Below are 922,746 nucleotides of genomic sequence, written 5' to 3'. Positions count from 1 at the left end.
CAACATCAGGAAAAGATGTAGTAAAGCAGGAGGATGCCGACTTCGATCTTGATAAGCTGGTTAATATCTATCCTATGACGCCGAAGTTATTGGATAAGATGCGTCCACAGAAGGTCGTCGCGCAATCCAATCGTGAGTTGGATGCAGCGTTACAGAAATATGAATATCGTATCGGCGTTGGCGATGTACTGAATATCACTATTTGGGATCATCCTGAGTTAACCATTCCTGCGGGGCAATATCGTAGCGCTAGCGATACCGGTAACTGGGTTCATGCCGACGGCAATATTTTTTATCCTTATATCGGCCAGGTGAAGGTGGTTGGTAAAACGGTGACTCAGGTACGTAATGAGATCTCTCGTCGTTTGGTGAAGTATATCGAGAGTCCGCAGGTTGACGTGAGCATTGCGGCATTCCGTTCGCAGAAAGCCTATATCACCGGCGAGGTTGCCAAATCTGGGCAACAGCCGATCACCAACGTGCCATTAACCGTAATGGATGCGATTAATGCCGCTGGGGGCCTGACAGAGAATGCGGACTGGCGTAACATCGTCTTGACGCATAATGGTAAAGAGCAGAGTCTGTCACTGCAGAAACTGATGCAAAATGGCGATCTAACGCAGAACCGTCTGCTATATCCTGGAGATATTCTCTATATCCCACGTAACGACGATCTTAAAGTCTTCGTGATGGGAGAAGTGAAAGCGCCATCGACACTTAAGATGGATCGCAGCGGCATGACGTTAACTGAAGCGTTAGGCAGTAGCCAAGGTATTTCACAAACTGCAGCCGATGCCACTGGCGTATTCGTGATTCGGCCGTTACACGGCAGTCAGGGCAGCAAGCTTGCGGATATCTACCAACTTAATATGTCTGATGCCACGGCACTGGTGATGGGCGCCGAGTTCCAGCTTAAGCCGTATGATGTCGTTTATGTTACGGCTGCACCGGTTGCTCGTTGGAACCGTTTGATTATGCAACTTGCTCCGACTATTGATAGTTTCAATAATCTTACCGAAGGTTCTCTGCGTATCCGTAATTGGCCGTAGTAGAGTCACGCATATTATCAATATAATAATGGGTGTTAAAACTGAACAGGGGATAATCTCCCCTGTTCAGCTATCATTGCCTTTGGCTATTGTTCGTCCCATTCCCTCCTCTTTCCCTTGCGGATATTGATATCAATGATATTAGTCGACAACGTTGTCTTCTGATATTTTTGAGGTGTAACCTTGCAGGTAATATAAGAAATATGAATATATTAATTATTAATACATTATATACCCCCTTCAAAGTAGGTGGGGCGGAGGTGTCCGTCCAACTGCTTGCGGAAGAACTGGCTGCCTCAGGGAATAAGGTTCGCGTTGTTTGCCTGCATGATAAATCTCAACGAGAGAAAAAAGTCATTAACGATGTAGAGGTCGTTTACTTACCTTTGAAGAATGTGTATTGGCCTTTTGATGATAGTAAAAAAGGAAAGGTAAAAAAAATACTATGGCATTTATTTGATAGCTATAATCTTCTGATGGCTGCAGCGGTTGAACATGAGTTGGATGATTTTAAACCTGATGTGGTGCATACCAATAATGTGAGTGGTTTTTCTGTTGCCGTCTGGGATGTTGTCAAGCGCAAAAAAATAAGGCTGGTTCACACTACCCGTGATTATTACTTGTTTCACCACAACTGTACGCTATTTAAAAATGGCGAGAATATGGATGTGTCCTCAAGGAAAATCAGAATACTCTCGGCAATAAAGCGTTGGCGCAGTAAGAATATCGACGCCTTCGTTGGCATTAGCGACTATATTTCTGAGTTGCATAAAAATAATGGTTATGCCAAAAATGCCAAATATACACATATATACAACCCGATCAATAGCCATGTTATTGATAGTGCACCCGCGGAGCAGGTTAGGGTCGGTTTTATTGGGCGTTTGACCGCAGACAAAGGATTTGCCGACTTTTGCCATATGGCGAAAAAGACGCAGCAGCATCGTGATATTACCTATTTTGCCGCCGGGCGACTGCCTGGCAACGATGAAGGTAAAGCCATGCAGCGGTTGGCTGAAGAGGCAGGAGTTACTCTGGTAGGCTTTGTTCCGGCCGATGATTTTTTAGCCAGTATCGATATGTTACTGCTGCCGACTCGATGGAACGAACCATTTGGCCGGGTGGTCGCGGAAGGTGCCTCGGCGGGTAAACACGTGTTTGCTTCCTTTACCGGCGGTATCAAAGAAATTGCAGATTTTTATAGCAATGTCTATGAACTCAATGAATTTACTCCAGAACGTGTTCGGGCGTTAAAAAACCAGCCTCCTGGTTTGCCAGAGAGTAATCCATTTGATGTGATGACGCTTGCGAGTTCTTACCAGAATATTTATCAAAAGTAGCATCAGACAATGTTTGAACCATACCTGTAATTGAGAGATATCTATTGGTTTTTCATTTCCTAAGCGGAGGTTCCTATGACGACCTGTATTGATGGACGTAAGAAACGCGCTTTACTCTCACCTGTAAAAAAAGTGCTATTAGCTGCAGGGTTAGTGCTGTCAAGCTCATATCTGTATGCCCAGGACTTTGAAGTCGGTGTTAATGTTCACTTGAGAAAGTATCCTAAGCCGACCGATAATTACCTGTCTCTTATTGAGAAAGCGGGTTTCACTTCGTATCGCGATGGATTTTTATGGGGGATGGTGGAGCCTAAACCTGGAAAATTTAGCGTTACTGGCGATGCTAAAAAAGAAGATAAGGCTTATCAAACAGGGAAATCAGAATATAACCTAAATGGTCTGCTGGTGCTGGGTAATGGCAATGGCCGTGCCGGTTATACTGCTGACGGTGGATATCCGCGTACTCCTGAAGCTATAGATGCCTTTGCCAAGTATGCCTATTGGACGGCCAGCCGCTATAAGGGGAAAGTAAAGTACTACGAAGTATGGAACGAATGGACGGTGAGAACGGGAATCAGGAATAATGAATCTGTCCCTTCTCCGGAAATTTATGCGCAGCTGGTTAAGAAAACGTCTGAAGCAGTAAAACGCGCAGATCCTAATGCTATCGTTATGGCTGGTTCGCTTAACCCGCTGACAAAAAAGGGGCTCCAGTGGTTTGATAGCTTAATGAAACTGGGGATTTTGGATAGTCTTGATGGCATCTCGTTACACCCTTACTCGTATAAAGATAACGACCTGGCCCTGCGCAATCCGGAAGATAACCTCGCTGCAATTGATAGGTTTGAGCAAAGGGTTAAGAAATTCAGCAATAAATCTGTACCTATGTATATAACGGAAATCGGCGTACCGACCTATAGCGGTGTTGGGGGCATGACGAACGATCAGGCTGCACAGTACGCAATAAAATACACCATGTTAGCCAAGTCGCGACCCTATATCCGCGGAGTCTGGTGGTATGATCTGATTGATGATGGTGATAATCCAAAAGTTAATGAACATCGTTTTGGCTTCTATAACCGTCAAGAACAGCCTAAAGCTGCAGCTATTGCTTTTGGGAAGATAGCTGAGGTGGTTAAAGCATACAAGATCAATAATTATAATGTGTCAGCGGATAACATCATCAGCATTTCTATGAAAGAAGCGAATAATAAAAACGCAATGATTTATTGGAAGAAAACACCGGTAGCTCAAGCGGAAGAACCGGAGAGTACGGTGAAATCGTTGATGAATAAGGTGATTGGCGACAACCCTAAAAAAGAGCCTATTCAGCCAATTGAAGTCATGAATTCAGATGACTATGTGTTGAAAGGCGGTGTGCCCGTACTGGTATTTTCTGAAAAGGCGTTAAACAAAGATGATATCAAAGAAAAACGCTAATGCAGAGCGATTGTTCTGATTGTGTTTTTCATTAGACTCACATCGAGTGGTTAATACTAATCACTCGATTATTTATCTAGGCAGGGTTATGAATAATTTATTTTTATCGCAGGCGATAGATTGAGTATGGGGATTTTTTCGAGGATTTCAAAAAACAACTCTATTTTAAATATGTTGTGGCTTTCAGGCGATAGTATATTGAGGATGGGGTTGGGCTTTGTTTTAAATGTTTGGCTGGCCAGGTATATGGGGCCGGAAAAATTTGGTATATTCAACTATGCCATGGCGATGATCGCTATTTATGTCTCTGTCGCTTCTCTAGGAATGAACGGTGTTGTAGTAAGAGAGCTTGTCCGTGATCCGCAATCGTCGGATAAAATAATGGGGACATCTTTTCTCTTGCAGGTATGTGGAAGTCTGCTTGCATCTTTATTAGTTGTACTCAGCACCATGATGCTTCGGCCCGGAGAGTGGGATATTCTGTTAATAACACTCGTGATGGTTCCATCAATTCTATTTAGATCTAGTGATATTATTAAATATTGGTTTGAATCGATCATCTCTGCTAAATATACGGTAATTGCGCAAAACGTGGCGTTTTTAACCAGCGCAGGCGTTAAGATGTTGATCATGCTGATGGGCGGTTCCTATGTGGCAATTGCAGCGACGGTGAGTCTGGAAGCGCTGATTGTTGCGGTTTTGCTGGTTTATCTTTACCGGAGTCGTACCAAGGATTACTCCTGGTCCGTCGATCGCCATGAGATTGGACGACTATTATCACAAAGTTGGCCGTTGATTATCTCTGGATTGGCATTGATGCTCTACATGCGTGTTGACCAAATCATGATAGGTAACATGATTAATAATACTGCTGTGGGGATTTACTCTGTTGCGGTTAAAATGACTGAGGTGTGGTATTTCTTCCCTGTTGCAATCGTATCCTCACTCTTCCCTAAAATAATTAAAGAGAAGGAAATCAGCGAAGAGAATTATAATAAAAAAATGCAATTCCTCTATGACCTCATGGTTACTGCCGGTGTAGGTCTGGCAATCGTTGTTACTCTATTGTCTGATTATATTATTGGCTGGTTCTATGGTGCGCAGTATACTGAAGCATCGCGGCTGATTAAAATTTATGCTTGGGTGAGTGTATTCTATTTCCTTAGCTCAGCGAGCGGTCGCTGGTACATTAATGAAGGGCTGCAAAAGTACGCGCTTAATAGAAATGTATTAGGGCTTGCAATGGGGATATTACTTAACTATTTACTTATTCCTGTTTATGGCGCCGAAGGGTCCGCCTATGCGACATTAATTGCTTACGGATGTGCTGCTTATGCTTTTGATTTACTGAGCGCTAAGACAAGGATTGCTTTCTGGCAAAAAACTCGTGCATTGTGGATACCAGGTGCAATTTTAAGAATGAAAAATACTTTATCAAGGTAATTATAAATGGATAATCGTCTTTCTGATAAACGCCAAGTCGTGTTGTATGGTGCATTTGACCGATATAATTACGGTGATAATTTAATGCCAATCTTATTGGAAATGTATTTAACACAAAAACATCCAGATAAGACCAAAGACATTGAGTTTGTTTTCTCATCAATCAAGGATTCAGATCTCACGCGTTATGCGTGCAAGAAAACCGTAGCGATGAGGAACTTGTTGAATATCAAGAATGATTCAACGGTGATCGTGGTCGGTGGTGAAGTCTTGGGGGCAGATATTGGCGTCTTGTTTACACACGTTCAAGAATCACCTATTGCGGTAAAGGCACTCCGTTTCATTCGGAGAGTATCACCTGGGATTTTGAAGGCTATTGCAAAAACAAGATATGATGCGGTGTGGGAATATCCATATATTCCTAATAAAGACAGTTTTAAAAATAAGGTCAAGGTTGTCTATAATACGGTCGGCGCTGTGCCTAACAGCTCGCAGGCGAAGGTTATTAATCAGGCTGATTATATCTCTGCGAGAGACCAAAGAACATATAATGCAGTAGAGAAAATCTGTAAAACGCATTTGGTACCTGATTCTGTTTTGATGATGTCAGCGCTTGTTGACGAGGATTTTTTTGAACAGCAGGTTCGTCCTGAGTTGGTGAAAAAACTGAAGGACAAGAAATTTATTACGGTCCAAGCGTGTCCATATAAGGTAAAATTCACTGCTCAAGAGTTGGCCAGTGAATTACAAAAGGTTAAGGAGCAACATGGACTTGAGAGCGTTTTGTTACCTATCGGTTATGCCAGCGGGCATGATGACATAGAGTTTCTTGAGAAAGTTAAAGCTTGCTCTGCTTCAGAAATGCTGTTGTTGGATGAGCTAAATGTCTGGGAAATCATGTATGTGATAGCAAAATCTAACGGTTTTTACGGCACCAGTTTGCACGGCGTAATTACCGCAATGTCCTTTGGTATTCCGCACTTTTGCATTAATGATGACATTGAAAAGCTGGTTTCATTCTTGCAAACATGGAGCGTGTCCCCTTACAACAATCCTCTTCAGGTACAGCAAATATCCTCATCGGTTGCGTTGACCACGGCTGTGGAAAAGTCGAATCTGGATAAAGCGGTAGAAAAAGCTCAACAGCTTATTTTCAGCAGCGTTGATGAGATTGCTGATATCCTCTAATTAATCCTGGGTCAGTTTATAACGTCATTAGTACGTCAATGTATGGCGTACCGAATTATTTTATTACTCAAGGAGAGGGGATGAGTAAATACAATGCGATTGTGGTGGTTGTTTATAATAAAACCATTGCTGAATCAACGACTATTAATACTCTCTCAAACTATTTCCTCAAAGATTCAGTGTTGGTTATTCATAACAACGGCCCCAAAGATATAGATTTCGGAAGTGATTACGAAAGGTTAAAGGAAAAGTTTCTTGACGTTAAGATAGTAAATGATATTTCCAACAGCCCATTAAGTATATTGTATAATAATTTTATTACAGAATACTCTGATGCGGATAAGTATGTCATTCTTGACGATGATTCAACCATTACTGATTCATTTATCCAGGCATTACGCGATAGTGATTATGATCTAGAGTTACCGAAAATTGTGTCGCGGACCGATAATAAAAATTATTATCCTATCTCAGCGGGCAAGGTTGTTACCTCTGAGGGTTTTTTGCCCACTCAAGGGACATTTTCAATTGGTTCTGGTTTAATCATCAGTCGGAGAACAGTAGATATATTTGACAGCCATAAAATCACCCCTTTCGATGAAAGTTTTGCACTTTATGGGGTTGATGTCAGTATATTTAGACGTATTTATAAGCTGAATACGCAAGGTGAAACCTTTAAATTAAGAACTCAGAGTCATCTTTTGCACTCGCTGTCACGTACCGAGGGAAGTGAATCAGCCTTTAGAATAAAGGAAAGGTTGATTGATGTGGCCGTCAGCACCCGGAGATACCCTACTTTTAGAATGCATGTCCATTTGTTAAAGAAATTAACATTAACCGTGTTGAACCGTAATTTTTCAGGCGCTGCTGCTCTAGTAGGGGCCTATTTTTATGGCAAGCATCCTCGGTGTCGGTAGTGCTAGATAAGTCTTGCGTAATTTTATGCGCGATCGGCTTCATCTAGGTTTCTAAACGTAGAGCTAGGTTACATTTTCCTAGCCATTCAGAGGGATAATATTGGGATGAATCCGGTTATATTTCCTTTGTCTGGTTGATATTTTTGCATGTGACAAACGTCCGGCACATGTCGTCAGTGTGTTGGCAAGAGTACTCTAAGCAAGATGTCGTATCAGCGCCATAACATATCTAAGGGGTGAGCATGGCGATTTTAGTCACTGGTGGGGCTGGCTACATTGGTTCCCACACCGTTCTTGCATTGTTGGAGAGGGGTGAGGACGTAGTCGTGTTAGACAATTTGTCTAATTCTTCTGAAGAATCATTACGTCGCGTTGCTCGTTTGGCCAATAAATCGGCCATTTTTTACCGCGGGGATATCCAGAATCCCGGTGACCTGAGGCAAATTTTTGACAACCACGCGATTGATGCCGTTATACATTTCGCAGGGCTTAAAGCCGTTGGTGAGTCTACCCGTTTACCTGTTGAATATTATAAGAATAATGTGTCTGGCAGTTTGGTCCTGCTTGAGGAGATGCGCAACGCCGGCGTACATAAGCTGATTTTTAGTTCTTCGGCGACGGTGTACGGTGAACATTCGCCGATTCCCTATGTAGAGACGACACCGATCGGTGGGACCACGAGCCCCTATGGCACATCAAAGCTGATGGTTGAACAGATTTTGCAGGATTTTGCCAAGGCTGAACCGAGTTTTTCCATTATTGCCCTGCGGTATTTCAACCCGGTTGGTGCTCATGAGTCTGGAGAGATCGGGGAAGATCCTCATGGAATCCCCAATAATCTGCTGCCATATATTTCACAGGTGGCGATCGGCAAATTGAACCAATTGGGTATTTTCGGTGGCGATTATCCGACCAAAGATGGTACCGGAGTCCGTGATTATATTCACGTTGTTGACTTGGCGGAAGGCCACCTGATGGCGATGGATCATCTTGGTGATATCCAAGGGTTCAAGGCTTATAATCTGGGGTCTGGTGTAGGTTATTCCGTCTTGGAAATGGTACAGGCTTTCGAGCGAGCTGCCGGTGTCACGGTGCCTTTCCAAATATTGCCGCGCCGTGCTGGTGATTTACCTGCGTTTTGGGCCGATGCTTCTCTCGCGAAGAAGGAGCTGGGCTGGGAGCCTCGCCGAGGCGTCGATGAAATGATGAGCGATACTTGGAAATGGCAACATAAAAACCCAAATGGTTATCGTTAACCGATATGGGGAGTTGAAGCCATGATACACATGGTGAGCCGTCGCCATTTCGCGTAACATATTCGCATCATAAAATGGCGGTAGGATTGCTGCTTAGACTTTCTTACGGCTGGATCGTATCGGGCTGAAGAATGTAGCTGCGCGGTCTGTTTAGACCGAATAGTTTTTTAGAGGGGTTTATGAAAATAATAGTTACTGGTGGTGCAGGTTTTATTGGCTCAGCCGTTGCTCGGCATATCGTTAATGACACCCAAGATCATGTTTTGGTGCTGGATAGCCTGACTTATGCTGGCAATCTTGACTCATTGAAAGAGATCGAGACCAGCGAGCGCTTTACTTTTGAGCATGTAAATATTTGCAATAGCAGTGAACTGGACCGTGTCTTCAAGGCATTTCAACCGGATGCGGTGATGCATCTGGCCGCTGAAAGCCATGTGGATCGTTCCATTGATGGTCCTGCAGCATTTATAGAAACGAATATCGTAGGTACCTATACCTTACTCGAAGCCACTCGGCGCTACTGGTCTGCCCTTTCCGTGGAGAAAAAGCAGGCGTTTCGTTTCCACCATATCTCTACCGATGAAGTATATGGCGATCTGCACGGTACGGACGATCTTTTCACTGAAACAACGCCTTATGCACCAAGTAGCCCTTACTCTGCTTCCAAAGCGTCTAGCGATCATCTGGTTCGGGCGTGGCTGCGGACGTACGGATTGCCGACTATCGTGACTAACTGTTCAAATAACTACGGCCCTTATCATTTTCCTGAAAAACTGATTCCGTTGACCATCCTTAATGCACTTGAGGGTAAGCCTCTGCCGGTATACGGTAATGGTGCCCAGGTTCGTGACTGGCTCTACGTTGAAGACCATGCTCGTGCTTTGTATAAGGTGGTTACTGAAGGGGTTGTCGGTGAAACCTACAACATTGGCGGACATAACGAGCGTAAAAACATTGAGGTTGTGCAAACCATCTGCCGCCTGTTGGACGAATTGGCACCGACTAAGCCAAACAACATACAAAACTATGCCGACTTGATCACGTTTGTTACCGATCGCCCAGGCCATGATATGCGCTACGCGATTGATGCTTCTAAGATCGATGCTGAACTCGGTTGGAAACCTCAGGAAACTTTCGAAAGCGGTATCCGCAAAACGGTTGAATGGTATTTAGCCAATGAAGCATGGTGGAGCCGAGTAAAAGATGGTTCATATGCCGGTGAGCGACTGGGTCTAACCCGTTAATTAAATTTAGGAGTTAATAATGAAAGGCATTGTTTTAGCGGGCGGATCAGGCACACGTTTATATCCGATTACACGTGGCGTCTCCAAACAGCTGTTGCCTGTTTATGATAAGCCTATGGTTTATTATCCGTTGTCGGTATTAATGCTGGCAGGTATTCGCGATATCCTCATTATTTCTACGCCAGAAGATATGCCTTCATTCCAACGTTTATTAGGTGACGGTAGTAACTTCGGTATTTCATTGAGCTATGCCATTCAGCCTAGCCCTGATGGTTTGGCGCAGGCATTCTTGATTGGCGAAGATTTTATTAACGGCGATAGCTGTGCAATGGTGCTGGGCGATAATATCTTCTTTGGTCAGAGTTTTGCGAAAAAAATTGAAGGTGTGGCCAACCGTAACGATGGCGCGACGGTGTTCGGTTATCAGGTTATGGATCCTGAACGTTTTGGGGTGGTGGAGTTCGATGATAACTTCCGTGCGCTGTCGCTCGAAGAAAAACCGGAACAGCCTAAATCTAATTGGGCTGTTACCGGTCTCTACTTCTATGATCAGGATGTGGTGGAGATGGCCAAGCAGGTGAAACCTTCAGCGCGAGGCGAATTGGAAATCACGACGCTTAACCAAATGTATCTGGATCAGGGCAAGCTGAATGTTGAGCTGCTTGGCCGTGGCTTTGCCTGGTTGGATACGGGGACGCATGAGAGCCTGGTAGAGGCTTCCCAATTTGTTCATACGATTGAAAAGCGTCAAGGCTTCAAAATCGCCTGTCTGGAGGAAATCGCGTTTCGTAATGGTTGGTTGACGCGTGAAGAGGTAGCGGTACAGGCGAAGCTGTTGAGCAAAACCCTCTATGGGCAGTATCTGTCCCATTTGATTGGGGAGAAATGATATGCAAGTCATCGATACAAAAATTGACGGCGTCAAAATCATTCAACCTAAAGTTTTCGGGGATGCTCGCGGCTTTTTCCTCGAAACTTTTGAAAAAAAACGCTATCAGGAAATGTTGAATATCGACTTGGATTTTGTCCAGGACAATCATTCCCGCTCAACAAAATCTGTACTGCGTGGTTTGCATTTCCAGACCAAGAACCCACAGGGAAAGCTGGTGCGCGTGGTGCGTGGTGAAGTGTTTGACGTTGCGGTAGATATCCGTCCTGATTCGCCTACTTATGGCGCTTGGGAAGGTGTGATCCTATCAGAAGAAAATAAAACCCAGTTTTGGGTTCCGCCGGGTTTGGCTCACGGTTTTGTTGTTCTCTCCGAAGTAGCCGATTTTGAATATAAATGTACGGATTATTATAATCCTTCCCATGAAGGATGTCTGTTGTGGAATGATCCGGCGGTTGGGATTGAATGGCCCGTTGACTCTCCGTTGCTGTCTGAAAAAGATAAGCTGGGGAAACTGTTATCGGAGCTAAATCAATGAGAGTTTTATTGACGGGATCACGGGGACAGCTGGGGAGCTGTTTTCAAGACCGTTTACCGGCAGGATGGGAAATTCTCGCGACTGACAGTGAGCAGTTGGATATTACCGTCCTGGAACAGGTGAAGGCGGTGGTCAGCCAGTTTAAGCCCGATGTCATTGTTAATGCTGCCGCCTATACGGCGGTCGATAAAGCTGAATCGGAGCATGAGCGGGCCAGCGCAATTAATCAGGATGGGCCCCGGAATTTGGCTCTGGCAGCGAAAGAGTTTGGCTGCCGCCTGGTTCATGTGTCGACTGACTATGTTTTTGATGGTGAAGCTGATAAGCCTTACTGTGAACAGGACGACACCAACCCTTTGGGCGTGTATGGGAAAAGCAAACTCGAAGGTGAAAAAGCGGTGCTGGCGGTTCAGCCTGAAGCAATAATTGTGCGTACTGCCTGGGTGTTTAGCGAGTACGGTGGTAACTTTGTTAAGACTATGCTGAGACTGGCGCAAGAACGCACTACCTTAGGTATTGTCTCCGATCAGCGCGGGTGTCCGACCTATGCGGGGGATATAGCACAAGCGATTATCGTGTTGTTGCAAAATCGTGCGGCCGGAGGGATTTATCACTTCTGTGGTGATAAGGAAGTGAGCTGGAGTGAGTTTGCACAATCTATCTTTAGTATTGCGGTCGAGTCTGGCGTTTTAGCGCAGGCGCCTCAGGTAAACGGCATTGGCACTGAACAATATCCAACGCCGGCGAAAAGGCCAAAGTATTCCAGCTTGAGTTGTCAAAAAATCAGCGAGAATAGCGTTGAGCCATCTAATTGGCAGTTGGCTCTGAGTAAGATAATTCCAAGTTTTCGCTAAGCTTGACGTAGAGAAAAAAGCATGCCGCTAATAACGGCATGCTTTTTTTTGGCCATAAAAATGTGTTTGTTGGTTCACCGTTGAGGAGAGGTTGTTTAGGTTTGCAGCGTTTTCCGCGTGCTTTCACGCTTAAGTATTTTTACTGACACCATGATGATTAACAAAGTAGCTAATGCTTCGGTGATTATTAGTGAATAGGATGCGCCTGTGGCACCGAAGTATTTAATCATAAAATAGATATGACAGCAGTGCGTTGCAGAGCAAATAACATATATTCTCTGTAGTTGTTTATCGTAACTGTTCGCGAGTAAATAGAGCTGTGCCAGGACGATGGCCGGAGGAATAATCAGTAGCAACGCGGACAGTAGGGATAAGATGTGGGCCGCGGCGATAAATTTCTCACCGAAAAGTATGGTGATGATTTGCATAGAAAAGAAGTTAAGTACGATGAAGCTGCAGGCGCCAAAAGCTAAGCTGCATACCAGAACGAGCATGATGATTTTGTTACGCTTTATCCACTCTGAGGCATTATAACGGCAGATGATGGGGTATGCAGCCTGACAGAGGGGGGCCATGACCGCAAGCCCGGAACGAACCAGGCGCTCAGCGGCGCCGTACAGCCCGGCGACGACCGGCCCAGAAATCAGCCCTAGCAGGATAGTATTACTGGCTGAATAAACCATGGTAATAGAGTTTGCGACAAATATAGGCCATCCTTCCTTTAAGTTCGCCGCTACTTCTGCCGGATGGCAGCGGGGCAGGCCGATGTGGTACCTTTTGAACACCCAGTATAGCAGGACTAATGAAGCTAACAGGTTGGGAAATGCCAGTAACAAAGCGGCACTGTTTTTGGTGATGGGCAATATAAGGAACAATGCCAGCGTCACAAGGCGAGATAACAGCGTGATCATTGCACCTGCCGCCATTTTGCCAACACCTTGCAGGAGCCAATAGGGCGATAGCATGGACGCGATAATGAGTAGCGATGAGATTAGCATGTAATCACTTAGCTGATTAAGTTTCGCCCAAAACATAGTCATCATAAAAATGATGAATAAAGCAGCTGCGGCCAGCGTAAGTTTGGCCAGAGTGATATTATAGAAGGTGCGGCCAAGCTGGCTATGGTTGTCCATTTTTGACACCGTTCTTACGGCTGAAAAGTTAAAGCCGTAGTCGACAAAAATGGAGAAATAAAAACCGACCATATAACAAAATAAAATGTTACCAAATTCGCTGACGCCGATACTGCGCCCAATTAAGGGAAAAACCAGTAGAGGGAAGATGAAGTTCCCCCCCTGTACAAGCAATAGGGACGCATAGTTTTTGACCAGAGGCTGATTAATATATTTAATCATGCATCTATGGCCTTGTCTGTGTTCATTTTTTTGCTTTTGCTAACGTTGAAGCTCTTTAACCAGTCAATTTTCATGTAGGCTTTGAACAACAGCAGTAGAAGTACGTTGACCACCACGGTGGAATAGTAGAAGTGGTTATCAAACACCATAAACAATGTCGCCATGCAAAAATAGCTATACAGCAGCATGTTGGTCATCGTTCTTCGTTGCTGAACGCGTTGATAAAGCGTCATCCCTACGAGGGTAAACAGCAGCATAAAGCCTGCCACGCCCGCCACGCCAAAATCCATATAGGGTTTTTGCATAAAGGTCATGATATTGATCCAGTCGTACCCACCCATTTTGACCAGATCCAGGGTTTCATCAGGCATAAAATATTTGCTGATAAAGCGGAAGGTACCTGTCAGCAGCATGCGCCCATCTCTGAAGTCATTGTGTTCGTCAAAATAGATCACCATCTTGTTGAACGCATGCATCTCTGTGCTGAGATTGATCCAGACTGACATCATCTGCGGCGGCAGCGTCATTGTCGGCTTGAAATTTTGGCGTAGTTGCTTGGTTTTCTCTTCTGCCTGGTGAGCATCAAGGGTATGGGTATTTACCGTATTATAAATGGTTGCGTAATAGTCGCTGCCGCTGGACGGTGCTTGACCCTCGGATGTCGTCTGATGTTGTTGAACGTAAATCTGCGTTCTGACAAGAGGGATGGTGACCATTAAGGCAGCAACCGTGATCAGTATTGCTGTGCCAGTGATGGCGACAGATTTTTTATTCTCTTTTGCAAACTGATATTGAATTAAAGTATAAAAAAGGCTGGTTATTACAGGGATGAATATATTTATCCTGCCGCCAAGAAGTATCAGTAATATTAAGTAGGCTACGCTAAAAAATAAATACCCATATTTTTTTGTCTGAATCGTATAGGCTGTGTTGAATATAATAAAGAATGTAGGGATAACCATCAGTGTCATTAGAGGGTTGCTAATGACATGTGGCATGATGTTCGCGCGTGCGTTGTCATCGAATAGAGGAATGCTGCCTATCTTATTAATTGCATAATAATAAATAATTATTTCTACTGATAAACAAATGATGTTTGACCAGAATATGGTTTTAGCTGAGATAGTATAACTGTTCTGCTGTTTTTCCTTCGGTAGGATACGGCCATGACGCAGCATGAAGGCCGCAACGATGGCATAAAATACCAGGATAACGCTAAACAGCGTGAGCCAGGTTGAGTTGGCAAAACTATCTTGTTCAATCAATGTCAATTTTGCTTGGCTGCAGCCGATCATGAATAAAAACATACTCATAAATATGGATGCAGGATTATATATGTTTTTGAAATAATAACTAAAAAACAAAAAATTAACGATGCCGGCAATCGCAAAGCTTTTACTCACTGCGTTGACCGGCAATATCAAGAGTCCGGCGATACCGGCAAGCCCCAGCCCTGCGAGAGCATAGCGGCCCAATGCATTAGTTACCATCTTGTTTTTCCTCTCGGAAATTGTCGATTATAGGAAGTTCACGGATGCACTTTTTATTTAGCTTTCGGCGATCTGGGTCGAAAAACCATCCCCACTTGTTAAAGTAGCTAATGGCCGAAGAAATATGGTAACGCATTAATTTAAAACTTTTATATGAGCCTTTAGCAAAGCCGTGCGTTACCGTGGCGCCGGAACAAAATATCGGTTTCTCATAACGCAGCGCTTTGCGGCAGAGGTCGATATCCTCCAGGTACATGAAATAACGTGGATCAAAACCTTCGATCTGTTTAAGCAGGCCGGATTCAATAAACATAAAGCACCCCGAGAGCGCTGGGGCAAAGAAATTTTTATTGTAATCAGCCGCATGCAACTCATAAGATTTGTCCAGAATGCGAGATAATGACGGTACAAACCGGCGCAGGAATAAATGCGCCGGCGTTGGTAACAGGCGACAGACCCGTTGCTCTTCACCATTGGGATAAATGATACGCGGAGCCAAAAAACGGTGCTGACCTTGCTCTGCAAAATCAAAGAGTTTTTTTACTGTACCGGGAGAGAACTCAATATCAGGATTACAGATAATAAAATATCTGCACTCGTCGAGGAAAACGGCCATAGCTTGATTATGCCCATGACCAAAACCAGCGTTCCTATCCGACTTAATGTAGGTGATTCGCGGATTGTTTAATTGATCGGCCCAGCCACAGCCAGCATTGTCAACGAGCACGATGGTTTCAATCAGATCTTCTGCTAACAGCGAGTTTAGCGTAGGCAGAATATCTTCTTTGCTGTGTTTATATAAAACAACAGACGCAACGATCTGTTTTTTTGCTTCTGCTACGTTCATTTTAAACAGATCCCATCCTTAAACGCACGGTACCATGTCGCCAGGTGCGTTTTTTTGTTCGGTTGAGTCAAGACTAACAGGGTCTGATGCAGGCTATTAAAAATATTCTCTCTGACCTTTACCAGTAGAGGGATATGCGGCATTTTGCAAAGGTATAATCCGTTGCGTAAACGGTAATACCTGCGAAACGCCGAATGCATCGGAATATGCCATGCCAAGAGCTTGATTGCTCTGTCGCCGATCGCATGCGACATTCTGGCCGATGTTGCGGCATATATTTTATAACCTTTCGCCACAGCTCGTAAGCACCATTCAGTATCAACATAATCAATGAATAGAGTTTCATTCATCATGCCAATGTCTTTTAGTGCGTTCATCGGGATCAGTGAACCGGAAGAGATAATCATGCTTACTTCAAACGGATTTTTCTTCTGCTGAGGATTAATTTTATTGCGCCATCCGAAGCGATTGACCTTAATTAATGGATAGTAGAAGCCATAGCGTGAGTCGGTAAATACTGGGCCGATTGCTGCGATCTTGTTAGAGGCTGAAACTTGGTGATAGTCGTGCAGCAGACCAGCGATAAAATGATCGTCGATGCGGCTGTCCTGATCAAAAAAGACAATTAACTCAGCTAGATGAATCTGATGAGCTTGCTCAATACCGATATTTTGTGCACGGGCAATCCCCAGGTTGTCATCAAGACGAACCACGGTTGCGATTTCTTGTAGTTGGTTAACAACCTCAGGATTCAAGGAGCCATTATCCACTAATACACTAGGAATATTCTGGTTCTTTAGTTCTTGTAGTAATGTTCTCAGGTTACCCAATTCTGGGTGATATGAGACGATCACCGCAGCGACCTTATCCGCAACTGCTGGTACTTCCGGTTGAGTTAAAGCTGAATCGCTAGCTTGCTGCTCAGACACTACGCTCTCCACTTGAATTCGGTACTCATTATAATCGTCGGTTTTGTTCGTGTGCTATCTGAACCCCGGACGCAATTAAGCTGAGGATTCTAACAGCCAACCCACATTGAGCAAATAAGAAAACTTTAATGTTATTAACTTGTTCGCCGAGAATATTGGCAACCTTTTGAACTGTATGATTTTGCTCCCTTAATTTTTTTGTATACATTTTGTTATGCAGAAAATGCTGAATTGTAGGATCGGGCATCCGGCCTATCGCACCAATCACTACCCACCACCCGCAAACCTGAGTTAACATGTGGGCCACATCACAAAACCTGTTAGCCGAGAGCTGTTAGCAGGGTTATCTTCAGACAGGAGTTACTAAATGTCCAAGCAACAAATCGGCGTTGTCGGCATGGCGGTAATGGGCCGCAATCTGGCACTGAACATCGAGAGCCGTGGCTACACCGTTTCCATCTTCAACCGTTCAGGCGATAAGACTGACGAAGTGATTGCTGAGAACCCAGGCAAAAACCTGGCGCCTTACTACAGCGTTGAAGAGTTTGTTGAATCGCTGGAAAAACCGCGCCGCATTTTGCTGATGGTAAAAGCGGGCGAAGCGACCGATAAGACCATTGCTTCCCTGACTCCGCACCTGGATAAAGGTGACATCCTGATCGACGGCGGCAACACCTACTATCAGGACACCATTCGTCGTAACCGCGAGCTGTCTGACCAGGGCTTCAACTTTATCGGCACCGGCGTTTCCGGTGGTGAAGAGGGCGCGCTGAAAGGGCCTTCCATCATGCCTGGCGGCCAGAAAGAAGCTTACGAGCTGGTTGCGCCAATCCTTGAGAAGATCGCTGCCGTCGCCGAAGGCGAGCCTTGCGTGACCTACATTGGCGCAGACGGTGCCGGTCACTATGTGAAAATGGTGCACAACGGCATCGAATACGGTGATATGCAGCTGATTGCCGAAGCCTACTCGCTGCTGAAGCAGGCGCTGAACCTGAGCAACGAAGAGCTGGCGGATACCTTTGCCGAGTGGAACAAAGGTGAGCTGAACAGCTACCTGATCGACATCACCAAAGACATCTTCACTAAAAAAGATGAAGAAGGTAAATACCTGGTTGATGTGATCCTGGATGAAGCGGCAAACAAAGGCACCGGTAAGTGGACCAGCCAGAGCTCGCTGGATCTGGGTGAACCGCTGTCGCTGATCACCGAATCCGTCTTCGCGCGTTACCTGTCCTCACTGAAAGAGCAGCGCGTTGCTGCTTCTAAAGTGCTGACCGGCCCGCAGGTTGCGGCCTTCAGCGGTGATAAAGCCGAGTTTATCGAGAAAGTACGTCGCGCACTGTACCTGGGCAAAATCGTTTCCTATGCACAGGGCTTCTCTCAGCTGAAAGCGGCTTCCAAAGAGAACAACTGGGATCTGAACTACGGCGAAATCGCCAAGATCTTCCGTGCCGGCTGCATCATCCGCGCCCAGTTCCTGCAGAAAATCACCGATGCTTACGCGGAAAATGCCGATATCGCCAACCTGCTGCTGGCGCCGTACTTCAAGCAGATTGCCGACGACTATCAGCAGGCGCTGCGTGACGTGGTTTCTTATGCGGTACAGAATGGCATCCCTACGCCGACCTTCTCCGCGGCTATCGCGTACTACGACAGCTACCGTTCTGCGGTGCTGCCGGCTAACCTGATCCAGGCTCAGCGCGATTACTTCGGTGCGCATACCTACAAACGTATCGACAAAGAAGGCGTGTTCCACACCGAGTGGATGGAATAATCGTCACTTTTGCTGCCGGGGCCTCGTGCCCCGGCTGATAAAAAAGCCGCAGCGGTTTAATCCTCTGCGGCTTTTTCTTTATCTGGACTTTTGCGTGCTTATTTTGCGTGACGCTCGCGCAGCCGGCCGATCACCGTGCTCAGATCCAACTGTTGGTCCTGCAGCAGCACCAGCAGGTGATAAATCAGATCCGAGGCCTCGTTGGTCAGCTCCTCGCGGTCATTCACCGTCGCCGCCAGCGCGGTTTCCACGCCTTCTTCGCCCACTTTCTGCGCGATGCGCTTGGTGCCGCTGGCGTACAGGCTGGCGGTATACGAGCTTTGCGGGTCGGCATCCTTGCGCGCCGCCAGCAGCTGTTCCAGCTGATACAGGAAGGTCCAGTCGCTGGCCGCCGGGTGGAAGCAGCTGCTGTTGCCCAGATGGCAGGTCGGGCCGATAGGCTGCGCCAGAATCAGCAGCGTATCGTTATCGCAGTCCGGCGTGATGCTGACCACGTTGAGGAAATGCCCGGAGCTTTCGCCCTTGGTCCACAGGCGCTGTTTGGTGCGGGAGTAAAAGGTCACCTTGCCGCTGGCTTCGGTGGCTGCCAGCGCTTCCCGGTTCATATAGCCCAGCATCAGCACCTCGCCGGAAACGGCGTGCTGTACGATGACCGGCATCAGGTTATCGGTTTTTTCCCAGTCCAGCCGGGCTTTCTGTTGTTCGGTTAACACACGCGAATCTCCACGCCGTTATCGGCCAGGAACCGTTTCAGTTCGCCGATATTGATGATTTGTTTATGGAACACCGATGCCGCCAGCGCGCCGTCGACGTTGGCGTCGCGGAAGGCCTCCAGGAAGTGGGCCATGGTGCCGGCGCCGCCGGAGGCGATCAGCGGCACGTTGCACACTTCACGTACGCGGCGCAGTTGTTCCAGATCGTAGCCGTTGCGAACGCCGTCCTGGTTCATCATGTTGAGCACGATTTCCCCGGCGCCCAGCTTTTGCACTTCCTGCACCCAGTCCAGCGTCTCCCACTGGGTGACGCGGGTACGGCTTTCATCGCCGGTATATTGGTTGACGTGGTACTTACCGCTGTTTTCGTCATACCAGGTGTCGATGCCAACGACGATGCACTGCACGCCAAAGCGTTCGGCCAGCCGGCCGATCAGGCTCGGATCCGCCAGCGCCGGCGAGTTGATGGAGATCTTGTCGGCGCCGAACGACAGGATCTGGCTGGCGTCATCGGCACTTTTAATGCCGCCGGCGACGCAGAAGGGGATATCGATCACTTCCGCTACGCGCGACACCCAGCTTTTATCCACCACGCGGCCGTCGCTGGAGGCGGTAATATCATAGAACACCAGTTCGTCTGCGCCTTCTGCGGCATAGCGCTGCGCCAGCGGCACGATATCGCCGATGATCTCGTGGTTGCGGAACTGCACGCCTTTCACCACTTGCCCGTCTTTCACATCCAGACAGGGAATTATCCGTTTTGCCAGCATGCGATGGCCTCCTCAACGCTAAATTTACCTTCCAGCAGCGCCCGGCCGACGATAACACCTTCCACGCCGCTGTCGCGCAACGCCGCGATATCATCCAGCCCGCCGATGCCGCCGGAAGCCTGGAAGGCCACCTGCGGGTAGCGACGGCTGATTTCCTGGTACAGCGCCACGTTGGAGCCGGCCAGGGTGCCGTCGCGTGAAATATCGGTGCACAGCACGTGTTTCAGGCCGTAGGGCAGAAACTGCTCGACCACCTGCTCCAGCGTGGCGTCAGAGTTTTCCTGCCAGCCGCTGATTGCCACCTGCTTGCTGCCGGCAGCGTCGATACGCACATCCAGCGCCAGTACCAGCGCATCCGCGCCGTAACGTTCAAACCAGCTTTGCACCAGCGCCGGCTGTTTCACGGCGGTGGAGCCAATCACCACGCGGCTGGCGCCGGCTTCCAGCAGGGATGCCACGTCCTGTTCACTGCGGATGCCGCCGCCGACCTGTACCGGCACCGTTACGCCGTCCAGCAGCTGACGCAGCAGCGGCAGCTGACGGGCGCTCGGATCTTTCGCTCCGGTGAGATCCACCAGGTGCAGCACCTGCGCGCCCTGTTGCTGATAATCCTGCAGGCGCGGCAACGGATCGCTGCCGTAGTCGCGCTGCTGGCCGTAATCGCCCTGATGCAGGCGTACCACCTTGCCGTCGATCAAATCCAATGCGGGGATAATCATGCTGCCTACATCTCCAGAAAGTTTTTCATTAACTGCGCGCCGGCGGCTCCAGAACGTTCTGGGTGAAACTGCACGCCGAAGAAGTTGTCTTTTTGCACGGCGGCGGTGAAGGGCGCGCCGTAGTCCGCTTGGGCGATAGTGTTTGCACATACCGGCATCGCATAGCTGTGGACGAAGTAAAAATAGGCGTCGTCATCGATGCCGCGGAACAGGTGGCTGCCGGCCCGGGCGGAAACCTGGTTCCAGCCCATATGCGGCAACGGCAGGCCGCCGGCGTGCATCTGTTTCACCTGCGTGTCGATCACTCCCAGCGTGTTGACGCCGCCGTTTTCTTCGCTGCTGTCCGCCAGCAGCTGCATGCCGAGGCAGATGCCCAGCACCGGTTGGGTACAGGCTTTGATAAGTTCAATCAGTTCGCGCTGCGCCAGCTGCTCCATCGCGGCTTTGGCGGTGCCGACGCCGGGCAGAAACAGCTTGTCGGCGCGCAGCACGATCTCCGGGTCGCGGCTGACTTCAGGCTGGTAACCCAGCCGCCTGACCGCATAGTTGACCGAAGAGAGGTTGGCGCAGCCGGTATCCAGAATGACCACGTTCATCACAGCACTCCTTTCGAGCTGGGCAGCGTATTGCCGTCCACGCGAATCGCCTGGCGCAGGGTGCGGCCAAAGGCTTTAAACAGGCTTTCAGCCCGGTGGTGATCGTTTTTGCCTTTGGTTTTCAGGTGCAGCGTGCAGCCCATGGTGTAGGAGAGCGAACGGAAAAAGTGTTCGATCATCTCGGTGCTTAAATCGCCGACGCGCTGATAGTTGAACTCGGCCTTATATTCCAGGTGCGGCCGGCCGGAGATATCCATGGCGCAGCGCGCCAGGCACTCGTCCATCGGCAGCATAAAGCCGAAACGAGCGATGCCGCGCTTGTCGCCCAGCGCCTTGTGCAGCGCTTCACCCAGCGCCAGCGCGGTATCTTCCACCGTGTGGTGATCGTCGATATACAGATCGCCGTTGACCTGAATGTTCATGCGGAAGCCGCCGTGGGTGGCGATCTGATCCAGCATATGATCGAAGAAACCGACGCCGGTCTTGATCTTGCTGTCGCCTTCGCGATCCAGCCAGACATCCACTTCGATCTGCGTTTCTTTGGTCGCGCGGTTAACGTGCGCATGGCGATCGCGCTGGGTCAGCTGGCGGGTAATCGCCGGCCAGTCCAGAGCGCCGCGCTGGTACAAAAGCCCCTGAATGCCCATATTTTCCGCCAGTTGGATATCGGTCTGGCGGTCGCCGATCACATAGCTGTGTTCGCTATCGACCACGCCCGGCTGCAGGTAACGTTCCACCAGCGCGGTCTTTGGCTTGCGGCACTCGCAGTTGTCCGCCGGCAGATGCGGGCAGATCAGCACCTCTTCAAAGCGAATCCCTTGCGAGCTCAGGAGCTGCATCATCAGGTTGTGCGGCGGATCGAACGTTTCCTGCGGGAAACTGGCGGTGCCGAGCCCGTCCTGATTGGTGATCATCACCAGGGTATAGCCTGCCGCCTGCAGTGCCAGCAGGGAAGGGATCACCGCCGGCTCCAGCGCCAGCTTATCCAGGCGATCGACCTGGAAATCTTCAGGGGGTTCGGCGATCAGCGTGCCGTCGCGGTCAATAAACAGATATTTCTGGCTCACAGTGGCTCCTGGCGAGTCGTGGTGGTTCCGGGCAGCGGGCGCAGCGCGTCAATCACGCGCTGGCATTCATCTTGGGTGCCTATGGTGATGCGCAGGCAGCCGGACAGCCCAGGCTGTTTGTTTTGGTCTCGTAAGATAATGCCCTGATCCCACAAGGTTTTAAACACATTGCTGGCGGCGGTGAAGCGTACCAGCAAATAATTGCTGTCGCTGGTGAAGACCTGTTCGACGCAGTCGCACGCTTCCAGCGCTTGCTGTAGCCACAGACGGTTGCCGGCAATCTCGCCGACGCGCTGACGCATCAGGCGCAGGCCTTCGGCGCTGAGCGCCTGGGCGGCGATATCCGCTACCGGGCTGGAGAGCGGGTAGGGGGCGATCACCTTCAGCAGCAGAGCGATCAGATCCGGGTTCGCCAGCGTAAAGCCGCAGCGCAGTCCGGCCAGCGCAAAGGCTTTGGACAGGGTGCGCAGGATCGCCAGGTGCGGATAATCACTGAGCCAGCCGGCTACGCTGGCCTGCGGGCAAAACTCGATATAGGCTTCGTCAACCGCCACAATGGCTTTGCCTTTGGCCATCTCCAGCAGCGCACGCAGCGAATCCGGGTCCAGCAGGTTGCCGGTCGGGTTGTTCGGGCTGCAGACATAAATCAGTTTGACGCCGTCGAGGTTGGCGGCAATCGCCGGCAGATCGAGCTGCCACGCTGCCGTGGTTTGCACGGTGCGGCGCTCGACGCCAAAGGTTTCGGCGCTGACGCCGTACATGCCGTAGGTCGGCGGGCAATATAAAACGGCGTCTTTCCCCGGTTCGCAGAAGGCGCGAATCAGCAGTTCGATACTCTCATCCGCGCCGCGGCTGACCAGCACCTGATCCGGGCTGACGCCGGCATACTCGGCATAGCGGGCGATCACCTGCGCCGGCTGACACTCCGGGTAGCGGTTCAGGTTTGCGGCTGCCGGCTGAAAGTCGGGCGCCAGCGGATATTCATTGGCGTTGAGCCACACGTCGCCGCTGCCGCCGAGACGGCGCGCCGACTGGTAGGGCGTCAGATCGCGCACGTTCTGGCGCGCCAGATTTTCAATGCTCATGCTTGCTCCTTCAGTGCGGCGACGCGCAGGGTCACGGCGTTTTTGTGGGCGATCAGCTGTTCGGCGGCGGCCAGCCGCTCAATGGTGGCGGCCAGATTCATAAAGCCCTGCGGCGTCAGTTCCTGCACCGTCATGCGCTTTTGGAAATCCGCCAGCCCCAGGCTGGAGCAGGTGGCGGTGTAACCGTAGGTCGGCAGCACGTGGTTGGTGCCGGAGGCGTAATCGCCAGCGGATTCCGGCGACCAGTCGCCGAGAAACACCGAGCCGGCGCTGGTAATGCTGTCGACCAGATCGCGCGCGTTGCGCGTCTGAATGATCAGGTGCTCCGGGCCGTAGCGGTTGCTGATGCTGACGCATTCGGCCAGATCGCGCGCCACAATCAGACGGCTGGTGGCCAGCGCCTGACGGGCGGTTTCCGCACGCGGCAGCGCCGCCAGCTGCTGTTCCACCGCTTCCGCCACCGCCCGCGCCATCGCGGCGTCCGGCGTCAGCAGAATCACCTGCGAATCCGGGCCGTGCTCCGCCTGCGACAGCAGATCGGAGGCGACGAACGCCGGCGTGGCGCCGCCGTCGGCGATCACCAGCACTTCTGACGGGCCGGCCGGCATATCGATCGCCGCGCCGTCGAGACGCTGGCTGACCTGGCGTTTGGCTTCGGTGACGAAGGCGTTGCCCGGCCCGAAGATTTTATCGACCTGCGGTACGGACTCGGTGCCGAACGCCATGGCGGCAATCGCCTGCGCGCCGCCGACCTGAAACACTTCCTGCACGCCGCACAGCTGCGCCGCATACAGAATCTCATCGGCGATCGGCGGCGGCGAGCACAGCACCACGCGGCGGCAGCCGGCGATGCGCGCCGGGGTTGCCAGCATCAGCACGGTGGAAAACAGCGGCGCGGAGCCGCCGGGAATATAGAGGCCGACCGAATCAATCGGCCGAGTCACCTGCTGACAGCGCACGCCAGGCTGGGTTTCAACATCAACCGGCGGCAGTTGCTGCGCATTGTGGAAGGTGGTCACGTTGCCGACGGCGACGGCCATCGCCTGCTTGATATCATCATCTAACCGGGCGGCGGCCGCGGCAATCTGCTGCGGCGTGACGCGCAGGGCGTCGACCTCGACGCTGTCAAACTTGGCGCTGTACTCGCGCAGGGCGCGGTCGCCGTTGCTTTTTACATTGTCGAGGATGCCGCGCACCGTGGCGCTGATACTGTCCGAGGCGGAAATTGCCGGACGCATCAGCAGGGCATCGCGCTGTTCGGCGCTGCAGTCGGCCCAGTTGATGGGGGTATTGAAGTCAGCCATGGCGTTACTCCATCATCTTTTCGATTGGCAGCACCAGAATCGAGCTGGCGCCGAGCGCCTTCAGCTTCTCCATGGTTTCCCAGAACAGGGTCTCGCTGCTGACCATGTGCATCGCCACGCGGTTCTGCGCGCCGGCCAGCGGCAGAATGGTCGGGCGCTCGGCGCCCGGCAGCAGCGCAACGATCTCTTCCAGACGTTCGCTTGGCGCGTGCAGCATGATGTATTTGGATTCCCGCGCTTGGATCACGCCCTGAATACGGGTCATCAGGCGGTCGATCAACTGCTGCTTGGCGGCCGGCATGTCGCCGTCGCGCTGAATCAGGCAGGCCTTGGAGCGGTAGATGACTTCGACTTCGCGCAGGCCGTTGGCTTCCAGCGTGGCGCCGGTTGACACCAGATCGCAGATGGCATCCGCCAGGCCGGCGCGCGGCGCGACTTCCACCGAACCGTTCAGCAGGCAGGATTTAAAGCGTACGCCCTGTTTGTCGAGGTACTGTTTCAGCAGGTGCGGGTAAGAGGTGGCGATGCGGGCGTCTTGCAGGCTTTGCGGGCCGGTGTAGTCGGTATCGAGCGGAGCGGCCAGCGACAGGCGGCAACCGCCGAAATCCAGACGGCGCAGGGTGGTATAACGTGGGTCTTCGCCCTGTGCGCGGCGGGTCAGCAGCTCTTCTTCCAGTACGTTTTCACCAATGATGCCGAGGTCAACCACGCCGTCCATCACCAGGCCGGGAATATCGTCATCACGCACCCGCAGAATATCGATCGGCATGTTTTCCGCGAAGGCGATCAGGCGTTGCTGCTGCAGGTTGATTTTAATCCCGCAGCGCGCCAGCAGCTCCTGCGACTCGTCGCTCAGGCGGCCCGACTTCTGCATGGCGATTCGTAAGCGTGTTTTGTCCAGCATGGTAACCTCTGTTTAATCTGTAATTTTATGAATTTATTGTAAAAAATACTTTTCTGTCTGTCCGGGGGCAAAAAAAAACCCTCGGAAGAAATCTTCCGAGGGCTCTCTCTTACAATCTGCGCGCCGCTGGAAGATTTAAAAACCGTCTCCCAGCACTCATCGCCTGAAAGACTAGTCAGGATGATGGTGATGATGGTGGCTGAACTGAATGCGCGTCATGTGTAATCTCGTTTTAGGTCATGAATAACTGAATTGCTAATTAACCTAAACTATAGGTTATGGAGAGCGCAACTCTTTTTTACGGTCATAAATTTAATTTATTGAAACAGGTTCAGTTATTAGCTATACGCCGGTTGACCTAACCCGACAGGGCGCTGATTGCCACGCTGCCGCGACTGGCGTAGCCTTGATAACCGAAGTGCGCCGTAATCTTCAGGAGAGGAAGAGATGAAAAAAGTCGCCATTGTTGGCCTTGGCTGGCTGGGCATGCCGTTGGCACTGTCATTGATAAGCCGCGGGTTTGAGGTGGTGGGCAGTAAAACCACCCCGGACGGCGTGGAAGCCGCGCGTATGAGCGGTATTGAGTGCTATCCGCTGGCGCTGACGCCGGAATTGGAATGCGAGCCGGACGACCTGGATGCGCTGCTGCAGGTCGATGCGCTGGTAATCACGCTGCCGGCGCGCCGCACCGTTGAAGGCAGTGAAAACTACTTCAACGCGGTGCGCATGCTGGTGGACAGTGCGATGGCCTACGGCGTGTCGCGGATTATTTTCACCAGCTCAACCTCGGTGTACGGCGACGCCGCCGGCATGCTGAGTGAGGATTCGCCCGTCAATCCGATAAGCCCTTCTGGCCGCGTGCTGGCGGGGCTGGAGCGCTGGCTGCATGAGTTGCCCAATACTTCGGTGGACATTCTACGCCTGGCCGGGCTGGTGGGCGCAGAGCGCCATCCGGGCCGTTTTCTGGCCGGTAAGGTGGAAGTGAAAGGCGGTTCGCAGGGGGTCAACCTGGTGCATCAGGATGATGTGATTGCCGCTATTCAGCTGCTGCTGACGTTGCCGCAGGGCGGGCATATTTATAACCTGTGCGCGCCGCGCCACCCGCAGAAACGCGAGTTTTATCCTCAGTTGGCGGCGCAATTGCAGCTTACGCCGCCGCAGTTCGCGGCAGAAGCGGATCAGCCGGCGCGGCTGGTGGACGGCAGCCGGATTTGCCGGGAACTGGGGTTTGTTTATCAGCACCCGGATCCGGCGCGGATGCCGGTCAGCTAAGCGTGCCGCCTTGGCGCTGCAGATCCTCCAGCAGCGCCGTCAGGGCATCCTCCGTCGGCTGCGGGCGGGTCGCCAGGCTGAGCGTCGCCTGATAGCTCAGCGGCGGGCCGCCAAGCTGGCGCAGCTCGCCCCGTTCCACCCAGCGTGCGGCGTAGTGCGTGGGCAGGTAGCCGACATATTCGCCGCTGAGGATCAGATGCACCACGCTCTCCATATGGAAGGCGACGGCGCCGAGATCGGCGGGCGCCAGCGGGCACAGCTGCTGCGCCAGCAGATAGCCGCGCTGTATCCAGCGTGCATTCTCGATTTGTTCCCGGCCGGGGTTGGGCTGGGTAAATAACGGATGATCGCTGCTGCAGTAAACCGCCTGCGTTTCCGCCAGCCAGGGGCGGTAGCTCAACGCCGCCAACTGCTGGCCGAAATAGCCGATGCCCAGATCCAGCTGGCGGTTCAATAATCCCTGTTCAATTTCGCCCGGCGAGCAGATGCGGCAGTGCAGCTGCACGTCCTGCCGGCGCTGCAAAAACTGTTTGAGCGCCTGGCTGAAGGGGCTGCCGGGCAGCGACGCCAGGTTATCGACCAGCCCGATCTGCAGATCGCCGGTCAGCAGGCCGTTCAGCGACTGGCTGACGCGGGTGAAATCACGGGCGGCGCTGAACAGCGTCCGGCAGGCGATCAGAATACGTTCTCCCTTGGGAGTGAGCATAAACCCCGAACGCCCGCGCTGGCACAGGCGAAAGCCAAGGCGGGTTTCCAGCGTGGAGAGGTGGGTGCTGATGGTCGACTGATTCATCTGCAACGGTTCCTGCGCGGCGCTGACGCCCTGCGCCTGCGCCACCGCGACAAATACCCGCAACAGTTTGAGATCGATATCGCTAAGATTGGTCAGCATCGCCCCTCCGCTCGCCACCGCGTTTAACCATCAAATAACATCCTCATCAGTGCTGAAAACCCCGCCCCAAGCGTCTTCTTATGTCATATAACGGAAATGAAAAGCAATAAGACGTTATAAAGCATCGATTTTATCAATGCTTACATTGGTATCTGAGGATGGTAACTCGCCGATACGCCGGTTAGCGTGTGAATGTTACTTAAATGTTGCAATTACAGCGCTAATGTGAGGAGAAACTATGTTCAACCAACCCCAGGGCGGCAATGAGATGCCGCGCTTTGCCGGCACCCCGACCATGATGCGCCTGCCGGCCGCCGAGAGCGCGCAGGGACTGGATGCGGCGTTTGTCGGCGTGCCGCTGGATATCGGCACCTCGAACCGCAGCGGCACGCGTTACGGGCCGCGGCAGATTCGCCAGGAGTCGGTGATGATGCGCCCGTACAACATGGGCACCGGCGCGGCGCCGTTCGAGCGGCTGCAGGTGGCCGACCTGGGCGATGTGGCCACCAATCCGTATAACCTGGCGGACAGCGTGCGGCGCATCGAACAGGCCTACGACGCCATCATACAGCATGGCTGCATTCCGTTGACGCTGGGCGGCGACCATACGCTGACGCTGCCGATCCTGCGCGCGATGGCGCGCCGGCACGGGCCGGTGGGGCTGATTCATGTGGATGCGCATGCCGATACCAACGACAGCATGTTCGGCGAACAGCTGGCGCACGGCACGACGTTTCGCCGCGCCCATGAAGAGGGGCTGCTGGACGCGCGCCGGGTGGTGCAGATTGGCCTGCGCGGCAGCGGTTACGCGGCCGATGACTTCGACTGGTCGAGCCGTCAGGGGTTCCGCGTGGTGCAGGCGCAGCAGTGCTGGCACCGCTCGCTGGAGGGGCTGATGGCGGAAGTGCGTGAGCAAATGGGCGACGGTGCGGTGTATCTCAGCTTTGATATCGACGGCCTGGATCCGGCATTTGCGCCGGGCACCGGCACGCCGGAAGTGGGCGGGCTGTCGGTCTGGCAAGGGCTGGAAATTGTGCGCGGTTGCCGCGGGCTTTCGCTGGTGGGCGGCGATCTGGTCGAGGTTTCTCCGCCGTATGACAGTTCCGGCAATACCGCGCTGCTGGCGGCGAATTTGCTGTACGAGATGCTGTGCGTGCTGCCGGGGCAGTGAGCCGGCAGCCGTTACGGGCGGAAAACCCATATCTATCCTGATAAGACGAGGGGTCTATGAATCTCGATCTGTTGACCATCGCCATCTATTTTCTGGTTATCGGCGCGGTGGGCTGGCTAGGCATACGCAAAGCCGCCACCAAAGAGGATTATCTGGTTGCCGGGCGCAATCTGGGGCCGGGGCTGTATCTCGGCACGCTGTCTGCGGTGGTACTGGGCGGCGCGTCCACCATCGGCAGCGTCAAGCTGGGTTACAGCTACGGCATTTCCGGCGTTTGGCTGTGCGCATCGCTGGGGGCGGGCATCGTGGTGCTGAGCACCCTGCTGGCCAAACCGTTGCTGCAGCTGAAGGTGTATACCGTTAGCCAGGTGTTCGCCCGGCGTTATCACCCGGCAGCGCGGGTGACCAGCGCGGTGATTATGCTGGCCTACGATCTGATGGTGGCGGTCACCTCGGCGATTGCCATCGGCAGTGTAATGCAGGTGATGTTCGGCCTGTCGCTGGTGACGGCGATTCTGCTGGGCGGCGGCGTGGTGGTACTGTATTCCACGCTGGGCGGCATGTGGTCGCTGACGCTGACCGATATTATTCAGTTTATCATTATGACCGTCGGCATGATGCTGGTGCTGCTGCCGATGAGCATCGGTAAAGCCGGCGGCTGGCAGGCGTTCAGCCAGCGCCTGCCGGACAGCTATTACCAGCTGTCGTCGATCGGCGGCGATACCATCATCCTGTTCTTTATGATCTATTTCTTCGGCATTTTAATCGGGCAGGATATCTGGCAGCGGGTCTTTACCGCCCGCAGTCCGACGGTGGCGCGCTACGCCGGCCTGGGGGCTGGCATTTACTGCGTGCTGTACGGCGTGTGCGGCGCATTGATCGGCATGGCGGGAAAAATCGTGCTGCCGTCGCTGGAGAATGCCGACGGCGCTTTTGCCGCCATTACGCAGGCGGTACTGCCGGCCGGGGTCAGCGGGCTGGTGGCCGCCGCCGCGTTGGCGGCGCTGATGTCCACCGCCAGCGCCTGCCTGCTGGCGTCCGCCACCATTACGCTGGAGGACGTCTTGCCGGTGATTCGGCGGCGTCCGGCGGCCGGCCTGCGCAGCGGGCGCTGGATCACCTTGCTGATGGGCGTACTGATGCTGGGGCTGGCGCTGTTGGTGCACGATGTGCTGGCGGCGCTGACGCTGGCCTATAACCTGTTGGTGGGCGGCATGCTGGTACCGTTGGTGGGGGCGATTTTCTGGCCGCGGGCCACCAGCGCCGGCGCGATAGCCAGCATGTTGGCGGGCAGCCTGACGGCGATTGGCTTTATGTGTTATCAGGGCATACAGGCGAACAGCCCGATTTACGGCGGCCTGATCGCCGGCGCGTTGGCGTTTGTGATCGGCAGTCTGGCGACGCGGCCGCAGACGGCGGCGGGGCAGGCGATTTTGTCCAAGTAAGCGACGGAGCGGGGCGGCGTTGGATGATGCCGCCCCGTATCGTTAAGGTCAGACGCGGCTGCCCCACAGATCATAGTCGTCGGCGTGGTCGATTTTCACCTTGACGATATCGCCCACGTTCACGTCGGTTTCGCCGTTCAGGTACACCACGCCGTCGATCTCCGGCGCATCGGCCATACTGCGGCCAATCGCACCTTCCGAGTCGACCTCATCGATCAGCACCAGCAGTTCGCGGCCCACTTTTTCCTGCAGGCGCTGCGCCGAGATCTGCTGCTGCAGCTGCATAAAGCGGTGGTAGCGTGCCTCTTTGACCTCTTCCGGCACCGGGTCCGCCAGTTCGTTGGCTGCGGCGCCTTCCACCGGGCTGTACTTGAAGCAGCCGACGCGGTCCAGCCTGGCCTGCTGCAGGAAGTCGAGCAGCAGCTGGAAATCCTCTTCGGTTTCCCCCGGGAAGCCGACGATAAAGGTGGAGCGCAGCGTCAGTTCCGGGCAGATCTCACGCCAGCGCTTGATGCGCTCCAGCGTGCGTTCGACCGCGCCCGGACGCTTCATCAGCCTGAGGATTTTCGGGCTGGCGTGCTGCAGGGGAATATCCAGATACGGCAAAATCTTGCCGGCGGCCATCAGCGGGATCACCTCGTCCACGTGCGGGTACGGGTAGACATAGTGCAGACGCACCCAGACGCCGAGGCCGGCCAGCTGTTCGCACAGGCTGACCATGCTGGTTTTGACCGGCTGGCCGTTCCAGAAGCCGGTGCGCTGTTTGACGTCCGCGCCGTAGGCCGAGGTGTCCTGGGAGATCACCAGCAACTCTTTGACGCCGGCGTCTACCAGACGTTTGGCTTCATCCAGCACCGAGCCGATAGGACGGCTGTCGAGATCGCCGCGCATCGACGGAATAATGCAGAAGGTGCAGCGGTGGTTGCAGCCTTCGGAGATTTTCAGGTAGGCGTAGTGCTTCGGCGTCAGTTTGACGCCCTGCGCCGGTATCAGGCTGGTGAACGGGTTATGCGGCGGCTTCGGCACATAGTGATGAACGTGCGACAAAACCTGCTCGTAGCTGTGCGGCCCGGTAATTTCCAACACCTTGGGATGCACTTCGCGGATTTGGTCTTCTTTGGCGCCGAGGCAGCCGGTGACGATCACCTTGCCGTTCTCATGCAGTGCTTCGCCGATGGCTTCCAGCGATTCTTGCACCGCGCTGTCGATAAAGCCGCAGGTATTGACGATCACCAGCTCGGCGTCATCGTAACGCGGCACCACCTGATAGCCTTCGTTACGCAGTTCAGTGAGGATGCGTTCCGAATCCACCAGGTTTTTTGGGCAACCTAACGAAAGAAATCCAACTTTAGGCGGCTTGCTTGCTACATTGCTCATAGGTCAAAAATAAATCGTTATTATGGTTAGGTTGCGGGATTTTACACCAGGTTAAAAATAAAGCTCCAGTTCTATCTGCAGTGGGCTAAGTGGGCGTCAGGCTTAGAGAAAATTCCTAGCTGAGCGAATATCCATAGGGCCGTGACAGCCTAATAAACCGGCGAACGCCTGATGGCGGAGAAGGGATTATCCCCGTCGGTGAGGACCGTTCCGGAGACACCCGATGCTGCCCATCGCAACATGATGGGGCATCGTCCTGACGCCCTCATTTTTCAGGGGGCTTACAGCCAGCAGGCCAGCTTTTTCACCACCTCGTTTTGTTTTACCGTCAACAGCGCCAGATTGACGTGCGTGGCATTGGTCAGCATTTCACGCATATCGTCGATGGTGACGTCGCCTAAGCGCTTGCCCGCTCTATAGGCGACGCTGTTGACCACCCTGGTTTTGCTGTCCATTTGCCCGCCGTTAATCAATCAGCGTTTTAGTCAGAAAATAGCACTGGTGCTCCAGCGGATAGTTTTCCAATGTCATCTGCACCTGATAGCCCAGCTTCTGGTAAAACGGCCGCGCCTGAAAGCTGAAGGTATCCACGCGGGCATAGCGGCAGCCGCGCGCTATCGCCTGCCGTTCGGCCGCCAGCATCACCTGGCGCCCCAGGCCGCTGCCGCGCTGAGTTTCTGCCACCCACAGCCAGTCGATACTCAGCCAGTTGCCCCAGGTGACGGCGGTCAGGCCGGCTACCACCTGGCCGTCATCGTCTTTGGCGTAAACGCTGAGCGGCTTGCGCAGGCTGGTATCGATAAACGGCCGGTTGTACGCCATCAGCCCCTGGCGCACGGCGTCCAGCGTCTCGTCACTCATGGTTTCTGTTACGGTGATATTCATGCTTGCTCCTTGTGCTTTTCTTAACTTAAGCACAGATAAAGCCAAAGATAAACGGTCAGCCGGCGGCAGCGCGGGTAGGCTGGGCTACACTGAAAAGGCGCTGATAAATAAGGGGGATGCATGTTTCGAATGACCCGAACGACATTACTGACCGGCCTGCTGCTGAGCGGCGGCGTGCAGGCCGCGCCGGAAGTAACCCAACTGCAGGAGCGGCTGGAGTACCCGTGGTCGCTGGCGTTTTTGCCCGCCCAACAGGGGATGCTGATTACCGAGCGGCCCGGCCGTTTACGCCTGTGGCAACAGGACAACGGGCTGTCGGCGCCGATTGACGGCGTACCGCAGGTCTATGCGCAGGGACAGGGCGGCCTGCTGGATGTGTTGCTGGCGCCGGACTTTGCCAGCAGCCGGCGGGTGTATCTCAGCTTTGCCGAAGCCGGGGACGACGGTAAAGCCGGCACCGCGGTGGGCTACGGCCGGCTGAGCGACGATAAGCGCCGGCTTGAGGATTTCCGCGTCATCTTCCGCCAGCAGCCTAAGCTGTCGGTGGGCAACCATTTCGGCGGCAAGATGGTATTTGACCGTCAAGGGATGCTGTTTGTCGCGCTGGGGGAAAACAACCAGCGGCCGACGGCGCAGGATCTCGACAAGCTGCAGGGCAAGGTGGTGCGGCTGACCGCCGAGGGCAAGCCTGCACCGGGCAACCCGTTTGCCGGCCAGCAGGGTAAAAAGGCGGAGATTTGGGCGTACGGCATCCGCAACCCGCAGGGGCTGGCGATCAATCCGTGGAACGGCGCGCTGTGGGAACATGAACACGGCCCGCGCGGCGGCGATGAGATCAATATTCTGCAGCCGGGGAAAAATTACGGCTGGCCGATCGCCACCTATGGCATCAACTATTCCGGGCAGCCGATTCCGGAGGCCAAGGGGCAATATGCAGCGGGAACGCAGGCGCCGGCGCACTACTGGCAGGTGTCGCCGGGCATCAGCGGCATGGCGTTTTATGATAACCCGCGCTTTGGCGGTTGGCAGCATTCGCTGTTTATCGGCGCGCTGGCGCAGAAGGCGCTGATCCGACTGACGCTGGTGGACAATAAAATCGTGGCGGAAGAGCGGCTGCTGGAGGATCGCAGCGAGCGGATCCGTGAGGTGCGCAGCGGGCCGGACGGTTATCTGTATCTGTTAACCGATGAAAGCAACGGCAAACTGCTGCGCGTAGGGGAAGGCCCGTCAGGTTAACGGCGTCATAACGCCGCTGCGGTAGGCCGGGCGGGCGCAGAGCTGTTGGTACCAGCGCTCCATATTGGGGCGCTCTTGCCGTTCGATCGGCATTTCGAACCAGGCGTAAATAAAGCTGCCGAGCGGTATATCGCCGATGCCGAACGCCTCGCCGGAGAGATAGGGCTGCTGCCCCAGTTCCTGTTCGACGATATCAAAGCACTTTTCCAGCGCGCCGATCGCCGCCTCAATCTTCAGCATATCGCGCTGTTCCGGCAGGGTGCGCACCAATCCCCAAAATACCGTGCGGAACGGTTCGGTCACGCTGGCGGTGTTCCAGTCCATCCATTTCTCCGCCGCCGCGCGCTGTTGCAAATCCTGCGGGTAAAACGGCGCGTCGCCGTATTTCGCCGCCAGATAGCGCACGATGGTGTTGGACTCCCACAGCACAAAATCATCGTCCTGCAGCAGCGGCACCAGGCCGTTCGGGTTGAGCGCGCGGTACTGCTGTTCATTGACTTTGCCATAGGCGCCGCCGGCGTTGATATGCTGGTAGCTTAGCCCCAGCTCGGCGGCGCACCAGCGCACTTTGCGCACGTTGTTGGAGTTCTCTCGGCCCCAGATCGTCAGCATGCTATGCCTCCAGATAGACGGTGTGATTGCGTGCTTTATTCCTACGCCACAATCTGGCATTTGTCACCCGGAGTTTACGTCAGCGCGTCCAGCGGCAGATTTCCCAGCCGTTTTGCTGCGCCAGCGTCTGCAACTCGGCGTCGGGGTTAATCACCGCCGCATGGTCGGCATACTCCAGCATCGGCCGGTCGTTCAGCGAGTCGCTGTAGGCGTACAGCTGCCCGAAATGCCGCTGCGGATGCTGCGCCAGCCACGCCTCCAGGCGGATTACTTTACCCTGCTGATAGGTCATGGTGCCGTAGGTGCGGCCGGTAAAGCGGCCGTCTTCCACCTCAACGCCGATCGCCAGCGCGCCGTCGGCGCCCAGCAGTTCGGCGATGGGGGCCACCAAATGCTCGCCGGTGGCGGAGATTACCAGGATGTGGTCGCCGCGGCTGCGGTGCCACTGCAGACGCTCATGCGCCGCGGGGTAGACGCGCGGCAGAATATCACGGCGGATGTAGCGCGCTACCCAGCCGGCGACGGTCTGGACGCTGCGCCCGGCCAGCGGCGACAGCGTGGCCTGCATATACTGCTCCATCGACAGTTTGCCCTGATAATAGTGCTGCATCAGTTGCTGTTCCTGCGTGGCCAGCTCTTCCGGCGCAAACCCCTGGGAAACCAGCCAGCGGATCCACAGGCTGGCGCTGTCTTCATTAATCAGGGTTTCATCCAGGTCGAACAGGGCTAAGTCCATCGGTTTTTCTCCGGTCGGGTGGCAGTGCGCTTAAGGATAGCGGATTCGCCGCTGACGATAAAATTGCGCCGAGCTTAAGGAATATTGATGACGCTGATATGACGGCCGGCGTCCCCGGCCGGGCGGCCGGGGAGCGTGGGGAGGGTAAAGTAAAAAGTTTATTCCGCCAGCGCCTGCTGCAGATCGGCAATCAGATCTTCGGCGTCTTCAATGCCGACCGACAGGCGCAGCAGCTGCGGCGTGATACCGGTCTTCAGCCGCTGTTCCAGCGGAATGGAGGCGTGCGTCATGCTGGCGGGCTGGCCGATCAGGCTTTCCACGCCGCCCAGGCTTTCCGCCAGCGTAAACAGGGTCAGCCGCTGGATGACCCGTCGCGCGTAGTCATCATCGCCGCGTAGCCGCAGTGAAATCATGCCGCCAAACTGGCGCATCTGCTGGCCGGCCAGCGCGTGCTGCGGATGGCTGGTTAAGCCCGGATAGTAGACGTTTTCCACCTGTGGCTGCTGTTCCAGCCATTGGGCGATGTGCAGCGCGCTGGCGCTGTGGCGATCCATCCGCAGCGCCAGGGTGCGGATGCCGCGCAGGGTGAGGAAGCTGCTGAACGGGTCGAGGATACCGCCCACCGCGTTTTGCAAAAAACCGAGCTGCTCCGCCAGCTGCGGGTTATCGCTGACCACCGCCAGGCCGGTCACCACATCGGAGTGGCCGTTCAGATACTTGGTGGCGGAGTGCACCACCACGTCGAACCCCAGCTCCAGCGGGCGCTGCAGATACGGCGAGGCGAAGGTGTTGTCCGCCACGCTGATCAGACGGTGCCGCTTGGCGATCGCGGCGATGGCCGCCAGATCGGCCAGCTTCAGCAGCGGGTTGGTCGGGGTCTCCACCCAGATCATTTTGGTGTCGGCTTCGATCGCCTGCTCCAGCGCCGTCGTGTCACCCGGAGCGACATAGGTGACGCGCAGTCCGGCCGTGCGGCTGCGCACTTTTTCCAGCAGGCGGTAGGTGCCGCCGTACAGGTCGTCGACTGCCACCAGATGGCTGCCTTGATCCAGCAGTTCCAGCACCGTGGAGCAGGCGGCCAGCCCGGAGGCGAAGGCGTAGCCGCGGCTGCCGTTTTCCAGCTCGGCAATCGCATTTTCCAGCGCGCTGCGGGTCGGGTTGCCGCTGCGCGAATATTCATAGCCGGTATGTTCGCCCGGCGCCGGCTGGGCATAGGTGGAGGTGGCATAAATGGCCGGCATCACCGCGCCGGTGGCGTCCGGCGTATAGCCGGCATGTACGGTCTGGGTGGCAAACTTGGTCATAACAGAGTCCTTGATTAACGGAGTTTTTGGCGCCAGGCGTTCAGAACGTCGGTGCGGGTGATAAGGCCGAGGAAGCGCTCGCCGTCGAGAATGACCGCCACGTGGCCGTGATTGAAGGTCGCCAGCAGCGCCTGCGGGTCGGCGTCTTTTTGCAGCGTCTGCACTTGACGGGTCATGGCCTGTCTGGCCGGCAGGCGAAAGTTGCCGGCGTCGGCCTGCAGGGTATGCAGCAGATCCCACTCATCGATCAGGCCGACCAGCCGATCGTTGTCCAACACCGGCAGTTGAGAGATGTCGTACAGACGCATGCGGGCGTGCACCACCGCCAGCGTATCGTCCGGTGCGGCGGTTACCGCGGCGTTTTCATCGTGGCGGTAAGCGATCAGATCGCGCAGATCGCCAAACTGGGAAGTGGCCAGCAGCCCCTGCTCCTGCATCCAGCGGTCGTTGAACATTTTGGACAGGTATTTATTGCCGCTGTCGCAGACGAACGTCGCCACGCGCTGCGGCTCGGTCTGCGCCCGGCAGTAGCGCAGCGCGGCGGCCAGCAAGGTGCCGGTGGATGAGCCGGCCAGTATGCCTTCGCTCTGCAGCAGCTGGCGTGCGGTGGTGAAGGCTTCCCGATCGTCGATGCGGTAGGCGGCCGCCACCTGGCGAAAGTCGCTGAGCGGCGGTACAAAGTCTTCGCCGATACCTTCTACCAGCCAACTGCCTACCTCCGTCACATTTCCGCTGTCGAGATAGTCCGCCAGAATGGAACCGGCGGGATCCGCCAGCACAAAACGGGTGGTGGGGGAAACCTCGGAAAAGTAGCGGCTCAGCCCGCTCAGGGTGCCGCCGGAACCGACGCCGACCACGATGGCGTCAACGTCGTGATCCATCTGCCGCCACAGTTCCGGCGCGGTGGTTGCGGTGTGCGCCGCCGGGTTGGCCGGGTTGTTAAACTGGTCGATATATAAGGCGCCCGGCGTTTCGTCCGCCAGGCGCTGGGCGTAATCCTGGTAATAGGCCGGGTGCCCTTTGCCGACATCTGAACGGGTCAGCACCACGTTGGCCCCCAGCGCACGCAGGTGGAAAATTTTCTCGCGGCTCATTTTATCCGGCACCACCAGCGTCAGGCGGTAGCCCTTCAGCGCGGCGACCAGCGCCAGCCCCAATCCGGTATTGCCGGCGGTGGCTTCAATAATGGTGCCGCCGGGCTGCAGTTTCCCGTTGCGTTCGGCCTGTTCGATCATCGACAGCGCGACGCGATCTTTGATAGATCCACCGGGGTTTTGGTTCTCCAGTTTGATAAACAACCGGCAGGGGCCGGTATCAAAGTGCGTCAACTCCAGCATCGGCGTATTACCGATCGTCGCGAGCGCCGATTGTGCGATGGCCATGTTTTCCCTCCAGAATAATGTGCGTTACTCGCCGTTATTTGGATGATAGCTCTGCCTGTTTGTCCGGTTAAAAGAACAAATAACTGCTATATATGCCATTATAGAATATATTAATTCGATTTTTGGCCGTTCAGGCATAAAGATGTTTGGATGCTTGGCCGTGTAGCCGTCAGCGGGGTGAAAAAACAGCGTCCGGATAGCTTTTTCGACAATTTGCGCGCGAAAGCGTACAGTTATGTAAAAATGCTGAAATTTCATGCTAATCCCTGCAAAAATAAGACGAATCTAATAAACTCTTAGCACAGCCTTGGCCGGGCGATAACCCGTAGCAAGGGAACACGCGGCAGGGCGCGGGTGCCCGGGACCTCTCGCTGATTTGGCTGATGTAACGAGTTTGAACGGTAACGCGATTTCAATAAATTGAATGGACACTCTGGCGACGACATGATGAAAACACATTTAGCTTCTCCGATGAAAAAGCTGACCTTCGGCGTCGGCTTCCTGTTATTGGCAACGCCGGCCGTGCAGGCCGCCGCGCCGCCGGCGGCTCCGCAGGTTGACGCCAAGGCGTTTATTCTGATGGATTACAACAGCGGCGCCATTCTGGCGGAAGGCAACCCGGATACCCGGCTCGACCCGGCCAGCCTGACCAAAATCATGTCCAGCTATGTTATCGGCCAGGCGATTAAGGCCGGCAAAATCAAGCCGACCGACTCGGTCACCGTCGGTAAAGACGCCTGGGCGACCGGCAACCCGACGCTGCGCGGCTCTTCCCTGATGTTTATCAAACCGGGCGATCAGGTGCCGGTGATGGAACTGAACAAAGGTATCGTGATCCAGTCGGGCAACGATGCCAGCATTGCGCTGGCGGATTACGTGGCCGGCAGCCAGGATGCGTTTGTCGGGCTGATGAACAACTACGTCAAACACCTCGGGCTGAAAAATACCCACTTCCTGACGGTGCACGGACTGGATGCGGAAGGGCAATACAGCACCGCCCGCGATATGGCGCTGTTGAGCCAGGCGCTGATCCGCGATGTGCCGGATGAGTATGCGCTGCATAAAGAAAAAGAGTTCACCTTCAATAAAATCCGCCAGGTGAACCGCAACCGCCTGTTGTGGAGCTCTAATCTGAAAGTGGACGGGATTAAAACCGGTTATACCAGCGGTGCCGGCCATAATCTGGTGGCCTCGGCGGCCGAAGGGCCGATGCGGTTGATTTCTGTGGTGCTGGGCGCGCCGAGTGACCGCGTGCGTTTCGGCGAGAGCGAGAAGCTGCTGACCTGGGGCTTCCGTTTCTTTGAAACCGTAACGCCAATCAAGGCGGATAAACCGTTTATCACCCAGCGCGTCTGGTACGGCAAGCAGAGCGAAGTGCCGCTGGGCGTGGCGAAAGACGCGGCAATCACCATTCCTAAAGGGCAGATGAAAAACCTGAAGGCCAGCTATAAGCTGAATTCCGCCACGCTGGAAGCACCGCTGGCGAAGAATCAGGTTGTGGGCACCATTGATTTCCAACTGGACGGTAAGACCGTCGATCAGCGTCCGCTGGTGGTGATGGAGGAAGTGAAAGAGGGCAACTTCTTCAGCCGCATCTGGGATATGGTAATGATGAAAGTGACCCAGTGGTTCGGCAGCATTTTCGGCTGACCGCTAACGGGGAAATAAAAAAGGGCGCATGATGCGCCCTTTGCGATCAATTACAGGCCACCACCTTGATCGCCAGCCCGCCCTGTGAGGTTTCGCGGTACTTGGCGTTCATGTCCTTGCCGGTTTCATACATGGTTTCAATCACCTTATCCAGGCACACCCGCGGCTCGCTGGTGCGGCGCAGCGCCATCCGTGCGGCATTGACCGCCTTCACGGCGGAAATGGCGTTGCGTTCGATACAGGGTACCTGCACCTGACCGGCCAACGGATCGCAGGTCAGCCCCAGATGATGTTCCATGGCGATCTCCGCCGCAATACATACCTGCGCCGGGCTGCCGCCCATCAGCTCCGCCAGCCCGGCGGCGGCCATCGAGCAGGCGACGCCGACCTCGCCCTGGCAGCCGACTTCCGCGCCGGAAATCGAAGCGTTCATTTTGTAGAGCGCGCCGATCGCGCCGGCAACGAGGAAGAAGCGGCTATAGGAATTGGTATTAACCGGCCGGATAAATTTATCGTAATAGGCCAGCACCGCCGGGATAATCCCGCAGGCGCCGTTGGTGGGGGCGGTCACCACCCGCCCGCCGGCGGCGTTCTCTTCGTTGACCGCAAAGGCGAACATATTGAGCCAGTCCACCACGTTCATCGGGTCGGTGTTGTTCTTATCGCCGGTCACCAGTATGCGGCGCAGGGCGGCGGCGCGGCGTGGTATTTTCATCGGGCCGGGCAGCAAACCTTCAGTATTCATCCCGCGTTCGATACCGGTGCGCATCACCTGCCAGATGGCGGCAAAGTGGGTCTCAATCTCTTCCCTGTCGCGCAGCGCCAGCTCGTTTTGCATTACCAGTCCAGACAGCGACAGGCCGGTGTCTTTACAGTGCTGCTGCAGATCCTGCGCGGAGCGGAACGGATAGGGCAGCGGCAGCGCCTCGGCAGAGGCCTGGCCGAAATGCGCTTCATCGACAATAAAACCGCCGCCGATGGAATAGTAGGTTTTGTCATGCAGCAGCCGCTTGCCGTCGAAAGCGCGGATGCGCATGCCGTTTTCATGCAGCGGCAGGTTATCGCGGTGGAAGTTCATGCTGGTCGCCAGCGGGAAATCCACCTCGTGGCAGCCGTTCGCCAGCGCCAGCGCCAGGCGGCCGGTTTGTTCCACCTGGCGGATAAAACCGGGGATGGCGTCGATATCGACGTCATGCGGTAAATTGCCCGCCAGCCCCATGATAATCGCCAGATCGGTGTGGTGGCCCTTACCGGTCAGGGACAGCGAGCCGTAAACGTCCACCACCAGACGGGTGGCGTCCATCAGCTGCTGATGAGCGATAAGATCGTCGATAAACTGCTTGCCGGCTTTCATCGGGCCGACGGTGTGGGAACTGGATGGACCGATACCGATTTTGAAAATATCGAAAACGCTGACCATAGTCTCGCCTCCTTCTTCAGGTGTCAGGCGGTAAATACAGAATAAGGGGATGGTGCAAGCCGGCGCATGGCGCGCCGGCGGGAGTGTATTTAGCTAAACAGAGAGTACAGGATGGCCGACATGGCGATCAGGCCCATCAGCACCACGAAGGCGTTGCTGATATGGCCGGCGTATTTACGCATCGCCGGTACTTTACGGATGGCGTACATCGGCATCAGGAACAGCAGCATCGCGATAATCGGGCCGCCCAGGGTTTCGATCATGCCCAGAATGCTTGGGTTCAGCGTGGCGACAATCCAGGTAGTGACCAGCATAAAGATGGCGGTGATGCGGTTCAGTTTGCCGCTGCTGATGGTTTTGCCACGGGTTTTCAGCGATTTGCTGACGATGCCGTTGAAACCTTCACGTGCGCCGAGGTAGTGGCCCAGGAACGATTTGGTGATGGCGACAAAGGCGATAACCGGCGCGATGTATTCAATCATCGGGTTGTTAAAGTGGTTGGCCAGGTACGACAGAATAGAGATGTTCTGCGCCTTGGCTTCCGCCAGGTCGGCCGGCGACAGGCTGAGTACGCAACTGAACACGAAGAACATCACGGTCAGCACCATCATGATGTGTGCGTAGGCCAGAATGCGTGAGCATTTTTTCTCGGCGTCCGCGCCGTACTCTTCGCGTTTCGCCACGGCAAAGGCGGAAATAATCGGCGAGTGGTTAAAGGAGAACACCATCACCGGGATCGCCAGCCACAGCGTCATCATCAGGCCGTGGCCCATCCCGGTGCCGGCGCCTGACAGGGAGACGTTTTCGAAGATAGCGCCGGTCCAGTTAGGGATCAGATACAGCGCCAGCAGCATTAGCACGGCAACAAACGGGAACACCAGAATACTCATGGTTTTGACGATGGCCTGCTCACCAAAACGCACGATAGTCATCAGGCCGACGATCAGAATCAGCGACAAAATGGCGCGCGGCGGAGAGGCCATGCCCAACTGATGGGTAATGAAACTGTCGACAGTGTTGGTGATGGCGACGCTGTAAACCAGCAGGATAGGGTAGATGGCGAAGAAGTAGAGCAGGGTAATCAGCTTACCGGCGCTGATGCCGAAGTGTTCTTCCACCACCTCGGTGATATCTTCGCCCGGATTTTTGCCGGACAGGACAAAACGGCACAGGCCGCGGTGGGCAAAGAACGTCATCGGAAACGCGATGACGGCCATGATAATCAGCGGGATTAAGCCGCCGATCCCGGCGTTGATGGGCAGGAACAGCACGCCTGCGCCGATGGCGGTGCCGTACAGGCCCAACATCCACATGGTATCGCTTTTACGCCAGGTACTGCTGGAACCCGATGCTGCCGAGACAATCGTGCCGGTCTGTGTAGTGTCCATAAATATCTCCGAAGTGAACACGTTAATTTAAAAGCAAAGTCAAAAATTTACGTTAAAGCCGAAAGCCGTAAATCAGTCAACGGCTGCCGGTTAAATCAGGCGTTTCTTGCGGGGATAAAGGAACCTCCCCCTGGTTGTTTATTGTGCTAATTATCGTGGCGATGAACTAACACTAAAAATCATGCCGCCCAGGTTAGGCGGAAAATAGAGTATTAACTCGGAAGATTCTTGTCTCCCGTTTTTGATGGCAGAAAGATAGCGATTTCCAGCATAAACAACCGTGATCATGCTCTCAAATGCGATATATATGCGGTAAATACCCATTTTGTTAAAATTTTATTTATTAAATGTTCACCTTCGTGAAGCATTATGCTTTATTGTTTTTTTTTATTACTGCATGCTTTATCCGGCTTTTTACCGTCATGACCGGATAAAACGCTGCCTGTGCACAGAAGATGAGCAATATATTTTAAGCAGTGGTCGGGATCTAGCTAAAAACGAGGATTAAGCGGGTTTAGTGATGGCGATCACATCATGCTATTAGATGGTGTTTTATTAACGAATTGATTATTAACGTATAAATTGGATTTTTTTGTGTTGGTGCAAACGGGAGGAATGGTTTATTCCCGGCAGGGAATGCTTAAACATTCATCATATAAATTTGTGCTGTTGGCGCCACGGTTGGTAATAAATCACTTTTTTGGTGTTATACCGACCAATTATCAACGATCGAAATCAGGCGAAAAATTCACCGCCCGCTTATGCCGTCGTACACTATTTTGTCATTATTCCGCGCAGAGAAAATAATAACTGCCGTTACCGGTTGCAATTTATTAACGTATTGGCCAATCAGGATGGGATTATTGGTAATTTAATTGCGGATAATTTGTACTAGAGGACCGCTGAGCCGTGCTCAGCGGCCTGAACGGCTCAGTAGCGAAGGGGGATGGCGTGCTGATTGAAGAAATCGCTGAATTCGGCGTCGGGGCGCTGGTCGGTGATCACTTGGTCAAACAGGGTCAGCGGGCCGATGCAGGCCGGCTTCACCTTGCCGAATTTGCTGTGATCGGCCACCAGCACCTTACGTTGCGCCGTCGCCAGCGCCCGGTGCTTCATATCCAGCTCGTCAAAGTTAAAGCAGCTGGCACCCTGCTGCAGGCTGAGGCCGGCGGCAGAAATAAAGGCGATATTGGGGCAGATGCTGTCCATTTCGTTGCGCTGGCCGATACTGCTGAATATGTAGTTATTCGGCTTGAATTCGCCGCCGCACAGGATCACTTTACACTGCGGTTTATCCTGCAGGGCCAGGAAGGTGTTCAGCGAGTGGCAGACGCCGGTGAAGGGCAGGTCGTCGGCAATGGCGTCGATAATTGCCGGCGTGGTGGTGCCGCAATCAAAGAACACCGTATCATTTTCAGCGATCAGCGGGGCGGCCAGCAGGCCGATGCGCCGTTTCTCACTCACCTGCTTGGCTTTTTGGTCAGAAACAAAGTAATGGGTCACGCCGTTGTTGCGCGGATCGGTCACCACGTAGCCGCCCAGCAACACCACCGCCGCAGGTTCGGCGCTGAGATCGCGACGGATGGTCATTTCCGATACCCCCAGCAGCGCTGCGGCTTCTTTTAAGTGGATCTTGTCAGAACGCTTTAACACCTGGACTAATCGATTGATGCGTTCTTCGCGCCGCGTTTCCATTCGTTGCTCCCGTCGGTTTAGAGATAAAGAGATATCCGTGGCGGCCCAGGGCCAGATACAACAATGCGGAGCAGTGCGTACTACGCATTACCCCGCATCAGTCAACAAATGCGCCCGGTTACTGCAAGTGCGCCGGGGGCGTTGCTATCAATAGCTGCCGGCGGCGGCCTGCTCGCCGGATACGATGGCTACGCCGGAACTGGTGCCGATACGCGTGGCGCCGGCTTCGATCATCGTTTTGGCGGTCGCGCGGTCGCGTACTGCGCCGGAGGCTTTCACGCCCATTTCGCTGCCCACGGTAGCGCGCATCAGTTTAACGTGCTCTTCACGAGCGCCGCCGGTGCTGAAGCCGGTTGAGGTTTTGACAAAGGCGACGTCAAGTTCACGACACATTTCACACACTTGCACGATTTGCGCGTCGCTGAGCAGGCAAGTTTCCAATATTACCTTCAATGGGATAGCCGCGCAAACCTCACGCACGGCGGCGATATCGGCTTTGACATCCTCCAGCATGCCGCTTTTCAGCCAGCCGACGTTGATGACCATATCGATTTCCTGCGCGCCGGCGGCAATCGCCGCTTTCGCTTCAAAGGCTTTGGTGACGGTCAGGCCCGCGCCCAGCGGGAAACCGATCACCGAGCAGACTTTCACCGTGCTTTCCTGCAGTAACTGTGCAACCAGCGGGACGTAACCGGAGTTCACGCATACCGCGTAGAAATTGTGCTGCTGCGCTTCTTCACACAGTTTGCTGATTTGCTGCTCGGTGGCGTCCATCGCCAGCAGGGTATGGTCGATGTAGCTGGCGTAATCAATGTTTTCGCTAGTCATTGCGCTTCCTCTGAATGGTTAGTGCTGAATGTTAGAATAATAACATCCACTGCCCGTAATTATAGCCATGATTCGAGTTTTTACCACATTTTTAGCGGGATTTTGTTATTTAAATAACATGGCGGTGCTGAAGGGAAGAAACCGGCAGGGGGATATAACGGCGGGGCCAACGGCCCCGCGCGGGATTACTCTTTGATCCACCCTTTACGGATAGGGAAGGCGAACAGGAAACGGTACAGGCGTTCCAGCCGGGCGGCGATCGCGCTGCCGAACAGGTTCCACACCAGCTGCGCCACCAGGCAGCCCACCATGCCAAGCAGGAAACCACCTACCATATCCAGCGGCCAGTGTACGCCAAGGAAAACCCGCGACCAGGCGATGGCGACGGCGATAACCATCAGCACAATGCCGGACCACAGCCGGTGCCAGCATAAAAATGCCATGGCAAAGGTGAATATGGCGGTACCGTGATCGCTGGGGAAGGAGCTGTCCGGCGCATGATGCAGGAAAGTGTAGCCGATGCCGGCGACGAAGGGGCGTTCGTGCGGCAGCAGCATACCGATGGCGGCGGAGGTAAGAATGGCGAACGCCAGGGCAATGGTGGTTTTAGCCACCACTTCGCGCTGTGAAACCAGCGCGTCTTTCGGCCCCCAGAACCACAGGCCGACGATCAACAGCGGAACGATGGCGATCACATCGCGCGCCAGGAAGATCGCGACATCGAGCGACCATTTGGGTGAGGCCGGGGTCGCGTTAATCCAGGCGAAAAGAAGATAGTTCAACTGCTCCATGATATTTACCTCGTCTTGCGGCGAACAATGCCGCTAACCCACCAATAAACAGCCAATTGGCTGAACCAAACCCACCAACCTGCCCACAGGTTATGGGAAAAAAAGTGTGCGCCGCGCATCACCTGACCAAAGCCCATCAGCAGCCCCAGGGCGATGCCGGCGCCCCAGCAGGCATAAGCCACTTTCGGCCGCCGGGGATAAAACAGAAAAAACAGCGCCATCACTGCAAAGCCGCTGGAAGCGTGCCCGCCGGGAAAGCAGCGGCCGGGACCGGGATTGGCCGGCAAGGCACCAAACAGCGGATATGACATCGCCTGCCCGCCGTATTGCACCAGATCCCACGGACAAGAGTGCGCGCTGGTGGACTTCAGGATGCCGACCACCAGTGGCCCGACGCCGACCAGCGCCATGCACAGGATCAGCCGGGCATGGCGCCGGTAAATACCCCACAGCAGCGCCAGCACCGAGGCGGCGATCACGCCGCTCTTCAGGAGGCGGTGGTTGATCGCGTCCAGCCAGGCGTTATGCTGCCAGGGGAAATGCCCGCTGGCGCTGTCGAACCAGCTATTGCTGATGGCCCAATCCAGGCTTTCATCACGCGACAGCCATAAAAATAGCAACCCACTGACAATTAAGCTAAAAACTTGCCAACGGTAAAAGGATGGCGCCAAGGAGTAAATAGAGCCATTCTTAAAGTGTTTGGCCGTTGAGGGTTGATTTAATAAAGATTGGGATGGTTTTTCGGGCGCCATGCGTCAGCCTGTCGTTAGTCATCGGTCAGATTACGGTAAATCCCCCGGCTTAAGAAAACCTTAGTGTGGCAATATATTGAGTATGCGAATGGTTTTTATTCTGCCATTTCTCATCCTTTCAGTGGTTATTCCTTTTGATTTATCAATGTAAAGAAGATTAAACCATTGGAAAGTGTTGCTATAGTGTATTAGTTTATGTCTGGTTTTCAGTATGAATCATAGGGAAAGAACATGAAAAAGATCTCCTTGTTAGTAGCCGGCATGATGATGGCTGCTTCTGCCGGTGCGGCGACTAACGCGACTGAAAAGGCCGACATCAGCCAGCAGCCGCTGGAAAAGATTGCCCCTTACCCGCAGGCGGAAAAAGGCATGACGCGTCAGGTGATTTACCTGCCGAAACAGGAGCATGAAGAAAACTATAAGGTTGAGTTGCTGATCGGTAAAACGCTGCAGGTTGACTGCAACCATCATGGGCTGGGCGGCAAGCTGGAAAGCAAAACCCTGTCCGGCTGGGGCTACGACTATCTGGTGCTGGATAAACTCTCCGGCCCGATGAGCACCATGATGGCCTGCCCGGACAACACCAAGCGCGAAGCCTTCGTGACGGCAAATCTGGGCGATGCCGCCATGCAGCGTTACAACAGCCGTCTGCCGATCGTGGTCTATGTGCCGCAGGATGCGGAAGTGAAGTATCGTGTCTGGAAGGCTGAGGATGCGGTCAGCGACGCGGTGAAGAAGTAACTGCCTTGCCGGCGCGTATTTATCGCTCCAGCTAAATGTGAGGCGGGCCTTGTTCCCGTCTCCGTTTCCTACCGATGCATATCAGGCTAACGCGCCGATTCTTTTCAGCAGTTCCGGCTGCTGCAGCTGTAGCGCCATCCACGGGGAAAACACCTGAGGAACGGCGTTAATGGCGCCTATCACCTGTTCGATACCGACCCAGGCATACTCCATCACTTCAAGCGGATTAGGCTGCGGCTGCGCATCGCTGCGCGCGACGTAGATTGGGCAAAATTCATTTTCCATCACGCCGGAGGCATCGGTGACGCAGTACTGGAAGTGGGAAACCACCAGTTCCGGCAGGCTGATGGTCAGGCCCAGCTCGAAGGCGGCGCGCCGCGCTATTGCATCGCTTTGGCTTTCACCGGGCTGCGGATGGCCGCAAAACGAGTTGCTCCAGACGCCGGGCCAGGCGGTTTTGTTAAGCGCCCGCCGGGTAATCAGCAGTTCCCCTTTGCGGTTAAGCACATAGCAGGAAAAGGCCAGATGCAGAGGCGTCTGATTGGTATGCACCACGGCTTTATCCATTGTCCCACTCTGATGGAAATGCTCATCCAGCAAAATAACCTGCTCATGATGTTCAGGCATGGTGTTCTCCATGGTGTGCTCGGTTAACGGCTGATATACACGGCAATAATGGAAATACACACCAGGGTGTACCAGTATTCCCACAGTCGGTAGGTGAAATGGTCATAGCGGCTGTCGGCATCTCTTTTGCAAAGACGCGCTGAGATGAACAATAAAATAAGCGCGGATCCTATCTCAAACAGGGACAGGGCGCTAGCGTTGCCGCTCTGTTCACCGGGCATAAACAGCGTGTAGTGGGCAATAACGATGGAAAGCAGATAGGCGACGGCAATGATTATTTTTCCCTTGCGCATGCCGTACACCAGCGGAAAGGTTTTTCTGCCGATGCGCGCGTCGCCTTTAATGTCCCTGAAATCCTGCGTGGTGATCATATAGCTGGTCATCAGCAACAGCGGCAGCAGCCAGTCGGCAATCTCCCTGAACGGCACGCCGGCGTTGTGAGCGGCGACCGGCAGCTGCGTCAGTATGCCCAGCGAAACAAAGACGTTCTTCAACAGCCAGTTATTGCTCCACGGCGTATAGCTGTATACCAGTGAGCACAGTATCCAGAACAGCACCCAGCCAATCACGCCGAGGTAAAGACCATAGGCGAAAAACAGCAGGGCGAGAACGGCGGCGCGGATTTTGGCCGACTTCAGCGTAATGACCTGAGCCGCCAGCGGACGGTCCGGCTTATTGATTTTGTCTTCTTCAATACCAAATATCTGGCTGTTGATATCGGCGATATAGATATGAAAATAAGCATAAATAAAGGTAGCCAGAATACTGGATATTATTGCCTGCGTTCCCATCCCCCGGGCGAGGCAGAGCGACAGCGTAAATAACGTTGGCGCGATAATGCCGATCCAGACGTTGTTCCTGACAAAACGCCAGGATAACCACAGCTCAAACACCGCGTCCCGGCGTTTTTGGATGCTGACATTTTCAATCATGCTGCATCTTTGGCAAAGCGGCAGACGTGCGGTGCATAGCGGGAGTCCCTCATGGCGGAAATGCGGATGACAAAACATTTAGTTTAGAAATATTTATGTGTCAAGCTATCCCGGGACGGGATAATGAATCTGCTTATTATTTGGCTTGTAGCGGTAAGAAGACCGAAAAAACTACGGGAAGGAAAGGGAAAAGCAGCCATGCAAGGCTGCTTGAGCGGATTATTGACAATCGTCGGTAATTTTTACCAGGGCTGCGTTGTAGACCGCGGCGTTGTCAGCGGCAAATACGGCGATGCCCTTCACCAGCTTGCCGTCCTTCAAGGTGCCGGTGGTTAATGCCTCATCAACCGTATCGAGCTTGAAGGCCTTGTTATCCGGCGAGTAGGCCTTCAGGCAAAGTGTTGATAAATCGATATCGTCCCCGGACAATTTTGCCAGGGCGACGTCAAAGGTTTTGGTGTAGGCGTCTTTGCCGCCAATGGATATGGAGCCGGTCGACTTCTCTGTCGCATATACCGCAATATTCCCAGGGGTAGCCGCGTTTGCCGCGAAACAGAAGCCGGCCAGGGCGAGAGATGCAACCATCGTAGAAATTTTCATAGCTAGTCCTTTATGTTGATTTATCACACTACGTATGCAGGATACGTTTCTTAATAATATCCGGTCTGGGTTAAACCGTGGGTAAAGGGGGAATGTTTGTACATTACACACTGGCATAACCCTCTGCGGGGCAGGGCTGGTAGTAAGCCCGTTGCATGGAGAGCGGAGCATCCTATGGTATGATCCTGCGGCGTAATGATTATGCCGATGGAATGGCGGCTATCGCACTGTTGGAACTATCCGGCACGGGCCGATCGCGCATTGACGCGCATCTTAATAAAACATAAAAAAATGGTATGTGGCATGAGCAAAACACATAAATATCAAATCAGCCTATACGGCATGCTGCTTGGCGCGCTGGCCTTGCTTATTAGCCTGTTTCATTTCAATTATCCGTTAGCGACCAAGCCGCCGCTGGAAGTCAGCGTGGCGGAGAAAGTTTCATCTATCAAAAACGGCATTTTAGCCGGCCTGAAAGGTCAGGAACCGCCGGTGACAGAGAAACGAACTATCGATATAGATAACATACTGAATAGCGCGACCATCGGTCTGGCGATCGTTGCGTTGGTGCTTGCTTTTATCGGAGGGATTCGCAAAGAGAACGGCTGGGGAGTTGGCGGAGCGCTGTTTTTTGGCGGGGGGACGCTGGCCTTCCATGCGATATTGTTCGGCGCCGGGCTGATCTTCAGTATCATCATACTGGTTGCCGTATTATGTTTTTTGTTCGCTTTTTTCCCCGGTTAGCCGGCCGTCACTTTTACGATCTTCTGCTGCCTGGGCGAGAGAGCGAAAGCGTCATCGCACGTGCGGACGCCAGCCTGTTGCATCGCTCCACCCCTGAACTGGAGCGATATTTTCCGACCTTCCAGTGAGCTTAGCAGGCAAAATACTTTCCCGGTGGCGACGCTGTTTCCGCTATTCCTGATTGCTTTTGCTTTTAACTTGCTGCCCTTTCTACATGCTGTGCTGGGATTATCTGTGACACAGCATGCGCTGAGCTTCTTTGTACCGTCGTTGGTGATGATTATCGCGCTGATAACTGCCAGCGTATTTCTAGCCCGGCGTCTCACCGCTCTGGCACTCCGAATGCGTTCAAAGAGTCGTTAAGGTTACCGTATATGTGATCGACATTGTTTGGTTGGTGGCAATGGATTGAAACTGCTATCAGGGTTAGCTATGTTACGGAAATGGTGTTTTTTTAACGCAAAGGAGTTGCGTATACCGTGAAAAAATTACCCGGCAATCTGTATCACCTGTTTTATGATGAGCTACCGCCAGAACGCTATGACAGGATCATCAGCCCCTATAATGCATGGCGCGAGATATGCCAAAATTATGTGTTAGATACTGGCTGCTCCTTCGGGTTTAATATGTTCGGTGATGATATACAGCTACGTTCGCGATGGGATAATCGTGTGGTGAATCATACTGGTCGCTACGCACGCAAGTTAAAGGGCGATATAGAATGCGGCAATGTTGTTTACGTTGATGATGACGAAATGTGGAGCAGCACCCGTTTTGCTTTTTATATCAATAGAGCTGGCCGTTTGGTGAGCAGTGGTGAATTTAACTTTTTTGCGTTGAACGGTAGCAACCGCATCATTGACTACTACGAGCAGGCGATAAGGCGCAGGGGGGAACGTTCGCGACCTTTGCCAACGTCAAAGCCTGCGGAATATTACACACCACCCCAGCACGCTCAAGCAGCAAAAAAGCAGCTTAGCATGCTGAACAGTAAAGCCGTTGGGCGGTTGCTGGCCGCGGGAGGTATTTATAACCAGAACCCTGAGATGTTTGCGGATACAGCCAAGAAATTAGGTAGCGGAGCTGCTGAGGGTTTTGGCCAAGTACTGAATGAGCAAACCGCCGGATCGCTGGTAGCTCTTTCCTCTGTGCTGATGGCGGGACGGGCATCGATCGCCGGGCGTCTATCCACGGCTGAACTGGAAGAGCTGAACAAATATTTGGGTAAAGTGAGAGGTGAGAAATATCTTCTCGACAATATTGAAGTTGTCAAAATATCTTATGCCCGCCGCGATAGAGCTGAACTTTCAGCGTTACGAAACCAGTTTCGTAGTGTAAAATCGCAATATTTGCAATCGATAATCAACGATCCCAAGGTGAAAAAACGCTTTAATGCTGAAGAGCTGGCGAATCTAGCCAGCGGCAAGCGCCCTAATAAGCTGTGGGATGTGCATCATAAATTACCTCTAGATGATAGTGGCACTAATGAATTTAACAATTTAGTACTAATAAATAGAGACGCGGAACATCTTATTTTCACTAACATGCAAAATAAAATCACCAAGAGTATGAGTGTTGGTGAAACAAAAGAAGTCTTATGGCCTATGCCAAAAGGTAATATCTACCCATAAGGATTGCAATGATGATTATGAAAGATATTGTTGATGAAATTAAAATCCTTGCCTCACAGTATGAGGAAGAGCTGCCTTGTGGTGTTGATTTTGATACTTCACTTTATGGTTATGATTTTGAAGGTAAAATACAGGTGGCCCCTAAAGAATTTTGGCGGCAGTATAGAGAGTTTGTTGAGTTATTAGATGGCTTTGATATTGATGGTTTTTGCATATTTGGAATAAAAAGTCATTTTGAACATGGAAGAGTCATTCTAGATTATAATCGAAAAAACACTGAGATCGCCAAAAACTCCCCTGCATTAACATTTGACGACTATCAATATTGTATTATTTTTGGCGATTCGTCGCTGGATATTTACACCTACGACGTGCGTACTAATAAGTGGGAGTCCAGAGACCGCTTTCAGTATGATAATTTATTTATTAGCTGTGATACTCTCACTGAATTTTTAATGGCATTGATCCCGGAAATCCGCGGATGATAGAAAATGTGCCCGTTTGAAGCAGGCACTCATGGGATTCAGCAGGATGTTCAGTCTTTCTTACTGTATCTCGTTGGTATTATAGGCATGGTTATATCGCTCTTCCGGATAGAGATGGGGCGGTGTAGGAGTCACCGGCCAACGGACACTGCCGCCAGCGGCATTAAAACGGCCTATGTGCGGGCGGTTAAGGCTATCACCGGCTACATCAAAGTGGTCATGGCTACTGTCGGAAGCGCATTACTCTAGACTATCCCGTTCTTCCACTTCTCGGAAAAGTAGATTTCACCGGACAAACGTTTATCATGATAATGCGCGAAGTCTTCGGAAATTGTAAGCACACCGGTTTTAGTTCCAGGCACTTTTTGAGATTTCCGGTTTTTCAGCCATCAACCGGTACTCTTCTGGTGTCAGGTTGTTCAGGGATTCATGAGGCCGCTCGCTGTTATATTCAGCCAGCCAGCACTCCGTAATTTCCCGCGCTTCATTCAGGGTTCTGAACAGATAAAAATCCAGTATCTCTGTCCGGTATGTCCGGTTAAAACGCTCGATAAACGCATTCTGCGTCGGCTTTCCCGGCTTGATGAATTCCAGCAACACACCATGTTCTTCGGCCCATTGCGCCAGTGCCAGTGAGACCAGTTCTGGCCCGTTATCCATACGCATCTTCCGCGGATAGCCGCGGTTTGCCACTATCCTGTCCAGCACTCTCACGACGCGTTGCGCCGGGATATTCAGGTCAATTTCTATCGCCAGCGCTTCACGGTTAAAATCATCCACCACATTGAAGGTCCGGAAGCGTCTGCCACACACCAGCGCATCATGCATAAAATCTATCGACCAGCTCTGGTTAAGTGCTTCCGGCGTCGCCAGCGGAGCCGGATTGCGCACCGGCAGACGTTGCTTTCCCTTACGGCGAAAATTCAGTTTCAGCAGGCAGTAAATCCGGTGAACGCGTTTATGGTTCCACCTGTTGCCCTGCCTGCGCAGCAACTGGAACAGCTTCTTAAAGCCGTATCGTGGATAGCGCTCCGCCAGTTCAGTCAGCGCCTGGATCACCGGCTCATCGCGCCGGGTATCGGGCTGGTAAAAATACACCGTCCTGCTCAGCGATAACGTCCTGCATGCCTGGCGTACGCTCATCGAAAACATCTCTTTCACATAGCTGACGAGCTCACGCTTTATCGCTGGTTTTAAAGCTTTTTTTCAATGACGTCTTTTAACGCGCGATTTTCCAGACTCAGGTCGGCAAACATCTGTTTGAGACGGCGGTTTTCGTCCTCAAGATCCTTCATCTTTTTGATATCAGAGGCTTCCATGCCGCCATACTTCGCTTTCCAGTTATAGTACGAAGCCTCAGATATTCCCGCTTCGCGGCAGACATCTTTGACGGTACGTCCGGCTTCAACAGACTTCAGAACAGTGATGATCTGGTGCTCGGTAAATCGGGCTTTACGCATGGTGATCTCCTCAGGGACATAATCAGTATGTCGGAAGATCTCTAAAAGTGAATGGTTCGTTTTGCAGGGATGCTTACACTTGCGAAAGCAGGTTTTTTTATGCCCGTAAAATGGCTGTCGCCATAGGGCAGTTATGTGTTTTTCATCTCATTGTTTTATAGTGGTATTTTTTCAAGGCAACAAAAAACCCGATAATCTTGAACCTAAAAAGGCGGGATTATCGGGCTCCACAAAATGGGGACATCAAAGAAAAGCAGTGGCACTAATTAAGACTACCACCCGATCGAAAAGTTCTGCCGAATGATAAAAATTTCAAAAATATTTCGCCGCTAAATTTCCTCTGCGCCCGCGCCGTCAGCCCAGTATCCCCGGCCATAGCACCACAATCAGCGAACCTGCCAGCGTTAACAATACGTTAGCAATGGCATAGGTGCCGGCGTAGCCGAGAGCGGGGATGTTGCTGCGGGCGGTGTCGCTGATGATGTCCATCGCCGGGGCGCAGGTGCGCGCGCCCATAATTGCGCCGAACAGCAGGGCGCGGTTCATGCGCAACACGTAGGCGCCGAACAGGAAGCAGAGCACCACCGGCACCAGGCTGACGAGCAGGCCGGCGACCAGCATTTGCCAGCCCACGGCGCCCAGGCTGTGGCCGATACCGGCGCCGGCGCTCAGGCCTACGCCGGCCATAAACACCATCAGGCCGAACTCTTTCACCATATTCAGCGCCCCCTGCGGGATATAGCCGAAGGTCGGGTGGTTGGCACGCAGGAAGCCGAGCATGATGCCCGACATCAGCAGCCCGGCAGCGTTGCCGATGCCGAACGAGAAATTGCTGAACTGGATGGTGATCTGACCAATCAGCAGGCCGATAATAAAGAAGGCGCAGAAGGCCAGCAGATCGGTCACCTGGCTGTGGATGGAGATAAAGCCGATCTTCTCCGCCACGCTTTTCACCCGGCGCGCGTCGCCGCTGACCTGCAGCACGTCGCCTTTATTCAGCACGATGCTGTCATCAATCGGCATTTCAATCTGGCTGCGAATCACCCGGTTCAGGAAGCAGCCGTGGTCGGTCAGTTTCAGCTGGCTTAAGCGCTTGCCGACCGCATTGCTGTTTTTTACCACGATCTCTTCGGTGACGATACGCATGTCGAGCAGATCGCGGTCGAACACTTCTTTGCCGTTACGGAAGCTGGGATCCAGGCGCGCATGCGCGTCCGGGTAGCCCACCAGCGATATTTCGTCGCCGACCTGCAGCACGGCGTCACCATCCGGGTTGGCGAGAATACCGTTGCGGCGGATGCGTTCGATATAGCAGCCGGTCTGGCGGTAAATGCCCAGTTCGCGCAGATTTTTGCCGTCTGCCCAGGCCACCAGCTCCGGACCGACGCGGTAGGCGCGGATGACCGGCAGATAGACTTTACGCTGGCTGTCGGTATCCAGACCGCGCTCGCGGGCGATTTGCTGCGCCGAGGTCGGTAAATCCTGGTGCTGCAGCTTGGGCAGATAGCGCGCGCCGAAAATCAGACTGACCAGACCAATAAGATAGGTTAACGCATAGCCCAGGCTAAGATGATCCTGTGCGGACAGCAGCGCCGGTCCGTTGGTAATGGTATTGCGCAGCGTATCGCCGGCGCCGACCAGCACCGGTGTCGAAGTCATGGAGCCGGCCAGCATACCGGCGGTCAGGCCGATGTCCCAGTGGAACAGCTTGCCGAGGCCGACGGCCATCACCATCGCCGTACCGACCATCACCAGCGCCAGCATCAGGTAATTTTTGCCGTCGCGGAAAAAAATCGAGAAAAAATTCGGCCCGGCTTCGACGCCGACGCAGAAGATAAACAGCATAAAGCCCAGGCTGAGCGCTTCGGTGTTAATGGCGAAGTTGTGCTGGCCAAGCAGCAGGGAGACGACCAAAACGCCAATGGAACTGCCGAGTTGCACAGAGCCAAGGCGAAGTTTTCCGAGGCAGAGCCCCAGGGCGAGTACCACAAACAGCAACAGGATGTAGTTGCCGTTTAACAAACTAGCGACGTTTATGTTCACAGGATGTAACTTATTGTTTACCAGTAAGTGCTTGATATGGCTGGCTATAAAAGATAAATTCAGCCATATAAATAGTTGGATAAAAACGATACCCATCGCCAACCCGCGAAAGGTGCATCGCTTCCTCGATCAGCGGCATTATTCTAGTCTCTCTGACGCAGGACAGCCAGCATTAAGCTGAAAATGAACGCTGCCTTTTGCATTTAACTCTCTTTTTACCAAGGAAAATTTGTCGGCTCAGGCCGCCGTGGTTCGCGTGCGTCGTCGTGATATGGCGCCCGTTGTTGCATTTCTGGGAGGAGCAGGATGGTTAGCTATCGGTATTGGGGCGGGTTCAGCAGCTGTTTTCTGTTGTTCTGCCTGATCTTTCTTGGTCAGAATAATTCGCTGGAGCAGCCGCATCATGGCGAAACCGGCCTGTTGCTGTTTACCATTCCCGGCTTTATCGCCAGTTACCTTGCCAGTAAAAAACGCCTGATCTGTCCGCTGCTCGGCGCGTTGTGCGCGCTGCCGCTGTGCCTGGTGGTGCGCCACTTCTGGCTGATGTCGACCCAGTCGTTCTGGCAGGAGTTGGCCTACGCCACCAGCTCGGTATTCTGGTGCCTGTGCGGTGCGCTGCTGTTTCTCTTTTTCCGCAGCCTGCGCCAGATGTTACAGCTCCGGCAAAGAACCCTCGGCAATAAAAAAGGCGCCTGAGGCGCCTTAATATAGAATGTGAACCGGCTTACTGGAACAGGTTCAGGTTTTCTTTCGCGTATGCTTCAAACTCGGTGCAGCCGCCAATGTGCTGTTGATCCAGGAAGATCTGCGGCACGGTTTCTACCGGCTTACCGACGGTTTTTTCCAGATCGGCCTTGGTGATGCCTTCCGCGTGGATATCAACATAACGGAAGTTGAAATCGTCACGTTCTTCAGTCAGTTTTTCCGCCAACTCTTTCGCACGGACACAATAAGGACAGCCAGGACGCCCGAAGATTACTGCAAACATGAGATACTCCTCGTTGTTATTCAAGAATTTACCGCTATTGCAACGACATCCCGTCGGTCAGAAAAAGACCTCAGTCAACGCATTACTCAGGTGCAATGGCGCCTACTATGCCTGTTGGCGTTGCTAAAAAAAAGCAGGATTTGCCTGTTAATCTGATTTACGCCGCCTATCGGATGGCCTCGTCGGCAGGAATTCACTACACTGTGCGCAATATGTCTGGAGATGAAAACATGCGTTCATTTGGTGAGTTACCCCGCCCGATATTGGTGCTGGAAGGGCTGGGGATCGTGCTGCTGATTCTGGCTTATCTGAGCATTCATGGCTATGTTCAGTTGCCGGGGGCGCTGTCATCGCAGGCTGCTGCGGTGGCGATGATTTTCCTCGGCGTGGCGCTGATGCTGCCGGCGGCGGCCCTGCTGGTCTGGCGCGTGGCGCATGGGTTCGGCCCGCTGATGCGCGGCGGACTGCCGCCGGAAAACGATCGGCGCAAGCCGCCGCAACAGCAACAGAAACGCGATCCGCGCGATTAAGCGTCGGTGGCGATTTGGGGTGACGAGATAAATTGAACATTGTCATTCTTTCGTGTGACAGCACGTTGTACTCCTGCCGGCGCCTGCGCGCCGCGGCGGAACGGCGCGGGCACCGCGTTGAGGTGATCGATCCGCTCTCCTGCTATATGAATATCAACCCGGCCGCGCCCACCATCCACTATCGCGGCCGTCAACTGGCGTGCTATGACGCGGTCATTCCGCGTATCGGCTCCGCCATTACCTTTTACGGCAGCGCCGTGCTGCGGCAGTTTGAACTGCTGGGCTGTTATTCGCTGAATGAGTCTGCCGCGATTACCCGGGCGCGCGACAAGCTGCATTCCCTGCAGTTGCTGGCGCGTCAGGGGATCGATCTGCCGATTACCGGCTTTGCCCACTCGCCGGATGATACCGGCGATCTGATCGAACTGGTCGGCGGCGCGCCGTTGGTGGTGAAACTGGTTGAAGGTACACAGGGCATCGGCGTGGTGCTGGCGGAAACGCGGCAGGCGGCGGAAAGCGTGATTGATGCGTTTCGCGGGCTGAAGGCGCACATTCTGGTGCAGGAGTACGTGCGCGAGGCGCAGGGACGGGATATTCGCTGTCTGGTGATCGGCGGACAGGTGGTGGCGGCGATCGAACGTCAGGCCAAGGCGGGGGAGTTCCGTTCCAATCTGCATCGCGGCGGCACGGCGCGCAAGGTGAGCATTACGGCGCAAGAGCGCGCAGTTGCCATCAAGGCGGCAGCAACGTTGGGACTGGATATTGCCGGCGTCGATATTTTGCGTGCCGATCGCGGCCCGCTGGTGGTGGAGGTGAATGCCTCACCCGGACTGGAGGGGATAGAAACCGCCACCGGGCTGGATATCGCCGAGATGATGATCGCCTATATTGAACAGCGTGCAGCACGCGGTATTTGCCCTGAAATTACGCTATAACCAGTAAAAAATAAGGGAGTAGCGCTATTTACCCGTGTTTTTTACATGGCTAAGCGCGCCTTTATTGAATTAAGCCTGATTGATCGTGGCATCATGGATGAATATTCCGTAAGCTATGCGCCTTTCGCGTTTTTGAATATTGTGAGGCTGGTACCCTATGGATTCACTCATCGTCCCCGATTTGGCGTTATTACGACGTTGGCTGGACCAGTTGGGCATTTCATTTTTTGAATGCGACTCCTGCCAGGCGCTGCATCTGCCGCATATGCAGAATTTTGACGGCATTTTCGACGCCAAGATCGATCTGGTGGACGGGGTGATCCTGTTCTCCGCGCTGGCGGAGGTGAAGCCGACCGCGCTGATCCCGCTGGTTGCCGACCTCAGCCAGATCAATGCCAGTTCGCTGACCATCAAAGCGTTTGTGGATGTTCAGGACGACAACCTGCCCAAGCTGATCGTCTGTCAGTCGCTGAGCGTGGCCGTCGGCATTACGCTGGAACAGTTCGCGCACTTTATGCAGCAGGGCGAAGAGCAGGTCTCGATGGTGATTCTTGAGGCGCGCGCCAACGATCTGCTGTTTATGGGCGAGGGCGAGGAAGAAGAAAATCCGGCCGCCGCCATGCGCCAGCCGATGCTGCACTAATTCTGTCTTTGACGACGCATCGCCCGGTATGGCGATGCGTTGACGCTACCCCGTTATCCCTCTATTGCCAATCTTCACGTTACATCGCGATCGTGCGTTTTATCCTGGCCTGCCGTAGCTGAATCCTGTCAAACCTGCTATTTTTTGTAATTATTATTGCAAATGAATTAACTGGCTCTTATACCGATTATTACTGATATTTCATCGCGGAATACGGATATGTCAGAGATGCTGAAAAGCAAGCAGGGAACCCTGAGAGCGCAAACGGATGTCCCGGTGGCGGTATTGATCGCCGGTACGGCAATGGTGGCGATTAAATGTATTAGTATCCTGCTGCTGCTGGGGGAGCTGGGGCTGTCCGGCCTGAGCGAGTTTGTCAGCACCAGCGCGCAGGCCTGGGATTCTACGCTGATTTTTCTGGCCGGTATCGTAATGCTCTGCCTGCAAATTTACTGCGGCTTTGCCGTGATGCGCGGTAAAAATGGCGGGCGCTGGGGCTATGTGGTCTGTCAGGCGCTGGTGGTGGGCTATCTGCTGTTGGCGACCATCGGCAGCGTCTTTCCCGAGGTGTTTACCGTGGACGGCGAAACCAACACCCAGATTATGCATACCCTGATTCTGGAAAAAATCCCCGACGTGGTGATTCTCGGGCTGCTGTTCCTGCCGGCGGCCAGCCGCCGCTATTTTTCCCGTCGCTGAGGGCCGCGCGGATAGCGTCAAGAAGGTTGGGGATAAGGGCGTAGGGTGCTAAACTCTGCGCCCTTATTTTTTTATTCGTCGATCCCTACGGTTAATCTATGCATTGCGCGTTGTATACGGCCGGCAGTTGCCGTTCCTGTCAGTGGCTGGAAAAGCCTTATCCGCAGCAGCTTGCTGATAAACAGCAGCATCTGCAGGCCCTGCTGGCCGAACGCGAAGTCGGGCAGTGGCTGACGCCGGTTGCCGGCGCGCTGAGCGCATTCCGCAATAAGGCGAAAATGGTGGTCAGCGGCAGCGTGGAGCGCCCGCTGCTGGGGATGTTGCACCGCGACGGTACGCCGGTCGATCTGTGCGCCTGCCCGCTGTATCCCGCCAGTTTTGCGCCGATGTTCAACGTGCTGAAAACCTTTATCGCCCGCGCCGGGCTGACGCCATACAACGTGGCGCGCAAACGCGGCGAGCTGAAATATCTGCTGCTGACGGAAAGCACCGGTAACGGCGGGGTGATGCTGCGTTTTGTTCTGCGTTCGGAGAGCAAACTGGCGCAGCTGCGCGCCGTGCTGCCGTGGCTGCAGCAACAGCTGCCGCAGCTGCGGGTGATTTCCGTGAATATTCAGCCGGTGCATATGGCGATTATGGAGGGCGATCGGGAAATCATCCTGACCGAGCAACAGGCGTTGGAAGAGTGCTTCAACCAGGTGCCGCTGTATATCCGCCCGCAGGGCTTTTTCCAGACCAATCCGCAGGTGGCGGCGTCGCTGTATGCCACGGCGCGCGACTGGGTGCGTGAGCTGGGCATCGACAGCATGTGGGATCTGTTCTGCGGCGTCGGCGGCTTCGGTTTACACTGCGCACAGCCGGAAACGCGTCTGACCGGGATTGAGATCAGCGCGGAGGCGATTCGCTGTGCGCGCCAGTCAGCGGCGACGCTGGGACTGCAGCGGGTTGATTTCCAGGCGCTGGACTCCACCCGTTTCGCCACGGCGGAAGGAGACGTGCCGCAGCTGGTGGTGGTGAACCCGCCGCGACGCGGCATTGGCAAGGAACTGTGCGATTACCTGCAGCGGATGGCGCCGGACTATCTGCTCTATTCCAGCTGTAATGCACAGAGCATGGCGCAGGATATGGCGCAGCTGCCGGGGTATCGGGTTGAACGGGTGCAGCTGTTCGATATGTTCCCGCATACCGCGCACTACGAGGTGCTGACGCTGCTGGTGCGGGAGAAGTAATCAGCCCGACTAAGCGGGCTGAGAAGGGCGGCACTTGCGCTTACTGCGGGAACCACTTGTCGCTGATGGCCTGATAGGTGCCGTCGGCCTTGATCGCCGTCAGCGCCGCGTTCAGCTTGTCCAGCAGCGCCTTGTTATTCGGACGCACCGCAATCCCCAGGCCGGTACCGAAGTATTGCGCATCGGTGATATGCTCGCCGACCGGCGCCAGCTGCGGGCTGTTTTTCAGCCACTCATTCACCACCGCGGTATCGCCGAAGACGCCGTCAATACGGCCGTTTTTCAGCTCCAGAATGGCGTTCTGGTAGCTGTCGTAAGAGACGGTGTTAATCTCCGGGTGCTTATCCTGCATATATTTCTGGTGGGTGGTGCCGTTTTCCATCCCGACCTTTTTCCCCTTCAGTTCAGCCAGCGAGGTGTACTTGCCTTTCTGCGCGATCACAATCGCCGAGTTGGCGTAGTACGGCTGGGTAAAGCTCACCTGCTTGCTGCGCTCCGGCGTGATGTCCATCCCGGAGATCACCGCATCGAACTTTTTGAACTTCAGCGCGGCGATCAGGCTGTCGAAGGCCTGATTGGTGAAGGTGCATTCCGCCTGCATCTGTTTGCATAACGCTTTCGCCAGATCGATATCAAAGCCGACGATTTGGTTATTGGCGTCTAATGACTCAAACGGCGGATAGGTAGCGGAGGAGGCGAAACGGATGGTGTCGGCCGCCTGAGCGCTGAAGGTCAAGCCGGCCAGTACGGCGGCGGCAAGCAGTAATTTTTTCATGCGGAAACTCCTGTCTGAACATTGATTTTATTATCGCCGCCATCGTTTGATTTTTCTGACAATATCCCGAGGAGGGACGCTGACGGTGCTGGCGATAACCATGCCATTGAGTGAATTAATATGCAATAAAAATGATTAAAAATTGTTACTGGCGGGGCGGGTAAGACAGCCCTGCACGGCGGCAGGGCTGGGTAAGCGGGCTTAGTTGCGGCGTTCAAAGGCCAGCGCGCGGCGTTCAACCAGACGCATCAACAGCGTCAGCAGACCGTTGACCACCAGGTAAACCAGGCCGGCGGCGCCGAAGACCATCACGTCATAGGTGCGGCCGTACATCAGCTGGCTGTAACCCATCACTTCCATCAGCGTGATGGTGTAGGCCAGTGAGGTACTTTTAAACACCAGCACCACTTCGTTGGAGTAGGAGGAGAGGGCGCGCTTAAAGGCGAACGGCAGCAGAATGTGCATCGACTGCCGGCGCGACATGCCCAGCGCTTCACAAGACTGCCACTGGCCGGCGGGAATGGCCCGCACCGCGCCGTAAAACAGCTGCGTGGTGTAAGCGGCGCTGTTCAGCGCCAGCGCAATCATGGCGCACAGCCAGGGCTGCGACAGCAGATTCCACAGCCACGGATAGTCGCGGATCGCCGGGAACTGTCCTGGCCCGTAGTAGATCAGGAAGATCTGCACCAGCAGCGGCGTACCGGTGAACAGCGTAATGTAGATCTTCACCAGCGACGACAGCAGCGGCGTTTTCAGCGTCAGGATCGCCGTCAGGATCAGCGACAGCACCAGCGCGACCAGCAGCGCCGCCAGCGTCAGCGTCAGGCTGGTGTGCAGGCCCTTGATGATTTCCGGTAAGTATTCCAGCATCAGACCGGCCCCCGCTCAAAACGTGTGGTGCGCAGTTCGATCCGCTTGAGAATAAACTGGCTCAACAGGGTGACCAGCAGATAGATGGCGGCGGCGATCACGTACCAGGTGAACGGCTCCTGCGTGCGGGTGGCGATGCTTTTGGTCTGCAGCATCAGGTCGTTCACGCTGATTAACGACACCAGCGCGGTATCCTTCAGCAGCACCAGCCACTGGTTGCCGAGGCCGGGCAGCGCATGGCGCCACATCTGCGGCATAATCAGCCGGAAGAAGATTGCCGCCTTGCCGAGCCCGAGCGCCTGGCCGGACTCCCACTGCCCCTGCGGCACCGCTTTCAGCGCGCCGCGCAGCGTCTGCGAGGCATAGGCCGAATACAGCAGCGCCAATGCGATCACCCCGCACAGGAACGGGCTGACTTCGAAGCTTTCAATGTCGACCTGCACCGGCACGGAAAACAGGCCGAAGTTCAGCTCAAACCCGTCAGACAGCGTCAGCAGCAGCTGTGAGGAGCCGAAGTAGATAAACAGCACCACCAGAATTTCCGGCAGGCCGCGCAGCAGCGTGACCCAGGCGGTGCCGAGCCAGCTGACAAGCTTCCAGCGCGCGGACTCCCACATGGCGAACAGCATCGCCAGGACCAGCCCGAGCGCCAGCGCGCAAACGGCAAGGCCGACGGTCATCCCGGCGGCGGTTGCTAAAGGTTGAATTTCATTCATTGGGATCGATTACTGCTGGAACCATTTTTTGTAGATGGTTTCATAGGTCCCATCCTGTTTGATCTTATCCAGGGCGGCGTTGAACTTGCCCTGCAGATCGCTGTTTTTCTGACGTACGGCGATGCCCAGACCGGTGCCGAAATAGTTTTTATCCGTCACCTTGTCGCCTACTGCGGCCAGTTGGGCGTTCTGCTTCAGCCATTCGTTAACCACGGCGGTATCGCCGAACACGGCGTCGATACGGCCGTTTTTCAGATCGAGCACCGCATTCTGGTAGCTGTCGTACGGTACGGTGGTGATGTCGCTGTGCTGATCCGTCAGGTATTTCTGGTGCGTGGTGCCGTTTTGCACGCCGACGCGCTTGCCTTTCAGCGCGGCGACATCGGCCACTTTACCTTTTTGCGCGATAAACAGGGCGGAGTTGTCGTAGTAAGGTTTGGTGAACAGCACCTGTTTTTCACGCTCCGGCGTGATATCCATACCGGCCATTACCGCGTCAAAGCGTTTGAACTTCAGGCCCGGGATCAGGCTGTCGAACGCCTGATTGCTGAAGGAGCACTCCGCCTGCATCTCTTTGCACAGCGCGTTGGCCAGATCAACGTCGAAGCCCTGAATTTTGTTGTCGGCACCGATAAACTCAAACGGTGGGTAGGAGGCTTCGGTCGCGAAACGAATCTTGTCGGCGGCAGAGGCGGAAACGCTGATGCCGGCCAATACGGCGGCGATTATTAGTTTTTTCATCGCAAACTCCCCTAAAACTGGTCTGGTGTAGAAAAATTAGTGTGATAAATAACTGGCGAATTCGCTGGTTTGCGGCTGTGCGAAGCGGCTGGCGTCACCCTGTTCCACGATGCGGCCGTTTTCCATGTACACCACGCGGCTGGCGGTCTTGCGCGCCACTTCTACCTCGTGGGTGACGATCACCTGGGTAATGCCGGTGCCGGCCAGCTCGCGAATAATACTGACGATCTGCGCGGTGATTTCCGGATCCAGCGCGGCGGTCGGCTCATCAAACAGCAGAACCTGCGGCTCCATCATCAGCGCGCGGGCAATGGCGACGCGCTGTTGCTGGCCGCCGGACAGATGCAGCGGAAAGCGATCGGCAAAATCGCTCAGGCGTAGACGCTTGAGCAGTTTGTCGGCACGCGCCATCGCCTGCGCCTTGCTCAGGCCCAGCACGCGGCACGGCGCTTCAATCAGGTTTTGCACCACGGTGAGGTGAGGCCACAGGTTGTACTGCTGGAATACCATGCCGACGTTTTGGCGCAGTTCGCGGATGGCTTTTTCGCCCGGCGCCTGCTTAAAGTCAAACTGGTTGCCGGCGATCTGCAGCTGGCCGGAACGCGGCATTTCCAACAGGTTCAACACCCGCAGCAATGAACTTTTCCCCGCGCCGCTTGGGCCAAGCAGCACTAAGGTTTCCCCTGCTGGGCAATCCAGCGTGATGTCAAACAGCGCCTGGTGTGCGCCGTAAAAGCAATTTATATTTTTTAGTTGAATACTCATGCGCTGGAATTGAATAGACATTGATGCCGCAAATGTTAACTTCCACAGAATACTTATGCAATCATTGTGAGTTAAAATTTATTAATGTACGGCGGGATAGTAAAAGAATAGCACAACATACCGCAGTGCAAGCGGGAAGGGGCGGTTTGTCGCGCAGTGTGTGAAGTGGCTAGCGAATTTGATGTGTTCGCTCAAAAAATGAGCAAAATCAAGGTGGTTAATCGGCCGGCGACGCGGCGCCGGCCGGGGAGAGCAATCAGTCGTGTTCCAGCACCTGGCGCAGCGTGCCGCTGGCGGCGTGCTGCGGCACGTTCAGGTAGCGGATATCATCCACCACCCAGCAGGTGCCTTCGCGCACCATCAGCACCTCGTTCTGCCACTCTTTGGCGCTGCTGTCGCCATCTTTCTTATAGCTCAGCTGTACGCGCAGCGGGATGTTCTTGGCGTCGGTATTCGGGATGGAAGACGCGCTGGCTACGCTGGCGCTGGTGGCGCCTTCGGCATTGCCGGTGAACAGTGCGCCAGCGCCGGTCTGCGGCGCCGCTTTCTGGTTAGCGCCCAGCAGTTCCTGATACAGAGGCTGGCTCAGGTAAGGCTGCAGTTGCGCCAGGCGGTTGCTGTCCGGCAGTGTGGTACTGCCCTGTTCCAGACGCAGATCGTAAAATTTCTGCGCCACGCTGTCCGGGCCGCCTTCAATGCATGCGCCGCTGCGCGCGCCGATGTCCTTATAAGCCGGTTCTACGGTGGTACAGGCGCTCAGCGCCAGTGCTAAAGGTAAAACAGCCGCAATCGTTTTTGTTTTCATCTCACTACCTTATGTGAAAGTCTCTACCATGAAGAGCGATAGCTTACAGTATAAATGCGTTTTTCAGCCTTGCATTCGTACTCTGTGCCATCCGCTTTCAGAACATACTGTAAAACCGGCGGTCATATTTTTTGCAGGCTTGAAGCTGTATCCGCGTGAGTTACACTGGGTTGTCCGGTTTTTCCCGGTAACTGCAGATAGCGCCTATTATCCTGGCGAGCACGACCATGAATCAAGCAAGGAGTTTTTGATGCAAATTTCTACTACCCCGACCCTGGAAGGGTTCACCATTACCGAATACTGCGGCGTCGTTACCGGTGAGGCGATTTTGGGCGCCAACATTTTCCGCGACTTTTTCGCCGGCGTGCGTGATATCGTCGGCGGCCGTTCCGGCGCTTATGAAAAAGAGCTGCGTAAGGCGCGCCAGATCGCGTTTAAAGAACTGGAGGAGCAGGCAAAGGAGTTGGGCGCCAATGCGGTGGTCGGGGTGGACATCGACTATGAAACGGTGGGTAAGGACAGCAGCATGTTGATGGTCAGCGTCAGCGGCACTGCGGTAAAAATCAGCCGTTAAGATCTGTCAGCCCGGCGCGTGCGCCGGGCTTTGCGTGCCACAAGGAGTGAAGCATGGCTAGATGGATAGGGATCGTCGCGGTGCTGCTGGCGGGCTGCCAGGCTTCAGGGCCGGGCACCACCGTCGACCGCGGCGACTATCAGCTGGAAACGTTGCACCAGGCGCAGGGCGCCGACCAGCGCATTCGTTTTCTGGTGATGCACTATACGGCGGAAGATTTCCATACCTCGCTGAAGACGCTGACCGACGAGCACGTCAGCGCCCACTACTTGCTGCCGGCCCATCCGCGGCGCGAGTACGCCAGGCCGACGGTTTATCAGCTGGTGCCGGAGTCGATGCGCGCCTGGCACGCCGGAGCCAGCAGCTGGCGCGGCCGTACCCAGCTGAATGACACCTCGATCGGCATTGAGATCGTCAACCGCGGCTTCAGCCGCAGCATGTTATTCACCCGCTGGCAGCCTTACAGCGCCGAACAGATTGCGCTGCTGATCCCCTTAAGCCGCGATATTATTCGCCGCTACGATATTCAGCCGGTGGATGTCGTCGGCCACAGCGATATTGCGCCGCAGCGCAAGCAGGATCCCGGCCCGTTGTTCCCCTGGAAAACTCTGGCGGAAGCCGGCATCGGCGCCTGGCCGGAGCAGACGGATGTGCAGCGTTATCTGGCGGGGCGTGACCCTCATGCGCCGGTGGCGCTGTCGGCGTTGCTCGATAAGCTGGCGCGCTATGGCTACGGTATTGACCCGCAGTGGGATGAGCGGCAACAGAAAAGGGTGCTGGCGGCATTCCAAATGCATTTTCGGCCCGCCGATTACCGTGGCGAGCCGGATGCGGAAAGCGAGGCGATTATCGACGCGTTACTGCATAAATACCACGGCTTATAGGCCGTGCAGCTTGCCGTGCTCTTTCAGCCAGCGCGCGGTGCGCATTACGCCTTCTTCCAGCGACACCACCGGCCGATAATCCAGTTCCTGCTGCGCGCGGCTGGTATCCAGCGTCAGGTCGAAGTTGAGCTTGGCGACGCCGTAGTGGGTGAGTACCGGCTCTTTTTCACTTTTGCTGCCGAGCTTTTCCATACCGCGCGCCATCATATCGAGCATTGCGTAGGGGACGGAGCGGATGCGGCACTTCATGCCCAGTTCGTCAATTAACAGCTGCACCACGTCATGCAGCGGCCGAGGCTGCTGGTTGGTGATGTTATAGGCGCGGCCGGACGGCGTATCCTGTTTCATGGTCGCCAGCCACATAGCGTGCACTGCGTTTTCCAGATAGGTCATATCCACCATCGCCGCGCCGCCGCGCGGCAGCAGCAGATTGCCGTAGTGTTTGATCATATGCAGCAGGCGCGGCAGCATCACGTTATCGTGCGGCCCGAACAGCCCCTGAGGGCGTAAAATGGTGAAATGGGTCTGCGGGTTGGCGAGCGCCAGCCGCTGGATAACCTGCTCACCGGCCGCCTTGCTGCGGGCAAACTCATTGGCGTAACGCGCCGGGCGGAAATCTTCCGGGATATCGCGGTGGTGGTGGTAGTCGAAGTAGATCGCCGGCGAAGAGATATGGATAAATTGTGAGACGCCATACGCCGCCGCCCATTCGCCCAGCCGGCGGGTGGCGCGCACGTTGGCCAGCTCAAAAGCCTCTTCGGTGCCCCAGGGAGAGGTAAAGCTGGAGCAGTGCCACAGCACGTCCACTTCCGCCAGCATCGCCTTCGCCTGCGAGGAAACCAGATTAGTGAGATCGGCCTGAATGAATTCGGCGCCCATTTTTTCCAACAGGCGGCCCATGGCCCGGTTGCGACCGGTGGCACGTACTTGTATGCCCTGGCGACGCAGATATTCCACGGCGTTACGGCCTAGTCCACTGCATGCACCGGTGACCAATACCTTCATAACAAACTCTTTCTCACCAAAAAACAAAGCGCTGGCGGCGTATTGCCGTTTCCCAGCAAATAAGGTGCCATTCTTTCGTGATTTTGGGCGCTATGCAATCGGAAAGGGACGATCCACCGCGGTAAACTGTGCGGTCGATCGACAAATGAACAACGTTACGGCAAATTGTGGTCTTCCTGCTCCGCCAGCCGGACGATCCGTTTGGCCATGCCACGGAAAATAAACAGGTGGGCCGGCATCATGGCGAACCAGTAAAGCAAGCCGCTAAAACCGGCCGGGTGCCACCAGGCGCGCACGTCGAGGGTACGGCGGTTACCGTAATCCCTGATGCTGAACGTCAGCCGGCCAAGGCCGGGTGCCTTCATGCCGAACAGCAGGGAAAGCGTGCGTTCCGGCTGCAGAGCGATGACCTTCCAGCCGTCAATCATATCGCCGAGCTGCAGCGTCTGGCGCGGCGGGCGACCGTAGATCACCCCGTTGCCGATCAGGTCGTCCATGCGCGCGCGGATCTGCCACAGCGGGTTGGCGTAGAAGTAGCCCTCTTTGCCGCCCAGCTGCTGCACCACCTGCCAAAGGGCGGCCGCCGAGGCCTGCGTCTCCAGCGTATGGCCGGCCTGTTTCGGGTAAAAGCCGTACCCCGGCCGCCAGCGCGCCCGCGCGGCCGGATCGTAGCCCCAGTCGGCGCTGTCTGTTATTTCCGCTTCGCGCTGCAGGGTCTCTTTCACCGCTTCATCAAAGGTTTGCAGCGGCTGCGGAATCAATGCCTGCAGCGGTCGGCCGTCGGCGGGCAGATCGTGCTTTAGCCCCTGGATCAGCGCGCGGGCGATCGAGGTGGGCACCGAGGTGATCAGGCTGATGAACCAGACCGAGATAAGGCGCGTCGGCAGCGGGATCGGGATCAGCCAGCGTCTGCGGCCGCTGATGGCAATAAAACGTTTGAGCATGGTCTGATAGCTGATGTATTCCGGCCCCGCCGCGTCGAAAGTGCGGTGATCGTCGGCCGGGTGCCGCAGCAGTTCACTCAGATAGGTCAGCAGGTTCGGCAGGGCGATCGGGGAAGACTTTGAACGCACCCAGCGCGGCGGCGTCAGCAGCGGCAGATTATAGACCATGTCGCGCATCACTTCGAACGCCGCTGAACCCGGCCCGACGATAATGCCGGCGCGCAGTTCGGTGACCGGAATGCCGCTCTGGCGCAGAATTTCTCCGGTAAGACGGCGGGCAATCAGGTGCGGCGAGCTGTCCTTCTGCGGCTGCAGCGCACCCAGGAAGATCACCTGCCTGACGCCGGACTGGCGCAGGGCGTCGCGCAGGTTCTGCGCCGCCTGGCGCTCTTTTTCAATAAAGTCGCGGCCGTCACCCATACCGTGGACCAGATAGTAGAGCGTATCGATCTGCCACAGCGCCGGCGGCAGCGTGTCCGGCTGACAGACGTCGACGTACTGGCAGTGCACATGCGGCCAGTTTTGCGCCTGCAGCCATTCAAGACGACGGGCGGCGGCGATAACCTCATGCCCCTGCGCCGTCAGGTGGGGGATCAGGTTCTGCCCGATATAACCGCTGGCGCCAAGGACCAGAATACGTTGATGGCTCATCAGCACGACCTTATGCAGTGAAAGTAGGGAACGGTATCCTGAATGCTGTGGGTTATAGCATGCCAAAATCGGGCTATAAATGCACTTTTTGTAGGGATAAATGGCGTATTGCAACGACTCGTCGCAGGCGTCACACTACGCGCCGTTGCTTTAGCTGGAGTGAATCATGCGGCTTAATGCGGTGTGTTATGGTTTGTTGGCGTTAGCCCTGGCGGTTAGCGCATTTCTCCCGCACCTCTGGTGGGCGGGGTTGTTACTGCTGAATGTGCTGACGCTGGCGCTGTATGGCGCCGATAAGCTGGCGGCGATCAAAGCCTGGCAACGGGTGCCGGAGATCACGCTGCTGACGTTTGGCTTGATCGGCGGCTGGCCGGGAGCGCTGTGCGGCCAGCGGCTGTTCCGGCACAAGACGCAGAAACAGCCGTTTAAAACCTGGTTTATCGTCAGCGTCCTGCTCAACGTGGCGGCGTGCGGCGCGGTGTGGTACGCCGTATACGGCCGCTTCCTCTAACCCGCGAGGCTCAGGCGTGCCGTTGTAAAAACTCGCGCCATAGCTCGACCACCTGCTGCAGATCCTGCCGACTGACGTCGAGGTGGGTGACAAGACGCGTCAGCGGCCCGCTGCCGATCAGCACGCCGCGCTCGCGCATCCACGGGCTGAGCTGCGCCGCCTGTTCGGCGGACTGACGGATATACAGTATGTTGGTCTGGGCGCCCGGTTCGACGATCGTGAGCCCGAGATCGCGCAGCTGCTGTTCCAGCCAGCGGGCGTTGTCGTGATCCTCCTGCAGCCGGGCGACGTTATTTTCTAACGCATAGCGGCCCGCCGCCGCCAGAATGCCGGCCTGACGCAGGCCGCCGCCGGTCATTTTGCGCCAGCGAATGGCGCGCTGAATAAATTCGGCGCTGCCGCACAGCAGCGATCCCACCGGCGCGCCGAGGCCTTTGGACAGGCAGAGGGTGAAGGTATCGCAGTATTGCACAATCTTGTGCAGCGGCACGTTGAGCGCCACCGCGGCGTTGAAAATGCGCGCGCCGTCGATATGCAGCGCCAGCCGCCGCTCGCGGCTGAACTGCCACGCCTGTTCCAGATAGGCGAGCGGCAGTACCTTACCGCTGATGGTGTTCTCCAGGCTGAGCAGCCGGCTGCGGGCAAAGTGAATATCGTCGGGTTTGATGGCGGCGGCAACGTTGTCCAGCGGCAGCGTGCCGTCGTCGTCGGCTTCGATCGGCTGCGGCTGAATGCCGCCCAGCACCGCCGCGCCGCCGGCCTCATATTTATAGTTATGCGCCTGCTGGCCGACGAGGTATTCATCGCCGCGCTGGCAGTGACTGAGCAGCGCCACCAGATTGGCCTGAGTGCCGCTGGGTAAAAACAGCGCCGCCTCTTTGCCGGCCAGCCGCGCCGCTTCATGTTGTAGCGCGTTGACCGTGGGGTCATCGCCGTAAACGTCGTCGCCGACTTCGGCATTGGCCATCGCCTGGCGCATGGCGCTCGTGGGTTGCGTGACGGTATCGCTGCGGAGATCGATCAGCATGAGTATCCTTGCAATGGTTAAGGGCGACGCAGCAGGCCGCGCCGCCGACAGGGCGGATTAACGCCGCCAGTTGGTTTTGGCCAGTTCGACCACTTCGTCGCCGCGGCCGTTAATGATGGCGCGCAGCATATACAGGCTGAAGCCTTTGGCCTGTTCGAATTTGATCTGCGGCGGCATCGCCAGCTCCTGTTTGGCGGTCACCACGTCCAGCAGCGCCGGACCGGGGTGCGCCAGCATCTCCTGCAGAGCGCCATCCAGCTCTGAGGCTTTTTCAACCCGGAAGCCTTTAATGCCGGCCGCGTTGGCGATGGCGGCAAAATCAGGGTTATGCAGATCGGTGCCGTCGGTCAGGTAGCCGCCGGCTTTCATCTCCATCGCCACAAATCCCAGTACGCTGTTATTGAACACCACCACTTTGACCGGCAGCTGCAGTTGCGCCAGCGATAAGAAGTCGCCCATCAGCATGGTAAAGCCGCCGTCGCCGCACAGCGCCACCACCTGTTTATCCGGCGCGGTGGCCTGAGCGCCGATGGCCTGCGGCATCGCGTTGGCCATGGAGCCGTGGTTAAACGAACCAAGCAGCCGGCGTTTACCGTTCATCTGCAGGTAGCGGGCCGCCCAGACGGTAGGCGTGCCGACGTCACAGGTGAAAATGGCGTCGTCGGCGGCATGGCGGCTGATTTGCTGCGCCAGATACTGTGGGTGAATCGGCTGGCTATCGTTGCAGGTTGCCAGGCTGTCGAGATCCTGACGCGCGTTGCGGTAGTGCTCCAGCGCCTTATTCAGGAATTTGGCGTCGTTCTTGGCCTCCAACTGCGGCAACAGGGCGGAAAGGGTGGTTTTTATATCGCCCACCAGTGCCATATTTACCGGGCAGTGCGCGCCGATGCTGCCGGGGTTGATATCCACCTGAATGATCGTGGCGTTGGTGGGGTAAAAGGCACGGTAGGGGAACTGGGTGCCGAGCAGCACCAGCGTGTCGGCATTCATCATGGCGTGATAGCCGGAGGAGAAGCCGATCAGGCCGGTCATGCCGACGCTGTACGGGTTGTCCCACTCAATATGCTCTTTGCCGCGCAGCGCGTGCACGATCGGCGCCTGCAGCAGTTCGGCCAGTTTCACCACTTCATCATGAGCGCCGGCGCAGCCGCTGCCGCACATCAGGGTAATATTTTTCGCTCCGTTCAGCGTTTCCGCCAGTCGGTTAAGCTCGCTCATCGGCGGCTGCACCAGCGGCAGCGCCGGGGTCTGCCAGACTACTTCGGCGTCTTCCGGCGCCATGCGCAGCGCCACGTCGCCGGGCAGAACCACCACCGATACGCCACGGTTAAGGATCGCCTTGCGCATGGCAATCTCCAGCACGCGTGGCAGCTGTTCCGGGTTGGAGACCAGCTCACAATAGTGGCTGCACTCGCGGAACAGCTCCTGCGGATGGGTCTCCTGGAAGTAGCCGCTGCCGATCTCGCTGGAAGGAATATGGGCGGCGATCGCCAGAACCGGCACGTGATTGCGGTGGCAGTCGAACAGGCCGTTGATCAGATGCAGGTTGCCCGGCCCGCAGGAGCCGGCGCACACCGCCAACTGGCCGGTCAGCTGCGCTTCCGCGCCGGCGGCAAAGGCGGCCACTTCCTCGTGGCGGGTGCCCAGCCATTCAATCGTACCCATGCGGTGCAGGCTGTCGCTCAGGCCGTTCAGCGAGTCGCCGGTGACGCCCCAAATGCGTTTGACGCCCGCCTGGTCCAGGGTTTTGGCAATCAATGTCGCTACGGTTTGCTTCATAGTTCCCCCAGTGATGGTGGTATCCCCGGCGTTTAACTACGGGGATATAAAGGTCTTCTCAGCTTAGCAAGCTTCGGGGATTACAATAGAACGGGATGAGGAATAGTTTTCGCCAATAAGTGCCCCGCGAAAAACGGGGCGCGGGATCAGGCGAGGGTGACGTCGCCGTGCAGTTGGCAGCTGCAGGCCAGTACGTAACCCTGGGCGATCTCTTCCGGCGTCAGCGTCATGGTGCTGCTGGTGGTGTAGTCGCCGTCGAGCACGCGGGTTTTGCAGGAGCCGCAGACGCCGGCGCGGCAGGCGGCGGTTACCGGCAACCGATGGGATTCCAGAGCCGCCAGCAGCGTGCTGCCGACCGGTGCGCGGAACTCACGCAGCGGCCGGCCGATGCGCAGCGCCAGCGTATTGTCCGCTTGCCCGGCGTTTTCCGCCGGCGTGTGAAACTGCTCTTTATGCAGGCGTGCGGGCGGTACGCCCAGCGCCAGGCACAGCTGTTCAACCTGCGCCATATAGGGGACCGGGCCGCAGGTCATCACCCGGCGTTCGGCGATATCCGGTACGTGCTGCCGCAGTACTGCGTCGCTGATGCGTCCGCTGAGAAAACCGGGCTGCGCACGGTGTTCGGCCATCAGCGTCAGTTTCAGCGACGGGTGTGCGGCGCACAGCTGTCGCCACTGTTCGGCGAAGATCACCGCCTCCGGGCTGCGGACGCTGAAGATCACCTGCACATCGCACGCCGGGCGGTTCGCCGCCAGCCAGCGGCACATCGAGATAATCGGCGTGACGCCGCAGCCGGCGGCCAGCATTAAATAGCGTTCGGCGGGGTGCTGCACGCAGCTGAACTCGCCCTGCGCGTCGGACAGCCATAGCGTATTGCCAGGGCGTACTTCCTGCGTCAGCCAACGCGAGCCGACGCCGTCCGGCAGGCAGCGCACGCTGATGCTGAGGAACGGGCTGAGCCCCGGTGAGGAAGAGAGGGTATAGGCGCGCAGGGTATCTTCGCTGTTGCGGATGCTTACCAGCGCGAACTGACCGGGCTGATAAGGGTAAAAATCGTGGCAGATCAGGTTCAGCGTCCAGACGTCGGCGGTTTCCTGCCGGATGGAATGCACCTGCATGCGGTTCGGACACAAAGAATGGGGTTGGGTCATAAGGCACCTCACTGCGGACGGGGCGCATTTTGCCGCCCCGTAAAAATGACGGAATCAGCCCAGAATGGCCTGCAGATCCTGTTGGACGGTGGTGATCGGACGCATACCGAATTTATCGTTGAGGATCGTCATCAGGTTGTCGGTCAGGAAGCCCGGCGCGGTCGGGCCGGTAAAGATGTTTTTCACCCCCAGCGCCAGCAGCGTCAGCAGGATGACGATCGCTTTTTGCTCAAACCACGACAGCACCAGACTGAGCGGCAGATCGTTGACGCCGCAGCCTAGTTTCTCAGCCAGTTTTACCGCCAGCATAATCGCAGAATAGGCGTCATTGCACTGGCCGACGTCCAGCAGGCGCGGCAGGCCTTCCAGCGTGCCGAAATCCAGTTTGTTAAAGCGGTATTTGCCGCATGCCAGCGTCATAATCAGGCAGTCCTGCGGCACCGCGCGGGCGAAGTCGGTGTAGTAACTGCGTTCACCGCGGCTGCCGTCGCAGCCGCCGACCAGAAACACATGACGCAGTTTTTTGCGGCTGACCAGATCGATCACCGTATCGGCGGCGTTGAGCAACGTCTGGCGGCCGAAGCCCACGGTGATCAGGTGCTCTATCTCGCTGTAGGGGAAGCCGGCCATGCCCTGCGCCTGGCGGATGATGGCGGAAAAGTCATCGCCGTCCAGGTGATTGACGCCCGGCCAGCCAACGATGCTGCGGGTCCAGATACGGTCGCCGTAATGGCCGACGTTCGGGTCAATAATGCAGTTGGAGGTCATGACGATCGGGCCGGGGAATTTGGCAAACTCCACCTGCTGGTTTTGCCAGCCGCTGCCGTAGTTGCCGACCAGATGTTTGAATTTTTTCAGTTCCGGATAGCCGTGCGCCGGCAGCATTTCGCCGTGGGTATAGACGTTGACGCCCTGGCCTTCAGTCTGTTCCAGCAGCATGCGTAAGTCTTTCAAATCATGGCCGGAAATCAAAATTGCTTTACCGGCCACCGGCCGCACGTTGACCGAGGTGGGCTGCGGATCGCCATACGCGTCGGTTTCTCCTCGGTCGAGGATCGCCATCACGCCGAAGTTCATGTGGCCGATGGCCATGGCATTGCTCAGCAGGGTGTCGACGTCGCGCGGTTGGGTGCCCAGCCAGGCCATCAGCCCGTGATACTGGGCATAGATCGCGTCATCGTACTGGCCGAGAACGTGGGCGTGCTCCATATAGGCTGCGGCGCCTTTGAGCCCGTACAGGCACAGCATACGCAGGCCGTGCACGTCGTCCCCCACCTCGGCCTTATCCTGATCGAGAGCAAACTGCGCCGCCTGTTGCAGCAGGCTGTCGATATCATCGCCGGCCAGCTGCAGCGCCGCCAGCGGATGGTCAACCGTGACCGACGGTTCCAGCAGACGGCAGCGCGCCGCCAGCGTATCGCGCAGCGCGATGGTCTCCCGCGCGTAGCCGATAATGCGCGCCGAGTCGAAGTTGACGTTGGTCAGTGTGGAAAAGAAAGCGCGCGGGGCGAAGCTGTCGATCTGGTGGTCGATAATGCCCAGCGCGCGCGCCTGCAGCGCCCAGGCGGACAGGCCCTGCAGCGCGGCGACCAGCAGATCCTGCAGATCGGAGGTTTCGGCGGTTTTGCCGCACATGCCTTGCGCATAGGCGCAGCCGTTGCCGGCCGGGGTTCGGATGGTTTGTTCACATTGCACACAAAACATAATCGCGTCCTTTTTAAAGTTGCATTTTAAATGCTTGTTTTGGAGCATAGATCGGCAACTACCGGGGCAAAAGCGTTTTGTCGGAAAAGTGACGTAAGTTTGATTTAACGCAAAATAGCGTGCGGATGAGAGCGATTCCGGGGGGAATGCCCCCGGAAACGGTCAGGAGAACAGGGCGATCAGTACCGGCGCCATCAGGCTCAGCAGGAAGCCGTGGACGATGGCCGGCGGTACGATCTCCAGGCCGCCGCTGCGCTGCAGCACCGGCAGGGTGAAATCCATCGAGGTGGCGCCGCACAGGCCCAGCGCCGTCGAGCGGCTGCGGCGGATAAGCGTGGGGATCAGCATAATCGCCACCAGTTCGCGCAGCAGATCGTTAAAGAAGGCGGTGCTGCCGAGTACCGGGCCGTAGGCGTCGCTGATCAAAATGGCGGACAGCGAATACCAGCCAAAGCCGGAGGCCACCGCCAACCCGGCTTTCACCGGCACCCCCAGCAGCCAGGCCGCCAGCGCACCGCCGGCCAGCGCGCTGATGGCCACAACCACGCCGACCAGCATGCCGCGGCGGTTAACAATGATCTGCCGCAGCGTCATACCGCTGTTGCGCAGCTGAATCCCCACCAGAAACAGCAGGAAAATCAGCGCGTACTCGCTGCCGGCGGTGGCGTAGTGCAGCCAGGGCCACTGCGTCAGGCCGAGCAGGAAGCCAATCAGCACCACGCCGCACAGTTGCAGCGACTCTAACGCCATATGCAGGCGTGAGGGCAGCTTCTCCTGTTTATGCGTGCTGCGCCACGGCAGTTTGCGCTCCAGCAGGTACAGCGCCAACGCGTTGGCGAGGAAGATGCAGAGGAAAAACGCGGCGGTGTATTGGAAGATCAGCAGCAGATTACTGCTGAGGTTTTCCAGAAACGCCAGACTGATGCCCATTAAAAACAGAATAACGTACACCATCCGGCTGAGCAGACGGTTGATGCTCTGGATAAGGCGATGGCTGTGCAGCGGGATAAGGTAGCCGGCGATCAGCGGCACCAGAATGATCAACAGTCCTGAATACATGACGACAAAATTTCCTTGCTCAAATCGCCACGGCAAGTGCCGTGCGACCGCAACAGGCTAATCAAAACCCTCTTCAGAGTAAAGTAGCAGATTTACGCGCGTTTGCTTGACCTGCGGGGGGATTGTTGACCATGCTCAGAGTCGTCATTCGACAGAGAGTGGCGAAGGTTCGCACGGGAGGCGACAGATGTACTTAGAACGCATTGAGATTGTAGGTTTCCGTGGCATTAATCGGCTGTCGCTGACGCTGGATGACAACACGCTGCTGCTCGGAGAAAACGCCTGGGGTAAATCCAGCCTGTTGGATGCGCTGACGCTGCTGCTGGCGCCGGAAGAGACGCTGTACCGCTTCGAAACGCATGACTTCCACTTCCCGCCCGGTGATGAAGCGGCCAAGGAGCGCTACCTGCAGATCATTTTTACGTTCTGTGAGAAGGACATCGGGCATGCCCATCTGCCGCGCTATCGCCATCTATCGCCGCTGTGGGTCAAGGCGGAGGATGGCCTGAGCCGCATCCATTATCGCTGCGAAGGGGAGATGACCGATGATGACACGGTGTGTACCTGGCGCAGCTTTCTGGATGCCGACGGCAACCCGCTGTTGCTGCATCATATCGACCGGCTGGTGCGCAGCATTATTCGTATTCACCCGGTGCTGCGGCTGCGCGATGCGCGCTTTATCCGGCGTCTGCGCCCCAGCTCGCTCGGCGATCGGTTGCCTGCCGATAACGAGGCGCTGGCGCAGCAGCTTGACCAATTGACGCGTGAACTGGTGCGCAACCCGCAGAAACTGACCAATGGCGAGCTGCGTCAGGGGCTGGCGGCGATGCAGCAACTGCTGGAGCACTATTTTTCCGAGCAGGGTTCACACGTCGCCGGGCCGCGACGACAGCGCCGGCAGCAGGAGCAGCAGGCGTGGCGTTCGCTCGATAATATCAACCGCATGGTGGCCGAGCCGAACAGCCGCAGCATGCGGCTGATTTTGCTGGGTATGTTCTCGACGCTGCTGCAGGCCAAGGGGAATGTGAAGCTGGAACCTCATGCGCGCCCGCTGCTGCTGGTGGAGGATCCGGAAACCCGCCTGCATCCGATTATGCTGTCGGTCGCCTGGGGATTGCTGAATCAGCTGCCGCTGCAGCGCATCACTACCACCAACTCCAGCGAACTGGTATCGCTGGTGCCGGTGGTGCACGTCTGCCGGCTGGTGCGCGAGTCCGGCCGGGTGGCGACCTATCGCCTTGGGTCACGCGGTCTCGGGCCGGAAGACAGCCGGCGTATCGCCTTCCATATCCGGTTTAACCGTCCTTCTTCGCTGTTCGCCCGCTGCTGGCTGCTGGTGGAAGGGGAGACCGAAGTATGGCTGCTGAACGAGCTGGCGCGGCAGTGCGGGCATAATTTTCAGGCCGAGGGCGTCAGGGTGATTGAATTTGCCCAGTGCGGGTTAAAACCGCTGCTGAAGTTTGCCCGGCGGATGGGAATTGAGTGGCATGCGCTGGTGGATGGCGACGAGGCCGGCAAAAAGTACGCCAATACCGTGCGCAGCATGCTGGACAATCATGAGGATAATGAACGTGACCGTCTGACGGCGCTGCCGGCGGCGGACATGGAACACTTTATGTATAAAGAGGGATTCAGCCCGGTGTATCACCGGGTGGCGTCGGTGCCGGTTAACGCTCAGATGCCGATGCGCAAGGTGATCCTGAAAGCGGTGCACCGCGCCTCGAAGCCGGATCTGGCGATCGAAGTGGCGATACAGGCGGGCGAGTGGGGCACCGACGCGGTGCCGGCGCTGCTGAAAAAAATGTTCTCACGGGTTATCTGGCTGGCGCGCGGCCGGGCCGACTAGCCGCGGCCGCCGGCCATGCTCTCACCGGGAAAAATGCGCGGCCAGTCCCTGTTCCAGCGCGTCCAGCAGCTGATAGCGGCGGCGGTATTCCGCGCGTTTTTTGCTGGCGACCTCCTCCAGCGGTTTGCGGGCGATGCGTTCCGGCAGCAGGAAGTAGCCGCCGGGCAGCGGCCGGGCCGCCATCGACAGCCAGAACTGGTCATAATCGGCATGCAGCAGGTCGCGCTTTTTGTTTTTATAGCGCCAGTTCTGGTAAATATGACTGCCGTTGCCGACCGCCACCACTTGCTGAATCCCCAGATGGCGCGCCAGGTGGCACACCCCTTCCAGCACCAGCCGTTTGGGGAACAGGCCGTGGCAGGCTTTAGTCGCGTGCTGAATCTCGCTGTGCGGCACGTCAACGTTTGCTCCCTGCAGACCGCCGATAAACAGCGTACTCTTTTGCCGGAAATGCATCAGGGTGAAGGTGATTTCCGCCAGCATAATGCCCGCGGCGTTGCGCAGCAGCAGCGTAGTTTCTCCCTCCTTGTTCAGCTTATCGATCGCCACCAGTTCCAGCGTCACCGTCTCGCCGTTTTTATCCGTCGCGTGGCTTAACACCAGCGGCTGTGTTCCCAGGTGCCCGTGCAGCATTTTCCCCGGCATGCGCTGGGCAATCAGATCGTAGTGGTCGCGCAGCGCAAACAGGCCGTCGAGTTTGCTCATATTGGCCGCCAGATACGGGCGGTGCAGTTTGCACGGCAGGTTGGGCTGCGCGCGCAGGATGGTTTCCAGCAGCGGGTTGTCCGCCAGCGTGTTCATCAGCCCGCTGGTGGTCTGCCAGTTCAACAGAGAACGGCTGAGGAACTTCAGGCGAAACGAGGTTTTGCGCCAGCACTGGGCGGGCGCCATGCTGCCGCTTAGCAGCGCGGTGATTAACCGTTGGCCGTTCATCGGCTGGCTGGCGACGAGCGGAAAGCTGAATTGTGACATGGTGAAGTCCTTGACGATATTGAATGGCGCTATTTCATCAAGGGGTGACTAAACGGCAGTTCAATATTGCCGGTGCGGTATTAGGAATATTCATTATGTTGAGCTGCGGTTTAACGATCGCTGTGTGCCAAGGCTCCGAATGCGATGTTGTTGTGTGGTTAATGGTAGGTTTCCATTTTGTATTAAATATTGCGGCGTCTGTTTACATTGTTATCTCACTCAACGCAGTAAGACAGGAGCAATATATGGCAGAGCCAAAAGAACTGAAACAAACACTGGTAAGTCGTGAAGACGCGATTCGTCGCGGCGGATATCTTCCCGTTGGTTATTTTAAAAATGGCTTTACCCTGGAGTCCGCCAATCAGGCGCTCTATTTGGAAAGCACGTTGGGATATGTTGTATGGCGGGGCGCGTTGCCGAAAGTGGTTGCTCCAGGTGTAACGCCGGAAGATACGGGCGGTTTTGCCCCTGACGCTTGGGTAGAAGTGAGCGGTATGGCGTCGTCGTTCAAGCTTAATAATATGGTGCTGGTGGAAGATTTCTATCATCTGGTTACTGCCGATGGCGACTGGACGCCGGCGGCGCAGGCGGCAATTAATTATGCGTTTTACCACGGATTGAATAAAGTTTGGTCATTCCAAAAGATGGTGTTCAAATCGCCGTTGCGCATTGATAATTGGGACCGGGGATTGGAAGTACGTTTTGGATATTTGGCAGCGCACGCCGATTTCCCTGCTTCTACGGATTGGAAAAAGGCCAATCCTTTGATCATTATTGGCGAGAAATCCGGCGGCGGGATGGTTGCGCTCGAAATCCATATTGGTTACATGTTTGGTAATGATCGCGCCAATGGTATTTCTGTTCGCGGGCCTGGCTGTGGCGGTTCACGGATTCATATCGGCAGAGCGACAAACTGTAATATTGTTTATGACTGCAGCCAGCAAACGCACCCTGCGGCCTCCAACTTTATTACCGGCGATTTCTGGCACAACGGAAAGATGGGCGCGTACTTTGCTCGTGGGACATCAGGTGAGCGTCCGATTGCGGAAGGGCATAAACTTTCCGTCGGTTTTATTACCAGGATGATTTATGGCGGCTCTCTGTGGAGAAATGGTTCGCAGTATGGGCAGATTTCCGGCGATGCGGATTTTAACGGCCGATATTTATCGGAAGTGACCCTGTCCGGTAATGCGCTTACCGGGCTGGAACGCGGCGCCGAAATTTCTAACGGTACGGCAAGCGGTGAAGTGTTGGCCTTCTATGCACAAACCGCGGGCGTCTATAAAGTTCTGATTATCGAGAAAGTTAACGTGTCCGGCGGTAATAGTTCCTTTGCCACGGGCGATAAGTTGACCTCCGGTTCATGGAGCGGTGAAGTGTCTGCTGTACGCACCGCAGAGCAGGGGCAGCAGTTCTATTTTGATATCATCCTCGATTTTTATGGCAGCGCCTTTGCCAAAATTGATGTGGACTGTGGCTATCTGGGCGGTATTGTTGGCCATTCTCTGCATAGTTGCTCCCTGAACTATAAGAGTTCGTACTCGGCATATACCAACTCGATGAACGGCGCGCAGTGGGTGCATTCCGGTTCAACGATGACGCTGCGGGACAGTTACCTGAATAAAAACGTCTTGGACAGCACCGCTGATTTTGTGGCGCCGGGCGGCCATCTGTTTATGCGCAATTATCGGACCTATGGTTCCGAGTTTGCCGCAACGTTTGCCCCGGGTAAGCCAGTGACTATTCGCCAGTTCAAACATATTGGCAGTACCAATGCCCCGGGTATGAAAGATATTTATGAGGTGCAGATGTTTGGCCCTAATAGCCGGCTAAAGGGGCTCTGTGCAAGTTTTAAAGTGGCGGTATCGGGCGAAGATTTGGAAATTTTTGAGAGTACAGTCACGGATGCTTCCCGGGTGAAAGTTATTCCTGTCGTTGAAAGGGATCAGGAAGAACCGAACAATATTGATAAAATTAAGCTGTTTGTGCAGGTACAGCAGGATTCGCCAAATACCTTCCCGCTCTACTTTACCTTCAACAGAAAGTAACAGGGCGGTAAAACAGCAGGGGTGATCTTTACCCTCAAGACGGCCGGGAGCGATCCCGGCCGTCTTTTTTTCGCGTCGGGAATATGTGATTTGATCGCGGATAATCGGTTATAGTGCGCGTTAATTGACTAAAGAGCGCGCGTAACGGCGGGATGAAATACCGGGATCGTGGGAATTTGTCCGCTGAAGCGTTCACAATGCGCGATCATCTCCGGTAAAAACAAAAGGATATACCACTTTATGAAGTTTATGGGACGTCTACGACGCAGGACGATCGTCATCGTGGGACTGGTGGTTATCGCCGTGGTGGCATTCTGGTTTTTCCGTCAGCCGGCAGCGGTGGACTATAAAACGGTGAAGGTGGCCAAGCGCGACCTGCAGCAAAACGTACTGGCGACCGGTCAGCTGGATGCGGTACGCAAAGTTGACGTCGGCGCGCAGGTCAGCGGCCAGTTGGAAAGCCTGACGGTTGAAATTGGCGATAAAGTGAAGAAGGGCCAGCTGCTGGGGGTGATCGATCCGCAGCAGGCGCAAAACAGCATCCGCGAAAGCGAGGCGATGCTGCGCGAACTGCATGCACAGCTGCAGCAGGCGCAGGCCGAGCAGCATCTGGCGGCGGTCACCCTGCAGCGCAATCGCGCGCTGTCGCGTGTGCAGGCGGTATCGCGTCAGGATTTGGATAAATACACCAGCGAACTGGCGGTGAAAAAGGCGCAGGTGGAGAGTATCAAGGCGCAAATCGCCCGTAATCAGGCCAGCCTGGATACGGCCAAAATCAACCTGGCCTACACCCGCATCGAAGCGCCGATGGACGGTGACGTGGTGCAGATCACCACCCTGCAGGGGCAAACGGTGATTGCGGCGCAGCAGGCGCCGAACATTCTGACGCTGGCCGATCTCAGCACCATGCTGGTGAAGGCGCAGGTGTCCGAAGCCGACGTTATTCACCTGAAGCCGGGGCAAAAGGCCTGGTTTACCGTGTTGGGCGACCCGAACAAACGCTTTGACGGTGTGCTGAAAGACATTCAGCCGACGCCGGAGAAGGTCAACAACGCCATCTTCTACTATGCCCGTTTTGAGGTGCCGAACCCGCAGGGGCTGTTGCGTCTGCAGATGACCGCACAGGTGCACATTCAGTTGGGCGGCATCAGCCAGGCGATGGCGATCCCGCTGGCGGCGCTGGGCGAGCAAATTGCCGATAACCGCTATTATGTGGCGGTGCTGAAGCAGGGCAAGGAAGAGAAGCGCGAAGTGACCATCGGCATGCGTAACAATATAGACGTGCAGATTGTCAAAGGGCTTGGGGTCGGCGACGAGGTTATCGTTAACCGCGGCGGCGCGGAGGCCAACTGATGGCAACGCTGCTTGAGCTGAGCGGTATCTGCCGCAGCTATCAGTCTGGCGAACAGACCGTCGAGGTGCTGAAGAACGTGACGCTGAGCATCGACGCCGGCGAAATGGTGGCGATTATCGGCGCTTCCGGCTCCGGCAAATCGACGCTGATGAACATTCTCGGCTGTCTCGATAAGCCGAGCGCCGGCACGTACCGCGTGGCGGGGCAGGATGTGGCCACGTTGAACGGTGATGCCTTGGCGGCGCTGCGGCGTGAACATTTCGGCTTTATCTTCCAGCGCTACCATCTGCTGCCGCATCTGAGCGCCTCGCACAATGTCGAGGTGCCGGCGGTGTATGCCGGGCTGGGCAAAGCGGCACGGCGCGAACGCGCCACGGCGCTGTTGCAGCGGCTGGGATTGGGGGAGCGCGTCGCGTACCAGCCGAGCCAGCTGTCCGGCGGGCAGCAGCAGCGCGTCAGTATCGCCCGGGCGCTGATGAACGGCGGCCAGGTGATTTTGGCGGATGAGCCGACCGGGGCGCTGGACAGCCACTCCGGCGAAGAGGTGATGGCGATCCTCAAGCAGCTGCGCGAGCAGGGGCATACGGTGATTATTGTCACGCACGATCCGACGGTGGCGCAGCAGGCGGAGCGGATCATTGAAATTCGCGATGGCGAGATCATTAACGACTCCCGGCCGGCAGGCATGCCGAATCCGCAGGCCAAGTCATTGGATCTGGCGACGCCGGCGCCCTCCTGGCAGCAGGCGAGCGGACGTTTTCGCGAAGCGCTGGTGATGGCCTGGCGTGCGATGGCGGCGAATAAAATGCGCACCATGCTGACCATGCTGGGGATTATCATCGGCATCGCCTCGGTGGTCTCCATTCTGGTGATCGGCGACGCCGCCAAACAGATGGTGCTGGCGGATATCAAATCGATCGGCACTAATACGGTCGATATCTATCCGGGCAAAGATTTTGGCGATGACGATCCGGCCTATCGCCAGTCGTTGAAGTATGACGATCTCGATGCGCTGCGTGAACAGCCGTACGTCGGCGCGCTGTCACCGACCATCGGCAGCAGCATGCGGCTGCGCATGGGCAATGTGGATGCGGCGGCGAATGTGACCGGCATCAGCGAACAGTTTTTCCGCGTCTACGGTATGACATTCAACCAGGGGAGCGGCATCGACCAGCTGCAGGTGCAGTCGCAGGCGCAGGTGGTGGTGATCGACGCCAATACCAAGCGCCGTCTGTTCCCGCATCAGAAAGAGGTGGTCGGCGAGGTGATTCTGGTCGGCAATATGCCGGCAACGGTGGTGGGCGTCGCCCAGGAGAAGCAGTCGATGTTCGGCAGCAGCAAAACCCTGAGCGTCTGGGTGCCGTACAGCACCATGGCCAACCGGCTGATGGGCAATGCCTATTTTGATTCGATCACCGTACGCATCCGCGACGGCTACAACAGCCAGGAGGCGGAGCAGCAGCTGACGCGCCTGCTGACGCTGCGCCACGGCAAGAAAGACTTCTTTACCTACAACATGGACAGCCTGGTGCAGACCGCAGAGAAAACCACCCGCACCCTGCAGCTGTTCCTGACGTTGGTGGCGGTGATTTCGCTGGTGGTCGGCGGTATCGGGGTGATGAATATCATGCTGGTGTCGGTCACCGAGCGTACGCGTGAAATCGGCATCCGCATGGCAGTCGGCGCGCGTTCCGGCGACGTGCTGCAGCAGTTTCTGATTGAAGCGGTGCTGGTGTGTCTGGTGGGCGGTGCGCTGGGCATCGGCCTGTCGTTCGCCATCGGCCTGCTGGTGCAGCTGGTATTGCCGGGCTGGCAGATAAGCTTCCCGCCGGCGGCGCTGCTCAGCGCGTTTATCTGTTCCACCGGTATCGGCGTAGTGTTCGGCTATCTGCCGGCGCGCAATGCCGCCCGTCTTAACCCGATTGATGCGCTGGCGCGAGAATAAGGGCCGTCCGGCGGTGATGAAAAATGCCAGTCACCGATGTGGCTGGCATTTTGGTAGGGCGGCGGCGTGCGCCGCTTTCAGGTTACCGCTTCGCTTTCCAGCGGCTCAATCAGGCTGGCGTGGTTGCCCTTCGGGCCTTGATGCACGTCGAATCTGACCTGTTGACCGGCTTTCAGCGTCCGGTAACCATCCATTTTGATCGTCGAATAATGAGCGAAAATATCCTCGCCACCGCCTTCCGGACAGATAAAGCCGAAACCTTTGGCGTTATTGAACCATTTAACAGTACCCGTCTCCATGTTTCTACATCCCTCGCAACGCTATTTTAAGTGAGATGAATAACTGATTTTCAGATGAGCCAAAAAGTGGTTAAAAGACCAGCAGCTCACGAAATTACACTCTAGAACATCTGATCATCACGTCAAGCGATCGGCTTTTGACAGGGGGCGGCAGTTCCTCAAAGTTTGAAGCAGGTAACGCTATTGCCATGCAATCGACGTCGATCGCCGCCGTTTTTATCGGCGCTTTCCCTGCGGCGAAGAGAGGGCGAAGATGATAAAATAGTAGAGATCCCCGTTTGAATAACCTGAATGCGCCCCCATATCTTGGGGTAGACAAGAGAAGATGAGCAGCGATGGGCAATAGCAACGATTGGCTGAATTTTGAACACTTGGCCGAAGAAAAACAAATCGATGCGGTAAAACCGCCGTCAATGTATAAAGTTATACTTAACAACGACGATTACACTCCGATGGAATTTGTGATTGACGTTCTGCAAAAGTTCTTTTCTTATGATATTGAACGCGCAACGCAACTGATGCTTACGGTGCACTATCAAGGCAAGGCGATCTGCGGTGTGTTTACCGCCGAGGTGGCGGAGACCAAGGTCGCTCATGTGAACCGTTACGCGAGGGAGAACGAGCATCCGTTGCTTTGTACGCTGGAAAAAGCCTGATTAAGGCAATCTATTGGGGAGGTGCTTATGCTCAATCAAGAACTGGAACTCAGTCTCAACATGGCTTTCGCCAGAGCGCGTGAGCACAGACACGAGTTTATGACCGTGGAGCACCTGTTGCTGGCGTTACTGAGCAACCCTGCCGCGCGAGAAGCGCTTGAGGCATGTACGGTGGATCTGGCGGCGTTGCGCCAGGAGCTGGAAGCCTTTATCGAACAAACCACGCCGACGCTGCCGGCCAGCGAAGAAGAGCGCGACACCCAGCCGACGCTCAGCTTCCAGCGCGTGCTGCAGCGTGCGGTATTCCATGTGCAATCCTCCGGTCGTAGTGAAGTATCCGGCGCCAACGTGCTGGTGGCGATTTTCAGCGAACAGGAGTCGCAGGCGGCCTATCTGCTGCGCAAGCATGATGTCAGCCGTCTGGACGTGGTGAACTTTATTTCGCACGGTACGCGTAAAGACGAACCGGGCCAGGCGCCGAACAACGCGGAAAACCCGATCAACGAAGAGCAGTCCGGAGGGGAAGACCGTATGGAAAACTTCACCACCAACCTCAATCAGCTGGCTCGGGTAGGCGGCATCGATCCGCTGGTCGGCCGCGACCGCGAACTGGAACGCGCGATTCAGGTACTGTGCCGCCGCCGCAAGAACAACCCGCTGCTGGTGGGGGAATCGGGCGTGGGTAAAACCGCGATTGCCGAAGGGCTGGCGTGGCGTATCGTTCAGGGCGACGTGCCGGAAGTGATGGCGGATTGCACCCTGTATTCACTGGATATCGGCTCGCTGCTGGCGGGCACTAAATACCGCGGCGACTTCGAGAAGCGTTTCAAGGCGCTGCTCAAACAGCTGGAACAGGATCAGAACAGCATCCTGTTTATCGATGAGATCCACACCATCATCGGCGCCGGGGCAGCCTCCGGCGGGCAGGTGGATGCCGCCAACCTGATCAAACCGCTGCTGTCGAGCGGCAAGATCCGGGTGATCGGATCCACCACCTATCAGGAGTTCAGCAATATCTTTGAGAAGGATCGCGCGCTGGCGCGCCGCTTCCAGAAGATCGATATTACCGAACCGACGCCGGAAGAGACCGTGCAGATTATTAACGGTCTGAAAACCAAATACGAAGCGCATCACGATGTGCGCTATACCGCCAAAGCGGTGCGCGCGGCGGTGGAGCTTTCGGTGAAATACATCAACGACCGTCATCTGCCGGACAAGGCGATCGACGTGATTGATGAAGCCGGCGCGCGCAGCCGTCTGATGCCGGTCAGCAAGCGCAAGAAAACCGTCAACGTGGCGGATATTGAATCCGTGGTGGCGCGCATTGCGCGCATTCCGGAGAAAACCGTCTCGGCGAGCGACCGCGATGTGCTGAAAAACCTGGGCGACCGCCTGAAGATGCTGGTGTTCGGTCAGGATCCGGCTATCGAAGCGCTGACCGAAGCGATCAAAATGAGCCGCGCCGGTCTGGGGCATGAGCGTAAGCCCGTCGGTTCCTTCCTGTTCGCCGGCCCGACCGGCGTCGGTAAAACCGAGGTGACGGTACAGCTGGCGAAGGCGCTGGATATCGAGCTGCTGCGCTTTGATATGTCCGAGTATATGGAACGTCATACCGTCAGCCGCCTGATTGGTGCGCCTCCGGGCTATGTCGGCTACGATCAGGGCGGCCTGCTGACCGATGCGGTGATTAAGCATCCGCATGCAGTGGTGCTGCTCGATGAGATCGAGAAGGCACACCCGGACGTGTTCAACCTGCTGCTGCAGGTGATGGATAACGGTACGCTGACCGATAACAACGGTCGTAAGGCCGACTTCCGCAACGTGATCCTGGTGATGACCACCAACGCCGGGGTGCGCGAAACGGAACGTAAATCCATTGGCCTGATTGAGCAGGACAACAGCACCGATGCGATGGAAGAGATCAAGAAAGTGTTTACGCCGGAATTCCGTAACCGTCTGGACAACATTATCTGGTTCAACCATCTGTCAACGGCGGTGATCCAGCAGGTGGTCGACAAGTTTATTGTCGAACTGCAGGCGCAGTTGGACGCCAAAGGCGTTTCGCTGGAGGTCAGCGATGAAGCGCGCGACTGGCTGTCGGTGAAAGGCTATGACCGTGCGATGGGCGCGCGTCCGATGGCGCGGGTGATGCAGGAAAACCTGAAGAAACCGCTGGCGAATGAGCTGCTGTTCGGTTCTCTGGTGGATGGTGGTTCAGTGAAGGTTGAGCTGGATCCGGATACCCAGCAGCTGACCTATCACTTCCTCAGCGCCCAGAAGCGCAAAGCGGATGAAGGCGTGCATTAATCCGACAACGGTATGATGCGGTAATAAAAAAAGCGATGCTTCGGCATCGCTTTTTTATGCGCCGGACAGCGCGCAATGAATATGAGTGAGCCCTCTCAGTTTACCTACGCACTTGCAACTCAGTGCTGAACGCTGCGGCGGGGGTAAACGGAAAGGGCTCAGGGCGGGATTTACATCCTCAGCGTCGCCACGGACTGGCGACCGGTCAGCCGATTAACGGCTACGGAAGACAATGCGGCCTTTGCTCAGGTCGTACGGGGTCAGCTCTACAGTGACTTTGTCGCCCGTCAGGATGCGGATATAGTTTTTACGCATTTTACCGGAGATATGAGCGGTAACCACGTGCCCGTTTTCCAATTCAACGCGGAACATGGTGTTCGGCAGCGTATCAAGAACGGTGCCTTGCATTTCAATATTGTCTTCTTTGGCCATCGAATCCTCTAGGTGTAACTACCTTAGTTTTTAACCGGCAAGATAATGCCGAAAAACCCACATTATGTAAAGATGTGTCGGTGAACAATGCACCGTTTCCGCAAATTAGTTTGTCGGTGAGGACGGTTAAACCTGCTGTGGGGGTATCACTTGCGCTGCCCAGCACTCTGCCGCCAACGGTCGGCGCTGAAGCTCGCTGAGCTGCTGTAAAAAACTGCGCCGGGAAATTTCCCTCGCGCCAAGCGAGGCAGTGTGCGCGTTCAACACCTGACAGTCAATCAATTCCCCGCCAAAAGCGGCAAAATGACGGCAAAACGCCATCAGCGCGCATTTTGAGGCGTTGGTGACGCGGCTGAACATTGACTCGCCGCAGAACAGCGCGCCCTGAGCGACGCCATACATGCCGCCGACCAGTGCGTCATCTTGCCAGACCTCGACCGAATGGGCGTAGCCCAGACGGTGCAGATGCAGATAGGCGCGCTGTACCTCCGGGCCGATCCAGGTGCCGTCCTGCGGCCGTTCGGCGCAGGCGGCAATCACCGCGGCGAAGTCATGGTTCAGCGTAATGCGGAACGGGTCGGCGCGCAGGAAGCGTTTGAAGCTGCGGCTGATATGGCGCTCGGCCGGGTATAACACCGCGCGCGGATCCGGCGACCACCACAAGATCGCCTCGCCTGGCGAATACCAGGGGAAAATGCCGCGCTGGTAAGCGGCCAGCAGGCGTGGCGCGCTCAGATCGCCGCCAATCGCCAGCAGGCCGTTAGGATCGCGCAGCGCGCCCTCCGCTGAAGGGAAGGCGACGGAGTGCGGCGACAGTTTCACTATGCGCATATCACCTCTTAGCGTCGCGTTACAGCGAGACGTTGCTGATACGTTGGCGGAACTGGGCATAGCGCCCGCGCTGGCGCAGCAGCGTGGCGTGATCGCCTTGTTCGACGATATGGCCGCCGTCCATCACGCAGATGCGGTCCATATGCTCCAGGCCGTACAGGCGGTGGGTCACCAGGATCAGCGTTTTGCCCTGACAGTGCTGACGCAGCAGCGCCAGAATCTGTTGTTCGGTCTCGGCGTCCAGCCCTTCGGTTGGTTCATCCAGCAGCCACAGCGGCGCTGAATGCAACAGCGCGCGGGCGATGCCCAGACGCCGCTGTTCGCCACCGGACAGCTGACGGCCGCCTTCGCCGAGCCAGGCGTTCAGCCCTTCGTTTTCCAGCAGTTTGTCCAGCCCGACCTGGCTCAGCGCCTGTTGCAGAGTTTCGTCGTCCGCCTCCGGCGCCGCCAGCCGCAGGTTTTCACGCAGCGTGTCGCTGAAGACATGCACCCGCTGGCTCACCACCGTGGTCATGGCGCGCAGCGTACTTTCATCGTAGCGGGCTAACGGCTCGCCGTTGAGCAGAATATCGCCGCCGTCGGCGTCCCAGGCGCGCGTCAGCAGCTGCAGCAGCGTGGACTTGCCGCAGCCGGTGCGTCCCAGCAGGGCGATATGCTCCCCGGTGGCGACTTCCAGTTCAACATTCTGCAGTACCGGCTGCGGTTGCCCCGGATAGGTAAAATCAATGTGGCGCAGTTGCAGCGTCGCGCTGGCCGCTGTTGCAGGGCCGGCTACGGGGAAATCGACGGTGGGCTGTTGTTCGATCAGCTGTTTTACCCGGGTGGCGGAGGCGATCACCTGTCCGAGGTGCTGAAACGCGGCGGCAACCGGCATCAGCGCTTCAAACGAGGCCAGTCCGGCGAATACGAACAGCGCGATCAACGCTCCGGGCTGGCTATTGCCGCCGACGCCGCCGGCGGTCAGCCAGAGCAGCAGCGTCACCGTCAGCCCGCCGGCTAAAATCATCAGCGCCTGCGCCATACCGCCTAATGATGCCTGCTGCCACTGGCGGCGCTGCCAGCGCTGTTCAATCTGATCGAGCGTGTGGCGGAAATCGTTTACGGCGCCGAACACCACCAGCTCGGCCTGGCCCTGCAGCCAGGCGGTCAGCCCGGTGCGATATTGGCTGCGCAGGGCGGTCAGTTCGCTGCCGATCGGTTTGCCGGCGGAGTAAAACAGCGGCGGCACCAGCAGCAGCAATAACAGCAGAATGCCGCCGAGAATCAGCGCCAGCGTCTGGTCGACAAAGCTCAGGCCAAAGGTGACGACCACGATCACCACGGCCGCGCTGATCAGCGGTGACATTACCCGCAGGTACAGATGGTCCAGCGTATCAACGTCGGCCACCAGCCGGTTTAACACCTCGGCCTGACGGAAGCGGGCGATGCCGCCGGGCGATAGCGGCAGAATCTTGCTGAAGGTGAAGACCCGCAGGTGCGCCAGCACCCGGAAGGTGGCGTCGTGGCTGACCACGCGCTCGGCGTAGCGGCCGGCGGTGCGGAAGATCGCCGCTCCGCGTACGCCGGCGGCAGGCAGCATATAGTTAAAGGTGAGCAGTCCCGCCAGCCCGGCCAGCGACGAGGCGGCGAGGAACCAGCCGGACAGGGTCAGCAGGCCGATGCTGGCCAGCAGAGTGATAATCGCCAGCACGATGCCCAGCGCAATCAGGAACCCATGGCGGCGGTATAGCGCCAGAAACGGCAGTAAAACGCGCATGATTATAGCTCCCCGCTGCGGTGTGCGATTAAGGTGGCGAACAGCCCCGGCTGGGCGCTCAGGCTGGCGTAGTCGCCCTGTTGAACGATCTTTCCGTTATCCATGACCCAAATCTGGTCGAAATCCTCGGTATCTTCCAGCTGGTGGGTGACCAGCAGGGTAGTTTGGCGCCGTGACGCGGCATCCAGCGCCTGCATCACCAGACGCTCGCTGTGGGCGTCCAGGCTGGCGGCCGGCTCATCCAGCAGTAGCAGCCGACGCGGGCTGATTAACGCGCGGGCGACGGCCACCCGCTGCGCCTGGCCGACCGACAGGCGGGCGGCGCTGTCGCCAAGCTCCGTCTGCAGCCCCTGTGGCAACTGCGGCAAGAACTCGCTGACGTAAGCCTGTTCCACCGCCTGCAGTAATTGCGGTTCATCGGCCTGCGGATTACCGAGCAAAATATTGTCGCGCAGCGTTTGCGCCGGCAGATGCGGGTTTTGCCCGACCCAGCCCAGCTGTCGCCGCCAGTTCTCAGCGTTCAGTTCGCGCAGTTCGTTGCCGTTTACCGTCAGGGAGCCGCGGTAGGGCAGGAACCCCAGCAGCAGATTCAGCAACGAGCTTTTGCCCGCGCCGCTGAGGCCTACCAGCGCGATGCGCTGATTAGCGGGCAGGGTGAAGGTCAGCGGCCCTGCCAGTACGACGCCCTGCGGCGACAGAATTTCCAACCGATCGGCGGCCAGCGTGAGCGGGATTGCATCGTCCAGCGTCAGTGTGCCCTGACCGATCTGTTCGCCTTCTGCATTGAGGAAGGTTTCCAACGCCTCTGCGGCGCCGACCGCCTGCGCCTTGGCGTGGTAAAACGCGCCCAGATCGCGCAGCGGCTGGAAAAATTCCGGCGCGAGCACCAGCACTAAAAAGCCGGAAAACAGCGTCACGCCGAGGCCGTAACTGCCGAAGTTCAGATCCCCCAGATAAGAGAAGCCAAAATAGACCGCGACCACGGCGATTGACAGGGAGGCGAAAAATTCCAGTACCGCAGAGGAGAGAAACGCCATGCGCAGCACTTCCATGGTGCGGCGGCGGAAGTCTTCGGAGGAGCGGGCGATCTGCGCGGTTTCCGCCTGCCCGCGGTGGAACAGGCGCAGGGTGTCCAGCCCGCGCAGCCGGTCGAGGAAGCTGCCGCTCAAGCGCGCCAACGCGACAAAGTTACGGCGGTTGGCATCGGCGGCGCCCATGCCGACCAGCGCCATAAACAGCGGGATTAACGGCGCGGTCGCCAGCAGGATCAGCCCGGCGGCCCAGTTAATCGGAAAAACGGCGATTAGGATCAGCAGCGGGATAAACACCGCCAGATACATTTGCGGCAGGTAGCGCGAGTAATAATCCTGCATATCTTCGATCTGTTCGACGATTATCGTCGCCCAACTGCCGGCCGGTTTACCCTGCACCCAGGCCGGGCCAAGCTGCTGCAGTTTGTCCAGCACCTGCCGGCGTATTTCCCGCCGCAGCACCTGGCCGCCAATAAAACCCACCCGTTCCCGCAGCCAGCTGAACAGCGCGCGCAGGACAAAAGCGGCGGCCAGCCAGATAAATGATGAGGTCAGCTGTTCGCGGGGCGTATGGTCGATGATTAAGGCATGGAGCAGTGAAGCCAGCAGCCAGGCCTGCGCTACGATTAACAGGCCGCTGCACAACCCCAGCAGCATGGAAAGGCGCAACCACCGCTTGGCCAGCGTGCTTTGCGTTTTAAGCCATTGGGTCAACTGGTGCTGTCTGGTTTTTTTCATTGGGAGTATCTGCGTCGCCGACGCCTGTTGGTACAGGCCAGGTTAACATGCTGTTAAAAAAGTGTTTTCTTCAACGTTGAAGGACACAAGTGAAGCTCAATGTTACCTCGTCACCGTGCAGGCTGAAAAGAAATAAGGCGGCCTTTTGGCCGCCTTATTTGTCAAGTTAGGTCATGTTTGGCTGGGATCAGCAGACTTCCGCCTGTGCGATGCCGTCGAGATAACGCTCGGCATCCAGCGCCGCCATACAGCCGGTGCCGGCAGAGGTAATCGCCTGGCGATAGATATGGTCCATCACGTCGCCGGCGGCGAACACGCCCGGAATGCTGGTCTGGGTCGCATTGCCGTGAATACCGGACTGCACCTTGATATAACCGTTTTCCAGCGCCAGCTGATCGCCGAAGATGGCGGTGTTCGGGCTGTGGCCGATGGCGATAAACACGCCGGCAACGGCCAGCTCCTGCGTTTCGTTTTCCTGCTTGGTGCTGCGGATGCGTACGGCAGTAACACCCATTTCATCACCCAGCACTTCGTCGAGCTGATGATCGGTATGCAGCACGATGTTGCCGTTTTTCACTTTCTCCATCAGCCGGTCGATCAGAATTTTCTCTGAACGGAAGCTGTCGCGGCGGTGGATCAGATGCACTTCCGCGGCGATGTTGGACAGATACAGCGCTTCTTCAACGGCGGTGTTGCCGCCGCCGACCACGGCGACTTTCTGGTTGCGGTAGAAGAAGCCGTCACAGGTTGCGCAGGCGGAAACGCCTTTGCCCTTGAAGGCTTCTTCGCTTGGCAGACCCAGATAGCGTGCGGAGGCGCCGGTAGCAATAATCAGCGCGTCGCAGGTGTACTCGCCGCTGTCGCCGGTCAGGCGGAACGGACGCTGTTGCAAATCAACGCCGTTGATATGGTCGAAGACGATCTCGGTCTGGAATTTTTCCGCATGCTCGCGCATACGTTCCATCAGCGCCGGGCCGGTCAGGTCGTTGGCGTCGCCCGGCCAGTTCTCCACGTCGGTCGTGGTGGTCAACTGACCGCCTTGCTCTACGCCGGTAATCAACACCGGCTGCAGGTTTGCACGCGCGGCGTACACCGCTGCGGTGTAGCCCGCCGGGCCGGAGCCCAGAATCAATAACTTGCTATGTTTAGCCGTGCCCATGAATAACCTCTTTTCCCACGATGGCGGACAATGGCATCGATTGTAGGGAAAATAGTGAAGTAAAAAAAGCACCTGTAACGGTTGTTATCGATTTGTCTGATAGTTGCGGACTATTAATTCTAATATCGAGGTAAAAAACACCGGTGTCATTACTGCACTCTGGCCTACGAGGGCTAAAAACGGTGCTTTTCTCTGCGTCATGCCGCGATGGCGGCGCTTTTTAACCCAGCGGTTCATAACTAAAAAAGGGGTTAACGCTTTTCTCGACGGTACGTTCTTCTGATTTTGCTTCTTTTACTTTGACAATCCGCTGCGCATTTGCGAAAACATCAGAGGAAGAAGAAATTATCCCCGCAGCAACAGCCGATCGTTCGCCTTTTCATCATCAGGCGGGCGCCGGGCAGGGCAGGGGGGATTGCGCCTTAAACAGGCGCGCTTCTTTCTTAACGATGAAGATCGTTTTATCGCCGCGCGCAGAGTTTGACAGACAGGCTGTGACGCGGCAAAAGAGGATAGTGAAGAAGCATTGTGTGCGGCAGATTGCTTTGCGCAATCGACTGCATATAACAAAAATCGGGTCTTCGCTTGAAACAAGTCCCTACACAGTGACGTTGGCTAGGGTTTGGCAAGTGTAAGGAAGAAATAAGAGAGACAATAATAATGGCAGACAATAAGAAACGCCCGGGTAAAGATCTTGACCGTATCGACCGCAACATCCTCAATGAGTTACAGAAGGATGGGCGTATTTCGAACGTTGAGCTTTCTAAGCGCGTGGGGTTATCCCCAACGCCATGCTTGGAACGCGTACGTCGTCTTGAGCGTCAGGGGTTCATTCATGGCTATACTGCATTGCTGAACCCGCACTATCTGGATGCATCACTGCTGGTTTTCGTGGAAATCACGCTGAACCGCGGCGCGCCAGATGTGTTCGAGCAATTTAACTCGGCAGTACAGAAGCTTGAAGAGATTCAGGAGTGTCATCTGGTGTCCGGTGATTTCGACTATCTGTTGAAAACCCGCGTGCCGGATATGTCAGCTTACCGTAAGCTGCTTGGCGAAACCTTACTGCGTTTGCCGGGGGTCAACGACACCCGCACCTACGTGGTGATGGAAGAAGTGAAACAGAGTAACCGTCTGGTTATCAAAACACGGTAAGGTGCAGGTGCAAAACCTGATTAAATTCGTTACACTCCTGTTTATTCATACAGTTTTGGCGCCGGGGAAACAACTCGGCGCTGTTACTCTATCCGCTAACAGGAACCTGGAGAGCCTTTCTTGAGCCAGGAATACACAGAAGATAAAGAAGTTACCTTGAAGAAACTCAGCAGTGGCCGTCGGTTGCTGGAAGCTGCGTTGATCGTGGTGGCGATTTTTGCCGTTTACCTCATGGCTGCGCTGGTCAGCTTCAACCCGTCTGATCCCAGCTGGTCGCAGACGGCGTGGCATGAGCCGATTCATAATCTTGGCGGCGGCGTGGGCGCCTGGCTGGCCGATACGCTGTTCTTCACCTTCGGGGTGCTCGCTTACGCGATCCCGCCGATCGCGCTGATCTTGTGCTGGGTTGCCTACCGGCAGCGCGATACCCGCGACTATATTGACTATTTTGCGCTTTCACTGCGCCTGATCGGCACGCTGGCGCTGGTGCTCACCTCGTGCGGGCTGGCGGCGCTGAATGTCGACGATCTCTATTACTTTGCCTCCGGCGGCGTGATCGGCAGCCTGCTGAGCAACGCGATGCTGCCGTGGTTCAACGGCATCGGCGCGACGCTGGCGCTGCTGTGCGTGTGGGCCGCGGGCCTGACGTTATTTACCGGCTGGTCATGGCTGGTGATTGCCGAGAAGATCGGCGGGGCCGTATTGGGCATCGCCACCTTTATGACCAACCGTTCGCGCCGTGACGATCGCTATCGTGACGATGAAGACGACTTGTACGCCGAAACGCCGGAAAACGACGGCAAGGGCGCAGCGGCCGCCGCCAGCGCAGCAGCTGCCACGCATACGGCCGATGCCGATGACGTGCTGTTCAGCGCGCCTTCCGTAAAAGAGAGCGCTCAGCCGTCTGCCGATGCCGATGAAACGGCGGATCCGCTGCTCAGCGGCCTGCGGGCTAATGACGACGATGAGGTCGCGGACGTGGCTAACGCGGCGACCAACGCTGCTGCGCCGGCGTCTGAAGAGATTTCGCCGGCCGCACCGGCCGCTGCTACTTCCGCAGAGGCTTCGGCTCCCGTGGCTCCGGCGACGCCGGCAGCTGCGCCTGCGGTGACGACGGCGCCAGCCGCGCCGGCCTCCGTGAATCAGCATCCGATGAGTGCGCAGCCGGAAGATAACGCGCCGCCGCTGTACTCGTTTGAAATTCCTGAAGAGACGCCGGTGCCGAAAACCCCGCGTCCGGCAGAGATTCAGCAGGGCGATGATGAGCCGCGTCTGGGGGACTGGAACCGGGCAACGGCGCCTCAGCAGCCTGCCGCCTCGCCGTTTGATTTCTCGGCGGCGCCGGCAGAGAGCGGGCACAATAATGCAGTTCCGGACGTTACTGACGGGGCTGCATCATCCGCCGCCGCCGCCAAACCTGCAATGGATGCCGCTGCTGCTGCTGCTGCTGCGGCAGGCGCCGCTGCGGCCAATACGTTTATGCCGGCGTTCAGCGCCACCAGTGAAGGCAATACCCAGGTAAAACAGGGGATTGGCCCTGAGCTGCCGCGCCCTAATCCGGTGCGTATCCCGACGCGTCGCGAGCTGGCTTCTTACGGCATCAAACTGCCTTCGCAGCGGATGGCAGAACAGGAGCAGCGCAAGCAGACTGCAGAACCTGCGCCGAATAACGCCGCCGTGAACCCTCAGGATGACGAGGCGATGCAGGAAGAAGCGCTGCGTCAGGCGTTCGCCGCACAGCAGAACCAGCGTTACGGCGCGGATTATCAGCATGACCATGTCGATCCTGTCGCGAACGCCGCTGATGACGAGGATGCTCTGCAGGAAGAGGCATTGCGCAAGGCGTTCGCCGAGCAGCAGCAGGCGCGCTACGGCGCGACTCCGCAGCCGGAAGCGCCGGTTACCCCGCAGCCGGTAGAAACCAACAACGCCTTCAGCTTCTCGCCGGTCGATGATCTGGTGGATAACGGCCCTGATGAGCCGCTGTTTACCCTGTCGCCGCACGAAGAGCCCGCCGCACCGTCGCCGTATGACGGCAGCGTGGCGCAGCCGCCGCATGAGCAGCCCTACCAGACTCAGCAACAGGCTTATCAACAGCCTCAGGCGCCGGAATCTCAGGGGCAGCAGCAGCCTTATCACGGGCAGCAGCAAGCTCAGCAACCGTATCAGCAGCCGCAGCAGCAACCGGCTCAGCAGGCCGCGCCGCAGCAGTCGGCAATGGACAGCCTGATTCACCCGTTCCTGATGCGTAACGATCAGCCGCTGGAGAAACCGACCACGCCGCTGCCGACGCTGGAACTGCTGACCGAAGCGCCGAAAGATATTGAGCCGGTGGATACGTTCGCGCTGGAACAGAAGGCGCGTTTGGTGGAAGCCAGCCTGGCGGATTACCGCGTGAAGGCCGAGGTGGTGGATATTCTGCCGGGGCCGGTAATCACCCGTTTCGAACTGGATCTGGCGCCGGGCGTGAAGGCCGCGCGTATTTCCAATCTGTCGCGTGACCTGGCGCGTTCGCTGTCTACGCCGGCGGTGCGCGTGGTGGAAGTCATTCCGGGCAAGCCGTATGTCGGTCTGGAACTGCCGAATGCCAAGCGCCAGACGGTTTATCTGCGTGAAGTGCTGGACTGCCCGGCATTCCGCGATAACCCGTCGCCGCTGTCCATCGTACTGGGCAAGGATATTTCCGGCGAGCCGGTGGTGGCCGATCTGGGCAAAATGCCGCACCTGCTGGTGGCCGGTACCACCGGTTCCGGTAAGTCGGTCGGCGTTAACGCCATGATTCTGAGCATTTTGTATAAAGCCACGCCGAAAGACGTACGCTTTATCATGATCGATCCGAAAATGCTGGAGCTGTCGGTTTACGAAGGTATTCCGCACCTGTTGACCGACGTGGTGACCGACATGAAAGATGCGGCCAATGCGTTGCGCTGGTGCGTAGCGGAAATGGAGCGTCGCTATAAGCTGATGTCCGCGCTGGGCGTACGTAACATTGCCGGCTATAACGAGCGCGTCGATCAGGCGGAAGCTATGGGACGTCCGATTCCGGATCCGTTCTGGAAACCAACGGACAGCATGGATATTACGCCGCCGGTACTGGAGAAAGAACCGTATATCGTGGTGATGGTCGACGAGTTTGCCGACCTGATTATGACCGTCGGTAAAAAGGTCGAAGAACTGATCGCCCGACTGGCGCAGAAAGCGCGTGCGGCGGGGATTCACCTGGTTCTGGCGACCCAGCGTCCGTCGGTGGATGTGATCACCGGCCTGATCAAGGCCAACATCCCTACGCGTATCGCCTTTACCGTATCGAGCAAGATTGACTCCCGCACCATTCTCGATCAGGGCGGCGCAGAGTCGCTGCTGGGGATGGGCGATATGCTGTACCTGGCGCCGAACTCGTCGATTCCGGTGCGCGTGCACGGCGCCTTTGTGCGCGATCAGGAAGTGCATGCGGTGGTCAAGGATTGGAAAGCGCGTGAGCGGCCGCAATATAAGGAAGGTATTATCAGCGGCGGCGACGATGGCGAAGGCGGCGGCGGTCTTGACGGTGACGAAGAGCTGGATCCGCTGTTCGATCAGGCGGTCGAGTTCGTGGTGGATAAGCGCCGAGCCTCAATTTCCGGCGTACAGCGTCAGTTCCGCATCGGCTACAACCGCGCGGCGCGCATCATCGAGCAGATGGAAGCGCAGGGGATCGTCAGCGAGCAGGGGCATAATGGTAACCGTGAGGTGCTGGCTCCGCCGCGGCACGAATGATTGCCGAGGATACATTGAGAAATTCAAGGGCCGCTTTGCGGCCCTTGTGCAAAGAAGGGTAAACCCGTCTTTTCTCGGAATATTGCGCGTTCAGCCCGCCGCCGGCTTCCGGTAAAGTGGAGGCGTGAAAAGTTTTCCTGATGACGCCGTTTGGCGGTCAACGCATTTGAAAAGGTATCTGGAATAATGAAAAAACTGTTAGTTGCATGTTGTCTGCTTTCGGGGTTCGCTTCCACTTCTGTGCTGGCCGATGCGGCGCACGATCTGCAGAGCCGTCTGGCGAAAGTGAATAGCTTCCATGCCAGCTTCAGCCAGACCGTCACCGGCGGCGACGGTTCCGCCGTGCAGCAGGGGGAAGGCGAACTGTGGGTCAAGCGCCCTAATCTGTTTAACTGGCATATGACCTCACCTGATGAGAGTGTGCTGGTGTCCGATGGCGAAACGCTGTGGTTCTATAATCCGTTTGTTGAGCAGGTAACGGCAACCTGGCTGAAGAGCGCCACCGGCAATACGCCGTTTATGTTGATCACTCGCAACAATCCAAGCGACTGGAAGCAGTACAACATTAAGCAGAAAGGTGATGATTTCGAACTGACGCCGAAAAGCAGCAGCGGCAATCTGAAGCAGTTTGCGATCTCCGTGACCAACAGCGGCACCATCAACAGCTTCGCCGCCGTGGAGCAGGATGGCCAGCGCAGCGCCTATACGCTGAAAAGCCAGCAAAATACCGCGGTTGACGCCGGCAAGTTTAAATTTACCCCGCCGAAGGGGGTGACGCTGGACGACCAGCGGCAGTGAGGTATGCGTGAGTAATAATTTGTCGCTCGATTTTTCCCAAAATGAATTCCAGCCTCTGGCCGCACGCATGCGGCCAACCACGCTGGCGCAGTATATCGGCCAGCAGCATCTGCTGGCGCCGGGTAAGCCGCTGCCACGCGCCATCGAAGCGGGGCAGCTGCACTCGATGATTTTGTGGGGGCCGCCGGGAACGGGAAAAACGACGCTGGCAGAGTTGATCGGCCGCTACGGGCAGGCCGATGTCGAGCGTATTTCCGCCGTGACGTCCGGCATTAAAGAGATCCGCGAGGCAATTGAGCGCGCGCGGCAAAACCGTGATGCCGGCCGTCGCACCATTTTGTTTGTCGATGAGGTGCACCGCTTCAACAAGAGTCAGCAGGATGCGTTTCTGCCGCATATTGAAGACGGTACCATCACCTTTATCGGCGCAACCACCGAAAACCCTTCGTTTGAACTGAACTCGGCGCTGCTGTCGCGTGCGCGCGTGTATCTGCTCAAGGCGCTGACCGTTGACGATATCGGCCAGGTGCTGGATCAGGCAATGAACGATAAAGAGCGTGGCTTTGGTGGCCAGAATATCGAGCTGCCGGACGATACGCGACATATGCTGTCTGAATTGGTCAGCGGGGATGCCCGGCGGGCGCTGAACAGCCTGGAAATGATGGCTGATATGGCGGAACTCAATGCCAAGGGCGTGCGGGTACTCACCCCTGAGCTGCTGAAAGAGGTTTCCGGTGAACGCAGCGCGCGCTTTGATAATAAGGGCGACCGTTTTTATGACCTGATCTCCGCACTGCATAAGTCGGTGCGCGGTTCGGCGCCGGATGCGGCGCTTTACTGGTATGCTCGTATTATTACCGCCGGCGGCGATCCGCTGTATGTGGCGCGCCGTTTGCTGGCGATCGCCTCGGAAGACGTCGGCAATGCCGATCCGCGCGGCATGCAGGTGGCGATTGCCGCCTGGGACTGTTTTACCCGCGTCGGGCCGGCGGAAGGCGAGCGCGCCATCGCCCAGGCGATTGTCTACCTGGCCTGCGCGCCGAAAAGCAATGCGGTGTACACCGCCTTTAAAGCCGCGATGCGCGATGCGAAAGAGATGGCAGATTATGATGTGCCGGAACATTTACGCAACGCACCGACCAAACTGATGAAAGAGATGGGGTTGGGCGCGGAGTACCGTTACGCACACGATGAGCCCAACGCCTACGCCGCCGGCGAGGACTACTTCCCGCCGCAAATGGCCAATACGCGCTACTACCAGCCGACCCGTCGCGGGCTGGAAGGTAAAATTGGTGAAAAGTTGGCGTGGCTTGCGGAGCAGGATCAAAATAGCCCGACAAAACGCTACCGCTAGCGTTGCCGTTGCGGTAAGGTTAGCGGGTATCACTTTCCTTTTATACGGCACTCAATCCGCCGTATAAGACAACAAATTTTCTTTCAATAACAACAAGCACAGGATTAGCATGCTCGATCCCAATCTGCTGCGTAATGAGCTAGACGCAGTCGCCGAAAAACTGGCTCGCCGTGGTTTTAAACTCGATCTGGATTTGCTGCGTTCTCAGGAAGAGCGCCGCAAGGTTTTGCAGGTAGAAACAGAAGCGCTGCAGGCAGAACGTAACTCCCGATCGAAATCCATCGGCGCAGCGAAAGCGCGTGGGGAAGATATCGAGCCGCTGCGTCGCGAAGTAAGCGAGTTGGGTGACAAGCTGGACGCCGCCAAGGCGGAGCTGGACAAGCTGCAGAACGACATTCGCGATTACGCGCTGACGCTGCCGAACCTGCCGGACGACTCTGTGCCTAATGGCAAAGACGACAGTGAAAACCAGGAAATCAGCCGCTGGGGTGAACCACGCGCTTATGATTTCCCGGTGCGCGACCACGTTGACCTGGGTGAAATGGCCGGCGGGCTGGACTTTGCCTCCGCGGTAAAACTGACCGGCTCCCGCTTTGTGGTGATGAAAGGGCAGATTGCCCGCATGCACCGCGCCCTGGCGCAGTTTATGCTGGATCTGCATACCGAGCAGCACGGTTACCTGGAGACCTACGTCCCTTACCTGGTTAACCACGCAACGCTGTACGGTACCGGCCAGCTGCCAAAATTCGGTGACGATCTGTTCCACACCAAACCGCTGGAAGAAGAGTCCGACAGCAGCAACTATGCGCTGATCCCAACGGCGGAAGTGCCGCTGACCAACCTGGTTCGCGATGAGATTCTGGAAGAGGAAGCGCTGCCGCTGAAAATGACCGCACATACGCCGTGTTTCCGCGCCGAAGCGGGTTCTTACGGCCGTGATACGCGTGGCCTGATCCGTATGCACCAGTTCGACAAGGTTGAGATGGTGCAGGTCGTACGTCCGGAAGACTCCATGAATGCGCTGGAAGAACTGACCGGCCATGCGGAGAAAGTGCTGCAGCTGCTGAACCTGCCATACCGTAAAGTGCTGCTGTGCACCGGTGATATGGGCTTCGGCGCCTGTAAGACCTACGATCTGGAAGTGTGGCTGCCGGCACAGGACACCTACCGCGAAATCTCCTCATGTTCCAACATGTGGGATTTCCAGGCACGGCGTATGCAGGCGCGTAGCCGCAGCAAGACCGAGAAAAAACCACGTCTGGTGCACACGCTGAACGGTTCAGGCCTGGCGGTTGGCCGTACGCTGGTTGCCGTACTGGAAAACTATCAGCAGGCAGACGGCCGTATTCAGGTGCCGGAAGTGCTGCGTCCGTATATGGGCGGTCTGGAATTTATCGGCTGATAGCGGAATTGAAAGCGCTGAGGGTAATGTTCGGCGCTGAAGTTTTGCTTGACCGGTCTATTTAACAAGGGTTCATGTCTTCGGGCATGAACCCTTGTCAGCGAATAAACGGACCATAATGCGTTCGTCTCCACCATGTACGGTATTTCTGCCGCTTTTGCCTCTGTTGACGTTACCATCGTGATGCGTATCGTGCCTGGTGCCGTCTGCGTTCTCTGCCCTGAGCCACCGGCGTCGTTTGAACATGTATCTGATCTGGATTGAGAGGTCTGAAAATGAATAACAATGTTGCAGCCAAGAATATTGATAAACTGGGTTGGGTTTATATCCAGAATAAAAAAATTCTGATGGCGCGTTCATATAACAAAGCTGCTTTTTATATTCCCGGCGGTAAGCGGGAAGCCGGAGAAAGTGACCAGGCGGCGCTGGTCAGAGAAATTAATGAAGAGCTCTCCGTCGATTTAATTAATGACAGTATCGTTTTGCTCGGGGAGTTCAAAGGGCAGGCCGACGGTAAGGCGGAAGGCATAGTGGTGAATATACGCTGTTTTACCGCTGACTTTAACGGCGAGCTTAAGGCTAACGCCGAGATTGAAGAGATCGCCTGGCTCACGTATGCGGATCGGCATCGTTGCTCTGTCGTCTCGGTACAGGTATTGAATGCGTTAAAAGACATGCAGTTGATTGACTGACTTTATTTCTTCTGCATTGATCTAATCTATGGCGCATGCGATAGCGATAAGCACGCCACGTGGCGGCGTAAGCCGTCACTGTGTCGCTCGGCATCAGGGAGTGGCGAAACGTATTTACATCTAAGAGTAACCCGCTTGGTTAACCGTGTTTCACCACTTCTTGCCGCTGATTTCAGGCAACAGGCCGTAGCTGAAAACAAATCGTGCGGTCGAACGCTAACTGCTGATTGACTTTTTTATCGCCAGTGGCATGATGCGCGCACTCTCATTAGCTTGCTCGGTCTCAAGTTCACTATGTACGCATACTCCCGCCCAGTGCTCCTCTTGCTCTGCGGCTTGTTGTTGCTCACGGTTTCTATTGCCGTACTGAATACGTTAGTCCCTCTTTGGTTAACCCATGCTCAATTGTCAACCTGGCAAGTGGGGATGATCGGTTCTTCTTATTTTACCGGCAACCTGGTCGGTACCATGCTGGCCGGTAAGCTGATTAAGCGCATTGGCTTTACCCGCAGCTACCATCTTTCCTGTCTGCTGTTTGCCGTCGCGACGGCGGGCATGACGCTGTCGCTCGACTTCTGGAGCTGGCTGGGATGGCGCTTCTTTGCCGGCATCGGCTGCGCCTGGATTTGGGTGATCGTTGAGAGTGCGCTGCTGCGCAGCGGCACTCAGACCAACCGTGGTCAGCTGCTGGCGGCCTATATGACGGTGTATTATCTCGGTACGGTGGTGGGCCAGTTGCTGCTTGGCATGGTCTCTTCCGAGCTGTGGAACGTGTTGCCATGGGTGACGGCGATCGTGATTAGTGCCATGCTGCCGATGCTGTTTGCCCGGGTAAATAGCGCCGATGACGAACCGCAGCAGGCGGCGGTATTGCCGATGCTGAAACGCCGCAGCGCGCGCCTGGGAATTAACGGCTGCGTGATTTCCGGTATTGTACTTGGCTCGCTGTATGGCCTGATGCCACTTTACCTGTCTCATCAGGGCTTCAGCGATGCGGATGTTGGCTACTGGATGGCGCTGCTGGTTAGTTCCGGCATTATCGGCCAGTGGCCGGTCGGTAAAATGGCCGATCGCTATGGACGCCTGCTGGTGTTACGCGTTCAGGTATTTGTGGTGATTATCGCCAGTATGGCGATGCTCGGAGGCTACGCGATGGCGCCTTCGCTGTTTATTCTGGGCTGCGCCGGCTTTACGCTGTATCCGGTAGCGATGTCCTGGGCATGCGAAAAAGTGCAGTCTCATGAACTGGTGGCGATGAATCAGGCACTGTTAATGAGCTATACCATCGGCAGCCTGCTTGGCCCGTCGATGACGGCGATGCTGATGCAGAATTACTCCGATCAGCTGCTGTTTGTGATGATCGCCGCGGTGGCGCTGGTCTATCTGGTGATGCTGTTGAAGAAACAGAAACCGGACCATCACCACACGCCGTTTGCTGCGGCCTGATAGCGAAAACCCGGCCAGATGCGCCGGGTTTTTTATGCTGTACTGCGTAATTAATAGATCACTTTGTGGCCGTAGCCTTCCAGAATGCCTTTGACCCGATCCATGGTCTCGGCCTTAGGCGGATGCACGCCGTCCAGCTTGTACTCTTCGCCCATGGCGATCCATTTATGCTTGCCTAGTTCGTGATAGGGCAGCAGCTCGATCTTTTCGATATTCGTCATATCCTTGGTGAATTCGCCCAGCAGGTGGGCGGACTTATCGTCATCTGACCAGCCCGGCACTACCACATAGCGGATCCAGGTGCGCTGGTTGCGCTTCGCCAGATAGCGGGCGAATTCCAGCGTGCGGTGGTTGGAAACACCCACCAGGTTCTGGTGAATATCGTCATTCATCTGTTTCAGATCGAGCATCACCAGATCGGTTACGTCCAGCAGCTCGTCGATTACCGGATCGTAACGGCGCACGAAGCCGTTGGTATCCAGACAGGTGTTGATGCCTTCCTGATGACAGGCGCGGAACCAGTCGCGGACGAATTCAGCCTGCAGAATCGCCTCGCCGCCGGAGGCCGTTACACCGCCGCCGGAAGCATTCATAAAGTGGCGGTAGGCGACGGCATCTCTCATCAGCTCTTCCACGGTCACTTCTTTGCCGCCGTGGGTATCCCAGGTATCGCGGTTATGGCAGTACAGGCAGCGCATCAGGCAGCCCTGGAAAAAGACGATAAAGCGAATGCCTGGGCCGTCAACGGTGCCGCAGGATTCGAAAGAGTGGATACGGCCAGTTACTGACATTGCGGGTTTCTCCAATATTGACTGTCAGGCGCAGTCTAAAAATAGGCTTACGGTCGTCGGTCAGGTATCAGCGATGCAGCAGCGGGAAATCCGACTGCCGGAGGGGAGAGATGCCTGTTGACCGGCCGTTTGCCGGATCACTGTTTTGCCGGATGTCCACTGAGTATAGATACCTGGCAAAACAGACTCGCGGGAGTCAGGAGTATTGCATGTTAAAAGGGCCGGTTATCCCGGCCCCGGTTGCCTGTGCCGGCCGGGCCTTGCAGCCCGGCATTGGCAAGGAATTACATGGTTTGCGTGAAGGTACGGGTGATAACGTCCTGCTGCTGCTCTTTGGTCAGCGAGTTGAAACGCACCGCATAACCGGATACGCGGATGGTCAGCTGAGGATATTTCTCAGGATTATCCATCGCGTCCAGCAGCATTTCGCGGTTCATCACGTTCACGTTCAGGTGCTGACCGCCCTCGATAGCGGCTTCATGGTGGAAATAGCCGTCCATCAGGCCCGCCAGGTTGGTTTTACGCACGTCGTCATCTTTACCCAGTGCGTTCGGCACGATGGAGAAGGTATAGGAAATACCGTCTTTCGCATAGGCGAACGGCAGTTTCGCCACCGAGGTCAGAGAGGCAACGGCGCCTTTCTGATCGCGGCCGTGCATTGGGTTGGCGCCCGGACCGAATGGTGCACCGGCGCGACGACCGTCTGGCGTATTACCGGTTTTCTTGCCGTACACCACGTTGGAGGTGATGGTCAGCACGGACTGGGTTGGCACCGCATTGCGGTAGGTGCGCAGTTTCTGAATTTTCTTCATGAAACGTTCCACCAGATCGCAGGCAATGTCATCAACGCGCGGATCGTTGTTGCCGAACTGCGGATATTCCCCTTCAATCTTGAAGTCTACCGCCAGGCCGTCTTCGTCGCGGATGGTGGAGACTTTCGCGTACTTGATGGCGGACAGGGAGTCGGCAGCGACGGACAGACCGGCGATGCCGCAGGCCATGGTGCGATACACATCACGGTCGTGCAGGGCCATCAGCGCCGCTTCATAGCTGTACTTGTCATGCATGTAGTGAATGATGTTCAGCGCAGTGACATACTGTTTCGCCAGCCAGTCCATAAAGTGATCCATGCGATCCATGACTTTGTCATAGTCCAGCACTTCGTCCATCATCGGCGCTTCTTTCGGGCCGACCTGCATTTTCAGTTTTTCGTCAACGCCGCCGTTGATGGCGTACAGCATGGTTTTCGCCAGGTTGGCGCGTGCGCCGAAGAACTGCATTTGCTTACCGACCACCATCGGGCTGACGCAGCAGGCAATGGCATAGTCATCGCTGTTGAAGTCAGGACGCATCAGATCGTCGTTTTCATACTGTACGGAAGAGGTGTCGATAGACACTTTCGCCGCGAATTTCTTGAAGTTGAGCGGCAGTTTTTCCGACCACAGAATGGTCATGTTCGGTTCCGGAGACGGCCCCATGGTGTACAGGGTGTTCAGGAAACGGAAGCTGTTTTTGGTCACCAGCGTACGGCCATCGACGCCCATACCGGCCAGAGATTCGGTAGCCCAGATTGGGTCGCCGGAGAACAGCTCATCATACTCAGGGGTACGCAGGAAACGCACCATGCGCAGCTTCATCACCAGGTGGTCGATCAGCTCCTGCGCCTGCTCTTCAGTCAGTTGGCCGGCCTTGATGTCGCGTTCAATGTACACATCCAGGAAGGTGGATACGCGGCCGAAGGACATGGCGGCGCCGTTTTGCGATTTCACCGCGGCCAGATAGCCGAAGTAGGTCCACTGCACCGCTTCCTGGGCGTTTTTCGCCGGTGCGGAGATGTCGTAACCGTATTTGGCGGCCATCTCTTTAATCTGGCCCAGCGCGCGGTGCTGCTCAGAGATCTCTTCGCGCAGCTGGATGGTCATTTCCAGGTCTTCGCCGTTTTCCAGTTTATCCTGCAGGGAGTTGAACTGGTTTAATTTGTCCGCCATCAGGAAGTCGATGCCGTACAGCGCCACGCGGCGGTAGTCGCCGATAATGCGACCGCGGCCGTAGGCGTCCGGCAGACCGGTCAGCACGCCGGATTTACGGCACTTCAGGATATCTTTGGTGTAGACGTCGAACACGCCCTGGTTGTGGGTTTTACGGTATTCGGTAAAGACCTTTTTCAGCTGTGGATCCAGCTCGCGGCCGTAAACCTTACAGGAGCCTTCAACCATTTTGATGCCGCCGAACGGGATCAGCGCGCGTTTCAGTGGTGCTTCGGTCTGCAGGCCGACGATGGTTTCCAACTCTTTGCTGATGTAGCCGGCGTCATGAGAGGTAATCGTGGAGGCGACGTCGGTGTCGAAATCAACCGGCGCGTGGGTGCGGTTTTCCAGTTTGATCCCTTCCATGACCTTGTCCCACAGCGTGGTGGTCGCCTGCGTAGCGCCGGCCAGGAAGGACTCATCGCCTTCATACGGCGTGTAGTTTTTCTGGATGAAGTCACGGACGTTGACTTCGTTCTGCCAGTCACCGTTGCTGAAACCTTCCCAGGCTTGGGCTAATTTCTCGTTAAGTTCGGTCATGTTACACCTACCTTCTAATTGTGGAGTTCGGATCCGACGTGGCGATGCGGTTTAAGGCTGCTTGTCGCCACGCAGATAAATTACCCAGTAAGTCAAACCAACCAGCAGACCGCCGCCGATGATGTTGCCGAGGGTGACGGGAATCAGGTTGTCGAAGATAAAGTTGCTTACGGTCAGATGAGCAAAATGCTCGGGTGCAGTCCCTACGGCTTGCCAGAATTCCGGCGTGGCGAAGTGTTTAACCACAATACCCATAGGGATCATAAACATATTGGCGATGCTGTGTTCAAAACCGCTGGCGACGAACATGGCGACCGGCAGAACCATGGCGAACATTTTGTCCATCAGGCTACGGCCGGAGTAGCTCATCCATACCGCCAGGCAGACCATCAGGTTAGCCAGAATGCCGAGGCAGACGGCCTCGATAAATGTGTGGTGCAGCTTGTGGTCGGCGGTTTGCAACACGTTCAGCCCCCACAGGCCGTTGGCCGTCATATATTCGCCGGAGAACCAGATCAGGGCGACGAAGAACAGTGCGCCGATCAGGTTACCAATATAGACGTTAAGCCAATTGGCCGCCAATTGACGCCAGGTGATGCGGCCGCTGGCCTTGGCGATAACGATAAGCACGGTGGACGTGAACAGATCCGCGCCGCAGACGACAACCAGCATCAACCCCAGTGAGAAACAGATGCCGCCGACCAATTTAGCCAGGCCGAACGGGACTTCGGCGGTGCCTGTGGTGGCGGTGATGTAGAACACGAATGCGATAGAGATGAAAACGCCGGCGGTGATCGCTAAATAAAACGTTTTTAGCGGATGTTTGGTCGCTTTATAGATGCCGGCGTCTTCGGCGACTTTCGCCATCGCGGCAGGTAACAGCAAATCAAAAGGGTTGTCAGCTTTCACGCCAGTTCTCGCTCAAAAGGGTTATAACAACGCAATGAGATACTAGCAAAGCGGTATGGGGTAAAAGTTGATTTGGATCATGAGGCGCCGAAGTAAAACGGCGTAAAGGCGTATTATTTACGTGGTTTTTGTGGTTAATTTATTGAATTTTTTATAAAAAATATTTTTTAAGTTTTGCAGTTATTTTTTAATTAGCGTCTTTGGCTGGTTATCTGCCGGTTAAATAATTTCATTAAATAGGGACTAAATGCATATTTAAGAAATGGGTGTTAATTATTATTTCACCTTCACGTAACAAATCCATCGTCGTGATGTTTTATGGCGGTTTACGCAAAAAAATGCATGGCGTTGTTCAGGTTAAAAATCGAGGGTGAGAGGGGAAAATAGCCGGGCGGCAGCGATGATGCCACCCGGCTTAGGCGTTAGGCGTTTGCCCAGTGGCGACGCTTGGCCTGCTGCAGCTTCTCATAGGCCGCCAGCAGCGCCTGATGCGCCGGCAGCGCCTGCAGATCGCTGTCGATGGCGAACAGCCCGTTGAAGCGCTCTTCACCGCTCATGGCGGCGGAGGCGGCATCCACGGCGTCCTGGCCGTACATTTTGACGAACGCGCTGTGGTACTGAGCCGGGTCGCGCTCCGGCTCCTGCGCGAGCAGCAGCAGCGTTTGCAGGCAGCGATAATAGTTGCTGCGCTGCGGCGTAAATACCGAGGCGTTGAACTCCTGCGTCCATTCCGCCCAGATCAGCGCTTGCTCCATATCGCCGCCGGCCAGTGCCAGCATGGACTTCAGTTCGCCGACGCGCAGGCTGTACCAGGCGTTGTCTTTGCCGGAGGCAATGCCCAGCAGTTCACGTACGCGGGTGAAATCGTCCAGCCCTTCGTCATCCAACTGCTGCAGCAGCGCCAGATATTCTTCCGGCTGCCAGTCGCTGTCAGGCAGCGCCATCAGGGTGTCGCGCAGATGAGCGCCCATGCTGTTGTTGGCCAGCAGCAGATCTTCCGCCGGGTAGATATCAGACATGCCCGGCACGATGATACGGCAGGCGTAAACGCCAAGGTGCTCGTAATCGGCGATGTACACTTCGGCGTCTTCCTGCTGGAAGATGGCCATCAGCGTGGCGAACTCTTCCTGCGTGCTGCCGCTGAAGCTCCAGTCGGCGAACGGGTAGTCGGCGTCCTGTTTGAACATATCCCAGGAGATCAGGCCGCTGGAATCGATAAAGTGGGTTTCCAGGTTGGCATGTTCCGCCACTTCTTCATCATCAAAGGTTGGCGCGGTGAACACGTCCAGATCTTTCAGGCTGCGGCCCTGCAGCAGTTCGGTCACCGTACGCTCCAGCGCGACGCCGAAGTCCGGGTGGGCGCCGAAGGAGGCGAAACAGGTGCCGTTGGCCGGGTTGAACAGCACTACGCAGATTACCGGGTACTTGCCGCCCAGCGAAGCATCATAGGAAAGGATCGGGAAGCCTTCCTCTTCCAGCTTGGCGATGGCCTCAACCACGCCAGGGTAGCGGTTCAGCACCTCGGCCGGAATTTCCGGCAGGCTGATGGATTCGGCGATGATGCGGTTCTTCACATAGCGCTCAAACACTTCAGACAGTCCCTGTACGCGCGCTTCGTTTGCGGTGTTGCCGGCGGACATGCCGTTGGACACGTACAGGTTGCCGATAATGTTCATCGGAATATAAACCGTTTCCTGATCGGACTGACGGGTAAACGGCAGGGCGCAGATGCCGCGTTCACCGTTGCCGGACTGCAGATCGATCAGATCGCCGGCGCTCAGTTCCTGTTCCGGATCGTAGAAGGCGTGCAGGCGCGGATCGAGGATACCCGCCGGCAGCGAGTCGTCCGCCGGGATCGGGAACCATTTTTCGTTCGGATAGTGGACGAAATCGCCGTTGGCGATCTGTTTGCCCAGGTAGAAGTCGGCAAAGAAATAGTTGGTCGACAGACGTTCGAAGTATTCGCCCAGCGCCGACGCCAGCGCCGCTTTTTTGCTGGCGCCCTTGCCGTTGGTGAAGCACAGCGGGCAGTCGCGGTCGCGGATGTGCACTGACCAGACGTGCGGTACCGGGTTGAGCCAGGAGGCTTCTTCAATATTGAAACCCAGATCGCTCAGTTTCTGTTGGAAACGGCTGATGGAATCTTCCAGCGCGGCGTCTTTACCGGGGATAAAAGTTTGCGTCATTGTCTTCACTTAAATGTTTGGAGATAGCAGGTGATCTTAACCATTTCTCTGTTTTGCCGGTAATGAACAAGCAGAGAGGTGCCAGGTGTCAGTGTTTTCCGAGACTCGCATCCGTGCAGCAGCGTGCGAGGTGGAGGCAAGGCGGCGCACACGCCGGCGCCTTGGATCATAAGGCGTTATCTTCTCATACGTCGGGCAGCAAAGGGTAGGCTCAGTCGCGGCAATATTTCTATGTTATTGAATTTATAACCACTGGCCGGGCATTTTTTTCGTCAGCGCCGCAGGGGGAGTGTGGACTTGCCTGGCGGAGCGGTTTTTCCTGGCGTGTCATCGTGCGCGCAACGTGGTTGAGAGTGCTAAATGATAGGGGGATACGCTAACTGTCTGGTTTGTTATGTTTTATTTGTAATACAAATAAATGTACACAAAAATAACAACTATGTATAATTGTATTACAAATATCTCACGGTGTGCGCCGTGAATGTTAATTTTCTCATAACATTGTGAGCGAAATTGACGGTTACTCGATGTTGGTAAAAGGAAAGAAAAATGCACGCTCCACAGCAGAGCACCGGTAAGCGCTGGTTCTTTACCGCTTATCGCCTGCTTTTTGTCATACTCAGTTTTTGTATCGGTCTGTTTTTTGTTATCTGGGGAGGAAAACTGGTTTCGTTAGGCGGTAGTGCGTATTACCTGCTTGGCGGCCTGGCCTATCTGATTATCGCCGTTTGTTTTCTCGTCCGCAGTAAACATACCTTCTGGCTCTCCCTCATCACCTTCTTCCTGACGCTCTGTTGGGCGCTGTATGAAGTACAGTTCAGCTATTGGGGCCTGGTGCCGCGGCTGGTGGTACCGGCGCTGTTATTGATGCTGAGCCTATGGCTCATCCCGACGCTGCCGCAAACCGGCAACGGCCGACGCCGTCTGGCTAACTGGGGTGGCCTGGGCATTTTTGTGGTGCTGCTGGCGACGTTGGTGGCGGCGTTTTATCCGCATAATGTTATCCGCAACGACGTGACGCTGAGCAAGCCTGACGCGCAGGCCAAGCCGGCAACGGGTGAGGATGATTGGGAATTCTTCGGGCGTAGTGCGTCCGGCACGCGTTTTGCGCCGTATACGCAAATCACGCCGGAAAACGTTAAAGATCTCGACGTTGCCTGGGTTTACCACACCGGTCGTCGTACCACCGGCAGCGGCATCGGCGTGGATGAAAATACACCGCTGCAGGTGGGCAATGTGCTTTATTCCTGTACGCCGGAAAACCTGATCACCGCGCTGGACGCGGACAGCGGTAAAGCGCTGTGGAAATTCGACCCGCAGGCAAAAACGGCGGAGCATGTCACCTGCCGCGGCGTCGGCTATTACGACGCTAATAAAGACGACAGCCTGAGCGCGAGCGAAAAGAGCACGTCAGCGTTGCAGCAGTGTCCGCAGCGTATCCTGGTTTCCACCGTTGACGCACGTTTTATGGCGCTGAATGCCCGTACCGGCGAACTGTGCCCGGGATTTGGCGATAACGGCAGCGTCGACCTGAAGCAAGGCATGGGCGATACCGAAAACAGCAAACGCTATCACCCGACGGCGGCGCCGGTGGTGATGGGGCATATCGCCATTATCGGCGGCTGGGTGCGTGATATTGTGCACGGCGAGCCTTCCGGCGTGGTGCGCGCGTTTGACGTGCGTACCGGCGACGTGGCCTGGGCTTGGGACGTCGGCCAGCCGGAAAATGTCACCGATCCGGTAAAAGGGCGCGCCTATACGCTGGAAACGCCGAACGTTTGGACGATCCCAAGTTTCGATAAAGCGCTGAACCTGGTCTATCTGCCGACCGGCAACGGTCCGCCGGATTACTGGGGCGGCGATCGTAACGAAGCGAAAGAGAAATACGGTTCGGCCATCGTGGCGGTCGATGCCAGTACCGGTCAGACCAAATGGGTTTACCAGACCGTTCATCATGATGTCTGGGACTACGATTTACCGTCGCAGCCGGTGCTGTTTGATGTGAAGAATGAGCAGGGGGAAACTATTCCCGCGCTGATTCAGACCACCAAAACCGGCCAGATCTTTGTGCTGGATCGCCGTACCGGCAAACCGGTTACGCAGGTGGAAGAGCGGGCCGTGTCGCAGGAAGGTGTGGCGGAAGGAGAACGACTGTCTGCCACGCAGCCTTTCTCGGTCGGCATGCCGCAAATCGGCGTCGAGCCGCTGACGGAAAAATCGATGTGGGGCGTCTCGTCCTTTGACCAGTTGTTGTGCCGCGTCAGCTTTAAAGAGTCGGCTTATCATGGCATGTACACGCCGCCGTCGGAGAAGCCGTATATCGAGTGGCCAAGTCTGCTCGGCGGAATGAACTGGGGAGGTATCTCAATTGATGAGCGTAGCGGGCTGATGTTTGTCAACGATATGCGTATGCCATTGCGTATGTCGCTGGTCAGAAAAGAGGACGTTGCGAAATATAAAATCTCCACCGACGAAGTCCCCGGTTTTATGGGGACGGTGCGTCCGCAGATCGCCGGGCCTTACGGCGGCGTACGTATCGATATCCTGCAGTCGGCGCTGGGCGTGCCGTGTAATACGCCGCCGTTCGGCACCATGACCGCCATCGATTTGCACAGCAAAAAGCTGGTATGGCAGGTACCGATGGGCTCGGTACAGGATACCGGGCCGCTGGGCATGAAAACCCATATGCCGATCCCGCTGGGGATGCCAACCCTGGGCGGCCCGACTGCCACCGCCTCCGGACTGGTGTTCTTTGCCGGCACGCAGGATTACTATCTGCGCGCACTGGATTCGGCAACCGGTAAGGAACTGTGGAAAGCGCGTCTGCCGGTCGGCGCCGTCGCCGCGCCGCTGATTTACCAGTCACCGAAAACCGGTAAGCAGTATGTGGTGATTTCCGCCGGGGGCAGCAGCCATTCGCCGGACGTGGGCGATTACATCATTGCCTACGCCTTGCCGCAGCATTAATCGCCTGTCAGCAACCGCCGAACGCGTCTGCGTTTGGCGGTTTTTTTCGTTTATCTAGCCGCCAAGCCGCATCTCCTTCCTGTCTTTCCCCACGCCGTACGCCCGCCTATCCATCATGTCATTCTGGTCAACTAAACTTGCCGCTGGATCAGGAACATGTCTTATAAAGCGCCGTATCTATCACGGTTTTTATTATGATAAAGGCGATAATTCAGCGGGTTAATTAATTCGGGGGATGTAATGAAAATGTTCAAACGTAGTCTCTTGGCGCTTTTGCTGGCTGGAATCAGCGGTTCGGCGTTGGCGCTGCCGACGGTCACTATTCTGGCGACCGGCGGCACCATTGCCGGCGGCGGTGAATCGGCAACCAAATCCAATTATCAGGCGGGCCAACTGGGCGTAGAGGCGCTGGTCAATGCCGTGCCGCAGCTGAAAGAAGTGGCAAACGTTCAGGGGGAACAGATCGTTAATATCGGTTCGCAGGATATGAACGATGAGGTTTGGCTGAAGCTGGCGAAGAAAATCAATGCCGACTGCGCTAAAACCGATGGTTTTGTGATTACCCACGGCACCGACACGCTGGAAGAAACCGCCTATTTTCTCGATCTGACGGTGAAGTGCGACAAACCGGTGGTGATGGTCGGTGCCATGCGTCCGGCGACGGCGATGAGCGCCGACGGGCCGTTCAACCTTTACAATGCGGTGGTGACCGCGGCGGACAAGCAGTCGGCCGGACGCGGGGTGCTGGTGGCGATGAATGACAGCGTGCTGGATGCGCGCGACGTCACCAAAACCAGCACCACGGCGGTACAGACCTTCCAGTCGCCAAACTACGGCCCGTTGGGGTTCATTCATAACGGTAAGATAGACTACCAACGTACGCCGCAGCGTAAACATACCCGCGCTACGCCGTTTGATGTCAGTAAACTGGATAGCCTGCCGAAAGTGGGTATTGTCTACAGCTATGCCAACGCGTCGGATGCGCCGGCCAAGGCGCTGATTGATGACGGCTATCAGGGCATCGTCAGCGCCGGTGTCGGCAACGGTAACCTTTATAAAACGCTGTTTGATACGCTGGCGACCGCGGCGCATCAGGGCGTGGCCGTCGTTCGCTCCTCCCGCGTGCCGACCGGCGCCACCACGGAGGATGCGGAAATTGACGACGCCAAATACGGGTTTGTCGCTGCCGGCACCCTGAACCCGCAGAAAGCGCGTATTTTGTTGCAACTGGCGCTGACGCAAACCCGGGATGCGGCGCAGATTCAGCAGATGTTTAACCAATATTGACAGTCATGATGTAAAAGGGCCGCGCCGGCCCTTTTTTCGCCGCTCCGGCGAGCGTGGAGGACGGATAATAAATGAGCCAGCCTTACGCGAAAATGCAGCACAAAAATCTGTGATAAACCGCTGAATTAGCCGCCATCATTGATTTTTGGTATAAAAAAAGTGGTTCACAGGGTGACATCGCTGAGAAGGGCGCTGGGCGTTTTCTTTTCGTGGATGAATAAGCGTTGCAGCCGGGGGGCGCGAGTGATAAAACCGATGTGCTGGATGTCACACTTATCCGGCGTCGGGCGTATTCAGTCAGCCAGGCAAATTTGGCGAAATAAGTGAATGTGGTGAGGGGAAATGACTCAGGTTTATAATTTTAGTTCTGGCCCGGCAATGCTGCCGGTGGAAGTTTTGCGTCGCGCGGAACAGGAACTCTGTAACTGGCACGGCCTCGGAACATCGGTGATGGAAATCAGTCACCGCAGTAAGGAGTTTATTGCGGTTGCCGAGCAATCCGAACAGGATCTGCGCGATCTGCTGAAAATCCCCTCGAACTACAAGGTACTGTTTTGCCACGGCGGCGCCCGTGCACAGTTTGCCGCGCTGCCGCTGAACCTGCTGGGCGACAACGCCAGCGCCGACTATATCGACGGCGGCTACTGGGCGCAGAGCGCTATCAAAGAAGCTCGGAAATATTGCACGCCGAATGCTATTGATGTGAAGACCGAGGTCGACGGCCTGTCTGCTATTTTGCCGATGAACGAATGGCAACTGAGCGACGATGCGGCCTATGTGCATTACTGCCCGAATGAAACCATCGACGGTATCGCCATCGATGAAACGCCGGACTTCGGTGACAAAGTGGTTATCGGCGACTATTCCTCCACCATTCTTTCCCGCCCGCTGGACGTCAGCCGCTTCGGCGTTATCTATGCCGGCGCGCAAAAAAACATCGGCCCGGCGGGTTTGACGCTGGTTATCGTGCGTGAAGACCTGCTGGGCAAAGCGCGGTGTGAAGTGCCGTCCATTCTGGACTACACCGTGCTGGCCGAGAACGGCTCGATGTTCAATACTCCGCCGACGTTTGCCTGGTATCTGTCCGGTCTGGTGTTTAAATGGCTGAAAGAGCAGGGCGGCCTGATCGAAATGCAAAAACGCAACCAGGCCAAGGCCGAGCTGCTGTACGCCGCGATTGATAATTCCGACTTCTATCGCAGCCGGGTGGCGCCGTCCAACCGTTCCTGGATGAACGTGCCGTTCCAACTGGCCGACGGCGCGCTGGACAGCGTGTTCCTCAGCGAAGCCGAGGCCCTTGGCCTGCAGGCGCTGAAGGGGCACCGCGTGGTAGGCGGCATGCGCGCCTCTATCTACAATGCGATGCCGCTGGCCGGCGTACAGACATTGACCGATTTTATGGCAGACTTCGAGCGTCGCCACGGTTAATTGCCGTTTCCCGTCGATGACGGGAACATTGGCTGTTGTTGCATGCAAGCGGCTCCGGCATTATTACCGGAGCCGTTTCGTTTATCAGATTTGGAGAGTATTTTTTCACATGGTGGATTCCCTGACGTTACAACCGGTTGCCCTGGTCAATGGCACCGTCAACTTACCCGGCTCCAAGAGCGTATCCAATCGGGCTCTGCTGCTGGCGGCAGTGGCGCAGGGTACGACCCGTTTGACCAACCTGCTCGATAGCGACGATGTGCGGCATATGCTGAACGCGCTGCAGGCGCTGGGGGTCAGCTATCAGCTCTCTGCCGATCGCACTGAATGCACGGTTACCGGCGTTGCCGGGCCGCTGCAGGCTGCACAGCCGCTGGAGCTGTTCCTCGGTAATGCCGGCACCGCCATGCGTCCGCTGGCCGCCGCGCTGTGTTTGGCCGCCGGGGACGTGGTGCTGACGGGCGAACCGCGGATGAAAGAGCGGCCGATCGGCCATCTGGTGGATGCCCTGCGCCAGGGCGGCGCGCAGATTGATTATCTGGAGCAGACCGATTATCCGCCGGTGCGCCTGCGCGGCGGCTTCCGTGGCGGCGATGTCACCGTTGACGGTAGCGTATCCAGTCAGTTTCTGACCGCGTTGCTGATGACCGCGCCGCTGGCGCAGCAGGATACCCATATCCATATTAAAGGCGATCTGGTCTCCAAGCCGTATATCGATATTACGCTGCACCTGATGAAAACCTTCGGGGTCGACGTCAGCCATGACAACTACCGCGTGTTCCGTATCGCCGGGGGCCAGACCTACCGCTCGCCGGGGGACTACCTGGTGGAAGGCGATGCTTCTTCGGCTTCCTATTTCCTGGCGGCGGCGGCGATCAAGGGCGGTACGGTGCGCGTGACCGGGATTGGCCGCAACAGCGTGCAGGGCGATACCAAATTTGCCGACGTGCTGGAAAAAATGGGCGCGCATATCACCTGGGCGGACGATTACATTGAGTGTCGTCGCGGCGAGCTGAAAGGCATCGATATGGACATGAACCATATCCCGGATGCGGCGATGACCATTGCGACCGCCGCGCTGTTTGCCGACGGCCCGACCACTCTCCGCAATATCTATAACTGGCGGGTGAAGGAAACCGATCGCCTGGCGGCGATGGCCACCGAACTGCGCAAAGTCGGCGCGACGGTTGATGAAGGCGAAGACTATATCCACGTCGTGCCGCCGGCCAAACTGCAGTTCGCCGAGATCGGCACGTATAACGATCACCGCATGGCGATGTGCTTTTCCCTGGTGGCGCTGTCGGATACCCCGGTGACCATTCTCGATCCGAAATGTACCGCGAAAACCTTCCCCGACTATTTCGAGCGGCTGGCCAGCATCAGCCAGCCGGCATAATCCTTATCAAGGCCCCGTTCGGGGCCTTTCTTGTATTTTACGGCGGCGAAGCCCGGCGTTTCTTCTATACTTTTTGCCCATTGGTGGCCTTATTTTCGGCAACCGGGCGTATGCAGGGTAACAGTTCAGGCCGTTGCAGCGTATAATACGCCACCGAACCCGCCCCGACTGGGCTGGGTAGCAGGTTGGTCCGGCGCCGGTCAGTGTTACAGCAGTGGCGGCGGCTCGGACTCTGCGAGGTTTTTTACCCGAAGGAGAACGCAACATGACGGCTACAGCCCCGGTGATTACCGTTGATGGACCAAGCGGCGCAGGCAAGGGCACGCTGTGCCAGGCATTGGCCGAATCGCTTGGCTGGCGCCTGCTGGATTCCGGCGCGATTTATCGCGTGCTGGCCCTGGCTGCGCTGCATCATCAGGTTGATATCACGTCAGAGGAGGCGCTGGTTCCGCTGGCCGCACATCTTGACGTCCGGTTTGTCGCGGAGAACGGCAAGCTGCAGGTGATTTTGGAAGGTGAGGACGTCAGTAATGAAATCCGCACCGAAACCGTTGGCAATACGGCCTCTCAGGCGGCGGCATTCCCGCGGGTGCGCGAGGCGCTGCTGCGTCGGCAGCGCGCGTTTCGCGAAGCGCCGGGCCTGATCGCCGACGGTCGCGACATGGGTACGGTGGTTTTCCCCGATGCGCCGGTTAAAATTTTCCTCGACGCCAGTTCTGAAGAGCGCGCGCATCGCCGTATGCTTCAGTTGCAGGCGAAGGGCTTTAATGTTAACTTTGAACGTCTTTTAGCCGAGATAAAGGAACGGGATGACCGTGACCGTAATCGGCCGATAGCGCCGCTGGTGCCGGCTTCCGACGCTCTGGTGCTGGACTCGACCAGCATGTCGATTGACGACGTTATCCGGCAGGCGCTGACATATGCGCAGGAAACACTGGCGTTGCCGCAGCAATAAGCGCGGCGACGTAGCGTTATTTGCAAATTTGTCATCTGATTGACATAGCAGTATCATGATATATCGGGTAAAATTTTACCCCTGTAACCTTATAACCCTGTCGGCATGGAGCCAATGGCGGGGTATGTTAAACAACCCCATTCGGCGGGACGCTAAATGGACGTTAAATCAAAGAACCCTGAAGATTATCAACATGACTGAATCTTTCGCTCAACTTTTTGAAGAATCCCTGAAATCAATCGAAACCCGCCCAGGTTCCATCGTGCGCGGCGTTGTTGTTGCTATCGACAAAGACGTAGTACTGGTTGACGCCGGTCTGAAATCTGAGTCCGCCATCCCGGCAGAGCAATTCAAAAACGCCCAGGGCGAACTGGAAATCCAGGTTGGTGACGAAGTTGACGTTGCTCTGGATGCAGTAGAAGACGGCTTCGGTGAAACCCTGCTGTCCCGTGAGAAAGCTAAACGTCACGAAGCTTGGATCACGCTGGAAAAAGCTTACGAAGACGCTGAAACTGTGACCGGTGTTATCAACGGCAAAGTTAAAGGTGGTTTCACTGTTGAGCTGAACGGCATCCGCGCGTTCCTGCCAGGCTCCCTGGTTGACGTGCGTCCAGTACGCGATACGCTGCACCTGGAAGGCAAAGAGCTTGAATTCAAAGTGATCAAGCTGGATCAGAAGCGCAACAACGTTGTTGTTTCTCGCCGTGCGGTCATCGAATCCGAGAACAGCGCAGAGCGCGATCAGCTGCTGGAAAACCTGCAGGAAGGCATGGAAGTTAAAGGTATCGTTAAGAACCTCACTGACTACGGTGCATTCGTTGATCTGGGCGGCGTTGACGGCCTGCTGCACATCACTGACATGGCTTGGAAACGCGTTAAGCACCCAAGCGAAATCGTCAACGTGGGTGATGAAATCACCGTTAAGGTACTGAAGTTCGACCGCGAGCGTACTCGTGTTTCCCTGGGCCTGAAACAGCTGGGCGAAGATCCATGGGTTGCTATCGCGAAACGTTACCCAGAAGGCACCAAGCTGACTGGTCGTGTCACCAACCTGACTGATTACGGCTGCTTCGTAGAAATCGAAGAAGGCGTTGAAGGTCTGGTACACGTTTCTGAAATGGATTGGACCAACAAAAACATCCATCCGTCCAAAGTTGTTAATGTGGGCGACGTTGTGGAAGTTATGGTTCTGGACATCGATGAAGAACGTCGTCGTATCTCCCTGGGCCTGAAGCAGTGCAAATCCAACCCATGGCAGCAGTTCGCGGAAACCCACAACAAGGGCGACCGTGTTGAAGGTAAAATCAAGTCTATCACTGACTTCGGTATCTTCATCGGCCTGGACGGCGGCATCGACGGCCTGGTTCACCTGTCTGACATCTCCTGGAACGTTGCAGGCGAAGAAGCAGTACGTGAATACAAGAAAGGCGACGAAATCGCAGCGGTTGTTCTGCAGGTTGACGCAGAGCGCGAGCGTATCTCCCTGGGCGTTAAGCAGCTGGCTGAAGACCCGTTCAATAACTACCTGTCTATGAACAAGAAAGGTGCTATTGTTACTGGTAAAGTCACCGCAGTTGACGCTAAAGGTGCTACAGTTGAATTAGCAGGCGGCGTAGAAGGTTACCTGCGTGCATCTGAAGCCTCTCGCGACCGCGTTGAAGATGCAACTCTGGTTCTGAACGTAGGCGACGACGTTGAAGCTAAATTCACCGGCGTTGACCGTAAGAACCGCGTTGTAAGCCTGTCCGTACGTGCTAAGGACGAAGCTGACGAGAAAGATGCTATCGCGACTGTTAACAACAAACAGGAAGAAGGCAACTTCTCTAACGCAATGGCTGAAGCTTTCAAAGCGGCTAAAGGCGAGTAATGACGGGGGGGCGGTGTTTCCCGCCCCCGATACGGTAGTTTAGCTGCAAAGCTTGGAGGAACTATGACCAAGTCTGAACTTATTGAAAGACTTGCTGGCCAGCAATCTCATATCCCGGCGAAGGCCGTTGAGGATGCAGTGAAAGAGATGCTAGAACATATGGCTGCGACATTGGCTGATGGCGAGCGCATCGAGATCCGCGGATTCGGCAGTTTTTCTCTTCACTACCGTGCCCCGCGCGTTGGTCGTAACCCAAAAACCGGCGATAAGGTTGAGTTGGACGGCAAGTACGTTCCTCACTTTAAACCGGGTAAAGAGTTGCGCGATCGCGCCAATATCTATGGCTAATTGCCCATAGCGTTATTGCTTGTAAAGAGTATAAAACGGTGCCTGTTGGCGCCGTTTTTTTTTACCTCTAACGCAGTCTGATGACAGACGATATACCGCCAGCTTCTCCTGTGGTTACCTCCTGATTTTGCGCATTGTCGCGCATCCTTAACGTAAGGCTTGCTCAATAGAAATTAAGCCTGCGCTGTGTATTCCGTTACTCGTTTTTTGGCCGATAACCGGCGGAGTATCAACGTACTCTCCCTGCAATCATGATGTGTTTACCGGGAGAGCATTATCAAAATTTCCGTAGATATTGCCGCCATTGCTCTGGTGCTGGGGATGGCGCCGCTGCTGTTCTTGCCGCAGTTGCCGGCACCGTTGTTGATTGCGGGCCTGGCGTTGGTGATGGTGTACTGCTGGCGACAAACGCCATCGGCGTATTGTCAGTATGCCGCCTGGCTGCTGTGCGGGTTTATGTTGGCCTGCGGCAGTGCGCAGCAGCTTACGCGCCAGATCTCTGTGTTAAGCGGTAAGCCGCTTAATCTGACGGTCAGCGTTGTCAGCGTCGCGCTGGCTGACCACGAACCGGGAAAGGTGCTGTTTCGCATTGAGCAGGTCAATGGCCGTTGGCTGTTCCCGGCGTTGTCATTTAGCGCTTACTGGAAATATGCGCCGTGGTGTGCCGGGCAACGCTGGCAGCTTAAAGCGCGTTTACGTCCGGTACACAGCCGCTTGAATCAAGGTGGCTTTGACAGCCAACGCTGGGCGATGGCGCGTCGTCAGCCATTGAGTGGTTATGTACAGTCCGCCGCATTGCTTGATGCGCAGTGCAGCTGGCGCCAGCGTATTGTCAGCGCGGCACAGCAGCGTACGGAAGGATTATCTCATCAAAGTACTTTACTGGCGCTGGCGTTTGGCGAACGCGCTCTGCTGAGCCAGACGGAACGGAACCTGTTTCTTAAAACGGGCATCGCGCATTTAATGGCGATTTCTGGCCTGCATATTTCACTGGCGGCCGTGCTGGCGTGGTGCCTGCTGCGGCTGATGCAGCTCGCGTTGCCGGTCGGCTGGATTGGCTATCGCTTGCCTTTGGTTGGCGGCGTGCTGGCGGCGCTGGGATACGTATGGCTGGCTGGCGCTCAGCCGCCGGCGGTGCGTGCGCTGCTTGCGCTGACGCTCTGGACGCTGGTGCGTTTGCGGGGCATCTGCTGTACCCCATGGCAGATTTGGCTGTGGTGCGTTTGTCTGATTCTGTTGAGCGATCCGTTAGCAATATTGTCCGACAGCTTTTGGCTGTCGGCACTGGCGGTAGCGGCCTTGATCTTCTGGTTTGAATGGGCGGCGCTGCCATCACCTTTCAATGCTGGTTGGTATTGGGCACCGCTGCGTTGGCTGCATATCCAACTCGGTATGACATTGTTACTGATGCCGATGCAGTTCGGGTTGTTCCACGGCGTGACCTGGACGTCATTGCCGGCTAACCTCTGGGCGGTGCCGATTGTATCGTTGCTCAGTGTCCCCATGATTCTGTTTGCTATTATCGCCGGGGCCGGGAGCGCCGCGGCGGGTTGGTTCTGGCGCTGGGCCGATCTGTCGCTGACATGGGCCATCTGGCCGTTGCCATGGCTGGAGCAGGGATGGCTGCGCGTAGGCAGTGCGCTGCTGCCGTTCAGTGCGCTGGGGTGGTTAAGCGTGCTCGGCTGGCGTTTACGCTGTTGGGTAAGTTCCCCCGGCGGCTGTATCGCCGTATTGCTCTGTTGCCTGACGTGGCGTGAGCGTCAGGCAGATTATCGCTGGCGCGTCGACATGCTGGATGTGGGGCATGGCCTGGCGGTGGTGATCGAACGTGACGGCAAAGCGGTGATGTATGATACCGGCGATCGCTGGGCAAGCGGCAGTATGGCCGAGCGGGAGATTCTGCCCTATTTGCATTGGCGCGGTATTGAACTGGAGGCAATTATTATCAGCCACAGTCATCAGGACCATATGGGCGGACTGAGTGCGCTGCAACGGGCCTTTCCGAAAGCGGCGGTGTATTCTCCTTTGCATGCCGCTGGTCATTATGCCTGTGTGCAGGGGCAACAGTGGCGATGGCGTGGGCTTAATTTTCGCGTGTTGTGGCCTCCGCAGCGCCTGAAGCATGTGGGCAATGATGATTCCTGTACGATTCGCGTCGATGATGGAAGATTCAGCCTGCTGTTAACCGGCGATCTGGAAGCCCGAGGGGAGTCGGCATTGCTGAAACAGCGCGCCGAGTTACCGTCCACCTTGCTGCAGGTGCCGCACCATGGCAGTAAGACCTCATCTACGCCGCCATTTCTGCGGGCGGTGGCGCCGGCCGCGGCGTTAGCCTCCGCTTCCCGCTACAATCAGTGGCGCCTGCCTGCGGAAAAAATCATCGGGCGTTACCGTTCCTATCGCATTGCATGGCATGACACTTCACGCTCCGGGCAGTTGAGCGTGCTGTTTTTCGACAATGATTGGCAAATTAAAGGCTTTCGTGAGCAATTAATGCCCCGTTGGTACCATCAGCGGTTTGGAGAAAGGGGGGATAATGAGTAAAATGGGCCGCTATTTCTTCCGATGCTGGTATTTGCATGATGAATGATAAAGATCTCTCGACCTGGCAGACATTCCGTCGCCTGTGGCCGATGATCACCCCTTTCAAAGCAGGATTGATTGTCGCTGCTATTGCGCTGGTTTTGAACGCTGCGGGCGACACCCTGATGTTATCCTTGCTCAAACCTCTGCTGGATGACGGCTTTGGTAAAGCAGACAGCAGCGTTTTGGTGTGGATGCCGCTGGCCGTGATCGGGCTGATGTTGATGCGCGGCGTAACCAGCTTCATTTCAAGTTATTGTATTTCCTGGGTATCTGGGATGGTCGTGATGCATATGCGCCGGCGGCTGTTTGGCCATATGATGCGTATGCCGGTATCCTTCTTTGATCAGCAGTCTACCGGTACATTGCTGTCGCGTATTACCTACGATTCCGAACAGGTAGCCTCGTCATCTTCCAGTGCGCTGGTGACCGTGGTGCGTGAAGGCGCTTCAATCATCGGCCTGTTTATCATGATGTTCTACTACAGCTGGCAGCTGTCGCTTATCTTGATCGTACTGGCGCCGATTGTTTCTATCGCTATCCGCATGGTCTCCAAGCGTTTCCGTAATATCAGTAAAAACATGCAAAATACGATGGGGCAGGTGACCACCAGCGCCGAGCAGATGCTGAAAGGACATAAGGAAGTTCTGATTTTCGGCGGCCAGCAGGTGGAGACCGAACGTTTTAATACGGTCAGTAATCGCATGCGTCAGCAGGGAATGAAACTGGTTTCCGCCTCATCGATTTCCGATCCAATCATTCAGCTGATTGCCTCGCTGGCGCTGGCTTTCGTCTTGTTCGCCGCCAGCTTCCCCAGCGTGATGGAGACCCTGACCGCGGGTACCATTACCGTGGTGTTCTCCTCCATGATTGCACTGATGCGTCCGCTGAAATCGCTGACTAACGTCAATGCTCAGTTCCAGCGCGGCATGGCGGCTTGCCAGACGCTGTTCTCCATTCTGGATATGGAACAGGAAAAAGATACCGGCACGCGCGAAATCAAGCGCGCCAAAGGGGATGTCGAGCTGCGTAATGTCACCTTCTACTACCCGGGGAAAGATACGCCGGCGCTGCGTGATATCAGCCTGACGATTGAGGAAGGCAAAACGGTCGCCTTGGTCGGACGCTCCGGTTCGGGTAAATCGACGATTGCCAATCTGCTGACCCGCTTCTACGACATTCAGCAAGGCGAGATCCTGATGGATGGGCACGATTTGCGTGAATACACGCTGGCGTCGCTGCGCGATCAGGTAGCTCTGGTGTCGCAGAACGTCCATCTGTTTAACGATACTATCGCCAATAATATCGCCTATGCGCGTGAAGACCGTTATAGCCGTGAAGATATTGAGAAAGCGGCGCGAATGGCTTACGCCATGGACTTTATCGAGAAAATGGATCAGGGTCTGGATACGGTGATCGGTGAAAACGGCGTGATGCTTTCCGGCGGCCAGCGCCAGCGTATCGCCATCGCCCGTGCTCTGCTGCGCGATTGCCCGATACTGATCCTGGATGAAGCTACCTCGGCGCTGGATACGGAATCCGAACGTGCGATTCAGGCGGCGCTGGACGAACTTCAGAAGAACCGCACCTCGCTGGTTATCGCCCACCGCCTGTCCACTATTGAAAAAGCGGATGAGATTTTGGTGGTTGAGGACGGCCGTATCGTCGAGCGTGGCGAGCACGCTGATTTGCTCGCGAAGCAGGGTGCTTACGCGCAGCTGCATCGCATGCAGTTTGGTGAATAATGATCGAACGTATCTGGTCCGGCAGTTCGCTGCTCTACCTGCTGTTACTACCGCTCTCCTGGCTGTATGGCCTGGTGAGCGGGCTTATTCGGCTGAGCTACAGGCTCGGCTGGCGTAAAAGCTGGCGCGCGCCGGTGCCGGTGGTGGTGGTGGGTAACCTGACCGCCGGCGGCAATGGCAAAACGCCAACGGTTATCTGGCTGGTCGAACAGCTGCAGCAGCGTGGTTACCGGGTTGGCGTGGTTTCCCGCGGCTATGGCGGCAAATCGGCGGTTTATCCGCTGGTGCTGAATGCACAGACGACGACCCGGCAGGCCGGGGATGAGCCGGTGTTGATCTATCAGCGCACCGCGGCTCCGGTGGCGGTATCGCCCAAGCGTACGGAAGCGGTACAGGCGCTGTTGGCGCAGCACGATCTTGATCTGGTGATTACTGATGACGGCCTGCAGCATTATGCGTTGCAGCGCGACGTTGAGCTGGTGGTGATTGACGGCGTGAGGCGTTTTGGCAACGGCTGGTGGCTGCCGGCCGGGCCGATGCGCGAGCGCGCCAGCCGTTTGCAGAGCGTTGATGCCTGCATTACCAACGGCGGGGTGGCGCAGCCGGGTGAGATCGCCATGAAGCTACAGGCGCGTGACGCGGTAAATATTGCTACTGGCGAACGGTTGCCGGCGGCGCAGCTGCCGCAGGCGGTTGCGATGGCGGGCATTGGCCACCCGCCGCGTTTTTTTGCCACGCTGGAAAAGCTGGGCGTTAACGTCGCGCGGGAAGTGGCGTTTGCCGATCATCAGGACTATAGCCCAGAGCAGCTGCAGGCGCTGGCCTCACCGGGTCAGACGCTGTTGATGACGGAAAAAGACGCGGTTAAATGCCGCGCCTTTGCTCAGGATAACTGGTGGTATTTGCCGGTTGACGCCGTTTTTCCCGAAGAACAGGCCGCATCACTGCTGCAACGTATCGAATCCCATCTGAAGAAGTAAATCAGGCCTCCAGCGCGCCAAGCCCCAGCGCTTGCGCGCAGGCCTGTAGTGAACGCTGCTGCGTTTGCCGGTACAGCGTCAGTTCATCCACCACTTTCATGCCGAGCGCCTGCTCAAAAGCGCTGCGGCTGGAGGTGGCATTATAATGTGCCTGCGCGTTGTCTCCCAAATTTGACTGGAAAATGCCGGCGGCGCTGACCGGCAGAAAATCTTCATACACCAGCGGCTGGAAGCGGATGTAATCCTCAGCGATTAACTGCTCCAGCGTCCAGCTGTCATCCAGACGTTCCTTCGCCGCCAGCCCGAGTTCGGTAGGGAAGTAGCGGAACCAGGCCAGGCGTTGCTCGCGCAGCGTCGGATAGTCATCCGGGAATGCGCGGAAGTTGTCCTGCAACAGTTGGTAATAATGCGCCGCATTGCCTTCGCTTGGCGTGGTCTGCAGCGCATCGTTGGTTGCCTGCAGCAGGCGATCATACAGAGCGCGGCCTTCGGGCGTCAGTGCGACGCCGCGTTGCTCTATCTCGCCAAAGCGCGCCGTGTGTTGTCCCATTACGGCGGCACCGTCGCTTTCAACAAAAGCTACCTGTTCCACCAGTGCTTTAAAGCTGGTTTGCCGCAGCAGAATCGGGCAGCGGCGACGGGGCGGGCCTTCGATAACGGCTTTAGGCGTGATCCCCCGTTGCGGCATGGCGCTCTGCGCCGCATCAATATCCAGTGTGCGCGGCGTCAGATGGTTAATGTGCGGCCCTTTAAAGGCCACCACATCGGCAATCAGCCGGTGTTGATCGTGTAGCTGTTGGTATTCGGCGGCGCTGACGGTAGCCTGGCTGTGCCAGCGGAAGGTTTCCAGCGCCTGTTCAACAAATTCGGCTGCCTGCTCAGCGGTCAATCCGCTCTGGTTTTCATGTTGCTCGATTAGCGCCAGCGCTCGGTCGGTGAAAATATAGCGGCGTTCCAGCAGGCGTTGCGCCAGCGCACGCAGTTCAGGCTGATCAATCAGCTCCAGACGTAATAATGAGGTGAATACGCGGAAAGGGCTGGCCTGAAGATCCTGTTCGTGAACGGCGCGAAAGGCGGTGGAGTGTACCGGTACGCCCGCGGGCGCCAGATCGTAATAACCAACGGGCGACATGCCCATCACGTTAAACAGCCGGCGCAATGTCGTCAGTTCTTCAGCCGTGCCGACGCGGATGGCGCCATGACGCTCCATGGCCAGGCGCTCTATTTCACCGGTGATTTGTAACTGATGTGCCAATTCGCTATCGCTGCTCAGTACCTGGCGGTTGGTCTCAGCTACCAGACTTAATAGCTCGCCATAGAGCGGCACCTCTTTTTGATACATTTCCGACATCGCCAGAGAGAACCGGCTGCGGATTTCATTGGGTGAAACGAACTGCTGGGCAGTCATGCGCATCGCTCCTTTGTTCAGTTTTATCTGAAAAATGACGGTTCCGGTGAAAGTGCTGCCGATCATGCCGTTCACCTTGTTATCACTCCAAGTTTAGTCATCGGGTTATGGATTTGTTATATGTTGCGTAACCATATTAGATTTTTATGCGTTAGCTCTCATTTGCGGCATCGGGAGCGCCATTCAAGCATCAAAAAAACGGCGAGGCGGGTTTTCTTTACCGTACTTTGCAAAAAATAATTCGATACTAATCATGGGTATAAAATTAAATGACGCGCAGGGATAAAAATAGTGTGAAAACCCCCTTGTGTAATCTGGGGTTTTATGAGTAAATGAATTCGGCCTGTGATTCAGACCTATTTATGTACGAGACAAGATTTAGAAGTTTAGGTAATCAGTTTACTAAGCAGTTCCTCCATAAACGTTATCATTCGATTCCGCTTCAAAGACGAACCTTCTAAGTACCTCCCATAAGTAATGTTTCTGCAATGGCCAAAATTGCCTTATGGCAGGTTTTGTAAATATTTAAAAGGTAAATGTAATGTCTAAGAAGACCGGTCAGGTTAAGTGGTTCAATGAGAGTAAAGGTTTTGGTTTCATTGAGCAGCAAGACGGCGGCAAAGATGTATTCGTACACTTCTCCGCAATCATGACCGATGGTTTCAAGACCCTGGCTGAAGGCCAGCGCGTTGAGTATACCATTGAAGACAGCCCGCGCGGGCCGGCTGCCGCCAACGTTGTTGCTCTGTAAGTTTTACAGGAAATAGCGTATAGAGATCTTGATACAACCTTGATGAGGCGCTTGCCGAGTCATGCGGAAGATATTAAGTTCAATAAGCCCGCCGTTGTGCGGGTTTTTTATTTGTTGCTCATGAGAGGTTTGTTACGAAAAACTTTAGGATGGGCGGTTAGCATCCAGACAATAATAACAAATAGCGTTGTTACGGATGCCCGAAAGAAAGGAAATAATTATGTTTAAAAATACAATGTTAAAAATGGGCCGTGTAAAATGGTATGACCAAGCCGCAGGCTACGGTGTGATTTTACCGGTTGACGGCAGCGATGAAATTTATGTGAACCGTCGCGCTATCGCCAATACGAAAAACAAGTCATTAAATGAAGGTCAGAACGTTGAGTTCTCGATCTGTCGCAGCTCACACGGGCTGTCCGCCGCAGACGTTATCGCGTTCTAAGGCATCCTCCTTCCTCGCCAGTGCCGGTGTCGCCACCCCCTCGCACTGGCGAAGAAAACATCAAACTCTTCTTCATTCCATCATAGCTCTTTAACCATTGCCATGATCATTGGCAAGCAGCCGCCTAGCCCTGATATTTTCGCATCTCCCTGATGCACACGCTGAAGAAAAATGAGCAAACTTCCACTATTCTCAAGCGATTGATTAATCACCTGGATATCCATATGTCCGTTCCGGTTATTTCACTGGCCGCAGCCCGTGCGCTGCATCTGGCCGCTCAGGGGTTGTTGACGCCGGCGAAACGCAAAGCCGGGCCAGAAGATGTGGTCGCCGCCATTCAACGCATGGGGCTACTGCAAATTGATACCATCAGCGTTGTTGCCCGCAGCCCTTATCTGGTGTTATTCAGCCGGCTGGGGGATTATGCGCCACAGTGGCTGGAGCAGGCGCTGGCCGGCCGACAGCTCTTTGAGTACTGGGCGCATGAAGCCTGTTTTCTGCCGATTGAAGACTTCGCCCTATTGCGTCATCGCATGCTGAACCCGCAGGGGATGGGATGGAAGTATTCGCAGGAGTGGGTGGAAAAGCATCAGGGTGCGATTAACGATATATTGAGCCATATCGCTGCAAACGGGCCGCAGCGCTCGGCGGATTTTAACGCGCAGAAGAAGGGCGGTAACGGTTGGTGGGAGTGGAAACCGGAGAAGCGTCACCTTGAAACGTTGTTTACCGCCGGCAAGCTGATGGTGGCCGAGCGACGTAATTTTCACCGGGTTTATGATTTGACCGAACGCCTGTTGCCGGACTGGGATGATGCCAGACAGGCATTGTCCGAAGAAGAGGCGCGCCGGGTTATGTTGGCACGTACCTGTCGCTATCTGGGGATTTTTAAAGCGGAGTGGCTGGCTGACTATTATCGCCTGAAGCGCGTTGCGCCTAAAAAACTACTCCAGCAGCTGCAGCTGCAGGGCGAGATCCTGCCGATAAAGGTTGCACAGCTGTCGGGCGATTTTTATCTGCACCATTCACTGGCTGAGGCGCTGCCGCTGGCCGAGCAGAACAAGCTGCGCTCACGGGTCACCACGCTGCTTTCGCCGTTTGATCCCGTGGTGTGGGATCGCCGCCGGGCGCTGGAATTGTTTAATTTCGACTATCGACTGGAATGCTATACGCCGAAAGGAAAGCGGCAGTATGGCTACTTTACGTTACCGGTGCTCAATCGCGGCGAACTGATTGGGCGCATCGATGCGAAAATGCATCGGCGAACCGGGGAATTTGAGGTGATCAGTTTCCATCTGGAGCCCGGTGTTCGTATGGGCAAGCAGCGCTGTCAGGATCTGTTTCAGGCTATTAGCCGTATGGCGAAGTGGCACGGCGCTGGGCGAGTCAGACTGAGGGCGGTACCGGGAGCATTGCGTGAGCAGTATGGCGAAATTTGGCAAGTGGGATAACGAACGGCGTTGTTTCTGGGGGGGGTAAAACGAGTGACATCGCCGTTCGTTACAGGCTTGGCCCCTTAGGCGCTGAAATTAGCGAACAGGGCGATAATTTTATTGATACGTTTCATCATTGGCAGGTGCTTGCATAATTGTGTGACTTACGTCACAAATATTACGCCTGCTTGGCGGGCAACACAACCCCCACGCCATTTTGGCGAAAAGCACAGCAGTAAAACCAGCAATGATTAACCTGCGCTGGCGCGTTATGTTATTCTCATGCACATTCCCCACAGTCATATCTCTCCCCATGGAGGAAGCATGGATCACCGTTTGCTTGAAATCGTTGCTTGCCCGGTCTGCAACGGAAAACTGTACTTTAATAAAGAAAATCAGGAATTGGTCTGCAAGCTAGACGGCCTGGCGTACCCGTTACGTGATGGTATTCCGGTGCTGCTGGAAAACGAAGCGCGCACGCTGTCGCCGGATGAGAAGCAAGCATGAGTTTCATCGCAATAATTCCGGCTCGTTATGCATCGACTCGCCTGCCGGGTAAACCGCTGGCGGATATCCACGGGAAGCCGATGGTGGTGCATGTGATGGAGCGCGCGCGTGAATCCGGTGCCGAGCGGGTGATTGTCGCCACCGATCATCCCGACGTTGCCCGTGCGGTCGAGGCCGCCGGCGGTGAGGTGTGCATGACCCGCGAAGATCATGAGTCCGGCACCGAGCGTCTGGCGGAAGTGATCGAGCATTACGGTTTTGCCGATGACCAGATCATCGTCAATGTGCAGGGGGATGAGCCGCTGGTGCCGCCGGTGATTATTCGTCAGGTGGCGGAAAATCTGGCGGCGAGCAGCGCCGGTATGGCCACGCTGGCCGCGCCGATTGAAACGGCGGAAGAGGCGTTTAATCCGAATGCGGTGAAAGTGGTGATGGATGCCGAGGGCTACGCGCTCTATTTCTCCCGCGCCACCATCCCTTGGGATCGTGAGCGTTTTGCGCAGTCTAAAAGCGCGATTGGCGATAACCTGCTGCGTCATCTCGGTATTTATGCCTACCGCGCCGGTTTTGTCCGCCGCTATGTCAGCTGGGCGCCAAGCCCGCTGGAAAAAATCGAGCTGCTGGAGCAGCTGCGGGTGCTGTGGTACGGCGAAAAGATTCACGTCGCGGTGGCAAAGGCCATCCCGAGCGTCGGCGTAGATACCGCAGAAGACTTGCAGCGCGTGCGCGACAGCCTTAACACGTAGATTTCCCTGAGCTTACCGGCCGTTCGGTGCCGGTAAGCTTGCTCACCGTTTTAGTTTCCACCCGCGTTTGCGTAAAGCGAAGTCATTTGCTCTTATTCTTCAATCTTCTCGCCATTTCCCTTTAAACGCTGCCACAAACTGCCCAGGGTTTCGTACCAGGCGCGTTCGCTATGGCTGAGGAACATAGCGGAAGGCAGTACCCGATCCCAGATATTCAGCGGTGAAGTGATGGCCAGCTGGTTGGCCGGCGCCGGGATGGGCCGCAGCCCCTGCGCCTCGAAAAAGCGCATGGCGCGCGGCAGATGGTTGGCGGAGGTCACCAGCAGAAACGGCTGCCGGCCAATCAGTTTGGCGACCTGCGCCGCCTCTTGCTCGGTATCCACCGGGCGATCCAGCACCACGATATCGCGGCGCGGCACGCCCAGGCTTTCCGCCACCCGCGCTGCGGTTTCCGCATTGCTCAAGGTATTGGCGCCGCGCGCGCCGGTAAACACCATTTTCGCGCCGGGATGTGCAAGATACTGCCGTACGCCTTCGGTAACCCGCGGCAGGCTGTTGCCGATCAGGTTTGAGCTGGGCGCCCAGTCCGGATTGAAAGTGTAACCCCCGCCTAAAACCACGATATAATTGACCGGGTCATGACCGCGATAGGTGGCGTAGGTGGATTCAATCGGCCGCAGCAGCCGATCGGCGACCGGCTGCAGGCTGAAAAGCAGTAAAAACAGCCAGCTCAGGCTGAGAATTACTTTCCCGCTTTTCTGCCAGCGGGTGAACCACAGCAGCAACAGCGCCAGCGCCATCAGTAACAGCAGGGCGGGCAGCGGCATCATGATGCCGCCAATAAACTTTTTCAGGTTGAACAGCATTAAAAATCCGGTCCTTTTGGGCGAAAAAACGACATCCGGGCACATTCCGGCCGTAAGAAGATTTATTCTATGCCAGTCTGTGCCAAAATAGCAGGTTTGGTGGGGAGCGTGTTGCCCCCCGGCAGGATAAGATCAACGGAGCCGTAGTCCAATGCAGGATCGCAATTTTGACGATATTGCGGAAAAGTTTGCGCGTAATATTTACGGCACCACGAAAGGCAAAATCCGCCAGGCGGTAGTTTGGCAGGATCTGAATACGCTGCTGGCGCAACTGCCGCAGCGTCCATTGCGTATACTTGATGCCGGCGGCGGCGAAGGCCATATGGCCTGCCAACTGGCGGAATTAGGACATCAGGTGTTGTTGTGCGATCTTTCTGGTGAGATGATCCAACGCGCCGCGCAGTTGGCGCAGCAGAAAGGTGTGAGCCAGAACATGCAATTTATACAAAGTTCGGCTCAGGAGATCGGTCAGCATTTGGAACAGCCGGTCGATCTGATATTGTTCCATGCTGTGCTTGAATGGATCGCAGAACCGCAGGCGGCATTGCAGGCGTTGTATGACTGTCTGCGGCCCGGCGGCGCGCTGTCGCTGATGTTTTTCAACGCCAACGGCTTGTTGATGCGTAACGTGGTATTGGGTAATTTTCAATTGGTCAATCCCGAAGTGAGACGGCGCCGCAAGCGTTCGCTGTCGCCGCAATACCCGCATAGTCCGCCGTTGGTCTATGGCTGGCTGGAACAGCTGGGCATGCGCATCAGCGGTAAAACCGGCGTGCGCGTGTTTCATGATTACCTGCAAAGCAGGCAACTGCAGACACAAAAATTTGAAGAGTTATTGGCGCTTGAACAGCACTATTGTCGGCAGGAGCCGTACGTGAGTTTGGGGCGCTATATTCACGTCATGGCGCATAAACCAAACCTGAAGGACGAACTATGAGTGAATTTTCCCAGACTGTACCCGAACTGGTCGCCTGGGCACGGAAAAATGATTTCTCTATTTCGCTCCCTACGGAGCGTCTTGCGTTTCTGCTTGCGATCGCCACGTTAAACGGCGAGCGGCTGGACGGCGAGATGAGCGAAGGTGAGCTGGTTGATGCATTTCGCCATGTCAGCAAGGGTTTCGAACAGACGCATGAAACGGTGGCGATCCGCGCCAATAATGCGATTAACGACATGGTGCGCCAGCGCCTGTTGAACCGTTTTACCAGCGAACTGGCGGACGGCAATGCCATTTACCGTCTGACGCCGCTGGGCATCGGCATTACCGACTACTATATTCGTCAGCGTGAATTCTCAACGCTGCGCCTGTCGATGCAGCTGTCGATCGTCGCGCAGGAATTGAAACGCGCGGCGGACGCCGCTGAAGAGGGCGGCGATGATTTCCACTGGCATCGCAACGTCTTTGCGCCGCTGAAGTATTCGGTGGCGGAGATCTTCGACAGCATCGATATGACCCAGCGCGTGATGGATGAGCAGCAGCAGGGGGTGAAAGAAGATATCGCCGCGCTGCTGAACCAGGACTGGCGCGCCGCGATCTCCAGCTGTGAGATGCTGCTGTCGGAAACCTCCGGTACGCTGCGTGAACTGCAGGATACGTTGGAAGCCGCCGGCGACAAGCTGCAGGCGAATCTGCTGCGTATTCAGGAATCCACGTTGGGCGATGCCGAACTGGCCTTTGTCGACAAACTGGTGTTTGACCTGCAAAGCAAACTGGATCGCATCGTCAGTTGGGGGCAGCAGGCGATCGACCTGTGGATCGGCTATGACCGCCACGTGCACAAATTCATCCGTACCGCGATCGACATGGATAAAAACCGTGTGTTTGCGCAGCGTCTGCGCCAGTCGGTGCAAAACTATTTCGACAACCCGTGGGCGCTGACTCATGCCAGCGCCGATCGCCTGCTGGATATGCGCGATGAAGAACTGGCGCTGCGCAGCGATGAGGTGACCGGGGAACTGCCGCCGGATCTGGAATATGAAGAGTTCAGCGAAATCCGCGAACAGCTGGCGGCGATGATCGAACAGGCGCTGAAGGTTTATCAGGAACAACAGTTGCCGCTCAATTTAGGGGCGGTCATGCGCGATTATCTGGCGCAATATCCGCGCGCCCGTCACTTCGACGTGGCGCGTTTAGTGGTCGACCAGGCGGTGCGCCTTGGTGTGGCTGAAGCTGATTTTTCAGGGTTACCGGCCGAGTGGCAGGTAATCAATGATTACGGAGCCAAGGTACAGGCCCATGTCATCGACAAATATTGAACACATTATGCCAGTAAAACTGGCGAAGGCATTGTCCAACCCGCTGTTTCCGGCGCTGGACAGTCAACTGCGCGCAGGGCGTCATATCGGCATTGACGAGCTGGACAACCACGCATTTCTGATGGATTTTCAGGATGAACTGGAAGAGTTCTACGCGCGCTACAGCGTCGAGCTGCTGCGTGCGCCGGAAGGCTTTTTCTATCTGCGCCCGCGTTCCACGACGCTGATCCCGCGTTCGGTGCTGTCCGAGCTGGATATGATGGTCGGTAAAATTCTCTGTTACCTCTATCTGAGCCCGGAACGTCTGGCGCACGAAGGCATTTTCAGCCATCAGGAGCTGTACGACGAGCTGCTGAGCCTGGCGGATGAAAACAAGCTGCTGAAGTTCGTCAACCAGCGCTCCACCGGCTCTGACCTTGACCGGCAGAAGCTGCACGAAAAGGTACGCACTTCCTTGAACCGTCTGCGCCGTTTGGGCATGGTCTATTTTATGGGCGGCGACAGCAGTAAATTCCGCATCACCGAGGCGGTATTCCGCTTCGGCGCAGATGTGCGCAGCGGTGACGATCCGCGTGAAGCACAGCTGCGTATGATCCGCGACGGCGAGGCCATGCCGATTGAAAACAGCCTGTTGTTGAATGATGAGCAAGAAGGCGAAGAGCAAACGGCAGATAACACGCCGGATAGCGCAGAGGATGAACAGGAATGATTGAACGCGGTAAATTTCGCTCGCTAACGCTGGTTAACTGGAACGGCTTCTTTGCCCGCACCTTTGATTTGGATGAGCTGGTCACCACGCTGTCCGGCGGTAACGGGGCGGGGAAATCCACCACCATGGCGGCCTTCGTCACCGCGCTGATCCCCGATCTGACGCTGCTGCATTTCCGTAACACCACCGAAGCCGGCGCGACCAGCGGCTCGCGCGATAAAGGCCTGCACGGCAAACTGCGCGCCGGGGTGTGTTACTCGACGCTCGACGTGGTCAACTCGCGCCATCAGCGCGTGGTGGTCGGCGTGCGTCTGCAGCAGGTTGCCGGCCGTGACCGTAAGGTCGATATCAAGCCGTTCACCATTCAGGGGCTGCCGACCTCGGTGCAGCCGACGGAAATTCTGACGCAGACGGTCGGCGAGCGCCAGGCGCGCGTGCTGTCGCTGCCGGAGCTGAAAGAGCGGCTGGAAGAGATTGAAGGGGTGCAGTTCAAGCAGTTCAACTCCATCACCGATTATCACTCTTTGATGTTTGATCTGGGGATTATCCCAAAACGCCTGCGCTCTTCCGCCGACCGCAGCAAGTTCTATCGTTTGATCGAGGCCTCGCTGTACGGCGGTATTTCCAGCGCCATTACCCGCTCGCTGCGCGACTACCTGCTGCCGGAAAACAGCGGCGTGCGCAAGGCGTTCCAGGATATGGAAGCCGCGCTGCGGGAAAACCGCATGACGCTGGAAGCGATCCGCGTCACCCAGTCCGACCGCGACCTGTTCAAACACCTGATTTCTGAAGCGACGTCCTATGTGGCGGCGGACTATATGCGCCATGCCAACGAGCGGCGTATCCATCTGGACAGCACGCTGGTGCTGCGTAACGACCTGTTCGGCAGCCGGAAACAGCTGGCGGCGGAGCAGTACCGCCACATAGAGATGGCGCGTGAGCTGGCGGAGCAGAGCGGTGCGGAGTCCGATCTGGAAACCGATTATCAGGCAGCCAGCGATCATCTGAACCTGGTGCAGACCGCGATGCGTCAGCAGGAGAAGATCGAGCGCTATGAAGCCGATCTGGAAGAGCTGACCTACCGGCTGGAAGAACAGAATGAAGTGGTGGCCGAAGCCGGCGAACAGCAGGAAGAGTACAGCGCGCGCGCCGAGGCGGCCGAGCTGGAAGTGGATGAGCTGAAAAGTCAGCTGGCCGATTACCAGCAGGCGCTCGACGTGCAGCAGACCCGCGCCATTCAGTATCAACAGGCGCTGCAGGCGCTGGAGCGCGCGCGTTCTCTGTGCCAGCTGCCGGAGCTGAGCGCGGACAATGCCGAACAGTGGCTGGAAACCTTCCAGGCGCGCGAGCAGGAAGCCACCGAAGCGCTGTTGATGTTGGAACAGAAGCTGAGCGTGGCCGATGCCGCGCACGGCCGTTTTGAACAGGCTTACCAGTTGGTGTGTAAAATTGCCGGTGAAGTCAGCCGCAGCGATGCCTGGCAGACCGCGCGCGAAGTGCTGCGCGACTGGCCGTCGCAGCAGCACCAGGCGGAGCGCGTGCAGCCGCTGCGTATGCGTTTGAGCGAGTTGGAGCAGCGTCTGCGCTCTCAGCAGGATGCCGAGCGTCTGCTGCAGGAATTCTGTAAACGCCATGGCCAGGACTATCAGGCAGACGACCTCGATGCGCTGCAACAAGAGCTGGAAGAGCGGCTGGAGTCGCTGTCGCAGAACGTCAGCGAAGCCGGCGAACGGCGGATGGAAATGCGTCAGGAGCTGGAGCATCTCCAGCAGCGCATCCGCGAACTGACCGCCCGCGCGCCGGTGTGGCTGACGGCGCAGGACGCGCTCAGCCAACTGAGTGAACAAAGCGGCGAACCGCTGGAAAGCAGCCAGCAGGTTACCGAATATATGCAGCAGCTGCTGGAGCGTGAGCGTGAAACTACGGTTGAACGCGACGAAGTAGCAGCCCGCAAACGCGAAGTCGACGCGCAGATTGAGCGTCTTAGCCAGCCGAGCGGCGCGGAAGATCAGCGTCTGGTGACGCTGGCCGAACGTTTCGGCGGCGTACTGCTGTCGGAAATTTACGACGATGTCACCATCGACGATGCGCCTTACTTCTCCGCGCTGTATGGCCCGTCCCGCCACGCCATCGTGGTGCCGGACCTGTCGCTGGTGCGCGAAATGCTGGAAGGACTGGAAGATTGCCCGGAAGATCTCTACCTGATCGAAGGGGATCCGCAGTCGTTCGATGACAGCGTCTTCGCCGTTGAAGAACAAGAAAAAGCGGTGGTGGTGAAAATCGCCGACCGCCAGTGGCGTTACTCCCGCTTCCCGGAAGTGCCGCTGTTTGGCCGCGCCGCGCGTGAAAAACGTCTGGAAGTCTTGCATGCCGAACGTGAAACGCTGGCGGAACGCTACGCGACGCTATCGTTCGACGTACAGAAAATCCAGCGTTCTCATCAGGCGTTCAGCCGCTTTATCGGTAGTCATCTGGGCGTTGCCTTTGATACCGATCCGGAAGCGGAAATCCGTACGCTGAACGGTCGTCGCACGGAGATCGAACGTGCGCTGAACAACCATGAAGCGCAGAACCAGCAGCAGCGTCAGCAGTACGAGCAGGCGAAAGAGGGGCTTTCTGCGCTGCATCGCCTGACGCCGCTGGTTTCGCTGTTGAACGATGACACCTTGCAGGACCGGGTGGAAGAAATTCAGGACGAGCTGGACGAGGCGCAGGAGGCTGCACGCTACCTGCAGCAGCACGGCGTTGCCCTGAATAAACTGGAGCCGCTGGTGTCCGTGCTGCAAAACGATCCGGAGCAGCATGAACAGCTGCAGCAGGATTATCAGCAGGCGCAGAATACTCAGCGCCAGGCGAAGCAGCAGGCCTTTGCATTGATCGAGGTGGTGCAGCGCCGCGCGCACTTTAGCTATACCGACTCGGCCGGTATGCAAAACGCCAATAACGATCTCAACGACAAACTGCGCCATCGACTGGAGCAGGCGGAAGCGGAGCGCAGCAGCGCCCGTGAGCAGCTGCGTCAGTATCAGAGCCAGTTTACGCAGTACAGTCAGGTATTGGCCTCGCTGAAAAGCTCTTATGAAGCCAAGCGCGATATGCTCAAAGAGCTGAGCCAGGAGCTGGTGGATATCGGCGTACAGGCCGATGCCAACGCCGAAGCGCGCGCGCGTCAGCGCCGCGACGAGCTGCATGCGGCACTGAGCAACAACCGCGCGCGGCGTAATCAGCTGGAGAAACAGCTGACCTTCTGCGAAGCGGAAATGGACAGCCTGCAGAAAAAACTGCGCAAGCTTGAGCGCGACTATCATCAGCTGCGTGAGCAGGTGGTGACCGCCAAGGCGGGCTGGTGCGCGGTGATGCGCATGGTGAAAGATAACGGCGTGGAGCGTCGCCTGCACCGCCGCGAGCTGGCCTATATGGACGGCGACGAGCTGCGCTCAATGTCGGATAAGGCACTGGGTGCGCTGCGTCTGGCGGTGGCGGATAACGAACATCTGCGCGACGTGCTGCGTCTGTCGGAAGATCCGAAGCGGCCGGAACGCAAAATCCAGTTCTATATCGCGGTGTATCAGCATCTGCGCGAGCGTATCCGTCAGGATATTATCCGCACCGACGACCCGATTGAAGCCATTGAACAGATGGAGATCGAGCTGAGTCGTCTGACCGAAGAGCTGACCAGCCGCGAGCAGAAACTGGCGATCAGTTCCAAAAGCGTGGCGAATATCATCCGCAAGACCATTCAGCGTGAGCAGAATCGCATCCGCATGCTGAACCAGGGGCTGCAGGCCGTATCCTTCGGCCAGGTGAAGAGCGTGCGTCTGAACGTCAACGTGCGTGAAGCGCATGCGACGCTGCTGGACGTGCTGTCCGAACAGCAGGAGCAGCATCAGGATCTGTTCAACAGCAACCGCCTGAGCTTCTCCGAGGCGCTGGCTAAACTGTATCAGCGGCTGAATCCGCAGATCGATATGGGTCAGCGCACGCCGCAGACCATTGGTGAAGAGCTGCTGGATTACCGTAATTACCTGGAGCTGGAGGTGGAAGTCTTCCGCGGCTCTGACGGCTGGCTGCGTGCGGAAAGCGGCGCGTTGTCGACCGGTGAGGCGATCGGTACCGGTATGTCGATTCTGGTAATGGTGGTGCAGAGCTGGGAGGAAGAATCCCGTCGCCTGCGCGGCAAGGATATTTCTCCGTGCCGTCTGTTGTTCCTCGATGAAGCGGCGCGTCTGGATGCTAAATCCATCGCCACGCTGTTCGAGCTGTGTGACCGTCTGGAAATGCAGCTGATCATCGCGGCGCCGGAAAATATCAGCCCGGAAAAAGGCACCACCTATAAACTGGTGCGTAAGGTGTTCCAGAATCAGGAGCATGTGCACGTGGTGGGGCTGCGCGGTTTTGCCAATGAGCCGCCGGCACTGGGGGCCAGCCCGGCAGAGACGCCGCAGGTTTAAAACACCCTAAAAATCTGAAAATAGCCGCCCCAGGGTGGCTATTTTTTATTGGCTATGGATGATAGTGCGTTTTCCAGTGTTGGCGCTCTGGGACGGGCCGTATCCGGCGGACGCTTTTGTCGGCTTGATGCAACTCCATTTATTTTAGGTATATACTTAAATTAATCAGTAATTTTTATCATATTTTTTGTGAGCAGAGAGGGGGCAAGGGATGTTGCTTAAAGAAAGTAACAGGGTACGACGTTTGGCGCTGAGCTGCGCTATCGCATGTAGTTTTGCCGCGTCACTACCCGCATGGGCAACTACGCCCGGATTGTCCGCGGGTTCCTCCGCCACGACAGTGGCGCAAAGCCGTGCAGAGCTGATGTCGGCGCTGCCGCGCGGCGTTACGCCGCACTACCTTGCCGCGCTGGCCCCGCTGTATGCGGCCAACCAGATGCAACCGATGTGGCAGGATCGTGAAACGGTGCAGCAGTTCCAGCAGCAGCTGGCCGAGCTGGCGATTTCCGGTATTCAGCCGCAGTTTAATCAATGGGTGAAACAGCTGACCGACCCGGCGATTAGCGACATGGGGCGTGACATTGTGTTGTCGGATGCGATGCTTGGCTATTTGCAGTTTGTCTCTTCCATCAGCGCCAACGGCAATCAATGGCTGTACAGCAATATTCCTTATAAGCTGGCCACGCCGCCGGCAACCGTGATTAACCAGTGGCAGCTGGCGGTGCGCCAGAGCAAAACGCTGCCTTATATTGAATCACTGGCGCCGCAGCATCCGCAATACGCGAAGATGCATCAGGCGCTACGTGACCTGCTGACCGACAGCCGTCCTTGGCCGCATCTGGCCAGCGGCCCGACGCTGCGTCCGGGGCAAACCAGCAGCGACATCCCCGCGCTGCGTGAAATTCTGCAGCGCACCGGCATGTTGTCCGCAAGCGCTGGCAACATGCCGCAGAGTCAGGAGCCGGCAATGGTGAATAGCACCGCGCCGGTGGTGGATGATGACCAGTCGGTTGATGAAGAAAAGCTGCGCGAGAACCGTGCTGCGGTGGTGAGTCCATCATCGGCGTCGGTGAGCTCGGATGAAGGCGGCATGCTGCAGTCCGCCGCCAGCGGCGACAGCCTGTACAGCGACGAGCTGGTTGAAGGCGTCAAACGCTTCCAGAAATGGCAGGGGCTGAGTGCGGATGGTCTGATCGGGGTGCGCACGCGTGAATGGCTGAACGTGTCGCCGCAAACCCGTGCCGCATTGCTGGCGCTGAATATTCAGCGTTTGCGTATTCTGCCGGGGCGGGTGAACAACGGTATTATGGTGAATATTCCCAACTACTCGCTGGTTTATTATCGTGATGGGAGTGAAGTGCTTTCGTCGCGGGTAATCGTCGGCCGTCCAAGTCGTAAAACGCCATTGATGAGCAGCGCGCTGAATAACGTGGTGGTTAACCCGCCGTGGAATGTGCCGACGACGCTGGTGCGTGAAGATATTGTGCCGAAGGCGATGCGTGATATTAATTACTTCCAGAAACACGGCTATACGCTGTTGTCCGGCTGGAGCAATGATGCGCAGGTGATTGATCCGTCAACGATTGACTGGAGTTCGATCTCCGCCCGTAATTTCCCGTATCGTATTCGTCAGGCGCCGGGTGCCACTAACTCGCTGGGCCGTTTTAAATTTAATATGCCAAGTTCGGATGCTATTTATCTGCATGACACGCCGAATCACAGCCTGTTTAAAAAAGATATTCGTGCGCTCAGTTCCGGCTGCGTACGGGTAAATAAAGCCTCGGTGTTAGCCAATATGTTGTTGCAGGATGCCGGTTGGAACGATAGCCGTGTTTCTTCCACCCTGAAGCAGGGCAATACCACTTTCGTTAATGTACGAGGGCGTATTCCGGTTAAATTGTATTATTTAACGGCGTGGGTTGCCGATGACGGACAGCCACAATTCCGTACAGATATTTACAATTACGATAATACTGTGCGATCGAGCGCACAAATTTTGTCCCAGGCAGAAAAATTGCTGTAATAAATGCAGTAATTTTAACTAAGTAACGGTCTGAATATTCGAACCTGATACAGGCACTCGCTGTCAGAGTGCCTGTAAGCCGCGCCGCATCATGGGTTGACTCAGGCGGCGTGGGCGGTTAAGGTTCAGGCAGTGCGCTTTTTTGTGCATATTTTTTTGATATTCTTGCCGGGTCTGATAGAAACATGGACAAAATTGATCTTCACCGCCGTAAATGGCTGGCGTTGGGTGGCGCCGCGATGGGCATGGCTTTACTTCCGGGTCAAGCATTTGCCAGCCTTTCTACTTCTCGCCCTCGTATTCTTGTAGTAAATAACCTGCATACAGGCGAATCACTTAAAGCCGAATTCTTCGATGGTAAAAATTATAATAAAGAAGAATTGGTGCGCTTAAATCACTTGTTCCGCGATTTCCGTGCGAATAAAGTTAAATCGATCGATCCGCAGTTGTTTGATCATCTTTATCGTCTGCAGGGGATGCTGGGCACCACTAAACCGGTACAGCTGATTTCCGGTTACCGTTCCCTGGGGACGAACAACGAACTGCGTGCGCGCAGTCGTGGCGTTGCCAAACATAGCTACCACACCAAAGGCCAGGCGATGGATTTCCATATCGAAGGCATTCAGCTGAGCAACATCCGCAAGGCGGCGTTAAAAATGCGTGCGGGTGGCGTAGGCTATTATCCGCGTAGCAATTTCGTTCACATCGATACCGGGCCGGTGCGTACCTGGTAATCGCTGTGCCTCTGGATTGAGAGAGCGCCGGCCGCAAGGTCCGGCGCCGTTGTCGTTGGAGCTTTATGAAATACCAAATTATCCCTGTCACGGCGTTTAGCCAAAATTGTACGCTGATCTGGTGTGAGCATACGGGGCAGGCCGCGCTGGTGGATCCCGGCGGCGAAGCGGAAAAGCTGAAGGCGGTGGTGCGGGATGCCGGCGTGCAGCTGACGAAGATTTTATTGACGCACGGACATCTCGATCATGTCGGTGCGGCGGCGGAGCTGGCGGAACATTATCAGGTGCCGATTATCGGGCCGGATAAAGAGGATGCGTTCTGGCTCGACGGCCTGCCGGCGCAAAGCCGGATGTTCGGGCTGGAAGAGTGCGCGCCGTTAACGCCGACCCAGTGGCTGGCCGAAGGCGACAGCGTGCAGCTGGGCGATATGACGCTGGATGTGCTGCACTGCCCGGGACATACGCCGGGGCACATTGTGTTTATCAATGATAAGGCGCGGCTGGCGTTGGTCGGCGACGTATTATTCAACGGTGGCGTGGGGCGCAGCGATTTCCCACGCGGCGACCATCAGGCGCTGATTGCCTCTATCCGCAATAAACTGTTGCCGCTGGGGGATGATATGGACTTTATTCCGGGGCATGGGCCGATGTCGACCTTCGGTCATGAACGGCAGACCAATCCGTTTTTGCGTGAGCAGCCAGAGGCGTGGTAATAAGCCGTACTTTCCGGCGTGAATAACAGTAAAAGGGGCGCAGAGCGCCCCTTTGTTACATCTGATGCTTATTATGGCTTACAGCACGGCGACGATGGCTTCGCACAGCGGCGCCATATTATCCGGCGTCATGCCTGCGACGTTAACGCGGCCGGAGTTCACCGCATAAACGCCGAACTCTTCGCGCAGGCGCAGCACCTGATCTTTGGTCAGGCCGCTGAACGAGAACATGCCGTTTTGATTAATGATAAAGCTGAAGTCCTGCTGAGCGCCTTTTTCCTGCAGGGTATTCACGAACAGCTGACGCATGCGGTGGATACGCTGACGCATATCGGCCAGCTCTTGCTCCCAGATGGCGCGTAGCGCGTCGTTGCTCAGGATGGTGGCAACGATCGCCGCGCCGTGTGATGGTGGGTTGGAGTAGTTGGCGCGGATTGCCGCTTTAACCTGACTGAAGGCGCGATCGGTGGTTTCAGCATCGGCGGCGACGATGGTGCAGGCGCCGACGCGTTCATTGTACAGGCCGAAGTTTTTCGAGTAGGAGCTGGCGACAATCAGCTCTTTATGTTTGGCGGCAAAGATACGCAGACCCTGCGCGTCTTCTTCCAGACCTTTGGCAAAGCCCTGGTAGGCGAAATCAAACAGCGGCAGCCAGCCTTTGCTTACCGACAGCTCAGCCAACTGGCTCCACTGCTCCGGCGTTGGGTCGATGCCGGTCGGGTTGTGGCAGCAGCCGTGGAACACGATCACATCGCCGGCCTGCGCCTGTTGCAGGCTGTTCAGCAATCCGTCGAAGTCCAGCGCGTGGTTGGCGGCGTCATAGTAGTTGTATTCCAACACTTCCAGACCGGCGGCGGAGAAGACGTTCTTATGGTTTGGCCAGCTTGGGTTGCTGACCCACACGCGTTTAGCGTCGGTTTGATTGGCGATAAAGTCGGCCGCTACGCGCAGGGCACCGGTACCACCAGGCGTTTGCGCGGTGCGTGCACGCTTGTCGGTAATGATAGGGCTGTTTTTGCCGAACAGCAGCTCTTGTGTGCAGCTGGCAAACGCAGGGATCCCCTCAATGCCGAGGTAGTTTTTGGTGGTCTCATTTTCCAGCAGGTATTGCTCCGCTTTTTTCACACTGGTCAGCACCGGCGTTTTGCCGGTTTCGTCTTTATAGACGCCGATACCCAGGTTGATTTTGTTCGGACGGGCGTCCGCGCGGAAAATGTCGGTCAGACCCAGAATCGGATCGGCAGGTGCTGCAGCGATTTTTTCAAACATGTCAGATGCTTCCATAGCTTAGCGTTAAGCGGATAGAGGCATCAGGGTAGCGCCAGTCGTGCGCTTTGCCAACCGTTTGCGAGAAAAACACCTCGAACTTGTGAGGAAGGCAGATTCAGCACGAAAAATGACGGTAAAGGGGCGGCAGGCAGCATAAAAAGTTGTCGGCGGCGGAAAAAGAAAAACAGGGCCGAAGCCCTGTTTTTAACTTTGCCGGAGGTTGATGGCCGGCAGGCTAAACAACAATTAGAACTGGTAAACCAGACCAACGGCAACGATGTCGTCGGTGTTAAGGCCCAGTGGGTTGTTGTCGTTCAGCTGGTTGATTTTGTAATCAACGTAGGTGGACATGTTTTTGTTGAAGTAGTAAGTCGCACCAACATCAACGTATTTGATCAGGTCAGCATCGCCGACGCCATCGATGTCCTTGCCTTTAGACTGTACGTAGGCGAGAGACGGGCGAAGACCGAAGTCGAACTGGTACTGAGCAACCAGTTCGAAGTTTTGCGCTTTGTTGGCAAAACCTTCGGTACCGTAAGTAGTGCTGCCGACTTTAGAGTTTTTGATATAGGTCGCATTACGGGTTTCACCGTACATCGCCGCCAGGTAAACGTTGTTGGCGTCGTATTTCACTGCGGCTGCCCACTGCTCGGCGCGGCCTTCGCCACGGCCGTAACCAGCCTGGCTTTGCTTGTCGGTACGGTCAGAAGACGCATAGGCGGCGGAGAAGCCTACGCCAACCGGCAGTTCGTAAGTGGTGGAGATACCCCAACCGTCGCCGTTGGAACGTTTGATATCATCATTACGCTCGTTTTTGCCCTGGTACTGCAGGCCGAAGTTCAGGCCGTCAACCAGACCAAAGAAGTCGTTGTTACGGTAAGTCAGCAGACCGGTAGAACGGCCAACCATAAAGTTGTCGCTGCCGGCAGAGTCGCCGCCGAATTCAGGCAGCATATCGGTCCAACCCATTGGGTCGTAAACGATGCCGTAGTTACGGCCGTAGTCCAGGGAGCCATACTCGGCGAATTTCAGACCGGCAAAGCCCAGACGGGTCTTGTTGCCGTTTTGCGCGTCGCTGCCGCCTTCGCTGTTGTTGGCTTGAATATTGTATTCCCACTGGCCGTAACCGGTCAGTTGGTCATTGATTTGGGTTTCACCTTTGAAGCCGAAACGAACATAAGACTGGTCGCCATCATCGCTTTTGCTATCAGAGAAGTAGTGCAGGCCGTTAACTTTACCGTACAGATCCAGCTTGTTACCGTCTTTATTATAGATTTCCGCTGCGTTTGCTGCACCAGCAGCCAGCAGCGCAGGAATTACCACTGCAAGAATGTTGCGCTTCATCATTATTACCCTCATTGGTGTTATTCGGACACCTTTGCCACTGCCGCCAATAATTCTTTAGGGAACTATTGTTGATAGATTGGTGTCGTCCTGTGTCTGAAGGCAGTGTTCCATTCAGCGCAGGGTTAATCTAGGGTTAAGATGCTACTAATGTCTTAAAAACGTTTCCAAAAGAAAATATATGTAACTAAATATTAATGAAACGGAACTTTGTGAGCTGCGTCAAGAATAAAAAATGCGAAAGGCCAGCAGAGCTGGCCTTTGTTTTGTAACAAAATGGTAGTGAATTTGTTTAGCGTTGCTAATTAAAAGCTTGCGTTACGTGGGGTACGCGGGAACGGAATCACATCACGCACGTTTTGCACACCGGTCACATAGGCGATTAAACGCTCAAATCCCAAACCGAAGCCGGAGTGCGGCACGGTGCCGTAACGACGCAGGTCGCGGTACCACCAGTAGTCTTCTTTATTCAGCCCCATTTCAGCCAGGCGCTGATCCAGCACGTCCAGACGCTCTTCACGCTGGGAACCACCGATAATTTCGCCGATGCCCGGTGCCAGTACGTCCATGGCGGCGACGGTTTTGCCATCGTCGTTCATGCGCATATAGAACGCCTTGATATCCTTCGGATAGTTCTTGACGACCACCGGTGCCTTGAAGTGTTTCTCCGCCAGATAGCGCTCATGCTCGGAAGACAGATCGATACCCCAGGATACCGGATTTTCGAAGGTCTGACCGGAGGCCAGCAGGATATCGATGGCGTCGGTATAGTCCACCTGAGCGAAATCAGAAGATACAAATCGTTTCAGACGTTCAACGGCGTCTTTGTCTACGCGCTCGGCAAAGAACTGCATGTCGTCGGCGCGCTCGTCCAAGACCGCCTGGAAGACATATTTCAGCATGCATTCGGCCAGCGCTGCGGAATCATCCAGCGTTGCGAAGGCGACTTCCGGCTCAATCATCCAGAACTCCGCCAGGTGACGGCTGGTGTTGGAGTTTTCTGCACGGAATGTCGGACCAAAGGTGTAAACTTTCGATAACGCACAGGCGTAAGTTTCACCGTTCAACTGCCCGGAAACGGTCAGGAACGCTTCTTTACCGAAGAAATCTTCGCTGAAATCGACCGCGCCTTTATCGTCGCGCGGCAGGTTTTCCAGATCCAGCGTGGATACGCGGAACATTTCACCGGCGCCTTCGGTATCGGATGCGGTGATCAGTGGGGTAGAGACCCAGAAATAACCGTTTTCATGGAAGAAGCGGTGGATCGCCTGCGCCAACGTATGGCGTACGCGCGCCACGGCGCCGATCAGGTTGGTGCGCGGGCGCAGGTGCGCCACGTCACGCAGATATTCGATGCTGTGACGTTTGGCGGCCATCGGATAGGTATCCGGATCGTCGACCCAGCCGACCACCTTGATTTCAGTCGCCTGCAGCTCAAAGCTCTGGCCTTCGCCAGGCGAGGCGACAACTTTGCCGGTCACTTCAACCGAGCAGCCGGTGGTCAGGTGCAGTACTTCATCCTGATAATTCGGCAGAGAATTATTAACGACGGCCTGTAACGGATTAAAGCAGGAGCCGTCATAAACGGCGAGGAAGGAGATACCGGCTTTAGAATCTCTTCGGGTACGCACCCAGCCGCGCACGGTGACTTCACTGTCAACCGCAGCACGCCCTTGCAGCACGTCGCATACAGGCACTACGCTCATAAATTTCTCTCTTAAATTGATTTGATAAAGAAATAGCTTACAACCCAAGACAATGGGGGTCTTGCTATGTTACTTGCCGCAGTGCAGAGCACAAGTAGAAATCGCCAGATTGGCGCAACATTTCTGTCTTGTCGTGGCGGATAGGGGCGGGAAGGGTAATAAAGAAGAGAAAGCCGGCTGAAAACTCACCCGGCTTAATACTGTTAACTGGCCTTTTTCACCAGCGGCAGATCAAAGGCCTTGCGCAATGCTTTAACAAACGCCTGATCCTGACAGATGGTTTTTCCCGGGCTGTCGGAGAGTTTCGCCACCGGTTTGCCCTTGCACTCCACCAGTTTGATCACGATATTCAGCGGTTTGACGCCGGGAATATCGCAGGTCAGGCGCGTACCTATGCCGAATACCAGATTAATGCGGCGATCGAAGCGGCGGTAAAGCGCCAGCGCTTTCTCCAGATCGAGATTATCGGAGAACACCAGCGTCTTGCTCATCGGGTCGATGCCCAGCTTCTGGTAGTGGGCGATGGCTTTCTCGCCCCATTCGAACGGGTCGCCCGAATCATGGCGCAGCCCTTGATAGCGCTCGGCAAACTGCGGCCCGAAATCACGCAGGAAAGCGTCCATGGTGATGCAGTCGGTCAGGGCAATGCCGAGCCGATCCGGATATTCGTCCAGCCAGGCCTGCAGGGCAGCGCGCTGGCTGTTGGCCAGCACCGGACTTATCTGCTGATGCGCCTGAAACCATTCATGCGCCTGGGTACCTACCGGCGCCAGCCCCAGTTGGTGAGCCAGATCGTAGTTGCTGGTGCCGACCAGATAAGGGAATTCCTGCTGCAGCGTGCTGACGATCGCCTGCTGTACCGGTTGTGAGAAGCGGCGACGGGTGCCGAAGTCCATCAGTTTGAAGCGCGAAATATCAATATCCTGCGTCATTTGCTGGAACTGTGTCAGTTTGCTGCGCAGTTGCGCGACCGCCATCGCAGGCGTGACCTCCGGCGAGCGGTGGCGGTGCACCACTTCGCTGATTACCGCCAGCAGCGGCACTTCCCACATAATCACTTCGCGCCACGGCCCGGCAATGCGGATCTGCAGTTTGCCATCCCGGTTGTCGATAGTGACCTGCTGCGGGTCGTAACGGAAATCGCGCAGCCAGTTAAGGTAATCCTGTCGGAAGAAAGGCAGACCGGAGAGATACTGATATTCCGCCTCGGTCAGCGCCAATTGCTCCATCAGCGCAACCTGCGCACGGATTTCGTCGGCGTACTCGCCCAGCAGTTCGTCGCCACGGCAGCGGAATTCTGCCGCGACATCGATCGCGGGATAGCGATGGAATACTGCCTGTTGCATATGAAGCTTATAAGCATCGGTATCAAGCAGTGATGTCAAAATCGGGGAAGCGTATTGAGTCATAGCGCGTTACAGCATCCTCGTCAGGGCGCGTCTCCAAATCCGGATAATCATAAAAGATGGAGGAGTATACCCGGATTATCCTGTTATTGAAGCGCCATCACACCATAAATCAGGGGAACGGGTCGAGGATTAAACGTGCGCTTATGCGCCGGTGTGTCGCAGTGGTGAAAAGAAAAGGCGGATAAACCAATAAAAGTGAATCACTTAGTCTAATTAGCGATAAAAATTATAAGGTTAATTATTTTAAACAACGCTTTTACCGGCAGCCCGAACCGGTGTTGATCGCCACTCGATCCTTGCCGTTTTTCTTACAAAAGTAGAGCGCCTCATCGGCCAGTTTTATTGCGCTTTGCAGTTGATGCGGGGACGCGACTGCGGCGATGCCGCAGCTGATGGTAAAGCGGACGGGCTGCCCGTCGGGCACCGGCAGCCGCAGCCGCTGAACCCTATGGCGCAGCTTCTCCAGCACCGCTCTGGCGTCCGGCAGCGCACAATGGTGCAGCAGGATGGCGAACTCCTCACCGCCGTAGCGACAGAAGATATCTTCGGCGCGGAAGGCGTGGCGCATCAGATCGGCAAAGGCCACCAGCGCCAGGTCACCGATGTTGTGGCCGTAGGTGTCGTTAAGGGCTTTGAAGTTATCGATGTCGATCAGGCAAAAGGCCAGCGGATAGCCGGCGGCGGGCAGCTGTTCGGCTTCACGAAAGAAGCGGCGACGGTTGTAAATGTTAGTGAGCGGGTCGAGATAGGAGGAGGACTCCAGCTCTTTAATCAGCGCGTGTTTCTCCTGCTCCAGACGCACCTTTTCCAAATGATATTGCTTGAGCTGATTGATGGCATCAGTGATGGCAATCAGCTCCTGGCTGTAAAACACTTCCGGCGCATCAATCGCCATGTTGCCTTGTGAAAGATGCTGGATATTGCCTTGCGTTTTAGTCAGCCAGCGGCTGATGTTGGAACAGAAAATCAGGGTCGGCATCAGCAGAAACAGGGCGAGCAGCCCGGCAAAGGCGATCAGGCCGTTAATTGCCGTCTGGCTCTGATACATTTTTTTGCGGCATTTCTCGATTTCCAGATCAAAGCTGCGCTGGAAGAACTGCTGAGACAGCCGGTCCAGCTCTTTGACGTAGGCGTAAATGCGTGTGGCATCGAGCTCTTTGCCATGGGCCATCGACGCATAGAGCTCGCCGGCCAGGCCGTTGGTCTGCTGTGGAGAAAGATTTTCCAGCAGTTGGTTGATAATACGGCTGACCTGCGGGTCGCTATAGACCATTTCCATAAACAGCAGGCGTGAACTCAGCACGTTCAGTACGCCGGTCAGCTGGATGGTTTTCAGGTAGGATTCTTTGTCATTCAGTCCGTTGAGTTTGATATCAACAAGTTGATCGATGATTTCGGTCAGGGTGATATTAAGCTGGTTGTTCAGGCGTATGGACTCAAGGAATAAAAAAGCATCGGCATTCAGGATGCGGCTTTCATAGGTATAGCTGTAATAATCCATGCTGGACTGAGTAATGTAATAAGCGCTGTTGATATTGAATAAATTACGAATTTGATTATTCATCGGCGCTAATTGCTGCGTGTCGTTATTCAACATTTTTTCCAGCAGATTCAGCATTGAGCGGATGTCGATTTTTTGCTGGGTTGTTAATTGTTGTCGGGCGTCAGAGTCGGCATAGCGGCGTATCTGCTGGATTTTGTTACGCGTTTGCCGTTCGGTTTCCTGCCAGAGCGCAGGTTCCAGCGCCGGGTTAACCAGACTCAGGCGTTTTATCCTATGCAGCCGCAGACTATTTTGAAATGCTCCGGAAACGTCTTCTGAGTGCTGAGTCTTACTCAGGTTCCAGGCGCTGTCATTATATTGCTCTTTGGCCTCTGACCACTCATCGCAAATTGAAATGGTGAACGAGGCGGTTAATAGAAAAGTAAAAAAATAAATAAGATATTTAACTTTCATAACAACCGTGCGTCCTCGTGCCTGGAGTCAGAATGATACCACCGCCGTGGCGCATGTGTTTAATCATCTTAATCATCGGGATCGGAAAATAATACCGATAAACAATCAGGCGGCGTGGTTTATACAATGATTGCCTGCCCGCCGGCGGATTTACCTGAACGAATGGCTGCGCATGATGAGATTATTAGCATAACGTGCTGTTTTTGTCTTTGCGTGCCGTCAGACTGGCCAACAGCCGCTGACAGAGGATGATCCGCTGCGCATTTCTCTCGTCCGGAGGTGGTGGTCTCTGGGTTTTTTCCGTGGCTGTGATACAGTTTATTTACAATCCGGGCCGCGGCTACGCCGGGCGCTAGCGCGCCGTGCCGAGCAGGCGAATCGCGGTCCGTTATCCGTTACTCACTGAGACGTCAAAGGGTTTGTATGACACAACAGCCACAGGCGAAGTATCGCCATGATTATCGCGCGCCGGATTACACCATCACCGACATTGATTTGGATTTTGATCTGCACGCCGACACCACGCGCGTCACCGCCGTCAGCAAAGTGAAACGTCAGGGCGCTGCTGGCGCACCGCTGGTGCTGGACGGTGAAGATGTGACGCTGGTGAGTCTGCAAATTGACGGGCAACCCTGGGAGGCGTATCGCCTACAGGACAACCAGCTACTCATTGATGGTTTGCCAGAACAATTTACTATTACCATCGTTAACGATATTCACCCGGCGCAGAACAGCGCGCTGGAAGGTCTGTATCTGTCCGGCGAGGCGCTGTGCACCCAGTGTGAGGCGGAAGGGTTCCGTCACATTACCTACTATCTGGATCGTCCGGACGTGCTGGCGCGCTTCACCACCCGCATCACGGCGGATAAGCAGCGTTATCCGTTCCTGCTGTCCAACGGCAACCGCATCGGCGAAGGCGAACTGGACGATGGTCGCCACTGGGTACAATGGCAGGATCCGTTCCCGAAACCCTGCTATCTGTTTGCACTGGTCGCCGGCGATTTCGACGTGCTGCGCGACAGCTTTGTGACCCGTTCAGGGCGTGAGGTGGCGCTGGAACTGTTTGTCGATCGCGGCAATCTTGACCGCGCCGACTGGGCGATGACCTCGCTGAAGAACTCGATGAAATGGGACGAGACCCGTTTCGGCCTGGAGTACGACCTCGACATCTATATGATCGTCGCGGTGGACTTCTTCAATATGGGCGCAATGGAAAATAAAGGGTTAAACGTCTTTAACTCCAAATACGTGCTGGCGAAAGCGGAAACCGCGACCGATAAGGATTACCTGAATATTGAAGCGGTGATCGGGCATGAGTATTTCCATAACTGGACCGGCAACCGCGTTACCTGCCGCGACTGGTTCCAGCTCAGCCTGAAAGAGGGCCTTACGGTATTCCGCGATCAGGAGTTCAGTTCGGATCTGGGGTCGCGGGCGGTCAATCGTATCGATAATGTGCGCGTAATGCGCGGCGCGCAGTTTGCGGAAGACGCCAGCCCGATGGCGCACGCGATTCGTCCGGACAAAGTGATCGAGATGAACAACTTCTATACCCTGACGGTGTATGAGAAGGGCTCTGAAGTGATCCGCATGATGCACACGCTGCTGGGTGAGGAGAACTTCCAGAAGGGGATTCAGCTCTATTTTGAACGTCACGACGGCAGCGCGGCGACCTGTGACGATTTCGTGCAGGCGATGGAAGATGCTTCCAATGTCGATTTGTCCCTGTTCCGCCGTTGGTACAGCCAGTCCGGCACGCCATTGTTGACGGTGCGCGATGATTACGACGCCGAGCAGCAGCAGTACCGTCTGCAGGTCAGCCAGCATACCGCACCGACCGCCGATCAGCCGCAGAAGCAGCCGTTGCATATTCCGCTGGATATTGAGCTGTACGATCCTGAAGGCAACGTGATTGCGCTGCAGAAGGATGGCCTGCCGGTTAATAACGTGCTGAACGTGACCGAGGCGGAGCAGACCTTTATTTTTGACGGCGTTGAGCAGCGTCCGGTACCGTCGTTGCTGCGCGAATTCTCCGCGCCGGTGAAGCTGGACTATCCGTACAGCGACGGGCAACTGACCTTCCTGATGCAGCATGCACGCAACGACTTCGCACGTTGGGATGCGGCGCAAAGCCTGCTGGCGACCTACATCAAACTGAATGTGGCCAAACATCAGCAGCAACAGCCGTTGTCGCTGCCGTTGCACGTGGTGGATGCGTTCCGGGCGGTATTGCTGGATGAGAAACTGGATCCGGCGCTGGCCGCACAGATCCTGACGCTGCCGACGGAAAATGAGATGGCTGAGCTGTTCAGCGAAATCGATCCGGATGCGATCGCTGCGGTGCATGAAGCGATCACCCGCTGCCTGGCACAGGAGATGGCCGACGAGTGGCTGGCGGTATACCATGCCAATAAAACTGACGGCTATCGCGTTGAGCATGGTGATATCGCCAAACGTGCGCTGCGCAATACCTGCCTGCACTATCTGGCCTTTGGCGATGTGCAGCAGGCCGATAAGCTGGTGGCCGCGCAGTTCCGCCAGGCGGATAATATGACCGACTCGCTGGCGGCACTGGCGGCGGCGATGGGCGCACAGTTGCCTTGCCGCGACGCGCTGATGACGGCGTTCGACGAACGCTGGCACCAGGATGGTCTGGTGATGGATAAGTGGTTTGTCCTTCAGGCCACCAGCCCGGCGGCTGACGTGCTGAGCACGGTGCGCGGCTTGCTGCAGCACCGTTCGTTCAGCCTGAGCAACCCGAACCGCACCCGTTCGCTGGTGGGAGCGTTTGCTTCGGCGAACCCGTCGGCGTTCCATGCGCCTGACGGCAGTGGCTACCAGTTCCTGGTGGAAATCCTCAGCGATCTCAACACGCGCAACCCGCAGGTGGCGGCGCGTCTGATTGAACCGTTGATCCGTCTGAAGCGTTATGACGCCGGCCGTCAGGCGCTGATGCGTAAAGCGCTGGAACAGCTGAAAGGGCTGGAAAACCTGTCCGGCGATCTGTTTGAGAAGATTAGCAAGGCGTTAGATGCCTAATTTGTCGGGCTGTGGTTGCCCGGTATGATAGAAACGCCCGATGTGACCATCGGGCGTTTTTTTTAGCGGCAGGAAAATCAGTTCGCTGCCCGGCGCGCCGGTTCCGCAGCGGTTGCCGGCGACAGTACCCGTTCAAGAATCTGTGCCTCCAATTCGGCCAGCCTGGCCGAGCCTTTGCGGCGCGGTCGCGGCAGATCGATCGCCATATCCAGGCCGATGCGTCCTTGTTCAATCAGGATTACGCGGTCCGCCAGGGCAATGGCCTCGCTGACGTCGTGGGTGACCAGCAACACCGTAAAGCCATGCTGTTGCCACAGGTTTTCAATCAGCCCCTGCATGTCGATACGCGTCAGTGCATCCAGCGCGCCCAGCGGCTCGTCCAGCAGCAGCAGACGCGGCCGGTGGATCAGCGCACGGGCCAGGGCGACCCGCTGTTTCTGGCCGCCAGAGAGTGCCGCCGGCCACTCGTCGGCCCGTTCCGCCAGGCCGACCGCCGTCAGCGCCTGCAGCGCCGCATTGCGCCAGTCGCCGCGCAGACCGAGGCCGACGTTATCAATGACCTTTTTCCACGGCAGCAGACGTGCATCCTGAAACATCAGCCGGGTATCCTCTTTAACGCTGCTTAACGGCGCGCTGCCGCTGAGCAATGCGCCGCTGCTGGCGTTTTCCAGCCCGGCCAGCAGACGCAGCAGGGTACTTTTACCGCAGCCGCTGCGGCCGACCACGGCGACGAACTGGCCGGCGCTAATGCGCAGCTGCAGATTATCCAGCACCGTGCGGTTGCCGTAACGTTTAGCGATGGACTCCAGGGTGACGGGAGTCCCCTGAGGAATTCGGGTTGGCGTCGTCATCATGCATCCCCTTGTTTCAGTTGATAAGACGGGTGCCAGCGCAGCCACAGGCGCTCAAGCCACTGTGCGCTGACGTCCGCCAGTTTGCCGAGCAGGGCGTAGAGCACGATGGCCACCACCACAATGTCGGTTTGCAGAAATTCGCGTGCGTTCATCGCCAGATAGCCGATGCCGGAATTGGCCGAAATGGTTTCGGCGACGATCAGCGTCAGCCACATCAGCCCCAGCGCAAAACGCACGCCGACCATGATGGAAGGCAGCGCGCCGGGCAGCACCACCTGGGTAAACAGGCGGAAGCCGCTCAGGCCATAGCTGCGCGCCATCTCCAGCAGGCCGCGGTCGATATTCTTGATGCCGTGATAGGTGTTGAGATAAATCGGGAACAGGGTGCCGAGAGCCACCAGAAAAATCTTGGCCGATTCATCAATGCCGAACCACAGGATCACCAGCGGGATCAGCGCCAGATGCGGAATGTTGCGCAGCATTTGCACCGAACTGTCCAGCAGGCGTTCGCCCCAGCGGGACAGGCCGCTGATCATGCCCAGCAGTAAGCCAAGGCTGCCGCCGATGCTAAAACCGATCAGCGCACGCCAGCTGCTGATGGTGAGGTGCTGCCAGAGCTCACCGTTTTGCGTCAGCGTCCAGAACGCCGTTGCCACGGCGCTGGGTGCCGGTAAAATGCGGTTGGAAAGCCAGCCGGCTTCGACGGCGATCTGCCAGAAAACCAGCAGGGCGATCGGCAGGACCCAGGGTGCCAGACGGTGCAGCAGACGTTGTGTGCGATGGCTCATAGCATGCTCCTTAGCTTTGCGACGCCCGCTGCGGCGCGTAGATATTGGCGATGACTTCCCCCTGAGGCGTGACCGGACGCAGCGGCGTCGGCGCGGCGTTTTGTGCGACGTCCAGATGCGGGAACAGCAGTTCGCCTACGCGATAGGCCTCTTCCAGATGCGGATAGCCGGAAAGAATAAAGGTGTCGATGCCTAAATCGGCATACTCCTGGATGCGCTGCGCCACCGTCGGGCCGTCGCCCACCAGCGCGGTGCCGGCGCCGCCGCGCACCAGACCGACGCCCGCCCACAGGTTCGGGCTGATCTCCAGGTTATCTTTCTTGCCGCCGTGCAGCGCCGCCATGCGCTGCTGACCAACCGAATCGAAGCGGGCGAACGCCTGCTGCGCATCGGCGATGGTTTTATCGTCAAGATTGGCGATCAGACGATCGGCGGCGCGCCAGGCCTCTTCGTTGGTTTCACGCACGATCACGTGCAGGCGGATGCCGAAACGCACTTTGCGTCCTTTGGCTGCGGCTTTGGCGCGCACCTCGTCCAGTTTTTGTTTCACCTGCTCCGGCGGCTCACCCCAGGTCAGATACAGTTCCACCTGATCGGCGGCCAGATCCTGCGCGGCAGCCGACGATCCGCCGAAATAGAGCGGCGGTCGCGGCTGCTGCACCGGCGGGAACAGCAGTTTGGCGCCTTTTACCTGAATATGCTTGCCGTTGAAATCGACAGTTTCACCTTCCAGCACCCGACGCCAGATATGGGTAAACTCCGCCGAGGCTTCATAGCGTTCCTCATGGTTAAGGTGCAGCCCTTCGGCCGCCAGTTCGTCCGGGTCGCCGCCGGTGACCAGATTAAACAGCGCGCGGCCGTTGGAGAGGCGGTCCAGCGTTGCCGCCTGCCGCGCCGCCAGCGTCGGGGAGATAATGCCGGGACGCAGCGCCACCAGGAATTTCAGCCGTTGCGTGACGGGGATCAGCGACGCCGCCACTAGCCAGGAGTCCTCGCAGGAACGTCCGGTCGGGATCAGGACGCCGCCGAACCCCAGGCGGTCTGCTGCCTGAGCGATCTGTTGCAGATAGCCATGATCGACGCTGCGCGCCCCTTCGCTTGATCCCAGATAGTGGCCGTCGCCGTGAGTGGGCAAGAACCAAAAGATATTCAGACTCATAAGAAGCTCTCCTCAATTATTGGGCGCTGGGGTGCCAGACGCGTTGTGAAATATCCAGCTTTACCGGCACCAGACGGTTGGCATAGAACAGATCGGCAGTTTGCTGCTGGGCTTTGATGGTGTCAGCATTGAGCGGCGTAATGGTGGTCACCGGCCGATGATCCAGGTAGGCGGCGATCACCGGCTGCGGTAGGCCGATGGTCTTGGCCAGCAGGGTGATACTCTGTTCGCGATCGCTGCGGGACAGCGCGTCAGCCTGCGTCAGCACCTTCAGCACCTGCTGAATAAACGGGCCGTTGGCTTCGGTATACGGCCGGGCGGCCAGATAAAACGAGCCGGTCTGGTTGAGCTTGCTGCCGTCGGTGAGCACCCGCACGCCGCCCTGCAGCAGCGCCGCAGAGTAGTAGGGATCCCAAATCGCCCAAGCGTCGACGTTACCCTGCTGGAAGGCGGCGCGGGCGTCTGCCGGGGTCAGGTATACCGGCTGAATATCCGTAAATTTCAGGCCGGCCTGCTGCAGGGCGCGCAGCAGCAGGTTGTGCGAACTGGAGCCTTTCTGAAAGGCGACTTTATGCCCTTTCAGCTCGGCGACGTCGTGGATCGGGCTGTTTTCCGGCACCAGAATCACTTCCGCCTTAGGCTTGGGCGGCTCGACGCCGACGTACAGCAGATCGGCGCCGGCGGCCTGCGCAAAGATCGGCGGAATATCGCCGGTGCTGCCGACATCAATACTGCCGACGTTCAACGCCTCCAGCATTTGCGGCCCGGCGGGGAATTCGGTCCAGCTGATTTTGGTATCCGGGAAACGCTGCTCCAGCAGACGGTGGCTTTTTGCCAGCACCAGACTGACGGAACCTTTTTGGTAACCGATGCGCAGCTGCTGGGGGCCGGGATCGGCCATGGCGCTGTGGGCACCAACGCCCAGCGCCAGAATGGTCGTCAGCGACGTGGTGTGCAGCCAGCGGCGCCAGGAAGAAAATCGCGTCATCATTATTTTCCTTATGGTGGTGTTAATCGCCAGGGTCAGGATTGCGCCGGCAGCAGCTCTGGCGCGGGAGAAGGCGCAGGCTGGCGACGGTTCAATGCCAGATAGAAGTTGTCCAGCGCCTCTTCCAGCCGCAGCGCCACCGCATCGCTGGGCGTTAACCGCTCGCCCTGTGACGTCAGTTGGCCGTCATCGGCGAACACGCCGTGCAATACCTCCTGGGCTTTTAACGCCGATAACACCGGCTTTAAGGCATAATCCACCGCCAGCATGTGGCCGATAGAGCCGCCGGTGGCCAGCGGCAGCACCACTTTGTGTTCCAGCGCGCGTTCGGGCAGCAGATCCAGCAGGGTTTTCAACGCACCGGAAAACGATGCCTTATACACCGGGGTGGCGATCAGCAGCCCGTCGGCCTGCGCCAGGCGGGCGGCAAAAGTTTTAATCGTCGGGCTGTTGAAGTTGGCGCGCAGCAAGTCTTCCGCGTCGAAGTCATGCAGGGTGTAGGGCGTCACTTCAACGCCGCGGCGCTGCAGCCACTGTTGGCCAATATTCAGTAACCCCGCAGAACGGGAGGGGAGGCGCGGGCTGCCGGCCAGGGTTATAACGTGCATAACCAATCCTTATAACTAAAAGTTAGGTTTAATGAGTAAAAGATGAGTAAGTGTTTTAAAGCTAACAGCAAAGCGGCCGGTTTTTTAAATCTCATTTTTGGCTTTGGTTATGCGGAAATACGCATTGGCGATGTGCGGCGGGAGCGGCGGGAAAACGGTTGCGTAAAAAACGCCTTTTTTGCGCGGAATCAATTCCAATTACGTCGGGGATCCCGGATAATATGCCCCCGGTTTGTAACTAACCCAATAGCGTTCGGGATGCGGCGGCCACTTCCGCATCTTGGGGATAACCGGGAAATCAGGAGAGTACATGTACTACCCCCTCATCAGGAAAGCGTTGTTCCAGCTCGATCCAGAGCGCGCGCATGAATTGACCTTCCAGCAACTGCGCCGTGTGACCGGCACCCCTTTCGAATTTCTGGTGCGCCAGTCGGTGCCGACCAAACCGGTAACCTGTATGGGGCTGTCTTTTAAGAATCCGCTAGGGCTGGCCGCCGGTCTGGATAAAAACGGCGAATGCATCGACGCGCTGGGCGCGATGGGCTTCGGTTTTATTGAAATCGGCACCGTGACGCCGCGCCCGCAGCCGGGCAACGACAAGCCGCGGCTGTTCCGCATTGTTGAAGCTGAAGGCATTATTAACCGCATGGGCTTTAATAACCACGGTGTGGACAACCTGGTTGAGAACGTCAAAAAATCCCATTTTGGCGGCATCCTGGGGATTAATATCGGCAAGAATAAAGATACGCCGGTAGAAGAGGGTAAAGACGATTATCTGATCTGTATGGATAAAGTTTATCCGTATGCCGGTTATATTGCGATCAACATCTCTTCACCGAATACGCCGGGATTAAGATCCCTGCAGTATGGTGAAGCGCTGGACGATCTTTTGGCAGCGGTTAAAAATAAGCAGGCGGAGTTACATGAGCGCCATCACAAATATGTGCCGGTAGCGGTAAAGATCGCGCCGGATCTTTCTGAGGAAGAGTTGATCCAAATTGCCGACAGTTTGGTTCGCCATAATATTGATGGGGTCATCGCCACCAATACCACGCTGGATCGTAAACTGGTGCAGGGATTAAATTACTGCGAGCAGATGGGGGGGCTGAGCGGCCGTCCCGTCCAGTCGCTCAGCACCGAGGTGATCCGTCGCCTGTCGCAGGAACTGCAGGGCAAGCTGCCGATTATCGGCGTCGGCGGAATTGATTCTCTGACCGCCGCGCGAGAAAAAATAGCGGCGGGGGCGACGCTGGTGCAAATTTATTCCGGCTTTATCTACCATGGTCCGCGTTTGATTAAAGATATCGTTAACCATATCTAATATTTTTTTCCTTTCAGACCTTGTCGGGGGTTTATTTATTCCCCCGGCTCGTCTATATTTTGTTCATTAGCCTAAATATCGTTCGCGGAATTATCCGATATTTAGGCAAGATTTTAGGTGGTAGAATCACCCTTTGGGGTAAATTATATGCCTGAGGCGAGAAGCGGCGCATAGCGAGCGCGGCTTCTTTTTGTGCCGGGCATATTCGTTGGCGAGTGGCGATAAAGGACAAACGATGAAGATAAAACCTGACGATAATTGGCGTTGGTATTTCGACGCCGAACACGACCGGCTGATGCTTGATTTGGCCAACGGGATGATCTTTCGTTCGCGTTTTCCGGCCAAGATGCTGACGCCGGATGCATTTGACGAATGCGCGTTTTGCGTTGAGGACGCCGCGCTGTACTTTACCTATGAAGAGCAGTGCAAACGCACCAAACTCAGCCATGAGCAGCGCGCGGAGCTGGTGCTGAATGCGCTGGTGGCCTACCGTTTCCTTAAGCCGCTGATGCCGAAGAGCTGGCATTTTGCCCAGCAGCATTTCCCGCTGCAGCCGAAAAACGGCGAGCTGGTGGCGGTGAAAGTGATGGACAGCGGACATGACGCGCGGTTGCTGGTGGTGGAAGCCGGCGATAACGCCAGCCTGTGTTTACTGGCGCAGGGCCAACTGACGGTAGCAGGACGCACCATGGCATTCGGCGACGCCATCAAGGTGATGCACGACCGCCTGAAACCCTATTCGCACGATGCCGATACCGCCCCGGCGTACGACAGAGCGGTCTGAGCCTAACTTAACGTCAGATCGCTTTTGGGTATACAGCTGCAGGACAGAATCGTGCCGTCATTCGCCAGCGCGCTTTTCGTCAGCGGTGCCACTTCGCCTTTGACCAGCGTCATTTGGCAGGTTCCGCAGATCCCCGCCCGGCAGGAGTAGGGAACGCGGATGTCTTGCTGTTCCAACTGCTCCAGTAAAATCTGCTGATTGTTGCCGCTAAACACCTGACCCTGATAGTCGATGGTGAGGCTTTGCGCCTGGTTTTGCGGCGCCTGCACCTTTTCGGCCACCTTGCCGGCGTGGTAAGGACGCGGTGGTTTATTCGACAAGACCTCTACCGCGTCGCCAACGCGGATAATACCGCTGTTGCGGGCAATCATATTCTGACCGAAATCCACATCGCCGTTATCCGCCGTGCGGAAGCCCTGCAGCGTTGTCAGCGGCTCGCCGCTCGGGTGCTTGCGTCCGCGTTCGGTACTGACGGTCGTTAGCACGCAGCGGCTGCATGGTTTAACCAGATCGAACATCACCTCGCCCACGCGGATCACTTGCCAGCCGTCTTCGGCCCAGGGCGCTGCACCGCTCACCACCAGATTCGGACGGAACTGCTCCAGCTTGATGCCGGCAGGGCAACGCTGCTGCAGATCGCGGAATGAGGCTTCATTTATCAGCAGGAACGGATAGCCGTCGGCAAAAGACAGCGGCACCTCCGGGTGTTTTTTGACGCGCCGGGTCAGTTCCGGCCCGAGCCAGCGCAGCTGTACGTCTCGCTGGAAATAGCCGCTCAGCCACTGGTTGATGGCCGCCGGCGCCACCCGGGCGGTGAAATGGTTGCCCCACACTTCGGTCGGCTGCTGCTCGGCGGCAAAGTCGTCAAAGCGAATCGTCGCGCTGTCGCCGTCGGGTGCCGTCAGATACAGGCCGTCCGCCAGCAGCGCCGGCGTGAACAGCACCATCTGCGGATATTGCCGCGCGGTGATAAAGGTTCCGTCGGGGCTGGTGATCATAAAGCTGCGGTCGAACGCCAGCCCGTGGTTCGCCACCTGGGCGTGGGAGAGCTGTAAACCGCGTAAAGATTTCACCGGATGGACGTAAAGCCGAGAAAGCGTGATCACCCTTGCCTCCGTGGGTTTTGTAAATAGGGAGGAGCAACTTTATGACAAGCGGTGCGGATTAGCTATAATGCGCAACAATTTTCTTTTTGGTGATAAGTACGATATGAACTCTTTGTTTGCTAGCACAGCGCGTGGATTGGAAGAACTGTTAAAAAGCGAACTGGAGCGGCTTGGCGCCCACGCCTGTAAAGTCGTGCAGGGCGGGGTACATTTTCAAGGCGACGATCGTCTTCTGTACCAAAGTCTGCTGTGGAGCCGCCTGGCTTCACGCATTTTGCTGCCGCTGAATGAATTCCGCGTGCACAGCGATCTGGATCTCTACCTTGGCGTGCAGGCGATTGACTGGACGTCGATTTTCGGCGTGGATAAAACCTTCGCCGTCCACTTCAGCGGCGTGAACGAAGAGATCCGCAACAGCCAGTACGGCGCGCTGAAAGTGAAAGACGCCATCGTCGACAGTTTTACCCGCAAAATCGACCAGCGCCCGACCGTGGCGAAACAGCAGCCGGACATCCGGATAAACGTCTTCCTGCAGCGCGATATGGCCAGCGTGGCGCTCGATTTGAGCGGCGAAGGCCTGCACCAGCGCGGCTACCGCGATCTGACCGGCCAGGCGCCGCTGAAAGAGACCCTGGCGGCGGCGATCGTGCAGCGCTCCGGCTGGCAGCCGGGCACGCCGATGCTGGATCCGATGTGCGGTTCCGGTACTTTACTGATCGAAGCGGCGATGATCGCCGCCGACCGCGCACCGGGGCTGCATCGCCAGCACTGGGGCTTCAGCGCCTGGAACGGCCACAACGCCGAGCTGTGGCGTGAAGTGGTGGCGGAAGCGCAGGTGCGCGCCCGCCGCGGACTGCAGGAAACGACCTCGCGCTTCTTCGGTTCGGATATCGATCGCCGGGTGATTGACATGGCGCGCGCCAACGCCCGCCGTGCCGGCGTCGCTGAACTGATTACTTTTAACGTCAATGACGTCAGCAAGCTGCACAACCCGCTGCCGGAAGGCCCGGCAGGCACCGTACTCAGCAACCCGCCGTATGGCGAACGCCTGGAAAGCGAACCGGCGCTGATTGCGCTGCACAACATGCTGGGGCGCGTTATGAAGAGCGCATTCGGCGGCTGGCAGCTGTCGCTGTTCAGCGCTTCACCGGAACTGCTGAGCTGCCTGCAGCTGCGCGCCGAGCGCCAGTACAAGGCCAAAAACGGCCCGCTGGACTGCGTGCAGAAAAACTATCAGCTGGCGGAAAGCCCGCAGGGCAGCGGCGGCATTCAGGTGGCGGAAGATTTCGCCAACCGGCTGCGTAAAAACGTCAAAAAGCTGGATAAATGGGCGAAGCAGCAGGGGATTGAATGCTATCGCCTGTACGACGCCGATCTGCCGGAATATAACGTGGCGGTGGATCGCTACGGCAGCAAGGTGGTGGTGCAAGAGTATGCGCCACCGAAAACGGTCGATGCGCAAAAAGCGCGCCAGCGACTGTTTGACGTGATCAACGCCACGCTGGCGGTATTGGATCTGCCGTCCAACCAGCTGGTACTGAAAACCCGTGAACGGCAGAAGGGCAAAAACCAGTATGAGAAACTGGCGCAGAAGGGCGAGTTCCTGCTGGTGGAAGAGTTTAACGCCAAGCTGTGGGTCAACCTGACCGACTATCTGGATACCGGCCTGTTCCTGGACCACCGTATCGCGCGCCGTATGCTGGGCGAGATGAGCAAAGGGAAAGATTTCCTCAACCTGTTTGCCTATACCGGCAGCGCCAGCGTCCACGCCGGCCTGGGCGGCGCACGCTCCACCACCACGGTCGATATGTCGCGCACCTATCTGGAATGGGCGGAGAAAAACCTGCGCGCCAACGGACTGACCGGCCGGCAGCACCGATTGATACAAGCAGATTGCCTGTCATGGCTGCATAATGCTGCCGAACAGTTCGACGTGATCTTTATCGATCCGCCGACTTTCTCCAACTCCAAGCGGATGGAGAACACCTTTGACGTTCAGCGCGATCATCTGGCGCTGATGACGGATTTAAAACGGTTGCTGCGCCGTAACGGCACCATCATGTTCTCGAATAACAAGCGCGGTTTCCGCATGGATCTGGACGGGCTGCAGGCATTGGGGCTGGAAGCGAAAGAGATCACCGCTCAGACGCTGTCGCAGGATTTTGCCCGTAACCGTCAGATTCACAACTGCTGGCTGGTCACCCATGCCGGCGAAGGAAAATAATTACTATGTCGTTAATTAGCATGTCCGGCGCCTGGCTGTCGTTCAGCGATGCGCCGCTGCTGGACAACACCGAAATTCATATCGAAGACAACGAGCGCGTGTGTCTGGTCGGGCGCAACGGCGCCGGTAAATCCACCCTGCTGAAAATTCTCGGCAAAGAGCAGCCGCTGGATGACGGCCGGGTGATTTACGAACAGGATCTGATTGTTGCGCGCCTGCAGCAGGATCCGCCGCGCAATATCGGCGGCACGGTGTTTGATTTTGTCGCGGAAGGGGTGGCCGAACAGGCCGAACACCTGAAAGCCTATCACGCGATCTCTCACGAGGTAGAGCAGGATCCCAGCGAAAAGAACCTGGCGAAGATGGCGAAGGTCATGGAGATCCTCGATCACCACGGGCTGTGGCAACTGGACAGCCGGATCGCCGAAGTGCTGGCGCAGCTGGGGCTGAACGGCGAAGCGCAGCTGTCATCGCTTTCCGGCGGCTGGCTGCGTAAGGCGGCGCTGGGGCGCGCGCTGGTCAGTTCGCCGCGCGTGCTGCTGCTGGATGAGCCGACCAACCACCTGGATATTGAAACTATCGACTGGCTGGAAGGCTTCCTGAAAGAGTTCCAGGGCAGCATCATCTTTATCTCCCACGACCGTTCGTTTATCCGCAATATGGCGACGCGCATTATCGATCTGGACCGCGGCAAGCTGGTTTCCTGGCCGGGCAATTACGATCAGTATCTGCTGGGCAAAGAGGAAGCGCTGCGGGTGGAAGAGCTGCAAAACGCCGAATTCGACCGCAAACTGGCGCAGGAAGAGGTGTGGATCCGTCAGGGCATCAAGGCGCGCCGTACCCGCAATGAGGGGCGTGTGCGCGCGCTGAAGGCTCTGCGTATGGAGCGCGCCGAGCGTCGCGAAGTGATGGGCACCGCCAAGATGCAGGTGGAAGAGGCGACGCGCTCCGGCAAAATCGTCTTTGAGCTGGAGAACGTCAACTATCAGGTTGGCGATAAAGTGCTGGTGCGCGATTTTTCCGCCCAGGTGCAGCGCGGCGACAAAATTGCGCTGGTCGGGCCGAACGGCTGCGGCAAAACCACGCTGCTGAAGCTGATGCTCGGCCAGTTGCAGGCCGACAGTGGCCGCGTGCACTGCGGCACCAAATTGGAAGTGGCCTATTTCGACCAGCACCGCGCGGAGCTGGATCCTGAACGTACGGTGATGGACAACCTGGCGGAAGGCAAGCAGGAAGTGATGGTCAACGGTCGTTCACGCCATGTGCTCGGCTATCTGCAGGACTTCCTGTTCCATCCGAAACGGGCGATGACGCCGGTGAAGGCGCTGTCGGGCGGTGAACGCAACCGCCTGCTGCTGGCGCGGCTGTTCCTGAAACCAAGCAACCTGCTGATCCTCGATGAACCGACCAACGATCTGGATGTAGAAACGCTGGAGCTGCTGGAAGAGCTGATCGACGGCTATCAGGGTACCGTACTGCTGGTGAGCCACGATCGTCAGTTCGTGGACAACTCGGTGACCGAGTGTTGGATTTTTGAAGGCAACGGCGTGATTAACGCCTTTGTCGGCGGCTATTATGACGCCCACCATCAGCGCGCCACCGCCAAACCGATCCGTCAGGCCGCGCCGGTAGCTCAGAGCAAGCCGGCGGAGAAAAAAACCGAGCAGCCGAAGAAGTCTGCGACCAAACTGAGCTATAACTTGACGCGTGAGCTGGAACAATTGCCGCAGCGTCTTGAACAGCTGGAAAAGGAGATTGAGGCGTTACAGGCCGAAGTCAGCGATACTGATTTCTTCTCGCGTCCCCATGAGGAGACGCAAAAGGTGCTGAGCGATTTGGCCGCCGCCGAGCAGGCGCTGGAAAGCGCGTTTGCCCGCTGGGAAGAACTGGAAGCGATGAAAAACGGCTGATTGGCTCAATCCGGCCCGCGAGCTGCTGCGGGCCGGGTTACAGCATTGAGCGTTGATGTTGTTAAGGAGGAAAATGGTGTGTTCCCACGAAAATCACCAGCAGCATAGCCATTCGTTGCACGGCGAGCAGCAAGATGGCCTGATTTTGTGTCCGCAATGCGACATGCTGGTGGCTATGCCGCCTTTGCCCTATGGCAGCAAAGCGGTATGTCCACGCTGTAAAACTCAGCTCAGCACCCGCTGGGATGAACCGCGTAAACGGCCGATCGGCTATGCGCTCAGCGCGCTGTTTATGCTGCTGGTGGCTAACCTGTTCCCGTTCGTCAATATGCGCGTGGCCGGCATCGTCAGCGAAATCAAACTTATCCATATTCCTGAAGTGATGGTGGCGGAAGATTACGCCAGCATGGCAACGCTGTTTATGGTGTTTGTCCAACTGATCCCGACATTTTGCATGCTGGCGATTATTCTGCTGTGCGGCAGGGTGAGACTGCCGCAGGGGCTGAAGGTGTGGATGGCGAAAGTGCTGTTCCAGTTCAAAACCTGGTGCATGGTGGAGATTTTCCTGGCGGGGGTGCTGGTCAGTTTCGTCAAACTGATGGCGTACGGCGATATCGGCATCGGCACCAGTTTTATTCCTTATTGCCTGTTCTGCCTGTTGCAGGTGCGCGCTTTCCAGTGTGTGGACCGCCGCTGGCTGTGGCAGGACATTGAAGCGGCGCCGCCTGTCGCACAGCCGGTCACGGTCGGCAAGACCGGTATGCGCCAGGGGCTGCGTTCCTGCCGCTGCTGCACCGCGATTCTGCCGGCGGAGCAGCTGCGTTGCCCGCGCTGCCACTCGCAGGGTCATGTTCGGCGCAATAATAGCCTGCAGTGGACTATGGCGCTGCTGATCACCTCATTTATTCTGTATATCCCCGCGATGCTGATGCCGATTATGGTGACGGAAGCGCTGGGCAATAAAATGCCGTCCACCGTGATGGCCGGGGTGATTTTGCTGTGGAGCGACGGCTCTTATCCGGTCGCCATGGTGATTTTCATCGCCAGTATTATGGTGCCGAGTCTGAAAATGCTGGCGATCGGCTGGCTGTGCTGGGATGCCAACATTAAAGGAAAACAGCGTGCGGACAGTGAACGCATGCACCTGATTTATGAAGTCGTAGAGTTTGTTGGCCGTTGGTCAATGATCGACGTGTTTGTCATCGCCGTACTTTCGGCGTTGGTACGAATGGGACAGTTGATGAGTATTTATCCTGCTACCGGCGCACTGCTGTTCGCCCTGGTGGTGATCCTCACGATGTTTGCCGCCATGACGTTTGATCCCCGCCTGAGCTGGGACCGCGTAAATGAAACAATAAAGAAGGAGCCGCAAGGTGACGGAAAGTAATCATAGCATCGCGGATGTTGAAAAGATTAAGCGCTGGTCGCCGGTGTGGATTATTCCGATCGTCACCGCGCTGATCGGCGCCTGGATCCTGTTTTACCATTTCAGCCATCAGGGGCCGGTGGTGACCTTATATACCACGACGGCGGAAGGGCTGGAGGCGGGTAAAACCAAAATCAAAAGCCGCAGCGTAGATGTCGGCACCGTCGAGAGCGTGACGCTGAGCGACGACCTGAATAAGGTGCTGGTGAAGGCGCGGCTCAACGCCGGCATGAATAAACTGCTGCGTCAGGATTCCGCCTTTTGGGTGGTGAAGCCGCAAATCGGCCGTGAGGGGGTCACCGGCCTCGGCACCTTGCTCTCCGGCGCCTATATTGAGCTACAGCCTGGCAGCAAGGGCGATGCGGGTAAAGAAGAGTACCAATTACTGGATGCGCCGCCGCTGGCCTCTCCGGATGCCAAAGGGCTGCGTATTGTGCTCGACAGCGATAAGTCCGGCCAGCTGAACGCCGGCGATCCGGTACTGTTCCGCGGCTATCGCGTCGGCTCGGTGGAAACCAGTTACTTTGACCCGAAAATTCGCGCCATGCGTTACCAGCTGTTTGTTTCCGCGCCTTACGATCAGTTGGTGACCACCAATGTCCGCTTCTGGAAAGACAGCGGGGTGACGTTCGACATGTCGGCGCAGGGCATGCGGGTTGAGATGGGATCGCTGACTACGCTGTTCAGCGGCGGCGTCAGCTTTGACGTACCGCAGGGCTGGGAGCGCGGCGCGAAGGCGAAAGAGAAATCCGTGTACGAGCTGTACGAGAATCAGCGCAGTATCCAGGATTCGCTGTATACCGTGCATAAAGATTACCTGATGTTCTTCTCTGATTCGGTACGTGGTTTGCAGCCTGGCGCGCCGGTTGAGTTCCGCGGCATCCGTCTGGGGACCGTTGCTCAGGTGCCGTTCTATAAAGAAGGCCTGGAGCAGAGTCTGAACAACGATTATCGTATTCCGGTGCTGATCCGCATCGAGCCGGATCGCTTCCAGAAACAGCTGGGTAAAGACTTCGATATGGAGCAGCATCTGAAGGACGCCGAGTCCCGCGGTTTGCGTGCGTCGCTGAAGTCCGCCAACCTGCTGACCGGTTCGCTGTATATCGATCTGGACTTCTACCCGCAGCAAAAAGAGTGGAAAGGGCCGCATACAATGTTCGGTTATCCGCTGTTGCCGACCACCAGCGGTGGCCTGGCGCAAATTCAGCAGAAGCTGATGCAGACGCTGGACAAGATCAATGCGATGCCGCTGAACCCGATGATCAACGAAGCGACCAAAACGCTGGCGGAAAGCCAACGCACCATGCGTGAAACGCAGGAAACCATGAAGTCGCTGAACGAGATTATGTCCAGCAAGGCGATGAAAGATCTGCCGCAGGATATGCAGAAAACGCTGCAGGAACTGAACCGCAGTATGAAAGGCTTCCAGCCGGGTTCTCCTGCCTACAATAAAATGGTGGGCGACATGCAGCGTCTGGATCAGGTATTGCGCGAACTGCAGCCGGTGCTGCGCACCCTGAATGACAAGAGCAATGCATTGGTGTTTGAAGCCAAGAGCAGCGACGATCCTCAGCCGAAGAAGGCCAAACAATGATGAAATGGATTCCGGTAACTCTGGCGCTGTTGCTCAGCGCCTGTAGCAGTACGCCACAGAAAACCTACTATCAGCTGCCGGCGATGAGCGCGCCGGCGCAGCAGGGAAGCGTCGCCTCGGCGTCGCGCCAGCTGTGGCTTGAGCACGTCGGCGTGGCGGATTATCTGGCGCAGAACGGTGTGGTGTATCAGACCAATGACGTGCAGTACGTGATTGGTCAGAACAACCTGTGGGCCAGCCCGCTGGATCAGCAGCTGCAGCAGTCATTGGTTACTAACCTGAGCAATGCGCTGCCGGGCTGGCTGGTTTCCTCGCAGCCGATGAGCAGCGATCAGGATGTACTGAACGTGACGATCACCGGTTTTCACGGTCGCTATGACGGTAAAGCGATTATTCGCGGCGAATGGGTGCTGAACCGCCACGGACAGATGATCAAGCGGCCGTTTAGTCTGGCGCTGACGCAGAGCGAAGATGGCTATGATGCGTTAGTTCGTACGCTGGCCACCGGCTGGCAGCAGGAAGCGCAGACCATTGCCGCCCAGCTTGGTCGTTTTTGATGGCATAAGTGCAGCTTAAATGCTCTAAGCGAACGCCGGCGGCTCATTGCTTGATGACCCGCTGGCGTTTTTTTTGATAAGTTTCAATATATTAGTGCGATTCTCGCGTTATCAGCCACTTAGCGATTTCTGTGTATATAGCTCACAAATATGACACTGGCGTGAAATTTGCGCATTGATCTTCACGTCAAATCGCGCTATTGGTTATTCGTGGCTGCACAAAAAGTGGCCGCTGTTTTCTTTCCAGCAGACCAAGAATGAGGGAAACGAGGCATGAAGAGACAGAAGCGAGATCGTCTGGAACGGGCACAGTCCCGTGGTTACCAAGCAGGTCTTTCAGGGCGTTCCAGGGAACTTTGTCCCTACCAGTCTTTAGACGCCCGGGCCAATTGGCTGGGAGGTTGGCGACAAGCCATGGAAGACAGGGCTGTGACCGCTTAAGCGGCTCTCTGTCATGAAGAAGGAGTGACCTCCGCCGGTGCGCGGAGGTTTTCGTTTCTGCCTCCGGGCAACGCTACCGTACGCGATCGTCATTTAAACCGCCTTTCCACACCTCCTCGCAAAAAATGCCGAATAATTTGCTTCACCACCCTTACTTAACTCCCCTTTTATGTTATCAAGGTCATGAAAAGTTATTATATAACAATGATTTGCACGGTGAATTGCCGTGTCGGCTTTATATGATGCAGTGATAATGTCTAACAAAAAGATGACGGTGGTAAGGGGCGCGATGCTGAAAATTAACGCAGTCAACGCTATCCCCGGCCTGATGGAGAACGCGTAAAGCCTGGTGAGAACGGGGCTTTATACAGAGAAGGGAAACTTAGATAGGAAAATAACATGGCGATTAAATCAATTCGTTTTCGCGCGGAAGTACTCGAGAGTCCATTGACCGTCCCCGAATTGGGCGGCGGTTTGTTGCCTTTTGCGGCGCCGCCGCATGTTTCTGGCCCGGCCGACGTAGAGATTATGATGGCGAAGGTGTCTGACTCGATATTCAGTGCGGCCGGCAGCAGCGCTGCGGCTATCCAGGGGCAGATCGTGTTCAACCAGGCATGTAAGACGATGGTAGGCTACTTTAGCGGGGCGCGGGCGGTGGCGGATGATACGCTATTTGCCACGTCGCATCCGGATATCGGCATCCGACTCTCTTGTATCGGCAGGTCCATCTTTCCGGAACAGGGGCAGAACTTCCCGCTGGTTGGCGATATGCTGGTGTTTGAGGCGATGCTGGTCTCATTAAATGACCAGGTCAGGCCGGGGATGATTGAGGCGCGGATTGAGTTTCACTACGGCAGCGATTGGTAGTGCGGTAATTGCGCATTAAAAAAGCCTCGCTAAGCGAGGCTTTCTTGTATCGCATGCGTTTGTGCAGTGCGGCGGCCGGGGAAGCCGCCGTCTGGCCATCAGAACGCCGTGGTGTCCTTGAACAGGCCCACTTTCAGATCGGTGGCGGTGTAAATGACTTCACCGTCGACCAGTACTTCACCGTCGGCTACGCCCATAATCAATTTACGGGTGATAACGCGCTTGAAGTTGATGCGGTAGGTCACTTTTTTCGCGGTAGGCAGAACCTGGCCGGTGAATTTCACCTCACCGACGCCCAGCGCACGGCCTTTGCCTTCGCCGCCAAGCCAGCCGAGGTAGAAGCCTACCAGCTGCCACATGGCGTCCAGACCCAGGCAGCCTGGCATGACCGGATCGCCGATAAAGTGGCAACCGAAGAACCACAGGTCCGGATTGATATCCAGCTCTGCTTCAACGTAGCCTTTACCGTGTGTGCCGCCTTCTTCTGTCATTTTGACCACGCGGTCCATCATCAACATGTTACCTGCCGGCAACGGCGGGCCGCCGGCGCCAAACAGCTCGCCACGGCCGGATGCTTCGAGGTCTTCTTTCGTATAGGAGTCGCGTTTATCTACCATGTTCTCAGTAAACCTTATTTTAATGAAGGACGAAGATTAGCGAACACGTGTACGCCGAACAAGTCCGATCAGCCGTGGTTAAACCAGTTGAGCCAGCGTAAACACCATGGACGTTGCCGTTCCTGCGGGTTCACCTGCGCTATCCGTTCCTGAATCGCCGCCAGTAAATTTGGCTGCTGTTCATCGGCATAGAGGCAACCCGTTAATAATGGCAAGGTTTCCGCTACGCTGTCCACCGCCCACAGGTGGAATTGTTCTTCGCGCACCGCATCGACCACATCCTGACGCAGACACAGATGACGGACGTTGGCCGCTGGCAAAATAACGCCTTGCTTGCCCGTCAGACCGCGACGTTGACAGACGTCGAAGAAACCTTCGATTTTTTCGTTGACGCCGCCGATAGGCTGGACGTTACCAAACTGGTCGACGGAGCCGGTGACGGCAATCTGTTGGTTAATCGGCTGCTGCGACAGGGCGCTGATCAGTACGCACAGTTCGGCCAGCGTAGCGCTGTCGCCGTCGACTTCACCGTACGATTGCTCAAACACCATAGAAGCGGAAAACGGCAACTGTTGATCCAATTCCAGCTCGGAAATCAAAAATGCCTGCATAATCATCATGCCCTTGGCATGCAGGTTACCGCCCAGCTCCGCCTTGCGCTCGACGTCGGTGAATTCACCGTCGCCGAGGTGAACCACACAGCTAATGCGCGAGGGTTCGCCGAAACTGCCGGGATGTCCGGGATAATCCAGCACCGACAGGCCATTAATCTGGCCGATCGCTTCGCCTTCGGTTTGGATCAGGATCTGGCCTAGCTCGATATCATCCTGCATGCGTTCGGCCAGGTAGCTTTCGCGCCATTGGCGGGTGGTCAGGGCGGCATTGAGTGCTTTGGCGGTAATCAGGCCTTCTTCGGCATAGAGCGACGCTTCAGACAGCTGCTGGCCTAGCCAGGTCGGTGAGAGCGGCAGGCTGGCGCAATCGCCGCTGTAGCGTATCGCCTGAGTCAGCAGAGGGGGCCAAACGTCGGCGGCCAGCGCCGGCAACTGCCGTTCGGCCGCCAGAGTATTCACATAGCCGCACCACAGCGTCATATCTTCATCGTCGGCGAGCTGCAGCTCTTCTTCATATTCGCCGTACATCGCCAGCTCGCTGATTTCCGGCTCCATATCATGGAAGTCGGCCAGCCCAAGGCGGTCGCCCACCACAATAAGACGCATCTCCAACGGCATCGGAGGAATAGTGACCGGCAGCGGACGCGTTTCATCCGGGGAGAACCATTGGAATTGGCGTTGGCCGATCATCTGCTTCAGACGCAGCCACATCAGGGGCTGTGCCAGCAGGGTACGCGCGGAGAGGATCAGTACGCCGCCGTTGGCGCGGTGTATCAACCCAGGCGCCAGGGTAACGTTGCCTTGCTGCAGACGCGCGCAGCCGAACAACTGTTCAGGCTCAACCCATTCCTGGAAAATGCAGGCGCCGCCGGCGGCAAACGGCTCATCGCCCTGGCTGGCCGGCTCTACCTGAACCTGACCGTTGTGCACGGTGTAATGGCTGCCGGGGCAGCTTGGCTGCTGTGGCTGGCGCTGTGTGACCGCACTCGCAATTAATGCCAGATATTCACGGTTTTCCTGCGCCTTAAGCAGCATAAAACGGGGTTGAGAACGTGGATGGCAGAATAACGTCAGGGCATTATCCAGCCGGGGCTGCAGCGCAGCAAAGGTGACGGGCGCCAACTGAGCAGCAGAATCGAATATCGCCTGGTAAGGCGCAACGGCAGGCAACAAAGATTGCCATTCAAGTCGGTTATTGGTCAAAGTGTTAGATGCAATTATCAAAAAGTGAAACAGCGATTATACAAGAATAACGTCAGCTTGATACAGTGGAGTGCCGCTTGATGTCCGGGAGTTTGACATCGGGCGACGACTGTGTAAAAAACAGTCTGTCAGAGGTTTTAATTGCCGGGGAAATTCGGCGTAAAGCTGTTATGCTTATTGAAGTTACGCGGTCACTGAAGAGCTCACGATGAAATATCAGCAACTGGAAAACCTGGAGAGCGGTTGGAAATGGAAATACCTGGTGAAGAAGCACCGGGAAGGGGAACTTATCACCCGCTACATTGAAAACAGCGCTGCGCAGGACGCGGTTGACGAGCTGCTGAAATTGGAAAACGAGCCGGTTAAAGTCCTGGCCTGGATTCATGCACATATGAACCCTGCGCTTGATAACCGGATGAAACAGACTATTCGCGCCAGACGCAAGCGCCATTTTAATTCCGAGCATCAGCATACGCGTAAAAAATCCATCGATCTGGAGTTTTTAGTGTGGCAGCGTTTGGCGGCGTTAGCCCGTCGTCGCGGCGTGACACTGTCGGAAACGGTGGTGCAGCTGATTGAAGATGCCGAGCGAAAAGAGAAGTATGCCAGTCAGATGTCGTCGTTAAAACAGGATCTGAAAGCGATCCTGGGCAAAGACGAAGAGTAGGGATAGCAGCGAACGATAAAGCCGGCCGCGCGCCGGTTTTTTTGTGGCGCTAACCGGATACAGACGAAAAAAAACCCCGCAGCGCGGGGTTTTTTATTAAGAAGAGGTAACTTAAGCCTGTGGCTGAGTTACAACGTCTTTAACGCCTTTAACTTCGATTTCTACACGGCGGTTCGGTGCCAGGCACTCGATCTGTGCTTTGGTAGCACGGCCGTTTTTGTAACCGCAGCTATCGGTAACTTGGTTAGCTTCGCCCATGCCACGTGCAGAGATTTTGTCTGCAGGGATGCCTTTAGAAACCAGGTAGTCAACTACGCTGCGAGCGCGGTTTTCAGACAGACGCTGGTTGGATGCATCTTTACCAACTGGGTCAGTGTAGCCCAGAACAACTACGGAACCGTCTTTAGGATCCATAGAGCTCAGCTGGCTGTACAGCTGATCCAGAGCCTGCTGGCCTTCTGGTTTCAGAGTTGCTTTACCGAAGTTGAACAGAACGTCAGACTTCAGAGTGAAACGCTTGGTTTCAACAACTGGAGCTGGAGCTGGCGCTGGTGCTGGTGCTGCTTCGTCCTGACCGAAACGGTAAGAAACGCCCAGGCTCAGCATGGTGTTGTCTGGACGTGCGCCCACGGTGCCTGCGTCGCCGATGTTGCTAACGAACTGATAATCCAGGCGGGTAGCCCAGTTTTTGGTCAGTGCGTATTCAACACCAATCGCAGCCAGCGGAGAAACGCCGGTGTCGTGGTTGCTGATGCGGGTGCCATTGCCAAAGTTAGCTTTGGAATCTGCACGCCATACCATACCACCCAGACGGGTGTAGATGTCCAGATCGTCAGCGATTGGGTAGCTCAGTTTAGCTGCCAGCTGAACGCCCTGTGCCTTGAAAGCACCGTTGTTCACGCTGCCTTTGTAAGGCATACGGCCCAGCCAGTCATAGCCCAGCTCGAAGCCCAGGTATTGGTTCGCCTGGTAACCCAGGAACGCACCAGCACCCAATTGGTTTTCATGGATAGGGCCGTTACCGGTACCGTTGTAGCCGTTGCCATAGAAACCTACGTCATGATACTGGGACCAGCCCAGTTTAGCACCGGTGTACCAGGTGTTATCTTTTGGGGCGGCTTGCGCTACGGTAGCGAAACCGGCCAGTGCCACTGCTAATGCGATAGCTGTCTTTTTCATTTTGCGCCTCGTTATCATCCAAATAGGCAATGAGCTTTAAAGCTGATTTTTAAGCCCTTGGTTAAATTCCTTCGCCAAGGTTTGTGCCCTCGTTTGTTACTCTCCAGTTTTTTACTGGCGTTATAGAGCAACCTTGGCGATGTAAAGTCTACAACGTGGCGCGAAAGTTACAAGTGTGATGTGATAAAGCTCTAAAAAAAAACGCAGAAATAGTCATATTTGCTAACAAATTTAGGCGTATTTTTAGCCGATTTTTTGTTCAGGCAGGGGCGTGGAACCGCGTCTGCTCTCGCTTTGTGCATGATCCCCCAAAGGTTCCATTTTCGGGGGATAAAAATGATGGGAAAAATCCTAAATTTACTTAATGATACAAAGAAGAGTGAATTTTTAGGGTCGGAAACTGTCCCTGAGCCGGGATAGTGTCACGCTGAGGACGCATAATAAAGCCGTATGCATGACCCTGTTCAGCCGCTCGCTGTAATTTTAGACGATCTTCAGCGCTTAGCTCAGGAAGCCAACCGAGCACGGCGCTGTAGTTCCCCGTCAGCAACGCTTTTTCCATCGCATCGACCGTGTTAACCGGGCTGATCTGGCTTAATTGTACGACTTTATCTGCAGGCAGGCCAGAGCGCTGTAGCCACAGCTTGCTGAGTTTCTGCTGCGGCGTCAGCCATAGCAGCCAGCGCGACTGGGTGGCTAACTGCTGCAACAGCGGCAATAATAGAAGCTGAGTGACCGCGGGCTGATGCTCGTTGTAAACAAATTCACCGATCAGGCCATTTTCGTTGGCGCTGCCCGCAGAGGCATCCGGCGCACCATTCAGGGTAAACGCGTTATGGCTGCGATGGGCTTTGTGAAGTGATTGAGTACGCATGTGATATCCCGCCTGTAGTTGTACTGTATGCATATACAGTATCCGCAACGTATCCCGAGATCAAGTCAATTTTTCGTCATGCCTCGCATATTTGTGAACGCTTTTTGTACGCAATGGATTTGTGATTGGCAGTGCAGACATTAATGCGTATTTTTCTATTACGTGTTCTCGTAAGTTTTATCTTATTGATTTTAATTATGATTGACTGAGAAGCCACATAGGAGAATGTTATGCATGGAAGAACCATAGCAAGAGTCGCACAGGCGAAAGCCTGTTTTGACGCATTGGGCAATATTACTACCCGCTCGCAGTTTGGCGGCTATGGATTACTGGCTGACGGCGTCATGTTCGCCGTCGTTGCCGACGGCGAGATGTATTTGCGCGCCACAAAAAGCCTGGAGCCCGAGTTTCGCTCGCGCGGCATGGTCAATATGGTGTACTCAAAGCGCGGCGTGCCGATCATTATGCGCTATTACTGGGTCGACCATCAGCTGTGGGGGGAGCCGCAGGCGCTGTTTGCGCTCGCCTGGCAGGCGAAACGCGAGGCGAGCAAAGAGCTACAGAGCCGCAGGCGCGGCAGCAGGCGCCTGAAGGGCTTGCCGAATATTGATGCCGGCCTGGAGCGTTTGCTGTGGCGGGTGGGGATACGCGACGTCTATGATTTACGTTTGCAGGGGGCCAGAGGATCGTTTCTGAAGCTGATGCTGCAGCAAAAGAACCTGGGGCTGAAGGCGCTGCTGTCGTTGGCCGGCGCGATTGCCGGTTATCATCACGCTGTGTTGCCTGAAGAGATTCGCGGAGAACTGAGCGAGTGGTTCAATAAAGAAGTGTCGTAAGGCGCGTTAGCTGCTGTAACGCGCCTTACCATGGTTACAGGCTCATTGTGATTGCCCGATCTGCGCGTTCAATGACGTCAGCTCCGGCAGAAGTTCAACAACCAGTCCTATTTGCTGTAGTACCAATTGCTCTTTGCTTTCTGGTTCTGGCGTCAGTTGCGCGATGCGCGCGGACAGTTTTTCCAGTGCCAGGTTGATGCGATGAGCATCGGCTGCGTCGTGTTGCAACGCACCGTCTACGTAGCAAACGGCATCGTTCAGCACGTTGAACACGTCGATATTGGTCAGCCGTTCACGATGAGCCCCCAGCGCCGAAATATAACTCAGGAGCGTATGGTTGAGGCATAGCAGCCGGAAGGCCGCCTCCTGCGTTGCTTTATCGGCTTTGGGGTCCGCAGACATATTGGAAATCACCGACGCCAGTTCCGCATCGCTGTTGTGGGCGTCGCGGCGGGCAATGCGGTAAGGCAGACCGTTATTTTTACCTTCGTGATACTGAACCAGAATCGCGTCCAGGTAGCGGCAGTCGGCATTCAGCGTTTTGCTGACGACGGCGGGCAACTGACGAAAACGCCAGTCCGGCCAGATAAAGGTCACGGCCGCCCAGGCGATGGCGCAGCCCAACAGCGTGTCGTAAACGCGCGGGGCGGCGACTTCGAAGCCTTCCCCAAGCAGGTTGAAGCACAGCAGCACTAATAAGGTAATAAACATGGTGGCGTGTGCATACTGCACCGTGCGGAAGGCGAAGAACAGCACGCCGCTGATCACGATCAGCACCAGTTGGCCTTCGATCGACGGGACAAAGTACAGGATCGGCAGGCCGATCAGAATCCCCGCCAGGGTGCCGATAATACGCAGAGCCAGCCGCCGCCGGGTGGCATTATAGTTGGGCTGGCAGACAAACAGACTGGTAAGCAGGATCCAATAACCGTGCCGCATGCCGGTCAACTGAATAAACGCATAACCGATGCACAGCACCACCGACATGCGGATGGCATGGCGGAACAGCGCCGATTGCGGTGTCAGGTGGCGGCTGATGCGCAGGCGGATATCGCTCCAGCCGGTCAGTCGGTCGTCCGACAGGCTGTTCTCTTCCTCCTGGCCGTTGGCCAGCGCCTGTTCCGATTCAATATTTGCCAGTTGGGCGTCAATCGCCCGCAGATTTTTCAGCAGGTGAGACAGCGCCTTGGTCAGTTCGCGGTTATCCGCATTGACGGCGATGCGCGACAGGGCTTCTTCAATACGGGTAAACGCCGGCTCAAAGCGGCTGTTATGCTGGTATTTCTGCCGCAGCAGAATCGATTGCGCCAGTTGCTGGCAGGCGCGGGCCTGTTTACTGAGCAGCCGCTGGAAGCGGAACAGAATATCGCTGTGGCGGAACTGTTTGCTCAATGCCTGGTACTGAACGTGCGATGAACTGGCGCGCTCATGGATGTCCTGCGCGACAAAATAGTAATGCAGCGTGCGGCGGGTGCCGCGCTGACCGCGATCGCCTTTCAGGCGCGTCAACAGCGACATCTTGGTCTGATTCAGCGTGCTGACCAGGCTGCTGTTGGCCATGGCGACGTCCATCCACGGCAGGTCGGCGTCTTTCTCGGCGTCCGGGTCGAACAGGTTGGCCTTGGCGTCCAGGTAGTTGGCCAGTTGCTGATAGCAGCGCGCCAGGTTCTCCTGCAGCGGACGGATAGGAAACAGCAGGTGGCCTACCAGCGTCAGCAGGTTATACCAGACCGCACCGACAATCAGCAGAATAGGTTGCTGGTACCAGATGTCGTACATCGAGGTGCCGAGCATGGCGTACACCGCGATCAACAGGGCGCCGAACGCGATGGTGGCATAGCGTTGCCCCAGCGCGCCCAGCAGAATAAAACCGCAGGTAGACAGCGCCAGGCCCAGAATAAACAGCCAAGGGTAGGGGAACAACAGTTCGATCGACGCGGAGGCGATAAAAAAGCAGACCAGCGTAATCAGCAGATTACGCAACCTGCCGGCAAGCCGGTCATCCAGATCGGCGAGGGCGGCGGCAACCACTCCCAGCGTCAGCGGAATGGTGAGCTTGGGAACGCCCAGCCACCAGGGAACGGCGGTAGTGCCGACCAGAGCGATAAAAATACGCAGGTTGTAAAGCAGACTGCTGTTGTAGGCATAACGACGCAGCGCCGGTGCAAAAGCAAGCACAAAAAACTCCTCAGACGGAGAAAAAATTAACGTTGTTGATATTGGCGACGCGCATTTTCGCTTCTGGCCTGCTGAGCCATTTCGACGGAAACCACCCGGCGTCCGACCGGCCACAGCGCAATGGCGGCGATTTTAAAGTTGGCGATACCTACCGGGATACCGATAATGCTGATGCACTGGGCGATGCCGGCGGTAATATGCGACAGACACAGCCACCAGCCAAAGCAGATCAGCCAGAACACATTGAGCAGCGAACCGCCGGCGGAAAGCAGCGCATTGCTTTTTTCCGGGTACAGTTCGTTAACGCTGATTGCCTCATTGCCGTAAGGCAGGAACGAGAGCTTGGTGATCTCCCAGCAGGAGCGTGTCAGCGGCAGGGTAAAGATTAAGACGATACTGACCAGGGTGGCGAACAGCCACGCCAGGGTCGTGAAAAAACCGCCTAACACAAAATTCAGAATATTCAGTACAGTACGCATGGTTGGGACTCTGCTCTAATAATGGTCAAACCGCCAGGCGGTTGCGTTTGCTATCAAAACGTAGAAACTATTCTACCCTTTTTTTAGCGCTAGAGTGTCACTGCTTATCACAGGTAAACTGGCAACTCTCCAATCTCAATAGAGTCATGGCACGCCGATATGGAACTTAAAGCGACATCGCTGGGAAAACACCTGGCTCAGCATCCTTATAACAGAGTACGACTGTTGCATGCCGGCGTTGAGGTCAGCGGTGAAAAGCATGAATATCTGATCCCGTTCAATCAACTGATTGAGGTCCGTTGTAAACGCGGCATTGTCTGGGGCGAACTGGAGTTCGAACTGCCGGACGAAAAAGTGGTGCGCCTGCATGGCACCGAATGGCAGGAAACGCAGCGTTTCTACCACTATATGCTGCAGGCCTGGCAGCGCTGGAGCGCCGAAATGAGCGAAATCAGCGCTGGCGTGCTGCAACAGCAGGTGGAAAATATCCAGCGAATTGAGCAGCAGGATAAGTGGTTCAAGCGCTCGGCGCTGGGCAAACTGCAGCAGCAGATCCGCGAAGCCTTCGGCGCGCTGCCGATGCCGGCGGCACGTCTGGAAAGTTTTGACAACTGCCGTGATGATTACCGACTCTGCCAACAGTGGCTGCAGCAGGGGCCGCACAGCGTCGCCGAACGTAACCGGCAGTGGACGGAGCGGATGCTGGCGGAACATGCTGATTTCTTCCAAACGGTGGAAACTTCACCGCTGAACGTCTCGCAAAGCCGGGCGGTGGTTAATGGTGAAGACTCGGTGCTGGTGCTGGCCGGGGCCGGCAGCGGCAAAACCTCCGTGCTGGTGGCGCGCGCCGGGTGGTTGCTGCGCCGACAGGAGGCCGCGCCGGAACAAATCCTGCTGTTGGCGTTCGGCCGGCAGGCGGCCGAAGAGATGAACCAGCGCATAGAAGAACGTCTCGGCGTCAGCACGATTCAGGCGAAAACCTTTCACGCGCTGGCGCTGCAGATTATCCAGCAGGGCAGCCGCAAAGTCCCCGTCATCAGCAAGTTGGAAACCGACAGCAAGGCCCGGCGTGAATTACTGATCGCCAGCTGGCAGCAGCAGTGCGCGGAGAAAAAAGCGCAGGCGAAAGGCTGGCGCCAATGGCTGACGGATGAACTGGAATGGGAAGTGCCCGAAGGGGATTTCTGGCAGGATCGGCGTCTGGCGTCACGTTTGGCGGGACGTCTGGAGCGTTGGCTGGGGCTGATGCGTATGCACGGCGGCAGCCAGGCGGAAATGATCGAGCAGGCGGATGACGAAAACCGCGATCTGTTCTCCAAACGTATCCGGCTGATGGCGCCGCTGCTGAAAGCGTGGAAAAGCGCGCTGAAGGAGGAGGGAGCGGTTGATTTTTCCGGCTTGATTCATCAGGCGGTCTCCATTCTGGAGAAAGGGCGCTTCGTCAGTCCCTGGAAGCATATTCTGGTGGACGAGTTTCAGGACATTTCGCCACAGCGCGCGCAACTGCTGGCCGCACTGCGTAAACAAAACACGCAGACCTGTCTGTTTGCCGTCGGCGACGACTGGCAGGCTATCTACCGTTTCAGCGGGGCGGAGCTCAGCCTGACCACCGCATTTGCCGATAACTTTGGCGCCGGGGCGCAGTGCGCCCTGGATACCACCTATCGCTTCAACGAACGTATCGGCGATATCGCCAACCGCTTTGTGCAGCAGAATCCGCATCAGCTGAAAAAGCCGCTCAACAGCTTAAGCAAGGGCAACAAGAAGTCGGTGGCAATATTGCCGCAGGAGCAACTGGAAAATCTGTTGGATAAGCTCAGCGGTTACGCTAAGCCTGACGAGCGCATTTTGCTGTTGGCGCGCTACCACCATTTAAAGCCGGAGGTACTGCAGAAGGCCGCCACCCGCTGGCCGAAGCTCAATCTCGACTTTATGACCATTCATGCCAGTAAAGGTCAGCAGGCGGAGTATGTCATTATCGTCGGGCTGCATGACGGCAACGACGGCTTCCCGGCAGTGGCGCGTGAGTCGGTGCTGGAAGACGTGTTGCTGCCGCAGCCGGAAGATTTCCCGGACGCGGAAGAGCGGCGGTTGTTGTATGTGGCGCTGACGCGCGCCAAACATCAGGTGTGGCTGCTGCAGGATCGCGAGCGGCCGTCGGTATTTGTCGAACAGCTGCATGAGCTGGGCGTGCCGCTGCAGAAAAAACCGTAATCGCCGGGCTGCGGCAGGCGGCCCGGCAGTTAACCGTTATTTCAGGCGTTCTTGCAGATAGCGCTGATAGTCGGGAATGGTGATGTCCACAGCCTGCGTGAACAGTGAAGAGCCAATCAGGAAATCGGCGGTGGCGCGGTTGGTGGCCACCGGGATATTCCACACCGTCGCCAGACGCAGCAGGGCTTTGACATCGGGGTCATGCGGCACGGCATTCAGTGGATCCCAGAAGAAAATCAGCATATCAATCTTGCCTTCCGAGATCAGCGCGCCGACCTGCTGGTCGCCGCCCATCGGGCCGCTTAGCATACTCTGTACCGGAATGCCGCTGGCGCGCTGGATCAGGTTGCCGGTGGTGCCGGTGGCGTAAAGCTGATGCTGGGCCAGCGCCGATTTATGTTCTTCGACCCACCGCAGCAAATCCTGTTTGCGGTGATCGTGCGCCACCAGGGCGATATGTTTACGTTCCGCAATCGTGCGGGTAGTCACTTCCATTGCAATATCCTTGGCTTACCGAATCATACTCAGCAGATTACTGAAACTGCATTTTTCTGCCTAGCGTTTACGCGTTGAAAATCATGATAAAGTGACATTCGCCAGCCTTTGCCGTCATTTTGTCCGGCAAAAGCGCCATTATGGGGTACGCCAGGGCTTGCCGGGGGATAAGTTATCCTGGTCATTGGCGCTCTGGCTGGCAAAGGCCGGGACGGCGGCCGGGTGCGGCTGGCGGTTATAGTCGGCGACGGTTTTTTCCAGCCGCTCATTGGCGTACGGCGGGGTAATGCGCAGAATATCGCGTTTTGCCGGCAGCGCCTTTCCCTGTTGATCGATCACCTGATAATTTTGCTGCTGCTCAAAGCGCTGGCCATCCTGCTGGCTGTCGATCGGGGGGAGTTTAATCGCCACCGCGCTGACGTTATGCGAGTTGAATGCCACCAGCATCAATGGCGACGTGTATAGCGAAGGCGGCTGCGTTGCCGCGTGCAGGGGTTTACTGACCTTAAACAGGAGTTGATGCTGCCCGCCGTTTAATTCGAGACTGTCAGCGCCTTTTAACAGCGAGCCGGTCATCTGTTTGCCGTCAACGACCAACAGTTCGATATCCGGGGAGAGTTTCAGGGTCGTAGCTACGGCCGACAGGCTCAGGCAAACGCCGAGCAATCCCGTAACCACCAGACCAAATTTCATTCGTTATCTCCTTATCTGCAGGCATGCATTCTATTGTTGAGGAGCGGACACAGTGTGTCAAAATTTTTCCGTCAGCCGCTACAAGTTACATTTTGTCATTTTTATTGATGTTTGGACACATAATCCGCAGCCGACGAGCGGTTGATTCCTTCAGACCGCAAAAAATCCTCAGGGTTGCAGCGTTTGTCATTTTTATCTGAGGCTTATCGCACAGGTTTATCGACTGCCAAGCCGCGCTTTTGGGTATAGACTAAACGGCAGGCACTACCCGCCAATAATCAGGAGAGCGAGATGGACGATCGTGAGATTGCCGAGGTGTTGCGGCAGGTGAAAAGTATTGCGCTGGTCGGCGCCAGTGATAAACCCGCGCGTGCGAGCTATGGCGTCATGGCCTATCTGTTGTCGCAGGGCTATCAGGTTACGCCGGTAAGCCCGAAGCTGGCCGGGCAGACGCTGCTGGGGCAGCAGGTTTATGCCAGCCTGGATGATATCCCCCATCCTATTGATATGGTCGATGTCTTTCGCAATGCGGAAGCGGCCTATGGCGTGGCGCAGGAGGCGATCGCTATCGGTGCCAAGGTACTGTGGCTGCAGATTGGCGTGATTAATAGCCAGGCGGAAGAGCTGGCGCAGGCGGCCGGGCTTAAGGTGGTGATGGACCGTTGCCCGAAAATCGAAATCCCGCGTTTGGGGCTGGAGCGATAAAAACGCAGGGCCCGGCGTAGTACCGGGCCCTGCAGGTTTCTCAGGCCGTGATGCTTAGTTGCGCAGGCGGGGCGCCTGCAGTTGACTGCGGATGGACTCCGCCAGCTCATCGAGCGACGGCTGCTCCGGATGCGCATCTTGTTCTTCACCCGCCAGTTGCGCTTCCGCCAGATAGGTATGAACCGGCTGGCCTTCTTCATCTTCCATCACGACGTGGTACCACGGCGCGGAACGTAAATCGTCGTTGGCGGCGATTTCGTCAGCTTTAGGTTGTTCCAAAGAGTATTCCGGGTCGATATCAATCACGACGCCCAGATACCCCAGCAGTTTATGACGAACCTGTTGTCCGATACCGAATTTGCTGGCAATCATGGTGACCTCCTGAGAAATAGTTTTTTTGCCCGCTCCTTTGCATATCATCGATATGGGGGCAAAACGGTCTATTTCAAGTTACATCACCCGGCATGCAAACCCTTTCAGATACAACCCTTCCGGATAGGTGGCGATCACCGGGTGATCGGCAGCCTGCCGATACTGCTCTATAAATTGTATATCACAACCGGCGTCGACAGCGGCGTCAGCCAGGATTTTTTGGAACAAATCGGTTGCCATCAGCCCCGAGCAGGAGAAACTCAGCAAGATCCCGCCTGGGTTCAGCAGCTGCAGTGCCAACATATTGATATCTTTATAGCCCCGGCAGGCGCTGGCCAGCTGGTTCTTATTTTCGACGAATTTCGGCGGATCCATAATGATCAGATCGAACTTTTCCCCCTGATTGCGATAGTTGCGCAGCAGTTGGAACACATCGTCGCGCACGAACTCCGCCTTGCTGACATCCAGCTGATTAAGCTCGACGTTCTGGCGGGCCACGTCCAGCGCCGCCTGCGAAGTATCAACGCTGATCACCTGGCTGCAGCCGCCCATCAGGGCCGAGACGGCAAAGGCGCCGGTATAGGAGAAGCAGTTCAGCACGCGGCGGCCGGCGGCAAAATTACGCGCGGCCAGGCGGCTGTCGCGCTGATCGAGATAGAAACCGGTTTTGTGTCCCTGCTGAATATCGACCAGCAGCTTCATTCCGTGTTCGGTAATCGGCAGCAGTGCCGGCGGCAGTTCGCCCAGCACCGGGCCTTGCGTCAGCGGCAGGCCTTCCTTTTTACGCACCGCCACGTCGGAGCGGTCGTAAATCGCACATTCCGGGTAGCAGTGCTGCAGGGCGGAGAGCAGCGCCGCGCGTTGATATTCGGCGCCGGCGGACAGCAGCTGCAGCACCAGGAAATTCTGGAAGCGGTCAATGGTAATGCCCGGCATGCCGTCAGATTCGCCGGCGATCAGGCGGTAGCCGTCCAGTCCGTCGCGTTTGGCGACCCAGTCACGCCAGTTTTGCGCCTGCTGTAAACGGCGGATAAAGAACGCGATATCAACCGCTTCATCCTGCTGGAAAGTCCAGACGCGCGCGCGGATTTGCGATTCCGGCGAATAGGCGCCGCGGGCCAGCCATTTTCCCTGACAGTCGTGGATATCGATGGTTTCACCGGAAAGCGGCTTGCCTTCGATGCGTTGAACCGCTCCGGAGAAGACCCAGGGATGACGACGAAGTAAGGATTTTTCACGTCCTTTGGCGAGAAACAGGCGCATTATGATTACTCTTTCAATACGGTGGATGACGACGGATAGGTCATTATCAGTCAAAATGACATCATCATCGCCGGGCAAGGACGCCACTGACGATGTTGGATGGCTGTCCGGCGCAGGGCGCAACGGCCATCATGTCGGGCTAGTTTACGTGATTTGTTAGAATAATCCGACTACGTTGTGGTATCCCGCCGGCGGCGGCGGGAAATGACTAAGGAATAACCCGGTGAAGTTGCAGCAAAGGGGGCAGTGATGACGCAGATTTGTAGAGTGGCGTATGTCTACGGCATGGTGCAGGGCGTGGGTTTTCGTTACAACACACAGGTTAAGGCGACGGCGTTGGGCCTGAACGGCTATGCGCGCAACCTGGATGACGGCAGCGTGGAAGTGCTGGCGTGCGGGGAACAGCTGCAGGTTGAGGCGCTGATCGACTGGCTGAAGCAGGGCGGCCCACGCAGCGCGCGCGTTGACCGCGTGCTGGTGGAGCCAAGCGGCGAGCAGGCCCTACAGGGGTTTACGATTCGCTACTGAGCACCGGCGGATTAGATACATTTGACCGGTTTGGGCAGGCCGGCAATTTTGGTCGCCTGTTTGGCCGGGCCTTTCGGGAACAAACGGTATAAATAGCGGCTGTTGCCTTTCTCTTCGCCGTACTTTTGCGCCATGGCTTTCACCAGCATGCGAATTGCCGGTGAGGTATTAAACTCCTGATAGAAATTACGTACAAAACGCACGACTTCCCAATGCGCGTCCGTCAGGACAATCTCTTCCTGCGCTGCTAACAGCGGCGCCAGGCCTTCATGCCAGTCGGCGCTGTTTTTCAGGTAGCCCTGCGCATCGGTATCAATAATCTGACCTTCAAACTCCAACATACTGCCTCAACGGGTAACTGATCACGTTGCGCAGTCTAGCAAATTTTAACGGCAGCAAACACCAGCGCCGGCGTTGACTACACTCAGGTTGGGCGTCTTATGTGCCCGACTGCCTCCCACTCACCTGAGCGTTAAGGAAGCTGACATGAGTATGATGAAAGCCGCTGCCTTTATTGAGAAAGGGCGTATTGAGCTGGTTGATAAGCCTATTCCTGCCCCCGGTCCGAATGATGCGTTGCTGAAAATTACCACCACCACCATTTGCGGCACGGATATTCATATTCTGAAAGGGGAATATCCGGTGTCCAGGATGCTGACCGTGGGCCATGAGCCGGTTGGGATTATCGAAAAGCTGGGCAGCAACGTGAAGGGCTACCGCGAGGGACAGCGGGCGCTGGCCGGCGCTATTTGCCCCTCGTTTACCTCCTATCCCTGCCAGGACGGCTACCCCGCGCAGGATGGCTCGCATCTGGCGGGATGCGCCTGCCACGGTTATAAGGCCACCGCCGGCTGGCGCTTTGGCAACGTGATTGACGGCACCCAGGCGGAGTACGTGCTGGTGCCGGATGCCGAGGCAAACCTGGCGCCGATTCCTGACGGCCTGTCCGATGAGCAGGTGCTGATGTGTCCGGACGTGATGTCCACCGGCTTTAAGGGCGCGGAAAACGCCGGTATCAAGATAGGCGATGTCGTGGCGGTGTTTGCTCAGGGGCCGATTGGCCTGTGCGCGACAGCAGGCGCGCGTCTGCGCGGCGCCAGCCTGGTGATTGCCGTCAGCAGCGCGCCGGAGAAGCTGGCGATGGCCGGACGGCTGGGGGCCAATGTGCTGCTGAATTACAAACAGGTCGACGTGGTGGATGAGATCCTGAAAATTACCGGCGGGCGCGGCGTGGATGCCAGCATTGAGTGTCTGGGCACGCAGCGCACCTTTAATCAGGCGCTGCGGGTGCTCAAACCGGGCGGCACGCTGTCCAGCCTGGGCGTGTATAGTGACGATTTGCAATTGCCGGTCAGCGCCATTGCCAATGGGCTGGGGGATCACACCATCCGCACCGCGCTGTGCCCCGGCGGCAAAGAGCGGATGCGCCGAATGATGAACGTGGTGCAGCATGGCGGCCTGGACTTGACGCCGCTGATCACCCATCGTTTCCCGCTTGATGAGATCGCTGACGCCTACCGGCTGTTTGCAGAAAAACGCGACGGCGTGATTAAGCTGGCGATTAGCGCCTGAAGCCGGTCGTTAAACGTAAAAAAGCCCCCGCACAGGCGGAGGCTTTTATCATCGTGCTGGCTGCCGCATCAGTTGCTGCGGGCGAAGCCCAGAATGCTCAGCAGGCTGATAAACATGTTGTACAGCGAGACATACAGGCCAACGGTGGCGCGGATGTAGTTGGTTTCGCCGCCGTGGATGATGTTGCTGGTTTCCCACAGGATGGCGCCGGCGGAGAACAGAATAAACAGCGCGCTGATTGCCAGGTGCAGAGCTGGGATCTGCAGGAACAGGTTGGCGATCACCGCCACCAGCAGCACCACAAAGCCCGCCATCATCATCCCGGACAGGAACGACATATCCTTACGGGTGGTCAGCACGTAGGCCGAGCAGCAGAAGAACACCAGCGCGGTGCCGCCCAGCGCCAGCATAATCAGATCACCGGCGCCGGCGTTCAGGAACGAGCTGAGGATCGGGCCCAGGGTATAACCCATAAAGCCGGTCAGCGCGAAGGCGGCCAGGATGCCCGCCGGGCTGTTGGCCAGCTTGTGCGTCAGGAACATCAGGCCGTAGAAACCGACCAACATCAGCAGCAGACCCGGCGCCGGCAGCCCCAGCATGGTGCTGGCGGTAGCGGTCAGCGCGGAGAAGCCCAGCGTCAGGGAAAGCAGGAAGTAGGTATTGCGCAGCACCTTGTGGGTGCTGAGCAACGAATCGCGCGAGGATGAGACGACAGTGCGGTCCATATAATGATCTCTCTTATCAGGTCATCACAAAATTAGTTACGATGATAAATAGTGCAAGCGATTGATTAAAGTTTGTTTACCAATCTTTACCCTTAGTCATCATTGGCGCAACGGCGTACGATTTGCCGCTTTATTCGGCGAGCGGCGGCGGCGTGCTGGTTTTTCGCGCGGTTGAACGGGCGTGGACTTTACAAGCCAACATACTGTGTTTATAGTTCGCCTCATTACGGAGGGGTGGCCGAGTGGCTGAAGGCAACGGTCTTGAAAACCGTCGACGGGAAACCGTTCCAGAGTTCGAATCTCTGCTCCTCCGCCATATTACAGACCCCAGGCTTAGCGATAAGCCTGGGGTTTTTCTTTATGGTCTGCCGCCAACCATTGCGCAGACTCTACGCGACGCCCGCCCGGGCTGCTTTATCTTCGAACGTTGATAGCCTGCAGACAACAATATCACCGCTGCGTATGCATGCTATTGGTGCGGGGCGGAATGAGCCTATTTCTTCCCCTCACCAAAACCCCGCCGTTTAAAACCGGCATCTGCCTGCCATAAAAAACGCATCAGCCTTTCCTTTCCATAGCCGGCAATTACATTCGTGATAGGGCTAATCATATTGGCAGCAATAATAAGCTTTCTTTAGATGAAAAACGATTAATCTCATTAAATGGAATAGCGAGATGACGTGGCGATGGAATAGTTTTTGTTTCGCTTTATCGTTAATGAAAGTAAAAATAGGAACCGATGTCTCATTTTTTGAAAAAAATGAAAACTAGGATATTTCTTTTTTATTAAGCATAGTTTGTACAATTCGTGAGATTAAGAGTAATTGATCATTTTACCCCCGCCCTTATCCCACAAGGGATAGGTGGGTAATGGTAAGATTTTTCTTGTAAATCAAATTGATGTTTCCTTTCTTGCTGCTTGTCTTGATGGAAACATTTTGTTACATATAATGGTTTTCAATAATACCTCTAACATTTTTAAACTCCGGCCATAGGTAATTATCTGAAATTTGGTTTTTCAGAAAAAAACCTGTAACCACGTGTCGTTCATGGATGGAATGCGCTTGCTGTGGCCCGGATATTTATCTGCGCCACAGGACCTCTACAGGGATGTGCCATATTGGCAACTCAGCCTTATTCTTTCTATTCATCAGCGGCATTGAGCGTTTCTATTTATTTTGTAGAACAGGGATAGCCAATGTCTAACTCATACCAGTCCGAGATCCCCAAGGCCCGCGTCAATATCAAGCTGGACCTGCATACCGGCGGCGCCCAGAAAAAAGTCGAACTGCCCCTCAAGCTGATGGTGGTGGGGGATTACAGCAACGGCAGTGAACAACGCCCGCTGTCCGAGCGCGAAAAGATCAACGTCAATAAAAACAACTTCGACAGCGTGCTGGCCGAATTCTCTCCGTCGGTCAACCTGGCGGTGGAAAACACCCTGGCCGGCGACGGCAGCGAGGAAAACATCAGCCTGACGTTCCGCGAGATGAACGACTTTACCCCGGAGCAGGTCGCCCGCCAGATCCCTCAGCTGAAAGCCATGCTGGCCATGCGCAACCTGCTGCGCGACCTGAAAGCCAACCTGCTGGATAACCAGACGTTCCGTAAAGAGCTGGAAACCATTCTGCGGGATCCCGCCCTGAGCGCGGAACTGCGCGATGAACTGTCCGCCCTGGCGCCGGCGCAGCCGTAACGGCCGCGATATTTAACGGATTAACGAGAGAAAATGCTGATGTCTGTAAAAAATGAAAATGCTGCCGGCGGCGAAAACGTGGTGTTGGAACGTCCGCAGGCGGGCGGTGTGTATGCGTCCCTGTTTGAAAAAATCAACCTGAACCCGGTGGCGTCGCTGAGCGCGCTGGACAGCTGGCAGGATAACCAGATTATGTCTGACGCCACGGCGGACGAACGCGTCACCGCCGCGATGCAGATCTTTCTGGAGCGTCTGAAGCAGTCCGGCACCAGGGTGGAAAAGCTGGACAAAACCCTGCTGGATCACCACATTGCCGAACTGGATCAGCAAATCAGCCGCCAGCTGGACGCGGTGATGCACCACGAAGACTTCCAGCGGGTGGAATCCCTGTGGCGCGGCATGAAGTCGCTGGTGGACAAAACCGATTTCCGTCAGAACGTCAAAATCGAACTGCTGGATCTGTCGAAAGACGATCTGCGCCAGGACTTTGAAGACGCGCCGGAAATTGTGCAAAGCGGGCTTTACCTGCAGACCTACGTCGCCGAATACGACACGCCGGGAGGCGAGCCGATCGGCGCGCTGATCTCCGCCTATGAGTTCGACGCCTCCGCCCAGGATATCGCGCTGCTGCGCAATATCTCCAAGGTATCCGCCGCGGCGCATATGCCGTTTATCGGTTCCGCCGGGCCGAAATTCTTCCTGAAAGACAAGATGGAAGACGTCGCCGCGATTAAGGATATCGGCAACTACTTTGACCGCGCCGAATACCTCAAGTGGAAAGCCTTCCGGGAAACCGATGACGCGCGCTATATCGGCCTGGTGATGCCGCGGGTGCTGGGCCGCCTGCCGTATGGCCCGGACACCGTGCCGGTGCGCAGCTTCAACTATGTGGAAGAGGTAAAAGGCCCGGATCACGATAAATACCTGTGGACCAACGCCTCCTTCGCGTTCGCCGCCAATATGGTGCGCAGCTTTATCAACAACGGCTGGTGCGTGCAAATCCGCGGCCCGCAGGCGGGCGGCGCGGTGCAGGACCTGCCAATCCATCTCTACGATCTGGGTACCGGCAACCAGGTGAAAATCCCGTCGGAAGTGATGATCCCGGAAACCCGCGAATTTGAGTTCGCCAACCTGGGCTTTATCCCGCTGTCGTACTACAAAAACCGCGACTACGCGTGCTTCTTCTCCGCCAACTCCGCGCAGAAGCCGGCGCTGTACGACACCGCGGACGCCACCGCCAACAGCCGCATCAACGCGCGCCTGCCGTATATCTTCCTGCTGTCGCGCATCGCGCACTACCTGAAGCTGATCCAGCGCGAAAACATCGGCACCACCAAGGATCGCCGTCTGCTGGAGCTGGAGCTGAACACCTGGGTGCGCAGCCTGGTGACCGAAATGACCGATCCGGGCGATGAGCTGCAGGCTTCGCACCCGCTGCGCGACGCCAGGGTGGCGGTGGAAGATATTGAAGACAACCCGGGCTTCTTCCGCGTGAAGCTGTATGCGGTGCCGCACTTCCAGGTGGAAGGGATGGACGTCAACCTGTCGCTGGTATCCCAGATGCCGAAGGCGAAAGCATAAGGCGGGCAACCGGTGAAGATTGAACAGCCACTATGGGGGCGGGGGATCATGATCTCGCCCCAGCATTTTCAACAGCAGGCGGCGCATGCGGCCTGGAGCGCTGAAAGTATCGCTCAGATGGGGCTGAATCACCCATGGGGGGTGTTCGAGGCCGTATTCGACGCGGATATGCTGAAACTGGGCCGCCTGCAGGCCCAGCATTTACACCTGCGCTTTCAGGACGGCACGCTGGTTGACACGGCACAGGCCGATCCGCTGCCGCCGGCGCTTGCGCTTGACGGCGAACGTCAGGACGCCGTGGTAGTGCTGGCCCTGCCGTTGCTGCGCGCTAATGGCGGCAACTGCCTGAAGCCGGATGAGACGGCGGAGCGTCCGGTGCGCTACCGCCAGCGCTGGCGTGACGTGCGTAACCAATACGGCGACGACGATCGCCAGATCGCCGTGATGCAGGCAGAGCTTACCCTGCGCTTTGCCCATCAGAATAACGGCGATTACCTGACCTGCCCGGTGGCGCGCCTGTTGCAGGATTCGCAGGGAAACTGGGTAATTGACGAAGCGTATCTGCCGCCGCTGTTAGCGATGCGGGGCAGCCGCTGGTTGATGACCCAACTGGAACTGCTGATGACGCAGTTACGCGCCCGTCTGATCCGCCTGATGGCCATGCGTCGGGAGAGTAACGAGCGCATGGCGGACTTTGCCGTGGCGGACGTCTCGCTGTTCTGGCTGCTCAATGCCCTGAACAGCGCGGAACCGGTGCTGGGGCAGTTTCAGCATTTTCCGCAAAGCGCGCCGGAGCGGCTTTATCCGGAGCTGGCGCGTCTGGCCGGCAGCCTGCTGACTTTTTCTCTGGATCATCAGCTCAGCGCCATTCCTGCCTGGCGGCATGAGCAGTTGAATGCGGTGTTCCCGCCGCTGTTCGCGCTGCTCGGCGAGCTGCTGGAAGCCAGCCTGCCGTCACGGGTGATGGCGATTGCGCTGACGCACGACAAACGGCTGCGCCAGTGGCAGGCGCGCTTGCAGGAGCCGCGTCTGCATGAAGGGGCGGATTACTACCTTTCCGTGCGTTCGCCACTGCCGGCGGCGCAGCTGCAGGAGCAGTTTCCGCGTCAGTGCAAAGTGGGCAGCCCCGATTATGTGACCAGCCTGGTGAATACCTCCCGTCAGGGGATCCCGCTGAAACCGCTGAGCCATGTTCCGGCGGCCATCCCGCTGCGGCTGGAGAACCAGTACTTCTCGCTTGATCTGGCACACCCCGCAGCGCAGGAGATGCTGGCCAGCGGCAGCTGTATGTTTTACGTCCCGGGCACGCTGGGCGAGCCTGAGCTTGAACTGTTTGCGGTGCTGAGAACATGAGTGAAAAACAAGAGTGCGACATCGATGCGCTGTTGCAGAACACCTGGCTGCAGGTCATCAGCCTGCGCCATGGTCCGTCGTTTAATGATGGGGACGGCCGCGTGCTGTGGGAGCGCTGCGTGGCGGACGTTGAGCAGGTCCAGCAGGCGCTGCGGGAGGGCGGCTGCGACGAGGCAAGCCGCCGGCATATTCTCTATGCCCAGTGCGCATTGATTGATGAGGCGGTCAAAGGGCGCGGCGTACAGGATGATGCGTGCGTGCAGTGGTATGACATGCCGCTGCAGGGGCATTTTCTCGGCACCATCGATGCCGGCGACACGCTGTGTGACCGGATGCGCGATGTGCTGCGTGAGCCGGCGCCCGACAGCGCGGTGCTGACCTGTTTCCACCGGGTGATGCTGCTGGGGTTCCTGGGCGGATACCGTTCATTGAACGATCCCGAGCGGGAGAAGCTGCTGCAGGCATTGCACGACCGTGTTCCGCCGTTTGGCTATCCGCAGACGACGCCGGTGTTGGCCGGGGTTAAAGGCGGTCGCGGGATGAGCGGCTGGTTTGCCGCCTGGCCGGTGCGCATCGGCTGCGCGCTGCTGGCGCTGGCCGCGCTGTGGTGGGGGCTTGATCGCTGGCTGGATACGCTGTTGGTCACGCTGCTGCCGGGAGCGGTGCAATGAGTTCCGCGCTACGGCGGGGGCTGGCGCTGTGGTGCGTACTGCTGACCGCGAGCGTGAGCCTGGTTTTTTTACCCGTCTCCTGGCCGGTCGCGCTCCTGCTGACGCTGCTGGTCGGGGGCGCGCTGATGGCGACGCTCTGGCTGACGCGTCGCCATCCGGAGCCGGAGATCGCCGCCTCGCTGGAAAATTTGCCTGAGGCGAGCTGGAAACGGCCGGTGGTGCTGGTGTGCGGCGATTTGTCCCGGCAATGGCCGGCAGCATCAGCGGTGCTGACGATGGCGGAAGGCTGCTGGATCCGGATTGAGTCGCATCAGGAGCTGCTGCGGACCGCCCGCCAGCTGCTGCAGATGCGGCCGGCCTGGGGGCGTCAGCTTGCGGTGATGGTCACCCTGTGTCCGCAGAGACATAACGATACGGAACGCCTGACCAGCCATTTGCTGGCGCTGCGCTGGCAGATAAGCCAACTGCGCAGAAAGAGCCGCCATGCCATACCGCTGGTGCTGCATGCTCAGGCTGGCTGCGCCATGTCGCCCGAGCCGCTCTGGCAGGCGGCCATGGCGGGTGAACCCGTCTGCGTATGGCGGGAATCGGCGGCGCCCGTTTCGGTCGCCGCCTGGATGAACAGCGGCGGTGAGAGGGCGGCGCGGCAGCAGATTGTACTCAACGGCCTGATGGCATGGTTTGAACAGTCTGTGACGGCGCTGTTTACCCATGAAAACCCGGACGCGCCCGCCGTTGCGCCGACGGCTGTCTTATGGGGGCTGGGGCCGTCAGTTAACGGTGCGCTGCCGGCATCGCTGTGGCGTGAGTGGTTACGCCGCCATACCGCGCTGAGTCAGGTTGACGGCTGGCAGCCAGCGGCAGCCACAGATCCGGCGCGAATGCCGCTGCCCGATTTTATTTTGCCTTTACTGCCTGCAGGAGACGGATTAACGCCGCGCCAGCGGGCAGGGCGCAGCGGACTGGCGATGTTTACCCTGGCGGTGGCCGTCGCGCTGTGCGGCAGCGCCTGGAATAACGCGCAGCTGCTCAAGCGCCTGGCTTTTGATATCCGCCACTATCACCGCATCGCCATGGAGGATTACGGGCCGAAGGCGGAGGCGGTAACCAGGCTGCGTCTGAACGCCTCACTGCTGGACGACTATGCGCGCAACGGCGAACCGCAGCGTTTGGGGCTGGGGTTGTATCGCGGCGAACGCCTGCGAACGCCGCTGCTGGACGCGATTCGGTCGTATGTTCCGCCACCGGCGCCGCCGCCAGACGTTAAGCCCGAGGCGCCGGCGCCGAAAATTGTCCGCCTCGACAGCATGTCGCTGTTTGACTCCGGCAAGGCGGAGCTGAAAGCCGGTTCGACCAAAATGCTGGTCAACTCGCTGGTGGACATCAAGGCCAAACCGGGCTGGCTGATTGTGGTCAGCGGCCATACCGACAACACCGGCAAGGCAACGCTGAACCAGCGGCTGTCGCTGCAGCGCGCCGAGGCGGTGCGCAACTGGATGCGTGATACCGGCGACGTGCCGGAAAGCTGTTTTGCGGTGCAGGGCTATGGCGCAAGCCGTCCTGTCGCCGACAACGATACGTCGCAAGGCCGTGCGCTTAACCGACGTGTCGAAATCAGTCTGGTGCCGCAGGCGGATGCCTGCCGGCTGCCGGACGCAACCCCGCCGTCATCATTGGAAGGTGACGGCGTTGATAACAACGAGTGGAGAAAATGAAATGGCAATTCCTGTTTATCTTTGGCTGAAAGACGACGGCGGCGCGGACATTAAAGGGTCGGTGGACGTTCAGGATCGCGAAGGCAGCATCGAGGTGGTGGCGCAGGAACACAACCTGTACATCCCGACCGATAACAACACCGGCAAGCTGACCGGCACCCGCATCCATACGCCGTTCCTGTTTACCAAGGAAATCGATGCCTCCAGCCCGTACCTGTACAAGGCGGTCACCACCGGCCAGACCCTGAAGTCGGCGGAGTTCAAATGGTACCGCATTAACGATGCCGGCCAGGAAGTGGAGTACTTCAACACCAAACTGGAGAACGTGAAGGTGGTGAAGGTGAATCCGCTGATGCACGACATCAAGGATCCGTCGTTTGAAAAGCATAACCACCTCGAGCGGATCGAGCTGCGTTACGAAAAAATCACCTGGACCTACAAAGACGGCAACATCATTCATTCCGACAGTTGGAACGAACGCGCTACCGCGTAATGCCCCGTCATACTTCGCGCCGCAGGAGTGCTGGCAGCGTTTGCTGACTCCGGTCACAGAATCCCTGGGATGGGCAAACCTGCCGTCTCCCTGCGACACGAATGATGAGGTTAACAGCCTGTGCGGACAGGTTTCCTGTCCGCTTTTTTTCCTGAGCATCCGGCATCCGGGCGTTCAGCAAAGAGATCACAATCCGGCAATCTGACCTGATGCGCTTTGGTACACAGCGATGGGCGGTAGCGTGCCCGGGAACCGATTAATCAAGAGAGAGAATTATGGAAAATTCAGCCGTCCTGTTACGTCGTCTTAACCCTTATTGCGCCCGCGCCCTGGAAGGAGCGGCGTCGCTGTGCCAGACCCGCGCGCATGCGCAGATCCAGCCGGAACACTGGCTGTTGAAGCTGCTGGAGCAGGGCGAGGGTGACCTGACGGTGCTGGCGCGGCGTTACGAATGGAATATGGATGAGATCTGGCAGGCGCTGCTGAACTGGCTCGATGGCCTGCCGCGCTCGGTACGTGGGCGGCCGGAACTGGCGGACAGCCTGCTGACGCTGATGCAGGAGGCCTGGTTGCTGGCCTCGCTGGCCGGCGAGACGCAGATCCGCAGCGTTCACCTGCTGACGGCGCTGGTAGGCAAGCCCGCGCTGGCGCGCTGCGACGGCCTGTGGCCGCTGCTGACGCTGGGGCAGAGCCAGCTGGAGCGCCTGCGCCCGCTGCTGGATGCGCAGTCGGAAGAGCGTCCGGAGGTGCAGCAGGAGGTCGGGCTGGCGCAGACCCGCACCGAGATGACGGAGCCTGCGGCGGACGCCGACCTAAAGGCGGGCGAACTCTCCCCGGCGCTACAGGGCGCGCTGGATAAATTCACCCTCGACGTGACCGCCAAAGCGCGGGCCGGCGCGATCGACCCGGTGTTCGGCCGCGATACCGAGATCCGCCAGATGGTGGACATTCTCTCCCGCCGGCGTAAAAACAACCCGATCCTGGTGGGCGAACCGGGCGTGGGGAAAACCGCGCTGGTGGAAGGGCTGGCGCTGCGTATTGCCGAGGGCAACGTGCCGGCCAGCCTGCAGCCGGTCACCCTGCGCACGCTGGATCTCGGGCTGCTGCAGGCCGGCGCCGGCGTGAAGGGCGAGTTTGAACAGCGGCTGAAAAACATTATCGATGCGGTGCAGCAGTCGCCGACGCCGGTGCTGCTGTTTATCGACGAGGCCCACACCATTATCGGCGCCGGCAATCAGGCCGGCGGCGCCGATGCCGCCAACCTGCTGAAGCCGGCGCTGGCGCGCGGCGAACTGCGCACCATCGCCGCCACCACCTGGAGCGAATACAAACAGTACTTCGAGCGCGACGCGGCGCTGGAGCGTCGTTTCCAGATGGTGAAAGTGGACGAACCGGACGACGCCGCCGCCTGCCTGATGCTGCGCGGCCTGAAATCCCGCTATGCGCAGCACCACGGCGTGCATATTACCGATGAGGCGGTGCGCGCCGCCGTCACGCTTTCCCGCCGTTATCTCACCGGCCGCCAGCTGCCGGATAAGGCGGTGGATCTGTTGGATACCGCCAGCGCCCGGGTGCGCATGAGCCTGGACACCGTGCCGGAAGCGATCGTCCACGCACAGGCCGCCGTTACCGCGCTAGCGCTGGAAGAGCAGGCGTTGCTGGCGGATATCGCCGTCGGCAACCCGGAAGAAGAGGGACGGCTGACGGCCATCGCCGCCCAGACCGCAGAGCTGAACCAGCGTCTGGCGCAGTTAGAAGGCCAGTACCGACAGGAGCAGGAACTGATTCAGCAACTGTTGGCGTGCCGTACGGACGGCGCGCGTCAGGGGAAGATCGCGGCTGTCCAGCAGGCGCTGGCGGCGCTTCCCCACGAGCAGGCGCTGCTCACGGCGGATGTGGACGCCCGCAGCGTGGCTAACGTTATTGCCGACTGGACCGGGGTGCCGCTCTCCTCATTAATGAAGGACGAACAGAACGAACTGCTGAGCCTGGAGGCGGAAATCGGCCGGCGGGTGGTCGGGCAGGATACGGCGCTGCACGCCATCGCCCAGCGGCTGCGGGCGTCCAAAACCGGCCTGACCAGTGAAAACGGGCCGCAGGGCGTGTTTCTGCTGGTGGGGCCGAGCGGCACCGGTAAAACCGAAACCGCGCTCACGCTGGCCGACTGCCTGTACGGCGGCGAGAAATCGCTGATCACCATCAACCTCTCCGAATATCAGGAGCCGCACACCGTCTCTCAACTGAAAGGCTCGCCGCCGGGCTACGTCGGCTACGGCCAGGGCGGCATTCTGACCGAGGCGGTGCGCAAACGCCCTTACAGCGTGTTGTTGCTGGATGAGGTGGAAAAGGCGCACCGCGACGTGATGAACCTGTTCTATCAGGTGTTCGACCGCGGCTTTATGCGCGATGGCGAGGGGCGCGAAATCGACTTCCGCAACACCGTGATCCTGATGACCTCCAACCTCGGCAGCGACCACATTATGCAGCTGTTGGACGAACAGCCGGACGCCAGCGAAGGTGATTTACAGGAACTGCTGCGCCCGATCTTGCGCGACCACTTCCAGCCGGCGCTGCTGGCCCGTTTCCAGACGGTGATTTACCGGCCGCTGGCGGCGGAAGCGATGCTCACCATCGTGCAGATGAAGCTGGAGCAGGTCAGCCGGCGGCTGCAGCGCCACTACGGCCTTGCCACCCGGATTGGCGACGGCCTGTACGACGCGCTGACCGCCGCCTGTCTGCTGCCGGATACCGGCGCGCGCAACGTCGACAGCCTGCTCAACCAGCAGCTGTTGCCGGTGCTCAGCCAGCAACTGTTAAGCCAGATGGCGGCGAAGCAGAAGTTGCAGACGTTGACGCTCGACTGGCATGACGAGGACGGGATTGTGCTGGCGTTTGATAACGATAAGGAAGAGTGATGATGGCAAATCCGCTTGCGGTGATTTTCAGCCACAGCCACCACCTGCTGCAGGTGGCGGACTGCGACGCGCTGCTGGACGTGCTGGCCTTTGAGGGCCAGGAGGAACTAAGTAAACCGTTCAGCTACCGGATTGAATTTACCAGCGCCGACCACGGCATCCATCGGGAGGCGATGCTGATGAAGGCGGCGTCGCTGACGCTGCAGGCGCCGCTCAATCAGGGCGCCGCGATTAAACTGCAGCAGCCGCTGCGGGTGATCCAGGGCGTGGTTACCGGCTTTGAGCGTCTGGGCACCACCAACGATGAGAGTCGCTACGCGCTGACTCTGGCGCCGCGGCTGGCGCTGCTGGCGCGCAGCCGGCAGAACGCCATCTATCAGGATATGTCGGTGCCGCAGATCGTGGAGAAAATCCTGCGCGAGCGCCACGGCATGCGCGGGCAGGATTTCCTGTTCTCACTGACGCAGGACTACCCGCGGCGCGAGCAGGTGATGCAGTACGGCGAGGACGACCTGCGTTTTATCACCCGGCTGCTGGGGGAGCTGGGCATCTGGTTTCGCTTTACCGCCGACACCCGGTTGAATATCGACGTGGTGGAGTTTTGCGATGGCCGTCAGGGCTACGGCGCGGGGCTGACGCTGCCGTCGGTGCCGCCCTCCGGCCAGCATGACGAGGGCGTAGAGTCGTGCTGGGGGCTGGAGAGTCGCCATCAGGTGGTGGAAAAACAGGTCAGCCTGCGGGATTACAACTACCGGCAGGCGCTGGAGGCGATGGATGCGCAGGCGGAGATTGGCGCCGGCGACGGCACTACCTACGGTGATGCCTATCACTACGCGGATAACTACCTGACGGTCGGCAGCGGCGAAGAACGTAACCCGACGGCGGAAAGCGGCGCGTTTTATGCCCGCATCCGCCATGAACGCTACCTGAACCGCCAGGGCCGGCTGTTCGGCGTTAGCAGCAGCGTGGCGCTGGTGCCGGGCGAAGTGGTCAGGGTGAGCGGCGGTGCGGAGGTGACGGAGGTGTTCCGCCGGGGCGTGGCGATCGTGCGGACGATCAGTACGGCACGGCGCGATAAAAGTCTGGAAATCGGCTTTGAGGCGATCCCGGACGGCGTGGACTACGCCTACCGGCCGGGCGTGCCGCTGCGTCCGGTGATGGCCGGCACGCTGCCGGCGCGGGTGACCAGCACCACCGAGAACGACAGCTACGGGCATATCGACCGCGACGGCCGCTACCGGGTCAACATGCTGTTTGACCGGTCGAACTGGGAAACCGGCTTTGAAAGCCTGTGGGTGCGCCAGTCGCGGCCTTACGCCGGGGAGACCTACGGCCTGCACCTGCCGCTGCTGGCGGGCACCGAGGTGGCGATCGGCTTTGAGGACGGCAACCCGGACCGCCCGTACATTGCCGGCGTGCTGCATGATTCGGCGCACCCGGACCCGGTCACCATCCGCAACTACAAACGCAACGTGCTGCGCACGCCGGCGAACAACAAAATCCGCCTGGACGACAGCCGGGGCCAGGAGCATATCAAGGTCTCCACCGAGTACGGCGGCAAGAGCCAGCTGAACCTCGGTCATTTGGTCGATGCGGAAAAGCAGCAGCGCGGCGAAGGCTTTGAGCTGCGCACCGACAGCTGGGGCGCCATCCGGGCGCAGAAGGGGCTGTTCATCAGCGCCGATGGCCAGCCAAAGGCGCAGGGCGAAGTGCTGGCGATGCAGCCTGTGATTAGCCTGCTGAAAGGCGCGCTGCATCAGGTCGCCGAGTGGGGCAGTATTACGCAGATCCACCGTAGCCACAGCCCTGCGGTCAGCGGACTGAAACAGTTGGCGGACAGCGCAGACAAACTGAAAGATCCGCTACTGCTAATGAGCGCGCCGAAAGGGCTGGGCGCCATGACCCCTGAAACGATGTTGCTGCACAGCGGTAACGGTTTGTATATGCAGAGCCTTGGCGAAGTAAACCTCACCAGCGCACAGCGCCTGTCGGCAAACGCCAGTCAGGCCGTCTCGCTGCTGGCGCAGAGCGAGGGTATGCGGCTGGTATCCGCCAAGGGTCCGTTGGAGATGGAGTCACATGGCGATATTTTATCGCTGACCTCCCTGAAAGAGATTACCGTCCAGTCTACACAGGGACACCTGCAATTGACGGCTAAAAATGGCATCACTCTGGGCTGCGGTGGGGCTTATATTCGCCTCACGCCGCAGGGCGTGGTGGAAATTCACGGTCCGGGATTAATCAGCCTGAAAGGTCAGCACGATCTGCAGGGGCCAGCCAGTGAGACGTTTCCCTTGCCTGAGCTACCGGCATCGGTGTGTAAAGAGTGTCTGAAAAAAGCGCAGCAGCTGGCGCAGGGCTTCGTGCCAAGGGAGGCATAAATGACTACGTCATGGATTGAGGAAGTGGCCGCTGCCTGTCGGGCATCCGGGATCGATTATCTGGATATGATCATTGATCAGGCCGGGCTGGATTTTAGTGTTATCCCGGCACTGAACGCGTTGTCGATAGAGTGGCAATCGCTGTACCGTGGGCTGCCGGAAGCGTTTATTGTCGATGATGCTCCGCTGATTGCGCGCATAACGCTTGACAATGTCCAGCAGCAGCAGTGGCTGCAGGAAATTAGCCGGCAGGTTGCCGTACAGGCACCGTTGCTGCTGCTGTGTTCACCCTGGCCGTTCTCTGCCCTGACGGCCTGGTTAACACAGTGCATGGACGTGTTGCAGGAGGGAAGGGGCGGCATTTTGCGATTTTACGATACGCGGATATTTCCCCTGCTTTTTACACACATCCTCAGTGAGGAGCAACAGCAGCCTTTGTTGCGCCCGGCCCTGTTCTGGGCATGGCAGGATATGGATGGTCACCCGAGGGGCATAAAAGGTTGCGGCACGCCTCAGGCTCGCGATGAAAAAAACCATAAAATCGATCTCAGCGATCGCCAACTGGAGTACCTGATGTGCGTCTGTGATGTCATGGTGCTGTTGGCGCACCGCGCACCGCCAGCGGGCGTTTATGCATCGCGGCAGGCGCTGTTTTCTGATTGCTACCAGGGCATGGTGGAGGCTACCAATCAGGGCATTATTCTGGATGATGCGCGTGAAGCCTGGGTGATGCAAAAATGGCTTGGTGCAGCAGAAACTGACTGATGGCGAAGGGAAGCCGCTCCGGACTGGGTACCCGTCTCCATTTCAGCGTGACTGCACGCGTGATACAAGGAAAGTCAGATGAAACATTCACTGTTAACCCCGCTGCTGGCGGGTCTGTTGCTGTTAACCGGCTGCTCACAGCCCGCCGCGCAGGCCGGCGGTGGGGGCGGCACGATCAAAGCCATCAACCACACCAAATGGGCGATTAACCACTTCAGCGTCAATAACCAGTCGGGCATCGACATTATCGGTCCGTATCAGGGCGGCGGTGGCGGCTGCTGTTACAGCGTACCCGCCCACTGGACGCCGGGCATGACGGTGCGTATTGACTGGGAAACAGGGGCTGGAGATATGGATGGATTTCCCGGTTATGAGAACAGGGAACAATATCTTGCTTGGGCTAAGAAAATGAAAGCCCAGAATCGCCAGCACAGCAAAACCGTGCCGATCCCCGACTATAACGGCCAGGATGTCTGCGGTATTACGGTGCACTTTTTGCCCTGCGACGAAGTGAAGGTGACAACCAGTTGCTGGTCACCGAGAAATGCCAACTACCCGATAAAAGAGCCCATCAGGATGAAGGAGCCGAAAGTCTGTCCGCGGTAACGGAAACTGCTCCGGACTGGGAATCTCCCCCCATTTCAGCGTGACTGCACGCGTGATACAAGGAAAGTCAGATGAAACATTCACTGTTAAGCCCGCTGCTGGCGGGTCTGCTGCTGTTAACCGGCTGCTCACAGCCCGCCGCACAGGCCGGCGGCGGGGGCGGCACCATTGATGCCATCAACCACACCAAATGGGCGATTAACCATTTCAGCGTCAATCACCAGTCGGGTATCGACATTATCGGTCCGTATCAGGGCGGCGGTGGCGGCTGCTGTTACAGCGTATCCGCCCGCTGGACGCCGGGCATGACGGTGCGTATTGACTGGGAAAGCGGGGAGGCATCGACAGATGATTTCCCAGGGTATGAACATTGGGATAGGTATCTGGAATGGGAAAAAAAAATCAAAGCCAGCCACCGCCAGCACAGCAAAACCGTGCCGGTTCCCGACTATAACGGCCAGGATGTCTGCGGTATTACGGTGCACTTTTTGCCCTGCGACGAGGTGAAGGTGACAACCAGTTGCTACACCTACGGCAGCCCCGCTTACCCGATAAAAGCGCCCATCAGGATGAAGGAGCCGAAAGTATGTCCGAGGTAAAAGAAACCGATCTGGCCTGGGTGCCGCCGCCGTTTCCGGCGCAGGGACGCCTGCCGACTCAGGCGCTGCAGGTCGGGCAGAACTGCCATCAGCAGAACAGCGCCGAGCGGCTCTACCGGCAGGAGTTGTGTCTGGCCGCCGGACGACGCGTGGAGCCGCCGTGCTGTAAAACGCTGCATATCAGCCTGTTTTTCGACGGCACCGGCAATAACCTGAATAATGACCTGCTTCTGTCTGATCCCAAGCATCCGACCAATATTGCCCGTCTGTTCCGCGCCACCATCGGTGATGGCACTGCCGGTGGCGTTCCTGACCAGCAGAAGGTATCACTGGATGCGGCGAATGACAGCGGCGGGAAATACTTTAAATTTTATATTCCCGGCGTGGGCACCCCGTTCCCGGAAGTGAACGACCCGGACTACTCCCTTGCCGGGCTGGTGGCCGCAACCAAGGGGGAGGAACGCATTAACTGGGCGCTGCTGCGTATTATCGATGTACTTATGCGCGTGAGCAAAGACCCGCAAAACAACAGTATCAAACTGTCAGAAGGCGCCAGCCGTAAATCCATCAGCAAGATGGGCACCAGTTGGGACCGCCTGTGGTTTGGCGGCAGCCATAACCGCTATGAGGAGTTTTGTCGTTTACTGAATGAGTTAGCCCCGCAGCTGAGGCCATTGCTGACCCAGCCGGAGCCGGGCAAACCGAAGCTGTTAGGGATCAAGCTGTACGTCTATGGTTTTTCCCGCGGCGCGGCGGCGGCGCGCGCCTTTGTGCGTTGGCTGAGCGAGCTGCTGCCGCCGCCGGCGGCGGCAGGGGAAAATCCCCCGCAGTGCCTGCAGATTGGTGAAATGCAGCTGCCCATCAGCGTGGAGTTTCTCGGGCTGCTGGACACCGTGGCCTCGGTCGGGGTGGCGCACGTGGTGCCGATTGCCGAGGGGCATATGTCCTGGGCGGACGGCACGATGGAGCTGCCGAGCGATGAAACTTACCCGGGGCTGATAAAAAAATGCATGCATCTGGTGTCCGGCCATGAACAGCGCCTCTGCTTTCCGATGGACTCGGTGCGCCGGGGTAACGGCAAGTACCCGCCTTATGCTACCGAAGTGGTGTACCCGGGGATGCACTCGGATCTGGGCGGCGGTTATCCGCCGGGGGATCAGGGAAAAGCCAATGCTGAACATGATGGTTATTTACTATCGCAAATAGTGTTGCATGACCTATATTCAAGCGCTTTTTCATCTGGTGCACCATTAAAAGTCAATAAATCTTATTTACCTGAGAGTATGAAGACAGATATTTGGCGTTCTCTTGATGCTGAACAGTTGAGAGATTTTGTCGTCGCTCCTGAATTGGTATTAAGATTCAACGCCTGGCGCGAACTCACCCTGAATCTGACCACGCCAGAAAAAGTCCCCCCTGAAGCAGCCTCTAGCTACGATCCGCCGCGCGCCAGCGGCAGTCTGGAAAGCCTGGTCGAAAACCAGATTGCCTGGATCACCGCCTGGCGCATCGACCGCTATGCCAGAGGAACGATGCTGAAAACGCCATTTTACCAGCGCGCCACGAACAGCGAAGCGTTGCCTGCCGCACGTAAGGCGGCTGAAAAGGCACGGAATAAAAAACAGCAAGATATTATTGAATTACGCAACGATCAGATTGCAAAACAGCCCGCCGACCAGATGGACGATCTGGTGCTCTATCCGGGCGTCAAGGATTTCGACCCGGACATGGCGCAGACCCAGCTGTTTGAAGCGGCGAAGGAGTTTGGCAAGGATTACTTTGACGGCTACCGCATTCCGGAGAATCTGGCGCAGGCGGTGCTGGATACCGTGCTGCAGCCGATGATTTTCGTGCTCAATACCGATGATGAGCCGCAGGAATACCGGCGGATGAAGGCAGCCGGGGAGGCCCGCGTGGCCATCCTGTTCCCCGAAGCCGGTGAGGCCAGCAACGCGGAGCAGCCTGCCGGGCTGGTCAGAGCGCTGTTTGACGATCAGGTGCATGACTCGCGCGCCTGGTTTATGCACGCCGCGCTGGGTTCGCGCGAGATGTGGGGCGGCTATTTCCGCTACCGCATGATTTACTTCAGCGACAAGTGTAATAAGTCGCTGTCGCCGCTGGTGATCGCCGGCAACCTGGTGGGGTTTGCCACCCTGACCACCGGCGTGGTGCTGAGCTTCAAACAAAAGAGCCTGAGCGGAAAACTGTCAGGGCTGGCGGCAACCGGGGCTGTGCGGGCGCTGCAGGTTGAAGTACTGGATCGGATCACCCGGGAACCCGTGCCGCAGCTGCCGGGCGGGGAACGGCTGCGGGCATTTACCCGGGAGCCGGGCGTCGTGGTCGCCCAGCAAAAAGCACGGGTGGCGGAACAGCAGCTGGCGCGGGCGCAGGCCGCGATCCCGGCCAGTTGGCTTGAGCAAATCCTGACCTCGATCGCCTGAGAAGGAGCTGTCGATGAATAAAGTCATCCGTAAAGGGGACCGGCTGCGGGAATACGGCGGCAGGGTGTTGGCGGGGCGTTATCAGTGCTTTGGTCAGGGGTTTGCCTGTAAGGGCGATCCGGTGAGCTGTAATAAACACGGTATGACCACCATTGCGGAAGGCAGCTCGCGCACCACGATCGATGGGCAGCCGGTGGCGCTGCACGGCCACCGCTGCGCCTGCGGCTGTACGCTGGTCAGCTCGTTTCCCGACTGCGGTATTGACCAGTGAGGCGCGTTCCTGACTATCCGCAGTACAAAATGGCGCGTCCGCCCAGTACCGCCCGCTGGCTGTCGGCTGCGGCGCTGCTGATGCTGCTGTGCGGCAGCGCCAGCGCACTGCTGGCGTCTGCGCAAGGGAACCGCTTACTGGTCGCCACCGGTATCCTGTTGGCACTGCTGCTGGCAGGTACCGGCTGGCTGGCCCGGCTGCTGTACTACCGCATCAGCGTGCATAACGCCGCTTTCTACTACCAGTTGGTGGACTATGAACGGCAGCGGTGGTGGGCGCAGCATCGCCAGCCGTTCTGGTTAAGGGAAGGCGTATTGCTGGGGCCTGCGGGTACGCGCACAACCGACTGGTTGCGGGTGCTTAATCGTGAGCAGCGTCCTCCGGAAGAAAAAAGAGAAGGTGGCGGTAACACGTTGAGACTGCCGCAAATTTTTGCCGCTGACGCCGGTATGCGTGAAAAGCGGCTGGCGGAACTGCTGGTTATTGAGTGGCAAAGGCAGCGTGGCGAAAGCCCGCTCACTGCGCCGCTGCGCTGCTACTGGCAGGGAGCCGACGTTGCCTGGCAGGCATTCCGCACCCAAATGGCTGCCGCTTTCCCGGCGCTCCAGCTGCCGGCGCGGCCAGCCCCCTGGCAAGGGGAAGCCAGCCTGATGGCTATCGCCAGCTACCTCGCCGACGCCGGGCCTGAAGACACGGTGCTGATCGCCGGCTGTCAGGTGGTCGCCGCGCAGTCCGGGAGCAAACGTCCCGTCGGGGAGTCCGCCGTCCTGTGGCTGGCCGGGCGGCACGGCCCGGTGCAAATGACGCGTGGAGAAGCTTTCTCGGCCGAGAGGGGGGATGCTTTGCCCGCGGTCTGTGCCCGTGCGCTGGAACAGAGTGAACTGGAAGCCCCCCCCGAGGCCTGCCCGTTGTTTTCCCACCCCGGTCTGGAGGCGCTGGCGTCCAGTGGCTGGGACGTCAGCCAGCATCTGCAGGATGCCTACTGGGGAGATATCGGCGATATGGACGCTCTGATCGTTTTATCGCTGGCGGCAATTTACGCCGCGCACCACCAACAACCGTGTGGCTGGATTGCCCGCGACCCGATCAACACCCTCGCACTTGGAATTGTAAAACCTGATGGACAACGTCAATAAACCTGCTGTCATTTCTGTGGCAGCCACGGCCGCCGTCTGTATTGCTGTGACCACGCTACTGGTCCTGCTAGGCGGGCTGGCATGGTGGCTATGGGGGAGCGAACGTGCTACGCAATGGGATGCGTTGCGTCCGCTGATCGTCGCCGGTTTTATCGTCTGGGGAACGGCGCTCAGCCTGCTGACGCTGGGTTTTATGGCTTTCCGCTTGCTGATTAAGGACAAGGTTAGCCCGTCGACATCCCGCAAGCGTCAACCGACAACGGCAAGTGAGCGTGAAACCGCGTATGTCGCGCTGAAAAAACATCTCCGCTCTCGCTACGGCCCGTTCTGGCGCCGTAACGTGCGTCTGCTGTTGATCTGCGGTGATGACGCCGCGATTGAACAACTGGTTCCTGGCCTGCAATCCCATCGCTGGCTCGAGGGTAGCCGCACCGTGCTGATTTATGGCGGTAGCCTGACATCGGAACCCGAACGCGAAAAATACGCCGCCCTGCGCACGCTGCGCCGCGGCCGCCCGCTGGACGGTATCATTCGCGTGCTGAATAAAGACCAGTCGCTGACGCCGCAGCTGAGCGACAGCGATCTGCGCGGCTTGGAAAAAATCGGCGGCCTGCTGCGCTATCAGCCGCCGGTCTGGCTGTGGCAGCTGTGTGATAGCGACTGGCTGCAGACGGGCCGGAAACCCCAGCCGGTAGGCATCACGCTGCCGGCGCGGGCCATCGCGGATGATGTGGCGACCCGGCTCGGCGAACTGGTGCCGCAGCTGCGTGAGCAGGGGCTATCCCAGGTGGCGGAAAACCGGGCCTTTGATTTTCTGCTGCGGTTGGCGCAGCGGTTGGATCAGGGCGGTGGCGTGCGCTGGAAAAATGCGCTGGCGCCATGGCTGTACGGTGCCCAACAACGCGTGCCGCTGCGCGGTCTGATGTTCAGCCTGCCGGATGCGGTTGACGAACATGCTCAAGGGAGCAGAGAGAGTGTCCCTACGGCGTTGCATCAACATGCCGTTACCTTCTCCGACGCCTGGCAGGGCATCCTTCATGACCGCGTCCGCGGCCGCCGGGTTGGCATGGCCCGGGAACAGACGCTGGCGCTGGCGGTGATGGCCGGCATCGGGCTGTGGGCCGTGGGGATGACGATTTCCTTCGTTGCCAACCGCCAGCAAATCGTCACGGTGGCGGACAAAGCGCAGGCGCTGGTCGCCCGGCCGGCGGTGACGGATGCGCAGCTCGGCGCTTTGCATGCGCTGCGCAACGACGCCGGCCGTCTGCAGCAGCATAGCCGCGCAGGCTCGCCCTGGTATCAGCGTTTCGGGCTGGATCACAATCCGCAGCTGCTGGCCGCGATGCTGCCCTGGTACGGCGTGGCGAATAACCGTTTGATTCGCGATCCGGCCGGCGACGCGCTGCGGCAAAAGCTGACCCAACTGGTGAATTCGCCGCCCAACAGCCCGCAGCGCATCGCGCTGGCCAAACCCGGTTACGATCGGCTGAAAGCCTGGCTGATGATGGCGCGCCCGGATAAGGTTGACGCCGCTTTCTATGCGCAAACCCTGCAGGCGGTGCAGCCTGCGCCCCGCGGTATTTCCCCCGGGCTGTGGCAGAGCCTGGCGCCGGACCTGTGGGCCTTCTATATCGCCGAGCTGGCTCATCAGCCCGGCTGGAAAATTACCCCGGATGCGGCGCTGGTCAGCCAGAGCCGTCAGGTGTTGCTGCAGCAGATCGGGCGTCGCAACGCCGAAAGTACGCTGTATGAGAATATGCTCAAATCGGTGCGCCGTAACTTTGCCGATCTGCGGCTGGAAGATATGACCGGCGGCACCGATGCCCGGCGGCTGTTCGACAGCCGGGAGGTGGTGCCGGGGATGTTCACCCGTCAGGCCTGGGAAGGGGGCATTCAGCAGGCGATAGAGAAGGCGGCCAAAGCCCGGCGCGATGAAATCGACTGGGTGCTGAGCGACAGCAGCCAGGGCGTCGCGGCGGATATTTCGCCGGAAGCGTTGAAGGCCCGCCTGACGCAGCGTTACTTCACGGATTTTGCCGGCAGCTGGCTCGGTTTCCTCAACGGTCTGCACTGGCAGCCGGCCAGCACCATTGCCGATGTGACCGACCAACTGACGCTGATGAGCGACGTACGACAGTCGCCGCTGATTGCCCTGATGAATACGCTGGCTTGGCAGGGGCAAACCGGGCAGAAGAGCAAGGCGCTGTCCGATTCGCTGCTCAAATCGGCGAAAGAGCTGATCCACAGCGACAGCCGGCCGGCCATCGATCAGAGCGCGGCCGGGCCGGTTGGCCCGCTGGATGAGGCTTTCGGCCCGCTGCTGACCCTGATGGGCAAAAATCCGGCCGGTCAGGTGATGGCGGCCGATGGCACCCTTAGCCTGCAAATCTACCTGACCCGCATCACCCGCGTGCGGTTACGGCTGCAGCAGGTGGCCAGCGCCTCGGACCCGCAGGAAAAGATGCAGACGCTGGCGCAGACGGTATTTCAGGGCAAAAGCGTCGATCTGACCGACACCCAGCAGTACGGCAGCCTGATGGCCGCCAGCCTCGGCGAGGAGTGGAGCGGCTTCGGGCAGACGATGTTCGTCCAGCCGCCGACGCAGGCCTGGGAAACCGTGCTGCAACCGTCCGCCGCCAGCTTGAACGGCAAGTGGCGCAGGGCGGTGGTCAGCAACTGGCAGAGTGCCTTCGATGGCCGCTATCCGTTCGCCGCCAGTAAAAGCGAAGCCTCGCTGCCGATGCTGGCGGAGTTTATCCGCAAGGACACCGGCCGCATTGAACGTTTTCTGACGCAGGAACTGGGCGGCGTCCTGCATAAAGAGGGCAGCCGGTGGGTGGTGGATAAAACCAACAGTCAGGGGCTGAACGTGAACCCGGCGTTTCTGAAGGCCGTCAACCAGCTCAGCCAGCTGTCGGACATTCTGTTTACCGACGGCAGCCAGGGGATCGGCTTTGAGCTTCAGGCCCGTCCGACGCCTCAGGTGGTGGAAACCACGCTGACTATTGACGGCCAGAAACTGCGTTACTTCAACCAGATGGCGGAATGGCAGGCTTTCCGCTGGCCGGGAGATACCTATAAGCCGGGCACCATGCTGACCTGGAGCAGCACCAACGCCGGCGCCCGATTGTTTGGCGACTACGGCGGCACCTGGGGCTTTATCCGCTGGCTGGAGCAGGGCAAACGGGGCCAGCTGGATCGCAGCCGGTGGATGATGAGCTTCAGCGCGCCGGATGGCCGCACGCTGCAGTGGGTGCTGCGCTCACAGTTGGGCAGTGGCCCGCTGGCGCTGCTGCAACTGCGCAACTTTACCCTGCCGGGGCAGATCTTCCGCGTGGCTGAGCAGGCGCTGGCGGAATCTATGGATGATGTTGAGATGAACGGAGTGAAGTAATGAGCCAGCTGCAAAATTTAGTGGCCGCCTGCCAGGCGGATGACGGTGAGCTGATACAGCAGGCGCGTCGCTATGTGCAAGAGTGGCAAAACTGGCTGCAGCCGCTTTCTGCCGAAAATCCCACGGGGGAAGACCCTGGCTACGATGATGATTTCCAGCGTATCCGGGAGGAGGTCAATCAGCTGTCCGGCATTGATACCGACCTGATTTGCCAACTGGCGGAAAGGCTGCTGACGCAGCGCTGCAAGGATATTCGTGTCGTGACCTTCTACATCTGGGCGCGCCTGCACCAGGACGGCGAGGCGGGGCTAGCGCAGGGGCTGGAACTGCTGGCCGCGATGCTGCAGCAGTTTGACGGCGGGCTGCACCCGCAGCGCGAGCGCAGCCGTAAAAGCGCGCTGGAGTGGCTGGGCAGCGGCCGGGTGCTCGACAGTCTGTTCCTGTACCCGGAGGTTGATCCGGCCACGATGCGGCGCGTAACGGGCGCGCTGCTGCTGGTCGAGCAGGCCATGGAACGGTGGGATGAGGCGAGCCGCCCCCGGCTGTCGGCGCTGTATCAGGCGTTGGAAACGCGGCTGGCGCAAAATGGCGGCGCCGGCACGCTGGTGCCGCAGACCAGCCGTGAAGAAAACGCGGAGCCGGCGTCCGCCGGCACGGCGCTGCCGACGGCGCATGCCGTGAATTCAGGGCGCGATCTGCTCGACCAGGCAAAAATGCTGGCGAAGTATCTGCGCGATTGCGAAGGGGGCTGGCTGGCCGGTCATCACCTGATGAAAAGCGTCCGCTGGGATACCTTAACGGCGCTGCCACCGCTGGACGCCAGCGGTCGCACGCGCCTTGCTGCGCCCAAGCCGGATCACCGCGCGCATCTCAAGCGGCTGTACCTTCAGCAGAGCTGGGCGGAACTGCTGGAACTGGCGGACAACCTGTTTGCTCAGGGAGTTAACCATCTGTGGCTGGATGTGCAGTGGTACATCTGGCAGGCGCTGCAGAAAACCGATGCGGACGCGGTGCGGGCGGACATTATCAGCCGCGATTTGCGGGGCTTGCTTAGCCGTTTGCCGGGGCTGGAGTCGCTGGCATTTAATGACGGCACGCCCTTTGCCGATGAAGTGACGCTGGGCTGGATTAACCAGCAGGTGCTGGACGATCCCACGGGCTGGCATGAGGGGCCGCTCAGCGTCGCGGTGGCGGATGGTGACCTGCTGACGCTGGAGCCGGAAGTGCTGGCCAGAGCCGACAGCGACGGCATTGAAGCCGCGCTGGGCTGGCTGCAGGCGCGGCCGGGCGTCACGTCGCCGCGCGATCGCTGGCTGCAGCGCCTGCTGATGGCCAGAGTCACGGAGCAGTACGGCAAAAACGAGATGGCGCTGCATCTGCTGGGCGAACTGGACAACAGCGCTCAGGCGCTGACGCTGAGCCAGTGGTCGCCGGACATGGTCTTTGAGGTTAAAGCCCGGCGCCTGAAGCTGCTGCGCCAGAAGGCCGCGCGTAGCGAGGCGGATAAAGCCCGCCAACAGCCGGTGATGGACGCGCTGCTGGCCGGCCTGATCGCCATCGACCCGGCGCGCGCCGCGGTACTGTGCGGCTGAACGCTTTTTTGCAATCACACTCACCTCAGATAATCAGGTTTTTATGGACGATCTAACCCTGCGTTATTACGACGCCGAAATGCGCTATCTGCTGGAAGCCGGCGAAGAGTTTGCCCAGGCTCACCCCGAACGCGCGGCGATGCTTGGCCTGGACCGGGCCGGCGCGCGCGACCCTTACGTCGAGCGTCTGTTTGAGGGCTTTGCCTTTCTGATGGGGCGGCTGCGCGAGAAACTGGATGATGACCTGCCGGAGCTGACCGAAGGGCTGGTCAGCCTGCTGTGGCCGCATTATCTGCGTACCATCCCGTCGATGTCGGTGGTGGAGTTCACCCCGGACTGGCGGGAAATGAAAGAGAAAATGGGCATTGCCAAAGGTTTTGAGGTGCTCTCCCGGCCGATTGGCGAAAAGGGCACGCGTTGTCGCTACACCACCACGCAGGAGCTGTGCCTGCAGCCGCTGTCGCTGGAAACGGCGACGCTGACCACAGACCCGGACGGCCGCTCGCTGGTGCGGCTGCGCTTTAACTGCAGCAGCCTGGCGGACTGGAGCCGTATCGACCTCCGCTGCATCCCGCTCTACCTGAACGCCGACGCGCCGCTGGCCTGCGCCATGCATCAGGCTTTCACCATGAATGTCTCCCGTATGCGGCTGCGGCTGCCGGGTGAGACCGACAGCCGGCCGCTGGAAGGCCATTTTACGGCGCTGGGCTTTGGTGATGATGACGCCCTGTGGCCGGCGGGCAACAGCAGTTTCAGCGGCTATCAGCTGTTGTTGGAGTATTTCACCTTCCGCGAGAAGTTCATGTTCACCGGTCTGAAGGGGATGGACGCCGTGGCGCTTCCGGCGCAGCTGGCGTGGTTCGAGATCGAGGTGGTGCTGGCCGAGCGCTGGCAACACGACTTTACCTTTACGGAACAGCACCTGCGGTTACATTGCGTGCCGGTGATCAACCTGTTTCCGCTGGAGTCCGATCCGCTGACGCTCGATTCGCTGCAGACCGAATACCTGCTGCGCCCGATGCGGGTACAGGACGGCCATACCGAGATTTACTCGGTGGATGCGGTGGTGTCGTCCGGCAACCATACCTATGTGCCGTTTGCCAGTTTTCGCCATAAGGGCGGCATGTTGCGCCATGAGGCGCCGGAATATTATTACCACACCCGCGTGCGCCGGGGGCCGTCCGGGCTGTATAACACCTGGCTGATCCTGGGCGGCGAGGCGTTCGATAACCATACGGTGCCGGCCAACGAAAGTCTGTCGCTGGCGCTTACCGGCACCAACGGCCAGCTGCCGCGGCGGGCGCTGCAGAGCACGGTGCTGGATACGGTGATGAAAACCACCGCGGCCAGCATTCGGGTGCGCAACCTCTGTGCGCCGACGCAGCCCTGCTATCCGCCGGACCGGGACCGTTTTCACTGGCGCGTGCTGAGCCATCTGGGCAGCAATTTCCTGTCGATGATGGATAACGCCGAGGTGCTGCGCGGTACTCTGGCGCTGTATGAGTGGAGCGATAGCGAGATGAACCGCCGCCGGCTGGAGGCGATTGTCGATGTCCGCCACGGCGAGACGGCGCGTTTTGAACAGGGACACCTGCTGCGGGGCGTGCAGATTGAGGTAACGCTCGACAGCCAGGGCTTTGCCGGCCACGGGGATATTTGTCTGTTCGGTGAAATGCTGAGCCGTTTTTTTGCCCTCTATACCGATATCTATCTGTTTAACCGCCTGATCATCATTTTGCAACCGACCGGAGAACGTCTGGAATGGGAAGAGAAACACAATCGCCGCATTCCCGGCTGACTCCCCGCCTGGAAGCCGAACTGACGCGAATAAATTTTTATCGTTTCTGCCAGCTGCTGGAAAAGCGCCATCCGCAGCGTCCGCCGTTAGGGGCGACCAGTAAACCGGGTGACGATCCGCTGCGGCTGGTGCCCCATCCGGGCATGGGGTTTCCGGCCAGCGAACTGAAAGCCGTTGAATATCATGAAGAGGATGCGCATGCGCCGCCGAAGGTGCGCACCACCTTTATGGGGCTGTACGGCGTCGATTCACCGCTGCCGACCGCCTATCTGGACGATATTACGCAGCGCAGGGAAGGGCATGAGGCGCTGCAGGGGTTCCTCGATATTTTCAACCACCGCATCCTGACCCAGTTTTACCGCATCTGGCGCAAGTATTCCTACCCGGCCACCTTTGAGTCCGGCGGCGCCGACGCCATCTCTCAGTCGCTGCTGGGGCTGGTGGGGCTGGGGATCCCGGGCACGGCACATCATATCGCCACCCCGGTCTCGCGCTTTCTGGCGCTGTTGGGCGTACTGCGCCTGCCGGGGAAAACCCAGGAGGGTCTGCAGGCGCTGGTGCAGCTGCTGGCGCCGCACACCCGCGTGTGCGTCAGTCCTTATTGCCTGCGGGCGGTGGCGGTCGAGCGGCCGCTCGGCTTTGCGGATGATGACGATTTTTTGCTGGACGGCAACCAGGTGCTGGGTGAAGAAGCGATGGACACCAGCAGCCAGTTGTTGATTGAACTGGCTACCGACTGCGAGCGGGAGGTTCTGGGCTGGATGCCGGACGGACAGCTCTATCAGGATTTTCTGGTGATGCTGCGGGTTTATCTGGGCTGGCGTTTTAAGGCCCGCATCCGGCTTGCCGTCAGCACCGGCCTGCTGGCGGCGCCGGCGCTGGGCGAAGCGCCGCTCTGGCTGGGAATGAACGGCGTGCTCGGTGTGGAAGACGAGGCGCTTCCCGCAGATATTCCCCGGACTTTTACCACGGAACTCGGCTGTTACAGCGGCCTGCAGCCGGCAGTCACAATACAAGGAAACCGACGTGTTGCGTACCAATTTGACTAAAACCGCTTGTCTTCTGCTGCCCGTCATGGCGTTCGGCCTTGCAGGGTGCGGCCTGACCCAGAGCGTTACCGATGGCGCCAAATCGACCGTGACGTCCATTTTTTATAAAAAAATAAAGGTGTTGCATCTGGATTTTGTTGCCCGTGAGGCGCTGAATACCGATGCGCGCGAGAGCAATTCCGCGTCACAACCGCTGATGATTCGCGTTTATCAACTGCGGGATCGTAAAGCCTTCGACACGCTGGTCTACCGGCAACTGCTGAAGGAGGATGAAACGCTGCTGACCGGCGATCTGCTCGCCCGCCGCGATGTGGTGCTCAAACCGGGCAATGCCGCCATTCTTGATATGCCAATGGATGCCGCAGCGAAATTTGTGGCCGTCGTCGGGCTGTTCCGCCAGCCGGATACGGAGAAAAACAGCTGGCGGCTGGTGTTGCCACGCGAAGCGCTGGATCCGGATACGGCGCGCGTTTTAGCGGCGGATGGCAACAGCCTGACGCTGCTGTCGGAGCGGGAGACATAGCGGCAACGCGTCATGCGGCTATCACCCGTGAGTAAACGAAAGGCCGTCGTTGGCACCGGCGGCCACCAGACATTGAGAATCCTGATCGCTCTGCTGGGCTTTGCCGGCGGGCTGTGTATGTCGGCGATTAAGCGCGATCGCGGCGTCAAGGATTTCGGCGCGATGATAGAAGGCCACGGCGGCATGATGGACCGCATCGACTCCCTGTGCTTTGCCGCGCCGGTATTTTTCCACCTCGTCAGATTTTACTTCACCTGATGTGGCCACCCGTAAGGAGAACCTATGACACAGGCCCACAACGCCCCCTCTTTATACGACATGCTCTACGGCAATTTTACCGGCGGCCTCGACCTGCCTCTGGTCAGCGAAGAAAACCAGGTGATTTTGTCGGTGCTGGATAATCTGCAGCGCATCCTCAACGCCCGGGCCGGCACGCTGGCCCATATGCCGGACTACGGCCTGCCGGATATGAGCAAAATCCTGCAGGGTATGCCCGGCACGGCGCATCAGCTGATGACCACGCTCTCTGAGGTGCTGCTGAAGTATGAGCCGCGCCTGAAGAGCATCAGCGTCGTCATGCTGGAACAGACGGCGCCCGGCGAACTGCGCTACGCCATCGACGCCGAGCTGAAAGGCCTCGGGCTGGTGCGCTACGGCACCGAATTTATGCCGGAGGGCAAAGTCTTGCTGCGGCATCTGAAGCAACAACAACGCATTAATACCACGCCCGCTTATTAATTTTCCTCTCTCTAATTTCTAACGGAACCATTCCCGTGAACAAGGATAAACACCTTAAAATCGGCGGCGACCCGCGCGCGCTGCCGGACTACGCCGTGCTGCGCGATGAATTGATGAAACTGTCCCACCCGGCGCGGCCGGACGTTGAATGGCGCACGGTGGAGTCGCTGTGCCTGCGGCTGTTTGAACATAACGGCGTGGATCTGCAAACCGCAGCCTGGTATACGCTGGCGCGGGTGCATATTGCCGGGCTGGCGGGCATGCAGGAAGGGCTGGCGCTGGTCAATGTGCTGACGGCCTACCAGTGGTCGGTGATGTGGCCGACCAATGTGCATACGCGGGTGGAGATTATTACCGGCCTCAACCAGCGGCTGCAGAATGTGTTCCGCACGCTGGCGCTGGACGACCGCGATGAGTTGGAACGGCTGTATCAGCTGGAAAAGAGCCTGGAACGGCTGGCGGAGACGCTGGCGCGCCATGAGCTGCAACAGGCCAGCCGTACGGAAGGGATGCAGTTGCGGATCCGGCAGGCGATTGCCCGGCTGGAAAATATGCCGCGCGATGCATGGCAGCAGCCGGCCGTCGCGCTGCCGCCGCAGGCGGTGGTCAGCCACGCCGATGAGCCGGCCGCTGCGGAGCCTCTGGTCTTGGTGGTGCCGCCGGAGCCGGCGGAGGAGAGGGCGGCAACAGCGCCGCGCGGCGTGCGCCCCGTCAGGGCGTTTCTGGCCGGCGCCTGTAGCGCGCTGCTGGCGGGCGGGCTGCTGCTGTGGGGCTGGCACAGCCTGAGCGCGCCGTCAGCGGTAGAGCAACAGCTGGCCGCCTCGCTGACGCCGCTGCCGGGCGCGCTGAGCAGGGAGCAGCTAGGCGCGCTGCGTCATCTTTCATTAACGTCGCCGCCGCAGGCCGATGCGTTAACGGAGCAAACCCGTCAGCAACTGCAGTGGCTGATGGCGTTGCCGCCGGACTGGCCGCTGCGTTATGGTCAGCAACTGATTGAACAGGCGCAGGCCTTGTGGCCGGATAATCCCGAGGTGGCGGAAATGCAGCAGGCGTGGCGGCAGCATCTGGAGGCTAACGCGCTGCCGGCAACCTCGCTCCTCGGCTGGCTCGACGGGATGCAGAAATTGCAGCAGCTGACCAGCCGGCTGAACGGGCTGGATGAAAAGCACGGTAAATATATGACCGTCAGCGAGCTGAAATCGTCGGTGTTCGCCATCACCCAAGCGTTTAACCGCCATCCGCCGGCGGAAGAACGCCTGCGGCGCTATAGCGCCGGCCGCTCAGAGGCGCAGCGCAAACAGGCGGCAATGGCGCTTGAGCAGCTGCAGACGCGCTACTTTTTACAACAGTCCGCCGGCGCGGAAAAGAGGCCGGGCGAGGTGCGGTAACGCAGCGCGACGCCGCCGGGCGCATTCTGTTCTCAGCCGAGCGGGCCGCCCTGGATGGTGTCGCACAGGCCGTTGATAATGTGCTCGCCGCTCTCTTGCTGCAGCTCCTGATACCACGCCTGCGTCAGCGCCATATCTTTGCCGTGGGTAATATCGCAGCGCTTACGCGCCTTGAGCACCAGATCGCGCACCCGTTCGCAGCGCCGGCTTTCGTACTGCTGCAGCGCTGCGGCGATATCGCGGTGGGTGCGGAACGCGTCGCCAAGCACCACCGCGTCCTCCATGGCAGCGCAGCCGCCCTGGCCGATATCCGGCGTGGTGCTGTGGGCGGCATCCCCCAGCAGCGCGATCCTGCCGCGCGTCAGCCGCTCGAACGGTTCAATGTCGTGGATCTCGATGCGGTTGGTGGTGGCCGGATCCAGCGCGGCGATCAGCCGCTGCACCTGCGGCGCCCAGCCGCTGAAGTAACGGCGTAAATCGGCGCGCAGCGTGCTGCGGTCTTCCGCCAGCCCGGCCGGCAGCGGCACGTCAAAGAAGAAATAGAAGCGTCCGTCGGCCACCGGCATCAGCGACACCCGTTTGCCTTCACCGACAAAGGTCGTCCACTGATCGGCCGGCGCAATGGCTTCATCAATCTCCACCAGTCCGTTCCAGTTGACATAGCCGGCATAGCGTCGCTCCGGCGCATAGCCCAGCACCGCCGGACGCAGCGCCGAACGGCTGCCGTCGGCGGCAATCAGCACATCGCCGCGCGCGCTGGCGCCGTCGCTGAAGCGGACGGTTACGCCGTTGGCATCTTCCTGTGCCTCGGTGACGCGTTTGCCGAACTGCACGCGGTCACGGCCCCAGAAGTCCAGCATCTCCCGCTGCAGCTCGGCGCGCGATACCGGGCAGGGGCGGCCGGCGACGCGTTCAATCAGCGGCGCCAGGCTAAAGCGCGTCATAATCGCGCCGCTGCGGTACTCCTGATAGGCCATTGAACGCATCGGGCCGCCGTAGGTTTCGATAATCTCTCCCATCCCCAGATGCTGCATGCATTTCACCCCGTTGGGCCAGATGGAAATGGCCGCGCCCACCGGTTTAATCTCCGTTACGGCTTCAAAAACCTCACACTCAATACCCGCCTGTTGCAGCGCGACCGCCGCGCTGAGCCCGCCGATGCCGGCGCCAATGACCAATGCTTTCATGATGTTCTCCTGTAGATCCGGTCATAGGCCCGAGCAATTTGCGTACCACATCGGCATTTGCCGTCACAGCGCGCCGTCAGCGCGGCGGATGCAGCAGCGTTGCACCATAAAGCAGCATTCCGGGGTAGGCTTTGCCTGTTTATGAATCATAAGTTTCTTGATGTTGATTTGTGAATCCAACGTTTCAATGGCGGAGAAAAAGAGAGGCAACGGCTATTTTCGAGGTTAATCGATTGATAAAAAATAAAAATATGGTTTTTTGACGCCCGATCCGCTGCACCGGCGACAAGCTGGCCTGTTTTGTGCACACCTCAGGGGAAAGCGTATTTACTGAGGGATAATGGCATGTCAGACGAGAAAAACAGCACGCTGCTTTACGGTCTTGAACAGCGCATTCCGCCGCTGCCGGCATTTTTTAGCGCGTTGCAGCACGTACTGGCCGGGCTGGTCAGCATTATTACCCCGCCGCTGCTGATCGGCGCCACGCTGGGGCTGGAGGCGTGGATGCCCTACCTGATCAGCATGTCGCTGCTGGCCTCCGGCATCGGCACGTTTCTGCAGTCTAATCGGGTATGGGGGATTGGCGCCGGCATGATCTGCATGCAGGGCACCAGCTTTGCGTTTCTTGGCGTGTCGGTGGCCGGCGGTCTGTGGGTGAAACAGCAGGGTGGCGGGCCTGAGGACATTATGGCGATGCTGTTCGGCGTCAATTTTGTCGCCGCGCTGGTGCCGGTGGTCGTCAGCCGTTTTATTGAACCGCTGAAGAAAATCTTTACGCCGGTGATCACCGGCAGCGTGATTGCGCTGATCGGCATCAGCCTGATTAAGGTGAGCGTGATCAACTGGTGCGGCGGCGAGGGGGCAAAGGATTTTGGCAGCATGAGCAATATCGGTCTGGGAGGGCTGACGCTGGGGGTGATTGTGCTGCTGAGCTGCGCCGGTAACCGCTGGCTGCGGCTGGCGTCGATCGTAGTGGGCATCGCCGCGGGCTGCCTGGCGGCGGCGCTGACCGGCAACTTCCATCCGGCGCCGATCGGTGAAACCTGGTTCCGGCTGCCGGCGCTGTTCCCGTTCGGCTTCCAGTTCAACAGCGCGATCTTTTTGCCTATCGCGCTGGTGTCGCTGGTGTGTATTCTGGAGGCGGTCGGCGATCTGACGGCCAACAGCCTGATCTCCCGGCAGCCGATCGATAACGCCGCCTTCCGCAGCCGGCTGAAGGGCGGCATTCTGGCCGACGGCGTGAGCTGTATGATCGCCGCGATGCTGTGCGCCTTCCCGAACACCACCTTTGCGCAGAACAACGGCGTGATTCAGATGACCGGCGTCGCCAGCCGCTATGTCGGGCGCTATATGGGCGTTATTCTGATCCTGCTGGGGCTGTTCCCGCCGTTTGGCGAGCTGCTGCGCCAGATCCCCACGCCGGTGCTGGGCGGGGCGACGATGGTGATGTTCGGCTGTGTGGTTGCCGCCGGCATCCGCATCATCACCCAGAACCCGCTGACGCGGCGCACGATGCTGATCGTCGGGCTGGCGTTCGGCATCGGCCTCGGTATTGAGGCGGTGCCGGCGTTTCTGACCCATTTCCCGCCGCTGGTCGGCAACCTGTTCGGCTCGGCGGCCACCAGCGGCGGTCTGGTGGCGATTATCCTTAACCTGATTATGCCGGAAGAGAAACATGACGCAGTCGTTAGCAACAGGAGTCACGATGAACGCGCTCGAACGCTTTAACCGTTTACCGCTTGATGAGGCCATTGCGATGCTCAGCCCCTGCGTGGCGATCCCGGACTGGGCGTCGGCGCTGGTGCAGGCGCGCCCCTATGCCGATCGCGCCGCGCTGCTGGCGCGGGCGGGGGAACTGATGCGTCACTGGGGCGACGCCGAACTGCAGCAGGCAATGAGCGCCCATCCGCGCATCGGCGAGCGGCCGACGGGCAGTCAGGCACACGCCGCCCTGTCGCGGCAGGAGCAGGCGTCGGTGGATCGCCATGATGCAGAGCTTGCCGAGGCGCTGCGCACGGCCAATACGCAGTATGAAGCGCGCTTTGGCCGGGTCTTTCTGATCCGCGCCAAAGGACGCAGCGGCGCGGAGATTCTGCAGGCGTTGCGCCTGCGTCTGCACAATAACGAGGCGCAGGAGCGGCAGGCGTCGCTGGCGCAGCTGCGTGAAATTACCTTACTCAGACTGGAAGGAGTGATCGGCGCATGAGCAATCTGAGCAGCCATATTCTGGATATTTCTACCGGCCGGCCGGCCGCCGGCGTCGCCGTGCATCTGGCGCGTTATGAACACGGCGACTACCAGCCGCTGGCGAGCATGCTTACCGACGCCAACGGCCGCATCGCCGCCTTTACTCCGGCGGCGCTGCCGGCGGGGCGTTATCGCCTGACGGCAGACATCGGCGACTGGTTTACGGCCGCCGGACGGCAGACGCCCTATGTCCACGCGCAAATCGAGCTGATGCTCAGTGAGGAGCAGCACTATCACCTGCCGTTTTTAATCGCCCCCGGCGGTTGGTCAACCTACCGGGGCAGCTGAGCGTCAACGACAAACAGAAGATGTATAAAAGGCCGCCTTCGCGGCCTTTTATATGCACCGAATGGCATAATTTATATGAAACAAAAAGTTAAGCATTACGTTAGGCAACGACAGTCACCTAAACAGTGCTGGCAGGGGTGAACAACGAGAACGGCGGGGCGTTAGCAGCCTGAGACGAGCAACGACAGTCCGGCAAAGTGGATTGCAGTAAAAATGTCCATTATGATGACCCAGAAAACATTCAACAGGGAATCATGACATGACAGTTGGATTTATTGCCGATGAGCCAGGACGCTTTTACACCTTCCAGTCAAAATTACCTTCCGGTGAATACTTCGAATTCAGCCCCCGTAACCCTCCCCTGAATGCTAAGCCCATTGTAGATGATGAAAGCGGGATGTGTATTGGCTATTCCGTGGCGCAGGCTCCCGGTTTGTGGCGGATTTATGATGCTGATGGCGTGTTCGTCAGACTGGAAGAGGCGCCATTAGAAGCTCCCCTGATTGACCCAACAGACCTCGCTTTAATTGCCTTTGGTGCATTCCGCCTTTTTCGGGTTGGTAAAGCATTGTTGGAGAGTGGCGTAAAAACGGCTGTAACGGTAAAACTTAGCCAGGCTACCATTAGCATCTTGCGTGGTCGCCTGAAAATGGGCTTATCAGGTCGTGCCCTTAAGATGACGGCAACACCGGCTAAGCATATGCTTAATCCCGCACGATACGTTCCTTTGCAACTACAGGAAAAAGTTATCCGCTACGGTAAAAGAATGCCTGACCCTAAAAATACGCCTGGTCTTTTTCTTTATAAATCAGAGTTTTATAAACTCGTAGAGAATCGAGCCAAGAAAGGCACCTATTTCCATAAAAAATACACGTTAGAGGTTCTCGTGCGTGAGAAGGATTGGACAATAACTCACTTTTTATACAAGGAATAGGGGGGTATATGATTGAAATAGTTAACGACAGGAAAATATTACGGGTGACTCCCTTTGAGCGGGAGAATACGCCCGATATACCTCAATATGACTGGATACAGACTTACGTGGAGTACGAACTGCCTGAGCTTAAAGCTCAATATCAGGCATCTTTTAATGTTGGCGAGCTTAATATCCTTAAAAATAAACTCACAGAGTTACATATAAATTTAGTGAATGGCGGTAAAGCTCAGGAGGTGGTTTTTGATAGCACAGAAAACCAGTTGAATCTGATATTCACGCCATCACCTTCAGGGCAAGGCGTGCTGCTGACATTAACCCTCAGGCCGGAAAACCCTGCTGAAAGTGTAGTTATCAGTGATAGTCTGGGAATGGATGAAAGTTACTTTCCCGCACTCATTTCCGGGCTGGATGAAATCATTAATTGGCCGAGTTGATTCTCAATTTTAGCCCTGTATGGTTTTGCATGCGTCAGGTTTGCCCGTTCTGGCCGTGTGCCGCCAGAGCTGGAGCGGATCCAGCGTGCTCATGCAACTGCATTAAAACCGACCCGTGAAGCGGGCAGACGAGGCGATGGATCTTTTTGCGCATTGTTTGTTATGTCAGAGATGAGGGCCGAAAGTAAAAAAACCACCTGCTTAGCAGGTGGTTTTTTTACACCTGATTGCCGGGCGTTCGGCCCGGCGGCATTAGTCCTTCGGCAGCAGCGCCTTGGCGCTGAAGCGCGGCGCGGCGGCCTGCTGCTCATCGCGCGCCAGCCAGCGGTAGGCCAGCGCGCCCAGCGCCACGCCGATAAACCAGCTGAAATTGGCGACCGCATGCAGCGACGGAATAAAGCTGAGGATAACGCCGACGGTGACGGAAGGCAGCAGGGCGGCGATGGCTTTCGGGTTAAAGCCGTGGCGATACCAGTATTTACCTGCCGGCGTGTCGTTGAACAGGTCGTCCACCGACAGCTGCTGACGTTTAATCAGGTAGAAGTCCGCCAGCAGAATGCCGAACAGCGGGCCGACAAATGCGCCCAGCACGTCCAGCGTGTAGTGGATCAGCTCCGGTGAGTTAAACAGGTTCCACGGGGTCAGCAGCACCGATCCCACCGCGGCGATCATGCCGCCGGTGCGGAAGCTGATTTTTTGCGGCGCGCAGTTGGAAAAGTCGAACGCCGGCGAAACGAAGTTGGCGACGATATTGATGCCGATGGTGGCGGTGATCATGGTCAGCAGGCCGATCGCCACCGCCAGATCGTTGCCGACGCGGCTGACCGTTTCAATCGGGTCGGTGATCATATGGCCGAACAGCGACTGGGTGCCGGAGACGATCACCACCGTCACCAATGAGAACAGCAGAAAGTTGAACGGCAGACCCCAGCGGTTGCCGCGGCGCACTTCATTCATATTCTTCGCGTAGCGCGAGAAGTCGCCGAAGTTGAGCAGCGGGCCGGAGAAGTAGGAGACCACCAGCGCGGTGGCGGTAATCATCTGCCAGGCCTGCTCGCCGGCGGTCAGGGATTTGCCGGCCAGGGTAAAGGAGATGCCGTCCGGCCCGGTCTGATACACAATCCAGCCCGCCAGCGCCAGCATCACCACGTACACCGCCGGGCCGGCAATATCGATAAAGCGCTTGATGGCGTTCATGCCGTGCCAGAATACCATCGCCTGCAGCAGCCACATCAGCGCAAAGCAGATCCAGCCGAGGTAAGAGAGGCCGAGCAGCGAATCGGCGGTGAGCGCCGCCAGCGCCGGCCAGAACTTCAGCGCCACCAGCATCAGCGCGTTGGCCGCCAGATAGGTCTGGATGCCGTACCAGGCGAAGGCGATCAACCCGCGGATCACCGCCGGGATATTGGCGCCGAACACGCCGAACGCCTGGCGGCAGATTACCGCATAGGGCACGCCCGCCATCTGGCTGGGCTTCGCCACCAGATTGGCGCACAGCTGCACGATGCCAATGCCCGCCAGCAGGCACAGCAGCACCTGCCAGCTTGCCAGCCCAAGGGTAAAGAAGCTGGCGGCGACCACGTAACCGCCCATGCTGTGCACGTCCGACATCCAGAACGAAAAGATATTGTACCAGCTCCAGTTCTGATCGCGGGTCGGCGCCAGATCCTCATTGCACAGGCGCGGGCTGTAACCCTGACGCGTAGTTTGTCTGTTTGGCATGAAACCTGCTCCTCTGATGAAAACCCTGTTGAGGGGATAGTTACGCTGAAGCAGGATTCAGGCCAGAATGCGTAATTTTGTATACAAAAAATTATTTTTATGTATACGATTTGATGCGCAAGAGTTAATCAGGAGTGAGGTGATGAAAAGCGAAAACCGCCTGGAAACGGCGTCCGGCCTGTATGACAAGGATGAGTCCATCTATCAGGCGTTGATGAACGCCATCGTTGAACATCAGCTGCCGCCGGGCAGCAAACTGCCGGAAGAGGCGCTGTCCGAGGTGTTCGGCGTCAGCCGCACCGGCATCCGCAAGGCGCTGCAGCGGCTCGCGGCGGTGCAAATGGTGCAGCTGGCGCCCAAGCGCGGTGCATACGTCGCCAGCCCGACGGCGGAGGAGGCGAAAGATATTTTCCGCACCCGTACCCTGCTGGAGGTGGCGAACCTGCCGGACGTGCTGGCGCGCTGTCAGCCGCCGCATCTGGCGGCGCTGGAGGCGATTATCCGCGATGAGCAGCAGGCGCACGAGGAGCATGACGGCCCGGCGGCTATCCGCCTCTCCGCCGCATTCCATATTCAACTGCAGGCGATCTCCGCCAATGCGGTGTTGACCGAGATGGTGACGCGGCTGTGCCAGCGCTCCTCGCTGGTGATTGCCGCCTGGGGCGCGCCGTGGCGGCAAGGCTGCCGCTGCAATGATCATGAACGGCTGATTGCACTGCTGCGGCAGCGGGATTTACCGGCGCTCAGCGCCGCCGTCGAACAGCATTTTGACCATATTGTCGCCAGCCTGCGTTTTGAACGCGCGGAACTGGGTCATCCCGATTTTGTCCGGCTGTTCGCCGCCTATAAGGAGCAATGATGTCCGCAGTATGTATACAAGTGATCAACCCCAATACCGACCCCGGCATGACCGAAACCATTGGCGCGGCCGCCCGCGCCGCTGCAGCGCCGGGCACCGAAATTCTGGCGGTGTGCCCGGCGGAGGGCGTGCCGTCGATTGAAGGCCATTTTGATGAGGCGGTTGCCGCGATCGGGGTGCTGGAACAGATCAAGGCCGGCCGCGAGCGCGGCGTCGACGGGCACGTGATCGCCTGTTTCGGCGACCCCGGCCTGCTGGCGGCGCGTGAACTGGCGCAGGCGCCGGTGATCGGCATTGCCGAGGCCGCCATGCATATGGCGACTCTGGTCGCCACGCGTTTTTCCATCGTCACCACGTTGCCGCGCACGTTGATTATCGCCCGCCATCTGCTGCGTCAGTACGGCTTCAGCGAACACTGCGCCGCGCTGCACGCCATCGACCTGCCGGTGCTGGCGCTGGAGGACGGCAGCGGACGGGCGCAGCACATGGTGCGTGAACGCTGTATTCAGGCGATGCGGCAGGACGGCTGCGGCGCGATTGTGTTGGGCTGCGGCGGTATGGCCAGCCTGGCGCGGGAGCTGACGCAGGAGTTGCGCATGCCGGTGATCGACGGCGTCGGCGCGGCGGTGAAAATGGTCGAATCGCTGGCGGCGCTGGGGCTGTCGACCAGTAAATACGGCGATCTGGCCTGGCCGGAGCGTAAGGCGCTCAGCGGAAAATTTCAGTCATTACATCCATGCTAACTATTCAGGGGGCAACAGCTCAGCGTATGAATCAACAGCCAGACACCCTTCACCCGGACTACCCGCGCGATATGCGCGGCTACGCCGGCCAGCCGCCGCATGCCGCCTGGCCGGGGGAGGCGCGTATCGCCGTTCAGTTTGTGCTGAACTTTGAAGAAGGCGCGGAAAACCACGTGCTGCACGGCGATGCGGGTTCCGAGCAGTTCCTGTCCGATATCATCGGCGCCGCCAGCTATCCGGATCGCCATATGTCGATGGATTCGCTGTATGAGTACGGCAGCCGCGCCGGTTTCTGGCGTATTTATCAGGAGTTCCGCCGGCGTGAACTGCCGCTCACCGTGTTCGGCGTGGCGATGGCGCTGGCGCGCAATCCGGAGATTGTCGCGGCGATCAAGGCCGCCGACTATGACGTGGTCAGCCATGGCTGGCGCTGGATCCACTATCAGGATATGGCGATCGACGACGAGCGGCGTCACCTGCAGCAGGCGGTGCAGGTACTGACCGATCTGTTCGGCAAAGCGCCCACCGGCTGGTATACCGGCCGCGACAGCCCGAATACCCGCCGGCTGGTGGCGGAGCACGGCGGCTTTGATTATGACAGCGACTACTACGGTGACGATCTGCCGTTCTGGAGCGAGGTGACGTGCGGCGACGGCACGCGCAAGCCGCATCTGATCGTGCCGTATACGCTGGATGCCAATGATATGCGCTTTGCCACCGCGCAGGGTTTTAACACCGCCGAGCAGTTCTATACCTACCTGCGTGACAGTTTCGACGTGCTGTATGAGGAGGGGGCGACCTCGCCGAAGATGATGTCGATCGGCATGCACTGCCGCCTGCTGGGGCGTCCGGGGCGTTTCCGTGCGCTGCAGCGTTTTCTGGACTATATCCAGCAGCACGATCGCGTGTGGATCTGCACCCGTCAGCAGATCGCCGACCACTGGCGGCGAGTGCATCCCTGGCGGGGATAGCTAGAATTTAAGATTATTAATGCCAACGCCGGTTGTTAAATGGCCCGGTGATGACAGATTCGGGTGTTGACCTTTAGCGCGTATCACGGGCTGCCGAACAAGGAACCTGAGCCAGGGGCAACCGGACAGGGATGTCCGGTTGAGGCGGCACAGGCAGGGATGCCTGTAGAGCCGACCCGCCCGGCGACGGTGACGCAGAGAGGGAACCTGCGAAGCAGGCAGAACGTGCCTAAGCGCGGGCGCGGGTGCAGGGGCCGCGCCTACGGCCCCTGCAATTGCCGTTCATTATCGTGACAGAAAAATGCCGATCGTTTACGGCAATTCCATTTACGCCGTCCTTGCATAAATCCTCGTCAAACCTTGCCGACAAAGTTTTACGGTTACTCCATTAAACTTACCTGCGCCGCAACAATCCGCCAGCCGCAGGGGAAACGCACCCAGGTCTGCTGCTGACGGCCGATGCGCGTGCTGCCCTCACGGGTGAACTCGGTGCTGCAGACCGCGTAATCCTCGCCGAACGTCACGATACGGGTATTTTGCAGCCTGCGCGCCAGCCCGGCGGCGGGGCGCGCCGCGCGGAAAGCGCGGATATCGCCGATGCCGTACAGATTCTCGCCGGCGCCCAGCCGCACCGTGCGTTCGCTGTGCCAGAACAGCTCGTCCAGCACGGCGATATCGTTGCTGACCAGCGCCTGCTCGTAGCGGTCAAACGCGGCGGTCACTTCGGCCAGCGTCAGGGGATGGTTAATCTCTGGGGGCGTGATCATGCGGCTACCTCCGCGGCATCGGCCACCGCAATGCCCAGTTGTTCCAGCGCGGCGGCGGCGCGCAGGCAGGCTTGTTCGTTAAACGGCGCGGCAATCAGCTGCAAACCGATGGGGCGTCCGGCGGCGGTGCGCAGCGGTGCGCTGACCACCGGCAGCCCGAGAAACGATATCGGCTGCGTCAGCATGCCCATGCTGGCGCGTATCGGCAGCGGCTGGCCGTTAATGTCCATCTCCTGCGCGCCGATCGGCGTTGCACAGCACGGCGTCGCTGGCGCCAGCAGCACGTCGGCATGGCGGAACAGGGCCATAAACTGCTGCTGCGCATGGCGGCGGAAGCGCTGCGCCTGCACGTACCAGGCGGCGGGGATCATCGCCCCGGCGAGCAGGCGCTCGCGTGAATGCGGCTCGAAGCGCGCCGGCTCGCGGCGCAGGGCGGGCAGATACTGGTTGCCGCCTTCGGAGGCGCTGAGGATAAAGGCTGCGGAGCGGGCCAGTTCCGCTTCGGGGAACATCAGCTCATCATGCGCTTCCAGCGCCCGGGCGGCACGCCGCAGCGCGTCGCGGGCGTCGTCATCGCACCAGGTGGTGAAATAACCGCCGAGCACCGCGCAGCGCAGGCCCTCCATACCGCGCGTCAGCTGCATGGCGGTCAACTGCGCCGGGCGTTCTGCCTGAAAGGCGTCCTCCGGGTCGCGGCCCTGCAGCGCATCGTATACCGTCGCCAGATCGCTGCAGCGGCGGGCAAAGGGGCCGATATGGTCGAGGCTGGCGACAAACGGCTGAGTGCCCGCGCGCGACAGCCGGCCGAAGGTCGGTTTCAGGCCGAAAATGCCGCACAGCGAGGCCGGCACGCGAATGGAGCCATTGGTGTCGGAGCCGAGGGAGAAGTGCACCGTGCCGGCGGCGACCGCCGCCGCTGAACCGCCGGATGAACCGCCGGCGATGCGCTGCAGATCGTGCGGATTACGGGTGGCGCCGTAGTGGCTGTTTTCGGTGGTGAAGCCGTAGGCGTAGGCATCCATATTCAGCATGCCGGACAGCAGACCGCCGGCCTGCCACAACTGACGCACCGCCCAACTGTCGGCCGCGGCCGGCGGCCGCTCGCTGAACAGCTGCGCGCCTGCCAGCGTGGTGTGCTCCGCCACGTCAAACAGGTTCTTCACCGCATAAGGGACGCCTGCCAGCGGCGGCAGCGGCTGGTGTTGCCGCCGCAGTGTATCAATCTGCGCCGCCTCCGCCAGCATCCGCTGCGCGGTGACCGTGGTCCAGGCGTTGATCTGCGGATTGACGCGGGCGATATCGTCAAGCGTGCGGCGGGCGATCTCCTGTGCGCTGAGTTCGCCGTTGCCGAGCGCCCGCTGAATATCGCGGATGCTTAACTGATGTAATTTCATGCCTGATACACTCCTGCAACCTCCAGCCGTTCATCGAGCGGAAACGCCATCAGCGGCTCCGCCAGCGCGGCAATGCGGATAAACTGGCGCTGTAGTTCTGCGCGCCGCTCATCGTCCAGCTCCAGCATCAGGATCTGTTCCATCTGGGCGAGGTAGGCGCGCCAGTCCGGGGGTAAATGAGTCATGCTGTTCTCCTTAAAAGCCGGCGGCGCTGCCGTTGCTGCGCGGGTCGAATGCCCCTTCCAGCAGGCCGTCCGGGTGGCGGACAATGGCGCCTGCGTGCCCCATGGCCTCGGTGAAGTCGGCAAGCACCTCCACCTCATGCCCCAGCGCACGCAGGCGCGTAATGATTTCCGGCGGGAAGCGGCCTTCCAGCTTGAGCGACTCGGAGCTTTGCCCCCAGGTGCGCCCCAGCAGCCAGCGCGGTCGGCTGATGCTCTCCTGCAGCGACGCGTTTTGCAGTACGTAGCGGGTGAAGAGCGCCGCCTGCGTCTGCGGCTGACCGTCGCCGCCCATTGAACCGTACACCATCACGCGGCCGTCGTTCAGGCGCGCGGCGGCGGGGTTGAGGGTGTGGAACGGCTGCTTGCCCGGCGCCAGCGCCAGCAAATGCTGCGGATCCAGGCTGAAGGCGGCGCCGCGGTTTTGCCAGACGATGCCGCTGTCCGGCAGTACCACGCCGCTGCCGAATTCGTGATAGATACTCTGAATAAACGAGACGGCGAGGCCGCTGTTGTCGATCACGCCCATCCACACCGTATCGCCCGGGCCTTTGCCCGCGCCCCACGGGGCTGCCTGCCGTTCGTCCACCCGCGCCGCCAGCGCCTGCAGCGCCGCCGGTGCGAGCAGCGCCTGGCTGTCGCCGGTCAGACTGTCGGGGTCGGTGATATGCGCGTCGCGCAGGCCGAAGGCCAGCTTGGTTGCCTCGACCAGACGGTGGATGGTTGTTGCTTCGTCCGCGTCGGCCATCGCCAATCGATCGCTGATGCCGAGGATCGCCAGCGACGCCAGTCCCTGGGTCGGCGGCGCCAGGTTCCAGACCTCTCCATGCCGGTGCTGCAGCCGCAACGGCCGGCTGCGGCGCGCGCGGTGCCGCTGTAAATCCGCCAGCGTGACGGGCATACCCAGCTGCGCCATGCCGGCCGCCAACCGCTCGGCCAGCGCACCGCGGTAAAAGCTGTCCAGTCCGTCCTGCGCCAGCTGCCGCAGGGTGGTCGCCAGCGCCGGCTGGTGAAAACGGCTGCCGGCCTTCGGCGGCATCCCTCCGGGCAAAAAGGCGTCGGCAAAGCCTGGCTGGTCACACAGTTCGGCGTATTTCGCCTCACTGGCGGCGGCCTGCGAGGCGGTGACGGGAATGCCCGTCGCGGCATAGTCAATGGCGTCCGCCAGTAGGTGCGGCAGCGGCAGTGAACGTCCGCACAGCTCGGCGGACACGCGCAGCGCCTCATCCCAGCCGCTGACGGTGCCGGCGACGGTCAGCGCCGCGCGCGGGCCGCGATGGGGAATGTGTTTCAGATCGGCATAGGCCGCCGGCGTGGCGAGCGATCCTGCGGCGCCGCTGGCGTCGATCGCCACCGGTTCACCGTCCGGCGGCACGATCAGCCAGAAACCGTCGCCTCCCAGCCCGTTCATATGCGGGTAGACCACCGCGATAGTGGCGGCGGCGGCCACCATCGCTTCGATAGCGCTGCCGCCTTCCCGCAGTACCGCCAGCGCGCTCTGGCTGGCCAGATGGTGCGGCGTAACCGCCATCCCGCGGGTCGCTACATTACTCTGCATGGATCGTCCTCGTGGTTATCGTCTGCCGTCGAGGTTGCAAAAGTTGTTCCATCTCTGCGCAACGGGCGGCGTCAGCGAAATTTTTTTGCGCGCCGGCGTGCACGATGGCGGCCTTTGCGGCTATAGTCCGGTGAAACGAAAGTTACAGAGGCCGTGATGCAACAGCTTGATGAACGTTTAAAGGCGCAGTACGCCGCCCTGTCGCCGCAGGAGCAGCGCGTGGCGGATTTTATCTTTGACCACTTTAACGACCTGATCAGCTATAACAGCGCGGAGCTGGCGCGGCTGAGCGGGGTGTCGAAGGCGACGGTCAGCCGTCTGTTCAAGCGGCTCGGCTATGACAAATACAAAGATATGCGCGATGAGCTGCGCACCCTGCGCCAGAGCGGCATGCCGCTGACCGACAACCGCGACGCGGTGCAGGGCAACACGCTGCTGGCGCGCCACTATAAGCAGGAAATGGCCAACCTGACCCAGTGGGTCAACGCCATCGACGCGCAGCAGTTCGCCGAGGCGATCGACGCCCTGGCGAACGCGCGCCGCATCATTATTATCGGCATGCGCAATGCCTATCCCGCGGCCCTGCACCTGCGCCAGCAGCTGCTGCAGGCGCGCGGGCAGGTGCTGCTGCTGCCGCAGCCGGGGCAGAGCCTGAGCGAAGAACTGGTGGACGCCTCGGCGCAGGATCTGGTGGTGATGGTGGCGTTCCGCCGCCGTCCGCGCATTGTCCGCCCGCTGCTGCAGCAGTTGCAGGCGGACGGCGTGCCGGTGCTGCTGCTGTGCGAGCCGCAGGCGCACAGCCTGTTTCCGCTGACGCGCTGGCAGCTGTGCGCGCCGCTGGACAGCGTGTCCGCCTATGACAGCTATGCCGCCGCCAACAGCCTGATCAACCTGCTGGCGAATGCGCTGCTGCATCAGCTGCTGGACAGCGGGCGCCCGCGTATTCATCAGATCGCCACCCTTTACCAGCAGCTGGACGAGCTGGAACAGCGTTAACGGGGCGCCAGCATGGTGCTTTGCCTTATTTTGGTGCGCAAGGGTGAGGGGGACATCACGATGAGTGCCGTTGCACTGCCATCCTGACCCTCCTTCCATACTGAAAAACAGCCATTTACTTTGCGGACGTCGTTTCTTTGCGGCGTCAGCGTCGCGTCGGCCGTGATTGGCACATTAGTTGCAGAATTGGTTTTATGGAACCTTTTGTTTCATGCTAATTTTACGGGGAAACGCTAATGAGAAGAATCATCATCGCACTGGCCGGCGCCGCCTGTCTGCTGGCTAACATTGCCGCGGCGCAGGCCGACCAGTGGCAGCGGATTGAGCAGCGCGGCGCTATCCGCATTGCGGTGCCGCAGGACTTTCCGCCGTTTGGTTCGGTGGGCACCGATTTGCAGCCGCAGGGCTATGACATCGATATGGCGCGCTACCTGGCGCAGCAGATGAAACTGAAGTTGCAGTTGGTGCCGGTCAGCAGCGCCAACCGGGTGCCTTATCTGCAGACCGATAAGGTCGATCTGGTGATTTCCAGCCTCGGTAAAAATGCCGAGCGGGAAAAGGTGATGGATTTTAGCCGCGCCTATGCGCCGTTTTTCCTCGGCGTGTTCGGCCCGAAAACGGCACCGCTCAGCGATGCCGCCGCGCTGGCCGGTCACAGCGTCGGCGTGACGCGCGGCGCGGTAGAGGACATGGTGCTGAGCGCCATTGCGCCGGCGGCGGCGCAGATTAAGCGCTATGAAGACAATAACACCACGTTGTCGGCGTATCTGTCCGGCCAGGTGCAGTATGTCGCCACCGGCAACCTGGTGGTGGCGGCCATCAGCCGGCAAAACGCGGCCAAAGCGCCGGTGGCGAGCTTTATGCTGAAAGATTCTCCCTGTTTTATCGGCCTGAGAAAGGGCGAGCCGGCGCTGAAGGCCAAGGTCGACGCGCTGATTGAACAGGGCATCAAGGACGGCACGCTGAATGCGCTGTCCGAGAAGTGGCTGAAAGCGCCGCTGCCTGCCAGCCTCACGCTGTAAGGCGCACCGTCATGACGCAACAATTGGATTTTTCCGCACTCTGGCCGTACTGGCCGGAGCTGCTGGCGGGGCTGTGGGTTACCGTACAGCTGACGCTGCTGGCGACCTGCGGCGGGCTGGCGCTCGGCATCGTCGGCGCGGCCATTCGCAGCGGGCGCGCCGGCTGGCTGAGCCGCCTGTGGGGCGCCTATGTTGAGCTGATCCGCAATACGCCGTTTGTGGTGCAGCTGTTCTTTATCGTCTTCGGCCTGCCCAACCTGGGGCTGAAAATGACGGCGGGCGAGGCGGCGCTGCTGGCGATGGTGGTCAATCTGGGGGCCTACAGCACGGAGATTGTCCGCGCCGGCATTCAGGTGACGGCGAAAGGACAGTGGGAGGCCGGACGCGTGCTGGGGCTGAGCCGCGGCCAGACGTTCTTGCGGGTGGTGCTGCCGCCCGCGCTGCAGCGTATTTATCCGGCGCTGGTCAGCCAGTGCATTATCGTGATGCTGGGGTCGTCGGTGGTGTCGCAGGTCTCCTATGAGGAACTGACCTTCGCCGCCAGCCTGATCCAGTCGCGCACCTTCCTCAGCTTCGAGGTGTATCTGGTGACCACCGGCCTCTATTTGTTGCTGTCCGTCGCCATGCGTCAGCTGATGATGGCGGCGGGGCGTAAATGGCTGGGGGTGGCGGCATGATGGCCTCTTTTACCGACTGGGATATCGTGCGCAACCTGCTGCTGGCCGGCCGCTGGACGGTGCTGCTGTCGCTGACGGCGTTTATCGGCGGCGGGCTGGTGACGCTGCCGCTGTTGCTGCTGCGCCTGAACGGCGGCCGCCGGCTCGGATTGCTGATCCGCGGCTACAGCGCCCTGTTTCAGGGTACGCCGCTGCTGATGCAGCTGTTTCTGGCATTCTTCGGCGTTGCGCTGTTCGGCGTGGACGTCTCGCCGTGGACGGCGGCGGCGCTGGCGCTGACGTTTTACACCAGCGCATTTTTGCTGGATATCTGGTACGGCAGCATTCGCGCCCTGCCGAAGGGGCAGTGGGAAGCCGCGCGCTGCCTCGGCCTGTCGTTCGGCCAGACGCTGTGGCGGGTGGTGGCGCCGCAGGCGCTGCGCATCGCCATCGCGCCGACGGTGGGCTTCGCCGTGCAGGTGGTGAAGGGCACGGCGCTGGCGTCGATCATCGGATTTGTCGAGCTGACCAAGGCCGGCACCATGCTGACCAACGTCACCTACCAGCCGTTCAAGGTCTTCGCGCTGGTGGCGCTGGGCTACTTTGTTTTGTGCTATCCGCTGTCCCGCTACAGCCGCTATCTGGAGAATAAATTCAATGCCGCTCATCACCATTAATCAGGTGCAGAAGTATTACGGTGACAACCACGTGCTCAAGGGCGTCGATCTGGATATTGCGATGGGGGAAGTGGTGTCGATTATCGGCCGCAGCGGCTCCGGCAAAAGCACGCTGCTGCGCTGTATTAACGGGCTGGAAGGCTACCAGGAGGGCAGCATCAAACTGGGCGGTATGACCATTACCGACCGCGACGCGCAGGCGCGGGAAATCAGCCGCTCGGTCGGCATGGTGTTCCAGAGCTTCAACCTGTTCCCGCATATGACGGCGCTGGAAAACGTGATGCTGGCGCCGCGCCGGGTGCTGAAGAAAAGCGCGGCGGAGTGCCGCGAACTGGCTGCCCGCATGCTGGAGAAGGTCGGGCTGGGCGACCGGCTGGATTTCTCCCCCGCCAGCCTGTCCGGCGGCCAGCAACAGCGGGTGGCGATCGCCCGCGCGCTGGCGATGTCGCCGAAGGTGCTGCTGTGCGATGAAATTACCTCGGCGCTGGACCCGGAGCTGGTCGGTGAGGTGCTGAAAGTGCTGGAGCAGCTGGCGGCCGAGGGCATGACGCTGATTCTGGTGACCCATGAAATGAATTTTGCCCGCGAAGTGGGCGACCGCGTGGTGTTTATGCATCAGGGGCGCGTCTGGGAGCAGGGCGACGGCAACACGCTGTTCGCCAATCCGCAGACCCCTGAGCTCAAACAGTTTATCTCCTCCGTGCGCGGTCTTAACTAACGAAAGGAAAACACGATGGCTATCGCTCAATATTCGCAAATCAATCCGCCGCCGCGCCTGCTGATGGGGCCGGGGCCAATCAATGCCGATCCGCGCGTACTGCGCGCCATGGCGAGCCAGTTGATCGGTCAGTACGATCCGGCGATGACCCACTATATGAATGAGGTGATGGCGCTGTATCGCGGCGTGTTCCGCACCGAAAACCGCTGGACGATGCTGGTGGACGGCACCTCGCGCGCTGGGATTGAAGCGCTGCTGGTGTCGGCCATCCGCCCCGGCGATAAGGTGCTGGTGCCGGTGTTTGGCCGTTTTGGTCATTTGCTGTGTGAAATCGCCCGCCGCTGTCGCGCCGAGGTGCACACCATCGAGGTGCCGTGGGGCGAGGTGTTTACGCCGGATCAGATTGAGGACGCCATCAAGCGCGTGCGTCCGCGCCTGCTGCTGACGGTGCAGGGGGATACCTCCACCACCATGCTGCAGCCGCTGGCGGAGCTGGGCGCTATCTGCCGCCGTTACGACGTGCTGTTTTATACCGACGCCACCGCGTCGCTGGCGGGCAATGCGCTGGAGAGCGACGCCTGGGGGCTGGATGCGGTGTCGGCCGGCATGCAGAAGTGCTTGGGCGGCCCGTCCGGCACTTCGCCGATTACTCTCAGCCCGCGCATGGAGGCGGAGATCCGCCGCCGCAGGTGCGTGGAGGCGGGGATCCGCACCGCGGCGCACCAGGACGGCGAGGAGGAGATGATCTACTCCAACTACTTTGATCTGGGCATGGTGATGGACTACTGGGGGCCGGAGCGGCTCAACCACCATACCGAGGCCACCTCGGCGCTGTTTGCCGCCCGCGAGTGCGCGCGTCTGATTCTGGAAGAGGGGCTGGATAACGGCATCGCCCGCCATAAGCTGCACGGCGATGCGCTGCTGAAAGGCGTCCAGGCGATGGGGCTGGAAACCTTCGGCGATCTGCGCCACAAGATGAATAACGTGCTGGGGGTGGTGATCCCGGCGGGGATCGACGGCGATCGGGTGCGTCAGCTGCTGCTCAATGACTTCGGCATTGAGATCGGCACCTCCTTCGGCCCGCTGCACGGCAAGGTGTGGCGCATCGGCACCATGGGCTATAACGCGCGTAAAGACTGCGTGATGACCACCCTGAGCGCGCTGGAGTCGGTGCTCAATCACCTGAAGTTCGCCACTACGCAGGGCGCGGCGCTGCAGGCGGCGTGGGATCACTACGGCAGCGGGGATGCGGCATGAGCGAAACGCTGACTGCGCAGACGACGGACATGCAGGCCGCCGAGCGCGTGATGACGCGCGCCGACCGGCTGGCGGCGCTCAGCGAAACGCCGGACGGCCTGACGCGCGTCTACCTTTCGCCGCAGCATCTGCAGGCCAACCGGCTGGTGGGACGCTGGATGGCGGAGGCGGGGATGCAGGTCTGGCAGGACGCCGTGGGCAATATCTGCGGGCGTTACGAGGGCGAACAGCCCGGTGCGCCGGCGCTGCTGCTCGGATCGCATCTGGACACGGTGCGCAATGCCGGGCGCTATGACGGCATGCTGGGGGTGCTGACGGCGATCGAGGTGGTGCAGGCGCTGCAGCTGCAGGGGCGTCGTCTGCCGCTGGCGCTGGAGATTGTCGGCTTTGGCGACGAAGAGGGCACGCGCTTTGGCATTACGCTGCTCGGCAGTCGCGGCCTGACCGGCAGCTGGCCGGACGATTGGCTGGCGCAGACCGACGCACAGGGCGTCAGCGTGGCGCAGGCGATGCGCGACGCCGGGCTGGATCCGGCGCAGATTCATCAGGCGGCGCGCGCCGCCGGTGAAATCGTCGCCTATCTGGAACTGCATATCGAACAAGGCCCCTGCCTGGAGCAGGCGGGGCTGGCGCTGGGGGTGGTGCAGGCGATCAACGGCGCGCGCCGTCTCAACTGCTGCTTTACCGGCGAGGCCGGCCATGCGGGCACGGTGCCGATGCAGCAGCGTAAAGACGCGCTGGCCGCCGCCGCCGAGTGGATGGTGTTTGTCGAGCGCACTGCCGGCCTGCAGGGCGGCAACCTGGTGGCCACGGTCGGCGATGTACAGTGCGCGCCCGGCGCGGTGAACGTGATCCCCGGCGAGGTCAGGCTGTCGCTGGACATTCGCGGCCCGCAGGATGCGCCGCTGGCGGCGCTGCTGCAGACGCTGCTGGCCGAGGCCGAGGCGATTGCCGGGCGGCGTCGGCTGCGTTTTGACGCCCAGGCGTATTATCACATCGGCGCCACCCCGTGCGACGCGCGGCTGCAGACGGCGCTGGAGCAGGCGGTGCGGCAGGTGCAGGGGCGTTCACTGTCGCTGCCGAGCGGCGCGGGGCATGACGCCATCGCTATGGCGGAACGCTGGCCGGTCGGTATGCTGTTTGTGCGTTGCAAGGGAGGGATCAGCCATCACCCGGCGGAAGCGGTGACGACGCCGGACGTGGCGTTGGCGATTGCTGCCTACCGTCAGGTGGTGACGGATCTGGCGCAGGGAGAGTAACGTCCCGGCCCGCTGTGGGCCGGGAGCGGCGGATTACTGCGCGTTGCGCAGCGCGGTCACCCGCTGTTGCAGATCCGGCCAGGCGGCTTTGCCCGCCTGCTCGGTGCGCAGGTAGTTCAGCAACACGGCGATTTGCCGGTCGCTGAGGTGGCCGGCGAACGCCGGCATGGTGCCGAGCGCCGGCGTGGCGGGGGCGGCAATGCCGTTCAGCACCACGCGGATGGCGTTGTCGGGGCTGGCGTCGTTCAGGTTGGTATTGAGCGCCAGCGCCGGACGCACCCCGGCCAACGGCGCGCCTTCCGACTGCGCATGGCAGGCCATACAGGCGCCGGAATACAGGCGTGCGCCCTCCGAGGCCAGCGTTTTTGCCTGCGCCTCACGGTGCAGCAGCTGCTGCACCGTGGCCGCGTCGTCGCCCGGCTGCGGCTGATTGAACGAGGCCAGATAGACGGCCATCGCCTGCAGATCCTCTTCCGGCAGCTGCGACAATCCCTCATTCACCACCGGGCCCATCGGGCCGGCGGCCACGCCGTGATTGGCGGAATAGCCGCTGCGCATAAAGCCCAGCAGATCGGCGTAATTCCAGCTAATCGGCGCGTTGGAGTGCGCGGTCAGCGCCGGCGCGTTCCAGCCTTCGGCGACGCCGCCGGACAGATGCGCCTTGCCGCCCTGTTCGGCAAACAGAATATTGCGCGGCGAGTGGCAGGCGCTGCAGTGGCCCAGCCCTTCGGTCAGGTAGGCGCCGCGGTTCCAGGCCTGGTCGTGCGCCGGATCGGGCTGCATGGCGCCGGGCTGCAGAACCAGCCAGTTCCAGGCGGCGATCCCCTGACGGATATTGAACGGGAAGTTCAGCCTGGTTTCCGGCGGCTGGTAGCGCACCGGCGGCTGCGACATCAGCCAGGCGTACAGCGCCTGCAGATCCTCATCGCTGGTGCGGGTGAAGGAGGTGTACGGGAACGCCGGGTACAGATAGTGGCCGTCGCGATCGACGCCGTGGCGCATGGCGCGCTCAAAGGCCGGATAGCTCCAGCTGCCGATGCCGGTTTCGCGATCCGGCGTGATATTGGTGGAGTAGATGGTGCCGAACGGGATCGTCATCGCCAGGCCACCGGTATTGCGTTCACCGCCGGGGCGGGTATGGCAGACGGCGCAGTCGCCGAGCGCCGCGAGCTTTTTGCCGCGGGCGATCTGTTCGGCGCTGAACGTCTGGTGATCCGTCTCCTTCAGCGGGGCGATGGACGGCTGCCAGCTGGCGATGCCGGCGCCAACTGCGGCGATGGCGACAACCGCAGCGCCCCAGCCGAGAACTTTTTTGCTTTTACTCTTCATGGTGGTTTCCTTGCCGTCGGGCGTCAGTGAGCGGAGGTCAGGGCCTGCAGAATGCGTTCGGGGGTGAACGGCACTTCTCGCAGGCGGACGCCCAACGCGTCAAACAGCGCATTGGCAATGGCGGCGGCGCTGGGCACCGAGGCGGACTCGCCGGCCCCCATCGGCGGCCGATCGGGGTTATCCAGCAGTTGCACATCCACCTCCGGCAGTTCGTCAAAGCGCAGAATCGGATAGCCGCCCCATTCCAGTGAGGTGGTGCCGGCGCCGTCAAAGGTGGCGAACTCCTTGAGCACGCGGCTGGTGGACTGGATCACGTTGCCGTGCACCTGATGACGCACGCCGGCCGGATTGACGATGCGGCCGCAGTCATGGGCGACAAACACCTTCTTCACTTTTACCTGTCCGGTGCGGCGGCTGACCATGACGTCGCACACCCAGGCGGCCCAGGCGGCGCCGAAGCCGGGGAATTTGCTGTGGAAATAGCGGGCGTAGGCGAAGCCGCGGCCGCTGACCCACTCCTGCGAGGCGGGCGCCGGATGACGGTGCGCGCGGCCGGGCTGCCAGTCGGCCTGTTTTTTCAGCGCGTCGATCAGCGCCAGCGCGCGTGGATCGTCAAGGTAGCGCAGGCGGTAGGCGATGGGATCGTCGCCCGCCAGATAGGCCAGCTCATCGATCCAGGACTCATGGGCGAACACGTTCGGCAATGCCGACACGCCGCGCATCCAGGAGGCGCGCACGATCGGTGCGGCATCCTGTGCCACAACGCGCATATGCGGGTAGCGATACTGCGGGATGGCGGTGCGATCGCCCATTTGCTGGACGTCAGCCTGATTGGCGACCTTGCCGCTGAGCACCAGCGCCAGCGTCACGGCGTTGTTGGAGGGATAGCAGGTTTTAAAATCATAGGCGGCCACCTGATGTGCGGCATCCAGCCCGCCGCGCACCCGGATCAGCTGCGCGGTGCCTTTTGGTTCCCAGCCGTTTTCCTGTTCGCGCATCAGCTGCACCCGCACCGGTTTGCCCACCGCCTGCGACAGCAGCGCGGCGTCGGCGCTTACGTCGTCAGCGCCGTTGCGGCCATAGCAGCCGGAGGCGTCCAGACGCTGGATATGCACCTGTTCGTCGGTCAGATCCAGCAGTTTGGCGATGTCCTTGCGCAGGTCGTGCGGATTCTGGCTGCCTGACCAGATCTCCGCCTGGCCGTCGCGCACGTCGGCGACCGCACAGGAAGGGCCGATGGAGGCGTGCAGATGGAAGGGCCACAGATAATCGGCGTTCACCGGCGTGGGCAGCGCGCTGATAATCTGCTCGATTCCGGCGTCGTCCTGCAGCATACGGTCCTGTTTCGGGTGCGTCGTCAGCGTATCGTGCAGGCCGGCTGCCAGATCGGGCAGCCCCTGCCAGTCGCGCCAGGTGACCCGCAGCTGGTTCATCGCCGCGATGGCCTGCTCTTCGCGCTCGGCGATCACGCCGATAAAATCGTTAATCACCACCAGCTTGACGATGCCCGGCAGGTGGGCGATAGATGCCGCATCGACGGACACCAGCGCCTTGCCGAGCGGCGCGCTGCTGTCGGCGCCGGCATACGGCGGGCGAATCACCCGGCCGTGCAGCATGCCCGGCACACGCACGTCGTGAACGTAGCTCAGTCCGCCGGTAACTTTGGCGGGAATATCCACGCGCGCTACGGGCCGGCCGACATAGCGGCTTTGGGCGTGCTCCTTCAGCGGCGCCGTGGTATCCAGCGGCAGGTGCAGATCCTGGCCGCGCGCCAGTTCGCCGTAGCTCAGACGGCGCGCGCGGTTGGCGCGCTCGAACACATAGCCGCGCTCGGCGGCCAGCTGGTTTTCCGGCAGGTTGAACGCCCGCGCCGCCAGCTGCAGCAGATGTTGGCGTACCTGCGCCGCCGCCTGACGCAGCGGTATCGAGGTGACCTGGATGGTGGCGCTGGCGATGGTCGGCCCCTGATTCGGCGTGCGGCGCGTATCGCCGAGAATCATGGTGACGGCGGCCAGATCGACATCCAGCTCATCGGCGACGATTTGGCTGAGGGCGGTTTTCACCCCGGTGCCGAGATCGACGTGGCCGTTAAAGGCGGTGACTTTACCGTCGGCGGACAGCGCAATAAAACTGTCGACGCGGTCGGGCGGCGGTGAGGCCGGGCGTGGGGCCGGCGTAGCCGACAGGGCGTCGAATGAGACCGGCAACAGGCTGCTGACCATCACCAGTCCGCCGGCCTGCAGTAAACGGCGGCGGGTGATTTCCATGCTGTTCATCACGCGTTACCCCGCTCGGCCAGAATCTGTTTGGCGCGTTCCGCCGCCCGCAGAATTTCAATATGCGTGCCGCAGCGGCAAAGGTTGAAGGCCAGTTCTTGCTTGATGGTCTGTTCGTCGGCCTGCGGTTCGCGTTCAAACAGCGCCACCAGCGTCATGATCATGCCGTTGGTGCAGTAGCCACACTGGGCCGCCTGTTCATCAATAAAGCCCTGCTGTACCGGATGCAGATGTTCGGCGTTGCCGATGCCTTCCAGCGTGGTGACCGATTTGCCGACCACGCTGGCGGCGTTAACGGAACAAGAGCGGGCGGCGACGCCGTCGATCAGTACGGTGCAGGCGCCGCATTCGCCCAGGCCGCAGCCGTATTTCGGGCCGTTCAACGCCAGATCGTTACGCAGGATGTAAAGCAGGGGAGTGTCGCGGAGGCTATCGTCGAGCGGTATCATCCGTCCATTGATTTGGATGTTCATTGGGTATTTTCCTGGTCAATAAAATGCCGGCATCAATGCCAGCCAGTGCTAAAACGAGCTGATTTATCGAGTTATATGCGTTTGAGATAATACGTTAACTAATCGTTAATTAACTTAACAATTTGTGGGGAGTTGACGGGGAGCGGATGGATATTAAGGAGTATTTTATGGGGCGCGTTTATATGTTAAGCCCGCGGCCGACGTGACGTCAGCCGCGGGGAGAGGTTATGGCAGAATGCGCCGGCCGTCGGCGTCACGCAGATAGGTCAGCAGCGCGGTGCCGTCCCGATCGACGCGAAACTCGCCGTAACGCGCCTGAGCGAATCTATCGCCGTGCCCTTCCTGGAAAAAGTAGCTCGGCGTGCCGATCTGCAGCCCGGTGGGGGACAGATGGTACTGCATCAGGATTTGCTGTGGCTTCAGCGGTTCCCCGCGATAAAAATGCGCGTTGACCGCGTGCCGTTGCGCATCCAGTTCGACCACCAGTTGGCCACTGGTCGCCGGCGCCTGGCAGCCACCGACCCAGCAGGCTTGCTGCAGCTGGCGTACCTGCGCCCGTAGCGGCGCGGCCAGCGCATAGTCCAACGCCATATAGTCGCCCTGCATCAGCGAGCGCGGGTCGACCGGCGCCAGTTGCAGGATGACCACGCGGCCCTGTTTGAGCAGCCGTTCTTTTTGGTAAATCGACAGATTGACCAGCAGCAGCGCCGCCAGCACTACGGCGGCGGTCAGCCATTTGATGACGGATTTAGTCTGCATGGTTACCTCCCTGCGCCTGCCATTGTTTGACCCACATTGCCAGCAGCAACAGCACGACGCCGCTGACCATCAGCAGCAGCGCTTTGTGCAACAGCGAGATGCCGAGGAAGTAGTACCAGTCGCTCAGGTACAGCAGCAGATAGCCGCCCGCCGTCGCCAGCAGCAACCGGCTGCCCAGATAACGCGCGGTCAGCAACAGCAGCAGCCCCAGACCCAGGCCGGGAGAGAACAGGGCGATAACGCCGCAGAACAGCGCCGCAGGCAGGTAGACCGGCACCGCGTCGGCGGCGGTGCGCTGCGTATAGGCCAGCGCGCTGCCGATCAACCCCACGGCGATGCCGATGCCGAGCATGGTAGCCAGCATGGTGCTGCCGGAGGACGGGCCGAAAATATCGCTCAGCAGGTTGTGGTGGATAGCGGCCAGACACAGCGCCATCAGCCCGGCGGGAATGCCGTAGCGCCATGCGCCGTCGCCCGTCGCCGGCCGCGATGCGTTGCGGATAACCTGTTGCAGCCAGCCGGCCAGCAGCAGTGCGACCAGCAGCGCCGTCAGGCCGATAGCCAGCGCCGACGGCAGATAGCGGCTGCTAAAATAGCCCAGCGACTGTACCAGCAGAAAGACCCCGAGGCAGACCGCCATCAGGCGATACAGCGCGTTTGGCATCGCCCACGCCATGACCGCCAGTACCGGCAGGAAACACAGCATTTTCAGCATGATGCTGGGTTGCGCATAGTCGTCGCCGATCAACATAATCGCCAGATAAAAGCCGTAGGTGGCGGCGATGGCCCAGGCCATACCAATCTGCTGCTGACCGATCGTCGGTTTGCGCAGCCACAGAGCGGCCGGCACGGCCAGCAATGCCGAGTAGAGCGCCAGTGAAGCGCCGTTGAGCGATCCAAGCAGGCCAACCGCATACAGCACCAGAACGAGCAGCATCAGGATAATCATCGCCGCCAGCCAGCCGCCCAGCGTCAGCGCGAAGCGCAGATACCAGGGCAGCCGTTCGGAATGGTCGAAATTTGCCACGGCCGCTGCCTGCCGGGCGTTCAGCAACTGGCGCTGTTGCAGTGCCTGCAGCAGCGCGCCGACCTCATCCGGTGCGATATCCGGCGCCTGTTGCGGGTACATCTCACGCCGCCAGCGCAGCAGGCACGCTCCGCACAGCGTCAGCCACAGCGCCATCAGGCCGCAGATCAACATCGGGTGGCCGACCCCCCAGGCGATAAGCAGCAGAGCTTCGGTCTCCCAAGAGAAGTACAGCAGCTGCAGAATCACTACGCCGCCCACCACCATCAGGCTGGCCATGCCGAGGGTCAGCATGCACAGGTCCGGCCGGCGGTGGCGGTAAAAGACGTAACCTATCAGGAGCAACAGCGCCCAGGGTACGATTATCAGACGGTTGTCCGCGCTGCTCCAGTCCAGCACCGTGCCGGCCACCCAGAAGGTGAGTGTCAGCAGCAGGTAGCCGGCCATCAGGCGCGACGGCCAGCGCTTGGCCAACCACGATGTCGGCTGCCGGCGGCGCGCGGCGCCGGCCAGGGCCTCGCGCAGTATCAGGCACAGCAACTGAGCGGCGAGGTAGGCGTACAGCAAGCCGTCTGCTGACCAGGGGAAGCGTTGCCAGGCGTTGTCGCCAATCAGCAGTAACGCCTGGTTGGCGTAGTAGAACTGAAAGGCGAGATTGGCGACCGCCCAGGTGCAGATCCACAGGCCGTTCTGACGCCCCAGCAGCGCCAGCGGCAGCAGCACCAGCGCCCAGGCGCGGAACAGTTCCCAGCTGTCGGCGCCGGTCTGATAAGTTTGTCCGTACAGCGCCAGCAACCCGCCGAAACTCAGCCCGACAGCCAGCAGCGCCATACGCGCCAGCGTCTGTCGCCAGCGCCAGCAGACGACGATCGCCAGTGCCAGAATCCAACCTTCCACCAGGGCGAATTTCGCCATCTTGGGCATGGCCGCCCAGTTCCAGGCGATAAAGAAAATTATCCCGCAGACCAGCGCCAGCAGGCCGAGCAGCGTGAGCGCACCCAGCAGAAAATGACGCCAGCCGGGGAGATCGGGGCGCACGCCGCAGTACAGCAGAATACGTTGATAGGCGCTAGCGGACAGCCTGTCGCCATCCGGCGATGAGCGTTGCAGTGCGCCGAGCGTGCGGCACACATGTTCTGCCGCGCCGGAAGGCATGCGGGCAGGGTGATACGACGAATCCATACAGACTTCCTTGCCGTGGTGACGATTGACCCGGCGGAGCATAAACCCCCGCCGCTGTCGGTTAAAAATGCGCTGCAGATGCCGTGCTCGCAGCGCCGTGCTGAACTACCAGTTTACCTTATTAATCACGATCGTGCGGCTGGTGAGAGCGATGGGACAACGCGGCGCTCGGATATTTGCTGTAAAAGGCGCATCTGAACTGAGTTCTCTCCGTACCTACGGCGGAGAAAATACGGCAGCATGACGGGAAGGGACGATTGACGGGAGATGATGGATGGATACTTTCACTCGCCTGGCCGCTGCTTACCCGGAATGCTGGCTGGGGTTACTGATGCTGTCGGGCTGGGCCGTCGGCAGCGTGATGAGCCGGGTGGCGCGGCAGCTGCCGCCGTTACTGGAACACCGCTGGCGGCAAGCTGCGCTGCGGCAGTTGAATTTACCTGCGGCGGATGAGGAGGTGGCGTTATGGCGGCGTGTGGGCAAACGTATGCCCGGAAGTGGCTGCTCGCCGGCTGCGCTGGCGCATGCGCTGCTGTTTATGTTGGTGGGACTGTGGCAGCCGCCGGGATGGCCGCTGTTGGCGCTGCTGCTGTTTTGCACGCTGGTATTAACGCTGTCGATTATTGATTTCAATACAATGCTGTTGCCGGATGTGTTGACGCTGCCTCTGCTGTGGCTGGGCCTGTTGTGCAATCTGAACGGCTGGTTTGTACCGTTGGAGCAGGCGGTTATCGGCGCCGCTGCCGGCTATATGGCGCTGTGGCTGCTGTTTTGGCTGTTCAGACTGGGCAGCGGTAAAGAGGCGCTGGGCTACGGCGATTTTAAACTGACGGCGGCATTGGGCGCCTGGTGCGGCTGGCAAAGCCTGCCGAACCTGCTGCTGCTGGCGGCAGGCGGCGGCCTGGCGTATAAACTGTTGCGATACGGCTGGAATAAGCATAGCGCGCAACAGCCGCTGGCGTTTGGCCCCTGGCTGGGGATGAGTGGACTGGTAAATTTGCTGTTTTTTATTGTGCCGATAAATTATTAACGCATTATCGGCGATGCGTATCAGGCATAATTATAAAAAAAACAGATCCATCGGATCTATATATTTCACGGCTAAATACATAACGTTTTTTTTAGTTTTCTGTTAACAATAAAAACGCATGGCGATTGTTGTCGGGAAAAACAGGACTTTTCTTATTTAACGTTTTATTCCTGCATTCGTTAATGATTCTCACCACCCTGACGCGATCTCTTTACGCCTGTAATCACGCGCCCTGCCTGATATCGTCTGGGGAAAATCTTAATAATCAGAATGCTGGTGTTAACGGTCAAAGCTGGCTCGTTGAAATATTTTCTTACATATTTTCAATTCCTTTCATATGTCATAGCTTTTTAAACTTATGTCTATAGGTATTTGTCCTAATTATTTTCTTCGCGGCGGACTGAAAGGATTTCCGGTATTCATAATATTTATGAAAGTTTTTATCGGTGCCGCCAGCGAGCGAAGATAAATAATTTTTTTGGGGCGAACGCCATATTGGCGTAATTAAGTCAGCCTGCACGCAGGCTGACGAGTTTATCAGATACAGGATTGGGGAAATACGCCCATGTTGTACGGTTTATTGCCAGAGACCATTGGCTTGACGTATCCGCTTTATTTCAGGACGGCAGCCTGTTCGCCAGGGCGCCGCGTGCGGCCGGGAGTACGGTGTCGGTCAGGCGTCGGGCCGCCGTTATTCTTCACGCCTCCTACCCACGCAAAACTTCAGACCGCAGACACAGGGCTAATCGGGTCAGGCAACCGATCGGCCGGCGATGTCTTGGGTTAAGCCGCGGGAAGCGCCGCTTAACCCTGCAGAGAGTGCCCCATGGAATGGGATTTACGCTATACGCTAACAAAACGCGCCGGTAGGGAGAAGTCTGCCCGGCGTCAGCAAACAAGGAAGAGCATTATGACAACGCATTTAGCCTATTGGCTGCGACGCTTGAGCCCCGATAGCATGCGGACGGCTGCCGGGACGCTGTTGAGTCTGGATGATATGCCGCTGAAGTGTGCACCGTCGTGGCCGGATAGTCAGTCGGACGGTAATCAGAGCTGCGGTTTTTCGTCCCAGGAGTCACCTTTTGCCAGGATTACGGATATGACGGAATGTGAGTGCTCAGCGCTGTTGGATCAATTCACCCTGGATATTACTGCGAAAGCGCAAACCAGACAGCTCGATCCGGTATTGGGCCGTGATGCCGAACTGCGTCAGATCGTTGATGTGCTTTCCCGCCGGCGTAAAAACAACCCGATCCTGGTTGGCGAACCGGGCGTTGGCAAAAGTGCGCTGGTGGAAGGGCTGGCGCAGCGTATTGTGGAAGGCAATGTGCCGGACGGTCTGAAAAATATGCGTATCCGCAGATTGGATGTGGCGCTGCTGCAGGCGGGGCCTGGCGATCTTTCTGCTTTCACGCTGCGGCTGCTGCAGCTGGTTGACGCCATACGCCGTTCGCCGCAGCCGATACTGTTGCTGATTGACGAGGTGCATACGCCGGTGGGCGTCGGCGAGTCGGCCGGCAGTGAAGAGGTGCTCAAGATATTGAAGCCGGCGCTGATGCAGGGAGAGCTGCGCCTGATTATTACCGCCAACCGGCAAGAGTATCAGCAGCATGTCGAGTGGGACACGGCGCTGGGGCACTGCCTGCAGAAGGTCAGCGTCGATGAACCGGATGATGAGACCGCCTGCCTGATGCTGCGGGCGCTGAAAGAGCGTTACGCCCAACACCACGGCGTCTACATCCAGGACTCGGCGCTGAAGGCGGCGGTGGTGCTGTCGCGTCGCTATCTGTGCGGCCGTCAACTGCCCGATAAGGCGGTGGATCTGTTGGATATCGCCAGCGCCCGGGTGCGGATGAGCCTGGAGGTCGAACCTGCGCCACTGACGCAGATCCGCGCGGAACTGGCGGCGCTGGCGATGGAGCAACAGGCGATTGAACAGGACGAGGCGCAGAGTGACGAGGTCGATCCGGCGCGGCTGGCGGATATCTGCGACCGTTGCCAGTGGCTGCTGCAGCAGCAGGCAAGTCTGGAGCAGCAGCTGCGGCAGGAGCAGTTGCTGGCGCGGCAACTGCTGACGGCCCGGCAGGCGGAGCGCAGCGATGAATGCATGGTGTTGCAGCAGCAGTTGGCGGCGCTGCAGGCGTCCGTTCCTCTGCTGTCGCTGGATGTGGACGCCCGCATGGTGGCGACGGTCATCGCCGACTGGTGCGGCATTGAGCTAAGCAGCCTGTTAAAGGATGAGCGCAGCTGTTTGCTGCAGCTTGAACAGCGCCTGACCGAGCAGGTGATCGGACAGGAGTCGGCAATGAGCGCGCTGGCGCAGCGACTGTATACCGCCTTAACGCAGCTGCGGCTGGATAATGGGCCGCTGGGGGTATTTTTACTGCTGGGGCCGGCTGGCGTGGGCAAAATGGCGAGCGCGCGGGCGCTGGCCGAGAATCTGTTCGCGGACGATGCCTCACTGTTGACCCTCAATATGGCGGAGTATCAGGAAGCGTGCGCGGTAAAGCATCTGATCGGGGGGCATGGCGAGCAGGCGGAGGAGGAGGGGACGTTAACCGAAGCGGTGCGGCTGCGTCCTTACAGCGTCGTGCTGCTGGAAGAGGTGGAAAAGGCCCATGGCGAGGTGTTGAAGTTGCTTTGTCAGCTGTTTGAGCGCGGTTCTCTGCGTGACGGCCAAGGGCGGCTGATTGATTTTCACCATACGGTGTTCCTGATGAGCAGCGAGCTGGGGCGCGAGCAGCTGCATCAGCAACTGGCAACGCAGCCCGATGCGACGGACGCCGAGCTGAGCACCGCGCTGCAGCCGATTCTGCGCGCGCGCTTTCAGCCGGCGCTGCTGGCTCAGGCGCAAGTGCTTATCTACCGTCCGCTGGACGTCGAGGCATTGCGGCGGATTGTCGCCAGCAGGCTACAGCAGATTATGCAGCGGCTGCGGCAGCGTTACGATCTGCGCTGCGTTGTCGATGACAGCCTGAGTGATGCGCTGGTGTCGGCCGGCCTGCAGGCGGAGGGCGGCGTGCGCCATATCGACAGCGTGTTGAATCAGCAGATTTTGCCGACGGTCTCACGCCAGTTGCTGCAGCGCCTGGAGGAGCATCGCAAGCCGCAGCAGCTGCAACTGGCTTATGACGCACGGCAGGGCGTTGTGCTGAATTTTGACGTTGGTACGGGCTATCAGTGCTGAGGCGCCGGGGAGAAAACGGAGGCGTCATAACGATTTGTACACTGCCTGCGGCAATATTCGTATATATTGCCGTTTGCATCTGATTGTTACAGCGTCCTTCTCTATTTTTACGGCATTCACATATGAAACCTATTTCCGGGAATACCTGCGCCGCTGCGGTGGCGCTGCTGCCTGTTTTATGGCCGGCGATCGCCGGCGCGGCGTCAGGGGCCGATGACGAGGCGACCGTGGTGGTTACGGCCAAGCGCAGCGGCCTGTCTGAACTGAGTACGCCGGCGGCGGTCAGCGTGGTTAACGGCGAGCAGTTGCGCGACGCCAAACCGCAAATCAACCTGTCGGAGAGCCTTGGCGTCGTGCCCGGACTGCAGGTGCAAAACCGCCAGAATTACGCGCAGGATCTGCAGCTGTCGGTACGCGGTTTTGGCGCGCGCTCAACCTACGGCGTGCGCGGCGTGCGGATTTATGTTGACGGAATTCCCGCCACCATGCCGGACGGACAGGGGCAAACCTCAAATATCGATTTGGCGTCGGCCGATAAAGTGGAAGTGCTGCGCGGGCCGTTCTCCGCGCTGTATGGCAACGCCTCCGGCGGGGTGCTCAACGTTGAAACGCAGACCGGCCGCCAGCCGAACCGCGTTGAGGCGGGCATGTACGCCGGCAGCTATGGATCCTGGCGTTACGGCCTTAAGGCCAGCGGCGCCACCGGCGACGGCAGTCAGGCCGGCGACGTCAACTATGCCGTATCCGCGACGCGTTTTACCACCGAAGGCTTCCGCGAGCACAGCGGCGCGCGTAAAAACCTGGGCAACGCCAAACTGGGCGTGCGTCTGGATGATGCCAGCACCCTGACGCTGCTGTTTAACAGCGTCGATATCAACGCCGACGATCCCGGCGGCCTGACGCGGGAAGAGTGGCAGGATAATCCGCGCCAGGCGCCGCGCGCCGAGCAGTTCAATACGCGAAAAACCGTGTCGCAGACCCAGGGCGGCCTGCACTATCAGCGACAGTTCGGCGACAGCGATGATCTGAGCGTGATGATGTATGCCGGTGAACGGGAAACTACCCAGTACCAGTCGATACCGGTATTTGTCCAGCAGCGCAGTGCCCAGCAGCCCGGCGGGGTGATTGTGCTGGCGCGCCACTATCAGGGCATTGATACGCGCTGGACGCACCGCGGCGCCATCGCCGCCGTGCCCTATACCCTGACCGGCGGCCTGAACTACGAAACCATGACGGAAAAGCGCAAGGGCTATGAAAACTTTGCCGAGGTGAACGGCGTGCAGCAGCTGGGTGTGAAGGGCAATCTGCGCCGTGACGAGCGTAACCTGATGTGGAACCTCGACCCGTATCTGCAAAGCTCCTGGCAACTGACGCCGCGCCTGACGCTGGACGCCGGCGTGCGATTCAGCACCGTCAACTTTGACTCCAATGACCACTTTATTACCCCCGGCAACGGCGATGACAGCGGCAACGCCCGCTATCACCAGTGGTTGCCCGCCGGCGCACTGCGCTATGCGCTGGCGGACGGCTGGAATATTTATGCTGCCGCCGGACGCGGTTTTGAAACGCCGACCATCAATGAGCTCTCTTACCGGCCGGATGGCACAGCCGGCATGAACTTCGATCTGCAGCCGGCCGTCAGCGATACGCTGGAAGTGGGCAGCAAAACCCGCATCGGCAACGGGCTGCTGACCGCGGCGCTGTTCCAGACCGATACCCGTAATGAGATCGTCACCGCCAACAGCAGCAACGGACGCAGCAGCTACAAAAACGCCGGCCAGACACGCCGCCGTGGCCTGGAGTTGGCGCTGGACCAGCAATTTGGCGAGGCGTGGCGGTTAAACATGGCGTGGACGCTGCTGGACGCGCGCTATCGCGACGATATTTGCGGCGATGCCGCCTGCTCGGCGGATAAGTTTATCGGCCGCGGCAACCGTATTCCGGGCATCGCCCGCAATATGGGTTACGCCTCGCTGGCGTGGGCGCCGGAACAGGGCTGGTATGCCGGCGCTGAAGTGCGTTATATGAGCGATATCCAGGTGAATGACGCCAACAGTGCCCAGGCGCCGTCTTATACTACCGTTGGTCTGAACAGCGGTTACCGTTATCCGCTGGGCAACTGGCTGGTCAACGTTTTTGGCCGGGTCGATAACCTGTTTGACCGTGACTACGTGGGCTCGGTGATCGTTAATGAAGGCAACGGGCGCTTCTATGAACCGGCGCCGGGACGCAATTGGGGCGGCGGCGTAAGCGTTTCCTATTCGTTCGAATAATAGCCGATAGCATGCCGGACGGTCGGCATGCTATATTAATACCGTCGCTCAAAAAATAAGCGGAACTATGGGCCGATGCTGGAAAAATAAATTTTTTTACATTTAAGCAACGCAGACTGGCGTATTGTCATTATACTGTAATCATCTGGCGGTAGTTTTCACACGGTGCACAGCCCGAGGCTGTAAATAACACTGCGGGGATCGCTAATGGTAAAGTCCTGGTTGGGGCTACAAAGAAAAAATAACATCACCTCCCTGATTTCTCGTTGTAACGAGGGTTCTCTCTCCGACTCTCTTTTTCTCGCTACTTTCTACCCTGTCACGCGCAACGCCATACTTGCTCATTCCGTTTATTTCGTCTCTTCGTCCGGTGAATCTCGGCATAATAACGCGGCCGCAGGTTTACTTTATCCATTGGCTTGTCCCCGCTCTTTTCGGGCCGTCGCCCGCAGGGCCGAGATATATATTGGCTTGAAGGAGGCCAAAACCTAATACGTGTGTGAAACATTCATCGCGCGTGAATAACGCTGCGGTAGGTGAAACAAACTGTAAGGTGCCACTATGGGAAGACAGAAAGCAGTGATCAAAGCACGTCGTGAAGCGAAACGCGTAATTCGTCGTGACGCTCGCAGTCATCGCCAGTTGGAAGAAGAAAGCGTGACTTCGCTGGTGCAAATGGGTGGCGTTGAGTCTATCGGCATGGCGCGGGATAAGCGCGATAGCTCACCCATCGAGGCGCGAACCGAGGCTCAGGGTCATTACTTGTTAGCCATAGAAAATAAACAGTTGATCTTTGCCACCGGCGAAGCCGGGTGCGGCAAAACCTTTATCAGTGCGGCGAAAGCGGCGGAAGCGCTGATTCATAAAGAAGTGGATCGCATTATTGTCACCCGTCCGGTGTTGCAGGCGGATGAGGATCTTGGCTTTTTGCCGGGGGATATTTCCGAGAAGTTTGCCCCTTATTTCCGCCCGGTGTACGACATTCTGCAGCGTCGGCTGGGATCGTCTTTCCTGCAATATTGTCTGCGGCCGGAAATCGGCAAGGTTGAAATTGCACCTTTCGCCTATATGCGCGGGCGGACATTTGAAAACGCGGTGGTGATTCTGGATGAAGCGCAGAATGTTACCACCAGCCAGATGAAAATGTTCCTTACCCGTCTGGGGGAAAACGTGACGGTGATCGTCAACGGCGATATTACCCAGTGCGACCTGCCGCGCGGGGTAGAGTCGGGCCTGAATGATGCGCTGCAGCGTTTCGAGGAAGATGAAATGGTCGGTATTATTCGCTTTGATAAACAGGATTGCGTACGTTCCGCACTGTGTCAGCGTACGCTGCACGCCTACAGCTAACCTCCCGCTAACCCGAGTAAAAAGGCCGCTATGCGGCCTTTTTTATTGCCGGCGAACAATCTGCACTTTGTTGAGTTATTGTGTAATTTTTTGTGGTTTATTGTATAGAAAATCATTTCTACACTGTTGATGATGATTGGCTGTACACCTTGCCGTCTCGCGGCAAGGAACGGGTCCTGCGCCGGCCTGGCTCAGGGATGGCTATGTATATTATTCTGATGAAAAACAATGAAATATATCGTTTTAATTCTGTTTATTTTATGCGTGGTTTATGTGCATTATCGTGGTCGGGTTCGTTACGGTTTCTGGCGCCAACTGGCTGACCATTCGACCTTCACCGCACCGCTGAACGTCTTTATGTACCTCTTTTCCCGCGTGCCTACCACGCCGTATCTGCCGCAAGAGCTGTTCCCGGAGTTACAGGCGCTGCGCGACAATTGGCAGACCATCCGTGATGAAGGCCGCCAGCTGATGGCGATCCAGCAAATCAAAGCGTCCGATAAATATAATGACGCAGGCTTTAACTCCTTCTTTAAAACCGGCTGGAAGCGCTTTTATCTGAAATGGTATGAGGACAGCCATCCTTCGGCGATGACGCTGTGTCCGCAGACCACCGCGCTGCTGCGCACGTTGCCGTCGGTCAAAGCTGCGATGTTTGCCGAGCTGCCGGACGGCAGCCGCCTGCCGCGTCACCGCGACCCTTATGCAGGCTCGCTGCGCTATCACCTGGGGCTGATTACGCCGAACGACGACCGCTGCTTTATCGAGGTGGACGGCGAGCGCTACAGCTGGCGCGACGGTGAGGACGTGCTGTTTGACGAAACCTATCTGCACTACGCGGAAAACAAAAGCGGGCAGAACCGCCTGATTCTGTTCTGCGATATTGAACGGCCGATGCGCTACCGCTGGACGCAGCGGGTGAACCACTGGCTGGGACGCCATCTGATGAGCGCCGCCACCGCGCCGAATGAAGCGGGCGACCGTACCGGCGGCGTCAACAAAGCCTTCAAGTATATCTACGCCATCCGTCGGGTAGGAAAACGGCTGAAGGCCTGGAATAAAACGGTGTATTACATCATTAAATGGCTGCTGTTCGGCGGTATCGCCGTGGGGATTTTCTGCGCGCTGTAGCCGGCGGAAAAACAAAAGGGCTGAACGTGGCGTTCAGCCCTTTTTTCATGCCGTTACCGTCGGGATCAGGCGAAGATGGTCAGCATATAGGCGGCGAACAGCGCCAGGTGGGCGGTGCCGTTCAGCACGTTGGTGCGGCCGGTGGAGAAGGAAATCTGGCACAGGATCAGCACCGTCAGCATTACCACCATATGCGGCGCCTGCAGGCCGAAGATCAGCGTCTGGCCGGTCAACGTGGCGATAATGGTTACCGCCGGCACCGTCAGGGAAATAGTCGCCAGCACCGAACCGAAGAACAGATTCATGGCGCGCTGCACCTGGTTGTTCAGCACGGCGCGCAGGGCGCCCAGGCCTTCCGGCGACAGGATCAGCAGCGCTACCAGGAAGCCGGTGAACTGAGCCGGCGCGTTCACTTTGGTCAGCAGGCCTTCCAGCGGGCCGGCATTGAATTTGGTCACCGCGATCACCGCCACCAGATGCACCACCAGCCAGGCGGCGTGCCACAGGCTGCTGTGGGAGGACGGTTTTCCGTGGTGCGGGTCGCCATCGTCGTCTTCATGCTCGTAGACAAACAGATTTTGGTGCGTTTTCGTCTGGATCAGCAGGAACACGCCGTACATGGCGGCGGAGATCATGGCGACCAGCAGCGACTGGCCGGTGCTGAAATTGCCGCCCGGCAGGGCGCTGGGCAGCACCAGCACGATCACCGCCAGCGGGAAAATCGCCATCAGATACTGTTTGATGCCGCCGAGGTTGACGTACTGGGTGGCGAATTTACGTCCGCCCAGCAGCAGGGCAAAGCCCACCAGACCGGCGGTGACGATCATGATGATGGAATATAGGGTGTCGCGCATCAGGGCCGGCGCGGCATCGCCGGTCGCCATCAGCGCGGAGATCAGGCTGACCTCCAGGATCACCACCGACAGGCTGAGGATCAGCGAGCCGTAGGGTTCGCCCAGGCGGTGGGCCAACACGTCGGCATGGCGCACGACGCTGAAGGCGCTGCTCAGAATACCGAACAGAGCGAGAATATTAATGCCGACGATCAGCGGGAAGTTGCTGGTGTCGCTCCACAGGTTCAAGACAACCAGCGCAGCGATCGGAAAAATCAGGGAATACTCGGTATGGCGGGATTTAGATCGGCCAGGATCGTGTTGCGACTTCATGGATGGTACGTCTCCTTTCTCGAACTGCAGGTTCCCGGCTGTGTGCTAATCATCTGTATAACCGACGATTTCGCGTATCACGGAAGATACTTAATCATAGGATATGCTGACTGGATTGCACCGTGGGAATAGTGATGTTGTGGTGTTATGAGCAAGAAAAAACTTGCTTTATGTGACATAGGGTAACAAAAAAACCGCAGGGGATGCGGTTTTTTTTACTTACTTTTACGCAGCTAAGCGATTTTTTATCATTAACCCGCTAAAAAAATCAGTTAACGAAGAATTTCCTCGTCAATACACGCAGGTTGAACGTATCAGGAATCAATATTGTCCATGATTTCATGGCGCGTCTCATGATAACCCTCTTCATTTAGCCCCTCACGCCAGTAAGGTACTGCATAAAGCTGATTACGCTCACATTGACGCTCGCGGCGAAGGTAGCGACGCAGGGTGACCACCAGTTGATCCTCGCCGGCCAGCCAGAAATGCGTGTGGCCGGCGGGCAGTGGCTGCGCGCAGAACTGGGTAATCAGCGCTGCGGTTTTATCGGTGCCGCCGATAATCCAGCTCAGCTCAAAACCGGCCGGTTTGCGCAGGTCGAGGGCATCGGCGCTGCTGTCGACGCGGATAAAGGCGTGTCCTTCGCTGCGCGCCGGCAGATTTTCCAGCAGGGCGGCGATGGCCGGCAGCGATGAGGGATCGCCCGCCAGACAGTAAAAGTCAGCCTCCGGCAGCATCGGTTTCGGCCCGCCGGGATTGCTGATGCCGATGATGTCGCCGGATTTGGCGTTACGGGCGAAGCTGACCGCCGGGCCGTTATGGTCGTGCATGGCGAATTCAATATCGATTTCACCCTGCTCCGGGCGAATGGCGCGTACGGAGTAGGTGCGCACCAGCGGGCGTACGGCGTCCGCCGCCCAGACCGGGCCATTTTCGGTCAGGCGCGGCAGATCGGGCTGGCTTTGCCCGGCGCGCGGCAGAAAGACTTTGATATGCGCCGCGGCGGCGTTGGCCGGGTAATACTGTAAATCGTCGGCATAAAAGGTGATGCGACGCAGGTGCGGCGTTACGTCATGAACGCGGGCAACGCTGATTAAATAGGGGGCGCGGGTGCGGGGTGCTTCGGTAGTCACGGCGTTCTCCTGTTGTCGTTGTGGCGGCAGTATACCACGACCATTGATAATGAGAATCGTTGCCAATTAATGGCGCACCGTTTGCCAAGGCCGTGGTTTACTTCCCGAATAACGTTGCGGGATATTTTGCCCGGTGGCGTTGAGCCGATATATGCGGTTTATCTGTCTGGCTGGCAAGGGGGGAAATATTATTGCTGCTGTGTACAAATACTTTTGCCGGCTAAAAAGCGCCGCAGACTTGATTGCCGCTGCGGAAAAGAATAGTGTCATTATCTGGCGGACAAATAGTGAACTAATAAAATTCCGTACAGATAGCGATATGTTTAAATCAGTGGCGAAGGGGAGCGCTGGTGCTGCTACCCGGGAGGTTGATCGGTGTTAACGCGAGATTTTCTGCAACAGGCAGATTGCAAAACGGCATTTGGTACGATTGAAGAGACGCTGTTGCTGACGCCGGAACAGCGGGCAGAATCGCTGGCGCACACGCTGGCGCAGCGGCCGGACAGCGGCCCGGTCTGGGTCTTTGGCTACGGCTCGCTGATGTGGAACCCGATTTTTGAAGCGGAAGAGGTGCAGCCCGCTACCCTGCAGGGCTGGCACCGGGCGTTCTGTCTGCGCCTGACCGCCGGGCGCGGCACCCAGCATCAGCCCGGGCGCATGCTGGCGTTGAAAGCCGGCGGGGAGACAAGCGGCCTGGCTTTCCGCCTGCCGGAAGCGCATCTGGATGACGAGCTGGCGCTGCTGTGGAAACGTGAAATGGTGACCGGCTGTTATCTGCCGACCTGGTGTGAACTGGCGCTGGACGGCGGCCGGAAGATCACCGCGCTGGCGTTTGTGATGGACGCGCAACATCCGCTGTTTGAAGCGGACACCTGTCATCAGGTGGTCACGCCGCTGATTGCCAGCGCCAGCGGCCCGCTGGGCACCAACGCCCAGTATCTGTTTGCGCTCGACCGCGAATTGAAAAACCACGGCATGCGTGATGACGCCATTGGCGAGCTGGCCAGCAGCGTGCGTCAGTGGCTGCAGCAGCATACGCCGGTTGCCGGCTGAAGCGACGACGCGTTTGATTATATCCAATCTCTATATTTAATAACCATCAGCAAGGGCGGTAAATAAACCGCCCTTTATTTATGGTTATCTATCCCGTTATTTTTCCTGACTTTTTATTGCCCTCGTTTTTTACACCGACAGGATGCGGCGTTTGCTTGGCGACTTATCGTGAAAAAGCATAACTAAAGATTATTTCTTATTTGTGAGCCTGCCGCCGTCCCCGTATCAATATTGGGAAATCGTGTGCAATGGGGGACAGGATGAATTTCCAACAATTAAAAATTATTCGGGAATCGGCCCGTCGTAATTACAATCTGACCGAAGTGGCCAATACCTTATTTACTTCGCAGTCGGGGGTCAGTCGGCATATTCGCGAGCTGGAAGAAGAGTTGGGCATCGAAATATTTATTCGCCGCGGAAAACGCCTGTTGGGGATGACTGAACCGGGCAAGGAATTGCTGGTGGTGGCCGAGCGTATTTTGAACGACGCCAATAATATTCGCCGGCTGGCGGATGTGTTCAGCAGCAACGACAGCGGGCAGCTGCATATCGCCACCACCCATACTCAGGCGCGCTACAGTCTGCCGCGGGTGATTAAGGAGTTCCGCACGCTGTATCCGCGCGTACGGGTGGTGCTGAATCAGGGTACGCCGGAAGAAATTGTCGCCATGCTGGCTTCCGGGGAGGCGGATATCGGCATTGCCAGCGAGCGTCTGATGAACGATGACGCGCTGGCGGCGTTTCCGTATTACCGCTGGCACCACGCAATTCTGGTGCCGGAAAACCATCCGTTGACGCAGGCAGGGCCGCTGACGCTGGAGCAGTTAAGCACCCAGCCGCTGATTACCTACCGGCAGGGGATTACCGGGCGTTCACGCCTTGATGCGGCATTTAAGGCGGCGGGGCTGACGCCGGACATCGCCCTCAGCGCGCAGGATTCCGACGTAATTAAAACCTATGTGGAGCTGGGACTGGGGGTAGGAGTGCTGGCCGATATGTCGTACGAGAAAGAGCGCGATCGCGGGCTGGTCAGCCTCAATGCCGAACACCTGTTTGAGCCGAATACCGTCTGGCTGGGGCTTAAGCGCAGCCAGCTGCAGCGCAACTACGCCTGGCGTTTTATTCAGCTGTGCAATCCGACGCTGACGCTGACGGAGATTAAAGATCAGGTGTTTTCCGCGCAGCTTGAACCGGTGATTGATTACCAGATTTAAGTTTTCTGATTGGCGGGAGCATGTGCCCCCGCCGTGGTTCCGCCGGGTTAGGCCTGGCAGCCCATCAGTTCGGGCAGGACGCCCGGCTTGGCCTTCAGTTTTTCCTGTACCGTATCCGGCAGACCGGCCCATAAAATCAGGCCGCTGCGTTTTTCCACTTCGCTGACGGTGGTGCGGAACTGGCAGAAGTCAGCGTCGCGCGGGGTATTCTGATCAAAGATAAAGGCGGCGTAGTGGTTCACCTCCGGGCTGTTGTTGATAAAAATCACCTTCCAGTAGCCGCTGGGAATGGTGTGTGATTTGTCGGTGCCCGGCAGTTTGCCGATCTCGCGCTCATACAGCGGGCCGGTGACGGTATACACCGAACTGACGTCGGCGCGGGCGATCAGTTTGCGTTCCTGCTCTTCCAGCGCCGCCCAGGATCCCTGATTGAGCGTGGATTTTTGCGGTGTGATATTGGAGAGATAGTTCAGCGATTCCCAGTCCGACACGTTCGCCAGCGAGGCCAGCGGCGCCTGATGGCCGCGATCCACCTGCAGCGCGGCGTTGGCGCCGGTGTAGTCGGCCGGGGCCAGAGTGTCCTGCGGCTCCAGCGCGGGGTCGGTTTTCCAGCTGCGGCTTTTGCCGCTGGCCAGCGTATCTTTGGTGATGTGGTAGGCCACCCAGTTGGCGAATTTGGTGCTGCTGTTGTTATTCAGCGTGTAGGCGTGGCGCACGATTGACACGTTGGTGCTGCCGCCGGTCGGGCAGCCGACGGCGCAGTTGTCGATTGATTCGGGCGTAGCGGCGAAGGTTTGCGCGCTGACGAGTATGGCGAACAGGGAGAAAAGTTGGTTCAAACGCATGGTGGCATCCTCAAATAAGTTAAGAAATACTGTATTTATTTACAGTGTTTTTTAACCTATCGCAGCGTTATGAATACAACAATGCAACACATTGATGTTGGTGATGTGTTGTTGGGGATACATAAAAGAGAGGCGTTGAGGCGAAAAAAAACCGCCCCGGGAGGGGCGGTTGAGGTAGCGTTTTACCGTACCAGATGCAGGAAGTGCAGGTGCTTCTCATACTGGTCGAGAATATCGTGGATGATCTGTTCTTGCGTCCAGCCCATCACGTCATAATCCTGGCCGCCTTCCTTCAGGTGGATTTCCGCACGGTAGTACTTGTGCTCTTCGTCCCGCTCTTCATCGTTCAGCCCCGCCAGGGCGAAGGCCGGCTGAATATAGGCGCGCAGACGCACTTCATACACAAAGTTCAGGTCGTCGCCTAAATCCACTTCAAAGCGAATACGGTCGTCCTGCGAGTCGTCGATGGAGGATTCGGTGCTCTGTTTTACCAGCTCGGCTTCCACCAGCGTCATCGCCGGGTGCACCACTTCGCTGACAAAGCGCTTCACGTGCGAGCGTTTCGGGAAGTAGGCGATATTGCGCAGGCGTCGCTGCCAGGAGATCGGGTTGCGCGCAGCGGTCGGTGCGATGGTGGTGGTGGTCTGGCTGTCGCGCTTATGGGCGTCGACCCGCAGCGCTTTCAGCAGCCCGTAAATCGAGATCAGCAGGATGATGGAGAACGGCAGGGCGCTGGCGATGGTGACCGTCTGCAGCGCGCTCAGGCCGCCGGCAACCAGCAGTGCAATCGCCACTACGCCCATCAGCGCGGCCCAGAAGATACGCTGCCAGATTGGCGTTTTGTCGGAACCGCCCGAAGCCAGCGTATCAACCACCATAGCGCCGGAGTCCGCCGAGGTGACGAAGAACACCACCACCATCGCCATGGCGATAAACGACAGGATATTGGCGAACGGGAAGTGCTCAAGGAAGTTAAACAGCGCCAGCGAGACGTCGGTCTGCACCGTTGTCGCCAGATCGCGCGCACCTTCAGCCATAATCAGATGGATGGCGCTATTGCCGAAGAAGGTCATCCACAGCAGGGTGAAGCCGGCCGGAACAAACAGCACGCCGGTAACGAATTCGCGGATGGTGCGGCCGCGGGAAACGCGGGCGATAAACATACCGACAAACGGCGACCAGGAGAGCCACCAGCCCCAGTACAGCAGCGTCCAGCCACCCAGCCAGTTGCTGGATTTCGGTTCGTAAGCGTACAGGTTAAAGGTTTTGCTGACGATTTCAGACAGGTAGCCGCCGGTATTTTCCACAAAGGATTTCAGCAGCAGCACGGTCGGGCCGAGGATACCGACCAGCACCAGCAGCAGGATCGCCAGGCTGAGGTTCAGTTCGGACAGGATGCGGATGCCCTTGTCCAGCCCGGATACCACCGACAGCGTCGCCAGCCCGGTGATCACCACGATCAGCACCACCTGCACCGTTTCATTGATCGGCAGGCCGAACAGATGGTTCAGGCCGGCGTTGACCTGCAGCACGCCGTAGCCCAGCGAGGTGGCGACGCCGAAAACGGTACCGATAACGGCGAAGATATCCACCGCATGGCCCAGCGGCCCGTAGATGCGGTCGCCGATAATCGGGTACAGCGCCGAGCGCAGCGTCAGCGGCAGGCCGTGACGGTAGCTGAAGAACGCCAGGATCAGCGCCACGATGGCGTAAATCGCCCAGGCGTGCAGGCCCCAGTGGAAGAAGGTCAAACGCATGGCCTGTTTTGCCGCCTCCACCGTTTCCGGCGTGCCGACCGGCGGAGAAAGGTAGTGCATCACCGGTTCGGCGACGCCGAAGAACATCAGGCCGATACCCATACCGGCGGAAAACAGCATGGCGAACCAGGAGACATAGCTGAAGTCCGGCTGGGCGTGATCCGGCCCCAGCTTGATGTTGCCGTAACGCGACAGGCCCAGATAGGTGACGCTGAGCAGAATCAGCGCGACCGCCAGGATGTAGAACCAGCTGGCGTTGGTGAATATTCCTTGTTGTAGTGCTTTGAATTTACGATCGGCCAGCTCGGGATAGAGCGCGGCAAACGCCACCAGGACGATGATCAGTGCGGCGGAAATGAAAAATACCGGAGGATTGATATGGCTACGACGTGCCACGTTTTCAGTGTCGTTTTGGCTCATAGAATACCTTCTAGTCCGTTAGGGAGTGATATCCCCTTTATGCTTGAAACTGCATCTGTGTTGCCGACGGTTGCACCCAAATTATTGCTTCATTGAGATGCGCTCCCTTACCGTCGTGATGCAAGTCCAAATTATCTGGGATAAAGCGAGTAGTTGGAAATAACAACTCCAGAGAAAATAGCGTGAGTACGCCAGAAAAATAGTGCTGGAGGAGTATACACTAAAATTGACATAACTTGAATTTACGGGCTTTGAGGTTTTTTAACTTGTTGTTTTTAAATTGAAATCAAGGTTGCCTGTCGACAATGCCGACAGGCGGTGGCCATTAGAAACGCCAGAAGGTGCGGGAGCATAAAATCAGAATCGGGTAAATCTCCAGGCGTCCCAGCAGCATGGCGGCGCACATCAGCCATTTGGCGGGATCGGAGAGCGTGCCGAAGCCGGCCGCCGTTTCGCCAAACCCCAGGCCCATATTGTTGATGCAGGCGGCGACGGTAGCGAACGCGGTCATCATGTCATAGCCCATCAGGTTCAGCGCCCAGACGAACAGACAGCTGAACAGCACGTACAGAAAGAAAAAGCTCCATACCGATCGCAGTACGCGATCGTGCACGGAGGCGTCGCCAACCTTGATGGTGAAAATGGCGTTGGGGTGCACCAGCTGGTTGACCTCGTGACGGCTCACTTTATACATAATCAGAAAGCGCAGCGCTTTAATCCCGCCGCAGGTTGAGCCCACGCAGCCGCCGAAGAAACTGGCGCCGAGCAGCAGCAGGATGGCGTTGGTCGGTGTTTTGGCGTAGTCGGCGGTGGCGAGGCCGTTATCGGTCATCATTGAACTGGTGAGGAAAAAGCCGTGCACCAGCGCGTCTTTGATGCCGTACATCCCGGAGCGGTACAGTTCGGCCACCACAATGGCCACGATGATGGCCAGAACCAGCAGGAAAAAGCGCAGTTCGGGATTGCGGAGGAGCGGCTTCAGGCTGCGGCGGCTGATGGCGACGAAGAACAGGGTGAAATTGATGGCCGCCAGTACGGAGAAAATGCCGCCGACCAGCTCGATCGGCGCGCTGTCGAAATAGCCCAGGCTCTCATTACGGGTGGAAAAACCGCCCAGCGACACGGTGGACAGCGCGTGACACAGGGCATCGAACCAGGGCATGCCGGCCAGGCGAAACGCCAGGGTGCACAGTAACCCGAGTCCGAGATAAATCAGCCACAGATTTTTGGCCGTATCGGCCAGGCGTGGAGTCAGACGCTCCTCTTTAAACGGGCCGGGCATTTCCGACTGATACAGTTTGGCACCGCCGATCCCCAGCAGCGGCAGCACCGCCACCGCCAGTACGATAATCCCCAAACCGCCGACAAAATTCAGCTGCGCGCGATAGTAAAGGAAAGACTTCGGCACCGAGGAGACGTCGTTCAGCACCGACGCGCCGGTAGTGGTGATGCCGGATATCCCCTCGAACATCGCATCCACCAGGCTGATGTTTATCGTATCGTCGAGCCACAGCGGCAGGGCGCTGATAATGGAAAACAGCAGCCAGAACAGCACGATGATCAAAAAGCCGTCCTGGGTGCGCAACTGCACCTTCGACTGGCGGCTACTGAACCAGCCGAGGCCGCCGACCGATGCGGCGATCACCAACGTATAGAAAAAAGAGAAGATGCTTTTTTCTTTGTAGAGCAACGCCATTAATAACGGGGGAATCATGGAAAGGCTGTAGAGAACCACCAAAAAACTGCAAAGATGAACAACAATAACCAGTTGTTTTGTTTTAACCATGCTTGCGCCCGGGTTGCCGAAGGACTGTGCGTCAACACATTGATAGAAGTAGATATAGAATAGCGCGGACGATATAAAAATATCATAAAAATTATGTTATCTGCGTTTGTCCCGGCGCGGGTAGCGTCAGCGGCTCAGGTTACTCAGCGCCAGCAGCGCGCCGAACGTGATTAACAGCCCGCCGAACAGACGGTCGATGCCGCTGCGCAGGCGCAGAAAACGCGTGCTGATGGCCGGGGAGGAAAAGAACAGCGCCACGGCGCCAAACCACAGTATATGCGTCACCGAGATAAACAGCCCGTAACCGATCTGCACCGTCAGTGAGCTTTGCGGGTTAACCACCTGCATAAACAGACTGACGATGAAAATGGTGGTTTTGGGGTTCAGCACATTGGTCAGAAACCCGGTTTTCAGTGCGCGCCATTCACCGATGTTGTGCGCAGGCGTTGCGGCGGGAGCCGGCGCCGTCGCCGCATGACGATACATCTGCAGGCCGAGATAAATCAGGTAGGCCGCGCCGATAAATTTCAGCACGGTGAATAGCCACAGCGAACGCTGAATCAACAGGCCGACGCCAACCAGCGTATATCCCACATGGACCAGTACGCCAAGACCGATACCCAGCGCGCAGTAGAGTCCGGAGGCGCGTGAGCCGGTCAGGCTGTTGCGCGATACCATGGCGAAATCCGGGCCGGGGCTGATAACGGCGAGTAAAGTCAGGGTGACGACGGCAATAAGTTCAGTCATAGTGAGCCTGTATAAGTTATTGATCGGACAGGGCTGCATTGTTGAACGTCGCGGACAGGGAGACAAACGATGAAAACTGACGATATCGGTGAGTCTACCTCACGCAAAATCGGCAGAAATATTTCGCTGGGAGGGCTGCGTTGCTTTGAGGCGGCGGCCAGGCTGGAAAGCTTCACTCTGGCGGCGCATAGCCTGAGCCTGACCCATGGCGCCATCAGCCGGGCGGTGAGGGGGCTAGAGAATGAACTGGGGCTGGCGCTGTTCGAGCGGCGTCACCGCCGGGTCTATCTGACGGCGGCCGGACGTAAACTGTGGCAGGCTACCCAGCAGGCGTTCGATATTCTTGAACAGAGCGTGCAAGAACTGTATCAGCAGGCGCAAAACGCACCTATTGTGCTCTCCTGTGAGCCGACGCTGCTGATGCGCTGGCTGATTCCGCGCATACCGGAGTTTCTGCGCGCCCATCCGGCGATGCATATACAGCTGGTGGCCGGCGGCGGGGCGGTGACTTTTCAGGATGGCATTACGCTGGCGATTCGGCGCAATGATTTTGACTGGGGAGCGAATGTACACAGCATCCCGCTGTTTAGTGAAAAAATTGGCCCGGTGTGCAAGCCGGAAATGCTGACGCATTTTATTGAAGGCAGCCAGGTAGAGCCGCGTTTGCGCCACGATGCGGCGCTGTTGCAAACCGCCACCCGTCCCAACGCCTGGGCAGATTGGGCGCAGGCGCAGGGGATATCGATTGAGGGTATGCCACAGCAGCGTTTTGAGCATTTTTACTTCAGCCTGCAGGCGGCGGTCGCCGGGCTGGGCGTGGCGATCGGGCCGTGGCAGCAGGTACGTGACGATATCAGCGCCGGGCTGCTGGCGGCGCCGTTTGGTTTTCGCCACGACGGCAGCGGCTACAGCCTGCTAATGCCGCAGCCGGTGGCACCGGGCAGCGCGGTGGAAACCTTGCTGCACTGGCTGCAGGGCCAGTCGGCGGATGACTAAAAGGTTACGTTGCGGATAAAGCGTAAAGGGCTTTCGCCGTGGTTGGCGTAAGTATACTGCTGATCGCTGTTGAAGACGTGGGTATCGCCGGCGTGTAGCGTCAGGGTTTGCTGCTCCAGCAGCAGCGTCAGGCACCCCTCAATGACATAAACGATCTCGCGCCAGCCTTCGGCATCGGGCTGTGAGTGATACTGCTCGTGCGGCATCAGCGTCCATTGCCACAGCTCTACCCGCTGACGCGCCGGCACGCTGGCGGTAAAAATCGCCTGGCTGGCCGCCTGCTCGCCTTGCCAGGCCAGTTCGCCGACCAGATGGCTGCCGCGCGCCGCCGGCGCCTGAATCAGATCGCTGAAAGTGACCCCGAGCGCCGCCGCCAGCTTATCCAACACCGCCAGGCTGACGTTGCGCTCACCGGATTCAATGCCTGCCAGCATACGGCGGCTGACGCCGGACTGCGTCGCCAGCGCCATTTGACTCAGCCCCGCCTGCTGACGATAACCGCGCACGTTGCTGCTGAGGTATTGCAGCACCTGGGGAGCGTCGGGTTTACCATTGTGCACTATATTGCTCATTTTTCCGTGATGTCTCATACTGGCAGGATCTGTGCATTATATTGCACGTTGTGTTGATCAAGGGCAAGTCGACATCTATGAGCAAAACATCTTCTACTTCAGGCCTGTTGCTGAAAATCAGGCCGCAGGAAGCGATCCTGATTGTTATTACCATGATCTGGGGCGGTACGTTCCTGGCGATTCATTACGCCATGACGGTTAGCGGCCCGTTCTTTTTTGTCGGGCTGCGTTTTGGCGCAGCCGCACTGGCGTTAATACTGTTTTCATTGAACAGCCTGCGCGGGCTGACCTGGTATGAATGCAAGGCCGGGATGCTGATCGGGGTGACGATTGCGGTGGGCTACAGCCTGCAGAGTATTGGCTTGCAGACCATCAGCAGCAGCCAGTCGGCGTTTATCACCGCGATGTATGTGCCGATGGTGCCGCTGCTGCAGTGGCTGGTGCTCAAGCGTTTTCCGGGCGTCATGGCGTGGATCGGCATTGTGCTGGCCTTCAGCGGCCTGATGCTGCTGGCCGGGCCGAACGGCAGCGAAGTCAGCTTTAGCCTGGGAGAGACCGTTACGCTGATCAGCACCGTGGCGGTGGCGGCGGAAATCATACTTATCAGCGCCTATGCCGGGAAGGTGAACGTCAAACGGGTGACCGTGGTTCAGCTGGCGACCGCATCGCTGCTCTCTTTTATGATGATGCTGCCGAGCGGCGAAAAGGTGCCGGCCTATTCCGATTATTTACTGTACTGCGCCGTCGGTCTTGGGATCGCCAGCGCCCTGATTCAGCTCACCATGAACTGGGCGCAGCGCAGTATTTCGCCAACGCGGGCGACGGTCATTTACGCCGGTGAACCGGTGTGGGCCGGCGTGGTGGGGCGCATTGCCGGTGAGCGTCTGCCGGGAGCGGCGCTGTTGGGCGGGGCGTTGATCGTGCTGGGGGTGATCGTCAGCGAATTGCGTATTCGACGGAAGAAAAAGCGCGAGGCGCTGGCGGAGAGTTAGAGCAGGACAGAATCAGGGGAGGCTAAGCCTCCCCTTTCAGTCAGTGTCAGGCTGCTTTTTTGTTGCGCGCCATCAGGTAGCCGATGCCCAGCAGCACGAACCACAGCGGGGTGGCCATCAGCGCCTGGCGCGTGTCGTCCTGCAGGGTCAGCAGCACCAGAACGAAGGCAAAGAATGCCATGCATACCCAGCACATCAGCTTGCCGGCCGGCATTTTGTAAATCGACTTTTGGTGCAGTTGCGGACGTCGCTTGCGGTACACCAGGTACGAACACAGGATTATCGTCCAGACAAACATGAACAGGATGGCGGAGACGGTGGTGACCAGGGTAAATACCGTCATCACGTTCGGGATCAGGTAAATCAGCACCACGCCGCCCAGCAGACAGATACAGGAGAAAGTCAGGCCGTTGGCCGGCACCGCGCGCTTGGACAGGTTGGCGAACGATTCCGGCGCGTCACCCTGTTGCGCCAGGCCGTACAGCATACGGCTGGTGGAGAAGACGCCGCTGTTGGCGGATGAAGCCGCAGAGGTCAGCACCACGAAGTTAATCACGCTGGCCGCCGCCGGCAGGCCGACCAGCATAAACAGCTCGACGAACGGGCTCTTGTCAGCCACCACGGAACTCCACGGCGTCACGGACATGATGACGATCAGTGAGAACACGTAGAACATGATGATGCGCAGCGGAATGGAATTAATGGCGCGCGGCAGCGATTTTTCCGGGTCTTTGGTTTCGGCGGCGGTGGTGCCGACCAGTTCGATGCCGACAAAGGCGAAGACCGCGATCTGGAAGCCGGCGAAGAAGCCGCTGATGCCTTTCGGGAACATGCCGCCATCATTCCACAGGTGCGAGAGCGACGCGACGCTGCCGTTCGGCGACTGGAAGTGGGTGGCGATCATCACTACCCCGGTGATAATCAGGCCGATAATGGCGACGATTTTGATCATCGCAAACCAGAACTCCATCTCACCGAACATCTTCACCGTCGCCAGGTTGAGCGTCAGCAATACCAGTACGCACAGCAGCGAGACGATCCATTGCGACAGGCCGGGGAACCAGAACTGGGCATAGGCGGTGATCGCCACCACGTCGGCAATCCCGGTCACCACCCAGCAGAACCAGTAGGTCCAGCCGGTAAAGAAGCCGGCCCACGGACCGAGCAGATCGGCGGCGAAATCGCTGAAGGATTTGTACTGCAGGTTGGACAGCAGCAGCTCGCCCATCGCCCGCATCACGAAGAACAGCATAAAGCCGATGATCATATAGACGAAGATGATGGAAGGACCGGCCAGACTGATGGTCTTGCCCGAGCCCATAAACAGACCGGTGCCGATAGCGCCACCGATGGCGATCAGCTGAATATGGCGGTTGGTCAGGTTTCTGCGTAGATGATCGTCTGACGCCTCTGCGGCGTCGGCGGTAATTTTAGAGTGGTCTACCATCTGATGATGTCCTGTCTTACCTGTCATGAGTGAAATTATGAGCTCTAAATTGGCTCTTTCTTATACGTTTATCCGGCTGCCCGGTTTGAATTAAGGTAGTGTTACTAATTCACCCTTTTGCAACATGTTTACAACATTTAACGCCAAGGGGAAAGGTTGATTGTTTCTTGTACACAGGAGGTAAATCGGACCTTCAGAGGACGCAAGGTTACCTTCCGGCATAGCAAATTAACAGCCTTTGCGGGCGCTATCTTGTTGATATACCAATAGGTTAAATTTCTAGCATGAGAAAAACTAATGCGTAAAAACGTATCGCCGGCAATGGATGTCCGACGCCTTTCCACCGCCAGGTGCTGATGTTTGACGTGGCGACAGCGGAATGTGGCTTACGTCAGGCGGCGCTGGCTACGGAACGGCAGGCCGCTACAAATCATCAGCTTAGCCAATTTCTTTTAAGATCAGGCTGGCAAGAAGGCCGCAAATTTGTGCGATGCCACGCAAAATGACCGTTGCGTTTCACCGTGAATGCAGAAAGGTGATCTGGCGCAAATTTACTGCCTCGGGGAACGCATGCGCGGCTTTTTATCCCTATTTCTTGTCATGCACAAAATTTACGGCACCCGTGGTGGTGTGGCGAAATTTTAAGCAACTCAAGCATCAGGCACGACCAGATGGCTAATCTGCCTTTTGTCTTCATATCAATCTGATTGGCTGGATATGTCGTTAAATCTGGTTTTATATTTTGTTTGCAGACGAGCTATGTTGTTATCATGCCGCTTCGATCTCTGAGGAAACAAACAATGAAAAACAAATCATTAGCGCTCTTATTACTGGCTGGTCTGACCGGCTGCAGCCAGCCGTCAACGTCGCCGGAAGCGTCAGCGCCGGCCGCCGGCAAAAACGAAACCTTATACGTCAACAGCCGTCTGGTGGATTGCGTGGGCGTCGCGCCGATGAAATGCATGCAGGTGCGTCAGTCGCCGGATGCGCAGTGGGAGCTGTTTTACACCCAGATTGAAGGTTTCGAGTTTACCCCCGGCTATCGCTATAAACTGCAGGTAAACGTCAGCGAGCTGGATAATGTCCCGGCCGATGCGTCTTCGCTGCGTTATGTACTGGTCAAACAGCTGGAAAAAACCAAAGCATAAATATTGTGCCGGGGGCGGCGGTATGCGGCCTCCGGCGTGATCTTCTCGCCCGCCTTTTGTTAACGCTGCGCAGGCGGTGAAAGAGTATTAACCCCCGATCACAAAAAACCGACAAATCAATTCATCCGCATCGTCGTCAGCAGTAAGCTGGAAGCCACAGGGCTACCACCAAATAGGGATGACATATGTACCAGATGATTTTAGTACCGGTTGATCTTGAAGAGCCGCAACTGACGGACAACGCAATCAAGCATGTGGAGTATCTGGCCAAGGTTTCGGGCGCCAAGGTACACCTGTTTCATGCGTTGCCGGACGCATCGGCATTTGTCACTGCCTATTCGTTCGGCATTAAAGAATTTGAAAATCAGGCGGAAGTTAACGCGATCGACAAGCTGAAGAACATCATTTCGGAAATGGAGCTGCCGCTGGAGCGTCTGTCCTATACCATCAGTTTCGGTTCACCGCGTGATGAAGTGCTGCAGCTGGCCGACGAGATCGGCGCTGACCTGATCGTGGTCGGCTCACGGCGTCCCAGCGTGAAAACCTATCTGCTCGGCTCCAACGCTGCGGCGATCGTGCGCCATGCCAAAACCTCGGTGATGGTGGTCAGATAAGCGTAAACCCCTCTCCCGACGGGAGAGGGGGACGGTTTAACGGCACAGCGCCTCAATCTCATCGTACAGCGCCTGCGGCAGTTCGATGCCGTGCTGCTCGCTCAGCGGGCGCTGGCGAAAACGTCGTTCGCCGGGCAGCCGTGCGCCCTGTTGCCGCATATCGTTGAACAGCGTTTCAGCGTGGGCCAGGTAGGTTGCCTGCTGCTCCCCCAAAAAGCGCTGCGGATCCATGGCGATAATCAGCTCGCCGCCGTAAGGCGATGAACCGGTCTGATTATCAAACGCCAGTGACTCTTTACTGGTCATATCGCCGATTAACGGTCCGGCCAATAATTCCACCATCGCCGCCAGCGCAGAGCCTTTATGCCCGCCAAAGGTCAGCATGGCGCCGGCCAGCACGCTGGCGGCATCGGTTGATGGCCGGCCCTCTTTGTCGATTCCCCAGCCAGGCGGCAGTGGTTTGCTGGCGCGCCGGTGCAGCTCTATCTCGCCGCGCGCCGCGGCGCTGGTCGCCATATCAAACACAAAAGGCGGCTGCCCGGGGCGCGGCCAGCCAAAGGCGATAGGGTTGGTGCCGAACAGCGGCTGGCTGCCGCCGGCCGGCGTCACCCAGGCGTGGCTGGGAGTACAGGCCAGCGCCACCAGTCCTTGGTCGGTCAGCGGTTCGATATCGGCCCACAGCGCCGAGAAGTGTACGCAGTGGTTGATCGCCAGCGCGGCGATGCCGTTGTGTTTTACTTTGTCAACAAACGCCGGCAGCGCCCGGCGGTAGGCCACCAACGAAAAGGCGCCGTGGGCGTTGACCCGCATAATGGCGGGGGCGCTGTCGATAAGCTCCGGTTCGGCATCGGCGGAAACTTTCCCCATCTGCAGCGAGTGTACGCAGCCGAGAATGCGATACAGCCCGTGAGAGGCGCAGCCGTCGCGCTCTCCGGCGGTGACGTTCTGCGCCACCGCGTCGGCGTGTTCGGCGCTGAACCCGTTGCTGCGTAGTGCGCGCTGCGCTAAGTGGTAGGCCTGATCCAGCGTCAGGCGTACGCTTGCCGTCATGGTGTACCCTCCTTATTTACTCTTCTTCATCCCCGACAAAATTTGCCTGAGGTAAACAGGTATAGGCGCCCCAGTAGTAGATCGCCAATGCAATCACCGCCACCGTCAGGGTGTCCCATGGGTGGCCGATGGCGCCGATGCCGCCGAAACTGCCCAGATAGGAGACGATAATGATCAGCGCATAGAAGGCGACCAGCCACAGTGAGGAGTAAACCTGCTGGCGCAGACTGACGGCGTGTGTCGGCACCTGCTTTTTGAACAGGATATAGATAAGAAACATCAGGATCTGCAGGCCAAGCAGCCAGGAAATGGTGTTCCAGCCGGACCAGTAGACGATCAGCGCGGAAATAATAAACGACAGCGGACCGAGCACGCAGAAGCCGCGCACGAAAAACGGCCGCTGCAGATCCGGCGCGTTGCGGCGCAGCCCGGCGGCGGTAACCGGCGCGATGGCATAGCTCAGCACCAGCGCGGCGGATACTACGCCGATCAGCCGCTCCCAGGACGGGAACGGCAGCGTCCAGAAGATCGACAGCGCGAAGGTCAGCCACAGCGCCGGGCGCGGAATGCCGGATTCGCCGTCGACGCGGGTAAAAACTTTAAAAAAGGTGCCGGCGCGCGCCCAGCCGTAGACTACGCGCGGCGTGGCGTTCATGTAGATGTTGCCGGTGCCGCTGGGGGAGATAATCGCGTCGCTGACCACCAGAAACGCCAGCCAGCCCATGCCGAGCGTAATGGCGATATCGCGGTAGGGCAGCGAGAACTGCTTGCTGATGCCAGACCAGCCGCCGCTCAGCATCTCGGAGGGAATGCTGCCGAGAAAAGCCAGCTGCAGCAGGACATAGATCACCGTCGAGAGCAGTACGGAGAGGATCAGGGCGATGGGAATAGTGCGCTGCGGCTTTTGCACTTCGCTGGCTACCGAGATAATCGGCGTCAGCCCCAGATAGGCGAAAATAATGCCGCCGGCGGAAATTGCCGCCTCCACGCCGGCTGCGCCGTAAGGGGCGAAGCCCTGACTGTGCAGATTTTCCGGCTTAAAGAAGGTAAACAGCACCACTATCACCAGCAGCGGCACCAGGAATTTCAGAATACTGATGAAGTTGTTGGATTTGGCGAAGGTCTTCACGCTGTAATAGTTGAGCGCGAAGAACAGGCACAGCAAGAGCAACTGCACCAGCCAGCCGAGCAGCGTGGGATCGCCCGAATCCGGCTGGCTGAGGAAGGGAAACCAGGCGGCGGCGTACTGGCGGGCGGCGACGATTTCAATCGAGATCAGGCTGGAGAAGGCGATCAGCGTGATAAAGCCGAGCAGGTAGCCCATCAGCTCGCCGTGAGAAAATACCGGATAGCGGATGATGCCGCCGGCGCGCGGCAGCGCCGCGCCCAGTTCGCAATAGACAATGCCGAGCAGCAGCACCGCCAGCCCGCCGATCAGCCAGGAATAGATCCCCGCCGGGCCGGCGATGGATGAGACGTGGCTGGCGGCGAACAGCCAGCCGGAGCCAAAAATGGCGCCCAGGCCGATAAATGTCAGATCGGTGAGCGTCAGCTGCTTCTTGAATTTACCCTGTGTGGTCATGGTGGCTACCCTTTTATTATCTCATTGCAGGTGCGGTTCACAGCGGATCGCGCCGGTAAACGCCGTTTACCAGACGCAGCAAATTAAGCGGGTTTTCATCCTGCAGGGCAGGAGGCAGCAGCGACGGCGGCGCATTTTGCAGACAGACCGGTCGCATAAAACGCTCGATCGCCAGCGTGCCGACCGAGGTGCCGCGGGCGTCGCTGGTGGCGGGGTAAGGCCCGCCGTGCACCATGGCGTCGCAAACTTCCACCCCGGTGGGGTAGCCGTTAAACAGCACCCGCCCGGCTTTATGCGTTAAACAGGCCAGCAGCGGCGCGGCGGCGGTCAGGTCGGCGTCATCGGCCAGCAGAGTGGCGGTCAGTTGCCCTTGCAGCGCGTTCAGCGCCTGCTGCAGCTGTTGCTCGTCGTCCAGCGCCGCCACGATGGCGACCGGGCCAAACACCTCTTCCTGCAGCCGCGCATCCGCCGTCAACAGCAGCCGGCCTTCCGCCTGATACAGCTGCGCGCAGGCCTGATGGCCAGGGGCGTCACGCCGGCCGGCCAGGTGCGCGATGCCTGGATGCTGTTCCAGTTCGTTCAGCCCCTGATGATAATGGTGCAAAGTGGCGGTATTGAGCATGGTCTGCGGTTCGGCCGCTTCGATCTGTTGACTCAGCGCGGTGATAAATTGTTCAAGTGCCGGACTGCGCACGCCGAGGATCAAACCGGGCTTGGTGCAGAACTGGCCGCAGCCCAGAGTAACCGACGCCGCCAGCTGCTGTGCGATTTGCCGTCCGCGCTGCGCCAGCGCCTGCGGCAGCACGATCACCGGGTTGATGCTCGACATCTCGGCGAACACCGGGATCGGCTGCGGGCGCTGCTGTGCCAGATCGAACAGCGCGCGGCCCCCTTTGAGCGATCCGGTAAAGCCGACCGCCTGAATGGCCGGATGCTGCACCAGCTCGGCGCCGATACGATCGCCGAAGATCATATTGAACACCCCGGCGGGCATCTGTTGCTGTGCTACCGCACGTTCGATCGCCTGTGCGATCAGCTCTGCGGTGGCCATATGGCCGCCGTGCGCTTTAAACACCACCGGACAACCGGCGGCCAGCGCGGCAGCGGTATCGCCGCCAGCAGTGGAGAACGCCAGCGGGAAATTGCTGGCGCCGAATACCGCCACCGGGCCGATGGCGGTGCGGTACTGACGTAAATCCGGGCGCGGTAGCGGCGTGCGTTCCGGCTGGGCGCTGTCAATCCGCGCGCCGATAACGTCGCCACGGCGCAGCAGTTCGGCGAACAGCCGCATTTGGCCGCTGGTGCGGGCGCGTTCACCCTGCAGGCGCGCCGGCGGCAGAGCGGTTTCCTGCTGGACGACGGTAAAAAAGTCATCATCCAGCGCATCAAGTTGATCGGCAATGGTGTCAAGGAAGGACGCGCGCTGCTGGCTGCTGGTCTGCGCGTAGGCAATAAACGCTGATTGTGCCGCGAGTGCGGCGCAAGCGGCCTCGTGCCGACTGGCCTGATGGAAGCGATAGCCGGTGGGCTGACCGTTATCGGCACGCAGGCTGACAAGTTCGGCCGTGCCGCTGGCGACGCGGCGGCCGCCGATAAACTGCTTTCCGCTGAGGGTGGTGATAGGCATAGTGTCCCCGCTGTGGTTGCGGCGCCCCTGAATGCGGCAAGGGGCGCGTCAGGATTTACAGACCGACGTCCGGCAGCGCCGGACGCTGCGCCAGCGCCTGTTCGATGATGGCGACCACCTGCTGACGGGTTTCGCCCTCCAGCGCCAGACGCGGCGGGCGGGTGACCGCGCTGCCGCGGCCGACCAGCTCTTCACACAGCTTGATGCACTGCACCAAATCCGGCCGGGCGTCGAGGTGCAGCAGCGGCATAAACCAGCGGTACAGCGCCAGCGCCTCGTCAAAACGTTTTTGCTTCGCCAGCCGGAACAGCGTTTCCCCCTCGCGCGGGAAGGCGTTGGACATACCGGAAATCCAGCCTTCGGCGCCGACGGCGATACTTTCCACCACCACATCGTCCAGCCCGGCGAACAGCACAAAGCGGTCGCCGACCGTGTTGCGCAGATCGATAAAGCGGCTGGTATCGCCGGAGGAGTCTTTGAAACAGACGATGTTGTCGCAGTCCGCCAGCGAGATCAGGATCTCCGGCGTGACGTCGTTTTTATAAATCGGCGGGTTGTTGTAGACCATAATCGGCAGATCGGTGGCGGCGGCGACGCTGCGGAAATGCGCGGCGGTTTCGTGCGGTTTGGACGAATACACCAGGGCCGGCATCACCATAATACCGTCGACGCCGGCTTTGGCGGCCTGCTGCGCCATATCCTGCGCAAAGGCGGTGGTGAATTCGGCGATGCCGGCAATCACCGGCACTTTGCCTCGGGCGGCGTCTTTCGCCACTTCGATCACCGCCAGTTTTTCCTGTGCGCTGAGCGAGGTGTTTTCGCCGACGCTGCCGCATACCACCAGTCCGGAGACGCCGTCGTCAACCAGGTTGCTCACCACCCGGTGGGTGGCTTCCAGATCGAGAGAAAAATCGCTGCGGAATTGGGTGCTGACCGCGGGGAACACGCCGCTCCAGTTAATGGCTTTTTGGCTCATGCTGTTTTTCCTGTCGTCGAATGTGTTAATTGATGGTGAGTTATTGGTGAAATTCGATAACAGAGTGACCGGAATCCGCGGCGACGGCTTGACGCTTTTCGCCGCCGGGCATGACGAAATCAGCACAGTAAGCGGGCACAACGCCGGCCGTCGCGGTGAACGGAAAGCCGATAAACGGCTTAATATTGATGGCTTCAGGCGTGTAATGAAGTGCGGAAATCCCGCGGCGTCGAGCCGGTCATGGCTTTGAACTGACGGCTGAAGGCGCTGTGGTCGGTATAGCCGCACTGCAGGGCAATATCGGTAATTGGCGTATCGCCGGCCAGCAACGCGCTGGCCTTTTCCAGCCGTACTTTGTGGATCATCTGGCGTGGCGTCAGGTGGAAAATACGCTTGCAGTAGCGTTCGATCTGCGCCACCGACAGCCCGGTCAACGCGGTCAGTTCCTCCAGCGCAATCTGTCTGGCGTAATGTCGGCGGATATAGTCATCCAGCGCCGCCAGCCGCTGATAGGCCGGGTGGTTGGCCTTGGCCTCCTGCAGGTCGTGCGAGATGCCCGCCATGCCGATGATTTTGCCCTGGGTATCGCACAGCGCCAGCTTTTGCGTCAGGCACCAGCCGGTTTCGCGGCCGCTGTACAGGTGCATCTCCAGCTGATCCTGAATGTGTACGCCGTGGCGCAGTACGCGCAGATCCTGCTCGGTATAGCCGGCGCCGAGCTGGGCGGGGAACACATCGGCGGAGGTTTTTCCCAGCAGCGGCGCCACCGTTTTGAACCCGCAGCGCTTTGCCAGCGTCAGGTTGGCCAGCAGATAGCGGGCCTGGGCGTCTTTCAGGAAAAACACCACGTTGGGAATGGCGTTTAACAGCGGCGCAATCAGCGCCAGGGAATTGAGAACGCTGTGCAGGCTGTGGGGGCGCTGCTGCGCCAGACCGTCGCACAGCTGGCTGAGTTTTTCGACGGCAAAATCATCGTCGGCCGCTACTGCCATCATATCGGGCGCTGGCGGGGGATTGCTGGCTAAACGCATCGCAGTACCTTTCTTGTTGGCCGCTGAATTTAACGGTTTTGGATCAATATTAACTTTTATTTAACTTGGCAAGCGCCGACCGCCAAAACTGCGGATCACCGCATAATTTTGCGCCGTCAGGCTGCCTGTGGCGGCGCAGCGAACGCTCTGGCTGATTTAGCATAAAAATAACAGCATGATAAATAAGAGATTGTTATGGTTTTCCTCTCGTCGGCCGGGCGCGACTGTGCTGATTTCGCCATGCATCGCGCCGAAATGCATCAAGCCGGCGGCGGGAGATTCGGTCAGGCTGGCGTGAAGATTTCATCAACTCGCTGGAGATTCCGATGACCGATTCCACATCCATCACCGTACTGCGGGCGATTGATTCCCACACCGGCGGTGAACCTACGCGCCTGATCGTTGATGGGTTTCCCGATCTGGGCGACGGCAGTATGGCGGAACGTAAGGCGCTGTTTGCCGAATGCCATGACCACTGGCGCAGCGCCATTATTCTTGAGCCGCGCGGCAACGACGTACTGGTTGGGGCGCTGCTGTGCCGGCCCTGCTCGCCGACGGCCAGCGCCGGCGTGATCTTTTTCAATAATACGGGCTATCTCGGCATGTGCGGCCACGGCACTATCGGCCTGATGGCGTCGCTGGCCTATCTGGGCCGCATCCGCCCCGGCGATCACCAGATTGAGACGCCGGTGGGTACGGTCAGCGCCAGGCTGCATCAGGACGGCAGCGTGACGGTGCAGAACGTGCCGGCCTACCGCTACCGCCGCGCGGTGACCATCGAGGTGCCCGGCTATGGCAGCGTCTGCGGCGATATCGCCTGGGGAGGCAACTGGTTCTTTTTGATTGCCGGGCATGGCCTGGCGGTTGAGCGCGACAATATTGACGCGCTGACCGCGTTCAGCTGGGCGGTGCGGCAGACGCTGGATCTGGAGGGCGTGCGCGGTGAAGACGGCGGCGTGATTGATCATATCGAACTGTTTGCCGATGACGAACGCGCCGACAGCCGCAATTTTGTGCTGTGCCCCGGCAAAGCCTATGACCGTTCGCCCTGCGGCACCGGCACCAGCGCCAAGCTGGCCTGCCTGGCGGCCGACGGCAAGCTGGCGCCGGGGGAGATCTGGCGTCAGGCCAGCGTTATCGGCAGCGAGTTCCGCGCCAGTTATCAGCCGTTGGCGCACGGGATCCGGCCGTCGATTCGCGGCGAAGCCTATGTGTGCGCCGACAGCCGGCTGTTGCTCGACCCGCGCGATCCCTTTGTCTGGGGGATCCGCGCATGAAATGCGCCGACGTGATTGTGGTCGGCGCCGGGATTATCGGCAGCGCCTGCGCCTGGCAACTGGCGCGGCGGGGATTGCGGGTGGCGCTGGTGGATGACGGCCGGCCGGGGGCGACCGCGGCGGGAATGGGGCACCTGGTCTGCATGGATGACAACCCGGCCGAGCTGGCGCTCTGTGCCTATTCGCTGCGCCTGTGGCGCGAGCTGGCCGCTCAGATGCCGGCGCATTGCGCCTGGCGCGGCTGCGGTACGCTGTGGCTGGCGGAACATGACGATGAGCTGGCGCTGGCGGAGCAAAAGCAGCAGCGGTTGGCCGCCGCAGAGGCGGAGAGTTATCTGCTCAGCGCCGGCGAACTGCGGCGACGTGAGCCGCTGTTGCGTCACGGCTTGGCCGGCGGGCTGCACGTTCCCGGCGACGGCATTGTATACGCGCCGAATGTGGCCCGCTGGCTGGTAGAGCAGGGGAGAGAGGCGATCGTGCGCTATCGCGACAGCGCCGTGGCGCTGGAGCCGCAGACGGTTCTACTGGCCGACGGCACGCGGCTGACGGCCGATGCGGTGCTGCTGGCGTGCGGCCTGGTGGCCAATGCGCTGCTGGCAGAGCCGCTGCTGCGGGCCAAAAAGGGGCAGTTGGCGATTACCGATCGTTATCCGCCGCAGGTCCGTCATCAACTGGTTGAACTGGGGTACGGCGCCAGTGCGCACGCCAGCGGCGGAACCTCCGTGGCGTTTAATCTGCAGGCGCGCCCCACCGGCCAGTTGCTGATCGGTTCTTCGCGTCAGTTTGATGTGCCGGACGACGTGTTGGATATGTCGCTGCTGGCGACGATGTTGCAGCGGGCGACGCAGTTTGTGCCGTCGCTGGCGCAGATGAATATCATCCGCTGCTGGACCGGCCAGCGCGCTGCGTCAGCGGACGGGCTGCCGCTGTTGGGCCCTCATCCGGTTCATGACGGCCTGTGGTTGGCGCTGGGGCATGAGGGCCTGGGCGTAACCACCGCGCTCGGCAGCGCGGCGCTTATCGCTGACCGCCTGTTGCGACAGCGCCCGGCGATTGACGATACGCCCTACCTGCCGGCCCGGCTGCTGGCGGCTGAGGAGGTTTCCGCATGAGCAAGATTGCCATCACGATCGATGGAGAGCGCTTTTGGGTCAGGGCGGGCATCAGCGTTGCGGCGGCGTTGAGTATGACGCCGCAGCCGCATTGCCGCCGTTCGGTGACCGGGCAGCCGCGCACGCCGTTTTGCGGCATGGGCATTTGTCAGGAGTGCCGCGTCAGTATTAACGGCGTCCGGCGGCTGGCCTGTCAGACGCTGTGCCAACCCGAAATGCATATTACCAGGAGCGACAATGGCTGATTTGTACGGAGAAATTGTGGTGATTGGCGCCGGCCCGGCCGGATTATCCGCCGCGTTGGCCGCCGCGCAAAGCGGTAAATCGGTGCTGCTGCTGGACGATAATCCACATCCGGGCGGGCAAATCTGGCGCGCCGGACCAGCGGTTGAACTGCCGGTTCTGGCGCGGCGCTATCGCCAGGCGGTGGCGGCGCAAAAGAATATCCGCTGGCTGCACGGCTGCAAGGTGGTGGCTTTGTGCGGCACGCGGCGACTGCTGTATGAAGATGCGCAGCACTGCGGGGTGATTGAGTATCGGCGTCTCATCTTGTGCTGTGGCGCGCGTGAACTGCTGTTGCCGTTTCCCGGCTGGACCCTGCCGGGCGTGACCGGCGCCGGCGGGTTGCAGGCGCAAATCAAACAGGGGCTGGACGTACGCGGCCAGCGGGTGGCGATTGCCGGCAGCGGCCCGCTGCTGCTGGCGGTGGCGGACACGGTGCGCAGGTCCGGCGGTAGGGTGGTGCTGTTGGCTGAACAGGCGCCGCTGCGGCGCACGGCGCGTTTTGTTGGGGAATTATGGCGCTGGCCGGGCAAGCTGCGGCAGTCCGTGCGGCTGGTTAATGCGCGTTACCGCGGCGACAGCCGCGTGCTGGCCGCCCATGGCGAATCCCGGCTGGACAGTATTGAGGTGCAAGAGCACGGACGTGTGCGCCGTCTGGCCTGCGATCGGCTGGCCTGCGGCTATGGATTGGTGCCGAATATCGAACTGGCGCTGTTGCTGGGATGTCGGATCGAACAACAGGCGGTCGCCGTTAACGCACAGCAGCAGAGCAGCGTGGCACATATTTATGCAGCGGGGGAATGCACCGGCGTCGGGGGCAGCGAACTGGCGCTGGCGGAGGGGGCGATAGCCGGCTATGCAGCCAGCGGCGCGCCGGCGCCGATGCGGGCGTTGCGGGTGCGTGAGCACTGGCAGCGTTTTGCCACCGCGGTCACGACGACGTTTCGCCTGGATCCCTCGCTAAAGTCTCTGGCGACGGCGCAAACCGTGCTGTGCCGTTGTGAAGATGTCATGCTGGGGCAGGTGGCCGGGCAGGCGGACTGGCGCAGCGCCAAACTGGCCAGCCGCTGCGGTATGGGCGCCTGCCAGGGGAAAGTCTGCGCGACGGCGGCGCGTTACCTGTTCGACTGGCCGCTGCCTCCGCCCCGGGCGCCGCTGACGCCAGCGCGCATCGAAACGTTGCTGTGCTGCATGGCGCGCGAATCCGACGTATAAAACTGCTACACTCAGGCATAATACTCCATGAAACAGGCGGATGATGAATGACTAATGCGCTGATTACACTGATATTATGCCTGTTGTTGGTGCCGCTGCTGCTATGGCTGATGGGCAAGGCATTATCGGCGGCGAAAGATAAGCCGCATGACAGCAAAAGCAAGCCGAAAACCGGTATGCCGCACGGCGACGACGAATAGGCTCAGACCGGGATTAGCCGCGCGGCCAATAGTAGACCTTTTCATACCAGCCTTTATCGTACATGCAGGATTTTATGGCGGCGTTGCGGGCATCTTTGTTGTTATCGCTGTGTAATGTGCGCAGCGTTGGCCGTGCTTCATAGCGATGTCCGTCCGGACAGGTTTTCTTGTTTTTCTTGCAGGGAACGTATTGATCGTTGTAATCGACCTCAACGTCTCTGACGACGTCGGGCGGAAATTGTTGATAGGCGCGTTCCTTGCATTTGGCATGTTCGGCCTGCCAGATTTTATTGCTGGCATCGCTGCGTTCCCACTGTACGCAGCCGGTGAGGAAAAGTGCGGGTATGATCATTAATAATCCGTATGTTTTCATTATATCCCTATTAGTTATTTTATAATCACGCACGGACCCGGTCTCGACTAAGAATATTCTTCTTCAAGGGTTGCTGACGCTGATAAAAGCGGCGTGCTATAAATGGTTACCGAACCGGCTGAGGGCACCAAGCTTGTATCGATGCGGCAGCGGCTATGCCGTCGTCATTGTTTACAGACATCACCGTGCCGGTATCGTGTTGATAAAACCCGGGCATTATAGGTGAAATAAACTATTAGGAAAAATAACCGGAGGTTATATTATTCGGCTGATACTTTACCGCTTCATTCCGACCGTGGCGTGCCGAAAATATGGCAGGGAGTTAAGATAATTCTATTTGAATATCGAGGTAATTGAAAGTTATTCGGATAAAACTGAATAAGGGGCGTATTTCCAGGTTGAATAGCTGGGCTGGAAAAATGCCGTGCGAGAGGTGCGGCCGACAGGGCGGGATATTGCTCTGAGTCCTTGCTGAATGCGGTATGAGCGACAGTCTGTAGGTAACATCAAGATGTTGTAGGGATTAATCTTATTTTTTTGCCTGGGGGCGGGATGCTTGGCGCAGGGAGGGATTATCTTGTTATTATCGGGGCCTATTTTTGTAAGGAGTTCAGGATGAAGCGTTACGCTGCGTTACTTATTTCCTCTGTGTTATTGTCCGGTTGCGCTACCCAGGCTGTACCGCCACAGGAGGCTAAATCCCCGCCGCCAAGCCGGCTGATGCTTTATCAAAACCTGCCGACTACGCCGTATGCCACGGTGGTTGTGGTGCGTGACAGCGGCATGCTGGCCGGCTCCTGCCGTACCGGTGTTTATGTTGACGGCGAATTCGCCGCGTCACTGGCGACAAAAGAGAAGGCGGAGTTCCGCATGCCGGTAGGCAATCATGTGGTCAGCATTGGTCAGGATATGATCGAAAGCCACCTGTGCATCTGGCGCGAAACCGCCGGGCAGCAACCGATGACCCTGCGTGCCGGAGACGTCCGCTACCTGCGGATTGGCGGTGATATGCAGAGCGGTTTTATCCTGAAGCCAGGACGCGGTTAATTGCTCAGGCCGGTGCTGCATGACCGGCCTGTTTCCTCTATACCGCTTACTGGCGGTATGCGTGTTTGATCTGCTGCAGGCTGTTTTTAAACACTTCGGCCTGCGTCGGATCTTCAATCTGGGCAATAAAGCGCTCCAGGTTGATAATGACTTTGCCCGCATCGGCCTGACCAATCGATTTCAGTATTAGCGTTAAAGCGGCTTTCAGGCAGGCTACTTCAGTTGCCAGTGTTTCTGGGTTTGCGGACGTAGTGAAATCGATATTGCTCATTTTATCTCCTGAACTCTGCGGCCATAGCCGGAAAAAGGTGCGCAGTTGCGCCGGGCCGTCGCCGCATCATGCAGGCGTTAGCGCCGTTTTCTGCTGGCGAGTATAACATAAACTGCAGTTTCGCCAGTCACCTCTTCAACAGATGAATATTAATGATATTTATTATATCCAATGTTTATTGCACGGCAGTGAATAGGTATGTCGAATTAAGTCAGGAAAGTTGCGTTCGGGCATATTTCCAAATGCATAATAAGCACTTTTCATGCATGTTCCTGCAGCCGGAAGGGGCGGATTTATTGTAAATAGCGCCATTTTGCCGATACCTATCGCGGCAAAAACCTAAAGTGATAACGCTGCCGGCTGGCATGTGCTATTATAGCGCCGTGATTTTAAAGGGTTAATTCTCAGCGGAAAGAATGTTATTATTACGCTTGGTTATGATTGCCCGCGTTGATTTTTACTCAGGCGGAGCGCTTGCCGTATCCTTTGTTTTGTCAACGGTCTTTCGGTCAGGTATATGCGCTGTCGGATTTTTATCCGTCCGCAACGCCGCAAACTCGCGTCATCAGGTGTAAAAATACGAAAAATTAGGCCTGTTCCGCAGAGTTAATCGAGCATACATATTAATCTGTATTCATTCTTTGTTGAAAAACAAGTAATATCTATCGCGATAACAGAGATTGATTGCGTTACTCCCCTATTTTTTGGAGATTGTTCCTTGATTAGCGTTCTTCTTGTTGATGACCACGAACTGGTGCGCGCAGGGATACGACGCATTCTTGAAGATATCAAAGGCATAAAGGTTGTCGGTGAAGTCCAGTGCGGCGAGGACGCCGTAAAATGGTGTCGCAACAATGTTGTTGATATCGTGCTGATGGACATGAATATGCCGGGTATCGGGGGGCTGGAAGCCACCCGTAAGATTGTGCGTTATGCACCCGACATCAAAGTCATCATGTTGACTATCCACACAGAAAATCCTTTGCCTGCTAAAGTGATGCAGGCGGGGGCCGCCGGCTATCTGAGCAAAGGGGCCGCGCCGCAGGAAGTGGTGAACGCCATACGTTCAGTGCATGCCGGGCAGCGCTATATTGCATCCGACATTGCGCAGCAGATGGCGTTAAGCCAGCTCGAGCCGGAAACCGAAACGCCGTTCAGCTGTCTTTCTGACCGCGAATTGCAAATTATGTTAATGATTACCAAAGGAAAGAAGGTCAACGAAATTTCCGAGCAGTTGAACCTCAGCCCTAAAACGGTAAATAGCTACCGCTACCGGATGTTCAGCAAGCTGAACATCAGCGGCGATGTGGAATTGACTCACCTGGCTATCCGACATGGATTGTTCAATGCGGAGACGTTGTTAAGCGGTGAATGATCGTTTTGATGCTAAAGCATTCCTTAAAACCGTAACCAGTCAGCCCGGCGTCTATCGTATGTATGACGCCGGCGGTACGGTTATCTATGTCGGTAAAGCCAAAGACCTGAAAAAACGCCTCGCGAGCTATTTCCGCACGCAGGTCGGCAGCCGTAAAACCGAAACCCTGGTTAAAAATATCGCGCAAATAGACGTTACTGTTACACATACCGAAACAGAAGCGCTGTTGCTGGAACATAACTACATTAAACTATATCAGCCGCGATATAATGTTCTTTTGCGCGACGATAAATCTTATCCGCTGATCTTCCTGAGCGCTGATACCCATCCGCGGCTGGCAATTCACCGCGGTGCCAAACACGCCAAAGGCGAATATTTCGGCCCGTTCCCTAACTCTTATGCCGTGCGCGAAACTCTGGCGCTGCTGCAAAAGCTGTTTCCCGTCCGCCAGTGTGAAAATAGCGTTTATCGCAACCGCTCTCGGCCCTGTCTGCAGTATCAGATTGGCCGCTGCCTTGGCCCCTGCGTCGCCGGCCTGGTGAGTGAAGAAGAGTACCGGCAGCAGGTTGACTATGTGCGGCTATTTTTATCCGGCAAGGATCAGCAGGTATTGCATCAGCTGATTGAGCGGATGGAAAACGCCAGCAAGGCGCTGAATTTTGAAGAAGCCGCGCGGGTGCGCGACCAGATTCAGGCGGTGCGCCGCGTGACCGAGCGGCAGTTTGTCTCCGGCCACGGTGATGATATGGATGTGATCGGCGTCGCCTTCGAGTCCGGTATGGCCTGCCTGCACGTGCTGTTTATCCGGCAGGGACAGGTGCTCGGCAGCCGCAGCTATTTCCCTAAAGTGCCGGGCGATACTGACCTCAGCGAAGTAGTGCAGACCTTTGTCGGCCAGTTTTATCTGCAGGGCAGCCAGTCGCGCACTTTGCCGACGGAAATTCTGCTGGACTTCACTCTGCTGGAAAAGGATCTGTTGGCCGCGTCGCTGTCCGAGCTGGCGGGGCGTAAGATCCACATTCAGAGCAAGCCGCGCGGCGACCGCGCTCGTTACCTCAAGCTGGCGCGCACCAATGCGGCGACGGCGTTAACCAGCAAACTGTCTCAGCAGTCGACGATTCATCAGCGTCTGGCGGAACTGGCGAAGGTTCTGCAGATGGATAATATTAGCCGGATGGAGTGTTTCGATATCAGCCATACGATGGGTGAGCAGACTATCGCTTCCTGCGTCGTGTTTGATGAAAACGGCCCGCTGCGTTCCGAATATCGTCGCTATAACATCACGGGCATTACGCCGGGAGATGATTACGCAGCGATGGCGCAGGTGTTGAGGCGCCGTTATGGCAAGGCGCTCGAAGAGAAAAAAGTTCCCGATGTGATCTTTATCGATGGCGGTAAGGGGCAGCTTGGCATGGCGCTGGAGGTGTTCGATTCGCTGGAGGTTAGCTGGGATAAAAGCAAACCGCGGCTGATTGGCATTGCCAAAGGCGCCGATCGTAAAGCCGGTCTGGAAACGCTGTTCTTTGTGCCGGCAGGCGAGGGAATTTCGCTGCCGGCGGATTCACCGGCGCTGCATGTGATTCAGCATATTCGCGATGATTCTCACAATCATGCCATCACCGGCCACCGCCAGAAACGCGCCAAGGTCAAAAATACCAGCGCGCTGGAGCTGATTGAGGGCGTGGGGCCGAAACGGCGGCAAACGCTGTTGAAATTTATGGGCGGCCTGCAACCGTTGATGAACGCCAGCGTTGAGGAAATTGCAAAAGTGCCGGGTATTTCACAAGCATTGGCAGAAAAGATCTATAATGCATTGAAACACTGAAGGCAATGTAGCAACATACTCTTAATTCCACTCCAGCCAGATAGTTACCGTAGCATTATGCAATTGAATATACCGACTTGGCTCACCCTGTTTCGCGTAGTTCTGATCCCATTCTTTGTGCTGGCATTTTATCTGCCGTTCAACTGGGCCCCGATGGTTTGCGCCGTCATTTTTGTGTTTGCTGCGGTAACCGACTGGTTTGACGGCTTTTTAGCCCGCCGCTGGAAGCAAACGACCCGCTTTGGCGCCTTTTTGGATCCGGTGGCCGATAAGGTGATGGTCGCCATGGCGCTGGTGCTGGTGGCGGAGCACTATCACGCTTGGTGGATTACGCTGCCGGCGGCGACGATGATTGCGCGTGAAATCATTATTTCTTCGCTGCGCGAGTGGATGGCGGAAATTGGCAAGCGCAGCAGCGTAGCGGTCTCCTGGATCGGCAAAGTGAAAACCAGCGCACAGATGTTGTCGCTGGTGGGGCTGTTATGGCGCCCTGACCGTAGCGTTGAGTATGCGGCTATCGGTCTGTTGTACATCGCGGCGGTGCTGACTTTCTGGTCAATGTTCCAATATTTGAACGCCGCACGTAACGATTTGCTGGAACCGTGATCGATTCGGTGCAAAAATCGGCAAACGGCCGTGGTGGGTGAACAATTTTGTTGACTCATCACGTCAGGTAAGTAGAATGCATCGCATCAGACGGCAGCGATGATTTGCAGAAAGTTAGCAAAAAAATCAGTAAGTTCTGATGACGCGGGAATAGCTCAGTTGGTAGAGCGCAACCTTGCCAAGGTTGAGGTCGCGAGTTCGAGCCTCGTTTCCCGCTCCAAATTTTAGAAGGTTGGTTATTACCAGCTTTCAGCCTGAAAAGGCAAACAGAATACGGCGCGTTAACAAAGCGGTTATGTAGCGGATTGCAAATCCGTCTAGTCCGGTTCGACTCCGGAACGCGCCTCCAACTTTCCCGAGCCCGGGTGGTGAAATCGGTAGACACAAGGGATTTAAAATCCCTCGGCTTATGGCTGTGCGGGTTCAAGTCCCGCCCCGGGTACCATGGGAAACATCAGAATAATCAAAGCAATAAGCAGTGTCGTAAGCCGCCGAAAGGCGGTTTTTTTGTGCCCTTAAAACATCATTCAGAAAATGCTGTCAGTATCCCGGATGATCGTGCCGTTTGCCTTAAGCTCGCTTCCACATCATAGGAACAGGATGTTAAAAAGCGCATGGAACTACGGCTGCGTGTTTACAACGCCGGGAGCGCGGTTATCTGTTTTTCTTTCTTACCATCGTCGAGAGGCATTTTGCTATCAGGCCTACGGCAAAGCCGATAATGCCGATAAATGCGATATCCAGGCCGGCACCAAAAGCTAATGGCATCTCGCCACTATCGGTGCTGCCGGGGAACTCTACGCTGAGAATAGACATGGCGATGCCGATGATAAAAACGATGCCGCACAGGGAGTAGTAAAGCTTGACCATATAGTCCTCAGGTTAGCGCTCCCTACACGGGTAGCGATAAGCGTGATGTTGTTCAATCTGCTACGTTTGATCTGGTTGCCAGCTCACTTGGCTGTAATCAGTTTTCATATCGATAGGCTTCGGTGCAAAACAGCACGACGTCAGGAAGACGCCGTTGGATAGCGTCTTTGACCGCCACGCATTCCGAGCGGGTCGGGTAAACCGTTTCAGTAGCCAATAGTGCGTCGCACGCATCATAACCACAAGGGCTGACCAGCAGAACAAACCCGAGCAGGCTTCCAATCATTGCTGATACTCCAGGTTGGGTGATGGAGATTCTGAGCGATTGGTATGGTGGTAACATAATCAACCATGCCGGAGGTTTCAATGGTTGGTTATTGTACGAGGGGCTGTCGGGTTATCAAAGGTGGCTTATAACAATGTTATTTCAATAGGTTACTTATCGCCTGTGTAGTTATTAAGTCTATAGACCGTGAGTTTAAAATTTCTTGATTGATGGTGGCCGCAGGGGGATCCGCGACGTCAACGCCGAGTCTTTTTACTCGCCGTTCCCAGTGTGGATTATATCAAGCGGAGATACCGATAAACCTCGGTGTCTTTGCCTGCAGGGTCAACATTCAGAATGATATTCCTGGACCGCTGAGAGTGATGCTATCCGAACCAAAGTTGGGGTTTTCGCCCCTACATGCTCGGATTTTTTCATCCTTGGTCGGCTTATGCGTTGCCGCTTGGTCTGGTTGTTCACCCGGCTTTTTCTCGCATCCAAAACCTTGGCAAAGCGAGGGCGATGATAGTGATATTCCATCACTGGAACAGGCATTGAGTAATACAGTCATCAGCAATATAACTATAATCCTAAAGTTCATTTGTCATCCATTAACATTGATTGAATAAATAAAAAATATATCACCCTTATGCTTTACTGGCGATCCTATTACGACGTGTTTTTATCTCGGATTGCCTATGTAGTCAGCCTTTGAATCCATAGCGATAATAATTATTTGTGAATGTGATAACGTGGCTTAACTGTTTATAAAGGGTAACGGCATCGCAGGCCAACCAGTAACATGGGTAATAATGCGTTAGAGATGGTGCCATGAGGCGTTTTTTATTGTCTGTGGAACGTCTGAGGCAAAAAAATCCCCTCGCAAGGAGGGGAAAGGCATCAACACCAGGGAAAATCTTTCACTGACGATGATACGGGAGTCTATATTTTCGAATTTGATTTATGTCAATGAATCTGTTGCAAAAATGCATCGGCAGTATGAGGTTTTATGCCGTGTTGTATGTTGAATAAAGGTCGTTCCTGGTCTATGGCATGTTAGTGATAACGCGGAAGCTTGATGGCATGTGTCGTAAAGGTGTCTATGTCTTTGCAGACCACGGGGTTAGTGCTGCCGGCATAAAAAAAGACATGCAGATGCTTCTCGGGGAAGTACACAAGGTCATCGCCATTGCGAAAGCTGATTACCCGAAAAGGCGAGCCTTCCGCCGTTTTATTGCGTTTTACACCCGCCGCAACCTGAAAGTGGCGTTCAGCCCATTCCAACGTGGTCAGGCCATAGTTAAAGCGCGTGACCGTCATCAAGGCCCGTTCTGGGCAATCTAGGCGTAATACGCTTGCAGTGTGTCCCAAAACGGGTGTCAGGATGCAAATCAGGCTGGCTGTGGCGATATTCAATGTTTTTAACACGTTTCCCCCGTACAGAATAAATAGATGATGGCTTGGTGGGTCAGCCGTGTGGACGCGTGCTTCCCTGGTAAGGCGTCACCGTATGGTTCGGCTCAATCACCTTGCTGAAGAAGGCATCGGGATCGGCGCTGAATTTGAAGCGTTGGAAGCGGGTATAGGCGATATGCGCAACATCGTAGGCTTGCCCGTCTTTGATTACGGTAACCGTATTTCCCGTTTTTGCATCGGCGCATAGCTGAACGGCCGTGATATGTTTGCCTGCCAAGTGGGTGAATTGGCATTGAGGATCGGGGGTGAAGGGGGCGCTTTCCTCCCTGGCGCAGGCGGCGAGGGTTGAGGAGAGGAAAATGCAGGTGAGTATAAGCGTCGCTTTGCTGCGCGGCATGGCCGGAGATCCTTCTGGTATTGTCGGTTATTGGATAAAGGATATAAAAATCAAAAAGAAGTAGCAGCCTTGAATGTGAAGGCTCTCCGAGTCTATCTCATGGTATGCGCTTGCTCTGGACAGACCACGCAGGTAAGACCCCGCGATTGCTTTGTGAGCGCCCGGCAGCGTTTTGGGTTTATGATTCGTCTTCTTTGTAATACAGTCATTAGGATACGCGTTTTCTCCCCATAGGCGCCGGACGCCTTTCCGGAAGATGATAATGGCTGTCGATCATAATGGATATATCACCACACCCTGTGCGGTCACCTTCCAACCTGCGTTTGGATGCGTTATTGATGACGCGGTACGTCAGCTGACGAAAACGCTGGGCGGCGTTATCCATAGCATCTATGTGTATGGCAGCGTTGCACGGGGGAAAGCGACGGTGGGGAGCTCGGATCTGGATCTCTGCATCATATTTCATCGCCCGGTCCTGCCGGATCAGGACACTGCGCTGGCGTCTGTCCGTGTGAAGCTTGAGAAGGCGCACCCCGTTGTCAGCAAGATTGATTTTGACTGCGGCATCCTGTCAGAGGCATTAGCGGCAGAGTACCGGCACAGTTGGGGTTATTGGCTAAAACATCATTGTCGCTGTGTGTATGGTGTGGATCTGACCGAGCAGTTTCCTCGTTTTAAACCTTCACGAGCCATTGCCATGGCGGTAAACGGGGACTATATCAACGTGTTGAACGGTTATATCGCGCGTATTGAACATGCGGACGATGTTAATCAGCACGCGCGCTTACGGCAGTCGGCGGCGAAGAAACTGATCCGCGCCACAAGTTTGTTTCGCGGCGAGTGTGATAGCGACTGGCCGGACACGCTTGAAGAGCATGCGATAAAGTTTATCCGTCAATACCCGGAGCTAACGGACGAGATCGATTACTTCCTTAAGCAAAGTAAAAATACAGCAGGGCGAGACGGTGAATTTATCGCTCGGTTGCGGGCGGTAATGAGGCAACTGGTTCAGTTGGAAAATTAGGGAAATGCTCAACGTGCGATATTACTCATAATCCAAGTGAATTGCTTTGCGTTGTTATATTTATTTTATGATTAATTAATGCTTTTATCCTCCCAAGGCATGTCACTATATCATTGTCATGGTTTTTATTTCCCATCTGTTTTTTTGCGTACAAATCGTGTGCTGTTTACTTCCGGTTAATATGGGTTAAGATTGCCAGGTTATTAAATTTATTTATTGAATAACTAACCTTAATGAAAATCGATTGGACGTAATGCTAATCGGAAAAGGACAGTGTGATCCGGGAAGATAATGATAGGTGATAATGATGTTTGACCTGAAGAAAACAAACAATAGGGAAGCATTTTTTCTTTATTCGAATGCGGAAGGGAATGTGTCTAAGCATGCGGTCATGAACGTGGTCAACAAAGGCGATTATATTCAGGGGTATTCGGTCAGTCGCCGCAGTTATCGAACATTCAGAAAAGAGCGCATTGTGACAATGTTTGATACTCAAGCTGAACTGGAGGCGTTCGACCTGGCATCGGGATGCCGCGATAGCGTTGAGCCAGTGCCTATCTCACGCAGCCAATTATCACAAAACGGCAGTCTGGAAATCTGTTTTACGGGGTTTAATAAACAGGAAAAGGATGAGCTTACCGCTCTTGCCGCTTCGTCTCGGCTTAAAGTGAGAAGCGGTGTGACGGCTAAGCTGACGTTTCTGTGCTGCGGCGCTAATGCGGGTTGGCGAAAAATCGAGGAAGCAAATACCAAAGGTGCGCTGGTTCTGAGCGGCGATCAGTTCCGGCATTTTATGGCAACCGGGGAAATTCCCTATAAATCCGAAGAAGTTGACAGCATACACACTGAAAATGACGCAACCGACCTCGATAAGTTGCAGGCTCTGAAGGAGAACATGGCCGCTACGTTTAATACGCTAAGGTCCTTGCCGCGCAGCAATATTTTAATTGCGCAATTTGTCGACGGTTATGCGGTCGGCTGGCGCTTTGCCGTGAAGTCCGTGTTCAAAGAGGCATTAGATATCAAACAAACGACGGCGGTCTTTGATGGCTATAAGTATGAAACCTGGACGCAGGGGAATCGCTACGAGTTTCATCGCGGTGATGCGTTCTATAGCGATAAACTCGGTTATTCGGACTGGCCAGCATTTTTAAAACTCAAACATGCCGCTATTTTAAAGGTCCGGTTTGAGTGCTTTGCGGGTTATGAAACGGTTGCGACGCTGGATGGCCTTTTTTCCGGCGATTTTGTTCCGGAACATCTGATTACCGAACCTAAAGTATTTGACCGCCTGCCTCTGCGCATTGAAAGCCAGTCTTACGATCCGGGGACGCTGGTTATTGATGTGTTACGTCCGACGCCGGATCAGGAGCGGGTTGAGCGGGTTGAAACGCTGTCTTTAACTCAGGATGAGTTTATCGCCCTGTTGCAAACGGGATATTACTGGAAAAAAGAGAAAGGGCATGCGCCGGCGAGGATAGATATCCTGGGGGAAGACGGCGTATAAAGGGCTGCCTGCATCGGTAACGGCGCCGCTTTATATGAGGTTGACGCTATTATCTTATTGACCCGGCTTCCGGCTGGTGCCGGCATTCTGTGCTTCAGGACGCAGCCCTTTCTGCCGGGGAGTATGGCACATAGCGCATGGCAGAGAGTGTAGCGGGTATGGTTGATTTTGTTTGTTATTAGGATTATTCCCATTGAATTTATGTATTAATTTGTAATTGATGATGTTATGTTACCGCTCGTCGTACAAAGTATGACAGGGAATGTCAGCAACCTTACTCCATTGGTTCTTTGTACGACGATTTAATCATTCCCGTCAAAAACGGTTTACCTTTCCTAATCTGCCCCGAGAATAACATGCACCGGCGGTGCGAACTCACCGGCGGTGCGAACTCACCGGCGGTGCGAGCTCACCGGCTGGTCATCACTTTAGCCGATGGGGTATAATTTTTGTCTTCCTGCCCTGGTGCAAGTGGTTTTCATGTCTTCTTCAATTAAAAACAGCGTTAAGCGCCCGACCCTTGCCGAGGTCGCCGAGCTGGCCGGCGTTTCGCTGGGCAGTGCTTCACGGGCGTTATCGGTTCCCGAAAGGGTCAAACCTGCGACGCTGCAGCGCGTTCGTTCTGCCGTTGAGCAACTGGGCTATGTGAGCAACGGGGCTGCGCGTGCGCTGGCCTCCCGGCGCACTTATACCATCGGTGCCGTTTTCCCCACGATGTATAACCAGGCTTTTGTCGATGCCTTACAGACCTTACAGGCAACGCTGTGGTCGATGAATTATCAGGTCATTTTGGCAACGCATGAATATCAGGCCGAGCGCGAGTTTGACGTGATCAAAACGCTGGTGGAACGCGGCGTTGAGGGCATCGTTTTGGTGGGTTCTACGCATGAGGAACGGGTTTATGAGCTGCTGCGCCAGCGCCAGCTGCCGCTGGTTCTCACCTGGCAGATGGATGAGCCTCCTTATGGTGTCAGTATCGGTTTCGACAACTGGCATGCAACATATCGGATGGCGCAGGAGGTGATTGCGCTGGGTCATCAGACTATCGCCGTGGTCTGCGGCAGCCAGGCAAACAATAACAGAAGTCGTCAGCGCGTTGGCGGCATTGTGCAGGCGATGAAAGAACGCCGGTTACGGTTAGACGAGTCGCGGATAGTTGAGGCGCCATTCACCATTGAAGGCGGGCGAGAGGCTGCCCGGCGACTCCTGGCCGATGGTAAACCACCGACGGCCATTTTGTGCATGACAGATGTACAGGCGCTGGGCGTGCTTAATGAGCTTGAGCAGGCTGGCTGGCGGGTGCCGCAGGATATATCGGTAACCGGGATGGACAACATTGAGTTTTCTGCGCTGACGCAGCCCGCATTAACGACCATTGACGTGCCGTCGCGCGATATTGGCACATTGGCCGCCCGGCGCATTGTCAGCATGGTGGAGCAAACAACGTTTACCGGGCGTGCCGAATTGGCGTGTTCTCTGATCTTCCGGCAAAGCCTTGCGGCGCCGAGGGAAACGACATAACGGCGTGACGTGGGGCCGCGCCGTTATGCCGTGCCGTTTACAGCCCTTGCTGCGCCAGATCGGCGGCGAAGTAAGAGAAGATAAAGTCCGCGCCGGCGCGTTTGATTGACGACAGTGACTCGCGTACCACCTGAGCTTCATCGATCGCGCCCGCGGCAGCGGCGAATTTAATCATCGCGTACTCCCCGCTGACCTGATAGGCCGCAACCGGCAGAGTGCTGGCGTTGCGGATATCGCGGATGACATCCAGGTAATAGCTGGCCGGTTTAACCATCAGCGCGTCAGCGCCTTCGGCTTCGTCAATCAGCGACTCGCGCAGCGCTTCCCGCCGGTTCATCGGGTTCATCTGGTAGGTTTTACGATCGCCTTTCAGTTCGCTGCCGCCGGCCTCGCGGAATGGCCCGTACAGGGAAGAGGCGAACTTGGTGGAATAAGAGATAATGCCGGTATTGCCGAAGCCGGCTTCGTCCAGCGCCTGACGGATGGCCTGAACCTGGCCGTCCGCTGCGGCAGAAGGGGCGATAAAGTCCGCGCCGGCATGTGCCGCCGCCACTGCCTGTTTCTGCAGGTTCAGCAGCGTTGCATCATTGTCGACGGAGTGGTCGTGGACTACGCCGCAGTGGCCGTGGGTGGTGTATTCGCAAAAACAGGTGTCCGACATCAGGATCATTTCCGGCACGGTATCTTTGCAGATACGGGCCATACGCGACACCAGACCGTTCTCGTCCCAGGTATCGCTGCCGATATCGTCTTTATGGTGAGATACCCCGAATGTCATAATGCTGCGAATACCGCTTTTCGCGTATTTTTCCAGCTCAAAAGCCAGTCTGGATTCAGGGATGCGTTTGATGCCCGGCAGTGCGTTCAGCTCCAGATATTCCGAGGTGCCTTCCTCAACGAAGATAGGCAACACCAGGTCGGACAGCCGTAATTCATCTTCCTGGAACAGGGAGCGACGCGCCTCGGAACTTCTCAGGCGGCGCAGGCGGGTTGGCAGGGAATTCATAATAACCTCTTTGTGAAGCGCTTTATCGCATGCAGGAAACATGCGCTGATGTCGGAGAAAAATAAATGAAGCGCTTCAATTTTTCAAGCCGAGCCGCATTTTTTGACTGTTTCACGCTGTGGCGGGGAGATGAACTTGAAGGCGGGCGGGGATAAACAACGCCCCGAACGGGGCGAGGTGATAATAGGGGCTCAGAACGGGAAGCTGGCCACTTTAGGCATGCTAGGGTTGCCCATGGCAATGATAAAATTATCATTGTCTTTGATGATATTTGCGCCTTTCTCACGGCATATCATCGTCAGCTCTGAAACATCATCAGCGCTAACCGCATAATCGAGCCTGATGCGTTTTGCTTTCCCTGTCGAGATGGCAACTTTAGCTTCTTTCTTGCTTTTAACGGTAATCGACATAATAACCTTTTATTTCATATTGTTAAAAGTAATGGTTTACCAAGTCGGCTGTAGCAAGCTAGCTTTCTGGATGGCCATAGGCAAGATAAAATCGGTAATCTGCCAAAAAAACGTGAAGTTTGTCGCATTTATAATATTTATAATGCGAAATATCGGCATGATTGTTGCGCATGGATTATTAGACGGCCGCTACAATAATTAGAATTCATTGTTTTTATTGTGGTTAAATATAGCGGTAAGCATGTGGGGTGCGAAAAATCTTAAACATTAGCGTCAGGGCTTTATATGCTTGCCGTTTGCTAGGAAAACTCTTATTGTTCGACTAATTGTGTGAAATATTGTCCTTTTTTATCCTGTTGTAATCGCTGGATAATGATATCTACTACAGGATAGTCCAGCGGCGTTTGTTTTGAGAGAAAATTTAAAAATGGTTGATTACAGTCTGTACGGGATGCCGCAAGATAATGCCAAAATCTACCGGGAAAAGCTGATGGTTATTTTCGGTGAGAGCGTGTTGCATTTGATTTCGTCACAACGCATGGTGAATAAAGATAATATTATGAAATATCTGGTGCAGGAAATTGAGCGCCAGCCGGAAGATATTCAAAAATATTATCGCGTTGCTCTGGAAACCGTCGGCGTTCATGCGCGTTGAATAAATAGCGAAAAGAAAAACCATTTTATCATTAATTCTGCGCTGCAGGATTTAACCTGCGTTACCAGCTTGGTAATGTGCGGCGAGCAACATAAAAAAACCACCTCGTTTGAGGTGGTTTTTTGTTGCTGACGATTAGTCCAGCTTTGGATGCTGATCGATCAGCGCCTGTTTCCTTTTTTCAAGCGCTTTGATTTGTTCTTCCAAATCGCCAATTTCATCGCTGATGTTTTCAACCTTCTGTTCAATATTATCGTAGGTTTCCTGTAACAGCTCCTTGGCCTCGGAACGGTCTGACGCGGCCGGCGTTGCACCACGCAGCGGTTTGTTGGCGGTTTCTTTCATATACAGGCCGGTCAGCAGGCCGACGACGGCGACCACCATCAGATAATAGGCCGGCATATACAGATTGCCGCTGGACTCGACCAGCCAGGCGGCAACGGTTGGCGTTGCGCCCGCAACCAGTACGGAGATGTTGAACGAAATAGCCAGTGCGCTATAGCGGATATGTGTCGGGAACATGGCCGGCAGTGTTGATGCCATAACGCCGGTAAAGGAGTTAAGCAGCACCGCCAGAACCAGTAGGCCGACAAAAATCAAACCGATGACGCCGCTGTTGATCAGCATAAAGCAGGGGATCGCCAGTAACATCAGGCCGATACTGCCGCCGATCACAAACGGTTTACGGCCGATGCGGTCGCTGGTCAGGCCGATCACCGGTTGTACAAACAGCATGCCGATCATGATGGCGATGATAATCAGGACGCCGTGGCTTTCCGAATAGTGCAGGTTGTGCGACAGATAGCTCGGCATATAGGTCAGCAGCATGTAATAGGTGACGTTGGTGGCAATAACCAGCCCCACGCAAACCAGCAGGCTGCGCCATTGTTTGGTCGCGATCTCTTTAAAGGAGGCGCGCGGCGGATTCTGCAGCGCGTCACGATCGCCCTGTTCCATTTTGTCGACATGCTGTTGGAACGCAGGCGTCTCTTCCAGTGCGTGACGCAGATACAGGCCGATGATGCCGAGCGGCGCCGCGAGGAAGAAGGGCAGACGCCAGCCCCAGTCGAGGAACTTGGCTTCGCCGACAATGCTGGAAATCAGCACCACGACGCCGGCGCCAAGCACGAAACCGGCGATAGAGCCGAAATCGAGCCAGCTGCCCATAAAGCCGCGTTTGCGGTCCGGTGAATATTCGGCGACGAAGATGGCCGCACCGGAATATTCACCACCCACCGAGAAGCCCTGTGCCAGTTTGGCCAGCAGCAGCAGGATCGGCGCCCAGATGCCGATGCTGGCATAGGACGGGATCAGCCCGATACAGAAGGTGCTGATCGCCATAATAATGATGGTGACGGAAAGTACCTTTTGGCGACCGAACTTATCCCCCATGGCGCCAAAGAACACGCCGCCCAACGGGCGTACCAGGAACGGTACCGAAAAGGTCGCCAGCGCGGCGATCATCTGCACGCCGGGAGAGGCGCCGGGAAAGAACACCTGTCCAAGGGCATAGGCAACAAAGCCGTAAACCCCGAAGTCAAACCACTCCATCGCGTTACCGAGCGCGGCGGCGGTAATGGCTTTTTTCAGCTTGCTGTCGTCAATAATGGTTATGTCGTTAATATGTAGCGGTTTATGTCGTTTTCTTCTTAGCTTCATAGCATCATCCCTTAAATATTGAGTTGAACGTGAATCAACCGTTCCCGTTCACGTTTTTCTGCCCAGACATTAACTCTTCTAATTTTAGTGTGCCGTTGGCACTTTGGAGTCCCTCAATCATTAAACTGACTATTTTGTTGAAATTTGACCTATTTCCCCATTGATATGTCACTTGTGTGATTAATAAAAATCCATATATAGCTTAACGTTATATGTGATGGGGATCAAATCTAGCAATTTTGTTTATCAATACGGACGTATAAATAATTACGCAAGATCGGCAGCAAGCGCATGAATAGCCAAGGTAAAAGAGGTTACGGCAGGTAACATACCCCGCGTGAATATAATAACGGAAGTGACTATGCAGTACCGTACTAACCTCAATATTATTGTAAAAAAACTCTCTTTCTTTCTGCTCTATTCAGCAACGCTGGCCGTGCTGATGGGGCTGATTTTTATTGATGTTTATTGGCTACATAACTTTGTCTATGAAATGTCGTTGACGGAGCTGATGCAGGAACTGTTTCTTGCCGCTATCGCGGTCGGTTTCTTTGTCTCCGCTCGTCGCCATGTCGAGTATCGCGCTGCCAGGGTATTGATTGGCGGCTTCTTTCTGTGCATGTTGATTCGCGAACTGGATTTTGTGTTCGATTATCTGCATCACGGCGCCTGGGTGTGGTTTGCTCTGCTGAGCACGGTGCTCTGTCTGGGATACGCGGTTCGCCATGCTGCTTCGGCGCTGCATGGGTTAGCCCATTTCTTTAACCATCCGAGCTACGGCATGATGTGTGCCGGCTTACTGTGTATTCTGGTGTTTTCCCGTCTGTTCGGCATGCACCTGTTATGGGAAGGTTTACTGCTGGATGGTTATGACCGGGTGGTAAAAAATATGGTGGAAGAGGGGTGCGAATTGGTCGGCTATGTATTCTGCCTGTTTGCTACCTGTCAGTATCTGGCGAAACCCCGCCAGATGTGACGCCGCTTGCGGTAATGGCCGACCCCGATGTTTTTCTCAGTGAATAGTTATGTCAGGTTTGACTATATACTGAGATTTATCTGTAAAATATCCCTCTGCCAGTGATTTGTCTTGTACCCACGGCGACGTTATGGATAATGTCGCCAAAGCATAGGGGAGTGCGCTATTAACTCAGTTGGCAGAGTGATTGGTTTTAACATGCTTTATTGGCTACAAAATTGATAGACGCGGGTTCGAGTCCTGCATAGCGCGCCATCTTCCCGCTCTTTAGGCGTCCACCGTCCACCGTCCACCGTCCACCGTCCACCGTCCACCGTCCACCGTCACTGTCTACCGTCCACTGTCTACCGTCCACCGTCCACCGTCTACCGTCCACTGTCCACGTTCACCGTCCACCGTCCACCGTCCACCGTCCACCGTCCACCGTCCACCGTCCACCGTCCATCGTCCACCGTCCACCGTTACTTTTCGCATATCGATCCTTTGCTAGACTGTTATTAAGGCAGGCTTTCTGTCTGATAACCGGAGGTCGATATGTCTGAATCCGCTCAACTGCAGGAACTGATGCAACGTATCGCCGTGCTGGAAGCGCGGGAGAAGGCGCTGACTGCGGAATCCAATGCTTACCAGGCGATCCTGACGACCCTGTTGGGTAATCTGGATAAATCGTTGCGTGATAATGTTATCGGCATGATCGATCGCGCCCATGAAATTGCCTATGCACGTGCGATCCAACGCGGCAACGCCGTGCAACAGGACAGGATCAAACAGGCGGATGACGTTGCGCAGCGGATGTTTATGTTTGCCCAGGGCAAAGCCTCGCAGCCGCGTTAGCTCCACCTATAACAGTTGCCGGTTTTTAATTGCTTAACTGCTATACCTGGGGAAACTGTACTTGTGTTAGCGTGAAGGGTAACGATTGATAGCCATTTTGCTCTCAGGCTAAGGCAGTAAATTATGGACGCGATAAAAAACATTCTGGTGAAAGAGATCGAGCTGATCAACCAGCGGGAAGGGCGTGACGGTAAGCCGCGTTTCAACAGCGAATTTGCCCGTAATCACCGCTATCTGTGTCTGGCGATGTTCGCCGGCTATTTCGCCGTGATTGCCGTGATGTATCCGGTGCCCTATTTAGGGCTTGGGGCGCTACTTGGCTTTACCGCTTTTGTGCTGTTTATGTTTGCCATGTTGCTGATGGAGATCAAGCCCGTTTACCGCTTTGAAGATATCGGCGTGCTTGATTTACGCGTTTGTTATAACGGCGAGTGGTACTTTACCCGCGCGCTGCCGTCCCATGCGGTGGCTGATTTGCTGGCGGAACCGTCGATTAGCCCGCTTTTGAAAGCGCGCGTACGCGAAATTTTAGCCAACAAGGGCGAGGTCGATTTCTATGACGTCTATGATTTGGCCTACGGTAAAAAACTGCATACGCCCGCCGCATCGGTTGCTCTGGTCAACTAAGGGTTGCGTCGACACCGAGGTCGATTATACTCAGCGTTTGAGCCTGTAAAGAAGCATGAGGAAGTTGCGATGAGTGATGAGATTTTTGATTTTGATATTGACGCCGAACTCGCGAAAGCAGAAAAAAAAGCGGCGGAGAAGGCCAGTGAAGTGCCTGACATCCTTGAGGATGAGGCGGACTGCGAAGGCTGCAAAATTTAATCGCCATTGCCAATAAAAAAACCGCCGCGGCGGTTTTTTTATTGGCGGCGGTTTAGTCAAGGATGAACGCCCAGACCAGAAAACCGATAACCACGGCGAGGCAGAGCGCTGAAACGCTGAGCAACACCTTACCTAAAATATCTTTGTCTTTCCCGTGCTGTGCCACGATAAATTATCCAACTATAAGTTTATGAACCAAATCGGCAATGCCCAGGTTCAAACCAACCAATACTAATGCTAAAACCAGCATTGCTGAAACGAACTTTTTCCCGTTATTCACGTGATACCTATCCCGTCGTTTTATCGTTCTTTGCAGCAGTCGGGCAGGCCGACCACTGTTGATTAAGAACTTACTTACGGTCAGAAGTTCCCCATTTGGTTGTCAGACGGGCTAAGCATGCTGATGGTCGGGAGAGGATGGCGGAAAACGGCGGCGCGGAAGCGCGCCACCGGTGCGGGAAGGTTAATCGGCGTCGATTTTTACCCCGATCTTACTGACGATATTGCCGTCCATTTCTGCAATGGTCCAGGTCAATCCATCCCACTCGACCTGGTCGCCGACTACCGGTTCTCCGCCGATCATCTGTATCACAAACTGGCCCAGCGTTTGCTGTTCATCGATACCATCTTGCAGATTCAGCCCGTAAACCTGGGAGATATCGCTTAAACGCGCGTCCGACTGCAGAATAAAATCGCCGAAGAAACGTTCGTCCAGCGTAACGGCCGGGGCCTGGCTAAACAGTTTGCCCAGCGCCGGCAGATCGTGTTCATGGCCGATAACGCACAGAATATCCTGCTCGCGCAGCCGCGTACTGCCGCTGGGGTGCAGCAGCTCTTTACCACGGAACAGGGCGGCGATACGGGTGCCCTGCGGCATTTTCAGCTCGCGCAGTGCGGCGCCGACGCACCAGTTTTCCGCTGAGAGCTGATAAACGAACTGCTCCCACTGGTTTTCCGGGTGTATATCCAACCCGACGCGCGAGATTGGCGCCAGCGCCGGCGGAACCACCACTTTGGCTTTTTTCGCCGCCAGCGTCAGCGTGGTGCCCTGCAGCAGCAGCGAGACCAGCACGACGAAAAAGGCCACGTTGAAGAACAGGTGCGCATTGGGCAGGCCGGCCATCATCGGGAATACCGCTAAAATAACCGGCACCGCGCCGCGCAGCCCCACCCAGGAGATAAAGATGCGTTCACGCAGGGTAAAGTTGCGAAACGGCAGCAGGCCGATAAATACCGACACCGGGCGTGCGAACAGAATCATCCACAGCGAGAGCAGCAGCGCGGGGATGGCGATTGGCAGCAGGTTGCTTGGCGTCAACAGCAGCCCCAGCACCAGGAACATGCCGATTTGGCTGAGCCAGGCCAGCCCGTCGAAGGTTTGTACAATACCGTGCCGGTTGCGGATAGGGCGGTTGCCCAATGTCAGACCGCACAGGTACACCGCCAGAATACCGCTGCCGTTGAGCGCGGTGGTCAGGGCGAAAATCAGGATACCGCCGCTGACGGCCAGCAGAGGATATAGCCCTTCCGGTAATTTAATGCGATTGATCAGCCCCAGCAGCAGCCAGCCGCCGCCAAGGCCGAAGACGATACCCATGCCGAATTGCTGCAGCAGATGCAGCAGGAAGTCCCAGCTGATCATGGTTTCACCGGCGGAGATCATGGCGATCAGGGTAATGGTGAGGAACACGGCCATGGGATCGTTACTGCCGGATTCAATCTCCAGCGTGGAGCCGACGCGTTCGTTCAAACCTTTCCCGCCGAGCAGTGAAAACACCGCAGCGGCATCGGTTGAGCCGATAATCGCGCCGATCAGCAGCCCCTGAATCAGATCGATATTAAACAGCCAGGCGGCGGCCAGGCCGGTCAGGCCGGCGGTAATCACCACGCCGACGGTCGCCAGCGATAGGGCGGGCCATAAGGCGACGCGGAAGGAGCTGACGCGGGTGCGCATGCCGCCATCCAGCAGAATGACGGCCAGGGCCAGGTTACTGACCAGATAAGCGACCGGATAATTGTCGAAAGGGATGCCGCCGAGGCCGTCAACGCCGGCCAGCATGCCAATCGCCAGGAAAATAACCAGAATAGGGATGCCGAGGCGTGAAGAGAATGAACTGAGCAGGATACTGGCTCCTACCAACACAGCGCCGATGATAAACAGGTTGTTGATCGTGCTGGCATCCAAAATAACGTTCTCCTTTGGCTGGGGTAAGGCGGTACGCGGCTGCGTGCGGCAGGTTAATGATAGCCTGTTTTCAGGGTAAAACGCTAAGGATGATTTGCGGCTGTTTAGTGATTATTGCTTTTTTTTAGGGGAAATAGGATAAACCAGCCAAAATTGTCGGTGTTCGGATTTTTATATAGCTATATCAGATGATTGGAAAGCCAGGTTTGCTAATAAAGCACGGCGGGCGGCAAAACCATTAAACCTGAATCAGGTTTAATGGTTTGCGACTAGAGCTGCATTAATGGTCGAGGGATTGTAGGGCGCGTTTGATTAATTCCGCCGCTAGCTTCCTTTCCGCTTCGGAAACGCCATCAAGATTGAAGTGGGACAGGTCGTGCACCAGTATGCTGCGATCCTTACCGCTTATCGAGGCGTCCAGTGCGGAGAGCAGCCTGCCCAGGATTTTAAGTAATGTGGCATTGGCTGGTGCGGCGTCTTGGGCCGTGGTGTTTGGGTCGGTCATTGAAAAATCCTCTCTGTCGTGACGGAAGGGAGATGCTGCTGACGCTGTCTCGGCGACGGCGCTTTCCCTTAGGGTTCAGTGAGCCCAATCGCTACCGTGAGGCAGGGATGTGGATTTCCATTTACTACGCAGCGGTTGCTGCGTAGCCTTATTGTGAAATTCAATTATACGCCGTTAGATGTATTTGGCCGCACGATTTATACGCAAGCAGAACGTAGAGGAGCTCCGCTGCGAGGCCTAGTGGCGAGGTGCTGTACGCGAAGATGAGCGTGTTCGTGGGCGTTCCAGCAAGAAATTCAGATTCAGGCGTTGAATGATTGAGTAGGCGACGATCGGTGCAATCAAACCAAACAGCGTGCCGGCAACGGCCTGTATCAGCCAGCTATCAATGTGTAATCCTTTACTAAGGATAATGCGTAAGCCACTCCCTGCCAGGATATGCATCAGATAGATCACCATACTCAGTTCGCCGAGCCGCTGCAGCCAACGGCAGTTAAGATGACTTAACTGTACTGAAAGACTGGTGATGAAGGCGATTGCGACGACGGCCAGTAGTAACGACAGGATTCCGACTTGGGTGTAGTCAAGATCTAAATAGCAGTGAAACACCCACTCCGCTATGACAAATAATACGGCCAGCAGGGCGGTTACGGGGAAAGTGAGTGAGGCTATGAGGCTTGAATAGCGGATCGCCAGCGCACCCAGAAGGAAAAAGACCATAAAGCGGGTAATGTAATCAACGTGAAACACATGACCGATAGCGTTTTGATAAAGGTACAAACCGATAGATATGAGTAGTAAAATAGGCAATGTCAGCGAAAAATGCTGTTTGTGATACAGCAATGCGGCAACGACGAACACCATGAACAACGCATACAGGAACCAGAATTGCGCTCGTGGGTGTGCGAACAGCGAAAAAATATCGGAAAAGCTGGCTGGGTTGTTTGTATAGCGGGATAAGAATACTTCTATGGTACCCTGCAACAGTGACCATATTATGTAGGGATAGACAATAGTATCTATCTTATTAAGAATAAACTTTCTTTTTCCACGGTGAGCAAGAGAAGAGGTGAAAAATAGTCCTGATAGGAAAAAGAACAACGGCATATGAAAACTGTAGATGATGCTATCCAACTGTTGATAAAATTCCTCTGAGACATGAATACCAGCGCTATATAACCCACGATTTACATGCCCGAATACAACTAAAATAATACCGATGCCCTTGGCATAATCCACCCAGCTTTCTCTCATAAAATTCAGACCTATGCTATTGTATAAACTGAAAATTGATCAAAGCTCAATGTAGCAGGAGAATTTATTTTTACCACTGGTATTGAACCTCCCGAGCATAATCAAGAAAAATCTCAATGCACTTGTCGAGCCAGGGAGGCAGAAACAGAGAGCTATGCTTTTGTCAATGGCAACTTTGGCGTTTGAGGCTTGCCGGAAAACAGGAAACGCAGCAGCGGTACGCGCTTATGCGCTTCATACAATATAAAAGCCAGGCCGAAGACAAATACCAGGCCCACCAAGAATCCCACAATATTATTACTGATATATGGCGTAACGAAAGCGCCGTACAGCAGCGTCAACGGGTGGTGCACCAGATAGATAAATAAGGAAGCGTTCACCAGATAGGTGATACGTGGCGAATGATAGTTCAACAGGCGGTGGCCGAATGAAAACACCACGTTGGTCATCAGGATGCCCAGCACGATCTTGATCAGGACTTCCACTTCAAACATCAGGTCGCTATGAGCCAGCAGCTTCTGGTTCAGCATATAGGCGATAAACAGCAACAGCGCGCCCAGCACCGCCTTGGGTGAAGGGGTGAGGAAAATCTCTTTTAACCAGGCGTATTTGAAGGCATAGGCGCCGAGGAGGAAGAACGGCAGGTAGAACAGCGTTTCCATCACCACAAAATTGAATAGACCGTTGCCGGGTAGTTGCGGAGCGGTAATTAAAATAATCCGGTGCGTCGCCGAATAGGCTATCCCGTAGATAAAGAAGTACAGTGAGATCTTTCCTAAACTGTTCATATTATTTATCGGGAACGGCGCGATAGGCGTTTTTATCGCCTTAATTTTCCGGAACAGGTAAAAAGCGGCGCAGGTGAGCAGCGACAGCGTTAATAAAAACCATAAATGGGACACTAACTCCCAAACGGCAACGTTAATTTTCTGATAGAGGTCAAACCCGTCCCAGCCGTCCAGTTTATGCGTCGCATATTTCAGCAGGAAAAACTGCGGCAGGGTAATTAAGGGGATGGAGCTTAACAGCGGGATGGCCACCCGCTCCAGCCGCACCTTGAGCCAGCGTTTACGTTCATAACGCTGGTATAACATAAAGGAGAAGTAGCCGGAGATGATGAAGAACACCTGCATACGGAAAGCGTGGATGACATCGTTCAACACCGTTAATGAAAATGATGGCGTGAGGCTATTCACCGACCAGGTATGGCTGGAGTAAATCAGAGAAAGATGAAAAGGGATGCCGAGCAACATTAAATATGCCCGGATAGAATCCAGGAAAAACTCGCGCTGGTTGTTTCCGTTAGTCATAAGATACCGCAGATAGTTTTTATTGAGTCTTCTTTAACCTGCTTATTAATCAAGCATGGGTTAAATCTCATTTCAGACCCTACTATATCACCTCATAATTTTCCATAGCGTCTTGCGCGCAGGCTTGCTACGCTGGGCTTCGTCAGCTGCCTAAACTCTGAGCCATAAACATGAACCAATCATTTATCATGTTGTCGGATAGCTGAATAATCCATTAATATGGATTTTAAATGATTTGAGCACACGAATAGGGGGGGATGTGCCAGTTAATATTTTATCCAGACAACCACGCGCCGTGAGCGTTCGTTGGTTAGGTGCCACCGTGTTGTTAACGCTGTTCAGCTCGCAGGCGTGGGCCTTTACGCTTGATGATGTCGCCAAGCAGGCGCAGGAGTTGGCAGGAAAGCGTTTTGAAGCGCCGAAGAGCAACCTTCCTTCTCAGTTCCGCGACATGAAGTTTGCGGACTACCAACAGATCCAGTTCAATCACGATAAAGCGTATTGGAACAAGCTGAAAACCCCGTTCAAGCTTGAGTTTTATCATCAGGGCATGTACTTCGACACGCCGGTGAAAATCAACGAAGTCACCGCGACCACGGTCAAACAGATTAAATATAGCCCGGATTACTTCAACTTCGGCTCGGTGAAACACGATCCCGAGTCGGTGAAGAACCTGGGCTTTGCCGGTTTCAAAGTGCTGTATCCGATCAACCGTGCGGATAAGAACGATGAAATCATGAGCATGCTGGGCGCCAGCTATTTCCGCGTGGTGGGTAAAGATCAGGTGTATGGTCTGTCCGCCCGCGGTCTGGCGATCGACACCGCGCTGCCTTCCGGCGAAGAGTTCCCACGCTTCCGCGAATACTGGATCGAACGGCCGAAGGCGGGCGACAAACACCTGGTGATTTATACGCTGCTGGATTCACCGCGCGCTACCGGCGCCTACCGTTTTGTGGTCTATCCGGGCCGCGACACCGTGGTGGACGTACAGTCCAAGGTGTTCCTGCGTGATAAAGTGGGCAAGCTGGGTATTGCGCCATTAACCAGCATGTTCCTGTTCGGGCCGAACCAGCCATCGCCGATGATGAACTACCGTCCGGCGCTGCATGATTCCAACGGTCTGTCGATCCATGCCGGCAACGGCGAATGGATCTGGCGTCCGCTGAATAATCCGAAGCACCTGTCCGTCAGCACCTATACCGTCGAGCATCCGAAAGGCTTTGGTCTGCTGCAACGCGGTCGCGACTTCAAAGACTATGAAGATCTGGACGATCGTTACGATCAGCGTCCGAGCGGCTGGATTGAACCGCGCGGTGATTGGGGCAAGGGTAAGGTTGAGCTGGTGGAGATCCCGACCGCTGATGAAACCAACGATAATATCGTGGCCTTCTGGACGCCGGACGTGCTGCCGGATGCCAAAACGCCGCTGGCGCTGAACTATCGCCTGCACTTCACCCGTGATGAGGACAAACTGCATTCACAGGATATTGCCTATGTGAGCCAGACCATGCGCTCCACCGGCGATGTGAAGCAGTCCAACCTGATTCGCGAGCCGGACGGCAGCGTTGCTTTCCTGGTGGACTTCGTCGGTCCGGTCCTGAAAGGCCTGGATGAGAAAACGCCGGTGGCTTCACAGGTGAGTGTCGGTGATAACGGTGAAATGGTGGAAAACAACGTTCGCTATAACCCAGTGACTAAAGGCTGGCGTCTGACGCTGCGTGTGAAAGTGAAAGACGACAAGAAACCTGTAGAAATGCGTGCAGCACTGGTTAATGGTGATAAGACCCTGTCGGAAACCTGGAGCTATCAGCTACCTGCCAATGAATAAGTCTACTCAAACTGCCCAGGATTATCTTGCGGCAATGCCTCTGACCGCTGAGCGGTCAGAGGAGCTCAATCAGCAACTGGCCGCCGATGGCGGCCAGTCTTTGGAAGCGCTGCACCGCCAGATGGGTGCTGAAGACGCTAACGTCGCCACGCTGCCGGAAGACGATATCGCGCTGGCTTCGGTTAAAAGCCGCATTGAAAACGCCTGGCCGGATGCGGTTGACGACGAAAACTTTGATACCGATGCGGAAGGGCGCGCCATTCTGAAAGCGACGCCGCCGATCAAACGCACCAGCATGTTTCCGGAAGCCTGGCGCACCAACCCGGTGGCGCGCTTTTGGGACTCTTTGCTGGGCCGATCGCCGCACAATCGTCACGCCAGCAAAGAAGAGGCCGACGCGGAAAACCGCTGGCGTATAGCGGGCTCCATGCGCCGCTATGTATTACTGGTGCTGATGTTGGTGCAAACCGGTATTGCCACCTGGTATATGAAAACCATTCTGCCGTATCAGGGCTGGGCGCTGATCGACCCGATCGCCATGCTCGACCAGGATCTGATGCAGTCGGTGTTGCAACTGCTGCCTTACGTACTGCAAACCGGCATCCTGATTTTGTTCGCCATTCTGTTCTGTTGGGTATCGGCGGGCTTTTGGACGGCGCTGATGGGCTTCCTGCAGCTGCTGATCGGCAAGGATAAATACAGCATCTCCTCCACCATCAAGGGCGATGAGCCGATTAACCCGGAACACCGCACCGCGCTGATTATGCCGATCTGTAATGAAGACGTTGAACGCGTTTTCGCCGGTCTGCGTGCGACTTACGAGTCGGTCAAGGCGACCGGGCAGCTGGATCATTTCGATATTTACGTGCTGAGCGACAGTTACGATCCCGATATCTGCGTTGCGGAACAGAAAGCCTGGATGGAACTGTGTCGCGATGTTGACGGCCACGGGCGTATTTTCTATCGTCGTCGTCGTCGTCGTGTGAAGCGTAAAAGCGGCAACATCGATGATTTCTGCCGTCGCTGGGGTGGTGATTACAGCTACATGGTGATTCTGGACGCGGACAGCGTGATGAGCGGCGAGTGCCTCACCGGGCTGGTGCGTCTGATGGAAGCCAACCCGAACGCCGGCATCATTCAGTCTGCGCCGAAAGCCTCCGGTATGGATACGCTGTATGCGCGCGTTCAGCAGTTTGCGACGCGTGTCTACGGGCCGCTGTTTACCGCCGGTCTGCACTTCTGGCAGTTGGGTGAGTCCCACTACTGGGGCCACAATGCGATCATCCGCGTCAAGCCGTTTATCGAGCACTGTGCGCTGGCACCGCTGCCGGGTGAAGGTTCGTTCGCCGGGTCGATTCTGTCCCATGACTTTGTCGAAGCCGCGCTGATGCGCCGTGCCGGCTGGGGGGTTTGGATCGCCTACGATCTGCCGGGCAGTTATGAAGAGCTGCCGCCTAACCTGCTGGATGAACTGAAGCGCGACCGCCGCTGGTGTCACGGCAACCTGATGAACTTCCGCCTGTTCCTGGTGAAAGGCATGCACCCGGTGCACCGCGCGGTGTTCCTGACCGGCGTGATGTCTTACCTGTCTGCGCCGCTGTGGTTTATGTTCCTGGCCCTGTCGACGGCGCTGCAGGTGGTGCATACGCTGATGGAGCCGCAGTACTTCCTGCAGCCGAGACAGCTGTTCCCGGTATGGCCGCAGTGGCGTCCGGAGCTGGCGATAGCGCTGTTCTCCACCACGCTGGTGCTGTTGTTCCTGCCGAAGCTGCTCAGCGTCGTTTTGATCTGGGCGAAGGGCGCGAAAGAATACGGCGGTGCATTCCGCCTGCTGATCTCGATGCTGATGGAAATGCTGTTCTCGGTGCTGCTGGCGCCGGTGCGCATGCTGTTCCATACCGTGTTTGTGGTCAGCGCCTTCCTCGGCTGGGAAGTGGTGTGGAATTCGCCGCAGCGTGACGATGACGATACGCCGTGGGGCGAAGCGTTCAAACGTCACGGTTCGCAAATGCTGTTGGGTCTGGTCTGGGCCGGCGGCATGGCGTGGCTGGATCTGCGCTTCCTGTGGTGGCTGGCGCCGATCGTATTCTCGCTGATTCTGTCGCCGTTCGTGTCGGTGCTCTCCAGCCGCGCGACGCTCGGCCTGAAGAGCAAGCGTGGCAAGCTGTTCCTGATCCCGGAAGAGTACTCGCCGCCGAAAGTGCTGGTGGCGACCGAGGAGTATCTGCAGCAGAACCGCGCTCGTGCGCTGCGTGACGGCTTTATGCACGCGGTGGTGAACCCGTCCTTCAATGCGTTGGCAACAGCGATGGCGACGGCGCGTCACCATCTGCGCGCGGCGATTGAGCGTGCTCGTGAGGAGCGGGTCAATGAGGCGATGCAGGTTGGTCCGGAAAAACTGGAAAAACTGAAGCGTCTGGAATTGCTCAGCGATCCGGTGGCACTCTCCCGCCTGCATCAGCGCGTTTGGCAGCAGCCGGAAGGTGAGGGCTGGCGGACGTATTATCAGCAGTTACCGCATAATGCGCAGGCTCATCCGGCCGGGCAGCGCTAAGCGCCGGTTTGGATGCCTAACGAAAGGACGCGTTGTTACGCGTCCTTTTTTTATGGCGCTTACATAATGCTGACATTCTGTGTGCCGGTCATCATGTTACACTGCGCGCCGGTATTATCAGGCGACGGATAGGTTAAGAGAGTGAAAACAGGTTTCTTGCTGCGGGTGGCGTTATTAACGCTGGGCGTCATGACGCTGTCCGGCTGCGGCAGTATTATCAGCCGTACGGTGCCCGGTGCCGGCCATGGCCATCAATATTACCCGGGCGTACAGTGGGACCTGCGTGACACGCCCTGGCGCTATCTGACGGTGATTGATGTGCCGCTGTCGATGGTGGTGGATACCTTTATGCTGCCGTTTGACGCGCAGCACGGGCCTTATGAGTAGCCTGCCTAGCGGGTGGCGAATGCCAGCAGGGAATAGCGCTTGCCCCGGCAGGTAAATGTCGTTACCACCGTCATACCCAGACCTTGCTGATGGGCGGCGAGCGAATGCGGGTTAGCGTCGTCAATAAATAAAATACCCAGATCGAACGACGCCCGCGTATGGTTTTTTACCGCCGCAAACAGTTGTTTCAGCACCCCTTTGCCGCGCCAGCGTTGGTCCAGGCAAACCGGGCCGTAGAGAAAATAGCGCTGCTGCTGAATCGGCCGGTTGTCAAAGTGCTGTGCGTCCAGTGCGGCCAGCATGGCGTCGACGACCTCAGGGCGAGGCTGCATATGCGCCTGCGTCAGGCAGACAAAGCCGGCCAGTTGTCCTTCCGCGTCCGCCACCAGAATGCCTAGCTCCGTATTGATGTGCGCAAGCTGGGCTTCATCCATTTTCGAAACGATAAATCCTTGTCGCCGCCGTTCAGCGCTGAGATGCTCCGGCACGTTTTGCGCCTGCAGCGCGAGAATGGCGGGGTAATCGGCGGGCTGGGCCGGTCTGATGATCATTGTCGCTCCTTCAATTCTGTCGCAGCCGCTGAGTGCTTATGGACGCGTTAGCGGTCATCATCCCATTCGTCGGCCGCGGTTTTCCCCTCTTCGGTATCTAACGGCGGTTCCAGTTGGAAATCGTCGTCGTCCCATTCATAAAGGGTGTTTTCGTCCAGCCACTCTTCGCGGATCTCTATGTCGTCATAGTCGCCGGCAAAAATGGCCTGGGCGGCGGCGCCGCTGCGCAGCGGCAGGCACTCCGTCGACGCGCCTTCTTCGGCAAAAAACTCCGCCTGCCACATGATATCACCATCCAGCATCACGTATTTTTGCAAATTGAACTGTTGCGCCGCCGGCGGTTCGTCATCTTCCCCGTCGGTGGACTCAATAAAGGCTTCGCGCGCTGCTTCAATCGCTTCTTCCAGCGTGTCATACAGGTCCATAATCGTCTCCGGTCACAGTGTGTTGGGTTGGCGAGCTTCAAGGGCTGAAGCTGGATGACAGGCGTCAAAATTAATTGTTGTCGCCGTCGCGCAGGATGCAAATTTTTTATGCATTATTTTTTATGTTACCGCTGGCGACGTTATATTGGGTAAGGGTGTAATGAGAGAGGGAATAAGGAAAAAATGAGCTGCGCTCATTCGTACTTAATAGAGATGGCTGAGCTGGAATCAAGGCATTTTATGTAATGCTTTGATTAAAATGGCTATTAAAGTTAATTTGTTTTTTTTTGAACGTTAGCGTCATTTAACGGATGAAAGGTGAGGTTTTCCAGATAAACGCCTTCCCGGACAGCTATTGTTTACCTGAGCATAGTAGTCTGGCGACAATAATCACTCACTTGCGGTTTTTTGTTAATACCATCAGGCCGGTGACGGAGTATTTACTGAGGAGAAACCATGCTGCCTAAAAATACCGTTCTGCGTATAGCACGGCCCACCGATCGGCTGCAGCCTATTGCGGCCATGTATTGCGATGGCCTGGGATTTAGCCGGTTAGGGGAGTTTTACGATCATCAGGGTTTTGACGGTGTGATGCTGGGGCATCCGCACCATGCCTATCACCTCGAGTTTACCCATCATCGCGGGGAATCGGCGGGGCATGCGCCAAGCAAGGACAATTTATTGGTGTTCTACCTGCCAGATGCCTCCGAATGGCAGGCGCAGTGCCGGCAAATGCTGGCGGCGGGCTTTAACCGGGTTAGCGCCTATAACCCGTACTGGGATATTAACGGTCAGACTTTCGCCGATCTGGATGGTTATCGTGTCGTACTGCAACGGCAGACGTGGCAGGCATAAAAAAGCCGGCGCGTAATGCGCCGGCCGGTGCGAAAACTCAGAGCGATCAGACGCTGGTGGCCGGTTGCTGCTCGCTGCTGGTTTTGGTATTGGCCAGCATGCGGCGAATCGGCACAATCAGCAGAGTCAGCACGGCGGCGCAAATCAGCAGCGCGATGGAACAGCGGGCAAACAGCTCCGGCAGTGAGTCCAGCTGGTCCGCTTTCACATGGCCGCCGATCAGGCCGGCCGCCAGGTTGCCGAGCGCGCTGGCGCAGAACCACAGGCCCATCATCTGCCCGCGCATTCTCTCCGGCGCCAGCAGCGTCATGGTCGCCAGCCCGATAGGGCTCAGGCACAGTTCTCCCAGCGTCAGCATCAGAATACTGCCCACCAGCCACATAGGAGATACGCCGGCGCCGTCGTTGCTCAGAACGTGCTGGGCGGCCATCATCATCAGCCCGAAACCGGCGGCGGCGAACAGAATGCCAATCACAAATTTCGTGATGCTGCTCAGTTGGACTTGCTTACGCGCCAGCGCCGGCCATAGCCAGCTGAATACCGGCGCCAGCAGGATAATAAACAGCGCATTGATGGACTGGAACCAGACCGCCGGGATTTCGAAATCACCGATCATGCGGTTGGTGTAGTCATTGGCGAACAGGTTGAACGAGGTCGGCTTCTGCTCAAAGGCGGACCAGAAGAAGGCGGCCGAAACCAGCAGGATAAAGCACACCAACAGGCGGGCGCGTTCTTTGCGGTTCAAACCGGCGAAGGCAAACAGGTAAATAAAATAGAGCGTCACCGAAGCGGCGATGACGTAAACCAGCATGCTGGCGACGGCCACCGGGTTAATCACGATCGTGCCGTTGGCGACCAGCATGGTCAGCGCCACGATAACCAGCGCGATGGCTCCCAGCCAGGCGCCCACGCCGTTTTTCTTCACGACAGGACTGTTCCAGGTAGAATCCAGCCCCACTTCTTTGTCGTAGCGTTTCATTGCCGGCACGGCGAAGATGCGGAAAATCACCAGCGCCACCAGCATACCGATACCGCCGATGCCAAAGCCCCAGTGCCAGCCGTGCGATTTGATCAGCCAGCCGGAAATCAGCGGCGCGATAAATGAGCCCATATTGATGCCCATATAAAACAGCGAGAACCCTCCGTCGCGGCGGGCGTCGCCTTTCTTATATAGCGTACCGACCATCACCGAGATACAGGTTTTGAACAGCCCGGAGCCCAGCACGATCAGCATCAGGCCGATAAAGAACAGCGGGTTGCCCATAATAGCGGACAGGGCTATCGACAGGTGGCCGAGAGCGATCAGAATCGAACCGTACCAGACGGCTTTGCGCTGCCCCAGCCAGTGATCGGCCAGCCAGCCGCCGGGCAGTGCGGCCAGGTACATACTACCAGCGAAGATACCGACGATAGCCGACGCGTTTTCGCGCGCCAGTCCCATTCCGCCTTCATAAACCGTGGCGGCCATAAACAGAATCAGCAGCGGGCGAATGCCGTAAAACGAAAAGCGTTCCCACATTTCGGTGAAGAACAGTGAACCGAGCGGGTATGGATGGCCGAAAAAGGTCCGGCTTTCTTGTTGGTTGCTAGAGGATTGCATAACGTATTCCCAATAAAGTCTGCCGATTGCACCGGCTTATAGTGTGGTATGTATATGTTGTTAAGCGTGATAATTCCGCAAAAGCGGGTTACCGGACAAAACCGCGGCCGCAACGCCCGTATGCCGTGGAAAGCGTCGCGACCCTTTCTTCACTTAGCAGAGTGCAGGCACTCTGCGTGATATTATTCAGCCATTTGATAATCGACTGTTGGTTTTGTCTAGTACCTGTATCCCATTTATTAGATGAAAAGTCGACAAACATCTACTTTTTTAGTTTTTATGTTGGCAAAGCGGTAAATGTGATTGACAGGGCGTTTATTGAGCAGTTTTTTTAATTGTTTTTATAAACAATTGGATAGGTGGTTTCTTTATCGCGGCTGGCGATCAGCGGCGACGAAACGCCATGAATAATGAAAGTGCTGAAAATGGCCGCTAATGATAAAAAATAGTGCGGGCTGCGGATTATGGCTCCTCTTGCAGCTGTTTTTCCTGCGGGCGTTTGGGACGACGCTGCAGACAGCGCCACGAATAGAGCGCGTTGAACATCACCACCAGCGCCGTCACGCCGAATACCGCCCGAAAACCGTAGCTGGCGGAAACCGCCGCGCCGAGCAGCGGGCCGGTGACGTTGCCGACGTCACGGAAGGATTGGTTATAGCTGAAGATGCGCCCGGCCACCTGATTGCTGCTGTTGTAGATTAATAGCGTCTGTACCGCAGGCAGCAGGGCGCCGTCGGCGGCACCCAGCAGGAAACGCAGCACCGCCAGCTGCCATGGCGTCTGCACAAAAGCCATAGGGATCAGCAGCAATACGGAGAACAGCAGCATACAGACGAGAATACGTTCCGGCCCGATGCGATCGCCCAGCCTCCCCAGACGCGGCGCGCTGATTAACGCGGCAACGCCGGGCACGGAGGCGATCAGCCCGCTGACGAACGCCAGGTTATGGATATCGCCGGCCAAATCGCGCACGTACAGCGTCAGGATCGGTGCAATAGAGCCGGTGGCGATCTGAATAATCATGGTGGTCACGAACAGCGCCAAAATCAATCTGGGGTTTTTCAGCGAGGCAAACACCTGACGGGCGTGCAGCATATCTTTCCGTTGTACCGGGGTGAACTGTTCCCTGACGAAAAACAGCGTCAGCATAAAGCAGATAAACAGGACGGCGGCGGTGATATAGAACACCGGGCGCAGGCCGTACTGGTCTGCTAACAGGCCGCCGATCAACGGACCGATCAATGCACCGCTGACGCCGCCGGTTGAGAGGGTGCCCAGCGCCCAGCCGCTGCGGTTGCGCGGCACCTGGGTGGCGATCAGCGCGTTGGCATTGGGAATAAAGCCGCCGAGCAGGCCGAGCACCGCGCGCAGCGCCAGAAACTGCCAGATGTTTTGCGCCATACCCATCAGCGCCATCACGATGGCCATGCCCAGCGCGGAGCGCAGCAACATCAGTTTGCGCCCACGCCGGTCGGCCAGTCCGCCCCAGAAAGGCGAGGCGACGGCGGAAAACAGGAAGGTAATGCTGAACACCAGCCCGGACCACAGGTTCAGCGCCTCATGCCCGGAGACGCCAAGCAATTCGACGTAGAGTGGTAAAAAGGGCATGACCAGGCTGAAGGCGGCGCCGGTAAGAAAGCAGCCGAGCCAGGCGACGAAGAGGTTGCGTTTCCAGTTAATAGGTTCTGATACCGGGGCCATGGGTTACCGTAACAGCAGAAGAAGAGGCAGGCGATGGCGCTGCGGCCAAGGCAAAAAAGTTAGCCTGCTCAGTATGCGCCTTCGATGCGCGGACTTCAAATGTGTTCGGGACGGAGAGGCGGAAAAATAAAATAAAGTTTCAAAAATAAAACAGGGTGCGATCCCGCGCTGAGCGGCGCGGGAGGGAGAATTACAGGTTGAGCAGGTTGCTGAAATCTTCGCCGGCGGCGGTTACCGCCAGTTCGGTCACCTCGTAGTTCGCCACCGCGGTAAACGGATCCTGCGCCAGAATGGCGTCCAGCTGTGAACGTGCCATCTGTTTGGCGAGGATTACGCCGCCGTTGCGCGGGTTTTTACGCCCTGCGGCAATAAAATCACCTTGGGCGAAATATTTTTTCAACCAGGCGATATGCCCTTCAAGATGGCTGTCGACTTCTTCAATCGGGCGATGGTAGGTCAGACTGACAATATACATGATGCGCTCCACGGTTAGCGTAGGTTCGAAACCTTTACCTTCACACTGTTTCGCCCGCGGCTCAAGCCATCAGGCATAAAAAAACCCGCCGTCAGGCGGGTCATGTTTAATACAGCGAGGGTTCACCTTCCGGGCGGGTTTTAAAACGGCGGTGCAGCCACATATATTGGTCCGGCGCCAGCAGAATGCCGTGTTCCACCACCTGGTTCATCCGGGTGGCGGCGCTCAGTTCGCTGTCCAGTGGGAAATCTTCCACCGCTGGCTGAATCAGTAACTCATAACCCTGGCCATCCGGCAGACGACGTGGAGCGAAGGGGATAATCGCCGGTTTGCCCATCCGCGCCAGCATATAGCTGCCGGTGGTGGTGGCGGCGTTGTCTACGGCAAACAGCGGAGCGAAGACGCTGCTGCGCGGGCCGTAGTCGTGGTCCGGCGCATACCAGATGATATCGCCCTGTTTGAGCGCGCGGATCATGCCTTTAATATCTTTGCGGTCCAGCATCGATTTGTTGGAGCGCATCCGTCCCCAGGTTTGCAGCCAGTCCAACAACTTATTGTCATGCGGGCGATAAACGCCGATGCCGGGGTTATAGATACCGAAAATACGGGCGCCCAATTCCAGCGTTAAAAAATGCAGGCCGATCAGCAAAACGCCCTGTTGGTTGTCGCGTGCCTGCTGGATATGTTCCAGCCCTTCAGGGCGGCACCAGCGTTTGATGCGCCAGTCCGGCCAGAACCAGGCCATGCCGGTTTCAAACAGGCCCATGCCGACCGACTCAAAATTCTTCACTACCAGCGCATCACGCTCCGCCTGCGGCATATCCGGGAAACACAGCGTCAGATTCCGTTGCGCGATGACCACGCGGCGCTTCAGAAAACGCATGGAGAAACGGCCCAGCGAGGTGCCGAGGCGGTAGATGACGGGATAAGGCAGCAGTACCAGCAGGTATAACAGGCCAATGCCAAACCAGGTTAGCCAATAACGCGGATGCAGCAGGGAACGATTAAACGAAGGAAGTTGTGTCATGTATTCTCAGCTTTTTGGTAATTATTGGTGTCATAACAGCGAATTAGCATGGTCCGTTGCCCGAATGGACTCTGTGCACGCGTATCATTTTCTGCCGGTAATGGCAGTTATTGTGGCATTTTCTGGCGTGACAGGAAAATCCTGAATTAGGTTATGGTGCGCTCTGTGGCGTATTTTCCCGCGTTTGGCGATAGCGGAGGGGGGAGAATTCGGCCATTAGCCTGACTAACGGCCGAATGATGTTGCCTCAGGGGAGCGCGCTTAGCCGTTGCTGAACAGCCCTTTCAGCACGTGAGGCTCTGAACGCCAGTACTGCGGCGGCGCGCTGGCTTTTGCACCCAGCTTGGCCGCAGCGTGCCACGGCCAGCGCGGGTTGTACAGAATGCCGCGCGCCAGCGCCACCATATCGGCCTGGCCGGTGGCGACGATCGCCTCGGCCTGCTCCGGTTCGGTGATTAAACCAACGGCGATGGTCGGCAGGCCACCCTCGCGCTTGATGGTCTCGGCGAAGGGCACCTGATAATTCGGGCCGACGGGAATTTGCTGCTGCGGTGACAGGCCGCCGCTGGAGACGTGAATATAGTCGCAGCCCAGCTCTTTCAGCGCCTTGGTCAGCGCTACCGACTGTTGCTCATCCCAGCCGTCCTGTACCCAGTCACTGGCGGAGATGCGTACGCCGACGGCTTTGTGCGCCGGGAATACCGCACGTACCTCGCTAAAAATCTCCAGCAGCAGCCGCATACGGTTGGGCAGTGAGCCGCCATACTGGTCATCGCGCTGGTTGGCCAGCGGCGACAGGAACTGATGCAGCAGATAACCGTGGGCGCCATGCAGCTCAATCAGCTCAAAGCCCAGGCGATCGGCGCGTTTGGCCGCGTCGACGAACTGTTGCTTCAACTGGGCGATTTGCGACAGGCTCATCGCCTCCGGTGCTTCGTCATCGGGATGGAACGGCGTTGCGGAGGGAGCGATGGTTTGCCAGCCGCCGTTTGCCTGGCCTATCTGGCCGCCGCCTTCCCAGGGCACTGCGGTGGATGCTTTACGTCCGGCGTGGCCTAACTGAATGCCCAGCGGCATAGTGGCGTGCTGTTTGACCGCATTGACGACCTCGGCCAATGCCTGTTCAGTGGCGTCGTCCCACAACCCCAGGTCCTGCGGCGAAATGCGCCCTTCCGGCGATACCGCCGTTGCTTCGACAATCAGCAGGCCGGCGCCGGACATGGCCAGGCTGCCGAGGTGCATGGTATGCCACGGCGTCGCCGCGCCCTGTTCAGCAGAATACTGGCACATCGGCGCGATAATGATGCGGTTCGGCAGGCTGAGTTTCCCAAGGGAAATCGGTTTGAATAACTGGCTCATTGATATCCTCTTTTCAGGTCGCATTGAATAGCGTGCTCACACTATCCGCATGTGGATTTGTGAACTGCATCAAGTTTAGCAGCCGCAAAGATGGCCGGGCAGTTCATGATGTGCTGCCGGATATTTTCAGGTATGATGTGCGCCGCGCGCGGCCCCGGAAGGGGGGCGCGGCAATAACTCACCTCAGAAAGAACAGGAACGTACACCATGCCAGTGTTACATAACCGAATCTCCAATGAGGAACTGAAGGCGCGCATGCTGGCTGAAACCGAGCCGCGCACCACGGTTTCTTTTTATAAGTATTTTACCATCGATGATCCCAAAGCCTTTCGCGACAGCCTGTACATTCAGTTTGAAAAACTGAAGGTGTTTGGCCGCATTTATGTAGCGAAAGAGGGCATCAACGCACAGATCAGCGTGCCGCAGAATAATTTTGAGGCGTTTAAAACGGCGCTGTTTGCTGCACATCCGGCGCTGGATCAGGTGCGTTTGAACATCGCGCTGGAAGATGACGGTAAATCCTTCTGGGTACTGCGCCTTAAAGTGCGTGAGCGCATTGTTGCCGACGGTATCGACGACGGCAGCTTCGATCCCTCTAACGTGGGTGAGTACCTGAAGGCCGATCAGGTCAATGCGATGATTGACGATCCGAATACGCTGTTTGTCGATATGCGCAACCACTATGAGTACGAAGTGGGGCATTTTGAAAATGCTATCGAAGTGCCTTCCGACACCTTCCGCGATCAGCTGCCGATGGCGGTGGAAATGCTGCAGGAGCAGAAAGACAAAAATATTGTCATGTACTGCACCGGCGGCATCCGCTGTGAAAAAGCCAGCGCCTATATGCTGCATAAAGGCTTTAAAAATATTTATCACGTGGAAGGCGGCATCATTGAGTACACCCGTCGTGCAAAAGAGCAGGGGTTACCGCTGAAGTTTATCGGCAAGAACTTCGTGTTCGACGAGCGTATGGGTGAGCGAATTTCGGATGATGTTATCGCTCACTGCCATCAGTGCGGCGCGCCGTGCGACAGCCACACCAACTGTAAAAATGACGGCTGCCATCTGCTGTTTATCCAGTGCCCGAGCTGTGCCGCCAAGTTTGAGGGCTGCTGCAGCGAGATCTGTCGTGAAGAGTTGAAACTGCCCCGCGAAGAGCAGCGCGCGCGGCGCGCCGGGCGGGAGAACGGCGTGAAGATCTTCAACAAATCGAAAGGGCTGTTGCAGACCACCATGCATATTCCGGCGCCGGAAGACGAATAATCCTGGCCGGATGGGGATAACAGAAGGGCGCGGTTATACCGCGCCCTTGTTTTTTATTACTTTTCGCGAACGCCTTCGACGGAGATGGTCAGTTCAACCTCTTGTGAGGCCGGGCCGAGATCGGTGGTAATGCCGAAGTCTTTCAGCTTGATTTTACCGTTGGCTTCAAAGCCGGCGCGGTAGCCGCCCCATGGGTCGTTGCCCTGGCCAATCAGCTTGGCGTCCAGAGTAACCGGCTTGGTGACGCCGTTAAGGGTCAGATTGCCGACTACGGCGTAGCCTTCGCCGTCTTTTTTCACTTCGGTGGATTCAAACTTCGCCTGCTTGTTTTTTTCCACGTTGAGGAATTCGGCGCTGCGCAGGTGCTTATCACGTTCCGCATGGTTGGTGTCTACGCTGGCGGTGTTGATGGTGACGCTGACTTTATCCTTGGAAGGGTCTTTCTCATCGAAAGTGAAGGCGCCGTCAAAATCTTTGAAGGTGCCGTACAGCCAGCTGTAGCCGAGATGCTGGATGCGGAATTGAACGAAGGCGTGCTGCCCCTGCTTGTCGATTTTGTAGTCGGCGGCCAGCGCGGAACCGGCGCTCAGTAACAGTGCGCCTGCGGTCAGGCCTAATACGGTCTTTTTCAACATGGTTATCTCCATTATTCCAAGAGGTTAATCGGCGCTGCGACCCAGCATCCGTTTCAAAGTGACATCACGATCCACAAAGTGATGCTTAAGCGCGGCCAGAGCGTGCAGTACCGACAGTACGACAACGGTCCAGGCCAGATAAAGGTGAATCGTACCGGCGGTATCGGCCTGTGCACCCATGCCGCTGATACTGGCGGGAACATCGAACCAGCCGAACACGCTGATCGCCTGGCCGTCGGCGGTGGATATCAGATAGCCGCTGATAAGAATAGCGAACAGAATGACGTACAGCGCCAGATGCGCCAGTACGGCACCGACGCGAGTAATGCGGGAATAGCTGGCCAGCGGTTTTGGCGGTGGAGAAATCAGACGCCAGACAACGCGCACCACCATCACGATAAACAGCAATACGCCGATACTTTTATGGATCTCCGGCGCCTGGTGATACCACACGTCGTAATAGCCCAGCGTGACCATCCATAGGCCAAGCGCAAACATGCCGTACACCACAAGAGCAACCAGCCAGTGGATCAAAATAAACAGATGACCGAAACGGTCGGGGGTATTTTTCCAAAGCATCGGACTTCCTTAATTCCTTATTGCCGGCTGCAATATTTAACATGAAAAAACATAAAATCAATAATAAATTTAACTATGTTACGACTTAATAATATTAGTCAGTGGATTTGCACAAGATCGGATAAATTAATCAAAGGAATCGTTGAACCGATAAGGAAAAAGAGACGGTGAATTCTCGTTTGTGAATTGAAATAAAACGATTTTCTATTTTATTGTCAGTTTTTGTCATGTTGCGTAAATTCTGCAGGGGCATTCGGCAACGCGCTTTTTCGGCCGGAGATACGTTGCCACCGCTGTCCTGCGCCCGCTGATTTTCTGTGCGGATGATATTATAAATACTGATGATTACCCCGCCGCCTGATGCAGAGTTTGTTAAAATCAATCCTTCAATGGCTTGCGCCGTGTCTGCGCATTATCGGGAAAAGAAAGGATGTTATCTTGAGCCGGAATTTATTCATCGATCGCCCGTTACGTCTGGCGATTATGCTGGCGATGATCGTGGTGATCCTTGCCGGGATTAAAACCTCTTCGGAAATTGTGGTGCCGTTTTTGCTGGCGATCTTTTTAACCATCGTGCTAAACCCGCTGGTTACCCGCATGGAGCGATGGCGGGTGCCGCGTATTTTGGGCGTGATGCTGTTGGTGACGCTGGTGGTGATAGTCCTGGTGATGTTCATCGGCATGATGGGGGCGTCGCTGAATGAGTTTGCCCGTTCGCTGCCGCAGTATCGTGGCATGATGGCGGAGAAAATGCATGAATTGCAGCGCTATGCGGACCGTTTCAACATCGTGATTTCGGCGGAGGCGATCGTGCATTATATCGATCCCAGCGCCACGATGAATCTGGTGACGCGCATGCTGAGTCACCTTTCCGGCGCCATGACCAACATTTTCCTGCTGCTGATGACGGTGGTATTTATGCTGTTTGAAGTGCAGCTGCTGCCGGCGAAGCTGCGGCAGGTATTGAGCAGGCCCACTCAGGGCATCGCCAACCTGCAGCGGGCGGTGCAGGGGGTGACGCACTATCTGGTGATTAAAACGGCGATTAGCCTGGCGACCGGTATTATTGTCTGGGTCTTTTTGGCGATTATCGGGGTGCGCTTTGCGTTTATCTGGGGGTTGCTGGCCTTCCTGCTCAACTTTATTCCCAATATCGGCTCGGTGATCGCCGCCGTGCCTCCGTTGATTACCGCGCTGTTATTTAACGGTTTTGGCGATGCATTGGTGGTGGCCGGCGGTTTTGTGCTGATCAACCTGGTGATTGGCAACATCCTCGAGCCGCGGGTGATGGGGCGCGGTCTTGGTCTGTCGACGCTGGTGGTCTTTCTCTCTCTGATTTTTTGGGGATGGCTACTGGGACCGGTGGGGATGCTGCTGTCGGTGCCGCTCACCATCATTGCGCGCATTGCACTGGAAGCCAGTGAAAACGGCCGGAAAATAGCGGTAATCCTGGGCGATGGCCGGGATGAGCACGCTCCGGATCGCCAGGCAGAATAAGTGCGGTGTTAGCGCCTTTGGCGCGGCTGGGAGCGTCTCAGCCCGCCATCCGCACCATGGTGCGCAGGCCGGCCGCATCAGGGGGATAAAAAAAACGCAGTATGTTGTACAGCGAATAAAACTCAAGCCGGTTACGGGCGTTAATCTTCTCTGTGATATGGCGTTTATGCACATAAACGGTATGTGCGCTGATCTGCAGTTTACGGGCGATCCGATAGTTTGGTACCTCGGCCATCCAGTACTTCATTACCGTCAACTCCTGCGGACTGAACAGCGAGTGCAGACTGCTTTCCATTAACGCATTCGGCGTATCGCGCAGGATGCGCAGTGCTTTGGGCAGTGCCCCCTTATTGAACAGAAACGCATTATCGGCAATGCGCATCGGCCGATCGCTGTAAGGATAGGGAGTGTCGAGGTAAATAAACAGCACGGCCCCGGCACTGCCGTCGATTAATGTTTGTAACCATGGGTCGTCTTGATTTGGCCGGCAGTAGTTGGTCAGATTCAGCAGAATATGCGTAGGGTTACAGCTGGGGAGGCATTGTACCGCAGCGCTGAGCGTAGCACAGCAGGTAACGGTATTGGCGGCATTGTCGGCCAGATAGCTGGCAATACCGAGACGGGTATAACCGCATTCGTCCACGACGAGTAGTTTCATGCTGACATCCTTGTGATCGGGCAAATAATACCGGGTACTACAAGGTTAAAATAGGGGGGACGTCAGCGGCAATCAATTCGGAAATCCGGATTGTTGCGTGAGCTTTTTCCGTGGATAGATTTAAAGGGGCGAGGATGAGAGGGAAAGGCCGCAGCCGATGCGGACAAAGGCTGCGACTGTGTTGGCGTCTTTAGTTAAAACGCTGCAGCGAGAACGGCGTCAGATCGAATGGGATGGTTTTATCCTGCGCGAACAGCGCGGCGATTTCACCCAGCACGCTGGCGAATTTAAAGCCGTGGCCGCTGAGCCCGGTGATTACCATCATATTTTTACTGCCGGGCACGGTATCGATAATAAAGTCTTCATCCGGGCTCATGTCATAGGTACAGACTTTGCCGTGCAGACACACGCCGACGCCGGGCAGATGCTGGCGCAGGAAATTAAACACTTCGCTGCCGTCGCTGGCGATGCTGCCGAACGCCTTGCGCTGTTGCGGTGTCTCAATCGGCTGGCCGCCATTGTGCTTGCCGACCTTCAGACCGTCGTTATCAGCGGGGAAACCGTAATAGTGGCAACCGTCCTGTGCTTCAACGGTAAAGGCCGGGAACCGGTTGGGTTCGCTGTAGCGTCCGTCGGCCTGATGCCAGGAAAATACTTTACGCAGCGGCGTGATAGGCAGCTGCGGCAACAGCGCTTTGACCCAGGTACCGGCGGCGATCAGAACCTTTTTCGCCTGATAGCTACCTTCTGCCGTAGTGACTTCAACGCCGCCGTCAATGGTGTTAACCGCTGTTACCGGGCAGTTAAACAGCTGACTGCAACCGGCCTCTTTTGCCAGGCGAATATATTGTCTAATGGCCTGCTCGGAGCGGAGAAAGCCGGCATCCGGTTCGAAGACGCCGACATAGTGCGCCGGTGCGCTGAACTCCGGCCAGCGCTGTTGTACCTCATCGGCGCTCAGCAACTGAGTATTCAGGCGGAAAGTACGTGCGCTTTGTCGGGCGTTGGCGATAAATTCGGCGTCTTTGGGCCCCAGGTTAAGGACGCCGCAGGCGTGAAACAGCTGCTCGCCGCTGTCCCGCGTCAGACCATTCCACAGCGCCTGTGCGCGCAGCAATAACGGGACATATTTTTCACCTTCGCCGTAGGCATGGCGAATAATACGCGTATCGCCGTGGTGGCTGCCGTTGCTGTGCGGGGGGATTTCGCTGTCGACCATCAGCACTTTCAATCCTGCCTGCGTGGCGTAGTAGCCGGCGGCGGCGCCAACGGAACCGCTGCCGACGACGATTAAATCATATTCCACGTAACCTATCCTCACTGTTGCGCTTTGCTGAACCCAGCATGATAAAAGGTTGGGCGCGCCAATGCACCCGTTGTCGGCGGCAGATAAAGAAAAAGCGCCGGGAATGAGCACCGGCGCTTAGGACGTTTGGCTTAATGAATCAGTGTTTCTTACGGTCAAGATCCTGGTATTCCGTTGATTCAATTTTTGCGATGCCCGCCTCTAGGATATTTATCAATTGTCGGGCGACATCTGTGGTTAACCAAAGCGTTCTGTCTACTTGGGCTTCCTCGGGCGTTTGGTCTAGCGAAGACAGGTAATGAAGGCGTATCATCATGGCGTCGTAAACGTCAACGGTGCTGATATCCCATCCAACAAGCGGGTGTGTCTGAATAACTTCATCATTTCTGTCCATAAAGACCCCTTATTGAGTAGTAACTAACGCGAGTGACTAACGAGGATCGATGCGGCTCATCTTCATGAGGAGCTTTTACAGTATACGCTTGGTGGCTGACTGCCGCGGGCTTTTCCTGCGAAAATTTGTCAAATAATCGCTTATTTGCGCAATAATTCAGCAAAAAAAGAGGGGCGGCTTGCCGTTTTATGGAACGACAAGCCGTAGAACGGCAGTTTATTCTGCTGCAGGAGAAACGGCGGGAGGCTGAAGATGTTTTTCCAGTTCGGCTGCCAGTTGGGCGAAGTGCTGTTGCGTTTCGGCATCGCGATTTTGGTTTTGCGCTTCCAGCTTCAGGCTATGGATCAGCAATTGGTTAGCTTTGTCATCCAGCCCGAAGGCCAGATAGGAGAAGGCGACTTCCAGCACGCTAAGGCGCCGTTTTTGATCGGCAATAACCGTCAGCAGTTCGCCGAAGGTCATTGCTTCTTCTGATTTTTCTTTGTCCAGGGCCATGGAAAGAGACCTCCTGTAGTAATAGCGCCCGCACTCACCCTTATTACAGATCAGATGGCATTTTTATGCCAGCACATTTCAACTCGCTTTGCCGATTGCAGGCATAAAAAAGCCGGAGAGCGACCTCCGGCAAAAACAGCATTGCAGTATTATTCGGCACTGAACCAATCGTCGGCGCTTTCCCAGGTTTCCTGGAGGATCTCGGCGATCAGATCTTTATCTGTTTTGACGCCGCCGAGTACGGATAGCCCGTTGGCGCCGGAATACCTGACCTGAACCACCGTATCTGGGAACTGACGGTTAATCCGTTTGCTCAATTCGCCGTTCAGGGCTTCAATTGCCCCCGGCGGCAGCGGCCTGGTCTTATCTATGGTTACTTCAACACGCATAATTGCCCCCGAAGTTATCTACTGTTTATTTATACAGTTAATGAGGTTCGGGAGCAAGAGGGTGAATTAAAAAAGATTAGCTGGCGGTCACCGTCCAGTTAACGCTTTCACCGGCCAGGAATGGCACGATGGATTCATTACCCAGAGCAATCTCTTCAGGCTGAACGGAAGGGATTCGTTGCAGCTCGATAAAGTCTTCGTTGACCGGCAAGCCGTAGAAACGCGGCCCGTTGAGTGAGCAGAAGGCTTCCAGGTGCTCCAGCGCGCCTAACTGCTCAAACACCGTGGCATAGGCCGGCATGGCGCTTGGCGCATTGAACACGCCGGCGCAGCCGCAGCTGGATTCTTTGCGGTGCTTGGCGTGCGGTGCGGAATCGGTGCCGAGGAAGAAACGGTCGGAGCCGCTGGCTACCGCCTTGCGCAGCGCTTCCTGATGGATATTGCGCTTGAGGATTGGCAGGCAGAACAGGTGCGGACGGATGCCGCCAACCAGCATATGGTTACGGTTAAACATCAGGTGCTGTGGCGTGATGGTGGCGCCCAGGAAACGATCGCCGGCCTGTACATATTCGGCTGCATCTTTGGTGGTGATATGTTCGAAAACGATCTTCAGCTCCGGGAAGCTGCGGCGAATCGGCTCCATAACCTGGGCGATAAAGCGGGCTTCGCGGTCGAAGATATCTACGTCGGCATCGGTAACTTCACCGTGGATTAACAGCGGCATACCGATTTTCTGCATTTGTTCAAACAGCGGATAGATGCCTGTTACATCGCTGACGCCGTGGTTAGAGTTGGTGGTGGCGTTAGCAGGATAGAGTTTGGCGGCGGTGAAAATACCTTGCTTAAACCCTTCTGTCAGCACGTCGGCCGACAGGGTGTCGGTCAGGTAGCAGGTCATCAGCGGGGTAAAATTGTGTTCCGCAGGCACCGCCGCCAGAATGCGGTCGCGATAACGCTGTGCGGCGTCAAGGGTGGTGATCGGCGGAGCCAGATTCGGCATTACAATCGCGCGGCCGAATACCTGGCTGGTATAGGGCAGGACCGTTTTCAACATCTCATCATCACGCAGATGGATGTGCCAGTCGTCAGGGCGGCGAATTTTCATGGCTTGAGGTTGTGCTGTCATGGTGCAAGGCTCCGGCGGTCAGAAATACGTCTAAGTAAAAGCGAATAATGGGGGTTATTCACGCCGGGGTATAAGCATAAGCGGAAAGCGTTTCTGATGCATCTGTTTGTTAACCAAAGTTGAAAACAATAGGGAAACGGGCGCATAGTAATCGTGTTGACGATGATTTTTGCTACTTTTTATTCCTACAGGAGGATGAAATGGAAATTCGCGTGGTTGCCACTTTGCAGGCTAAAGCGGAGTTTATTGATGACGTTAATGAAGCAGTGCATCAGATTATCGATGCCAGCCGCCAGGAACTGGGAAATCTGCAGTACGATCTGCATCGCGAGCTGGATAAACCCGGCACCTTTGTATTCTTTGAGCGCTGGGCCAGCGCCGAGGCACTGAACAAACATAATGCCACCGAACACTTCCAGCATTTTGTCCGCCAGATTGACGGCAAGCTGGATTTGCTGGATATCAAGCAGCTGAAAAAAATAGCCTGAATATCGTGCAATAAAAAACCCGCCAATCGGCGGGTTTTTTTCACGGTTTAACTTAATCGTTAACCGGCTGTGGCTTGGTGGCCGGGGCGGTGGCCTGGTTTACCGCCGAGTGGCCACCGGCGCTGCCTTTGCCTTCAAAATCAAAGGCCGGACGCTGCCAGTCACTGTGCTTCGGCGCTTCCGGCTGATAAGCCGGGGCAGGCGCTTTGGTCATCGGTGCGCTGGCGATGTGCTTGTAACGCGTCTCTGCCGGCTGAGCCGCGATGACTGGCGCAGGGGCTGCCGCTGCCTCATCGCTTGCCGTCTGCGGAGCTGGTTCGCTGACGACCGCTTCGGCTGGCGCCGCAATGGTCGGTTCCTCAACGGCCTTCTCTGCAGCTACCGCTTTTTCTTCAGCTTCTTCAACGGCAGTTTCGTCGGCTGCCGGTTCAGCGGCGGCAGGCACAGGCTGCTCTTCAGGCTGAGCCGGGGCCGGTGTGGCCTCAGCCGCAGGCTGAACATCGCTGGCGACGTCGGCCGGTGCCTCAACGGCTGCCGGCTGCGGCGCTTTGGCCTCTTCCTGCAGTGGCGCGGCAACTGGCGCACTTTCAGCCGGTTCGACGTTAGCGGCGGCGACTGGAACCTGAACCTCTTCCTGGGCGGCGACGATTGCCGGCGCAGCAACGCTGGCGGCAACTTCCGCTACCGGCTGCTGTTCGGCTGTGACGCTAGGCTGGCGCTTAACCTCAGTCTCTTCAACCGCTTGCGCAGCTGTTGTGACAGGGTAACCGATCCAGACCTTGCCAGACGCCATTTCCGGAGAGGCAAACGCAGCCGTCAGCGGCATCGGCGACTGGGTCGGATAACGCTCGTCGCGGTAACGACGACGACGCTGGCCGCTCACGCGCAGATGACGCGGTGAACGACGTGAGCGGCGCGGCATGCCGTTTTCACCGTTACGGTTTTCCTGCGTGTCTTCTTCGCCGGTGGTGGCTACGGTTTCCGGCAGCAGTTTAACGCTGTCGTCTGCCGCAGGCGCTTTGGCTTCCTCAGCGGTTTCCGCCGGTGCTTTTGGCGCCAGCAGCTCTTCCGCAGCGCGCTGCAGTTCTTCTTCTGCTGACAGGATACGCACCTTCTGCGACAGCTGGCGGCGTTGACGACGCTGAGCCGGTTGCTGATGGCGCTCTTCCTTATCTTCTTCAGCGGCAGCTACCGGTGCGACGGTGGCCTTCTCCTGCTGCTTCGCTTCTTGCTGTGCCTGGCGCTTCTCTTCCTGACGACGACGCTGACGCTCGGCGCGCTGCTCGCGGCGCTGCTGCTGTTGCTCTTCGCGCTGCGCTTTTGCGGCTTCATCAACTGGCGCATCGCTGGCTACCGGCGCGTTATTCGCGGCGTTACGGCGATTGCGGCGCTGCTCGTCACGAGATTCGCGGTTGTCGCGCTCACGGCCTTCACCGCGCTCTTTACGCTCACCACGCTCATTGCGATCGCTACGTTCACCACGTTCACCACGTTCACCGCGCTCGCTACGTTCACCGCGCTCTTTACGGCCAGAGCCCTGACGACGCTGATTACGACGATCCTGACGACGGTTCTCGCCGCCGCTGCTTTTCGCGGTTTCAACCGGTTTCTCTTCCGCGACGGGCTGCGGCTCTTCACCGGCGAACAGCGATTTCAGACCGCTGAAGAAGCGGCTGAGCAGGCCTGGCGCTGCGGCTGGCGCAGCCGGCTGGCTGGCGGTCGGTTTCTTCGCCGTGGCGGGTTCAGCCGCCGGCGGCGGCGCATCGGCGGCCAGAGAGAAGGAAGCCAGCGCCGGTTGCTCCGGACGCTTACGTTCCATCGGGATCTCTTCCGGCGGCTGCGCCATCTCTTCTTCATGCAGCTTCGGCAGCAGATAGCTCAAGGTTGGCGTTTCTTCACCTTTGCGCACGCGCAGTACTGAGTAATGCGGGGTTTGCATCTGATCGTTCGGCACGATGACGGCTTTCACGCCGGCCTGACGTTTTTCGATGGCGCTGACGGATTCACGTTTTTCGTTCAGCAGGTAAGAAGCAACCTGAACCGGCACGATGGCGTGCACCTCTTTGGTGTTTTCCTTCAGCGCTTCTTCTTCAATCAGACGCAGGATGGACAGCGCCAGCGATTCGTTGTCACGCACGGTGCCGGTGCCGTTACAGCGCGGGCAGACGTGGTGGCTGGACTCGCCCAGCGACGGGCTGAGGCGCTGACGGGACATCTCCAGCAGGCCGAAGCGGGAAATACGGCCGATCTGAATGCGTGCGCGATCCTGACGCACCGCATCACGCAGGCGGTTCTCTACTTCGCGCTGGTGGCGTACCGGCGTCATGTCGATAAAGTCGATGACGATCAGGCCGCCAAGGTCGCGCAGGCGCAGCTGACGGGCAATCTCATCCGCCGCTTCCAGGTTGGTGTTGAATGCGGTTTCTTCGATATCGCCGCCGCGGGTGGCGCGTGCGGAGTTGATGTCGATCGCGGTCAGCGCTTCGGTGGTGTCGATAACGATGGAACCGCCGGAAGGCAGGCGCACTTCACGCTGGAAAGCGGATTCGATCTGCGACTCAATCTGGTAGTGGCTGAACAACGGGATTTCACCGCTGTACATTTTAATTTTGCTGCTGAAGTCCGGGCGTCCCAGCGCGGCAATGTGTTCTTTCGCCAGATCGAGAATTTTCGGGTTATCGATCAGGATTTCACCGATGTCAGGACGCAGGTAATCGCGGAAGGCACGGACGATAACGTTGCTTTCCTGGTGAATCAGGAACGGTGCAGGGCGGCCTTCGGCGGCTTTCTTGATGGCTTCCCAGTGCTTGAGACGGAACGACAGGTCCCACTGCAGCGCTTCGGCGGATTTGCCGACGCCGGCGGTGCGGACGATCAGGCCCATGCCGTCGGGCAGTTGCAGTGAAGAGAGCGCTTCTTTCAGTTCGGTGCGGTCGTCGCCCTCGATGCGGCGGGAAATACCGCCGGCGCGCGGGTTGTTCGGCATCAACACCAGATAGCTGCCGGCCAGGCTGATAAAGGTGGTCAGAGCGGCGCCTTTGTTGCCGCGTTCTTCTTTATCAACCTGTACGATCACTTCCTGGCCTTCGCGCAGCACATCTTTGATGTTGGGGCGGCCATGGGAGGAATAGCTGTTAGGGAAGTATTCGCGGGCGATTTCTTTAAGAGGAAGGAAACCATGTCGTTCTGCGCCGTAGTCAACAAACGCTGCTTCAAGACTTGGTTCGATACGGGTGATTTTGCCTTTGTAAATGTTCGCTTTTTTCTGCTCATGACCCGGGCTTTCGATATCCAAATCGTACAGCCGCTGTCCATCTACAAGGGCAACACGCAACTCTTCCTGTTGAGTTGCGTTAATCAACATTCTTTTCATCTTAACTTACTCGTTATTTTTTACATTATCGACAGAGCTGCGGGCAATATATCCGTCATCGTTCAGGTTGCCTTGCGTCGCGGCCTTCTCTCGCATCCGCCCATGTTGCCGGACGTGTGCGCGGTCGCCGCTTTAGCGCCACCTGAATTATTTGGGCATAACCTCTATGGCCGGGTTAAAACCGAAAACCCCGTGTCTTCTCGCAAAGTCGTCAACCTCCCGGTTGTCGCCTGCATAGGGGCGCATTATCTCGGTAAGCCTGTTTTTCTTTGTGAAAAACAGCACTTTTACTCGGGGAATAGCCTCTGATTTACGTCGACAGATCACATTCCATTTGCCGGCCAAGCTGCAACCCGCAGCCCGCTAATTGTTTGATATCGCATTACGTCTTACGCCATTGCTGCGTTTTTGCGTTATCAGACAAACCTTGGTAATTCCGCATTTTACTCTGCTTTAACGAGAATCAACGCGGAAAGCGAACTCATTATTCCACTGCTGATACCGTTATAGCAAGGTGACTTTGCCTTAACTGCGGAAGAAATCGCAAACGATCAAACCGGCTTGCTGCCTTATTGTTCACTGCGGCGACTTCCGCACTCAGACTGACAGTTAAGCATATAAAAAGAGGTGGCGCTATTTACCTGCTGTATTTAGAATCCCGCCCCATGAAAACGAACAATCCTGCAGTACAATTCATCACGGTTTCTGACGACGAAGCGGGTCAGAGAATCGACAATTTTCTGCTTGCCCGCCTGAAAGGCGTGCCGAAGAGCATGATTTACCGCATCGTGCGCAAGGGCGAGGTGCGGGTCAACAAAGGGCGCATCAAGGCGGAATATAAATTGGCGGCCGGCGACGTGGTGCGCGTACCGCCGGTGCGCGTGGCCGAGCGCGAAGAGGCGCCGGTGTCCGCCAAACTGGATAAAGTGGCGGCGCTGGCCGACTGCATCCTGTATGAAGACGACCATGTGCTGTTGCTGAACAAACCGTCCGGCACGGCGGTGCACGGCGGCAGCGGCCTGAGCTTCGGCGTGATCGAAGGGCTGCGCGCGCTGCGTCCGGAGGCACGCTTCCTGGAGCTGGTGCATCGGCTGGATCGCGATACCTCCGGCGTGCTGCTGGTGGCGAAAAAACGCTCGGCGCTGCGTGCGCTGCATGAGCAGTTGCGGCTAAAAACCATGCAGAAGGATTACCTGGCGCTGGTGCGCGGCCAGTGGCAGTCCCACTGCAAAGCGGTGCAGGCGCCGCTGCTGAAGAATATTCTGCAAAGCGGCGAACGGGTGGTGCGGGTCAGCAGTGAAGGCAAACCGTCCGAAACCCGCTTCAAGGTCGAGGAGCGCTTCGCGTTCGCCACGCTGGTCAAGGCCAGCCCGATCACCGGGCGCACCCACCAAATCCGCGTGCATACGCTGCACGCCGGCCACCCGATCGCCTGTGACGATCGCTACGGCGACCGGGAGTTTGACCGTCAGCTGGCGCCGACCGGTCTGAAACGGCTGTTCCTGCATGCGGCGGCGCTGCGCTTCGAACATCCGGCCAGCGGCGAAACGCTGCGTATTGAAGCGCCGATGGATGACCAACTGCGCCACTGCCTGAAGCAGCTGCGCAAACAGGCGCAGCAGTAAGCATTATGCCAGCGGGCTGATCCCTTCGGCCCGCAACATCTCCAACAAGGTAATCAGCGGCAGCCCGACCAGCGCGTTGGGATCGCGGCCCGTCAGTTTGTCGAACAGGGCAATGCCCAGCCCCTCACTTTTGAAACTGCCCGCGCAGTTCAGCGGCTGTTCGATACGCACATAGTTGGCGATCTCCTCCGCGCCGAGAGGGCGGAAATGCACCTGATACGGCTCGCAGACCGCCTGAAGATGCTGCGTGCGGCTGTTGTACAGCGCCAGGCCGGTATAGAAGGTGACGATATTGCCGCTGGCCTGGCGCAGCTGTTCACAGGCCTGCTGCTCGCTGTGCGGCTTGCCCGTAATCTGTCCGTTCAGCACGCACACCTGATCGGAACCGATGATCAGGCGATCGGGGTAGGCGTCCGCCAACGCCTGTGCCTTGGCGGCGGCCAGCCGCAACACCAGCGCTTCGGCGCTTTCGCCCGGCAGGGGGGCTTCATCCACCTGCGGCGCGGCGGTGATAAAGGGCAAATGCAGTTTTTCCAGCAGCATTTTGCGGTAAGGGGAGGTGGAGGCCAGAAGAAGTTGTTGCATAATTTTTTTCGTAAACCGTAGCGTAAATGGTGGCAGCATTTTAAACTGTCGGCCGCTGCGGAAGCGAATATTGGTGAAAGGTGCCGTTTTCACGGCCTTTTTCTTTGACTCTATGTCGTTACAAAGTTAATATGCGCGCCCTATGCAAAAGGTAAAATTACCCTTGACCATTGATGCGGTACGTACCGCTCAGAAACGCCTGGACTATGTTGGTGTCTATGCGCCTGAGCAGGTTACCCGTGTTGCCGAGTCCGTGGTCAGTGTGGACAGCGATGTTGTCGCTGAATTGTCGTTTGATATCGACAACCAGCGTTTGGCGGTTATCACCGGTCAGGCAGATGTCACGGTCACGTTATCGTGTCAGCGCTGCGGCGAGCCGTTCCAGCATCATGTACACACAACATATTGTTTTAGCCCGGTCGTCAATGATGAGCAGGCTGAGGCATTACCGGAAGCGTACGAACCGATCGAAGTTGACGAGTTTGGCGAAGTCGATCTGTTGGCAATGATTGAAGACGAAATTATTCTTTCACTGCCTGTCGTTCCGGTACATGAATCTGAACACTGTGAAGTGTCCGAAGCGGACATGGTATTTGGCAAACTGCCTGCAGAGGCGGAGAAACCGAATCCGTTTGCCGTATTAGCCAGTTTAAAGCGTAAGTAATCGAGGAGTAAGGTCCATGGCCGTACAACAGAACAAACCAACCCGTTCCAAGCGTGGCATGCGTCGTTCACACGATGCGCTGACTACGACTACCCTGTCTGTAGACAAAGCATCTGGTGAAACCCACCGTCGTCACCACATCACTGCCGACGGTTTCTACCGCGGTCGCAAGGTTATCGGCTAAGTTAGCGATACCTTGACTCGTCTAACCCTGGCGTTAGATGCTATGGGCGGGGACTTCGGTCCCTGCGTCACAGTGCCTGCTTCATTGCAGGCACTGGCCTCTAATTTACAACTCCATCTTCTGCTAGTCGGCGATCCCGACGCAATCTCCCCCTTACTCGCCAAAGCCGATCCGCATTTGCTGGAGCGTCTGCATGTCGTGCCCGCTACATCGGTAATCGCCGGCGACGCCAAGCTTTCTCAGGCGATCCGCGCCAGCCGCGGCACGTCTATGCGCGTGGCGCTGGAGCTGATAAAAAACGGTGAAGCGCAGGCGTGCGTCAGCGCCGGCAATACCGGCGTGCTGATGGGGCTGGCCAAACTGTTGCTCAAGCCGCTGGACGGCATTGAGCGTCCGGCGTTGATGACGGTGCTTCCGCATCAGCAACATGGTAAAACAGTGGTGCTCGATCTGGGCGCGAATGTGGAATGCGACAGCACGATGCTGGTGCAGTTTGCCGTGATGGGCGCCGTGATGGCGGAAGAGGTGGTCGGTATCTCACAGCCGCGCGTGGCGCTGCTGAATATCGGCGAAGAAGAGAGCAAAGGTTTAGATAATATTCGCGAAGCCGCCGCTGTATTAAGAAAAACTCCGACAATCAACTATATTGGTTATCTGGAAGGCAATGATCTGCTCACAGGTAAAACCGATGTTATGGTCTGCGACGGCTTTGTCGGCAATGTTACGCTGAAGACAATGGAAGGCGTAATAAGGCTATTTTTATCGCTGCTGAAATCGTCAGGCGACGGTGGCAGGCAGGCGTGGTGGTTAAAATTGTTGGGCCGTTGGTTACAAAAACGGGTGGCGAAACGCTTCGGCCACCTGAACCCCGACCAGTATAATGGTGCATGTCTGTTAGGATTGCGGGGCACCGTAATCAAGAGCCACGGCGCTGCGAACCAAAAGGCGTTTGCGGTAGCTATTGAACAGGCTGTGCAGGCGGTGCAGCGGCAAATCCCCAACCGGATTGCGGCGCGCCTTGAGGCTGTATTACCCAAGAGTGACTGATCGTACATGTATACAAAGATTCTCGGTACGGGGAGTTATTTACCCGTACAAGTGCGCACCAATGCTGATTTAGAAAAAATGGTGGATACCTCGGACGAGTGGATTGTAACGCGTACCGGTATCCGTGAGCGTCGTATCGCCGCCGCTGGTGAAAGCGTGGCGACCATGGGCTTCGAGGCGGCGTCCAATGCGCTGGCGATGGCCGGCGTGGCCAAGGAAGATGTCGGTCTGATTATTGTGGCGACCACCACATCCAGCCACGCCTTCCCGAGCTCTGCCTGCCAGATTCAGAATATGCTGGGCATTAAAGACTGCGCGGCGTTCGATCTTGCGGCGGCCTGCGCCGGGTTTACCTATGCGCTGAGCGTGGCCGATCAATACATCAAAAACGGTGCGGTGAAGCATGCGTTGGTGATTGGCGCTGACGTGCTGTCGCGTACGCTGGATCCTGAAGACCGCGGCACCATCATCCTGTTCGGCGATGGCGCGGGCGCGGTGCTGCTGGGGGCTTCCGAGCAGCCGGGCATCCTGTCCACCCATCTGCATGCGGACGGCCATTATGGCGATCTGTTGACGCTGGCGTACAAAGACCGTCAGGATAAAGACAAGCCGGCGTATGTCACCATGGCGGGCAATGAAGTCTTCAAAGTGGCGGTCACCGAACTGGCGCATATCGTCGATGAAACGCTGAACGCCAACAACCTGGACCGCAGCGAGCTGGACTGGCTGGTGCCGCATCAGGCCAATCTGCGCATCATCAGCGCGACGGCGAAAAAACTGGGTATGGGGATGGACAAAGTGGTGGTGACGCTCGACAGACACGGCAACACCTCCGCCGCCTCGGTACCTGCGGCGCTGGACGAAGCCGTGCGCGATGGACGTATTCAGCGCGGCCAGCTGGTGCTGCTTGAAGCTTTCGGCGGCGGCTTTACCTGGGGTTCGGCGCTGGTTCGTTTCTGATTGACAGGAAATAAAAATGACGCAATTTGCTTTTGTTTTTCCGGGCCAGGGGTCGCAGACCGTTGGCATGCTGGCCGAACTGGCCGCTGAATTTCCCGTTGTTGAGCAGACGTTCAGCGAGGCATCTGCTGCGCTGGGCTACGATCTGTGGCAACTGGTGCAGCAGGGCCCGGCTGAAGAGCTGAATAAAACCTGGCAGACGCAGCCTGCGCTGCTGGCCGCCTCGGTGGCGATTTTCCGCGTATGGCAGCAGCAGGGCGGTAAAGCGCCGGCGCTGATGGCGGGCCACAGCCTGGGCGAATATTCTGCGCTGGTGTGCGCCGGCGTTCTGGATTTCCAGGAGGCGGTGCGTCTGGTCGAGCTGCGCGGCAAACTGATGCAGGAAGCGGTGCCGGCAGGCACCGGCGCCATGTACGCAATTATCGGCCTGGACAATGACGCCATCGCCAAAGCCTGCGCCGATGCGGCCGAAGGGCAGGTGGTGTCTCCGGTTAACTTCAACTCGCCGGGTCAGGTGGTGATTGCCGGTAATAAAGAAGCGGTCGAACGCGCAGGTGCGGCCTGTAAAGCGGCCGGAGCCAAGCGCGCGCTGCCGCTGCCGGTCAGCGTGCCTTCCCACTGTGCGCTGATGAAGCCGGCGGCCGACAAACTGGCCGTAGCGCTGGAGGCGGTGACCTTCAATACGCCGCAGATCCCGGTGGTGAACAACGTCGACGTGAAGATCGAAACCGATCCGCAGGCGATCCGCAGCGCGCTGGTGCGCCAGCTGTACAGCCCGGTGCGTTGGACGGAAAGCGTAGAATTTATCTCAGCGCAGGGCGTGAGCTCTCTGCTGGAAGTCGGCCCGGGCAAGGTGCTCACCGGCCTGACCAAGCGCATCGTTGACACGATGACGGCGGCGGCGATCAACGATCCCGCCACTCTGTCGGCGGCGCTTGCACAATAAAGAGGAAAACAATGAGCTTCGAAGGAAAAGTTGTTCTGGTCACCGGCGCCAGCCGCGGTATTGGCCGTGCTGTTGCGGAATCGTTTGTTGCGCGCGGCGCCAAGGTGATCGGCACGGCGACCAGTGACAAAGGCGCTGAAGCCATCAGCGACTATCTGGGCGCGAGCGGTAAAGGGTTCAAATTGAACGTGGTTGATGCGCAATCTATCGACAGCGTTTTAGAATCTATTCGCGCAGAATTTGGCGAAATCGACATTTTAGTGAATAATGCCGGTATTACGCGTGATAATCTGCTGATGCGTATGAAGGACGATGAGTGGCAGGATATCCTGGACACCAATCTGACTTCCGTATTCCGTCTGTCAAAAGCGGTAATGCGAGCTATGATGAAAAAGCGTTTTGGCCGTATCATCACCATCGGTTCCGTGGTTGGCACCATGGGGAACGCAGGGCAGGCAAACTATGCGGCGGCTAAAGCCGGCCTGATCGGCTTTAGCAAGTCCTTGGCACGTGAAGTTGCTTCTCGTGGCATTACGGTCAACGTCGTGGCGCCCGGTTTTATTGAAACGGACATGACACGGGCGTTGACAGAAGAACAGCGTGCAGGCATTTTGGCATCTGTACCGGCTAATCGTCTGGGGGATGCTAAAGAAATCGCCAGCGCTGTTGCATTTTTAGCCTCTGATGAGGCTGGCTATATCACCGGTGAGACCTTACATGTCAATGGCGGCATGTACATGGTCTAAAAAATGCGAAAACCATTTGCGTTATTTGAGGTAAAAACCGCAAAATAGCGTAAAATCGTGGTTTGACCAGCCGGGATTTAGTTGCATCTTTTTCAACATTTTATACACTACGAAAACCATCGCGAAAGCGAGTTTTGATAGGAAATTTAAGAGTATGAGCACTATCGAAGAACGCGTTAAGAAAATCATTGTTGAGCAACTGGGTGTTAAAGAGGACGAAGTGGTAAATAGCGCTTCTTTCGTTGAAGACCTGGGCGCCGATTCTCTTGACACCGTTGAACTGGTAATGGCACTGGAAGAAGAATTCGACACCGAGATTCCAGACGAAGAAGCTGAGAAAATCACTACTGTTCAGGCAGCTATTGATTTCATCAACGCTAGCCAGCAGTAAGCGAACATATCTAGGCGGTCACTCGACCGCCTAAGTTTTTCTATCCTAGTGTCATATTATCCCTCCTTGGAGGACAAACGTGTCTAAGCGTCGAGTAGTTGTGACTGGACTGGGCATGTTGTCTCCTGTCGGCAACACGGTCGAGTCCACATGGAACGCACTTCTTGCCGGTCAGAGTGGCATCAGCCTGATTGACCATTTCGATACTACTGCCTATGCAACCAAGTTTGCCGGCCTAGTAAAGAATTTTAATTGCGAAGATTTCATCTCCCGCAAAGATGCGCGCAAGATGGATCTGTTTATCCAGTACGGTATTGCTGCCGGCATGCAGGCCATGCAGGACGCCGGGCTGGACATCACCGAGGCTAACGCCTGCCGTATTGGCGCCGCGATTGGCTCCGGCATTGGCGGCCTGGGTTTGATTGAAGAAAACCACAGTTCGCTGGTTAACGGCGGTCCGCGCAAGATCAGCCCGTTCTTCGTGCCGTCGACCATCGTTAATATGATTGCTGGCCACCTGACCATCATGTATGGCATGCGTGGGCCGAGCATTTCGATTGCCACCGCCTGTACTTCCGGCGTGCACAATATCGGCCATGCGGCGCGTATCATTGCCTACAATGATGCCGACGTGATGCTGGCCGGCGGGGCGGAAAAAGCCAGTACGCCATTAGGCGTAGGCGGCTTCGGCGCCGCACGCGCGCTCTCCACCCGCAATGATGATCCGCAGGCCGCCAGCCGCCCTTGGGATAAAGACCGTGACGGTTTTGTTCTGGGCGACGGTGCAGGCATGATGGTGCTCGAAGAGTACGAACATGCGAAAAAACGCGGTGCTAAAATTTATGCGGAAGTGGTCGGCTTTGGTATGAGCAGCGATGCCTACCACATGACGTCACCACCGGAAAACGGCGCGGGCGCTGCATTGGCGATGGCGAATGCCCTGAGCGATGCCGGCCTGAATGCCGGACAGATCGATTATATCAATGCTCACGGTACCTCTACCCCGGCAGGCGATAAGGCCGAGGCAGAGGCGGTGAAATCGATATTTGGCGCCGATGCCGCACACGTGATGGTAAGTTCGACAAAATCCATGACCGGTCACCTGTTAGGGGCGGCGGGGGCGATTGAGTCGATCTTCACCGTGCTGGCGCTGCGCGATCAGGCCGTGCCGCCAACCATCAACCTGGATAACCCGGATGAAGGTTGCGATCTGGACTTCGTGCCGAATGAAGCGCGTCAGACCAAAGATATGGAGTACACGCTGTGTAACTCCTTCGGTTTTGGCGGCACCAACGGCTCGTTGATTTTCCGTCGCGTGTAACGTGGTTGCACTCTAGATTAAAAGCCCGGTTTATACCGGGCTTTTTTACGTCTGTCGTCCGGGATCTGGCCCGCTGCGCCTGTTATCCTGTACGCCGAGATACGGGAAGCAGGGGAAAGTGCTATGTACTGGATTAATGGAGCGCAGAGTGACGCGCTGGCGGCTGGCGACCGCGGTATACAGTTCGGCGACGGCTGCTTTACCACCGCACGCGTGGTTGATGGCCGGATAGATCTGCTGTCCTGGCATCTTGAACGCCTGCAGCAGGCATCACAGCGCCTGCTGCTGCCGTCGCTGGACTGGGCGGCACTAGAGCAGGAAATGCGTCAGGCGGCAGAATCAATCCCGCTTGGCGTGGTCAAAACCATCGTGACGCGGGGCGTCGGCGGGCGCGGCTATAGTCCTGCCGGCTGTGAGCAGCCAACCCGTATCGTGTCATGCGGTGCGTATCCGCAGCACTACCTGCAGTGGCGCGAGCAGGGCGTCAGCCTGGCGCTAAGCCCGGTGCCGCTGGCGCGTAACCCGCTGCTGGCGGGCATTAAACATCTGAACCGGCTGGAACAGGTGTTGATCCGTGCGCATCTTGAGCAGACTGACGCCGACGAGGCGCTGGTGCTTGACACCGCAGGGCTGCTGGTGGAATGCTGTGCGGCTAATTTATTCTGGCGTAAGGGGAAAGCGGTATATACCCCCGATTTGAGTCAGTCGGGCGTGGCGGGTTTAATGCGTCGCCGGGTGATTGAGTTACTGACGGACAGCGAATATACGCTGCATTACGTCGCCGAGCCGCCGGAAACGCTGGCGGCGGCAGAAGAGGTGTTGATCAGTAACGCGCTGATGCCGTTATTGCCGGTCAATACCGCCCATTTGTGGCGCTATGATTCGCGCCAGCTTTATGAGTTTTTACGACACCAAATTTAACCAGGCCGATTAATGAAGAAAGTAAAGTTTGTTGCACTGCTCGTCGTCGTGATTTTGGCCCTGCTGTTCTGGGGCTATCAGAAGGTTGAACGCTTTGCCGATACGCCGCTGGCGATTAAGCAGGAGACTATCTTTAAACTGCCGGCGGGTACCGGACGGGTGGCGCTGGAAGGGCTGCTGGTGCGCGACAAACTGATCCGCAGCGGCAAATGGTTCCCGTGGTTGCTGAAGATTGAGCCGAAACTGGCGGAGTTTAAAGCCGGTACCTATCGTTTCACCCCGGGGATGACGGTACGCCAGATGCTGGAGTTGCTGGCCAGCGGTAAAGAAGCACAGTTCAACGCACGTTTTATCGAAGGATCGCGCCTGAGCGACTGGATGAGTATTCTGCAGCAGGCAAAATACCTGAAGCATACGCTGGCCGGTAAAAGCGAGGCGGAAATCGCCGCTGCGCTGGGCATGCCGGAAGATGCGCATCCGGAAGGGCGTCTGTACCCGGATACCTATTCCTATACCGCCGGCATGAGCGATATCGCTCTGCTGAAGCGAGCCCATGTGCGGATGGAAAAAGCGCTGGACGACGCCTGGCAGAAACGTGACAAGGCGCTGCCGTATAAAACGCCGGAGCAGCTGCTGACCATGGCCTCCATCATCGAGAAAGAGACCGCCGTGGCGGCGGAGCGCGGCAAGGTGGCGTCGGTATTCGTCAACCGCCTGCGCATCGGCATGCGGCTGCAGACCGATCCGACGGTGATCTACGGCATGGGCGCGCGCTATACTGGCACCATTACCCGTAAGGATCTGGATACGCCGACGGCCTATAACACCTATACGATCAGCGGACTACCGCCGACGCCGATCGCCATGCCGAGCCAGGCATCGCTGACGGCGGCGGCACAGCCGGAAAAAACGCCTTATCTCTATTTTGTTGCTGACGGCAAGGGTGGGCACACCTTTACCACCAATCTGGCCAGCCATAATAAGGCGGTGCGGATTTATCGCCAGCTAGTGAAGGAAAAGAATGAAAAGTAAATTCGTGGTCATTGAGGGGCTGGAAGGCGCAGGGAAAACCACCGCACGCGATACGGTGGTCAGCGTATTGCGCGAGCACGGTATCGACGACATGGTCTTTACCCGTGAGCCGGGCGGTACGCCGCTGGCGGAAAAACTGCGCGATCTGTTTAAGCGTGGCTATGAAGGCGAACTGCCCACCATCAAGGCGGAAGTGCTGATGTTATATGCGGCACGGGTGCAGCTGGTAGAAACGGTGATTAAACCGGCTCTGGCGCGCGGCGCCTGGGTGGTTGGCGATCGTCACGACCTGTCGTCACAGGCCTATCAGGGCGGCGGTCGTGGCGTCGACCCGCAGCTGATGGCGTCGCTGCGGGATACCGTGCTGGGTGATTTCCGCCCCGACTTAACCCTGTATCTCGACCTGCCACCGCTGGTTGGGCTGCAGCGCGCGCAGGCGCGCGGCGCGCTGGACCGCATTGAACAGGAGGCGCTGCCGTTCTTTGAACGCACGCGCGAGCGCTATCTGCAACTGGCCGCGGCGGATGATTCGATCGTCACCGTGAATGCGGCGCAGACGCTGGAACAGGTCACCGCCGACATTCGTCAATGCGTCAGCGTGTGGCTGCAGCAACAGGAAACGGCCTGATGAATTGGTATCCGTGGCTGAATACGCCCTATCGGCAACTCGTCGGGCAATATGCCGGCGGGCGCGGCCACCATGCGCTGCTGCTGCACGCGGCGGCCGGCAACGGCGACGACGCGCTGGTTTACGGCATCAGTCGCTGGCTGATTTGCCAGCGGCGCAACGGGGAAAAAAGCTGCGGAGAGTGCCACAGCTGTCGCCTGATGATGGCGGGCAGCCATCCGGATTATCACGTGTTAGCGGCGGAAAAAGGGAAAAGCAGCCTGGGTATCGAACCGGTGCGTCAACTGAGTGAAACCCTGTATGCCCATGCGCAGCAGGGCGGCGCCAAAGTTGTGTGGTTGCCGCAGGCGGAACAGCTGACCGAGGCGGCGGCCAATGCGTTGCTCAAAACGCTGGAAGAGCCGCCGGCGCACACCTATTTTCTGTTGAGCTGCCGCGAGCCGTCCAACCTGCTGGCAACGCTGCGCAGCCGCTGTCTGTACTGGCACCTGTCCAGTCCTGATGAAGCGCTGAGCCTGCAATGGCTGGAGCGGCAGGGCGCGGCCGGTACTCAGACGGAGCGTCTGACGGCTTTACGCCTGCATGACGGCGCGCCGCTGGCTGCCGAACGTCTGCTGCAGCCGGAACGCTGGCAGCAGCGCAGCGCGCTGTGTACGGCGCTTGGCAATGCGCTGCAGTCGCAGGATATGCTGCAGCTGTTGCCGCAGTTGAACCACGATGAAGCCGCCGAGCGGTTGCACTGGCTATGTGCGCTGTTGATGGACGCTATGAAGTGGCAGCAGGGCGCTGCGGCGTTTGTGCTCAACCAGGATCAACAGCAGCTGGTGCAACTGTTGGCGGCGCGGTTAAGCAGCAGCTCGCTGCAGCATAGCGTGCAGCAGTGGCTGCACTGCCGGCATCAATTACTCAGCGTGGTGGGCGTTAACCGTGAACTGCTGCTGACCGAACGTCTGCTGGGCTGGGAACAGATGTTCACAGCCAGCGGCTATACTCATCCTCATTCGCTGTAAAGAGTTAAAAATTATGTTGTTAGTCGATTCTCACTGCCACCTCGACAGCCTGGACTATCAGGCGCTGCACCAAAACGTGGACGACGCGCTGGCGAAGGCCAAAGCGCGCGACGTGGGCTATGTGTTGGCGGTCGCCACCACTTTGCCGGGTTACCGCTCGATGACGGCACTGATTGGCGAGCGCCCTGACGTGGCGTTCTCCTGCGGCGTGCACCCGTTAAACCTGGAAGGGGGCTATGACTACGCCGAGCTGCGCCAGCTGGCGGCGGCGGAACAGGTGGTGGCGCTGGGGGAGACCGGGCTGGACTATTTCTACCAGAAGGATAACTGGGCGCTGCAGCAGGAGTCGTTTCGTCAGCATATCCGCATTGGCCGCGATCTGAACAAGCCGGTGATTGTGCATACCCGCGATGCACGGGAAGACACGCTGGCGATTCTGCGTGAAGAGCAGGTGCAGGAGTGTGGCGGCGTGCTGCACTGCTTTACGGAAGACCGGGCGACCGCCGAAGTGTTGCTGGATCTGGGCTTCTATATCTCCTTCTCCGGCATTGTTACCTTCCGTAATGCCGAGCAGCTGCGCGATGTGGCGCGCTATGTGCCGCTGGATCGTATGCTGGTGGAAACCGACTCGCCTTATCTGGCCCCGGTACCGCACCGTGGCAAAGAAAACCAACCGGCCTACGTACGCGACGTGGCTGAATATATGGCGGTTCTGAAAGGCGTAAGCCTGGAAGAGCTGGCCGCCGCCACTACCGCCAATTTTTCTCGCTTATTTCACATCAAATTCTGATTCATGACCTAGGCTTAGGTTGCCGCCACGATGCGCGGGAATTATTTTAACTCTCGTAATTAATCGGCTGAACGGGTAAGGTTCCTCCCCCGTTCGGCCCGTTAACGGATGCGTATTCACCTTTTTTTACAAAAAACCGCCAATTTCAGAAATAGTACAGGGGTTATTGATTGAAACGTGACTGCCATCAAACAATGTCCGAGGTATTTATTTTACTCTGCGTAAAAATTCAAGGGGTGCTCAGACACCCTGAATTGTAGAGGGTTTCCTTCCTCCTCTGCAGCGCGAAAATCGCGCAACAAGAAGTCGCTAAGCCTATTACTCAGGAGCACACTCAACTATGTTCAAAAATGCATTCGCAAACCTGCAAAAAGTAGGTAAATCGCTGATGCTGCCGGTATCCGTACTGCCTATTGCAGGTATCCTGCTGGGCGTCGGTTCAGCCAACTTTAGCTGGCTGCCCGCGGTAGTCTCGCATGTGATGGCGGAGGCGGGCGGTTCCGTGTTCGCCAATATGCCGTTGATCTTCGCCATCGGCGTTGCGCTGGGCTTCACCAATAACGACGGCGTTTCCGCGCTGGCGGCGGTAGTGGCTTACGGCATCATGGTGAAAACCATGGCGGTGGTGGCGCCGCTGGTGCTGCATCTGCCGGCCGAAGAGATTGCCGCCAAACACCTGGCGGATACCGGCGTGCTTGGGGGGATTATCTCCGGCTCCATTGCGGCCTATATGTTTAACCGCTTCTTCCGTATCCAGTTGCCGGAATACCTCGGCTTCTTTGCCGGTAAACGCTTTGTGCCGATTATCTCCGGCCTGGCGGCGATCGTGCTGGGCGTGCTGCTCTCCTTCATTTGGCCACCAATCGGCAGCGCCATTCAGACCTTCTCGCAGTGGGCGGCCTACCAGAACCCGGTAGTGGCGTTCGGCATCTACGGGGTTGTTGAGCGTTCTCTGGTGCCGTTTGGTCTGCACCATATCTGGAACGTGCCGTTCCAGATGCAAATCGGCGAGTTCACCAACGCGGCGGGCCAGGTGTTCCACGGCGATATTCCACGCTATATGGCGGGTGACCCGACCGCTGGTAAACTGTCCGGCGGCTTCCTGTTCAAAATGTACGGTCTGCCGGCGGCGGCTATCGCCATCTGGCACTCGGCGAAGCCTGAAAACCGCGCGAAAGTGGGCGGCATCATGATCTCCGCGGCGCTGACCTCGTTCCTGACCGGGATTACCGAACCGATCGAATTCTCCTTCATGTTCGTGGCGCCGGTGCTGTATGCGATTCACGCGATTCTGGCCGGCCTGGCGTTCCCGATCTGTATTCTGCTCGGCATGCGCGACGGCACCAGCTTCTCACACGGTCTGATCGACTTTATCGTACTGAGCGGCAACAGCAGCAAAATCTGGCTGTTCCCGATCGTCGGCATCGTTTACGGTCTGGTGTACTACACCATCTTCCGCGTGCTGATTGCCAAGCTGGATCTGAAAACCCCGGGTCGTGAAGACAGCTCTGCTGACCAAAGTGCGCAGGGCGGCACGGAAATGTCCGCTGCGCTGGTGCAGGCATTCGGCGGCAAAGACAACATCACCAACCTGGATGCCTGTATCACCCGTCTGCGCGTCAGCGTGGCCGACGTGTCCAAGGTTGACCAGGCCGGTCTGAAGAAACTGGGCGCCGCCGGCGTGGTGGTTGCCGGTTCCGGCGTTCAGGCCATCTTCGGCACCAAGTCCGATAACCTGAAAACCGATATGGATGAATATATCCGTAATCACTGATTCAGACAGGCATCAACGGAGGGAGGCGAAAGCCTCCCTTTTTTATTTATTATATAATTGATTTATTAATGCTTTCCATTTCCAGTGTCCACATGGTGTCCGCGGTGAGCACGAAAGTGGTTAATGCAGGGCGATCTGGCACTAATAGCGTTTGGTGTATTTCGCATTCTTCGTACAGGGCGGGCACTGCTCGAGGCTGGCACGAAGGCCGCTATCTCTGTGAAACTCAGTAATGCAACGATGAGTTTTCTACGTGGACGCCTAAAGTTAGGGCTGTCGGCGCGAAACCTAAAGGTTACGGAAACCGTTGCTCGACAAATGAGAGACCCTGGGCGTTTTGTACCATTGCAAATCCAGGAGAAAGCTATCCGATATGGTGTTAGACGTCCCGACCCTCATGGAGTGACAGGACAGTTTGTTTACCGTGCAGAAATGAACAGACTGGTTAAACGCAAGGTGGGCGACCAGATTCAATATGTACGTACACGTTATAAACTGCACGTGGTCGTCAGAGAAAAAGATTGGACGATTACGCACTTTCATTACGACAACCTCCCCTGAGAAAAGTGATTATGTTTGAGATAAAAGCAGACGATTCCCTGTTTAGATTCACGTTCGTTGAAAGATTGGAAGAAATTGAAGACAGAAATCAAGATCTGATTATCTGCTGGTTGGAGGTGCAGGGATCGGGCATGAGCCTGCAATGCGAGTGCGAGTTTAGTCTGTTTGATATTAAGACATTACGCGATCAATTAGAGCAGTTTTATCAGTCTTTACCACAAGGGCGCTTTCCTAAAGAGATCGACTATTCTCCTCGTGTTCCAACGTTTAATTGTGAAATTGTCCAGGCTAAAGATACTGACACCATAGGTTTCAACTTCAAGGTTTGCCCGAGTATGTTGACCTTATGGACCATGCAAGGAGGGATGCTCATCGATCAGAGCTATTTCCCCGGTCTCATTGCTGGCTTGAATGACATACTTAGTAATTGACTATAACGAAAAGAGCCCCGCGATAGGCGGGGCTTCTTCTTAAATGAGAGGTTGAACTGATCGCGCCCGTAGTGGGATGTGGGGAACGCGTCCTGCGGGATAAAGTCTGATGGTATTGTAAGTATCCCGCATAATCGAACCATTCACATTGAGAGATCTTCCGGCATACTCATCATTACCAATGAAGGAGATCGCCATGCGTAAAGCCTGTGTTACTAAGCATGAAATCAGCACCGTACACCGTAATTAGATTGCCTGAATCCCGGTGAACCGGCAGGTCATCATCCGGCCTTAGCCTTCAGTGATGCAGCATTTCGTCCACCACCTGCTTCCCTTCCAGTTGATACGGGTAATAGGTCGGCCAGTTATCCATCTCCTTCAGCAGCGCCTCCTGAGAGGTATTTCCCATAAAGATATGGTAGTGGGCCGATTTGCGCGGGCCGATAGTATGGTCGCTGAACTGCACGTATTTAGGCGCCTGGCTGCCGGCATCCTGGCATTCGAACAGGTAGCGCACGCCTTTCTTGCCTGACGTATAGGTCAGGATTTTATGGCCGGCATAATCGTATTTGCAGCTGCTGACTTTATCGCCGCGGTGAAATTCCATCACGCCGTTTTCAATGCCTATGGTGTCCACATCTGTGGCGTACCCTTGGCGATAATAGGCTTTCACCTTGGCGAAGGTTTTGCTCTTGTCCTTTTCCGCTTTCTTTTTAAATACCGGGTCGAGATCGCCGTTTAGCAGATAAGGGTACACCGACTGCCAGACGCCATCCCAATCGCTTAGCGTTCTGTCCTGCACCTGCTTATCGTCAAAAACGCCTGCGGCGGCCTTCAGCTCGACGTCCGTCATCGGCTTACCGTGTGAATGATGGGCATGCGCCAGTGCCTGGCTGCTGATAAGCAGCGTTCCCAGCGTGAGCGCCAACTTGCCAAAATGAATCGTCACCGTATATCTCCCAGCGATATAAAAAATGAAAAGTTACAATATAACATAACAATTAACGGCGCAACGGTGACGTTGCACACTCAGAGGGCGGACGGAGGTGACTGCCGCTGCTGCTATAAATTGCCCACGCCGCCGTCCATCTGTAGTTCAGTGCCTACCATAAACGCCGACTCATCAGAGGCGAGGAAGACCGCGCCTTTGGCTAACTCCCAGCTGGTGCCCATCCGGCCAATCGGCACCAGCGCGCGGATCTCGTCCTTCAGCGTTTGTTCATCCTTATCCTGCAGCCCCAGCTTGCCGAAGGCCGGCGTCTCGGTGGGGCCGGGGCTGAGGCTGTTCACGCGGATGCCGCGGGTATGCAGCTCGCCGGACAGGGTGCGCGCCAGCGACAGCAGGGCGGCTTTGCTGGCGGCGTAGACGTTGCTTTGCGGCAGACCGATATGGGCGCTGACCGAACCGCACAGAATAATCGACGCCGGGTTGGCCAGCAGCGGCAGCAGCGCCTGGATCAGGAAAAATGGCCCCTTGAGGTTGGTATTCATCAGACGGTCGTAGCCCTGCTCGTCCCACCGCTCCAGCGGCTGGTGGGTGACGTCGCCGGCGTTGATATACAGCACGTCCAGACGCGGCCAGCGCTGTGCCAACTGCTGCGCCAGCTGGCGCTGTTGGGCAATATCCCCGGCGTCATTTTGCAACGCGATAGCTTCGCCCAACTGCCGTTGCGCTTCCTCCAGGCCGCGTGACGAACGGCCGGTTATCGCCACGTTGGCGCCTTCGGCAATAAACTGACGGGCGGTTTCCAGCCCGATGCCGCTGGTTGCGCCGGTAATCAGCGCGTATTTGTCTGCTAATCGTGTCATTACGGTTTCCTCCTGCTGAGCTTGCTGGCATTATTTACGGCAAAACTATCCTTTGCATAGTAGGTACCGAATGGATACTAAGGCGCCGGGAGGTATGAAATGACGGGTTCCGCGCATAGCGAGCAGGAAAAAAATTTGGCGGCGCTGCCGGCGGTGGGGCAGCCGTGCCCGATGGTGGATTTTGTTAATTTGTTGTCCGGCAAGTGGGCGATACCGATTTTGTACCGTCTGATCCTGATGGACGCGCCGGTGCGCTTTGGTGAACTGCAGCGCGCCGTGGCGCCGATTGCACAAAAGGAGCTGACGCGTCAGCTGCGCCAGTTCGAACGACGCGGTCTGGTGACGCGGCAAATATTTCCGCAGGTGCCGCCGCGGGTGGAATACCAGATTACCCCGCTGGGCAAGACGCTGCGCCCGACGCTGGATTCGCTGGCCGACTGGATGCGCAGCCATGCGCCGCAGTTAATTAGCGGTGCTGCGCCAGGATTGTCTGATTCTGCGCCACTCGATGTAGAAAGTGCGCAATCAGGTTGAAAGCGGTAGAATTTGTCACTCATACTGCGTATACCTTTTTCTTTAACGCTAACAAGGAATTCCAGATGGCCGAAGAAACGATTTTCAGTAAAATTATCCGCCGTGAAATCCCTGCCGATGTGGTGTATCAGGACGAGCTGGTGACCGCTTTTCGCGATATCGCGCCGAAAGCGCCGACGCATATCCTGATCGTGCCGAACGTACTGATCCCGACGGTGAACGACGTGACCAGCGAGCATGAGGCGGCGCTGGGGCGGATGATGACCGTGGCGGCGAAAATTGCCGAGCAGGAAGGCATCGCCGAGGATGGCTACCGCCTGATCGTCAACTGCAATCGCCACGGCGGCCAGGAGGTCTATCATATTCATATGCACCTGGTGGGCGGCCATGCCCTCGGCCCTATGCTGTCACACTGATTGAGGAAGCCGCCATGCGCTATCACAAACCGCTGCGTTGCCTAATGGCGCTGGCGCTGCCCGCCGCGATACTGATGGGCTGCAGCAGCCCGCAGGGGATCGCGGTTAATGAACGACAGACGGTGGTGATGGAGCCATCGGTGCTGACCGCCGGCATTTTGGCCGACAGGCCGGTGGTAAATGATGCCTCCGGTAGAGTGATCGCTACCGCGGTGCTCAGCAATACGCAGCCGACCTCGGTCACTCTGCGCTACCGTTTCTATTGGTATGACGACCAGGGGCTGGATATTCGTCCGTTTGAAAAACCGCGCGCCATTACCATCGCGCCGAATGCGACGGCGCAGGTTTATTCGATTAATGGCAACTTTGATGCCAAGCGTGCGCGCCTGTATCTATTTTTATAATCCTCGGGCCAGTTGGAGAAAATAATGAAAAAGTATCTGTTTGTGGCAGCGGCCGCGTTGGTATTGACCGGTTGTCCACAGCGTCCGCCTGAACAGCCGGAACCGCCGGCGACGATCACGCCGGTGACGCCGGAGGAGACGACGCCGGTACCGGAGCAGCCGGAGCCGCCAACCTCGGAACCGGTGCCGCAGCCGCCGAAGATTCAGAGTTTTAACTGGCTGGGCAGCGTACAGCCGCTGATTGCGCAGATGCTGAAAGCCGATGGCGTGACGCCGGGCAGCGTGCTGCTGCTCGATAGCGTGAAAAATAATACCAACGGTTCTTTGCAGACCGGCAAGGCGACCGCGGCGTTGCACAAAGCGCTGGGTGCCAACCAGACCTTTACCGTGGTGCCGCAGGCGCAGCTGACCAGCGCCAAACAGACGCTGGGACTGTCGGCGGAAGACAGCCTGGGTTCACGCAGCAAGGCGATTGGCCTGGCGCGTATTGTCAACGCGCAATACGTACTGTACAGCGACGCCAGCGGCGATGTGAAGTCACCGCAATTGGATATGCAGCTGATGCTGGTGCAGACCGGCGAAATCATCTGGTCGGGCAATGGCGCGGTTAAACGCTGAGGCCGAGCTGCAGCAACTCTTGCAACACAAACTGCCGGCGGTGAAAACCGCCGGTAGTCGTTTCAGCCCGGTAGCCGGCCTGACCGGTGAAAGCTGGCGTATCCAGACCGCCGATGGCGCAGTGCTGCTGGCGCGTCAGCAGGGGGCGGAAAAAGCGGTGCTGGGGGTCAACCGCCGGCGCGAAGCGCGCGTGCTGCGGCGCAGCGCCGGGGCGTTGGGGCCACAGCCGCTAGCGCAAGATCGGCGCTGGCTGGTGGTGGAATGGCTTGCTGGTGACGTTGTCACTAGCGACGGTTTTGAGCATTATCGGCAAGGGGGCGAACTGGCGGCGCTGATTGCCACGCTGCATCGCCGGCCGCGCAGCGGTTATCGGCTGAATCTGCCGGCCCAATACCGACGCTATTGGCAGCAGCTTGACCGGCGACGCATTACTCCGGCCTGGCTGCGCTGGCAACGCCATTTTTTGCAGGCGAAGCCGCCGCGGCCGCTGAAGCTGGCGCCGCTGCATATGGATATTCACCCGGAAAACTTAATAAAACAGCAGACGCGGCTGCGGCTGATTGACTGGGAATACGCCGGCGACGGCGATGTGGCGCTCGAACTGGCGGCCCTGTTCCGTTTCAATCAGTGGTCTGCCGCCGCGCAGCGTGAGTTTTTGCAGCAGTACGCTCGCCAGGGCTATCACGACCTGACGGCGCTGGGCCGCCAGGTGCAACGCTGGCTGCCATGGGTTGATTACCTGATGCTGATGTGGTTTGAAGTCCGCTGGCAGCAGAGCGGCGATGCGCAATTTTTGCGTTGCGCCGCAGCGCTGCGCCAGCGTTTTTGTTTATGATCCCTGTTTCTGTATGAATTAATGAAGTGAGGTGGCCGTGGGCCCAGTAATGTTAGACGTCGCCGGCTATGAGCTGGATGCCGAAGAGCGCGAAATTTTACAGCATCCGCTGGTGGGCGGCCTGATTCTGTTTACCCGCAACTACCACGATGCGCAGCAGCTGCGCGAGCTGGTGCGGCAAATCCGCGCGGCGTCCCACGATCGGCTGGTGGTGGCGGTCGATCAGGAAGGCGGTCGCGTACAGCGTTTTCGCGACGGTTTTACCCCTCTGCCGGCAGCGCAGTCCTTTGCCGCCCTCAATAACGCGGCGGAAGCGGGGCGGCTGGCGCAGGAAGCCGGTTGGCTGATGGCGGCGGAGATGATCGCGCAGGATATCGATATCAGCTTTGCGCCGGTGTTGGATATCGGCCACGTCAGTGCGGCGATTGGCGAGCGCTCTTTCCATCAGGATCCGACGCAGGCGTTGGCGATGGCGGAGCGCTTTATTCAGGGGATGCACAGCGCCGGCATGCGCACTACCGGCAAGCATTTTCCGGGGCATGGCGCGGTCAGCGCCGACTCGCACAAAGAAACCCCGCGCGATCCGCGCCCGCTGGCGACCATCCGCAATCACGACATGTCGATTTTCCGCGCGCTGATTGAGCGACGGCTGCTGGATGCGGTGATGCCGGCCCACGTCATCTATACTGAGGCCGATCCGCGTCCGGCCAGCGGCTCGCCGTACTGGCTGAAACAAATCCTGCGTCAGGAATTGGGCTTTGACGGCATTATCTTCTCTGACGATCTGTCGATGGAAGGCGCGGCGATCATGGGCAGCTATGCCGAACGCGGCCAGGCGGCGCTGGATGCCGGCTGCGATATGATTCTGGTGTGCAACAACCGCGCCGGTGCGGTCAGCGTGCTGGATAACCTGTCCCCGGTCAAAGTTGATAAGCTCAAGCGGCTGTATCATCAGGGACAGTTTACCCGTCAGACGCTGCGCGACTCCGAACGCTGGAAGCAGGCGAATCAGCAGCTGAGTGCGTTGAGCGACCGCTGGGAAGCTTACAAACAGCGCGGCGAGGTTAACCCGTAAGGGCGTCGTAATACGGCGCTGCCGGCGAGGGCCGACCTGGCCCTCCGTTTATTGCGAGGATCCACATGATTATCTATTTGCATGGTTTTGATTCCACCAGTCCCGGCAATCATGAGAAGGTGCTGCAGCTGCAGTTTATCGATCCGGACGTACGCTTTATCAGTTACAGCACCCTGCACCCGCGCCATGATATGCAGCATCTGCTGAAAGAGGTCGACAAGGCGGTGCAGCAGGAAGGAGACCGGCAGGCGTTGATCTGCGGCGTCGGGCTGGGCGGATTCTGGGCGGAACGCATCGGCTTTCTGTGCGGCATCCGTCAGGTGGCGTTTAACCCGAACCTGTTTCCGCAAGAGCATATGCACGGCAAAATCGACCGGCCGGAAGAGTACCTGGATATCGCCACCAAATGCGTGGCGGACTTTCGTGAAAAGAACCGCGATCGCTGTCTGGTGGTGCTATCGCGCCATGACGAGGTGCTGGATAGCCAGCGCAGCGCCGATCTGCTGCACAAATACTACGAAATCGTCTGGGACGAGCAGCAGACGCACAAGTTCAAAAATATCTCCCCGCACCTGCAACGCATCAAAGCCTTCAAGACCCTCGCGTAACAGTTCCATAACGCACTGCCCGGCCGCGATTATTATCCAGACGAAGGATAATGCGCGGCTTTTATTATTGTTCTGGCAAATATGTCAGTGGCCAACGGCGGCGCAAAAAATGTGACCTGACGCTAACTATTTGAATCGCAATCGTCAAAAAAGCTCCGCGTCCAGCCTTTAAGCAAAAAAGTTTGATATGCATCAATTATGGTATGACCAAATAACCTCCCATGCTATTCTGGCCGCAGATTGCAGGTTTATTTTACGCGAACCCCATGTATTCTAAGGATATTATTTGTTTACCCTTGGATAACAAATGGTTCACATTTAGAGGGTTATTTTGACAATGCCAATCAAGAAAATCGTCATTGTGGGCGGCGGTGCCGGAGGCCTGGAGCTGGCGACCAGCCTGGGGCATAAGCTCGGCCGTAAAAACAAGGCCGAGGTTACTCTGATCGACCGTAATCACAGCCACCTGTGGAAACCGTTGCTGCACGAAGTGGCGACCGGTTCTCTGGATGACGGCGTCGATGCGCTGAGCTACCTGGCCCACGCCCGTAATCACCACTTCAGCTTCCAACTTGGCTCGCTGACCAATATTGACCGGGACAACAAAACCGTCCAGCTGGCGCAAATTTGTGATGAGCAGGGCGACGAGCTGGTGCCTGAACGTGAGCTGTCTTACGACATCCTGGTGATGGCCCTGGGCAGTACCTCGAATGATTTCGGCACGCCGGGCGTGAAGGATAACTGCATCTTCCTGGACAACCCGCACCAGGCGCGGCGCTTCCATAACGAAATGCTCAACCTGTTCCTGAAGTTCTCGGCGCAGCCGGGGCAGCAGGAGAGCGTCAATATCGCCATCGTCGGCGGCGGCGCCACCGGGGTTGAACTGTCGGCGGAGCTGCACAACGCGGTGAAACAGCTGCATAGCTACGGCTTTGAGGGCCTGGACAACAGCGCGCTGAATGTCACGCTGGTGGAAGCCGGCGAGCGCATTCTGCCGGCGCTGCCGCCGCGTATTTCCGCCGCCGCGCATCAGGAGCTGAACAAGCTGGGCGTGCGGGTATTGACCAACACCATGGTCACCAGCGCGGAGCACAACGGCCTCAATACCAAAGGCGGCGAATTTATTCAGGCCGATCTGATGGTATGGGCGGCGGGCATTAAAGCACCGGACTTTATGAAAGAGATCGGCGGGCTGGAAACCAACCGTATTAATCAGCTGGTGGTTGAGCCGACGCTGCAGACCACGCGCGATCCGAACATCTTTGCTATCGGCGACTGTGCTTCTTGCCCGAAAGAGGGCGGTGGCTTTGTACCGCCGCGCGCCCAGTCGGCGCACCAGATGGCGTCACGCTGCGGCAGCAATATTCTGGCGCTGATTAACGGCCAGACGCTGAAGCCCTATGTCTATAAAGACCACGGCTCGCTGGTTTCACTCTCTCGCTTCAGCACCGTCGGCAGCCTGATGGGCAACCTGATGCGCGGTTCGATGATGGTGGAAGGACGTATTGCGCGCTTTGTTTATATCTCACTGTATCGTATGCATCAGGTGGCGTTGCACGGTTATATCAAAACCGGCCTGATGATGCTGGTGGGCGGCATCAACCGCGTGATTCGTCCGCGTTTGAAAATGCACTGATTTCACCATATTGCGCTATCCAACCCACGCCGTTGCGACCGCGTGGGTTTTTTTATTTTCGCGTCAGGCCGATGTTTGCCATGCTGGTACAGAGGCAGCATAAAATCGGGCGGTTTCCCGCCACAACCTTAGGATTCTTCCTAAACAAGCCACAATCACACATTTTCCCGCATCTTTGGTTACTTCGTCTTATTGCAGCAACAATAAGGATTGTGCAGACTTTGACGTGTTTACAGACGGCGCAGCACGCCCGCCGTAAACCGGGAGGCCCGTGCCGCCAATGCGCAAAATAATAAGCGCGGTGCAACGTTGGTAACACACCCGGTGCAAAATGCGTGGTAACAATTTCAGGAGGATTTCCTGTGAACAAGTCAATGTTAGCCGGTGTAGGTATCGGTATCGCAGCTGCTCTGGGTATTGCTGCCGTTGCCAGCCTGGATGTATTTTCTTCCGGCCCACAATACGCGCAGGTTCTCAACGCCAAGCCGATTAATGAAACCATCAAAACGCCGCGGCGTGAATGCCGCAACGTGACGGTCACCCACCGTGCGCCGGTGCAGGATGAGAACCGCATTGCCGGTTCCGTGCTGGGCGCCGTAGCCGGCGGGGTTATCGGCCACCAGTTCGGCGGCGGTCGCGGCCGCGACGTAGCGACGGTGGTCGGCGCGCTGGGGGGCGGCTATGCCGGCAACCAGATCCAAGGGTCGATGCAGAACAACGACACCACCACCAGCGTGCAGCAGCGCTGCAAAACGGTGTACGACAAATCGCAGAAGCTGCTGGGCTATGATGTGACCTACAAGATCGGCGATCAGCAGGGCAAAATCCGCATGGATCACGATCCGGGCACTCAGATCCCGCTGGATAAGAGCGGTCAGCTGATCCTGAACCGCACCGATACCACACAGGCCTGATGCTTTGACGCCACTTCGGCGTCAAAAAAAACCCGCAGCCAACGTCACCGTCGGCTGCGGGTTTTTGTTTGCCCGCGCTGCGGGCTGCGGCTGTTTTACGCCAGCGTATGTTCGCGGCAGGCGCTCAGCAGATCCTCGATAAACTTCAGCCGTTTGGCCCGGTCGGTCAGATCGAGCATAAACTTCAGCTTGGTGGGGCCGTCCAGCCGGTAGATCTGCGGCTGGCTCTGCAGCAGGCCGATCAGGTAACCGGGATCGACGCGGTTCTTTTCGCCGAACTCGACAAAGCCGCCGCGTTCGTTAACCTCAATTCGCTTGATGCCCAGCGTCTGCGCATGCTGACGCAGCGCGGCGCTGTGTAGCAGATTGCGCGTGGCATCCGGCAGTTTGCCGAAGCGGTCGATCAGTTCCACCTTCAGTTCTTCCAACTCGCCGTCATGCTTGGCGCTGGCGATGCGTTTGTACAGCGACAGACGGGTGTTGACGTCCGGAATGAAATCGTCCGGCAGCAGCGCCGGCATACGCAGTTCCACCTCGGTCTGGCTGCTGGTCAGGTCCTCCAGCGACGGCTCCCGTCCCTGTTTCAGCGCATCCACCGCGCTTTCCAGCAGCTCCATATACAGCGAGAAGCCGATGGTGGTCATCTGCCCGCTCTGGTCTTCTCCCAGCAGTTCGCCGGCGCCGCGGATTTCCAGATCGTGCGTGGCCAGCGCGAAGCCGGCGCCCAGATCTTCCAGCGTGGCGATGGCTTCCAGGCGTTTATGGGCGTCGCTGCTCATCGCTTTAGGATTCGGCGTCAGCAGGTAGGCGTAAGCCTGATGGTGCGAACGACCGACGCGGCCGCGCAGCTGGTGCAGCTGCGCCAGACCGAAGCGGTCGGCCCGTTCGATGATGATGGTGTTGGCGCTGGGAATATCGATGCCGGTCTCAATAATGGTGGTGCAGACCAGTACGTTAAAGCGCTGGTGGTGGAAATCATTCATCACCCGCTCCAGATCGCGCTCGCGCATCTGGCCGTGGCCAATGGCGATGCGCGCTTCCGGCACCAGCTCCGCCAGCCGTTCGGCTGCTTTCTCGATGTTTTCCACGTCGTTGTACAGGTAGTAGACCTGGCCGCCGCGCAGCGTCTCACGCAGAATCGCTTCGCGCACCACCAGGCTGTCGTATTCGCGCACAAAGGTTTTTACCGCCAGACGGCGCGCCGGCGGGGTGGCGATAATCGACAGATCGCGCATGCCGCTCATTGCCATATTCAGCGTACGCGGGATCGGCGTCGCGGTCAGCGTCAGAATATCTACGTCGGCACGCATCGCTTTGATGCGCTCTTTGTGGCGTACGCCGAAGCGGTGTTCTTCGTCGACGATCAGCAGCCCCAAATCTTTCCAGCGCAGATCGCTCTGCAGCAGCTTGTGGGTGCCGATAACGATATCAACCTTGCCGTCCGCCGCGTCGTCCAGCACCTGCTGTTGCTCTTTAGCACTGCGGAAGCGCGACATCATCTCAATACGGATTGGCCAGGTGGCGAAACGGTCGCGGAAGTTGTCGAAGTGCTGTTGCGCCAGCAGGGTGGTGGGCACCAGTACCGCCACCTGCTTGCCGTTCTCCACCGCCAGGAAGGCGGCGCGCATTGCCACTTCGGTTTTGCCGAAGCCCACGTCGCCGCACACCAGACGGTCCATCGCCAGTGGCTGGCACATATCGCTCAGCACCGCATTGATCGCCTGTTCCTGATCGGGCGTGGTTTCAAACGGGAACGTCTGGCAGAACAGCTGATACTGTTCGCGGTCGTGTTTAAAGGCGAAACCGGCTTTGGCCGCGCGCTGCGCGTAGATATCCAGCAGTTCGGCGGCGACGTCGCGCACTTTCTCTGCCGCTTTCTGCCGCGCCCGCGACCAGGCGTCACCGCCGAGTTTATGCAGCGGGGCATTTTCATCGGCGCCGCCGGCATAGCGGCTAATCAGATGCAGCGAGGAAACCGGCACGTACAGCTTGTCCTCACCGGCGTAGGACAAAATCAGGTATTCCGCTTTGATGCCGCCGGCTTCCAGCGTGGTCAGGCCGACATAGCGACCGACGCCGTGCTCAAGGTGCACCACCGGCTGGCCGGGGTGCAGCTCCGCCAGGTTGCGGATCAGGGTATCGGTATTGATGGTGCGGCGGTTATCCTGCCGACGTCGGCTGACGCGTTCGCCCAGCAGGTCGCTTTCGCAAATCAGCGCCCGCTGGCGCATCGCATCGAGGAAGCCGCGTTCGGCGGCGCCGACCATCATATAACGGCCGTTGTCGTCGGCCTGATCCAGCCGCTGAATCAGGCTGGTGCCCAGCTTGATGCGGCCGAGCAGATCCTGCAGCGTCTCACGCCGGCCCTCGCTCTCCACCGAGATGATCACGCTGCCGTCAAAACCTTCGATAAAGCGGCGCAGGTTATCCAGCGGCGCTTTTTGCTGCGCCTGTACCGCCAGGTCGGGCAGGCTTTGGTAGTCGAGATTGGTGTTGCCCGCTTTGGCTGGCAGTGCCTCGGTTTTCAGCGCCACGCGCGGCCAGGCCTTCAGCTCGGCGAACAGGGCGTCGACGCGCAGCCACAGGGTGTCCGGCGCCAGCAGCGGGCGCATCGGGTCGACGCGGCGGCTCTCATAGCGCTGATTGACATCCAGCCAGAAGCGCTCGGCAGCGCTCTCCAGGTTGCCGGTATTAACCAGCAGGGTATTCGCCGGCAGATAGCTGAACAGCGACGGCAGCGGCTGGCTGAAGAACAGCGGCTGCCAGTATTCGATACCGGCGGGCCAGCTGCTTTTGCTGACCTGCTGGTAAATATGTTCGGCGTCGCGGCGCACTTCAAACTGTTCACGCCACTGGCTGCGGAACAGTTCGATAGCGTTTTTATCGGTCGGGAATTCGTGCGCCGGCAGTAGGTTGATCGACTCGACCTCGCTCAGCGTGCGCTGAGTGTCGACGTCGAAAATGCGCAGGCTGTCGATTTCGTCATCAAAGAAATCGATGCGGTACGGTTCGTCGCTGCCCATCGGGTACAGATCGAGCAGGGCGCCGCGGGTGGCAAACTCGCCGTGCTCCATCACCTGATCGACGCTGCGGTAGCCGGCCTGCTCCAGCTGGGCGCGCAGTTTATCCCGCGACAGCCGCTGACCCTTATTCATCACCAGCGCATGGCCGTGCAGGAACTCATGCGGGCAGACGCGCTGCATCAGCGTGTTGACCGGCAGAATAATAATGCCGCGCGCCATGGTCGGCAGATGGTACAGGCTGGAGAGACGGGCGGAGATAATCTCCTGATGCGGCGAGAAGCTGTCGTAAGGCAGCGTTTCCCAGTCCGACAGCGTGGTGACCATCTGATCGGTAAACTGCTGGATCTCATCGCGCAGACGCAGGGCATTTTGCATATCCGGCGCGATCAGCATGATAGGTCCGTCGTGGCGTTCGGCGATTTCGGCGCACTCAACGGCGCAGGCCGAACCGGTCAGCTGACCCAGCTGGCGTAAATCCCCTGCGCGGTTCGGCAGGTCATAGCGGGAGGTAAGTGCTGCGGAACGACTACGGTTATCGGAAATGCTCATCAGGTATCTTTTGATCTGTAAATTGACGGTGATCCGGCGTCGACAGGCGGCGCTTTTGTTTGCTTTATACTAGCCCACTGGCCGGCAAACTGACATAGGCAAATGGGCTTAGTGACGGTTAATTAACCCGCATGCGGCCGCTCTGGCAGAATAAAAGCCGCCGAACGGTTCCCTAATCGGCGCGGAGCCTTTATTATCCATGATCACTTTGCTTAAGCTACGGCCACAAAACGGATTTCATGTATCAACCTGTCGCGTTATTCATTGGCCTGCGCTACATGCGCGGGCGGGCTTCAGACCGCTTTGGCCGGTTTGTCTCCTGGCTTTCCACGATCGGCATTACGCTGGGGGTGATGGCGCTGGTCACCGTGTTATCGGTGATGAACGGCTTTGAAAGGGACCTGGAAAACAACATTCTGGGCCTGATGCCGCAAGCGCTGGTCACCACTCCGAGCGGGTCGGTCAATCCTCAACATCTGCCGGCTTCTGCGGTGCAGGGGCTGCGCGGCGTGACTCGCGTGGCGTCGCTGACCACCGGCGACGTGGTGCTGCAAAGCCCGCGCAACGTGGCGGTCGGGGTGATGCTTGGCGTCAACCCGGACGAAGCCGATCCACTGACGCCGTTTCTGGTTAATGTCAAACAGCAGGCGCTGCAGCCTGGCGGGTACAACGTCATTCTGGGCGAAGTGCTGGCCGGCAAATTGGGCGTCAAACGCGGCGACAGGCTGCGTCTGATGGTGCCGAGCGCCAGCCAGTTTACCCCGATGGGGCGCATTCCCAGCCAGCGCGTGTTTACCGTGGCCGGCACCTTCCATGCCAACAGCGATGTGGACGAATACCAACTGCTGGTCAATCAGCAGGATGCTTCGCGTGTGATGCGCTACCCGGCAGGCAATATCACCGGCTGGCGCCTGTTCCTGCAGCAGCCGCTGGCGGTCGACAGCCTGAGCCAGCAGGCGTTGCCGCAGGGCGCAAGCTGGAAAGACTGGCGCGATCGCAAAGGCGAGCTGTTCCAGGCGGTGCGCATGGAAAAGAACATGATGGGGCTGCTGCTGAGCCTGATCGTGGCGGTTGCCGCCTTTAATATCATTACCTCCCTCGGCCTGCTGGTGATGGAAAAGCAGGGCGAAGTGGCCATCTTGCAAACCCAGGGGCTGACGCGCCGCCAGATTATGGCGGTGTTTATGACCCAGGGCGCCAGCGCCGGGATTATCGGCTCGCTGCTCGGTACGCTGCTGGGCGTGGTGCTGGCGCTGAACCTGAATACCATTATGCCGGCGCTTGGCGCGCTGATTGACGGCGCGTCGCTGCCGGTGGCGGTTGAACCGCTGCAGGTGACGATCATCGCCGTCGCGGCGATGGCGGTGTCACTGCTGTCCACGCTGTACCCTTCATGGCGCGCCGCCGCCGTTCAACCCGCTGAGGCTTTACGTTATGAGTAACCATCCTTTGTTGCAGTGTGACAACCTGTGCAAGACCTATCAGGAAGGCAATCTGCATACCGACGTGCTGCGAAATGTCAGTTTTGCCATGCAGCCCGGCGAGATGATGGCGATTGTCGGCAGCTCTGGCTCGGGGAAAAGTACGCTGTTGCACCTGCTGGGCGGGCTGGATTCACCGACCTCCGGCAGCGTGGTATTCAAGGGGCAGGCGATGAATTCACTGTCATCCGCCGCCAAGGCCGAACTGCGTAACCGCGAGCTGGGCTTTATCTATCAGTTTCACCACCTGCTGCCGGACTTTTCCGCGCTGGAAAACGCGGCGATGCCGCTGCTGATCGGCGGCGTCAAGCCGGCGCAGGCGCAGGAGAAAGCGATGGAAATGCTGGCGGCGGTCGGGCTGGATAAACGCAGCAAACACCGTCCGTCAGAACTGTCCGGCGGTGAACGCCAGCGGGTGGCGATCGCCCGTGCGCTGGTGAATAATCCGTCGCTGGTGCTGGCGGATGAGCCGACCGGCAACCTGGATCACCGCACCGCCGACAGCATTTTTGACCTGCTGGGGGAGCTGAACGTGCGTCAGGGCACCGCGTTTCTGGTGGTGACCCACGATCTGCAGCTGGCCAAGCGTCTTAACCGCCAGTTGGAAATGCGCGACGGCCATTTGCAGGCGCAGCTGACGCTGCTGGGGGCCGAGTAATGCGCGCATTGCCTCTCTCACTGCTGACGGCGCTGCGTTTTAGCCGCGGTCGGCGGCGCGGCGGCATGGTGTCGCTGATTTCGGTGATCTCTACCATCGGCATTGCGCTGGGCGTGGCGGTGCTGATCGTCGGCCTGAGCGCGATGAACGGCTTTGAGCGCGAGCTGCAGAACCGCGTGCTGTCGGTGGTGCCGCACGGGGAAATCGAGCCGGTGAATCAGCCGTTTAACGGCTGGCCGGCGATGATGCAGCGGGTGGAAAAGGTGCCGGGCATTCTGGCCGCCGCGCCGTATATTAATTTCACCGGCCTGATGGAAAACGGCGCCCAGCTGCGCGCGGTGCAGCTGAAAGGGGTCGACCCGGCGCAGGAAGCGAAGCTCAGCGCGCTGCCGAAGTATGTGCAGGGCGACGCCTGGGCCAACTTCAAGGGCGGCGAACAGCAGGTGATTCTGGGTAAAGGCGTCGCCGACGCGCTGGGCGTCAAGCAGGGCTCCTCTGTTACGGTGATGATCCCCAACAGCGATCCGCAGATGAAATTGCTGCAGCCGAAGCGTATTCGCCTGCATGTCAGCGGTATTTTGCAGCTCAGCGGCCAGCTGGATCACAGCCTGGCGATGGTGCCGCTGGCTGATGCGCAGCGCTATCTGGACATGGGTGACAGCGTCACCGGCATCGCCATCAAGGTTAACGACGTGTTCGCCGCCAATAAGCTGGTGCGCGACGCCGGCGAGGTGACCAACGCCTACGTTTATATCAAGAGCTGGATCGGCAAGTACGGCTATATGTACCGCGATATTCAGATGATCCGCGCCATCATGTATCTGGCTATGGTACTGGTGATCGGCGTGGCCTGCTTCAACATCGTTTCCACGCTGGTGATGGCGGTGAAGGACAAGAGCGGCGATATCGCCGTGTTGCGTACGCTGGGCGCCAAAGACGGCTTTATCCGGGCGATATTCGTCTGGTATGGCCTGCTGGCGGGGCTGGTGGGCAGCCTGAGCGGCGTGGTGGTCGGCATCTTTGCCTCGCTGCAGCTGACGAATATCATCAAGCTGATTGAAAAGATGGTCGGTCATTCATTCTTGTCCGGCGATATCTATTTTATCGACTTCTTACCGTCGGAGCTGCACTGGCTGGATGTCGTCATTGTGCTGGCGACCGCGATCGTGCTCAGCCTGCTGGCCAGCTGGTATCCGGCGCGACGCGCCAGCCGTATCGATCCGGCGCGGGTGCTAAGCGGTCAGTGATCGGGTTAAAAATGGGGCGCAGTGATGCAGCCCCATTTTTTTACGTGAGGTAACGGATGTTCTACGGTTTTGATATGGGCGGCAGCAAAATTGAGCTGGGGGTGTTCGACGCCGACCTGCAACGCATCTGGCAAAAGCGCGTGGCGACCCCGCGGGACGACTATCGCCAACTGCTGGCGACGCTGCGTGATATGACGCTGGAGGCGGACGCCGTCTGCGGCGCTGCCGGGCAGGTGGGCATCGGCATTCCCGGTTTGCCTAACGATGATGACGGCACGCTGTTTACCGCCAACGTGCCGGCGGCGATGGGGCAGGCGCTGCCGCGCGATTTGGCGGCGCTGATTGGCCGGGAAGTGCGGGTGGAAAACGACGCCAACTGCTTCGCGCTGTCGGAGGCGTGGGATAAGGAGTTCCGTCGCTATCCGGTGGTGTTCGGGCTGATCCTCGGCACCGGCGTGGGCGGCGGCCTGATCGTCGACGGCAAGGTGGTGTCCGGCCGTAATCATATCGCCGGCGAATTCGGGCATTTGCGTCTGCCGGTTGATGCGCTGGAAGTGCTGGGGCGTGATATACCTCGCGTTGCCTGCGGCTGCGGTCATCATGGTTGCATTGAAAATTACATATCAGGCCGCGGATTTGAGTGGCTGTACGCGCATTTTTATCAGCAGCGCTTGTCGGCGCCGCAAATTATTGCGCATTATCAGGCCGGTGAGCCGCAGGCGCAGGCTCACGTTGAGCGTTTTCTCGATCTGCTGGCGATTTGTCTGGGCAATTTACTGACCGTCATCGATCCGCATCTGGTGGTGATTGGCGGGGGATTATCGAATTTTGCAGCGATCTACCAGGCGCTGCCGTCACGTCTGCCGCGCAGCCTGTTGCGCGTGGCGAAGATGCCGCGGATCGAACCGGCGCGCTATGGCGACGCCGGCGGCGTGCGCGGGGCGGCGTTTCTCAACCTGGCGGATCATTGAATAAGGAGTAGTTATGCGTACGCGCCATCGGCTGCATCAGTTTCGCAAGAGCAAACATGTGCTGCACCAACGTTTTCGTTCGCGGATTTTTCACCGCGATACCATGGCGGCGGCGGAGTTGAAAAAGCCGTTTGTGGTGGTGTTGACCGGGGCAGGTATTTCTGCGGAATCCGGCATTCGCACCTTCCGCGCAGCGGACGGTTTGTGGGAAGAGCACAAGGTGGAGGACGTGGCGACGCCGGAAGGTTTCCAACGCGATCCGGAGCTGGTGCAGGCGTTTTACAATGCGCGCCGCCGCCAGCTGCTGCAGGATGATATTGCGCCGAACGCCGCGCACCGTGCGCTGGCCAGTCTGGAAGAGTGGCTGGGGGATAACTTTCTGCTGGTTACGCAAAATATCGACAATCTGCACGAGCGCGCCGGCAACCACCGGGTGGTGCATATGCATGGAGAACTGCTGAAGGTGCGCTGCACGCAGTCCGGCCAGGTGGTTGACTGGCCCGGCGATCTGAGCGTCGACGACCGCTGCCACTGCTGCCAGTTCCCGGCGCCGCTGCGCCCGCACGTGGTGTGGTTCGGCGAAATGCCGATCGGTATGGACGATATTTATCAGGCTCTGGAGAGGGCGGATTTCTTCGTCGCTATCGGCACCTCCGGGCATGTGTATCCGGCGGCCGGGTTTGTGCATGAGGCGCGGCTGAGCGGTGCGCATACTATGGAACTGAATCTGGAGCCGAGCCAGGTGGAAAGCCAGTTTGTCGAGAAGCATTACGGGCCGGCCAGTGAAGTGGTGCCGCGCTTTGTGCATAAATTTCTGATGGGGAAGATTGAACGTGCCGATCGGCCGTAACCCTGTTGGCGTCGCTGCAGCGCTGGCAGCGGAGGAAACAAGACCGGGCATTGCGCCCGGCCTGAATCAGCCAGAGGCTGGCGTTAGCGGCCGGCCTTCAGCTTCTGGAACTGGGTTTCGTACAGCGTGCTGGCATCGCCGACGTCGTTCTGCCATTCGCCGTTTTTGATCACTGCTTCGTCCGGATACAGTGACTTATCGTTGGCAATGTCCGGCGGCAGCAGTTTTTTCGCGGCCAGATTCGGCGTTGGGTAACCGATGGTTTTCGCCACCTGCACGGCAATTTCCGGCCGCAGCAGGAAGTTGATCAGCTTCAGCGCGCCGTCGACGTTTTTGGCGTTAGCCGGGATCGCCAGGCTGTCCATCCAGAAAATACCGCCTTCCTTCGGCCAGACAATCTCCAGCGGCGTGCCGGCCTGACGGGCGACAAAGGCCGAGCCGTTCCACACCATGCCCAGGTTGACTTCCCCTTCCATAAACGGGTTGCCCGGGTTGTCGGAGTTAAAGGCCAGCACGTTCGGCATCAGCTTTTTCAGCTCGTTATAGGCGGCTTCAATCTCTTGCGGATTGGTGGTGTTGCCGGAATAGCCCAGTTTCCGCAGCGCCATCTGGAACACTTCGCGCGCGTCATCGGTCAGCAGCAGGCTGCTTTTGTACTCCGGCTTCCACAGGTCGGCCCATGAGGTAATGGTTTTCGGGTCGATCTCGTCGCTGTTGACGCCGATGGCGGTGGCGCCCCAGATATACGGGATGGAATAATCGTTATTCGGATCGAACGGTTTGTTCAGCAGGTTGGGATCCAGATCCTTAAAGTTGCTGAGCTTGCTCTTGTCGATCTTCTGCAGCATGCCTTCCTTACTCATCTTGGCGATGAAATAGGTGGAAGGCACCACCAGATCGTACGCGCCGTCTTTATAGGTCTTCAGCTTGGCGTACATGCTTTCATTGGATTCATAGGTGGAATAGATCACCTTAATCCCCGTTTCTTTGGTGAACTGATCGAGCAGGCCCGGCGGCACATATTCAGTCCAGTTATAGAAATAGAGGGTTTTGCCGTCATCGGCGGCGGTTGCAGAGCCGATGCTCAGTGCCATCATCCCGGCTGCGAGCAGGTGTGACCACTTTTTCATGCAGCGTATCCTTCAGCAGTTATCGCGTTTAACAGTATAGGCCGAATAGCGGCGCGGCGGTCCTATACCCCAGAGAGCGGCCATTATAGGCGGCGGGCGGCGCGGGGTAAAGGCAGTTATCCCCTTGGTAAATAGCGGCTTTTAGTCTGGAAAACGGGACGGCAGGTGAGAAACGGACACATTCACAATTGGAATGTGTCCGTTCGATTATTTGACGTTGCGATCGCGCAAGATCAGCTGGCTGGCGAGCACCAGCACCAGCGACATCAGCAGCAGAATGGTGGCGAGGGCGTTGACCTCCGGCGAGACGCCGACCTTGACCATCGAATAGATCTTCAGCGGCAGGATCTCATAGCTCGGCCCGGTGACGAACGAAGACACCACCACATCATCCATCGACAGGGTAAAGCTCAGCAGCCAGCCGGCGGCGACGGCCGGCATCGCCAGCGGCAGGATGATTTTGCGCAGGATCGTCACCTCGCCGGCGCCGAGGTCGCGCGCCGCTTCCAGCATTTTGACGTCGAAGCCTTTCAGCCGCGAGTAGACGGTCACCACCACAAACGGCAGGCAGAAAGTGATGTGCGAAAACAGCAGCGACCAGAAGCCCAGCGAGATGCCCAGTAGCATAAACAGCACCAGCAGGGAGATCGCCATCACGATATCCGGCGACATCATCACCACAAACAGCATGCCGCTGACGAATGGCTTGCCGCGGAAGCGGTAGCGGTACAGCGCCACCGCGGTCAGCGAGCCGATCAGCGTGGCGAAGGTGGCCGACAGCACCGCCATGGTCAGCGAGTGGCCCGCCGCCTGCAGCAGACTGTCGTTGTTGAGCAGGGTCGAGTACCAGTCGACGGTAAACCCTTGCCAGTTGATGCCAAAGCGCGATGCGTTGAACGAGTTGACGATCAGAATCACGATCGGAATATATAAATAGGCATAAATGATGGTCATAAAACCACCGCGTAGCAGGCGTCCGATCATTCCAGTTCCACCTTCTTGTTCAGCAGCTTCGCCGCGCGGTAGTACACCAGCAGCATCAGGCCCATGACCAGCGTCAGGCAGATGCTGGTGGCGGCGCCAAACGGCCAGTCGCGAATATTCAGGAACTGGCTCTTGATCACGTTGCCGATCAGCAGGTTTTTCGCGCCGCCCATCAGGTCCGCAACGAAGAACAGCCCCATTGCCGGCAGGATCACCAGCAGGCAGCCGGCGATAATGCCGGGCATGGTCAGCGGCACGATGATGCGGATAAAGGTCTGCAGCTTGCTGGCGCCGAGATCGCGCGCCGCTTCCAGACAGGATTTATCCAGCTTCTCAATGCTGGAATAGAGCGGCATCACCATAAACGGCAACAGAATATAAATCAGGCCCAGCACCACCGCTTCGGAGGTGTACATGATGCGAAACGGTTTGTCGATCACCCCCAGCCACAGCAGGAAATCGTTCAGATAGCCGCGGGTGCTGAGGAACAGCTTCAGGCCGTAGATACGGATCAGCGAGTTGGTCCAGAAGGGGACGATCAGCAGAAACAGCAGCAGCGGCCGCACCTTCTGCGGCAGGCGCGCCAGAATAAAGGCGAACGGATAGCCGATCACCAGGCAGCACAGGGTGGCGATCACCGCCATATTCAGCGAGTGCAGCAGCACTTCGGCGTACAGCGGATCGAACAGCCGGGTGTAGTTATCCAGCGTGAACACCATCTGAATCAGATTGGCGTCGTCGCGGGTCAGGAAGCTGGTGCCGATAATCATCAGGTTCGGCATAAACACGAACAGCACCAGCCAGGCGACTACCCCGGTAATCACCACATTCTGGAACAGTTTACGCGAGGTCTTCATCGGCCAGCACCACCTCCCAGCTTTCAACCCAGGTCACCGCCATTTTCTGATTCAGCGAGTGGTCGACGTCCGGATCGTCTTCGTTAAAGAATTCGCTGACCATGACCATCTTGCCGTTTTCCAGCTCGACGACCGAGTCCAGCGTCATTCCCTTGTAGTTACGTTCGCGCACATAGCCGATCAGGCCGTCGACCTGCTCGGCGCCGTTGATCTCCTCAACGCGCAGATCCTCCGGCCGCAGCAGCACTTTCAGGCGCTGGCCGGCGCTGACCGGCAGGCTGGCGTAGATATCGCATTCGCGCCCTTCGACGTTGGCGCGCACCCGCTGCGCGTCGATGCGTTGCAGCACGGTGGCGTCAAAGATATTAATCTCGCCGATAAAGCTGGCGACAAACAGGTTGCGCGGCTCTTCGTAGATCTCGCGCGGCGTGCCGTCCTGCTCAATGCGGCCTTCGCGCATCACCACGATGCGGTCCGACATGGTCAGCGCCTCTTCCTGATCGTGGGTGACGAAGACAAAGGTGATGCCGAGCTTGCGCTGCAGCGCCTTCAGCTCGTTCTGCATCTGTTTGCGCAGCTTATAGTCCAGCGCCGACAGCGACTCATCCAGCAGCAGAACCTTGGGTTTATTCACCACCGCGCGGGCGATGGCGACGCGCTGCTGCTGGCCGCCGGACAGCTGGCTGGGACGCCGCTGTGCAAAGGCCTCCAACTGCACCATGCGCAGCGCTTCTTCCACCCGCGGGGTAATCTCCGCCGTCGGCGTTTTCTGCATCCGCAGGCCGAAGGCGACGTTGTCAAATACCGTCATGTGCGGGAACAGCGCGTAGCTCTGGAAGACGGTATTGACGTGGCGGTGTTCGGCCGGAATGTCGGTAATATCCAGACCGTCGAGCACGATCTGGCCGCTGTCGACATCTTCCAGGCCGGCGATCAGGCGCAACACGGTGGTTTTACCGCAGCCGGAGGGGCCGAGGATCGTCAAAAACTCGCCGTGATTAATGGTGAGGTCAAGATCGCTGATGATGGTTTTGCCGTCGAATCCTTTGCTTAACGCTTTCAATTCAACAAGTGGCTTCAGAGAGGATTTCTCAGTCATTTATGGTGTCACTCTATCCCGTGAACTCTTGCAGATAGAACCGCCGCTGGAAAAGACTGCGAGAGCTGGCGAAATACCCCGCCGTACAAAAGCTCAAAACCAGTGGCGCCGCTCGAAATTTTTAGAGCGCGCATGATAGACGCTGTGGCAGTGAATTGAAAGCCGAACCGCCGGCAACGCGCTGATTTTTACCATTATAGCCGCACTATACGACAATTTAACGTATTCATTACGCCAATAAATCATTACCGACGGTAATGATTCTCACTAATTCTGGTTAAAAATGACCTGACGCAATATTTCCCGCCAGGCGCTTTAGCATAATGACTTGCGATAATCTGAAGGGCGCCATCATGGATAAACTACTCGATCGTTTTTTTAACTACGTCACCTTTGATACGCAATCCAAAGCGAACGTTAAACATGTGCCAAGTACGGACGGGCAGCTGAAACTGGCGCGCGCGTTACAGCAGGAGCTGCTGGCGCTGGGTTTTGCGCAGGTGATGCTCAGCGAACACGGCTGCGTCACGGCGACGCTGCCAGCCAATGTCGCCTGGCCGGTGCCCGCCATCGGATTTATCTCCCATCTTGATACCTCGCCGGACGTCAGCGGCAAACAGGTGAATCCGCAAATTGTGGAGAATTATCGCGGTGGTGATATTGCGCTGGGCATCGGCGATGAGGTGCTGTCGCCGGTACGCTTCCCGGTGTTGCATCAACTGCTGGGGCAGACGCTGATCACCACCGACGGCAAAACGCTGCTCGGGGCGGATGATAAGGCCGGCATTGCGGAAATCATTACCGCCATAGTGCGTCTGCGGCAGCAGCAGATTCCGCACGGGGATATCCGCATCGCCTTTACGCCCGATGAAGAAGTCGGCAAAGGGGCCCGCTATTTTGACGTCGAGAGCTTTGACGCCGCCTGGGCCTATACCATTGACGGCGGTGGCGTGGGGGAGCTGGAGTGTGAGAACTTCAACGCTGCCTCGGCGTTGGTGAAGATTGTTGGCAACAATGCGCATCCCGGCAGCGCCAAGGGCGTGATGGTCAACGCGCTGACGCTGGCGACCCGTTTCCACCAGTGTCTGCCGGCGGATGAGACGCCGGAAAACACCGCGGATTATCAGGGCTTCTATCATCTGAGCAGCATCAAGGGGCAGGTCGACCGCGCCGAGATGCACTATATCCTGCGCGACTTTGAGCGCGACGGCTTTGCCGCCCGCAAACGTCAACTGATGGCGGCGGCAGAGCTGGTGGGCAAAGGGCTGCCGCGTGAGTGCCACATCGACGTCACCATTGAGGACAGCTACTACAACATGCGCGAGCTGGTGGCTGAGCATCCGCACGTGGTGGAACTGGCGCAGCAGGCGATGCGCGACTGCGGAATTGAGCCCATCATTAAGCCGATCCGCGGCGGTACCGACGGCGCGCAGCTCTCTTTCAAGGGACTGCCGTGCCCCAATCTGTTTACCGGCGGCTACAATTTCCACAGCAAACACGAATTTATTACGCTGGAGGGGATGGAGCAGGCGGTGGCGGTGATTATGCGTATCGCAACCCTGACGGCGGAGCGCGCCAAAGGTTGATGAGTTGTTAACTTGCCGCAATTAATTTTTGTGCCTAGGGTTGAGTAACATTTTTGCACAAGGAGATTTGCGGCATGAGTTCTGAGTATCGTATCGGCAGCCAGGGATTAGGGCGGTTTGTTCAGGCGATCTGGCGCCATACCGGCAGTTCCGCCCGTGAGGCTGAGCTGGTGGCGGAACACCTGGTGCAGGCCAATCTGGCTGGGCATGATTCGCACGGCGTCGGCATGATCCCGCGCTATATGTCATCGCTGGCGCAGGGGCATCTGCAGCTGAATACCCATGTCAGGGTGGTGAAGGATGCCGGCGCGGTGCTGACGCTGGACGGCGGCAAAGGATTTGGTCAGGTGGTCGCCAGCGAAGCGATGGATCGCGGTATTGAACGGGCGCGCCAGCTGGGGATTGCCGCCGTGGCGCTGCACAATGCCCACCATATCGGCCGCATCGGCCACTGGGCGGAGCAGTGCGCGCGTGCCGGCTTTGTTTCTATCCATTTCGTCAATGTGATGGGCGATCCTATGGTGGCGCCGTTTGGCGGCAGCGACCGCCGCTTCGGCACCAACCCTTTCTGCATGATTTTTCCTCGTCCTGGCCAGGCGCCGCTGTTGCTGGACTTTGCCACCAGCGGCATTGCTTACGGCAAAACGCGCGTTGCGTACAACAAAGGCCTGACGGTAGCGCCCGGCTATCTGATCGATGAGCAGGGCCGGCCGACCAACGAACCAAAGGTAATGCATGAAGCGCCGTTTGGTTCTCTGCTGCCGTTCGGCGCTCATAAGGGCTATGCGTTGGCGACGCTGTGCGAAATTCTGGGCGGCGCGCTGTCCGGCGGACAAACCACCCATGATGATACGCTGCAGGTAACCAACGACGCGATCATCAACGGCATGACCACCATTATTCTCAACCCGGACGCCTTTGAAGCGCCGGCAATGCAGGCTGAGGCTGAAGCCTTTGTTGACTGGGTGAAGGCCTCGCCGGAAAGCGGCGACGAGCCGATTCAGGTGCCGGGCGAGTGGGAGGAGATGAACCGTGCGCTGCGCCTGCAGGACGGTATCCCGATTGACGCCAATACCTGGCAGCAGATTTGCGCTGCGGCGCAGGCGGCCGGCATGTCGCAGGCCGAGCTGGAAGACTATCGCGCGCTGGCACGGGCTGAATCCGTGTAATACGGCCGACATTAGCTATCCAGCAAAAGTATTGGGAGGAATAACGGAATGCAGCAGTTTAATACCCATGCGCAGGCTTATAACGCGGTGCGCAGCAAGATTAGCTATCCCGATGCGTTGTATGCGTCGTTGGCGGCCAGAGCGCCGGCGCATAACGCTGCGCTTGATATCGGCTGCGGCAACGGTGTTTCTACGGTGCGTCTGCAGGGGCTGTTTCAGCAGGTGGAAGGCTGCGATATCGGTGCGGCGCTGATCGAGAAGGCGCGGCAGAACTACCCGGCGCTGACTTTCAGCGTCTGCGCAGCGGAAGATTTTGCGCCTGCCCACCGTTTTGACCTTATCACCAGCGCCACGTCGTTTTATTGGATGGATCGCAAGGCGGTGCTGATGAAATTGCCGGCGTGGCTGAATCCCGGCGGGCTGTTCTGCGCGTACAAATATGATTTTCCGCTGGCGTACGGGCCGCTGCGTGATTTTATCGAACGGGAACTGGTGACCAACTGGGCGCGTTACCGCGATCCCCGGCTGACGCAGTACGATGACACGCTGGAAATCATGCAGGGCTGCCGCCACCTGCAGCAGGCCCGACGCGAGGTGTTCGCCAATATCATTTTCCTGACGCCGGAAGAGGTGGCGCTGTTCTTTTTATCCACCAGCTACGTGACGCGCTATATCGAAGAAGAGGGCGGGCAGGCGTATATCGAACGGTTTAGCGCCGCGGTGCGGGAGATTGCGCGCTCGGAGAGCGTGGCGATGAACTTTGATATTCATGTGTTTACCGCCGTGCTGGGCTAGGCTGCCGGCGAAAAAAAGCCCCCGGAGTCGGGGGCTGATAAATGAGCCTACAGGCGGCGTCAGTCGTTAAAATACCAATAGCCGTTGTTGATCAGCGCAGTCAGCAGGGCGAGGAAGGACGGATCATCGACCGCATCCCCCAGCAGCTCGGCATTGACGCTGAAGTGCTGGCACAGAGCATCGGCAGCCTGCAGGTGTTCGGTATCGATCGGCTCCCCGTTGACGAAACACCGATCGCCGACGCGTAATACGCGCAGGCCGCCCAGACGCTGCAGGGCTTCACCCTGTTGCAGCAGCTCGTAGATTTCACCGGCCTGATAAGGCGGCTCCGGCGGTGCGACGTCGAGCTCGTGGCGTGACTGAGAAATAAACTCGCCGAACCAGTGCTGGAAGTGCTCCGGCTGCTGTACCAGATCCAGCATCATCGCGCGCAGCGCGTCCACTTCCTGCGGCAGTACCTCGGCCGGGTGCTCGCGCAGCTGAATATCGGGGTCGCCATAGCGTTTGCTGCCCAGTTCGCGCGCCAGTACGTAATCGGCGAAGCCGCTGATCAGCTCTCGGCCGTTGGGCGCACGGAAACCAACCGAATAGTTAAGCGCGTTTTCCAACGCGTAGCCTTCATGCGGGAAGCCCGGCGGAATATAGAGAATATCGCCCGGCTCCATCTCCTCGTCGATAATGGCGTCGAACGGCTCCACCTGCAGCAGGTCCGGATGCGGACAGTGTTGCTTCATCGGCACTTTTTCCCCGACGCGCCAGCGGCGGCGGCCGGTGCCCTGAATGATAAATACGTCATATTGGTCAAGGTGCGGCCCTACGCCGCCGCCCGGCACCGAGAAGGAGATCATCAGATCGTCCATGCGCCAGTCCGGCAGTTGGCGGAACGGGCGCATCAGCGCGGAGGATGGCTCGTGCCAGTGGTCCACCGCCTGCACCAGCAGCGACCAGTTGTTTTCACCCAGGTGGTCATAACTTTCGAAAGGCCCGTGCGCCACCTGCCAGCGCCCGTCCTGATGGCTGACGACTCGGCTGTCTACCTCATTTTCCATTGCCAGCCCGGCCAGTTCGTCCGGAGAGATCGGATCGATAAAGTTTTTAAAGCCGCGCTTGAGAATCACCGGACGCTTTTGCCAATAACGCTGCAGAAAATCGCGCCAGTCCAGATCTAATTGATAATCCATGTTGTATTCCAGGAGAGGAGTGTGCCTGTAGAGGATTATATACTCTTCGCCGCTGAAGCTGCAGCATTGTCGGCAGAGATCCGGCGCGTGGCGCGCCGGTGTGCGGGATTATTCGCCGTGCGTATCGTACTGGCGGGCAAAAGTAACCATCATGCGCGCGCCGCCGAGCGGGCTGTCGGCAATAGTGATCTCCCCGTCGTACTGTTCGATAATTTCCGCCGCCACCGACAGGCCCAGCCCCTGGCCGGGGCTGAGGGTGTCGACGCGCTGGCCGCGTTGAAAAATCAGCGTGCGCTTGCTCTGCGGGATGCCGGGGCCGTCATCATCCACCATAAGGGTCAGGTGTTCATCGGAGTGCAGGGTGGTGACCTCAACAAACTCCAGACAGTATTTACAGGCGTTTTCCAGCACGTTGCCCATTACTTCCATAAAGTCGTTTTTCTCGCCGATAAAGGTGACCTCCGGCGAAATATCCAGCGTAATCACCACGCCCTTACGCTGGTACACCTTGTTCAGCGCCAGGCTCAGGCTGTCGAGCAGCGCCGGCACCGAGTGGATCTCCCGCGTCAGCACCGTCTGCCCGGAGTTGATACTGGCGCGGTGCAGGTAATAACCAATCTGCTGCGAGATGCGGCCGATCTGTTCGAGCATGATCGGCTCCGCTTCTTCAATGGTGGTCTGCTTGCCGGAACGCAGCGAGCGCAGCGTGGTCTGCAGCACCGCCAGCGGCGTCTTCAGGCTGTGGGTCAAATCGGACAGCGTGGTGCGGTACTTGGTGTAACGTTGGCGTTCGTTGCGTAACAGAATGTTCAGGTTGCGCACCAGGCCGCGCAGTTCACTGGGGGGATTTTCATCCAGCTGATCGCGTTCGCCGTTTTCCAGATCGCCGACCTGATGGATCAGCGTTTTTATCGGCCGCAGGCTCCAGTAGGCTGCCAACCACAGCAGCGGCACCACCAACAGCAGATTGGCCAGCAGCACATAGCTGAACCACTCCCACACCACATCCGAGCGCTGCAGTTCCTGCGGAATGGAGTCGACCACCACAATGGTCAGCGCCGGCAGGCGCGCGGTGGCGGCATAGGTATTGACCGCCACCGAGTGGGTTAGCGCATTTTGGTCGGACGCGTCATAGTCTTTCAGCTGATCCTGCGCTTTGGGGTTGTCGCCCAGCACTTCGCTGCTGATGCGGGTGTCGGTGTCGATTTCATAAAACCCGGCATCTTTCAGCCATTTTTTATCGATCAGCCTTTCCAGCTCGGGCATCTTGCGCTGGCTCCACAGCAGATGGCCGTGCTCATCATAGATAAACACCAGCGTCGGGGAGTTAAGATCGATATCGGGCGGAATGGCGATGGTGAGTTTTTGGTCCTTCCACTGGGCCAGGCTGAAAAACAGATTGCTTTCGCTGCGCAGCAGACGGAAGGCGGTTTTGTCGAAACTGACAATGTAGCCGACTACCGCCACCAGCCCGTAGGAGAGCGACAGCGCCAAAATGACGCCGGCGGTCGCCATCAGAAAGCGGGCGCGCAGCGAGAACGGCTTTTTATCCCTGTTGAACATAACACTCACTTAATGTCGAAGCGGTATCCCTGGCCACGCACCGTAGTGATCACTTCCTGCGGATGCTCGGCCTGGAGCTTTTTACGCAGACGGCCCATCAGCACGTCGATAGTGTGGCTTTCGCGCAGCTCGGCGTCGGGATAGAGCTGCAGCATCAGCAGATCTTTGCTCACCACCTTGCCGGCGTTGCGGATCAGCGTTTCGATAATGGTGTATTCGAACGCCGTCAATTTGATCTGCTGCTCGTTAACGCAGAGTTCGCGGCGCGACAGATCGATCTGGAAGGGCGGCAGCACGATGACCTGTGAGGCAAGGCCGCTGTTGCGGCGCATCAAGGCCTGCATGCGGGCGATCACCTCTTCCAGATGGAAAGGCTTGGTGACATAGTCGTCGGCGCCGGCTTCCAGCACCGCCACTTTGTCCTGCCAGCTTTCGCGGGCGGTCAGCACCAGAATCGGCAGTTTGACCTGATGGGCGCGCCAGCGGCGGATCAGCGCCAGTCCGTCCTCACCCGGCAGGCCGAGGTCGACAATGGCGATATCCGGCGCGTGTTCCTGCAGAAAATAATCTGCTTCTTTGCTGTCTTCCGCCGCGTCGACCTGATGTCCCATCTCGCGCATCTGTACCGAAAGGTGATGACGCAGCAGACCATTATCTTCAACCACCAGTATTCGCATCGATAATCTCCTGTTTTCGCGCGGGTGCGGCTCCAATCACCCAAATTATATAGGTATCACGCAATTAAGCACGGTTTTCCCGGATTGCGGCTTAATTATCGGCAGCGACCGGTAAACGTTGACTCAACGACGGTGGGGTGAAGCTTAACCAAACTTAAACGGATAGAACGTGGCGACGGCGGGGCGATAAAAAAGGCGGCCCGGAGGCCGCCTGGCTGCGTACGGGCGCAGGATTATTTCAGTTCGTCCACCATGGTGGTGGCGCGGCCGATATAGTTGGCCGGCGTCATTGCTTTCAGTCGGGTTTTCTCGTCTTCCGGCAGCGCCAGGCCGTCGATAAACGCCTGCATGCCGGCGGCGTCCACGCGTTTGCCGCGGGTCAGCTCTTTCAGCTTCTCATACGGTTTTTCAATGCCGTAGCGGCGCATCACGGTCTGGATCGGCTCGGCCAGCACTTCCCAGTTGTGGTCCAGCTCATCCAGCAGGTGCGCCTGGTTCACTTCCAGCTTGCTGATGCCCTTCAGGGTGGACTGATAGGCGATTAGCGCATAGCCGATGCCCACGCCCAGGTTGCGCAGTACGGTGGAGTCGGTCAGGTCGCGCTGCCAGCGGGACACCGGCAGTTTGCTCGCCAGATGGCCCAGCACGGCGTTAGCCAGGCCCAGGTTGCCTTCGGAGTTTTCGAAGTCAATCGGGTTGACCTTGTGCGGCATGGTGGACGAGCCGATCTCGCCGGCGATGGTCTTCTGCTTGAAGTGGTTCAGCGCGATGTAGCCCCAGATATCGCGATCGAAGTCGATCAGGATAGTGTTGAAGCGGGCGATGCAGTCGAACAGTTCGGCAATGTAGTCGTGCGGTTCGATCTGGGTGGTGTACGGGTTCCAGGTAATGCCCAGCGAGGTGACGAACTCTTCGCTGAAGCGGTGCCAGTCCACTTCCGGGTAGGCGACGATGTGGGCGTTATAGTTGCCGACGGCGCCGTTGATTTTACCGAGGATCTCGACGCGCTCCAGCTGGCGGTACTGACGCTCCATGCGGTAAGCCACGTTGGCCAGCTCTTTGCCCACGGTAGACGGCGTGGCCGGCTGGCCGTGGGTGCGGGACAGCAGCGGAATATCGCGGTATTCCTGCGCCAGCTTGGCGATGGCGTCGATGGTCTGACGCCAGTAAGGCAGCACCACGTCCTGGCGGGCGGTGCTCAGCATCAGCGCGTGGGACAGGTTATTGATATCTTCGGAGGTACAGGCGAAGTGGATAAACTCGGACACCGCGTGCAGGGCCGGCACCGCCGCCACTTTTTCCTTGAGAAAATATTCGACCGCCTTCACATCGTGGTTGGTGGTGCGTTCGATGGTTTTGATGCGCTGAGCGTCTTCTTCGCTGAATTCTGCAACGATCTTGTCGAGGAAAGCGTTTGCGTCGGCGTCAAAAGCAGGAACTTCCTTGATTTCTGCGCAGGCCGCCAGTTTTTGCAGCCAACGTACTTCAACCTGTACGCGGAATTTCAGCAGGCCGAATTCGCTGAAAATGGTGCGCAGTGCGCTGACTTTATCACCGTAGCGTCCGTCAACGGGGGAAACGGCGGTCAGTGAGGATAATTCCATCGGTAGCAACTCCTGGGAAAATTAACAATGAGCAACGATATTTTGCGCCTGTGTGAACAGACGATTACGGGAAAACATTAACTGCAGGCGGCTGCCGCCGACCTGTTGCCACAGCACGGCGGCGCGGATGCCGGCCAGCAGCGTGGCGCGCACTTTGGCCTGCACCTGGCTGTTTTGTAAAATGGCCGGTGAACCGGTGACCTGAATGCGCGGCCCCAGCGGGCTGACCACGTCGACATAGATGCCGGCCAGCGCGCTGATAATGGTGTCGGATTCCAGCTCGAAATGCGCCAGCTGACGCTCCAGCTGTTCAAGGCGTTCGCCGAGGGTATTCATCGCCTGTTTGTTGGCGTTGAGCTTGCGTTCCAGCACCATCAGGCTGATGGTGTAGCGGGTCAGTTCGGCGCCGGGGCCTTTATTATTGGCGTTCAGTACGCCCATCAGCGTTTCCAGACCGACTTTCAGATTACGTTCTTCGCCGCCGAATACCGCCAGCGTAGAGGAGGGGTTCATCTGCAGCAGGCTGCTGAGCGAGGTGTGCAACGCGTCGCGGTCGCATTGCCCTTCATGCGCGAGCTGCTGAACCAAACGCGCTGACTGGCTGATTCCGGCCATGGCCAACGTGATGTCATAATAATTCTTCGCCACGAATACTCCTGTATACGGTACATGGCTTACGGTGACAGGCTGCGTGACGGCAAAACGATAACCTTTGCCCGCGCCGGTAACGATAATGATCGTGAATGTTGCAAATCATGCCATAAAACGCGGGCTAAACCCAGCGCGCATTACCGGCGCGCCGGGCCGGGTGCCGGCTATACCGCGGCTTAACCTTCCTCGAGCGGCAGGCGTTGTTCGATAATGCCGCCGCCCAGGCAGATTTCACCCTGGTAGAATACCGCCGACTGGCCGGGCGTCACCGCCGCGACCGGTTCGTCAAAGCGCACTTCGATGCGTTGATCGTCGATCGGCGTGATGGTGCACGGCAGATCCTGCTGACGGTAGCGGGTTTTCACCGTACAGCGCAGCGGGGCGGTCAGCGGCTGGCGATCGACCCAGTGCAGCTGTTGGGCGATCAGACCAAGCGACATCAGGCGCGGATGGTCGTGACCCTGGGCGACGATCAGTACGTTGTTGGCGACGTCTTTGTCGACCACGTACCACGGATCTTCGCTGCTGTCTTTCATGCCGCCGATGCCGAGCCCTTTACGCTGGCCCAGCGTGTGGTACATCAGCCCCTGATGCTGGCCGATGGTCTGACCGTCGACGGTCATAATCGGGCCGGGCTGCGCCGGCAGATAGCGGCCGAGGAAGTCGCGGAACTTACGTTCGCCGATAAAGCAGATGCCGGTGGAGTCTTTTTTCTTGGCGGTGACCAGTTCCAGCTGTTCGGCGATGCGGCGCACCTCCGGCTTTTCCAGCTCGCCGACCGGGAACAGGCTTTGCGCCACCTGCTCGTGGCTCAGGGTATACAGGAAATAGCTCTGGTCTTTGTTGCCGTCGACGCCGCGCAGCAGACGGCTCTTACCGTCAACGTCCTGGCGACGCACATAGTGGCCGGTAGCGATATAGTCGGCGCCCAGATCTTCGGCGGCGAACTCCAGGAAGGCTTTAAACTTGATTTCTTTATTGCACAGGATGTCCGGGTTCGGCGTGCGGCCGGCCTTGTACTCTTCCAGGAACAGCTCGAATACGTTGTCCCAGTATTCCGCCGCGAAGTTGACCGTATGCAGCTCAATGCCGAGTTTGTCGCATACCGCCTGGGCATCGGCCAGATCGGTCGCTGCGGAGCAATACTCTTCGTCGTCGTCTTCCTCCCAGTTCTTCATAAACAGCCCAGCGACCTGATAGCCCTGTTGCTGTAACAGATAGGCGGTAACGGAAGAGTCGACGCCGCCGGACATTCCGACGATTACTTTTTTCTGGCTGTTGTCTGACATGGGGATCTCACGAACTTGAACACGAACCGTGCTGATAAAAAACAGGCGCAGGATTTTAACACGATGGCGGCCTGCGCGCACGGCACTTATTGTGCTTCAGTACGGCCAGTTAAAACTGCCGATCAACGAAAGCGGGTAGCGCTCGGGCTGTCGGTAGCAGCGCAGGCTCTCCGCCACCAGCGGTGAGCGCAGGTTGGGGGCGTGCAGAATCTCGTCGGCGCTGAGCCACAGGCAGCGGTCGATATCGCTGTCCTGCGGCGCGGTAGGCACGATGGCCGGCAGTTCGACGACGAAGCAAAAGCGCAGGAACGGCGTGCCGTCCGGCGCGATCCACTGGTGCATTTTCAGAAACGACTGCGGCGCGGCGCGGATGCCGGTCTCTTCCCACAGTTCGCGTTCGGCGGCCTGCAGCAGCGTCTCGTCGGCCTCCAGGTGGCCGGCGGGCTGGTTCCACAGCGCCTTGTGGTTCACGGTTTCTTCGACGATTAAAAACTTGCCGGCGGCGTGCACCACGTTGGCGACGGTAACGTGCGGTTTGAACATGGTGTCTCCTTACAGCGGTCGGTCGATTTTGTTGTAAATCGCGTCCAGCTCGCCGATGCGCTGCCGGTAGCTGTTGCTCAGACAGCTGACGTCGCTGCCGCACTGTTTACGTTTTGCCAGCCAGCTGTTTTGCCGATCCTGCATTTCGCCGCGAAAACCCATGGCGAACAGGCCGCGCAGAAACTGATATTTGGTGGCCATTTCAACGTCTTTATCGCTCAGCGAACGGCTGGCGCAAATCGCCTGTTCATCCTTTGAGGCCGCCTTGCGGCAATCAAAACTGGCGGCCTGCGCGCCGGCGGCGCACAGCAGCGTGGTTAATAGCAGGGTACCTAACGTTTTCATGGCACAACTCTCCGATTGGCTACGGTGAATCCGTGGTTTTCCATTCACCAGGTTGTAAATCGCCTAATGAAAGATTCCCCATACTGTAGCGAATCAGACGCAGGGTAGGGAACCCGATATGCGCAGTCATGCGACGCACCTGACGATTTCGCCCTTCATACAGCGTAATTTTCAACCAGCTGGTGGGGATGCTTTTGCGTTCGCGGATCGGCGGCGTACGCGGCCACAGCCACGCGGGCTCCGCCACCCGCTCGACGCCGGCGGGCAGGGTGGGGCCGTCCTTCAGCGTTACGCCGCTGCGCAACTGCGCCAGATCGCTCTCCTGCGGAGAGCCTTCTACCTGGACGTAATAGACTTTGCCGGTGCGCTTGCCCGGTTGGGTGAGCTGCGCCTGCAGTTTGCCGTCGTTGGTCAGCACCAGCAGCCCTTCGCTGTCGCGGTCCAGGCGCCCGGCGGCGTAGACGTCATTAAAGGGAATAAATTCCTTCAGCGTGCTGCGGCCGGCCTCATCGGTGAACTGTGGCAGCACATCGAAGGGTTTGTTGAATAACACAACACGGCGCGGCCCCGGCGGGACGGGGCGTTTGGCGCTATTCGGTCGGCTGAATCGTTTAACTTGGTGTTTTTTAACAGGGAATTTATTCATATCTATTGTACTTGCGGATGATAGGCGCATTATAACTGAATCCGTTTCGGATTGGCGCGGATTGAATATTCGAGTAGTATTGACATGCATCTTACAAAGCATTAACAAAAATTGCGCTTGAAGGAGAGGTTGATGGAAAGCAAAGTAGTTGTTCCGGCAGAAGGTAAAAAAATTACGGTCGATGCCCAGGGTAAACTGGTTGTTCCGCATAACCCGATCATTCCGTTCATCGAAGGCGACGGTATCGGCGTTGACGTGACCCCTGCCATGATTAATGTGGTTAATGCTGCAGTTGATAAGGCTTACCACGGCGAGCGTAAAATCTCCTGGATGGAAATCTACACCGGCGAAAAATCTACCCACGTTTACGGGAAAGACGTGTGGCTGCCGGACGAAACTCTGGACCTGATCCGTGATTACCGCGTTGCCATTAAAGGCCCACTGACCACCCCGGTCGGCGGCGGTATCCGTTCTCTGAACGTTGCCCTGCGTCAGCAGCTGGATCTGTATGTCTGCCTGCGCCCGGTGCGCTACTATCAGGGCACCCCTAGCCCGGTTAAACACCCAGAATTGACCGATATGGTGATCTTCCGTGAAAACGCCGAAGACATCTACGCCGGTATCGAATGGAAAGCCGGTTCTGCCGAAGCGGATAAAGTGATCAAATTCCTGCGCGACGAAATGGGCGTGCAGAAAATCCGTTTCCCAGAGCAGTGCGGCATCGGCGTGAAGCCATGTTCAGAAGAAGGCACCAAACGTCTGGTGCGTGCGGCGATCGAATACGCGATCACCAACGACCGTGACTCTGTGACTCTGGTTCACAAAGGCAACATCATGAAGTTCACCGAAGGTGCCTTCAAAGACTGGGGCTACGAACTGGCGCGCGAAGAGTTCGGCGGCGAACTGATTGACGGCGGCCCGTGGCTGAAAATTAAGAACCCGAACACCGGCAAAGAGATCGTGGTTAAAGACGTGATCGCCGACGCCTTCCTGCAGCAGATCCTGCTGCGTCCGGCGGAGTACGACGTGATCGCCTGTATGAACCTGAACGGCGACTACATCTCTGACGCACTGGCTGCGCAGGTTGGCGGCATCGGCATCGCGCCGGGCGCCAACATCGGCGACGAGTGCGCGCTGTTTGAAGCTACCCACGGCACCGCGCCAAAATATGCCGGCCAGGACAAAGTGAACCCAGGTTCCGTTATCCTGTCTGCAGAAATGATGCTGCGTCACCTGGGCTGGTTCGAAGCGGCCGACCTGATCGTTAAAGGCATGGAAGGCGCTATCGCCGCCAAGACCGTGACCTATGACTTCGAACGCCTGATGGAAGGCGCTAAACTGCTGAAATGTTCAGAGTTTGGCGACGCTATCGTCGAACACATGTAATAGAGTTGCGTCAGTAAAATATAACGGGAGCTTAATGCTCCCGTTTGTTTATTATACGCACTGCAATTTTTATCAAATCCCCTCCAAAAAACTCTTTCTCACACCGCTATTGTTATTTATGACTTGGGCGAACTGTACTGTACCAATCCGTTCTGAAGCTGTTATCCGCACCGGATGGCCTGCATCGGCTGTGATTTCAGTTTGCCGAAAGGTAGCGCAAAGGCGGTGGTGCTGGAAAGACAGACCTTAATTCGACGTTATATGAAAGAGGTCCCTTTGACGCCCGATGCACAGGTTATCGCAGTAGGGGACATCGGAAAACTGGATGCCTTTGTCAAAAAATCCCCATCAAACCGACAGTTGACTAAGTGTTATGGTTAAAAATAAATCATTGGACTTTTGCTGACAAATACTTACACTTCGAAATCAACACATGATAATGATAATGAGTATCATTTGCTTATTAACAAAGGATGTTGGTTTCTGGTCTCTTGGATTGGGTTGATCGCTACGGCTCAGGCTACTCCTGTCATTAACCCCGCCGACCAGGACGTTATAGAACGTCAACAAAAAGCCCTGCTTGAGCAGGCGCAGCAACAGCGCGACGACCTGAAAAGTACCACCGCCCTGATGCCTTTGCCGCGGCCCAACCCAGGCTCTAATGATAAAACCTGCCATAACGTCAATCGCATTGCGTTTTTGGGGGCGGAGCATCTGTCCTGGTCGGTGAAACAAAAACTGGTTTCCTCTTATCAAGGCCGCTGCCTGACGCTATCCCACATCAATAATCTGGTGCGGGAGACCACCAACGCCTATTTGCAGCGCGGTTACGTGACCTCTCAAGCCTGGTTGCCGGCACAGGATATCGCCGGCGGCAAACTGACCGTGGCCGTCAGTGAGGGGCGTATTGACGCTATTAGCCTTAATGGGGAAGAAACACCGGCATTGAAAATGGTGTTTCCTGGTCTGATTGGCAGCGTACTCAACCTGCGTGATATTGAGCAAGGTATGGAGCAATTCAATCGATTACCTTCACAGCAGGTCACTATCGATATACAGCCTGGCAAACGACCAGGGTATTCCTCGGTGGTGTTGCGCCGGACGTTGGCACGTTTACCTGTTTCAGTATTTTTGGGCGCCGACAACGGCGGCCAGAAAAGCACCGGAACCGGGCAATTGAACGCCAGCGTGATACTGGATAACCCGCTACGGCTGGCTGACCAGTGGTCACTGTCAGCATCAAGAGACAGCGGGTTTAGTCATAACCGTCGCAGTCGTAGTCTCAATGGGGGTGTCACCCTCCCTTATGGTTACTGGTTGTTCAGCGTCCAGGCGGCCTGGAATGACTTTTATCAGCACATTCCGATACAGGATGCACGCTATCGCTATCAGGGCAATGCAGTGATTCAGCGCCTGGGTGCCAACCGAACGCTGTTGCGTGATGGCCAACAGAAGCTGGCACTGGACATGGGGTTATCGCGCCGGCGTACTGAGAATCGGCTGGCTGGGCAGCGTCTCTCCAACAGCAGTGTGACGGTGGCGAGCCTGTCCGCCGGCCTCAACTACAGCCGCTCGCTGGGCGGTGGCTATCTGACACTCAACCCGACGGCCTCGCACGGCCTGCGGGGGATGGGGGCGACGCCTGATGAGCCGGCAGCGCCCTATGCCGCACGCAGCGAGTTTCGTAAGTTCAGCCTTAGCTCCAGCTACTTTTACCCACTGACCCCTAACCTCTATTACCTGACCTCTGCTTACGGGCAAATCAGCGCTGACAACCTGTATGCCGGGGAGCGTCTTTCCGTTGGTGGACAGTATTCGGTGCGTGGCTTTAAAGAACAGTACCTCACCGGCAACAGCGGTACCTACTGGCGAAACGAACTCAACTGGCAACTCGGCACCGTGCCGGCTATCGGCGACGTGTCGCTGACCGGTGCGCTGGATGGTGGCTGGCTGCGCAGCGAGGCGCACCAGGTGGACGGTGGCAGCGTGGTCGGTGCTGCCCTGGGGCTGACGATGAACATAAAAATGTTCAACCAATCGTTCAACGTAGGCAAACCCCTGGCGTATCCCACGAACCTGCGGCCGGACCGCTGGGTGGCTTACTGGCAAGCTACCGTCACTCTATAAGAAGAATAAGATCGCTAACACATGGCACGAGCCGTGAGGCTCGGAATCAATAACGCAGCCTTTCAAAGGACTGATATGGACAAAATGAACTCCCGGCTTGCGCGCGGCGCCAGCTACCTGCTGATTTACACCACGGCGTTCACACCACTGCATCCGGCGTTCGCCGCCGGTATCAATGCCGCCAATGGCAACACCCAGGTGGTTGTCAAACCCGGTAACGTACCGGTGGTGAATATTGCCACGCCAAACGGTGCGGGCATTTCGCACAACACCTACAAGGATTTCAACGTCGGCGCACCGGGCGCAGTGTTGAACAATGCCTCACAGGGCGGCAAGACGCGGTTGGGGGTCAATATCGTTAACGGTAATCCCAACCTGAAAGGCAAGCCAGTGGAGCTCATCATCAACGAGGTCATCGGCGGTAGCCGCTCCGAGCTGCAGGGGAAGCTCGAGGTGTTCGGCAACAAGGCCAACGTGATGATTGCCAACCCTAACGGCATCACCTGCGACGGTTGCGGTTTTATCAACGCGCCGGGCGTCACATTGACCACCGGTAAACCGCAGTTCGACAAACAGGGTGCTCTGGATGTGCTGGAGGTGAAAAAAGGGGGCGTCACCATCGGAGGTAAAGGACTGGACGGCACGAGAGCCGACTATGTCGATATCCTCAGTCGCGCCACCGAGCTGAACGGCAAAATCAACGCCAAAAACCTGTCGCTGACTCAGGGCACCAACCGCATCAGTTTTAAAGACGGCACGGTTACACCGATTGCCGGTGACGGAGCCAAACCGCAACTGGCGGTCGACACCAAGGCATTGGGCGGCATGTACGCCAACAAAATCCGTCTGGTGGCCACTGAAGACGGGGTGGGCGTCAACCTTAATAATATCAATAGCACACAACACGATATCACGTTGACTACCAATGGGCGTATTGAACTGGGTCAAACGCATGCCCAGACGGACTTGAACGTCAGCGCCAGAGACATTCATATTAACTCCGGCGTTAAGGTTCGTGGCGAACGCGACGTGACGCTGGCTACCGATACGCTCAATAACAACGGCAATGTGACTGCACATCGCGATATGCGGGTGTTTGCAGACACAGTACGCAATATTGAATTACGTGACGGAGGCAATACGGCGTTACACAGCAACAATAATCTGTGGATCCAGAAAGATGCACAGGGCAATAAATCCAAACAGATAGAAAACCGCTCCGCGCGCATTCAAACCAACAGCGGCGATGTGGTAATACGCGCTGAGCAGGTGAATAATGTTAGGAACGCTGAAATTGTTAACAAAACCAAGCTGACGCCGACATCTACAGATAAAAACATGCAGGTGGCTAACGTCATGGCAGAAAGTGGCGACTATCCCGTGATCATCACCGCGGAATTGACATCGCCCTTACCGGAGAGATGGTTTGGAAAAGCGGATTTCAGCAATATTGAGCAGGGGGTTTTGATCAACGACCAACAGACCTTGTTCGATACAGGGAAAAGGTCGGCGCCGGCAGAAATCACATCCGGCCGGCATCTCTATATTTATGGTGATGACATATATAACCATAGCAGCCTACTGAGCGCCAAATCAGACCTTATCCTGACGGGGCAGGATTTCACTAATGAACAGGTGTCCACCGGAACACTGCTGAATTACATCCGTTATATCCCTGATGAAAAAGCCAATAGGGAACATGGGAAAACCACCTTCAATCCGTTAATCACACAAGAGCTGCGGTTAACGAATTACTTCACTCGAGGTGATAACGTTCAGGTCTGGCAACCTACTCTATCCCCCTTACCCCGTGCCAGTTTGAGTGCCGGAAATAACCTGGTTGCAGATTTCAAAAACAAGATAGAAATCAAAACCCCGACGCCTTCCGAAAACGGACTCACGGAAGTGAAAACGACCGGACGACCGGAAGCCATTAAGGCGCAAAACGTGGTGTTGCACGCTGCCAATATCATAAATACCGATACCATTAACGCCAGCGGCAATATCACTGTTCTTGCGGAAGACCGCATCGTACTTGACCAAGGGATCTTGTCTGCTGGCGACGCACTGGATTTAACCGCCGGCAATGCCATTGATGCATGGCAAAGCGAACTGAAGGGACAAGATGTTACGCTCACCGCTCGTATCGGAGAGATAAAGGTCCAGACTAGTGAGAAACCCAACTATTACCATCCAGACGGGGTGCGCTGGCTGGGTAGCCTGGAGGCCTCGCGTGACCTGACACTAACGGCAGGCAGCACCATTACGCTGCTCAATACGCTGCTGGCACCGCAAAGCCGCAATATCAGCATGGTGGCTCCTGGCAGCATCTCCATCATCAAGAATGACGCTATCTTGACGCACAATCGCCCTGGAGAAAAACTGTCGGCAGATAAGCGATTGCACTACTTCAACAACTTGCTCCAGACCGGAGCCATGAATGCCTCCGGTTCAATATTGCTCAACAGCGGTGGTTATCTTGCACTGCGCGGCGCCAACATCAGTGCCGGCAAGGACGTGACGCTACTGGCCGGAGACAATGTTGACCTCAACTACCGCGCGCTGGACAGCAATTACGGTCATCCGTTTGTAGCCTCGCGCACCCCAGAGCTAGGTAGCGAGTTACATGCCGGCGGCAATCTGCTGATTAACTCGGCCCGAGATATCGGGACTCAGAGAGGCTCGCTGTCAGCTAACGATAACATCACGCTGCTGGCTGGGAAAAACCTGTGGTTGTCAAACGTGGCTTACTCCGCCATAGATGCGGCCAATGACAATAACAAAGACGATCGTCATGTGGTGACGACACTCAGCGCCGGTAAAAATCTGACGGCGGCGGCCAACAACCAACTGCTGACTTACGGCGCCAAACTCAACTCCGGCGGTAATATGACCCTGACCTCCGGTGGCGACATGCGTTTTGAGGCGGTACAGAACCACAGCTATCGCGAAAGTGGCAAAGAGTTCACTGAAACACGCACTCAGCAGGGCACCGAACTGAGTGCCGGCGGTCTGCTGACGGCTATCGCCAACGGCAGCATCCTGTTCCAGGCGACTAAACTGTTGTCGAAAGGGCTATCCGGACAGGTGAATACACCTGCAGACCTTTCAGGGGTAGATGCTGCATTTTCAACGGCTGAACGTCTGGTTCAGGAGGCCAGACAACGATTTGACCAAGCGATGAATGCTCGGACTCAGGCCGAAGGTCAGTTGAATGATCGTCGGTACGAGCTGGGCAGTGCACGCCAGCACCCTGATACCTTATCGCTGTTCAATATTAGCGAACACCCTATCACCTCGTCGTCGTCCCGATTTGTTTCAGTACCGGGCTACAGCGGAGGGGGCGCGCATTATAATGCTTCGGCACTGATTGATAACCAGGCACACCTTGACCGGCTATTGCAAGAAGGGGGCCGAGCGTTTGTCAATAATGTTCTTCAATGGGGAGATGTCTCTGCACCGACTCAAGACGGTGCCAAAGTCGGTAACGCGATAAGAGAATCGACCATTGAGGAATATGACAAAATTCGTCAGCGCTTGATAGACCGGCAGAACGCGGTCAATAACGCTCAAAATGCGCTGAATGTAGCTCAACACGCATTCGACCAAGCCCAACAGCAGATCGCGCAGCCGACAAAAGAAAAAAATGATGCCGAAAATCAACTGAACGTGGCTCGGGCAGAAAGACAACGCCAGTATGATGCGGAAAGGCAACGTAAAGAACAGGAAGATGCTCGGAACAGGGAGTTGGCAGTCCGCACTGGCTCCATGGATATAGCCGCCAAAGGCGGCTATCTTTATGCCCAGGCGATGGAAGAGTCCAGCCACTACGAGAAAACGGAAACCAAACGCAAATGGTGGGGTAAAAAAACCGAGGTCAAGCAAACCCGCCATGACGTGACCAATAAGGTCACCGAGTTTATTGCTCCCGGCAATATCACTCTGATGAGCCGTGACGACAGCACCTATGAAGCGAGCAGGATTGAGGCTGGCAGGAATGCCCGCCTGACCAGTACCCACGGCCAGGTCAACTTTAAAGCCGTAAAGAACACCAGTTTCGAACAGACAGTCACCAATTCGAAAGGCTTCTTTATCAAGCAGGCCAACAAGGGCTACGAAGACAATAAGTGGGTGCTGCCGAGTATTTATACAGGCGGTGCGTTGACGGTCGATGCCGCTAAAGGCGTCAATGCTGACATTAAGGTGAAAAACGGCCTGGTGCTACAAAGTGCTATCGATGCCTTGGGTAACACGCCAGGCACCACTTGGGTCAAAGACCTGAACAAACGTAATGACGTGCAGTGGAACACCGTCAAGGATGCCTACGACAGCTGGGATTACCGGAGTCAGAATCTGAATCCAGCAGTGGCCGCGGTGATCGCTATTGCGGCGGCAGCAGTGACGGCGGGCAGTTCACTCACCGCCATGGCTGCAAGTAATGTTGCCGGGGCTGTGGGCGGGGGAGCCGTCACCAGTGGAGCCGTCACTGCGGGGATGTCTTCACTGGCCTCCCAGGCGGCGGTGGCACTGGTCGAGAACCAGGGGAATCTGTCGAAAACCCTGCAGGCGTTGGGCAGCAACGAAAACGTGAAGGCGACTGCCGCGGCGATGGCGGTTGGTGGCGCGCTCAACGGTTTTGACAGCGCGATGGGCTGGAGCAAGGATGCGGCGGGCAAACCACTCAGCCCAAACAATGTCAAGCTGCCACAGCTGAGCAACCAGGACTGGAGCAAGGTGGCGCAGCGTGTGGCCGGGCAATCGGTCATCAGCTCCAGCCTGAATACAACCATCAATGGCGGTAGTTTCAAAGATAATCTCACCAACGCATTGTTGGCCAACATTGGCAACCAGGTGCAGGCTGAGGGCGCCAACCTGATAGGAAATAACGGGGAGATACTGGGGGTGCCGGGTCGGGCCGTGAGTCATGCGGTTCTGGCGGGCATCAGCGCGGAAATCGGTAAGGGTAATGCCAAAGGTGCCGCAGCCGGCGCATTGGCTGCTGAGCTGGCTGGGTTGATAATCAATGACAACCTGGTGAAAAGCGAGGGATGGCAGGAGCGACAGGCTCAAATCAGCCGAGTCGCGGGCGCCTTCGCAGGTGCTATAGCTACCGCTAAAGCCTCGGGAGCCAACAGTGGTGCAAACGCGGGGGAGTTTGTTGAGCGCTTCAATCGCCAACTGCATCAGGAAGAACTCAATGCTATCAAAAAATTGGCGAAAGGTGACAAGGAAAAAGAAGCACGCCTGATGGCAGCGTCATGTCGAAAAGTGGCTTGTACAACGCAGGAGGCGTTAAACTCAGAAGAACGTAAGCAGTTTGAAGAGCTGATGAAAAAATACCCGTCAACGCGGGACGAAGATGGACTTATCGCCAACTACTGGGTACAAAAAGAGCGTCAGCGCTTTGGTAATTATCCGGCATTTGCTGGCTATGACAGTGAAAAGTTATTCACGTATGATTTGGGTGACCAGATAACCGATGGCCAGCTGTTTGCAAGAAACCAACAGATAGAGCAAATCAGCAAGTTGACCGGATGGTCGCCGAACTGGGTGAACGCCTCTGTGATGGCAGTTTCTATCGCCAGTACGTTTGCCGGTATGGGTAAAGTGAGCGTTGGCAACCAGTATCTGTCATCCAAGCTGGTAGGGCCAACCAACTCCTGGAAAGGCTATTTGGTCAATGAGAAGACCATCCAGCAGGCTGCTACGTTCAAAAATAAGGTCACAGAACTGAGGGCAGGTTTGCCATCAGCCCCGAAACGCAGTGGCAACGTTGCAGTGGCTAGCATTGAAATATCTGGAATGCCAAAGACACTTGCAAGTCACAATCTCATAGAGATTGAAGGTAAAGGCTTTGTTGGAATGGGAAAAGAAAATTTCAAATATGAGACTGTACTCACTGATGATGGCAGATATGTGACAAGGAATATAGACTCTGAATATAAAATATTGGATAACTTAGCCGATAGATTAGGTACAAACTATTCTGCAAAAGGCTCAGTTACTATTTTCACCGAAAAACCTGCTTGTGAAAGTTGCTTGGGCGTTGTTAAACAGTTCGAGAGTAGGTATCCAGGGGTGAAAGTTGACGTTCTAGACAATAATGGTGTGCGTTTGATTCCGGGAAGAGGTAAATAACAATGAATGTGATGAGTTATGATGAAATAAGGAGCAGCTTTGCCTATTCAAGCTATGCCTATTGTAGGAATATTCTTAATTTGCTGAATTCTGGTGGTAATCATTCGATTTGTGATACCTCTGATCAGGCATTTGCGTATGAATCATTAGAAGGATCGTTTGTTGAACCAATAGAGTGCCTCATGCTCGAGCTAGTTACTCTTATCTTTATGGCTGGTAGATGTAGTGATATAACAGAAAAATTTCACAAGGATATAATTTTAAAAATTTTATCCAAAAATGACTTATACGAAATGCTTAAGAATGTAACTGAAGACGATAAAAAAGAAATTGTAAACGATCTTCGGTTACTTGGGTTGATCGATAAACCTAAATGACGTGATCTCCGCGTGGATTTATGTGCTTTGCGCATGCAGGTGCTAGCTGAGGCAAAAAAGTAACACCGTAGGTCAGGATTGTCTGAAATCTAATGCCCTTACGAACGGCTCTTTGGAGCCGTTTTTGTTTGATTTTCTATACCGCATAAATGCAAATATGTTGATACGAGTGAAGGCTGTTTTAGAAGAGATGGCACCATGTGTTGATCTTTACTCAATTGACGAAAGTTTTCTCGATCTGAGCGGTATGCGCCTGGTGCGAGTGAGGGTACTTTGCGATACCGGTTTAACTGTTGACGTTGACATTACTCACTCGAAGACGTTTGCAAAGCCTGCCAATTATGTTGCGAAGGAATGAGAAAAACCGGTGGGTTGTAGACTTGTCATATCAAGAACGGCAGCGCAGGCTGCTTAGGTTGGTACCTGTTTCTGAAGCCTGGGGCATCGGCTGGCGTATATCAAAAAGCTTAATATGAGGGGGATCGAAACGGCGCTGCAGTTGGCTGACGCAAGCACGGTTAGGCTATGATCCGTAAGCACTTTAGCTAAAACCTTTTACCCTGTAGGTACTGCTGATTAACGTTGGCAGCCTACCGGATCCTCAACCATCCCTAAATGAAGGCAAAGTCGGTGCATATCAATGAACTAATAGCGAGCGCCGGACTCCAATGTGGATATAGGAATGTGACTCCATGGATGCGTGAATAACAGCAAGCCTGTTTTGGTTGCAAAAGTATACAAAGTGGATTGTTACTGCATGAAAAAATTGGCTTTTTACAAATTTATAATCGGGTGGGGCACGGCAAATCTGGCATACGCATTTGCATTTTTATGGCTGTTTATTGTATGGGTAATTGCATCACATACCGTTTTCCGTCATGAAGATTATTTTCATTTTAAAAAGATAATTTTTAATATTATTACCTACGGTTTCAACACCTGGCTGGATTTTGCTGCTTTGTACTCAACGATATTTGCCTTGTTATGGGCGCTGATTTCGGTTTATAGGCGTAAGTCCGTAAGCTGATAAATATTCTGGCTGATACTGTGACAATTATTAACCTTCTTCTAAGGCAAGGATCAGCCTTGGAAGTTACCGGCCTGGTCTCTGTTGTCATTCTGATGCGGTAGTGTTTTGGTAAATTAAGCGTTATGGTCACTTTTGTGAATAATCCCTTCCGGGGAAAACTGTGCAACCCATCATAAATATACCCGTTTGACTCTTCACGATATTCCTTATTTTTATTCTGGCACTGATTTTCTTGGCCGGTGTGGCTACGGGGAAATACTGTATGCGTCTGGCAATAGGATTTTTCATGCCATCTGCCTGCACTCTGTAAATGGTTATATCAATATTTATCTGTTAAGTAACAATGTCTTGCTGTAAGTGCTAATAGCATATTTTGTTAAGCGCCAGCGCTGGCGTACCCCTAACGTTTGCAGCGGGACTTGTTAAAAAGGATAAAACGATGCAATTACATTTTAAAAAACGCGTTGCCGTATGCTCAATGGCTGCTCTGTTGTTCTCCGCCTCCGGCGCATTTGCTGCGGAAAGTCATGGGTTTTTAACGCCTGAAACCGCACCTGACAGCCTGCAGATATTACCGCCGCCGCCGGCGGAGAATACCACGGCGTTTTTAAACGATAAGGCCGCCTATGAGACGGGCAAGACGCTAAAAGATGCGCAGCGTCAGGCGTTGGCGGCCAGCGATGCAGACTATAAAAATATCTCTGCCGCTTTTTCCGCCGCCTTTGGCGAAGAGATTTCGCAAGAGAAAACGCCGGCTCTCTATGCGCTGCTTCAGGGCGTCCTGCAGGACAGCCACGACTATGCGATGAGAGCCGCCAAGGATCACTATATGCGCGTGCGGCCTTTTGTGGTGTACAAGGACAGCACCTGTACGCCGGAGAAGGATAAATCGATGGCGAAAACGGGGTCCTATCCTTCCGGACACGCCTCATTCGGCTGGGCGACGGCGCTGGTGCTGGCGGAGATCAATCCGGCTCGCGAAACCGAGATACTGAAGCGGGGTTATGACTTTGGTCAGAGCCGCGTGGTGTGCGGCGCTCATTGGCAAAGCGATGTAGATAACGGACGTTTGATGGGCGCGGCAGTGGTGGCTGCGCTGCACAGTAATCAAGGTTTTACCGATGCGTTGGCCAAAGCCAAGGCGGAGTTTGGTAAACGGTGAGGTAGGGATTATTTGCTACTGAGAATGACAGCCCGCTTAGAGCGGGCTGTTGTTAATTTGCCGCCGCGTTTTATTGAGCGCAATAAATACGGGCTTCGCGTGGGGTATAGATGCCGAAGGTCACAATGCCCAGCAGGATATTCGGGAAGGTTTGCTGCACTTCGGTGCGTACCACTTTGTCTGCGCCGCCGCATACCGCAGCTGCATCAATGGCTTTCTTCTGGCCAATGCCGGAGACAAAGAAGTGGTGAGTGGTCGTCTGCTTAGGTACAGCGACAGTCTCGTGTTTCATGGTGAACGTTTGCTGTGCACAGCCGGTAACCGTCATGGCAAGCACTACGGCGGCGAGTAATTTTTTCATTATTTTCAATTCCTTTTTAATTAATCAATCAATATAAAGCGCGGGGATAATGCCACGCTTACAGAAATTTACAAGTGTGGGTGACAATAAATAGCGGGCGGGGCGGAGAAAAATGCCGCAGAACACAGGCGATAGTTCTCGGGCTTTCAACGCGGCAGCATGGCGGTGCGCCAGAGGGCAAGATGCGGCCGCAGTGCACGGTAATGTATGGCTGGCTTAGAACCCTTTTTTTTACTCTGTTTGTAACCCATTGATATTTAATGCTCGGATTGGCAGGTGAAAAAAAAAGGTATCGGCGGCAGAAAGGGGGAAAAGGCTTTAATTATTAAGCTGCTGAGCTTAAACTCTAACAGTTCACTGCCGTACAGGCAGCTTAGAAACTGAAGGAGTACCGGTGTGCAACAGAACTCAAGTTCACTGCCGTACAGGCAGCTTAGAAATTCACCCACACATACCGCCCGCGTGCCCGGCAGTTCACTGCCGTACAGGCAGCTTAGAAAGATGGAAGGGCGGGATGCTCGAGACAATGAGCGTTCACTGCCGTACAGGCAGCTTAGAAAACCGGCGCGCCGTCCATCTACGTGATTAACAGGTTCACTGCCGTACAGGCAGCTTAGAAAGCAGAACTAAACCGGCTCAAACAGCAGCAGGCGTTCACTGCCGTACAGGCAGCTTAGAAATATCTCAGATGGCGTCAGGTAGATGCTCAATCGTTCACTGCCGTACAGGCAGCTTAGAAAAGTGGGGGATCACTAAAGTCGATGGCGTGCCGGTTCACTGCCGTACAGGCAGCTTAGAAAAGTACGCCTGCGCATAGTTCCGCACACCCTTCGTTCACTGCCGTACAGGCAGCTTAGAAAATCAAAAGTAGCAGGGAATCAGAAGGCAAAGAGTTCACTGCCGTACAGGCGGCTTAGAAATGATTAAGATTGTCAAGGGAACTCCCCTGGTAGTTCACTGCCGTACAGGCAGCTTAGAAAACGCCCCGCGCTTCGATATTTCACTGACCATCTTTATTCACAGCAGCCTTATTGGTGGTATAAAATATTTTTATTGAAAACGCTGGTTTGCTATGGGATTGAATGAAATATGGAAGTGTTAAACAGAACATCCGCTGTGCTCAGCTTGCCGTTAACCATACTGTGTGTTTCATTCTCCTCGCTGACAATTATGGGAGAACACAACTCGCTGGTTGATGTTTTCCTGTCGGTGATTGTTTTTTTTGGTTTTCTTAATCTATTCCGGATAGCAGGAAAGTTGATCGCCTGGTTTAATGGGAACGCTAACCAGGCATAGACATGAAGCGAGCCTCTGCTATTTCTGCCGGTCAGATAAATAACGGGAACCCTAGGGTTCCCGTTATTTATTGGTCATTATCGCGTGGCGAAAGGGGATTAACGCCCATCCACGGCTGCCGGGCTGTCCGCCTCGGCCAGCGCATCCTCCAGCACCTCGAACAGGCGGTCGATCTCCTGGCGGGTGTTGTAATGCATCATGCCGATGCGCAACACGCCGCCATGCTCTTGCAGGTTGAGCTGCCGTATCAGTCCCTGCGCGTAAAAATGCCCGCTGCCGGCGCAGATATTATGCCGGCCTAACAACATGGCGATCTGCTCCGGCGAGAAGTCCTTAAAGGTTAAGGCAAAGGTCGGCGTGCGGCGCGTGCTGTCTGGTTCGGGGTAGCCGTAAAGCCGAGCGCCTTCCAGCTGTCGTAAGCGCTGCAGAAAATAGCGGCACAGATCTTCTTCATGTTGGTGGTAAGCGGCGAAACTCTCTTGCAGACGCTGCCTTAACGGTGCGCCCGGCGTGCCCCACTGTGCCAGATAGTCAATGGCCGCTGTGACGCCGGCCAGTCCCTCAAAGCTCTGGGTGCCGGTTTCAAAGCGTCCCGGGCCGATATCGGTTGCTGGCTCCACTTTATACGGGCGCAGGCGTTGTAACCACTGCGGGGCAATATAGGCCATACCGATATGCGGGCCGAAAAACTTATAGGCGGAGCAGACCAGGAAGTCGCAGCCCAGCGCCTGTACGTCGATCAGGTTATGCGGCGCATAGTGCACGGCATCAACGTAGACCTGTGCGCCGACCCGCTGCGCGGCGGCGGTAATGGCCCGGATATCCACCACGCTGCCGGTCACGTTGGATGCGTGCGTTACCGCCACCAGCCGGGTTTTGTCGTTGATCTGCGCGCACAGGCGCTCGGTGTCCAGCGTACAGTCCTCAGGGCGCAGCGGAATATGATGAACGATAGCCTGTTTATCCTCCGCCGCCTGCTGCCAGCTGGAGACGTTGGCGTAGTGATCCAGCGCAGTGACGATAATCTCATCGCCGGGCTGCCAGTCGCGGCTGATGATGCGGCTAAGGTGGAAGGTCAGCGACGTCATATTCATGCCGAAGACGATATTATCGGGCGAGGGGGCGTTTAGTAGCGCGCGTACCGATGCGCGCGCGTTATGCATCACCTGTTCCGTCATCTGGCTGGAAAAGTAGTGTCCGCCCAGGTTGGCGTTATAGCTGCCGAGGTAGCCGGTCATTTTTTCCAGTACGCTGTGGGAAACCTGGGAACCGCCGGGGCCATCGAAAAAGATCGCCGGCTTATCCTGATAGTGCTGCGACAGCGCGCCGAACTGCGCGCGCGCTCGCTCGGGGGTAAACGTCATGCGTGCTCTCTCCGTGCGGTCAGAATCAGCAGATCCAGATGTCCTTCTTCTCCCGGCGCCACGGCGGTGATCGGCGCGAAGTAATGCCAGAGCTTATTGTCCGCCAACAGCACGGTTTCACTGTCCGCCAGTACGCGCCTAAAGAACGGCATGCTGCGATTATCGTCGTACAGCATAACTTCACCGCCGACAATATTGTGCCGGTTGATGGAGGCCATGGCGATATGCTCGAAGCCGTCCTGATGGATCCCTTCCGGCGCCACCGGGGTCTCATTGTAAATCGCCACCACGCGCATCTGATGGATCTCTATTTTTGCGCCGTCGGGCAGGCCGTTAACGTCTGCAAACAGGGCACACATCTCCGCCATGCCTTCGCTTTGCAATACGGCGCTGTCAATCGGCTCGAAGTGGCGGACTACGTTGCCCTGAAAGTGGTTGAATTCATCCGACTGTACGAAGTTACGTTGCCCGATATCCTCAACCTGATTATTACGGAAGGTTATGACAGAGTAGCGGCGTAAGCGGTATTTACCATCCGCATGCTGGGTATGGGGTAAATCAGAAAACGACGGCATTAATTGCTGCGTAGCTTGACGGCTTAGGCTAGTCATACTTACTACATTCTCGTGTCCAGGTAACATAATCACCTCTAATATGAATTAATACTGACGTTATAGGGAGGAATTCCGATTAAATTGTAGACGACCCTGCGGCGATATCAATTTTGCGCCGATGTTACGGATCCGGGCTGGGCAGCGAAGGGGGGCGGAAACTGTAAACGAGGATGAACGATGCAGATATGGCGCGGCATTAAACGCCAGCCGCAGTGACATCGACGGTCGCAGCAGCGGTGGCGTTATGGCGCAATAACGGGGGAAACGGCAGCGATGCAGGCGTGGTCAGGCGCGGAGTTTTCTGCGCCAGATTTTCCACAGGGAAATGCCGGCGACGGCGACAATCGCCACCAGGTTAAGCGCGATGGCGACCGGTAAATATGCCAGATAGTCCAGTGATTCCATTGCCCACCTCCGATAAAAAAGGCCCGCAGGCCTTGTTATTAGATGTCGTCGTTGTTATTTGCGCCCAAGCAGGTAGCCAAAAACGACGCCGACGGCAGCGGCCACCGCCACGCCGGCCAGCGGGTTTGATTCCACCCGGTGTCTGACGACATCGGCGCCGTCGCGGACCGCATAACTGGCCTGCGAGGCATATTTACGGGCCGCACCTTTTATCTCATGCTCCGGTGAACCCGTGGCTTCACCAAACGCTTCTTGCGCAGCACCGGCAACTTCTTTTGCTTTATCTTCAGCTTTACCAAACATATTCGCTCCTTGTGATTGTAGGCCCAACACTGAGGATAGCAGAGCGTGCAAAGATTGCTCGCTGGCAAATGGCCGGGGGATGATGAATGACGTCGGGTAGTAGTAACGCTGGGCGGGCGCTGCTGCGCAGAAATTGTTCGGGGAGGGGTATCAGTGCCAGAAAAGAAAAAAGCCCTTCAAATAGAAGGGCAAAAATACAACAACACCAGGGAAAAGGTAATTAGATTACCTTCAGAAAGTATAGGTTTTTTGAGACATGAGTTTCAATATTTTAATTGATGCATAAATGCATCACTATGATGAATTTATATAGGTCATTAGGTGAATGAGGTTGGTGCAGGAATAGAGTAACGGGCGGTCTGGCAGATTGCCTGCGGATGGCCCGGCATATGCCGGGCCGGGGAAGCTAGTGGGGTGTGCGAAGAGATACCGTCGACAGCCGCGGTGTCTCCGCTGGCGGGACGGCGCACAGCGCGGCCTGTCCCCGTGTGGAATTCAATAATGAAAGCGATGCCGGCCTGCTCTGGTAGCTGTTATATAAATGAAAAATATTAAAAAAGAGAGAAAACATCAGCAGTAAACCAACGAGTAGCGCGGAGTAAAACAGTTTTTTTTTGATTTTTTTCCTGCTGCGTTTGTCGGGCGTGGGCGGATCGCCAGGCACCGGCGGCACCGGCGGGTGTAGATTAATTTCTTCTATCTGGATGACGTGAGAGATCCTCAGTCCTACTTTGGGAATGGTTTCAATAATATTTTTATCGATGCCCATATTTTTGATAATGCGACGCAATATACTCAAGCATTGATTGAGATTATTATTACTGGCCTGCAGACCGTATTCATCCCAGACTTTTTCCAGAATGGTCTCCCGCTCGACGATATGTCCTTTATTTTTGATCAGTAAGGTAAACAGTCTGGCTGCGGCGCTGGAAATGGCAACAATGCTATCAGCCTGGTTATGTCGGTAAAGTCCTGTATCTTCCGGACTAAAGATAATGCTCCCTTCAATGCGATAAATCACCTGACTCATCTCATGTGCTCTCCTGGAAAACGTATCGGTATTTCAATAAGAATAATCTTATGTGATTTCTTTGGGCTGTTTCTTGATCGTGAGCAAAAACGCAATGGCTAATTTATGTCGCGAAATAAGTTATATAATTTAGTGTGTGATAATAACATCCGGTGTTAATAATTAAATTATTATAAAACCAGCGCTAGTTTTTATCCGTGTATTTTCCCTGCGCGGATAAAACAGGAATGCCGGGTAGGGCTGGCCTACACTTAATGTATCGGCATGGCATGCTGAACGCGGAGGTCCGCAGCTGTTTGTCAGGGTAATACGGAGGGCAAGCAATCATGGCATATCAACATATTGTGGTAGCGACGGATCTGGGAGAAAACGCGACGCAGTTGCTGCAAAAAGGCGCCGAATTGGCCAGCGCGTTGCGCGCCAAGCTCTCTCTGATCTACATCGACATCCATCACACCGGCTACTACGCGGAGCTGGGGATCGGCGCTTACAATTATACCGATCAAAAATTCTCTGAGCGGGCGGCGAGCATTCTGGAGTCGTTCAGAAATCAGACGCCGCATCCTATTGCAGAAGTGATCATCGGCCGCGGCGAATTAAGCGAGGAGTTAAACAATGCGGCGCAGGCCAAGGGATTTGATCTGATTATTTTTGGCCACCACCACGATCTCTGGAGCCGTCTATTTTCCGCGACGCGCCAGGCGATCAATACGCTGCAGATAGACGTATTAGTGATCCCTATCGATAACTGATTGCCATCGCCGCCGCCAGGGAAGCGCCGGCGGTGATGCCATTTATTCCTATAAGCAATTAAACGCCTGCTTTTAATTTCATCCAGGGATAATAATATCAAGACGATAGCGGCCAAATAAGCGGTTTTGTTTAGCGAGATCATAGAAAATCTTTATTACCTCTTTTGGGTTATAAAATCGCACATTTTGTCTTTCCCGTCGTGATGTGCGGAATTACCCTGTGAATGATTATTAATTTTTATGATTAATGCGAAGTTAATTCACACGGAGGAGGTGTTATGCGCTTTGACAATAAAGTGGTGATCATTACCGGGGCGGGGAATGGTATGGGGGAAGCGGCAGCGCGCCGTTTTGCCGCAGAAGGGGCCACGGTAGTGCTGGCGGACTGGGCCATTGATGCGGTGGATGCGGTGGCGGCCTCGCTGCCGGCCGGTAAGGCCCATGCGGTGCATATCGATGTCTCCGACGCCGAGGCGGTAGAAACCATGATGAATGAGATCGCCGCGCGCTTCGGCCATATCGACGTACTGCTGAACAATGCCGGGGTGCATGTGGCCGGCAGCGTGCTGGAAACCAGCGTCGCCGACTGGCGGCGCATCGCCGGGGTGGATATCGACGGCGTGGTGTTCTGCTCTAAATTCGCGCTGCCGTATTTGCTGAAAAGCAAAGGCTGCATTGTGAATACCGCATCGGTCTCCGGCCTGGGCGGCGACTGGGGCGCGGCTTACTACTGCGCGGCGAAGGGCGCGGTGGTTAATCTGACGCGCGCCATGGCGCTGGATCATGGCGGCGAAGGCGTGCGGGTGAATGCCGTTTGCCCAAGCCTGGTGAAAACCAATATGACCAACGGCTGGCCGCAGGAAATCCGCGATAAGTTTAATGAGCGGATTGCGCTGGGACGCGCGGCGGAGCCGGAAGAAGTGGCGGCGGTGATGGCGTTTCTCGCCAGTGAGGACGCCAGTTTTATCAACGGCGCCAATATTCCGGTCGACGGCGGGGCGACGGCTTCCGACGGTCAGCCGAAAATTGTCTGAAGTGTAATAACGGCCCGGCTTGCCGGGCCTGTTTCTTTTAAACGCCGATCCGATCGCGCAGCGTGTAGTAAGCCGCGCCGATGGCGGTAAACGGAATTTGCAGGTTGCGGCCGCCGAAGAACGGCAGGTGCGGCAGCTTGGCGAAGGCGTCGAACCGTTCCGCATCGCCGCGCAGCAGCTCGGCGATCAGCTTGCCCGCCAGATGGGTACAGGTCACGCCGTGGCCGCTGTAGCCCTGCATGTAATACACATTATTCTCCAGACGGCCAAACTGCGGCATGCGCGACAGCGTCAGCAGGAAGTTGCCGGTCCAGCGATAGTCGATGCGTACGCCTTTGAGCTGCGGGAAGGTTTTCAGCAGTTTGGGGCGGATCAGGTTGTCGATATCGTCCGGGTCGCGCGCGCCGTAGACCACGCCGCCGCCGTACAGCAACCGGTGATCGGCAGTAATACGGTAATAATCCAGCAGGTAGTTACAGTCCTCCACGCAGTAATTTTGCGGGATCAGCGACTGGGCCACCTCCGGCGCCAGCGGCTCGGTGGTGACCACCTGGGTGCCGCAGGGCATGCTGCGCTTGGCCAGCCGCGGCTCCAGCTTATCGCCGAGGTAGGCGTTGCCGGCGACGATTACATAGCGGGCGCTGACCTGGCCGTGGGCGGTGCTGACCAGTGCCGGATCGCCGTGGCGGATATTGGTGACCGCCGACTGCTCAAAGATCCGCCCGCCTTGCAGGCGGATGGCTTCCGCTTCCCCCAGCGCCAGATTCAGCGGATGAATATGCCCGCCGCTGTGGTCGAGCAGCGCGCCGACGTAGCGATCGCTGGCCACCTCCTGGCGGATGCGGTCGGCGTCCAGCAGCTCCAGCTGGGTATTGCCGTAACGCTCCCAGTGGCCTTTCTGCTCGATCAGCATGTGGTACTGCTTGTTGTTCAGCGCGGCGAAAATCCCGCCGGGACGGTAATCGCACTCGATGGCGTAGCGTTTGATGCGGCTGCGGATAATCTCCGCCCCTTCAAACATCATGCTGCCCAGCAGGCGGGCGTTGTCGGCGCCGTAGCGCTGTTCAATCACGTCGATATCGCGGCTGTAGGAGTTGACCAGTTGGCCGCCGTTGCGGCCGCTGGCGCCAAAGCCGATGCGCGCCGATTCCAGCACCACCACGTCGTAGCCGGCCTCCACCAGAAACAGCGCCGATGAGAGGCCGGTATAGCCGCCGCCGACGATGCAGACGTCGCACTCGATGGATTCATTCAGCTGCGGATAGGGCTGATGCGGGTTGGCGCTGGCCGCATAGTAACTTTTTACGTGTTCGGTCATCTTTTCAATCCTTATTCCAGCGAAATCCAAGTGGTTTTCAGTTCGGTAAATTTGTCCAGCGCATGTAACGATTTGTCGCGGCCATTACCGCTCTGCTTGTAGCCGCCGAAGGGCACCGTCATATCGCCGTCGTTGTAGTTATTGATAAATACCGAGCCGGCCCGCAGCTGGCGAGCCAGGCGATGAGCGCGTGACAGATCGCGCGTCCACAGCGCAGCGCCGAGGCCATAGTCGCTGTCGTTGGCCAGTTCGATGGCCTGCTGCTCGCCGTTGAACGGGGTGACGGCCAGCACCGGGCCGAAGATCTCTTCGCGCGCCACCTGCATGGCGTTATCCACCTGGGTCAGTACGGTCGGGCCGAGGTAGGCGTCATGCGGGCCGTTGCCGCGCCCGTCAAGAAACAGCGTTGCCCCTTGATCGAGCCCTTGTTTAATAAAGTCGGCGACTTTGGCGCTGTGCCCGCTGTCAATCAGCGTGCCCATCTGCGTGTCGGGATCCAGCGGGTTGCCGGGCGCAAAGGCGGCGGCGTGTTTGTGCAGCGCCTGCAGGAACGGCTGTTGAATGCTCTCTTCCACCAGCAGACGCGTGCCGGCGATGCAGACTTGCCCCTGATTGTAGAAAATGCCCGCGGCGGCGGCGCGCGCCGCTTTATCAATATCCGGGCAGTCGGCGAAAATGATATTGGCGCTTTTGCCGCCGGCCTCCAGCCAGACGCGCTTCATATTGGATTCGCCGGCGTAAACCATCAGCTGTTTTGCCACCAGCGTCGAGCCGGTAAAGGTCAGGGCATCGACATCGGGATGCAGCGCCAGCGCCTTGCCGGCGTCATGGCCAAAGCCGCTGATGATATTGAGGACGCCGTCCGGCAGCCCGGCCTGCTGAGCCAGCTGGCCGAGGTAAATCGCGCTCAGCGGCGATTTTTCCGATGGCTTCAGCACTACGCTGTTGCCCGTCGCCAGCGCCGGGCCGAGCTTCCAGCAGGCCAGCAGCAGCGGAAAGTTCCATGGCGTAATGGCGCCGACGACGCCGACCGGTTCACGTTCAATCAGGGCCAGCGCATCGGCACCCGTCGGGGCGATTTCGCCGTACACCTTATCAATGGCTTCGGCGTACCAGCGCAGGCAGCGGGCGGCGCCCGGTATATCATCCCGCAGGCTGTGGCGGATTGGCTTGCCGGTGTCCAGCGTCTCCAGCAGCGCCAGGGTTTCCGCATGCTGCTCTATCTGCTCCGCCAGCGCCAGCAGCACGGCTTTGCGCCGGGACGGCGCGGCGCGCGACCAGTCGCCGCGCTCAAAGGCGGCGCGTGCGGCGCTGACCGCCAGCCCGACATCGGCGCTGCCGGCGCGGGCAGCCTGCGTCAGTTCGCGCTGCCCGGCAGGATCCTCCACCGTAAAGGTGCCCCCTTCAGCGGCCGGCTGATAGCGGCCATTAATAAACAGTCGGTTCTCAATAGTCAGGGCCTGTGCCCGTTGCTGCCAGTACTGCAAGTGGTGGAAATCCATACCTTGCTCCGTTAATCAGAATGTCGTCGGCGTATGCGCGCTGACGATGCGGCAAATGCGCGTTGAAGTGTTGCTGAAGCTGTGGGGAATACCGGTGTTGATGGCGTAGCTCTGGCCGGCGTTCAGCGCGTAGTTCTGCCCGTTGACCTGCAGCACCACTTCGCCTTCCAGCAGCGTACCGATCTCTTCCCCTTGGTGTTTAATGCGTTCACCGGTGGTGGTGCCCGGCTCGTAGGTCTCTATCATCATCGCCAGCGTGCGGTTGGGGTCGCCGTTATGGATCAGTTTCATCGAGACGCCCTGGCTGCCGATTTCAATCAGATTTTCCTGGTCGATCACAATTTGCGGTTCAGCCGGCTTTTCCGGTTCGGCAAAAAATGCCGACAGCGACAGCCCGTAGACCGTCAGCAGCTTCTGCAACGTGCTGATGGCCGGGCTGACCTTGTCCTGTTCGATGGTGCTGATCGCGCTGTGCGTCAGTCCGGACAGCTCCGCCACGCGGCGCTGCGACAGGCCGAGCTGCTGACGGATTTGTGCCAGCCGTTTTCCCGGCGCCAGACTGATTTCGCTCATGGGCGTGGTTCCTTGCGATACGCCCGGCAGGCGTCGATAAACCCGGCAAACAGCAGACGCGAGAGGGCGTATTCGTCGCTGTTCCACTCCGGGTGCCACTGCACTCCCAGAGCAAACGGCTGGTCACGAATGCTGATGGCCTCGACTAGCCCGTCGGCGGCGTGCGCTTCGACGCGCACGCTGGGGCCGAGGGTTTTGGCGCCCTGACCGTGCAGCGAGTTGACCCAGAAGCGGTTGCAGTCCGGAATCAGCTGCGACAGCAGCCCGCCTTCGCGCACGATGACTTCATGGGCGGGGGCGTACTGCTGCTCCAGCGGCAGTTCATGATCTTCGCGGTGCTCCTGCAGTTCCGGCAGTTCATACAGCCGGCGGTGCAGCGTACCGCCGGTCGCCACCACCATTTCCTGCATACCGCGGCAGATGGCGAAAAGGGGAATGCGCCTGTCGAGCGCCAGACGAATCAACGCCAGGCTCAATGCGTCACGGCCGGGATCGGCGTCAGGCTCATCGCCGTTTTCACCATAAAGGTGCGGCTGCACATTACTGGGGCTGCCCGGCAGCATAATGCCGTCGAGGCGCGGCAGCAGATCCGCCAGAATTTCCGGCTCCGCCAGGGCGTGCGGCAGGGCGACCGGCAAACCGCCGGCGGCCAATACCGCATTCAGGTACTTTTCTTGCAAGGTCTGCGTTGGATGCTGCTTTAACCTGTGGCGACACATCACCACGCCGATAACTGGTCTGTTAAATATATTGCCCATTGTCTTCCCCTTGGCCTGTTCGAAATTATGAACGAGATGGCGTAAAAGTAGCCTTTTTGTTCAATATTAACTAAATCTAGCAGCGGGGTGGGCAATATTCAAACCATAATTAACACTTGAAAAACATTTTTGTTGCATCTATGTTTCATTGAGTGGAAATTATATTGAGCAGTACGGTCGTAATCATCGATAGCAACCTCAACAACGGCGGGTGACTCATGCAGACCAATATCGTAGCAGTGGAAAACTTTGTGCAGCACAATGAAGAACGGCGAAGTACCACCTTCCAGCGGGAGGTGAATCATTATCTGGAACGTTATCCCTTAACCCAGCATATTGATGTCCTGCTGACCGATCTGAACGGTGGTTTCCGCGGCAAACGCATTCCGGTGGCGGGCTTGAACAAATTGGAGAAGGGGTGCTATTTTCCGGCTTCGGTATTCGCCATGGATATTCTGGGTAATGTGGTGGAAGAAACCGGGCTGGGGCAGGAACTGGGGGAGCCGGACCGGGTATGCGTGCCGGTGCCGGGCACACTGACGCCCTCCGCCAGCGACCCGCAGTATATCGCCCAGGTACAGCTCACCATGTTGGATGAAGATGGCACTCCCTTTGACGTTGAACCACGCAATGTGCTGAACCGGATTTGGCAGCGTTTGCGGCAGCGCGGGCTGGCGCCCGTGGTAGCGGTAGAGTTGGAGTTCTATCTCATCGATCGCCAGCGCGATGCGGAAGGCTATCTGCAGCCGCCGTGTGCGCCGGGTACTCAGGAGCGCAACACCCAGAGCCAGGTTTATTCGGTCGATAACCTGAACCATTTTGCCGAGGTGCTGAGTGAAATCGATGAGCTGGCGCGGCTGCAGGGCATCCCGGCCGACGGCGCGGTGGCGGAAGCCTCACCCGGCCAGTTTGAGGTGAATCTTCATCATACCGGCGACGTCCTGCAGGCCTGCGACCATGCGCTGGCGCTCAAGCGCCTGATCCGCACGGTGGCGGAAAAGCATCATATGCAGGCCACCTTTATGGCGAAGCCCTATGAAGAGCATGCCGGCAGCGGGATGCATATCCATATCAGCATGCTGGACGCCGACGGCGAGAATGTGTTCGCCGATGAGCAGGGCGAAGATTCCGCGTTGCTGAAGCAGGCGCTGGCGGGGATGATCGCGCTGATGCCGTCCTCGATGGCGCTGCTGGCGCCGAACGTCAACGCCTATCGTCGCTTCCAGCCGGGGATGTACGTCCCGACCCAGGCTTCCTGGGGGCATAACAACCGCACCGTGGCGCTGCGTATTCCCTGCGGCGATCGCGACAGCCACCGGGTGGAATACCGCGTGGCCGGCGCGGATGCCAACCCGTATCTGGTGATGGCGGCGCTGCTGGCGGGCATTGTGCACGGCCTGGAAAACCCGCTGCCGCTGCCTGAACCGGTCACCGGCAACGGTCTGGAGCAGGAAGGGCTGCCGTTCCCGATCCGCCAGAGCGACGCCCTGGCCGCCTTTGCGCAGCAGCCGCTGTGGAAAACGTTGCTTGGCGAGCGCTTCAGCCATGTGTATCTGGCCTGTAAAAACGATGAGCTGCTGCAGTTTGAGCGTCTGATCACCGAAACCGAGATTGAGTGGATGTTGAAAAACGCCTGATCTGCTTAATGTCACGCACCGCGCGCGTCTGGCGCATTTCGCCGGCTCTCCTGTGGCCGGCGAGGCCGCGCGCCCGGTAACTGCTATTCCTAATCAGGCGTACAGGACGCCGACGAGGAACGACACATGACGGCAGAGGCCATCGACTGTAACGGCGCGGCGAAACCGCAACTGCGTAAATCGCTGAAGCTATGGCAAGTGGTAATGATGGGGTTGGCATATCTGACGCCGATGACGGTGTTTGATACCTTCGGCATTGTGTCCGGCGTGACCGACGGCCACGTGCCGGCGTCGTATCTGTTTGCGTTGGCCGGCGTGCTGTTTACCGCCATCAGCTATGGCAAACTGGTGCGCCAGTTTCCTACCGCTGGCTCGGCCTACACCTACGCGCAAAAGGCGATCAACCCGCACGTCGGCTTTTTGGTCGGCTGGTCGTCGCTGCTGGATTACCTGTTTTTGCCGATGATTAATACCCTACTGGCAAAAATCTATCTGACCGCGCTGTTCCCCGAAGTCCCTCCGTGGGTGTGGGTGGTCGGCTTTGTGTTGATTATGACCGCCATCAATCTGAAGAGCGTCAACATCGTGGCGAACTTTAATACGCTGTTCGTGCTGGCGCAGGTGATGATCATCGTGGTGTTTATTGTTCTGGTGATACACGGGCTGCATAAGGGGGAAGGGGTCGGCACCGTCTGGAGCCTGCAGCCCTTTATCAGCGAAAACGCACACCTGCTGCCGATTATTACCGGCGCCACCATCCTCTGTTTTTCATTCCTGGGCTTTGATGCGGTCACTACCCTGAGCGAAGAAACGCCTGACGCTGCCCGGGTGATCCCGCGCGCCATTTTCCTCACCGCGCTGTACGGCGGCGTGATCTTTATCAGCGTGTCGTTCTTTATCCAGCTGTTCTTCCCCACCATTGAACGCTTCAAGGAGCCGGACGCGGCGCTGCCGGAGATAGCGCTGTACGTGGGCGGCAAGCTGTTCCAGTCCATTTTCCTCTGCACCACCTTTATCAACACCCTGGCCTCCGGTCTGGCGTCGCATGCCAGCGTTTCGCGTCTGCTGTACGTGATGGGGCGCGATAACGTCTTCCCGGAAAAACTGTTTGGCTATGTGCATCCGAAATGGCGTACGCCGGCGCTGAATGTGCTGCTGGTTGGCGCCGTGGCGCTGTCCGCGCTGTCGTTCGATCTGGTCACCGCCACCGCGCTGATCAATTTTGGTGCGCTGGTGGCCTTTACCTTCGTCAATCTGTCGGTGATCAGCCACTTCTTTATCCGCGAAGGGCGCAATAAAACCTGGAAAGATCGTTTCCAATTCCTGTTCCTGCCGCTGGTGGGGGCGTTGACCGTTGGCGTGCTGTGGCTGAACCTGGAGAAAAGTTCGCTGACCATGGGGCTGTGCTGGGCCGGGGCGGGCGTGATTTATCTGGCGTACCTGACCCGGCGTTTTCGCCAGCCGCCGCCGCAGTTTGAGCGCCAGCCGTTGCCGTAATTGTTCGCCTTGCGCGCCGTATTCCGGCGCGCAAGGCGCGCGGTTTTCGTGCGTAAACAGCGCCCTGGCGGGGAAATTAGACTAAGATCATATAACGTCTTCTTGCTGAAGGAACGTGAACTATGCGCAGTGATATCCAGTTTCTTCCCCAGCCGGCGATTGACGATCAGACGTTTATGTACGGCGATACCGTACGGCTGACGACGGCTAATTTACGGCATGAATATCAACTTGATGTAAACATCCTGCGCCGCGCAGGCCGGCAGATATATGGCGCAGTGGTCGCCGCCGCGCCGAAAACAGACATCCCGCCGCAGGAGTGGGAGATTGCACGCGGCGACGAGGTGGTCTTCCGTGAGGAAAATATCGCCAAGGCGGTGCCGGGCGCACGCTGAGGCCGTTGGCTCAGCGCGTGCGGCATCCTGTATCACACATCTCAGTTCGTCGGCGGCACTGGCTTGCCGACGAAACATCGCCGCCTCTCCATCACCGTTGCTTATCCTTGATGTGCTCTCCGTCCGGCTGACCGTCGTGCGCCATGCTATTGCCTGAAAAAACACCACTGATGATAAAAATCACATTGATTATGAATTTTCGTGAAACATAATTTGACAAATGTGAACGCAATCGATTACCTATTCGCAAAACAGGTGGTTAGATCACAGATTCCTACCATCGGAGGTTTCTATAATGCGCCGGTGATCTGAGTGGGTAACGCTTGTTTACACCCTGTAGGGTTCAGACTTATTTGTCATCTTTTTCTAACGGGCAGCGAATAGCCCTTTAAGCATGTGGTAATAAAATGAAAAAAATAGCTCTCGCAGCAGGCGTACTTCTTGCGGCGTCTTACAGTGCAGCATCAGTGGCGGATAGCAAAGACAGCGAGTTTGTCTCGGATTGGTGGCATCAAAGTGTGAACGTGGTGGGCAGTTACCATACTCGCTTCGGGCCACAGCTTAACAACGACGTCTATCTGGAATATGAAGCCTTCGCCAAGCACGAATGGTTCGATTTCTACGGCTACATCGACGTGCCGAAATTCTTCGGCGTTGGCAATACGCCGGACCGTGGCATCTGGGATAAAGGTTCGCCGATGTTTATGGAGATCGAACCGCGTTTCTCCATCGATAAGCTGACCGGCACCAGCCTGGCGTTCGGACCGTTTAAAGAGTGGTACTTCGCCAACAACTATATCTACGATATGGGCCGTAACAAGGCTTCGCGCCAGAATACCTGGTATATGGGCCTGGGCACCGATATCGATACCGGCCTGCCGATGAACCTGTCGATGAACATCTACGCCAAGTATCAGTGGCAGAACTACGGCGCGGCCAATGAAAACAGCTGGGACGGCTACCGCTTCAAGATTAAGTACTTCGTGCCGCTGACCCAGGTATGGGGCGGTAACCTGAGCTATATCGGCTTCACCAACTTCGACTTCGGCTCCGATCTGGGCAAGGATGATTTTACGGTGAACGGCCGTCAGGCGCGTACCAGCAACTCCATCGCCTCCAGCCATATCCTGGCGCTGAACTACGACCACTGGCACTACTCGGTAGTGGCGCGTTACTTCCATAACGGCGGCCAGTGGCAGGATGGTGTGGATATCGGCACGCCGCAGGGGCCGATCAAGTCAACCGGCTGGGGTTACTACCTGGTGGTGGGTTACAACTTCTGATCCCGCGCAAAACAAAAAACCCCGCATTGCGGGGTTTTTTGTTTCATTACTTAGGCGTCCTGGCTGGGCAAGTGTTTGACCGGCATAAATAACCGCCCTTTAATGACATAGCATTCATTGTCGATCCACTTGATGATTTGTTCACAGCTTACGCCTTCCGCTTGTGCATAACGGCTAAGGTCGCCATTGAAATGCCGCGTGATGTATTCCATGAGTGTCATTTGCATTGCTTTTGCTCCTGAGCGCCCGCGCACGGCCTGCTGGCTCGTCACGGGAGGTAAGGTTTCTCCGGGAACAAATTTAAGATATTGACAACAAAATCTCAACACTTAGTTTTGTTAAGGGTATTGATAGCAATAGAAAAAAGGTCCCGCATACCGCGCGGGAAACGGATGATTCATAGACTGTATGGATGAAATAAAACTGCGTGAGGCGCGTCATGGTTGCCGGGAAGGCTCCTGACAATGGCGCGTAGTTCAAAACTACTGGAACACCGGCGGCGTCGCAAGTACATTTTGGTTATGATGGCGCGGAAGCTGAATAATTATGCGTTGATACGCTTTTATCGCCGGACAACGGGATAATCTGCCAGCAGACCGATGATAAGCGCCTGCGTATGGACGATTAGGACAGCAACGCCGAAATATAAGAATTTTCCTCATTCTTTATGGGGTAAATTATACTTATAGTCAGCACAATTCCCCAACCGAGGATGTATCAACATGAAAAAACGTCGTATGACCATCACGGCACTGGCGCTGATCGCTTCTCTGGGCGTCAGCAGCGCGCCGGTCTTCGCCGACAAAGGCGGTAACGGCAACGGCGGTAACGGCCATGGCAACAGCGGTAACCACGGCAATAAGGGTTACGATGGCAAACATGGCAATGGCAATGGTAAAGGCAACGGTAACGGTAACGGCAAAGGCGTTAGCGACGGGCATGGCAACAAAGGCAAGCGCGGCAATAGCTCGGACGACCATGGCCTGGTGCGGGTCGACCTGTCCTATGACCGCGCCCGCTCGCTGGCGCTGAACTACGGCCTGACCGGTTACCAGTCGCTGCCTCCGGGGATTGCGAAAAATCTGGCGCGCGGCAAGCCGCTGCCCCCGGGCATTGCCAAGAAAACCGTACCGGCATCGCTGCTGGGCCAGCTGCCGCACTATCCGGGCTATGAGTGGCGCGTGGTGGGCGATGACCTGGTGCTGATCGCCCTGAGCACTGCGCTGGTTGCATCGGTGATTAACGGCGTGTTTGACTAAGCCGTTTTACCCTGATCAGGCCCCGCTTATGCGGGGCTTTTTTATGTGGGGTAAAATTATGTGACCTGCCGAAAGCGGTGAACTATATTTGCCGGATACTTAATGGGATAACTGAGGAACTATGCTGAAACTCTGTCTGATGGCGGGGCTGCTGTGCAGCTGTTCCGCGTTTGCCGATAATAGCGCGTCGATCGCCGACGTGGTGAACCAGCGTCTGGCGCTGATGAAAGACGTGGCCGGCTATAAGGCGCAGCAGCATTTGCCGATTGAGGATCTGGCGCAGGAGAGCAAAGTACTGGCCAACACGCAGGCGCAGGCAGAAAAGCTGGGGCTGGAGCCGCAGTCCGTGAAGCCGTTTATCGTTGCGCAGATGGATGCGGCCAAGGCTATCCAGTACCGCTACCGGGCTGACTGGCTGGCGCAGCCGGAGACGGGCTGGCAGCCGCAGCCGCTGGATAAAGTCCGGCCGGAGATCGCCCGCCTGAGCGACAAAATCCTGCAGCGGCTGGCGCAGCGCCTGCGGCAAGGGCCGATCGCCGAGAACGAGCGCCAGGAATTTATCCAAACCATCCAACAGGTTAATTTGACCGCTGCGGATAAGCAGCGGCTGTTTGACGCGCTGTTAATGGTCAAACTCAATGGGCAGTGAGCATTATTCCGTATGGCGTCCGGTGCCGCGTCTGAAGGTCAGCACCCGGCTGCGCTCGGCGATCAGGTCAACGCTGTAACCGCGGAAGTAGAGACAAAAACGCTTTAACCACGGCCCGTCGCGGCTCTCAACCAGCATGCGACCGTCGCCCAGCGGACTGAGGGTGCCGGTATGCGCCGCCGGGCCGACGCCGATATGCACCTGGTCGCCGCGGATCTCAAAAGCGGTGCGGTAGTGCGGGTGGTACCAGGTGCCCTGCACATGCGACAAACAGCGGCCGCTGGTCTGCACCGGCCAGAAGGTGCGGGCGACGTGGCCCACTTCTCCTTCAATATTTTCGCCGTTCCATTTCAGCCGCATCGGCCGCTGGGCGCTGAGCGAAACCGCATAGCCGTCCCCCGCCTGATACAGCGTCTCCGGGCAGCCAAGATAGGCGACATTACCGTTGTTGACCTCCAGCCAGTACGGTTCTGCCAGCGTCGCGTAGATGCCGTCAGGAATGGCGCGGCTGCGCGGCGGCAGTGGTTCACCCAACAGGGCGGCCATCACCTGCAGGGCGATGCTGGCGCTGTCGCAGTCTTCGCGGTTGGCCACCAGCGCCATACCGGCCTGTCGTTCCGGCGCCAGCAGGAAATAGGTTTTATAGCCGGCATGAGAGCCGCCGTGGCCCAGTAACACATGCGGACCGAGCGGGGTGCGCGCCAGCCCCAGCCCGTAGGCGCTGGGCTGGCCGTTTGTCAGATAGCGCGGCGCGCTCAGCTGCTGCAGCACGCCGGCGGCCGGGCCGCGGTCACCGAGCAGCGCCTGCAGCCAGCGGGTCAGATCGCCGAGGCTGCCGGTCAGGCAGCCCGAGGCGGACAGATGCAGGCCGGCGCTGCTCTGCTGCCAGCCGTGCGGCGTGCGCCAGTAGCCGGGCGACAGGCCGGGGACGATATCGAACCAGCTTTCCGGCGCCTGCCAGCGCAGCTGCAGCGGCTGCGCAATATACTGCTGAACCAACTGCTCAAAGCGGTAGCCCCGCTCCTGCAGCGCCGCCTCCACCAGACGGTAACCGGTGTTGCTGTAGCTGATTTCGCTGCCCGCCGGGAAGTTCAGGCGCTTCAGCTCCTGGATGAACGTCATTACCGGCTCCGCGTGGCTGACGCTGTAGCCGGAGATGCCGAGCAGCCCGAGCGTTTCACGCACGTCGGGCAGGCCGCCGGTCATATCCAGCGCCTGGCCGACGCTGACTGCGGCCGGCTCGCCGCGCAGCTGCGGCAGCAGTTCTCCCAGCGTCTGGTCGAGGCGCAGCGAACCCTCGGTCGCATTCAGCGCCAGCGCGGCGAAGATATGCTTGGTCAGCGACGCGTAGCGCACCACGCTGTCGGCGCTAAAGGGTTCGCCGCGCGCCAGATCGGCCAGACCGGCGCACGCCACCGCCTGTGTGTGTTGTGCATCAAACAGGGTAATAGCGCCGCCGGGGTCGCCCGGCAGGCGCCAGCCGGCCAGTAAGCGCTCGGCCGTGGCCCGGGCTTCACGCCAGCGTAGCTGGGTGTCAGACATAGTTAGCCTCCAGAGTTCAATGATACGGGGCGCAGAACGCCGCTACCGCCGGTTTGTACGCGCAGATAAAGGACGCCATCCGGTCTGTTATATCACCGTCTAAACGGTGCTTTTGGCTCGATTGTGGCGCAGCAGAGCGGCCGGCATCCGCTGTTTTGTGCGGTGTTGGCGGCAGATCGGAGAAGTTTGTTGAAATTTGCGATACAGAGCGCAGATTACGCCGTTTAGGCGGGGGAGTTGCAGCCCGGCAAAGATTCTCCGGGCCGATCGGGCGGCTCAGCGTTGCTGCGCGCCCCAGTCGATCATGCTGTCGATCATCCGGCTCAGCAGTTGCTGCAGCGGCGCGGCGCGCGCGGCGTCGAAGGCGAACGGATACTGCTCGGACATATAATTGACCTGCGCCAGTTCCAGCTGCACCGCATGCTGGTTTTCCGCCGGTTTGCCGTAGGCGCGGGTGATATAGCCGCCTTTAAAGCGTCCGTTCAGCACATGGCTGAACTGTTGCTGCCGCTCGCAGCAGCTCACCAGCCGGTCGCTGAGCGCAACGGCGCAGCTGGCGCCATCGTTGGTGCCCAGGTTGAGATCCGGCAGCTTGCCGTCGAACAGGCGCGGAATCACCGAGGCAATGGAATGGGCGTCAAACAGCAGCGCATAGCCGTGCTGCGCCTTCAGCCTGGCCAGCTCATCCTGCAGCTGCTGGTGATACGGCTGCCAAATCTGTTGCAGATAGCCGGCGCGCTCCTGGTCATCCGGCGCTTGGCCGGGCAGAAAGCTGGGTTCGCCGTTAAACAGTACGTCCGGATACAGCCCGGTGGTGGCGGTGCTGTAGAGCGGTTTATCGTCCGCCGGGCGGTTGAGGTCGATAACAAAACGCGAGTAATTACCTACCAGAATGCTGGCGCCAAGGTCGCGGGCAAAGTCATACAGCTGAGGAATATGCCAGTCGGTGTCCGGCAGCGCGCGCGCGTCTGGCGTCAGCCCGGCCTCAACGGCCGGCGTCAGCTGTGTGCCGGCGTGAGGAATACTGATTAACAGCGGCAGGCTGCCGGTTTGGAAATGGAACGGATCGCGAATGGTCATTGACGTATTTCTCCTCGGAAAATCACCGTGCAGGGCAGCTGTCCGCCCAGCCAATAAGTCAGTTCAGCCGGCCGGGACAGCGGCCAGTGGACGAAGTCCGCCACCTTGCCGCTTTCCAGCGAGCCGTGGCTCTCCTGCAGCCCCAGCGCCCGGGCGGCGTGCAGCGTGACGCCAGCCAGCGCCTCTTCCGGCGTCAGGCGGAACAGGGTGCAGGCCATGTTCATCATCAGCCGCAGCGACAGCGCCGGCGAGGTGCCGGGGTTGGCGTCGCTGGCGATCGCCATCGCCACCCGGTGTTTGCGGAACAGTTCGATCGGCGGACACTGGGTTTCACGCAGCAGGTAGTAAGCCCCCGGCAGCAGCACCGCGACGGTGCCGGCGGCGCCCATCGCCTGCGCGTCCTGCTCGGTGGCGTATTCAAGATGGTCGGCGGACAGCGCATGATGACGCGCTGCCAGCGCGCTGCCGCCCAGTGCGGACAGCTGCTCGGCATGCAGCTTCACCGGCAGCCCGGCGCGTTCGGCGGCGGCAAACACTTTTTCCACCTGCTGCGGCGAAAAGGCCAGATGTTCGCAGAAGGCGTCGACCGCATCGGCCAGGCCGGCGCCGGCGGCTTGTGGAATAATGGTGTCGCATACCAGATCGATATAGTCATCGGCGCGGCCGGCATATTCCGGCGGCAGCGCGTGGGCGGCCAGACAGGTGGTCTTCACTTCTACCGGCAGCGTGTCGGCCAGCCGGCGCGCCACCCGCAGCATTTTCAGCTCGCTTTGCGGCGTCAGCCCATAGCCGGACTTGACCTCCACGCAGGTCACGCCTTCCGCCAGCAGCGGGCGCAGGCGGAACTGCGCCTGCTCCAGCAGTTGCTGTTCCGAGGTGTCGCGGGTGGCGTTGACGGTGGAAATGATTCCGCCGCCCTGCGCGGCGATCTCGGCATAGCTGACGCCGTTCAGCCGCTGTTCAAATTCCGCGCTGCGGTCGCCGCCGAACACCAGATGGGTATGGCAATCCACCAGGCCGGGGGTAATGATGCCGCCTTCGAACTTCACCGTCTCATCTGCGGTAATCGCCGGGCGTGCAGCGTATTCGCCAATCCAGACGATTTTACCGTCGCGCACCGCCATCGCGCCGTCGTGCAGAATATGGTATTTGCCTTCGCGCATGGTGACGATATCCGCCCCGTGCCACAGGCTGTCGCAGTGAATCTCGCTGGTCATCGTTGTCCCGCCTTGCTTGGTTGTATATACAATTAAACACAAGCTAGCGCATTCATCAACGGTCGACAAGAGGTAGCAGGGATAATTTGTTACGGAAATGTGATCGCTATACCCTAAATAATTCAAATGGCAGGAGGGCGGCGAATGAAGGAATCCCGATGCGCTTACACCGGTCAGTGATTCGGGTGACTGAATGCAGCCAACGCACCTGCAATTTGCAGTATGGCGGGGATAAACGGCGGGGCGGCGTGGCGCCCCGCGCGGAGGGATTAAACGTCGAAGCGTCCAAACAGCTGATAACGGCTGCCGGGATACAGCAGCCGCGCCGAGGTGACCACGGTTTTGCCTGACCAGGTGCGGCGATGGATCAGCAGGCAGGGTTCGCGCTCTTCCAACTGCAGCAGCTCGCGCTCCTGCTTGCTGGCGACCACCGCCTCGACGATATGCTCGCCGGCGGTCAGGGGCGCGGCCTGCGTCAGGTAGATATAAGGCGTCACCCGATCGAAATCCTGCTGAAGATAGTCGGGTGCGGCCAGCGGGTTGACGCAGCGGTTTTCCAACTGCACCGGCATCTCGTTTTCATAGTGGACGATCTGCGAATAGAACAGCTGCTGTCCCGGCGCTATGCCCAGCGCGGCGGCCTCTTCATCGCTGGCGGTGCGCGCCGTCATCTGCAGTATCTTGCTGCTGTGGCGGTGACCGCGGGCGGCGATTTCATCGGCGATGTTATGCACTTCTAACAGCGCGGTGTGCGCTTTGGCCTCGGCGACAAAGGTGCCGACGCCCTGCATACGCACCAGAAAGCCTTCGCTGGTCAGCTCACGCAGCGCACGGTTGATGGTCATACGGCTGACGCCCAGCTCCGCCACCATTTCGCTTTCCGAGGGCACGCGCTGGTGCGGCTGCCAGTGGCCGGCGCGGATCTGATCCACGATCGCCTGTTTCACCCGCTGGTAGATGGGGGCGGGGGTATCGCTCATGGCCGTAGCCAGTTGTAACACGCTCTGTTGATCAACCACGACGTTAACCTCGTCAAATAAAAAAATAATAACATCAGTTTACTGTTGATTAGGGCATCTGTATATGTATATACAAGTAATAGCCGATTCTCCAGATTAATGTTACCGGCTTGAAACATTTACCTGTGCGCGCGCTGCGCGCTTTCGCCGTTACACCAACGTTGGAATATTGCTATGCCTGCTTACTACGCTAAACGCGCACTGCTTCCCACCGGCTGGGCGCATGCCGTCCGGCTGGACGTCGACGCTCACGGTTTTCTTACCCAGGTTACCCCGGATGCCAGCCCGGAAGGCTGCGCGTTGCTGCATGGCGACGTGGTGCCCGGGATGCCGAACCTGCACTCGCACGCGTTTCAGCGGGTGATGGCGGGGCTGGCCGAGGTGGCGGGCGATCCGCAGGACAGTTTCTGGACCTGGCGCGATCTGATGTACCGCCTGGTGCAGCGCCTGACGCCGGAGCAGGTCGAAATCATTGCCCGCCAACTGTATATCGAAATGTTACAGGGCGGCTATACCCAGGTGGCAGAGTTTCATTATCTGCATCATGACGCCGACGGCAAGCCATACGCCGACCGTGGCGAAATGACCGGCCGCCTCAGCCGCGCCGCGCAGCAGGCGGGGATCGGCATGACGCTGCTGCCGGTGTTGTACAGCTACGCCGGCTTCGGCGCACAGCCGGCGCAGGCGGGGCAGCGGCGCTTTATCCAGGATGTGGACAGCTATCTGACGCAGCAGCAGGTTATCACCCGTCAGCTGGCGGGGCAGCCGCTGCAGAATCAGGGGCTGTGCTTCCATTCGCTGCGCGCGGTGGAACTGTCGCAGATGGAGCAGGTGCTGGCGCAGGCCGATAGCACGCTGCCGGTGCATATCCATATCGCCGAACAGCAAAAAGAGGTGAACGACTGTCTGCAGTGGAGCGGCCAGCGCCCGGTGGCGTGGTTGTATGAGCATCTGCCGGTCGACAGCCGCTGGTGTCTGGTGCACGCCACCCATCTGGATAACGCCGAGCTGGAGCAGCTGGCACACAGCCGGGCGGTGGCGGGGTTGTGTCTGACCACCGAGGCCAATCTGGGCGACGGCATCTTCCCCGGCGACGCCTATCTGCAGCGTCAGGGACGCTGGGGCATCGGTTCGGACAGCCACGTCTCGTTGAATGTGGTGGAGGAGTTGCGCTGGTTCGAATACGGCCAGCGCCTGCGCGACCGGCGCCGCAATCGTCTGACGACGGCGGAACAGCCGTCGGTGGGCGATGTGCTGTATCAGCAGGCGCTGCAAGGGGGAGCGCAGGCCTGCGGCGCGCCGATCGGCCGGCTGCAGAGCGGCTACCGCGCCGATTGGCTGGTGCTGGACGGCGACGATCCGTATCTGGCGGCGGCGCCGGACGCGGCGATCCTCAACCGCTGGCTGTTTGCCGGCGGCAAGGCGCAGATCCGCGACGTGTTTGTTGCCGGATCGCAGGTGATCGAGCAGGGGCGCCATGCGCTGCAGCAGCAGAGCCGCGCCGAGTTTATGCAGGTGCTCAAAACCTTCCAGCAGGAGGCGTGATGCTGATTAACCGGTTTGATTTTGCCGACCTGCCGGTCAGCCCGTGGCGCAACGGCGGCGGAGAAACGCGTGAAATTGTCTGCCAGCCGGCAGACGGCGTCGATTTCGACTGGCGGGCGAGTATCGCCACCATCGCACAGGACGGGCCGTTTTCCGCCTTCGACGGTATCGACCGTTCGATTACCCTGCTGGAGGGCGACGGCGTCCACCTGTTCGGCGACGGCATTGACCACCGGCTGGAGACGGCGGGCGAACCCTTCGCCTTCTCCGGCGATGCGGCGCTGCAGGCGCGCCTGCTGGGGGGCATCAGCCAGGATTTTAATATCATGACCCGGCGCGGACGCTGGCGCGCCACGGTGCGGCGGCTGACGGCGGCGTGTGAGCTGCCGGCCGCCCACGCCGGCGTCTGGTATGTGCTGCGCGGCGAATGGCAGTTGCCGGCAGAAACCCGGCTCGGCGCCCGGCAGGGCGGCTGGTGGCCGGAGGCGGCACATGGCGGGCAGGCCGCACCGTTGAGCGCGGATGCGTTGGCGCTGTGGGCCGATCTCAGCCGGGTGTAAACGGCGGTAGTCTCTGCGGCTGAGTTATGGGATTATGCGAGGTCTCGTTTCATTTCCCAGTCAAGGCAGAGAAGGGTACATGGCTTCGCTGAAAGACGTTGCAAAACTGGCCGGGGTTTCGTTGATGACGGTATCTCGCGCCATCAACGAGCCTGATAAACTGCGGGCGGAAACCTACCGCCGGGTGAAGCAGGCCATCGATCAACTGGGCTATGTGCCGGATCTGGCCGCCCGCCGCATCCGCGGCGACGGCGGCCGGGTGCAGACCATCGGCGTACTGGCGCTGGACACCGCCACCACGCCGTTCTCGGTCGAAATGATCCTGTCGATAGAAAAAACCGCGCGCGAACATGGCTGGAACAGCTTTGTCGTCAACCTGTTTGACGATGAATCGGCGGAGCATACGGTGGATCTGCTGCTGGCGCACCGGCCGGACGGCGTGATTTTCACCACCATGGGGCTGCGCCAGGTGACGCTGCCAGCCAAGCTGCTGGATAAGCGGCTGGTGCTGGCAAACTGTTTCAGCCGTACGCAGCGTATCGCCAGCTATATCCCGGATGATGAACAAGGGCAGTATGACGCGGCGCGCGCGCTGCTCGACAAAGGCTACCGCGCGCCGCTGTGTATTTATCTGCCGGAAGACGTGCCGGCGGCGACGCTGCGCCGACGCGGGCTGGAGCGCGCCTGGCGGGAGGGCGGCGGCGATATGGCGCAGCTGCGGCAGTACCACCTCAACCTGAGCGGCGGCGATGAGCATTACCGTGACTGCGTCGAACTGTTGGCGCGCCATTTCGCCCCCGGGCGGCAGGAGTGCGACGTGGTGGTGTGCGGCAACGACCGGGTGGCGTTCCTGGTGTACCAGACGCTGCTGGCGCAGGGCTGGCGCATACCCCAGCAGGTGGCGGTGCTGGGCTATGACAACATGGTGGGGATTGGCGAACTGTTTCAGCCGCCGCTCACCACCGTTCAACTGCCGCACTATGAACTGGGCCGCCAGGCGGCGCTGCACCTGATCGAGCAGCGTGAGCACCGCGACAGCGTCAAGGTACCGTGCCCGCTGTTGCTGCGCGCGTCGCTGTAGCTTTTCTGCATGGCCCGGCAGCGCGGGCCGCACAGATTATTGCCAGATGCTGTCCAACGTCCAGCCGGCGATCGCGGTGAAATGCGCCTCGCCGCCTTCGACAAACAGGCCGGGCCGGCAATCGCCGTCCTGCGGATAGATGCGGCTGGTCAGACAGGCTTCGCCGTCATTGACAAACACTTCCAGCGAAGAGCGATCGATAAACAGCCGCAGCTGCAGACGGTCGCCGGCCGGCAGCGGCACGCTGCGGCAGCCGCACAGCGCCGGATCGTCGCTGAACCGCTCAAGCACCAGCCGGTGCGCCTGATTATCCACATACAGTCGCGCCGCGTCGCCCAGGCTTACGCCGTAGCGTTCGGCATCGCTGCCGGCCAGATCCAGCGTCAGTAGCAGTTCGTGCAGCGCATCCCCCAGCGGCAGATGCTGGTTGTGGCAGCGCACGGCGTCAAACTGCCGTGCTTCGCGGCGCAGCGCCGTCAGTTCGCGCGCCGGCTGCATGCGCACCTGCCCGGCGGCGCTGAGCGACAGTTCGCGCGGCAGCGTCAGCGCGCCGGCCCAGCCGTGCGCCTTGCTGGGCATCGGCGATTCCCACATATCCATCCAGCCGAACAGCAGGCGACGGCCATCGGCGGCGGTGAAGGTCTGCGGCGCATAGAAGTCGTGCCCGGCATCCAGCTCGCTGAACGGCTGGGTCACTTCAAAGGCCTCGCCCGGCTGCCAGTTACCGAGCAGGTAGCCGCTCTGGAAGAGGTTGCGATAGCGGTAGCCCTGCGCCGCCAGTCCCTGCGGGGAAAAAATCATCAGCTGACGTTCCCCCAGCGGGAAGAAATCCGGGCACTCCCACATATAGCCCTGCCGGGCATGCTCGGCGGCGGCCAGCACCCGCTCAAAGCGCCAGTCGCGCAGATCGTCGGAACGGTACAGCCATACCTGGCCCAGATCGCTGTCTTTGACGCCCACCACCATCCACCACTGCTCATCTTGCCGCCACACTTTCGGATCGCGAAAATGCATGATGCCCGCCGGCGGCGTCAGCACCGCGCCGTGCTTGGTGAAATGGATGCCGTCCTCGCTGGTAGCCAGGCACTGCACCTCGCGCAGCTGCGAGTCGTCGCCCGGTTCGCCGAGCCAGACATGGCCGGTATACAGCAGCGTCAGTACGCCGTGGTCATCGACTGCGCAGCCGGAGAAGCAGCCGTCGCGGTCGTCGGCGTCGCCGGGCGCCAGTGCGATCGGCTGATGCTGCCAGTGCACCAGATCGCGGCTGGTGGCGTGTCCCCAGTGCATCGGCCCCCAATTTTCATCGAAGGGGTGATGCTGATAAAACGCATGGTATACCCCGTTGATGAAAATCAGTCCGTTGGGGTCGTTAATCCAGCCGGCCTGGGCGGCCAGGTGGAAACGCGGATACAGGTCGTCCTGACGCGCGGCGCGCAGTTTTTCTACGGCGTGATCGGCCTGGGCTAAGAGTTCTTTCATTGGCTTGGCTCGCTTAAGGGATGAATGTTGTGCTTACCGCCGGCGGTTTCGCCGCGCAGCAGCCAGCAGGAGAGCAGGGTGGTGGCGGCGACCACGCCGCCCATCAGCAGGTAGGTGTCGGCAAAGCCGATACGGTCATAGCCGTAACCGGCCAGCGGTGACAGAAAGCTGGCCATCACCTGAGTAATAAACTGGAATCCCACCAGATACAGCGTGGAGGAGAGGCGGCTGTCGAAGCGCGTGGCGATATATTTGAAAATGGCGATCAGCAGGATCGGCAGTTCAACGGCGTGCAGCAGCTTCATCAGGGAAATCAGCAGCGCGCCGCTGACCAGGCCGGAGCCGAGCATACGCAGCGTCATCACGGCGCCTGCCAGCAACAGCCCTTGCTTGGCGCCAATGCGGTTAACCAGCAACGGCGCCAGGAACATGCCGCCGGCCTCCAGAAATACCTGCAGTGAATTAAGAAAACCGTACATCTCGTTGCCCTGCTGCGGCGTGGCGAACTGGGCGGCGAAATAGACCGAAAACTGCTGGTCGAACACGCTATACACGCTGATGCCGAGTACAAAGATTGCCAGCGCCCAGAAGCCGGGCAGGCGCAGCAGCGCCACGGCGTCCTGCAGTCGCAGATTTTCCGCTTTGCCGTACTCCAGCTCGGCCATGGCGTTGGCCTTCAGCTCGCGCACCTGGCTGAGCAGCAGCAGGAATACCACTGCGGACGCCGACGCCAGCCAGAAATTGATGTCCGGGTCGATATTAAAGATAAAGCCGGCCAGAAAGGTGGCGCTGGCCCAGCCGAGCGAGCCCCACATGCGGGCGCGGCCGAATTCAAAGCCGACGATGCGGCTGACGCGCTCGGTATAGGACTCCAGCGCGCCGATGCCGGCATAGAAGGTAGCGCCGATAAACACGCCGCCGACCAGCGCGCCCAGCAGCAGGTTGCTTGCCAGCAGCGGGGCGTAGACATAGATAAAAAACGGGCCGGTCAGCAGCAGCATTACGCCGAGGTACTGCAGCAGGTATTTGCGCAGGCCGAGTTTGTCCTGAATAAAACCGTACAGCGGCTGGGCGCACAGCGCCACCAGCGAGATGGCAGAGAAGATGAGTCCGGTTTCCGCGCCTTTCAGGCCGATTTTTTGGCTCAGCCACAGTGAAATCAGCGAAAAGCTGGATGACCAGGTAAAGAAAAAGAAGAACAGCAGGCCACTCAACAGAAAGTAATATTTTTTTGTTTTGCGGTTCATGATGATGCCCCGGTGAAGGAAGATAGCCTGATTGTTAACGTTAACTTTGTTTGGCTGGAAGTCATCTTACGCGATGATTGCGATGTTAATCACAAAAGTTAACGTTAACATTTTGGCATTGTGATCGCTATCACGTCTGGTCGGCTGAGGGGTTAGGCCGCGTCGAGCGGGCGCAGGTGGTCGTCGCGCCGCAGCGTCATCAGCGCCAGCAGGCTGATCAGTGAGGTAGCCACCACGTAATAGGCCGGAATATCGATATTGCCGGTTTCACGAATCAGACCGGTGATAATCAGCCCGGCGGAGCCGGAGAACACCGCGTTGGACAGCGAATAGGCCAGCCCGAGCCCGGTATAGCGCACTCGGGTGGGGAACATCTCTGCCAGCATCGCCGGGCCGGGGCCGGCCAGTAGCCCGACCACCGCGCCGGCCACCAGCACCGCCGCACCTTTTTGCCACAGCGCCGCGCCGGCGTCCTGCAGCAGATGCAGCAGCGGAAAGGTAAACAGGATCACCGCGCTGATGGCGCCGATCATCACCGTTTTACGCCCCAGCCGATCGCTGAGGATACCGGCCGGCAGAATGGTCAGGGCAAAACCGACGTTGGCCAGCACGGTGGCCGCTAACGCCTGTTGCAGCGTGGCGTGCAGCGAAGTTTGCAGATAGGTGGGCATCACCACCAGAAAGGTGTAGCCGGCGGCCGACCAGCCCATCATCCGGCCAATGCCGACGGTTATGGTTTTGACCACGACAAGCGGCGCGGCGGACGCCGGGCGCTCGGCGGCGGCGGGCCGTTGCTGCGCCTGGGTGAAGCTGGGCGTCTCCTCCAGTTTTAGCCGCAGCCACAGCGCCAGCACGCCGAGCGGCAGCGCCAGCAGGAACGGGATGCGCCAGCCCCAATCATGCAGCTGCTCGTGGCTGAGCAGCGCGCTGAGCAACGCCACCAGCCCGGCGCCTGCCAGCAGCCCGAGCGCTACGGTCAGCGACTGCCAGGCGCCGAAGCGGCCGCGTTTGCCGGGCGGGGCGAACTCGGTCAGCAGTGCGACCGCACCGCCGAACTCACCGCCGGCGGACAGCCCCTGCAGCATACGCAGCAGCGTCAGCAGCAGCGGGGCGGCGACGCCGATTGACGCATAAGTCGGCATCACGCCGATCAGCGCGGTGGTCAGCGTCATCAGCAGCACCACCACGATCAGCGTCGGCCGCCGGCCGATACGATCGCCGATGCGGCCAAAAATCACCGCGCCGATGGGACGGCAGAAAAACGCCAGCGCAAAGGCGGCATAGGCGAGGATCAGGCTGGTAACGGCATTTTCGCCTTGCAGGGTGAAGAAGTTGGCGGCGATCACCGTGGCCAGAAAGCCGTACACGCCAAATTCGTACCACTCAATAAAGTTGCCGACCGAACCGGCCAACAGCGCCTGACGTGAGCGGCGGCTGTCCATCACTGCGGAGTTTGCTGTCATGCTGATCCTTAACCAATCATCCGGGGGGCAGAACAGGGCATTTGGTTTGCCTATGGATTATTTAGACGCTGCCGGGCACAACAAGCAATGCGTTTTTATCAGAAATGCGAGTGCGCCCCCTCCGGTTGAGGGGGCGCAAAAATGCCGGGCTTACGGCCGGTCGCCCTGCAGCACCGTCGGCGGCTGCGGCAGATTGGCATCCTGCCGCTGGCGCGCCACCTGTTCGGCGCTGGCGTTGGCCGCCGCCGGGTTGCCGAACTGGCGGTTGACGTAGTTGCTCAGCGTTGCCACCTCGTCATCCCTCAGCTCGCCGGCGAAGGCCGGCATCAGGATTTCCCCCTGCTGCATATGGCGCTGTACGCCACCGAGGATCACCGCCACCAGGTTTTTATTGTCCGCGGCGCCGGTGCTGCCGTGATGCAGCAGCGATGGATAGGCGTGGAAACCGCTCCCCTTGCCGGCGCCGTCGGCACCGTGACAGCTGGCGCAGTGGCGGTTGAACAGCGCCGCGCCGGAGGCCTCGCCGCCATTGCCGCCGCGCAGCGTCAGGTAGTCCTGCGTCGGCTGTCCCCAGGCGTCGCGGGCCTTGCGCTGTGCATCATCGGCGATGGGCTTTACGCTGCGCAGATAGGTCGCCATGGCGTGCAGATCGCTGTCCGGCAGGTATTGCAGACTGTGCTCGATGGCCTCCGCCATCGGCCCGGCGGCCGAGGCGCGCCCGGCGACGTTGCCGGTTTTCAGGTAGTCGACCAGCTCCTGCTGCGACCAACTGCCGATGCCGGCGCGTTTATCCGGCGTGATGTTATACGCCGTCCAGCCGCCGAGGTCGCCGCCGGCAAAGGCGTTGTCCTCGTCCATCCCCATGGTGAGAGTGCGCGGCGTATGGCAGGTGCCGCAGTGCGCCAGCGCTTCCACCAGATAGCGGCCGTGGTTCCATTCGTCGCTTTTGGCCGGGTCCGGCCGCAGTTCGCCGGCGCTGAAGTTAAACAGCTTCCATAACCGCATGCCCCAGCGCTGGTTGAACGGGAAGGCCAGATCGGTGCGCGGCGTCGCCTGATGCACCGCCGGTTGCGCCAGCAGGTAGGCTTTGATCGCCAGCACGTCGTCGCGCTTCATTTTGGTGAAGGCGTCGTACGGCATCGCCGGGTAGAGCTGCTGGCCGTTTTTACCCACGCCGTCGCGCACTGCCGCGACGAATTCGTCATCGCTCCAGTTACCGATGCCGAACTGCTTGTCGGCGGAGATATTACTGCCGTAAATCACGCCGAACGGCGTGCTGACCGGATAGCCGCCGCCAAACGCCGGGCCGCCCGGCGCGGTATGGCAGGCGGTGCAGTCGGCGGCGCGCGCCAGATACTCGCCGCGCTTGATCAGCGCATCGTCACCGTGCGCCCACAGCGGCGCGGCGCTGAGAAACAGCGCCAGTAGCGTCTTCTTCATGCCATGCCTCCCTGCAGACTGCTCAGCACGCTGTCCGCCATGCGCAGCGCCAGTGCCACGCCGGTCAGCGTCGAGTTGACCGTGGAGGCGGAAGGCATGATGCCGGTGCCGGCGATAAACAGGTTGGGGTGGTCGTGGCTGCGGCAGTCGCCGTCAACCACCGAATCGCGCGGATCGCGCCCCATCATCATGGTGCCGGTGATGTGCTGGTTGTTGTCATAAACGCCGCGCCGGCTGTACAGCGCCTCGCTGCCGCCCATCTGTTTGACGATGCGCCGGAAGTCGACCATCGACTGGTCGTAGCCGCGGTGCACATACTCCGGAAAGCGGTAGTAGACTTCCAGTTTAGGGATGCCCCAGGCGTCTTTCTCGGTTTTGCTCAGCTGCACGCGGTTTTCCGGCTCGGGCAGCATCTCCAGCAGGCATTTCAGCTGTACGTAGCGTTCGGACTGGAACGCCAGCTTTTCATTCAGCGCCTTGCCGTAATAGCCCTGACGGATCAGGCGCTCGGTGAGGTAGCGCACCGGCGAGGTGTTGGCCAGATCGACCCGCAGGGCTGAACGCTGCGCCCGGAATGCGCCGTCGCGCAGGTTGTTGATGCTGCCGGGCCGCATCGGCCCGCGGCCGAACCATACCGGTTCGTCGGCGTAAAATTCTACCGAACTGCCCGGATGATCCATCAGATTACGGCCGACCATGCCGGAACTGTTGGCGATGCCGTGGCGATAACGCTCGCTGCTGGACAGCAGCAGGATTTTCGGGCTTTCAATACCGTTGGCGGTCAGTACGAAGCGTTTGCCGCTGACCCGGTGGCTGTGTTTATTGCGATCCAGATAGTGCACCGCCACGATATTACCCTTGTCGTCGGCCTCAATACGGTACACCACCGCATTGGCGACGATGCGCACGCCGGCCTCCAGCGCCTTGCGGGCGGAGATGCCGCCGTGATACTGGGCGTCGATCGGGCAGACCGGCATACAGTTGTTATTACCGCAGCAGGCCGGGCGACCGTCGTAGGGAACGCTGTTGCGCGCCTGCGGGCCGATGCCGACCTCATAACCCAGCCCGGCGACGCGCTGTTTAATCCGTTCAAAACCGTAAGGCAGCGGGATCCCCGGCAGCGGGTAAGGGCGCGAGCGCGGCGAGTCCAGATCGCTGTCGCCGGAAACCCCCATCTGGTATTCGGCCTCGCAATAGTAAGGCTCCAGATCGGCGTAACCGATCGGCCAGTCGCGGCCTACGCCGTACAGGCTCTGCAGGCGCATATCGTTCGGCAGCAGGCGGAACGCCTGCCCGGCCCAGTGCCAGGTGGTGCCGCCGATACCGCGCAGATACTGGGCGCGGTAGGGGTCCGGCCCTTTTTGGATCAGGTAGTTGTTATCGCTCGGCACGAATTTGGGCTGCGGCGCCCAGGGCTGCGGCGGAAACGGTTCGGTAAAGTCGCCCTTGAACGGCGAGTTGCGGAACAGCTCCACCGCGTTGTCACGTTTAATCTCCGGGCCGGACTCCAGCATCAGCACCGAGGCGCCGGCCTGCGCCATCTTTAATGCCGCCAGCGAGCCGGCAATACCGGCGCCGATGACCACCACGTCGGCACTTAATGAATCAGGCATGGTTATTCTCCTTATGCGGAGGTCGGATCCAGAAATTTGTCTCGCCCGGGCAGTAACTGGGGGGCGTTAATGAGTCGCGCACCAGTTGATAGCTGACGATGTTTTCGAAGGCGATGCATTCAGGCCGGGCGGCATCGCCGATAACGCCGAGATACCAGCCGCCGATCAACGCGTGATACAGGCGCGTCAGCGGTGCGGCATGCTGTTTCAGCTGTTGTTGCAGGGCTGCGCCGTCCTGGGTGCCGTGTTGCTGCAGCAGCGTTGCCAGCGCGTCGAGCAGCGGATTCAGCTGCGGGAAGCGCGGCAGCAGCGCCTGATACAGCCGCTGCGCCAGCTGCGGGTCGGGCAGCGGCATACCGGTCAGCGAACGAGAGACGGTGAGAAAAGCGTCCGGCAGCGATGCGGCGTCAGGCGCCGCCAGCGCGGCACGTCCCAACAGGTTTTGCGCCAGGACGCCGGCCGCCAGCAACCCCGCCGAGCCGAGCACCAGCCGGCGGCGTGAAAGAGCGATCATAGAAAGGTTCCTTTTGGCAGGGGTTACTGCAGCGCGGAGGCGGCGGTTTGCGAAGCCTGATTATCCAGCTCTTGTTTTGGCGTGCTGACGCCGACCGCGCCGACCACGTCGCCGCCAAGCGTCAGCGGGTAGCCGCCGCCGAGCGCCACCGCATGCGGGATGGCGAGCACGGTGGTTTCGCCGTTTTGCAGCCGTTGCATAAACGTCAGTGAAGGCGTGCGGTAGAGAGCGGAGGTGCGCGCCTTGCCGAGCGCGGCGTCCACACAGCCGAGCGGCGCGCCGTCAAAGCGTTGGAACGCCAGCAGCAGGCCGGCGCGATCCACCACGGCGACGCAGCCGACGCTATGCTGCGTTTGCAGGCTGTGGCGCACGTTGTCGATCACCTGATTGGCCTGCTGATTGGTCAGCGGCGCGACGGGCGCCGCCATGGCGTGGCCGGCGCTGGCAGAGAGCAGCGCGCCGGTTAACAGGAGCATTTTTTTCATTACGGTGTTTTTCCAGTGCCAAGAGATAAGTCATCGGAGCGTGCGGGCGGGGTCACCATGCTGCGGCTTGCCCGCACGTCCTGTTTTTATGTACCTTTTGGTTCAAAATACTTTGTTGTTAGTTTGTTAACAATGTGAATTTAACGAAAATAAATCGTTATTTGATGCCGATCACAATTTGCCGTAGATCGCCTCAAGTGCTTGTTGCCAAACGAAAGGTTCCAGTTGCGAATAGCGGATGTTTTGCGCTTTCATCGCGTCGACCAGCCCCTGCTGCGATAACACCGTCGCGCGGCTTTGGTGCGGTTCCACGCCAACGTCCTGCAGCGTTTTCACCACTTCCCCCATCTCCTCGGCGCGGCGTTGCCCGTGCTCCGCCACCCGGCTAATCAGGTAGTGGGGCAGCCGCTCGTCCCAGCCCAGCGACGGGAAACTGGCGTGCAGCGAATCGAGCACCGGCCGTTCGACGCCGTAGCGGCGGGCGGCGTGCAGGCATTCGACGGTCAGCGCCTCCAGCCCCTTGATCATCACGCTGCGGCACATTTTGATCGCCGAAGCCTCGCCGATGCGATCGCTGTGAATCCTGGCGTTAAATCCTAACGGCTGCAGCCGTGCGCCGCCCTCGGCCGCCGCTGGGCCGCCCAGCAGCAGCGGCGTTTGCAGCCGCTTGGGCGGCACCGGCGCCATTACCGCAACCTCGACATAGCACGCGTCGCTGGCTTGCTCAATCGCCGCGGCGGCGGCGCGTTTGGTATGGGGGGCGGCGGAGTTCAGGTCGAAAAAGTACTGGCCGGCGCGCAGCAGCGGAGCGCACTGCGTGGCGACCGCCAGCGTATTGGCGGCGGTGACGACGGAAAAAATCAGCTCGGCGTCGGCCAGCGCCGCCGGCAGTTGTTCGGTCAGCGTGCAGCCGCAGCGCTCGGCGGTGGCTGCCATCGCCGGCGTAATGTGCTGGTCATAGGCGGTAACGCGTGCGCCCTGAGCGCTCAGTTCCTGAGCCAGAATGCTGCCGACTTCACCGAAGCCGATCAGCGTGACCCGTGGGGTAAAGGTGGTCATCAGTTTCTCCCTATGGTTAGGCCGGCCAGATCGCGCCGGGAATGCACACCTCACCGGCGAAAATCAGCCGGGCGGTACGCAGCATGCCGGCCTGTGTCAGTTCGCCGGCGGGCGTGCGGGTCAGCAAGACGCTGAATTCGCCGCTGGGATGCTCCACGCTGACGCGCTGCTGTTCATCGTCGCCTGCCTGAGCCAGCGGCTGCGCCACGCTGCCCGCCAGCAGACAGGCGCTGGCGACGCTGACCGCGCCCAGCACACCGATCGAGGCGTGGCAGCGGTGGGGAATAAAGGTGCGGCTGCTGACGGCGCCGCCGGCGCGCGGCGCGGCCAGCAGGGTCATTTTCGGCACGCTGCGCTGGCTGACGTCGCCCAGGTTCATCAGCGGGCCGGCCTGCAGGCGAATGTGCTCCAGCCGCTGTTTGAGCTGTTGGTCGGCATCCAGCTGTTCGCGGCTTTCGTAGCCGCTGCGGCCGAGATCCGCTGCGCGCAGCAGTACCACCGGCATGCCGTTGTCGATACAGGTGACCGCCACGCCGTCAATCTGGTCGCAGGCCCGGCCGGTCGGCAGCAGAGCGCCGCAGCTGGAGCCGGCGATATCGCGGAAGGTCAGCACAATTTCGGCGGCGCTGCCGGGCACGCCGTCGATGGACAGATCGCCGTCGTAGCGCACCTCGCCGTCCGGCGTGGGGATGCGCGCCACCGCCACCTGGCCGGTGTTCTGCATAAAGATGCGCACTTCGGTGAACGCCGCGTCGGTGGCCACCAGGCCGCGCTCGATGGCGAACGGCCCGACCGCCGCCAGAATATTGCCGCAGTTCTGGCCGTAATCCACCACCGGGCGGTCGACGTTGACCTGAGCGAACAGATAGTCGACGTCGGCGTCTGCACGCTGCGAGCGGCTGACGATCGCCACTTTGCTGGTCAGCGGATCGCCGCCGCCGAGGCCGTCGATTTGACGGATATCCGGCGAGCCCATCGCCGCCAGCAGTACGCGGTCGCGCGCCGCCGGCTGTGACGGCAGGTCGTCCGCCAGAAAGAATGCGCCTTTTGAGGTGCCGCCGCGCATCAGCAGGCAGGGGATCCGACGTTGGCGCATGTTACTCCTCCAACTGGTCCAGTGAGTCGTAGTAGGTCAGGCCTTTTTCCGCCAGACGCGGTCGCATCTGGTAAATATCCAGCCCCAGCTCGCCGTTGGCCATCCGCAGGCGCTTGCTCTCCTCCAGCTCGGCGCGGCGGCGGCTGGCCGCCAGCGTCGCTTCGGCCTCGGCATGGCGCACCACCACTACGCCGTCATCGTCGGCGACCACCGCATCGCCCGGATAAATCAGCTGCCCGGCGCACACCAGCGGCACATTGACCGACCCCAGCGTCTCTTTCACCGTGCCCTGCGCATACACCGCCCGCGACCAGACCGGGAAGCCCATTTCACGCAGCGTGCGGGTGTCGCGCACTCCCAGATCGGCCACCAGCCCGCGCACGCCGTGCGCCTGCAGCGAGGTGGCCAACAGATCGCCGAAGTAGCCGTCGATACAGGGGGAGGTCGGCGCCACCACCAGAATATCGCCCGGCCGGCACTGCTCGACCGCCACGTGGAACATCCAGTTATCGCCCGGCGCCGCCAGCACGGTGACCGCATTGCCGGCGATCCCGCGATCCTGCTGAATCGGCCGGATGGCCGGATCGAGCAGCCCTTTGCGACCCTGCGCCTCATGCACCGTGGCGACGCCGAACGCCGCCAGCGCCGCCAGCGTGGCGTCGCTGCTGCGCGGGACAGAACGCACCACCACGCCTTTTTTACCGATGATGCTCATGCCAGATCCTCCGTCACCCGCGGGAAAATGCTCTGATAGCCTTCGCCATACACGATGTTTTTGCCGCTGGCGATGCCGACGTTGCGCTTGGCCTGTACGCCGCGCTGCTGGGCGACGCGGGTGTAGTACTCCCACAGGTGTTCCTGGCCGGCCATGCACTGAATTGCCTGATATTTTTTATCCCATACCGAGGTGATATCCAGCAGCACGTCCGGTTTCCATTCACACTGCTCCGGCTGGTGGGGTTCAAACAGGTACACCGGCGGCGCGGCGACGATCGGCTCGCCCGGCCGGTAGCCTTCCGCCTGCGCGATAATGCGCGCTTCCTGCGTCAGGTTGCAGGCCAGCGGGTGATCGTAGTTGTACGGATCTTTTTGCGAGTGGGTCAGCACAAAGTGCGGCTGCACCCGGCGGAACACGTCCGCCAGGCGGAACAGATGCTCTTTATCGGCGCGCAGCGGGTAGTCGCCCATATCGAAGAATTCGATGCTGGCGCCGAGGATTTCGGCGGCGGCGCAGGCTTCTTCCCGGCGGGCGGCCTTCACTTTTTGCTCGGTCATCTCGCCTTTGCGCCATAGCTTGGCCGATTCGCCACGCTCGCCGAACGACAGACAGACGATATGTACCTGATAACCCTGCTGACCGTGCAGCGCAATGGCGCCGCCGGCGCGCCAGACAAAGTCGGCGGAATGGGCGCTGACCACCAGGGCGGTTTTGTTTGCGGTTATCTCACTCATGTTCGGATTCCTTGGCTGATTGGAGTGAGCTCATGCTGTCAGTTTCCCGCGTCGGCGGATAATTCATTTGATTGCAGCAGGTATGCGTTTTATTTATATTGCCTGCATCGCCGTCCGGGAGGTTGAGCATGGACTATGAAGAAGACGCGCTGACAAACCTGATGCAAATCAGAGCATTCAGCCAGGTTGTCACGCAGGGCAGCGTTTCGCGCGCCGCCGATGAGTTATTCAGAACACAGTCGGCCATCACCCGGTCGATTCGCGATCTGGAGCAAAAACTGGCGGTGCCGCTGTTTGAGCGTCATGCCAGCGGCATGCTGCTGACCGATTTCGGCAAGTGCGTGCTGCCGCGCGCGCGGCGGGCGATTGCGGAACTGCATCAGGTGCCGGCGCTGCTGGCGCGTCTGCTGGGTAAAGGGGCGGCGCGTACCGACAGCGAACCGCTGTACCTGTTTAACGTACGCCGGCTGCAGATTTTCGTCTGCCTGTGTGAAACGCGGCATATGCAGACCGTGGCGACGCTGCTGGGCCTGAGCCAGCCGGCGATCAGTGCGGCGCTGAAGGTGCTGGAAAACGGCGTCGGCACGCCGCTGCTGGAGCGGACGCCGCACGGTATGGTGCCTTCGCTGGCCGGACGGGAAATTGAGGCCAACATCCGGCGTGCGCTCAATGAGCTGCACCATATTCCGGCGGATATCGCCGCCCGGCGCGGGGTGCTGACCGGCGCGGTGCGGGTCGGCGCGCTGCCGCTGGGGCGTACCCGGCTGCTGCCGCAGGCGATTGTCCAGCTGACCTCGCGCTATCCTGGCGTCAGCGTGGTGACCAACGAGAGTGCGTTTTCCGCGCTGGCGTCTGAATTACGCTCCGGCGATATCGATTTTATTTTTGGCGCGTTACGCGCCAGCGATTATGCGGCGGATGTGTACAGCGAAACGCTGTTTACCGAAGAGATGGTGCTGCTGGCGCGTCGCGGTCATCCGCTGGCGCAGGCCGGGCTGCAGCCGGCGCAGCTGAAGGGCGCACGCTGGGTGCTGCCGCGCTCGGCCACCCCGGCGCGGCGTCTGTTGGACGACTGCTTTCTGGCGATGGCGATGCCGCCGCCGTCGCCGGTGGTGGAAACCGGCGATCTGGCGCTGGTGCGCGGGCTGTTGCTCAATTCAGATATGCTGGCGGCGGTGTCGGCGCACCAGCTGGAGCATGAACTGGCGTCGGGGGAGTTGGTGCAGCTGCCGCTGGCGCTGCCCAACACCGGCCGCGCCATCGGCCTGACGTTCCGTACTGGCAGCCTGCATTCGCCGGCGGCGCAGGCGCTGATCGACAGCCTGCGCGCGCAGTGCGCCGGTATAGGTTAAAGCAGGCTGGCGGCCTGCATCAGCGCGTAGCGGTAGCCTTGAATGCCAAAGCCGCAGATCACGCCGTGCGCCACATCGGACAGGTAGGAGTGGTGGCGGAACGGTTCGCGCTTGTGCACATTGGTGATATGCACTTCAAACAGCGGCAGGGCGACGGCGGTGACAGCGTCACGAATCGCCACCGAGGTGTGGGTCCAGGCAGCCGGATTGATCACCAGCGCCTGCGCCTTGCCGCGCGTCTCCTGGATCCAGTCGATCATCTGCCCCTCGTGGTTGGTCTGCAGAAATACCAGTTCCACATTCAGCTCGGCGGCCGTCCGGCGGCATAGCGTTTCGATAGTGGCCAGCGTGTCATGGCCGTAGGTTTCCGGTTCGCGGCTGCCCAGCAGGTTGAGGTTGGGGCCGTTAAGCACGTAAATGGTTTTCATCGTCTCTCCGTTAGTCAGTAAAACCAAACAGGCGCTGCGGCGTGTGCCACAGAATCTGTTGACGCGTCTGCGCGTCGGGGAACAGGCTTTCGCACAGCATCAGCAGCGTGCCCATGTCCATCCGTTCGGTGGCGCGCAGGAACGGCCAGTCGGAGCCCCACATGCACTTCTCCGCGCCGTAGGCGGCCAGCAGCGCCTGCACATAGGGCTGCGCGTCGGCGAACGGGTAGTGCTGACGGGAAAACTTCGCCAGCCCGGACAGTTTCATATACACATGTTCACGCTCCGCCAGCTGCAGCAGCGCCTGAAAGGCCGGCTGCTCCAGCCCGGCGTCGACGTCGGGGCGGCCGCTGTGGTCGAACAGCAGTCTGGCGCGGCTGCGCCGCAGCAGCGGCAGCAGTGCCGGCAACTGGTCATCCTGTACCTGAATCTGCGCGTACAGCCCCAGTTCCGCCAATTGCGCCATCAGCCGGTCAAGCTGCAGAAACGGCGCGACGCCGAGCATGGCGACGTTGAGGGCGATGCCGACCACGCCCTGCGTCTGCAGTTGCGCCAGTGATTCGCTGCTGCTGTCGAATGGCACCACCGCGATGCCCTTATGGCGGCCTTCACCGCCGGCCAGCGCCGCCAGCAGGCAGCGGTTGTCGGTGTTATAGCCCGAAGTGGGGCCGACAATCAGCGAATGGCGAATGCCGTAGGCCTGCATCACCGCGCGGTAGTGGGCCAACGTCGCCAGTTCATGGCCGGCCGGGTTATAGGCGCTGTCCGGCGCATAGGGGAAATGGCCCGGGTCGAACAGGTGGTGGTGGCAGTCGATCTTCGGCTGGCTAAATAGCGTTGTCATGCGTCTTTCCCCGCTACCGAATACAGCACCTGCTGGTTACGCGTTTTCTGGAACTCCTCCAGCGTTTCGCCGCGCATGGCGGCGTAAATATGCAGGTTAGAGCTGCCGACCACCGCGCCCAGCTTCTCCAGCAGGAAGAAGCTGACGCCGTAGTGGATCATCGCCCGCCAGTCGAGTTCGCGCAGCATGCGCTGTTCTTCGTCGCTCAGCGCCGCCTGATCAAACAGCGCCTGCTGCTGCTGAAGGAAACGGGCGCGCCAGTCCGGCTGGATCAGCCGGTGCAGAAAGCGGTTGATGCGTAGCGCCTTCAGGCTGCGGGCATGGGTGAACGGGTAGGTGCCCGGCAGTTTTTCCACGCCGGCCAACTGCTGATTGATTTTGTCGCGCTGGCGCTGCTGCACGTCGACCGGCGCTTCGCGCGCGCGGTTTTCCAGAATCAGCGTGGAGATGCCGGTCATCGAGGGCAGGTAGTAGGCCTCATGCAGTTTTTCCACGTTGGCGGAGAGCGCGCCGCGCATAATCAGCCACATAATCACCTCCGCCCCTTCCAGGCCGCCGAGGGTGGCGTATTCCGCCAGGGTGATGTCGGTCAGGCGCTGCGGATCGTTCACCAGCATATCGACAAACTGAGCGTCCCATTCCGGGTTATTGAAGCCGCAGCGTTCGCCGTGCACCTGATGCGAGACGCCGCCGGTGGCGACCACCGCCACCTTCAGATCTTCCGGGAAACTTTCGATCGCCCGCCGTAGCGCCTGGCCCAGTTTGTAGCAGCGACGGGCTGACGGGATTGGGAACTGCAGCACGCCGACCTGCAGCGGCACTACCCGGGTCGGCCAGCCGCTATCCTGCCAGGGCAGCAGAGCGGACAGCGGTGAGAACAGGCCGTGGTCCAGCGGTTTGTCCTGGAAGAACGCCATATCGAATTCGTCCGCCATCAGACTGGCGCCGATATGCTGGGACAGCGCCGCATGGCCGGCGACGGGCGGCAGATCGCGCGGACCGCCGCCTTCGTCAGCGACGGCGTAGCTGTCGTCAATCCCCAGCGCAAATGCTGAATAGTGGTCGAAGAAAAATGACGTGACGTGGTCGTTGAATACGTACAGCAGCACGTCGGGTTTTTTCTCCGCCAGCCATTGCTGCATCGGGGCGAAACCGTCGAAAATCGGCGCCCAGGCGCTCTCCTGCTGTTTATTGTGATCCACCGCAAAGCCGATGGTGGGGGTGTGGGACACGGCCAGTCCGCCAATGATCGTTGCCATCCTGTTACCTCTGTCTGAAAGTGTTTACCGGTTATTCATGGTGCGCGACAGCGCTGGCAGGTCGTTAAGGCCAATGCCTTTTACCCTTTCCGCCGGACGCGCGTGCTGATGATTGATAATGGTGATCGCCGCCAGCAGAGCCGGGGTGGCGAGGATAATGAAAATGCTGGTGGCGCCGGGGAACATCCCCAGCAGCACGCCGCCGAGCGATGAACTGATAATTGCGCCGCTGCGGCCGATGCCGTGCATCCAACTGACGCCGGTGGCGCGCATCTCCGTCGGGTAGAACGCCGGGGAGAACGCCTGCAGGCCGGTTTGCGCGCCGTTGATGCATACCCCGCTGATAAACACCAGCACCGCCAGCGCCGTCGGGCCAAAGCCCCAGATGCCCTGCGCCAGCAGGCAGCACATGCCCATCAGGTAGAACAGGGCGATCACCCGTTTGGCGACGAAGCGATCCATCAGGTTACCCACCAGCAGCCCGCCGATGGTGCCGCCCAGCTGAAATAAGCCGGCGATAATCGCCGCGCGCTCCAGCGAAAAACCGGCGCCGCGCACGATGGTCGGCAGCCAGCCGTTGAGCAGATAAATCACAAACAGCCCCATAAAATAGGTGAGCCACAGTACCAGCGTGCCTCTGGCGTAGCCGTTGCTGAACAGTTGCAGCACCCGGGCCTTCTTGGCGATCGCCGGCGTTTTCAGCACGAAGGTGGTGCCGGCGCTGAATACGCCGCCGGCGCGCCGCAGGATGCGGGCGATTTTGTCTTTATGTTGGTTGCGCACCACCATATACAGGGTGGATTCCGGCAGGATCCACATCAGCAGCGGCAGCATCAGCAGCGGCAGCAGGCCGCCGAGGAACAGCACCGATTTCCACCCCAGGCTCGGCAGCATGCCGGCGGCGATAAAACCGCCGGCGCCGGAGCCGATATTAAAGCCGCTGTACATCAGGGTGATCATCAGGCTGCGGCGGCGCTCCGGCATATATTCGGACACCAGCGTCACGCAGTTGGGCATCACCGCCCCCAGCCCGAGGCCGGTAAGAAAGCGCAGCACGGCCATTTCCAGCGGGGTGCGTGCGAAGGTGCTGAGCAGGCTGAACAGCGAGAAACAGAGGATCGACAGCAGCAGCACTTTCTTGCGGCCGAAGCGGTCGGAGTAGGGGCCGGCGATCAGCGCGCCGAGGGCGACGCCGAGCATCGCCGCGCCGAGGATCGGCCCCATTTCGCCCCGTGAAATGCCCCAGTCTTCGATCAGCGCCGGGGCGATAAAGCCCATCACCGCGGCGTCGTAACCGTCGAACATAATGATGATGAAGCACAGGATTAATACCAGCCACTGATAGCCGGAGATGGGGCGCGAATCGATCCACGCTTTGACGTCAACAATGTTGTGGTTGCTCATCGGGTACGCTCTCTGTTTTTTTTATTAATATGTGATCGGATTAAAACTTTGGCCGCAGGCCGGAAACGTATTGGATGAGCGTCAGCCGATGTGTTTTAAATGTTTATAGCATTAAATTGATTTGTATCAATGAATTATCTTAATTGTTGCTGACGCCTCGCTAACCACGTTAGGGAGTGCGCCGCAGGTTGTCTGCCGGAAAATGATTAACGAGGTATGAGTTTTATTTATTTGTCTGGGCGACGGAAATAAAAAAGGGCGCAGTGATTGCGCCCTGTCGAGGTCTGCGGGTTAGCGCTGCGGGCCGGCGGCCAGCAGGCGTTCTCCCGCCGGAGTGACGGTGTATTTGGCGAAGTTATCGATAAAGCGCTGCGCCAGATCCTGCGCTTTTTCCTGCCACAATGATTCGTCGGCGTAGGTTTTACGCGGGTCGAGAATCGCCGGGTCGACCCCCGGCAGCGCGCTCGGCACCGCCAGGCCGAAGATCGGCAGGGTGATGGTGTTCGCCTGCTCAATTTCGCCGCTGAGGATGGCGTCGATAATGCCGCGCGTATCCTTGATTGAAATGCGTTTGCCGCTGCCGTTCCAGCCGGTATTGACCAGATAGGCCTGCGCGCCGGCGGCCTCCATGCGTTTCACCAGCACCTCGGCGTACTGCGTCGGGTGCAGCGTCAGGAAGGCGGCGCCGAAGCAGGCGGAGAAGGTCGGCGTCGGCGCGGTGATGCCGCGTTCGGTGCCCGCCAGTTTGGCGGTGAAGCCGGACAGGAAGTGATACTGCGTCTGCTCCGGCGTCAGGCGGGAGACCGGCGGCAGCACGCCGAAGGCATCGGCAGTCAGGAAGATGATTTTCTGCGCGTGGCCGGCCTTGGACACCGGTGCGACGATGTTGTCGATATGGTTAATCGGGTAGGAGACGCGGGTGTTCTCGGTTTTTGAACCGTCGTCAAAATCGATGCTGCCGTCGGCACGCACCGTGACGTTTTCCAGCAGCGCGTCGCGGCGGATCGCCTGATAAATTTCCGGTTCGGCCTGCGGCGACAGTTTGATGGTTTTGGCGTAGCAGCCGCCTTCGAAGTTAAACACGCCGTCGTCGTCCCAGCCGTGTTCGTCATCACCGATCAACTGGCGCTTCGGATCGGTGGACAGGGTGGTTTTGCCGGTGCCGGACAGGCCGAAGAATACCGCCACGTCGCCCTGTTCGCCGACGTTGGCCGAGCAGTGCATGGAGGCAATGCCTTTCAGCGGCAGCAGGTAGTTCATGATGGAGAACATACCCTTTTTCATTTCGCCGCCGTACCAGGTGCCGCCGATCAGCTGCATGCGCTCCGTCAGGTTGAAGGCGACGAAGTTTTCCGAGTGCAGCCCCTGCTGCTGCCAGTCCGGATTGGTGCATTTGGCGCCGTTCAGCACCACAAAATCCGGCTCAAAGTCCGCCAGTTCGGCATCGCTTGGCCGGATAAACATGTTCTTCACAAAGTGTGCCTGCCAGGCGACCTCGGTGATAAAGCGCACTTTCAGACGCGTATCGGCGTTGGCGCCGCAGAAGGCGTCAACTACAAACAGGCGCTTACCGGACAGCTGATCGCCTACGCGGGATTTCAACTGCTGCCAGACTTCCGGCGACATCGGCTGATTATCGTTTTTGCCGGTGCCGCTGTCCGACCACCAGACGGTGTCGCGCGTGACGTCATCACGCACAATATATTTATCCTTTGGTGAACGACCGGTAAATTCGCCGGTATCAACGGCGACCGCGCCGAGGTTGGTCAGGGTGCCGCGCTCCAGCGCCGGCAGATCGGCGCGGGTTTCCTCGTTGAACAGCAGTTCGTAATCAGGGTTGTAAACGATATCGCTAACCTGATGGATACCGTAGCGGGCGAGGGTTTGTGGGGTTACAGCGGTTGAAGACATAGTCTACTTCCTTATCATACCTTTCGGTGTGACGCCGTCGTTGCGTAAACCGCCGGGTCAGCTACCTGAGGTACCGTTATCGTGTGTCCGACGGGCTAACGACAAGGCGTAACGGCATCGGACGTTTTATTTTGCTGACCGGATTCAGCCGTGCTATTTCCGGTTCTTATTTCTGCAAATCAGCAGTTATTTGCCGATTCCTATAACATGGGAGCAAAAATAATCCCGCTTAATTTAATTACAAAATGCTGACGATAATTAATTAACGCCAAGCTTGGCGGAGTGTCACACTATTTAATTTCGACGGATTAATTTTGTTCTGCTTTTTTATTTTTTATCATATCTTCGGCCTTGTCTACTGTTTTATCTACCTCTAATAACCCGGCGCATATCGATGTGCTGGTCAGTAACCTCATGTTTTTATTTATTAATTATTTTCATTTGGGCGAGTTCGGCCCATGATTTATCAGACACTTGCGGGTAAGGTGAATAATGAAACAGATAAATGTTGAACTCGGTCGTGACAAAGTCACGCCACAATCAGACTCGTCCGGAATAATATGGAAAATACGGAGGATGGATATCGGCACGGTGCCGATTGCGCTGTTTGTCACTATTTGCGCCATCGTCGGTACTTCGGCCTACGCCAACTTTTTACCGAAAAACATGATCGGCGGATTGGCGATCATCATGACGCTGGGTTTTGCCCTGGCGCAGTTGGGAAAATCTATTCCGCTATTGCGGGAAATTGGCGGCCCGGCGATTTTATGCCTGATGGTGCCGTCGGTGCTGGTCTATTTTAACGTCTTTCAACCCAATGTGCTGGCGACCGTTAATCTGCTGATGAAAGAGGCCAACCTGCTGTACTTTGTGATCGCCAGCCTGGTGGTCGGCAGTATCCTCGGCATGAACCGGACGATCCTGATTCAGGGGATGATCCGCATGTTCGTGCCGCTGCTGGCGGGGACGCTGGCTGCGGTGGCGACCGGGCTGCTGGTGGGGCAGCTGTTTGGCTACAGCGTTTATCACACCTTCTTTTTTATTATCGTGCCGATTATCGGCGGGGGCATCGGCGAGGGGATTTTGCCGCTGTCGCTGGCCTACTCGGCGATCCTCGGCGCCACGCCGGACGTGTATGTCGCGCAGTTGGCGCCGGCGGCGGTGCTGGGCAATATCTTCGCCATCGTCACCGCCGGCGTGCTGGCGCGTATCGGCATAAAACGTCGCACGCTGAGCGGCGACGGGATGCTGATTCGCTCTGCACAGGATAACGCGTTGTTCACGCAGCAGGAGAGCGGCGGCACGGTTAATTTCCACTGGATGGGCGGCGGTTTACTGGTGATTTGCGCCTTTTTTATCGTCGGCGGACTGTTTGAACATCTGGTGCATATTCCCGGCCCGGTGCTGATGATTCTGTTTGCGGTATTGTGCAAATACTGTCGGATTATTCCCGCCAATATGGAGAGCGGCGCGCACAGTTTCTATAAATTCGTTTCCGCCGCGCTGGTGTGGCCGCTGATGATTGGCCTGGGCATGCTGTATGTGCCGCTGGAGAACGTGGTGGCGGTATTCTCCGTCGGCTATGTCATCGTTTGTGGTTCGGTGGTGCTGTCGATGGGGTTGGTGAGTTTTCTGATTGCGCCGCGGCTGAAGATGTTCCCGGTGGAGGCGGCGATTGTCACCTGTTGCCATAGCGGGCTGGGCGGCACCGGCGATGTGGCGATTCTGTCGGCATCAAACCGTATGGGGCTGATGCCGTTTGCGCAGATCGCCACGCGTATCGGCGGGGCATCGACGGTAATTGGTGCGACGCTGTTGCTGGGCTGGCTGTCACGCTGAGGTAATCTCAGGAAAAAAATCAGTTTTTCTGCGTAATGCCGATAATTCTGATTAAATTTTCAGATTGTTCGTGAGATAATTTTTTCCAGACGTCTGGGCTTGCATACCTTGGATGTCTGCCGAGTCGCCAGCCATACGGTTGGCGATTCATTCTCCCCCTTTGAGCATATTAATTGCCGCGCCCAGCAGAATACGCTGCTCAATATCCTGACAGGCCGCCGACTGGCGCGCCAACTGCCTGGCCAAGGTTTCCACCGACAGCGCTTCGCCGCGATGGCGCAGCTGCATCACGCCGTCGCCGATCAGGCGGGCGACTTCGTCCCAAACGGGTTTTATCTCCTGCTCCGAGAACTTCATCGTTAACCTCGGTCGGTGATTTTTTGCTCAATGTAGCAGTTGGCCGACACCAGCGCCAGCGCCGCACGCGGCTAACCATAAAACCGGAAGTATAAAAATCAAACCGTCAGTATTTCTTCTGCTTTTACCGTTCAATACTTAAAGCGTCGTACAGCGGGAGGGGAAAATGATGAGTCTGGTGGAGCAACTGGCGGAGTATTACCGCGCATCGCGTTCGGCGGAAGTTCAGCATCCGCTTTGTCGCTGGTGGCTGCTGCAGGGAGAAGAACGCGTAGCCTATTTACGTGAATTGCTGGAGCCGACGGCCAGAAAGCCTGTCGCCCGGCACTAAACCGCTAAGCGGTCGGCCTGCCGGTCGCTTAGCCGAAGGCAATCGCCGCCCAGCGCAGTAACAGCAGGGCCAGACAGATGCCGAGCAGCACCAGCAGCATTTTGCCATGCTTGGCGCGCATACGTTTGGTGACCAACAGTGCCTCCTCGTGCTTCAGACGCTGAGAAAACCGATGCTCAGCCCGATGACAACCAGAACAACCAGCGTGACGGCTTGCAATAAGTCGCTGAAGGTATCGTCGGGGTCTTTGCCGCACTCTTTCATAATACTACTCGCCTAAGGCTATTCGCCAGCCGTGAATGAGTCCCCAGTATGCCTGCCATAACGCGGCGGGCACAGGGCATTTCCGTAAATATCAGGTAAAGATTGGTCGGCGGCGCTTGAGCGAAGCTGCGACGCCCCGTCGGGTTTGTAGTATGCTCGCGGTATCAATACGCTTTCTGACAGGCAGACAACCATGGCCAAGGTAATACCGGCACACTATGAGCAGGCGGAGCGCTGGGCGTTCGGCGATAACGAAGAATTAGCGGATGAGCTGGTGCAGCTGATCCTGAACGGCAGCAAGACCGCCACCTGTTCCAATCTGGATGAGGACGGCATTCCACAGGCCGGCGATATTTTCGTGGTGGTGGACGGCCGGGGGGAACCGGCCTGCGCGATCAAACTGACTTCGGTCGATGTGCGCAGTTACGATCAGGTTGATGAAGCGCACGCCTTCGCCGAAGGGGAAGGCGACCGCACGCTGGCCTACTGGCGCCGCGAGCACCGGCGCTTCTTTGAGGCCTACGATATGTTTGCGCCGGATATGACGCTGATCCTGATGCATTTTACCGTGGTTGAGGCGTTTTAGACCGATGTGCGCGGTGCCGTATTGTTGCCAGTGGGCGACGCCGGAACTGGCGGCCGATCTGATTGCCGGCCGCGCCACGCTGGCAGATGATCCGAACTGGGCGGCCAGCGGCGCGCTGGAACAGGCGGAATACCTGGAATGGGCCAACCACGTGTGCGGCATGGCCTGTCTGCGGATGATTCTGCTTCACCGGGACGGCAGCGCGCCGCCGCTGCTGGCATTGGCGCGGCGCAGCCTGCCATACGGCGCCTATGTGCGGCAGGACGACGAACGGATAAAGGGGCTGATTTATGCGCCTTTTGTTCGTTACGTGGACGAACAGTTTGCGCTGCAGGCGGCGGTGCAGGTCGATATGACGGCCGCACAACTGCCGGCGCTGCTTGCCGAGTGGCGCTACATCATTGCCTCGGTGCATCCCTCCATCCGGCAGCCGCTGCAGACGCCGCCGCAGCGGGGCGGGCATCTGGTGCTGATCACTGCGGCGCCGGCGGGGCGGCTGCAGTTCCATAACCCGTCTGGCGATCGTCCGGAAACGCAGGAAAACGTGACAATGTCACCTGAAGCGTTCGGCCGATTTTTCGCCGGGCGCGTTATCACGGTGAAATAAAAAACGCGCTGCGTTCGCCGCGCAGCGCGTCTGTGACTCTCCTTATCGCCGTTCAGCCGATACGCATAATCCAGGCGTCCTGCTGACGATCATAATGCTGTTTATACAGCAACAACTGCTTACCGTTTAGCGTGGCGGGAATGCTGGTGTGCTCGTCCCAGCCATCCAGTTGCATGCACAAATCCGGGTCCGATTTGCATGGAATGGTCAGCAGGCCATTGCTCTCCGCCTGTTCGGCGGCAGCGGAATGAATGGCATCATCGACCTCAAAACTGCCTATTTTCACTACGGATACGCTCATGAATACTCCTTTTCAGCCAGATACAGGAGGTATGACCAGTTGGCCCGTCATCAATGAGCATAGACAAAGGTGCACAAAATGTCACCGAAAAATTTTATCTGCCGCGAGGGTGGCGATGGCGGCCGGTTTGCCGCCATCGTAAGCGTGAACGAAAGGAGATTACTGGTGGAAATCGAGCGCGCCGTCGCGTACCAGTTCCCGGGGCAGGTTGTTTTTAATCCGGCTGCCGATGCGTTTGGCGATGCCCAGCGGCTGTTGCTGATAGGTGACGATACACTCATCGCCCTGCGGCGGCGCGTCTGGATACAGATCGCGGCCGTGGTACCACTCCTGCGCCAGCGCTGCGTCCAGCTCGAACGCCTGCGGCCCCTGGCCGTCCGCCAGCGCGATCGCCGCCTCATGCTGCCAGCGGTAACCTTTGGGGAAGCGCTCGGCCAGCTTCAGGCCGATGCGTGAGAAGCGCACTTTGCCGATCAGCGCTTCCAGCGCCCTTGGGAACAGCCAGATCTCTTTGTCGCGCGTCCACAGGGCATGGGCGGCGTCATCCCAGGCCAGGCCGGCGGCGTTGGCAGCCTGGCGCACCAGCTCGCCGTCTTTGCGCGACATCGGCGTGAAGGGGAATTTACCCACCTTATAGGTCGGTTTCGCCAGCGCCGGCACCGAGCGGTGCTTGCGCAGGCGGGCGACGAAAAAGCCTTCGCTGTCGTAGATTTGCGGGAACACGTGCAGGAAACCTTCCTCCGTCAGCGCCTGTGGCGCGCCGGGGAACAGATCGCCCAGCGGCTCGATGCTGACCGCATCGCCATAGCTGGCCAGCAGGCTCTGGATCACCGCCTGGTTCTCCTGCGCATTCAGGGTGCAGGTGGAGTAGACCAGTACGCCGCCCGGCGCCAGCGCGTGGAACGCGCTGTCAATCAGCTCGCGCTGCGTATCGGCGATGTCGGCGACGCTCTCCGGCGACCAGTTGCTCATGGCGTCGGGGTCTTTACGCACTACGCCTTCGCCAGAGCAGGGCGCGTCCAGCAGGATGGCGTCAAAGGCTTCCGGCAGGGCGGCGCCGAACACCCGGCCGTCAAAATGGGTCAGCGCGCAGTTGCTGACTCCGCAGCGGCTGACATTTGCATGCAGCACTTTGACCCGGCTGGCGGCGTATTCATTGGCGACGATGCTGCCCTGATTATGCATCAGCGCGGCAATCTGGGTGGTTTTTGAACCCGGAGCGGCGGCAACGTCCAGCACCCGGGCCGGCGTATCACCGCCGGCAAACAGCGCGCTGACCGGCAGCATGGAGCTGGCTTCCTGGATGTAAAACAGGCCGCTGAGGTGTTCGGCCGCGCTGCCCAGCCGCAGACTTTCATCGTCGCGGGCGATCCAGAAGCCTTCGGCGCACCAGGGAATAGGCTCTAATTGCCAGTCGTACTCTTTTACCCGCGTTAGAAAGTCGGCGACGCTGATTTTCAGCGTATTTACGCGCAGGCTGCGGCGTAACGGGCGTTGACAGGCGGCGATAAAATCGTCCATTGACAGATCGGCGGGCATGATAGCGCGTGTGGCGTCGAGAAACGCCGGCGGAAGAAATACGGAAGCAGTTTTAACCACAGAAAACTCTTGCGAGAAAATAAGAAGGAAGGAGAAATTGTAGCACAGAGCCGCAAAAAAACGGGGCCTGTTGTTACAGGCCCCGTTAAGGTTAATCGCGTGGGATGGCGGTTCCCCATGCTTGCCATCCCTTCGGCTCTTCCGCATTAAGCATGAAGTGCTTGCCGACGGCGGCTTTTGGCGCCAGCGGGATGGTCGGCGGCGTGGCGAAGGCGATACCGCCACGGATAAACTGCTGGAAGGTGCCGCTCTTGATGACGCCGCCGGTCAGGCCGAACTGCAGGTTATAGCCGGAAGCCAGCCAGAACACGCTGTTGTTACGCACCAGATGCTGATATTTCTTGCTGATGCGCAGGGCGACATGCACCCGGTCGGACATCGCGCCCAGATAGAAGCCGGTGACGGTGCCGACCTCAACGCCGCGGAACAGCACCGGCGTGCCGATCTGCAGCGAGCCGGTTTCGGCAGCGTCAAGCACCACGCTCAGGCCGTCCTGATAGCGCGAATCGGTAATGCTGGCTTCCTGCAGCTCAAAGCTGCGCAGCGGACGGCTGCTGCGGCCCGGCTCAACGTTAATATACGGCTGCAGCAGGGTATCAAGGTTATTGACCCCGGCGGCGGAAATCTCCGGCGAGACGATGGAGAAGCGGGTACCGAAGCGGGCGAAGTTGTTCACGTATTCCGGATACAGCACGGCTTTCGCCAGCACCTGGGTGCGGTCAGGCGACAGCTGCATCGACTCCACCTGGCCGATATCGATGCCCAGATAGCGGATCGGCATACCGGCGGCCAGTTTGCTGGCGTTATAGGTGCGCAGGGTGATTTGGCTGCCGACCGCGCGGGCGGCGGTTTCATTGCTGTACAGCACCCGCTTGTCGCCTTTGCCCAACGCCACGCCCTGCAGGTTATCGAAGCTGATCGCGCCTTTCAGCGCCCGGTTCAGCGGTGAAGCCTGCACCGTCAGGCCGCTGCCGCTCAGCTGGACTTTGGCGCCGCCTTCGGCCCAGAAGACGGTCTGCTTGCCCAGCAGTTTGCGGTATTGCGGGTCGATATACACATCGACCTCAAACGCATTAGCTTTCGGGCGGATGTCGAGAATTTCGCCCACCTGGAACTTGCGGTACAGCACCACCGAGCCGGATTGCACGTCCGGCAGGCTGGAGGCGGTGAGCGTCAGCGTCGGCGCCGGTGCATTGCCGGTGATGCCCGCCTTGGCCTTGTCGCTGTTGGCGTACAGCGGATACTGCGTTGCCGGTTCGCCACGGCTGCCGGGAATAATGCGGATGCCGCCGTCCAGCCACTCCTGGGCGCTGGCGCCGACCACTTCCATCCCGTCCAGCCCCAGCTTGACGTCCAGGCGGCTGTTGACCACAAACTTGCTGTCTTTGTGCACCAGCGCGCGGTACTGCGCGTCGACGGCGATGCGGAAGGTGACGCCGCTGTTGGTCAGCGTGCGGTTCAGCACCTGGCCGACTTTGATACCGTGAATAATCAGCGGCTGGCCGACGTCGATGCCGTAACTCTGCGGCGCATTCAGCGACAGGGTGAGCACGCCCGGCTGCTGCAGCAGCGTTTCGCTGCTGTCGAGCACGTTGAAGTGGTGCTGCGGTTCGCCGTCGCCCGGGATCAGCTCCAGCGTGTTGCCGGTCAGCAACTGGCTGAGTTTGGCGTCATTCAGGCTGATTTTCGGGCTGCGCATGGCGATGCGCGTGCCGCTGCGCATCAGATCCACCACCGACGGGTCGATGGTCAGTTCACCGGTCACTTTGTTGTCCGGCTGCAGCGTCAGTTTGGTCAGGGTGCCGACCTGCAGTCCCTGATAGATCAGCGGCGTATGGTTGGCGCTCAGGTTATTGCCGCTCGGCAGATCCAGCGTGATACTGACGCCGCGCTGGCTGCGGGCCAGGTCAGGGTACAGCTGATAGCTCTGGTCGGCTTTGGCCTGTTGGCTCTTTTCCGGCGAGTCGAAGGCGATGGCGCCGTTGACCAGCGCCGCCAGGCTCTCCATCTGCACCGAGGCGCCCGAGAGGTTGAAGTCGCCCTTAAAGCCGGAGACGTTCCAGAAGCGGCTGTCGGTTTTCACCAGATTGGCGAAGCGGCGGTCGATCAGCACGTCGATGGTGACGCCTTTATTACCGTTGGCGATGGTGTAGTCGTACACCTTGCCGACCGGAATTTTACGGTAATACACCAGTGAGCCGGTATTCAGCGAACCGAGATCTTCCGCATGCAGGTGAATCATCAGCTCGCCGGTATTGAGCCGGTATTTGGGTTGAGTATCGAGCGCGGAGAAGTGGGTCTGCGCCTTGCCGCTGCCCGGCATCATACCGATATAGTTGCCGCCGACCAGCGCATCCAGCCCGGAAACGCCGGCCAGCGAGGCCTTCGGCGTCACCAGCCAGAACTGGGTGCCGTCGCGCAGTGAATCTTCCAGCTCGCTTTTGATGCTGGCCTCCACCACAATCTTGCCCAAATCTTTGCTCAGCCGGATCGACTGGACGGTGCCGACATCCACGCCCTGATAGCGTACCGGCGTACGGCCGGCGACGATGCCCGCCGCCGATTGGAAATCGATGGTGATGGTGGTGCCGCGCTCCTGAAAATTGTTGTACACCAGCCAGCCGGCGATCAGCAGGGCGATAAACGGCAGTAACCAAAAAGGTGAAATGCGGCGTTTGTTTTTAACCCGCGCTTCAGTCGGCGTATTCGGCGTTTCCTGTTGCATGTGCATCCCAAATCAGTCGGCTATCCAGCCACTCAACGGCAAGAATAGTTAAAATGACCGCAGAGCCAAAGTAAAAGGCTGCCGGTCCCATAGTAAATGACAATAATTGTTCGCGGTTAACCAGCGACATCATCAAGGCGATAACAAACAGATCGAGCATTGACCAGCGGCCGATCCATTTCACCAGCCGCAGCAGGCGAATTCGGGTTTTCAGGCTGTGGCAGGTCTTGAAGTGTATGCTGAACAGCAGCGTGATCAGTACGATAACCTTGGTAAACGGCACCAGGACGCTGGCGATAAAGACGATCGCGGCGATAGGCATATTGCCGGAGGTGGCCAGCGACACTACGCCGGAGAAGATAGTGTCTTCCATGCGCGCGCCGTTGGCGTAAATAATGGAGATCGGCAGCAGGTTGGCCGGCAGCAGCAGAATCATCGCGGCGATCAGCGCCGCCCAGGTTTTCTGCAGGCTGTGGGGCTGGCGATGGCACATCGGAATATGGCAGCGTGGGCAGCGGCCGCGCGCGTCCGGATAGCCGGTAAAGTGGCAGGAGAGGCAGACGTGCAGCGCGTTTGGCGCACCTTCCGGCTGGTGCTGCGGGTAGTAACGCTCCCACAGCTGTTCCAGATTCATATGAATCAGCGTCAGGATGCTGAGCAGCGTCAGCGCCAGGTAGGCCAGCAGCGCGTTGCCGGCTTCGATATCGGCGTACTCTTTGACTTTAATCGCCGCTACCGCCATGCCGATCAGGTAAATATCCAGCATCACCCACTCTTTTAACCGCTCCAGCATTAGCAGCACCGGGCGCAGGTTCATCCCCAGCCGATGGCCGATGCGCAGGTAAAGCAGCGACAGCGCTAATGTCAGCGGTGCGCCAATCGTGCAAAACGCTACCATGCTGGCTGTGATAGGATCGCCCTGACGGCTCATCTGCCAGATGCCTTCCAGCAGGCTGGCGTGAATCGGCGTACCAAGCAGGCGAATGTTAATCAGCGGTTCGGCAAAGGCAAACGGCATCAGCAGCAGCATGGTGACGGCCATGGCCGTCAGCCGCGCCATCGACCAGTCGCGGCCGTTGACCACTTTGGCGTTGCAGCGCGGACAATAGGCCGCCTGACCGCCGTTCAGCGCCGGCAGCCTGAACAGCAGATCGCATTCGCAACAGCGCTGGTAGCGCGCTTTGGAAAGGGGGGCGGTGATTGCCTGTATTTTCATCGTCAACAATAGCTCTGAAGCCCGCCGGTTTACTTAGCGTAGCTGGAAAATTACGCTGCCTTTGCCCAAGGGAGAAAAAAGCGCGGCAAAGCGCGGTTTATGCGAGGCAAACATACCCTGTCGGACGGGGTTTTGTGAAGTAACAGATGATTAACCTTGTGACTATACGCATTTAATGCTTATTTTATAGGGGTTAAGCCCCGGGCTTGAAGTTATCTACAGCGTTTTAATGGTTATTACATGACAAAAGAACAATTCTACGCGGAATTCAAACGCGATCTCTGTGCGTTGTTGGATGGTGAAACCAACTTTATTGCTGCGCTCTCCAACGCCAGCGCGTTGATTAACGAACGCCTGGACGCGGTGAACTGGGCCGGTTTCTACCTGATGGACGGCCAGCAACTGGTGCTGGGGCCGTTCCAGGGCAAGATCGCCTGCGTGCGAATCCCCGTGGGTAAGGGCGTGTGCGGCACTGCGGTGTCGGAAAACGCCGTGCAGCGCGTCGGTGATGTCCATGCCTTCCCGGGACACATCGCCTGTGATGCCGCCAGCAACGCCGAAATCGTGCTGCCGCTGGAAGTCGGCGGTCAGGTTATCGGCGTTCTCGATATCGACAGCACAGTTTATCAACGCTTCGACGAACAGGATGAAGAAGGCCTGAAAGCAGTGGTGGCGGGGCTTTGCGCACAGTTGGAGCAGTGCGATTGTGCGAAATACGTCACTGTAGCGGCAAGTTGATCTACGGTTAACGTGGCATTTAGCGATGGCGTCATTATAATGACGCCTGTTCATGCCTGCGGCTTGTTGGCAACACCGTTGTAATCAGGAAATTTCATGGAAAATCAACCTAAGTTGAACTCTAGTAAAGAAGTTATTGCTTTTCTTGCCGAGCGTTTTCCGCTCTGCTTTAGCGCCGAGGGCGAAGCACGTCCGCTCAAAATCGGTATTTTTCAGGATTTGGTGGAGCGCGTGCAGGGGGAGGAAAACCTGAGCAAGACGCAACTGCGTTCTGCGCTGCGCCTGTATACCTCCAGCTGGCGTTACCTGTACGGCGTTAAAGTCGGCGCGCAGCGCGTTGACCTGGACGGCAACCCGTGCGGCGAGCTGGAACAGCAGCACGTCGACCACGCGCGTCAGCAGCTTGAGGAAGCCAAAGCGCGCGTTCAGGCCCAGCGTGCCGAGCAGAACGCCAAAAAGCGTGAGGCCGCCGGCGATGCCGCAGCGCCGCGCCGTCCGCGTCCCGCAGGTAAAAAACCGGCTGCACGCCGCGAAGGCGCTGCAGTGGAAAACCGCAAGCCGCGTCCTCAGCAAGCCCGCAAGCCTCGCGCTGCCAAAGAAGAAAGTCAGCAGCGTCATGTACCCGTCACGGATATCTCCGCACTGCAGATCGGCCAGGAAATCAAGGTCAGAGCAGGCAAGAGCGCGATGGATGCTACCGTACTCGAAATCGCTAAAGATGGCGTACGTGTACAGCTCTCTTCCGGTCTGGCGATGATTGTGCGCGCAGAACACTTGCAGTTCTGATACGGAGGCCAACTAAGGCATGAACAAATTTGTCAGATTAACGGCAGTCGCTGCCTTGATGTGGGCTGGCGTCAGTTACGGTGCGGATACCGCCAACATCCGCATCGACCAACTGCCGCAGCTGCATCAGGAACCGCAGCATGCTACGGTGAGTGAGCGCGTTACGGCGCGCTTCACTCGCTCTCATTATCGTCAGTTTGCGTTGGACGCGGAGTTTTCAGGCAAGATTTTCGATCGCTACCTGAATATGCTCGACTACAACCACAACGTTCTGCTGGCCTCCGATGTCGCGCAGTTTGCCGATAAGCGCACCGCCTTCGGCGAAGAGCTGAAAACCGGTAAGTTGACCACGTCATACGCGCTGTTCAACCTGGCGCAGAAGCGCCGCTTCGAACGTTACACCTATGCGCTGTCGTTGCTGAAAAAACCGATGGATTTCACCGGCAACGATACGATCGACGTCGACCGCAGCAAAGCGCCGTGGCCGAAAGACAAAGCCGAACTTGACCGTCTGTGGGATGCCAAGGTCAAGTACGATGAGCTGAGCCTGAAACTGGCCGGCAAAAATGATAAGGAAATTCGCGAAACGCTGACCAAGCGTTATCAGTTCGCGATCAAGCGTCTGACGCAAAGCAACAGCGAAGACGTGTTCCAGCTGGCGATGAATGCCTTTGCGCATGAAATCGACCCGCATACCAACTATCTCTCTCCGCGCAATACCGAGCAGTTTAACACCGAGATGAGCCTGTCGCTGGAAGGCATCGGCGCGGTATTGCAGATGGATGACGATTATACCCTGATCAACTCGATGGTGCCGGGCGGCCCGGCGGCGAAAAGCAAGTCGATTACCGTTGGCGACCGTATCGTCGGCGTCGGCCAGACCGGCAAGCCGATTGTCGATGTGATCGGCTGGCGTCTTGACGATGTGGTTTCCCTGATCAAAGGACCGAAGGGCAGCAAGGTACGGCTGGAAATTCTGCCGGCCGGCAAGGGCAGCAAAACCCGCGTGGTAACCCTGACGCGTGAACGCATCCGCTTGGAAGACCGTGCGGTGAAAATGACCATCAAGACCGTCGGCAAAGAGAAAGTCGCGGTGCTGGATATTCCCGGCTTCTACGTCGGGCTGACCGATGACGTCAAAGTTCAGTTGCAGAAGATGGCCAAGCAGCACGTCAAGAGCGTGATTATCGATCTGCGCACCAACGGCGGCGGCGCGCTGACCGAAGCGGTGTCGCTGTCCGGTCTGTTTATCCCGAGCGGCCCGGTAGTGCAGGTGCGTGATAACAACGGTAAAATCCGCGAAGATGCGGATACCGACGGCGTAACCTATTACAAAGGGCCGCTGGTGGTGATGGTTGACCGTTTCAGCGCTTCCGCGTCGGAAATTTTCGCGGCAGCGATGCAGGATTACGGCCGTGCGCTGATCGTCGGCGAGCCGACCTTCGGTAAAGGCACCGTGCAGCAATACCGCTCGCTGAGCCGTATCTACGATCAGATGCTGCGCCCTGAGTGGCCGGCGTTGGGGTCGGTGCAGTACACCATCCAGAAATTCTATCGGGTGAACGGCGGCAGTACCCAGCGTAAGGGCGTGACGCCAGATATCCTGATGCCGACCGGCGTCGATCCGGCAGAAACCGGTGAAAGCTTCGAAGACAATGCGATGCCGTGGGACAGCATTAACGCTGCCACCTACGGTCGGGTTGGCGATCTGAAGCCGTTTGAGCCGGCACTGCTGAAGGATCACGAGCAACGCATCGCCAAGGATCCGGAGTTCCAATACATTGCGCAGGATATTGCTCACTACAAGGCGCTGAAAGACAAACGTAACATCGTCTCGCTCAATCTGGCCCAGCGTGAGAAAGAGAACCATGACGATGACGCTACGCGCCTGAAGCGGATTAACGAACGCCTGCAGCACGCCGGCAAGAAGCCGCTGAAGTCGCTCGACAACCTGCCGAAAGACTACAAAGAGCCGGATCCGTATCTGGATGAAAGCGTGCATATTGCGCTGGACCTGGCGCATCTGGAACAGGGGCAGCCGGCCCAGCAGGTTGCCGCCGGTAAATAGTTTCTGGCCGATGAACGTAAAAAGCGCACCTTAGGGTGCGTTTTTTTATGGGCGTAAGTTCAACAAATTGTGATAGGGGCTGTAGTCCAGCCAGCGATTATTGGCTATAGAGGATGACCGGCGTATGACATGGAATGTATGACTTCAACGGCGAAGGGCGGTGCGGTGAGGGTTAACGAGGGAGCGAAAGGATGAAAAGATATGGCATTATCATAAGGGGAGCCGTCAACCAGTTAAAGCCTGCCCGCAGGAGGCGCGTGTTTGCCGCCGTTACCGTATCACGTTATACCGCCTTGCCATCAAGCGGCAAGTGCGGCATGGCCGCATAAAAAACCTGCAATTGCCGCGGGTTTTCTCTAAAACTTCCCCGTCAGCCGCAACAATCGTTTACAATTCGTAAATCCGGCGGGAAACGCCGTTTTTGTAAAGTTTCGTATTTTTAGTGGGTTAATGGCTTTTCTGGCTTGAAACTGTGCCGGATGCCCATACTTGCTAAAGTATCTACAGCAGCGTCTTGTTAACATTTTATGAGGAAGTAAACATTTTATGATGCGTATAGCTCTGTTCCTGCTCACCAACCTGGCGGTGATGTTGGTTTTCGGGCTGGTGCTCAGCCTGACAGGAATTCAATCCAGTAGCGTTCAGGGCCTGATGATCATGGCCGGTTTGTTTGGTTTCGGCGGTGCGTTTGTCTCCCTGCTGATGTCCAAATGGATGGCGCTGCGCTCCGTTGGCGGGGAAGTGATTGAACAACCGCGTAATGAAACCGAAAACTGGCTGTTGGAAACCGTACGTCGTCAGTCTCAGCAGGCAGGCATTGCTATGCCGCAGGTGGCGATTTACCACGCGCCGGACATCAACGCCTTCGCCACCGGTGCGCGTCGTGACGCGTCGTTGGTCGCGGTCAGCACCGGTTTGCTGCAAAGCATGAGCCGTGATGAGGCGGAAGCGGTTATCGCCCATGAAATCAGCCACGTCGCCAACGGCGATATGGTGACCATGACCCTGATCCAAGGGGTGGTGAACACCTTCGTGATCTTTATCTCGCGTCTGTTGGCGCAGGTGGCCGCTGGCTTCCTGGGTAACCGTGACGGTGAAGGGGAAGGCAACGGCAATCCGATGATCTACTTCGCGGTTTCTATGGTGCTGGAGCTGGTGTTCGGTATTCTGGCGAGCATTATCACCATGTGGTTCTCGCGTCACCGTGAATTCCATGCGGATGCCGGCTCTGCCAAACTGGTGGGCCGTGAGAAGATGATTGCTGCGCTGCAGCGTCTGAAAACCAGCTACGAGCCGCAGGAAGCGGGCAGCATGATGGCGTTCTGCATTAACGGTAAATCCAAAACCTTCAGCGAGCTGTTCATGTCGCACCCGCCGTTGGACAAGCGTATTGAAGCGCTGCGTTCCGGTCAGTATCTGAAGTAATCCAGCATCACTAAAAAACCCCGGCTTGCCGGGGTTTTTTTATGTCTCAAGGTGACGATTTAGTGCGCAGCGGCGCGCGGCTGACGGATGCGTAAGGCGCTGACCAACGCGGCACAGGTGGCGCAACTGCCGGCCAGCAGCAGCGATGCATGTGTGCCGTTCTCCGGAAACAGGTTGAACATCAACGCCACCAGTGCGGCGCCGGAGGTCTGACCCAGCAGGCGTGCGGTGCCCAGCATGCCGCTGGCCCCGCCGCTGCGGTGACGCGGCGCCGAAGAGATGATGGTGTGGTTGTTTGGCGACTGAAACAGGCCAAAACCGATGCCGCACAGCGCCATCCGCCAGACGATGTCCAGATCGGCCGGGTTCTGCGGCAGCGTCGCCAGCAGGAATAATCCAAGAGCGAACAGGCCGAGTCCCAGCGCGCCCAGCAGCCCGGCGTGGACATGTTCAATCAGCCGGCCGGCAAGCGGCGCAACTGCCACGATCGCCAGCGGCCAAGGCGTCAGCAGCAGGCCGGTGGCGACTTCGTCACGCCCTAACACCTGCTGAAGAAAGAACGGCAGCGACACCATTGCCAGCATTTGGGCGGCGAACGAGCAGATTGAGGTGCCCATCGACAGCGCAAAGATCGGGATACGCAGCAAATCGACCGGAAGTAACGGCGCGCTTTGCTGCAGCTGACGGCGCACGAAAAACCAGCCAATCACCAGCAGGGCGGCCAATTCCGCCGCCACCAGCGTCAGACTTTGACCTTGGGCGAAGCCGCTGAGAGCGGCGATCAGCAAACCAAAGGTCAGCGCATTCATCACGGCGCTGAGCGGGTCAAAGCGCCCGCGGCTTTTCTGGCTGTTAGCCGGCAGATAGCGCATGCCCAGCAGCCACGCTGCCAGACCGATCGGCAGATTTATCGCGAACAGCCACGGCCAGGAGGCGAACGATAAAATGCCAGCGGCAACCGTTGGCCCGGCGGCGGACGAGAAGGCGACGATCAACGCGTTAATCGCCAGGCCGCGGCCGAGGTAACGCTGCGGATAGATAATGCGGATCAGCGCGGTATTGACGCTCATGATGGCTGCGGCGCCAAACCCTTGCAGCACGCGAGCAATAGTCAGGGTAGTCAGGCTGTCGGACAGGGCGCAAAACAGCGACGTCAGGCTAAAAACCAACAGCCCCCATTGGTAGATACGGCGGTAGCCGAGCAAGTCTCCCAGCGAGGCCAGCGACAGCAGCGAGACGGTAATGGCCAACTGATAAGCATTGATAACCCAGATAGAGTTGGCCGCGCTGGCGTTAAGGTCGCGGGCGATAGTGGGCAGCGCAACATTGGCGATGGCCCCGTCGAGTACGGAAACGGTGATGCCAAGGGCAATGGCCAGGATTGCGCCGTAGCGCTGCGGCACGGGCAACCCGTCAGAGCTGGAGAGTGTCATAGTGAAATCATAGATAAACGTGCGGAATGTGACCATGCTAACAATTTTTACGCTAATTGTATCTGCCCGATGGCGGCTAATTGTAAACAGCGGTGAGCGGCTAGCGCTTATTCTGCGGGTTACATTGCACAGGATGAAGCGCTCCGCTTATACTGAAACCCTTGTTTAAATTTCTTAAAACGGAAATAGGCTGGGATTGTTGATGGCGAATACGGATCTAGATAAACAACCGGATGCGGTTTCATCGGTGCTGAAAGTGTTTGGTATTTTGCAGGCGCTGGGTGAGGAACGCGAAATCGGTATTACCGAGCTTTCTCAGCGGGTGATGATGTCCAAAAGCACCGTTTACCGTTTTCTGCAAACCATGAAATCATTGGGCTACGTGGCGCAGGAGGGGGAGTCGGAAAAATACTCCCTGACGCTGAAGCTGTTCGAACTGGGCGCCAAATCGCTGCAGAATGTGGATCTGATCCGCAGCGCGGATATCCAGATGCGCGAACTGTCGCAACAGACCCGCGAGACAATCCATCTGGGCGCGCTGGATGAAGACAGTATCGTTTACATCCATAAAATTGATTCTTTATACAATTTGCGCATGTATTCCCGTATCGGTCGCCGTAACCCGCTGCACAGTACGGCGATCGGCAAAGTTCTGCTGGCGTGGCGCGATGAGGCCGAAGTGGGCGATATTTTGTCGCAGATCGAGTTCACCCGCAGCACGGCGCATACCATCACCAGCGCGGCGCAACTGCTGCCGGTGCTGACGCAGGTGCGCCAGCAAGGATTTGGTGAAGACGTGGAGGAGCAGGAAGAGGGGCTGCGCTGTATCGCGGTGCCGGTGTTTGACCGCTTCGGCGTAGTGATTGCCGGCCTGAGCATCTCGTTCCCGACCATCCGCTTCTCCGAAGAGGCGAAGGCCGGCTATGTGCGTCAGTTGCACCATGCGGCGCGTATTATTTCCGAACAGCAGGGCTATCACGACTACCCGTTCTGAGTGCGTGCCGTATAAGGCGATGATGAGCGCCTGCCGATGACCGAAAAACCTGTCTTCACGACAGGTTTTTTTATATTTCTTGCTGAGCCCAATTCAGTATCACCACCAACCCGAGAACGCTCTGATTGTCTGCCGGTTTTCTGAGCGTTAGTATCTTTTACCAGGAGAACAACAAAGGGAAAGCACGGTAAATGGACACGATTGAAGAATTAGGTGGGCGCTATTTCTATGCGGGGAGATATCATCTAAGCATCGGTGAGCTGTTTTTCATGATCTTCTGTGAAGAGACAGCTAACCAATTAGGCATTCAGGATGTTGGGGCGGTTGCCGCTATCTTGGGGGGATTCAATGTTTCAAAAACCCGGGGCAAATTTAGAGGAAATATTACTGATACCTCCTATGTTTCCCGGGGGGCTCGTAAGGTATTCGGCAACAAAACTTTTCCCGGTAATATAAAATTACCGTCTGTTGTTGGAGGATATCCTCCCTCTACAATGAGAGTTATTTTAACGCGTAAGTTGGGAACATTTGTGGGGCGCGCTGTACCTGTCCTTGGGTGGATTATTTTGGCGAAAGACATTACCGAGATTTCTTTTCGGACGGTGGTTAAGTACAACACTATTGCCCGTGGGAGTGACAAGCTATGGTAACGGAGCAGGAGGTTTTAGATTTTTTCCGCGATGAGTTATCTGTTCCTCTTACCTGGACGATGAAGATGGTTCCGCTTGAACTGGACACTATGCTGCAGGACTACGCTGTAGGTGACGAATTCTTCTATGCGATTGAGGACTACGCTGAAAAATTCGATGTAGATGTATCGTCCATCGATATGCGCTACTACTACCCTTGGGAAAATTTATCTCGTTGGGAGCGTTGGACCAAATACCAAAAAGCTGATGTAGAAAAGACCAGAAAGCCTTTAACCGTGCGTATGTTCGCCGAGTCTGCCAAGGCCGGGCGTTGGCTGTATGATTAACTGACGCTGACTCCATCATGCGCCGATTCCACTTCCATGCATGACGTTTACTGTGTATCGACCTCAATACGCAGGCTGTCATGGCGCCAGTACTCAATATCAAAATCAAGAATGTGCCCGTGCCGATCGTAATTCAGACGGCGCAGCAGCAGGGCGGGCAGGCCGACCATTGCCCCCAGCGCGGCGGCGGCCTCGGGCGGCAGCGCGGTGGGGTAAAACGACAGGTGCATGCTGCTGTAGAGCAGTTGGTAATGCTGCTGATAAATCTCGGTCAGGCTGCCGTTCAGATCGTGCTGCAGCAGCCCCGGCACCCGCTGCGGTAAACAGTGGTTCTCGCAATAACAGATGGCCCGTTCGTCGGCATAGCGCACCCGGCGCAGCAGGTAGATCCGCGCGCCCGGTTCGAGCGCCAATGCCTGTCCCACCTCCGGCGATGCGCCGACGTGTTCCCCCGCCAGCAGCGCAGTGCGCGCCTGCCGTCCCTGTTCCTGACATAAACGGTGAAAATTGGTGTTCTGCGTCGGGTCCAGTCGCAGCCGTTCGGGCGTGACAAACCAGCCGCGGCGGTCGGCACGATAGATGGCGCCGCTGGCCTCCAACTGCGCCAGGCTTTCTCGAATGGTGATACGCGTAGTGGAAAAGGCCGCGCACAGCTCCCGTTCGGAGGGCAGCTTATCCCCGGCCTTCAGCGCACCGCTGCTAATCCGTGACTGTAACTGCGCTTTGATCTGCAGATAGTGGGGGAGATCGCCCTGAGGGTGTTTCATGTTATCTCGCTATGGCATGTCGGCAGGCTCCATTATACATGCCCGGATGAATTTTTTGTTTCAGGGGCGGTTGGCGTTTGACCTGTGGAATGCTTAACCGGCACAATGCGCGCGTCTGGTATAGACCAATCGGAAGGGTAAAAAGATGAACGATCGCGATTACCTGCTGTTGACGCCCGGCCCGCTGACCACCTCTGATACGGTGAAGCAGGCAATGCTGTTCGACAGCTGTACCTGGGATGAGGATTACAATATCGGCGTAGTCCAGACGATTCGCGCCCGCCTGGAAACATTGGCCACCGCCTCGTCCGGCTACACCTCGGTGCTGCTGCAGGGCAGCGGCAGCTATGCGGTGGAAGCGGTGCTGGGGACGGCGCTCGGCGCGCAGGATAAGGTGCTGATCGTCAGCAACGGCGCTTATGGCGCGCGAATGGCGGAGATGGCGGCGCTGATGGGCATCGATCACCACTGTTATGACTGCGGAGAAGTGGCGGAACCGGACGTGGCGGAGATGGAAGCGCTGCTGCTGGCCGATGCGTGCATCAGCCATATCGCAATGGTGCATTGTGAAACCACCACCGGCATGCTTAATCCGTTGGCGCAGGTGGCGGCGCTGGCGGCACGCCGGGGGAAGACCTTTATCGTTGACGCGATGAGCAGTTTCGGCGGCATTCCGCTGGACGTGGAGGAGTTGGGGATCGATTTTCTGATCAGCTCGGCCAACAAATGCATTCAGGGCGTGCCGGGTTTCGCCTTTGTGATAGCCCGGCGCAGCGAACTGGAAAAATGCGCCGGCCGTTCGCGTTCTCTGTCGTTGGATCTGTATGCCCAGTGGCGCTGTATGGAAGACCACGCCGGAAAGTGGCGTTTCACCTCACCGACCCACAGCGTACTGGCTTTTGCGCAGGCGCTGCGTGAGCTGGATCTGGAGGGCGGTATCGCTGCGCGCTATGCGCGTTATGGTGAAAACCAGCGCCGGTTGGTGGCGGGGATGCGCGCACTGGGGTTTGAAACCCTGCTGGATGATGCGCTGCACTCGCCGATTATCACCGCGTTTTACTCCCCACGGGCGGAAAATTACCGCTTCGGCGAGTTTTACCAACGTTTAAAACGCCAGGGGTTTGTTATCTACCCCGGCAAAGTGTCGCACAGCGACTGTTTCCGTATCGGCAACATCGGCGAGGTCTATCCGCAGGATATCGACCGTCTGCTGGACGCCGTCGGTCGCGCCATGTACTGGCAACAATAAGGAGTTGTGATGCAACAGGTTAACGCCGTTATTCTCGACTGGGCCGGCACTACGGTGGATTTTGGCTCCTTTGCACCGACACAGATTTTCGTCGAGGCCTTCCAACAGACCTTTGGTATCGCCATCACTCTGGAGGAGGCGCGTATTCCGATGGGGTTGGGCAAATGGCAGCATATCGAGGCGCTGGGCAAACTGCCCGGGATTGACGCCCGCTGGCGGGCGAAGCTGGGGCGCTCAATGACTCCTCAGGATATCGATGCGCTGTACCAGGCGTTTATGCCGCTGCAGATTGCCAAGGTGGTGGATTTCGCCGAGCCGATTGCCGGCGTGCCCGAGGTGATTGCCGAACTGCGGCGGCAGGGTATAAAAATCGGCTCCTGTTCCGGCTATCCGCGCGCGGTGATGGACGTGCTGGCGCCGGCCGCCGCTGCACGCGGCTATGCGCCGGACTATTGGGTGGCGACGGACGATCTGGCTGCCGGCGGCCGCCCGGGGCCGTGGATGGCGCTGCAGAATGTGATTGCGCTGGGCGTCGACGCCGTCGGCCACTGCGTGAAGGTGGATGATGCCGTGCCGGGCATTACCGAAGGGCTGAATGCCGGCATGTGGAGCGTGGGGCTGGCGCTGTCCGGCAATGAGTTCGGTGTTCAGTGGCAGGAGTACCAACGGATGGATGCCGCCGAGGTAGCGCGGCGGCGTGGGCTGGCGGCGGAGAAGCTCTATGCCGCCGGCGCCCATTACGTGATTGACACGCTGGCGGAGTTGCCGGGCATATTGGACGCGATCGACCGGCGGCTGGCAAACGGCGAGCGGCCGTAGCGGCAGGCATAAAAAAACCGGCGCACAGGGCGCCGGTTTTTTTGTTGTGACGGGGAATTACTGGTGGGCCAGTTCCACGTCGTCTTCGCTGTCCATCACCGACTTGTCGGTTTGCTTCATCAGCTGGCTGGTGACGGTACCGGCGGTCATTGAACCGCTGACGTTCAGCGCGGTACGGCCCATATCGATCAGCGGCTCAACGGAGATCAGCAGGGCGACCAGCGTGACCGGCAGGCCGAGCGCCGGCAGTACGATCAGCGCGGCGAAGGTGGCGCCGCCGCCCACGCCGGCAACGCCTGCGGAACTGACGGTGACAATACCAACCAGCGTGGCAATCCACATCGGATCCAGCGGGTTGATGCCAACGGTTGGCGCAACCATAACCGCCAGCATCGCCGGATACAGGCCGGCACAGCCGTTCTGGCCGATGGTGGCGCCGAACGATGCCGAGAAGCTGGCGATTGACTCCGGCACGCCCAGGCGACGGGTCTGCGCTTCCACATTCAGCGGAATGCTGGCGGCGCTGGAACGGCTGGTAAAGGCGAAGGTGATCACCGGCCACACTTTACGGAAGAATTTCACCGGATTAACGCCGGTAAAGCTCAGCAGCAGCGCATGTACGCCGAACATAATCGCCAGGCCGAGGTAGGAGGCGACCACAAAGCTACCCAGCTTGATGATTTCATGAATGTTGGAGCTGGCAACCACTTTGGTCATCAGCGCCATCACGCCGTATGGCGTCAGCTTCATCACCAGGCGCACCAGCTTCATCACCCAGGACTGCAGGGTATCGATAGCGGTCAGGACGCGCTGGCCTTTCGCCTGATCGTCCTTCAGCAGCTGCAGCGCGGCCACGCCGAGGAAGGCGGCGAAAATCACCACGCTGATGATCGAGGTCGGGCTGGCGCCGGTCAGATCGGCAAACGGGTTTTTCGGCACGAACGACAGCACCAGCTGCGGCACCGTCAGGTCGGCGACTTTACCGACATAGTTGCTCTGAATAGCGGCCAGACGCGCGCTTTCCTGCGTGCCCTGCACCAGACCTTCGGCGCTCAGGCCGAACAGGTTGGTGACCAACACCCCCACCAGCGCGGCGATCAGCGTGGTGAACAGCAGCGTGCCGATCGACAGGAAACTGATCTTGCCGAGTGAGGAGGCGTTATGCAGCTTGGCGACCGCGCTCAGGATCGAGACGAACACCAGTGGCATGACAACCATTTGCAGCAGTTGCACATAGCCGTTGCCGACAATGTTGAACCAGCTGATGGATTCTTTCAGCAGTGGGTTTTCCGCACCGTAGATCAGCTGCAGCGCCAGGCCAAACACTACGCCGAGCACCAGACCTACCAGTACTTTTTTCGCCAGGCTCCATTGCTTATGGCGGGATTGCGCCAACAGCAAAAGGAGGGCGACAAAAACCACCACGTTAATGACGAGCGGTAAATTCATCCCCGTGTCTCCAAATCTTTTCTTATATAAAAATGGCTACGCACCAGTGTGTAGCGATGTAAATATCGTAACAGTTTGCCGGGGTGCGGGCTTATACCCAAATGGAATGTTATATAACTTTTGTTTTTAATTTGATTAAAATTACGGCAAATGGGTGATAAAACGGTCGGTTTTTTGTGATCACCATCTAATATTTTTCAACTGTTCAAAATATGACTGCACCGGAATGGTGCAGCCGCCCGGCCAGTAAATGGCAAAGGCGACCAGTGCGAGGCACAACACGCGCTCCAACTGATTACCCTGCTGCGAATTGAGCAGAGGCAGACGAAAGCGCCAGCGGCAGGGCCAGAGCAGCGGCACGCCGGACGGCGTGAGCATATCGGCGACCAGGTGACTGAAGTAGCCGATAATCATGGCGTGCAGCGCATCGGCGGGAATGGGCCAGCTGAGCGGTACGTTCAGCTGGAACAGCATCATGCCGCCGGCGATGGCCAGCAGACTGTGGGTGAAGCCACGGTGGCCAAAGGCGCGGGCGATCGGCTTGGCGATCCAACTGAGGCGCTGACCGAGCAGCGATTTGGGATGATCGATATCAGGCAGCAGTGAGGTCAGCAGGGCGGCGGGGATGATATGCCACCAGTCGCCGTCGGCGAGTACCGGCGTCACTTCCGCCTTCTTGGCGAAGATCGCGCAAGCGACAGAAAAAATAAGGTGTCCTTCCGCGGTCATGCTGGTTGCTATTCCGACTGGTAAACTGGTAATTTATCCAGTATATGGGGATTTTCCCAGTAATGGAATAGGTGACGCTGTAACTAATTGTTTGTTTTACTCTGCTTTACAAAGGGTTGAATGCTTTTGTGTGAGAAGTATCCTGCTTTCTCGTCAGCGATATGCCGGCCGGCAACCGTGCGCCAGCCGGTAAACGTCACGTTTTAGCGCGCCAGCCAGCCGCCGTCCACTGCCAGCGTGTAGCCATTGACATAGTCAGACGCCGATGACGCCAAAAAGACCACCGGCCCCATCATATCCTGCGGCACGCCCCAGCGGCCGGCGGGAATACGCTCCAGTATCTCCTGATTACGCCCCGCATCGGCCCGCAGCTGCTGCGTGTTGTTGGTGGCCATATAGCCGGGCGCCAGAGCGTTAACGTTGATGCCGTGTTTGGCCCACTCGTTGGCCAGCAGGCGGGTCAGACCCATCACCGCGCTTTTGGAGGCGGTATAAGAAGGCACGCGAATGCCGCCCTGGTACGACAGCATGGAGGCGATGTTGATAATTTTACCGCCGCCGCCTTGCTGGATAAACTGCCGGGCCACCGCCTGCGACAGGAAAAACAGCGTCTTGGTATTGATATTCATCACGTCGTCCCAGTCTTGCTCGCTGAAATCGAGTGCGTCTTCCCGGCGGATAATTCCGGCGTTATTCACCAGAATATCGATATGGCCGAATTCGGCGACGGCGCTGTCAATCAGCGCGGGGATGACGTCGGTACGGCTGAGATCGGCATGCAGCTTGAGAAAGCGCCGGCCCAGCGCGCTGATCTGTGCGCTGGTGTGTTCGGGATCGCTGCGGTTGACGCCGATAATATCGCAGCCGGCCTGTGCCAACCCGACTGCCATACCTTGGCCGAGCCCGGTGTCGCAGCCGGTTACCATGGCGACTTTGCCGGTTAAATCAAAGGAATTGATGGTCATAGACATATTCTCTCGCCGTGCGGTCTGGCCGCACGGACAGGGTTGCAGCTTGACGGCCGGCGCAGAGGCCGGCGGCGGGGGTTAGCGCAGCTCGCTGACGGCCAGGTGGTCCATATCGCCGAACACCTGATTTTCGCCCACCATGCCCCAGATAAAGGTGTAGCGCTTGGTGCCGACGCCGGCGTGGATCGACCAACTGGGGGAGATCACCGCCTGTTCGTTGTGCACCAGCAGATGGCGGGTCTCCTGTGGCTGCCCCATCATATGGAACACCGCGGTTTCATCTTCCATATCGAAGTAAAAGTAGACCTCCATGCGCCGTTCATGGGTATGGCACGGCATGGTGTTCCACAGGCTGCCGGCGGCCAGCTTGGTCAGCCCCATCGTCAGTTGGCAGGTCGGCAACACGTCGGGCACGATAAATTTGTTGATGGTGCGCCGGTTGCTGGTGGCGTCGTCGCCCAGGGTCTGCGGCGCGGCGTCGTCCAGGGTGATTTTTTTGTTGGGATAGTGGGTATGCGCCGGCGCACTGTTGTAATAGAACTTGGCCGGTCGTTCGGCGTCAACGCTGCGGAACGTCAGCTGTCGGGCACCCTGGCCGATATACAGCGCTTCTTCCGTGCCGATCTCGTAACTGTGCCCGTCGACCTCGATCAGACCGGCACCGCCGATATTGATGATGCCCATTTCCCGCCGTTCGAGAAAGTAACTGACGCCCAGCTGTTTACCGACCTCATCGCCGATGGTGACGCTTTGCCGGCGCGGCTGGATGCCGCCGATGATAATGCGGTCAATATGGCTGTAGGTCATGGTGTACTGGTCGTCCTCGAAAATCTTTTCAATCAGAAATTCGCGGCGTAATCCGGCGGTGTCGAGCTGTTTGGCGTGATCGCTGTGAATGCTTTGACGGACGTCCATCTCAGGGCCTCGCTGTGGTGAGGGGGAGAAAACGCCGGGCGGCTGGCGTGCTGCGTGGCAGTGACAGCAAAACCACCGCCCGGTGTTTTCTGTGGTGTTCACAGCATAGAGCGGTCGGTATGCGAATTCAATAAAAATGAAATAACGTTTTATTTATTTTTTGACGTGGGTCGACGTTTTTAAAACTGAACGCCCCCGCACGTGCCGGCAGAACGGCGTGCGGGGGCGGGCGCAGAAAGAGGGTAATCGTCAGGAAAGGTGAGACGGCGTCAACTGCTCCAGCGACGTCAACTGATAGTCAGCCAGTGCCCAACGCGCATCCTGGCGATACTCTGCGGCCGGCACCACGATAGAGCGCATGCGCGCCGCCTTGGTGGCGATCATGCCGTTGAATGAGTCCTCCAACGTAATGCAGCGCAGCGGATCGCTGCCCAGCCGTTCGGCGGCAATCAGATATACTTCCGGGTGCGGCTTGCTGTACGGCAGAAATTCTGCGGAAACCAGCTGGTCAAAATAGTGTTCCAGACCGAACATATTCAGTACCTGTTGCTGCATATGCAGCGGCGAGGCGGAAGCCAGACCGATATTCAGATCGAGGCTGCGGCAGAGCTCCAGCGCCTGCGTAACCCCCGGCAGCAGCGGGCGGCGTTCCTGCACCAGCTCAATGGCGCGCTCAATAATGCGGGCGGAAACCTGCTCCCGCGACGCCCCCTGCCACGGCATGGCCTGATACCACATCTCTACGACCAGATCGATGCGCAGCCCCAGGGTATCCGGCAGTTTGTCACGGTCGGAAAGATCCAAGCCGAGCGAACCGAAAATATCCAGCTCGGCCTGCAACCATAAGGGTTCTGAATCAATTAGTAAGCCGTCCATATCAAAAATTGCGCTTTCAATGCGTTGCGAATAAGCCATTAGTGCGTTAACTCCTGCCGATACGGTGGATGGGATCTCTGCGCTACTCTACCATTGCCATCGCCGCGACCAAAATCGCCGCTCCGGACGCAGCGCCAGCCTGCTGGACAAACGGCTGTTTGTGGGCGCGGCCGTGGTGCCTGTGTAAAGAAAACGGTGGGCTTGGCCGGGCAACTACGGGTAAACTCGCGGTTTATTACCGTTGCGTCGTTAACAAGGGGAACACATGACGTATCAACAGGCAGGGCGTATTGGCATTATCAAACAAATTCTGGGGTGGGTGCTGTTTATCCTGGCGTTAGTGTCGACGCTGATTTCATTGCTGAATTTTGTTTACCAATACAGTGAAAAAACTAAAGGCATCAATGCGGTGGTGATCGACTTCGTGCACGTCATCGTCGATATGGTGCGTTTCAATACGCCATTCCTTAATCTGTTCTGGTATAACTCGCCGGTGCCGGGGCTGGATAAGAGCCTGTTCAGCGGCGGCAACCTGATGTTTATTATTATCTACCTGCTGATTTTCGTCGGTTTGGCGCTGCGCGCTTCCGGCTCGCGTATGACGCGGCAGGTGAAGTTTATCCGCGAACGGCTGGAGGACCAGCTGATTCTGGAGCAGGCGAAAGGGACGGAAGGACTGACGCGCGAACAGCTGGAGTCGCGTATTTCGCTGCCGCATCACAGCATTTTCCTGCAGTATTTCCCGCTGTATGTGTTGCCGGTGACGATTGCGGTGGTGGCTTATTTCGTGATTAGCCTGCTGGGCAAACTGGCCGCCGGCGCGTAACGCCCGGCGACGGAAGAGTGATGATATAAACGGGGCCTGAAGGCCCCGTTTTACGTCAGGCGTCCTGCGGATGCAGCAGTGCGTCGATGGCCTGCTGCGCCGCCACCAGATGTTGCCCGCCGAACAGGTTGCTACGGTTGAGCAGGTAGTAGAGCTGGTACAGCGGCTGACGCTTGATAAAGTCCGTCGGCAGCGGCCAGACGCTTTGGTAGCCGTCGTAGATCTGCGGCGGCAGATTCGGGTAGAGCGGCAGCATCGCCAGATCGCACTCCCGGTCGCCCCAGTAACAGGCGGGGTCAAACAGTACCGGCCCGTCGCGGGTCATGGCGCAGTTGGCCGGCCAGAGATCGCCGTGCAGCAGTGAGGGCTGCGGCTGGTGGTGTTGCAGACGCAGATAGACGATATCCACCAGCTCATCAATATCGCCGAAGGACATGCCTTTCTCCGCCGCCAGCTGCAGCTGCCAGCCGATGCGCTGTTCGGCGAAGAATTCCGCCCAGCGACGCTGCCAGGCGTTGGGTTGGGGTGAGGTGGCCAGGTGGTTATCGAAGTCGAGGCCGAACTGCGGCTGTTCGCTCCAGCGGTGCAGGTTTGCCAACTGCTGTCCCAGGCAGTAGGCGCCGTGCGCTTCCAGCGGTTTGAGCTCCAGATGCTCCAGCAGGAGAAAGCTGTAGTCGCGATCGCTGCCCACGCCATACACCTCCGGTACGCGCACCGTTTTACTGCGGGCCAGCAGCGCCAGCTGATCGGCTTCGGCGGTAAAAACAGGCAGTAACTCACGGGCGTCGTTTTTCACGAACACCTCGCTGTCACCGTAACTCACGCGCCATGCCGGGTGGATTTCGCCACCGGGCAGTTCAGTCCTTTCGCGGATTTCTGCGCTGCCAAGATGTTCACTTAACAGACGGCTAACGGCTTGCCACATGGTATTCCCCCCTCTGTGTTGCCTGCTGTTTGAATAGCTTAGCGTCTTTAACGGCGTGAAAACTCGATGTGGCGCACAGCCGGCATTAATCTTTCTCCGGTTTTTATCGCCCGCCATCAGCTCAAAGTATATACGCTATTGATTAATTTAAATACAGTTCGTCGCTGTGGGATTTTTGTCCGCGTCGGGTATGGCGGCTGGGCTATACTGACGCGGTGTTTTTTCAGACGGTTATCGCGATGCCACGCAAAGCCAAACTTATTGAAATCCCTGCTATCGGCCCCCTTGATCGGCAGGCCGGGTCACTTAGCCGCCAGCTGTCGCAGGCGCTGAGGACGGCGGTGCGGCAGGGGAAGCTGCAGGCGGGCGATCCCCTGCCTTCTACGCGTGCGCTGGCCGTGGCGCTGCGTCTGTCGCGCGGTACGGTGTCCGTCGCCTATGAACAGCTGATCGCCGAAGGCGTACTGACGGCACTGGCCGGGTCGGGAACGCGCGTGGCGCCGATTGATTCGCCGCCGCCGGCATCGGCGGTGTTGCCTGGCGCCCAATGCGGCGAGCCGGCGCTTTCTGAGCAGGCGCAGGCGTTCGCCCGCTTTGCCGGTGGTTTGAAACCGCTGTTGCCTGCTCCGTTTACCGTGTCGCTGCCTGTCGGTGATACGGCGCCGGGGGATATCTGGCGTCGACTTGGCAACCGGGTGCGCGCGCGCGGGCCGGGCGCGCCGGATGGCTATGGCGATCCGTTGGGGGCGCTGCCGCTGCGTCGCGCAATCTGTGAGTATGTGCGTCAGTCGCGTTCGGTAATTTGTACGCCGGAACAGATTGTGGTGACCTGCGGCACCCAGCAGGGCTTGTATCTGGCGGCGCAAATTTTACTGGATGCCGGCGATCGCGCCTGGGTCGAGGATCCTGCCTATCCCGGTGTGACCGCGTTGTTCTCGACGGCGCTGCGCGACCGGCAGATGGTGCGGGTGCCGGTCGGCGCAGACGGTATCGACGTCGCCACCGGCAGGATGATGGCGCCCGATGCCAGGGCGGCGTTTGTCACGCCTTCGCACCAGTACCCGCTGGGAATGCCGATGAGTATGGCGCAGCGCAGCGCGCTGTTGGCCTGGGCCCGTGAAACTAACGCCTGGATTGTGGAGGACGATTACGACAGCGAGATGCGCTATGACGGCCATCCCTTTCCTGCGCTGCAAGGGCAGGATCCGGCGCGCGTTATCTATCTGGGCACCTTCAGTAAGGTGCTGTTTCCTTCGTTGCGACTGGGTTATGCCATCGTGCCGCCGCTGCTGGTCGGCGCATTTTGCGGCGCGCGTATTTTGATGGACAGGCATCCGCCGAATGCTGACCAGTACGTGCTGGCGCAGTTTATGGCGGAGGGGCATCTGGCGCGCCACCTGCGGCGGATGCGCAGTCTGTATGCGGAAAAACGGCGGGTGGTGATCGACGCCGTCGGCCGGCATATTAACGCCGAACTGGCGGAGCTGCAGCCCTGCGATCAGGGCATGCATATGGTGCTGTGGCTGCGGCGCGGGCTGGACGATCGGCATGTCGAACGGTTGGCGCAGGAGGCCGGCGTGTCGGTACGGGCGCTGTCGTCGATGTATGCCGCCGGCCGCGGACGTACCGGGTTGATTCTCGGCCTGGGCGGCTACAGCGACCGGCAGGTGGAGCAAGCGGTCATCACGCTGAATAGCCTGTTGCTGACGGCCAGCCGGTGCGGATGAGTGTGCGGCGCTAGCGGGCGAAGCGTTTGGCGCCCACGACGCACAGCAGCACCCCGGCCATTACGGCAATCATCGCCGGTTGTACCTGTTCATGCAGCAGCAGCGCCGCCAGCAGCAGGCCGAAAAAGGGCTGCAACAGTTGCAACTGACCGACGGCGGCGATGCCGCCCTGCGCCAGCCCGCGATACCAGAAAATAAAACCGATCCACATACTGAACAAAGACACATAGGCCAGTGACAGCCAGGCGTCTGCGCCGGCTTTTGGCCAGGAGGCCGGAGCGTAAAGCAGCGTCAGCAGGATGGTGGCCGGCAGCGCCAGCGTCAACGCCCATGAGATGGTTTGCCAGCCGCCGAGGCGGCGCGACAGCACCGCGCCTTCGGCATAGCCCAGTCCGCACAGAGCGACCGCCCCCAGCATCATCAGGTCGCCGAACCCGGAGCCTGCGTTGCTGTGGGTCAGGGCAAACGCCGCCACCAGCGCGGCGCCGGCGACGGAAAAGGCCCAAAATTTTATATTCGGGCGTTCTCTGCCGCGCCAGACGGCAAAGCAGGCGGTCATCAGCGGCAGCAGGCCGATATAAACCAGCGAGTGCGCCGACGTCATATGCTGCAGCGCCAGGGCGGTGAGCAGGGGGAACCCCGCGACCACGCCAACGGCGACCCACAGCAGCGGGATCAGGTCGGCGCGTGCGGGGCGCTGTTGCCTGGTCAGCAGCAGGGCGCAGAGCGCCAGACAGCCGGCAATGCCGGCGCGGATGGCGGTGAGAAACAGGGGATCAAAGGCGGAGACCGCCAGCCGGGTGGCGGGCAGCGAACCGCTGAAAATCAGCATGCCGATAAAGCCGTTAACCCAGCCGGAAGGCGGGACGGCGGCAGATAACGGTTTGGTCTGGCTGTTCATACAATGGCGCTCCACGACGTTAACAAAACCTGAACAGCGCCATTTTGCGGTTTAACCGGCCCAGGGAAAGGGCCAGTTATCACCATTTTTATTAGACCATTATTCCGCGGCGCGCGGTGATTCCAACGTAGCGGAGGCGTGACGGCGTAACGTACGCCAGCGGCTGTACAGCAGCGCCAGCACAAACAACACCGCCTGTACCAGCACGATGCAGGGGCCGGTAGCGCCGTCTATCTGAAAACTGATCAGCGTGCCGAGTACGCAGGAGAAGACCGACGCCACGATGGCGACCAACAGCATGCGATCAAAACTGCGGCACAGCAGGAAGGCGATAATGCCCGGCGCAATCAGCATGGCGATCACCAATATCACCCCCACCGCCTGCAGCGCGGCGACGATGGTCAGCGCCAGCAGGCACAGCAGGCCATAGTGCAGCAGTTTGACCGGCAGGCCGATGGCGCGCGCGTGGCTGGGATCGAAGCAGTACAGCATAAAGTCTTTGCGTTTCAGCAACACCACCGCCAGCGTGATGCCGGCAATCCACAGCGTTTGCCGCAGCTCGCCGTCGGTAATGCCGAGCATATTGCCGAACAGAATATGACTGAGGTGCTGGTCGGTATCCACCCGTGAAAACAGCACCAGGCCGAAGGCGAACATGCCGGAAAACACGATGCCCATTACGGTGTCTTCTTTGACCCGGCTGTGCTCTTTCAGATAGCCGGTAGCCAGCGCACAGAAAATCCCGGACAGAAAGGCGCCGATGGCCAGCGGAATACCGGTGACGAACGCCAGCACAATGCCGGGCAGCACCGCGTGTGAAATAGCGTCGCCCATCAGCGACCAGCCTTTGAGCACCAGGTAGCAGGAGAGCACCGCGCAGACGACGCCGGTGACGATGGCGGCGATAATCGCCCGTTGCATAAACGGGTAGGCGAACGGTTCGCTCAGCCACTGATAGAGTATTTCCATCACGGCTCCTCCTCCTGATGGTTGTCGACATGCGCGACCCGGCGTCTGGACGCCAGCAGGCCATGTTTGGGCGCCAGCACGAACGCCAATAAAAACACCAGGGTTTGCAGCGTGACGATCACGCCGCCGGTAGCGCCGTCGAGGAAGAAGCTCAGGTAGGCGCCGCCGGCGCTGGTCAGCGCGCCGATGCACAGGGCGATGACGATCAGACGGCTGAAGCGGTCGGTCAGCAGATAGGCGGTGGCGCCGGGGGTGATCACCATGGCGATCACCAGTATCGCCCCGACGGTTTGCAGCGCCGCGACGGTGCAGGCGCTGAGCAGGGTGAAAAACAGAATTTTCAACCGCAGCGGCGACAGACCGATGGACACGGCGTGGTTTTCGTCGAAGAACACCGCCAGCAAATCTTTCCACAGCAGACAGAGGATCAGCAGCGATACGCCGATGATAATTTCCACCTGCAGCACGTCTTCATCGGCGATGCCGAGAATATTGCCGAAGATAATCGACTGGACGTTGACCGAGGTTGGGTTGAGAGAAACGATCAGCAGGCCGGCGGCGAAAAAGGTGGAGAAGATAAAGCCGATAATTGCGTCTTCGCGCAGGCGGGTGATATGGCGCACCAGCGTCATTGCCAGCGCCGCCAGCATGCCGGTGAAGAAGGCGCCGGCAGCGTAGGGCAGCCCCAGCGCGTAGGCGCCGGCAACGCCGGGCACCACCGAGTGCGACAGCGCATCCCCCATCAGCGACCAGCCTTTCAGCATCAGATAGGCGGACAGGAAGGCGCAGGCGGTGCCGACGATAGCGCTGACCCAGATGGCTTTCACCATGTAGTTGTAGTTAAAAGGTTGCAGCAGGATTTCCAACATCAGGACTGTTGCTCCTCTTTCCCTTTCGGCTGGCTTTTGGCCGGCGGATCGCTTTTGCTGTGGCCGTAGAACACCGCCGGACGTTCGTCGTCGGTCAGTACCGTCAGGGTGCGCGGATCGTTGTCGTCGTGCAGGTCGGGGCCGGAGAGGTTGATATGGCGCAGTACGCCGCCAAAGGCCTGTTCCAGATTGCTCTGGGTGAAGGTGGTTGCCGTCGGCCCGGCGGCCAGTACGGTGCGGTTGATCAGGATCACCCGGTCGCAGAACTCGGGCACGCTGCCGAGGTTATGGGTGGATACCAGGATCAGGTGCCCTTCGTCACGCAGCGCCCGCAGCAGGTCGATAATGGCGTTCTCGGTTTTCACGTCGACGCCGGTAAAGGGTTCGTCCAGCAGCAGCACCGTGCCTTGTTGCGCCAGCGCGCGCGCCAGAAACACCCGTTTTTTCTGGCCGCCGGACAGTTCGCCGATCTGGCGGTGGCGCAGGGCGGTCAGCCCCACGCGCTCCAGCGCGCTGGCAACCCGTTCCCGGTCTTCCCGCGTAGGGATACGCAGGAAGTTCATTTTGCCGTAGCGCCCCATCATCACTACGTCCTCGACCAATACCGGAAAGTTCCAGTCCACGTCTTCGGTCTGCGGCACATAGGCGATCAGGTTTTTCTTCAGCGCTGCGGCGATCGGCTGGTCGCTCAGCGATACCTGGCCGCGGGTGGGGCGCACCAGCCCCATAATGGTTTTAAACAGCGTCGACTTGCCGCTGCCGTTGACGCCGACCAGCGCGCAGATGGCGCCGCCGTCGAGGGTAAAGCTGGCGTCGTAAATGGCGGTGTGGCCGTTGTTATAGGTCACGGTGACATCGTCGACGCGCAGCGCTGGTCGGATAAATGCCTCTGCGCTCATTGATTAAATCCTTTGGCGATGGTTTGCACGGTGACGTTCAGCAGGTCGATATAGGTAGGCACAGGCCCGTTGCTTGCTGAGAGTGAATCGACATACAGCACGCCGCCATACTGCGCGCCGGTCTCTTTGGCGACCTGTTTGGCCGGTTTATCGGAAATGGTGCTTTCGCTGAACACCACCGGGATCTGGTGGCTGCGCACCGCGTCGATCACCCGGCGCACCTGCTGCGGCGTGCCCTGTTCATCGGCGTTGATTGGCCACAGATAGATCTCTTTCAGCTGATAATCTTTCGCCAGATAGCTGAAGGCGCCTTCACTGGTAACCAGCCAGCGCTGGGCGGCGGGAATGCGCGCCAGGCGTTCACGCAGCGGCGCATCGAGCGCGGCGATCTTCTCACAGTAGGCTTTGGCATTGCGGTTGTAAGTCTCCGCATTGGCCGGGTCGTATTTCACCAGCGCCTTGCGGATGTTTTCGATATACACCAGCGCGTTGGTGGGGGACATCCAGGCGTGCGGGTTGGGGTTACCGTTGTATGGTCCTTCACGAATCGGCAGCGGGGTGATGCCCTCGGTGACGACGGCAGCGGGCACCTGCTTGATATTTTCAAAGAAGCGCTGGAACCAGCGCTCCAGGTTCATACCGTTCCATAGGATTAAATCGGCGTGTTGCGCCTTGACGATATCGCGCGGGGTGGGCTGATAGTCGTGGATCTCCGCGCCGGGTTTGGTGATTGACTCCACCACGGCGGCGTCGCCCGCCACGTTTTGCGCGATATCCTGAATAATGGTAAAGGTGGTCACCACGCGCAGTTTTTTCTCCGCCAGCGCGGCGGGGCTGAGCAGGACGCTGGCGCACAGCAGGGCGCTCAGAGTTAACGGCGTAGCGGCGCGGGCGAACCGGCGCAAGAAGGGGGATACGTGATATTTCAGCGACATGGTGACTCCCTGTGAGTTAAATGAAAATGATTATCAATATCAGTTGGGCGCAGGTCAAGCATCATGTGTCGCTGATGGCAGATTATTTTCATCGGATTAACGGCGGTGGTTTTATGTATCCTCATGTAACTGTCTGACATATTCATCCCAGACGAGCAATCTAACCTGCGGCGTTTTTCCCAACGCAACCTGCCCCAGCCCCTGTGCCAGTTTTTCGATATCCTGTTGATTCAACGCGGTAATAATCGCATAGCTGTTGCTGCCCAGCTCGTGAGAAACGCCGTTTTCATCCACCACCGTGGTGGTGAAACCTTCCCGGGTCAGCTGGCCGGTCAGCTTCGCCAAATCGGTTAATCCGGCTTCCTGATAGTGAAAAGTCACCACAAAACACGTGGTTGCCGATTGACTCATAAATCACCTCTTGGTATATGGATAGCTTGAGAATAGACCAAAAAAGTGATGCAGGCGTCCTTACCCGTTGTTTATGCGACGCAACTCATTGAAAGGAGTATAGGATTCCGTGAGAACCAAGATTGGTTGCCTGATGGCAATTACGCTTTTAGCGGGCTGTGCGAAAGACCCGCAGACCACCAACAGCACAACGGGCGTTGGCGGCACTTCTTCCGGGGGCTGGCTGCAGCCGCCGTCGCAGCAGCAGACTGCGAGCAACCACACCGGCACGCCGGTGGCGTACAGCGATTATATTCGCCAGGCCGCCAGCAATTACGGCGTTGATGAAAACCTGATTAAAGCCATTATTCAGGTGGAATCCGGTTTTAATCCCCTGGCGGTGAGCAAGTCGAATGCGGTAGGGCTGATGCAGCTTAAGGCGTCGACTGCCGGGCGTGACGCCTATCGGATGAAAGGGCGACGCGGGCAGCCGAGTTCGCGGGAGCTGAAAGATCCGGCGGTGAATATCGATCTGGGCGCGGCCTATATCAATATCCTGCAGGCACAGTTGGCCGGGATCAACGATCCGAAAACCCGGCAGTACGCCACCATCGTCTCTTACGCCAACGGCGCGGGCGCCATGCTGCGTACGTTTTCCTCGGACCGGCGTGTGGCGGTCAACCGCATTAATCAGCTGACTCCGGACGAGTTTTACCAACATATTCAAAAGAAACATCCGGCGCCGCAGGCACCGCGTTACCTGTGGAAAGTGACCACCGCCTATCAGGCGATGGAATAGTCTGCGTCAAATGTTACAAACCGGTTGCAAAGTGACCGGTTTTTCTCCCTTTAGTAGCTAAAAAAAGCGACCAAGCTCCCATTTCTAATCATTCCTGCCGAGAATCATGAAAAAACCGCACGAAAAGTTCATGCGGTTCAATAAGGCAATTCTTTGCGCTCATTCAATAAGTTACCGGTAACATTTTTGCTAAAGTTTACTTTATGACCTTCAATAAATAGACAAAAAGGTTACAAAATATTTTTAAAACCCGCATCAACCGCACGGTTGAGGTTAAATAGTTGTGATTATATTTGGATGGAATGTGATATGTCGGACAATAAAACTAACAATTCTCGGCGCGATTTCTTATTGAAATCGGTGACCTTGATTCCTGCAGCGGTGATCGGTGGCAGCAGCGTTGGCGCGCTGACGGCTCCCGTACCGGCCGTTGCCGCTGATGACGCACCAAAAAACAATGACTACCAACCGACCTTCTTCACGCCTGAAGAGTGGGCCTTTATCAACGCCGCTGTGGCGCGTTTGATTCCGGCCGACGATCGCGGTCCGGGCGCGCTGGAAGCCGGCGTGCCGGAGTTTATCGATCGTCAGATGAATACGCCGTACGCTACCGGCTCCATCTGGTATATGCAGGGGCCATTCAACCCTGACGTGCCGAAAGAGATGGGCTACCAGCTGCCGCTGGTGCCGAAGCAGATTTATAACCTGGGCATCGCCGAGGCGGACGCCTACAGTAAAAAACAGCACGGTAAAGTGTTTGCCGAGCTGACGGATGCGCAGAAAGATGCGCTGCTGCAAGAAATGGAGGCCGGTAAAGCGGCGTTCGAGCAGCTGCCGTCCAAACTGTTTTTCTCTTACCTGCTGCAAAACACCCGTGAAGGTTTCTTCAGCGATCCGATCCATGGCGGTAATAAAGACATGGTCGGCTGGAAGCTGATTAATTTTCCGGGCGCTCGCGCCGACTTTATGGACTGGGTTGAGCGAGGGGAACGCTATCCCTTCCCGCCGGTATCAATTCGTGGGGAAAGGGGATAACAATGGCAACGCTAATGAAGAAAAAGGACGTGGTAATTGTCGGGTTTGGCTGGGTCGGCGCCATTATGGCGAAAGAGCTGACCGAAGCCGGGTTGAATGTGGTGGCGCTGGAGCGCGGCCCGATGCGCGATACCTATCCGGACGGCTCTTACCCGCAGGTGATCGACGAACTGACCTACAATATTCGCCGTAAGCTGTTCCAGGATCTGTCGAAAAGTACGGTCACCATTCGCCACAACAGCAGCCAGACCGCGGTGCCTTACCGCCAGCTGGCGGCGTTCCTGCCGGGCACCGGCGTCGGCGGCGCCGGCCTGCACTGGTCGGGCGTGCATTTCCGCATCGATCCGATCGAACTGCGCATGCGCAGCCACTATGAAGAACGCTATGGCAAAAACTTTATTCCTAAGGATATGACCATCCAGGATTTCGGCGTGACCTACGACGAACTGGAGCCGTACTTCGATAAGGCGGAGAAAGTGTTCGGCACCTCCGGCACCGCCTGGTCAATCAAGGGTAAAGTGGTCGGCGAAGGCAAGGGCGGTAACCGCTTTGCGCCGGATCGCTCCGACGACTTCCCGCTGCCGGCGCAGAAAAACACCTATTCCGCGCAGCTGTTTGAAAAGGCCGCGCGCGAGGTGGGGTATCACCCGTACAACCTGCCGTCCGCCAATACCTCGGATTCCTATACCAACCCGTACGGCGCGCAGATGGGGCCATGCAACTTCTGCGGTTTCTGCAGCGGCTACGCCTGCTATATGTACTCCAAAGCCTCGCCGAACGTGAATATCCTGCCGGCGTTGCGGATGGAAAAACGCTTTGAACTGCGCACCAACGCCAACGTGCTGAAAGTGAATCTGACCGACGATAAATCGCGCGCCACCGGCGTGACCTATGTCGACGCTCAGGGGCGTGAAGTGGAACAGCCGGCCGATCTGGTGATCCTGGGCGCCTTCCAGTTCCACAACGTGCATCTGATGCTGTTGTCCGGCATCGGCAAGCCGTACGATCCGGTGACCGGCGAAGGCGTGGTGGGGCGTAACTTCGCCTATCAGAACATGACCACCATCAAGGCGTTCTTCGACAAGAATGTGCACACCAACCCGTTTATCGGCGCGGGCGGCAACGGCGTCGGGGTGGATGACTTCAACGCCGACAACTTCGACCATGCGAAAGAAGGCTTTGTCGGCGGCTCGCCGTTCTGGGTCAACCAGGCGGGCACCAAGCCGATCTCCGGCGTCCCTACGCCTGCCGGCACGCCAAACTGGGGCAGCGAGTGGAAAGCGGCGGTGGCGGACTCTTACACCCACCACGTATCGATGGATGCTCACGGTGCTCACCAGTCTTACCGCAACAACTATCTGGATCTGGATCCGAACTACAAAAACGTGTTCGGTCAGCCGTTGCTGCGCATGACCTTCGACTGGCAGGAAAATGACATCAAGATGGCGCAGTTCATGTTCAACAAGATGGAACCGATTGCCAAGGCGATGAACCCGAAACATATCATCGGCAGCCCGAAAAATGCCGACAGTCACTTCGATACCACCAGTTACCAGACCACCCATATGAACGGCGGCGCGGTGATGGGGGAAGATCCGAAGACCAGCGCGGTTAACCGTTACCTGCAAAGCTGGGATGTACACAATGTGTTCTCTATCGGCGCGTCGGCCTTCCCTCAGGGGCTGGGCTACAACCCGACCGGCACCGTTGCGGCGCTGGCGTACTGGTCTGCGCGCGCGATTCGCGAACAGTATCTGAAGAACCCGGGCCCACTGGTGCAGGCATAAGGACGGCTGATGATGAAAGCAATTATTCCCGCACTGGTCGCCAGTGCTCTGAGTTTCTCTGCGTTCGCGCAGGACGCCACGGTCAGCAGCGAGCTGATCAAGCGGGGTGAGTATCTGGCGCGCGCCGGTGACTGCGTAGCCTGCCACACCAACGGCAAGAGCGGCAAAGAGTTTGCCGGCGGACTGGCGATGGAGACGCCGATCGGCACCATTTACTCCACCAACATTACGCCGGACAAGAAAACCGGCATCGGTGATTACAGCTTCGAAGATTTCGACAACGCGGTACGCAAGGGCGTCGCTAAAAACGGCAGTACGCTGTATCCGGCGATGCCGTTCCCGTCGTTTGCGGTGATCAAAGAAGACGATATGCGCGCCATGTACGCCTACTTTATGCACGGCGTGCAGCCGGTGGAAGCGGCCAATAAGGATTCCGACATTCCGTGGCCGCTGTCGATGCGCTGGCCGCTGAGCATCTGGCGCGGCATGTTTGCGCCGTCGCCGGCCGATTTTGTCGAAGATACGAAAGCCGATCCGGTGGTGGAGCGCGGTCGTTATCTGGTTGAGGGGCTGGGCCACTGCGGCGCCTGCCACACGCCGCGCAGCATTACCATGCAGGAAAAGGCGCTGAACGAGAAAGAGGGCGACGACTACCTGTCCGGCAGCAATGCGCCGATTGACGGCTGGGTGGCTTCCAGCCTGCGCGGTGAGAACAGGGACGGCCTGGGCAGCTGGAGCGAAGCCGAGCTGACCGAGTTCCTGAAAACCGGCCGTAACGACAAGGCCATCGTGTTCGGCGGCATGAGCGATGTGGTTGAACACAGCCTGCAGTACCTCAGCGACGAAGACCTGACTGCCATCGCCCGCTACCTGAAAACGCTGCCGCCGAAAGGCGGTAAGCAGCAGGCTGCGCCGGTGGAAGACAGCGTCGCCAAAGATCTGTGGCGCGGCGACGACAGCAAGCCGGGAGCGGCGCTGTATGTGGATAACTGCGCGGCCTGCCACCGCACCGACGGCGTGGGCTATAAGCGCGCCTTCCCGGCGCTGAAAGGCAACCCGGTGGTGCAGACTGAGGACGCGACCTCGCTGATCCATATCGTGCTGACCGGCAACACCACGCCGGCGGTGAAGGGCGCGGTGTCCAACATCACCATGCCGCCGTTCGGCTGGCGTCTGAACGACCAGCAGGTGGCGGACGTGGTGAACTTTATCCGCACCAGCTGGGGCAACAAGGCCGGCGCGGTCAGCGCTGCAGACGTTGCCGCGGTGCGTAAGGACCGCTCAATGATCCGCGATGAGAAAGAGATGGGCAGCGCTGCGGTGCCGGATCATCCGGACGCGCATAAGTAACGGCGATTGCTTACCGATAAATGTTCAGGCCCCGTAAGGGGCCTTTTTTATGGCGTTGTCCGCTGAGGTTAATCCGATAATCACCCGCGCTATTGCCACGGGGAATACCCGTGTCAAATTTTGACCAATTGCCGGGTTGCATATCGATTATGAGGCTAATATATTAAAAAATTGTCATTATTTTGGTGGAAAATGTTATGGCGATAGATATGTTTTTAAAGGTTGAAGGTATTGAAGGCGAGTCGAAAAACGCCAAACATCTCAAATGGATTGATGTTGTCTCCTTCAACTGGGGCGCGAAGCAGCCGGGCAATGTCGCCGTAGGCGGCGGCGGAGGCAGCGGCAAAGTCAACTACCAAGACCTGACCATCCAGGCGCTGATCGATAAATCCACTCCCGCACTGCTGAAATACTGTTCTACCGGCAAACACCTTCCCAAACTGCAATTATCCATCTGCAAATCAGGCGGCCAGGAAATCGAATACACCAAGATCACGCTGGAAGAAGTGCTGCTTACCGCCACCGAGTTTATCGGCCAGTCTTACGGCGCCACGCTGGGCATGGCGTATTCGTTCCAGGCGGGCAAGGTTTCGCTGGAGTACAGTGAGCAAACCGCCGACGGCGGTAAAGGGCCTTCTTCCATTGCCGGCTGGGATATCAAACAGAATAAAGAAGTTTGATTAACCGGCTGTCGATTGTGACAGCTTAACGGAGTCGTTATGGCATTTCTCAAAGCGCATGAAATAGCAGGGTTAACGGTCAGTCCTACAGGTGAACTTAACGTAGATGCAAATTTCCTCACCCCGGAGGTCATGAGGGAAGCGCAGATAATCGTCGGTTCGATGACGCCGGATCAGGTTTCCAAACTGACCAAAGTGTCGGAAAGCCAGATCGCCTTCACCTTGAATGACTACCGCGATAAGATTAATAAACTGCAGAACACTGACAGGGAGCGCGGCGGCACCCGGCCGGGCGGCACGATTTCACATATCGACAACCGCATTTCGTTGCCGATGATGCCGCCAAGCTGGGGGATCAAGGCCCAGTATCTGGATAACGTCAGCAAGGTAGCCGGCGGCGGCGCGACGCTGGTGGCTGCAGGCGCGATGCTGTTTAGCCTGGGGGCGGGGGGCGCCGGCAGTATTTTAGGCCGCAGTTTGCTCACGGCCGGCACCGGAGGCGCCACCGGTTGGGTGACGCACTTCGTCACCAAGAAGATCCAGTCCGTTAACCAGATTGCGGGCTATCTGAAGAGCCTGGCGGAGATGTACAACACCACGCACAACTCGCTGCTTGAGTTCAACAAGGAAATCCGGCGCAAAAAAATCGCCTATGCGCGTGACAATAGCGCCAATGCGCAGAGTTTTGAAGATAAGGTGATGCAGGATAACGATATCTATACCCCCGCCGAAAAAGCGGAGATGGATACCTTGATGCGCGCCTTTGTCGGTAATGATTACCAGAGCGTGAAGATTACCGGCGACAGCGTACGTTTTATCGAGTTCAGGTTCGTGCGCGGGGACTCGCTGACTGTGAGCAAGACTGCGTATAGTCACCTGGCAGATTTGAAATTCTCTTAATGCTTACCTGCATACGACGACGCGAGCGTATGACGCTGCGCCGTCGTGTCAAGGATATGCCCACCCGATGATGCGCCGCGCGCGTCAGTGAGTAAACCGCGGCTCTTTCTCCTGATGTTCTAATGGGTTACCGCCGGCGTAAAAATCAGCAGTCTCAGCCTTCGCCCGGTTCTCCCTGATACTTTCCCTGTTTTTCGCGTAAACCGTGCATGATTATGCTGAACCCGTACGGGAACTATGGATTAATCGTTCACGAAGCGCGCAGTTAACCGCATAAACATAGACCCATCCTGCATTTTTAATTATCCTTTGCCGTCCTTTCAACAGGCAATAATATGATTTCATTGATTAAATCATTGAATTATAAAATAAAATATCACGGAGAAGGAAGTTCCGTTGAGCGCAATCGTTGTCGTTACAGATTAAGGTAAGCTGTCTCATGAGTACTATTTCTCCGGATTCCGGCGCTCTGGCGGTCCCGCCATCGTCGCGTTGGAACAAAACGGACACCGTATGGATGTTCGGTTTATATGCCACGGCGGTCGGCGCCGGCACGCTGTTTCTGCCGATTAACGCCGGCCTGAACGGCCCGCTGGTTTTGTTGCTGATGGCGCTGTTCGCGTTTCCGCTGACCTATCTGCCGCACCGCGCCCTGAGCCGGTTTGTGTTGTCCGGCTCCAGCCGCGACGGCAATATCCATGATGTGGTGGTGGAGCACTTTGGCGTGCTGGCCGGTAAAATTATCATGGTGCTCTATCTGCTGGCGTTTTTCCCGATCGTGCTGGTGTACAGCATTTCGATCACCAATGCGCTGAACAGCTTCCTGATCCACCAGTTCCACGTCACGCCGCCGCCGCGCCTGTGGCTGAGCCTGGCGGTAGTGGTGGTGCTGAACCTGGTGCTGCTGCGCGGTAAAGACGGCATTGTCGCCGCCATGGGGATGCTGGTCTTCCCGCTGCTGGTGTTCCTGATGGGGATTTCGCTGTATCTGATCCCGAGCTGGAATACTGCGCATTTCACCCAGGGGCTAATGAGCACGCAGTTTGATAGCCCGTCGCTGTGGCATTCGCTGTGGCTGGCGGTGCCGGTAATGGTGTTCTCCTTCAGCCATGCGCCGATCATCTCTTCCTTCGCCTCGACGCAGAAAAGCCTGTACGGCGATAAGGCGGAGCGCCGCTGCGCGCGCATTATGCGCTATAGCTATGTGCTGATCTGCGTCACCGTGCTGTTCTTTGTCTTCAGCTGCGTGTTGAGCCTGTCTTACCAGGATATGGAGCAGGCCAAAGCGCAGAACATTACCGTGCTGACCACGCTGGCGAACAAGTTTTCCAACCCGCTGATCGCCTACCTGGGACCGATCATGGCGATGCTGGCGATGGCGAAATCCTACCTCGGCACCTCGCTGGGCGTTACTGAAGGGGCGACCAGCCTGATTGACGGCGTCACCCGGGCGCTGGGTAAGCCGCTGAGCTCACGTGCCACGCACCGTATTTCGGCGGTGGTGCTGTTCCTGCTCACCTGGGCGGCGACGGTGTGGAACCCGAGCGCGCTGCATATTATCGAAACCATCAGCGGCCCGCTGATCGCAGTCATCCTGTTTATCCTGCCGATGTATGCGGTGCGTGCGGTGCCGTCGATGCATAAGTACCGCGCCCTGAGCAATATCTTCGTCTTGGTGATGGGATTGATTGCCCTGTCGGCGCTGATTTACGGCCTGATGTAATACCGCCGGCGCATCGCAGGATGCGCCGGTTTCTTTTGATGGTTGTTAACACCTGTTTGCAATTCAGCCGCTGAAAAACGCCGTTGATTTTTGATAATAAAAGTAATTCTCATTATGCTTTCCTGGTTGATATTTTACTAAGGAGCAGCGTGTGTCCCGTCGAATTATTCCGCTGGTGTTAGCCTGCGCCAGCGTTTTCTCCGCCCAGGCCCTGGCGACCCAATATCCGTTAACCTTAACCGACACCTCCGGCCAGCGTGTGACGCTGAAGCAGGAGCCGAAGCGCGTCGTGGTGCAGGACGGCCGTGATATTCTGACGCTGGCGCTGCTGGACCGCGCCGATCCGTTCAGCCGGCTGGTAGCCTGGAATAACCTGCTGAAAAAGAGCGACGGGGCAACCTGGGACATCCTGAAAAGCAAATGGCCGGCGGCCAATAACATCCTCGATATGGGCTTTAGCGACCATGGCGAGGTCAATCTGGAAAGCGTGATCGCCAAACAGCCTGACCTGATGATCGCCCAGCTGCGTTCGAAACCCTCGCTGGAACAGACCGGCGTGCTCAAGCAGCTGAAAGCGCTGGGGGTGCCGGTGCTGTTTATCGATACCATGCTGAAACCGGTGGAGAATACGCCGAAAAGCGTGACCTTACTGGGCGAGGCGCTGGATCGTGAACCTGAAGCCAAGCAGTACACCGACTTCTATCAGCAGCACTATCAGAATATCGTAGCGAAAACTAAGGCCATCGAACCCAAGCCGCTGGTGTTTATCGAAGCGAAAGCCGGGCTGAACGGCCTGGAGTCCTGCTGCTTTACCCATGCGCATGTCGGCTGGGGCGGGCTGGTGGAAGCGGTCGGCGCGCGTAATATCGGCTCTGAGCTGCTGCCCGGCGCCACCGGCGACGTTTCGCTGGAGAAAGTCATCAGCATGAAGCCGCAGGTGTATATCGTGTCCGGCTCGCAGTGGGCGACAAAAACCAACGCCGCAGTGCCGTTTGGTTACGGTGTCACGCAAAAGCAGGTGGACGACGCCTTTACCCGGATGAAGCAGCGCCCGGGCTTTGCCCAGATTGACGCGGTTAAACAGGGGCGCTTCTACGGTATCTACCATAACTTCTATAACCATCCGTACAATATTGTCGGGCTGGAGTATCTGGCGAAATTTATTTACCCGGCGCAGTTCAAAACGCTGGATCCGGCGCAGACCTATAGCGACATCCTGAAGAACTTTACCGAAGTGCCTGAAGGCAAGGGCGTACTTGGCGCTCAGGCGCCGGGCGGCAAGTAACCTGACCGGAAAAACGGGAGGGCACCGCGCTTTCCCGTTGCGCCATGGCCGGCGGTCTTTGCCGGCACGAATCGATAAGCCAGAAAATGACTGAAATAATTGCCAACGTCATCATTAATATTGTCGGCACGTTGCTGACGTTCCTCTGTGATATTACCGAACTGGTATTTTCCTGCCTGAAAGGACCGCTGTGGCGGCGGTTGTTAATTTCCCTGCTGATTTTCCTGGCGATGCTGGGCGGACTGTTGTGGTGGGGGCGTTAATGACGCGATAGCCGTTGTTGTGTGGGGTCACAACATACCGGATTGGCTCGGTTTTCTGCTGTATTTCCTCTTAAATGCTCTGAGGCTTCCAGGCGCGTTGGCCGGGCAAGCGTAGTCATGACGTTTATACAGAGCAATATCGACGAGGAGAGTCAATATGGAACATGTTCAGACGGGAAACCAGGAACGGTATGCCGTTGCGGGCGAGGGAAATTATACCCCAGAAATGTTCGGCGCCGCCGGTGACGGTGTGGCCGACGACCGTACAGCGATTCAAGCGGCGATTGATGCGGCACATCAATCTTATTTGTTGCACGGGACGCCCTGTCTCGTGACGCTGGGAGCGAGAACGTATATCGTATCGAAAAACCCGGCCTCAACCACGATTGCCGGCGAGGTCTCGGCTGGTTTTGGCTGCCTGAATATGCGCTCGGGCGTGACGCTGTGCGGCAGCGGGACGATTAAATTGATGCCCGGTACGGCAGGTACCGTCCCGGGCGCGATCGTGACCAACTGGAGCGGTGCTTGCACCGATATCAGCATTGAAGGGATCACCATTGACGGTAATGCCTCCCATGTCAGCGCGTTAAGTATGGTGGCGATCAATATCGTCGATTCCCGACGAGTCCGCATTCATCAGGTCCGGGTTCATAACAATAACGTCGGTAGGGCCGGCGGTATTTATTTACGTAGAAGCGGCAGCTCAATCTCAGCATATGGTTGTCAGGAGAGCATGGTTACCGCGTGCTATGTACAGGATGTCGCCTATATCGGTATTCAGGCAGAGCGCCCTGACGGGATTATCATCTCGGGGAACTACGTGATGAATACGGGGGATAATGGCATTGATATTGAAGGTAATACGCCGGAAAGCGCTTCCGGTACCGCCCGCCAGATGAATATTACCGGCAATATATTAAGAAATAACAAGAACGGTATTTTTATCGAATCCTGCTCGGGTGCCGTTATCAACGCGAATGACATCGCTGAGGTTGCGGGGATTGGCATTGTCAGCAACCGAATCAATTCCGGTTCATTTAATAACGTGATTACCGGCAACAGAATTGCAGGTACGGCCAGTAACACGGCCTACGGTCTGAGGGTGATTAATAGTTCTGGCAACTGTTTGATTCAGAGCAACTATTTCACCAGCCTGCAGAGCGCGATCAGGCTCAACGGCATGGCAACGCGGGTATTCATTGGTGAGAACACCCATGCTGATATTGAGCGATTTATTGTCCAGCTGGATGCAACGACGGACTATCCAGTTGCGGCCCTCAGAAGCCTGGTTGCCCGGCAGTTCATTATGGGCGGACAGAAAAACGGCTTTCCGGCATTGATGTCGCCGCTGGGCAGCCCGGGGAACTTCCCTAACCGTTTCTCGATAGGTACCTGCGATCGCGGGCATTTTTCTGACTTAAACGGGGCGGGAGAAATCAACTTCGCGCGCGGCAGCCTGATGTTGCAATATCACCCAGATTGGAAAGGATACGCCTTATATAATTACCGCGGCGACGGCTATACGGAAATTTTGGCCACGGCGGCCGTGCCGGGCGAATATCTCCTGATTAACGGCGAAACCTACCTGGTGGATGCGGGTCATACTCCGAGTCAAAGAAGAGTGAAGCGCTGGGATGGCAGCCGTTATGCGGATGGCGATTGGAGAAGCTATTTAGATCGGGATTATCAGGGCGAGATTAAACGCCGTGAGAGGGGAACGCTTTAACTTCCCTTAATGATGCCCGGCGTATGAGACCGGGCATTGCTGCGTTTTCATCCGGGGGCTGGGAAGTCACGGGTAGAAGTCCGCCCGCTCAAGGTGATACACTGTCCGGCGTTATGGCGTCACACCAGCGGCACATCGCAAATTCTGTGCCGGTGCGTGTATATATTTGGCAGAGTGAAGCTAAATAGCGCCAATAACTCATCGATGTTAAACAAAAATGTTTTTCTATATGTGATCTGTCGTGTGGGTCACCACTGTAGATAAGGAATTATTAATGCCTGTTATTACGCTTCCTGACGGCAGTCAGCGTCATTACGACCACGCCGTATCCCCCCTGGACGTTGCCCGCGATATCGGCCCTGGCCTGGCGAAAGCCTGTATTGCCGGCCGTGTGAACGGCGAGCTGGTCGATGCCTGCGATCTGATCGAGTCCGATGCGCAACTGGCGATTATTACCGCCAAAGACGAAGAGGGGCTGGAGATTCTGCGCCACTCCTGCGCGCACCTGCTGGGTCATGCTATCAAACAGCTGTGGCCGGACACCAAAATGGCCATCGGCCCGGTGATCGACAACGGTTTCTACTATGACGTTGATCTGGACCATACCCTGACGCAGGAAGACCTGGATCTGCTGGAAAAGCGGATGCATGAGTTGGCCGACAAGGATTATGACGTCATCAAGAAAAAGGTCAGCTGGCAAGAAGCCCGCGACACCTTCGCCGCCCGCGGCGAAAGCTACAAAGTGGCGATTCTGGATGAGAACATCAGCCGCGATGACCATCCGGGCCTGTATCACCACGAAGAATACATCGACATGTGCCGCGGTCCGCACGTGCCGAACATGCGTTTCTGCCACCACTTCAAACTGCAGAAAACCTCCGGCGCTTACTGGCGCGGCGACAGCAAGAATAAAATGCTGCAGCGCGTCTACGGTACCGCCTGGGCGGATAAAAAGCAGCTGAACGCCTACCTGAAGCGTCTGGAAGAAGCGGCCAAGCGCGACCACCGTAAAATCGGCAAGCAGCTCGACCTGTATCACATGCAGGAAGAGGCGCCGGGCATGGTGTTCTGGCATAACGACGGCTGGACGATTTTCCGCGAGCTGGAAGCCTTTGTGCGCGTGAAGCTCAAAGAGTACCAGTACCAGGAAGTGAAAGGTCCGTTTATGATGGACCGCGTGCTGTGGGAAAAAACCGGCCACTGGGATAACTATAAGGACGCAATGTTCACCACCTCTTCGGAGAACCGTGAATACTGCATCAAGCCGATGAACTGCCCGGGCCACGTGCAGATCTTCAATCAGGGCCTGAAGTCCTACCGCGACCTGCCGCTGCGTATGGGCGAGTTCGGCAGCTGCCACCGCAATGAGCCGTCCGGCTCGCTGCACGGCCTGATGCGCGTGCGCGGCTTCACCCAGGACGACGCCCACATCTTCTGTACCGAGGATCAGGTGCGCGCCGAAGTGAACGACTGCATCAAGATGGTCTACGATATGTACGGCACCTTTGGTTTCGACAAGATTGCGGTGAAATTATCCACCCGCCCTGAGAAACGCATCGGCACCGACGAAATGTGGACCCGAGCGGAAGATGACCTGGCGGCCGCGCTGACTGAAAACGGCATTCCGTTTGAATATCAGCCGGGTGAGGGCGCATTCTACGGACCAAAAATTGAATTTACTCTGCATGATTGTTTGGATCGTGCATGGCAATGTGGTACCGTGCAGCTCGATTTCTTCTTACCGGGCCGTTTAGGCGCTTCGTACGTTGGCGAAAACAACGAACGCGTGGTGCCGGTAATGATTCACCGTGCAATTCTGGGCTCCATGGAGCGCTTCATCGGTATTCTGACCGAGGAGTACGCCGGGTTCTACCCAACCTGGATCGCCCCTGTGCAGGTGGTGGTGATGAATATCACCGACGGTCAGTCTGATTACGTCCAGCAATTAACCAAAAAACTGCAAGATGCAGGCATTCGTGTTAAAGCGGACTTGAGAAATGAGAAGATTGGCTTTAAAATTCGCGAACATACTTTACGTCGGGTTCCCTATATGCTGGTGTGCGGTGATAAAGAGGTCGAAGCAGGCAAAGTTGCCGTTCGTACCCGCCGTGGCAAAGACCTGGGAAGCCTGGACGTAAGTGAAGTCGTAGACAAGCTGCTGCACGAGATTCGCAGCCGTAGTCTTCATCAACTGGAGGAATAAAGTATTAAAGGCGGAAAACGAGTTCAACCGGCGCGCCCTAATCGCATCAACGGAGAGATTCGCGCCCAAGAGGTTCGCTTGACAGGTTTGGATGGCGAGCAGATTGGTATTGTCAGTCTGAGAGAAGCTCTTGAAAAGGCTGAGGAAGCTGGCGTCGATCTAGTCGAGATCAGTCCTAATGCCGAACCGCCGGTTTGCCGAATCATGGATTACGGCAAATTCCTCTACGAGAAGAGCAAGTCGACGAAAGAGCAGAAGAAGAAGCAAAAAGTTATTCAGGTCAAGGAAATCAAATTCCGGCCTGGTACCGATGATGGCGACTATCAGGTCAAACTACGCAACCTGATTCGCTTTCTGGAAGACGGCGATAAAGCCAAAATCACCCTGCGTTTCCGCGGGCGTGAAATGGCGCACCAGCAGATCGGCATGGAAGTGCTTAACCGCGTCCGTAAAGACCTGTGTGAAGATATGGATCTGGCAGTGGTCGAATCCTTCCCTACGAAGATCGAAGGCCGTCAGATGATCATGGTGCTCGCACCCAAGAAGAAACAGTAAGGCTTCCAAGTAATCGAACCCGCGCAGCGCTTGCGTTGTGTGGGTTTTATTCGCCTCACTGATTCGTTGTTTAACAATGCGAAGTGGATTTAATTAAAATGCCAAAAATTAAAACTGTACGTGGTGCAGCCAAGCGCTTCAAAAAAACCGGCAGCGGTGGTTTTAAGCGTAAACATGCTAACCTGCGTCATATTCTGACCAAAAAAGCAACCAAGCGTAAACGTCACCTGCGTCCGAAAGGCATGGTGTCTAAAAACGATCTGGTCCTGGTTACCGCGTGCCTGCCGTACGCATAAGCCACATTTTTTGATTCAAGAATAAGACTTTAGGAGAGAGCATATGGCTCGCGTAAAACGTGGTGTAATTGCACGCGCACGTCACAAGAAAATCATGAAGCAGGCGAAAGGCTACTACGGTGCCCGTTCGCGCGTATATCGTGTTGCCTTCCAGGCAGTAATCAAAGCAGGTCAGTATGCTTACCGCGACCGTCGTCAGCGTAAGCGTCAGTTCCGTCAGCTGTGGATTGCACGTATCAACGCAGCTGCTCGTCAGAACGGTCTGTCTTACAGCAAGTTCATTAACGGCCTGAAAAAAGCCTCTATTGAAATTGACCGTAAGATCCTGGCTGACATCGCAGTATTCGACAAAGTGGCCTTCGGCGCACTGGTTGAAAAAGCGAAAGCAGCTCTGGCGTAAATCAGTGGAAGAGGGAGCTTGCTCCCTCTTTTAATCTTTGCCCGCCGGGCAGGTGTTGACTTTTATTGAGCGCCGTTTTATCAATGTGGTTAAACCGCAACCAACAAGGTAATGCAAGCATGCACGCTGCTATTTTCCGTTTCTTTTTTTACTTTAGCGCCTGACTTCAGGAGGCTTTGCGCGTAAGAAAAGAAACGGAAAGTAGCGCCTAAGCCTCCCCTGTGGAGGCTTTTTTTGTTTGGGGCGAAGGGAAATGCATTTTTTTGCCCCAAAGGCGGACGAAAAGATAGATAACTACTTATTTATCAAGGTATTATTAAACGGTAATCCCTTAACGATTATTTAGCGGGCCACACCGGCCAGAGGAAGAGGAAAGCAATGCCACATCTCGCAGAGCTGGTTGCCAATGCCAAGGCAGCCGTAGAAGATGCCCAGGATGTTGCCGCGTTGGATTTGGTACGCGTCGAATATTTAGGCAAAAAAGGCCATTTCACCCTGCAGATGCAGTCGCTGCGCGAACTGCCGGCGGAAGAACGTCCGGCCGCAGGGGCGGTGATCAACCAGGCGAAACAGCAGGTTCAGGAAGCGCTTAACGCACGTAAAAACGCGCTGGAAACCGCGGCGCTGAACGAGCGTCTGGCGGCAGAAACCATCGACGTTTCCCTGCCGGGCCGTCGCATGGAAAACGGCGGCCTGCACCCGGTTACCCGCACCATTGACCGCATTGAAACCTTCTTCGGCGAGCTGGGCTTCTCCGTGGCGACCGGCCCGGAAATCGAAGATGATTACCACAACTTCGATGCGCTGAATATCCCGGGCCACCACCCGGCGCGCGCTGACCATGACACCTTCTGGTTCGACGCCAAGCGCCTGCTGCGCACTCAGACCTCCGGCGTGCAGATCCGCACCATGAAAAACCAGCAGCCGCCGATCCGCATCATCGCGCCGGGCCGTGTCTACCGTAACGACTACGATCAGACCCATACGCCGATGTTCCACCAGATGGAAGGCCTGATCGTCGATAAAGACATCAGCTTTACCAACCTGAAGGGCACGCTGCACGACTTCCTGAACAACTTCTTTGAAGAAGATCTGCAGGTGCGTTTCCGTCCGTCTTACTTCCCGTTCACCGAGCCTTCCGCCGAAGTCGACGTGATGGGCAAAAACGGCAAATGGCTGGAAGTACTGGGCTGCGGCATGGTGCACCCGAACGTATTGCGCAACGTGGGCATCGATCCTGAAGTGTATTCCGGCTTCGCCTTCGGCATGGGCATGGAGCGTCTGACGATGCTGCGCTACGGCGTGACCGATCTGCGCGCATTCTTCGAAAACGATCTGCGTTTCCTCAAACAGTTTAAGTAAGGCGGGAATATCACATGAAATTCAGTGAACTCTGGTTGCGCGAGTGGGTAAACCCGGCCATCAGCAGCGAAGCATTATCCGAACAAATCACCATGGCCGGCCTGGAAGTGGACGGCGTGGAACCGGTTGCCGGCGCGTTTACCGGCGTGGTGGTGGGCGAGGTGGTCGAATGCGGTCAGCACCCTAATGCCGATAAACTGCGCGTCACCAAGGTTAACGTCGGCGGCGAGCGTCTGTTGGACATCGTTTGCGGCGCACCGAACTGCCGTGCCGGCCTGAAAGTGGCGGTCGCGACCGTGGGCGCGGTGCTGCCGGGCGATTTTAAAATCAAGGCGGCGAAGCTGCGCGGCGAACCGTCCGAAGGCATGCTGTGCTCCTTCTCCGAACTGGGCGTTTCCGACGATCACGACGGCATTATCGAACTGCCGGCGGATGCGCCGGTAGGCACTAATATCCGCGAATACCTGAAGCTGGACGATAACGCGATCGAAATCAGCGTAACGCCGAACCGTGCCGACTGCCTGGGCATTATCGGCGTGGCGCGCGACGTCGGCGTTCTGAACCAGCTGGCGCTGAACGTGCCGGATATGACGCCGGTTGCCGCCACCATCGACGATACCCTGCCGATCCGCGTTTGTGCGCCACAGGCGTGTCCGCGCTACCTGGGCCGCGTGGTGAAAGGCATCAACGTCAAAGCGCCAAGCCCGCTGTGGCTGCGTGAAAAACTGCGTCGCTGCGGCATCCGTTCCATTGACGCAGTGGTGGACATCACCAACTACGTGCTGATGGAGCTGGGTCAGCCGATGCACGCCTTCGACCTGAACCGCATCAACGGCGGCATCAACGTGCGGATGGCGAACGAAGGGGAAACCATTACGCTGCTGGATGGCAACGAAGCCAAACTGCAGGCCGATACCCTGGTGATCGCCGATGACAAACAGGCGCTGGCGATGGGCGGTATCTTCGGCGGCGAACATTCCGGCGTGAACGAAGAGACGCAGGACGTGCTGCTGGAGTGCGCATTCTTCAGCCCGCTGGCGATTACCGGTCGCGCGCGTCGTCACGGTTTGCATACCGATGCTTCCCACCGCTACGAGCGCGGCGTGGATCCGGCGATGCAGTACCAGGCGATGGAACGCGCCACCCGCCTGCTGCTGGATATCTGCGGCGGTCAGGCCGGCCCGGTGATTGATGTGACGCATGAAGGCGAACTGCCGCAGCGCGCGACCATCACGCTGCGCCGTGAGAAGCTGGACCGCCTGATCGGCCACGTGGTGCCGAGCGAACAGGTGAGCGATATTCTGCGCCGTCTGGGCTGCGAAGTGACCGAGCAGGGCGATGACTGGCAGGCGGTGGCGCCGAGCTGGCGTTTCGATATGGAAATCGAAGAAGATCTGGTGGAAGAAGTGGCCCGCGTCTACGGCTACAACAATATTCCTGACGTGCCGGTGCGCGCCGATCTGGTGATGACCCAGCATCGCGAGGCCGACCTGACGCTGAAGCGTGTGAAAACCCTGCTGGTCGATCACGGCTTCCAGGAAGCGATCACCTACAGCTTTGTCGATCCTAAAGTTCAGGCGCTGCTGCACCCGAACGAAGAGGCGCTGATCCTGCCAAGCCCGATCTCGGTCGAGATGTCGGCGATGCGTCTGTCGCTGTGGACCGGCCTGCTGTCGGCGGTGGTGTACAACCAGAACCGTCAGCAGACGCGCCTGCGCCTGTTCGAAAGCGGCCTGCGCTTTGTGCCTGATAGTTCAGCAGATCTGGGTATCCGTCAGGATGTCATGCTGGCGGGCGTAATTGCCGGCCATACCCACGATGAACACTGGGATCTGGCAAGAAAGCCGGTGGACTTCTATGATTTAAAAGGGGATCTGGAATCTGTCCTGGAGTTGACCGGTAAATTATCCGAGATTCAGTTCAAGGCAGAGGCCAATCCGGCGTTACACCCGGGGCAGAGTGCGGCTATTTATTTACACGGTGAGCGCATCGGTTTCATCGGTGTGGTGCATCCGGAACTTGAGCGTAAACTGGATCTTAACGGTCGCACCGTGGTGTTTGAACTGGAGTGGGATAAGGTCGCAAGCCGCGTCGTGCCTCAGGCGCGGGAGATTTCTCGCTTCCCGGCAAACCGTCGTGATATCGCCGTTTTGGTGGCTGAAAACGTGCCGGCAGAAGATATTTTGGCAGAGTGTAAGAAAGTTGGCGCAAATCAGATAGTTGGCGTAAACTTGTTTGATGTGTACCGTGGCAAGGGCGTAGCAGAGGGTTATAAGAGCCTGGCTATCAGCCTGGTATTGCAGGATACCGCCCGTACACTGGAAGAAGAGGAGATCGCCGCTACCGTTGCAAAATGCGTAGAGGCTCTAAAACAGCGATTCCAAGCATCCTTGAGGGATTGAACCTATGGCGCTTACTAAAGCTGAAATGTCTGAACACCTGTTTGAAAAGCTGGGGCTTAGCAAACGGGATGCGAAAGATTTGGTAGAACTGTTTTTTGAAGAAGTCCGTCGGGCTCTGGAGAACGGTGAACAGGTCAAACTGTCCGGCTTCGGCAATTTCGACCTGCGTGACAAGAATCAACGTCCGGGGCGTAACCCAAAAACCGGCGAAGACATCCCAATTACGGCGCGCCGCGTGGTGACCTTCCGTCCGGGGCAGAAGTTAAAAAGCCGGGTGGAAAACGCGAGCCCGAAAAACTAACACGGGTAGTAACACTAAAAAGGCCGCTGATGCGGCCTTTTTCATGCCTTGTATCGCGGCACAGTTCATATAACACAATGAGTTAAAAAGAATGATAGTCCATGCAGGCACTTGAAAAACATTCAGATGTGGACACGATGCGGACGTTAAACTTCGACTTTTCCTCTTAGTGGATTGTATGAAATCGCATCTTGCAAAAAAACGATAGGCCATGACACCGGTGAGCCGTTGCGTGATATGGCGATGACGGCGTGGGCGTCGACGTGGCGCATTCCACAGTTTAAGCCGATTGGTGTGCCGACCATGGGCGCGTATCGCAATGAGGGCGCGGGTTTTGCGCCTTGTGGCGAGCTTCTGGTGCGGGTTGGTTGGATTCTTTCTTAAAATCGTTATTATGCTGTAATAATGCGCGATTAAGGAGGCGTTTTGTATGGATGCATATGGAATAGGTAAGGCTGTATTTGATGGTGTCGTATCGATACCCAAGGATGCATGGTTAGGGATGGAAAGAACCTTACAAGACCTGAGGTTGAGCACAGACGGCCGCTACATCAACAACGGAACTTTGCCGACGATGCCCGGTTCGGTAGGGCATTACGCAAGTTGGTCAGTAATCCGCGCACATCGTGGGATATAGCGACCATCATCATCAATGACTGTCTTGATAAACTCCCGGATTCCGCAATACAAAAAATTTACGACAATATGTCAACCGGCGGGACGAAGCTTGCGTCACGTCAGGCCACGCAGTTATTTGTTGTCGGCTATATCACGAAAAAAATACTTGCTGATGCATTGTTGTCCGTTGCCATTTCCCGCATCACTCGAATGTCGGTCGGAGCCATTGCCGGTGGGCTGGTTATTCAGGGAATGATAGCGAGGGCTTCGGAGGCATCACGCAGGCTTCTTAATGATAACCCGCGTCTGTACTGGAAGCTGCGCCACCAAGATTTTGACATGCTGTATTTTCTTTTTGAGGGGATGTTAAAACCCTATATTCAACTGAGCCGCATGCATCATGCCGGTGATGGACGATTCGAACAGGTGTTAAATGAAATTGAACGTATGGGATAAGGTAAAATCGCTGTTTTATGGGCTTGTTCATACCCTTGTTCCTGTACTTACCGGGGGGATGGCGGTACTGGCGTGGGTGATTTTTATCGAGCATGAGTATTTTAAATATGTCGTGCCGGTGTGTGTGATAGTGGTCGGAAGCTTGATTGTCTTTCTTACCCCTGACCGTCGTTCAAACAGGAAAACAAACGATTAAAAAAACCGCCCTGCAGGGCGGTTTCGTGTGTTACTCGTCATCGTTATCGAGGGTATATTTTTTAAATCGGATCACTTCAATTCCCTGTCAGTCATTCAGCTCCTTGAAACGCGCGTTAGTTCATTATGAACAAAGACTGTTGCAGCTTTCTCCTCGTCGCCCATTGAGCCGACGTTTCCCTACTTGCCGTCCATCAGTTGATAGGTGATGCGACGGGCGTCGAACTTTCTTGATGGTGAAGACATTGCTTTTCGTTGCCACCTTGTTGAGCTACATGATTTTGATGCCGTCGGGATTACCATTCGGCGCGTAGGAATACAGATTTTTAAAGCTCTTAGCAAGATAGGATAACTATTGCGCTGTTCAGGATAATATTATTCGGTGACTGTGCTGTATATTAAAATATAGGCGGCTTAATCGCAGGTGTTTTTATATTCATGATAGATCTGAAAATAAATTAGGCGGTTTGATCAAAAATCAATGAGGGAAGAATTATGTGTTCAAGTCATTCTGATGAAAGAAGTGTTTTAATACTGATGATTGCAGTAGCGATTATTGGCTGTAATGCTTTCCTGCTCAGTCCTATCCTGAATGACATTGCCTCGAGCCTTTCGGTTTCGGTAGCACAAATAGCCAGAGCCATTGCGGCTTATGGTGGGGCTACCGCACTTTCCTCGTTATTCCTGGCTCCCTATGCCGCTATGATTGGTGTAACAAGGTCTATGCGTTATGCCGCAATGCTGATGGTGATGGGTATAGTGCTGAGTGCGGGCGCTACGACAGGGGGGATGCTTATTCTTGCTCAAGCGTTGACTGGGATTGCCGCGGGGCTGATGTTACCGGCGACTTATGCCATTACAGCGTATGTCGCGCCAGAGGGGGGCTCGTCGGCTGCCCTCGGTAAGGTAATCGCGGGGTGGTCGCTGGCGATGGTGGCGGGCGTCCCCCTTTCTGCCGCCATTTCTGACATGGCAAACTGGCGTATTGCATATGGCATTCTGGCTATAATGGGGGGGGTATTTTTATTCTTCAGCATAAAACTTCCTGAAATAGATACATCAGATGAGAGATCAGGGTTTTCATTTTATGCGTATCGCTCGAACCCCGAAATATTGATTGTTTTTTTGATTACTTTGCTTTACATGACATCATTTTATGGGGTGTACTCGTTTATTGGTACCTTTACCAGAAACAATTTTAATGATAACGCTACGTTAGCCAGTGGAGTTACCATGTTTTATGGTGTGGGTTTCGGTCTGGCAAGTATAAAATCAGGTTTAATTGATCGCTATAGTCCTAAGTCGATAGCCTGGTTAATATTTGTCGCTATATCTTTGGTGTACTTTGCTATCTCTCAGAATAGTTCTAGTTTGTTTTTTCTGTTTATGATCTGTTTGATTTGGGGTGGGGTTAATAATTTTGGGTTGAATGTTATTGTTAGCATGATAATACAACTTAGTCCTGGATGTAAGACGACCTCATTAGGTATTTATAGTGCCTTATCATATGGAGGGGCGATGATCGGCAGTTTTTTATATGGGTATATATTTAATCAGTGGGGTTTTTCTGTTACTGCTATTGTTTCGTTAATTCTGTGTCTTATATCGGCATTACTTGCCTGGGTTAACGTAAACTATGTCGGAAAGGCACGAAGTCACGGTGTAAAAAAACAGAAAAATTGAGAACCTATCTTAGTGCTATACTTGCTCTGTCAATAATGGTGAGCAATGATGAAGGAGCCAATATGAATAAAATTGATAATACTCAGCACGATAGTGAGATTATCCGTAATTTTGGCTTTCCTTCGGCAGATGTGATCGCGGACTCTACCCTTTCTGGGTGGCGAAGCCTCTTTACGGTGTTGCATAAACAGCGACTCGATACTGATGAGTGTCAACGACCTGCCACGGCACAGCATCAATTGGTACTGTATTGTGGCGGAACAGAAAGCGGTGAAGTGAGTTTTAATCAGGAGTCATGGAAAAAATATACTAAAAGGAAAAATGAGTGGTATATAGCTCCTGCAGGTGGTTCAGGAAGCGTTTGGCGCTGGAAAAATATGACGGAGACAGACCAGGACTCGTATATTTTTCGCATCCTGCTGTCAGCGCAATCTTTGGCTGATGCGGCTTTACAGCTGAATGCCGACTCTTCGATAAATTTAATCCCGCGAATCGGTATTGTCGATGATTTTATGTTACAGCTTGCCCGGCAGCTTCGGGACGAAATGATAGCGCCTAGCCTCTATGGCTGTTCGTATGGAGAGGCATTATCAGCGGTACTGTCGATACATATCTTAAAAAATCACGCAGAGCTTAAGACGATTGAGGTACCCGGAAACGGTTCTTTATCCATGCAGAAAAGGGAGCTTGTGCGAGAATATATTGCAGAAAACCTGGATGGTGTGTTGTCGTTGGATGAGATGGCTGCACTTGTATCACTCAGTAAGTTTCATTTCTCAAGATTATTTAAAAACACGTTTGGTATGGCCCCTTACCGTTATATATAATGCCAGGATGAACCTGCTTGCCAGATTGCTGGCCGATAGCGATGAGCCATTATATTCCCTGGCCGATAAAGTCGGATTTAGTTATAGCACCAATTTGATCAGGGCATTTAGGCGATTTAAAGGCGTGACGCCAATGGAATATCGTAAAGCGATAAGGGGATGATATTAGGTAAACAGACATTGATATGATAATCAAAGGGGCCGCAGCCCCTGAGCTTAACGATGGCGATAGTGCTCTTGCGGGCCGCCGTGGCCGCCGCCGTGCGGGCCACCGTCGCCATGGGGGCCGAAACAGCAGGCGCTCAACAGGGTGGTGAGCAGGGCAGCGCCGACCAGGGCGATAATACGTTTGGTCATAATCATTTTCCTGGTTACAAGGTGCAGTGATTATAAATAACAGCCGGCCGCAGCGTCCGTCAGTAAATCGTTAAGCGCTGTTAGCAGTCATATTTCCGTTGACTCTGGCAGCGTAATGTCAGTATTGCGTAAAGATGCCGAAAACAATCTGCAAATAGGCATCGGTGAGATAGTCGGGAAATAGTCACCTTGCTATAACGGCGCCTGCTTCAAATAACCCGAGACTATCACATGAATAAAATGTTGTTGCTGATGTGCCTGCTGCTGCCGGTGGCGGCGCAGGCGGAGGTGTCTATCGATATCAATGTGCCCGGCGTGTCGCTGCATCTGGGCGATCGGGATCATCGCGGTTACTACTGGGATGGCTACGACTGGCGTCCGCCGCAGTGGTGGCATGCGCATCAGGGGCGCGGCATCGGCGAACGTAACGACCGTGGATATTACTGGGACGGCGGCCGCTGGCAGCCTCCGGCGCAGCATGGGGAAGGCCGCCGCGGCGATGCACACCACGCTGACGACGACCGCAGCCATCATGACGGGCATCCGCATGCTGATCACGAGCAATCGCATGAAAGCAACGATCGTCATGATGGTGGTCACGGCGCGCAGGATAGCGGTAAACCGTACCCAAAACGGGGCGATGAGCATCGCTGATCGCTTACCGCTTACGCAGTTATCCGTGCTCGCCCTTTGAACGGCAGGGCGAGCTGGCTGCCATTTTCCCCTCCGCGATGCGACAAAGGCTTTCCCTGACGTCGTTAACCCCCTAATATTTAACTACAGATGTTAACGATCCGGCCGGCTTCTTCGGCCCACAGGGAATTGCCGCGTTTATGCCAACCAGCCAGACCTTCACGCTTTTACTGAAAAACCAGCGCCGGCGCGATAAGCGCTATCTGTCACTGTTGGCATTGGGCGTGGCGGTGGCGCTGGTGTTCAGCCTGAGCGCCGGCGATCTTTGGCTGTGGCCGAACCAGTGGTTTGGCGACGCCGGCCGGCTGTTTGTCTGGCAGTTGCGTCTGCCGCGCGCGCTGGCGGTGATGCTGGTAGGCGCCAGCCTGGCGGTGGCCGGTGCGGTAATGCAGGCGCTGTTTGAAAATCCGCTGGCGGAACCGGGGCTGCTGGGCGTCGCCAACGGTGCCGGCGTGGCCCTGGTGCTGACGATTCTGCTGAGCCACGGGCTGCTGCCGGTGGCGTGGATGAGCCTCAGCGCGATTATCGGCGCGCTGGCGATGACCTTGTTACTGCTCGGGTTTGCCCGCCGGCGACGTCTGACCAATACGCGCCTGCTGCTGGTGGGGGTGGCTTTGGGCATCGTCTGCAGCGCCGTTATGACCTGGGCGGTCTATTTCAGCTCCAGCCTGGATCTGCGCCAGCTGATGTACTGGATGATGGGCGGTTTTGGCGGCGTCGACTGGCGGCAAAAATGGCTGATTGTGGCGCTGTTGCCGGTGGTGCTGTGGCTGTGCCGGCAGGGTAAGGCGCTCAACCTGATGACGCTGGGGGAAACTCAGGCGCGTCAGCTGGGCCTGCCGCTGCACCTGTGGCGTAACCTGCTGGTGTTGGCCGTCGGCTGGTTAGTGGGCGTCAGCGTGGCGTTGGCGGGGGTGATCGGTTTCGTCGGTCTGGTGATCCCGCATATGCTGCGGCTGAGCGGCCTGACCGATCAGCGTTACCTGCTGCCCGGCTGCGCGCTGGCCGGCGCCGGCGTGCTGTTGGCCGCCGATGTGGTGGCGCGTATCACGCTGCTGTCGGCGGAGCTGCCGATCGGCGTGGTAACCGCCACCCTCGGCGCGCCGCTGTTTATCTGGCTACTGACCCGGGTGAAGGCGTAAGCTGGCTGTGGCAGGCATCCGGCGCAGGCGCCGGACTTTTACCGATGACGACTCTCAAACTGACAGGATAACGATGATGACACAGGCTATTTATGACATTCCGCTGACCACGATCGACAACCGCCAGACTACGCTGCAGGCGTATCAGGGCGATGTGCTGCTGGTGGTCAATGTGGCTTCAGAATGCGGGTTGACCAAACAGTATGCAGGTCTGGAAAAACTGTATGAAACGTATCGTCAGCAGGGGCTGACGGTGCTGGGCTTCCCGTGCAATCAGTTCCTGGCGCAGGAGCCGGGCAGCAATGAGCAGATTCAGGCATTTTGCCGCACCAATTTTGGCGTGCAGTTCCCGCTGTTTAGCAAGATCGAGGTGAACGGCGCCAACCGTCACCCGCTGTATCAGGCGCTGATCGCCGCGCAGCCTGCTGCGCTGGCGCCGCAGGGCAGCGAATTTATGGCGCGACGCATCAGTAAGGATCAGGGGCCGAAACAGCCCGGCGATATCCTGTGGAACTTCGAAAAGTTCCTGATTGGCCGTGACGGCCAGGTGATCCAGCGCTTTGCCCCGGATATGACGCCGGAAGATCCGCTGCTGACGGCGGCGGTGGAGCAGGCGCTGAGCCGTTAAGGGATATGGAGACGATGCTGCAGCTTAGCCAGGTCGGGGTTACGGGGCGCCTGGCCCCGTTTAGCGCGCAGATCGCGGCAGGGCTGCAGGTGCATCTGATCGGCCCGAACGGTGCCGGCAAGAGCAGCCTGCTGGCGCGCCTGGCGGGGCTGTTGCCGGGGGACGGAACGATCGCGCTGGACGGGCGGCCGCTGGACGACTATCAGGCCGGTGAGCTGGCACGGCGGCGTGCCTATCTGAGCCAGCAACAGCCGCCGGCGGCGCTGATGCCGGTATTCCAGTACCTGGCTCTGCACCAGCCGGCGGGCGCAGCGGCGCAGGCGGTGGAAAACGCCATGCTTTACCTGTGTCAGAGCCTGAAGCTGACCGATAAGCTGTCGCGCATGTTGCAGCAGCTTTCCGGCGGCGAGTGGCAGCGGGTGCGGCTGGCGGCGGCGCTGCTGCAGGTATGGCCCAGCATTAATCCGCACAGCCGGCTGTTATTGCTGGATGAACCGACCAGCGCGCTCGACGTGGCGCAAAAAGTGGCGCTGGATCGCCTGTTGCATGAGTTCTGCCGCAGCGGGCGCAGCGCGCTGGTGTGCGCGCACGACCTCAACCATACGTTACAGCAGGCAGATCGCGTCTGGCTGCTGCAGGCCGGGCAGGTGGTCAGGCAGGGCGTAACCCATGAGGTGATGGAGCCGGCTCTGTTGTCACAGATTTATGAGGTGGATTTTCATATGCAGTCGACGGGCAATCAGCGCTGGATTATGACTACCACCGCCTAAGCGTTTTATACGCGCAGGATAAGTAAACGGAATATAAACAAACTTCATAAAATAGCCGGCTAAATACCGGCATCTCGTGCTGATATATTTGAGTTAAATTCGACCGCCCCCTTGAAAAACACACTTCAAGTGCTAGGCTTAATATAAGTTCACTTATTTTAAGAGATAATTGTTAATAATTATAACTTATTGCTTTTTGGTGGATTTATTCTATTCCTCACGGCGATTCCGCCGTCAAAACTTCTGCAGAAAATGAATTTCATCTTAAGGTTTAGTTAAGCTTGCCGCCGTACATTGACCATGGAACAACCGGGAACGACTTTCTCCGGCGTTTACTATCCGTTAAATAAAAGCGCCTTACATTGTAATTGAAATCACGTTCGCAATCTTTGAGGTTTACTATGGATCAATTCTTGCCTTTCTCTCGCCCGGCAATTGGCGATGAAGAAATTGCGGCGGTAGGCAAGGTGCTGACATCCGGTTGGATCACTACCGGGCCGCAAAACCAGCAGCTGGAAGCGGACTTTTGCCGCACCTTTGGCTGCCGGCACGCGGTGGCGGTCAGTTCAGCTACGGCAGGCATGCATATTACGTTAATGGCGCTGGGTATCGGCCTGGGCGACGAGGTGATTACTCCGTCGCAAACCTGGGTGTCCACCCTTAATATGATCGAGTTACTGGGCGCGACGCCGGTCATGATTGACGTTGACCGCGAGACGCTGATGGTCAGCGCTGCCGATGTGGAAGCCGCGATAACCTCCCGCACCAAAGCCATTATTCCGGTGCATTATGCCGGCGCGCCACTGCCTCTGGATGCGCTGCGCGACGTTGCCCGCCGTCACCGGCTGCCGCTGATTGAAGACGCCGCACACGCGGTAGGCGCCCGCTATCAGGACGAGTGGATCGGCGCGCGCGGCACGGCGATTTTCTCCTTCCATGCGATAAAAAACCTGACCTGCGCCGAAGGCGGACTGATCGCCACCGACGATGCGGAACTGGCCGAGCGCGTACGGCGTCTGAAGTTTCACGGCCTGGGCGTGGATGCGTTCGACCGCCAGACTCAGGGGCGCACGCCGCAGGCGGAGGTGGTGGAGCCCGGCTACAAATACAACCTGTCCGACATTCATGCGGCGATCGCCGTGGTGCAGCTGGCGCGTCTGCCGCAGCTGAACGCACGCCGCAAGGCGCTGGCCGAACGCTATCTGCAGGCGCTGCAGGGGTCGCCGTTCCAGCCGCTGGGGCTGCCGGATTATCCGCACGATCACGCCTGGCACCTGTTTATGGTACGGGTGGACGCCGAGCGCTGTGGGTGCGACCGCGATACGCTGATGGAGCGTCTGAAGGCGCAGGGCATCGGCAGCGGGCTGCATTTCCGCGCCGCCCATACGCAAAAATTCTACCGTGAGCGTTATCCGCAGCTGAGTCTGCCGCATACCGAATGGAACTCGGCGCGGCTGTGCACGCTGCCGCTGTTCCCGGATATGAGCGAGGCGGACGTCGACCGCGTGGTCGGTGCGCTGTTCAGTGTACTGGAGGCGTCACGTGTCGCAGATTGAACCGATCAACAAAGTCTCGATCGTCATTCCGGTCTATAACGAGCAGGAAAGCCTGCCGGCGCTGCTGGAACGCACCATGGCGGCCTGTCATCAGCTGACGCAGGCGTATGAAATCATTCTGGTGGATGACGGCAGCAGCGATGACTCCGCCGATATGCTGAGTGCGGCGGCCGAACGGCCAGGCAGCCATGTCATCGCCGTGCTGCTGAACCGCAACTACGGCCAGCATTCGGCGATTATGGCCGGTTTTAATCAGGTGAGCGGCGATCTGGTGATCACGCTGGACGCCGACCTGCAAAACCCGCCGGAAGAGATCCCACGGCTGGTCAGCGTCGCGGAGCAGGGGTACGACGTGGTGGGCACCGTGCGCGCCAACCGGCAGGACTCCTGGTTCCGTAAAAGCGCCTCCAAAGTGATCAATATGATGATCCAACGCGCCACCGGTAAATCGATGGGCGATTACGGCTGCATGCTGCGCGCCTATCGGCGCCATATCGTCGAGGCGATGCTGCACTGCCACGAGCGCAGCACCTTTATCCCGATTCTGGCGAACACCTTTGCCCGCCGCACCACTGAAATCGACGTCCGGCACGCCGAGCGCGAATTCGGCGACTCCAAGTACAGCCTGATGAAGCTGATCAATCTGATGTATGACCTGATCACCTGTCTGACCACCACGCCGCTGCGTCTGCTCAGCGTGGTCGGCAGCGTGGTGGCGCTGTGCGGATTTGTGCTGGCGCTGCTGCTGATCGTCCTGCGTTTGATATTGGGGCCGGAGTGGGCCGAAGGCGGGGTATTCACGTTATTTGCCGTCCTGTTCAGCTTTATTGGCGCCCAGTTCGTCGGCATGGGACTGCTCGGCGAGTATATCGGGCGCATCTACACCGATGTGCGTGCTCGCCCACGTTATTTTGTTCAGAAAGTGGTCGGTAAACAGCCTGACCAAGAGACTCAGGAAGAAGAATGATGAAAGCGATTGTATTTGCTTACCATGATATTGGCTGCGCCGGTCTGCAGGCGCTGAGCAACGCGGGTTACGACATCCAGGCGGTATTTACCCATACCGACCAACCCGGTGAAAACCAGTTTTTCTCTTCGGTAGCGCGTCTGGGGGCCGACATGGGCCTGCCGGTATACGCGCCGGAGGACGTGAACCACCCGCTGTGGGTCGAACGCATCCGCGAACTGCAGCCGGAGATTATTTTTTCGTTCTACTACCGCAACCTGCTGAGTGACGACGTGCTGTCGTTGGCGCCGCAGGGCGGTTTCAACCTGCACGGTTCGCTGCTGCCGCGCTACCGCGGCCGCGCGCCGGTGAACTGGGTGCTGGTTAACGGTGAAAGCGAAACCGGCGTTACGCTGCATAAAATGGTTAAACGGCCGGACGCCGGCGATATCGTCGGCCAACAGCGCGTGGCGATTGCCGGCGATGACACCGCGCTGACGCTGCATAAGAAAGTGCTGGCGGCGGCGTCGCAGCTGCTGGAAGAACAGCTGCCGAAGCTGAAAAACGGCAGCGCAACCTTCAGCCCGCAGGATGAATCCCAGGCCAGCTATTTTGGCCGCCGCAGCGCCGCCGACGGCGAAATTCAGTGGCACCGCAGCGCCGACGCCATCCATAACCTGGTGCGGGCGGTGACCGAACCTTATCCCGGCGCGTTCAGCTATCTGGGGCAGCGCAAACTGATTGTCTGGCGCTCGCGTCCGCTGGCGATTGCGCATGACAAACAGCCGGGCACGGTGCTCAGCGCTTCGCCGCTGGTGGTGGCCTGCGGCGAAGGCGCGCTGGAAATTATCGCCGGGCAGAATGAGGCCGGTCTGTACGTGCAGGGCAGCCGGCTGGCGCAGGAGATGGGCATTGTGGCCGATGTTCGCCTGCTGGCCAAGCCGCAGTCGGCGCTGAAGCGCCGCACCCGCGTGTTGATCCTGGGCGTGAACGGGTTTATCGGCAACCATCTGACTGAACGGCTGCTGCGGGAAGATCGCTATGAAATTTACGGGCTGGATATCGGTTCCGATGCCATCAGCCGTTTTCTGGACAATCCGCGCTTCCACTTTGTCGAGGGCGATATCAGCATTCATTCTGAGTGGATTGAGTATCACATCAAGAAATGCGACGTGGTGCTGCCGCTGGTGGCGATCGCCACGCCGATCGAATACACCCGTAACCCGCTGCGGGTGTTCGAACTGGATTTTGAAGAAAACCTGAAGATCGTGCGCGACTGCGTGAAGTACAACAAACGTATTATCTTCCCGTCGACGTCGGAAGTGTACGGCATGTGCGACGACCAGGCGTTCGACGAAGATCATTCCCGCCTGATCGTCGGGCCGATCAACAAACAGCGCTGGATCTACTCGGTATCCAAACAGCTGCTGGATCGGGTGATCTGGGCCTATGGCGCCAAAGAGGGGCTGAAGTTCACGCTGTTCCGGCCGTTCAACTGGATGGGGCCACGGCTGGACAACCTGGACGCCGCACGCATCGGCTCATCGCGCGCCATCACCCAGCTGATCCTGAACCTGGTGGAAGGCTCGCCGATCAAACTGATGGACGGCGGGGCGCAGAAGCGCTGCTTTACCGATATTAACGACGGGGTTGAGGCGTTGTACCGTATTATTGAAAACCGTGACGGCCTGTGCGACGGGCAGATCGTCAATATCGGCAACCCTACCAATGAGGCGAGCATTCGCGAACTGGCGGAGATGCTGCTGGCCAGCTTTAACGACCACCCGCTGCGCGACCGTTTCCCGCCGTTCGCCGGCTTTAAAAACGTTGAGAGCAGCAGCTATTACGGTCAGGGGTATCAGGATGTGGAGCACCGCAAGCCGAGCATCCGCAACGCCCGTCGCCTGCTGGACTGGCAGCCGACCATCGCCATGCAGCAGACCGTTGCCGAGACGCTGGACTACTTCCTGCGCGCCACCGTGCAGGAAAGTGAGGAGGCATGAGGAAAGTCGGCCTGCGGGTAGATGTCGACACCTTCAGCGGCACCCGGGACGGCGTGCCGCGCTTACTGGCGCTGTTCGACAGGTACGCTATCCGCGCCAGCTTCTTCTTCAGCGTCGGGCCGGACAATATGGGGCGCCATCTGTGGCGCCTGCTGCGGCCGCAGTTTCTGTGGAAGATGCTGCGCTCCAACGCCGCCTCGCTCTATGGTTGGGATATTTTACTGGCGGGCACCGCCTGGCCCGGCCGCCATATTGCGCGCCGGCTGGCGCCGCTGATGAAACAGACCGCTGCCGCCGGCCATGAGGTCGGGCTGCACGCCTGGGATCATCAGGGCTGGCAGGCCAACGCCGGGCGCTGGTCCGAGGCGCAGCTGGCGCGGCAGATCCAACTGGGCGTTGATGCGTTGAGCGCCGCCGCCGGCCAGCCGGTGCGATGTTCGGCGGTCGCCGGCTGGCGCGCCGATCGGCGCGTGCTGGCGGTGAAGGAGCGTTTTGCTTTTGACTACAACAGCGACTGCCGCGGTACGCATCCGTTCCGGCCGCGGCTTGATGACGGCAGCCTGGGCACGGTGCAGATTCCGGTCACGCTGCCGACCTTTGATGAGGTGATTGGCCGTGAAGTCAGTATGAGGGATTTTAATGACTATATCCTGCGGGCGATAGCGCAAGACGCCGGCGTGCCGGTCTATACCATCCACACCGAAGTGGAAGGCATGTCGCAGGCGGCGATGTTTGAGCAGCTACTGCAGCGGGCGCAGCGGCAGGGCATTGAATTTTGTCCGCTGGGCGCGCTGTTGCCGGCTGATTTGTCGTCGCTGCCGCCGGGCGATATTGAACGCGGGCCTTTTCCCGGCCGTGAAGGCTGGCTGGGCCGCCAAACCGACGTGAAGGACGTTGCATGAAGTCGTTAAAAAACGCCTGGGCCATCGTTGCATCGCTGTTTTTTGTGCTGGCGTATCTGCTGCCGCTCAACGGCCGCCTGCTGTGGCAGCCGGATGAAACCCGCTATGCGGAGATCAGCCGCGAGATGCTGCAGCGCGGCGACTGGGTCGTGCCGCATCTGCTGGGACTGCGCTATTTTGAAAAGCCGGTAGCGGGTTACTGGATCAATAACATCAGTCAGTGGCTGTTTGGCGACAGCAACTTCGCCGTGCGTTTTGGTGCGGTATTTTGCAGCGGCGTCAGCGCGCTGCTGGTGTTTGCTCTGGCGATGCTGATGTGGCGCAACGCGCGCCGCGCCGGGCTGGCGGCGCTGATTTTCCTGTCGATGGTGCTGGTGTTCAGCATCGGCACCTACAGCGTGCTCGACCCGATGATCGCGTTATGGATGACGGCGGCGATGGTCAGTTATTACCTGGCCCTGCAGGCCGTCTCGGTCAGGGGCAAGCTGGGCGCTTACGCGCTGCTCGGTCTGGCCTGCGGCATGGGGTTTATGACCAAAGGCTTTCTGGCGTTGGCGGTGCCGGTGATCGCCGTGCTGCCGATCGCCATTACTCAGCGGCGCTGGCGCGATCTGTTGATCTACGGCCCGCTGGCGATTGTCACGGCGGCATTGCTCAGCCTGCCGTGGGCGCTGGCGATCGCTCAGCGCGAGCCGGACTTCTGGCGCTATTTCTTCTGGGTGGAGCATATCCAGCGTTTTGCGGAGAATGATGCCCAACATAAAGCGCCGTTCTGGTATTACCTGCCGGTGCTGATGGCCGGCGTACTGCCGTGGCTGGCGCTGCTGCCGGGGGCGTTGTTCAAAGGCTGGCGCGAGCGCGCCGCGCGGCCGGAGCTGTTCTTCCTGCTCAGTTGGGTACTGATGCCGCTGCTGTTTTTCAGCATCGCCAAAGGCAAACTGCCGACCTATATTCTGCCCTGCATGGCGCCGCTGGCGCTGCTGATCGCGGAGTATGCCGAAGCGCGGCTGAGCGCGCTGCGCAGCCGGGTATTCAGGATTAATGCGCTGCTTAACGGTCTGTTCGGCGCGCTGGGGCTGCTCGCGCTGTTGCTGCTTGGCAGCGGTCTGCTGCCGGGCACGCCGCTGTTCGGCCCACACGAGGGGATAAAGCTGGCGCTGGGGGCGACGGCGTTTGCCGGTTGGCTGCTGTTTGCCGTGCTGTCGCTGGGCGAGGGCGGCCGGCGTTGGACGTGGGCAGCCGCTTGTCCGCTGCTGCTGTGCCTGCTGATCGGTTATGCCATTCCGCAGCAGGTGATCGACGCCAAACAGCCGCAGAACTTTATCCGCACCAATCAGACGCTGCTGGCGCACAGCCGCTACGTACTGAGCGACAGTGTGGGGCTGGCTGCCGGCCTCTCCTGGCAGTTAAAGCGCGGCGACGTGCTGATGTACAACGAACAGGGTGAGGTGGGGTATGGGCTGGGCTATGCGGATGCGCACGACCGGTTTATCAGCGAGGGCGAGTTCGCGTCATGGCTGGCGCAGGCGCGCCAGCAGGGCAACGTGGCGCTGGCGCTGCAGCTGTCGCGCGGGGAGAGCCTGTCCGATCGGCTGCCGCCGCCGGATAAGATGCAGCGCATGAACCGCTACGTTTTGTACTGGTATCAGCAGCAGCCATGAGCGGCTACCTGCTGGTCTTACTGGCGTGTCTGCTGACCTGCGGCGGGCAGCTGTGTCAGAAACAGGCGGCGCGCGGCTGGCGCTTACCTGCCAGGGTGCGCCGTCGCTACCTGCTGCGCTGGCTGGGGCTGGCGCTGACGCTGCTGGCGGCGGGGCTGGCGGTATGGCTGGCGGTATTGCAGCGGCTGCCGCTCAGCCAGGCCTACCCGATGCTCAGCCTCAATTTCGTGCTGGTGACGCTGGCGTCCCGCCTGCTGTTTAAGGAGTCGATCGCGCCGCGTCACTGGTGCGGCGTCGTCGCCATCGTTGTGGGGATCCTGCTGATGAGCGCGCCGTTATGAGAAAGGGCTACATCTGGGGCATCGCCAGCGTGCTGCTGGTCAGCGCCGCGCAGCTGCTGATGAAGTGGGGCATGGTGCAGTTGCCGCCGCTGTCGCTGCATAGTCTGGCGCTGCCGGCGGCGGGAAGCCTGCCGGCGCTGCTGGCGGTGGCATTCGGCATCGCCGGCTACGGGTTGTCGATGCTGTGCTGGCTGATGGCGCTGCGCACCCTGGCGCTGAGCCGCGCCTATCCGTTGCTGGGCGTCAGTTATGTGCTGGTGTATCTGGCGGCGGTGGCGTTGCCGTGGTTTAACGAATCCGCCAGTTGGTTAAAAAGTCTGGGTACGCTGCTGATACTGCTGGGGGTGTGGCTGATAGCGCGGCAGGATGCCCGGAAGCGCTAAAAATTGGCGCCATATCAGAATTATCCCGGTTGAAACTTGCCTTTTTTCCATCGGCGAGGATAAATTACCCGCATAGCGCCGTGACTTCCCGCCGCGCGGGCGATGCGGCAACGTATGCAAGCAAGGGATGATAACAATGCGTACCTGGTTCTTATTGATCAGCCTGGTGCTGGCCGGCTGCAGCAGCCATGCGCCGCCGCCGAGCGGCCGGCTGGCGGATTCCATCGTGGTGGTGGCGCAGCTGAATGAACAGCTGCGTCAGTGGCACGGCACGCCTTACCGTTACGGCGGGCTGGACCGCGGCGGCGTTGACTGCTCCGGCTTTGTCTATCGCACTTTCCGCGACCGCTTTGACATGCAGCTGCCGCGCTCGACGGAAGACCAAACCTCGCTCGGCAGTAAAGTCTCGCGCGATGAACTGATGCCGGGCGATCTGGTGTTCTTCAAAACCGGCCACGGGGAAAACGGCCTGCACGTCGGGATTTATGACACCAACGATCAGTTTATCCATGCTTCCACCAGCCGCGGGGTGATCCGCTCCTCGCTGAACAACGTGTATTGGAAAAAAGTGTACTGGCAGGCGCGTCGCATCTAGGCACCCGCTTTTTTCGGTAAGCGAAAATGTTGTATTCCGTTATCATACCGGCATGATGTTCTGACCGGTAACTGTGATGACAGCCCTGCGCGTATTGATTTCCGATTCTTACGATCCCTGGTTCAATCTGGCGGTGGAAGAGTGCATCTTCCGCGAGATGAGCACGCAAAAAATCCTGTTTCTGTGGCGCAATGCGGAAACGGTGGTGATAGGCCAATCGCAAAACCCGTGGAAAGAGTGCAACACCCGCCGTATGGAACAGGACGGCATTCGGCTGGCGCGCCGCAGCAGCGGCGGCGGGGCGGTATTCCACGATTTGGGCAATACCTGTTTTACCTTTATGGCCGGCAAGCCGGGCTATGATAAAAGCGTGTCAACGCAGATTATCCTGCAGGCGCTAGCGACGCTGGGCATCCGGGCGACGGCTTCCGGGCGCAACGATCTGGTGATCGACACCGCCGAGGGCACGCGCAAAATCTCCGGTTCCGCCTACCGCGAAACACCGGATCGCGGCTTTCACCACGGCACGCTGCTGTTGAACGCCGATCTGAACCGCCTGGCGGACTACCTGAACCCCGATGAAAAAAAACTGCAGGCCAAGGGCATTACCTCAGTGCGTTCACGGGTGGCCAATCTGGCGGAGTTTTTGCCGACGATCACCCATCAGCAGGTGTGCGACGCCATCGTGCAGGCGTTTTTCGCCTACTACGGCGGCAGCGCCGTGGCGGAAGTGATCTCGCCCGACGTGTATCCCGACCTGCCTAACTTTGCCGAACAGTTTGCCAAACAGAGCAGCTGGGCGTGGAATTTCGGCAAGGCGCCGGCCTTCAGCCACCTGCTGAACGAGCGTTTCAGCTGGGGTGGGGTGGATATCTTTTTTGACGTTGAGCAGGGCGCCATCAGCCGGTCGCAGATTTTTACCGACAGCCTGCAGCCGGCGGCGCTGCAGCGGCTGGCCGAGCTGCTGGTGGGCTGCGCCTACCGCAGCGATGCGGTGGCGGCGTGCTGCCGGCAACTGATTGATGAATATCCGGCCCAGCGGACGGAGCTGGCGGAACTGTGCCGCTGGCTCAGCGAAACCATCAAATAACCGTCGCGCTGAGCGGACGGCAGCGGATATTTTTCGTCGCCGTCCGGTATTCCCCGCCTGTTGCCCGTTCAATATCGGCAAATGAGGGCAGGCATTTTTTCTGCCGTTCAATGCCGGGAATAACGCCGATAATTGCTGTCTAATCATATTGAATCCGATGTAACGCAAATCGGCGTGCGTGAAAAAATAAAAGATAAGATTTTTCTTGGTGTTTATTCATGTTTCTGCGTAATTAAAATAATTAAGTCAAATTGTTAGCATACTGCGATGCATTAAGTGAAAAAGGTGTGCGGCAGCTGGCTGTAAACTATTTTGTCTCTCAGTTTTATCTCATTTTTAAGTCGTGGGCGTGACTTTCTTATAGTTTAAAGCTATCAATCTAATACTTATTTATTGGTATTTGCATCGTTATTTCCGATTAATCTATCGGTGATTGATCGATAAAAATTATTGATATACGATGAGATGCTCGCCATTTTTATTCCGGCATTAAAATGAAAATCCAATTTGAAACTGACTTTACCATTCGCCATGTATTCCAGCCTGTCTATACCCTCAGCGGACGGCTGTTAGCGTTAGAAATTCAAAGCCGTTTCAATAGTCCGGACGGCGCCCTGGCGATGCCGGCGGAGATTGGCGTTAATTTATTGCAGCCAGCGCAGAAAGAAGCGTTATTTTATGAGCAACTCGGGGTGATAGAAGCCTATGCGGATTGGTTTATTGAGCATCAGGTATTATTAAGTATTAATATTGACGCCACGCTGGCGGCGCTGTTGTTGCAGGATAATCAACTGTGTCAACGCCTGCGGCGGCAGCCGTTTATCGTAGTTGAAATCAGCGAGAGTTTTCCCCAGTTGTCGGCCGGAAAAAACAATGCGACCGTCCGCCGGCTCAGCGAATTGTTCACGCTCTGGCTGGATGATTTCGGCTCCGGTCAGGCTACGCTGACGCCGTTGTATGACGGTTTATTTACCTATGTAAAAATAGACAAACGTTTTTACTGGCGGCTGTTTTCACATCCGGGATCCGATACGGTGATGGATTCGCTGCTGAGAAATATCAATTTACTGTGTCAGGGTATTATCGTTGGCGGTATTGAAAAAAAAGCCTACTTTAATCATCTCGATCGCGCCGGTGTTTTAGGACTGCAGGGTTTTTTATGGCCGGCCGTCGGGGGAGAACAGTTGGATACCTTGTGCAAAGTTCCGCCAGAATTTATCGACGCTGATGCGCCGGATAATCATTAATCCTGAACGTATTTAATACTGCAGATATACCCTTATCAATAATGGGTGTAGGCGGCGTTAATTTTACGGCGCCGATACTTTCGCGGCGCCGGTAATTTGCCCGCTGGCGCTTGCCGCTCGCCGGAATGTCTTTCTCCTTGTAATTACTCCGTGTTAATCGACCGCCGCAGGCAGTAGAGTAGGCGGAGACCCGCGCACCGTTGCCTGAGGCGGCGGTGCGCGCCCAGTATTCACGGAGATCCTATGCCGCAGTTTGATAACGCTTATTACCGGCAACTGCCCGGTTTCTATACCGCCTTGACGCCCACCCCGCTGGAAGGCGCGCGTTTGCTGTACCACAGCGCGCCGCTGGCGCAGCAGCTGGGGCTGGATGACAGCTGGTTTACGGCGGAAAATACGCCGGTCTGGAGCGGAGAGCGACTGCTGCCGGGCATGCAGCCGCTGGCGCAGGTCTACAGCGGCCATCAGTTTGGCGTCTGGGCCGGGCAACTGGGCGACGGGCGCGGCATTTTGCTGGGGGAGCAGCGCCTGGCGGACGGTACGCATCTCGACTGGCACCTGAAGGGGGCCGGCCTGACGCCGTATTCCCGCATGGGCGACGGCCGTGCGGTGCTGCGCTCGGCAATCCGCGAGTTTCTGGCGTCGGAGGCGATGCATCATCTGGGTATCGCCACCACGCGCGCGCTGACGGTGGTAACCAGCGACCAGCCGGTCTACCGCGAGCAGGTAGAGCGCGGCGCGATGCTGCTGCGCGTGGCGGAAAGCCACGTGCGTTTCGGCCATTTCGAGCATTTCTACTACCGCCAGCAGCCGGAGCAGGTGCGGCAACTGGCCGATTTTGTCATTGAACGCCACTGGCCGCAGCTGGCCGAACGGCAGGATAAATACCTGCTCTGGTTCACCGACGTGGCGGAGCGCACCGCGCGGCTGATGGCGGACTGGCAGACGGTCGGTTTTGCTCACGGCGTGATGAATACCGACAATATGTCGATTCTCGGTCTGACCATCGACTACGGCCCTTACGGTTTCCTCGACGATTATCAGCCGGGTTATATCTGCAACCACTCGGATCATCAGGGGCGTTACGCCTTTGACAACCAGCCGGCGGTGGCGCTGTGGAACCTGCACCGTCTGGCGCAGGCGCTGTCGGGGTTGATGAGTCCAGAACAGCTGCAGCAGGCGCTGGCGGCGTATGAGCCGGCGCTGATGCGCGCCTATGGCGAACGCATGCGCGCCAAGCTGGGCTTCTTCAGCCAGCAGCGGCAGGATAACGATCTGCTCACCGAGTTGCTGAGCCTGATGGCGCAGGAGGGACGCGACTATACCCGCACCTTCCGTCTGCTGAGCGAGGTGGAGCAGCAGCAGGCGCACTCGCCGCTGCGCGATGAGTTTATCGACCGTGCGGCGTTTGACGGCTGGTACCGCCGCTACCGCGAACGGCTGCAGCAGGAACAGGTGAGCGATGCGCAGCGCCGGCAGGCCATGCAGGCGGTGAACCCGAAACTGATCCTGCGTAACTACCTGGCGCAGGAGGCGATCGCGGCGGCAGAACAGGACGACGTCAGCAAGCTGGCGCATCTGCACCAGGCATTGCTGAAGCCGTATGACGACGATGCGCGCTATGACGCGCTGGCGGCGCTGCCGCCGGAGTGGGGCAAGCACCTGGAAATTTCCTGTTCCAGCTGACGCCGCCTCAGCGGCGCAGATACACCTGCGGCGTCGTGAATTCCGGATGAGTCATCACGCCGAGGTCTGCCTGATACCAGCGGGTGAGGGTTTCGGCCTGCAGCACCTCGGCCGGCGTACCGTCGGCCACCAGCCGCCCCTGATGCAGCAGCAGGATGCGATCGGCATACAGCGCCGCCAGATTGAGATCGTGCAGTACGCAGCACACCGCCAGCGGCTGCTGCCGCGTCAGGTCATGCAGTAGCCGCAACGTATGTTGCTGGTGGTATAAATCAAGCGCCGAGGTGGGTTCGTCAAGAAACAGCCAACGCGGCGACGGCTGCGGTTGCCACAGCTGCGCCAGCACCCGCGCCAGCTGCACCCGTTGCTGCTCGCCGCCGGAGAGCCGGCGGTAATCCCGCGACGCCAGACTGAGGCAGTCGGTCTGCGTCATCACCTCATGCACCGCCTGTGCCGCGTCGCGCATACCGTGCGGCGCACGTCCCATCGCCACCACGTCTTCGACGCTGAACGGGAAGGCCAGCTCGCTGTGCTGCCGCATCACCGCGCGCACTTTGGCCAGCCGGTCGGGCGTCCACTGTTCCAGCGGTCGTTCCAGCAGCCGGCACTCGCCGCAGTCCGGCTGCAGATAGCCGGTCAGCAGGCGCAGCAGGGTGGATTTGCCGGCCCCATTGGGGCCGATAATCGCCACCATTTCGCCGCTGGCGATGCTCAGCGACACATCATGAATCAGCCGGCGCTCGCCCAGGCGATAGCGCAACTGCTGCGCCGTCAGGCTGGCGGATTTAGCCACGGTTACGCTCCTGCTGGCGCATCACCAGCCATAAAAAATAGGGGCCGCCCAGCAGGCTGGTCATCAGGCCGACCGGCATCTACGCCGGCGCCACCAGCGTGCGCGCCAGGGTATCGCTGACCAGCAGCAGGCAAGCGCCTCCCAGCGCCGAGGCGGGCAGCAGCCAGCGGTGATCGCCGCCGAGCCGCAGCCGCATCAGGTGCGGCACCACCAGGCCGATAAAGCCGATCACCCCGCTGACGGCGACCGCCGCGCCGGTCAGCAGGGCGCTGAGCAGCAGCAGCTGTAATTTAACCCGCGCCACGTTAACTCCCAGATAGTGCGCCTCCTCATCCCCCAACTGCAGCAGGTTAAGACGGCGCGCCTGCAGCAGCGTCAGCAGGCAGGCGGGCAGAATCAGCGAGGCCGCCACCGCCAGCGTCGGCCACTGCGACTGGTTCAGACTGCCCATCATCCATAGGGAGAACTGGCGCAGCTGCTGGTCGTTGCTGAGATAAGACAAGACGCCGATTGCCGCCATACACAGCGCGTTAATGGCGATGCCGGCCAGCAGCAGCCGCGACAGGCTGCCGTGGCCGCCGCGGCTGATGGCGTAAATCAGCGCCGAGACCAGCAGGCTGCCGAGAAATGCCGCCAGCATCTGGCCGTACAGCGCCAACATCGCCGGCAGCGCGAGCGGCAGCACAATCGACAGCGCCACCAGCAGCGCGCCGCCGCTGCTGATCCCCAGCAGGCTGGGGTCCGCCAGCGGGTTACGGAACAGCCCCTGCATCACCGTGCCGGCCACCGCCAGCGCGCAGCCGATCAGCACCGCCAGCAGCACCCGCGGCAGGCGGATATTCAGCCAGATATGCCAGGCGGCATCGCCGAACGGCTGCTGCCACAGGGTGCGGAATGACAATGTCAGCGCGCCGTAATTGGCGGCAATCAGCGACAGCATGGTCAGCAGAGCCAGCAGTGTCACCAGCGCCAGCCGTGGCGAACGGCGGCACGGCATTACGGCTGCTCCGCGGCGCGGCGCAGCTTAATCAGGGCGTCCGGCGTTTGCAGGCCGAACCCCAGCAGCGCCATATCGTCGACTACCAGCACGCGGCGTTTTTTCCCCGCCGGCGTCAGGGCGATGCCGGGCAGTTTCCACAGCTGTTCCACGCCGCCGAGGGTTTTCACGCCGTCGCGTCCCACCAGCAACAGGTCCGGCGCGCTGGCGATTACGCCTTCCTGCGACAGCGGCCGGTAGTGGCTGAATCCCTGCATCGCATTGCGCAGGCCGGCGGCGCGAATGGCGGCGTCGGCGGCGGTGTCCTGCCCGGCGGCCATTGGCGTCATGCCGCCGTGGCTCATGATAAACAGCACTTTTACCGGCAGCGGCCGGGTGTTGACCGCCGCCAACTGCTGGCGATAGCGCGCGATCAGCTGCTGTCCCTGCTGCCGACGATCCAGTGCGGCGGCCACGGCGGCGATTTTTTCGCTGACCGCTTCCGGCGCGCTGTCGGCCGGGATATGCACCACGCGCACGCCGCTGTCGGCCAGTTGGCGAAATACCAGCGCCGGCTGCGCCAGATCGCTGGTCAGCACCAGCGTCGGCTTCAGCGCCAGAATGCCCTCGGCGTTCAGCTGGCGCATGTAACCGACGTCCGGCAGCGCCTGCAGCGCGGCGGGGGAGAGGCTGGTGCTGTCGCGCGCCACCAGCCGATCGCCGGCGCCGAGTGCATAGACGATTTCACTGACGTCGCCGCCGATAGAGACGATGCGTTCCGCCGCCCCGGCCAGCGGCGTCATCAGCGCCGCGCACAGCGCCAGCACGCGGGAGAATAAGCGCGTCATGCGGCGATGCCCCGCGGCTGCAGTGTGGCGATCTGCTCACGCCACAGGGTTTGTTCCGGCTGGCCCTCGCTGCGCTGGCCGTACAGCTGGGCGATCTGCGTGCCGTCGGCGGCGAACAGCTCCAGACTGGTGACGATGCCGTCTTTGGTCGGCTTACGGGTGATCCAGCTTTCGGCGATGGCCTCTTCGATCAGATGCAGGGTAAAGCGCCGGTTAAACACGTTCAGCCAGCCGTTTTGCGGCAGCAGGCGCTCAATCTGGCCGGTAAAGATCTGCACGCAGCCGCGGTTGCTGACGAAAATCATGATTTCGTTCTGCGCCTGTTGCGCGGCGTTCAGCAACTGCGCCAGCGCGCCGTTATCGACGCGGTAGGCCAGATCGTCGCCGACGGCGCGAAACGCCTGCTGACGACCGAGCTGATGGCGACTCAGCAGCTGGAAGAACTGGTGCACGTCGGTCATGGCGCGCCATTCACTGTCGATGCGCGCGGCGTCGGCGTCGCGGTTTTCCGCCCGGGCCGGCTCCGGCTGCAGCGCCAGCGGCGGGTTGTCCGACGCGGCATGGCGTTCGACCAGCGCCAGCCAGGCGGTCAGATCGGTTTCATCGCTGCTGTATACCTTATGCAATGCATCGCCCTGACGATCGAAAAACTGGATGCTGTGGCGTACGCCGCGCTGGTTGCTTTCGCTCAGGCTGAAGGCGCTGGCCCACTGGCCGAGAAACAGCCGCAGGTCCAGTTCGCGCGGGTTGAGGATCAGCCCCGCGTGGCCGCTTAACTGCTGATTGCGGTAGCGTCCCATCTGTTCATGCACCGCATAGTCGTTGCGGGTGAGCGATTTGGTGACGCCGACCTGTTCCAGCTCGCCGAGCAGCGTACGGACGTCGGCCTGCAGACGGCGGGCGTCGTGGCCCACGCGGGCGTGGGTCAGTTCCGCTTCGCTGACGGCGAGCAGCGCCGCCAGATCGCGCGCGTATTTACCGGGGTGATCCTGTTTAGCCTGCAGATAGCGTGCATAGAGGTCGTTGTTCATGGTTATTCTCCTGTCGTTACCACTGATAGCTGACCAGCAGTTTGGCGTTACGTCCGTCCTGCGGAATGCCCTGCGGCGAGTAATATTCTTTATCGAAGGCGTTGCCCAGCACCACGGTGGTGGTCAGCCCCTGCAGTTCGGCGCTGCCTTTGTAGCTGAGGTAGAAATCGTTGACGCCGTAGCCGGCCTGCTCGGCAGTGCCGCTGGGCACGTGGGTCGAGCGTTGGGTCAAGGTGGCGACCCAGCCGGTGGAGAAACCGCTGGCGCCCAGCGGCACGTCCAGCACGCTGGTGACGGTGTCCGGGTTGATGCTGGCGATCCAGTCGCCGCTGGTTTCATCTTTGCCGCGGGTGCGGTTATAGGCCAGATCCCAGCCGAACCAGCGGGTTTTATAGTTCAGTGCGGCGTCCCAGCCCCAGATTTTGGCGCGGTCGATATTGGTGGAGTAGGTGGTGCAGCTGATGCAGTAAGGCCCGCGCGGGCCGGCTCCGATATCCATGGTGACGGCGGTGGAGATATAGTCTTTGGCTTTGGTATCGAAATAGCTGGCCTTGAACTGCAGGCTGTCGTCGGCCAGCAGCAGGTCGTCGAAGCGCAGGCCGAAACCATACTCCTGGGTGGCGTTGGTCTCCGGCTTCAGATTCGGGTTCGGCACCCAGTTGTTGGTGATGGTGGTGGGGCCCATCGGAATCGAGAAGTGTTTGTCATCGTTGTACATTTCGCCCATGGTCGGCGCGCGGAACGCCTGCGAATAGGAGCCGAACAGCATCAGCCAGTCGGTGGGGGTTATGCTGACCGCCCCGCGTGATGACCATTTGTCCGCGTTGACGTCGTCGTAGCCGTCGCTGCTGCCTTTATAGTTGTCATAGCGCGTTCCGGCCAGAATCGATACCGGCAGATCGCGCAGGGTGATCTCATCCTGCAGCCAGGCGGAGGCGAAGTTGATCTTGGCCTGCGGGAAGCTCTCGGTGGCGCCGCCCGGCGTCTGCTCCTGCTTATACGCTTCGGTGCCGTAGGTGAACAGGTGCGCCGCCGCGCTGTCGCTGAACAGGCGGGTGCGGTTTTCCAGCTTGGCGCCGCGGGTGGTTTGCTTGCGCGCCTCGTCTTCACTGCCGTCGCGGTGGGCGTTGATCTGCACCTCGGAGTAGTACAGCTGCGCCTGTGCATCCAGCCAGCCTTGTCCTACCGGTTTGAGCTTATAGGTCAGCTGTCCGTCGCGCTGAATGGTGGAGCGATCGGTCTGCAGGTTGCTGGCGGAAGCGGCCGGCGTCTGCGGGTTTTTCGGCTCCTGCGCGCGGTTGTTGTAATAGCGGAAACTACCGCTCAGCGCCTGGTTTTCATCGATGGTCCAGGTGCCTTTGGCCAGCAGGTTATTGATGTTTTCATCGTTCGGCGCGTCAAAGCCGTTTCCCTGGCGCAGATTGCCGACGTCGCGGGTGCCGAACGACAGCAGACCGTCCAGATTGTCGCTTCTGCCGTAGGCGCTGGCGCCCATGCCGAGGCTGTGATCGCCGCTGGCGGCGCTGCCGTAAACCCGAAAGCCGGTATTGTGCCCCGGCAGCAGCAGGTCGGCGGCGTCGACGGTTTCATAGGAGATGACGCCGCCCAGCGCGCCGCTGCCGTACAGCAGGGCCGACGGGCCGCGCACCACTTCCACCCGCTTGATCAGCGCCGGATCGAGGAAGGTGCCGTTAAGATGGCCGGTATCGGTGCCCTGACGCACGCCGTCCACCAAGGTCAGCACGCCGCGGCGGTCATAGCCGCGCATCATAATATCCTGGCCGTTGCTGCGGCCGGTGCCGGTGACGGTGATGCCCGGCACCTGACGCAACAGGTCGCCGGCGGTGCCGGCGGTCTGCGCCTGCGGCGACGTGCCGTCGATCACCGTGACCATCATCGGCGCGCTGAAACTGCTGCGCTGGTTGCCGGTGGCGACTACCGTCAGGGTATCGTCGGTCGCTTTTTCCGAACCGGTGTCAGAAACGGGGCTGGTGTTGGCAAAAGCCACCGTAGGCAGGGCGCAGGCAATGGCCAGGCTCAGGGCGGACAGACGCCGCGGGGTGGCAAAAATAGCAGGCATAGTGCAACTCTCCGTATGTTTTACAACATATCAAATGATTTGCTGGCTGCCTGGATCGTGACGATCGGGGTGGCTGGCGTTGGGGCTGTAAGGTATTACTTGGTCAGGATCAGCTTGCCCGCTTTGGTCTGGCGCAGCTGATAGCGTTGGCCCTGATGCGTGATAATCGCGACGCCGTCACGGCCGAGCAATTGCCGGCTGTCATAGCTGGGTGGGGGGGCCGTTTCCTGCGCGGGAGCGGCAGGCGTGACGGGCGCCGCGTGCTGTTTATTATCCATAATTGCTGTCTGAAAAATAAAAGAGTTAATTGATAACGTTTATCATAGTGATAATCATTATCATGTGAACATTGGGTTACAGCAAGGAAAATTTGCTTACCGGCGGGATCGGGTTCTTAACGCGGGAAACCGGAGCGGGGGGACTGAACGGCGCGGGCGGTGGGTAAGGGATTCCGCCCGGCGCGAGAGTTATTTCAGCAGCGTCTCGATACGCTCGAACAGGCGCTCCGGCTTGGTCAGCGGCGCAAAGCGCGTCACGCGCTGGCCGTCGGCGGTGAGCAGGAATTTGGTGAAGTTCCATTTAATGCGCTGACTGCCCAGCAGCCCCGGCGCACGGCGCTTCAGTTCGTTAAACAGCGGATGGGCATCCGGCCCGTTGACCATGATCTTGGCGAACAGCGGAAAACTGACGCCGTAGTTCAGGCTGCAGAAGCTGGCGATGTCCTGTGCGTTGCCCGGCTCCTGTGCGCCGAACTGATTGCAGGGAAAGCCCATCACCACCAGGCCGCGATCGCGATAATAGCGCCACAGATTCTCCAGCCCGCGATACTGCGGGGTAAAACCGCATTTGCTGGCGGTATTCACCACCAGATAGGCGCGCGCCGGGAAGTCGGCCAGCGTTTTGGCTTCGCCCTGCAATGTGGTGCAGGGAATGGATAATAGCGATGGGAGCATGCGGCGGATCCTGTCTCGGTAAATAACCCCCCCTAGTGTAGAGCAATCGCTGTTATCAGGTCACGGATTTGCCGCGCAACGGCAGACGCCGGGCGCCTGCCGTTTGGGCTTATTTCTGCATTAAATAGTCAAAGTTGCTCATCAGATTGCGGTAGTCGGGAATATGTTCGCTGAACAGTTTGCCCAGACCCTCGACATCGTTGCGCCAGTCACGGTGCAGCTCGCAGGCGACGCCGAACCAGTTCATCAGCTGCGCACCGGCCTGGGTCATGCGCTGCCAGGCGGCATCGCGGGTGATGGGGTTAAAGGTGCCGGAGGCGTCGGTCACCACAAACACCTCATAGCCCGCTTCAATCGCCGACAGCGCCGGGAACGCTACGCACACCTCGGTCACCACGCCGGCGATGATCAGCTGTTTTCTGCCGGTGGCTTCCACCGCCTTCACAAAGTCTTCATTATCCCAGGCGTTGATATTGCCGGGGCGGGCGATATAGGGTGCGTCGGCAAACTGCGCCTTCAGTTCAGGCACCAGCGGGCCGTTGGGGCCGGTTTCAAAGCTGGTGGTCAGGATGGTGGGTAACTTGAAGTAGCTGGCCAGGTCAGCCAGCGCCAGCACGTTGTTCTTGAATTTATCCGGATCGATATCGCGCACCAGAGATAGCAGCCCGGTTTGATGGTCGACCAACAGTACCGCCGCCTGGTCTTTATCCAATCTGACATAGGGTTTGCCCATGACTTACTCCTTAACTAAGACGATGATCGTACAAGGCGCCGGCGGCAATGCCGTCGGCATCGGGCGTGCGCAGCCTGCCGCACGCTGTCGACAACCTTAGCGTAGGCGAGTAACGGCAGGTAGCCAGGAAAATTAAGCCAGAGCGTTCTATGGCTGGAACGATGAGGCGGTAGCAGCCAGCTTACGCCGCACCGCGCTCAGGGTGCGGCGTCTGATCCAGCCGCTGGCCGGACGGATCAGCAGCCAGTAGCAGGCAAAGCGCGCTTTCACCTGCGGCGTGGGGCAGTAGACAAAGGTTTCGGTGCGTAGCCGCGTTTGGCCGATTTGATCTGCGACGACCTTAAAGCGCAGCACCAGTTTGGCGGCGTCGGGGTCGGCAAACAGAAGAAACTGCCGGGCGTCCTCCGGCTTGGGCAGAACCAGCGTTGGCCGCCAGAAACGGCCGGCCAGACCGAGGGAGAGTTCGTGGCTGTCCTGATGCAGCGGGGTGAAGCTGTCAAAGCCGAAGGGGCGGGGGGGCTTCGCGCGGCGACGCAGCCTGTCCGGCAGTTGTCGCAGCGCCAGCAGGCGACGGATCAGCGGATCCTCCTGCATATCCAGCGCCTGCACCGCGTGGATAATGGCCTGTGGCGCGGCGTCGATCGGCGCTGACTGGTGCCTTTCGTAAAAGCTGAACGCCGGCAGAAACGGCGATGCGTCCTGCCAGTGCCGGCACGCCCGTGCGCTGATAAATCCCAACCATGCCATAAGCCGCTCTCCGTATTGTCTGTCTGCAATATAGCCGGCGTTGCGGCGTAATGACAGCGCATAAAAAAAGCCTCCGCATGCGGAGGCTTGAGTGTTGCCGTAGCCGGTCTGTTACGCCAGATCGAAGCGATCCAGGTTCATCACCTTGGTCCAGGCGGCGACGAAGTCGCGGACAAACTTCTCCTGACCGTCGCTGCTGGCGTACACTTCCGCCAGTGCACGCAGCACCGAGTGGGAGCCGAACACCAGGTCGGCGCGGGTACCGGTGTATTTTACCTCGCCGCTCTGGCGGTCGCGGCCTTCGTACAGCTCTGCGCTGCCGTCGGTGGCCTGCCATTCGGTGCGCATATCCAGCAGATTGACGAAGAAGTCGTTGCTGAGTACGCCGACGCGATCGGTGAACACGCCGTGCTGGCTGCCGTCGAAGTTGGCGCCCAATACGCGCAGGCCGCCGACCAGAACGGTCATTTCCGGCGCGGTCAGCGTCAGCAGCTGCGCCCGGTCAATCAGCAGCTCTTCGGTGGTCGGGCCGTTCGGCGAACGGCGATAGTTGCGGAAGCCGTCGGCCAGCGGTTCAAGCAGGTTAAACGCTTCAACGTCGGTCTGATCCTGACGCGCATCGACGCGTCCTGGCGTGAACGGCACTCTGACCTGTACGCCCGCGGCGGCGGCGGCCTGCTCAATGCCCACCACGCCGGCCAGCACGATCACATCCGCCAGCGACGCTTTGCCGGAGGCCTGCTGAATCGCCTTCAGGGTCGGCAGCACGCTGACCGGAATGGCGTTGACTTCCCAGTCCCGCTGCGGCGCCAGCGCCAGCCGTGCGCCGTTGGCGCCGCCACGCTTATCGCCGCCGCGGAAGGTGGCGGCCGAGGCCCAGGCGACCGAGACCAGCTCGCTGACGCTGAGATCGGAGGATTTGATCGCCGTCTTCAGGCTGTCGATATCGGCCGCGCTTGGCTGCTGCACCGCCTGCGGCAGCGGATCCTGCCAGATCAGATCTTCGCCCGGCACTTCCGGCCCCAGGTAGCGCGCTTTCGGCCCCATATCGCGGTGGGTCAGTTTGAACCAGGCGCGGGCGAAGGCTTCGTTAAACGCCTGCGGGTCGTTCAGGAAGCGACGCGAGATTTTCTCAAACTCAGGGTCGAGGCGCAGCGTCACGTCGGTTACCAGCATGGTCGGCTTACGCTTCACCCCCGGGTTGAACGGATCGGGAATAATTTCCGGCCCGTCTTTGGCTTCGAACTGGATGGCGCCGCCCGGGCTGCGCGTCTGTACCCACTCGTATTTGAACAGGTTTTCGAAGAAGTTGTTGCTCCACTGGGTCGGCGTTTGCGACCAGACAACCTCCAGACCGGAGGTGATGGCGTCGGGGCCGGAGCCGCTGCCGTAGTTGCTGGCCCAGCCGAGACCCTGCCGCTCCAGCGGCGCCGCAGCCGGTTCCGGGCCGAGGTGGTCGCCGGACGCTGCGCCGTGGGTTTTACCCAGCGTATGGCCGCCGGCGATCAGCGCGACGGTTTCTTCATCGTCCATGCTCATGTTGCCGAAGGTGGCGCGGATGGCGGCAGCGGCGGACAGCGGTTCGCCGCTGGCTTCCGGCCCTTCCGGGTTGACGTAGATCAGCCCCATTTCGGTGGCGCCCAGCGCCTGATGGGCCAGGCTTTCCGGGTGGCGGTGCGCCAGCCAGGTTTTCTCATTGCCCCAGTCGACGTCGAGATCCGGTTCCCAGACGTCTTCGCGACCGCCGCCGAAACCGAAAGTGCGGAAGCCGGAGTTTTCCAGCGCCACGTTGCCGGCTAGAATATACAGGTCCGCCCAGGAGACTTTTTGGCCATATTTTTGCTTGATCGGCCACAGCAGACGGCGCGCCTTATCGAGGCTGACGTTGTCCGGCCAGGAGTTGACCGGCGAGAAGCGCTGCTGCCCGCGCCCGGAGCCGCCGCGGCCGTCAACGGCGCGGTAGGTGCCGGCGCCGTGCCAGGCCATGCGGATAAACAGGCCGATATAGCTGCCCCAGTCCGCCGGCCACCACGACTGCGAGTCGGTCAGCAGGTGACGGATATCCGCTTTTAACGCGGCGTAATCCAGTTTTTTGAATTCTTCGCGGTAGTTGAAATCCTCGCCCAACGGGTTAGAGCGGTTGGAGTGCTGATTTAGCAGATCCACACGCAGTTGGTCGGGCCACCAGTCCTGATTGGTGGTGCCTCCGCCGGCGTATTGCTCAGGTACGTCGGCATGGAAGGGGCATTTCGCGGTCGTTGAAGACGTTGATTTGTCGGTTGGATTGCTCATTTCTTACTCCCTTTGCACTCGATGAATACCGTTACGATATCCTTTGGTTTTAGTAAGAGATATTTGAATTGGCCTACGGATTCGATAGGTATACTTTTTGTAAGTATTTGATTTCAAATGATTTATTTTTGTTGTTCCGAAATTACTCGAAATTTACTCGAATTTTGATAGTTACTTTTTAAAGCATAACGTATTCTTTCCGTCGTGCATCAAGGTATTTACCTGTCATAACTTCCGATTTATGGCCCAGCAATTTCTGCGCAAACTCCTTCCCTTTTTCCTTCTCGTACAACCTGCCAGAGAGGCTTCGGATCTCATGGAACGGTGGCGGGCTTGCTTCAAATTCTATTCCCGTCAATTTTCGTGCCATAGCAAATTTGCCCGTCAAACTATTTAGGCTGATTGCCCCGTCAGGGCTGTTTTTACGGATGCCAGCGCTGATCATGTAATCTGTCTTGCTGGCCTGGCTGCAGCGGTCAATCACTGCTCCCAATTGCAAGCCAACGATTTTCAATTCAAGATCAAGGGGCAGGGCGATCATGGCCCCGGTCTTGTCCTGTTCTATCAACAGCCGTCCGTTCACGACGTGGTCAAACTTCATCTTTGCAATGTCCGCGCGTCGCTGGCCGGTGACAAGAGCAAGATCCATTGCCAATGAGAGCCAGGGGGGCAGCGTGTCCGCCGCTTCACGTATTGGAATATATTGCATTAGCTCCAGCCGCTCCCTTTTTATAACAGGTTTGGCCGATCTCGTTGGCGCGACCGGGTTGCTTTCGATGTGGCCTTCAACGATAGCTTCTCGGAAAATGTCAGAAAGCACAGTTCTCATCGCTGCCGCCATCGTCCTTTTCTCCTGCTTAACCCATATTTCAAGAAACTCTGCGATATGCCGAGTGGTGATTTTTGACAGGATCATCCCACCCATTTTTTCGCTTATGACGGCAAATTGCTGACGGCGAAACCTACACGTTTTAGCTGATAGCTTCCTGCGCTCGAATAGAGTGTAGTACCGCTCCAACCAGTTATTTAGCGTGTATTCGTGGGTGCCTTTAATCTTCTCCAGGAGCAGCACCGGCGAGTAGTTCTGCTCAATGTAATGGTTGGCCTCGATCGCCTGTGCGATTGCGTCACGACGGGATATCGGCCCCAGTGATATCTCTTTCTTGGTGAGCGGGTTCCGCCAGTAGAATGACTTGCTTTTTTGGCGATAAGTCAGATTTTTGGGTAATCGCATGTCATATCCTCCTTTTCGCCGTGTCATTGATCACTTTCTCCATAAACGCCTCGCGCGCCGGCGCGGCGCTCTGCGCTTCCTTAATTTTCTTACCCAGAGTTGGATCGTTGGGCTTGATGTAAATCGTTCCGGGCTTCAGCATGTACCGTTTGCCGTGTTTTTCCGCCGGCGGGTAGAAATTGCCGTTGCGCGCCCAGCGCCAGAGCGTCTGAATGTTCGGTTTGTAGCTCTCATAGGCGCTGTCGCGCCATTCTTCTAACGTCAGTAATTTGGTCATGGTTATGCTCCTGCGCACAACCGGCCGCAATATTAACCGCGGCCGGCGTTGTGTTTTGATTCTCGAAAATCAGTTTTCTTCTCTGTATGTTTCGCTGCAGTACAGCACCGCGTCCGGCAGCCGGCGGTTGAGCTCCGCTTTGACTTGCTCGCACTCCGTCTCGGTCGGATAAACCGTTTCAGAGGCGAGCAGGCCGTCGCACGCGTCGTGGCCGCACGGGCTGACGAGCAGAACAAAACCGATAAGCGTCAGCATGCTTCCGCCTGCGCTGCTGGTAAATCGGCGATCGCTTGCTGGTAACGCTGAATCTCGTCAGCATCGAGGAATCGCTCGGAACGGTGCAGCAACGCCTCTATGTCGGTGCGTTCCTGCCCCGTGGCGCCGTTGGCACCGGCCGCATCGATCGACGCCGCCAGCGCAGCGATGGCGTTCAGTCGGTGGTGCTGCTTCACGATTTTGTTTTTCAGTTCGGTGTACAAGGTGATCCCCAGCTGCGATTTCAGCTCTTCAACCGAGGCGCGTAGGGCGGTAGCTTCCGCTGGGTTTGCGATCTTTTCGATGCTGCCGCGAATGTCTGCCGCCATTTTTTCTGGCGCTGCGGCGGCGGCCGGCTCTTCTGCTGATTCCGCAGCATCGATCACCTGGCTGGCGGTTACGCGCTGTGGCGGTGGTGTGACGTCTTTCTCTTTTTGCCACACCATTTCCTGCCCACGCTCCAGCATTTCCATCATTTCCGAGTTGTTCGGCAGGCGCCGGCAAAGACGGTGCATTACCGACTTGCGGGACATCGATTCATACCAATTTACCCACGGGCCGCTGTCGCTGTTCTTGCTAGCGGCGCGCACCTTCTCGATATCATCGATATTCATCACTTCAAACTGCAGCTCTCCGCTGCGCATCTTAGCGTACGCGAATGCGCCGATCATCTCGCCGCGGTCGAGCAGGTTTGGCTCATAGAAAATATGCTCGCCGTTTTCATCCATCCAAACGCGGAATTTATCGTTTTTATACAAAACGCGTGTCGCGATGAGCGACACCTCGCCGGACTGGCGGGCGCGTTTCATCACGCCATCAATCATCGGCATATACTGCGCACGCGGCACCCATTGACCGTTAACATTCGTTTTGTACACGACAAGGGCCGCCTCGCGTCCGTCGGGGATCAGGCCGTCTTTTGCACACGACGAAAGGGCATTGATGACGCTCTGACGGTCAGCGCCGAATAAGTCCTTGTTGTTTGCCAGCGCCACGGCGGCGGCGCTGGTGAATTTCTCAAAGCTGACGTGGCTCGGTAAAATTTCTTTTGCCGGCGCCAGTTGTTCCGCCAGGTCTTTCTGAATCAGTGCGAGTTGGTTGGTCATTGGTATGCTCCTTAAGCTACGCGCAGCGCTTCCATACGGCGCTGGTCAAAGTCGTTAATGTCGTCCACGATTTCCTCTGTGATCGGTTCAGGCCACACGCCGGTGTCCTGCGCCTGCTTGATATCTCGCAGGGTTTTGCGGTACTCGAGGCGGCCAAGCTCAAGCAGGTCGGCAGATGCTTCGACGATGGCGATCCAGTGGTAGTGCTCGTCTTTGTTGACGAAGATCCAGAAGAACTGGTCGAACGCGGCTACATCGCAGTACATGCCGGCACTCAGGTGATAATCGCGCTCGATAATTTCGCGGTGCAGCCGGGCGCTCAGTGCGCTTTGCTTCACGTTCCCCATGCTGACGGTCTTCAAGTCGAAACCGGAACGCAGGCGACCGGCCTCGATCTCAAGGTCTGGCCGTACGCGAACCTCGAGGCCGGTTTCTTCGTCGATGCCGAAATAGCTCACTTCCACTGCGCGCTGCGGGTGTTGTAGCAGCGGGCCGGCGGACGGGTGCGTAAACAGTGCGTGCTGGATAGCTTTTGCGTACTGCAGCTGCTGCTGGGTGATCTGCTGGCGGCCGTCGTCGCAGTCTTTCCACGCTCCGATCAGTTCGTCGGCGAACACGGCTGCCGGCAGTATCGTTTTGATGCGCGCCGCCATTTCTTCTTTGCTGCCGCTCACAGGCAGCGGCGCCGGGATTGCGTGCTCTTTTTCGACAAACTCCGGATCGATGTTCGCCAACTGCTCGAGCAGTGCATCGCGGCCGCCGGTAGTTTTCAACGGCGCCGGCAGGGTGGCGTTGTACTCCTTAATGCAGGCTTTCATCGCCGTAGCTGTCATTTTTCCGTCGGCGGGGATGGTCTGGAATTCTGCAGGCAGCATCATGTAGAACTGGCCGATTTCGTCCGCGTTACCGCCCAACGCGTACGGCGCCGGCAGGGTGGCGTTATGATTCTCGAGCACGGCACGAAGTGTATCGGCGTCGGCCTGTTTTGGCAGCGCGGCGTTGTGCTTGTCGATAAACGCGCGCATTGATGCCGTGTCAGTGAATGCCCCCGCGGGGATCTGCGGCTCAACGCTAAATTCTGCATCCAGTTTTTCCGGTTCTAGCGCCAGGGTATGTACCAGCGAGCCGAACGTCAGCGCATCAGTGCGCTCGCGCTGAATGCTCTTGATAACGTGGCGGCCGTGGTAGTACATCAGGCTGATGCGCGCGTCCTTCGCCATGGTGCTACTGATGCCGTTCGCCGAGTGATAAACCTCGTTAGGGATATCGTGATAGCGACCCGGTTCAAAATACGCTGGCGCTGGCGCTGGCAGTGTTACGGGAGCTGCCTCCCGATCATCTGCAGCAGCATTTTCAGCTGGTCGAATTTCATCGCTGTCTTTGCTTTCAGTTTCTGCAGGTGCTTCTGTACTTTCTTCACCGCCTTTCTCTTCTTCTTCTCCGGTTGCCAGTGGCGACGCTTCGAACAGCGCGCTGACGTCAAATTTCCCGCCGCCTAGGCTCTGCATTTGCTCACTTTCCTGCTGCAGCGCCACTTCCGTTTTTTCGCTCTCATTTGAGGCGTTATTCTGCGCTACGTCTGGGGTTTCCTGCTGCTGCGCGGTGATGCCATAGCGTTCGCGCAGATTGAATGTGACGCGCCCAGTGATGAACTCAGTGCGTTGCTCTTTATCGTCAATCCAGTTCTCTAGCACGTCGCATGTGATGTGGTAAACATCGTCTTTGTTGAGCTCAGAGAATGGGTCGCACGGTTCAATTTCTTTCGCGAGCAGCCGAGCGAAATACACTTTTGAGAAATCGCCAGCGGCCGGAAGCAGCTCTTCGACATCCTCTTCGCTCATGACGTTGGTTTTGCCGTCCAGCGCGTCGAGGATCGCCCGGCGCAGCCATACGCGGCGTGGGGCTTCGTATTCTGCTGTTTGAGTGTCGTTATCTTCTGGTACCTCAGCCGTTTCCTCTTCCGCCGGCGCCGGGCTCGCAGGAACGTCGAACTCAGTCAGATGGGTGTTGATGTATGTGCGCAACGCGCCAGGCGTCGCGTGAATATTTTCGTCGGCGCCGCGGACTAAATCGACGATAGCTTCGCGCGAACACTGTAGGATCCCCGGTGTGTTGCTGAGCATGTCGTTCCATGCTTGCAGCTTCGGGTCGCGGCGTTTTTTCATATCGGTGACAGCACGGATAATCGCGCCTGGTGGATTAGCGATGTCGAAATCGGACGGATACAGTGCACAACCTGTCACGGTTTCAAGCATCTGCAGGGAGTCGATCGGCGTGCCGTTAACCGGTTGGCTACCGTCAGTGAGTCTTGCGCCGGACTCGGTGCGCGGCGTATCGTCCATCACAAGGGCTTTTGCGGCTTTCAGCTGCTCTTCGTTGAGCTTTAGGCAGTTGCGACCGTACAGCCACGCAGCTGCGATCACGGTGTGCTTGTCGAGGTTTGATGCGAAGTACTCAGCAGGGGCTGATGAACCTGCAGTTTTTGGTTTCTCCTGCAGCTGTTCGCCGGCGGGGATTACCTGCCAGGTGTTTGTGTCGTCCAGCGCGTAGCGGTCGCACCATGTGTCGCTAAACTCGCGCTCTTGTGGCAGGTCGTCGACGACAGGGTAGTTTGTGCGCACAGCCTTGAAATAGTCGCCGGTTTCCAGTTCAGCATCTTCGATCAGGTTTTCGAGATCGCGTTTTGCCCGCGCGTCGCTTTTTGCTTCGAACCAGATAAAAAGCGACGGCTTGCCGGACTTTTGTTTTGCCTTCAAATAATAGGCGTAGATGTTTTGCATTGTGTAACGCTCCGATATTTAGTTACAATGCAAGCCAATCAGTGGCCTGCTTCGGTTGGTCATTGGTTATGCTCCGGTTGCCAGGGGTGGTTCCTTGGTAACCCGTCGCCGGGACGTAAAGCCGGCAGATAGGCCCGCCTTGTGCGGGCCTTTTTGCTTTTATTCCTCCGCAAGCATCATCAGAAGAGCCAGCAGCAGCAGTTTTTTCGGCGAAGTGCGGCCCTTTATCTCGAACCCGGTCGGCGTATCGCCAGGAATGTCGAAATGGGCACGAACGGCCGCGTCGATAGCGCACTGAGGGCAGTCGAATTCCCCAGCGTCATGGCCGGACGGCGATACGAGGGCATGCGGTTTCTCTGCGTTTTCGATTTTCGCGATATAGCCGATCACCTGGTCGCCGGCTGAGATTGCAACGACGGTGGAGTGCAACAGGCTTAATTTCACTTCTACTGACTTGATCATTGGTTTGCTCCGTTTTTAGGCAATGGGATGCCATGGCCGCATTCACGGCCATTGGTTTGGTTTATGTTTTGGTGCTGCTTAGTGGGTGCCGGCGGCCTTGAACTCAGGCGGAATGCTCAGCGATTCGAAAGGGCGCTTTATCGCCCGTAGAGCGCCGACCGGCTCAAAGCAATAACGTCCGCGGACGTAATCGAATGAGGCCGACCATACTGCGCCGGTGCGCTCATTGCGGAGGTTTACGATCTTTCCGCTGTTTGGGATCAGGCTTTTCATTGGATTACTCCCCCGTGCCCGGTTTACCGTTCGGAAAACACTTCTTGCAGAATGTGCGTTCTGCCGCGGCAGCTGCCGTTTTTTCTGAAATGGTTGACGTCCATACGCCGTTATTGCGTGAGTTACACGCAACCGCTCGTGGCCCGATCTTGATGTGGATAACGCCGGCGTTAGAACGGCCATACCTGCATTTATCACTCATAGCCATCTGTAATTCTCCCTGCGATTGGTCATTGGTTATGCTCGCTGTCTTTCCAGCCGTCAGAACGTTGTACCTGCTGCGCGTTGCTGCGATGGAGTTATTAAACACTTTGTTTATATCGGTGTCAACATTTTGAGTTTATAAAATTAAACTTAATGTTTAATCGGTGTGTTTGTGGAATTACAGGCGCAAAAAAACCGGCGCGCGGCCGGTTGGGAAGTGGCGTAAAAAAACCGGCTCAGCGGCCGGTTTAGTTCAAACTAGAGTTTTTTGATCAGGCATTTTCATCGGAGGATGGCTATCATAATGGACAAATCTAATGCTATTTGCTTGCATTTCATTTTGATAGTGAACCACATGACTTGATGTCCAATCGCCAAAAGGTTTGCTCTGATCATATTGCACATGACCAATGTGGTAATGCCACAGATGGTTAGCTATAGCATACTGAATGAGTTTGACTCTTCCACGGTGCTTTTTACTAACACCAGTAGAAGGTTTGTTTCTTCCGGGTAAAGCTGAAAAACCAGACGTTTTCAGCATGGTTATAAAGTCGCCAATCAGCTTAACTTCTTCTTTTGAAAGGTTCTGCATTAATGAAATGAAAGATTTTGAATATGTGACACTTATTGGCATCAAGCATCCCTTTTCAAAGACTGAATCCAATCAACGAAATCATCTCCATTTTTCACCCAGTCCGGGTGTTCGATAGTCTCAGAGTTGATTGATTTTTTTAACTCAACCATATCCAGATTGAAAGCTTCATCTGGAGGGGTTAGATGTAAAGCAACAAGGGCATGGAGTTCTTCACTGATTTTTTTGTACTCACCAAAGGCCTTCATTGCGCGCGTTTTCATATAGCGTAGGTGACGTATATGAGGGAGCCAGGCAGGGTTTGATTCTGCCTTAAAAAAGGTGTATGCCAGCCGGTTGTTCCCAATAGTCAGCTGTGAAACAAGGGAAGACATCATTGCTTCGGAGTCTTCTCTTAGCTCCATTCGCTGCAAGTCTTCTTCATTGCCATACCTAAGTGCTTTGGCCATTTCGATACCATCAGCTACTCGAGCATGGACCTCATCTATAATCGCATCAGTTTTTTTGACAGCAAGCAAAACCTGTTTTTTTGAGATCGACTTACTATGGCTACGATCAAAATCATCCAAAGGCCTCTCAACTGAATGAGAAACCTCGGAAAATGTGTTCTGGACTTTGTCCAGATCGGGGTTGATAAAAGCCGCAGCTTCAAAACCTATCATATCTCTCATCCCATGAGTGTATGGGGAAAACATAGCGGGCGCAAATTCTGCCTGACTACCTACAATCATACAACACTGAGGGTAAAAAAATATCCGAACTTGCTAACAAACTAATGAGACTTAGAGCTTCTAACGCAATCACTCGTCGACAGGCTTATACCGCCCGCGCAGATACTTCTCCACGTAATCATCGATGTCTTTCAGCCGTTTCTGGAAGACGTCAATCATGCGCTCCTGTTCTGCTTCCGGGAGTTGGCGGAACAAAGCCAGCACCTGTGTTTCCTTGGGGGTGAGTCCAGTGCTTTCATCAACATCTTCACCCAGGAGCCACGCAACAGATACCTTTAGACTTTCTGAGAGCTTGAGAGCCGAGGTTTTTCCAATAGTTCCACGCAGAAACCAGTTGTTTACCGACTGTGGACTGACGCCAGCGATCCTGGCCATCTCTGCTTTAGAGATACCCTTCATAGTCATCAGTTCGTTCAGGCGCCTCACTTGAGGGTGCTCGCTTTGGTGATTTTTTCCTTTCATTACCCAATTTTAAACCAAAAGTTTACGCCTTCATAAGCTCATGATGTTGACATTCAAATAAACAAAATGTTTAATCTGTGGTGTCAAAACTATGGAGATAACTATGAGCGCGTTAGAAAAAGCCATCTGTGTAGCTGGAAGTGCTACCAAGCTGGCTAACCAGCTTGGCATTTCTTCCATGACGATCAGTCACTGGAAAAACCGTTATAGCGGAATAGTCCCTGCCGATCGGGTATTCCCTATTTTTCATGTTACTGGCGTCACCCCTCACGAATTACGACCAGATCTTTATCCAAATCCAACAGATGGACTGCCACAGAAAGCCGAGGAATAACCATGTCATTCACTTTTCAGGATGTTATCAGGACGGGCGGCCAAGGGGTGATTTCAGAGAATCAATCTGGTTTTCACCGCCGCGGCACCGTGAAGCCATATGCCGTACGGCAGGCCGTGGAAGAGTGGCAAGCCACGATCCCTGGCAAGGCGCAGGAAACCATCGCGAAGCTGATCACTGATGAGTGGCTTCGCCGTGGTGGTAAAGGGTTGCAGCTGGGCGTTTCGGAACGGAACAACAAGCAGAACATCTTCCGTTGGCTGGATAACCCGCATTGCTCCCAGAAATACATGGGGTACGTCATGCAGCTGGCGCCGGTGATTGCTGACGTGATGCCGATCGAAATTGCGAGAAAGCACGGCTTAAAGCAGGGGAAGACCAAGCTCGAGCTGGTGGCCGACGCCATGAAGGAGTGTGCAGAGGCAAAGCAGGCGGCTTTACTCGGCGCGCCGTTGCGCGAGTTGGAGAAGGAAATCCGTGAGGGTATCGAATCGCTGGTAAAGCTGGCCCCGCCGGAACGCTGGGCGGCAGTGATGACCAGTGCAGCGGCAATATTCAGCAGCTGCATGTAACAACCGGAGCATAAACCAATGGCTAATTTTTCCAGAGAGCAAATCGAATTACAGATCCGCACGCAGTTAGTGCGTGAGGGTTACTCCTACGATGTGGCGCGTTCGGCAGCTGTGCGCGGCGCTGACCATTACCTGAGCCACCCACACGCCACGATTGCCAGCAGCATAGCGATGGCAAAGACGTACGCAAAGCCGCTCAAGCGGGTGAAGGGCAAGCCGGCCGTCAAACCGGCTGTAGGAAATCGCGTGAAAACGTGGGGGCGTGGTTAAAACGGTTCTTTTGCGTAACCGATGGCTGATGACAATGCATCCATGAGCACAGGGATATCTTCAACATGGATTCGAATTGTATCCGGTTCTCCGGTTGCCGAATTGGTTTGAGATATCTCAACGAAATCGCCGTTGGTGAGCGTTACACCGATTTCATCTCGCTGAGGAAGGACACGTAAGAATTTAGACATGACATTTTCCCTTGTACTAGAACAGGCCGAAGTTGAATGAGCAATATTAACTCGAAGGCTACAGCTATGCCAAAACCTTTGCCTAAGAGTAAGGCTAACAACGAGCCTTACCGCAAGGTAAAAATCACGATGTGGGACGACCCGAGTTTCAGGGCATTATCCCCGTTGCCACCTAGCGGCCAGAGCTTGTTTATTTACCTGCTCACAGGCCCCTTCACAGGGATTATACCTGGCTTGTTCAAGGCGGGACGCGCAGCTTTGGCCGAGGAGTTGGGGTGGGAGGTCGAAGCCTTCGACTTAGCCTTGGGCGAAGCCTTATCTCTAGGGATGGTAAAAGCCGACATGCAAGCCAGAGTCTTTTGGCTTCCGAATGCTGCGAAACATAACCCTCCAGCATCCGTGAACGTTATTAAATCATGGGTGCGCGCGTTCGAATTACTGCCCGAATGTGACCTTAAATATGAGGCATTGGAATCGCTAAGAGCCACGTCTCACGGGGTTTCTAAGGCTATGGGGTTGGCTTTCGATAAGGCTTTCTCTTTGGCTAATCCTTTGCCTAAGGATAAGGCTAAGGCTTTGCCAAGAGGTATCCAGAAAGCAGTAAACAGTAAACAGATCTTAAAAGATAAAAGCCTATTGGCACATGGCGGCGATGCTCGCCAAGTGCCGGCAGATGCTCATGGTGATTCACCAGGTATAACTCCGACCAAGAAAGCCAAGGGTCAGGAATACCCGGCTGAATTTGAAACCTTGTGGCAAGCCTATCCCCGCCGGCAGGGAAGCAATCCCAAAAACAAAGCATTTGCCTGCTGGAATGCCCGCAAGCGTGATGGCGTAGAGCCGGCCGTGATGCTCGCCGGTGTTGAGCGATACCGAGATTACTGCACGGCCAGTCAAAAAATTGGCACCGAGTTTGTTCTGCAGGCCCAGACGTTCTTGGGGCCGCGCAGGGAATTTGAAAACTCATGGGAAATAACTACAGGAGGAAATCATGCGGAATTCAGATACAACCCGGGTGATCTGCGCTCGTACTACGAGCAGTTCACCGAATGGGAACGGCAATACGGGGAGCCCGCCGCGGGAATGGGCTCTATGGGAGCTGATGACCAAAATCTACGGCCAGCGATGGATTGCCAAGAATGGCAATCGACCGTCAGACCTTTGGATAGCTCAGGTCAATTCGATGACGAATGAGCAACTCACCCGCGTTTGTGCGGCATTTGCCGACAAATGCAAAGCCGGCAGTCACTGGCCGCCAGATCTTGCTGAATTCGTTGCGGTGACGGCCGAATGCAGCGGCGGGGAGTTTGGTCTGACGGTCGACGATGTCCTTAACGAGAACAAACGCTGGCGCAATGAGTTTTACCGCTACAGCTGCGCAGAGGCATTCGACTGGCGTCACCCCGTGCTTTACCACATTTGCATAGCGCTGAAGCGCGTAGGGATTGAACGACGCCTCACAGAACGTGAGTTGCGCGCGCAGGCGGAAAAAGAGCTCATGCGCTGGGAAAAAAGGGCTGAAAGCGGGATGCCGATACCACCCATTCGCCGCCAGCTGGAAGCACCAAAAGCCAGCGGCCCAACCCCAGCGCAGTTACTTCTTGAGCAGTACGAACGTAGGAAAACCGGAGCATAAACCAATGACCAACAAATCTGAAAGCAGGGTAACAACGAAACAGCTCGCTGAGCTGATCAAAGGTAAAAACCTGAGCACTGCAGAAATTTACCGGATGCTCGACGAGGCTTACCCGTGGCACACGATGAGCCGCGGCACCATCCTGTGCCGTCTGCATGCAATGGTGCGTTCACCGAGTGTCGAGATGATAAAGACCGGGCAGGGGAACAAAGCGCGCTTTCAATTGATCCACGCCAGCGAGCGTTTTCTCGAGCTGAGCGATATTAACTACCGCTCGAAAACGAGTAAAAAACCAGACACTACCCTGTGGCATTTCCACCCGACAGAGCTGCGATTTTGTCAATTTCACAAAATGTTCGATCAGGCGCTGGCGGCCGTTCACGGGATGGGTTTGGCATGATGACTTATGACGAAATAGCCGCACAGCTGATGTCGGTGAGTTGCGTGACAGATTTGCTGAAGCTTTCCGAGTTCTGCGGCCACACTTCTGAGGAAAGGATATGAAAAACACAATTCAAGACCTGATGAATCACCAATTTGCCATGCTGGAAACCGTTACTGATCCGAACGTTAAAGGTGAGGTGTTGCAGGAAGAATTAGCTCGGGACAAAGCTGTTGTGGATCTGTCAGCCAAGATGGTTGATATCTACCGTGTCGCCTTAGATGCACAGAAGGCTGTTTATGAAGGCTATGCCGGTAATGTTCCTAAAGTAATGGGGATCGAAAAATGAAAACATTCACAGATATGCAGCTATTGTGGCTGAAACAGAATTGCAGTGGCCATTCATATAAAGAAATAACCGAAGCATTTCACCATGAGTTCGGTACAACACATACGGTAAAACAGGTTCGTATGAAAATTAAGGCGCTTGGTTTGGCTAAAACTATGTGCCTTGAGCGTCAGTATACTGAGGCGGAATTATCATTCCTATACATCAACCGAGCTCAGCCGATTGTGGAATTAACTACATATTTCAACCGAACTTTCAGAAAAGATAAAAGCAGTGATGCAATATATGGAGTGCTTAGAACGAACGGTTGGAGCAAACAGGCAAAGCAAGAACGCAGGAAGTCCAGGAAGATAAAAGTTGGTGGCAAGCTTGTACCGCTGGATCAGTATGTTTGGAAGTGCGTCAACGGCCCAATACCGGAGGGAATGACTGTCATTCATCTTGATAACGATTTCGAGAACAACGAGATCGGCAATCTAAAATTAGCGCCTCAGTACGTTAAAACCGCATTTGTTCGGGCCGGGTATGACGACGCACCAAAGGCACTGGCACCGGCGATGTATGCGAACGTCATGTTGCACCATGCTGTAAAGCAAATGACCAGCAAAAAACCAGCAATTCGCTATCGGTAAAGCAGCAACTATGACTGCTGGGACGGTTATGACGACTAAATCAGCAATTGGAACGATCTTTAACCTGTAGCACACGAAAGCCCCGAAAGGGGCTTTTTCTTTGCTTGCAAAAGCAAGATTTCCCCACCATAATAACACTGTATAAATAAACAGTGGTCGGAGGGTTTGGCGATGGGGGTTGATATTGTTATCAATAAAAACAAAGAATTACCTAATGGTGCCGCCGCTGCGTTAGAGCAGGAACTTAGCGGGCGATTATTGAAACAGTTCTCTGATTGCCGGGTGTTTGTGCGTCTTGGTAGCCACGATAGTTTGTCAGTCCTGGGCGGCGACAAGGACGCCAAAAAACAAGTGGAAACTATTCTGCAGGAAACGTGGGAAAGCGCGGACGACTGGTTTTATTGAGGTATCTCTGACCGGATTACACAGCACAGGAGGCAGAGATGACCGGATTACAACAAACGCCGAAGAGCGGTTATGAACTCATTCGCTGCAGCGACTCTGTCGTAGTGGCAAAATTTTCCAGCTTTCCCGATTGCGAGCGGGCGCTGATGTACAGAAAGGGCGATCAGGTGTCGTTCATGCCATTGCGTGAAGATGAGATCGTTGGAACACCAAGCCTAATAACACAAATTTTAGAACGTGCCGGATATCGGGTTACCAGTTCTGATACACTAACTTAACGGGCCTGAACACCCCGTACCTGCTGCGCCACAGGAGAAACTATGGCGCAGTTACAACTCATCAAGCAAAGCTCAGGAATACTGATCCCGGCCACGCCGGAGACCAGCGATTTTCTGCAATCACAATGTAAGCTCGGTACCGTGCTGGTGGCCGAGTTCAAAAAGGTGCGCAACCCGGCATTTCACCGGCGTTTTTTCGCACTCCTCAACCTGGGGTTTGAATACTGGGAACCTGCCGGCGGCGCGATCTCGACGAACGAGCGCAAGCTGGTGGCTGGCTATGCAAAATTTCTCGCAACTTTCGGCGGCAATGAATCAGCGTTGCTCGATGCTGCAGATCAATATCTCGAGCGAATTGCTGACCGCCGCGCAGGAAGTATCAGTGCGTGCAAATCGTTTGATGCATACCGGGCGTGGGTGACGGTCGAAGCCGGCCACTTCGATGCTATCCAGCTGCCAGATGGCACGCTGCGCAAACATCCGCGCAGCATTTCGTTCGCAAAAATGGACGAAACAGAATTCCACCAACTCTACAGCGCCGCGCTCGATGTTTTGTGGCGCTGGATCCTGCACAAGCCGTTTAGCTCCCACGCGGAAGCCGAAAACGCCGCCGCGCAGCTGATGAGCTTCGCGGGGTGATGTCTATGAAAAAAACCTGGTTCCATCATCTCGAATGCTCGACCACTCAAGCTGACGAACTGGTCGCTCGGTATCGCCAGCGCGGCGTGAATGTTGAGCGCAGCTTAAACCAAGATTTAATCAGTTGGACGGTCAGTGCATACCTGCCAGAAAGCAAAAAACCACCATGTCCAGCCCGGCGCTGGCGCAACCGGATGTGGGGTGACCATGGCTAATTTACGCAAAGAGGCCCGCGGCCGGGATTGTCAGATCCGCATCCCGGGCATTTGTAACTTCAACCCAGAAACGACTGTGCTGGCGCACTACCGCATGGCCGGTACCAGCGGCACGGCCATCAAGCCAGACGATGCACAGGGCGCCTGGAGCTGCAGCTCCTGCCACGATGCGATCGACGGCAGAACGAAAACAGAATACACGCGCGATGACCTGCGGCTAATGCATGCCGAGGGAGTATTTCGCACGCAAGCAATCTTGAGAGGTGAGGGGAAATTATGATGCTCGATATGTATGAGGTGTTGTCTCGTTGGGGCGTATGGGCACGTGAAAGCAGTGGTATCGACTACTCACCGATCGCCGCCGGTTTCAAAGGGCTGCTGCCGCCGGCAAGCTCGGGGAAAGAGTCCTGTAACGATGATGACGGGCTGCTAATCGATGGCTGCGTGGCCAGGCTGAAAAAGTATAAGCCCGACGAGTACGATTTGGTGATCGCGCACCATATTTATGGCGTTTCGTTGCGCAAGATAGCCAAGCGGCGTAAGTGCTCTGATGGCACGGTGCGGAAGGAGATGCAGACGGCCGAGGGGTTTGTTGGCGGCTGCTTGGCTATGCTGGATGTCAAATTACAAATTAATTAGAAAGGCCCGTTAGGGCCTTAATATTAATTATTCAATAATTCGCCTTAACATTATTTCAACTGGGTGGTATTTGTTATCTCTCTTATCTAGTTTTGAGGTAACGGTTATATCTCCCCTAAATCTCATTTTACCGGATAGTGTGTTGGGAGATAGAGACGGATCCAAAACAAGATTTACTCGACGGTCGATGATACCCGGCACTACAGCCGCCCACCCTTTAGATGGATTATCTAGATCCAATGCGCGAATTTGTATATCGGCATCAGGATAATCTTGGGTTGTTGAGTCTGGTTCCATGATCACAGATGTAGGGGCTTGCCTGATAGTTTCTTGAGGAATAACAACAATTTGTTTTCCACTCCCTATCTGTAGAGACGCAGAGTCATCGTCTCTTGCTGGAGTGAGAACTTTTACTGCACCTTCAGCAAGGGCCTTTTTGTTTTTGACTGAAGTTTCAATTACCGATTTTAAACCTTCAGGAGTCAGGTTGGCTTCACCGGCACCGATATTGATGATGACGTTGTTGTTAGCTTCAAAATGAGGTTTGGTGTCTGGGCTCATGGCGGCGCTTGCAAGGTATAGACCATACCCAACCATGCCAGATATAACCGCAAAAATCAGCGTGTTTCTCAACACTCCATCCCCCAATTTTGCGTGGCATTTCGCCACAAACTCATCCAATTTTTCTTGTGAGCCGAATAATAACTTAATGACGAGATCTTCGTATAGGGCTGCCAGTGCGAAGTAGCTCAACTTCAACCTCAATACCATCAATGTCGCACTCAGTCAGCTTAGCCAGGACGTCCTTGGACTGCTTTACGATGGCTTCCCAACCCTGTAAGGACTTTATGATCTCTTTTACGCTGACTGGACGTTCAGTCGAATAATAAAAATTCTCCCTGAAGGAGAGTTCAATAACTTCAGACATAGGGTATTCGCTTCCATGAGAAACGGAATGACTTTTAAGCTGTGTGTCATTCTGAACAATATATTAGTAGCAATTAATATACAAAAACCCTAACGCGTACGCAAAAAGTGTTGTAACGTGATAAGAGTGGTTACGTAGTCACGTAGCTTAGCAATGTTTATAACCTTGCATAGGGTGTGGCTTATCTTGAAGGAAAAGGGCCGAGAATTCCCGGCCTAATCCGCGGTGTTGCTATGCTGTGTGTAGCTATTCTGCCACATCAAACAAAATGTTACACATAGAAAACATTATTGCAACATTTGGCGGCTGGAAGTTAGACGAATATGTGTCAACCATGCAAATTAATGTGTGCGCAACAGAATGTATGGGGGGAGGAAAAGGTGGATGACACGAATGCTAGACAGAGCAACTAACAAGTTGCGCGTTCTGATGTTGCAGCATCGGTCATCCATACAGTCCGTTACGGCAGTGTGGTAATGATTGAGAGTGGTGATCCAACAAGAAGAGCAAACAACAGAGCTGCACCTATTGCGACACTTATGACCAGTTCATTTTTCATGATGGGCTCCCCGGTGTTATTGCGAAACGGTTCCTACAAACTCTAACGTAGCTCTATACTTGTTAAATTCTGAACGTTCTGGAATTTTTTCCATTTCTCCAGCTATCTGTGATAATAGGTTTGCTGTGTTAATAGTCTTTCTTTGAGCAAGCAACATAACAACACAATGGCCAACAATACTCTTAATGCTATCAAGCTGCTGTCTCTGTTCATCAGTAAGGTCATCCAGATTCATTATCTCTCCCAAAGCGTCTTATAATTAGTGGGTAATTAATTATCTGGCTAATGTTTTTCTCTGTGATTAATCAGCACTCCTGCCACAAAGTGGTGTTTTGTACATTACTAGCAACGGGATCGTCTTCACTGAAGACACTTTTAACTTAGGATTATTCCGAGTGAAGGGCAAGGTAACCTGTGGGAGAAGGTATGGGTTTAAGAAAAATCGCAGCGTTTGATTGCACAATATGCAAAAAAATCCCCGCATTAAGCGGGGTAAATGATTGCATGAGAATCCGTTCTGTTTGACGTTCGAGGCTGTTAGTGTCGTCAATTGACGACACTATAGGAATGGGTTAGGATGAACAAGTCAGCCACACTAAAAAGAAAGAATATTCTGTTTTAGTGAAATATACAAGTTTTTCAATAAGATGAGTTTCTTTTTTCGGATGATAAGAGTGCGTTGGTGCGAGCGTTTCGGTGACTTGGGTTTTATCAGAAAGGCACATTCATTTTGATATTAGTTATCAGATCCCCCCAGGATTGAATGAGTGTGTCTCTCGATATAACTATGTACTTCTGCTTCAACATAACGGTAAATGCATTGAAAGAGTCGGTTTGAAAGTGCCTTTCCCGTTGTGGTGAATTGCAGTCCTTTGAGACAAGCCGAAGATCAGCACCGGCACCACAACCCATTTTCTTAGCCCTGGCATCTGCCGGGGCTGTTCTATTTCAGGGCTGCGCCAACGCGCGGCCTTTTTCGTTTCTATCACCCGCAAGCCGGGAAAGCCCCGGCAGGGGGAGGTATGAGAATGGACAAGTACAGCTCCCAGGTTTCGTACTGGGTTGCATCTCTTTTGACGGCTGCCGGCGCCTTGACGCTGAAAGACTGGGCGGTGTTGGTGGGTATGGCCGTTGCGGTCGGAACCTTCGCGATCAACTGGTACTACAAGCACAAGCTGGTCAACAAGCTGACTGCGGTCGGTTATGACAAAGAGCGGGCGAAAGCTGCCTACAGAGCAATGAGCGAGTAACAGCCATGACACCACAACTCAGGAAGAAATTAGCTGCTGCAGCTGGTGGCGGCGCACTGGCTATTGCCGCGGTGCTGATTCCAGATTTAGAAGGTGTGCGGTACGATCCATATTACGACGTAGCCGGCGTCTTGACGGTTTGCTACGGCCATACTGGAGCCGACATCGTTCTCGGCAAAAAGTACACAGAGGCAGAATGCAAGGCAATGCTGGATAAAGATCTGGTACCGTTCGCACGCTCTGTTGAGCGTTCCGTTAAGGTGCCAGCCAGCGAATATCAGCGGGCGGCGCTCATCAGCTTCAGTTACAACGTCGGCGCCCACGCATTTGAGAATTCCTCGCTGCTACGAAAATTGAATACCGGGGATTACTCCGGCGCCTGCGATGGTCTGCGCCAGTGGATTTATGCCGGCGGCAAGCAGTGGCGTGGATTGATGAACCGGCGCGAGATTGAGCACGCTGTTTGCACTTGGGGGCAGCAATGAGCATCCCATTCAGCTGGCGAACGATGGCTATAGGCTTGCTGCTGGTGTCCGTGGTTGTCGCTGGTCGTATAGCCAGTCACTACCGGAATAATTATCTGCAGGTGCAGCAACATGCGGAACAGCAGAAAAAAACGCTGGCGCAGCAGGCAGAACTGCTCGCAACAATGCGCGCGGATGACGCCCGTAATCGTGCACTGATGGAAAAGCAGCAACAGAGAGAGCAGCAGGTGCGCCAGCAAGGCCAAGATTATCAAAGGAAATACCGTGAAGCGATTAAAAACGACGACTGCGCTAACCGCGATGCTCCTGGGCCTGTCATTGACCTCCTGCGCGGAACGGATACCGGAGCCAGCGGCGCCGCTCGTTCTGCTGCCCCCTGAGTCTGTGTTCAAAACCTGCGAGCAACCAAAACTACAGGGCGGCACCTGGGGGGATATCGGTAGCCATGCGCTGGCGTTGCAAACGGCTTTATCAATATGCGCCAGTCAAATTTCCGTACTGAACAAATGGCGTATAAAAGTGGGAAAATCAACTGATACGGATGCCATCACGAAATAATCCCCGCAATAAACGACATTATCGGGGATAAGCCACTAAGAATGCTTGCGTGATGACTTACCAATTCTACTAATGCTTTGTACTTATCTTTCCGTGATTTTTCATCTGTCGCTGCATTGAGATCTTCAATCTTTTGAGTTATTTCAACTTTAATATCGTCGTCAATGGAGACTTTCGTGAGTTCTTTCTTTAACTCCTCACATGCTGAAGGGAGTGCCTGAATTCCTACAGAAAAATTACCAACTTGGTTGCTATGGGAACCGTCTTCAAAAACAACGCCTTCACCGCCTAAGCGTCCGATATTTATGTCCCCTATTTTGTTATTGTGCGCGCCAGATCCAAATCTGACAGCAGCAGGTATCTTCTTTTCCATATCGCTTCCTTGGTTAATTTGAGTTAGTCGAAGTGACGGATTATAGCCAGAAGAATATTAACGGCAATACAGTCAAAGGGGTTGAGTTAGATTTATTGCCCATTCCAGAGCGCCCACACGGACGTTGCGTAATGCGCAAAGCAAAGTCACCGAATCTGCCAGGCTTTCCCATCGCTGCTGTCGATTGAGCGACAGAGGGAGGGTGTGACCACGGCGATGGGGTGGCGCTGCCACGGTGTGATGGATTTTGTGCAAATGAGAGCGATTATCGTTTGTGGGTCCCTTTCGTGATTTTGAGCACCGAGGGGGCGGCGACACGCGGGAAACGGCTAGTTTTTTGCATTTTATTGACATCATCATCATGTGCTCACGTAATTGTTTTCACTTGAAATTATTTTTTCAAGATGTCGAATCGTATAAAAAGTGTTCATCATCATGGATAAAGAATTGGAGAACGTCAGGCTGAACCTGAATCAGCTGGCGGCAATCACGGGATCACATCGACAAACCATCGCTGCACGCCTGAAAAACGTCGAACCTGCCCCCGGCAGTAATGCCAAGCTGAAGCTTTACACGTTGCCGGATGTGCTGGCTGAGCTGGTGAAGTCTGCGCCGGTGGCTGATGTTGACGAAATGCTACCGCCTGACCGGAAAGCCTGGTTCCAGTCGGAACGCGAGCGGCTCAAGTTTGAACAGGAAACCAATGAGCTGATCCCTGCCGAAGAGGTCGCCCGCGAATTCTCTGCGATGGCAAAGGCGATGGTTCAGGTGCTGGAAACATTACCGGATATCTTGGAGCGTGATTGCGCGCTGCCGCCGTCTGCCGTTTCTCGTGTGCAGTCTATTATCGATGACCTGCGCGATCAGATAGCGCTGAAGGTTATGAACGCTGATACAGAGATTGAGGAGGAAATGCCCGAGGAGGAGTAATGGTCGCACAGGCATCAGCCGCAGAAACCCGGCGGAATATGGCCGGTATTATTCAGGCTCCGCGCCGCATGCCGGTTGCCGAAGCTGTTGAAAAGTTTATGCGGGTGCCTATGGGCGCGGGCAACTCTGTTAAGTGGGACCCGAGCGTGGCGCCGTATGTGATTGAGCCGATGAACTGCCTGGCGTCACGTGAATACGACGCGGTGGTGTTTGTTGGCCCCGCGCGTACGGGTAAAACGATCGGCCTGATTGATGGCTGGATTGTTTACAACATCGTGTGCGATCCCTCCGATATGTTGGTCGTACAAATTTCGGAAGAGAAAGCGCGGGAACACTCCAAAAAGCGCCTGGCGCGCACGTTCCGCGTGAGTCCGGACGTGGCTGAGCGTCTCAGTCCCCGGCGCAATGATAACAACGTTCATGACCGGACCTTTCTGGCGGGGAACTATCTGAAGCTTGGCTGGCCATCGGTCAATATCATGTCCTCGTCGGACTACAAATGCACCGCGCTGACAGATTATGATCGCATGCCGGAAGATATCGACGGCGAGGGCGACGGGTTCACGCTGGCGTCAAAACGTACCACAACGTTTATGAGTGCCGGCATGACGCTGGTAGAGAGTTCACCAGGTCGCGATATTCTGGATTCAAAATGGCGTCGCCGCTCAGAGCATGAGGCCCCGCCAACCACCGGCATCCTTTCATTGTTCAACCGTGGCGATCGTCGCAAATGGTATTGGCAGTGTCCGCACTGCGGCGAATATTTCCAGCCGATCATGGAAGTGATGACCGGATACCGGGAAATCCCCGATCCGGTCAAGGCCAGCGAGTCTGCGCATATGTGTTGCCCTCACTGCAGCGGCACGATAACGGCAGATATGAAACGCAACCTGAACCAGACTGGTGTGTGGTTGCGTGAAGGGGAGTCGATCGACGCCGAAGGCAACCGGACAGGCGAGCCGCGCCGCTCCCGTATTGCGTCGTTCTGGATGGAGGGGCCGGCGGCGGCATATCAGACCTGGTCACAGCTCGTCTACAAGCTGCTGACCGCTGAGCAGGATTACGAAACAACGGGATCAGAGGAAACGCTCAAGGCGGTCATCAATACCGACTGGGGCCGCCCGTACTTGCCGCGTTCTGCCTCTGAACAGCGCCGCAGTGACGAACTGCTGGCGCGCGTGGAGGATTACGGTAAACGCCTGGTACCGCCAAAGGTCAGATTCCTGATCGCGGCGGTGGACGTGCAGGGCGGCAAGAATCGCCGCTTTGTGGTCCAGATTGTCGGCTATGGCGAAAACGGCGAGCGGTGGCTGGTGGACCGGTACAACATCAAGCAGTCGATGCGGTGTGATCCCGATACGGGGGAAGCACTGCCGATCCATCCGGGGGCATACCCGGAGGACTGGAACTTGCTGATCACTGACGTGCTCGATAAAACGTACCGGCTGCAAAACAATCATGACAAGCGTATGCCAATCCTCGCCATGGCCGTAGACAGCGGCGGCGAAGATGGCGTGACCGACAACGCGTATAAATTCTGGCGTCAGTGCCGCCGCGATGGCGTGCATAAGCGGGTGTATCTCATCAAAGGGGACAGCACCCGGCGTCAGAAAACCATTACAAAAATCCACCCGGACAACACAGACCGAAGCGACCGCCGCGCAGCTGCGCGCGGTGACGTTCCTGTCTACCTGTTGCAGACCGACACGCTGAAAGACCAGCTCAGTAACGCGCTGATTCGTGAAGCGCCAGGCGCCGGGTATATTCACTTCCCGAATTGGTTGGGGGAATGGTTTTTTGACGAACTGACCTACGAAGAGCGTGGATCAGATGGCAAGTGGCGTAAGCCAGGGAAGGGCAATAACGAAGCCTTTGACCTGTTTTGCTATGTGCATGCCGTCGTGATGTTACGCCGTTACGAACGTATCAAGTGGGATGAGCCGCCAGCCTGGGCTGAATCACAAGATACGAACCCCAATATTTTCAACGAGAACTCATCAAGGGAGGTCGTGTTGACGAAGAAGAAAACCAAGGCGGAACCGAAACAGGCTGCGCCTCAGCATACCTCTAGCGGATGGATGAACGGTGGCGGTACGGGGGGAGGAGGCTGGTTATGACGAAACAGGAAATCCGGGACATGGTGGTGCGTGTCAGGGGGTTCTACACGGACTCGCTCGACGGTAAATCCGTGTCCTTTACCGGCGTCAACGGTCGCACCATCACAAACCACGATCCGGCGGCTATGCGTGCAGAGCTGGAATATTGGGAAAGCCGGCTGCGCAAGGCGTCCTGTCGTGGCGGTGGGTATAAGCTCGCTAACTTCGTGTAGGTAACCCATGGGATTTATAGAAAAGACACTCGGCGTTGTGGCGCCAGGGTGGGCCTTGTCACGCGCCAAAAATCGTTATCAGCTGCGGGCGTATGAAGCGGCAAACGTGTCACGGCTTCAAAAAGCCAAGCGCGAGGGGCGTTCTGCTGATTCGGCAGTATTCGCGGCCGGTGTGTCGTTGCGTGAGCAGGCGCGCTGGCTGGACGAAAACCACGACATTGTGATCGGCATCCTCGACAAACTGGAAGAACGAGTCGTCGGGGCGCAGGGTATTCAGGTCGAGCCGCAGCCGTTGCGGAAGGATGGCACGCTGCATGAGGAATGTGCGGAACTGCTGGCTAAACACTGGTCCGAATGGTCCGTCCGGCCAGAAGTCACCGGCATGTTTACGCGCGCCGAGGTTGAACGGCTGATCCTGCGCTCAGCACTGCGTGACGGCGAAGTGTTCTCGCAACTGGTGCGGGGGCCGGTATCAGGGCTGAAGCATGCCACAAGCATCCAGCTGTCGCTGGAATGTCTGGAGGCGGACTTTGTGCCGATGAACCTGGGAAGTCTTGGCAGCGGGAATGTTCAGCAGGGCATTGAGGTTAATGCCTGGGGGCGGCCGTTGGCTTACAACGTGTATAAGGCACATCCAGCCAGCACGCTGCGTATGTCTACGGCGACCAAGCGGGTGCCGGCCGAAAACATGTTACACCTGGCAATGCGCAAGCGGCTGCACCAGCTGCGCGGGATCAGTCTGCTACACGGTGTGATTACCCGCCTGGCAGATATCAAGGATTACGAAGAGTCGGAACGTGTTGCGGCGCGTATCGCTGCGGCGCTGAGCTTCTATATCAAGCGTGGCGATGGTGCGGCAAGCGAAGATGGGGAGTTTTCGGAGCCAGGCACTGCGCGTAACTTTGACATTGCGCCGGGCATGATCTTTGACGAACTGCGCCCCGGTGAGGATCTGGGGATGGTTGAGTCAAACCGGCCCAATGTGCACCTGTCTGAATACCGTAACGGCCAGCTCCGCGCCGTTGCCGGCGGTACGCGCAGCGGTTATTCCAGTATTTCCCGTGACTATAACGGCAGTTATTCCAGCCAGCGCCAGGAGCTGGTGGAAGGGTTCGAGGGCTACAACGTCCTGCAGAACTGGTTTGTCGGTCAATACAGCCGCCCGGTTTACCGTGCCTGGGTAGATATGTTGCGTCTGTCGAAAATCCGCCTTCCCGATGATGTGGATATGTCCTCGCTGTACAACGCGCTCTATCTGGGGCCGGTAATGCCGTGGATTGATCCGGTGAAAGAGGCTGAATCGTGGAAAACCATCGTGCGCGGTGGGGCTGGCACCGAGGCCGAATGGGTACGCGCGCGCGGCAAGTCACCGCAGGAGATTAAACGCCAGCGTGTACGTGAAGTTGAATTTAACCGCGATCACGGTCTGGTGCTGGACTCTGACGCAGCCAACGACTCAGGAGCGAAAGCGAATGAAACAAAAAAATCCGGGGTGGATGACCCCGAAAGCAAGTCTTAGCGGTATCGACGCGGTGAATACCGAAACATGGTATGAAATCCGTGCCGCGCTGGGCCGTCCGGGGCAGGTAGAAATCTATCTCTATGAAGAGATCGGCCGCTGGGGTATTTCGGCGCAATCCTTTATCAACGACTGCCGCGACGCCGGCGTGTTCGAGGCCACAAACGTTGAGCTGCACATCCACAGCCCCGGCGGGGATGTGATGCACGGGTTCGCCATTTACAACACGCTGCAGCGGCTGACCGGGCAGGTCGATATCTATATCGACGGCCTGGCGGCGAGTATGGCTTCGGTTATCGCCTGCCTGCCGAATGCCACGGTACATATGCCCTCCAATGCCTGGATCATGATCCACAAGCCGTGGGGCGGCATGGCCGGGGATTCTGACGAAATGCGCGATTATGCCAATTTCCTCGATCGTAACGAGGAGATGATGCTGGCGGCGTATATGTCGAAAACCGGTCTGTCGCGGGAGGAAATCGCGGCGTTATTGAAGGCCGAAACCTGGATGGATGGTGCGGAGGCGGTTGCTAAAGGCTTCGCTGATGTGCTGGAAGAACCACTCGATGCAGCCGCATCGCTCAATCAAAACAAACTGAAGGATTATCACAATATGCCACAAGCAGCTAATCACCTCTTCGGCGCACGTGCGCAGACCTCGGCACCTAACGCGCAAAATCCACAGAATCCGGCTCCGGTCTCTCAGCCGGCGCCTGCTCCATCCACGCCGGTCGCACAGGCTCCACAAATCGATGTGGCGGCGCTGGCGGCGCAGCTGCAGCAGACGTTGCAGGCCAACAACACCGCACGCATCACGGATGTGAATGCCGTCTTTGAAGGTTTTCCTCAGTTGTCCGCGCTGCGCACCGAGTGCATTAACGACATGAGCTGCGATGCGAACATGGCGAAAGATCGTCTGCTGGCTAAGCTGGCGGAAGGCACCACGCCGAGCATTGGCGCCAGTGCCGCGCATATCCATGCCGGCAACGGTAACCTGGTCGGTGATTCGGTCCGCGCCTCGGTAATGAGCCGTGCCGGTCATGCGCAAGCGGAAAAAGACAACCCTTACCAGGGGATGACACTGCGTGAACTGGCGCGCGCCTCGCTGGTTGATCGTGGTATTGGTGTCGCCGGCATGTCTGGTAAGGGGGTTGTAGGTCTGGCATTCACCCATTCAAGTTCCGACTTCGGCAACATTCTGATGGACGTGGCCCACAAGTCCGCCCTGTTAGGGTGGGAAGAAGCGAATGAAACCTTTGATCGCTGGACACGTAAAGGCACGCTGACCGACTTTAAAACCGCGCACCGTGTTGGCCTGGGCGCGCTGGATAAGTTGGGGGAAGTGAAGCCGGGGGCGGAATACAAATACATTACGGTCGGTGACAAAGGGGAACCGATCGCCTTGGCTACTTATGGCAACCTGTTCAGCATTGACCGCCAGACCATCATTAATGATGACATGGACATGCTGACGCGTATTCCTGAAATGATGGGCAGCGCTGCACGTTACACCATTGGCGAGCTGGTCTGGGCGGTGCTGACTGGTAACCAGAAAATGAGCGACGGGAAAGCCCTGTTCAGTGCGGATCACAATAACCTGGTGAACCAGCCTCTGACGATTGACGGACTGGATAAGGCCCGCCAGAAGATGTTGCTGCAGAAATCAGGCGAACGTACGCTCAATATCCGCCCGGCTTATATGCTGACGCCGGTGGCGCTGGAGTCGAAAGCCAATCAGCTGATCCGCTCTGCCAGCGTGCCTGGCGCCGATGCCAACAGTGGCATCAATAACCCGATCCAGAACTTTGTTGAAGTTATCTCCGAACCTCGCCTGGATAATAAAAGCGCGGAGGAATGGTACCTGACGGCGGCACAGGGCAAGGATACGATCGAAGTGGCGTATCTGGATGGCATTGATACGCCGTATCTGGAACAGCAGCAGGGCTTCACCATTGACGGTGCAGCATTCAAGGTACGCATTGACGCCGGCGTCGCGCCGATGGATTGGCGCGGTCTGGTGAAGTCTACCGGCAAAGCCTGATAAACCGCCCGATAACGGCGGTTTTTTTATGTCCGTGGGTGGCGTCGCCACCCATTTTACTTTCTGGAGAAAATCATTATGGCAAAGAATTTACAGCAGGATGGCACCACGCTGGATTACGAGAACACGTCGGCAAAACTGATTGAGTCCGGTCAGCCGGTAGCCGTCGGTGGCATTGTCGGTGTTGCACATGCCGATATCCCAGCAGGGGCGTGGGGCGTGCTGCATACCGTCGGGGTGTTTGTACTGCCCAAGGTGGCGGATGAAACCTGGGCGGTGGGTGACAAGGTTTATCTGGATGCCACTGGCGCGCTGACAGCAAAAGCCACCGACGGCGCAGAAGCTGCTGCAGCGTTCCCTCTGGCCGGCTCGGCATGGAGCGCCGGCGAGGCAGGACAGGAAGACGCTCCGGTGCGGCTGGGTTTCTAAATGAACCGGTTCACGGAACGGATGCAGCGTGCTGATCGTCGTGTGGACCGCTATTTCGCCGAAGACCCCTCGGTGGTTTTAGTCATTGAGGGGCAAGCCCGTCCGGTCGTCGCAATTTTTGAAAGCCCGGATGATATGGCCCTGGTGCAGGGCGGCGGTGAAATTCAGGATCATGCGCCAGCTATCAGCGTGTATACGGCTGACATTGTTGGGCTTGAAAAGAAATGCCAGGCGTTGATCGGCGGGGCCAGCTATTGGGTGACGCATATCGGTGCTGATGAAGCGGGCAGAACGCGCGTGAAGCTTGCCAGAGGCGTCCCTGGGAAAGAGGTGGACCCCATTAACAAATGGAGTAAGTAACGATGGCCAGGACTACGCGGTTACGCCGTGATCTCCCGATCGATATCGACACCATGGTTCTGCGTGACATTGCCCTGGCCGTCGGGGCAACGCACAAGCAGTACATGACCGCGTATTCCCGCGCACTGAAGCGAACTGCCGCCACCATGCGCAAGCGGGCCATGGCGGATATCAAGGATGGGCTGGCGCCGCGCAGTATGGCGATGGTGAGAAAGCGCCTGCTTTCCTTTCGTGTTTCTCGCGGCTCGTTGCTAGATGAAGGGCGCTTGTGGTTCGGTCTGAATGCAATCAAGGTCAAGGACCTGAAGGGGCGTATTAACGGCCGTATGCGTCCGCATCATACCCGCCGTGACCCGAAAACCGGGCGCTATGCCCCGTCGCGCCGGCGGGCAAACTCTGTGGGTTTTGAACCGCGCGGCAACCTGTTGTCAGCCAAAACGTTTGAGAATGGCGAAGTCGGCAGGAGCAAACGAGAAGGACGCCGGACGGTGCTGATCCGCGACCCGGCGACGCGGCGTACCCGCGAAGCCGAAGTCGATATTTATGCGCCGATGCTGGATTACATCGAAGACAACGCGTTTGCGGATGTTGTTGAAATATTTCTGCATCACTTTGAAACCGATATCCGGGGCAGGGTAAAGGCGCGGGTTAATGTGAACAGCTGGAGGAAGTAAGTGGCCAAGCCTATTTTAATGCCGACTTATCACGACGCGGTCATTGAGGCGCTGCGGTCGTTGTCGTGGGTAAACAATGCCGACGACTACCCGGAACAGGCAACGCAGCTCACCACGCCGGCCGTGTTCTTTTCGATCATGGGCTGGGAACAGTCGCCGAGCAGTGACGGGCAGCTCAATGTTGAGTTTGAATGTGATTTGTTTGTGGTGATCGACAAGGCCAGCGACACCATTGATAAACCCCAAATTTACGCCCGCTCGGCGGCGGCGGATATCAGCCAGTGGATCAACGGACAAACCTTCGGGCTTGAAGGGCTGCAGCCGGCGGCGTTTATCAGCGCGGGGCCGGACAGCTTCGATCCTGCGATGGATGATTATATCGTTTGGCGCATCACATATAGCCAGTCTGCCGCCATGGGGGAAGACCCCTTCGAATCGGTTGCCGGTCCGCTGCGTGAAGTCTGGCTGGGTGCGGCGCCGGAAATTGGTGCTGCGCACATTAATGATTACCGGCTTATCTACAAGCGCAAGGAGGAATGATGTCACAGGATATGGGGGACCTTGCCCGGCGCGTGGCCAACATGATCCGCCGTGGTGTCGTTCAGTCGGTGAAGCACGGCCCGCAGCCGCAATGCCGGGTAGAAATAGGCGACATTACAACGACCTGGTTGCCGGTCTGCCAGCCGTCATCCAGCGCCAACAGGGCTGACTCTAACCCGATTGCCGTAGGGGATGCCGTTACCGTCATCAGCGAAGCCGGCGACCTGAATAACGGGCGGGTGTTCCCCGGCTGGAACACGGGGAAAATGCCGGTTCCGGACGGGAGCGAGAGCGAGCATGTCACCCGATACAGTGACGGCACGGAAATCCGTTATGACCGCGGTGCCCATGCCCTGAAAATCATTATTGCCGAAGGCGGCACGTATGAGATTGAGGGTAAGGGAACGCTGCGCGGCCCGGTGGAGATCACCGATACTCTGACGGTTCAGGGTATAACGCAGATCAATGCCAACACCGGCGTTAACGGGGACTTGTCCGTCAGCGGCCAGATATCGGATGGCAAGAGCACGCTGGAGCGGGTGAGGGAGGTTTATAACAACCACGCTCACCCAGGAGACAGCGGCGGCACGACAGGCGAGCCAAACAGCAAGATGTGACCCGCGATTGCGCGGGTTTTTTATTATGGGGGTAATCATGCACGGTGTTAATGCCGGCAACGGCAAGCGGCTCTCCGGCACTGAGCATTTACGGCAATCCGTCATTGACATACTCACCACACCGATCGGCTCGCGTGTGCTGCGCCGTGACTACGGGAGCGAACTGGTTGATTTGGTCGATAACCCGCAGGACGAAAGCAACCGTGTCCGCATTATTGCGGCGACGGCCGGCGCCCTGGCTCGCTGGGAGCCACGCATTCGTGTGTCATCGGTACAGGTGTCGTTTGTTACCCACGGTCATTTTGACCTCACCATCATTGGCACGGATATAGAGAGCAGCCAGCCGATCACGTTGACGGAGATAAGCATTAATGGCGACGAATTCAGCAACAATTAACCTTTCCGAGCTGCCGGTGCCGGATGCGGTGAAAGTCCCGGACGCCGGCCTGATTTTTGAAGGATGGTTAAACCGTCTGCGCGGGTTGGACCCGGTCTATGATGCGCTGCTGCCCTCCGATCCGGTGTACAAACAGGGCGAGGTTCTGGCCTATCATTCCACGCTGTTACGCGTGGCGATGAATGACTCCATCCGCGCCGTGCTGCTGGCCAGCGCAAAAGGCGCTGACCTTGACCAGATTGGCGCAAACTTTGACGTGGCGCGGCTACTGATAAATCCGGGAGATCCGAATGCAGTGCCGCCGGTTGAGCCGGTTTATGAAGATGATGACGCGTTCCGCACGCGCATCCAATTGGCCTGGTCACGACTCAGCACCGCCGGCGCCGAGAACGCCTATACCTTCTTTGCCGCTTCTGCAGACCCCTCTATTCTGGATGTTCGCGCTTATGGGCCGCTGGATCATGGCCGGCGCGGCGAGGTAGATATTTACGTGCTTTCCCGTGATAACGACGGTATCCCCACAGCGGAGGTGTTGGAAAAGGTCAATCAGGCAGTTAATGCGAAAGACGTACGGCCCATGACCGACTTCGTCACCGTGAAGCCGGCGGCAATGGTGAAGTTCGTGGTAACGGCAGATATTTACATCCCCTCCGGCCCGGATATCGACACGGTGATGAGTGCATCACGGCGGGCGCTGGAAACCTACCTCGAACAGACACACCGGATCGGCAGCCGCGTATCACGTTCGGGGATTGACCGGGCGCTGCATCAGCCGGGTGTGGTCACGGTTAAGCTGGCCTCGCCGGTTGATGATCTGCTGATGGATATCGGTCAGGCGCCGCTTTGCACGGAAATCACGCTGAAAAAGGTGATAGTCAATGTCGATGCATAAAACGTTATTGCCGCCTAATGCGCTGCCCGCCGAGCGGGCGCTGGAAGAGGCAACCACGACAGAGGTGCTGTCGATCCCCGACCTTATCCGCGCCGTAAAAAATCCCGACGCATGCCCGGTAGAACTGCTGCCCTGGCTGGCGTGGGAATTCAGCGTAGATACCTGGTTGCCTGAGTGGAGCGAGGAACAAAAGCGCGCAGCCATACGGAACGCGACTTATATTCACCGGCACAGGGGGACGCGTGGAGCGATTGAAACGGCTCTGGAAGGGTTGCCCTTCACCTACCAGCTAACCGAGTGGTTTGAACAGGCGCCACGCGGTGAGCCGTACACCTTTTCGCTGGTGGTGGAACAAGCCGGCAATCCGGTGAACGAACAGCATATTCAGGATTTCAAGAACGCGGTGATGCGCAGTAAAAACCTGCGTTCGTGGTTCGACATGTCCTTTCAAAATGCCACACAAGGCACCGCATACTCGGCCTCCTACATGGTGGTGTCCGAGATAACCAGTTACGGGAGTTAACTTAATGAGTGGTCTTATTCTGACGACTGCCGGCGCGGCGGCGATCGAGGCCGCTTACCAGGCGGGAAGCATCGTGAAAATTACACTGGCGGCTTTTGGTGACGGTGGCGGAAAACCAATAATTCCGAACCCCGACGCGACGGTATTGGTGAACAAGTTCGGTGATGCGCCGTTTACCGGTGGGGCGTCAACAGAAGGGATGATTAGCGGTCAGACCGTTATAGAAGCGAGAAAGTATCCCGGCAACGTTCTGCGAGAAGTGGGGCTGGTCAGTGCTGATGGTGTGCTGGTGGCGTACGGGGATTACCCGGACACCGTATTGCCGTCAGATGGAGCACCGGTGATGAAAGAGATCATCATCAACTTCGCGATGACACTGACACATGCTGAAAGCGTGGTGATTGACGTCGATCCCAATGTCTCTGCATTAACCATTTCAGAAGCAGATAAGCGATATGTAAAAAAAACCGGTGACGTTATGTCCGGCAAGTTACATGTCCAAAATGATATCGCTGTCGATGGCGAAGTTTATATCGGCGATGCCCCGTTACTGCCAGCAGGTGTTCCGCTTCCCTGGCCGTTAAGCTCACCTGCGCCCGGTCATGCATTCCTGTTAGGTCAAGGATTTGACAAGGCAGCTTATCCGCGACTTGCGCAAGCCTATCCGTCCGGAGTGCTGCCTGACATGCGGCGCATGACGATTAAAGGTAAACCGGACGGCCGCGAGCCGTTGAGCTTTGAGGCCGACGGCAACAAATATCATGGGCATGGGCTGGAGATTGACAGCACTGACCTGGGAACAAAGCAGACGACGCCAGGCGGCGCGTATCAGCTGAAATTACGTTCGTACCGTTCTAACACCTCTCTTGACGGCGGCGAAAGCTCGCGCCACAGCATCGACCAAGACAGAGGCCTTGCCGATTATGGTTTGATTGAACGCCTGCCCGATCACGCCCATAGCTTGCCAATCGGCCCGCATATCCATACAGGGCGCATTAACCCGGACGGGAACCCGGAAACAACCGTCAAAAACATTGCATTTAACTATATCGTGAGGCTTGCATAATGAGCACGGACTTTGAATTTTCTGCCGCTCCACGCTGGGTGTGGATTTACAATTTCGATGAAAATAACGTTTTTACCGGCACCCTGAATTTTTACGTCGCGCCGCACACCGGACTACCAGCCAACTGCACGACCATGAAGTGCGCTCCGAAAACCGGTCAGGCTGGTGTCTGGGATGATGGGCAATGGAAGTATGTTAATGATTACCGAGGCTCCCCGTACTGGGATGGGCAGGCGAATAAAAAAATCATGCTTGAAGTCGGCCCTTTGCCGGAAGGTTGTACGTTTACGCCGCCGAACACACCGTATGACACCTGGGACGGTGAGAAATGGGTGACGGATGAAGCCAAGGCTCAGAGTGAGCAGGTTCAAGTGGCAAAGAACGAGCTGACACAGCGTAGCAGTGAAGCTTCTGAAGCTATCGCCCCCCTTCAGGACGCGGTGGAATTTGGCGATGCGACAGAAGCTGAACAGGCGGCCCTGACCGAATGGAAAAAATACAGGTTGGCGCTAAGCCGCATCGATGTTAATCAGGCGCCGGATATCTCCTGGCCAACCCGACCAATCCCAATTAAACAGTGACCCGCCACCGAGCGGGTTTTTTTATGCCTGGAGGATAATATGGCCGAATTGCACGGCGTAGAAACAATTGAACTGACAAGCGGGACGGTTGCCGTTACCACGATCCAGACTGCGGTTATCGGCCTGGTAGGTACAGCCCCGGACGCATCGCCGGGAACCAAGGCGCAGGCCGTCACCGGGACTGCGCTGCTGGATAATGAACTGACGTTTACGGCTGCGCAGCAGGGGCGGGCGGGTAACCAGCTCCGCGTTACCGCTGTTGCAGCGCCGGCCGGCGGAAAAACCAGTGCTACCTATGCGCGAGGCGTGCTGGAAATTCTGCTGGCCAGCGATGCTGACGGCAAACTCACCGCCACCGCGCAAGAGGTGTCCGACGCGGTTCTGGCACTGACTGACAGCCTGGTCACCGTATTACCGGGCGCTGACACCGGCAATGTCAGCCCGTTTAGCGTGGTGCTGTCTGGCGGACAGGATGAACCCTTTCCCCTCAACACACCGGTAGCCGTCGTCGGCGGTACGCAGATGCGGGCGCTGGGTAGTGCAGGAACTATCCCGCCGGCCGTGCAGGAGATTGCCGACCAGACCAACGCGCTGATCGTCATTGTGCGCGTTGAAGATAATGAACAGCCGGTCACCGTCTCCACCGAAGAAAAAGAGCCGATCACCGCTGAGGATGAACAGCGCCTGCTGTCTGATCAGATTTTCAATATCGATATCCGCGCGAATATCCTGGCGGGGATCAACGCCTGGTCATCCAGTGAATCTGTCAACGGTTATCGCCCTCGCATCTTGATTGCGCCGGGGTTCAGTGAAGATGACGGTATCGGCAAAGGGCTGGAAACGGCAGCCGAAAAACTCCGTGCAGTGGCGTATCTGGACTGTGCCTCGATGGCAACGTTGCCGGAAGTTGTGCAGCGCCGGCAGATGTACGGTGGTCGCGTCGAACTGCTGCGGCCTCGGGTGCAAAAAGTGAATGCCAGCGGCGAGCTGGAGTTCCGTCCGTATTCCGCCTTTGCGGCTGGCCTGCGGGCGCGCATCGATCTGGAGAAAGGCTGGTGGTGGAGCAAGTCCAATCAGGACATCAACAGCATTCTCGGCCTTGAGCAGGTTGACGAGTTTATTCTCGGCGATCCGAACTGTGAGGCGAACCTGCTGAACATGCAGAACGTCAGCACCATCATTCGCCGCACGGGGTATAAGCATTGGGGCAATCGCCTGTGCATCGATCACCCTCAGTGGCGTTTCGAGTCCGTCCGCCGCACTGCAGACGTTATCGAAGACAGTATCCAGAACACGGTCATGATTTATAACGACCGGCCGCTGGATAAAGAGACGGCTGATGACATTCTCGGCACAGTGAACGCATACCTGCGCCAGCTTGTTGGCCTGGGTGCCATCTTTGGCGGTACTGCGTGGCTGGACGAAGAACTGAACACGGCGGAATCCCTGGCCGCTGGTGTGCTGTATATCAACTATGACTTCGGGCCGAAGTCACCGACCGAGCGCATCACCATGCGTGTGCGCATCAATAATGATTACGCCGTTGAGGAGATGACCGCACAATGAGCGAAAAAAATACGTTACGGGCATGGACCATTTTTGCCGGCGGCTTCCGTGTTACCGGCGCACATGAGTTTACGCCGCCGGAGCTGTCCATTGTCACCACCCAGCTGCGTACGGGCGCCCAGGATGCACCGACCCCGCTGGATGATGGCATGGAGGCGCTGACGTGCTCTATCAAGTTCTGGGGTATTGATACCGACGTGTTGAGCCGATTTGGCTTTATCTCCGGTAGCCGCCCGCGCTTTATGGCGTATCAGGGCTATCTGAGTAACGGCCGGGCGATTGGCACGATCGAAGAGATTGAAGGGTTCGTCTCGAAGGTCACGCCGGATGCGCGGGGCAATGAAAACATGGGGGAAACGGCGATCACGGTTGAGATTGCGATGAGCTATTACAAGCAGACGCGAGACGGTATGGAGCTGTTTGAAATCGACACCGAGCGTTTTATCCGCCGTGTGAACGGCGTGGATCAGCTGGGCGGCCTGCGCAGCAAAATCCGCATCTAATCCCCACCCAACAACTATTAAGCGGCCTTTGTGCCGCTTTTTTATTGGAGCAATACCATGAATTACCCAGGCAGCAACGTAGAAATCAAACTGTACTCCCCGCTGACGCTGGCCGATGGCAGCAAGCTTGAAAAAGTCACGATGCGCGAACCGCTGGTGCGTGACCGCATCGAGTATGTCAAACGTCCGGGGAGCGATGCAGAAAAGGAAATCGGCATGCTGGCCGATCTGTGCGGCATGAATGTTGAGGACGTCTATCAACTGACTGCAGCTGACTATTACCAGCTTGAGGCGGCCTGGAACAATTTTTTGCTGCCTCCTGGGGAGCGTCAGAAGACGACATCCGACAAGCCTTGAGGCTGGTTGGCCGCACCCTGAATTACAGCATGGGGGACTGGCTCTCCATGCCTTTTTCCACCTTTTACGATTTCGTTAAAGACGAATATGAGCGGGTGAGGAAATGAGCAGCATCAGTCAAAAACTGAAAGCGACGATTACCTTTGGCGGCAACATCGACGGGAGCTGGGGCCGATCTACGGACGGCCTTAACAAAGGACTTAAAACCGTCGAGAAACAATCCGAGAAGTTAGCCAAACAGCAGAAAGAGCTGGCAGAACGGATGAAGAAAACGAAACTGGCTGGCAATGATATTAGCGCCCTTAAGCGTGATTACGACACAGTTACGCGCTCTATAAAAAGGACGGAGCAAGAGCAGGAATCGTTGAACCGCAGCCTGCAACGTGCCGAACGTTTTCGTCGGGCTGGTGCCATGGGGCGCGGCCTTGTAGGCCGGGCGGGAAGAACGCTCGGTGCCGGGTTGGGGATTGCCGCCGCTGGCGGGTTAATCGGTGCGGGGATCGGCGCGGTCATGTCTCCCGTTCGCTCCAATGCCGAAACCGCCGAATCATACGGTATTGCCCGCAGTTATGGCGTAGGAATTGGCACCTACTCTGCCTGGCAGAGCCTTGGTAAGCAGATGGGGCTGAACGGGGAGAACTTCGGTGACCTGTTTGAAGAGTACCGCAATAAGGTCTCGGATTTTAAGAAGGACCCGACGAAAGGCGCTATCGCAGAGAATTTCCCGTTGCTGGGGTTCAAGGCCGGCGATATGTACGGAAAAAGCAATGAAGACCAGGTGTCGAGCATTTTTGAACGTTTGCTGAAACTGGATAACGAACAGCTGGCGGCTGGCTACGCGGATTCCATCTTCGGCGGTGAAGCTAACAAAATCCTGACCTACATGCGCCTGACCGGCAAAAGCTATCGTGACCTGATGAACGAACAGAAGCGGTACAACCTGGTGACCCGTGACGGCGCGGAAGGGGCGATGCGCAGTAACATCGCGTTCAGCAACTTGCGGACGGTCTGGAGCAGCGCTGTGGACCAGATCGCCGGCAAATTGGGCGGAGACCTGGCTCCGATGGTCACCAAACTGGCCGATGAGCTGTCCGACTGGTTCAAAAACGGCGGTATTGAGGTGATTTCCACGACCATCCGCAACTCCTGGATACCTGCGCTGATTGAGTTTGGCAATGGGTTACTCACCTTTAGCAAAGTGGCCGTGAACATTGCGAAATGGCTGGGGCAGTTTGTGCCGGATGAGGCCGACAACAAAAAAAGCGTGCTGCGCTCGCTGGCTTATAACGGCTCCACGGAGCTAGCCAAACAAACGGCCGACCGTTATGGGTTGGGAGAGTGGTTTGATCAGCAGGTTGCTGCTAACCCGAACCTGGCTAAACAGGCCATTGCTGCGAACACGGAAACCAAAGGCATATTAGGACTCAGGGACGATAAAGCGTTCGATAAGCGCATAGATGCCTTGTATGAAAGCACCGTGGGGAATGATGAGGGTGATCCAGTAGCTACAGCATTCACCCGGATGATGGAAAAAGCCGGTCTGCTTGACAGTAAGGAAGATAAGCCCACCGTCACCGACAACCGACGGAATAATATTTATATGACCGTCAACGGTTCGCCGGGGCAGGACGCCAAAAGCATCGCCGATAACGCGGTAACGCAGATCGGTAAGTTGGACGTATTTAACGGGAACAATGCGATGTATGACGCACCTGGAGGCTGGAGCGGATGAGCGATATAGACATCATCGGAACGATAACCGGTGCGTACAGTTACAACGCACCGAACGGGCGCCCGGCAGAAAATGCCAAGATCATGATGATGCTGGGCGACTTTGAATTCTCCATCGATACGGCAGCGTATAACCAGCTGACGCGAGAGGCGCGCTGGCGCTGGCAGGAACAGGAACGGATCGGCAAACAGGACCTGCTGCAGTACACGGGCAAGGAAGCCCGCAGCGTCAAATTGGACGGTGAAGCCCACGCCTTTTTCCGCAACGGGGTAACGTCCATCGACGCACTGTACGATCTCGCCGACAAGGCGCAGCCCCAGCAGCTGGTCAGTGGCGCCGGGGATGTGCTGGGCTGGTGGGTGATTACGGATTTTACCGATACCACGCCGGCGTTCCTGCCTGGCGGCTCTCCGCGAAAGAAAACCTACTCGATCACGATAAAACATTATGCCGACGACATACATAACCCATGAAGGCGATGTGCTGGATGCCATCTGCGTCAGGCATTACGGTCTGGCAAATCTCCCTCAGACGCTGACGGAAGTGCTGGACGCCAACAGGGAGCTGGCCGCGCTGGGGGCGATATACCCTTCCGGCCTGATCATTACGCTGCCTGACATCGAAACGCAGGTTGCAGAGTCAACGGTTCAACTGTGGGACTGAAATGGAAAACGTGCAGAGAGAAGAATATCGCCCGGAGTTCAGCCTCACGGCTGAAGGGCGGGATATTACTGCGCTGATGCGTGAGAACCTGGTGGAAATCAGGCTGACGGATAACGGCGGCGCTACGGCAAAGGCCGACGAACTGCAGATCACCATTCTGTCGGAAACCATGGCGCTCCCTAACAAGGGTGCCCGCCTGCGGCTGGGACTGGGGTTTAACGGGGTATTGCAGGACAAGGGATGGTTTGTTGTCAGCGGTATTTCCAGCAGCGGCCCGCCGCGAAAAATCGTTATTTATGCCACGGCGGCGCCGATGAATGCCCAGCGCCAGCCCGGCGACGTGCTGAACCAGAAAAGCCGCAGCTGGGACGGAGTGAACCTGGGCGATATTGTGAAGACTGTCGCCAGTGACAACGGGTTGATCCCCAAAGTGGCCGGCGCACTGGCAGATATCGCGGTCGGGCACCTCGATCAGGTCAATGAATCGGATGCAGCTTTAATGACCAGGCTGGCCAGTCGTTTTAATGCGATCAGCAAACCGTCCGGTGGCTATTGGCTTTTTCTTCAGCAAGGTGAGTCGTTAAGCGTCGGCGGGAAGCCGCTGGCCAGCGTAACGATTTTAAAGGATGAGGTGTCGGAATGGGGTTATACCGATGGCCAGCAGCGCGGCGCAACGACTGGCCCCGGCAAAAAAGGCGAGGGCGGGAAGAAGGGAAAAATCAGTGTCGCGTACTTTGACCCGGAAGATGGGCGAACGAAAACGCAGTCACTCGAACATGATGGTCCGTCACAATCCCACCCATTCACCCAGCCGACCAAAACCGCCGCCAACCACAGCGCGCAATCCAGAAAAACGCAGGTAAGCCGCAATGAGCGCCGCATGACGCTCAGCGGGCCGTGCCGGCCGGCACATATTCCACTGACGGCAGAGAGCCGGGTTATTACCCAGGGCTTCGGCACGGTGGAGGATCGGAGCTGGTTAATCGAATCATTGGTGTTTTCTCTCACCTCCCAGGGAATGTCGTTCGCGTTCAATCTGGCGACGGACATCAAGCCGCCTAAAGGGAAAGACGGGAAAAAACCGGGGAAAAAGAAAGATGATGGTATTGGCTATTTTGATAAAAATAATGGGAGTCTATAGAGATGGTTAACAGCTTAAAGCAGAGTGCTAGCGGTGGAGAAAATGCTGTAAATAAAGAAATGAAAATATCTGAGTTACCTTCTGCGGATAAATCACTCATTGATGACCTGTTTGTTATATCCCAAGGCGACAAAGACGGAATATTAAGAACAAAAAAAATACCATTGTCAGTATTTATTAAATCTATCCTCTCCCCTAGAGAGGGGAATCTTATTGAGCTTGTTGATGGATTTAATATTTTTGCAGATAAATCAGCACTTGAAAGTCTGACGTCGCGAGCAGAAACCGCAGCGGAAAACGCGGAAAATATTGCTGACGCCAATACGTATTACATAACCCCGGATGATCCGGATGGTACGAGCGCTGGTATCGCTGGTACGCCAAGCGGTAAAGTTTTTCGCGTCGGGCAGGGGCCTGGTAACGGATTCAAATATTATTTGAACGACAACGGAACTGCTGTTGAAATTGCATCGGCTCCCGGTACTGGTGCTGTTAATAGCCCGAATATTATAGAAAATAGCGTTGCTGACGAGAGCAAAAAACTGCCGGCGCTGACTGGTGCAGCAGTGTGGAACAACTCTCCATCATCGGCCTTTGCGGCCTATGGTGTAAAAAAATCTGTTGTCGCCCCCACACTTGGTGATGGTGAGCCGACAAAAAACTACTTTTTTACGCATGATCTTTCATTTGTAAAACCCGGAGATAACGTCGCTGTATCATTCCTGTTTATGGGGTCTACGTTCTACGCGTCTGCGCAGTTCCGATTTGCTGATGGCACGCAAGCTGGTGGTGTAACGACCGAAGACCTGGGGAATGGAATTTTTCGAGCATTTGCGACGACAAAGGTGCCCGCAACAACGACGCTAATAGATGTAAATTTCGGTTATCAGCAGCGTGTCGTCGGCGCTATTGCGGGTGAAATAGCACTGCCAATGCTGGCGGTTTCTGGACATGCTATTACCGGTATCGGCGGTGATATGTCATTCGCTGATTATCAGCATACCTCCGGTATCATTGCACCAAATCTGTTGTTCAACGGTTATGCTAATCCGAAATTTCAGTTGCCGCGTTTGCGCGTCGGCTCATCGCCGTGGGTCCCGGTTGGGGAATTGGCTGATCCTGTGGTTGCGGACGTTCTCTCAGACAAAGGCGCCCTGCAGTGTCTGTACGCCCCGCCAGTGGCCTCGGGATATACAGACCATTTAGTCGAGCCGTGGCTTGATGGCACGTTCTACAAAAGCCAGTATGCGGCCGCTCAGTTTTATATTTATGTCGCTCCGGGTTCGGGGGTGGATGCGCGTGCAGAGGTCGATAAATCCGCAGTGTTTTTCCTAGATGAAAACGGGAATTTCACCGAGATTGAGCCGGATATCATTGAGCGTATCAGTGATAATTTGTTTAAAGTCCGCGCCAGCTATCAATACACAGCAGGCACGCCGCGCCGCATTTCGATGGGTGTTCGCCAGAGCAGTACGGTTTCGACGTTCTACGTGTTCGGCTTCTTTATGTCTGTTGCCGGGCAAAAAATCCGAGACATTGCAGAGACGTCTGCGCGTGATGCATCTATCGAAGAACGTATCGACGGCAATGCAGATAACATCGCATTCAACCCATCCGCAGATCCATCCATTCAACAGCAGCCTATTTATTCTGGCTCCAGCGCATGGACGCCGGTCGCAAACCTGCCCGCGGCCGTGCGAGAAATCGCACAGCATGGTGCGTTAGCGGCGCTGCCGGCACTACGGGCCTCGTCCGGATATAACGATGGTCTTGTCGAAATTAGCCTCGCCGGTGTTAAAGCAGGTGACTACGTTCGCACAGAAAACTACGTGTATATCAATGCCGACGCGGGCGTTGACGTTAAAACTGCGGTCATCACTGCGTGTAAGAGTTTCTTCTATGACAGCACATTCCACGCTGTAACGCCGATGATCAAAGAGCGCATCACAGACAACATCTATGTTGTAACTGCCGAATATCACTACACGGCGGACGCCAGGCGTGTGATATTCGGCTCTCGCAACGTGCTGACGAATGCCGATTTGTATGTGTTCAATACGCGTGTTGCTGTATCAGACAAAACGATACTGAAAATCAACGCATCTGCGGTGCGTGATCCGTTGCTAAACGCATATATCCAGCAGCAACTGTCGAGCGACGGGACGTATCCTGCGCGCCTGAAGGTTGATGATCCCATCGCGGGAGCGGAGAACTATATCCTGCTCTCTGATCAGCTGTTCGTGCCGCCTGAAACGCCTCTGCTGCTACAGTGCCCGCAGATGCTGATGTACTGGACACAGGATATGAACCAGTTTCTCGACTGGACATTCATTGGCATGACGAAGCCGGGGTGGCCGTATTCTTACCAGACGAACCGCACGTTTGAGATTGACCCTGACAAACTCGGTTCGTCCGTCAGTATCGGTTTCCACGACCGCCAGAAGCCGGCTCAGTGGTCACGGCGTAACGTCACGATTGTTCGCCCGCCGGCTACGGCCACAGGGACGAAAAATATCTCGCTTATCGGTGACTCAATCACGCATCGCGGCATGTCTGCGCGCGTGTCAGCGCTTCTACGAGCCGCAGGTTTAACGATTAACGAAATCGGCACGATGCAGCAGCAGGAGAGCGGGGTCGGAGAGGGGCGCACGTCGTGGAACATTTCTCATGTTGTCGGACGCCGAAACGTACTCGATAGCCAGCGCATAGTTATCAGCTACGACAACCCGAGCACGACGCACAAAAACCCATTTCTGTTTGAAGCTACAGCAGAGCAAAAGTCGGCCTCACCGGAAATGTGCTTCCTCAACACTGGCGCTGTTGAGGAAAAATCCTATGCAGAAACACAGGAGGGGACGTTCTACACGTTTGACTATCGTCGCTACCTCGACCAGCAGGGTTTTGCAGACCCTGACGTCGTCAGCGTGTCGTTTGCGTGGAACGATGGCACAGCTGCCATCCCGCCGGCGACATACATCGCGCAGATGAAATATGTTGTCAGCCAGATAAAGTTGGCGTGCCCCGATGCAATCGTTGCTGTGGCTCCATATTGCCATTCGTACAAGTTTGCCGATCGCTGGAACACGTTTACGTCTCAGTACGTGCGTAACACGCTCGGCGCGTTCAGAAACCGCCAGGCTGAGAAAATACACGTTATTCCGACGTGGGCTATTTTGCCGGCTGATACAGAGTGGGACAGCGAAGGCTACACGAAAAAAGTAGACCCGGAATCTGGTTCGTTTGTTGACACGCGAGGGGACGGCATTCATCCGAACCCGCATGGGCGGCAGTATCTGGCATATCAGTGCCTGTTCCCGTACTACATGTATGCGTGTACTGAAGAGTAAATTAGAGGGAATGTGCTCAGGGGAAAATACCCTGAGCGCTTACTTAATTGGAGGAGAATTTTTGCTGGCTATAAAAATATTCAGCATCAGAGTTTTTGGGGCTAATCGTAAATGACAGGTTGTCACTCGCTTGCATAACCCCTTCGATTTCTTTGATGGAAAATGTTGGGTTAGGGTGCGATGAAATGACATTGCATGACGATAACCATGAGTAGCCATCGTCAGTCAACGTGCAAGTTGCATCACTCCCGGTAAGTTGAATGATATTATTTTTAATCATTTCATTTGCATTAGTTGCGTATGACGGAGGGGACTGATCACAGCCAACAACGATGAATGAAACGAATAGAATTACATAACCACTAAGTTTTTTACTCATCACTTTCCCTATTTTATAGGATTATCCTTAGGTTGGAGATTGTATAGTAAATTGAAAGAGAAGCCCAAGAGTTGCTGTCATGGGCGTGGCGGGGGTAGATTCTCTGGTGCTTGCTGTTGTTGGTATGCGCTGATTGTTACACGATTGGTAAGTTATTTAACAATTGGTTGTATAGATCAGTTTTATCGCATCGATCGGTGAAAACGATCAAGTTGTATAGATAACCTTGCTCATAGAGGGGGAAACTGCTCGTTATGCTGCCGGGTTGGTGTCGGGAGTAAAAGGTTGTTTATCTTGATTCTGTTGGTAGCTTGGAGGCTATACTGATGGTCTTATTGGTTTCCAGATGAGCCGGGTGAAGACATGACTGAAGAGCGCGCAAAGCAGATCGTTAATCTCATTGGCCAGATAGTGTTGGGGTTGGTCAAAGAGGGAAGGGATATCACCAAGGACAATATCCTGATGCAACTTGAGTGGCGCCGCGGTGTGTTTGATGATTCGATATACCGAGAGATTTACACTCAAGCTATCCAGGCTATCAACGCTGATGTGTTGATACAGACGTATCCTGACCTCTATTGCCTGACAAAGCATTAACGTGGATAAAAAAGGCCCGGTACGGCACCGGGCTATCAGGTAGGCATATGTCGAGGCTATAACTGCCTTTGATTTTTAATCTTAAATCAATATCGGCAGGATGCAAAAAAATCCCAGCATGATGGATAGCATGCCGGGATTAAAGTTTGGGATATCCATTTAGTAAGTGGGTACGAAAAAGTCCACTTAGACTTAGATTATGTCTTAGTTTGGCTGAATGCAACATAATGTTTCTGCGTTGTGATGGTGTCAGCGAAAATTTGCCTGCGCGCCTACGTGATTGAGCCTCGCTTAGAGGAGCTTTGACTGGAGAGTTTTGCTACCGAATTTTTCCCGAATAAAAACGATGCGAGAGATAACTGCATGATTTTATTGAATGGGAATGCAAGGTACTGCATGACTAAATTTACGGTGAAACTCATGCAATTCATTGAAAATAAATAGTTTTTATTTCTTCTTGCGTCTAAGGATTCGATAGGCCTAACTTTTCAACCGTTTGATTTCATTTATTTATTTTTAACACTCAGAAATCATTCGAGATTTACTCGAATTTTTAACGTTAACCTTCTAAAGCATAACGTATTTTTTGCGACGTGCATCAAGGTATTTCCCTGACATACTCTCTGGTTTGTGATCTGGCTGTTGCTATGCAAATGCTTTCTTTTTTCCCCTCGCATCGTTGGTTCGAGAGTCCTCGAATTTCATTAAACGGGGGCGGGATTGCTTCAAATCCTGTTTCTGTCAATGTTCGCGCCATTGAACATTTCCCCGTTGGTTACGGTGTCCAGTAGCAACAACGGCATGCAATTCAGGTTCAAGGCGTTGATTCGACTGGTTAGTTTTAAATATGATCTTGATCAAAGCATTCACCATCTGTTTAGTTAACTATCGCCAAACTATCCATTAAATTGATGGGGGATTCCATGGACGTGAGTTCTTTTTTTGCGCAGACAGATCCCGGTCGGCGACGGTATGGCGTTGCTTTTTTTGTTGGCGTAGTTGCTGGCGTTATGTCGGCATTTGTGAAGTGGGGCGCAGAGGTTCCATTACCACCTAGGACGTTTTCTGGCGGGCGTGATGAATTCAACCCGCCTTACTTGTTCCTTAGAGATTACCTTGGGATTGACCCTACACAGGCGGTCTATCATTTCTCTGAACATGTAATAAATCCAGTGCATATTACCCACATTATTTTTTCACTTGTTTTTGCTATCGGATACTGTGTTGTCGCAGAAGTTTTTCCTAAGGTTAAACTCTGGCAAGGGGTCATGGCGGGTATCATTGCTACCATAGCGGTTCACTGGATTTCATTCCCACTATTGGGTTTAACGCCGCCTTTGTCGATGTTACCGATAGATGAATATATTTCGGAGTTGATAGGTCACGTTTTCTGGTTCTGGGCAATTGAAATGATTCGCCGGGATCTTCGGAATCGAATCACTCATGAGCCTGATGCTGAAGTGCCTCTGGATGCCAGATTCCGATAATTTAAAATACTGTTTAGGTTAAAACCTCGCGTTGGCGGGGTTTTTTTTAGGGATTTATTACGAAAGGCAATGACGCCTCATAAAGCTGGCCATGCCGATGCGTCAGGGATATCGGAGTCCTTAGTTAGGCCAAGAGTGCGGGGATGCGGTCTTAGCTACGATGCTCCAGCCATCACTCTCATCAGGAAGTTTAAAAGCAAAAAATAATAACCATACAAAAAATGTGCTGTTGACGTCCTGTTGAGTGTATCCGCGATATATTAGCTTTGTCCCTCAATGCGCTTTGTATAAAAATCATTAGAGTTTCAATTATTATAATTGAGCGCTATAGAATTGTCCGTGGTGTATCTATAGCGCTATTTTTTCTGGGTGATTAATTAATTCTATTTAGCATTGCTTTTTAAGGGGGTAGAACAATATATTCTGCTCCGAATAATACACGCTTTTCAGCCTGCGATGATGGGATAGCCCGGAGTGGCTGGGAAGCGTCCTCCCAAAAGCCCCCTTGTTTTGATTAACACGCTGCGTCTCCACCAGGGGGCGTGCCTCGCTGATGTGAAATGACCGTCGGAAAAGACCGGCGTTTATTCCCGGCTCTGGCACCCGTCGGGGCTTCTACGCGCCGGATGCAGGGGGTTTAACCATGACTAATGACTTATGGAGCTTCCCCATCCGTCAGGTTAAATATTGCTATCTGCCCGCTTCGCGCCCTTCTTTTTGCCGATGTCGGCGCCGAACTGGGGCTGGTGACGGCGGAGGCATTCAGAGGGCAGGGGGTTGCGGCGGCGCAGTCCGGATTAGCTAGACGCGGTGACGAAAAATGCCGGCGGCCGCGCTCTGACGGCCGCCGGCGGGGTATTTACCAGCTGTAAGCCACCGAGGCGATAACGCTGCGGCCGCTGCCGTAGAAGCAGGCCGAGGTATTGCCGCAGGAGGCGACATAGTGCTTGTCCGCCACGTTGTTGACGTTCAGTTGCAGCGTGGCGCCGCGCAGCGCCGGGCTGGCCTGGCCCAGCTCATACTTTGCCATCAGGTCGTACAAGGTGTAGTGCGGAATTTTAAACCCGCCTTCGGAATCCCCCCAGCTGGTGCCGGTATAGCGTACGCCGCTGCCCAGCGTCAGCCCCTGCAGCGCGCCGTGCTGGAAGCGATAGCTGCCCCAGGCGGAGGCGGCGTGGCGCGGAATGCTGGCAGGCGTATGGCCGACCTGCTCGCCGATGGCGCTCTCCTTGGTGACCGCATCGGTATAGCTGTAGGCGGCCATGACGTTGATCGCCGGCGTCAGCTGCGCGTGCGCTTCGGCCTCGATCCCTTTGGAACGCACCTTGCCGACCTGCTCGTTATAGCCGGTTACGCTGTTATAGGCGGTGATGTTTTTCTGGGTGATATCAAAGGCCGACAGGGTCAGCAGCGTGTTGCTGCCCGGCGGCTGATATTTCAGACCGATTTCGGTCTGCTCGCCGGTGGTGGGCTTGAACGGATCGCTGCCCGGCGCACCGCTGCTCAGGTTAGGCTCGAAGGAGGTGCTGTAGCTGATATACGGCGACAGGCCGTTATCGAACGCATACAGCAGGCCGGCGCGGCCGCTGAACTTGCTGTCGTTCTGCTGCACGTCGCTGTCCGCCACGCGGTCCTGCGTGCGGACTTCCGACCAGTCCTGACGGCCGGACAGCAGCAGGTTCCAGCGGTTCCACTCCAGCTGATCCTGCAGGTAGATCCCCAGCTGGTCCAGCTTTTTACGGGTGCTGGTGGCCAGGCTGAAGGTGCTTTCATCGATATGCACCGGGGTCGGGTGCGCCCAGTCGAGAATGTATTGATCGCCGCTGTCGCGCCACAGCTTGCTGTCCACGTCGCTCCATTTGTAATCCAGCCCGCCCAGCAGCGTGTGCTTGACGTCGGCGGTGGCGAATTCGGCCTTCAGCTGGTTGTCGATGCCAAGCTCCTGCGACTCGATTTTATCGTGCTGCGGCCGGCGGTTGATGGAATGATCGTTACGGTCGTCGGCGTCAAAGGTGTACACCAGATATTTGTAGGACTCGTCCATATTGGTGTAGCGCAGGTTCTGCTGGAAGGTGAGCACGTCGTTGAGGCTGTGGTCGAAAATATAGCCCACTGAGGTTTGCTCGCGCTTTGCCTGGTTGTAGCTCGGGTCGCTGACGTTGAAGTCGTAGGGGATACGTCCCGCGCTGGTGCTGAACACCGTGCCGTTGGCGGGCAGGAAGTTGCGGAAGCCGGCCTTCGGTTCGTTCTGGTAGCTGGTCAGCAGCGTAAAGCTGGTGTCGGCATTGGGCAGCCAGGTGAGCGCCGGGGCGATGGCCAGACGCTGCTGCTTGTTGTCTTTCATCGACTGATGCTGGGTGCTGGCGATGCCGTTCAGCCGGTAGAACAGCGTGTTGTCGTCGTTGAGCCGGCCGCCGAAATCAAACGCCGCCTCGCCGTAGTGACGGTTACCGCTGCTGAGGCGGATTTTGTGGATGCTCTCGGCGGTGGGGCGCTTGCTGGTCATGCTGATAATGCCCCCGGGGTTGACCTGCCCATACAGCACGGAAGCCGGGCCGTGCACCACCTCGACGCGCTCCAGCAGCCAGGGATCGATCTGGCCCGCCGCGCCGGCCTGGCCGGACAGGCCGTAGCTCAGGCCGTCAAGAAACTTGGGCATATAGCGGAAGCCGCGGGCGATCACCTCATCGTTGCGGTTCGAGCCGCCGCGGTAGTTGGTCAGCAGGCCGCTGGTGTAGTTCAGCGCATCAGACACGGAGAGGGCGGCCTGGTCGTCCATCTGCTGGCGGGTAATCACGGAAATCGCCTGCGGCGTTTTGCGCAGCGGGGTGGCGGTTTTGGTGCCGGCGGCGCTGTCTTTGGCCACCGGGCCTTTCAGCGGCGCGGTCACGCTTTGCGCCGTGACGATCATGCTCTCTTCGTCCGCCGCATAGCCCGGCAGCGCCGGCAACAGGATGAGGGAAGGTGAAAATAACAAATAGAACAGCTGCCCCGACGTTGCCGGTTGTTTTCTAATTATCCCTTTGTTTTTCAATCTCATTGTAACCCCTGAATAAAAACGTGTGCTGTATGAAGGCGTGCGTTACTCCTCACGCGGCCTGCTGACGGCCTTGTTTATCCCACCTGTCGGCCGTTGCTGATTTGCCGAAACGCGCCGTAGCAAAAAAGCTCGCAAATGATATTGAAAATAAGAATGATTATCAATACGATTGTAAATCTTCGTAAAAGTACCTCACTTTACCGTAAGGAATTACATGCATATTTTGCCAGCCGCCCGACAGGGAGCGGCAGTAAGCGCACAGAGCACGGTAGCGGCAGGGGCGGTCAGCCGGTGGTTGCAGGCTGAACAGGCCGGGCAGGCGGCGTGGTGGCAGCAGGTCGTGCAGCGGGGAACGCCGATCGTCGAAGAGCATGATCGGCAGCAGGCGCGCTTCACCTGGCTGTGGCGCGATCCGCACGGGAATGAGCCGCGTTCGCCGATCCGGCGGGTGTATGTCGATATCAACGGCGTGACCGACCACCACAGCACCGATCCAAGTACGCTGCAGCGTCTGCCGGGCACGGATATCTGGCATTGGTCAACCCTGCTGCCGCGCGACTGGCGCGGCAGTTACAGCCTGATCCCGGTGCAGGATGCGCAGCTTCCCCCCGTTTTCAGCGCCGATCGGGCGCAGTGCCGCCAGCAGCAGCGCGCCTGGTGGATCTCTCTGTTCCCGCTGGCAATTGCCGATCCGCTCAATCCCTATCCCGCCGCGTCGACCCGCATCGGCCAGCCGCTGTCGCTGGCGCAAGGGCCGGACGCCGCCGATCAGCGCGCCTGGCTGACCACGCCGCCGCCGCTTGATGCGTCGCGGTTACACCACTTCCTGTGGCGCAGCGAAACGCTGGGCAATCAGCGCCGCATCTGGGCGTACGCCAGCGGCGAGGGCGCCTCTGCGGCCGCGCGGCCGCTGGTGATCCTGCTGGACGGTCAGAACTGGGTGGACGGCCAGCCTCTGCTGCCGGTGCTGGCGCACGAAACGGCTGCTGGTCGGCTGCCGCCGGCCTGCTATCTGCTGATTGATGTGATCGACGGCCAGCACCGCGAGCGGGAACTGCCCTGCAATGCCGACTTTTGGCTGGCGCTGCAGGCGGAGTTGCTGCCGCTGGTGCGTCAACGCATGGCGTTCAGCGACAGCGGCGCGCGTACCGTGGTGGCGGGGCAGAGCTACGGCGGGCTGGCGGCGATGTACGCCGGGCTGCACTGGCCGCAGCGCTTTGGCCGGGTGCTGAGCCAGTCCGGTTCGTTCTGGTGGCCGACGGTGCAGTACGTCACCGATTTTGCCCGGCGCGCGGAGTTTGACGAAGGCTGGCTGACGCAGCAGGTGCGTCAGGGCCGGGTGGCCGCGGGCACGCTGACGGTATTTCAGGAAGCCGGCGACCGGGAAGCGGATATCGAATTTGTGAATCAACAGATGCAGCAGGCGCTGAAGGCCGCCGGGCATCGGGTCAACTACCGGGTATTTTCCGGCGGCCATGACGCGCTGTGCTGGCGCGGCGGGCTGCTGGACGGACTGCACTGGCTGCTTTCCGATATGGACGACATACATTTCGACTAACAGGTGATGGAAATGACTCAGGAACAACAAAACCCTTTTGATGATGAAAGCCTGCCGTTTTTGGTGCTGATCAACCAGCAACAGCAGTATTCGCTGTGGCCGCAGTTTGCCGCCGTGCCGGCAGGCTGGCATGAGGTGATGGGGCCGGCGACGCGCGCCGAGTGCATCTCGTTTATCGAAGCCCATTGGCAGGACATGCGCCCCGCGGCGCTGAAAAACAGCGTAACGCCGGCGCCGTAATCCGCGCGCTCAAGTTCCGACACGTTCCGTTTAAGGAAAAGGATAGAAAGCATGTCAGAAACCCTTTCACTGCCTGAAACCCGGCTCGACTACCAGGAATATCCGCTGGTTGCGGCGCAACCGGGCATCTGGATCGCCGATCAAATCGCGCTGCGGCGCAACAGCTTCGCCGTGGCGCACTATACCGAACTGCGCGGCGAGATTGACCGCCCGTGCCTGGAGCGCGCCATTCGCCAGGGGCTGGCGGAGGCCGACACCGTGCAGGCGCGTTTCTATGAGTCGGCGGACGGTGTACCGCTGCAGCGTCTGCCGCTGCGGGCCGATGCGGCGCAGGTCGCGCCCGCCGAGTGGCTGGACTTCAGCCGGCAACCGGACGGGGAGCAGGCCGCGCTGGCGCTGATGGAAGACGATCTGGCGCAGCCGCTGCCCGCCGACGGCGAACGGCCGCTGTACCGTCAGGTGGTGATGCAGGTCGGCGAAGGGCGCTGGTTCTGGTACCAGCGCTTCCACCATATCATGCTGGACGGCTTCAGTTTTGACGCCGTTACCCGCCGGATCGCCGATATTTACCGCGCATTGCGTCAGGGCGAGACGCTGTCGCCGTCGCCGTTCACCCCGTTCGGCGAGGTGGTGACGGAGTACCGTGAGTGGGCGAGTTCGCCGGCGGCGGAGCGGGCGGCGATGTTCTGGCAGCAGCGGCTGCGCGACCTGCCGCCGACGCTGTCGCTGTCGCATGAAAATTGCGTCGTTGCCGGGGAGGCGCGGCCGCTCAAACAGTCGCTGGTGTTGCCGGCGACGCTGTTCGACGCGCTGCAGGGCGAGGAGGCGTTGCAGCAGACACAGCCGGCCGACATCGTCACCGCGGCGCTGGTGGTGTATCTGGCGCGCATCAGCGGTGAAAGCCGTCTGTCGGTAGGGTTTCCGTTTATGCGCCGCATGGGATCGCAGGCGCTGGCGGCGATCGGGCCGGTGGTGAATGTGCTGCCGCTGCAGCTGACGGTGACGCCGCAGATGTCGCTGGCGGAAACCTGCCGGGCGGTGGTGGCGGAAATCAAACAGGTGCGCCGCCATCAGCGTTATGAGGCGGAGCAAATCCGGCGTGATTTAGGGCTGGTGGGGCAGCAGCAGGAGCTGTACGGCCCGGTGATTAACGTGAAGGTGTATCACAGCGCCTTATCCTTTGACGGCCAGCCGGCGGTGACGCATACGCTGGCGATGGGGCCGGTGGACGATCTGGAGTTTGAACTGGGCTTCCAGAACGAGGCGCTGTACGTCTCGCTGGTGGCCAACCCGCAGAAATATTCCGCCGCCACGCTGCGGCAGCATGCCGAACGCATCGGCCATCTGCTGCAGCAGCTGGCGCATCAGCCGCAGCGGCCGAACGGCGAACTGCCGCTGATCGGCGAAGCGGAACGGCAACGGCTGGCCGCCTGGGGGCGCGGACGTGAACTGACGGCGCCTGCCGGCATGACCTCGATCATCGACGCGCTGCTGCAGCGGGCGGCGCAGCAGCCGGAGGCAACGGCGGTGGCGTGCGGCGGGCAGAGCCTCAGCTATCGCCAGCTGTCGGAACGGGTGATGCAGCTGGCGCGGGTGCTGATTGATCACGGCATCGGCGCTGAAGATGTGGTGGCGATCGGCATTCCGCGCTCGGTGGACACGCTGGTGGCGCTGTTTGCGGTGCTGGCCAGCGGCGCGGCCTATATGCCGCTCGATCTGGACTACCCACGCGAGCGTCTGGCGCTGATGTGCGACGACGCCAAACCGGCGCTGCTGCTGACGCAGCGCGGTACGCTGCCGCAGATGCCGGAACTGCCGCAGGTATTGTGTCTGGATGATGCGCACTGCCGGGCGCTGTGCGCGGCGGCGGCGTCGCATCCGATTGAGGATGCCGAACGGCGCGAGCCGCTGCATGAGGCCCATCTGGCCTATATGATCTACACCTCCGGCTCGACCGGACGGCCGAAAGGGGTGATGTCGACCCATCGCGGCCTGCTGAACCTGTTCCTGTCCCATCAGGCGTATCTGTTCGGCCCGGCGATTGAGAAATATCAGGCTCGCCACGGGCGGCGCATGCGCGCCGGACACACCGCATCGTTCTCGTTCGACTCCTCCTGGGAGCCGCTGTTCTGCATGATCATGGGCTGCGAGCTGTATATCTTCGACGAAGAGCTGCGGCGCGACGCCTGGGCGCTGCTGGAACAGACCCGCCAGACGCCGGTGGATCTGCTGGATATCACGCCGTCCTTCTTCTCGCAGATGGTGGACTGCGGGCTGCTGCAGGGCGACTTCCCGCGGCCATCGTTTGTGATGATCGGCGGGGAGGCGGCAACGCCGACGCTGTGGAACCTGATGCAGCAGCACCCGGAAGTGGAAATCCACAACTATTACGGGCCGTCGGAATACACCGTGGATACGCTGGGCGCGCCGGTTGACGCCGCCGAACAGCCGGTGGTGGGGCGCGCGGTGGCCAACACCGAAGTGTGGCTGCTGGATAAACAGCTGCAGCCGGTGCCGATCGGCGTCGCCGGCGAGCTGTATATCGCCGGCAAAGGCATTGCGCGCGGCTACCTGCGCCGCCCGGATCTGACCGCGGCGCGCTTTGTCGCCAACCCGTTCAGCCGCGGCGAGGTGATGTACCGCAGCGGCGACCTGATGCGCTGGAGCAGCGAGGGGCAGCTGGTATTTATCGGCCGCACCGATCACCAGATTAAAGTGCGCGGCTTCCGCGTGGAGCTGGGCGAGGTGGAAAGCGCGCTGACGGCGCTGCCGCAGGTGGGGCGCGCGGTGGTGATCGCCGAAGCGATCGGCGCCACCCACCGGCTGATCGGCTACTGTTCGGTGCAGGATGCGGCGCTGCGGGCGTCGCCGACGCTGCAAAGCGATCTGTTGGCAGCGCTGGCGGGCCGTCTGCCGGACTATATGGTGCCGGCGCTGCTGGTGGTGATGGACGAGCTGCCGCTGAACGTCAACGGCAAAATCGATCGTCAGGCGCTGCCGCAGCCGCAGCAGGCGGTGAGCAACGTCAGCCGTGACGCGGCCAACGACGCCGAGCGGCTGATCTGCCAGGCGATGGCGCAGCTGCTGGGCATGGAGCGCGTCGGCGCCGACGATGATTTCTTTGCGCTGGGGGGCGACAGCATCTCGGCGATGGGGCTGGGCACCGCGCTGCGGCGCGCCGGCTATCTGCTGCGGCCGCGCGATATCTTCGCGCAGCATACGCCGGCGCGGATGGCGAAGGCGATGCAGCCGCTGACGGCACAGCGACAGCCGCTGCGCGAAGTACAACACGGGCCGATCGACGGCCTGCCGATCCTGCATGCGTTCGGCGAACAGGGCGATATCAACCGCCTGTTCGCCCACGGGGTGTTCCTGCGCGTGCCGGCGGCGCTGGAGGCCGGGCAGCTGCGCAGCGTACTGACGCAGCTGCGCGCGGCGCACCCGGTATTGGACGCACGCACCCGTGAGGGGCAACTGTGGGTCGGGGAAAGCTGCGGGGCCGACTGTCTGCGCGTGCAGACGACGGAAGGCGGGCTGGAAGCGGCCGCCGAACAGGCGTTCGACCAGGCGTTGAGCCGGCTCGATCCCGCCGCCGGCGTCATGATGCAGGCGGTATTATTGCCATGCGGCGGCGAATCGCAGGGACTGGTGCTGGTGATCCACCACCTGGCGACCGACGGCGTCTCCTGGCGCATCCTGCTGGAGGAGCTGCGTCAACTGGCGGAAGCGGCGATGCGCGGCGAGACGCCGGCGCTACCGGCGGAAGAGACCTCGCTGTATGAATGGTCGCGCTGGCTGCGGGAAGACAGCGCGGCACGCGCGGCGGAGCTGCCGTTCTGGCGGGCGATGCTGGCGGACGGCGCACCGCGGCTGGGCGCTCGGGCATTGGATCCGGCGCAGGATCGTCCGGCGGCGCTGTGTGAGCGACGCACCCTGCTGAACGGTGAACTGACCGCCGCGCTGCTGGGCGCATTGCCGCACAGATACCGCGCCAACGTTGAAGAGATCATCCTCAGCGCGCTGGCGCTGGCCTGCCGTCAGCGCTTCGGCGCCTTGCAGCTGCGCATCGGCGTTGAGTCGCACGGCCGCGCCGAGGTTGGCGCCAATGACCTGGCGCGCACCCTGGGCTGGCTGACGGCGGAATATCCGCTGCTGATTGCGCTGGAAGCAGAACCGGCGCATCAGGCGGTACGCGCGGTGAAACAGGTGGTGCGCGCGGTGCGTGACCGCGGCATCGGCTACGGCCAGCTGCGCTATCTGCACCCGCAGCATCGCGATGCGCTGAGCGCCTTGGCGGCGCGCAATGCGCCGGAGATCCTGTTCAATTATCTCGGACGTTTCGGTCAGGAACAGACGCTGTGGACGCCGCAGCGCACGCAGCAGCGCTTCCGCGACGTCTTTGCGGTGGCGCAGGATGAGCAACAGACGCTGAGCCATCCGTTGGAAGTGAATATTTTTGTCGAAGAAGGGGAGCAGCCGCGTCTGGCGGTGAACTGGAGCTGGCTGCCGGCGATCTTCAGCGAGCAGGATATTGCGGCGCTGCACGACGGTATCGAACAGGCGCTGGCCGAGCTGTCGGCGTTTGCCGCACGTCAGCCGGCGCAGGCGGCGGCGACGCTGGTGGCTGCCGAACTGGCGCCGCTGACGGTCCGCGATGAGCAACTGCAACAGTGGCAACAGCGCCATGGGCCATTGGCGGATGCGCTGCCGCTGCTGCCGCTGCAGCACGGTCTATTGTTCCATGCGCAAACCGCCGCCGTCGGCGGCAGTTATAACTCGCTGACCCGTCTGAGCCTCAGCGGCGAGCTGGATGAGCAGCGTCTGCAGCAGGCGCTGGATGCGGTGGTGCGCCGTCATCCGCAGCTGGCGGCGCGCTTTACCCGTGAAGGCGAGCCGCTGCAGCTGCTGCCGCTGTTGGCGGAGAGCGACAGCCCGTGGCCGCTGGACGTGCAGCCGTTGCCGGCGCAGTCGGCGCAGCAGGAGGCGCAGGCGCTGCGCACGCTGGAGCAGGAGGAACTGGCGCGCGATTTGTTCAATCAGGGCGGAGCGATGCTGCATGCGCTGCTGGTCAGGCACGGCGACGAAGCGCGCTATACGCTGTTCCTGAACGCTCACCACCTGATTGTCGACGGCTGGTCGACGCCGGTGGTGCTCGGCGATCTGTTGACCACGCTGTATCAGGGGCCGTCGGCGCTGCCGCCGCTGCGCTCACGCTACGGCGATATCGTGCGGCAGCTGACGGCGCGCGATGCCGAGGCGTCGCGGCAGATCTGGCGGCAGACGCTGCAGAACGCGCGGCCGACGCTGCTGTTCGGCGAGCGCTCGCATGATGAACAGGTCTATGAACGGGAGATGACGCTGCCGCCGGCGCTGGAACAGCGGCTGCTGAACCTGTGCCGCGAGCGTGGCCTGACGCTGAACAGCGTGATGCAGGGCATATGGGCGCTGCAGCTTGCCAGCCACAGCGGCCAGCAGGACGTGGTGTTCGGTTCGCCGGTGTCCGGCCGTTTCGGCCAGGTTGACGGGGTGGAAGAACATGTCGGCCTGTTCAGCAATACCTTGCCGGTGCGGGTGCGGCTGGACGGTCAGCGCTCGCTGTGTGAACAGATGGCGGAGCTGCAGCAGCAGCAGATCGCACTGCTGGAGCATGACGATCTGGGGTTGGGGGAGATCCAGCGTCTGGCGGGGGCCGGCACGTTGTTCGACACGCTGCTGGTGGTGGAAAATTACCCCGACAACGGCGCGCTGCTGGGCGGTGACCGGCCGCTGCGCTGCGACGCCATCGCCAACAAAGGCTATACCCACTATCCGCTGACGCTGCTGGTGCTGCCGGGTGAGCGCCTGCGCCTGCTGATGGAGTACCGCGCGTCGGTGCCGCAGCCGCAGCGCTTCGCCGAACGGCTGATGCTGCTGCTGACGCAGTGGATCGAACAGCCCGATCGGCCGCTGGCGCAGTGGCAGCTGCAAACGCCGCAGGAGCAGGCGCTGATCGCAGCGGTGAACCAGACCGCGCATCCGCTGACGGCGACCACGCTGCCGCAGGCGGTGGCGCAGCAGGCGGCGCGAACGCCGGACGCTGTCGCGCTGCAGGATGCGCAGCACTGTCTCAGCTACCGGGAGATGCAGCAGCAGACGCAGCAGTTGGCGCAGCGGCTGCGTCAGGCCGGCATCCGGCCGGGGGATATCGTCGCCGTCGCCTTGCCGCGTTCGGTGCGCCTGAGCCTGGCCCTGAGCGCGGTGGTGCAGCTCGGCGCCGCCTGGCTGCCGTTGGATACCGGCTACCCGGACGAACGTCTGGCCTATATGGTGGCGGACGCGCAGCCGCGGCTGATTATCAGCGACAGTGCCCTGCAGGCGCGTTTCGCCGCGCTGGCGCCGGTGCTGACGTTTGACGAGGTGACATTGTCACATGAGCCGTCGCCAACGGCGGAAGCGTGGCCGGCGATCGACCCCGATGCCCCGGCCTATGTGCTGTATACCTCCGGTTCAACCGGACGGCCGAAAGGGGTGGTGGTCAGCCACCGGGCGATTATCAACCGGCTGTACTGGATGCAGCACGCCTACCCGCTCGACGGGCAGGATGTGGTGCTGCAGAAAACGCCGTGCAGTTTCGACGTCTCGGTATGGGAATTCTTCTGGCCGCTGATGGTGGGGGCGCGTCTGGTGATGGCGCCGCCGGAGGCGCACCGCGACCCGCAGGCGCTGACGGCGTTGATTGATGAGTACCGCGTCACCACGCTGCACTTCGTGCCGTCGATGCTGGCCATCTGGGTGGAGGCGCTGGCGGAGCAGGCGTCGCCGCAGCGCGCCCGCAGCCTGAAGCAGGTGTTCTGCAGCGGCGAGGCGCTGTCGTGCGAGCTGGCGGCCCGCTATCAGACGCAGGTTGGCGCGCCGCTGCATAACCTGTACGGCCCGACCGAGGCGGCGGTGGACGTCACCTATCAGCCGGCCTCCGGCGCGGCGCTGGCGGCGGTCAGCGGCGCCGGGGTGCCGATTGGCCGTCCGGTGTGGAATACCCAGCTGCACATTCTGGATGCGCTGCTGCGTCCGGTGCCGGTCGGCTGTGCCGGCGATCTTTACCTCAGCGGCGTACAGCTGGCGGCGGGCTATCTGCGGCGCGCCGACCTGACCGCCCAGCGCTTTGTGGCGTCGCCGGCGGGGGATGGACAGCGCATGTACCGCACCGGTGATATCGCCCGCTGGCTGGAGGACGGCAGCGTCGAATATCTGGGGCGCAGTGACGATCAGCTGAAGATCCGCGGTCAGCGCATCGAACTGGGGGAAATCGAGCAGGCGCTGCTGGCGCAGCCCGGCGTGGCGCAGGCGGCGGCGCATGCCATCGTGCTGTCGCCGCAGGCCGCTGCCGCCGGCGGAGCCGATATGCGTCAGCTGGTGGCCTGGCTGGTGCCGCAGCCGGGCATGGCGCTGGATAGCGAGGTGCTGGCGCAGGCGCTGGCGCAGCGTCTGCCGGCGCATATGCTGCCGGTCAGTTATGTGCTGACCGACAGTTTCCCGCTCAGCGCCAACGGCAAGCTGGACCGCAAAGCCCTGCCGAAACCGCAGTATCAGCAGACGGCGGGGCGTGCGCCGCGCAGCGACAACGAACTGCTGGTGGCCGGGCTGTTCAGCCGGATCCTGCAGCGCGACGGCATCTGCGCCGGGGACGATTTCTTCGCGCTGGGCGGGCATTCGCTGCTCGCCATGCGGCTGGCGGCGGAACTGCGTCAGCAGTCGGGGCGTTCGCTGTCGGTCGGGCAGATTATGTTTGCCCGCAGCGTGGAAAATATGGCGGCGCTGCTGGATGAGGCGCAGCCGAGCGGCAACGCCGAAAGCCGTGGCGCCGGCGAAATCCTGCGGCTGCGCGGCGGCGACGGACCGGCGCTGTTCTGCCTGCATCCGGCTTCCGGCTTCGCCTGGCAGTACGCCGGCCTGATGCGCTATCTGCCGGGCGACTTCCCGATCGTCGGCCTGCAGTCGCCGCGGCCGGACGGCGTTATTGCCCGCTGCGACACGCTGGATCAGATGGTCGATCGCCATCTGGCGAACCTGCGAGACCTGCAGCCGCACGGCCCGTACTACCTGCTGGGCTATTCGCTGGGCGGCACGCTGGCCCATGCGATGGCGGCGCGTCTGCAGCAGCAGGGGGAAGAGGTGGCGTTCCTCGGTATGCTCGACACCTACCCGCCGGAAGGACAGGACTGGAGCGGGCCGAGCGAGGAGCAGGCGCAGCAGGAGGTGGCGCAGGAGCAGGCGGAGTTTATGGCGGAGGACGACGGCGATCCGGCGCTGCGCGCGGAGAAGGCGGCGATGTTCAACGACATTGTCGCCAACTATAAGGACGCGGTACGTCTGCTGTCTACCGCCCGCAGCGCGCGCTTCAACGGCACGGCGACGCTGTTTGTCGCCAGCAAAACCCTGCCGGCGGAGATGGACGTCAACGCCACCTGGGCGCCGTATCTGCAGCGGCTGACCTGCTATCCGCAGGCCTGTGAGCATGCGGATATTCTGTCGCCGGCGTTGCTGGAAACGCTCGGGCCGCTGCTGCATTCGCTGTTAACGCGCCAGTACCGTCTGGCCTGACCGATAGGCCGGCGGCCAGCGCGGCTGCCGGTCTGTAATAACGATAAAGTTTATTGTGAGACATTATGGCTAAACCCTCTTTTTTGCTTGATTTCAGTTTACTGAGAACCAATGCGCACTTCCGGGCGATTTTCTGCGCCCGCATGCTGTCGGTCTTTTCACTGGGAATGTTGGCGGTCGGCGTGCCGATTCAGATCCAGGCGATGACCGGCTCGACGCTGCAGGTCGGGGTGGCGGTGGCGCTGGACGGCGTCGGCATGTTTATCGGCCTGATGCTGGGCGGCGTGCTGGCCGATCGCTTCGACCGGCGTAAGCTGATTCTGTTTGCGCGCGGCACCTGCGGCTTGGGCTTTGTGGCGCTGAGTCTGAACGCCTTCGCCCCGGCGCCGTCGCTGTGGGCGCTGTATCTGCTGGCCGCCTGGGACGGCTTTTTCGGCGCGCTGGGCATGACCGCGCTGATGGCGGTGATCCCGCTGTTGGTGGGGCGGGAGAATCTGGCCTCCGCCGGGGCGCTCAGCATGATTACCGTGCGTCTGGGGGCGATTCTGGCGCCGGCGCTGGGGGGCGTGATTATCGTCGCCGGCGGCGTGGGGGCGGCGTTCGCCGTGGCGGCGGCCGGCACCCTGGGCACGCTGATCCCGCTGACGCGCCTGCCGACGCTGCGGCCGCAGGCGCAGGAGCCGGAACATCCGCTGCGGGCGCTGGCCAGCGGCGTGCAGTTTGTCTGGCGGCACAAAGTGGTGGGCTCGGTGGTGCTGCTGGGGATGCTGATGAGCATCGTCGGCGCGGTGCGTATTCTGTTTCCGGCGCTGGCGCAGGATACCTATCGGGTGGGCACCTCGGCCATCGGCCTGATGTATTCGGCGGTGCCGCTGGGCGCGATGCTGGGCGCCTTTACCAGCGGCTGGGTGCCGCGCTTCCGGCGGCCGGGCGCGCTGATGCTGAGCGCTGCGATCTGCGCCTTTGCCGCCATCGCCTCGCTGGGAGTGTTCAGCAGTCTGCTGCCGGCGCTGATCGCGCTGGTGTGTTACGGCTATGCCAACGCCATCGCCTCGCTGCTGCAGTTTATGCTGATTCAGAGCAATACGCCGGACCACCTGCTGGGGCGGGTGAACAGCCTCGGCACCGCGCAGGACGTGACCGGTGATTCGCTAGGGGCGCTGGGGCTGGGGGTGGTCGGCCGGGTGCTGACGCCGTTGCTCAGCGTGCTCACCTTTGGCGGCGCGGCGGCGCTGATCGGCCTGCTGCTGGCGTGCAGCGTGCGTACGCTGCGCCACTGTGTGCTGCCTGCGTCGCCGCAGGAAGAGGAGCCGGCGGACGGGGAGCCGGTGACGGCCGACTCCCGCTCTTGACGTGCGGAACGGCGGTTACGACTCCGCGTTGGCGAACTGCCGTTCCAGATAGTCCAGCAGGTTGTTGGCGCTGTAATAATCCAGCCGAAACGTATCCAGCCCCATGGCGTAAACCCGCTGCTGGCGCACCGCCGGCAGCTGCGACAGGAACGGGTTGCCGGTAAACTTCTTCACCGTCCGCCCGTCGGCGGAAAACAGCAGTATGGTGGCGCCGCTGACCGCGCGCGCCATTTTTTCCCCGCTGAGCTGAATAATATCGTTGCGTTTACCCTGCGTGTGGTTGCCGCTGATGTCCGGCGGCAGCGGCGCGAGGGTAAAGCCCAGCTCCTGCAGCAGCTGACCCTGCGCCGACGCCGGCGTCCAGATATTCATCCCGCGACCGTCCTCGTAATACACCAGCGCCGAGGTAGGCTGCGGCGGCAGGGCGATACGCTGCTTCAGCGCCGCCACCCGCTGCTCGAAGCGCGTGACGGCGGCCTGCGCATCCGCCTCATGGCCGGTTATTTCCCCCAGTTGCTGAGTCAGACCTTGCCAGCTGATATTGCCGTAATCAATCACCACCGTCGGGGCGATGCTCGACAGCTGTTCGTACAGCTTCAGCGCGGAATCGCCGCCGGTGGCGGACATCACGATTAAATCCGGCGTTTCGGCGGCGATCGCTTCGGCATTGGGCTCGCTGATATACAGCGGCTTCAGCCGGCGCGCCTGCGCGGCCTGGCTCCACTGGGTGAAAAAGCCCTGAGCGTCGGCCACCGTCGAGTTGCGTGCGGTGGCGCCGGAGCCGACCAGCGGAGCGTTAATCGCCAGCAGCGAACCGGTCAGCGTTACGCTGGTGGAGACGATGCGCTGCGGCGGTTGCTGCAGCACCACGTCGCCCCGTGGCGTATGCAGGGTGCGCGGCCAGCCGGCGTCCGCGGCGCGGCCTGGCGGGCTGGCGAGCAGCAGTAGAAAAGTCAGTAGGGTGGAAAACAGCGGAAATAAACGCGAGGGCTGCACGGCCGGTCACTCCTTGATATCGAGGCGGAAAAATAAATCACGTCAGGGTGGCTGGTTGCTGGGCAATGGCTAGCTGACTAATGGTTTTTTGCAATATGTTTTTACATCAACAATACAAATAATTATAGTTCTCATTCGTATTACTTCGCGAGGGCGTTTGTGCTATCGCGTCAATTAATATGCCTCAGGGAAAGACATCAACACCGGAATCGCCGTTTTTGCGGATGATTCAGCACGGACACAGGGAATATCGGCGGAACGGCGCGGCGGCAATCACGCCGGCGTATTCCGCTCACTGACAATAATAAAACCCCGAAGGATAAAATAATGATTATGGCTAAACGCCGTGGCCGTCTCCTGACCTCTGGCGGCCGGATGATGCCGGCGCTGTCAGGGATTGCCGTTCTGGTCGCCGCCGCGCTGCACCTGCCGGATGCCGCCGCGCAGGAGACGGAGCAGGAGGACAACATCCTGGTGGAGGCCGCAGCAGGCGACGATGAGGCGGCGCAGCAGGATTACAGCGTGCCGATCACCCGGGCGGGCACCAAGATGAACCTGACCGCGCGCGATATCCCGCAGTCGGTCAGCGTTATCGGCCAGCCGCGCATGCAGGACCAGCAGATGCAGACGCTGGGGGACGTGCTGAAAAATACCACCGGAGTGACGGAGAAAGTGGCCGACTTTGACCGCAGCACCTTCTATTCGCGCGGCTTCCTGATCGATAACTACATGGTGGATGATATCCCCACGGTGTTTGAGGAGCGCTGGAATCTGGGGGATTCCGCGTCGGATACCGCGCTGTATGAGCGGATCGAGGTGGTGCGCGGCGCAACCGGCCTGATGACCGGCGCGGGCAACCCGTCCGCCGCGGTGAATATGGTGCGCAAGCACGCGGACAGCCGGGAGTTTACCGGCAATGTGTCCGCCAGCTACGGCAGCTGGAACAAGCAGCGCTATGTGCTCGATCTTTCCGCGCCGCTGACCGCATCGGGCAATGTGCGCGGGCGCATGGTGGCCGGCTATCAGGATAACGACAGCTATATCGACCGCTACAGCACCAACAAGAAGTTTATTTACGGCGTGGTGGATGCCGATCTGACCGACAGCACCACGCTGTCGGCGGGCTACGAGTATCAGGAAACCAACGCCGACAATCCGCCCTGGGGCGGCGTGCCGCGCTGGTATCGCGACGGCGGCAAAACCGACTATTCACGCTCGTTCAATACCGCGCCGGACTGGGCCTACAACGACAAGCAGTCGCGCAAACTGTTCGCCACGCTGAAGCAGCGCTTCGACAACGGCTGGCAGTTCACCCTGAACGGCACCCACACCGAAACCAAGCTCGACAGCAAGATGCTGTATATCGACGGCTTTTTTGACCGCGACAGCGGTATCGGCGTCAGTTCCTATCCGAACTACCCGGTGGTCGGCGGCACCGGCTACAACACCGGCACGCGCAAGGTGCATGCCATCGACGCCTTCGCCAGCGGGCCGTATCAGCTGTTCGGCCGCCAGCACCAGCTGATGGCCGGGGTCAGCTACAGCCGGCAGACCAACCGCTACCTGAACGCTTTCGCCAACCTGTCGCCCGACGACGTCGGCAACTTTAATCACTGGAACAGCCAGTTCCCGGAAAGCGACTGGGGCGAGATGAGCGTGGCGCAGCAGGACACCATCCATCAAAAATCGGCCTACGCCGCGACGCGTTTCTCGCTGGCCGACTCGCTGCACCTGATTGCCGGCGCGCGCTATACCCAGTGGAGCACCAGCACGCTGACGCAGAACATGGAGAAGAACAACGTTACCCCGTACGCCGGGCTGGTGTACGACATTAACGACAGCTGGTCCGCCTATGCCAGCTACACCTCCGTGTTCAAGCCGCAAACTTACCGCGACAGCAGCGGCAGCTATCTGTCGCCGGTCACCGGTAAAAACTACGAGGCCGGTGTGAAAAGCGACTGGCTGAGCAGCCGTCTTACCACCTCGCTGGCGATCTTCCGCATCGAGCAGGACAACGTGGCGCAGAGCACCGGCCACGTGATCCCCGGCACCGCCGAAACCGCTTACTCCCCGGCGCAGGGCACCGTCAGTAAAGGCATCGAGTTTGAAGTGAACGGGGCGGTGACCGACAACCTGCAGATGACCTTCGGCGCGACCCGCTATGTGGCGGAGGACAGCAAGGGTGAGGCGGTCAATCCGATGTTGCCGCGCACCAGCGTGAAGCTGTTTGCCGCCTATAACCCGCCGGCGCTGCGCGAGCTGACCGTTGGCGGCGGGGTGAACTGGCAGACGCACACCTGGCAGGACGTTGCCGGCCCGGAGGGCAACGGCACCCTGCACGCCGAGCAGGGCAGTTATGCGCTGGTCAACCTGTTCGGTCGCTATCAGCTGACCAAACAGCTGTCGCTGCAGGCCAACCTGAACAACCTGTTTGATAAACGCTACGACACCAGTGTGAGTCAGTACGTGGTCTACGGCGCGCCGCGTAACGTGTCCGTGACCGCCAACTACCGTTTTTAATTTTTATGCTGAAAAAGAGGTTTGCGATGAATAAGAAAAAATCTGCGCTGATGTTGTTGGTGGGGTTGGCGTTGGCCGGTTGCAGCGCCCAGCAGGGCGGCGGCGCATCCGCGACGGCGACAGGCACGCCGGCCGCGGCGGTCACGCAGAGCGCTCAGCTGCAAAAGAACGCGCTGGGGGACGGGCTGTATGAAATGGCCCTCACGCCGGACGGCCGGGCGCTGTATGTCGCCAGCGCGCAGGGTTTTAAGGACGTGCAGGGCGGAGCGATCTATAAGCTGGATCCCGCCACGCTGAAGGTGCTGGGGATCACCCATACCGATCTGAAAAACTTCGGCGTGGCGATGGATCCGCAGGGCAAGACGCTGTACGTCACCAACTCGCTTGACGGCGGCGTCAGCGCGCTGGATATCGCCAGCGGCAAGATTACCGGCCGTCTGCTGTTCAGCGAGCGCAATGAGAAAGGCTTCCCGTATGGCGCGCGGGAAATTCTCTGGCATGACGGCCAGCTGTTTATCGGCGGCGTGGCGGATCCCGGTGTGATCTGGGTGGTGGATGCCAAAACGCTGAAGCTGAAAAAACGCATTAATAACGCTGGGAAATGGGTCACCGGTTTGCACTATTCCGCGCAGACCCAACGTCTGTATGCCGCCAACGGCGGCGGTGAAATTCTGGTGATCAACCCGCGCAGCTACGCGATTGAGCAACGCTGGCAGCCGCTGGGTGAGAAGCCGGCGCTGCTGCTGAATCTGGCGGAAGATAAGCAAGGCGGTCGCCTGTTCGTCACCGATAATTCCAAAGCCAAAACCACGCTGGTGCTGGATATCCGCAGCGGCAAGCTAATCAAGCAGCTGGACAACGGCGATTCGCTGGCGGTCAAGTATAACCCGCAGCGCCAGGAGCTGTACCTGACCCAGCGCGAATCGGGCAAATTGCTGATCCTGGATGCGCACAGCTATGCGACCAAGCGCAGCGTCAGCCTGCCGCCGCACCCGAACAGCCTGCTGCTGTCCGCTGACGGACAAACCCTGTACGTCACGGTGAAGCAGGCGTTCAACAAGGACGGCTCGACCCAGGGGCCGGACAGCATTGTGCGGGTGCCGCTGAATCAATAACGCTTATAAAAAATAATTGCAGAACCTGTTAGGCCATATGTGAGGTAAGAACGGGGGATAAAGAAAGTTTTTCTATAAATATGTCATTTTCACTTCTGACGGGCGCAATAAGATGCGCCCGTTTTTTAAGCAATCATCATGGGTAATTACTTGGATGCATCCTGCAGGGCTTGCTTCATAAAGGCGACTGAACTTTCGAGAGCCTGTACCGCTTCTGGCTGCAGCGTTGAGAAGAAATGCCAAGCGTGGAACATACCCGGCCAGACTTCCAGATTTACACGAACGCGGTTATCACCCAGATGCGTTGCCAGACGCATCGCGTCGCTCAGCATAAGTTCGTTTTCGCCAATTTGAACGAGCACTGGCGGTAGACCCGTCACATCGGCAAATACCGGTGATGCCATTGGATGGTTAGGCAACGCATCACCCAGGAAGGTGCGCGCCAGAAAATCCAAACCTGCTTTTGTGTTTAAGGGATCGAGACCTTCCCTATTGGTCATGGATACACCCGTATGTTCAAGATTGGCCCATGGTGAGATAGAGACACCAGCGGCCGGAAGCGGGAGACCCTTGTTACGTGCGGCAACCATGACGGTAACAACCATCGCTCCACCCGCAGACTCGCCTGCCAGCACGATTTTACTGGCATCAAAGCCTTGTTCAATCAACCACTCATAGGCACGAACCGTATCGGTAACTGGCGTAGGGAAAGGATACTCCGGAGCCAGTCGGTAGTCCGGCATGTAGACCCTTGCGCCCAGCATATTGGCGTAGTTGCCGCCAATACCGTGATAGCCAGCTGGTTCACCGACAATATAGGCCCCGCCGTGGATGTACATAACGATAGCATCGGTTTCAAGGATGTCGGGCGTAACCAAAGTGCCTGGTACGCCCCCCATATCAACCTCATTAAAGCTCACTCCGGCAGGTGCAGGATTTTTAGCCAGCATACGGGTGTAGGCGTTACGGACCTCACTCATCGGCGTTACGGTATCCTGACCTGTAAGGATTGGCCCCAGACCGGCCAGACTGTCTGACCATTCTTTTACAGCTTGTTTGGTTTGTTGATTCATCATCAGTGCTCCTGTGTATATTTGCGTTTAAATTTGACAGGAGCCTATGATATACAAACATTTGGGGAATATGGTTCCCATATCAGGGGGCGTTAATGCCCGTATTTGAAGAGAGAAATAATGCATGGAGATCAATAGTATTGGTGATATTGCAGCATTCGTCGCTGCGGTAAAAGCGGGGAGTTACACCCATGCGGCGAGTTCCCTTGGGCTTACACGTTCTGCTATTGGCAAAAGTATTGTCAGGCTTGAAACACGTCTTGGTGTTCGTCTTCTTAACCGTACTACGCGGCGTCTGAGTCTTACTGATGAAGGGAGGATAATGTTTGATCGTTGTCGTCAGATACTCGAAGACCTCGAGGAGGTCGATGCCACCATGGCCATGCGCAGAGTTAAGCCAACGGGGACTCTCCGGCTTAGCGCGCCGCTCTCTTTTGGACAGCGACATATTCTTCCCGTTCTGGATGCTTATCTAAAGAAATGGCCAGAACTTCGCGCGGAGGTGTCTTTTAGCGACAGGTTTGTGGACCTTATTGAAGAAGGTTTTGATATTGCCATTCGCATAGGTGAACCGCGCGATGATTCGCGCATTCTGACCCGAACGATAGCGTTGCAGCATATTGTCACATGCGCATCACCTGAGTACTTGTCCTCTCGAGGTATTCCAAAGACACCTGCGGATTTAATCGACCATGACACTATCTTTCTTCTTAGTGCAGAGAAAAGACGTAGCTGGCGGTTTGCCACCCCGGAAGGGGCATTTGTGTATGAAGGACCCGGGCGACTTAACCTCGACAGTTCTGAAGCCATGCGTGCATCGGCTATTGCCGGGTTTGGAATAGTCCACTTACCAACCTATTTGCTCGGTGAGGATTTGCGTAGCGGAAGATTGATACCCGTTCTTGAGGAATATCCTATTCCACCGGAACCTATTCGGGTGATTTATCCCAGTAAGCGGCATTTATCACCGCGGATTCGCTCTTTTATTGACCTGCTTATTGAAAGCTGGGAGCAGGGAGCGCCTTGGGAATAAGGCAGGCGTATCCCAAGCTCTGTTGTTCAGAATGTTTTTCAGGCCTAACGTCCGCTCCTCGCTCACAGCGGACCTTCAGCTCCGTTAGCTTGCCCGCTTACGGCTGCCTGGTGCCGAAGCGCGAAGCACTACAGGTCGGAAGCAGGGGTATACTTGGGTCACTTTGCTCTTGTCTGTCTCGTGGATCGGTTCTGAAGGATATAGGTTAGAATTCACGTAGTGGGATCAACGATTAATTTCTTGCTGGCATAAGCGTTCGGATGCTGCGGTAGGTTAATCTGAATGATAAACGGCTCGGTTCGGTCGGTAGATGAGGGTGCTCCGGTAGTGATATGCGTTCTAACATAATTGAATATATTAGTATTTTTATACAGGTCGTTGAGCAGGGCAGCTTCACCAAAGCTGCTGATATTCTGCAGCTGCACCGCCCCGCAGTGAGTAAAGCGATACAGCAGCTCGAGGACGAACTTGGCGTAAAACTCATACATCGTACCACCCGCAAGCTGAGTATTACGGCGAAAGGGGACGAGTTTTATCAGCATGCCAAACACGTTCTGGCTGAAGTCGATGGCATGATGGCCAACTTTTCATCAACCTTACCACCGCGTGGGCGGCTCAAGCTTGATGTTCCGCTGGCGCTGGCCCATACCATCCTTATTCCCCACCTGACGCAGTTCAAGTCGTTATATCCCGATATTGACGTGGTGCTGGTTTCATCGGATAAAAAAAACGATCTGATCGCCGAAGGCGTGGACTGTGTGGTACGCCTGGGGGAACTGCAGGATTCAAGCTTTATCTCCAGACGTCTCGGGGATATCAGGATGGCCACCTGCGCCGCTCCCTCCTATTTGCAGCGGTATGGGAGGCCGGCAACACTGGCAGAACTGGAACAGCACCGGGCAGTTAACTTCTTCAGCGAACACAGTCGTGACGTGATGGAGTGGAAGTTTATCGAGAATGGAGAGGTGGTCTCACTGCGCCCTGCCAGCAGCATGCTGGTCGATAATTCCGATATTCTGTTGTCCTGCGCCCTGGCCGGTCTGGGGATTATCCAGGCCTCCAGTGATGCCCTTGCCCCGCATATTGCTTCCGGTAAGCTTGAAGAAATCCTGGCGCAGTATCCCTCCGTTGCCAAACCCGTGTCGGTGATGTATCCGGACCGGCGCTATCTTTCCCCTCAGGTGCGCGTCTTTATCGACTGGTTCAGCGAGGTTTTTGCCAGCAGATCGGCAGAAACCGACAGATTGTTACTGAATGAATAACACTGAAGTTCCTCAGCGGCTATTTTTACCCGGGTGACAACCACGTAGATTGTTCGCAGATTAATCGAGTACACCTTTCACGCTATCTATAAGGTATACCGCTAACTGACGAGGTCTATATATGTCTAAAGTTGTCACGTTTAACCGCACCGGCGGTCCGGAAGTTCTTGAGGTTGTTGATGTAGAGGTGCCGGCGCCTGCCGCAGGGGAAGTCCAAATCCGCGTACATGCAATTGGCCTCAATCGTGCTGAAATTATGTACCGAAATGGTCAGTATGTGATTGCCCCCGAATTCCCGGCACGTCTGGGTTATGAAGCGGCTGGCGTGGTTGAGGTTGTCGGTGAGAATGTCGAAGGGTTCGCCAAAGGGGATGTGGTCAGCGTGATCCCTTCATTCATGTTTAACGAATATGGTATGTACGGTGAGCGTGTTAACGCGCCGCTACACGCGGTGGTGAAACATCCTGGCAATTTGTCTTTCGAAGAAGCGGCCGCAAGCTGGATGATGTTCGTCACGGCTTATGGCGCACTGGTTGAATACGGTAACCTGCAGGCCGGGCAGAATGTTATTATCCGCGCAGCATCAAGCAGCGTTGGCCTGGCAGCTATTCAGATCGCGAACATGTTGGGCGCCAAACCTGTTGCCCTGACCCGAACCAGCGAAAAACGCGACATGCTTCTGCAAGCAGGGGCGGCCGCTGTGATCGCGACTGCGGAGCAGGATATGGTCGCTGAAATCAACCGGGCGACACATGGCGAAGGTGTGCACATTGTTTTTGATCCTGTTGGTGGCCCGGACGTGGCAAAGTTGACTCAAATCATGGCACCACAAGGTATGTACTTCCAGTACGGTGCGCTCGACAGCCGTGACATGCTGGTGCCTGTATTCGATATTCTCGGTAAACATCTCACGCTACGCGGCTATGAGCTGTTCGAAATCACCACCGACGCGGAAAAAATGGAGCGAGCGAAAACCTTCGTTTCAGAAGGTTTGCGTTCTGGCAAACTGAAACCGGTCATCGATAAAACCTTCAGGCTTGAAGATATCGCAGATGCGCATCGCTATATGGAAGCAAACGGTCAGGTCGGTAAAATAATCGTGACCGTGGGATAAAACCGCTCTCCCACGCTTTATAAGCGCAATTGCAGGGGCGCGTGAACGGCTCCTGCAATTGCCGGTCATTGAGGCGACAGAGAAGTGCCGGGCGTTTACGGCCATTCAGGTTACCCGCGACTGACAGACATCGTGTGCGGGTGATAACCGGTTTAGGCGGCCTGCGGCAGCTGCTCATGCAGCGGCGGCGTCAGCGTGACCGGCAGCGCCGGCGAGCTGCGCAGCTCGGACGGGGTGAAGCCGAAGCGCTTTTTAAACATATAGCAAAAGTGCGACTGCGAGCCGAAGCCAAAATCGATGGCGATATCAAACAGGCTCTGCTCGGAAAAGCGCAGCTTGCGCAGCGCACCCATCAGCCGGCGTTCGCGGATGTAACGTCCCAGCGAATAGCCGGAAATCTCCTTAAAAACCTTCTGCATATACCATAACGAATAGCCGGAGTAGGCGGCGAGTTCGGGTAACTGAATGGCCCGGCCAAGGTGGTTTTCTATCCAACGGCTGAGCTCCACGACAAGTGTTATATGAAGTTGTTCGGTCATGTCGGCTGTCAAGGCTGATTGAAACAGCCTGCAGTATGCCTTAAACCTGCGTCGGGGATTTATCGTAAAAATGGGGTTGGGGTAAAAACATTGGCGAACAGACGGAGCATGATGCGTTGCGGGCAGGCCGGGGCGGCAACCCCGGCCGGGAATCTGTCAGAAGCGGGTGTCCACCGCGTCCGCCAGCATTGCCAGCAGCTGTTCGCTGTCTGACCAGCTGAGGCACGGGTCGGTGATGGACTGGCCGTAGGTCAGCGGTTGCCCGGCAACGATTTTCTGCGTGCCTTCCACCAGGAAACTTTCCGCCATGACGCCGGCGACGGCGGAGGAGCCGGCGCGGATCTGCTGGCAGACGTTCTCCGCCACGTCCAGCTGGCGGCGGTGCAGCTTCTGGCAGTTGCCGTGGCTGAAATCGATCACCAGGTGCTCCGGCAGGTCGAACTCGCGCAGGCTGTCGCAGGCGGCGACGATATCCGTCGCGTGGTAGTTCGGCGTTTTGCCGCCGCGCATAATGATATGGCCGTACGGGTTGCCGCTGGTCTGGTAAATGGTCATCTGGCCGTTTTTATCCGGCGAGAGGAACATATGACCGGCGCGCGAGGCGCGGATGGCGTCGATGGCGATACGGGTATTGCCGTCGGTGCCGTTTTTGAAGCCGACCGGACAGGAGAGCGCCGAGGCCATCTCACGGTGGATCTGGCTTTCGGTGGTGCGCGCGCCGATGGCGCCCCAGCTGATCAGATCGGCAATATACTGGCCGATCACCATATCGAGAAATTCGGTGGCGGTCGGCAGGCCGAGCTGGTTGACGTCCAGCAGCAGCTTGCGCGCCATTTCAATGCCGCGGTTGACCTGGTAGCTGCCGTCCAGCGCCGGGTCGGAGATCAGGCCTTTCCAGCCCACCACGGTGCGCGGTTTCTCGAAGTAGGTGCGCATCACGATTTCCAGCCGGTCCTGATAGCGTTCGCGCAGGGCGTTCAGGCGGCCGGCGTAGTCCAGCGCGGCGTCGAGGTCGTGAATCGAGCAGGGGCCGATCACCACCAGTAGGCGTTTATCCTCGCCTGACAGGATCCGTTCAATACGTTTGCGTGACGCTGTCACGTTATCGGCAACCGCCGCAGAAATCGGCAACTTGTCCGCCAGCGCTTGCGGCGTAACCAGGCTGTCGATGCGCGCGGTCCGCAGTTCATCTGTTTTGTGCATGACGTTCTCTGAATCTGTTTCTTCTCTACGGCAGGAGTACCGGGAAGTGATGACGATCACAATAACGCAAAAGCGGCTGATTTCAACCGTACAAAACGAGATTTATTGACCTGAGGCGGTAAAAAATGGCGTTGCATACCGTCACGCCGCCCGTGCGGCGTGACAAATGCGGGGCGATCAGAACATGCGGCGGCTCATGCCGAGAATATCGAGGATTTTGGTGGAGATTTCCTCTACCGAATAGTTGGTGCTGTTCAGATAGCGGATCTGATTTTTACGGAACAGCGCCTCCACTTCGGCAATCTCCATGCGGCACTGGCGCAGCGAGGCGTAGCGGCTGTTTTCCCGCCGCTCTTCGCGAATGGCGGCCAGGCGCTCCGGGTCGATGGTCAGGCCGAACAGCTTGTGCTGGAACGGCTTCAACGCTGCCGGCAGCTGCAGGTTATCCATATCGTCGGCGATAAACGGGTAGTTGGCGGCGCGGATGCCGAACTGCATCGCCAGGTAGAGGCTGGTGGGGGTTTTGCCACAGCGGGAGACGCCCAGCAGGATCACCTGCGCCTGATCGAGATTGCGCAGCGAGATGCCGTCGTCGTGCGCCAGGGTGTAGTCGATGGCGGCGATGCGCGCGTCGTATTTGCCCAGGTTGCTGGCGGTCAGCCCGTGGGTGCGGTTCGGCACCGGCGTCGGGTCGACGTTCAGCTCCTGCTGCAGCGGGCCGACCAGCGCCTGTACGATATCCTGACAAAAGCCCTCGCTCTGCACGATCACCTGACGCACTTCCGGCGAAATAATCGAATAAAACACCAGCGGGCGTTCGCCGGTCTGCTGGTAAATATCGTTGATTTGCTGGCAGACGGCGCGCGCCCGCGCCTCGGTTTCGACAAAGGGGAGCGAATAGGTGGTCGCCGTGACCGGGAACTGCGACAGCACCGCATGGCCTAATACCTCTGCGGTAATGGCGGTGCCGTCCGAAATATAGAAAACGCTTCTTTCCACCCGTGACTCCTTAATTGAGAAACAGTAATCCTGCTGCTGCGGCAATGGGTCTGCCTGAAGGTTAAGCATAATGGGCTCCAGATGATTCGGCGGTAAAGAGGCTAACAAAAAAAGTGTGACGGCAAGAGACGCTTGCTCAGGGAATGGGCAGAGACGGGGAAAAATAGGAATAATCGGCTGCCATCGTTGCCTGAAACACTTTTTCTTTTTTTATGAAATATCAATTCCGGCACTGAGGGGGGGACTGACGCGGAAAATGGCGCTTTGGCGCGCCGGCGGGCGGCTTTTTTCAATTTAAAGTTTAAATATTATGTAATTTATTGAAATAAAAAGCGGTTAGCTAAAAAGGGAACGATACCATCATAAAAGTTTCATTTAGGTAATACTCTTAAAATCCATTTTCTTCATTGGGTTGAACGATTCACCTTTCCATTTCTCATGGATGATTGTGCTAGTCTGATTGCGCTCAAACCAACGAGCAGTTAACGCAATTGAAGTAGGCTGCGCTCAGGCACCAATAAGCGATGAGCAACGCGAATAACCGGCCCGGCATACGCCGGGCCGGTGCTCAGCCGATGCGCAGCCTAAAGTCCGTCTATACCCTACTGATAGCAATAAGGATTGTCTCGATGCCCAACAATGGCCCAGACTTGCGTAATGTGCTTTGGTATAACCAGCTTGGCATGAACGACGTTGACCGCGTTGGCGGCAAGAATGCCTCGCTTGGTGAAATGATCACCAATCTTTCCGATCTGGGCGTGGCCGTGCCAAACGGTTTTGCCACCACCGCACAGGCGTTTAATGATTTCCTGGAACAAAGCGGCGTTAACCAACGCATTTACCAGCTGCTGGATCACACCGACGTTGATGACGTCACGCAGCTGGCGCAGGCCGGCGCGCAGATCCGCCAATGGATTATTGATACGCCGTTCCACCCGGAATTTGAGCGCGAAATCACCCTGGCTTACCAGCAACTGGCCGACGGCGAACCGGAGGCCTCGTTTGCCGTCCGTTCGTCCGCCACCGCTGAAGATATGCCGGACGCCTCGTTTGCCGGCCAGCAGGAAACCTTCCTTAACGTGCAGGGCATCGACGCCGTGATGGTGGCGATTAAACACGTGTTCGCCTCGCTGTTTAATGACCGCGCCATCTCCTACCGCGTGCATCAGGGCTACGATCACCGCGGCGTGGCGCTGTCCGCCGGCGTACAGCGCATGGTGCGTTCGGATCTGGCCTCTTCCGGCGTGATGTTCACCATCGATACCGAATCCGGTTTTGATCAGGTGGTGTTTATTACTTCCGCTTTCGGTCTGGGCGAGATGGTGGTGCAGGGGGCGGTCAACCCGGATGAGTTCTACGTGCACAAACCGACGCTGCAGAACAACAAGCCGGCGATTGTGCGCCGCAACCTCGGTTCGAAGAAAATCCGCATGGTGTACGCGCCGTCGCAGGATCACGGCAAGCAGGTGCAGATTGAAGACGTGCCGGAGGCGCAGCGCAATCGTTTCTCGCTGAGCGACGACGAGGTGCAGGCGCTGGCGCATCAGGCGATGCTGATTGAAAAACATTACGGCCGCCCGATGGATATCGAGTGGGCCAAAGACGGCCATACCGGCAAGCTGCTGATTGTGCAGGCGCGTCCGGAAACCGTGCGCTCCAACGGCCAGGTGATGGAACGCTATCAGCTGAACGGCAGCGGCAACGTGCTGGTGGAAGGGCGCGCGATCGGCCACCGCATCGGCGCCGGCCCGGTGAAAGTGATCCACGATATCAGCGAAATGGATCGCATTCTGCCGGGCGATGTGCTGGTCACCGACATGACCGACCCGGACTGGGAGCCGATCATGAAAAAGGCGGCGGCGATCGTCACCAACCGCGGCGGCCGTACCTGCCACGCGGCGATCATCGCGCGTGAGCTGGGCATCCCGGCGGTGGTTGGCTGTGGCCACGCCACCGACCTGCTGAAAGACGGCCAGAAGGTCACCGTTTCCTGCGCCGAAGGCGACACCGGCTACGTCTATCAGGACGAGCTGGACTTCAGCGTGCAGAGCTCCGAAGTCAACGAACTGCCGTCGCTGCCGCTGAAAATCATGATGAACGTCGGCAACCCGGATCGGGCGTTCGACTTCGCCTGCCTGCCGAACGAAGGCGTCGGCCTGGCGCGTCTGGAGTTTATCATCAACCGCATGATTGGCGTGCACCCGCGCGCGCTGCTGGAATTTGACCAGCAGACGCCGGAACTGCAGGCGGAAATCCGCGGCATGATGCAGGGCTACGACGATCCGGTCGAGTTTTACGTGGGCCGGCTGGTGGAAGGCATCGCGACGCTGGGTGCCGCGTTCTGGCCGAAGCGGGTGATCGTGCGTCTGTCCGACTTCAAATCCAACGAGTACGCCAACCTGGTCGGCGGCGATAAATACGAACCGCACGAGGAGAACCCGATGCTGGGCTTCCGCGGCGCGGGCCGCTATGTTTCCGACAGCTTCCGCGACTGCTTTGCGCTGGAGTGCGAAGCGGTGAAACGCGTACGCAACGTGATGGGGCTGACCAACGTTGAAATCATGGTGCCGTTCGTGCGTACCGTGGCGCAGGCGGAAGCGGTGGTGGCCGAACTGGCGCAGCAGGGGCTGAAGCGCGGTGAAAATGGTCTGAAAGTGATCATGATGTGCGAAATCCCGTCCAACGCCCTGTTGGCGGATCAGTTCCTGGAGCACTTCGACGGTTTCTCCATCGGTTCCAACGATATGACGCAGCTGGCCCTGGGCCTGGACCGCGATTCCGGCGTGGTATCGGAACTGTTTGATGAGCGCAACGAAGCGGTGAAAGCGCTGCTGGCGATGGCGATTCAGGCGGCCAAGCGCCACGGCAAGTATGTCGGCATCTGCGGACAGGGGCCTTCCGACCATGAGGATTTTGCCGAGTGGTTAATGGAGCAGGGCATTGACAGCCTGTCGCTGAACCCGGATACCGTGGTGCAGACCTGGATTAATTTGGCGCAACAAAAATAAGCCGTTTTAATTAAATTAAGATTAATGCCATAGCCGCAACAATGTTGCGGCTATTTTATTTCTGAATGTAACTTGGTGATGAAGGAAAATAAGCGGGGAGAAAAATAGAATAAAAAAAAGCCCATCTAAGAAGACGGGCAAAGACTACACACAGCAATTCATATGTATGGCATTACATTGTTCGGAAACTTGCTTGGCTTCAGCGAGTTAAAGCAAGATATGGCAATAATACTAGGCACTTAGCGCGTTTTAGTCATTAAGAATTGTCCTAATAATTGCAATTTAAACCATTAAATGATTATTTCCCCTCGTATTTACAGAAAATAGAACATGTATCCTTACGGCATGTTTATTAACGCGCCATTTGGCATGACGAAATAGATTTTATATTAATGCGAATTGTCGTGCGGCGGGGAATGCTGTTAATTGTATTGTGTGAACGCGCCTGCCCATTACGGGCAGGCGGGATTAAATTACATCTCTTCCAAATCCTTGGCGACTTCTTCCAGATCGGCGGTCGGCTCCGGTGTTTCATTCATCCAGGCGGTGAGCAGGCGGTAGGAGACGGCCAGCACTACCGGACCGATGAACAGCCCGATCATGCCGAAGGCCAGCAGGCCGCCGATGACGCCGGACAGGATCAGCACCATCGGCAAATCGGCGCCCATGCGGATCAGCACTGGCCGCAGGAAGTTGTCCAGCGTGCCGACCACGCAGCTCCATACCAGCAGCACGGTGCCCCAGGTGGTGTCGCCGCTCCAGTAAAGCCAGATAATGGCGGGCACCAGCACCGGTAACGGCCCGAGCTGCGCGACGCAGAAGATGAACATCAGCACCGCCAGCAGCACCGCCGCCGGAATGCCGGCGACCGCCAGCCCGATGCCGCCCAGCACCGACTGCACCAGCGCGGTGACCACCACGCCCAGAGCCACGGCGCGGATCGCCTGGCCGCCCAGTAGCACGGCGGCGTCGCCGCGTTCGGCGCCGAGGCGTACGGCAAAGTGGCGGATGCCCAGCGCCACCTGTTCGCCGCGGGCGTACAGCAGCGCGCTGAACAGCACCATCAGCGAACAGTGCATCAGGAAGCGGCCGATATGCGCCGCCTGCGAGGCGAACCAGGTCGCGGTACGGCCGAAGTAGGGCTGAACCTTGGCGATCAGCGCGCCGCCACCGCTTTGAATCAGCGTATGGTAGCTGTCATACAGTTTGTCGCCGATCATCGGCACCGCGTGCAGCCAGGCCAGATCGGGAATATGCACTTTACCCGGCGTGCTGGCCCAGGCGACCAGCGGCGCGCTGTTGTCCACCACGCTGTTCACCAGCAGCGCAATCGGCATCACGAACAGCAGCACCAGCAGCAGCGTCATCGCCAGCACCGCCAGCGAACGCCGTCCCCAGAGCAGCTTCTGCAGTTTAAGCAGCACCGGCCAGGTGGCGATCACCACCATGCCGGCCCAGGCAAAGCCGAGTATGAAGGGCTGCACCACCCAAAAGCAGGCGATGATCATAATGGCAATAAACAGCACGCCAAAAATTAGCCTTGGTAAATCGTAACGAGGTTGTGGGAGTGTCATGAAGGGCTCTCATCCTATGGTTTGCAGTACCCGCCCGCCAGCGATTGGCGGGGGATAAATTCCGTTGTTCCCGTTAATCATGATGCATTTTGGCTAAATTTCACAGTGTGACAGGTAATTAATACTGATGGATGGGTGCGAGCGCGCCGGCGGATACGGTTTGTCCTGCCCGCGTTATTTTTGCCAAGGAGAAGACGTTGAACCTACAGGAAGCATGGACTTGGCACGGAAGCCGTTTGCTTAAAGGTGGCCCGCTCCGCTTGTTTTTCCCCGGTATCCATTTCAATATGTCGTTTATACCCGGCATACTTCAAGTTGCAGGCGTGTTGGCTGCGCTCAGTCACCCGAATCACTTACCTGAGTAAGCTCATCGGAGTTTTTCACTTGCCGCCTTCCTACAACTTGAATTATTTAGGGTATATAGCGATAACAATAATTTAGGGCAGGCCTGCGACGGGCCTGATTCAGCGTTTATCAGCGCATCAAAATGAGACGGACAGGGTCTACAAAAGCAATGATCCCACAAATAGCTCAGGCGCCCGGGTTGGTTCAGCGGGTGCTGGATTTTTTGGAAGCGTTAAAGCACAACGGATTCAACGGCGATATCGCCACCAGCTATGCCGATCGCCTGACGATGGCGACCGATAACAGCATTTACCAACTGCTGCCGGAGGCGGTGCTGTTTCCGCGCTCCACCGCCGATGTGGCGCTGATTGCGCGGCTGGCCGGCGAGGAACGTTTCAATACGCTGACTTTCAGCCCGCGCGGCGGCGGCACCGGCACCAACGGCCAGTCGCTCAACAGCGGTATCGTGGTAGATATGTCGCGCCATATGAACCGTATTCTGGACATCAATCTGGAGCAGGGCTGGGTGCGGGTCGAGGCCGGGGTCATCAAAGATCAGCTCAATCAGTACCTGAAGCCGTTCGGCTACTTCTTTTCACCGGAACTCTCCACCAGCAACCGCGCCACGCTGGGCGGCATGATCAATACCGACGCCTCCGGGCAGGGCTCGCTGGTGTATGGCAAAACCTCCGATCACGTACTGGGTCTGCGCGCGGTGCTGCTGGGCGGCGATATGATCGACACCCGCGCCATGCCGACGGCGCTGGCGGAAACGATTGCCCAGGAAGAAACCGCCGAAGGGCGCATTTACCACACCGTGCTGAACCGCTGCCGCGACCAGCGCGCGCTGATTCTGGAAAAATTCCCTCAGCTCAACCGCTTCCTGACCGGCTATGATTTGCGCCACGTGCTGAGCGACGATCTGCAGACCTTCGATCTGACGCGCATTCTGACCGGCGCCGAAGGCACGCTGGCGTTTATCACCGAAGCGCGGCTGGACATTACACCGCTGCCCAAGGTGCGCCGGCTGGTGAACGTCAAGTACGATTCGTTTGATTCGGCGTTGCGCAACGCGCCGTTTATGGTGGAGGCCAAGGCGCTGTCGGTGGAGACCATCGACTCCAAGGTGCTGAATCTGGCGCGGGAAGATATTGTCTGGCATTCGGTCAGCGAGCTGATCGCCGACGTGCCGGATAAAGAGATGCTGGGGCTGAATATCGTCGAGTTTGCCGGCGATGATGAAGCGTTGATTGAACAGCAGCTGGATGACTTGTGCCAGCGTCTGGACTCGCTGATGGCGGAGCGGCAGGCCGGCGTGATTGGCTACCAGGTGTGCGGCGATCTGGCCGGCATCGAGCGGATCTACGGCATGCGTAAAAAGGCGGTCGGGCTGCTGGGCAACGCCAAAGGGCAGGCCAAGCCGATCCCGTTCGCGGAAGATACCTGCGTGCCGCCGCAGCACCTGGCGGACTATATCGCCGAGTTCCGCCAGTTGCTCGACGGACACAACCTGAGCTACGGCATGTTCGGCCACGTTGACGCCGGGGTGCTGCATGTGCGTCCGGCGCTGGATATGTGCGATCCGCAGCAGGAGATGCTGATGAAGCAGATCTCCGACGACGTGGTGGCGCTCACCGCCAAATACGGCGGCCTGCTGTGGGGCGAGCACGGCAAGGGCTTCCGCGCCGAATACAGCCCGGCGTTCTTCGGTGAGACGCTGTATGACGAGCTGCGCCGCATCAAGGCGGCGTTCGACCCGGACAATCGCCTTAACCCCGGCAAAATCTGTCCGCCGCTCGGCGTCGATGCGCCGATGATGAAGGTGGACGCGGTAAAACGCGGCACGCTGGATCGCCGCATTCCGATCGCCGTGCGTAGTTCCTTCCGCGGCGCCATGGAGTGCAACGGCAACGGCCTGTGCTTCAATTTTGACGCGCGCAGCCCGATGTGTCCGTCGATGAAAATCACCGGCAGCCGCATTCATTCGCCGAAAGGGCGCGCCGCGCTGGTGCGCGAATGGCTGCGCCTGCTCAGCGAGCAGGGCGTCGACCCGCTGCAGCTGGAGCAACAGCTGCCGCAGCAGCGTATGAGCTTCCGTAATCTGATCGAAAAAACGCGCAACAGCTGGTACGCCGATAAGGGCGAGTATGACTTCTCGCACGAGGTGAAAGAAGCGATGTCCGGCTGCCTGGCCTGTAAGGCCTGTTCTACCCAGTGCCCGATCAAGATTGACGTGCCGGGATTCCGCTCGCGTTTCCTGCAGCTGTACCACACGCGCTATCTGCGTCCCGCCAGTGACTACGTGGTGGCCGGCGTGGAGAGCTATGCGCCGCTGATGGCCAAGGCGCCGAAGATGTTCAACTTCTTCCTGAAGCAGCCGTGGCTGCGCGATTTGAACCGCAACGCCATCGGCATGGTCGATGTGCCGCTGCTCTCCAGCCCGACGCTGCGTCAGCAGCTGTCCGGCCATCAGGCGATCAATATGACGCTTGAACAGCTGGAGGCGCTGCCGCATGCCGCGCGCGCGCAGTATGTGCTGATCGTGCAGGATCCGTTCACCAGCTACTATGACGCCGTGGTGGTGGCGGACTTTGTCCGGCTGGTGGAAAAACTCGGCTATCGGCCGGTGCTGCTGCCGTTCTCACCAAACGGCAAGGCGCAGCATGTGAAGGGCTTCCTGACGCGCTTTGCCAAAACGGCGCGCAAGACCGCCGATTTCCTTAACCGCGTCGCCCGGCTGGGGATGCCGATGGTCGGGGTCGATCCGGCCTTGGTGCTGTGCTACCGCGATGAATACCAGGAGATCCTCGGCGAGACGCGCGGCGATTTCCGCGTACAGCTGGTGCATGAATGGCTGCAGGCGTTGCTGGCGGAGCGGGCAGAACAGCCGGCCACCGGCGAAGCCTGGTATCTGTTCGGCCACTGTACCGAAACCACCGCGCTGCCGGCCAGCAGCCAGCAGTGGGCGTCGATCTTCGCCCGCTTCGGCGCCAAACTGGAAAGCGTCAGCGTAGGCTGCTGCGGCATGGCCGGCACCTATGGTCATGAAAGCAAGAACCTGCAAAATTCGCTCGGGATTTATGAGTTATCATGGCATCAGGCGCTGCGGCGGTTGCCGCGTCAACGTTGCCTGGCCACCGGCTATTCCTGCCGCAGCCAGGTCAAACGGATTGAGGGCAACGGCGTGCGGCATCCATTACAGGCGCTGCTGGAGATGATTGCGTGAAGCTGTGGAAACGAGAGACAACGCTGGAACAGTTAAACCGTTCCGGAGAGGGCTGCATGGTGGGGCATGTGGGGATTGAATTTACCCAAATCGGCGACGATTTTCTGGAAGCCACCATGCCGGTAGACTCGCGCACCACGCAGCCTTTTGGCTTGCTGCACGGCGGCGCGTCGGTGGTGCTGGCGGAGTCGATGGGGTCGATGGCCGGCTACCTGTGCACCACCGGCGACCAGCAGGTGGTGGGGGTGGAGATCAACGCCAACCATCTGCGGCCGGCGTTTGACGGCCGGGTGCGCGGCGTCTGCCGGGCGCTGCACGCCGGACGGCGCAATCAGGTCTGGCAGATCGAGATTTTCGACAAGCGGGATAAGCTGTGCTGCATCTCCCGCCTGACCACGGCGGTGATTGAGTAACACACTGAGGCCCGGCGTCCGCGCCGGGCCTTATTCTTTGCCCTTACAGCTGAAAGGGCACGCGTTTGACGAAGTCCTTTTGATAGGCGTTAGCCTTTTCCCAGGTTCCCTCCATGGCGTATTTCTGACAGATCAGCGTCAGGGTGTGGCGCGCAAAATGGTAGCTCTGTACCCGAAACAGCTGACAGCGCTGCGGATTGTTGATCTCGACGATCAGCCGGTTATGCAGCTTGCTGAGGGCGTGCAGATAGCTGTCGTCATCGCCGTTCTCCAGGCACAGATTGGCCATATTCAGGCAGACGCCGTTGTAACGCTTCAGGTGGTCGACGTTGCACGTCGGCCGCTTGAGCGCCGCCTCCGCCATATAGAAATCCACCGTGGCGTCGCGGATACTGAATTTGTACTCATCAATCTTGCCCAGCAGCCATGCATTCATCGAAATGTTCATTTGCCCACGCCTGATAAAGTAAATGATAATCATTATCATATTTGCAGCCGCTGCGGCGATCAATCATCACGGCGAAATTTTTTTTCCTGCTCCGGTATTCAGAGCGTAGCGATCCATTTGCCCGCCAACGACTAAACTTTAACCTATAGGGAAGATTCACCGCCGGTGTGACGGCGACGACGTTTTAGCGCGTAAGGGCATTTTTAAACCAGACAGCATGGCAGAAATAGGTATTTTCTATGAATGTTTAAACAACGACGAATTGGCACGGTCGGCAGCAATACGGGACAGGGCGGTTCGCGGATAAAATGCAAGTAAAAGCATTAAAATTCAGTCTGGTAGGAAATGCTGGCCGTCGGTACGCGGCCATCGCCGCGCCGGGTGTCCGCGCAGCTTGCCGGTCGGAAGATGGAAAATCGGGCCGCGGGGGCGATACCCCTGCAAAATCAACGGTTGAAGTGATAATCATTATCACTAACATGGCTGGCAGATATCCCGCGCAGCGTGCGCGCGTCGCGTGTAACACGACGGGAAGAGGATGATGCGTCTCGTCAGAGACCAGTATGAGGTAGGTCATATGCAAACAGAAAATGTCGGCACTTTTTCGCTGGATGAGCAGGCCTGGCAGGGGATTTCGCTCAGCGACAGCGCCGTGCAGCAAATCATTAAACTGATGCAGCAGGACCCGCAGGTAAAAGGGCTGCAGCTGAGTGTGAAACAGTCCGGCTGCGCCGGCTTCGGCTACGTGCTGGATCTGACCCGCGAGCCGGCCGACGACGATCTGCTGTTTGAGCGCGACGGCGCCAGGCTGTATGTGCCGTTAAAAGCGATGCCGTTTATCGACGGCACCACGGTGGATTTCGTCCGCGAAGGGCTGAATCAGATATTTAAGTTCAATAACCCTAAAGCTCAGCACGCCTGCGGGTGCGGCGAGAGCTTTGGCGTTTGAGTGATGTGATCGCCATGACACGAAGCAATGTAAATGTAGAAGTTCCTGATAATGTGCAGGCCTGGGTCAGCGAGGGACGCTATAAAGAAGGCTTCTTTACCCAGCTGCAGACCGATGAGCTCGCCAAAGGCATTAACGAAGAGGTGGTGCGGGCGATCTCGGCCAAGCGCAACGAACCTGAGTGGATGCTGGAATTCCGCCTCGAGGCATACCGCGCGTGGCTGCAGATGGAAGAGCCGCACTGGCTGAAGGCCAATTATGACAAGCTGAACTATCAGGATTACAGCTATTACTCGGCGCCGTCCTGCGGCAGCTGCGACGACGCCTGCGGCTCTCAGCCGGGGGCCGAGCAGCAGACGGGCGCCGCGCTGAATGAGAACGGCTACCTGACCAGCGAAGTGGAGCAGGCGTTCGAACAGCTGGGCGTACCGGTACGCGAGGGCAGCGAAGTGGCGGTGGACGCCATTTTCGACTCGGTGTCCGTTGCCACTACTTACCGTGAGAAACTGGCGGAAAGCGGGGTGATTTTCTGCTCGTTCGGCGAAGCGATTCAGGAGCACCCGGAGCTGGTGCGCCAGTATCTCGGCCGGGTGGTGCCGTCCAACGATAACTTCTTTGCGGCGCTGAACGCCGCGGTGGCTTCCGACGGCACCTTCGTCTATGTGCCGAAGGGCGTTCGCTGTCCGATGGAGCTGTCCACCTATTTCCGCATCAACGCGGCGAAAACCGGCCAGTTCGAACGCACCATCCTGATTGCCGATGAGGGCAGCTACGTCAGTTATATTGAAGGCTGCTCCGCGCCGGTGCGCGACAGCTACCAGCTGCACGCGGCGGTGGTGGAAGTGATCCTGCATAAAGACGCCGAGGTGAAATACTCGACGGTGCAGAACTGGTTCGCCGGCGGGGAAAGTAAAGGCGGCATCCTGAACTTCGTCACCAAACGTGCGCTGTGCGAAGGGGCGAACTCGAAAATGTCCTGGACCCAGTCGGAAACCGGTTCGGCGATCACCTGGAAATACCCCAGCGTGATCCTGCAGGGGGACAATTCGATCGGCGAATTCTTCTCGGTGGCGCTGACCAGCGGCCATCAGCAGGCGGATACCGGCACCAAGATGATCCATATCGGCAAAAACACCAAGTCGACCATTATTGCCAAGGGCATCTCCGCCGGCCACAGCGAGAATACCTACCGCGGACTGGTGAAGATCCTGCCGGGGGCGGAAAACGCGCGTAACTTTACCCAGTGTGATTCGATGCTGATCGGCCCGGACAGCGGGGCGCACACCTTCCCGTACGTCGAGGCGCGCAATAACAGCGCGCAGCTGGAACACGAGGCCACCACCTCAAAAATCGGCGATGACCAGCTGTTCTACTGTCTGCAGCGCGGCATCAGCGAAGATGACGCCATCTCGATGATCGTCAACGGTTTCTGTAAGGACGTTTTCTCCGAACTGCCGCTGGAATTCGCGGTGGAAGCGCAAAAGCTGCTGGCCATCAGCCTGGAGCACAGCGTCGGTTAACCCTGCCGGTTTGGCGGCAGCGACAAGATTTTTGGCGTGACAACGCCACCTGAGGATACAGCATGTTAAGTATTAAAGATTTACGCGTCAGCGCGGAAGACAATGAGATCCTGAAAGGACTGAGTCTGGAGATTAAACCGGGCGAAGTGCATGCCATCATGGGGCCGAACGGCTCCGGCAAGAGCACGTTGTCCGCGACGCTGGCCGGGCGTGAAGAATATGAAGTGAGCGGCGGCAGCGTAACGTTTAAGGGCAAGGATCTGCTGGAGCTGGACCCGGAAGATCGCGCCGGCGAAGGGGTCTTTCTGGCCTTCCAGTATCCGGTGGAGATCCCCGGCGTCAGCAACCATTTCTTCCTGCAGACCTCGGTCAACGCGGTGCGTAAATACCGCGGTCAGGAGGCGCTGGACCGTTTCGACTTCGCCGATTTTATCGAAGAGAAGATCGCGCTGCTGGATATGCCGGCCGACCTGCTAACCCGTTCGGTCAACGTCGGCTTCTCCGGCGGTGAGAAAAAGCGTAACGATATTCTGCAGATGGCGGCGCTGGAGCCGGACTTGTGCATTCTGGATGAAACTGATTCCGGGCTGGACATCGATGCGCTGAAGATCGTCGCCAACGGCGTGAACTCGCTGCGTGACGGCAAGCGCGCCTTTATTATCGTCACCCACTATCAGCGTATTCTGGATTACATCAAACCAGATTACGTCCACGTACTTTCCCAGGGGCGCATCGTTAAATCCGGTGATTTCTCTCTGGTGAAACAGTTGGAGGAGCAGGGCTATGGCTGGCTTGCCGACCAACAGTAATTCACGCGCGCTGCAACAGCTCTACAGCCTGTTCGAGGCGCAGGGCGGCGAGCACTCCCCGCATGCGCTGGCGAACTGGCAGCAGGCGCTGCGGCTGGGCTGGCCGACGCGCAAACATGAGAACTGGAAATACACGCCGCTGGACGGCCTGCTGGATCATCAGTTCCATGCGCCGCAGCCGGCGGCAGTCAGTGCCGAGCGCTGCGCCGAGCTGGCGTTGCCCCTCGATGCCTACCGGCTGGTATTTGTCGATGGCCGTTACCGCGCCGATCTGAGCGACGCCGATCTCGGCGATTACCAGCTGGAAATGGCAGGGTATCAGCTGCCGGAGCCGATTCAGCCGGAGATCTTCCTGCACCTGACCGAGAGCCTGGCGTTGGAAAGCAGCCTGATTCGCCTGCCTGCCGGCAAAGTCGCCGCTCGTCCGCTTTACCTGCTGCATATCAGCAGCGGGCGCAGCGGCGCCGGCGAAATTAACAGCGTGCACCACCGCCATCATCTGGAGGTGGCGGCCGGTGCGCAGGCGGAGGTGATTGAGCATTACGTCAGCCTGAACGAACACGCGCACTTTACCGGGGCGCGCCTGACCGCGACGGTGGGCGACAACGCCCAGCTGCATCACTGCAAGCTGGCGTTTGAGAATCAGCCGAGTTATCACTTTGCTCATAACGATCTGAAGATTGGCCGCGACGCGCGGGTGAAAAGCGACAGCTTCCTGCTGGGGGCCGGTCTGACTCGCCATAACACCAGCGCACAGCTGAATGGCGAAGGCGCCAATCTGCAGCTCAACAGCCTGGTGCTGCCGGTAGGGAAAGAAATTTGCGATACCCGCAGCTATCTGGAGCACAACAAGGGGTATTGTGAAAGCCGCCAACTGCATAAAACCGTGGTCAGCGACCGCGCCAGAGCGGTGTTTAACGGCATGATCAAAGTGGCGCAGCACGCCATCAAGACCGACGGCCAGATGACCAACCACAACCTGCTGCTGGGCAAGGTGGCGGAAGTGGACACCAAGCCGCAGCTGGAAATTTACGCCGATGACGTCAAATGCAGCCACGGCGCCACCGTTGGCCGCATTGACGAAGAGCAGCTGTTCTACCTGCAGTCGCGCGGTATCGACAAGCATGATGCGCAGCAGATGATCATCTTCGCCTTTGCCGCGGAACTGACCGAAGGCATCGGCAATGACGTAATTCGCGAGCGGGTGCTGGCGCATATCGCACAGCGTCTGCCGCGGGAGGCCGTATGAGTTATCCGATCGAACAGGTGCGCCGGGACTTTCCGCTGCTGACGCGTGAGGTCAACGGCCAGCCGCTGGCCTACCTCGACAGCGCCGCCAGCGCGCAAAAACCGCAGGCGGTGATTGAGCGCGAGATGGAATTTTACCGCCATGGCTACGCCGCGGTGCACCGCGGCATTCACAGCCTGAGCGCGGAGGCGACGCAGCAAATGGAGGCGGTGCGTGAACAGGCGGCGCGCTTTATCAACGCCGCATCGGCGGAAGAGATCGTGTTCGTCAAAGGCACCACCGAAGGCATCAACCTGGTGGCCAACAGCTACGGCAGCCTGCTGCAGCCGGGCGACAGCATCATCATCACCGAGATGGAGCACCACGCCAATATTGTGCCGTGGCAGATGCTGGCGCAGGCGCGCGGCGTGACGCTGCGCGTCTGGCCGCTGCAGCCGGACGGCACGCTGGATGTGGCTGATTTGCCCGGCCTTATCGATGACCGCACCCGGCTGCTGGCGATTACCCAGGTCTCCAACGTGCTGGGCACCGTCAACCCGCTACAGGAAATTATCACTCAGGCGCACGCCGCCGGGGTGAAGGTGCTGGTGGATGGCGCGCAGGCGGTGATGCATCAGCAGGTGGACGTACAGGCGCTGGACTGCGATTTTTATGTGTTCTCCGGCCATAAGCTGTATGGGCCGTCCGGCATCGGTATTCTGTATGGCAAAGCCGCGTTGCTGCAGCAGATGCCGCCGTGGGAAGGGGGCGGCTCGATGATTCAGCAGGTCAGCCTGACGCAGGGCACCACCTATGCCGAAGCGCCGTGGCGCTTTGAGGCCGGCTCGCCCAATACCGCCGGCATCATGGGGCTGGGCGCGGCGCTGAACTATGTGTCGCAGCTGGGGCTGGCGCAGATACAGCAGTATGAGCAGGCGCTGATGCAGTATGCGCAGGAGGCGCTGCAGCAGGTGCCGCAGCTGCGCATCTACGGGCCGGCGCAGCGCGCCGGGGTGATCGCCTTTAACCTGGGCGATCACCATGCCTATGACGTCGGCAGTTTCCTGGACCAGTACGGCATCGCCATCCGCACCGGTCACCACTGCGCGATGCCGCTGATGGCGTTTTATCAGGTGCCGAGCATGTGCCGCGCTTCGCTGGCGATGTACAATACCCGCGAGGAGGTGGATCGGCTGGTGGCCGGTCTGCAGAGAATTCAGCGACTGCTGGGCTAAGCGCCCGGCGGTGGAACAACGATAGGAAGCCTGATGGCCAACTTGCCGGACAAAGATAAACTGGCGCGTAATTTTTCACGCTGCCTGAATTGGGAAGAGAAATACCTATATGTGATCGAGCTGGGCGGCCGTCTGCCGCCGCTGGCGGAGGAGGCGCACAGCCCGGAGAACCTGATTTCGGGCTGCCAGAGCCAGGTGTGGATCCTGATGCGAAAAAACGCGCAGGGCCAGGTCGAGTTCAGCGGCGACAGCGACGCCGCGATTGTCAAAGGGCTGCTGACCGTGGTGTTTATTGTCTATCGTGACCTGACGCCGCAGCAGATCGCCCTGCTGGACGTCCGTCCTTTCTTTGCCGATCTGGCGCTCAGCCAGCATCTGACGCCGTCGCGTTCACAGGGGCTGGAGGCGATGATCCGCGCCATCCGGCAAAAAGCCGCGCAGCTGTAATCATTTTCCCGCCCGTCATACCGGCTCATTGATTATGTCAATGAGCCTTTACAAAACGCCGTCGAGCGATGCCGCTAACGCCAAATCAATGTTTTTTCAACCGCTTAGTTGTTGACGTTACCTTGACAATTCCTGCAGGAAGCTAGTTTATAACACTTTGATTTTTAGGCGAGTTATTGCCTTTACACCCAACGTTGCTAGTATTAAACAGGTTATTGTCTGATTTACCCGTGAACAGGCGACAGCTAGCCTTGTGGCCGAACCGTACTGAAAATAGGGAAGAGCATGAAACGTGCGTTGACTTTAATGGGCGTACTATTCGCCTCCGTGTTGGCCGGCAGTCAGGCCGCTAATGCGACCGAATATCCATTGCCGCCGGCGAACAGCCGTCTGATCGGCGAGAATACCACCTACACCGTACCGGATGCCGGCCTTTCGCTGGAGGCGATTGCCGCCAAATACCAGATTGGCCTGCTGGGCATGCTGGAGGCCAACCCCGGCACCGATCCTTACCTGCCGAAGCCGGGCAAAGTGCTGACCATTCCGACGCAGATGCTGCTGCCGGATACCAAGCGCGAGGGCATTGTGGTCAATCTGGCGGAGCTGCGTCTGTATTATTACCCGAAAGGCGAAGACAAGGTGATCGTCTACCCGATCGGCATCGGTCAGACCGGGATGCACACGCCGCTGAAAGTTACCTCGGTCAGCCAGAAGATCCCTAACCCGACCTGGACGCCGACCGCCAATATCCGCAAACGTTATGCGGCGAAAGGCGAGACGCTGCCGGCGGTGGTGCCGGCCGGCCCGAATAACCCGATGGGGCTGTTCGCCATGCGCCTGTCGATGGGGCATGGGGAGTATCTGATTCACGGCACCAACGCCAACTTCGGCATCGGCATGCGCGTCAGCTCCGGCTGTATCCGCCTGCGCCCTGACGATATCGAAGCGCTGTTCAACAGCGTGCCGAAGGGCACCCGCGTGCAGATTATCAACGAGCCGGTGAAGGTATCGGTTGAGCCGGACGGCAAACGCTATGCGGAAGTGCATCAGCCGCTGTCGAAAGTTGAAAGCGACGATCCGCAGACCATGCCGATTTCGCTCTCTAAGTCGCAGCAGAAGTTTGCCGATAGCGCAGAAACGGATAAGTCGGTGTTTGACAGCGCCATAACGCGCCGCTCCGGCATGCCGGTGCTGGTCAGCGTCGGGCAGAACCCTGCAGACGTCCCTCTGCCGTCGGTACAGCTGTTTGGCGGCAGTAAGCAGGCCGAGACACAGGCAGCGCCGATCAGCCAGGCACAGTAGCGCACAGCGCGCGTAAGCGGTATCAAGCTCAGCCAGGCGCTGGGCTTTTTTTATGGCGTCGTGGGGTAGGTTCAGAAAGGGCGGTTTGACACGGCGGACAGACATAAAAAAACGGCGCACAGGGTGCGCCGTTTTTAATTACCGAAACTCTCTTACTTTTTGTAAGAATGAGCTTGGTTGTCCAGACGCTGGTTAGCACGTGCTGCGTCGTCTTTAGCTGCTTGAACGTCGGAACGGATAGAGTTCACGTCGTTGCTCAGTTGATCAACTTTAGCGTTCAGAGTCTGAACGTCAGAAGACAGTTGATCGATTTTAGCGTTGCTAGAGCAACCAGCCAGCAGAGTAGAACCCAGGATTACAGCGCCCAGTACCAGTTTAGTACGATTCATTATAACACCCTCTAGATTGAGTTAATCTCCATGTAGCGTTACAAGTATTACACAAACTTTTTTCGAAAGAGAATAAATTTTTTGCGTTGGAGGGCTTTATTTTGATCGTTCGCTCAAACTTGCATCTTGTTTTACGCAATAGTTAAAAAAGTGAAGCAAAACAGCCGGATTCCATCAGACTGCTCCTATTCATTATTCACTTAATAATAGCGAGCCTGCTATTGCGTTTTCGGAAATATCGTTTACCCGAGCAAAAAAAACGCCGCAAAGCGGCGTTTTGTCGATCAGATTTTTGTCACTTTTTAAATTACAGCACGTGAACGGAGGCGGTATTGGTGGTGCCGCTTGGCACCAGCGCGCCGGAAACCATCACCACGATATCGCCTTTCTGCGCCAGGCCGCTGGCCAGCGCCGCTTCCTTACCAATGCGGTAGAAGTCGTCGGTAGAGGCGATTTCTTTGACCATCTGCGGGATGACGCCTTTGCTCAGCGCCAGCTGGTGGCAGGTGACTTCATTGGTGGTCAGCGCCAGGATGTTGGCGTCCGGGAAGTACTTGCGCACGGATTTGGCTGACTTGCCGCCGCTGGTGGCGACCACGATCAGCGGTGCGGCCAGTTTCTCGGCGGTTTCCACCGCGCCGCGGCACACTGCTTCGGTGATGCGCAGTTTGCGGGTGTCGTTCAGGCTGTCGATGCGGCTAGGCATCACTTTATCGGTGCGCTCGCAGATGGTCGCCATGATGCTGACCGCTTCCAGCGGGTATTTGCCCTTGGCGCTCTCGCCGGACAGCATAACGGCGTCGGTGCCGTCCAGAATGGCGTTGGCGACGTCGCCGGCTTCCGCACGGGTAGGGCGCGGGTTCTTGATCATCGAGTCAAGCATCTGGGTGGCGGTGATCACCACTTTGCGTGCGCGATTACATTTTTCAATCATCATCTTCTGGGCGAAGATCACTTCTTCCACCGGGATTTCCACGCCCAGATCGCCGCGGGCGACCATGATGCCGTCAGAGGCTTCGAGGATTTCGTCGAAGTTGTTCAGGCCTTCCTGGTTTTCGATCTTGGAGATGATCTGGATCTGCTCGCCGCCATGGGCTTTCAGGTGCTCACGGATTTCCAGCACGTCAGAACGCTTACGGATAAAGGAAGCGGCCACGAAGTCCACGCCTTGTTCGCAGCCGAAGATCAGGTCGCGCTTGTCTTTTTCCGCCAGCGCCGGCAGTTGGATGGAGACGCCCGGCAGGTTAACGCCTTTGTTTTCACCCAGGTCGCCGTTGTTCAGCACCTTGCACACGACTTCGCTTTCACTGATATCGGTCACTTCCATGCCGATCAGGCCGTCGTCAACCAGCACGGTGTTGCCGATTTTCAGATCGTCGGCGAAGCCAGGGTAGGTTACGGCGACGCGTTCGTTGTTGCCGATAACGCTTTGATCGGTGGTGAAGGTGAAGGTCTGGCCGGCGACCAGCGCCGCGTCTTTACCGCCTTCCAGCTTCATGGTACGGATTTCCGGGCCTTTGGTGTCCAGCAGGATGCCGGCGGTGGTGCCGGTTTTGGCCATGACCGCACGCATGTTTTTGATGCGGTTGCCGTGCTCTTCATAGTCGCCGTGCGAGAAATTCAGGCGCATTACGTTCATGCCGGCGTTCAGCAGTTGGGTCAGCATCTCTTCCGATTCGGTTTTTGGACCGATGGTGCAAACAATTTTGGTCTTTTTCATGACGATTTTTTCTACAAGTTGTGATGGATTATAAAACGAATAAAACCGACGGCCAGACCGCCGGTATGGAATTTGAGTCGAACCTGATAGGGCAAATCATAGTTAAGAATAGGTGACCGTGGTTGAAATGGGGCGGAAAAATTCAGCCCGCGCCGGCGTGCGGGGATACGGCGAAAACGATTGGAAAATAGGATTGTTGTTATTGCGTTTTCACAGATCAAGGGCTGAAACCATTCAACTGAAAGACGCGCGCATTATAAGGCCATCAGGGTGGGAAACAAAACAAAAAACCGATGGCTGGCGCAGGTTTAGTCAAAAAGAGAGCAAATGTGGCGCAAATATGCGTCCGTGCGGCGAGTTTGTTGCGCAAATTACTGCAGTGTAAATAAAACGTCGCAGCCGTTAACGTCAGGCGCTGATTTCCAGCAGCGTACCGGCGCTCAGGCAGAAGCAGCCGCTGGGCACCTGCGCCGGAACAGCCACGCTTTCGCCGGCCTGCAGCAGGAGAATATCGCTGCCGACGGTAAATTCAAAGTCGCCGTCGATCACCCGGATGTGCACGGCGTCAGCACGCTTTTTCAGTTGGCCGAAGGCGCCGGCTTCAAAGCGGACTTCCGCGGCGACGCGGCCGTCGCTCAATTGTCCCTCACGGCGGGACTGGCCGTTATCGGGCGTGGTAAACGCCGATGCGGCAATAAATTTCAACATAGCACCCTCTTGGTCAATCAGGCCGCCGATGATAGCCGATCGGTACGGTGGAGCCAAAGTTTTTGCGCCGTCGGCCAAGGCGCGTTGACTCTTGACGCAATTTTCATCTGTCAGGGCTGGCGGTAGCGGATCGCCTCAACCAGTGCGGAAAACGCCGGAGAAGCATTGCGCCGGTTGGGGTAATACAGGTGGAAACCGGCGAAGTAGGGGCTCCAGTCGGCCAGCACCTCAACCAGCCGCCCGTCGTCCAGGTAAGGCTGCACCATAAAATCGGGGAGATAGGCCAGCCCGATGCCGTCCAACGCGGCGTTGAGAATATGGATATTGCTGTTGGCGGTCATCTGGCCCTTAACCCGCACGGTTAATGGCTGGCCGTCTTTTTCAAACTCCCAGGCATAGAGGCTTCCACCCGGCGAGTGACGGATATTGATGCAGTTGTGGGCCGTCAGATCGCGTGGGTGCAGCGGCGTCGGGCTAGCGGCAAAGTAGGATGGCGCGCCGACTACCGATAGCCGCCAGTCCGGGCCGAGCCGCACGGCGATCATGTCCTGGCTGATCGCCTCGCCCAGCCGGATCCCGGCGTCAAAGCGCTGCTCGACGATATTGGTAAAGCCGTAATCAATGCAGATTTCAACGTTGATATCCGGGTATTTGGCAAGAAATGCCGGCAGCGCGGGGCGTAAGATCTGTTCCGCCGCATCGTCAGAGCAGGTGATGCGGATGGTGCCGGCGGGCTTATCCCGCAGTTCGCCGATTTTATCTATTTCCGCCGTTATCTGCTCGAACAGCGGGCCGGTGGAGGTCATCAGCCGCTCGCCGGCCTCGGTGGGGGCCACGTTACGGGTGGTGCGCGTTAATAAACGTACGCCTAACCGTTCTTCAAGGTTACGGATGGTATGGCTTAATGCCGAAGGGCTGACGCCCAGCTGTTTCGCCGCCCGGGTAAAACTTTGCGCTTTAGCCACCGCAAGAAAAGCGAGGATGTCATTCATGGCTGCCGATCCTGATTATTGAACTGGTATATCAATGGTGTCCGGCGGTTGCCGGCGGAAACCCGTTGCCGCTGCAAATTGATGAGATTTTTTCACAAGTACATACAGATTACGCCCTCTAATCATAACACTGCCGGCGTATTAGGATCTGCCTATCGTTAGAAAACAGGAATAATGCATGCCGTCAGTTCATACCGTTTCAACATCGCGTATCGCCAGCCCGCATCCCGCCTGGGGCGCCGTATTTTCTATGGCGCTGGGCGTGGTGGTGCTTATCGCCTCCGAATTTATGCCGGTCAGTCTGCTGACGCCGATTGCGCGGGATCTCGTCATCAGTCAGGGCCAGGCGGGGCAGGCCATCTCCGTATCCGGCCTGTTTGCGGTACTGACCAGCCTGCTGAATACTCCGCTGACCGGCCGCTTCGATCGGAAAAAAGTGCTGATCGGCTTCACCTTGCTGCTGACTTTTTCCGGACTGATCGTGACCTTCGCCGCCAATGGCGTGATGTTTATGACCGGCCGCGCTCTGCTGGGGGTTGCCATCGGCGGCTTCTGGTCAATGTCCACGGCGACCGTGATGCGTCTGGTACCCGTGCATGCGGTAGCCAGGGGGCTGGCGCTGATTAACGGCGGCAATGCGCTGGCGGCGACCATTGCCGCGCCGCTGGGCAGTTTTTTAGGGCAGTATATCGGCTGGCGCGGGGCGTTTTTTATCGTCGTGCCGCTGGCGATCGTTGCCTTTGTCTGGCAGTGGCGAGCGATCCCGCATTTGCCCGCTGCGTCGCGGCAGCAGGGTTCGGCCAATCCGTTTCGCCTGTTGCGTTACCCGCAGGTGGCGCTGGGAATGACCGGCATTATGCTGTTCTTTATGGGGCAGTTTGCGGTCTTTACCTATTTGCGGCCATTTTTGGAAGAGGTGACGCAGATTTCCGTCAATCAGCTTTCTCTGACGCTGCTGGCGTTGGGGGCCTTCGGCCTGCTGGGCACCTGGATGATTGGTTATCTGCTGCAGCGCCGTCTGTTCGCCTGGCTGGTGGCGATCCCGTTAGCCATGGCGCTGATTGCCGGCCTGCTGATTGAAACCGGTGCGTCTTTTATGTTTGTCGGGCCGCTGTTGGCGCTCTGGGGACTGGTGGCGACGCCGGCACCGGTGGCCTGGGGACTGTGGTTGAGCAAAGCGTTGCCCGATGATGCCGAGACGGGCGGCGGCCTGATGGTGGCGGTGATCCAGGGGGCGATTACTCTGGGCGCAGGTGTGGGCGGCGTGTTGTTTGACGCGCTCGGCTGGTGGAGCCCTTTGGCGTTTGGTCTGTTGCTGCTGCTGGGGTCGGCGCTGTTTGCCTGGTTTGCCATGATCAACAGCGTCAGGATCAATATGGCGGCGGTGGAACATTAATGGGAGTGTGACGGTGTTTAGGAGGGATAAACCGAGAGGGCGGCGTGTGGTATATCCGAACTGGCACCATACGACCAAAAGAGAGTGGCTATTTAAAAGCTATTTATGCAGGGAAGGATATTACGGATTGCGATGAAATGGTGCGTCCGAGTGGACTCGAACCACCGACCCCCACCATGTCAAGGTGGTGCTCTAACCAACTGAGCTACGGACGCACTGAGCTGCTGCAGTAATTTGGTGCGTCCGAGTGGACTCGAACCACCGACCCCCACCATGTCAAGGTGGTGCTCTAACCAACTGAGCTACGGACGCACTGAACTGCTGTAGGAATTTGGTGCGTCCGAGTGGACTCGAACCACCGACCCCCACCATGTCAAGGTGGTGCTCTAACCAACTGAGCTACGGACGCATCATTTTCCTGTCTGTCATGGCTGACAGCGGGGACGAATATTAACGAGCAACCTGCCTGCTGGCAAGGGGAAAAACGTAATTTTATCCGCTATTTCGCGCGACTGCTGCGCTTATGCGCAGTGAGGCGGTTTTTTCCGCAAATTCAGCGTGGGAAGTCGCCGGCCCGCGGGGAGCCGGCGGAAAAATCAGCGGGTGGAACGCTGCAAAATCAGCGCGGCGGGCTGACGCTGCAGCCAGCGCATGCGCAGCACCATCATGATGGCGGCGAAGGTCAGGCCGATAATAAAGCCGATCCAGAAGCCGCTCGGCCCCATCGCCGGCACGATGTAGTCGGTCAGCGCCAGCAGATAGCCGCTCGGCAGCCCCAGCACCCAGTAAGCGATAAAGGTGATGAAGAAGATCGAACGCGTATCTTTGTAACCGCGCAGTACGCCGCTGCCGATCACCTGAATGGAGTCTGAAATCTGGTAGACAGCGGCCAGCAGCATCAGGTGCGAAGCCATGGCGACCACCGCCGGCGTGTCGTTATACAGCAGCGCGATCGGCTCGCGCAGCAGGGCGGTAAACAGCGCGGTGCCGCAGGCCATGGCAATACCGACGCCAATGGCGCTGTAGGCTGCGACGCGCGCGCCGTCGACGTTGCTTTCCCCCAGCCGGTGGCCGACGCGGATGGTGGAACCGACGCCGAGCGACAGCGGCAGCACGAACATCAGTGAGCTGAAGTTCAGGGCTATCTGGTGGCCGGCGACGGCGACGATGCCGAGCGGCGACACCAGCAGCGCCACCACGGCGAACAGCGTCACTTCAAAGAACAGCGCCAGGGCGACCGGCAGGCCGATGCCGACCAGACGTCGCTGCGTGGCCCAGTCGACCGGCGGCCAGGCGCGCTCTGGTTTGATGTCGCGCTGCGACGGCGCGCGGCGCACGTACCAGCGCATCAGCAGGAACATCACCCAATAGACGCTGCCGGTAGCAACGCCGCAGCCGACGCCACCCAGTTCCGGCATGCCGAATTTGCCGTAAATGAAAATATAGTTAATGGGAATATTCACCAGCAGACCAATAAAGCCGATCACCATCCCCGGTTTGGTTTTGGATAATCCTTCACACTGGTTACGCATTACCTGGAAGAATAAATAGCCCGGCGCGCCCCACATAATGGCGTGCAGGTAGCCGACGGCTTTTTCCGCCAGTTGCGGATCGACATTGTGCATCATGTCGATCATATATTTGCTGTTATACAGCACGGCGATAATCAGCAACGAAACACCGCTCGCCAGCCAGAAGCCCTGACTGATTTGATGCGCGATGCGGTCGCGGCGGCCGGAGCCGTTAAGCTGGGCGATAACCGGCGTTAACGCCAATAGCAGGCCGTGGCCGAACAGGATAGCCGGTAGCCAGATGGATGTGCCGACTGCAACTGCAGCCATGTCCGTGGCGCTGTATGCACCCGCCATAATGGTATCCACCACGCCCATCGCCGTCTGGGCGATTTGCGCGATAATGACCGGAATAGCGAGGGCTAATAAACTACGCGCTTCAATAAGGTACTTCTGCACGCATTACACCTTTTTGAGTATTAAGCAATGAAAGAACGGCTGTCACGAATGGACAGCAATTTAATCGCGGAATGATAACCAGCGTAGTGTAACCGTTCGGACTTATTTAAGCCACTGGCGTTGTTTAATGCAGGATAGCCGGCGGCGATGGGAAAACGGGTTTATTTCGTGCGCAGACAACGAATTTTTACCGCTGCGGATTTGGTTTTCTCCGCCATCTGGGGCACACTGCCTACCAGCGCTGTATATCTATTTTCAGAAAGAGGCACCCATGTTTACCGGTATCGTACAAGGCATTGCGCCGCTGGTTGCAGTAGAAGAAAAACCCAATTTCCGTACCCACGTGATTGAAATGCCCGATGAGCTGCTGCCCGGTCTGGAACTGGGCGCTTCGGTGGCGCATAACGGCTGCTGCCTGACCGTTACGGCGGTGGAGGGCAACCGCGTCAGTTTTGATCTGATTAAAGAGACCCTGCGGCTGACCAACCTGGGCAGTCTGACGGTCGGCGACAAGGTCAATGTGGAAAGGGCGGCGAAATTTAACGATGAAATCGGCGGCCATCTGATGTCCGGCCATATTATCTGCACTGCGGAAATCGCCAAGATATTCACCTCGGAAAACAACCGTCAGGTCTGGCTGCGTATGCCGAATGCCGATCTGATGAAGTATGTGCTGCATAAGGGGTTTGTCGGTATTGACGGCATCAGCCTGACCATCGGCGAAGTGGTGAACAACCGTTTCTGCGTGCATCTGATCCCGGAAACGCTGGAGCGCACGACGCTGGGTAAAAAACGTCTGGGCGACAAGGTCAATATTGAAATCGATCCGCAAACGCAGGCGGTAGTGGATACCGTCGAGCGCGTATTGGCCAGCCGTGAAGCGGCGACGGCGCAGATTGCGGATCCGACGCCGAAACCCTGAACGGGCACGATCTGTTTGAAGGCAAAAAAGAGGAGCTAAACGTGAAGTTTTATCGGAAAACATTGATGTTGGCGGCGCTGATGACGCTGGCTGCCTGTAGCAGTACGTCAGAGAACGGCGCCTCTGCGTCGTCGGTCGATGCGGATGACACCTGCGGCGCGTCGCAGTATCAAAACTACGTGGGCAAGCCGCTCTCTTCACTGGATGGCGTGCAGATCGACGCCCGTCAGGTGCGCACCATTCCTTATAATTCTGCGGTCACCATGGACTTCAACCTGACCCGCCTGAACTTCCTCGGCGATCGGGACGATAAAATCACACGCGTTTACTGCGGCTGATCGTGGCCAGATAATAAAAACCCCGGGACTGAATGCCGGGGTTTTTTATTGCGAACGCATGAAACTCAACGCGGTACGCGTATGCCGCCTTCAACGCCTTTCGGGCTGAACAGCACCTGCCACAGCTGAATATCGCGCGAACGGAAGGCGCCGGCGCAGGCGTTGAGGTAGTAGCTGAACATCCGCTCGAAACGCTCGGAATAGCGCTCGGCCAGCTGCGGCCACGCCTGTTTAAAGCGTTCATACCAGGCCATCAGGGTGCGATCGTAGTCGGCGCCGAAATTATGCCAGTCTTCCATCACGAAATGGCCTTCGCTGGTCTGGGCAATATGCGCCACCGAGGGCAGGCAGCCGTTCGGGAAGATATATTTATTAATCCACGGATCGACATTCATATCGGTTCTGTTTGAACCGATGGTGTGCAGCAGGAATAAACCGTCGGGTTTTAAATTGCGCTCCACCACGTCGAAATAGGTGCGGTAGTTTTTCGGCCCGACGTGTTCAAACATGCCGACCGAGACGATGCGGTCAAACTGCTGATGCAGATCGCGGTAATCCTGCAGTTGAATATCGACGTCCAGCCCGGCGCAGCGCGCTTGCGCCAGCTTCTGCTGTTCTGCGGAGATGGTCACGCCCACCACCGAGACGCCGTAATTTTTTGCCGCAAACGCTGACAGTCCGCCCCAGCCGCAACCGATATCCAGCAGGCGCATGCCCGGCTGTAATTGCAGCTTGTCGCAGATCATACGCAATTTATTTTCCTGCGCCTGTTCCAGCGTTTCGGCGCTTTTCCAGTAGCCGCAGGAATATTGCATATAGGGATCCAGCATCAGGGTAAATAAGTCATTACCGAGATCGTAATGCTCTTTCCCCACGATCCACGCGCGCTTCTTCGACTGCAGATTGGTTAAACGCGCGGCGGCAATGCGCAGCGTATCTTTAAAATGGTGGGGGAGTTTTCTTTCCAGGCCGGCGGCCAGCACGCGATGAAAAAAACAGTCCAGCCGCTCGCACTCCCACCAGCCGTCCATATAACTTTCACCCAGCCCGAGAGAGCCTTCCTGCAGCACGCGTTTAAAAAATTCGGGGTTCTTTACCTGAATATCGAAAGGTCGGGTGCCGTTTATTTCTATATCGGCCATGCTGAGCATTTCATGGGCGATACGATACCATTGGTTGTCCTGGATGCTCAGATCTTCTAAACACGATGAACTCATTAGTTTCTCCATCACCTTTCTTCTGACTTATGGCCACCAAAAAAAGCTTAGCCAATTTCGGTAGGCACATACGTATACCTGCGGAGGATTGCACCGCGGCGTCCGATATCCGACATGAACAGAGGAAAATTCAAAGAGAAGCCCGTACCGGCTGGCAGGGTAAACTCATCAATAAAATAAAAAAGTGACGCCATTGGCGACCACGAAACGCCACGGATTACTACAAGATTTTACTATCTTATTTTAGCGCTTTTTTGAGTATAGGCCTGCCGGGGCGCTTCCTCAACCGCAAATCGCACCCGGCAGACATGTCATTTAAGTGAATATTATTACTGGTAATTATGACGCAGAGTTAGCATGCTGACGGCGTTCGGCGTTCTTTTGCCGTGTGCTGTCGCCGCGCTGCAGCAGATAGCCGGCGGCGGCCAGCGCCACCGTGGCGACCATCACCGTCACCGTCGCCAGCAGCGGCTGGGCGATATAGGCGGAGACCAGCATACTGGCGACAAAACACAGGCCCAGTTGCAGGGTATTTTGCAGCGCCGCCGCTTTGCCGGTGCTTTCCGGGAACGGCGTCAGCGCATTTGCCACCACGATCGGGTAGGTAGCGCCGTTAACCAGCGCCATCAGGCAGAATGGGATCAGCAGTGTGGTCAGCGTCGGCGTGGTCAGGGTGGCGACCAGATACAGCGCCACCATGCTGACGGCATACATGAGGAGCAACCACGGCAGCAGCGTATTGCCGTTCGTACGGTTCAATGCGGCGCGGCAGCCGAACCCCCCGAGCAGAAACGCCAGCGTCTGCGGCACATAGCTCAAGCCGATATCGTTCGGGCTGTAGCCCATATTGCCCAGAATAAACGGCGAGCCGGTCAGCCAGGCGAAGAAACCGGCTGAGCAGGCGGCGTACACCAGCACGTTGCCGCTGTACAGCGGCGATTTCAGCAACTGCAGGAAACCGATGCCAGGCGCAGCGCCTTCATCGGCTCGCGGACGCGGTTTGTCGCGCAGCAGCAGCGTCGGCAACAGCAGCAACAGCGTAATGGCCAGCAGCACGGCGAAAATGGCGCGCCAGTTCAGGTGGTTCAGCAACCAGGCGCCGACCAGCGGCGCCAGCGCCGGCGAGAGGGCGACCAGCGGCATAATGGTGGCGAACACCTGGTTGGCGCGGCTGCCCGGGTAGCGGTCGATCACGATGGCCTGCCAGGTCACGGCGGCGGCACAGACGCCGACCGCCTGTATAAAGCGCAGCGTCCACAGCTGCTGCGCGTTGTCCGCCCACATCATGCCAAGGCAGCCCAATCCAAACAGCGCCAGACCGATCAGCAGCACCGGCTTGCGTCCCAGTCGATCGGACAGCGGTCCCCACAGCAGTTGCGCAAAGGCAAAGCCGGCCAGGAAGATGCTCAGGCTGGCGCTAATGGCGCCGGGGGAGATTTGCAGATCTTTTTGCATCATGCCGAAGGCCGGCAGGTACATATCCGTGGCCAGAAAGCCGAGCATACTCAGGCCGGCCAGATAAAACATAAATCCAAAGTTTCGCATAGTGGTTCTCAATCGTTATTTGTGATGCAGGTTTTCACGCCGCGCAGTGTATCCGGCTGGATCTCTGGTTGTGAAACGGTAATATTTGCATACTGGTTTGAAAATTTTTGCAGGCAAACGTATGTGGTCTGAATATTCACTGGATGTGGTCGATGCGGTAGCGCGTACCGGCAGCTTCAGCGCGGCGGCGCAGGAGCTGCACCGCGTTCCTTCCGCGGTCAGCTATACCGTGCGTCAGTTGGAGCAGTGGCTGGCGGTGCCGCTGTTTGAGCGGCGTCATCGCGACGTCACGCTGACGCCGGCGGGGGCGCTGTTTGTCCAGGAGTCGCGCGCTGTCATCAAAAAAATGCTCGACACGCGACGTCAGTGCCAGCAGGTCGCCAACGGCTGGCGCGGGCAGGTGAAGATCGCCGTCGATCTGATCGTCAAGCCGCAGCGCTGTCGGCAGCTGGTACTGGATTTTTATCGCCACTTTCCGGACGTTGAGCTGCTGCTGCAGCCGGAAGTGTTCAACGGCGTATGGGATGCGCTGGTGGATGGCCGCGCCGAAATGGCCATCGGCGCCACGCGCGCGGTGCCCGCCGGTGGCGGGTTCGCCTTTCGCGATATGGGCTTTATGAACTGGCTGTGCGTGGTCAGCGCCGATCATCCGCTGGCCGGGCTGAACGGCGCGCTCAGTGATGAACAGCTGCGTCCCTATCCGGCGCTGTTGCTGGAGGACACATCGCGCAATCTGCCCAAGCGTGTTACCTGGTCGCTGGACAACCAGCGCCGCCTGGTGGTGCCGGACTGGGTATCGGCGGTGGATTGCCTGCGTGGCGGTTTATGCGTCGGCATGGCGCCGGCGCACAGGGTGTTGCCGCTGGTGGCGCGCGGCGAGCTGGCGGTACTGCAGCTGCACGAGCCGTTTCCGCCCAGCGCCTGCTGTCTGACCTGGCAGCAACCTAATCAATCGCCGGCCATCGCCTGGCTGCTGGATTATCTGGGGGACAGCGAAACGTTGAATCAGGAGTGGCTGAGCGAAGCAGAGGAAGCGGGGCCGGTGCGGGAGTAAGCGCACCGGCCAGTCGCAATTAGCGGCGGTAATCGATAAAGGGACCGTCGGCCACGGAGCGCCGTTCGATCAGTTTAGGATGGACTTCGATCACCTGCGACTCCTCGCGTTTGCTGATAATACGGTCCAGCAGCATGGTGAAGGCCATTTCGCCCAGGCGCTCTTTCGGCTGGTGCACCGTGGTCAGGGCCGGGGTGAAGTAGCGCGCGTTGCGCACGTTATCATAGCCGATCACTGAAATATCCTGCGGTACGCGCAGGCCCAGCTCGTCCGCGGCGCAAATGGCGCCCATCGCCATAATATCGCCGCCGCAGAACACCGCCGTCGGGCGATGTTTTTGCGACAGGATCTGGTGCATTGCCTTATAGCCGGACTCCGGCTCGAAGTCGCCCTGGACGATCCACTCGTTGCGCAACTCGACATTGGCCTCCTGCAGAGCCTTCAGGAAACCCTGATGGCGGCCGCCGCCGGTGTTGCGTGACAGCTGGCCGGGAATGGCGCCGATCTCACGGTGGCCGCGCTCGATCAGATAGCGACCCGCCAGATAGCCGCCTTCGAAGGCGTTATCGATAATGGTGTCGGTAAAGTCGCTGCGCGCCACGCCCCAGTCCATCACCACCATCGGAATATTACGGTGGTCTTCCAGCATGCCGAGCAACTGATCGGGGTATTCGGAACACATCACCAGCAGGCCATCGACGCGCTTTTGCGCCAGCATCGCCAGATAGGCGCGCTGCTTGTCCAGATTGTTGTGCGAGTTGCACAGAATCAGGGTGTAGCCTTTGCTGTAGCAGCTGTTTTCCACTGCCTCAATCACTTCGGCAAAATAGGGGGCTTCGCTGGAAGTCGCCAGCAGGCCAATGGATTTGGTGTGGTTGACCTTCAGGCTGCGCGCAACCGCGCTGGGTGAATAGTGCAGCTCTTTAATGGCGGCCCAGACCGCCGCTTTAGTCTCTTCGGCGACGAAACGGGTCTTATTGATGACGTGCGAAACGGTGGTGGTGGAAACGCCCGCGCGTTTGGCCACATCTTTAATCGTTGCCATGTAAAGATGACTCCTGAACTCACATGTTTGCAGTATGTAAGCATGTTGTTAATCGTTTGCCTGCGCAGATCCTTCTCCAAAATCTCGAAAACGTAGTTTTTAGTTTGGAAGTCGTAAGCCGCTTGCTTGGTTTGGAGGGGCTTATTGGCCGGTACGCAGCAGTGAACTGCGAATTTTGGCGTATATTGCGCAAAAGTGGAAGAGGAAATCGGTATTATCCGCCAGGAAAGCGGGCAATATTTTTATATTGGCCTCTTTTTTGCCGCAACACGATCGGGCGTTGCGCAAAATCAATTGGGAATGGCCGTGAACTGTGGGAAAATCATTTGACCCATTAACGCTGGGGGCTTTATGCTGGCGTCGCGAAACAGATAAGGGAGTTTCTGATGGAAACCGAGTTGAAATTGTCATTGTTCACCACCGTATGTGCGTTGGTGATGATTATCGCCTTTAGCTTTACCGCCGCGCTGAACTGATTGTTCTGCGAAATATAAAAAGGCGCAGTAATTACTGCGCCTTTTCTGTTTGCGGGTGAACCGGCGCTTATGCCAGATTTTCCGCCACGAACGCCCAGTTTACCAACGCCCAGAAGTTTTCCAGGTAGTTAGGACGCGCATTGCGGTAATCAATGTAGTAAGCGTGTTCCCACACGTCCACGGTCAGCAGCGGTTTGTCTTCACCGGTCAGCGGGGTAGCTGCGTTGGAGGTGTTGACGATCGCCAGTGAGCCGTCTGCTTTTTTCACCAGCCAGGTCCAGCCTGCGCCGAAGTTGCCGACAGCGGATTTGGTGAACGCTTCTTTAAACGCGGCGAAAGACCCGAAAGCCTGATTGATGGCGTCCGCCACCGCGCCGGTTGGTTCGCCGCCGCCCTGAGGTGACAGGCAGTGCCAGTAGAAGGTGTGGTTCCACACCTGCGCCGCGTTGTTGAATACGCCGCCGGTAGAGGTTTTCACGATCTCTTCCAGGGTTTTACCTTCGAACTCGCTGCCTTTCACCAGGTTGTTCAGGTTCACCACGTAGGTGTTGTGGTGCTTGCCGTAGTGGTATTCCAGCGTTTCAGCGGAAATGTGCGGTTCGAGAGCGTCTTTTGCGTACGGTAATGCAGGTAATTCAAACGACATTGCTTTCTCCTTATTGATACAGCGCTAAAATGCCCATGGCCGCCTGTGGGATGCGATCGTTCGGGTGGTCCCCCAGACGAAGCCGCGCTATTTATACCCGTCATACAGCATATTTAGGGCATATTCGGGCATCGAGTTGTTATGTTTTTTTTAAGGTTATTAATTCTAACCACTTTCAAAGGGAAGGGAAGGTTTAAAACGTGCGGAGCGTTCAACTGCTTAAAGCGTCGGCAATGGCGGGAACGGGGGAATGGCTGAGGCAAGCTCAGCCATGCGGAGATTAGCGAACGGTTTTCGGCGTCATCACGCGGCGGGCGCCGATGTAATGGTTTTGCCAGTAGTTATTGTCCAGCTGACTGATGCGGATATCTTTGCCGGTACGCGGCGACTGAATAAACTTGCCGTCGCCGAGGTAAACGCCAACGTGGTCGGCCACGCCGCGGTTATTAATGCGGAAGAATACCAGGTCGCCTTTTTGCAATTCGCTTTTCTTAATCGGCGCGGCATCACGCAGGTGATACATCTCATTCGCCGTACGCGGCATTTTAATTTTCATCACGTCTTTATAGGCGTAATAAATTAAACCGCTGCAGTCAAAGCCGGTACGCGGCGAGGCGCCACCCCAGCGATAGGGCTTGCCCATTTGATTCATCAGCTTGGTCATTGCGGTTTGCTTCGCCCGCTGATAGCGCTTTTTATGCGCCGCGCTGAGCTTGAGCGGTTTATCGTCGCTCAGCAGTTTGCTGGTTGCCAGGCCGTGGGTGCGGTGACGACCGTAGCCTTTTTTATAACCTTTCTTCGGCGGGGTGACTTTATTTTTCGCCAGGTGCGTCACTTTACGCGTAGATTTAATGCGGGTCGTTTTTTTGGCGGTTTTAATCGTCGTGCTTTTATGCGCTTTTACCTTGGTGGTTTTTGGCGCCGTGGCGGTGCGGGCTTTTTTACTGCTCTTCAGCGTTTTCTTTTTTCGACGCTCGTCCGGGCGCGCATCGCTGACGTGGCTTTTACGCGGCTCAGCGGCAACGCGCGACTGTGGCGCAGCGTGCGCCAGATTGAAGAACAGCTGGGTAAACAGCAGCACAAAAAGCGTAACTATTAGACGCATGTCGACGTTACCAACCTTGGTCCCGAGTCAGAGATTGAATTAAACACAGTATTCCCCAAATCCGCGATATAAAACAGCGCGGAACTTAATAAAGCGTAATCCATATTGTGAGAAAACGTTAATAAGATTTCACCTGGCTGAAATTTAATCGCCGGGCGGAGAAAAAAACGCCGCTTTGACCGCGCAGGTTAATATTTCGCAGCAGGGCGCTGCTGAAAATATATTAGTGAAATGGTCAGATTAAAAATGTTATTCTGAGAGCATGTTTAGCGCGTAAGGGCGTTGCCGGCGCCGCTGGTTCGGCGGGCGGAATGTCCTTGCAAAAGATGGCGTTTTTTTGCAACGGCCGCAGCCGCTACAATAGCCCGGTGTAACGCATGTTGTAGCCATCCGATGGCTTGAGGAAGCAATGATGACGACGATTGAAAGAATTCAGCAACAAATCGCAGAAAACCCGATTCTGCTGTACATGAAAGGCTCACCGAAGCTGCCGAACTGCGGCTTCTCCGCGCAGGCCGTACAGGCGCTGTCCGCCTGTGGCGAGCGTTTTGCCTACGTGGATATTCTGCAGAACCCGGACATTCGCGCCGAGCTGCCGAAATACGCCAACTGGCCGACGTTCCCACAGCTGTGGGTTGACGGCGAACTGGTCGGCGGTTGCGATATCATCATCGAAATGTATCAGCGCGGCGAACTGCAGTCGCTGATCAAAGAGACGGCGGAAAAGTACAAGCAGGAAGACCAGCAGTCGTAACGACGGTTTTCAGCGGAAGGATAATGGGCGCAGTCGGTGTATACCGCTGCGCCCATTTTTTGTATTACTCGTCGTCGCCGGCGGCGCCGATCGCCAGCGGCCATCCGCCGAGCCGTTTCCAGCGGTTAACCAGCTCGCAGAACAGCAGGGCGGTCTGCTCGGTATCGTACAGCGCGGAGTGCGCCTGGCTGCTGTCGAAGGTCATGCCGGCGGCGATGCAGGCTTTGGCCAGCACGGTTTGCCCCAGCACCAGACCGCTGAGCGCGGCGGTGTCAAAGGTGGCGAACGGGTGGAAAGGATTACGCTTCAGGCCGGCGCGTTCTGCGGCCGCCATCAGGAAACTGTGGTCGAAGTTGGCGTTGTGCGCCACGATAATCGCCCGGTTGCAGCCTTGCTCTTTCAGGCCTTTGCGCACCGCCTTGAAAATGGCGTGCAGCGCGTCATATTCACTCACCGCGCCGCGCAGCGGATTGTGCGGGTCGATACCGTTAAATGCCAGGGCTTCCGGCTGCAGATTTGCGCCTTCAAAAGGCTCAACGTGGAAATGCAGCGTTTCATCCTGCTGCAGCCAGCCGTCCTCATCCATTTTCAGCGTAACGGCGGCAATTTCCAGCAGCGCGTCGCTCTGGGCGTTAAAGCCGGCGGTTTCTACATCTATTACTACGGGATAAAACCCACGAAAACGACCACTCAGGGCGTTAAGATCACTTTTATCGGCCATCAGTTTCTTATCTTCATCGAATGCAGCGCGCATTATGGCAAATTTTGCCGCGGCGTGCAGGCGGTTATCATGCGGATAATAAAACGGGCGCAGAACGCGCCCGACGGAAACTTAGTTGCCGAGGCCGTGGCCGGCGTGTTTATTCTCGATCAGCTCGATTTTATAGCCGTCTGGATCTTCCACAAACGCGATCACCGTGGTGCCGCCTTTGACCGGGCCGGCTTCGCGGGTGACGTTGCCGCCGGCCTGACGGATGGCGTCGCAGGTGGCGGCGACGTCGTCGACGCCCAGCGCCAGATGGCCGAAGGCGCTGCCCATCTCGTAGCTGTCAACGCCCCAGTTATAGGTCAGTTCAATGACCGCACCTTCGCTCTCTTCGGTATAGCCAACGAATGCCAGCGAGTATTTATATTCCGGGTTTTCACTGGTACGCAGCAAGCGCATGCCTAATACCTTGGTGTAGAAGTCGATAGAGCGTTGCAGGTCACCGACGCGGAGCATGGTATGGAGTAGGCGCATAATTTCCTCTAATTGCAGGTGTTTGCCGTCGTTAACGGCTGAGTTATTGAAACGTCGTTCAGTATAGCGTTGTCGCAGAAGGGAATTCAAATGGCGCGGCGGCGGACGCCTCTAGGTGACGGTGTAACAAAAACCGCACCGGCCAATAAAACACCAAAGGCCGGCGCAGGGCCGGCCCGTAGCGTAAACGCGGGGGTTACTTCGCCAGGAACGGGTAGTCGGTATAGCCCTGAGCGCCGCCGCCGTAGAAGCTTTCCGGCTGCGGTTCGTTGAGCTCTGCGCCTTGCTGCAGACGTTCGACCAGATCCGGGTTGGCAATATAGCTGCGGCCAAAGGCCACGGCGTCGATATAGCCTTTTTCGATCAGCGCTTCGGCCTTTTCCGCCGTATAGGCGCCGGCGCCGACGATAACGCCGCTAAAGCGCGCGCGCACCGCATCGCGGAAGGCGTCAGAGTAAGGCTTGCCGCCGGCCCAGTCCGGTTCGGAAATATGCAGGAACGCGATGTTGCGCTTATTCAGCTCTTCCACCAGGTACAGCGCCGCTTCTTCCTGATCTTCACCGTTATCCAGGCCGTTGAACGGGCCGAGCGGTGAAATACGGATACCGACGTGCTCGGCGCCCCATTCCTGGATGCTGGCGTCGACCACTTCCAGCGTCAGACGCGTGCGGTTTTCGATGCTGCCGCCATACTGGTCGCTGCGCTGGTTGGAAGCCGGCGACATAAATTGGTGCAGCAGGTAGCCGTGTGCGGCGTGCAGCTCAATGTAATCAAAGCCGGCTTCGCGCGCATTGGCGGTTGCCTGGCGGAAATCATTGATGATGCCGGGAATTTCCGCCGTTTCCAACGCGCGCGGCGTAGAGGTCGGCACGCGTACCCAGGCGCCGGTTTCATCGCGCACGGTGGTGCGGGTGTCGGCGTTGATGGCGGACGGGGCGACCGGCGCCTGCTGGCCCGGCTGCAGGCTGGTATGAGAGATGCGGCCTACGTGCCATAGCTGTACGGCGATATGGCCGTTTTTCTCATGCACCGCCCGGGTGATTTCTTTCCACGCGGCAATTTGTTCCGGCGTATGCAGCCCCGGCGCGCCGGCGTAACCCTTAGCCTGGAAGGAAATTTGCGTCGCTTCGGTGATCAGCAAACCGGCGCTGGCGCGCTGGGCGTAGTACTCTGTCATCAGCGGCGTCGGGATATCGCCCGGTTCAATGCTGCGCAGGCGCGTCAGCGGCGCCATAAATACGCGGTTGGGCAATGTGGCGGCGCCAACCTTCAGCGAGGTAAACAGTTTTTCAATTTTCATAAAGCATCCTATCCTGAATAGACCGGTCGACTAGTGATACATTAAATAAAACCCCTGTGATGTCGGATCTTGGCATCCCAGGGGAGGGGCTTAAGGCTGCGCAGGGCGCAGCAGCAGTTCAATACTTTCCAGCGCGCTGGTGAGCGGCGCAACCGAACGACGAATTTTGGCGCGCAGTGAAGCGCCGAGCCACAGCGCGTACAGCGTTTCGGCGGTGGCCGCCGGGCTCATGGTTATCGCCAGCGACCCTTCGCGGATACCGCGTTCAATCGCGTCCTGCAACCGGCCGATCACCTGCGCGCTGCCGGTTTCCAGCGCATGACGCATCGGTTCCGACAGATCGCTGACTTCGGCGGACAGTTTTACCGCCAGGCACGAATTGTGACATTCGCTGCGGCAGTGAAAACTGATGGCCTGCGCATAATAGCTCAGCAACTGGTGGCGGGCATCGCTGCCGCTGTCGTTGAACAACGCCAGCATGGCGACGTCATAATGCGCGAAATAGCGTTGCAGCATGGCTTCGCCGAAGGCTTCCTTCGAGCGGAAGTAGTGATAAAACGAGCCCTTGGGCACCCCGGCGGTAGCCAGCAGTTCGCTCAGGCCCATGCCGGTAAACCCCAGGCGCAGGCTGAGTGACTCGCCGGTGGCGAGCAGGTGTTCGCGTGTATCTGTGTTGCAATGCGTATGTTTCGTCGTCATGAGGCTGAGCATAATAGACCAGTTGGTCTAGATCAAGAGGGAAAGAAAAAAACCGACGCTGAGGCGCCGGCCATGATGGTGAGTATTGTGCCTCAGCGGCGCAGGGAAGTTAAGCGCTGTCGCTGCGGCAGCGCTGCAGAATATCCAATTGAGACTGATACTGCCGGGTCTGCACGTTCAGCATGCCAAGCAGGGTATGGAACAGATTATCCTGCGAGACGGCATCCCGCTGCGCGATATTTTGCAGGCACTGGCGGTTAATGCCGAAGCTGCGCTGATAGTCTGCCGACATCCACATCAGGAACGGTACGTGCGTCTGTTGGCTCGGTGCGAACAGATACGGCGTGCCGTGCAGGTACATACCATTTTCCCCTAACGATTCGCCGTGATCCGACAGGTATACCAGCGCGGTATTGAAACGGTCGCTGTACTGCTGCAGCAGTTTGATGGTGCTGTCGAGCATGGCGTCGCTGTACAGCAGCGAATTGTCATAGGTATTTATCAGTTGCTGGTGACTACAGTCCTGGATCTGATTGCTGTCGCAGGTCGGGGTAAAACGGCGGAACTCAGGCGTGCTGCGGCGGTAGTAGGCCGGGCCGTGGCTGCCCATCTGGTGCAGCACAATCACGCCGTCGTCTTTCAGGCTATCAATATAGTCCCGCAGGTGATACAGCAGCACACTGTCCATACAGACGTCACCTTCACAATCCTGCGGCAGTTGCAGTTTGGTCATATCGACGTGAGGGATCCGGTCACAGGCGCCTTTACAGCCGTTATCGTTATCGCGCCACAGCACGTTGATTCCGGCATGGGCCAAAACGTCCATCAGTCCCTCCTGATGCTCGGCCAGGGTGGCGTTATACCTGCTGCGCGTCATATTCGAAAACATACAGGGGACCGATACCGCGGTTTCGGTACCGCAGGAGGCGGCGTTTTTAAAATAGATCACGCTGTCCTGTTGCAGGCGCGGGTTGGTGACGCGCCCGTAGCCGCCCAGCGAGAAGTTTTCCGCGCGCGCGGTTTCGCCGACCACCAGTATCACCAGCGTCTTTTTCTGCTCGGCGCGGAGCAACGGCCCCTTATGGGCGTCCTCGCCGATTTTCACCAGAGGCAGGCTGCGGGTGAGTTCGCGCTGTTCGGTGAGCTTGATGGCGCCGGCGATAAAATTCGACGGCGTCAGCATTTTCACCACGCTTTTGTTGTTGCGAATCAGCGACGCGTAGTCTTTATAGAATAATGCGGCGATCAGCAGAATCACCACCAGCGACAGCATCACGTTGGCGGCGCGCAGGCCGAGCGTGTACCACCACGGGCGGGTCTGGCGAATCCTGACGATAGACACCGCCGCTGCCGGCAGCACGCCAAGCAGCAGCAGCCACAGCCCCATTTGCGGCGTCAGCAGCGCGCCGATCTCCTGCGCATTGGTTTCAACGACACTTTGCATCATATCGCCGTCGATCACGACGCCATAGCTATACATAAAGTAGTTGGCCGCAGCGCTGCCCAGCAGGAAAACAATCATTAACGGTTTGCGCAGATAGGGGATGGTCAGCATGCTGAAAATGATGTTCAGCGCGCAGAAGATCACCACCGGCATGGTGGCGGCGAACAGCAGGTTGTTGAAACTGCCGAAACGGATATATGACCACGCCGTATGCAAAAACAGCGCATTTTGAAATAGCGTAAAGAACAGCGCGCAGCCTAGGATAAAGCTCAGGCTGCCGCATGAAAATTTTGGTAGTAACCGCATTGCCGCATTGTCATCCTGTAGAAAGTCATGCAGGGCAATCTAGCGGGTGAAACTTAAGATAACCTTAGAGGCATGCCGGCCGCGCGGAGCGGCCGGGCTGGCGATATCAGTAGGCGGCGGTAAACTGCGCCCGGATAAACTGCGGTTTTTCGATTTCGTCGACGATCGCCACCGCCAGGTCTTCCACCGAAATATGCGCCGGCGCATCGCCGTCCATCAGCAGGCTGGTGGTGCCGAGGCGGAATTGGCCGGTGCGTTTGCCCGGCTCCAGCATGGCGGCCGGAGACAGATAGGTCCACTCCAGGCTGTGGTTCTGCAACAGCTGGTTGCGCAAATCACGCACCGCGCGGGCGCCGGGGCGAATATTTTCCGGGAATTCCGGCGTATCGACCAGTTCTACGCCGGGTGCGACCTGCAGGCTGCCGGCGCCGCCGACCACCAGAAAACGCGTGACGCCGGCGGCGTTCACCGCGCTGAGAATTTGCTGCATACCGGCCACGGTTTTGTCATACAGGTTATCTTCCCCCCAGCCGGGGTTAAAGGCGCTGATCACCGCATCCTGGCCGCGCAGCTGCGTGGTCAGCCAGTCGGTATCGGCCACGTCGCCGAGTGCGATATGCAGGCGGGCGTTGTCCGGTAAATCTTTTTTCTGCCGGGCGATGGCGGTGACGTCCAGTCCGCGCGACAGGGCTTCATCCACTACGCGACGGCCTACAAAACCGGTGGCTCCAATAATGGCAATTTTCATCTGCTTGCTCCTGATAAGTGATAAGGCAACCGTGGGGCCGAGGTCGTGCCCCGGCGTGATGCAGATACTCTAGATCTTAACAATAGATTTGATTAGTGCCATATTGATGCTTTCTTTATTAAGTAAAACTTTATAGTGATGGATAAACTCAATCGAATGGCGGTGTTTGCCGTGGTGGTGGCCGAAGGATCGCTGGCGGCGGCGGCACGGCGGCTGGGCATGTCGTCATCGGCGGTCAGCCAGCACCTGCGCGCGTTGGAAAGTTCGCTTGGCGTGCCGCTGCTGCACCGCTCCACGCGCAAACTGGCGCTGACCGAGGCCGGCGCGGCGTTTTATCCCGGCTGCGAAGCCATGCTGCAGCAGGCGCAACAGGCGCAGCAGCGGCTGGCGGAGCTACGGGACACGCTGGTGGGGGAGCTGCGCATCGCCACCACCGTCGGTATCGGCGGCGGGCCGCTGGCCGAGGCGCTGGCGCCGCTGTTGCAGGCGCATCCGCAGCTGACGCTGCGCGTGCTGGCGGATGACCGGGTGGTGGATATGATTGAGCAGCGGGTGGATATTTCGCTGCGGGTCAGCCGGCAGCTGGCGGACACCTCGATGATCGCGCACGCTCTGAGCGAGTGGCCGATGGTATTGTGCGCTGCGCCGCGCTATCTGAGCCAGCACGGCGTGCCGGAAACGCCGCAGGCGCTGCAGCAGCACCGCTGGATCAGCGGCAACAACGCCGCTTTTCCGCTGGATTTGCACCATGCCTCGGGGGAGACCTTCAGGCTGCGGCAGGCGCAGGGCCAGATCGTCAGCGACAGTATGCACGTGATGCGCGCCTTTACCCGTATGGGGCTTGGCATCTCCGGTCAGCCGCTGTATGAGATTGGCGATGAACTGCGGCGCGGCGAGCTGATTGCGCTGTTGCCCGCCTGGCGGCCGACGCCGCTGCGGTTGCATGCGCTGACGCTGGAACGCGCAATGCCGGAGAAAACCCGCCAGGCGCTGCGCTATCTACGCGATTATTTTCGCCGTCTGGCGGAAAAGTCGCTTGCCATCAACGCCGATGACGTCTTCAATTAAGGGACGAGTCAGGAGGTGGTGTGCCACAGCAACTTGAGTTCTTCGACATTCCCAGCCCGTGTCGCGGCATTTGTCAGGCCGACGAGCGCGGATACTGCCGTGGCTGCCTGCGCAGCCGCGAGGAGCGCTTCGGCTGGATGAACATGAGCGATGCGCAAAAGCGCGACGTGCTGCGCCTGTGCCGCCAGCGGCTGCTGCGTCTGCAGCGCGCCAATAAGGCGGCGGAAGAACAAAACCCCGATCAGCCTTCGCTATTCTGAGCACTTTTCCCATGAATTTTCCGATCCTGCGCACGGGCCGCCGCGCGCTGCGTTTCCCTGCGTCGCCGGCTTGTGTATGCTGGGGAAAACACCGTTATGAGGTCTGAACATGGGTCATCGTATTCAACTGGCGCCGCAGGGGCCGGAATTTTCCCGTATGGTCTGCGGTTACTGGCGGCTGATGGAGTGGGGCATGTCGCCGCAACAGCTGCTGGGGTTTATCGAGCAGCACCTTGAGCTGGGGATCACCACCGCCGACCACGCGGATATCTATGGCGGCTATGCGTGCGAGCAGGCATTTGGTGACGCGCTGCGGCTGCAGCCGGCGCTGCGTCAGCGGCTGGAACTGGTGAGCAAATGCGGCATTGCCACCACCGCCAAGCCGGGCAACCCGATCGGTCATTACATCACCGACCGCAGTCATATCGTCAGCAGCGCCGAGCATTCGCTGCAAAAGCTGCATACCGACTATCTCGATCTGCTGCTGATTCACCGTCCCGATCCGCTGATGGACGCCGACGAGGTGGCCGAAGCCTTTGTCGATCTGCACAAAAGCGGTAAGGTGCGCCACTTTGGCGTGTCTAACTTCACCCCGGCGCAGTTTACGCTGCTGCAGTCCCGTCTGCCGTTTTCGCTGGTCACCAATCAGGTCGAGATCTCGCCGCTACATCAGCCGGCGCTGCTGGACGGCACGCTCGACCAGTGCCAGCAGTTGCGCATCAAGCCGATGGCCTGGTCCTGTCTGGGGGGCGGACGGCTGTTCAGCGGCGCGGAGAGCCAGCCGTTGCGCAACGAACTGCACAGTGTGGCGCAGGAGATCGGCGCCGACACGATTGAACAGGTGGTTTACGCCTGGGTGATGCGTCTGCCGTCCGCGCCGCTGCCGATTATTGGTTCGGGTAAAATCGAACGCGTTACATCGGCGTTGCGGGCGCTGGAGCTGACGATGAGCCGCGAGCAGTGGTTTCGCATCCGCAAGGCGGCGCTGGGGTATGACGTTCCCTGACGGCGTGCGCCGGCCACTGTCGGCCGGCGCATTAATCAGGCCACAATCAGCTGGCCGTCCTGCAGCGACTGCGGGCTGACGCCGACCAGCGTCACGCTGCTGTCGCCCAGCCCGATAGTCAGATTGTTATCCGCTTCATGGTATTCGACCCGGCTGCCGGCACCGATAAACACCAGCTTATCGCTTGCCTGCAACCCCTCCAGCCGATCGTGGCCGAAGCTGCCGCTGAACAGAAACGTATTGCCGCCGCCGCCGGCCTGCAGTTGGTCGTTGCCGGCTCCGCCGACAAACGTATGGTTGCCGAGCTGGCCGTTCAGCGTATCGTCGCCTTCCAGCCCGAACAGCCAGCCGCCGGCCTGCGTTGCCGTCAGGCTGTCGCCGCCGTCGCCGCCGTTGAGCGAGTCGGCGTAAGCGGTCAGCCCCGACGCAGAGAGCAGGCCATCGGCGGTGACCTGATGATCGACGTTTTTATTCAGCACGACGAGCTGCGACTCTTTGCTGCGCAGCGTAGAGATATTCTCGGCAAGGGTAATCCCGCCGTCGGCGTCGCGCAGATACAGGTTTACGCCGTCGTACGCCACTTCGCGATCCTGCAGCGGCTGCTGGATATCCAGCGTATTGCGGCCGTCACCGCCGAGGATCCAGTTATAGCCGCCGTCGTCGCGGAAGGTATCGTCGCCGGCGCGCCCTTCGAGGTAATTGTTGCCCTGACCGCCTTTGATGAGATCATTGCCATCGCTGCCGATGATAAAGGTCGGTCCGCTGTGCGTCTCGGCATTGCGGTTGAGATCTTCCACCCAGGTCGAGCCGCGGGTCACGTTGGACAGATTGGTGACGATCACCGTCGAGTTTTGCCCGGTAAGATCGTAAAACGCCGAGTCCAGCACGCGCGTCAGACCGTCCTGATAGGCACTGGGCAGGTGCGACAGCCAGGTGGGAATATTCAGGATGGAAAACGGCAGCGCGTTCCAGGCGGCGGAGGCGTAGTGATCGTTAAAATTGACGATATTATTGGTGGCGTTCTCTTTTACGCCGTCGTGCACCCCCAGCGAACCGGCGGTCAGCGTACTGCCGTCGAGGGCGCGGAACACCGGGTCGTTTTCGTAACCGATATTCAGCACCCGATCGTCGCCTTGGTGCTGAGTGGGTGAGGCGAATGCCACATAGTTGGCGTGTGCGTAGAAACCGTCCCAGTTAGCGTCACTCATGCTGGCCATACTGTTGACGGCCATGCCGCCCAGGCTGTGGCCGCTGACCACCACGTCTTCGCCCGTCAGGCCGTTTTGTTGCGCAAAGCGCGCCACGTCGCCCAGCAGCGTATTAAAGGCGTTAAGCGTGTAGTGGTCGGCATAACCCGCCGGGCCGAAGCCGGCCAGCAGATCGTTAATCACATCGCCGATACTGTCGCTGATGACCGATTCGCGCGGTCCGCTGGTGCCGCGGAAGGCGATGCCGATCTCGGTCAGCTTGCCGGCATCGTCATACTTCGCCAGCACTTCAGCCTGTGCGGTTTCATAGCCCCTGGTTTCGCCGAAATAGGTGCCACGGGCGTCGGTTTTACCCTGGTAGCCCAACTGCTGCGCATCGACCCGTGTCCAGCCGGCCTCGGTGACCGCCTCCAGCGCGGCCTTTTCCGCATCCGGGTTCCAGGGAATGCCGGGCAGCGCGCCCTGCGAGTCGGTACTGCCGAGGATACCGCCAACCAGCGTCAGCGGCAGCCCCAGGCCATAGCCGTTATTCTGATAGCCGACGGCAAAGCCGTTATCGATGTTATGGTATGCATAGTGGGAGATCGCCATCGCGTCGGCAAACAGCGTTTTGGACGCAGCGGCGTCCGTCTCACGATAATCAAAAATGCCCATAGCCGGTTCCTTTTGATGCCGGTTGCCGTTATGTTGGTGATTCGCTTGATGATCTTCGGCAGCCGGGATTAAGTTAAACAGGATAAACCGAACGACAACTGGTCAGATGACTGACCACAAGCGGTAAAGAAGTATTAGCACAGATGGATAATTATGCGAGCCGGGCAGGCAATATTGCGCTCCCGTCGGGTGCGGCGAGGCTCGTCTTCTATACTCAAAGTTCGATAACGGACGTGAATGGAGAGGTTGATTTATGAAACATTTTTGGTGTGCGGCAATCGGCCTGCTGGCCTGCGGCGTTGCCCAGGCGGCAACGGAAGAGGTGGATATTCATTTGGTGACCGCGCAGGGCATCGGTCAGGATATTGGTAAGATCGCCATCAGCGAAACGCCGTACGGGCTGCAGTTTACACCGCAGCTCAAAGCGTTGCCCGCAGGCATCCACGGTTTTCACGTACATGAGAACGGCAGCTGCGAGCCGGCGATGAAAGAGGGCAAGGCGGTGGCGGCGCTGGCGGCCGGCGGCCACTTTGACCCGGAAAAAACCGGCAAACACCTGGGGCCGTATGCCGATGGCCACCTGGGAGACTTACCGGCTATCTACGTTGCCGAAGATGGCACCGCCAGCTATCCGGTGCTGGCGCCAAGGCTGAAAAAAATCAGCGACATTGAAGGCAAGGCGCTGATGGTGCACGTCGGCGGCGATAACCATGCCGATCGGCCGAAACCGCTGGGCGGCGGCGGCGACCGCTTCGCCTGCGGGGTGATCAAATAACCGTGCGTCAGGATGGGGCCGTCATGACGGCGGCCCCATCGTCCTGCGGCGGCGCGATAGCCTGCCGCAGCTGTTGCAGCGAGCAGTATAGCCGCCACACCAGCCCGGCCAATTCCCGCGCCGCCGCGTCATGATGCTGCGCCAGCGCATCGCCTATCCGTAGTAACTCCTGCAGTGTCGCATCCAGCGAACGGTGCTGAACGCCTCTTTCCGTCATAATGCCGCGCAGGCAGTGAATACAGCGATCGCGCACCGCCGAGAGCGGGTCGGAGCGCGTCTGCCAGTCACGCAGCTGCCAGACGATATGGCTGCAGTTCAGCAGCACCACGCCCCAGCGCAGCAGCCAGGTGCGCGCCTCCTGGTCCTGGCTCTGATTCAACTGGCTGATGCGGTGGTAAATCAGCGATTCGAACCGGCTTTGGCGCAGCTGCGGCTTTTGGCTCAGTTGGTCAATAAAATCGCGCCGCAGGGCGCGGATGATGCGCCGGCTTTTGCGCTTGTCCGAACTGGGGCGCAGGATCTGGAAGGCCAGCCCGGCCAACAGAACGCCGACGATCTTGCCGATATTGTCATTGAGGAATGACTGATAGTCGTAACTCGGCGGGTTGGTGATGGTAAGAAAAGAGCCCATAAAGACAATCAGCTGTCCCCACAGCGCGGCGTAGGGGGGATTCTGCAGCTTGAGCATTTGCATGGTGACCAGCACCGGGAACAGAAAGGCGCAGAACAGCCAGAAATCATCGATTTGCACCATCAGACCGAATTTCACCACAAAGCAGCCGACGGACAGCAGCACCAGCGCTTTTAACAGCGTGGTGATGCTTTTGATCGGCGACGGCGTGGCGGAGTAGAGCACGCAACTGATGGCGGTCAGCGTCAGAGCGGCGCTGCCGGCCTCCCACTGCGTGTTGATCCAGTAGGCGCAGCCGAGCACGATGCTTAAAAAAGTGCGCAGCCCGTTGTAGGCCGCTTCATAACTGTCGGTATGGCGCGCCAGCGCGCTGACCGCCGGAGGCTGAATATTGCTGACCGGCGTGGCGTTTTCCAGCTGCAGCAGCCAGCGGTTGGCCTGCAGATACAGCCAGCAGAAGTCGCGCAGCCGCAGGAAAAAAGCATGGTGGCGATAGTCCGTTTCATCCAGCGGCGCGATCTGCTGCAGGATTTTCGCCAGCCGGTATTTGTCGGTATGCGCATTGCGCAGTTCGTCAAGCAGCTGTGTCAGTACCGGCTCCAGATTGGCCGGCGGATCCGGCCAGTTGAGCAGCATACGCCGCAGGCTGGAAATTACGCTGGTCAGGCGCAGCTGCAGGTGCAGCATGTAGTTGAGCACATGGTTTTGCCGGCGCAGCCGGTAGTGGCTCCAGAACGCCTGAATACGCAGCAGATTCATGGTGAGGATCTGGCTGATGACCCCTTCGTGGGAGGTGCGGATCTGCGGCGTCACCTCCGGTTGCCACAGCATGGCGGCGTGCTCCAGCAGGCGCAGATGCATGCGGCGCAGGGAGGTCAGCAGCGTTTCGCCGTCAGAGGTGCTGGGCAGGATCATCATCATCAGCGCGCCGCACAGGATGCCGGTAATCACCTCGCAGACGCGCGCCTGGGCAAGGTTGAAAATATCCAGCGTGTCCGTCACGTTCACCGTACTGAAGGCGATAATGGCGGCGGTGTAGCCCGACAGGGCGAAGGCATAAGAGACATTGTTCTGATAGTGGTTGGAAATATAGGTGCACAGCCCGATCCAGGCGGCGATAAACAGCGTGAACAGCCAGGGATCGTTCAGGCAGTGGCCGGCGATGGCGACCGACGCGGCGGCGCCGATCAGGCTGCCGATAATCCGGCCGATACTCTTGCTGATAACGCCGCCCACCGTGGGGAAACTGACCACCGCCGCCGAGGTGAGCGCCCAGTAGGGCTCGTCCAGATCAAGGGCGAACGCTACCCAGAGCGCCAGACACATTGCCAACGAATTACGCAGCGCATAGCGCCACTGGCCGCCGGTGGCGCGCCCCCACGGCGTGCGTTTCCATTCCAGAAACGGCAGATTCATTGATTAACCTTTCTGATGTATCGAAATGGTGCAGGTGGTGCCGGCGACCAGCGGCAGGTCGGCGGGCACATTGAGCAATTTTATCCGTACCGGCACGCGCTGCGCCAAACGTACCCAGGGCACATTGGGTTTCACATCCATTAATAAATTGCCGCCGTTTTCGACGCTTTGGTCATAAATAGCGCGACCGATGCTCTCGACCTGTCCCTGTAAAGGCACATTGCCATTATATAAAGTGATATCCGCTTTGTTTCCCTCTTTAATATGCTTGAGCTTGGTCTCTTCAAAATAACCGAGCACATAAAAAGAGTGCACATCGACCAGCGCCACCAGCGGGGTGCCGGTGCTGGCATAGTTACCCACCCGCGCCTGTAAATTAGTGATATAACCGTCCGTCGGCGCATAAATTTGCGTTTTACTTAAATTCCATTTTGCCTGTTCAAGATTTGCCTGAGCGGCTTTATAAGCCGCTTTCATTGCCTGTGCGGTTAAATTTGCAGCGTCCAGCGCTTCGCTGGAAATAACATCGCGCGGCAGTCCGCGGCGGCGGGCGGCTTCATGTTCGGCCTTCGCCAGGTCGGACTGCGTTTTGGCAAGCGCCGCCTCGGCATTCGCCAGCGAGATGCGGTAAGGCTCGGCGTCCAGGCTAAATATCAGACTGCCGGCGGAAACATATTGGTTATCGTGTACGGTTATTTTGGTCAGCCGGCCTGAGACTTCCGGGGTGATATTGACCAGTTCCGCGCGTACTTTGCCGTCGCGGGTCCAGGGAGACTGCATATAATAATTCCACAGCCACCAACCGGCGCAAATGGCGATGGCGCAGACAATGACCGTGGAAAAATATTTTAATGTTTTATACTTCATCGGTTACAAACTCGCTAAGATCCACAAAGAGCCGCTCACGGCAATGACGAAAATGGATAAATCCATTAACATTGGATGCCAAATTTCGCCGGAATAGAGCCAGTCGCGCAGCAGGCGATGCACCAGCAACCAAAAAACCAGACCTAGTAAGAATGCTTTAAACATGGGGGGGAAATAAAGCGATGCGCCCAATACCAAATCGGGCAGTGCTGCGCTCGAATGTAACCATGGCGTAATCAATTTAACTATTCCTACGTGCAAATGTGTAATATATTCGAGTATTTGGTAACCAAATACTGCTAAGTTTACTGACGGCTTTGAGAATATCCATTATATACATTTGTATTTTTAATGTGATTTACCCAAAATAGAGTATGGTCTGGGAGATTAATATTAGCATGCTAATTATAAGGAGGGGTAAGTGGAATCAACTTTAGGTTCGGATTTAGCACGATTGGTTCGTGTTTGGCGCGCGCTCATCGATCATCGGCTAAAACCGTTGGAGCTCACCCAGACGCATTGGGTGACGCTGCACAATATCAGCCGGCTGCCGCCGGAGCAGTCGCAGATTCAGCTGGCGAAGGCGATTGGCATTGAACAACCCTCGCTGGTGCGTACGCTGGATCAACTGGAAGAGAAGGGGCTGATCACGCGGCATATCTGCGCCAACGACCGGCGGGCGAAACGCATTAAACTGACCGAGGCCGCCGCGCCGATTATCCGCGAGGTGGACAGCGTTATCAGTTCGACACGCGGTGAAATCCTGAACGGCATCAGGCCGGAAGAGGTACAGCTGTTGGTGACGCTGATTGGCAAGCTTGAGCAGAACATTACCGACCTACAAAACAAACAATAATCTTCAAGATTTTTGCACGATTACATTTACAGCAGCAAAACATAAAACCGGAGGCCAGGGCCTCCGGTTTTACGTTGGGAAACAGCGTGTTACAGCGGAGATACGGTAACCGTATTGCCGGAGCGCGCCATACGCACGCGCTGGCCCGGGCTGAACTTGGTGGCGCCTGCTTTCTGCACCACGACAATGTTGTCGCCTTTGGTGTCCGGACGGATTTCCAGCTCGACGCCGGAAGTACGGCCGGCAACGTCGCCGATCTGGTCGCCCGCCACGCCGCCGGCGACGGCGCCTGCTGCGGTGGCCAGGCTACGGCCGGTGCCGCCGCCGATCGTGTTGCCGAGGAAGCCGCCGATCACTGCGCCGCCGATGGTGCCGAGCATGTTAGAACCGCCTTCGCCCTGGATTTTCACCGGACGCACGGATACCAGAGTGCCGTAGCTGGCCTGCTGCACCTGCTTCGCCTGTGCCGACGTATAAACGTCGCCGGACATGGAATCATTGGCGCAACCGGCCAGCGTCAGCCCGGCTAGAGCAACAACGATAAGACGTTTGATCATATAAAACTCCTGATTTTAGTGTTCCATAACCTGGCCATCCCAGGCGAGAGTCAGTGAAAGATAGACAAAGTATGGCTCAAAGCTGCGCAAATGCCTATTAGGCCGCGCGTGCCGCACCTTACCTCTCCTTCCAGCATAATCGTGCACCGTTCAACCAATAATAAACAGCTGTTTAAATTTATCACAGTGTATCGCCGTACGGCTCAGGGTAAAACGTGCGCCTGGCGCGTGCTAAAAATAAACGTTTTCTCTCACAATCGCAAAAAAGGCATCCTAATTCATGGCGTTAATAGATTAATTCTGGTTTATTTGTCTGAGTGACAACGGTTAAGCAGACCCGCGACGGGGAAAGGACAGGTTTATGAAGTCAGGCCGCTATATCGGCGTTATGTCAGGCACCAGTCTGGACGGGGTAGACGTGGTGCTGGCCGCCATTGATGAACGTATGGTGGCGCAGCAGGCCAGCTACAGCCATCCGCTGCCGATTGCGCTTAAGCATGAAATCCTCGGCATGTGCCAGGGCCAGCCGATCACGGTCTCCGCTGTCGGGCAGTTGGACGCCAGGCTGGGTACGCTGTTCGGCGAAGCGGTGCTGGGGCTGCTGGAGCAAACCGGCGTGCCGGCCCATGAGATCACCGCCATCGGTTGCCACGGGCAAACCATCTGGCATGAGCCGGAAGGAGACACGCGTTTTTCGATGCAGCTGGGTGACAATAACCGCATCGCCGCGTTGACCAACATTACCACCGTCGGCGATTTTCGCCGCCGCGACATGGCCTACGGCGGGCAGGGCGCACCGCTGGTGCCGGCGTTCCATCAGGCGCTGCTGTCGCATCCGGCGGAGCGGCGCATGGTGCTGAATATCGGCGGTATCGCCAACCTGTCTATGCTGCTGCCGGGGATGCCGGTGCGCGGCTTTGACACCGGGCCGGGCAATATGCTGATGGACGCCTGGGTATGGCGCCATCGCCAGCAGCCGTATGACAAAGATGCCGCCTGGGCGATGAGCGGGCGGGTTTGCCTGCCGCTGTTGCAGCAGATGCTGGCCGATCCTTATTTTGCGCTGCCGGCGCCGAAAAGCACCGGACGGGAATATTTCAATATCGGCTGGCTGGAGCAGCAGTTGGCGCGGCTGCCGGGCGTCAGCGCGGCGGATGTGATGACCACCCTGGTAGAACTGACCGCCGTCACTATCTGCGAACAGGTGATGCTGGCCGGCGGCAGTGAACGGCTGCTGGTGTGCGGCGGCGGGGCGCGCAATCCGCTACTGATGGCGCGCATGGCGGCATTGCTGCCCGGCACCGAGGTCAGTACCACCGACAGCTTCGGCATCAGCGGTGACGATATGGAAGCGCTGGCGTTTGCCTGGCTGGCGTTCCGTACCCTGTCCGGCCAGCCGGGTAACCTGCCGTCGGTGACCGGCGCCAGCCGCGAAACGCTGCTCGGTGGGATTTATCCGGTTTTCCCATCGCACCGGCGTCCGCTCTGTTAGGATAAAAACGATCGCCTGACTACAAGGAATAACCCGATGAAAAAACTTCTTCTTGCCGGCCTGACGCTGGCGCTCGGCGGGTGCAGCTATTTCCTGCCGCAGCAGAGCCAGGTGCTGCACTACCAGTGCGGCACCACGCCGCTGACCGTGGCGCTTAACGGTGAAGACAGCACGGTCAACCTGTTGCTGGATGGCCAGCAGCTGACGCTGAAGCAGCAGTTGGCCGCCTCCGGCGCCAAGTACGGCGACGGCAAATATACGTTTTGGTCCAAGGGGCAGAGCGCGTTCGTCGAACGTGACGATAAAGTGATTATGAGCGACTGCACGCTGGTGAACTGAGATGGCGCCCGGCGTGCGGTAAAGATTGAGATTATGGCGCGTCGGGCGCAGAATAATCCCACCTATTTTTTGGTTGGTTGATACACCAGATGTCTGATAACACTCAGTTTGATGTCGCGGACCTGCGCCGCGAATACACCCGTGGCGGCCTGCGTCGTCAGGACCTTACGGCAAACCCTCTGGATCTGTTTGAGCGCTGGCTGCAGCAGGCCTGCGAAGCGCGCCTGGCCGATCCCACCGCCATGTGCGTGGCGACGGTGGATGAGCAGGGGCAGCCGTATCAGCGTATTGTCCTGCTGAAGCACTATGACGACAAAGGGCTGGTGTTTTACACCAACCTTGGCAGCCGCAAGGCGCAACAGCTGGCGCACAACCCGAAAATCAGCCTGCATTTTCCCTGGCATACGCTGGACCGGCAGGTCAGTTTCCTCGGCACGGCGGAGCGCCTGTCGACGCTGGAAGTCATGAAATACTTCAGCAGCCGGCCAAAAGACAGCCAGATCGGCGCCTGGGTGTCGCAGCAGTCAACGCGCATCTCGGCGCGTGGCGTGCTGGAGAGCAAGTTCCTCGAGCTGAAGCAGAAATTCCAGTCCGGCGAGGTGCCGCTGCCTAGTTTCTGGGGCGGTTTCCGCGTCAGATTCGACTCCGTTGAGTTCTGGCAGGGCGGCGAACACCGTTTACATGACCGTTTCCTGTACCAGCGCGACGGGAATGACTGGAAAATTGACCGACTGGCGCCCTGACGCGCAGAAAATACCGTTAAGCGCTGGCAGAGTTGAGGCCGGCGCTTTATTCTATGCGCTTCATTCCGATTTTATTATTTCGCCACTGGGCGGAAGGCCGTGTACCGGCAAAGGTGCATTCGTTTATACATGGAGAACTTGATGGCTAGCATCAACCTGATTCAACAATTGCAAGAGCGGGGCCTAGTGGCCCAGGTGACGGACGAGGAAGCGTTAGCAGAGCGACTGGCGCAAGGGCCAATTGCGCTGTATTGCGGCTTCGATCCGACCGCTGACAGCTTGCATTTGGGCCATCTGGTGCCGCTGCTGTGCCTGAAGCGTTTTCAGCTCGCCGGCCACAAACCGGTGGCGCTGGTGGGCGGGGCGACCGGTCTGATCGGCGATCCGAGCTTCAAGGCGGCGGAACGCAAGCTGAACACCACGGATACCGTTAACGAGTGGGTGGAGAAGATCCGCAAACAGGTGTCGCCGTTCCTCGATTTCGACTGCGGCGACAATAGCGCCATCGCTGCCAACAACTACGATTGGTTCGGCGATATGAACGTGCTGACCTTCCTGCGTGACATCGGCAAGCACTTCTCCGTTAACCAGATGATCAATAAAGAAGCGGTGAAGCAGCGCCTGAACCGTGACGATGTCGGCATCTCCTTTACCGAGTTCTCCTACAATCTGCTGCAGGGTTACGACTTTGCCGAGCTGCACCGTCGTCATCAGGTGGTACTGCAGATCGGCGGTTCCGACCAGTGGGGCAACATCACCTCCGGCATCGACCTGACCCGCCGTATGCATCAACAGCAGGCGTTCGGTCTGACCGTGCCGCTGATCACCAAGGCGGACGGCACCAAATTCGGCAAAACCGAAGGCGGCGCGGTATGGCTGGCGCCGGAAAAAACCAGCCCGTACAAGTTCTACCAGTTCTGGATCAACACTGCGGATGCGGACGTGTACCGCTTCCTGAAGTTCTTCACCTTTATCAGCCTGGAAGATATCAACGCGCTGGAAGAAGAGGACCGCAACAGCGGCAAAGCGCCGCGCGCCCAGTACGTGCTGGCGGAAGAAGTGACCCGTATGGTGCACGGCGAAGAGGGGCTGGCGGCGGCGCAGCGTATTACCCAGAGCCTGTTCTCCGGCGCGCTGCATGAGATGACCGAAGCCGATTTCGCGCAGCTGGCGCAGGACGGTATGCCGTCGGTCAAGCTGGATAAAGACGCCGATCTGCAGCAGGCGCTGGTTAACGCCGAGCTGGTGCCGTCACGCGGCCAGGCGCGCACCATGATCGGCTCCAATGCGGTAAGCGTGAACGGCGAGAAGCAGTCCAACGCGGAATACGTTTTCAGCGACGACGACCGCCTGTTCGGCCGCTATACGCTGCTGCGTCGTGGTAAAAAACATTACTGCCTGGTTGAATGGCAGTAACGACAGCAACGGTATAAGCAATAAAATGGCCCGCAGAGCAACCCTCTGCGGGCCATTTTTTACGACCATTTCTGCCGCCTGGGTCAAACGGCAGAATTGGCAATCAGGCAGCGATGACTTCGCCGGTGTGGCTGGCGGTTGCGACGCCGTTGGCCTCGATCGTTGGCGCCTGATAGTGCAGGCTTACTGCGCTCAGGTACGGGTCACGATCGCCGAGCGAGAAAACAATATCATCGGCATCGAAGCTTTGGTTGTGGTTGTTATCGACAATCACATACACCGCCTTGTCCAATTTCACCATGCTGACTTCCGCAAGATTACTCTTGCTGGCGCCGTTAGACATTTTATCCAACACCTGCGCAAACAGGTCTTGTGCGTTATTGCTGGCGTTGAGGTCGCTGAATACCGCCTTCAGTTCGCTGTCGGTGGTGGCGCTGCCGTACAGTGTGGCCGTTTTGTCGCCGGTGGAAGAGAAGAGCCATGGATTAGCGCTATCGCCTACCTTGATATTGGTGGAAATAGGACCCGTAAAGGTGACCAGATTGTCAATACTGCTGTGCTCAAAGCTCAGATTTTTGGCGGAACTGATGGTCGTATTGCCCTGAACATGTGCGTCCATAATGGTCAGACCGGTGTTTTTCACCGATAACTGATGACCGGCAAGCTCGTCAATGATACCGGCGAACTGCTCTTTGTTAGCCAGTCCGTTCAGGGTGGTATAGAAACTGCCGCCGCCGGTGCCGCCCATTTCCATATTAAGATTCAGTCTCACATTGCTAAAATAATCACGGTCATAATAATCACTTCCCGTGATGGTTTGCAGGTTATCGCTAAAGCCGGCGCCTACCGTCAGGTTGAGGTACAGCGGTTTGAGCAGGGACGTTGTCCAGCCTGACAGCATCAATTCGGAGATAGAGTTGTCGCCGCTATCCAGCTTCAGGGTACGGGTTTGCGCCGTTGTCTCGTTACCTCCCATATTGACTGACAGCGTTTGCAAATGATCGGAGTTAAAGCTGAAGCTCCCCATATCGAACACAGGGATCAGGCTGGCTTTTTCCGTGAAGTTCAGTGAAAATGAGGTATCGTCGGGGCGGGCCGAGGTATGGATAGAGACGTGGCTGTCTTTTGTCAATTCGCCATCAATATAAAAATGATTGCGGACGTTAAGCAGCGTCAAATCGCCGGAATAGGCTGAAAGCATACCGCCGCCGTCGTAAATGAAGCCGGACCAGTGATCTGTGTTTGTGTTTGGATCCTGCTCCAGCGAGGCGGTATTCGCGTAGTCAGGATGAAAGATCGTCGCGTTTTTCTCAAACAGACCAAAATCAAAGACGTTACGCCCTTCGGTCGCGACCAGTTTACCATCTAGGTAAATTTCACCGGTGCCGACGTAGTGGGTCAGATCGATGGTGGAGAAGCGCTGGTACTGGTCGAGATTGCTGACTATTTGGCCGTGCAGCTCACCGTTTTCATCGGTGGTCAGATAAACGGATTTGGTGATAAAGTTTGCTGATATACTCGAGTCGCTTCCGCCTTTAGCGATAAAGGTCTTGCTCACGTGGTTGGCACCGCCGTCGACGCTATTGCCTTGCCAGAGCAAGCTGTTCGTCGACAGTTTGATGTTGGCCTGAGTCAGGTCGGTACCGTTCTGTACCAACACCTTAGCGTAAGACAGTGTGTTTGAGGCATCGGCATGAGCGAGGGCGGCATCATCCAGGTGTAGTTCGACATAACGCCCCCCGAATGATTTGCTCACCGCTTCGCTGGCGGCATACTTACCGGTAAGCACTACGTGTGTGACATTTTTCAACGCCTTATCAAGCGTAATCGCGAGATCCTTGTCAGCATTGATCGACAAGGAGGTCATCCCAGAGAGCGCAACCAATTCGATATTGCTAAGGGCATGGTTGCCGTAGCTGTTGGTTTCCGCCATCAGTTTGCCGTCGTCTGACAGGGTAAAGGTGCCGTTGAAACTCTTCTGGTAGCCAAAAATATCGGCTAGTTGCTGGTTAAAATCACTCAGCTGTTGATCTATTGACCAATGCGTTCCTCCCAGCGGATACTCGCCGTTACGAAATGCATCGATAATTAATGAGCTGGCGGCGATTTTATCATTCCCGGTCTTGAGCATTAACGCCTGGGAAACGCTGCTGGACATCTCGCTGCCGTAGAGTGTCGAATAGATTTTCTGGTAATCGCCGGCGCCGCTGAACTGCTGCGAATTGGCGAGGGTTTTTAGCAGATCCTGATTTGAGGTACCGCTGGCAAGCAGACGGCTGAAGGTATCAAGTGCGGTGGCATTGGTGCCCGAACCGGCAACGGCCACGTACAGGCTCATTACGGTTTCGACGTATTTGGCGTCGGGCATTTCACCCGGCGCGTAAACATGAGTGGCTGCGGCAAAATTTTCTTTGGCGGTGTCATGGCCGGTATCGTTACGAATGTCGGCCATCATCTGCATGATGACGTCACCGTGAGTTTGCGTTCCGTCGTCAAGCCCGCCCAAGTATTTTTGCAGATCGCCATCGCTGATCGCCGTGCCGAACGCATTGGCATACAGGGTCTTAACGAAGGCCTCATTACTCAGTTGATTGATATAACTTCTTTCCTCGACAAAGAGGTTGGCAATCTCTACCGCACTTTTTTGACCGGACGCAAGCTGGTTACCCCAGTAGTTGACGGCCCTGGCATTGGTCATGCTGCCCAGCAGGTAGTAGATCCCCTGGACGTCGGACGCGGCGGCGATTTGGCCGTCCTCAACCAGCGATGAAGGATACAGGGTGCTATTGACGACTTCCTGAATATGCTGCTGGTGCGTGTGTTCACCGTCGGCGCTTTTGACGCTGTCGATAATCTGGTTGGTCAGGGTGCCTAACGTTTTGCCGGCAAGTTGTTGCTTTACCAGGCTGTCCAATGTGGCGCTGTCGGGCTGGGCACCGGTGATGTTCTGATAAATATACTGCACTTTTCGCTCGGTGCTCAGGCCGTCGTAGCGTTTGGCGCCATCCGCGGAGTTGATCAGCGCGCTGACCAACTGGCTGGTGTTATAGTGGCCGTTACTCAGCTGTTTGGCAAAATAGAACAGTGCACTTTCGTCTGCGTGTTTTCCTAAAGCGGCGTAATAGAGTAGCGCCACGTCTTGCTGTAAGGTAAGAATGCTCATAATTCTCTCTGGCTGTGTAAGTAAATACGGAATAACTGAATTTCAAGGTATAGTTGAAATTTAGTCAAATGCAACGTGTTTCAGCCAGTTACGGAAAAATTCGGATTAAAACCTTATTTTTTGCCCGGTGGTGATGGGGAAGTGCTGGGGGATAGCTAACATCATCCGCCGTACTCGGCTAAAATCTCAGCGGCTTGTCGGAACCGTGCTTTTTTTGCCGTCGAGCTTTGATTACAATGGTCCGCTGCCAAATATATTCTGCACCAATATCTTCTATTTTTAACGCAGCTGCTGGCGTGCTGGTCACGTCGTTTTATTTATTCTGCCGTGGGCTTGATGCATGCGGCATGGCAAGGTTTGGTTGTACCAATGAAAAACATTCTTTCCATTCAATCACACGTGGTGTTCGGTCATGCCGGCAACAGCGCCGCGGAGTTCCCCATGCGCCGCATGGGCGTCAACGTCTGGCCGCTGAATACCGTGCAGTTTTCCAACCATACGCAGTACGGCCGCTGGACCGGCTGCGTGATGCCCGCCAGCCACCTGAGCGAGATCGCCCAGGGCATCGCGGATATCGACCAGCTGCAGCGCTGCGACGCGGTGCTGAGCGGCTATATCGGTTCTCCCGAACAGGGCAGCCATATTCTGGATATCGTGCGCCAGGTGAAACAGGCGAATCCCGACGTCTGGTATTTTTGCGATCCGGTGATGGGTCACCCGGAAAAGGGCTGCATCGTGGCGCCGGGCGTGGCGGAGTTTCTGTGTCAGCAGGCGTTGCCGTGCAGCGATATGGTGGCGCCGAACGTGTTGGAACTGGAACAGCTCAGCCAGCGTGAGATCGCCTCCGTCGATCAGGCGGTTGACGCCGCGCGCGCGTTGATTGCGCGCGGGCCGAAAGTGGTGCTAGTGAAACACCTGAGCCGCGCCGGGTATCGCCACGACGCGTTTGAGATGCTGCTGGTGACGGCGGAGGAAGCCTGGCATATCAGCCGTCCGCTGGTGGACTTCGGCAGCCGTCAGCCGGTGGGCGTGGGCGATTTGACCAGCGGCCTGCTGCTGGTGGATCTGCTGCAGGGCAAGGCGCTGGACCAGGCGCTGGAGCACGTGACGGCGGCGGTGTATGAAGTGATGCTGACCACCAAGGAGATGGGCGAATATGAACTGCAGGTGGTTGCCGCGCAGGATTATATCGTCAACCCGCGCTGCCATTTTGCGGCGGTGAAGCTCGGGGCATAATTCTTTCCCCGCCGTTGCGGCGGGGAAGACAAACACTTACTGCAAGCCTTCGGCATTCAGCGCTGCGGCGACCGCCGGGCGTGCCGCCACGCGCTTCATATAGCCGGTCAGGTGCGGATAGGGCTGCAGATCGAACTGCAGCGCTACCGCCCAGCGCAGCACGGTAAACAGGTAGGCGTCCGCCACGCAGAAGCGGCTGCCCAGCAGGTAGTGTTGCTGCGCCAGCACGTCGTCGAGATAGTGGAAATGCTGCTCCAGCTTGGCGCGCGCCATCGCCAGATACGCTTCCGGCGTTTTAGGGTTGAACAGCGGGGTAAAGCCCTTGTGCAGCTCCGTAGCGACAAAGTTCAGCCACTCGATCGCATGGTAGTGCGACAGCGTGCCCGCCGGCGGAATCAGTTGACGATCGGGCACCCGATCCGCCAGATACTGCACTATTGCCACGCCTTCGGTCAGCAGACTGCCGTCATCCAGCAGCAGTGCCGGAACCTGTCCTTTAGGGTTAATCGCCAGATAATCGGCGCCGCTCTCGGTGGTTTTGCTGACCAGATCGACTTTTTCCGCGGTGAAGTCCAGCCCCGCCTCGCGCAGCACGATATGCGGAGACAGGGAACAGGCGCCGGCTTTATAGAACAGTTTCATCGTTTGACTCCTTGATAAGGATAAAAGGCGTGCGTGCCTAACCCTCTATCCTAGCGCCGCCGCGATGAAATTGCCGCGCTTCAGCTAACAAATTTCACTGACGGCTTCATCCTGCGGCTGCAGTTGCGCCAGCGTGGCGGCAATTTGCTGCTGCAGCGCCAGCGGCGCGGTTTGCATCGGCGCGCGCAGCTCGTTGCGCAGCAGTCCCTGCTGCGCCAGCGCGGCTTTCACCGGCGCCGGATTGGCGAAGCTGAACATCTGACGGATCATCGGCAGCAGTGCGTAGAAGTTGGCGCGCGCGGCGGGCAGATCGCCGTCGGCGACCTGTTGCACCAGCTGCACAAAGCGCTCCGGGTACAGATGTGCCGACGCGGAGATCGCCCCGGTGCCGCCGAGGCACAGCGTGGAGAGAATCAGGTTGTCCTCGCCGGTCAGCACGTCAATCTCGCCGTCGTCGATCAGCGCCATGGTGACGTCCGGATTGCCGCCGCACTCTTTGATGGCTTTCACCTGCGGGTGGCGGGCAATCTGACGCAGCGTGTCCAGCTCAAGGGTGACGCCGGTGCGATAAGGCACGTTGTACAGGATCACCGGCACGTGCGACGCGTCGGCCAGCGTGGTGAAGTACTCAACCAGCCCGGACTGCGACGGACGGATGTAATAAGGTGCGGGAACCAGCACGCCGGCAATGTCGCGCTGTGTAATCGCCTGCTGCATCTGCAGGGTGGCGGTCAGATTGTTGCCGGCCAGCCCCATGACGACCTGGTGCGCCGGCGCCACTTCCAGCACCGCGTCCAGCACCGCCAGTTGCTCCTCTTTATCGAGCGCGGCGGCTTCGCCGGTGGTGCCGCACACCACCAACCCGTCGACGCCGGTGGCCAGCAGATGCTGCGCCAGACGTTTTAGCGCGGGAAAATCGACGTTGTGTTGATTAAACGGGGTGACTAACGCTACCCAAATACCGGAAAAAGAGGCCATAAAAATTCCTTCTGAGTGACCGTGAGAGAGGCCAGATGAAAAAGCAGCGAATGGGCGTTGCGCGTCGTGCTGCCAGCTCATCTGACAGGACAGCGCCCCGGTCAGACGAGCGGCTGCTTCTGCAATGTATCGATCAGGCCGCCGGCAAACATCGGCGCACTCGGGCGGTATGTCGGGGGATAGTACAGCGGCATGATGGCGTTCTCATAACGGGATAATAGGGGATGATGATGAATACTCCCGATCGGGCTGTCAATTTATAACAGGTTGATAACATTGTTATTCATGATGGCCGAAGGCTGATGAGTTTCGCTAATAGCGCGGTGCGGACGATCGCTGTCTGGGGTCAGACATCGTCCCGGACGCCGAATTTACGGTCAAACTCGCGGCGGTAGGCGCGCGCCTTGTTGCGATCGCGGATCCACAGATAGCCGCACACCAGCGCCACCGCGCCGGAAAACACCATATTACGCATATCCTGGTCATAACAGTACACCAGCAGGGTATCCAATGCGGCGATCAGCGCAAACCATTTATAGACGTGGGACTGCCGCCGCGTTGCCGCGTTCAGGCGTTTCAACTGTCTGGCTTCGTCGAGCACTGGTTTTTTCTGCATGATTTTCCTGTCTGGGATTTTTATTAGAAATAAATTAGCAGAGATTTGATGATTACCGAACCGGTTAATCTGAGTTTTTTCTGAGTGATGGCGGCAGAGAGGGGCAGATCGGCATGCCGGGAAGATGCTTTTACTACCCGGTCGCTTGTTTATTCTGATAATGTGATTTTTTATTCACCCTGGAGGGCGGTATGATCGTTCGTACCTGGCACGGCTGCGTGCCGCAACAACATCGGCAGGGTTTTGCCGATCATCTGGCTGTCACAGGCGTGCAGCATGCTAAGGCAACGGCTGGAAACTGTGGCGCTTTTGTCCGGCAGGAACTGCAGGGCGACTACGTGCACTTTTTTCTGGCTACGTATTGGGAGTCGCTGGAGGCCATCAGGCAATTTGCCGGCGAGCATTATCAACAGGCGGTCACTTATCCGGATGATGAGGCATATGGTTTGATTTCAGACCCCTATGTTTTTCAGCATCGGGTGACGGAGATAGCCGCACTGTAACCACCGCGAGGAGAATGTGATGAACCATCGAACGTTACGACCGGAAGAGTTGGTGCAACAGCAGCTTGAGGCTCACAACGCGCGGGATATCGACGCTTTTCTCGCCTGTTGGGCCGAGGATGCGCAGTACTATCAACATCCCGACAAACTGCTGGCCAGCGGCAAGGCGGAACTTCGCGAGTACCATATCGCGCGCTTTCGCGAGCCGAGCCTGTTTGCCGAGCGCGTAAAGCGTATTGTGGTTGCCAATAAAGTGGTCGATCAACTGCGGGTGACGCGTAATTTTCCCAACGGACGCGGCAGTATGGACGTGCTGGTGATTTATGAGATTACCCAGGGGAAAATCGCCCGCGCCTGGATCACCGTTGGCCCCTGCGTGGTAGACGAAGGGGCGCTGTGACGCCGCTTACAGCGCGATAACGGCTTCGATCTCAACGTTCACATCTGCAGAAAACAGCGCGCTGACGGCCAGCAGGGAGCAGGCCGGCAGCGCATCTGCCAATGCCTCTGCCAGCACCGGACGCACCGACGGCAGGTCGGCGATATCGGTCAGAAACACCGTCAGTTTAATCAGCGTTGCCAGGCTGCCGCCCTCATAACGGGCAATGGCGTCCAGCTGTTGCAAAACGGCCTGCGTTTGCCGTGCGGCCGTCTCTCCCTGCGCCTCGCCGCCGAATGCCGTCAGCCCGGAAACGTACAACAGATCGCCATGGCGCACCGCATGCACATACGGGCCACCGGGCGCGGTTAAAAATGGGTAATTAATGCGTTTTAGTCCAGACATACGTAATTTCCCCTTAAGGCGAAGGCAATAAAATCGATACACTGGGCTGACAGGGCGGCATAACGTGCGCCCGCACTTTCAGCTATCAAGATGCGAGAGGGCGATGAATCAGGCTTTTACTCCCTACCTGCAGCGCTGGGCGCTGACGCCGGACGGTAAGGCATTTGAAACCCATAGTAGCCTATTGATGCCGGTGCGCCACCAGGGGGCGCCGGCGATGTTGAAAATTGCCCGTGAGCCGGAGGAAAAATTCGGTGCACGGCTGATGTGCTGGTGGCAGGGCGACGGCGCGGCGCAGGTGCTGGCCTGTCACGGCGACGCGCTGTTGCTGGAGCGCGCGCAGGGGGCGCAGTCGCTGACCCAGCTGGTGCGTACCGGTGATGACGAGCGGGCAACGGCAATCCTGTGTCAGGTGGTCGCCCGACTGCACAAACCGCGCGCGCAGCCGCTGCCGACGCTGATAGCGCTGGACCAGTGGTTTGGTTCGCTGTGGCCGGCGGCGCAGGCGCACGGCGGCATGCTGCGGCTGAGCGCCAGCGTGGCGGCGGAACTGCTGGGTAGCCCGCGCGAGCAGTGCGTGTTGCATGGCGATATCCACCATGGCAACGTGCTGGATTTCGGCGAACGCGGCTGGCTGGCCATCGATCCCAAGCGCCTGTATGGCGAACGCGGTTTTGATTACGCCAATATCTTCTGCAATCCCAATTACGGCATCGCCACCGATCCGCAGCGCTTTCAGCGGCGCGTTGAGCAGGTATGCACGTTGGCCGGCTTTGAGAGGCGACGTCTGCTGCAGTGGATCCTGGCCTGGACCGGGCTGTCCGCCGCCTGGTTTATGGAGGACGGCGATACGGCGGATATCGATTTCCGCGTGGCTGAACTGGCGGCGACCGCGCTGGGGCTGTCGCCACCGGACGACTCAGGGTTCATCCTGCCAGTAATCGAGCGATGCTGAAGGTCGCTGCAGATAGCGCGCCTGATAATCGCCGGTAAACGCCATGGCCTGATACTTGCCGGAATCCGGGTACTCCACCAGCTCCGGCTGTTCGCGGGTACTGATGGAAAGATAGGTCAGCGGCGCGTCGGAGCTATTGATGAGCTGGTGAGGATAGTCCGGCCCCGGCGGGATAAAAATGGTATCGCCGGCGCTGACCGGCAGCATTTCGCCGGCCACGCGCAGGGTGCCACAGCCTTCCAGAATGATAAACATCTCTTCCTGCCCGTAGTGGAAATGATAAGGGCAGGAGCGTTTGCCGGGGGCGACGGTATCGATGGAGGCACCGAGCTTGCTGGCGGCGGTGCCGGTACCCAGCCGTGCTGACAGGCTGTCGTACAGCGGCGGACGGCTGTCGTGGCGTTTGGCGATCTGATGGTAATTGCGGATCAGTTTCTGGCGTAGCTGTGCGGCATGTTCAGACATAGATTCGTTACCCCGTCACTTATTCATGGAGTGAGCGTTGTACAAGCAGAGTCGGCCAACGCGCTGGATCTCAGTTAACCAGAATATCCGCCCGGATGCGACCCGTCTTCAGCGCATTGCCCGTGCCGGCCACGCCAGCAGCAGATGGGCGAATACGCCGCCAACCAGCCCCCAGAACGCCGCGCCGACGCCAAACAGCGTAATGCCGGAGGCGGTGATAAGAAAAGTAATCAGCGCAGCGTCGCGCTGCCGTTCATCGTGCAGAGCACGCTGCAGACTGCCGCCAATGGCGCCCAGCAGCGCCAGCCCGGCGATAGTGTGGATCAGCGCTACAGGCAGCGCGCTGAGCAGCAGACCGATAGCGCCGCCGAATAGCCCGGCCAGCAGGTAAAAGCCGCCGGCCGCCATTGCGGCCAGATAGCGTCGTTTCGGATCCGGATGCGCGTCCGGCCCCATACAGATGGCGGCGGTAATTGCGGCGATGCAGACGGAAAAGCCGCCGAACGGCGCCAGCAGCAACGCGGTAAGCGCGGTCCAGCTAATCAGCGGCGAGGTGGGAACCTGATAGCCGGCGGCGCTGAGCGTGGCAATCCCCGGCGCATTCTGCGACGCCATGGTGACGATAAAGAACGGAACGCCGATCCCTAGCAGTGTAGAGAGACTGAATTGCGGCGCGATAAACTCGGGCGGTGCGATGGCGCCGTGTAACGGTATCGGCGCGATCGTGCCCTGCAGCGCGGCGACCGCCAGCCCGGCCAGCAGCGTCAGCACAATGGCGTAACGCGGCAGCAGACGGCGCGCCAGCAGATAGGTCAGACACATGGCGCCGGCCAGCGGCAGGTTGCTCTGCAGCGCGCCGAAGGCGTCCAGCCCGAAGCGCAGCAGAATGCCCGCCAGCATCGCGGCGCAGATCGGCGGCGGAATAATATGCATCAGCCGGGCGAACAGTCCGGTGACGCCACACAACAGAATCAGCCCGGAGGCGAAGATAAACACGCCGATGGCTTCCGGCAGCGAGGTGCCGGGCAGGCTGGTCACCAGCAGCGCCGCGCCGGGGGTTGACCAGGCGGTGAGAATCGGCGTGCGGTAATACCATGACAGCCCTAGTGAACTGACGCCCATCGCCAGCCCGAGCATACTCAGCCAGCCGCCGATTTGCTGCGCGCTGGCGCCGGCCGCCGCGGCCGCCTGAAAGATAATCGCCGCCGAACTGGTATAGCCTACCAGTACGGCGACAAAGCCGGCGATCAATGCCGGCAGGAATATGCCGCTTGCCCGTTTCATCCTATCCCCTGGTGCTTGTGCGTTATAGCGCACGATTGCGCCGAGCATAGCACTGTGCGTTATAGCGCACAAGGCGCTATAATCGGCCCAGCAATGCGAGGAGAAATGATGCAACCAATGAGCGGCCATCTGGCGCAAACCCTGAAAGCACTGCGTCATCAGCGCGGTTGGAGCCTGAGCCAGGCTGCCGATCAAACCGGCGTCAGCAAGGCAATGCTGGGACAAATTGAGCGTGAGGAGTCCAGCCCGACGGTAGCAACGCTGTGGAAAATCGCCACCGGTTTTAACGTGGCGTTTTCCGCTTTTCTGGCGCCGTCATCGCCGCCTACGCCGACGCTGCACCGTCAGGGAGCGCTGCCGGCCTTTATGCAGGAGAACGCCGCCATGCGTGTGACGCCGCTGTTCCCGTTTGACGCGCAACTGGGCTTTGATATGTTCGCCATCGAGCTGGCGCCCGGCGCCTTCAGCGAATCGACGCCCCACGAGCCGGGGGTGATCGAACATGTGGTGGTGCTGAGCGGCGAGCTGGAGCTGGCGATCGACGATCGCTGGCACCGTCTGGCGGCCGGCGAGGCGATGCGCTTTCAGGCCGACCGTCCCCATGCCTACCGCAATAGCAGTGCGCAGGCGGTGCATATTCACGATCTGATCCATTACCCGCGTACTTAACCCGTTCGCCGCGTTTTGACAGCATGGCAGTGAATGGGTAGTTTGTTGATAATCACTCTCATTTGATTGTTTAACCGTGCCGGTTATGCCGCACAGCAAAAGGAGCTTGATGGTGCCGTTCGCTAATCGACGTCAATTTCTTAAACTCGGTGCACAAACCGCAGGAGCCGTTATCGCCATGACTTCACTGCCTAACAGTATCCGCCTTGCCATGGCGGGCGCACAGCCGCCCGCGGACGATCAGCTGTGGCTGGAACCCTTGCAGGGGAGCGAAGCGCTCAACTGGGTCAAACAGCAGAATCAGCGCACGCTGCAGCAGTTTGCGCAGGGCAGCGCCTTTCCGCAGTTGGAAAAACAGGTGCTGGATATTCTGAATAAAGAGACGCAGATCCCCTGGGTCACCAAATTTGGCGACTATTACTACAACTTCTGGCAGGACCAGAAAAATCCGCGCGGCCTGCTGCGGCGCGCCACGCTGGACGAGTACCGCAAGCCGCAGCCAGTCTGGGAAACGGTGCTGGATATCGATGCGCTGGGCAAAGCGGAAGGGAAAGAATGGGTGTATCACGGTTCGCAGTCGCTGGAGCCAGAACATCGCTATTGCCTGATTAATCTGTCGCCGGACGGCGGCGATGCGGTGGAAGTGCGCGAGTTTGATTTACACAACAAACGCTTTGTCGAGCAGGGGTTCCGCCTGCCGGCGGCGAAAAGCGTGGTGTCCTGGGCCAGCGCCGACGAACTGTTCGTCGCCACCGATTTCGGCAGCGGCTCACTGACCCAGTCCGGCTACCCGCGTACGGTGAAGCGCTGGCGGCGGGGTACGTCGCTGGACAGTGCGGAAACGTTGTATCAGGCGCAGCCGGAGGATATGCGCGCCTATGCGTATCACGACGATACGCCCGGTTTTGAGCGCGACTATATCGTGCGCATGATCGACTTCTATCGGCAGGAAACCTTCTTGCTACATGCCAACGGCGAACAGCAGCGTATTGAGGTGCCGTCTGATGCGGAGATCAACAGCCACCGCGACTGGCTGCTGATTAAACCGAGAAGCGACTGGCAACTGGAGGGGCGGACTTATCCGGCCGGCGCGCTGCTGGCAGCCAAATTCGACGACTATCTGGCCGGCAGGCGGAAGCTGGAAGTCCTGTTTACCCCCAGCGCCAACCAGGCGCTGAGCGACTATAGTACGACGCGCGACCACCTGATCGTCGGCATTATGCAGGATGTGGCCAACCGCCTGGAGGTGCTGACGCCGCAGGGCGACAGCTGGCACTCCCGGCCGCTGGGCGTACCGGTCGAATTGAGCACCGTCGCCGCCGGCGGCATTGACAATAAGACCAATGATTATTTCCTGACGGTCAGCGGATTCCTGCAGCCGACGTCGCTGTATCTGGGCAGTCTGGACGATGAGGACGAACCTGAACTGCTGAAGCAGGCGCCGCAGGACTTTGCCGCCGATAAGTATCAGGTCAGCCAGCACTTTGCGACGTCGCAAGACGGCACGCGAGTGCCGTATTTCCAGGTGGCGCGTAAAGGGCTGCGGCTGGACGGCGATAACCCGACGCTGCTGTATGGTTACGGCGGCTTCGACGTTTCCCTGTTGCCGAGCTATCTGGGGGCGCGCGCGCCGACCTGGCTGGAGCGGGGCGGCGTGTATGTTATCGCCAATATTCGCGGCGGCGGCGAGTACGGCCCGGCCTGGCACCGGGCGGCGCTGAAGCAGAACCGCCATCGCGCCTATGAGGATTTTGCCGCCGTGGCGCAGGATTTGATGGACAGAAAAGTGACATCGTCACGCAGGCTGGCGGCGCGCGGCGGCAGTAACGGCGGCCTGCTGGTCGGCAATATGCTGACGCACTATCCGCAGCTGTTCGGTTGTATCGTCTGTGAGGTGCCGCTGCTGGATATGCGGCGCTACACCAAGCTATCGGCCGGTGCGTCGTGGATTGCCGAATACGGCGACCCGGATAAGGCGCAGGAGTGGGAATATATCCGCACCTTCTCGCCGTACCATAACCTGAAGGCGGCCGTTGCCTATCCACCGGTGCTGTTCCTGACCGCCACCAGCGACGACCGGGTCAATCCGGCCCATGCGCGTAAAATGGCGGCGCGTATGCAGCAGATGGGCTATCAGCAGGCGTACTTTTATGAAAATACCGCCGGCGGCCACAGCGCCGCGGCGGATAAGCAACAGTCGGCGTTTAACGCCGCGCTGGTCAGCGAGTTCCTCTGGCACAGCCTGAACGGCGCAGGCTAGGCGGTAGGGTAAACGACAGCACAAAAAAGCCGGTCAGTTGACCGGCTTTTTTGTGCGTCAGAAGCAATCAGTGGCTGGCGGAGGTCGCCGGCGCTTTCTGCGTGGCGTCCTCGGGGTTGTCCAGCGTCATGCGGTGCAGCTTCGGCGCGGTCAGCATCATCAGGATGGCGATCACCCCGGTCGCGATGCCGATCTGCAGGAAGACGTGGCTGTAAACCGCCAGTGAAGCGTGAGCGTCGTTAAGCTCGCCGGCCGGCGTTGCGGTCAGACCGGCCACTTTACCGGCGATCAGCGCGGCGGCGGCGGTGGTCAGGAACCAGGAGCCCATGATAAAGCCCATCAGACGCTGTGGCACCAGCTGCGCCACCATCGCCAGACCCAGGCCGGAAATCATCAGCTCGCCGATGCTCTGCAGCGCGTAGCTCAGAATCAGCCAGTTAACGGATACGATACCGGCGTCGTTAGCGAAGCTGGCGCCCCAAGGCAGCACCAGGAAAGCGCCGGAACACAGGATCATGCCGAAGGCGAATTTGTGCGGCATCGGCAGGCGGTCGCCCATTTTATTGTACAGGGCCGCCAGAATCGGGCTGGCCACCATGATCCAGAATGGGTTCAGCGCCTGATACTGTTCCGGTTCAAAAGGAATGCTCAGAATGCTGTGCTCCACGTTATGGATCGCAAAGAAGTTCAGCGAGGTCGGCATCTGGGCATACAGCACGAAGAACACCACCGCTTCCAGCATCAGCAGGAAGGCGACGATCATCTTGCGGCGCGCGGCGCCCTGCATGGTGAAGGTCTCTTTGGCGAACACCAGCACGATGCCGGCAGAGATAATCGCCAGCGCCCAGCGGGCGATCGTCTGGTTGTGCAGCAGCCAGGTGGAGATGGCGATCAGCGCCACGATGCCTACCAGCACCATCAGCAGCTTCGGCAGGTGCAGCGGCTTGAAGTCCGGCTTGGAGCCGTGCTGCTTCACCCACTTCTTGCACATCATAAAGTTGACCAGAGTGATCAGCATACCGACCACGCTCAGGGAGAAGGCGACGCTCCAGCCATATTTGGCCGCCAGCCACGGGGTAGCCAGCATCGACATAAAGGAACCGATGTTCACCGACATGTAATACATGGTGAAGGCGCCGTCCAGGCGCGGGTCATCTTTCTCATAGCAGGTGGACAGCAGCGAGGACGGGTTGGCCTTGAACAGGCCGCTGCCGACGGCGATGGCCGCCATACCGAGGTAAACCCAGAAAATATCGTGGCCGGAGTAGGCCACCATGGCATAACCGGCCGCCAGCACCAGCGCTCCCAGCACGATGACGCGTTTGGTGCCGAGCACTTTATCCCCCAGCCAGCCGCCGATGGCGACAAAGCCATAGACCAGGGCGCTGAACGAGGAGAACAGGGTGATGGAGTCGGCTTCGCTCAGGCCGAGCATCTTGACCAGATACACCGCCATGATGCCCTGCAGGCCGTAGTAGCCGAAGCGTTCCCAGAGTTCGATAGAGAAGATCAGGTAGAATGCTTTCGGCTGCTTAAAAGCATTAAGGCTGATGTCTTCCGGGTGTTTGTTGTTTGCTGTTGACACAAGTACCTCGATTTTTCACAACCCGTCATAAGTGACAGGAAAATACAAAAGGTGATGCCGAAAGCATCCTTCTGCGTTGTTATAAGATGGGATGACGGCGGTTAATGTTCACTATCTTTGTCAACCTGGCAAGCTCTTTGTCATATTCGGTTACATATAACGACGAGGCAGGGAAACAACTATGTTGCAAATGTTATGCAGAATTAACGTTTGAGTTTTTTTGATTTGCCGAGCTTTTGTTTTGTTTAAAAGATATCCAGGCCGCATCTAGTGATATGTTCTGCTATTTGGATTTTTTTTAGACCATATCAATGGGTGTGGGTGATAATCTGTTGCAATGTCATGCATATCGCTTGTTTTGCGGAATTATAGAAATCTCGCAAAACTTGTAGCCAAGTTGTGAATGCATTGTTTAATCTGAATCGTGATACAGGCCGCAATTTTATGCTAATTTTTCGCTTGAAATTAAGTGGAATATCAGATTCTGCGGAAATCCACGATCTTGCCGAGGTTAATGCTGCGCAATATCACATTTTTGATAAAAAAGAGGCGTCAATAGGGAGAGGCCGGACGTGGTATGCGCCCGGCGGCAGATCAGGCGTCTGGGTAGACTTTTTCTTTATATTCGCACAGGTCTTCAATCAGGCAGGAGCCGCAGCGCGGCTTACGCGCGATGCAGGTATAGCGCCCGTGCAGAATCAGCCAGTGGTGGCAGTCGACCTTGAACGCGGCCGGCACCACCTTCAGCAGCTTCTCTTCAACCTGGTCGACATTTTTGCCCGGTGCGAAGCCGGTGCGGTTGCTGACGCGGAAAATATGGGTATCGACGGCGATGGTCGGCCAGCCGAAGGCGGTATTCAGCACCACGTTGGCGGTTTTACGGCCGACGCCGGGCAGCGCTTCCAGCGCCGCGCGATCTTCCGGCACCTCGCCGTCGTGCTGTTCCAGCAGAATGCGGCAGGTCTTAATCACATTCTCCGCCTTGCTGTTAAACAGGCCGATGGTCTTGATGTACTCTTTAACGCCGTCCACGCCCAACGCCAGCATGGCCGCCGGCGTATTGGCTACCGGATACAGCTTGGCGGTGGCCTTGTTGACGCTGACGTCGGTGGCCTGCGCCGACAGCAGCACGGCGATCAGCAACTCAAACGGCGTGCTGAATGTCAGCTCGGTGGTAGGGTGCGGGTTGTTGTCACGCAGCCGGGTCAGTATTTCCAGGCGTTTTTGTTTATTCATGAGGCTTTCTCTGGCTCTCCGTGCTCCGGCGCCGCGTCGGCGATTGCCTGCGCCTTGCGCGCTTTCATCTTCTCATCAATCACATATTTCGCCGCCAGCATCAGCCCGAGGCCGATAAAGGCGCCCGGCGGCAGCATCGCCAGCAGCAGCGGGCTGTCGAAATGCACCACTTCAATACGCAGCACCTTGGCCCAGTTGCCCAGCAGCATATCGGCGCCGTCAAACAGTGTACCGTTGCCGATCAGCTCACGCATTGAACCGAGCACGAACATCGCGCCGGTGGCGCCCAGGCCGATAAACAGGCCGTCGATCAGCGCCAGGTTGACCGGTTTTCTGGCGGCGACCGCTTCGGCGCGGCCGACCACGATGCAGTTGGTGACGATCAGCGGAATAAAAATCCCCAGCGACTGGTACAGGCCGAAGGCATAGGCGTTGATCAACATCTGCACGATGCTGACCGCGGCGGCGATAATCATCACATAGATCGGGATACGCACTTCACTCGGCACCAGCCGCCGCAGGGCGGAGATGGAGCCGTTGGTGATCATCAGCACCAGCGTGGTCGCCAGCCCGAGGCCGAGGGCGTTGGTGGCGGTGGAGGTCACCGCCAGCAGTGGGCACAGCCCCAGCAGCTGCACCAGCGCGGAGTTGTTCTTCCACAACCCCTGAATCATTAACTCTTTTGCTTCACTCATTGGCTGCTCCACAGGCAGGTAAGTGGTCAAGTTTAGTCGGCAGCGTCTCCATATACAGCGCGGTACGGCGCACGGCGTTGACTACCGCGCGCGGCGTGATGGTGGCGCCGGTGAACTGGTCAAACATACCGCCGTCCTTTTTCACCGCCCAGCGCTTATCATCCGGCCCTTCGATCTTCTGGTTGCTGAAGAAGGTGATCCAGTTGCTGAGGCGCAGCTCGATTTTATCACCCAGGCCCGGCGTTTCATGGTGTTCAACCACCCGGCTGCCGAAGACGGTGCCGCTGAAATCAGCGCCGACCAGCAGTTTTATCGCGCCGGAGTAGCCGTCCGGCGCAGTGGTTTCCAGCGCGGCGCCCACCGGTTTGCCCTGTTTGCGCGCCAGATACAGCCGGTGTGCGGCCGTGTCACCCAGCGCCGGATCGCTGACCAGATAGCACTCCGTCTGCATATCATTATCGTAATGTTCAGGCGGCAGCACCTGATCGAGCAGCGTTTTTTGCTGCAGCGCCGCCTGATGGGCGATGGTTTTCTGGGTTAACGCATTGACCACCGCGGTCATACCGGTGGTGGCTGCGGCGAACAAGGCCAGCGTGGTGCCATGCTTGCGCATTGATTTTAGCATGATGGCTCCTTAGCGATGGCCGTAAACACGCGGCTGCGTGTAGTGATCGATCAGCGGCACGGTGATATTGGCCAGCAGTACCGCGAAGGCCACGCCGTCCGGATAGCCGCCGTAAACGCGGATCAGCCAGACCAGCACGCCGATCAGCGCGCCATAGATCAGGCGGCCTTTCGGCGTGGTGGAGGCGCTGACCGGATCGGTGGCGATAAAGAACGCGCCGAGCATGGTGGCGCCGGAGAACAGATGGATCAGCGGTGACGCCTGATGCGCCGGGTCAAGCTGCCAGGCGAGGGCAGAGCACAGCGCGATGGCGGCCAGCATGCTGAACGGAATCTGCCAGTGAATCAGCTTGCGTCCCAGCATAAACAGCCCGCCGGCGAGGAAACCGAGGTTCACCCACTGCCAGCCGATGCCGGCCAGCGCGCCGCCGAATATCGGCGTCTGCAGCACCTGTTCTACCGAATGGCCGCTGCGCAGGCCGGTTTTGAAGCCGTCCAGCGGCGTGGCCTGGCTGACGCCGTCAACGCCCAGTTGCAGCTGGTGTAGGGAGAGTCCCTGGCTGGTCTGGCCGCTGAAAATACTCAGCAGCACATCGTGAAACGGTAACCCTTCGGCGCGCAGCGCTTCCGGCGGCAGCCAACTGGTCATCTGTACCGGGAAGGAGATCAACAGTACCACGTAGCCGACCATCGCCGGGTTGAACGGGTTTTGTCCCAGGCCGCCGTACAGCTGCTTGGCGATCACGATGGCGAACAGCGTGCCGATAACGGCCATCCACCACGGCGCCAGCGGCGGCAGGCTGATGCCGAGCAGCAGGGCGGTGAGCAGGGCAGAGTTGTCGGCCAGTCGGGCGCGCACCGGCTGTTTGCGCAATGCCAGCACGGTGCCTTCCGCCAGCAGGGCGGTGGCCATTGCCAGCGCCGTCTGTACGAGAGAACCATAGCCGAAGAACCAGATTTGCGCGCCCAGCCCCGGAATGCACGCCAGCATCACCCAGAGCATAATGCGGCTGGTACTCTGCTGATTGTGGGTAAAAGGGGAACTGGCGATATGTAAGCCTTTGGTGGCAGACTGTTTTACCGGCCTAAACTTCATAGAGTCACTACACCTGTTTGTCCCGCCATTATGACAGGATTACTTTATCAATAACTTGCCGTCAGTTTAATGTAAAAACAACGACTTAAATTCATATCCCGCAGGGCCGCCGAGTGTGGGGCGGTGCCTGCGCGCGGGTAAATATGGGGGCTCTCAACGCGATGGCGTTGTCAGAAAGCCCGGTATCCGGCCGTGCGGCTTCCTGCCGAATGAACAGAACCGGCGTAGTTTACATTGAACAGCGCGCTATCACTATTATCTGTCACATTGTTTTTCATTTCTTTCGGCCGTATCCAGGGCTGAGGCCCTGTGCCGCCGAGGGCGTTGCACCGGGGAGGAGAATGCTTTACGCGATATTCCAGCGTGGATTTTAAAACCTGTTCCCAGCGCAAAAACGCCGCAGCAATGATCAGGACACGGGGCGTTTGACCGCCATTTTTCGCATTATTCATGCCATACTGTGGTTTTATTCAGCAACGTTTTGCGTTAGCTTAATCCTAGACAATACGGGGGCGCAGTATAAAATCGCGCAGAACCTAATCCCACAATCCTAACATGTTATTTTGGGTACATTTTTTCGCACAAAATATCAACCATGATATAATGTATACAGGTTACTATCCCGAGTCTTACTAAGTTAGTGAATTGATAATAATGACGAATGAAGACATATTTTTTATTGAAGAGCTGATCGAGTGGGTTGAAATACATCTGGAAACACGCCCGAACCTGGATGAAGTGGCACGCATCTCCGGTTACTCCAAATGGCATCTGCAACGTAAATTCAAGCGCATCACCGGCATTCAGCTGGCGACCTATATCCGCTCGCGTATCCTGACCCGTGCGGCGGTGGCCCTGCGCATTACCCACCGCTCAATTATCGATATCTCTGACGAACTGGGCTTCGATTCACAACAAACGTTTACCCGCATGTTTAAACAGCGCTTTGGCACCACGCCAAACCGCTACCGTTCCATGGAAAAATGGGACGTAAAAAATCTGATGCCGCGCTTTAGCTTCGAGGCGCAGTATGACAAAGGCTACTACCCGGAAGTCAAACGGCTGACGCTGCCGGAAATGCAGCTGGTCGGTTTTTCACGCCAGCTGGATTTTGAAGAACAAGAGATTGAGCACGACTCCTGCATGGCGATGAAAGATGAAATCTTCAACGACTTTTTCAAGGGGCTGGACGTCGGCTGCCGCAAGGTTTACAGCATCTACTCCGCCCGGCTGCAACATGAGGGGCTTTGTTCCGGCATCCATTCGATGGCGGTCGAGGCGCAGCACCGTAAGGATATTGTGTCCGGTCATCATACCGACAATATTACGCTGCCGCCGCGGGAATATATCTCAATAACCCATAAGGGCTCGGCCAAAGAGTGCATCCAGTTTTTTGCCTACCTGAGCACTCATGTGATGCCGGGTTTGCGTCATGACGTGAAGGGCAGCGTGGAGATGGAGATTATCGAGATTAACGAATGGCAAATGGATGCTAAACTGCGTCAGATTGACGTTGACTATACCTACCTGATTTCTATCGACTAATTTCACACGCCGGCTGGCAATCCGTTTACTCAGGGTTGCGTACGCCGCGTGGGGAACCCCGCACCTTCACGATCTTTTCTCTACCCTTTATCTTGTGTATGCGACGAAGTAAAAACGCCTCGCGCTACGCGAGGCGTTTTGGTCAGGACTGTTTTTCCGTTTCTGCCTGCTGAGCGGCTTTTTTGGCCTTCACACGGGCGATGGCGGCAGCGACGGCGGCCTTGCGCGGATCGGCATCGCTATCCGCTGCGGCAGGGGCCGGCGTTTCAACCGATGCGACGTCCGGTTGCTGAGCGGCTTTTTTAGCCTTCACACGGGCGATAGCGGCGGCAACGGCGGCCTTGCGCGGATCGGCATCGCTGTCCGCTGCGGCAGGTGCCGGGGTTTCAACCGGTGTATCGTCGGCCTGCTGTGCAGCCTTCTTGGCCTTCACGCGGGCGATAGCGGCGGCAACAGCGGCTTTGCGCGGATCGGCATCGCTGTCCGCTGCGGCAGGCGCCGGGGTTTCAACCGGCGTATCGTCGGCCTGCTGTGCAGCCTTCTTGGCCTTCACGCGGGCGATAGCGGCGGCAACAGCGGCTTTGCGCGGATCGGCATCGCTGTCCGCTGCGGCAGGCGCCGTGGTTTCAGCCGGCGCGCTGTCGGCCTGCTGTGCAGCCTTCTTGGCTTTGGCGCGGGCGATGGCGGCGGCAACGGCGGCCTTGCGCGGATCGACATCGCTGTCCGCTGCGGCAGGCACCGGCGTATCGTCGGCCTGCTGGGCGGTTTTCTTGGCTTTTACCCGCGCCAACGCGGCGGCAACGGCAGCTTTACGCGGATCGTCAGTCTCAGCGGCATCAACCGCAGGCACGTCAACCGTCTGCTGCTGCGCTTTGCGTTCCCGCGCCTGCGCTTTGCGCGCCTCGCGGGCGGCGATGGCGGCGCTGTTATCCGGCGTAGCGCCCGGTTGTACTTCACCGGTCGCCGCATCGTTTTTACTGCGTACGCGCGCCAGCGCCGCCTGAACGGCGCTTTGGTCGTTATCGGTCAACTTGACCGCCGCCTTCTTGTGGCGCTCTTCACGCGCCAGTTTCTCGCGTTCCATACGCGCCTGTTTGGCTTCGTAACGTGCTTTGGCTTCGGCGGCGCGCGCCGCTTCCTGATCGATCGCCTTGATTTCCGCCTTTTCCTGGCGGTAATACTGCACCAGTGGGATATTGCTCGGGCACACATAGGCGCAGGCCCCGCACTCGATACAGTCAAACAGATTATGCTGGCGCGCCTTGTCGTGCTCCTGGCCGCGACTGAACCAGTACAGCTGCTGTGGCAGCAGCCCGGCCGGGCAGGCGTCGACGCACAGCCCGCAGCGGATGCAGGACTGTTCCGGCTCCTGCGGCGCCATTTCATCCACGGTCGGCGCCAGCAGGCAGTTGCTGATTTTCACGATCGGCACGTTGAGCGCGGGCAGGGTGAAGCCCATCAGCGGGCCGCCCATCACCACCATCTGCTGGCTTTGCGGCCGGAAACCGGCGAATTTCAGCAGATGCTCCACCGGGGTGCCGATGCGCGCCCACAGGTTACCCGGCTGGCTCAGTGCCTCGCCGGTCAGCGTCACCACGCGTTCGATTAACGGTTCGCCGTCGACGATGGCGCGTTTAATGGCGAAGGCGGTGCCGACGTTCTGCATCAGCACGCCGATGGCGGAAGAGTGTTTGCCATGCGGCACTTCTTTGCCGGTCAGAATCTTGGTCAGCTGCTTGGCGCCGCCGGAAGGGTATTTGGTCGGGATCACCCGCAGACCGATGCCCGGATGCTCGCGTAGCGCTTCTTTAAGAGCGGCGATGGCCTCCGGTTTATTGTCTTCGATGCCGATCAGCGTGGTTTTAGGCTGCAGCAGATGACGCAGGATATCGGTGCCCTGCAGAATTTCTTCCGCGCACTCGCGCATCAGGCGGTCGTCGGCGGTGATATAAGGCTCGCACTCGGCGGCGTTGAGGATCAGCGTTTCGACGCCGTGGGCGCCGCCCTGCAGTTTGCTGGCGGTCGGGAAACCGGCGCCGCCCAGGCCGGCAATACCGGCCTGATGGATGCGCCGGAGCAGCTCGTCGGCGTCCAACTGGCGATAGTCGGCCGCCGGCTGACGTTCACACCAGCGGTCTTCGCCGTCAGGACGGATAATCACGCACAGTTCGGCCAGCCCGGACGGGTGGGCGGTGATATGCGGTTTGATGGCGATCACCGTGCCGGAGGTGGGGGCATGTACCGGCAGGGTACGGCCGCGGCCCATGGTCAGCGGCTGGCCTTTCAGTACGCTGTCGCCGGCCTGCACCAGCAGTTCGCCTTCCGGCCCCAGGTGCTGCTGCAGCGGGATGATAAAGGTGTCGGGCAGCGGTGCCGTGCGCAGCGGCGCGCCGCTGGACTGCGTCTTCATTTCAGGTGGATGGATCCCGCCGTCGAAATCCCAAATGCGATCTTTTTTAAAGGCGGTGAACAGATTAAACATGTTGCTCCACGTGAATGACTTGCACCGGGATGGTCTTCATATCCCATTTCCAATTGGCGGTGGTGGCGGCGACCGGGATCATTTCAATACAGTCGGTCGGGCACGGCGCGACGCACAGATCGCAGCCGGTGCACTGATCGGCAATAACGGTGTGCATGGCGCGGGTGGCGCCGACGATGGCGTCTACCGGGCAGGCCTGAATACATTTGGTGCAGCCGATGCAGTTGGCTTCATCGATAAACGCCACTTTACGCACCGGCTGGGCGACTTCCTCACCGCCGTCCAGCGGCTGAGGCTCGACGTTGAGCAGTTCGGCCAGTTTCAGCATTACCTGCTCGCCGCCCGGAGCGCATTTGTTGATCATCTCGCCGTTGGCGACCGCCTCGGCGTAGGGGCGGCAGCCGGGATAACCGCACTGGCCGCACTGGCTCTGCGGCAGGATCTCATCGATCTGCTCGGCAACCGGGTCTTCTTCCACCTCAAAACGGCGCGCGGCAAAACCGAGCACCACGCCAAACAGCAGCCCGAGGGCGCTTAATGCCGCAACGGCAATCCACAACGCGCTCATTAGAATTTCACCAGACCGGTAAAGCCCATAAAGGCCAGAGACATCAGCCCGGCGGTGATCAACGCGATGGACGAACCGCGGAACGGCGCAGGTACATCGGCAACCGCCAGACGTTCACGGATGGCGGCGAACAGCACCATCACCAGCGAAAAGCCCGCCGCGGCGCTAAAGCCGTAGACGGCGGACTGCAGGAAGTTGTAGCCCAGGTTGATATTGAGCAGCGCCACGCCGAGCACCGCGCAGTTGGTGGTAATCAGCGGCAGGAAGATGCCTAACAGACGGTACAGCGCCGGGCTGGTTTTACGCACCACCATTTCGGTGAACTGCACCACCACGGCGATTACCAGGATAAACGCCAGCGTCCGCAGGTAAATCAGATCGAGCGGCACCAGAATAAAGGTGTTGATCACCCAGGAGCTGATAGACGCCATGGTCATTACAAAGGTGGTCGCCATGCCCATGCCGATGGCGCTCTCCAGCTTCTTGGAGACGCCCATAAACGGGCAGAGGCCAAGAAACTTCACCAGGACAAAGTTGTTCACCAGCACGGTGCCGACAAAAAGAAGCAGGTATTCGGTCATTGCAACGCCTAAAAAAAGAAAAGCCGCTTATTATCGGAAATCAGCGGTAGAACGACAACCTATGAATCGCAGGGATCATACCTTTTCGTTCTGTTTTGGTCAAAAAACGCACGAATTACCGTTCGAATCGTGCGTTTCCTGCTGAAATTATTCGGTAAAAGTCTGTTTCACCCGCTGCGAGCGACGCAGATAAGGGACAAAAATCGCCGCCATCAGCAGCGGCCAGCCCAGGCTGCGCACCGCCACTTCGTCGGGAATCGGCGCGAAGGCGAAGGATTTGATCGCCAGCAGCACGGTGATCAGCAGCCACACCAGAAACAGTTTGGGAAAGCGGTGCGAACGGTGGCAGAACAGCCACAGCAGCCACAGGGTAAAGACCCACATTGCCAGCGTTGTCAGCACGGAAAAGTACCACTGCAGCGTGAAGGCCTGCGCGTTGGTCAGCAGATATTCGCGCGACTCCGGGGTGATAATCGCCATCGCGTACAGCGCCAGCATCAGGGTGGCGCTGAGCAGGGTGACGATCAGATAGGCCATGGGGGCCAACAGCCAACCGCCAATGCGATTGTATTCAGCGTGGGACATAAACGGCTTCCTGGATAACGGGTTAAGGCAAACTGCGGCATAGAGTAGCGGGTAATGCCCACGCCGTCATCCCCATGCGTGCGGTGTTGAGGGGGAAAGCATTGCCGTGCGTCGACGACAATGCTTATTCCGTTACGGAAACCGTCTCTACTGCAGGCTTCAGGCCTGGCGGCTCTCCTCCCGCAGCGTTACCGGGCTTTCCTGCACCGTCGGCGTATTGGAGCGCAGCGCGCGGCGGATCACGAAGAAGGCCGAAATCAGCATGGTGACGGCAACCAGCATAAAGAACCCGCAGAGCGCGGCGTTAATCTGGTTGCTGAACACGATGGTCTGCATATCCTGCAGCGTTTTGGCCGGCGCGATAATCTCGCCGTGCTCGATGCCGGCAGAGAACTTGTTTGCCTGCGCCAGGAAGCCGATGCTTGGCTTTTCATGGAAAATCTTCTGCCAGCCGGCGGTCATCGAAGTGACGAACAGCCAGACGGTGGGCACGATGGTGACCCAGGCGTAGCGCTGCTTCTTCATTTTGAACAGCACCACGGTGCCGAGGATCAGCGCCATCGAGGCCAGCATCTGGTTGCCGATGCCGAACAGCGGCCACAGGGTGTTGATGCCGCCGAGCGGGTCGATCACCCCCTGATAGACGAAGAACCCCCAGCCGGCCACCGCTACGGTGGTGCCGGCCAGGTTGCCGAACCAGGAGCGGTTATTCGCCAGACGCGGAACCGCCACGCCCACCAGATCCTGCACCATAAAGCGGCAGGCGCGGGTGCCGGCGTCGACGGCGGTCAGAATAAACAGCGCCTCGAACAGAATGGCGAAGTGGTACCAGAAGGCCATCATCGCGCGGCTGTTGAACACCTCGCTGATAATATGCGCCATGCCGACGGCAAAGGTCGGCGCGCCGCCGGCGCGCGACAGCACCGAGTTTTCGCCCACTTCCCGGGCGATCAGCGACAGCGTTTCCGGCGTTACCACAAAGCCCCAGCCGTTGATCACCTGCGACGCGTTTTCCACCGTGGTGCCGATCAGCGCCGCCGGCGAGTTCATGGCGAAGTAGACGCCGGGGTCCAGTACCGAGGCGCAGATCAGCGCCATAATGGCGACGAAGGACTCCATCAGCATCGCGCCGTAGCCGATAAAGCGCATGTGGCTTTCGCGCTCCACCAATTTCGGCGTGGTGCCGCTGGATACCAGCGCATGGAAGCCGGAAATGGCGCCGCAGGCGATGGTGATAAACAGGAACGGGAACAGCGCGCCGGAGAACACCGGGCCGCTGCCGTCAATAAAGCGCGATACCGCCGGCATTTTCAGCTCCGGCATGGCGAACACGATACCCACCGCCAAACCGATAATGACGCCGATCTTCATAAAGGTCGACAGGTAGTCGCGCGGCGCCAGCAGCAGCCAGACCGGCAGCACCGACGCGACAAAGCCGTAAATCACCAGCACCCAGGTCAGCGTGGTGCCGTGCAGGGTAAAGAACGGCCCCCAGTAAGGGTGCTGCGCCACGTTGCCGCCGTAGATAATCGCCAGCAGCATCAGCACAAAGCCGATCAGCGAGATTTCGGCGATTTTACCGGGGCGAATAAAGCGCATGTAAATGCCCATAAACAGCGCGATAGGAATGGTTGCGGCGATGGTGAACAGCCCCCACGGGCTGTCCGCCAGCGCTTTGACCACCACCAGCGCCAGCGCCGACAGGATAATAATCATCACCCCCAGCGCCCCGAGCATGGTTATCACCCCGGCGAAGGCCCCCAGTTCCTGTTTGGCCATTTCCCCCAGCGAACGGCCGTCGCGGCGGGTTGAGATAAACAGCACCAGAAAATCCTGCACCGCGCCGGCCAGCATCACACCGATCAGGATCCAGATGGTGCCGGGCAGGAAGCCCATCTGTGCGGCCAGTATCGGCCCTACCAGCGGGCCGGCGCCGGCGATGGCGGCAAAGTGGTGGCCGAACAGCACCCACTTGTTGGTGGGCACGTAATCCAGGCCGTCATTGTGCCGTTCGGCGGGCGTCAGCCGGCGGTCATCCAGTTCAAACACCTTTTTGGCGATAAACAGGCTGTAGAAGCGATAGGCGATGCTGTAACAGGCGACGGACGCCACCACCAGCCAGACTGCATTGACGTGTTCGCCGCGGCTGAGCGCCAGCATGGCAAACGCGCCGGCTCCGACCAACGCCACCACCAGCCAGATAATTCCGGACTTGACGTTCTTCATGGTAAACAACTCCTTGGTGTGCAGAGAGATGAACAGAGATGTTGTTATGAATAATGTGTAACAGCTTAAAAATAGGAGTTTTAGGCGGGAAGAGAAGCCGGGCGGCGAAGAAATGTGAGGCTAGTATTGTTTTATTGTAAAAACAATGTGATGAAATGACGTGAAAGCACGGCGATATCGGCGGCGGCCAATAAAAAGGCCGGGCAGTCAGCCCGGCCTCGGTATTGTCGGCCTCCCAACGCGGGGAGCGCGGAGGGTTACGCCGCCGGTTTGGCGATCACGTTGCGGGTTTCCATGCGCACTTCCGCAATATTGACCTGCAGCGTATCGCTCTGGCGGTAAACCACTTCGCCTTTCACCTGCACGGTGCCGGTATCCTGGCTGCACACCAGCTCATCGCGCACCGCATGGATAAACGGCGCCGGGATAAAGGCGACGGCGCCGTTATCCAGCAGGCGTACGCGCAGGCCGCCACGCGTCACATCGATGATCTCCGCATTGAAACGGGTATCGGTGCCAGCTTTGTCCTGCAGGAAGCGGGCGTACAGCCAGTCGCCGACGTCGCGTTCCGCCATGCGGTTGGCGCGACGGCGCTCTGCCAGCTGCAGCGTCATGGCATCCTGCGGTTTCTCCGCCGGTTGTTCGCTGATGATCGCTTTCAGCAGGCGGTGGTTGACCATATCGCCGTATTTACGGATCGGTGAGGTCCAGGTGGCGTAGGCTTCCAGCCCCAGGCCAAAGTGCGGGCCGGGTTCGGTGCTGATTTCCGCAAAGGTCTGGAAACGGCGGATGCGGCTGTCGAGGAACTGGGTCGGCTGAGCGTCCAGATGGCGTCGCAGTTCGCAGAACCCGTCCAGCGTCAGCAGCTTCTCGGCGTCGGCTTCAACGCCGTTGGCCTGCAGCACGGTGACGGCCTGTTCAACCAGCGCCGGGTCGAAGCCGTTATGCACGTTGTAGATGCCGAAGCCCAGACGGTCGCGCAGTACGATGGCGGCGCAGACGTTGGCGGCGATCATGCACTCTTCAACGATGCGGTTGGCGATGCGGCGATGCTCGGTGATGATATCCAGCACCTCGCCTTGCTCGCCCAGCACGAAGCGGTAATCCGGTCGATCCTTGAATACCAGCGCATGCTGGTGACGCCAAGAGCTGCGTGCGGCGCAGACGCGCTGAAGCAGGGTGATCTGCTGGGCGATGGCGTCGCTTGGCGGCTGCCAGTCGCCGACGCCTTCCAGCCAGTCGGAAACTTCGTCGTACACCAGCTTGGCTTTTGATTCGATCTCGGCGGCGAAGAAGTGAATATCGTCGCCGAGGGCGCCGTCGGCGGCGATGGTGACGCGGCAGGCCAGCACCGGACGGCGCTCATTGGCGCGCAGCGAGCACAGGTTGTCGGACAGGTCGCGCGGCAGCATCGGGATATTGAAGCCCGGCAGGTAGTTGGTAAAGGCGCGCACGCGGGCGATGTCGTCCAGCGCGCTGCCTTCATCGACGAAGGCGGTCGGATCGGCGATGGCGATGGTCAGCTGCAGCGTACCGTCGGCGTTCTCCTGCACCAGCAGGGCGTCGTCCATATCTTCGGTGCTGGCGCTGTCGATGGTGACAAAATCCAGCGCGGTCAGATCTGCACGCTGCAGAGCGTCGCTCGGCGCGTGGGTTTCCGCCATCTCCGGCGCTTCTTTCTCCAGATTGTGGCGCGCCAGCGTCACCCACCACGGCACGAAGTGGTCATCGGCGTGGGTGATGTACTGCGTCAGTTCGGCGTAAAACGTGCGGTCGCCCTTGAGCGGGTGACGACGCATCTCGGCCACCGCCCAGTCACCGGCCTGGAAGTCGTGGCTCAGGCCGCGCGCGGGGCGGCACTGGATGGCGTCTTTCAGCAACGGATGGTCCGGCACGATAGACAGGCGATCGTCTTTTTTCTGCACCCGGCCGACAAAGCGCGTCAGGAACGGCTCGACCAGCGAGTCCGGCTCCGCGATTTCGCGCTCTTTTTCCGTATGCAGCGTGGCGACGATGCGATCCCCGTGCATGACTTTTTTCATGTGCGGCGGTGGGATGAAATAGCTTTTTTGACCGTCTACCTCAAGAAAGCCAAAGCCTTTCTCAGTCCCTTTTACTACGCCTTCAACGCGCGGGGTCTGAGAGTGAAGTTGCTGTTTAAGCTGCGCCAGCAGCGGGTTATCTTGAAACATATCGTCCAGTGAATGGGTTGTGAGTGGCAAGATTTGCGGCTGACAGTTTTACGCGAATCACCCGCTGCGGGCAAGCCTGACGTCGCGCTTTTCCCGGCGAGGCGGACTATTTTTGGTCATTCTGCGGGCAGGGGGCGGAAAAGCGTCCCGACGAGCGGCCGGGACGGCGGGGCGATTACGCCTGCAGCGGCGTCGGTTGCAGGATCTCAATCCAGTAATCGTCCGGATCCTTGATGAACGCCACGTAGTTCATACGCCCTTCGTGCAGGCGCTTCTGGAAGGTGACGCCCATCTGTTCAAAGCGTTCACAGGCGGCGCGTACGTCCGGCACGGTGACGCACAGGTGGCCGAAGCCGCGCGGTTCGCTGTTGCCGTTATGGTACTGGAAATCCGGCTGATTTTCCGTGCCGTGGTTGTGCGTCAGCTCCAGGATGCCCGGCTGGCTCAGCGTCCACTGCTTGCGCTGCTCGTCATCCTGCGGGATCTGGTCGCGCGGGACGCGGGCCAGATACACGATGGTAAACGCCGCCTCGGCGAAGTCTTCTTTATATACCGGCGTAAAGCCCAGCACGCGGGTATAGAAGTCCAGCGCCTTGCTCAGATCTTTTACGCGGATCATGGTGTGGTTAAACACATAACCATCGGTAACGCTTTCCGGCTGGTCGGCGACGCCCGGCAGGTTTAATAACTCGTTCAGAGGCATAATTTTTCTCCTTGATGCTTTATCTGTAACGCTGTGCTGAGTATACCCTGTCTTGCAGGAAGCGTGTGGCGGGCGGCAACATCCGGCAACGTCTGATAACAACCGGAATGGATTTTAAAGCCGGCGCGCCGTTTTTTTCGCCAAAACGTGACGGCGCGGCTTGCGGGCGGCAAGGTTTATTACCGGATCGGCATAACACATACAAATGGTTGCACTCTGTTATCTGCTGTAAAAGACTGGTGATTCCGCTGCCGCGCCGTTTGGTGCAGTCTAGCCCGCCTAAAACAGAGAAATATGAAGAGGATATCGTCGTGAAGCCTAGTGTATTGGCCGTTGTATGTGGAATGTTACTGCCGCTGGCAGCCCAGGCGGCAGCAACGCCGGCGCAGGTTCCTGCGCTGACCCCGCCGCCAATCGATGCGGCTTCGTACGTATTGATGGATTATACCACCGGCCAGATTTTGGCGCAGGATCATGCTGACGAGCGGCGCAATCCCGCCAGCCTGACTAAACTGATGACCGGCCTGGTGGTCGACCACGCCCTCGATCAGCACAAAATTGGGCTGGATGACGTGGTGACGGTGGGCCAGGACGCCTGGGGCGCCGGCAACCCGGTATTTAAAGGGTCCTCGCTGATGTTCTTAAAGCCAGGTGACAGGGTCACGGTGCGCGATCTCAGCCGTGGCATTATCATTGACTCCGGCAATGACGCCTGCGTGGCGATGGCCGATTACGTGGCCGGCAGTCAGGCGGCTTTCGTACAGTTGATGAACCAGAAAGCGGCGCAGCTCGGGCTGAAAAACACCCACTTTGAAACGGTGCACGGCCTGGATGCGCCGGGTCAGTTCACTACCGCCGGGGATTTGGCGCAGATATCGCGGGCGATCATCATGAGCGAACCGGCGGAATATCATATGTACAGCGAAAAATCGCTGACCTGGAACGGCATCACGCAGCAGAACCGCAACGGCCTGCTGTGGGATAAAACGCTGCACGTTGACGGCCTGAAAACCGGCCATACGGCGTCGGCGGGCTTTAACATTATTGCCTCCGCCACCGAAGGCAACCGCCGTATGATTGCCGTGGTGATGGGCGGTAAAAGCTCGAAAGGGCGTGAAGAGCAGGCGCGTAAACTGCTGACCTGGGGGCTGCGCGACTTTGACACCGTGCAGGTGTTCAAGGCCGGCGCCGCACTGGGCAATGAGACGGTCTGGTACGGCGATAAGTCGCAGGTGCAGGTCGGCGTCCAGCAGGATCACGCGCTCAGTCTGCCGAAGGGCGAGGTGCAGAAGCTTAAGGCGCAGTACGTGCTGAACGGCAAACGGCTGGAAGCGCCGCTGAAGGCGGGCCAGACCGTCGGCGAAGTACGCATCAGCGACGACGGTAAACTGCTGGAAACGCTGCCGCTGGTGGCGCTGCAGCCGGTTAATCAGGGCGGGATCTTCTCGCGGCTGGTGGACTACATAAAACTCAAAGTATAACTATTCCCTCCGGGCCCGGCCGACGCCGCACGGGCCCGCTTTTTGCTGCTTAATGATATACTTGGTTTAGATGTCATCATCCGAGCGAATTAATGGATATTAAGCAACTGATTTATCTGTGTAATCTTGAGCGCGAACGCCATTTCGGCCGGGCGGCGGAAGCCAGTTTCGTCAGCCAGCCGACGCTATCTATGCGGTTGAAAAACCTGGAGAAAGAATTGGGCGTGGCGTTGATCAACCGCGGCAATAATTTTGAAGGCTTTACCGCAGAGGGCGAACGCGTGCTGGCCTGGGCGCGGGAAATCGTCTCGGTGTATCAGGGGCTGAAGCTGGAGGTGGAATCGCTCAAGCACGGGCTGAACGGAACGCTGGTGATTGGTGCGGTGCCGCAGTGCAGCATCATGCTGGCGCAGTTGCTGAAGTCGGTCAGCGCCAAATTTCCCCGGCTGGATTTCCGCGTTTCGGTACTCAGCGCCGATCAGCTGCTGGAGGCCCTGACCGCCCATACGGTAGACATCGGCATCGGTTTTTTCGAGCTGCAGACGCTGCACGAGCTGCATTTCCAGTCGCAGCCGCTGGAGGACAGCGGCGTCGATCTGCTGTTTCATCCGCAGCACTTTCCGCAGCTGGTCGGCGATACGCCGCTGACGCTGCGTGAGGTCGCCGACTTGCCGCTGTGCCTGGCGGAACCGTCGCGCTATTTCCGCCGCTATATCGATCAGAACTTCCGCGATGCCGGGTTAACGCTGCATACGCGGCTGGAAACCAGCTCGCTGCTGCAACTGCTGCAGGGGATTTTCGTCGGTTTAGGCTGTGGCATCTTTCCGCGCGGCAATTTACTGCCGGAAATGACGCCGCAGCTGCAGCGCCGTTCGATCGCGATAGCGCCGATGACGCGCCACGCGGCGGTGGTGGTGGCCGAGCCGGGCCGGGCGACGCCGCTGGCCCAGCATTTCTTTGACGCGGCCCAAAGTTGGCTGCTGCAGTAAATTACTCTTCGTCTTCCGTGCCGATGCTGAGCGTATCGCCCAGGCTATAGCGCAGACGGTTCTCCCAAGCATACAGAGCGCTGGTCAGTATCAGATCCAGCGCCTGCGCCTGCGTTGCGCCCTGCTGAAACAGCGGTTGTACGCTGTGCGGCGTAAACTTTTCCGGGCTGCGGGTTAGCGCGCTGCCGATCTGAATCACCGCCTTTTGCCGGGGATCCGCCGCAAGCTGATAGCCGGCGTCGATGCTGTCGCACAGGGCGTGCACCAGCGGCGGGTTGTGCAGATCGGCGGCGACGCTGGCGGCGCAATAGCGGCTGCCGTTGATGCGTGAGGTGCAGAGCGCCGCCAGCGCCATCAGTCGACGGCTCGTTTCATCATTACTGCCATGAATACCGTTAAATACGCCGTTGCGTTCACGCAGGGCAGCGGCATCATGGGCCAGCAGCAGGTAGTAATCCTCACTTCGCGCGTCCGGATGGCTCTGATCCAGCACGTCCAGCTGTTCGGCCGCCGCCTCTTCGGGTTGCAGCAGCGTCAGGCGTGACCGCCAGAGCGGCGGGCGTTCATCAAGGCGCAGCGCCTCGGCGTCCTGCTGGGTGGTGAAGCCTGGTGCCACCGCAGCGGGCCGGCCCGCCAGCGCGGCGATGCCGGCGACTACCCGCGCCTGATAGCTGACAAAACCGATAATCTGCACGAAGGAGACGATATCCGCTACGCTCAGGCCGACATCACTCAACTGCTGCAGCGCCTTACGACAGATCAGCGTGGGCTGGGTGGCAAGCTGGCGGGCGTATTGGGTGATTTGCGCTAAGCGGATATTACTTTCACGGGAGGCGTCGGGGCTGTCGAGCGGGGCGAGGCGGGCGGCGTAGTGGCTACACAGCGACTGCACGCCGGTAACCTGCGCCACCGTCAGCGCGGTACAGAGGCGATCGTATGGTGACAACGTCACGTGGCGCGACAGCGCGACCTGCTCGGGAAACAGTACGCTGCAGCACGCCAGCGAGGCGCTGAAGAGCGGCGCCCGGGCGATCAGCGCCTGATTCAATGCCGGGTCGGCAAACTCGCCCAGTCCCAGCAAAAAGCGGTCGCGGATCAGGGCGGCCTGCGGCTCTAACGGCATATCGCCGCGTACGCTGCACTGGGTTTCATGATACCACTGGCTATGATATTGGCGCTGTTGTTCCCTGAGGCGTGGACTCGTCATCAGTGAGATATCCTGTTGTTTAATCAACTCAACGTAGGGATATCTTCACTGATTCGAATAGCGAGATAAAATAATGTTACGTGCTAATCAATAACTGAAGGGAATAAAATATAATGATATATCACAAAAATGTAATTTGTATTTGCGCCTGACGGGTAACGGCCCGCCGCGCAGGCACGGCCTCCGGGCGGCGCCGACACCGCCCGGAAGTTGATGTCAGAAGCGGCCTCCGCCGTCGCGCCGCCAGGCGTCGGCGGTCAGGGCTTCGCCAAAGTGGCTGGCGATCAGCCGCTTGGTCAGTTCATGCAGCGGCGCTGCCAGCACCTCGGCGGTGCTGCCGCGCTCGACGATTTCCCCTTCATGCATCACCAGCACCTGATCGCTGATGTGTTTCATCATTCCCAAATGCTGGGTGACATAGATATAGGAGATGCCGTGCTTCTCCTGTAGTTCCAGCATCAGGTTGATGATTTGCGAGCGCATCGACATATCCAGCGAGGCCAGGGCCTCATCGGCGACGATCACCTTTGGCTGCAGAATCAGCGCCCTTGCCAGCGCTACGCGCTGTTTCTGGCCGGAGGCCAGCATATGCGGGTAGTAATAGGCGTGGTCCGGCAGCATGCCGACCTGGCGCAGCGTCTGGTTAATGCGCCGCTCGCGCTCCTCTGGCTCCAGATCGGTGTTCAGGCGCAGCGGGGCGTCCAGAATCTGCCCGATGCGCTGACGCGGATTGAGCGAGGTGCTGGGGTCCTGAAAAATCATGCGGATACGCTGGCTACGGTAGCGGTAGTCGCCGTAGTTCAGCGGATGGTCGTCGATCAACAGTTCGCCGGCGCTGGGTTCGACCATGCCGGAAAGCATCTTCGCCAGCGTTGACTTGCCTGAACCGTTCTCGCCGATAATCGCCAGCGTCTGGCGTTCGCGCAGGGTAAAACTCACCGACTTGACCGCTTCGACGTGCTGACGACGGAACAGACCGCTGCGGTAGCGGTAGGTTTTGCTCAGGTTGCGCACTTCCAATAGCGTTTCCATCTCACTGTTCCTCCATATTGAGCGGGAAGTGGCAGGCGAACAGGTGATTCTTCACCGCACGCAGGCGCGGGGTTTCGATGCATTTTTTCTGCGCATAAGGGCAGCGTGGCCCCAGCCGGCAGCCGATGGGCAAATGTTCCAGTGACGGGATCGCCCCCGGCAGGGTATTGAGCCGGCTTTTATGCGGCAGCGAACGGCCGAAGTCCGGCATGGCGCGGATCAGCGCCTGGGTGTACGGATGATGCGGTGCCGCCAGCAACTCCTCGCAGCGGGCGCTTTCCACCGTCTGGCCGCAGTAAAGTACGTTCACCCGGTCAGCCCATTTGCTCATCATCTGCAAGTCATGGCTGATCAGCAAAATGGTGGTGTTGTTGTTTTGATTCAGCCGCGCCAGCAGGCGGAAAATCTGCGCCTGGGTGGTGGGCTCCATCGCATTGGTCGGCTCATCGGCGATCAGCAGACGCGGCTGGTTGGCCAGCGCGATGGCGATCATCACTTTTTGACATTCCCCTTCGGTGAGCTCATAGGGGAAACTGCCCATAATATCGTTGTGATCTTTAATACCGACGCGGTGCAGCAGCTCAATCGCCCGGCGACGCCGCCAGTTGAAGCGCTGCCACCAGTGGCCTTTATAGGTCCAGCCGGGGATAGCCTGCGCCAGCTGCCGGCCGATGCTTTCGGACGGATCAAGACAGGATTGCGGCTCCTGGAAAATCATGGAGACGTTGTGGCCCACCAGCTTGCGGCGCTCGCGCGGCGTCAGCTGCAGCAGGTCGATGTCGTCAAAGCGCAGACGGTCGGCGGTGACGCGCCAGTTATCTTTGGTGACGCCGCAGATCGCCTTGGCGATCAGGCTTTTGCCGGAGCCGGATTCACCCACCAGCCCGCGTACTTCGCCTTCGCTCAGCGTCATGCTGACGCGGTCTACCGCCTTGACCGGTCCGTCGGCGGTCATAAATTCAATCGTCAGATTGCGGATATCGAGCAACGGCATTATTCCACTCCCGCATTAATGGCGCGGCGCATGCCGTCACCCAACAGGTTGATCAGCAACACGCTGATCAGAATGGCGGCGCCGGGCAGCATCACCGCCCAGGGCGCGACATATACCAGCTCCAGCGAATCGCCGAGCATGGCGCCCCATTCCGGCGACGGCAGCTGCGCGCCGAGGTCGAGAAAGCCGAGCGCGGCGATATCGAGGATCGCCATCGACAGCGCGCGGGTGAACTCGGTCACCAGCACCGCGGCGATATTGGGCAGCACCGCATACCACAGGATCTGCAGGGTTGAAGCGCCGTCCAGCCGCGCCGCCACCACATACTCTTTTTCCAGCTCGTCATGCACCGCGCTGTAAATGGTGCGTACTATGCGCGGCAACAGCGCCAGCCACACCGCCAGCATGGCGTGCTCCAGTTTCGGGCCGATAAACGCCACCACCACGATCGCCAGCAGCAGCGACGGGATAGACAGCAGGGTATCGAGAATATGGTTCAGCACCGCCGAGCGCAGGCCGTGGGTCACGCCGGCCAGCACGCCGAGGATCACGCCGAAGAAGGCGGCGCCCAGCGTCACCACCAGCGCCGAGCCGAAGGTGGCGGCGGTGCCGGTCAGCAGCCGGCTCAGCAGATCGCGCCCCAGATCGTCGGTGCCGAGGAAGAACGACACGTTGCCGTAGCGCGACCAGGAAGGCGGCAGCAGCTGGTAGCCGAGGAACTGCTGGTCGAGCGCATAGGGCGCCAGCAGACTGCCGAACAGCGACAGCAGCACCAGCGCAATCACGCCGTAAAAACCGATCATCGCCAGCGCGTCGCCGTAAAATATCCGCCAGGTATAGCGCAGCGGGCTCGGCATTTTCTTTTCGCGGTATACGTTATCGAAGGGCATACCATTCCTTATGTTTCAATGGGTTGGTTGCCGCACCCAGGATATCGGCCAGCACGTTGATGGTGATGACCAGCGAACCGACCAGCATCACGCCGGCGGAAATGGCGGCGTAGTCCTGCTGGCGAATGGCGTTAATCAGCCAGCGTCCCAGACCCGGCCAGCTGAAGACCACTTCGGTGATCATCGCCAGCGTCAGCATGGTGGAGAACTGCAGCCCCAGCTTCGGGATGATCGGCGGCAGCGCGTTGTGCAGCACGTGACGGCGGATAATGGTAAAGCGCGATAGGCCGCGGGTGGCCGCCGCCTTGATATAGTTCTGGCTGAACACCTCGTCGGTGCTGATGCGCATCAGCCGCACCACTTCGGTGGTCGGCGCCACCGCCAGCGCGGCGATCGGCAAAATCATATGGCGCAGCGCGCTGGCGATCATTTCGCTGCGGTACGGCGAATCGGACAGCCAGGCGTCGACCAGCGCAAAGCCGGTGACCGGCTGCACCTGATACAGCAGATCGAAACGGCCGGAAACCGGCAGCCAGCCCAGATGCAGCGAGAAGAACAGCATCAGCAGCAGCGCCAGCCAGAATACCGGAATGGAGAAGCCCAGCAGCGCAAAGGTGCTGATGGCGGTGTCCTGCCATTTGCCGCGCATCACGCCGGCGATAATGCCAAGCGGGATACCGATAAACAGCGCCAGGGCAAAGGCCAGAATGCACAGCTCCATGGTGGCCGGGAACACCTCACGCAGCTGTTCGTCAATCGGCTGGCCGTTAATGCTGGACACGCCGAAATCCCAGTGCAGCAGACTGGTGAAATAAAATTGGTAGGCATCCCACAGCCCGGCGCCGCTGAGCGGCGCATGCGGCGTGAAGTAGCTCAGGCTGAAGCCTACCAGCGTCAGGAAAAACAGGGTGATAATCAGCAGCAGGCAGCGGCGCAGAGTAAAGATAATCACGGTTTTTCTCCCTCCGCCGTTTCACGATACACGCCGGCGAATGATGCGTTGCCGAAGGGGCTGAGCACCAGTCCCTTGATGTCATAACGGTAGGCCTGCAGACGCAGCGATGACGCCAGCGGCAGCACCGGCAGCTGCTGCTCCAGAATTTTTTGCGCCTGACGGTAGCTGTCAATGCGCTGCGCCAGCTGCTGCGACAGCAGGGCGTTTTGCAGCGTTTCATCAAAACCGGGGTCGCACCAGTGAGCATAGTTGGTTTGCGAGCGAATTGCCGCGCAGCTCAGCAGCGGCCGGAAGAAGCTGTCCGGGTCGTTACTGTCGGTGGCCCAGCCGGTCAGGGTGAGGTCGTGATTCATCTCCATCAGCCGCGCCTCCTGGAAGCGGCCCTCCACCGGCACGATGGTGACGTGCACGCCGATCTGGCCCAGATCGGCCTGGATCAGTTCGGCGGTTTTCAGCGGGCTGGGGTTATAGGACTGCGAGGCGGTCGGCACCCACAGCTTCAGCTGCAGATTGTCGATGCCGGCCTCTTTCAGCATGCGGCGCGCCTGCTGCGGGTCGTAGGCGGTGACGTGCGCGTCATTGTCATACGCCCAGGAGGCGCGCGGCAGAATCGACGCGGCGGTCTCGGCGGTGCCGTAGTAAATCGACTGCATCAGACGCTGGTTGTTGATCGCCAGCGAGATGGCCTGACGCACCTTCAGGTTATTGAACGGCGGTTTGCGGGTGTTGAAGGCCAGATAGGCGATGTTCATCCCCGGCCGCAGCGTCAGACGCAGGCGCGGATCGTCGCGCAGAATGGAAAGCTGGCTGGCGGCCGGATAGGCCAGGACGTCGCATTCGCCGGTCAGCAGTTTCGACAGGCGACCGGTGCCGCCGGCGCCCAGGTCAATCACCACCTGCGCCATACGCGGTTCGCCTTTCCAGTAGGCCTGGTTGCGCGCCAGGCGGATATATTGCCCGGAGCGGTATTCATTGAGCAGGAAAGGCCCGGTGCCTACCGGCTCGCGGTCTATCATCTGCTGGTCGCCGGCCTTGCTCAGGTTGTCGGCATACTCTGCCGACAGCACCGGTGCATAGTGGGTAGCCAGATGCCACAGGAACGAGGCGTCCGGCGCCTGCAGGCGGATCTCGACGGTGTAGTTGTCGAGCTTTTTCACGCTTTGCACCGAATCAGAAAACTGCAGGCTGTCGAAGTAAGGATACTCGCCACCGTTGACGTCGTGATACGGATGCTTGTGGTTAAACACCCGCTCAAAGCTGAATACCACATCGTCGGCGTTCATTTTACGCGTTGGCGTAAACCAGGCGGTGTGCTGGAACGGCACGTCTTTACGCAGGTGGAAACGATAGGTAGCGCCGTTGTCCAGCACCTCCCAGCGCTGCGCCAGCTCTGGAATCAGCCGGTAGGTATAGGGGTCAACATCCAGCAGGCGATCGTACAGCTGCGCCGCCAGCGTATCGACCGTCAGGCCGCTGCTGGCCATCTGTGGATTAAAGGTGTTCAGGATGCCGTTGACGCAATAGACAAAACCGCTCTGATGTACGTCCGGCAGGGGCGCCGGAGCATCAGCCGCGGGCGCAGGCGCAGGCGCAGCGGCGGCCATCAGCGAATTGCCCAGGCATAACGACAGGATCCAAATGGGTAAACCACGCATAGAGGCTTCATGGGTTAATAAGCGATAGCGTTAGTGTACCGTACTCTGGCGAACTGCCCAATTCTTCAGATAAAAACGTCGATTTTTCTGCGGCTTGATTGACCAACCGGGAGTCACGGCGCCGTGCAGGCGGAAAAAAAGACAAAATGTTATGTTATAACATATCTATTTCGTGTTACCGTTTTTGCCTGGTCACTAACAACTGCAGGGGAAACATGGGAAATACGGCTATGGCTCACCGTCAGCCGCTGCCGGATGTGCAGAGCGGACACGGGGAGATGAGCGATATCGCCCTTGACTGGGTGGGAATGCAGGGCATCGCGCTGCCGCTGGAGGTGGCGGGGCGTCCGCTAAATGCCGAAGTAAGCGTCGGCGTTAACGTCTGCGCCAACCGTGACGGCGCGCGCGGCATTCATATGTCGCGCCTGTATCTGACGCTGGATGCGCTGACGCAGGGGGAACTGACGCCGCGACGCATTATCAACACGCTGGCCGAATGTCTGCAGTCGCAGAGTACGGACAGCGATCGGGTGCAGTTGGAGATCGGCGGGGAACTGCTGCTGTCGCGTCCGGCGCTGATCAGCCCGCAGCGCGGCTGGAAAAGTTACCCGCTGCGCATTACCGCAGCGCTGGAGCTGCTGCCAACGCTGACGCTGCAGGTCGGCGTGCCTTATTCATCCACCTGCCCGGCGTCGGCGGCTCTCAGCCGTCAGGCGGCGCAGCAGCAGTTTCTGGTCGATATCGAGGCGGATGATGAAACGGTCGGCACGCAGCAGGTGGCTGACTGGCTGGGGACGCACGGCATGCCGGCGACGCCGCACAGCCAGCGCAGCTGGGCGTGGGTGACGGTCACCTTGTCCGGCGATGAAAAAGTACTGCCGGTGATTTCGCTGATCGACCGCATCGAGCATGCGCTGGGGACGCCGGTGCAGACGCTGGTCAAGCGTCAGGACGAGCAGGCGTTTGCATTGGCTAACGGCCGCAACCTGATGTTTTGTGAAGATGCCGCGCGCCGGTTGTATGACGCCCTGCGCCGCTCCTGCTGCTACCGCGCCTTCAGCGTGCGGGTGGAGCATCAGGAAAGCCTGCATGCGCATAACGCGGTAGCCCGACTGAGCTGGCGGGAGGACGCTGATGCTGCGTAAAAATCCCAGCGGCCATCTGCCGCAGGTCTCCGCCCAAGCCTATATCGATCCCACTGCGATTATCTGCGGGCGGGTGATTATCGGCGATTACGTGTACGTCGGGCCTTACGCGGTGATTCGCGCCGATGAAGTTAACGCCGACGGCGATATGGCGCCGATTGTGATCGGCGCCCACTCCAATATTCAGGACGGCGTGGTGATCCATTCCAAAAGCGGCGCGGCGGTAACCATCGGCAGCTACAGCTCCATCGCCCACCGTGCCATTGTGCACGGGCCGTGCCGCATCGATGACCGGGTGTTCGTCGGTTTTAACAGCGTGCTGTTCAACTGCCATCTGCGCAGCGGCTGCGTGGTGCGTTATAACGCGGTGGTGGACGGCGTGACGCTGCCGGAGCAGTGCTATATCCCGTCCACCGAACGGGTCGGTGCAGACAGCGATCTGTCGCGCTATGGCCAGGTGGAACCCGACGCGCTGCAATTTTCAGAGGAGGTGGCCGCCACCAATGTCGATCTGGTGCGCGGCTATCAGGCATTACGCAACGAATTTTAGTGAGGCTGCCATGCAACCACTTCCGGTTACGGTGCTTTCCGGCTTTCTTGGAGCCGGCAAGACCACGGTGCTTAACCATATACTGAACAACCGTCAGGGCATGCGCGTGGCGGTGATCGTCAATGATATGAGCGAGGTGAATATCGACGCCGCGCTGCTGGCCAACGAAGTCACCCTCGATCGCCAGCAGGAAAAGCTGGTGGAAATGAGCAACGGCTGTATCTGCTGTACTCTGCGGGAAGATCTGCTGGTGTCGGTACGTGAGCTGGCGCAGGCCGACCGCTTTGACTACCTGCTGATTGAATCCAGCGGTATTTCGGAGCCGCTGCCGGTGGCGGAGACTTTTACCTTTGAGGATCAGGCGGGAGAGAGCCTGTCGCAGTTTGCCCGGCTGGACACGCTGGTCACGGTGGTGGACGGCGTTAATTTCCTTGAGCAGTACCAGCAGGCGGCTAGTCTGCAGGAAATCGGGCAAAGCCTGGGGGAGGATGACCTGCGCAGCGTGGCGGATTTGTTGATTGAACAGATCGAGTTTTGCGACGTGATACTGATCGGTAAAACCGATCTGCTGACGCCGCAGCAGCTGGCGGAGGTCACGGCGCTGCTGGCCAGTCTCAATACCGAGGCGAAGATTATCCCGATCGCGCCGGGCACGCTGCCGCTGGACGAAGTGCTTAACACTCATCGCTTCAGCTTTGAAAAGGCGCAGCGTGCGCCGGGCTGGCTGAAGGAGTTGCGCGGCGAGCATCTGCCGGAAACGGAAAATTACGGCATCAGCAGCTTTGTCTACCGCGCCCGTCGGCCGTTTGCGCCGGACAAATTCTATCGCCTGATTAACGGCGACTGGGCCGGCGGCAACTTGCTGCGTTCGAAAGGTTTTTTCTGGCTGGCGACGCGGCCGCAGCACGCCGGGCAGTGGAGCCAGGCCGGCGGCATTGCCCGCTACGGCGTCGCGGGGTTGTTCTGGCGCGCCATTCCGCAGGATAACTGGCCGCAGGATGAGGAAACGCGGGCGCAGATTCTGGAACGTTGGGTTGAACCGTTTGGCGATATGCGCCAGGAGCTGGTGTTTATCGGTCAGCATCTGCCGCAGGCGGAGATGGTGCGCCGGCTGGATGCGTGTCTGCTGAGCGATGCGGAGATGGCGGCCGGTCTGGCGTATTGGTTGGAGATGGCTGACCCGTTTCCTGCCTGGTAATTGCACAATGTTGTTGTGGAAATGAGAAAAATTCTCAACAAAAAGCTTTACAGCTGATATTGAGAACCATTATCATCACCTCGCAGTTCACGGAAGGCCGCTCCCGCGGTGCTGACGTGAAAGGCACGACATTGCTCACATTGCTTCCAGTATTATTTTCAAGCCAGCTCGGGTGCTGGCTTTTTTTTTGCCTGTCGATCCCCATTTATTCGCGATGTACGCCTAATCCGCCTTGTCCCGGGGCGAGATCCGCGCGCAGCGTCAGCGTCGGGATGTCAAGTCGCCGCCGTTCTGCCGCCGGAACGGCTGGCGCGCGGCAATGCCGCTCTGCAGGTGCGGGAGCCGCCGGTGGCCGTGCCGGGGTTCGAGATGGTGATGCTGTGGCTCGAGCGCAGCCACCGCGATCCGGCACACCGGTGGCTGCGGGCGCATATTATGGCGTTGCTGACCTGGGCCTCAGGCGGACGGCTCTTCACCGGGCTGCAGCGCATGTTTCTTCAGCATGCCGCGCAGCTGATGGTAGGTCAGCCCCAGCAGTTCCGCCGCTTTGCGTTGGTTAAAACGCGCCTGGCGCAACGCCTGCTCCAACAGCCGTTTCTCCTGCTCGCTCTGCCAGCCTTTCAGATCCAGCGGCAGCGCGGGGATGCCGGCGGCCTGCGCTTCCGCGGCCGGTGTATCCGCCGGCGTGCTGCGGGCAAACGGGTTGATCACGATTTGGTCCAGCGCCTGTTCGCTGCTGCCGTGGCGGTATACCGAACGCTCGACCACGTTTTTCAGTTCGCGCACGTTACCGGGCCAGCCGTAGCCGAGCAGCGTCTCACGGGCGCGGGCGGTAAAGCCGGGAAACAGCGGCAGCGCCAGTTCGCGGCACATCTGGATGGCGAAGTGCTCCGCCAGCAGCATGATGTCCTGCTGCCGCTGGCGCAGCGGCGGCAGCTGCACCACGTCAAACGCCAGTCGGTCGAGCAGATCGGCGCGGAATTTGCCGGCCGCCGCCAGCGCCGGCAGATCGTCGTTGGTGGCGCACACCAGGCGCACGTCCACCTGCAGCGGCTGGCTGCCGCCCACGCGCTCAAGGTGGCCGTATTCAATCACCCGCAGCAGCTTCTCCTGCACCAGCATCGGCGCTGTCGCCAGCTCGTCAAGAAACAGCGTACCGCCGTCGGCGCGTTCAAAACGCCCCAGATGGCGCTTCTGCGCACCGGTAAACGCGCCGGCCTCATGGCCGAACAGTTCGGAATCCAGCAGATTTTCATTCAGCGCCGCGCAGTTGAGGGAGATAAACGGCCCCTGCCAGCGGTTGGACAGGTAGTGCAGCCGGTGGGCGATCAGCTCTTTGCCGGTACCGCGTTCGCCAATCACCAGCACCGGTTTGTTCAGGGTTGCCAGCTGCGAGACTTGTTCTAATACTTCTACAAAGGCGTTTGCTTCGCCCATCAGGGGATCGATCTGCTCGCTCATGATGAAATTCGCCAATAGTTGGTGAAAATAATCACTTTACAGCATGGCACGGCAGAGTCAAAAATAAATAGTCCTTTAATATCAGTGAAATAAAAGTTGGCACGCATCTTGATTATATCTTGGCGTCCGCAGTATGACTTAAGACGGCGCTGAAGACGCCACTGACACCAAGAGGAAGTGAATTATGGGTATTTTTTCTCGTTTTGCCGACATTGTGAACGCCAACATCAATACGCTACTGGATAAGGCGGAAGATCCGCAGAAGCTGGTGCGTCTGATGATTCAGGAGATGGAAGACACGTTGGTTGAAGTGCGTTCCACCTCGGCGCGCGCGCTGGCGGAGAAAAAGCAGCTGCTGCGTCGTATCGAGCAGGGTGAGAAGCAGCTCGATGACTGGCAGGAAAAAGCGGAGCTGGCGCTGCGCAAAGATAAAGAAGATCTGGCGCGGGCGGCGCTGATTGAGAAGCAGAAAGTGTCCGATCTGATCGCCACGCTGACCCATGAAGTGGAGACGGTGGAAGAAACCCTGAGCCGGATGAAGAGCGAAATCGGCGAACTGGAAAGCAAGCTGACCGAAACCCGCGCGCGTCAGCAGGCGCTGATGCTGCGTCATCAGGCGGCGTCGTCTTCCCGCGAAGTGCGCCGTCAGTTGGACAGCGGCAAGCTGGATGAAGCGATGGCGCGTTTCGAGCAGTTTGAGCGCCGTATCGACCATATGGAAGCGGAAGCTGAAAGCATCAGCCTGGGTAAAAAGAAAACCCTGGATCAGGAATTCGCCGAACTGAAGGCGGATGACGCCATCAGCGAGCAGCTGGCGGCGCTGAAAGCCAAGATGAACCGCTCAGAGTAACCGTTTTTTGCGGCCGTCCGGCGGCCGCCGTCCGATAACAGAAACCCGGCTTGCCGACGCCGCAGCGCGGCGTCCGGCAGGCGGGAATAACAAGGAGTTGAAATGAGTGCGTTATTGTTAGCCATTCCATTGACGATTTTTGTGCTGTTCGTCGCCCCGATTTGGCTTTGGCTGCATTACAGCAATCGGCAACAGAACGGGATCCAGCTGACGCATCAGGAAATGCAGCGGCTGGCGCAGCTGACGGAAGACGCCAAACGCATGCGCGAACGTATTCAGGCGCTGGAAGAGATTCTGGATGCCGAACATCCGAACTGGAGGCAGTCTTGATGGGCAATTTGCTGGGCAGTAAAAAACTGTATCGCGTGCCTGAAGAGGGTATGGTGAAGGGCGTTTGCGCCGGCCTGGCGCACTACTTTGACGTACCGGTGCGCCTGATCCGCGTGATGGTGGTGCTGTCGATGATCTTCGGCCTGTTTTTCTTTACCGTCGTCGCCTATTTCGCCATGGGCTACCTGCTGGAAGCGGCGCCGGCGAGCCGTTTCGACGGCGAACATCAGCGTACGCCGCGCCAGCTGTTGGATCAGTTGGAGTATGAACTGGGCAGCGGCGAGCGCCAGCTGCGCCAGGTTGAACGCTACGTGACCTCGGATACCTTCGGCGTACAGAGCCGTTTCCGTCAGCTGTAATTGACGGTTGCCGTGCCGGACGCCGCCGTCACCTTTGCCGGAGGGCAGTTATGACCAGAGCAAACCACGCCGCCAACGGCGGCCAATCCGCCACTTTCCAACGAGGAGCTGGTGCAATGTTGAAGAGATTGTCTAAAGTCATCATCATAGCGTTACTCAGTTACGGCCCGGCGGGGGCTACCTCATGGCTGCTGAGAACCGTCAGCCGTAAACCGCTGCGACTGCTGCTGGCGATGGTGCTGGAGCCGATGTTCCGCAAGGGGCTGAATAAGGCATTCGGGCGTTATACCCGCTAAGTCGCTGCTGCCTTGGGCGGTGGCCGACGCAGCCCCGCCGCAGCGCTGAGTGATTTTGGGTATTTATGCCAAGGAGAAGAATGAAACGATTAAAAAATGAATTAACCTCGCTGGTCAACCGCGGTATGGACCGCCATCTGCGTCTGGCGGTGACCGGCCTGAGCCGCAGCGGGAAAACCGCCTTTATCACTGCACTGGTCAATCAACTGCTGCATGTCCACAGCGGCGCGCGGCTGCCGCTGTTTTCGCCGGTGCGCGAAGAGCGCCTGCTGGGGGTAAAACGTATCCCGCAGCGCGATCTCGGCATTCAGCGTTTTACTTATGATGAGGGACTGGCGCAGCTGTACGGTGCGCCGCCGACCTGGCCGACCCCCACCCGCGGCGTCAGCGAAATTCGCCTGGCGCTGCGCTACCGCTCCAATGATTCCCTGCTGCGCCACTTTAAAGAAACCTCGACGCTGTATCTGGAGATCGTCGATTATCCGGGCGAATGGCTGCTCGACCTGCCGATGCTGGAACAGGACTACCTGACCTGGTCGCGTCAGATGACCGGGCTGCTGCAGGGCGATCGTGCCGAATGGGCCAAACCGTGGCTGGCGCTGTGCAACGCGCTGGATCCGCTGGCGGCGGCCGATGAAAATAAACTGGCGGCGATCGCGCAGGCCTACACCGATTATCTGCTGCGCTGTAAGGCCGAAGGGCTGCACTTTATTCAGCCGGGACGCTTTGTGCTGCCGGGCGATATGGCCGGCGCGCCGGCGCTGCAGTTTTTCCCCTGGCCGAACGTCGACGCCGGCAGCGAATCAAAACTGGCGCAGGCCGACAAGCACACCAATATCGGCATGCTGCGCGCCCGCTTCGGTTATTACTGCCAGTCGATCGTAAAAAACTTCTACAAAGAACACTTTGTGCGTTTCGACCGCCAGATTGTGCTGGTGGATTGCCTGCAGCCGCTTAACAGCGGGCCGCAGGCGTTTAACGACATGCGCCTGGCGCTGACCCAACTGATGCAGAGCTTCCACTACGGCAAGCGTACGCTGTACCGCCGCCTGTTTTCGCCCACCATCGACAAACTGATGTTTGCCGCCACCAAAGCCGACCATATTACCGCCGATCAGCACGCCAATCTGGTGTCGCTGCTGCAGCAACTGGTGCAGGAAGCCTGGCAGAATGCGGCATTTGAGGGCATCAGCATGGACTGCGTCGGGCTGGCTTCGGTGCAGGCGACCGAGAGCGGCATGGTGGACCATCAGGGGCAGCGTATTCCGGCGCTGAAAGGCAACCGTCTGTCGGACGGCGCACCGCTGACGGTATTCCCCGGCGAAGTGCCGGCACGCCTGCCGGGGCCGGCGTTCTGGCAGCAGCAGGGGTTCCACTTTGATGAATTTCGTCCGCGCGCCATGAGCGTGGACAGTCCGTTGCCGCATATTCGTCTGGACGCGGTGATGGAGTTTTTGCTGGGAGATAAAGTGCGATGAGCGAGCCGATAAAACCGCGTATCGATTTTGAAGAGCCGCTGCAGCCGCCGCAGGAGCCGACGCTGCGCGCCGGTATGGCCTTTGACGAACAGCAGGCGGATAACTTCTTTCCCGCCGCGCCGGAGCTGGAAAAGGAGGAGGAAGAAGGGCGCGTTGAAGGCATCGTCAATGCGGCGCTGAAGCCGAAGCGCAGCCTGTGGCGTAAAATGGTCACCGCCGGGCTGACGCTGTTCGGCGTCAGCGTGGTGGCGCAGGGCGTGCAGTGGGTGCATCAGGCCTGGCTGCAGCAGGATTGGATCGCGCTCGGCGGCGGCGTTGCCGGTGGCCTGATCGTCGGTGCCGGCGTCGGCTCGGTGGTGGCGGAATGGCGTCGCCTGTATCGCCTGCGCCAGCGCGCCGAAGAGCGTGACGAAGCGCGGGAACTGCTGCACAGCCACGGGCTGGGCAAAGGGCGCGAGTTCTGCGAAAAACTGGCGCGTCAGGCCGGGCTGGATCAGGGGCATCCGGCGCTGCAGCGTTGGCAGGCGTCGCTGCATGAGACCCAGAACGACCGTGAAGTGGTGGCGCTGTACGCGCGCCTGGTGCAGCCGGTGCTGGATAATCAGGCGCGGCGCGAGATCAGCCGTTCTGCGGCCGAGTCGACGCTGATGATCGCCGTCAGCCCGCTGGCGCTGGTGGATATGGCGTTTATCGCCTGGCGCAATATTCGGCTGATCAACCGCATCGCCGCGCTGTACGGCATCGAGCTGGGCTATTTCAGCCGTATTCGCCTGTTCCGGCTGGTGCTGCTGAACATCGCCTTTGCCGGCGCCTCTGAACTGGTGCGCGAGGTCGGGATGGACTGGGTGTCGCAGGATCTGGCGGCGCGTTTGTCCGCCCGAGCCGCGCAGGGTATCGGCGCCGGCCTGTTGACCGCGCGTCTGGGCATTAAGGCGATGGAGCTGTGTCGGCCGCTGCCGTGGCTGGAGGATGATAAGCCCAAGCTGAGCGATTTCCGCGGCCAGTTAGTCGGCCAACTGAAGGACGTGATGAAAAAAGGCGACAAGAAAGCCTGATAATCCCGCCGCCGCACCGTCCGGTGCGGCGCTTTTCCGTGTGGCGTAAGCCAGCGTTGACGAAAGAACATCCTGCTGTAATTTCGTGATAATTATCCAAAAATAATCTCCGAGTCATGATAAATATCTGGCAATAAGCTAAAATGACGCGGATGGTGTTATTCATTTGCGATTAGAATCAATAACCACAATGATAAATCAGCGTTCTGTCAACTTTTGCTGACGGAACGTTTCTTCTGTCCGGGGTGAGAGAGTATGATAAGCGCCACTCATCCCGTGTACGCAAAACCTGCAGATAAGGCCAATACTGATGCGTTTGGAAGTATTTTGCGAAGACCGGATCGGTCTTACCCGAGAATTGCTGGATCTCTTGGTATTACGCAGCATTGATTTACGCGGTATCGAAATCGATCCTATCGGCCGGATTTACCTTAATTTTTCCCAGCTTGATTTTGATACCTTCCGCGCCCTGATGGCGGAAATCCGCCGCATCGCCGGCGTCACCGACGTGCGCACCGTCAGTTTCATGCCTTCCGAGCGCGAACACCGGGCGCTGCGCGCGCTGCTGGAATCCATGCCGGAGCCGGTATTCTCCATTGATATGAAAGGTAAGGTCGAGCTGGCCAACCCGGCGGCGCTGGCGCTGTTTGGCCTGAACGAAGATAAAATCCGCAACCAGACGGCGGGGCAGCTGATTGGCGGCTACAGCTTCAGCCGCTGGCTGGAGAATGAACACGCCGCACCGCACGCTGAGCGGGTGGTGATCCGCAGTCAGGATTTCCTGATGGATATCACGCCGATCCACCTGGAAGATGAAAACCAGCAGCCGGACGTGGTCGGCGCCGTGGTGATGCTGAAATCCACCGCGCGTATGGGGCGGCAGCTGCAGAATCTGTCGGTGAACGATGACACCGAGTTCGATCATATCGTGGCGGTCAGCCCGAAAATGCGCCAGGTGCTGGAACAGGCGCGCAAGCTGGCGATGCTGGATGCACCGCTGCTGATTGTCGGCGATACCGGCACCGGCAAAGATATCCTGGCCCGCGCCTGCCATCTGCGCAGCCCGCGCGGCAAACAGCCTTTCCTGGCGCTCAACTGTGCGGCGCTGCCGGATGACGTGGCGGAAAGCGAGCTGTTCGGCCATGCGGCGGGCGCCTATCCGGGCGCCGGTGCGGCGAAAAAGGGCTTCTTCGAACAGGCCAGCGGCGGTTCGGTGCTGCTGGACGAGATTGGCGAAATGTCGCCGCGGATGCAGACCAAACTGCTGCGTTTCCTGAACGACGGCACCTTCCGCCGCGTTGGCGAAGATCATGAAGTGCACGTGGACGTGCGGGTGATCTGCGCCACGCAGAAAAACCTGATTGAGCTGGTGCAGCGCGGCGAGTTCCGTGAGGATCTTTACTACCGCCTGAACGTGCTGACCATCACGGTGCCGCCGCTGCGCGAGCGCCCGCAGGACATCATGCCGCTGACCGAGCTGTTTGTCGCGCGCTTTGCCGATGAGCAGGGCGTCGCCCGGCCGAAGCTGTCGAGCGATCTGAACAGTTTCCTGAGCAAGTACGGCTGGCCGGGGAACGTACGTCAGCTGAAAAATGCGATTTATCGCGCACTGACCCAGACCGAAGGCTTTGAACTGCGCCCGCAGGATATCGTGCTGCCGGAGTTTGAGGTCGAGATGTCGCTGGGGGATGAGGCGATTGACGGGACGCTGGATGAGATCAGCAAGCGTTTTGAGCGCTCGGTGCTGACCCGGCTGTACCGTACCTATCCCAGCACGCGCAAACTGGCGAAGCGCCTGGGGGTCTCACATACCGCAATTGCCAATAAACTGCGTGACTACGGCCTCAGCAGCCGCAAACCGGCGGAAGACGCTGAGGAATAATGACGAGAAAAAGCCCGGACTGACCGGGCTTTTTTATGCGCGAATTACTTCAGCGCCGCCAGGGCTGCGTCGTAGTTCGGTTCAGAAGTGATTTCTTCCACCAGTTCGCTGTACAGCACGTTGTCTTGCTCATCCAGCACCACCACGGCACGGGCGGTCAGGCCCGCCAGCGGACCGTCGGCAATTTCTACGCCGTAAGTCTGTTTGAACTCGGCGCCGCGCAGGGTGGACAGGGTTACTACATTGCTCAGGCCTTCCGCACCGCAGAAACGGGACTGGGCGAACGGCAGGTCGGCGGAGATGCACAGCACCACGGTGTTATCCAGGCCGCTGGCCAACTGGTTGAATTTACGCACCGAAGTGGCGCAGACGCCGGTGTCGATGCTTGGGAAAATATTCAGCACCTTACGTTTGCCGGCAAAGCTGCCCAGCGCAACGTCTGACAGATCTTTCGCCACCAGGGAGAACGGTTTGCCCTGTTCGCCGGCTTTCGGCAGTTGGCCGGCAACGGCAACGGGGTTACTCTGGAACTTTACGGTCTGAGTCATGACTTGATTCCTTTGACAGGTGTTTATACAAAAGATGTGCACCTAATCGGCGAGCGGCTCACGCCCATTTTAACATTAGGTTCACACCTTGCCGTCAGTCTATGTCAATGCATGCCGCTTGGGTATACAAAATTGGCTAAACAGTTGTATATATTGGCATACCCTTGCGTACAGCGCTGATATTACGCGTACTATTCAACCAGGAGCGGTGATGAGAAGCATGCGTTTTTACCCACAGGCCTGGCCGCTGCGCGCCGCGTTTGTGATTTCACGCGGCAGCCGCAGCGTGGCCAACGTGGTAGTGGTGGAAATCGAACAGCAGGGCGTCTGTGGCGTGGGGGAATGCACGCCGTACCCGCGCTATGGCGAAAGCGAAGACTCGGTGCTGGCTCAGTTGGAGGCGGTCAGGCCGGCCATTGAACGCGGCCTGTCGCGCGACGCGCTGCAGCAGCTGATGCCGGCCGGCGCGGCGCGCAATGCGCTGGACTGCGCCTTATGGGATCTGGCGTGTCGCCAACAGGCGCAAACGCTGTGGCAGCGCGCGGGGGTGAACCCGCCGCCGCAGGTCACGACGGCGCAAACCGTCGGCATCGATACGCCGGAGGCGATGGCCCGGGCCGCGTTGGAGCTTAACCGCCGTGGGGCGACGCTGCTGAAAATCAAGCTGGACGACCGGCTCATCAGCGAGCGGCTGGTGGCGATCCGCGGCGCGGTGCCGGAGGCGACGCTGATCGTCGACGCCAACGAATCCTGGCAGGCTGAAGGTTTGGCGGCGCGCTGCCAGCTGCTGGCGGATTTACAGGTGGCGATGCTGGAGCAGCCGCTGCCGGCCGATAACGATGAGGCATTGGCGAACTTTATCCATCCGCTGCCGATCTGCGCCGATGAAAGCTGCCATACCCGCGCCGATTTGGCCCGGCTTGCCGGCCGTTATCAGATGGTCAATATTAAACTGGATAAAACCGGCGGCCTGACCGAAGCGCTGGCGCTGGCCGAGCAGGCCGTCAGCCAAGGCTTTACGCTGATGCTCGGCTGCATGCTGTGCACCTCGCGGGCGGTGACGGCGGCGCTGCCGCTGGCGCCGGCGGCCCGTTTTATCGATCTGGACGGGCCGACCTGGCTGGCGCAGGATGTTGAGCCGGGGCTGGATTTTGCCTGCGGCGTCATCCGGCTGGGCGACGTATAAGCGCGGGATTACTGCGGGTAGGTCAGCAGCTCAATCATCGCATCCAGATACTGTTCGCTGGCGGCATCGGCGGAGATGGCCGGCAGTTCGGCGGTGATGCACGGCAGCGACAGATCGGCGCACCAGCTGCCGAACGAACCCGGCGTTTCATAGCCGACGCTGCTGACCAGCGGCAGGGCGAATTTGTGCGACAGCCAGACGCCAAGGTGCGAGCTGGCCGGATCTTCAATACACGCCAGCGGTTCATGAAAAGAGACCACCCAGGCCGGCTTCAGCCGGTGGATCAGATGGCAGAGCGCCTGGGTTTCCGGTTCGGAACCCGGCCGGCCGCCGGTTGACAGCTTGACCTCCCGCGTTGGCGCGGCGCTGTTCCAGCGGTAGACCGTATCGCCGGAACGCCAGTTGGCCGAGGGGAAGTTGCGGTTCAAATCCACACCGTTGGCGTTGGCGCGCAATCCTAACTGGCAGCCGTCCGGGTTGACCGCCAGCACCACATGGTGGCGCCGCGCGGCGGGAGACAGGCTGCGCAATGCGCAGGACAGGGTGACGACGGCGGCATTTTCATCACCGTGCGTGCCGGCGATGATCAGCCCGGCGTCCGGGCCACGTGCTACGGCGGGGAAATAAAGCAGCGGTGCGCCTAATAACGATTTTCCGTAACTTTCTCCAGCCACGGCCAGCTGGCCGCGTTCGCTACGCGGTCGTTGTTGAGTCATGGTGTCGCCCTGTATCGCCAGTGGGTGAAAATGCATTGTTATTTTATTCAGTGTATTACGCTTTTGTGTGACTTTCCCACAACATTGTTGCTCTGCGTCTTATCTGAGCGATCAGCGGCGGCGTGGCGTAATGTTCGCTGCCGATACGGCTGCCGCTTGTTATACTAAGCAGACAGCCAAGCCGATAATCAGCAAGGAGATTTAACATGCCAGTCGCCAGAATAGTCGCCAGTTATACGGAACACGAGCAGGACACGCTCACGCTGTTGTGCGGCGTGGATGATGAGAATCAAATCCGCCAGGGGGAGTGGTTCGGCGTGGTGAAAAATGATGATGGGCGCGGAGATGAATCCAACTACCCGTTTACCCTGCATGTGGACTACCAGAAAAACAGTTTCTACCTCGATTACGGTTATGACGACGTTAACGACCGCCAGCTGCAAACCACCGATATTCAGCTAAAACCGCTGGAAGAGAACGCTCAGTTCACCATCTTTGATGAAGAAGAGGGTGAAGAGTTTACCTACCGCATCCGCACCGTTCATCTCTACGATTAAGCCTTCAGGCCGTGCCGCCGGCCAGCGTCCGGCGGTGCAAAGCGCGGCCGTTATCGCATTTTCACACCGCCGGCGTTGTTTTTCCCGCAGGGCCGCCGCCGCCATGATGCGCCGCGGCGCTTTTGGGTATATGATAAAAAATTCAGATGGTTAACGCGGGATAATAACGATGGCGAGAAAAAAAATTCAACGGGGTTTCCGTTTGGCAGGCTGTGCAGTGGCCGTCTGCCTGAGCTTTGGTGTCAGTGCGGCGCAGGTGCCGGCCGGTACGGCCCTGGCCGATAAGCAGGAAATCGTGCGCCATATTAAAGATGAGCCCGCGTCGCTCGATCCGATTAAAGCGGTTGGCCTGCCGGAGGCGCAGGTAGCGCGCGATCTGTTTGAAGGGTTGGTGAATCAGGATGCGCAGGGCAATATTATCCCCGGCGTCGCCAGCCGTTGGCAGACGTCGGATAACCAGACCTTCCTCTTTACCCTGCGCAAAGACGCACGCTGGTCAAACGGTGACCCTGTCACGGCGAACGATTTCGTCTACAGCTGGCAGCGGCTGGTGGACCCGAAAAGCCTGTCGCCTTTTGCCTGGTTTGCCCAGCTGGCGGGGATCCAGAACGCCGAGGCGATCATCGCCGGTAAGCTGCCTGCCGAAAAGCTGGGGGTGACGGCGGTGGACGCCCATACCCTGAAGGTACAGCTGAATAAGCCGGTGCCGTACTTTGTCAGCCTGACCGCCAACTTCAGCCTGTTCCCGGCGCCGAAAGCGGTGGTGGAGAAATACGGCAGCGACTGGACCAAGGTAGGCAACCTGGTCGGCAACGGCGCCTTTAAACTGCAGCAGCGGGTGGTGAATGAGAAGCTGGTGCTGGTGCCGAATGAACACTATTGGGATCATAAACACACCGTGCTGACCAAGGTGACGTTTGTGCCGATCAATCAGGAATCCAACGCCACCAAACGCTATCTGGCGGGGGATATCGATATCACCGAATCCTTCCCGAAAAATATGTACCGCAAACTGCTGAAGGATATTCCGGATCAGGTCTATACCCCCGATCAGTTGGGCACCTATTACTATGCGTTTAACACCCAGCGCGCGCCAACCAACGATGTGCGGGTGCGTAAGGCGCTGTCTTACGCCATCGATCGCAAGATTATCGCTGAAAAAGTGCTGGGCACCGGTGAAAAGCCGGCATACCACTTTACGCCGGACGTGACCGCCGGCTTCAAAGCCAAAGATAGCCTGCTGCAGCAGCAGTCGCAGGCGGAGCTGGATGCGCAGGCCAAGGCGCTGATCCAGTCTGCCGGCTATGGCCCGGATAACCCGCTGAAATTGACGCTGCTGTATAACACCTCGGAAAGCCATCAGAAGATCGCCATTGCCGTGGCCTCGATGTGGAAGAAAAAGCTGGGGGTGAATGTTAAGCTGCAGAATCAGGAGTGGAAAACCTATATCGACAGCCGTAATACCGGCAACTTCGACGTGATCCGCGCCTCCTGGGTGGGGGATTACAATGAGGCGTCCACCTTCCTGTCGCTGCTGGGTTCTTCGCATGCCGGCAATATCGCCAAGTTCCGCAACGCAGACTATGACCGCGTGCTGGCGGAAGCCAGCCGGCGCACCAGCCCGGCGGCGCTGAACGCCGACTACAACAAGGCGGAGCAGATCCTGGCCGATCAGGCGCCGATCGCGCCGATTTATCAGTACACCAATGGCCGCCTGATCAAACCCTGGGTAAAAGGTTATCCGATTACCAACCCGGAAGACGTGGCCTATAGCCAGACGATGTATATCGTCAAGCATTGACGGGTGTTGTTTCCTCAACAAAGCGGCCGGTGCGTGGTTACGCGCCGGCCGTTTCTTGTCGGAGGCTAAATAGATGCCGTAAGCCAGGAGGCAATATCCTGGGTCTGAATCGCATTTTGCGCATTGTAGGTGTCGCGCATTGGCCACCACATGCCGTCACCCCGGGCAAACGCGGCGCGATAGCGCAGCATCTGGTCATCCGGGCGTAAACGCAGGGCCTCCAGCAGCGCCGGCAGGGTGAGCACGTTTTTGGTAAAGCGCCGTTGCGTAACGTGTTCAATCGTTGAGGCCAGTTGCCGGTATGATGTTGTTTCCCCCGCGACAAAGATGACGTCGTTGACGATCCGCGGCTGATGTAAATAGATGGCGCTGGTCAGTCGGCCGATATCGGCCGGCGAGGTGACGGTGACCTGAGTGTCCCATCCTCCCAGCGCGTTGATGGTGTTGGCCGATAAATTGACGACGTCGAATGCCGGTTCGAAGAGGAAGCTGGTGAATATGCCGGTTGAAATAATCACCCACTCCGTGGTGCTCTGCGCCCGTAATAGCGTCCGGACATCATACTGTTCATCCCAGACGGGCTGGCCGCTTCCTTTACCGACCACATCGTAATTAACGCCGAATTGCCAGGGGAAGTATCGCCGCACCCCGGCATGCAACACCGCGCGCGTGATCTTGAGCTGCGTACCGGCCCCGGCAACGAACCCCATACAGTTAATAACGGTATCAAACGGCTTAAATATCCTGCTTAACTGTTCAGCCGAACAGGCGGCCAGGTCTACGCCGATAAAGGTTGCGCCGGCATCAGCATGTTTTTGATGCGTTGCCGACTGCAGTTTACCGTGTTTATCGCGGGAAGCGGGCGAAACAATGACGGAAACAGCCCCGTTGCGCTGTGTGACCGCCGGCAGCAGCGCATCCAGTACCGCATCTCCCAGTTGTCCCGCTCCCAGCACCAATACTCGTTTATCTGCGTTCACGTCATGTTGTTGCATTTTGCACCTCACTGCTGGTGTTGATGGAATGTGGGGCAAGTTTACGGTGGAGAGCTACATTCGATAAGTCAGCGGGTGTAGGTTAGACTGTTCGTTAATATGGGATAATCAGGGTGCGCATTCAGGGGGAGAAGGTGGATAGACTGGAATCAATGCGGGTATATGCGCATGTCGTTGAGACACAGAGTTTTGCCAAGGCGGCGGAAGTGCTGGGGATGCCGCGCTCAACGGTATCCCGGGTGATTAAGGAACTGGAAGCTTACCTTGGGCTGCAGTTGTTACAGCGAACCACACGCAAGCTCAGCGTGACGTCCGACGGAGAGGGATACTACACGGAATGTAAAAGGCTGCTTGCTGATATTGCCGCCATGGAGTCCTCATTCCCCGGTAAATCTGGCCAACCCAAAGGGCGCTTTAAAGTCGGTATGCCGCAATCCCTGGCCCGGCACTGCATCATCCCCAAAATTCAGACGTTCTTGCAGCATTATCCCGAGCTGGAGCTAATGCTTTGCTCAAGCGATCATGTGGAGGACCTCATACGGGAGGGCTACGACTGTGCGATCCGGGCGGGCAGAATTGAGGACTCCACCACGCTGGTGGCCCGTCCGCTGGCGAATTTTAAATGGGTGGTGCTGGCAGCACCACAATACCTTGATACCTATGGCGAACCGAAGTGTCTGGACGATCTGAACGGCCATCGCGCGGTGGGATACCTTAACCACCGGACCGGGCGCACGACAGAGTGGTTTTTTGCGCATGATACCGCCGTGCGGGCGATCCGTATGCCGGAAACGCTGGTGGTAGACGATACGGATGCCTACATACAGGCCGGCGTACAGGGGCTGGGGTTAATTCGCGTGGCCAGCTATCTGGCTACTCCCTATTTGCGTAGCGGAGCGCTTATTGCGTGCCTGCACGACGACGCTTTTGATTTACCCTTATCCTTGGTGTATCCGCAGAACAGATACCTTCCTCCCGCAGTGCGCGCTTTTTACGCATGGAGTCAGGGAGTGCTGAGTTCAGCGAACGATTGTTGCATGGCGGAAACAGAAAACCCGCTGAAATAGCGGGTTTTTTTGTTCTCACACGGTCCTCAGCTGACGGCGTTAAAGAACTTCTCTCAGGGTATCAACGACAACGCGGCCAGCCATGTCGGTCTGAGTCACACGGTAGGAGGTTGGGTAGGAACGGCGGGTACTCAGGTGGTCATACACGGAAACCTTGCCGATGGGGTTTCCGCCGGCGTCCTTAACGATAAATTCGCTAATCTCTTCCTGACCTTGGTGACGCAGCTGGATGTGATTAACCTTCTCCAGCGTATGGCTTTCATCTATTTTTAAATGGTCTCTTAACATAACTACACTACCTCCTCGTAGGTAGACGCAAGTATATGCCGATGAAAATTGAGGTAAACCTACTTTTGTTTATTTTTTATTGTTGTTTGGAATTAAAAAAGATGTGGAAATGTTAATGAATCATAAAGGGCAATAATTACCCGCTGAGGTGCGGCTTTTTTGCCCGCTTTTGACACCGCTGCTTACCGGCTTCTTCTTTGATTTAAAAAGCATAAAGACTAAACTTTGCGCTAATGAATAAAAATAAGAGGGTGGCAAATGGACGTCATTGACGGCAGCCAGCTACAAATTGCCGATGCGGTGTATGCGTTTCGGCTGGATGGCAAGGGCGGCGTAACGCCGATTGGCCCGCAGGATAGCATCACCAGTCAGCAGCCTTGCTGGCTGCATCTGGATTATGCTCATCCGGCAAGTTTGCAATGGCTGAGCGAAACGCCGCTGCTGCCGGATTCTGTACGCGATGCGCTGGCCGGCGACAGCTCCCGGCCGCGGGTGACGCGGCAGGGGGACGGCACGATGATTACGCTGCGCGGCATCAACTTTAATGTTAATTCCCGTCCTGACCAGCTGGTGACTTTTCGCGTGTTTATCACCGATAAGATGATTGTCTCCACGCGTCACCGTAAAGTGTATTCCATTGATGAGGTGGTCAACGAACTGCAAAACGGCGTGGGGCCGACCGACTGTGGCAACTGGCTGGTGGAAATCAGCGATGCGCTGACCGACCATGCCAGCGAGTTTATCGAGGAGTTGCACGATAAAATTATCGATCTGGAAGATGCGCTGCTGGATCAGCAGGTCCCCGAACGCGGCCAGTTGGCGCTGATTCGCAAGCAGCTGATTGTGTTGCGCCGCTATATGGCGCCGCAGCGGGATGTCTTTTCTCGCCTGGCCAGCGACCGCCTGAGCTGGATGAGCGATGACGACCGCCGGCGTATGCAGGATATTGCCGACCGACTGGGGCGCGGTCTGGACGATCTGGACGGCAGCATCGCGCGTACGGCGATACTCGCCGATGAAATCACCACCGTGATGGCGGATGCCATGAACCGGCGTACCTACACGATGTCGCTGCTGGCGATGGTGTTTCTGCCAGCCACCTTCCTGACGGGGCTGTTCGGCGTCAACCTGGGCGGTATTCCCGGCGGTGACAAACCCTTCGGCTTTGCGCTGTTTTGCCTGCTTTTGGTGGCGTTGGGAGCGGGCGTAGCCTGGTGGCTGAAACGTCGCCGCTGGCTGTAGTCATCGGAGAAGAAAATACGGCAAAACCTGATTAAAGTTGCGCGAAATCAACATTTGCCGTCGGAGAATGCGGCATTATTCTTCCCGCAGGTGAATGCAACGTCAAGCGATGGGCGTTGCGCTCCATAATTGTCTTACTTTCTTATTTTTAGAATTACTGCATAGCAAATTTGATTCACACGATGCCGGTGTTATCACCGGCATTTTTTTCGTCTTTTTTCCGCGCGGTCAGGCTGCTGTTGACCACGATACCTAACTAGGCCGCCGCTTCATCCCAGAAGCTGGCTTCAATTTTATGCCCGTCCAGATCGCGGACAAAACAGCCGTAATATTGCTCGCCGTAGTGCGGCCTGGAGCCTGGAGCGCCCTCATCCGTTGCGCCGGCCTGCAGCGCCTGACGATAGAATTCATCAACCTGCTGTTTGCTGGTGGCGAAAAAACCGATATGGACGCCGTTGCCGATGCTGGCGAGTTTGCCGTCGAGCGGGGTTTGCAGCCAGAATTCGGGGTAGTCGCGGCCATAACCGATGGCGCCATGGTGCTCCAGCACGCGGCGACAGCCCAAGGCGGACAGTACCCGATCGTAAAAATCCGCCGCCTGGTCGAAATGGTTGGTTCCGATGGAGACGTGGGACAGACAAGGGGTGATATTCATCGGTAAGTAAACTCCATATTACTGTATGAAAAAACAGTATAGAGCAAAGCCGATGACGACAGGCGGTTTTTTAGCGTCAAATGTGAGCGGGATCGTAAAGCTCGGCGGGGGAAAACGCCATCCGCCGCAGGGTGGATGGCGTGTAGACTTACTTGATTTCCAATACGTTCAGCCGTTCAGGTGCGGCGACGATCTCGTCAGCCTCTGCGGCTTGCCAGCCGGCCGGCTGCAGCGGCAGCTCTTCGCGATCGAACGCCAGATCGCCGCCGTTTACCACTTCGTCGCCGTGCTGAATGCCTTTGAAGTCAAACAGTTCGGTATCACACAGGTGCGAAGGCACCACGTTTTGCATTGCGCTGAACATGGTTTCAATACGGCCGGGGTAGCGTTTATCCCAGTCGCGCAGCATATCGCCGATCACCTGGCGCTGCAGGTTCGGCTGTGAACCGCACAGGTTGCAGGGAATGATCGGGAAGGCTTTCGCCTGGGCAAAGCGCTCGATATCTTTCTCACGGCAGTAGGCCAGCGGACGGATCACCACGTGTTTGCCGTCGTCGCTCATCAGCTTGGGCGGCATGCCTTTCATCTTGCCGCCGTAGAACATATTGAGGAACAGCGTCTGCAGAATATCGTCGCGGTGGTGGCCCAGCGCGATTTTGGTGGCACCCAGTTCGCTGGCGGTGCGGTAGAGAATGCCGCGGCGCAGGCGCGAGCACAGTGAGCAGGTGGTTTTGCCTTCTGGAATTTTCTCTTTAACGATGCCGTAGGTATTTTCTTCTACGATCTGATAGTCCACTCCCAGTCCGTCCAGATAGGCCGGCAGGATGTGTTCCGGGAAGCCCGGCTGCTTTTGGTCCAGGTTGACCGCTATCAGCGAGAAGTTAACCGGCGCGCTCTGCTGCAGGTTGCGCAGAATTTCCAACATGGTGTAGCTGTCTTTGCCGCCGGACAGACACACCATGATGCGGTCGCCTTCCTCAATCATATTGAAATCGGCGATGGCCTCGCCTACGTTGCGGCGCAGGCGCTTTTGCAGCTTATTGAGGTTGTACTGTTCTTTCTGGCTCACTGTTTGTTTTTCTGACATTTAAATCGTGCTCGTTCTCATTGGGGTGCACTATGGACATGGCGCCGTTAGCGGCCAGTTTACCATTCAACGGGCGGATAGGAAAAATCCATCCGCGCCCACGGTGCTACATGCAGTGGCATCCTGACCGCAGCGCGATCAACACGGCTCACGGCATAGGTGCAGTTTGGCGAGTATGGTACGGATTACGGCGACGAATGCCAGCACGTTTTACTGCGGCATCCCATCGCGCCCCGATCGAGAATAGCGCATAGTGAGGTGCCTGCTTTCCTTTTGCCATTCGTGGCATGAATACAAACCGCAGACGCTGTTTTTCGCTACGTCCATATTCGCGATGGTGAAAAATAATCACCACTTTACGGTGCAGGCCGGTGCCTCTATTGCTGGCGCGAGTAGGGTAACGATCCGCTGGCGTCCTCTGCCTGGAAAGTGTACTGATAAAAAAAGGCCGGAACTACCGGCCTTTATCCATCCGATTAAATGCTATTATAATTATCTTGTATGCAATAATGGATAGCATTAAATTTATCGGGAAGCATATTAACGTGTAAGTGTAATAAAGCGGTTCCGGGTATCCGCCAAAAAAATCAGATATTCGAGCGGCCGTGCCTTCCGTCATATTTATAATTAGCCATTCATAAATGTATTCGTAAGGTAGCACCAAGCCCAAAGTTATCAGTAGCGCGATGAATAACGCTGTCTTTGCTAATATCTTAAACCACGTCACCATGACTAACCCCACATTCGCCATTGCTTATCACGTCTATAACCCCGTATGATTTAATGTTTCCTTTTTAATTTTGCTCCTCTCGTTCTTAGTAGCGCATTGCGTATTACGGCAAAACCGGAATGGTGTTTTAGTGTAATATAGCCGAGGGAAACTGCACCGGGGTGCAATCTGAAATTCCCGCGCCTTACTCCATTTATCCATGTATAGTCGTCTATCGCTCCATCGTCTCGATATAGCCCAAACCAGTCCCTGCTGGGCGTTGGTATATTCCGTGCAAATCTGTTCCATGCATCATAGGCAAATGTTTTAACGTGCCACATGCTGCCACCTGACGGCCTGTCAACTATCCAGTATTTGCCAGCGGGGATCGGGCCTGCATTGGGAACCATGCCGCATCCTGGAACATTCCTGTACGCGCCTTTTCCAGAGGATGCCATAAATCGTTAACGGAGAATAGTCCGCATCGTTAATTATAAATTTTCCATATAGTGCCATATTTTCTATCCTTGATTCATATCAATAAACGCTATTTTTACACCGAAACAAACATAAATGAATGGATTTTTTTTAAAACATCCCCGCATGTTTTTATGAAAAACAGGACTTTTTCTTATTTTTTTATTGGATGTGTAAAGGGAATAAAGGAACGTGTCGAACTAAAAGGGGAAAAAGGCAGTAAAATAGCCTGGGACGTCTATGTTGTTTTATGCAAGCGTTGAGAATTGATGTCACTACCCCAAATGACGGGCGCGCATTCAGCGCGCCCGGTAGGATTTACTCGTTGGCCGATTTTTCCGCCTTGCCGGCCAGCAGACTGAGGAAGTCGTATTTCTGCTGCAACTCCTGCGCGGCCTCCTGATACAACGCGCTGGCGACCTCAGGCTGCAGGCTGTTCAGGCGGCGGAAACGCTGCTCCTTCAGCAAGGTGGCGGCAAGATCGCTGTTCGGCGGCCGTGAATCCAGCGCCAGCGCCGCTTTGCCTTCCTGCGTGCGGCGCGGATCGAAGCGGTACAGCGGCCAGAAACCGCTGGCGGTCAGCTGTTTCATCTGGTCGTGACTCAGCGCCAGATCGTAGCCGTGCTCTTCACACGGGCTGTAGGCGATAATCAGCGACGGGCCGGGGTAGGCTTCCGCCTCCTGAATCGCTTTTACCGTCTGATTCAGCTGCGCACCTAACGAAATCTGCGCCACATACACGTGGCCGTACATCATCATGCTGACGCCGAGGTCCTTACGCGCCTTGCGTTTACCGTGTTCGCCGAATTTGGTCACCGCGCCAAGCGGCGTGGCCTTCGACTGCTGGCCGCCGGTGTTGGAGTAACACTGGGTATCCAGCACCAGCACGTTGACGTTCTCCGTCAGGCTCAGCACGTGGTCCAGCCCGCCAAAACCGATATCATAGGCCCAGCCGTCGCCGCCGATCAGCCAGATGGATTTATCCAGCAGATGATCGGCATCGTCGGCCAGCTGGCGGGCGTTACCGTCATCGAACTGCGCCAGCTGGGTGCGCAGCTCGGCGATTTGCTTCAGCCGCAGGGCGGGTGCGATGTCATCCATCCGCAGCCCGTTGACCAGCTCCGCCGGCAGACGATCGGCCTGCGACGCCAGCAGACGCAAGGCGCGCTGCCGATGCTGATCGACCGTCAGGCGGAAGCCCAGTCCAAATTCGGCGTTGTCCTCGAACAGTGAATTGGCCCAGGCAGGGCCGCGGCCGGCGGCATTGGTGGTGTACGGCGTGGTGGGCAGGTTGCCGCCGTAGATGGACGAACAGCCGGTGGCGTTGGCGATCAGCAATCGATCGCCGTATAGCTGGGTCAGCAGCTTGATATAAGGCGTTTCGCCGCAGCCGGAACAGGCGCCGGAGTATTCGAACAGCGGCGTAATCAGCTGTGAGGTGCGGATATCGATGCGTTCAAGCTGCGCCGGATCGATTTCCGGCAGCTGCAGGAAGAAGTCGTAATGGGCTTTCTCTTCCGCCAGATGTTCCAGGCGCGAGGCCATATTGATCGCCTTGATCTCCGGCTGCTGGCGATCTTTGGCCGGGCAGACTTCCACGCACAGGTTACAGCCGGTGCAGTCTTCCGGCGCCACCTGCAGCACGTATTTCTGCCCGCGCATATCGCGCGCTTTGACATCCAGCGACTGCAGGCTGGCCGGCGCGTGCTCCATGGCCGCCGGCGGCACGACTTTGGCGCGAATGGCCGAGTGCGGGCAGGCGGCGACGCAGTGGTTGCACTGGGTACAGAGATCCGGCCGCCAGATCGGCACCTCTTCGGCGATATTGCGTTTTTCCCACTGCGTGGTGCCCACCGGCCAGGTGCCGTCCGGCGGGAAGGCGGAGACCGGCAGTGCATCTCCCAGCCCGGCCAGCATCGCCGCCGTGACGGTTTTGACGAAGTCCGGCGCGGCGTCGGCCACCACCGGCGGGCGTTGCGGGCTGGCGGGGTTGACGGAGCGCAGCGGAATGGCGGTCAGCGCCTGGCGCGTTGCCCCCAGCGCCTGCCAGTTGCGCTCGACGATCTCCTGGCCTTTGCTGCTGTAGCTGCGGGCAATGGCGTCCTGCAGCTGTTGCAGAGCGACGTCATCCGGCAGAACCTGCGTGAGATGGAAAAATGCCATCTGCATCACGGTGTTGATGCGCGCGCCAAGCTGGCATTCGCGCGCCAGTTTGGCCGCGTTGATAATATAGAAGCGCGCCTGGCGTTGCTGAAGCAGCGCCTGCACTTCCTGCGGCAGCCGGTCCCACACTTCGTCAGCGCCGTAAGGGGTATTGAGCAGAAAAATCCCGCCGTCTTTCAGACGTTCGACCATCTGGTATTTATCGATAAACTGCGCCTGGTGGCAGCCGATAAAATCGGCGCGGCTGACCAGATAGGCGGAATTGATCGGCCGTTCGCTGACGCGCAGGTGCGACACCGTCAGGCCGCCGGCCTTTTTCGAATCGTAGACAAAGTAGCCCTGGGCAAACAGCGGCGTTCCGTTGCCGATGATTTTGATATTGTTCTTGGTCGCTGAGACGGAGCCGTCACTGCCGAGGCCGTAAAACAGCGCCTCCAGCGTGGCGTGAGAGGGGAGCGGATTATCATGCAGCGGCAGCGACAGCCCGCTGACGTCATCAAAGATGCCGACGGTGAAACGCGGGCGTGGCCGTTCCTGTTCCAGTTCGGCAAACACCGCCAGCGCACAGTCGGGGCCGAACTCTTTGGATGACAGGCCGTAGCGGCCGCCGATCGTCAGCGGCAGGGTATCGCGCTCACCGCGGCTGAAGGCTTCGGCCAGCGCGCTCATCACATCCAGATACAGCGGTTCGGCCGGCGCACCCGGTTCTTTGGTGCGGTCCAGCACGGCGATTTTCCGCACGCTGGCCGGCAGCGTCTCCAGCAGGTGGGCCGCCGAGAACGGGCGGAACAGACGCACCTTCACCATACCGACCTTTTCACCGCGCGCCAGCAGCGCATCAATCACTTCTTCACAGGTGCCGATTGCCGACCCCATCAGTATCACCACCCGCTGCGCATCGGGGTGGCCGTAGTATTCAAACGGCTGATACTGCCGACCGGTCAGCGCGGCGAACTGCGTCATCGCCTCGCTGACGTGGCGATAGGTTTGCGCGTACCACGGGTTGGCGGCCTCGCGGGACTGGAAGTAAGTATCCGGATTGGCGGAGGTGCCGCGTACCACCGGGCGTTCCGGCGACAGCGCCCGGGCGCGGTGGGCGGCGATCGCCGCCTGCGGCATCATCTGCCGCAGGGTATCGTCGCTGAGCGGCACGATTTTGTTGATCTCGTGCGAGGTGCGGAAGCCGTCGAAGAAATGAATAAACGGAATACGGCTGTTGAGGGTTGCCGTCTGCGAGATTAAGGCAAAATCCTGCGCCTCCTGCACATTGCTGGCGCACAGCATGGCGCAGCCGGTCTGGCGTACCGCCATCACGTCCGAATGGTCGCCGAAGATCGACAGGGCATGGGTGGCCACCGTACGCGCGGCGACGTGCAGCACAAACGGCGTCAGTTCGCCGGCCAGTTTATACAGCGTCGGGATCATCAATAATAATCCCTGCGAGGAGGTAAACGATGTCGACAGCGCGCCGGTCTGCAGGGCGCCGTGCACGGTGGCGATCGCGCCGCCTTCCGACTGCATTTCTACCACCCGTGGTGTATCCCCCCAAATATTCTGGCGGCCGTCACCGGACCAGGCGTCCGCGTGCTCGGCCATGGTGGAGCTGGGCGTAATAGGATAAATTGCGATGACTTCGCTGGTGCGGTAAGCCACCGACGCAACGGCATGGTTGCCATCTGTCGTAATCATGGAAAGTACCTTATTTCAGCCATGGCGTTGCGCCATGCGGAAAAAAATGCCCTGGAGCCGGGTGAAAAAAACAGCGTTAAATAAAGTCTAGCAGAGGGAAAATCGCGTTCTTTATCACGTTTGTGTGCAGAGCGCGGTTTCAGCGTCGGAACGTTGTAACCTGATATGTCGCAAGGAAATCGCATTATCCGCTGGCGGTGGCGGTGCGGTTTAACCATAATTTAGCGCTTTATTGCCATCATGGCGGCGTTGGCTATTAACAGAGAGCGGGACAAATGACGGGATTAATGTATTTAACCATGGCGATTATCGCCGAGGTGGTTGCCACCACCATGCTGAAGGCGTCGGAAGGGTTCACCCGCCTGTGGCCCTCGCTGGTGGTGGTGCTGGGCTATGGCGTGGCCTTTTGGGGCCTGTCGATGGTGGTGAAAAGCATGCCGCTGGGCATTGTGTATGCGATCTGGTCCGGCATGGGCGTCGTTTTGGTGTCTATCGCTGCGGTATTTATTTATAACCAGAAACTCGACTGGCCGGCAATTATCGGCATGGGATTAATCGTCGCCGGAGTATTGGTGATTAACCTATTGTCAAAAACCAGCGCTCACTAATATTACGATGAATAAAAAAGCCCGCATGACGTTAATCATGCGGGGTGAAGAGCTCAGTTAATTAACTGAAAAATAGTGGAATGCTAATCTCTTAGCGCCTATAGCATACGCGCTGAGCCGCACTTTCAACGTGGCAGAAAATGCGGCGTGCCGTGCTGCTGCCCAGCACGCGCCGACGGCCGTTTGCGCCGTAATTCTGCGTGCGACCGATGGTGATAAGGAGTGTCTGACAGTGATAAAGTTTCGGCTGGCGCAAAAAAGCGCAAAATAATGGCGGCGATGTATTCTCATTATTAAACGAACAGGCTAAATTAAATACACCCGTCATACTCCAAGTTACAGGTGTGTTGGCCGCGTTCAGTCACCCGAATCACTTACCGAGTAAGTTTATCAGGGTTACTTCTCTTGCTGCCTTCCTGCAACTTGAATTATTTCGGGTACAGGTTTGTATTAATTGCACGATCATATGCCCATCAAGAGGCGTTGTTATTTTTTATATAATCAGGTTCAGGAGAAAAACAATGGCAATGCAAATACACAAATGGTCGCTGACCGGCGCCGTTTTGCTGCTGGCCGCGTGCAGCAGCAATAATGATGAACCGCAGCAGCAGGGCACCAGCGCCAGAATTGACCACTTACCGACCAGCGCACACTGCGCCAACGTCGGCGGCACCACCACCATTGCCCATACGCTGAATGGCGAGGCGGTCAGAATGTGTCAGATGCCGGACGGCAAGCAGTGCGAGGAGTGGGCATTAGGTCAGGGGGCCTGCGCCAGCGCTGGCTAAACGCCGCCCCCGGAGGATAATGCGGGCTTATTGCACCCAGTCTTTCAGGGTATAGACCAGCGTGTGTTTACCGTCGCTCAGTGTCAGCTGCTGGGCATCCAGCGTGACGCGCGCGCCGTTATTCAGCACGCTGCCGATGACCTGATCCCACTGGTTACGCAGCGGGTCGGCACACATCATTCGCGTCGAGGCCAGGTTTTTAACCGTCAGCACGCCGTTGTCCAACTGGCCGTTGCCGAAGAAGCGGTTGCACATTGAACCGGAGATATGCATCTTCTCGCCGAATTCAATGCTTGGCCCGCGCCCCTGTTGTGCATTGGCGGCGACGCCGTCCACGCTCTGCAGCACAAAGTTGTGATGCAGCAGATCGCTTTCCTGTACCGGCTTGCCGGCAGGCGTACCGCCGGCGCAGCCGGCCAGCAGCGTACTGGCCAGCGCCAGCGGGATCCATGATTTCATTGTTGCTCTCCTGAGGTTGTTGTTCCCTGTGTTTCAGCCATGCAGCTGGTTGGCGCAGGGTTCGCCGCGCGTCAGCTGATCGATATTCTGCAGTGTGGTTTCAGAAATGCTGGTCAACGCCTCTTCCGTCAGGAAGGCCTGGTGGCCGGTAAACAGCACATTATGGCAGGCCGACAGCCGGCGGAAGATATCATCCTGAATCACGTCGTTGGATTTGTCCTCAAAGAACAGATCGCGTTCGTTTTCATACACGTCCATGCCGAGCGCACCGATTTTCTGCTGTTTGAGCGCGTCGATGGCGGCGGCGGAATCAACCAGGCCACCGCGGCTGGTATTGATGATCATCACGCCGTCTTTCATCATGGCAAAGGCCTGCGCGTCCAGCAGGTGATGATTTTCCGGCGTCAGCGGGCAGTGCAAAGTGATAACGTCCGATTGGGCGTACAGCGTCGGCAGATCGACGTATTCCGCGCCCAGTTCCAGCGCCTGTGCGCTGGGGTAAGGGTCGTAGGCCAGCAGCTTCATGCCGAAGCCTTTCAGAATACGCATGGTAGCCACGCCGATTTTACCGGTGCCGATCACCCCGGCGGTACGGTTATGCATATTAAAGCCGATCAGTCCTTCCAGGGAGAAGTTGGCGTCGCGGGTGCGCTGGTAGGCGCGATGGATGCGACGGTTCAGGCTCATCATCAGACCGACGGCGTGTTCCGCCACCGCTTCCGGCGAATAGGCCGGTACGCGCACCACCTTGATGCCGAGCTGCTGTGCGGCGGCCAGGTCGACATTGTTAAAACCGGCGCAGCGCAGCGCCAGAATCTCTACGCCTAACGCCGCCAGCTCTTCCAGCACTTCGCGGCTGCCGTCATCGTTGACGAAAATACACACCGCCTTGCAGCCGATTGCGGTTTTGGCCGTTTTCTTACTGAGCAGAAAATCAAAAAACTCAAGTTCGTAACCAAACTGCTGATTTACCAACTCAAGGTATTTGCGGTCATACTGTTTTGTGCTGTATATCGCCAGTTTCATTGTGGTTTCTCCACCGAGAATATTATGGCTAGTTTAGTGTTTTTTGCCAATTTTGACAATTAGTTAGCCATTATGGACCAGGTGGGGATAGGGGACGGCGCGGGCAAAAAAATCCCCACATTCATGGTGGGGAAATGGCTTCTTCATATATACCATCACGCTAGGATACGGTGGGTATACAACTTACTTATTAGAATCATTGCCAGACTATTAATCATCAGCAGCAACGACAATAACAAAAGTCTGAAATGCGCCGTGCGCCAGGCGGCTAATATGTAAGCAAAATCGACAAATGACGGATAAAGATCGGTGAAAATGGCAGAAAGGGGCTTCCCGTGTCCTATCTAACTTCACCCTGGTCTAAAATCATGCCATCATAATTCCCCTTTCCGGCATAGACTTAATGCAACTGCGGGCATGCTTATCTAGGAATGAAGCAATCATTTAATGGCTAAACGATTGAGAATATTCATAGGGATTGTGGTGGCTATCCTGATCCTGCTGTTGGTGCTGTGGCAAACGGTGCCGCGCTGGCTGCCGCGCGTGGCGGCGTACTGGCTACCGGCAGGCAGCCAACTGACGCTGCAGGGGCCGCTGCGCTGGCAAAACGGTGGCCTATCGTTGCCGGGGGCGCAATATAAAGTGCAGCAGTGCCTGCTGGCCGATTTGGGCGCGACGCGTCTGCATTATCGCGGCGGTCGCTGGCTGCTGGACAGCGACAAACTCAGCGTTGACAGCGCCTGCCTGAGCCAGTTGCCCGCCGGCGAAGACGACGGCGCGCCGCTGACCCTGGATGCGCTGCAGCGCCAGTTGCCGACGCTCGATCTGAGCATCAACCAACTCTCTATCCTGCCCTGGCAGCACTATGCCGGCAAACTGCAGCTGCATAATACCGCTGCGGGCCAACGGCTGTTTTATCAGGGTAAAAATCTCAAGGCGGAAGCGCTGCTGAATAACCGGCAGCAGCTGGCAATCTCTTCGCTGAATGTACTGCCGCCCAATAGCCCGCATCCGCTGCGGTTCAGCGGCGATATCACCATAGCGCGCGATTTCGCCGCTCTGCCGCCGCAGGGCAAACTGCGGGGCGAGGTGCAAACCGCCTACCTGCAGCAGCCGCTGCTGATGGACATTAACTGGCATCAGGGGCAAGGGGTGGTGACGCTGACGGAAAAAGGCGATAAGCAACCGCTGGCAACCTTGCCCTGGTCGGTCACGCCGCAGCAAATCCGCATCGACAAAGGCGAATGGCGCTGGCCGTATATTGACCAGCCGCTAAGCGGCGGCGTCAACATTGCGCTGCATGACTGGAGCAAAGGACTGGATGAAACGCAAATCAGCGCTCGGCTGAATGTGATCACCGCCGGGCACAACGGCAAGGGCAATGCGGTGTTGACGCTGGGGCCGGGCAGCGTTGGCCTGACGCGCAGCAATCTCGACTTCCAACTGACCGGGCAGGCCAACCTGGCCGATTTTTCCCTGACGGCGTCGATTCCCGGCGTGGTCAGCGGTTCTATTCTCAACCCGACGCTGGAGCTGCGGCCCGGTTCGCTGCTGCGCGCCTGGGGCAACGCCTCGCCGGAAATGAAGCTGGAAGAGGCGCGTCTGCCGCTGGCCGGGGTAAAAGTCACCGCCAATGGCATTACTGGCCGTCTGCAGTCGATTATTCGCGCCAGCGACAGCTATTGGGGACGTTTCAGACTGCATCTGGACGGTCTGGCGCAAGATTTCTGGCCGGACAAAGGGCGCTGGCAGTGGCGCTATTGGGGCAACGGCCAGCTGCCGCCGCTACAGGCGAAGTGGGACGTGGCGGGCAGCGGCGACTGGCAGGACAGCCTCCTGACGCTCGATCGCCTCTCCACCGGCTTTGATCGGCTGAAATATGGCATGGTCACGGTGGCCGCGCCGCGCCTGACGCTGAACAAGCCGCTGCGCTGGCAGCGCGATGACGCACTCCCGTCGCTGAACGGTGAACTGCAGCTGGTGGCGGATAAGGTCAGTTTCAACGGCGGCGGTCATCTGCCGGCGTCGACGCTGGCGCTGCGGCTGCAGGGGCGCGATCCGCAGAACTTCCAGTGGCAGGGTAAGTTGCAGGCGCAGGATATCGGGCCGATTGCGCTGCGCGGCCGCTGGGACGGTGAGCGCCTGCGCGGGGAAGGCTGGTGGCCGAAGCAGCGCCTGGCGGTGTTCCAGCCGTTGTTGGCGCCGGATCTGAATATTACGCTGCGCGACGGCGAGTTTTACGCCCAGGCGGCATTCTCCGCCGCGCGTGAACAGGGCTTCGCCGCCGGCGGCCACTGGGTGGTGAAAAACGGCGGCATGTGGATGAAGGACGGCGAAATGAGCGGTCTGGATTTCGTCATGTCTTACCGGCTGCAGAACCACCAGTGGCTGCTGGGTGCCAAGCAGCCGGTGACGCTGCGCATTAAATCGCTGAGTAACCTGTTTGAGATGCAGAACATCACCGCGAATCTGCAGGGTTACTACCCCTACAGTGAACGCCAGCCGCTGACGCTGAGCAATGTCGGCGTGGATATGCTGAACGGCCACATCGGCCTGTCGGCGCTGCGCCTGCCGCAGCATGACGCTGCGGTGCTGAAGCTGGATCGCGTCGACCTCAGCGCGCTGTTTACCGCGCTGAAGCCGAAACAGTTCGCCATGTCCGGCCGAGTGAACGGCGAGCTGCCGCTGTACCTGAATAACTCGCAATGGCTGGTGCGCAACGGCTGGATCGCCAACGCCGGCCTGCTGACGCTGCGGCTGGATAAGGATATGGCCGACGCCATCGCCAGCAACAATATGGCGACCGGCGCGGCCATCGACTGGCTGCGCTATATGGAAATTCATCGCTCACAGGCCAGGGTCGATCTCGACAACCTGGGCGTACTGACGTTAACGGCCAGAATCGACGGGGTTAACCCGCAGAAAAACGCCAAACGAGAGGTTATTTTGAACTATAGCCATCAGGAAAACGTGTTTCAGCTGTGGCGCAGCCTGCGCTTTGGCGACAACCTGCAGGAGTGGCTGGAACAGGCCCTCGCACAACCAGGGGAACAACCATGAAGATCATCACCGGGCCGGCTCTGGCGGCCGTTGTCGGCAGCGTGCTGCTCAGCGGTTGCGTGCCGCGTATTGAGGTGGCGACGCCGAAAGAGCCGATCACCATCAATATGAACGTCAAGATCGAACATGAAATCCATATCAAAGTGGATAAAGACGTTGAAAATATGCTGAAAAACCGCAGCGATCTGTTCTAGGAGTGGGGTAAATGAAAAAGCGATATTTATGGCTGATTGGCGCCGGCTGGCTGCTGAGCGGCAGCGTGATGGCGTTGACGCTGGACGAGGCGAAACAGCAGGGGCGCGTCGGCGAAACGCTGAGCGGCTATGTCGCACCGCTGAAACAGGATAACGATACGCTGGCGCTGGTGAAACGCATCAACGATGGTCGAACGGAACAGTATCAGAAGATTGCCGAGGGCAACCATATTGCGCTGGACGATGTGGCGCGCATGACCGGGCAGAAGCTGGTGGCGCGTGCGCCGTCGGGGGAATACGTGCGCGGCATTAACGGCCAGTGGCTGAAGAAATAACAGAAATAACAGGCAGGGAAATCGTTGAGGGCGCACGCGGCGCCCTCGACGGTTTATCAGGCGGTGAGCACCTGAGTCAGCACAGCTTTGGCGTCATCTTGCGCTTTGCCGGCAACGTCCGGGCCATAGGCCACGCCTTCGACAAACACGAATTCCACGTCGGTGATGCCGATGAAGCCCAGGAACAGGCGCAGGTAAGGTTCAACCAGGTCGGTTGGCGTACCTTTGTGAACGCCGCCGCGGCTGGTCAGGATAATCGCACGTTTGCCTTTCACCAGGCCTTCCGGACCGTTTTCGGTGTAGCGGAAGGTCACGCCGGCGCGGGCAATCAGGTCGAAGTAGTTTTTCAACTGGGTTGAAATATTGAAGTTGTACATCGGCGCGGCGATGACGATGGTGTCGTTGGCCTGCAGCTCGGCGATCAGCTCATCGGACAGCGCCAGCGCTTCTTGCTGACGCGGGGTCAGCGGCGCGTCGGAAGGGCGCATGGCGCCGACCAGTTCGCCATCCAGCACCGGCACCGGGTTAGCCGCCAGGTCACGTACGGTGATGGTGTCGCCGCCGTGGTTTTTGCTCCACTGCTCAACGAAGAAGTCGCTCAGTTGGTTAGACTGTGAGTAGTTTGCCAGGATGCTCGATTTCAGAACCAGTAATTTGCTCATCGTAAATTCCTTACGTAATCGTAATACCCGCCGTGTTAAGGCCGTTGGGTGAGGATGGGGAACTGCAGGACTTAGCGCCCCTCGCATGGATTACACTCTATTTGGCTTTTGCCTACAGGGATAGCGGAATATTTCGAGACCTTTGTTCGATTTTATTGAAAGACAATTGCCTGCGGAAACAGAGGGGTTATGGAGAAAAAACGCCTTGTGTTACTCTGTCGGGCTAACAGCGTTGTGATGCTGAACTTATTTAAATGGCGTTGCCGACCAGCCGTTGCGCAGCGCGGAAACAAGGAATACCAAACGTGAAATCTCCGCTCGCGGCATTATCTTCCCAACTGGGCGAGCTGATGCTCCGTGATCAACAGCGCCTGCAGCGCCGGCTGCATGGTGCGCGCAAAATCAAAAATTCCGATGCACAGCAGGCGGTCGCCGATGAAATCGCCGGCGACATGGCGGTGGCGTTGCAGAAAGTGCAGTCGCGCGCCGCGTCTTGTCCGGCCATCAGCTATCCGCAGGGGCTGCCGGTCAGTCAGAAGAAGCAGGCGATTCTGGAGGCGATTCGCGACCATCAGGTGGTGATCGTCGCCGGTGAAACCGGCTCGGGGAAAACCACTCAGCTGCCGAAAATCTGCCTGGAGCTGGGGCGCGGGGTGAAAGGGCTGATCGGCCATACCCAGCCGCGCCGTCTGGCGGCACGCACCGTCGCCAACCGCATTGCCGATGAGCTGGACACGCCGCTCGGCGGCAGCGTCGGGTATAAGGTGCGCTTTAACGATCAGGTCGGCGAACAGTCGCTGGTCAAACTGATGACCGACGGTATTCTGCTGGCGGAAATCCAGCAGGACCGCCTGCTGATGCAGTACGACACGCTGATTATCGATGAGGCGCACGAACGCAGCCTGAACATCGACTTTATTCTTGGCTATCTGCGCGAGCTGTTGCCGAAGCGTCCGGATCTTAAGGTGATCATCACCTCCGCCACTATCGACCCGCAGCGCTTCTCGCGCCACTTCAATAATGCGCCGATCATTGAGGTTTCCGGCCGCACCTATCCGGTGGAAGTGCGCTACCGTCCGGTGGTGGATGACGCCGACGACGGTGAACGCGATCAGCTGCAGGCCATCTTTGACGCAGTGGACGAACTGGGACGCGAAGGGCCGGGGGATATCCTGATCTTTATGAGCGGCGAACGTGAAATCCGCGATACCGCCGACGCGCTGAACAAGCTGAACCTGCCGCATACCGAGGTGCTGCCGCTGTATGCACGGCTGTCAAACAGTGAACAGAACCGGGTATTCCAGTCGCACCATGGGCGACGCATCGTGCTGGCGACCAACGTGGCGGAAACCTCGCTGACGGTGCCGGGAATTAAATACGTTATCGATCCCGGCACCGCGCGCATCAGCCGCTACAGCTTCCGCACCAAAGTGCAGCGCCTGCCGATTGAGCCGGTGTCCCAGGCGTCGGCCAACCAGCGTAAAGGGCGCTGCGGCCGCGTATCGGAAGGCATCTGCATCCGTCTGTATTCGGAGCAGGATTTCCTGTCGCGGCCGGAGTTTACAGACCCGGAAATTCTGCGCACCAACCTGGCGTCGGTCATTCTGCAGATGACCTCGCTGGGGCTGGGCGATATCGCCGCCTTCCCGTTTGTGGAAGCACCGGATAAGCGCAACGTGCAGGACGGCGTGCGCCTGCTGGAAGAGCTGGGGGCGATTAACAGTGCGCCGAACGGTCACTATCAGCTGACCGCGCGCGGCCGGCAGCTGGCGCAATTGCCGATCGATCCCCGTCTGGCGCGCATGGTGCTGGAAGCCAGCAACAGTGGCAGCGTGCGCGAAGTGATGATCATCACTGCGGCGCTGTCGATCCAGGATCCGCGCGAGCGGCCGCTGGATAAACAGCAGGCCTCCGATGAGAAGCACCGCCGCTTCGCCGACAAAGATTCCGACTTCCTGACCTTCGTCAACCTGTGGGATTACCTGAAAGAGCAGCAGAAGGCGCTCTCTTCCAGCCAGTTCCGCCGCCTGTGCCGCACCGATTTCCTCAACTATCTGCGGGTGCGCGAATGGCAGGATATCTACACCCAGCTGCGCCAGGTGGTGAAGGAGCTGGGGCTGCCGATCAACAGCGAGCCGTCAGATTTACGCAGCGTACATACGGCGCTGCTGACGGGGCTGCTGTCGCATATCGGCCAGAAAGACACGGATAAGCAGGAGTTTACCGGCGCGCGCAACGCGCGTTTCTCCATCTTCCCCGGTTCCGGCCTGTTTAAAAAGCCGCCGAAGTGGGTGATGGTGGCGGAACTGGTGGAAACCAGCAAGCTGTGGGGGCGCATTGCGGCGCGTATCGAGCCGGAGTGGATTGAGCCGCTGGCGCAGCATCTGGTGAAGCAGCACTACAGCGAGCCGCACTGGTCGAAATCGCAGGGTGCGGTGATGGCCTGCGAGAAGGTAACGCTGTTCGGCCTGCCGATTGTGGCGGCGCGCCAGGTCAATTACAGCAATATCGATCCGCTGCTGTGCCGGGAACTGTTTATCCGCCATGCGCTGGTGGAGGGCGACTGGCAGACGCGCCATGCGTTCTTCAGCGCCAACCTGAAGCTGCGGGCAGAGGTTGAAGAGCTGGAACACAAATCGCGCCGGCGCGACATCCTGGTGGATGATGAAACGCTGTTCAGCTTCTACGATCGCCGCATTCCGGCCGACATCGTCTCGGCGCGCCACTTTGATAACTGGTGGAAACAGGCGGCGAAGCAGCAGCCGGATCTGCTCAACTTTGAGAAAGCGATGCTGATCAAAGAGGGGGCGAATAAAATCAGCGCGCTGGATTACCCGAATTACTGGCATCAGGACAACCTGAAACTGCGGCTGAGCTATCAGTTTGAGCCGGGCACCGACGCCGACGGCGTGACGGTGCATATTCCGCTGCCGTTGCTTAATCAGGTTGAAGAAGCCGGTTTCGAGTGGCAGATCCCGGGAATCCGCCGTGAACTGGTGATTGCCCTGATCAAATCGCTGCCGAAACCGGTACGGCGCAATTTTGTACCGGCGCCGAACTATGCTGAAGCCTTCCTGGGGCGGGTGACGCCGCTGGAGATGCCGCTGCTGGATGCGCTGGAGCGCGAGCTGCGCCGCATGACTGGCGTGACGGTGTCACGTGATGACTGGCAGTGGGAACAGGTGCCCGATCATCTAAAAATGACCTTCCGTGTGGTGGGCGACAAGCACAAGACCCTGCGCGAAGGGAAAGACCTGACGGCGCTTAAGCTGCAGCTGAAAGAGAAAGTGCAGGAAACGCTGTCGGCGGTGGCCGATGACGGACTGGAGCAGAGCGATCTGCATATCTGGAGCTTCGGTGAACTGCCGGCGTTCTACGAGCAAAAACGCGGCGGTTACTCGGTGAAGGCTTACCCGGCACTGGTCGATGAAAAAGACAGCGTGGCGATCCGCCTGTTCGACAGCGAGCAGGAGCAGCAGCAGGCGATGTGGCAAGGCACGCGCCGCCTGCTGCTGCTGAATATTCCGTCGCCGATCAAGTATCTGCATGAAAAACTGCCGAACAAGGCCAAGCTGGGACTGTACTTCAACCCGTACGGCAAGGTGCTGGATCTGATTGATGACTGCATCTCCTGCGGTATTGACAAGCTGATTGCCGAGTATGGCGGTCCGGTGTGGCAGGAGCAGGCGTTCGCCAAGCTGCAGGAGCGTATCCGTGCCGAGCTGAACGACACCGTGGTGGAGGTGGCGCAGCAGGTCGAACAGATCCTGACCGCGGTGTTTAACATCAACAAACGCCTGAAAGGACGGGTGGATATGTCGCTGGCGCTTGCGCTGTCGGATATCAAGGCGCAGCTGGCCGGGCTGGTGTACCGCGGTTTTGTCACCAACAACGGCTGGAAGCGTCTGCCGGATACGCTGCGTTATCTGCAGGCGATTGAACGTCGTCTGGAGAAGCTGGCGATCGACCCGCACCGTGACCGCGCCCAGATGCTGCGGGTGGAGCAGATTCAGCAGGCGTGGCAGCAGTGGCTGAACAAGCTGCCGCCAAAGCGCCGGGAAGAGCCGGAGGTGAAGGAGGTGCGCTGGATGATCGAGGAGTTGCGCGTCAGCCTGTTCGCCCAGCAGTTGGGTACGCCGTATCCGGTGTCTGATAAACGTATTCTGCAGACTATTGAGCAGCTGTCGGCTTAACGCCTGGCGCGGGTCTGTCTTCCACGCCGGCTCGCGCTATTCTTGCTGTTCAAGTGCCTGCAACTGGGCATAAATAGCGGTGACCGCCAGCGCCCGGTTGTCGGCACGGTAGCGGTCTTTGGCCGCCGGCGCGGAGCTTTGAATGGCGATCAGGCGCCAGCCGTCTGCCGTTTTCAGCAGCAGCGGTGAACCGCTGTCGCCGGGCAGGGTATCGCACTGATGCGACAGCACGCCTTGCTGCGCCCAGCCGGTCACCGTGCAGTTCTGATGACTGTACAGACTGTCCAGATGGTCCTCGGGGTAGCCGGCCTGGGTAATCAGCCTTCTGGCCTGTTTCATCGCCTGCGTCAGGGTCGGCGTATCGCCTTGCCACAGCGGCAGCGGCCGTAGCGGCAGCGGCGTCGCATCCTTGAGCCGTATCAGCGCAAAGTCATAGGCCGCCGCGCCCGGCGGCACGATCCAGCCGTCGCCGTCCGGTTTCAGTTTCTTCCCCAGCTTCCGATCAACCAGCGTTTCAATATTATCCGTTTGGTAAGCCCAGCCTTTGGACTGGGCGATAAAACGCAGCGCTACCGCTTTATCCAGCACGCCGGGCGGTGCCAGCACGCAGTGGCCGGCGGTCAGCGCCAGATGTGGTGAAATCAGGGTGGCGGTGCATAAATTGCCGCTGACGGTCTCGATCTGGCCGATAGCCTGCCAGGGCCAGCCGCGGGTTTCACTCACTTTTATCCGGTCGTCTTTACCAAAAAACAGGCGGGTTTTCTCCGCATGGGAGGGACCGTCGGCCCGGGCCGGGCCGGCGCTAATCAGTGGAAATGAGCACAACAACAGCAAAGCGGATATGCGCATAGATCTCTTGCCTGATACGGGGTAATCCATAAACTCACTGAATGTCTACTATAGACGGAAATTGACGTGTTGAAACGTTCGTTGATTGATTTTTCAATAAATTCTGCGTGCATGGACGCCAATGCTCAGAGATAAAACGCCGCGGCGATCAGGCCGCAGAGGATCAGTACGGCCAGTACGATTTCGAACAGATAACGGCGCAGCATAGATGACAGCCTCCGATAAAAAACACCCGGCAGGCCGGGTGTTTGGATGAACGTCATACGTGGTCAGGGCGGAGTGCCCCGGCAGATCAGTGCGCCGCTTTTTTCTGTTGTTTGGCGTGCTTGTGCGTTTTTTTCGCCGCCTGGGCTTTCTGCACCGGCGCTTTTTTGTGGGCGGATTTCACCTGTTTTTTAGCGGCCTGCGCTTTCTGCGCCACGGTTTTTTTGGCCTTGGCGTGATGGTGGCTGACGTGGGTGCTGTTAGCCGGGGCTGCGGTGGCGGCATCGGCGGCAAATGCGACGCTGGACAGGCCCATTGCAGCGGCAACAACCAGAGCTAATGTTTTTTTCATTGTCGGTTCCTCAAGTGATTTTTCGTGTCTTAACCCCACTGCGGGGCCGTGGATAACAGCATAGGGAAAGCGCCGCTGGCTTTCCGTGCATGATTGGTTTCGGCGTGTAACGGCATGTACATGCTACACTGGCCTCAGCGAGGCGGAGATTAAGAGGTTGTTTATGCAGCAGATTGCGGTGCGGAGCGGGGTTGCGCCAAACGGCGACATACCGATTGCGTATGAAGACTGGGGTGACGAAAGCGCGCCGCCCTTATTGCTGATAATGGGCATTGGCGCACAGATGCTGCTGTGGCCGGATGAGTTTTGCCGGGCGCTGGTTGAACAGGGTTACCGGGTGATTCGCTTTGACAACCGCGATGCCGGCCTGTCCGGCAAAACCCACGGGCATCGCCGGCAGCCGCTGTGGCTGCTGATACTGCGCGCCCAGCTTGGCTGGCAAAGTGCGGTACCTTATACGCTGGCGGATATGGCGGCCGATGCCGTTCAGCTTCTGGATCATCTGCACATTCGGCAGGCGCATGTGTTGGGCGGCTCAATGGGCGGCATGATTGCCCAGGTGTTGGCGGCGGAGTATCCGCAGCGAGTGCGCAGCCTGATCGTGCTGTTTTCCAGCACCAATCAACCGCTGTTGCCGCCGCCGGCGCCGTCGCTGTTATTCCAGCTGCTGCGGCCGTTTCCCGTTAAGGCGTCGCGCGCACAGCAGCACCATTACTGTAAAACTCGTTTGCGTCTTCTGGCCAGTAAACGTTACCCGATGCAGGAAGCGGAGCTGGATGCGCTGGTCAGCCGGCTATTGCAGCGCGACGGCGGCAGCGAAGGGCTGCAGCGTCAGTTTTCCGCCTTACTGGGCAGCGGCGATCTGCGGCGTTACAGCCGGAACATTCAGGCGCCGACGCTGGTGATCCACGGCAGTGCCGACCGTATGGTGCGCAAGGCCGGGGGAGCTGCCGTGGCACGGGCGGTTCCCCATGCCAGGCTGCATATTGTGCCGGATATGGGGCATGACCTGCCGCAACCTTTGCGTTTACCACTGGCGACGCTGATTGCGCAGCATATGGCGCCGCACTGACCGATGGGGAAATGCATTGCCTTATCACATTTGCCGGTGTGTCCCTCTCATTTTAGTTACAACATACATATAGAGTGCAACAGGGCGGCACTCTGCGGCCGCCGCGTAATCGGTAAGAACGTGCGCTATGGATTAGGCCCCCCAGCGGAGAGTCAAAAGACCGGGGCGACCGTCAGCAGCAGATTGGCGAAGCGCCGCTGCTCGCCGGAGGCGATAATCAACGCCGTACGTTCGGATTTGACCTCGGCGTAAAACTGCTCCCGCTCCAGATAGCTGATGGGGCAATCGGTAGGCAGCAAGCGTCGGTAGTCGTCGGCCGCAGTATGGGGAAAATCCGCCGGCGCCGTCATCAGGGCGGCATGTTCCACATTGATACAGGTCAGGATTTTCTCCAGCACCAGCGCGGCGGGGATCATCCCCGGCGACAGATTGAGATACACCACGGTCGCGTCTTTACGGGCGTTGCTGGTTACCGCGTAATTGGCATCGGCGATTAACAGCTGACTTTTGTGGCCGCATGCCGCCAGTGCGCCGAGCAGAGGCGGGTGGATAAGTTCTGATTTAATCATGTTGGTTCTCTGTCTGAAATGCCGGCAGCCGTTTCGGACTGCCGGCCGGTAGGTTACATGCGGTAAATGCCGCCGTTGATATCAATGGTGGCACCGGAGACGAATCCGTCATATTCCGCCGCCAGGAAGGCGATCACGCGCGCCACATCCTGCGGCGTGCCGGCTCTGCCCAGCGGGATTGCGCGGACGGTTTCTTCCGCCGAGGCTTGGGTGGTGTGGCGATCGTGAAAACGCGTGCCGAGGATCAACCCGGGAGCCACCGCGTTCACCCGGACGCCGTGTTCACCCAGTTCCGCCGCCAGCGAACGTGTCCAGGTCAGCACCGCACCCTTGCAGGACGAGTAGACCAGCGAGCCGGAATGTCCGCCGGCGCGGCCGGCCAGCGAGGCCAGATTGACGACGCTGGCGCCGTCTGCTGCCGCCTTCAAGAATGGCAGCGCGCTTTGCGTCACGTTCAGCATGGTGGTCATATTCACATCCAGCACCGTTTGCCAGAACTGGCGGTCGATTTCTCCCAGCCACTTACGGCCGACGATGCCGCCGACGTTATTGATCAAAATATCGATGCCGCCGAGAAACTCCGCCCCGGCGCGCACGCAGCGTTCGGCGTCTGCGGTCTCGATTAAATCCGCGTAGCCATAGGCCGCGCGCTGCCCCAGCGAATGCGCCAACTCTACCAGCGCTTTGGGGCCTTCTTCGCCGCTGTGGTAATGCAAATAAATATCGCAGCCGGCCTGGATCAGCTGTTCTGCCGTGGCCCGGCCGATGCCTTGCTCCGCGCCGGTGATAAAGACTTTCTTGCCGCTAAGATTGCCCATGGTGAATACCTCGTGTTAAGGGGGAAAGTGAGTTACGCCCTGATGACGCCTTCGCGCTGTTTGGCGCAGTAGAAAATGCAAATCAGGCCGGTGACCAGCAGACACAGCGCCAGGAAAACCAGCCCCGGAATGCTGCTGTGGGTAAATTCGTTAAGCACGCCCACCACATAGGGGGCGACAAAGCCACCGATGTTGCCAATGCAGCTCACCACCGCCAGGCCGGCGGCGGCCGACGCGCCCGACGAAATATTGGCGGGCATGGATAAAAACGGCGGAACGGCGGTGTAGATACCGACGGCGGCGAGACATAAGAAAGAGAGCGAGACGAACAGGTTGTATTGGAAGAAGACTACCGCGCCGGCCAGACCGATGGCGGCCATCACCATGCTGATGCCGGCAAAAATGCCGATTTGCCGGGTTTTACTGGCCCACAGGCTCCACGGATAAACCAGCAGCGCCCCCAGGCCATAGGGGATCAGCGCCAGCAGGCTGACGTGGAAAATATCGTTGCCGGAAATGGCGGTAAGGATGGAGGGCAGCCACATGCCAAAACCGTAAATGCCGCAGACCATGCCGAAATTCAGCAGGGCGTAGATCAGATATTTTTTGTTTTTAATACCGTTAAAGAAATCACCCAGCGTTATTTGTGATCCGGATTTGGTACGCTGGTTATTATTCATTAACCAGGCTTTCTCCTCCACGTCAAGGTAACCGACGTCTTTTGGTGAGTTCTTTATGATAAACGGAATAATCAGGCCGATAATAATCGGCGGCACGCCTTCAATAATAAACAGCAGTTGCCAGGGTTCAAGGCCAAACCAGCCGTTGTCAATATTAAGGATAAAACCGGAAATCGGTGAGCCGATGGCGTTGGATAAAGGCTGGACGATAATAAACATGCCCAGAATTTTGGTGCGGTATTTTTCCGGGAAAAATACGGTAAAATAGTAGACCACGGAGGGGAAGAAGCCAGCCTCACAGACACCCAGCATAAAACGGCAGATATACAGCTCCATCGGCGTACGTGCAAAGCCCATCAGGGTGGCGAAGATGCCCCATGAGATAAGGATGCGGGCGAACCAGATACGCGGGCCGAACTTGATCGTGCCGGCATTGCTGGGGATTTCAAACATAAAATAGCCGATAAAGAAAATACCGGAGGCAAAACCGAATGCAGAGGCCGTGAGCCCCAGGCTGTCTTCCAACGCTATGGCGGCATAAGCCATATTGTTACGATCAAGAAAGGCCAGAAAATATAACAGAATCATTAAGGGGACGATATGCAGCGTCAGCTTTCTTATTGCGCTGCGTTCAATATCCTGCGGCGTTCTTTTGTTCATGGTTATTTATCCAAGTTTTGTTTATTGGCGTGTTCCGTCCCCGGCTTTAATGCTCGCCGGTGTTAATTAATAAACGATTGCCTGATGTGATGACGTTGCGTGTTAGCGCATTATTAGTGGGTTATTGGTATTCATTATTTATTCCTATTGATTTACGTATACCGCTGCCGATAACGCAGGGGAGCCCCCAGCGTCGAAATATATCTGTCGCCGTGCCGAATTGGCGCTAATCTTTTACTGACTGACGGCCGATCAAGGTCGGCGGAAAAAGAAATTCACCGGGCGGCAGCAGAGGATCGTTGATGCGTTTAATTAAGCGTTCGACCATCAGCTGCGCCATAGCGGCCAGCGGCGGCATTACCGAGGTCAGTCCCGGTTCGGAAAATCCGGCCAGCGAAATATTGTCGATGCCAACGATGGATATCTGCTGCGGTATGCGCACCCCGGCGGCGCGCAGCCCCGTCATCAGGCCAATGCCCAGCGCATCGTTGATTGCCACAATACCGTCCGGACGGGGCGTCATGGCGAGTATACGGCTTACCAGCGCCCGGCCGAGTTCAAACATCTCCGTATCGCCATATTCACTGCTGGCGTTGCCTTCTATCACCCGTTCATACGCCGGTAGCTGATGGCTGCGCAACGCCGCCAGAAAACCGTCGATTTTATTGCTGCGGCTCAGGGTGAGGGCCGCCTCGGTGGCAAAAACAATCTGCCGGCAGCCACGCTCAATCAGGTGGTTCGCCGCCAGGCGGCCGGCTTCAACGTTGTCCATAGAGACGCTGTCGACCAGCCGGGTATCGGCGGCCATACTGCCGCTAAAACGGTTGTCGTAGCTGACAATTCTCATCCCCTGTTCGGCACAGCGGACAAAGTGCGTTTGGCGGATATCGCTCGCCGCGACGATAATGCCGCGCACGCCGTGGGCGAACATATCGGTGATAAAGGCGCGTTCCTCTTCTTCCTGACGGTATGAATTACCGAGCAGCACGCGGTAGCGGTATGCCCGGGCAGACAGGTCGACCTGATGCGCCAGCGCCGAAAAGCTGGGATTGACAATCGACGGCACCAGTAAACCGATAATCGTCGGCTGCCCGCTAGTGCGCGGCGGCATTCTCTGCGGCCGGTAATGCAGCTCGTCCATCGCTCGCTCAATGCGCAACCGCGTCTCTTCACTCATCTGATGGGCGCGATGATTAAGCAGGTTTGACACGCTGCTGATGGAAACGCCGGCTCGCCGGGCAACGTCGCGAATATTGGCCATCTTGTCGCTATCCTTATGGTTGCCGGCCGCTGCGGGCGGCTTTGCTCCGCCGATAGGCAGCAATCTATAAGGGAAAGGTGGCGCAGGCAAGCGGCAACCGGACAGGGTAAGGCAGCGAATATCGCTTTTGTGAAAACAGTCATGCGCAGCCCCCGGTGTTTACTAAACAGCGGCGGTGCTTTTTACTCTCATTGGCAAATCATGATATCCATGATGGTTACGCGGTTAAATCAGGGGGGGTATATTAGAGTTAGGTGTGTGGATAGTCGATTCACCTATTATCGATACTTTGTAGCTATGCCATACATAGAATATTCTGTTCAGAACGCGATAAGTAGTACGCCCTGGCATAAATGGCGGGGAGCCGTTCCATGACTAATTTATCAGTCATTTCAGTACGGATGCCGGTAAGATATAACCCCGTAATTCCTCCGGGGAAAATCGCGTAACTCCCTGTACACAGAGTATTTTTTGAATGTGGGAGAGCCGTCTGCCAGACTCTCCCGCTTTTGTCGTACAGGCTTACAAATCCTGGGCTGTTGGTCGGAAAATAATCTCGTTAACACCCACATCTTCGGGTTCGCTAATGGCAAAAGCAACCATGCGGGCATAGGTTTCCGGCGGAACGCCAACTTTTCCTACGTACTCCTGATTGACAGCCTGAACGTCTTTATCGCTGATATGCTCGAGCAACTCTGTAGATACCGCCCCTGGAGAGATAATGGTTGCACGGACGTTATAAGCGCAGGCTTCTTTTCTCAGCCCCTCGGTGAGTGCGCGTACCGCATATTTTGTGGCAGAGTAAACGGCGGATGCCGGGAAGACCAGGTGGCCGGCAACGGATGCCGTATTGATGATGTGTCCCGACTTTTGGGCTTTCATATATGGCAGGGCGGCGGCGATGCCATGCAGAACACCACGGAGGTTCACATCGATCATCTGATTCCACTCATTCACTTTAACCTGATCGAGCGGCGATAGCGGCATAACACCGGCATTATTAATCAGTACATCAATGCGACCCAGTTGGTTAACGGCAGTATCAACGAGCTTTTTAACGTCATCTTCACGGGTTACATCGGTTGCTACAGCAATTGCAGTTCCGCCTTGATCATTGATTTCCTTGGCCAACACATCTATACGATCGGAGCGGCGGGCTGCAAGTACCAATTTGGCACCTTTTTTGGCAAGGTGACGAGCTGCAGCTTCACCCATACCGCTTGAAGCACCGGTTATTACAATTACTTTATCTTTAATATTGTCTGTCATCTCAGTTTCCTTAGTACGGGGTTAATTGCTGCTTTGTTGTCACTCACTATTTTGTCCGGTTTTGCAGCCAGTACGCGTACGGAACCGGCAAAACGGGGAAGGTTAAACTCCCGCGCCACTCGGCGCCGGCATGGTGCATAGCGACGGAAGCAAGGCCGTCGGGATGCGTGAGGCGATAATCCTGTTGCGCAGGGTAATATCTTTAAGCGTGTAGGAATCAAACAAATCAGGCATCGACCTCTCATCCATCCAAGTGAAGTATGAGCGTAATCATAGTCCTTTCTTATCCGATGCCCTTGTCATATTCGCCAAAAAAATTGCCTAAAATGATTAATCATTATTGAAAGGTGCAAAGTCGGCTTTGATGATGGTAAATTTAGAAAATCATTAAAATTATCGTTCTGTTGTGCATGTATGGCCACTGAAAATCCGAATTCCGACCAAAAAAATATTGCGGATATGATTGTAGAGATTGCCCAAAACGATGGTGATTATTCTACGGCCATCTCTTCACTCACCATTCATCGCCGTAGTGTGCCCACGGCGCCCGTGCACTGTATTTATCAGATGGGACTGGGCGTTGTGGTGCAGGGAGCGAAAGAGGTCATGCTGGCGGGGAAACTAACCCGGTACAGCGCAGGTGAGTCTATGCTGACCACGATAGATCTGCCAGTGGTCTCCCATGTTACTCAGGCAAGCCAGGATGAGCCCTTTCTGGGGTTGGTGCTGACATTTGATCCCCGGACTGTGGTACAGACTGCTGCGCTTATGCCTTCGGCGAAGCCTGTAAGAGAAACATTGCTTAATCCGCTGTCTGTTGAGCCTCTGGATGAAGGGGTAACGGGCGCTTTGCAACGTCTGATAAAGCTCTTGGCCGAGCCGGACTTAATCGGCCCGATCGCGCCGCTCATCGTACAGGAAATTATTATCCGCTTATTGGCCAGTAATCATGGCCCCCAGCTCCGGCATCTGGCAACGGCAGGCTCTCCGGGGCAGAATATTGCCAGGGTGGTTGGCTGGCTTAAACAGAATTTCACGCGTTCTGTCTGCATAGATGAATTGGCCGCGAGTGCCTATATGAGTCCATCCACGTTTCGGCAACATTTTCGGGCGGTGACGGGGGTGAGCCCGCTACAGTACCAGAAGAAGCTCCGGCTACAGGAGGCCAGACAACAGATGCTGAGCAAGCATCTGGACGCCGGCAGCGCTGCTTTAATCGTTGGTTATGAAAGTGCTTCGCAGTTTAGTCGCGAATACCGCCGGGAATTTGGTGAATCTCCGCAGCGTGACATTAAACGTATGCGTTTACATGGCGAGTGATGCGGATACAGAAACGTAATCGCTCGTTCACTCTCGGTGATATATCCGCAACCAGTCAGAACGGGATTGCCCTTATCCCCTTAACGCGCTGTCGGCTCGGCATTTAACAAGGCAGGGGATTTTACCGGCCAGCTGAAGCGGAAACTGGCGCCGCCGAGCGGGCTGGCGTCGACGAAAACCTGCCCCTGATAGGCAACGGCAATGGAGTGCACGATGGCCAGCCCCAGGCCGCAGCCGCCGGTGGCGCGGTCGCGACTGGGGTCCAGGCGTACAAACGGTTCGAAAATACGCTGGCGCTCATCCGGCGGAATGCCCGGCCCGTCATCTTCCACCTGCAGGCAGGCGATGTCGCCGTCAAACCACAGGCCGATGCGCAGGCGCCGTTGCGCATAGCGCAGCGCGTTGTTTACCAGGTTATCCAGCACCCGCTCCATCAGGCGCAGATCCACGCCGCCGAAGTCGCCGCGATGGGGGATATCCAGTGCAATATCGCGCTCGGGATGCATCAGCCGCAGATCTTCCGTTTTGTCCTGCAGCCAGCCGGGCAGGTCGATCGGTTCAATATTCAGCGCCACCTGCGGGCGGTCGAGGCGCGCATAGGTCAGCAGCTCGTCGATCAGCGATTCCAACTGGCCGATATCGCGGTTCAGTGCCTGCTGTTCGCCGTCGGACAGGTTATCGCTCATCGCCAGCCGGTACCGCAACCGCACCAGCGGAGTGCGTAATTCGTGAGCGATGCCGTCAATCAGCTGCTTCTTACTGGCGATCAGAGTGTTGATATTGTCCGCCATCTGATTGAACGCCACGCCGAGCCGGTTCAGGCTGGAAGTGGGATCAAAATGGGTGCGCTCGTCCAGATGTCCGGCGCCGAGGCGCTGCGCGGCGTTTTCCAGCTTCAGCAGATCCTGCCAGTGCGGGCGCATCCACAGAAACACCGGTAGCGCCAGCGACAGGCCAATCAGCAGCAGCACCACCAGATCCAACAGCCGCACCTGATGCAGATAGAACAGATAGGGAATGGGGCCGACCACCAGCACGTAGTGGCTGCGCGGAATGCGCTGCATAAAGGTGTACTGATCGTCCAGCGCGATGATTTCCCCCAGCCGCAGCCGCTTTTTCATCTCATCGCTCAGTTTCTGCTTGCCCAGTGGCTCAATGTGCAGCTGGAAGGAGAGGTTGAGATCCAGCGTATCAATGGTTTTGTTCCAGTCCTTGAGCGGAATTTCCCGCAGTTCGCTGCGCATCAGGTACAGCGAGCTTTTCATCAGGTCGTCCATCGACTGGCGGCCGGCGCGTTCGGCGGTCACCTTGTACACCAGCCCGACCAGCATCGCCATCACCAGAAAGCAGACGAACAGCAGCAGGAAGAACTGTACGAAGAGTTTTCTCATGGCTGCGCCTGTTCCCAGGCGTTGGGGGCGAACAGGTAGCCTTTGTTGCGTACGGTTTTGATGCGGAAGGGGTCCAGCGCATTGTCGTACAGCTTGCGGCGCAGGCGGGAAATCGCGACGTCGATGCTGCGATCCAGCCCGTCATAGCTGACGCCGCGCAGGTTTTGCAGCAGCGCCTCCCGGTCCATAATCTGCCCGGCGTGGGTCGCCAGTTCCCACAGCAGGTCAAAGTCCGAGGTGGAAAGGGTGATGGTCTCGTCCGCCAGCGTCACCTGGCGGTTGACCGGGTCAATGCACAGCAGGCCGAAATGCAGCGCGTTGTGCGGCGTCAGGGCGGCGGGATCTTCATGCCCTGCGGCGCCCTGACGCAGATGCAGGCGCAGGCGCGCCAGCAGCACCGCCGGCGGCGTGGTTTTCAAAATATAGTCGTTGGCGCCCATTTCCAGCGACAGAATATGGTTCATATCGCTGTCAAGCGACGTCAGCAGCACAATCGGGCCGTGAAACTGCGGCCGCAAATCGCGGCACAGCGTCATGCCGTCTTTGCCGGGCAGCATAATATCCAGCAGCACCAGATCCGGCTGCTCCTGCGCAATGCGCTCCAGGGCGGTGTCGCCGCGCGGTTCGACCAGGACGTCAATATCATGCTTGCCCAGATAGGCGGCGATTAATTTACCGACGTCGGCGTCGTCTTCTACAAAAACAATTTTGTGCATTTTTTCCGGGGAGTTATCAGCAAGACGGCATTCAGCATAGCGCGCCGCTGTACGTTGCGCCATGCTCCGCTCGGCAACGATCAGCGCAGCGGACGGCCGCCGTCGACGCCGTGGGTGCGGCCGGTTACATAGCGGCTGCCGAGCAGGTAATGCACCAGGTCGACCACTTCGCTTTCGCCGGGAGCGACTTTCATCAGCGACTTTTGCAGCGCCTGCTGGCGATAGGCTTCATCGTCGCCGGGGTTAAAGATAATCAGCGCCGGCGCAATGGCGTTGACCTTCACCTCCGGCGCCAGCTTGCGGGCGAACGAGCGGGTCATATTATCCAGCGCCGCCTTGCTGGCGGCGTAGGCGATATGCTTATCGCTGCCTTTCTCCACCACGTAATCCGTCAGGTGGATAATATCGGCGCCGGCCTGTCCCTGACCGCGCAGGCAGGGCTCCAGCAGCTGATTCAGCAGATAAGGGGTGTAAACGTGGATTTGCAGCATCGACGCCATCACCTGCTCCGGCGGCGTCTGTGGCGATTCGGCCTGCCAGGCGCTGGCGTTATGCACCAGCGCCCGCAGTTTAGGTGTGGTTTCCCGCACCTGCGCGGCAAACTGGTAGATGCCGTCATGGGTGGAAAAGTCGGCTTGAATGCAGGTGGCGCCCAGCGATTTGAGTTCGGCGAGCGCCGGATAGTCACTGCGGTAGGCGACGATTACCGGCACCTGGCGCTGCAGCAGCGATTTGGCCAGCGCCAGGCCGATGCGGCGGGCGCCGCCGGTGATCACTACCGGCGCAGAGTCATAGGGTTCCATCGATTAAAGCTCCTGAACAGGCTGGCAAACAATAGGGGAATTATGCCATTATACGGCGTAAAATCGTTATAGCTTCGCATCGATTATCCATTTCAGGATGTAATATACCCTAAATATCCAGGGCGACAGGTATACGCTGGCCAAAAGAGGAACTGAGGGGATGAGTAACGGTCACCTTGCATCCGTCGCGCGCAGTGAAACAATCTGCTTTGACTACATGGAGTTTCTGTCTGCATCGTGCAAGAAGCACTGGCGCTTTATTGATGCAATTTACGGCGTTATGCCTATTTTTGGCATGGTGCTGAAATCACGCGTGGTATCCACGCAAACGCGTACAGAACAGTTAAAAGAGTTGGCTTTGCAGGTGGTGTCCACCCAGGTCAGCGATGAAACCAATATTGTGCGTCTGATCGATCTTGGGCAACAGCAGGGGTTGGCGGTATTTGATATTCTGCTGCCTTATGCGCTGGATAAAGCTCAACTGGCGGCGATTCAGCAGGAGTGTGCGACAAACGTGGTATTAACGCAGGTGGGTGAGCGCATCACCATCAGCACGCAGGAAAAATGACCGGGTGTTTTCACCCGGCCGTCCTCACTCATTACTGCAGCATAAACCAGCCGGCCGGCACGGTGGCCAACAGCAGCAGCAGAATGCTGCTTCTTTCCAGCTTGTTCAGCAATTTCACGTCATCATGGCCGCGACGGGCATAGATAAACACCAGCAACCCCGGCGCGTACAGCAGCACCGACATCAGCAGATGCATCAGCCCTGAGGCATACAGCAGCCAGATGCCATACAGGCAGGCGCCGCTTGCCGCCACGATCAGGCGTTTGTCATTGCGCTGCCGCGCCACTTTGAACAGGAAGGCGCCGACCAGGAAATAGGGCACCAGAATCATTTCCGAGGCGATGGTCAGCAGCGAGTTATAGTTGCTGCTGGTAAACCAGATCAGCACCAGCGCAATCTGCACCGCGCCGTTGGTCAGCCACAGCGAGGCGGACGGGGCGTGGTTTTTATTCTGCCGGCGGAACACTTTCGGAAAGGCGCCGTGCTGCGCGGCCAGCAGCGGTACTTCGGCCGCCATAATGGTCCAACTCAAGTAGGCGCCGCACACCGAGATAATCAGGCCGACGGCGATAATCACATCGCCCCACGGGCCGAGCAGATCGACCATCATCACCGCCATGGACGGGTTGCGCATCTGCGCCAGTTCGCTGCGCGGCACCACGCCGAGCGCCAGCAGCGTCACCAGCAGGTATACCGCCAGCGCGGACACCACTGCCAGCATGGTGGCCAGCCCGACATCCTTCTTGTTGCGCGCCCGTGCCGACACTACCACCGCGCCTTCCACGCCGATAAACACCCAAAGAGTGATCAGCATGGTGTTTTTTACCTGCTCCCACACCGGCTTGCCGAGCGCCACGCCGGTAAAGTCGAGGGTGAATACGTCCATTTTAAAGGCGATCACCGCCAGCACGGCAAACAACCCGAGCGGCAGCAGCTTGGCCAGCGTGGCGGCCAGGTTGATGCTGGCGGCGGTCTGCACGCCGCGCAGCACCAGCGCATGCACCACCCACAGCAGAATGGATTCCCCCACCAGCGCCTGCCAGGTGTTGCCGTCGCCGAAGATTACCGCGCCGCCGCGGTCGGTGAAAATGCTCAGCGCGGCGAAGACGATCACCAGATAAGAGACATTGGCAATCACCGCGCACAGCCAATAGCCCCAGGCGGAGCAGAAGCCGACCAGCTCGCCGAAGCCTTCTTTGGCATACGTAAAGATACCGCCATCCAGATCGGGACGCAGCCGGGTCAGCAGCAGCATGGCGAAGGCCAGGAACAGAATGCCGACGCCGGTAATGCCCCAGCCGATCAGCAGGGCCGCCGGGCTGGCGACTTCCGCCATATTTTGCGGCAGGCTGAACACGCCGGCGCCGAGCATGGAACTGAGCACCAGAGCGGTTAATGCGAGTAGACCTAATTTTTTTTCCAATGAAGGATCCCGAATACAGAATAAACAGCTGGAGAGCGCCGATTGAGCAGTAAAAACAGGGTGACGATCACCGTGCGTTTAGACAATTAGCCCTGAAAAACGGCGCAGATTCTACGGACGGACGCAGCGGGATGCAATGATTGAATATGCGGAACGGTTAAAAAATTATTCAGTCGTGACGGAAAGAAAAACGGGCAGCGCCAGGGCTGCCCGTCGGAAGGGGTAAAACGCGGTTTATTTGAACAGATCGGCGCTGACGGTCAGGTTGCCGCCGCTCTTGTTCTGCCACTGGCGGGTGACGTGATAGTACTTGGCGCCTTTGGCGGCCGCACGCTTCGCCACTTCGGTGGAGACGTCGGTCATGCTGTTGAAGTGGCCGGTAAAGGTCACGGAGTCAAACGGCTGCATTTGCGCGGCGGTCACATTGTTTACTTCCTGGATTTTGGTGCCGTCGGCCAGGGTGACAGTGTAACGTTTGCCGGTTGACGACTGCGTTTCGAAGAAGCGGCCGACTTCACGGCTTGGTGAGCCGGAAGAGGCGACGCCCGGGATCTCTACCTTCGCCGCGGCGGCACCGCCGGCGGCCAGCGCGGCTTTACCGGCTTCGGAGTCGGCCGGGATCGCGTTCGGGCTCTGCACGATGCGTTTTGGCGCATCGGCTTTATAGACGTAAGCGGTGACGTATTGGTTGCCGCCCTTGTTAGCGTCAACCTGACGGACGATAAAGAAGGAATCGGCGCCTTTTTTCTTCGCCTGCTTGGAGATGGCGTCGTTGACGTCCGGCTGGCTGCGGAAGAAACCGCTGACGCTGACGGTATCATACGGCTCTAACTGGTAGGCCTTGTCTTTCGGCAGCTCTTTCACGCCGTTGAATACGCGATAGTTGCTCTTCTCTACTTCCGGCGCGTCGCTGTGGTAGATGTCCGCCGTTACGCGCCAGTTGCCGCCATTGTTACTATTATTAATATCTTGAATATAGAAAGCGTCTGCGCCCAGTTTATCGGCGCGGCGAGAGACGGCGGTGGCGGCTTCGTTGATGGCGTTGAAACGGCCGGTGATGGTGATGCGATCAAATGGCTTGATAGCCGCCGCTTTCTCAGGCGTTAACTCTTGCGCAGCATGAGCGGACAGCGCGGTAAGTGATAACAAGGCTGATGCGATGATCGTGTTCTTCAGCTTCATAAAAAATCCTTTCGCCTAGCGCATTAACGTTTATAACGTGCTGAACTGTTGAGGTGTTATTCAGCCATTGATTATTACATGTAATCTTGGCAGGTGTCTCAGCATTTTATGTCATCGCCTGAGACAAATCTGTTAATGGCGTGGCGTTCTTTTTCATCGTCTTCGGATATAAGCATCCATAATAAAGATTTTGTTTGAATAAGCATTGTTTATTCACATTTTTATAACTTTTATGCCGCATTGCCGCAGAGTACTGTGCCTGCGCAGATGGCTCACGGTAAGAAAACTGCCTGTTTTCATTAGGACTTTGGTTATTTTTTTCAGAGAAAATTGCGCTCTGTCATGTCGCTGCATGCATTTTTATGTAAAAACTCATCCGATGGGTTAAGCAAACGTAGATCATCGATCCTATTTTCAGTAGGTTATAGGTAACGCCGCCATTTATCCGCCGGCACGCTTCGGCAACGGGTCAATGGACGGCGTTATCACTATGGGGTTGGAAGATAATAAGATCATAATCCGGAAGGGAATATTATGCGTATTGGTGTACCTAAAGAACGGTTGGCCAATGAAGCGCGCGTCGCAGCTACGCCGAAAACGGTGGAGCAACTGCTGAAACTGGGTTTCAGCGTCGCTATCGAGCACGATGCGGGCAAACTGGCAAGCTTTGAAGATGTCGCTTATCAACAGGCAGGCGCGACGGTGGCCGACGCCGCAGAGGTGTGGCAGTCGGATCTGATCCTGAAGGTCAACGCGCCGCAGGAAGAGGAAATTGCCCTGATGCGCGAGGGGAGCACGCTGGTCAGCTTTATCTGGCCGGCGCAGAACCCTGAGCTGATGGAAAAACTGGCGGCGCGGCGTATTACCACGCTGGCGATGGATTCTGTGCCGCGTATTTCGCGCGCGCAGTCGATGGATGCGCTGAGCTCGATGGCCAATATCGCCGGCTACCGCGCCATCGTAGAGGCCGCGCACGAATTTGGCCGCTTCTTCACCGGGCAGATCACCGCCGCCGGTAAAGTGCCGCCGGCGAAAGTGATGATTATCGGCGCCGGCGTCGCCGGTCTGGCGGCTATCGGCGCTGCCGGCAGTCTGGGAGCGATCGTCCGCGCCTTTGACACCCGCCCGGAAGTGAAGGAGCAGGTGCAGAGCATGGGCGCGGAGTTCCTGGAGCTGGACTTCGAGGAAGAGGCGGGCAGCGGTGACGGCTATGCCAAGGTGATGTCCGAAGCCTTTATCAAGGCGGAGATGGCGCTGTTTGCCGCGCAGGCGGAAGAGGTGGATATTATCGTCACCACCGCGCTGATTCCGGGCAAGCCGGCTCCGAAGCTGATTACCAAAGAGATGGTCGCCAGCATGAAGCCGGGCAGCGTGGTTGTCGATCTGGCGGCGCAAACCGGCGGCAACTGCGAACTGACCGTCGCCGATCGCATCATCACCAGCGACAACGGGGTGAAAATCATCGGCTATACCGATCTGCCGAGCCGCCTGCCGACCCAGTCCTCTCAGCTGTACGGCACCAACCTGGTCAACCTGCTGAAGCTGCTGGCGAAGGAGAAAAACGGCGAGCTGGATATCGACTTTGAAGACAGCGTGATCCGCGGCGTGACGGTGGTGCGCGACGGCGATATCACCTGGCCGGCACCGCCGATTCAGGTTTCCGCCCAGCCGAAACCGCAGGCGCAGGCCGTGGAACCGCCGGCCAAAGAGGAGAAAAAACCGATTTCGCCGTGGCTGAAGTATGGCCTGATGGCGCTGGCCGTGGTGCTGTTCGGCTGGCTGGCGGACGCCGCGCCGAAAGAGTTCCTGTCGCACTTCACCGTGTTTGCGCTGGCCTGCGTGGTTGGTTACTACGTGGTGTGGAACGTCAGCCACGCGCTGCATACGCCGTTGATGTCGGTCACCAATGCGATTTCAGGCATTATTGTGGTTGGTGCCCTGTTGCAGATTGGCCACGGCGGCTGGGTGAGTTTCCTCTCCTTTATCGCCGTGCTGATTGCCAGCATCAATATTTTTGGCGGATTCACCGTCACTCAGCGCATGCTGAAGATGTTCCGTAAATAAGGGGTAACCAATGTCTGGTGGATTAGTTACAGCAGCATACATTGTTGCCGCTATTTTATTTATCTTGAGTCTTGCGGGGCTGTCGCGTCATGAAACCTCCAAGCTGGGCAACCGCTTCGGCATCGCCGGGATGGCGATTGCGCTGATTGCCACCATCCTCGGGCCGGACGCCGGCAACGTGGGTTGGATCATTATCGCGATGATTATCGGCGGATCGATCGGCGTTTATCTGGCGAAGAAGGTGGAAATGACCGAAATGCCGGAGCTGGTGGCGATGCTGCACAGCTTCGTCGGCCTGGCGGCGGTGCTGGTCGGTTTTAACAGCTATCTGGACCATGGCGCGCCGATGGAGCCGGTGATGGAGAATATCCATCTGAGCGAAGTGTTCCTCGGCATCTTTATCGGCGCGGTGACCTTTACCGGTTCCATCGTGGCATTCGGCAAGCTGCGCGGCAAAATTTCCTCCAAGCCGCTGATGCTGCCGAACCGCCATAAACTGAACCTGGCGGCGCTGGTGGTCTCTTTCCTGCTGATGGTGATGTTCGTTTCCAGCGACAGCGTAGGGCTGCAGGTGTTTGCACTGCTGGTGATGACGGCGATCGCGCTGGCGTTCGGCTGGCATCTGGTGGCCTCGATCGGCGGGGCGGATATGCCGGTAGTGGTGTCAATGCTCAACTCCTATTCCGGTTGGGCGGCGGCGGCGGCCGGCTTTATGCTGAGCAACGATCTGCTGATCGTGACCGGCGCGCTGGTCGGCTCCTCCGGCGCCATCCTGTCTTACATTATGTGTAAGGCGATGAACCGTTCGTTTATCAGCGTGATTGCCGGCGGTTTCGGCACCGACGGTTCGTCTACCGGCGAGGCGGAAGAGATGGGCGAATACCGGGAAACTACGGCGGAAGAGGTGGCCGAACTGCTGCGTAATTCCAGTTCGGTGATCATCACGCCGGGCTATGGGATGGCGGTGGCGCAGGCGCAGTATCCGGTGGCGGAAATCACCGAGAAACTGCGCGCCCGCGGCATTAACGTGCGCTTCGGCATTCACCCGGTCGCCGGCCGTCTGCCGGGCCATATGAACGTGCTGCTGGCGGAAGCCAAGGTGCCGTACGACGTGGTGCTGGAAATGGACGAGATCAACGACGACTTCGCCGATACCGACACCGTGTTGGTGATCGGCGCCAACGACACCGTTAACCCGGCGGCGCTGGAAGATCCGCGCAGCCCAATCGCCGGCATGCCGGTATTGGAAGTGTGGAAGGCGCAGAACGTTATCGTGTTTAAACGCTCGATGAATACCGGCTACGCCGGCGTGCAGAATCCGCTGTTCTTTAAAGAAAACAGCCAGATGCTGTTCGGCGACGCCAAAGCCAGCGTGGATGCGATTAAAAACGCGTTGTAATCGTCAGGCGTCGGCATGATGAAAACTGCAATGCCGGTCACGTTACGTGGCCGGCATTTTTTTGCGGTCAACCGCCTGGCCGCCTATGCTGAGTAGTTCAGCAACAGTGCATGAAGGGGAGCGCGTATTACGCGCGCCATTGAGTGACAATGTCACCGATAAGCTGCCTGAGGTGAATGATGAAAGCGAGAATTTCCGTGCTGACGCTGGCCGTTGCCGATCTGGAAAAATCCCTGGCCTTTTATCGTGACGGTCTGGGCCTGCCGACCGACGGTATTATCGGCCGTGAGTTTGAACACGGCGCGGTGGCGTTCTTCGAACTATCCGGCGGGGTCAAACTTGCCATCTGGGCGCAGGACGACCTGGCGCACGACACCGGACTGGCGAAAACGCCCATTAGTTCGACCGCCTTTTCCATCGGGCACAACGTCGCCAGCCGGGCGGAGGTTGATGCCATCATGACGGCGGCGCAGCGCGCCGGGGCCGGGATCGTCAAATCTGCGCAGGGGACGTTTTATGGCGGCTATGCCGGCTACTTTCGCGACCCGGACGGGCATCTATGGGAAGTGGTGTGGAACCCGCACTGGGCCTTGCCGGACGACTGAAGCCCGCCAGGCGGCATGTCGCCGGCGTTCATCAGGGCAATCCCGGCGTGCGGACGGGTAAAAAATGCGGAATTTGACGCCAGATAGGCCATAATTTGTGCAATCCAACACATCAGATCACAATTAAGGGGCGTAATGCGGTATCTTATGTCCCGATTTCATCCATTTAACGGATCCTAGACCCAATATGATTATCAAACCTAAGGTTCGCGGCTTTATCTGCACCACCACTCATCCGGTGGGTTGTGAAGCCAATGTTCGTCGTCAGATTGCCTATACCAAACAGCAGGGCGCTATCGCTGATGGCCCGAAACGCGTATTGGTTATCGGCGCCTCCACCGGTTATGGTCTGGCCTCCCGTATCGCTGCGGCTTTCGGTAGCGGCGCGGCCACTATCGGCGTGTTCTTCGAAAAAGCCGGCACCGAAACCAAGCCCGCAACTGCCGGCTGGTATAACTCCGCCGCGTTCGACAAGGCTGCCAAAGAAGAAGGCCTGTACGCGAAAAGCATCAATGGCGATGCGTTTTCCAACGAATGCCGCGAAAAAGTGATCGAACTGATCAAACAGGACCTCGGCCAGATCGATCTGGTGGTTTACTCGCTGGCTTCTCCGGTGCGTAAAATGCCGGAAACCGGCGAAGTGGTGCGTTCTGCGCTGAAGCCAATCGGCGAGGTGTACACCACCACGGCGATTGACACCAACAAGGATCAGATCGTCTCCGCCACCGTTGAACCGGCGACGGAAGAAGAAATTGAAAACACCATCACCGTGATGGGCGGTCAGGACTGGGAACTGTGGATGTCCGCGCTGGAAGGCGCCGGCGTTCTGGCGGAAGGCGCGAAATCCGTGGCTTACTCCTATATCGGCACCGACTTGACCTGGCCAATCTACTGGCACGGTACGCTCGGCCGGGCAAAAGAAGATCTGGACCGCGCAGCGACCGCTATCCGCGGCGATCTGTCCGCTAAAGGCGGCACTGCACACGTAGCGGTGCTGAAGTCCGTGGTGACCCAGGCTTCCTCCGCCATTCCGGTGATGCCGCTGTATATCTCCATGGCTTTCAAAATCATGAAAGAGAAAGGCATCCACGAAGGCTGCATGGAGCAGGTCTACCGCCTGATGCGCACCCGTCTGTACGGCGGCGACAAGGCGCTGGACGACCATCAGCGCATCCGTATGGACGATTGGGAACTGCGTGACGACGTGCAGCAGGCCTGTCGCGACCTGTGGCCGTCCATCACTTCGGAAAACCTGAGCGAGCTGACCGACTACACCGGTTACAAGCAGGAGTTCCTGCGCCTGTTCGGCTTCGGTCTGGAAGGCGTGGACTACGATGCGGACGTCAACCCGGACGTGCGCTTCGACGTTATCGAGCTGTAATTCTCAGCCAGACGTCAACAGGGCCCCGCGGGGCCCTGTTTTGTTTATGACTGGCGTGTTGCTCTAGTCCTCATCGTCATGCTCATCATCTTCATCGGCCTCAATCGGGCAGTTGAAGTCTTCCGGCTTGATCACCAACAGGTCGCATTTCAGATGGTCGATCACATGTTCAGCGGTGTTGCCGATAAAGGCGGCGGAGATACCGGTGCGCCCCAGGGTGCCCAGCACCACCACGCCGGCCTGCAGGTGCTCGGCCAGATCCGGAATCACTTCTTCCGGCAGACCTTTCTCGACGTGGGTAAACTCTTCATTGATGCCAAATTTCTGGCGTAGCGCCTTCATCGCGATCAGATGCTGGCCGCGAATGGCGTCGTTGTAAACGCTGGGGTCAAAATCGGGAAGCTCGATGGCGATATTGATCGGCGTAACCGGGTAGGCGCCGACCAGATGGACTTCCGTTTGGTTAACGTTTTCCGCCAGTTCGACGGTTTCCTGCACCAGACGGATATTGAGCGGATCGTGGTACGGCTCTTCGCTGGACAGGTTGACCGCCACCAGCGCCTTGCCGCCTTCCGGCCAGGGTTGGTCTTTCACCATCCACACCGGACACGGACACTTACGCAGCAGATGCCAGTCGGTCGGGGTAAAGATTACCGATTCCAGCCGGTCATGCTGATGCGCCATTTTCAGTAGTAAATCATGCTGTCCGTTCAGCACTTCTTGAATAATGGCCTCAAACGGACGGTTGTGCCAGACCACTTTGATTTCGATGGGCACGCCATCTTCCAGATAAAAGCGACACTGTTCCTTGATCCATGCGGCGCGCTGGCTGATAACGCCCTGGCGCATTGCCGTACGTTCATCCGGCGACAGCAGGGTGGTCATTTCGTAAGAGAAGTCATAGATAGGAAGGAAGGCCTTGATGCGCCCGCCATTCCGCTTGACCAGGTATACCGCCCGGCGCAGCGCCGGCTGGTCATCCTGGTTGGGGTCAATAGCCACCAGAAGATTCTGATACATCGCCATTAGGGCCTCCTTACAGCTGAAATCAACAGTCTGTTAATTTACAGAGTAACCCAACATTGAAAAACAGAACAGCGGAGAGAGGATGAGCCGGATCAATAATTAGAAATTATTGATCCGGCGATGGTATCAGACGGCAGCGACGCTGATGCGCGGGGTGCCGGCCAGTTGCGACAGGGCATCCGCATTCTCGATGGTAATGTATTTGCCTTTGACGCTGAGAATTTCGTTTTTCTGGAAGCGGCCCAGCAGGCGGCTGATGGTTTCTACCGTCAGACCGAGGTAGTTGCCGATATCGCCGCGCGTCATGGTCAGGCGGAACTCGCGCTGCGAGAAACCGCGTTCGGCAAAGCGGCGCGACAGATTATAGACAAACGCCGCCAGACGCTCTTCCGCGTTCTTTTTCGACAGCAACAGGATCATGTCCTGATCGCCTTTGATCTCGCCGCTCATCAGGCGCATGATCTGCTGGCGCAGATTCGGCATTTTACCGGCCAGATCGTCCAGCGTTTCGAACGGGATTTCGCAGACCATCGAAGTTTCCAGCGCCTGGGCAAAGCTCGGATGCTTCAGCGAGCCGATGGCGTCAAAGCCGACCAGATCGCCGGCCAGATGGAAGCCGGTAATCTGCTCGTCGCCTTGTTCGGTAATGGTGTAGCTCTTGATGGTTCCTGAACGGATGGCATACAGGGACTTCAGTTCATCACCAGCCTTGAACAGCGTTTGACCCTTTTGGATCGGCTTTTTCCTTTCAATGATGTTGTCGAGCTGGTCAAGCTCATGGGCATTGAGGGTGAAAGGGATGCACAGCTGGCTGATGCTGCAGTCCTGACAGTGGATCGCACAACCACCGGACTGGATACGACGGATCACGCGTTTTTCAGGGATCATAGATTACGCTCACGCAATAATTGATATGCGTCAATTTTAACATCTTTTGCGGCAGGTTATAAGGGTATCAATAGGAAGAATAGGGGCATAGTGTGCGATATTTAATCATTTCGCTGTGCTTTTATGCTGTTCGCGAGCAAACTATATGATTTGAAATGAAAAGCCGCACACGGGCCGGTGCGCGGCTTTAAAAACGCTACAGCAAATCTTTTGGTAAAAAGCCTTCGTGTTTCAGCAGCCACTGTTTGCGCGCCACGCCGCCGGCATAGCCGGTCAGCGCGCCCTGGGAGCCAATCACCCGATGGCAGGGCACCACGATGCTGACGGGATTGGAGCCGTTCGCCATGCCGACGGCGCGTGAGGCGGTCGGTCGTCCGATACGTTTTGCCAGCTCGCCGTAGGTGATGGTTTCCCCGCAGGGAATGCGGCGCAGCTGCCGCCAGACGGTGCGCTGGAATTCACTGCCGGCGGTCATGACCGGGATATTGTTGATGACCTCCAGCTCGCCGGCAAAGTAGCGCTGCATCAGGCTGCTCAGACCGCCGGGGTCACGCTGTTCCTGTAGTTGGAAACCGCCGCGGCGGTAATGGGTATTCAGCAGCTTGATCAGCTTGTCGTAATAGTCGCTCCAGTCGACGGCGCGCAGCTGACCTTGCTCATCGGCAATCAGCACCAGTTCACCTATCGGCGTAGGCATCCGGTCAATTAAAAATGTCTGCATACGTTCACTCCTCTTCACTGATGGGCCGATTATTACATGAAACCACGCGCGGCGATGGCGGCTTTCGGACATTAACCTGCACATTACCCACAAGGGATTAGCAGGGTTGCGCGCGTATTTTTGAATCAGGCTCAAAGCCGGACTATGCTCAATAAAGCCTGATGCCTTTTTCACCGCCCGGGACGTGCGGCGGGGCGGGAGGTTTAATTTTTTCGTCATCTTTCTGACATGTCGCAGTCATACCGCTGGCTTAACTTTGCTGCGACTAGGCCAAGGAGATAACACGATGTTTAGCTTGGACACTTTGCTGCAAGACGCTTTTCCGCATCGCAATCCCCCCGCCTGGCAGCGTAGCCTGCTGAGAAATCTGCTCTTCGAAAAAGAATTCAAACAGTTTGCCGCCGACTATCCGCATCTGCGCGGGCTTGACCTGGTTGAGCAGGTGGTGGACTACTTCAACCTCAGCTGTGAACTGGTGGACGGCGATCTGGAGAATATCCCGAGCCAGGGGCCGGTGGTGCTGGTGGCTAATCATCCGATAGGCTCGCTGGACGGCCTGGCGCTGCTGCGCGCCGTGGCGGCGGTGCGTCAGGATGTGAAAGTGGTCGCCAGCCAGGTGCTGAGCTATATCGAGCCGCTGAGCAGCCTGTTTGTCCCGGTCGACAATGTGGCGTACAAGACCAGCCGTCAGCAGATCCAGGCTATGCAGCAGCAGTTGGAACGGCAGGGCGTGCTGATTATGTTCCCGGCCGGAGAGGTATCGCGCATCAGCCCGCAGGGGATCCGCGACGGCCACTGGCATACCGGCTTTCTGCGGCTGGCGGCCAAAGCACGGGCGCCAATCGTGCCGATTCATATCAGCGCCCGCAACAGCAGTCTGTTTTATCTCGCCTCGCTGGCGTATCGCCCTTTGTCGACGCTGCTGCTGGTGCGCGAAATGTTCCAGCAGCGCGGCGGCCGCATCAAAATGCGTATCGGCGGGCGGATTCCGTTTAACAGCTGGCACGACGGCCACACCAGCGCCCGCGATCTGGCCGAACGTTTTCGCCGCCATGTGTACCGCCTGGGCCAGGGGAAAAGCGGCCTGTTTGCCAGCGAGTCGCCCATTGCCTTGCCGGAAGATCGCCAGGAACTGAAAAAAGCGCTGAAAGCCTGTGAACAACTGGGAAAAACTCCCGATGGCAAAGCGATTTTCCTCTATCGGCGGCAGGATGACGCGCGCTCGCCAATCCTGCGGGAATTGGGGCGCCTGCGGGAGATTGCATTCCGCGCGGTGGGGGAAGGCTCCGGCCGCCGCCGCGATCTGGACAGCTACGACGACGACTATTATCACCTGGTGCTGTGGGATGAAGAGGCGCTGGATATCGTCGGCGCCTACCGCTTTATTCCCACCGGCGAACAGCTGGAACGCAAAGGGCTGGCGGGCATCTACAGCAACAGCCTGTTTGATTATGACCGCGATATGATGCCGATACTGGCGCAGGGCATTGAGCTGGGCCGCAGCTTTATTCAGCCGACCTATTGGGGCAAACGCGGGCTGGACTATCTGTGGCTGGGCATTGGTGCTTATCTGGCCAAATACCCGCAATATCGCTATCTGTTCGGGCCGGTGTCGATCTCCGGTGGCATGCCTGTTGCGGCGCGGGATCTGCTGATTGCCTTTTACCGGCTCTATTTTGCCTCTGACAATCCGCTGGCCCAGTCGCGTCAGCCTTATCCTGCTTCGCTGCCGCAGGTGCTGGCGCAGTTTGCCGGCGATGACTATCAGGGCGATCTGGTTCGGCTGAAAAGCCTGCTGAATAACCTGGGTTGTTCGATTCCGACGCTTTACAAACAGTACAGCGAGCTGTGCGAGCCGGGCGGCGTACAGTTTATCGATTTTGGCACCGATCCGGCCTTTAATAACTGTATCGACGGGCTGGTGCTGGTCGATCTGTCCAGACTCAAACCGGCCCGCTATCAGCGCTATATCGCCATCCATCAGCCGGCACACCGCCAGCGCATCACGCCTTAACCCGTTGTCCTGCCGTTTACGCTGCTCCTGACAAAAGAATAGTCAGGGGCACGCGTTGCTTCGCCTGCCGCTGCCTCACCCGTAAATACGTAACTAGCAGATATTTCTTTATTTAGATGTAAAAATATGTAAATTTGACTTTAAGATTATTCGCAGTAATGATAAGCGTAAGGAATTTGTAAGTATGAGTGAAAAAGTCAGGAGAGACGAGTGGAGCAGCTCAATAACGGACTGTTTATCAAGCAAGAGCGTTTTGAAGTTCTGGCCATTTTGCGAGATATCTACAAGCAGCGCACGCCGATGCGCATCGCTAATCAACAGCAACAATTCTTTTACAGCCAGCTATTAAGCGTGGGCGCCGGCAATATCGTCTTTGACTGCAGCGATTGTCAGCAGTGCACCGGCGGTCAGCTGCAGGTGGTGATTGAAGGCTATGACGCCAAAATCGAGTTTTTGGTCGATAGCGCCGAGCGGATACGTCATCAGGAAAACGAGGCATTTTCTGCCCAACTGCCGAAAGAACTGAAGTACATTCAACGTCGCCGCCAGCCGCGGATTACTACGCCTTACTGGCGCGATTTCTATTGTCACGGCGATTGCCCCGACGGTTCGCCTCTGCAATTGCGCATCCATGATATTTCCGTGGGCGGCGTCGGCCTGCGCCTGGACGGCGAGGTTCCGTCGTTTCTGCACCCCGGCTTTATGTTCCACAAAGTCCAGCTGAACCTGGACAGTTACGGCACCTTCAAAGTGAATATGGAACTGCTGGCGATCTCCGACGATCACGACGTCAGCCCGGAAAATGAAGAGGATAACCGGCATTTTTCCCGCCTTTCCTGCCGTTTTACCGATGTCAGTCCTGCCACAATGCGCAAATTACAAAGCGCGGTGTATGCATTCGATCTGGACTTCAACAAAAAGAAAAAACGTTGAGCGGCGCGGCGTGCCGCGCCGGCCTGCTTTATTCTGACGCCGACAGACGGCCAATTTCTCCCCAACCGTAACGAGCCGCCTCCGTCAGAGCGGCACATACCTCTTCAATCGCGTGATAAACGGCGTTCTCCGCCGGTTCGCCGGCCAGCAGCCGGCTGACCAGCAGCGCGGTAAACATATCGCCGGTGCCTTTGACGTTGGCGTCAATTTTGCGATGGCTGATGGATCTGGCTTCCTCGGCGGTAACCCACAGCAGACCGATCTCCTGTGGATCGGCCCGCTGGTCGGGGACGCTGGTTACCAGCACCCAGCGGGTGACATCATTCAGCAGCGCCCGCGCGGCGCGTATGGTCTGTTCCGGGCTGGTCAGCGTTTCACCGCAGATCTGCTCCAGCTCAAAGCCGTTGGGCGTCAGCCCGTCGGCCAGTTGCAGGAATGGTGACCGGTAGCTGTCGACCAGCCGCTGGTTGACGTAAACCCCTTCGCCGTAATCGCCCATTACCGGGTCAATCACGATCAACACCTGCGGATTGAGTTCTCTGACGCGCCGCAGCCAGTTCGCCAGCAGTTGACATTGGCTGTCATTACCCAGATAGCCGACAATGACCGCACGCGCCCGCTGGGCCACACCGCGCGCCAGCAGATCGTCGAGAAAGCCGCCGAACCAGTCGTCGGGGATCACGCCGCCGTGCGGCGGGCCATAATAGGGCGGACAGCCGAATAACACCGTCGGCACCTGCAGCGCCTGTAACCCCTTGGCCAGCAGAGTGCGGTAGGCAATGCCGTTGCCGACGCTGCCGTAAATGACCTGTGACTGAATGCTGATCACATCGATCGGCGCAGGCGACAAAGAGGAAAACTGTGGCATGGGCGCTTCCTTAACCGAAAAAGAGTTTACGGTTGATTATCGCGCCGTGCGCGGCAATAAGCGATAGCAAGATAGCAAGATAGCAAGATAGCGGGGAGTGGGGCGACAGCAGAAAACATCGGCAACGGCCGCGCGTGACGCGGCCGTTCGGGGTCAGGATTCCAGCCAGTTCTTCAGGCGGATGGCGTCACTGTAGTGGCCATAGCGCTGCTGTGAACCCAGCAAAATCATCACGATCGGCTGGCCCTTAATGACCGTGCGCACCACCAGACAGTGGCCGGCCTCGTTGGTGTAGCCGGTTTTTTGCAGCCGGATATCCCAGGCATGATTGTTAATCAGACCGTTGGAACTGCGGTACACCAGTTGGCCGCGGCCGGGGTGCACAATCTGCTGCTTATCGGTGCTGAAGGCGCGAATGGTCTGATAGCGGTAGGCGTGCTTCACCATTTTCAGCAGATCGCGCGCGGTGGAGACATTGCGCGGCGTCAGCCCGGTCGGATCGCGGAAACGGGTGTTTTTCATACCGATCTGGCGCGCCTTGCGGTTCATCCGGGCGACGAATGCCGGACGCCCGCCGGGATAGTAACGGCTCAGCGCCGCCGCCGCGCGGTTTTCCGACGACATCAGCGCAATATGCAGCATATCGCGTCGGCTGAGGACGGAGCCGACGGTCAGACGCGAGTGGGTTTTCTTCAGTAAATCACGGTCGGCGCGGGTCACCTTTATTTTATTGCCCAGCGGGCGTTTATTATCCAGCACCACCATGGCGGTCATCAGTTTACTCAGTGAGGCAATCGGCATACGTCGGTTGGCCTGTTTCTGATACAGCGTCTTGCCGGTCTTGGCATTGACCACCAGAGCGGCGCGGGAGTGCAGAGCGAGCGGGGCGGAAGCCTGTGCAATAGAGACTGTGGACAGCATGACGCAGGCGGCTGCGACGGCTATCAGCCGGCGGGAAAGAGAATTAAACAATGACATGACACCGTGACTTTTGACTAAAACGATTAACAGATACCGTCATGAGTCTGCCGAGCAAATGTGGAGAAAATAGGGGGAACGGGGCGAGGTTTTGAGCAAACGCCCCACGCTTAATAATAAGCAGGCTACTTTTCTGCGGCCACCGCTTCGCTGACCAGTTCGCGAAAACGGCTGACGATGGGTGAGTGTCGGTTGCCGCGCAGCGCCAGATACAGCGGCGCGGCCAGGTCATCGGCATCGCGGATGGCGCGATAAACGATGCCGTCGCCGCCAAGGCGGCGCATCGACGCCGGCACGATTGACAGCCCCAGGCCGGCACCGACCAGGCTGAGCGTCGCCGGCAGGCGCGGGGCCTCCTGCACGATGCGCGGGCTGAAGCCGGCGCGGTAACAGGCGGCGAGGATGGCGTCGTACAGCCCTTGTCCCGCCGGGCGGCGGTAAAGAATAAATGCTTCATGGGCCAGCGCCGTCAGCGGCAGCGGCGTCTGGGCATTGTCAGCCAGCCGGTGGCCGACCGGCAGGGCGATCAGCATACTTTCGCGCAGCACCGGTTCAATACTTAAACCGGGAATTTCACTGACCGGCGAACGCACAAAGGCCGCGTCAAGCCGCTCGTCAACCAACGCATCCATCAACTCCCCGCTGCCGGCCTCTTCCAACTGTGTGGCGACGTCCGGCAGGATTTCGCGGTAGCGGCGCAGCAGGTTGGGCACGAACGGGTGCAGCGCCGCCGAGCTGGTAAAACCGATGGCGATATGCCCCTGTTCACCGCGGGCGGCGCGGCGTACCGCATCCCCCAGCGTTGCGGCGCGTGCCAGCAGCGCCCGCGCCTCACGGAGCAACACATCGCCGGCGTCGGTGGCGCGCACGCCGCGCGGCAGGCGCTGCAGCAGTTGCACGCCCAGTTCCTCCTCCAATCCCTGCAGCAGGCGGCTGAGCGGCGGTTGCTGAATGCACAGCCGTTCGGCGGCGCGGGTAATATTGCCTTCCTCAACCACGGTGACAAAGGCTTTCAGCCGGCGCAGTTCAATCATATCAATACCCTCAAGGTATGGTTTGTATCCAGGAAATGCATTAGACATCATGGCATGCGTGCGCGCATCATACCAGCCATCAAACGGCAAGTGAGAGGCGTCATGGCTGAGACGAACATGGTGAAGGTATCAACAGAAACGGTGGTTCCCGGCAACTGGGCGCTGTTTCAGGGGTTTTTAATGCTGGGGCTGATCGGCTTCGGCGGCGTGCTGCCGCTGGCGCGGCGGATGCTGGTTGAAGAGCGGCGCTGGTTGAGCGGCGAGCAGTTTACCGATCTGCTCGGCCTGTGCCAGTTTTTGCCCGGCGGCAATGTGATTAACCTGTCGGTGGCGGTTGGTATGGAGTTTCGCGGCCTGCGCGGCGCCTGCAGCGCGCTGCTGGGGCTGATTTGCGCGCCGACGGCAATTGTGGTTGTCCTGGGCGCGGTCTATGCGCGTTTTCAGAACGACGCTCATATTCAGCATCTGTTCGCCGGGCTGGCCGCCGCCGCCGCCGGGCTGCTGTTGGCGACCGCGTTAAAAATGTTGCAGCCGCTGCGTGGCCGCTGGCTGGCGCTGGCGGTCGCTGCGCTGTGTCTGCTGGCGATCGCCTGGCTGCGTCTGCCGCTGTTGCCGACCATGTTGACGCTGGCGCCGCTCAGCATTTTGCTGGCCTGGAGAAAATGGTTATGATTCCAGTGCTTATCGCGTTAGCGGTCATCTTTAGCGAGCTTTCTCTGATGGCGTTCGGCGGCGGCATCACCATTCTGCCGGAGATGCAGCGACAGGTGGTTGAGGTGCATCAGTGGATGAGCGCGCAGGAGTTCAGTGCGTTGTTCGCTATGGCACAGGCGGCGCCGGGGCCGAATATGATGGTGGTGCCGCTGATCGGCTGGCACGTCGCCGGCTGGGCAGGGTTGCTGGTGTCCTCGCTGGCCAAGTTTGTGCCGTCGTCGCTGGTCACCTTACTGGTGATGCAGGTGTGGAAGCGTTTCAAGGATCGGCCGTGGCGGCGCTACGTGCAGGCCGGGCTGGTGCCGGTAACGGTGGGGCTGGTCGCCGCCAGCGGCGCGTTGATCGCCGAGGCATCGGCCGGCAACTGGCGTCTGGCGTTGCTGATTGGCGTCGCCACGCTGCTGAGTATGCACAAACGGCTGCATCCGCTGTGGGTACTGGCCGGCGGCGCGCTGCTGGGGCTGTTGATTGCCTGAGATGAGGTGCCCTGCGCCCTTTAAGCGCAGGCATGCCGACTCATTGCTGCAGAAACTAAAGCTTCTGCCATAACCAATTTTACCAGGGGTGTTCCGGCTCGCGGGCATGTTCCAGTGCGAAGGTGCCCAGCTCGATTTCCCCGCCGCGCTGATAGTGCGCAATTACCACGCCGCTGGGGGTACTGAGCGCTTTTTCCAGCATAAAGGCCATCGCCGTCAGCCCCTCGGCGAACAACCGTTTACCGTCTCCCAGCAGTACCGGATAAATCAGCAGCCGCAGTTCATCCACCAAATCGTAGGACAACAGCTGCTGTACCAGTTCGCCGCTGCCCTGCACGATTAAATCCGGCCCGTCTTCGGCCTTCAGCGCATTCAGCGCCGCCGGCACATTCTGGCCCAGAGAGTGGCTGTTCTGCCAGCAGAGCGTGTCGCTGTGATGGGTAGCAACGTATTTGGTCGCCTGATTGAACAAGCGCGCCGCATCGTAACTGATTTGATCGAAACTGCCGGCCGCAGGGTCGCTTTCCACATAGGGCCAGTGCGCGGCGAAAATGTCATAGGTTCTGCGCCCCAGCAGCAGGTCGAACGGGCGGGAGAACAGATCGCCCATGGCGGCGGCGATCTGGTCGTCCCAGTAGGGCACCGTCCAGCCGCCGTAGCGAAACCCGCCGGCGCGATCTTCTTCCGGCGCGCCCGGCGCCTGCATCACCCCGTCCAGGCTGAGAAAGGCGCCAACGATAATCCGTCGCATAATGCTACCCTCGGTTGATTATTACCTTTTAAGGGTAGAGCGCTGACGCCGACTCTGCCAATTCACCCCCGTGAGCGCAGCGCCTTCAGCAGCGCCTGGTGGAATTTCTCCGGCTGTTCCATTTGCGGCGCATGGCCCAGCCCCGGGAACTCGACCAGTGTCGCCTGTGGGATCAGCTTCGCCACCTGCTTGCCCAATTGGTGATAGTCGCCAATCTGCGCCTTGACCGCCGACGGGGCAATGTCGCTGCCGATCGCCGTGGTATCGTCGGTGCCGATCAGCAGGGTGGTCGGCATCTGCAGGTTTTTAAATTCGTAATAGACCGGCTGGGTATAGATCATGTCGTAGATCAGCGCCGAGTTCCACGCCACCAGCCGTTTGCCGGGGCCGTTGTTCAGCCCGGCCAGCATATCGACCCAGCGGTCATACTGCGGCTGCCAGCGGCCGCCGTAGTAGGTTTTCTGTTCATACTGTTTAATGCCGGCGGCGCTGGTTTTCAGCTCGCGCTCAAACCATTGATCGACGCTGCGCCAGGGCACGCCTTTCGCCTTCCAGTCCTCAAGGCCGATCGGGTTGACCATCACCAGTTGCCGCGTTTGCTGCGGATACATCAGCGCATAGCGCGTGGCCAGCATACCGCCGGTCGAGTGGCCGACCAGCGTCGCTGAGGAGATCTTGAGTTTTTTCAGCAGATCGTGGGTGTTTTGCGCCAGCTGCTGGAAGCTGTATTGGTAATGCGGCGGCTTGCTGGAGCTGCAGAAACCGATTTGATCCGGGGCGATCACCCGGTAACCGGCCTTGCTCAGCGCCTTGATGGTATCTTCCCAGGTGGCGCCGCAGAAGTTTTTACCGTGCATCAGCACCACGGTCTGCCCGTTGGCGTCGCCGTCGGGCACGACGTCCATATAACCCATGCTTAAGGTCTGGCCCTGCGAGCGGAAGCTGAATTTCTGCAGCGGATAAGGGTAGTGAAAACCTTGCAGTTCGACGCCATATTGCGGGTTTTCAGCGGCACCGACGGCGCAGGGCAACAGCGCGCCCGCCAGCAGGGCGCAACGGGAAAGTTTTAACATCCTGAAGTCCTTATAAAAAGCGAAAGAGTCCTGAGTATAGTGGCTAATGCGTACGCGCAGGGTAAAGAACGGTCAACGCTGGGCGATAGCCCCGCAGCAGCGGGGCGACGGACGGCTACAGCTGCTTCTGGCTGCGGAACTGCTTCAGGGTGTGGGCGACAAAGGTCATTTCCTGCGGCGTTCCCAGCGAGATGCGGCACCAGTCATCGGCCGGCGGGAAAGCACGTCCCACCAGAATGCCTGCCTGTTTCATTTGCTGCTGGAAGGCGGCGAGCGGCGTGGTGAGCTTAAAGAACACGAAATTGGCTTCCGACGGTAGATAGTCGAGGCCTAATTCGTCCAGCGTCTTCAGCAATATCTGCCGCGAAGTATCATTGCTTTTCTTGCTGTAGGTGACGAAGGCCTCATCGTGCAGCGAAGCCAGAGCGGCGTCCACGCCGCAAAAATTGATCTTTTCGCCGGCCACGTGATTGGCCAGGCGGGCGATCAGCGCCGGTTGCGCCACGGCGTATCCCACGCGCATGCCGGCCATGGCGTAGATTTTGGAGAAGGTTTTCAGCAGGATCACGTTGTCGGCGCCCTGTTTCAGCAGCGGGCCGACCGAGCGGAAGCGCGGGTCGTTGACGAATTCGGCATAGGCTTCATCAACAATAAACACCGTATTGGCCGGTTTGCTGGCGATCCAGGGTTCGATCAGGTCGGCCGGCGTGATGGTGGCGGTGGGATTGTTCGGGTTGACCAGATACACCAGCGACGGGCCGGCGTGGTTGGCAACCGCCTGTTTCAGTCCGTTGATATCGAACTGCCAGCCGTCCAGCATTGGCACTTTGGTGATTTTCATCCCGGCGATGGCGGCGAAGTGCTCGCCGTCGCCGTAGGTCAGCGCCGGGATCACCAGCTGTGTATCCAATGTGGCGTAAGCCTCGATAGCGGCGCGAATGCCCTCCGAAGAGCCGGCGGTCAGCAGAATGGACTCGTCTGGCAGTTGATAACGGCCGGCCAGTTGGCTGCGCAGCGCGATAATTTCCTCTTTGGCGTAGCGGTTGGCCTTGACCACGGCGTCGCGCGCCGCCGCCTGCGCCCGCGGCGACATGCCGAGCGCATTTTCATTGAAATTGATGCGGATAGGATGTTCGGCCGTCGGTGTGGTAAAGCCGGCCGAGGACGACGGCTGCGCATCGGCCAGGGCGCTGCGGCTCAGTCCCGCCAGCGCGACGCCGCCGGCCAGAGCGCCCGAAAGTTTTAATAACTGTCTGCGTTTTACATTCAATGTATGGCTGTCTTGCATCTGCACTTCTCCTTGCTGAAAAATCGTGGCAAGGAGCAGGGGCAGGAATCGTGCCAACTTGTAACTCATTGATTTATTGTGGTTCCCGGCCAGCGTTGCACTGTAACGCATCACGGCGGCCGGGCAACTGCACCATGAGGCATGCAGGTTATGCGATGCGGCGTTGCACTAACCGTCTGAACCAGCGGGGATTGCTGAACATAACCAGGTTGCCGAGCAGGATCAGGCACAGGCCGATCACCGCGTTGCCATGCCAGATATACCCCTCATACAGCGTCGAAATGGTCAGCGCCACCAGAGGAAACAGCAGGGTGCTGTAAGCGGCGGCGCTGGCGCCGATGCGTCCCAGCAGGCTGAAATAGGCGGCAAACGCGATCACCGAACCGAAAATTGCCAGATATAACAGCGACCCCAGATAGCGGCTGTTCCACTCAATCTGAAACGACGCCCCCTGCGCCCAGGCCAGCAGCCCCATCAACAACGCGCCGTAGCTCATGGCGTAAGTATTGGTCGACAGAATATCCAGCCCGTGGCGCTGGTGGCGGCTGCCGATCATATTGCCGAGCGAAAAACCCAGCGTGCCGAGCAGGCACAGCCCCACGCCGTGCAGCAGCTCCGGTGCCGGCTGTGCGGCCCGCAGCTCGTGCCAGAACAGCGCGACAATGCCGCTGACGCCGAGCAACGCGGCGGGCAGCAGGTTCGGGCCGGGGCGCTGACCGAAGAATATCAGGCCATTAAGCGCGTTAAACAGCACCGCCATGGAGAAAATAACCGACTCCAGGCCGCTGCTGACGGCGGCCGCGGCCAGATAGAAACAGTAAAAGTTGAAGCCGAACACACAGCAGCCCTGCAGGAGGCAGAACAGATGGTCGCGCAGGCTGATGCGGCGCAGCCTGCGGGTCAGCAGCAGCGCCAGCCACATCACCAGCGCGGCGATAGCGAAACGGTAGCTGATGGAGACCGGAATGGCGACCGGTCCCTGTTGCTGCAGATTAATCGCAATCCAGGTGGTGCCCCAGATCAGCACCACCGCCAGGTATAACAACGCATTCATCAGGTAATCACTCCAGCGGGAAAGAGGGGCGATTATGCGTTGCCGGGCCGTGGAGCGCTTGCAGACGCCTGCGGCGAGTTGCATATTCTTGCGCTTTTTTTACCGGCGCAGTGGTGCCGCGGCGCGCGACTCCTTACACTGGAAGCCTGTTTATCATCCTCGGAGCCAGGCATGTCAGCGTACAAGGCGTTTACCACACTGCAGGAGCATAAGGCCCGGCTGCATCATCACCTGCATCTCGCGTCCGGCGTGGAGCTGGCGGCCTGGTCCAACTGTGACGATCGCATTACTCAGGAAAGCGCCGACCACCATACCCTCAGCCTGTACGTCGCCGACGGCTACGAGTGCTACCAAAAGGTGCCGGACGGCTGGCGCAACGGCGGCGGGCCGGACCATTTTTGCATTATGCCGCGTCAGTATGAGTCAACCTGGGACGTGCGCAGCAATCTGTCGTTCGCTCATCTGTATTGCACCGATCGTCATCTGCGGCAGCTGGTCGAGCAGACCTGGGACCGCAGCCCGGCGTCTATCAACGTTGAGGCGCGCTCTTTCGGCGAAGATACGCAGATTACGCGGCTCTACCGTCAGTTTTTGCTGAACGTCGACTGGCAGGACAGCGCCAATCAACTGACCATCAGCAGCGCGGCCGGCATGCTGATGGCGCATTTGCTGCAGCATTATACGCAGCTGCAGTGGCGGCTGCCGTCGGTACGCGGCGGGCTGGCGCCGGCGGTGCTGCGCCGGGTGTGCGATTTTATCAATGAACATCTGGAGCAGCCGCTGCTGCTGGGTGAACTGGCGGCGCAGGCCGGACTCAGCGAATTTCACTTTGCCCGCATGTTTAAACACGATACCGGTCTGGCGCCGCACCAATACGTGATGCGGGCGCGGCTGCAGCGGGCGGCGCACCTGCTGCGTCACGGCGTATTGCCGGTGACCCAGATTGCGCTGGCCTGCGGTTTCAGCTCCGCCAGCCACTTCAGCAACCGCTTCAAGGCGTATTACGGCATGACGCCGCAGCAAATGCGCCAGGGTACAACATCGGCCTGAGCGGCCTACTGATTATCTTCTTCCACCGCCTGATAAAGCTGCTGCAGAATATCGGGGAAGGCCGACTGCACGCGATTCCAACTGGGTACAAACGGTTTGCTCTCCGCCGGCGCGTCCATAAACTGCTGGCCGGCCTGCGTAATTACCTGGGCGAACAGCTCCACCGCTGACTCCTCGCTGTGGCGGTCAAACGTCAGGCCGTTGATTCTGGCATCGTGGTCGAAGGCGTCAATCATATCCAGCGCGGTGCGGTAGTAGGTGGCGCGCAGCACGCGAAAAGAGTCGCTGGTGATGCTGACGCCCTGGATCGCCAGTTTGCGATACAGCGCCTTGGTAATATCAATGGCCATGCGCTGCAGGCCGCCGGCGGGGTCATGTTCCGACATCGGCTGATGTTTATGATCGTAATTATCGGCAATATCCACCTGACAGATGCGGTTGGTGGCGGTGGTGCGCTGCACCTCCGACAGTACGCCGATCTCAAGCCCCCAATCGCTGGGAATGCGCAGATTGTTGAGAATATGGGTGCGCATGGCGAATTCACCGGACAGCGGATAGCGGTAGCTGCGCAGATACTCCAGAAAGTCTGAGTTGCCATACACTTTTTGCAGCGATTTCAGCAGCGGGAATACCAGCAGCCGGCCGACCCGGCCATTTAGTTTTCCGTCCGCCACGCGGGCGTAATAGCCTTTGCAAAAATCATAATGAAAGTGCGGATTGGCCAGCGGATAGAGCAGGCGGGCCAGAAGCTGACGATCGTAAGTGACAATGTCACAGTCGTGCAGTGCTACGCAGCTGCTGCGGCGTGACGCCAGCGTATAGCCGCTGCAAAACCAGACGTTGCGGCCTTTGCCGGGTTCACTCGGCGCCAGCCCTTTGTCACTGAGCCGGCTGGCGATGGCGCTGAGGCGCGGGCCGTCGTTCCACAAGATACGATGCCGCTGCGGCAGGCGGGAGAAGAAGCGTTTGGCATGCTCAAACTGCTGCCGGTCGGCGCGATCCAGGCCAATGACGATCTCCTGCAGATAGGGCACCTGCGCCAGCGTTTCGACGATATGGTCCAGCGCCGGCCCTTCAAGCTCCGTATAGAGCGAAGGTAAAATCAGCCCCAGCGGCGTGCGGCCGGCGAACACCTGTAGCTCATACTCCAGCTCGGCAATTGGCCGACGGGTCAGATTATGGAAGTTGGTGATGATGCCATCCTGATAAAACTCACTCATGGGCAATCCTCCGCGCTTTACCGGGTAACAGAAAGTGGTCCAGTCCCTCGCTCCAGCCGGCCGGGCCGGTTTGTCGGCTGCGGTACAGCCGGCCGCGCCGTGTCGCTGGCAATGGAAGGGGTTCAGAGCGCAGGGCGCGGATCAGCACGGCATAGTCCGCGCTCTGCAGCAGCGGCAGGTCGTTCGGCCCGTCGCCCAGCGCCAGCGTGGTGAAAGGGCGTTGATGGCGTCGCTGATAGTACCGGATCAACCAGCGGGCGGCGCGCCCCTTGCTGACGCCGCGTCCCATCACATGGTAAAAGCGGCCGCCACGGGTCAGCGTCAGCCGCTGTTGCGCCAGCGCATGGCGAAAGTGCGCCAGCTGCTGCTGATCGTCCAGCCAGCACAGTGGTTCGGAGCCTGCGCGCTGTCGCGCCAGCCGGGCCTCCTGCGGGGTAAATCCGCACCACTGCGCCACCGTCGCATCGTCGGCGTCGGCAAAGCCGCGAAAAGCGAAACTGGCGTGCAGGCGGTGCAATGCGTTGACAATGGCGGCATAGTCCGCGCCAAAGATACGCGCAGGCTGACGCCAGCCGGGCGGGAAAACGATCTGCGCGCCGTTTTCGGCGATAAAAGGAAAGGCGCTCAGGCCAAGGCGCTGTTGCAGTATGGCAATTTCCGCCGCCGTTTTACTGCTGGCGATAATCAGAGGTATCCGCGCGGCGCTGAGGCGGCCCAGCCAGGGCTGCGCCGCCTGCCAGCTGTAACTGTCATGATCCAGCAAAGAGCCGTCCAGATCGGTAAAAATCAGCAAATTGTCTTTCAGCGTCAGCATCTTATCCCCATCGGTCATTACGTGGCGCCGCAGATGCGGAGCGCGCGCCTCAGCGTGGATTTTGTGACGTACGTCACAGTTAACCCTAATGGGTTATCTCGGTTCGTGCAAGTTTCACCGCCACAGGATGGATTTGATGAGAGGAAGCCAGAGAAATCATCAGCGGCATGGTGGTGGCCGGAACGGAGCAACAACAGCCGCCCCGGGCTGTGTGTTAAATAGATATTTTGAGCGCGTGCAATTACCGTTTTTTGTGAATATTTCGTTTACAGGTGAAGTCGTGAATTCATTTTTATGATGAGTCATTCGTCTTTATTTTTCATAGCCAATGAGATTCCGATGTTATTGTTTTATAAGGTGTAAATTTGCGTTCCGGGGCGTTGATTTTATCCGGCTCAGGCATAGAATCAGCGCAGCCGATATCAACCGTCGTGGTTGAGACGGTTTAATTTCATCGATAACAAACAGGGAGTTTGCTAATGAGTCATACCAGGAAATTATTGGAAGCTCAGACCAATGGCGTGCAGAAGTTTGGCAAAAGTTTTAGCCGGCTGGGCTGGGTTTGCTTAATTATCTCCGCAATCATTCTTTTGGTTCCGTTGCTCTTCGGGCTGGGCTTCCTGGGGATATATGTGGCCGGCCCGTTCCTGCTGATGGCCGGCATGTTTATTTATATCGGCAAGAAAACGAGCAAGCATATGGATTTGTATAAGGGGGCAGCGGCCGAAACGGCGGATATTATGGAGAAACAGCTGAAGGATTGAGCACCGTGCGCCGGCTCCGTACTGCGGCGTCGGCCAACGCCGCTGGTTATTCCTGTACGCAGTGAAACAATCCAATGGATGGAAATGTTATGGCTAACGAGGAAGGTTTAAACATTGTGCGGGAGGATAAAACTAATTATGCATGAATCAATGACGGGAGTTAAACCAGGCGGGCATACTATTGCTCGGCATGTAGGGTTGACCAAAGAACAATTAGCAGAACGTTTGAAAAATCCGCGCATCCGCAAGGCATCTTCGTTTAACTCTTTACGTTCCGGCTGAGATAGCAATAAGTTCAGCATTAAAAGCGAATAAGGAGTGGATCAGACTTTGGGTAATAAATCCGGGAGGACGGCCTAACCTCGAGCTTACCCACATGATGGGGAGTGAGATTGGCTACGGCCTTGGCAAAGATTCTCCGCGGATAGTGAAAACTGCAAGGTTGAAGGTGATTTTGCACCACCAGGAATTTAACGGTAAGTCCTATTTCATACTCACTGCATTTCCCGATTTTTGAGGTAACTATGCGATTTCATGGAGATTTCAGCGAATTAAACCATTTGATTAACCTCTACTTTGGCCAGGACTACGACCTGTTTACCGATGCTGAAACGGTAGAGGGGGTGATTGATGGCTTTCTAGAACAAAACGGCTATCAGGTGATCGGTGATATCCTTGAGGAGGTGAGAGAGTTCCAAGCCACCTATGCCGGGCGTCTGAGCGAGGAGATGGCTATACAATTTTCTGCCGATTTTGTCCCGGAGAGTTGGGGAACCACGGCGCAGGAATTCTTCACGCTGGTACAGCAAAAAGCTGAGAAAAAGTTAGCGGCCCTTAAGTGCTCAGAGCGATCGCAATGAGTTCGCCTTTACTTGGCGAATGAAAAGCAGGTAATAAAACGCACTGCGATAGATGTTGTACTCATGGATGTACCCGAAAGAAACCCCCATCATAAAAAACAACTCACCGTTTGATTAAGAGGATTACACTGACAGCACACTAGGCAGATTCGTAACGAAAGAACAAAACTGGCCGGGAGGCATTATGAAAGTAGCTCTGTTGGGCGCCGCGTTGCTGATGGCGACATCGCAAACGGTCTGGGCGGCACAGGCGTGCGGCGATAAAAACAGCCAGACCGAAATGAACATCTGCGCCGCAGACGAGTACAAACAGGCGGATGCGCAGCTTAATACGCTGTATAAGCAGCTGCAGAACCGGTTAAAAGGCGATGCGGCGGCCGCTAAGCGGCTGGTTGCCGCGCAGCGCGCCTGGATTGGCTTTCGCGATGCGGACTGCCAGTTCAGCGCCGGCGCCAGCGAAGGCGGTTCGCTGCACGGATTTGTCCTGAGTAACTGCCTGACGGATAAAACGCAGGCGCGCGCCGCAGAGTTCAAACAGTTGCTGGCGTGTCCGGAAGGTGATACCAGCTGCCCGCTGCCGCCGGCGTCATAAGCGTGACGCGCCGGTCTTCAGGCCGGCGCGTATGCTGCTCAGGGGATCGGCCAGTCGGTCGGCATATTGCTCATCACATCAATAAACACATCTTTGCTCACCGCCCAGAAGTGCGACACGCCTTCCTGGGTCAGGGTGATGCCCATTAACCCCATGACGAACCAGATGGTGGTAAACAGCCCGAGGCTGCTGAAGATAAACGCCATGCCGTTACGGCTGGCTTTGCGGCAAACAACGTTTAACTGACTGGCGATAAACATCATGACGGCGCTCAGCAATTCCCAGCGCATCATGATAAAGCCCGTGGCTATGGTACTCATCGAAACTGATCCTTGACTACAAAATTGGCGTTCGTCCGTCTCAATTCGGCGTGCCGATAACGCAGAGCGGTGGAAGCGACGTGAAGAAAAAGCAGGATCAATAGTGTGATCCTGATCACATTGTAGCACCACCCTGATTTACGGCTCAATGCCTTCGCCGGAGGAAATTACCGTTTCGCGACACATTCAAACATGCTGAAACATTTCTGCCACATCATTAGCAACCTTTTCATGGGGCAGCGTGATGAATAACGCTATGCTTGGCCGTTTTTCAACCCGTTGTTTTTACAGCGGGAATAAGCTGTCAAACAGGTAACCCGCCCCGCATGGCCCTATTAAAAGAGAAAATTCGCGACCATTCCGCCGAGGAAATGCTGTTTGTCCGCCGCGCCGGCGTGGCGTTATTGGTCGTTGTGGCCTGCTTCGGCGCGCTGATTTACAACCTGTACCGCCTGCAGGTGAAACAACACGATTTCTATCAGACGCGTTCCAACCAGAACGATATCAAAATGGTGCCGATTGCCCCCAGCCGCGGGCTGATCTATGACCGTAACGGCGTGCCGCTGGTACGCAATCTCACCCTGTACCAACTGCAGGTCATTCCCAGCAAAATCGCCAATATGTCGGCGCTGCTGCAGGCGTTGACGCCGATCGTCGATTTAACGCCGGACGATATCAGCAGTTTCCGCGATCAGATGGCGCACACCAGCCGCTATAAGCCGGTAACGTTAAAAAGCGAACTGAGCGAAACGGAGGTGGCGCGCTTTGCCGTCAACCAATACCGCTTCAACGGCGTCACGGTCGACAGCTATCAGCAGCGGCAGTATCCCTACGGCGCGCAGCTGGCGCACGTGGTGGGCTATGTGTCGAAAATCAACGATCGCGACATCAAACGGCTGACCGAAAACGGGGAGATGGAGAACTATGCGGCCGACCATAATATCGGCAAGCAGGGCATCGAAGGCTATTACGAAAAGGCGCTGCACGGCGTCACCGGCTATCGGGAAGTTGAAGTGGATAACCATGGCCGCATCGTGCGGCTGCTGAAAGAACAGCCGCCGCAGGCCGGTAAAAACATCTACCTGACGCTGGATGTGCGCCTGCAACAGTACATCGAATCGGTGCTGAAAAACCAGCGTGCGGCGGTGGTGGTGGAAGACCCGCGCGACGGCGGCATTCTGGCGATGGTCTCCAGCCCGAGCTACGATCCCAACCCGTTTGTGAAGGGCATCAGCTACAAATCATATAAATCGCTGCTGTCCAACCCCGATCTGCCGTTGATTAACCGCGCCACCCAGGGGTTGTATCCGCCGGCGTCAACGGTGAAGCCCTATATGGCGCTGTCCGCCTTATTCTCCGGCGTGATCACGCCGAGCACCACCTATTTCGGCGCGCCGACCTGGACGCTGCCCGGCACCAAACGCCGCTACCGCGACTGGTTGAAAAGCGGCCACGGCATGCTGAACGTCACCAAGGCGATTGAGGAATCCGCTGATACCTTCTTCTATCAGGTAGCCTTCGATCTGGGGATCGACCGCATTCACAGCTGGCTGAGCCAGTTCGGCTACGGCAAACCGACCGGCATCGACCTGAACGAAGAGTACAACGGCGTGCTGCCGAGCCGCGAATGGAAACAGCGGGTGCATAAAAAGACCTGGTATCAGGGCGATACCATTTCGGTGGGCATCGGCCAGGGCTACTGGATCGCCACGCCGATTCAGATGGTCAAAGCGCTGACCATTTTGCTCAATAACGGCAAGGTGAAAAATCCGCATCTGCTGTATTCGATGAAGCGCGGCGCGCAGATAAACCGTTATCAGCAGCCGGCGCCCAGCGCGCAGGTCGGCGATCCTAACTCGCCGTACTGGGGCATCGTGCGTAACGGCATGTACGGCATGGCCAACTTGCCCAACGGCACCGGCTATAAACTGTTCCACAGCGCGCCTTACCACATCGCCGCCAAATCAGGCACCTCGCAGGTGTTCGGGCTGAAGGAGAACCAGACCTATAACGCCAAAATGATCCCGGTGCGGCTGCGCGACCATATTTTCTACACCCTGTTTGCGCCGTACCAACATCCGAAAGTGGCGATGGCGCTGATTCTGGAAAACGGCGGGGGAGACGGCGTGGTGGCCGGGCCGACCGCGAGGGCGATCCTCGACCATATTTTCGACCCGGCCAACGCGCCGCCGGCCGGCGAGCCGGAAAAAGTGAAAGCGCCGATGAGCGACAGTGCTGATGTGCAACAGTAACTGAAGCTTATTGTTACTTTCTTACAAACTGCAATCTTCCTACTGGATTTTTCTGAGTAGACTGCAGGGATAAATAATCCGAATAAAAACGCAGGGTTAACAGTGGCACCATCTTCAAAAAAAAACGTTAAAAATTACTCTTCGCTGCGCTTTGGCTGGATCTGCGCCGGGATACTGCTTTGCTTTATCCTGCTGATGCTGCGCGTCGGCTATCTGCAGTTGCTGGAGCACCGGCAACTGACCAGTCAGGCGGATCAGCGCTCAGTGCGTACCCAGGTGGTGCCGACCAACCGCGGCATGATCAGCGATCGCCACAACGAAGCGCTGGCGGTCAGCGTATCTTCGCGCGATATCGTGCTCGACCCGAAACATATTATCGACAGCCAGACCAACACCGGCGACGAACGCTGGCAAAGTATGGCGAATATCCTGAAAATGCCGCTGAGCGATATTCAGGCGCTGATCCAGCGTAACGCCCGCAAACGCTTCGTCTACCTGGCGCGTAAAGTGGAGGATGACAATGCGGAATATATCAAGAAGCTGCACCTGACCGGGGTCAGCAGCGAGCAGGACTTCAGCCGCTTTTATCCGATGGGGCAAGACGCCGCCGGGCTGATTGGCATCGTCGGTCAGAATAACCAGGGGCTGGAGGGCATCGAACGCGGCTTTAACCACCTGCTGCAGGGCAAAAACGGCCTGCGGGTGTACCAGAAAGACGGCAACGGTGCGGTGATTAACGTGCTGAAAAACGTCGACCCGGTGCCGCCGCCGAACATCACGCTGAGCATTGATAAATTTATTCAGTATGTGCTGTTTGCCCAGATCCGCGACGGGGTGATCGCCAACCAGGCGGACTCCGGCTGCGCGGTGCTGGTGAAGGTCAACACCGGCGAAGTGCTCGGCATGGCGAGCTACCCGACCTTTAACCCGAATAACTACGCCAACGCGCCGTCGCAGAATATCCGCAACGTGTGCAGCAGCGACAGCTTTGAACCTGGTTCGACCGTGAAACCGCTGGTGGTGATGGTCGGCCTGAACCGCCACCTGATCCAGCCCGATACCGTGCTGGACACCACGCCGTACCGGGTCAACGGCCATCTGATCCGCGATGTGGGCCATTGGTCGAAGCTGAGCATCACCGGCGTGCTGCAAAAATCCAGCGATATTGCGGTGTCGCATATTGCGCTGGCGATGCCTGCCACCATTCTGCCGGCGGTGTATCAGAACTTCGGTCTGGGGAAACCGACCGAACTGGGCATCGGCAATGAGAGCAGCGGCTACCTGCCGCTGCACCGCACGCGCTGGGCGGATATCGAACGCGCCACCTTCTCATTTGGCTACGGCCTGCGGGTCACGCCGTTGCAGATGGCGCGTGAGTACGCGGCGATCGGTGCGTTCGGCGTTTATCGGCCGCTGTCGATCACCAAGGTGACGCCGCCGGTGGTGGGCCAGCGCGTTATGCCGGCCTCGGTGGTGAAGTCGGTGGTGCATATGATGGAAAGTGACGCCTTGCCGGGCGGCAGCGGCGTCAGCGCTGCGGTGCCGGGCTACCGTCTGGCGATAAAAACCGGTACTGCGGAGAAAATGGGTACCAACGGCAAATACGACGGCGGCTATATCAACTACACCGCCGGCGTTGCGCCGGCCAGCGATCCGCAGGTGGCGCTGGTGGTGATGGTTAATAACCCGAAAGCCGGCAAGCACTTCGGTGGTTCGGTGGCCGGCCCGGTGTTCGGCAAAATCATGGGCCAGGTGCTGGAACATATGAATATCCTGCCGGACGCCCAGCCGCTGAACGTGGTGTCACACATTAAAGGCTAAACCCCACGGCCTGCCGGATGTCGTTCCGGCAGGCTGCTTGTTCCCGTTACTACTTCACGCCCGTCCGCATCATCCCGTGCTCCAGCTGTTTCCACAGGTAGCTGACCGCCGGCGTCATACGTCGTCCGACGCGGCAGATCAACTGGCTGGGAAAGGCGCGGGCGATCGGATGATCGATCGGGATCGCCGTGACGCGCCGCTCGTCGACCGGATGGCGGGTGGCGTCGCTGGACATAAAGGCCACGCCCAGCCCGGCGGCGGCAATCGCCTGTGCGGCGGTAAACATATTGCAGCGGTAGGACGGGGCGAAGTGGATCTGCTCGGCCTGCGCCAGCGCGTGTAAATAGCGCTGCACGCCAAAGTGATCGGGCATAAAAATCAGCCGCTGGCTCTGCAGTTCACGCACCGTTACGCTGCGCTGTTTGGCCAAAGGATGGCTGACGCTGACCACGGCGGAAAAGGGCGCACCGCGGAATGAACGCACTTTCAGCAGCGGGTCAAAGTCATCGACACCGGTGCACAGCCCCATATCTACCTGGCCTTCGCGCACCATGGCGATAATCTCGGCGGTAGAGCCGCAGCGCACATCGACCACGATATCCGGGTAGTGCTCGCTGAAATCGCGCAGCGCGCGACCGAGCAGCCGGTCGATAAACCCTTCGCCGACGCCGATCGCGATATGGCCGCGTTTTAACTGGCGAAACTCCTGCAGCTGCATGGTCAGTTCCTGCTGGCGCTGCAGCCGCTCGCGGTAGAAATCCACCAGATGCAGGCCGATTTCCGTCAGCGTGACGCCGCGCCCCTGGCGCTCCAGCAACACCATATCGAGTTTGTGTTCCAACTGGGCCAACTGGCGGCTGACGGCGGAGGCGTTAACGCCCAGTTTATCGGCGGCGGCCCGCACGCCGCCGTAGTTGGCCACTTCATACAGATAACGCAGCTGGCGTTCATCCACCTCGCTGACAAAGCTGTCCCCACGCATTATTGCCGCCTCAACTGTTGACTTAAAAGCAACACAATAGCACGCGGTATGTTATGTGAGCAGTAAAAAACCGATGCTAGACTCGATGGTTCCCTTTGCTGAATTATTGGTATAACCAAATGAAAAATAACGGTAATTATACGGCGCTGGCGGATGTCGCGCCGCTGGAGGAGGAGCTGACCGCGCTGCGGCGTCATCTGCACCAGCACCCTGAACTGTCCAATTTTGAGCAGCACACCGCCGCGCTGGTGGCAGACAAACTGCGGCAGTGGGGCTATCAGGTCGCCACCGGCATCGGCGGCTATGGCGTGGTGGGTACGCTGCAGATCGGCGACGGCGGCAAGCGCCTGGCGCTGCGCGCCGATATGGACGCGCTGCCGATCGAAGAAAGTGGTGACCACGACTACCGCAGCCGGCAGGCGGGCGTGATGCATGCCTGCGGCCATGACGGCCATACCGCCATGCTGCTGGGGGCCGCGCGCTACCTGGCGCAGAGCCGCAGCTTCTCCGGCACCCTGCACCTGGTGTTTCAGCCGGCGGAAGAGATCGGCAGCAACAGCGGGGCGCAGCGCATGATCGCCGACGGCCTGTTCGAGCGTTTCCCGTGCGACGCCATTTTTGGCATGCATAACCATCCCGGCTATCCCGCCGGCACCATGATGTTCCGCAGCGGTCCCTTTATGGCGGCCTGCGACACCATCACCATCACGCTGCACGGCAAGGGCGGCCATGCGGCGCGGCCGCATCTGGCGGTCGATCCGCTGGTCGCCGCCAGCAGCCTGGTGATGGCGCTGCAGACGGTGGTGGCGCGCAATATTGACCCGACCGAGGCGGCGGTGGTCACCATCGGCTCGCTGCATGCCGGCCACGCCGCCAACGTTATCCCGCAAAGCGCCACGATGGAACTGAGCGTGCGCTCGTTTAATCCACAGGTGCGCGAACAGTTAAAACAGCGCATCAGCCAGCTGGCGCAGCAGCATGCCGCCGGTTACGGCGCGCGCGCCGAGGTCGATATCCTGCCGGGCTACCCGGTGCTGATCAATCACGAACAGGAAACTGAGTTCGCCCGTCAGGTAGCCACAGAGCTGCTGGGCGAACAACAGGTGGTCGCGCCGTTTCCCGCGATCGCCGGCAGTGAGGATTTCGCCTACTACCTGCAGCAGCGCCCGGGCTGCTTTATGCGTCTCGGCAATGGCGACAGCGCCATGCTGCACAACGCCGCCTACGACTTTAACGATGCCAACCTGACGGTCGGCGCCGCTTATTGGGCACGGCTGACGGAACGTTTCCTCACGGCATAACCATAACAACAACACGCCGCCTGGCGCGGCTTTAATGACAGACAGGGTTAACAGACAGGAGCAGTGTCTATGCACACGGTTGAAACCTCGCAGCGAAAGATTATTGTCGCTGCCGTGTTCGGTAATCTTCTCGAATTTTATGATTTTACCGTCTACAGCTATTTCTCCTTGGCGATCAGTAAGCAGTTTTTCCCCAGTCACGATCCGGTGATCTCCACCATGCTGGCGTTTTCCGCCTTTGCCATCGGCTTCGTCGCCCGGCCGCTCGGCGGCGTGGTGCTGGGCTATTATGCCGATAAGAAAGGACGCCGTGCGGCGCTGACGCTGACCATTATGCTGATGGCGCTGGGGGCGGCGATGATTGGCCTGGCGCCCAACTACGCCGCTATCGGCGTGGCCGCGCCGGCGTTGATCGTACTGGCGCGGCTGATTCAGGGCTTCGCCCAGGGCGGTGAGTTCGGCGCCGCCACCGCCACGCTGCTGGAAACCGGTTCCGACGAGCGCCGCGGTTTTCGCGCCAGTTGGCAGCTCGCCAGCCAGGGAGCCGCAGCGCTGCTGGGAGCGGCCGTCGCGGCGATTCTCACCTTCACGCTGTCGGCGGAGGCGTTGGCGGAGTGGGGCTGGCGTATTCCGTTCCTGCTCGGCACGCTGATTGTGCCGGTGGGCATTTATCTGCGCCGGCATATCGTTGACGAGCCGCCGGCGGTCAAACCGGCAGAGCGGCGGGTGTTCGAGGCGCGCCACGTGCGCAACTGGCTGCTGACGGTGTTTTCGATCATGGGCATGTCGGTTTCCAGCTACATCATGATTTACTATCTGCCGACCTACAGCATCCAGCAACTGGGGCTGCCGGAGCGGCTGTCGATTATGGTGGCGCTGGCGACCAGCGTGATTTCATTTGTCATGTGCCCGATCTACGGCGCCTGGTCGGATAAACTGCGCAAACGCAAGCCGCTGGCGATGTTCGGCCGCCTGATGCTGCTATTGTTGCTGTACCCGGCATTCTGGGCCATGACGCACTTTCCCACCTTGCCGGCGGTGATGTCGGTGATGATCGTGCTGATGCTGTTCTACACCATGGGTTCCGCGCCGGCCTATGCGCTGATGCCGGAAAGCTTCCCGCGTCATATCCGCGCCAGCTATATGGCCAGCGCCTACGCGGTGGCGGTGTCGCTGTTCGGCGGTACGGCGCAGTTGGTGGCCGCCTGGCTGTTGGACGTTACCGGCAATAAAATGGCGCCGGCCTGGTATATGATGATTTGCGTATTAATCTCGCTGCTGGCGGTGGCCCGTTTTGAGGAAACCGGTGATAAAGCGCTGGAATAAGTGGCTGCGCTATAAAAATAACCAGAAAATAGACGGTGGCGGTGCAGCGACATTTTTCATTGCCCGCGGAAGAAAGGAAATGGACTAATTAATAAGGAAGAAAATTAATTATCCGACGTGCCGCCAGGGAGCGACGGCAACGTCGGATTACAGGGGCGATTAACGGCTGGTCTGGTGGCCGATGATGCCGCCCAACGCAGCGCCGCCCAGGGTTCCCAGGGTGCTGCCGTCGGTCAGTACGGCACCGCCCAGCGCGCCGACGCCGGCGCCGACAGCGGTATTACGATCGCGATTGGACATGTGGCCACACGCAGTGACAGACAGCGTTGACAGAATCAAAACAGCTACGCCAGCGGCACGTTTAATGTTCATATTGTTTCCTGGTAAAAGTGAGGAATTAATAAACGACAACGTAAAGATTAATGCCTCGGTAAAAGTTGCAGTGAATGTATTCCGCCGTTCAAAAATAAAATAGGGAAATATTCTTAATTTTTTGTAGAGGGAATCTTATTTGCCTGTGCGGGAAATCGCCGTTTGGGGCGAAATAGCCAACCATGCCGCACGGTGGGGCACGCCCGGCGTGAAGAGCCGCTACGCGCAATTGTGTTATCAATGACACAAAAAGCTAACGGCGTACGCCGCGTTCATTGACTTTTGGCGGCCTGCTATTCAGTATGGGACTCTCGTGTCACTAATATGACATTCTTATCCGGTCATAAGAAATTCAGCAGGTGCCAGCGTGTCTACCTCAACCCGTTTTGCCGTTGCTATTCACATACTTACCAATATTACGCTGTTTCGCGGCCAGGCGGTGCGTTCAGAGGATATTGCCCGCAGTGTGAATACCAATCCTACGGTGGTGCGCCGCATTCTCGGCGCGCTGGCGGAGGCCGGGCTGACGCACTCGCAGATGGGGCAAGGAGGCGGCGCCTTGTTGGCCAGGCCTGCCGACGACATTACGCTGCGCGATATTTACCATGCGGTGGAAGAGCAGCCCTATTTCCCGCTGCACCGCTCCAAGCCCAATGATGCCTGCTACATCGGACACGCCATTGTGCCCGTACTGGAAGGGGAGTTTGAACGTATCAGCCGCCAGATGGACCATGCGTTGGAGAAAACCACGCTGGCTGATATCGTCGGCCGGGTAGAAGCCTGTGCCGGCTATCCTTTCACCCCCTGTGAACCCGCATCGACAACAAACCTGCCTAATTAATCAATTCCGTGAATCATTGGCTCTTTAAAGAGCATTTTTTTGCATTGATTTAATGTAACTGTGTACGTTACATTGATCCACGTCAAAAGTGTGACCACTTTTGTCACATATAAGACACGCTTATTCGATGAGGAAAATCCCTGAGAAATCACTCTCTTCGGGAGGGGATGTTTCGCTCATTTTTCGACTGACGGCCAAATGCGTCGTCAGAGATTATTTTGACCAGGAGACGACGATGATTGAGATGTTAGAAAGCCTGGCTACGGTGGTTATTCTGGTGCCGGTCATGGTTGCGGTTCTGCTGGGGGTGATTTATGGCCTGGGCGAACTGTTTAACCTGATTTCCAACGCCGGCAAGAAGCAAGAAAAACCCGCGCCAGCCGCCGCTGCACAGGCGAAACCGGCTACGGAAGCGCGCGTCAAACCCGCGGCCGCCAACGCCGAAGCGTAATCACGTTACGCCAATAAACAGGGCTGAATCGCTATCCGGTTCGGCCCTTTTTTATTGCACTTTTCCCTCAGCCGCCGTTTTTGGCTGCACCTCTGCACCTCTGCACACTGTGTGCCGATATTCGCCGTTGTTAACCACTTTTTCACTCTGCGTCGTTAACCTTTACCCAATCCTGACGGTTGCCAGACGACGATCTCCTTATCATTGAGAATAAACGTTCATTCTCTATGTGTCGGTGATTTTCTATGCAAGTAAGAAGTGTTGTGCTGCTCAGCCTGTCGCTGCTGTTAAGCGCCTGCGATCGACCGTCGGACACGCCGGCGGCGGGGCCGCTGGACGTGGGCGTGCGGACGCTACAGGCCCGGCCGGTGACGCTGAGCAGCGAGCTTTCCGGGCGGGTGATCGCCGCGATGAGTTCTGAGGTGCGTCCGCAGGTTGACGGTATTATCAAACAGCGGCTGTTTACCGAAGGGGCGGAGGTGAAAGCCGGTCAGTTGCTGTATCAGATCGATCCGGCCAGCTATCAGGCCAGCTACGATCAGGCGCTGGCGCAGCTGCAAAATGCCCGGGCGACGGTGAAATCCAGCCGCCTCAAGGCCCGGCGCTATGCGGCGCTGGTAAAAGAAAACGGCGTATCTCAGCAGGACGCCGATGATGCGCAAGCGACCTATCAACAGGCGCTTGCGTCGGTTGCGCAGTACCGCGCGGCGGTCGCCAGCGCCAAAATCAACCTGGACTATACCCAAGTGCGGGCGCCTATTGCCGGCCGCATCGGCATTTCCGCCGTAACGCCCGGCGCGCTGGTCACCGCCGGTCAGAGCGACGCGCTGGCCACCATCCGTGCGCTTAACCCGATTTATATCGACCTGACGCAGTCCAGCAGCCAGCTGCTGACGCTGCGCAAACGTCTGACGGCCGCCCAAACGGCGCAGACGGTGCCGGTAAAGGTTCAGCTGGAAGACGGCAGCGCCTATGCCCAGCCGGGAAAACTGGCGTTAACCGAAGTGGCGGTGGACGAGTCAACCGGCTCGGTTACCCTGCGTGCGGTGGTGCCCAATCCGCAGCACCAGCTGCTGCCGGGCATGTATGTACGGGCGACGGTGGAAAACGGCGTCGATCCGCAGGCCATTCTGGCGCCGCAGCAGGGGATCGGCCGCGATGCCGACGGCAACGCCACGGCCTGGGTGGTGAACCCGAAGAATCAGGTTGAACAGCGCAGCGTGGTTACCGACCGGGTGGTCGGTAGCAACTGGCTGGTGACCTCCGGCCTGCGGGCGGGCGACCGGCTGATTATCGAAGGTACCGATAAGGTGAAGGCGGGGAGCCGGGTCAACGCTGTCGAAGTGACGGCCGCCAAGGATAAGGTGGAGTAATATGTTTGCGAAATTCTTTATCCGCCGCCCGGTCTTTGCCTGGGTGATCGCCATTATCATTATGCTGTGCGGCCTGATGTCGATCCGCTCGCTGCCGATTTCACAATACCCGGACGTAGCGTCGCCGTCGGTGGCCATTTCCGCCACCTATCCGGGCGCCTCGGCGGAAACGCTGGAAAACAGCGTGACGCAGGTGATTGAGCAGCAGCTGACCGGCCTCGACGGTCTGCTCTATTTTTCTTCTTCCAGCAGTTCCGACGGCTCGGTCTCCATCAATGTCACCTTCGATCAGGGCACCGACCCGGATATCGCCCAGGTGCAGGTGCAAAACAAGGTGCAGCAGGCGGAGAGCCGCCTGCCGAGCGAAGTGACGGCGCAGGGCATTACGGTGACCAAAAAGCAGAGCGACTTTCTGCTGATAATGTCGCTGTACGATGACACCGACCGCCGCAGCGCCAACGATATCTCCGACTATCTGGTCAGCAATATGCAGGACACGCTGGCGCGGGTGCAGGGCGTGGGCGACGTGCGGGTGTTCGGCGCGCAGCATGCCATGCGCATCTGGCTCAATCCGACCAAACTGGCGTCCTACTCGCTGATGCCGTCAGACGTGACCAGCGCTATCGAAGCGCAGAATACCCAGGTGTCGTCGGGCAAACTCGGCGCGCTGCCGTCGGGCGGCGATCAGCAACTGACCGCCACGGTAATGTCGCGTTCGCGGCTGCAGACTGCGGAGCAGTTCCGCCAGATTATCGTCAAAAGTGCCGGCAGCGGCGCGCTGGTGCGCCTGGGCGATGTGGCGCGGGTGGAGATGGGGGCGGAAGATTACAGCGCTCATTCACAGGTCAACGGCCACCCGGGGGCGGGGATCGCGGTGATGCTGGCGCCGGGCGCCAATGCGCTGTCAACGGCGCAGGCGGTGAAAGCCGCCATCGCCGACTTCCAGCGCGGCATGCCGCAGGGCTATAAGGTGGCCTATCCGCTGGACAGCACCGACTTTATTCATATCTCGATCGAAGAGGTGGTGAAAACCCTGCTGGAAGCGATGGTGCTGGTCGTGGCGGTGATGTTTGTGTTCCTGCAGAACCTGCGCACCACGCTGATCCCGGCGATCGCCGTGCCGGTGGTGCTGCTTGGCACCTTCGGCGTGCTGGCGGCATGCGGCTACTCGATCAATACGCTGACGCTGTTCGGCATGGTGCTGTCTATCGGCCTGTTGGTGGACGACGCCATCGTGGTGGTGGAAAACGTGGAGCGCGTGATGCGCGAACAGCGGCTGCCGCCGCGCCAGGCGACGGAAAAGTCGATGGGGGAGATTACCGGCGCGTTGGTCGGTATTGCGCTGGTGCTGTCGGCGGTATTCCTGCCGATGGCGTTCTTCGGCGGTTCGACCGGAGTGATCTACCGCCAGTTCTCGATCACCATCGTCTCTTCCATGGTGCTGTCGGTGGTGGTGGCGCTGACGCTGACCCCGGCGCTGTGCGCCACGTTGCTGAAGCCATTAGATGAACAACACGGCACCCGCGGGCTGTTTGGCCGCTTCAACCGCGGTTACCAGCGGCTGCAGACGCGTTATCAGCGGCGTATCGGCCGGGTGATTCACGGTCCGGCGCGCTATTTGCTGTTGTATACGCTGGTGCTGGCGGGCTGCGCGTTGATGTTTTTCCGCCTGCCGACCGGTTTTTTACCGACGGAAGATCAGGGGTATGTGATGGTGCAGTTCACCCTGCCGGCCGGCGCGACGGACGCGCGAACGGCGGTCATCAGCAATAAAATCAAGGACTACTTCCTGACCAAAGAGAAAGACAACGTCAACGTAGTGTTCACCGTATCCGGCTTCAGCCTGAGCGGCAGCGGGCAGAATGCCGGCATGGGCTTCGTCTCGCTGAAGAACTGGAGCGAGCGGCCGGGCAGCGAGAACAGCGCCGATGCGATTGCCAAACGGGCGATGGCTTATTTCTCCCGCGAGCGCGACGCGCAGATCTTCTCGCTGACGCCGCCGTCGGTGCCTGGTTTGGGCCAGTCGAACGGCTTTACCTTTGAGCTGCAGGCGCGCGCCGGCACCACGCGGGCGCAACTGCTGGCGATGCGTAACCAACTGTTGCAGCAGGCCGGTGAGAATACGGCGCTGTCGGCGGTGCGCGCCAACACGCTGCCGGATATGCCGCAGCTGCAGGTGGACGTCGACGATGCCAAAGCCGGCGCGCTGGGGCTGAGCACCAGCGATATCAACAGCACGCTCAGCAGCGCGCTGGGCGGCAGTTACGTCAATGATTTTATCGACGGCGGCCGGGTGAAAAAGGTCTATCTGCAGGGCGATGCGCCATTCCGCAGCAAGCCGGAGGATATTGATAAATGGTTTGTGCGCGGCAGCGACGACAGCATGACGCCGTTTTCAGCCTTTGCCCGCAGCCGCTGGATCAACGGGCCGGAGAACCTGTCGCGTTACAACGGCCTGGCGGCGTATGAGATTCAGGGTCAGGGCGCATCCGGCGTCAGTTCCGGCACGGCGATGGCGGAAATGGCCAAACTGGCGCAGCAACTGCCTGCCGGCACCACTTATGCCTGGAGCGGCCTGTCCTATCAGGAGCAACTGACCAGCGGGCAGGCCTCGGCGCTGTATGCCATTTCGATTCTGGTGGTGTTCCTGTGTCTGGCTGCGCTGTATGAAAGCTGGTCGGTACCGTTTTCGGTGATGATGGTGCTGCCGCTGGGCGTTATTGGCTCGCTGCTGGCGATCGGCCTGCGCGGTCTGGAGAACGATGTTTACTTCCAGGTAGCGTTGTTGACGGTGATCGGTCTGTCAGCGAAGAACGCCATTCTGATCGTCGAGTTCGCCGAAGACGCTTACCGGCGCGGGGCCACGTTGACGGCGGCGGCGGTGGAGGCTGCGGCGCTGCGGCTGCGGCCGATCCTGATGACCTCACTGGCCTTTGGCGCCGGCATCCTGCCGCTGGCGTTGTCCAGCGGCGCCGGCGCCAACAGCCGGATCGCCATCGGCACCGGTATCCTCGGCGGTACGCTGACCGCGACCGTACTGGCCATTTTCTTTGTTCCTCTGTTCTTCGTTCTGGTGCGCCGCGTGTTTTCCGGCAAACCGCAGGGACTGACCGATAAGGGCGCTTCACATGATGCAGAATAAACGGTGGCAACGCCTGGCCGTGTTTTCCCTGCCTTGGCTACTGGCCGGCTGCCTTTCCCTTGATCCTGACTATCAGCGGCCGGCGCTGCCGGTCACGCTCGGCGACAGCACCGCGGCTGACCACACGGACGGCTATCCACAGCTGGCGTGGCGCGACTATATCACCGACGCCCGGCTGCGGCAGGTGGTGGCGCTGAGCCTGGATGCCAACCGCGATCTGCGCGAAGCGATCGCCAATATCGCCGCCGCCCGCGCGCTGTATGCCGAAAGCCGCGCCTCGCTGCTGCCGACCCTCGACGCCGGCCTTGACGGCAGCCGCTCGCGGGCGCTGACCGGCAGCGGCAATGCCACCACCATCAGTCAGAGCTATCAGGCGGAGGCCGGCACCAGCGCCTTTGAACTGGATCTGTTCGGCAAGAACCGCAGCCAGACGCGCGCCCAGTATGAGAGTTACCTGAGCAGCGCCGAAGCGGCGCGCAGCACGCGCTTAACGGTGATTGCCACCGTGGTGGAGGCCTGGATCGCGCTGGCGGCCGACCGCAGTAATCTGGCGGCGGCGCAGGATACTGCGGCCAGCGCGCAGCGCTCGTTGACGGTAACGCGCAACAACCAGCGGCACGGCATTGTCTCTCTGGTGGACGTCGCCTCGGCGGAAACGGTTTATCAGGCGGCGCGCGCCGACGTGGCCGAATACGCCACCCTGGTGGAACAGGACAACAATGCGCTGGTGCTGGCGGTCGGCCAGCCGGTGGCGGCCAACCTGTTGCCGGACGGCATCGACGCGCTGGCCGGCAGCATGAAGGAATTGTCGGCGGGCGTCTCTTCGCAGGTACTGCTGAACCGGCCGGACGTGCTGGCGGCGGAACATACGCTGAAGGCGGCCAATGCGGATATCGGCGCGGCGCGGGCGGCGTTTTTCCCCACCATTTCGCTGACCGCCAGCGGCGGCGTCGGCAGCGCGTCGCTGTCATCGCTGTTCAGCCGGGGGGCCGGCATCTGGTCGTTCGCGCCGAGCATCAGCCTGCCGATTTTCAGCGGCGGCTACAACGCGGCGGCGCTGGACTACGCCAACGCCCAGCAGCGGGCCGATGTCGCCAGCTATGAAAAAACGGTGCAGACCGCCTTTCAGGAGGTGTCGGACGCGCTGGCGCGCCGCGCGACGCTCCATCAGCAACTGAGCGCGCAGCGCGGCAACGTCGCGGCGGCACAGCAGTATGCGCATCTGGCGGAGCTGCGTTACCGCCACGGAGTTGACAGCTATCTGAACCTGCTGACGGCGCAGCGTACGCTGTACAGCGCGCGTCAGTCGCTGATCGCCGTGCAGCAGACCCATTACCAAAATCTGATCACGCTGTATAAGGTGATGGGCGGCGGTAGCGCACGGCCGGCGACGGATAAAACTGATTAACCTGCGTGACTATCTTGTTCAGCGACTAAAATGGTAGGGGGCGCCGGCTTTTCGTCGGCGCCATCGACAACCTGACTGTCTGATAAGACAGAGGAGCCTGAGCATGACATATGTAGACGGTTTTGTGGTGGCGGTGCCCGCCGCCAATCAGGAGGCGTATCGTGCGCTCGCGGCGAAAGCCGCGCCGCTGTTTAAGGAGTTTGGCGCCACGCGCGTGGTGGAGTGCTGGGGGGACGACGTGCCCGACGGCAAACTCACCGATTTTCGCGGCGCGGTAAAGGCCACGGCTGATGAGGTGGTGGTGTTCAGCTGGATTGAGTACCCGTCCAAACAGGTGCGCGACGAGGCAAACGGCAGGATGCGCAGCGATCCGCGGATGCAGGAGTTTGGTAATGAGATGCCTTTTGACGGCGCGCGGATGATTTTTGGCGGTTTCTCCACGCTGCTCGACGAGTAAAGGGGGGCGCTATGGCCATCATCAGGCAGCAACTGTGGTTTGCGCAAGAGATGGAAGAAGCGCTGACCTGTTATATCGCGCTGTTTCCCGGTTCGAGGCTGGAATGGCATACAACGCTGCCCGCAGAGTCGCCGTCCGGCCCGGCGGGCAGCGTCAAAATGGCCGGTTTTATCCTTGGCGATCAGCGTTATCTGGCCTTTGAGGCGCAGCCGATCGATCCCTTTACCCACCGCTTTGCGATTGCCGCCGAATGTGACGATCAGGCGGAAATTGATCGGCTGTGGACGGCGCTCAGCGAAGGCGGCAAGACCGAACCCTGCGGCTGGCTGCAGGACCGCTGGGGCATCAGCTGGCAGGTGGTGCCGAAACGGCTGGGCGAGCTGATCCAGGGTGACGATCGCGCCAGGGCGCAGCGCGTGGCCGAAGCGATGCTGAAAATGGGTAAAATTGATATCGCCGCGCTGGAGGCGGCGGCCAATAAAGCGTAAGCGACGTTTTCCCTCTCCGCAACGGGGAGGGAAAATGCAGGAAAAAGATACCGTTATCACAGATATTGCGTCATGCTGCTGTTATTCCCCCCGCAAGGAGCCGCCGTTATGCATCAACAACAACTGAATGCCCTGATAAACGATTATCCGCTGGTCGCCAGACTGCAGGCCTTTGAGCCGCTCACCTGGTTTAATCCGCGCGCCACCACGCTGGAACAGGGGCTGCCGTTCGTCGGTCTGGGGCGGGAGGAGGTGGCGCAGGCGGAGCAGCGACTGACGCGTTTCGCGCCTTATCTGAGCGCCGCCTTTCCGGAAACCCGCGCGGCGGGCGGCATCATCGAATCGGAACTGGTGGCGATCGACGCGATGCGCCAGGCGCTGAACGACCGCTATGAGCGTGCGCTGACGGGACGGCTATGGCTGAAAAAAGACAGTCATTTACCCATCTCCGGCTCGATCAAAGCGCGCGGCGGCATTTATGAAGTGCTGACTCATGCGGAGAAACTGGCGACGGACGCCGGGCTGCTGCAGCCGGAGGATGATTATACGTGCCTGTTCTCCGACGATTTTCGCGCGTTCTTCAGCCGGTACCGCATCGCCGTGGGGTCGACCGGTAATCTGGGACTGTCGATCGGTATTATCAGCGCCAAACTGGGTTTTAACGTCAGCGTGCATATGTCCGCCGACGCCCGCGACTGGAAAAAGCAGAAACTGCGGGAAAACGGGGTGAACGTCATCGAATATGCGGAAGATTATGGCGTAGCGGTGGCGCAGGGGCGTCAGCAGGCGGCGGCGGATCCGCACTGTTTCTTTATTGACGATGAAAACTCAAAAACGCTGTTTCTCGGCTACGCGGTGGCCGGTGGCCGGCTGAAACAGCAGTGTGAACGGCAGGGAATTGTCGTGGATGAACAGCACCCGCTGTTTGTCTACCTGCCGTGCGGCGTGGGCGGCGGCCCCGGCGGCGTTGCGTTCGGCCTGAAGCTGGCCTTTGGCGACCACGTCCACTGCCTGTTTGCCGAGCCGACCCATTCCCCCTGCATGTTATTGGGCGTGCATACCGGCCTGCACGACGCGATTGCGGTGCAGGATATCGGCATCGATAACCTGACGGCGGCGGACGGCCTGGCGGTGGGGCGGCCATCCGGCTTTGTCGGCCGGGCGATGGAGCGCCTGCTGGACGGCTTTTATACGCTGAGCGATGAAGAGATGTATCAGCTGCTGGCGCTGCTGGATCGCCATGAGCAAATCCGGCTGGAGCCTTCGGCGCTGGCCGGCATGCCGGGGCCGTGGAGAGTGGTTGCTAACCCGTAGTGGCTGATGCAGCAAGGCCTGAGCGAACGGCAGGTGGCAAATGCCAGCCACGTGGTGTGGGCCACCGGCGGCGGCATGGTACCGGAGGACGAAATGGCCGCCTACCTGCGGCAGGGAATATGACAAAACGTGCGCGTCTGCGTGCGCAGGCTGGACATCCGGCTAAATATTCTGAGAATAATGGCGACGCTAAATGTTAATTCTATGAGGTAACGGATGAATACGCTTGACGCGATTACACAACGACGGGCTACCAAACAGTTCGACAGCCAGCATGTCATGACGCTGGATGAGAAAAAAGCGCTGCTGGATATCGCGCTGCAGAATGCGCCGAGCGCATTTAACCTGCAACACTGGCGTCCGCTGCTGATAGAAGATGCCGCCCAGCGTGCGGCGATCCGCGAAGCGGCCTGGGATCAGGCGCAGGTGACCGATGCTTCCATGCTGGTGCTGCTGTGCGGCGACCTGTCCAGCTGGGAATCACAGGTGAAAAACATCTGGCACGAGGCGGCAGAACCGGTACAGCAGTTTATCTATCCGGCGATTGACCAGTATTACCGCGATAAACCGCAGGTGCAGCGCGATGAAATCATGCGCAGCAGCGGTATTTTCGCCCAGACGCTGATGCTGGCCGCCAAAGCGCAGGGCTATGACTCCTGTCCGATGGATGGCTTCGACTTTGACGCGGTCGGCAAGATCGTCAACAAACCGGACCATTACCAGATCGCCCTGATAGTGGCGATCGGCAAAGGCGTCAGCCAGCCTTATCCGCGCATCGGCAAACTGCCTCTCGAGCAGATTGTCAGCGTCGATCGTTACTGATCGTCTCCGGTATGGGGCTATGGCCCCATACCATTCTCACCTTTATCAGAATCCTCAAGCGCCGCCACGATCTGCGCCAAACGCCGCTGCTGCCGTGCCGGCAGGCTGGCCGCTGCGCGATGGCCGACGTTGTCTGCCGCCAGCGTATTTAATCCCACCAGCCAGTCATAAATATAGAAGGCGGCGTCATTGACCGGTGCGGCCGCCAGCCGGGTCAGACGCGGCGGCGTCAGATCGCCGGACGGCGCGTGCGGAGAGGTAAAGATCGGCTGCCCCTGCTGGATGCGGCTGGTTGGCCGCCGTTGCGGCAAGCAGTGTTGGAAGCCCAGCCAGGCGACAAAATCGCCGAGTACGCCGAGCGCCAGTGAGGTTTGACGTTGGGCATTGCCGCTGTCGGTCATCAGCGCGTCGCGCAGCTGACGGTCAATGCCCAGCCGCCAGGCGGCGTTAATCAGCGTATCGGCCAGCAGGCTAAGACAGCGGCTGTCGATATCCAGTTGCTGCTTCAGCGCGCGGTTATCCGCCAGACGGCGCAGATGTTCCAGCCACAGGCGGAATGCAGCGTCGGCAAAACACGATGTCGGCGGGGAAATATCGCTGCCGTCCGCAACCGGCGCCAGCAGATCCAGCTCGATGCCGATACCCAACGGCTCACCGCCGGTAAGCGGCGCCGGCTGTTGATAGAGATGCAGCAGCGCTTCCTGCGGCGGTAGCAGCTGTTGCAGCAACTCGCCGTGCACCCCGGTGCGGGCCTGCAGCGTCTGCAGCAGACGCCGGGCGACCTGCTGCTGTTGCGGCCGTTCATCATCATCCGCCGCCGGCAGCCAGTCGCCCAGCACCGCTTTCGTCAGAACGGTGTGCAGCGTCAGCAGCCGTTTGGTCAGCCGCCGCTGACGGATGCGGTTATCGACCGCCGTCGTCAGATAGGCCAGCAGGCGCCGGTGATCGTGTTCATCCTGCGCCAGCAACGTCCCCCAGTGTACGCCCGGTTCGCCGATATGGCGCTGCACGGCGGCTTCATAATCCTGCGCCGCAGCGCTGCGCGGGGTCAGCAACCAGATCAGGTCCGGTTTGCCTGCCTCATCCGGGGCCGGCAGTCCGCCTTGTTGCCAATGGCTGAGCGCTTTGGCGGCCGGCAATACTGTCTGTCGATCGGTCGCCGCGCCGCTGACCAGCAGCAGCGTGGGTTGGCTGCGCTCGTTGCAGTGGTGCAACAGCCAGCGGCGTTTGGCAGACAGCAGAGAGGATGTTAGCGCCTGCTCACATGCTGTCGAAACGCCGGGGATATCCAGCAGAACGACGGGATGACCAAAGATGCCGCCGCCTGACGGCGTGGTGAGCGTCAGTTCGGCCGTCAGCAGCGCCAGTTCCGCCTGTGAACAGCGCTGCGGCGTCTGCGCCTCAGTCAGCGGCAGCAGCACGGTATGGCGGTCGCCTTCGCCGTTGAGCCAGGCCGCTGCTGAACCGTCGATCACCGCGCTCAGCGTGTCGATATCTTCCGTCAGCGTGAACTGGCGGCTGCCGAGCTCCCGCAGCCGGTGCGCCAGCTGACGATACAGGGCGGTGAACGCTGGCCGCTCTCCCCACAGCGGAGCAAACAGCGCTGCGCGCTGATCGATATTCAGGCCGGGCGCCAGCGCTAGCGCCGCCGGCCAGAACGGATCGTTGGCGAGCTGCGGATGGTAGTGGCTCAGCGTCTCCCACAGCGTCAGCAGCCGATCTTCGTCAACGCCCTCTGCCGGTATCGCGTGGGGCTGACGGCGCAGGGCGGATAAACCTGTCGCCAGCTGCCGGCGATCCGGCGGCTGCGCGCCGGCGGCGAAAAACAGCAGCCCAACGAGGTCGCTTTCCTCCAGCAGCGTCAGGCGTGGTGTGGCCGGCTGAGGCGTCTGGTGATAGCGTACCGTCAGCGCCGGCTGCCCGACGGGGTGCGGGGTAACGCCCAACTGGCGTAGCAGTGCGGCCTTTGCCTGCCGCGCATTGCCGTAAATACCCAGGCTGAAACTCTCGTCAGCGGCAATGGTCAGCCGCCGTGCGTCGCGCCGACAGCGGCGCAGGCGCAGCGCCAGACTCTCCGCTTCCGCCGCCAGCCGCGCTGAATCATGGCGAGCGTCCTGCAGCCAGTCGAGCGCCCGTTGCGCAACGTCGTGCAGGCGTTGCGCCGGTAAAGAAATATCACTCATGATGGAAACACGCTCCCGCTGTCGATCCAGTAATGGCTTGCCGCGCCGTCGCCGGCCGCCAGGGTATTTAATTTCAGCTGCAGGTGCGTCAGCGGCACCGCTTCGCCATCGTCCAGCGTGGCGTCGGCCAGTTCGAAGCGTTCACCGTCGGCAACCCGCAGCCGTATCTGCAGCACCGCGCTGCCGGCCAGCCGGCGCGCCAGTTGCGTATCGACAATATGCAGGCTGTACAGCGGCGAGGCGGGCCAGCGCGCATTGTCCAACTGACGGAAACCCAGGCGCAGCGGGCCGCGCAGGGTAAAGGCGCGGTTATCCAGCATGAAGTCGCGGCGATCCAGATCGATATCGCGATAGTAGACGTTATCGTCGCTCAGGCTCTGCCGGGCATCCAGCATGCCGAGATAGCGGATGGTGGAGTAAGGCCGGAAATCGCCGGCCTTGAAATAAAAACTGCCAAGGCGCAGGTCCAGCGCCAGTAAGCACAGCATAGCGCCGACCGCCGCGGTGGATTTCGGCGTGTCGATACGTCCGTGGCGGGCGAACGGATACCACTGACTGGCGTGATAGCCGTCCAGCGACAGCATGCGGCCCGCCGGCAGGGGCTGCAAATGGCGCAGCAGCGCCTGCACGCCCGGCAGGCGGCAGGGGCGGCCGGTCAGCAGCAGCACATCGCAGGCGTAATGGGCCACCACTTCGCTGAGTGCCTGCAGGCACGCTTTGATGCGGATCTGTCCGGATAGAAACGCCGCGTGCAGATCGCGCAGAGGCAGCAGCAGCGGGGTGTGCAGAATGTCGAAGGCCGGCGCATCGGCGCCAAGCTGGCGCTGCACCTCTGCGTTGATAAAGTGCAGTACGCCGTCGGTCGGCCGCTGCGGCAGCAATTCGCCGAAGGTGGCCGCCAGTTCGGCGCCGGCGTCCAGCGGATCGTACGTTTCGTAGGCCTGTAAAATCGCCTGGCCGAGCGGAATAAATAGCTGCAGCGCCGTTTGCTGCCGCCGCGTTGACAGGCCGTCGAGCCGTCCCTGATTGCCGAACAGCGTGTCCATCAGCGCGGCGGGGTGCGCCACGCCGGCCCGCTCCAGCGTCTGCCGCAGCGCAGGCAGCAGATAGCGTTGGATCACATCGAGCAGGATATCGTCTCCCGCCAGTTTAAAACCTTCGCGGAACAGCAGCTGCGGGATGATTTTTACGTTATGCCCCAGACCGTCGTCCAGCGAGAACTGGGTGACCGACAGATCGCTGGTGCCGCCGCCGATATCGATCGAGGCGATGCGCAGCGCCGTACCGCGCTGTGCGGCAGGGCGATCCGGGCGCGCCATGGCGGCAAAAAACGCCTTACTGTCGCCGGCAAAATTGACCTGCGTTTCGTTATACAGGTACACCATCTGGCCGCAGGTGGCTTCATCCCACTCCATCTGGATCTCAGGCTGCGGCGGCGCGTCGTGCGTCTGCCAGCCGAGCGCCGTCCAGACCAGACCGATGGCTTCGGCCATGCGGCGGCGAAACAGCTCGCGCTCCGGCTTTGGCATCGCGGCGGGCAGGGTAAGGATAATCTGCCGCAGCCGTCGCGGCGTGTTGCCGTGCGGCTGGGTCAGACGCTGGGCCACGCTGTTGATCTGCATCAGCGTCTGCGCCAGCAGCTCGCTCAGCATCAGCGTCATCAGCGCGCTGCGGCTGTACTGGGCGCTGAATACCGGCAGCTGCTGTGACGGTGCGAGGCCAGATAACGGCTGGCCTTCGTCGTTCAGTAATAACGACAGCGGTGCGGCGGCGGCCATTGGCTCCTGCGCCTGATTAAAGCGCCAGCCGTGGTCATAGGGGGCGTCGTCCCACAAATAGCGGCGCGGGCTGGAGAGGCCGGTGGCGCCCTCGGCGCCCTGACGCTGCGCCGCCAGCCGGCTGGCCTCATCGCCGACCCGCACCAGCGACGGCCAGCAGAATGCCCGCTCGCGACCGCTCTGAAAAGAGTAGTTCTCCGGCCCAAACTGTGTCTGAACAAACTCCACCCGGCTGGAGAACGGCGCCTGATGCAGTTGGTGCGGCTGGCTGAAATCCCGCAGCTGCAGCGCATAGGTCTGCTTCAGGCCGTCACGCTCTTGCGCATGCTGCTCGACTAAAATGCCGCAGGTATGGGAATTGCCGACGTCGAGGATCAAATCGACCGGAATCGGCGCCGTTTGTCCGCCGGCGGCGATCAGACGGATCGCCGGCAGCTGCAGCCGCTCTGCCAGCAGCGTCAGCAGGTTCAGATAATGCGCCTGATATTCGAACGCTTTCAGCGCGCCACGCAGCGCGTTTTCGCTGCGCTGCTCGCGCTCGGCGGCCTGCTGACGGAACACGTCCCGCAGCCAGCCGTCGACCCAGGTCTGATCGAGAAACTCGTCGAGATCGCGGCTGTGATGCGCCAGCGCAAACGCCAGACCGGCGTTGACGTCATTCGCATCCGGCGCCAGCGACGGGGTATCCGCCTCCCGCAACTGGGTATCAAACGTCAGGGTAATGCGCCACAGGCAGCCATCCTCGTCGGGCTGCGTCAACGGCGTAAAGCGCATCCGCGCCCAGTTTGCCGGGCCGTTGAGAAAACCGCCCGCCGGGCTGAAACGGAAGAAAGGCAACGGCAGCCACTGTTCTGCCAGCAGTGCCAGCGAACGTTCAAACGGCAGACGCAGCTCCGGTCGGACCGTTTCCGGCGGTGTGCTGTCGTCGTGGTTCAGCAGGTGCTTGCCTGACGTCGTATCGAAGCGCAGCCGCAGCAGCGGGCCGTTGGCGGTTTTACGCACATAGGCGCCGGGCAGCGTTGGTGCAGCATTCTCCGGCGGCAGACCAAAGTCCAGAAACTGTACGCCGCTGTTTTGCACCAGCGTGATCTGTGCGGGGTAATGGGGAAGGGTCGCCAGCATCATTTTTTCTCGCGCGTGATGGTCATGGGGTAAAGCGTGTCGGCGCCGTAGCGGCCGCTGCACGCGGCGGGGCGGTCCTCCTGCGGCTGGCAGACGATTTCCGGTATCTGATAGCGGGAGCCGTCGCTGCAGTGCGCCTTAGTGCGGCTGTTAATCACCAGGTTGCCGGACGGCATCAGTCCGGTTTCGACGTCAACCCGGCAGCGCACGTTATCCGCCTGGCGGATGCTGAGGCTGCCTTTACCGTTATGCAACCGGTACCGCAGGCTGGGCAGCCGACCGGTCAGCGGCGTTTTGACATCCGGCACGGCGCGCCATTCGCCGTTAAGAAAACGGGTGGAACCGGCTTTCACCGCTGCGGCGGGCATGATCAGGGCGTGGTTATCGCTCGGCGGCGCGGCAGGCTCCGGCGTAGGGGGCGCCGGCTGCAACGTCGCCTTTGCCAGTGGCAACGGCGGCATGGGCGTGATCGCAGGCGGTGCGGCCGGCGGCATCGGAAGAACCGGCGCGGTCCCGGCAACCGGCGGCGCAGCGTCGTGAGACTGCCGCCATTGCCAGCCCAGCGCGGCCAGCGTCATGACCATGACGATAGCCGCCAGCAGCCAGCCTGGACGGCCGGCGCGCGGCGGCCGGACGTCATATTGCGGCGCGGAGGGCGCGCCGATCGCCGTTTCGGCAGCGGTAACCGGCGCGGCGACCGGCGAGGTTTCCTCCGACCGCAGGCAGGCAAACGGGTCACTGCCGCCGCCTTGTTCGGCATGGTCAAACCCCCAGAACGTCAGCACCGGTTTGCCGTCGACCAGATAAACCTGCTGCGCATCAGGGAAGCGCAGCAGATAACGCAACAGAGTACCGAAGCGCTGCTGCGCCGCCTGCGGCGCGGCAACGGCCTGGCGGCTGAGCGCCTCAACCTCGGTAAGGCAGGCGTCCAGCTGCGCCAGCGCCGCACGTCGTTCATTATCGTCGGCCGCCGTCCACGGGCGGATCTCACCGCTGAACGGCGCATACCAATCGATGCGATCTTGTCGGAGGTTTAATTGCGGGATAGCCAGACAGTCTGCGATTGCCGGTTGATTCTTGAGGCGCAGCGCCTCGCGGATTGACTGCGCCTGGGCGTAAATGGGTTGGCCATTTTCCCCCAGAGCGACCAGCTTATCCAGACTGCCGCTGCGTAAAAAAGGTTTCGTCACGCTCAGAAAGACCTTGTGTAAGACTTGCTACAACACCAACGGTCACTCTAATCCGCACGCAAAGAAAGCAAAGGGAGAAAAACAGGGCAAAATCGCCGTCTGTTTACGCCATCAGACGGCGCATTCTGCCTCTGCCAGCAGTGAGATCACCGCTTGACGCAGCCACTGCAGCGCCGGCTCGCGATCGCGACGGCGGTGCCACAGCATCGCTACCTCAAACGGGGCGATATCCAGCGGCGGCGGGCTGACGCACAGCCCGTAATGCTGCCGCCAGCCCGCCGCCAGCCCTGCAGGCACGGTGGCGAAGGCCGCGCTGCGCTGCAGCAGCAGAGGCAGCGAGGCAAAATGGGGCGTGGTGTAAACCACCCGGCGACGCTTTCCCAGCTCGGCCAACTGGCGATCGATCAGGCTGCTGTCAGCACCGCGGTAGGAAACCAGCAGGTGGTCGGCGCGGGTATAGGCATCCAGCGTCAGCGGCGTCGGCGGCTGCTGTTGCTGCGGGTGCCAGAAAGTTTGGTAGTCCATGGTGGTCAGCACCTGGCGCACCACCGCGTGCGGGGCGTCATTGGCGACGGAAATCGCCAGATCGATCTCGTCCCGCACCAGCAGCGCGGCGTCCTGAAACGGGTCGGTTGCCGTCACCTGCAGGCGGACGCCGGGGGCGTTGTGGCGCAAAAACTGATACAGCGGCGGGATCAGCCAGCTTTCCACCCAGTCGGTCACGCCCAGACGAAAGGTTTGCCGGGCGCGGGCAGGGGAAAACTCCGGCTGTTGAAACAGCACCTGCTGCATATTTTCCATCAGCGGCGTCAGTTCCGTCACCAGCGATACGGCGCGGGGCGTCGGCTCCATGCCTTTGGCCGAACGGATAAACAGCGGATCGTTAAACATCTCGCGCAGGCGAGCCAGCGCGCCGCTGACCGCCGGCTGGCCAAGAAACAGTTTCTGCGCCGCGCGCGTCACGCTGCGTTCACGGTACAGCACCAGCAATACCGTCAGTAAATTCAGATCGATACGATTAAAATCATTTTCTCTGATGTTCACAATCAACCTAATCAATTTGAATGATGTTATTGGACAATACAATAATCTCTGCCAGCGTTAAAGACGACGTTAAATCTCATATGGGGAGTTTATGAAACGACATTTAGTGCTGGCCGCCGGCCTGCTGATGACCACCGCCGCGGTTCAGGCCGCCGATACGCAGCGGCAGGCGCCGGGATATTACCGGATGACGCTGGGCAAACTGACCGTCACCGCGGTGTCTGATGGCACGGTGACCATCCCGCTCGATCAGCTGTTGGTGCCGATTGACAAGGAAACGCTGCAGCGCCGGATGGCGGAGGACGCGATGACGCCGCAGGCGGAAACCTCGCTCAATACCTTTGTGATTGACGACGGCAAACAGCGGGTACTGGTGGATACCGGCGCTGGCCAGCTGTTCGGCAACAATGGCGGCCATCTGCTGGAAAACCTGCGTGCGGCGGGCTACCCGGCCGACAGCATCAACGCGGTACTGCTGACGCACGTGCATGGCGACCACTCCGGCGGTGTGTCGCAGCAGGGCAAACCGACGTTCCCCAATGCGGATGTCTATGTTGATAAACGCGATCCGGATTTCTGGCTGAACGATGCCAACCAAAGCAAGGTGGAAGAGGGACAGCGCCACACCTTTAAAGAATCCGCCGATGCGCTCAATCCGCTGATCGCCGCGGGCAAACTGAAAACCTTCAGCGCGCCGGCGCGGCTGCCGCTGGGCATTCAGGCGCAGGCGGCCTACGGGCATACGCCGGGCAGCGTTACCTACCGCATAGAAAGCGAGGGGCAGACGCTGGTGCTGTGGGGCGATATTATCCACGCCAAAGCGGTGCAGATGCCGGAGCCACAGGTGGCGATTCACTTTGACGTCGACCGGCGGCAGGCGATCGCCACGCGCGAACGCATCCTGGCGCAGGCGGCGAAAGAGGGCTTCTGGGTGGCCGCTGCGCATATCTCCTTCCCGGGGCTGGGACATGTGCAGCGTCAGGGCAACGGTTATCGCTGGGTGCCGGCCAACTATTCCACTCAACTGGCGAAATAATCCGTATCGCCGTCTAAAACAAGCAGGCCGCTCCATCCGGACATTAAGGCATGGAGCGAGCTTTACTGCATTTATCCGTTAAAATTAAACACAAGTCAGCTTTATTATTTGATATATTTTTATATCAATAATCAATCTTCAAGTGATTTCTTGGTTATTTTCAAAAAATACTCCTGCCTGGTTGGGATGATTTTAACGCGCAAGGATTATTCTTGCAGCGCAAGATATCGATTCACTATGTTACCGTGGTTTTTAAATTGGATTATTTTTATTTTTTCACGTATTGATTTTGTTTTTTCTTTGTTTTTTAGGCTAAAACTCCAATTTGATATGCGCGGCTGTTTTTATTTGGCGCTTTGTTGATTGTTTGAAATAACATGCGCTAACATTCTTCATCAGACGCGGATGGGATTCCGCCGTACTTAATCAATAAAATTCGCACTCAGCCTCCGGGAATGGATGTCTCCATTCCAACCGTTAAATATTGCCCGCGTTCGCCGTGCAATATTTTTTTGGATTGCATGACTAAGGATAAAGTCAGAGTGAATCTTGGTGTCGATATTATAGAAATAGATCGCGTCGCAATGGCAATAAAACGCAGCGGAGATAAATTATTGCTCCGCCTTTTAACCGATGATGAGCGGCGAGAACTGGGCGACATTACGCATAACTGCGAGCGCGTCGCCGGCTTTTGGGCGGCCAAGGAGGCTGCGGTGAAAGCGTTGGGAACCGGCTTTCGCCTCGGTATCGCCTTTCACGACATTGAAGTGCGCCACGATAAATTAGGCCGGCCTTTTTATTTTTTCTCGGGTGAATTTGCACGCCTGATGAAAGAACGTGGTCTGGCGCAATCTACGCTGAGTATTTCACATTGCCGGACGCATGCTATTGCGGCGGCGGCATTCAGTTGACGTGTTAATATAAAGGATTATTTATGTCGATATATCCTGATTTAAATGGGAAAAATGTGCTGATTACCGGCGCAAGCGGAGATATTGGTCTGGCTATATGCAAGAAATATCTTGACCAAGGCGCGACGGTTTATGCTGTTTATCACAATGATGCCAGCGGGCTGGAAAAATTAAAAAATAAACATCCGCAGGGGCAGGCGCTAAATATTCATCAGTGCAATGTTTCGGACGTTCAGTCCGTCGATGAACTGGTGAATACGCTCGATGCTGAGGCCGGCTCTATTCATGTACTAATTAACAATGCTGGGATTTATAAAGATAATTTATTCAGCGCGCTGAGCTTTGAGGAGTTCGACCAGGTGATCAAGGTCAACCTGTACGGCACCTTCAATATGACCAAGCAGTTTATGCGCTTATTGCGCCTCGCGCGTCAGGCGGCGATCGTCAATATTTCGTCGGTATCCGGCGTTACGTCCAGCTTCGGTCAGACCAACTACAGCGCGGCCAAGGCCGGCATCGTCGGCTTTACCCGCACGCTGGCCGCCGAGATGGCCGCCAAAGGGGTGCGCGTGAATGCGGTGGCGCCGGGGATGATCGAATCACGCATGGTAAAAAAAGTCCCGCGCCAGATTGTGCGCAACGTGATGTCCGCCATTCCACTCAAGCGTCTTGGTCATGTCGACGAGATCGCCAACGTGGTGGCGTTTTTGAGTTCGGACGCATCCAGCTACATCGTCGGTCAGACCCTGATCGTCGATGGCGGCCTGATTATGCGTTAACAGACAGGAAAGTCGCATGCCTAACTATAACAAAAGTCTGGTTACCCCTTCGGTGCTGCTACGGATGGGCGCCTGGCGAGCACCTATTTTTATGGTCGACCGCATCGTGGATTTTACCCCCGGCGAGAAAGGCTCGATCACCGTGATCAAGCACGTCACCTTCAATGAACCGTATATTCCGGGGCATTTCCCGGATAACCCGGTGATGCCGGGCGTGCTGATCGCCGAGATTTTCGGCCAGGCCAGCGAGTATTTCAGCCTGCTGTGCGATTACTGCCAGCGCCATGAGCGGGAAACCGCAACGCCGCTGAAAAAGTTCGATGACGTGGCGCGTTCGCTGGCGAATGCCGAAGGGGTCGAGCGGGTGATGGCCGAGCGCCACCGCATTATCGGTTTTCTGGCGTCGCAGGACGTCAAGTACCGCCATGTGGTGAATCCGGGCGACACCATTGAGGTGCACAGCAAGCTGGCGTTCGCCGATCCCAACGGCTTCCACCATTACGAAGTGGAGGCCCGCGTCGGGCGTCATATCGCCTGCGCCGGCCGTATCGTCAATTTCCGCATCGACCGCAGCATTGCGGAAGCCAAGGGCATACAGATTAACTAACCGCGGGGAACCAACACCATGAGTAACACCGGGCTAAACGCCGTGATTGAACAACGACAACAGGTACTGGAAAAAATCAAGGCGGGTCTGATCGAGCGTCTCAACCTGTACCAGAACGTGCAGCAGATTGATGACGATACGCCGCTGTTCGGCAGCGGGCTGAAGCTGGATTCGGTAGACGCCACCGAGGTGATCGTACTGCTCGATGAAACCTTCAATATCCGGGTGAAGGAGGGCGATGACCCTTCCTATATGCGCAGTGTGAACACCCTGGCGTCGTTTGTGATCGGCAAGCAGGGAGAAATGGCGGCAGCCAAGGCAGCAGAAGAGGCGGAAAAGGCATGAAACTGAGCGATATTCATCAGCAAAATGGCGCCATCATGGGCGAACGCAACGGCGTCGCCGTCCCACTGCGCTACTTCGACGCCGCCGCCGAGCACCAGGCGCTGCGTAAGAACATTCTACTGGTCGACTACTCGCATTTCGGCATCGCCAGCGTCAGCGGCGACAGTGCCTGGGCGCTGCTGAACCAGGTGGTGTCCGGCGATGTCTCCTCCATCCGTGACGAACAGGCGATGTACAGCCTGATCCTCGATCGCGACGGCATGATCGTCAGCGATCTGTATATCGCCTGCGATGATGAACGCTTCCTGCTGATTTCCGAATGGATGACCGGCGAGGCTCTGTGCCAGCTGCTGCGCGATCGGCTGGCGGGCAATGAGGAAGAGTTTGACGAGATTGAAACCATCGAGTCGCTGACGCCGGACTGGGGCACGCTGCACCTTGAAGGGCCGTACGCCTGGGAACTGCTGGCGGAGCTGTACGGTATGGACGTGATCGGCCTGCCGTTCCAGGAGCATATGCACGTTGACGAACTGATCCTGCTGCGCAGCGGCAAGCACGGCGAATTCTCCTACAAGCTGATGGGGCCGCGTGACGAACTGGCCGACGTATGGCGGCAACTGCAGGAAGCCGGCGAGAAGTTCGATCTGCGCACCGGCGGTCTGGATTATCAGCGTCTGGCCCGCCTGGAGAACCCTTGCTGGGAGCCGGGGCTGTTCAATGACTACAGCCGCTGTCCGATCGAACTGCAGATGCAGTGGACGGTGTGTTATGACAAAGACCAGTTCACCGGTCAGGAGGCCATCGGCGAGCGCGTAGAGCAGGGCGTCGCCCAGCGCGCCGTCGGCATGACCATCGCCGGCCGCAGTGAACCGATGCCGCAGCGCGGCGATAAAGTGCTGCTGAACGGCGAGTGCATCGGCGAAGTGATCGTCTGCGACTACTCCACGGATCTGGAGGCCAGCCTTGGCCGTCTGATGCTGCGCAACGCCTGGGCCTGGGCGGATATCGACTGCTATCAGGTGCAGTGCGGCGACGCGCTGGTGACGGTGAACACCGCTGCGGTGCCGTTCGCCCGCAACTACAGCTTCCTGATTAACCCGTCGGAGCACAGCTACGTCGACAGCACGCGTCCGCGCGATCTGCTGCAGCAGTTTGAATGGCAGCGCATCAAGGAAGAACAGGAAGCGGCGGAAAAAGCCGCGCAGGAGCAGGCAGAGCAGGTATCGGCCGACAAGCCGCCGCAGGCCTGACGCTCACGACGCGCCCGGTTCGGGGCGCGTCACCCTTAATTCGGGTGTGCCGACACGCAAGACATGACACGGAAGACATTATGACTGTTACTCGCAAACGCGTGGTGATAACCGGGATGGGGCACCTCTCCTCCATCGCCACCAATGTGCCTGAGTTTAAGCAGGCGCTGCTCAATAAAACCTGCGGTATTAAACCGAGTGAAAAGTACCTGGAATGGTTTGAAGACGCCAACGCTTCGGAAGTGCTGCAGCCGCTGAGCTGGCCGGGACTGTCCGACGAGATGGTTGCTTCGCTGGATAACGCCGCGCTGTGGGCCTATAAGGTGGGCCATGAAGCGCTGGAGCAGGGGGAACTGCCGCCGGGCGCGCTGCGTGACAGAACGGCGTTAATTATCGGCGTCTCCTCGGCCGGCACCGAAGCCTTTATTCCGCTGATCGAGCAGCGTATGGAGGCGTTTTCACTGCAGAAAGCCATCATTTCCGGCAGTTTCGCCTCGTGCAGCGCCATTGTCTCTTCGCTGCTGGGGCTGAAGGGCGGCTTTGAACTGGTCGCCACCGCCTGTACCGCCAGCACCAACGCCATGGGTATCGGCTATGACCTGATCCAGAACGGCAAGAACAGCACCGCGTTGGTGGTGGGCACCGAACCTATCTATCTGCCGACCTTCGCCGGCTTCTATGCGCTGCATGCCATGAAACGCACGCCGTCCAGCCCGTTCTCCGGCTCGCCGGGCATGTCGATCGGCGAAGGCGCCGGCGCGCTGCTGCTGGAAGAGTATGAGCACGCGCTGGCGCGCGGCGCGACCATCTACGGTGAAATGGTGTCGTACGCCACCTCCTGCGACGCCTACCATGAAACCGCGCCGGATCCGCGCGGCGAGGGCGCGGTACAGGTGATGCGCCACGCGCTGCAGAATGCGGCGCTGACGCCGGAAGATATCGGCTATATCAACGCGCACGGCACCGGCACCGAGGCCAACGACCGCTGTGAAACGCTGGCGATGAAGAAAGTGTTTCCCAACATCATGGACATTCCGGTCAGCTCCACCAAGGCCTATGTCGGCCACAATATCGGCTCCGCCGGTATCATTGAGCTGATCGCCTGCTTCCTGACGCTGCCGGAAAACAAAATCCTGCCGACGCTTAATTTCACCACCCCCCGTCCCAACTGCGATCTCAACTACGTGCCTAACGAGTTCCAGGACGGCGACGTCAGGTTGTTTATGAAAAACAACTACGCCTTCGGCGGCAATAACTGCTGCGTCATCGCCAGCGTAAAGCCGGAGCAGAGTCCTCCCAGCGTCTACGCGCCGAAGCGCGTGGCAATCACCGGGATGGGCGCGGTCAGCGCCGCCGGCCACACGCTGCAGGCGATGCTGCAGCGTATGTGGCAGCAGCAGACGCCGGACAGTCTGCAACCGCTGCTGCTGGATGAGGAGACGCGTGAAGAGTTCCGGCAGATGCTGGGTGCGGTCAACCAGAACAGTGAATCCCGCGCCTTCCTGAACCAGCGCTTCGCCGGTATGGACATCGACGCCGAACTGGACAAGGCGACCGGCTTGCACCAAATCACCGGTCTGGATCCGCGCAAGACGCTGCGCCGCTTCGATCCGCGCAAGGCCAACCTGATCAGCACCTTTGCGCTGCTGGCGCTGACGCAGGCGATGAACGATGCCGGGCGCAAAATCAAACGCGACGGCCAGACGCTGGGCATGATACTCGGCATGTCCAAAGGCCCGCAGGCGACGGTGGATCGCTATCTGCAGAGCCTGTTCCCGGATCCGACCAAGGTGCGGACGTCGGAATTCCCCGGCTCGCTGATGAACGCCATCTCCACCTTCTGTTCCATCTCCGAAGGTATCAAGGGGTATAACACCTCGCTGGCGACCGGCATCAACGCCGGATTAGGGGCGCTGACCTATGGTTACGAGCTGGTGCGTCAGGCGCTGCAGCCGCAGGTAATCGTCGGCGGCGCAGATGAAAACATGAGCACCTTCGCGGTGTATCTGCAGGCGCTCAGCGGCGATCTGCAGCTGACCTGCGATGCGGCGGCTTTTCAGGTGTACAGCAATCATGCACAAGGCTACATCCCCGGTGAAGGCGCGGCGATGCTGCTCCTGGAAGATCTGCAGCATGCTCAGGCGCGTGGGGCGCATATTCACGCCGAAATCATCGGCTACGGCAAAGACAACGACGGCAGCTTCTTTGATCCCCATGATGTTGTGGCCCGGTCGGCCTCGCTGTCGCGCGCCATCGGACAGGCGCTGCAGGAAGCGGCGCTCGAACCGCATGAGTTAGATCTGGTGTGCGGCACCAGCGACGGCACGCCGCTGCGCAATGCGGTGGAAGTCGACGCGCTGCGCCGTAGTCTGGGTGAGGCGCGTCGCAAGGTGCCGCTGGTCAACTATAACGGCTGGTTCGGTCTGGTCGAATCGAGCATTGGCCTGCTCAATATCGCCGTGGTCAGTGAAATCATGCGGCGCGGTGAAATCCTGCCAATTCCGTATACGCAGGAATTCTGCGCCGAAGATTTCCACTTCGTTAACGCGCCACTGCAGCAGACGGTGAATACGGCGCTGGTGATCGGCGCCACAGAAGGCGGTAACCACTACGCCGTGGTGCTGAGGAAGGCAGCGTGAAACCGCGGGTGATAGCCAGCGGCTGGGGGCAGTGCAGCCCGCTGGCGGCGGATTTTCCGGCGCTGATTGAGGCGATTTCCGCCGGACGCTGTGCGACGGGCACCCCCTGGTTCGACAGCGACGATGACTGGCAGAACCTGCGGCTGGGCAGTAATCCGCATACGGTGCACGCACCGCGCGCTGACGCCGAGCCGTGGCAGCAGCTGCAGCCGGTGATTGACGAGGCGCTGGCGATGGCCGGCCTGCAGGCGTCCGCTTTGCAGGGGCCGCGCGTGCGGGCATTCCTGGCCGGCAACGGCATGCGGCCGAATATCGCCGACTTTGCCGGCTACCAGGATCGCAATGACGGGGAAGATTTGCTGTTCTTCCCGGCGATCAAACGGCTGCATGCCGACAGTTACGCGCAGGACGCGCTGGCGCGCCGCTTTGTCGACACTTATAGCCTCGACTGGCCACCGACTTCGGTGTACAGCGCCAGCAACTCCTCGCTGACGGCGCTGCATCTGGCACAGGCCGGCATTGCCGCCGGCCGGCTCGATGTGGCGCTGGTGGCCGGTTGGCTGAAGATCGTGCTGCAGGATGTGGTGTTTATGGGCGGGCAAGGCATGCTCGGCAATGGACAATCGCAGCCGTTCAGCAATCAGGACAACAGCGTATTGCTGGCCGACGGCGCGGTGGCGTTGGTGATTGAAAGTGAAGATCACGCCAGACGGCGCGGCGTCACGCCGGCGGTCGCCATCCGCAGTTCGGTGTGCCGCCAGAGCAGCGGCGGGCGCGGCGGCGCCTTTACCGCCGATTTTCGCACCATTGCGCAAACCATCGACAGCGCGCTGCTGGCGGCCGGGCTGACGCCGCAGGATATCGCCTGCGCACTGCCGCATGCCAACGGCACCGTCGCCGGCGACAAGGCCGAAGCGATGGCGCTGCAGAAAGTGTGGGGCAAAGGCGGCATTCCGGTCGTCAGTTACAAAGGGCAGGCGGGCTATGTCGCCACCTGCAGCGGCGTGCTGGACTTTATGCTGGCGGCGGATGCCCTGCTGCAGCGGCGCCTGCTGGCCGCCGCCGGCCGTCATCCGGTCGACGCCGCTTTACCGATCCATGTGCATATGGACGCGCCGCCGCTGCCTCTGCATACCCCGCACCTGCTCAAGTCCGGCATCGGGCTGGATGGCTCGGTGACCGCCATGGTGCTCTCAGACTGCCGGGAGAGCCCCCATGAGTAAACCGTCTGAACGTCAGATACCGGCGGACGCCGTCCGCCTGGCCGGTTTTTCCCTGCTGGAGCCGAACACGCTGCTGCAGCGTTTTCAGCCTACCTGGTTCAACGTCTGGGAGGCGTCGCTGTATAAAAAAGCCAACGCCAGATCCGGCAGCCGCCAGTGGCTGCTGCGCCGCTTCGGAATTGATGATGCGATGCTGCCCGCCGAGGCACTGCGCAAAACCAATTACCGCGACTGGCTGAACGGCCTGGGCGACGCCTGCCATCAGGCGGTGGCGCAGTTGGGCGCCAAAGGCGAATTTCAGCTGCGCCATGAGCGTAATGCGTTGCTGTACGTCGACGCCTGGGGAGAAACCACCACCTTTGAAGAGGTCAACAGCTGGCGCGATGCGCTGAGCGTCGACATCCTGCCGAAAAATATCGTGCGCGACTATGGCATCAACGGCTTCAGCGGCAAGCTGCGCGGCGAGCGCAACGGGTTAATGAGCGCGCTGCTGATCGCGCAGGACATGCTGAACAGCGATCTCAGCGACAACGTGATTATCTGCGGCCACTTCCGCAGCATCCCGGTGCTGACCTTCTCGGAAATGCAGCGTTATGCCCGCGCGCGCGGCGGTACGCAGAGCAACAGCCAGGCCAGCGTAGAACGGATCGGCTGCCTGATCCTGAAAAAAACCGCCCCCGGCGGCCCCTGGCTGCACCTTAGCCGCTATCTGCGGCTGCCGGACTCGTCGCGCCAGGCCGCGCAGTATCTGGCGGACAGCTGGCTGCAGCATTGCGGCGCCAATACACGTCAAGTACTGGGCGTTACGCCGCCGGCCGGCGCGCTGCGTCAGCTGCAGCAGCAGGCGTTCGATCGTCTGCCCGTTACGCTGGCATATCGGGCGCTGAACGAACTGTACGGTGACAGCGGCTGCATGAACCCCGCGCTGTTTTGGCGCTATCTGCAGCAGTTCCCGATGCCGCCGGGCCATGCGCTGCTGAACGTGCTGGATGGCCAGGACGGCGCCTGGTTGCTGGAGAGCTGGCTGACGGAGGCGATCCCGTGAAGAAATACGGCTTGTTGATGCTGATCGCCGCCGCGCCGCTTTCGGCCGCGCCACGACCCGATTACCAGGCGGTGTACCACATTCTGCCGCTGCGCGGCGACGTGCCGATCGGGGAATACCGCGTCAGTCAGCGCTGGCAGCCGGACAGCAATAGCTACCTGCAGCAGGCCAGCATTCAGTTTCGTTGGCGGGTGCTGCTGCGCTCGCACCAGTACCGCTACCGCGATGAAGTGCGCTACGGCGCCGACGGCGGGTTCAGCTACCGGATTGAAGAAGATAACGACGGCAAGACGCGTCAGGTCAGCGGCCGCTGGCGTCCTAATGAAAGAGCGTTGACGCTGGCGACACGGTACGAGCGGCGTCAGGAGGCGAAGACGGTAGCGAAAGAGACGTTTGATTTCCCGCTGTTCGCCCTGCGCTTTCCCAACCCCTGCTCGCCGCAGCAGGCGGGGACGCAGCGCAGCCACCGGATGCTGATGCCGATTGACGGTGAAGTGGTGCAGGTCGAGAGCCGTTATGTCAACGTCGGCGATTTTACGCTGCCCGGCGACAGCGCCGTGACCATAGGGCTGTGCCAGATCGTCAGCAGCGGCCCGCGACGGGACGCGAATCACCGCTCCTGGGTCAACCGGGACGGCTATCTGGTGTACGAAATCTCTGCCGATTACCGCCTGCGGCTGGTGCCGGAGGCATCCCATTTACCGCCCAACGTTCAGGAAAAAGGATTATGACGATACACGCTGCACAACCCTTGCCCGTGGTGTCCCTGCAACAGGCCAGCAAACGCTTCGGCAAAGGCCCCGGCGCAATCACCGCGCTGGCGGCGATCAGTACCGAGATCCATGACGGCGAGTTTATCGCGCTGTGCGGGCCGTCCGGCAGCGGCAAAAGTACGCTGCTGAACCTGATGGCCGGCATCGACTATCCAACCGGCGGCCACGTCTATCTGCTGGGCAACGATCTGGCGACGCTGAACGATAAACAGACCGCGCGTCTGCGTGCCGACGCCATCGGCTTTGTCTTCCAGTTCTTCAATCTGCTGCCGGTACTGAGCGTGTTCGATAACGTCTATTACCCACTGATGCTCAACGGCTTCAGCCGCCGCGTAGCGCAGGATCAGGTGATGGACATGATCGAGAAAGTGGGGCTGGTCGACCACTACCGCCGCCAGCCCGGCGAGCTGTCCGGCGGCCAGCAGCAGCGGGTGGCCATTGCCCGCGCGCTGGTCAAGCGCCCGCGGCTGATCGTCGCCGACGAACCGACCGGTAACCTGGATACCCGCACCGGGCAGGAGATTGTCGATTTGCTGCTGACGATGAATCAGGAGCTGAAAACCACCTTTGTGATTTCGACCCACTCGCTGAAATTGCGCGATCAGGCCAGACGCGTGCTGGAAATCAAGGACGGAGAGCTGAAAAATGACTTTCACAATGCTTAAGCGTTACGGTGTCACAATATTATTGGCCATCGGCGTCAATGCTTCTGCCGCCGACCAACGCGCCGCGCCGGAGAGCGGGCGGCTACAGACCATTCTGACGATTAACGCGCAGGCGCCGATCGCCGATCTGAACCGCGCCACCGCCAGCCTGAAGGCGCAGTTTGAGCAACATGCGGATTACAGCGTCGGCAAGATGTTCTATGGCTACGGGCAGCTGTTTATCGCTACGGATTTTTTAAAGAAAAAGAACTACCTGCGCGCCGCCGAATCCTCCAAGCTGGGATTTTTCTACATTGATGAGGCGGCGGAAACGGATGACGGCGATTGGCGTCTGCGCTTTTTACGGGCGCGGATGGACGCTTTCGTACCGGCCAGCAACGGCCGCTGCGTGGTGGCGGTAAAAGATACCGACTATCTGCAGCAGAGCGCATCGCTGCCTGCGCCGCTGCGGCCGATGGTCACGCTGATGTCGGCGCGCGCGCTGGAGACCTGCAAGCAGCAGGAAAAGGCCGCCGCCGCCTGGACGGCGCTGGGCAGGCAGGGTGAAGAGGGGCAACGGCTGTTGGCGCTGCGCAATCAGCCAGCACCGGCGTGGGCGCCTGCGGAGCTGAGCCTGGTGATCCGGCCGCTGACGGAGGGCGCGTTATGATGAATATCCTGTTCTGGATCTCCAATATCATCATCGTGTATGCGCTGTTGGTGGTGGTCGTCACCGCGCTGCGCAAGCCGACCGATATCCGTTACACCTTCCTTAACCTGTTCCGCCAGCGCCGTCGCTCCGGCGTAACGCTGCTGGCCATCACCCTGGGCGGCGTGGCGGTGTTTATTTTCGGCGGTTTTGTCGACTATTCGTTCTGGGCGCTGCGGGAGCAAACCATCCGCACCAACCTCGGGCATATTCAGCTGTATGAGAAGGGCTACCTCACCGGCGGCGCCAATAATTCGCTGCAGTACACCATCAAAAACTATGACGAGGTGAAACGGCTGCTGCTGGCGGATGCGCAGATCGCGCCGCAGATCGCCACCGTCACCGGGCAGCTGGCGTTTTCCGGCATTATTTCCCAGTACGATACCGGTACCTCAACCTTCTTTACCGGCGTGGGCATTGAGCCGGAGACGTCGCTGGTGCTGGGTTCGCTGGATCGCATTATCTCCGGCAGCGATCTGTCGCGCGTGGAGCAGCAGGACATCACCGTCGGCTCCGGCATCGCCAATGCGCTGTCGGCCGGCTACAGCGACTGGGTGGATATGCTGGTGGTGAACCCGCAGGGAGGGCAGAACGCCATGTCGTCTCAGGTGCGCGGCGTGTTCCAGTCCGGCATTAAAGAGTATGACGACACGGCGATCAAACTGCCGTTGAAAACCGCGCAGCGACTGCTGCAAACCAGTGACGTCAGCAAGATCATCATCATGCTGCAGGATACCGAGCGGACGCCGGCGGTGCTGGCGCAGATCAACCGGCTGATTGAACAGCACCAGTTGCCGCTGGAGGCGCGCTCCTGGGACGATCTGGCGGTGTTCTACCACCAGGTGGTGAACCTGTTCGAAGGCATCTTCCTGTTTATCAAATCCATCGTCAGCGTGATTGTGGTGTTTATGATCGGCAACACCCTGATGATGAACGTGGTGGAGCGCACGCGCGAAATCGCCACGCTGCGGGCGCTGGGGTTAAGCCAATCTTATATCGGCCGCTTATTCGTACTGGAAGGCATCATTATCGGCATTATCGGTTCGGTGCTGAGCGTCAGCTTCGGCATTCTGATCGCCTCCATCATCAATATCAACGGCATTCCGATGCCGCCGTCGCCGGGCTATACCCAGGGCTATCTGGCCTTTGTCATGTGGGATCAGGACATCAACCTGTTCTGGTTCTCCTGCGCCTTGCCGCTGGTGACCGCATTGATTGCCTCCATTATTCCGGCGCGTCGCGCCTCAAAACTGGTGATCGCAGAAGCGTTCCGTTTCGTTTAACACTCAGGGAGAACATGAATGACTAAAGGACAAACCGTACTGATTACCGGCGCAGGGCGCGGCATCGGCATGGCCGTGGCGGAAACGCTGGCGGCGGAAGGCTATGACCTGATCCTCAACTATCGCAAGGATCAGGGCAAAAGCGCCGCCAACCTGCAGCGCTTTCAGGCGGCGGAAACCCGCGTCAAGGTACGGTTGGCAAAGGCCGACATCGGTGAAACGCGTGATATTCAGGAGATGATGAAAAAGCTGCGGGCAGACGGCGTGGAACGCATCAATCACCTGGTGCTGAACGCCGCCGCCGCACCGTTCAAAGGTTTTATGGAGATGACGCGCAGCGACTGGAAGCTGCTGTTCAACACCAACCTGATCGGCAACACCGCCTGCGTGCAGGAAGTGGCGCCGCTGATGAAAGACGGCGGCACGATTTGCGCCATTTCCAGCATGGGCAGCCAGCGGGTGTTGCCGAAATATCCGCTCGGCATCGCCAAATCGGCGCTGGAGAATCTGGTGCGCTACCTCGAAGTGGAACTGCATCCGCGCAATATCCGCGTTAACGGCGTGTGCGCCGGCATGGTCAACACCGATATGTCGCAGTTTCTGAAAGATCTGTGGCCCTCGCTGCACGACCGATACGAGCACTTGCCGCGCCGCTGGCTGCTGGAGCCGCAGGAAGTGGCGGATATCGTCTCGTTCCTGATTTCCGATCGCTCAAGCGCAATACGCGGCACCACGCTGATCGCTGATTTGGGCATGTCGCTGGAAGCTTAACCCCTATTTACGGAAGAACAGGCCATGAGAATTTCGATTATCGCCGGCTGGCTGCTATGCGGCATGTCGCTCAGCGTATGGGCCGATGAGTCATTGCCGAAATCACTGGATCGCACCGAACTGGAGAAACTGACGCAGGAAGACCAGCGTGCGCGCGACATTATCCGCAACGCGGACCGGGTCAGGGCGCCGGAGCAACCGTTCCGCTATACCCTGACGCTGACCGAGCATCGCGGCGGGCGCGATCTTACCGAGAACCAGCAGGTGCTGGATGTTTCGATGCGTTTTTATAAACCGTCGGAACGCTATGAGAAAGGCGACGCGCGTGCGCTGGTGCGCTTTGTGTCGCCGGCGCGCGATCGCGGCAAAGCGCTGCTCTCCGATCTGGACAAGATGTGGTATTACGCCCCCGACCTGCGGCGGCCGATTCCGATATCGCGTCAGCAGCGGCTGATGGGGCAAGTCTCTAACGGCGACGTGGTGGCGGCGGACTTTGATTATTCCTACATCTCCACGCTGGTCGGTGAAGAGGCCTGCGGCGACAAAACCTGCTACAAGCTGACGCTGAAGCGCCGCTGGCCTTATGTGACTTACCCGGCGATCGACTACTGGGTGGAAAAGGACACCGGCAACCCCAGCCGGGCGGACTTTCTGTCGGCGGACGGCGTGCTGATCAAACGCTCTTATTACCGCGATTACCAGCAGGCGCTGGGCCGCCTGCGGCCGGGCACCATCGTGGTGGAAGACGCGCTGCGCAAGGACAATTACACCACCATGCAATACAGCAATCTGGAGCTGGAGTCGCTGCCGGAGAGTAATTTCCAGAAAGAGTACCTGATGAGACTGAACGGATGAACCGCGTCAACCGGCTGCCGCTGGCGGGGCTGATGCTGTTGGCCTGTGGCGGTAACGCCTGGGCGGCGGCGGAGTGCCGGCTGCAGCGCGGTTTCGCCGGCGTGGAGGGCGTGGCGGCGCTGACGTCCGGTTCGTTATGGAAGTTCGACGACCCGGCGTTTCGCAACAACGCCATCGCCAACCTGTATCTGACGTCGGTGGCGCGCTGCACCCTCGGCGAAACGCTGAGCATCAAGGGGCAGGCCAGCGGCGCCTATACGCAGCAGGCGCGCCGGCCCGGTGAGCTGGAGGATAAACGGCAGCAGGGCGTGGCAATCCTCAACGAACTGGTGGCCAGCCTGGCGGTGCGCGATAACTTCTATCTCGATCTCGGCAAACTGCGTCATACCAGCGGCTATCTGTTCTCACGCGCGCCGCTCGATCTGCTGCGCAACGTCAGCGGCGGATTGCGCACCGCGCGGGTGTACGCCACCGGCGACAGTTGGCGCGGATTATACGATGAAGGCAGCTATGGCGCCGGCGGCACGCTGTACCGCAAAGAGGGCACCTATACGCTGGCGGTGCTGCCGCGGCTGAAGCGTTTTCCGCCGCGGCGCGAGGCCGCGTCGGAATGGGATGCGCTGCTGCGCACCAACGGCAGCGAGCGCTATTACGCCAGTTACACCTCTACCGGGCTGAACACATTCAACCCGACGGTATCGCTGCTGGCGGGCCAGCAAAAAACGCTGGCGCTGGGAGCCAGCGGCAATCTGACCGATAACCTGATCCTGAGCATTGAGGGCGCCGTGTCCCACGGGGAAACCTGGCGACATCTGGACAGCCGCTACGCGCGTGACATGCGTGAGGATCTGGCGTATCGCGAAGAAGCCTACCGGATAAACGGCAAGGGCATTGAAGGGGAGATCGGCGTCGGCTTGCGTTATACCACGGCCGAACAAACGGAATTCGGCGTGGAATACTATGGCCAAAGCCAGGGGTACAGCCGCAGCGAATGGCGTAATAACACTGATACCATCAGGTTTATCAACGGAGGCTATGCCGACCGGCTGGATCCGTTCTGGCTGCCGGTGGTGCGCGACAGTTTTCAGCAATATTCACGCCTGATGGCGGCGGAAACCACCAACGTCAGCCGCGGCGGCAACCTGTTCGGCAAACACTATCTGACATTTTATACCCGTACCAACAAGGAACGGGTCGGGGAGATCGATTGGTCCGTGTCGAGCATGGCCAATCTGGTCGATTACAGCACGGTACTGAATGTGCATCTCCGCGCGCCGATGAAAAACAATATTGAATTGTACGCTGGCGCCGTCGCCAGTATTGGCCGCAGGGACAGCGAATTTGGCATCTTTGGCGAAAAAGGGAATCTGTATGCAGGTATGCGAATCAGTTGGTAATCGTTTTATGGCGTCCACGCTGGCCGAGGGCTGGATGGTGATTTTTCCGGGGCAGGGATCGCCGACGATCGGCATGGGCGGCGATGTATGCGATGTTTCACCGGGCACCCGTGCGGTGTGGGATTGCGCCAGCGATATCTCCGGTATCGACATGCGGAAACTTTGTCAGAAAGGGCCGATGACGCGGCTGACCAAAACGCTGTATCGGCAGTTGGCGGTCACCACGGTTAATACGGCGATGCTGACGCTGCTGCGCGAACGCCATACGCTGCCGGAAAGCGGCTATGCCGGCCACAGCGCCGGCGAATACAGCGCGCTGTACGCGGCCGGCGTCATGAATCTGGAAACCCTGTTCCACGCCGTCAGCCGGCGGGCCGCCATCATGCAGCAACTGGCGGAACAGCGCAAAGGGGCGATGTATGTGGTGAAACCGTACGAGTATGCGGCACTGCGGCGGCTGATCGACGAGATGCAGTTGGGCGATCGGCTGAATGTCTGCTGCGACAACGGCCGCCAGCAGCAGGTGGTCGGCGGCGAGGTGGCGGTGCTGAAAACGCTGATCAATCAGCTGGCGCGGCAGGGTGTGACCACCATCAAGCTGGCGGTTAACGGCGCCTGGCATACGCCATTGATGGCGGAAGGCGTGGCGCAGATGCGTGAAGCGCTGGCAGTGCTGCCGTTCTCCTCGCCGAGCTGCCCGGTGATTATGAACCGCAGCGGCCGGGCGGAATACGCCATCGCGCAGATTAAGGAGAACCTGGCGCATCACCTGACCGATACCGTCCGCTGGCGCGACAGTATGGATCTGTGGTCAAGCATGGGCTACCGCCGTTTTCTGGAGATCGGCAATAAAAAAATACTGGGCCATCTGTTGCATGAGCACTATGCCGCAGAAAGCGGGCATGACATTCAGCATTACTATCAGCTACAGCGCGACACGCAGCGGCAGGCAGGGTAACGCGGATGATCCCGAATTTTGATACCTTCAGCACGCGCTACCTGCGGGCGGCGCGCATTCCTGTTGTACTGGTTTCTGCGTTGCTGACCTCATCGCTGCTGCGCAATGTGATCGATATCAGCCTGTGGGAGATGCTGGCCGGGCTGGGGACGATTTGTCTGTCGATCGTCTGGAGCATGATGCGTGACGGGCGCGGCTACTGGGTTTACACGGTCTATACGATGCGGGTGTACGAAACGCCGGAGGAGATCGCACGGCGTATTGAACACCTGCCGCTGGGCGGCGCGTCCAGGCTGTTTTATCAGCCGCTTGGCGCTTCGCTGGTGACGCTGGGCGTGGTAGTGGCGCTGAGCCTGGCGGCATGGCTGTGCGGACCGCAGTACCGTTATCCGCTGATTGGTCTGTTGGGCGTGGTGCTGCTGCCGGCAGTGATGTTATGGCAGTTGTATCGTTCCATTCCCTTTTTAATCCGTCAGGCGATGATGATTCATAAAGATAAAGCAAGCCATACGCCGCGGCCGCGGCGTTTACCGGGCTGTCTGGCGGAGGATCTGCTGCTCGGGCTGCTGATCAACTTTGCCCTGGTGCTGCCCATCGGCCGTAAGGCCGAGTTCAGTCTGGCGGCCGGTTACGGCAATCCGGCGTTTATCGTCGCGTTTATGATTCTGTTGACGATAGTGATGCTGTTTATGTTCTTCTTCGCCATCCGCCCACGCCGTTATGTGCTCCTGGGCGATATGCTGATCGGCAATATTGCTGCGGACTTCGCCCCCTGCGCGCCCTGGTCGCTGACTGCCAGGCTGACGCGCCCGTGGCGGCTGGTTATCTGGCTGGTGGTGGTAGCGCTGTGGAGCGTGGCGATCTGCCTGCTTTTCCAGGCGATGGAGCTGCCGCAAAGTTTTGTGCCGTTTTATCTCTGCAGTCTGCTGCCTATCGTGCTGATTTACTGTGCCGAGCGTTATCAGGCGCTGTATGACAACTACCTTGAGGCGCAGGAGATGCGGCAGCGCTATGAAACCGTCGCTGCGGCCGTCAATGGCAAGCTGAATAAAGCGTAATGGCCACAGCCCGGCAGTTGCCGGGCTGTGCGTTTACTTGGCGACCACCAGACCGGTGCCGCGACCGCGCGGATCCGAAGCGGTTTCCGGCGTGTCGTTATTGACCCGAATCACCTGAATATCGCCCATATTCCAGCCCTGATCTTCCAGCGTATAGCCCATCGTCTTCAGCTGTGCCGCCACCTCGCCGGTTAACGGCGCGAAGCTGTCGAAGTAAATGGTGTCTTTCGGCAACAGCTGATGATGCACCCGCTGTGCCGCCACCGCCTGCTGCAGCGGCAGGTGGTAGTCATAAATATTGTTCAGCACCTGGAAAATCGAGGTGAAGATCCGCGAGCCGCCCGGCGTGCCGATCACCAGCGTCACGTTACCGTCGCGGGTGACAATGGTCGGGCTCATCGAGGAGAGCATGCGTTTGCCCGGTTCGATGGCGTTGGCATCGCTGCCGACCACGCCAAACGCATTGGCGACGCCGGGCTTGGCGCTGAAATCGTCCATTTCGTCATTCAGCAGGAAGCCGGCGCCTTTGACCACCACGCCGCTGCCAAAGTCCCAGTTCAGGGTATAGGTGTTGCTGACCGCGTTGCCGTCGGCATCCACGATGGAGAAGTGGGTGGTTTGGTGGCTCTCCAGCCCCGGCCGCACCTTCTCGGTGGCGGAGATCGCCTGCGGATTGACCTCTGCCGCACGCTGCTGCAGATAGTCAGCGGCGATCAGTTTTGCTACCGGCACGTCGCTGAAATCCGGGTCGCCCAGATAGTCGGCGCGATCGGCAAACACCCGCTTCTCAATTTCTGCCAGCAGGTGGATATAGCGCGCCGAGTTCAGCTTAACACCGATAAAGTCTGCCGCGCGGTCTTCTTTAATGCCCAGCAGCTGCGCCAGCGCGATACCGCCGGAGCTGGGCAGCGGGGCGGTATACAGGGTGTTGCCGCGCCAGCTGATTTGCATCGGTTCGCGCCACTTCACCCGGTAGTCTTTCAGATCCTGTGCGCTGATCAGCCCGCCGTCCTGTTGCATCTGCCTGAGCAGCAGGGCGGCGGTTTCCCCCTGATAGAAATCCGCCGCGCCTTTATCGGCAATTCTGGTCAACGTTTTCGCCAGCTCCGGCTGTTTAAACACTACGCCCGGCTGCATCTTGCCAAAGTAGTCGCCAAAGTTGGTTTTGCCGGCAAACAGCTTATTGGCGTCTTCACGGTATTGATACTGCTGGCCGGCGACCTTAAAGCCCTGTTGCGCATAGCCGATGGCCGGCGTCAGCAGCTCCGCCCACGGCAGCTTGCCGAATTTCTTGTGCGCCTCCCACAGCCCGAGCACCGTGCCCGGCACGCCGGCGGCCTTACTGCCGATCAGGCTGAGGTTCTCAATCACTTCGCCTTTTTCATTCAGGTACATGCCTTTGCTGGCGGCCTTTGGCGCGATTTCACGGTAATCCAGGAAGTAGGGTTTGCCGTCGACGTACAGCGTCATAAAACCGCCGCCGCCAATATTGCCGGCCTCCGGATAGGTCACCGCCAGCGTAAATGCTGTCGCTACTGCGGCATCCACCGCGTTGCCGCCGGCCTTCAGGATCTGTGCCGCCACTTTGGCGCCGTATTCATCCGGTGCGGCGACGGCGCCGGCGGTGAGATCCGCCGCCAGCAGCGGGGTGCTGGTCGCCATGATGGCGGCGCTGAGCGTCAGGATTTTGAACAGACGAGTCTGCATAATGATTCCTTGTAGGGTAGATTCTTATTAGGTTTTTCCTTACCGGACAGCAGCCTGCAGAGCGGCGCCGCGATCGGCCTAAAGAAAGTAGCAGCAGAAACGGCAGGACGCCGGATGAAGGTCGGGTTTCGTGATATGGCGCAAATGGAAGAATGGCACGGCACGCCGCAGCATCCGCATGAGCTGATTCATCACCGCTGCATCGGCTGGCGCAAAGAGCCTGGTGCCTCTCCCTACCGCTGGGAGTTTGCCGAGCAGGGGCGTGATTTTGATGTGGCCGTCAATCCTCAGCTCACCACGAACGATATGGGCGTGATGGTGTACACCGCCTGCGCAGGCGGCGGTATCAGCTTTGGCATGGAGGAGACCGTTCTGCCATACCTCGCACGCGGTGAGCTGGTGACGCTGCTGGATGAATGGCTACCGACTTTCCCCGGCTTCTATCTTTATTTCCCCAGCAGAAAATATTTGGCGCCGAAGCTCCGGGCGTTTATTGATCATGTGAAGATGTAATAGATTTAATTAATAGACATAGTGATATTTTTCATTAATGGGAAATAAGCACAATCTGGCTGCACTAAAATAACTCCCGCTGCACGCCCGCAGTGAGTTTATGCCGCAAAGAAATAGCGCACACCTGTTGTTACCCACTGTTTAATAATGACTTATTAATAGTGGCATGCCTGATGCATACCTCCGTGAGCACGCTTATTCAATATAACGCATCGTTGCCTGCGCCAAATAGGGCGCCTGGCCTTTTGCCGGAGGAAATATGACCACGCTTAACCTTCCCGTCGTTGTCAGCGCACGCACCAAATGGATTCAGTTATTTCTTGGGCTGGTCTGTATGGCGTCAATATCCAGCCCGCAATATGTCTGGACATTATTAACCCGTCCGCTGGCGGAGAAAATGGGCGTGGGCCTGGCGGAGCTGCAGGTGACTTTCTCGCTGCTGATTATCCTGCAAACCTTTTTCTCCCCGTTTCAGGGCAAACTGATCGACCGCTTCGGCCCGCGCCGGTTGATCGCTATCGGTACGCTGCTGTCGGGGCTGAGCTGGGTGCTGGCCTCGCAGGTCACCAACCTGACCGGGCTGTATCTGGCCTATGGCTGCCTTGGCGGGCTGGGCACCGGTATCGTGTATGTCGGCGTGGTCGGGCTGATGGTGCGCTGGTTCCCGCAGCAGCGCGGGTTCGCCGCCGGTGCGGTTGCCGCCGGCTACGGCATGGGCGCCATTCTGACCACCTTTCCGGTAGCGAACAGTCTGGCTGCGTACGGTCTTGAACACACGCTGTGGCTGTTCGGCGCTATTTTTTCGCTGGTCGGGCTGCTGGCCAGCCAGGGGCTGAAAGCGCCGCTGGACGAAGTGACAGAGCCGGCCAGCCGTTTTGTGGCGCAGTCGTCGCGCCAGTACCGCTCCGGCGAGATGCTGCGCCAGCCGCTGTTTTGGCTGATGTTTGCCATGATGGCCATGATGTCGACCTCCGGCCTGATGGTGACCTCGCAAATGGCGATATTTGCCCGTGACTTCGGCATCGCTGACGTGGTGGTGTTCGGCATGGCGGCGCTGCCGCTGGCGTTAACGCTCGACCGCTTTACCAACGGCCTGACGCGGCCGCTGTTCGGCTTTATCTCCGACCGCTACGGCCGGGAAAAAACCATGTTTATCGCGTTTGCCCTGGAAGGATGCGCGATGACGCTGTGGCTGATGTCGCGCGATAACGCCGTACTGTTTGTGCTGCTGTCCGGCGTGGTGTTTTTTGGCTGGGGCGAGATCTTTTCGCTGTTCCCGTCAACGCTGACGGATACCTTCGGCAGTCGGCATGCCACCGCCAATTACTGCTGGTTATACATGTCGCAGGGCATTGGCTCCATCCTCGGCGGGCCGCTGGCGGCGCTGATGTATCAATATACCGGCGGCTGGCATCTGGTATTCGGCTGCGCCATTGCGCTGGATTTTATCACCGCCGGCCTGGCGCTGTGGGTGCTGCAGCCGTGGCGCCGTCGTTTTATGCAGCGGCAGGCGTGACGGAAAACGGGGATAAAAAAAACCGGTTAGCGTTCGCTAACCGGTTGTGTATCGCACGGGCGAGGGTAAATTAACGGCCGGCGACGGTGACGAAGCGGGTTTCCAGATAGGCTTCGATCGCTTCGCTGCCGCCTTCGGTGCCGTGGCCGGAGTCTTTCACGCCGCCGAACGGCGTTTCCGGCAGGCCGAAGCCGATATGGTTAATGGTCAGCATACCGCTTTCGACATCGCGACCCAGCGCGTTGACGGTGGCGATGTTGCGGCTGTAGGCATACGCCGCCAGGCCGTAAGGCAGGCGGTTGGCTTCAGCGATGGCTTCGTCATAGTCGTTGAACGGACGCAGCAGCGCCACCGGGCCAAACGGCTCTTCCGACATGGCGCGCGCGTTCAGCGGCACGTCGCGCAGTACGGTCGGCGCAAAGAAATTACCGTTGCCGGCCAGACGCTTCCCGCCGGTGGTGAGCTTGGCGCCCGTGGCAATCGCGTCCTCAACAAAGGTCTCAATCGCGTCGACGCTGCGGCCCAGCACCATTGGTCCCATGGTGACGCCGTCCTCCTGGCCGTTGCCCACCACCAGTTTATTCACTTCGGCGGTAAACTTCTCAACGAAGGCTTCGTAAACGCCCTGTTGGATCAGGAAACGGGTCGGGGCGATGCACACCTGCCCGGCGTTGCGGAACTTGGAGGCCGCCAGCTCTTTGGCCGCGGCATCCAGATCGGCATCGTCGAAAATCAGCACCGGCGCGTGACCGCCCAGCTCCATGGTGGCTTTTTTCATATGCTGGCCGGCCAGCGCCGCCAGATGTTTACCGACACGGGTGGAACCGGTGAAGGAAATTTTACGGATGGTCGGATGCGGGATCAGGTATTCGGAGATCTCCGCCGGCGTGCCGTACACCAGGCCGATAACGCCGGCCGGAATGCCGGCGTCGACGAAGGCCTGAATCAGCGCGGCCGGCGAGGCAGGGGTCTCTTCCGGGCCTTTGACAATGATCGAGCAGCCGGCCGCCAGCGCGGCGGACAGCTTGCGCACGATCTGGTTAATCGGGAAATTCCACGGCGTGAAGGCGGCCACCGGGCCGACCGGCAGCTTCAGCGTCTGCTGCTGAACGTCCTGCTGGCGCGACGGAATGATCTGGCCGTAAGTGCGGCTGGCTTCGCCGGCGAACCAGTCGATCACGTCGGCGGCACCGAGGATCTCGGCTTTTGCCTGCGCTACCGGCTTGCCTTGCTCTGCGGTCATCACTTTGGCGATGTCGCCGGCGCGTTCACGCAGCAGCACCGCCGCCTGACGCATAATGGCGGCGCGGCGGTGAGCGGAGGTTTCACGCCACAGCTTAAAACCGCGCTCGGTGGCGGCCAGTGCCAGCTCCAGATCGGCTTCGCCGGCGTGCGCCACCTGGCCGATAACGGCATCGGTGGCCGGGTTGGTGACGGTCAGGGTTTTACCGGCGACGGCGTCGCGCCATTCACCATCGATAAATAATTGCGTATTTGGGTACATATGGCCTCTTTTTAATGTCTTACTTCTGATTCAACAGCGCCAGCAGCGCTTTGGCGGTGGCCGCCGAGGAAGCGGGGTTCTGGCCGGTCACCAGCAGGTCGTCGGTGATCACGTACGATGCCCAGTCCTCGCCTTTGCTATAGCGGCCGCCATTTTGTTTCAACACCTCTTCAACCAGGAACGGAACGACGTCAGTCAGACCGACCGCATCCTCTTCGCTGTTGCTGAAGCCGGTGACGGACTTGCCTTTCACCCACGGCTGACCGCGGGAATCCTTGACATGGCGCAGCACGCCCGGCGCATGGCACACGGTGGCCACCGGCTTGCCGTGCGCCAGCGTCTCCTGGATCAGCGCGATGGAGTGGTGGTCTTCGGCCAAATCCCACAATGGCCCGTGACCTCCCGGATAGAATACCGCATCAAATTCCTGCGGCACGATCTGCGCCAGTTTCCGGGTGGAAGAGAGCGCCGCTACCGCCGGCGCGTCGTTGACAAAACGGCGGGTATCGGCGGTTTGCGATTCCTCTTCATTACTCTTCGGGTCCAGCGGCGGCTGTCCGCCGGCCGGCGAAGCCAGCACCAGCTGCACGCCGGCATCCTTGAAGATATAATAGGGCGCGGCAAACTCTTCCAGCCAGAAGCCGGTTTTTTTGCCGGTATCGCCCAGTTGGTCATGCGATGTGAGCACCATTAGAATTTTCATCATGGGTTCCTTCAGTGGGATTAGACCAGTCGTCTAGAGTGGCATGTTCGCCAGGCTAATTCTAGCCCAGTGTGGCTTTTCGCTCCGGCAACGCACAGGATGTGAACGTACTACTCAAAAACCAGGCAATTCTTTACTATGATCGCTACAGGATTTTTTTGCCAACAGGATGCTCTGATATGCAAGGCGTACCCGACAGATTCCCCGATAAAAAAGATCATGCCCATTTTCGCCATCTGTCGCAGCATGCCGGGGTAGAGCTTTATCATGCCTATATCGATCGCTACGCCTTCGCGCCCCATACGCATGATGCTTTCGGCATTGGCACCGTAGTGCAGGGCGCGGAGCGTTTTCGCTATCAGGGTGCGCAGCATCTGGCGGCGCCCGGCTCGCTGGTGCTGATGAATCCCGATGAACTGCATACCGGCGAATCCGCCAGCGACGGCGGCTGGCATTACCGCATGATCTATCTGGAACCGGCCACGCTGGCGCAAATCAGCGGCGAGGCGGACATGTGGTTCAGCGATGCGGTACGTCACGATCCGCAGGCTTCTCAGCGCATTGCCGTGACGCTGAGCGCGCTGTGGCGGACAGACGATCCGCTGGCGCAGGACGGCCTGCTGCTGGATATCGTCGATACGTTCCGCCCCCACGCGCGGCTTGCGCGGCCGACGCGTTCTGAAACCGCCCACCGTTTCGCGGTGGTGAGGGAATATCTGTGGGACAACTACGCCCAACCGGTGACGCTGGCGCAGCTGGCCGCGCTGGTGATGCTCAGCCCGTTCCACTTTCAACGTAAATTCAAGGCGGAATTCCACGTAACGCCGCACCAGATGCTGATGGCGATCCGCCTGTATCGTGCCAAACAGCTGCTGACGCAGGGGTTGCCGGCTGCACAGGTCGCAGCTGCGGTGGGGCTGAGCGATCAGGCGCACCTGACGCGCGCCTTCGCCGCTCGTTACGGTGTCACTCCCGCCGGTTATCAAAAACAGGTATTCTCTGCCTGATAACTTTTAAAACAGCAATTTGCTACAAGCCAGCCATGCCTAATTGCGTTAGATTGGCACCCATTACCGGTTATTCGCACACTGCCAGAGCGTTATCGTATGCGCTCTGGCTCTTTTTATGGAGTCACCATGTTTTTAGGGATTATGTTTGCGCTGTCTGCCGGGCTGATGTGGGGGCTGATTTTCGTCGGGCCGCTGATCGTGCCGGATTACCCTGCAGCGCTGCAGTCCACCGGTCGCTATCTGGCGTTTGGCCTGATCGCGCTGCCGCTGGCCTGGCTCGATCGCCAGCGGCTGAAAAAGCTGCGGCGCCAGGACTGGCTGGAAGCGCTGAAGTTTACCGCCATCGGTAACCTGTTGTATTACGTATGTCTGGCCAGCGCCATCCAACGCACCGGCGCGCCGATTTCCACCATGATTATCGGCACCTTGCCGGTGGTGATGTCGGTCACCGCCAACCTGTGTTACGGCCGTCATGAAGGGCGGCTCTCCTGGCGACGGTTGACGCCGGCGTTGCTGCTTATCGCCTTGGGGCTGGTGCTGGTTAACGTCGCGGAACTGCACAGCAGCACGGTGCCTGTGGATCTCTGGCGCTACGTCAGCGGTCTGGCGCTGGCGCTGCTGGCGGTAGCCTGCTGGACCTGGTATCCGCTGCGCAATGCGCGCTGGCTGCGCGAACATCCGCAGCTGCGGCCGACCACTTGGGCGACGGCAATGGGGGTAGCGACGTTGCCACTGTCGCTGGTCGGTTATCTGCTGGTCTGTGGTCAGCTGGCGCTGACACAGCCTGAGTTTGCCTTGCCGTTCGGCCCCAGACCGTGGGTGTTTGTCGCTTTGATGGTCGTGCTCGGGATTTTTTGCTCGTGGATCGGCACGCTGTGCTGGAACGAAGCCAGCCAGCGTTTACCGACGGTGCTGGTCGGGCCGCTGATCGTGTTCGAGATTCTGGCGGGGTTGGCCTACACGTTTATTCTGCGCCAGAGCTGGCCGCCGCTGCTGACCAGTGCCGGCATCGCCTGTCTGATGATCGGGGTGATTTACGCCATGCGCATCCGGCCGGAGCCGGTAGTGGTCTCGCTGGACAGCAAGGCGTAATATCTGCCGCCGACGGCGGCAGACAGGGGGTTAACGCGCGCGCTGGCTGATGATCTCATCGGCCACATTGCGCGGCGCTTCCGCGTAGTGGCTGAACTCCATGGTAAAGGTGGCGCGCCCCTGCGTCATTGAACGCAGGGTGGTGGAGTAGCCGAACATCTCGGACAGCGGCACTTTGGCATGGATCTCCTTACCGCCGCCGCCGGCGATATCCTCCATGCCCTGCAGCTGACCGCGGCGGGATGACAGATCGCCCATCACGCCGCCGGCATACTCTTCCGGCGTCTCTATTTCCACCTTCATAATCGGCTCCAGGATCACCGGGTTCGCCTGACGGCAGGCCTCTTTAAAGCCGAAAATCGCCGCCATGCGAAACGCCTGCTCCGAAGAGTCGACGTCGTGGTAAGAGCCGAAGGTCAGGTGCACCTTGACGTCCACCACCGGGAAACCGGCCAGAATGCCGTTGTTCAGCGCCTCCTGAACGCCTTTTTTCACCGCCGGGATATATTCCCCCGGCACCACGCCGCCTTTGATCTCATCGAAAAACTCGAAGCCTTTGCCGGCTTCGTTCGGTTCGACCGTTAACACCACGTGACCGTATTGGCCTTTACCGCCGGACTGGCGCACGAATTTGCCTTCCACATCGCTCACTTTGCTGCGGATGGTTTCGCGGTACGACACCTGCGGCTTGCCGGTGTTGGTGTCCACGCCGAATTCGCGCCGCATGCGGTCGACGATGATTTCCAGATGCAGTTCGCCCATACCGTAAATAATGGTCTGACCGGACTCCTCATCGGTACGTACCCGAAACGACGGATCTTCGGAAGAGAGGCGCTGCAGCGCAATGCCCATCTTCTCCTGGTCGGCTTTGGTTTTCGGTTCGATCGCCTGGGCGATCACCGGCTCCGGAAACACCATACGCTCCAGCGTGATAATCGCGTTGGGATCGCACAGCGTATCGCCGGTGGTGACGTCCTTCAGCCCGACGCAGGCGGCGATATCGCCGGCGTGCAGCTCATCGACGTCTTTGCGGTCGTTGGCGTGCATCTGCACGATGCGGCCGATGCGCTCTTTCTTGCCTTTCACCGGGTTGTAGACGCTGCTGCCTTTCGCCAGCACGCCGGAGTAGACGCGCACAAACGTCAGTTGGCCGACGAACGGATCGGTCATCAGTTTGAACGCCAGCGCCGAGAATTTTTCCTCATCGTCGGCATGGCGCACCACGATCCGATCATCCTCATCGTGGCCTTCCATCGGCGGTACGTCGAGCGGCGAGGGCATCAATTCTATTACCGCGTCCAGCATGCGCTGCACGCCTTTATTGCGGAACGCCGAACCGCACAGCATGGGTTGAATTTCGCCGGCGATGGTGCGCGCGCGCAGGCCGGCGGTAATCTCCGCCTCGCTCAGCGCTTCGCCAGCCAGGTATTTCTCCATCAGCGCTTCTGAGCCTTCGGCGGCGGCTTCCACCATTTTCTCCCGCCATTCGTCGGCCTCGGCCTGCAGCTCGACGGGAATGGCCTCAAAGCGGAAGGTCATGCCCTGGCTGGCGTCGTCCCACAAAATGGCCTGCATGCGGATGAGATCCACCACGCCGCTGAAGTTATCTTCAGCGCCGATCGGAATGACAATCGGCACCGGGTTGGCCTTCAGGCGGTCGATCATCATCTGCCGCACGCGGAAAAAGTTGGCGCCGACGCGATCCATCTTGTTGACGAATGCCAGCCGCGGCACATGATATTTATTGGCCTGCCGCCAGACGGTTTCCGACTGCGGCTGAACGCCGCCCACCGAGTCATAGACCATCACCGCGCCGTCGAGCACACGCATCGAGCGCTCGACCTCAATGGTAAAATCGACGTGTCCCGGGGTGTCGATAATATTGATGCGGTGCTGCGGATAATTATGTTCCATGCCGTTCCAAAAGCAGGTGGTCGCCGCCGAGGTGATGGTGATCCCGCGCTCCTGTTCCTGTGCCATCCAGTCCATCGTTGCTGCGCCGTCGTGCACTTCGCCCAACTTGTGACTGACCCCGGTGTAAAACAGAATCCGCTCGGTGGTGGTAGTTTTGCCGGCATCGATATGTGCCGAGATGCCGATATTGCGGTAACGTTCGATAGGGGTAGTGCGTGCCATAATTAACCTTGCTTAGCCGTGTGGCGTTTGACTCGGCGCCGCTGCGGGCGCCATATACCCGTTAATGAAAGGGCGCCCCGGCGTGGGGCGCTCATACCGTATCCGGCGCTGTCGCTGCCGGATGCTCCTTAATCGTAGTTTACCCCGGTGATTTTATTAACCTATGGCTGCGATAGGCGTAGCTTTTCAATATGTTGATTTTATTGTTATTGCTTTTACCCCGGAAGTGACAGGATGAGGCAGATAACACCCGCAGGCCTGAGAGTGGCGATCGGCGCGTGGTGGCTGGTATAATCTAGCGTGAATATGAACACGCCCGGGCGTAGTTTCCCTGGGCGCTCGGATGGAAAACGGCCGGTGTTAACCGGCCATGATTTAATTTGACGGGGTAATTGTTTTTTTCAATCGCCGGGCTAACATGAAGATCAACTTGCAACACACTATTGATATAAGAACATTTAAAGCAAATGCAATTAATAGCGCTGCAAGATCATATGGCTCTGGATATCCACCGATAATATCCGTTATATATATTGCAGTATCCAATGACATGATATGACTCATGTTTACTCTAATGAAATAGTAATATGGTAACCACGCACCCATAATTATCATTAGTACGATGAAAACAGCTATCTTTGCCAGTATTAAAAATGACTTTTTCATCCGTTTACCTTGCATTCTCCGTGGCTAATCACATCAATCATACCATAAGCACGAAATCTCGTATTTCTGACGGGGACTGTCTTAGTTCTAAGCAACGCGGTACGAATTGCAGCAAAATCCGAGTGGTGTTTTAACGTAATGCAGCCAAGGGACAGAGTGCCCGGATGTAGTCTAAAGTTTCCTCGCCTAACCCCGTTTATCCATGTGTAATCGTCTATCGAACCATCGTCCCTGAATAGTCCGAACCAGTCATTTTTACTCGTTGGCACGTTATATAAGTGACGGTTTACCACGTCACTAAACCACGTCTTTATTGGCTCCCTGACGCCCCCAGAGGGGCGATCCACAATCCAGTATTTCCCCGCCGGGATTGGGCCGTTGTCGGGGATTGCTTCGCACCCCGGCGCGTTCCGGTAATTCCCGTTGCCGGAGAAGGCGAGAAACGTACCGATACCATAAAGAGTCAGCGGTGAATAATCCGCATCATTAACTATAAATTTTCCGTATAGTGCCATGTTTTCTATCCATGATTGATATAAAAAACGCTGTTCCTGCGAACGGACAACATAAACCGTGGCATAAATTTTTTAATTAGCGGTTTGCATTTTTTATAGCAAAATAGGAGATTGCCTGATTTTTTGTAGCCAAACACCGAAAGAGGAGCGGTGAGTCAGGCGTTAGCGGCGGTTATTAAACATCGCCTAAACAAAAGGCATATTTATCGGCAACATAAATCAATCCTGCTTATAATCCCCGCGACGTTTATAGCGATATCTCGTTTGGCGAGGCTCCTATACAAACACAGGTTACTGATCTGACGACATCGAGAGATGCCCAAGGTTAAGACAGGCTTGATCGGATTAAGGTTTAGCCCAAGGTAACTTCTGATATTTCATTCAGATACGTTGTATAGTGCTAAAACCTGGACGCGGAGATAGGCTTCCTGCACTCCCTCTTTGGTTACTCTCCTGACGACCTGCCGCATAAACAGCGTAGCGGGGCGGTTTTTTTGCCATCAAACCACCAGCACCGCACATCTGAAACGGCAACTTATGCCATCAAGGATAGGGAGGTTGAAACTCTTAATGCGACGACGCGAGGTCACTATCGAAAACACTTAACTTGAGGATATGAAAATGGGAAACATGACGGTATTTCTCGGCTTTCTGGGCCTGATCAGCACCTTGGGACTGCTGGCAGCCTATATGAGCATCAAATGGGACGACTAAATGAATCTTAACGATCCACCCAGTCAGCTCCTCCCCGCAATCACACTGCGTATTACGGGGAGGAGATCGTAACGACCTAACCTGGATGCGGTTGCACAGTGTGTCGCTATCATGATTATTTCAATTTTTGTTTTGCTGTATGCCATCCTGATGATCTCCGTCGGTATCAACGAGATCTACTTTTCCTCCACCGGTGAATCCGAATTCTTTATCAGCCTGCTGCTGACTTTCTCCGGCACTCTGGTGCTGCTGGGCCTGATATGGCGCTTTGTCGGCCGGCGCGGTGAACGAAAACGCCATAAATCGCAGCGCTGACGGCCTGCGTTACCGCTATGCGCACAGCGCGCAGGATTCCGATGTTCTGCCTATCATTAAGCAGCTATCATAATCTCGGTTTATTGTTATAGACGGGATAGCCCGGCTGTCTCATCTGTTTTATCTATCTATCAACTATGTTGGGCATCGAGATTTATGATAAGGCCGTTACAGATCGTTCTGTTGCTACTGGTGCTGTTCGGGCTGCCGCTGGCGCCGCACAGCGGCTATGCCGCCGAAGAGGCGCAGCCTGCCGAGCGGGCCGAACTGAGCCAGCAGGATATTGCCGCAGCGCTGAAAAACTATCAAAAAGAGCTGGACGATATTAAGCAACAGGTTTCCAAAGCCACCACCGATAACCAACTGAGCAAACTGCAGGAACGTACGCAGCAGCTGGCGGGCAATACCGAACAGTTTCTGACCGACCTGCAGCCGATGCAGGAGAAGCTGAAAGGGCAGCTGGATGTGCTCGGCCCGCCGCCGGCGCCGGGTGCGCAGGCGGAAACCGCCGCGGTGGCGCAACAGCGTAACAGTCTGAACAACAGTAAAAAGCTGCTGGATGACTCGGTAAAACGTTCGCAGGCCATTCGCGGCAGCGCCCATGAGCTGACGCAGCAGATCGGCGATTTACGCCGCGTGGCGTTCAAGTCTCAACTGGCGCTGAATTCCGGCAGCGTGCTCAGCCTGTCGTTCTGGACGCCGGTGATTGCGCCGCAGCCGCAGGACAAACAGCGCCTGACGGAGTTCGCCGCTGAACTGCGCGCCGTCTGGGATGCCAGCTGGCAGGCGCCGTGGCGTTACGGCACCGCCGGCCTGCTGCTGTTGGCCGGGGTGATCTGGTCGCTGGGACGCTATTTCTCCGAACAGGCGCTCGCCTGGTTCAGCATCCGCTATCTGCCGGACGGCCGCCTGCGCCGCAGCTTTACCGCACTCGGCACCGCGCTGATTACGCTGTGCACTACCGCGCTGGCGCTTAATCTGTTGTATCAGGCGTTCACCTGCGCGACCGAACTGTCATCGATGCTGCAGGACTTTGCCGACGGCTTCACCCGTCTGGGCATCTTCTGCGCGCTGATCGCCGGTCTGGGAAGGGCATTTTTGTCCAACCGTCGTCCCTCCTGGCGTCTGCCTGCCATTGACGACACCATCGCCGCCGGCCTGCGTAACTTCTCGCCGCTGCTGGCGGCGCTGGTGCTGGCGTTCGGCACGGTCGAACTGATTAACAACGTGATTGGCGCCAGCCTTGGTTCCACCATTTTCAGCAACGGCCTGCTGGCTGCGCTGATGGCGCTGGTGCTGTTGGCGATAACGCTGCGCGCCCATCGTCTGCGCCAGCGCAGCGAACGCCAGGGCGAACAGCTGGAAAAACGCTCGATGATCGGCGGACTGGCGCAGCTCGCCACGCTGCTGGTGTCGTTAGTGGTGCTGCTGGCGCTGCTCATCGGTTATATCTCGTTTGCCCGTTTCCTGATTTATCAGGCGATCTGGACGACGCTGGTGCTGATGGCGTTCTATTTCCTGATTCAGTTCTCCACCGACGTCTGGAGCGCCATTTTCTCGTCGCATACCGCCAGCGGCCGTTCGCTGATGCGTTCGCTCGGCCTTGGCGAGCGCCATCTGGAACAGCTGACCATCGTCTTTACCGCCGCCTTTAAGTGCGGGCTGTTGCTGCTGATGATCGTGGCGCTGCTCAACGGCACCTTCGGCACCACCACGCCGAACTCGCTGCTGGAAAAAATCGTCGCCATTCTCAGCGGCGAAGGGCTGAAAAAGCTGCATATCGTGCCCGGCAATCTGATTAACGCGCTGATTTGCCTGCTGATAGGCGGCTATATTCTGCGCGCCAGCAGCCGCTGGCTGAATAACGAACTGCTGCCGAAAACCATCAACGACGTCGGCATCCGCGCCTCGCTGGTGACGTTGTTCACCAACGTCGGCTATGTGCTGCTGATTCTGATCACGCTGGCCGCGCTGGGCATCCAGTGGAATAACCTGGCCTGGATCGTCAGTGCGCTGTCGGTGGGTATCGGTTTCGGCCTACAGGAGATTGTGAAGAACTTCATTTCCGGCCTGATACTGCTGACCGAACGGCCGGTGAAAGTGGGGGATATGATCGGCATCGGCGGCGTGGAAGGGGACGTGCGGCGCATCAACGTGCGCGCTACCGAGATCCAGCTCAGCGACCGTTCCACCATGATCGTGCCGAACTCGCAGCTGATTTCGCAGAACGTGCGTAACGCCACCATGGGCAATGCGCAGGGGGTGGTGACCATCGCGCTGACCTTCCCGACCGAGATCGACCCCGAGCAGGTGCGCAACCTGCTGCTGACCGCCTACCAGGAATATGAGGCGATTCAGGAGTCGCCGGCGCCTTATGTGCGCTTCAGCCAGCTCGGCCCGGAGGGCATTATCCTCAGCGTCACCGGCTATGTCGCCAGCCCGCGCATGGTCGGCGCCACCAAAAGCGAGCTGCTGTTCAATATCCTCAAGCTGCTGCGTCAGGAGCAGGTGCATCTCTCCAGTCCGCAGGAGGTGGTGGTCATGAGGCAGCGCCAGCAGCAGCTGACGGAGGATGAGGAGGCTTCGGCGTAATTGCTGCGCGCAGCCCATAGAAAAAATCTATATTTACGCCGCGCAAATCAATTTCACTTTTGTGCCGTCGCGGCGCATGCTGATCGGGTTATCACGCTTGACGGAGGGGTTATGACGTTAGTGAATTTGGCCGACGTACTGCTGGCGGCCTTCGGCGGTGCGCAGAATGTGGATCGCCTGCGCTACTGCGCCAGCCGTATCCGCGTTTCGCTCAAAGAAGATGGCAGGCTGAACCGGGACGGCATCGCCGGGCTGGAGGGCATCAAGGCCCTGCTGGAAGTGCCGGACACACAGGGCGGCGTTGAGTACCAACTGGTAGTCGGCCCCGGCAACGCCAGGCCGTTGTATCAGGCGCTGAGCGAATCCGCCGGCCGCGACTACTGAAGCTGCGGCCCCAGCCGTTCGATATGCTGGCGCATCAGCGCCAGCATCTGCTGAATCTGCGGCGCGTCCGCCTTTTCCCGTATCAGATACATGCCCACGGTGCACACATTGTGGGATTCCATATTCAGCGGTGCAATGCCGTAGCGGGCAAAGTAGCCGGCCATACAGCGGGGATAGGTCAGCATCACCGCGTCAGAATCATTTACCATATCAATCGCTGACATCATCGAATTGGTGGACCAGATCACCCGCTCCGCCAGATGCTGGCGGTTGCGCGTCAGCTTCTTCTGCTGCATATCCGCCACCATATGCTGATAGCGGGTTTCATCCGGCGTCAGCTCTACACAGGGGTAATCCAGCAGATCGTCCGGCCGCACGGCGCGCCCCTGTAGCGGATGATCCTGACGGGCGAACAGCGTGTCGGCGGTGGCGAACAGCGGCAGAAAGGTAATACCGGCCTTCGGGTTCAGCCCCTGAATTTCATGGCCGATAAACAGGTCGATATCACCGCCTAACAGCAGATCCATCAGCCGCAGGTGGTTGCCCAGGTCAATATGGATATTGACCGTCGCGTGCTGCTCGCGGTAACGGTTAAAGCAGTCGCGCACGAACATATACCACCAGGCGTGGCCGCTGCCCATACGCAGGCTCTGCGCCTGACGCGCTTTGATCGCCGCCATCTTCAGCAGCGTATTATCATAGATACGCTGCATCATCTGCGCCTGCTCCAGCAGCAGCTCGCCATACTGGGTGGTGGTCACGCCGCTGGAGGTGCGCTCCAGCAGCTGCACGCCCAGATTTTCTTCCAGTTTCTTCATGTTATGCGTCAGCGTCGGCTGGCTGAGGCAGAGTTTGTTTGCTGCATGACTCACATTTTTAAACATGGCGACTTCGATAAACTGGCGCAGAATTTTGTCCACGATCATGTTTTCCGCTGTTGATATAGAAGATTTCTATATCGTAGGTGCGAAAAACAATTTCCGCCAATGACGCCCAGCCGATAGCGTGCACCTATGCCGATTGATTCCGCACAGGGGACGCCATGAGAAAACTGTTGTTAAACCTGACCGCCTGCTCATTGGCGTTGCTGCCGGCGCTGGCGCAGGCCGATACGCTGAGGATGGAGTGCTCGCCCAGCAAAGAAGGACGTGAGTTTTGCCATTACGTCAAACAGCGTTTTGAAGCCCAGACCGGGCACACCCTGACCTTTATCGATTTACCCCGCGCCTCTGACGAGAAGCTGTCGCTGTTTCAGCAGTTGTTTGCCGCCAGAGACGCCAACGCCATCGATCTGTTCCAGGCCGACACGGTGTGGATCGGCGTGCTCAATAAACATCTGCTCGATCTGACGCCATATGTCAGCGATATGCAGCAGGACTTTTTTCCCGCCGCCTGGCGCAACGACATGGTGAACGGCCGCGTTAAGGCGATTCCCGCCTATATGGATACCGGCGCGCTCTACTACCGCAAAGACCTGCTGGAAAAGTACGGCGAACAGCCGCCGAAAACCTGGGCCGAGCTGACGCGTATCGCCGCGCGCATTCAGCAGGCGGAGCGTGAGAACGGGCATAAAGGCCTCTGGGGGCTGGTGTTTCAGGGTAAATCTTATGAAGGGCTGACCTGCAACGCGCTGGAGTGGGTGGCGTCGCAGGGAGGCGGCACCTTTATCGACGCCGACGGCAACATCACCATTAACAATCCGCGCGCGGCGCGGGCGCTGGAGATGGCCGCCGGCTGGGTCGGCACCATCGCGCCGCCCGGCGTGCTGGGCTATATGGAGGAAGAGGGGCGCGCGCTGTTTCAGAACGGTGATGCGGTGTTTATGCGCAACTGGCTGTACGCCTATGTGCTGACGCAGGATAAAAGCAGCGCGATACGCGGCAAAGTGGGCGTGATGCCGGTGCCGGGCGGCGTCGACGGCCAGTCGGTCAGCACCCTGGGCGGCTGGCAGTGGGCGATCAGCAGCTACACCAAAAATCCGCAGGCGGCGGTGGCGCTGCTGAAAATCGTCAGCGATGCCGAATCGCAGAAAAAAGCGCAGGCGCTGCTGGGCTGGGCGCCGTCACGCCAGGCGCTGTATCAGGATCCACAGGTGCTGGCGCAGGCGCCGTATCTGGCAACCTTCAGCGGCATTCTGGCCAAGGCCACGCCGCGGCCGGCAACCCAGACTCAACGCAAATACGCCCAGGTCTCCAAGGCGATTTACAACACCTCATTCAACGTATTGCGTCGCGACAGCGATGGCGCCGATGCCGTGCAGACGCTGCAGGCGCGTCTGGAACGCATTCGCGCCCGGGGATGGCGCTAAGCGCCGCCGATTAACCATCAGGAGCCTTATGCCATGAAACGCGATACGCAACCTTTGTCTCTGACGGTGGCCCATCCTCCGCTGGAAAAGCGCGCGCAAACGCGCCGTAAACTGAATTATCAGCAAAAACGCAGCCGCATCGCCTGGCTGCTGGTCGCGCCCGCCTTGCTGTTACTGTTGGCGGTCGCCGGCTGGCCGCTGCTGCGCACGCTGTTTTACAGCTTTACCGACGCCATGCTGGATATGCCGGGCGAATGGCGCTTTGTCGGTTTCGCCAACTATCTCGATCTGGCTGACGAACGCAGCTACGGCGTGCTGGCGGACCCGCTGTGGTGGCAGGCGGTGGGCAATACGCTGCGCTTCAGTCTGTTGTCGGTGTCGCTGGAGCTGCTGTTCGGCATGCTGCTGGCGCTGCTGATGAATCAGAAATTCCGTGGGCAGGGATTGGTGCGCACCGCCATTCTGGTGCCGTGGGCCATTCCGACCATCGTTTCCGCCAAAATGTGGGGCTGGATGTTCCACGACCAGTACGGCGTGGTGAACGACCTGCTGCTGAAAATCGGTCTGATCGATACGCCGCTGGCCTGGGTGGCCGAGCCGGGGCTGTCGATGTGGGCGGTGGTAATCGCCGACGTGTGGAAAACCACGCCGTTTATGGCGCTGATGCTGCTGGCGGCGCTGCAGCTGATTCCCGGCGATCTGTATGAGGCGGCGCGGGTGGACGGCGCCAACGCCTGGCAGCGCTTCCGCCGCATTACGCTGCCGCTGATTATGCCGGCGATGATCGTGGCGCTGATCTTCCGGGTAATGGATGCGCTGCGGGTATTTGACCTGATCTACGTGCTGACCTCCAACAGCGAGGCCACGGTATCGGTCTCCGGCTATGCCCGCGACCAGATGGTCAGCTACCAGGAGATGGGCGCCGGTTCGGCCGCTTCGGTACTGGTCTTTATGATGGTGGCCGGCATCGCCGCCTGCTTCCTGACGCTGTCCCGCCTGAACGATAAGGAGAAACGCGCATGAAACTGACGCGGCAACAACAGCAGTTCGGCCATCGCGCGATGATCTACGCCGGTGCGGCGCTGGCCAGCGTGATCTGCCTGTTTCCTTTCTACTATGCGCTGATTACCTCGCTGCGCGGCGGGCAGGATCTGTTCCGCGTCGCCTATCTGCCGGACGCCTGGCACTGGGGCAACTATGTCACCGCGCTGATGGAGAACGGCATCGCCCGCAGCCTGTTGAATTCGATACTGGTGGCCGGCGTCACGGTGGGGCTGTGCCTGCTGGTGTCGATCACCGCGGCGTTCGCGCTGGCGCGTATCTCGTTCCGCGGGCGCAAATATCTGCTGTTCACCATTTTATGCGTGTCGATGTTTCCGCAGGTGGCGGTGCTGTCAGGCATGTTTGAGCTGGTGCGTTTTCTCGGACTGTATGACTCGCTGGGGGCGCTGGTACTGTCCTACGCCACCTTTTCGCTGCCGTTCACCGTCTGGGTGCTGACCACCTTTATGAAATCCATCCCGCTGGAGCTGGAGGAGGCGGCGATCGTCGACGGCGCCGGCACCTGGACCATTATCAGCCGCATTTTCGCGCCGATTATGGGGCCGTCGCTGGTGACCACCGGGCTGCTGGCGTTTATCGGCGCCTGGAATGAATTTATGTTCGCGCTGACGTTTGTCATTTCCAGCGGCAAACGCACCGTGCCGGTGGCTATCGGCATGCTGCAGGGCGCCTCGCAGTTTGAACTGCCGTGGGGGGCGATTATGGCCGCCTCGGTGATTGTCACGCTGCCGATCGTGGTGCTGGTGCTGATCTTCCAGCGTCGCATCGTCAGCGGCTTAACGAACGGTGCCGTAAAAGGCTGATATATCGACTAACCCTGAGGTAAGAGGAAAAAGCAATGGCGACAAAAATCGTATTGGTAGGTGCCGGCAGCGCACAGTTCGGCTTCGGTACGCTGGGGGATATCTTCCAGAGCAAGACGCTGTACGGCAGTGAGATTGTGCTGCACGACATCAACCCCGCCTCGCTGGCGGTAACTGAAAAGACCGCGCGCGACTTCCTGGCGGCGCAGGATCTGCCGTTCAGCGTCAGCGCCACCACCGACCGCAAAAGCGCGCTGCAGGGCGCCGAGTTCGTGATTATCTCCATCGAAGTCGGCGACCGCTTCGCCCTGTGGGATCAGGACTGGCAGATCCCGCAGCAGTACGGCATCCAGCAGGTTTACGGTGAAAACGGCGGGCCGGGCGGGCTGTTCCATTCGCTGCGCATTATCCCGCCGATCCTCGATATCTGTGCCGACGTTGCCGACATCTGCCCGGATGCCTGGGTGTTTAACTACTCCAACCCTATGAGCCGCATCTGCACCACGGTGCAGCGTAAGTTCCCCGAACTGAATTTTGTCGGCATGTGCCACGAAATCGCCTCGCTGGAGCGCTATCTGCCGGAAATGCTCGGCACGCCGTTCAGCAACCTGCAGCTGCGCGCTGCCGGCCTGAACCACTTCAGCGTACTGCTGGAGGCCAGCTACAAAGACAGCGGCCGCGACGCCTATCCGGACGTGCGCGCCAAGGCGCCGGGCTATTTTGAGCGCCTGCCGGGCTACAGCGATATTCTGGCCTACACCCGCCAGCACGGCAAACTGGTGGAGACGGAAGGCAGCACCGAACGCGACGCGCTCGGCGGCAAAGACAGCCTCTATCCGTGGGCGGACCGCACGCTGTTCAAAGAGGTGCTGGAGAAGTTCCACCACCTGCCGATCACCGGCGACAGCCACTTCGGCGAGTATATCCGCTGGGCCTACGAGGTGAGCGATCACCGTGGCATTCTCGATTTCTACACCTTCTACCGCAACTATCTCGGCCACGTCGAACCGCGCATTGAACTGAAGCTGAAAGAGCGCGTGGTGCCGATTATGGAAGGCATGCTGACCGACGCCGGTTATGAAGAGGCGGCGGTAAATATTCCCAATCGCGGCTTTATCAAACAGCTGCCGGCGTTTATCGCGGTGGAGGTGCCGGCGATCGTCGACAAGAAGGGCATTCACGGCATTAAGGTGGAGATGCCGGCCGGTATCGGCGGGCTGCTCAGCAACCAGATTGCGGTGCACGACCTGACCGCCGAGGCGGTGATCAACGGTTCGCGCGATCTGGTGATCCAGGCGCTGCTGGTGGATTCGGTGAACGATAAGTGCCGCGCCATCCCGGAGCTGGTGGATCTGATGATCGCCCGCCAGAGCCCGTGGCTGGACTATCTGAAATAAGCCGCTGCGGCGGGGCGCACGTCGCTCCGCCGCCATCGACGTCGCGAACAGGAGACCCTTATGGCGCAACTTACGCTGGAAAAACTGCAAAAACGCTACGGCAGCCACGCCGAGGTGATTAAATCGCTGGATCTGCAGATCAACAGCGGCGAATTCGTGGTGATCGTCGGCCCGTCCGGCTGCGGCAAATCGACCCTGCTGCGGATGATCGCCGGGCTGGAGGCGATCAGCGGCGGCGGCATGTATATCGACGGTAACTACGTTAACGACGACTCGCCGGCGGAACGCGGCATCGGCATGGTTTTCCAGTCTTACGCGCTCTATCCGCATATGACGGTGTATCAGAATATGGCCTTTGCGCTGGAGCTGGCGAAGGTCGGCAAAAGCGAAATTGACCGCCGGGTGCGCGACAGCGCGCGCGTGCTGCAGCTGGAGCAGTTGCTCGACCGCAAGCCGAAAGACCTGTCCGGCGGCCAGCGCCAGCGGGTGGCGATCGGCCGCGCCATCGTGCGCGAACCCAAACTGTTTCTGTTTGACGAGCCGCTGTCCAACCTGGACGCCTCGCTGCGCGTACAGATGCGGATGGAGGTGGCCGCGCTGCATAAGCGCCTCGGCGCCACCATTATTTACGTCACCCACGATCAGGTGGAGGCGATGACGCTGGCCGACCGCATCGTGGTGCTGAACAAAGGGCATATCGAGCAGGTCGGCACGCCGCTGGAGTTGTATGATCATCCCGCCAATGAGTTTGTCGCGCAGTTTATCGGTTCGCCGAAAATGAACCTGATCCCGGCGGTGCTCAAGCGCGCCGGCGAACGGCAGAGCGTGGTGGAGCTGGATAACGGCAAGCAGCTGGTGCTGCCTGTGGCGACGCCGCAGGCGGCGGAAGGGCAAAGCGTCAACCTCGGCATCCGCCCGGAGCATATCCGCGGCGGCCGGCTAGAGGAGTGTGAATATCAGGGCGAGGTGATGTTTGTCGAACATATGGGCAACGAGACCTACCTTTACCTGGACAATGGCAACGCCGGCGAGCCCTGGGTGCTGCGCAACCCGCAGCGTTCGCCGATTACGGCGGGCGAGACCGTCGGCGTGCGGCTGCCGGTGGAGTGCTGCTATCTGTTTGATCATTACGGCCGGGCGTTCCCGCGCCAGCTTCCCTCCGAGCAGGCGCACTAACCGAAGGAGCAGGCATGAAACAACGGTGGTGGAAAGAGGCGGTGGTGTACCAGATTTATCCGCGTAGCTTTATGGACAAGCTTGGGGAATTATCCTGATGTTACGGTGTCACATACTTTGCGCCCTTACGAGGCGCGGGTTTGCCTGTTGGCGTGATAGCGCTGCCGGCCTTTTTGCCCTTAAGCCGTGAAGGTCAGGGCTGGCGCGCTAAATGAGCCCCTTCTGGGCAAACGTGAACCGGGTCGCTTCATTCAAATCCATGCTTTTCAGCGCTTCGGCCGGCACCCAGATAACGTCCTGAAACTCCTCGTTAAACGTAATCTTCCTGTTGGTGCTCACACAGTCAAATATCAGATAAATCATGTAAATTTCTTCGGTGGTTCCATCCGGATAGGTTTTGGTCCGGATATCATCACGAAACGCCCATGGTTTAACATCAGTGATGCAGAGTTTTTCGCCTAATTCTTCCATGATTTCGCGCCTTAGCGCGGTTTCCATGGTTTCGCCGGGTTCCATTCCGCCGCCGGGCAAAGCCCATTGTCCCGGGAAAACCCCGCGATCGGCGGCCATTTTAGCCAGCAGATACTCGCCGTTGTTTTGTATCACCGGGCACACGATGACTCTCTGGCGCATTTTCATTCCCTTAATCTTGTTGTTTTCACCAGTGTATCTCTTCCCGACGCCAAGGGGCAGTGCTGATCACATTGCTACGTTTGGATTTGGCCTGCTGGCTGGCGATGACCGTTCAGCCGCTCTTTCTGGGTATATATGCGCTGCTGGCAAACTCCATTTTTATATACGGCCAGGCGAAAAATAAAACCATACCCATAACCGTTATGCCGATCGACACCCTGAAAAAGCGCTTGCCGCCATTGTTCAAAATGAATGAGGGGAAACCCATCAGGCTTACTCGGTATGCGGACTGCGGTAGATTTGAACCACAACGCTATTTGGCGAAGTATATTTAATTAAGGTCACAACATCTTTGGACTGCGGAGTGCGCCAGCACTCTGCTTCAACGTCGCATCGAGACTGTGGTTGATAGCCCGCAGACGCTAGGTAACTGCGAATTTTGCTTGTATCCGTTGCGTTGTCGAATCTAACGGTAAAGACCTGCGCCTCCGGCCCGCTGACGTTACCAAACTCAAAGCTATAGTGCTCCGCGATACGCGGCATGTTTTTCAGCAGTTCAGGCGTGTAGAACGCATATTCCCGACTATCTTGCTGGGTATAGTATGCGCTACCGGCAAATTCCATTTTTATATAGGGCCAGGCGAAGGCGAACATAGCGCCGATGGCAACGAGCACGATTGTCAGTATTCTAAACGTCTTCATAGTTTCATCCTGCCGTTACCTGTACCTATAACGAAAAACGTTTTATCACGGCGGTAGCATGCCTTTACGTGGTCTGGCATAAGGAAATTTTTTCGGGTCGGGAAACAATAGCGGTTTAAATTCTTCGTTTTTCCATGCGCCAATTTTTCCGTAATGATCCCAGCGTCTTAGCGCTTCCACCTTGCTGACCGGGCGCAGCATAGGAAAAGGGTTCTGAATCGACACGGCGCGATAAAAACCGAGCAAATCAGAAACCAGATCTTCACCGCTGTATCCGCTGTCAGTCACAAAGTTGATAGGGAATGTGCCCTGGAAAGCCTCAAACTTTCGCGCCAGTGTCATCATCATCGCCAACGCGATGCTTTTTTGCTCCCAAAAAGGGCGGCCACGTCTGATACGCCACGTTATCATTTTACCCGAGCGGATTAAGTTAAATGGGTCTCTCATGCCTTGAGAATAAGTCACATCATAGTATTTATGTCCGGATAATTCTCCACGGGCTAGCTTATTCAGCAAAGCATGAATATCAGTTCCTTGCGCATGGCCTAGATCAATCCAACCGAGTACTTCTGTATAAACCAGACCATATTTTTCAGTCGCAGCGTATTTTCCGTCGAGTATATCTGAACGTTTGCTCATCCCTAAGAATCCTTCCTGTCCTTGTTCACTATGCCGCTGTGCATAATTCGCACAGCGGATACTACCTAATCTCCGTGCCGTTTCAATACTGGTTCGCCTATATCGACCGAAAAAACAGCGCCTTATTATCAGGCGCTGCGGGAGGAGGGCTTAACGCGCTGCCGACGGGTTATCCGCCGCCGGCTGATAGGCCTGAATGGCCTCGGTCATCGGGCGGCAAAATCCCATTTCGCCGGGCGGAATCGGCGCGCCATCCAGTGACATCACCATTTTGGCGTCGTCAGGGCCGTTATTGAGGCGGCAGGTCACCCCACAGCCGGCCGCCGGTATAAAGCCAAAACGCGGGTAATACTGCGGATGCCCAAGAACGGTGATGATTTTCTCGCCGGCGGCGCGCGCCGCCTCAATGCAGGCCAGCATGAGTGCGCTGCCGACGCCGGAACCCTGATGTGCCGGATGCACCGACAGCGGCGCCAACGTTACCGCCGGATGGGCACTGACGCTGGCGCGGGTGCAGACAACGTGGCCGATAACCGTACCATGGCGGTCTTTGGCAACCAGCGACAGCGCTGGAAGCCAGCCCGGGTCCTGGCGCAGCTGATTCACCAATGCCGCTTCTTCGTGGGAGCCGAAAGCATCAGCAATCACCTGCTGCACCTGGGGGATATCCTGCGGAGTTTCTAAACTAATGGTTATGTTCATATCGTTACCTGATAGATATTGCTGTCACGTCAATAAGCCTACCGGCGGAGCCGATCGCGCCGGTAGGCAATGGGGTTTTAACGGTTGTCGAGCTGTGCGCGGACGTGCGCCAAGCCGGTGGTATTGATGCGGTACGGCTGGCCATTGACTGACTTAATCAGTCTCTTCGTCCGCAGTTTTTTGAATACCGTAAGCGTGCAGTCGCTCAACAGCAGTCCTTCACGACTGTAACATTCCACTGCGATTACGCGGCCGGAGGCGGCCCGGGTGTGGACGATGCGTCCGCCTTTGGCGAGGACGTGGAGCGTCCGCTGTTCCTGACGGGAGATATTCATGCTGTTAATTACCTGTAATCATCATATGCAAAAACGAACCGACACCGGGTGTCAGCGTAAAAAGTTTTAGCGTGGTGATAATCAGTCCCGTTTTCAGAGAAATGGGAAACCAATTATCAGATGATTACATGCTCCAGCATCAATGCCTCAGGGTGAGATGGGAAAAGGAAACGTGGCGAATAATAGCACAGGCCGGGCGCTATTAACCAGTTTACCCGGCGGCAAAAAGGGGGCTACAATACGCAACTCATGTATGGATAAACAGGTATTTGCTATGACGCTGACCCTGGATGGCGAAAAGATTGACCGCAACCGCTTTACCGGTGCAAAAGTTGAAAATGCGACCTTTCACAACTGTGATTTTTCGGGGGCGGACCTGACCGGCAGCGAGTTTATCGGCTGCACGTTCTACGACCGCGACAGCCGGTTAGGGTGCCGCTTCAGCCGGGCGCAGCTGAAGGACGCCAGCTTCAAAAGCTGTGATTTATCCATGACGGACTTCAGAAACGTCAGCGCGTTAGGCATTGAAATCCGTGAATGCCGAGCGCAGGGCGCAGACTTTCGCGGCGCCAGCTTTATGAACATGATCACCTCACGCAGCTGGTTTTGCAGCGCCTACATCACCAAGAGCAACCTGAGTTACGCCAACTTTTCAAAAGTGGTGCTGGAGAAGTGCGAACTGTGGGAAAACCGCTGGAACGGCGCTCAGATTCTGGGGGCAAATTTCAGCGGCTCCGACCTTTCCGGCGGCGAGTTTGCTTCGTTCGACTGGCGCGCCGCCGATTTTACCCACTGCGACCTGACCAATTCGGAACTGGGCGAGCTGGACGTGCGCAACGTTGATCTGCAAGGGGTCAAACTGGACAGCTATCAGGCGTCGCAGCTGATGGAGCGCTTAGGTATCCTGGTTATCGGCTAGCGTTGCTGCCTGGCAATGCACACGGCGTCAGGATTCATCCATCAGAATACAGGCGTCGCCGTCGCCGCTTTGCTGGTAACGGGCGTACAGCGCGGCCACGTCAATATGGGCGAACTCTTCCGTCAGCGCATCCAGCAGGCTACGGATGGCGGGCATCAGACCGCGCCGCGACGGAAACAGGGCGTTTACCTCCGCCGGCTTCGGCTGCCAGGCCGGCAGCACCGTGCTCAGTTTGCCGCGTTTGAGATCCTTGTACACCACAAAGGTCGGCAGTTGCACCACGCCGCGGCCTTCCAGCGCCGCCCGGCGCAGGGTGATCATATCGTCGGTCACCAGATTAGGGCTGTGGCGGATACGACGTTCCGCGCCGTCGGGGCCGTGCAGTTGCCATTCGTGCGACTGATAGGCGGTGGAGACCGACAGGCTGGGATAGCGGTCGAGCGCCGCCGGATCGCCGATCGTACCGTATGTTTCCAGCAGCTGCGGGCTGGCGACCAGCTGATAGGTGCAGGGCGACAGCCGTTTGCTCGCCAACCCGCTGTCAGGCAGCGGCGGCACGTCGATACGCAGCGCCAGGTCAAAACCCTCCCGCAGAATATCCACCTGGCGATTGGTGCTCTCCAGATAAATCTCGACGTTCGGATAGCGTTTCATATAGCGCGCCAGCATGCCGGTCACCAGGAAGTTCAGCAACGCCGTCGGGCAGGCGATGCGGATGCCGCCTTTCGGTTCGGTCTGGCTCTGGTGCACGATGGCCTGCGCAGCCTCCGCCGCCGCAGTCAACTCCATACAGTGGCGGTAGTAGGCGTGCCCCAGTTCGGTGACGGAAAACTGCCGGGTGGAGCGGTTAATCAGTTTGATCTCCAGCCGCTCTTCCAGCGCATTGATACGTCTGCTTAACCGTGATTTGGGAATGCCCAATGCGCGCCCGGCGGCGCTGAAGCCACCGTGTTCGACCACGCGGGCAAAGTAATACATATCATCCAGGTTCTGCATCTTTACGTTCCAATATTGCAACAATGAATTCTAAAACTGGCATTTGTGGCTTGCGTGTACCAAGTTTAAGCTAAATGGTAACAGAGTTAACGTAAAACGGGATACACAGATGTCAGTTGAAGCGAACGGCACGACGCTGCCGACCAGTATGAAGCAAATCATTATCCGCGAACCCGGCGGCCCCGAGGTGTTACAGGTAGTCAGCGCCGAGCTGCCGCGCCCCGGCGCCGGTGAAGTGTTGATCCGCGTCCGGGCGGCGGGGATTAATCGCCCTGATATTATGCAGCGGCAGGGAATATACCCGATGCCTGCCGGCGTCACGCCGGTTCCCGGGCTAGAGATTGCCGGCGAGATCGTGGCATACGGGGAAGGGGCGACGCGTTTCGCCCTTGGCGAACGCGTCTGCGCGCTGACCGACGGCGGCGGCTATGCCGAATACTGCGTGGTGCCGGAAACCCAACTGCTGCCGATACCGCAGGGGTTTAGCATGGAGCAGGCGGCGGCGCTGCCGGAAACCTTCTTTACCGTCTGGGCCAACCTGCTGGCCGACCAGCGGGTGAAGCCGGGCGACAGCGTACTGATTCACGGCGGCACTAGCGGCATCGGCACCTCCGCGCTGATGCTGTGCCGGGCGCTGGGCATTACCGCCTACGCCACCGCCGGCAGCGATGAGAAATGCGCCGCCATCGCCGAACTGGGCGGCATCGGCATCAACTACCGCCGCGATGACTTTGTTGCGGCGATTGAGAAGCACACCGATGGCGCAGGCGTTGATGCGGTGCTGGATATTATGGGCGGCAGTTACTTTAACCAGAATATTGAGGTACTGAAAAAGGACGGCCAGCTGATTATTATCGGCTTCCTCGGCGGCAACGAGGCGGAAAAGGCCAACCTGATGAAGCTGGTGCTGAAGCGTGCGCGGGTGACAGGCTCCACCATGCGCGCACGCAGCAAAGAGGAAAAAGCGCAGATTGCCCGTGAGCTGCAGCAGCACGTCTGGCCGCTGCTGGAAAGCGGCCAGTGCCGCCCGCCGCTGATCTACCAGACCTGGCCATTAGACGATGTGGCGCGCGCCCATCAGGAAATGGACAGCGGTAAACATATCGGCAAAATTGTGCTGACCGTTGGTTAACGGCACAGGCAGAAGGCACAAAAAAGCCCGCTTGATTACCAAGCGGGCTATCTCATCTTACGGGGCGGAATTATTTATCCAGCGCGTAGGCAATCACGTAGTCGCCGCGGTCCGGTGACTGACGTGCGCCGCCGGCGGAGATCAGGATGTACTGCTTGCCGGTTTCCGGTGAAATATAGCTCATCGGGGTGCCGCCGCTGCCGACCGGCAGACGCGCTTTCCATACCTCTTTGCCGGTTGACGAGTCAAAGGCGCGCAGGTAGTAGTCCTGCGTACCGGCGATAAACACCAGGCCGCCCTGAGTGGCCAGCGTACCGCCCAGCGTCGGCATGCCGACCGGCATCTGCGCACGCATCTTGATGCCGAACGGGCCGGTGTCCTGCACGGTGCCGGCCGGTACCTGCCAGACCACTTTCTGGGTCTTCAGATCGATGGCGGACAGGGTGCCGAACGGCGGCTTCTGGCACGGAATGCCCAGCGGCGACATAAAGCGGTTTTTGTTCACCGCATATGGCGTGCCTTTCAGCGGCACCGCGCCCATCCCGGCATTCACCGATTCACCGCCGGTGCTGGCAGGCGCATTGGCGTCTTCCTGTTTCTGCGGAATCATCTGCACCCACAGGCCCAGACGCATATCGTTGGCGAAGATATAGTGGTTGTTCGGGTCAACTGACAGGCCGCCCCAGTTCATGCCGCCGAGCGAGCCAGGGAAGCTGAGGGATACGTCGGTATCCGGTGCGGTGAACAGGCCGTCATAACGCATCGATTTAAAGCTGATGCGGCACATCAGCTGGTCGAACGGCGTGGCGCCCCACATATCCGATTCGCTGAGCTTCTGTGCGCCAATCTGCGGCATACCGACCGAGAACGGCTGGGTGGCGGAATACTGCTCGTTCGGAATGTTGCGGGTTTTAACCGGCAGTTCTTTCACTTCGGTCAGCGGCTTGCCGGTATGGCGATCCAGCACGAAGATCTGACCGGTTTTCGCGCCAAACACCAGCGCCGGTTTGGTGCTGCCGTCCTTCATCGGGAAGTCGATCAGGCTTGGCTGCATCGGGATATCGAAGTCCCACAGATCGTTATGCACGGTCTGGTAGACCCATTTCTCTTTACCGGTGGTGGCGTCCAGCGCCAGGATGGACGCGCCGTATTTGTGGTCCAGCTTGGTGCGGTTGGCGCCCCACAGGTCCACCGACGAGCTGCCCATCGGCAGGAACACGGTGTTCATCGCCGGGTCATAGGACATCGGCGCCCAGGAGTTCGGGGTGCTGCGCACATAGTTCTGGCCCGGTTTCAACGCCGCGTTCGGATCGTCGTTGCCCGGGTCGAACGCCCAGCGCATCTCGCCGGTGATCACGTTAAAGCCACGCAGCACGCCGCCCGGCATATCGGTCTGAACGTTATCCGCCACGCGGCCGCCCACCACCACGGTGGTGCCGGCCAGCGTCGGCGCGGAGGTCAGCTGATATTTCGGATCGGCGGCGTCGCCGAGGCCGGCTTTCAGATCGACGATGCCGTTCTGGCCGAAGTTGTGGCAGAACTCGCCGTTATCGGCGTTAATCGCCACCAGACGCGCATCGATGGTGTTCATCAGAATACGACGCTGGCAGGTATCGCCGGCCGCCAGCGCAACCGGCGCGGCAGGGGTGGAGCCGGGAACGCTTGGCTGCGGGATCGGCTTGTTAACGTCGAAATAGGCCAGACCGCGGCAGCGGTTCCAGACCTGAGATTTGGCGTTGATTTCACGCTTCCAAATCTCTTTACCGCTGTCTGCGTCAACCGCAATCACGTTGTTGTGCGGGGTACAGAGGAAAATGCGGTTGCCAACCTGCAGCGGCGTCTGCTGATCTTCCGCACCGTTGCCGTCCGGGCTCAGCGGGGTATCGCCGGTGTGGAAGGTCCAGGCCACTTTCAGATCTTTAACGTTATCGCGGGTGATCTGGTCCAGCGCCACAAAACGGTCGCCGCCCGGCGTGTTGCCGTAGTTGTCCCAGTCTTTTTGCTGTTTGGCTTTATCCACCGGCACCAATGGCAGCGGCTCGCCGCTGAAGGCAACGGTCGGGTGCGGCTGGAACATCTGCACAAAGGTCACGACCATGCCGACGGCCAGCAGCGCCGACAGCAGGTAGGAGAGTTTGCCCAGCGGCGCTTTACCTTCCGCCTTGCGCAATGCCGGCCAGGTGAGAAACGCCAGCAGCATCAGGCCGGTCGGCACCATCAGGCGCGACACCAGCGGCCAGAAGTCGAAGCCGGCGTCAATCACCGACCAGATCAGGGTGCCGATAAACACCAGCAGGAACAGCACCACCGCCGACGAGCGGCGGCGGAACAGCTGGATGGCCGCCAGCAGCGTCACCACGCCGGCGATCAGAAAGTACCAACTGCCGCCCAGCGAGACCAGTTTGCCGCCGGCAATGGCGAAAAACAGCCCGGTGGCGGCGAGGACGATCCCCAATAGCGCGCACCATATTTTCATGCCCGGTCGGGCATTTGTATCAGACATATCAGTGACTCTCCCGAATCATGTTACTTATCGTTGTGTGTTAACAAAGTGTAATCGTTAGCCGGTATTGCGCCACGAACGCGGCGCATGGCGGGGCAATTAAACCGTTAAGAAGGCTTTATTGTACCATTTGATTCGTTTTTGTCGTTACAGATATGTGTTGTATAAAAAGGATTAATGTGAAGATTTAGATCGAAGGGAACAACCGGCGCTGCCCGTCAAGCAGCGCCGGCAAATCCAGCGCCGCCAGCGCGGCGGCGTCTGGCCGCTGTTCCAACAGACTTTCGCGCGTGTGCTGCAAATAGTCGCCGGCGGAGAGTTGCAGGCTCTGGGCCAGCGTCTGTTTCGCCTGCTGCAGCGCCGTATCGTTCAGCACGGCTAATTCCTGCCGCATCTGCTGTAAAAACTCGTGGGTATAGCGCTGCAACTGCGCAAGGCTGCAGTGCGGCGACTGCAGGGCAAACAGCATGCCGTCGCGATCGGCGCAGCGGTGATAGGCGCAGTGCGCCACATAGCCGATATTCAGCTCGACCCGCAGCCGCTGGAAGAAGCGGGGCGCATACAGCTGCGCCAGCAGCCGCAGCGCCAGTCGCGCCGCCGGCGAGCTATCCGACAGCGGGCAAAACAGCAGCAGGGTCCGATCGTCATCTTCGTCGCTGAGTATCACCGGCCGTGCGTCGGTGATCATTGCGGCATCCTGCACGGCGATAATCGGTGCCGGGAAAGCGGACAACAGCTGACTGAGCTGCTGATGCAGCGCCGCATCGCCGGCAAACAGCGTCGCCTGCCAGCACACCGCGTCGCCCGGCGACGTCAGAACCTCCGGTAATTGCGCTGCCAGACGGCGCACGGCGATATCGCCCTGAGCGCGCAGCTGCGTACGCTGCCAGCTGCGCGCCGCCTCCTGTTTAAGAGCATCGTCAAGGGAAGTCAGACGCTGATTGATCTGGCTGAGCGCCCGGCCCAGCAGCGGGGCGTCGCCGGACAGCTGCAGCGTCCAGACGCCGTGGCTCTGCGTCACGCCGAGATAGCCGCCCTGATGCGCCGTTTCTGCCGCCAGCGTGCGTAGCGCCGAGGTCAGTAAACTGGCCTGCGCCGACGCCAGCGGCGTTGCCGGCGCGGGGCGCAGCAGCAATACCGGCGGATGATCGCCGTCAGAATGCCATGTCAGCGGTGCCCGTTCAGCGGGCAGCATCAACGGCGGCGGCGGGGCGTCGCTGTGCGGATAAAAGCGATAGCGCGGCGCAATGCGCGCGCTGTGGGTGGCGACAAAGGGGGCCAGCGCCAGCGGTAACCCTTGCAGTATGCGCGGCGTTGCCGTTCCCTCCGGGGTCACCAGCAGACGACGCAGATTGCCCGCCGTCAGTGCGGCCAGGCAGGCCGTCCACAGTGCATCTTCAGTCGCCGGCGGCAGGCCGAACGCCCGCGCCCGCAGCTGATCCAGCGGCGGCAAGCGCATAAAGTCCTGATTGCCACGCCGCATGTAGTGCTCGCGCTGTGCTGCGCTGAGCGACGGCAGCTGCCGCAGCCAGTTCAGCAGGGCGCTTTCAATCCTTGCGGCTTCCGCCGCGCTGCCCCGGTTGACGCTAAAGATAAACGTCAGCAGCGCGCGTCCTTCGGCGCAGGGCGTATGCTGCAGCCGGACGCCGTCGCAGCAGGCTTCACGGCGCAGCAGCGCCATCAGGCTGCCGGGCGCTTCGTCCTGCAGCAGCGCATCCAGCAGGCGCAGTCCGTCACGGGCGGCGGCGTCCGGCTGGTTAAGCGCAAAGGTTAAGCGTAGCTGCGGCAGTCCCGGCAGACACAGCCGGCGATCGGCTTGCGGGATCAGCCGCGGCGGTTCCGCCTGTAGGACCACATCGCCGCCAGGGAGCGTCGCCGTCAGCCGCTCGGCCAGCTGTCGCAAAGTGTCGAGCGGCAGCGGCGCCTGCAGCCATAGCGTCATGTTGGCAGCGTGGTAATGGCGACGATGGAAATCGCACAGGGCGGCGCGTAACGCCGGCATATCCTCGCCAAACGCCTGACGGTTGCCGATGGTGAAGCGTCGCATGGCGGCGATGCCGTCAAACGCCTGCTGCTGCGCGGCCTCGCACAGCGTATCCGCGTCTTTGCACAACAGACGGTATTCGGCCTCGATCACCTCAACCTCCTGCGCCAGCGCCGGCAGGGCCAGCAGCGGGGCGGCCAGCATGTCGATCAGCCGCGCCAAACCGTCGGCGAAGCGTTCGCCGTCGATTTCAAAAAAGAAGTGGGTTTGCGTTTCGCGGGTGGTGGCGTTGAGGCGGCCGCCGTGGGCGGGCACCCAGTTCATCAGGCGTTGATCGTCGTCAAAGGTGCGACTGCCGCGAAACAGCATATGTTCCAACAGATGCGCCAGCCCCGGCCAGGCCGACGGTTCGTGGTGGCTGCCGGCGTCAATCTGCATCAACGCCGCCGCGCGCGGGGCAGCCGCATCGGCCAGCAGTTTCAGCTGCAGGCCGCTCGCGAGCCGCAGCGTAACCGGGGGCTGGGGCATGGTTAGGCCTGACCTTTGAAGATCAGCTGGGAGTTGGCGCGGTTGCGGAAGCGCAGCTGATCGATGCCGATCTGCGTCTGGTTCGCCGCCTCGCGTGCCGCCAGGATGGTGCCGTGGTGCGCTGATTTCGAACACACCGGGTCAGCATTGCTGGCATCGCCGGTCAGCATAAACGCCTGGCAGCGGCAGCCGCCGTAATCCTGCTCTTTTTCCGGGCAGGAGCGGCATGGCTCCGGCATCCAGTCATAGCCGCGATAGCGGTTAAAGCCGAATGATTCGTACCAGATGTGCTCCAGGCTGTGCTCCAGCACCGACGGGAATTTCACCGGCAGCTGACGGGCGCTGTGACAGGGTAACGCCATGCCTTCCGGCGTCACGCTGAGGAAAATCGCGCCCCAGCCGCCCATGCAGCCTTTCGGCCGTTCTTCGTAGTAGTCCGGCGTGACGAACAGCAGGTTGGCCAGGTTACCGCTGTCGGCCATTTTTTCACGATAGCGCTGCACCACCTGTTCTGCATCGGCAATCTGCTCGCGGGTCGGCAGCAGGCCTTCGCGGTTCAATTGCGCCCAGCCGTAAAACTGACAGGTCGCCAGCTCCACGTCGTCGGCCTCCAGCTGAATCGCCAGCTCGATAATACGGTCGATCTGGTCGATGTTATGCCGGTGCAGCACAAAGTTCAGCACCATCGGGTAGCCCAGCGCCTTGACCGCTTTTGCCATCGCCAGCTTTTGCTGGAAGGCTTTCGGGTTACCGGCCAGCGCCGCGTTCAGCGTTTCATCGCTGGCCTGGAAGCTGATCTGGATATGGTCCAGACCGGCGTCGGCGAAAGTCTGCAGCTTTTTCTCCGTCAGCCCGATGCCGGAGGTGATCAGGTTGGTATAGAATCCCAGATCGCGCGCGGCGGCAATCAGCTCCGGCAAATCTTTGCGCACCAGCGGCTCGCCGCCGGAAAAGCCCAGTTGCACGCTGCCCATCGCCCGCGCCTGCCGGAACACCTCAATCCACTGTTCGGTGGTCAGCTCCTGCTCCTGCGCGGCGAAGTCGAGCGGGTTGGAGCAGTAGGGACATTGCAGCGGGCAGCGGTAGGTCAGCTCCGCCAGCAGCCACAGCGGCGGGTTAACCGACGGTTTTACAGCATTCTCAGTCACGGAAAATTACCCATTTTTGCTCGTAGGCGCTCTGGAAAAACTCCAGCACGTCCTGCGCCAGCCCGTCGGCGCCGGGAAAGCGCGCGTTCAGCTGGTCTATGATGCCTTGCAGCGTCGATTTGCCGTCCACCAGTTGCAAAATGGCGGCGGCGCTGTCGTTCAGTTTGGCCATGCCCTCAGGGTACAGAATCACATGGCTCTGCTGCACCTCTTCCCACTGCAGGCGGTAGCCGCGGCGGAACATCGGGGTTTGTTCTGGATTCAGGGTCATTACACCAGCCTCTGGGTATGCCACGCCCGCGCATCGGTCACGGTGTGGTACGGCGCTCGGTTCAGGGTATAGGCCATGGTCATGGCGTCCAGCATGCTCCACAGAATATCCAGTTTAAACTGCAGGATCTCCAGCATACGCTGCTGCTTCTCTACGCTGTCGCAGTACTCCAGCGCCAGCGCCAGGCCGTGCTCTACGTCGCGGTTGGCCTGGCCGAGGCGGCTGCGGAAGTAGTCATAGCCTTCGGCCTCAATCCACTGATAGTGCTGCGGCCAGGTGTCAAGGCGCGCCTGATGGATCTGCGGTGCGAACAGTTCGGTCAGCGAGCTGCAGGCCGCTTCCTGCCAGCAGGCGCGGCGGGCGAAATTGACATAGGCGTCGACGGCGAAGCGCACGCCCGGCAGCACCAGCTCTTCAGACAGCAGAGTCTCGCGCTGCAGGCCCACCGCTTCGCCCAGCCGCAGCCAGGCTTCGATACCGCCTTCGCCGCCGCCGTAGCCGTCGTGGTCGAGAATACGCTGCACCCACTTGCGGCGCACGTCCGGCTGCGGGCAGTTGGCCATAATCGCCGCGTCCTTGATCGGGATGCTGGTCTGGTAATAGAAACGGTTGGCGACCCAGCCCTGGATCTGCTCGCGCGTCGCCTCGCCGTTGTGCATGGCGATATGGTACGGATGATGAATATGGTAATACGCGCCTTTCGCCCGCAGCGCCGCTTCAAATTCGGCCGGGGAAAGGGGATGTTGCTGTGTCATGGCGTTAACCTACAGGTCGATGTTCATACCGTCCCAGCTCACTTCGATGCCGGCCTGCGTCAGGCTGCGACGCTCGGCGGAATCTTCGTCCAGGATCGGATTGGTATTATTAATATGGATCAGGATTTTGCGTTTTGCCGGCAGCGAAGCCAGCAGCGCCGCCAGGCCCTGTTCCTCGGCCAGCGCCAGGTGGCCCATGTCTTTGCCGGTGTTGCGGCCGACGCCGGTGTCCGCCAGCTCATTGTCGCGCCACAGCGTGCCGTCAATCAGCAGGCAGTCGGCGCGCTGCAGCCACGGCAGCAGGGCATCGTCCGGCTCGCCCAGCCCCGGCGCGTACAGCAGGTTGCTGCCGCGTGCGGTATCTTCGATAAACAGGGCGACGTTATGCCCCGGCAGCGGACGGTGGCGATACTGCGAATAGGGCGGTGCATTGCTCAGCAGCGGGATGGCGGTAAAGCGGATGGTCGGGCAGACCGCCGTCTGGAAGCTCTCCAGCGGTTCAACCGGGTGGTGGATCAGCCCGCCGTTCCAGTGCGACAGCATGGTGAACAGCGGGAAGCCGTTGCTGAGATCGTCGTGCACTTCACGGGTGCACCAGACGTGATGCGGGCAGCCTTCACGTAAATTGAGTAAACCCGCGCTGTGATCGATCTGGCTGTCGGTCAGGATAATCGAACCGATGCCGGTACCGCGCAACACGTCGGGGTTATTCAATTCAGGCGAAGCCAGCAGTTGATGGCAGATATCGGGGGAGACGTTGCACAGCACCCAGTTTTTACCGTCGTCGCTGATGGCGATGGAGGACTGGGTACGGCGCGACGCCTTGATGGTGTTGTTACGCACGCCCTGACAATTCTTGCAGTTGCAGTTCCACTGAGGGAAACCGCCGCCTGCCGCAGAGCCGAGAACTTTAATCTGCATGTGTGGACCAGATAAGGGAAAACCAAAGAGATGCCCGCACAGGGCGGGCATGACGGGCAATTAACGGTTGGAAATGTACAGCGTCACTTCCAGGCCCAGGCGCAGGTCGACGAATTCAGGTTTAGTCCAGGTGGTCATATGTCGTACTCCTATTTTATAGTCGCGGGCAAAAAGCGCCCATTTAGAAAACCGTTTACATTCGGCCGCTGCGATGTTGAATAAATGTGATGAACTTCGCAACCTTTAAAGGGTAAAAGTTTTTGGCTACGCGCGCCAGTTGACATCAAGCGTTTTTATCCAGTTGCCCCAACAGAGCTTGTCCAGCAGCGGTTGGTCAAAACCCGCCAGCGACAGCGTCTGAATCAGCGTCGGCAGCCCGCTGACGTCTCCCAGCGGCTGCGGCACATTCACACCGTCAAAATCCGAACCGAATCCAACGTGGTCTTCACCAAGTTTAGCGATTAGAAACTCAATATGTTTAACAATTTCGGTCAAATCGGTATTGGCGCTGTCTCGTTTGCCGTCGGCGCGCAAAAATGCGGTGCCGAAGTTGACGCCGACCATACCGCCGCTGTGCGCGATGGCCTCCAGCTGCGCGTCGGTGAGGTTACGCGGCTGCGGGCAGAGCGCATGGGCGTTGGAGTGGGTCGCCACCAACGGCGCGTTGCTGAGCGCGGCGGTGTCCCAGAAAGCCTTTTCGTTCATATGCGAGACGTCGATCATGATGCGGCGCCGGTTGCAGGCGGCAATCAGCGCTTTGCCGGCGGCGGTCAGGCCGGGGCCGCTGTCCGGAGAGCCGGGAAACGCGCCGCGTATCCCTTCACCAAACGCGTTGGGCACATTCCAGAACGGGCCGATGCTGCGTACGCCCAGTTGATAGAAATGATCCAGCTGCGACAGATCGGCGTCCAGCGCGCCGGCGCCCTCAATATGCAGCACCGCGGCGATCCGTCCGTCGGCCCGGCACTGGCGGATATCGTCGGCCGTACGGCAGATGCGCAGCCGTTCCGGCGCCGCCTGCTCCAGCTGATACATAATAGCGATCTGCTGCTCGACGATGGTCAGCGGATCGAAATAGTCCTGCACCTGCGCTTCAGACTGCCCGCGCTGCTGGGCGACATACGCCACCGGCGGGATAAATACCGCAAACAGCCCGCCGGCGAAACCGCCGCGCCGCATACGCGGAAAATCGAGATGGCCGCCCGCCACCTGATGGTAAAAGGCGCCGGCCGGATCGTCGGGGTGGTCAAGCCACAGTTTGAGCAGCAGGTCGTTATGGCCGTCAAATACGGCGTGGGGCGCTGGGGTCGTCATGGTGGTTTCGCTCTGTCGGCAGGTAGGCGTCTATGTTCCCCGATCTGCCGGGACAGGGCAACCGCCGACCTTGCCGAACGGTGGTTTGTGCGGCAAGTCGCTAAAAAATGGCCGCCCCGAAGGACGCAATTTCTTGATTTTTTTGTGACGAGTTAAAGCAGTGCCTGTGTGACACCTGTTTTCCCCATTTTTTACTATCAAAAGTTGTACACCTCGCACAAATAATCTTCCTGCCAGATAGCTCCTATTGATACGTCCCTCTACCCACATTAACATCAGGAAACTTACTGATAGGGAGAGTTATAAATGGATGTTATGGATGCAGGGAAAGCTATTGCATTAGGTATTGCCAGTATTCCACGTGATGCATATTTAGGGTTAGAACGCACGTTGCAGGATCTAAACCTGAGTGATGGACGTAGCTACTATCAGCGCCGTAATCTGGCAGAGGATGCCCGTTTTGCTCGCGGTATGATTAAGATAGCCAAGAACCGCAATCAGATATACGACATAGCCAGAATCATATTAGATGATGTAATTGATAAAGTTCCTGAACCGGTTCTGCGATGGCTGCATAGTGCTGTAACGCAAAAACAGACGGAAGCGGAGAGTAGCTGGGTTATGCAAAACTTAATTGTCACCTACCTTGCGCAACAACTTTGTGAAGGGGTAATGATGAGTGCATTCTTCAAGCTCACGATCCGTACAACCCTTACCGCTGGGGTAGGTTTGATATTAACGCAAGGCTTGCTAGCCAATGCAGCTAATGCATCCCGTGAACTGGCGTTGACTAACCCCGCCCTGTATCGCAAGCTCTACATCAAAGACTTTGATATGCTGTACTTTATGTTTGAAAAGCCGATCGGTAAAATTACCAAGCTCATCCAAACGTATCAAAACAGCCCGGCTCAGTTGCAGGAGTCTGTACGAAACCTAGATTTTAAAGGGTGAGAATATGATTTTCCTCATGCGTTTACTTTTCGGTCTGGTGGGTTCCGTGATGGGAGGTGCTGCACTTCTTAGTTTTGCGTACTTCTACGAGGAACCCGGCAACATGAAGATTATAGCCCCGTTAGGGATTGTTGTTGTTGGCGTCCTGTTGCTTATCGTGATCGACAAGTTTACTCCCAAAAAAGACTGATGCCGAAGAGTGCCCTCTACTGTTCTTCATCGAATGTCATGGTATGAGGGCAGGAATGACCAGCAATAAGTCTATGGTTTGGCCGGTTCCGGGACGATGGAAAGACAGATGATGTGACGTTCACACAGGGCGTTATGCGTGGTGGATTCCGGTTGCATCCAGCGGGGCCGCGTAAGATTTCTGAGGGCTGCATCACTCTGTTCAATCAGCGTGAATTCAATGTGCTCCGCTGGCGTATCCTCAACTCTCCAAAGTTCAAAATCCCCGGCTCAAACCTTTACGCCTACGGTGAGGTCAGAGTGATATGAAACGCATTCTCTTGAGCCTGATAGCCTTTGTGGTGCTGGCTATCGTCTTGATGTTTATTCTGGGGGCTATTATGCCGGATAGTCTGTTCCGCTCACTGGCGAGCCTGCTTGATATCCACGATGCGGAGGGAATGACAAACCTGCTTGCAGATGTGACTCTCATAGCGTCTGCGGCGCTCTCTCTGCCGATCGTCTGGATAGGTAACCGCAGGTTCAGATAGGTAAAGAAAAGGGCGCAGAGAGCGTCCTATAACGATAACGTTCATGGCGGGTTGAAATGACTGACCGTCTCCCCACTTTCCCTGCCTAAGCTATCACAAAAAAATGGCCGCCCCGAAGGGCGGCCATCTGCTGTACTCACACGCGTTAGCGCGTCAGATTACTTGCTTTCGGTGCCGTCTGGCAGGGCATAGGCCACAATGTAGTCGCCCATTTTGGTGCCGAACGAGCCGTGGCCGCCTGCGGCGATCACCACGTACTGCTTACCGTTGACCTGATAGGTCATTGGCGTTGCCTGGCCGCCGGCCGGCAGACGCGCTTCCCACAGTTTATCGCCGTTGCTGACGTTAAACGCACGCAGGTAGTTATCTGCGGTAGCGCCGATAAAGAAGATATTACCCGCGGTGGTCACAGGACCGCCCAGCATTGGCATACCCATTTTAAACGGCAGTGGAACCGGCGAGCTGTCGCGCACGGTGCCGATACGTTTTTTCCACACGATCTTGTTGGTTTTCAGATCGACCGCAGAAATGTAACCCCAGGCAGGCTGTTTGCACGGGAAGCCCAGTGGCGACAGGAACGGGTTCAGAGTCACGCCGTACGGTACGCCGTACTGCGGCTGAATGCCGGACTCGGAGCCGGTGCCGCCTTTGTCATTTTCATCCGGTTCGATCGGGTTGCCCGGACCGCGCGGAATCAACTTGGAGACAAACGGCAGCGCCATCGGGTTGGCGATCGCCACCTGACGGTCGGTATCCACCGACAGGCCGCCCCATTCAAACATCCCCAGGTTGCCCGGGAACACCAGCGTGCCTTGCTCGGACGGCGGGGTGAAGGTGCCTTCATAGCGCAGGCTGTGGAACATCACGCGGCAGACCAGCTGATCGTAGATGGTCGCACCCCAGGTGTCCGCACCGGTCAGTTTCTCTTCCGGACGGAAGGTCAGCTCGGAGAACGGCTGCGTCGGTGACAGACGGTCGCCTTTCGCCGGGCCCTGCGGTACCGGACGCTCCGGTGCAGGCACCACCAGTTTGCCGGTGGCGCGGTTCAGCACGAAGATGTTGCCGGTTTTGGTCGGTACGTAAATGACCGGTACTTTCTTGCCGTCTTTATCAGTGATATCCGCCAGCGTCGGCTGGGCAGGGATATCCATGTCCCACAGGTCGTGGTGCACGGTCTGATAAGACCAGGCCAGTTTACCGGTACTGGCATGCAGAGCCACCAGGCTGCTGGAGTAACGCTCCATTTCCGGCGTACGGTCGCCGCCCCAGATATCCGGGGTAGGAACGCCCATCGGCAGGTAAACCAGATCCAGTTTGGCGTCATAGGCTGCCGGCGCCCAGGAGTTCGGCGAGTTCGGCACGAAGTGGTGTTCGTCGGCAGGGATCTTGTTCGGATCGGCGCTGCCCGGATCGAAGGCCCACAGCAGTTTGCCGCTGTTGACGTCAAAGCCGCGGATTACCCCGGAAGGCTCGCGGTTGGAGTAGTTATCGGTGACCGCACCGGCGATGATGATCACTTTATCGGTGACCACCGGCGGCGAAGTCGGCTCATAACGGCCCGGCGACGCATACGGCATATTGCTCTGCAGGTTCAGCTCGCCGTTGTTGGCAAAGTCCGGGCAGCGTTTGCCGGTTTCCGCATCCAACGCAAACAGACGACCGTCGTTCACCGGCATGATAATACGGCGGGCGCACTGGGCAGCCGGCGTATGATTGGCATCGGCCTGCGCCGCAGCCGGTGTTTCATGATAAGAAACGCCGCGGCAGGTGATGTGCTGGAAGGTCGAGTTGTATTTGAGCTGCGGATCGAACTGCCACTTCTGTTTACCGGTAGCGGCGTCCAGCGCGAACAGTTTCTGGTGCGCGGTGCACAGATACAGCGTGTCGCGGATTTTAATCGGCGTCACTTCGTTGGTGATCTCACCCGGGTCGTTCTCGGTTTTCAGATCGCCGGTGCGGAAGGTCCAGGCTTCTTTCAGCTGAGAGACGTTTTTGTCGTTGATCTGCTTCAGCGGCGAGTAGCGGGTACCTTCCTGAGTACGGCCGTAGGCCGGCCAGTCAGCGCCGTCAGCCTGCGCGGCCTGGTCGACCACCGCCTGCGTCTGCGCCGGGTCCAGCGTGCCGTGGATCTCCTGCGGGTCGTTGAACACCGCATAGACCAGCACCACCACGGTCAGCACCAGCACTGCGCTCAGCGCGCCGTAGGCCAGTTTACCGCCGGCAACCAGTTTGCGGTAAATGAACGGCAGCACCATCCACAGACCGAAGAAGAAGGTGACGTCGAGACGCGGCGTCAGCGCCCAGAAATCAGGGCCGACTTCCCACAGCGCCCAGATCACCGTGCCCAACAGGAACAGGGCGTACAGCAGTAAGGCAGTAGCACGACGACGATACAGCAGCCATGCGGTTATTAACATTACCAGACCGGCGACGATGTAATAGAACGAGCCGCCAAGTTTGGTCAACCATATCCCGCCGACTAACAGATATACGCCGCTTAACGCAGCGAATAGTGCTGTTAATAGGATCAGGATGGATGAGGGGTGTTTTTTTTCCATAGAATTAACCACCGTGAATTAAAAAAGCTTCATTTTGAGAATAAGCCAAATCTCAAAAAGCATTCTGTTTTTTTGTTTCACCGGGCCGAAAATAGCGTTCGGCCGGTCGCTTTATTGACCCTGGAATCAATAAAGCTGCGCAAGTATGAGACTTATTTCACAGATATGGTAGAGCTTTAATGGTAAGACGCACGTTTTTTCACCGCCGCAACACCGGCCGGAGAGCGCCTCAGCCCAGTAATCATGCGGTCTGAGGCGGGAAGCGCGGCCGATGAACAATTAATGCGTCACCCGTCACAGAGCGATAGCGCATGGTTTATTAATCATCAAATATCGTACGTTATTTATGGCTATTCACGCGCCGGTGAAATATACCCTTAATTTTATTGCCACAATATATCGGGGGCAGGATGATTCTAAATTTGATTACCCCTGATTTTTTCGTTGTTTTTTTTCGCGTTTTTTCGTCCTGCGCGCCCGCACGTTCCATCATCTTTACTAATCTATTACAGGCGCGGTCGCATGTTGGCGGCTGCGCATACCTTTGGATGCGTTTAGGAGACGGAAATGACTATCCACCATAATACCTCGGGAAAATCGACGCTTGCCGTGGCGCTGTATGAACTGCTGAACCCGATTCCGCTCGGATTCTTTGTTGCCGCCTGGGTCTTTGACATTATTTACCTGAAAACTTTTGTACTGATGTGGACCCACGCCGCCAGCTGGCTGATCGCCATCGGGCTGGTGATCGCCATTATTCCACGGCTGATTAATCTGGTGCAGGTCTGGTTCAGCGGCAGCGCGCGTGAGAGCGGGGCGAAACTGCACTTCTGGTTGAACCTGCTGGCCATCCTGCTGGCAATCGTCAACGCCTTTATTCACAGCCGCGACGCCTACGCGGTGGTGCCGTTGGGCGTCACGCTCTCGACCCTGGTGGTGATCCTGCTGCTGCTGGGCAATGTGCAATTTGCGTTACGTCAACGTGCCGCTTAAGGAGAAGCCGACCATGAAAAAACTCAATACCGTCCTGACCGCCGCCGTCCTCAGCGCCCTGCTGGCGGGGTGCGACAACGGCTCACAGCTGGATCCGCAAAAGCAGATAGGCCCAGACCCGGAGCTGCCGCAGGCGAAAAACTTCCTGATGCCGCCGATGCAGGTGCCGGAAGGCACCGCCTGGAAACAGGGCGAGATGCCCAAGGTGGCCGAAGGGCTGAAAATTGAAAAAATCGCCGAGGGTCTGATGCACCCGCGCCAGGTTTACGTGCTGCCGAATAACGATATTCTGGTGGCCGAATCCAACGGGCCGGCCAAGCCCACCACGCGGCCGAAGCAGCTGATTATGGGCATCGTGCAGAAATCTTCCGGCAAGGGCGGCGCGGGCGGCAACCGCATTACGCTGCTGCGTAACGTTGACGGCCAGTGGCAGAAACATACCTTTATCGAAAATCTGCGCTCGCCGTTCGGCATTCAGCTGATCGGCAACACGCTGTGGGTGGCCAATGCCGACAGCCTGGTGAAATTCCCTTACCAGGAGGGGCAAACCGAGATCCGCGAGCCGGGGGTTGAAGTGACCGAACTGCCGGGCGGCCCGCTCAATCACCACTGGACCAAAGCGCTGCTCGCCAGCCCGGACGGCAGCAAGCTGTATGTCGGGGTCGGCTCCAACAGCAATATCACGGAAAACGGCATCGGCGCGGAGTATCGCCGCGCGGCGGTGCTGGAAGTGGATGCCGACAGCGGCGCCAGCCGTATTTATGCCGGCGGTCTGCGCAACCCGACCGGGCTGCAGTGGGAGCCGCAAAGCGGCAAGCTGTGGGCGATCGTCAACGAACGTGATGAAATCGGTTCCGATCTGGTGCCGGACTATATGACCTCGGTGCAGGAGAACGGCTTCTACGGCTGGCCGTACAGCTATTTCGGCCAGCATGTGGACAGCCGCGTACAGCCGCCGCGGCCGGATCTGGTGGAAAAGGCGATCAAGCCCGATTATGCGCTCAGCTCACACGTCGCGCCGCTGGGGCTGCTGTTCTACACCGGCGACAATATGCCGCAGTACCGCGGCGGGGCGTTTATCAGCGAGCACGGCAGTTGGAACCGCACGCCGCTCAACGGCTACCGGGTGGTGTGGGTGAAGTTTGAAAACGGCAAGCCGGTCGGCAAGCCGCAGCCGGTGGTGACCGGATTCCTGACCGACGACCAGAAGCAGGTGCGCGGCCTGCCGGTCGGCCTGGCGATGGATAAGCAGGGCGGCGTGGTGATTGCCGATGACGCCGGCGACAGCGTCTGGCGCATCAGCGCCGCGCAATAACGCGTTAACCCGGGTCTGGCGCGACGGCCAGACCCGTTATCTTGCCTGCGCCGTCCGGCAACATCAGCCGGACGGCGTTTTTCATCCTCAGCCGTCGCTGGACAGGGCGCTGAGGCGCAGACGCTTGCGGCGCTGGTGCCGATACAGGTGATCCATAATCTCGGCCCGCGACTCAATCGCCGGCGGCGAGCCTTCCAGCGGCTGACAGGCGCTCTCTTTACTCATCCGCACCGCAATCAGCCCCACCAACGCGCCGAACATCAGATAGCCGGCGGGCGCCAGCGGGTTGTCGGTGACGTTGACCAGCCAGGCGCTGAGCAGCGGCGCGGTGCCGCCGAACAGCGACGTGGAGAGGTTATAGGCGATCGCCAGCCCGCCATAGCGCACCGCGGTGGGGAACAGCGCCGGCAGCGTAGAGGCCACGGTGCTGAGAAAGCAGGTCAGCAGCAGCCCCATCACCAGCATGCCGATAAAGGTCAGCGCCAGGTTTTTGCTGCCCAGCGCGTAAAAGCAGGGCAGCGTCAGTAGCAGAAAACCGACGCAGCCGAGGGTCCACAGCGGCTTGCGGCCGATCTTGTCGGACAGCGCGCCCATAAACGGCAGCACCACCATCATACACAGCATGGCCGCCACCACGATGGTCAGCCCCTCCAGCTCACTCAGCCCCAGCACCACGTTCAGATAGCCGGGCATCCAGGTCAGCAGCATATAGTCGGCAAGATTGAGGATAAACACCATGCCGATGCACAGCAGGAAGGCGCGCAGGTGATGGGTGACAATCTCTCGCCACTGCTGGCGCAGCCCCGGCGGCGGCGCGCTGTTTTCCATATGTTTGGCGAAGGCCGGGGTCTCTTCCAACCGCAGACGCAGCCAGACGCCGATCAGCCCCAGCGGGCCGCCGATCAGAAACGGCACCCGCCAGCCCCATTCACGCATCGCTTCATTGCCCAGCAGCAGGGTCATGGCGGTGACCAGCGCGGCGGAGAAGATCAGCCCCAGCAGGGTGCCTACCTCCAGCCAGCTGCCCAGCCGGCCGCGCTTTCTGTCCGGCGCATATTCGGCAATAAAGGTGGCGGCGCCGCCGTATTCGCCGCCGGTGGAAAACCCCTGTACGCCGCGCGCCACGATCAGCAGCGCCGGCGCCCACAGGCCGATGCTGGCGTAGCTCGGGATCAGGCCGATGGCGAAGGTGCCGAGCGCCATCATGATCATGGTCAGCGCCAGCACCCGTTTGCGGCCGATACGGTCGCCGAGCGGGCCGAAAAACATGCCGCCGAGCGGGCGGATCAGAAAGGCGACGGCAAAGGCGGCATAGGTGGAGAGCAGTTGGGCCCCGGGGCTGATCTCCGGAAAGAAGACCATCCCCAGGGTCACGGCCAGATAGCCGTAGATGCCGAAGTCGAACCACTCCATGGCATTGCCCAGTGAGGCCGCCGCCACGGCGCGTTTCACCAGGGATTTGTCGATGATGGTGACATCGGGGACGGCGTCAGCATGATGTTGTGATGCAGGTGATGTGTTGCTATTCATTATTTTTCTCCATGATTAATCTGGAGAGCGGGGCGGCGGGAACGAAGCGCCGCCCACGGCATTACCCATATTCCCTGCGTTTATACCTCTATGTCGCCTTCACGGCGCAGGCTTTGCAGCGCCGCGACGGACTTTACGTTTTTGGTGACGATATAGGTAAAATAGCGTTCGATGCCCAGGTCGGAATCCAGCCAGCTGTCAATCAGACGCTGATACTCGTCGATAGACAGCGTTTCGAATTTGGCCCAGTAATCCACGCCGCCGCCCACTGCCACACATTCGGTCAGTTCTGGCGTATTGAGCACGCGTTTTTCAAAACGGGCAAAGCTCTCTGCGTTATGTTGTTTAAGCTCGATCGATACCCAAATCGGCAGGCGCTTCATCAGCACCCGGGCGTTGAGCCTGGCGTAATATCCTTCGATCAGTCCGGCCTGCTCCAGGCGTTTTACCCGCTCCCAGCAGGGGCTGACGGACAGGTTTATCGACTCCGCCAGCCGCGACTTGGTAATGCGGCCGTCTTTACTCAGAATGTCGAGGATCTTCAGGTCATAGCGATCGAGTTTCATACGGTAATTACATCCTTAATGGCGACCGGCGCGCCGGGGCCGTTAATCGCTATGGCGATACGATCTCCCGGGCAATAACGGCCAGCGTGTCCCCCATCGCAACCTGTGCCGGAAAGCGCCGCGCCAGCACAATGCCGTCGCGCAACGCCCGGTACTCCACCGGCGGCTGGCCGCTGCGGGAAGGGTCATAAACGCGGGCCAACAGTTCACCCGCGTTTACGCGCTGGCCCAGTGGGCAGAGAAATTCCAGAATGCCGCAGTGCTCGCTTTGTACATAGCAGGATGCATCCGGCATATCAAGCAGCTGCGTTTCTCCCTCCCAGGGCTGCGGCGTCTCCGCCAGCACGCCGTGATGGGCCAGAAAGTTGCGCACGCCGCGTTCCGCCAACTGCTGGCGCTGCGGCGTGGTGGTGCCGCCGCCGCCCAGCTCGGTGGTGACAAATCCCTTACCCTGGCTCTCCACCACCGTGTCGTACAGCTGGCTGGCGTCCAGCTCATACATCATCACGGTCAGCGGCGCGCCGAAGGCCTGCGCGGCGGCCAGGTTATCGGCCTGCTGACGCTCGTCATCCAGCGCGTGCAGCGCGGCGAAGGGCATGATTTCCAGCGTGCGGCCGCCGGAGTGCAGATCCAGCGCCACGTCGCACATCGGCACCAGCACCCGGGTAAAATAGTCGGCAATCTGCGCGGTGACGCTGCCGTCCGGCGCGCCGGGAAAGCTGCGGTTGAGATTGCCGCCGTCGATGGGAGACGTGCGTTTACCGGCCTGTACCGCCGGCGCGTTCATCATCGGAATGATGATTACCCGCCCTTGAACCTCGTCGGCCTGCAGCGTGTTGGCCAGTTTCAGCAGGGCGATAATGCCCTCGTACTCATCGCCGTGGTTGCCGGCGGTCAGCAGCGCCGTCGGCCCCGGCGCGCCGTTGATCACCGTCACCGGGATCATCACCGCGCCCCAGGCGGAGTTGTCGTGGGACCAGGGCAGCTTCAGGAAGCCGTGCTGCACGCCGGGCTGGCCGAAATCCACCCCGGCATACACGGGGCTGGGCTTTTCATGACTCATGCTGTTGGCTCCTTATTTGACGAACAGACGTCGTGGGTAGTCGCACAGGACGTCGGCGCCCTGTGCGGTGATAACGATGCTTTCGGTGATCTCCAGCCCCCAGTCATCCATCCACAGACCGGGCATAAAGTGGAAAGTCATGCCCGGCTGCAGCGGCGTTTCGTCGCTGGCGCGCAGGCTCATGGTGCGTTCGCCCCAGTCCGGCGGGTAGCTGATGCCGATGGGGTAGCCGCAGCGTGCGCCGCCGCGATCGATGCCGGCACGACGCATGGCGCCTTCCAGCGCCCGGGCGACATCGCCGCAGGTGTTGCCCGGACGGGCGGCGGCCAGCCCCAGCTCAATGCCGGACAGCAGCGCCTCTTCACCGCGCCGGAAGTGATCCGGCACGTCGCCGAGGAAAATGGTGCGCGACAGCGGCGCGTGGTAGTGACGGTAGCAGCCGGCGATCTCAAAGAAGGTGCCTTCCCCGCGGCGGAACGGCCGGTCATCCCAGGTGAGATGCGGCGCGGCCGCGTCGGCGCCGCCCGGCAACAGCGGTACGATCGCGGCGTAATCGCCGCCGAAACGCACGCCGTCGTCGTCCACCCAGCCTTCGATGGCGCAGCGCTGGATCTCCGCCACCAACATGTTTTTCGGCAGACCCGGTTCCACCATCTGGTAAATGCGCTCATGCATCCTGCCGACGATGCGCGCGGCGATACGCATATACGCCAGCTCGCGCGGCGACTTGACCGCCCGGCACCAGTTCACCAAGGCGGTGGCGTCGATAAATTCCTGCTGCGGGCAGTTCAGCTGCAGGTTCAGAAAGGCCAGGGCGGAGAAGTAGTAGTTATCCATTTCCACGCCGATGCGCGCCTGACTCCAGCCGAACAGCGGCAGCACTTCCTGGGCCAGGGCGCGCATCGGATGTTCGTCCGGATTCTGCACCAGCCGCTCCGGGTAACCGATAATCCGCTCGTCGGCCATCCAGCAGGTGCGCAGCGCGCCGTTGCTGTCCTGCTGGCGGCCGAACCACACCGGTTCATCTTCCAGCCCCAGCAGCACGCACTGATGCACGTAAAAAGACCAACCGTCGTAACCGGTCAGCCAGGCCATATTGGAAGGGTCGCTGACCACCAACAGCTCGATGCCTTGCTGCACCATGGCGGCGCGGGTTTTGGCGATCCGCTGGTCGTACTCTTCGCGTGTGAAGGGCAAAGTTTTCGTCAACATGCTGTTTTATCACTCATCGCAAGCGTGGAAGCCCTGACCGGCGGGGAAACGCCGGCCTGTTTACCCTGTACCCAGGGCGCGGGGTTACTGCGACTGCTCCAACTGCGCCAGCGCAAAGGCGGCGATGGCGCTGTCCTGCACCCCGGTGCCGCTCAGGCAGCACAGGGTGATGTCTTGCGGCGTAAGGCGCAGCGGCGTGCCGCCGGCAACTAATGCGCCCAGTTCGTACACCGTGAAGGGCGGCGTCTGCCCGTTAAACGCTTTCAGCTCGCCGTTGTGCTCGCTCTGGCTGCGCAGATCGCAGACGACGTGGTCGGCATGCAGCAGGGCGCTGATATCAATCTCCCGCTTGTCCGGGCTGTCGGATCCCATGGCGGTGACGTGTACGCCGGGAGGCAGGTGCTCGGCAAACAGCAGCGGCTCGCGGGATGGTGTGGTGGTGACGATAATGTCCGCCCCGGCGCAGGCGGCGCCGCTCTCCGGGTATCCCGTCGCCTGTAGCCCGGCATCCGACAGTTCCCGGGCCAACCGCTGCGCCGCCTCCGTGCGCCGCGCCCAGATTGATACCTGTTCGACCGGAAACAGCAGACGCAGGGCGGCCAGCTGCAGCCGCGCTTGTTCGCCGGCGCCAATCAGCGTGATGCGCCGGCTCTCCGGCCGGGCAAGATATTTGGCCGCCAGCAGCCCGGCCAGCGCGGTACGCACGGCGGTGAGGTAGCCCTCATCCAGCAGCAGCGCCCGTGGGACGCCGGTTTCGGCGCTCAGCACCACCATCAGCCCGTTAAGGCTGGGCAACCCGCGCCGGGGATTATCAAAAAATCCGGGGCTGATTTTGATGGCGAAACTGTCGCTGCCGCGGATCCAGGCGGTTTTGACGTCCACTTCGCCGTTGACCTCCGGCAGCGCCATCGAAAGGATCGGCGGCTGCACCACGTTGCCCGAGCCGAGGGCGCGGAATCCTGCCTCAACCGCCGCCAGCGCGGCGGCATCCAGCCGCACCGCGGCGCTAATCTGCTGTCGGTTATAGATCTGCATCCTGTGCCTGCTCCTGTCTGGCCCGATCGAAGGTTTCCAGCGCGACGTTGTTGCCGCTCAGCACCAACGCCACCTCCTTGCCTGCGATCGGGATCCGGTGGTGCTCTATCGCCGCCAGCCCGACGGCCGCGGCCCCTTCCAGCAACATCTTCTCCTGCTCCAGCAGGGTGACCATCGCCCGGGCGATGGCCGTCTCCGGCACCTGATAGTGGCTGTCCATCGTCGCGCGTACCAGCGCCAGGGTGTGGCGGTTATCAAGCCCGATACCGCCACCCAGCGAGTCGGCCAGGCTTGGCGTCTCCGGCACGCTGACCGGTTTCCCCGCCTGCAGGCTGTGCCACATGGCGGCCCCGTCGCTGAGGCTGACGCCGACCACCTCGGTGCGCGGACTCAGCTGCTTCATCACCAGACCGATGCCGCCCAGCAGCCCGCCGCCGGACAGGCCCGCGAACACCATATCGAGCTGCGGCCGCGCCTCGAGGATCTCCAGCGCCAGCGTGCCCTGACCGGCGATAATCAGCGGGTGGTCGAAGGGCGGAATCGCCACCTGGCCGCGGCTCGCCACCCGTTCATCCACCGTCTCAAACGCCTCATCCTGGCTGTCGCCGCAGCGGCAGACCTCGGCGCCCAATGCCTCAATGGCCGCTACCTTATTGGCCGGCACCAGCGAGGAGAGGCAGACGGTAGCCGGAATGCCCAGTTCCCGGGCGGCCCAGGCCACCGCCCGGCCGTGGTTGCCGGTGGAGGCGGTAATCACGCCGGCCTGCAGCCGCTGCGGCCCGTATTGCTCCAGCAGGGCGGCGATCATGTTGCTGGCGCCGCGCAGTTTAAACGCGCCGGTAGGCTGCAGATTTTCCAGCTTGAGCCAGACCTTGGCGTCATAGCGCTGCGACAGGTACGGCGAATAGCGCAGCGGCGTGTTATCCGCCTGAGCGCGGATGCGCCGGCGCGCCTGCCAGACATCAGCCAGCGTAACGCCGCCGGGAAGTTCAGGATTCATCGTTGTTCCTTCTGTCAGCGTAGCTGGCCGGCGGAGCCAAGCTCATCGGCCACGCGGTTCACCGCCCGCAGGGCGCGGTCGACCAGTTCATCCACCTCGGCGCGGTTGATCACCAGCGGCGGCGCAAAGCCGAGGATATCCCCCTGCGGCATGGCGCGGGCGATCAGTCCGTTGTCCAGCGCCGCCGCCGACACGCGCGGCCCCACTTTCAGCGCCGGATCGAACGGCCGGCAGCGGGTTTTGTCGCCGGAGAATTCAATTGCCGCCATCAGCCCGACGCCGCGCACCTCACCGACCAGCGGATGATCGGCAAAACTGTCGTGCAGGCGCTGCTGGAAGTACGCGCCGGTGTCGGCGGCGTTCTGCACCAGGTTTTCCCGCTCGATAATCTGCAGATTCGCCAGCGCCGCCGCCGCCCCCAGCGGGTGGCCGGAATAGGTCCAGCCGTGACCGATCGGGCCGTATTCGCCGGTTCCTTGCTCCAGCACGCGCCACACCTTGTCGCTGACGATCACGCCGGACAGCGGTTGATAGGCGCTGGTCAGCCCTTTGGCGATGGTGATCAGATCCGGGCGCATACCGTAGGTATGAGAGCCGAACTCACTGCCGGTACGGCCGAAGCCGCAGACCACTTCATCGGCAATCAGCAGGACGTCGTACTTATCCAGCACCGCCTGTATCGCCGGCCAGTAGCCCTCCGGCGGCGGCACGATACCGCCGGTGCCCAGTACCGGTTCGCCGATGAACGCCGCCACGCTGTCCGGCCCTGCCGCCAGGATCATTGCCTCCAGCCGCTCGGCGCAGTGCTGCGAGAACGCCAGTTCGCTGACGCCCGCCAGCTCCGGCGCCCGTTGGTAGTAGTAGGGGGCGTCGGTGTGCAATATGCCGTCAATCGGCAGGTCGAAATGGTCGTGGAACGACGCCAGCCCGGTCAGGGATCCGGCGGCGATGCTGGAACCGTGGTAGCCGCGCAGGCGTGAGATGATTTTCTTCTTCTGCGGCCGACCGAGAATGTTGTTGTAGTAACGCACCAGTTTGATCTGGGTTTCGTTGGCGTCGGAGCCGGACATGCCGTAATAGACTTTGGACATGTTCATCCCGGCTTTGGCGATGATCTTTTCCGACAGCGCCACCAGAGGCTCGTTGGTATGGCCGACATAGGTGTGGTAGTAGGCCAGCTCTTTGGCCTGACGATAGATGGCTTCGGCCATCTCTTCACGGCCGTAGCCGATATTGACGCAGTACAGGCCGGCAAACCCGTCGATAAACTGATTACCGTCGGCATCGTGCACCATAATACCGCTGCCGCCGGTCATCACCCGGCCCGGTAGTTCGCCGTGCGCATAGTCGCGCAGATGGGTGGAGGCGTGAAACGTCACCTGACGGTCGCGGGAAATCAAGTCGTTGCGCTGTTCCATGATCATTCTCCTGTTACTGAGGGCAGAGTGGGTTCGCCTGACAAACCGCCAAGGCAGAAGTAGCGGGTGGTTAGATATTCATCGATGCCGGTGCGGCCGCCTTCGCGCCCCAGACCGGACTGTTTGACGCCGCCGAAGGGCACGGTAGGGCCGGTCATTTTGACGCTGTTCACCGCCACCATGCCGTACTCCAGCTCGCGGATGTAGCGCCAGACCCGGCGCTGATCGCGGGTCCAGAGGTAGGCCGCCAGCCCGTATTCGGTGGCGTTGGCCTGAGCGATCGCCTCATCATCCTGCTGCCAGGCGGCGACGGTGGCGATAGGGGCAAAGCTCTCCTCCTGCCAGACCCGCATCGCCGGCGTCACGCCGGCCAACAGGGTGGGCATAAAGTAGTTGGCGCCCGGCGCCTGACGCTGATCGCCGTGGATCAGGCGCGCACCGCGGGACAAGGCGTCATCCACCAGGGTCTGCGCCTTCTCGACCGCCTCACGGTGGATCAGCGGGCCGATATCGCTGTCCGGGCTGTCGCCGGGGCCGACTTTCAGTTCGCGCAGCCGTGCGGTAAACGCCTCAATAAACGCGTCGTGGATCTGCTGATGCACCATAATGCGGTTGGCGGCCAGGCAGTCCTGACCGCTGGTCTGGAAGCGGGCGGCGATGGCCGCCGTCGCCGCTTCATCGATATCCACGTCCGGCGCCACCACGAACGGCGCGTTGCCGCCCAGTTCCAGCGACACGCGCTTCACGCTGCCGGCGCACTGGGCCAGCAACAGCTTGCCCACCCGGGTGGAGCCGGTAAACGACAGGGCGCGCACGCGCGGTTCTTCACACAGCTGGGCGCAGACCGCCGGCGGATCGCCGGTAATAACGTTAAACACGCCGTTCGGCAGCCCGGCGCGTTCCGCCAGCTCGGCCAGCGCCAGCGCGGAAAAGGGCGTTTCATTGGCGGGTTTTACCAGCACGCTGCAGCCGGCGGCCAGCGCCGCGGCCGCTTTGCGGGTGATCATCGCCAGCGGAAAGTTCCAGGGAGTAATCAATGCGCAGACGCCCACCGGCTGTTTCAGCGTGCCGGGCAGGGTGCCGTCGATTTGTACGGCGAGCGTTTCACCGTTGATCCGCACCGCCTCTTCGGCAAACCAGCGGATAAAACTGGCGGCGTAGTCCACTTCGCCTTCGGCCTCGCGGCGCGGTTTGCCCTGTTCATTCACCAGCAGGGTGGCCAGATCGTCGCGGTGCGCCAGCAACTGTTGATACCAGGCCATCAGCAATGCCGCGCGCCGGTCGGTACGCACCTGACGCCAGCGGCTGAAGGCCTGTTCGGCGGCATCCACTGCCCGTTCGATCTGCGCCGGCTCCAGCAGCGGGATATGCCCCAGCAGGCTGTTATCGGCCGGGTTATACACCGGCCATTCAGCGCCGGACTCACTGTGGCACCACTCGCCGTTAATCCAGGCGAAATGACGAAACAGACGGGGATCCTCTAACTTCATCTGCGTTCTCCTTAGCGCCGAATAGACGCGGCGCTTAGTCTGCTCCCCCGTCAAGATTACCGGGGGAAAGGCACATGGGATGCTTTGAAGATAAGAGAAAGTGTGAATAAATAATTTCTGTTTCAGCGTCGTAATTATTGGTTTTTTTCTGTTGTTATTGCAATAGACGCTAAATCAACGCCGCGCAACAGGCACTAAGGAAATAAATATGACCACATTGTTTTTATTTATTACGCCGCCGGTGAAACGGTATGCCGCGAGCCAAACAGAATGCTGGACACGCCCGCAGATGGCGGAATGATTGTCTGAAGAAATGGCATAATCCGCTGGTAAATACGTGATCCACAGGAACACCGTTAACGTCGGGGATTATCATAGGTGTTTGATTATAATGGGGTGTCGAGTAGGTTTCGGGCGAGATTCCCCGCACATCCGGGACACCGTCGGCCAGTGCCGCCGCATAGGGCAATAAGCCAAAGTTATTTTTCGTGATATGGCTCATAAATTTAAACTGACACGAGCAGGTTATTAATGATGACGGAGTTCACAGAAATGATGCTTACCGTAAGCGGCTGTAAGATTAATAACAGAAAGACGCAGCAATAATAACGGCAGAATAGTTTTTATGATGCGGCGCTTGAATGATAAGGAATCGCTATGGCGCATATTTCATCCGCCGGAAAAGTATTAATGCCCCCCGAGAAAGGAGGGCTGAAAAGTATCGCTTATTGATCCCAGCGGGCGCGTTGCATATCGATAACAAAACGATATTTCACGTCGCCCTGCAGCATGCGGCTAAACGCGGTTTCTACCTCGCCGGCATCAATCAGCTCTACGTCGGCGGTGATATTGTGCTGGCCGCAGAAGTCGAGCATCGCCTGCGTTTCCGCAATGCTGCCGATCGAGGTGCCGGTAATGCTCAGGCGACGGAACACCATCGGCGTCACGTCCGTCGGCGGGTGCGGGCTGTCCGGAATGCCGACCAGCACCAGATGGCCGTTGGTCTTCAGGCAGGCCAGGTAAGGATCAAGCTGATGCGGCGCGGCGACGCAGTCGAGGATAATGTCCAGACTGTGTTGCTGGGCGGCCATCTGCTGCGCATCCTTGGATACCACCACCTGGCTGGCGCCCAGACGGCGCGCATCGGCGCCTTTTTCCGGCGAGGTGGTGAACAGCGTCACCTCCGCCCCCAGTGCGCTGGCCAGCTTCACCGCCATATGGCCCAGCCCGCCCAGGCCGATCACGCCGACCTTATCGCCCGGCTGCAGTTTCAGGTGCTGCAGCGGCGACCAGACGGTCACGCCGGCGCACAGCAGCGGCGCTACCGCGTGCAGCGGCAGGTTCTGCGGCACCGATACCACAAAATGCTGGTCTACCACGATCTGCTCGGCATAGCCGCCGGTCGTCAGCCGGCCGGTATATCTGTCGGTGCCGTTATAGGTTGGCACAAAACCCGTCTCGCAGTACTGCTCCTCCTGCTGGCGGCAGAAATGGCAGTCGCCGCAGGAATCCACCATCACGCCGACGCCCACCAGATCGCCCGGCTGAAAGCGCGTTACCGCCGCGCCGGTGGCCCGCACCCGGCCGACAATCTCATGGCCCGGCACCAGCGGATAGTTGCTGACGCCCCATTCGTTGCGCGCCATATGCAGATCGGAATGGCATACCCCGCAATACAGGATCTCAATGCTGACGTCTTCCGGCTGTACATCACGCAGCGTAATCTGGGCGGGGGCCAAAGGGCGGTCGGCATGGCTGGCCGCGATAGCGTTAATTTTCATCGTTTCACCTTTCGTTATCGGCATCTGTCCGCAGCGGTACGGACAAACTTGCGTTGAGGGCGGCAGACTATAGACAAAAGGTTCCTTTATTGATAGTAGTCACCATTTGGTAACCATGATGTTCAGGAGTCTCCGATGCCGGATTGGATCGATGGGAAAGTCTATTTTTATGCCGACTCGGCGCCGCGCCGGCTGATGTCGCTGTTTGCCGTCAAGTGGAGCACCATGGTGCTCCATGCGCTGTGGCACTGGCCGCAGCCGGGCGCGCGCACCGGTGAACTGCAGCGCAGCCTGCAGGGCATTTCCAAGAAGATGCTGTTTCAGACATTGCGTGAACTGGAGCTGCGCGGGTTGATTGAGCGTAAGGTGTATCAGGTAGTGCCACCGAAGGTGGAATATTCGCTGACCCCGCTGGGGCGCACGCTGGCGCAGCCGATTGAGCAGATGTATCAGTGGGGGCTGGATAATCAGGCGGCGCTGGATGAGATGGAGCAAAATCTGGCGCGCAACGGCCAGAACGCCGGCGCAGAGCCGTAAGGCGATAAAAAAAGCCGATAACCCAGGTTATCGGCTTGTTGTCTGTCGGCAGGGCGCTTAGGCGTTTGCCAGCCCCTGTGCGGCGCTGTCTACCAGATCCAGCAGGCGCTTGACGTCGTCCAGCGTTACCGTCGGGTTCAGCAGCGTCAGCTTCAGGCAGGTGACGCCGTTAAATTCGGTCACGCCGACGTTGGCCTGGCCAGATTCCAGCAGGTTATCGCCGATACGCTGATTCAGCAGCGCTACCGCGGCGTCGTCCGCCAGCTGTGCCGGACGTGAACGGAACAGTACGCTGGCCAGCTGCGGCTGCATCACCAGTTCCAGCGTCGGCTGCGCGTTGACGTATTCCGCCACCTGCTGCGACAGGGTAATACCGTGATCGATAATCTCGGCGTACTGTTGCTGCCCCAGCGCTTCCAGCCCCATCCACAGTTTCAATGCGTCAAAACGGCGGGTGGTCTGCAGCGATTTGGACACCAGGTTCGGCACGCCCTGCGCTTCGTCAAACTCGGAGTTCAGGTAAGCCGCCTGATAGCGCATCAGCTCATAGTGGCGCGCCTCTTTCAGCAGGAACGCGCCGCAGCTGATGGTCTGGAAGAACTGCTTGTGGAAGTCCAGGGTGATGGAGTCCACCAGTTCAATACCGTCCAGATAGTGGCGGTACTGCTCGGACAGCAGCAGCGCGCCGCCCCAGGCGGCATCCACATGCAGCCAGATCTGGTGCTGCGCCGCAATCTGTGCGATATCACGCAGCGGGTCGATCGCGCCGGCGTCGGTGGTGCCGGCGGTGGCGACAATCGCCATAATCTGTTCGCCGTTGGCATGCGCCTGAGCCACTTTTTCCGCCAGATCGTTCAGATCCATCCGCGCGCGCTCGTCAGTTTTCACCTGCGTCACGCACTGATAGCCGAAGCCCAGCAGCGCCATGTTCTTCTGCACCGAGAAGTGGGCATTGGCAGAGCAGAACACTTTGATTTTACGCAGATCGCCGATCAGGCCGTCCTGCTGCACCGAGTGTCCCTGACGGGCGAAGAAGGCGTCGCGCGCCAGCATCAGCCCCATCAGGTTGCTCTGGGTGCCGCCGCTGGTGAACACGCCGGCGTCGCCAGGCTGGTAACCCACGCGTTCACGCAGCCATTCGACCAGCTTCATCTCGATGATGGTGGCGGAAGGGCTCTGATCCCAGGAGTCCATGCTCTGGTTGGTGGCGTTAATCAGTACCTCGGCGGCCTGGCTGACCACCAGGCTCGGGCAGTGCAGGTGCGCCACGCACTGCGGATGGTGTACCGCCAGGCTGTCCTGCAGGAAGTATTCAACCGCACGTTCAATCGCCGCCTGGTTGCCCAGGCCCTGCGGATTGAAGTCCAGCTGAATGCGTTCGCGCAGTTCGGCCACGGTTTTACCCTGATACATCTCAGGCTGCTGCAGCCACTGTGCCACCGCCTCGCTGCTCTGGGCGATCGCCTGCTGGTAGGCTTCAATGCTTTGCGCTGAGCCGGCCAGGATCGGGTTTGACTTGGACATTGCGTTCAACTCCACTCAGACAGGCTTAACGCCCGCGCTCAACAGAGCGTTTTCAAATTTATCCAGGAATACGCCCAGCTCTTCATTGCTGATCAGCAGGGAAGGCAACAGACGCAGCACGCTGCCGTGACGGCCGCCGCGTTCCAGAATCAGGCCGCCTTCAAAGCATTTTTTCTGCAGCAGCGCGGACAGCTCGCCATCGGCAGGGTAGCTGCCCATATGATCCGGCGCTTCGTGCGGTTTGACGATCTCGATGCCGAGCATCAGACCCAGGCCGCGTACGTGGCCAATCACCGGGTAACGCTGCTGCAGTTCAGCCAGCTTGCCTTTCAGCCATTCGCCCTGAGCGGCCACTTTGTCGGCAATGTTGTGTTCTTGCAGGTACTTCAGCGTGGTCAGGCCGGTCGCCATCGCCAGCTGGTTGCCGCGGAAGGTGCCGGTGTGGTGGCCAGGCTCCCAGGCGTCGAACTGCTTCTTGATGCCCAGCACCGCCAACGGCAGGCCGCCGCCGACCGCTTTCGACATTACGATGATGTCCGGCTCAATGCCGGCGTGCTCGAAGGCGAAGAATTTACCGGTACGGGCAAAGCCGGCCTGCACTTCGTCGATAATCAGCAGAATACCGTGCTCCTGCGTCACCTTACGGATACGCTGCAGCCACTCGACCGGCGCCGGGTTCACGCCGCCTTCGCCCTGAACTGCTTCCAGGATCACTGCCGCTGGCTTACGCACGCCGCTTTCAACGTCGTTAATCAGGTTTTCGAAGTAGTAGCTCAGCGCCTTGACGCCGGCTTCGCCGCCGATACCCAGCGGGCAACGGTATTCATGCGGGTAAGGCATGAACTGCACTTCCGGCATCATGCCGTTGATGGCTTCTTTCGGCGACAGGTTGCCGGTGACCGACAGCGCGCCGTGGGTCATGCCGTGGTAGCCGCCGGAGAAGCTGATCACGCCGCTGCGGCCGGTGTGCTTCTTCGCCAGTTTCAGCGCGGCTTCCACCGCGTCGGCGCCGGAAGGGCCGCAGAACTGCAGGCAGTACTCTTTCCCCTGACCCGGCAGCAGAGAGAGCAGGTGGGCAGAGAAGCCGTCTTTTAACGGCGTAGTCAGATCGAGCGTATGTAACGGCAAGCCGCTGGTAATGACATTTTGGATGCTCTGCAGGACATCAGGATGATTATGGCCCAGCGCCAGCGTACCCGCGCCGGCCAGGCAATCAAGATATTGTTTGTTTTCAACATCGGTCAGCCAGACACCCTGAGCCTTCGCAATCGCTAATGGCAATTTACGAGGATAACTCCTAACGTTTGATTCAAATTCAGCCTGTCTGGCCAAATAGGTTTCGTTGTTTCCATTAAATGAATCGGCACCTAAAGTATCAATACGGACTTTATCCGTCATCATATCACTCCTACAACCAGGGTTATTGACAACGCCTGATTGAATAATTGAATTAACAAATGATTTGCTCTGCATAAAAGCGCGCCCAATATATTTGTTTTTAACCTGTGGCTCAATCATTTATTTTGTTTAATTTTGTTTAGATTTTCCCTATATGAATCAATACGTTGTTGATTTTGTGGCCGAAAATATGCGCCATAACAGAATCGCGCCGGGTTTAACAAGAGGGCGAACCGTTACTTTTTTGCAACATATTGTCTTGTAACGAGTTTTTTATCGTTTAGTGATAAAAGGCGCCCCGACGGGCGGCCGCAACAAAGGCTAAGCGATTATTTATAAACCACATTTATTTCTTCGATAACCTTTTCTGGGATAAATAATAAGGCTTTATTCGACGATATAAAGTGCGCCGGCATAGAGCAAAAAGTTATTGATTGAGCCACGGATAAACAAGGAAAGAGCATATGCATAACGCCAGGAGAGCGACAGACAGAAAGCTCTGAATTTTCACTGACGTCAACCGACAACCGTTACTCAGCGAATAATTGGTGCACAGAAGCAAGTTTGCGCGTTCCTGACTCCTGGCCTACAGTAAGCTGGCGTCACGAAACTGTCATATTCCTTGTCCGACTTTGCTTGTTATTCATGACTTCAACACCATGCGGATTTTTGTAGGTGGCAGGGCAGTTATTACCCCTGCCGTATCAAGCTCCGCCTTCATTCCCTGAAGGCGGGAACGTTCGCATAAGGAAAGTACCCGATGAGTAACCGCACCAAGACCTTGTCATTATGTGCACTGCTGGCGTTTACCTGCTCGTTGTCCGCTCAGGCAGAGGAGGCCAAAACTACGGGGCAGAAAGCCCAACAAGACATTGGCCCAAAACACGGAGCCACGTTGATCCCTAAAGCACGCCAGGTTATCTGCGAGAACGACGGCGGCTATAACTACCCCGATGACGGTTCCAACATACCCAACGCCGCCTGCCGCGCCGCTTTTCTGTTTAAACAGGACAGCATCCCGGTCTGGGAACGCCGGCAGATGTTTGTCGAATGGCCGGCCTATTCACAAAACCTGGAGGGCACCAGCTCGCCGGCGGATAAAGTGCCCGATGGCCATTTGTGCTCCGCCGGGGTGGCCAAGTTTGAAGGTATCGACCAGCCGCATAAGGATTGGCAGGTTTCCAGCGTAACGGTCAAAGACGGCAAAGCAACGCTGTACTATGACGCCACCAAGATCCACGAACCCAGTAAGTGGAATATCTATATCGCCAAAAAAGAGTTCGATCCAACCACGCAAACGCTGAGCTGGGGCGTACTGGAACCGCTGACGGTGACCGAGGTGATTGTTCCGCCGGGTGACAATGCCGGGGTCTATCAGATCGAGGTGGACATTCCGCAGGATCGGGTGAACGGTCAACACACTTTGCTCTATGTGCAGTGGGAACGTATCGATCCGGCGCGGGAAACTTTCTTCAGCTGTAGTGACGTCAGTTTTACCGCCACGCCCACCAAGGCAAAACTGAGCAAGTAACGCCATAGCGTAAATTGACATGCCGGAAGCGCTGTCCGGCATGTTTCCGCACTACCTCGCATGTAACCCGCGTTTCTGATAAAGAATGCCCCATCATTGCGGTTCCGCAACGTCTTACCTAAGCTAAAACAGGAAAATACGCGGAGAATAATGGAGAATTATCTCCGTGTGACCTTCCGGCTCTTGGCGTTAAGGGAAGGGGAACGTGATAACCTTGGCTAGCGGCAGAACGTAGATATGGGAAAAGAGAATAAACGGCGACAACCCGGGGTATTGGCGCATCGGGATGATATGGTCAACCAGGCGATATGCAGCAGTCTTCCCTGGCTGGCGTCCATCAATATCGCCTTCGCCATGCTGGTGGTATTGCGTAATCTGCTGTTCCCCGGTTTCGACGCCACGCTGCATATCGGCGCCGTTATCCCCTTTATTATGGATGGCATGATGGCGACAGTAATGACGCTGTCACTTATTCTGTGGGGTGTTTCCCGCATCGGAAAAGGTGGCGACGGTCGCCGTGTCCGCCTGTGGGCCTTACTGCTGCTGCCGTTGCTGGGCGTGCTCTGGGCTATCAGCTGTTTTGGCTTCGTGGCTTATTGGCAGTTGCCGTTCGCCTGGCCGTTGGTATGCATACTGATGCTGACCGGCATGACCTCACTCTATTTTTATCCTCCGGGGTTCGCGCTGTTTCTTACTCCGCTGTGGCTTATCACGCCGCTGGCCAGCATTCAGCTTAATCATGGCGTCAACGGCCATTTTGCGGTGATATGGCTGATCTTCACCGTTATTGTGATTTACGGTCGTCAGACCTTGCTGCGCTGGTTTGATGAAGCCTGGTCACGCTATCAGGAAAACCAACTGCTGATCTCTCGCCTGGAGACGCTGGCGTTGCAGGACCCGCTGACGGGGCTGGCCAACAGAAGGGCGTTGGAATCCCATCTCGCCAGCCTGTGCGCCGTACAGGTACCGTTCGCCCTGATCATGGTCGACGTCGACTACTTCAAGCACTACAACGATCGCTATGGTCATCAGGCGGGGGATGCGTGCCTGGCGGACGTCGCCGCGCTGCTGGCAGCGGCGGTCAGAACGCCGGAAGATCTGGTTGCCCGCTACGGCGGGGAAGAATTCACCCTGGTATTGGCGCACGCTAATGCGGAGCAGGCTGCGCAGGTTGCCGAACGGATTCGGGCCCGGATAGAGCAGGCGGCATTACCCCATGCCGCATCGGCAGTCAGCCGGTTGGTTACCGTCAGCCTGGGAATTGCCGCCTCGGCCGGGCGGCTGACGCCGCCGCAGATGATTGCCGAGGCCGATGAGGCGTTGTACCGCGCCAAGCAGGCCGGGCGCGATCGCTGGTCATACTGATTATCACTGCTGAGTGAAGTCCGGGCAGTGAATGCGTTTCAGCTGTTGCTGATACCGTTCCTGCTGGTGGTTCTTCAACGCGCTGGCGGTGGCGCTGAGCGCGTCGTGGTTTTCCTTGCTGTTGATAAATACCGATTTGATCTTCTCGTCCGGCACCTCTTTGGCGATCTGGCAGTGCGCGCGCAGATCGTTAATCAGCGTTTGCTGATTCAGCGCAAAGGCCAGGCTGTCGTAGGCTCCGGCGGTTGCACCAAAGGCGGGCAGCAGCAGAGCGGCGGATAACACCCATGTTTTTATCATGATCTCTTTCCTCAAACGGTGAAAACATGCGTAGCCAGCGCCCCGCAGGGCGCTGGCTATTCCTTACGGAGTAACAATATTAAACCAGAACTCGAACTTATCCATATAACTCAAGAGTTCATTGACCTTATCAGCGCTGCCTTTGATTTTCAGCCCGCCGTTTTTCTCAGCCTGTTGCAGGGTTTCCTCTTTCAGGATGATTTTATTCAGCGTGTCGCGCGACAGGGTGAGGGTGGCATCGGCGTCTTGCGCCTGGACATTGGCGGTATGGTTTAATACGCCGTTTTCCAGCTCCAGCTTATACTTGCCGCCATCGTCGCCGAGATCGACATTCAGCACCGCTTTGGCGCCGGCCGCTTTCTCTCCGTTAATGTGCACCGCCAGATAATCAAAGAACATTTCCGGCGTCATCGCCCGCACCGTATCCGGGCTGGCGGTGTTTGGCGTCGGCAGCTTCATCACGCCGTTGCGCAGCTCCTGGGCGCCGGTGAGGTAGAAGTTACGCCACGGCCCGGATTCTGCCTGATAGCCCAGTTGCTCTAACGCATCCGCCTCCAGCTCGCGTGCCGCTTTGTTTTGCGGATCGGCAAACACCACTTTGCTGACCACCTGCGCCACCCAGCGGTAGTTGCCTTTGTCAAAGTCCGCTTTTGCTTTCTGCAGGATGCTGTCGGCGCCGCCCATATATTCGACGAATTTCTTCGCCGCTTCTTCCGGCGGCAGTTCATCCAGCGTCGCCGGGTTACCGTCAAACCAGCCGAGATAGAGCACGTAGGTTGCCTTCACGTCATGGCTGACGGAGCCATAATAGCCCCGGTTTGCCCAAGTGTTTGCCAGGCTGGGCGGTAGTTTAAAGTTGGCGGCGATCTCATCGCGCGTCAGCCCTTGGTTCGCCATACGTAACGTCTGGTCGTTGATATAACGATACAGGTCTCGCTGGCTGCGCAGCAGCTTCTGCACGTTCTCATTGCCCCAGGTTGGCCAGTGGTGCTGTGCCAGGATAATCTCCGCCTTATCGCCCCACAGGGTCAGCGCCTCGTTGATATATTTAGACCAAGGCAACGGCTGCCGGATCTTGGCGCCGCGCAGTGAATAGGTGTTATGCAGGGTGTGGGTGACATCCTCTGCGGTTTCAATCAGTTTCTTCTCTTCGATATACCACAGCATTTCTGCCGGTGCTTCAGAGCCGGGCGCCATCATAAAGTCGTAGGTCAACCCGTCGATGGTGCGTTTTTCACCGGTTTTGGTGATGTAATCCGTTGGTGCAATCAGCGTCACGGTGCCTGCGGAGGTGGTGGTGCCGAGACCTGCGCCAACCTGGCCTTTAGGATCGGCTTTCAGCAGGTTGCCGTACATATAGCTCGCCCGGCGGCTCATTACGTTGCCGGCCATGATGTTTTCCGAGACTGCCTCTTCCATAAAGCCGGCCGGCGCATAGATCTTCACCTTGCCGTCTTTGACGTCCGCCTCATCGACCACGCCGCGTACGCCACCGTAGTGGTCAACGTGGCTGTGGGTATAAATCACCGCCACCACCGGTTTTTTACCGCGGTTCTTATAATAGAGATCCATACCCACTTTCGCCGTTTCTGCAGAGACCAGCGGGTCGACCACCGTGATTCCTTCTTTACCTTCGATAATGGTCATATTTGACAGATCGAGGTTGCGGATTTGGTAGACACCATCGGTCACTTCAAACAGCCCGCTGATATTAATCAGCTGCGACTGACGCCATAAGCTGGGGTTGACGGTAGCCGGCGATTTTTCATCTTCTTTGATAAAGGCGTACTGTTGCGGGTCCCAGATCACGTTGCCGGCTTCGCCCTTAATCACCTCAGCAGGCAAGGGAGCAATAAACCCTTTATGCGCATCGCTGAAATCGGTTTTATCGGAGAAGGGCAGTTGGTCGTAGAGTTCGGCATTGGTTTTTTGCGTCGCCGAGGTGGCATCCTTCCTGGCGTCATCGGCTGCATACACGCCGGGAGATAGCGAAAACGAACCGGCCAATATCATACACAGGATAAGAGGTTTCAGTTTCATAGTATCCTCAGAGGTTATCTTCAACTGTTTGATAGATAATGAAATCTTGTGCCGCCTTACCTGGCGGCGCGCAGCGTTGGCTCTCCGGCAGGCGGCGAATTAAATCATTTTTTGACGCTACGTCTTAAACGTAGATGAAAACTGGCGAACCAACGGATAAATCACACAAAAATTTGATCTGATTGGGGTAAAGGCAGGATGACGCCATGGTGACAATGTCACTTTTTTGATGTAAAAATCAGGAGTTATGTTAAATGCAAGGGGCAAGGGCCAGTCATGATTACGCCAGGGGGAAGCACCGGCCATTGGTTTGATAAATCTACTGAATGATACCAATCTGCACGCTCCAGGGGTAAAGTATGAAATCGTGGTTTTAATCAATAAATCAGTTGGATGACTTACTTAATGAAGACATATATCAGCAAAGAGTTTGTTTCAGATCGGGCCTGGGACGCGCTCAATATCGCCAACTTTGATGGCACCACGGTACGTCTGCACTGGACCGATCGGCCTTATAAATGGCATATCAATGATGGGCAAGAGGTTTTTGCCGTGATGGACGGCAGTGTAGAGATGCATTACAAACAGCAAGGCGAGACCCAAAAAGTGCTGCTTAATGCCGGCGATATTTTTTATGCCAATGTCGGGTGCGAGCACGTAGCGCATCCACAGGGAGAGGCCCGGATCCTGGTAATCGAAAAAGAAGGGTCCGTTTAAACCAGGCGGGATGCAAGGCATCCCGATGTTGTATTACGGAGATCGGCCATCATTTCCGTTTGGTCAACTGGCGGTGATGGATCTTGAGCTGCCGGCGCCATACGCGGTTATGTAAATAGAATGCCATGGTTTTAACCAACATGGCGCTATTGAGGCATTTGACACTTGCAAGGATAAAGACGAATCCGATGATCGCGCCGATCAGAAATCCCATATGGCTTTCAATGCCGGACAGCAACATGATGATGGTGCAGAGCAAATACAACACGGCCAGCACCGCAGTGAACAACAACAGCACAAGATAAAATTTCAGTGCCGGCAAACAGCCTCTGGAAACAAGCGTTAGCGATGGGAAAACCAATAGACAGTAGACCAACCCGGTTATAATTATCCCTATAAAGACAGCATGTTGAGGCCATTCCATCCAGCCGAAAATCGTATCCCAAATGGATAGCTGCGGTATGGCAAAGCTGAGAAGCGCGAAGAGTGCGCTGAAGATTAACGGCACGCCGGCAGTATGCAACCCCACCGGCGCGCCCATTTTTTCCTTTAAGTCATCTTTAACAGACTCAAGATGCTGGGGATCGTCCGTTGTTATCTGTTTATCAACGGCAGCGCCCAGTTCAAGGCTCTTTTTAATGTGGTTTATCATTATCGGGATTACGTAGAAAACCCCATGATAAAGCCCAAAGACACAGATTCCGTGTACCGGCACCTAGGTGCGCATAATGTATATTATGTTAAATTGATTGTTAAGGTATTGAAGTAGATTACTTCAGAAGTCATCCCCACTTCCGATAAACCTGTACATTAGAATTTCCGGCTTCCCTCTCGTTTCTTGCATTAGATACAGAGTACATTTTTCACATCTATAGTTGTTCCGGGAGACGGATGGTCTATGACCAGCGTAATGTAATATAGATAACGAGCTCGTTTAGCCGGGATGACCAGCGTTTGCCTCGTTATTATCAACGTGCGGCAAAAAAGTCGCTATCAACGAATAAGTAACATGTTCATATGGTAGACCCATTATTGGTAACCTTTCTTCAAGCTTCTTTTCCATCTCGGCAAGGCACGACGTGTAGTCAAACAGGTACTCCGTATTCCAGAAAACATCCCTGACATTTCTGGGGACCTTTTCGTAAAGTCTGGAAAGTTCAAGCATAAGTTCTTCATTGATAAGCAGCTTGAATTCTGGGGCTGCGCTCAAACCTACGATAGTAAATGACTGGTTACCGTTATCACCGGTAACTTGATCTCGGAGTAAATACACTAATAGAGGAGCCTCTATGCCTTTTGCAATAGCCGCCGTTGCATCAAATTGCTCTGCCTGGTTTATAGCTTTATCGAAAATTGGATGGCCTATTCCAAGGATTTCGATTTTCTTATCCTTCACTGAACGGTCAAATGAGAGCGCATCGTAGCGGCGCCTGATTCCAAACTGATTACTCCAGATTTTAGGCGTTTTAAAACTCATCAGACCCTCGTCACTTATCTCAAGGCGATGCCCGTTCAACTTAAGCATGTTGTCAAAAAATCCCTGCATATTAATGAGATCGAGTTTAGGGACCTCATCGAGGTTCTGGTATTCAAACTTTTCTGCGTGGCCAATCAGATTTTTGACCACACTCACGGCAGACTGCCCACCAAACGTTCCCGTTCTGGAGTCAAACCATTTTTTTAAACTCTCAGGGTCTTCAGTTAATCCCTCAGAGAAAAGCGCATTAAAAAAGCCTTTATCTGTCATGCCAAGAATTAGCTGTAAGAGATCTTCCGGTTCTTCCATAGCCGCTCCCAAAGAGCGCATGACGGTTTCAATTTTGGTATTTAACAAATCCCAGATCTTTGACTCTACGGTGTCCGGATTGCGTAAAGCAATGACGTCTACCTGTTGGCGCTGGCCATAGCGATTAAGTCGGCCTACACGTTGATGCAGGCGCATAGGATTCCATGGAAGGTCAACATGAATCATGGAATAGCAATTATCCTGCAGGTCTATCCCTTCCCCACCGGCTTCGGTACAAATAATAAATCTGATGCTTCCATCTTTAAATTTCCCCGCAGCATCATAGCGATTCATCGTCCAGGTAAAGCGCCCTCCAGACTCATCAAAAATACCATCTAGACGCCCTTCGCCATTGATAAAACCGACTGAACCAAAACCATAGCGTTGATGTAAAGTATTGGCGATAAGTGCCTGGGTAGCCTTATATTCCGTGAAGAAGACAACCGTTCGATCCTTAAACTCATTTTCCAGTATATTGATTAGCGTTTGGATCTTTGTTTCCTGTTGAACCTCCGAGGCCAGAATCTGCAACTCTTCAAGCATTGGCAGCTCATTCTCCATTAGAGCCACCTGTACCGATACGCTGGCATATTCTTCTTCCAGTTCGACGTAATGGTCATCCAGTTCGGGGGCCTCAAGCTCTTCAGAAAGGAGCAACAACGCCTGTCCAATATCCTGTAATCGAAGCTTACCTTCTCCAAGTCGACGAATACGGCCGCTGATCGCCGCATAAATTGCGGCTACCGAGCTGGCAGCAAGCTTTTGCATCGCAATCAGCACAAGTTGAACGGTGCGTTGATCCACCTTCGTCAGAGAGGATGCATAGGCTTGGCCGGTTAGAATAAATGTGGTTAATTTGTCATAGAATGCTTGTTCAGCGGCAGAGAACATATACGTTCTGGAGCCCACTCGGACGGGTTTAAACAGCTTATTCCCTTCCATGTCGGTGACCTGCTGCTTGTTATTTCTGATGACGACCTGTTTAACCCCTTGAAGCTGCGCGTCGGCCGCTTTATTTGGTTCAAACAGATCGGGCCGCAGCAGGTGCAGTAATGCGAAAAAGCCGTAGTCTTTGCCGCGATGGGGAGTGGCGGTGAAAAACAGCCGTGACTCAAACTTATTATGCTCTATTAAGTTCTGGATAAAACGATAGCCCAATGTTGCGCCGGTATCTTCCTGATTGTTGAGATGATGGGCTTCATCAACGATCAACAGATCCCAATTTTCGGCATTGAGCATCCGATCATGGCGACCATGGCTGTCTTTGCGTAATGTGGGCAGCGATGCCACTACCTGATCGTGCGTATTCCAGTAATCAGAACGTTCCGTATCAATATCCGGGGAATACAGCGTCAGCCTGATATCAAACATCAGCCGAAGTCGTTCCTGCCACTGTGATACCAGCGAAGCTGGTGTTAGCACTAGCAAACGCCGCACACGCTTTTTCGCAATTAGCGGCCATAAGATTAAACCGGCTTCAATGGTTTTTCCCAGGCCAACATCATCTGCAATTAACTTCTGCACGGGCCATTTCCGTAGAACGTTGTGGCATACCCATAGCTGATGCGGCAGCAAGTTGATACGTGAAGTCGAGAAAACGCCCCAGCTATCATTGATTGAGCGGATGGATAATGCCTGACAGCGGGCAATGACTTCCCGAAGATTATCAAACTGACCCTCGGCGATGGCATCAATGGAGCTTTTAACTGGCTCAAGCTCGTTAACCGGACGCTCTTGAAAACCGCTTTCAAACCTGACCAGCGCAGTTCCATTACGGACCAGTTGCACCTCGCCAATCTCAAAACGGGGATGTCTGACCTGGTTGCCTACGGTTAAGGTAATTTCGTCATCACTCATCATTTTTCTCGTTCTAGCTGCCAATTTCCAGAATCTCTACAAGACACTCTCGATTTTCTCTTCTGGCCAGGACGTGTAGTGGAATATCAAAAGCACCGTTAAACGTGGCCTTTTCTTCACCCATGTGTCGACAGAGAAAAGCGTAAATTTCCTTCGAATGTTCTGCCGTAGCTGAGTCCAGCTGTAATCCCCCTTCTGGCAGCCGATTACTTAACAAGTCTCTGACTCCAGCAGAGGCCATATAGCAATGTGGCGCTAGTGAGTGATCATCATAAATATTATGGCGGCATAGCTCACGTAAGATGAAATTCACTCCGATGCCAAGCGTTGATTTCAACTCGGGTGGCGCAAAATTGCTGCCGGACAATATTGCACTCTGTCCCGGCCGGATAAGGTCGTTAATATTCGGCAACCCCGATTCGGCAGACCAAAAGAGGTCAATATAATCCGTCAGGTTACTGGAGAAACGGTACAGCGGCAATATCTGCAACCATACCCGATATGCCTCACCGGTGATGGACTTTGCCAGATAACGATCCATAACCTCAAACCAATCGTCTGCATTATCCGTACGAACGAAAACATCCCACCATTTCTGCTGGTTGAAGAACTTCAGCGCGTCGCGATGTTGATACTCACGGGTACGCCCCAAGGTCTGGCAGGAGCCTAAAAACAGCAGTTGGAGCCACGCCTTGTTAAAATGTTCGGGACGGTCATCTTCTTTTATCGCCAACCAATCAAACTGACCATCCGGATAAAGTTCGCTGTCATAATCGGTGCGTTCTGGGGCCTCTTTCTCCCACCAATCATAGATACGCTCCAATGCCTCAGTTAAGCCCAGTGAAGATCGGCCCTCCTTGCTGAGTTGTTCATGAATTCGCTTGTTACGTTCATGGTCCGTTATCATGCGAACATTGCGGAATATATCTATGTATTTTCGCTGCCAACCCCATTTTTGCAGATGCTGAACATCGATAGTAAACAGCCAGTGAGGAGCCCGAGCTGCTTTGAAGCCATCAGCGAGCGCCTCACCATACAACCCGGTAACAAGATACCAGCACAACGCTTTTTGTTTGCGGGGGTCAGATCCAACGTCCGGTGACTTCGCCCACTTATCCAGTGTTTCTGCATGATATGGTCGGGTAGCACGCCGGCACCTGTCGATAAATCGAATATCATTTTCACTATACTGAGACGACAGAATGAAAGATTGTGGAGCAAAATCAATCACTAAATTTTCATCCCCGGTGGGATTTTGCGTCTGACGCAACAACGCTTCTTTAACCGAACGGTGGGAGTGGTTTTCCATCAACACGGTCACTTTAGCCAATCGTTCTTTGAACCGTTCTATCTGTTCCTGAGTCGCTTTCTCTTTGTTTAGCAAGTTATCAAATGTTTCATCAAAAATTGGCTGAAGCTGCGCGGCTTTAGACGGCGACAAATAGCTGTCATCCAGCTCTTCATCTAGCAATGTCTCTAGTTCCAGTACAGGAACTAGCAGGCCTAAATCGATAAGCGAGCGCCCTACCGCAAAGCTCACTAACCGCTCTTCCTGGAAATAGCGCTGTAAGGCTGAAAGTCCCGAGACATGAGAAGAGATATTACTCAGTAATTCACTTGCCTGGTGGGTTACTGTCGTCATCGAGATAAGAGAGGCTGATGCATCGCTCATACCGGTAGGCAGTGCTTTATGTAAGTGATAGAACGACAAGATCCCGCCGGTCTCTGCGCTGAACATTTGCAAAATCAAATCAGCGTAAGAATCAGCACCGCTGTTACTCTCCGCCTGACTTTTTACGCCAGGAATGCTCTTTTGCAGCACCTGCCACAGGTTTCCCCAAAACGTGGCGAAGTCGGTCTCATCATCCAGTTCCCACTCCGATTTTATCGCCCGCCAGTTTTGCTGGCTGCGTTGAAATAGCTGTGACAGGAAATACGCAAGCTTACCGCCAAGTGCGGTGAATAGCCGCCGGTTATGAGCAGAAGTGATCGCCAACTGATTACGGCCAATATCCACATCGAAATTCGCATTGATAGCAAATCCGAGTTTGATATCCCCCAGAAGCGGCGCGAGATTCCAGAGGCGCGGGATACTGTAATTATTCCCCAATGGAATTGGTCCCTTCGGTCCCCGGCGGAAAACAAAGCTCCCCGCCTCGGTTTTCAAGGCCGCAATAGTCATATCACTCTTACGCTTTGATGATGAAACCCGTACTGTTCCAAAACTCAAGCCTTCAATGAGTTCACTGGATTTCGGCTTCCAGTGATACGACTCGCCGTTGAGCTGAATAGTATGAATCTGTCTGGCAAAAACCGGCAGTAGTGCTACGTGTCGGTTGAAAGACTGCAGCACGATATCAGGAGAGAACTCTTCCTGCAGCGGTAATGACACCAACGTAGGTTTGTAGCCTCCCTCGAGACGCTCCTCACGTACCAGTCTGAATAAGGCATCATGTTCATCACTGACTTTAGGTAAAATACCGCCCTCAATCTGAACAGCCAGACGCCCTGAAACGATATGCGGCTTGTCGGTAACAAGCAGACAGCTTTTAAAGCCCAGGCCAAATTTCCCGGTAGTTTTCTCATCTTTATTCGATCGATTCCGGGCAATCATTTTCTCTAGATCGGTCTTAAATCTGAATTCTGTGCCATCAATCGCGCTGCCCGCTGCCCGGAACTGGTTAACCTCACGTCCCCAGTTAAAAAATTGCAGTTCACCATGACCAGAGCGCACTTTGAATACGCTGCGAACATTAATTTCATCCGCTCCGACGCCCAATTTTGCGAGTTCGATTACCGCATCATCCGCATTCTGGAATAATTCGAAGGGAATGCTCTGCGGATGATACTGTGCTTGAGTGATCTTATGGCGCACAGCCTGCAGAATTGCCGTCTGCAGGTCGTTACGACTCTCAATTTCGGCGCTAATTTTCTCAAGCGCCCGGGCCCGCTCAACTTCATTGAAGCGCCCTTTTTCTGGATCGCGTGCCTGATAATATCCCGCTATCAGCTCTGCCAGTGGTGCATCGCTCAGACGGAGCTCTTCCAACTGATACACGATGCTGTCGAGCATGGTTATTTTAGCCGTCAGAATATCTAGCTGTTCGGCCCCCGTGAAATTACCCCAGATATGGTCTAGTGAGAGTCGTTGACCGTAGACTTTTTCTAACAGCAGCTCGGCACTCTGCTTTAGAATTTCAAGCAGATGCACTTCCTCCATTTCCATTACCGGCAGCTTGCGCAGCAATAGCCCTATTTTTGTCGAGCTCGCAAAACGATGCCTTTCCCAGATGAACAAGGTCCGTGCGTTGGATTCCAGTTCAATTTCTATCGGGTAATTCAAAATAGAGTGAACTGTCGCCCTCTCCCCTTCAAACGGGGTAAGAGAAAACTGCATGGAGGAGACGGCCTGGCGGAGTGATTTCCCCGGGAATAGCACCGGATTATCCGGAGAAGATGTGAGTACCTTCCAGTTTTGCCCAATTTTGTCGATAAGCTCATCGGCAGTATGCTGCCCAAGATATTGGAGGCATACCTCTTCGACATCAGGAGTGCCGGACATCAACAGCATATTGGCCGCGATCGCTAACCCGTTGGTGACCTGACTTTGCCAGTGAGAGAAATAGGATTCCAGGATACCGGCCGTGCCCAAAAACGCCGTATTATCGGCCAGACCAGTGAGGGATTCCATTTTTGACGCCTGTTGCACACTCTCTGGCAGCACTGATTTGATGATTTGCCAGTCCTGTTCATGGAGCAGCGCTTTCCCAGCCGCACCAATAACACCGTAACAGAGCTGCGTTGCGCTCGCGTAACCGTTCGCTTGGGTACGTAATGTTAATGTTGGCAACAGATTGCGTGCCGCAGAGGTGGCGCATATGGCGGTGAGCAGCGCTCCCCGAAGCTGCGCAATATCTTCAGCCGGGATGCCCAGAGAGACCAGACGCTCATGTGCTTCCACCAGGTGGTCGGTATCAACCAGGTTTCCTATTAGTATTTCCGCGCTGGCTGGCGAAATAACGCCTTCACTGGAAAAGTTAAAACACTCAATGATCAGCTTCCAGCCTTTGAGAGGGCTAAAGACTTCAGCATAATTCGCCGCCTGTTTCAGCACTTCCGTTGTCAGTCGGCATTGGCCAATCTGATAACCCGGCGTGTTTGCCGCTATTTTCAGCGCAGCGGCAGCGATCTCATCCGCACTATTTAGCAAAAGTGGCGTAATCAGGGCAAGATCATGTGTACTGGTGTTATCTATCTGTCCGGCGAAGAAAATCTGGTTGCTCTCTTTGCCCAGCAGATAACACGCGCGCCTGTTTTCAGGTTGCCCAGCAATTACGTAAGCTGGTGCGACTGGGTGGCCATTGGCCAGTAGCCAAGGCTTTGTTTTGAGTTCGATCAGCTCTGGTAATCTACCTGACTGGTTGATTTGTTCAATAATGAATCGATTGTACTGTGATGGCGTTTGCTGGCCGAGAGCGAGGGCAATCGCCTTATCCGCGTCAATCCCCGGCAAAACGTTATCCTGCTGTTTCTGAACCTCTCGCGACAAGGCACGTTCCATCCAGATCACCGATTGCGCCAGCATTTTCGGAAGCGGGTAGTCACTATGCAGCGCGCAACGGTCTGTAATGGCTATAAATTCACCGTTAACCGTTTTATGTAGAGGAAGCTGCCGCCAGATGATGTCATCTTCAATGTAACGCAGAATCTCTTCCGCATATTCCTGCGTTTGCACCAGCGAAGAAAAATCTACGGCCAGGATATCCTCACCAAGCGCCTCCAGCACATTGCGCGCATTCATCTCTTTAAGATTAATACGCTCTTTTTCTTGGTAGCTAAACTTAAGAGTGCGAGAAAGAGCATAAGGAATGATATGCCAGTTGTTATCGCTGGCCAGCGTCTCTTTATGCAGTAAGGACCAAACCGGATTTCCCTCAACAACGGACCAGAGCTTACAGGACGGGTCGATATCCCGCTTGCAGGCATGAAGTAAATACCGCACGGCAAGTTGTTTTTCAACGCTTAACGCGTTATCAATCTGGAGCTTCGAGACCAGTTCAGCGCGCAGTTCTGCAACCGCCAGCCTCGGCCTTTTTTCCAGTAAATGCAGCACGGCCTGCGTGTCGCATACGGTCACTTTGCCGTTAAACAGTTTGTCGTTAACATCTTTATTGATGAAGACAACCTGACGATCCTCTAAAGCGCCTTCGAGAAACTCACCAAGCTGGTAGTTTCCGACCTCACCACGTCGGAATAAGCGGCGCTGCTGGAAAAGTTCCTGGAGCGTCCGTCGGGACTCCAGAAACGGCCTGGAATGCCCAGGACGATAAGCCCTGAATAGCTTAATCGTATCGCGTTTTTTAAGTATTTCATCTTTATCGAATGGGATCAGCGCAGAGAGAAACTCAAGTGAAGCTTTCTCTTTTCGCTCATCCTGAATGGTACTCTGGGCAATCGCGATTAGGCATTTATCTGCATCATCTACATTAAGCATACTTGTGCGACACTCTCCCTCAGGAATGACACAAGCAGGCACGATCAATCGATCTGTTTCACTCAGCGGAAGCGTATCCCACAATAGCTGCTCATCCCTTTCAATCCCAAATACCCAGCGATAAGTCTCCGGGATAAAACAGAGGAACCGCCAGACCGCCGATTTATGTGCAGATAACGCCGGTAATCTAATTTCCGCCATAACGCATCTAGCTAAGCGTATTAAGGCATTCAGGCAACGTTCATTATTCTGAAGGCTCTCGAGGAATTCGTTAAGATAACCAAGTTGGATTTGAGACTCAAACACGCGTGGGGAGACTGACTTCAGAAGCGTGCTAACCTCTTCCCTCTGCCAGCAAGAATTCTGCAGTGCCAGGATATTGGGTTTACGCAGTTCAAACAATGCATAATCTTCAGCCAGTGTTTTCAGCCCTGGTAACGTATCCCAGACACGGTGATAGTCATTAGATGCCGGGGTCGGGAGCGGTCGCGTTGGTTGATGTCCTGCAATGAGCGACCAATGGCTTCGTTCTCCCGGCAACATCTGGAAAATCCACTGATATTTCGCGGTAGCGTGATTCTGGTAACGGCTCCCTTCGTTACTAAAATATCTTCGTAATCCTTCACTCAGCGCTATCGTCTGTTCAGCCGTCAAAGAAAACCGGGCAGTCACCTGGCTGACCGAGGCCAAAATCAGTGACAGCGTTCCCTCATTTGCCAACAAGCGGTTCCATTCATGTGTGACATTCTCTTCAGAACTGGGCTCAAGGGAGACATTCCCACCAATGCTTTGTCGACCGTGGATTCCAACGCGTCCTGCGTCAATAAAGAAGTAGCCATGGAGAAATAGTTCAAAACAGGTATCGCCTGTGATGTGGGTCACAAACGCTTGCTTCGATTGAGAGACATCCTGATCGCCCAGCGGTAGGAATACCGCCCAGCGAATGGTTAACGTTGCTTGCTCATCCCCCGCCCTTCTGGCAATCAACACCGCCGCCGCGTGAGGCTTTGTTTTGTCCTCAATTTTCTGTTCAGCACCTGCAGAATTTCGCCCGTAGCTGATTGGCCAAAATTGATGGGCTTTCAGTCGCGCGAAAGGCTCTGACTCCAGCATAGTCTCAACGCCAACGTAACTAAGGGGAGACAGTTCTTTTTCCTGCCCGGATTGCAAAAAGATCTTCCCCTGCCAGTTTTGATCTTGTCCAGTGTCCGGGAAAGTGCATCTGCCAGAGCCATCCTGCAACTGCACAGCAAAAAGCCGTTTTGTAGTACCTGATGTCACCGTGTACCCGGTGATAGATTTGAGTGTTTTCAACATGGGCAATAAATGCCCCAGCTGTACAGGGAGGTAGGGATCGATAATAAAGGAAGGTGCGGTGCGCTTAAAATCGGGGCTATTGATGATGTAATTGTACTTTTCGCCCCGCTCTGCGGCAATGGAGTCCGAGCGTAGTGGGATCCAGACAATAAATGTGTAGGCTTTAGAGGCAAGGCCGGAATCCATTAAACCTATTGTACTTTGCAGCAGACGTTTATCGTTTTCGCTGAAATGCTCCCAGTCTGGCCGTTCGTCGCCCCAGGGGTTTAGCACATCCGCTTTAGCGTACGGTCCTTGATGTCCCTGCCAGTCGCTACCGACATAGAAATAGACCTCCCCAAGATGGAAAAGGCTTTTCATTCCCAGGCCAAACTTGCCTACTGCATGCTGATTACCGGCTTTGCTACCTAAGCCTATTGAACGAATTCCCTTAGCATCCGCATCACTCAGTTTGGCATCATTGACAAAGAAAATTGCCGGGTCACGTAATAAAGGGTGCTCTGCACCTTCAAGCCCCTCATGCCAGCCGAGTAATAGCGACTCCGCTCTGGCATCATCCGCATTCTGAACGATCTCTTTCAGTACGGGGAAACCGCTTTTGTAACGGTCTCGTAAGTTATCGGCGATGAGCTGTATATCACTCAGAGGGTCTCGAATAAAACCTGACATGGGTTATTCCTTTAAGGCGTGGTTTTATACGATACGCTAAAACCACTAAGATAAGAATATTCTCAATCAACTTTTACTCGGAAAGACAATAGTCTGTGTCAGTTCATTTAGTAGTCAATTGACCGGGGTGAATGTGTAATGCAGCAACTCGCCAACGAGCTCTGTGTTGTTACGCGTCGCCGGCAGATGCAGCTGAACCGCCAATGACTGGAGCAGCGGCAAAAAAAACAGTGGAATCGGTCAGAATGCCCTCCTATTTTGATCGCGCCACGTTAAATCAGAGAAAAATTGGCTACTCTCCACCAAAACTCACAGTTTATTTAATAACCCTTAATAACATAACTGCGGCGAAATTTATTCGGAGTCTTCGTAAATTTTAAACTCTTTCCTCTGTTCAGCACGGTATTGATTGGACCAAGGTTAATATTTCGTCATGCTTCACCCAGAGTTTATTTTACTTAAACTAACCGAATGATTAGCCCGTAAGAACCGCTTCCAGTCCCCCTGCAACAGTAACCAGCTACCTCACCCTGCCATTTTCCTGTGACCCCACTCACAACTCCGTTACAACGCCGGAAGAGAGCAAAAAATAGGAAGCGTTTAAACAAAGGTAAGCAAGCCGACGCTCTAGCCCGCTAGGTATACTCTGGACGAAGCCAATCTGAATGAGTGAACAATAATGAAAATCACAGAAATTGCCTCTGACAGTTACGTAAAGGTCAGCGTTAGGGAAAAGATAGGATATGGGTTTGGCGATCTGGCCTCCAACCTGTCGTTTGGATTTGTCTCTCTATTCTTGCTGTTTTTCTATACCAATATTTATGGCATTACCGCCGTTCAGGCGAGTTTAATCTTTGTGATCGCTCGTATCCTGGATGCGATATTTAACATTTTCGTCGGTTACTTTATTGATAAAACCCATACCCGCTATGGCAAGCTACGGCCTTACCTGCTGTTTGGGGCCGTGCCATTGGGCATTTTGACGGTGTTGTGTTTCAGCACCTTCGACAGCGAATTCAAGTTTTATTACGCACTGATTTCCTACACCATCTACTGTCTGGCCTACACCGCGGTCAATACGCCCTATTCCGCCATGACCAATATGTTGACTCAGCATGAAGGTTCGCGGGCCTCATTGTCGGTCTATCGCTTTGTGTTGGCGATTGTCGGTTATCTGATTGTCTCTACCAGCGCAGATTTACTGATTTCGCAATTTACCGACCAGAAGATGGGGTATGTGTTTGCTGTCAGCAGTTTCAGCCTGTTGGCGACTTTCTTCTTCCTGGCCTGCTTTGGCATGACCAAAGAACGGGTGATTAGCCTGCCGGATCAAAAGCCCCCCACGTTAAAAGAAATGATCACCGCAGTCTCTGGCAACTTACCGTTAATCAACCTTTCTCTGTTCACCGTGTTCTTCTATATCGCCTATACGGTGTGGATGGCCATTGCGATTTACTTCATCAAATACACCCTGGGCGATGAAACCTTTACCGCCAAGTTCTTTGCCATTCAATCCGCTGCCTACGTGGCAGGCACCATCGTGTCAGAAAAACTCATCAACATCATGGGTAAAAAGAAAATGGTGCAATTGGGGCTGCTGATCGGGATTGCCGGGGTGATGTTCCAGTATTTCCTGGCAGGTGATAACAGCTACCTGATTATGACCGGCGTGTGCCTGTTCAGCATTACGCTCGGGATGGGTTTTGTCGCGATGTGGTCGATGATTGCCGACACTGTTGAATTTGCTGAATGGAAGCATGGCATACGCACCGAAGGGGCTATTTACGGCTTCTTTAACTTCATCACCAAAATTGCCATGGCGATTGGCGGAGGCTGTGCCGGGTTGATGCTCGACTACTTTGACTACTCTTCCGAGCATATCAGTGCCAATGCGTTAAACGGCATTAATTTGATGATGACCCTGTTTCCAGGTCTGATGTTTGCCCTGGGGATGGTATTTATCTTTTTCTATGCCCTGGATGAGAACACCTACCGGAATATCATTAAAGACATTGAATCGCGCAAGCTTAACGCGCTGTAACATTGCAGGTAATTAACATGAAAAAAGAGTTTCAGGCCATCATTGCGGCCATGACCGCCGAAGAAAAAGTGGCGCTACTCAGCGGCAGCGGCCTGTGGCGTACCGCCCGCCTTCCGCAGCATGGGATTGAAGACATCGTCATGACGGATGGCACCTATGGCGTTCGTTACAGCACCAGCCAGATTGAACAAGGAGAAAACTGGAACATTACCGATTTCCTCGCTGTGATTGGCCAAAGCGCAGGCAACGTTGAACAGGAAGAACAGAAAGGAGGATCTGAAGCGCTGTTCAGTAAATCCAAACCCGCCACCTGCTTCCCCAACGGCTCTACGTTAGCCTGCAGTTGGGATAGCGATCTGGTGTACAAAATGGGTGAGGCATTAGCAAAAGAGTGTCAGGAGATGGGGGTAGGTATTTTACTCGGCCCGGGGATCAACATCCGCCGCACGCCATTGGCTGGCCGTGGTTATGAATATTACTCGGAAGATCCTGTTGTCAGCGGAGACATTGCTGCCGCATTGATCAACGGCCTGCAAGACGGTGGCGTGGGAGCCAGCCTGAAGCATTTCGCCGCCAATAACTCGGAGTTTCGACGCACCGAAATGGATTCGGTGATTGAAGAACGGGCGCTACGCGAGATTTATCTCAGTGGTTTTAAACGCGCTATCGATAAATCCAACCCCTGGACAGTGATGTCATCCTATAACCGGCTCAATGGCGTGCAAACCTCGCAGGACCCCTGGTTACTGACCGAAGTGTTACGTAACGAGTGGCAATATGACGGACTGGTGATGTCCGATTGGTATGGCATCAAAGATCGCCCTGCCTCCTTACTGGCGGGTAACGATCTAGCTATGCCGGAAACACAGCGCGATAAGCAAGAACTGCTGCAAGCGATCGAACAGGGAGAAATACCAGCAGAAGTGCTGGATACTGCCTGCCTGCGCATGCTGACGCTGATAGACAAAGTGCAACAACACCGCAAACCGGGGACCCAGGCCGACTATCAGCGACATCATCAGTTGGCGCAGCAGCTTGCCGCCGAATCCCTTGTTCTGCTGAAAAATGAAGATAACATCCTGCCGCTACAGCCAAACAAACAGCGCACCGTCGCCGTGTTGGGTAAACCGGCGCAAGAACCGGTGATCCAGGGCTCTGGCTGCGCCACTACCGTACCTTACATGCTCGATCGGCCTCTTGATGAGATTTTTGACGTGGCTGGCAGCGATTTCAATATCGACTATGCCATCGGTACCCCTGAAGATAACGTTATTGATGAACAAGCGTTGGCACTGGCCGTTGATACCGCGAAAAATGCCGATGTTGCCGTGGTTTTCGTCAGTACCGCCATTGGTGAAGACGGTGAAAATGGGGATCGCAAGGATTTGAATATTCTGCCTAGCCATGAGGCGCTGATCCGAGCCGTCGCCAGACAACAGCCCAATTTGGTGGTCGTACTTGCCAACAGCGATGCTGTAGTAATGCCCTGGCTGTCCGATTGCAAGGCCGTGCTGGAAACTTTCTTTGCCGGACAAGGTATGGGCCGGGCCGTGGCCGATATTATATTTGGCCGGGCCAACCCTTGTGGCAAATTGACCGTGACTGTGCCCAATACGCTGGAAGAGACACCAGCCTGGCTCAGTTATCCAGGTGAAGACCTACGCCATCATTACAGTGAAGGACTGTTTGTGGGGTATCGCTATTACGATCGTCGTAAACTGGTGCCGCAATTCCCGTTTGGTTTCGGCCTAAGCTATACCACCTTCAGCTACGCCAATCTGACAACCTCGGCGGCACAGATTGAGGAAGGCCAGTCGCTGACCGTCAACGTAGAGGTAACTAATAGCGGTAAAGTGGCGGGTAAAGAGGTGGTGCAACTCTATCTTTCCGCACCATCAGGGGAACTGTTGCGTGAAGAGCGGGCCTTGAAAGCCTTTGCCAAAGTTCATCTTGAACCGGGTGAAACCAAGACCGTGAGCATGGTGCTCAACTGGCAAGATTTTGCCTGTTTCCATCCTGGTATGGCCGACTGGGTAGTGAATGCGGGTGAATATCAGTTGCACGCGGCTCGTTCTTCACGGGATATTGCGATTAGTACGACGGTCAACATACTGGCGCAACCCTTTTATCTGTCGTTAAAAACGGATAACTCATTGCAGCAGTTGATCAACAATCCGCCGGCTTTTGATCGGGTGGTCAAGTTGTTGGTTAGCAAAAACAACCTGCCGGAAGCGCTTGTGAGGGAAAAACTGATTGCGGTTGCCCCCGATCTGTTCTGCGGTCTGTTTATTGCCTTGACAGAGTTCCTGGCCATTGATATTACCCGGCAGGAGTTGGCGTCCGCCTTGCAGGGCAGTAAGGCAGAGGGTTAAAGCCCGCCCATTCCCTCTCTCTTGGGGAGAGGGAATCATTACGCATTTACGTTGTTAACTCACGGGGATTAAGCCGATGTTTCCTTTTTCTGTCACACAGCGGCCAAGGCTAAAATCGCAACAGCAAGCGGTTGCAGCAATCCATGAAGGTAGCGGTTATGAGCTGATCTCATTTGATGCCGAGAAGCTGAACGTGTTCGCCGCGGAGGTTTACTACTGTGAACCGCACTGGCACTCGGCACCTGAGCTTATCTGCATTCTGTCGGGAGAATTCTCCGTGACTCTGGGTCACGCCACTTCGCTCGCAGCGGCAGGCAGCATGCTCTATATCAATCCGGATGAAATCCACTCGTTAGAGGCTCGCGCGCCGAATAGCCAACTACTGACGATCCAGTTCGCTCCAAATCTGTTTGATGAACTCCATCCGGCCCCGCAGCTGGATTACGCCCTGTTTCATCAGCAGGAGTCAGGTGAAGACCTACAGATCCGCAGCAGCGTGCTCGCCCTGCTCGAACATCTGGTGCACGCCCAACCTTCGTTTACCCGTATTGCTCTGGTGTATCAACTATTGAGCTCACTGGCGACGGCAGGAGAAAAACGGGCCGATCGGCAACAGATGACGTTCAGAAAAAAAGACCAACAGCTAGTTAAATACGGCATCGAATTTATCAATCAGCATTTTGATGACGAGCTTAATTTGTCCACCGTTGCCGATAACGCCGGTGTCAGTTACCACCATTTCTCACGCACATTCAAAAAGATCAGCGGCTACAATTTTAAAGAATATCTGACCATGGTCAGGATTAATAAGGCTAAACTGTTGCTGAAAGACACCAATATCCCGATCACCGACATCAGCTACACCTGTGGTTTCAGCGGTCATAAACAACTGATTTTTGCTTTCAACAAGTATTGTCGCATGACGCCAACAGAATTTAGAAAAAGCTACCTGACCGCAATCAACTCTGCTGCGGAAACGCAAATCATGACAAACTTCTGTTGTCTGCCGCTGGATCCGCAGATTGTCGCGCGCCTGCGGCACTTAACCCCCACCAGCTACTAAGCTCTGTCGAAATTCTATCCCTTGAAAAAACACTGCGCATGGCTATGCGTCGCTGGCAGTTTATCGTGTGCCACCACTAAATGCGCAAGCAACCATCAATTAGCGTGCTGCTTCGTCCGCCAATCCACGGCTCATCGCGAATAAAACTTACGCTGACCCGGCCCTCGCGATGCAGTTGAGTGCCTTGCCGGACCTGATATCCTTGTGCTGTTACACCACCGTCGGGGAAATTATTGGTCTGCAGCAAACGGGCCAGACACGCATTAGCGCTGCCGGTCACCGGATCCTCGACCAGCTTGTCCCACTCAACCAGAAACGCCCGTATCTCGTAATCTGCGGGATCGCCGGATGGATAAGCGCCATAAATCACCACGCCGTCAACCTGATAATCAATTTGCATCTTCTTAATCATGGCCTGGTTTGGCGTCATCGCCAGACAGGATTGCGCGTCTGGCATACGCACCATCAGCCAACGGATGCCCATGTCGGCCACCACCGGCAGAATCTCTGTAGCCATTACCGCCGGTTGAAAATCGGCCGCCAACTGCTGCCGTTCCTCAAGTGTCAGCGTGCGCAGCGTGACCTCCGGCGCGGCAAACGCCAGCGTGCCTTCCGGCAGGATATTGACCGCCACCAGACCGACTCCGCATTCCTGCATCATCACCCCCGGTTGTTTGGTCACCAAACCAGCTTCCAGTAAGGCATGGGCCGTGCCCAATGTCGGATGCCCGGCAAAGGGCAACTCTTTTTCAGGGGTAAAGATGCGCACCCGGTAATCTGCGGCCGGATGCGTCGGCTTGAAAACGAAGGTGGTTTCCGAAAGGTTGGTCCAGCGCGCTAACGCAAGCATCTGCGCTTCATCCAACCCTTCCGCTTCCAGGATCACCGCCAGGGGGTTTCCCTGCAGTGGCGAGGTGGTAAATACATCCACCTGTTTGTAAGCGCGTGGCGTTACGTTATCACTTTTGTGCATTTACCCTAACCCGCTAGGTTTGACTGAGAGGGTTCTCAATCTACCGAAATATGCAGATTATTCAATAGCTCAGTCGGATAGATACACCTTAACGTGTGGATCCCGGACGGTGCCGGGATCTTATACACCTCGACGAGACGTTTAACTCTCTCCCCCTGCTTTCAATGCCTTGAAGCCTGCCTGCGCCGACCGTTTATCTTGTTCTCCATGCAACGAAATGCGCGAGGTTTCCGGTAGCGCCAAGCCGCCAACCAGCGCCAGTAATGCCACCAGCGCCAGATAAAATGCCGGTGACACGCTGCTGCCGGTGTAGCCGATCAGCCAGGTCGCGACTAAAGGCGCCGTTCCGCCAAAAATTGTGTAGGCCAGATTATAAGTAATCGCGGAGGCGGTATAGCGCGCTCGGGTGGGGAAAACTTCCGAGAGCAGCGCCGCCGTCACCACGCCGGACAATACCGCCCCGGTCGCCAACAGCAGATCGCCGAGAATCGCTGCCCAAAGATGGCCTGAGCTGGCCAACTGCCAGGCAGGATAGACGCTCAGTATCACCCAGACTCCGGTCAGGGCGACGGTTTTTCTGCGCCCTATCCGATCGCACAGCGCACCGACCGGCGGACACATTCCGGCGGCAAACAGCAGCGCAACGGTGGAAACCAACAGCGCGGCAGCACGGCTAAAATGCCCTTCCAGTTGCAGGAAGGTGGAAAAATAAGTGGTGAACATATAAAACGACAGCGCCGTCAAAGAGATAAACGCCCCTAGCCGCAAGATATTCCCCGCCTGCTGGCGTAACGTCTCGCTTAACGGTGCGTGGGCAGTGGCGGATTCAGCAAGCGCCGCGCGAAACGCCGGCGTCTCTTCCATACGCAGCCGCAGATAAACGCCAACCAGGCCGAGCGGTGCAGCCACCAGAAAAGGAATACGCCAACCCCAACGGCTCATCTGCTCCGCGCTCAGGCTGGCATCCAGCAGATAGGTAATCGTCGCCGCTGCGGCAAAGGCGGAAAAGGTAGAAACCGTGATAAAACTGCCGTACCAGGCGCGTTTGTGGTTAGGGGCATGCTCCATCACATAGGCGCAGGCCCCGGCATATTCACCACCAGCAGAAAACCCTTGAACACAGCGGGTTAGCGTCAGAAACAGCGGCGCCAGCATGCCAATGCTGGCATAGGTGGGCAGCAGACCAATGATCGTGGTCGATCCCGCCATCAGTAACACGGTTAAAGACAAAATACGCTTGCGGCCCAGTTTGTCGCCCAGCATACCGAATATCACCCCGCCCAGCGGGCGCAGTGCAAAAGCCACGGCGAATACGGCGAATGTCTGTAACAATGCCGCCTGCGGCAGATCTGCCGAAAAAAATTGTTGCGCAATGATCGTCGCCAGAAAGCCATAGACGGCGAAATCAAACCACTCGACAAAATTACCAATCGCTGCGGCGGTTGTCACCTTACGCAGCGTGGCTGCCGAGACGGACGTCATATTATCCATAGCCATCTTCCCCCTGTTTGGGTGTTCTAACCAGATGTAGGTCGAAATTACAGGGGAATGCGCTTCCCCTGCGCGGTTATAGCGTGGAATATTCGCTGTCTTTTTGATTCTGTCATTAAGTCATTAGTCCGTTATTGATAACAGATTAACTTCTAATTCGAAAATTAATGACAGACAAGTTCAACCGCAGAGTCGCATAAAGTTTTTGGGTGTTCAACAAAGCCGTCGTCACACACCAAATAACAACAACATTCACGAATGAATCTATCAATAAAACACAATAAACATCAACGAGTTATATAAAACCATTGCTGCCATATGATTTTCATTTAGAGAAAAATACTGGAGGGATAACATTAATCGCTGCCGGTTTTGTCGCCTGCTTAGGATAACCTATTGATTTTATTTTTTATTACGGCGTGATTTTTTAGGGAGGCGCACCAGATATTAAATACTATTTATTCACCTGTCGCTTTTAGATATCGAAGCGTCGTTTTTCATGTTTTTATATTTTATTTAAATCCTATTATAGGCTATTAACATCTGCTCATCCGATTGCAATTAAAATACCCCCCTAAAATGTATTTTTAAGTTTTCACTATTTTTAACGCCACTTTCACTTTATCCCGAGTAGCGCTGTTTTTGCTGCCGAAAGGAAACGTTCGGAAATTTCATCCCCTTCCGTTGCCCTTGCCAACATCAACGCCCCCGCCATCAGCGCTAGCTGTGTCAGATGCTTGTCGGCAGGCGCCGTATCCGGTTTATCTTCCTCAATCGCGGCCAGGCGCTCTGCCATTTTTTTGACGCCAGCTTTGTAAGTCTCGCGAACCGGCTTTTCACGATCTTTACGCAACACATCGCTGGCCAGCGCCGAGACCGTACATCCGCTACGGGTGTTATCACGGTGTTCCGTTGAAAGATAGTATTCAACCAGTTGTGCAAAGCTGCCCATGTCGCCTTGATCCAAGAAAGCATCCGTATCATCAAATGCCTGGCGGCAGGCCAACGCCTCTAACTCATCTTTGGAACTAAAGTGCCCATAAAAGCCGCCATGGGTCAGGCCGACGGCCGACATAATGTCGTTTACGCTGACACCGTCAAGCCCCCGTTCACGAAACAGTTCTGAGGACGCTTTAATGATATTTTTCCGGTTATGTTCCATCTGCTCTTTAGATACGCGTCCCATTCTTCCTCCTGTAGCCCGTAATATCAGCGCGGATCAATCGCTCCAACCGCCGCATCCCCAGCCTGTCTGGCGTGCGGCGGGATGATGTTAACATACTCCGCCCCGCGGCAGAGAGCAGCAATCTGGTGGATATAAGCCCATTGCTTCTCATTTCAGCCGCCCTGTGTGGCTAGTGTGGATTCACCGTGCATACCACCAGCCATTGAATCCCTACCCAGCCCCCCCACTCACAAACGCCTGAACGTTGGGTATCGATCGCCTTTCATTTTAAATGATGGTTGACATTTATTATACATGTCGAGCATCATTTAAAAAAGCATGCGTTTTTGCCACAACCACAACCACAACCTAAGAGAGATTGCGATGAAAGACACCACCTCGGTATTAATCACCGGCGCTTCAACGGGAATCGGCGCTGTTTATGCGGATCGTTTTGCCCGCCGTGGACACAACCTTATCCTGGTTGCCCGCGATACCACGCGTATGGCGGCGCTGGCTGAACGGCTGCGCGCGCAATATAACGTGAGCATCGACATCCTGCCGGCTGACCTCAGCCAGCCTTCAGAGGTCGAAAACGTGGCGCAGCGGCTGCGGGACGATAAGGACATCACCGTGCTGGTGAATAACGCCGGGATGGGGCTGTCAGGCAGCTTTACGTCGCAGAGCGCTGCCGATATCGATCGGATGATAGCCGTAAATCTGTCTGCGGTTGTCCGCCTGGCGCACGCTGTGGCGCCACGTCTGGCTGCGGCCGGCAACGGCGCCATCATCAATATCGGTTCCGTCGTTGGGCTGGCTCCTGAACTCGGCCTGACGGCTTACGGCGCCACCAAAGCGTTTGTGCAGTTCCTCTCCCAGGGATTGAGCCTCGAACTTGCGCCGCAGGGGGTATATGTTCAGGCCGTGCTGCCCGCCGTGACGCGTACCGAAATATGGCAGCGTTCGGGGGCGGACATTACGACGATGAGCGGCGTGATGGAAGCCGGCGATCTGGTGGATGCGGCCCTTGCCGGTTTTGACCGCCGCGAACCGGTGACCATTCCCCCACTGCACGAAGAACGGCTATGGACGGAGTTTGACCAGGCGCGTCAGGCGATGCTGCCAAACTTCCAGCAGGCGCAGCCGGCGCCACGTTATACCCGTGATACCGAGTAACCCGGCAATCTATCTCCCTTAAAGAGCGACGGACATACATGATGAAAGCACTACAGCTGAAAAGTTATGGTAAATCAGCCCAGTTACAGTTTGAAAATATCCCCCGACCGGCGATCAACGATGATGAGTTGCTGGTCAGGGTTTATGCCGCAGGGCTGAATGCGATCGACTGTATGATCCCGACAGGGAGTTTTAAACCCATTCTCAAGCTGACGCTGCCCGCGGTTATGGGCAGCGATCTGGCCGGAGTGGTTGAGGAAGTCGGTAAAAACGTCACCCGCTTCAAGCCGGGCGACGCGGTATTCGCCAGCCTGTTTGATATGGACCAAGGGGCGCTGGCGGAATATGCCGCGGTGCCTGAGCGTGCCGCCGCCCTGAAGCCGGCCAGCCTTGATTTTACCGAGGCGGCGTCCCTCCCGATGGTTGCCCTGACCTGCTGGCAGGCCTTTGCGCGGGCGAAGTTAAGCGCCGGCCAGCGCGTCTTTATCCCTGCCGGTTCCGGCGGGGTTGGGACATTCGCCATTCAGCTGGCAAAACATCTTGGTGCCAGCGTCGGCACCACGACCAGTGCGGCCAACATGGAATTGGTCAGCGCTCTGGGGGCCGATGAGGCGATCGATTACAAGAAAGCCGACTTTGATAAAATCCTGAGCAATTACGATCTGGCGCTGGCATCCGTTCGGGGTAACGGTCTTGAAAAAACGCTTGAGATCCTGAAACCCCATGGCGAGGTTGTTTCTCTCGTCGGTCCGCCGGATCTTCCGTTCGCCCGTCAGCGGGGAATGAATAGCGTGATGAAAGCGCTGTTCTGGCTGTTAAGCCGGAAAATCATCAGCCGCGCCGCCCGCCGCCAGATCCGCTACTCTTTCCTGTTTGTTTCGCCAAACGGTGACCAGCTATCAGAGATTGCCGCACTGATTGATGCCGGAAAACTGAAGCCGGTAATCGATAAGACTTTTTCATTTGCTGACAGCATCAACGCGCTGTCTTATCTCGCCGCTGGCCATGCAAAAGGGAAAGTTGTCGTGCAACTGACAGACTCGCCGTCCGCATCCTGACAATAAACGCCCCGCATGTCGCGATCAGGCAGGTTATAAGAATTCCCTATGTCGTTATCAGATCAGTGGCAGGAACGCCATTCACCTAGACTGGGCGTGCAGAACCAGTGCGCTATCGCGGTACTTAGTGCTCACTCTGCTTCAGAGATAGACATCTTACAGCATGATATGGAGCAACTATGGGACACTCATCAAACAGAGGCGTTGTATACCAGGGGCCGGGAAACGTTGAGGTGATGGATATTGATGAACCAAAGTTCGTCAGCCCGTCAGGCAAGAAAATCGACCACGCAGTAATTCTCAAAGTTCTGTCGACCAACATTTGCGGTTCGGACCAGCATATGGTTCGCGGCCGCACTACCGCGCCGGCCGGCATGGTTCTGGGGCATGAAATCACCGGGGAAATCATTGAGAAAGGTTCCGATGTTGAAATGCTTAACGTCGGCGATATTGTCTCCGTCCCCTTCAATGTGGCGTGCGGCCGCTGCCGCTGCTGTCGCGAGCTTGATACCGGCGTGTGCCTGACCGTTAACCCGGCGCGCGCGGGCGGCGCCTTTGGCTATGTGGATATGGGCGGCTGGGTCGGCGGACAGGCCAAATACGTCATGGTGCCGTATGCCGATTTCAACCTGCTGAAATTCCCCGACCGCGATCAGGCGCTGGCAAAAATTCTGGATCTGACCATGCTGTCAGATATCCTGCCAACCGGCTTTCACGGGGCGATCACCGCCGGCGTGGGCGTCGGTTCTGTCACCTATGTCGCCGGCGCCGGCCCGGTGGGTCTGGCTGCTGCGGCCTCCGCGCAGATCCTGGGTTCAGCGGTGGTGATGGTCGGCGATTTTAATAAAGAACGCCTCGCGCACGCCGAAAGAATGGGCTTTGTACCGATCGATTTAGGCAAACACGATCGGCTTGGCGAGATGATCGCCGAAGTGGTCGGCGTGCCGGAGGTCGATTCGGCCATTGATGCGGTAGGCTTTGAAGCCAAGGGCCACTCCGGTAAAGAACAGCCGGCGGTAGTGTTGAACAGTATGATGGACATTACCCGCGTGGCTGGCAATGTCGGTATTCCGGGGCTGTATGTAACGGATGACCCGGGCGCCCATGAGCAGGCGGCGCGCGAAGGATCGTTAAGCCTGAAGTTTGGTCTCGGCTGGTCCAAGGCGCAAACCTTCCATACCGGGCAGACGCCGGTTCTACGCTACAACCGGCAGCTGATGAATGCGATTCTGCATGACCGCCTGCCGATCGCCAAGATTGTGAATGCCAAGGTGATCCCGCTGGAAAGCGCCGCCGAGGGCTATGCCAGCTTTGATGCCGGCGTGGCGGCGAAATACGTTCTGGATCCCCACGGCATCCTCGCTTAATCACGATACGTTCACGTTTGTTCTGACAGTTAGCGGCGGGTCTGCTGCTATCTGTCAGGTTATCCCGCCTTCACCCCGTGAACGGGCGGGCATACCCCGCCACGTTCACATCCTGCTAATCCGTTATCGGGGTTCCTGCCTGTTTTGCGCCCTCCGGGCGGATTTTGAACCAGATGGCATACATCGCCGGCAGAAACACCAGCGTGATGATGGTGCCGCCGAACGTGCCGCCGATGAGAGTATAAGCCAGCGTCCCCCAGAACACCGAGTGCGTCAGCGGGATAAACGCCAGAATTGCCGCCAGGGCGGTCAGCAACACCGGTCTGGCTCTCTGGATGGTCGCCTCCACCACCGCATGGAACGGCGTAAGCCCTTCCTGTTCGTTATGGTGGATCTGGCCAATCAAAATCAACGTGTTGCGCATCAAAATGCCCGACAGCGCAATCAGGCCAACCAACGCATTAATGCCGAAAGGCTGGTTAAACAGCAGCAGCGTCGGCACCACCCCAATCAGCCCAAGCGGCGCGGTAAGAAATACCATCACCATCGCCGACATTGAGCGTACCTGCAGGATAATAATCAACAGCGTGATGGCAATCATGATCGGAAACAGCGGCGCCATCGCTTTGGTGGCTTTGCCGGACTCTTCAATCGACCCTGCCTGCTCAATGCGGTATCCGGCCGGCAGTTTATCCACGATCGGCTGCAACTCTTTGGTTATCGCCGCAGACACATCCGGCGGCTGCAGGTTTTCAGCAATATCCCCGCGCACGGTAATCGTCGGGGTACGGTCCCGGCGCCGCAGTACGGGATCTTCCATTCGCACGTCAACCTCGCCAATCTGCGACAGCGGCACCCGCTGGCCGGCAGACCCCACCAGGGTAAAACCGGCTATTTTGTCCGGATCGAGCCTGATATCCCCCGCCGCGCGCCCCATGACCTGCACGGAACGAATGTCTTCGCGCACTTCGGTGATCGGCACGCCGGAAAGCAGAAACTGAAGCTGCTGGGCAACGGCATTTGATGTCAGCCCGACCGCCTGCAGTCGGTCCTGAACGAGCGTAAAATGCAGCGTCGGCACCCGCGGCCCCCAGTCGGTATTGACGGTCCTCATCATCGGGCTGGCCTGCATGACGGTTTTCACCTGCTTTGCGATCTCGCGCAGCCTGGCGGGATCCGGCCCCATAACGCGGTAGGCCACCGGATACGGGGAATACGGGCCAAACACCAGCTGCGTCACACGCACGCGGGCTTCAGGCGCCAGCCCGTTGGCCGCCGCTTCACGCAGCCGGAACTTGAGCGCTTCACGCGCTTCCTGGCTGTCCGTCAGCACCACAATTTTGGCAAATGATGGATCGGGCAATTCTGGCGCCATGGCCAGATAGAAACGCGGCGAACCCTGCCCAATGTAAGCGGTGACAATTTTTGCTTCTTTTTGCTGATGTAACCAGTCTTCAATTTTCGCCGTTGCGGCATGGGTCTGTGCTATTGAGGTACCATAAGGCATTTGTACTTCTACCAACACTTCCGGGCGATCGGAGGTGGGGAAAAATTGTTTTTTAACCAGCCCCATGCCGAGAATGGCCACGGTAAATATGCCAAGCACGGCGCCAGCCACCAGCCATTTGCGCGCGATGACGCGGGTCAGCAGCCGGCGAAAACGGTTGTAATGACGCGTGTCGTAAATCGCCGCGTGGCCCCCTGCCACCGTTTTGATTTTCGGCAGCATTTTCACGCCCAGATAAGGCGTAAATACGACCGCCACCACCCAGGATGCAATCAGGGCGATGCCCACAATCCAGAACATGTTGCTGGTATACTCGCCGGCAGTGGACTGCGCAAAGCCGTTGGGCATAAAGCCAACGGCCGTTACCAGCGTACCCGCCAGCATCGGAGCCGCCGTATGGCTCCAGGCATAGGCGGAGGCTTTGATGCGGTCATAGCCCTCTTCCATTTTCACCACCATCATTTCGATGGCGATGATGGCGTCATCGACCAGCAGGCCCAGCGCCAGAATCAGTGAGCCCAGCGTGATACGGTCGAAGTTTTTGCCGGATGCCTCCATCACCACAAAGACAATCGCCAGCGTCAGCGGCACCGCCGCGGCGACGACAACCCCCACGCGCCACCCCATACTGATAAAGCAGACCACCATCACCACCAGCAGTGCGACAAAGAATTTGATCATGAACTCGTCGACGGCTGAGCTAATGTTGACGGACTGATCGGTGACCTTGGTCAACGCCATGCCCAGCGGCATATCCGCATTGATGTTGGCCGTTTCCGCATCCAGAGCCTTCCCCAGCTCCAGTCCGTTCCAGCCTTCGCGCATCACGATGCCGAGCAGCAGCGCCGGTTCCCCCTGATTGCGCACCAGGAAAGTCGCCGGATCTTCATAACCACGTTCCACGGTTGCGACATCTGAAAGCTGCAGGGTTCTGCCCTGTACGACGATGGGCGTCGCGCGGATCGCATCCAGCTTGTTGAAGGCGCCGTCCAGACGGATAAAGACCTGCGGCCCGCGCGCATCAATCGACCCTGCCGGCGTCAGGACGTTCTGACTGTTCAGCGCCGAGAAAATATCCTGGGGAGAAATACCCAGCGTCGCCAGCCGGTCATGGGAGAAGGAAACAAAGATGCGCTCCGACTGCTCGCCGATAATATTGACCTTCTTAACCCCCGGAACGTGCAACAGCCGCTGGCGCAGTGATTCAGCATCACGCACCAGCAAACGCTGCGGCACCCCCTTCGCCTTCAGCGCGAAGAGCGCAAAGGTGACATCGGCAAATTCATCGTTGACCATCGGCCCGATGACGCCGGCCGGCAGGTTTTTTGCCTCATCATTGATTTTCTTGCGCGCCTGATAAAACTCTTCCTGCACCTGCGAAGGCGGCGTGCTGTCCTGCAGCGACAGCATGGTGAAGGCCATACCGGGGCGGGTGTAGGTTTCGCTGCGGTCATACCACTTCAGCTCCTGCAGACGCTTTTCCAGCGGTTCGGCAACCTGGTCCTGCATTTCCTGCGCCGTCGCTCCCGGCCAGGCGGAGATAATCGTCATCTGTTTGACTGTAAACGGCGGATCCTCCGCACGCCCCAGCCCAAAGAACGCGAGGATCCCGGCCACGGTAATCAGAATAATCAGGAATAAGGTGATGGAACGCTCGCGAACGGCAAGCGCCGAAAGATTAAAACGCCCGTCGCTCATGGTTTGCTCCCGGCTACGCGGGCATCGCCCTGTTCAGCCATTCTGACGGTCTCGCCGTCATGCAGCAGATGCGCGCCCAGTGCAACCACCCGATCGCCGGGTTTGAGGTTACCGCTCACGCTTGCCGCATCGTCCCCCAGACTCAGCACCTGAACCGCCCGCCACGTCACCCTGGCAGGCTTGCCTGAAATACTCCAGACCCCCGGACCTTTACCCGGGTCGTAGAGGGCGGCCAAAGGCACCTGCATAACATCGCGGGCTATTTTATCTTTCGCTATTTGCAGCGTAACGGTTGAACCCAGCGGCGCACCCGCCAGCGCACCTTCCAGCACATACCTCGCCTCGAAGGTGCGGGTCACCGGGTCGGCCGCATTGGACAGCAGGCGCAGTTTCGCCGCCACTGCCTGAGTATGGTTTCCGTATAGTGAGGCCCGCGCCTCGCTGCCGATAGCCGGCCGCAGCGTCTCGGGCAACTGCACGCTGGCCTCACGTTGCCCTGCTCTGGCGAGCCTGACCACCGGCTGCCCGGCACTGACAACCTGCCCCGGTTCAGCCAGCGTATCCATGACCACGCCGTCGGCATCGGCCAGCAATACGGTATATGCCGACGCATTTTTCGCTACGTCAGCCTGCGCCTGGGCGGCGCTGAGCTCTGCCCGGGCCGTGTCAGCGGCGGCTTTTATTTGGGCGTAGGCGGAGGCGGATACGGCGCCGGTAGCAACCAAACCGCGATAGCGCGCCTCATCACCCGCCGTCTGTCTGGCGCGCGCCCGTGCGGCAGCAACCGCCTGTTGCTGAGCCTTGGCCTGTAGGTTCAGATCGGCGGGATCGAGACGCATCAACGGTTGCCCGCGCTCAACGGTCTGGCCGGTATCAACAAGACGCTCAAGGATTTTTCCTGACACCCGGAAGCCAAGATCGCTTTGCGTCCGGGCAACGACAACGCCGGTGAACGCGCGGGAAGCATCGACGGCAGCGGCCACCGCCGCCGTTCTTACCAGAGGGGGCTGATTGCGCGGATCATCGCTCCCCGACGTGTCGCCGCATGCCGCCAGGGCAAAGGACAACGAGCAAATGGCAATAGAGACAGGTTTGAGCCTGAGCATGGGTTCCCTTATTGAGGTAACAGGACAGTAACCGCATTCTCAGACCAGTGACCAATATTGTCAATAGTCACCATTCAAGGCGACAGGCTTCTCAGTATCAATGACGACAACAATACGGCAGCCGATGAGGCCGTTTCCAGGTTGTACTGCAGCTGAACCGGGTTGATGTAAGGCCGCATGACCAGGTATATCGCATGCGCCGCCTCATCCAACGGCGTTTTTCGCTCGAACTCGCCGTTCTGCCGGCCCTCAAGGATGATTTGCTCGATCAGTTGCCGCAGACGCTCCTCATGCGCCGCGGCTGAAGGCCAGCTGTCACGGGCAGCGACCGCAGCGATGTCATAAAGCTTGCGATCGTGAAAAAACAGGTCGCTGCCGGCTTCCGTCAGGGCTTTGAATAGGCGTCTCAGCTTCTCGGCGGCCGTCGGCGCATCGGCGATGGCCGCATGGACAATCTCCATGATCATCGCCAGCCGGTTACTGCAGATCACCTCGCCGATCGCCTGCTTGGAATCGAAAAACTTATAGATATACGCCTTGGAGAAACCGATCGCTTTGGCGAGATCGGACACGGTGGTTTTTTCGTAGCCAAAGTGCCCGAAATGCTCGGTGGCGGCGTCCACGACCTGATCGCGGACGCTGTGGTCCGCGGGGCCCCGTGCGGGGGTTGTATTGATATGTTTAGTCATTTATCCAGCTTAGCGTAATGCGCCCTGAGCGACAACAAGTGACCAATTTGCGATAAGGTTACACGAGTGGTTCGACCCAGGGCTTCCCTATTATTCCTGTGGCGTGCTGTTACGTCGTGACCGGCAGGGGGAATTGTCCGTCGCCAAACGCCCCTCTACCGTGGAGCGGTTACCGCCCGGTTGCGGGCCACGATGCGATCGTGGGTCAGCGTTTCGCCCGCAGACATAAACTCATCCAGCAGCACATCCCTGTTTTTCGCTGCGCGGGCTTTATCCGCATGCTGCAGAGCCGCCTTTAGCTCGGCAGGAGACAATTCCGTACAATAGGCAGGCGTGCCGGGTTGCTGACGCCAGGATTCTGCCAGTTGGCCCGCATCGACAGGCTCGAATCCCGTGTCACTGACCAATGCCATGGCAATGGATTTGGCGTTTTCATCATCTCCGGCCACGGGAATCGCGATGCGTTCAGCGGCGCCGTCCGGCAAGCCTTTATCCGCCAGCGTGGCGGCAAGCACCGCATTCCACGCTTTGATCAGAGGCCGTCCGAGCTGCTCGCTGGCCCAAACGCCCTCCGGCTTGCCCTGCTCAATCTCGGCGATAGCGCCATCGCGGAACGGATAATAATTTGAGGTATCAATAATCGTCACGCCGGCTGGCGCGTTGCTCAGCCAGGTCGCGACGTCGGTGTGGTTAGCAAACGGGATGGCCAGGATAATCACCTCGGCGTCACTGACGGCCTCTTCCCGGCTCACCGCCACGGCGTTGGCCTGGCGGGCGATATCAACGATCGTCGCCGGCCCCCTGGAGTTTGCCAGCTTCACGTGATGGCCGCAGGCAGAAAGTTTACTCGCCAGTGTCGCGCCGATGCTGCCTGCGCCAATAATGCTGATATTCATCGTAGGTCTCCTCAGTATCCTGAATCGTTTATGACTTATTCCGCTGCCGGATGCGCAAAGTCGTTGAGCGTATCGCGCAGCTGAACCAATCCTTCCTCCGTCAGCTGGCACGCCGAGCGGATTTTGTCGGTGACGGACCAGAGTTCCTCACGCAGCGCTTCGCCACCGGCGGTCAGCGTGATCAGCACCCGGCGCTCGTCGCTCGGATCGCGCCGGCGCAATACCCTGCCCGAAGCCTCCAGCCGCTTTAGTAAAGGCGTTATCGTCCCGGTATCCATCCCCAGACTGTTACCCAGTTCCCCGACAGAACGCGGCGTCCCGCTGAACAGTTCCAGCATCACCAGATACTGCGGGAAAGTCAGCCCCAGCGGGTCGAGAAAAGGTTTGTGCATCCGGTGCATCCGGTTTGCCGCGCCGTACAACGCGAAGGAAAGCTCTGTGCCAATCCCCCGCGGCTCTCTTTTATTCATCGTCATCGCCAAAATCTGTTGGTTGATATTCTAGTGCACTAGATAAAGTAAGCGAATTCTCCCGCCATCAGCAAATAATATCAATGGATGATCGTGCGCTGCCGCGATAAACGGGCGCTGACGTTAAAGACAATTACCGGAGGTTAAGTCATCAGCGAGCGCCAGCAGACTGGAAACGGGAGACCGTAAACAGGCGTTAAACGTCCATTTAAACCGGGTTAAAGAGGCTCCTGAATAGACAGCTTGATAAGAATTTACCAATCCTTGTTAACAACGGTTTGCTCAAGTGATGACATTGTCAGTACAACCATCGGCCCGCCCTGGCGGATTCTGCAAACATGCGTACGGTCAGTGGCGCTTTGTTTTGCACCAACGGTTTATTGGTGAACCATTTCCTGAAGAACCATTCATGCCGCCACGGATAGTATTTGTCCCACTCTAGCGCCGAGACATCCACACCAAACACTTCATCATATTTTCCGATGGCAAATTTCACCTCATCGTCCTCGGCGTATTCCTGCAGCGGGTCATCCAGTTCTAACGGGATAGTCTTAAACGTGAACGTCGCAAGAACCGATAGTTCCTCCCGAAAGAACGCCAGCACCTCCTCATCACTTACCATAACTTATCCTCTCCACGGGCAATTTTGTTGTAGCGCGTGGTAGCTTTTACCGTGATTTGGGCGATGTCATTGGCCAAAATCACCCAGCCAAGAACAGGCACGGCACGGCCAACAAACACCCCGAGGTTGTTAACCATTCTGACCTTGAACTTTAGGACGGATCCCTTTGTTACCGTCGGCAAAATTGCGCGTTTGAAGCGCACGTTTACGTGCTTACGGAAGAATAACGATGCGTGTGACGTGCCCGGTGTCGCGGTGCTTGGTTTACCGGGGACGGGTATCGAATTATCACCCAGAATTAAAGCCGCAACGCCTAAAACATCTTGAACGCCTAACTGCTCTTCAACGGTATCAATCATGATCCAGAACAGCAACTCATGCGCTGATACGTTTACGATGCCCTTATAGAAGTAAGTCCCACCCAGCTCTTCAACGGTATCCATACCTATTCCCTCAACTCAGCATGCTCGCAACATAACCAATGATGACGGGGTTTTCAACGTGTTGTTTCGCTACATCGCCAAACCTGCCCCACTTTGCACGTGCAAAAAAACAACAGACGTGCCAACATAGCCAAATCAGTGGCTTAAAGCTTACAAGGGTACGATATGGGGCTGGGAATCAAGGCGTTAATCGGTGCGCTGGTGGTCATTCTGATCGGCGTATTATCCAAATCACGCAACTACTATATTGCCGGTCTGGTTCCCCTTTTTCCTACCTTCGCCCTGATCGCCCACTATATTGTCGGCACCGAACGCTCTCTGGAAGATTTACGCACCACCATCCTGTTTGGCATGTGGGCGGTGTTCCCCTACATGGCCTACCTGGTTTCGCTCTATGTGCTGCTGGGCTATGTCAAACTGCCGACGGCGCTGACTGCTGCGGTGGTGTGCTGGCTGGTCGCCGCCTGGCTGCTGATTCTGGCCTGGAACCGCTGGCACGGCCAGGGATAATACGGCCATGCGCCATTCTCCCGCTCAATGCGAAGAGACAAACGTTGAAGGCGTCATCGACGCGGGTATGGCGAAGGTGCGTTTCATTCGCTCAACCTCTTGCAGCGGCGTCAGCCCGAACAGGCGCTTGAACTCACGGCTGAACTGCGAAACGCTCTCATAACCCACCCGGACGCCGGCGGCCGACACCGTGAAGTTATTGCGCAGCATCAGCAGGCGAGCCTGATGCAGCCGCGTCGATTTCAGGTATTGCATCGGCGAAGTATTGGTCACGGTTTTGAAATGGCTGTGGAAGGTCGGCACGCTCATGCCGGCTTCCTGCGCCAGCGCCGTCACATCCAGATGTGAAGCGTACTCGGCGTGCAGCTTGCGCAAGGCTTTCGCCACCTTGCCAAACTGGCCCTGCATCGTGAGCGCACTTCTCATCACCGGCCCCTGTTCGCCGCTCAGCACCCGGTAGTAAAGCTCCCGCAGCATCGACGGCCCTAGCACCTCCGCATCCAGCGGCGACGCCATAATCTGCAGAAAACGCAGTACGGAACGGCTGAGCGGCGCATCCATGCGGCTCGACATCATACTGCGCGGGGCGTCGGTATCGGCAACACCGCGGCCATCCAGCGCCAGCATCAGGTCGGCGGCCAAGTTAAAATCCAGCCGGATGTAAATCGCCAGCATCGGTTCCGCCGCGCTGGCGTCCGTTTCCATGGTGAACGGCACCGGCACCGAGACCATCAGATAATGCTGCGCATCATACAAATAGACATCATTTCCCAGAAAACCGCGCTTGCTTCCCTGCACCACAATCACGATCCCCGGCTCATACAGCACCGGCGTGCGCAGCAGCGGCCGGTTGGAACGTAAAAAACGGACATCGGGCAACGCGGTGAGATTATAGCCTTCATGCGGCGTCAGACGATCCAGCAGCGTAACCATCTGGTGGCGGATCTGTCGGGATGTGTGTGTCATAGCGCCTGTGCTAGCCGTGGGAGGGATTTCCAGTGTGCCACTGCGGTTCTGACGCGTCCAGCCCGCTCATAGGAATAGGCAAAACACCGAGAGGATCCGGGCTACGCGCAACGCTTCCCCCGCCGTATGCTGGCGGCTCTACATAACGGAGGGAATACCTGATGACATCAGCAAAGTTATTGTTTATCACCGGCGTCAGCAGCGGGTTTGGCCGCGCGCTGGCGGAACAGGCGCTGCAGGCCGGGCACCGGGTCGTCGGCACGTTAAGAAATGAACAGGCTAAAGAAGCGTTCGAAGCGCTGTCGCCTGGCCGGTGTTTCGGCAGGATCCTGGACGTTACGGACTTCAGCGCCATTCCGCCGCTGGTTGACGCCGTAGAGCAGGACATTGGCGCCGTCGATGTGCTGGTCAATAACGCCGGTTATGGCCATGAAGGCGTGATGGAAGAGTCACCCATGGATGACATGATCCAGCAGTTTAACGTCAACGTCTTTGGCGCCGTCGCGCTGATTAAAGCGTTTCTGCCCTATTTCCGCGCACGACGTGCGGGCCATATTCTTAACATCACCTCAATGGGCGGATTTATCACCATGCCCGGCATCAGTTACTACTGCGGCAGCAAGTTCGCTCTGCAGGGTATTTCAGAAACGTTAACGCAGGAGCTGAAGCCATTTAATATTGCCGTGACGGCCGTTCAACCGGGATCTTTCCGCACCGATTGGGCCGGGCGTTCCATGGTGCGTGCGGCACGCAGCATCAGCGATTACGACCGCAGCTTCGCTCCCATCCGTGAGACGCGCATGAAGCGCAGCGGCCATCAGCCCGGCGATCCGGTTAAGGCGGCCAGTGCCATTTTGCAGTTACTTGACAGCCCCGCGCCCCCGACGTCGCTGCTGTTGGGGAGTGATGCCGTAACGCTGGTCAGGGACAAGCTGCAGCGGATGATCACCGAGATCGATGCCTGGGAAGCGGCCAGTCGCTCAACTGACGGCTGACGCAGCGCTCTGATTCCCCGCGCAGCGCTCGTCCGTATGCGCAATCGCGACCAGGGTTGGCGCAACGGTAAAGCCTTACCTATGATTAAACGCAAACGTCTCAAGGACAGGTTGTCTTTTAAACGCGGGGAATCACATGCGAACGGTATTGTTTACGGCGGCAGTAGTACTTTTATCCGGATGCGGGCTCAGTGACGAACTTGATGCGATCACGCTGGAAAATCACCAAAAAGTCTGTGACGGCTATGGTTTTACCCGGGGAACCGAGGCGTATGCCAATTGCCTGATGCGGCAGGATGAACTCGAAGATGCCGATGAACAGCGCGCCTTGGACCGGGAGGCGAGAAAGAAAAAATAGCCCTTCAGGCGCTGCCAGCCAACCCTGTGGGCAGCACGTTTTCAGCAGGTGGCGGAGGTGTTTTTCGCTATGCCTGACTCCACTTTTTATACTCCAGGCCACCAAACAACGCGAGACCCGCAAATGAGAACAACAGCACTGGCGTTTACCCTCCCGCTCTTCTTATTTACCGACCTGGCCAGCGCCGCTGACGGTTGCGCACCGCTGAAAACCACGATTAATGCAGACAACAGGCATGTTTATCAGGAATTGGTCCAAAGCGCGTTAACCGAGAAAGTAAAGTTGGCAACCATCGACATCACCGAGGTGCTGGCCGAAGATAAATGGCTGGCCGTTTTTGCATCCACGGAGATCTCCGATCCCGGCGTGTTTTTCTTTAACGACAATAAATTTATTGATGTCTGGGGCGGGATGGTGGAAGCAAAAGAAAAACGCACGGTAACCCAATGGGCACATGGCCTGCACGTACCGGGGACATTAACGCAATGTTTCTTTAAGGGCATTGTGATTAAGTAGGCAGTATCCGTTACTCAGCGCCAGAACGGTAATTTCCCTATCGCCGCTCTGGCCGTTTCGCGCAGCGCCACCTCGCCGGCGGCGTTTGTCCGACTAACTTTTGGAGACGAAGTATTGGAACGGCGACGATATTTTCATTCATAATCTTTGCCATCATCAGAATGATACGTACCTTCAAACGGATCTGACCATTTATAGTCATTATAAAATAAGGTAACTACATCACCGGTATCCCATAATAGCGTCCCTCCGCCACTGGAGGCTATTTTCCATTTTCCACGCGTATTGTCGCTAAACGCAATCGTTCCTTTAGCATAACAGGGAGAATAACGCTCATGCGTATTGAACATTAAAGGGACCGGATATGAACCTGAGAAAAAATCCTTTACCTCATTGGCTGAGATTTTAAATGCCCGGCATCCTTCCGTCACATTTTTCGACTCATCCTCACTTTTCCCCATTTCATTCACCTTCACCTTCACCTCGGTGATTTTTCTGGGCGGGATATTAGCGGCAAACGCTGTATGCAGAGCAATAATCATGGGGAGTATGAGAAACAAACGCTTTACCATTGTGCCGTATCTCCCCCTTATCATTGCTGACTCCATAATAATTTAATCCATTTGTTTTTGTAATACGTATAGCAACACATCATTACCTGATGAATAATAAATTCAAGATTACACCCGCTCTGTAACAAACAAAAAATATAACCCAATGAATATCTAAAGATATGATGAGAATCACAAAGGGAAATAATAAAAAATCATCTGGTCAGTAATGCTTAAATTAAATCGCCTTGGAGGCATTTATTTCCTCTCCTAAAAACCGTCGCCCTGCTGGCGAACGGTTCGAGAAACATGCGCTCGCAATCCTGACCCGCAATAAAAAAGCCGGGGTTTCCCCCGGCTCAGGCAAGCGGATTAACCGTTCTGGACAAATGCCAGCAGATCGGCGTTGATCGTCTCTGCCTCGGTGGTCGGCATGCCATGCGGGAAACCGTGATAGGTTTTCAGCGTGCCGTTGGGCAACAGCTTGGCCGACAGCGGACCGGAATTGTCATAAGGCACAATCTGATCGTCGTCGCCGTGCATCACCAGCACCGGAATGGTGATGCTACGCAGATCGTCGCTGAAGTCGGTCTGTGAAAAGGCGACAATGCCGTCATAGTGCGCCTTGGCGCTGCCCATCATACCCTGACGCCACCAGTTTCTGATGATGCCTTCGGAAGGCTGCGCGCCGGGACGGTTGTAGCCGTAGAACGGCCCCGCCGGCACGTCATGATAAAATTGCGCCCGGTTGGCGGCCAGCTGCGCCTGCATATCATCGAACACCGATTTGGGCAGGCCGCCGGGGTTGGCGTCGGTTTTCACCATCAGCGGCGGCACTGCGCTGATCAGCACCGCCTTGGCGACGCGGCTGTCACCGTGGCGGGCAATATAGTGCGCCACCTCGCCGCCGCCGGTTGAGTGGCCGACGTGCACCGCTTTTTGAATACCGAGGTGATCAACCACCGCCGCCACGTCATCGGCATAGTGGTCCATATCGTGTCCGTCCCAAACCTGGCTGGAACGCCCATGCCCACGGCGATCGTGAGCAACGACGCGGTAGCCGTGCGCCAGGAAAAACAGCATCTGCGCATCCCAGTCATCTGAACTCAACGGCCAGCCGTGGTGGAAAAAGATAACCTGTGCATCCTTCGGGCCCCAGTCTTTGTAGAAAATCTCGACGCCGTCTTTCGTTGTGACAAATCCCATTGCATTTCTCCCTCAGGTTTATGGTGTGAACTCACTTCGCCGACTGCACGGTTATGCCGGCAGCGGCTCTGTTTAAGGATAGTGGTGGTACGGGCATTCATCACGACGCTATTTTCTATCGTTTTGATTGATCAATGCGCCATTTTTAATCAATACCGTGTGACGGGCAGAAGCTCTGCCCAGCATCACAAGCGGGGATGACCCTGCCGGTTACATCAGGACTGGCACGCCCCCCGCGCAGGCCTTAAACTTGTCTCTATTCATATCAATAAGACTTTATCCGCCATGCATGATTTTCTGATTATCGTCCCCGACGGGGGCATGCTGTTTGAGGCGGCGGGCGTCGCCGATATTCTGACGCAGGCCAACCGCCTGCTGCCGCAGGATGCCCCCGGCGCCCCCTATCGGGTAATGGTGGCCACCACCCAGTCGCACCGGGTGGTGCACGGCGTCTCAGGCCTGAATCTGCTGGCCGATCGGCGGCTGTGCGATCTTGACCCTACGCATCCTTACGACACCGTGATGGTCGCCAATAAGGGCCAGTCCGACGCCGAGAACCTGAGCGTGGTGCACTGGCTGCAGCAGGCGGTGCACCACGCCCGCCGGATCGCCTCAATCTGCGGCGGTGCGCTGCTGCTGGCGCAGGCCGGCTTGCTGAACGGCCGTCACGCCACGACCCACTGGCGGCTGCTGGAACGTCTGCAGGCGGAGTTTCCGCAGGTAACGGTCGACAGAGGGCCGATCTATGTGCAGGACGGCAATATCTGGACCTCGGCCGGCGTCAGTTCCGGCTTCGACCTGACCCTGGCGCTGGTTGAAGAAGATCACGGTTTCAGCCTGGCGCGGGATGTGGCGCAGGATTTGGTGATGTTCCTGCGGCGTCCCGGCGGACAGGCGCAGTTCAGCCGTTACCTGCTGCACCAGGCCGGTGACGGCCCTATCTGTCAGCTGCAGACCTGGCTGGCGGAGAACCTCACGCAACCGCTCTCCGTCACCCAGCTTGCGGAACGCGTCGCCATGAGCCCACGCAATTTCACCCGGGTGTTTACCCGCACCACCGGCGTCACGCCGGCCAGATACGTGGAAGAAGTACGCCTGAACGCCGCCAGACAGCGGCTGGAGCAAACGACGCAGGGCATTGAGCAGATCGCCGTGGACACCGGTTTCGGCAGCGGCCTCAATCTGCGCCGGGTGTTCGAGAGAAACCTGCAGCTGACGCCGACGGAGTACCGGCAGCGCTTTTGCGCACGACACCTGTCCTGAATTGATTGTTTATTGTCATTTACGCCAAAACTGCGCCGCACTACATTGATGACAGACACCGATAACGAAGGAGTTCATCATGGTCAACGTAGGCATCAACGGCTTCGGCAGGATTGGACGTAACGTGTTGCGCGCCGCGCTTGGACGGACAGATTTTCAGATCGTGGCGGTTAACGATCTCACCGACAGCCGCACCCTGGCCCATCTGCTGAAATATGATTCACTGGCCGGCACATTCGCGGCGGAGGTCGAGGCCGGTGAAGGTCAGCTGAAGGTTGATGGCCGGACGATCCGCGTGTTTTCAGAACGGGATCCGGCGGCGATCCCCTGGCGCAGCGCCGGGGTGGACGTGGTTATCGAAGCCACCGGCTTATTCACCGAGAAAGCCAAAGCGATGGCGCATATCACCCACGGCGGCGCCAAACGCGTGATTATTTCCGCCCCGGGCAAGGATGACGACATCACCATCGTGATGGGCGTCAATGACGCGCAGTACGATCCGGCGCGGCATCAGGTGGTCAGCAACGGCAGTTGCACCACCAATGGTCTGGCGCCTGCCGCCCAGGTGCTGCATCAGGCATTCGGCATTGAACATGGCCTGATGAACACCACCCACGCCTATACCAACAGCCAGGCGCTGCACGACCAGCCGGAAAAAGATCTGCGCGGCGCACGGGCCGCCGCCGTTTCCATCGTGCCGTACTCCAGCGGCGCCGCCAAGGCGATCGGCAAAGTGATCCCCGAACTGGACGGCCGGATGACCGGCTATTCGCTGCGTGTTCCGGTACCGGTAGTGTCCATCGTCGATTTAACGGTCAACCTGCAGCGCGAGGCGACGGCTGAAGAAATTAATGACGCGTTCCGCAGCGCCGCCGCATCCGGCCCGCTGCAGGGCATTCTGGGCTACAGCGATGAGCCGCTGGTATCGAGCGACTACCGCGGCGATCCGCGTTCTTCAATTATTGACGGGCTGTCGACGCTGGTGATTGGCGGCAAGATGGTGAAAATCCTCGCCTGGTATGATAACGAATGGGGCTTCTCCAACCGCCTGATCGATCTGGCGCTGCTGATGGAAAAACGCGGCTTATAAGTCCCTTTGCGCAAGGTTCAAGGCTATACTGACGACACCGCCGACGGCGGTGTTTTTTTGTCTCTTTCGATAACGGAGTCATTATGCCAGCGCCATTTCCCCTCACCCCCGCCGAACGCGTCGCCGTGATGACCTTCGCCGACGGCGATCCTGATGAAAACCCCTGGGTTGCCGGCAAACCACGGGTGGAGGAGATCGACGTCGTCGACTATGACCCGTCTTGGCCGCAGCGCTTCGCACAGGAAAAGGTGCGGCTTGAGCGCACGTTGGGGTCATACGCGCTGCATATTGAGCATGTGGGATCCACCGCGGTGCCGGCGCTGGCGGCCAAGCCGATTATCGATATCGATCTGCTGGTGGCCGACCCGGCGGATGAAGCGGGCTACATACCGCCGCTGACCGCATTAGGCTATACCCATACCGTGCGCGAGCCGTCATGGTATCAGCACCGGATGCTGCGGCTGGACGCGCCGCAGATCAATCTGCACGTTTTTGCCGCCGGCAGCCCCGAGCATTTGCGTCACCGGCTGTTCCGCGACTGGCTGATCGCGCATCCTGAAGATCGGCAGCTGTACGCCGCCAGTAAACGGCGCGCAAAGCAAGGCGTAAACACCATGACCGATTACAACCGCAACAAGCAGGAGACCGTGCGGCAGATTTACGCAAAAATTTTCGCCGCACTGGCTAACGGCGCGAATTAAGCGTTATTCCCCGGCAGCGCGCTGGCCAGCGTCGCCATCAGCCGTGCCCGCCGCTGCTCCAGTTCGTCAATCTGCCGTTCGATATCCGCCAGGCGTTGATACTGCACCGCCTGCGTTTCCGGACAAAACGCGGCGCCTTCTACCAACAGCATGCAGTCCGGAAACGCACGGATCTCCGCAATGCTGAACCCGATGCCAATCAGCCGCCGAATCTGGCGTACCTGAGTGACCGCCCGTTCGGAAAAATAACGGTAACCATTCTCGGCGCGCGTTGAAGTTACCAGCCCCTGCGCGTCGTAATGACGGATCGCCCGTACGCTGACGCCGGTTTTTTGCGCCAGCTCCCCGATTGATAACTGCATTGCTCCCCCTGAATCAGCGCTTGACCCTGACATTAATGTCAGGGTTTAGCATAGCCGGGAATCGTTATTGAGACAGGAGCTTTTTATGCCGTTATCCCTTCGTCACCTTATTCTGGCGCTGATGCTGGCGCTGGTTTCCGCCACCCTGCCCGCCGCAGAGAAACACTACACCGTCAGCGCGCCCGACGGTGTGCAGATCGCCGTGCAGGAATCGGGCAACCCCGCCGGCCCGCCGATTATCTTTATCCACGGCCTGCTGGGGAGCCATCTGAACTGGACGCAGCAGCAACAGGCCCCGCAGCTGCAGCGCTACCGGCTCATCACCTTTGATCTGCGCGGCCACGGTCTGTCCGGCAAGCCGCAGCAGGAAGCGGCGTACCGCGACGGCAAACGCTGGGCGGACGATCTGGCTGCCGTCATCAACAACGCGCAGGCCCGGCGACCGCTGCTGGTCGGCTGGTCGCTGGGCGGCGCGGTGATCACCAACTACCTGGCGGCCTACGGCGACAGCAACATCAGCGGCGCCGTCTATGTCGACGGCGTGGTGGAATTAACCCCTGACCTGATCCCCGCCCATCCGCAGGTTTATAGCGCGATGACCGCCGAGCGGCTCGGCACCCACCTGAACGGCGAGCGCGCCTTTCTGCGCCTGTGCTTTTATCAGCAGCCGGATCGGGTAACGTTCGAACGGCTGCTGGCCAATGCGGCGCTTGCCGCCTGGCCGATGCAGCGTGCGGTACCGACGATGACGATCCCGCTTGAGCAGGGGCTGAAAAACGTCCGTGCGCCGCTGCTGTTTATCTATGGCCGGCATGATGCGCTGGTCAATCCGCAGGCATCACTGGCCAGAGCGCGAAGCGTCAACCCGCGCATTGAGAGCCAGATCTATGACGACTCCGGCCACGCGCCGTTTATTGAGGAGGCGCCGCGCTTCAACCGTCAGCTGGCGGCGTTTGCCGCCCGGCATACCGCGCGCTAAACAATGAAAAGTACGACTGACAACACCGTCGCCGGCGGTGTTGTTGCCTGACAATTTCAACCAAATAGCAAACTCTCCGTGCTTTCTTACATTCAACTCGCGGAATTTGTCACAGACAGCGCGAGGATAAAACCTGATCAGGGTAAAAAATTACGGCATATATCACGCTTTTCTGATGAATTCATATCATCGCCGATTCTTTTTCTTTATAAAGGATAACAATTATCATTATCAAATGGATTTGTGGCGCATTTACCCAAAAATGTCCTTTCAGTTCAGAATGATAGGAGCCCGGTAATTAGCAGATGTTTTTATAAAACATCATTTATATGGATTATGAATCATGAAAATAATTATCTCTTGGATAGTGTTTTTTTTAATTTTTTATTTTTCGATCTATTTCTTTGCCGTTCTGTTCGGAGAACACTTCAGAGCGGATAGCGCAATAATATTATCGTTTATATTTTCAGGAGTTATGTCTTTGTTATTTACAAAAATAAGAAAGCAAGGTGGACAATAAATAAAAGCGGAAAATAAGGAAATGGTTATGAAGACGCTGAATAATATCGAATTAATCGCAGTGGCCGGCGGTGGTGGTTTTAGCTATGCCGAGTTAGCCGGAACCGTCGCCGCCGGAGCCGTAACGGGAGGTCTTGCTGGTGCAGCCGTCGGAGGTATCGGCGCTATTCCCGGTGCCATCGCTGGAGCGGCGCTGGCAGGATCCGGTTATGCCGCCAACCAATTGGTGCAAGGCGTATTCAATAATGACGCATCCTGGCCTGGCGGGCGTATTGAAAAAATGTCGTCAAACGGCCCCGGGATGACGTTCTGTCAGTTAAAAGGACTGCCTGAAGGCTGCTAAGCGCCGAAGAAAGAGGCACAGGGGTGACTGTCATTTCCTGTGCCCAACGCCTCCCCCGCAATATTTCACACCGTTATCCTCCGCCTGCCCCACGAGCCAGCAGTGACCAATGAGGTATTTTCAGCAAACAACTATACACCGGATAATGAATATCATAGTATCGGTTAACTAATTGATACCGGAGAGTATTGTTGATGAAAAAACTGCTGTTTTCGGCGTTAATCGCCACGTCCGCCGTGTTGTTATCCGCCTGTTCACCGGATAACGATCATAACGTTAAAGTGGCGATCAATACCGGCCCGGATGAAGCCATCTGGAAAGTCGTCCAGCAGGTGGCAAAAGACAAATATAATCTGGATGTCGACGTTATCTCCTTTAACGATTACGTGCTGCCTAACGAAGCGTTAAACAATAAAGATGTCGACGCCAACGCCTTCCAGACGCTGCCTTACCTGGAGGATCAGTCGAAGGAGCGCGGCTATAAGTTTGCCATCGTCGGCAAAACCTTTGTGTTCCCGATCGCCGCCTACTCGCACAAGATAAAAAATATCAGCGAGTTAAAAGACGGCGCCACCATCACCATCTCCAACGAGGTCACCACGCTGGGCCGCAGCCTGCTGCTGCTGCAGGCGCAGGGGCTGATTACGCTGAAAGACGGCGTGGGTTACCTGCCGAGCAAAATGGATATCACCGCCAACCCGAAAAACCTGAAGATTGTTGAGGTGGATACGCCGCAGCTGGCGCGCACGCTGGACGATCCGAACGTGGCGATCTCGATTATCAACACCAACTTCTCCGCCCAGGCCGGGCTGTCTGCGGTGCGCGACGGCTTGTTCATGGAAGAGAAAGACTCGCCGTACGTCAACGCGATTGTGGCGCGCGAAGATAATAAGGACAGCAAGAAGATTCAGGAACTGAAAGACGCCTTCCAGTCCCAGGCCGTCGCCGACAAGGCGATGGAAGTGTATAAAGGCGACGCGATTAAAGGCTGGTAATTAACATCCTCGGCCAGCTAAAAGACGGCGGCCATACCGCCGTCTTTGCCCTCTGCCCGGATCTTCACCGGGAAAAACCACGGCGTATTGAAAATCAGGCACCGTGCAGCGCCAACCCCTTGATCGCCTTATCCACCGCCTTCTTCGGCCCGAGCAGCGCCAGACCGACCAGATTCAGATTATCAGCATCCTCCGCCAAAAACGCCTGACGGTTGGCTTCATCGTGCCCGGTGGTAAACATGGCGTGCACGTAGGGGATCAGGGTGAGTTCACGCTCCAGCCCTTTTCGGTGGCTGGTCTGCAGCCCGGCAATATCCGCCTCAAAAATCAGCATCGGCTGGCCGGAAATCGCGCCGTAATGGCGGCCGTGCGCGTCCACGTAGCGCTCGCCCAGTATCTCCGGAGCGGCTGCGGCAATCCCCGTCGCCAGAAAAGCCACCACATTCAGCCGCTGCCAGGCGGCCAGATCGTCACGCACGATAAAGGCGATTTTGCTATCAAACATCACTGCCGGTACTCCGTTGGTTGCTAAAAAACGCATCATCGGAGATCGGCCGTCCGTCAGTATAGAACGTTTGTGCACTGGCGCTGATAGGCCTGCGGCGACAGCCGGTAGGCGCGCTGGAACCAGCGGCCCAGGTGGCTCTGGTCGGCAAACCCCACCTGCATCGCCACCTGCGCCGGCGGCTCGCCCCGCGCCAGCCGCATACGCGCGGCGCGCAGACGCAGCCGCACCAGATAGGCGTGGGGCGACAGGCCAAAAGCTTTTTTAAACTGGCGAGTCAGGCGAAAGCGATCGATGCCGCTCTGCCGGGCCAGTTCGTCCAGCCCGATATTGTCGGCCATATGTGCGTGCAGGTATTCCCTGAGGCGATGGATCAACACCTGCGACTCATCGCTCAGCGACGAGGGCCTCACCTGGATATGGCGGGCCAGCAGATCGATCAGCCGGTCCAGACTCTGGTCGCGCGCCAGCCGGCCTTCGTTGTGGTGCACGGCGCAGAACGCCTGCTGGATCGCCGCACTCAACCGGGCATCGTCGGTCAGCGTGTGGCGGAACGCCCCTTCCAACGTCGACACATCGCCCAGCCCGCGCCGCCGCATCACGCCGGATACCCAGCTCTGCGGCAGATACAGCATGCCGTAGGTAAAGCCCTCATCCTGCGGCGCGTGGCCATCGTGCACCGCACCCGGTTCTATCAGGATCGCGCGCCCGGGGCGGCTGGTATGCAGCGAACGGTGACAGTTGAAGCGCTGTAATCCCTGCTGGGTAACGCCGACCAGCATCTCGTCATGATCGTGGGGATCGTAAGCGTGCCCGCGAAAATGAGCGTGAACGCTTTCGATACCGGTGTCGTCATCACGCCGCAGGGTAAGCCAGTCTTCGCTGCGCGGCGCATTATGCGTTGACGCCATGGGATTCTGTTCTCCGAAGCGGTATGGATGGATGTCAGAATTATCATACGTTCATCCCCGGGCGTTACAAAAAAATTGAAACTCATGCCGTTTTGCCGCCACTCAATGGCTATGTATTCAGTCAGGAGTCATCAAGGTGAAAATGCCACAGATCAAAAACGTCTTCAGCAGCAACCGGGTCAATCCACCGCCGCAACAAGAAACCGCCCGTCCCGTCACCGTGGCGGATTTACTGCAACGCGGCGCCAACCAGAACGACAGAAGCGTGGAGCCAACCGGCTTTAACTCGATTCATGAGCTGCGGGATTTTGCCCGCAACAACCCGCTGCCTAACACGCTGTATCGCGCCCATTTTGGCGATCGCGACGAGATTGACGCCTACGGCCTGGAACGTTCCGACGCATCGGATAAAAAGAGCGGCGACGACTATCTGGCGGATATTATCAAGCACACCTCGCGCACCGGCGGCAGCAGCGGCGGCGTGCTGTCGCTGTCCGGCTCGCTGCAGACCGCGCGCCGTTTTGCCACCGGCCGCACCGTGGTGCAAATCGACGCCAGCGCCTTTTCCGGTCGCTTTAAAACCACCGCGCAGATCCTGCTGGACGATGCGGACCGCCTGATGGCGGCGAAGAAAGTCTCGCCGAGCACGGTCAGAAATGCGCTGGAGCATTTACAAAGTGATGGGGAGTCCGAGGCGTTCTACCTGGACGGCGATATCCCCCGCAGCGCGGTGACCCAGATCTACTAACCCCCGCCCGGGTCCTGTCGCGCAGGCGATCAGGCGAAACCGCCGTTGACCCTGATCACCTGCGCGTTAATCCAGCGCCCCTGTCCGCCGGCCAGAAACGCCACCACCTCGCTGATGTCCTGCGGCACGCCCAGTCTTTCCAGCGGCGCGGCCTGCGCCAGCGCGTCAATTTGCTGCTGACTCTTACCGTGCATAAACAGTTCGGTGGCGGTCGGCCCGGGCGCGACCGCATTGACGGTAATATCCCGCCCGCGCAGCTCATTCGCCATCACTCTGACCAGCCCTTCCACGGCAAGCTTCGAGGCGATATAAGGGCCATAGCCGGGCATCGATTTGGCAATCACGCTGGTAGACAGCGCGATAATGCTGCCGCCCGCCGACAACTGCTCGCCGGCCGCCGCCATCATCAGAAAAGCGCTGCGGGCGTTGACGTTCATCATGGCGTCAAAGTCCGCAAGACTGGCGCTGGCAATCGGCGCCATGCGCATAATGCCGGCATTGATAACCACCGTATCAAGCCGGCCAAAGGTGGCCTGCGCGGCGCTGAACAGGCTGGCTACCACGTCCGGCTCGGCGACGTCTCCCGCCACCAGGACGGCTTTTCTGCCCAGCGCGGCGATCTCATCCGCCACCGCCTGCGCCGCTGCGCGATCCCTGCCAAAACCCAGCACGATATCAAAACCGTCCCGGGCCAGCGTGAGCGCGATATCGCGCCCTATGCCTTTACTGGCGCCGGTCACAATGGCGCTTTTGTTCTCCACCGACATACGTGTTCTCCTGTCCGGCACGGTCGCCGGGTTGGTTGGTCATCAGCAGCGCACGGCCGCGCCGCCGGCACGAGTAGTAATTATAGCGGCGGCACGTGGCCGAGCTGCTGATACAGCGCCAGCCAGTCTTCCATGTGCCAGGTGGCGGTTACACGCTCGCCGTTCAGGGTATGAAACTCGTGCAGCCTGACGCTGATGCTGCGCCCGCTCGGCGCAATGCCCATAAATTCGCCCAGATGGGTGCCGGTAATTTCGGCGCGAACGGCGGCTTTGCCCGGCTCCTGCAGCATCTCGTGAATGGTGATGCGGATATCGGGAAACGCGGCGATAAATCCGGCCAGCAGCGGCTTGAAGCCGTCAGGCCCCGGCCCCTGTCCCGGCGCCAGCGGAATATCCTGCCAGTCGCGGGTAACCGCCAGGTGCACCAGCTCCGGGTCTTTATCATTAAACGCGCGGTACAGCGTCTCGACGGCGGCGCGCTCGGTTTGTAAACGTTGGGTCAGATCGTCAGTATCGGTCATGCCTGGAAGCCTTTTGCTATCGGCGGTGCAGCTCACCGCCTTGCGCAGTATTCACCGCCGTGCCATCATCAATCCAACAAATTTCATGTATAGAGTAATATATAAAATATGAATTTTGAGGGGTTCGATCTTAATCTCCTTGCGGCGTTTGACGCGCTGATGGCGGAACGCAATGTCACCAAAGCGGCGGCGATGGCGGGCGTCAGCCAGCCGGCGATGAGCGCGGCGTTGGCGCGTCTGCGGCGCGCGTTCGACGATCCGCTGTTTATCCGCAGTGCGGAAGGCCTGCAACCGACCGCCAAGGCGCAGGCCATCGCCCCGCCGGTTGCCGAAGCGCTGGCGCGCATCCGCGGCATTATGCACCCCGCCGAGGCATTCGATCCGGCGGCGCAAACGCTCAGCTTTACCCTGGGACTGACGGAGTATCCGCTGCATATCGCGCTGCCGGCGCTGAGTAAGAAATTTGCGGCGCTGGCGCCGAACGGCACGCTGCACATCCGCAGTTTTACCGACCGCGATGAAACGGTGGCGCTGCTGGACAGCGGTAAAATTGACGCGGCCCTGAGCGTAACGCCCACCAAGACGCAGCGCCGGATCGTATCCGTTCCGTTGCTGAGCGATGAGTTTGTCACGCTGGCGGCAAAAGACGACGAGACGGCGCGCGACGAAATGACGCTGCAACGCTTTCTGGCGATGAAGCACATCCTGGCGTCGCCGGAAGGCAACCGCTACGGACTGATGGATGAGATGCTCAGAGAACGCGGGCTGACCCGCCAGGTGGCGCTGACGCTGCCCAGCATGTTCGCCATCCCGGCGCTGCTGCCCGGTTCGCACTATATCAGCACGGTGCTGCGCCGGGTGGCGGCAACCTCGGCCTGCCGCGAGGCGCTTACCATCACCGAGCCGCCGCTGCCGATGCCGAAGATTCAGTTTCACCTGTTATGGCATCAACGCACGCAGGAGCATGCGGCACATCGCTGGCTCAGAGAGATGATTGGCGCGGTGTGCCGGGAGATTGACTGACCGTCCCCCGGCGCCATGCCCTTACAGTACTTTCGACAAAAACTGACGCGTGCGCGGATGGCGCGGGTGGTTTAACAGTTCATCGCCGCTGCCCTGCTCGACAACTTTACCGTCCACCATAAATACCACCTGATCGGCCACCTCACGGGCAAAGCCAATCTCATGGGTCACCACCACCAGCGTGGTGCCCGATCGCGCCAGCTTTTTAATCACGTCCAGCACTTCACCCACCAGTTCCGGATCCAGCGCCGAGGTTGGCTCGTCAAACAATATGACCCGTGGACGCAGCGCCAGCGCGCGGGCAATGGCAATGCGCTGCTGCTGTCCGCCGGAAAGGTGCCGCGACCAGGCGTCGGCCTTATCGCGCAGTCCGACCACATCCAGCAGCGCATACGCCTGCTCCACGGCGGCCCTGCGGCTCAGCCGTTTGTGCGCCACCGGCGCTTCAATCAGATTTTCCAGCACGGTCAGGTGCGGGAACAGATTGAAATTCTGGAATACATAGCCGACGTTAATCCGCTGTTTGAGTATCGCTTTCTCCTTCAGTTCATACAGTCTGTCGCCCTGCCGCCGATAGCCAATATAGTCGCCGTCAATCTGGATAAATCCTTCATCCACCCGCTCCAGGTGGTTGATGGCGCGCAGCAGCGTCGATTTGCCGGAGCCGGACGGCCCGAGGATCACCGTGACGGATCCGGGCGGGATCTCCAGCGACACGTCATCCAGCGCCTTATGCCGGCCGAAGTATTTACTGACGCCGGTAATGGAAATATGACCTTCAGCTGACATGGGCAGGCTCCTGTGCGGTGACCGCGCGTGCGCGGCCTGCGGTGCGTGTGGTATTGACCGCCGAACGGCGCTCGCTGCGGGCCAGCGCGCGTTCAACGGCATACTGAATAAGCGACAGCACGGTAGTGATCACCAGATACCAGACCGCGCCGACCATCAGCAGCGGGATCACCTCCTGCGTACGGTTGTAGATCATCTGGATGGTGTAGAACAACTCCGGCATCGCCAGCACGTATACCATCGCCGTGCCCTTGGCGAGGCTGATAATCTCGTTGAAACCGGCCGGCAGGATGGTGCGCAGCGCCTGCGGCAGAATAATGCGTACGGTGCGCCGCCACGCCGGCAGCCCCAGCGCGGCGGCGGCTTCGTACTGGCCGTGATCGACGCCTAAAAAGCCGCCGCGGATAATCTCGGCGCTGTAGGCGCTTTGTACCAGCGTCAGGCCAACCACCGCGGTGGAAAACTGCCCCAGCACGTCAATAGTGGCAAAACTGCCCCAACGGATGCCGGTAAAGGGCACGCCGAGCGATAAGGTGTCGTACAGGTAGGAAAAGTTATACAGCACGATCAGCACCACGATTAGCGGCAGCGAGCGGAACAGCCAGATATAGCCGAACGCCAGCGTGCTGAGCAGCCAGGAAGAAGAGAGCCGCGCCAGCGCCAGAATACCGCCGAAAATCACGCTTAACAGCGTGCCAAGCAGGGTCAGCAGCAGGGTCTGCCCCAGTCCCTGCAGAATCACCGGGTCGAAGAACCAGCGGGCGAACACCCGCCATTCCCAGCGCGGGTTAAAGGCTACCGACTGCACCACCGCCGCCAGCAGCAGGAGCGCGACGGCGGCGCCGACGGCGCGCAGCGGATAACGCGCCGGCACCACTTTAATGGTTTCACCGTTTTTCATTATCATTCCTCATGCAGTTTGGCGTAATGCGGCGTGCAGCAGCGTTTTGGTAAAGCGCAGCCGGCCGTCAAACGGCGGCCGGGCGTACTCTTCCGGATCGCGGCCGGGGTCAAACTGCGGGGTATAGCCCTGGCCCAGGTAGAGTTTCACCGCCTCCGGCTGACGAAAGCCGGTGGTCAGATAGATGTGCCGGTAGCCCGCCAGACGCGCCCGGCGCTCCAGCTCCTGCACCACGCGGGCGGCCAGCCCCTGCTGACGCAGCGTCTTATCGGTCCAGATGCGTTTAATCTCGGCGGTTTGCGCGTCGTACGGCTTGTAGGCGCCGGTGGCGATAATCGCGCCGTCGCGCTCCAGGGCGATAAACAGCCCCTGCGGCGGCAGATACCATTCGGTCAACTCGACCTCCGCATGGCGGGAAAAGTAGTCGTCATAACGCGCGGCGTATTCGTCAAACAGCCCGGCGAGAATCGGCTGCAGTTCGGCGTCCTCCGGCGATACGTCGCGAAATTGCTCGCTCATCACGGCCTCCTTAATCACCCAGCCCGGCGGGATTGACTTCCGAGGCGGTAATACGCTCCACGCCTTCCCCCCAGCGATTGAGCACCCGGGCGTAGTCGCCGTTGTTGATCGCGCCGTTCAGCGCGGTCTGGACCGGCAGCGCCAGGCCGCTGCCCTTTTTCAACGTCACGGCGATATGCGCCGCTTTCGGCCAGCCGCCGTCCACGCTGCCCGCCAGGCGGGTTTTACCGCTCAGCGCCGCCTTCCACGCGCCGGTGACGTTGGGGCCAAACCAGGCGTCGGCGCGGCCGGACTGCAGCGCCAGCGTCTGCGCCGCATCGTCTTTGGTATAGATCGGCGTAAACGGCTTCAGCCCGGCCTGCAGGTTTTGCGCGTTCCACGCCAGCAGGATCGCTTCCTGATTGGTGCCGGAGCCGACAATAATGCGTCGCCCGGCGATATCCGCCGCCTTTTGCAGCGATGCAATCGGGCTGGAGGTTTTCACATAAAAACCCAGCGAATCCTTGCGGTAAGTGGCGAAATCAAACTTCGCCTTGCGCGCTTTGGTGACGGTGATATTGCTGATCGCCGCGTCATATTTGCCGGAGGTGACGCCGAGCGGCCAATCCTCCCACGAGGTGGGCACAATATTGAGTTCCAGCCCCAGGCTGTCGGCGACCAGCCGCGCGATATCCGCCTCGCTGCCGAGCAGCGTTTTATTGTCATCGGCGAACAGCGTCAGCGGCGGCGAATTCAGTCCGGCAATGGCGACGGTAAATTTTCCCGGCACGGCAAAGCGATAGCCCGGCGGCAGTTGCGCGACGGCGGCGGCGTTTTTCGCCGTGTGGATCGGCGTTTTGTTGGCATCAAGGCTCACGCCCGCGCCGTTGATGGTGACGTTCTCAGCCCGGACGGCCGGCGTAACGGCCAGCGCCAACGCCAGAATAAACAAGGGTTTCTGCATAGCGTTTCTCTGTATTTTTTATCGTGAGGTGAACTGATTGCGCGGCTCCGCCAGCCCCAGGCTGGCGCGCAGCGTATTGCCGGGATATTCTCGGCGGAACAGGCCGCGTTCCTGCAGGATCGGCACTACCTGATCCACAAAGCGCGGGAAGGTATCCGGCGTGCCGCCCTGAATAATAAAGCCGTCGGCGCCGTATTCTTCAAACCAGTGCTGCAGCCCGTCGGCCACCTGCTCCGGCGTGCCGGCAAAACGTGGTCGCGGCGAGGCAGCCTCCAGCGCCACCTGACGCAGCGTCAGACCGCGTTCACGGGCACGATGTTTGATTGCGTCGGTGGTGCTGCGAAAGCTGTTCTGCCCCAGTACGCCCAGTTCCGGGAAAGGCTCATCCAGCGGATACCGGCTGAAATCATGATGCTCAAAGTAGCGGCCCAGATAATTCAGCGCATCCGGCAGTGAAACCAGCGCCGCCGTGGTCTGGTACTGCTGCTCCACATCCTGCGCGTCGTGGCCGACAATCACGCTGACGCCCTGGAAGATATGCAGTTCCTCGGCGCGGCGGCCATGCTGTTCCAACTGCTGTTTCACGTCGCGGTAAAACGCCTGCGCGTCGGCCAACGTGTCATGGTGGGTAAAAATGGCGTCGGCATGGCGCGCCGCCAGTTTTTTACCGTCGTCGGAGGCGCCCGCCTGGAAAATAATCGGCCGGCCCTGCGGCGTGCGGCCGATATTTAACGGCCCCGCCACCTGAAAGAAATCACCGTGATGGTTCAGCTTATGCAGTTTTTGCGGATCAAAGAAGCGGCCGCTCTGTTTGTCACGCACAAAGGCGTCCGCCTCCCAGGAGTCCCACAGTCCTTTCACCACCTCAAGATACTCGTCGGCAATGCGATAGCGCAGCGCATGCTCCGGGTGCTGACTACGGGAAAAGTTTTTCGCCGATCCCTCCAGCGGCGAGGTCACCACGTTCCAACCGGCGCGGCCGTGGCTGAGGTGATCCAGACTGGCGAACTGACGCGCGGCGGTAAACGGCTCGCTGTAGGAGGTGGAAAGCGTACCGACCAGCCCCAGGTGCCGGGTGACGCCGGCCAGCGCCGACAGCACGGTCAATGGCTCGAAACGGTTAAGAAAATGCGGGACCGATTTTTCATTGATATACAGCCCGTCAGCGACGAACAGAAAATCGAATTTTCCCTCTTCCGCCTTCAGCGCCGTGGCTTTGGCAAAATCAATATTGATGCTGGCGTCGGCGGCCACTGCCGGATGGCGCCAGGCGGACATATTGCCGGATGCGCCATGCAGCATCGTGCCCAGGCGCAGCTGTCGTAATACGGACATCGTTTTCCCCTTGGTTAAAGTGAGTGCAGCGCTTGTCGCTGACCGGTTAACGTCATGCCGCCACCTGTCGGGCCTGTGCCAGCAGCCGTAGCGAGCGCAGGCGCGCCGCGCCGTCGGCGATAGGCGTGTCAATAATGAACTCATCAATGCCCCAGCGCTGATGCAGCGCCTCAAGCTGCGCCAGCACCGTATCCGCCTGACCGGCCAGCAGCGACTGGGCGCGTCTGGCGATGCGCAACGGTTCACTGCCCGCCTGACGGGCAAAGGCATAGGCCTGCTCTTCACTGGCCACGCTGACGCGCTGGCCGTTCGCCAGCTCGACGCCCCATACCTCGACGTGACGCGCCAGCCGTTGCGCCTCGGCCTGTGTCGGCGCGACAATCGCCTGAACGGCAACCAGAGTTTCACGGGTGCTGTGCGCCCGCCAGGCGTCGAGCACCGTGCGCATCAATTCGGTATCGCCGTTCAGGTGCGCGGCGAAGACAAAGCGCCAGTCCAGCCGCGCCGCCAGTAATGCGCTTTCCACACTGGCCCCCAGCAAAAAGCCCTGCGCAGGCTGCGGCGGCAGCGGCGTGGCGCGCACCGGTTCGTCGGCCCCGGGCGACAACCAGCGGTTCAGCTGCGTCAGTTGGTCGGCAAAACTGCCTTTATCCTGTGGGTTCAGCCCGTGCTGTAACGCCCGCGTGGAGAGCGGCAAACCGCCGGGCGCTTTACCCACGCCAAGGTCCACGCGGCCCGGGGCAAGTGACGCCAGCAGGTTGAAATTTTCCGCCACTTTATACGGGCTGTAATGCTGCAGCATCACGCCGCCGGACCCCACGCGGATGCGCTGTGTCTGACCGAGGATCCAGGCGATAAGCAGTTCCGGCGACGGACTCGCCAGTTGGGGGGAGTTATGATGTTCGGCCAGCCAGAAGCGGTGAAAACCGGCGGCCTCCGCCTGCTGCGCCAGGTGTAAAGTACGCGCCAGCGCCTCGGCGGCGGTTTCGTTTTCCGCGACGGGGCTTTTATCCAGAATGCTGATTCGCCAGGACATGTTGTTATCTCATGTGATTTAACATGTCGTTATTATTAAAGGGCGATTTACTTACTGAAAAACAATTAATTTACCTTTGGATTGCCGAAATCCGGCAATGTATTCCCTGCTAACCGTGAGGGGTTAAAGAGCGCCGGCGTGAAGGCCGCGCCGGCGCCGAATACCAACACCGGTTATGCAAATGCCGCGCGGAACGCCTGCAGCGCCGGCTCCGGATCGCCGGACGCCCATCCTTCCAGCGCCACCACGCCCTGATAGTTAATCTCCCGCAGCGTGCGGGCGATCGCCGGATAGTTGATCTCCCCGCTGCCGGGTTCACAACGGCCCGGCACGTCGGCCACCTGTATTTCACCAATATGCGCGGCGCTGCGGCGAATCAGCTCGCACAGGTTCCCTTCGCCAATCTGCGCGTGGTAGAGATCGAGATTCATCTTCACAAAGGGGCTGTCCACCGCGCTGACCAGCGCCAGCGTCTCATCCGCCCTGGCGAACGGCGTGCCGGGATGATCGACCACCGTATTCAGGTTCTCCAACGTAAACACGCGGCCCGCCCGCTCTCCCAGCACGGCCAACGACTGCAGCGTTTGATAGGCTTGCAGCCACATCGCGCCGCTGGCCGTCGCCACCGGCCTGACCGGCAGTCCGCGGTGATCCAGCCCGGTGCCGTGCAGGTTCAGCACCGGGCAATTCAGACGCTGCGCCACCTGCAGCGATTCCTGCGCGCTGTCCAGCAGTTGGCCAATGGCATCCTCGTCATGCAGATTGCCGCTGATATAGCCGGTCATCGAGGTAAAGCGCGCGCCGGTCTGCACCAGCGCCTCGATGTCTTTCTGCGTCCAGTCCCAGATTTCAACGCCGAATCCCAGCTGATGAATGCGCCGCACCCGCTCAATAAACGGCAAATCGAGAAACACCATTTCGGCGCAGACGGAAAGCGTAAAGTCTGACATGCGCGTTCTCCCTTACAGTACGATCGGTTTGGACTGTTGCACGGAAGCAATGCAGGCCAGCGCGATTTCCAGCGCGTTGCGCGCATCCTGCCCCGTCGCCTGCGGCGTATCCCCCGTCGCCACGCAGCGCACAAAATCGCCTAGCTCCGCGATATAGGCATCGCGCAGCAGATCCGTATCCCGGCGGGCGGTATCGATGGATATTCCCTGCGCGTTGTAGCGCACGCAGTTGTTGATATTGATATTGCCCGCCTGCAGCATGCCCTGGCTGCCGAACACCTCGCCGCGCACATCGTAGCCGTACACCGCCTGGAAGTTGGCCTCGGCGGTAGCGATGGCGCCGTTGTCGAAACGAATGTTGACCACCGCGGTATCCAGCAGGCCGCGCGCTTTAAAGTCCGGTCGCACCAGCGCATCGGCCATCGCGTACACTTCAACCGGTTTCGCGCCGGGGTTGAGGTGCAGCAGAATGTCGAAGTCGTGGATCAGGGTTTCCAGGAAAATCGTCCAGTGCGGGATCGGCGTCGGATCGCCCAGCCCCGGATCGCGCGTAACGGAGCGCATCAGCTGCGGCACGCCGAGATGGCCCGCCTTAATCTCCTGATAGGCGGCGGCAAAACCGCTGGCAAAGCGGCGGTTAAAGCCGACCTGCAGCACCACGCCCGCCTGCTGCGCCGCCGCGATCGCCGCATCCGCCTCCTCCAGCGTCACCGCCATCGGCTTCTCGCAGAAGATGCTTTTCCCGGCCCGGGCCGCCGCCGTCACCAGTTCGGCGTGGGTACGGGCCGGCGAAGCGATGACCACCGCGTCGATATCGCCATCGTCAAACAGCGCCTGCGGATCGGTATAGGCGCGTGCCGCCCCCAACGTCGCCGCCAGCTTCTCCGCCGCCCCCGGCACCGGATCGGCCACCGCCGCCAGCGTCGCCCCCGGAATACGCTGCGCCAGCGTCTGGCCGTGGAAACTCCCCATCCGTCCTGCGCCAATCAAACCAACGCGCACCATCTTTGCAACTGCCATAACGTTCTCCTTTTTTATCGGTAAGGTACTGACTATTTAGTGTGGGAAACCGGCTGTGTAGCGGAGATCTCCGCCTGTTCACCGCCAAAGCGCCGGGATTTCGACAGCATCAGCGGTTCGATATGCTCCAGGGAGACGCCCTTGGTTTCAGGCAGGAAGCGCCCGACAAACCAAAACGCGATCAGGCTGAACCCGCCGCACAACAGCAGCGGAAATGCACCGTGGAAATGCGCCATCAGCGCAGGACTGCGGTTCATCATCGGAAAGCTTTGCGTCACGATAAAATTGGCCGCCCACATGGAGCAAAATGCGAAGCCCATCGCCACGGCGCGCATGCGGTTGGGGAAAATTTCAGAGATCAGCAGCCAGGCGCCCAGACTCCAGGAGAGGCCGAACACCAGCACAAAGCCGACCAGCCCGACGATCGGCAGATAGCCTTTCATCTCCTGCATAAACGTCCAGGCGGTGAAGAACAGAAACAGCGCGCAGCCTAACGAGCCCCAGCGCAGCAACGGAAGACGGCCGAGGCGGTCAACGGCGAACAGCGCAATAACAACGCCCGCCAGCAGCGCGGCGCCGAGGAAAATACTCTGAAACAGCGAGTCCTGGGTGTTGCCGGTCACGTTCTGCAACAGCGACGGCGCGAAATAGAGCAAAATATTGATGCCGGAAACCTGCTGCAGCACGGCAATCGCGCAGCCGATCCAGAGAATGTAGCTGGCTTTTTTATCCTGCAGGATGCCCGGCTTTTTTCTTGCCTGCGCCTGCTCGGACGCCAGCGAACGCATAATCTCTCCGTGCAGCCGCTGGCCGTGTTCCGGATTCGACAGCGAACCCAGCACCTTCAACGATTTGTCCTGCTTGCCGCGCATGGCATACCAGCGCGGCGACTCCGGCATAAAGAACGCCAGCAGCAGGAACAGCGCGCAAGGCACCAGACCGGACGCCAGCATCCAGCGCCAGCCGGTGGCGACCAGCCATTCATGAGGCATCCCCTTGGCGATCAGGAAATTCACCACATAGACGGTCAGCTGGCCGCCGACCATCAGCATCTGCTGCATGCCCAGCATTCGCCCGCGCAGATCCTTGGGCGAGACCTCGGCGATATAGAGCGGCGTCACGGCGGAGGCCATGCCAACCGCCAGCCCGCCGATCATGCGGTAGATAACAAAGTCGGTCAGGTCGTGCGCCAGCGCCGAGCCGACGGCGGAGATAATAAACAGCACGGCGGTGACGATCAGGGTGCTTTTGCGCCCGCAGCGGTCAGACAGGTAGCCGACGCCCCAGGCGCCGATGACGCAGCCCAGAATCACATTGGACACCGCCCAGCCGCTCTCCGCCGGCGACAGCGACAGATGCTCGGTCAGCGGGTCGATCACCCCCGAAATCACCGAGGCGTCATAGCCCAGGATCACGCCGCTGAGTGAGGCGATCGCGCAGATAAACAGGATGTAAGGTACGTTGTGTTTGCGTTGCGACATGGCGCTTTCTCTCCACGTTTTTATTGTTAGATTTATCGGTCTTATCGGTAAGAGCGATATTGCTTAGCAACCGCCATGCCAAAAATTAACGCACTGTTTTATAAGGAAAAATAAAAAACGATCGTGATCACATTATGTTCACAAACAAGACATGTTCACGCCACATGTCTCTATACTGAACACTTTATGATCTGCGGACACTACCCATGGATTACACACCGGAACGGTACTGGGATGAGGAGTGGGAGTTGATTGCCAGGCTTAATAATGAGCAGGCTTTCAGCCGTTATATCAAGGCATTGCACCAAGCCTGGCGGGTGTTCTGGCGCGGTGAGACGCCGTCCGGCGTGCGCGCCGCCGTGCACGCCTCCTGGGCGCGCAGCCGCAGCAACGGCATCGATCCCGACCATTTTCAATACCGGTTTTGCGAAGAGAAACGGCTGCAGACGATACTGGCGCACAACGCCCCGCTGATCGCCATCGCGCGCGGCGTGATGCGCAACCTGCTGGCTTATAATCCCAACGGACATATTAATCTCACCGACGCCAGCGGCATTACGCTCTACTTTTGCGGCCAGGATCTGACGCCGGTGGGCAGTATGCTCAGCGAGGACGTTTCCGGCACCAACTGCACCGGTCGCTGCCTGAGCGAAAACCGCCTGGTGTATCTGCTGAACGGCGAGAATTACAAACGCGCCCTGCGTCAACG

Annotated in this window: 842 protein-coding genes, 8 tRNA genes, 1 other RNA gene, 10 pseudogenes, 1 CRISPR repeat array, 1 riboswitch and 2 other annotated features (2 of these 865 only partly in view); of the genes and pseudogenes, 463 read left to right on the top strand and 398 right to left on the bottom strand. The window is 57.8% G+C overall.

From position 1 onward, the window contains the following. From HF675_RS15990 to rfbD, 11 genes are all read left to right on the top strand, one after another. A protein-coding gene (locus HF675_RS15990; protein ID WP_187043398.1) for a polysaccharide export protein crosses the window boundary here: on the top strand, positions 1-1,049 show its 3' portion. Its footprint begins 88 nt before the window's first position; the window shows 1,049 of its 1,137 coding nt (coding positions 89-1,137); the start codon falls outside the window, past its left edge; its stop codon occupies positions 1,047-1,049. A gap of 203 nt (positions 1,050-1,252) precedes the next feature. After that, positions 1,253-2,389 carry a glycosyltransferase family 4 protein gene (locus HF675_RS15985; RefSeq protein ID WP_187043397.1) on the top strand — a complete coding sequence of 379 codons (1,137 nt, stop codon included), beginning with the start codon at positions 1,253-1,255 and terminating at the stop codon, positions 2,387-2,389. A gap of 75 nt (positions 2,390-2,464) precedes the next feature. Beyond that, positions 2,465-3,829 carry a glycoside hydrolase family 5 protein gene (locus HF675_RS15980; protein ID WP_232251640.1) on the top strand — a complete coding sequence of 455 codons (1,365 nt, stop codon included), beginning with the start codon at positions 2,465-2,467 and terminating at the stop codon, positions 3,827-3,829. 126 nt (positions 3,830-3,955) lie between these two features. After that, the gene (locus HF675_RS15975) at positions 3,956-5,272 is read left to right on the top strand and encodes a flippase (RefSeq protein WP_187043396.1); all 1,317 of its coding nucleotides are present in this window, start codon (positions 3,956-3,958) and stop codon (positions 5,270-5,272) included. A gap of 6 nt (positions 5,273-5,278) precedes the next feature. Then, the gene (locus tag HF675_RS15970; protein ID WP_187043395.1) at positions 5,279-6,460 is read left to right on the top strand and encodes a polysaccharide pyruvyl transferase family protein; all 1,182 of its coding nucleotides are present in this window, start codon (positions 5,279-5,281) and stop codon (positions 6,458-6,460) included. An 80-nt stretch (positions 6,461-6,540) separates the two neighbouring features. Then, positions 6,541-7,377, top strand: a complete 837-nt coding sequence (locus HF675_RS15965) for a glycosyltransferase family 2 protein (protein WP_232251641.1) — start codon at positions 6,541-6,543, stop codon at positions 7,375-7,377. Positions 7,378-7,619: 242 nt separating this feature from the next. Then, the gene (galE, locus tag HF675_RS15960) at positions 7,620-8,633 is read left to right on the top strand and encodes a UDP-glucose 4-epimerase GalE (protein ID WP_187043393.1); all 1,014 of its coding nucleotides are present in this window, start codon (positions 7,620-7,622) and stop codon (positions 8,631-8,633) included. A 179-nt stretch (positions 8,634-8,812) separates the two neighbouring features. Further along, on the top strand, positions 8,813-9,877 hold the full coding sequence (rffG, locus tag HF675_RS15955) for a dTDP-glucose 4,6-dehydratase (RefSeq protein ID WP_187043392.1): 1,065 nt from the start codon (positions 8,813-8,815) through the stop codon (positions 9,875-9,877). Positions 9,878-9,896: 19 nt separating this feature from the next. Then, the gene (rfbA, locus tag HF675_RS15950; RefSeq protein ID WP_187043391.1) at positions 9,897-10,766 is read left to right on the top strand and encodes a glucose-1-phosphate thymidylyltransferase RfbA; all 870 of its coding nucleotides are present in this window, start codon (positions 9,897-9,899) and stop codon (positions 10,764-10,766) included. A 1-nt stretch (position 10,767) separates the two neighbouring features. Continuing rightward, the gene (gene rfbC, locus HF675_RS15945; RefSeq protein ID WP_187043390.1) at positions 10,768-11,304 is read left to right on the top strand and encodes a dTDP-4-dehydrorhamnose 3,5-epimerase; all 537 of its coding nucleotides are present in this window, start codon (positions 10,768-10,770) and stop codon (positions 11,302-11,304) included. Next, on the top strand, positions 11,301-12,158 hold the full coding sequence (gene rfbD, locus HF675_RS15940) for a dTDP-4-dehydrorhamnose reductase (RefSeq protein WP_187043389.1): 858 nt from the start codon (positions 11,301-11,303) through the stop codon (positions 12,156-12,158). The genes rfbC and rfbD overlap by 4 nt, the downstream gene beginning before the upstream one ends. A 95-nt stretch (positions 12,159-12,253) precedes the next feature. On the opposite strand, the gene HF675_RS15935 is transcribed toward rfbD, so the two are convergent. The 4 genes from HF675_RS15935 to HF675_RS15920 are packed head-to-tail and all read right to left on the bottom strand — an operon-like array spanning position 12,254 to position 16,779. Further along, complete coding sequence (locus HF675_RS15935) at positions 12,254-13,513, bottom strand: oligosaccharide flippase family protein (RefSeq protein ID WP_187043388.1); 1,260 nt, start codon at positions 13,511-13,513, stop codon at positions 12,254-12,256. Beyond that, entirely contained in the window at positions 13,510-15,003 is a 1,494-nt protein-coding gene (locus tag HF675_RS15930) for an oligosaccharide repeat unit polymerase (protein ID WP_187043387.1), read from the bottom strand. The genes HF675_RS15935 and HF675_RS15930 overlap by 4 nt, the downstream gene beginning before the upstream one ends. Continuing rightward, positions 14,993-15,850, bottom strand: coding sequence for a glycosyltransferase (locus tag HF675_RS15925; protein ID WP_187043386.1), 858 nt, complete (start codon positions 15,848-15,850; stop codon positions 14,993-14,995). The genes HF675_RS15930 and HF675_RS15925 overlap by 11 nt, the downstream gene beginning before the upstream one ends. Further along, on the bottom strand, positions 15,847-16,779 hold the full coding sequence (locus HF675_RS15920; RefSeq protein ID WP_187043385.1) for a glycosyltransferase family 2 protein: 933 nt from the start codon (positions 16,777-16,779) through the stop codon (positions 15,847-15,849). Before HF675_RS15920 ends, HF675_RS15925 begins: the two co-directional genes overlap by 4 nt. A 367-nt stretch (positions 16,780-17,146) precedes the next feature. Between HF675_RS15920 and gndA the strand changes: the two genes are divergently transcribed. Then, positions 17,147-18,553, top strand: a complete 1,407-nt coding sequence (gene gndA / locus HF675_RS15915) for an NADP-dependent phosphogluconate dehydrogenase (RefSeq protein WP_105230444.1) — start codon at positions 17,147-17,149, stop codon at positions 18,551-18,553. 98 nt (positions 18,554-18,651) lie between these two features. On the opposite strand, the gene hisIE is transcribed toward gndA, so the two are convergent. The 9 genes from hisIE to hisL form a co-directional block, all read right to left on the bottom strand. Next, positions 18,652-19,266, bottom strand: a complete 615-nt coding sequence (gene hisIE, locus HF675_RS15910; protein ID WP_105230445.1) for a bifunctional phosphoribosyl-AMP cyclohydrolase/phosphoribosyl-ATP diphosphatase HisIE — start codon at positions 19,264-19,266, stop codon at positions 18,652-18,654. Then, on the bottom strand, positions 19,260-20,036 hold the full coding sequence (gene hisF / locus HF675_RS15905) for an imidazole glycerol phosphate synthase subunit HisF (protein WP_111737438.1): 777 nt from the start codon (positions 20,034-20,036) through the stop codon (positions 19,260-19,262). Before hisF ends, hisIE begins: the two co-directional genes overlap by 7 nt. Further along, positions 20,018-20,755 carry a 1-(5-phosphoribosyl)-5-[(5-phosphoribosylamino)methylideneamino]imidazole-4-carboxamide isomerase gene (hisA, locus tag HF675_RS15900; RefSeq protein WP_105230447.1) on the bottom strand — a complete coding sequence of 246 codons (738 nt, stop codon included), beginning with the start codon at positions 20,753-20,755 and terminating at the stop codon, positions 20,018-20,020. Before hisA ends, hisF begins: the two co-directional genes overlap by 19 nt. A 5-nt stretch (positions 20,756-20,760) precedes the next feature. Further along, positions 20,761-21,351 carry an imidazole glycerol phosphate synthase subunit HisH gene (hisH, locus tag HF675_RS15895; RefSeq protein WP_187043384.1) on the bottom strand — a complete coding sequence of 197 codons (591 nt, stop codon included), beginning with the start codon at positions 21,349-21,351 and terminating at the stop codon, positions 20,761-20,763. Continuing rightward, positions 21,351-22,418 (bottom strand): bifunctional histidinol-phosphatase/imidazoleglycerol-phosphate dehydratase HisB, encoded by a 1,068-nt coding sequence (gene hisB, locus HF675_RS15890; RefSeq protein ID WP_105230449.1) that lies wholly within the window; start codon positions 22,416-22,418, stop codon positions 21,351-21,353. The genes hisH and hisB overlap by 1 nt, the downstream gene beginning before the upstream one ends. Then, the gene (gene hisC / locus HF675_RS15885; protein WP_187043383.1) at positions 22,415-23,503 is read right to left on the bottom strand and encodes a histidinol-phosphate transaminase; all 1,089 of its coding nucleotides are present in this window, start codon (positions 23,501-23,503) and stop codon (positions 22,415-22,417) included. The genes hisB and hisC overlap by 4 nt, the downstream gene beginning before the upstream one ends. Then, positions 23,500-24,807 (bottom strand): histidinol dehydrogenase, encoded by a 1,308-nt coding sequence (hisD, locus tag HF675_RS15880; RefSeq protein WP_187043382.1) that lies wholly within the window; start codon positions 24,805-24,807, stop codon positions 23,500-23,502. The genes hisC and hisD overlap by 4 nt, the downstream gene beginning before the upstream one ends. Positions 24,808-24,811: 4 nt before the next feature. Further along, positions 24,812-25,711: an ATP phosphoribosyltransferase gene (hisG, locus tag HF675_RS15875; protein ID WP_105230452.1), complete on the bottom strand. Its 900-nt coding sequence runs from the start codon at positions 25,709-25,711 to the stop codon at positions 24,812-24,814. A 69-nt stretch (positions 25,712-25,780) separates the two neighbouring features. After that, positions 25,781-25,907 (bottom strand) — a sequence feature (His leader region). Then, on the bottom strand, positions 25,883-25,930 hold the full coding sequence (gene hisL / locus HF675_RS15870) for a his operon leader peptide (RefSeq protein ID WP_101495319.1): 48 nt from the start codon (positions 25,928-25,930) through the stop codon (positions 25,883-25,885). (Overlaps the previous feature by 25 nt.) 228 nt (positions 25,931-26,158) lie before the next feature. Here hisL and HF675_RS15865 point away from each other — a divergent pair, with 228 nt between their 5' ends. Next, positions 26,159-26,983 (top strand): SDR family oxidoreductase, encoded by an 825-nt coding sequence (locus HF675_RS15865; protein WP_187043381.1) that lies wholly within the window; start codon positions 26,159-26,161, stop codon positions 26,981-26,983. Here the strand turns inward: HF675_RS15865 and HF675_RS15860 are convergent. After that, a complete protein-coding gene (locus HF675_RS15860) occupies positions 26,976-27,875 on the bottom strand; it encodes a LysR family transcriptional regulator (protein WP_105230454.1) in 900 nt (299 codons plus the stop codon). The two genes, HF675_RS15865 and HF675_RS15860, sit on opposite strands and share 8 nt — an antisense overlap. 238 nt (positions 27,876-28,113) lie before the next feature. Here HF675_RS15860 and speB point away from each other — a divergent pair, with 238 nt between their 5' ends. Together speB and HF675_RS15850 are read left to right on the top strand one after the other, a co-directional pair. Continuing rightward, positions 28,114-29,046, top strand: coding sequence for an agmatinase (speB, locus tag HF675_RS15855; RefSeq protein WP_105230455.1), 933 nt, complete (start codon positions 28,114-28,116; stop codon positions 29,044-29,046). A 56-nt stretch (positions 29,047-29,102) separates the two neighbouring features. Next, a complete protein-coding gene (locus HF675_RS15850) occupies positions 29,103-30,491 on the top strand; it encodes a sodium:solute symporter (protein ID WP_105230456.1) in 1,389 nt (462 codons plus the stop codon). A 48-nt stretch (positions 30,492-30,539) separates the two neighbouring features. On the opposite strand, the gene rimO is transcribed toward HF675_RS15850, so the two are convergent. The 3 genes and pseudogenes from rimO to HF675_RS15835 all read right to left on the bottom strand — a co-directional run bounded on the left by rimO (position 30,540) and on the right by HF675_RS15835 (position 32,753). Next, positions 30,540-31,868, bottom strand: a complete 1,329-nt coding sequence (rimO, locus tag HF675_RS15845) for a 30S ribosomal protein S12 methylthiotransferase RimO (RefSeq protein WP_187043380.1) — start codon at positions 31,866-31,868, stop codon at positions 30,540-30,542. 287 nt (positions 31,869-32,155) lie between these two features. Further along, positions 32,156-32,254 (bottom strand): annotated as a pseudogene (locus tag HF675_RS15840) (magnesium transporter); the annotation flags it as partial. Between the two features lie 79 nt (positions 32,255-32,333). Then, positions 32,334-32,753: a GNAT family N-acetyltransferase gene (locus HF675_RS15835; protein ID WP_105230458.1), complete on the bottom strand. Its 420-nt coding sequence runs from the start codon at positions 32,751-32,753 to the stop codon at positions 32,334-32,336. A gap of 129 nt (positions 32,754-32,882) precedes the next feature. Here HF675_RS15835 and HF675_RS15830 point away from each other — a divergent pair, with 129 nt between their 5' ends. After that, a complete protein-coding gene (locus HF675_RS15830; RefSeq protein WP_187044754.1) occupies positions 32,883-33,989 on the top strand; it encodes a PQQ-dependent sugar dehydrogenase in 1,107 nt (368 codons plus the stop codon). On the opposite strand, the gene HF675_RS15825 is transcribed toward HF675_RS15830, so the two are convergent. The 4 genes from HF675_RS15825 to HF675_RS15810 all read right to left on the bottom strand — a co-directional run bounded on the left by HF675_RS15825 (position 33,981) and on the right by HF675_RS15810 (position 38,023). Then, positions 33,981-34,601 (bottom strand): glutathione S-transferase family protein, encoded by a 621-nt coding sequence (locus HF675_RS15825; protein ID WP_105230460.1) that lies wholly within the window; start codon positions 34,599-34,601, stop codon positions 33,981-33,983. The two genes, HF675_RS15830 and HF675_RS15825, sit on opposite strands and share 9 nt — an antisense overlap. Before the next feature lie 79 nt (positions 34,602-34,680). Then, positions 34,681-35,337, bottom strand: a complete 657-nt coding sequence (locus HF675_RS15820; RefSeq protein WP_187043379.1) for an HAD family phosphatase — start codon at positions 35,335-35,337, stop codon at positions 34,681-34,683. A gap of 158 nt (positions 35,338-35,495) precedes the next feature. Then, positions 35,496-36,641 carry a PLP-dependent aspartate aminotransferase family protein gene (locus HF675_RS15815; RefSeq protein WP_187043378.1) on the bottom strand — a complete coding sequence of 382 codons (1,146 nt, stop codon included), beginning with the start codon at positions 36,639-36,641 and terminating at the stop codon, positions 35,496-35,498. Positions 36,642-36,655: 14 nt separating this feature from the next. Then, the gene (locus tag HF675_RS15810) at positions 36,656-38,023 is read right to left on the bottom strand and encodes a cystathionine beta-synthase (protein WP_187043377.1); all 1,368 of its coding nucleotides are present in this window, start codon (positions 38,021-38,023) and stop codon (positions 36,656-36,658) included. A 444-nt stretch (positions 38,024-38,467) separates the two neighbouring features. Here HF675_RS15810 and HF675_RS15805 point away from each other — a divergent pair, with 444 nt between their 5' ends. Then, positions 38,468-39,673 carry a serine hydrolase gene (locus HF675_RS15805; RefSeq protein WP_105230464.1) on the top strand — a complete coding sequence of 402 codons (1,206 nt, stop codon included), beginning with the start codon at positions 38,468-38,470 and terminating at the stop codon, positions 39,671-39,673. A gap of 46 nt (positions 39,674-39,719) precedes the next feature. Here HF675_RS15805 and HF675_RS15800 read toward each other — a convergent pair whose 3' ends face one another. The 6 genes from HF675_RS15800 to HF675_RS15775 form a co-directional block, all read right to left on the bottom strand. Then, positions 39,720-41,093, bottom strand: a complete 1,374-nt coding sequence (locus HF675_RS15800; protein ID WP_187043376.1) for an L-serine ammonia-lyase — start codon at positions 41,091-41,093, stop codon at positions 39,720-39,722. 89 nt (positions 41,094-41,182) lie between these two features. Continuing rightward, positions 41,183-42,481 carry an HAAAP family serine/threonine permease gene (locus HF675_RS15795; RefSeq protein WP_111737428.1) on the bottom strand — a complete coding sequence of 433 codons (1,299 nt, stop codon included), beginning with the start codon at positions 42,479-42,481 and terminating at the stop codon, positions 41,183-41,185. Between the two features lie 930 nt (positions 42,482-43,411). Further along, positions 43,412-44,176, bottom strand: a complete 765-nt coding sequence (gene deoR / locus HF675_RS15790) for a DNA-binding transcriptional repressor DeoR (RefSeq protein WP_105230467.1) — start codon at positions 44,174-44,176, stop codon at positions 43,412-43,414. 147 nt (positions 44,177-44,323) lie between these two features. Then, entirely contained in the window at positions 44,324-45,004 is a 681-nt protein-coding gene (deoC, locus tag HF675_RS15785; RefSeq protein WP_105230468.1) for a deoxyribose-phosphate aldolase, read from the bottom strand. Between the two features lie 185 nt (positions 45,005-45,189). Further along, on the bottom strand, positions 45,190-45,795 hold the full coding sequence (gene ybjG / locus HF675_RS15780; protein WP_105230469.1) for an undecaprenyl-diphosphate phosphatase: 606 nt from the start codon (positions 45,793-45,795) through the stop codon (positions 45,190-45,192). A gap of 5 nt (positions 45,796-45,800) precedes the next feature. Next, positions 45,801-46,547: a phosphatase PAP2 family protein gene (locus HF675_RS15775; protein WP_187043375.1), complete on the bottom strand. Its 747-nt coding sequence runs from the start codon at positions 46,545-46,547 to the stop codon at positions 45,801-45,803. 231 nt (positions 46,548-46,778) lie between these two features. Here HF675_RS15775 and eco point away from each other — a divergent pair, with 231 nt between their 5' ends. After that, positions 46,779-47,288, top strand: coding sequence for a serine protease inhibitor ecotin (eco, locus tag HF675_RS15770; RefSeq protein WP_105230471.1), 510 nt, complete (start codon positions 46,779-46,781; stop codon positions 47,286-47,288). 81 nt (positions 47,289-47,369) lie between these two features. Here eco and idi read toward each other — a convergent pair whose 3' ends face one another. The 3 genes from idi to HF675_RS15755 all read right to left on the bottom strand — a co-directional run bounded on the left by idi (position 47,370) and on the right by HF675_RS15755 (position 49,447). Next, positions 47,370-47,915: an isopentenyl-diphosphate Delta-isomerase gene (idi, locus tag HF675_RS15765; protein ID WP_105230472.1), complete on the bottom strand. Its 546-nt coding sequence runs from the start codon at positions 47,913-47,915 to the stop codon at positions 47,370-47,372. A gap of 23 nt (positions 47,916-47,938) precedes the next feature. Then, on the bottom strand, positions 47,939-48,847 hold the full coding sequence (locus tag HF675_RS15760) for a UbiA family prenyltransferase (protein WP_111737425.1): 909 nt from the start codon (positions 48,845-48,847) through the stop codon (positions 47,939-47,941). Between the two features lie 219 nt (positions 48,848-49,066). Continuing rightward, positions 49,067-49,447, bottom strand: a complete 381-nt coding sequence (locus HF675_RS15755; protein ID WP_105230475.1) for a DUF4354 family protein — start codon at positions 49,445-49,447, stop codon at positions 49,067-49,069. A gap of 303 nt (positions 49,448-49,750) precedes the next feature. Here HF675_RS15755 and HF675_RS15750 point away from each other — a divergent pair, with 303 nt between their 5' ends. From HF675_RS15750 to HF675_RS15740, 3 genes are all read left to right on the top strand, one after another. Further along, the gene (locus HF675_RS15750) at positions 49,751-50,191 is read left to right on the top strand and encodes a hypothetical protein (RefSeq protein ID WP_187043374.1); all 441 of its coding nucleotides are present in this window, start codon (positions 49,751-49,753) and stop codon (positions 50,189-50,191) included. Between the two features lie 479 nt (positions 50,192-50,670). Further along, positions 50,671-51,822, top strand: a complete 1,152-nt coding sequence (locus tag HF675_RS23855; RefSeq protein ID WP_255427291.1) for an HNH endonuclease signature motif containing protein — start codon at positions 50,671-50,673, stop codon at positions 51,820-51,822. Between the two features lie 8 nt (positions 51,823-51,830). Beyond that, positions 51,831-52,307: a YrhA family protein gene (locus tag HF675_RS15740; RefSeq protein ID WP_187043373.1), complete on the top strand. Its 477-nt coding sequence runs from the start codon at positions 51,831-51,833 to the stop codon at positions 52,305-52,307. A gap of 348 nt (positions 52,308-52,655) precedes the next feature. Here HF675_RS15740 and HF675_RS15735 read toward each other — a convergent pair. From HF675_RS15735 to HF675_RS23845, 3 genes are all read right to left on the bottom strand, one after another. Then, positions 52,656-53,767, bottom strand: a protein-coding gene (locus HF675_RS15735) for an IS3 family transposase (RefSeq protein WP_370569818.1) whose coding sequence is annotated in 2 segments (ribosomal slippage) — positions 52,656-53,506 and positions 53,506-53,767 — 1,113 coding nt in all. Because the reading frame shifts where the segments join, the coding sequence is not laid out codon by codon here. 354 nt (positions 53,768-54,121) lie between these two features. Continuing rightward, a complete protein-coding gene (locus HF675_RS15730; protein WP_105233250.1) occupies positions 54,122-55,810 on the bottom strand; it encodes an aspartate:alanine antiporter in 1,689 nt (562 codons plus the stop codon). Between the two features lie 10 nt (positions 55,811-55,820). Then, positions 55,821-55,949 (bottom strand): hypothetical protein, encoded by a 129-nt coding sequence (locus HF675_RS23845; RefSeq protein ID WP_255414271.1) that lies wholly within the window; start codon positions 55,947-55,949, stop codon positions 55,821-55,823. 167 nt (positions 55,950-56,116) lie between these two features. On the opposite strand from HF675_RS23845, the gene HF675_RS15725 reads away from it, so the two are divergent. Continuing rightward, complete coding sequence (locus HF675_RS15725; protein WP_105230479.1) at positions 56,117-56,506, top strand: inner membrane protein YbjM; 390 nt, start codon at positions 56,117-56,119, stop codon at positions 56,504-56,506. Between the two features lie 28 nt (positions 56,507-56,534). Here HF675_RS15725 and HF675_RS15720 read toward each other — a convergent pair whose 3' ends face one another. Further along, entirely contained in the window at positions 56,535-56,798 is a 264-nt protein-coding gene (locus HF675_RS15720) for a GrxA family glutaredoxin (protein ID WP_105230480.1), read from the bottom strand. Positions 56,799-57,028: 230 nt separating this feature from the next. Between HF675_RS15720 and HF675_RS15715 the strand changes: the two genes are divergently transcribed. From HF675_RS15715 to rlmC, 5 genes are all read left to right on the top strand, one after another. Further along, on the top strand, positions 57,029-57,328 hold the full coding sequence (locus HF675_RS15715; protein WP_105230481.1) for a YbjC family protein: 300 nt from the start codon (positions 57,029-57,031) through the stop codon (positions 57,326-57,328). A 32-nt stretch (positions 57,329-57,360) separates the two neighbouring features. Continuing rightward, on the top strand, positions 57,361-58,263 hold the full coding sequence (rimK, locus tag HF675_RS15710) for a 30S ribosomal protein S6--L-glutamate ligase (protein ID WP_187043371.1): 903 nt from the start codon (positions 57,361-57,363) through the stop codon (positions 58,261-58,263). 157 nt (positions 58,264-58,420) lie between these two features. Beyond that, positions 58,421-58,906 carry a YbjN domain-containing protein gene (locus HF675_RS15705; RefSeq protein ID WP_111737417.1) on the top strand — a complete coding sequence of 162 codons (486 nt, stop codon included), beginning with the start codon at positions 58,421-58,423 and terminating at the stop codon, positions 58,904-58,906. A 219-nt stretch (positions 58,907-59,125) separates the two neighbouring features. Further along, entirely contained in the window at positions 59,126-59,605 is a 480-nt protein-coding gene (locus HF675_RS15700; protein ID WP_111737416.1) for a YbjO family protein, read from the top strand. A gap of 98 nt (positions 59,606-59,703) precedes the next feature. Next, positions 59,704-60,834 (top strand): 23S rRNA (uracil(747)-C(5))-methyltransferase RlmC, encoded by a 1,131-nt coding sequence (rlmC, locus tag HF675_RS15695; protein ID WP_187043370.1) that lies wholly within the window; start codon positions 59,704-59,706, stop codon positions 60,832-60,834. Between the two features lie 40 nt (positions 60,835-60,874). On the opposite strand, the gene HF675_RS15690 is transcribed toward rlmC, so the two are convergent. The 6 genes from HF675_RS15690 to HF675_RS15665 form a co-directional block, all read right to left on the bottom strand. Beyond that, positions 60,875-61,609 carry an arginine ABC transporter substrate-binding protein gene (locus HF675_RS15690; RefSeq protein ID WP_187043369.1) on the bottom strand — a complete coding sequence of 245 codons (735 nt, stop codon included), beginning with the start codon at positions 61,607-61,609 and terminating at the stop codon, positions 60,875-60,877. 201 nt (positions 61,610-61,810) lie between these two features. Then, entirely contained in the window at positions 61,811-62,479 is a 669-nt protein-coding gene (artM, locus tag HF675_RS15685; RefSeq protein ID WP_187043368.1) for an arginine ABC transporter permease ArtM, read from the bottom strand. After that, complete coding sequence (gene artQ, locus HF675_RS15680) at positions 62,479-63,195, bottom strand: arginine ABC transporter permease ArtQ (protein WP_187043367.1); 717 nt, start codon at positions 63,193-63,195, stop codon at positions 62,479-62,481. The genes artM and artQ overlap by 1 nt, the downstream gene beginning before the upstream one ends. A gap of 9 nt (positions 63,196-63,204) precedes the next feature. Next, positions 63,205-63,936, bottom strand: coding sequence for an arginine ABC transporter substrate-binding protein (artJ, locus tag HF675_RS15675; RefSeq protein WP_105230489.1), 732 nt, complete (start codon positions 63,934-63,936; stop codon positions 63,205-63,207). A 36-nt stretch (positions 63,937-63,972) separates the two neighbouring features. Beyond that, on the bottom strand, positions 63,973-64,701 hold the full coding sequence (gene artP, locus HF675_RS15670) for an arginine ABC transporter ATP-binding protein ArtP (RefSeq protein WP_105233251.1): 729 nt from the start codon (positions 64,699-64,701) through the stop codon (positions 63,973-63,975). A gap of 256 nt (positions 64,702-64,957) precedes the next feature. Next, complete coding sequence (locus tag HF675_RS15665) at positions 64,958-65,506, bottom strand: lipoprotein (RefSeq protein ID WP_105230490.1); 549 nt, start codon at positions 65,504-65,506, stop codon at positions 64,958-64,960. Between the two features lie 250 nt (positions 65,507-65,756). Between HF675_RS15665 and HF675_RS15660 the strand changes: the two genes are divergently transcribed. Continuing rightward, positions 65,757-66,080, top strand: coding sequence for a heavy metal-binding domain-containing protein (locus tag HF675_RS15660; RefSeq protein WP_105230491.1), 324 nt, complete (start codon positions 65,757-65,759; stop codon positions 66,078-66,080). Positions 66,081-66,133: 53 nt separating this feature from the next. Further along, positions 66,134-66,964 (top strand): N-acetylmuramoyl-L-alanine amidase, encoded by an 831-nt coding sequence (locus tag HF675_RS15655; protein ID WP_187043366.1) that lies wholly within the window; start codon positions 66,134-66,136, stop codon positions 66,962-66,964. Here the strand turns inward: HF675_RS15655 and HF675_RS15650 are convergent. Together HF675_RS15650 and HF675_RS15645 are read right to left on the bottom strand one after the other, a co-directional pair. Continuing rightward, positions 66,959-67,969, bottom strand: coding sequence for an NAD(P)-dependent oxidoreductase (locus tag HF675_RS15650; protein ID WP_187043365.1), 1,011 nt, complete (start codon positions 67,967-67,969; stop codon positions 66,959-66,961). The two genes, HF675_RS15655 and HF675_RS15650, sit on opposite strands and share 6 nt — an antisense overlap. Before the next feature lie 155 nt (positions 67,970-68,124). Then, positions 68,125-69,564, bottom strand: coding sequence for a DUF2867 domain-containing protein (locus HF675_RS15645; RefSeq protein WP_187043364.1), 1,440 nt, complete (start codon positions 69,562-69,564; stop codon positions 68,125-68,127). A 166-nt stretch (positions 69,565-69,730) separates the two neighbouring features. On the opposite strand from HF675_RS15645, the gene HF675_RS15640 reads away from it, so the two are divergent. Beyond that, the gene (locus HF675_RS15640; RefSeq protein WP_187043363.1) at positions 69,731-70,075 is read left to right on the top strand and encodes a DUF1294 domain-containing protein; all 345 of its coding nucleotides are present in this window, start codon (positions 69,731-69,733) and stop codon (positions 70,073-70,075) included. A gap of 10 nt (positions 70,076-70,085) precedes the next feature. Here the strand turns inward: HF675_RS15640 and ltaE are convergent, their stop codons facing one another. The 5 genes from ltaE to HF675_RS15615 all read right to left on the bottom strand — a co-directional run bounded on the left by ltaE (position 70,086) and on the right by HF675_RS15615 (position 76,795). Next, positions 70,086-71,102, bottom strand: a complete 1,017-nt coding sequence (gene ltaE / locus HF675_RS15635; protein WP_105230495.1) for a low-specificity L-threonine aldolase — start codon at positions 71,100-71,102, stop codon at positions 70,086-70,088. A gap of 57 nt (positions 71,103-71,159) precedes the next feature. Beyond that, entirely contained in the window at positions 71,160-72,881 is a 1,722-nt protein-coding gene (gene poxB, locus HF675_RS15630; protein ID WP_105230496.1) for a ubiquinone-dependent pyruvate dehydrogenase, read from the bottom strand. 146 nt (positions 72,882-73,027) lie between these two features. Continuing rightward, positions 73,028-74,032, bottom strand: coding sequence for an NADH oxidoreductase (gene hcr, locus HF675_RS15625; RefSeq protein ID WP_105230497.1), 1,005 nt, complete (start codon positions 74,030-74,032; stop codon positions 73,028-73,030). Between the two features lie 54 nt (positions 74,033-74,086). After that, entirely contained in the window at positions 74,087-75,736 is a 1,650-nt protein-coding gene (gene hcp / locus HF675_RS15620; RefSeq protein WP_105233253.1) for a hydroxylamine reductase, read from the bottom strand. A gap of 162 nt (positions 75,737-75,898) precedes the next feature. Next, the gene (locus HF675_RS15615) at positions 75,899-76,795 is read right to left on the bottom strand and encodes a lysine exporter LysO family protein (RefSeq protein ID WP_105230498.1); all 897 of its coding nucleotides are present in this window, start codon (positions 76,793-76,795) and stop codon (positions 75,899-75,901) included. Between the two features lie 187 nt (positions 76,796-76,982). On the opposite strand from HF675_RS15615, the gene HF675_RS15610 reads away from it, so the two are divergent. Then, the gene (locus HF675_RS15610) at positions 76,983-78,641 is read left to right on the top strand and encodes an ATP-dependent endonuclease (RefSeq protein ID WP_187043362.1); all 1,659 of its coding nucleotides are present in this window, start codon (positions 76,983-76,985) and stop codon (positions 78,639-78,641) included. Between the two features lie 21 nt (positions 78,642-78,662). Here HF675_RS15610 and HF675_RS15605 read toward each other — a convergent pair whose 3' ends face one another. Beyond that, positions 78,663-79,613, bottom strand: coding sequence for a VirK/YbjX family protein (locus HF675_RS15605; RefSeq protein ID WP_187043361.1), 951 nt, complete (start codon positions 79,611-79,613; stop codon positions 78,663-78,665). Positions 79,614-79,636: 23 nt separating this feature from the next. Between HF675_RS15605 and HF675_RS15600 the strand changes: the two genes are divergently transcribed. The 3 genes from HF675_RS15600 (at position 79,637) to macB (ending at position 84,960) form a co-directional block, all read left to right on the top strand. Then, positions 79,637-81,661, top strand: coding sequence for a hypothetical protein (locus HF675_RS15600; protein ID WP_255427290.1), 2,025 nt, complete (start codon positions 79,637-79,639; stop codon positions 81,659-81,661). Between the two features lie 240 nt (positions 81,662-81,901). Further along, a complete protein-coding gene (gene macA, locus HF675_RS15595) occupies positions 81,902-83,014 on the top strand; it encodes a macrolide transporter subunit MacA (RefSeq protein ID WP_187043360.1) in 1,113 nt (370 codons plus the stop codon). Then, the gene (macB, locus tag HF675_RS15590; protein ID WP_105230503.1) at positions 83,014-84,960 is read left to right on the top strand and encodes a macrolide ABC transporter ATP-binding protein/permease MacB; all 1,947 of its coding nucleotides are present in this window, start codon (positions 83,014-83,016) and stop codon (positions 84,958-84,960) included. Before macA ends, macB begins: the two co-directional genes overlap by 1 nt. Before the next feature lie 77 nt (positions 84,961-85,037). Here the strand turns inward: macB and cspD are convergent, their stop codons facing one another. Then, positions 85,038-85,259 carry a cold shock-like protein CspD gene (gene cspD, locus HF675_RS15585; RefSeq protein WP_015671737.1) on the bottom strand — a complete coding sequence of 74 codons (222 nt, stop codon included), beginning with the start codon at positions 85,257-85,259 and terminating at the stop codon, positions 85,038-85,040. A 335-nt stretch (positions 85,260-85,594) separates the two neighbouring features. Here cspD and clpS point away from each other — a divergent pair, with 335 nt between their 5' ends. Together clpS and clpA are read left to right on the top strand one after the other, a co-directional pair. Beyond that, positions 85,595-85,915 (top strand): ATP-dependent Clp protease adapter ClpS, encoded by a 321-nt coding sequence (clpS, locus tag HF675_RS15580; protein ID WP_105230504.1) that lies wholly within the window; start codon positions 85,595-85,597, stop codon positions 85,913-85,915. A gap of 27 nt (positions 85,916-85,942) precedes the next feature. Beyond that, positions 85,943-88,222, top strand: coding sequence for an ATP-dependent Clp protease ATP-binding subunit ClpA (clpA, locus tag HF675_RS15575; RefSeq protein ID WP_105230505.1), 2,280 nt, complete (start codon positions 85,943-85,945; stop codon positions 88,220-88,222). Positions 88,223-88,435: 213 nt separating this feature from the next. On the opposite strand, the gene infA is transcribed toward clpA, so the two are convergent. From infA to trxB, 5 genes are all read right to left on the bottom strand, one after another. After that, on the bottom strand, positions 88,436-88,654 hold the full coding sequence (gene infA / locus HF675_RS15570; RefSeq protein ID WP_002211347.1) for a translation initiation factor IF-1: 219 nt from the start codon (positions 88,652-88,654) through the stop codon (positions 88,436-88,438). 126 nt (positions 88,655-88,780) lie between these two features. After that, entirely contained in the window at positions 88,781-89,485 is a 705-nt protein-coding gene (gene aat / locus HF675_RS15565; protein WP_105230506.1) for a leucyl/phenylalanyl-tRNA--protein transferase, read from the bottom strand. 19 nt (positions 89,486-89,504) lie between these two features. Further along, positions 89,505-91,241 (bottom strand): cysteine/glutathione ABC transporter ATP-binding protein/permease CydC, encoded by a 1,737-nt coding sequence (gene cydC / locus HF675_RS15560; RefSeq protein ID WP_187043359.1) that lies wholly within the window; start codon positions 91,239-91,241, stop codon positions 89,505-89,507. Positions 91,242-91,243: 2 nt separating this feature from the next. Beyond that, entirely contained in the window at positions 91,244-93,010 is a 1,767-nt protein-coding gene (cydD, locus tag HF675_RS15555; RefSeq protein WP_111737406.1) for a cysteine/glutathione ABC transporter permease/ATP-binding protein CydD, read from the bottom strand. Positions 93,011-93,197: 187 nt separating this feature from the next. Beyond that, a complete protein-coding gene (gene trxB, locus HF675_RS15550; protein WP_105230509.1) occupies positions 93,198-94,169 on the bottom strand; it encodes a thioredoxin-disulfide reductase in 972 nt (323 codons plus the stop codon). Between the two features lie 660 nt (positions 94,170-94,829). Here trxB and lrp point away from each other — a divergent pair. From lrp to HF675_RS15515, 7 genes are all read left to right on the top strand, one after another. Then, the gene (gene lrp, locus HF675_RS15545) at positions 94,830-95,324 is read left to right on the top strand and encodes a leucine-responsive transcriptional regulator Lrp (RefSeq protein WP_004928318.1); all 495 of its coding nucleotides are present in this window, start codon (positions 94,830-94,832) and stop codon (positions 95,322-95,324) included. A gap of 120 nt (positions 95,325-95,444) precedes the next feature. Then, a complete protein-coding gene (locus HF675_RS15540; protein ID WP_187043358.1) occupies positions 95,445-99,080 on the top strand; it encodes a DNA translocase FtsK 4TM domain-containing protein in 3,636 nt (1,211 codons plus the stop codon). A gap of 186 nt (positions 99,081-99,266) precedes the next feature. Further along, positions 99,267-99,878, top strand: a complete 612-nt coding sequence (gene lolA / locus HF675_RS15535) for an outer membrane lipoprotein chaperone LolA (RefSeq protein WP_015671745.1) — start codon at positions 99,267-99,269, stop codon at positions 99,876-99,878. Positions 99,879-99,945: 67 nt separating this feature from the next. Continuing rightward, entirely contained in the window at positions 99,946-101,232 is a 1,287-nt protein-coding gene (locus tag HF675_RS15530; protein ID WP_187044751.1) for a replication-associated recombination protein A, read from the top strand. A gap of 109 nt (positions 101,233-101,341) precedes the next feature. Beyond that, complete coding sequence (gene serS, locus HF675_RS15525) at positions 101,342-102,634, top strand: serine--tRNA ligase (RefSeq protein ID WP_105230512.1); 1,293 nt, start codon at positions 101,342-101,344, stop codon at positions 102,632-102,634. Positions 102,635-102,909: 275 nt separating this feature from the next. Next, a complete protein-coding gene (locus tag HF675_RS15520) occupies positions 102,910-103,326 on the top strand; it encodes an NUDIX domain-containing protein (RefSeq protein WP_105230513.1) in 417 nt (138 codons plus the stop codon). Positions 103,327-103,620: 294 nt separating this feature from the next. Next, positions 103,621-104,772 (top strand): MFS transporter, encoded by a 1,152-nt coding sequence (locus HF675_RS15515; RefSeq protein WP_105230514.1) that lies wholly within the window; start codon positions 103,621-103,623, stop codon positions 104,770-104,772. A gap of 50 nt (positions 104,773-104,822) precedes the next feature. On the opposite strand, the gene pflA is transcribed toward HF675_RS15515, so the two are convergent. From pflA to ycaO, 4 genes are all read right to left on the bottom strand, one after another. Beyond that, positions 104,823-105,563, bottom strand: a complete 741-nt coding sequence (pflA, locus tag HF675_RS15510; RefSeq protein WP_105230515.1) for a pyruvate formate lyase 1-activating protein — start codon at positions 105,561-105,563, stop codon at positions 104,823-104,825. Positions 105,564-105,847: 284 nt separating this feature from the next. After that, complete coding sequence (gene pflB, locus HF675_RS15505; protein WP_105230516.1) at positions 105,848-108,130, bottom strand: formate C-acetyltransferase; 2,283 nt, start codon at positions 108,128-108,130, stop codon at positions 105,848-105,850. Between the two features lie 51 nt (positions 108,131-108,181). Further along, on the bottom strand, positions 108,182-109,039 hold the full coding sequence (gene focA, locus HF675_RS15500; protein WP_105230517.1) for a formate transporter FocA: 858 nt from the start codon (positions 109,037-109,039) through the stop codon (positions 108,182-108,184). Between the two features lie 422 nt (positions 109,040-109,461). After that, positions 109,462-111,225 carry a 30S ribosomal protein S12 methylthiotransferase accessory factor YcaO gene (gene ycaO, locus HF675_RS15495; RefSeq protein ID WP_187043357.1) on the bottom strand — a complete coding sequence of 588 codons (1,764 nt, stop codon included), beginning with the start codon at positions 111,223-111,225 and terminating at the stop codon, positions 109,462-109,464. A gap of 549 nt (positions 111,226-111,774) precedes the next feature. Between ycaO and HF675_RS15490 the strand changes: the two genes are divergently transcribed. The 10 genes from HF675_RS15490 (at position 111,775) to lpxK (ending at position 126,781) form a co-directional block, all read left to right on the top strand. Beyond that, a complete protein-coding gene (locus tag HF675_RS15490) occupies positions 111,775-114,192 on the top strand; it encodes a membrane-bound PQQ-dependent dehydrogenase, glucose/quinate/shikimate family (RefSeq protein ID WP_187043356.1) in 2,418 nt (805 codons plus the stop codon). Positions 114,193-114,432: 240 nt separating this feature from the next. After that, entirely contained in the window at positions 114,433-115,479 is a 1,047-nt protein-coding gene (gene ansB / locus HF675_RS15485) for an L-asparaginase 2 (RefSeq protein WP_105230519.1), read from the top strand. A 342-nt stretch (positions 115,480-115,821) separates the two neighbouring features. Next, the gene (serC, locus tag HF675_RS15480) at positions 115,822-116,907 is read left to right on the top strand and encodes a 3-phosphoserine/phosphohydroxythreonine transaminase (RefSeq protein ID WP_187043355.1); all 1,086 of its coding nucleotides are present in this window, start codon (positions 115,822-115,824) and stop codon (positions 116,905-116,907) included. Between the two features lie 109 nt (positions 116,908-117,016). Then, positions 117,017-118,303, top strand: coding sequence for a 3-phosphoshikimate 1-carboxyvinyltransferase (gene aroA, locus HF675_RS15475; RefSeq protein WP_187043354.1), 1,287 nt, complete (start codon positions 117,017-117,019; stop codon positions 118,301-118,303). Between the two features lie 265 nt (positions 118,304-118,568). Continuing rightward, complete coding sequence (gene cmk / locus HF675_RS15470; RefSeq protein ID WP_105230522.1) at positions 118,569-119,258, top strand: (d)CMP kinase; 690 nt, start codon at positions 118,569-118,571, stop codon at positions 119,256-119,258. A gap of 193 nt (positions 119,259-119,451) precedes the next feature. Then, positions 119,452-121,125 carry a 30S ribosomal protein S1 gene (rpsA, locus tag HF675_RS15465; RefSeq protein ID WP_041411759.1) on the top strand — a complete coding sequence of 558 codons (1,674 nt, stop codon included), beginning with the start codon at positions 119,452-119,454 and terminating at the stop codon, positions 121,123-121,125. A gap of 63 nt (positions 121,126-121,188) precedes the next feature. Beyond that, positions 121,189-121,473 carry an integration host factor subunit beta gene (gene ihfB, locus HF675_RS15460; RefSeq protein ID WP_015671760.1) on the top strand — a complete coding sequence of 95 codons (285 nt, stop codon included), beginning with the start codon at positions 121,189-121,191 and terminating at the stop codon, positions 121,471-121,473. Between the two features lie 273 nt (positions 121,474-121,746). Next, complete coding sequence (locus HF675_RS15455) at positions 121,747-124,017, top strand: ComEC family protein (RefSeq protein WP_255427361.1); 2,271 nt, start codon at positions 121,747-121,749, stop codon at positions 124,015-124,017. 35 nt (positions 124,018-124,052) lie between these two features. Continuing rightward, positions 124,053-125,801: a lipid A ABC transporter ATP-binding protein/permease MsbA gene (msbA, locus tag HF675_RS15450; RefSeq protein ID WP_187043352.1), complete on the top strand. Its 1,749-nt coding sequence runs from the start codon at positions 124,053-124,055 to the stop codon at positions 125,799-125,801. Then, the gene (lpxK, locus tag HF675_RS15445; protein WP_105230525.1) at positions 125,801-126,781 is read left to right on the top strand and encodes a tetraacyldisaccharide 4'-kinase; all 981 of its coding nucleotides are present in this window, start codon (positions 125,801-125,803) and stop codon (positions 126,779-126,781) included. Before msbA ends, lpxK begins: the two co-directional genes overlap by 1 nt. Position 126,782: 1 nt before the next feature. On the opposite strand, the gene HF675_RS15440 is transcribed toward lpxK, so the two are convergent. Continuing rightward, complete coding sequence (locus HF675_RS15440) at positions 126,783-128,189, bottom strand: VOC family protein (RefSeq protein ID WP_187043351.1); 1,407 nt, start codon at positions 128,187-128,189, stop codon at positions 126,783-126,785. Positions 128,190-128,730: 541 nt separating this feature from the next. On the opposite strand from HF675_RS15440, the gene HF675_RS15435 reads away from it, so the two are divergent. Further along, entirely contained in the window at positions 128,731-128,940 is a 210-nt protein-coding gene (locus tag HF675_RS15435) for a cold shock domain-containing protein (RefSeq protein ID WP_015671765.1), read from the top strand. Between the two features lie 220 nt (positions 128,941-129,160). Further along, positions 129,161-129,382 (top strand): cold-shock protein, encoded by a 222-nt coding sequence (locus tag HF675_RS15430; RefSeq protein WP_105230526.1) that lies wholly within the window; start codon positions 129,161-129,163, stop codon positions 129,380-129,382. A gap of 80 nt (positions 129,383-129,462) precedes the next feature. Here the strand turns inward: HF675_RS15430 and HF675_RS15425 are convergent, their stop codons facing one another. Then, on the bottom strand, positions 129,463-129,606 hold the full coding sequence (locus tag HF675_RS15425; protein WP_158684790.1) for a hypothetical protein: 144 nt from the start codon (positions 129,604-129,606) through the stop codon (positions 129,463-129,465). On the opposite strand from HF675_RS15425, the gene HF675_RS15420 reads away from it, so the two are divergent. From HF675_RS15420 to kdsB, 3 genes are all read left to right on the top strand, one after another. Next, complete coding sequence (locus HF675_RS15420) at positions 129,607-130,833, top strand: winged helix-turn-helix domain-containing protein (protein WP_105230527.1); 1,227 nt, start codon at positions 129,607-129,609, stop codon at positions 130,831-130,833. Between the two features lie 306 nt (positions 130,834-131,139). Beyond that, on the top strand, positions 131,140-131,322 hold the full coding sequence (locus tag HF675_RS15415; RefSeq protein ID WP_105230528.1) for a Trm112 family protein: 183 nt from the start codon (positions 131,140-131,142) through the stop codon (positions 131,320-131,322). After that, positions 131,319-132,068: a 3-deoxy-manno-octulosonate cytidylyltransferase gene (gene kdsB / locus HF675_RS15410; RefSeq protein WP_105230529.1), complete on the top strand. Its 750-nt coding sequence runs from the start codon at positions 131,319-131,321 to the stop codon at positions 132,066-132,068. Before HF675_RS15415 ends, kdsB begins: the two co-directional genes overlap by 4 nt. A 92-nt stretch (positions 132,069-132,160) precedes the next feature. On the opposite strand, the gene elyC is transcribed toward kdsB, so the two are convergent. Further along, complete coding sequence (gene elyC / locus HF675_RS15405) at positions 132,161-132,934, bottom strand: envelope biogenesis factor ElyC (protein ID WP_105230530.1); 774 nt, start codon at positions 132,932-132,934, stop codon at positions 132,161-132,163. 151 nt (positions 132,935-133,085) lie between these two features. Between elyC and cmoM the strand changes: the two genes are divergently transcribed. The 7 genes from cmoM (at position 133,086) to HF675_RS15370 (ending at position 143,820) form a co-directional block, all read left to right on the top strand. Beyond that, the gene (cmoM, locus tag HF675_RS15400) at positions 133,086-133,871 is read left to right on the top strand and encodes a tRNA uridine 5-oxyacetic acid(34) methyltransferase CmoM (RefSeq protein WP_015671771.1); all 786 of its coding nucleotides are present in this window, start codon (positions 133,086-133,088) and stop codon (positions 133,869-133,871) included. Beyond that, positions 133,868-135,190: a chromosome partition protein MukF gene (gene mukF, locus HF675_RS15395; RefSeq protein ID WP_105230531.1), complete on the top strand. Its 1,323-nt coding sequence runs from the start codon at positions 133,868-133,870 to the stop codon at positions 135,188-135,190. The genes cmoM and mukF overlap by 4 nt, the downstream gene beginning before the upstream one ends. Continuing rightward, positions 135,171-135,899, top strand: a complete 729-nt coding sequence (gene mukE / locus HF675_RS15390) for a chromosome partition protein MukE (protein WP_105230532.1) — start codon at positions 135,171-135,173, stop codon at positions 135,897-135,899. Before mukF ends, mukE begins: the two co-directional genes overlap by 20 nt. Further along, positions 135,896-140,350 carry a chromosome partition protein MukB gene (mukB, locus tag HF675_RS15385; RefSeq protein WP_105230533.1) on the top strand — a complete coding sequence of 1,485 codons (4,455 nt, stop codon included), beginning with the start codon at positions 135,896-135,898 and terminating at the stop codon, positions 140,348-140,350. The genes mukE and mukB overlap by 4 nt, the downstream gene beginning before the upstream one ends. A 211-nt stretch (positions 140,351-140,561) precedes the next feature. After that, positions 140,562-142,373: a L,D-transpeptidase gene (ldtD, locus tag HF675_RS15380; protein WP_105230534.1), complete on the top strand. Its 1,812-nt coding sequence runs from the start codon at positions 140,562-140,564 to the stop codon at positions 142,371-142,373. Between the two features lie 185 nt (positions 142,374-142,558). Then, positions 142,559-143,107, top strand: coding sequence for a YcbK family protein (locus HF675_RS15375; protein ID WP_105230535.1), 549 nt, complete (start codon positions 142,559-142,561; stop codon positions 143,105-143,107). Positions 143,108-143,172: 65 nt separating this feature from the next. Then, complete coding sequence (locus HF675_RS15370) at positions 143,173-143,820, top strand: MBL fold metallo-hydrolase (protein WP_105230536.1); 648 nt, start codon at positions 143,173-143,175, stop codon at positions 143,818-143,820. Positions 143,821-143,898: 78 nt separating this feature from the next. On the opposite strand, the gene HF675_RS15365 is transcribed toward HF675_RS15370, so the two are convergent. The 5 genes from HF675_RS15365 to HF675_RS15345 all read right to left on the bottom strand — a co-directional run bounded on the left by HF675_RS15365 (position 143,899) and on the right by HF675_RS15345 (position 151,505). Continuing rightward, positions 143,899-145,089, bottom strand: coding sequence for an amino acid aminotransferase (locus tag HF675_RS15365; protein WP_187043350.1), 1,191 nt, complete (start codon positions 145,087-145,089; stop codon positions 143,899-143,901). Positions 145,090-145,335: 246 nt separating this feature from the next. Then, positions 145,336-146,436 (bottom strand): porin OmpF, encoded by a 1,101-nt coding sequence (ompF, locus tag HF675_RS15360; protein ID WP_281354965.1) that lies wholly within the window; start codon positions 146,434-146,436, stop codon positions 145,336-145,338. Between the two features lie 302 nt (positions 146,437-146,738). Further along, positions 146,739-148,139 carry an asparagine--tRNA ligase gene (asnS, locus tag HF675_RS15355; RefSeq protein WP_105230538.1) on the bottom strand — a complete coding sequence of 467 codons (1,401 nt, stop codon included), beginning with the start codon at positions 148,137-148,139 and terminating at the stop codon, positions 146,739-146,741. Between the two features lie 203 nt (positions 148,140-148,342). Continuing rightward, a complete protein-coding gene (gene pncB / locus HF675_RS15350; protein WP_187043349.1) occupies positions 148,343-149,548 on the bottom strand; it encodes a nicotinate phosphoribosyltransferase in 1,206 nt (401 codons plus the stop codon). A gap of 256 nt (positions 149,549-149,804) precedes the next feature. Further along, positions 149,805-151,505: a GGDEF domain-containing protein gene (locus HF675_RS15345; protein ID WP_111737396.1), complete on the bottom strand. Its 1,701-nt coding sequence runs from the start codon at positions 151,503-151,505 to the stop codon at positions 149,805-149,807. A 423-nt stretch (positions 151,506-151,928) separates the two neighbouring features. Between HF675_RS15345 and pepN the strand changes: the two genes are divergently transcribed. Further along, positions 151,929-154,544 (top strand): aminopeptidase N, encoded by a 2,616-nt coding sequence (gene pepN, locus HF675_RS15340; RefSeq protein ID WP_111737395.1) that lies wholly within the window; start codon positions 151,929-151,931, stop codon positions 154,542-154,544. Positions 154,545-154,621: 77 nt separating this feature from the next. On the opposite strand, the gene ssuB is transcribed toward pepN, so the two are convergent. From ssuB to ssuE, 5 genes are read right to left on the bottom strand one after another with little or no spacing between them, the layout of a single operon-like run. Further along, a complete protein-coding gene (ssuB, locus tag HF675_RS15335; RefSeq protein ID WP_105230541.1) occupies positions 154,622-155,395 on the bottom strand; it encodes an aliphatic sulfonates ABC transporter ATP-binding protein in 774 nt (257 codons plus the stop codon). Beyond that, entirely contained in the window at positions 155,395-156,186 is a 792-nt protein-coding gene (gene ssuC / locus HF675_RS15330; protein WP_105230542.1) for an aliphatic sulfonate ABC transporter permease SsuC, read from the bottom strand. The genes ssuB and ssuC overlap by 1 nt, the downstream gene beginning before the upstream one ends. A 10-nt stretch (positions 156,187-156,196) precedes the next feature. After that, positions 156,197-157,345 carry an FMNH2-dependent alkanesulfonate monooxygenase gene (ssuD, locus tag HF675_RS15325; protein ID WP_105230543.1) on the bottom strand — a complete coding sequence of 383 codons (1,149 nt, stop codon included), beginning with the start codon at positions 157,343-157,345 and terminating at the stop codon, positions 156,197-156,199. A 16-nt stretch (positions 157,346-157,361) separates the two neighbouring features. Next, positions 157,362-158,336, bottom strand: coding sequence for a sulfonate ABC transporter substrate-binding protein (locus tag HF675_RS15320; protein WP_370569817.1), 975 nt, complete (start codon positions 158,334-158,336; stop codon positions 157,362-157,364). A 32-nt stretch (positions 158,337-158,368) separates the two neighbouring features. Further along, the gene (gene ssuE / locus HF675_RS15315) at positions 158,369-158,941 is read right to left on the bottom strand and encodes an NADPH-dependent FMN reductase (RefSeq protein WP_187043348.1); all 573 of its coding nucleotides are present in this window, start codon (positions 158,939-158,941) and stop codon (positions 158,369-158,371) included. Between the two features lie 310 nt (positions 158,942-159,251). Between ssuE and pyrD the strand changes: the two genes are divergently transcribed. Together pyrD and HF675_RS15305 are read left to right on the top strand one after the other, a co-directional pair. Further along, positions 159,252-160,262, top strand: a complete 1,011-nt coding sequence (gene pyrD / locus HF675_RS15310; protein WP_111737392.1) for a quinone-dependent dihydroorotate dehydrogenase — start codon at positions 159,252-159,254, stop codon at positions 160,260-160,262. A gap of 235 nt (positions 160,263-160,497) precedes the next feature. After that, positions 160,498-161,046 (top strand): cell division protein ZapC, encoded by a 549-nt coding sequence (locus HF675_RS15305; RefSeq protein WP_105230547.1) that lies wholly within the window; start codon positions 160,498-160,500, stop codon positions 161,044-161,046. A 2-nt stretch (positions 161,047-161,048) separates the two neighbouring features. Here HF675_RS15305 and HF675_RS15300 read toward each other — a convergent pair whose 3' ends face one another. Further along, on the bottom strand, positions 161,049-162,152 hold the full coding sequence (locus HF675_RS15300) for a YcbX family protein (protein ID WP_187043347.1): 1,104 nt from the start codon (positions 162,150-162,152) through the stop codon (positions 161,049-161,051). 103 nt (positions 162,153-162,255) lie between these two features. Here HF675_RS15300 and rlmKL point away from each other — a divergent pair, with 103 nt between their 5' ends. The 7 genes from rlmKL (at position 162,256) to HF675_RS15265 (ending at position 171,171) form a co-directional block, all read left to right on the top strand. Further along, positions 162,256-164,376: a bifunctional 23S rRNA (guanine(2069)-N(7))-methyltransferase RlmK/23S rRNA (guanine(2445)-N(2))-methyltransferase RlmL gene (gene rlmKL / locus HF675_RS15295; protein WP_111738079.1), complete on the top strand. Its 2,121-nt coding sequence runs from the start codon at positions 162,256-162,258 to the stop codon at positions 164,374-164,376. A gap of 5 nt (positions 164,377-164,381) precedes the next feature. Beyond that, on the top strand, positions 164,382-166,286 hold the full coding sequence (locus HF675_RS15290; protein ID WP_187043346.1) for an ABC transporter ATP-binding protein: 1,905 nt from the start codon (positions 164,382-164,384) through the stop codon (positions 166,284-166,286). A 76-nt stretch (positions 166,287-166,362) separates the two neighbouring features. Beyond that, complete coding sequence (gene pqiA / locus HF675_RS15285; protein ID WP_370569844.1) at positions 166,363-167,673, top strand: membrane integrity-associated transporter subunit PqiA; 1,311 nt, start codon at positions 166,363-166,365, stop codon at positions 167,671-167,673. Then, on the top strand, positions 167,660-169,306 hold the full coding sequence (pqiB, locus tag HF675_RS15280; RefSeq protein WP_105230550.1) for an intermembrane transport protein PqiB: 1,647 nt from the start codon (positions 167,660-167,662) through the stop codon (positions 169,304-169,306). Before pqiA ends, pqiB begins: the two co-directional genes overlap by 14 nt. Continuing rightward, positions 169,303-169,863: a membrane integrity-associated transporter subunit PqiC gene (gene pqiC / locus HF675_RS15275; protein WP_105230551.1), complete on the top strand. Its 561-nt coding sequence runs from the start codon at positions 169,303-169,305 to the stop codon at positions 169,861-169,863. Before pqiB ends, pqiC begins: the two co-directional genes overlap by 4 nt. 273 nt (positions 169,864-170,136) lie before the next feature. Next, positions 170,137-170,304, top strand: coding sequence for a ribosome modulation factor (rmf, locus tag HF675_RS15270; RefSeq protein WP_004964703.1), 168 nt, complete (start codon positions 170,137-170,139; stop codon positions 170,302-170,304). 399 nt (positions 170,305-170,703) lie between these two features. After that, positions 170,704-171,171 (top strand): hypothetical protein, encoded by a 468-nt coding sequence (locus HF675_RS15265; RefSeq protein WP_187043344.1) that lies wholly within the window; start codon positions 170,704-170,706, stop codon positions 171,169-171,171. A 98-nt stretch (positions 171,172-171,269) separates the two neighbouring features. Here the strand turns inward: HF675_RS15265 and fabA are convergent, their stop codons facing one another. Together fabA and HF675_RS15255 are read right to left on the bottom strand one after the other, a co-directional pair. Beyond that, a complete protein-coding gene (gene fabA / locus HF675_RS15260; protein WP_015671798.1) occupies positions 171,270-171,788 on the bottom strand; it encodes a bifunctional 3-hydroxydecanoyl-ACP dehydratase/trans-2-decenoyl-ACP isomerase in 519 nt (172 codons plus the stop codon). A 68-nt stretch (positions 171,789-171,856) separates the two neighbouring features. Next, positions 171,857-173,605, bottom strand: a complete 1,749-nt coding sequence (locus HF675_RS15255; RefSeq protein WP_187043343.1) for a Lon protease family protein — start codon at positions 173,603-173,605, stop codon at positions 171,857-171,859. A gap of 208 nt (positions 173,606-173,813) precedes the next feature. Here HF675_RS15255 and matP point away from each other — a divergent pair, with 208 nt between their 5' ends. Beyond that, positions 173,814-174,272, top strand: a complete 459-nt coding sequence (gene matP, locus HF675_RS15250) for a macrodomain Ter protein MatP (RefSeq protein WP_105230554.1) — start codon at positions 173,814-173,816, stop codon at positions 174,270-174,272. A 111-nt stretch (positions 174,273-174,383) separates the two neighbouring features. On the opposite strand, the gene ompA is transcribed toward matP, so the two are convergent. Together ompA and sulA are read right to left on the bottom strand one after the other, a co-directional pair. Further along, entirely contained in the window at positions 174,384-175,451 is a 1,068-nt protein-coding gene (gene ompA / locus HF675_RS15245) for a porin OmpA (protein ID WP_111737386.1), read from the bottom strand. Positions 175,452-175,812: 361 nt separating this feature from the next. Beyond that, positions 175,813-176,325: an SOS-induced cell division inhibitor SulA gene (gene sulA, locus HF675_RS15240; protein ID WP_105230556.1), complete on the bottom strand. Its 513-nt coding sequence runs from the start codon at positions 176,323-176,325 to the stop codon at positions 175,813-175,815. A gap of 230 nt (positions 176,326-176,555) precedes the next feature. Between sulA and HF675_RS15235 the strand changes: the two genes are divergently transcribed. Continuing rightward, positions 176,556-177,161, top strand: coding sequence for a TfoX/Sxy family DNA transformation protein (locus HF675_RS15235; RefSeq protein ID WP_187043342.1), 606 nt, complete (start codon positions 176,556-176,558; stop codon positions 177,159-177,161). Positions 177,162-177,203: 42 nt separating this feature from the next. Here the strand turns inward: HF675_RS15235 and yccS are convergent, their stop codons facing one another. Further along, the gene (gene yccS, locus HF675_RS15230; RefSeq protein ID WP_187043341.1) at positions 177,204-179,339 is read right to left on the bottom strand and encodes a YccS family putative transporter; all 2,136 of its coding nucleotides are present in this window, start codon (positions 179,337-179,339) and stop codon (positions 177,204-177,206) included. Between the two features lie 26 nt (positions 179,340-179,365). Continuing rightward, complete coding sequence (locus HF675_RS15225) at positions 179,366-179,818, bottom strand: YccF domain-containing protein (RefSeq protein ID WP_105230559.1); 453 nt, start codon at positions 179,816-179,818, stop codon at positions 179,366-179,368. A 159-nt stretch (positions 179,819-179,977) separates the two neighbouring features. Between HF675_RS15225 and helD the strand changes: the two genes are divergently transcribed. Next, complete coding sequence (gene helD / locus HF675_RS15220) at positions 179,978-182,032, top strand: DNA helicase IV (protein WP_187043340.1); 2,055 nt, start codon at positions 179,978-179,980, stop codon at positions 182,030-182,032. A 36-nt stretch (positions 182,033-182,068) separates the two neighbouring features. Here the strand turns inward: helD and HF675_RS15215 are convergent, their stop codons facing one another. Beyond that, positions 182,069-182,527, bottom strand: coding sequence for a methylglyoxal synthase (locus HF675_RS15215; RefSeq protein ID WP_187043339.1), 459 nt, complete (start codon positions 182,525-182,527; stop codon positions 182,069-182,071). A gap of 138 nt (positions 182,528-182,665) precedes the next feature. Beyond that, the gene (locus tag HF675_RS15210; protein WP_187043338.1) at positions 182,666-183,220 is read right to left on the bottom strand and encodes a DUF2057 family protein; all 555 of its coding nucleotides are present in this window, start codon (positions 183,218-183,220) and stop codon (positions 182,666-182,668) included. 291 nt (positions 183,221-183,511) lie between these two features. Between HF675_RS15210 and HF675_RS15205 the strand changes: the two genes are divergently transcribed. Beyond that, positions 183,512-183,925 carry a CoA-binding protein gene (locus tag HF675_RS15205; protein WP_105230563.1) on the top strand — a complete coding sequence of 138 codons (414 nt, stop codon included), beginning with the start codon at positions 183,512-183,514 and terminating at the stop codon, positions 183,923-183,925. A gap of 54 nt (positions 183,926-183,979) precedes the next feature. On the opposite strand, the gene hspQ is transcribed toward HF675_RS15205, so the two are convergent. After that, positions 183,980-184,297 carry a heat shock protein HspQ gene (gene hspQ / locus HF675_RS15200; protein ID WP_054305511.1) on the bottom strand — a complete coding sequence of 106 codons (318 nt, stop codon included), beginning with the start codon at positions 184,295-184,297 and terminating at the stop codon, positions 183,980-183,982. Positions 184,298-184,375: 78 nt separating this feature from the next. Continuing rightward, on the bottom strand, positions 184,376-185,566 hold the full coding sequence (gene rlmI / locus HF675_RS15195) for a 23S rRNA (cytosine(1962)-C(5))-methyltransferase RlmI (RefSeq protein ID WP_187044749.1): 1,191 nt from the start codon (positions 185,564-185,566) through the stop codon (positions 184,376-184,378). Positions 185,567-185,809: 243 nt separating this feature from the next. On the opposite strand from rlmI, the gene yccX reads away from it, so the two are divergent. Beyond that, positions 185,810-186,088, top strand: a complete 279-nt coding sequence (yccX, locus tag HF675_RS15190; RefSeq protein ID WP_105230565.1) for an acylphosphatase — start codon at positions 185,810-185,812, stop codon at positions 186,086-186,088. 11 nt (positions 186,089-186,099) lie between these two features. On the opposite strand, the gene tusE is transcribed toward yccX, so the two are convergent. Next, a complete protein-coding gene (tusE, locus tag HF675_RS15185) occupies positions 186,100-186,429 on the bottom strand; it encodes a sulfurtransferase TusE (RefSeq protein ID WP_054305514.1) in 330 nt (109 codons plus the stop codon). Positions 186,430-186,574: 145 nt separating this feature from the next. Between tusE and HF675_RS15180 the strand changes: the two genes are divergently transcribed. Further along, positions 186,575-187,660, top strand: a complete 1,086-nt coding sequence (locus tag HF675_RS15180) for an NAD(P)-dependent alcohol dehydrogenase (RefSeq protein WP_111737380.1) — start codon at positions 186,575-186,577, stop codon at positions 187,658-187,660. A 68-nt stretch (positions 187,661-187,728) separates the two neighbouring features. Here the strand turns inward: HF675_RS15180 and yccA are convergent, their stop codons facing one another. Beyond that, positions 187,729-188,385: an FtsH protease modulator YccA gene (gene yccA / locus HF675_RS15175; protein WP_015671816.1), complete on the bottom strand. Its 657-nt coding sequence runs from the start codon at positions 188,383-188,385 to the stop codon at positions 187,729-187,731. Positions 188,386-188,613: 228 nt separating this feature from the next. Here yccA and HF675_RS15170 point away from each other — a divergent pair. From HF675_RS15170 to HF675_RS15060, 23 genes and pseudogenes are all read left to right on the top strand, one after another. After that, positions 188,614-188,701 (top strand) — tRNA-Ser (locus tag HF675_RS15170). 882 nt (positions 188,702-189,583) lie between these two features. Continuing rightward, entirely contained in the window at positions 189,584-190,081 is a 498-nt protein-coding gene (tssB, locus tag HF675_RS15165; protein WP_187043337.1) for a type VI secretion system contractile sheath small subunit, read from the top strand. Positions 190,082-190,114: 33 nt separating this feature from the next. Beyond that, positions 190,115-191,662 (top strand): type VI secretion system contractile sheath large subunit, encoded by a 1,548-nt coding sequence (gene tssC, locus HF675_RS15160; RefSeq protein ID WP_187043336.1) that lies wholly within the window; start codon positions 190,115-190,117, stop codon positions 191,660-191,662. 12 nt (positions 191,663-191,674) lie between these two features. Beyond that, positions 191,675-193,015 (top strand): type VI secretion system baseplate subunit TssK, encoded by a 1,341-nt coding sequence (tssK, locus tag HF675_RS15155; RefSeq protein ID WP_111737379.1) that lies wholly within the window; start codon positions 191,675-191,677, stop codon positions 193,013-193,015. Beyond that, entirely contained in the window at positions 193,012-193,686 is a 675-nt protein-coding gene (tssL, locus tag HF675_RS15150; protein WP_111737378.1) for a type VI secretion system protein TssL, short form, read from the top strand. Before tssK ends, tssL begins: the two co-directional genes overlap by 4 nt. Then, positions 193,683-195,401: an OmpA family protein gene (locus HF675_RS15145; RefSeq protein WP_187043335.1), complete on the top strand. Its 1,719-nt coding sequence runs from the start codon at positions 193,683-193,685 to the stop codon at positions 195,399-195,401. Before tssL ends, HF675_RS15145 begins: the two co-directional genes overlap by 4 nt. A gap of 1 nt (position 195,402) precedes the next feature. Beyond that, positions 195,403-195,894, top strand: coding sequence for a type VI secretion system effector Hcp (hcp, locus tag HF675_RS15140; protein ID WP_105230571.1), 492 nt, complete (start codon positions 195,403-195,405; stop codon positions 195,892-195,894). A gap of 275 nt (positions 195,895-196,169) precedes the next feature. After that, positions 196,170-198,809, top strand: a complete 2,640-nt coding sequence (gene tssH, locus HF675_RS15135) for a type VI secretion system ATPase TssH (RefSeq protein WP_187043334.1) — start codon at positions 196,170-196,172, stop codon at positions 198,807-198,809. Beyond that, entirely contained in the window at positions 198,809-201,190 is a 2,382-nt protein-coding gene (locus HF675_RS15130) for a type VI secretion system Vgr family protein (RefSeq protein ID WP_370569816.1), read from the top strand. Before tssH ends, HF675_RS15130 begins: the two co-directional genes overlap by 1 nt. After that, positions 201,191-201,955 carry a DUF4123 domain-containing protein gene (locus HF675_RS15125; protein ID WP_187043333.1) on the top strand — a complete coding sequence of 255 codons (765 nt, stop codon included), beginning with the start codon at positions 201,191-201,193 and terminating at the stop codon, positions 201,953-201,955. A 78-nt stretch (positions 201,956-202,033) separates the two neighbouring features. After that, a complete protein-coding gene (tli1, locus tag HF675_RS15120) occupies positions 202,034-202,561 on the top strand; it encodes a T6SS immunity phospholipase A1-binding lipoprotein Tli1-KP (protein ID WP_187043332.1) in 528 nt (175 codons plus the stop codon). Positions 202,562-202,632: 71 nt separating this feature from the next. Beyond that, the gene (locus HF675_RS15115) at positions 202,633-203,160 is read left to right on the top strand and encodes a DUF3304 domain-containing protein (protein WP_187043331.1); all 528 of its coding nucleotides are present in this window, start codon (positions 202,633-202,635) and stop codon (positions 203,158-203,160) included. Next, the gene (locus tag HF675_RS15110) at positions 203,148-205,601 is read left to right on the top strand and encodes a DUF2235 domain-containing protein (RefSeq protein ID WP_187043330.1); all 2,454 of its coding nucleotides are present in this window, start codon (positions 203,148-203,150) and stop codon (positions 205,599-205,601) included. Before HF675_RS15115 ends, HF675_RS15110 begins: the two co-directional genes overlap by 13 nt. A 13-nt stretch (positions 205,602-205,614) precedes the next feature. Then, a complete protein-coding gene (locus HF675_RS15105) occupies positions 205,615-205,872 on the top strand; it encodes a PAAR domain-containing protein (RefSeq protein ID WP_015671830.1) in 258 nt (85 codons plus the stop codon). Continuing rightward, complete coding sequence (locus HF675_RS15100; RefSeq protein ID WP_255427289.1) at positions 205,869-207,008, top strand: hypothetical protein; 1,140 nt, start codon at positions 205,869-205,871, stop codon at positions 207,006-207,008. Before HF675_RS15105 ends, HF675_RS15100 begins: the two co-directional genes overlap by 4 nt. Next, a complete protein-coding gene (locus HF675_RS15095; protein ID WP_187043329.1) occupies positions 206,992-210,402 on the top strand; it encodes an ImcF-related family protein in 3,411 nt (1,136 codons plus the stop codon). Before HF675_RS15100 ends, HF675_RS15095 begins: the two co-directional genes overlap by 17 nt. Continuing rightward, positions 210,402-211,994 carry a type VI secretion system protein TssA gene (gene tssA / locus HF675_RS15090; RefSeq protein ID WP_187043328.1) on the top strand — a complete coding sequence of 531 codons (1,593 nt, stop codon included), beginning with the start codon at positions 210,402-210,404 and terminating at the stop codon, positions 211,992-211,994. Before HF675_RS15095 ends, tssA begins: the two co-directional genes overlap by 1 nt. A gap of 43 nt (positions 211,995-212,037) precedes the next feature. Then, positions 212,038-213,792 carry a type VI secretion system baseplate subunit TssF gene (gene tssF, locus HF675_RS15085; RefSeq protein ID WP_187043327.1) on the top strand — a complete coding sequence of 585 codons (1,755 nt, stop codon included), beginning with the start codon at positions 212,038-212,040 and terminating at the stop codon, positions 213,790-213,792. Further along, positions 213,756-214,841, top strand: coding sequence for a type VI secretion system baseplate subunit TssG (gene tssG, locus HF675_RS15080; RefSeq protein WP_187043326.1), 1,086 nt, complete (start codon positions 213,756-213,758; stop codon positions 214,839-214,841). Before tssF ends, tssG begins: the two co-directional genes overlap by 37 nt. Next, the gene (gene tssJ, locus HF675_RS15075) at positions 214,819-215,364 is read left to right on the top strand and encodes a type VI secretion system lipoprotein TssJ (protein ID WP_187043325.1); all 546 of its coding nucleotides are present in this window, start codon (positions 214,819-214,821) and stop codon (positions 215,362-215,364) included. Before tssG ends, tssJ begins: the two co-directional genes overlap by 23 nt. 72 nt (positions 215,365-215,436) lie before the next feature. Next, positions 215,437-215,622, top strand: a pseudogene (locus HF675_RS15070) (phosphatidate cytidylyltransferase); the annotation flags it as partial. A gap of 24 nt (positions 215,623-215,646) precedes the next feature. Beyond that, a complete protein-coding gene (gene tssE / locus HF675_RS15065; protein WP_187043324.1) occupies positions 215,647-216,102 on the top strand; it encodes a type VI secretion system baseplate subunit TssE in 456 nt (151 codons plus the stop codon). 35 nt (positions 216,103-216,137) lie between these two features. Then, entirely contained in the window at positions 216,138-217,490 is a 1,353-nt protein-coding gene (locus HF675_RS15060; RefSeq protein ID WP_255427288.1) for a VasL domain-containing protein, read from the top strand. A 32-nt stretch (positions 217,491-217,522) separates the two neighbouring features. Here the strand turns inward: HF675_RS15060 and hpxO are convergent, their stop codons facing one another. Next, positions 217,523-218,677 carry an FAD-dependent urate hydroxylase HpxO gene (gene hpxO / locus HF675_RS15055; RefSeq protein ID WP_187043323.1) on the bottom strand — a complete coding sequence of 385 codons (1,155 nt, stop codon included), beginning with the start codon at positions 218,675-218,677 and terminating at the stop codon, positions 217,523-217,525. 345 nt (positions 218,678-219,022) lie between these two features. On the opposite strand from hpxO, the gene HF675_RS15050 reads away from it, so the two are divergent. The 5 genes from HF675_RS15050 to HF675_RS15030 all read left to right on the top strand — a co-directional run bounded on the left by HF675_RS15050 (position 219,023) and on the right by HF675_RS15030 (position 222,583). After that, positions 219,023-220,405: a nucleobase:cation symporter-2 family protein gene (locus HF675_RS15050; protein WP_187043322.1), complete on the top strand. Its 1,383-nt coding sequence runs from the start codon at positions 219,023-219,025 to the stop codon at positions 220,403-220,405. Continuing rightward, positions 220,383-220,883 (top strand): 2-oxo-4-hydroxy-4-carboxy-5-ureidoimidazoline decarboxylase, encoded by a 501-nt coding sequence (gene uraD / locus HF675_RS15045; RefSeq protein ID WP_187043321.1) that lies wholly within the window; start codon positions 220,383-220,385, stop codon positions 220,881-220,883. The genes HF675_RS15050 and uraD overlap by 23 nt, the downstream gene beginning before the upstream one ends. Beyond that, complete coding sequence (gene uraH / locus HF675_RS15040) at positions 220,880-221,212, top strand: hydroxyisourate hydrolase (RefSeq protein WP_187043320.1); 333 nt, start codon at positions 220,880-220,882, stop codon at positions 221,210-221,212. Before uraD ends, uraH begins: the two co-directional genes overlap by 4 nt. 259 nt (positions 221,213-221,471) lie before the next feature. Further along, positions 221,472-222,146, top strand: a complete 675-nt coding sequence (locus HF675_RS15035; RefSeq protein WP_238404528.1) for a hypothetical protein — start codon at positions 221,472-221,474, stop codon at positions 222,144-222,146. Between the two features lie 8 nt (positions 222,147-222,154). Continuing rightward, positions 222,155-222,583, top strand: a complete 429-nt coding sequence (locus HF675_RS15030; protein WP_111737349.1) for a hypothetical protein — start codon at positions 222,155-222,157, stop codon at positions 222,581-222,583. A gap of 252 nt (positions 222,584-222,835) precedes the next feature. Here HF675_RS15030 and HF675_RS15025 read toward each other — a convergent pair whose 3' ends face one another. Further along, positions 222,836-224,305: an NCS1 family nucleobase:cation symporter-1 gene (locus tag HF675_RS15025; RefSeq protein WP_187043319.1), complete on the bottom strand. Its 1,470-nt coding sequence runs from the start codon at positions 224,303-224,305 to the stop codon at positions 222,836-222,838. Between the two features lie 142 nt (positions 224,306-224,447). Here HF675_RS15025 and HF675_RS15020 point away from each other — a divergent pair, with 142 nt between their 5' ends. Genes HF675_RS15020 through puuE form a run of 3 tightly spaced genes read left to right on the top strand, consistent with a single transcriptional unit; the run spans position 224,448 to position 226,878 of the window. Next, positions 224,448-225,164 carry a GntR family transcriptional regulator gene (locus tag HF675_RS15020; protein ID WP_187043318.1) on the top strand — a complete coding sequence of 239 codons (717 nt, stop codon included), beginning with the start codon at positions 224,448-224,450 and terminating at the stop codon, positions 225,162-225,164. Continuing rightward, on the top strand, positions 225,164-225,907 hold the full coding sequence (gene hpxA / locus HF675_RS15015; protein WP_105230585.1) for an allantoin racemase: 744 nt from the start codon (positions 225,164-225,166) through the stop codon (positions 225,905-225,907). The genes HF675_RS15020 and hpxA overlap by 1 nt, the downstream gene beginning before the upstream one ends. A 26-nt stretch (positions 225,908-225,933) precedes the next feature. Next, complete coding sequence (puuE, locus tag HF675_RS15010; RefSeq protein ID WP_105230586.1) at positions 225,934-226,878, top strand: allantoinase PuuE; 945 nt, start codon at positions 225,934-225,936, stop codon at positions 226,876-226,878. A 380-nt stretch (positions 226,879-227,258) separates the two neighbouring features. Here the strand turns inward: puuE and hpxZ are convergent, their stop codons facing one another. The 4 genes from hpxZ to hpxW are packed head-to-tail and all read right to left on the bottom strand — an operon-like array spanning position 227,259 to position 230,818. Further along, complete coding sequence (gene hpxZ / locus HF675_RS15005) at positions 227,259-227,645, bottom strand: oxalurate catabolism protein HpxZ (protein WP_105230587.1); 387 nt, start codon at positions 227,643-227,645, stop codon at positions 227,259-227,261. Further along, a complete protein-coding gene (locus HF675_RS15000; protein ID WP_187043317.1) occupies positions 227,642-229,039 on the bottom strand; it encodes an AtzE family amidohydrolase in 1,398 nt (465 codons plus the stop codon). The genes hpxZ and HF675_RS15000 overlap by 4 nt, the downstream gene beginning before the upstream one ends. Further along, the gene (hpxX, locus tag HF675_RS14995; protein ID WP_105230589.1) at positions 229,036-229,224 is read right to left on the bottom strand and encodes an oxalurate catabolism protein HpxX; all 189 of its coding nucleotides are present in this window, start codon (positions 229,222-229,224) and stop codon (positions 229,036-229,038) included. Before hpxX ends, HF675_RS15000 begins: the two co-directional genes overlap by 4 nt. 10 nt (positions 229,225-229,234) lie before the next feature. Further along, complete coding sequence (hpxW, locus tag HF675_RS14990; protein ID WP_187043316.1) at positions 229,235-230,818, bottom strand: oxamate amidohydrolase; 1,584 nt, start codon at positions 230,816-230,818, stop codon at positions 229,235-229,237. A gap of 156 nt (positions 230,819-230,974) precedes the next feature. On the opposite strand from hpxW, the gene hpxU reads away from it, so the two are divergent. The 7 genes from hpxU to hpxK all read left to right on the top strand — a co-directional run bounded on the left by hpxU (position 230,975) and on the right by hpxK (position 237,403). Continuing rightward, on the top strand, positions 230,975-231,814 hold the full coding sequence (gene hpxU / locus HF675_RS14985; protein WP_105230591.1) for a MurR/RpiR family transcriptional regulator HpxU: 840 nt from the start codon (positions 230,975-230,977) through the stop codon (positions 231,812-231,814). A 236-nt stretch (positions 231,815-232,050) separates the two neighbouring features. Further along, positions 232,051-232,836, top strand: coding sequence for a transporter substrate-binding domain-containing protein (locus HF675_RS14980; RefSeq protein WP_111737344.1), 786 nt, complete (start codon positions 232,051-232,053; stop codon positions 232,834-232,836). Positions 232,837-232,847: 11 nt separating this feature from the next. Further along, positions 232,848-233,513: an amino acid ABC transporter permease gene (locus tag HF675_RS14975; RefSeq protein WP_105230593.1), complete on the top strand. Its 666-nt coding sequence runs from the start codon at positions 232,848-232,850 to the stop codon at positions 233,511-233,513. After that, a complete protein-coding gene (locus HF675_RS14970; RefSeq protein WP_187044744.1) occupies positions 233,513-234,169 on the top strand; it encodes an amino acid ABC transporter permease in 657 nt (218 codons plus the stop codon). Before HF675_RS14975 ends, HF675_RS14970 begins: the two co-directional genes overlap by 1 nt. Further along, positions 234,150-234,887: an amino acid ABC transporter ATP-binding protein gene (locus tag HF675_RS14965; RefSeq protein WP_105230595.1), complete on the top strand. Its 738-nt coding sequence runs from the start codon at positions 234,150-234,152 to the stop codon at positions 234,885-234,887. Before HF675_RS14970 ends, HF675_RS14965 begins: the two co-directional genes overlap by 20 nt. Positions 234,888-234,902: 15 nt before the next feature. Then, complete coding sequence (locus tag HF675_RS14960) at positions 234,903-236,144, top strand: alanine--glyoxylate aminotransferase family protein (protein ID WP_105230596.1); 1,242 nt, start codon at positions 234,903-234,905, stop codon at positions 236,142-236,144. After that, a complete protein-coding gene (gene hpxK / locus HF675_RS14955) occupies positions 236,141-237,403 on the top strand; it encodes an allantoate amidohydrolase (RefSeq protein WP_105230597.1) in 1,263 nt (420 codons plus the stop codon). The genes HF675_RS14960 and hpxK overlap by 4 nt, the downstream gene beginning before the upstream one ends. 33 nt (positions 237,404-237,436) lie before the next feature. Here hpxK and HF675_RS14950 read toward each other — a convergent pair whose 3' ends face one another. The 5 genes from HF675_RS14950 to HF675_RS14930 form a co-directional block, all read right to left on the bottom strand. Continuing rightward, complete coding sequence (locus HF675_RS14950; protein WP_187043315.1) at positions 237,437-238,732, bottom strand: cytochrome c; 1,296 nt, start codon at positions 238,730-238,732, stop codon at positions 237,437-237,439. A gap of 23 nt (positions 238,733-238,755) precedes the next feature. Then, the gene (locus HF675_RS14945; protein WP_105230599.1) at positions 238,756-241,008 is read right to left on the bottom strand and encodes a molybdopterin cofactor-binding domain-containing protein; all 2,253 of its coding nucleotides are present in this window, start codon (positions 241,006-241,008) and stop codon (positions 238,756-238,758) included. Beyond that, on the bottom strand, positions 241,008-241,481 hold the full coding sequence (locus HF675_RS14940) for a (2Fe-2S)-binding protein (RefSeq protein ID WP_105230600.1): 474 nt from the start codon (positions 241,479-241,481) through the stop codon (positions 241,008-241,010). The genes HF675_RS14945 and HF675_RS14940 overlap by 1 nt, the downstream gene beginning before the upstream one ends. Before the next feature lie 225 nt (positions 241,482-241,706). After that, positions 241,707-242,240 carry a GDYXXLXY domain-containing protein gene (locus HF675_RS14935; protein ID WP_105230601.1) on the bottom strand — a complete coding sequence of 178 codons (534 nt, stop codon included), beginning with the start codon at positions 242,238-242,240 and terminating at the stop codon, positions 241,707-241,709. Beyond that, a complete protein-coding gene (locus tag HF675_RS14930; RefSeq protein ID WP_187043314.1) occupies positions 242,230-244,449 on the bottom strand; it encodes a DUF2157 domain-containing protein in 2,220 nt (739 codons plus the stop codon). The genes HF675_RS14935 and HF675_RS14930 overlap by 11 nt, the downstream gene beginning before the upstream one ends. 274 nt (positions 244,450-244,723) lie before the next feature. On the opposite strand from HF675_RS14930, the gene HF675_RS14925 reads away from it, so the two are divergent. The 5 genes from HF675_RS14925 to lpxO all read left to right on the top strand — a co-directional run bounded on the left by HF675_RS14925 (position 244,724) and on the right by lpxO (position 253,420). Then, the gene (locus HF675_RS14925) at positions 244,724-245,479 is read left to right on the top strand and encodes an A24 family peptidase (protein ID WP_187043313.1); all 756 of its coding nucleotides are present in this window, start codon (positions 244,724-244,726) and stop codon (positions 245,477-245,479) included. A gap of 1,099 nt (positions 245,480-246,578) precedes the next feature. Beyond that, positions 246,579-248,666 carry an AAA family ATPase gene (locus HF675_RS14920; RefSeq protein WP_255427287.1) on the top strand — a complete coding sequence of 696 codons (2,088 nt, stop codon included), beginning with the start codon at positions 246,579-246,581 and terminating at the stop codon, positions 248,664-248,666. Between the two features lie 122 nt (positions 248,667-248,788). Next, positions 248,789-250,939 (top strand): TonB-dependent receptor PqqU, encoded by a 2,151-nt coding sequence (pqqU, locus tag HF675_RS14915; RefSeq protein ID WP_187043311.1) that lies wholly within the window; start codon positions 248,789-248,791, stop codon positions 250,937-250,939. 561 nt (positions 250,940-251,500) lie between these two features. Continuing rightward, a complete protein-coding gene (gene phoH / locus HF675_RS14910; protein ID WP_105230606.1) occupies positions 251,501-252,289 on the top strand; it encodes a phosphate starvation-inducible protein PhoH in 789 nt (262 codons plus the stop codon). A 228-nt stretch (positions 252,290-252,517) separates the two neighbouring features. Next, positions 252,518-253,420, top strand: coding sequence for a lipid A hydroxylase LpxO (lpxO, locus tag HF675_RS14905; RefSeq protein ID WP_105230607.1), 903 nt, complete (start codon positions 252,518-252,520; stop codon positions 253,418-253,420). Positions 253,421-253,485: 65 nt separating this feature from the next. Here lpxO and chaA read toward each other — a convergent pair whose 3' ends face one another. Both chaA and HF675_RS14895 read right to left on the bottom strand, forming a co-directional pair. Next, entirely contained in the window at positions 253,486-254,586 is a 1,101-nt protein-coding gene (gene chaA, locus HF675_RS14900; RefSeq protein ID WP_105230608.1) for a sodium-potassium/proton antiporter ChaA, read from the bottom strand. A 314-nt stretch (positions 254,587-254,900) separates the two neighbouring features. Beyond that, complete coding sequence (locus HF675_RS14895) at positions 254,901-255,719, bottom strand: siderophore-interacting protein (protein ID WP_187043310.1); 819 nt, start codon at positions 255,717-255,719, stop codon at positions 254,901-254,903. 375 nt (positions 255,720-256,094) lie between these two features. On the opposite strand from HF675_RS14895, the gene HF675_RS14890 reads away from it, so the two are divergent. Together HF675_RS14890 and cbl are read left to right on the top strand one after the other, a co-directional pair. Continuing rightward, complete coding sequence (locus tag HF675_RS14890; protein WP_105230611.1) at positions 256,095-256,772, top strand: gamma-glutamylcyclotransferase; 678 nt, start codon at positions 256,095-256,097, stop codon at positions 256,770-256,772. 260 nt (positions 256,773-257,032) lie between these two features. Then, positions 257,033-257,986: an HTH-type transcriptional regulator Cbl gene (gene cbl / locus HF675_RS14885; protein WP_105230612.1), complete on the top strand. Its 954-nt coding sequence runs from the start codon at positions 257,033-257,035 to the stop codon at positions 257,984-257,986. Between the two features lie 47 nt (positions 257,987-258,033). Here the strand turns inward: cbl and HF675_RS14880 are convergent, their stop codons facing one another. From HF675_RS14880 to HF675_RS14865, 4 genes are all read right to left on the bottom strand, one after another. Continuing rightward, positions 258,034-258,831, bottom strand: coding sequence for a DNA/RNA non-specific endonuclease (locus tag HF675_RS14880; RefSeq protein ID WP_187043309.1), 798 nt, complete (start codon positions 258,829-258,831; stop codon positions 258,034-258,036). Positions 258,832-259,013: 182 nt separating this feature from the next. Then, a complete protein-coding gene (locus HF675_RS14875) occupies positions 259,014-261,008 on the bottom strand; it encodes a choline BCCT transporter BetT (RefSeq protein WP_105230614.1) in 1,995 nt (664 codons plus the stop codon). A gap of 325 nt (positions 261,009-261,333) precedes the next feature. Beyond that, on the bottom strand, positions 261,334-262,794 hold the full coding sequence (locus HF675_RS14870; RefSeq protein ID WP_105230615.1) for a TrkH family potassium uptake protein: 1,461 nt from the start codon (positions 262,792-262,794) through the stop codon (positions 261,334-261,336). Positions 262,795-262,920: 126 nt separating this feature from the next. Then, the gene (locus tag HF675_RS14865; protein ID WP_187043308.1) at positions 262,921-263,541 is read right to left on the bottom strand and encodes a LysE family translocator; all 621 of its coding nucleotides are present in this window, start codon (positions 263,539-263,541) and stop codon (positions 262,921-262,923) included. 69 nt (positions 263,542-263,610) lie between these two features. Here HF675_RS14865 and HF675_RS14860 point away from each other — a divergent pair, with 69 nt between their 5' ends. After that, complete coding sequence (locus HF675_RS14860; protein ID WP_105230617.1) at positions 263,611-264,537, top strand: LysR family transcriptional regulator; 927 nt, start codon at positions 263,611-263,613, stop codon at positions 264,535-264,537. Here HF675_RS14860 and HF675_RS14855 read toward each other — a convergent pair. Beyond that, positions 264,534-265,109 carry a helix-turn-helix domain-containing protein gene (locus tag HF675_RS14855; RefSeq protein ID WP_105230618.1) on the bottom strand — a complete coding sequence of 192 codons (576 nt, stop codon included), beginning with the start codon at positions 265,107-265,109 and terminating at the stop codon, positions 264,534-264,536. The two genes, HF675_RS14860 and HF675_RS14855, sit on opposite strands and share 4 nt — an antisense overlap. Positions 265,110-265,186: 77 nt before the next feature. On the opposite strand from HF675_RS14855, the gene HF675_RS14850 reads away from it, so the two are divergent. Further along, on the top strand, positions 265,187-266,101 hold the full coding sequence (locus tag HF675_RS14850; RefSeq protein WP_187043307.1) for a DMT family transporter: 915 nt from the start codon (positions 265,187-265,189) through the stop codon (positions 266,099-266,101). A gap of 46 nt (positions 266,102-266,147) precedes the next feature. On the opposite strand, the gene cycA is transcribed toward HF675_RS14850, so the two are convergent. Then, positions 266,148-267,548 (bottom strand): D-serine/D-alanine/glycine transporter, encoded by a 1,401-nt coding sequence (gene cycA / locus HF675_RS14845; RefSeq protein WP_105230620.1) that lies wholly within the window; start codon positions 267,546-267,548, stop codon positions 266,148-266,150. Between the two features lie 800 nt (positions 267,549-268,348). On the opposite strand from cycA, the gene HF675_RS14840 reads away from it, so the two are divergent. Both HF675_RS14840 and HF675_RS14835 read left to right on the top strand, forming a co-directional pair. Further along, complete coding sequence (locus HF675_RS14840) at positions 268,349-268,696, top strand: DUF4377 domain-containing protein (RefSeq protein WP_105230621.1); 348 nt, start codon at positions 268,349-268,351, stop codon at positions 268,694-268,696. 185 nt (positions 268,697-268,881) lie between these two features. Beyond that, positions 268,882-269,310: a universal stress protein gene (locus HF675_RS14835; protein WP_105230622.1), complete on the top strand. Its 429-nt coding sequence runs from the start codon at positions 268,882-268,884 to the stop codon at positions 269,308-269,310. Between the two features lie 36 nt (positions 269,311-269,346). On the opposite strand, the gene HF675_RS14830 is transcribed toward HF675_RS14835, so the two are convergent. The 5 genes from HF675_RS14830 to HF675_RS14810 form a co-directional block, all read right to left on the bottom strand. Continuing rightward, positions 269,347-270,360: an Ldh family oxidoreductase gene (locus HF675_RS14830; protein ID WP_187043306.1), complete on the bottom strand. Its 1,014-nt coding sequence runs from the start codon at positions 270,358-270,360 to the stop codon at positions 269,347-269,349. Positions 270,361-270,376: 16 nt separating this feature from the next. After that, on the bottom strand, positions 270,377-271,942 hold the full coding sequence (locus HF675_RS14825; RefSeq protein ID WP_105230624.1) for an APC family permease: 1,566 nt from the start codon (positions 271,940-271,942) through the stop codon (positions 270,377-270,379). Between the two features lie 37 nt (positions 271,943-271,979). Further along, the gene (locus HF675_RS14820; protein WP_187043305.1) at positions 271,980-273,569 is read right to left on the bottom strand and encodes an aldehyde dehydrogenase (NADP(+)); all 1,590 of its coding nucleotides are present in this window, start codon (positions 273,567-273,569) and stop codon (positions 271,980-271,982) included. A 55-nt stretch (positions 273,570-273,624) separates the two neighbouring features. Beyond that, a complete protein-coding gene (locus HF675_RS14815; protein WP_187043304.1) occupies positions 273,625-274,545 on the bottom strand; it encodes a dihydrodipicolinate synthase family protein in 921 nt (306 codons plus the stop codon). A 194-nt stretch (positions 274,546-274,739) separates the two neighbouring features. Next, entirely contained in the window at positions 274,740-275,576 is an 837-nt protein-coding gene (locus HF675_RS14810) for an AraC family transcriptional regulator (RefSeq protein WP_105230627.1), read from the bottom strand. A 326-nt stretch (positions 275,577-275,902) separates the two neighbouring features. Between HF675_RS14810 and HF675_RS14805 the strand changes: the two genes are divergently transcribed. From HF675_RS14805 to HF675_RS14785, 5 genes are read left to right on the top strand one after another with little or no spacing between them, the layout of a single operon-like run. Next, complete coding sequence (locus HF675_RS14805) at positions 275,903-276,853, top strand: 4-hydroxyproline epimerase (protein WP_187043303.1); 951 nt, start codon at positions 275,903-275,905, stop codon at positions 276,851-276,853. Beyond that, on the top strand, positions 276,850-277,965 hold the full coding sequence (locus HF675_RS14800; RefSeq protein ID WP_187043302.1) for an FAD-binding oxidoreductase: 1,116 nt from the start codon (positions 276,850-276,852) through the stop codon (positions 277,963-277,965). Before HF675_RS14805 ends, HF675_RS14800 begins: the two co-directional genes overlap by 4 nt. Continuing rightward, positions 277,962-278,210 (top strand): 2Fe-2S iron-sulfur cluster-binding protein, encoded by a 249-nt coding sequence (locus HF675_RS14795; protein WP_105230630.1) that lies wholly within the window; start codon positions 277,962-277,964, stop codon positions 278,208-278,210. The genes HF675_RS14800 and HF675_RS14795 overlap by 4 nt, the downstream gene beginning before the upstream one ends. Next, positions 278,203-279,462 carry an FAD/NAD(P)-binding oxidoreductase gene (locus HF675_RS14790; RefSeq protein WP_187043301.1) on the top strand — a complete coding sequence of 420 codons (1,260 nt, stop codon included), beginning with the start codon at positions 278,203-278,205 and terminating at the stop codon, positions 279,460-279,462. The genes HF675_RS14795 and HF675_RS14790 overlap by 8 nt, the downstream gene beginning before the upstream one ends. Positions 279,463-279,509: 47 nt before the next feature. After that, positions 279,510-279,662: a hypothetical protein gene (locus tag HF675_RS14785; protein WP_172606292.1), complete on the top strand. Its 153-nt coding sequence runs from the start codon at positions 279,510-279,512 to the stop codon at positions 279,660-279,662. Between the two features lie 13 nt (positions 279,663-279,675). On the opposite strand, the gene HF675_RS14780 is transcribed toward HF675_RS14785, so the two are convergent. Then, positions 279,676-280,014 carry a hypothetical protein gene (locus tag HF675_RS14780; RefSeq protein WP_370446984.1) on the bottom strand — a complete coding sequence of 113 codons (339 nt, stop codon included), beginning with the start codon at positions 280,012-280,014 and terminating at the stop codon, positions 279,676-279,678. Positions 280,015-280,650: 636 nt separating this feature from the next. Between HF675_RS14780 and HF675_RS14775 the strand changes: the two genes are divergently transcribed. After that, entirely contained in the window at positions 280,651-281,082 is a 432-nt protein-coding gene (locus tag HF675_RS14775; RefSeq protein WP_105230633.1) for a hypothetical protein, read from the top strand. Between the two features lie 46 nt (positions 281,083-281,128). Here the strand turns inward: HF675_RS14775 and HF675_RS14770 are convergent, their stop codons facing one another. Next, on the bottom strand, positions 281,129-281,353 hold the full coding sequence (locus HF675_RS14770) for a DUF2594 family protein (RefSeq protein ID WP_105230634.1): 225 nt from the start codon (positions 281,351-281,353) through the stop codon (positions 281,129-281,131). Positions 281,354-282,071: 718 nt separating this feature from the next. Between HF675_RS14770 and uvrY the strand changes: the two genes are divergently transcribed. The 6 genes from uvrY (at position 282,072) to HF675_RS14740 (ending at position 285,604) form a co-directional block, all read left to right on the top strand. After that, positions 282,072-282,728, top strand: a complete 657-nt coding sequence (gene uvrY, locus HF675_RS14765) for a UvrY/SirA/GacA family response regulator transcription factor (RefSeq protein WP_111737327.1) — start codon at positions 282,072-282,074, stop codon at positions 282,726-282,728. After that, complete coding sequence (gene uvrC, locus HF675_RS14760) at positions 282,721-284,553, top strand: excinuclease ABC subunit UvrC (protein WP_187043300.1); 1,833 nt, start codon at positions 282,721-282,723, stop codon at positions 284,551-284,553. Before uvrY ends, uvrC begins: the two co-directional genes overlap by 8 nt. Before the next feature lie 57 nt (positions 284,554-284,610). Next, positions 284,611-285,159, top strand: a complete 549-nt coding sequence (gene pgsA, locus HF675_RS14755) for a CDP-diacylglycerol--glycerol-3-phosphate 3-phosphatidyltransferase (RefSeq protein WP_105230637.1) — start codon at positions 284,611-284,613, stop codon at positions 285,157-285,159. Positions 285,160-285,303: 144 nt separating this feature from the next. After that, positions 285,304-285,379, top strand: a tRNA-Gly gene (locus tag HF675_RS14750). 55 nt (positions 285,380-285,434) lie between these two features. Then, positions 285,435-285,508 (top strand) — tRNA-Cys (locus tag HF675_RS14745). A 10-nt stretch (positions 285,509-285,518) separates the two neighbouring features. Further along, positions 285,519-285,604, top strand: a tRNA-Leu gene (locus tag HF675_RS14740). A gap of 209 nt (positions 285,605-285,813) precedes the next feature. Here HF675_RS14740 and HF675_RS14735 read toward each other — a convergent pair. The 4 genes from HF675_RS14735 to HF675_RS14720 all read right to left on the bottom strand — a co-directional run bounded on the left by HF675_RS14735 (position 285,814) and on the right by HF675_RS14720 (position 288,107). Continuing rightward, positions 285,814-286,029, bottom strand: a complete 216-nt coding sequence (locus HF675_RS14735) for a hypothetical protein (protein WP_105230688.1) — start codon at positions 286,027-286,029, stop codon at positions 285,814-285,816. Between the two features lie 97 nt (positions 286,030-286,126). Further along, complete coding sequence (locus tag HF675_RS14730; protein ID WP_105230689.1) at positions 286,127-286,315, bottom strand: hypothetical protein; 189 nt, start codon at positions 286,313-286,315, stop codon at positions 286,127-286,129. Positions 286,316-287,350: 1,035 nt separating this feature from the next. Beyond that, on the bottom strand, positions 287,351-287,722 hold the full coding sequence (locus HF675_RS14725) for a hypothetical protein (RefSeq protein ID WP_145961138.1): 372 nt from the start codon (positions 287,720-287,722) through the stop codon (positions 287,351-287,353). 40 nt (positions 287,723-287,762) lie between these two features. Next, entirely contained in the window at positions 287,763-288,107 is a 345-nt protein-coding gene (locus HF675_RS14720; protein WP_158684794.1) for a hypothetical protein, read from the bottom strand. Between the two features lie 262 nt (positions 288,108-288,369). Here HF675_RS14720 and HF675_RS14715 point away from each other — a divergent pair, with 262 nt between their 5' ends. The 3 genes from HF675_RS14715 to HF675_RS14705 all read left to right on the top strand — a co-directional run bounded on the left by HF675_RS14715 (position 288,370) and on the right by HF675_RS14705 (position 292,159). Further along, on the top strand, positions 288,370-289,131 hold the full coding sequence (locus HF675_RS14715; RefSeq protein WP_255427286.1) for a nucleotidyltransferase domain-containing protein: 762 nt from the start codon (positions 288,370-288,372) through the stop codon (positions 289,129-289,131). Between the two features lie 304 nt (positions 289,132-289,435). Further along, positions 289,436-290,638: a BRCT domain-containing protein gene (locus tag HF675_RS14710; RefSeq protein WP_187043299.1), complete on the top strand. Its 1,203-nt coding sequence runs from the start codon at positions 289,436-289,438 to the stop codon at positions 290,636-290,638. A gap of 435 nt (positions 290,639-291,073) precedes the next feature. Next, positions 291,074-292,159, top strand: a complete 1,086-nt coding sequence (locus HF675_RS14705; protein WP_234008639.1) for a substrate-binding domain-containing protein — start codon at positions 291,074-291,076, stop codon at positions 292,157-292,159. A 37-nt stretch (positions 292,160-292,196) separates the two neighbouring features. On the opposite strand, the gene hemB is transcribed toward HF675_RS14705, so the two are convergent. Beyond that, complete coding sequence (hemB, locus tag HF675_RS14700; RefSeq protein ID WP_172606290.1) at positions 292,197-293,165, bottom strand: porphobilinogen synthase; 969 nt, start codon at positions 293,163-293,165, stop codon at positions 292,197-292,199. A gap of 191 nt (positions 293,166-293,356) precedes the next feature. Further along, on the bottom strand, positions 293,357-293,575 hold the full coding sequence (locus tag HF675_RS14695; RefSeq protein ID WP_105230695.1) for a hypothetical protein: 219 nt from the start codon (positions 293,573-293,575) through the stop codon (positions 293,357-293,359). A 409-nt stretch (positions 293,576-293,984) separates the two neighbouring features. Between HF675_RS14695 and HF675_RS14690 the strand changes: the two genes are divergently transcribed. Beyond that, positions 293,985-294,230: a hypothetical protein gene (locus HF675_RS14690; protein WP_232251653.1), complete on the top strand. Its 246-nt coding sequence runs from the start codon at positions 293,985-293,987 to the stop codon at positions 294,228-294,230. A gap of 135 nt (positions 294,231-294,365) precedes the next feature. Here HF675_RS14690 and proP read toward each other — a convergent pair whose 3' ends face one another. Next, on the bottom strand, positions 294,366-295,889 hold the full coding sequence (gene proP, locus HF675_RS14685; protein ID WP_105230697.1) for a glycine betaine/L-proline transporter ProP: 1,524 nt from the start codon (positions 295,887-295,889) through the stop codon (positions 294,366-294,368). A 361-nt stretch (positions 295,890-296,250) separates the two neighbouring features. Between proP and HF675_RS14680 the strand changes: the two genes are divergently transcribed. The 5 genes from HF675_RS14680 (at position 296,251) to HF675_RS23840 (ending at position 298,527) form a co-directional block, all read left to right on the top strand. Next, positions 296,251-296,865, top strand: coding sequence for a hypothetical protein (locus tag HF675_RS14680; RefSeq protein WP_187043298.1), 615 nt, complete (start codon positions 296,251-296,253; stop codon positions 296,863-296,865). Positions 296,866-297,025: 160 nt separating this feature from the next. Beyond that, positions 297,026-297,120: transfer RNA gene (locus HF675_RS14675), tRNA-OTHER, on the top strand. Positions 297,121-297,399: 279 nt separating this feature from the next. After that, positions 297,400-297,699 (top strand): hypothetical protein, encoded by a 300-nt coding sequence (locus tag HF675_RS14670; protein ID WP_105230699.1) that lies wholly within the window; start codon positions 297,400-297,402, stop codon positions 297,697-297,699. Positions 297,700-297,822: 123 nt separating this feature from the next. After that, on the top strand, positions 297,823-298,326 hold the full coding sequence (locus tag HF675_RS14665) for a YlaC family protein (protein ID WP_105230700.1): 504 nt from the start codon (positions 297,823-297,825) through the stop codon (positions 298,324-298,326). Between the two features lie 69 nt (positions 298,327-298,395). Continuing rightward, complete coding sequence (locus HF675_RS23840) at positions 298,396-298,527, top strand: hypothetical protein (RefSeq protein WP_015671916.1); 132 nt, start codon at positions 298,396-298,398, stop codon at positions 298,525-298,527. Positions 298,528-298,990: 463 nt separating this feature from the next. On the opposite strand, the gene HF675_RS14660 is transcribed toward HF675_RS23840, so the two are convergent. The 4 genes from HF675_RS14660 to mdoC form a co-directional block, all read right to left on the bottom strand. Further along, complete coding sequence (locus tag HF675_RS14660) at positions 298,991-300,712, bottom strand: potassium/proton antiporter (protein ID WP_105230701.1); 1,722 nt, start codon at positions 300,710-300,712, stop codon at positions 298,991-298,993. Between the two features lie 280 nt (positions 300,713-300,992). Continuing rightward, the gene (locus HF675_RS14655; protein WP_105230702.1) at positions 300,993-301,217 is read right to left on the bottom strand and encodes a hypothetical protein; all 225 of its coding nucleotides are present in this window, start codon (positions 301,215-301,217) and stop codon (positions 300,993-300,995) included. A 237-nt stretch (positions 301,218-301,454) separates the two neighbouring features. Next, positions 301,455-302,471: an acyltransferase gene (locus HF675_RS14650; protein WP_187043297.1), complete on the bottom strand. Its 1,017-nt coding sequence runs from the start codon at positions 302,469-302,471 to the stop codon at positions 301,455-301,457. Between the two features lie 152 nt (positions 302,472-302,623). After that, positions 302,624-303,781: a glucans biosynthesis protein MdoC gene (mdoC, locus tag HF675_RS14645; protein WP_187043296.1), complete on the bottom strand. Its 1,158-nt coding sequence runs from the start codon at positions 303,779-303,781 to the stop codon at positions 302,624-302,626. A 259-nt stretch (positions 303,782-304,040) separates the two neighbouring features. Between mdoC and HF675_RS14640 the strand changes: the two genes are divergently transcribed. From HF675_RS14640 to HF675_RS14630, 3 genes are all read left to right on the top strand, one after another. Next, positions 304,041-305,609: a glucan biosynthesis protein G gene (locus HF675_RS14640; RefSeq protein WP_172606289.1), complete on the top strand. Its 1,569-nt coding sequence runs from the start codon at positions 304,041-304,043 to the stop codon at positions 305,607-305,609. Next, entirely contained in the window at positions 305,602-308,163 is a 2,562-nt protein-coding gene (mdoH, locus tag HF675_RS14635) for a glucans biosynthesis glucosyltransferase MdoH (RefSeq protein ID WP_111737272.1), read from the top strand. The genes HF675_RS14640 and mdoH overlap by 8 nt, the downstream gene beginning before the upstream one ends. A gap of 141 nt (positions 308,164-308,304) precedes the next feature. Then, positions 308,305-308,550 carry a YceK/YidQ family lipoprotein gene (locus HF675_RS14630; RefSeq protein ID WP_105230706.1) on the top strand — a complete coding sequence of 82 codons (246 nt, stop codon included), beginning with the start codon at positions 308,305-308,307 and terminating at the stop codon, positions 308,548-308,550. Positions 308,551-308,555: 5 nt separating this feature from the next. On the opposite strand, the gene HF675_RS14625 is transcribed toward HF675_RS14630, so the two are convergent. Together HF675_RS14625 and HF675_RS14620 are read right to left on the bottom strand one after the other, a co-directional pair. Continuing rightward, the gene (locus HF675_RS14625) at positions 308,556-309,101 is read right to left on the bottom strand and encodes a GNAT family N-acetyltransferase (protein WP_105230707.1); all 546 of its coding nucleotides are present in this window, start codon (positions 309,099-309,101) and stop codon (positions 308,556-308,558) included. A 47-nt stretch (positions 309,102-309,148) separates the two neighbouring features. Further along, a complete protein-coding gene (locus HF675_RS14620) occupies positions 309,149-309,526 on the bottom strand; it encodes a MysB family protein (RefSeq protein ID WP_187043295.1) in 378 nt (125 codons plus the stop codon). A gap of 456 nt (positions 309,527-309,982) precedes the next feature. Here HF675_RS14620 and HF675_RS14615 point away from each other — a divergent pair, with 456 nt between their 5' ends. Then, positions 309,983-310,381 carry a VOC family protein gene (locus HF675_RS14615; protein WP_105230709.1) on the top strand — a complete coding sequence of 133 codons (399 nt, stop codon included), beginning with the start codon at positions 309,983-309,985 and terminating at the stop codon, positions 310,379-310,381. Between the two features lie 46 nt (positions 310,382-310,427). Here the strand turns inward: HF675_RS14615 and HF675_RS14610 are convergent, their stop codons facing one another. From HF675_RS14610 to HF675_RS14590, 5 genes are all read right to left on the bottom strand, one after another. Further along, positions 310,428-311,981 (bottom strand): peptide MFS transporter, encoded by a 1,554-nt coding sequence (locus HF675_RS14610; RefSeq protein WP_187043294.1) that lies wholly within the window; start codon positions 311,979-311,981, stop codon positions 310,428-310,430. Between the two features lie 462 nt (positions 311,982-312,443). Beyond that, on the bottom strand, positions 312,444-313,682 hold the full coding sequence (mdtG, locus tag HF675_RS14605; protein WP_105230711.1) for a multidrug efflux MFS transporter MdtG: 1,239 nt from the start codon (positions 313,680-313,682) through the stop codon (positions 312,444-312,446). Positions 313,683-313,872: 190 nt separating this feature from the next. Further along, positions 313,873-314,157 (bottom strand): YciI family protein, encoded by a 285-nt coding sequence (locus tag HF675_RS14600; protein ID WP_105230712.1) that lies wholly within the window; start codon positions 314,155-314,157, stop codon positions 313,873-313,875. A gap of 106 nt (positions 314,158-314,263) precedes the next feature. Further along, positions 314,264-315,184 (bottom strand): Kdo(2)-lipid IV(A) acyltransferase, encoded by a 921-nt coding sequence (locus tag HF675_RS14595; RefSeq protein ID WP_105230713.1) that lies wholly within the window; start codon positions 315,182-315,184, stop codon positions 314,264-314,266. Between the two features lie 261 nt (positions 315,185-315,445). Then, complete coding sequence (locus HF675_RS14590) at positions 315,446-316,543, bottom strand: NADH:flavin oxidoreductase/NADH oxidase (protein WP_105230714.1); 1,098 nt, start codon at positions 316,541-316,543, stop codon at positions 315,446-315,448. 207 nt (positions 316,544-316,750) lie between these two features. Between HF675_RS14590 and HF675_RS14585 the strand changes: the two genes are divergently transcribed. Beyond that, positions 316,751-317,806, top strand: a complete 1,056-nt coding sequence (locus tag HF675_RS14585) for a rhodanese-related sulfurtransferase (protein ID WP_105230715.1) — start codon at positions 316,751-316,753, stop codon at positions 317,804-317,806. Between the two features lie 56 nt (positions 317,807-317,862). On the opposite strand, the gene HF675_RS14580 is transcribed toward HF675_RS14585, so the two are convergent. Together HF675_RS14580 and HF675_RS14575 are read right to left on the bottom strand one after the other, a co-directional pair. Beyond that, entirely contained in the window at positions 317,863-318,441 is a 579-nt protein-coding gene (locus HF675_RS14580) for a YceI family protein (RefSeq protein ID WP_187043293.1), read from the bottom strand. Positions 318,442-318,465: 24 nt separating this feature from the next. Continuing rightward, on the bottom strand, positions 318,466-319,020 hold the full coding sequence (locus tag HF675_RS14575) for a cytochrome b (protein WP_105230717.1): 555 nt from the start codon (positions 319,018-319,020) through the stop codon (positions 318,466-318,468). 438 nt (positions 319,021-319,458) lie between these two features. Between HF675_RS14575 and HF675_RS14570 the strand changes: the two genes are divergently transcribed. Continuing rightward, positions 319,459-320,517 (top strand): AI-2E family transporter, encoded by a 1,059-nt coding sequence (locus HF675_RS14570; protein ID WP_105230718.1) that lies wholly within the window; start codon positions 319,459-319,461, stop codon positions 320,515-320,517. 37 nt (positions 320,518-320,554) lie between these two features. Here the strand turns inward: HF675_RS14570 and HF675_RS14565 are convergent, their stop codons facing one another. The 6 genes from HF675_RS14565 to pyrC all read right to left on the bottom strand — a co-directional run bounded on the left by HF675_RS14565 (position 320,555) and on the right by pyrC (position 324,885). Then, a complete protein-coding gene (locus HF675_RS14565) occupies positions 320,555-321,175 on the bottom strand; it encodes a LuxR C-terminal-related transcriptional regulator (RefSeq protein WP_105230719.1) in 621 nt (206 codons plus the stop codon). 190 nt (positions 321,176-321,365) lie between these two features. Further along, entirely contained in the window at positions 321,366-322,481 is a 1,116-nt protein-coding gene (solA, locus tag HF675_RS14560) for an N-methyl-L-tryptophan oxidase (RefSeq protein ID WP_187043292.1), read from the bottom strand. A gap of 139 nt (positions 322,482-322,620) precedes the next feature. After that, positions 322,621-322,875 carry a biofilm formation regulator BssS gene (gene bssS, locus HF675_RS14555; RefSeq protein WP_015671938.1) on the bottom strand — a complete coding sequence of 85 codons (255 nt, stop codon included), beginning with the start codon at positions 322,873-322,875 and terminating at the stop codon, positions 322,621-322,623. A 216-nt stretch (positions 322,876-323,091) separates the two neighbouring features. Continuing rightward, positions 323,092-323,370: a hypothetical protein gene (locus HF675_RS14550; RefSeq protein WP_105230721.1), complete on the bottom strand. Its 279-nt coding sequence runs from the start codon at positions 323,368-323,370 to the stop codon at positions 323,092-323,094. Positions 323,371-323,519: 149 nt separating this feature from the next. Then, positions 323,520-323,759 (bottom strand): DNA damage-inducible protein I, encoded by a 240-nt coding sequence (gene dinI / locus HF675_RS14545; protein ID WP_105230722.1) that lies wholly within the window; start codon positions 323,757-323,759, stop codon positions 323,520-323,522. Positions 323,760-323,835: 76 nt separating this feature from the next. Next, a complete protein-coding gene (gene pyrC, locus HF675_RS14540) occupies positions 323,836-324,885 on the bottom strand; it encodes a dihydroorotase (RefSeq protein WP_105230723.1) in 1,050 nt (349 codons plus the stop codon). Between the two features lie 200 nt (positions 324,886-325,085). Between pyrC and HF675_RS14535 the strand changes: the two genes are divergently transcribed. Continuing rightward, entirely contained in the window at positions 325,086-325,373 is a 288-nt protein-coding gene (locus tag HF675_RS14535; RefSeq protein WP_105230724.1) for a putative quinol monooxygenase, read from the top strand. 52 nt (positions 325,374-325,425) lie between these two features. Here the strand turns inward: HF675_RS14535 and rne are convergent, their stop codons facing one another. After that, the gene (rne, locus tag HF675_RS14530; RefSeq protein WP_187043291.1) at positions 325,426-328,746 is read right to left on the bottom strand and encodes a ribonuclease E; all 3,321 of its coding nucleotides are present in this window, start codon (positions 328,744-328,746) and stop codon (positions 325,426-325,428) included. 665 nt (positions 328,747-329,411) lie between these two features. Between rne and rluC the strand changes: the two genes are divergently transcribed. Beyond that, complete coding sequence (gene rluC / locus HF675_RS14525; RefSeq protein ID WP_105230727.1) at positions 329,412-330,371, top strand: 23S rRNA pseudouridine(955/2504/2580) synthase RluC; 960 nt, start codon at positions 329,412-329,414, stop codon at positions 330,369-330,371. Positions 330,372-330,374: 3 nt separating this feature from the next. On the opposite strand, the gene HF675_RS14520 is transcribed toward rluC, so the two are convergent. After that, on the bottom strand, positions 330,375-330,956 hold the full coding sequence (locus HF675_RS14520) for a nucleoside triphosphate pyrophosphatase (protein WP_145961135.1): 582 nt from the start codon (positions 330,954-330,956) through the stop codon (positions 330,375-330,377). Positions 330,957-331,098: 142 nt separating this feature from the next. Here HF675_RS14520 and yceD point away from each other — a divergent pair, with 142 nt between their 5' ends. The 15 genes from yceD to HF675_RS14445 all read left to right on the top strand — a co-directional run bounded on the left by yceD (position 331,099) and on the right by HF675_RS14445 (position 344,362). Then, positions 331,099-331,620, top strand: a complete 522-nt coding sequence (gene yceD / locus HF675_RS14515; RefSeq protein ID WP_105230728.1) for a 23S rRNA accumulation protein YceD — start codon at positions 331,099-331,101, stop codon at positions 331,618-331,620. Between the two features lie 16 nt (positions 331,621-331,636). Further along, positions 331,637-331,804 carry a 50S ribosomal protein L32 gene (rpmF, locus tag HF675_RS14510; protein ID WP_015671947.1) on the top strand — a complete coding sequence of 56 codons (168 nt, stop codon included), beginning with the start codon at positions 331,637-331,639 and terminating at the stop codon, positions 331,802-331,804. Between the two features lie 12 nt (positions 331,805-331,816). After that, a complete protein-coding gene (plsX, locus tag HF675_RS14505) occupies positions 331,817-332,851 on the top strand; it encodes a phosphate acyltransferase PlsX (protein ID WP_105230729.1) in 1,035 nt (344 codons plus the stop codon). 6 nt (positions 332,852-332,857) lie between these two features. After that, positions 332,858-333,811 carry a beta-ketoacyl-ACP synthase III gene (locus HF675_RS14500; RefSeq protein ID WP_187043290.1) on the top strand — a complete coding sequence of 318 codons (954 nt, stop codon included), beginning with the start codon at positions 332,858-332,860 and terminating at the stop codon, positions 333,809-333,811. 16 nt (positions 333,812-333,827) lie between these two features. Continuing rightward, entirely contained in the window at positions 333,828-334,757 is a 930-nt protein-coding gene (gene fabD / locus HF675_RS14495; protein WP_187043289.1) for an ACP S-malonyltransferase, read from the top strand. Between the two features lie 11 nt (positions 334,758-334,768). After that, positions 334,769-335,503, top strand: a complete 735-nt coding sequence (gene fabG, locus HF675_RS14490; RefSeq protein WP_105230732.1) for a 3-oxoacyl-ACP reductase FabG — start codon at positions 334,769-334,771, stop codon at positions 335,501-335,503. Between the two features lie 154 nt (positions 335,504-335,657). Beyond that, positions 335,658-335,894: an acyl carrier protein gene (gene acpP / locus HF675_RS14485; RefSeq protein WP_015671952.1), complete on the top strand. Its 237-nt coding sequence runs from the start codon at positions 335,658-335,660 to the stop codon at positions 335,892-335,894. A 79-nt stretch (positions 335,895-335,973) separates the two neighbouring features. Continuing rightward, entirely contained in the window at positions 335,974-337,215 is a 1,242-nt protein-coding gene (gene fabF, locus HF675_RS14480; protein ID WP_105230733.1) for a beta-ketoacyl-ACP synthase II, read from the top strand. A gap of 123 nt (positions 337,216-337,338) precedes the next feature. After that, on the top strand, positions 337,339-338,136 hold the full coding sequence (gene pabC, locus HF675_RS14475; protein ID WP_187043288.1) for an aminodeoxychorismate lyase: 798 nt from the start codon (positions 337,339-337,341) through the stop codon (positions 338,134-338,136). Between the two features lie 12 nt (positions 338,137-338,148). Next, the gene (gene mltG, locus HF675_RS14470; protein ID WP_105230735.1) at positions 338,149-339,168 is read left to right on the top strand and encodes an endolytic transglycosylase MltG; all 1,020 of its coding nucleotides are present in this window, start codon (positions 338,149-338,151) and stop codon (positions 339,166-339,168) included. Continuing rightward, positions 339,158-339,796, top strand: coding sequence for a dTMP kinase (gene tmk / locus HF675_RS14465; RefSeq protein WP_105230736.1), 639 nt, complete (start codon positions 339,158-339,160; stop codon positions 339,794-339,796). The genes mltG and tmk overlap by 11 nt, the downstream gene beginning before the upstream one ends. Beyond that, a complete protein-coding gene (holB, locus tag HF675_RS14460) occupies positions 339,796-340,806 on the top strand; it encodes a DNA polymerase III subunit delta' (RefSeq protein WP_105230737.1) in 1,011 nt (336 codons plus the stop codon). Before tmk ends, holB begins: the two co-directional genes overlap by 1 nt. A gap of 13 nt (positions 340,807-340,819) precedes the next feature. Next, the gene (locus HF675_RS14455) at positions 340,820-341,596 is read left to right on the top strand and encodes a metal-dependent hydrolase (RefSeq protein WP_105230738.1); all 777 of its coding nucleotides are present in this window, start codon (positions 340,820-340,822) and stop codon (positions 341,594-341,596) included. A 340-nt stretch (positions 341,597-341,936) separates the two neighbouring features. Beyond that, complete coding sequence (gene ptsG / locus HF675_RS14450) at positions 341,937-343,370, top strand: PTS glucose transporter subunit IIBC (protein WP_105230739.1); 1,434 nt, start codon at positions 341,937-341,939, stop codon at positions 343,368-343,370. Between the two features lie 572 nt (positions 343,371-343,942). Further along, a complete protein-coding gene (locus tag HF675_RS14445) occupies positions 343,943-344,362 on the top strand; it encodes a hypothetical protein (protein WP_187043287.1) in 420 nt (139 codons plus the stop codon). Positions 344,363-344,660: 298 nt separating this feature from the next. Here the strand turns inward: HF675_RS14445 and zinT are convergent, their stop codons facing one another. Together zinT and HF675_RS14435 are read right to left on the bottom strand one after the other, a co-directional pair. After that, entirely contained in the window at positions 344,661-345,311 is a 651-nt protein-coding gene (zinT, locus tag HF675_RS14440) for a metal-binding protein ZinT (RefSeq protein ID WP_187043286.1), read from the bottom strand. Between the two features lie 113 nt (positions 345,312-345,424). After that, positions 345,425-346,171, bottom strand: a complete 747-nt coding sequence (locus HF675_RS14435; RefSeq protein WP_187043285.1) for an SDR family oxidoreductase — start codon at positions 346,169-346,171, stop codon at positions 345,425-345,427. A 99-nt stretch (positions 346,172-346,270) separates the two neighbouring features. Between HF675_RS14435 and HF675_RS14430 the strand changes: the two genes are divergently transcribed. From HF675_RS14430 to HF675_RS14390, 9 genes are all read left to right on the top strand, one after another. After that, complete coding sequence (locus HF675_RS14430) at positions 346,271-346,705, top strand: helix-turn-helix domain-containing protein (RefSeq protein WP_187043284.1); 435 nt, start codon at positions 346,271-346,273, stop codon at positions 346,703-346,705. A gap of 65 nt (positions 346,706-346,770) precedes the next feature. Continuing rightward, a complete protein-coding gene (gene hinT, locus HF675_RS14425; protein WP_015671968.1) occupies positions 346,771-347,121 on the top strand; it encodes a purine nucleoside phosphoramidase in 351 nt (116 codons plus the stop codon). A gap of 14 nt (positions 347,122-347,135) precedes the next feature. Continuing rightward, on the top strand, positions 347,136-347,525 hold the full coding sequence (locus HF675_RS14420; RefSeq protein WP_105230746.1) for a YcfL family protein: 390 nt from the start codon (positions 347,136-347,138) through the stop codon (positions 347,523-347,525). A gap of 24 nt (positions 347,526-347,549) precedes the next feature. Next, positions 347,550-348,143 (top strand): penicillin-binding protein activator LpoB, encoded by a 594-nt coding sequence (lpoB, locus tag HF675_RS14415; protein WP_105230747.1) that lies wholly within the window; start codon positions 347,550-347,552, stop codon positions 348,141-348,143. Continuing rightward, the gene (thiK, locus tag HF675_RS14410) at positions 348,124-348,978 is read left to right on the top strand and encodes a thiamine kinase (protein ID WP_187043283.1); all 855 of its coding nucleotides are present in this window, start codon (positions 348,124-348,126) and stop codon (positions 348,976-348,978) included. The genes lpoB and thiK overlap by 20 nt, the downstream gene beginning before the upstream one ends. Before the next feature lie 49 nt (positions 348,979-349,027). Next, entirely contained in the window at positions 349,028-350,053 is a 1,026-nt protein-coding gene (gene nagZ / locus HF675_RS14405) for a beta-N-acetylhexosaminidase (protein ID WP_111737261.1), read from the top strand. 65 nt (positions 350,054-350,118) lie between these two features. Then, positions 350,119-350,661: an alpha/beta hydrolase YcfP gene (gene ycfP / locus HF675_RS14400; RefSeq protein ID WP_105230750.1), complete on the top strand. Its 543-nt coding sequence runs from the start codon at positions 350,119-350,121 to the stop codon at positions 350,659-350,661. Positions 350,662-350,992: 331 nt separating this feature from the next. Further along, positions 350,993-352,297, top strand: a complete 1,305-nt coding sequence (locus tag HF675_RS14395; RefSeq protein WP_105230751.1) for an NAD(P)/FAD-dependent oxidoreductase — start codon at positions 350,993-350,995, stop codon at positions 352,295-352,297. A gap of 362 nt (positions 352,298-352,659) precedes the next feature. After that, positions 352,660-353,211 carry a glycine zipper 2TM domain-containing protein gene (locus HF675_RS14390; protein WP_172606288.1) on the top strand — a complete coding sequence of 184 codons (552 nt, stop codon included), beginning with the start codon at positions 352,660-352,662 and terminating at the stop codon, positions 353,209-353,211. Positions 353,212-353,306: 95 nt separating this feature from the next. Here the strand turns inward: HF675_RS14390 and mfd are convergent, their stop codons facing one another. Beyond that, on the bottom strand, positions 353,307-356,783 hold the full coding sequence (gene mfd / locus HF675_RS14385) for a transcription-repair coupling factor (RefSeq protein WP_187043282.1): 3,477 nt from the start codon (positions 356,781-356,783) through the stop codon (positions 353,307-353,309). A gap of 239 nt (positions 356,784-357,022) precedes the next feature. Here mfd and lolC point away from each other — a divergent pair, with 239 nt between their 5' ends. From lolC to cobB, 5 genes are read left to right on the top strand one after another with little or no spacing between them, the layout of a single operon-like run. Continuing rightward, positions 357,023-358,225, top strand: coding sequence for a lipoprotein-releasing ABC transporter permease subunit LolC (gene lolC / locus HF675_RS14380; RefSeq protein WP_187043281.1), 1,203 nt, complete (start codon positions 357,023-357,025; stop codon positions 358,223-358,225). Beyond that, the gene (gene lolD, locus HF675_RS14375) at positions 358,218-358,922 is read left to right on the top strand and encodes a lipoprotein-releasing ABC transporter ATP-binding protein LolD (protein WP_105230755.1); all 705 of its coding nucleotides are present in this window, start codon (positions 358,218-358,220) and stop codon (positions 358,920-358,922) included. The genes lolC and lolD overlap by 8 nt, the downstream gene beginning before the upstream one ends. Further along, a complete protein-coding gene (gene lolE / locus HF675_RS14370) occupies positions 358,922-360,169 on the top strand; it encodes a lipoprotein-releasing ABC transporter permease subunit LolE (protein ID WP_111737259.1) in 1,248 nt (415 codons plus the stop codon). Before lolD ends, lolE begins: the two co-directional genes overlap by 1 nt. Before the next feature lie 56 nt (positions 360,170-360,225). Then, positions 360,226-361,140, top strand: coding sequence for an N-acetylglucosamine kinase (gene nagK / locus HF675_RS14365; protein ID WP_105230757.1), 915 nt, complete (start codon positions 360,226-360,228; stop codon positions 361,138-361,140). Positions 361,141-361,153: 13 nt separating this feature from the next. After that, positions 361,154-361,990: a Sir2 family NAD+-dependent deacetylase gene (gene cobB / locus HF675_RS14360; RefSeq protein WP_187043280.1), complete on the top strand. Its 837-nt coding sequence runs from the start codon at positions 361,154-361,156 to the stop codon at positions 361,988-361,990. Between the two features lie 83 nt (positions 361,991-362,073). On the opposite strand, the gene potD is transcribed toward cobB, so the two are convergent. From potD to potA, 4 genes are all read right to left on the bottom strand, one after another. Next, positions 362,074-363,120, bottom strand: coding sequence for a spermidine/putrescine ABC transporter substrate-binding protein PotD (potD, locus tag HF675_RS14355; RefSeq protein WP_105230759.1), 1,047 nt, complete (start codon positions 363,118-363,120; stop codon positions 362,074-362,076). A gap of 207 nt (positions 363,121-363,327) precedes the next feature. Then, positions 363,328-364,104, bottom strand: coding sequence for a spermidine/putrescine ABC transporter permease PotC (gene potC / locus HF675_RS14350; protein ID WP_105230760.1), 777 nt, complete (start codon positions 364,102-364,104; stop codon positions 363,328-363,330). Then, entirely contained in the window at positions 364,101-364,961 is an 861-nt protein-coding gene (potB, locus tag HF675_RS14345; protein WP_105230761.1) for a spermidine/putrescine ABC transporter permease PotB, read from the bottom strand. The genes potC and potB overlap by 4 nt, the downstream gene beginning before the upstream one ends. Next, positions 364,945-366,060, bottom strand: coding sequence for a spermidine/putrescine ABC transporter ATP-binding protein PotA (gene potA / locus HF675_RS14340; RefSeq protein ID WP_187043279.1), 1,116 nt, complete (start codon positions 366,058-366,060; stop codon positions 364,945-364,947). Before potA ends, potB begins: the two co-directional genes overlap by 17 nt. Before the next feature lie 353 nt (positions 366,061-366,413). Here potA and pepT point away from each other — a divergent pair, with 353 nt between their 5' ends. The 3 genes from pepT (at position 366,414) to HF675_RS14325 (ending at position 369,610) form a co-directional block, all read left to right on the top strand. Then, a complete protein-coding gene (gene pepT, locus HF675_RS14335; RefSeq protein WP_187044742.1) occupies positions 366,414-367,646 on the top strand; it encodes a peptidase T in 1,233 nt (410 codons plus the stop codon). A gap of 74 nt (positions 367,647-367,720) precedes the next feature. Continuing rightward, positions 367,721-368,815: a malate/lactate/ureidoglycolate dehydrogenase gene (locus tag HF675_RS14330; protein WP_187043278.1), complete on the top strand. Its 1,095-nt coding sequence runs from the start codon at positions 367,721-367,723 to the stop codon at positions 368,813-368,815. A 48-nt stretch (positions 368,816-368,863) separates the two neighbouring features. After that, positions 368,864-369,610: a trans-aconitate 2-methyltransferase gene (locus HF675_RS14325; protein WP_187043277.1), complete on the top strand. Its 747-nt coding sequence runs from the start codon at positions 368,864-368,866 to the stop codon at positions 369,608-369,610. Positions 369,611-369,669: 59 nt separating this feature from the next. Here the strand turns inward: HF675_RS14325 and HF675_RS14320 are convergent, their stop codons facing one another. The 9 genes from HF675_RS14320 to rluE all read right to left on the bottom strand — a co-directional run bounded on the left by HF675_RS14320 (position 369,670) and on the right by rluE (position 378,109). Then, positions 369,670-370,791 carry a cupin domain-containing protein gene (locus HF675_RS14320; RefSeq protein ID WP_187043276.1) on the bottom strand — a complete coding sequence of 374 codons (1,122 nt, stop codon included), beginning with the start codon at positions 370,789-370,791 and terminating at the stop codon, positions 369,670-369,672. Positions 370,792-370,899: 108 nt separating this feature from the next. After that, positions 370,900-372,354, bottom strand: a complete 1,455-nt coding sequence (phoQ, locus tag HF675_RS14315; protein WP_105230766.1) for a two-component system sensor histidine kinase PhoQ — start codon at positions 372,352-372,354, stop codon at positions 370,900-370,902. 5 nt (positions 372,355-372,359) lie between these two features. Then, positions 372,360-373,031 carry a two-component system response regulator PhoP gene (gene phoP, locus HF675_RS14310; protein ID WP_015671991.1) on the bottom strand — a complete coding sequence of 224 codons (672 nt, stop codon included), beginning with the start codon at positions 373,029-373,031 and terminating at the stop codon, positions 372,360-372,362. A gap of 233 nt (positions 373,032-373,264) precedes the next feature. After that, a complete protein-coding gene (gene purB / locus HF675_RS14305) occupies positions 373,265-374,635 on the bottom strand; it encodes an adenylosuccinate lyase (RefSeq protein ID WP_105230767.1) in 1,371 nt (456 codons plus the stop codon). A 21-nt stretch (positions 374,636-374,656) separates the two neighbouring features. Beyond that, positions 374,657-375,283, bottom strand: a complete 627-nt coding sequence (gene hflD, locus HF675_RS14300) for a high frequency lysogenization protein HflD (RefSeq protein ID WP_105230768.1) — start codon at positions 375,281-375,283, stop codon at positions 374,657-374,659. A 179-nt stretch (positions 375,284-375,462) separates the two neighbouring features. Beyond that, positions 375,463-376,575 carry a tRNA 2-thiouridine(34) synthase MnmA gene (mnmA, locus tag HF675_RS14295; protein WP_111737252.1) on the bottom strand — a complete coding sequence of 371 codons (1,113 nt, stop codon included), beginning with the start codon at positions 376,573-376,575 and terminating at the stop codon, positions 375,463-375,465. Between the two features lie 96 nt (positions 376,576-376,671). Beyond that, entirely contained in the window at positions 376,672-377,118 is a 447-nt protein-coding gene (locus HF675_RS14290) for an NUDIX hydrolase (RefSeq protein WP_111737251.1), read from the bottom strand. 9 nt (positions 377,119-377,127) lie between these two features. After that, positions 377,128-377,463 (bottom strand): lysozyme inhibitor LprI family protein, encoded by a 336-nt coding sequence (locus HF675_RS14285; protein WP_111737250.1) that lies wholly within the window; start codon positions 377,461-377,463, stop codon positions 377,128-377,130. Positions 377,464-377,482: 19 nt separating this feature from the next. After that, complete coding sequence (gene rluE, locus HF675_RS14280; RefSeq protein WP_105233284.1) at positions 377,483-378,109, bottom strand: 23S rRNA pseudouridine(2457) synthase RluE; 627 nt, start codon at positions 378,107-378,109, stop codon at positions 377,483-377,485. 132 nt (positions 378,110-378,241) lie between these two features. Between rluE and icd the strand changes: the two genes are divergently transcribed. The 6 genes from icd to HF675_RS14250 all read left to right on the top strand — a co-directional run bounded on the left by icd (position 378,242) and on the right by HF675_RS14250 (position 390,329). After that, positions 378,242-379,495, top strand: coding sequence for an NADP-dependent isocitrate dehydrogenase (gene icd, locus HF675_RS14275; protein ID WP_105233282.1), 1,254 nt, complete (start codon positions 378,242-378,244; stop codon positions 379,493-379,495). A 456-nt stretch (positions 379,496-379,951) separates the two neighbouring features. After that, a complete protein-coding gene (locus tag HF675_RS14270) occupies positions 379,952-381,622 on the top strand; it encodes a ShlB/FhaC/HecB family hemolysin secretion/activation protein (RefSeq protein ID WP_187043275.1) in 1,671 nt (556 codons plus the stop codon). 75 nt (positions 381,623-381,697) lie between these two features. Then, positions 381,698-387,760 (top strand): DUF637 domain-containing protein, encoded by a 6,063-nt coding sequence (locus tag HF675_RS14265; RefSeq protein ID WP_187043274.1) that lies wholly within the window; start codon positions 381,698-381,700, stop codon positions 387,758-387,760. An 11-nt stretch (positions 387,761-387,771) separates the two neighbouring features. Then, positions 387,772-388,137, top strand: coding sequence for an Imm2 family immunity protein (imm2, locus tag HF675_RS14260; RefSeq protein ID WP_187043273.1), 366 nt, complete (start codon positions 387,772-387,774; stop codon positions 388,135-388,137). A 700-nt stretch (positions 388,138-388,837) separates the two neighbouring features. Further along, positions 388,838-389,164 (top strand): hypothetical protein, encoded by a 327-nt coding sequence (locus tag HF675_RS14255; protein WP_187043272.1) that lies wholly within the window; start codon positions 388,838-388,840, stop codon positions 389,162-389,164. Positions 389,165-389,606: 442 nt separating this feature from the next. Next, positions 389,607-390,329 (top strand): phosphatase PAP2 family protein, encoded by a 723-nt coding sequence (locus HF675_RS14250; RefSeq protein ID WP_187043271.1) that lies wholly within the window; start codon positions 389,607-389,609, stop codon positions 390,327-390,329. Between the two features lie 70 nt (positions 390,330-390,399). Here HF675_RS14250 and HF675_RS14245 read toward each other — a convergent pair whose 3' ends face one another. The 5 genes from HF675_RS14245 to HF675_RS14225 all read right to left on the bottom strand — a co-directional run bounded on the left by HF675_RS14245 (position 390,400) and on the right by HF675_RS14225 (position 395,702). Beyond that, positions 390,400-390,690, bottom strand: a complete 291-nt coding sequence (locus HF675_RS14245; protein WP_105230775.1) for a Bor family protein — start codon at positions 390,688-390,690, stop codon at positions 390,400-390,402. A 352-nt stretch (positions 390,691-391,042) separates the two neighbouring features. After that, positions 391,043-391,670: a CRISPR direct-repeat array (repeat unit 28 nt; unit sequence GTTCACTGCCGTACAGGCAGCTTAGAAA). Positions 391,671-392,084: 414 nt separating this feature from the next. Continuing rightward, positions 392,085-393,350, bottom strand: a complete 1,266-nt coding sequence (locus tag HF675_RS14240) for a cysteine desulfurase-like protein (RefSeq protein ID WP_105230778.1) — start codon at positions 393,348-393,350, stop codon at positions 392,085-392,087. Next, positions 393,347-393,925 carry a 2OG-Fe dioxygenase family protein gene (locus tag HF675_RS14235; protein ID WP_232251658.1) on the bottom strand — a complete coding sequence of 193 codons (579 nt, stop codon included), beginning with the start codon at positions 393,923-393,925 and terminating at the stop codon, positions 393,347-393,349. Before HF675_RS14235 ends, HF675_RS14240 begins: the two co-directional genes overlap by 4 nt. 498 nt (positions 393,926-394,423) lie before the next feature. Beyond that, positions 394,424-394,672, bottom strand: a complete 249-nt coding sequence (locus HF675_RS14230) for a CsbD family protein (RefSeq protein WP_105230780.1) — start codon at positions 394,670-394,672, stop codon at positions 394,424-394,426. Positions 394,673-395,078: 406 nt separating this feature from the next. Beyond that, the gene (locus HF675_RS14225) at positions 395,079-395,702 is read right to left on the bottom strand and encodes a winged helix-turn-helix domain-containing protein (protein ID WP_187043270.1); all 624 of its coding nucleotides are present in this window, start codon (positions 395,700-395,702) and stop codon (positions 395,079-395,081) included. A gap of 326 nt (positions 395,703-396,028) precedes the next feature. Here HF675_RS14225 and HF675_RS14220 point away from each other — a divergent pair, with 326 nt between their 5' ends. Both HF675_RS14220 and HF675_RS14215 read left to right on the top strand, forming a co-directional pair. Beyond that, the gene (locus HF675_RS14220) at positions 396,029-396,454 is read left to right on the top strand and encodes a universal stress protein (RefSeq protein WP_105230782.1); all 426 of its coding nucleotides are present in this window, start codon (positions 396,029-396,031) and stop codon (positions 396,452-396,454) included. 278 nt (positions 396,455-396,732) lie between these two features. Continuing rightward, entirely contained in the window at positions 396,733-397,488 is a 756-nt protein-coding gene (locus tag HF675_RS14215; protein WP_105230783.1) for an SDR family NAD(P)-dependent oxidoreductase, read from the top strand. Between the two features lie 37 nt (positions 397,489-397,525). On the opposite strand, the gene HF675_RS14210 is transcribed toward HF675_RS14215, so the two are convergent. From HF675_RS14210 to puuD, 4 genes are read right to left on the bottom strand one after another with little or no spacing between them, the layout of a single operon-like run. Continuing rightward, on the bottom strand, positions 397,526-398,806 hold the full coding sequence (locus tag HF675_RS14210; RefSeq protein WP_187043269.1) for an FAD-binding oxidoreductase: 1,281 nt from the start codon (positions 398,804-398,806) through the stop codon (positions 397,526-397,528). 11 nt (positions 398,807-398,817) lie between these two features. Continuing rightward, a complete protein-coding gene (gene puuC, locus HF675_RS14205; RefSeq protein WP_187043268.1) occupies positions 398,818-400,308 on the bottom strand; it encodes an aldehyde dehydrogenase PuuC in 1,491 nt (496 codons plus the stop codon). A gap of 15 nt (positions 400,309-400,323) precedes the next feature. Further along, positions 400,324-400,881, bottom strand: a complete 558-nt coding sequence (gene puuR / locus HF675_RS14200) for an HTH-type transcriptional regulator PuuR (RefSeq protein WP_105230786.1) — start codon at positions 400,879-400,881, stop codon at positions 400,324-400,326. Beyond that, on the bottom strand, positions 400,878-401,639 hold the full coding sequence (gene puuD, locus HF675_RS14195; protein WP_105230787.1) for a gamma-glutamyl-gamma-aminobutyrate hydrolase: 762 nt from the start codon (positions 401,637-401,639) through the stop codon (positions 400,878-400,880). The genes puuR and puuD overlap by 4 nt, the downstream gene beginning before the upstream one ends. 218 nt (positions 401,640-401,857) lie before the next feature. Between puuD and HF675_RS14190 the strand changes: the two genes are divergently transcribed. The 4 genes from HF675_RS14190 (at position 401,858) to HF675_RS14175 (ending at position 406,451) form a co-directional block, all read left to right on the top strand. Then, positions 401,858-403,276: a glutamine synthetase family protein gene (locus HF675_RS14190; RefSeq protein ID WP_105230788.1), complete on the top strand. Its 1,419-nt coding sequence runs from the start codon at positions 401,858-401,860 to the stop codon at positions 403,274-403,276. Positions 403,277-403,402: 126 nt separating this feature from the next. Then, a complete protein-coding gene (locus HF675_RS14185) occupies positions 403,403-404,773 on the top strand; it encodes an APC family permease (protein ID WP_105230789.1) in 1,371 nt (456 codons plus the stop codon). 122 nt (positions 404,774-404,895) lie between these two features. Then, positions 404,896-405,168 (top strand): hypothetical protein, encoded by a 273-nt coding sequence (locus tag HF675_RS14180; protein WP_105230790.1) that lies wholly within the window; start codon positions 404,896-404,898, stop codon positions 405,166-405,168. A gap of 407 nt (positions 405,169-405,575) precedes the next feature. Then, positions 405,576-406,451: a nucleoside-specific channel-forming protein Tsx gene (locus tag HF675_RS14175; RefSeq protein WP_105230791.1), complete on the top strand. Its 876-nt coding sequence runs from the start codon at positions 405,576-405,578 to the stop codon at positions 406,449-406,451. Between the two features lie 50 nt (positions 406,452-406,501). Here the strand turns inward: HF675_RS14175 and HF675_RS14170 are convergent, their stop codons facing one another. Then, the gene (locus HF675_RS14170; protein WP_172606286.1) at positions 406,502-406,678 is read right to left on the bottom strand and encodes a hypothetical protein; all 177 of its coding nucleotides are present in this window, start codon (positions 406,676-406,678) and stop codon (positions 406,502-406,504) included. 495 nt (positions 406,679-407,173) lie between these two features. Here HF675_RS14170 and HF675_RS14165 point away from each other — a divergent pair, with 495 nt between their 5' ends. Together HF675_RS14165 and HF675_RS14160 are read left to right on the top strand one after the other, a co-directional pair. Beyond that, a complete protein-coding gene (locus HF675_RS14165; protein ID WP_187043267.1) occupies positions 407,174-407,710 on the top strand; it encodes an anti-virulence regulator CigR family protein in 537 nt (178 codons plus the stop codon). Positions 407,711-407,831: 121 nt separating this feature from the next. Continuing rightward, positions 407,832-408,359, top strand: coding sequence for a chorismate mutase (locus HF675_RS14160; RefSeq protein ID WP_187043266.1), 528 nt, complete (start codon positions 407,832-407,834; stop codon positions 408,357-408,359). Positions 408,360-408,362: 3 nt separating this feature from the next. Here HF675_RS14160 and HF675_RS14155 read toward each other — a convergent pair whose 3' ends face one another. The 4 genes from HF675_RS14155 to hutC all read right to left on the bottom strand — a co-directional run bounded on the left by HF675_RS14155 (position 408,363) and on the right by hutC (position 413,217). Next, a complete protein-coding gene (locus HF675_RS14155) occupies positions 408,363-409,901 on the bottom strand; it encodes a serine hydrolase (RefSeq protein ID WP_187043265.1) in 1,539 nt (512 codons plus the stop codon). A 276-nt stretch (positions 409,902-410,177) separates the two neighbouring features. Beyond that, complete coding sequence (gene hutG, locus HF675_RS14150; RefSeq protein ID WP_187043264.1) at positions 410,178-410,981, bottom strand: N-formylglutamate deformylase; 804 nt, start codon at positions 410,979-410,981, stop codon at positions 410,178-410,180. Further along, positions 410,978-412,198 carry an imidazolonepropionase gene (gene hutI / locus HF675_RS14145; protein ID WP_187043263.1) on the bottom strand — a complete coding sequence of 407 codons (1,221 nt, stop codon included), beginning with the start codon at positions 412,196-412,198 and terminating at the stop codon, positions 410,978-410,980. The genes hutG and hutI overlap by 4 nt, the downstream gene beginning before the upstream one ends. 269 nt (positions 412,199-412,467) lie before the next feature. Beyond that, positions 412,468-413,217: a histidine utilization repressor gene (hutC, locus tag HF675_RS14140; RefSeq protein WP_111737237.1), complete on the bottom strand. Its 750-nt coding sequence runs from the start codon at positions 413,215-413,217 to the stop codon at positions 412,468-412,470. Positions 413,218-413,391: 174 nt separating this feature from the next. Between hutC and HF675_RS14135 the strand changes: the two genes are divergently transcribed. The 3 genes from HF675_RS14135 (at position 413,392) to HF675_RS14125 (ending at position 416,403) form a co-directional block, all read left to right on the top strand. Further along, complete coding sequence (locus tag HF675_RS14135) at positions 413,392-414,762, top strand: formimidoylglutamate deiminase (RefSeq protein ID WP_187043262.1); 1,371 nt, start codon at positions 413,392-413,394, stop codon at positions 414,760-414,762. Continuing rightward, a complete protein-coding gene (locus HF675_RS14130) occupies positions 414,762-415,322 on the top strand; it encodes a HutD family protein (protein ID WP_105230799.1) in 561 nt (186 codons plus the stop codon). The genes HF675_RS14135 and HF675_RS14130 overlap by 1 nt, the downstream gene beginning before the upstream one ends. Positions 415,323-415,401: 79 nt before the next feature. Beyond that, complete coding sequence (locus HF675_RS14125; RefSeq protein ID WP_105230800.1) at positions 415,402-416,403, top strand: LacI family DNA-binding transcriptional regulator; 1,002 nt, start codon at positions 415,402-415,404, stop codon at positions 416,401-416,403. Between the two features lie 36 nt (positions 416,404-416,439). Here the strand turns inward: HF675_RS14125 and HF675_RS14120 are convergent, their stop codons facing one another. The 11 genes from HF675_RS14120 to galB all read right to left on the bottom strand — a co-directional run bounded on the left by HF675_RS14120 (position 416,440) and on the right by galB (position 428,251). Continuing rightward, entirely contained in the window at positions 416,440-417,882 is a 1,443-nt protein-coding gene (locus HF675_RS14120; RefSeq protein WP_187043261.1) for a glycoside hydrolase family 32 protein, read from the bottom strand. Then, entirely contained in the window at positions 417,879-419,129 is a 1,251-nt protein-coding gene (locus tag HF675_RS14115) for an MFS transporter (RefSeq protein ID WP_187043260.1), read from the bottom strand. The genes HF675_RS14120 and HF675_RS14115 overlap by 4 nt, the downstream gene beginning before the upstream one ends. A 152-nt stretch (positions 419,130-419,281) precedes the next feature. Further along, positions 419,282-420,592: an MFS transporter gene (locus HF675_RS14110; protein ID WP_187043259.1), complete on the bottom strand. Its 1,311-nt coding sequence runs from the start codon at positions 420,590-420,592 to the stop codon at positions 419,282-419,284. A gap of 150 nt (positions 420,593-420,742) precedes the next feature. After that, positions 420,743-422,032 carry a c-type cytochrome gene (locus tag HF675_RS14105; protein ID WP_105230804.1) on the bottom strand — a complete coding sequence of 430 codons (1,290 nt, stop codon included), beginning with the start codon at positions 422,030-422,032 and terminating at the stop codon, positions 420,743-420,745. After that, positions 422,029-423,645: a GMC family oxidoreductase gene (locus tag HF675_RS14100; protein WP_105230805.1), complete on the bottom strand. Its 1,617-nt coding sequence runs from the start codon at positions 423,643-423,645 to the stop codon at positions 422,029-422,031. Before HF675_RS14100 ends, HF675_RS14105 begins: the two co-directional genes overlap by 4 nt. After that, on the bottom strand, positions 423,638-424,159 hold the full coding sequence (locus HF675_RS14095) for a sugar dehydrogenase complex small subunit (RefSeq protein ID WP_187043258.1): 522 nt from the start codon (positions 424,157-424,159) through the stop codon (positions 423,638-423,640). The genes HF675_RS14100 and HF675_RS14095 overlap by 8 nt, the downstream gene beginning before the upstream one ends. 23 nt (positions 424,160-424,182) lie before the next feature. After that, positions 424,183-424,587: a heme-binding protein gene (locus tag HF675_RS14090; RefSeq protein ID WP_234008652.1), complete on the bottom strand. Its 405-nt coding sequence runs from the start codon at positions 424,585-424,587 to the stop codon at positions 424,183-424,185. 228 nt (positions 424,588-424,815) lie between these two features. Further along, positions 424,816-425,703 (bottom strand): DUF1932 domain-containing protein, encoded by an 888-nt coding sequence (locus tag HF675_RS14085; protein ID WP_187043257.1) that lies wholly within the window; start codon positions 425,701-425,703, stop codon positions 424,816-424,818. Positions 425,704-425,719: 16 nt separating this feature from the next. After that, entirely contained in the window at positions 425,720-426,799 is a 1,080-nt protein-coding gene (locus HF675_RS14080; RefSeq protein ID WP_111737229.1) for a 4-oxalomesaconate tautomerase, read from the bottom strand. Between the two features lies 1 nt (position 426,800). Next, the gene (locus HF675_RS14075; RefSeq protein WP_105230810.1) at positions 426,801-427,514 is read right to left on the bottom strand and encodes a 4-carboxy-4-hydroxy-2-oxoadipate aldolase/oxaloacetate decarboxylase; all 714 of its coding nucleotides are present in this window, start codon (positions 427,512-427,514) and stop codon (positions 426,801-426,803) included. Further along, entirely contained in the window at positions 427,511-428,251 is a 741-nt protein-coding gene (gene galB / locus HF675_RS14070) for a 4-oxalmesaconate hydratase (RefSeq protein ID WP_111737228.1), read from the bottom strand. The genes HF675_RS14075 and galB overlap by 4 nt, the downstream gene beginning before the upstream one ends. Before the next feature lie 128 nt (positions 428,252-428,379). Here galB and HF675_RS14065 point away from each other — a divergent pair, with 128 nt between their 5' ends. Further along, positions 428,380-429,603 (top strand): LysR substrate-binding domain-containing protein, encoded by a 1,224-nt coding sequence (locus HF675_RS14065; RefSeq protein WP_105230812.1) that lies wholly within the window; start codon positions 428,380-428,382, stop codon positions 429,601-429,603. Here the strand turns inward: HF675_RS14065 and aroQ are convergent. From aroQ to pckA, 5 genes are all read right to left on the bottom strand, one after another. Beyond that, positions 429,600-430,031, bottom strand: coding sequence for a type II 3-dehydroquinate dehydratase (gene aroQ, locus HF675_RS14060; RefSeq protein ID WP_187043256.1), 432 nt, complete (start codon positions 430,029-430,031; stop codon positions 429,600-429,602). The genes HF675_RS14065 and aroQ overlap by 4 nt on opposite strands. Positions 430,032-430,041: 10 nt before the next feature. After that, positions 430,042-430,875, bottom strand: a complete 834-nt coding sequence (locus HF675_RS14055) for an amidohydrolase (protein ID WP_187043255.1) — start codon at positions 430,873-430,875, stop codon at positions 430,042-430,044. After that, entirely contained in the window at positions 430,872-432,134 is a 1,263-nt protein-coding gene (locus tag HF675_RS14050; RefSeq protein ID WP_111737224.1) for a gallate dioxygenase, read from the bottom strand. The genes HF675_RS14055 and HF675_RS14050 overlap by 4 nt, the downstream gene beginning before the upstream one ends. Positions 432,135-432,158: 24 nt before the next feature. Further along, the gene (locus HF675_RS14045) at positions 432,159-433,538 is read right to left on the bottom strand and encodes an aromatic acid/H+ symport family MFS transporter (protein ID WP_187043254.1); all 1,380 of its coding nucleotides are present in this window, start codon (positions 433,536-433,538) and stop codon (positions 432,159-432,161) included. A gap of 291 nt (positions 433,539-433,829) precedes the next feature. Beyond that, entirely contained in the window at positions 433,830-435,449 is a 1,620-nt protein-coding gene (gene pckA / locus HF675_RS14040) for a phosphoenolpyruvate carboxykinase (ATP) (RefSeq protein WP_187043253.1), read from the bottom strand. 492 nt (positions 435,450-435,941) lie between these two features. Here pckA and HF675_RS14035 point away from each other — a divergent pair, with 492 nt between their 5' ends. Beyond that, positions 435,942-437,288 (top strand): 2-hydroxycarboxylate transporter family protein, encoded by a 1,347-nt coding sequence (locus HF675_RS14035; protein ID WP_187043252.1) that lies wholly within the window; start codon positions 435,942-435,944, stop codon positions 437,286-437,288. Positions 437,289-437,435: 147 nt separating this feature from the next. Here HF675_RS14035 and HF675_RS14030 read toward each other — a convergent pair whose 3' ends face one another. Next, a complete protein-coding gene (locus HF675_RS14030) occupies positions 437,436-437,645 on the bottom strand; it encodes a hypothetical protein (protein ID WP_105230819.1) in 210 nt (69 codons plus the stop codon). 166 nt (positions 437,646-437,811) lie between these two features. Here HF675_RS14030 and HF675_RS14025 point away from each other — a divergent pair, with 166 nt between their 5' ends. Continuing rightward, positions 437,812-437,976: a hypothetical protein gene (locus HF675_RS14025; RefSeq protein WP_187044795.1), complete on the top strand. Its 165-nt coding sequence runs from the start codon at positions 437,812-437,814 to the stop codon at positions 437,974-437,976. Positions 437,977-438,004: 28 nt separating this feature from the next. On the opposite strand, the gene yniD is transcribed toward HF675_RS14025, so the two are convergent. Continuing rightward, positions 438,005-438,097: a small membrane protein YniD gene (gene yniD, locus HF675_RS23830; protein ID WP_370447004.1), complete on the bottom strand. Its 93-nt coding sequence runs from the start codon at positions 438,095-438,097 to the stop codon at positions 438,005-438,007. Positions 438,098-438,433: 336 nt separating this feature from the next. Between yniD and HF675_RS14020 the strand changes: the two genes are divergently transcribed. Together HF675_RS14020 and HF675_RS14015 are read left to right on the top strand one after the other, a co-directional pair. After that, a complete protein-coding gene (locus HF675_RS14020) occupies positions 438,434-438,826 on the top strand; it encodes an ASCH domain-containing protein (RefSeq protein WP_105230820.1) in 393 nt (130 codons plus the stop codon). A gap of 4 nt (positions 438,827-438,830) precedes the next feature. Then, complete coding sequence (locus HF675_RS14015) at positions 438,831-439,433, top strand: hypothetical protein (RefSeq protein ID WP_111737220.1); 603 nt, start codon at positions 438,831-438,833, stop codon at positions 439,431-439,433. A 52-nt stretch (positions 439,434-439,485) separates the two neighbouring features. Here the strand turns inward: HF675_RS14015 and HF675_RS14010 are convergent, their stop codons facing one another. The 4 genes from HF675_RS14010 to yebS form a co-directional block, all read right to left on the bottom strand. After that, positions 439,486-439,734 (bottom strand): DUF1480 family protein, encoded by a 249-nt coding sequence (locus tag HF675_RS14010; protein WP_105230822.1) that lies wholly within the window; start codon positions 439,732-439,734, stop codon positions 439,486-439,488. Between the two features lie 159 nt (positions 439,735-439,893). After that, positions 439,894-441,333 (bottom strand): 16S rRNA (cytosine(1407)-C(5))-methyltransferase RsmF, encoded by a 1,440-nt coding sequence (gene rsmF / locus HF675_RS14005; protein ID WP_187043251.1) that lies wholly within the window; start codon positions 441,331-441,333, stop codon positions 439,894-439,896. A 91-nt stretch (positions 441,334-441,424) separates the two neighbouring features. Next, positions 441,425-444,058: a PqiB family protein gene (locus HF675_RS14000; RefSeq protein ID WP_187043250.1), complete on the bottom strand. Its 2,634-nt coding sequence runs from the start codon at positions 444,056-444,058 to the stop codon at positions 441,425-441,427. Continuing rightward, on the bottom strand, positions 444,027-445,274 hold the full coding sequence (gene yebS / locus HF675_RS13995) for a membrane integrity lipid transport subunit YebS (protein ID WP_111737217.1): 1,248 nt from the start codon (positions 445,272-445,274) through the stop codon (positions 444,027-444,029). The genes HF675_RS14000 and yebS overlap by 32 nt, the downstream gene beginning before the upstream one ends. Before the next feature lie 240 nt (positions 445,275-445,514). Between yebS and HF675_RS13990 the strand changes: the two genes are divergently transcribed. From HF675_RS13990 to htpX, 4 genes are all read left to right on the top strand, one after another. Beyond that, positions 445,515-446,012 (top strand): GAF domain-containing protein, encoded by a 498-nt coding sequence (locus tag HF675_RS13990; protein WP_105230826.1) that lies wholly within the window; start codon positions 445,515-445,517, stop codon positions 446,010-446,012. Between the two features lie 96 nt (positions 446,013-446,108). Further along, the gene (gene proQ, locus HF675_RS13985) at positions 446,109-446,798 is read left to right on the top strand and encodes an RNA chaperone ProQ (protein ID WP_105230827.1); all 690 of its coding nucleotides are present in this window, start codon (positions 446,109-446,111) and stop codon (positions 446,796-446,798) included. A gap of 19 nt (positions 446,799-446,817) precedes the next feature. Then, positions 446,818-448,866 (top strand): carboxy terminal-processing peptidase, encoded by a 2,049-nt coding sequence (gene prc, locus HF675_RS13980; RefSeq protein WP_105230828.1) that lies wholly within the window; start codon positions 446,818-446,820, stop codon positions 448,864-448,866. Positions 448,867-449,412: 546 nt separating this feature from the next. After that, entirely contained in the window at positions 449,413-450,291 is an 879-nt protein-coding gene (gene htpX / locus HF675_RS13975; RefSeq protein WP_105230831.1) for a protease HtpX, read from the top strand. 59 nt (positions 450,292-450,350) lie between these two features. Here the strand turns inward: htpX and HF675_RS13970 are convergent, their stop codons facing one another. Continuing rightward, positions 450,351-451,724, bottom strand: coding sequence for an MFS transporter (locus HF675_RS13970; protein ID WP_105233286.1), 1,374 nt, complete (start codon positions 451,722-451,724; stop codon positions 450,351-450,353). Between the two features lie 202 nt (positions 451,725-451,926). Here HF675_RS13970 and kdgR point away from each other — a divergent pair, with 202 nt between their 5' ends. The 3 genes from kdgR (at position 451,927) to HF675_RS13955 (ending at position 453,694) form a co-directional block, all read left to right on the top strand. Further along, positions 451,927-452,718, top strand: coding sequence for a DNA-binding transcriptional regulator KdgR (gene kdgR / locus HF675_RS13965; RefSeq protein WP_111737215.1), 792 nt, complete (start codon positions 451,927-451,929; stop codon positions 452,716-452,718). Positions 452,719-452,909: 191 nt separating this feature from the next. After that, positions 452,910-453,368, top strand: a complete 459-nt coding sequence (locus HF675_RS13960; RefSeq protein ID WP_105230833.1) for an STM2901 family protein — start codon at positions 452,910-452,912, stop codon at positions 453,366-453,368. Then, a complete protein-coding gene (locus tag HF675_RS13955; RefSeq protein WP_105230834.1) occupies positions 453,362-453,694 on the top strand; it encodes a DUF1493 family protein in 333 nt (110 codons plus the stop codon). The genes HF675_RS13960 and HF675_RS13955 overlap by 7 nt, the downstream gene beginning before the upstream one ends. A gap of 47 nt (positions 453,695-453,741) precedes the next feature. Here HF675_RS13955 and phnR read toward each other — a convergent pair whose 3' ends face one another. Then, positions 453,742-454,461 (bottom strand): phosphonate utilization transcriptional regulator PhnR, encoded by a 720-nt coding sequence (gene phnR, locus HF675_RS13950; RefSeq protein ID WP_111737214.1) that lies wholly within the window; start codon positions 454,459-454,461, stop codon positions 453,742-453,744. A gap of 145 nt (positions 454,462-454,606) precedes the next feature. On the opposite strand from phnR, the gene phnW reads away from it, so the two are divergent. After that, positions 454,607-455,710, top strand: coding sequence for a 2-aminoethylphosphonate--pyruvate transaminase (gene phnW, locus HF675_RS13945; protein WP_187043249.1), 1,104 nt, complete (start codon positions 454,607-454,609; stop codon positions 455,708-455,710). Positions 455,711-455,719: 9 nt separating this feature from the next. After that, the gene (gene phnX, locus HF675_RS13940) at positions 455,720-456,529 is read left to right on the top strand and encodes a phosphonoacetaldehyde hydrolase (protein ID WP_187043248.1); all 810 of its coding nucleotides are present in this window, start codon (positions 455,720-455,722) and stop codon (positions 456,527-456,529) included. Between the two features lie 57 nt (positions 456,530-456,586). Here phnX and HF675_RS13935 read toward each other — a convergent pair whose 3' ends face one another. From HF675_RS13935 to hxpB, 5 genes are all read right to left on the bottom strand, one after another. Beyond that, the gene (locus HF675_RS13935; protein WP_105230838.1) at positions 456,587-457,978 is read right to left on the bottom strand and encodes an L-cystine transporter; all 1,392 of its coding nucleotides are present in this window, start codon (positions 457,976-457,978) and stop codon (positions 456,587-456,589) included. 180 nt (positions 457,979-458,158) lie between these two features. Further along, complete coding sequence (locus HF675_RS13930; protein WP_187043247.1) at positions 458,159-458,707, bottom strand: metal-dependent hydrolase; 549 nt, start codon at positions 458,705-458,707, stop codon at positions 458,159-458,161. Between the two features lie 203 nt (positions 458,708-458,910). Further along, the gene (gene kduD / locus HF675_RS13925; protein ID WP_105233288.1) at positions 458,911-459,672 is read right to left on the bottom strand and encodes a 2-dehydro-3-deoxy-D-gluconate 5-dehydrogenase KduD; all 762 of its coding nucleotides are present in this window, start codon (positions 459,670-459,672) and stop codon (positions 458,911-458,913) included. A gap of 81 nt (positions 459,673-459,753) precedes the next feature. Continuing rightward, positions 459,754-460,590, bottom strand: a complete 837-nt coding sequence (kduI, locus tag HF675_RS13920; RefSeq protein WP_105230840.1) for a 5-dehydro-4-deoxy-D-glucuronate isomerase — start codon at positions 460,588-460,590, stop codon at positions 459,754-459,756. A gap of 249 nt (positions 460,591-460,839) precedes the next feature. Beyond that, the gene (gene hxpB / locus HF675_RS13915; RefSeq protein ID WP_105230841.1) at positions 460,840-461,505 is read right to left on the bottom strand and encodes a hexitol phosphatase HxpB; all 666 of its coding nucleotides are present in this window, start codon (positions 461,503-461,505) and stop codon (positions 460,840-460,842) included. Between the two features lie 226 nt (positions 461,506-461,731). On the opposite strand from hxpB, the gene HF675_RS13910 reads away from it, so the two are divergent. After that, positions 461,732-462,292 (top strand): YniB family protein, encoded by a 561-nt coding sequence (locus tag HF675_RS13910; RefSeq protein WP_111737210.1) that lies wholly within the window; start codon positions 461,732-461,734, stop codon positions 462,290-462,292. Between the two features lie 55 nt (positions 462,293-462,347). Here the strand turns inward: HF675_RS13910 and HF675_RS13905 are convergent, their stop codons facing one another. After that, the gene (locus HF675_RS13905; protein ID WP_111737209.1) at positions 462,348-463,217 is read right to left on the bottom strand and encodes a fructosamine kinase family protein; all 870 of its coding nucleotides are present in this window, start codon (positions 463,215-463,217) and stop codon (positions 462,348-462,350) included. 239 nt (positions 463,218-463,456) lie between these two features. On the opposite strand from HF675_RS13905, the gene HF675_RS13900 reads away from it, so the two are divergent. Then, positions 463,457-464,944, top strand: coding sequence for a PLP-dependent aminotransferase family protein (locus tag HF675_RS13900; RefSeq protein WP_105233290.1), 1,488 nt, complete (start codon positions 463,457-463,459; stop codon positions 464,942-464,944). 10 nt (positions 464,945-464,954) lie between these two features. Here HF675_RS13900 and HF675_RS13895 read toward each other — a convergent pair whose 3' ends face one another. From HF675_RS13895 to ghoS, 6 genes are all read right to left on the bottom strand, one after another. Continuing rightward, positions 464,955-465,845: a DMT family transporter gene (locus HF675_RS13895; protein WP_105230844.1), complete on the bottom strand. Its 891-nt coding sequence runs from the start codon at positions 465,843-465,845 to the stop codon at positions 464,955-464,957. Positions 465,846-465,944: 99 nt separating this feature from the next. Then, positions 465,945-466,814 (bottom strand): metal ABC transporter permease, encoded by an 870-nt coding sequence (locus HF675_RS13890; RefSeq protein ID WP_187043246.1) that lies wholly within the window; start codon positions 466,812-466,814, stop codon positions 465,945-465,947. Then, the gene (locus tag HF675_RS13885) at positions 466,814-467,683 is read right to left on the bottom strand and encodes a metal ABC transporter permease (protein WP_187043245.1); all 870 of its coding nucleotides are present in this window, start codon (positions 467,681-467,683) and stop codon (positions 466,814-466,816) included. Before HF675_RS13885 ends, HF675_RS13890 begins: the two co-directional genes overlap by 1 nt. Next, complete coding sequence (locus tag HF675_RS13880) at positions 467,683-468,582, bottom strand: manganese/iron ABC transporter ATP-binding protein (RefSeq protein ID WP_105230847.1); 900 nt, start codon at positions 468,580-468,582, stop codon at positions 467,683-467,685. The genes HF675_RS13885 and HF675_RS13880 overlap by 1 nt, the downstream gene beginning before the upstream one ends. After that, a complete protein-coding gene (locus HF675_RS13875) occupies positions 468,579-469,517 on the bottom strand; it encodes a metal ABC transporter substrate-binding protein (RefSeq protein ID WP_187043244.1) in 939 nt (312 codons plus the stop codon). Before HF675_RS13875 ends, HF675_RS13880 begins: the two co-directional genes overlap by 4 nt. Before the next feature lie 111 nt (positions 469,518-469,628). Further along, positions 469,629-469,928 carry a type V toxin-antitoxin system endoribonuclease antitoxin GhoS gene (gene ghoS, locus HF675_RS13870; protein WP_105230849.1) on the bottom strand — a complete coding sequence of 100 codons (300 nt, stop codon included), beginning with the start codon at positions 469,926-469,928 and terminating at the stop codon, positions 469,629-469,631. 109 nt (positions 469,929-470,037) lie between these two features. On the opposite strand from ghoS, the gene HF675_RS13865 reads away from it, so the two are divergent. From HF675_RS13865 to HF675_RS13770, 20 genes are all read left to right on the top strand, one after another. Beyond that, the gene (locus HF675_RS13865) at positions 470,038-470,706 is read left to right on the top strand and encodes a transglycosylase SLT domain-containing protein (protein WP_105230850.1); all 669 of its coding nucleotides are present in this window, start codon (positions 470,038-470,040) and stop codon (positions 470,704-470,706) included. 309 nt (positions 470,707-471,015) lie between these two features. Further along, positions 471,016-471,741: a gluconate 2-dehydrogenase subunit 3 family protein gene (locus HF675_RS13860; protein WP_187043243.1), complete on the top strand. Its 726-nt coding sequence runs from the start codon at positions 471,016-471,018 to the stop codon at positions 471,739-471,741. Between the two features lie 2 nt (positions 471,742-471,743). Next, on the top strand, positions 471,744-473,528 hold the full coding sequence (locus HF675_RS13855; protein WP_105230852.1) for a GMC family oxidoreductase: 1,785 nt from the start codon (positions 471,744-471,746) through the stop codon (positions 473,526-473,528). A gap of 12 nt (positions 473,529-473,540) precedes the next feature. Continuing rightward, on the top strand, positions 473,541-474,878 hold the full coding sequence (locus HF675_RS13850) for a cytochrome c (RefSeq protein WP_111738070.1): 1,338 nt from the start codon (positions 473,541-473,543) through the stop codon (positions 474,876-474,878). A gap of 197 nt (positions 474,879-475,075) precedes the next feature. Further along, complete coding sequence (locus HF675_RS13845; RefSeq protein ID WP_105230853.1) at positions 475,076-475,558, top strand: type VI secretion system tube protein Hcp; 483 nt, start codon at positions 475,076-475,078, stop codon at positions 475,556-475,558. Positions 475,559-475,597: 39 nt separating this feature from the next. Then, a complete protein-coding gene (locus HF675_RS13840; protein ID WP_145961132.1) occupies positions 475,598-476,458 on the top strand; it encodes a hypothetical protein in 861 nt (286 codons plus the stop codon). Positions 476,459-476,897: 439 nt separating this feature from the next. Then, positions 476,898-478,181, top strand: a complete 1,284-nt coding sequence (locus HF675_RS13835) for an HAAAP family serine/threonine permease (protein ID WP_105230855.1) — start codon at positions 476,898-476,900, stop codon at positions 478,179-478,181. Positions 478,182-478,332: 151 nt separating this feature from the next. Continuing rightward, positions 478,333-479,466, top strand: a complete 1,134-nt coding sequence (locus tag HF675_RS13830; RefSeq protein WP_105230856.1) for an ABC transporter substrate-binding protein — start codon at positions 478,333-478,335, stop codon at positions 479,464-479,466. Between the two features lie 86 nt (positions 479,467-479,552). Next, positions 479,553-479,729, top strand: coding sequence for a hypothetical protein (locus HF675_RS13825; protein ID WP_158684799.1), 177 nt, complete (start codon positions 479,553-479,555; stop codon positions 479,727-479,729). Positions 479,730-479,886: 157 nt separating this feature from the next. Then, positions 479,887-481,455 (top strand): right-handed parallel beta-helix repeat-containing protein, encoded by a 1,569-nt coding sequence (locus tag HF675_RS13820; protein ID WP_187043242.1) that lies wholly within the window; start codon positions 479,887-479,889, stop codon positions 481,453-481,455. 274 nt (positions 481,456-481,729) lie between these two features. Next, positions 481,730-483,658, top strand: coding sequence for a threonine--tRNA ligase (thrS, locus tag HF675_RS13815; protein WP_105230858.1), 1,929 nt, complete (start codon positions 481,730-481,732; stop codon positions 483,656-483,658). A gap of 3 nt (positions 483,659-483,661) precedes the next feature. Continuing rightward, on the top strand, positions 483,662-484,213 hold the full coding sequence (gene infC / locus HF675_RS13810) for a translation initiation factor IF-3 (RefSeq protein ID WP_015672100.1): 552 nt from the start codon (positions 483,662-483,664) through the stop codon (positions 484,211-484,213). Positions 484,214-484,311: 98 nt separating this feature from the next. After that, a complete protein-coding gene (rpmI, locus tag HF675_RS13805; RefSeq protein WP_004931418.1) occupies positions 484,312-484,509 on the top strand; it encodes a 50S ribosomal protein L35 in 198 nt (65 codons plus the stop codon). Between the two features lie 43 nt (positions 484,510-484,552). Continuing rightward, positions 484,553-484,909, top strand: a complete 357-nt coding sequence (rplT, locus tag HF675_RS13800) for a 50S ribosomal protein L20 (RefSeq protein ID WP_004931417.1) — start codon at positions 484,553-484,555, stop codon at positions 484,907-484,909. 114 nt (positions 484,910-485,023) lie between these two features. Continuing rightward, positions 485,024-485,147: a sequence feature (Phe leader region), on the top strand. Beyond that, complete coding sequence (gene pheM / locus HF675_RS23705; RefSeq protein WP_121626058.1) at positions 485,029-485,073, top strand: pheST operon leader peptide PheM; 45 nt, start codon at positions 485,029-485,031, stop codon at positions 485,071-485,073. Its footprint overlaps the feature before it by 45 nt. Positions 485,148-485,287: 140 nt before the next feature. Further along, positions 485,288-486,271, top strand: coding sequence for a phenylalanine--tRNA ligase subunit alpha (gene pheS, locus HF675_RS13790; RefSeq protein ID WP_105230860.1), 984 nt, complete (start codon positions 485,288-485,290; stop codon positions 486,269-486,271). Positions 486,272-486,285: 14 nt separating this feature from the next. Beyond that, positions 486,286-488,673 carry a phenylalanine--tRNA ligase subunit beta gene (gene pheT / locus HF675_RS13785; RefSeq protein WP_105230861.1) on the top strand — a complete coding sequence of 796 codons (2,388 nt, stop codon included), beginning with the start codon at positions 486,286-486,288 and terminating at the stop codon, positions 488,671-488,673. Positions 488,674-488,677: 4 nt separating this feature from the next. Then, positions 488,678-488,974, top strand: a complete 297-nt coding sequence (gene ihfA, locus HF675_RS13780) for an integration host factor subunit alpha (protein ID WP_054307187.1) — start codon at positions 488,678-488,680, stop codon at positions 488,972-488,974. Positions 488,975-489,577: 603 nt separating this feature from the next. Then, entirely contained in the window at positions 489,578-490,048 is a 471-nt protein-coding gene (locus HF675_RS13775) for a hypothetical protein (protein WP_145961130.1), read from the top strand. Then, the gene (locus HF675_RS13770; RefSeq protein ID WP_145961129.1) at positions 490,026-490,244 is read left to right on the top strand and encodes a hypothetical protein; all 219 of its coding nucleotides are present in this window, start codon (positions 490,026-490,028) and stop codon (positions 490,242-490,244) included. The genes HF675_RS13775 and HF675_RS13770 overlap by 23 nt, the downstream gene beginning before the upstream one ends. A gap of 87 nt (positions 490,245-490,331) precedes the next feature. On the opposite strand, the pseudogene HF675_RS23825 reads toward HF675_RS13770, so the two are convergent. Next, positions 490,332-490,577, bottom strand: a pseudogene (locus HF675_RS23825) (Presumed portal vertex protein); the annotation flags it as partial. Positions 490,578-490,738: 161 nt separating this feature from the next. Between HF675_RS23825 and HF675_RS13765 the strand changes: the two are divergent. From HF675_RS13765 to HF675_RS23975, 3 genes are all read left to right on the top strand, one after another. After that, on the top strand, positions 490,739-491,926 hold the full coding sequence (locus HF675_RS13765) for an MFS transporter (protein ID WP_105230864.1): 1,188 nt from the start codon (positions 490,739-490,741) through the stop codon (positions 491,924-491,926). Between the two features lie 62 nt (positions 491,927-491,988). Beyond that, positions 491,989-492,753 (top strand): AraC family transcriptional regulator, encoded by a 765-nt coding sequence (locus tag HF675_RS13760; protein ID WP_187043241.1) that lies wholly within the window; start codon positions 491,989-491,991, stop codon positions 492,751-492,753. Then, positions 492,644-492,916 (top strand): helix-turn-helix domain-containing protein, encoded by a 273-nt coding sequence (locus HF675_RS23975; RefSeq protein ID WP_370569815.1) that lies wholly within the window; start codon positions 492,644-492,646, stop codon positions 492,914-492,916. Before HF675_RS13760 ends, HF675_RS23975 begins: the two co-directional genes overlap by 110 nt. A 53-nt stretch (positions 492,917-492,969) precedes the next feature. On the opposite strand, the gene HF675_RS13750 is transcribed toward HF675_RS23975, so the two are convergent. Then, entirely contained in the window at positions 492,970-493,110 is a 141-nt protein-coding gene (locus HF675_RS13750) for a hypothetical protein (protein WP_187043239.1), read from the bottom strand. A 231-nt stretch (positions 493,111-493,341) separates the two neighbouring features. Between HF675_RS13750 and HF675_RS13745 the strand changes: the two genes are divergently transcribed. From HF675_RS13745 to HF675_RS13675, 15 genes are all read left to right on the top strand, one after another. Then, a complete protein-coding gene (locus HF675_RS13745; RefSeq protein WP_187043238.1) occupies positions 493,342-493,764 on the top strand; it encodes a DUF2502 domain-containing protein in 423 nt (140 codons plus the stop codon). A gap of 179 nt (positions 493,765-493,943) precedes the next feature. Next, the gene (gene btuC, locus HF675_RS13740; protein WP_105230867.1) at positions 493,944-494,945 is read left to right on the top strand and encodes a vitamin B12 ABC transporter permease BtuC; all 1,002 of its coding nucleotides are present in this window, start codon (positions 493,944-493,946) and stop codon (positions 494,943-494,945) included. Positions 494,946-495,021: 76 nt separating this feature from the next. After that, complete coding sequence (locus HF675_RS13735; RefSeq protein ID WP_111737200.1) at positions 495,022-495,573, top strand: glutathione peroxidase; 552 nt, start codon at positions 495,022-495,024, stop codon at positions 495,571-495,573. 14 nt (positions 495,574-495,587) lie between these two features. After that, on the top strand, positions 495,588-496,343 hold the full coding sequence (gene btuD, locus HF675_RS13730) for a vitamin B12 ABC transporter ATP-binding protein BtuD (protein ID WP_187043237.1): 756 nt from the start codon (positions 495,588-495,590) through the stop codon (positions 496,341-496,343). Positions 496,344-496,744: 401 nt separating this feature from the next. Further along, positions 496,745-497,899 carry a UDP-4-amino-4-deoxy-L-arabinose aminotransferase gene (arnB, locus tag HF675_RS13725; RefSeq protein WP_105230869.1) on the top strand — a complete coding sequence of 385 codons (1,155 nt, stop codon included), beginning with the start codon at positions 496,745-496,747 and terminating at the stop codon, positions 497,897-497,899. Further along, the gene (arnC, locus tag HF675_RS13720; protein WP_105230870.1) at positions 497,886-498,866 is read left to right on the top strand and encodes an undecaprenyl-phosphate 4-deoxy-4-formamido-L-arabinose transferase; all 981 of its coding nucleotides are present in this window, start codon (positions 497,886-497,888) and stop codon (positions 498,864-498,866) included. The genes arnB and arnC overlap by 14 nt, the downstream gene beginning before the upstream one ends. Next, the gene (gene arnA, locus HF675_RS13715) at positions 498,866-500,848 is read left to right on the top strand and encodes a bifunctional UDP-4-amino-4-deoxy-L-arabinose formyltransferase/UDP-glucuronic acid oxidase ArnA (RefSeq protein WP_187044741.1); all 1,983 of its coding nucleotides are present in this window, start codon (positions 498,866-498,868) and stop codon (positions 500,846-500,848) included. Before arnC ends, arnA begins: the two co-directional genes overlap by 1 nt. After that, on the top strand, positions 500,845-501,750 hold the full coding sequence (gene arnD, locus HF675_RS13710; protein ID WP_187043236.1) for a 4-deoxy-4-formamido-L-arabinose-phosphoundecaprenol deformylase: 906 nt from the start codon (positions 500,845-500,847) through the stop codon (positions 501,748-501,750). The genes arnA and arnD overlap by 4 nt, the downstream gene beginning before the upstream one ends. Further along, positions 501,747-503,411 carry a lipid IV(A) 4-amino-4-deoxy-L-arabinosyltransferase gene (gene arnT, locus HF675_RS13705; protein ID WP_187043235.1) on the top strand — a complete coding sequence of 555 codons (1,665 nt, stop codon included), beginning with the start codon at positions 501,747-501,749 and terminating at the stop codon, positions 503,409-503,411. Before arnD ends, arnT begins: the two co-directional genes overlap by 4 nt. Beyond that, the gene (gene arnE, locus HF675_RS13700) at positions 503,408-503,752 is read left to right on the top strand and encodes a 4-amino-4-deoxy-L-arabinose-phosphoundecaprenol flippase subunit ArnE (protein WP_187043234.1); all 345 of its coding nucleotides are present in this window, start codon (positions 503,408-503,410) and stop codon (positions 503,750-503,752) included. Before arnT ends, arnE begins: the two co-directional genes overlap by 4 nt. Next, complete coding sequence (gene arnF / locus HF675_RS13695; protein WP_105230874.1) at positions 503,749-504,135, top strand: 4-amino-4-deoxy-L-arabinose-phosphoundecaprenol flippase subunit ArnF; 387 nt, start codon at positions 503,749-503,751, stop codon at positions 504,133-504,135. The genes arnE and arnF overlap by 4 nt, the downstream gene beginning before the upstream one ends. Positions 504,136-504,271: 136 nt before the next feature. Next, on the top strand, positions 504,272-504,730 hold the full coding sequence (locus HF675_RS13690) for an NlpC/P60 family protein (protein ID WP_187043233.1): 459 nt from the start codon (positions 504,272-504,274) through the stop codon (positions 504,728-504,730). Positions 504,731-504,806: 76 nt separating this feature from the next. Continuing rightward, the gene (locus HF675_RS13685; protein WP_105230876.1) at positions 504,807-505,820 is read left to right on the top strand and encodes a lipoate--protein ligase A; all 1,014 of its coding nucleotides are present in this window, start codon (positions 504,807-504,809) and stop codon (positions 505,818-505,820) included. Between the two features lie 494 nt (positions 505,821-506,314). Then, complete coding sequence (locus HF675_RS13680; RefSeq protein ID WP_187043232.1) at positions 506,315-507,067, top strand: EAL domain-containing protein; 753 nt, start codon at positions 506,315-506,317, stop codon at positions 507,065-507,067. A gap of 243 nt (positions 507,068-507,310) precedes the next feature. Beyond that, on the top strand, positions 507,311-508,753 hold the full coding sequence (locus HF675_RS13675) for a protein adenylyltransferase SelO (protein WP_187043231.1): 1,443 nt from the start codon (positions 507,311-507,313) through the stop codon (positions 508,751-508,753). Positions 508,754-508,760: 7 nt separating this feature from the next. Here the strand turns inward: HF675_RS13675 and HF675_RS13670 are convergent, their stop codons facing one another. The 20 genes and pseudogenes from HF675_RS13670 to HF675_RS13575 all read right to left on the bottom strand — a co-directional run bounded on the left by HF675_RS13670 (position 508,761) and on the right by HF675_RS13575 (position 527,582). Next, positions 508,761-509,546 (bottom strand): heme ABC transporter ATP-binding protein, encoded by a 786-nt coding sequence (locus HF675_RS13670; RefSeq protein ID WP_105230879.1) that lies wholly within the window; start codon positions 509,544-509,546, stop codon positions 508,761-508,763. Then, positions 509,539-510,543: pseudogene (locus tag HF675_RS13665) on the bottom strand (FecCD family ABC transporter permease). The gene HF675_RS13670 and the pseudogene HF675_RS13665 overlap by 8 nt, the downstream one beginning before the upstream one ends. Further along, the gene (locus HF675_RS13660; protein ID WP_187043230.1) at positions 510,543-511,370 is read right to left on the bottom strand and encodes a hemin ABC transporter substrate-binding protein; all 828 of its coding nucleotides are present in this window, start codon (positions 511,368-511,370) and stop codon (positions 510,543-510,545) included. Before HF675_RS13660 ends, HF675_RS13665 begins: the two are co-directional and overlap by 1 nt. Further along, a complete protein-coding gene (locus HF675_RS13655) occupies positions 511,367-512,401 on the bottom strand; it encodes a hemin-degrading factor (protein WP_187043229.1) in 1,035 nt (344 codons plus the stop codon). Before HF675_RS13655 ends, HF675_RS13660 begins: the two co-directional genes overlap by 4 nt. A 16-nt stretch (positions 512,402-512,417) precedes the next feature. After that, on the bottom strand, positions 512,418-514,481 hold the full coding sequence (locus HF675_RS13650; protein ID WP_111737191.1) for a TonB-dependent hemoglobin/transferrin/lactoferrin family receptor: 2,064 nt from the start codon (positions 514,479-514,481) through the stop codon (positions 512,418-512,420). A 95-nt stretch (positions 514,482-514,576) separates the two neighbouring features. Then, positions 514,577-514,759, bottom strand: a complete 183-nt coding sequence (hemP, locus tag HF675_RS13645; protein ID WP_187043228.1) for a hemin uptake protein HemP — start codon at positions 514,757-514,759, stop codon at positions 514,577-514,579. A gap of 189 nt (positions 514,760-514,948) precedes the next feature. Next, the gene (locus HF675_RS13640) at positions 514,949-515,434 is read right to left on the bottom strand and encodes a glutathione peroxidase (RefSeq protein WP_111737189.1); all 486 of its coding nucleotides are present in this window, start codon (positions 515,432-515,434) and stop codon (positions 514,949-514,951) included. 109 nt (positions 515,435-515,543) lie between these two features. Next, entirely contained in the window at positions 515,544-516,167 is a 624-nt protein-coding gene (gene ycaC / locus HF675_RS13635) for an isochorismate family cysteine hydrolase YcaC (RefSeq protein ID WP_105230886.1), read from the bottom strand. Positions 516,168-516,314: 147 nt separating this feature from the next. Beyond that, the gene (locus tag HF675_RS13630; protein ID WP_187043227.1) at positions 516,315-516,914 is read right to left on the bottom strand and encodes a hypothetical protein; all 600 of its coding nucleotides are present in this window, start codon (positions 516,912-516,914) and stop codon (positions 516,315-516,317) included. A gap of 111 nt (positions 516,915-517,025) precedes the next feature. Further along, positions 517,026-519,206 carry a catalase/peroxidase HPI gene (gene katG, locus HF675_RS13625; protein WP_187043226.1) on the bottom strand — a complete coding sequence of 727 codons (2,181 nt, stop codon included), beginning with the start codon at positions 519,204-519,206 and terminating at the stop codon, positions 517,026-517,028. 178 nt (positions 519,207-519,384) lie between these two features. Next, the gene (locus HF675_RS13620; RefSeq protein ID WP_187043225.1) at positions 519,385-520,467 is read right to left on the bottom strand and encodes a tyrosine-type recombinase/integrase; all 1,083 of its coding nucleotides are present in this window, start codon (positions 520,465-520,467) and stop codon (positions 519,385-519,387) included. Continuing rightward, on the bottom strand, positions 520,442-520,717 hold the full coding sequence (locus tag HF675_RS13615) for an excisionase (RefSeq protein WP_187043224.1): 276 nt from the start codon (positions 520,715-520,717) through the stop codon (positions 520,442-520,444). Before HF675_RS13615 ends, HF675_RS13620 begins: the two co-directional genes overlap by 26 nt. Before the next feature lie 69 nt (positions 520,718-520,786). Continuing rightward, the gene (locus tag HF675_RS13610) at positions 520,787-520,972 is read right to left on the bottom strand and encodes a hypothetical protein (protein ID WP_187043223.1); all 186 of its coding nucleotides are present in this window, start codon (positions 520,970-520,972) and stop codon (positions 520,787-520,789) included. Beyond that, a complete protein-coding gene (locus HF675_RS13605) occupies positions 520,966-522,078 on the bottom strand; it encodes a recombinase RecT (RefSeq protein WP_187043222.1) in 1,113 nt (370 codons plus the stop codon). Before HF675_RS13605 ends, HF675_RS13610 begins: the two co-directional genes overlap by 7 nt. 11 nt (positions 522,079-522,089) lie before the next feature. Beyond that, the gene (locus tag HF675_RS13600; RefSeq protein WP_187043221.1) at positions 522,090-524,858 is read right to left on the bottom strand and encodes a RecE family exodeoxyribonuclease; all 2,769 of its coding nucleotides are present in this window, start codon (positions 524,856-524,858) and stop codon (positions 522,090-522,092) included. 159 nt (positions 524,859-525,017) lie between these two features. Further along, positions 525,018-525,320 carry a hypothetical protein gene (locus tag HF675_RS13595; RefSeq protein WP_187043220.1) on the bottom strand — a complete coding sequence of 101 codons (303 nt, stop codon included), beginning with the start codon at positions 525,318-525,320 and terminating at the stop codon, positions 525,018-525,020. 78 nt (positions 525,321-525,398) lie between these two features. Continuing rightward, complete coding sequence (locus tag HF675_RS13590; RefSeq protein WP_187043219.1) at positions 525,399-525,593, bottom strand: hypothetical protein; 195 nt, start codon at positions 525,591-525,593, stop codon at positions 525,399-525,401. Positions 525,594-526,050: 457 nt separating this feature from the next. Further along, a complete protein-coding gene (locus tag HF675_RS13585; protein WP_187043218.1) occupies positions 526,051-526,431 on the bottom strand; it encodes a hypothetical protein in 381 nt (126 codons plus the stop codon). Further along, positions 526,431-527,051 carry a hypothetical protein gene (locus tag HF675_RS13580; protein ID WP_187043217.1) on the bottom strand — a complete coding sequence of 207 codons (621 nt, stop codon included), beginning with the start codon at positions 527,049-527,051 and terminating at the stop codon, positions 526,431-526,433. The genes HF675_RS13585 and HF675_RS13580 overlap by 1 nt, the downstream gene beginning before the upstream one ends. Before the next feature lie 138 nt (positions 527,052-527,189). Then, a complete protein-coding gene (locus HF675_RS13575; RefSeq protein ID WP_187043216.1) occupies positions 527,190-527,582 on the bottom strand; it encodes a helix-turn-helix domain-containing protein in 393 nt (130 codons plus the stop codon). A gap of 103 nt (positions 527,583-527,685) precedes the next feature. Here HF675_RS13575 and HF675_RS13570 point away from each other — a divergent pair, with 103 nt between their 5' ends. From HF675_RS13570 to HF675_RS13560, 3 genes are read left to right on the top strand one after another with little or no spacing between them, the layout of a single operon-like run. Continuing rightward, entirely contained in the window at positions 527,686-527,916 is a 231-nt protein-coding gene (locus HF675_RS13570; RefSeq protein ID WP_187043215.1) for a YdaS family helix-turn-helix protein, read from the top strand. A gap of 2 nt (positions 527,917-527,918) precedes the next feature. Continuing rightward, positions 527,919-528,488, top strand: coding sequence for a toxin YdaT family protein (locus HF675_RS13565; RefSeq protein ID WP_187043214.1), 570 nt, complete (start codon positions 527,919-527,921; stop codon positions 528,486-528,488). A gap of 18 nt (positions 528,489-528,506) precedes the next feature. Beyond that, a complete protein-coding gene (locus tag HF675_RS13560; RefSeq protein ID WP_187043213.1) occupies positions 528,507-528,758 on the top strand; it encodes a cell envelope biogenesis protein OmpA in 252 nt (83 codons plus the stop codon). Here the strand turns inward: HF675_RS13560 and HF675_RS13555 are convergent. After that, positions 528,755-528,949: a hypothetical protein gene (locus HF675_RS13555; protein WP_187043212.1), complete on the bottom strand. Its 195-nt coding sequence runs from the start codon at positions 528,947-528,949 to the stop codon at positions 528,755-528,757. The genes HF675_RS13560 and HF675_RS13555 overlap by 4 nt on opposite strands. 258 nt (positions 528,950-529,207) lie before the next feature. On the opposite strand from HF675_RS13555, the gene HF675_RS13550 reads away from it, so the two are divergent. From HF675_RS13550 to HF675_RS13500, 11 genes are all read left to right on the top strand, one after another. Further along, positions 529,208-530,143, top strand: coding sequence for a hypothetical protein (locus HF675_RS13550; RefSeq protein WP_370569843.1), 936 nt, complete (start codon positions 529,208-529,210; stop codon positions 530,141-530,143). Then, a complete protein-coding gene (locus tag HF675_RS13545; protein WP_232251660.1) occupies positions 530,133-530,585 on the top strand; it encodes a replication protein P in 453 nt (150 codons plus the stop codon). The genes HF675_RS13550 and HF675_RS13545 overlap by 11 nt, the downstream gene beginning before the upstream one ends. A 4-nt stretch (positions 530,586-530,589) precedes the next feature. Beyond that, positions 530,590-530,985, top strand: coding sequence for a hypothetical protein (locus HF675_RS13540; protein ID WP_187043209.1), 396 nt, complete (start codon positions 530,590-530,592; stop codon positions 530,983-530,985). A gap of 100 nt (positions 530,986-531,085) precedes the next feature. After that, the gene (locus HF675_RS13535) at positions 531,086-531,316 is read left to right on the top strand and encodes a hypothetical protein (RefSeq protein ID WP_187043208.1); all 231 of its coding nucleotides are present in this window, start codon (positions 531,086-531,088) and stop codon (positions 531,314-531,316) included. Then, positions 531,313-531,948 carry an HNH endonuclease gene (locus HF675_RS13530; RefSeq protein WP_187043207.1) on the top strand — a complete coding sequence of 212 codons (636 nt, stop codon included), beginning with the start codon at positions 531,313-531,315 and terminating at the stop codon, positions 531,946-531,948. The genes HF675_RS13535 and HF675_RS13530 overlap by 4 nt, the downstream gene beginning before the upstream one ends. 171 nt (positions 531,949-532,119) lie before the next feature. Further along, the gene (locus HF675_RS13525; RefSeq protein WP_187043206.1) at positions 532,120-532,353 is read left to right on the top strand and encodes a DinI family protein; all 234 of its coding nucleotides are present in this window, start codon (positions 532,120-532,122) and stop codon (positions 532,351-532,353) included. 38 nt (positions 532,354-532,391) lie between these two features. Next, positions 532,392-532,631, top strand: coding sequence for a hypothetical protein (locus tag HF675_RS13520; protein WP_187043205.1), 240 nt, complete (start codon positions 532,392-532,394; stop codon positions 532,629-532,631). Between the two features lie 42 nt (positions 532,632-532,673). Continuing rightward, positions 532,674-533,270 (top strand): DUF1367 family protein, encoded by a 597-nt coding sequence (locus tag HF675_RS13515; protein ID WP_187043204.1) that lies wholly within the window; start codon positions 532,674-532,676, stop codon positions 533,268-533,270. Next, complete coding sequence (locus tag HF675_RS13510; RefSeq protein WP_187043203.1) at positions 533,270-533,485, top strand: hypothetical protein; 216 nt, start codon at positions 533,270-533,272, stop codon at positions 533,483-533,485. Before HF675_RS13515 ends, HF675_RS13510 begins: the two co-directional genes overlap by 1 nt. Continuing rightward, positions 533,478-533,765, top strand: coding sequence for a DUF1364 domain-containing protein (locus HF675_RS13505; protein WP_187043202.1), 288 nt, complete (start codon positions 533,478-533,480; stop codon positions 533,763-533,765). Before HF675_RS13510 ends, HF675_RS13505 begins: the two co-directional genes overlap by 8 nt. Beyond that, positions 533,765-534,124 carry an antiterminator Q family protein gene (locus tag HF675_RS13500; protein WP_187044740.1) on the top strand — a complete coding sequence of 120 codons (360 nt, stop codon included), beginning with the start codon at positions 533,765-533,767 and terminating at the stop codon, positions 534,122-534,124. Before HF675_RS13505 ends, HF675_RS13500 begins: the two co-directional genes overlap by 1 nt. A gap of 27 nt (positions 534,125-534,151) precedes the next feature. Here HF675_RS13500 and HF675_RS13495 read toward each other — a convergent pair whose 3' ends face one another. Together HF675_RS13495 and HF675_RS13490 are read right to left on the bottom strand one after the other, a co-directional pair. After that, positions 534,152-534,877, bottom strand: a complete 726-nt coding sequence (locus HF675_RS13495; RefSeq protein ID WP_255427284.1) for a hypothetical protein — start codon at positions 534,875-534,877, stop codon at positions 534,152-534,154. Positions 534,878-535,627: 750 nt separating this feature from the next. After that, positions 535,628-535,846 carry a hypothetical protein gene (locus tag HF675_RS13490; RefSeq protein WP_061323219.1) on the bottom strand — a complete coding sequence of 73 codons (219 nt, stop codon included), beginning with the start codon at positions 535,844-535,846 and terminating at the stop codon, positions 535,628-535,630. Positions 535,847-536,639: 793 nt separating this feature from the next. On the opposite strand from HF675_RS13490, the gene HF675_RS13485 reads away from it, so the two are divergent. The 3 genes from HF675_RS13485 to HF675_RS13475 are packed head-to-tail and all read left to right on the top strand — an operon-like array spanning position 536,640 to position 537,726. After that, positions 536,640-536,861 carry an HP1 family phage holin gene (locus tag HF675_RS13485; protein ID WP_255427283.1) on the top strand — a complete coding sequence of 74 codons (222 nt, stop codon included), beginning with the start codon at positions 536,640-536,642 and terminating at the stop codon, positions 536,859-536,861. A 5-nt stretch (positions 536,862-536,866) separates the two neighbouring features. Then, positions 536,867-537,346, top strand: coding sequence for a lysozyme (locus tag HF675_RS13480; protein ID WP_187043200.1), 480 nt, complete (start codon positions 536,867-536,869; stop codon positions 537,344-537,346). Next, a complete protein-coding gene (locus HF675_RS13475) occupies positions 537,343-537,726 on the top strand; it encodes a hypothetical protein (protein WP_187043199.1) in 384 nt (127 codons plus the stop codon). The genes HF675_RS13480 and HF675_RS13475 overlap by 4 nt, the downstream gene beginning before the upstream one ends. 167 nt (positions 537,727-537,893) lie before the next feature. Here the strand turns inward: HF675_RS13475 and HF675_RS13470 are convergent, their stop codons facing one another. Further along, the gene (locus HF675_RS13470; protein WP_187043198.1) at positions 537,894-538,277 is read right to left on the bottom strand and encodes a hypothetical protein; all 384 of its coding nucleotides are present in this window, start codon (positions 538,275-538,277) and stop codon (positions 537,894-537,896) included. 435 nt (positions 538,278-538,712) lie between these two features. Between HF675_RS13470 and HF675_RS13465 the strand changes: the two genes are divergently transcribed. From HF675_RS13465 to HF675_RS13355, 23 genes are all read left to right on the top strand, one after another. Next, positions 538,713-539,207, top strand: coding sequence for a DUF1441 family protein (locus HF675_RS13465; protein ID WP_187043197.1), 495 nt, complete (start codon positions 538,713-538,715; stop codon positions 539,205-539,207). Next, the gene (locus HF675_RS13460) at positions 539,207-541,324 is read left to right on the top strand and encodes a phage terminase large subunit family protein (RefSeq protein WP_187043196.1); all 2,118 of its coding nucleotides are present in this window, start codon (positions 539,207-539,209) and stop codon (positions 541,322-541,324) included. Before HF675_RS13465 ends, HF675_RS13460 begins: the two co-directional genes overlap by 1 nt. After that, the gene (locus tag HF675_RS13455) at positions 541,321-541,536 is read left to right on the top strand and encodes a hypothetical protein (RefSeq protein ID WP_187043195.1); all 216 of its coding nucleotides are present in this window, start codon (positions 541,321-541,323) and stop codon (positions 541,534-541,536) included. Before HF675_RS13460 ends, HF675_RS13455 begins: the two co-directional genes overlap by 4 nt. A 7-nt stretch (positions 541,537-541,543) precedes the next feature. Further along, entirely contained in the window at positions 541,544-543,055 is a 1,512-nt protein-coding gene (locus tag HF675_RS13450) for a phage portal protein (protein ID WP_187043194.1), read from the top strand. Continuing rightward, positions 543,009-545,096 (top strand): ClpP-like prohead protease/major capsid protein fusion protein, encoded by a 2,088-nt coding sequence (locus tag HF675_RS13445; RefSeq protein WP_187043193.1) that lies wholly within the window; start codon positions 543,009-543,011, stop codon positions 545,094-545,096. The genes HF675_RS13450 and HF675_RS13445 overlap by 47 nt, the downstream gene beginning before the upstream one ends. A 78-nt stretch (positions 545,097-545,174) precedes the next feature. After that, positions 545,175-545,525: a DUF2190 family protein gene (locus tag HF675_RS13440; protein WP_187043192.1), complete on the top strand. Its 351-nt coding sequence runs from the start codon at positions 545,175-545,177 to the stop codon at positions 545,523-545,525. Next, positions 545,526-545,885, top strand: a complete 360-nt coding sequence (locus HF675_RS13435; protein WP_061323243.1) for a head-tail joining protein — start codon at positions 545,526-545,528, stop codon at positions 545,883-545,885. A gap of 2 nt (positions 545,886-545,887) precedes the next feature. Further along, positions 545,888-546,559 (top strand): hypothetical protein, encoded by a 672-nt coding sequence (locus tag HF675_RS13430; RefSeq protein WP_054306634.1) that lies wholly within the window; start codon positions 545,888-545,890, stop codon positions 546,557-546,559. After that, positions 546,560-547,099, top strand: coding sequence for a hypothetical protein (locus tag HF675_RS13425; protein ID WP_255427282.1), 540 nt, complete (start codon positions 546,560-546,562; stop codon positions 547,097-547,099). After that, positions 547,099-547,716, top strand: a complete 618-nt coding sequence (locus HF675_RS13420) for a phage baseplate assembly protein V (RefSeq protein WP_187044738.1) — start codon at positions 547,099-547,101, stop codon at positions 547,714-547,716. Before HF675_RS13425 ends, HF675_RS13420 begins: the two co-directional genes overlap by 1 nt. Positions 547,717-547,753: 37 nt before the next feature. Continuing rightward, positions 547,754-548,113 carry a GPW/gp25 family protein gene (locus HF675_RS13415; protein ID WP_187043191.1) on the top strand — a complete coding sequence of 120 codons (360 nt, stop codon included), beginning with the start codon at positions 547,754-547,756 and terminating at the stop codon, positions 548,111-548,113. Then, positions 548,088-549,005: a baseplate J/gp47 family protein gene (locus HF675_RS13410; protein ID WP_054306632.1), complete on the top strand. Its 918-nt coding sequence runs from the start codon at positions 548,088-548,090 to the stop codon at positions 549,003-549,005. The genes HF675_RS13415 and HF675_RS13410 overlap by 26 nt, the downstream gene beginning before the upstream one ends. Beyond that, complete coding sequence (locus HF675_RS13405) at positions 548,992-549,528, top strand: phage tail protein I (protein ID WP_187043190.1); 537 nt, start codon at positions 548,992-548,994, stop codon at positions 549,526-549,528. The genes HF675_RS13410 and HF675_RS13405 overlap by 14 nt, the downstream gene beginning before the upstream one ends. Positions 549,529-549,532: 4 nt before the next feature. Next, positions 549,533-550,594 carry a phage tail protein gene (locus HF675_RS13400; protein ID WP_187043189.1) on the top strand — a complete coding sequence of 354 codons (1,062 nt, stop codon included), beginning with the start codon at positions 549,533-549,535 and terminating at the stop codon, positions 550,592-550,594. Further along, on the top strand, positions 550,594-551,175 hold the full coding sequence (locus HF675_RS13395; RefSeq protein WP_187043188.1) for a tail fiber assembly protein: 582 nt from the start codon (positions 550,594-550,596) through the stop codon (positions 551,173-551,175). The genes HF675_RS13400 and HF675_RS13395 overlap by 1 nt, the downstream gene beginning before the upstream one ends. Positions 551,176-551,214: 39 nt before the next feature. Beyond that, positions 551,215-552,741, top strand: a complete 1,527-nt coding sequence (locus HF675_RS13390) for a phage tail sheath C-terminal domain-containing protein (protein ID WP_187043187.1) — start codon at positions 551,215-551,217, stop codon at positions 552,739-552,741. Next, on the top strand, positions 552,738-553,244 hold the full coding sequence (locus HF675_RS13385) for a phage major tail tube protein (protein ID WP_187043186.1): 507 nt from the start codon (positions 552,738-552,740) through the stop codon (positions 553,242-553,244). The genes HF675_RS13390 and HF675_RS13385 overlap by 4 nt, the downstream gene beginning before the upstream one ends. A gap of 57 nt (positions 553,245-553,301) precedes the next feature. Further along, complete coding sequence (locus tag HF675_RS13380; protein ID WP_187043185.1) at positions 553,302-553,601, top strand: phage tail assembly protein; 300 nt, start codon at positions 553,302-553,304, stop codon at positions 553,599-553,601. A gap of 103 nt (positions 553,602-553,704) precedes the next feature. Beyond that, on the top strand, positions 553,705-555,333 hold the full coding sequence (locus HF675_RS13375) for a hypothetical protein (RefSeq protein WP_187043184.1): 1,629 nt from the start codon (positions 553,705-553,707) through the stop codon (positions 555,331-555,333). Next, positions 555,330-555,806 carry a phage tail protein gene (locus HF675_RS13370; RefSeq protein ID WP_033637992.1) on the top strand — a complete coding sequence of 159 codons (477 nt, stop codon included), beginning with the start codon at positions 555,330-555,332 and terminating at the stop codon, positions 555,804-555,806. Before HF675_RS13375 ends, HF675_RS13370 begins: the two co-directional genes overlap by 4 nt. Beyond that, the gene (locus HF675_RS13365; RefSeq protein ID WP_187043183.1) at positions 555,781-555,996 is read left to right on the top strand and encodes a tail protein X; all 216 of its coding nucleotides are present in this window, start codon (positions 555,781-555,783) and stop codon (positions 555,994-555,996) included. Before HF675_RS13370 ends, HF675_RS13365 begins: the two co-directional genes overlap by 26 nt. A gap of 1 nt (position 555,997) precedes the next feature. Then, on the top strand, positions 555,998-557,137 hold the full coding sequence (locus HF675_RS13360; RefSeq protein WP_187043182.1) for a contractile injection system protein, VgrG/Pvc8 family: 1,140 nt from the start codon (positions 555,998-556,000) through the stop codon (positions 557,135-557,137). Positions 557,138-557,139: 2 nt separating this feature from the next. After that, on the top strand, positions 557,140-560,484 hold the full coding sequence (locus HF675_RS13355; RefSeq protein ID WP_187043181.1) for an SGNH/GDSL hydrolase family protein: 3,345 nt from the start codon (positions 557,140-557,142) through the stop codon (positions 560,482-560,484). 43 nt (positions 560,485-560,527) lie between these two features. On the opposite strand, the gene HF675_RS13350 is transcribed toward HF675_RS13355, so the two are convergent. Next, the gene (locus HF675_RS13350; protein WP_187043180.1) at positions 560,528-560,863 is read right to left on the bottom strand and encodes a hypothetical protein; all 336 of its coding nucleotides are present in this window, start codon (positions 560,861-560,863) and stop codon (positions 560,528-560,530) included. Positions 560,864-561,226: 363 nt separating this feature from the next. Between HF675_RS13350 and HF675_RS13345 the strand changes: the two genes are divergently transcribed. Together HF675_RS13345 and HF675_RS13340 are read left to right on the top strand one after the other, a co-directional pair. Next, entirely contained in the window at positions 561,227-561,460 is a 234-nt protein-coding gene (locus tag HF675_RS13345; protein WP_105230686.1) for a hypothetical protein, read from the top strand. A 923-nt stretch (positions 561,461-562,383) separates the two neighbouring features. Then, a complete protein-coding gene (locus tag HF675_RS13340) occupies positions 562,384-562,947 on the top strand; it encodes a DUF1440 domain-containing protein (protein WP_187043179.1) in 564 nt (187 codons plus the stop codon). An 859-nt stretch (positions 562,948-563,806) separates the two neighbouring features. On the opposite strand, the gene HF675_RS13335 is transcribed toward HF675_RS13340, so the two are convergent. Continuing rightward, positions 563,807-565,987, bottom strand: coding sequence for a TonB-dependent siderophore receptor (locus tag HF675_RS13335; protein ID WP_187043178.1), 2,181 nt, complete (start codon positions 565,985-565,987; stop codon positions 563,807-563,809). A 214-nt stretch (positions 565,988-566,201) separates the two neighbouring features. On the opposite strand from HF675_RS13335, the gene fes reads away from it, so the two are divergent. The 4 genes from fes to entS all read left to right on the top strand — a co-directional run bounded on the left by fes (position 566,202) and on the right by entS (position 577,717). Then, positions 566,202-567,545: an enterochelin esterase gene (gene fes, locus HF675_RS13330; RefSeq protein WP_187043177.1), complete on the top strand. Its 1,344-nt coding sequence runs from the start codon at positions 566,202-566,204 to the stop codon at positions 567,543-567,545. A gap of 12 nt (positions 567,546-567,557) precedes the next feature. Next, a complete protein-coding gene (locus HF675_RS13325; protein ID WP_187043176.1) occupies positions 567,558-567,785 on the top strand; it encodes an MbtH family protein in 228 nt (75 codons plus the stop codon). A 51-nt stretch (positions 567,786-567,836) separates the two neighbouring features. Next, entirely contained in the window at positions 567,837-576,365 is an 8,529-nt protein-coding gene (locus tag HF675_RS13320; RefSeq protein WP_187043175.1) for a non-ribosomal peptide synthetase, read from the top strand. A gap of 65 nt (positions 576,366-576,430) precedes the next feature. Then, on the top strand, positions 576,431-577,717 hold the full coding sequence (gene entS / locus HF675_RS13315) for an enterobactin transporter EntS (protein WP_187043174.1): 1,287 nt from the start codon (positions 576,431-576,433) through the stop codon (positions 577,715-577,717). 15 nt (positions 577,718-577,732) lie between these two features. Here entS and fepB read toward each other — a convergent pair whose 3' ends face one another. Continuing rightward, the gene (gene fepB, locus HF675_RS13310) at positions 577,733-578,713 is read right to left on the bottom strand and encodes a Fe2+-enterobactin ABC transporter substrate-binding protein (RefSeq protein WP_187043173.1); all 981 of its coding nucleotides are present in this window, start codon (positions 578,711-578,713) and stop codon (positions 577,733-577,735) included. Positions 578,714-579,040: 327 nt separating this feature from the next. Here fepB and fhuE point away from each other — a divergent pair, with 327 nt between their 5' ends. Together fhuE and HF675_RS13300 are read left to right on the top strand one after the other, a co-directional pair. Then, positions 579,041-581,233 (top strand): ferric-rhodotorulic acid/ferric-coprogen receptor FhuE, encoded by a 2,193-nt coding sequence (gene fhuE / locus HF675_RS13305; RefSeq protein ID WP_187043172.1) that lies wholly within the window; start codon positions 579,041-579,043, stop codon positions 581,231-581,233. 26 nt (positions 581,234-581,259) lie between these two features. Beyond that, a complete protein-coding gene (locus HF675_RS13300) occupies positions 581,260-582,348 on the top strand; it encodes a YncE family protein (protein ID WP_187043171.1) in 1,089 nt (362 codons plus the stop codon). A 146-nt stretch (positions 582,349-582,494) separates the two neighbouring features. On the opposite strand, the gene HF675_RS13295 is transcribed toward HF675_RS13300, so the two are convergent. Continuing rightward, the gene (locus HF675_RS13295) at positions 582,495-583,424 is read right to left on the bottom strand and encodes an alpha/beta hydrolase (protein WP_187043170.1); all 930 of its coding nucleotides are present in this window, start codon (positions 583,422-583,424) and stop codon (positions 582,495-582,497) included. Positions 583,425-583,545: 121 nt separating this feature from the next. Here HF675_RS13295 and HF675_RS13290 point away from each other — a divergent pair, with 121 nt between their 5' ends. The 3 genes from HF675_RS13290 to HF675_RS13280 all read left to right on the top strand — a co-directional run bounded on the left by HF675_RS13290 (position 583,546) and on the right by HF675_RS13280 (position 586,830). Continuing rightward, positions 583,546-584,454: a LysR family transcriptional regulator gene (locus tag HF675_RS13290; RefSeq protein WP_105230935.1), complete on the top strand. Its 909-nt coding sequence runs from the start codon at positions 583,546-583,548 to the stop codon at positions 584,452-584,454. A 332-nt stretch (positions 584,455-584,786) separates the two neighbouring features. Further along, positions 584,787-585,716: a LysR family transcriptional regulator gene (locus HF675_RS13285; protein ID WP_187043169.1), complete on the top strand. Its 930-nt coding sequence runs from the start codon at positions 584,787-584,789 to the stop codon at positions 585,714-585,716. Positions 585,717-585,837: 121 nt separating this feature from the next. Next, positions 585,838-586,830: a zinc-dependent alcohol dehydrogenase family protein gene (locus tag HF675_RS13280; RefSeq protein ID WP_187043168.1), complete on the top strand. Its 993-nt coding sequence runs from the start codon at positions 585,838-585,840 to the stop codon at positions 586,828-586,830. Between the two features lie 152 nt (positions 586,831-586,982). Here HF675_RS13280 and HF675_RS13275 read toward each other — a convergent pair whose 3' ends face one another. From HF675_RS13275 to HF675_RS13265, 3 genes are all read right to left on the bottom strand, one after another. Beyond that, a complete protein-coding gene (locus HF675_RS13275; RefSeq protein WP_061324089.1) occupies positions 586,983-587,369 on the bottom strand; it encodes a helix-turn-helix domain-containing protein in 387 nt (128 codons plus the stop codon). Positions 587,370-587,525: 156 nt separating this feature from the next. Next, the gene (locus tag HF675_RS13270) at positions 587,526-588,572 is read right to left on the bottom strand and encodes a 3-deoxy-7-phosphoheptulonate synthase (protein WP_111737174.1); all 1,047 of its coding nucleotides are present in this window, start codon (positions 588,570-588,572) and stop codon (positions 587,526-587,528) included. A gap of 177 nt (positions 588,573-588,749) precedes the next feature. Beyond that, complete coding sequence (locus HF675_RS13265) at positions 588,750-589,571, bottom strand: pyruvate, water dikinase regulatory protein (RefSeq protein WP_105233309.1); 822 nt, start codon at positions 589,569-589,571, stop codon at positions 588,750-588,752. A 629-nt stretch (positions 589,572-590,200) separates the two neighbouring features. Here HF675_RS13265 and ppsA point away from each other — a divergent pair. Then, a complete protein-coding gene (gene ppsA / locus HF675_RS13260; protein ID WP_105230968.1) occupies positions 590,201-592,579 on the top strand; it encodes a phosphoenolpyruvate synthase in 2,379 nt (792 codons plus the stop codon). 109 nt (positions 592,580-592,688) lie between these two features. Here the strand turns inward: ppsA and rprA are convergent. Both rprA and ydiK read right to left on the bottom strand, forming a co-directional pair. Beyond that, an RNA gene (rprA, locus tag HF675_RS13255) (antisense sRNA RprA) lies at positions 592,689-592,798 on the bottom strand. A 254-nt stretch (positions 592,799-593,052) separates the two neighbouring features. After that, a complete protein-coding gene (gene ydiK / locus HF675_RS13250; RefSeq protein ID WP_105230969.1) occupies positions 593,053-594,153 on the bottom strand; it encodes an AI-2E family transporter YdiK in 1,101 nt (366 codons plus the stop codon). 514 nt (positions 594,154-594,667) lie between these two features. Between ydiK and HF675_RS13245 the strand changes: the two genes are divergently transcribed. Then, positions 594,668-597,724 (top strand): FAD-binding and (Fe-S)-binding domain-containing protein, encoded by a 3,057-nt coding sequence (locus HF675_RS13245; RefSeq protein WP_187043167.1) that lies wholly within the window; start codon positions 594,668-594,670, stop codon positions 597,722-597,724. Continuing rightward, a complete protein-coding gene (gene menI / locus HF675_RS13240) occupies positions 597,721-598,137 on the top strand; it encodes a 1,4-dihydroxy-2-naphthoyl-CoA hydrolase (protein WP_105230972.1) in 417 nt (138 codons plus the stop codon). Before HF675_RS13245 ends, menI begins: the two co-directional genes overlap by 4 nt. 43 nt (positions 598,138-598,180) lie before the next feature. On the opposite strand, the gene HF675_RS13235 is transcribed toward menI, so the two are convergent. Next, on the bottom strand, positions 598,181-598,585 hold the full coding sequence (locus tag HF675_RS13235) for a hypothetical protein (protein WP_105230973.1): 405 nt from the start codon (positions 598,583-598,585) through the stop codon (positions 598,181-598,183). 577 nt (positions 598,586-599,162) lie between these two features. Between HF675_RS13235 and sufA the strand changes: the two genes are divergently transcribed. From sufA to HF675_RS13200, 7 genes are all read left to right on the top strand, one after another. Next, a complete protein-coding gene (gene sufA, locus HF675_RS13230; RefSeq protein WP_187043166.1) occupies positions 599,163-599,534 on the top strand; it encodes a Fe-S cluster assembly scaffold SufA in 372 nt (123 codons plus the stop codon). Between the two features lie 14 nt (positions 599,535-599,548). After that, positions 599,549-601,054 carry a Fe-S cluster assembly protein SufB gene (sufB, locus tag HF675_RS13225; protein WP_105233311.1) on the top strand — a complete coding sequence of 502 codons (1,506 nt, stop codon included), beginning with the start codon at positions 599,549-599,551 and terminating at the stop codon, positions 601,052-601,054. Between the two features lie 62 nt (positions 601,055-601,116). Further along, positions 601,117-601,863 carry a Fe-S cluster assembly ATPase SufC gene (gene sufC, locus HF675_RS13220; RefSeq protein ID WP_105230974.1) on the top strand — a complete coding sequence of 249 codons (747 nt, stop codon included), beginning with the start codon at positions 601,117-601,119 and terminating at the stop codon, positions 601,861-601,863. After that, positions 601,838-603,112, top strand: coding sequence for a Fe-S cluster assembly protein SufD (sufD, locus tag HF675_RS13215; RefSeq protein WP_187043165.1), 1,275 nt, complete (start codon positions 601,838-601,840; stop codon positions 603,110-603,112). The genes sufC and sufD overlap by 26 nt, the downstream gene beginning before the upstream one ends. Beyond that, entirely contained in the window at positions 603,109-604,326 is a 1,218-nt protein-coding gene (gene sufS, locus HF675_RS13210; RefSeq protein ID WP_187043164.1) for a cysteine desulfurase SufS, read from the top strand. The genes sufD and sufS overlap by 4 nt, the downstream gene beginning before the upstream one ends. A gap of 33 nt (positions 604,327-604,359) precedes the next feature. Next, positions 604,360-604,773 (top strand): cysteine desulfuration protein SufE, encoded by a 414-nt coding sequence (gene sufE / locus HF675_RS13205; RefSeq protein ID WP_105230977.1) that lies wholly within the window; start codon positions 604,360-604,362, stop codon positions 604,771-604,773. 285 nt (positions 604,774-605,058) lie between these two features. Beyond that, on the top strand, positions 605,059-606,075 hold the full coding sequence (locus HF675_RS13200) for a L,D-transpeptidase family protein (RefSeq protein ID WP_105230978.1): 1,017 nt from the start codon (positions 605,059-605,061) through the stop codon (positions 606,073-606,075). Between the two features lie 152 nt (positions 606,076-606,227). Here the strand turns inward: HF675_RS13200 and HF675_RS13195 are convergent, their stop codons facing one another. After that, entirely contained in the window at positions 606,228-606,464 is a 237-nt protein-coding gene (locus HF675_RS13195; RefSeq protein WP_015672157.1) for a major outer membrane lipoprotein, read from the bottom strand. A gap of 307 nt (positions 606,465-606,771) precedes the next feature. Beyond that, on the bottom strand, positions 606,772-608,184 hold the full coding sequence (gene pykF / locus HF675_RS13190) for a pyruvate kinase PykF (RefSeq protein WP_105230979.1): 1,413 nt from the start codon (positions 608,182-608,184) through the stop codon (positions 606,772-606,774). Between the two features lie 112 nt (positions 608,185-608,296). Here pykF and HF675_RS13185 point away from each other — a divergent pair, with 112 nt between their 5' ends. Then, a complete protein-coding gene (locus tag HF675_RS13185) occupies positions 608,297-608,569 on the top strand; it encodes a hypothetical protein (RefSeq protein WP_187043163.1) in 273 nt (90 codons plus the stop codon). 23 nt (positions 608,570-608,592) lie between these two features. Here HF675_RS13185 and HF675_RS13180 read toward each other — a convergent pair whose 3' ends face one another. Together HF675_RS13180 and HF675_RS13175 are read right to left on the bottom strand one after the other, a co-directional pair. Beyond that, positions 608,593-608,892, bottom strand: coding sequence for a cupin (locus HF675_RS13180; protein ID WP_105233313.1), 300 nt, complete (start codon positions 608,890-608,892; stop codon positions 608,593-608,595). 110 nt (positions 608,893-609,002) lie between these two features. After that, positions 609,003-609,884 carry a LysR family transcriptional regulator gene (locus HF675_RS13175; RefSeq protein ID WP_187043162.1) on the bottom strand — a complete coding sequence of 294 codons (882 nt, stop codon included), beginning with the start codon at positions 609,882-609,884 and terminating at the stop codon, positions 609,003-609,005. Positions 609,885-610,062: 178 nt separating this feature from the next. On the opposite strand from HF675_RS13175, the gene HF675_RS13170 reads away from it, so the two are divergent. After that, complete coding sequence (locus HF675_RS13170) at positions 610,063-611,280, top strand: MFS transporter (RefSeq protein ID WP_222618788.1); 1,218 nt, start codon at positions 610,063-610,065, stop codon at positions 611,278-611,280. Between the two features lie 138 nt (positions 611,281-611,418). On the opposite strand, the gene HF675_RS13165 is transcribed toward HF675_RS13170, so the two are convergent. The 4 genes from HF675_RS13165 to HF675_RS13150 all read right to left on the bottom strand — a co-directional run bounded on the left by HF675_RS13165 (position 611,419) and on the right by HF675_RS13150 (position 613,250). Continuing rightward, positions 611,419-611,495 (bottom strand) — tRNA-Val (locus HF675_RS13165). Between the two features lie 20 nt (positions 611,496-611,515). After that, positions 611,516-611,592, bottom strand: a tRNA-Val gene (locus HF675_RS13160). Positions 611,593-611,612: 20 nt separating this feature from the next. Next, a tRNA-Val gene (locus HF675_RS13155) sits at positions 611,613-611,689 on the bottom strand. A gap of 187 nt (positions 611,690-611,876) precedes the next feature. After that, positions 611,877-613,250: an MATE family efflux transporter gene (locus HF675_RS13150; protein WP_105230981.1), complete on the bottom strand. Its 1,374-nt coding sequence runs from the start codon at positions 613,248-613,250 to the stop codon at positions 611,877-611,879. A 271-nt stretch (positions 613,251-613,521) separates the two neighbouring features. On the opposite strand from HF675_RS13150, the gene HF675_RS13145 reads away from it, so the two are divergent. Both HF675_RS13145 and HF675_RS13140 read left to right on the top strand, forming a co-directional pair. Further along, positions 613,522-614,172 (top strand): riboflavin synthase subunit alpha, encoded by a 651-nt coding sequence (locus tag HF675_RS13145; protein WP_105230982.1) that lies wholly within the window; start codon positions 613,522-613,524, stop codon positions 614,170-614,172. Positions 614,173-614,213: 41 nt separating this feature from the next. Beyond that, positions 614,214-614,510 (top strand): I78 family peptidase inhibitor, encoded by a 297-nt coding sequence (locus HF675_RS13140; RefSeq protein ID WP_172606282.1) that lies wholly within the window; start codon positions 614,214-614,216, stop codon positions 614,508-614,510. A gap of 65 nt (positions 614,511-614,575) precedes the next feature. Here the strand turns inward: HF675_RS13140 and cfa are convergent, their stop codons facing one another. Then, positions 614,576-615,727, bottom strand: coding sequence for a cyclopropane fatty acyl phospholipid synthase (gene cfa / locus HF675_RS13135; protein WP_105230984.1), 1,152 nt, complete (start codon positions 615,725-615,727; stop codon positions 614,576-614,578). Between the two features lie 339 nt (positions 615,728-616,066). After that, positions 616,067-617,272 (bottom strand): purine nucleoside transporter PunC, encoded by a 1,206-nt coding sequence (punC, locus tag HF675_RS13130; RefSeq protein ID WP_187043161.1) that lies wholly within the window; start codon positions 617,270-617,272, stop codon positions 616,067-616,069. A 121-nt stretch (positions 617,273-617,393) separates the two neighbouring features. Between punC and punR the strand changes: the two genes are divergently transcribed. Then, positions 617,394-618,326: a DNA-binding transcriptional activator PunR gene (punR, locus tag HF675_RS13125; RefSeq protein WP_105230986.1), complete on the top strand. Its 933-nt coding sequence runs from the start codon at positions 617,394-617,396 to the stop codon at positions 618,324-618,326. A 19-nt stretch (positions 618,327-618,345) separates the two neighbouring features. On the opposite strand, the gene purR is transcribed toward punR, so the two are convergent. After that, the gene (gene purR, locus HF675_RS13120) at positions 618,346-619,371 is read right to left on the bottom strand and encodes an HTH-type transcriptional repressor PurR (protein WP_105230987.1); all 1,026 of its coding nucleotides are present in this window, start codon (positions 619,369-619,371) and stop codon (positions 618,346-618,348) included. Between the two features lie 386 nt (positions 619,372-619,757). Here purR and HF675_RS13115 point away from each other — a divergent pair, with 386 nt between their 5' ends. Next, the gene (locus HF675_RS13115) at positions 619,758-619,847 is read left to right on the top strand and encodes a YnhF family membrane protein (RefSeq protein ID WP_105230988.1); all 90 of its coding nucleotides are present in this window, start codon (positions 619,758-619,760) and stop codon (positions 619,845-619,847) included. A 67-nt stretch (positions 619,848-619,914) separates the two neighbouring features. Here HF675_RS13115 and sodB read toward each other — a convergent pair whose 3' ends face one another. After that, on the bottom strand, positions 619,915-620,493 hold the full coding sequence (gene sodB / locus HF675_RS13110) for a superoxide dismutase [Fe] (protein WP_105230989.1): 579 nt from the start codon (positions 620,491-620,493) through the stop codon (positions 619,915-619,917). A 280-nt stretch (positions 620,494-620,773) separates the two neighbouring features. Further along, a complete protein-coding gene (locus tag HF675_RS13105; protein ID WP_105230990.1) occupies positions 620,774-621,598 on the bottom strand; it encodes a C40 family peptidase in 825 nt (274 codons plus the stop codon). Between the two features lie 409 nt (positions 621,599-622,007). Between HF675_RS13105 and HF675_RS13100 the strand changes: the two genes are divergently transcribed. Continuing rightward, positions 622,008-622,352 carry a Grx4 family monothiol glutaredoxin gene (locus HF675_RS13100; protein WP_105230991.1) on the top strand — a complete coding sequence of 115 codons (345 nt, stop codon included), beginning with the start codon at positions 622,008-622,010 and terminating at the stop codon, positions 622,350-622,352. A 64-nt stretch (positions 622,353-622,416) separates the two neighbouring features. On the opposite strand, the gene rnt is transcribed toward HF675_RS13100, so the two are convergent. The 6 genes from rnt to HF675_RS13070 form a co-directional block, all read right to left on the bottom strand. After that, complete coding sequence (rnt, locus tag HF675_RS13095) at positions 622,417-623,106, bottom strand: ribonuclease T (protein ID WP_105230992.1); 690 nt, start codon at positions 623,104-623,106, stop codon at positions 622,417-622,419. Positions 623,107-623,184: 78 nt separating this feature from the next. Then, positions 623,185-623,592, bottom strand: coding sequence for a lactoylglutathione lyase (gene gloA / locus HF675_RS13090; RefSeq protein ID WP_105230993.1), 408 nt, complete (start codon positions 623,590-623,592; stop codon positions 623,185-623,187). Positions 623,593-623,788: 196 nt separating this feature from the next. Then, a complete protein-coding gene (locus tag HF675_RS13085) occupies positions 623,789-624,892 on the bottom strand; it encodes an alkene reductase (protein ID WP_187043160.1) in 1,104 nt (367 codons plus the stop codon). Between the two features lie 90 nt (positions 624,893-624,982). After that, positions 624,983-625,603 (bottom strand): TetR/AcrR family transcriptional regulator, encoded by a 621-nt coding sequence (locus HF675_RS13080; RefSeq protein WP_105230995.1) that lies wholly within the window; start codon positions 625,601-625,603, stop codon positions 624,983-624,985. A 97-nt stretch (positions 625,604-625,700) separates the two neighbouring features. Next, on the bottom strand, positions 625,701-627,341 hold the full coding sequence (eptA, locus tag HF675_RS13075) for a phosphoethanolamine transferase EptA (RefSeq protein WP_187043159.1): 1,641 nt from the start codon (positions 627,339-627,341) through the stop codon (positions 625,701-625,703). A 106-nt stretch (positions 627,342-627,447) separates the two neighbouring features. After that, a complete protein-coding gene (locus HF675_RS13070) occupies positions 627,448-628,089 on the bottom strand; it encodes an NAD(P)-dependent oxidoreductase (RefSeq protein WP_105230997.1) in 642 nt (213 codons plus the stop codon). 138 nt (positions 628,090-628,227) lie between these two features. Here HF675_RS13070 and HF675_RS13065 point away from each other — a divergent pair, with 138 nt between their 5' ends. From HF675_RS13065 to HF675_RS13055, 3 genes are all read left to right on the top strand, one after another. Beyond that, on the top strand, positions 628,228-629,157 hold the full coding sequence (locus tag HF675_RS13065) for a LysR substrate-binding domain-containing protein (RefSeq protein ID WP_187043158.1): 930 nt from the start codon (positions 628,228-628,230) through the stop codon (positions 629,155-629,157). Positions 629,158-629,177: 20 nt separating this feature from the next. Next, complete coding sequence (locus HF675_RS13060) at positions 629,178-629,417, top strand: DUF1289 domain-containing protein (RefSeq protein WP_105230999.1); 240 nt, start codon at positions 629,178-629,180, stop codon at positions 629,415-629,417. Positions 629,418-629,526: 109 nt separating this feature from the next. Further along, entirely contained in the window at positions 629,527-630,423 is an 897-nt protein-coding gene (locus tag HF675_RS13055) for an aldo/keto reductase family oxidoreductase (RefSeq protein WP_111737168.1), read from the top strand. 35 nt (positions 630,424-630,458) lie between these two features. Here HF675_RS13055 and HF675_RS13050 read toward each other — a convergent pair whose 3' ends face one another. Then, on the bottom strand, positions 630,459-632,285 hold the full coding sequence (locus HF675_RS13050) for a polyurethanase (protein WP_187043157.1): 1,827 nt from the start codon (positions 632,283-632,285) through the stop codon (positions 630,459-630,461). A 253-nt stretch (positions 632,286-632,538) separates the two neighbouring features. Here HF675_RS13050 and sodC point away from each other — a divergent pair, with 253 nt between their 5' ends. Then, entirely contained in the window at positions 632,539-633,060 is a 522-nt protein-coding gene (sodC, locus tag HF675_RS13045; protein WP_111737166.1) for a superoxide dismutase family protein, read from the top strand. A gap of 7 nt (positions 633,061-633,067) precedes the next feature. On the opposite strand, the gene HF675_RS13040 is transcribed toward sodC, so the two are convergent. The 3 genes from HF675_RS13040 to HF675_RS13030 are packed head-to-tail and all read right to left on the bottom strand — an operon-like array spanning position 633,068 to position 636,214. After that, positions 633,068-635,107, bottom strand: coding sequence for an FUSC family protein (locus tag HF675_RS13040; protein ID WP_187043156.1), 2,040 nt, complete (start codon positions 635,105-635,107; stop codon positions 633,068-633,070). A gap of 3 nt (positions 635,108-635,110) precedes the next feature. Continuing rightward, positions 635,111-635,974, bottom strand: coding sequence for an HlyD family secretion protein (locus tag HF675_RS13035; protein WP_187043155.1), 864 nt, complete (start codon positions 635,972-635,974; stop codon positions 635,111-635,113). A gap of 3 nt (positions 635,975-635,977) precedes the next feature. After that, complete coding sequence (locus HF675_RS13030) at positions 635,978-636,214, bottom strand: DUF1656 domain-containing protein (RefSeq protein ID WP_105231005.1); 237 nt, start codon at positions 636,212-636,214, stop codon at positions 635,978-635,980. Positions 636,215-636,395: 181 nt separating this feature from the next. Here HF675_RS13030 and slyA point away from each other — a divergent pair, with 181 nt between their 5' ends. Next, positions 636,396-636,830 (top strand): transcriptional regulator SlyA, encoded by a 435-nt coding sequence (gene slyA, locus HF675_RS13025; RefSeq protein ID WP_105231006.1) that lies wholly within the window; start codon positions 636,396-636,398, stop codon positions 636,828-636,830. 89 nt (positions 636,831-636,919) lie between these two features. Here slyA and HF675_RS13020 read toward each other — a convergent pair whose 3' ends face one another. Further along, positions 636,920-637,387, bottom strand: a complete 468-nt coding sequence (locus tag HF675_RS13020; RefSeq protein ID WP_105231007.1) for a glycine zipper 2TM domain-containing protein — start codon at positions 637,385-637,387, stop codon at positions 636,920-636,922. Positions 637,388-637,748: 361 nt separating this feature from the next. On the opposite strand from HF675_RS13020, the gene anmK reads away from it, so the two are divergent. The 4 genes from anmK to tyrS all read left to right on the top strand — a co-directional run bounded on the left by anmK (position 637,749) and on the right by tyrS (position 641,377). After that, entirely contained in the window at positions 637,749-638,879 is a 1,131-nt protein-coding gene (anmK, locus tag HF675_RS13015; RefSeq protein WP_187043154.1) for an anhydro-N-acetylmuramic acid kinase, read from the top strand. Positions 638,880-638,915: 36 nt separating this feature from the next. Then, entirely contained in the window at positions 638,916-639,218 is a 303-nt protein-coding gene (locus HF675_RS13010; RefSeq protein WP_105231009.1) for an MliC family protein, read from the top strand. Positions 639,219-639,307: 89 nt separating this feature from the next. After that, positions 639,308-639,961: a pyridoxamine 5'-phosphate oxidase gene (pdxH, locus tag HF675_RS13005; protein ID WP_111737161.1), complete on the top strand. Its 654-nt coding sequence runs from the start codon at positions 639,308-639,310 to the stop codon at positions 639,959-639,961. A 141-nt stretch (positions 639,962-640,102) separates the two neighbouring features. Continuing rightward, on the top strand, positions 640,103-641,377 hold the full coding sequence (gene tyrS, locus HF675_RS13000; protein WP_105231011.1) for a tyrosine--tRNA ligase: 1,275 nt from the start codon (positions 640,103-640,105) through the stop codon (positions 641,375-641,377). 103 nt (positions 641,378-641,480) lie between these two features. Here the strand turns inward: tyrS and HF675_RS12995 are convergent, their stop codons facing one another. Further along, a complete protein-coding gene (locus HF675_RS12995; protein ID WP_255427281.1) occupies positions 641,481-644,411 on the bottom strand; it encodes a DUF4214 domain-containing protein in 2,931 nt (976 codons plus the stop codon). A gap of 498 nt (positions 644,412-644,909) precedes the next feature. Here HF675_RS12995 and pdxY (HF675_RS12990) point away from each other — a divergent pair, with 498 nt between their 5' ends. Beyond that, positions 644,910-645,776, top strand: coding sequence for a pyridoxal kinase PdxY (gene pdxY, locus HF675_RS12990; RefSeq protein ID WP_187043152.1), 867 nt, complete (start codon positions 644,910-644,912; stop codon positions 645,774-645,776). Between the two features lie 36 nt (positions 645,777-645,812). Here the strand turns inward: pdxY (HF675_RS12990) and gstA are convergent, their stop codons facing one another. The 3 genes from gstA to HF675_RS12975 all read right to left on the bottom strand — a co-directional run bounded on the left by gstA (position 645,813) and on the right by HF675_RS12975 (position 648,012). Beyond that, the gene (gstA, locus tag HF675_RS12985; RefSeq protein ID WP_187043151.1) at positions 645,813-646,418 is read right to left on the bottom strand and encodes a glutathione transferase GstA; all 606 of its coding nucleotides are present in this window, start codon (positions 646,416-646,418) and stop codon (positions 645,813-645,815) included. 84 nt (positions 646,419-646,502) lie between these two features. Continuing rightward, on the bottom strand, positions 646,503-647,396 hold the full coding sequence (gene dapA / locus HF675_RS12980) for a 4-hydroxy-tetrahydrodipicolinate synthase (protein WP_187043150.1): 894 nt from the start codon (positions 647,394-647,396) through the stop codon (positions 646,503-646,505). Between the two features lie 346 nt (positions 647,397-647,742). Beyond that, the gene (locus tag HF675_RS12975) at positions 647,743-648,012 is read right to left on the bottom strand and encodes a hypothetical protein (RefSeq protein WP_105231015.1); all 270 of its coding nucleotides are present in this window, start codon (positions 648,010-648,012) and stop codon (positions 647,743-647,745) included. Between the two features lie 191 nt (positions 648,013-648,203). Between HF675_RS12975 and HF675_RS12970 the strand changes: the two genes are divergently transcribed. Together HF675_RS12970 and HF675_RS12965 are read left to right on the top strand one after the other, a co-directional pair. Then, positions 648,204-648,515 carry a hypothetical protein gene (locus tag HF675_RS12970; RefSeq protein WP_111737159.1) on the top strand — a complete coding sequence of 104 codons (312 nt, stop codon included), beginning with the start codon at positions 648,204-648,206 and terminating at the stop codon, positions 648,513-648,515. A 19-nt stretch (positions 648,516-648,534) separates the two neighbouring features. Then, a complete protein-coding gene (locus HF675_RS12965; RefSeq protein ID WP_105231017.1) occupies positions 648,535-648,915 on the top strand; it encodes a nuclear transport factor 2 family protein in 381 nt (126 codons plus the stop codon). A 6-nt stretch (positions 648,916-648,921) separates the two neighbouring features. Here HF675_RS12965 and HF675_RS12960 read toward each other — a convergent pair whose 3' ends face one another. Next, entirely contained in the window at positions 648,922-649,299 is a 378-nt protein-coding gene (locus HF675_RS12960; RefSeq protein WP_187043149.1) for a RidA family protein, read from the bottom strand. A gap of 103 nt (positions 649,300-649,402) precedes the next feature. On the opposite strand from HF675_RS12960, the gene HF675_RS12955 reads away from it, so the two are divergent. Beyond that, positions 649,403-650,254: an aminoglycoside phosphotransferase family protein gene (locus tag HF675_RS12955; protein WP_187043148.1), complete on the top strand. Its 852-nt coding sequence runs from the start codon at positions 649,403-649,405 to the stop codon at positions 650,252-650,254. Here HF675_RS12955 and HF675_RS12950 read toward each other — a convergent pair. Beyond that, positions 650,219-650,719, bottom strand: coding sequence for a cupin domain-containing protein (locus HF675_RS12950; RefSeq protein ID WP_160031203.1), 501 nt, complete (start codon positions 650,717-650,719; stop codon positions 650,219-650,221). The two genes, HF675_RS12955 and HF675_RS12950, sit on opposite strands and share 36 nt — an antisense overlap. A gap of 108 nt (positions 650,720-650,827) precedes the next feature. Beyond that, a complete protein-coding gene (locus tag HF675_RS12945; protein ID WP_187043147.1) occupies positions 650,828-652,003 on the bottom strand; it encodes a benzoate/H(+) symporter BenE family transporter in 1,176 nt (391 codons plus the stop codon). Between the two features lie 108 nt (positions 652,004-652,111). On the opposite strand from HF675_RS12945, the gene HF675_RS12940 reads away from it, so the two are divergent. Then, the gene (locus HF675_RS12940) at positions 652,112-652,672 is read left to right on the top strand and encodes a helix-turn-helix domain-containing protein (RefSeq protein ID WP_105233316.1); all 561 of its coding nucleotides are present in this window, start codon (positions 652,112-652,114) and stop codon (positions 652,670-652,672) included. Between the two features lie 178 nt (positions 652,673-652,850). Further along, complete coding sequence (locus HF675_RS12935) at positions 652,851-654,932, top strand: prolyl oligopeptidase family protein (protein ID WP_187043146.1); 2,082 nt, start codon at positions 652,851-652,853, stop codon at positions 654,930-654,932. 67 nt (positions 654,933-654,999) lie between these two features. Here HF675_RS12935 and dtpA read toward each other — a convergent pair whose 3' ends face one another. From dtpA to HF675_RS12905, 6 genes are all read right to left on the bottom strand, one after another. Further along, positions 655,000-656,517, bottom strand: coding sequence for a dipeptide/tripeptide permease DtpA (dtpA, locus tag HF675_RS12930; protein WP_105231023.1), 1,518 nt, complete (start codon positions 656,515-656,517; stop codon positions 655,000-655,002). A gap of 594 nt (positions 656,518-657,111) precedes the next feature. Continuing rightward, the gene (gene nth, locus HF675_RS12925; RefSeq protein WP_105231024.1) at positions 657,112-657,753 is read right to left on the bottom strand and encodes an endonuclease III; all 642 of its coding nucleotides are present in this window, start codon (positions 657,751-657,753) and stop codon (positions 657,112-657,114) included. Continuing rightward, positions 657,750-658,448: an electron transport complex subunit E gene (locus HF675_RS12920; RefSeq protein ID WP_105231025.1), complete on the bottom strand. Its 699-nt coding sequence runs from the start codon at positions 658,446-658,448 to the stop codon at positions 657,750-657,752. The genes nth and HF675_RS12920 overlap by 4 nt, the downstream gene beginning before the upstream one ends. Continuing rightward, entirely contained in the window at positions 658,441-659,073 is a 633-nt protein-coding gene (rsxG, locus tag HF675_RS12915) for an electron transport complex subunit RsxG (protein WP_111737154.1), read from the bottom strand. The genes HF675_RS12920 and rsxG overlap by 8 nt, the downstream gene beginning before the upstream one ends. A 9-nt stretch (positions 659,074-659,082) precedes the next feature. Next, positions 659,083-660,168 carry an electron transport complex subunit RsxD gene (rsxD, locus tag HF675_RS12910; protein ID WP_187043145.1) on the bottom strand — a complete coding sequence of 362 codons (1,086 nt, stop codon included), beginning with the start codon at positions 660,166-660,168 and terminating at the stop codon, positions 659,083-659,085. Between the two features lie 170 nt (positions 660,169-660,338). Then, entirely contained in the window at positions 660,339-660,620 is a 282-nt protein-coding gene (locus HF675_RS12905) for a hypothetical protein (protein WP_187043144.1), read from the bottom strand. A gap of 202 nt (positions 660,621-660,822) precedes the next feature. Here HF675_RS12905 and HF675_RS12900 point away from each other — a divergent pair, with 202 nt between their 5' ends. After that, entirely contained in the window at positions 660,823-661,713 is an 891-nt protein-coding gene (locus HF675_RS12900) for a helix-turn-helix domain-containing protein (RefSeq protein ID WP_105231028.1), read from the top strand. A 142-nt stretch (positions 661,714-661,855) separates the two neighbouring features. On the opposite strand, the gene rsxC is transcribed toward HF675_RS12900, so the two are convergent. The 7 genes from rsxC to gloA (HF675_RS12865) all read right to left on the bottom strand — a co-directional run bounded on the left by rsxC (position 661,856) and on the right by gloA (HF675_RS12865) (position 671,050). Beyond that, positions 661,856-664,195, bottom strand: a complete 2,340-nt coding sequence (rsxC, locus tag HF675_RS12895; protein WP_187043143.1) for an electron transport complex subunit RsxC — start codon at positions 664,193-664,195, stop codon at positions 661,856-661,858. Then, positions 664,188-664,763, bottom strand: a complete 576-nt coding sequence (rsxB, locus tag HF675_RS12890; RefSeq protein ID WP_105231030.1) for an electron transport complex subunit RsxB — start codon at positions 664,761-664,763, stop codon at positions 664,188-664,190. The genes rsxC and rsxB overlap by 8 nt, the downstream gene beginning before the upstream one ends. Beyond that, on the bottom strand, positions 664,763-665,344 hold the full coding sequence (gene rsxA / locus HF675_RS12885; protein WP_015672219.1) for an electron transport complex subunit RsxA: 582 nt from the start codon (positions 665,342-665,344) through the stop codon (positions 664,763-664,765). The genes rsxB and rsxA overlap by 1 nt, the downstream gene beginning before the upstream one ends. Before the next feature lie 147 nt (positions 665,345-665,491). Then, a complete protein-coding gene (locus HF675_RS12880) occupies positions 665,492-665,929 on the bottom strand; it encodes a DUF2569 domain-containing protein (RefSeq protein WP_105231031.1) in 438 nt (145 codons plus the stop codon). Between the two features lie 159 nt (positions 665,930-666,088). Next, positions 666,089-668,155: a carbon starvation CstA family protein gene (locus tag HF675_RS12875; protein ID WP_105231032.1), complete on the bottom strand. Its 2,067-nt coding sequence runs from the start codon at positions 668,153-668,155 to the stop codon at positions 666,089-666,091. A 257-nt stretch (positions 668,156-668,412) separates the two neighbouring features. Next, positions 668,413-670,347: an exoribonuclease II gene (locus HF675_RS12870; protein WP_111737150.1), complete on the bottom strand. Its 1,935-nt coding sequence runs from the start codon at positions 670,345-670,347 to the stop codon at positions 668,413-668,415. Between the two features lie 175 nt (positions 670,348-670,522). Continuing rightward, the gene (gloA, locus tag HF675_RS12865) at positions 670,523-671,050 is read right to left on the bottom strand and encodes a lactoylglutathione lyase (RefSeq protein ID WP_187043142.1); all 528 of its coding nucleotides are present in this window, start codon (positions 671,048-671,050) and stop codon (positions 670,523-670,525) included. Between the two features lie 311 nt (positions 671,051-671,361). Between gloA (HF675_RS12865) and dacD the strand changes: the two genes are divergently transcribed. Together dacD and HF675_RS12855 are read left to right on the top strand one after the other, a co-directional pair. Beyond that, positions 671,362-672,531 (top strand): serine-type D-Ala-D-Ala carboxypeptidase DacD, encoded by a 1,170-nt coding sequence (gene dacD / locus HF675_RS12860; protein WP_105233318.1) that lies wholly within the window; start codon positions 671,362-671,364, stop codon positions 672,529-672,531. 92 nt (positions 672,532-672,623) lie between these two features. After that, positions 672,624-673,520, top strand: a complete 897-nt coding sequence (locus HF675_RS12855) for a LysR family transcriptional regulator (protein ID WP_111737148.1) — start codon at positions 672,624-672,626, stop codon at positions 673,518-673,520. Between the two features lies 1 nt (position 673,521). Here the strand turns inward: HF675_RS12855 and HF675_RS12850 are convergent, their stop codons facing one another. The 6 genes from HF675_RS12850 to sapA all read right to left on the bottom strand — a co-directional run bounded on the left by HF675_RS12850 (position 673,522) and on the right by sapA (position 680,253). After that, positions 673,522-674,727 (bottom strand): peroxidase, encoded by a 1,206-nt coding sequence (locus HF675_RS12850; protein WP_187043141.1) that lies wholly within the window; start codon positions 674,725-674,727, stop codon positions 673,522-673,524. A gap of 216 nt (positions 674,728-674,943) precedes the next feature. Beyond that, the gene (gene sapF, locus HF675_RS12845; RefSeq protein ID WP_105231036.1) at positions 674,944-675,759 is read right to left on the bottom strand and encodes a putrescine export ABC transporter ATP-binding protein SapF; all 816 of its coding nucleotides are present in this window, start codon (positions 675,757-675,759) and stop codon (positions 674,944-674,946) included. Position 675,760: 1 nt separating this feature from the next. Then, positions 675,761-676,753 (bottom strand): putrescine export ABC transporter ATP-binding protein SapD, encoded by a 993-nt coding sequence (gene sapD / locus HF675_RS12840; protein ID WP_105231037.1) that lies wholly within the window; start codon positions 676,751-676,753, stop codon positions 675,761-675,763. Next, a complete protein-coding gene (gene sapC, locus HF675_RS12835) occupies positions 676,753-677,643 on the bottom strand; it encodes a putrescine export ABC transporter permease SapC (RefSeq protein ID WP_111737147.1) in 891 nt (296 codons plus the stop codon). The genes sapD and sapC overlap by 1 nt, the downstream gene beginning before the upstream one ends. Continuing rightward, on the bottom strand, positions 677,630-678,595 hold the full coding sequence (gene sapB, locus HF675_RS12830; RefSeq protein WP_105231039.1) for a putrescine export ABC transporter permease SapB: 966 nt from the start codon (positions 678,593-678,595) through the stop codon (positions 677,630-677,632). The genes sapC and sapB overlap by 14 nt, the downstream gene beginning before the upstream one ends. Beyond that, positions 678,592-680,253, bottom strand: coding sequence for an ABC transporter substrate-binding protein SapA (gene sapA / locus HF675_RS12825; RefSeq protein ID WP_187043140.1), 1,662 nt, complete (start codon positions 680,251-680,253; stop codon positions 678,592-678,594). The genes sapB and sapA overlap by 4 nt, the downstream gene beginning before the upstream one ends. A gap of 215 nt (positions 680,254-680,468) precedes the next feature. Here sapA and folE2 point away from each other — a divergent pair, with 215 nt between their 5' ends. The 4 genes and pseudogenes from folE2 to HF675_RS23820 form a co-directional block, all read left to right on the top strand. After that, the gene (gene folE2 / locus HF675_RS12820) at positions 680,469-681,398 is read left to right on the top strand and encodes a GTP cyclohydrolase FolE2 (RefSeq protein ID WP_111737145.1); all 930 of its coding nucleotides are present in this window, start codon (positions 680,469-680,471) and stop codon (positions 681,396-681,398) included. Continuing rightward, positions 681,388-681,948, top strand: coding sequence for a carbonate dehydratase (locus HF675_RS12815; RefSeq protein ID WP_187043139.1), 561 nt, complete (start codon positions 681,388-681,390; stop codon positions 681,946-681,948). Before folE2 ends, HF675_RS12815 begins: the two co-directional genes overlap by 11 nt. 10 nt (positions 681,949-681,958) lie before the next feature. Beyond that, positions 681,959-683,146 carry a zinc metallochaperone GTPase ZigA gene (gene zigA / locus HF675_RS12810; protein WP_187043138.1) on the top strand — a complete coding sequence of 396 codons (1,188 nt, stop codon included), beginning with the start codon at positions 681,959-681,961 and terminating at the stop codon, positions 683,144-683,146. Positions 683,147-683,431: 285 nt separating this feature from the next. Next, positions 683,432-683,593: pseudogene (locus tag HF675_RS23820) on the top strand (LysR family transcriptional regulator); the annotation flags it as partial. Positions 683,594-683,602: 9 nt separating this feature from the next. Here the strand turns inward: HF675_RS23820 and pspF are convergent. Further along, positions 683,603-684,607, bottom strand: coding sequence for a phage shock protein operon transcriptional activator (pspF, locus tag HF675_RS12805; RefSeq protein WP_111737143.1), 1,005 nt, complete (start codon positions 684,605-684,607; stop codon positions 683,603-683,605). 184 nt (positions 684,608-684,791) lie between these two features. Here pspF and pspA point away from each other — a divergent pair, with 184 nt between their 5' ends. The 7 genes from pspA (at position 684,792) to tyrR (ending at position 690,857) form a co-directional block, all read left to right on the top strand. Then, positions 684,792-685,457, top strand: a complete 666-nt coding sequence (pspA, locus tag HF675_RS12800) for a phage shock protein PspA (RefSeq protein WP_105231045.1) — start codon at positions 684,792-684,794, stop codon at positions 685,455-685,457. Positions 685,458-685,559: 102 nt separating this feature from the next. Continuing rightward, on the top strand, positions 685,560-685,787 hold the full coding sequence (gene pspB, locus HF675_RS12795; RefSeq protein ID WP_160031181.1) for an envelope stress response membrane protein PspB: 228 nt from the start codon (positions 685,560-685,562) through the stop codon (positions 685,785-685,787). Next, the gene (gene pspC / locus HF675_RS12790; protein ID WP_105231047.1) at positions 685,787-686,146 is read left to right on the top strand and encodes an envelope stress response membrane protein PspC; all 360 of its coding nucleotides are present in this window, start codon (positions 685,787-685,789) and stop codon (positions 686,144-686,146) included. Before pspB ends, pspC begins: the two co-directional genes overlap by 1 nt. A 50-nt stretch (positions 686,147-686,196) precedes the next feature. After that, positions 686,197-686,442: a phage shock protein PspD gene (gene pspD / locus HF675_RS12785; protein WP_105231048.1), complete on the top strand. Its 246-nt coding sequence runs from the start codon at positions 686,197-686,199 to the stop codon at positions 686,440-686,442. 80 nt (positions 686,443-686,522) lie between these two features. After that, positions 686,523-687,920: a YcjX family protein gene (locus tag HF675_RS12780; RefSeq protein WP_111737141.1), complete on the top strand. Its 1,398-nt coding sequence runs from the start codon at positions 686,523-686,525 to the stop codon at positions 687,918-687,920. Further along, complete coding sequence (locus HF675_RS12775; protein WP_105231050.1) at positions 687,917-688,975, top strand: YcjF family protein; 1,059 nt, start codon at positions 687,917-687,919, stop codon at positions 688,973-688,975. The genes HF675_RS12780 and HF675_RS12775 overlap by 4 nt, the downstream gene beginning before the upstream one ends. Positions 688,976-689,285: 310 nt before the next feature. Further along, the gene (gene tyrR / locus HF675_RS12770; protein ID WP_105231051.1) at positions 689,286-690,857 is read left to right on the top strand and encodes a transcriptional regulator TyrR; all 1,572 of its coding nucleotides are present in this window, start codon (positions 689,286-689,288) and stop codon (positions 690,855-690,857) included. 44 nt (positions 690,858-690,901) lie between these two features. On the opposite strand, the gene tpx is transcribed toward tyrR, so the two are convergent. Next, positions 690,902-691,405, bottom strand: coding sequence for a thiol peroxidase (gene tpx / locus HF675_RS12765; RefSeq protein WP_187043137.1), 504 nt, complete (start codon positions 691,403-691,405; stop codon positions 690,902-690,904). Positions 691,406-691,616: 211 nt separating this feature from the next. Between tpx and ycjG the strand changes: the two genes are divergently transcribed. Beyond that, positions 691,617-692,591, top strand: coding sequence for an L-Ala-D/L-Glu epimerase (gene ycjG, locus HF675_RS12760; RefSeq protein WP_105231053.1), 975 nt, complete (start codon positions 691,617-691,619; stop codon positions 692,589-692,591). Positions 692,592-692,599: 8 nt separating this feature from the next. On the opposite strand, the gene mpaA is transcribed toward ycjG, so the two are convergent. Beyond that, the gene (gene mpaA / locus HF675_RS12755) at positions 692,600-693,307 is read right to left on the bottom strand and encodes a murein tripeptide amidase MpaA (RefSeq protein WP_105233322.1); all 708 of its coding nucleotides are present in this window, start codon (positions 693,305-693,307) and stop codon (positions 692,600-692,602) included. Positions 693,308-693,513: 206 nt separating this feature from the next. Between mpaA and HF675_RS12750 the strand changes: the two genes are divergently transcribed. Both HF675_RS12750 and HF675_RS12745 read left to right on the top strand, forming a co-directional pair. Next, positions 693,514-693,864, top strand: a complete 351-nt coding sequence (locus HF675_RS12750; RefSeq protein WP_105231054.1) for a hypothetical protein — start codon at positions 693,514-693,516, stop codon at positions 693,862-693,864. Positions 693,865-694,033: 169 nt separating this feature from the next. Beyond that, a complete protein-coding gene (locus HF675_RS12745) occupies positions 694,034-695,665 on the top strand; it encodes an ABC transporter substrate-binding protein (protein ID WP_255427280.1) in 1,632 nt (543 codons plus the stop codon). Between the two features lie 65 nt (positions 695,666-695,730). On the opposite strand, the gene HF675_RS12740 is transcribed toward HF675_RS12745, so the two are convergent. Beyond that, entirely contained in the window at positions 695,731-696,660 is a 930-nt protein-coding gene (locus HF675_RS12740; protein WP_187043136.1) for an aromatic alcohol reductase, read from the bottom strand. Between the two features lie 134 nt (positions 696,661-696,794). Between HF675_RS12740 and HF675_RS12735 the strand changes: the two genes are divergently transcribed. Next, positions 696,795-697,727 (top strand): LysR family transcriptional regulator, encoded by a 933-nt coding sequence (locus HF675_RS12735; RefSeq protein ID WP_111737138.1) that lies wholly within the window; start codon positions 696,795-696,797, stop codon positions 697,725-697,727. Between the two features lie 39 nt (positions 697,728-697,766). Here the strand turns inward: HF675_RS12735 and HF675_RS12730 are convergent, their stop codons facing one another. Then, positions 697,767-698,015, bottom strand: a complete 249-nt coding sequence (locus HF675_RS12730; protein ID WP_105231057.1) for a hypothetical protein — start codon at positions 698,013-698,015, stop codon at positions 697,767-697,769. Between the two features lie 258 nt (positions 698,016-698,273). Here HF675_RS12730 and zntB point away from each other — a divergent pair, with 258 nt between their 5' ends. Further along, positions 698,274-699,257 (top strand): zinc transporter ZntB, encoded by a 984-nt coding sequence (gene zntB / locus HF675_RS12725; protein WP_105231058.1) that lies wholly within the window; start codon positions 698,274-698,276, stop codon positions 699,255-699,257. Between the two features lie 94 nt (positions 699,258-699,351). Beyond that, a complete protein-coding gene (locus tag HF675_RS12720) occupies positions 699,352-699,513 on the top strand; it encodes a hypothetical protein (RefSeq protein WP_172606280.1) in 162 nt (53 codons plus the stop codon). Here the strand turns inward: HF675_RS12720 and HF675_RS12715 are convergent, their stop codons facing one another. From HF675_RS12715 to nifJ, 5 genes and pseudogenes are all read right to left on the bottom strand, one after another. Further along, on the bottom strand, positions 699,514-699,912 hold the full coding sequence (locus HF675_RS12715; protein WP_105231059.1) for a VOC family protein: 399 nt from the start codon (positions 699,910-699,912) through the stop codon (positions 699,514-699,516). Between the two features lie 148 nt (positions 699,913-700,060). Next, positions 700,061-700,999 (bottom strand): tRNA 2-thiocytidine(32) synthetase TtcA, encoded by a 939-nt coding sequence (gene ttcA / locus HF675_RS12710; RefSeq protein ID WP_105231060.1) that lies wholly within the window; start codon positions 700,997-700,999, stop codon positions 700,061-700,063. A 163-nt stretch (positions 701,000-701,162) separates the two neighbouring features. Beyond that, a pseudogene (locus HF675_RS23815) lies at positions 701,163-701,372 on the bottom strand (site-specific integrase); the annotation flags it as partial. 407 nt (positions 701,373-701,779) lie between these two features. Beyond that, a complete protein-coding gene (locus tag HF675_RS12705; protein WP_370569814.1) occupies positions 701,780-702,118 on the bottom strand; it encodes a DUF2778 domain-containing protein in 339 nt (112 codons plus the stop codon). 385 nt (positions 702,119-702,503) lie between these two features. After that, the gene (nifJ, locus tag HF675_RS12700) at positions 702,504-706,037 is read right to left on the bottom strand and encodes a pyruvate:ferredoxin (flavodoxin) oxidoreductase (protein WP_187043135.1); all 3,534 of its coding nucleotides are present in this window, start codon (positions 706,035-706,037) and stop codon (positions 702,504-702,506) included. Positions 706,038-706,312: 275 nt separating this feature from the next. Between nifJ and HF675_RS12695 the strand changes: the two genes are divergently transcribed. Then, a complete protein-coding gene (locus HF675_RS12695) occupies positions 706,313-706,645 on the top strand; it encodes a multidrug efflux SMR transporter (protein WP_105231063.1) in 333 nt (110 codons plus the stop codon). Between the two features lie 527 nt (positions 706,646-707,172). After that, on the top strand, positions 707,173-707,433 hold the full coding sequence (locus HF675_RS12690; protein ID WP_187044735.1) for a DUF333 domain-containing protein: 261 nt from the start codon (positions 707,173-707,175) through the stop codon (positions 707,431-707,433). 27 nt (positions 707,434-707,460) lie between these two features. Here HF675_RS12690 and hslJ read toward each other — a convergent pair whose 3' ends face one another. Together hslJ and HF675_RS12680 are read right to left on the bottom strand one after the other, a co-directional pair. Beyond that, positions 707,461-707,892: a heat shock protein HslJ gene (hslJ, locus tag HF675_RS12685; RefSeq protein ID WP_105231064.1), complete on the bottom strand. Its 432-nt coding sequence runs from the start codon at positions 707,890-707,892 to the stop codon at positions 707,461-707,463. A gap of 33 nt (positions 707,893-707,925) precedes the next feature. Further along, positions 707,926-708,918, bottom strand: coding sequence for a 2-hydroxyacid dehydrogenase (locus HF675_RS12680; protein ID WP_105231065.1), 993 nt, complete (start codon positions 708,916-708,918; stop codon positions 707,926-707,928). 447 nt (positions 708,919-709,365) lie between these two features. Between HF675_RS12680 and HF675_RS12675 the strand changes: the two genes are divergently transcribed. From HF675_RS12675 to HF675_RS12665, 3 genes are read left to right on the top strand one after another with little or no spacing between them, the layout of a single operon-like run. Then, the gene (locus HF675_RS12675; protein WP_187043134.1) at positions 709,366-711,978 is read left to right on the top strand and encodes a YdbH family protein; all 2,613 of its coding nucleotides are present in this window, start codon (positions 709,366-709,368) and stop codon (positions 711,976-711,978) included. Next, positions 711,975-712,172: a YnbE family lipoprotein gene (locus HF675_RS12670; protein WP_105231067.1), complete on the top strand. Its 198-nt coding sequence runs from the start codon at positions 711,975-711,977 to the stop codon at positions 712,170-712,172. The genes HF675_RS12675 and HF675_RS12670 overlap by 4 nt, the downstream gene beginning before the upstream one ends. 11 nt (positions 712,173-712,183) lie before the next feature. Beyond that, positions 712,184-712,507: a YdbL family protein gene (locus HF675_RS12665; protein WP_105231068.1), complete on the top strand. Its 324-nt coding sequence runs from the start codon at positions 712,184-712,186 to the stop codon at positions 712,505-712,507. A gap of 56 nt (positions 712,508-712,563) precedes the next feature. Here the strand turns inward: HF675_RS12665 and HF675_RS12660 are convergent, their stop codons facing one another. Further along, positions 712,564-713,169 carry an FMN-dependent NADH-azoreductase gene (locus tag HF675_RS12660; RefSeq protein WP_105231069.1) on the bottom strand — a complete coding sequence of 202 codons (606 nt, stop codon included), beginning with the start codon at positions 713,167-713,169 and terminating at the stop codon, positions 712,564-712,566. 305 nt (positions 713,170-713,474) lie between these two features. Here HF675_RS12660 and hrpA point away from each other — a divergent pair, with 305 nt between their 5' ends. Continuing rightward, positions 713,475-717,362 carry an ATP-dependent RNA helicase HrpA gene (gene hrpA / locus HF675_RS12655; protein WP_187043133.1) on the top strand — a complete coding sequence of 1,296 codons (3,888 nt, stop codon included), beginning with the start codon at positions 713,475-713,477 and terminating at the stop codon, positions 717,360-717,362. Between the two features lie 36 nt (positions 717,363-717,398). On the opposite strand, the gene HF675_RS12650 is transcribed toward hrpA, so the two are convergent. From HF675_RS12650 to asr, 3 genes are all read right to left on the bottom strand, one after another. After that, positions 717,399-718,211, bottom strand: coding sequence for a serine protease (locus HF675_RS12650; protein WP_105231071.1), 813 nt, complete (start codon positions 718,209-718,211; stop codon positions 717,399-717,401). 125 nt (positions 718,212-718,336) lie between these two features. After that, positions 718,337-718,474 carry a hypothetical protein gene (locus HF675_RS12645; RefSeq protein ID WP_187043132.1) on the bottom strand — a complete coding sequence of 46 codons (138 nt, stop codon included), beginning with the start codon at positions 718,472-718,474 and terminating at the stop codon, positions 718,337-718,339. A gap of 29 nt (positions 718,475-718,503) precedes the next feature. Continuing rightward, positions 718,504-718,767: an acid resistance repetitive basic protein Asr gene (asr, locus tag HF675_RS12640; protein ID WP_105231072.1), complete on the bottom strand. Its 264-nt coding sequence runs from the start codon at positions 718,765-718,767 to the stop codon at positions 718,504-718,506. 163 nt (positions 718,768-718,930) lie between these two features. Between asr and HF675_RS12635 the strand changes: the two genes are divergently transcribed. Then, on the top strand, positions 718,931-719,839 hold the full coding sequence (locus HF675_RS12635) for an alpha/beta fold hydrolase (protein ID WP_187043131.1): 909 nt from the start codon (positions 718,931-718,933) through the stop codon (positions 719,837-719,839). Positions 719,840-719,991: 152 nt separating this feature from the next. Here HF675_RS12635 and HF675_RS12630 read toward each other — a convergent pair whose 3' ends face one another. The 5 genes from HF675_RS12630 to HF675_RS12610 form a co-directional block, all read right to left on the bottom strand. Beyond that, the gene (locus HF675_RS12630) at positions 719,992-720,408 is read right to left on the bottom strand and encodes an RbsD/FucU domain-containing protein (RefSeq protein WP_111737130.1); all 417 of its coding nucleotides are present in this window, start codon (positions 720,406-720,408) and stop codon (positions 719,992-719,994) included. A 53-nt stretch (positions 720,409-720,461) separates the two neighbouring features. Further along, on the bottom strand, positions 720,462-721,226 hold the full coding sequence (locus HF675_RS12625; protein ID WP_105231074.1) for an SDR family NAD(P)-dependent oxidoreductase: 765 nt from the start codon (positions 721,224-721,226) through the stop codon (positions 720,462-720,464). A gap of 32 nt (positions 721,227-721,258) precedes the next feature. After that, a complete protein-coding gene (locus tag HF675_RS12620; RefSeq protein ID WP_187043130.1) occupies positions 721,259-722,566 on the bottom strand; it encodes an MFS transporter in 1,308 nt (435 codons plus the stop codon). Between the two features lie 226 nt (positions 722,567-722,792). After that, the gene (locus HF675_RS12615) at positions 722,793-723,827 is read right to left on the bottom strand and encodes a LacI family DNA-binding transcriptional regulator (RefSeq protein ID WP_105231075.1); all 1,035 of its coding nucleotides are present in this window, start codon (positions 723,825-723,827) and stop codon (positions 722,793-722,795) included. 522 nt (positions 723,828-724,349) lie between these two features. Next, positions 724,350-725,096, bottom strand: a complete 747-nt coding sequence (locus tag HF675_RS12610) for an SDR family oxidoreductase (protein ID WP_105231076.1) — start codon at positions 725,094-725,096, stop codon at positions 724,350-724,352. 414 nt (positions 725,097-725,510) lie between these two features. Here HF675_RS12610 and HF675_RS12605 point away from each other — a divergent pair, with 414 nt between their 5' ends. After that, on the top strand, positions 725,511-726,416 hold the full coding sequence (locus HF675_RS12605) for an AraC family transcriptional regulator (protein ID WP_105231077.1): 906 nt from the start codon (positions 725,511-725,513) through the stop codon (positions 726,414-726,416). Between the two features lie 80 nt (positions 726,417-726,496). Here HF675_RS12605 and rstB read toward each other — a convergent pair whose 3' ends face one another. From rstB to folM, 3 genes are all read right to left on the bottom strand, one after another. After that, positions 726,497-727,807: a two-component system sensor histidine kinase RstB gene (gene rstB, locus HF675_RS12600; protein WP_111737129.1), complete on the bottom strand. Its 1,311-nt coding sequence runs from the start codon at positions 727,805-727,807 to the stop codon at positions 726,497-726,499. After that, positions 727,804-728,523 carry a two-component system response regulator RstA gene (rstA, locus tag HF675_RS12595; RefSeq protein ID WP_105233330.1) on the bottom strand — a complete coding sequence of 240 codons (720 nt, stop codon included), beginning with the start codon at positions 728,521-728,523 and terminating at the stop codon, positions 727,804-727,806. Before rstA ends, rstB begins: the two co-directional genes overlap by 4 nt. Before the next feature lie 80 nt (positions 728,524-728,603). Beyond that, positions 728,604-729,326: a dihydromonapterin reductase gene (gene folM, locus HF675_RS12590; protein WP_111737128.1), complete on the bottom strand. Its 723-nt coding sequence runs from the start codon at positions 729,324-729,326 to the stop codon at positions 728,604-728,606. A 160-nt stretch (positions 729,327-729,486) separates the two neighbouring features. On the opposite strand from folM, the gene HF675_RS12585 reads away from it, so the two are divergent. Next, positions 729,487-729,894 (top strand): hypothetical protein, encoded by a 408-nt coding sequence (locus tag HF675_RS12585; protein ID WP_105231080.1) that lies wholly within the window; start codon positions 729,487-729,489, stop codon positions 729,892-729,894. 31 nt (positions 729,895-729,925) lie between these two features. Here HF675_RS12585 and HF675_RS12580 read toward each other — a convergent pair whose 3' ends face one another. Both HF675_RS12580 and ydgH read right to left on the bottom strand, forming a co-directional pair. Then, complete coding sequence (locus HF675_RS12580) at positions 729,926-731,317, bottom strand: amino acid permease (RefSeq protein WP_105231081.1); 1,392 nt, start codon at positions 731,315-731,317, stop codon at positions 729,926-729,928. Between the two features lie 234 nt (positions 731,318-731,551). Next, positions 731,552-732,499: a DUF1471 family protein YdgH gene (gene ydgH, locus HF675_RS12575; protein ID WP_105231082.1), complete on the bottom strand. Its 948-nt coding sequence runs from the start codon at positions 732,497-732,499 to the stop codon at positions 731,552-731,554. A 534-nt stretch (positions 732,500-733,033) separates the two neighbouring features. Here ydgH and pntA point away from each other — a divergent pair. The 4 genes from pntA (at position 733,034) to fabV (ending at position 737,948) form a co-directional block, all read left to right on the top strand. Next, complete coding sequence (gene pntA / locus HF675_RS12570) at positions 733,034-734,563, top strand: Re/Si-specific NAD(P)(+) transhydrogenase subunit alpha (protein WP_111737127.1); 1,530 nt, start codon at positions 733,034-733,036, stop codon at positions 734,561-734,563. Between the two features lie 10 nt (positions 734,564-734,573). Continuing rightward, positions 734,574-735,962 (top strand): Re/Si-specific NAD(P)(+) transhydrogenase subunit beta, encoded by a 1,389-nt coding sequence (gene pntB / locus HF675_RS12565; RefSeq protein WP_054305037.1) that lies wholly within the window; start codon positions 734,574-734,576, stop codon positions 735,960-735,962. Positions 735,963-736,138: 176 nt separating this feature from the next. Next, complete coding sequence (locus tag HF675_RS12560) at positions 736,139-736,567, top strand: VOC family protein (protein WP_197710659.1); 429 nt, start codon at positions 736,139-736,141, stop codon at positions 736,565-736,567. A 187-nt stretch (positions 736,568-736,754) separates the two neighbouring features. Continuing rightward, entirely contained in the window at positions 736,755-737,948 is a 1,194-nt protein-coding gene (gene fabV / locus HF675_RS12555; RefSeq protein WP_187043129.1) for an enoyl-ACP reductase FabV, read from the top strand. A 63-nt stretch (positions 737,949-738,011) separates the two neighbouring features. Here fabV and uspE read toward each other — a convergent pair whose 3' ends face one another. The 3 genes from uspE to ogt all read right to left on the bottom strand — a co-directional run bounded on the left by uspE (position 738,012) and on the right by ogt (position 740,583). Further along, the gene (gene uspE / locus HF675_RS12550) at positions 738,012-738,974 is read right to left on the bottom strand and encodes a universal stress protein UspE (protein WP_105231086.1); all 963 of its coding nucleotides are present in this window, start codon (positions 738,972-738,974) and stop codon (positions 738,012-738,014) included. Between the two features lie 126 nt (positions 738,975-739,100). After that, a complete protein-coding gene (locus tag HF675_RS12545; RefSeq protein WP_105231087.1) occupies positions 739,101-739,862 on the bottom strand; it encodes an FNR family transcription factor in 762 nt (253 codons plus the stop codon). Positions 739,863-740,058: 196 nt separating this feature from the next. Next, complete coding sequence (ogt, locus tag HF675_RS12540) at positions 740,059-740,583, bottom strand: methylated-DNA--[protein]-cysteine S-methyltransferase (protein ID WP_187043128.1); 525 nt, start codon at positions 740,581-740,583, stop codon at positions 740,059-740,061. Positions 740,584-740,869: 286 nt separating this feature from the next. Here ogt and HF675_RS12535 point away from each other — a divergent pair, with 286 nt between their 5' ends. Together HF675_RS12535 and HF675_RS12530 are read left to right on the top strand one after the other, a co-directional pair. Then, on the top strand, positions 740,870-742,597 hold the full coding sequence (locus HF675_RS12535) for a lysophospholipid acyltransferase family protein (RefSeq protein WP_187043127.1): 1,728 nt from the start codon (positions 740,870-740,872) through the stop codon (positions 742,595-742,597). Positions 742,598-742,807: 210 nt separating this feature from the next. Next, positions 742,808-743,530 (top strand): flagellar brake protein, encoded by a 723-nt coding sequence (locus HF675_RS12530; protein WP_187043126.1) that lies wholly within the window; start codon positions 742,808-742,810, stop codon positions 743,528-743,530. 28 nt (positions 743,531-743,558) lie between these two features. Here HF675_RS12530 and pdxY (HF675_RS12525) read toward each other — a convergent pair whose 3' ends face one another. The 3 genes from pdxY (HF675_RS12525) to HF675_RS12515 all read right to left on the bottom strand — a co-directional run bounded on the left by pdxY (HF675_RS12525) (position 743,559) and on the right by HF675_RS12515 (position 746,416). Beyond that, positions 743,559-744,398, bottom strand: a complete 840-nt coding sequence (gene pdxY, locus HF675_RS12525) for a pyridoxal kinase (RefSeq protein ID WP_105231091.1) — start codon at positions 744,396-744,398, stop codon at positions 743,559-743,561. A gap of 153 nt (positions 744,399-744,551) precedes the next feature. Further along, positions 744,552-745,319, bottom strand: coding sequence for a D-alanyl-D-alanine endopeptidase (pbpG, locus tag HF675_RS12520; RefSeq protein ID WP_232251680.1), 768 nt, complete (start codon positions 745,317-745,319; stop codon positions 744,552-744,554). A 182-nt stretch (positions 745,320-745,501) separates the two neighbouring features. Next, positions 745,502-746,416, bottom strand: coding sequence for a LysR family transcriptional regulator (locus HF675_RS12515; protein ID WP_105233332.1), 915 nt, complete (start codon positions 746,414-746,416; stop codon positions 745,502-745,504). 96 nt (positions 746,417-746,512) lie between these two features. Here HF675_RS12515 and HF675_RS12510 point away from each other — a divergent pair, with 96 nt between their 5' ends. Beyond that, positions 746,513-747,082, top strand: coding sequence for a chromate transporter (locus tag HF675_RS12510; RefSeq protein WP_105231093.1), 570 nt, complete (start codon positions 746,513-746,515; stop codon positions 747,080-747,082). Then, on the top strand, positions 747,079-747,600 hold the full coding sequence (locus HF675_RS12505) for a chromate transporter (RefSeq protein WP_187043125.1): 522 nt from the start codon (positions 747,079-747,081) through the stop codon (positions 747,598-747,600). The genes HF675_RS12510 and HF675_RS12505 overlap by 4 nt, the downstream gene beginning before the upstream one ends. A 79-nt stretch (positions 747,601-747,679) precedes the next feature. On the opposite strand, the gene HF675_RS12500 is transcribed toward HF675_RS12505, so the two are convergent. The 4 genes from HF675_RS12500 to HF675_RS12485 form a co-directional block, all read right to left on the bottom strand. Continuing rightward, positions 747,680-748,351, bottom strand: coding sequence for a dihydrofolate reductase family protein (locus HF675_RS12500; protein ID WP_187043124.1), 672 nt, complete (start codon positions 748,349-748,351; stop codon positions 747,680-747,682). Positions 748,352-748,413: 62 nt separating this feature from the next. Beyond that, on the bottom strand, positions 748,414-749,424 hold the full coding sequence (locus HF675_RS12495; protein ID WP_187043123.1) for an alpha/beta fold hydrolase: 1,011 nt from the start codon (positions 749,422-749,424) through the stop codon (positions 748,414-748,416). Between the two features lie 115 nt (positions 749,425-749,539). Then, a complete protein-coding gene (locus tag HF675_RS12490; protein WP_187043122.1) occupies positions 749,540-750,712 on the bottom strand; it encodes a histidinol-phosphate transaminase in 1,173 nt (390 codons plus the stop codon). A gap of 148 nt (positions 750,713-750,860) precedes the next feature. Beyond that, on the bottom strand, positions 750,861-751,766 hold the full coding sequence (locus HF675_RS12485; protein ID WP_111737120.1) for a DMT family transporter: 906 nt from the start codon (positions 751,764-751,766) through the stop codon (positions 750,861-750,863). Between the two features lie 171 nt (positions 751,767-751,937). On the opposite strand from HF675_RS12485, the gene HF675_RS12480 reads away from it, so the two are divergent. Next, a complete protein-coding gene (locus HF675_RS12480; RefSeq protein ID WP_105231099.1) occupies positions 751,938-752,816 on the top strand; it encodes an AraC family transcriptional regulator in 879 nt (292 codons plus the stop codon). Between the two features lie 5 nt (positions 752,817-752,821). Here HF675_RS12480 and HF675_RS12475 read toward each other — a convergent pair whose 3' ends face one another. Then, positions 752,822-754,036, bottom strand: coding sequence for a glycosyl transferase (locus HF675_RS12475; protein ID WP_111737119.1), 1,215 nt, complete (start codon positions 754,034-754,036; stop codon positions 752,822-752,824). Continuing rightward, positions 754,029-754,850 (bottom strand): mannosyl-3-phosphoglycerate phosphatase-related protein, encoded by an 822-nt coding sequence (locus HF675_RS12470; RefSeq protein WP_111738060.1) that lies wholly within the window; start codon positions 754,848-754,850, stop codon positions 754,029-754,031. Before HF675_RS12470 ends, HF675_RS12475 begins: the two co-directional genes overlap by 8 nt. 479 nt (positions 754,851-755,329) lie before the next feature. On the opposite strand from HF675_RS12470, the gene HF675_RS12465 reads away from it, so the two are divergent. From HF675_RS12465 to HF675_RS12445, 5 genes are all read left to right on the top strand, one after another. Further along, a complete protein-coding gene (locus HF675_RS12465; protein WP_158684806.1) occupies positions 755,330-755,614 on the top strand; it encodes a hypothetical protein in 285 nt (94 codons plus the stop codon). 138 nt (positions 755,615-755,752) lie between these two features. After that, the gene (locus HF675_RS23970; protein WP_158684807.1) at positions 755,753-755,896 is read left to right on the top strand and encodes an RNase A-like domain-containing protein; all 144 of its coding nucleotides are present in this window, start codon (positions 755,753-755,755) and stop codon (positions 755,894-755,896) included. After that, complete coding sequence (locus tag HF675_RS23965) at positions 755,847-756,131, top strand: RNase A-like domain-containing protein (protein WP_187044734.1); 285 nt, start codon at positions 755,847-755,849, stop codon at positions 756,129-756,131. The genes HF675_RS23970 and HF675_RS23965 overlap by 50 nt, the downstream gene beginning before the upstream one ends. A gap of 7 nt (positions 756,132-756,138) precedes the next feature. Beyond that, positions 756,139-756,474: a contact-dependent growth inhibition system immunity protein gene (locus HF675_RS12450; RefSeq protein WP_158684808.1), complete on the top strand. Its 336-nt coding sequence runs from the start codon at positions 756,139-756,141 to the stop codon at positions 756,472-756,474. A 184-nt stretch (positions 756,475-756,658) separates the two neighbouring features. Then, positions 756,659-757,066 (top strand): lysozyme inhibitor LprI family protein, encoded by a 408-nt coding sequence (locus tag HF675_RS12445; RefSeq protein WP_105231103.1) that lies wholly within the window; start codon positions 756,659-756,661, stop codon positions 757,064-757,066. A 38-nt stretch (positions 757,067-757,104) separates the two neighbouring features. Here the strand turns inward: HF675_RS12445 and HF675_RS12440 are convergent, their stop codons facing one another. Then, the gene (locus tag HF675_RS12440) at positions 757,105-757,386 is read right to left on the bottom strand and encodes a YjcB family protein (RefSeq protein WP_105231104.1); all 282 of its coding nucleotides are present in this window, start codon (positions 757,384-757,386) and stop codon (positions 757,105-757,107) included. Positions 757,387-757,712: 326 nt separating this feature from the next. On the opposite strand from HF675_RS12440, the gene mrdA reads away from it, so the two are divergent. Together mrdA and HF675_RS12430 are read left to right on the top strand one after the other, a co-directional pair. Then, positions 757,713-759,638: a penicillin-binding protein 2 gene (gene mrdA / locus HF675_RS12435; protein WP_172606279.1), complete on the top strand. Its 1,926-nt coding sequence runs from the start codon at positions 757,713-757,715 to the stop codon at positions 759,636-759,638. Positions 759,639-759,740: 102 nt separating this feature from the next. Continuing rightward, complete coding sequence (locus tag HF675_RS12430; protein WP_187043121.1) at positions 759,741-761,459, top strand: penicillin-binding transpeptidase domain-containing protein; 1,719 nt, start codon at positions 759,741-759,743, stop codon at positions 761,457-761,459. A gap of 49 nt (positions 761,460-761,508) precedes the next feature. Here the strand turns inward: HF675_RS12430 and HF675_RS12425 are convergent, their stop codons facing one another. Beyond that, positions 761,509-762,441: a LysR family transcriptional regulator gene (locus HF675_RS12425; protein ID WP_105231106.1), complete on the bottom strand. Its 933-nt coding sequence runs from the start codon at positions 762,439-762,441 to the stop codon at positions 761,509-761,511. Positions 762,442-762,560: 119 nt separating this feature from the next. On the opposite strand from HF675_RS12425, the gene HF675_RS12420 reads away from it, so the two are divergent. Together HF675_RS12420 and HF675_RS12415 are read left to right on the top strand one after the other, a co-directional pair. Beyond that, positions 762,561-763,742 carry a M20 aminoacylase family protein gene (locus tag HF675_RS12420; protein ID WP_105233338.1) on the top strand — a complete coding sequence of 394 codons (1,182 nt, stop codon included), beginning with the start codon at positions 762,561-762,563 and terminating at the stop codon, positions 763,740-763,742. Positions 763,743-763,811: 69 nt separating this feature from the next. Then, positions 763,812-765,068: an MFS transporter gene (locus HF675_RS12415; RefSeq protein WP_187043120.1), complete on the top strand. Its 1,257-nt coding sequence runs from the start codon at positions 763,812-763,814 to the stop codon at positions 765,066-765,068. Positions 765,069-765,227: 159 nt separating this feature from the next. On the opposite strand, the gene HF675_RS12410 is transcribed toward HF675_RS12415, so the two are convergent. Next, positions 765,228-765,440, bottom strand: a complete 213-nt coding sequence (locus HF675_RS12410) for a glycine zipper 2TM domain-containing protein (RefSeq protein ID WP_105231108.1) — start codon at positions 765,438-765,440, stop codon at positions 765,228-765,230. Positions 765,441-765,807: 367 nt separating this feature from the next. Here HF675_RS12410 and HF675_RS12405 point away from each other — a divergent pair, with 367 nt between their 5' ends. From HF675_RS12405 to HF675_RS12365, 9 genes and pseudogenes are all read left to right on the top strand, one after another. Then, positions 765,808-766,281 (top strand): Rrf2 family transcriptional regulator, encoded by a 474-nt coding sequence (locus HF675_RS12405; protein WP_105231109.1) that lies wholly within the window; start codon positions 765,808-765,810, stop codon positions 766,279-766,281. Between the two features lie 235 nt (positions 766,282-766,516). Further along, positions 766,517-766,648, top strand: a pseudogene (locus tag HF675_RS23810) (AcrZ family multidrug efflux pump-associated protein); the annotation flags it as partial. A gap of 329 nt (positions 766,649-766,977) precedes the next feature. Then, positions 766,978-768,105, top strand: coding sequence for an efflux RND transporter periplasmic adaptor subunit (locus HF675_RS12395; protein ID WP_187043119.1), 1,128 nt, complete (start codon positions 766,978-766,980; stop codon positions 768,103-768,105). Between the two features lies 1 nt (position 768,106). Then, entirely contained in the window at positions 768,107-771,247 is a 3,141-nt protein-coding gene (locus HF675_RS12390; protein ID WP_187043118.1) for an efflux RND transporter permease subunit, read from the top strand. Beyond that, the gene (locus HF675_RS12385) at positions 771,234-772,655 is read left to right on the top strand and encodes an efflux transporter outer membrane subunit (protein ID WP_111737110.1); all 1,422 of its coding nucleotides are present in this window, start codon (positions 771,234-771,236) and stop codon (positions 772,653-772,655) included. Before HF675_RS12390 ends, HF675_RS12385 begins: the two co-directional genes overlap by 14 nt. A gap of 103 nt (positions 772,656-772,758) precedes the next feature. Continuing rightward, on the top strand, positions 772,759-773,112 hold the full coding sequence (locus tag HF675_RS12380; RefSeq protein ID WP_105231114.1) for a DUF1428 domain-containing protein: 354 nt from the start codon (positions 772,759-772,761) through the stop codon (positions 773,110-773,112). An 11-nt stretch (positions 773,113-773,123) separates the two neighbouring features. After that, positions 773,124-773,600: a VOC family protein gene (locus HF675_RS12375; RefSeq protein WP_187043117.1), complete on the top strand. Its 477-nt coding sequence runs from the start codon at positions 773,124-773,126 to the stop codon at positions 773,598-773,600. 108 nt (positions 773,601-773,708) lie between these two features. Next, positions 773,709-775,037 (top strand): annotated as a pseudogene (locus HF675_RS12370) (D-serine ammonia-lyase). 93 nt (positions 775,038-775,130) lie between these two features. Next, on the top strand, positions 775,131-775,736 hold the full coding sequence (locus tag HF675_RS12365) for a nitroreductase family protein (RefSeq protein ID WP_105231117.1): 606 nt from the start codon (positions 775,131-775,133) through the stop codon (positions 775,734-775,736). Positions 775,737-775,753: 17 nt separating this feature from the next. Here the strand turns inward: HF675_RS12365 and HF675_RS12360 are convergent, their stop codons facing one another. The 4 genes from HF675_RS12360 to HF675_RS12345 form a co-directional block, all read right to left on the bottom strand. Next, on the bottom strand, positions 775,754-777,919 hold the full coding sequence (locus tag HF675_RS12360) for a virulence factor SrfC family protein (protein ID WP_187043116.1): 2,166 nt from the start codon (positions 777,917-777,919) through the stop codon (positions 775,754-775,756). Then, positions 777,916-780,819: a virulence factor SrfB gene (locus HF675_RS12355; RefSeq protein ID WP_105233340.1), complete on the bottom strand. Its 2,904-nt coding sequence runs from the start codon at positions 780,817-780,819 to the stop codon at positions 777,916-777,918. The genes HF675_RS12360 and HF675_RS12355 overlap by 4 nt, the downstream gene beginning before the upstream one ends. Continuing rightward, positions 780,819-782,009: an SrfA family protein gene (locus HF675_RS12350; RefSeq protein ID WP_187043115.1), complete on the bottom strand. Its 1,191-nt coding sequence runs from the start codon at positions 782,007-782,009 to the stop codon at positions 780,819-780,821. The genes HF675_RS12355 and HF675_RS12350 overlap by 1 nt, the downstream gene beginning before the upstream one ends. Before the next feature lie 111 nt (positions 782,010-782,120). Next, positions 782,121-783,056 (bottom strand): LysR family transcriptional regulator, encoded by a 936-nt coding sequence (locus HF675_RS12345; RefSeq protein WP_238404540.1) that lies wholly within the window; start codon positions 783,054-783,056, stop codon positions 782,121-782,123. Positions 783,057-783,144: 88 nt separating this feature from the next. On the opposite strand from HF675_RS12345, the gene HF675_RS12340 reads away from it, so the two are divergent. The 18 genes from HF675_RS12340 (at position 783,145) to HF675_RS12255 (ending at position 801,336) form a co-directional block, all read left to right on the top strand. Beyond that, complete coding sequence (locus tag HF675_RS12340; RefSeq protein ID WP_111737103.1) at positions 783,145-784,089, top strand: MBL fold metallo-hydrolase; 945 nt, start codon at positions 783,145-783,147, stop codon at positions 784,087-784,089. Between the two features lie 521 nt (positions 784,090-784,610). Continuing rightward, the gene (acpS, locus tag HF675_RS12335) at positions 784,611-785,000 is read left to right on the top strand and encodes a holo-ACP synthase (RefSeq protein WP_238404534.1); all 390 of its coding nucleotides are present in this window, start codon (positions 784,611-784,613) and stop codon (positions 784,998-785,000) included. Positions 785,001-785,023: 23 nt separating this feature from the next. Continuing rightward, on the top strand, positions 785,024-785,779 hold the full coding sequence (locus HF675_RS12330) for an SDR family NAD(P)-dependent oxidoreductase (RefSeq protein ID WP_105231124.1): 756 nt from the start codon (positions 785,024-785,026) through the stop codon (positions 785,777-785,779). Between the two features lie 16 nt (positions 785,780-785,795). Continuing rightward, positions 785,796-786,386, top strand: a complete 591-nt coding sequence (locus HF675_RS12325; RefSeq protein WP_105231125.1) for a 3-hydroxyacyl-ACP dehydratase FabZ family protein — start codon at positions 785,796-785,798, stop codon at positions 786,384-786,386. A gap of 18 nt (positions 786,387-786,404) precedes the next feature. After that, entirely contained in the window at positions 786,405-786,731 is a 327-nt protein-coding gene (locus HF675_RS12320) for an acyl carrier protein (protein WP_105231126.1), read from the top strand. After that, on the top strand, positions 786,728-787,981 hold the full coding sequence (locus HF675_RS12315) for an aminomethyltransferase family protein (RefSeq protein WP_187043113.1): 1,254 nt from the start codon (positions 786,728-786,730) through the stop codon (positions 787,979-787,981). The genes HF675_RS12320 and HF675_RS12315 overlap by 4 nt, the downstream gene beginning before the upstream one ends. Positions 787,982-788,061: 80 nt before the next feature. After that, positions 788,062-790,620 carry a beta-ketoacyl-[acyl-carrier-protein] synthase family protein gene (locus HF675_RS12310; RefSeq protein ID WP_111737101.1) on the top strand — a complete coding sequence of 853 codons (2,559 nt, stop codon included), beginning with the start codon at positions 788,062-788,064 and terminating at the stop codon, positions 790,618-790,620. Further along, positions 790,617-791,843 (top strand): beta-ketoacyl synthase N-terminal-like domain-containing protein, encoded by a 1,227-nt coding sequence (locus HF675_RS12305; RefSeq protein ID WP_187043112.1) that lies wholly within the window; start codon positions 790,617-790,619, stop codon positions 791,841-791,843. The genes HF675_RS12310 and HF675_RS12305 overlap by 4 nt, the downstream gene beginning before the upstream one ends. Beyond that, entirely contained in the window at positions 791,836-792,888 is a 1,053-nt protein-coding gene (locus HF675_RS12300) for a hypothetical protein (RefSeq protein WP_187043111.1), read from the top strand. Before HF675_RS12305 ends, HF675_RS12300 begins: the two co-directional genes overlap by 8 nt. Continuing rightward, positions 792,885-793,619 (top strand): hypothetical protein, encoded by a 735-nt coding sequence (locus HF675_RS12295; protein WP_111737098.1) that lies wholly within the window; start codon positions 792,885-792,887, stop codon positions 793,617-793,619. The genes HF675_RS12300 and HF675_RS12295 overlap by 4 nt, the downstream gene beginning before the upstream one ends. Beyond that, on the top strand, positions 793,616-794,326 hold the full coding sequence (locus HF675_RS12290) for an ABC transporter ATP-binding protein (RefSeq protein WP_105231132.1): 711 nt from the start codon (positions 793,616-793,618) through the stop codon (positions 794,324-794,326). The genes HF675_RS12295 and HF675_RS12290 overlap by 4 nt, the downstream gene beginning before the upstream one ends. Further along, entirely contained in the window at positions 794,307-794,975 is a 669-nt protein-coding gene (locus HF675_RS12285) for a hypothetical protein (protein WP_187043110.1), read from the top strand. The genes HF675_RS12290 and HF675_RS12285 overlap by 20 nt, the downstream gene beginning before the upstream one ends. Continuing rightward, positions 794,972-796,297 (top strand): FtsX-like permease family protein, encoded by a 1,326-nt coding sequence (locus HF675_RS12280; RefSeq protein ID WP_187043109.1) that lies wholly within the window; start codon positions 794,972-794,974, stop codon positions 796,295-796,297. Before HF675_RS12285 ends, HF675_RS12280 begins: the two co-directional genes overlap by 4 nt. 18 nt (positions 796,298-796,315) lie before the next feature. Further along, the gene (locus HF675_RS12275) at positions 796,316-797,068 is read left to right on the top strand and encodes an SDR family oxidoreductase (RefSeq protein ID WP_105231135.1); all 753 of its coding nucleotides are present in this window, start codon (positions 796,316-796,318) and stop codon (positions 797,066-797,068) included. A 24-nt stretch (positions 797,069-797,092) separates the two neighbouring features. Then, a complete protein-coding gene (locus HF675_RS12270; protein WP_232251546.1) occupies positions 797,093-797,923 on the top strand; it encodes an outer membrane lipoprotein-sorting protein in 831 nt (276 codons plus the stop codon). After that, positions 797,920-799,320, top strand: coding sequence for a hypothetical protein (locus HF675_RS12265; RefSeq protein WP_105231136.1), 1,401 nt, complete (start codon positions 797,920-797,922; stop codon positions 799,318-799,320). The genes HF675_RS12270 and HF675_RS12265 overlap by 4 nt, the downstream gene beginning before the upstream one ends. Before the next feature lie 7 nt (positions 799,321-799,327). Continuing rightward, complete coding sequence (locus tag HF675_RS12260) at positions 799,328-800,278, top strand: ACP S-malonyltransferase (RefSeq protein ID WP_255427279.1); 951 nt, start codon at positions 799,328-799,330, stop codon at positions 800,276-800,278. Positions 800,279-800,283: 5 nt separating this feature from the next. Continuing rightward, a complete protein-coding gene (locus tag HF675_RS12255) occupies positions 800,284-801,336 on the top strand; it encodes a hypothetical protein (protein WP_105231138.1) in 1,053 nt (350 codons plus the stop codon). Between the two features lie 33 nt (positions 801,337-801,369). Here the strand turns inward: HF675_RS12255 and ggt are convergent, their stop codons facing one another. Beyond that, the gene (gene ggt, locus HF675_RS12250) at positions 801,370-803,043 is read right to left on the bottom strand and encodes a gamma-glutamyltransferase (protein ID WP_105231139.1); all 1,674 of its coding nucleotides are present in this window, start codon (positions 803,041-803,043) and stop codon (positions 801,370-801,372) included. A gap of 114 nt (positions 803,044-803,157) precedes the next feature. Between ggt and HF675_RS12245 the strand changes: the two genes are divergently transcribed. Beyond that, the gene (locus HF675_RS12245; protein WP_255427278.1) at positions 803,158-803,556 is read left to right on the top strand and encodes a LysR substrate-binding domain-containing protein; all 399 of its coding nucleotides are present in this window, start codon (positions 803,158-803,160) and stop codon (positions 803,554-803,556) included. Between the two features lie 259 nt (positions 803,557-803,815). Then, positions 803,816-805,072, top strand: coding sequence for an oxalate/formate MFS antiporter (gene oxlT, locus HF675_RS12240; RefSeq protein WP_187043107.1), 1,257 nt, complete (start codon positions 803,816-803,818; stop codon positions 805,070-805,072). Between the two features lie 70 nt (positions 805,073-805,142). On the opposite strand, the gene HF675_RS12235 is transcribed toward oxlT, so the two are convergent. Both HF675_RS12235 and HF675_RS12230 read right to left on the bottom strand, forming a co-directional pair. Further along, on the bottom strand, positions 805,143-806,576 hold the full coding sequence (locus HF675_RS12235; RefSeq protein WP_111737093.1) for an NAD-dependent succinate-semialdehyde dehydrogenase: 1,434 nt from the start codon (positions 806,574-806,576) through the stop codon (positions 805,143-805,145). A 19-nt stretch (positions 806,577-806,595) separates the two neighbouring features. Next, complete coding sequence (locus HF675_RS12230) at positions 806,596-807,279, bottom strand: type 1 glutamine amidotransferase domain-containing protein (protein ID WP_105231142.1); 684 nt, start codon at positions 807,277-807,279, stop codon at positions 806,596-806,598. A gap of 179 nt (positions 807,280-807,458) precedes the next feature. Between HF675_RS12230 and HF675_RS12225 the strand changes: the two genes are divergently transcribed. Together HF675_RS12225 and HF675_RS12220 are read left to right on the top strand one after the other, a co-directional pair. Beyond that, on the top strand, positions 807,459-808,286 hold the full coding sequence (locus HF675_RS12225) for an AraC family transcriptional regulator (protein ID WP_111737092.1): 828 nt from the start codon (positions 807,459-807,461) through the stop codon (positions 808,284-808,286). 129 nt (positions 808,287-808,415) lie between these two features. After that, positions 808,416-809,381 (top strand): DMT family transporter, encoded by a 966-nt coding sequence (locus HF675_RS12220; RefSeq protein ID WP_105231144.1) that lies wholly within the window; start codon positions 808,416-808,418, stop codon positions 809,379-809,381. A gap of 30 nt (positions 809,382-809,411) precedes the next feature. On the opposite strand, the gene fusA is transcribed toward HF675_RS12220, so the two are convergent. After that, positions 809,412-811,517, bottom strand: coding sequence for an elongation factor G (gene fusA / locus HF675_RS12215; protein ID WP_111737090.1), 2,106 nt, complete (start codon positions 811,515-811,517; stop codon positions 809,412-809,414). 662 nt (positions 811,518-812,179) lie between these two features. Further along, positions 812,180-812,698: a DUF2778 domain-containing protein gene (locus tag HF675_RS12210; protein ID WP_105231147.1), complete on the bottom strand. Its 519-nt coding sequence runs from the start codon at positions 812,696-812,698 to the stop codon at positions 812,180-812,182. 252 nt (positions 812,699-812,950) lie between these two features. Next, positions 812,951-813,124: riboswitch (M-box (ykoK) riboswitch) on the top strand. 195 nt (positions 813,125-813,319) lie between these two features. Here HF675_RS12210 and mgtS point away from each other — a divergent pair. The 4 genes from mgtS to HF675_RS12190 all read left to right on the top strand — a co-directional run bounded on the left by mgtS (position 813,320) and on the right by HF675_RS12190 (position 816,703). Beyond that, on the top strand, positions 813,320-813,412 hold the full coding sequence (mgtS, locus tag HF675_RS12205; protein ID WP_145961125.1) for a protein MgtS: 93 nt from the start codon (positions 813,320-813,322) through the stop codon (positions 813,410-813,412). Between the two features lie 111 nt (positions 813,413-813,523). After that, entirely contained in the window at positions 813,524-813,727 is a 204-nt protein-coding gene (locus tag HF675_RS12200) for a hypothetical protein (RefSeq protein ID WP_111737089.1), read from the top strand. 156 nt (positions 813,728-813,883) lie between these two features. After that, complete coding sequence (locus HF675_RS12195; protein ID WP_187043106.1) at positions 813,884-816,319, top strand: DUF3772 domain-containing protein; 2,436 nt, start codon at positions 813,884-813,886, stop codon at positions 816,317-816,319. 111 nt (positions 816,320-816,430) lie between these two features. Further along, complete coding sequence (locus HF675_RS12190; RefSeq protein ID WP_105231150.1) at positions 816,431-816,703, top strand: PTS transporter subunit EIIB; 273 nt, start codon at positions 816,431-816,433, stop codon at positions 816,701-816,703. On the opposite strand, the gene HF675_RS12185 is transcribed toward HF675_RS12190, so the two are convergent. Further along, entirely contained in the window at positions 816,697-817,629 is a 933-nt protein-coding gene (locus tag HF675_RS12185; RefSeq protein WP_187043105.1) for a LysR family transcriptional regulator, read from the bottom strand. The two genes, HF675_RS12190 and HF675_RS12185, sit on opposite strands and share 7 nt — an antisense overlap. Positions 817,630-817,745: 116 nt before the next feature. On the opposite strand from HF675_RS12185, the gene HF675_RS12180 reads away from it, so the two are divergent. Genes HF675_RS12180 through HF675_RS12160 form a run of 5 tightly spaced genes read left to right on the top strand, consistent with a single transcriptional unit; the run spans position 817,746 to position 823,449 of the window. Further along, positions 817,746-819,011 (top strand): ABC transporter substrate-binding protein, encoded by a 1,266-nt coding sequence (locus HF675_RS12180; RefSeq protein ID WP_105231152.1) that lies wholly within the window; start codon positions 817,746-817,748, stop codon positions 819,009-819,011. 33 nt (positions 819,012-819,044) lie between these two features. Continuing rightward, a complete protein-coding gene (locus HF675_RS12175; RefSeq protein WP_160031058.1) occupies positions 819,045-820,034 on the top strand; it encodes a carbohydrate ABC transporter permease in 990 nt (329 codons plus the stop codon). Further along, positions 820,031-820,876, top strand: coding sequence for a carbohydrate ABC transporter permease (locus HF675_RS12170; RefSeq protein WP_105231154.1), 846 nt, complete (start codon positions 820,031-820,033; stop codon positions 820,874-820,876). The genes HF675_RS12175 and HF675_RS12170 overlap by 4 nt, the downstream gene beginning before the upstream one ends. A gap of 35 nt (positions 820,877-820,911) precedes the next feature. Beyond that, the gene (locus HF675_RS12165) at positions 820,912-822,273 is read left to right on the top strand and encodes an alpha-glucosidase (RefSeq protein WP_111737086.1); all 1,362 of its coding nucleotides are present in this window, start codon (positions 820,912-820,914) and stop codon (positions 822,271-822,273) included. Positions 822,274-822,333: 60 nt separating this feature from the next. Then, the gene (locus tag HF675_RS12160) at positions 822,334-823,449 is read left to right on the top strand and encodes an ABC transporter ATP-binding protein (protein ID WP_105231156.1); all 1,116 of its coding nucleotides are present in this window, start codon (positions 822,334-822,336) and stop codon (positions 823,447-823,449) included. Positions 823,450-823,656: 207 nt separating this feature from the next. On the opposite strand, the gene nudI is transcribed toward HF675_RS12160, so the two are convergent. The 5 genes and pseudogenes from nudI to HF675_RS12135 all read right to left on the bottom strand — a co-directional run bounded on the left by nudI (position 823,657) and on the right by HF675_RS12135 (position 826,460). After that, the gene (gene nudI / locus HF675_RS12155) at positions 823,657-824,082 is read right to left on the bottom strand and encodes a nucleoside triphosphatase NudI (RefSeq protein WP_105231157.1); all 426 of its coding nucleotides are present in this window, start codon (positions 824,080-824,082) and stop codon (positions 823,657-823,659) included. Between the two features lie 273 nt (positions 824,083-824,355). Further along, entirely contained in the window at positions 824,356-824,784 is a 429-nt protein-coding gene (locus tag HF675_RS12150) for a hypothetical protein (RefSeq protein WP_105231158.1), read from the bottom strand. Positions 824,785-824,832: 48 nt separating this feature from the next. Then, positions 824,833-825,423, bottom strand: a pseudogene (locus tag HF675_RS12145) (hypothetical protein); the annotation flags it as partial. Positions 825,424-825,573: 150 nt separating this feature from the next. Next, positions 825,574-826,125, bottom strand: coding sequence for a GNAT family N-acetyltransferase (locus HF675_RS12140; protein WP_187043104.1), 552 nt, complete (start codon positions 826,123-826,125; stop codon positions 825,574-825,576). A 77-nt stretch (positions 826,126-826,202) separates the two neighbouring features. Then, a complete protein-coding gene (locus HF675_RS12135) occupies positions 826,203-826,460 on the bottom strand; it encodes a YjhX family toxin (RefSeq protein ID WP_105231161.1) in 258 nt (85 codons plus the stop codon). A 274-nt stretch (positions 826,461-826,734) separates the two neighbouring features. On the opposite strand from HF675_RS12135, the gene HF675_RS12130 reads away from it, so the two are divergent. Beyond that, positions 826,735-827,379 carry a Qnr family pentapeptide repeat protein gene (locus tag HF675_RS12130; protein WP_111738058.1) on the top strand — a complete coding sequence of 215 codons (645 nt, stop codon included), beginning with the start codon at positions 826,735-826,737 and terminating at the stop codon, positions 827,377-827,379. Between the two features lie 27 nt (positions 827,380-827,406). On the opposite strand, the gene HF675_RS12125 is transcribed toward HF675_RS12130, so the two are convergent. Continuing rightward, entirely contained in the window at positions 827,407-828,375 is a 969-nt protein-coding gene (locus HF675_RS12125; RefSeq protein ID WP_105231162.1) for a LysR substrate-binding domain-containing protein, read from the bottom strand. A 148-nt stretch (positions 828,376-828,523) separates the two neighbouring features. Between HF675_RS12125 and HF675_RS12120 the strand changes: the two genes are divergently transcribed. After that, on the top strand, positions 828,524-829,507 hold the full coding sequence (locus tag HF675_RS12120) for an NAD(P)H-quinone oxidoreductase (RefSeq protein ID WP_187044733.1): 984 nt from the start codon (positions 828,524-828,526) through the stop codon (positions 829,505-829,507). A 70-nt stretch (positions 829,508-829,577) separates the two neighbouring features. Here HF675_RS12120 and HF675_RS12115 read toward each other — a convergent pair whose 3' ends face one another. From HF675_RS12115 to HF675_RS12080, 8 genes are all read right to left on the bottom strand, one after another. Continuing rightward, a complete protein-coding gene (locus tag HF675_RS12115) occupies positions 829,578-832,010 on the bottom strand; it encodes a glucose/quinate/shikimate family membrane-bound PQQ-dependent dehydrogenase (protein ID WP_187043103.1) in 2,433 nt (810 codons plus the stop codon). Positions 832,011-832,197: 187 nt separating this feature from the next. Next, positions 832,198-834,522 carry a pyrroloquinoline quinone biosynthesis protein PqqF gene (gene pqqF / locus HF675_RS12110; protein ID WP_187043102.1) on the bottom strand — a complete coding sequence of 775 codons (2,325 nt, stop codon included), beginning with the start codon at positions 834,520-834,522 and terminating at the stop codon, positions 832,198-832,200. A 2-nt stretch (positions 834,523-834,524) separates the two neighbouring features. Further along, entirely contained in the window at positions 834,525-835,670 is a 1,146-nt protein-coding gene (gene pqqE / locus HF675_RS12105) for a pyrroloquinoline quinone biosynthesis protein PqqE (RefSeq protein WP_105231168.1), read from the bottom strand. After that, entirely contained in the window at positions 835,663-835,941 is a 279-nt protein-coding gene (pqqD, locus tag HF675_RS12100) for a pyrroloquinoline quinone biosynthesis peptide chaperone PqqD (RefSeq protein WP_105231169.1), read from the bottom strand. The genes pqqE and pqqD overlap by 8 nt, the downstream gene beginning before the upstream one ends. Further along, positions 835,941-836,696, bottom strand: a complete 756-nt coding sequence (pqqC, locus tag HF675_RS12095; RefSeq protein WP_105231170.1) for a pyrroloquinoline-quinone synthase PqqC — start codon at positions 836,694-836,696, stop codon at positions 835,941-835,943. Before pqqC ends, pqqD begins: the two co-directional genes overlap by 1 nt. 9 nt (positions 836,697-836,705) lie before the next feature. Then, positions 836,706-837,617, bottom strand: coding sequence for a pyrroloquinoline quinone biosynthesis protein PqqB (gene pqqB / locus HF675_RS12090; RefSeq protein ID WP_105231171.1), 912 nt, complete (start codon positions 837,615-837,617; stop codon positions 836,706-836,708). A gap of 60 nt (positions 837,618-837,677) precedes the next feature. Continuing rightward, positions 837,678-837,755: a pyrroloquinoline quinone precursor peptide PqqA gene (pqqA, locus tag HF675_RS12085; RefSeq protein ID WP_004937827.1), complete on the bottom strand. Its 78-nt coding sequence runs from the start codon at positions 837,753-837,755 to the stop codon at positions 837,678-837,680. 126 nt (positions 837,756-837,881) lie between these two features. Beyond that, positions 837,882-838,931, bottom strand: coding sequence for a dipeptidase (locus HF675_RS12080; RefSeq protein WP_187043101.1), 1,050 nt, complete (start codon positions 838,929-838,931; stop codon positions 837,882-837,884). A 306-nt stretch (positions 838,932-839,237) separates the two neighbouring features. Here HF675_RS12080 and HF675_RS12075 point away from each other — a divergent pair, with 306 nt between their 5' ends. The 4 genes from HF675_RS12075 (at position 839,238) to HF675_RS12060 (ending at position 840,601) form a co-directional block, all read left to right on the top strand. Beyond that, positions 839,238-839,882 (top strand): hypothetical protein, encoded by a 645-nt coding sequence (locus tag HF675_RS12075; protein ID WP_187043100.1) that lies wholly within the window; start codon positions 839,238-839,240, stop codon positions 839,880-839,882. A gap of 4 nt (positions 839,883-839,886) precedes the next feature. Next, complete coding sequence (locus HF675_RS12070) at positions 839,887-840,072, top strand: hypothetical protein (RefSeq protein ID WP_105231174.1); 186 nt, start codon at positions 839,887-839,889, stop codon at positions 840,070-840,072. Positions 840,073-840,137: 65 nt separating this feature from the next. After that, positions 840,138-840,380: a tlde1 domain-containing protein gene (locus tag HF675_RS12065; RefSeq protein ID WP_105231175.1), complete on the top strand. Its 243-nt coding sequence runs from the start codon at positions 840,138-840,140 to the stop codon at positions 840,378-840,380. After that, positions 840,377-840,601 (top strand): hypothetical protein, encoded by a 225-nt coding sequence (locus HF675_RS12060; protein WP_187043099.1) that lies wholly within the window; start codon positions 840,377-840,379, stop codon positions 840,599-840,601. Before HF675_RS12065 ends, HF675_RS12060 begins: the two co-directional genes overlap by 4 nt. Before the next feature lie 158 nt (positions 840,602-840,759). On the opposite strand, the gene HF675_RS12055 is transcribed toward HF675_RS12060, so the two are convergent. Beyond that, entirely contained in the window at positions 840,760-843,159 is a 2,400-nt protein-coding gene (locus HF675_RS12055) for a glucose/quinate/shikimate family membrane-bound PQQ-dependent dehydrogenase (protein WP_105231177.1), read from the bottom strand. 573 nt (positions 843,160-843,732) lie between these two features. On the opposite strand from HF675_RS12055, the gene HF675_RS12050 reads away from it, so the two are divergent. Both HF675_RS12050 and HF675_RS12045 read left to right on the top strand, forming a co-directional pair. Beyond that, positions 843,733-844,152, top strand: coding sequence for a DUF2231 domain-containing protein (locus HF675_RS12050; RefSeq protein WP_370447007.1), 420 nt, complete (start codon positions 843,733-843,735; stop codon positions 844,150-844,152). A 13-nt stretch (positions 844,153-844,165) separates the two neighbouring features. Then, positions 844,166-845,467, top strand: coding sequence for a sorbosone dehydrogenase family protein (locus HF675_RS12045; protein WP_105231179.1), 1,302 nt, complete (start codon positions 844,166-844,168; stop codon positions 845,465-845,467). An 87-nt stretch (positions 845,468-845,554) separates the two neighbouring features. Here the strand turns inward: HF675_RS12045 and HF675_RS12040 are convergent, their stop codons facing one another. From HF675_RS12040 to HF675_RS12000, 9 genes are all read right to left on the bottom strand, one after another. After that, positions 845,555-846,997, bottom strand: coding sequence for an MFS transporter (locus HF675_RS12040; RefSeq protein WP_105231180.1), 1,443 nt, complete (start codon positions 846,995-846,997; stop codon positions 845,555-845,557). Positions 846,998-847,077: 80 nt separating this feature from the next. Continuing rightward, the gene (locus HF675_RS12035; protein WP_105231181.1) at positions 847,078-847,563 is read right to left on the bottom strand and encodes an Lrp/AsnC family transcriptional regulator; all 486 of its coding nucleotides are present in this window, start codon (positions 847,561-847,563) and stop codon (positions 847,078-847,080) included. A gap of 49 nt (positions 847,564-847,612) precedes the next feature. Continuing rightward, positions 847,613-848,626 carry a N(2)-acetyl-L-2,4-diaminobutanoate deacetylase DoeB gene (doeB, locus tag HF675_RS12030; RefSeq protein ID WP_160031047.1) on the bottom strand — a complete coding sequence of 338 codons (1,014 nt, stop codon included), beginning with the start codon at positions 848,624-848,626 and terminating at the stop codon, positions 847,613-847,615. Between the two features lie 12 nt (positions 848,627-848,638). After that, positions 848,639-849,838: an ectoine hydrolase DoeA gene (gene doeA / locus HF675_RS12025; protein WP_105231183.1), complete on the bottom strand. Its 1,200-nt coding sequence runs from the start codon at positions 849,836-849,838 to the stop codon at positions 848,639-848,641. A gap of 84 nt (positions 849,839-849,922) precedes the next feature. Continuing rightward, on the bottom strand, positions 849,923-850,873 hold the full coding sequence (locus HF675_RS12020; RefSeq protein WP_187043098.1) for a cyclodeaminase: 951 nt from the start codon (positions 850,871-850,873) through the stop codon (positions 849,923-849,925). Then, complete coding sequence (eutB, locus tag HF675_RS12015) at positions 850,860-851,873, bottom strand: hydroxyectoine utilization dehydratase EutB (RefSeq protein WP_187043097.1); 1,014 nt, start codon at positions 851,871-851,873, stop codon at positions 850,860-850,862. The genes HF675_RS12020 and eutB overlap by 14 nt, the downstream gene beginning before the upstream one ends. A gap of 14 nt (positions 851,874-851,887) precedes the next feature. Next, positions 851,888-853,291 carry an aminotransferase gene (locus HF675_RS12010; protein WP_187043096.1) on the bottom strand — a complete coding sequence of 468 codons (1,404 nt, stop codon included), beginning with the start codon at positions 853,289-853,291 and terminating at the stop codon, positions 851,888-851,890. Between the two features lie 2 nt (positions 853,292-853,293). Beyond that, the gene (locus tag HF675_RS12005) at positions 853,294-854,781 is read right to left on the bottom strand and encodes an NAD-dependent succinate-semialdehyde dehydrogenase (RefSeq protein WP_187043095.1); all 1,488 of its coding nucleotides are present in this window, start codon (positions 854,779-854,781) and stop codon (positions 853,294-853,296) included. A 725-nt stretch (positions 854,782-855,506) separates the two neighbouring features. Next, complete coding sequence (locus HF675_RS12000; protein ID WP_105231188.1) at positions 855,507-856,562, bottom strand: NAD(P)-dependent alcohol dehydrogenase; 1,056 nt, start codon at positions 856,560-856,562, stop codon at positions 855,507-855,509. A 135-nt stretch (positions 856,563-856,697) separates the two neighbouring features. On the opposite strand from HF675_RS12000, the gene HF675_RS11995 reads away from it, so the two are divergent. Continuing rightward, positions 856,698-857,099, top strand: coding sequence for a helix-turn-helix domain-containing protein (locus HF675_RS11995; protein ID WP_111737069.1), 402 nt, complete (start codon positions 856,698-856,700; stop codon positions 857,097-857,099). 57 nt (positions 857,100-857,156) lie between these two features. Here the strand turns inward: HF675_RS11995 and HF675_RS11990 are convergent, their stop codons facing one another. Both HF675_RS11990 and HF675_RS11985 read right to left on the bottom strand, forming a co-directional pair. Then, positions 857,157-858,623 carry an aspartate aminotransferase family protein gene (locus tag HF675_RS11990; protein ID WP_105231190.1) on the bottom strand — a complete coding sequence of 489 codons (1,467 nt, stop codon included), beginning with the start codon at positions 858,621-858,623 and terminating at the stop codon, positions 857,157-857,159. A gap of 15 nt (positions 858,624-858,638) precedes the next feature. Next, entirely contained in the window at positions 858,639-860,024 is a 1,386-nt protein-coding gene (locus tag HF675_RS11985) for a diaminobutyrate--2-oxoglutarate transaminase (RefSeq protein ID WP_172606278.1), read from the bottom strand. A gap of 757 nt (positions 860,025-860,781) precedes the next feature. Between HF675_RS11985 and HF675_RS11980 the strand changes: the two genes are divergently transcribed. Continuing rightward, positions 860,782-861,552, top strand: a complete 771-nt coding sequence (locus HF675_RS11980) for a lytic polysaccharide monooxygenase auxiliary activity family 9 protein (protein ID WP_187043094.1) — start codon at positions 860,782-860,784, stop codon at positions 861,550-861,552. 237 nt (positions 861,553-861,789) lie between these two features. Further along, positions 861,790-862,917, top strand: a complete 1,128-nt coding sequence (locus tag HF675_RS11975) for a GGDEF domain-containing protein (protein ID WP_255427277.1) — start codon at positions 861,790-861,792, stop codon at positions 862,915-862,917. Between the two features lie 3 nt (positions 862,918-862,920). Here the strand turns inward: HF675_RS11975 and HF675_RS11970 are convergent, their stop codons facing one another. Then, complete coding sequence (locus HF675_RS11970) at positions 862,921-863,217, bottom strand: YicS family protein (protein ID WP_105231194.1); 297 nt, start codon at positions 863,215-863,217, stop codon at positions 862,921-862,923. Positions 863,218-863,280: 63 nt separating this feature from the next. Further along, the gene (locus tag HF675_RS11965; protein ID WP_111737065.1) at positions 863,281-865,257 is read right to left on the bottom strand and encodes an alkyl/aryl-sulfatase; all 1,977 of its coding nucleotides are present in this window, start codon (positions 865,255-865,257) and stop codon (positions 863,281-863,283) included. Positions 865,258-865,662: 405 nt separating this feature from the next. Between HF675_RS11965 and HF675_RS11960 the strand changes: the two genes are divergently transcribed. Then, complete coding sequence (locus HF675_RS11960; protein WP_187043093.1) at positions 865,663-865,974, top strand: cupin; 312 nt, start codon at positions 865,663-865,665, stop codon at positions 865,972-865,974. Positions 865,975-866,023: 49 nt separating this feature from the next. Here HF675_RS11960 and HF675_RS11955 read toward each other — a convergent pair whose 3' ends face one another. The 3 genes from HF675_RS11955 to HF675_RS11945 form a co-directional block, all read right to left on the bottom strand. Then, positions 866,024-866,626 carry a hypothetical protein gene (locus HF675_RS11955; RefSeq protein WP_187043092.1) on the bottom strand — a complete coding sequence of 201 codons (603 nt, stop codon included), beginning with the start codon at positions 866,624-866,626 and terminating at the stop codon, positions 866,024-866,026. A gap of 282 nt (positions 866,627-866,908) precedes the next feature. Continuing rightward, positions 866,909-869,620, bottom strand: a complete 2,712-nt coding sequence (locus tag HF675_RS11950) for a DEAD/DEAH box helicase (protein WP_255427276.1) — start codon at positions 869,618-869,620, stop codon at positions 866,909-866,911. A gap of 10 nt (positions 869,621-869,630) precedes the next feature. After that, positions 869,631-877,097, bottom strand: a complete 7,467-nt coding sequence (locus tag HF675_RS11945; RefSeq protein WP_187044673.1) for a sacsin N-terminal ATP-binding-like domain-containing protein — start codon at positions 877,095-877,097, stop codon at positions 869,631-869,633. A 679-nt stretch (positions 877,098-877,776) separates the two neighbouring features. Here HF675_RS11945 and HF675_RS11940 point away from each other — a divergent pair. The 3 genes from HF675_RS11940 to HF675_RS11930 all read left to right on the top strand — a co-directional run bounded on the left by HF675_RS11940 (position 877,777) and on the right by HF675_RS11930 (position 882,573). Continuing rightward, positions 877,777-879,138 (top strand): MFS transporter, encoded by a 1,362-nt coding sequence (locus tag HF675_RS11940; protein ID WP_187044672.1) that lies wholly within the window; start codon positions 877,777-877,779, stop codon positions 879,136-879,138. A 17-nt stretch (positions 879,139-879,155) separates the two neighbouring features. Next, positions 879,156-881,510 (top strand): beta-glucosidase, encoded by a 2,355-nt coding sequence (locus HF675_RS11935; protein ID WP_187044671.1) that lies wholly within the window; start codon positions 879,156-879,158, stop codon positions 881,508-881,510. 76 nt (positions 881,511-881,586) lie between these two features. Continuing rightward, entirely contained in the window at positions 881,587-882,573 is a 987-nt protein-coding gene (locus HF675_RS11930; RefSeq protein WP_187044670.1) for a helix-turn-helix domain-containing protein, read from the top strand. Between the two features lie 76 nt (positions 882,574-882,649). Here HF675_RS11930 and HF675_RS11925 read toward each other — a convergent pair whose 3' ends face one another. From HF675_RS11925 to HF675_RS11915, 3 genes are all read right to left on the bottom strand, one after another. After that, a complete protein-coding gene (locus tag HF675_RS11925; protein ID WP_187044669.1) occupies positions 882,650-883,546 on the bottom strand; it encodes a PhzF family phenazine biosynthesis protein in 897 nt (298 codons plus the stop codon). Between the two features lie 141 nt (positions 883,547-883,687). Then, positions 883,688-885,037 carry an MFS transporter gene (locus HF675_RS11920; RefSeq protein WP_187044668.1) on the bottom strand — a complete coding sequence of 450 codons (1,350 nt, stop codon included), beginning with the start codon at positions 885,035-885,037 and terminating at the stop codon, positions 883,688-883,690. A 616-nt stretch (positions 885,038-885,653) separates the two neighbouring features. Then, entirely contained in the window at positions 885,654-886,223 is a 570-nt protein-coding gene (locus HF675_RS11915) for a TetR/AcrR family transcriptional regulator (RefSeq protein WP_187044667.1), read from the bottom strand. Between the two features lie 363 nt (positions 886,224-886,586). Here HF675_RS11915 and HF675_RS11910 point away from each other — a divergent pair, with 363 nt between their 5' ends. The 3 genes from HF675_RS11910 (at position 886,587) to fdhA (ending at position 889,803) form a co-directional block, all read left to right on the top strand. Further along, positions 886,587-887,378: an SDR family oxidoreductase gene (locus HF675_RS11910; RefSeq protein ID WP_187044666.1), complete on the top strand. Its 792-nt coding sequence runs from the start codon at positions 886,587-886,589 to the stop codon at positions 887,376-887,378. Between the two features lie 41 nt (positions 887,379-887,419). Then, complete coding sequence (locus tag HF675_RS11905; protein WP_187044730.1) at positions 887,420-888,436, top strand: NADP-dependent oxidoreductase; 1,017 nt, start codon at positions 887,420-887,422, stop codon at positions 888,434-888,436. 179 nt (positions 888,437-888,615) lie between these two features. Beyond that, positions 888,616-889,803: a formaldehyde dehydrogenase, glutathione-independent gene (gene fdhA, locus HF675_RS11900; protein ID WP_187044665.1), complete on the top strand. Its 1,188-nt coding sequence runs from the start codon at positions 888,616-888,618 to the stop codon at positions 889,801-889,803. Between the two features lie 115 nt (positions 889,804-889,918). Here the strand turns inward: fdhA and HF675_RS11895 are convergent, their stop codons facing one another. From HF675_RS11895 to HF675_RS11865, 7 genes are all read right to left on the bottom strand, one after another. Further along, positions 889,919-893,008, bottom strand: coding sequence for an efflux RND transporter permease subunit (locus HF675_RS11895; RefSeq protein ID WP_187044664.1), 3,090 nt, complete (start codon positions 893,006-893,008; stop codon positions 889,919-889,921). Beyond that, positions 893,005-894,114, bottom strand: coding sequence for an efflux RND transporter periplasmic adaptor subunit (locus tag HF675_RS11890; RefSeq protein WP_187044663.1), 1,110 nt, complete (start codon positions 894,112-894,114; stop codon positions 893,005-893,007). Before HF675_RS11890 ends, HF675_RS11895 begins: the two co-directional genes overlap by 4 nt. Positions 894,115-894,188: 74 nt before the next feature. After that, the gene (locus HF675_RS11885) at positions 894,189-894,803 is read right to left on the bottom strand and encodes a TetR/AcrR family transcriptional regulator (protein ID WP_105231206.1); all 615 of its coding nucleotides are present in this window, start codon (positions 894,801-894,803) and stop codon (positions 894,189-894,191) included. A 155-nt stretch (positions 894,804-894,958) separates the two neighbouring features. Next, positions 894,959-895,699, bottom strand: coding sequence for an NADPH-dependent F420 reductase (locus HF675_RS11880; protein WP_232251550.1), 741 nt, complete (start codon positions 895,697-895,699; stop codon positions 894,959-894,961). A 35-nt stretch (positions 895,700-895,734) separates the two neighbouring features. Beyond that, positions 895,735-896,091 carry a MarR family winged helix-turn-helix transcriptional regulator gene (locus HF675_RS11875; RefSeq protein WP_234008571.1) on the bottom strand — a complete coding sequence of 119 codons (357 nt, stop codon included), beginning with the start codon at positions 896,089-896,091 and terminating at the stop codon, positions 895,735-895,737. 376 nt (positions 896,092-896,467) lie between these two features. Beyond that, on the bottom strand, positions 896,468-896,791 hold the full coding sequence (locus tag HF675_RS11870; RefSeq protein ID WP_160031025.1) for a DUF1493 family protein: 324 nt from the start codon (positions 896,789-896,791) through the stop codon (positions 896,468-896,470). After that, a complete protein-coding gene (locus tag HF675_RS11865; protein ID WP_187044662.1) occupies positions 896,785-897,234 on the bottom strand; it encodes an STM2901 family protein in 450 nt (149 codons plus the stop codon). The genes HF675_RS11870 and HF675_RS11865 overlap by 7 nt, the downstream gene beginning before the upstream one ends. Positions 897,235-897,399: 165 nt before the next feature. On the opposite strand from HF675_RS11865, the gene HF675_RS11860 reads away from it, so the two are divergent. After that, on the top strand, positions 897,400-897,744 hold the full coding sequence (locus HF675_RS11860) for a GlpM family protein (RefSeq protein WP_105231209.1): 345 nt from the start codon (positions 897,400-897,402) through the stop codon (positions 897,742-897,744). Positions 897,745-897,768: 24 nt separating this feature from the next. On the opposite strand, the gene HF675_RS11855 is transcribed toward HF675_RS11860, so the two are convergent. Next, a complete protein-coding gene (locus tag HF675_RS11855; RefSeq protein WP_187044661.1) occupies positions 897,769-898,710 on the bottom strand; it encodes an AraC family transcriptional regulator in 942 nt (313 codons plus the stop codon). Between the two features lie 161 nt (positions 898,711-898,871). Here HF675_RS11855 and HF675_RS11850 point away from each other — a divergent pair, with 161 nt between their 5' ends. From HF675_RS11850 to HF675_RS11840, 3 genes are all read left to right on the top strand, one after another. Continuing rightward, positions 898,872-899,705 carry an oxidoreductase gene (locus HF675_RS11850; RefSeq protein ID WP_187044660.1) on the top strand — a complete coding sequence of 278 codons (834 nt, stop codon included), beginning with the start codon at positions 898,872-898,874 and terminating at the stop codon, positions 899,703-899,705. A 136-nt stretch (positions 899,706-899,841) separates the two neighbouring features. Continuing rightward, positions 899,842-900,063, top strand: coding sequence for a hypothetical protein (locus HF675_RS11845; protein ID WP_105231212.1), 222 nt, complete (start codon positions 899,842-899,844; stop codon positions 900,061-900,063). A 69-nt stretch (positions 900,064-900,132) separates the two neighbouring features. Further along, positions 900,133-900,579 (top strand): hypothetical protein, encoded by a 447-nt coding sequence (locus tag HF675_RS11840; RefSeq protein ID WP_232251552.1) that lies wholly within the window; start codon positions 900,133-900,135, stop codon positions 900,577-900,579. 134 nt (positions 900,580-900,713) lie between these two features. Here the strand turns inward: HF675_RS11840 and HF675_RS11835 are convergent, their stop codons facing one another. Then, complete coding sequence (locus HF675_RS11835; protein ID WP_187044659.1) at positions 900,714-901,151, bottom strand: hypothetical protein; 438 nt, start codon at positions 901,149-901,151, stop codon at positions 900,714-900,716. Positions 901,152-901,502: 351 nt separating this feature from the next. Next, positions 901,503-902,336 carry an alpha/beta fold hydrolase gene (locus HF675_RS11830; RefSeq protein WP_187044658.1) on the bottom strand — a complete coding sequence of 278 codons (834 nt, stop codon included), beginning with the start codon at positions 902,334-902,336 and terminating at the stop codon, positions 901,503-901,505. Positions 902,337-902,621: 285 nt separating this feature from the next. Here HF675_RS11830 and HF675_RS11825 point away from each other — a divergent pair, with 285 nt between their 5' ends. From HF675_RS11825 to HF675_RS11815, 3 genes are all read left to right on the top strand, one after another. Continuing rightward, on the top strand, positions 902,622-903,599 hold the full coding sequence (locus HF675_RS11825; protein ID WP_187044657.1) for a GlxA family transcriptional regulator: 978 nt from the start codon (positions 902,622-902,624) through the stop codon (positions 903,597-903,599). Positions 903,600-903,678: 79 nt separating this feature from the next. After that, a complete protein-coding gene (gene gap, locus HF675_RS11820; RefSeq protein WP_187044656.1) occupies positions 903,679-904,689 on the top strand; it encodes a type I glyceraldehyde-3-phosphate dehydrogenase in 1,011 nt (336 codons plus the stop codon). A gap of 83 nt (positions 904,690-904,772) precedes the next feature. Then, positions 904,773-905,390, top strand: a complete 618-nt coding sequence (locus HF675_RS11815) for a GrpB family protein (RefSeq protein WP_105231219.1) — start codon at positions 904,773-904,775, stop codon at positions 905,388-905,390. Here the strand turns inward: HF675_RS11815 and HF675_RS11810 are convergent. Further along, a complete protein-coding gene (locus HF675_RS11810) occupies positions 905,387-905,752 on the bottom strand; it encodes a MerR family transcriptional regulator (protein ID WP_105231220.1) in 366 nt (121 codons plus the stop codon). The genes HF675_RS11815 and HF675_RS11810 overlap by 4 nt on opposite strands. 85 nt (positions 905,753-905,837) lie before the next feature. Here HF675_RS11810 and HF675_RS11805 point away from each other — a divergent pair, with 85 nt between their 5' ends. The 3 genes from HF675_RS11805 (at position 905,838) to HF675_RS11795 (ending at position 908,588) form a co-directional block, all read left to right on the top strand. Next, positions 905,838-906,731 (top strand): alpha/beta fold hydrolase, encoded by an 894-nt coding sequence (locus tag HF675_RS11805; RefSeq protein ID WP_187044655.1) that lies wholly within the window; start codon positions 905,838-905,840, stop codon positions 906,729-906,731. Between the two features lie 547 nt (positions 906,732-907,278). Beyond that, positions 907,279-907,593, top strand: a complete 315-nt coding sequence (locus tag HF675_RS11800; RefSeq protein ID WP_187044654.1) for a hypothetical protein — start codon at positions 907,279-907,281, stop codon at positions 907,591-907,593. 194 nt (positions 907,594-907,787) lie between these two features. Next, the gene (locus HF675_RS11795; RefSeq protein WP_105231222.1) at positions 907,788-908,588 is read left to right on the top strand and encodes a MetQ/NlpA family ABC transporter substrate-binding protein; all 801 of its coding nucleotides are present in this window, start codon (positions 907,788-907,790) and stop codon (positions 908,586-908,588) included. Positions 908,589-908,682: 94 nt separating this feature from the next. Here HF675_RS11795 and HF675_RS11790 read toward each other — a convergent pair whose 3' ends face one another. Then, complete coding sequence (locus HF675_RS11790; protein WP_111737046.1) at positions 908,683-909,093, bottom strand: DUF2000 domain-containing protein; 411 nt, start codon at positions 909,091-909,093, stop codon at positions 908,683-908,685. Positions 909,094-909,149: 56 nt separating this feature from the next. Beyond that, positions 909,150-910,004 (bottom strand): AraC family transcriptional regulator, encoded by an 855-nt coding sequence (locus HF675_RS11785; RefSeq protein ID WP_105231224.1) that lies wholly within the window; start codon positions 910,002-910,004, stop codon positions 909,150-909,152. A 142-nt stretch (positions 910,005-910,146) separates the two neighbouring features. Here HF675_RS11785 and HF675_RS11780 point away from each other — a divergent pair, with 142 nt between their 5' ends. Continuing rightward, positions 910,147-910,752: a hypothetical protein gene (locus HF675_RS11780; RefSeq protein ID WP_158684811.1), complete on the top strand. Its 606-nt coding sequence runs from the start codon at positions 910,147-910,149 to the stop codon at positions 910,750-910,752. A gap of 29 nt (positions 910,753-910,781) precedes the next feature. On the opposite strand, the gene HF675_RS11775 is transcribed toward HF675_RS11780, so the two are convergent. Both HF675_RS11775 and HF675_RS11770 read right to left on the bottom strand, forming a co-directional pair. Next, positions 910,782-911,519, bottom strand: coding sequence for an SDR family oxidoreductase (locus HF675_RS11775; RefSeq protein ID WP_105231226.1), 738 nt, complete (start codon positions 911,517-911,519; stop codon positions 910,782-910,784). 80 nt (positions 911,520-911,599) lie between these two features. Beyond that, the gene (locus HF675_RS11770) at positions 911,600-912,040 is read right to left on the bottom strand and encodes an ester cyclase (protein ID WP_105231227.1); all 441 of its coding nucleotides are present in this window, start codon (positions 912,038-912,040) and stop codon (positions 911,600-911,602) included. Positions 912,041-912,148: 108 nt separating this feature from the next. On the opposite strand from HF675_RS11770, the gene HF675_RS11765 reads away from it, so the two are divergent. Beyond that, positions 912,149-913,063: a LysR family transcriptional regulator gene (locus tag HF675_RS11765; protein ID WP_187044653.1), complete on the top strand. Its 915-nt coding sequence runs from the start codon at positions 912,149-912,151 to the stop codon at positions 913,061-913,063. A 21-nt stretch (positions 913,064-913,084) separates the two neighbouring features. Here the strand turns inward: HF675_RS11765 and HF675_RS11760 are convergent, their stop codons facing one another. The 8 genes and pseudogenes from HF675_RS11760 to HF675_RS11720 form a co-directional block, all read right to left on the bottom strand. Next, on the bottom strand, positions 913,085-913,858 hold the full coding sequence (locus HF675_RS11760) for an amino acid ABC transporter ATP-binding protein (protein ID WP_187044729.1): 774 nt from the start codon (positions 913,856-913,858) through the stop codon (positions 913,085-913,087). Then, complete coding sequence (locus HF675_RS11755) at positions 913,842-914,753, bottom strand: amino acid ABC transporter permease (protein WP_160031009.1); 912 nt, start codon at positions 914,751-914,753, stop codon at positions 913,842-913,844. The genes HF675_RS11760 and HF675_RS11755 overlap by 17 nt, the downstream gene beginning before the upstream one ends. Before the next feature lie 9 nt (positions 914,754-914,762). After that, positions 914,763-915,272: a GNAT family N-acetyltransferase gene (locus HF675_RS11750; RefSeq protein WP_187044652.1), complete on the bottom strand. Its 510-nt coding sequence runs from the start codon at positions 915,270-915,272 to the stop codon at positions 914,763-914,765. A gap of 10 nt (positions 915,273-915,282) precedes the next feature. Continuing rightward, positions 915,283-917,550, bottom strand: a pseudogene (locus HF675_RS23805) (NtaA/DmoA family FMN-dependent monooxygenase). A 52-nt stretch (positions 917,551-917,602) separates the two neighbouring features. Continuing rightward, positions 917,603-918,586 carry an LLM class flavin-dependent oxidoreductase gene (locus HF675_RS11735; RefSeq protein WP_160031005.1) on the bottom strand — a complete coding sequence of 328 codons (984 nt, stop codon included), beginning with the start codon at positions 918,584-918,586 and terminating at the stop codon, positions 917,603-917,605. Positions 918,587-918,759: 173 nt separating this feature from the next. Beyond that, positions 918,760-919,536, bottom strand: coding sequence for a TIM barrel protein (locus HF675_RS11730; protein WP_187044650.1), 777 nt, complete (start codon positions 919,534-919,536; stop codon positions 918,760-918,762). Between the two features lie 12 nt (positions 919,537-919,548). After that, a complete protein-coding gene (locus tag HF675_RS11725) occupies positions 919,549-920,556 on the bottom strand; it encodes a Gfo/Idh/MocA family oxidoreductase (protein WP_105231230.1) in 1,008 nt (335 codons plus the stop codon). 32 nt (positions 920,557-920,588) lie between these two features. Then, a complete protein-coding gene (locus HF675_RS11720; protein ID WP_105231231.1) occupies positions 920,589-922,037 on the bottom strand; it encodes a sugar porter family MFS transporter in 1,449 nt (482 codons plus the stop codon). Positions 922,038-922,243: 206 nt separating this feature from the next. Here HF675_RS11720 and HF675_RS11715 point away from each other — a divergent pair, with 206 nt between their 5' ends. After that, on the top strand, positions 922,244-922,746 hold the 5' end (the start) of the coding sequence (locus tag HF675_RS11715; RefSeq protein ID WP_187044649.1) for a sigma 54-interacting transcriptional regulator. Its footprint extends 1,477 nt past the window's final position; only the first 503 of its 1,980 coding nucleotides appear in the window; the start codon lies at positions 922,244-922,246; its stop codon lies beyond the right edge, outside the window.

The sequence above is a fragment of the Serratia sp. JUb9 genome, from assembly GCF_014298095.1.
In the GTDB taxonomy this organism is placed as follows: domain Bacteria; phylum Pseudomonadota; class Gammaproteobacteria; order Enterobacterales; family Enterobacteriaceae; genus Serratia_B; species Serratia_B rhizosphaerae.
This window is presented reverse-complemented; position numbering and strand designations above follow the sequence as displayed.

Excerpts from the sequence above, each read along its gene's own strand:
- HF675_RS15985 (WP_187043397.1), top strand. The coding sequence starts at position 1,253 with ATGAATATATTAATTATTAATACATTATATACCCCCTTCAAAGTAGGT.
- HF675_RS15980 (WP_232251640.1), top strand. The coding sequence starts at position 2,465 with ATGACGACCTGTATTGATGGACGTAAGAAACGCGCTTTACTCTCACCT.
- HF675_RS15975 (WP_187043396.1), top strand. The coding sequence starts at position 3,956 with ATGGGGATTTTTTCGAGGATTTCAAAAAACAACTCTATTTTAAATATG.
- HF675_RS15970 (WP_187043395.1), top strand. The coding sequence starts at position 5,279 with ATGGATAATCGTCTTTCTGATAAACGCCAAGTCGTGTTGTATGGTGCA.
- HF675_RS15965 (WP_232251641.1), top strand. The coding sequence starts at position 6,541 with ATGAGTAAATACAATGCGATTGTGGTGGTTGTTTATAATAAAACCATT.
- galE (WP_187043393.1), top strand. The coding sequence starts at position 7,620 with ATGGCGATTTTAGTCACTGGTGGGGCTGGCTACATTGGTTCCCACACC.
- rffG (WP_187043392.1), top strand. The coding sequence starts at position 8,813 with ATGAAAATAATAGTTACTGGTGGTGCAGGTTTTATTGGCTCAGCCGTT.
- rfbA (WP_187043391.1), top strand. The coding sequence starts at position 9,897 with ATGAAAGGCATTGTTTTAGCGGGCGGATCAGGCACACGTTTATATCCG.
- rfbC (WP_187043390.1), top strand. The coding sequence starts at position 10,768 with ATGCAAGTCATCGATACAAAAATTGACGGCGTCAAAATCATTCAACCT.
- rfbD (WP_187043389.1), top strand. The coding sequence starts at position 11,301 with ATGAGAGTTTTATTGACGGGATCACGGGGACAGCTGGGGAGCTGTTTT.
- HF675_RS15935 (WP_187043388.1), bottom strand. The coding sequence starts at position 13,513 with ATGATTAAATATATTAATCAGCCTCTGGTCAAAAACTATGCGTCCCTA.
- HF675_RS15930 (WP_187043387.1), bottom strand. The coding sequence starts at position 15,003 with ATGGTAACTAATGCATTGGGCCGCTATGCTCTCGCAGGGCTGGGGCTT.
- HF675_RS15925 (WP_187043386.1), bottom strand. The coding sequence starts at position 15,850 with ATGAACGTAGCAGAAGCAAAAAAACAGATCGTTGCGTCTGTTGTTTTA.
- gndA (WP_105230444.1), top strand. The coding sequence starts at position 17,147 with ATGTCCAAGCAACAAATCGGCGTTGTCGGCATGGCGGTAATGGGCCGC.
- hisF (WP_111737438.1), bottom strand. The coding sequence starts at position 20,036 with ATGCTGGCAAAACGGATAATTCCCTGTCTGGATGTGAAAGACGGGCAA.
- hisA (WP_105230447.1), bottom strand. The coding sequence starts at position 20,755 with ATGATTATCCCCGCATTGGATTTGATCGACGGCAAGGTGGTACGCCTG.
- hisH (WP_187043384.1), bottom strand. The coding sequence starts at position 21,351 with ATGAACGTGGTCATTCTGGATACCGGCTGCGCCAACCTCTCTTCGGTC.
- hisC (WP_187043383.1), bottom strand. The coding sequence starts at position 23,503 with ATGAGCATTGAAAATCTGGCGCGCCAGAACGTGCGCGATCTGACGCCC.
- hisD (WP_187043382.1), bottom strand. The coding sequence starts at position 24,807 with ATGGCTGACTTCAATACCCCCATCAACTGGGCCGACTGCAGCGCCGAA.
- hisG (WP_105230452.1), bottom strand. The coding sequence starts at position 25,711 with ATGCTGGACAAAACACGCTTACGAATCGCCATGCAGAAGTCGGGCCGC.
- HF675_RS15865 (WP_187043381.1), top strand. The coding sequence starts at position 26,159 with ATGAAAAAAGTCGCCATTGTTGGCCTTGGCTGGCTGGGCATGCCGTTG.
- HF675_RS15860 (WP_105230454.1), bottom strand. The coding sequence starts at position 27,875 with ATGCTGACCAATCTTAGCGATATCGATCTCAAACTGTTGCGGGTATTT.
- speB (WP_105230455.1), top strand. The coding sequence starts at position 28,114 with ATGTTCAACCAACCCCAGGGCGGCAATGAGATGCCGCGCTTTGCCGGC.
- HF675_RS15850 (WP_105230456.1), top strand. The coding sequence starts at position 29,103 with ATGAATCTCGATCTGTTGACCATCGCCATCTATTTTCTGGTTATCGGC.
- rimO (WP_187043380.1), bottom strand. The coding sequence starts at position 31,868 with ATGAGCAATGTAGCAAGCAAGCCGCCTAAAGTTGGATTTCTTTCGTTA.
- HF675_RS15835 (WP_105230458.1), bottom strand. The coding sequence starts at position 32,753 with ATGAATATCACCGTAACAGAAACCATGAGTGACGAGACGCTGGACGCC.
- HF675_RS15830 (WP_187044754.1), top strand. The coding sequence starts at position 32,883 with ATGACCCGAACGACATTACTGACCGGCCTGCTGCTGAGCGGCGGCGTG.
- HF675_RS15825 (WP_105230460.1), bottom strand. The coding sequence starts at position 34,601 with ATGCTGACGATCTGGGGCCGAGAGAACTCCAACAACGTGCGCAAAGTG.
- HF675_RS15820 (WP_187043379.1), bottom strand. The coding sequence starts at position 35,337 with ATGGACTTAGCCCTGTTCGACCTGGATGAAACCCTGATTAATGAAGAC.
- HF675_RS15815 (WP_187043378.1), bottom strand. The coding sequence starts at position 36,641 with ATGACCAAGTTTGCCACCCAGACCGTACATGCCGGCTATACGCCGGAC.
- HF675_RS15810 (WP_187043377.1), bottom strand. The coding sequence starts at position 38,023 with ATGGCCATCGCACAATCGGCGCTCGCGACGATCGGTAATACGCCGATG.
- HF675_RS15805 (WP_105230464.1), top strand. The coding sequence starts at position 38,468 with ATGATGAAAACACATTTAGCTTCTCCGATGAAAAAGCTGACCTTCGGC.
- HF675_RS15800 (WP_187043376.1), bottom strand. The coding sequence starts at position 41,093 with ATGGTCAGCGTTTTCGATATTTTCAAAATCGGTATCGGTCCATCCAGT.
- HF675_RS15795 (WP_111737428.1), bottom strand. The coding sequence starts at position 42,481 with ATGGACACTACACAGACCGGCACGATTGTCTCGGCAGCATCGGGTTCC.
- deoR (WP_105230467.1), bottom strand. The coding sequence starts at position 44,176 with ATGGAAACGCGGCGCGAAGAACGCATCAATCGATTAGTCCAGGTGTTA.
- deoC (WP_105230468.1), bottom strand. The coding sequence starts at position 45,004 with ATGACTAGCGAAAACATTGATTACGCCAGCTACATCGACCATACCCTG.
- ybjG (WP_105230469.1), bottom strand. The coding sequence starts at position 45,795 with ATGGAGCAGTTGAACTATCTTCTTTTCGCCTGGATTAACGCGACCCCG.
- HF675_RS15775 (WP_187043375.1), bottom strand. The coding sequence starts at position 46,547 with ATGGCGCCCGAAAAACCATCCCAATCTTTATTAAATCAACCCTCAACG.
- eco (WP_105230471.1), top strand. The coding sequence starts at position 46,779 with ATGAAAAAGATCTCCTTGTTAGTAGCCGGCATGATGATGGCTGCTTCT.
- idi (WP_105230472.1), bottom strand. The coding sequence starts at position 47,915 with ATGCCTGAACATCATGAGCAGGTTATTTTGCTGGATGAGCATTTCCAT.
- HF675_RS15760 (WP_111737425.1), bottom strand. The coding sequence starts at position 48,847 with ATGATTGAAAATGTCAGCATCCAAAAACGCCGGGACGCGGTGTTTGAG.
- HF675_RS15755 (WP_105230475.1), bottom strand. The coding sequence starts at position 49,447 with ATGAAAATTTCTACGATGGTTGCATCTCTCGCCCTGGCCGGCTTCTGT.
- HF675_RS15750 (WP_187043374.1), top strand. The coding sequence starts at position 49,751 with ATGAGCAAAACACATAAATATCAAATCAGCCTATACGGCATGCTGCTT.
- HF675_RS15740 (WP_187043373.1), top strand. The coding sequence starts at position 51,831 with ATGATGATTATGAAAGATATTGTTGATGAAATTAAAATCCTTGCCTCA.
- HF675_RS23845 (WP_255414271.1), bottom strand. The coding sequence starts at position 55,949 with ATGCCGCTGATCGAGGAAGCGATGCACCTTTCGCGGGTTGGCGATGGG.
- HF675_RS15725 (WP_105230479.1), top strand. The coding sequence starts at position 56,117 with ATGGTTAGCTATCGGTATTGGGGCGGGTTCAGCAGCTGTTTTCTGTTG.
- HF675_RS15720 (WP_105230480.1), bottom strand. The coding sequence starts at position 56,798 with ATGTTTGCAGTAATCTTCGGGCGTCCTGGCTGTCCTTATTGTGTCCGT.
- HF675_RS15715 (WP_105230481.1), top strand. The coding sequence starts at position 57,029 with ATGCGTTCATTTGGTGAGTTACCCCGCCCGATATTGGTGCTGGAAGGG.
- HF675_RS15705 (WP_111737417.1), top strand. The coding sequence starts at position 58,421 with ATGGATTCACTCATCGTCCCCGATTTGGCGTTATTACGACGTTGGCTG.
- HF675_RS15700 (WP_111737416.1), top strand. The coding sequence starts at position 59,126 with ATGTCAGAGATGCTGAAAAGCAAGCAGGGAACCCTGAGAGCGCAAACG.
- rlmC (WP_187043370.1), top strand. The coding sequence starts at position 59,704 with ATGCATTGCGCGTTGTATACGGCCGGCAGTTGCCGTTCCTGTCAGTGG.
- HF675_RS15690 (WP_187043369.1), bottom strand. The coding sequence starts at position 61,609 with ATGAAAAAATTACTGCTTGCCGCCGCCGTACTGGCCGGCTTGACCTTC.
- artM (WP_187043368.1), bottom strand. The coding sequence starts at position 62,479 with ATGCTGGAATACTTACCGGAAATCATCAAGGGCCTGCACACCAGCCTG.
- artQ (WP_187043367.1), bottom strand. The coding sequence starts at position 63,195 with ATGAATGAAATTCAACCTTTAGCAACCGCCGCCGGGATGACCGTCGGC.
- artJ (WP_105230489.1), bottom strand. The coding sequence starts at position 63,936 with ATGAAAAAACTAATAATCGCCGCCGTATTGGCCGGCATCAGCGTTTCC.
- artP (WP_105233251.1), bottom strand. The coding sequence starts at position 64,701 with ATGAGTATTCAACTAAAAAATATAAATTGCTTTTACGGCGCACACCAG.
- HF675_RS15665 (WP_105230490.1), bottom strand. The coding sequence starts at position 65,506 with ATGAAAACAAAAACGATTGCGGCTGTTTTACCTTTAGCACTGGCGCTG.
- HF675_RS15660 (WP_105230491.1), top strand. The coding sequence starts at position 65,757 with ATGCAAATTTCTACTACCCCGACCCTGGAAGGGTTCACCATTACCGAA.
- HF675_RS15655 (WP_187043366.1), top strand. The coding sequence starts at position 66,134 with ATGGCTAGATGGATAGGGATCGTCGCGGTGCTGCTGGCGGGCTGCCAG.
- HF675_RS15650 (WP_187043365.1), bottom strand. The coding sequence starts at position 67,969 with ATGAAGGTATTGGTCACCGGTGCATGCAGTGGACTAGGCCGTAACGCC.
- HF675_RS15645 (WP_187043364.1), bottom strand. The coding sequence starts at position 69,564 with ATGAGCCATCAACGTATTCTGGTCCTTGGCGCCAGCGGTTATATCGGG.
- HF675_RS15640 (WP_187043363.1), top strand. The coding sequence starts at position 69,731 with ATGCGGCTTAATGCGGTGTGTTATGGTTTGTTGGCGTTAGCCCTGGCG.
- ltaE (WP_105230495.1), bottom strand. The coding sequence starts at position 71,102 with ATGCTGATCGATCTCCGCAGCGATACCGTCACGCAACCCACGAGCGCC.
- poxB (WP_105230496.1), bottom strand. The coding sequence starts at position 72,881 with ATGAAGCAAACCGTAGCGACATTGATTGCCAAAACCCTGGACCAGGCG.
- hcr (WP_105230497.1), bottom strand. The coding sequence starts at position 74,032 with ATGACCCAACCCCATTCTTTGTGTCCGAACCGCATGCAGGTGCATTCC.
- hcp (WP_105233253.1), bottom strand. The coding sequence starts at position 75,736 with ATGTTTTGTGTGCAATGTGAACAAACCATCCGAACCCCGGCCGGCAAC.
- HF675_RS15615 (WP_105230498.1), bottom strand. The coding sequence starts at position 76,795 with ATGTATTCAGGACTGTTGATCATTCTGGTGCCGCTGATCGCCGGCTAC.
- HF675_RS15610 (WP_187043362.1), top strand. The coding sequence starts at position 76,983 with ATGTACTTAGAACGCATTGAGATTGTAGGTTTCCGTGGCATTAATCGG.
- HF675_RS15605 (WP_187043361.1), bottom strand. The coding sequence starts at position 79,613 with ATGTCACAATTCAGCTTTCCGCTCGTCGCCAGCCAGCCGATGAACGGC.
- HF675_RS15600 (WP_255427290.1), top strand. The coding sequence starts at position 79,637 with ATGGCGCTATTTCATCAAGGGGTGACTAAACGGCAGTTCAATATTGCC.
- macA (WP_187043360.1), top strand. The coding sequence starts at position 81,902 with ATGAAGTTTATGGGACGTCTACGACGCAGGACGATCGTCATCGTGGGA.
- macB (WP_105230503.1), top strand. The coding sequence starts at position 83,014 with ATGGCAACGCTGCTTGAGCTGAGCGGTATCTGCCGCAGCTATCAGTCT.
- cspD (WP_015671737.1), bottom strand. The coding sequence starts at position 85,259 with ATGGAGACGGGTACTGTTAAATGGTTCAATAACGCCAAAGGTTTCGGC.
- clpS (WP_105230504.1), top strand. The coding sequence starts at position 85,595 with ATGGGCAATAGCAACGATTGGCTGAATTTTGAACACTTGGCCGAAGAA.
- clpA (WP_105230505.1), top strand. The coding sequence starts at position 85,943 with ATGCTCAATCAAGAACTGGAACTCAGTCTCAACATGGCTTTCGCCAGA.
- infA (WP_002211347.1), bottom strand. The coding sequence starts at position 88,654 with ATGGCCAAAGAAGACAATATTGAAATGCAAGGCACCGTTCTTGATACG.
- aat (WP_105230506.1), bottom strand. The coding sequence starts at position 89,485 with ATGCGCATAGTGAAACTGTCGCCGCACTCCGTCGCCTTCCCTTCAGCG.
- cydC (WP_187043359.1), bottom strand. The coding sequence starts at position 91,241 with ATGCGCGTTTTACTGCCGTTTCTGGCGCTATACCGCCGCCATGGGTTC.
- cydD (WP_111737406.1), bottom strand. The coding sequence starts at position 93,010 with ATGAAAAAAACCAGACAGCACCAGTTGACCCAATGGCTTAAAACGCAA.
- trxB (WP_105230509.1), bottom strand. The coding sequence starts at position 94,169 with ATGGGCACGGCTAAACATAGCAAGTTATTGATTCTGGGCTCCGGCCCG.
- lrp (WP_004928318.1), top strand. The coding sequence starts at position 94,830 with ATGGCAGACAATAAGAAACGCCCGGGTAAAGATCTTGACCGTATCGAC.
- lolA (WP_015671745.1), top strand. The coding sequence starts at position 99,267 with ATGAAAAAACTGTTAGTTGCATGTTGTCTGCTTTCGGGGTTCGCTTCC.
- HF675_RS15530 (WP_187044751.1), top strand. The coding sequence starts at position 99,946 with ATGCGGCCAACCACGCTGGCGCAGTATATCGGCCAGCAGCATCTGCTG.
- serS (WP_105230512.1), top strand. The coding sequence starts at position 101,342 with ATGCTCGATCCCAATCTGCTGCGTAATGAGCTAGACGCAGTCGCCGAA.
- HF675_RS15520 (WP_105230513.1), top strand. The coding sequence starts at position 102,910 with ATGAATAACAATGTTGCAGCCAAGAATATTGATAAACTGGGTTGGGTT.
- HF675_RS15515 (WP_105230514.1), top strand. The coding sequence starts at position 103,621 with ATGTACGCATACTCCCGCCCAGTGCTCCTCTTGCTCTGCGGCTTGTTG.
- pflA (WP_105230515.1), bottom strand. The coding sequence starts at position 105,563 with ATGTCAGTAACTGGCCGTATCCACTCTTTCGAATCCTGCGGCACCGTT.
- pflB (WP_105230516.1), bottom strand. The coding sequence starts at position 108,130 with ATGACCGAACTTAACGAGAAATTAGCCCAAGCCTGGGAAGGTTTCAGC.
- ycaO (WP_187043357.1), bottom strand. The coding sequence starts at position 111,225 with ATGACGCAAACTTTTATCCCCGGTAAAGACGCCGCGCTGGAAGATTCC.
- HF675_RS15490 (WP_187043356.1), top strand. The coding sequence starts at position 111,775 with ATGCACGCTCCACAGCAGAGCACCGGTAAGCGCTGGTTCTTTACCGCT.
- ansB (WP_105230519.1), top strand. The coding sequence starts at position 114,433 with ATGAAAATGTTCAAACGTAGTCTCTTGGCGCTTTTGCTGGCTGGAATC.
- serC (WP_187043355.1), top strand. The coding sequence starts at position 115,822 with ATGACTCAGGTTTATAATTTTAGTTCTGGCCCGGCAATGCTGCCGGTG.
- aroA (WP_187043354.1), top strand. The coding sequence starts at position 117,017 with ATGGTGGATTCCCTGACGTTACAACCGGTTGCCCTGGTCAATGGCACC.
- cmk (WP_105230522.1), top strand. The coding sequence starts at position 118,569 with ATGACGGCTACAGCCCCGGTGATTACCGTTGATGGACCAAGCGGCGCA.
- rpsA (WP_041411759.1), top strand. The coding sequence starts at position 119,452 with ATGACTGAATCTTTCGCTCAACTTTTTGAAGAATCCCTGAAATCAATC.
- ihfB (WP_015671760.1), top strand. The coding sequence starts at position 121,189 with ATGACCAAGTCTGAACTTATTGAAAGACTTGCTGGCCAGCAATCTCAT.
- msbA (WP_187043352.1), top strand. The coding sequence starts at position 124,053 with ATGATGAATGATAAAGATCTCTCGACCTGGCAGACATTCCGTCGCCTG.
- lpxK (WP_105230525.1), top strand. The coding sequence starts at position 125,801 with ATGATCGAACGTATCTGGTCCGGCAGTTCGCTGCTCTACCTGCTGTTA.
- HF675_RS15440 (WP_187043351.1), bottom strand. The coding sequence starts at position 128,189 with ATGACTGCCCAGCAGTTCGTTTCACCCAATGAAATCCGCAGCCGGTTC.
- HF675_RS15435 (WP_015671765.1), top strand. The coding sequence starts at position 128,731 with ATGTCTAAGAAGACCGGTCAGGTTAAGTGGTTCAATGAGAGTAAAGGT.
- HF675_RS15430 (WP_105230526.1), top strand. The coding sequence starts at position 129,161 with ATGTTTAAAAATACAATGTTAAAAATGGGCCGTGTAAAATGGTATGAC.
- HF675_RS15425 (WP_158684790.1), bottom strand. The coding sequence starts at position 129,606 with ATGGATATCCAGGTGATTAATCAATCGCTTGAGAATAGTGGAAGTTTG.
- HF675_RS15420 (WP_105230527.1), top strand. The coding sequence starts at position 129,607 with ATGTCCGTTCCGGTTATTTCACTGGCCGCAGCCCGTGCGCTGCATCTG.
- HF675_RS15415 (WP_105230528.1), top strand. The coding sequence starts at position 131,140 with ATGGATCACCGTTTGCTTGAAATCGTTGCTTGCCCGGTCTGCAACGGA.
- kdsB (WP_105230529.1), top strand. The coding sequence starts at position 131,319 with ATGAGTTTCATCGCAATAATTCCGGCTCGTTATGCATCGACTCGCCTG.
- elyC (WP_105230530.1), bottom strand. The coding sequence starts at position 132,934 with ATGCTGTTCAACCTGAAAAAGTTTATTGGCGGCATCATGATGCCGCTG.
- cmoM (WP_015671771.1), top strand. The coding sequence starts at position 133,086 with ATGCAGGATCGCAATTTTGACGATATTGCGGAAAAGTTTGCGCGTAAT.
- mukF (WP_105230531.1), top strand. The coding sequence starts at position 133,868 with ATGAGTGAATTTTCCCAGACTGTACCCGAACTGGTCGCCTGGGCACGG.
- mukE (WP_105230532.1), top strand. The coding sequence starts at position 135,171 with ATGTCATCGACAAATATTGAACACATTATGCCAGTAAAACTGGCGAAG.
- mukB (WP_105230533.1), top strand. The coding sequence starts at position 135,896 with ATGATTGAACGCGGTAAATTTCGCTCGCTAACGCTGGTTAACTGGAAC.
- ldtD (WP_105230534.1), top strand. The coding sequence starts at position 140,562 with ATGTTGCTTAAAGAAAGTAACAGGGTACGACGTTTGGCGCTGAGCTGC.
- HF675_RS15375 (WP_105230535.1), top strand. The coding sequence starts at position 142,559 with ATGGACAAAATTGATCTTCACCGCCGTAAATGGCTGGCGTTGGGTGGC.
- HF675_RS15370 (WP_105230536.1), top strand. The coding sequence starts at position 143,173 with ATGAAATACCAAATTATCCCTGTCACGGCGTTTAGCCAAAATTGTACG.
- HF675_RS15365 (WP_187043350.1), bottom strand. The coding sequence starts at position 145,089 with ATGTTTGAAAAAATCGCTGCAGCACCTGCCGATCCGATTCTGGGTCTG.
- ompF (WP_281354965.1), bottom strand. The coding sequence starts at position 146,436 with ATGATGAAGCGCAACATTCTTGCAGTGGTAATTCCTGCGCTGCTGGCT.
- asnS (WP_105230538.1), bottom strand. The coding sequence starts at position 148,139 with ATGAGCGTAGTGCCTGTATGCGACGTGCTGCAAGGGCGTGCTGCGGTT.
- pncB (WP_187043349.1), bottom strand. The coding sequence starts at position 149,548 with ATGACTCAATACGCTTCCCCGATTTTGACATCACTGCTTGATACCGAT.
- HF675_RS15345 (WP_111737396.1), bottom strand. The coding sequence starts at position 151,505 with ATGAAAGTTAAATATCTTATTTATTTTTTTACTTTTCTATTAACCGCC.
- pepN (WP_111737395.1), top strand. The coding sequence starts at position 151,929 with ATGACACAACAGCCACAGGCGAAGTATCGCCATGATTATCGCGCGCCG.
- ssuB (WP_105230541.1), bottom strand. The coding sequence starts at position 155,395 with ATGACGACGCCAACCCGAATTCCTCAGGGGACTCCCGTCACCCTGGAG.
- ssuC (WP_105230542.1), bottom strand. The coding sequence starts at position 156,186 with ATGAGCCATCGCACACAACGTCTGCTGCACCGTCTGGCACCCTGGGTC.
- ssuD (WP_105230543.1), bottom strand. The coding sequence starts at position 157,345 with ATGAGTCTGAATATCTTTTGGTTCTTGCCCACTCACGGCGACGGCCAC.
- HF675_RS15320 (WP_370569817.1), bottom strand. The coding sequence starts at position 158,336 with ATGATGACGCGATTTTCTTCCTGGCGCCGCTGGCTGCACACCACGTCG.
- ssuE (WP_187043348.1), bottom strand. The coding sequence starts at position 158,941 with ATGCACGTTATAACCCTGGCCGGCAGCCCGCGCCTCCCCTCCCGTTCT.
- pyrD (WP_111737392.1), top strand. The coding sequence starts at position 159,252 with ATGTACTACCCCCTCATCAGGAAAGCGTTGTTCCAGCTCGATCCAGAG.
- HF675_RS15305 (WP_105230547.1), top strand. The coding sequence starts at position 160,498 with ATGAAGATAAAACCTGACGATAATTGGCGTTGGTATTTCGACGCCGAA.
- rlmKL (WP_111738079.1), top strand. The coding sequence starts at position 162,256 with ATGAACTCTTTGTTTGCTAGCACAGCGCGTGGATTGGAAGAACTGTTA.
- HF675_RS15290 (WP_187043346.1), top strand. The coding sequence starts at position 164,382 with ATGTCGTTAATTAGCATGTCCGGCGCCTGGCTGTCGTTCAGCGATGCG.
- pqiC (WP_105230551.1), top strand. The coding sequence starts at position 169,303 with ATGATGAAATGGATTCCGGTAACTCTGGCGCTGTTGCTCAGCGCCTGT.
- rmf (WP_004964703.1), top strand. The coding sequence starts at position 170,137 with ATGAAGAGACAGAAGCGAGATCGTCTGGAACGGGCACAGTCCCGTGGT.
- HF675_RS15265 (WP_187043344.1), top strand. The coding sequence starts at position 170,704 with ATGGCGATTAAATCAATTCGTTTTCGCGCGGAAGTACTCGAGAGTCCA.
- fabA (WP_015671798.1), bottom strand. The coding sequence starts at position 171,788 with ATGGTAGATAAACGCGACTCCTATACGAAAGAAGACCTCGAAGCATCC.
- matP (WP_105230554.1), top strand. The coding sequence starts at position 173,814 with ATGAAATATCAGCAACTGGAAAACCTGGAGAGCGGTTGGAAATGGAAA.
- ompA (WP_111737386.1), bottom strand. The coding sequence starts at position 175,451 with ATGAAAAAGACAGCTATCGCATTAGCAGTGGCACTGGCCGGTTTCGCT.
- sulA (WP_105230556.1), bottom strand. The coding sequence starts at position 176,325 with ATGCGTACTCAATCACTTCACAAAGCCCATCGCAGCCATAACGCGTTT.
- HF675_RS15235 (WP_187043342.1), top strand. The coding sequence starts at position 176,556 with ATGCATGGAAGAACCATAGCAAGAGTCGCACAGGCGAAAGCCTGTTTT.
- HF675_RS15225 (WP_105230559.1), bottom strand. The coding sequence starts at position 179,818 with ATGCGTACTGTACTGAATATTCTGAATTTTGTGTTAGGCGGTTTTTTC.
- helD (WP_187043340.1), top strand. The coding sequence starts at position 179,978 with ATGGAACTTAAAGCGACATCGCTGGGAAAACACCTGGCTCAGCATCCT.
- HF675_RS15215 (WP_187043339.1), bottom strand. The coding sequence starts at position 182,527 with ATGGAAGTGACTACCCGCACGATTGCGGAACGTAAACATATCGCCCTG.
- HF675_RS15210 (WP_187043338.1), bottom strand. The coding sequence starts at position 183,220 with ATGAAATTTGGTCTGGTGGTTACGGGATTGCTCGGCGTTTGCCTGAGC.
- HF675_RS15205 (WP_105230563.1), top strand. The coding sequence starts at position 183,512 with ATGGACGATCGTGAGATTGCCGAGGTGTTGCGGCAGGTGAAAAGTATT.
- hspQ (WP_054305511.1), bottom strand. The coding sequence starts at position 184,297 with ATGATTGCCAGCAAATTCGGTATCGGACAACAGGTTCGTCATAAACTG.
- yccX (WP_105230565.1), top strand. The coding sequence starts at position 185,810 with ATGACGCAGATTTGTAGAGTGGCGTATGTCTACGGCATGGTGCAGGGC.
- tusE (WP_054305514.1), bottom strand. The coding sequence starts at position 186,429 with ATGTTGGAGTTTGAAGGTCAGATTATTGATACCGATGCGCAGGGCTAC.
- HF675_RS15180 (WP_111737380.1), top strand. The coding sequence starts at position 186,575 with ATGAGTATGATGAAAGCCGCTGCCTTTATTGAGAAAGGGCGTATTGAG.
- yccA (WP_015671816.1), bottom strand. The coding sequence starts at position 188,385 with ATGGACCGCACTGTCGTCTCATCCTCGCGCGATTCGTTGCTCAGCACC.
- tssB (WP_187043337.1), top strand. The coding sequence starts at position 189,584 with ATGTCTAACTCATACCAGTCCGAGATCCCCAAGGCCCGCGTCAATATC.
- tssC (WP_187043336.1), top strand. The coding sequence starts at position 190,115 with ATGCTGATGTCTGTAAAAAATGAAAATGCTGCCGGCGGCGAAAACGTG.
- tssL (WP_111737378.1), top strand. The coding sequence starts at position 193,012 with ATGAGTGAAAAACAAGAGTGCGACATCGATGCGCTGTTGCAGAACACC.
- HF675_RS15145 (WP_187043335.1), top strand. The coding sequence starts at position 193,683 with ATGAGTTCCGCGCTACGGCGGGGGCTGGCGCTGTGGTGCGTACTGCTG.
- hcp (WP_105230571.1), top strand. The coding sequence starts at position 195,403 with ATGGCAATTCCTGTTTATCTTTGGCTGAAAGACGACGGCGGCGCGGAC.
- tssH (WP_187043334.1), top strand. The coding sequence starts at position 196,170 with ATGGAAAATTCAGCCGTCCTGTTACGTCGTCTTAACCCTTATTGCGCC.
- HF675_RS15130 (WP_370569816.1), top strand. The coding sequence starts at position 198,809 with ATGATGGCAAATCCGCTTGCGGTGATTTTCAGCCACAGCCACCACCTG.
- HF675_RS15125 (WP_187043333.1), top strand. The coding sequence starts at position 201,191 with ATGACTACGTCATGGATTGAGGAAGTGGCCGCTGCCTGTCGGGCATCC.
- tli1 (WP_187043332.1), top strand. The coding sequence starts at position 202,034 with ATGAAACATTCACTGTTAACCCCGCTGCTGGCGGGTCTGTTGCTGTTA.
- HF675_RS15115 (WP_187043331.1), top strand. The coding sequence starts at position 202,633 with ATGAAACATTCACTGTTAAGCCCGCTGCTGGCGGGTCTGCTGCTGTTA.
- HF675_RS15110 (WP_187043330.1), top strand. The coding sequence starts at position 203,148 with ATGTCCGAGGTAAAAGAAACCGATCTGGCCTGGGTGCCGCCGCCGTTT.
- HF675_RS15105 (WP_015671830.1), top strand. The coding sequence starts at position 205,615 with ATGAATAAAGTCATCCGTAAAGGGGACCGGCTGCGGGAATACGGCGGC.
- HF675_RS15095 (WP_187043329.1), top strand. The coding sequence starts at position 206,992 with ATGGACAACGTCAATAAACCTGCTGTCATTTCTGTGGCAGCCACGGCC.
- tssA (WP_187043328.1), top strand. The coding sequence starts at position 210,402 with ATGAGCCAGCTGCAAAATTTAGTGGCCGCCTGCCAGGCGGATGACGGT.
- tssF (WP_187043327.1), top strand. The coding sequence starts at position 212,038 with ATGGACGATCTAACCCTGCGTTATTACGACGCCGAAATGCGCTATCTG.
- tssG (WP_187043326.1), top strand. The coding sequence starts at position 213,756 with ATGGGAAGAGAAACACAATCGCCGCATTCCCGGCTGACTCCCCGCCTG.
- tssE (WP_187043324.1), top strand. The coding sequence starts at position 215,647 with ATGACACAGGCCCACAACGCCCCCTCTTTATACGACATGCTCTACGGC.
- hpxO (WP_187043323.1), bottom strand. The coding sequence starts at position 218,677 with ATGAAAGCATTGGTCATTGGCGCCGGCATCGGCGGGCTCAGCGCGGCG.
- HF675_RS15050 (WP_187043322.1), top strand. The coding sequence starts at position 219,023 with ATGTCAGACGAGAAAAACAGCACGCTGCTTTACGGTCTTGAACAGCGC.
- uraD (WP_187043321.1), top strand. The coding sequence starts at position 220,383 with ATGAACGCGCTCGAACGCTTTAACCGTTTACCGCTTGATGAGGCCATT.
- uraH (WP_187043320.1), top strand. The coding sequence starts at position 220,880 with ATGAGCAATCTGAGCAGCCATATTCTGGATATTTCTACCGGCCGGCCG.
- HF675_RS15035 (WP_238404528.1), top strand. The coding sequence starts at position 221,472 with ATGACAGTTGGATTTATTGCCGATGAGCCAGGACGCTTTTACACCTTC.
- HF675_RS15030 (WP_111737349.1), top strand. The coding sequence starts at position 222,155 with ATGATTGAAATAGTTAACGACAGGAAAATATTACGGGTGACTCCCTTT.
- HF675_RS15025 (WP_187043319.1), bottom strand. The coding sequence starts at position 224,305 with ATGCCAAACAGACAAACTACGCGTCAGGGTTACAGCCCGCGCCTGTGC.
- HF675_RS15020 (WP_187043318.1), top strand. The coding sequence starts at position 224,448 with ATGAAAAGCGAAAACCGCCTGGAAACGGCGTCCGGCCTGTATGACAAG.
- hpxA (WP_105230585.1), top strand. The coding sequence starts at position 225,164 with ATGTCCGCAGTATGTATACAAGTGATCAACCCCAATACCGACCCCGGC.
- puuE (WP_105230586.1), top strand. The coding sequence starts at position 225,934 with ATGAATCAACAGCCAGACACCCTTCACCCGGACTACCCGCGCGATATG.
- hpxZ (WP_105230587.1), bottom strand. The coding sequence starts at position 227,645 with ATGATCACGCCCCCAGAGATTAACCATCCCCTGACGCTGGCCGAAGTG.
- HF675_RS15000 (WP_187043317.1), bottom strand. The coding sequence starts at position 229,039 with ATGAAATTACATCAGTTAAGCATCCGCGATATTCAGCGGGCGCTCGGC.
- hpxX (WP_105230589.1), bottom strand. The coding sequence starts at position 229,224 with ATGACTCATTTACCCCCGGACTGGCGCGCCTACCTCGCCCAGATGGAA.
- hpxW (WP_187043316.1), bottom strand. The coding sequence starts at position 230,818 with ATGCAGAGTAATGTAGCGACCCGCGGGATGGCGGTTACGCCGCACCAT.
- hpxU (WP_105230591.1), top strand. The coding sequence starts at position 230,975 with ATGCAACAGCTTGATGAACGTTTAAAGGCGCAGTACGCCGCCCTGTCG.
- HF675_RS14980 (WP_111737344.1), top strand. The coding sequence starts at position 232,051 with ATGAGAAGAATCATCATCGCACTGGCCGGCGCCGCCTGTCTGCTGGCT.
- HF675_RS14975 (WP_105230593.1), top strand. The coding sequence starts at position 232,848 with ATGACGCAACAATTGGATTTTTCCGCACTCTGGCCGTACTGGCCGGAG.
- HF675_RS14970 (WP_187044744.1), top strand. The coding sequence starts at position 233,513 with ATGGCCTCTTTTACCGACTGGGATATCGTGCGCAACCTGCTGCTGGCC.
- HF675_RS14965 (WP_105230595.1), top strand. The coding sequence starts at position 234,150 with ATGCCGCTCATCACCATTAATCAGGTGCAGAAGTATTACGGTGACAAC.
- HF675_RS14960 (WP_105230596.1), top strand. The coding sequence starts at position 234,903 with ATGGCTATCGCTCAATATTCGCAAATCAATCCGCCGCCGCGCCTGCTG.
- hpxK (WP_105230597.1), top strand. The coding sequence starts at position 236,141 with ATGAGCGAAACGCTGACTGCGCAGACGACGGACATGCAGGCCGCCGAG.
- HF675_RS14950 (WP_187043315.1), bottom strand. The coding sequence starts at position 238,732 with ATGAAGAGTAAAAGCAAAAAAGTTCTCGGCTGGGGCGCTGCGGTTGTC.
- HF675_RS14945 (WP_105230599.1), bottom strand. The coding sequence starts at position 241,008 with ATGAACAGCATGGAAATCACCCGCCGCCGTTTACTGCAGGCCGGCGGA.
- HF675_RS14940 (WP_105230600.1), bottom strand. The coding sequence starts at position 241,481 with ATGAACATCCAAATCAATGGACGGATGATACCGCTCGACGATAGCCTC.
- HF675_RS14935 (WP_105230601.1), bottom strand. The coding sequence starts at position 242,240 with ATGCAGACTAAATCCGTCATCAAATGGCTGACCGCCGCCGTAGTGCTG.
- HF675_RS14930 (WP_187043314.1), bottom strand. The coding sequence starts at position 244,449 with ATGGATTCGTCGTATCACCCTGCCCGCATGCCTTCCGGCGCGGCAGAA.
- HF675_RS14925 (WP_187043313.1), top strand. The coding sequence starts at position 244,724 with ATGGATACTTTCACTCGCCTGGCCGCTGCTTACCCGGAATGCTGGCTG.
- HF675_RS14920 (WP_255427287.1), top strand. The coding sequence starts at position 246,579 with ATGACGGAATGTGAGTGCTCAGCGCTGTTGGATCAATTCACCCTGGAT.
- pqqU (WP_187043311.1), top strand. The coding sequence starts at position 248,789 with ATGAAACCTATTTCCGGGAATACCTGCGCCGCTGCGGTGGCGCTGCTG.
- phoH (WP_105230606.1), top strand. The coding sequence starts at position 251,501 with ATGGGAAGACAGAAAGCAGTGATCAAAGCACGTCGTGAAGCGAAACGC.
- lpxO (WP_105230607.1), top strand. The coding sequence starts at position 252,518 with ATGAAATATATCGTTTTAATTCTGTTTATTTTATGCGTGGTTTATGTG.
- chaA (WP_105230608.1), bottom strand. The coding sequence starts at position 254,586 with ATGAAGTCGCAACACGATCCTGGCCGATCTAAATCCCGCCATACCGAG.
- cbl (WP_105230612.1), top strand. The coding sequence starts at position 257,033 with ATGAATTTCCAACAATTAAAAATTATTCGGGAATCGGCCCGTCGTAAT.
- HF675_RS14880 (WP_187043309.1), bottom strand. The coding sequence starts at position 258,831 with ATGCGTTTGAACCAACTTTTCTCCCTGTTCGCCATACTCGTCAGCGCG.
- HF675_RS14875 (WP_105230614.1), bottom strand. The coding sequence starts at position 261,008 with ATGAGCCAAAACGACACTGAAAACGTGGCACGTCGTAGCCATATCAAT.
- HF675_RS14870 (WP_105230615.1), bottom strand. The coding sequence starts at position 262,794 with ATGGTTAAAACAAAACAACTGGTTATTGTTGTTCATCTTTGCAGTTTT.
- HF675_RS14865 (WP_187043308.1), bottom strand. The coding sequence starts at position 263,541 with ATGACTGAACTTATTGCCGTCGTCACCCTGACTTTACTCGCCGTTATC.
- HF675_RS14860 (WP_105230617.1), top strand. The coding sequence starts at position 263,611 with ATGAAAACTGACGATATCGGTGAGTCTACCTCACGCAAAATCGGCAGA.
- HF675_RS14855 (WP_105230618.1), bottom strand. The coding sequence starts at position 265,109 with ATGAGCAATATAGTGCACAATGGTAAACCCGACGCTCCCCAGGTGCTG.
- HF675_RS14850 (WP_187043307.1), top strand. The coding sequence starts at position 265,187 with ATGAGCAAAACATCTTCTACTTCAGGCCTGTTGCTGAAAATCAGGCCG.
- cycA (WP_105230620.1), bottom strand. The coding sequence starts at position 267,548 with ATGGTAGACCACTCTAAAATTACCGCCGACGCCGCAGAGGCGTCAGAC.
- HF675_RS14840 (WP_105230621.1), top strand. The coding sequence starts at position 268,349 with ATGAAAAACAAATCATTAGCGCTCTTATTACTGGCTGGTCTGACCGGC.
- HF675_RS14835 (WP_105230622.1), top strand. The coding sequence starts at position 268,882 with ATGTACCAGATGATTTTAGTACCGGTTGATCTTGAAGAGCCGCAACTG.
- HF675_RS14830 (WP_187043306.1), bottom strand. The coding sequence starts at position 270,360 with ATGACGGCAAGCGTACGCCTGACGCTGGATCAGGCCTACCACTTAGCG.
- HF675_RS14825 (WP_105230624.1), bottom strand. The coding sequence starts at position 271,942 with ATGACCACACAGGGTAAATTCAAGAAGCAGCTGACGCTCACCGATCTG.
- HF675_RS14820 (WP_187043305.1), bottom strand. The coding sequence starts at position 273,569 with ATGCCTATCACCACCCTCAGCGGAAAGCAGTTTATCGGCGGCCGCCGC.
- HF675_RS14815 (WP_187043304.1), bottom strand. The coding sequence starts at position 274,545 with ATGAGCCAAAAAGCCATTAACTGGAGCGGCGTGTTCCCCGCGGTCAGC.
- HF675_RS14810 (WP_105230627.1), bottom strand. The coding sequence starts at position 275,576 with ATGCGTTTAGCCAGCAATCCCCCGCCAGCGCCCGATATGATGGCAGTA.
- HF675_RS14805 (WP_187043303.1), top strand. The coding sequence starts at position 275,903 with ATGACCGATTCCACATCCATCACCGTACTGCGGGCGATTGATTCCCAC.
- HF675_RS14800 (WP_187043302.1), top strand. The coding sequence starts at position 276,850 with ATGAAATGCGCCGACGTGATTGTGGTCGGCGCCGGGATTATCGGCAGC.
- HF675_RS14795 (WP_105230630.1), top strand. The coding sequence starts at position 277,962 with ATGAGCAAGATTGCCATCACGATCGATGGAGAGCGCTTTTGGGTCAGG.
- HF675_RS14790 (WP_187043301.1), top strand. The coding sequence starts at position 278,203 with ATGGCTGATTTGTACGGAGAAATTGTGGTGATTGGCGCCGGCCCGGCC.
- HF675_RS14785 (WP_172606292.1), top strand. The coding sequence starts at position 279,510 with ATGACTAATGCGCTGATTACACTGATATTATGCCTGTTGTTGGTGCCG.
- HF675_RS14780 (WP_370446984.1), bottom strand. The coding sequence starts at position 280,014 with ATGATCATACCCGCACTTTTCCTCACCGGCTGCGTACAGTGGGAACGC.
- HF675_RS14775 (WP_105230633.1), top strand. The coding sequence starts at position 280,651 with ATGAAGCGTTACGCTGCGTTACTTATTTCCTCTGTGTTATTGTCCGGT.
- HF675_RS14770 (WP_105230634.1), bottom strand. The coding sequence starts at position 281,353 with ATGAGCAATATCGATTTCACTACGTCCGCAAACCCAGAAACACTGGCA.
- pgsA (WP_105230637.1), top strand. The coding sequence starts at position 284,611 with ATGCAATTGAATATACCGACTTGGCTCACCCTGTTTCGCGTAGTTCTG.
- HF675_RS14735 (WP_105230688.1), bottom strand. The coding sequence starts at position 286,029 with ATGGTCAAGCTTTACTACTCCCTGTGCGGCATCGTTTTTATCATCGGC.
- HF675_RS14730 (WP_105230689.1), bottom strand. The coding sequence starts at position 286,315 with ATGATTGGAAGCCTGCTCGGGTTTGTTCTGCTGGTCAGCCCTTGTGGT.
- HF675_RS14720 (WP_158684794.1), bottom strand. The coding sequence starts at position 288,107 with ATGCCGCGCAGCAAAGCGACGCTTATACTCACCTGCATTTTCCTCTCC.
- HF675_RS14715 (WP_255427286.1), top strand. The coding sequence starts at position 288,370 with ATGGCTGTCGATCATAATGGATATATCACCACACCCTGTGCGGTCACC.
- HF675_RS14710 (WP_187043299.1), top strand. The coding sequence starts at position 289,436 with ATGATGTTTGACCTGAAGAAAACAAACAATAGGGAAGCATTTTTTCTT.
- HF675_RS14705 (WP_234008639.1), top strand. The coding sequence starts at position 291,074 with ATGGGGTATAATTTTTGTCTTCCTGCCCTGGTGCAAGTGGTTTTCATG.
- hemB (WP_172606290.1), bottom strand. The coding sequence starts at position 293,165 with ATGAATTCCCTGCCAACCCGCCTGCGCCGCCTGAGAAGTTCCGAGGCG.
- HF675_RS14695 (WP_105230695.1), bottom strand. The coding sequence starts at position 293,575 with ATGTCGATTACCGTTAAAAGCAAGAAAGAAGCTAAAGTTGCCATCTCG.
- proP (WP_105230697.1), bottom strand. The coding sequence starts at position 295,889 with ATGAAGCTAAGAAGAAAACGACATAAACCGCTACATATTAACGACATA.
- HF675_RS14680 (WP_187043298.1), top strand. The coding sequence starts at position 296,251 with ATGCAGTACCGTACTAACCTCAATATTATTGTAAAAAAACTCTCTTTC.
- HF675_RS14670 (WP_105230699.1), top strand. The coding sequence starts at position 297,400 with ATGTCTGAATCCGCTCAACTGCAGGAACTGATGCAACGTATCGCCGTG.
- HF675_RS14665 (WP_105230700.1), top strand. The coding sequence starts at position 297,823 with ATGGACGCGATAAAAAACATTCTGGTGAAAGAGATCGAGCTGATCAAC.
- HF675_RS23840 (WP_015671916.1), top strand. The coding sequence starts at position 298,396 with ATGAGTGATGAGATTTTTGATTTTGATATTGACGCCGAACTCGCGAAA.
- HF675_RS14655 (WP_105230702.1), bottom strand. The coding sequence starts at position 301,217 with ATGACCGACCCAAACACCACGGCCCAAGACGCCGCACCAGCCAATGCC.
- HF675_RS14650 (WP_187043297.1), bottom strand. The coding sequence starts at position 302,471 with ATGAGAGAAAGCTGGGTGGATTATGCCAAGGGCATCGGTATTATTTTA.
- mdoC (WP_187043296.1), bottom strand. The coding sequence starts at position 303,781 with ATGACTAACGGAAACAACCAGCGCGAGTTTTTCCTGGATTCTATCCGG.
- mdoH (WP_111737272.1), top strand. The coding sequence starts at position 305,602 with ATGAATAAGTCTACTCAAACTGCCCAGGATTATCTTGCGGCAATGCCT.
- HF675_RS14625 (WP_105230707.1), bottom strand. The coding sequence starts at position 309,101 with ATGATCATCAGACCGGCCCAGCCCGCCGATTACCCCGCCATTCTCGCG.
- HF675_RS14620 (WP_187043295.1), bottom strand. The coding sequence starts at position 309,526 with ATGGACCTGTATGACACGCTGGAAGAAGCGATTGAAGCAGCGCGCGAA.
- HF675_RS14615 (WP_105230709.1), top strand. The coding sequence starts at position 309,983 with ATGCTGCCTAAAAATACCGTTCTGCGTATAGCACGGCCCACCGATCGG.
- HF675_RS14610 (WP_187043294.1), bottom strand. The coding sequence starts at position 311,981 with ATGCAATCCTCTAGCAACCAACAAGAAAGCCGGACCTTTTTCGGCCAT.
- mdtG (WP_105230711.1), bottom strand. The coding sequence starts at position 313,682 with ATGGCCCCGGTATCAGAACCTATTAACTGGAAACGCAACCTCTTCGTC.
- HF675_RS14600 (WP_105230712.1), bottom strand. The coding sequence starts at position 314,157 with ATGTATATTGTCAGTCTGACCTACCATCGCCCGATTGAAGAAGTCGAC.
- HF675_RS14595 (WP_105230713.1), bottom strand. The coding sequence starts at position 315,184 with ATGACACAACTTCCTTCGTTTAATCGTTCCCTGCTGCATCCGCGTTAT.
- HF675_RS14590 (WP_105230714.1), bottom strand. The coding sequence starts at position 316,543 with ATGAGCCAGTTATTCAAACCGATTTCCCTTGGGAAACTCAGCCTGCCG.
- HF675_RS14585 (WP_105230715.1), top strand. The coding sequence starts at position 316,751 with ATGCCAGTGTTACATAACCGAATCTCCAATGAGGAACTGAAGGCGCGC.
- HF675_RS14580 (WP_187043293.1), bottom strand. The coding sequence starts at position 318,441 with ATGTTGAAAAAGACCGTATTAGGCCTGACCGCAGGCGCACTGTTACTG.
- HF675_RS14575 (WP_105230717.1), bottom strand. The coding sequence starts at position 319,020 with ATGCTTTGGAAAAATACCCCCGACCGTTTCGGTCATCTGTTTATTTTG.
- HF675_RS14565 (WP_105230719.1), bottom strand. The coding sequence starts at position 321,175 with ATGAAACTACTCGTCGTGGACGAATGCGGTTATACCCGTCTCGGTATT.
- bssS (WP_015671938.1), bottom strand. The coding sequence starts at position 322,875 with ATGGACAGAAATGATGAAGTTATTCAGACACACCCGCTTGTTGGATGG.
- HF675_RS14550 (WP_105230721.1), bottom strand. The coding sequence starts at position 323,370 with ATGGCCCTGGACAAAGAAAAATCAGAAGAAGCAATGACCTTCGGCGAA.
- dinI (WP_105230722.1), bottom strand. The coding sequence starts at position 323,759 with ATGCGTGTTGAAGTAACCATAGATAAGACCAGGCCGCTGCCGCCGGGG.
- pyrC (WP_105230723.1), bottom strand. The coding sequence starts at position 324,885 with ATGACAGCACAACCTCAAGCCATGAAAATTCGCCGCCCTGACGACTGG.
- HF675_RS14535 (WP_105230724.1), top strand. The coding sequence starts at position 325,086 with ATGGAAATTCGCGTGGTTGCCACTTTGCAGGCTAAAGCGGAGTTTATT.
- rne (WP_187043291.1), bottom strand. The coding sequence starts at position 328,746 with ATGAAAAGAATGTTGATTAACGCAACTCAACAGGAAGAGTTGCGTGTT.
- rluC (WP_105230727.1), top strand. The coding sequence starts at position 329,412 with ATGAAAACGAACAATCCTGCAGTACAATTCATCACGGTTTCTGACGAC.
- HF675_RS14520 (WP_145961135.1), bottom strand. The coding sequence starts at position 330,956 with ATGCAACAACTTCTTCTGGCCTCCACCTCCCCTTACCGCAAAATGCTG.
- yceD (WP_105230728.1), top strand. The coding sequence starts at position 331,099 with ATGCAAAAGGTAAAATTACCCTTGACCATTGATGCGGTACGTACCGCT.
- rpmF (WP_015671947.1), top strand. The coding sequence starts at position 331,637 with ATGGCCGTACAACAGAACAAACCAACCCGTTCCAAGCGTGGCATGCGT.
- HF675_RS14500 (WP_187043290.1), top strand. The coding sequence starts at position 332,858 with ATGTATACAAAGATTCTCGGTACGGGGAGTTATTTACCCGTACAAGTG.
- fabD (WP_187043289.1), top strand. The coding sequence starts at position 333,828 with ATGACGCAATTTGCTTTTGTTTTTCCGGGCCAGGGGTCGCAGACCGTT.
- fabG (WP_105230732.1), top strand. The coding sequence starts at position 334,769 with ATGAGCTTCGAAGGAAAAGTTGTTCTGGTCACCGGCGCCAGCCGCGGT.
- acpP (WP_015671952.1), top strand. The coding sequence starts at position 335,658 with ATGAGCACTATCGAAGAACGCGTTAAGAAAATCATTGTTGAGCAACTG.
- pabC (WP_187043288.1), top strand. The coding sequence starts at position 337,339 with ATGTACTGGATTAATGGAGCGCAGAGTGACGCGCTGGCGGCTGGCGAC.
- mltG (WP_105230735.1), top strand. The coding sequence starts at position 338,149 with ATGAAGAAAGTAAAGTTTGTTGCACTGCTCGTCGTCGTGATTTTGGCC.
- tmk (WP_105230736.1), top strand. The coding sequence starts at position 339,158 with ATGAAAAGTAAATTCGTGGTCATTGAGGGGCTGGAAGGCGCAGGGAAA.
- holB (WP_105230737.1), top strand. The coding sequence starts at position 339,796 with ATGAATTGGTATCCGTGGCTGAATACGCCCTATCGGCAACTCGTCGGG.
- HF675_RS14455 (WP_105230738.1), top strand. The coding sequence starts at position 340,820 with ATGTTGTTAGTCGATTCTCACTGCCACCTCGACAGCCTGGACTATCAG.
- ptsG (WP_105230739.1), top strand. The coding sequence starts at position 341,937 with ATGTTCAAAAATGCATTCGCAAACCTGCAAAAAGTAGGTAAATCGCTG.
- HF675_RS14445 (WP_187043287.1), top strand. The coding sequence starts at position 343,943 with ATGTTTGAGATAAAAGCAGACGATTCCCTGTTTAGATTCACGTTCGTT.
- HF675_RS14435 (WP_187043285.1), bottom strand. The coding sequence starts at position 346,171 with ATGACACGATTAGCAGACAAATACGCGCTGATTACCGGCGCAACCAGC.
- HF675_RS14430 (WP_187043284.1), top strand. The coding sequence starts at position 346,271 with ATGACGGGTTCCGCGCATAGCGAGCAGGAAAAAAATTTGGCGGCGCTG.
- hinT (WP_015671968.1), top strand. The coding sequence starts at position 346,771 with ATGGCCGAAGAAACGATTTTCAGTAAAATTATCCGCCGTGAAATCCCT.
- HF675_RS14420 (WP_105230746.1), top strand. The coding sequence starts at position 347,136 with ATGCGCTATCACAAACCGCTGCGTTGCCTAATGGCGCTGGCGCTGCCC.
- lpoB (WP_105230747.1), top strand. The coding sequence starts at position 347,550 with ATGAAAAAGTATCTGTTTGTGGCAGCGGCCGCGTTGGTATTGACCGGT.
- thiK (WP_187043283.1), top strand. The coding sequence starts at position 348,124 with ATGGCGCGGTTAAACGCTGAGGCCGAGCTGCAGCAACTCTTGCAACAC.
- nagZ (WP_111737261.1), top strand. The coding sequence starts at position 349,028 with ATGTTAGACGTCGCCGGCTATGAGCTGGATGCCGAAGAGCGCGAAATT.
- ycfP (WP_105230750.1), top strand. The coding sequence starts at position 350,119 with ATGATTATCTATTTGCATGGTTTTGATTCCACCAGTCCCGGCAATCAT.
- mfd (WP_187043282.1), bottom strand. The coding sequence starts at position 356,783 with ATGAGCATTTCCGATAACCGTAGTCGTTCCGCAGCACTTACCTCCCGC.
- lolC (WP_187043281.1), top strand. The coding sequence starts at position 357,023 with ATGTATCAACCTGTCGCGTTATTCATTGGCCTGCGCTACATGCGCGGG.
- lolD (WP_105230755.1), top strand. The coding sequence starts at position 358,218 with ATGAGTAACCATCCTTTGTTGCAGTGTGACAACCTGTGCAAGACCTAT.
- lolE (WP_111737259.1), top strand. The coding sequence starts at position 358,922 with ATGCGCGCATTGCCTCTCTCACTGCTGACGGCGCTGCGTTTTAGCCGC.
- nagK (WP_105230757.1), top strand. The coding sequence starts at position 360,226 with ATGTTCTACGGTTTTGATATGGGCGGCAGCAAAATTGAGCTGGGGGTG.
- cobB (WP_187043280.1), top strand. The coding sequence starts at position 361,154 with ATGCGTACGCGCCATCGGCTGCATCAGTTTCGCAAGAGCAAACATGTG.
- potD (WP_105230759.1), bottom strand. The coding sequence starts at position 363,120 with ATGAAAAAGTGGTCACACCTGCTCGCAGCCGGGATGATGGCACTGAGC.
- potC (WP_105230760.1), bottom strand. The coding sequence starts at position 364,104 with ATGATCGGACGCCTGCTACGCGGTGGTTTTATGACCATCATTTATGCC.
- potB (WP_105230761.1), bottom strand. The coding sequence starts at position 364,961 with ATGAAGACCTCGCGTAAACTGTTCCAGAATGTGGTGATTACCGGGGTA.
- potA (WP_187043279.1), bottom strand. The coding sequence starts at position 366,060 with ATGACTGAGAAATCCTCTCTGAAGCCACTTGTTGAATTGAAAGCGTTA.
- pepT (WP_187044742.1), top strand. The coding sequence starts at position 366,414 with ATGGATAAACTACTCGATCGTTTTTTTAACTACGTCACCTTTGATACG.
- HF675_RS14330 (WP_187043278.1), top strand. The coding sequence starts at position 367,721 with ATGAGTTCTGAGTATCGTATCGGCAGCCAGGGATTAGGGCGGTTTGTT.
- HF675_RS14325 (WP_187043277.1), top strand. The coding sequence starts at position 368,864 with ATGCAGCAGTTTAATACCCATGCGCAGGCTTATAACGCGGTGCGCAGC.
- HF675_RS14320 (WP_187043276.1), bottom strand. The coding sequence starts at position 370,791 with ATGGATTATCAATTAGATCTGGACTGGCGCGATTTTCTGCAGCGTTAT.
- phoQ (WP_105230766.1), bottom strand. The coding sequence starts at position 372,354 with ATGTTCAACAGGGATAAAAAGCCGTTCTCGCTGCGCGCCCGCTTTCTG.
- phoP (WP_015671991.1), bottom strand. The coding sequence starts at position 373,031 with ATGCGAATACTGGTGGTTGAAGATAATGGTCTGCTGCGTCATCACCTT.
- purB (WP_105230767.1), bottom strand. The coding sequence starts at position 374,635 with ATGGAATTATCCTCACTGACCGCCGTTTCCCCCGTTGACGGACGCTAC.
- mnmA (WP_111737252.1), bottom strand. The coding sequence starts at position 376,575 with ATGTCAGACAACAGCCAGAAAAAAGTAATCGTCGGAATGTCCGGCGGC.
- HF675_RS14290 (WP_111737251.1), bottom strand. The coding sequence starts at position 377,118 with ATGTTCAAACCGCACGTTACCGTCGCCAACGTGGTGCACGCCGCCGGC.
- HF675_RS14285 (WP_111737250.1), bottom strand. The coding sequence starts at position 377,463 with ATGAAAACGTTAGGTACCCTGCTATTAACCACGCTGCTGTGCGCCGCC.
- rluE (WP_105233284.1), bottom strand. The coding sequence starts at position 378,109 with ATGAATAAATTCCCTGTTAAAAAACACCAAGTTAAACGATTCAGCCGA.
- icd (WP_105233282.1), top strand. The coding sequence starts at position 378,242 with ATGGAAAGCAAAGTAGTTGTTCCGGCAGAAGGTAAAAAAATTACGGTC.
- HF675_RS14265 (WP_187043274.1), top strand. The coding sequence starts at position 381,698 with ATGGACAAAATGAACTCCCGGCTTGCGCGCGGCGCCAGCTACCTGCTG.
- imm2 (WP_187043273.1), top strand. The coding sequence starts at position 387,772 with ATGAGTTATGATGAAATAAGGAGCAGCTTTGCCTATTCAAGCTATGCC.
- HF675_RS14250 (WP_187043271.1), top strand. The coding sequence starts at position 389,607 with ATGCAATTACATTTTAAAAAACGCGTTGCCGTATGCTCAATGGCTGCT.
- HF675_RS14245 (WP_105230775.1), bottom strand. The coding sequence starts at position 390,690 with ATGAAAAAATTACTCGCCGCCGTAGTGCTTGCCATGACGGTTACCGGC.
- HF675_RS14240 (WP_105230778.1), bottom strand. The coding sequence starts at position 393,350 with ATGACGTTTACCCCCGAGCGAGCGCGCGCGCAGTTCGGCGCGCTGTCG.
- HF675_RS14235 (WP_232251658.1), bottom strand. The coding sequence starts at position 393,925 with ATGCCGTCGTTTTCTGATTTACCCCATACCCAGCATGCGGATGGTAAA.
- HF675_RS14230 (WP_105230780.1), bottom strand. The coding sequence starts at position 394,672 with ATGTTTGGTAAAGCTGAAGATAAAGCAAAAGAAGTTGCCGGTGCTGCG.
- HF675_RS14225 (WP_187043270.1), bottom strand. The coding sequence starts at position 395,702 with ATGAGTCAGGTGATTTATCGCATTGAAGGGAGCATTATCTTTAGTCCG.
- HF675_RS14220 (WP_105230782.1), top strand. The coding sequence starts at position 396,029 with ATGGCATATCAACATATTGTGGTAGCGACGGATCTGGGAGAAAACGCG.
- HF675_RS14215 (WP_105230783.1), top strand. The coding sequence starts at position 396,733 with ATGCGCTTTGACAATAAAGTGGTGATCATTACCGGGGCGGGGAATGGT.
- HF675_RS14210 (WP_187043269.1), bottom strand. The coding sequence starts at position 398,806 with ATGACCGAACACGTAAAAAGTTACTATGCGGCCAGCGCCAACCCGCAT.
- puuC (WP_187043268.1), bottom strand. The coding sequence starts at position 400,308 with ATGGATTTCCACCACTTGCAGTACTGGCAGCAACGGGCACAGGCCCTG.
- puuR (WP_105230786.1), bottom strand. The coding sequence starts at position 400,881 with ATGAGCGAAATCAGTCTGGCGCCGGGAAAACGGCTGGCACAAATCCGT.
- puuD (WP_105230787.1), bottom strand. The coding sequence starts at position 401,639 with ATGGGCAATATATTTAACAGACCAGTTATCGGCGTGGTGATGTGTCGC.
- HF675_RS14190 (WP_105230788.1), top strand. The coding sequence starts at position 401,858 with ATGCAGACCAATATCGTAGCAGTGGAAAACTTTGTGCAGCACAATGAA.
- HF675_RS14185 (WP_105230789.1), top strand. The coding sequence starts at position 403,403 with ATGACGGCAGAGGCCATCGACTGTAACGGCGCGGCGAAACCGCAACTG.
- HF675_RS14180 (WP_105230790.1), top strand. The coding sequence starts at position 404,896 with ATGCGCAGTGATATCCAGTTTCTTCCCCAGCCGGCGATTGACGATCAG.
- HF675_RS14175 (WP_105230791.1), top strand. The coding sequence starts at position 405,576 with ATGAAAAAAATAGCTCTCGCAGCAGGCGTACTTCTTGCGGCGTCTTAC.
- HF675_RS14170 (WP_172606286.1), bottom strand. The coding sequence starts at position 406,678 with ATGCAAATGACACTCATGGAATACATCACGCGGCATTTCAATGGCGAC.
- HF675_RS14165 (WP_187043267.1), top strand. The coding sequence starts at position 407,174 with ATGAAAAAACGTCGTATGACCATCACGGCACTGGCGCTGATCGCTTCT.
- HF675_RS14160 (WP_187043266.1), top strand. The coding sequence starts at position 407,832 with ATGCTGAAACTCTGTCTGATGGCGGGGCTGCTGTGCAGCTGTTCCGCG.
- HF675_RS14155 (WP_187043265.1), bottom strand. The coding sequence starts at position 409,901 with ATGTCTGACACCCAGCTACGCTGGCGTGAAGCCCGGGCCACGGCCGAG.
- hutG (WP_187043264.1), bottom strand. The coding sequence starts at position 410,981 with ATGACCATTCGCGATCCGTTCCATTTCCAAACCGGCAGCCTGCCGCTG.
- hutI (WP_187043263.1), bottom strand. The coding sequence starts at position 412,198 with ATGACCAGCGAGATTCACTGCGACAGCCTGTGGCACGGGGCGGATATC.
- HF675_RS14135 (WP_187043262.1), top strand. The coding sequence starts at position 413,392 with ATGCCTGCTTACTACGCTAAACGCGCACTGCTTCCCACCGGCTGGGCG.
- HF675_RS14130 (WP_105230799.1), top strand. The coding sequence starts at position 414,762 with ATGCTGATTAACCGGTTTGATTTTGCCGACCTGCCGGTCAGCCCGTGG.
- HF675_RS14125 (WP_105230800.1), top strand. The coding sequence starts at position 415,402 with ATGGCTTCGCTGAAAGACGTTGCAAAACTGGCCGGGGTTTCGTTGATG.
- HF675_RS14120 (WP_187043261.1), bottom strand. The coding sequence starts at position 417,882 with ATGAAAGAACTCTTAGCCCAGGCCGATCACGCCGTAGAAAAACTGCGC.
- HF675_RS14115 (WP_187043260.1), bottom strand. The coding sequence starts at position 419,129 with ATGAACCGCAAAACAAAAAAATATTACTTTCTGTTGAGTGGCCTGCTG.
- HF675_RS14110 (WP_187043259.1), bottom strand. The coding sequence starts at position 420,592 with ATGACAGCAAACTCCGCAGTGATGGACAGCCGCCGCTCACGTCAGGCG.
- HF675_RS14105 (WP_105230804.1), bottom strand. The coding sequence starts at position 422,032 with ATGAAGAAGACGCTACTGGCGCTGTTTCTCAGCGCCGCGCCGCTGTGG.
- HF675_RS14100 (WP_105230805.1), bottom strand. The coding sequence starts at position 423,645 with ATGCCTGATTCATTAAGTGCCGACGTGGTGGTCATCGGCGCCGGTATT.
- HF675_RS14095 (WP_187043258.1), bottom strand. The coding sequence starts at position 424,159 with ATGATCGCTCTTTCACGCCGCCGGCTGGTGCTCGGCTCGGCGGGGTTG.
- HF675_RS14090 (WP_234008652.1), bottom strand. The coding sequence starts at position 424,587 with ATGGCGGCGCCCGTCGCGCCGCTGACCAATCAGCAGGCCAATCAGGTG.
- HF675_RS14085 (WP_187043257.1), bottom strand. The coding sequence starts at position 425,703 with ATGACCACCTTTACCCCACGGGTCACGCTGATCGGCTTCGGTGAAGTC.
- HF675_RS14080 (WP_111737229.1), bottom strand. The coding sequence starts at position 426,799 with ATGCGCCAACGTCGGATCCCCTGCCTGCTGATGCGCGGCGGCACCTCA.
- HF675_RS14075 (WP_105230810.1), bottom strand. The coding sequence starts at position 427,514 with ATGAGCATCATCGGTAAAAAAGGCGTGGTGGTGCGTTCTGTCCCGCGC.
- galB (WP_111737228.1), bottom strand. The coding sequence starts at position 428,251 with ATGAGTGAGATAACCGCAAACAAAACCGCCCTGGTGGTCAGCGCCCAT.
- HF675_RS14065 (WP_105230812.1), top strand. The coding sequence starts at position 428,380 with ATGGACTATGAAGAAGACGCGCTGACAAACCTGATGCAAATCAGAGCA.
- aroQ (WP_187043256.1), bottom strand. The coding sequence starts at position 430,031 with ATGAAAACCATTTACGTGCTTAACGGCCCCAACCTCAACCTGCTGGGC.
- HF675_RS14055 (WP_187043255.1), bottom strand. The coding sequence starts at position 430,875 with ATGACAACGCTATTTAGCCAGCCGAAGATCGACTGCCACCACCACCTG.
- HF675_RS14050 (WP_111737224.1), bottom strand. The coding sequence starts at position 432,134 with ATGGCAACGATCATTGGCGGACTGGCCGTGTCCCACACCCCCACCATC.
- HF675_RS14045 (WP_187043254.1), bottom strand. The coding sequence starts at position 433,538 with ATGAGCAACCACAACATTGTTGACGTCAAAGCGTGGATCGATTCGCGC.
- pckA (WP_187043253.1), bottom strand. The coding sequence starts at position 435,449 with ATGTCTTCAACCGCTGTAACCCCACAAACCCTCGCCCGCTACGGTATC.
- HF675_RS14035 (WP_187043252.1), top strand. The coding sequence starts at position 435,942 with ATGAAACAGATAAATGTTGAACTCGGTCGTGACAAAGTCACGCCACAA.
- HF675_RS14030 (WP_105230819.1), bottom strand. The coding sequence starts at position 437,645 with ATGAAGTTCTCGGAGCAGGAGATAAAACCCGTTTGGGACGAAGTCGCC.
- HF675_RS14025 (WP_187044795.1), top strand. The coding sequence starts at position 437,812 with ATGATGAGTCTGGTGGAGCAACTGGCGGAGTATTACCGCGCATCGCGT.
- yniD (WP_370447004.1), bottom strand. The coding sequence starts at position 438,097 with ATGCGCGCCAAGCATGGCAAAATGCTGCTGGTGCTGCTCGGCATCTGT.
- HF675_RS14020 (WP_105230820.1), top strand. The coding sequence starts at position 438,434 with ATGGCCAAGGTAATACCGGCACACTATGAGCAGGCGGAGCGCTGGGCG.
- HF675_RS14015 (WP_111737220.1), top strand. The coding sequence starts at position 438,831 with ATGTGCGCGGTGCCGTATTGTTGCCAGTGGGCGACGCCGGAACTGGCG.
- HF675_RS14010 (WP_105230822.1), bottom strand. The coding sequence starts at position 439,734 with ATGAGCGTATCCGTAGTGAAAATAGGCAGTTTTGAGGTCGATGATGCC.
- HF675_RS14000 (WP_187043250.1), bottom strand. The coding sequence starts at position 444,058 with ATGCAACAGGAAACGCCGAATACGCCGACTGAAGCGCGGGTTAAAAAC.
- yebS (WP_111737217.1), bottom strand. The coding sequence starts at position 445,274 with ATGAAAATACAGGCAATCACCGCCCCCCTTTCCAAAGCGCGCTACCAG.
- HF675_RS13990 (WP_105230826.1), top strand. The coding sequence starts at position 445,515 with ATGACAAAAGAACAATTCTACGCGGAATTCAAACGCGATCTCTGTGCG.
- proQ (WP_105230827.1), top strand. The coding sequence starts at position 446,109 with ATGGAAAATCAACCTAAGTTGAACTCTAGTAAAGAAGTTATTGCTTTT.
- prc (WP_105230828.1), top strand. The coding sequence starts at position 446,818 with ATGAACAAATTTGTCAGATTAACGGCAGTCGCTGCCTTGATGTGGGCT.
- htpX (WP_105230831.1), top strand. The coding sequence starts at position 449,413 with ATGATGCGTATAGCTCTGTTCCTGCTCACCAACCTGGCGGTGATGTTG.
- HF675_RS13970 (WP_105233286.1), bottom strand. The coding sequence starts at position 451,724 with ATGACACTCTCCAGCTCTGACGGGTTGCCCGTGCCGCAGCGCTACGGC.
- kdgR (WP_111737215.1), top strand. The coding sequence starts at position 451,927 with ATGGCGAATACGGATCTAGATAAACAACCGGATGCGGTTTCATCGGTG.
- HF675_RS13960 (WP_105230833.1), top strand. The coding sequence starts at position 452,910 with ATGGACACGATTGAAGAATTAGGTGGGCGCTATTTCTATGCGGGGAGA.
- HF675_RS13955 (WP_105230834.1), top strand. The coding sequence starts at position 453,362 with ATGGTAACGGAGCAGGAGGTTTTAGATTTTTTCCGCGATGAGTTATCT.
- phnR (WP_111737214.1), bottom strand. The coding sequence starts at position 454,461 with ATGAAACACCCTCAGGGCGATCTCCCCCACTATCTGCAGATCAAAGCG.
- phnW (WP_187043249.1), top strand. The coding sequence starts at position 454,607 with ATGAACGATCGCGATTACCTGCTGTTGACGCCCGGCCCGCTGACCACC.
- phnX (WP_187043248.1), top strand. The coding sequence starts at position 455,720 with ATGCAACAGGTTAACGCCGTTATTCTCGACTGGGCCGGCACTACGGTG.
- HF675_RS13935 (WP_105230838.1), bottom strand. The coding sequence starts at position 457,978 with ATGAATTTACCGCTCGTCATTAACGTGGTGGTTTTTGTCGCCCTCCTT.
- HF675_RS13930 (WP_187043247.1), bottom strand. The coding sequence starts at position 458,707 with ATGACCGCGGAAGGACACCTTATTTTTTCTGTCGCTTGCGCGATCTTC.
- kduD (WP_105233288.1), bottom strand. The coding sequence starts at position 459,672 with ATGACCATCAATTCCTTTGATTTAACCGGCAAAGTCGCCATGGTAACC.
- kduI (WP_105230840.1), bottom strand. The coding sequence starts at position 460,590 with ATGGACGTCCGTCAAAGCATTCACAGCGATCACGCCAAACAGCTCGAC.
- hxpB (WP_105230841.1), bottom strand. The coding sequence starts at position 461,505 with ATGGCTTATTCGCAACGCATTGAAAGCGCAATTTTTGATATGGACGGC.
- HF675_RS13910 (WP_111737210.1), top strand. The coding sequence starts at position 461,732 with ATGACGTATCAACAGGCAGGGCGTATTGGCATTATCAAACAAATTCTG.
- HF675_RS13905 (WP_111737209.1), bottom strand. The coding sequence starts at position 463,217 with ATGTGGCAAGCCGTTAGCCGTCTGTTAAGTGAACATCTTGGCAGCGCA.
- HF675_RS13900 (WP_105233290.1), top strand. The coding sequence starts at position 463,457 with ATGCCACGCAAAGCCAAACTTATTGAAATCCCTGCTATCGGCCCCCTT.
- HF675_RS13895 (WP_105230844.1), bottom strand. The coding sequence starts at position 465,845 with ATGAACAGCCAGACCAAACCGTTATCTGCCGCCGTCCCGCCTTCCGGC.
- HF675_RS13890 (WP_187043246.1), bottom strand. The coding sequence starts at position 466,814 with ATGGAAATACTCTATCAGTGGCTGAGCGAACCGTTCGCCTACCCGTTT.
- HF675_RS13885 (WP_187043245.1), bottom strand. The coding sequence starts at position 467,683 with ATGTTGGAAATCCTGCTGCAACCTTTTAACTACAACTACATGGTGAAA.
- HF675_RS13880 (WP_105230847.1), bottom strand. The coding sequence starts at position 468,582 with ATGAGCGCAGAGGCATTTATCCGACCAGCGCTGCGCGTCGACGATGTC.
- HF675_RS13875 (WP_187043244.1), bottom strand. The coding sequence starts at position 469,517 with ATGTCGCTGAAATATCACGTATCCCCCTTCTTGCGCCGGTTCGCCCGC.
- ghoS (WP_105230849.1), bottom strand. The coding sequence starts at position 469,928 with ATGAGTCAATCGGCAACCACGTGTTTTGTGGTGACTTTTCACTATCAG.
- HF675_RS13860 (WP_187043243.1), top strand. The coding sequence starts at position 471,016 with ATGTCGGACAATAAAACTAACAATTCTCGGCGCGATTTCTTATTGAAA.
- HF675_RS13855 (WP_105230852.1), top strand. The coding sequence starts at position 471,744 with ATGGCAACGCTAATGAAGAAAAAGGACGTGGTAATTGTCGGGTTTGGC.
- HF675_RS13850 (WP_111738070.1), top strand. The coding sequence starts at position 473,541 with ATGAAAGCAATTATTCCCGCACTGGTCGCCAGTGCTCTGAGTTTCTCT.
- HF675_RS13845 (WP_105230853.1), top strand. The coding sequence starts at position 475,076 with ATGGCGATAGATATGTTTTTAAAGGTTGAAGGTATTGAAGGCGAGTCG.
- HF675_RS13840 (WP_145961132.1), top strand. The coding sequence starts at position 475,598 with ATGGCATTTCTCAAAGCGCATGAAATAGCAGGGTTAACGGTCAGTCCT.
- HF675_RS13835 (WP_105230855.1), top strand. The coding sequence starts at position 476,898 with ATGAGTACTATTTCTCCGGATTCCGGCGCTCTGGCGGTCCCGCCATCG.
- HF675_RS13825 (WP_158684799.1), top strand. The coding sequence starts at position 479,553 with ATGACTGAAATAATTGCCAACGTCATCATTAATATTGTCGGCACGTTG.
- HF675_RS13820 (WP_187043242.1), top strand. The coding sequence starts at position 479,887 with ATGGAACATGTTCAGACGGGAAACCAGGAACGGTATGCCGTTGCGGGC.
- thrS (WP_105230858.1), top strand. The coding sequence starts at position 481,730 with ATGCCTGTTATTACGCTTCCTGACGGCAGTCAGCGTCATTACGACCAC.
- rpmI (WP_004931418.1), top strand. The coding sequence starts at position 484,312 with ATGCCAAAAATTAAAACTGTACGTGGTGCAGCCAAGCGCTTCAAAAAA.
- rplT (WP_004931417.1), top strand. The coding sequence starts at position 484,553 with ATGGCTCGCGTAAAACGTGGTGTAATTGCACGCGCACGTCACAAGAAA.
- pheS (WP_105230860.1), top strand. The coding sequence starts at position 485,288 with ATGCCACATCTCGCAGAGCTGGTTGCCAATGCCAAGGCAGCCGTAGAA.
- pheT (WP_105230861.1), top strand. The coding sequence starts at position 486,286 with ATGAAATTCAGTGAACTCTGGTTGCGCGAGTGGGTAAACCCGGCCATC.
- ihfA (WP_054307187.1), top strand. The coding sequence starts at position 488,678 with ATGGCGCTTACTAAAGCTGAAATGTCTGAACACCTGTTTGAAAAGCTG.
- HF675_RS13770 (WP_145961129.1), top strand. The coding sequence starts at position 490,026 with ATGAAATTGAACGTATGGGATAAGGTAAAATCGCTGTTTTATGGGCTT.
- HF675_RS13765 (WP_105230864.1), top strand. The coding sequence starts at position 490,739 with ATGTGTTCAAGTCATTCTGATGAAAGAAGTGTTTTAATACTGATGATT.
- HF675_RS13760 (WP_187043241.1), top strand. The coding sequence starts at position 491,989 with ATGAATAAAATTGATAATACTCAGCACGATAGTGAGATTATCCGTAAT.
- HF675_RS23975 (WP_370569815.1), top strand. The coding sequence starts at position 492,644 with ATGGTGTGTTGTCGTTGGATGAGATGGCTGCACTTGTATCACTCAGTA.
- HF675_RS13750 (WP_187043239.1), bottom strand. The coding sequence starts at position 493,110 with ATGACCAAACGTATTATCGCCCTGGTCGGCGCTGCCCTGCTCACCACC.
- HF675_RS13745 (WP_187043238.1), top strand. The coding sequence starts at position 493,342 with ATGAATAAAATGTTGTTGCTGATGTGCCTGCTGCTGCCGGTGGCGGCG.
- btuC (WP_105230867.1), top strand. The coding sequence starts at position 493,944 with ATGCCAACCAGCCAGACCTTCACGCTTTTACTGAAAAACCAGCGCCGG.
- HF675_RS13735 (WP_111737200.1), top strand. The coding sequence starts at position 495,022 with ATGACACAGGCTATTTATGACATTCCGCTGACCACGATCGACAACCGC.
- btuD (WP_187043237.1), top strand. The coding sequence starts at position 495,588 with ATGCTGCAGCTTAGCCAGGTCGGGGTTACGGGGCGCCTGGCCCCGTTT.
- arnB (WP_105230869.1), top strand. The coding sequence starts at position 496,745 with ATGGATCAATTCTTGCCTTTCTCTCGCCCGGCAATTGGCGATGAAGAA.
- arnA (WP_187044741.1), top strand. The coding sequence starts at position 498,866 with ATGAAAGCGATTGTATTTGCTTACCATGATATTGGCTGCGCCGGTCTG.
- arnD (WP_187043236.1), top strand. The coding sequence starts at position 500,845 with ATGAGGAAAGTCGGCCTGCGGGTAGATGTCGACACCTTCAGCGGCACC.
- arnT (WP_187043235.1), top strand. The coding sequence starts at position 501,747 with ATGAAGTCGTTAAAAAACGCCTGGGCCATCGTTGCATCGCTGTTTTTT.
- arnE (WP_187043234.1), top strand. The coding sequence starts at position 503,408 with ATGAGCGGCTACCTGCTGGTCTTACTGGCGTGTCTGCTGACCTGCGGC.
- arnF (WP_105230874.1), top strand. The coding sequence starts at position 503,749 with ATGAGAAAGGGCTACATCTGGGGCATCGCCAGCGTGCTGCTGGTCAGC.
- HF675_RS13690 (WP_187043233.1), top strand. The coding sequence starts at position 504,272 with ATGCGTACCTGGTTCTTATTGATCAGCCTGGTGCTGGCCGGCTGCAGC.
- HF675_RS13685 (WP_105230876.1), top strand. The coding sequence starts at position 504,807 with ATGACAGCCCTGCGCGTATTGATTTCCGATTCTTACGATCCCTGGTTC.
- HF675_RS13680 (WP_187043232.1), top strand. The coding sequence starts at position 506,315 with ATGAAAATCCAATTTGAAACTGACTTTACCATTCGCCATGTATTCCAG.
- HF675_RS13675 (WP_187043231.1), top strand. The coding sequence starts at position 507,311 with ATGCCGCAGTTTGATAACGCTTATTACCGGCAACTGCCCGGTTTCTAT.
- HF675_RS13660 (WP_187043230.1), bottom strand. The coding sequence starts at position 511,370 with ATGACGCGCTTATTCTCCCGCGTGCTGGCGCTGTGCGCGGCGCTGATG.
- HF675_RS13655 (WP_187043229.1), bottom strand. The coding sequence starts at position 512,401 with ATGAACAACGACCTCTATGCACGCTATCTGCAGGCTAAACAGGATCAC.
- HF675_RS13650 (WP_111737191.1), bottom strand. The coding sequence starts at position 514,481 with ATGCCTGCTATTTTTGCCACCCCGCGGCGTCTGTCCGCCCTGAGCCTG.
- hemP (WP_187043228.1), bottom strand. The coding sequence starts at position 514,759 with ATGGATAATAAACAGCACGCGGCGCCCGTCACGCCTGCCGCTCCCGCG.
- HF675_RS13640 (WP_111737189.1), bottom strand. The coding sequence starts at position 515,434 with ATGCTCCCATCGCTATTATCCATTCCCTGCACCACATTGCAGGGCGAA.
- ycaC (WP_105230886.1), bottom strand. The coding sequence starts at position 516,167 with ATGGGCAAACCCTATGTCAGATTGGATAAAGACCAGGCGGCGGTACTG.
- HF675_RS13630 (WP_187043227.1), bottom strand. The coding sequence starts at position 516,914 with ATGGCATGGTTGGGATTTATCAGCGCACGGGCGTGCCGGCACTGGCAG.
- katG (WP_187043226.1), bottom strand. The coding sequence starts at position 519,206 with ATGAGCAATCCAACCGACAAATCAACGTCTTCAACGACCGCGAAATGC.
- HF675_RS13620 (WP_187043225.1), bottom strand. The coding sequence starts at position 520,467 with ATGACACGGCGAAAAGGAGGATATGACATGCGATTACCCAAAAATCTG.
- HF675_RS13615 (WP_187043224.1), bottom strand. The coding sequence starts at position 520,717 with ATGACCAAATTACTGACGTTAGAAGAATGGCGCGACAGCGCCTATGAG.
- HF675_RS13610 (WP_187043223.1), bottom strand. The coding sequence starts at position 520,972 with ATGCTGACGCTTATCGGTTTTGTTCTGCTCGTCAGCCCGTGCGGCCAC.
- HF675_RS13605 (WP_187043222.1), bottom strand. The coding sequence starts at position 522,078 with ATGACCAACCAACTCGCACTGATTCAGAAAGACCTGGCGGAACAACTG.
- HF675_RS13600 (WP_187043221.1), bottom strand. The coding sequence starts at position 524,858 with ATGCAAAACATCTACGCCTATTATTTGAAGGCAAAACAAAAGTCCGGC.
- HF675_RS13595 (WP_187043220.1), bottom strand. The coding sequence starts at position 525,320 with ATGATCAAGTCAGTAGAAGTGAAATTAAGCCTGTTGCACTCCACCGTC.
- HF675_RS13590 (WP_187043219.1), bottom strand. The coding sequence starts at position 525,593 with ATGAAAAGCCTGATCCCAAACAGCGGAAAGATCGTAAACCTCCGCAAT.
- HF675_RS13585 (WP_187043218.1), bottom strand. The coding sequence starts at position 526,431 with ATGCCAATAAGTGTCACATATTCAAAATCTTTCATTTCATTAATGCAG.
- HF675_RS13580 (WP_187043217.1), bottom strand. The coding sequence starts at position 527,051 with ATGATAGGTTTTGAAGCTGCGGCTTTTATCAACCCCGATCTGGACAAA.
- HF675_RS13575 (WP_187043216.1), bottom strand. The coding sequence starts at position 527,582 with ATGAAAGGAAAAAATCACCAAAGCGAGCACCCTCAAGTGAGGCGCCTG.
- HF675_RS13570 (WP_187043215.1), top strand. The coding sequence starts at position 527,686 with ATGAGCGCGTTAGAAAAAGCCATCTGTGTAGCTGGAAGTGCTACCAAG.
- HF675_RS13565 (WP_187043214.1), top strand. The coding sequence starts at position 527,919 with ATGTCATTCACTTTTCAGGATGTTATCAGGACGGGCGGCCAAGGGGTG.
- HF675_RS13560 (WP_187043213.1), top strand. The coding sequence starts at position 528,507 with ATGGCTAATTTTTCCAGAGAGCAAATCGAATTACAGATCCGCACGCAG.
- HF675_RS13555 (WP_187043212.1), bottom strand. The coding sequence starts at position 528,949 with ATGTCTAAATTCTTACGTGTCCTTCCTCAGCGAGATGAAATCGGTGTA.
- HF675_RS13545 (WP_232251660.1), top strand. The coding sequence starts at position 530,133 with ATGACGAATGAGCAACTCACCCGCGTTTGTGCGGCATTTGCCGACAAA.
- HF675_RS13540 (WP_187043209.1), top strand. The coding sequence starts at position 530,590 with ATGACCAACAAATCTGAAAGCAGGGTAACAACGAAACAGCTCGCTGAG.
- HF675_RS13535 (WP_187043208.1), top strand. The coding sequence starts at position 531,086 with ATGAAAAACACAATTCAAGACCTGATGAATCACCAATTTGCCATGCTG.
- HF675_RS13530 (WP_187043207.1), top strand. The coding sequence starts at position 531,313 with ATGAAAACATTCACAGATATGCAGCTATTGTGGCTGAAACAGAATTGC.
- HF675_RS13525 (WP_187043206.1), top strand. The coding sequence starts at position 532,120 with ATGGGGGTTGATATTGTTATCAATAAAAACAAAGAATTACCTAATGGT.
- HF675_RS13520 (WP_187043205.1), top strand. The coding sequence starts at position 532,392 with ATGACCGGATTACAACAAACGCCGAAGAGCGGTTATGAACTCATTCGC.
- HF675_RS13515 (WP_187043204.1), top strand. The coding sequence starts at position 532,674 with ATGGCGCAGTTACAACTCATCAAGCAAAGCTCAGGAATACTGATCCCG.
- HF675_RS13510 (WP_187043203.1), top strand. The coding sequence starts at position 533,270 with ATGTCTATGAAAAAAACCTGGTTCCATCATCTCGAATGCTCGACCACT.
- HF675_RS13505 (WP_187043202.1), top strand. The coding sequence starts at position 533,478 with ATGGCTAATTTACGCAAAGAGGCCCGCGGCCGGGATTGTCAGATCCGC.
- HF675_RS13500 (WP_187044740.1), top strand. The coding sequence starts at position 533,765 with ATGCTCGATATGTATGAGGTGTTGTCTCGTTGGGGCGTATGGGCACGT.
- HF675_RS13490 (WP_061323219.1), bottom strand. The coding sequence starts at position 535,846 with ATGAATCTGGATGACCTTACTGATGAACAGAGACAGCAGCTTGATAGC.
- HF675_RS13485 (WP_255427283.1), top strand. The coding sequence starts at position 536,640 with ATGGACAAGTACAGCTCCCAGGTTTCGTACTGGGTTGCATCTCTTTTG.
- HF675_RS13480 (WP_187043200.1), top strand. The coding sequence starts at position 536,867 with ATGACACCACAACTCAGGAAGAAATTAGCTGCTGCAGCTGGTGGCGGC.
- HF675_RS13475 (WP_187043199.1), top strand. The coding sequence starts at position 537,343 with ATGAGCATCCCATTCAGCTGGCGAACGATGGCTATAGGCTTGCTGCTG.
- HF675_RS13470 (WP_187043198.1), bottom strand. The coding sequence starts at position 538,277 with ATGGAAAAGAAGATACCTGCTGCTGTCAGATTTGGATCTGGCGCGCAC.
- HF675_RS13465 (WP_187043197.1), top strand. The coding sequence starts at position 538,713 with ATGGATAAAGAATTGGAGAACGTCAGGCTGAACCTGAATCAGCTGGCG.
- HF675_RS13460 (WP_187043196.1), top strand. The coding sequence starts at position 539,207 with ATGGTCGCACAGGCATCAGCCGCAGAAACCCGGCGGAATATGGCCGGT.
- HF675_RS13455 (WP_187043195.1), top strand. The coding sequence starts at position 541,321 with ATGACGAAACAGGAAATCCGGGACATGGTGGTGCGTGTCAGGGGGTTC.
- HF675_RS13450 (WP_187043194.1), top strand. The coding sequence starts at position 541,544 with ATGGGATTTATAGAAAAGACACTCGGCGTTGTGGCGCCAGGGTGGGCC.
- HF675_RS13445 (WP_187043193.1), top strand. The coding sequence starts at position 543,009 with ATGAAACAAAAAAATCCGGGGTGGATGACCCCGAAAGCAAGTCTTAGC.
- HF675_RS13440 (WP_187043192.1), top strand. The coding sequence starts at position 545,175 with ATGGCAAAGAATTTACAGCAGGATGGCACCACGCTGGATTACGAGAAC.
- HF675_RS13435 (WP_061323243.1), top strand. The coding sequence starts at position 545,526 with ATGAACCGGTTCACGGAACGGATGCAGCGTGCTGATCGTCGTGTGGAC.
- HF675_RS13430 (WP_054306634.1), top strand. The coding sequence starts at position 545,888 with ATGGCCAGGACTACGCGGTTACGCCGTGATCTCCCGATCGATATCGAC.
- HF675_RS13420 (WP_187044738.1), top strand. The coding sequence starts at position 547,099 with ATGTCACAGGATATGGGGGACCTTGCCCGGCGCGTGGCCAACATGATC.
- HF675_RS13415 (WP_187043191.1), top strand. The coding sequence starts at position 547,754 with ATGCACGGTGTTAATGCCGGCAACGGCAAGCGGCTCTCCGGCACTGAG.
- HF675_RS13410 (WP_054306632.1), top strand. The coding sequence starts at position 548,088 with ATGGCGACGAATTCAGCAACAATTAACCTTTCCGAGCTGCCGGTGCCG.
- HF675_RS13405 (WP_187043190.1), top strand. The coding sequence starts at position 548,992 with ATGTCGATGCATAAAACGTTATTGCCGCCTAATGCGCTGCCCGCCGAG.
- HF675_RS13400 (WP_187043189.1), top strand. The coding sequence starts at position 549,533 with ATGAGTGGTCTTATTCTGACGACTGCCGGCGCGGCGGCGATCGAGGCC.
- HF675_RS13395 (WP_187043188.1), top strand. The coding sequence starts at position 550,594 with ATGAGCACGGACTTTGAATTTTCTGCCGCTCCACGCTGGGTGTGGATT.
- HF675_RS13390 (WP_187043187.1), top strand. The coding sequence starts at position 551,215 with ATGGCCGAATTGCACGGCGTAGAAACAATTGAACTGACAAGCGGGACG.
- HF675_RS13385 (WP_187043186.1), top strand. The coding sequence starts at position 552,738 with ATGAGCGAAAAAAATACGTTACGGGCATGGACCATTTTTGCCGGCGGC.
- HF675_RS13380 (WP_187043185.1), top strand. The coding sequence starts at position 553,302 with ATGAATTACCCAGGCAGCAACGTAGAAATCAAACTGTACTCCCCGCTG.
- HF675_RS13375 (WP_187043184.1), top strand. The coding sequence starts at position 553,705 with ATGAGCAGCATCAGTCAAAAACTGAAAGCGACGATTACCTTTGGCGGC.
- HF675_RS13370 (WP_033637992.1), top strand. The coding sequence starts at position 555,330 with ATGAGCGATATAGACATCATCGGAACGATAACCGGTGCGTACAGTTAC.
- HF675_RS13365 (WP_187043183.1), top strand. The coding sequence starts at position 555,781 with ATGCCGACGACATACATAACCCATGAAGGCGATGTGCTGGATGCCATC.
- HF675_RS13360 (WP_187043182.1), top strand. The coding sequence starts at position 555,998 with ATGGAAAACGTGCAGAGAGAAGAATATCGCCCGGAGTTCAGCCTCACG.
- HF675_RS13355 (WP_187043181.1), top strand. The coding sequence starts at position 557,140 with ATGGTTAACAGCTTAAAGCAGAGTGCTAGCGGTGGAGAAAATGCTGTA.
- HF675_RS13350 (WP_187043180.1), bottom strand. The coding sequence starts at position 560,863 with ATGAGTAAAAAACTTAGTGGTTATGTAATTCTATTCGTTTCATTCATC.
- HF675_RS13345 (WP_105230686.1), top strand. The coding sequence starts at position 561,227 with ATGACTGAAGAGCGCGCAAAGCAGATCGTTAATCTCATTGGCCAGATA.
- HF675_RS13340 (WP_187043179.1), top strand. The coding sequence starts at position 562,384 with ATGGACGTGAGTTCTTTTTTTGCGCAGACAGATCCCGGTCGGCGACGG.
- HF675_RS13335 (WP_187043178.1), bottom strand. The coding sequence starts at position 565,987 with ATGAGATTGAAAAACAAAGGGATAATTAGAAAACAACCGGCAACGTCG.
- fes (WP_187043177.1), top strand. The coding sequence starts at position 566,202 with ATGCATATTTTGCCAGCCGCCCGACAGGGAGCGGCAGTAAGCGCACAG.
- HF675_RS13325 (WP_187043176.1), top strand. The coding sequence starts at position 567,558 with ATGACTCAGGAACAACAAAACCCTTTTGATGATGAAAGCCTGCCGTTT.
- HF675_RS13320 (WP_187043175.1), top strand. The coding sequence starts at position 567,837 with ATGTCAGAAACCCTTTCACTGCCTGAAACCCGGCTCGACTACCAGGAA.
- entS (WP_187043174.1), top strand. The coding sequence starts at position 576,431 with ATGGCTAAACCCTCTTTTTTGCTTGATTTCAGTTTACTGAGAACCAAT.
- fhuE (WP_187043172.1), top strand. The coding sequence starts at position 579,041 with ATGATTATGGCTAAACGCCGTGGCCGTCTCCTGACCTCTGGCGGCCGG.
- HF675_RS13300 (WP_187043171.1), top strand. The coding sequence starts at position 581,260 with ATGAATAAGAAAAAATCTGCGCTGATGTTGTTGGTGGGGTTGGCGTTG.
- HF675_RS13295 (WP_187043170.1), bottom strand. The coding sequence starts at position 583,424 with ATGATGAATCAACAAACCAAACAAGCTGTAAAAGAATGGTCAGACAGT.
- HF675_RS13290 (WP_105230935.1), top strand. The coding sequence starts at position 583,546 with ATGGAGATCAATAGTATTGGTGATATTGCAGCATTCGTCGCTGCGGTA.
- HF675_RS13285 (WP_187043169.1), top strand. The coding sequence starts at position 584,787 with ATGCGTTCTAACATAATTGAATATATTAGTATTTTTATACAGGTCGTT.
- HF675_RS13280 (WP_187043168.1), top strand. The coding sequence starts at position 585,838 with ATGTCTAAAGTTGTCACGTTTAACCGCACCGGCGGTCCGGAAGTTCTT.
- HF675_RS13275 (WP_061324089.1), bottom strand. The coding sequence starts at position 587,369 with ATGACCGAACAACTTCATATAACACTTGTCGTGGAGCTCAGCCGTTGG.
- HF675_RS13270 (WP_111737174.1), bottom strand. The coding sequence starts at position 588,572 with ATGCACAAAACAGATGAACTGCGGACCGCGCGCATCGACAGCCTGGTT.
- ppsA (WP_105230968.1), top strand. The coding sequence starts at position 590,201 with ATGCCCAACAATGGCCCAGACTTGCGTAATGTGCTTTGGTATAACCAG.
- ydiK (WP_105230969.1), bottom strand. The coding sequence starts at position 594,153 with ATGACACTCCCACAACCTCGTTACGATTTACCAAGGCTAATTTTTGGC.
- HF675_RS13245 (WP_187043167.1), top strand. The coding sequence starts at position 594,668 with ATGATCCCACAAATAGCTCAGGCGCCCGGGTTGGTTCAGCGGGTGCTG.
- HF675_RS13235 (WP_105230973.1), bottom strand. The coding sequence starts at position 598,585 with ATGAACATTTCGATGAATGCATGGCTGCTGGGCAAGATTGATGAGTAC.
- sufA (WP_187043166.1), top strand. The coding sequence starts at position 599,163 with ATGCAAACAGAAAATGTCGGCACTTTTTCGCTGGATGAGCAGGCCTGG.
- sufB (WP_105233311.1), top strand. The coding sequence starts at position 599,549 with ATGACACGAAGCAATGTAAATGTAGAAGTTCCTGATAATGTGCAGGCC.
- sufC (WP_105230974.1), top strand. The coding sequence starts at position 601,117 with ATGTTAAGTATTAAAGATTTACGCGTCAGCGCGGAAGACAATGAGATC.
- sufD (WP_187043165.1), top strand. The coding sequence starts at position 601,838 with ATGGCTGGCTTGCCGACCAACAGTAATTCACGCGCGCTGCAACAGCTC.
- sufS (WP_187043164.1), top strand. The coding sequence starts at position 603,109 with ATGAGTTATCCGATCGAACAGGTGCGCCGGGACTTTCCGCTGCTGACG.
- sufE (WP_105230977.1), top strand. The coding sequence starts at position 604,360 with ATGGCCAACTTGCCGGACAAAGATAAACTGGCGCGTAATTTTTCACGC.
- HF675_RS13200 (WP_105230978.1), top strand. The coding sequence starts at position 605,059 with ATGAAACGTGCGTTGACTTTAATGGGCGTACTATTCGCCTCCGTGTTG.
- HF675_RS13195 (WP_015672157.1), bottom strand. The coding sequence starts at position 606,464 with ATGAATCGTACTAAACTGGTACTGGGCGCTGTAATCCTGGGTTCTACT.
- pykF (WP_105230979.1), bottom strand. The coding sequence starts at position 608,184 with ATGAAAAAGACCAAAATTGTTTGCACCATCGGTCCAAAAACCGAATCG.
- HF675_RS13180 (WP_105233313.1), bottom strand. The coding sequence starts at position 608,892 with ATGTTGAAATTTATTGCCGCATCGGCGTTTACCACGCCCGATAACGGC.
- HF675_RS13175 (WP_187043162.1), bottom strand. The coding sequence starts at position 609,884 with ATGAATGACATCCTCGCTTTTCTTGCGGTGGCTAAAGCGCAAAGTTTT.
- HF675_RS13170 (WP_222618788.1), top strand. The coding sequence starts at position 610,063 with ATGCCGTCAGTTCATACCGTTTCAACATCGCGTATCGCCAGCCCGCAT.
- HF675_RS13145 (WP_105230982.1), top strand. The coding sequence starts at position 613,522 with ATGTTTACCGGTATCGTACAAGGCATTGCGCCGCTGGTTGCAGTAGAA.
- cfa (WP_105230984.1), bottom strand. The coding sequence starts at position 615,727 with ATGAGTTCATCGTGTTTAGAAGATCTGAGCATCCAGGACAACCAATGG.
- punC (WP_187043161.1), bottom strand. The coding sequence starts at position 617,272 with ATGCGAAACTTTGGATTTATGTTTTATCTGGCCGGCCTGAGTATGCTC.
- punR (WP_105230986.1), top strand. The coding sequence starts at position 617,394 with ATGTGGTCTGAATATTCACTGGATGTGGTCGATGCGGTAGCGCGTACC.
- purR (WP_105230987.1), bottom strand. The coding sequence starts at position 619,371 with ATGGCAACGATTAAAGATGTGGCCAAACGCGCGGGCGTTTCCACCACC.
- HF675_RS13115 (WP_105230988.1), top strand. The coding sequence starts at position 619,758 with ATGGAAACCGAGTTGAAATTGTCATTGTTCACCACCGTATGTGCGTTG.
- sodB (WP_105230989.1), bottom strand. The coding sequence starts at position 620,493 with ATGTCGTTTGAATTACCTGCATTACCGTACGCAAAAGACGCTCTCGAA.
- HF675_RS13105 (WP_105230990.1), bottom strand. The coding sequence starts at position 621,598 with ATGCGTCTAATAGTTACGCTTTTTGTGCTGCTGTTTACCCAGCTGTTC.
- HF675_RS13100 (WP_105230991.1), top strand. The coding sequence starts at position 622,008 with ATGATGACGACGATTGAAAGAATTCAGCAACAAATCGCAGAAAACCCG.
- rnt (WP_105230992.1), bottom strand. The coding sequence starts at position 623,106 with ATGCGCGCTGCATTCGATGAAGATAAGAAACTGATGGCCGATAAAAGT.
- gloA (WP_105230993.1), bottom strand. The coding sequence starts at position 623,592 with ATGCGCCTACTCCATACCATGCTCCGCGTCGGTGACCTGCAACGCTCT.
- HF675_RS13085 (WP_187043160.1), bottom strand. The coding sequence starts at position 624,892 with ATGAAAATTGAAAAACTGTTTACCTCGCTGAAGGTTGGCGCCGCCACA.
- HF675_RS13080 (WP_105230995.1), bottom strand. The coding sequence starts at position 625,603 with ATGCTCAGCCTCATGACGACGAAACATACGCATTGCAACACAGATACA.
- eptA (WP_187043159.1), bottom strand. The coding sequence starts at position 627,341 with ATGCGGTTACTACCAAAATTTTCATGCGGCAGCCTGAGCTTTATCCTA.
- HF675_RS13070 (WP_105230997.1), bottom strand. The coding sequence starts at position 628,089 with ATGAAAATTGCCATTATTGGAGCCACCGGTTTTGTAGGCCGTCGCGTA.
- HF675_RS13065 (WP_187043158.1), top strand. The coding sequence starts at position 628,228 with ATGGATAAACTCAATCGAATGGCGGTGTTTGCCGTGGTGGTGGCCGAA.
- HF675_RS13055 (WP_111737168.1), top strand. The coding sequence starts at position 629,527 with ATGGGTCATCGTATTCAACTGGCGCCGCAGGGGCCGGAATTTTCCCGT.
- HF675_RS13050 (WP_187043157.1), bottom strand. The coding sequence starts at position 632,285 with ATGGGCATTTTTGATTATCGTGAGACGGACGCCGCTGCGTCCAAAACG.
- sodC (WP_111737166.1), top strand. The coding sequence starts at position 632,539 with ATGAAACATTTTTGGTGTGCGGCAATCGGCCTGCTGGCCTGCGGCGTT.
- HF675_RS13040 (WP_187043156.1), bottom strand. The coding sequence starts at position 635,107 with ATGAATCTGCCGTTTCTGGAATGGAAACGCACGCCGTGGGGGCGCGCC.
- HF675_RS13035 (WP_187043155.1), bottom strand. The coding sequence starts at position 635,974 with ATGAAGTATAAAACATTAAAATATTTTTCCACGGTCATTGTCTGCGCC.
- HF675_RS13020 (WP_105231007.1), bottom strand. The coding sequence starts at position 637,387 with ATGATCAAACGTCTTATCGTTGTTGCTCTAGCCGGGCTGACGCTGGCC.
- anmK (WP_187043154.1), top strand. The coding sequence starts at position 637,749 with ATGAAGTCAGGCCGCTATATCGGCGTTATGTCAGGCACCAGTCTGGAC.
- HF675_RS13010 (WP_105231009.1), top strand. The coding sequence starts at position 638,916 with ATGAAAAAACTTCTTCTTGCCGGCCTGACGCTGGCGCTCGGCGGGTGC.
- pdxH (WP_111737161.1), top strand. The coding sequence starts at position 639,308 with ATGTCTGATAACACTCAGTTTGATGTCGCGGACCTGCGCCGCGAATAC.
- tyrS (WP_105231011.1), top strand. The coding sequence starts at position 640,103 with ATGGCTAGCATCAACCTGATTCAACAATTGCAAGAGCGGGGCCTAGTG.
- pdxY (WP_187043152.1), top strand. The coding sequence starts at position 644,910 with ATGAAAAACATTCTTTCCATTCAATCACACGTGGTGTTCGGTCATGCC.
- gstA (WP_187043151.1), bottom strand. The coding sequence starts at position 646,418 with ATGAAACTGTTCTATAAAGCCGGCGCCTGTTCCCTGTCTCCGCATATC.
- dapA (WP_187043150.1), bottom strand. The coding sequence starts at position 647,396 with ATGGCCTCTTTTTCCGGTATTTGGGTAGCGTTAGTCACCCCGTTTAAT.
- HF675_RS12975 (WP_105231015.1), bottom strand. The coding sequence starts at position 648,012 with ATGCAGAAAAAACCAGTGCTCGACGAAGCCAGACAGTTGAAACGCCTG.
- HF675_RS12970 (WP_111737159.1), top strand. The coding sequence starts at position 648,204 with ATGATCGTTCGTACCTGGCACGGCTGCGTGCCGCAACAACATCGGCAG.
- HF675_RS12965 (WP_105231017.1), top strand. The coding sequence starts at position 648,535 with ATGAACCATCGAACGTTACGACCGGAAGAGTTGGTGCAACAGCAGCTT.
- HF675_RS12960 (WP_187043149.1), bottom strand. The coding sequence starts at position 649,299 with ATGTCTGGACTAAAACGCATTAATTACCCATTTTTAACCGCGCCCGGT.
- HF675_RS12955 (WP_187043148.1), top strand. The coding sequence starts at position 649,403 with ATGAATCAGGCTTTTACTCCCTACCTGCAGCGCTGGGCGCTGACGCCG.
- HF675_RS12950 (WP_160031203.1), bottom strand. The coding sequence starts at position 650,719 with ATGTCTGAACATGCCGCACAGCTACGCCAGAAACTGATCCGCAATTAC.
- HF675_RS12945 (WP_187043147.1), bottom strand. The coding sequence starts at position 652,003 with ATGAAACGGGCAAGCGGCATATTCCTGCCGGCATTGATCGCCGGCTTT.
- HF675_RS12940 (WP_105233316.1), top strand. The coding sequence starts at position 652,112 with ATGCAACCAATGAGCGGCCATCTGGCGCAAACCCTGAAAGCACTGCGT.
- HF675_RS12935 (WP_187043146.1), top strand. The coding sequence starts at position 652,851 with ATGACTTCACTGCCTAACAGTATCCGCCTTGCCATGGCGGGCGCACAG.
- nth (WP_105231024.1), bottom strand. The coding sequence starts at position 657,753 with ATGAATAAACAAAAACGCCTGGAAATACTGACCCGGCTGCGTGACAAC.
- HF675_RS12920 (WP_105231025.1), bottom strand. The coding sequence starts at position 658,448 with ATGAGTGAAGCAAAAGAGTTAATGATTCAGGGGTTGTGGAAGAACAAC.
- rsxG (WP_111737154.1), bottom strand. The coding sequence starts at position 659,073 with ATGCTAAAATCAATGCGCAAGCATGGCACCACGCTGGCCTTGTTCGCC.
- rsxD (WP_187043145.1), bottom strand. The coding sequence starts at position 660,168 with ATGAAGTTTAGGCCGGTAAAACAGTCTGCCACCAAAGGCTTACATATC.
- HF675_RS12905 (WP_187043144.1), bottom strand. The coding sequence starts at position 660,620 with ATGAATAATGCGAAAAATGGCGGTCAAACGCCCCGTGTCCTGATCATT.
- HF675_RS12900 (WP_105231028.1), top strand. The coding sequence starts at position 660,823 with ATGACGAATGAAGACATATTTTTTATTGAAGAGCTGATCGAGTGGGTT.
- rsxC (WP_187043143.1), bottom strand. The coding sequence starts at position 664,195 with ATGTTTAATCTGTTCACCGCCTTTAAAAAAGATCGCATTTGGGATTTC.
- rsxB (WP_105231030.1), bottom strand. The coding sequence starts at position 664,763 with ATGAGCGCGTTGTGGATTGCCGTTGCGGCATTAAGCGCCCTCGGGCTG.
- rsxA (WP_015672219.1), bottom strand. The coding sequence starts at position 665,344 with ATGACCGAATACCTGCTTCTTTTTGTCGGCACCGTGCTGGTGAACAAC.
- HF675_RS12880 (WP_105231031.1), bottom strand. The coding sequence starts at position 665,929 with ATGTCCCACGCTGAATACAATCGCATTGGCGGTTGGCTGTTGGCCCCC.
- HF675_RS12875 (WP_105231032.1), bottom strand. The coding sequence starts at position 668,155 with ATGAAGAACGTCAAGTCCGGAATTATCTGGCTGGTGGTGGCGTTGGTC.
- HF675_RS12870 (WP_111737150.1), bottom strand. The coding sequence starts at position 670,347 with ATGTTTCAAGATAACCCGCTGCTGGCGCAGCTTAAACAGCAACTTCAC.
- gloA (WP_187043142.1), bottom strand. The coding sequence starts at position 671,050 with ATGCCTCTGAACGAGTTATTAAACCTGCCGGGCGTCGCCGACCAGCCG.
- HF675_RS12855 (WP_111737148.1), top strand. The coding sequence starts at position 672,624 with ATGGATATTAAGCAACTGATTTATCTGTGTAATCTTGAGCGCGAACGC.
- HF675_RS12850 (WP_187043141.1), bottom strand. The coding sequence starts at position 674,727 with ATGACGAGTCCACGCCTCAGGGAACAACAGCGCCAATATCATAGCCAG.
- sapF (WP_105231036.1), bottom strand. The coding sequence starts at position 675,759 with ATGGAAACGCTATTGGAAGTGCGCAACCTGAGCAAAACCTACCGCTAC.
- sapD (WP_105231037.1), bottom strand. The coding sequence starts at position 676,753 with ATGCCGTTGCTCGATATCCGCAATCTGACGATTGAATTTATGACCGCC.
- sapC (WP_111737147.1), bottom strand. The coding sequence starts at position 677,643 with ATGCCCTTCGATAACGTATACCGCGAAAAGAAAATGCCGAGCCCGCTG.
- sapA (WP_187043140.1), bottom strand. The coding sequence starts at position 680,253 with ATGCGTGGTTTACCCATTTGGATCCTGTCGTTATGCCTGGGCAATTCG.
- folE2 (WP_111737145.1), top strand. The coding sequence starts at position 680,469 with ATGGGAAATACGGCTATGGCTCACCGTCAGCCGCTGCCGGATGTGCAG.
- HF675_RS12815 (WP_187043139.1), top strand. The coding sequence starts at position 681,388 with ATGCTGCGTAAAAATCCCAGCGGCCATCTGCCGCAGGTCTCCGCCCAA.
- zigA (WP_187043138.1), top strand. The coding sequence starts at position 681,959 with ATGCAACCACTTCCGGTTACGGTGCTTTCCGGCTTTCTTGGAGCCGGC.
- pspF (WP_111737143.1), bottom strand. The coding sequence starts at position 684,607 with ATGAGCGAGCAGATCGATCCCCTGATGGGCGAAGCAAACGCCTTTGTA.
- pspA (WP_105231045.1), top strand. The coding sequence starts at position 684,792 with ATGGGTATTTTTTCTCGTTTTGCCGACATTGTGAACGCCAACATCAAT.
- pspB (WP_160031181.1), top strand. The coding sequence starts at position 685,560 with ATGAGTGCGTTATTGTTAGCCATTCCATTGACGATTTTTGTGCTGTTC.
- pspC (WP_105231047.1), top strand. The coding sequence starts at position 685,787 with ATGGGCAATTTGCTGGGCAGTAAAAAACTGTATCGCGTGCCTGAAGAG.
- pspD (WP_105231048.1), top strand. The coding sequence starts at position 686,197 with ATGACCAGAGCAAACCACGCCGCCAACGGCGGCCAATCCGCCACTTTC.
- HF675_RS12780 (WP_111737141.1), top strand. The coding sequence starts at position 686,523 with ATGAAACGATTAAAAAATGAATTAACCTCGCTGGTCAACCGCGGTATG.
- HF675_RS12775 (WP_105231050.1), top strand. The coding sequence starts at position 687,917 with ATGAGCGAGCCGATAAAACCGCGTATCGATTTTGAAGAGCCGCTGCAG.
- tyrR (WP_105231051.1), top strand. The coding sequence starts at position 689,286 with ATGCGTTTGGAAGTATTTTGCGAAGACCGGATCGGTCTTACCCGAGAA.
- tpx (WP_187043137.1), bottom strand. The coding sequence starts at position 691,405 with ATGACTCAGACCGTAAAGTTCCAGAGTAACCCCGTTGCCGTTGCCGGC.
- ycjG (WP_105231053.1), top strand. The coding sequence starts at position 691,617 with ATGAGAAGCATGCGTTTTTACCCACAGGCCTGGCCGCTGCGCGCCGCG.
- mpaA (WP_105233322.1), bottom strand. The coding sequence starts at position 693,307 with ATGACTCAACAACGACCGCGTAGCGAACGCGGCCAGCTGGCCGTGGCT.
- HF675_RS12750 (WP_105231054.1), top strand. The coding sequence starts at position 693,514 with ATGCCAGTCGCCAGAATAGTCGCCAGTTATACGGAACACGAGCAGGAC.
- HF675_RS12745 (WP_255427280.1), top strand. The coding sequence starts at position 694,034 with ATGGCGAGAAAAAAAATTCAACGGGGTTTCCGTTTGGCAGGCTGTGCA.
- HF675_RS12740 (WP_187043136.1), bottom strand. The coding sequence starts at position 696,660 with ATGCAACAACATGACGTGAACGCAGATAAACGAGTATTGGTGCTGGGA.
- HF675_RS12730 (WP_105231057.1), bottom strand. The coding sequence starts at position 698,015 with ATGTTAAGAGACCATTTAAAAATAGATGAAAGCCATACGCTGGAGAAG.
- zntB (WP_105231058.1), top strand. The coding sequence starts at position 698,274 with ATGGACGTCATTGACGGCAGCCAGCTACAAATTGCCGATGCGGTGTAT.
- HF675_RS12720 (WP_172606280.1), top strand. The coding sequence starts at position 699,352 with ATGCAACGTCAAGCGATGGGCGTTGCGCTCCATAATTGTCTTACTTTC.
- HF675_RS12715 (WP_105231059.1), bottom strand. The coding sequence starts at position 699,912 with ATGAATATCACCCCTTGTCTGTCCCACGTCTCCATCGGAACCAACCAT.
- ttcA (WP_105231060.1), bottom strand. The coding sequence starts at position 700,999 with ATGTCAGAAAAACAAACAGTGAGCCAGAAAGAACAGTACAACCTCAAT.
- HF675_RS12705 (WP_370569814.1), bottom strand. The coding sequence starts at position 702,118 with ATGGTTCCCAATGCAGGCCCGATCCCCGCTGGCAAATACTGGATAGTT.
- nifJ (WP_187043135.1), bottom strand. The coding sequence starts at position 706,037 with ATGATTACGACAGATGGCAACCATGCCGTTGCGTCGGTGGCTTACCGC.
- HF675_RS12695 (WP_105231063.1), top strand. The coding sequence starts at position 706,313 with ATGACGGGATTAATGTATTTAACCATGGCGATTATCGCCGAGGTGGTT.
- HF675_RS12690 (WP_187044735.1), top strand. The coding sequence starts at position 707,173 with ATGCAAATACACAAATGGTCGCTGACCGGCGCCGTTTTGCTGCTGGCC.
- hslJ (WP_105231064.1), bottom strand. The coding sequence starts at position 707,892 with ATGAAATCATGGATCCCGCTGGCGCTGGCCAGTACGCTGCTGGCCGGC.
- HF675_RS12680 (WP_105231065.1), bottom strand. The coding sequence starts at position 708,918 with ATGAAACTGGCGATATACAGCACAAAACAGTATGACCGCAAATACCTT.
- HF675_RS12675 (WP_187043134.1), top strand. The coding sequence starts at position 709,366 with ATGGCTAAACGATTGAGAATATTCATAGGGATTGTGGTGGCTATCCTG.
- HF675_RS12670 (WP_105231067.1), top strand. The coding sequence starts at position 711,975 with ATGAAGATCATCACCGGGCCGGCTCTGGCGGCCGTTGTCGGCAGCGTG.
- HF675_RS12665 (WP_105231068.1), top strand. The coding sequence starts at position 712,184 with ATGAAAAAGCGATATTTATGGCTGATTGGCGCCGGCTGGCTGCTGAGC.
- HF675_RS12660 (WP_105231069.1), bottom strand. The coding sequence starts at position 713,169 with ATGAGCAAATTACTGGTTCTGAAATCGAGCATCCTGGCAAACTACTCA.
- HF675_RS12650 (WP_105231071.1), bottom strand. The coding sequence starts at position 718,211 with ATGCGCATATCCGCTTTGCTGTTGTTGTGCTCATTTCCACTGATTAGC.
- HF675_RS12645 (WP_187043132.1), bottom strand. The coding sequence starts at position 718,474 with ATGACGTTCATCCAAACACCCGGCCTGCCGGGTGTTTTTTATCGGAGG.
- asr (WP_105231072.1), bottom strand. The coding sequence starts at position 718,767 with ATGAAAAAAACATTAGCTCTGGTTGTTGCCGCTGCAATGGGCCTGTCC.
- HF675_RS12635 (WP_187043131.1), top strand. The coding sequence starts at position 718,931 with ATGCAGCAGATTGCGGTGCGGAGCGGGGTTGCGCCAAACGGCGACATA.
- HF675_RS12630 (WP_111737130.1), bottom strand. The coding sequence starts at position 720,408 with ATGATTAAATCAGAACTTATCCACCCGCCTCTGCTCGGCGCACTGGCG.
- HF675_RS12625 (WP_105231074.1), bottom strand. The coding sequence starts at position 721,226 with ATGGGCAATCTTAGCGGCAAGAAAGTCTTTATCACCGGCGCGGAGCAA.
- HF675_RS12620 (WP_187043130.1), bottom strand. The coding sequence starts at position 722,566 with ATGAACAAAAGAACGCCGCAGGATATTGAACGCAGCGCAATAAGAAAG.
- HF675_RS12615 (WP_105231075.1), bottom strand. The coding sequence starts at position 723,827 with ATGGCCAATATTCGCGACGTTGCCCGGCGAGCCGGCGTTTCCATCAGC.
- HF675_RS12610 (WP_105231076.1), bottom strand. The coding sequence starts at position 725,096 with ATGACAGACAATATTAAAGATAAAGTAATTGTAATAACCGGTGCTTCA.
- HF675_RS12605 (WP_105231077.1), top strand. The coding sequence starts at position 725,511 with ATGGCCACTGAAAATCCGAATTCCGACCAAAAAAATATTGCGGATATG.
- rstB (WP_111737129.1), bottom strand. The coding sequence starts at position 727,807 with ATGAGAAAACTCTTCGTACAGTTCTTCCTGCTGCTGTTCGTCTGCTTT.
- rstA (WP_105233330.1), bottom strand. The coding sequence starts at position 728,523 with ATGCACAAAATTGTTTTTGTAGAAGACGACGCCGACGTCGGTAAATTA.
- folM (WP_111737128.1), bottom strand. The coding sequence starts at position 729,326 with ATGGAACCCTATGACTCTGCGCCGGTAGTGATCACCGGCGGCGCCCGC.
- HF675_RS12585 (WP_105231080.1), top strand. The coding sequence starts at position 729,487 with ATGAGTAACGGTCACCTTGCATCCGTCGCGCGCAGTGAAACAATCTGC.
- ydgH (WP_105231082.1), bottom strand. The coding sequence starts at position 732,499 with ATGAAGCTGAAGAACACGATCATCGCATCAGCCTTGTTATCACTTACC.
- pntA (WP_111737127.1), top strand. The coding sequence starts at position 733,034 with ATGCGTATTGGTGTACCTAAAGAACGGTTGGCCAATGAAGCGCGCGTC.
- pntB (WP_054305037.1), top strand. The coding sequence starts at position 734,574 with ATGTCTGGTGGATTAGTTACAGCAGCATACATTGTTGCCGCTATTTTA.
- HF675_RS12560 (WP_197710659.1), top strand. The coding sequence starts at position 736,139 with ATGATGAAAGCGAGAATTTCCGTGCTGACGCTGGCCGTTGCCGATCTG.
- fabV (WP_187043129.1), top strand. The coding sequence starts at position 736,755 with ATGATTATCAAACCTAAGGTTCGCGGCTTTATCTGCACCACCACTCAT.
- uspE (WP_105231086.1), bottom strand. The coding sequence starts at position 738,974 with ATGGCGATGTATCAGAATCTTCTGGTGGCTATTGACCCCAACCAGGAT.
- HF675_RS12545 (WP_105231087.1), bottom strand. The coding sequence starts at position 739,862 with ATGATCCCTGAAAAACGCGTGATCCGTCGTATCCAGTCCGGTGGTTGT.
- ogt (WP_187043128.1), bottom strand. The coding sequence starts at position 740,583 with ATGCAGACATTTTTAATTGACCGGATGCCTACGCCGATAGGTGAACTG.
- HF675_RS12535 (WP_187043127.1), top strand. The coding sequence starts at position 740,870 with ATGTTTAGCTTGGACACTTTGCTGCAAGACGCTTTTCCGCATCGCAAT.
- pdxY (WP_105231091.1), bottom strand. The coding sequence starts at position 744,398 with ATGCCACAGTTTTCCTCTTTGTCGCCTGCGCCGATCGATGTGATCAGC.
- pbpG (WP_232251680.1), bottom strand. The coding sequence starts at position 745,319 with ATGCTGTCCACAGTCTCTATTGCACAGGCTTCCGCCCCGCTCGCTCTG.
- HF675_RS12510 (WP_105231093.1), top strand. The coding sequence starts at position 746,513 with ATGGCTGAGACGAACATGGTGAAGGTATCAACAGAAACGGTGGTTCCC.
- HF675_RS12505 (WP_187043125.1), top strand. The coding sequence starts at position 747,079 with ATGATTCCAGTGCTTATCGCGTTAGCGGTCATCTTTAGCGAGCTTTCT.
- HF675_RS12500 (WP_187043124.1), bottom strand. The coding sequence starts at position 748,351 with ATGCGACGGATTATCGTTGGCGCCTTTCTCAGCCTGGACGGGGTGATG.
- HF675_RS12495 (WP_187043123.1), bottom strand. The coding sequence starts at position 749,424 with ATGTTAAAACTTTCCCGTTGCGCCCTGCTGGCGGGCGCGCTGTTGCCC.
- HF675_RS12490 (WP_187043122.1), bottom strand. The coding sequence starts at position 750,712 with ATGCAAGACAGCCATACATTGAATGTAAAACGCAGACAGTTATTAAAA.
- HF675_RS12485 (WP_111737120.1), bottom strand. The coding sequence starts at position 751,766 with ATGAATGCGTTGTTATACCTGGCGGTGGTGCTGATCTGGGGCACCACC.
- HF675_RS12480 (WP_105231099.1), top strand. The coding sequence starts at position 751,938 with ATGTCAGCGTACAAGGCGTTTACCACACTGCAGGAGCATAAGGCCCGG.
- HF675_RS12475 (WP_111737119.1), bottom strand. The coding sequence starts at position 754,036 with ATGAGTGAGTTTTATCAGGATGGCATCATCACCAACTTCCATAATCTG.
- HF675_RS12470 (WP_111738060.1), bottom strand. The coding sequence starts at position 754,850 with ATGCTGACGCTGAAAGACAATTTGCTGATTTTTACCGATCTGGACGGC.
- HF675_RS12465 (WP_158684806.1), top strand. The coding sequence starts at position 755,330 with ATGAGTCATACCAGGAAATTATTGGAAGCTCAGACCAATGGCGTGCAG.
- HF675_RS23970 (WP_158684807.1), top strand. The coding sequence starts at position 755,753 with ATGCATGAATCAATGACGGGAGTTAAACCAGGCGGGCATACTATTGCT.
- HF675_RS12450 (WP_158684808.1), top strand. The coding sequence starts at position 756,139 with ATGCGATTTCATGGAGATTTCAGCGAATTAAACCATTTGATTAACCTC.
- HF675_RS12445 (WP_105231103.1), top strand. The coding sequence starts at position 756,659 with ATGAAAGTAGCTCTGTTGGGCGCCGCGTTGCTGATGGCGACATCGCAA.
- HF675_RS12440 (WP_105231104.1), bottom strand. The coding sequence starts at position 757,386 with ATGAGTACCATAGCCACGGGCTTTATCATGATGCGCTGGGAATTGCTG.
- mrdA (WP_172606279.1), top strand. The coding sequence starts at position 757,713 with ATGGCCCTATTAAAAGAGAAAATTCGCGACCATTCCGCCGAGGAAATG.
- HF675_RS12425 (WP_105231106.1), bottom strand. The coding sequence starts at position 762,441 with ATGCGTGGGGACAGCTTTGTCAGCGAGGTGGATGAACGCCAGCTGCGT.
- HF675_RS12420 (WP_105233338.1), top strand. The coding sequence starts at position 762,561 with ATGAAAAATAACGGTAATTATACGGCGCTGGCGGATGTCGCGCCGCTG.
- HF675_RS12415 (WP_187043120.1), top strand. The coding sequence starts at position 763,812 with ATGCACACGGTTGAAACCTCGCAGCGAAAGATTATTGTCGCTGCCGTG.
- HF675_RS12410 (WP_105231108.1), bottom strand. The coding sequence starts at position 765,440 with ATGAACATTAAACGTGCCGCTGGCGTAGCTGTTTTGATTCTGTCAACG.
- HF675_RS12395 (WP_187043119.1), top strand. The coding sequence starts at position 766,978 with ATGCAAGTAAGAAGTGTTGTGCTGCTCAGCCTGTCGCTGCTGTTAAGC.
- HF675_RS12390 (WP_187043118.1), top strand. The coding sequence starts at position 768,107 with ATGTTTGCGAAATTCTTTATCCGCCGCCCGGTCTTTGCCTGGGTGATC.
- HF675_RS12385 (WP_111737110.1), top strand. The coding sequence starts at position 771,234 with ATGATGCAGAATAAACGGTGGCAACGCCTGGCCGTGTTTTCCCTGCCT.
- HF675_RS12380 (WP_105231114.1), top strand. The coding sequence starts at position 772,759 with ATGACATATGTAGACGGTTTTGTGGTGGCGGTGCCCGCCGCCAATCAG.
- HF675_RS12375 (WP_187043117.1), top strand. The coding sequence starts at position 773,124 with ATGGCCATCATCAGGCAGCAACTGTGGTTTGCGCAAGAGATGGAAGAA.
- HF675_RS12365 (WP_105231117.1), top strand. The coding sequence starts at position 775,131 with ATGAATACGCTTGACGCGATTACACAACGACGGGCTACCAAACAGTTC.
- HF675_RS12360 (WP_187043116.1), bottom strand. The coding sequence starts at position 777,919 with ATGAGTGATATTTCTTTACCGGCGCAACGCCTGCACGACGTTGCGCAA.
- HF675_RS12355 (WP_105233340.1), bottom strand. The coding sequence starts at position 780,819 with ATGCTGGCGACCCTTCCCCATTACCCCGCACAGATCACGCTGGTGCAA.
- HF675_RS12340 (WP_111737103.1), top strand. The coding sequence starts at position 783,145 with ATGAAACGACATTTAGTGCTGGCCGCCGGCCTGCTGATGACCACCGCC.
- acpS (WP_238404534.1), top strand. The coding sequence starts at position 784,611 with ATGACTAAGGATAAAGTCAGAGTGAATCTTGGTGTCGATATTATAGAA.
- HF675_RS12330 (WP_105231124.1), top strand. The coding sequence starts at position 785,024 with ATGTCGATATATCCTGATTTAAATGGGAAAAATGTGCTGATTACCGGC.
- HF675_RS12325 (WP_105231125.1), top strand. The coding sequence starts at position 785,796 with ATGCCTAACTATAACAAAAGTCTGGTTACCCCTTCGGTGCTGCTACGG.
- HF675_RS12320 (WP_105231126.1), top strand. The coding sequence starts at position 786,405 with ATGAGTAACACCGGGCTAAACGCCGTGATTGAACAACGACAACAGGTA.
- HF675_RS12315 (WP_187043113.1), top strand. The coding sequence starts at position 786,728 with ATGAAACTGAGCGATATTCATCAGCAAAATGGCGCCATCATGGGCGAA.
- HF675_RS12310 (WP_111737101.1), top strand. The coding sequence starts at position 788,062 with ATGACTGTTACTCGCAAACGCGTGGTGATAACCGGGATGGGGCACCTC.
- HF675_RS12300 (WP_187043111.1), top strand. The coding sequence starts at position 791,836 with ATGAGTAAACCGTCTGAACGTCAGATACCGGCGGACGCCGTCCGCCTG.
- HF675_RS12290 (WP_105231132.1), top strand. The coding sequence starts at position 793,616 with ATGACGATACACGCTGCACAACCCTTGCCCGTGGTGTCCCTGCAACAG.
- HF675_RS12285 (WP_187043110.1), top strand. The coding sequence starts at position 794,307 with ATGACTTTCACAATGCTTAAGCGTTACGGTGTCACAATATTATTGGCC.
- HF675_RS12280 (WP_187043109.1), top strand. The coding sequence starts at position 794,972 with ATGATGAATATCCTGTTCTGGATCTCCAATATCATCATCGTGTATGCG.
- HF675_RS12275 (WP_105231135.1), top strand. The coding sequence starts at position 796,316 with ATGACTAAAGGACAAACCGTACTGATTACCGGCGCAGGGCGCGGCATC.
- HF675_RS12270 (WP_232251546.1), top strand. The coding sequence starts at position 797,093 with ATGAGAATTTCGATTATCGCCGGCTGGCTGCTATGCGGCATGTCGCTC.
- HF675_RS12265 (WP_105231136.1), top strand. The coding sequence starts at position 797,920 with ATGAACCGCGTCAACCGGCTGCCGCTGGCGGGGCTGATGCTGTTGGCC.
- HF675_RS12260 (WP_255427279.1), top strand. The coding sequence starts at position 799,328 with ATGGCGTCCACGCTGGCCGAGGGCTGGATGGTGATTTTTCCGGGGCAG.
- HF675_RS12255 (WP_105231138.1), top strand. The coding sequence starts at position 800,284 with ATGATCCCGAATTTTGATACCTTCAGCACGCGCTACCTGCGGGCGGCG.
- ggt (WP_105231139.1), bottom strand. The coding sequence starts at position 803,043 with ATGCAGACTCGTCTGTTCAAAATCCTGACGCTCAGCGCCGCCATCATG.
- HF675_RS12245 (WP_255427278.1), top strand. The coding sequence starts at position 803,158 with ATGAAGGTCGGGTTTCGTGATATGGCGCAAATGGAAGAATGGCACGGC.
- oxlT (WP_187043107.1), top strand. The coding sequence starts at position 803,816 with ATGACCACGCTTAACCTTCCCGTCGTTGTCAGCGCACGCACCAAATGG.
- HF675_RS12235 (WP_111737093.1), bottom strand. The coding sequence starts at position 806,576 with ATGTACCCAAATACGCAATTATTTATCGATGGTGAATGGCGCGACGCC.
- HF675_RS12230 (WP_105231142.1), bottom strand. The coding sequence starts at position 807,279 with ATGAAAATTCTAATGGTGCTCACATCGCATGACCAACTGGGCGATACC.
- HF675_RS12225 (WP_111737092.1), top strand. The coding sequence starts at position 807,459 with ATGCAAGGCGTACCCGACAGATTCCCCGATAAAAAAGATCATGCCCAT.
- HF675_RS12220 (WP_105231144.1), top strand. The coding sequence starts at position 808,416 with ATGTTTTTAGGGATTATGTTTGCGCTGTCTGCCGGGCTGATGTGGGGG.
- fusA (WP_111737090.1), bottom strand. The coding sequence starts at position 811,517 with ATGGCACGCACTACCCCTATCGAACGTTACCGCAATATCGGCATCTCG.
- HF675_RS12210 (WP_105231147.1), bottom strand. The coding sequence starts at position 812,698 with ATGGCACTATACGGAAAATTTATAGTTAATGATGCGGATTATTCACCG.
- mgtS (WP_145961125.1), top strand. The coding sequence starts at position 813,320 with ATGGGAAACATGACGGTATTTCTCGGCTTTCTGGGCCTGATCAGCACC.
- HF675_RS12200 (WP_111737089.1), top strand. The coding sequence starts at position 813,524 with ATGATTATTTCAATTTTTGTTTTGCTGTATGCCATCCTGATGATCTCC.
- HF675_RS12195 (WP_187043106.1), top strand. The coding sequence starts at position 813,884 with ATGATAAGGCCGTTACAGATCGTTCTGTTGCTACTGGTGCTGTTCGGG.
- HF675_RS12190 (WP_105231150.1), top strand. The coding sequence starts at position 816,431 with ATGACGTTAGTGAATTTGGCCGACGTACTGCTGGCGGCCTTCGGCGGT.
- HF675_RS12185 (WP_187043105.1), bottom strand. The coding sequence starts at position 817,629 with ATGATCGTGGACAAAATTCTGCGCCAGTTTATCGAAGTCGCCATGTTT.
- HF675_RS12180 (WP_105231152.1), top strand. The coding sequence starts at position 817,746 with ATGAGAAAACTGTTGTTAAACCTGACCGCCTGCTCATTGGCGTTGCTG.
- HF675_RS12175 (WP_160031058.1), top strand. The coding sequence starts at position 819,045 with ATGAAACGCGATACGCAACCTTTGTCTCTGACGGTGGCCCATCCTCCG.
- HF675_RS12170 (WP_105231154.1), top strand. The coding sequence starts at position 820,031 with ATGAAACTGACGCGGCAACAACAGCAGTTCGGCCATCGCGCGATGATC.
- HF675_RS12165 (WP_111737086.1), top strand. The coding sequence starts at position 820,912 with ATGGCGACAAAAATCGTATTGGTAGGTGCCGGCAGCGCACAGTTCGGC.
- HF675_RS12160 (WP_105231156.1), top strand. The coding sequence starts at position 822,334 with ATGGCGCAACTTACGCTGGAAAAACTGCAAAAACGCTACGGCAGCCAC.
- nudI (WP_105231157.1), bottom strand. The coding sequence starts at position 824,082 with ATGCGCCAGAGAGTCATCGTGTGCCCGGTGATACAAAACAACGGCGAG.
- HF675_RS12150 (WP_105231158.1), bottom strand. The coding sequence starts at position 824,784 with ATGAAGACGTTTAGAATACTGACAATCGTGCTCGTTGCCATCGGCGCT.
- HF675_RS12140 (WP_187043104.1), bottom strand. The coding sequence starts at position 826,125 with ATGAACATAACCATTAGTTTAGAAACTCCGCAGGATATCCCCCAGGTG.
- HF675_RS12135 (WP_105231161.1), bottom strand. The coding sequence starts at position 826,460 with ATGAATATCTCCCGTCAGGAACAGCGGACGCTCCACGTCCTCGCCAAA.
- HF675_RS12130 (WP_111738058.1), top strand. The coding sequence starts at position 826,735 with ATGACGCTGACCCTGGATGGCGAAAAGATTGACCGCAACCGCTTTACC.
- HF675_RS12125 (WP_105231162.1), bottom strand. The coding sequence starts at position 828,375 with ATGCAGAACCTGGATGATATGTATTACTTTGCCCGCGTGGTCGAACAC.
- HF675_RS12120 (WP_187044733.1), top strand. The coding sequence starts at position 828,524 with ATGAAGCAAATCATTATCCGCGAACCCGGCGGCCCCGAGGTGTTACAG.
- HF675_RS12115 (WP_187043103.1), bottom strand. The coding sequence starts at position 832,010 with ATGTCTGATACAAATGCCCGACCGGGCATGAAAATATGGTGCGCGCTA.
- pqqF (WP_187043102.1), bottom strand. The coding sequence starts at position 834,522 with ATGCCCCAGCCCCCGGTTACGCTGCGGCTCGCGAGCGGCCTGCAGCTG.
- pqqD (WP_105231169.1), bottom strand. The coding sequence starts at position 835,941 with ATGACCCTGAATCCAGAACAAACCCCGATGTTCCGCCGCGGCTACCGC.
- pqqC (WP_105231170.1), bottom strand. The coding sequence starts at position 836,696 with ATGACACAGCAACATCCCCTTTCCCCGGCCGAATTTGAAGCGGCGCTG.
- pqqB (WP_105231171.1), bottom strand. The coding sequence starts at position 837,617 with ATGCAGATTAAAGTTCTCGGCTCTGCGGCAGGCGGCGGTTTCCCTCAG.
- pqqA (WP_004937827.1), bottom strand. The coding sequence starts at position 837,755 with ATGACCACCTGGACTAAACCTGAATTCGTCGACCTGCGCCTGGGCCTG.
- HF675_RS12080 (WP_187043101.1), bottom strand. The coding sequence starts at position 838,931 with ATGACGACCCCAGCGCCCCACGCCGTATTTGACGGCCATAACGACCTG.
- HF675_RS12075 (WP_187043100.1), top strand. The coding sequence starts at position 839,238 with ATGGATGTTATGGATGCAGGGAAAGCTATTGCATTAGGTATTGCCAGT.
- HF675_RS12070 (WP_105231174.1), top strand. The coding sequence starts at position 839,887 with ATGATTTTCCTCATGCGTTTACTTTTCGGTCTGGTGGGTTCCGTGATG.
- HF675_RS12060 (WP_187043099.1), top strand. The coding sequence starts at position 840,377 with ATGAAACGCATTCTCTTGAGCCTGATAGCCTTTGTGGTGCTGGCTATC.
- HF675_RS12055 (WP_105231177.1), bottom strand. The coding sequence starts at position 843,159 with ATGGAAAAAAAACACCCCTCATCCATCCTGATCCTATTAACAGCACTA.
- HF675_RS12045 (WP_105231179.1), top strand. The coding sequence starts at position 844,166 with ATGAAAAAACTCAATACCGTCCTGACCGCCGCCGTCCTCAGCGCCCTG.
- HF675_RS12040 (WP_105231180.1), bottom strand. The coding sequence starts at position 846,997 with ATGAATAGCAACACATCACCTGCATCACAACATCATGCTGACGCCGTC.
- HF675_RS12035 (WP_105231181.1), bottom strand. The coding sequence starts at position 847,563 with ATGAAACTCGATCGCTATGACCTGAAGATCCTCGACATTCTGAGTAAA.
- doeB (WP_160031047.1), bottom strand. The coding sequence starts at position 848,626 with ATGAGTCATGAAAAGCCCAGCCCCGTGTATGCCGGGGTGGATTTCGGC.
- doeA (WP_105231183.1), bottom strand. The coding sequence starts at position 849,838 with ATGTTGACGAAAACTTTGCCCTTCACACGCGAAGAGTACGACCAGCGG.
- HF675_RS12020 (WP_187043098.1), bottom strand. The coding sequence starts at position 850,873 with ATGCAGATCTATAACCGACAGCAGATTAGCGCCGCGGTGCGGCTGGAT.
- eutB (WP_187043097.1), bottom strand. The coding sequence starts at position 851,873 with ATGAATCCTGAACTTCCCGGCGGCGTTACGCTGGCTGATGTCTGGCAG.
- HF675_RS12010 (WP_187043096.1), bottom strand. The coding sequence starts at position 853,291 with ATGGAACAGCGCAACGACTTGATTTCCCGCGACCGTCAGGTGACGTTT.
- HF675_RS12005 (WP_187043095.1), bottom strand. The coding sequence starts at position 854,781 with ATGAAGTTAGAGGATCCCCGTCTGTTTCGTCATTTCGCCTGGATTAAC.
- HF675_RS12000 (WP_105231188.1), bottom strand. The coding sequence starts at position 856,562 with ATGAAAATTAACGCTATCGCGGCCAGCCATGCCGACCGCCCTTTGGCC.
- HF675_RS11995 (WP_111737069.1), top strand. The coding sequence starts at position 856,698 with ATGCCGGATTGGATCGATGGGAAAGTCTATTTTTATGCCGACTCGGCG.
- HF675_RS11990 (WP_105231190.1), bottom strand. The coding sequence starts at position 858,623 with ATGTCCAAGTCAAACCCGATCCTGGCCGGCTCAGCGCAAAGCATTGAA.
- HF675_RS11985 (WP_172606278.1), bottom strand. The coding sequence starts at position 860,024 with ATGATGACGGATAAAGTCCGTATTGATACTTTAGGTGCCGATTCATTT.
- HF675_RS11980 (WP_187043094.1), top strand. The coding sequence starts at position 860,782 with ATGAGTAACCGCACCAAGACCTTGTCATTATGTGCACTGCTGGCGTTT.
- HF675_RS11975 (WP_255427277.1), top strand. The coding sequence starts at position 861,790 with ATGGGAAAAGAGAATAAACGGCGACAACCCGGGGTATTGGCGCATCGG.
- HF675_RS11970 (WP_105231194.1), bottom strand. The coding sequence starts at position 863,217 with ATGATAAAAACATGGGTGTTATCCGCCGCTCTGCTGCTGCCCGCCTTT.
- HF675_RS11965 (WP_111737065.1), bottom strand. The coding sequence starts at position 865,257 with ATGAAACTGAAACCTCTTATCCTGTGTATGATATTGGCCGGTTCGTTT.
- HF675_RS11960 (WP_187043093.1), top strand. The coding sequence starts at position 865,663 with ATGAAGACATATATCAGCAAAGAGTTTGTTTCAGATCGGGCCTGGGAC.
- HF675_RS11955 (WP_187043092.1), bottom strand. The coding sequence starts at position 866,626 with ATGATAAACCACATTAAAAAGAGCCTTGAACTGGGCGCTGCCGTTGAT.
- HF675_RS11950 (WP_255427276.1), bottom strand. The coding sequence starts at position 869,620 with ATGATGAGTGATGACGAAATTACCTTAACCGTAGGCAACCAGGTCAGA.
- HF675_RS11945 (WP_187044673.1), bottom strand. The coding sequence starts at position 877,097 with ATGTCAGGTTTTATTCGAGACCCTCTGAGTGATATACAGCTCATCGCC.
- HF675_RS11940 (WP_187044672.1), top strand. The coding sequence starts at position 877,777 with ATGAAAATCACAGAAATTGCCTCTGACAGTTACGTAAAGGTCAGCGTT.
- HF675_RS11935 (WP_187044671.1), top strand. The coding sequence starts at position 879,156 with ATGAAAAAAGAGTTTCAGGCCATCATTGCGGCCATGACCGCCGAAGAA.
- HF675_RS11930 (WP_187044670.1), top strand. The coding sequence starts at position 881,587 with ATGTTTCCTTTTTCTGTCACACAGCGGCCAAGGCTAAAATCGCAACAG.
- HF675_RS11925 (WP_187044669.1), bottom strand. The coding sequence starts at position 883,546 with ATGCACAAAAGTGATAACGTAACGCCACGCGCTTACAAACAGGTGGAT.
- HF675_RS11920 (WP_187044668.1), bottom strand. The coding sequence starts at position 885,037 with ATGGATAATATGACGTCCGTCTCGGCAGCCACGCTGCGTAAGGTGACA.
- HF675_RS11915 (WP_187044667.1), bottom strand. The coding sequence starts at position 886,223 with ATGGGACGCGTATCTAAAGAGCAGATGGAACATAACCGGAAAAATATC.
- HF675_RS11910 (WP_187044666.1), top strand. The coding sequence starts at position 886,587 with ATGAAAGACACCACCTCGGTATTAATCACCGGCGCTTCAACGGGAATC.
- HF675_RS11905 (WP_187044730.1), top strand. The coding sequence starts at position 887,420 with ATGAAAGCACTACAGCTGAAAAGTTATGGTAAATCAGCCCAGTTACAG.
- fdhA (WP_187044665.1), top strand. The coding sequence starts at position 888,616 with ATGGGACACTCATCAAACAGAGGCGTTGTATACCAGGGGCCGGGAAAC.
- HF675_RS11895 (WP_187044664.1), bottom strand. The coding sequence starts at position 893,008 with ATGAGCGACGGGCGTTTTAATCTTTCGGCGCTTGCCGTTCGCGAGCGT.
- HF675_RS11890 (WP_187044663.1), bottom strand. The coding sequence starts at position 894,114 with ATGCTCAGGCTCAAACCTGTCTCTATTGCCATTTGCTCGTTGTCCTTT.
- HF675_RS11885 (WP_105231206.1), bottom strand. The coding sequence starts at position 894,803 with ATGACTAAACATATCAATACAACCCCCGCACGGGGCCCCGCGGACCAC.
- HF675_RS11880 (WP_232251550.1), bottom strand. The coding sequence starts at position 895,699 with ATGAATATCAGCATTATTGGCGCAGGCAGCATCGGCGCGACACTGGCG.
- HF675_RS11875 (WP_234008571.1), bottom strand. The coding sequence starts at position 896,091 with ATGCACAAACCTTTTCTCGACCCGCTGGGGCTGACTTTCCCGCAGTAT.
- HF675_RS11870 (WP_160031025.1), bottom strand. The coding sequence starts at position 896,791 with ATGGTAAGTGATGAGGAGGTGCTGGCGTTCTTTCGGGAGGAACTATCG.
- HF675_RS11865 (WP_187044662.1), bottom strand. The coding sequence starts at position 897,234 with ATGGATACCGTTGAAGAGCTGGGTGGGACTTACTTCTATAAGGGCATC.
- HF675_RS11860 (WP_105231209.1), top strand. The coding sequence starts at position 897,400 with ATGGGGCTGGGAATCAAGGCGTTAATCGGTGCGCTGGTGGTCATTCTG.
- HF675_RS11855 (WP_187044661.1), bottom strand. The coding sequence starts at position 898,710 with ATGACACACACATCCCGACAGATCCGCCACCAGATGGTTACGCTGCTG.
- HF675_RS11850 (WP_187044660.1), top strand. The coding sequence starts at position 898,872 with ATGACATCAGCAAAGTTATTGTTTATCACCGGCGTCAGCAGCGGGTTT.
- HF675_RS11845 (WP_105231212.1), top strand. The coding sequence starts at position 899,842 with ATGCGAACGGTATTGTTTACGGCGGCAGTAGTACTTTTATCCGGATGC.
- HF675_RS11840 (WP_232251552.1), top strand. The coding sequence starts at position 900,133 with ATGCCTGACTCCACTTTTTATACTCCAGGCCACCAAACAACGCGAGAC.
- HF675_RS11835 (WP_187044659.1), bottom strand. The coding sequence starts at position 901,151 with ATGGTAAAGCGTTTGTTTCTCATACTCCCCATGATTATTGCTCTGCAT.
- HF675_RS11830 (WP_187044658.1), bottom strand. The coding sequence starts at position 902,336 with ATGGGATTTGTCACAACGAAAGACGGCGTCGAGATTTTCTACAAAGAC.
- HF675_RS11825 (WP_187044657.1), top strand. The coding sequence starts at position 902,622 with ATGCATGATTTTCTGATTATCGTCCCCGACGGGGGCATGCTGTTTGAG.
- gap (WP_187044656.1), top strand. The coding sequence starts at position 903,679 with ATGGTCAACGTAGGCATCAACGGCTTCGGCAGGATTGGACGTAACGTG.
- HF675_RS11815 (WP_105231219.1), top strand. The coding sequence starts at position 904,773 with ATGCCAGCGCCATTTCCCCTCACCCCCGCCGAACGCGTCGCCGTGATG.
- HF675_RS11810 (WP_105231220.1), bottom strand. The coding sequence starts at position 905,752 with ATGCAGTTATCAATCGGGGAGCTGGCGCAAAAAACCGGCGTCAGCGTA.
- HF675_RS11805 (WP_187044655.1), top strand. The coding sequence starts at position 905,838 with ATGCCGTTATCCCTTCGTCACCTTATTCTGGCGCTGATGCTGGCGCTG.
- HF675_RS11800 (WP_187044654.1), top strand. The coding sequence starts at position 907,279 with ATGAAGACGCTGAATAATATCGAATTAATCGCAGTGGCCGGCGGTGGT.
- HF675_RS11795 (WP_105231222.1), top strand. The coding sequence starts at position 907,788 with ATGAAAAAACTGCTGTTTTCGGCGTTAATCGCCACGTCCGCCGTGTTG.
- HF675_RS11790 (WP_111737046.1), bottom strand. The coding sequence starts at position 909,093 with ATGTTTGATAGCAAAATCGCCTTTATCGTGCGTGACGATCTGGCCGCC.
- HF675_RS11785 (WP_105231224.1), bottom strand. The coding sequence starts at position 910,004 with ATGGCGTCAACGCATAATGCGCCGCGCAGCGAAGACTGGCTTACCCTG.
- HF675_RS11780 (WP_158684811.1), top strand. The coding sequence starts at position 910,147 with ATGCCACAGATCAAAAACGTCTTCAGCAGCAACCGGGTCAATCCACCG.
- HF675_RS11775 (WP_105231226.1), bottom strand. The coding sequence starts at position 911,519 with ATGTCGGTGGAGAACAAAAGCGCCATTGTGACCGGCGCCAGTAAAGGC.
- HF675_RS11770 (WP_105231227.1), bottom strand. The coding sequence starts at position 912,040 with ATGACCGATACTGACGATCTGACCCAACGTTTACAAACCGAGCGCGCC.
- HF675_RS11765 (WP_187044653.1), top strand. The coding sequence starts at position 912,149 with ATGAATTTTGAGGGGTTCGATCTTAATCTCCTTGCGGCGTTTGACGCG.
- HF675_RS11755 (WP_160031009.1), bottom strand. The coding sequence starts at position 914,753 with ATGAAAAACGGTGAAACCATTAAAGTGGTGCCGGCGCGTTATCCGCTG.
- HF675_RS11750 (WP_187044652.1), bottom strand. The coding sequence starts at position 915,272 with ATGAGCGAGCAATTTCGCGACGTATCGCCGGAGGACGCCGAACTGCAG.
- HF675_RS11735 (WP_160031005.1), bottom strand. The coding sequence starts at position 918,586 with ATGTCCTGGCGAATCAGCATTCTGGATAAAAGCCCCGTCGCGGAAAAC.
- HF675_RS11730 (WP_187044650.1), bottom strand. The coding sequence starts at position 919,536 with ATGTCAGACTTTACGCTTTCCGTCTGCGCCGAAATGGTGTTTCTCGAT.
- HF675_RS11725 (WP_105231230.1), bottom strand. The coding sequence starts at position 920,556 with ATGGCAGTTGCAAAGATGGTGCGCGTTGGTTTGATTGGCGCAGGACGG.
- HF675_RS11720 (WP_105231231.1), bottom strand. The coding sequence starts at position 922,037 with ATGTCGCAACGCAAACACAACGTACCTTACATCCTGTTTATCTGCGCG.